Raw genomic sequence first — 898,874 nt, 5'->3', positions numbered from 1 at the left:
TGACGCTGGAATCTATTCAGCGGCAGATCGTTTCACCGGGCAAAGTTGATATCGTTCCGCCACACCCAACGCGAAGCAATCAGGGAACACTTTGGATTTAACAAGAAGCCTGCGAAAGCAGGTTTTTTTATGCCCGTAAAATGGCTGTCGCCACTTTGTCGCCACAGGGTAGTTATGTGTTTTTCTTGGCATTGTTTTATAAGGATATTTTTTCAAGGCAACAAAAAACCCGATAATCTTGAACCTAAAAGGCGGGATTATCGGGCTCCACAAAATGGGGACATCAAAGAAAAGCAGTGGCACTAATTCAGACTGCGGCCCCCAACGAAAGTTCTGGCCGGCGACAAAAAAATCAAAATATTTTTATCGCCGATCCATCTCTCCCGCTAATCGATCAGCCGAGTATGCCCGGCCATAGCACCACGATGAGTGAACCCGCCAGCGTTAACAGCACGTTAGCGATGGCGTAGGTGCCGGCGTAACCCAGCGCCGGGATGTTGCTGCGCGCGGTATCGCTGATGATCTCCATCGCCGGCGCGCAGGTGCGGGCGCCCATGATGGCGCCGAACAGCAGGGCGCGGTTCATGCGCAGCACATAGGCGCCGAACAGGAAGCAGATAACCACCGGCACCAGGCTGACGATAAGCCCGGCGATCAGCATCTGGCCGCCGACCGCACCCAGGCTGTGGCCAATGCCGGCGCCGGCGCTCAGGCCCACGCCTGCCATAAACACCATCAGGCCGAATTCTTTCACCATGTTCAGCGCGCCCTGCGGAATGTAGCCGAAGGTCGGGTGGTTGGCGCGCAGGAAGCCGAGCATGATGCCGGACATCAGCAGGCCGGCGGCGTTACCGATGCCGAACGAGAAGTTGCTGAACTGAATGGTGATCTGGCCGATCAGCAGGCCGATGATGAAGAAGGCGCAGAATGCCAGCAGGTCGGTCACCTGGCTGTGGATCGAGATAAAGCCAATCTTCTCCGCCACGCTCTTCACCCGGCGTGCGTCGCCGCTCACCTGCAGCACGTCGCCCTTGTTGAGCACGATGCTGTCGTCGATCGGCATTTCGATCTGGCTGCGGATCACGCGGTTGAGGAAGCAGCCGTGGTCGGTCAGCTTCAGCTGGCTCAGGCGTTTGTTCACCGCGTTGCTGTTCTTCACCACGATCTCTTCGGTGACGATGCGCATGTCGAGCAGATCGCGATCGAACACTTCCTTGCCGTTGCGGAAGCTCGGGTCCAGCCGCGCGTGGGCGTCCGGATAGCCGACCAGCGAGATCTCGTCGCCCACCTGCAGCACCGCGTCACCGTCCGGGTTGGCCAGAATGCCGTTGCGGCGGATGCGTTCGATGTAACAGCCGGTTTGACGGTAGATGCCCAGTTCACGCAGGTTTTTGCCGTCGGCCCAGGCCACCAGCTCGGGGCCGACGCGGTAGGCGCGGATCACCGGCAGGTAGACCTTGCGCTGGCTGTCGGTGTCCAGGCCGCGTTCGCGGGCGATCTGCTGGGCAGAGGTGGACAGGTCCTGGTGCTGCAGCTTCGGCAGGTAGCGCGCGCCGAAGATCAGGCTGACCAGACCGATCAGGTAGGTGAGGGCGTAGCCGAGGCTCAGATGATCCTGAGCCGCCAGCAGCGCCGGGCCGTTGACGATGGTGTTACGCAGCGTGTCGCCGGCGCCCACCAGCACCGGTGTCGAGGTCATCGAGCCGGCCAGCATGCCGGCGGTCAGGCCGATGTCCCAGTGGAACAGCTTGCCGAGACCGATGGCGAGCACCATCGCCGAGCCGACCATCACCAGCGCCAGCATCAGGTAATTTTTACCGTCGCGGAAGAAAATCGAGAAAAAGTTGGGTCCGGCTTCCACGCCGACGCAGAAAATAAACAGCATAAAGCCGAGATTCAGCGCCTCGGTGTTAATGGCGAAGTGTTGCTGGCCGAGCAGCAGCGAAACCACCAAAACGCCAATGGAATTACCGAGTTGGACGGAGCCCAGACGGAGTTTACCGAGGCACAGCCCCAGTGCGAGTACCACGAACAGTAACAGAATGTAGTTACCGTTTAACAAACTAGCGACGTTTATGTTCACGGAGGATAACTTATTGTTTACCAGTAAGTGCTTGATATAGATAACTATAAGAGATAAATTCAGCCTTAAAACGACGTCATAAATCACCACCAGCGTAAGGCGAAGCGAACCATCGTTCGGCGGCGTTCATTCTAGACGCTATGACCGATGACAGCCAGCACAGAAAGCTGATTTCCTGCGCCGCCGTGCGCATTTAACTCTCTTTTGACCAAGGAAAAAATTCGGTTCAGCGTCACCGCACGGGTGATCGGACTGATTTCTATTGATGCAGTAATTGGGCGGGGGAGAATTCGCATGACGAGTTATAGATATTGGCTGGGCATTCTCAGCTGTTTTCTGTTGTTCAGCCTGGTGTTTCTCGGCCAGCAAACCGGCCTGTTCGGTAGCACGGATCATGAGCACCACGGTGAAACCGGCCTGCTGCTGTTCGTCATCCCCGGTGCGATAGCCAGCTATCTGTCGAGCCGCAAGCGGCTGCTTTGCCCGTTGCTGGGTGCGCTGTATGCGCTACCGCTGTGCCTGCTGATCCGCCACTTCTGGCTGACGCCGTCCTCTTCGTTCTGGCAGGAGCTGGCTTATGCCACCAGCGCGGTGTTCTGGTGCGTGTTCGGCGCGATGCTGATGCTGTTCGCCCTCGGCCTGTTGCAGACGCTGCAGCAACTGCACCGGCAATAAAAAAAGGCGCGTTAAGCGCCTTTTTTGTCTTTGTCGTTCAAAAACTTACTGGAACAGGTTCAGGTGTTCTTTGGCGTAAGCTTCGAAATCGGTGCAACCGCCGATGTGCTTCTCATCCAGGAAGATCTGCGGCACGGTTTCAACCGGTTTGCCGACGGTTTTTTCCAGATCGGCCTTAGTGATGCCTTCCGCGTGGATGTCAACGTAACGGAAGTTGAAATCGTCGCGTTCTTCAGTCAGTTTTTCCGCCAGCTCTTTAGCGCGGACACAATAAGGACAGCCAGGACGCCCGAAGATTACTGCAAACATGCAACGCTCCTTAGATTGGATTTTTCAATAAATTATTCGCGATCGCAACGACATCCCGTCACCGAAAAAGTCATTACCCGCATCAGATGGCGCCTACTATGCCCGTTGAGGCCATGAAAAAAAAGCAGGAATTACCTGTTAATCTGATTCATGTAACCAATTAGTCCACCGGGGCTGTCGCCGTTGACGGGAATTCACTACACTGGTGGCAGACCTTCTGGAGAAGAAAAATATGCGTTCATTCGGAGACTTACCGCGTCCGGTGCTGGTGTTGGAAGGGCTGGGCATCGTGATGTTGGTGCTGGCCTACCTCAGCATTCATGGCCACCTGCAGCTGCCGGGCTGGCTGGCGTCGCAGCAGGCGGCGGTCGGCATGATTTTCCTCGGCGTGGCGCTGATGGTGCCGGCGGCGGCGTTTCTGGTATGGCGCGTGGTGCAGGGGTTTGGGCCGCTGATGCGCGGTGGGTTGCCGCCGGAAAACGATCGCCGTAAACCGCAATCGAAAGATAATCAGGACAGCGATCCGCGCGCCTGAGTGCCGCGGCCGCTAACCCGCCTGCCGGGCAGGCGTTGGCTTTTGGAGTGACGAGTGAAAATTGCCATTCTTTCTCGCGACGGAACGCTCTACTCATGCAAGCGTCTGCGTGACGCGGCGGAAGATCGCGGGCACAGCATCGATATCATCGATCCGCTCTCCTGCTACATGAACATCAATCCAGCGGCGCCGACCATTCACTATCGCGGCCGCCAGCTGGAACGCTATGACGCGGTGATCCCGCGCATCGGCTCCGCTATCACCTTTTACGGCACCGCGGTGCTGCGCCAGTTCGAGCTGCTCGGCAGCTACCCGTTAAACGAATCTGTGGCCATTACCCGCGCCCGCGACAAGCTGCGTTCGCTGCAACTGCTGGCGCGGCAGGGCATCGATCTGCCGATCACCGGCTTCGCCCATTCGCCGGACGACACCGGCGATCTGATCGAGCTGGTCGGCGGCGCACCGCTGGTGGTCAAGCTGGTGGAGGGCACGCAGGGCATCGGCGTGGTGCTGGCGGAAACCCGCCAGGCGGCGGAAAGCGTGATCGATGCCTTTCGCGGCCTGAACGCCCATATCCTGGTGCAGGAATACGTGCGCGAAGCGCAGGGCAGCGATGTGCGCTGCCTGGTGGTGGGCGGCCGGGTGGTGGCCGCCATCGAACGGCAGGCCAAGCCCGGCGAATTTCGCTCCAACCTGCACCGCGGCGGCACCGCCCGCAAGGTGACCATCACCGCCAGAGAACGGGCGATCGCGGTGAAAGCGGCGAGCACGCTGGGGCTGGACGTCGCCGGGGTGGATATCCTGCGCGCCGAGCGCGGCCCGCTGGTGATGGAGGTCAACGCGTCGCCGGGGCTGGAAGGGGTGGAAACCACCACCGGGCTGGATATCGCCGGCATGATGATCGAATACATCGAGCAGCGCGGCCGGCCTGGCTTTCGCCTGAAATCCGGCGGTTAACGGAGCGGTCGGCGCGCTTTTCCCGCCGAGCAATATCTTAATTAGTGAATTAAGCCGCATTGATCGTGGCGTATCGGGTGAATATTCCGTAAGCTATGCGCCTTTTCGCGTATTGAATATTGTGAGGCTGGTTATTATGGATTCACTCATTGTCCCCGATTTGGCGCTGTTGCGGCGCTGGCTGGATCAGTCGGGCATTTCTTTCTTTGAGTGCGATTCCTGCCAGGCGCTGCACCTGCCGCACATGCAGAACTTCGACGGCGTGTTCGACGCCAAGATAGATCTGGTGGACAACGTCATCCTGTTCTCCGCGCTGGCCGAGGTGAAGCCGACCGCCCTGATCCCGCTGGTGGCGGACCTGAGCCAAATCAACGCCAGTTCGCTGACCATCAAAGCCTTTGTCGACATTCAGGACGACAACCTGCCGAAGCTGATCGTCTGCCAGTCGTTGAGCGTGGCGGTCGGCATCACCTACGAGCAGTTCACCCACTTCATGCAGCAGGGTGAAGAGCAGGTCTCGATGGTGATCCTCGAGGCGCGGGCGAACGATCTGCTGTTTATGGGGGACGAAGAAGAGATCCCCGCTGGCGCCGCGCGTCAGCCGATGCTGCACTGATCCTCGCTGTACCTTAAGCATGCCGTCGCTCCGGCGGCATGCTGCCGTTATTCCCCTCCGCAATAAAATATTCTGCATTTTGGCCTTGGCCGCCCGATCTTTCTCGCCTTTTGTGCCGTTAATGGCGTATCACATAGAGAAAAACTGCATAAAAAATCGATAAAAGGCGTTTTTTACCCTGGGGGCTGGCGGGTTGCGGTGGCAGCGGCTATGCTGCTGATTCTGCAAAGGGCTTGCGATTTCCCTTGTGACCACGCGAGCAGGGCAGTGAGAAAAGGCGCATGCAATCATATGCATAGCCATTCAGTTCGCGGTTGCAACGATTGCGCTCAATCAGGAAAGGTTTTGTATCGCTGCAGATACAAGTTCAATTCTATGATTCACCCTGTTTTGGAGGAAGTTACGGATGGTCACCCAACGTAAAAAGTGGTTATCGGGTGTGGTTGCCGGCCTGCTGATGGCCGCGTCCGTCACGGCGTCAGCCGAAGATAAAACGCTGCACGTGTATAACTGGTCCGACTATATCGCGCCGGATACCCTGGCCAAATTCCAGAAAGAAACCGGTATCAAAGTGGTGTACGACGTCTTTGACTCCAACGAAGTGTTGGAAGGCAAACTGATGGCGGGCAGCACCGGTTACGATTTGGTGGTTCCTTCGTCCAACTTCCTCGAGCGCCAGTCGCAGGCCGGCATCTTCGAACCGCTCGACAAGAGCAAAATCCCCAATTACAAAAATCTCGATCCCGAGATGCTGAAGCTGGTGGCGCATAACGACAAGGACAACAAATACGGCATCCCTTACATGATGGTGACCACCGGCATTGGCTATAACGTCGACAAGGTGAAGGCGGCGCTGGGCAAAGACGCGCCGGTCAACAGCTGGGATCTGATCTTCAAGCCGGAAAACCTCGAGAAGCTGAAAAGTTGCGGTGTTTCCTTCCTTGATGCGCCAAGCGAAGTCTACGCCACCGTGCTGCATTACCTGGGTAAAGACCCCAACAGCACCAACGCGGCGGATTATACCGGCGCGGCCAACGATCTGCTGTTGAAGCTGCGGCCGAATATCCGCTATTTCCACTCTTCCCAATACATCAACGATCTGGCGAACGGTGACATCTGCGTAGCGATCGGCTGGTCCGGCGACGTGATGCAGGCGGCCAATCGCGCCAAAGAGGCGAAGAACGGCGTGAACGTGGCCTATGCGATCCCGAAAGAAGGGGCACTGACCTACTTCGACATGTTCGCCATGCCGGCAGATGCCAAGAACAAGGACGCCGCCTACCAGTTCCTGAACTTCCTGCTGAAGCCGGACGTGATGGCGGACATCAGCAATCACGTTTACTACGCCAATGCGGTGAAGGACGCTACGCCGTTGGTGAACGCCGAGGTGCGCGATAACCCGAACGTCTATCCGCCGGCCGATATTCGCGCCAAGCTGTTCACGCTCAACGTGCAGTCGCCGAAGCTGGACCGTGTCATTACCCGCGCATGGACTAAAGTTAAAAGCGGGAAGTGATGATGGGGGATAGTCCCCTATCGTCGGTAAACCGGCAGGCGGGTGCCCCGCCTGCATTGCCGTTTTGGGCCACGGCGCTAGCCGTGGTTTTGTGCCGCTTTACGCCGGAGAGCACCCCGATTGAACGACGCTATCCCTCGCCCTCAAGCCAAGTCGCAGAAGGTTTTCACCCCTCTGCTGGAAATCCGTAACCTCACCAAAACCTTCGACGGGCAGAACGCGGTCGAAGACGTCAGCCTTACCATCTATAAGGGCGAAATCTTTGCGCTGCTCGGCCCGTCCGGCTGCGGCAAGTCCACCTTGCTGCGCATGCTGGCCGGTTTCGAACAGCCGTCGGAAGGGCAGATCGTGCTCGATGGGCAGGATATGTCGCACGTGCCGCCGTACCAGCGGCCGATCAACATGATGTTTCAGTCTTACGCGCTGTTCCCGCACATGACGGTAGAGCAGAACATCGCCTTCGGCCTGAAGCAGGACAAAATGCCGCGGGCGGAAATCGCCGAACGGGTGGCGGAAATGCTGGCGCTGGTGCACATGCAGGAGTACGCCAGGCGCAAGCCGCACCAGCTTTCCGGCGGCCAGCGGCAGCGGGTGGCGCTGGCGCGCAGCCTGGCCAAGCGGCCGAAGCTACTGCTGCTGGATGAGCCGATGGGCGCGCTGGACAAGAAGCTGCGCGATCGCATGCAGCTGGAAGTGACCGATATTCTCGAGCGCGTCGGCGTGACCTGCGTGATGGTGACGCACGATCAGGAAGAGGCGATGACCATGGCGGGGCGTATCGCTATCATGAACCGCGGCAAATTCGTGCAGATCGGCGAGCCGGAAGAGATCTACGAGCATCCGAACAGCCGCTTCAGCGCCGAATTTATCGGTTCGGTCAACGTCTTCGACTGCGTATTGCAGGCGCGGCACGACGACGCGCTGATCCTGCAAAGCCCCGGATTGCGCCATGCGATCAAGGTCGATCCGGACGCCTCGGTGGTGGATGGCGTACCGATCCAGGTGGCGCTGCGGCCGGAAAAGATCCTGCTGTGCGAACAGGTACCGGAAGACGGTTGCAACTTCGCGGTAGGGGAAGTGGCGCACATTGCCTACCTGGGCGATCTGTCGATTTACCACGTGAAGCTGCACAGCGGGCAGATTATCAGCGCCCAGCTGCAAAACGGCCACCGCTTCCGCAAGGGGATGCCCACCTGGGGCGATGAAGTGCGTCTGTGCTGGGAAACTGACAGCTGCGTCGTGTTGACGGTGTAGTGGAGCCGGTGAGGAGTAACCCGTATGACCCTGCTTTCTGAACGCACGCCGGAACCGCCGGCCAAAACGCCCGGCACCTTAAAGGCGCTGTTCCACCGCCTGCTGATGGCTCACGGCCGCAAGCTGGTGATCGCGCTGCCGTATTTATGGCTGACGCTGCTGTTCATGCTGCCGTTCCTGATCGTGTTCAAGATCAGCCTGGCGGAGCTGGCGCTGGCGGTGCCACCCTACACCGAGCTGCTGAGCTGGGCGGACGGCAAGCTGAACATCGCGCTCAACTTCGCCAACTACCTGCAGCTGACCGACGATCCGCTGTATATCGACGCCTATCTGCAGTCGCTGCGCGTGGCGGCGGTTTCGACGCTGTGTTGCCTGATCATCGGCTATCCGCTGGCCTGGGCGGTGGCCCACAGCAAGGCGTCAACCCGCAACATTCTGCTGCTGCTGGTGATCCTGCCTTCCTGGACCTCGTTCCTGATCCGCGTCTACGCCTGGATGGGCATTCTGAAAAACAACGGCATTCTGAATAACTTTCTGATGTGGCTGGGGGTGATCGATCAGCCGCTGGTGATCCTGCACACCAACCTGGCGGTGTATATCGGCATCGTTTATTCCTATCTGCCGTTTATGGTGCTGCCGATCTACACGGCGCTGATCCGGCTGGATTACTCGCTGGTGGAGGCGTCGCTGGATCTGGGTGCCCGGCCGCTGAAAACCTTCTTCAGCGTGATTGTGCCGCTGACGCGCGGCGGCATCATCGCCGGTTCGATGCTGGTGTTCATTCCGGCAGTGGGGGAGTTCGTGATCCCGGAACTGCTCGGTGGGCCGGACAGCATCATGATCGGCCGCGTGCTGTGGCAGGAGTTCTTCAATAACCGCGACTGGCCGGTAGCCTCGGCGGTCGCTACCATCATGCTGTTGTTGCTGATCGTGCCAATTTTGTGGTTCCACAAACACCAGAACAAGGAAATGGGGGGGCAGGAATGAACAACTTGCCGGTAGTACGCTCACCGTGGCGCATCGCCATCCTGACTGTCGGCTTTACCTTCCTGTATGCGCCGATGCTGATGTTGGTGATCTACTCCTTCAACAGCTCCAAGCTGGTGACGGTGTGGGCTGGCTGGTCCACGCGCTGGTATACCGAACTGTTCCACGACTCGGCGATGATCAGCGCGGTGGGGCTCAGCCTGACCATCGCCGCCGCTTCTGCCACTGCCGCGGTGGTTCTGGGCGCCATCGCCGCTGTGGTGATGGTGCGCTTCGGCCGCTTTCGCGGTTCGACCGGCTTCGCGTTTATGCTGACCGCGCCGCTGGTGATGCCGGACGTGATCACCGGCCTGTCGTTGTTGCTGCTGTTCGTGGCGATGGGACACGCTTTCGGCTGGCCGTCGGAGCGCGGCATGTTCACTATCTGGCTGGCGCATGTCACCTTCTGTACCGCGTATGTGGCGGTGGTGATCAGCTCGCGCCTGCGCGAGGTGGATCGCTCGATTGAAGAGGCGGCAATGGATCTGGGGGCGCCGCCGCTGAAGGTGTTCTTCGTTATCACCTTGCCGATGATCGCGCCGGCGCTGATCTCCGGCTGGATGCTGGCGTTCACCCTGTCGCTGGACGATCTGGTGATCGCCAGCTTCGTCTCCGGGCCGGGCGCCACTACGCTGCCGATGCTGGTGTTCTCCAGCGTGCGTATGGGGGTGAATCCGGAAATTAACGCGCTGGCCAGCCTGATCCTGCTGGTGGTGGGCATTCTCGGCCTGATCGCCTGGTGGTTTATGGCGCGTTCGGAAAAACAACGATCGCGTGAATTACAGCGGGCGGCCCGTAGCTGAATCGTAACAAACCTGCTATTTTTGCAATCAATAAGTATTGCAACTAACTACCTGACTTTACATGCGCCATCTGTATTGGTGGCGCGTCGTAGCGGAACACGGATATGTCAGACATGCTGAAAAGCGGGCAGGGAATGAGATCGACTTCGGATGCGCCGGTGCCGGTGATGGTGGCGGGTACCGCCATGGTCGCGATCAAGTGTATCAGTGTGGTGCTGCTGTTGGGCGAGCTGGGCGTCGACGGTGCGCAGGAGTTTGTCAGCACCAGCGCGCAGGCGTGGGATTCTACCTTTATTTTTCTGGCCGGCCTGATGCTGCTGTGCCTGCAAATCAGCTGCGGCTTTGCGGTGATGCGCGGGCGCAACTGGGGGCGCTGGGGTTACGTGGCCTGCCAGTGCATCGTGGTACTTTATCTGCTGTTGGCCACCATCGGCAGCGTCTTCCCCGAGGTGTTTACCGTGGAAGGGGAAACCAGCGGCCAGATTCTGCACGTTCTGATCCTGCAAAAGATCCCCGACGTGGTGATCCTGGCGTTGCTGTTCGTTCCTGCCGCCAGCCGCCGCTTCTTCGCCGCGCGCAAGTGAGATTTTAGGCGCGCGGAGTGGTAAACTCTGCGCCCTTAATTCGTCATCCTGAACTTCACGGTAATCTTCATGCATTGCGCTTTGTATACGGCGGGCACCTGCCGTTCCTGTCAGTGGCTGGAAAAGCCCTATCCGCAGCAACTGGCCGACAAACAGCATCACCTGCAATCGCTGCTGGCCGGGCGCGACGTCGCGCAGTGGCTGCAGCCGGTGGCAGGAGAGCTGAGCGCATTTCGCAATAAAGCCAAGATGGTGGTCAGCGGCAGCGTGGAGCGCCCGCTGCTTGGCATGCTGCACCGCGACGGCACGCCGGTCGATCTGAGCGACTGCCCGCTGTATCCCGCCGCCTTTGCGCCGATGTTTACGGTGCTGAAAAGCTTTATCGCCCGTGCGGGCCTGACGCCGTATAACGTGGCGCGCAAACGCGGCGAGCTGAAGTACCTGCTGCTGACCGAAAGCACGCTCGACGGCGGCGTGATGCTGCGCTTCGTGCTGCGCTCGGAAACCAAGCTGGCGCAGCTGCGCGCCGCGCTGCCGTGGCTGCAGCAGCAGCTGCCGCAGCTCAAGGTGATCTCCGCCAATATTCAGCCGGTGCACATGGCGATCATGGAAGGGGAGCGCGAGATCGCGCTGACCGAACAGCAGGCGCTGGAGGAACGGTTCAATCAGGTGCCGCTGTTCATCCGCCCGCAAAGCTTCTTCCAGACCAACCCGCAGGTGGCCGCCGATCTGTATACCACCGCCCGCGACTGGGTGCGGGCGCTGGGTATCGACAGCATGTGGGATCTGTTCTGCGGCGTCGGCGGTTTCGGCCTGCACTGCGCGCAGCCGCAAACGCGGCTGACCGGCATCGAAATCAGTGCAGAAGCGATCGCCTGCGCCCGCCAGTCGGCGCAGCGGTTAGGGCTGTTGCACGTAGATTTTCAGGCGCTCGATTCCACCCGCTTCGCCACCGCCGAAGGCCAGGTGCCGCAGCTGGTGCTGGTCAATCCGCCGCGGCGCGGCATCGGTCAGGCGCTGTGCGACTATCTGAGCCGAATGGCGCCGGACTATATTCTCTATTCCAGTTGCAACGCCGAGAGCATGGCGAAAGATATCGAGATGTTGCCGGGGTATCGCATCGAACGGGTGCAGCTGTTTGACATGTTCCCGCATACCGCGCACTACGAAGTGCTGACGCTGTTGGTGCGGCATTAAAGGCGCTTTTTGGCAGCCGTGTAAGCCGCTGAACGTTCGCGTTTGCCCACAGAAAGGACCAGAACCACGATCTCCGTCTCCATGATGCGATACACCAAACGAAAGCCTGAGGCTCTGAGTTTGATTTTGTAGCAATCAGGCAAACCGGCGAGTTTGTTGGCGGGGACGTGGGGATTAACCAACACGGATGCCAGCTTTTTTTTGAACTGTTCCCGGATCGCCGGGGACAGTTTTTTAAATTCCTTCAGTGCGTGTTCTTCGAATTCAAGCTTATAAGTCATCCAAATTGACCTTAATGCGTTTGCCGTTCATCCGTGAACGAACGATTTCAGCGAGTTCGAGATCTTCCAGGTACTCCGCGATCGCCTCCCAGGTTTCCGGAGAGACGTAATATCCCGAAATCTTACCGTTGGTCAGGACGGCGACCGGTTGCCCTTGTGCCTCTTTAAGGGCGGCGTTGGGCGATTTTTTAAAATCGCTGATGCTGACTGCGGAGTCGGCGAGAATGGGTTGAACCGTCATGATGTTATCCTTGATGCTAAATTAAGTATCAAATTTAGCACTAACCGGATGCGGTAGCAATCCGATGGAGCCGCCGAAGGAGGGCGACTCCACATGCGGACTTACTGCGGGAACCACTTGTCGTTGATGGCCTTGTAGGTGCCGTCGGCCTTGATGGCGTCCAGCGCGGCGTTCAGCTTGGCCAGCAGCGCCTGGTTGTCCGGGCGCACCGCGATGCCGAGACCGGTGCCGAAGTATTGCGCATCGGTGATGTGCTCGCCGACCGGCGCCAGCTGCGGGTTGGTTTTCAGCCACTCGTTCACCACGGCGGTGTCGCCGAACACGCCGTCGATACGGCCGTTTTTCAGCTCCAGAATGGCGTTCTGGTAGCTGTCGTAAGAGACGGTGTTAATCTCCGGGTGCTTGTCCTGCATGTATTTCTGGTGGGTGGTGCCGTTTTCCATGCCGAGCTTTTTGCCTTTCAGATCCGCCAGCGAGCTGAACTTGCCTTTTTGCGCGATCACGATCGCCGAGTTGGCGTAGTAAGGCTGGGTGAAAGCGACCTGTTTGCTACGTTCCGGCGTGATGTCCATACCGGAAATCACCGCATCGTATTTCTTGAATTTCAGCGCGGCGATCAGGCTGTCGAACGCCTGGTTGGTGAAGGTGCACTGCGCCTGCATCTGCTTGCACAGCGCGTTGGCCAGATCGATATCGAAGCCGACGATCTGGTTGTTGGCGTCCAGCGATTCGAACGGCGGGTAGGTGGCGGAAGCGGCAAAGCGGATGGTCTCGGCCGCGGTGGCGTTAAAGGTGATCCCGGCCAACATCGTCGCGGCAAGCAGCAGTTTTTTCATGCGTAGAGCTCCTGTCTGAATCCTGAAAGTGATTATTCGCTATCGTTTGTTTTTACTGGTAATCGCCAGAGGTTTTTGCGCGTGCGTCTGCTGATAACCCTGCCACTGAGTGAATTAAAATGCAATATAAATGATTAAATATTGCGTGGGGATAAAAAAAGCCCCGCACGATGGCGGGGCTCATGGGGGGCGGCGGCCTCAGTTGCGGCGTTCAAATGCCAGCGCGCGGCGCTCTACCAGCCGCATCAGCAGCGTCAGCAGGCCGTTAACGCACAGGTACACCAGGCCCGCGGCGCCGAATACCATGACGTCGTAGGTGCGGCCATACATCAGCTGGCTGTAGCCCATCACCTCCATCAGCGTGATGGTGTAAGCCAGCGAGGTGCTTTTGAACACCAGCACCACTTCGTTGGAATAAGACGACAGCGCGCGCTTGAAGGCGAACGGCAGCAGGATGCGCAGCGTCTGCCGGCGCGACATGCCCAGCGCTTCGCACGACTGCCACTGCCCGGCGGGAATGGCGCGTACCGCGCCATAGAACAGCTGCGTGGTGTAGGCCGCGCTGTTCAGCGCCAGCGCTATCATCGCGCACAGCCAGGGCTGCGACAGCAGGTTCCACAGCCACGGGTAGTCGCGGATCGCCGGGAACTGGCCGGGACCATAGTAGATCAGGAAGATCTGCACCAGCAGCGGCGTGCCGGTGAACAGCGTCACGTAGATCTTGACCAGCGGCGTCAGGATCGGCGTTTTTAGCGTCAGGATCACCGTCAGCAGCAGCGACAGCAGCAGCGCGACGATCAGCGCGGCGACGGTCAGCGTCAGGCTGGTGTGCAACCCTTTGAGGATCTCCGGTAAATACTCAATCATCAGACCGGCCCCCGCTCAAAGCGCGTGGCGCGCAGCTCAATGCGTTTGATGACGTATTGGCTGAACAGCGTCACCAGCAGGTAGATGGCCGCCGCGATCACATACCAGGTAAAAGGCTCCTGGGTGCGGGTGGCGATGCTCTTGGTTTGCAGCATCAGATCGTTCACGCTGATCAGCGACACCAGCGCGGTGTCTTTCAGCAACACCAGCCACTGGTTGCCGAGGCCGGGCAGGGCGTGGCGCCACATCTGCGGCATGATCAGGCGAAAGAAGATCGCCGCCTTGCCGAGTCCCAGCGCCTGGCCGGATTCCCACTGCCCCTGCGGCACCGCTTTGAGCGCGCCGCGCAGCGTCTGCGAAGCGTAGGCGGAATAGAGCAGGGCCAGAGCGATCACCCCGCACAGGAACGGACTGACTTCGAAATTGTCTATCGCCAACTGAATCGGCAACTGGAACAGACCGAGGTTGAGGGTAAAGCCGTCGGAGAGCATCAGCAGCAGCTGCGACGAACCGAAATAGATAAACAGCACCACCAGGATTTCCGGCAGGCCTCGCAGCACGGTCACCCAGGCGGTGCCGAGCCAGCTGACCGCTTTCCAGCGGGACGATTCCCATACGGCGAACAGCATCGCCAGAATCAGCCCGAGGATCAGGGCGCAAACGGCAAGGCCGACGGTCATGCCGGCGGCGCTTGCTAAAGGTTGTAATTCATTCATCGGGGCGTATTACTGCTGGAACCATTTTTTGTAGATGGTTTCATAGGTCCCATCCTGCTTGATCTTGTCCAGAGCGGCGTTGAACTTGCCCTGCAGATCGGTGTTCTTCTGGCGCACCGCGATGCCGAGGCCGGTGCCGAAGTAGTCTTTATCCGTCACTTTGGCGCCCACTGCCGCCAGCGCGTCATTCTGCTTCAGCCATTCGTTGACCACCGCGGTATCGCCGAACACCGCATCAACGCGGCCGTTCTTCAGATCCAAAATGGCGTTCTGGTAGCTGTCGTAAGGCACGGTGGTGATTTCCGGGTGCTTGTCGGTCAGGTATTTCTGGTGGGTGGTGCCGTTTTGCACGCCCACTTTCTTGCCTTTCAGCGCCGCCACGTCGGCGATTTTGCCTTTCTGCGCGATGAACAGCGCCGAGTTATCGTAGTACGGCTTGGTGAACAGCACCTGCTTTTCACGCTCCGGCGTGATGTCCATACCGGCCATGACCGCATCGAAACGCTTGAATTTCAGGCTCGGGATCAGGCTGTCGAACGCCTGGTTGGTGAAGGTGCACTCGGCCTGCATCTCTTTGCACAGGGCGTTGGCCAGATCGACGTCAAAACCCTGAATCTTGTTGCCGGCGTCAATAAATTCAAATGGAGGATAGGAGGCTTCGGTAGCGAAACGGATGGTTTCGGCTGCGGAGGCGGAAACGCTGATGCCGGCCAGAACGGCGGCGATTATTAGTTTTTTCATCGCAAAATCCCCAAATTACAGCAAGTTAATTGTTAGTGTGATAAGTAGTTGGCAAACTCGGTAGTCCGCGGCTGCGTAAAGTGGCTGCTGTCGCCTTGCTCCACCACGTGGCCGTTTTCCATGTACACCACGCGGCTGGCGGTTTTGCGCGCCACTTCCACTTCGTGAGTGACGATCACCTGAGTGATGCCGGTGCCGGCCAGTTCGCGAATGATGCTGACGATCTGAGCGGTGATTTCCGGATCCAGCGCCGCGGTCGGTTCATCGAACAGCAGCACCTGCGGTTCCATCATCAGGGCGCGGGCGATCGCCACGCGCTGCTGCTGGCCGCCGGAAAGGTGCAGCGGGAAGCGATCGGCGAAGTCGGTCAGGCGCAGACGCTTGAGCAGCTTGTCGGCGCGCTCCATCGCCTGAGCCTTGGTCAGACCCAGCACGCGGCAAGGCGCTTCGATCAGGTTCTGAACCACGGTGAGGTGAGGCCACAGGTTGTATTGCTGGAAGACCATACCGACGTTTTGGCGCAGTTCGCGGATGGCTTTCTCGCCCGGCGCCTGCTTGAAGTCGAATTGGTTGCCGGCGATCTGCAGTTGGCCCGAACGCGGCATTTCCAGCAGGTTCAGCACCCGCAGCAATGAACTTTTCCCGGCGCCGCTTGGGCCAAGCAGCACCAGGGTTTCCCCGGCTGGACAATCCAGCGTGATGTCAAACAGCGCCTGGTGAGCGCCGTAATAGCAATTGATACCGTTAAGTTGAATACTCATGCGCCAGAATTGAATAGACATTGATGCCGCAAATGTTAACTTCCACAGAATACTTATGCAATCTTTGTGCGTTAAAATTTATGAGTGTGCGGCGGGACAGTAAAAGATTAGCACAAGATACCGCGACTCAAGCCGAGGGAGGGGATTTGTGGTGCAGGCTGTGAGATCGGTAGCGAAATTTTTTCTATTGGACGAAATTTGAGCGGCTGGCGGCAGCGGGGATGACCGACGCGGCAAGCCCGCGTCGGCTGGGGTATCGCGGGTTACTGGTTTTCCAGCACCTGGCGTACGCTGCCGTTGGTGGCGTGCGCTGGAACATTCAGGTAGCGAATATCATCAACCACCCAGCAGGTGCCTTCGCGCACCATCAGCACTTCGTCCTGCCAGTTCACGGTGCTGTTGGCGTCTTTCTGGTAGCTCAAGTCAACGCGCAACGGGATGTTTTTCGCATCGGTGTTAGGAATGGTCGAGGCGCTGGCGACGGACGCGCTGCTTGGCCCCTGCGCATTGCCGGAGAACAGATCGCCGGTTATCCGATACTTGCCCGGGTTCTGGCCGGCGCTGACCAGATCCTGATACAGCACTTTGCTCAGGTAAGGTTGCAGCTGCGCCAGGCGGTTGCTGTCCGGCAGGCCGGCGCCCTGCTGGATGCGCAGATCATAGAACTTTTGCGCGACCGTATCCGGGCCGCCTTCCACACAGCTGCCGCTGCGAGTGCCGATATCCTTGTATGCCGGTTCCACCGTGGTACAGGCACTCAGCAGCAGCGCTAAGGGTAAAACAGCCGCAATCGTTTTTGTTTTCATCTTATTACCTTATGTGAAAGTCTCTACCATGAAGACCGATAGCTTACAGTATAAATGCGTTTTTTGGCCTTGCATTCGTACTGCGTGCCATTGATTAAGCGAACATAACGCCAATCTTCTGGTCATAGATACGTTGAATTAATCAAACAAGGAATTCTGATGCAGCTTTCAACTACCCCGACCCTGGAAGGGTTTACCATCACCGAATACTGCGGCGTCGTGACCGGCGAAGCGATCCTCGGCGCCAACATTTTTCGTGATTTCTTCGCCGGCGTGCGCGATATCGTCGGTGGCCGTTCGGGCGCCTACGAGAAAGAGCTGCGCAAGGCGCGCTTGATCGCGTTCGAAGAGCTGGAAGATCAGGCGAAAGAGCTGGGCGCCAACGCGGTGGTCGGCATTGATATCGATTATGAAACCGTTGGCAAAGACGGCAGCATGCTGATGGTGACCGTCAGCGGCACCGCGGTGAAAGTGAGCCGCTAACGCTATTCTCCGCGCCCCGGCCGTTCTGCCGGGGCGACGTCCTCTTGCTTTATCCCACCTTGTGCTGCTCGACGATCGGGCGGTGCTCCTGCGGTTTTACCGGCGCCGGCTCCTGGCGATGCTGTATCGGCTGAACGAACGACGGGCGGATCTGCGGCGCCGGGGCCGGATGCGGCATGACGCGTTCTTGCGGCATCGGCGTCGGGCGCACTACCGCCGGGTGCGGCGCTACGGCCGGTTCGCGCACCGCCGGCTGAGCGACGTGCGGCACGACCTGAACCGGTGGCCGCACGGCGGATTGATGCACCGGCGCGACGGTCTGCATCGGATGCGTCTGTACCGGGGCTGAATGCACGGCCATCGGCTGCTGCGCGTGGGGCGCCTTAGGTGCGGTATGCGTGAACGTCGGCATGCTCATCGGCTGCTGTACATGGGGCGCGTTGACCGATTGTTGCACGTGCGGCGCGGCCGCTACCGGCTGGGTATGCGCAAAGTTCGGCATGGTCATCGGCGCATGGGCTGCAGGCGCGACGCGCGGCTGTTGCGGCGCCGCGTTCGGCGTCGATTGATTGAAGCGCGGCGTCGGCGCGGCGGGGGTCGTATTGTAGTTGTTCACCGTGCTGGTGGTGCTGCGATTCACATTGTTGACGTTGTTATATTGGTTGATGTTGGTGACGCGATTCACCACGGTGGTGGAATGCGACACGTAGGGCGCATTGCGGTAGACCACCGGCTGGCGCCGATCGTCCCAGCGCATATCCCAGTTGTGCCAGCCGCTGTTGTGTTGGTTGAGCAAAGAGGCGACCGCGATGCCGACGCCGAAGCTGATCACGCCGGCTGCCAGCATGTCGCCGCCGCTGTAGCCCGAAGGCTGATACTGATAGCTTGGATAAGCCTGGATCGGCGTGCCGTAGGCCACCCAGGGATCGTAATGCGGGACGTAGACCGTATCCGGCTGGCTGGGCTCGATGACGATGGTTTCGCCCGGCGCCGCCACCACGCTCTGGCGATAAGACTGTTGCTCCACGTAACGGGTGGTGGGAGCCACGACGATGTGCTGCTGCGGGGTGTTTTTCAGCGTACCCTGGCTGGCCGCCCGCTGACGCATCACCTGAATGGCGTTCATCACGTCGGTGGGATCGTTGAGGTAGGCGCTGCCCAGGGCGGTGGTCCAGGGGATGTTCTTCGCCATCTGATCGAGCACGTCGGGGAATTGTACCAGGCCGCGTACGCTGGGATCCCAGGGCTGAGCGTCGGCCGCCGAGCTGAGCGCCGCCGGTTGCAATCCGCGGTTTTGCGCCAGCCAGGCATCCGCGGCGCTGATTTGGTCAGGGTAACCCGCGCCGGCCAACACTTGCGCCAGCAGTTTGTCGGGGAACAGCGCCACCGGGCTGACCAATTGGTAAAGCTGATCGGCGGTCAGCGGCGTATAGGCCGGTGTACTGGCATTGGCGGCGGGAGCGGCCGGGGGCGGTGTGCTCCCGCCCATCGCACCGGCGACTTTTTGCTGATCGCAGCCGCTGAGCGGCAGCATGGCGGCACAGAGCAACCAGGACAGATAGCGTGGCGTGAACATGTTCGACTCCGCTCTTTCAGCGCAGATGATACTTTGAGACTATCATGGGCGGGAGAGGCCGCCAGTCGGGAGAAATACTCGCTTGCATATCGGCGCTATCTGTCATCATTTCTCGATGAGCGTGATGATTGGATACAGGTTAATCGCGTTACGTTACATCTTTCACGGACGATAATCAGGAGGATAAGTGAAAATTTGGCCAGGGATTATCGCCGCCGCGCTGTTGGCGGGGTGCCAAAATCCACAGCAGGATACGCACGTCGATCGCGGCGCTTACCAGCTCGAAACCCTGCATCAGGCACAGGGCGCCGATCAGCGCATCCGGTTTTTGGTGATGCACTACACGGCGGAAGACTTCCATTCATCGCTGAAAACGCTGACCGACGAGCACGTCAGCGCCCATTATCTGCTGCCGGCTCACCCACAGCGCGAGCACGGCAAACCGACGGTGTACCGGTTGGTGCCGGAGGCGATGCGCGCCTGGCATGCCGGCACCAGCGCCTGGCGCGGCCGCAGCAACCTCAACGACACCTCGATCGGCATCGAAATCGTCAACAAGGGCTTCACCCGCAGCATGCTGTTCACCCACTGGCAACCCTATACGGCGGAGCAGATCGCCGTGCTGATCCCGCTGAGCCGCGACATTATCCAACGCTATGGCATCCAGCCTCAGGACGTGGTGGGGCACAGCGATATCGCGCCGCAGCGCAAACAGGATCCCGGCCCGCTGTTCCCCTGGCGGCAGCTGGCGCAGGCCGGCATCGGCGCCTGGCCGGATGAACGGGACGTGCAGCGTTTGCTGGCGGGGCGCGATCGCCATGCGCCGGTACCGATGGCGCCGCTGCTCGAAAAGCTGGCGCGTTACGGTTACGCGATAGACCCGTCGTGGGATGCGCGGCAGCAGCGCAACGTGCTGGCGGCGTTTCAGATGCATTTCCGGCCCGACGATGTGCGCGGCGAGCCGGATGCAGAAAGTGAAGCGATTGTCGATGCGCTGCTGGTGAAGTACGGCGCGGCGCGTTGATTACAGGCCGTGCAGCTTACCGTGGTCTTTCAGCCAGCGGGCGGTGCGCGCGATGCCTTCTTCCAGCGAGACGATGGGCTGATAGCCCAGCTCTTGCTGTGCACGAGTGGTATCGAGCGTGAGGTCGAAGTTGAGTTTGGCGACGCCGTAGTGGGTCAGCACCGGCTCCTTTTCGCTTTTGCTGCCCAGACGCTCCATGCCGCGCGCCATCATATCGAGCATCGGATAGGGGACGGAGCGGATATGGCACTTCATGCCCAAATCGTCGATCAGCTGCTGCACCACGGTGCGTAGCGGGCGCGGCTGCTGGTTGGTGATGTTGTAGGCACGGCCGGACGGCGTATCTTCTTTTAGCGTCGCCAGCCACATGGCGTGCACCGCATTCTCCAGATAGGTCATGTCTACCATTGCCGCGCCGCCGCGCGGCAGCAGCAGGTTGCCGTAGCGTTTGATCATCTGCAACAGCCGCGGCAGCATCACTTTGTCGTGCGGCCCGAACAGCCCCTGTGGGCGCAGAATGGTGAAATGGGTCTGCGGATTGGACAGCGCCAATTGCTGGATCACCTGCTCGCCGGCGGCCTTGCTGCGCGCGAACTCGTTGGCGTAGCGCTGCGGGCGAAAGTCTTCGGTCACGTTGCGGTGATGATGGTAATCGAAATAGATCGCCGGGGAAGAGATGTGAATGAACTGCGCCACGCCGTAGGCCGCCGCCCATTCGCCGAGGCGGCGGGTGGCGCGGACGTTGGCCAGTTCGAAGGCTTCTTCGGTGCCCCAGGGGGAGGTAAAGCTGGAGCAGTGCCACAGTACGTCGACGTCGGCCAGCATCGCCTTGGCCTGCGAAGAGATCAGGTTGGTGAGATCGGCATGAATGAACTCCGCGCCCATTTTTTCCAGCAGGCTGCCCATCGCCTGGTTGCGACCGGTGGCGCGCACTTTGATGCCCTGGCGACGCAGATATTCAACGGCGTTACGGCCTAACCCACTGGTTGCACCGGTGACCAATACCTTCATAACGGACTCTATTCTCACCCAAAATCGGAATACCGGCGGGCGCTTACGGCGCTCCCAGCAAATAAGATGCCATTCTTCCGTGATTTCGTGCGCTATGCAATCGGAAAGCCCCGAAGCACAGCGGCAAACTGTGCGGTTGATCGACAAATGAACGGCGTTCAGCGCTGTTGGCGGTCCAGGCTCTCGGCCAGCGTCGCGATGCGCTTCGCCATGCCGCGAAAAATGAACAGGTGTGCGGGCATCATGGCGAACCAATACAGCAGCCCGCTGAAGCCGGCCGGATGCCACCAGGCGCGCACGTCCAGCGTGCGGCGATCGCCGTGATCGGTGATGGTGAAGCTCAGCCGCCCCAGCCCCGGCGCCTTCATGCCGAACAGCAGCGCCAGTTGCCGCAGCGGCTTCAGCGTGATGACTTTCCAGCCGTCGATCTCGTCGCCCAGCGCCAGGGTCGCGCGCGCCGGACGGCCATAGACCACCCCGTTGCCGATCATGTCGTCCATACGGGCGCGGATGCGCCACAGAATATTGGCGTAGAAATAGCCTTCTTCGCCCCCCAACTGCTGCACCGTTTGCCACAGGGCCTCGCGGGTGGCGGCGGTGTCCAGCGAACAACCGGCCTGTTTCGGATAGTAACCGTAGCCGGGGCGCCAGCGGGCCCGCGCCGCCGGATCGTAGCCCCAGTCGGCGGAATCGACCACCTCCTGTTCGCGCTGCAGCGTGGCGGTGACCGCTTGATCAAAGGTGTGCAGCCGCTGCGGGATCAGGGCCTGCAGCGGCCGGCCGTCGGCGGGCAGATCGTGCTTCAGCCCCTGGATCAGCGCGCGAGCGATCGGCGTCGGCACCGAGGTGATCAGGCTGATGAACCACACTGAAATCAGCCGCGTCGGCAGAGGGATCGGGATCAGCCAGCGCCGCTTGCCGCTGATGGCGATAAAGCGTTTGAACATATCCTGATAGCTGAGGTATTCCGGCCCGGCAACGTCGAAGATGCGGTGCTCCTGCGCCGGGTGTGCCAGCAGATCGGCCAGATAAACCAGCAGGTTCTCCAGCGCCACCGGCGACGACTTCGAACGCACCCAGCGCGGCGGCGTCAGCACCGGCAGGTTATAGACCATGTCGCGCATCACTTCGAACGCCGCCGAGCCGGGGCCGACGATGATGCCGGCGCGCAGCTCGGTGACCGGCACGCCGCTCTGACGCAAGATCTCGCCGGTCAGGCGGCGGGCCGCCAGGTGCGGTGAGCTGTCGTCGTTAGGCTGCAGCGCGCCGAGAAAAATCACCTGTTTAACGCTGGCATGGCGCAGCGCGTCGCGCAGGTTTTCCGCCGCCTGGCGCTCCTTCTCGATAAAATCGTCGCCGTCGCCCATCGCATGCACCAGATAGTAAAGCGTATCGATTTCCCACAGCGCCGCGCTCAGAGTTTCCGGGCGATACAGATCGGCATACAGGCAGTTGACCTGCGGCCAGTTCCGCTCCTGCAGCCACTCGATGCGCCGCGCGGCGGCGGTAATCTGGTGCCCCTGTTCGATCAGGTGCGGGATCAGGTTCTGGCCTATATAGCCGCTGGCTCCAAGAACCAGTACGCGTTGGGGTGTCATCGGGCCGCCTTGTGCGGTAGAGGATTGGCTGAACGACAGGATGCCAAATTTAGGGTTTAAATGCACTTTTTGTATGGGTATAAGCCGGTTGCATCCATCCTGGCACAGGTTCACACTACGCGCCCCTTATCGAACGAAAAACCGGTTGCCATGAAGCTCAATGTGATTTGTTACGCCCTGCTGTGCCTGGCGCTGGTCGCCAGCCTGTTCTCGCTGCATCCGGTGTGGATGTGGTTGCTGCTGGCCAACCTGCTGACGTTTTTGATCTACGGCGGCGATAAGCTGGCGGCGCGTAAAGGGTGGCGGCGGGTACCGGAGGCGACGCTGTTGCTGTTCGGCGCGCTGGGCGGGTGGTTGGGCGCACTGGCGGCACAGCAGCTGTTTCGCCACAAAACCCAGAAGCAGCCGTTTAAAACCTGGTTCATCCTCAGCGTGGCGCTCAACTTGGTGGCGGTGCTGGGGCTGTGGTACTGGGTTTATGGCCGCTGGATCTTCTGATGGTGGGGCGCGGCCTGCGCCCCTGGCGATCAGGCGTGCTGCCGGAGGAATTCCCGCCACAGCTCAACCACCCGCTGCAGATCCTGACGGCTGACGTCGAGGTGGGTCAGAATGCGCGTCAGCGGGCCGCTGCTGATCAGCACGCCGCGTTCGCGCATCCACGGGCCGAATTTGGCCGCCAGCGCCAGCGGTTGGCGCAGGTACAGCACGTTGGTCTGTGCGCCGGGTTCGGCGATCTCTACGCCGATCTGCCGCAGCTGTTGCTCCAGCCAGACCGCGTTGTCATGGTCTTCGCGCAGCCGCGCGACGTTATGCTCCAACGCGTAAAGACCGGCCGCCGCCAGGATGCCGGCCTGACGCAGCCCGCTGCCCGTCATCTTGCGCCAACGCAGCGCGCGCTGAATGAAGGCTTCGCTGCCGCACAGCAGCGATCCGACCGGCGCGCCCAATCCTTTTGACAGGCAAATGGTGAAGGTGTCGCAGTATTGCACGATCTCTTTCAGCGGCAGGTTCAGCGCCACGGCGGCGTTAAAGATGCGTGCGCCGTCGATATGCAGCGCCAGCTGCCGCTCGCGGGTAAATTGCCACGCCTGCTGCAGATAGGCCTGCGGCAAAACTCGGCCGCTGATGGTGTTTTCCAGACTCAGCAGCCGAGTGCGGGCGAAGTGGATATCGTCGGGTTTGATGGCGGCGGCGAGCTTGTCCAGCGGCAGCGTGCCGTCCGCGTCAGCCTCGATCGGCTGTGGCTGGATGCTGCCCAGCACCGCTGCGCCGCCGGCCTCGTATTTATAGTTGTGCGCCTGTTGGCCGACCAGATACTCGTCGCCGCGCTGACAGTGGCTCAGCAGCGCCACCAGGTTGGCCTGGGTGCCGCTGGGCAAAAACAACGCAGCTTCTTTGCCTGACAGGCGCACCGCCTCGGCCTCCAGCGCGTTGACCGTTGGGTCATCGCCGTAGACGTCGTCGCCGACCTCTGCCTGAGCCATCGCCTGGCGCATGGCGGCGCTGGGGCGGGTGACGGTGTCGCTGCGTAGATCGATAAGCATAGGGTTCCTGGAATATAAGGGAGAGGAAAAGGGTACATGGCATCATATACCCTTTATTTCACCGGGGCAGCTTGCTTAGCGCAGCCAGTTGGTTTTCGCCAGCTCGACCACTTCGTCGCCGCGGCCGTTGATGATGGCGCGCAGCATGTACAGACTGAAGCCCTTCGCCTGTTCGAACTTGATCTGCGGCGGCATCGCCAGCTCTTGCTTGGCGGTGACCACGTCCAGCAGCGCCGGGCCAGGGTGCGCCAACATCTCCTGCAGCGCGCCGTCCAGATCCGACGCTTTTTCCACGCGGATGCCCTTGATGCCTGCGGCGTTGGCGATCGCCGCGAAGTCCGGATTATGCAGATCGGTGCCGTCGGTCAGGTAGCCGCCTGCCTTCATCTCCATCGCCACGAACCCCAGCACGCTGTTGTTGAACACCACGATCTTCACCGGCAGCTTGAGCTGCGCCAGCGACAGGAAATCCCCCATCAGCATGGTGAAGCCGCCGTCGCCGCACATGGCGATCACCTGTTTATCCGGCGCGGTGGCCTGGGCGCCGATCGCCTGCGGCATGGCGTTGGCCATCGAACCGTGGTTGAACGAACCGAGCAGGCGGCGCTTGCCGTTCATTTTCACGTAACGGGCGGCCCACACCGTCGGCGTGCCGACGTCGCAGGTGAAGATGGCGTCGTCGCTGGCGTATTGGCTGAGCTGCTGCGCCAGATATTGCGGATGGATCGGCTGGTCATCGTTGGCGGTCGCCAGCCCGTCGAGCTCCTTGCGCGCGTTGCGATAGTGCTCCAGCGCCTTGTCGAGGAATGCTCGGTCGCGCTTGGGCTCCAGCTGCGGCAGCAGGGCGGTGAGGGTGGTGTGGATATCGCCCACCAGCGCCATGTTGACCGGGCAGTGCGCGCCGATGCTGCCGGGGTTAATGTCGATCTGAATGATGTTGGCGTTGGTGGGGTAGAACGCGCGGTAGGGGAACTGGGTGCCGAGCAGCACCAGCGTGTCGGCGTTCATCATCGCGTGGTAGCCGGAGGAGAAACCGATCAGCCCGGTCATGCCGACGCTGTAGGGGTTATCCCACTCGATATGTTCTTTGCCGCGCAGCGCGTGCACCACCGGCGCTTGCAGCAGCTCGGCCAGCTTGACCACTTCATCGTGCGCGCCGGCGCAGCCGCTGCCGCACATCAGGGTGATGTTCTTCGCCTTGTTCAGCGTTTCCGCCAGCTTGTTCAACTCGCTCATCGGCGGCTGCACCAGCGGCAGCGCCGGGGTATGCCAGGTCAGCGTCGCGTCTTCCGGCGCCATGCGCAGCGCCACGTCGCCCGGCAAGACGACCACTGAAACGCCGCGGTTGAGGATCGCCTTGCGCATGGCGATCTCCAGCACGCGCGGCAGCTGTTCCGGGTTGGAGACCAATTCGCAATAGTGGCTGCATTCGCGGAACAACTCCTGCGGATGGGTTTCCTGGAAGTAGCCGCTGCCGATTTCGCTGGAAGGAATGTGTGCGGCGATCGCCAGCACCGGCACATGGTTGCGGTGACAGTCGAACAGGCCGTTGATCAGATGCAGGTTGCCGGGGCCGCAGGAACCGGCGCACACCGCCAACTGGCCGGTGAGCTGGGCTTCGGCACCGGCGGCGAAGGCGGCCACCTCTTCATGGCGGGTGCCTAGCCATTCGATGGTGCCCATGCGGTGCAGGCTGTCGCTCAGGCCGTTGAGCGAATCGCCGGTTACGCCCCAAATGCGTTTTACGCCGGCTTGATCCAGCGTTTTGGCGATCAGTGTGGCTACGGTTTGCTTCATGGTTCCCCCAAACATGGTTTGAAAAACGATGTGTACTCGATCCGGTGAGTGTCAGCAGAACAACTGCAAGCATAGCTTACCGGCTGTGGACGAGATGCGGTCAGGAAGGGTAAAGAGCGTAGGACGGGAAGCAGTGTAACTGGGCTGGCCACGGGGAACTTGCCGATAAATGCCCCATCGCGGCGATGGGGCCAGGGGATCACGCCAGCGTGACGTCACCCTGCAGCTGGCAACTGCAGGCCAGCACGTAGCCTTGCGCTATCTCTTCTGCGCTTAGCGTCATGGTGCTGGTGGTGGTGTAGTCGCCCTCGAGGATGCGGGTTTTGCACGAGCCGCACACCCCGGCGCGGCAGGCGGCGTTGACCGGCAGGGCATTGGCCTCCATCGCCGCCAGCAGCGTGCTGCCGACCGGCACGCGGAATTCACGCAGCGGGCGCGCGGCGCGCAGCGTCAGCCCTTCGGTGGCGTCGGCCTGCGCCGTCGGCGTGTGGAACTGCTCTTTATGGAAATGCTCGGCCGGCACGCCGAGCCGGCGACAAAGCTGCTCCACCTGATCCATGTAGGGCGCAGGGCCGCAGGTCATCACCGTGCGTTCGGCGATATCCGGTGCCGCCTGCCGCAGCGTCTGTTCATCGATACGGCCGCTGAGGTAGCCGGGTTGCAGATCCTGCTCGGCCATCAGCGTCAGGCGCAGCTGTGGATGGGCGGCACACAGCGCGCGCCATTGATCGGCGAAAATCGTGTCGGCGGGGGTGCGTACGTTAAAGATCACGGCGATATCGCAGGCCGCACGGTTGGCGGTCAGCCAGCGGCACATCGAGACGATCGGCGTCACGCCGCAGCCGGCGGCCAGCATCAGATAACGATCGGCTGGGTGGCGCTCGCAGCTGAATTCGCCCTGCGCGTCGGACAGCCACAGCGTGTTGCCGGGCTTGACCTCTTGCGTCAGCCAGCGCGATCCGGCGCCGTCCGGCAGGCAGCGCACGCTGATGCTGAGAAAGCGGCTCTGGCCAGGCGAGGAGGAGAGCGTATAGGCGCGCAACGTCTCCTCGCTGTTGCGAATGCTGACCAGCGCGAACTGGCCAGCCTGGTAAGGGTAGAAAACGTCGCAGATCAGGTTCAGCGTCCAGACGTCGGCGGTTTCACGCTGGATGGAATGCACCTGCATGCGGTTCGGGCAAAGCGGTGTGGGTTGAGTCATCGGGGCACCTCAAAAAACAAAGGGGCCGGCGCAGGCGGCCCCATAACGTAACGGCATCAGGCGAGCAGCGCTGCAATATCCTGCTCGACGGTGGTGATCGGACGCAGGCCGAATTTCTCGTTGAGGATCGCCATCAGGTTGTCGGTCAGGAAGCCCGGCGCGGTCGGGCCGGTGACGATGTTTTTCACTCCCAGCGACAGCAGCGTCAGCAGAATGACGATCGCCTTCTGTTCAAACCACGACAGCACCAGGCTGAGCGGCAGCTCGTTGACGCTGCAGCCGAGCGTATCCGCCAGCTTGACCGCCAACATGATGGCGGAGTAGGCGTCGTTGCACTGGCCGACGTCCAGCAGGCGCGGCAACCCTTCCAGCGTGCCGAAGTCCAGCTTGTTGAAACGGTACTTGCCGCAGGCCAGCGTCATGATCAGGCAGTCTTGCGGCACGCTGCGGGCGAAGTCGGTGAAGTAGCTGCGCTCGTCGCGGCTGCCGTCGCAGCCGCCGACCAGGAAGACGTGGCGCAGTTTTTTCTGCGACACCAGGTTGATGACCGTGTCGGCGGCGTTCAGCAGCGTCTGGCGGCCGAAACCGACGGTGATCAGATGCTCGATCTCGGTATAAGGGAAACCGTTCATGCCCTGAGCCTGGTGGATCACGGCGCCGAAGTCGTCGCCTTCCAGATGATTGACGCCTGGCCAGCCGACGATGCTGCGGGTCCAGATGCGATCGCCGTAGTTGCCGACGTTAGGATCGATGATGCAGTTGGAGGTCATCACGATCGGGCCGGGGAATTTGGCGAATTCCGTTTGCTGGTTTTGCCAGCCGCTGCCGTAGTTGCCCACCAGATGCTTGAATTTTTTCAGTTCCGGATAGCCGTGCGCCGGCAGCATTTCGCCGTGGGTGTAGACGTTGACGTTTTGCCCTTCGGTTTGCTCGAGCAGCATGCGCAGATCTTTCAGATCGTGGCCGGAAATCAGAATAGCTTTCCCGGCCACCGGGCGCACGTTGACCGCGCTGGGCTGCGGATCGCCGTAGGCTTGGGTTTCACCGCGATCGAGGATCGCCATCACGTTGAAGTTCATCTTGCCGATGCCCATGGCGTTGTTCAGCAGGGTGTCGACGTCGCGCGGCTGGGTGCCGAGCCAGGCCATAAAGGCGTGGTAGTCGGCATAGAGTTGCTCGTCGAACTGGCCGAGCACGTGCGCGTGTTCCATATAGGCCGCCGCGCCTTTCAGGCCGTACAGGCACAGCATGCGCAAACCGTGTACGTCGTCGCCTACCTCGGCCTTGTCGCTGTTGAGGGCAAACTGCGCTGCCTGTTGCAGCAGCGCAGGCATATCGTCACCGGCCAGCTGCAGCGCCGCCATCGGGTGATCGACGCGTACGCCGGCGTCCAGCAGCCGGCAACGGGCGGCCAGCGAATCGCGCAGCAGCAAGGTTTCGCGCGCGTAGCCGATGATGCGTTGGGAGTCGAAGTTGACGTTGGTCAGGGTGGAGAAGAAGGCGCGCGGGGCGAAGCTGTCGATCTCGTGGTCGACGATGCCCAGCGAACGCGCCTGCAGCGCCCAGGCGGAGAGCCCCTGCAGCGCCGCCACCAGCAGATCCTGCAGATCGGAGGTTTCCGCCGTTTTGCCGCACATGCCCTGAGCATACGCGCAGCCGTTGCCTGCCGGGGTACGGATGGTTTGTTCACATTGCACACAGAACATAGTCGCTTCCTTTTATTTTTAAAGTTGCATTTGTAATGCTTGTTTAAAAGCATAGATCGGCGATCGGGGTTGCAAAAGGCTTTTGTGCGACTACTGCGGGCAAGTTTGATTTAGCGCAATTTTGCCGTGCGGATGGGAATTATTACGCTTTGGGGGCCGGCCGGCCCCCAGGGAAAAGGATCAGGAGAACAGGGCGATCAGCACCGGCGCCAGCAGGCTCAGCAGGAAGCCGTGTACGATGGCGGGCGGCACCATGTCCAGCCCGCCGCTGCGCTGCAGCACCGGCAGGGTGAAGTCCATCGAGGTGGCGCCGCACAGGCCGAGGGCGGTGGAACGGCTGCGGCGCACCAGCGTCGGGATCAGCATGATCGCCACCAGCTCGCGCGCCAGATCGTTGAAGAATGCGGCGCTGCCCATCACCGGGCCGTAGGCGTCGGTAATCAGAATGCCCGATAGCGAATACCAGCCGAAGCCGGAGGCCATCGCCAGCCCGGCCTTGACCGGCAGCCCCAGCAGCTGCGCCGCCAGCGCGCCGCCGGCCAGCGACGCGACGGTCACCACCAGCGCCACCAGCGTACCGCGGCGGTTGAGTACGATCTGGCGCAGCGTCATGCCGCTGTTGCGCAGCTGAATGCCGACCAGCAACAGCAGGAAGATCAGCGCATATTCGCTGCCTTTATGGGCGAACTGCAGCCATTGCCACTGCGTCAGGCCGAGCAGGAAGCCGCCGAGCACCACGCCGCACAGCTTGAGCGACTCCAGCGCCATGTGCACGCGTGAAGGCAGCTTTTCCTGTTTATGGCTGCTGCGCCACGGCATGCGCCGCTCCAGCAGCGCCAGCAACAGCAGGTTGGCGCAGAGAATACAGAAGAAGAACACCGCGCTGTACTGGAAGATCAGCACCAGGTTGCTGCTGAGATCCTCCATAAACGCCAGGCTGATACCCATGAAAAACAGGATCACGTACACCATCCAGCTGAGCAGCCGGTTGATCAGCACCAGCAGCGGGCGATGGCGTAAGGGAATGAGGTAACCGACAATCAGCGGTAACAGAATAATCAACAGTCCTGAATACATGGTGCAGCTTGTGTCCTTGAGTTTTGAAACGCGCCGAACGGCGGCGAGGAGCACACGCTAACCAAAAGCCCGGCCGGAGTAAAGCGGCAGATTTGACGTTGGCCGCTTGACCTGCAAGGGGTTTTTTGACCATGCTCTGTGAAGGTCACCTCATTGAAGAGGCGACGGCGCGCACGGGAGGCGGCGGATGTTCTTGGAGCGTATCGAAATTGTAGGTTTTCGCGGCATTAACCGGCTGTCCCTGATGCTGGACGACAACACGCTGTTGCTCGGTGAAAACGCCTGGGGTAAATCCAGCTTGCTGGATGCGCTGACGCTGTTGCTGGCGCCGGAGCAGAAGCTGTACCGGTTTGAAGCGCACGATTTCCATTTCCCCCCCGGTGAAGAGTCGGCCAAAGAGCGCCACCTGCAGGTGGTGTTCACCTTCTGCGAAAAAGACATCGGCCATGCGCACCTGCCGCGCTATCGCCACCTGACGCCGCTGTGGGTCAAGGGCGAAGATGGCCTGAGCCGCATTCATTACCGCTGCGAGGGCGAGCTGGAAGACGACGGCACGGTGTGCACCTGGCGCGGTTTTCTCGACGCAGACGGCAATGCCTTTCAACTGCACCATATCGAACAGCTGGCGCACGCCATCATCCGCATCCACCCGGTACTGCGCCTGCGCGACGCGCGCTTTATTCGCCGCCTGCGCCCCAGCAGCCTCGGGGATGAACGCAAACCCGATACCCAAGCGCTGGCGCAGCAGTTGGATCAGCTGACGCGCGAGCTGGTGCGCAATCCGCAGAAGCTGACCAACGGCGAGCTGCGTCAGGGGCTGGCGGCCATGCAGCAGTTGCTGGAGCACTACTTCGCCGAGCAGAGTTCGCAGGTGGCGCGGCCGCGCCGTCGCGGCGGCGAACCGGAGCAGGATGCGTGGCGTGCGCTGGATGGCATCAACCGCATGGTGGCCGAACCGAACAGCCGCAGCATGCGTCTGATCCTGCTGGGGATGTTTTCCACCCTGTTGCAGGCCAAGGGCGACGTCAAGCTGGATCCCCATGCCCGCCCGCTGCTGCTGGTGGAGGACCCGGAAACTCGCCTGCACCCGATCATGCTGTCGGTGGCCTGGGGGCTGCTCAATCAGCTGCCATTGCAGCGCATCACCACCACCAACTCCAGCGAACTGGTGTCGCTGGTGCCGGTGGAGCACGTGTGCCGGCTGGTGCGTGAGTCGGGGCGGGTCGCAACCTATCGTCTCGGGCCGCGCGGGCTGAGCGCCGAAGACGGACGGCGTATCGCGTTTCACATCCGTTTCAATCGGCCGTCGTCGCTGTTCGCCCGCTGCTGGCTGCTGGTGGAAGGCGAGACCGAAGTGTGGCTGCTGAACGAGCTGGCGCGCCAATGCGGCTACCATTTCGAGGCGGAAGGGGTGAGGGTCATCGAATTCGCCCAGTGCGGCCTGAAGCCGCTGTTGCGCTTCGCCCGCCGCATGGGCATTGAGTGGCATGCGCTGGTGGACGGCGATGAGGCGGGTAAAAAATACGCCAACACCGTACGCAGCCTGCTGGACAATCATGAAGACAACGAACGCGATCGGCTGACCGCGCTGCCGGCGCCGGACATGGAGCACTTCATGTTCCGCGAAGGGTTCGGCCCGGTCTATCACCGGATGGCGTCGGTGCCGCTCAACGCGCAGATGCCGGTGCGCAAGGTGATCCTGAAAGCGGTTCATCACTCGTCGAAGCCGGATCTGGCGATCGAGGTCGCGATGCAGGCCGGCGAATGGGGCACGGATTCGGTGCCGCCGCTGCTGAAGAAAATGTTCTCACGGGTGATCTGGCTGGCGCGCGGCCGGGCAGACTGACGACCCACCGGGCGTTATCGAGCGCAGAAATGCGCCGCCAATCCCTGTTCCAGCTCGTCCAGCAGCTGATAGCGGCGGCGATACTCGGCGCGCTTCTTGCTGGCAATCTCTTCGATCGGCTTGCGGGCGATGCGTTCGGGCAGCAGAAAATAGCCGCTGTCGAGCGGTTTGGCGCCCATCGACAGCCAGAACTGATCGTAATCGGCGTGCAGCTTGTCCTTCTTCTTACTCTGGTAACGCCAGTTTTGATAGATATGGGTGGCGTTGCCGACCGCCACGACCTGGCGAATGCCGAGGTGCCGCGCCAGCGTGCAGATGCCTTCCAGCACCAGCCGTTTAGGGAACAGGCCGTGGCACTCTTTGGTGGTGTGCTGGATCTCTGCGTGCGGCACCTCATGGTTTGCGCCCTGCAGGCCGCCGATGAACAGCGTCGGCTGCTGCTGATAATGCATCAGCGCAAAGGTGATCTCCGCCAGCATCACGCCGTTGGCGTTGCGCAGCAGCAGCGTGGCTTCCCCTTCCTTATTCAGCTTGTCGATCGCCGCCAGTTCCAGCGTGATCGGCGCTTCGTTCTTGCCCATTGCGCTGGCCAACACGAAAGATTGCGGGCCGAGGTGGCCGAGGCGCATCTTCAGCGGCATGCGCTGTACGATAAGATCGTAATGATCGCGCAGGGCGAACAGGCATTCGATCTTGCTCATGTTGGCCGCCAGGTAGGGGCGATGCAGTTTGCACGGCAGGTTCGGCTGCGCGCTCAGGATCTCTTCCAGCAGCGGGTTGCTGGCCAGGGTGTTGAGCAGGCCGCTGGTGGTGCGCCAGTTGAGCAGCGAACGGCCGAGAAACTTCAGGCGAAACGAGGTTTTTTTCCAGGCATTGCTCGGCGCCATTTCGCCATTGATCAGCGCCGTCATCAGTTGCCAGCCGTTAAGCGACTGGGCGGAGGCGAGTGGGTAGCTGAGCTGTGACATGATGAAATCCTTGGCTTGTGTTGAATGGAGCTATTTCATCAAGGCTTCACTAAACGGGAGTTCAATGCCGAACTGTAACCAAGCGTGTCTCCACATTGTGTTGAGCTAAGGTTTAGTTATTCCCTACGTTGCATGCTAATTTAGCTCCGCCGCCGCAAGGGGCGGCCGATATTCACAAGCACAGGCAGGTCAATTTTGACAGGGTTTAAAGGACATAAACGCCGCTGGATACTCGTTCTGGCGGTCATTGCGGCGATTGCCGCGGCGGCCGTTTGGCACTTTCGCCATCCGGCGCCAACCGATTTCAAAACGGTGAAAGCCAGCAAACGCGATCTGCAGCAGAACGTGTTGGCGACCGGCCAGCTGGACGCGGTGCGCAAGGTCGACGTCGGCGCGCAGGTTAGCGGGCAGTTGGAAAAGCTGTATGTCGAGATCGGCGACAAGGTGAAAAAAGGCCAGTTGCTGGGGGTTATCGATCCGCAACAGGCACAGAACAGCATTCGCGAAGGCGAGGCGACGCTGCGCGAACTGCATGCGCAACTGCTGCAGGCACAGGCCGAGCAGCAATTGGCGGCTGTCACGCTGCAGCGCAACCAGGCGCTGGCCAAACTGCAGGCGGTATCGCGTCAGGATCTGGATCAGGCGGCGACGCAGCTGGCGGTGAAGAAAGCGCAGGTGGGCACCATCAATGCGCAGATCGCCCGGAACCAGGCCAGCCTGGATACCGCCAAGATCAACCTGGCCTATACCCGCATCGAAGCGCCGATGGATGGCGACGTGGTGCAGATCACCACGCTGCAGGGCCAGACGGTGATCGCGGCGCAGCAGGCACCGAACATTCTGACGTTGGCGGATCTTGGCACCATGCTGGTGAAGGCCCAGGTATCGGAGGCCGACGTCATTAACCTCAAGCCGGGTCAAAAGGCCTGGTTCACGGTGCTGGGCGATCCGACCCGGCGCTTCGACGGCGTGCTGAAAGACATTCAGCCGACGCCGGAAAAGGTCAACAACGCCATCTTCTATTATGCGCGTTTCGAAGTGCCCAACCCGGAAAGGCTGTTGCGCTTGCAAATGACGGCGCAGGTGCATATTCAGCTGGCCGGCGTCGAGCAGGCGCTGGTGATCCCGCTGGCGGCGCTGGGCGATCAGATCGCCGACAATCGTTACCATGTCTCGGTGCTGAAACAGGGCAAGGAAGAGAAGCGCGAGGTAGCTATCGGCCTGCGCAACAATATCGACGTGCAGATCCTCAGCGGCCTCGAGGCGGGCGATGAGGTGATCGTCAGCCGTGGCGGCGTGGAGGCCGGCTGATGGCGGCGTTGTTGCAGCTGAGCGGCATTCGCCGCAGCTACCGCTCCGGCGAGCAGACGGTGGAGGTGCTGAAGGGGATCAGCCTGAGCATCGACGCCGGTGAAATGGTGGCGATCATGGGGGCCTCCGGCTCCGGCAAATCGACGCTGATGAACATTCTCGGCTGTCTGGACAAGCCGAGCGCCGGCGTGTATCGGGTGGCCGGGCAGGATGTGGCGACGCTGAGCGACGATGCGCTGGCGCAGCTGCGGCGTGAGCATTTCGGCTTTATCTTTCAGCGCTATCATCTGCTGCCGCACCTGAGCGCGGCGCACAATGTCGAAGTGCCGGCGGTGTACGCGGGGCTGGGAAAAGCGGCGCGGCGCGAACGGGCGGAGGCGCTGTTGCGGCGCCTGGGTCTGGGGGAGCGCGTCAACTACCGGCCGAGCCAGCTTTCCGGCGGGCAGCAGCAGCGGGTCAGCATCGCCCGCGCGCTGATGAACGGCGGGCAGGTGATCCTGGCGGATGAACCGACCGGCGCGCTCGACAGCCATTCCGGCGAAGAGGTGATGGCGATCCTCAAACAGCTGTGCGCCCAAGGCCACACGGTGATTCTGGTGACTCACGATCCGGCGGTAGCGCGCCAGGCTGAGCGCATTATCGAGATCCGCGACGGTGAGATTATCGCCGATTCGCGTCCGGCACCGCAGGAGAATGCGCAGGCCGAGCCGCTGGCGCTGGCCGCCGCGGCGGCTTCCTGGCGGCAGGTGGGGGGCCGCTTCCGCGAAGCGCTGGTCATGGCCTGGCGCGCGATGGCGGCCAACAAGATGCGCACCGCGCTGACCATGCTCGGTATCATTATCGGCATCGCCTCGGTGGTATCGATCCTGGTGATCGGCGACGCCGCCAAGCAGATGGTGCTGGCGGACATCAAATCCATCGGCACCAACACCATCGACATCTATCCCGGCAAGGATTTCGGCGACGACGATCCGACCTACCGGCAATCGTTGAAATACGGCGATCTTGATGCGTTGCGCGAACAGCCTTACATCAGCGCGCTGTCGCCGAGCATCAGCAGCAGCATGCGGCTGCGGCTGGGCAACGTCGATGCGGCGGCCAACGTCAACGGCGTCAGCGAGCAGTTCTTCCGCGTGTTCGGCATGAGCTTTACCCAGGGCGTCGGCATCGATCCGCTGCAGGTGCAGTCACAGGCGCAGACGGTGGTGATCGACGCCAATACCCAACGGCGGCTGTTCCCGCACCAGAAGAACGTGGTGGGCGAGGTGATCCTGGTGGGTAACATGCCCGCGACGGTGGTCGGCGTGGCCAAGGAGAAGCAGTCGATGTTCGGCAGCAGCAAGACGCTGAACGTATGGGTGCCTTACAGCACCATGGCCAACCGGCTGATGGGTAACAATTATTTCGACTCGATCACCGTGCGCATCCGCGACGGCTACGACAGTAAGGAAGCGGAACAGCAGCTGTCGCGCCTGTTGACGCTGCGCCATGGCAAGAAGGACTTCTTCACCTATAACATGGACAGCCTGGTGCAAACCGCCGAGAAAACCACCCGCACGCTGCAGCTGTTCCTGACGCTGGTGGCGGTGATTTCGCTGGTGGTCGGTGGCATCGGCGTGATGAACATCATGCTGGTGTCGGTGACCGAACGCACGCGAGAGATCGGCATTCGCATGGCGGTGGGCGCCCGTTCCGGCGACGTGTTGCAGCAGTTTCTGATCGAGGCGGTATTGGTTTGTCTGGTGGGGGGCGCGCTGGGGATTGCGCTGTCGTTTGCCATCGGGCTGGCGGTGCAGTTGGTGTTGCCGGGCTGGCAGATCAGCTTCCCGCCGGCGGCGTTGCTGAGCGCGTTCCTCTGTTCCACCGGCATCGGCGTGGTGTTCGGCTATCTGCCGGCGCGCAATGCCGCGCGGTTGAATCCTATCGATGCGCTGGCGCGCGAGTAAGTAAAAAGCATAAAAAATGCCAGTCACACGGCGGCTGGCATTTTTATCGCAGTCATGGTCAGTGCAGCGCGACGCTGCCGGAAGCGTTTAGGACAGCGCCTCGCTTTCCACCGGCACAATAAGACTGGCATGGTTCCCTTTGGGCCCTTGATGCACGTCGAAGCTGACCTGCTGGCCCGCCTTCAACGTTCTGTAACCATCCATCTTGATTGTGGAATAATGCGCGAAAATATCTTCGCCACCGCCGGCTGGGCAGATGAAGCCAAACCCTTTGGCGTTGTTAAACCATTTAACAGTACCCGTCTCCATGCTTTTACATCCCTCGCAACGCTATTTTAAGTGAGATGAATAACTGATTTCGCACTCGCCGTAGGCGAGTAGCAGGGTGGACAAGGGGTGGTTAAAAGACCACCAGCCACGAATTTACACTCTAGAGCAAATGATCGGGGCGTCAAGCGATCGGCTTTTGTCGGCGGGGAGCAGTTCACCAAAGTTTGAAGCAGGTAACGCTATTGCCACGATTCAGTCACAATTGGCCCGTTTTTTTGCGCACGTTACAGTGCGGCGGGACGATGCCGAAGATGATAAAATAGTAACTATCCCCCACTTTGAATAACCGAAACCTGCCCCCATATAAGAGGGCAGAGCAGAGAAGATGAGCAGCGATGGGCAATAACAACGACTGGCTAAACTTTGAACACTTGGCCGAAGAAAAACAAATCGATGCGGTAAAACCGCCGTCTATGTATAAAGTTATACTTAACAACGACGATTACACACCGATGGAATTTGTGATTGACGTTCTGCAAAAGTTCTTTTCTTATGATATTGAACGCGCAACGCAACTGATGCTCACGGTCCACTATCAAGGCAAGGCGATCTGTGGTGTTTTTACCGCCGAGGTGGCGGAAACCAAAGTCGTCCATGTGAACCGGTACGCAAGGGAGAACGAGCATCCGTTGCTTTGTACGCTGGAAAAAGCCTGAATAAGGCAATCTATTGGGGAGGTGCTTATGCTCAATCAAGAACTGGAACTCAGTCTCAACATGGCTTTCGCCAGGGCGCGTGAGCACAGACACGAGTTTATGACCGTGGAGCACCTGTTGCTGGCGTTGCTGAGCAACCCTGCCGCGCGAGAAGCGCTTGAGGCATGTACGGTGGATCTGGCCGCGTTGCGCCAGGAGCTGGAAGCCTTCATCGAACAAACCACACCGACGCTGCCCGCCGGCGAAGAAGAGCGCGACACTCAGCCGACGCTCAGCTTCCAGCGCGTGCTGCAGCGCGCGGTCTTCCATGTGCAATCTTCCGGCCGCAGCGAAGTGTCCGGCGCCAACGTGTTGGTGGCCATCTTCAGCGAGCAGGAGTCGCAGGCGGCCTATCTGCTGCGCAAACACGACGTCAGTCGTCTCGACGTGGTGAACTTTATTTCACATGGCACGCGTAAAGACGAGCCGGGCCAAGCGCCGAATGCGGAAAACCCGGTGAACGAAGAGCAGTCCGGAGGGGAAGACCGTATGGAAAACTTCACCACCAACCTCAATCAGTTGGCCCGTGTGGGCGGCATCGATCCGTTGATCGGCCGCGATCGTGAGCTGGAGCGCGCGATTCAGGTGCTGTGCCGCCGTCGTAAAAACAACCCGCTGCTGGTCGGCGAATCCGGCGTCGGCAAGACCGCCATCGCCGAAGGGCTGGCCTGGCGTATCGTGCAGGGCGACGTGCCGGAAGTGATGGCGGACTGCACGCTGTATTCGCTGGATATCGGCTCACTGCTGGCCGGCACCAAATACCGCGGCGACTTCGAGAAGCGCTTCAAGGCGCTGCTCAAGCAGCTGGAACAGGATCAGAACAGCATTCTGTTCATCGATGAAATTCACACCATCATCGGCGCCGGCGCGGCTTCCGGTGGGCAGGTGGATGCCGCCAACCTGATCAAACCGCTGCTGTCGAGCGGCAAGATCCGGGTGATCGGCTCGACCACCTACCAGGAGTTCAGCAACATCTTCGAAAAGGATCGCGCCCTGGCGCGCCGTTTCCAGAAGATCGACATCACCGAGCCGACGGCGGAAGAGACCGTTCAGATCATCAACGGCCTGAAGGCCAAGTATGAAGCGCACCACGACGTGCGTTATACCGCCAAGGCGATCCGCGCCGCGGTGGAGCTGTCGGTGAAATACATCAACGATCGTCATCTGCCGGACAAGGCGATCGACGTGATCGACGAGGCGGGCGCCCGCAGCCGGTTGATGCCGGCCAGCAAGCGCAAGAAAACCGTCAACGTGGCCGATATCGAATCCGTGGTGGCGCGCATCGCTCGCATCCCGGAGAAAACCGTGTCGGCCAGCGATCGCGACGTGCTGAGAAACCTGGGCGATCGCCTGAAGATGCTGGTGTTCGGCCAGGATCAGGCGATCGAAGCGTTGACCGAGGCGATCAAGATGAGCCGCGCCGGTCTGGGCCACGAGCGCAAGCCGGTCGGTTCCTTCCTGTTCGCCGGGCCGACCGGGGTCGGGAAAACCGAGGTCACCGTACAGTTGGCCAAGGCGATGGATATCGAGCTGCTGCGTTTCGACATGTCCGAGTACATGGAGCGGCATACCGTCAGCCGTCTGATCGGCGCGCCTCCGGGCTATGTCGGTTACGATCAGGGCGGGCTGCTGACCGATGCGGTGATCAAGCATCCGCATGCGGTGGTGCTGCTCGATGAGATCGAGAAGGCGCATCCGGACGTGTTCAACCTGCTGTTGCAGGTGATGGACAACGGCACGCTGACCGACAACAACGGCCGCAAGGCGGACTTCCGCAATGTGATCCTGGTGATGACCACCAACGCCGGGGTGCGGGAAACCGAGCGCAAGTCGATCGGCCTGGTGCAACAGGACAACAGCACCGACGCGATGGAAGAGATCAAGAAGGTGTTTACGCCGGAATTCCGCAACCGTCTGGACAACATCATCTGGTTCAACCATCTGTCTACCGAGGTGATCCAGCAGGTGGTCGACAAGTTTATCGTCGAACTGCAGGCGCAGCTGGATGCGAAGGGCGTCTCGCTGGAAGTGAGCGACGAAGCGCGCGACTGGCTGTCGGTGAAGGGCTACGACCGTGCGATGGGCGCTCGCCCGATGGCGCGCGTCATGCAGGAAAACCTGAAGAAACCGTTGGCCAACGAACTGCTGTTCGGTTCGCTGGTGGACGGCGGTTCCGTGAAGGTCGAGCTGGACAAGGACAAGAAACAGCTGACCTACCACTTCCTCAGCGCCGCCAAACGCAAGGCGGACGAGGGCGCGGTGCACTAAGGCTGCCTTCAGGCAAAGAAAAAGCGATGCTTCGGCATCGCTTTTTTTATGGGTGAGATTCACCGTACAACAGAAACGAGTGAGCCCTCTCAGTTTACCTGCGCACCTGCAACCCGTTGTGTAACGTCGCTGCGGGGGTAAACGGAAAGGGCTCCCGAGGGATTACATCCTCGATGCCGCCAGCGTGTGGCGCGCGGTGAGCCGATTAACGGCTACGGAAGACAATGCGGCCTTTGCTCAGGTCGTACGGGGTCAGCTCTACAGTGACTTTGTCGCCCGTCAGGATGCGGATATAGTTTTTACGCATTTTACCGGAGATGTGTGCGGTTACCACGTGCCCGTTTTCCAATTCAACGCGGAACATGGTGTTCGGCAGCGTATCAAGAACGGTGCCCTGCATTTCAATATTGTCTTCTTTGGCCATCGAATCCTCTAGGTCTAACTACCTTAGTTTTTAACCGGCAAGATAATGCCGAAAAACCCCCATTATGTAAAGATGTGTCGGTGAACATTGCACCGTTTCCATCAATTAGTTTACTGGAGAGGGCGGTTCAGCCGGCTGTGGGGATATGACTTGCGGCTCCCAGCACGCCGGCGCCAAAGGCCGCCGTTGAAGGGTACTGAGCTGCTGCAAAAATTGACGGCGCGGAATTTCACGCGCGCCAAGGCGGGCAGTGTGAGCGTTCAGCACCTGGCAGTCAATCAATTCCCCGCCATAAGCGGCAAAATGGCGGCAAAAGGCCATCAATGCGCATTTTGAGGCGTTGGTGACGCGGCTGAACATCGATTCGCCGCAGAACAACGCGCCCTGCGCCACGCCGTACATGCCGCCGACCAGTTGATCATCCTGCCACACCTCCACCGAGTGCGCGTAGCCGAGGCGATGCAGATGCTGATAGGCACGCTGTACTTCCGGGCCGATCCAGGTGCCTTCATCCGGCCGGTGGGCGCAGGCGGCGATCACCGCGGCGAAATCATGATTGAGCGTGATGCGAAACGGATCGTGGCGCAAAAAGCGTTTCAGACTGCGGTTGAGATGGAACTCGGCCGGGAACAGCACCGCACGCGGATCGGGTGACCACCACAGAATCGCTTCCCCCGGCGAGTACCAGGGGAAGATACCGCGCTCGTAGGCCGCCAGCAGCCGCGGCGCCGTCAGGTCGCCGCCGATAGCCAGCAGGCCGTTGGGATCGCGCAGGGCGCCCTCAGGCGAGGGAAACGCCAGCGACTGGGGGGAAAGCTTAACGATGCGCATACAGGGTCTCTGCGTCCTCTACGGGCCGATTACGGCGCCAGGTTGCTGATACGGTTGCGAAAGCGGGCATAGCGGCCCTGCTGGCGCATCAGGGTGGCGTGATCGCCCTGTTCGACAATCCGGCCGTCATCCATCACGCAAATGCGGTCGAGATGCTCCAGGCCATACAAACGGTGCGTCACCAGGATCAGCGTCTTGCCCTGACAATGCCGGCGCAGCAGCGCCAGGATCTGCTGCTCGGTCTCGGCGTCCAGGCCTTCGGTCGGTTCGTCAAGCAGCAGCAGCGGGGCTGGGTGCAGCAGCGCACGGGCGATGCCCAGACGGCGCTGTTCGCCGCCGGACAGCTGCCGGCCGCCTTCGCCGAGCCAGGCGTTCAGCCCGCCGTCGCTGCCCAGCAATTTGCCGAGCCCCACCTGCTGCAGCACGTCACTCAGGCGAGCGTCGTCGGCATCCGGCGCAGCCAGGCGCAGGTTTTCCCGCAGCGTATCGCTGAAGATATGCACCCGCTGGCTGACGACCGTGGTCATTTGACGCAGCGTGGTTTCATCATATTCCTCCAGCGGTTCGCCGTTGAGCAGAATGTTGCCGCCGTCGGTGCGCCAGGCGCGAGTCAGCAGCTGCAGCAGGGTGGACTTGCCGCAGCCGGTGCGGCCGAGCAAGGCAATGTGTTCGCCGGCCGCCACCTCGAGCGTGACGTCGCGCAGCACCGGCTGTGGCTGGTCGGGGTAGGTGAAACTCAACTGCCGCAGGCTAAGCTGAGCCCGATTGGCGGCGGCCGGGCCGGCCGCCGGGAAGGTGACCTCCGGCTGACGATCGATGATCTGTTTGACCCGTGTGGCGGAGGCGATCACCTGGCCGAGATGCTGGAAGGCACCGGCGACCGGCATCAGCGCTTCGAACGACGCCAGCGCGGCGAAGACAAACAGCGCGATCAGCGCACCGGGCTGGGTATCGCCGCCGATGCCGGCGGCGGTCAGCCACAGCAGCAGCGTCACCGTCAGCCCGCTGGCGAGGATCATCAGCGCCTGCGCCTTGCCGCTCAGCGAGGCCTGCTGCCACTGGCGGCGTTGCCACCGCTGTTCGGTGGCGTTCAGCGTCTGGCGGAAGTCGTTGACGGCACCGAACACCACCAGCTCGGCCTGCCCCTGCAGCCAGGCGGTCAGGTCGGTACGGTATTGGCCGCGCAGGGCGGTAAGCTGGCCGCCGATCGGCTTGCCGGCGCGATAAAACACCGGCGGCACCAGCAGCAGCAACAGTAACAGAATGCCGCCCAGCGTCAGGGCGAGCGCAGGATCGAGCCAGCTCAGGCCGTAGGTGACCACCAGGATCACCACCGCCGCGCTGATCAACGGCGAGATCACCCGCAGATAAAGATGATCCAGCGTGTCCACGTCCGCCACCAGGCGATTGAGCAGATCGGCCTGGCGGAAACGGGCGATGCCGCCCGGCGTCAGCGGCAGGATCTTGCTGAAGGTGAATACCCGCAGATGCGACAGCACGCGGAAGGTGGCGTCGTGGCTGACGACGCGCTCGGCGTAGCGCCCGGCGGTGCGGAAGATCGCCGCGCCGCGCACGCCGGCGGCCGGCAGCATGTAGTTGAAGGTCAACAGGCCCGCCAATCCGGCCAGCGACGAGGCGGCCAGGAACCAGCCGGAGAGCGCCAGCAGGCCGATGCTGGCCAACAGAGTGACGATCGCTAAAAGGATGCCCAGGCTAATCAGCAGGCTATGGCGGCGATACAACGCCAAAAACGGCAGCAAAACGCGCATGATTAAAGCTCCCCGCGGCGATGGGCGATCAGAGTGGCAAACAGGCCCGGCTGGGCGCTGAGGGTGGCGTAATCGCCCTGTTGCACGATGCGCCCGTTATCCATCACCCAGATCTGATCGTAGTCTTCGGTGTCTTCCAACTGGTGCGTTACCAGCAGGGTGGTTTGCTGATGCGAAGCGGCACTCAACGCCTGCATGACCCGCTGTTCGCTGTGGGCATCGAGGCTGGCGGCCGGTTCATCCAGCAGCAGCAGGCGGCGCGGGCCGATCAACGCCCGGGCGACCGCCACGCGCTGCGCCTGGCCGACCGACAGGCGAGCGGCGTTGTCACCCACTTCGGTGTCGAGCCCCTGCGGCAGATAAGGGAGCAGTTCGCTGACGTAGGCGTGTTCCACCGCCTGCTGCAGCTGCGCTTCGTCGGCCTGCGGGCAGCCCAGCAGGATATTGGTGCGCAAGGTTTGCGCCGGCAGGTGCGGGTTTTGGCCGACCCAGCTCAGCTGTTGCCTCCAGTTTTCTGCGGACAGCTCACGCAGCTCAATGCCGTTGACGGTCAATGACCCGCGATAGGGCAGGAAGCCGAGCAGCAGATTCAGCAGCGAACTTTTGCCGGCGCCGCTCAGCCCGACCAACGCCACGCGCTGCTGCGGTTGCAGGGTGAAGCTCAGCGGCCCGGCCAGCAGCACGCCGTTCGGCGACAGAATTTCCAACGCGTTTGCCTGCAGCGTCAGCGGTTGCTCGGCGGGCAGTTGCCGCGTGCCGTTGCCCATCTGCTCGCCTTCGGCGCTGAGGAAAGTTTCCAGCGCTTCTGCCGCGCCGATCGCCTGCGCTTTGGCATGGTAGAAGGTGCCGAGATCGCGCAGCGGTTGGAAAAACTCCGGCGCCAGAATCAGCACCAGAAAACCGGAAAACAGCGTCACGCCGAGGCCGTAGCTGCCGAAGTTGAGTTCGCCGAGGTAGGAAAAGCCGAAGTACACCGCCACCACGGCGATGGAAATCGAGGCGAAGAACTCCAGCACGCCGGAAGAGAGGAAAGCCAGGCGCAGCACTTCCATGGTGCGGCTGCGGAAGTCTTCGGAGGATTTGGCGATCTGCGCCGTTTCGGCCTGCGCGCGGTCGAACAGCCGCAGGGTGTCCAGGCCGCGCAGGCGGTCGAGGAAGTTGCCGCTCAATCGCGCCAGCGCCACGAAGTTACGGCGGTTGGCGTCGGCGGCTCCCATGCCGACCAGCGCCATGAACAGCGGGATCAGCGGCGCGGTCGCCAGCAAAATGATGCCAGCGGCCCAATTGATCGGGAAGACGGCGATCAGGATCAGCAGCGGGATGAAGACCGCCAGATACATCTGCGGCAGATAGCGCGAGTAATAGTCCTGCATATCCTCGATCTGCTCGACGATGATGCTGGCCCAGCTGCCCGCCGGTTTGCCCTGGATCCAGGCCGGACCAAGCTGCTGCAGCTTATCCAGCACCTGTTGGCGCATGCGCTGGCGGATCACCTGCCCACACAGGAAACCGACCCGTTCCCGCAACCAGCTCAACAGCGCCCGCAGCGCGAACGCGGCGGCCAGCCAGATAAACGAAGGGATCAGCTGTTCGCGAGGGGTATGCTCGATGATCAGGGCGTGCAGCAGGCTGGCCAGCAGCCATGCCTGCGCCACGATCAGCAGGCCGCTGAACAGCCCCAACAGCATGGAAAGGCGCAGCCAACGCTGCGCCAACGAACTCTGGGTTTTAAGCCAACGGGTTAACTGTTGCTGTCTGGTTTTTTTCATCAGATATGCGTCTGCGTCGCCGGTGCCCGTTTGTTACGGACTGGGTTAACGTACTGTTAAATAATAGTGTTTGGCGCAATCGGCGACAAACAAGCGAGGTCCCATGTTACCTCGTCACCCGGCAGACTGAAAATAATAAAGCGGCCAAATGTGGCTATAACAGACGCGTTACCGACTATTTGACTTCCTCACTCGCGGCCTCGGCTTCCAGAGCGGCGCGTACCGACGCTCGCTCTGCGATCCGCGCCACATAATGCTGGAGCGCCGGCCACTCGCTCAGCGAAATCTCGAAGCGCGCCATCCAGCGCAACACGGTAAACAGATAAGCGTCAGCGACGCTGAAATGCGCTCCCAACAGATAGGTTTGTTGTGCCAACGCTTGCGCGAGATAACCCAATCGCCGTCTCAACTTGTCGCGTAGCAACGCCTTGGCGCCGTCGGGCAGGGCGTCATTGAATAAAGGGGCGGCGCCGGCATGGATCTCGCTGGTGATGAAATTAAGCCACTCCTGCAGCCGTACCCGCTCAAAGGCCGTCGGTGGCGGTGCCAGCCGGTATTCTGGGCGCAGATCGGCGAGGAATTGAACGATGGCGGGGCCTTCGGTGATCACTTTGCCGTCGTCCAGCTGCAGGGCGGCGACGTAACCTTTAGGGGTGATGCGATAGAAATCCTCACCGTCGGCGCACCGCTTGCTGCGATTGTTCACCCTGATCAGGGTGAAAGGGATCGCTAATTCCCGCAGGACGATATGTGGGGCCAGCGAGCAGGCATCGGGAGCAAAATACAGCTTCATGCTATTTCCTTGTGGGTCAATGAGAACGCTTGCCACAGCATGCCGATGCGGGCACCGGCGGGGAAATGGAAATTTCAGAAAGCTGCTATTAACTCAGCGACTGGCCAGGGTTTGCTCCTGTTCGCGCAGGTAATTCAGCAGGGTTTGGACGGGGGGCTGGGTCACCGCCTCGGATGAGCAGGCCAGGCCGAAACGGCGATAAACCGGCGCAACGAGCGGCAGAGCGCAAACTCCGAGCGCATCGGGCGGGATCACGGACGCGGGCATCAGCGCGACGCCCGTGCCTTCCTTGACCAGCGTCAACGCCGTTTGCCAGTCGCTGACGGTGGCGCGGACATCGGCCAGCGCCAGGCCCGACTGCTGCGCCAAACTTTGCGCATTCACATCGCATCCGCCGGTCGCCAGGATGAAAGGCAGCCGGAACAGGGCATCCAGCGCCACCGGCCGCCGTTCTCGCGCCAGCGGGTGCGCGCTGGGTACGACAGCCAACCAGGCATCCTCCCCCAAGGGGAAACACAGCCGCTCCGGTGCCGGATTGAGCACCACGCCGATGTCTGCCGTTGCCGATGTTAACCAGCTCTCCACTTCGTGGTCGGTGCCCTCGAGCGTAATCAGCTCAATGTCGGGGTACAGACGGCGAAATTTGCGCAGCAGCGGCGGCAACAGCGTGCTGAATGCCGACGGGAAACTGGCCAAGCGTATTTTGCCCGCGTGCGCGTTACCGGCTTGCTGCGCGCATTGTTGAATGGCCCGTAGCCCTGCCAACATCGAGCGGGCATGGCCGACGATCTGCAGGCCGCTTTGGGTCAGGACGACATTGTGTGGCTGGCGCACCAAAAGCCGGGTGCTCAGCATCGTCTCCAGTTGAGCGATGGCCTGGCTGGCGGCAGACTGCGTCATACCGCAGATCGCCGCAGCCTGAGTGATGGTACCGCTGTCGGCGACGGCAACCAGCAGGCGCCAGTGAAGAAGATTATGCATCGGCGTGCATCCTCCTGGGGGCTGAAGACAAAAAAAGCGGCTCGAGAGCCGCTTTTTGCTGATGAAGAGAACGTCTTAGCAGACTTCTGCGCCGGCGATGCCGTCCAGGTAACGCTCTGCGTCCAGCGCCGCCATACAACCGGTGCCGGCGGAGGTGATCGCCTGGCGATAAATGTGATCCATCACGTCGCCTGCGGCGAAGACGCCGGGGATGGTGGTTTGGGTCGCATTGCCGTGAATGCCGGACTGCACCTTGATGTAGCCGTTTTCCAGCTCCAGCTGGCCGCCGAAGATGCCGGTGTTCGGGCTGTGGCCGATGGCGATGAACACGCCTGCCAGCTCCAGCTCACGGGTTTCGTTTTCCGCTTTGGTGCTGCGGATACGCACGCCGGTCACGCCCATTTCATCGCCCAGCACTTCGTCCAGCGTATGGTCGGTGTGCAGCACGATGTTGCCGCTTTTCACTTTTTCCATCAGCCGGTCGATCAGGATCTTCTCCGAACGGAAGCTGTCGCGCCGGTGGATCAGGTGAACCTCGGCGGCGATGTTGGACAGGTACAGCGCTTCTTCAACGGCGGTGTTGCCGCCGCCGACCACGGCGACTTTCTGGTTGCGGTAGAAGAAACCGTCGCAGGTCGCACAGGCGGAAACGCCTTTGCCCTTGAAGGCGTCTTCGGAAGGCAGGCCAAGGTAGCGGGCGGAGGCGCCGGTCGCGATGATCAGCGCGTCGCAGCTGTATTCACCGCTGTCGCCGAACAGGCGGAACGGACGCTGCTGCAGATCGACGCTGTTGATATGATCGAAGACGATCTCAGTCTGGAACTTCTCCGCGTGCTCGCGCATGCGCTCCATCAGCGCCGGACCGGTCAGGCCTTCGGCGTCGCCCGGCCAGTTTTCCACTTCAGTGGTGGTGGTCAGCTGGCCGCCTTGCTCCAGACCGGTGATCAGCACCGGGTTCAGGTTGGCGCGCGCCGCGTAGACGGCGGCGGTGTAACCGGCCGGGCCGGAGCCCAGAATCAGTAATTTGCTATGTTTAGCCGTGCCCATGAATAACCTCTTTATTCCACAATGGCGGACAATGAAGCCGATTGTAGGGAAAATGGCGCAGTAAAAAAAGCGCCGGGCGACGTTGTTAACGATTTGTATGATAGTTGTCGCCTATTAATGCACCCGCTGTCGGCAAATCGTACGCCGAACGCAGAAATTTACCTTATCAAAGCCGCATTCGGCTGCCGAATCGCCAACCGCGCAAAAACGGCGCATTCTGCGACTTCAGCCGCTCCCTGCCGGGGTTTATCTGCCAGCGATTCATAACCAAAAATGGGATGCAGACTTTTCATGACGGTACGTTGTTCTGATTTTGCTTCTTTTACTTTGACAATCCGCTGCGCATTTGCGAAAACATCATAGGAAGAAGAAATTATCCCCGTAACACCAGCAAATCGTACGTATTTACGCCGCAAGGCGACAATACGCGGTGGATGTGCGGAGCAGGGCGCGGAAGCGTTTGCTGATTTTTTCTCGACCGAAACGTCGTTACCGGCGTTGCGCGGGGTTGGACAGACAGGCTGCGCGACGTGGAATGATGGTAGTGAAGAAGCATATGACAGGCATCGGGTCTTCGCTTGGAACGAACCCTTACACATTGACGTTGGCTAGGGTGTGGCAAGTGCACGGAAGAAAATAAGAGAGACAATAATAATGGCAGACAACAAGAAACGCCCGGGTAAAGATCTTGACCGTATCGACCGCAACATCCTGAATGAGCTGCAGAAGGATGGGCGTATTTCGAACGTCGAGCTTTCGAAGCGCGTGGGGTTATCCCCGACACCATGTTTAGAGCGTGTGCGCCGTCTCGAGCGCCAGGGTTTCATTCATGGCTATACCGCATTGCTCAACCCGCATTATCTGGATGCGTCCCTGCTGGTTTTCGTGGAGATCACGTTGAACCGCGGCGCGCCGGACGTGTTTGAGCAATTCAACTCGGCAGTGCAGAAGCTTGAAGAGATTCAGGAGTGTCATCTGGTTTCCGGTGATTTCGACTACCTGTTGAAAACCCGCGTACCGGACATGTCGGCTTACCGCAAACTGCTGGGCGAAACGTTGCTGCGTTTGCCGGGAGTTAACGACACCCGTACCTACGTAGTGATGGAAGAAGTGAAACAGAGTAACCGTCTGGTTATCAAAACACGGTAAGGTGCAGGTGCAAAACCTGATTAAATTGGTTACACTCCTGTTTATTCATACAGTTTCGGCGCCGGGGAAGCTTCTCGGCGCTGTTGCTATGTCAGCTAACAGGAACCTGGAGAGCCTTTCTTGAGCCAGGAATATACAGAAGATAAAGAAGTTACCCTGAAAAGACTCAGCAGTGGCCGGCGTTTGCTGGAAGCTGCGCTTATCGTGGTAGCGATTTTTGCCGTTTACCTCATGGCTGCGCTGGTCAGTTTCAACCCGTCTGACCCAAGCTGGTCGCAGACCGCGTGGCATGAGCCGATTCACAATTTGGGTGGCGGTGTTGGGGCCTGGTTGGCCGACACGCTGTTCTTCACCTTCGGGGTGCTCGCCTACGCGATACCGCCGATCATGCTGGTCCTGTGCTGGGCGGCCTATCGCCAGCGCGGCAACAGAGACTACATCGACTATTTCGCGCTCTCCCTGCGCCTGATCGGCACCTTGGCGTTAGTGCTTACCTCCTGTGGGTTGGCGGCGCTGAACGTTGACGATCTCTATTACTTCGCTTCCGGCGGCGTGATCGGCAGCCTGCTGAGCAACGCCATGTTGCCGTGGTTCAACGGCATCGGCGCTACGCTGGCGCTGTTGTGCGTGTGGGCGGCGGGGCTGACGCTGTTTACCGGCTGGTCCTGGCTGGTGATCGCCGAGAAGATTGGCGGTGCGGTGTTGGGTGTCGCGACGGTGATGACCAATCGCTCACGCCGCGAAGATCGCTATTTCGAGGATGACGAGCGCTACGTTGACGACGAGCCTGAGCAGGCAGGGAAGGGCGCCGCTGCAGCGGTTGCGGCGACCGCCGCCGGAGCCGCGGCTGCCGATGACGACGTGCTGTTCTCCGCACCTTCGGTCACCGAAAGCGCCAAAGAGGCGGCGGAAGACGCCGCCGATCCGTTGCTCAGCGGCCTGCGAGCCGACGATAGTGAGGTTGAAGCCGACGCCGCGCCAATCGCGCCGGCGGCTTCGCCTGCACCGGCGGTGACGGCAGAGATCCACGAGCCCGTTGCTGCACCGATCGCCACACAGGCGCCGTCGATAACGGTGGCACCGACAGCGCCGGCCTCGGTCAATCAGCACCCGGTGAGCGCCCCGGCGCAAGACGCCACGCCGCCGCTGTATTCCTTCGAAATCCCGGAAGAAACGCCAGCGCCTAAGGCGACGCGCCCTGCCGATCCTTATCGGGACGATGATGAGCCGCGCCTCGGCAATTGGCAAGAGCCGACAGCACCGCAGCCGCCGGCACGTTCTCCCTTTGATTTTACCGCCGCGCAGCGCGACAGTGCCGACGTCAGCGGAGCAGGTGGTTTCAGCGCCACCGGCGCCAAGCCGCAGCTGGATACGGCAGCCGCTGCCGCGGCGGGCGCCGCAGCAGCGACCTTTATGCCGGCCTTCACGGCCACCAGCGACGGCAATTCGCAGGTTAAACAGGGTATCGGCCCTGAGTTGCCGCGGCCGAATCCGGTGCGTATTCCGACCCGCCGCGAGCTGGCTTCCTACGGCATCAAGCTGCCTTCGCAGCGCGCGGCCGAGCAGGAACAGCGCCAGGCGGAGCCTCAACAGCCGACGGCGATAAATCCGCAGGAAGAAGAGGCGCTGCAGGAAGCCGCGCTGCGCCAGGCGTTCGCTACGCAGCAAAGCGAGCGCTATGGCGAAAGCTACGAGCCGGAGCAGGATGATGAAAATGCTCAGCAGGAAGCCGAGCTGAGCAAGGCGTTCGCCGAACAACAGAATCAACGTTACGGTGAAGTCCAACAGGACGATGAAGAGGCGCGGCAAGAGGCTGCGCTGCGTCAGGCGTTCGCCGAGCAACAGCAGGCACGTTATGGCCAGCAAGAGACTGCCCCGCAGGCGCCGGCCGCCAGCCCGGTCGATACCCGCAATGCTTTCAGCTTCTCGCCGATGGCGGATTTAGTGGACGATGGCCCGAGCGAGCCGATGTTCACGCTGTCCCCACAGCTTGAAGAGCGCATTGAACAGCAAAGCGAGCAAGAGGACGACGTGCCGTTTGGCCAGTTTGAGCCTGCGGCGCCGGCTGCCCAACCTCAGCAACCGCACTCTCAACCGTATCAACAGCCGCAGCAACAGCAGTATCAACCGCCGTCGCAGCAGCAATATCAGCAGCCACAACAACCGGTGCAGCAGCCTCAGCAATCTCAGGCCGAGCAACATCCGGCGATGGACAGCCTGATTCACCCGTTCCTGATGCGCAACGATCAGCCGCTGCAGAAGCCGACCACGCCGTTGCCGACGCTGGATCTGCTGACCGAAGCGCCGAAAGAGGTGGAGCCGGTCGACTCCTTCGCGCTGGAACAGAAGGCGCGCCTGGTGGAGGCCAGCCTGGCCGATTACCGCGTGAAAGCCGACGTGGTGGACATCCTGCCGGGGCCAGTCATCACCCGCTTCGAGCTGGATCTGGCGCCGGGCGTTAAAGCGGCGCGCATTTCCAACCTGTCGCGCGATCTGGCGCGCTCGCTGTCGACTTCGGCGGTGCGCGTGGTGGAAGTGATCCCCGGTAAGCCTTACGTCGGTCTGGAGCTGCCGAACGCCAAGCGTCAAACGGTGTACCTGCGCGAAGTGCTGGACTGCCCGGCCTTCCGCGACAACCCGTCGCCGCTGTCCATCGTATTGGGTAAGGACATCTCCGGCGAACCGGTGGTGGCCGATCTGGGCAAAATGCCGCACTTGCTGGTCGCCGGTACCACCGGTTCCGGTAAGTCGGTCGGGGTCAACGCCATGATCCTGAGCATCCTGTATAAAGCCACGCCGAAAGAAGTGCGCTTTATCATGATCGACCCGAAAATGCTGGAATTGTCGGTTTACGAAGGTATTCCGCACCTGTTGACCGATGTGGTCACCGACATGAAAGACGCTGCCAATGCGCTGCGCTGGTGCGTGGGCGAAATGGAACGTCGCTACAAGCTGATGTCTGCCCTGGGCGTGCGTAACCTGGCCGGCTACAACGAGCGCGTCGATCAGGCCGAAGCGATGGGGCGCCCGATCCCGGATCCGTTCTGGAAACCGACTGACAGCATGGACATCACGCCGCCGGTGTTGGAGAAAGAGCCGTACATCGTGGTAATGGTCGACGAATTCGCCGATCTGATCATGACGGTCGGCAAAAAGGTCGAAGAGTTGATCGCTCGCCTGGCGCAGAAAGCGCGTGCGGCGGGTATCCACCTGGTGCTGGCGACCCAGCGTCCGTCGGTGGATGTGATCACGGGTCTTATCAAGGCCAACATCCCGACGCGTATCGCCTTTACCGTGTCGAGCAAGATCGACTCCCGCACCATCCTCGATCAGGGGGGCGCCGAGTCCTTGCTGGGTATGGGTGACATGCTCTATCTGGCGCCGAACTCCTCGATTCCAGTGCGTGTACATGGCGCATTCGTGCGCGATCAGGAAGTGCACGCGGTGGTCAAGGATTGGAAAGCGCGCGAGCGGCCCCAATATAAAGAGGGCATTCTCAGCGGTGGCGAAGACGGCGAGGGCGGTGCCGGCGGCGGTATGGACGGTGACGAAGAGCTGGATCCGTTGTTTGACCAGGCGGTGGATTTCGTGGTGGATAAACGCCGCGCCTCCATCTCCGGCGTGCAGCGCCAGTTCCGTATCGGTTATAACCGCGCGGCGCGCATCATCGAACAGATGGAAGCGCAGGGCATCGTCAGCGAGCAGGGGCACAACGGCAACCGCGAGGTGCTGGCGCCGCCTCGGCACGATTGATGGTCGTTTAGCCATTGCAATTCAATAAGAAAGGGCCGCTTAAGCGGCCCTTGTGCAAAGAAGCGTAAACCCGTTTCTTCTCGGAATATTGGCCTACCGGCCGATCGCCGGCTTCGGGTAAAGTAAGCGGGTATAGGGTTGATTTGACCCGCACGGCGTCGCCCTGCGGTTAACGCATTTCATAAGGTATCTGGAATAATGAAAAAACTGTTAGTTGCCTGCTGTCTGCTTTCGGGATTCGCTTCTACCTCCGCGCTGGCCGACGCCGCACAGGATCTGCAAAGTCGCCTGGCGAAGGTGAACAGTTTCCACGCCAGCTTCTCACAAACCGTGACCAGCGCCGACGGCGCTGCGGTGCAACAGGGGGAAGGCGAGCTGTGGGTGAAGCGGCCAAACCTCTTCAACTGGCACATGACGTCGCCCGATGAGAGCGTGCTGGTCTCCGATGGCCAGACCCTGTGGTTCTATAATCCGTTCGTCGAGCAGGTGACGGCGACCTGGCTGAAGAACGCCACCGGCAATACGCCGTTTATGCTGATCACCCGCAATAATGCCAGCGACTGGAAACAGTACAACGTGAAGCAAAAGGGCGATGATTTCGAGCTGACGCCGAAGTCTGCCAGCGGCAACCTGAAGCAGTTCGCCATCAGCGTGACCAACAGCGGTACCATTCGCAGCTTCGCTGCGGTGGAGCAGGACGGCCAGCGCAGTTCCTACACGCTGAAAAGCCAGCAGAACGTCGCCGCCGATCCGGCCAAATTCAAATTTACCCCACCGAAGGGGGTGACGCTGGACGACCAGCGCCAGTGAGGTGCAAGTGAGTAATAATCTGTCGCTCGATTTTTCCCAGAATGAGTTCCAGCCGTTGGCCGCGCGTATGCGGCCGACCACGCTGGCGCAGTATATCGGCCAGCAGCACCTGCTGGCCGCCGGCAAGCCGCTGCCGCGCGCCATCGAGGCCGGGCAGCTGCACTCGATGATTTTATGGGGGCCGCCGGGCACCGGGAAGACGACGCTGGCAGAGCTGATCGGCCGTTACGGTCAGGCGGATGTCGAACGGATCTCCGCCGTGACCTCCGGTATCAAGGAGATCCGCGAGGCGATCGAGCGGGCGCGGCAAAATCGCGACGCCGGCCGCCGCACCATCCTGTTCGTCGACGAAGTGCACCGTTTCAATAAGAGCCAGCAGGACGCTTTCCTGCCGCACATCGAAGACGGCACCATCACCTTTATCGGCGCCACCACCGAAAATCCGTCGTTCGAGCTGAACTCGGCGCTGTTGTCCCGCGCCCGCGTTTACCTGTTGAAGGCGCTGACCGCCGAAGATATCGGCCAGGTGCTGGATCAGGCGATGAGCGACAAGGCGCGCGGCTTTGGCAATCAGAACGTCGAGCTGCCCGCGGAAACGCGCCGCCTGCTGTCCGAGCTGGTGGGCGGCGATGCACGCCGGGCGCTGAACAGCCTGGAAATGATGGCGGACATGGCGGAGATCGATGCCAAAGGCGTGCGGGTGCTGACGCCGGAGCTGCTGAAAGAGGTGTCAGGCGAGCGCAGCGCGCGCTTCGATAACAAGGGCGACCGTTATTACGATCTGATTTCCGCGCTGCATAAATCGGTGCGCGGCTCGGCGCCGGACGCGGCGCTGTATTGGTATGCGCGCATCATTACCGCCGGCGGCGATCCGCTCTACGTGGCGCGCCGTCTGTTGGCGATTGCCTCTGAAGACGTGGGCAACGCCGATCCGCGCGGCATGCAGGTGGCGATCGCCGCCTGGGATTGCTTCACCCGCGTGGGGCCGGCGGAGGGCGAGCGCGCCATCGCGCAGGCGATCGTCTACCTGGCCTGCGCGCCGAAGAGCAACGCGGTCTATACCGCGTTCAAGGCCGCCATGCGCGACGCTAAAGAGCAGGCCGATTATGACGTGCCAGAGCACCTGCGCAATGCGCCGACCAAGCTGATGAAGGAGATGGGGCTGGGGGCGGAGTACCGTTACGCCCACGACGAACCCAACGCCTACGCCGCCGGCGAGAACTATTTCCCGCCCGAAATGGCCAAGACGCGCTACTATCAACCGACCTCGCGCGGGCTTGAAGGGAAAATCGGCGAAAAGTTGGCATGGCTGGCTGAGCAGGATCAAAATAGCCCGACAAAACGCTACCGCTAGCGAGGCCGTTGCGGTAAGGTTAGCGGGTATCACTCTTCTTTTATGCGGCTATAAATCAGCCGCATAGAACAACAACACTTCTTTCAATAACAACAAGCACAGGATTAGCATGCTCGATCCCAATCTGCTGCGTAATGAGCTAGACGCAGTCGCCGTCAAACTGGCTCGCCGAGGCTTTAAACTCGATCTGGATCTGCTGCGTTCGCAGGAAGAACGTCGCAAAGTTCTGCAGGTAGAAACTGAAACGCTGCAAGCGGAACGCAACTCCCGATCGAAATCCATCGGCGCGGCCAAAGCGCGTGGGGAAGACATTGAGCCGCTGCGTCGCGAAGTGAACGAGCTGGGTGACAAGCTGGATGCCGCCAAGGCAGAGCTGGACACGCTGCAGAGCGAGATCCGCGATTACGCCCTGACGCTGCCTAACCTGCCGGACGACGCCGTGCCGGATGGTAAAGACGACAGCGAAAACCTGGAAGTGACCCGCTGGGGCGAACCGCGCCAGTACGACTTCGCGGTGCGCGATCACGTCGATCTGGGCGAAATGGCCGGCGGGCTGGATTTTGCCGCCGCAGTTAAGTTGACCGGTTCGCGCTTCGTGGTCATGAAAGGGCAAATCGCCCGCATGCACCGCGCGCTGTCCCAGTTCATGCTGGATCTGCACACCGAGCAGCACGGCTACCTGGAGGCCTATGTGCCTTACCTGGTCAACCACGCCACGCTGTACGGCACCGGCCAGCTGCCGAAGTTCGGCGAAGACCTGTTCCATACCCGTCCGCTGGAAGAAGAAGCCGACAGCAGCAACTACGCGCTGATCCCAACGGCGGAAGTGCCGTTGACCAACCTGGTGCGCGACGAGATTGTGGAAGAGGAATCTCTGCCGCTGAAGATGACCGCGCACACGCCATGCTTCCGTGCCGAAGCCGGTTCTTACGGCCGCGACACCCGCGGTTTGATCCGCATGCACCAGTTCGACAAGGTTGAGATGGTGCAGGTAGTTCGTCCGGAAGATTCGATGGATGCCCTGGAAGAGCTGACCGGCCACGCGGAAAAAGTGCTGCAGCTGCTGAACCTGCCTTACCGCAAGGTGCTGCTGTGCACCGGCGACATGGGCTTCGGCGCATGCAAAACCTACGATCTGGAAGTGTGGCTGCCGGCGCAGGATACCTACCGCGAGATCTCGTCCTGCTCCAACATGTGGGATTTCCAGGCGCGTCGCATGCAGGCGCGCTGCCGTAGCAAAGCCGACAAGAAACCGCGTTTGGTTCACACGCTGAACGGCTCCGGCCTGGCGGTTGGTCGTACGCTGGTGGCGGTGCTGGAAAACTACCAGCAGGCCGACGGGCGTATTCAGGTGCCTGAAGTGCTGCGTCCTTATATGGGCGGCCTGGAATACATCGGTTAAACGGCAAACCACGAGAAAAAGCGCCTGCGGGCGCTTTTTTTATGTCGAGAATTCAGTCTGTCGCCAGCGCGTAAGCCTGTTGAATGTAGTCCGCCAGATGCTTGCTTTTCACCTCGCCGGGCGAGTGGAGTTTGATGTGCCGCCGATACTGGCCGCTGCCTTCGAGCTGATGATGGCCGTCTGCCAGCCGGTAGCCGTGGCCGAACTCCACCGTGACGTGGTGGCGGTAGGCGAAAACGCCGCAGAAAAATTGGCTATGCGAGAACATGATGCCGCCGTATTTGACCGATTCGGTGACGCCGTTGCCGCTCGCCGCCGCGATCCGGCGCACCTGCTGCACGATGGCCAATAGCTCACCGTGCGTGCTGCCGATGTCCGCCAGCAGGGCCTCTACCGCCGCATCATTTGCCTGATTCATCCTGTCTCTCCATCGTCAAATCCGCTCTGCGCTCAGCATAGCGCTTTTTCAGCCGGTTAGCCGGAAACAAATCGTGCGGTGAAATGATAAGAGGCGATTGACTTTTTTATCGCCAGTGGCATGATGCGCGCACTCTCATTGCGCGTTCGGTCACAATTTCACTATGTCCGCATACTCCCGCCCAGTGCTCTTATTGCTCTGCGGCCTCTTGCTGCTCACGGTATCCATTGCCGTTTTGAATACGCTCGTGCCTCTTTGGTTAACGCATGCTCAGCTGTCGACCTGGCAGGTGGGAATGGTCAGCTCCTCTTATTTCAGCGGCAACCTGTTGGGCACGCTGGTGGCGGGCAAACTGATCCAGCGCGTCGGCTTTACCCGCAGCTATCATCTTTCTTGCCTGGTGTTCGCCGCCGCGACCGCCGGCATGGTGCTGTCGATCGATTTTTGGAGCTGGCTGGGCTGGCGTTTCTTCGCCGGCGTCGGCTGCGCCTGGATCTGGGTGATCGTGGAGAGCGCGCTGTTGCGCAGCGGCAACCTGAGCAACCGCGGCCAGCTGCTGGCGGCTTATATGATCGTTTATTACCTCGGTACGGTGACCGGCCAATTGCTGTTGAGCATGACTTCGACGGAATTGCTGCATGTGGTGCCGTGGGTGACCGCCATTGTGATCAGCGCGATGTTGCCGATGCTGTTTGCGCGGGTCAACCGCCATGAAGACGAGCCGCAGCAGGCGGCGGTGTGGACAATGCTGAGACGCCGCAGCGCGCGCCTCGGCATCAATGGCTGCATCATCTCCGGCATCGTGCTCGGTTCACTGTATGGCCTGATGCCGCTGTACCTCTCCCATCAGGGCATGAGCGACGCCAACGTCGGTTACTGGATGGCGCTGCTGGTCAGCTCCGGCATCGTCGGGCAATGGCCGGTCGGGCGCCTGGCCGATCGCTACGGGCGCCTGCTGGTGCTGCGCATTCAGGTGTTCGTGGTGATCCTCGCCAGCGTGGCGATGCTCGGCAACTACGCCATGGCGCCTTCGCTGTTCATCCTCGGCTGCGCCGGCTTTACCCTGTATCCGGTGGCGATGTCCTGGGCCTGCGAGAAGGCGCTGCCGCATGAGTTGGTGGCGATGAACCAGGCGCTGTTGATGAGCTACACCATCGGTAGCCTGCTGGGGCCATCGATGACGGCGCTGCTGATGCAAAACTACTCCGACCGCGTGCTGTTCGTGATGATTGCCGCTGTGGCGCTGGTTTACCTGCTGATGCTGCTGAAAAAGCAGAAGCCGGATCACCATCACACGCCATTCGCCGCCGCCTGAGCATAAAAAAACCGGCCTTGAGCCGGTTTTTTCTTTTGGCGTGCGCCAATCAGTAAATCACTTTGTGGCCGTAACTTTCCAGGATGCCTTTGACGCGATCCATCGTCTCGGCCTTCGGCGGATGTACGCCGTCCAGTTTGTACTCTTCCCCCATCGCTATCCATTTATGCTTGCCCAGTTCGTGGTAGGGCAGCAGCTCGATTTTCTCGATGTTGGTCATGTCCTTGGTGAACTCGCCCAGCAGGTGTGCCGACTTATCGTCGTCTGACCAACCCGGCACCACCACGTAGCGGATCCAGGTGCGCTGATTGCGTTTCGCCAGGTAGCGGGCGAATTCCAGCGTGCGGTGGTTGGAGACGCCGACCAGGTTCTGGTGGATCTCGTCGTTCATCTGTTTCAGATCCAGCATCACCAGATCGGTGGTGTCCAGCAGCTCGTCGATCACCGGATCGTAGCGGCGCACGAAGCCATTGGTGTCCAGGCAGGTGTTGATGCCTTCGGCATGGCAGGCGCGGAACCAGTCGCGCACGAATTCAGCCTGCAGGATCGCCTCGCCGCCGGACGCGGTCACGCCGCCGCCGGAGGCATTCATGAAGTGGCGATAGGCCACCGCGTCTTTCATCAGCTCTTCGACGGTCACTTCTTTGCCGCCGTGGGTGTCCCAGGTATCGCGGTTATGGCAATAGAGGCAGCGCATCAGGCAGCCCTGGAAGAAGACGATAAAGCGGATCCCGGGCCCATCGACGGTGCCGCAGGATTCGAAGGAGTGGATGCGACCAGTTACTGACATTGCGGGGTTTTCTCCAATATTGACTGTCAAACGCAGTCTAAAAATAGGCGCGTGGCCGCCGGCCAGGTATCTGCGATGCAGCAGCGGGTGGAACCGCCGCCGGGGGTAATGATGCCTGTCGGCCGGTCAGTTGCCGGATAACTGTTTTGCCGGCTATCCATTCATTATAGATGTCCGGCAAAACAGACTCTACAGAGTCAGGGGAGAGCGGTGGGAGAAAAGGGCCGGCAGAACCGGCCCTGACGTTGGCACCGGGCGGTTTCCCACCCGGTTGGCGTATTACATCGTTTGAGTGAAGGTACGAGTAATGACGTCCTGCTGTTGCTCTTTGGTCAGCGAGTTGAAGCGCACGGCGTAACCGGAAACACGGATGGTCAGCTGAGGGTATTTCTCAGGGTTTTCCATCGCGTCCAGCAGCATTTCGCGGTTCATTACGTTGACGTTCAGGTGCTGGCCGCCTTCGATGGAGGCTTCATGGTGGAAGTAACCATCCATCAGGCCCGCCAGGTTGGCTTTACGCACGTCGTCGTCTTTACCCAGCGCGTTAGGCACGATGGAGAAGGTGTAGGAGATCCCGTCTTTCGCGTAGGCAAACGGCAGTTTGGCTACCGAGGTCAGGGAGGCTACTGCGCCTTTCTGGTCGCGGCCGTGCATCGGGTTGGCACCTGGGCCGAACGGTGCGCCGGCGCGGCGGCCATCCGGGGTGTTACCGGTTTTCTTACCGTACACCACGTTGGAGGTGATGGTCAGTACGGACTGAGTCGGTACCGCATTGCGGTAGGTGCGCAGTTTCTGAATTTTCTTCATGAAACGTTCCACCAGGTCGCAAGCGATGTCATCGACGCGGGCGTCGTTGTTACCGAACTGCGGATACTCGCCTTCCACTTTGAAGTCGATAGCCAGGCCGTCTTCGTCGCGAATGGTGGTGACTTTCGCGTACTTGATGGCAGACAGGGAGTCGGCCGCCACGGACAGGCCGGCGATGCCGCAAGCCATGGTGCGATAAACGTCACGGTCATGCAGCGCCATCAGCGCAGCTTCGTAGCTGTACTTGTCGTGCATGTAGTGAATGATGTTCAGTGCGGTCACGTACTGCTTGGCCAGCCAATCCATAAAGTGGTCCATGCGCGCCATGACTTTGTCATAGTCCAGCACTTCGTCCATCATCGGCGCTTCTTTCGGGCCGACCTGCATTTTCAGTTTTTCGTCAACGCCGCCGTTGATGGCATACAGCATGGTTTTCGCCAGGTTGGCGCGGGCGCCGAAGAACTGCATTTGTTTGCCGACGATCATCGGGCTGACGCAGCAAGCGATGGCGTAGTCATCGTTGTTGAAGTCAGGGCGCATCAGGTCGTCGTTTTCGTACTGAACGGAAGAGGTGTCGATGGACACTTTGGCCGCGAATTTCTTGAAGTTCAGCGGCAGCTTCTCAGACCACAGGATGGTCATGTTCGGCTCCGGAGACGGCCCCATGGTGTACAGGGTGTTCAGGAAGCGGAAGCTGTTTTTGGTGACCAGGGTGCGGCCGTCGACGCCCATGCCGGCCAGGGATTCTGTCGCCCAGATTGGGTCGCCGGAGAACAGTTCATCGTACTCAGGGGTACGCAGGAAGCGCACCATACGCAGTTTCATCACCAGGTGGTCGATCAGTTCCTGCGCTTGTTCTTCGGTCAGTTTGCCCGCCTTGATGTCGCGCTCGATGAACACGTCGAGGAAGGTGGACACGCGGCCGAAGGACATGGCGGCGCCGTTCTGGGATTTCACCGCGGCCAGGTAGCCGAAGTAGGTCCACTGTACCGCTTCTTGCGCGTTAGTGGCCGGGCCGGAGATGTCGTAACCGTATTTGGCGGCCATCTCTTTGATCTGAGCCAGAGCGCGGTGCTGTTCAGCGATCTCTTCGCGCAGCTGGATGGTCATTTCCAGATCTTCGCCGTTTTCCAGTTTTTCCTGCAGCGATTTGAACTGGTTCAGCTTGTCGGCCATCAGGAAGTCGATACCGTACAGCGCCACGCGGCGGTAGTCGCCGATGATGCGGCCACGGCCGTAGGCATCTGGCAGACCGGTCAGCACGCCGGATTTACGGCAGTTCAGGATGTCTTTGGTGTAAACGTCGAATACGCCCTGGTTGTGGGTTTTACGGTATTCGGTGAACACTTTTTTCAGCTGCGGATCCAGCTCGCGGCCGTACACTTTGCACGAACCTTCGACCATTTTGATGCCGCCGAACGGGATCAGCGCGCGTTTCAGAGGGGCGTCGGTCTGCAGACCGACGATGGTTTCCAGCTCTTTGGCGATGTAACCCGCGTCGTGAGAAGTGATGGTTGCAGCAACGTTGGTGTCGAAATCAACCGGCGCGTGAGTGCGGTTTTCCAGTTTGATCCCTTCCATAACCTTGTCCCACAAGGTGGTGGTGGCTTGAGTTGCGCCAGCCAGGAAGGATTCGTCACCCTCATAAGGCGTGTAGTTTTTCTGGATGAAGTCACGAACGTTGACTTCATTCTGCCAGTCACCCTTGCTGAAACCTTCCCAAGCGTTGGCTAATTTCTCGTTAAGTTCGGTCATTGTACACCTACCTTTGATTGTGGATTTCTAACTCTGCACGCGGTAACTCACAGCTTAGTGCTGTTCGCGGCCCCCGCGCAGATAAATTACCCAGTAAGTCAACCCAACCAGCAGGCCGCCGCCGATGATGTTGCCGATGGTGACCGGAATCAGGTTGTCGATGATGAAATTGCTTACTGTCAGATGAGCGAATTGCTCAGGTACCGCCCCTACGGCTTGCCAGAACTCCGGCGTGGCGAAGTGTTTGACCACGATGCCCATAGGGATCATAAACATGTTGGCGATGCTGTGTTCGAAACCGCTGGCGACAAACATCCCGACCGGCAGCACCATGGCGAACATCTTATCGGTCAGGGTGCGGCCGGAGTAGCTCATCCAGACCGCCAGGCAGACCATCAGGTTAGCCAGAATGCCGAGGCACACGGCTTCGATAAAGGTGTGATGCAGCTTGTGGTCTGCGGTTTGCAGGACATTCAGGCCCCACTGGCCATTAGCGACCATATACTCGCCGGAGAACCAGATCAGCGCCACGAAGAACAGTGCGCCAACCAAATTGCCGAGATAAACGTTCAGCCAGTTGGCGCCCAGCTGGCCCCAGCTGATGCGGCCGCTGGCCTTGGCGATGACGATAAGTACGGTAGAGGTGAACAGGTCGGCGCCCGACACCACCACCAGCATTAACCCGAGAGAGAAGCAGATGCCGCCGACCAGTTTCGCCAGCCCGAAAGGCACGCCGGCGGTGCCGGTGGTCGCCGTGATGTAGAAGACGAAGGCGATGGAAATGAAGACACCGGCGGTGATCGCCAAATAAAACGTTTTCAGCGGATGTTTGGTGGCTTTATACACGCCGGCATCTTCAGCGATTTTCGCCGTGGCCGCAGGTAAAATCAGATCGAAGGGGCTGTCAGTTTTCAAACTAACTCTCGCTCTTAAGGGTTAAAACAACGCAATGAGATACTAGCAAAGCAGTATAGGGGAAAATTTGATTTGGATCATAAGGCGGGGAAGTAGAGCGGCAAAATGACGTGTTTTTTGTGTGGTTTTTGTGGTTAATTTATTGATTTTTATATAAAAACATTTTTTTAATGTTTGCAATTTTTTTTGAATTCACTGAGTGGAGGGGATGAAGTAAAGTTAAATTTTTAGGCGTTTTGTCGCCGCGCAGCGCTGAAAGTTTAATTATCGGTTAATTATTATTTCACCGTCCGGCAACAATTGACGGTTTATTTATTTTTATGGTCGTTTAACCGCCTATTTTCCGGCGAGAAAATAAAACCGAAAGCGTTGAAATAAACCGCAGAAATGAAAACGCCGCAACGGAGTGCGGCGTTTGGCAACAAGGGGTACTCCCAACGTGGCAGTATCCCCTGACGATGCTTAGGCTTTGGCCCAGTGGCGGCGTTTGGCCGCCTGCAGCTTCTCGTAGGCCGCCAGCAGCGCCTGATGGGCCGGCAGCGCCTTCAAATCGGCATCGACGGCGAACAGCCCGTTGAAGCGCGCTTCACCGCTGATGGCGGCGGAGGCGGCGTCGACCGCTTCCTGGCCGTACATCTTCACGAACGCGGTGTAGTACTGCGCCGCTTCGCGTTCAGGCTCCTGCGCCAGCAGCAGCAGCGTTTGCAGGCAGCGGTAGTAGTTGCTGCGCGCCGGGCTCAGCACCGAGGCATTGAAGTCCTGCGTCCATTCGGTCCAGATCAGCGCCTGATCCAGATCGCCGCCCGCCAGCGCCAGCATCGACTTCAGCTCGCCCACGCGCAGGGTATGCCAGGCGTTGTCTTTGCCGCTGGCAATGCCCAGCAGTTCGCGTACGCGGGTGAAATCGTCCAGCCCTTCGTCGTCCAGTTGCTCGATCAGCGCCAGGTACTCTTCCGGTTGCCACTCGCTGCCCGGCAGCGCCAGCAGAGTATCGCGCAGGTGCGCGCCCATGCTGTTGTTGGCCAGCAGCAGATCTTCTGCCGGGTAAATGTCGGACATACCCGGCACGATGATGCGGCAAGCATAGACGCCCAGGTGCTCGTAGTCGGCGATGTACACTTCCGCGTCTTCTTTGTCGAAGATGCTCATCAGGGTGGCGAACTCTTCCTGCGTGCTGCCGCTGAAGCTCCAGTCAACGAACGGATAGTCCGCGTCCTGTTTGAACAGATCCCAGGAGATCAGGCCGCTGGAGTCGATGAAGTGCGTTTCCAGGTTGGTGTGTTCCGCCACTTCTTCGTCATCGAAGGTCGGCGCGGTGAACACGTCGAGATCTTTCAGGCTGCGGCCCTGCAGCAGTTCGGTTACCGTGCGCTCCAGAGCCACGCCGAAGTCCGGGTGCGCGCCGAACGAGGCGAAGCAGGTGCCGTTGGTCGGGTTGAACAGCACCACGCAAATGACCGGGTAGTTGCCGCCCAGCGAGGCGTCATAGGAGAGGATCGGGAAACCTTCCTCTTCCAGCTTGGCGATGGCTTCCACCACGCCCGGGTAACGGTTCAGCACCTCGTCCGGGATCGCCGGCAGGCTGATGGATTCGGCGATGATGCGGTTTTTCACATAGCGCTCGAACACTTCCGACAGGCCCTGCACGCGCGCTTCGTTGGCGGTATTGCCGGCGGACATGCCGTTGGAAACATACAGGTTACCGATGATATTCATCGGGATGTACACGGTTTGCTGGTCGGACTGACGGGTAAACGGCAGCGCGCACACGCCGCGATCGGCATTGCCGGATTGCAGATCGACAAGATCGCTGGCGCTCAGCTCTTGCTGCGGATCGTAGAAGGCGTGCAGGCGTTCGTCGAGGATGCCGGTCGGCAGCGCGTCGTCTTCAGGGATTGGGAACCATTTCTCATTCGGGTAGTGCACGAAGTCGCCTTCGGCGATCTGCCGGCCCAAATAGAAATCGGCGAAGAAGTAGTTGGTGGACAGGCGCTCGAAATATTCACCCAGCGCGGAGGCCAGCGCGGCTTTTTTGCTGGCGCCTTTGCCGTTGGTGAAGCACAGCGGGCAATCGCGATCGCGAATGTGCACCGACCACACGTGCGGCACCGGGTTCAGCCAGGAGGCCTCTTCGATGTTGAAACCGAGATCGCTCAGTTTCTGCTGGAAACGGGCGATGGAGTCTTCCAGGGCGGCGTCTTTACCGGGGATAAAAGTTTGCGTCATTGTCTTCACTTTTTGCGCGTACTAAAAACGCGCAATGATACGGGGTTTTACGCTGGAGCTCCACGTATTCCTAAAGCGGCGGCAAAGTCACAGTTTTTTTAAGGATAAAGGCCATAATTCAGCGAGTTATCTGTCACGGAGAAATCTAATGAAATCAGTGAAACTCAGCGCGTTAACCCTCCTGTTGACCGGCTTCAGCGCCTCGGCGCTGGCGCTGCCCAACATCACTCTGCTGGCGACCGGCGGCACCATCGCCGGCGGCGGCGATTCGGCGACGAAGTCCAACTATACGGCGGGCAAGCTGGGCGTCGAGGCGTTGGTCGATGCGGTGCCGGCGCTGAAAAACATCGCCAACGTGCAGGGGGAGCAGGTGGTGAACATCGGTTCGCAGGACATGAACGATCGGGTCTGGCTGACGCTGGCGAAGAAAATTGACGCCGACTGCGGCAAGACCGACGGCTTCGTCATCACCCACGGCACCGATACGCTGGAAGAGACGGCCTATTTCCTCGATCTGACGGTGAAGTGCGACAAACCGGTGGTGCTGGTGGGGGCGATGCGGCCGGCGACGGCGATGAGCGCCGACGGCCCGTTCAACTTGTATAACGCAGTGGTGACGGCGGCGGATCCGCAATCGGCCAACCGCGGGGTGCTGGTGGCGATGAACGACAGCGTGCTGGACGCGCGCGACGTCACCAAGACCAACACCACCGCCGTGCAGACCTTCCAGTCGCCAAACTTCGGCCCGCTCGGGTATATCCATAACGGCAAGGTCGATTACCAGCGATCGCCGCAGCGCAAGCATACCCGGGATACGCCGTTCGATATCAGCAAGCTGAACGAACTGCCGAAGGTCGGCATCGTCTACAACTATGCCAACGCTTCCGATGCGCCGGCCAAGGCGCTGATCGCCGAAGGCTACCAGGGCATCGTCAGCGCCGGAGTCGGCAACGGCAACCTGTATAAAACGGTGTTCGACACCCTGGCGACGGCGGCGCACAACGGTGTGGCGGTGGTGCGTTCATCGCGCGTGCCGACCGGCGCCACCACCGAAGATGCGGAAGTGGACGACGCCAAGTACGGCTTCGTCGCCGCCGGCACGCTGAATCCGCAAAAAGCGCGCATTCTGCTGCAGCTGGCGCTGACGCAAACCAAAGATGCGAAGCAAATCCAGCAGATGTTCAATCAGTACTGATCGCTTTCTCTTCTGCGGGGGCCGACCGGGCTTCCGCAGCCATCTTGGCTGAATACAGCATAAAACACCGCGTTAACCCGCTGAATTTCCCCATGTCGCAGGGTTTTATCGTCCAAATAATCGCGACGGCCGCAGAGCCTGTCATCACCCGGCGCGGCCGTTTGCCGCCGACGGGCGAATAAGCGTTGCAGCCATGGGGCGTGAGTGATAAAACCGATGGGTTGGTTAACGCGAGCGTTAACTTCGGGCGTCTTTTCGACAGGTCGCTTTTCTGCGGCGAACAGTGAATGTGGTGAGGGGAAATGACTCAGGTTTATAATTTTAGCTCTGGCCCGGCGATGCTGCCGGTGGAAGTGTTGCGTCGTGCGGAACAGGAACTGTGCAACTGGCACGGGCTGGGCACGTCAGTGATGGAGATCAGTCACCGCAGCAAAGAATTCATCGCCGTTGCCGAGCAGGCGGAACAGGATCTGCGCGATCTGCTGAAAGTCCCCTCCAACTATAAAGTGCTGTTTTGCCACGGCGGCGCCCGCGGGCAGTTCGCCGCGCTGCCGCTGAACCTGTTGGGCGACAAGGCCACCGCCGACTATATCGACGGCGGCTATTGGGCGCACAGCGCCATCAAGGAAGCGGAAAAGTATTGCACCCCGAACGTCATCGACGTGAAAACCCGTATCGATGGCCTGAGCGGCATCAAGCCGATGAAAGCGTGGCAGCTCAGCGACGACGCGGCTTATGTGCACTATTGCCCGAATGAGACCATCGACGGCGTGGCCATCGATGAAACGCCGGACTTCGGCGACAAGGTGGTGATCGGCGATTACTCCTCGACCATCCTGTCCCGCCCGCTCGACGTCAGCCGTTTCGGCGTGATTTACGCCGGCGCGCAGAAAAATATCGGCCCGGCCGGCCTGACGCTGGTGATCGTACGTGACGATCTGCTGGGCAAGGCGCGTAAAGAAGTGCCGTCTATCCTCGATTACACCGTGCTGGCCGAGAACGACTCGATGTTCAACACCCCGCCAACCTTCGCCTGGTACCTGTCCGGGCTGGTGTTCAAATGGCTGAAAGAGCAGGGTGGCCTGGTGGAGATGCAAAAACGCAATCAGGCCAAGGCCGAGCTGCTGTACGCGACCATCGATAAATCCGACTTCTACCGCAGCCAGGTGGCGATTGCCAACCGTTCCTGGATGAACGTGCCGTTCCAGCTGGCCGATGCGGCGCTGGACAAGGTGTTCCTCAGCGAAGCCGAGGCTATCGGCCTGCAGGCGCTGAAAGGCCACCGGGTAGTTGGCGGCATGCGCGCTTCTATTTACAATGCCATGCCGCTGGCCGGCGTGCAGGCGCTGACCGACTTCATGACCGACTTCGAACGTCGTCACGGTTGATACCGTCAGCCCGCCCGGCGCGGGCTGCTCAGGCTGTTGTCCTTTTGCATTAAAGCGGCTCCGGCATTATTCCGGAGCCGTTTCGTTTATCAGAATTGGAGAGTTTTGTTCACATGGTGGATTCCCTGACGTTACACCCGGTCGCCCTGGTCAATGGCACCGTCAACTTACCCGGCTCCAAGAGCGTTTCTAACCGCGCTCTGTTGCTGGCTGCGCTGGCGAAAGGCACGACCCGGCTGACCAACCTGCTGGACAGCGACGACGTGCGTCATATGCTGAACGCCCTGCAGGCGTTGGGCGTGAACTATCAGCTTTCCGCCGATCGCACCGTATGCGAAGTGACCGGCGTGGCCGGGCCGCTGGTGGCCGAGCAGCCGTTGGAACTGTTCCTCGGCAACGCCGGGACGGCGATGCGCCCATTGGCGGCGGCGCTGTGCCTCGGCGAAGGCGACGTGGTGTTGACCGGCGAACCGCGCATGAAAGAGCGCCCGATCGGCCATCTGGTGGACGCGTTGCGCCAGGGCGGGGCGCAGATTGATTATCTCGAGCAGACCGATTACCCGCCGATTCGCCTGCGCGGCGGCTTCCAGGGCGGCGACGTCACCGTTGACGGCAGCGTCTCCAGCCAGTTCCTGACCGCGTTGCTGATGACTGCGCCGCTGGCGCCGCAGGATACGCAGATCCACATCAAGGGCGAGCTGGTTTCCAAGCCGTACATCGACATCACGTTGCATCTGATGCGCACCTTCGGCGTATCGGTGAGTCACAACAACTACCGGGTGTTCCATATCCAGGGGCGCCAGACGTATATCGCGCCGGGCGATTACCTGGTTGAGGGCGACGCATCTTCCGCCTCTTACTTCCTGGCGGCGGCGGCTATCAAGGGCGGCACCGTGCGGGTGACCGGCATCGGCCGCAAAAGCGTGCAGGGCGACACCAAATTTGCCGACGTGCTGGAGAAAATGGGCGCGCGCATTACCTGGGGCGACGATTTCATCGAGTGCAGCCGCGGTGAACTGCGCGGCATCGACATGGACATGAACCACATTCCGGACGCGGCGATGACCATCGCCACCGCAGCGCTGTTCGCCGAGGGGCCGACCACCATCCGCAATATCTACAACTGGCGGGTGAAGGAGACCGACCGCCTGGCGGCGATGGCCACCGAGCTGCGTAAAGTGGGGGCGGAAGTGGACGAAGGCGAAGACTACATTCACGTCGTGCCGCCGGCCAAACTGCAGTTTGCCGAGATCGGCACCTACAACGATCACCGCATGGCGATGTGTTTCTCGCTGGTGGCGCTGTCGGATACTCCGGTCACCATTCTCGATCCGAAATGCACCGCGAAAACCTTCCCGGACTATTTCGAACAGCTGGCGCGCATCAGCCAGCCGGCGTAACCCGTCAAATCGTTTATTTTAAGGCCCCTTTGTGGGCCTTTATCGTTTTTAACCTTTGGCGACCGGCGTTTCTTCTATACTTTTTCGCGGTTGTGCGCTTATTTTCAACAACCGGACAGTTCCAGGGTAACAGATCGCCGTAGGGCAGCGTATAATACGCCACCGTATTTGCCCCTGATTGGGCGGGTGGCAGAGAGTGCGGCGCGCGGGCTGTGAGCCAAAGCGCGCCGTGTCTCTGTGAGGTTTTCTACCTGAAGGAGAGAGAAATGACGGCTACAGCCCCGGTGATAACCGTTGATGGACCAAGTGGCGCAGGCAAAGGCACGCTGTGTAAAGCGTTGGCCGAGTCCCTTGGTTGGCGTTTGCTGGACTCCGGCGCGATCTATCGCGTGCTGGCGCTGGCGGCGTTGCATCATCAGGTGGATATCACTTCTGAGGAAGCGCTGGTTCCGCTGGCCGCACATCTCGATGTTCGCTTCGTTGCCCAGGACGGCAAGCTGCAGGTGATTTTGGAAGGTGAGGACGTCAGCAATGAGATCCGCACCGAAACCGTCGGCAACACCGCGTCGCAAGCGGCGGCGTTTCCGCGCGTGCGCGAGGCGTTGCTGCGCCGCCAGCGCGCATTCCGCGAGGCGCCCGGCCTGATCGCCGACGGTCGCGATATGGGCACGGTGGTGTTCCCGGACGCGCCGGTCAAGATTTTCCTCGACGCCAGCTCGGAGGAGCGCGCGCACCGCCGCATGCTGCAGTTGCAGGAGAAGGGCTTTAATGTTAACTTTGAACGTCTTTTAGCCGAGATAAAGGAACGGGACGACCGTGACCGTAATCGGCCTATCGCGCCTCTGGTGCCCGCTTCTGACGCCCTCGTGCTGGATTCTACCAGCATGTCGATCGAAGAAGTGATCCGGCAGGCGTTGACGTATGCACAGAAAGTGTTGGCGTTGCCGCAGCAATAAGCGCGGCGGCGCTATTGGCTTTTTGTCATATTTGTCATAGCGGTATCGCAATATATCGGGTAAAATTTTACCCCTGTAACCTTAAACCCTGTCGGCATGGAGCCAATGGCGGGGTATGTGAAACAACCCCATTCGGCGGGACGCTAAATGGACGTTAAACTAAAGAACCCTGAAGATTAACAACATGACTGAATCTTTCGCTCAACTCTTTGAAGAATCCTTAAAAGAAATCGAAACCCGCCCGGGTTCCATCGTTCGTGGCGTCGTTGTTGCTATCGACAAAGATATCGTACTGGTTGACGCCGGTCTGAAATCTGAGTCTGCCATCCCGGCTGAGCAATTCAAAAACGCCCAAGGCGAGCTGGAAATCCAGGTTGGTGACGAAGTTGACGTTGCTCTGGATGCTGTTGAAGACGGCTTCGGTGAAACCCTGCTGTCCCGTGAGAAAGCTAAGCGTCACGAAGCTTGGATCACGCTGGAAAAAGCCTACGAAGAAGCTGAGACTGTAACCGGTGTTATCAACGGCAAAGTGAAGGGTGGCTTCACCGTCGAGCTGAACGGCATCCGCGCGTTCCTGCCAGGTTCCCTGGTTGACGTGCGTCCGGTACGTGACACTCTGCACCTGGAAGGCAAAGAGCTTGAGTTCAAAGTCATCAAGCTGGATCAGAAGCGCAACAACGTTGTCGTTTCTCGCCGTGCGGTTATCGAATCCGAGAACAGCGCTGAGCGCGATCAACTGCTGGAAAACCTGCAGGAAGGCATGGAAGTTAAAGGTATCGTTAAGAACCTCACTGACTACGGTGCATTCGTTGATCTGGGCGGCGTAGACGGCCTGCTGCACATCACTGACATGGCTTGGAAACGCGTTAAGCACCCAAGCGAAATCGTCAATGTTGGCGATGAAATCACTGTTAAAGTGCTGAAGTTCGACCGCGAGCGTACTCGTGTCTCCCTGGGCCTGAAACAGCTGGGCGAAGATCCATGGGTTGCTATCGCGAAACGTTACCCAGAAGGCACCAAGCTGACTGGTCGTGTAACCAACCTGACTGATTACGGCTGCTTCGTAGAAATCGAAGAAGGCGTTGAAGGTCTGGTACACGTTTCTGAAATGGATTGGACCAACAAAAACATCCATCCGTCCAAAGTTGTTAACGTGGGCGATGTAGTGGAAGTGATGGTTCTGGACATCGATGAAGAACGTCGTCGTATCTCCCTGGGCCTGAAGCAGTGCAAATCCAACCCATGGCAGCAGTTCGCAGAAACCCACAACAAGGGCGACCGCGTTGAAGGTAAAATCAAGTCTATCACTGACTTCGGTATCTTCATCGGCCTGGACGGCGGCATCGACGGCCTGGTTCACCTGTCTGACATCTCCTGGAACGTTGCAGGCGAAGAAGCAGTACGTGAATACAAGAAAGGCGACGAAATCGCTGCGGTTGTTCTGCAAGTTGACGCAGAGCGCGAGCGTATCTCCCTGGGCGTGAAGCAACTGGCTGAAGACCCGTTCAATAACTACCTGTCTATGAACAAGAAAGGTGCTATTGTTACTGGTAAAGTCACTGCAGTTGACGCCAAAGGTGCTACAGTTGAATTGGCAGGCGGCGTAGAAGGTTACCTGCGTGCATCTGAAGCCTCTCGCGACCGCATTGAAGATGCAACTCTGGTTCTGAACGTAGGTGACGAAGTTGAAGCTAAATTCACCGGCGTTGACCGTAAGAACCGCGTTGTAAGCCTGTCCGTACGTGCTAAGGACGAAGCTGACGAGAAAGACGCCATCGCTACTGTTAACAACAAACAGGAAGAAGGCAACTTCTCTAACGCAATGGCTGAAGCTTTCAAAGCGGCTAAAGGCGAGTAATGACGGGGGGCGGTTTCTGACCGCCCCGATACGGTAGTTTAGCTGCAAAGCTTGGAGGTACTATGACCAAGTCTGAACTTATTGAAAGACTTGCTGGCCAGCAATCTCATATTCCGGCGAAGGCCGTTGAGGATGCAGTGAAAGAGATGCTTGAGCACATGGCCGCAACGCTGGCCGAGGGCGAACGCATTGAGATCCGCGGATTCGGCAGTTTTTCTCTTCACTACCGTGCCCCGCGTGTAGGCCGCAACCCGAAAACCGGTGACAAAGTTGAGCTGGACGGCAAGTACGTTCCTCACTTCAAACCAGGCAAAGAGTTGCGTGACCGCGCCAATATCTATGGCTAGTCGCTGACTGCTCATAGCGTTGTTGCTTGTAAAGAATATAAAACGGTGCCTTTAAGGCGCCGTTTTTTTTCGCCTGCGATTTCTCCACGATACGCTCGTGAATTGCGTACTGCGCCGCATTTGCGGTGTGGCTGCAACATAGCCCTCTCTTATCCTGCCATGTTCACCGCATCTTCGTTAAAGCCCGCTGGCGGCGACATGTCGCCTGAACGATCCTGCTTGCTTGCCGTGACGCGTTTTTGCTCATGGTGGAGCCGATGGGAGAAGAGCGATCAAAATTTCGCTGGATCTGGCGATACTCGCCGTTATCTGCGGCATCCTGCCGCTGCTGGTTTTACCACGGTTGCCAGAGCCATGGCTGCTGTGGCCGATGCTGTTTGTCGCCTGTTTACTGCTGCGCACCCGTTGGCCGTTCTGCCGTTATTTGGCCTGCCTGGGATTGGGATTCATATGGGCGGTTTTCAACGCCGGAAGCCTGCTCGGGCAAATGGAGCGCCTAAGCCGCATGCCGGACATGATGGCGGTGGTGCAGGTGAGCAGCGTCGCGCTGGAGCCTGCCGTCAGTAAGCAGACGCTGATGCGCATCGAGCGGGGCGACGGCCATTGGTTGGTGCCGGCGGTGGCGTTTACCACGACGTGGGCTCCAGAACAGCAGCGGCTGTGCGCCGGGCAGCGTTGGCAATTGAAACTGCGTTTGCGGCCGGTGCACGGCAAGCTCAATGAAGGCGGCTTTGACAGCCAGCGTTGGGCAATCGCGCAGCGCCAACCCTTGACCGCGCAGGTCAGGCAGGCTCGTTTGCTGGATGGCGATTGTAGCCTGCGCCAGCGCATAATCAGCCATGCGGAAACCAACATGGGTGAATTGCGTTACAAGGCGGTATTGCTGGCGCTGGCGTTTGGGGAACGAACCGCACTGGAACAGGCTTTGCGCACGCTGATGCTGAAAACCGGCATTGCGCACCTGATGGCTATTTCGGGGCTACATGTGGCGATGGTTGCCATCTTGTTCTGGGCGGTGCTGCGTGCGCTGCAGTTTTTTCTTCCCGCCCATCTGATTGGTTATCGCTTTCCGCTGGTCGCGGGCTGGGTGGCGACGCTGATCTATGTCTGGTTGGTGGGCGCCCAGCCGCCGGCGGTGCGTACCGCGTTGGCGATGACGCTGTGGATGCTGCTGCGCTTGCGCGGCGTTCATTGTTCTTCCTGGCAGGTGTGGCTATGGTGCGTCGGGCTGATTTTGCTGTGCGATCCGCTGGCGGTATTGTCAGACAGTTTCTGGCTGTCTGTGCTGGCGGTGGGATGTTTGATTTTTTGGTTCGAATGGGCGCCGCTCGGCGAGCGATTTCGTTCGGCCTGGTATTGGGCGCCGGTACGCTGGCTGCATATTCAGCTCGGCATGACGCTGCTGCTGGTGCCGATGCAGGTCGCGCTGTTTTTAGGCCTGACGCTGACCTCGTTGCCGGCCAATCTTTGGGCGGTGCCCATTGTTTCATTGGTGACGGTGCCGTTGATTTTGCTGGCGGTGATCGGCGGCGCCTCCCCTTCGCTAAGTTACGGGCTTTGGTGGTTGGCAGATTTCACGTTGAGCGGGGTGTTTGTGCCGTTAAATTACCTGCAGCGCGGTTGGGTGGATTTGGGGGCCGCATCGCTGCTGGCCAGCATAGCGGGATGGCTTATCGTTATCTGTTGGCGCTTTCATTGGTGGTGGCGCTATGCGCCGGGCCTGGCGACGGTTGCGATATGCTGTGTGCTATGGCGAGGAAAAGAGCCGGAACACCGCTGGCGTGTCGATATGCTCGATGTCGGGCACGGCCTGGCGATAGTGATTGAGCAGAACGGTAAAGGAATATTGTATGACACCGGCGATCGTTGGCCTGCGGGAAGCGCCGCCGAGCGCCATATTTTGCCGATGCTGAACTGGCGGAGCATTGAACTGGAACAGATCATTATCAGCCATGCTCATCTCGATCATATCGGCGGGCTGCCGACGGTACAGAGTGCGTTTCCACAGGCGACGGTGCGCAGCCCGATACGCGGGGAGGGGCATTTGCCCTGCGTCGCCGGTGAGCGTTGGCGCTGGCAGTCGTTGCAATTCGAGGTGCTGTGGCCACCGAAAACGCTCAAAAGGCCGGGCAATGACGACTCCTGCGTGATCCGTATCGACGACGGGAAATACAGTCTGCTGCTCACCGGCGACGCCGAAAAGAAAGCCGAGGCGCAGCTGATTCGATTGCGGCGCGACCGTTTAGCCGCCACGGTATTGCAGGTGGGGCATCATGGCAGCAGAACCTCTTCGACGCCGCCGTTTCTGCGCGCGGTCAATCCTGAGGCGGCATTGGCGTCAGCATCACGTTACAACAAGTGGCGATTACCGGCGCGTAAAGTGGTCGCCAGATACCGGGCAAATGGCATTACATGGCGCGATACGACACGCTCTGGTCAGTTATCGGTACTTTTTTTCGACAACGATTGGCAAATTAAAGGCTTTCGCGAACAATTAATGCCCCGTTGGTACCATCAGCGGTTTGGCGTAGAGGGTGATAATGAGTAAAATAGGCCGCTATTTCTTCCGATGCTGGTATTTGCATGATGAATGATAAAGATCTCTCGACCTGGCAGACATTCCGTCGACTCTGGCCGATGATCACTCCTTTTAAGACCGGGCTGATTGTGGCCGCCATTGCGTTGATTATGAACGCAGCGGGTGACACGCTGATGCTGTCTCTGCTTAAACCGCTATTGGACGATGGGTTTGGAAAAACCGACAGCAGCGTGCTGGTGTGGATGCCGTTGGCGGTCATTGCGCTGATGCTGATGCGCGGCGTGACCAGCTTTGTTTCAAGCTACTGCATTTCCTGGGTTTCCGGCATGGTGGTGATGCAGATGCGCCGCCGCCTGTTTGGCCATATGATGAGAATGCCGGTGGCCTTCTTCGATCAGCAGTCCACCGGGACTTTGCTGTCGCGCATTACCTATGATTCCGAGCAGGTGGCTTCCTCCTCGTCCAGCGCCCTGGTGACCGTGGTGCGTGAAGGGGCTTCGATTATTGGCCTGTTCATCATGATGTTCTACTACAGCTGGCAGCTGTCGGTGATCCTGATCGTGCTGGCGCCGATCGTCTCCATCGCTATTCGCCTGGTGTCCAAGCGTTTTCGCAACATCAGCAAGAACATGCAGAACACGATGGGGCAGGTGACCACCAGCGCTGAGCAGATGCTGAAAGGCCATAAAGAAGTGCTGATCTTCGGTGGCCAGCAGGTGGAAACCGAGCGCTTTAACTCGGTCAGCAACCGCATGCGTCAACAGGGCATGAAGCTGGTCTCCGCGTCTTCGATTTCCGATCCGATCATTCAGCTGATCGCTTCGCTGGCGCTGGCGTTCGTACTGTTTGCCGCCAGCTTCCCAAGCGTGATGGCAACCCTGACCGCCGGTACCATTACCGTGGTGTTCTCATCGATGATCGCGCTGATGCGCCCGCTGAAGTCGCTGACCAACGTCAATGCCCAGTTCCAACGCGGGATGGCGGCATGCCAGACGCTGTTCTCCATTTTGGATATGGAACAGGAAAAAGACACCGGCACCCGCGAAGTGAAGCGTGCGAAAGGCGATATCGAATTCCGTAACGTCACTTTCTACTACCCGTCCAAGGAAACGCCGGCGCTGCGTGATATCAACCTGAAAATCGCCGAAGGCAAGACCGTCGCCTTGGTGGGCCGTTCCGGTTCGGGTAAATCCACCATCGCCAACCTGCTGACGCGTTTCTACGATATCCAGGAAGGCGAAATTCTGATGGATGGCCACGATTTGCGCGAATATACCCTGGCCTCGCTGCGCAATCAGGTAGCGCTGGTCTCGCAAAACGTGCACCTGTTCAACGACACCATCGCCAACAACATTGCCTATGCACGCGAGAGTGAATACAGCCGCGAGCAGATTGAGAAAGCGGCCGAAATGGCGTACGCAATGGACTTCATCAACAAGATGGAGAACGGCCTGGATACGGTGATCGGTGAGAACGGCGTAATGCTGTCCGGCGGCCAACGTCAGCGTATCGCCATCGCGCGTGCGTTGCTGCGCGACTGCCCGATCCTGATCCTGGATGAGGCGACGTCTGCGCTGGATACCGAGTCCGAACGTGCCATCCAGGCTGCGCTGGACGAGTTGCAGAAAGACCGTACTTCGCTGGTGATCGCGCACCGTCTGTCGACGATTGAGAAGGCGGACGAGATCCTGGTGGTGGAGGATGGTCGCATTGTTGAACGCGGCGAACACACCGAGTTGCTTGAACGCCAGGGCGCCTATGCGCAACTGCACCGCATGCAGTTTGGTCAATAATGATTGAGCGCATCTGGTCCGGCGGTTCGCTGCTTTATCTGGCGCTGCTGCCGCTCTCCTGGCTGTATGGCCTGCTCAGTTGGCTGATTCGCCTAAGCTATCGCTGTGGCCTGCGCAAAAGCTGGCGCGCGCCGGTGCCGGTGGTGGTGGTGGGCAATCTCACTGCCGGCGGCAACGGCAAAACGCCGATGGTGATCTGGCTGGTGGAACACCTGCAGCAGCGGGGCTATCGCGTTGGCGTGGTCTCGCGCGGTTACGGCGGCAAGTCGGCGGTCTATCCCCTGGTGCTCAATCAGAGCACCTCGACCCGCGAGGCGGGGGATGAGCCGGTGCTGATTTATCAGCGCACCGGCGCGCCCGTGGCGATCGCGCCCAAGCGAGCTGAGGCGGTGCAGGCCTTGCTGCAACAACAGCCGCTGGATGCGATCATCACCGACGACGGCTTGCAGCACTATGCCTTACAGCGTGACTTCGAGCTGGTGGTCATCGACGGCGTACGCCGTTTCGGCAACGGCTGGTGGTTACCGGCCGGGCCGATGCGCGAGCGCGCCGCGCGACTTGGCAGCGTCGATGCGCGCGTCGCCAATGGCGGCGTGGCGCAGGCGGGGGAAATTGCCATGCGCCTGCAGGCGCGTGACGCGGTGAACCTGCTGAGCGGTCAACGTCGTCCGGCGGCCGAGCTGACGCGCGTGGTGGCGATGGCGGGCATTGGTCATCCGCCGCGTTTCTTCGCGACGTTGGAAAAGCTGAACGTCGAGGTGGTGCAGGAAGTGGCGTTTGCCGATCATCAGGAATATCAGCAGCCGCAGCTGGCGGCGTTGGTTACCGCAGAGCAAACGCTGCTGATGACGGAGAAGGACGCGGTAAAATGCCGCGCCTTTGCCCAGCCTAATTGGTGGTATTTGCCGGTTGATGCGGTGCTACCCTCCGCTCAGGCTGAGCAACTGCTGCAGGATATCGAATCTCTGCTGACCAAGTAATCTCAGGATGCCAGCGTGGCAAGCCCCAGGGCCTGCGCGCAGGCTTCCAGCGAACGCTGCTGGGTTTGCTGATACAGCGCCAGCTCGTCGATCACCTCACTGCCCAACGCGTGTTCAAACGCAGCCCGGCTGGAAGCGGCGTTGTACTGCGCGTGGCGGCTGTCTCCCAGATTTGACTGGAAAATTCCCGCCGCGCTGACCGGCAGAAAATCTTCATACACCAGCGGCTGGAAGCGAACGTGTTCTTTCTCGATCAGTTGCTCCAGGGTGCTGTGCTTATCCAGCGACTCTTTGGCCGCCAGGCCGCATTCGGTCGGGAAATAGCGGAACCAGGCCAGCTGCTGCTCGCGCAGCGTGGCGTAATCGTCCGGAAACGCCCGGAAATTTTCTTCCAGCAGCTGATAGTAGCGTTCGGCATTCTTCTCGCTCGGCGGTGCCTGCAGCGCATCGTTGGTGGCCTGCAGCAGACGGTCGTAAAGTTCGCGCCCTTTGGTCGTCAACGCTACACCACGCTGTTCGATCTCGCCGAAGCGTGCGGTATGGTGACCGGCGATGGCGTGGCCGTCGTGTTCAACGAAATCGACGCTTTCTTCCAACGCTTTGAAGCTGGTCTGGCGCAGCAGGATCGCGCGACGGCGTCGAGGCGGCCCCTCAATGACCGCTTTGGGCGTAATACCGCGGCCGGGCATCGCCTGCTGAACGCGATCGATATCCAGCGTGCGCGGTGTCAGGTGGTTGATATGCGGCCCTTTAAACGCCACCACGTCGGCGATCAGGCGATGCTGATCGTGCAGCTGTCGGTATTCTTCGGCGCTGACCGTCGCCTGATTGTGCCACCGGAAGGTTTCCAGCGCTTGTTCGACAAATTCTTGCGCCTGCGCCGCATTCAATCCGCCTTGCGCTTCTTGCAGCGCGATCAGTTTCAACGCGCGATCGGTAAAGATGCGGCGGCGCGCCAGCAAGCGCTCGGCCAGCTCACGCAGCGCGGGGTCTTCTATCAGTTCCAGGCGTAGCAGGGAGGTGAACACGCGGAAAGGACTGATCTGCAGCGCGTCTTCATGTACGGCGCGAAAAGCGGTGGAGTGCACCGGAACGCCCGCTACCGACAGGTCATAGTAACCGACCGGCGCCATGCCCATCACCCGGAACAGGCGGCGCAGGGTGGCCAGTTCGTCCGCGGTGCCGACCCGGATCGCGCCGTGGCGCTCCATGGCGAGGCATTCGATCTCGCCGGTGATTTGCAACTGATGAGCCAGTGCGGCGTCTTCGCGCAGAACCTGTCGATTGGTTTCCGCCACCAGCTCCAGCAGATCGCCATACAGCGGTACCTCCTTTTGGTACATGTCCGACATCGCGTGAGAGAATCTGGCGCGGATTTCATTAGGTGAAACGAACTGCTGGGCGGTCATGCGCATAGCTCCTTGATTCAGCATAATCTGAAAAATCGTGTTTTTAGCGGCAAAAGTGCTGGCGAAAAAGCCGTCTGCCTTGTTTTCCCCTCAAGTTTAGCCATCTGATTTGGGATTTGTTATAGACGCGCCAAGCATATTAGAGTTTTATGCGTTAGCTCTCATTTGCAGCGCACAGACGGGCAAACGGTACCTGAGTGAGGAGGACCGTCAGAGGATTGACCGCAGTGAACGGTAAATTAATGTATGCATATTCAGAGAGATAAAAATAATTTCGCTGTAATAGTGAATTTAATGCCATAAACCTCTTGTGCATTCACCAGTTTTATGAGTAAATGCAAGTCGGCCTGTAATCCAGACCTATTTATGTTCGAGTTTAGAGTTAAGCAGTTCCTCCAAAAACGTTATCATCCGATTCCGCTTCAAAGACGAACCTTCTAAGTACCTCCCATAAGTAATGTTTCTGAAATGGCCCCAATTGCCTCTTATGGCAGGTTTTGTAAATATATTTAAAGGTAAATGTAATGTCTAAGAAGACTGGTCAGGTTAAGTGGTTCAACGAAAGCAAAGGTTTTGGTTTCATTGAGCAGCACGACGGCGGCAAAGATGTATTCGTACACTTCTCCGCAATCATGACCGACGGTTTCAAGACCCTGGCTGAAGGCCAGCGCGTCGAGTACACCATCCAGGACAGCCCGCGCGGGCCGGCTGCCGCTAACGTAGTTGCTCTGTAAGAATACAGGGAACGCGTATAAGAGATCTTAATACAACCATGGTGAGGCTTTAGCGCCGAGTCATACGGAAGATATTAAGTTCAACAAGCCCGCCTTAGTGCGGGTTTTTTATTTTTTTGCTCACGAGAGGTTTGTTACGAAAAACTTTAGGATGGGCTGGTAGCGTCCAGACAATATAAAAAATGACGTTGTCAAGGATGCTCAAGTAAAAGGATATAAGTTATGTTTAAAAATACTGTGTTAAAAATGGGCCGCGTGAAATGGTTTAATCAGGCCGAAGGCTATGGTTTTATTTCACCGGTAGATGGCAGCGACGAAATCTATGTCAATCGCAACGCTATCGCCAACACCAAAAATAAGTCGTTGAACGAAGGTCAGAACGTTGAGTTCTCGATCTATCGCAGCTCGCATGGGCTGTCCGCGGCAGACGTTATCGCGTTCTGATTGCACCCTCCTTCCTCGCCAGTGCCGGTGTCGCCACCCGCAAGCACTGGCGAAGATAAATCCCTCGATATCCACTATTATCAGGCCATTGCCTACTTGCCACGGATATCAGGATGACCACCCCGATGATTTCCCTTACCGCCGCTCGCGCGCTGCACCTTGCCGCCCAGGGGCTGCTTTCTCCGCTTAAACGCCAGGCCAAGCCCGATGACGTCGTGAGTGCGATCCAGCGCATGGGGCTGTTACAAATCGATACCATTAGCGTCGTCGCCCGCAGCCCGTATCTGGTGCTGTTCAGCCGCTTGGGGGCCTATCCGTCGGAGTGGCTGGAGCAGGCGCTTGCCGGTCGCAAGCTGTTTGAGTATTGGGCGCACGAAGCCTGTTTCCTGCCGATTGAGGATTTTGGTCTGCTGCGGCACCGCATGTTGGCGCCTCATGATATGGGCTGGAAATATTCCGCCGACTGGGTGCAGCAACACCAGGCGGCGATGGACAGCCTGCTGCGGCACATCGAACAACAGGGCCCGGTGCGCTCCGCCGATTTCAGCGCCGAGAAAAAGGGCAACAGCGGATGGTGGGACTGGAAACCGGAGAAACGTCATCTGGAGATCCTGTTTACCGCCGGCAAGCTGATGGTGGCCGAACGTCGCAACTTCCACCGGGTTTACGATCTGACCGAAAGGTTGCTGCCTGCCTGGGACGATGCGCGTCATACGCTGCCTGCGGAGCGGGCGCGCCGGCAAATGCTGCAGCGCACCTGCCGCTATCTGGGCATCTTCCGCGCCGAATGGTTGGCAGATTACTATCGGCTGAAACGCGTGGCGCCAAAAGCCTTGCTGGCAGAGCTGCAGGAGCAGGGGGAGATTACGCCAGTGCAGGTAGAGGGGCTGGAAGGGCCGTTCTATGTACATGAATCTCTGGCGGAACTGCTGCCGCTGGCGGAACAGGGCAAACTCAAATCGACGGTCACCAGCCTGTTGTCCCCCTTTGATCCGGTGGTTTGGGATCGGCGGCGGGCGCTGGAGCTGTTCAACTTTGACTATCGGCTGGAGTGTTATACGCCGAAAGAAAAACGCCGCTATGGGTACTTCACCCTGCCGGTGCTGCACCGCGGTGAGCTGGTGGGGCGCATTGACGCCAAGGCGCACCGTCGCCAGGGGGTGTTCGAGATCATCAGCTTCCATGCGGAGCCGCAGGTGCGCTTCGGCAAACAGCGGGCGCAGGATATCCGGCAGGCCATCGCGCGCACGGCCCAATGGCACGGCGCGCAACGCGTAACGTTGGGCGACATTCCTGCGGCATTGGCCGCTGAATGGGGGGCCGGTTGGGAAGTGGGATAACGAGCGACGCCGTCGGTGGGGTAAAACGAAGTTCAGCGTCGCTCGTTACAAAGGGGCTCAGTGGCTGAAGTTAGCGAACAGAGCGATGATTTTATGCAGACGTTTGATCACGTATTACGGCCTTTTTTTGTGATTTGCATCACAAAATTCTACGCCGGGATGCGCCGCAGTTCAAGCTATTGCCCCCGCGCGGTGAGGAAATATCGGTGGGTTGGCGCCGCCGGTGATTAACCTGAGGGTGGGCGTTATGCTATCCTCACTGCCTTTCCCAGATGACCTATCCCCTTGCGGAGGATGCATGGACCACCGTTTACTCGAAATCGTTGCCTGCCCGGTATGCAACGGCAAACTCTATTTCAATAAAGAAAACCAGGAACTGGTGTGCAAAGCGGACGGGTTGGCTTACCCGCTGCGCGACGGCATTCCGGTGCTGTTGGAAAATGAAGCGCGTGCGCTGTCGCTGGATGAGAAACACGCATGAGTTTTATCGCTATTATTCCCGCCCGCTACGCCTCGACCCGTTTGCCGGGTAAACCGCTGGCCGATATTCATGGCAAGCCGATGGTGGTACACGTGATGGAGCGCGCACGCGAGTCCGGCGCCAGCCGCGTCATCGTGGCGACCGATCACCCTGAAGTCGCCAAAGCGGTGGAAGCCGCCGGTGGCGAAGTGTGCATGACCAGCCCGGATCACCATTCCGGCACCGAGCGGTTGGCGGAAGTGATCGCGCATTACGGTTTTGCCGACGACCAGATCATCGTTAACGTGCAGGGCGACGAACCGCTGATCCCACCGGTGATCGTGCGTCAGGTCGCAGAGAATCTGGCGGGCAGCCAGGCCGGCATGGCGACGTTGGCAGTGCCGATCGAGAGCGCCGAAGAGGCTTTCAACCCCAACGCGGTGAAGGTCGTGATGGACGCGCAGGGCTACGCGCTCTATTTCTCACGCGCGACCATTCCGTGGGATCGCGAGCGTTTCGCGGCGTCGAAAGAGAGTATCGGCGACAGCCTGCTGCGTCATATCGGCATCTACGCGTACCGTGCCGGCTTCGTGCGCCGCTACGTCAGCTGGGCGCCGAGCCAGCTGGAACAGATCGAGCTGTTGGAACAGCTGCGCGTGCTGTGGTACGGTGAAAAAATCCACGTGGCGGTCGCGAAAGCGATCCCGAGCGTGGGCGTCGATACGCCGGAAGATCTCCAGCGCGTGCGCGACAGCATCCAACCCTGAGCCTGAGTTCGTCGGCGCGCCGCGCAACGCGCCGACGATGCAATACCCCCATTATTGATCCCCGTTTTGTTGATCTGCGTTGAAGAAATTTTCCGCTCACCGTTCGATGATGTTACATCCCCCCTTATTAGCCTGAGGTGAATGCCTTATGGAGCAGTTACGCGCCGAACTGAGCATTGTGCTGGGTGAGTCCATCAGCCGGCTGGAGCGGGTGAGCGAGCAGCCTTATGCGCATATGTATTCGCTGTACGATCGGCAGGGCAACGCGATCCCGCTGATGGCGAAAAGCTTTATCTGTCAAGGTATCGCCCAGCAGGAGGCTTACAAGCTGTCGATGCTGGCGCGCGACGGGGATATTCGGCTGCCCACGGTGTACGGCGTGGTGTGTACCCACCAGGCGCCGTATAAGGAAATTCTGCTGATCGAGCGCCTGCGCGGCGTGTCGGCTGAAGCGCCGACGCGCTCGCCGGATCGCTGGAACATGCTGATGGAACAGATCGTTGACGGGGTATTGGCCTGGCACCGCATCGACAGCCACGGCAGCGTCGGCAGCGTTGACAGCACGCAGGAGAACGACTGGTTTTGCTGGTATCAACAGCGGGTCGAAGTGCTGTGGGCGACGGTGGTCAATCTCACCACCCCGCAGCTGACCATGGCGGATCGGCGTTTGCTGTATCGCACGCGCGAAGCGCTAACCCATTTCTTCGTCGGCTTCGACGATCCCTGTGTTCTGGTGCACGGTAACTTATCGCTGCGCAGCATGCTGAAAGATCCCAAAAGCGATCAGCTGCTGGCGATGCTCAATCCCGGCGTGGTGCTGTGGGCGCCGCGCGAATACGATCTTTTCCGCCTTTGCGAGGCGGGTATGCCCAGTCAACTGCTGTTCAACTATCTACAGCGCGCGCCGGTCGCCGACGCTTTCCTGGCTCGGCGCTGGCTGTATGTGGTGTGGGAAGCGGTAGGGCGCTTGGTTCATACCGGCAAGCTGGAGCGGCGGCCGTTCGACTATGCGTCGCAACAGCTGCTGCCTTGGCTGGCCGGTTGAACGGGCCTTACTCGGTGCCGGCGCGATCCGCGCCTTTCAGCCATTGCCACAGGCTACCCAGCGTTTCATACCAGGCGCGCTCGGTATGGCCGAGGAACATCGACGACGGTGTGGCGCGATCCCAGATATTCAGCGGAGAGTCGATCGCCAACTGGTTGGCCGGCGCCGGGATCGGGTGCAGGCCTTTAGCCTCGAAGAAGCGCATGGCGCGCGGCAAATGGTTGGCGGAGGTCACCAGAATGAACGGTTGCTCGCCGACCAACTTGGCGACCTGAGCGGCTTCTTCCTCGGTATCGCGCGGTTCCCCCAAGATCACCATATTGCTGCGCGGCACGCCCAGGCTTTCTGCCACCAGCGCCGCCGTGGCGGCGTTGCTTTGCATGCTTCCGGCGGACGCGCCGGTAAACACCATCCTGGCGCCGGGATGCGCAAGGTAGAGCCGCACGCCTTCCGTCACGCGCGGCAGGCTGTTGCCGAGCAAATTCGAACTGGGCGCCCAATCGGGATTGTAGGTATAGCCCCCGCCCAACACCACGATGTAGCTGACCGGATCGTTGCCGCGATAAGTCTGGTACTCCGCTTCGATCGGCCGCAGCAGCCGGTCGGCCACCGGTTGCAGGCTGAAAAGCAGTAAAAACAGCCAGCTCAGCGTAAAAATCGTCTTACCGCTTTTTTGCCAGCGGGTGAACCACAGCAGCAGCAGCGCCAGCCCCATCAGCAGCATCAACAACGGCAGCGGCATCAGCAGGGCACCAAAGAACTTTTTCAGGTTGAACAGCATCGAAAATCAGATCCTTTTGGGTGAAAAAGCGGCATCCAGGCATAAACAGGCCGCAAGAAGATACATTCTAAGCCAGTCTGTGCCAAAATAGCAGGTTTGAATAGGCGTGCGCTTTGCCGCCGACAATAATGAGTTCAGCGGAGCCGTTGTCCATGCAGGATCGCAATTTTGACGATATTGCTGAAAAATTTGCGCGTAATATTTACGGCACCACGAAAGGAAAAATCCGCCAGGCGGTGGTTTGGCAGGATCTGACCGGGCTGCTGGCGCAGTTGCCGCAGCGGCCGCTGCGCATCCTCGACGCCGGGGGCGGTGAAGGCCATATGGCCTGCCAACTGGCAGAATTAGGACATCAGGTGTTGTTGTGCGATCTTTCTGGTGAGATGATCCAGCGCGCCGCGCAGCTGGCGGAGCAGAAAGGTGTGAGCCAGAACATGCAATTCGTACAAAGTTCTGCGCAGGATATCGCTCAACATTTGGAACAGCCGGTTGATCTGATATTGTTTCATGCAGTGCTTGAATGGATCGCCGAGCCCGAAGCGGCGCTGCAGGCGTTGTATGATTGCCTGACGCCAGGCGGCGCGCTGTCGCTGATGTTCTTCAACGCCAACGGCCTCTTGATGCGCAACGTGGTGTTGGGTAATTTCCAACTGGTGGATCCCGAGATCAGGCGGCGCCGCAAGCGTTCGCTGTCGCCGCAATATCCGCACGATCCGCGATTGGTCTACGGTTGGCTGGAACAGCTGGGCATGCGCATCGGCGGCAAAACCGGCGTGCGGGTGTTCCATGACTATCTGCAGAGCAGACAGCTGCAAACACAAAAATTTGAAGAGTTACTGGCGCTTGAACAGCACTATTGCCGGCAGGAGCCGTACGTGAGTTTGGGGCGCTATATTCACGTCATGGCGCATAAACCAAACCTGAAGGACGAACTATGAGTGAATTTTCCCAGACAGTACCCGAACTGGTCGCCTGGGCACGGAAAAATGATTTCTCTATTTCGCTCCCTACGGAGCGTCTCGCATTTCTGCTCGCCATCGCCACCCTGAACGGCGAACGGTTGGACGGCGAGATGAGCGAAGGTGAGCTGGTTGATGCATTTCGCCATGTCAGCAAGGGTTTTGAACAGACGCATGAAACGGTGGCGATGCGCGCCAACAATGCGATCAACGACATGGTGCGCCAGCGCCTGTTGAACCGCTTTACCAGCGAACTGGCGGACGGCAACGCGATCTACCGCCTCACGCCGCTGGGTATCGGCATTACCGATTACTATATTCGCCAACGCGAATTCTCCACGCTGCGTCTGTCGATGCAGCTGTCGATCGTGGCGCAGGAACTCAAGCGCGCCGCCGACGCCGCCGACGAGGGCGGCGACGATTTCCATTGGCACCGCAACGTGTTCGCGCCGTTGAAATATTCGGTGGCGGAAATTTTCGACAGCATCGACATGACGCAACGCGTGATGGACGAGCAGCAGCAGAGCGTGAAGAACGACATCGCGGCGCTGCTGAGCAAAGACTGGCGGGCGGCGATCTCCAGCTGCGAGATGCTGCTGTCGGAAACCTCTGGCACCCTGCGCGAGCTGCAGGATACGCTGGATGCGGCAGGCGATAAGCTGCAGGCCAATCTGCTGCGCATCCAGGACGCGACCCTCGACAATGTGGAGCTCGGCTTCGTCGACAAGCTGGTGTTCGATCTGCAAAGCAAGCTGGATCGCATCATCAGCTGGGGGCAGCAGGCGATCGACCTGTGGATCGGCTACGATCGCCACGTACACAAATTTATCCGTACCGCTATCGATATGGATAAAAACCGCGTATTCGCCCAACGCTTGCGCCAGTCGGTGCAAACCTATTTCGACCACCCTTGGGCGCTGACCCATGCCAATGCCGATCGTCTGCTGGACATGCGCGACGAGGAACTGGCGCTGCGCAGCGAGGAAGTGACCGGGGAACTGCCGCCGGATCTGGAGTTCGAAGAGTTCAGCGAAATTCGCGAACAGCTGGCGGCGATGATCGAAGAGGCGCTGAAGGTGTATCAGGAACAGCAAATGCCGCTCAACCTTGCAGCGGTGATGCGCGATTACCTGGCGCAATATCCGCGTGCGCGTCATTTCGACGTGGCACGTTTAGTGGTCGACCAGGCGGTGCGCCTCGGTGTGGCTGAAGCAGATTTCTCAGGGTTGCCGGCGGAATGGCAGGCAATCAATGATTACGGAGCCAAGGTCCAGGCCCATGTCATCGACAAATATTGAACAAGTAATGCCAGTCAAGCTGGCTAAAGCGCTGTCCAACTCGCTGTTCCCGGCGCTGGATAGCCAACTGCGCGCGGGTCGTCACATCGGTATCGATGAGCTGGACAACCACGCCTTTTTAATGGATTTCCAGGATGAGCTGGAAGAGTTTTACAACCGTTACAGCGTCGAGCTGATTCGGGCGCCGGAAGGTTTCTTCTATTTGCGTCCGCGCTCCACCACGCTGATCCCGCGTTCGGTGCTGTCCGAGCTGGATATGATGGTCGGTAAAATCTTGTGCTACCTGTATCTCAGCCCCGAACGCCTGGCGCATGAGGGCATTTTCAGCTATCAGGAGCTGTACGACGAGCTGCTGAGCCTGGCTGATGAGAACAAGCTGCTGAAGTTCGTCAACCAGCGTTCCACCGGTTCGGATCTCGATCGGCAGAAGCTGCACGAAAAAGTGCGCACCTCGCTGAACCGCCTGCGCCGCCTCGGCATGGTCTACTTCATGGGCAATGACAGCAGCAAGTTCCGCATTACCGAGGCGGTGTTCCGCTTTGGCGCCGACGTGCGCAGCGGCGACGATCCGCGTGAAGCGCAGCTGCGTATGATTCGCGACGGCGAGGCGATGCCGGTTGAAACCAGCCTGTCGCTGAACGATGAGAATGACGCTGAGGATCAGCAGGTTGATAACGCTCCTGACGGTGCAGAGGATGAACAGGAATGATTGAACGCGGTAAATTTCGCTCGCTGACGCTGGTTAACTGGAACGGTTTCTTCGCCCGTACCTTTGATCTGGATGAGCTGGTGACCACGCTGTCCGGCGGTAATGGGGCGGGGAAGTCCACCACCATGGCGGCCTTCGTCACCGCACTGATCCCCGACCTGACGCTGCTGCACTTCCGTAACACCACCGAAGCGGGCGCCACCAGCGGTTCGCGCGACAAAGGCTTGCACGGCAAGCTGCGCGCCGGCGTGTGTTACTCCACCCTCGACGTCGTCAACTCGCGCCACCAGCGCGTGGTGGTCGGTGTGCGCCTGCAGCAGGTGGCAGGGCGCGATCGTAAGGTCGACATCAAACCTTTCACCATCCAGGGCCTGCCGACCGCGGTACAGCCGACCGAACTGCTGACCCAGACCGTCGGTGATCGCCAGGCGCGCGTGCTGTCGCTGCAAGAGCTGAAAGAGCGCGTGGAAGAGATGGAAGGCGTGCAGTTCAAGCAGTTCAACTCCATCACCGATTACCACTCGCTGATGTTCGATCTGGGCGTGATCCCGAAACGCCTGCGTTCGTCCGCCGATCGCAGCAAATTCTACCGTCTGATTGAAGCGTCGCTGTACGGTGGTATCTCCAGCGCCATCACCCGCTCGCTGCGCGATTACCTGCTGCCGGAAAACAGCGGCGTGCGCAAGGCGTTCCAGGACATGGAAGCGGCGCTGCGCGAAAACCGCATGACGCTGGAAGCGATCCGCGTCACCCAGTCGGATCGCGACCTGTTCAAGCATTTGATCTCCGAGGCCACTTCCTATGTGGCGGCGGACTATATGCGCCACGCCAACGAACGCCGCATCCATCTGGACGGCGCGTTGGCGCTGCGCAGCGATCTGTTGGGCAGCCGCAAGCAACTGGCCGCCGAACAGTATCGTCATGTGGAAATGGCGCGTGAGCTGGGCGAGCAGAGCGGTGCCGAGTCCGATCTGGAAACCGATTACCAGGCCGCCAGCGACCACCTGAATCTGGTGCAGACGGCGATGCGTCAGCAAGAGAAGATCGAACGCTATGAAGCCGATCTGGAAGAGCTGACCTACCGTCTGGAAGAGCAGAACGAAGTGGTGGCCGAGGCGAGCGAGCAGCAGGCCGAAAACGAAGCGCGGGCCGAAGCGGCCGAGCTGGAAGTGGATGAGCTGAAGAGCCAGCTGGCCGACTACCAGCAGGCGCTCGACGTGCAACAGACCCGCGCCATTCAGTACCAGCAGGCGCTACAGGCGTTGGAGCGCGCGCGCGCGCTGTGCCAACTGCCGGATCTGACCGCCGACAACGCCGAACAGTGGCTGGACACCTTCCAGGCCCGCGAGCAGGAAGCGACCGAAGCGTTGCTGATGCTGGAACAGAAGCTGAGCGTGGCCGACGCCGCGCACGGCCAGTTCGAGCAAGCCTATCAGCTGGTGGGTAAAATCGCCGGCCAGGTCAGCCGCAGCGAAGCCTGGCAGTGCGCGCGCGAATTGCTGCGCGACTGGCCTTCGCAGCAACACCTCGCCGAGCGCGTTCAGCCGCTGCGTCTGCGCCTGAGCGAGCTGGAACAGCGCCTGCGCTCGCAGCAGGATGCCGAGCGCCTGCTGCAAGAGTTTTGCAAACGCCATGGCCAAGAGTACCAGCCGGACGATCTCGATATGCTGCAACAGGAGCTGGAAGAGCGCCTGGAATCGCTGTCGCAGAACGTCAGCGAAGCCGGTGAACGCCGCATGGAGATGCGCCAGGAACTGGAGCAAATCCAGCAGCGCATCCGTGAGCTGACGGCGCGCGCGCCGGTGTGGCTGGCGGCGCAGGACGCCCTGGGCCAGCTCAGCGATCAGAGCGGAGAGCCGCTGGAAAACAGCCAGCAGGTGACCGAATACATGCAGCAGCTGCTGGAGCGCGAGCGTGAAACCACCGTCGAGCGCGACGAAGTGGCGGCCCGCAAGCGTGAAGTGGAAGCGCAGATCGAGCGTCTCAGCCAGCCGGGCGGCGCGGAAGATCAACGCCTGGTCACGCTGGCCGAACGTTTCGGCGGCGTGCTGCTGTCGGAAATTTACGATGACGTCACCATCGACGATGCGCCTTACTTCTCGGCGCTGTATGGCCCTTCGCGCCACGCCATCGTGGTGCCGGATCTGTCGCTGGTGCGCGAGATGCTGGAAGGGCTGGAAGATTGCCCGGAAGATCTCTACCTGATCGAAGGGGATCCGCAGTCGTTCGATGACAGCGTGTTCGCCGTCGAAGAGCAGGACAAAGCGGTGGTGGTGAAGATCGCCGATCGCCAGTGGCGTTATTCCCGTTACCCGGAAGTGCCGTTGTTCGGCCGCGCGGCGCGCGAAAACCGTCTGGAAGTGCTGCATGCCGAGCGTGAAACGCTGGCGGAGCGCTATGCTACGCTGTCGTTCGACGTGCAGAAAACCCAGCGTTCACACCAGGCCTTCAGCCGCTTTATCGGCACCCATCTGGCGGTGGCGTTCGATGCCGATCCGGAAGCGGAGATCCGCGGCCTGAGCGCCCGTCGTGGCGAGATCGAACGTGCGCTGAACAATCACGAAGCGCAGAACCAGCAGCAGCGTCAGCAGTACGAACAGGCCAAAGAGGGCATTTCTGCGCTCAACCGCCTGATGCCGCTGGTGTCGTTGCTGAACGATGAAACGTTGCAGGACCGCGTCGACGAGATCCGCGAAGAGCTGGAAGAAGCGCAGGACGCCGCGCGTCATATCCAACAGCACGGTGTGTCGCTGACCAAGCTGGAGCCGCTGCTGTCGGTGCTGCAGAGCGATCCGCAGCAGCATGAACAGCTGCAGCAGGACTACGCGCAGGCGCAAAGCGTGCAGCGTCAGGCTAAACAGCAGGCGTTCGCGCTGACTGAAGTGGTGCAGCGTCGTGCGCACTTCAGCTACACCGATTCTGCCGGCATGCAGAATGCCAACAACGATCTGAACGATAAGCTGCGCCAGCGTCTGGAGCAGGCGGAAGCCGAACGCGCCCGCGCCCGTGAGCAACTGCGTCAGTATCAAACCCAGTTCACCCAGTACAGCCAGGTGCTGGCTTCGCTGAAAAGCTCGTATGACGCCAAGCGCGACATGCTGAAAGAGCTGAGCCAGGAGCTGGTGGACATCGGCGTGCAGGCCGATGCCAACGCCGAAGCGCGTGCGCGCGCGCGTCGCGACGAACTGCATGCGGCGCTGAGCAACAACCGCGCTCGCCGCAATCAGCTGGAGAAACAGCTGACCTTCTGCGAAGCCGAAATGGACGGCCTGCAGAAGAAACTGCGCAAGCTGGAACGCGATTATCATCAGCTGCGCGAGCAGGTGGTGACCGCCAAGGCGGGTTGGTGCGCGGTGATGCGCCTGGTGAAAGACAACGGCGTGGAACGCCGCCTGCACCGCCGCGAGCTGGCGTATATGGATGGCGACGAGCTGCGCTCGATGTCGGATAAGGCGCTCGGTGCGCTGCGTTTGGCCGTGTCGGATAACGAACACCTGCGCGACGTGTTGCGCCTGTCGGAAGATCCGAAGCGGCCTGAGCGTAAAATTCAGTTCTATATCGCGGTCTACCAACACCTGCGCGAGCGTATCCGCCAGGACATCATCCGCACCGACGATCCGGTCGAGGCGATCGAACAGATGGAGATCGAGCTGGGCCGTCTGACCGAAGAGCTGACCGCGCGCGAGCAGAAGCTGGCGATCAGTTCGAAAAGCGTGGCCAACATCATTCGCAAAACCATTCAGCGCGAACAGAACCGCATTCGCATGCTGAACCAGGGTCTGCAGGCCGTTTCCTTCGGCCAGGTGAAGAGCGTGCGCCTGAACGTCAATGTGCGCGAAGCGCATGCCACCCTGCTGGACGTGCTCTCCGAGCAGCAGGAACAGCATCAGGATCTGTTCAACAGCAACCGTCTGACCTTCTCCGAAGCGTTGGCCAAGCTGTATCAGCGCCTGAATCCGCAGATCGACATGGGGCAGCGCACGCCGCAGACCATCGGTGAGGAGTTGCTGGACTACCGTAACTACCTGGAGATGGAAGTGGAAGTGTACCGTGGTTCCGACGGTTGGCTGCGTGCGGAAAGCGGCGCGTTGTCTACCGGTGAGGCCATCGGTACCGGGATGTCGATCCTGGTGATGGTGGTGCAGAGCTGGGAAGAAGAATCCCGTCGTCTGCGCGGTAAAGACATCTCGCCGTGTCGTCTGCTGTTCCTCGATGAAGCGGCGCGTCTGGATGCCAAGTCGATCGCTACGCTGTTCGAGCTGTGCGACCGTCTGGAGATGCAGCTGATCATTGCCGCGCCGGAAAACATCAGTCCGGAGAAAGGCACCACCTATAAACTGGTGCGTAAGGTGTTCCAGAACCACGAACATGTGCACGTGGTGGGGCTGCGCGGTTTCGCCGGCGAGCCACCGGCGCTGGGTACTGCCCAGGTTGAAACGCCGTAACGCAGAAAAACGCCCTAAAAATCTGAAAATAGCCGCCGCAGGGTGGCTATTTTTTTGTGCGCGTGGATGATAAGTCCTGCTTTTTTATCCGTTGAAAAGCGGTTAGTTTAATCACATAAACAGTTATTCGACGCCCGCAGGGCGAAACGGCCTTTCTGTTTGTATACTGAAACTATATGCAGTTTTTGACGTTTTTTTTGTGAGCATACAGGGGGCAAGGGATGTTGCTTAAAAAGGGAAACTCTCTACGACGTTTGGCGCTGAGTGGCGCTATCGCCTGTAGTCTTGTGTCGTCGTTTTCCGCATCGGCCACCGTCACGGCGTTGCCGGTGGCATCAGCAGGCATGTCCGTTGCGCAGAGCCGTTCTGAGCTGCTGGCCGTGTTGCCGCGCGGCATGGATTTGCACTACCTTTCCACGCTGGCGCCGCTGTATGCGGCGAATCACATGCAGCCGATGTGGCAGGATCGCGAAGCCGTTCAGCAGTTTCAGCAGCAGCTGGCCGAGCTGGCGATGTCCGGCGTGCAGCCGCAGTTCACCCAATGGGTGAAGATGTTGACCGATCCGGCGCTCAGTGAAGCGGGCCGCGATGCGGTGCTGTCCGATGCGATGCTGGGCTATTTGCAGTTCGTCTCCGCCATCGGTGCCAACGGCAACAACTGGCTGTACAGCAATATTCCCTACAAGCTTGGCTTACCGCCCACCGCGGTGATCAACCAATGGCAACTGGCGGTGCGCCAGGCGCGTACCCTGAACTATGTGAATTCGCTCGCGCCGCAGCATCCGCAATACGACAAGATGCATCAGGCGCTGCGCGACATGCTGGCGGACAATCGCCCCTGGCCACAGGTGGGCAGCGGCCCGAGCCTGCGCCCAGGCCAAATGAGCAACGATATCCCGGCGCTGCGTGAGATCCTGACGCGTACCGGCATGCTGGCCGCCTCGGCGCCGGAAGCGGAGCAGGAACCTGCGGTAGTCTCGGCGAAGAGCAATGAGCCCGACGACGGCGGGCTGACGGTAGACGAAGAGAAAAGCCGCGTGACGGTCAGCCCATCGGCGGCGCCGGTAACGGAGTTGACTGCGGAGCAGACGCCGCCGCAGGTTGGCAGCGTGGTGAGCGACAATCTTTATACCAATGAGCTGGTGGAGGGCGTCAAGCGCTTCCAGAAATGGCAGGGGTTGACGGCGGACGGCGTGATCGGCGTGCGCACCCGTGAGTGGCTCAATGTGTCACCGAAAACCCGTGCCGCGCTGTTGGCGTTGAATATCCAACGTCTGCGAATTTTACCGGGGCATGTCGGCACCGGCATTATGGTGAATATTCCCAACTACTCGCTGACCTACTACCAGAACGGCAATGAAGTGCTGTCTTCCCGCGTGATCGTCGGGCGGCCGAGCCGTAAGACGCCGCTGATGAGCAGTGCGTTGAACAACGTGGTGGTCAACCCGCCGTGGAACGTGCCGACGACGCTGGTGCGCGAGGACATTGTGCCGAAGGCGATGCGCGACGGTAACTACTTCCAGAAACACGGCTATACCGTGCTGTCGGGCTGGAGCAACGATGCGGAAGTGATCAACCCGGCGATGATCGACTGGAACATGGTTTCTGCGCGCAACTTCCCGTACCGCGTCCGTCAGGCGCCGGGGGCCACCAACTCGCTGGGGCGCTTCAAGTTCAATATGCCGAGCTCAGACGCCATCTACCTGCACGATACCCCGAACCACAGCCTGTTCCAGAAAGATATCCGCGCGCTCAGCTCCGGCTGCGTGCGGGTGAATAAGGCTTCCGATTTGGCGAATATGCTGCTGCAGGACGCCGGCTGGAACAACAGCCGCGTGTCTTCCACGCTGAAAGAGGGGAATACCACTTATGTGAATATTCGCCAGCGTATTCCCGTAAAACTGTATTATCTGACCGCCTGGGTTTCGGATGACGGCCAACCGCAATTCCGCACAGATATTTACAATTATGATAATACGGTGCGATCGGGCGCACAAATTTTGGCTCAGGCCAAAAAATTAATGCAGTAAATGCAGTAATTATAAATAAATAACGGTCAGAATGTTTGGCTATACCGCAGGCCCTCGTCGCCGGGGGCCTGTAAACCTAGGCGTATCGCGGGTTGACTCAGCATACGCAGGCGGTTATGGTTCGGACAGTGCGCTGCTTTGTGCATTTATTTTGACATTCTTGCCGGGTTTAACAGAGTCATGGACAAAATTGATCATCACCGCCGTAAATGGCTGGCACTAGGTGGCGCCGCTATGGGCATAGCGCTGCTTCCAGGGCAGGCGTTTGCCAGTCTTTCCACCGCTCGACCGCGTATTTTAGTGCTGAATAACCTGAATACCGGTGAATCTATTAAAGCCGAGTTCTTTGACGGCAAAGGTTACAATAAAGAAGAGTTGGTGCGGCTAAATCATCTGTTCCGCGATTATCGCGCCAACAAGGTTAAATCGATCGATCCCCGCTTGTTTGATCACCTCTATCGTCTGCAGGGGCTGCTGGGCACCAGCAAGCCGGTGCAGCTGATCTCCGGATACCGCTCCGTAGACACCAACAACGAACTGCGTGCGCATAGCCGCGGCGTGGCCAAGCACAGCTACCACACCAAAGGCCAGGCGATGGATTTCCACATCGAAGGTATCCAATTGAGTAATATCCGTAAAGCGGCGTTAAAAATGCGCGCCGGTGGTGTAGGATATTACCCACGTAGCAACTTCGTACACATCGATACCGGCCCGGTTCGGACCTGGTAATCGCTGTGCCATCAGTGAATAACGCCGCCCCTTGCGGACGCGGCGTTATTGTCGTTGGAGCCTTATGAAATACCATCTTATTCCCGTTACCGCCTTTAGCCAGAACTGCAGCCTGATCTGGTGCGAAAACACACAGCAGGCGGCGTTGGTCGATCCCGGTGGTGAAGCGGAAAAAATCAAAGCGGAAGTCGCGCGGCAGGGGGTGACGATCACTCAGATCTTGCTGACGCACGGCCATTTGGATCACGTCGGCGCGGCGGCAGAGTTGGCGGACCATTATCAGGTGCCGATCTATGGCCCGGATAAAGAAGACGCGTTTTGGCTCGATGGTTTGCCGGCGCAGAGCCGGATGTTTGGACTGGAAGAGTGCGCGCCGCTGACGCCGACCCGCTGGCTGTCGGAAGGCGATGAGATGCAGGTGGGCGAGATGACGCTCAAGGTGCTGCACTGTCCAGGGCATACGCCGGGCCACATCGTCTTTATCAATGAGCAGGCGCGTTTGGCGCTGGTGGGCGACGTGCTGTTTAACGGCGGCGTGGGGCGCAGCGATTTCCCGCGCGGTGACCATCAGGCGCTGATTGCCTCTATTCGTACCAAACTGCTGCCGTTGGGCGATGACATGCGCTTTATTCCCGGCCACGGTCCGATGTCGACCTTCGGCCACGAGCGCCAGACCAACCCGTTCCTGCGCGAAGAGCCGGCGGTGTGGTAACGATTATTTCCTGGCAGAAATAATCAAGGGGCGCATAGAGCGCCCCTTTTTTTATGACCTGCGTCGATGCTTTTAGAGCACGGCGACGATGGCTTCACACAGTGGCGCCATGTTGTCCGGCGTCATGCCGGCCACGTTCACCCGGCCTGAGTTCACGGCGTAGACGCCGAACTCTTCGCGCAGACGCAGCACCTGTTCTTTGGTCAGGCCGCTGAACGAGAACATGCCGTTCTGCTGGATGATGAAGCTGAAGTCCTGCTGCGCGCCTTTCTCCTGCAGAGTATTCACGAACAGCTGACGCATGCGGTGAATACGCTGGCGCATATCGGTCAGCTCTTGTTCCCACATCGCGCGCAGAGCGTCGTTGCCCAGAATGGTAGCGACCACGGCGGCGCCGTGTGACGGCGGGTTGGAGTAGTTGGCGCGAATCGCCGCTTTCACCTGGCTAAAGGCGCGGTCGGCGGTTTCGGCATCGGCGGCGACAATAGTGCAAGCGCCGACGCGCTCATTGTACAGACCGAAGTTTTTCGAGTAGGAACTGGCGACGATCAGCTCTTGATGTTTGGCGGCGAAAATACGCAGGCCTTGAGCATCCTCTTCCAGGCCGTTGGCGAAGCCCTGATAAGCGAAGTCGAACAGCGGCAGCCAGCCATTGGCGACGGAAAGTTCGGCCAGCTGCGCCCACTGTTCTGCCGTTGGATCGATACCGGTCGGGTTATGGCAGCAGCCGTGGAACAGCACGACATCACCGGCCTGGGCCTGTTTCAGGCTGTTCAGCAGGCCGTCGAAATCCAACGCGTGGTTGGCGGCGTCGTAGTAGGCGTATTCCAGCACTTCCAGGCCCACGGCGCTAAAGACGTTCTTGTGGTTCGGCCAGCTTGGGTTGCTGATCCAGATGCGTTTGGCGCTGGTTTGGTTAGCGATAAAGTCTGCCGCCACGCGCAGGCCGCCGGTGCCGCCTGGCGTCTGTGCGGTGCGCGCGCGACGATCGGCGACGATCGGGCTCTCTTTACCGAACAATAGCTCTTGAGTGCAGCTGGCGAACGCCGGAATGCCCTCAATACCGAGATAGTTTTTGGTGGTCTCATTTTCCAGCAGATACTGTTCAGCTTTTTTTACGCTGGTCAGCACCGGGGTTTTACCGGTTTCGTCTTTATAAACGCCAATCCCTAAATTGATTTTATTCGGGCGGGCGTCGGCGCGGAAAATGTCGGTCAGACCCAGGATCGGGTCGGCGGGTGCGGCGGTGATTTTTTCAAACATGTCAGGTGCTTCCAAATCTCGGAGTTAAGCAGACAGAAACATCAGGGTAACGCCAGTTATCGGCTTTGCCAACCGTTTGCGACAAAAACACCGCGATCTTGTGAAGGGGGAGAGTTAGGCAGAAAAAATGATGGGGAAGGAGAAGTTGGCAGGATAAAAAATTACCGGCCGACACAAATAAAAACAGGGCCGAAGCCCTGTTTTTTTAACTTAGCCGACGGTAAACCGCCGTTAAGCGAGACAACTTAGAACTGGTACACCAGACCAACAGCTACGATATCGTCAGTAGCGGTGCCGGTTGCTTTGGTGAACGCGTTGTCATCCAGCAGGTTGATTTTGTAATCAACGTAGGTGGACATGTTTTTGTTGAAGTAGTAAGTGGTACCAACAGAAACATATTTAACCAGATCCTGGTCAGAACCCGCGCCTGGGACGTTCAGGTTCTTGCCTTTAGACTGCAGGTAAGACACTTCTGGACGCAGACCGAAGTCGAACTGGTACTGAGCAGTCACTTCGAAGTTCTGAGTTTTGCTGGCGAAGCCGCCGCATTTTTCAGAAGCAGCACAGGTGTTAGTGAAGTCACCGCCGCCGAATGGAGTCATGTTACGGGTTTCTGCGTACATGGCCGCCAGGTAAACGTTGTTGGCGTCGTATTTCGCGCCCACGGTCCATGCGTCAGCCTTGTCGCCACGCTCGTTGGAACGCAGTTTCTGATCGTCGGTACGGTTGGAAGAAGCGTATGCAGCGCCGAAGCTTACGCCTTCGCCGATGTCATAAGTAGAGGAGATACCCCAGCCGTCGCCGTTCTGTTTCTTAACGTCACGACCGTCGTTCTGGTTCTTGCCCTGGTATTGCAGAGCGAAGTTCAGGCCGTCAACCAGACCGAAGAAGTTGTTGTTACGATAGGTCGCAACGCCGTTGGTACGGCCGGTCATGAAGTTGTCGGTGTAGGTGTAGGTATCGCCACCGAACTCTGGCAGCATATCGGTCCAGCCTTCCACGTCGTACAGTACGCCGTAGTTACGGCCGTAGTCGAAGGAGCCGTAGTCAGCGAATTTCAGACCAGCAAAGCCCAGACGGGTTTTGGTGCCTTCGGTGCCCTGAGACTCGGAGTGGTTGGACTGAACGTTGTATTCCCACTGGCCGTAACCGGTCAGTTGGTCAGTAATCTGAGTTTCACCTTTGAAGCCAAAACGAACATAGGTCTGATCGCCGTCATTACCTTTGTCTTTGGAGAAGTAGTGCAGACCGTCAACTTTGCCGTACAGATCCAGCTTGTTGCCGTCTTTGTTGTAGATTTCAGCTGCGTTTGCTGCACCAGCAGCCAACAGAGCCGGGATAACCACTGCAAGAATGTTGCGCTTCATCATTATTACCCTCATTGGTGTTATTCGGACACCTTTGCCACTGCCGCCAATAATTCTTTGGGAACTATTGTTGATAGATTGGTGTCGTCCTGTGTCTGAACGCAGTGTTCCATTCACAGGCGGGTTAATCTAGGACGAAAATGATACCAATGTCCCAATCAGATTGCAAAAGGAAAGCATGTGTAACCAAATGTAATTTTTAGGGAACTTTGTGACGTGCGTCAATATTAAAAAATGCGAAAGGCCAGCGATGCTGGCCTTTGTTTTGTAACGAAATCGTTTAAAAAACGTTTGATCGTATAAATTAGAAGCTTGCGTTACGTGGCGTGCGTGGGAACGGGATCACATCGCGCACGTTTTGCACGCCGGTGACATAGGCGATTAAACGTTCAAAGCCCAGGCCGAAACCGGAATGCGGCACGGTGCCGTAGCGGCGCAGATCGCGATACCACCAGTAGTCTTCTTTATTCAGCCCCATCTCTTCCAGACGCTGATCGAGCACGTCGAGGCGTTCTTCACGCTGCGAGCCGCCGATGATTTCGCCGATGCCCGGTGCCAGCACGTCCATGGCCGCGACGGTTTTGCCGTCTTCGTTCATGCGCATATAGAACGCTTTGATGTCTTTCGGGTAGTTTTTCACCACCACCGGCGCCTGGAAGTGTTTCTCCGCCAGGTAACGTTCATGCTCGGAAGAGAGATCGATGCCCCAGGAAACCGGGTTTTCGAAGGTTTGGCCCGAGGCCAGCAGGATCTCGATGGCGTCGGTGTAGTCCACTTGGGCGAAATCGGAAGAAACGAAACGCTCCAGACGAGAGATTGCGTCTTTATCCACGCGCTCGGCGAAGAATTTCAGGTCATCGGCACGCTCATCCAGCACCGCCTGGAACACATACTTCAACATGCTTTCGGCCAGGCCGGCAACGTCGTCCAGCGTCGCGAAGGCCACTTCCGGCTCGATCATCCAGAATTCCGCCAGGTGGCGGCTGGTGTTGGAGTTTTCGGCGCGGAAGGTTGGGCCGAAGGTGTAAACCTTGGACAGCGCGCAGGCGTAGGTTTCGCCGTTCAGCTGGCCGGAAACGGTAAGGAAGGCTTCTTTACCGAAGAAGTCTTCGCTGAAGTCGACGGTGCCTTTGTCGGTGCGTGGCAGGTTTTCCAGATCCAGCGTGGACACGCGGAACATCTCGCCGGCGCCTTCGGTATCGGAGGCGGTGATCAGTGGGGTGGAGACCCAGAAATAACCGTTTTCATGGAAGAAGCGGTGGATCGCCTGCGCCAGGGTATGACGCACGCGCGCTACGGCGCCAATCAGGTTGGTGCGCGGGCGCAGGTGGGCCACTTCGCGCAGGTATTCGATGCTGTGGCGTTTGGCCGCCATCGGGTAAGTGTCCGGATCGTCGACCCAACCGACCACTTTGATCGCGGTGGCCTGCAGTTCGAAGCTCTGGCCTTCGCCCGGTGAAGCGACGACCTTGCCGGTGACTTCAATCGAACAACCGGTGGTCAGATGCAGCACTTCATCCTGATAATTCGGCAGAGAATTATTAACGACGGCCTGTAACGGATCAAAGCAGGAACCGTCATAGACGGCCAGGAAGGAGATACCAGCTTTTGAATCTCTCCGGGTACGTACCCAGCCGCGTACGGTGACTTCACTGTCAACCGCAGCACGACCTTGCAGTACGTCGACTACAGGCACTACGCTCATAGATTTCTCTCTTTAATAATTTGGTTTAGAAATAGCTTACAACCCAAGAATATGGGGGTAATGGCTATGTTACTTGCCGCGGTGCAGAGCACAAGCAGAAATCATCGGATTGGCGCAACATTTATCGCGGCTGGCTGAAAAGAGGGCGGTCGGGATAAAAACAAAAAAGCCGGCGCGTGAACCGGGCCGGCTTTCTCTCTATATAAAGAAGGATCAGCTGGCTTTCTTCACCAGCGGCAGATCGAAGGCTTTGCGCAGGGCCCTGACGAACGCCTGATCCTGACAAATGGTTTTGCCGGGGCTATCGGAGAGCTTGGCCACCGGTTTGCCTTTGCATTCGACCAGCTTGATCACGATATTCAATGGCTTGACGCCGGGAATATCGCAGGTCAGTCGCGTACCGATGCCGAAGCCGAGATTGATGCGCTGATAGAAGTGGCGGTAGAGCGCCAGTGCTTTTTCCAGATCCAGATTGTCCGAGAACACCAGCGTTTTGCTCATCGGATCGATGCCCAGTTTTTCGTAGTGGGCAATGGCTTTTTCACCCCACTCGACGGGATCGCCCGAATCGTGGCGCAGCCCCTGATAACGCTCGGCGAACTGCGGGCCGAAGTCGCGCAGGAAGGCATCCATGGTAATGCAGTCGGTGAGCGCGATGCCGAGCTGATCCGGGTATTCGTCCAACCAGGCCTGCAATGCGGCGCGCTGGCTGTTGGCCAGCACCGGGCTTATCTGCTGGTGCGCCTGGAACCATTCATGCGCCTGCGTGCCGACCGGCGCCAGGCCGAGCTGGTGCGCAAGATCGTAATTGCTGGTGCCCGACAGGTACGGGAATTCGGTCTGCAAGGTGCTGACGATGGCCTGCTGAACGCCCTGAGAGAAACGGCGACGGGTGCCGAAGTCCATCAGCTTGAAGCGCGAAAGGTCCAGATCGCCCGCCAGCGTTTTGAACTGCGCCAGCTTGGTTTGTAGGTGTGCTACCGCCTGTTCCGGCGTCGCCAGCGGCGAACGCCGGCGGTGCACCACTTCGCTGATCACCGCCAGCAGCGGCACTTCCCACATGATCACTTCGCGCCACGGCCCGGCGATGCGGATATGCAGCTTGCCGTCGCGGTTCTCGACGATCACCTGCTGCGGATCGTAGCGGAACGTCCGCAGCCAGCTCAGGTAATCCTGGCGGAAGAAGGGCAGGCCCGAGAGATAAGCGAATTCGGCGTCGGTCAGTGCCAGCCGGCTCATCAGCGCCACCTGGGCGCGGATCTCGTCGGCATATTCGCCCAGCAGTTCGTCGCTGCGGCAGCGGAATTCCGCCGCCACGCTGATCGCGGGATAGCGATGGAACACTGCTTGCTGCATATGAAGCTTATAAGCATCGGTATCAAGCAGTGATGTCAAAATCGGGGAAGCGTATTGAGTCATAGCGCGTTACAGCATCCTCGTCAGGCGCGTGTCCAAATCCGGATAATCATAAAAGTGGGGGTGGAGTATACCCGGATTATCCTGTTATTGAAGCTGCATCACACCATAAATCACCAAAGCGGGTCGAGGATTAAACGTGCCTTTATGGCGGCCTGGCGGCAGCGGGGAGGAAAAAAAGCCAGATATGCCTGTAAGGTGAATGACTTAGCCTAATTAGTCATAAAAATTATAATGTTAATTATTTTAAACAGCGAATCAGATAAACCCGACCTGAGTGTGTACGCTGACCCGATCCTTGCCGTTCTTTTTGCAAAAATAGAGTGCTTCATCCGCCTGTTTGATTGCGGCCTGCAGCGCGGTGAACGCGTTGACCGGCGCAATGCCGCAGCTGGTAGTGAAACGCACTTGCCGTCCATCGGCCAGATTTAGCGTCAGGCGATGAGTACGGGTGCGCAATTGCTCCATGATGTCCCGCGCGTTGTCCAACGAACAGTTGCCCAGCAGCACCGCGAATTCTTCGCCGCCGTAGCGGCAGAAAATGTCGCTGGCGCGGAACGCACGTTGCAGCAGGTGGCCGAATGCTACCAGCGCCCGGTCCCCCACGTCGTGGCCGTAGCTGTCGTTGAGCTGTTTGAAGTTGTCGATATCGATCAGGCAAAAGGCCTGTGGATAGCTGCCGTCGCCCAGCAGCTGACATTCAAGGAAGAATTTACGGCGGTTATAAATATTGGTGAGCGGATCGAGAAAGGAAGAGGCCTCGAGCTCTTTAATCAGCAGTTGCTTCTCACTTTCCAGCGAGACCTTGTCCAACTGGTATTGTCTGAGTTGCTGAATAGCGTCGCTGATGGCGATCAGTTCCCGGCTATAGAAGGCGTCGTTGCGATCGATGTCCATCTCGCCGCGCGACAGCCGGACGATATTGTTGTGGGTCTTGGTCAGCCAACGGTTAATGCTGGTGCAGAACACCAGCGCCGGCAAAATGAACAATAACACCCCCAGGCCGGCGAGCGCGATCATGCCGTAAATGGTGGTCTGGCTATCGTAAATTTTGTGACGCGAAGCGACGGTTTCCAGCTCGAAGCTACGTTGATACAGCGCCTGCGAAAGCCCGCTCAGCTCATCGACATAGCGCGAAATAAGCGCTGCGGGATAGGGTTTTTGGGTATTGATGGCGGTGTATAACCCATCGGTGATCTGCTTGAGACGTTCGGCCGACACCAGGGTGAGCAACTGATTGACGATGTCGGTGGTTTGCACGTCGTCGTAGTTGATCTTCATGAAGATCAATCGGGTGCTCAGCGCGTTCAGCACGCCGGTCAACTGAATGGACTTCAGATAGGCGTCTTTGCGATCGAGCGGGTTGACGTTGACGTCGATAATCTGATCGCTTAACTCCGTCAGTGACATATTCAGCCGGTTGTTGAGGCGAATGGCCTCGAGAAACATAAAGGAATCGGTATCCACCATCCGGGTATCGTAGGTGTAGCGGTAATAGCTCTTGCTGGTTTGCGAGATGTAATAGGCGCTGTTGATGTTGAACAGATTGGCATTGGCGTTGTTGACCTGCGAAAGCTGCAGGTTGTCGTTATCCAACAGCTGTTCCATCAGACCGATCATCGACAGCGCAGCGATTTTTTGCCGTACCCCGAGCTGCCTGGCGACCGGATCGTTCAGATGCTCGCGGATCCGGGTAATTTTCTCGCGCGCCATCCGATCGGCGGCCAAACATTGCGCGCGGGTGATTTGCGAATCGATCAGGCTCAATCGTTTGAGGCGGTGAGCCTGCAGCGAGGCCTGGAAGGCCTCGGAGATTTCTTTGGCGCGATCGATCTTATACAGGTTGAGCTGGTTATCGCGGTAGTCGGTATGGGCTTCGAGCAGCTCCTCGACGATGAACAGCGAGAAGGAGGTCATCAGGCACAGGGTAAAAAAATAGATTACGTATTTGATTTTCATAGTGCGAGTCATCCCTGGGCCTGATTCGGCAATTATACCACTATGCCGCCTGTGCCGCCTCAACTATGCCGGCTCGCTCGGACGGCGGTTTTTTAGCATTAAATGCTGATTTTTATTTGGCCATTGGTCACCCGCGCTGTCGTCTGACGGGCGATTTATGATTTGCCTCTGATTTCTCTCTCGTGGTCACCCGGCGGCTCTGGGCTTTTCGGCCAGCTGTGATACAGTTTATTCACAATCAGGTCCGCCGCGCGCCGCAGGGGAACACACCGGCTGTGGCGCGGAGGAGAAGAGCGGCCTGCACCTATAACTCACTGAGACGTTTAAGGGTTTTTATGACACAACAGCCACAGGCAAAATATCGCCACGATTATCGCGCGCCTGATTACACCACGACCGATATCGATTTGGACTTCAGTCTGGACGCGGAAACCACGCGCGTGACCGCCGTCAGTAAAATCAAACGTCAGGGCGCGGCCGGCGCCCCGCTGGTGCTGGATGGCGAAGATCTGACGCTGGTGAGCATTCAGGTCGACGGGCAACCGTGGAGTGCCTATCGTCAGCAGGATAACCAGCTGATCATCGAAGAGCTGCCGGCACAATTCACTCTTACCATCGTCAACGATATTCACCCGGCGAAAAACACCGCGCTGGAAGGGCTGTACCTGTCCGGCGATGCGCTGTGCACGCAATGCGAAGCCGAAGGCTTCCACCATATTACCTATTACCAGGATCGCCCGGACGTGCTGGCGCGCTTTACTACCCGCATCGTGGCCGACAAGGCGCGCTATCCGTTCCTGCTGTCTAACGGCAACCGCATCGGCCAGGGCGAATTGGCCGATGGCCGCCACTGGGTGCAATGGCAGGATCCGTTCCCGAAACCCTGCTACCTGTTCGCGCTGGTGGCGGGGGACTTCGACGTGCTGCGCGACAGCTTCACCACCCGTTCCGGCCGTAAGGTCGCGCTGGAGCTGTTCGTCGATCGCGGCAACCTGGATCGCGCCGACTGGGCGATGACTTCGCTGAAGAACTCGATGAAGTGGGACGAGACCCGCTTCGGCCTGGAATACGATCTCGACATTTATATGATTGTGGCGGTCGATTTCTTCAATATGGGCGCGATGGAGAACAAAGGGTTAAATATCTTTAACTCCAAATATGTGCTGGCGAAGGCGGAAACCGCCACCGACAAGGATTACCTGAACATCGAAGCGGTGATCGGCCACGAATATTTCCACAACTGGACCGGTAACCGCGTGACCTGCCGCGACTGGTTCCAGCTCAGCCTGAAAGAGGGGCTGACGGTGTTCCGCGATCAGGAGTTCAGCTCCGATCTGGGATCGCGCTCGGTCAACCGCATCGACAACGTGCGCGTGATGCGCGGCGCGCAGTTCGCCGAAGACGCCAGCCCGATGGCGCATGCCATCCGCCCGGACAAAGTGATCGAGATGAACAACTTCTACACCCTGACGGTGTATGAAAAGGGTTCCGAAGTGATCCGCATGATGCACACCCTGCTGGGGGAAGCGAACTTCCAGAAAGGGATGCAGCTCTATTTCGAACGCCACGACGGCAGCGCCGCCACCTGCGACGATTTCGTGCAGGCGATGGAGGATGCGTCCAACGTCGATCTGTCGCGCTTCCGCCGTTGGTATAGCCAGTCCGGCACGCCGCTGTTGACGGTGCGCGACGAATACGACGCACAAACCCAGCAGTATCGCCTGCATGTCAGCCAGAAAACCGCGCCGACCGCCGATCAGCCGGAGAAGTTACCGCTGCATATCCCGCTGGATATCGAACTGTACGACAGCGAAGGCAACGTCATTCCATTGCAAAAGGGCGGCCTGCCGGTTAACAACGTGCTGAACGTCACCGAAGCGGAGCAGACCTTCGTGTTCGACGGCGTGGCGCACAAGCCGGTGCCGTCGCTGCTGCGCGAATTCTCCGCGCCGGTGAAGCTGGACTATCCGTACAGCGATCAGCAGCTGACCTTCCTGATGCAGCACGCACGCAATGAATTTGCGCGTTGGGATGCGGCACAGAGCCTGCTGGCGACCTATATCAAGCTGAACGTGGCGCGGCACCAGCAGAAGCAGCCGCTGTCGCTGCCGCTGCACGTGGCCGATGCGTTCCGCGCGGTGTTGCTGGACGAAAAGCTGGATCCGGCGCTGGCGGCGCAGATCCTGACGCTGCCGTCGGAGAACGAAATCGCCGAGCTGTTCGCCACCATCGATCCGGAAGCGATCGCTGCGGTGCACGAAGCGATAGTACGCTGCCTGGCGCGTGAGTTGGCCGATGAGTGGCTGGCGGTGTATCACGCCAACAAGACTGACGGCTACCGCGTGGAGCACGCCGAGATCGCCAAGCGCGCCTTGCGCAATGTATGCCTGGGCTACCTGGCGTTCGGCGAAGATGTCGCGCTGGCGGACGCGCTGGTGAGCGAACAGTATCGCCAGGCGGACAACATGACCGACTCGCTGGCGGCGCTGTCTGCTGCGGTCGCGGCCCAGCTGCCGTGCCGCGATACGCTGCTGGCGGCGTTCGACGAGCGCTGGCATCAGGATGGCCTGGTGATGGACAAATGGTTCGTGCTGCAGGGCAGCAGCCCGGCGGCAGACGTGCTGAGCAAGGTGCGTGCGCTGCTGCAACACCGTTCGTTCAGCCTGAGCAACCCGAACCGCACCCGCTCGTTGATTGGCGGCTTCGCTTCCGGCAACCCGGCGGCGTTCCATGCCGCGGACGGCAGCGGCTATCAGTTCCTGGCGGAGATCCTCAGCGATCTCAACCAGCGCAACCCGCAGATCGCCGCGCGCCTGATTGAACCGCTGATTCGCCTGAAGCGTTATGACGCGGGTCGCCAGGCGCTGATGCGCAAGGCGCTGGAACAGCTGAAAGGGTTGGAAAACCTGTCCGGCGATCTGTACGAGAAGATCAGCAAGGCGCTCGACGCCTGATCTTTTCGCGCTGATGCTGATAGAGATAAGGGACGGCCTGCGCCGTCCCTTTTTTATCCGTTCAATTTGCCGCCTGGCGCGAGCTGGCCCCGATAACCGGTGGCGATAATACCCGTTCCAGCACTTCGGCCTCCAGCTCAGCCAGCCGGGCTGACCCCTTGCGGCGCGGCCGCGGCAGGTCGAGGGTGAGATCCAGCCCGATGCGTCCCTCTTCGATCAGGATCACCCGATCTGCCAGCGCGATGGCTTCGCTAACGTCGTGCGTGACCAGCAGCACGGTAAAACCGTGCTGTTGCCACAGCGTTTCTATCAACCCCTGCATCTCGATACGCGTCAGGGCATCCAGCGCTCCGAGCGGTTCGTCCAGCAGCAGCAGGCGAGGGCGGTGGATCAGGGCGCGCGCCAGGGCGACCCGTTGTTTTTGCCCGCCGGACAACGCCGCCGGCCAGTCATGGGCGCGATCCGCCAAGCCGACCGCGTCCAGCGCCTGCAACGCCGCGTCGCGCCACTGGCCGCGCAACCCCAGCCCCACGTTGTCGATTACCGTTTTCCACGGCAGCAGGCGCGCATCCTGAAACATCAGCCGAGTATCTTCTTTAGCGGCGGCAAGCGGCGCGGTGCCGCTGAGCAGAGCGCCGCTGCTGGCCTGTTCCAGGCCGGCCAACAGGCGCAGCAGGGTGCTTTTGCCGCAGCCGCTGCGGCCGACCACCGCCACGAACTGCCCGGCGGGAATGCGCAGCTGAATATTGTCCAGCACCGTACGGTTGCCGTAACCTTTGCCGATGGACTCCAGCGTCACCGGTGTGCCTCGGGCAAGGCGAGCGGGAAGGGTCATAGCGCTTCTCCCTGTTTCAGTTGATAGGCCGGATGCCAGCGCAACCAGACGCGCTCCAGCAGCTGCGCGCCCACGTCCGCCAGCTTGCCGAGCAGGGCGTACAGCACGATCGCCACCACCACCACGTCGGTTTGCAGGAATTCACGCGCGTTCATCGCCAGGTAGCCGATGCCTGAGTTGGCCGAAATGGTTTCGGCGACGATCAGCGTCAGCCACATGAAGCCAAGAGCGAAACGCACGCCGACCATAATCGACGGCAGTGCGCCCGGCAGCACCACCTGTGTAAACAGGCGGAAACCGCTCAGGCCGTAGCTGCGGGCCATCTCCAACAGGCCGCGATCGATGTTCTTGATGCCGTGATAGGTATTGAGATAAATCGGGAACAGCGTACCGAGCGCCACCAAAAAGATCTTGGCGGATTCATCGATGCCGAACCACAGGATCACCAACGGGATCAGCGCCAGGTGCGGCACGTTGCGGATCATTTGCACCGAGCTGTCCAGCAGGCGTTCGCCCCAGCGCGAAAGCCCGGTAATAAAACCGAGGATCAGTCCGATGCTGCCGCCGATGCCAAAGCCGATCAACGCGCGCTGGCTGCTGATACTCAAGTGCTGCCACAGTTCGCCGCTTTTGCTCAGGCTCCAGAAGGCGGCCAGCACCGCGCTCGGCGCCGGCAAAATGCGGTTGGACAGCCAACCGGTTTCGACGGCGACCTGCCAGAGGAGCACCAGCGCCAGCGGCAGTGCCCAGGGGGCCAGCCGATACAGGATGCGTTGCGCGTTCTTAGCCATCGGGGCCTCCTCAGCTCTGCGACACTTTTTGCGGAACATAGATGTTGGCCACCACTTCGCCCTGCGGACGCACCGGCTGAAGGCGCGCAGGCGTTTCTTCCTGCGCCAGATCGAGGTGAGGGAACAGCAGTTCGCCGACGCGGTAGGCCTCTTCCAGATGCGGATAGCCGGAGAGAATAAAGGTATCGATGCCCAGATCGGCGTATTCCTGCATGCGCGCCGCGACCGTCGGGCCATCGCCCACCAGCGCGGTGCCGGCGCCGCCGCGCACCAGGCCGATGCCGGCCCACAGGTTCGGGCTGATCTCCAGGTTATCCTTTTTGCCGCCGTGCAACGCCGCCATGCGCCGTTGGCCGACGGAGTCGAAGCGCGCAAAGGCCTGCTGCGCGTTGGCGATGGTTTCCTCATCGAGGTGCGCGATCAGCCGGTCGGCGGCGCGCCAGGCCTCTTCGGTGGTTTCCCGCACGATGACATGCAGGCGGATACCGAAGCGTACCTGGCGGCCTTTCGCCGCTGCTTTGGCGCGAACCTCTTCGATCTTCTCTTTAACCTGCGCCGGCGGCTCTCCCCAGGTCAGATACAGTTCTACCTGTTCGGCGGCCAGATCCTGCGCGGCGGCGGAGGATCCGCCGAAATAGAGCGGCGGGCGCGGCTGCTGCACCGGCGGGAACAGCAGTTTGGCGCCTTTCACCTGAATATGCTTGCCGTCGAAATCGACGGTTTCGCCTTCCAGCACCCGGCGCCAGATATGGGTGAACTCGGTTGAGGCTTCGTAGCGCTCTTCATGGCTCAGGTGCAGCCCCTCGGCCGCCAGCTCTTCCGGATCGCCGCCGGTGACCAGATTGAACAGCGCACGCCCGTTGGACAGGCGATCCAGCGTTGCCGCCTGGCGCGCCGCCAGCGTAGGGGAGATGATGCCCGGCCGCAGCGCGACCAAAAACTTCAGCCGCTGGGTAACCGGGATCAGCGAGGCGGCCACCAGCCAGGAGTCTTCGCACGAGCGGCCGGTGGGGATCAGTACTCCGCCAAATCCCAGCCGATCCGCCGCCTGGGCGATCTGCTGCAAATAACCGTGATCGACGCTGCGCGCCCCCTGTGCGCTGCCAAGATAGTGGCCGTCGCCGTGGGTGGGTAAAAACCAGAAAACGTTCAGGCTCATCGTCAATGTTCTCCCATGAGTTATTGCGCGCTTGGGCGCCAGATGCGTTGCGAGATGTCAACCTTCACCGGCACCAGCCGGTTGGCGTAAAACAGGTCGGCGGTTTGCTGCTGCGCGGCGATCGTATGCGCATCGAGCGGTGTGATGGCGGTCGGGGGGCGGTGATCCAGATAGCTGGCGATCACCGGTTCCGGCAGCCCCATGGCGGTGGCCAGCAGGGTCACGCTTTGCGCCCGGTCGCTGCGGGTGAGCGCATCGGCCTGGGTCAGCACCGTCAAGACCTGGCTGATAAAGCTGCCGTTGGCTTCGGCATAGGGGCGCGCCGCCAGATAGAAGGAACCGGTCTGGTTCAGATCGGTGCCGTCTCCGAGCACCCGCACGCCGCCCTGCAGCAGCGCGGCGGAATAGTAAGGATCCCAGATGGCCCAGGCGTCGACGTTACCCTGCTGGAAGGCGGCGCGCGCATCGGCGGGCGTCAGATAGGCGGGCTGGATATCGGTGAACTGCAGGCCGGCCTTTTGCAGCGATCGCAGCAGCAGATTGTGCGAACTGGATCCTTTCTGGAAGGCGACCTTATGGCCTTTCAGATCGGCGACGGTTTTTATCGGGCTGTTTTCCGGCACCAGGATCACTTCGGCCTTGGGTTTGGGCGGCTCAACGCCGACATACAGCAGATCCGCGCCGGCAGCCTGCGCGAAGATCGGGGGAATATCGCCGGTGCTGCCCAGATCGATGCTGCCGACGTTCAAGGCTTCCAGCATCTGTGGGCCGGCGGGAAACTCGACCCAGCTGATACGGGTGGTGGGAAAACGTTCCTCCAGCAGCCGGTGGCTCTTCGCCAGTACCAGGCTGACCGACCCTTTTTGGTAGCCGATGCGGAACTGCGCCGGATCTTGCGCAGCGGCGGCATTGGCCCAGACCAGCGACAGCAGGCCGGTGAGGGCCGCAGCGTTCAGCCAGCGCCGTAAAGCGATACGTTCTTTCATTCAGGCTCTCCTTTTCCAGGCGTTTCAGGCGGTCTGACGCACCGCCAGCGGCGAGGCGACGCGCAGCGCGGGCGGTTTGCGGCGGCCCAGCGCCAGATAGAAACTGGCGAGCGCCTCGTCTAATCGGGCGGCCACGGCGTCGGTGAGCGTGGCGCCTTCGCCGGTCAGCTGGATCTGGCTGTCGTCGGCGAACACGCCGTGCAGCACTTCCTGTGCTTTCAGCGCCGCCAGCACCGGCTTGAGCGCATAGTCCACCGCCAGCATGTGGCCGACAGAACCGCCGGTTGCCAGCGGCAGCACCACCTTATGATCCAGTGCGCGCTCCGGCAGCAGATCCAGCAGGGTTTTCAGCGCCCCGGAGAACGACGCTTTATAAACCGGTGTGGAAATCAGCAGGCCGTCGGCCAGCGCCAGCTGGTCGGCAAACGCCTTGATCGCCGGACTGTTGAAGTTGGCGTACAGCAGATCTTCGGCATCGAAGTCGTGCAGGGTATAAGCCGTCACTTCCACCCCTTGCTGCCGCAGCCAGTTCTGACTCAGCGAGAGCAGCGCGGCGGAACGTGATGGGATGCGTGGGCTGCCGGCCAGTGATATAACGCGCATTGCCACTCCTTATAACTAAAAGTTAGGTTTAATTAGAAAATCAATGAGAAGTGTTTTAAACCTACCAGCAACCGGGCGCGTTTTTTAAATCTCATTTTTTGATTTGGATATGCGCAAAAGCGGATTGGCGCCGATTTGGCTGTGAAGCGGGAAAACGATTGCGTAAAAACGGCTTTTTTTGCCTTTAATCAATTCCAATTAGGCGGGGGATACCGGATAATACGCCCCCGGTTTGCAACCGGGAAATCAGGAGAGTCCATGTACTACCCCCTCATCAGGAAAGCGTTGTTCCAGCTCGATCCGGAGCGTGCGCACGAAGTGACCTTTCGTCAGCTCAGCCGTATTACCGGCACCCCATTAGCGTTTCTTGTCCGTCAGTCCGTGCCGACCAAACCGGTCAGCTGCATGGGGCTGTCGTTTAAAAACCCGCTGGGATTGGCCGCCGGTCTGGATAAAAACGGCGAGTGTATCGATGCGTTCGGCGCGATGGGCTTCGGCCATGTGGAAGTCGGCACCGTGACGCCGCGCCCGCAGCCGGGCAACGACAAGCCGCGCTTGTTCCGCGTGGTTGAGGCGGAAGGCCTGATCAACCGCATGGGGTTCAATAACCACGGCGTGGACAATCTGGTTGAAAACGTTAAGAAATCCCATTTTGGCGGCATTCTTGGGATCAATATCGGCAAGAATAAAGACACCCCGGTTGAACAGGGTAAAGACGATTATTTGATCTGCATGGATAAAGTTTATCCGTATGCCGGTTATATCGCGATTAACATCTCTTCACCGAATACGCCGGGGTTACGATCCTTACAGTATGGTGAAGCGCTGGACGATCTTTTGGCTGCGATTAAAAATAAGCAGCAGGAATTACATGCGCGCCATCACAAATATGTGCCGGTGGCGGTAAAGATCGCGCCGGATCTTTCAGAAGAAGAATTGATCCAAATTGCCGACAGCCTGGTGCGGCATAATATCGACGGCGTGATCGCCACCAATACCACGTTGGATCGAAAATTGATCCAGGGGTTAAATTACTGCGAACAAGCGGGCGGGTTAAGCGGGCGTCCGTTGCAATCACGCAGCACCGAAGTGATCCGTCGTCTCTCCACTGAACTGCAAGGGCGCCTGCCGATTATCGGCGTGGGCGGCATCGATTCGCTGACGGCGGCACGCGAAAAAATGGAGGCCGGCGCGAGCCTGCTGCAAATTTATTCCGGATTTATCTATCACGGCCCGCGTTTGATTAAAGATATCGTTACCCATATCTAATATTTTTCCTCTCATTTTATTCCGGGGGTTTATTTCTGCCCCCGGCTCGTCTATATTTTGTTCGTTAGCATAAATATCGTTCGCGGAATTATCCGATGTTTAAGCTATTTTATCGGTGATAAAATCGCCTTTTAGGGTGAGTGCGGTGTTGGCATAGGCAGCGAGAAGGATACGAAATGAAGATAAAACCTGACGATAATTGGCGTTGGTATTTTGATGCCGAACACGATCGGCTAATGCTGGATTTAGCTAATGGTATGATCTTCCGTTCACGTTTCCCGGCCAAAATGTTAACGCCGGACGCCTTTGATGAATGTGCTTTTTGCGTGGATGACGCCGCCCTTTATTTCACTTATGAAGAACAGTGCAAACAGGTCAAGCTTAGCCATGAACAGCGGGCCGAGCTGGTGTTGAATGCGCTGGTCGCCTACCGCTTCCTGAAACCGCTGATGCCAAAGAGCTGGCATTTCTCGCAGCAACACTACCCGTTGCAGCCGAAAAACGGCGAGCTGGCGGCGGTGAAAGTGATGGAAAGCGGCGCAGAAGCGCGCTTACTGGTGGTAGAGGCCGGGGATAACGCCAGCCTGTGCCTGCTGGCGCAAAATCAGCTGACGGTCGCCGGCCGCACCATGGTATTGGGCGATGCCATCAAGGTGATGCACGATCGGTTGAAACCCTGCGCGCAGGATGAAAGCGCCGCCCCGGCTTACGACAGGGCGGTATAAGGCGGATTACGCCAACGTCAAATCACTTTTCGGGATGCAGCTGCAGCACAGGATGGTGCCGTTGTCGCCCAGCGCGCTTTTCTTCAGGGGCGCGACGTCACCGCTCAGCAACGTAATGCGGCAGCTGCCGCAAATCCCGGCGCGGCAGGAGTAAGGGACGCGAATGCCTTGCTGTTCCAGCTGTTCGAGCAGGATCTGCTGGTTGTTGCCGGTAAACACCTTTCCTTCGTATTCGATAGTGACGCTGTGCTCGCTGTCTTGCGGCGCTTGCACGCTCTCCACCACTTTCCCGGCGCCATAAGGGCGCGGCGGCTTGGTCGACAGCACTTCCACCGTATCGCCCACGCGAATGATGCCGCTGTTACGCGCGATCATATTCTGGCCAAAATCGATGTCGCCGTTGTCGGCGGAACGGAATTTTTGCAGCGTGCTCAGCGGTTCGCCGCTCGGGTGCTTGCGGCCGCGCTCGGTGCTGACGGTGGTGAGCACGCAGCGGCTGCAGGGTTTCACCAGATCGAACATGACGTCGCCGACGCGGATCACCTGCCAGCCGTCCTCGGCCCAGGCGGTTGCGCCGCTCACCACCAGATTGGGGCGGAACTGCTCCAGCTTGATGCTGCCGGGGCAACGCTGCTGCAGATCGTTGAACGAAGCCTGGTTAATCAGCAAATAAGGATAGCCGTCGGCAAACGTCAGCGGGATTTCGGGGTGCTTCTTCACCCGGCGGGTCAACTCCGGCCCCAGCCAGCGCAGCTGTACGTCACGCTGGAAATAGCCGCTCAGCCAGCGGTTGATCTCATCCGGCGCGATCAGCGCGGTGAAATGGTTGCCCCATACCTCGGTCGGCTGCGGCGCGGCGGCGAAGTCGCTGAAGCGAATGGCAGCGCTTTCGCCGTCCGGTGCGGTCAGGAATAGCCCGTCCGGCAGCAGCGCCGGCGTGAACAGCACCATCTGCGGGTATTGGCGCGCGGTAATAAAGGTGCCATCCGGCTCGGTGATCATAAAGTTGCGGTCGAAGGCCAGACCGCTGCTGCCGACCTGGGCGTAAGAAAGCTGCAGACCGCGCAGTGATTTAACCGGATGGACGTAGAGTCTGGAAAGCGTGATCACCCTTATCTCCGTGCGATTATTAAATAGAAGGGAGCAACTTTATGACAAGCGGTGCGGATTAGCTATAATGCGCAACAATTTTCTTTTTGGTGATAAGTACGATATGAACTCTCTGTTTGCCAGCACGGCGCGTGGATTGGAAGAACTGTTAAAAAGCGAGCTGGAAGCGCTTGGCGCTCACGACTGCAAAGTGGTGCAGGGTGGGGTACATTTTCAGGGTGACGATCGTCTTCTGTACCAAAGCCTGCTGTGGAGCCGCCTGGCTTCGCGCATTCTGTTGCCGCTGAACGAATTCCGCGTGCACAGCGATCTGGATCTGTACCTTGGGGTGCAGGCGATCGACTGGCCGAGTATTTTTGGCGTGGATAAAACCTTTGCCGTGCATTTCAGCGGCGTGAACGAAGAGATCCGCAACAGCCAATATGGCGCACTGAAGGTGAAAGACGCCATCGTCGACAGCTTCACCCGTAAACTTGACCAACGCCCAACGGTTGCCAAGCAGCAGCCGGATATTCGCGTTAACGTCTTCCTGCAGCGCGATATGGCCAGCGTGGCGCTCGATCTGAGCGGCGAAGGCCTGCACCAGCGCGGCTACCGCGATCTCACCGGCCAGGCGCCGCTGAAGGAAAACCTGGCGGCCGCCATCGTGCTGCGTTCCGGCTGGCAGCCGGGCACGCCGATGCTCGATCCGATGTGCGGCTCCGGCACGCTCTTGATCGAAGCGGCGATGATCGCCGCCGATCGTGCGCCGGGCCTGCACCGCCAACACTGGGGCTTTAGCGCCTGGAACGGCCACAACGCCGAACTGTGGCGTGAAGTCACCACCGAAGCGCAGGTGCGCGCACGCCGCGGCCTGCAGGAAACCGCCTCTCGCTTCTTCGGCTCCGATATCGATCGCCGGGTGATTGAGATGGCGCGCGGCAACGCCCGCCGCGCCGGCGTCGCCGAGCTGATCACCTTCAACGTCGGTGACGTGGCGCGCTTGACCAATCCGCTGCCGGAAGGCCCGCACGGCACCGTGATCAGCAACCCGCCGTACGGTGAGCGTCTGGAAAGCGAACCGGCGCTGATCGCGCTGCACAACATGCTGGGCCGCGTGATGAAAAGCGCCTTCGGCGGCTGGCAGCTTTCGCTGTTCAGCGCCTCGCCGGAGCTGTTGAGCTGTCTGCAGCTGCGCGCCGAGCGCCAGTTCAAGGCGAAGAACGGCCCGCTGGAGTGCGTGCAGAAAAACTATCAGCTGGCGGCGAACCCGGCCGGTACCGCTACCGGCGGCGTGCAGGTGGCGGAAGATTTCGCCAACCGTCTGCGCAAGAACTTGAAGAAGCTCGACAAGTGGGCGAAACAGCAGGGCATTGAATGCTACCGCCTGTACGATGCCGATCTGCCAGAATACAACGTCGCGGTGGACCGCTACGGCAGCAAGGTGGTGGTGCAGGAGTATGCGCCGCCGAAAACCGTCGATGCGCAAAAAGCGCGTCAGCGCCTGTTCGATGTGATCAACGCGACGCTGGCGGTGCTGGAATTACCGTCGAATCAGCTGATCCTGAAAACGCGCGAGCGGCAGAAGGGCAAAAACCAGTACGAGAAACTGGCGCAGAAAGGCGAGTTCCTGCTGGTGGAAGAGTATAACGCCAAGCTGTGGGTCAATCTGACCGACTATCTCGATACCGGCCTGTTCCTCGATCACCGCATCGCGCGCCGTATGCTGGGCGAGATGAGCAACGGCAAGGACTTCCTCAACCTGTTCGCCTATACCGGCACCGCCAGCGTGCACGCCGGGCTGGGCGGCGCGCGCAGCACCACCACGGTGGACATGTCGCGTACCTATCTGGAATGGGCGGAGAAGAACCTGCGCGCCAACGGCCTGACCGGCCGCCAGCACCGGCTGATCCAGGCCGACTGCCTGTCGTGGTTGAGCAACGCCAACGAACAGTTCGACGTGATCTTCATCGATCCGCCGACCTTCTCCAACTCCAAGCGGATGGAGAACACTTTTGACGTGCAGCGCGATCATCTGGCGCTGATGAAAGATTTGAAACGGTTGCTGCGCCGCAACGGAACCATCATGTTCTCGAACAACAAGCGCGGTTTCCAAATGGATATGGCAGGGCTGAGCGCGCTGGGCCTGGAGGCGAAAGAGATCACCGCCAAGACGCTGTCGCAGGACTTTGCCCGTAACCGTCAGATCCACAACTGCTGGCTGGTGACTCACGCCGGCGAAGGAAAATAATTACTATGTCGTTAATCAGCATGTCCGGCGCCTGGCTTTCTTTCAGCGATGCGCCGCTTTTAGACAACACCGAAATTCATATCGAAGACAACGAGCGCGTGTGTCTGGTCGGGCGCAACGGCGCCGGTAAGTCCACGCTGCTGAAGATCCTCGGCAAAGAGATCCCGCTGGACGACGGCCGGGTGATCTACGAACAGGATCTGATCGTGGCGCGCCTGCAACAGGATCCGCCGCGCAATATCGGCGGTAGCGTGTTCGACTTCGTGGCCGAAGGCGTCGCGGAGCAGGCGGAACACCTGAAGGCGTATCATGCGATTTCCCACCTGGTGGAGAGCGATCCGAGCGAGAAAAACCTGGCGCGCATGGCGCAAATCATGGAGATCCTCGACCACCAGGGGCTCTGGCAGCTCGACAGCCGCATCAGCGAAGTGCTGCTGCAGCTGGGGCTGAACGGCGACGCAGAACTTTCCTCGCTGTCCGGCGGCTGGCTGCGTAAAGCGGCGCTGGGCCGCGCGCTGGTGAGCTCGCCGCGCGTGCTGCTGCTCGACGAACCGACCAACCACCTGGATATCGAAACCATCGACTGGCTGGAAGGTTTCCTGAAAGAGTTCGACGGCAGCATCGTCTTCATCTCGCACGACCGTTCGTTTATCCGCAACATGGCGACGCGCATCGTCGATCTGGATCGCGGTAAACTGGTTTCCTGGCCGGGCAACTACGATCTGTATCTGCAGAGCAAAGAAGAAGCGCTGCGGGTGGAAGAGCTGCAAAACGCCGAGTTCGATCGCAAACTGGCGCAGGAAGAGGTCTGGATCCGTCAGGGCATCAAAGCGCGCCGTACCCGTAACGAGGGCCGCGTGCGCGCGCTGAAGGCGCTGCGCGTCGAGCGTTCAGAGCGCCGTGAAGTGATGGGCACCGCCAAGATGCAGGTGGAAGAGGCGACCCGCTCCGGCAAAATCGTATTCGAGCTGGAAGACGTCAATTATCAGGTTGGCGAAAAAGTATTGGTGCGCGGTTTCTCCGCTCAGGTGCAGCGCGGCGACAAGATTGCGCTGGTGGGGCCGAACGGCTGTGGCAAAACCACGCTGCTGAAACTGATGCTCGGTCAGCTGAAAGCCGACAGCGGCCGCGTGCACTGCGGCACCAAACTGGAAGTGGCTTATTTCGACCAGCACCGCGCCGATCTCGATCCGGAGCGCACGGTGATGGACAACCTGGCGGAAGGCAAACAGGAAGTAATGGTCAACGGCCGCCCTCGCCATGTGTTGGGCTACCTGCAGGACTTCCTGTTCCACCCGAAACGTGCGATGACGCCGGTGAAGGCGCTGTCGGGCGGTGAGCGTAACCGCCTGCTGTTGGCTAAGCTGTTTCTGAAACCGAGCAATCTGCTGATCCTCGATGAACCAACCAACGATCTCGACGTCGAAACGCTGGAGTTGCTGGAAGAGCTGATCGACGGCTATCAGGGCACCGTGCTGCTGGTCAGCCACGATCGTCAGTTCGTCGACAACTCGGTGACCGAGTGCTGGATCTTCGAAGGCAATGGCGTGATCAACGCCTTCGTCGGCGGTTACTACGATGCGCATCACCAGCGCGCCACGGCGAAACCGATTCGTCAGGCGGCGCCGAGCGCGAGCAAACCGGCGGCGGAGAAAAAGGCCGAACAGCCGAAGAAAGCGGCGGCGAAGCTGAGTTACAACCTGCTGCGCGAACTGGAACAGTTGCCGCAGCGGCTCGAACAGCTGGAGGCGGAAATCGAAGCGTTGCAGGCGCAAATGAGCGATGCCGACTTCTTCACGCGGCCGCACAGCGAAACGCAACAAGTGCTGACGGCGCTGGCTAACGCCGAGCAGGCGCTCGAGCAGGCCTTCGCCCGTTGGGAAGAGCTGGAAGCGATGAAAAACGGCTGACCGTTGCGATACCGCCCGCGCGCTGCTGCGGGCGGTATCGACGTGCCGGTGAGCAACGTTATTGAGGAGGAATATGGTGTGTTCCCACAACAATCATCAGCAGCATAGTCATTCCGCACCTTCGGCGGAGCAGCAGGATAACCTGATGCTGTGCCCGCAATGCGACATGCTGGTGGCGCTACCGCCGCTGGCCTATGGCAGCAAAGCGGTATGCCCGCGCTGCAAAACCACGCTCAGCGCCCGCTGGGACGAACCGCGCAAGCGGCCGATCGGTTACGCGCTCAGTGCCTTGTTCATGCTGGTGCTGGCCAACATTTTCCCGTTTATCAATATGCGTGTCGCCGGTCTCGGCAATGAAATCCGGCTGATTCAAATCCCGGAAGTCATGGTGGCGGAAGACTACGCCAGCATGGCCACGCTGTTTATGGTGTTCGTGCAGCTGATCCCGGCGTTTTGCATGCTGGCGATCATTCTGCTGTGCGCCAAAGTGCGCTTGCCGCTGGGGCTCAAAGAGTGGATGGCCCGGGTGCTGTTCCAGTTCAAAACCTGGTGCATGGTGGAAATTTTCCTCGCCGGGGTGCTGGTCAGCTTCGTCAAGCTGATGGCTTATGGCGATATCGGTATCGGCAGCAGCTTCGTGCCTTATTGCCTGTTCTGCCTGCTGCAGGTGCGCGCTTTTCAATGCGTGGATCGGCGCTGGCTGTGGCAGGACATCGAACCGGCGCCGCGTCTCGATCGCCCGCTGACGGTGGGGCGCACCGGCATGCGACAGGGCGTGCGCTCCTGCGCCTGCTGCACGGCGATCTTGCCGGCTAACCAGGTGCGCTGCCCGCGCTGCCACACCAACGGCTACGTGCGTCGCCGCCACAGCTTGCAATGGACGCTGGCGCTGCTGGTGACCTCCATCATGCTGTATATCCCGGCCAACCTGATGCCCATCATGGTGACCGAGGCGCTGGGTAACAAAATGAACTCCACCATCATGGCGGGGGTGATCCTGCTGTGGGGGGACGGCTCTTATCCGGTGGCGATGGTGATTTTCATCGCCAGTATCATGGTGCCGTCGCTGAAAATGCTGGCGATCGGCTGGCTGTGCTGGGACGCCAACGGCAGGAAGAAACCGCGCGCCGACAGCGAGCGCATGCACCTGATTTATGAAGTGGTCGAGTTCGTTGGCCGCTGGTCAATGATCGACGTGTTTGTGATCGCCGTATTGTCGGCGCTGGTGCGAATGGGGCAGTTGATGAGCATTTACCCCGCGACGGGCGCCGTGCTGTTCGCGCTGGTGGTGATCCTCACCATGTTCGCCGCCATGACATTTGATCCCCGGCTGACCTGGGATCGCGCAAGTGAAACAATCAACAAGGAGCCGCAAGGTGACGGAAAATAATCATAGCGTCGCAGACGTTGAGAAGATCAAACGCTGGTCGCCGGTGTGGATCATTCCCATCGTGACCGCGCTGATCGGCGCCTGGATCCTGTTTTACCACTTCAGCCATCAGGGGCCGGTGGTGACGCTGGTCACCACGACGGCGGAGGGGCTGGAAGCGGGTAAAACCAAAATCAAAAGCCGCAGTGTAGACGTCGGCGTGGTGGAAACCGTCACGCTGAGCGATGATCTGAGCAAGGTGATGGTGCAGGCGCGCCTCAATTCCGGCATGGAGAAATTGCTGCGTCAGGACTCCGCCTTCTGGGTGGTGAAGCCGCAGATCGGCCGTGAAGGCGTTTCCGGGCTGGGGACGCTGCTCTCCGGCGCCTATATCGAACTGCAGCCCGGTAGCAAGGGCAAAGACGGCAAAGACAACTATCAGTTGCTCGACGCGCCGCCGCTGGCTTCCCCGGATGCCAAAGGGCTGCGCATCGTGCTGGACAGCGAGAAATCGGGCCAGCTCAACGCCGGCGATCCGGTGCTGTTCCGCGGCTATCGCGTCGGGTCGGTAGAGACCAGCTACTTCGATCCGAAAGAACGCGCCATGCGCTATCAGCTGTTCATTACCGCGCCTTACGACCAGTTGGTCACCACCAACGTACGCTTCTGGAAAGACAGCGGCGTGGCGTTCGACATGTCGGCGCAAGGGATGCGGGTTGAAATGGGGTCGCTGACTACCTTGTTCAGCGGCGGCGTCAGCTTCGACGTACCGGACGGCTGGGATCGCGGCGAACTGGCGAAAGAGAAGGCGGAGTACCAGCTGTTCGACAACCAGCGCAGCACGCAGGATTCGCTGTATACCGTGCATAAGGACTACCTGCTGTTCTTCTCTGATTCGGTACGCGGCCTGCAGCCGGGCGCGCCGGTCGAGTTCCGCGGCATCCGCCTGGGCACGGTAGCGCAGGTGCCGTTCTATAAAGACGGCATGGCACAGCGTCTGGATAACGATTACCGCATTCCGGTGCTGATCCGCATCGAGCCGGATCGCTTCCAGAAACAGCTGGGCGGCAATTTCGATATCGAAGGGCATTTGAAGGACGCGGAATCGCGCGGTATGCGCGCCTCGATGAAGTCCGCCAACCTGCTGACCGGTTCGCTGTATATCGATCTCGACTTCTACCCGCAGGAGAAACCGTGGAAAGGGCCGCGTGAGCTGTTCGGTTATCCGCTGATGCCGACCACCAGCGGCGGGCTGGCGCAGATCCAGCAGAAACTGATGCAGACGCTGGACAAGATCAACGCGATGCCGATCAATCCGATGATCAACGAGGCGACCAAGACGCTGGCGGAAAGCCAGAAAACCATGAAGTCGACGCAGCAGACCATGAAGTCGTTGAACGACATCATCGCCAGCAAAGAGATGCAGGCGCTGCCGCAGGACATGCAGAAAACGCTGCTGGAGCTGAACCGCAGCATGAAAGGGTTCCAGCCTGGTTCACCGGCTTACAACAAGATGGTGGGCGACATGCAGCGCCTCGACCAGGTGTTGCGTGAGCTGCAGCCGGTGCTGCGCACCCTGAATGAGAAGAGCAACGCGCTGGTGTTTGAAGCCGCCGGCAGCACTGACCCTCAGCCGAAGAAGGCCACGAAATGATGAAATGGATCCCGGTAGCCCTGGCGCTGTTGCTCAGCGCCTGCAGCAGTTCGCCACAGAAGACGTACTATCAGTTGCCGGCGCTGGGTGCGCCGGCCGCGGTCAGCAGCAGCGGCGCCTCCACGCGCCAGCTGTGGCTGGAACACGTGAGCGTGGCGGATTATCTGGCGCAGAGCGGCGTGGTGTATCAAACCAACGACGTACAGTATGTGATAGCCCAGAACAACCTGTGGGCCAGCCCGCTCGACCAACAGCTGCAGCAAACGCTGGTCACCAACCTGAGCAGCGCGCTGCCGGGCTGGGTGGTCTCTTCGCAGCCGATGAGCAGCGATCAGGATGTGCTGAACGTGACTATCAGCGGTTTCCACGGCCGCTTTGACGGCAAGGCGATCGTTCGCGGCGAGTGGGTGTTGAACCGCCAGGGGCGCTTGATCAAACGGCCTTTCAACCTGGAATTGAAACAGGGTGAGGACGGCTATGATGCCCTGGTGCGCACGCTGGCGCAGGGCTGGCAGCAGGAAGCTCAGGCTATCGCAGCACAGATGGGCGGCATTTAGTCATAATTTGGTCTAAAATCGTCTAATCCCTGTCAGCGTGAAAAGTCTTTTTTTCTCCCTGGCAGGGATTCCTTTTTCGTTTCAAACAGTTAAACCCTTTCCCGGCAGATCAGCCACTTAGCACTTTCCTCGGGCGTAGCTCACAAATATGACATTGGCGTGAATTTTGCGCATTGATCTTCTCTTCTTTTAGCGCTATTGATTACTCGTGGCTGCACAAAAAGCAGCCATTGTTTTCTTTCCACCAGACCAAAATGAGGGAAACGAGGCATGAAGAGACAGAAACGCGATCGTCTGGAAAGGGCGCATTCGAGAGGGTATCAGGCAGGTATTTTAGGGCGTTCCAGGGAACATTGTCCCTACCAATCATCAGTGGACGCCCGGTCTCAATGGCTGGGAGGTTGGCGAGAAGCCATGGAAGACAGGGCTGTGACCGCTTAAGCGGCTCCCTGTCAAATAAAAGGAATAACCTCCGCCCTTTGGCGGAGGTTTTTGTTTCAGGCGTTTATTTATCCTGCCAGCGTTTCAGCAAAATACTCGCATTCACGCCGCCAAAGCCGAAGCCGTTTGATAAGGCGTAGGTCATGTTCATCGATTCCGCCTGTTTCGCGACCAGATGCAAGCCTGCCGCCGCCGGATCGGGATTATCCAGATTTAGCGTTGCAGGGGCTATCTGATCGCGCAGAGCCAAGGCGGTAAAGATGGTTTCCAACCCGCCGGCGGCGCCCAGCAGGTGCCCGGTCGCTGATTTCGTCGAGGTCACGGCGACAGTCCCGGCGGTGCCAAACAGGTGTTTGATGGCGTTGATTTCGCCCAAATCGCCTACGGGTGTCGAGGTTGCGTGCGCGTTTAAATGTTGAACTTCCTCGGGGGCGACGTTCGCCTGCTTCAACGCAATTTTCATCGCCCGATAGGCGCCATTGCCGTCTTCAGCGCCGGATGTCATGTGGTAGGCGTCGGCGCTGGTACCATAGCCGACGATTTCCGCGAGCGGTGTGGCGCCGCGCGCCAGCGCGTGTTCCAGCGTTTCAATCACCAGCATGCCGGCGCCTTCTCCCATGACAAATCCGTCCCGGGCGCTGTCGAAAGGCCGAGAGGCCTGTCGCGCCAATTCGGCCGGTGCGGTGGACATGGCGCGTGCAGCGGCGAAGCCGCCCAGGCTGACGGTATCTATGGCGGACTCGGTACCGCCGCACAGCGCAATATCGGCCTCATCATTACGGATCAGACGCACCGCGTCGCCAATGGCCTGCACGCCGGCCGCACAGGCGGTGACCGGTGCACCAATCGGGCCTTTGAAGCGATGTTTGATTGAAACGTGGCCGGCCGCCAGATTGACCAGGAATGAAGGGATGGTAAACGGCGACAGACGCTTGGCGCCACGGCTGTCAGTGATGCGTACCGCCTGGGCAATCGCCGGGAAACCGCCAATACCTGAGGCAATGACGGTGGCGGTGCGTTCTTGTTTTTCCTCCGTATCGGCTATCCAACCGGCCTGGCGAATGGCTTCATCCGCCGCCGCCATGGCGAACAGGATAAAACGATCCATTTTCTTTTGGTCCTTGGGGGCGACAGAAGCGTCGGGATTGAAGCCCGCTTCAGCATCTTGTGCCAGTTCCGGAACCTGGCCTCCGACTTTGACCGGCAAATCCGCAACGATCTCGTCAGGCAACGCCCGAATGCCTGATTCTCCTTTCAACAAACGTTGCCAGATGGTTTCAACACCGCACCCTAAAGGCGAAACGGCGCCCATGCCGGTAATGACGATACGACGATGACTCATGATGTCTCCTTGGTAGATTCGGGAAAATCAGCGAGACGCCGGCGCCGCATCAGCTCGGCGCGCTGATAGATGCCGTCGCTTGCCGCCGGCCCTGGCGCCAGCGTAATGAACTGTTGCGGCACCGGCTGTTGGGTCTCGCGATTGATTAACTGGACCTGGATCGGTTGATCTGTGCGACTGTCGACCAGCAGCGAGCTAACGGCGCCGTCGGTCAGATGACGGTTACCCCATTGTGAGAGGGCCGCCAGCACGGGGAAAAAATCGTTGCCGCGCTCGGTGAGCAGGTAGTGGTAGCGCACCGGTCGGGTTTGATAGCGTTGCTTATACAGAATGCCATGAGCCACCAGATCCTTCAGCCGTCGGGCCAGCAGCGTGGGCGATATCCCCAAACTTTGTTGGAATTCGTCGAACCGGGAGAGCCCCTGAAAGGCATCGCGCAGGATCAGGATGTTCCATGACTCGCAGACGCGATCCAATGAGCGCGCAACGGGGCAAGGCGCATCGCTAAAGCGGGTCTTTTGCATGCCATTCCTCACTGGGTACACTAACTGTAGTTACCTTTCGAACCATGTTAGGGGATTTTGAGGGGCAAGAGAATAACCGGATGCAAAAAACCCGCTATCGCGCGGGTACCGATATCGAGAGAGTGCGACGTTCAGCCAGTCTGTTGCTTTAACCGCTTCAGGTAAGAATAGGCCAGAGACAGGAAGAAAAAGACGTTTCGATAACGGGCGATTAAAGGAGATGGGGGGCTTGAAGCGCTAAGAGAAAGAAATGCCATCACGTTGAACGTGACGGCATGCGGTGAGCGTTGGAAAAGAAGGCAGTGGCCGACTTCTCGCCAGCGTGATTAGAACGCTGCGGTATCCTTGAACAGGCCCACTTTCAGATCGGTGGCGGTATAGATCACTTCGCCGTCAACCAGCACTTCGCCATCGGCGACGCCCATGATCAGCTTGCGGGTGATGACGCGCTTGAAGTTAATACGATAGGTGACCTTCTTGGCAGTCGGCAGCACCTGGCCGGTGAACTTGACTTCACCGACGCCCAGCGCGCGGCCTTTGCCTTCGCCGCCCAGCCAGCCGAGATAGAAACCGACCAACTGCCACATGGCATCCAGGCCCAGGCAACCAGGCATAACCGGATCGCCGATAAAGTGGCAACCGAAGAACCATAGGTCCGGATTAATATCCAGCTCCGCTTCCACATAACCTTTGTTGTGAGTCCCGCCGTCTTCGGTCATCTTGACCACGCGGTCCATCATCAACATGTTACCTGCCGGCAACGGTGGGCCACCGGCGCCGAACAGCTCGCCACGGCCGGATGCTTCGAGGTCTTCTTTCGTATAGGAATCGCGTTTATCTACCATGTTCTCAGTAAGCCTTATTTTAATGAAGGACGCAGGTTAGCTAACACGTGTACGCTGAACAAGTCCGATCAGCCGTGGTTGAACCAGTTGAGCCAGCGCAGCGGCCACGGACGGCGGCGTTCTTGCAGGCTCACCTGCGCAATCCGTTCCTGTATGGCCGCCAACAAATTCGGCTGTTGTTCGTCAGAGTAGAGGCAACCTGTGAGCAAAGGCAAGGCTTCCGCCGCGCTCTCTACCGCCCACAGATGGAATTGCCCTTCGCGTACCGCGTCAACGACATCCTGACGCAGGCACAGGTGGCGCACGTTGGTCACGGGCAGTACGACGCCCTGTTTGCCCGTCAGGCCGCGGCGTACACAAACTTCGAAGAAACCTTCGACCTTTTCGTTAACGCCGCCTATCGGCTGTACGTTGCCGAATTGGTCGACGGAGCCGGTGACGGCGATCTGTTGTGTGATCGGCTGCTGTGACAGGGCACTGATCAAGGCGCACAGCTCAGCCAGCGAGGCGCTGTCACCATCTACTTCGCCGTAAGATTGTTCAAAGACGATGGAGGCGGAGAAAGGCAACTGCTGATCCAGATCCAGTTCGGCGATCAGGAACGCCTGCATGATCATCATGCCTTTAGCATGCAGGTTGCCGCCCAGTTCGGCTTTGCGCTCGACGTCGGTAAACTCGCCGTCGCCAAGATGCACCACGCAACTGATGCGCGAGGGCTCGCCGAAGCTGCGTGGATGGCCGGGATAGTCCAGGACTGACAGGCCGTTGATCTGCCCGACCACTTCACCCTCGGTCTCAATCAGGATCTGGCCGAGCTCAATCTCATCCTGCATACGCTCGGCCAGATAGCTTTCACGCCATTCGCGGGCATTCAACGCCGCTTCAAACGCCTTGGCGGTAATGCGCTCCTCTTCGGCGTACAGTGCGGCCTCGGACAGCTGCTGGCCAAGCCAAACCGGCGAGAGTGGCAGGACGCCCTGGTCACCGCTATAGCGCACTGCCTGGACGATCAGCGGTAGCCAGGCATCGGCCGCCAACATCGGTAACTGCCGATCGGCGATCACGCCGTTGACGTAGCCGCACCACTGCGCCATATCATCGACTTCGGTCAGTTGCAGATCGTCTTCGTATTCGCCGTAGACCGCTTGTTCGCTCAGCTCCGGCTCGATATCGTGGAAATCGGCCAGGCCGTGACGATCGCCGACCACAATCAGCCTTAGGTCCAACGGCATCGGTGGAATGGTTACCGGCAGCGGGCGGGTTTCGTCTGGCGAAACCCAATGGAACTGACGCTGGCCGATCATCTGCTTCAGCCGCAGCCATAGCAGCGGCTGAGCCAGTAGCGCCCGGGCCGACAGAATAAGAACGCCGCCGTTGGCCTGGTGCACCAGACCTGGCTGCAGGGTAATGTCGCCGTGGTGGATCCGCACGCAGCCAAACAGCTGCTCCGGCTCAATCCACTCCTGGAACAGGCAAGCACCGCCGGCGGCGAAAGGTTCATCGCCACGGCTGGCCGGTTCTACGCTGACCTTGCCATCCTGAATGACATAGTGGCTGCCGCAGCATGCCGTGTCTTTCGTCAGCAGCGGTTTGACGGCGTTAGCAACCAGTTCCAGATACTCTCGCGTTTCTTGCGCTTTCAACAGCATGAAACGCGGTGGCGATTGAGGGTGGCAAAATAGCGTCAGGGCATTTTCCAGCCGAGGCTGAATGGCGGAAAAGGGCACGGGTGCCAACTGAGCGGCGGTATCAAATATCGCCTGATAAGGCGTTACGTCCGGCAATAAAGATTGCCATTCAAGTCGGTTATTGGTCAAAGTGTTAGATGCAATCGTTAAAAAGGGAAAGGGCGATTATACAAGAATAACGGCGGCTTGATACATGTGGAGTGCCAGTTGGCGTCAGGGAGTTTGACATCACGCGATGACTGTGCAAAAAACAGTCTAAAAGACGGCTTAATTGCCGGGGAAATTCGGCGCAAAGCTGTTATGCTTATTTGAAGTTACGCGGTCACTGAAGAGCTCAAGATGAAATATCAGCAACTGGAAAATCTGGAGAGCGGTTGGAAATGGAAGTACCTGGTGAAAAAGCACCGGGAAGGGGAGCTTATTACCCGCTACATTGAAAACAGCGCTGCTCAGGAAGCGGTTAACGAGCTGCTGAAGCTGGAAAATGAGCCGGTAAAGGTACTTGCATGGATTGCCGCTCATATGAATCCGGAACTGGATAACCGGATGAAGCAAACGATCCGCGCCCGCCGCAAACGTCATTTTAACGCAGAACACCAGCATACGCGCAAAAAATCTATCGATCTGGAGTTTTTGGTTTGGCAACGTTTGGCTGCCCTGGCGCGCCGTCGCGGCGTCACGCTGTCGGAAACCGTTGTGCAGCTTATCGAAGATGCCGAACGCAAAGAGAAGTATGCGAATCAGATGTCATCGTTGAAAGAAGACTTGAAGGCGATTCTCGGTAAAGAACCTAAGTAAACAGGGCAGAGCGCCTTAGTTACACATAGTCTTGAATGTTCTGATACCAGCAGGACGAAAAAAACCCCGCAATGCGGGGTTTTTTATTAGGCGAGTAAACTTAGCCCTGAGGCTGAGTTACAACGTCTTTGATACCTTTAACTTCGATCTCTACGCGACGATCTGGTGCCAGGCAGTCGATCTGAGCTTTGGTAGCGCGGCCAGCTTTGTAGCCACAGGTGTTGCCTGTAACTGGATCAGCTTTGCCCATGCCACGTGCAGAGATTTTGTCTGACGGGATGCCTTTGGAGACCAGGTAGTCAACAACGCTTTGTGCACGTTTTTCAGACAGTTTTTGGTTGTACTGAGCAGAACCAACGGCGTCGGTGTAACCCAGAACAACTACGGAACCGTCTTTAGGATCCATGGAGCTCAGCTGGGAGTACAGCTGATCCAGAGCCTGTTGACCTTGTGGCTTCAGAGTTGCTTTGTTGAAGTTGAACAGCACGTCAGACTTCAGAGTGAAACGCTTGGTTTCAACAACTGGAGCCGGAGCTGGAGCTGGAGCAACTGGAGCAACTACATCATCCTGACCGAAGCGGTAAGAAACGCCCAGGCTCAGCATGGTGTTGTCTGGACGCGCGCCAACGGTACCTGCGTCACCGATGTTGCTTACGAACTGGTAGTCCAGGCGGGTAGCCCAGTTTTTGGTCAGTGCGTATTCAACACCAACAGCAGCCAGCGGAGAAACGCCGGTGTCGTGGTTGCTCAGGCGACCAGCGCTGCCGTTGTTGTAGTTAGCTTTGGAATCTGCGCGCCATACCATACCACCCAGACGAGTGTAGATGTCCAGATCGTCAGCAATTGGGTAGCTCAGTTTAGCGGCCAGTTGAACGCCCTGCGCTTTGAAAGCACCGTTGTTCACGCTGCCTTTGTAAGGCATACGGCCGAGCCAGTCATAGCCCAGTTCGAAGCCCAGGTATTGGTTTGCCTGATAGCCCAGGAACGCGCCGGCACCCAGCTGATCTTTGTGGGTTGGGCCGTTGCCGATACCGTTCTGGTAACCGTTACCGTAGAAACCAGTGTCATGGTACTGGGACCAGCCCAGTTTAGCACCGGTGTACCAGGTGTTATCTTTTGGAGCGGCTTGCGCTACGGTAGCGAAACCTGCCAGTGCCACTGCTAATGCGATAGCTGTCTTTTTCATTTTGCGCCTCGTTATCATCCAAATAGGCAATGAGCTTTAAAGCTGTTTAAGCCCTTGGTTAAATTCCTTCGCCAAGGTTTAAGCCCTCGTTTGTTACTCGCCAGTTTTTCTGACGTTATAGAGCAACCTTGGCGATGTAAAGTCTACAACGTGGCGCGAAAGTTACAAGTGTGATGTGATAAGGCTCTAAAAAAAAACGCAGAATCGTACATATTTGCTAACATTCTTAGCCTAAAAAAACGGCGATTCATCGGGCGTTTTTGCTTGGCAAACCGCGGCCGGACTAGCTTTGTGCCTTATCCCGCAAAGGTTCCCTCTACGGGGTGCGAAAATGATGGGAAAAATCCTAAATTTACTTAATGATACAAAGAAGAGTGAATTTTTAGGGTGGAACAGTGTCCGTGAGTCGGGTCAATGTCACGTTGAGGACGCATGATAAATCCGTAGGCATTACCCAATTCTGCCGCACGTCTTAATTTTAGACGATCCTCCTCCGTTAGCTCGGGCAACCAGCCGAGAACCACGCTGTAATTCCCCGTTTGCAGCGCTTTTTCCATTGCCTCAACCGTATTCACCGGGCTGATTTGGCTCAATTGCACCATTTTATCTACCGGCAGGCCAGACTGCTGCAGCCATTGTTTGCTTAGCTTTTGCTGCGGCGTCAGCCACAGAAGCCAGCGAGACTGCTTGCCCAACTGCTGCAGCAGGGGCAACAACAGTTGAGCCACTGCGGGCTGGCGCTCGTTGTAAACAAGTTCACTGATCAAGCCATTCTCTTTGCCGACATTCGTGTTCTTCGCAACGCTGTTCGCGGTAAAAGAGCCATGGCTAAAATGAGGTTGGTAGAGTGATTGAGTACGCATAAAGTTCCCGCCCGTCGTGTTACTGTATGTTTATACAGTATCCCTGATTTCGGATAAGATCAACCCAAATTTTCGTAGCGGCTCGCATAATTGCGATCATTTTTTGTACTGATGTCTTTTGTGATTGGCATGCAGACGGATAGTGCGTATTTTTCTAATTAGTTGTTCACGTTACTTTTTTCATTGATGAGAGAAATAATACGACCGGAACCTAAAAGGAGGAACGCTATGAAAAGGATGTCGACGAGAAGAATCGCGCAGGCTAAAAATTGCTTTGCGGCGCTGGGCGCCATCACCACGCGGTCACAGTTTGGCGGCTATGGGCTGCTGGCTGAGGGGGTGATGTTTGCGGTGATAGCGGAAGGCGAGCTGTATCTGCGGGCTACGGCGAGCATGGAACCGGCCTTTCGCGCTCGGGGCATGGTCAATATGGTCTATTCCAAGCGCGGTGTGCCCATTACTTTGCGCTATTACTGGGTTGACGAGTCTCTGTGGCGGGAACGTAACGAATTGGTGGGACTGGCCTGGCAAGCTGTCAGGGAGGCCCGCCGGGAACAGCGGCTCAAGGCCGGCGACCACGGCAGATTGAAGGCGCTGCCGAATATAGATGTCAATATGGAGCGATTGTTGTGGCGAGCGGGTATCCGCAACGCCTATGACCTGCGGTTGCAGGGCGCAAAACGCAGCTATCTTTGTCTCCTTCAACAGCAGACCAATCTGGGGTTGCGAGTCCTGTTGTCGCTGGGCGGGGCGATCGCCGGGTATCATCAGGCGGCATTACCGGCTGAATTGCATGACGAATTGGTGCGCTGGTTCGACCATATGATGGCGATGCGCCGCCATGGACATGAGCCGGTGATTCAGGGCCCGCCGAGCGGGCCCTGAATTATTAGGCTGTCTTATTGATTTGGGTGTGCAGCGCGGTGAGTTCCGGCAGAAGTTCGAGCACCAGCCCTACCTGCTGCAAAACCAGCTGTTCTTTGCTTTCAGGTTCCGGAACGGCTTGGCGAATGCGCTCCGCCAGCTGTTCCAGCGCCTGTGCAATGCGCAGGCTGTTCTGTTCTTCCTGATGCAGGGCGCCGTCCACGTAACACACGGCATCATTGAGCAGATCGAGCGTGGCTGGGGTGTTCAGCCGCTCGCGGTGCGCACCCAACGCCGAGATATAACTCAGGAGTGTGTGGTTCAGGCAGAGCAGGCGGAAGGCGGCTTCCTGCAGCGCCTTGTCGGCCTTGGGATCGGCGGACATGTTGGAGATGACCGAAGCCAGTTCGGCATCGCTGTTGTGGGCATCTCTCCGCGCAATGCGGTAGGCGAGGCCGTTATCCTTACCCTGGTGGTATTGCACCAGAATGGCGTCCAGATAACGGCAGTTGGCATTCAGCGTTTTATCCACCACCGCCGGCAATTGGCGGAACTGCCAGTCCGGCCAGATAAAGCTGACTGCCGCCCAGGCGATGGCGCAGCCCAGCAAGGTATCGTAAACGCGCGGGGCTGCCACTTCGAATCCTTCACCCAACAGGTTAAAGCACAACAGCACCAGCAGCGTGATGAACATCGTCGCGTGCGCATATTGTACGGTGCGGAAAGCGAAGAACAGAACGCCGGTGATGACGATCAACACCAGCTGTCCTTCCAGTGAAGGCACGAAATAGAGGATTGGCAGGCCGATCAAGATACCGGCCAGGGTGCCGATGATGCGCAATGCCAGGCGTCGGCGGGTAGCATTGTAGTTTGGTTGGCAGACGAACAGGCTGGTCAACAGGATCCAGTAACCGTGCTGCATGCCGGTGAGTTGAATGAAGGCGTAACCCACGCACAGCACCACCGACATGCGGATCGCGTGGCGGAACAGGGCCGACTGAGGCGTCAAATGGCGGCTGATGCGCAGCCGGATATCGCTCCAGCCGGTTAAGCGGTCGTCGGCCAGGCTGTTCTCTTCTGCTTGCCCGCTGGCCAGCGTCTGCTCTGATTCGATATTGGCCAGCTGCGCATCGATCGCATGCAGGTTTTTCAACAGATGCGCCAGCGCTTTGGTCTGCTCATTGTTGCCCTGGGTTTCGGCGATGCGCGCCAGCGCCTCCTGAATGCGGCTGAAAGCCGGTTCAAAGCGCGGGTTGTGCTGGTACTTTTGCCGCAGCAGGATCGATTGCGCCAATTGGCGGCAGGCGCGTGCCTGCATGCTCAGCAAACGCTGGAAGCGGAACAAAATGTCGCTGTGACGAAATTGCCGGCTGAGCGCGTGGTACTGAACGTGGGAAGAACTGGCGCGTTCGTGGATATCCTGCGCGACAAAATAGTAGTGCAAGGTGCGACGGGTGCCGCGCTGGCCGCGATCGCCTTTCAGGCGCGTCAGCAGCGAGGCTTTGGTTTGGTTAAGCAGCGCGACCAACGTGCTGTTGGCCATTGCGACATCCATCCATGGCAGGTCGGCATCGCGCTCGGCATCGGGATCGAACAGATTGGCTTTGGCATCCAGATAGTTGGCCAGCTGATCGTAGCAGCGCGCCAGGTTCTCTTGCAACGGCCGGATAGGGAACAGCAGGTGGCCCGCCAGTGTCAGCAGGTTGTACCACAGTGCGCCGATCACCAACAGCAGCGGTTGCTGATACCAGGCATCGTACATGGAGGTGCCGAGCATGGTATAAACCGCGATCAGCAATGCGCCGAAGGCGATGGTGGCATAACGTTGCCCCAGGGCGCCGAGCAGGATAAACCCGCAGGTCGATGTGGTTAAGCCAAGGGCGAACAACCAGGGATAGGGAAACAGCAGCTCGATTGAAGCCGAGGCGACAAAGAAGCACACCAGCGTGATCAGCAGGTTGCGTAGCCTGCCGGCCAGGCGGTCATCTAAATCAGTCAGGGCCGCCGCCACGACGCCCAGCGTGAGCGGAATGGTCAGCTTGGGAATGCCCAGCCACCAGGGAACGGCGGTGGTGCCGATGAGCGCAATAAGGATGCGCAAGTGATACAGCAGGTTGCTGTTGTAAGTATAACGACGAACTGCGGGTGCAAAAGAGAGCACGAAAAACTCCTCAAACGGAGAAAAAATTAACGCTGATGATAGTGGCGGCGAGCATTCTCAATACGCGCTTGCTGAGCCATTTCTACCGAGACGACGCGGCGCCCCACCGGCCACAGCGCGATGGCGGCAATCTTGAAATTGGCGATGCCCACCGGAATGCCGATGATCGAAACGCACTGCACGATACCGGCAGCGATATGTGATAGGCACAGCCACCAGCCGAACAGCACCAACCAGATAATGTTGAGCAGCGAACCGCCAGCGGAGAGCAGCGCATTGCTTTTTTCCGGGTAGAGTTCATCGACGTGGATTGCCTCGTTGCCGAACGGCACCAGCGACAGTTTGGTGATTTCCCAACAGGAGCGGGTGAGGGGCAGCGTGATGACCAACAATACGCTGAACACCGTGGCGATGAGCCAGCCCAGCGTGGTGAAAAAACCGCCCAACACAAAATTAAGAATATTCAGTACAGTACGCATAGACGTCATTCTGCTCTAATGATGGCCAAACCGCGATGCGGGCGTATTCACGATAAAAACGCAAAATCTATTCTACCCTTTTTTTAGCGCTAGAGTGCCACTGCTTATCGCAGGTAAACTGGCAGATATCCGTTATTTAATCTCAACATAGTCATGGCGCGACGATATGGAACTTAAAGCGACATCGCTGGGGAAACACCTGGCTCAGCACCCTTATAACCGCGTGCGGTTGCTGCACGCCGGCGTTGAGGTGAGCGGGGAAAAACATGAATACCTGATCCCCTTCAATCAATTGATTCAGGTCAGGTGCAAGCGCGGCATCGTCTGGGGCGAGCTGGAATTTGAATTGCCGGACGAAAAAGTGGTGCGGCTACACGGCACCGAATGGCAGGAAACGCAGCGTTTTCATCATTATCTGCAGCAGGCGTGGCAGCAGTGGAGCGCCGAAATGAGCGAGGTCAGCGCCGGCGTGTTGCAACAGCAGGTGGCTCAGATCCAGCGCATAGAGCAGCAAGACAAATGGTTCAAAAAGTCTGAGCTGGGCAAGCTGCAACAGCAAATCCACGAGGCTTTCTCCGCGTTGCCGATGCCGGTTGCGCGTCTGGATGAGTTTGATAACTGCCGGGCCGATTACCATCTGTGTCTGGAATGGCTGCAGCAGGGGCTGCGCAGCGTCGAACAACGCAACCGGCAGTGGACCGAGCGCATGCTGGAGCAACATCACGACTTCTTCCAGACCGTCGAGATCTCACCGCTTAATGACTCTCAGAGCCGTGCGGTGGTCAACGGCGAGGATTCTGTTCTGGTATTGGCGGGGGCCGGCAGCGGCAAAACGTCGGTGCTGGTGGCGCGCGCCGGCTGGCTGCTGCGCCGTCAGGAAGCGGAGCCGGGCCAAATCTTGCTATTGGCGTTCGGCCGTCAGGCTGCGAGTGAGATGAATGATCGCATCAAAGCGCGTTTGGGCGATGTCGGTATTCAGGCCAAGACATTCCATGCATTGGCGCTGCAGATCATTCAACAAGGCAGCCGCAAAGCCCCGGCCATCAGCCGGTTGGAAACCGATGCCAACGCGCGCAAAGCGATGCTGATTACCCATTGGCGCCAACAGTGCGCTGAGAAAAAAGCCCAGGCCAAGGGGTGGCGTCAATGGTTGACCGACGAGCTGGAATGGGAAGTGCCGGAAGGCGATTTTTGGCAGGATCAACGTCTGGCGGATCGGCTGGCGGGCCGCTTGGAACGCTGGCTGGGGCTGATGCGGATGCACGGCGGCAGCCAGGCGGAAATGATTGAGCAGGCGGATGAAGAAATCCGCGATCTGTTTTCAAAACGCATCCGGCTGATGGCACCGCTGTTGAAAGCCTGGAAAAGCGCCTTGAAAGAGGAAGGGGCGGTGGACTTCTCCGGCCTTATTCATCAGGCGGTCAATATTCTCGATAAGGGGCGCTTCGTCAGCCCGTGGAAACATATTCTGGTCGATGAGTTTCAGGATATCTCGCCGCAGCGTGCGCTGTTGCTGGCGGCGCTGCGCCGGCAAAACAAGCAGACCTGCCTGTTTGCGGTGGGGGATGACTGGCAGGCGATTTATCGATTCAGCGGTGCAGAGTTGACGTTAACCACGGCTTTCGCCACCCACTTCGGTGAAGGGGCGCAGTGCGCGCTGGACACCACTTATCGCTTCAATGACCGTATCGGTGAGGTAGCCAACCGGTTTGTGCAGCAGAACCCGCACCAGTTGAAAAAGCCGCTCAACAGCCTGAGCAAGGGCAATAAAAAGTCGGTGGCGATCCTGCCGCACGAGCAGCTGGAGCCCTTGCTGGATAAGCTGAGCGGCTATGCCAAACCGGATGAGCGTATCCTGGTGCTGGCGCGCTACCATCATCTGAAACCGGAGACGCTGGCGAAGGCGGCCACCCGCTGGCCCAAGCTGGATCTGGAATTTATGACCATCCACGCCAGTAAAGGGCAGCAAGCGGAATACGTCATCATTGCTGGTTTGCATGAGGGGCGTGACGGCTTCCCCGCCGTGGCGCGCGAGTCGGTGTTGGAAGAGGTGCTACTGCCGCAGCCGGAGGATTTCCCGGATGCCGAAGAGCGTCGTCTGTTGTATGTCGCGTTGACGCGCGCCAAACATCAGGTATGGCTGTTGCAGGATCGTGAACGCCCTTCGGTGTTCGTCGAACAGCTGCAAGATCTTGGCGTACCGGTGCAGAAAAAACCGTAGGCATCAGGCCTGGCGCCAGCCAGGCCGTGAGGACTATTTCAGGCGGTCTTGCAGGTAGCGCTGATAGTCGGGGATGGCGATCTCCACCTCGCTTTTGAACAGCGGAGAGTCGATCAGAAAGTCCGCGGTCGAGCGGTTGGTGGCCACCGGAATATTCCATACGGTCGCCAGCCGCAGCAGCGCCTTCACGTCCGGATCGTGCGGCACCGCGTTCAGCGGGTCCCAGAAGAAGATCAGCATGTCTATCTTGCCTTCCGCAATCAGTGCGCCAACCTGCTGATCGCCGCCCATCGGGCCACTCAGCATGCTGGTGACCGGAATGCCGCTGGCGCGCTGGATCAGATTACCGGTCGTGCCGGTGGCGTACAGCTGGTGCTGCGCCAGAATGGTCTTGTGGCTTTCTACCCACTCCAACAGGGCCTGTTTGCGGTGATCGTGCGCCACCAGCGCAATGTGTTTGCGCGCGGCGATAGTGCGGGTGGTCAATTCCATCTCGGTGTCCTTCGCTAATCGGGGATGTGCGACAGATTACTGAAACTGTTTTTCACTGCCTAGCGTTTGCGCTTGAAAATGCGAGGAGAAGGCGCCTTTGCGGGGAAAGGCGCCGGAAAGGATCAGCGAACCGGTTGTTTATTGGCCCACCGCAGAAAACGCTTCTGTGTTTCCTTGTCGGCTTGCTGGAACCAATATTGCAGCATCTGCTCCGACACGTTTTCACCCTTCAGCGTGACCGTTGGGGCGTTCAGCGGCGTGCCGGTCAACGAGGGCGTTGAGGGATTACCGGCGTTCGCCTGAACGAAGGCCGCGACGGAGGCGGAGCGATTCTGGCGGTTGTAATCCGTCATCACCTTTTCCAAATCGGCATTGAAGGTGACGCTGTCGGGATGCAGCACATCATGCCGGAACGGCAGGGCGTTGCCGTCTTTATCGACCACCAGATAATTTAACGTTTTGTCAAAGCGTTGCGCATCGCGGTCGTTCTCGATGCGCGGCAGTTCGATCGCCACCTGGCTGATTTTTTGCGTATTGAAGGAGGCAACCAGCGGCAAGGAAGCATAGGCCTGCGTATGCTGGCCGGCGCGGACGTTTTTGGTCACTTTAAACAGCAGCTGGTGCTGTCCGCCATCCAGTTCAAGACTGTCGGCGCCTTTTAACAACGAACCTGTCATTTTCTTGCCGTCGACCACCAGCAGGTCGATGTCCGGGGAGAGTTTCAGGGTCGTAGCCGCGGCAGGCATGCTAATGCTGAGCAACGCCGCAACCACCAGACCAAATTTCATCATTATCTCCTTATAAAGTGACGTAGCTCTAAGTGTTGAACACGGCATAGGTTGTGTCAAAATTTTTCAATCGGGCATTATGTTCACATTTTTACATATTTCATCGCGATTAGACACGACCATGAGCAGCTGAACCGCGACAGCCTATGACCATAAGATTGCGCTGAAGTTTCCCTCGCGTTGCGTTTAGCTGAGCGGATGCCGATCGGTTACACTCGAAGCGGAGAGTGACGGAGTGATAAACGGGAGTTGAAGATGCAAGATCAAGAGATTGTCGAGCTGTTGCAGCAGGTGAAAACTATCGCGCTGGTGGGTGCCAGCGATAACCCGTCGCGGCCCAGCTATGGGGTGATGGCGTATCTGTTGGCGCAAGGGTATCAAGTGATCCCGGTCAGCCCAAAATTGGCGGGGCAGACGCTGCTGGGGCAGCCGGTTTACGCTACGCTGGCCGCTATACCGCAGCCGGTGGATATGGTTGATGTGTTTCGCAATTCGGAGGCGGCTTACGGCGTGGCGCAAGAGGCGATAGCGATCGGCGCCAAGGCGCTGTGGCTGCAGATCGGCGTGATTAACGATCAGGCGGCGGAGCTGGCGCAACAGGCCGGGCTGCGCGTGGTGATGGATCGCTGTCCGAAAATCGACATTCCGCGTTTGGGGCTGGAGCGCTGAATAAAAAGGGCCTGGCGCGATGCCAGGCCCTCTCGGGTTTCTCAGGTCTTGGCGCGGTCAATTGCGCAAGCGTGGCGCCTGTAGCTGGTGACGGATGGATTCCGCCAGTTCATCCAGCGATGGTTGCTCGGGGTGTGCCTCCTGGGCTTCGCTATCCAGCTGTGCTTCCGCCAGATAGGTGTGCACCGGTTGGCCCTCCTCGTCTTCCATCACCACGTGGTACCAAGGGGCGGAACGCAGTTCATCGTTCGCCGCTATTTCGTCAGCTTTGGGTTGTTCCAAAGAGTATTCCGGGTCGATATCGATCACGACACCCAAATACCCCAGCAGTTTATGCCTAACCTGTTGTCCGATACCGAATTTGCTGGCAATCATGATGACCTCCTGAGAAACAATGCCTTACTCATATATGGGGGCAAGGCAGCGCATTTCAAGTTACATCACCCGACAAGCGAATCCTTTCAGATACAGCCCCTCAGGATACGTGGCGATCACCGGGTGATCGGCAGCCTGCCGGAACTGTTCTATAAATTGTACATCACGTCCGGCATCTACAGCGGCATCGGCCAAAATTTTCTGGAACAGGTCGGTCGGCATCAGCCCGGAGCAGGAGAAACTGAGCAGAATGCCACCCGGGTTCAGCAGCTGCAGCGCCAGCATGTTGATGTCTTTGTAGCCACGGCAGGCGCTGGCCAACTGGTTTTTGTTCTCGACGAACTTCGGCGGATCCATGATGATCAGATCGAATTTCTCGCCCTGGGTACGGTAGTTGCGCAGCAGTTGGAACACGTCATCGCGGACGAACTCTGCCTTGATCAGGTCCAGCTTGTTGAGCTCGACGTTTTGTTTGGCGATGTCCAGCGCTGCCTGTGAGGTATCCACGCTGATCACTTGCTCGCAGCCGCCCATCAGAGCGGAAACGGCGAAGGCGCCGGTGTAGGAGAAGCAGTTCAGCACCCTGCGGCCGGCGGAGTAGTTACGTGCCGCCAGGCGGCTGTCGCGCTGATCGAGGTAGAAGCCGGTTTTGTGCCCTTGCTGAATGTCCACCAGCAGTTTCATGCCGTGCTCGGTAATAGGCAGCAGCTCCGGCGGCAGATCGCCCAGCACCGGGCCCTGCGCCAGCGGCAGGCCTTCTTTTTTGCGCACCGCAACGTCGGAGCGATCGTAAATCGAGCATTCCGGGTAGCAATGCTGCAGGGCGGAAAGCAGGGCTGGGCGCTGGTATTCGGCACCGGCGGACAGCAGCTGCAGCACCAGGAAATTCTGGAAGCGATCGATAGTGATGCCCGGCAGGCCGTCGGATTCGCCGGCGATCAGGCGGTACCCATCCAGACCGTCGCGCTGTGCGACCCAATCACGCCAGCTTTGCGCTTGCTGCAGGCGGCGAATGAAGAAATCGATGTTAATCTCTTCATCCTGCTGGAAGGTCCAGACGCGTGCGCGGATCTGCGACTCGGGCGAATAGGCGCCGCGAGCCAGCCATTTGCCTTGGCTGTCGAGAATATCGATGGTTTCACCGGAGAGAGCTTTGCCCTCGACGCGTTGAACGGCGCCGGAGAACACCCAAGGGTGGCGACGGAGTAAGGACTTTTCACGTCCTTTGGCGAGAAACAGGCGTACGGTCATAATTAATAATGCTGCCAGCTAGGATAGAAAGAGTGACATGGCGGTGCAAAAGCACGGCAATGCCATAACGAAAACTGAATTAAGGGGGCGATTATGACACAAGTTTGCATTGCTGCGTATGTGTATGGCGTAGTGCAGGGCGTAGGGTTTCGCTATTCCACCCAGCGCCAGGCCGAGGTGCTGGGGGTGACCGGCTATGCGCGCAACCTTAATGACGGTAGCGTTCAGGTGGTGGCCTGCGGCACACAGGCGCAGGTGGATAGGCTGGTGGAGTGGCTGAAACAGGGCGGCCCGCGCAGCGCGCGCGTCGAACGGGTGCTGGTGGAGCCGCAGGGTGTAGCCGACTACGATGGGTTCGGCATTCGCTATTAAGCGTTCGCCTGCAGCAACGCTGCGGGCAGAGCGATCAGATACATTTTACCGGTTTCGGCAACCCGGCTATCTTGGTGGCTTGTTTGGCCGGCCCTTTCGGGAACAGGCGATACAGATAGCGGCTGTTGCCTTTTTCTTCGCCGTATTTCTGTGCCATTGCTTTGACCAGCATGCGAATAGCCGGTGAGGTATTAAATTCCTGATAGAAGTCGCGCACGAAGCGCACCACTTCCCAGTGTGCTTCGGTGAGCACGATCTCTTCCTGCGCGGCCAACAGCGGCGCCAGGCCCTCATGCCAGTCGGCGCTGTTTTTCAGATAGCCCTGCGCGTCAGTGTCGATAACCTGACCTTCAAACTCCAACATACTGCCTCGATAACGGATAATTCGGAACGGCCGCCAGTTTAGCAAATTTTTTCGGCCGCAAAAAACAAAGCCCCGCCGGAGCGGGGCCTGGAAGGCAAGCGTAACGTGCGATCAGTTGCTGCGGGCGAAGCCCAGAATGCTCAACAGGCTGATGAACATGTTGTAGAGCGACACGTACAGGCTAACGGTGGCGCGAATGTAGTTGGTTTCGCCGCCGTGAATGATGTTACTGGTTTCCCACAGGATCGCGCCGGCGGAGAACAGGATGAACAGCGCGCTGATAGCCAGGTGCAGGGCAGGGATCTGCAGGAACAGGTTGGCGATCACCGCCACCAGCAGCACCACAAAACCTGCCATCATCATGCCGGACAGGAACGACATGTCTTTACGGGTGGTCAGCACATACGCCGAGCAGCAGAAGAACACGGCTGCGGTGCCGCCCAGCGCCAGCATGATCAGGTCGCCCGCACCGGCGTTCAGGAACGAGCTGAGGATTGGGCCGAGGGCGTATCCCATGAAACCGGTCAGCGCGAACGCCGCCAGAATACCCGCCGGGCTGTTGGCCAGTTTATGGGTCAGGAACATCAGGCCATAGAAACCGACCAGCATCAGCAACAAACCCGGCGCCGGCAGCCCCAGCATCGTGCTGGCGGTGGCGGTCAGGGCTGAGAAGGCCAGGGTCAGGGATAACAGGAAATAGGTGTTGCGCAGGACTTTATGCGTGCTGAGCAGCGAGTCGCGCGAAGAAGATGAGACGACAATGCGGTCCATAATGCTCTCTCTTATCAAGCCATCACAAAATAATCCCGATAATAGGCAGCGCAAGCGGTTGATTAAAGTTTGTTTACCAATCTTTACCCTTAGTTATCATTACGGCAACAGAGGGGGGAAGAGGTGTGCGTTTGTTCGCCGCTTGCTGCGCCTTCGCTGATTTTTCGCGCGGTTGAACGCGCCCGGGCTTTACAAGCGCATGCGGTCTGTTTATAGTGCGCGTCGTTGCGGAGGGGTGGCCGAGTGGCTGAAGGCAACGGTCTTGAAAACCGTCGACGGGAAACCGTTCCAGAGTTCGAATCTCTGCTCCTCCGCCATATATTTTGACCCCGTGCTCTTTGAGCACGGGGTTTTTTGCTTTTGCGTGCGAAGAAACCGAGGCGTTTCTGCAGGAAACGCGATCGGCTATTGATAAGGGCTACGCATCGGTGAGATTATGCGGTCATCAAGGTTGGCTGCTCGGGTGCCTGCTGTGGTCAGGCGTGACCGGCGCGATAATTAACGCCGCCTTACCTATTTTCGCTTAATGCTCTATGGAGACAGAGATGAACTGGTATCAAGTCGCCTTATGGACCATGATCTTTCTGAAGTCCGGCGCTTTCCTGGTGTTCGTGTGGTGGTGGATGTTCAAGCGTGCGACCAAGCCTTATGTGCGCCCGCAAGACGTCGTAGTAGACGATAAGCCGTACGACGAAAATCTCACCATGGAAGAGGTGATGAAGAATCATGGCATCGTTCGGGCTGAAAAACAGCTCTGATCGTCGAATGTCTGTCTTGCTATAAACCCGAGCCGGTGTGTTCGGGTTTTTTATTCCTGCCATTTCTCTTTCTGCGTTTTTTCTCTCCCCATCGTGATCAGCCCCTGTAGCGCTTTATTGGAGTGATTTATCTCTTGGTATATTAAAAAATATACCTAAAAGGTGACTGCGGAAGATATATTCTAGTCTGACGCGTTTAGCCTCGTCGGCTGATGGATGAAATTAATGGGGGCTGTTTTTGATAGGTATAGATATCCAAACGTAGATGGCATCGCGTTTCTGTTCTACTCCTATATCGGTATTTTAAGGTGGAAATAAGCTAGCCCTATGTGGGAGTTAAGAGGGCTAATTAAGAAATTTAAGATTTTTCTTCCTGTATTTTTTCTTTTTATTTTCAATGGTTTTTTGTTTTTATCCCACGCCATACTTCATGCAGAAATGGGTATGCGCATTTAACCTGCGTAGTAAGCTGCATACCGTGCCCACTCTTTTATGAGGCACTGCCTCTCGTCTATTACCTGATTTGTTTTTTTTATTGTTATGAAAATTATTTGATTCGATGTTGCAATCTTTTTGTCTTTGGAATTAATATGTTCTGCATCTGGCGGTGAATGAGACTTTTCCCATTGCTGGATATATTTTAAAATACACTTGGATATATAAAAACATATACCGTCAAATATAAACTTTGAGATGGCAGGATGCTGTCAATGCTCTGCTATTGCCTAAGCTTCGTTAGCCTCTGAACGGTTTAATGGTATAGGTCATTTTATATATGCTCTTTCAGCGAAGAAAGTAATGGAGTTTATTATGATTAAGCAAGGTATCTCTTTGGCGGTATTGGCTGCCGCGTTAGCTTCTGTGAGCGCAACGGCGGCAGATAATTCTGCCGGTGGCGTTATTTCGTTTAGCGGTGCCGTTACGGATACCACTTGTACCATCAACGGCGGAAAAAGCGCTGACTTTACCGTTGCGCTCAGCCCAATTTCCGTAACTGATGCGGGCAAAGTCGTCGGGCCAATCACCAAAAACAAGAAATCTTTCTCGCTGACGTTTTCCGGTTGTACGCCGGCTGCGGGAACGGCTGGCACACCACTGAAGATCTACTTCTCTTCGGCGAATAATATCTCTACCGACGGAAAGTATCTGTTAAACAGTTCTGTTAATGAAAACGACGCCGCCGTAGCAAAAAACGTCGGTTTCTCTTTGGCTGAGCCGGGCTCGTCCACACCGATTCCGCTGAATGTGCCTTATCTCACCAAGATCAAAGGTGATAAAACGGCACCTGACGCAGAGACCCTGACGTTGGATGCCTACTACTACAAGACCAATGTGACCGAGGCGAAAGTGGGGGAATTGAGCTCCAACGTGACTTACACCATTTCCTACCTGTAATCGCAATTAAGCCAGGCCTGTGCCAGAGGCCTGGCTTCTGAGGTGACTATGAAACAATGCTTAATCTTTGTTGGGCTATTTTTCGGCAGCTTTTTCGCCGATGCCAACATTGTAATTAATGGAACGCGTGTTATTTATCCCGAAAAAAACAAAGATGTTATCGTTCAGTTGGTGAACAGCGGTAACGATCCGGCGCTCGTGCAGGCATGGATTGATGACGGTGATATAAACTCGACACCTGAGACGGCAAACGTACCATTCTTGTTATCTCCACCGGTGGTGAAAGTGGCTGGAAATAATGGCCAGCAATTGCGCATACAGAAAATGGGAGCCGCGTTTCCTGGCGATCGTGAGTCTGTATTTTATTTGAACGTGTTGGATATTCCACCCACGCCGGAGAATTTGCAGGGTGTCAATACGCTGCAGTTGGCCATAAAGTCGCGTATCAAGTTATTTTATCGTCCGGCAGGATTAAGCAGCAACGCTAATGCCATAACGGATTTTATTGAGTTACAGGCGGCAGGGACGGGATTTAAGATTATCAACAAAAGCCCTTATTTTTTTACGTTGGCTAATGTTGACCAGAAAGGTAAAAAAAACCTGTTGGTTGATTCAGTGATGGTCGCGCCATTTTCCAGCCTATTTGCCGCGACGAAATCTGGAGTGAGCCGAAATGTTGCTTATACCCTGCTGTATATCGACGACCTGGGGGCTTATAAATCTAAAGCCATTACTGCCCGCTAACGTGAAGAATAGCAATGAAGCTTAAAATAAAATTGCTTTCGATACTGACCGTATCTGCATTCATCTCGCCGAGTAAAGTATCGGCAATGAAATTTGACACCTCTTTATTGGCAGGAGCATCCAGCGAGTCAGACCTGTCGCGCTTTTACCTCAACAATGATATGCCGGCGGGCACGCAGACTGTCGACGTTTATGTCAATCAAAGCTGGAAAGGCCGATTCTCGCTGCTGTTCGGTGAGCACCAGGGCGATATTCGCATTGCCGGTCGCGATGCCGCTTTATTGGGCATCGATCTGGACTCATTGCTCGCCGTTGCGGACAACGACCTTATTCCCATTGATAAGTTGGTGCAAGGAGGGCGTTTCGATTTTGACGTGGCGACGCTTAGCCTGAAGTTGACGGTACCTCAGTCGCGAGTCATTCGCGCAGAAGCCGGCTATGTTGACGCCAAATTTTGGGATCGTGGCGTACCGGCGCTGTTGTTGGCTTATAACGCTACCTATTACCACGTGCAATCGTTGCAGGGCGATAAAGCGTCTGCCGACGATTTTTATACCGGCCTGGAGTCCGGGTTTAACCTGGCAGGCTGGCAATTCAGAGACAGCAGCAATTTCCGTAGCAGTTCGCGGCAAGGTAATGATTGGCAAAATAATACTCGCTATGTGCAGCGTGGCTTCGCTGCCATCAAATCAAACTTGACCATGGGCGATTTTTACTCGCCAGGCGATTTGTTCGACTCGATCAGGGTGCGGGGCGGCGCCTTAGCGTCAGACATCAATATGCGACCCAATTCGCAGCAGGGGTTTTCTCCGATAGTGCGGGGTGTCGCGCAGAGCAACGCCTTGGTGAAAGTGCTACAAAACGGCAACCTTATCTATCAGGAGAACGTACCGCCGGGCGCTTTTACGTTGGACAACATCCTGCCTACCGGTTCCGCGGGTGATCTGCTGGTGGTGGTTAAGGAAGCGAACGGGCGAGAGCAGTCCTTTACCGTACCGTTTTCCGCCGTACCCAATATGTTGAAGCAGGGCGTCAGCAAGTACGGTCTGGTTGCCGGTAAAGTCAATCAGGCAAATACCGACTACTCTCCCGCTTTCGTGCAGGGTACGCTGCAGTATGGATTCAATAATCTGGTCACCGGCTATGCCGGCACGATCCTCAGTGAGGATTACCGCGCCTGGCTGCTCGGCAGCGGTTGGAACTTGCCGATAGGCGCAGTATCCGTCGATGTAACTCAAGCCTCGACGTCTTTGCAGGATCGCAAAGAGAATGGGCAAAGTTTTCGCATCGCCTACAGCAAATTTCTGGATGCCACCGCGACCAACTTCACGCTGGCCGCTTATCGTTATTCGACGAAAGGCTATTACAGTTTCAACGATGCCATCTATACCCATCAAGGTTACCGAGAACGCGACAAACACTTTCACGACTACGGGAACAGCCAAGATGACGATGAGCTTGCACCGCTGGATTTGAATACCTGGGATGCCGTTCGCGCCGCTCGTCCGCGCAATACCTTCAATCTGAACCTTAATCAACGGCTCGGTGAGGGATGGGGAACGCTGTATTTTTCCGGCACCCAGCGTGATTACTGGTCGAATACGAATAAAAGCCGGGAATATCAACTGGGGTATTCAAACGCCTTTGAACGTATCAGTTATAACGTTTCCGCCAGCAGGGTAAGAAACTCCGATCGAAAAGAGGAGACGCGGTTTTATCTTTCGCTGAGCGTGCCGCTTTCGGTATTCGACAATAATGCCTATCTCAGTACCGGCTTATCGGCTACCGATTCACATTATCAACAAAGCACGCTAAGCCTGAGCGGCAATGCGCTGGAATCGAACCGATTGAGTTATGCGCTTGCCGGCAGTAATCAAAGCGGTGGCAACAGCATGGCGAGTGTGAATGCAGCCTATCGTGCCAACGCGACGACCGTCGGCGGCTCCTACAGTGAATCCTCTGACTATCGACAATTGGGGATGAGCGCCCGCGGTAGCCTGGTGGCGATCCCTTGGCATTTGTTGGCGTCAAACGAAATGGGCAACACCATGATGGTGGTGGACGCGCCCAAGGCCAAAGGGCTGATGGTGAACGGTGACGAGAGCATCGTCACTAACGACGAAGGGCTGGCTTTGGTGCCGTACGCCACGCCGTACCGGCAAAACTCCGTGACGTTGTCGGATTCAGGCAATAGCTCCGGGGCGGAGATCGTCGGCAATATCGCCAACAGCGTGCCTTATGCCGGCGCCGTCAACTATCTGAAGTTCGAAACCGATCAGCGTCGGCCTTATACGCTTCGCGCTTTTAAGCGCGGAGATGTGCCCTTGCCATTTGGTGCGGAGGTGACGGATCAAAGCGGGCACGCCATTGGCTTTGTCGGGCAGGCCAGCGTCCTGTATCTGCGCGTGGAACAGCAACCCATGTCACTGGAAGTCCGGTTGAATGACGGTGTTTGCAAGATTGAACGCCCGCAAATCTCGATGGACAGCGCAGCCAACATTTGTCGATAAAAGGATAATTACACCATGCTCAGGATACTCGTACTGGCGCTGTCCTTAGTGTTCAGTGGTTACAGTTACGCTTCATGCTACGGCAACGGCATCCAATACGCGCCGCCTATCTACGTCGACTTGTCGGATAAGCTCAGCGACAAGACACCGGTTTGGGATGGCAGTTTTTATACGCAATATAGCGGTTCATTCAGCTGTTCAACCTCGAGCAGTGAATTCGGTTATACCCGCATCCTGTCAACCGACAGCTCGAAAGCGACCATTCTGGGGTTCAGTAATGGAAAGTATTGGGTGCGGGCAGAGATAATCAACGATGTCGCCAACAAGAAACTCAGTGGTTGGGGAACGCACAACGCCTCGGAATTGAATGAGCCGATGAATATTCGCTTCAGTTTGGTCAGCAAGACAGGCACATCGATACCCGGCGATACTGTCAGCCTTAAAGACGTGATGTTCGTGACCGATCTGAGCGGAATGTCGTTGTTGGAGATTATTTTGTGGCCGGCCAAGCAGTTGCTGAAGATTTTGACCTGGCTGCTCAATGGTTTCAACTGGCCTTACGATCAGCGCGACATGTATGGGCAGCCGATGACTATCAAATATGCGCCTAAAATGACGACCTGTTCTTTTGACAACGCCGGCTTGGCGGTGAAACTGCCGACGCTGGGAGTGTCCCAGATAACTCAGGGCGCGAAAAATGGGCTGACGCCTTTTACGCTCAATTTCAGTTGTCAGAATCGACAAAACGACGGGACGACCGATCGTGATATCAATATGTTTTTATCCAGCAACAACCTGCTGTCATCGGATAATTCGGTTTTGATTGACAAGAGTGCCGGGGCGGCGAGAGGTGTAGGTATTCGCCTGGTGAATGCTAACACACCGGATACGCCCGTTATGTTAGCGCTTTCCAACACGGTACAAGGCTCGGCGACATCATTATTTCATGCTGGCGTCGGTAATGCGTTAGATGCACAATTTTCCATCGGCATGGCGGCCTATTATTATCCTTACGACAAGGTTACCGTGAGCAGCGGGACGATTAACACATCCGCCACGCTTAATATTATATATAAATAAATCTTCTGTTATTTTTAATAATAAAAAACAGGTTGATACGAATAAGAAAAATCTTAACATGGTAATTGATGGCAAATATTATCACTTGAATAATATTGGTTTTTAATCAGGATCTCTATGTTGAGGATGAACTGTATGACGGAACAAATCCAGATCGGTGTTAAGGTGGAAAAGTCGCTAAAAGATGAGGTTGACGTAATTCTTCGCGGTTTGGATATTAAACCGACGACGGCGATAAATGGACTTTATCAATATATTTCGCAGCACGGTGAACTGCCTTTTGTCATATCAACCAGTGTGAAAACCCCGAAGGACATCGCCGGAGGGTTGTTCAAAAGCCTATTTACCTTACAGAACACACTTCGCGTTTTTTTTGATAAAGTCCAATTAAAACAGGGTGTAAGCAGGGGTGAGGTGCTGATTATTCTCGATATACTGCGCGATTTCGTCGTTGGATTCCGCCAGAATGAGCAATATCTAGGGATCTCGCCATTTGGCCAGCGTGTCGTCTGGAAGGATGCGGTATGTGCGGTAGAGGGTATTCATGAGATTTTAGATAATAATGTAAAATACAGTGAAGAAGGTGTTATGTATCTGGATGATTTTTATCTTTCATCGTTGTCCGGGTTGTTGCGCTCATTATGTACTTCTCTGAAGTAAGTTAACCAACATCGATTAACTCACATCGTTTTCATGGGCTGTCTAAAAAATGGCCCATGACGAATGGCAATGGAATGACTTTATGCAAGTGGCTATCTTTTCTGACGATTACTATTTATTTTATGGGATGTCGCAGCTCTTGATGCCTTTTGAGGGTATTGAGGTCATTAATCTCTATTCACCTGCCGGCGGCAGAGTGCATGCCGTTTATTGTCATGCGGATATGGTTATTGTTTCTTTTTCTTCTATATGCCGGATCATGAATTTTTTGTCGCATATTATAGACATGCCTGCCCATGCTATCGTGCTGACCGGTGTGGAAACGCCGCGCCTGTCGAATTTTAATTGCCTAAAAAAAAGCATCGGGTTGGTAGCGTTCACGGAGGCAATCACGTCGTTTGTTGCAAGCGGCAAAGGGCAGCGCCTGTCGTCGAGAGAGATTGCGGTGTTGGCCATGCTGTTGACGGGAAAACCCAATACTCGTATCGCCAAAGCATTAGGCATTTCCGAGAAAACCGTCAGCCAACATAAAATGAATGCCATGCGTAAGCTGGAGATTGAACGTTTTCATCAGTTCATTTTGGCAGCGGATGAACGAGTGTAATCGCTATCTCACGGGCGGGGGGATTGGGTCGCAAGGAGTGCGTCTACTCACCCGTGCTCGTCCGGGCGTTCGAAAATATGCGCGCCGGCGCCCTGTTGGCCCAAAATATCGTTTGGGTTGCGCAGCGGGCAGTCGGTGAGCGACAGGCAGCCGCAGCCGATGCAGCTGTCGAGATGGTCGCGCAGCGCCGTCAGCCGTTGAATACGCTCATCCAGCGTTTTGCGCCAGGCAGAGGACAAAATCCCCCATTGTTCGGCGGTTAGCTTGCTGCCGGTGGGAAAACGCCCCAGCGTGGCGCGGATCTCCTCCAGCGGAATGCCCGCGCCTTGCGCGATCTTGATCACCGCGATGTAGCGCAACACTACCGGCGTATAGCGGCGCTGGTTACCGGCGTTGCGCGTCGCCTGAATCAGCCCCTTGCTTTCGTAAAAGTGCAACGCGGACACCGTCACGCCGCTGCGCTTCGCCACCTCTCCCACGGTCAATAGCCGATTGATGCCAATCGGTTCATTTCTTGCCATTCCGTACCTCTCTGCTTGACCTCAAGTTAACCTGAGGTTTTATAGTTCAGCCAGCTGGGCTTGGCAACCGGCATCTCTCGAGACCTGCCCCCGCCGCGCCGGGGAGAAGGATGGCTTTGGCTGTAAAATCAGGAAGAAACTGCTATGCAACGCTATATCAATACCGCTTTGGACAGTGGCTGGCTTTGGCTGCTCGCGCGTCTGTGTCTGATGGTGATTTTCATTTCGTCGGGGCTGGCCAAGCTGCTTGACGTAGAAGGGGGCATGACAGAGATGCGCGCCGCCGGTTTGCGCCCGGACTGGTTGTTCACCCTGGCGTCGGCGGCGGTGCTGTTGATCGGCGCGGCATTAATCCTGCTGAATCGCTGGGTTTGGCTGGGCGCCGGCATGCTGTCAGTGTTTTTGATCCTGACCATTGCGATCGTACATACGTTCTGGACGATGTCCGCTCCCAGGATGCAAATTTCCCTCTACTTCGCGCTGGAACACATCTCGGTGATCGGTGGCCTGTGGGTGACGGCTATCGCCAGCCGATTGCGCCAACGTCTGGCAGATGTCTGCGAGGAGTCATGATGAAACGATACCTCATTATTGCCGCGCTGTTGGCGGCGCTCGCCGTTGCCGCCGTTGCGATGCGTTCCACCGCGCGACAAAGCGAAGGCACGCCGGCCTATCCGCCGGTCAAAGTGGCGCTGGCGCCCGCCCTGCGTGAGCAGGCGGCACGCAGCTATGCCGGCGTGGGCGAGCTGGAGGCGGCCAGCCAGGTGGAAGTGGCGGCAGAGACCAGCGGCCGTATCACGCGCATTCTGTTCGAATCCGGCCAAACGGTGCGGCAGGGGCAACTGCTGGTGCAGCTCAACGATGCGGTCGAGCAGGCTGAGCTGGTGCGCCTGCAGGCGCAATTGCGCAATGCCGATATCCTGTTGGCGCGCATGCGCAAGCTGATGAACCTCAACGCCACCGCGCGGCAACAGCTGGACGACGCGCTGGCCGAGCGGGATATGGCGTTCGGTGCGGTGCAGGAAACGCAGGCCAAAATTGCGCAAAAGGCGGTCCGCGCACCGTTCTCCGGCACCATCGGCATTCGCCGCGTGCATGAAGGGCAATACCTCAACGCCGCCGAGGCGGTGGCGAACCTGGTGGATGCCGATACGCTGCGCGTCAATTTCTCGCTGGACGAACAAAGCAGCGCCGGGCTGGCATTGGGGCAGGCGGTGTCGGTGCAGGTTGGGGCGTATCCCGATCGCGCTTTCCCCGCCACCATTACCGCTATCGACCCGATGATCGGCAAATCCCGCACCGTGCAGGTGCAGGCGACGTTGACCAACCGTGAGGGGTTGCTGAAGGCGGGCATGTACGCCGGCATTCGCGTCACGCAACGGCAACGCGTGGCGGTGCTGACGGTGCCGGAAACGGCGCTGACCTATACGGCGTACGGCGATACCGTGTTTCTGGCGCAGCAGGGTGAAAAGGGCATGACGGTCAAACGCATTTCGGTCACCGTGGGTGAGCGCAACGACGGGCGCGTCGAGATCGTCAACGGCCTGCAGGCCGGCGATCGGGTGGTGACTTCGGGCCAGCTCAAGCTGAGTGACGGCATGGCGGCCGAGCCGGTAGCGCAGGATACCCTGAGCGCCGCCCCGGCCGGTTCCTGAGGAGAGACCGATGACATTTACCGATCTGTTCGTGCGCCGGCCGGTGCTGGCGTTGGTGGTCAGCACCCTGATCCTGCTGTTCGGCGCGCTGGCGCTCAGCAAACTGCCGATCCGCCAATACCCGTTGCTGGAAAACTCCACCATTACCATCAGCACCGACTATCCCGGCGCGTCGTCCGAGCTGATGCAGGGCTTTGTCACGCAGCCGATCGCCCAGGCGGTGTCGTCCGTCGAGGGCGTTGACTACCTTTCTTCCTCGTCGGTGCAGGGGCGCAGCGTGGTGACGGTGCGCATGGCGCTGAACCGCGATTCCACCCAGGCGCTGACCGAAGTGATGGCCAAGGTCAACCAGGTGCGCTACAAGCTGCCGGAGCAGGCTTACGATCCGGTGATTGAGCGCTCCGCCGGTGAAGCTACTGCCGTGGCCTATGTCGGTTTCTCCAGTAAAACGCTGTCCACGCCGGCGCTGAGCGAATACCTGACGCGGGTGGTGGAGCCGATGTTCACCACCATCGACGGCGTCGCCAAGGTGGAAGTGTTCGGCGGGCAAAAAATGGCGATGCGCCTGTGGCTGGACAGCGATCGGCTGGCCGGCCGCGGCCTGACCGCCGCCGACGTGGCCGACGCGGTGCGGCGCAACAACTACCAGGCGGCGCCGGGCAAGGTGAAAGGGCAGTATGTGGTTGCCAACGTGCGGGTGAATACCGATCTCACCAGCGTGGAGGAGTTCCGCAATCTGGTGGTGCGCAACGACGGCAACGGCCTGGTGCGCCTGAAAGACGTCGGCACCGTGGAGCTGGGCGCCGCAGCCACGGAAACCAGCGCGCTGATGGATGGCGAACCGGCGGTGTTTCTCGGCGTCTTCCCCACGCCGACCGGCAACCCGCTGGTGATCGTCGACGGCATTCGTCACCTGATGCCGGCAATTGACAAGATGCAGCCGCCGGGCGTGAAGATGGCGCTGGCGTTCGAAACCGCACGCTTTATCCAGGCCTCGATCGATGAAGTGGTGCATACCCTGCTCGAAGCGCTGGCGATCGTGGTGGCGGTGATCTACCTGTGTCTGGGATCGCTGCGCACCGTGCTGATCCCGGTGGTGACCATTCCGCTGTCGATCCTTGGCGCCGCCGGGCTGATGCTGGCCTTCGGCTTCAGCGTCAATTTGCTGACGCTGCTGGCGATGGTTTTGGCGATCGGTCTGGTGGTGGACGACGCCATCGTGGTGGTGGAGAACGTGCATCGCCATATCGAAGAGGGGAAAACGCCGCTGGCGGCGGCGATGATCGGCGCGCGCGAAGTGGCGGGGCCGGTGATCGCCATGACCCTGACGCTGGCGGCGGTCTACGCGCCGATCGGCCTGATGGGCGGGCTGACCGGCGCGCTGTTTCGCGAGTTCGCGCTGACGCTGGCCGGCGCGGTGGTGGTGTCCGGCGTGGTGGCGCTGACGTTGTCGCCGGTGATGAGCTCGCTCCTGCTGCCGGCCAAACAGAGCGAAGGGCGCGTGGCGCACGCCGCCGAGTGGTTCTTCGGCGGCCTGACGCGGCGCTATGCTCGCGCGCTGGATTTCTCGCTGCACCACCGTTGGTTGACTGGGACACTGGCGCTGCTGGTGATGATCAGCCTGCCGCTGTTGTACCTGATGCCGCAGCGCGAGCTGGCGCCGACCGAGGATCAGGCCATCGTACTGACCGCCATCAAGGCGCCGCAGCACGCCAACCTGAACTATGTCGAACGCTTCGCCTACAAGCTGGATGAGGTCTACAACCGCATGCCGGAAACCGAAAGCCGCTGGATCATCAACGGCAGCGACGGCACGGCGTCCGGCATTGGCGGCATCAACCTGACGCTGTGGCAGGCGCGCCAGCGCTCTGCGTCGGCGGTGCAGGCCGATCTGCAGCGGGCGGTGAACGACGTCGAAGGTACCAGCATTTTCGCCTTCCAACTGCCCGCGTTGCCAGGCTCCACCGGAGGGCTGCCGGTGCAGATGGTGCTGCGTACGCCGCAGGACTACCCGCAGCTGTACCGCACCCTGGAAGAGATGAAGCAGAACGCCAGAAACAGCGGCCTGTTTATGGTGGTGGACAGCGATCTGGACTACAACAACCCGCTGGCGGAGGTGCATATCGATCGTGCCAAGGCCAACAGTCTGGGGATCCGCATGAGCGACATCGGCGAATCGCTGGCGGTGCTGGTGGGGGAGAACTACCTCAATCGCTTCGGCATGGACGGGCGCGCCTATGACGTGATCCCACAGAGCCTGCGCGAACAGCGGCTGACGCCGCAGACGCTGGCGCGGCAGTACGTCCGCACGCAGGACAATACGCTGGTACCGCTCTCCACCGTGGTATCGGTGGCCGTTAAGGTCGAGCCGAACAAGCTGACCCAGTTTAACCAGCAGAACGCCGCCACCCTGCAGGCCATTCCCGCCCCCGGCGTTTCGATGGGCGAAGCGGTAGCCTTCCTCGAACGGCAGGCCAATGCGCTGCCGGCCGACTTTAGCCACGACTGGCAGGGGGATTCGCGCCAATATACCCAGGAAGGCAGCGCGCTGGCATTCGCGTTCCTGGCGGCGTTGGTGATCATCTACCTGGTACTGGCGGCGCAGTATGAGAGCCTGAAGGATCCGCTGATCATCCTCATCACCGTGCCGTTGTCGATCTGCGGCGCCTTATTGCCGCTGGCGCTGGGTTACGCCACGATGAATATCTATACCCAGGTTGGGCTGGTGACCCTGATCGGGCTGATTAGCAAGCACGGTATTTTGATGGTGGAGTTCGCCAACGAACTGCAGATGCATCAGGGGCTGACGCGGCGCGCCGCGATTTTGCAGGCGGCGCAAATTCGTCTGCGGCCGGTGCTGATGACCACCGGGGCGATGGTGTTCGGCTTGATCCCGCTGCTGTTCGCCAGCGGCGCCGGTGCCGCCAGCCGCTTCGGGCTGGGGCTGGTGATCGTGTCCGGCATGTTGGTGGGCACGCTGTTTACCCTGTTCGTGCTGCCGACGGTGTACACGCTGTTGGCGCGCGATCATGCGGTGGCGTCGCCCCGGCAGCGTGAGTTGGCCGCCGCGCAAAAGGCGCTGACGGAATAAACCGCCGGCGCCCGTATGAAAAATAAACCCGCCTCGGCGGGTTTTTTCGTCAGTTTTTGCAGCCCATCAACTCCGGCAGGACGCCGGGCTTGCTCTTCAGCGAAGCCTGCACGTCGTCCGGCAGACCGGCCCAGATGATCAGGCCGGTACGCTTCTCGATCTCGTCCACCGTCACGCGGAACTGGCAGAAATCGGCGCCCTTCGGCGTGTTCTGATCGAACAGGAAGGCGGCATAGTGGTTCACCGCCGGGCTGTTGTTGATGAAAATCACCTTCCAGTAGGCGCTGGGGATGGTGTGCGCTTTCTGGGTGCCCGGCAGTTTGCCCATATCGCGTTCATACAGCGGCCCGGTCACGGTATAGACCGAGGAGATATCGGCGCGATCGATCAGCTTGCGTTCCTGATCTTCCAGCCGCGCCCAGGCGCCCTGGTTAAGATCGGACTTTTGCGGCGTGATGTTGGACAGGTAGTTCAGCGATTCCCAGTCGGAAACGCCCGCCAGCGAAGCCAGCGGCGCCTGATGACCGCGATCGACCTTCAGCGCCGCATTGGCGCCGGTGTAATCGGCGGGCGCTAACGTGTCCGCCGGGTTGAGCGCCGGATCGGTTTTCCAGTTGCGCGTCTTGCCACTGGCCGGCGTGTCTTTGGTGATGTGATAGGCCACCCAGTTGGCGAACTTGGTGGTGCTGTTGTTGTTCAACGTATAAGCATGACGCACGATAGACACGTTGCTGCTGCCGCCGGTCGGGCAGCCGACCGCGCAGTTGTCGATGGATTCGAGCGTGTCGGCCGACGCCTGAGCGGCGAACAGCAGGGCGGCCAGGGCCAACATCTTGTTGTTAAAGCGCATATTCATATCCTCAATAAGTTAAAAAATACTGTATATATTTACAGTGAATTAAACTTATCGCAGTGAAACGAATACAACAATGCAACATATTCATATTGTGAATGTGTCAGTCATGGTACAGCCAAGCCGTACGTGAAATACGGCAGAAATGAAAACGGCGTCCAACAGACGCCGTTTCAAAGGGGGTTATTCCAGCAGGTCGTTGACCGTGCGGCGCACATAGTGCGTCATTTGCGCCAGATCGTCCGGCGACACCGGGCCGCCGCCGGCGCGCACCACCTGTTGTTCGATCTGGGCGATCTCTTGCTCGACCTTGTTGGCGATCTGCACTTTGACTATCTTGTCCACCGAAGACAGCAGCACCTTCAATACCACTTTCAGCGCGATGTTCTCGCAGAACGAGTCGTAGTGATGAACCGGCGGCGGCGGGGCCGGAGCCGGCTCGGGCGCGCGCGGAGCCAGAGCCTTGAAGCTGTCTACATTTTCAATAATAAGATCCATGTCTCTTATTAGTTCATCAAAATCTTTAGACACTGACTTATTCCCTTCGCTGTGCGCAAAAAACAGAACGCCCGTCCTCGGGCTGAAAGCGGATGAGCGACGGGCAGAACGAATTCGGGCCTGGCCTTCAGACGCTGAATGGCCGGGGGAGGGGCATTCTAACCTTGCGGCGGGTTGGCAACAAGATGGGGCCGTGCGAATGCGCGGCCCTTTGAATCACAGGTACAGGAGGGTGCTTAACTTTTCAGCTTGGCGGTGATTTTTGCCACGTGTTCGCCCTGGTAGCGGGCAATGGTCAGCTCTTCGTTACTCGGCTGCCGCGAGCCGTCGGCGCCGGCGATGGTGGTGGCGCCATACGGGGTGCCGCCGCGCACCTGCGAAACGTCAAACAGTTCCTGCGTGGCATAGCCGATCGGCACGATGATGAAACCGTGGTGCGCCAGCGTAGTCCAGGTCGAGCTGATGGTATGTTCCTGTCCGCCGCCGGTGCCGGTGGAGGAGAAGACGCTGCCAACCTTGCCGTACAACGCGCCGGAAGCCCACAGGCCGCCGGTCTGATCGAGGAAGGTGCGCATCTGCCCGGCCATATTGCCGAAGCGGGTCGGTGTGCCGAAGATAATGCCGTCATAGTCCGCCAGTTCCTGCGGGCTGGCGACCGGCGCCTGCTGATGTTGTTTGCCTCCGGCTTTGGCAAAGGCCTCCGGCGTCATGGTTTCCGGCACGCGTTTAATCGTCACATCCACGCCGTTAACCCGATTCGCGCCTTCGGCCACCGCCTGCGCCAGGTGTTCGATATGGCCGTACATTGAGTAATAAAGCACCAACACTTTCGTCATGTTCCGTACTCCCGCTCAGATGATTCACAAAAACCCTTGATAAGCATAGAAGCGAATGACGAACTTGGCGTCGCGGCGTTACTTGATGCCGGCGATCGCCAGCAAGGCGCCAAAGGCGATCAGCAACCCGCCAAAGGTGCGGTCTATGCCGCGGCGCAAGCGCAAAAAGCGCGCATTGACGCCAGGCGCGGAAAACAGCAGCGCAACGGCAGCGAACCAGAACACATGGACGGCGGCAATAAAGAGGCCATAGCCGATTTGTACACCGAGCGGGGTGTGTGGAGAGACGACCTGCATGAATAGGCTGACGATGAAAATGGTGGTTTTCGGGTTTAACGCGTTGGTGAAAAAGCCGGTTTTCAGTGCGCCGAAATCGCTGATGGCGGCCGGCGCGGTGCTGGGCGCGGCGTCCTGGTGCACCGCGTTGCGCAGCAACGTAAAGCCGAGATAGATCAGATAAGCGGCGCCGATGCCTTTGAGCAGGTTAAACAACCAGGGCGACTGTTGAATCAACACGCCGACGCCAATCAGCGTATAGCTGACATGGACCAGTACGCCGGCGCCGATGCCGCAGGCGGTCAAGATGCCGGCGCGGCGTGAGAGCAGCAGGCTATTGCGCGAGACCATGGCGAAGTCTGGCCCCGGGCTTATCACGGCGAGTAAAGTAATGGTGACGACAGCGATGAGTTCAGTCATAGTAATCCTTGCGATGTTTATCAATAGAGTGACTGATTTATAAGAGTAATTTTTCTCGGTGACAAACGATGAATAGTGACAATATCGGTGAGAAAAACTCACGCAAAACCGGCAGGCCGTTGCCACTGGGCGGGCTGCGCTGCTTCGAGGCCGCTGCGCGGCTGGAAAGTTTTACGCAGGCGGCACAGGGGCTGAATTTGACGCATGGCGCCGTCAGCCGGGCGGTGCGGACGTTGGAGGAGGAACTGGGCGTGGCGTTGTTTGAGCGCCGTCATCGGCGAGTTCTGCTCACGGCGGCGGGGCGCAAGCTGTTTCAGGCGACGCAGCAGGCCTTCGGCATTCTGGATCATACCGCGCTGGAACTGCGTCAGCAGGCGCTCGACGCGCCGCTGGTCTTGTCTTGTGAACCGACCTTATTGATGCGTTGGCTGATCCCGCGCCTGCCGGCTTTTCAACAGGCGCACCCGGATATCAACTTACAGCTGGTGGCCGGCGGCGGGCCGTTTTCGTTCCATGACGGCATAACGGCGGCGATCAGGCGCAATGACTTCGATTGGGGAAAGCAGGTGCATAGCCTGGCGCTGTTCAGTGAAAAGGTTGGGCCGGTGTGCCAACCTGCGGCAATGGCAAGGATGACGATCGCTGAGGGCAGCCTGCGGAGTTTGCGGCCCGGCGCGAAGCTGCTGCATGCCGCCACCCGGCCGGATGCCTGGTGGCATTGGGCGCAGCAACAGGGGATGGCCTTGGTGGGGCATACAGAGCAGCGCTTTGATCATTTCTATTTCAGCCTGCAGGCGGCGGTCGCCGGTCTTGGCATCGCGATGGGCCCGTGGCTGCAAGTGCGAGACGATCTGGCCGCCGGCTTGTTGAGCGCACCCTTTGGCTTTACGCCTGACGGCAGCGGTTATTACCTGCTGTCGCCGCAGGCGATCGTGCCGGGCAGCGCGCTGGCCCGGCTGGCCGAGTGGTTGAGGCTCACGGCAGACGCCTGAGTTTTTGCGCCAGCCGCTGTTCCTGCCAGCGGCTGAAGACATTGCGCAGCAGCAGGGTACGCACCGCCCGCATGACCAGCGCGAGACTCATGCCGCCGATCGCCCACAGCGACCAGAGATATTGCGGGTGGGTAAACCAGTTGATGACGAACAACATCACGCCAATCACGGCGAAACGCACCGCCATGCTCAGCAGTTTGCCTTCTGCCGCGACCTGGCGACGAAGGCGCTGTTCGTCAGGCGTCTCTTCCTCCATTGCCTGTTGCGGCTGCGCATTGAGATCGCTGACCTGCACGCCCAGCGCGGCAGCGATCGCGGTCAAGGTTTCCAGGCTGGCCTGTTCACCGTTTTCAATCCGCTGGACGGTGCGGGTGCTGAGGCCGGCGATCGTCGCCAGCTGCTCCTGCGACCAGCCTTTTTCCAGACGTAATGGCCTGATGCGGTACTTTTGCATGGTGCACTCCTGAGTTCGCTGTCACTGTCATTCAGTGTAGGGCGAGCGAGGTAGCGGCGCCACGACAGCGGCACGACAGCGACACGACATCCGCCGCCGGTGCGGGCCGGCGGGCGGTCAGAAGGCGACGTTGCGGATAAAACGCAGGGGCAGGTCGCCGTGGTTGGCGTAAGCGTAGCGTTGATCGCTGTTGAAGGTTTGCGCGGCGCCGGCGCTGAGCGTCAGCGTATCTTGTTCCAGCTCCAGCGTCAGGGTACCGGCAATCACGTAGATCATTTCGCTCCAGCCTTCGGCGTCCGGCGCAGAGTCATAGCGCTCGCCCGGCATCAGCGTCCATTCCCACAGCTCAGCCCGCTGCCGCGCCGGCACGCTGGCGGCGAACAGCGCCTGGCTGCCCGGCTGCGCGCCTTGCCAGGCCAATTCCCCGACCATATGGCTGCCGCGCGCCTCCGGCGCCTGGATCAGATCGGTGAAGGAAATCGCCAGGGCGGCGGCGATCTTGTCGAGCACCGCCAGGCTGACGTTGCGATCGCCGGCCTCGATGCCCGCCAGCATGCGGCGGCTGACGCCGGAAAGCTCGGCCAGCGCCATCTGGCTCAGGCCCGCCTGTTGGCGGTAGCCGCGCAGATTGCTGCTCAGGTACTGCAGCACCTTGGGGGGATCGGTTTTTGCGTTATGCGCCGTATTGCTCATCGCCGGACTTTATCTCATACTGGCAGGATCTGTGCATTATATTGCACTCAGCAGGAAGGGCAAGCCGGTGTCAGCAGCAAAAAAATCCTTTATTTCCGCCGTGGTTCCGCAAATCAGGCTGCCGGAAGCGGTGTTGATTTTCATCACCATGATCTGGGGCGGCACCTTTTTGGCGGTGCATCACGCGATGCAGGTCAGCGGGCCGTTCTTTTTCGTCGGCCTGCGTTTCGCCACCGCCACGCTGGCGCTGACCCTGTTTTCGCTGCGCGTCCTGCGCGGCCTGACCCTGTATGAACTGAAGGCGGGCGGGCTGATTGGGCTGGCGATTATGTTTGGTTACAGCATGCAAACCGTCGGCCTGCAGACGATTACCAGCAGCCAATCGGCGTTTATCACCGCCATGTACGTGCCGATCGTGCCACTGTTGCAGTGGCTGGTGCTGGGGCGGTTCCCCGGCATCATGTCGTGGATCGGCATTCTGTTGGCCTTTACCGGCCTGATGCTGCTGGCGGCGCCGAGCAGCACCGACATGACGCTGAGCCTCGGCGAAATTCTGACGCTGGCCGGTACCCTGGGGATGGCGGCAGAGATCATTCTGATCGGCGCCTTCGCCGGTAAGGTGAATATCCGCCGGGTGACCATCGTGCAGCTGGCGACCGCCTCGCTGACCTCATTTTTAATGATGGCGCCGACCGGCGAGTCACCGCCGCCGTACTCGGATTATCTGCTGTACAGCGCCATTGGGCTAGGGCTGGCCAGCGCCTTGATTCAGCTGACCATGAACTGGGCGCAGCGCAGCGTTTCGCCGACGCGGGCCACGGTGATTTACGCCGGCGAACCGGTCTGGGCCGGCATCGTCGGGCGGTTGGCCGGCGAGCGTTTGCCGGGCGTGGCGTTATTGGGGGGCGCGTTGATCGTGATTGGGGTGGTGGTCAGCGAGCTGCGCGTGCGGCGCAAGGATAAAGCGGCGGTGGCGACGGAAGCGGATTAGCGCAGGGGCTTAGAAAGAAGAAAGGGGCGGAGATATCCGCCCCTTTTTGCATCATGCTGTTTTCTTCTTGCGCAGGAACACGTAAGACAGGCCGAGCACGATGAACCACAGCGGGGTGACGATCAGCGCCTGGCGGGTATCTTCGCGCAGCGACAGCAGCACCAGCACGAACACGAAGAACGCCATGCACACCCAGCACATCAGTTTGCCGGCCGGCATCTTGTAGATTGATTTCTGGTGCAGCGCCGGACGCTGTTTACGGTAGACCAGGTACGAGCACAGGATGATGGTCCAGACGAACATGAACAGAATCGCCGACACGGTGGTCACCAGGGTGAAGACGGTCATCACATTCGGGATCAGGTAAATCAGCACCACGCCACCTAGCAGGCAGATGCAGGAGAAGGTGAGGCCGTTGGCCGGCACCGCGCGCTTGGACAGATTGGCGAACGATTTTGGCGCGTCGCCTTCCTGCGCCAGCCCGAACAGCATACGGCTGGTGGAGAACACGCCGCTGTTGGCGGAAGAGGCGGCGGAGGTCAGCACCACGAAGTTGATCACGCTGGCCGCGGCCGGCAGGCCGATCAGCACGAACAGTTCCACGAACGGGCTCTTGTCCGCCACCACGGAGTTCCACGGCGTCACCGACATAATGACGATCAGGGCGAACACGTAGAACATGATGATGCGGATCGGAATCGAGTTGATGGCGCGCGGCAGCGACTTCTCCGGATCCTTGGTTTCTGCGGCGGTGGTGCCCACCAGCTCAATGCCGACGAAGGCGAATACCGCGATCTGGAAGCCGGCGAAGAAACCGCTGATGCCTTTCGGGAACATGCCGCCGTCATTCCACAGATGGGTGAATGAGGCCACGGTGCCGGTCGGCGACTGGAACTGCATGGCGATCATCACCAGCCCGGCGACGATCAGCCCGACGATGGCGACGATTTTGATCATCGCAAACCAAAACTCCATTTCGCCGAACATCTTCACCGTCGCCAGATTAAGGCCGAGCAGCAACAGCACGCACAGCAGTGAAGCGATCCATTGCGACAGCCCGGGGAACCAGAACTGGGCATAGGCGGTGATCGCCACGACGTCGGCGATGCCGGTGACCACCCAGCAGAACCAGTAGGTCCAACCGGTGAAGAAACCGGCCCACGGGCCGAGCAGATCCGCGGCGAAATCGCTGAACGATTTGTATTCCAGGTTGGACAGCAGCAGCTCGCCCATGGCGCGCATCACGAAGAACAGCATAAAGCCGATGATCATGTACACGAAGATGATCGACGGGCCGGCCAGGCTGATGGTTTTACCGGAGCCCATAAACAGACCGGTGCCGATGGCGCCGCCGATGGCGATCAGTTGAATATGTCGGTTAGTGAGGTTTCGCCGTAGATGATCTTCTGAGGCGGGCGTCGCGTCAGTCGCTATTTTAGAGTGATCTACCATCTGATGATGTCCTGTTTTACCTGTCATTAGTGAAGTCGTGAGCTCTGAAGTGGCTCTTTTTTATACATTTATCCGGTTGGTCCGGCTTTAGTAAGGTAGTGCAATAACGCCACCTTTGTGCAACATGTTTACAACATTTATACGTGGGATAAAAGTCGATCAATCTTTACACGGAGGAGGCAAATCGGACGTTCAGGGAGCGGAAGATTACTCTTCAAAGGGAGGGATTAACAGACCTTATGCGACTTATCTCGTTGATTAAACAAAGGGTTGTAAAAATCGCATGAGAAAAAGTAATGAGTGGAAGCGTTTGACAGCGGCACTGGCGAGGAGGACAATTTATCGCGTTGGGTCGTTAGCTCAGTCGGTAGAGCAGTTGACTCTTAATCAATTGGTCACAGGTTCGAACCCTGTACGACCCACCAACCAAATCAGCGTGTTACGCACAGACTTTTCTCTGCTTGTTCCCTCATGGCGCCGTTTTAAGCGCGCATTCTGCAAAAAAATTCGCATTTTTCGACTGATGTTCAGAAAGGTGATCTGGCGCAAACTGCGATGTTGCACCGGAGTTTATACGGCAAGGGAGGCTGTGCGCTGGCGCAACGTCGGCGTAGGGACGGGTCATTTGCCCAAGAATCTTTCAGGTCAAGATACGGGGAATAAATGCGCGGCCGACATCAAGAGCAGTGCCCAAACGGCGGCTGAAAGCGCGGCGGTGGCATAAACGTGTCGCGTCGGCAGTTGCAGCATGCCGGCCATCAGCGGCACGGTGTAACGCATCACTGCCAGGAAACGCGAGGCGAACAGCAGCGGCAGCCCGCGCTTTTGCAAGGCGTGTTGCGCGTTGCGCAGCGGGGCGTGAAAGCGTGCCGGCAGCCGGCGACCCAGATCGCGGCGGCATAGCAATGCGCCACAGTGGAACGACACGATTGATCCCAACGCGGCGCCGAAGGTGATGGCCGCCCAAATCGCGCCGAGGGGCAGCGCATGTTTGCCCGCAAGAATGCCCATCAGCAGCGTCACCGAGGCGGGCGGTAGGACGGAAGACACCACGATCACGGATTTTCCCAGCGCGAACAGGAAAATCAGCAGCAGCAACATCTCCGGTTCCGGGCTGTATTTAGCGATAATGTGCGTCAATTCATCCATTTAACACCTGTGGGTGAGGGGGCTGAATGCCAGTGTCCCACCCGCAGGTTCAATAATGACTAAATAATGCGCCGCTATCCGGTAATCTTTGCGTCTTGCTTGCTCACGTCGGTGCGCCGGTTTCTGAGCGCCCACAACAGCGCCGCGCACAGCAGCGAAAAGGCGGCCAGTACCAGCGGCCCGGCATGCGGGCTGTGAAAACGCTGTTCCGCCTCGGTGCGGATAAGCGGAGCTAAAAAGCTGAATGCGGCACCGAGCGTGGTGCAAAAGCCGATGCCGGCCGCCAGCGCCGGGCCGGTAAGCAGCTGCGCGGGAAACGTCCAGAAAATGGGCTGTACCGCCAGGAAACTGACTGCGCAACAGCTCAGTGCGGCGATAGCGAGCAAAGGGCCGGCATAGGAAGAAACCACCAATCCCAGCGCTGCCGCGATCATGCAGCCGATAGCGATCGGTAATCTTCTGGTGGTTTTTTTGTCGGCATAGCGCGGCAGGAAATAGACGCCCAACGCGGAGAATGCCCAGGGAATGGCGGCCACCAGCGAGGCTTTGAAACCAAGATGGGTGCCCATCAACGAGGCGACCTGCGACGGCAGGAAAAACATCAGGCCGTACACGCCGATCTGCAAGGTGCCGTAGATCAACGCCAGATGCCAAACTTTGCCGCTTCTCATCGCCGCTTTGACGCTGCTGGTTTCGGTCTGCTGCTGTTCGGTGGCCAACTGTGCGACCAGTGCCGTGCGTTCTTCCTCAGTCAGAAAGCGGGCTTGCTGCGGGCTATCGTCGAGATAGAAAAAGGCGAAGACGCCGAGGGCGACGGCCGGCAACCCTTCCAGCACGAACATCCAGAACCAACCGGGTTTACCCAGCACGCCGTGCATCTCCAGCAATGCCCCCGACAGCGGGGAGCCGAGCGTCAGGGCCGCCGGCACGCCGAGCACGAAAATGCCAATGACCGAGGCGCGCACCTTATTGGGAAAATAGATCGACGCCAGCAGCAGGATGCCGGGGTAAAACCCGGCTTCGGCGATCCCCAGCAGAAACCGCAGGGCGATAAACTGCTGTTCGTTGGTCACCAGCCCGGTGCAGGCCGACAGCATCCCCCACAGTGCGGTGGTGGCGCTGAGCCAGCGTTTGGCACCCCAGCGGTTCATCAGCAGGTTGGCCGGGATGCCGAATAGTGCATAGGCGGCAAAAAATATCCCGGCGCCGAGCGCAAAAGCGGATTGGGACAGCGCGATATCGATGGCCATCGCGTCCTTGGCAAAGCCGACGTTAACCCTGTCGATAAACGCGACAAAGTACATGGCGAACATCAATGGCACCAGTCTGCGCCAGGTTTTGCGAATGGCGGCGTTGAGCGCAGGAGCGGCATAGGTGGCGTGATTCACTGGCGTTAACCTCTCTTCTGAGAATGACAAGCGTCGGTCACAGGACCGTCCTGATGCCGTTGTCCTCAACACGACGGTAACTACGGTTTTTCTTCGGGACCTTTAAAGGTCTAAAGGACTAATGGTCAGGCCTTTAAAGGTGAAAAAAAACGCCGCGTATCGGGTCGGCAGGTGAGTGCAGACATCACCATGGTGAATGGTGTGTTGCTTTTTTGTTAATCGAAAGTTCACACAGGGCTATGGCGCGTTCAAGCGCTTTGATCGAGATCTGTGTGCGCTATCACCGAATTGAGAGTCCGGTGATAGACCGCGAGAGTGACGCTTTCATCTCGGGAGGGAGGACGATAAGGTGAGGCACGGCAAAACAGAATGCAGGAGCGCAACATGCTGAAGGTCATCGCTGAAGATTTTATTCACCCGGAACACATTGAAACCGTTATGCCATGGTATCGCGAGCTGGTGGAGAAAACCCGTCAAGAGCCGCTGTGCATCAGTTATGAACTGTGCATCGACCAGCAGGACCCCGGGCATTTTATTTTTATCGAAAGCTGGCCGGATCGCGCCGCCCTGGATGTGCATTGTCAGACCGAGCATTTCACCCGGCTGGTGCCGCAGATCAACCACTATCAGCGCAAGCCTTGTACCTTCCTGTTTATGCAGGTATTTCCCGGTTTGAACGCTGACTAGATGAAAAAAGCCCCGCAGGGGGGCGGGGCTAATGGCTTCTCAATGCATCTTGTAATGGTTAATAAATAACCTTATTGCTTGAGGCATGCTCTGAGAATGCTCCTAAACGCATTCACTAAATGAATGTATTAGGTGGGGGCTTCGCTGGCGGTTTTGATGGCGTGCAACATACGGCGCCGTATCAACCCGCTCACCAGGCGAATAGTATACCAATAGGGAATAAACCGCCGCCGGCTGGCGTCGTCGGGGCAAAAGATGCGCGTTTCCGTCACCAGACGACAGCGCCCGCCCTCGAGAGGACTCACAACATAGCCCAGCGCGAGTTTGGCGACGCCGGGCTGAGCGAAGGCCAGAAAGCCCGCCCCGTCAGCGACCTGCTCCAGACCGTATTCAGCCTGCCAAAATCGGCCGATCAGGCCATAGACCAACGCGTTGTCATCTTGCTCAAGCAGGCAAAAGTTATGCAGGCCAAACGGCGGCTGGCCGGGCTTATCGCGTGGCATCAGTCGCGCGGGCAATTCGCGCAGCGCTATCATGCTGCGGAAGAAGCGATCGTGTTTGGGATCGTAAGCGGCCACGGCCGCCAGGATCCGAGCCTGCGGTGCGGCGATGGCGATCGCATGCCGTTCCGAGAACTGGTATTGCCCAAGGTATTTATTCAACAGCGCCATGTTTTTCATTCTCCCGCCATTCGCTTTGCAGCAAGGCGAAACCGAATTCGTCGCCCCATGCGCCTTTGAAAAACACGTTTTGCCGCCAGCAGGCCTCACGACGAAAGCCCAGCTTGCCAAACAGCGCGGCGGCGCGAAGATTACGCGCGTCCACCACCGCGGTAATGCGGTGTTTCGCCAGCGGCCCGAACAGCAAGGCGATGACGGCGATCAGCGCCTCGCGTGCCTGTCCCTGTCGCTGATGAGCGGGATCGAAAGTCACGCCCAGTTCAGCCTGACGCCCCTCATCGAAGAAATGCACCGCGACATCGCCCAGCAACGCACCGTCCTCACGGCGCTCGACCGCCAGTTGAAACCAGCTGTCATCACGGTTGAACGCGAGCTGCCGTTGCTGTTCGAAAAAGGCCTGCGCATCGGCGGCGCTGTAGTCGCTCCAGCTTTGATAGCGCGCCACGTCTGGGTGGTTTCGGTAGGCGGTAAAGTGGGACAGATCGCTGGCCGTGAATGGGCGCAGGATCAGTCTGGGGGTCTGCAGAGGCAAAGGGCGCATTATTTTTCCTTATCAGCGCATTAGGGCTACCGGCAGTGTAGCCCAGCGCCGAGAGGCGGGCTGCGTAAAATGAGCTGTGGCGGAAAAGCGGAAATGCCGGTTCAGGCGAACCGGCAGGGGGATTATCGGCGGGCGGCAGCCTGACGAAGGCGCTCGACCGGGCCTTGTTGAAAATCGAATGAGGGGGCTTCTTGCCGTGCCAGCCCCTGGCGCACGATGGCCTTAACCGCTTGGCTGGCAGCAAGGTCTTTTCCGGCGATCTGTTCGGCGATGCGCAGTGCTTCTTCCCGGGCCGATCCCGCGCTGATGCGGGAAATGGCGCCGTGTGACAGCGCCTCCTGCGCATCGACGGTTCTGCCGGTCAGCAGCCAGTCGAGCGCGACATAGGGAGAAATCCGCGCCGGCAAGCGCGCGCATCCGCCTTGCGCGGCGACCAATCCGAGCCCGGTTTCGGGGAAGCTGAAGCGTGCGCCCTGGCCGGCGACGATCAGATCGCACGCCAGCGCCAGCTCAAATCCGCCCCCGTACGCGATGCCATCAACGGCGGCGATGATCACCTTGGCGATCTGTGCATGGATCAGCCCGCCAAACCCCTCCGGCGTGACGATCGGCAGTTCGCCCTGACGAAAGGCGTTGATATCCATACCGGCGGAAAATACCGCCGGTTGGCCCGCCAGGACGATCGCGCGCACCGAGTCATCGTTATCCGCCTGTCGCAGGTAGGTGCGGATCAGCTCGGCCATCTGCAGGTTGATGGCGTTCTTTTTTTCCGGCCGATTGAGGGTGATGACCGCAACCTGCTCGCCGTGGCGCTCATAAAGCACCGGGAGGGCGTCACTCATTGTTGGCCTCTCCCCGGAAAAACAGCAGCGTCAGCAGCAGGGCGATGGCGCCGAGCGGCAGCGAAAACAGCGGCAGGTAATGGGCCGGCAACGCATAGAGCGACAGGCCGCCCAGCATGCCGCCGGCCGCGATGCCGGCGTACAGCACCGAGCTGTTGAGCGACACTGTCAGCGCGCCAAAGCGTTTCGACAGCGACAACAAGTGATGTTGGATCGGCACCAGGTACATCCAACCGGTGATGCCCCAGACCAGAAAGATGGCCAGCACCCACCAGGGTGAGGTGACGTAAAAGGCCAGCAGGAACAGGGACAGCGTCTGGATCGCCACGGAAAACAGCAGCACGAACTTGCTGCCGAAGGCATCGGTTAGCGCGCCGGAGGCAAAATTGCCGATCACCGCGCCAATGCCGAACACCAGCAGCGCGAGGGGCAGGATCGCCTGCGGGCCGAACTGGGTGTTTTTCAGCAATACGCTGACGTAGCTATACACGATGTGTTCCGAGCAAACGGCAAAAAAGGTGATCAGCAGCGTAGTCAGCACCGCCTTTTGCCGCAGCGGAGCGAGCCGCTCTTTCAGCGAATGCTTGCCCGGTGGCGCAATGGCGCGCAGCGCCAGCGAAAGGCCCAGCAGCGCAATCGCTCCCAGCAGGGCGATGAACAGAAAGATTTCACGCCAGCCGATCAGTTTGGCGAGAAAGGTACCAAACGGAATGCCGAGCGCAATAGCCAACGTCATACCGCCATAGACGATGGAAATGGCCAGGCCGCGACGCTTTTCCGCCACCAGCCCCACCGCAGCGGCGGCGGCCTGTGGCGTGTAACAGGCCGCCCCCAATGCCGCCAGCACTCTGCCAAACGAGATCTGCAGGTAGCTGGTGGCCCAGGCGCAGGCCAGGTTGCCGGCGATGAACAGCACCAGCGCCAACTGCAGGATATGCTTGCGGTTGACGTTACCCAGCAGCCAGGCGGTGAGGGGGGCGAACAGCATATAAGCCAGCGCGAATACCGATATCAACTGCCCCGCTTGCGCGGGGCTGACGGCAAAGGTGTCGGAAATGTCGCTGAGCACGCCGGCGACGATAAAGGCGTCGGTGCCGATGGCGAACGTACCGGTCGCCATCAGACAAAGCGTGACCAGATGGCCGTTATAATCCGCTAACTTCATCCCGCCCTCCGCAGATCGTTCGCTGCCCAGACCCGTCCCAGCGCCGCCAGGAACGTCTCCACGTCGGCATGGGAATGCGCCGAGGTCGGCGTCACCCGCAGCCGCTCGCTGCCTGCGGGCACCGTTGGTGCATTGACCGGCTGTACGTAGATGTCATGCTCATCGAGCAGCACTTGGCTGATGTGTTTGTTGCGATGGGGATCGCCGACCCGCAGCGGCAGGATATGGCTGTCGGCCGACACCAGCGGGATGCCGGCGGCGCGCAGGCCAGTTTTCAGGTGATCGACGATCGCCAGCAGATGCTTGCGCTGGGTGTCATGCTCGAGGTTGTATTTAAAACTGGCCAGCGCGGCGGCCACCACCGGCGCCGGTGACGAGGTGCTGAAGACGAATGCCGGCGCCCAACTGCGCACCGCCTCCACCACCGAGCGGGGCGCGGCGATATAACCGCCCGCCGCACCGTAAGATTTGCCGAACCCGCCCTGAATAATGGTGATTTTATCCAGCAGGCCCAGCTGTTCGGCGTAGCCCAGCCCCCGTTTGCCATAGACGCCGGCGGAGTGGATCTCGTCGAGATAGGTCAGCGCCTGATACTGCTCCGCCAGCGCCACGATCTGCGCCAGCGGAGCGAAGTCACCGTCCATGGAATACAGCGACTCGAAAGCGATCAGCTTTGGCCGCGCCGGATCGGCGGCCTGCAGCAGTTCGGCGAGGTGTGCCACATCGTTGTGGCGGAAGATCTTTTTCTCTGCCTTGCTGTAGCGGATACCGTAAATCATCGAGGCGTGATTCAGCTCGTCGGAGAACACGATCAGATCGGGAATGGCGTCGCACAGGGTGGATAAGGTGGCGTCGTTGGCGCCGAAACCGGTGGTGAACAGCAGCGCCGACTCTTTGCCGTAGGCGCTGGCCAGCAGCGTTTCCAGCTCGCTGTGGTAGACCGAGGTGCCGGAAATGCTGCGGGCGCCGCAGGTGCCCAGCCCGACCCGGTTAACCGCGTCGGTGGTGGCCAGCAGTACTTTGGGGTGGTGGCTCATCGCCAGATAGTCGTTCGAGCACCAGACGTTGAGACGGCGCTCGCCTTGCTGCCCGTGGTGGGTGGCCCAGGGTTTGTCCTGCACGCCGCGTTCAAGGTTGAGGAACTCGCGAAAACGTCCCTGTTTTTTGGTTTCCGCCAGCTTTTCTTCAAGAATGTTCAGTACGCTCATCGTATGTTCCTTGTGTTAAACGGCTTTAATGTTTAATGACAGGCCCTGACCGACGCCGACGCACATTGTCACCAATGCGTTGCCGGCCTGCCGATCGCGTAGTTCCAGCGCCGCCGACAGCACCAGGCGCGCACCGGACATCCCCAGTGGATGACCGAGCGCGATGGCGCCGCCGTTCGGGTTGACTCGCGCGTCGTTGGCGTCGATGCGCCAGTGTTTCAGCGCCGCCAGAACCTGTGAGGCGAACGCTTCGTTAATCTCGATGATGTCGAAGTCGTTCAAGGTGAACCCGCCACGCTGCAACAGGCGCTCGGTGGAGGCGATCGGCCCCAGCCCCATCAGCGCCGGTTCAACCCCGGCGGCCGCGCTGTCGCCGATCTCCGCCAGCGGTTGCCACCCTTGGCGTTTTACGTAGCGACCGGAAGCCAATAGCAGCGCGGCGGCGCCGTCGTTGATGCCGGAAGCGTTGCCCGCCGTGACCGAGCCGCCGGCGGAGAACGCCGGTTTCAGCGCCTGTAGCTGTTGCAGCGTGCTGAGCCGGGGAAATTCATCCTGGGCGAATGTGCGGGTGGTTTTACGATCCGCCGGCACGTCCACGGGCGTGATTTCCCGCGCCAACCGGCCGCTGTCGATCGCCCGTCGGGCCTTTTGCTGCGAGGCCAGCGCGAACAGATCCTGTTCCTCGCGTGAGATATGTTGCCGTTGGGCCACGTTTTCCGCCGTGATACCGAGCGGATCGCTGCCGTAGCGCTCCGCCAGCCGCGGGTTGACAAAGCGCCATCCCAGCGTGGTGTCGTACAGCTTCACGCCTTTGTCGAACGGCGTTTCGCCCTTGCTCAGCACATAGGGCGCGCGGCTCATGCTTTCCACGCCGCCGGCCAGAATCAGTTCGCTGAGGCCGCTGCGGATTTTCGCCGCAGCGTAGATCACCGCATCCAGCCCGGAGGCGCAAAGGCGGTTGAGGGTGATGGCCGGCACCGACGGATCTAACCCGGAAAGCAGCGTTGCCATGCGGGCGACGTTGCGGTTGTCCTCGCCGGCCTGGTTGGCGCAGCCTAAAACCACTTCGTCCAGATTCGCTTCCGCCGCCGGATGGCGCTGCAGCAGACTGCGAATGATCGTCGCCGCCATGTCGTCGGGGCGGGTATGCGCCAGGCTGCCGCCATAGGCGCCGATCGCCGTGCGCGCGCCGTCGATCAGATAAACGCCGTCATCGTTAATGTTCATCGTGGATCCTTAAGGCGTGGTCGTCAGCGCCGGTTGCGCGGTGTGCAGAAGGGTATAATGCGGCGCATAGCGCGCCGCGTGCAGCAGCTGCGCCAGATTGCTCAGCGTCGTCCTGACGTTTTTCTCCCCCAGGCTATCGAGCCAGTCGAAAATGCCGCCGGCGTAGTTAACGCCCGCGACGGCGGCGACATCGATGTCTTCCCGGCTGCAGACGCCGCTTTCCACCATGATCACCGACTCGTTGATCAGGCTGCTGAGGACACGAGCGACGATCAGCGCCGGGGAGTCTTTGATAAATTCAACCTGTGGGATTGTCGTGTGCAGCAGGCGTAAAAACAGCGCCTTATTGGTCGCCGAGGCGTGGCGGCTGTGCGCCGCCACCAGATACGCCGTGTCGGCGTAGTTCAGGGCGATATCGACCACAAAAGCGTCAGCCGTCGTCTGCTCGGCTAACTGGCTCGCCGTGCGGCCATCGGTGATGCTGACGGTGAATGCGTCATTGATCTGGACGGCCGGCCCCAGGCCCGGTAAGGCCGGCCGTTGTTCCACGCGTAGCCGTGGCCACTGAAGCGTGGCCCGCTGTTGCAACAGGGTAAAAAAAGGGTGTTCACCGCAGACGCGCAGCGTCTCGACGTCTGCATCGATGGCAGTCGCCACCGGCGGGGCGGTTTCTTCGGCAGCAAAGTAGGAGCGGCCGTTCTTTTTCCCCAACAGACCGGCATCGACCAGCGAACGCTGCAGATGCCCGGGGGTATAACGCGGGTCGTATTGCATGTCCTGCCAGATTTGCCGGCTGACCTGATAGTTGATGTCCTGGCCGATAAAATCGGTCAGCTCGAGCGGCCCCATGCGAAAGTGCCCGCCGGCCTTGAGGGCGCGGTCGATTTGCGGCGCGCGCGCCACGTGTTCTTCCAACAGGCGGAATCCTTCCAGGTAGTAGGGGCGGGCCATGCGGTTGACGATAAACCCCGGTGTGGCCTGGCAGACGACATCGCGTTTCCCCAACGTGGCCACCAGTTGACGGCAACGTTCGGTGGTGGCGTGTGCGGTAAAGTAGGCCGGGATGATCTCAATCAGTTTCATCAGCGGTGCGGGGTTGAAAAAGTGCAAACCGATAAACCGCTCGCTGTGCGTCACCGCCGTTGCCAGCTTGTTAAGCGACAGTGAGGAGGTATTGGTGGCGATCAACGTGTCGGGCTTGACCACCGCGGCGATGGCCGCCAGCACTTCAAGTTTGGTTTGCTCTTGCTCGGCGATGGTTTCTATCACCAGCTCGCTGTCGGCAATGGCCTCAAACACCGAGGTGAACGCCAGATTGGCCAGCACCGCGCCTTTATTCTGCGGCGCGATCTTGCCCTGTTCGACTTTTTTGTTCAGGTCTTGCGCGATATAGTCGCGAGCCTGATTGAGGGTATTGCCGTTGCGATTATAAAGCACCGTGCGAATGCCTTTTTGCGCGAAAAGATAAGCGATGCCTCTGCCCATCGTTCCCGCGCCGATAATCGCAGCCGACTGAATTGCCGCATTACTTTCTGCCATAGAAAATCCCCGTCACTGTATGCCATGCGAAATTCGCAAATGCTTATTATCTCTTTGGATTTACGGCGGCACTGAGTGCCTGTGAGGAAAGTAATTGGCGGTGTCCTGGCTGTCTAACGGTAGAAATGACAGGTTTACGTGCCGAGGAGATTATGCTATTCGCGTAGTTTTACTGTTCGGCGCAATAAAAAGGCTTATTTTAAGGGGAATAGCTATTTTCGTTATAGCGTTGGTATTTTTTATTATATGAAACGGTTACTGGCCCCGGGCGACGATATTCTATAGTGAGTCTGACCTATCGATAAATTGGCATCGCTATCTGGAGAACCTGCGTTATGGATACCCGCACTCAACGGCTCATGGCGGAGGTGATTGGCAGCCTGGCCGATCGCGAATGCTTTCTGACGCAGCTGGGGCCCTGCGCTGAGGCGCTGGGGTTTGATTATTTCTCCTACATCGTGTTTTCCTGTTATCCGGCCAGCCGCCCTAAAATGCTGATCGAAGGGAATTGTTCCGTGAACTATCTCGAGGATTATCGGCGGCAGCGGGTGTATTTGCAGGATCCGGTTATTGAGCGCGCTCACCATTCCACGCTGCAGTTTCAGTGGGACGAAAGCTTTTATCACGAGCGGCCGACGCTTTGGCGGCGTATGGCGCAATTCGGCCTGTGCGCCGGTTGGTCGCAGTCGGTCAAGGATTGCTATGGCCGCCTCGGGATCCTGACGTTTGCCGGGAAAGCGCTGCCCGAGCAAACGCTGCAAGCGCGCGCGGCAAATGAAACCTTTTTCCTTTGGCTGGCGCAAACCGCCCATAAAACGCTGCGTGAAGCCTTGATATCGGTGAATGACGACGCGATAAAAGATGTGCTGACGCTGCGCGAAAAAGACATCTTACGCTGGTGCAGCGAAGGGAAAACGGCGGAAGAGATCGCGCTGTTGATGGGAGTGAGCGAGCGCACGGTCAATTTCCATATCGGCAACTCGATTAAAAAACTTTCTGTCGCTAATAAGACCGCCGCTACCGCCAAAGCGGTTTATTTGCAGCTGATTTAATCTCGAGTATTAAATAATTAATCGCCTATCCGTTAGCGGCGCGATGTTTATATTTTGTTAAATTAAGAATTGTCCTTACCAGTATTTACCCCCGATCACAAAAGCGTGATAAAGCGATTCACCGCGCCCGTGCGCGGCAGTACTCTGTGGGCACCTGGTTTACATAGAAAGGACGTGATATGTACAAGACTATTTTGGTGCCGATCGATATTGAAGAGGATCTGTTGACCGAGCATGCGCTGAAGCATGTGGAATACTTAGCGAAGATGTCCGGCGCTAAAGTGCATTTCTTCCATGCGCTGCCGGATGCTTCGGCTTTTGTTACTGCCTATTCGTTCGGTCTCAAGGAATTTGAGAATCAGGCGGAAGTGAAGGCGGTGGATAAACTGAAGAAAATCATGTCGGAAATCGATCTGCCGTTGGATCGCCTCAATTACACCGTCAGCTTCGGTTCTGCACGCGATCAGGTGCTGGAACTGGCGGAAGAGATCGACGCCGATCTGATCATTATCGGTTCGCGCCGCCCGAGCGTGAAGACCTATCTACTGGGGTCTAACGCTGCCGCTATCGTTCGCCATGCCAATATTTCGGTGATGGTAGTCAGATAATCCGTCTTAAACCCTCGTTTTCGGGTGCGTTCTGCGGTTGTCGGTCGGCTGCAGAGCGTGCCTGGCGTTTTATTGCCATCTCAGCCTGAGCTGCTACGATTTTAGCTGACGTTTTTATGCCGATCGGGCCACCGGCCTTGCGCATATTCATCATCTCAGCCAGAAGAGGGGCAGCTATGCCATTAGAAGTCGATGGGATCATCAGAGGCGATCGGGGCAGTGAACCGAGCCGTTGGCAACATGCGTCAACCAAACCGCTTATCACGCTGACCTGGCATCACACCATTCCCTGGAACTGTTTGCGTAATGTCTGGAATGGTCTGGTAGCGGGGCAGCATTGGAACGCGCTGGACGAGTTTATGAACCTGATCGGTGTGCCAAACCGCGCCGAGGTGCTCAAACAGATCAAAAATAAAAACCTGCAGGATCGCGATGGATTACACACTCTGGTGACCTGGCAAGGATGGAATATCGTCGAGGGACCAGGTAATGAGTATCGCGCTCAGGGCGACGATCCCGGTGAAAACTTCGACGGTTGGTCGGGTAAGGGGATGAGTACCAATCAGCAAGCGACGCAGCAGCAGGTCAATGTGTTGTATCTGGTGATGGCGCCGTTGGGAAACCGGGCGCTGGACGCCGCCAGACAGGCGCCGCACATTACTGCGGAAGAAGCGGGCGTCTTGCAACGGACGATTAAACAGACCCGCCCAACGTTGCGAGGAAAGGAACCGATCCGGTGGCAAGAAGACATGTGGCATCAGGTGCAGCCGGGTAAAGAGGCGAAACACTTTGCCCGCTGGGATACCAAACCGGTATGGCGCAAGCGCCTGCACAGCGACCTGGTTCAGGCAAGATAAGACTCCCCCGCGCCGGGTTGCCGGCGCGGGGGGGCAATCCGGCGCTAATCGCACAGCGCCACTATTTCGTCGTACAACGTCCTGGGGATTTTCACACCGTCTTGTTCGCTCTGGCGCCGCTGCCGATAACGCCGCTCGCCGGGGATGCGTGCGCCTTGCGCCTGCATACTGGCAAACATCGCCTCTGCGTTGGCGAAATATTTCGCCTTATCTGCACCGAGAAAACGTTCGGGATCCAACGCGATGATCAATTCACCGCCGTAGGGCGACGAACCGGTACCGTCGTCATAGGCCAGCGACTCTTTGCTGGTCATATCGCCGATCAGCGGGCCAGCCAATAATTCCACCATCGCCGCCAGCGCCGAGCCCTTATGGCCGCCGAAGGTCAGCATCGCGCCTTCCAACACGCTGGCGGCATCGGTGGACGGATTGCCTGCCTTATCAATACCCCAGCCTTCGGGCAGCGGAGTACCAGCGCGGCGATGCAGTTCAATTTCGCCTCGCGCCGCCGCGCTGGTGGCCATGTCGAACAAAAACGGCGGCCGATCGGGGCGTGGCCAGCCGAAGGCGATGGGGTTGGTGCCGAACAGCGGTCGCGAACCGCCGGCCGGCGTCACCCAGGCGTGGCTGGGCGTGCAGGCTAAGGCCACCAATCCCTGCTCGGTCAGCGGTTCGATGTCGGCCCACAGCGCGGAGAAGTGCACGCAGCGGTTGATCGTCAGCGCGGCGATGCCATTGGCGCGCACCTTATCGATAAAGGCCGGCAGAGCGGTGCGGTAGGCCAGCAGGGAAAACGCACCGCCGGCATCGGCGCGTAAGATGGCCGGCGCTTGGTCGAACAGCTTGGGCTTTGCATCGGCAGAGACTTTGCCTGCCCGCAGCGATCGCACGCAGCCCAACAACCGGTACAGCCCGTGCGAAGCGCAGCCGTCGCGTTCGCCCTGGGTGACATTTTGCGCCACCGCCTCAGCATGCGCCTGATTGAAACCGTTGCTGCGCAATGCGCGCAATGCCAGTTGATAAGCCTGTTCCAGCGACAGAACGTGTATGGATGTCATTTCGATGTCCTCCCTGGATTCATTCTTCTTCATCACCGATAAAATTGGCCTGAGGTAAACAGGTATAGGCGCCCCAGTAGTAAACCGCCAGCGCAATCACCGCCATGGTAAGGGTGTCCCACGGGTGGGCAATGGCACCGATGCCGCCGAAGCTGCTGAGGTAGGAGAGTGCGATCACCAGCGCATAGAAGACGATCAGCCACAGCGAGGACCAAATTTGTTGCCGGAGGCTAACGGCGTGGGTCGGCACCTGATTTTTGAACAGGATGTAGATGAAGAACATCAGGATCTGCAAACCGAGCAGCCAGGAGACGGTATCCCAGCCGGACCAGAAGACGATCAGCGCCGAAATGATAAACGACAGCGGGCCGAGCACGCAGAAAGCGCGCACCCGGAACGGACGCGGCATATCGGGCGCATTGCGCCGCAGCCCGGCGGCGGTGACCGGGGCAATGGCGTAGCTCAGCACCAGCGCGGCGGACACCACGCCGATCAGCTTTTCCCACGACGGGAACGGCAGCGTCCAGAATACCGAAAGGGCGAAGGTCAGCCACAGCGCCGGGCGGGGAATGCCGGACTCGCCATCTACCCGGGTGAACAGTTTGAAGAAGGTGCCGGCGCGAGCCCAACCGTAGATCACGCGAGGCGTGGCGTTCATATAGATGTTGCCGGTGCCGCTCGGTGAAACGATCGCGTCGCTGACCACCAGAAATGCCAGCCATCCCATGCCCAGCGTGATGGCGATATCGCGGAACGGCAAGGAGAACTGTTGGCTGATGCCGGCCCAGCCGCCGCTCAGCATCTCACTGGGGATGCTGCCGAGAAACGCTATCTGCAGCAGGACATAAATGATGGTGGACAGCACCACCGACAGGATCAGCGCGATGGGAATGGTGCGCTGCGGCCTTTGCACCTCACTGGCGACCGAAATGATCGGCGTCAGGCCGAGGTAGGCGAAGATGATGCCGCCGGCGGAAATGGCGGCCTCAACCCCGGCGGAGCCGAAGGGGGCAAAGCCTTGGCTGTGCAGGTTTTCCGGTTTGAAAAAGCTGAACAACACCACGATCACCAGCAGCGGCACCAGAAACTTCAGCACGCTGATCAGGTTATTGGATTTGGCGAAGGTTTTGACGCTGTAGTAGTTGAGCGCGAAGAAAAAGCACAGCAGCGCCAGCTGCACCAGCCAGCCGATCGACGTAGGGTCGCCGGAACCCGGCTGGCTGAGGAACGGGAACCAGGCGGCGGCGTATTGCCGGGCGGCGACGACCTCGATGGCGATCAGGCTCGAGAAGGCGATCAGCGTGATAAACCCCAGCAGATAACCCATCAGTTCACCGTGCGAGAACACCGGATAGCGAATGATGCCCCCGGCGCGCGGCAGGGCGGCGCCCAGCTCGCAGTAGACGATGCCGAGCAGCAGCACCGCCAGGCCGCCGATCAGCCAGGAATAGATGCCGGCCGGGCCGGCGATGGAGGAGACATGGCTGGCGGCGAACAGCCAACCGGAGCCGAAGATGGCGCCCAGACCGATGAACGTCAGATCGGTGAGCGTAAGCTGCTTCTTGAATTTGCCTTGGGTTGTCATGGTATTACCCTTTTGTTATTGAGTGGCAGGCAGATGCGGCCGGGCTAATTTTGGGCAGGTGAAACCAGGGGATCTCGGGTGAAAACGCCGTTCACCAGCCGTAGCAGGTTGAGCGGGTTGGCATCCTGCAGCGGTGGCGGCAGCAGCGCCGCTGGCGTGTTTTGCAAACAGACCGGCCGCAGGAAACGTTCGATGGCCAACGTGCCTACCGAGGTGCCGCGTGCGTCGCTGGTCGCCGGGTAGGGACCGCCGTGCACCATGGCGTCGCACACTTCCACCCCGGTCGGATACCCGTTGAACAGCACCCGACCGGCTTTGCGTGCCAACAGTGTCGTCAGCCCGGCGGCCATATCGAGATCGCCGTCATCCGCCAGCAGCGTGGCGGTCAACTGACCTTGCAATGCCGCCAGCGCCGCATGCAGCTGTGCTTCGCTATCTACAGCGACCAGGATGCTGGCCGGGCCGAAGACCTCCTGTTGCAGCAGGGGATCGGCCTGCAGCAGCAGAGCCTCCTCCGCGTGATACAGCTGTGCCGTCGCCCGATGAGGGGGCGTTTCGCTGCGGCCCGCCAGACGGCGCATACCTGGGTGCGCATCGAGGGCCGCCAGCCCGTGACGGTAGTGCTCCAGCGTGCCGGCATTCAGCATCGGCTGCGGCTCGGCGGCGTTGACCAAGGCGCTCATCGTTTCGGCCAGCCGATCGAAGGCGGCGCCACGCAGCGCGACGATCACGCCGGGTTTGGTGCAGAACTGACCGCAACCGAGCGTGAAGGAAGAGACCAGTTCCTGCGCGATGTGCTGCCCGCGCCGCGCCAGCGCCTGTGGCAGGATCACGACCGGGTTGATGCTCGACATTTCGGCGAAGACCGGGATAGGTTGAGGGCGTTGCATGGCTATATTGAACAGTGCCCGGCCGCCTTGCAGCGAGCCGGTGAATCCTACGGCCTGAATCGCCGGATGTTGCACCAGGTCGGCTCCCACGCGGTTGCCGAAGATCATGTTGAAGACGCCGACGGGCATCTCCGTGCGTTTCCGGGCGCGCTCGATCGCCTGAGCGGTCAGTTCGGCCGTGATCATATGGCCGCTGTGCGCCTTGAACACGACCGGGCAGCCGGCGGCGAGCGCGGCCGCGGTATCGCCGCCCGCGGTGGAAAACGCCAGCGGGAAGTTGCTGGCGCCGAATACCGCCACCGGGCCAAGCGCCGTGCGGTATTGACGTAGGTCGGGGCGCGGCAGGGGGGAACGCTGCGGCAGCGCGCAGTCGATGCGCACGCCCTCGACGTCGCCGCGCCGCAGCAGCGTAGCGAACAGCCGCATCTGGCCGCTGGTTCTGGTGCGTTCGCCGCTCAACCGCGCCGGCGGCAAGGCTGTTTCCTGCATGGCGAAAGCGAAGAAAGCCTCATCCAACGCGTCTAGCTCCTCGGCAATAGCGTCGAGAAAGTTCGCGCGTTGTTCCGCGCTGAGCTGCGAATAAGGCGCAAAGGCCGCGGCGGCAGCTTCTGCGGCGGCGGCGGTTTCAGCGGCCGTGGCCTGGTGGAAGCGGTAGCCGGTCGGCTGACCGTCGTCGGCGCGCAGGCTGAGCAGCACCGCTTCCCCTTCGGCGCGGCGTTGGCCGCCGATAAATTGTTGGCCGCTGATGGCGGCAGAGCGATCGTTGGGCATCGGTTCCCCCGGTAGAGAAAGCATGACGCCCGGCATGGCCGGGCGGCGAAGACGTTACAGGCCGACGTTCGGCAGCGCAGGGCGAGTGGCCAGCGCTTTATCAATCACGGCGTTGATCTCGGTAAGCGTCTCGCCCTGCAGCGCCAGGCGCGGCGGACGAGTGACGGCGCTGCCGCGGCCGACCCGCTGTTCGCAAAGCTTGATGCATTGCACCAGATCGGGGCGGGCATCGAGGTGCAGCAGCGGCATAAACCAGCTGTACAGCGCCAACGCTTCCTCATAGCGTTTTTCCTGCGCCAGCCGGAACAGGGTTTCCCCTTCGCGCGGGAAGGCATTGGACATGCCGGAGATCCAGCCTTGCGCACCAACGGCAATGCTTTCCAGCACCACATCGTCCAACCCGGCGAACAGCACGAAGCGATCGCCGACTTCGTTGCGCAGATCGATAAAGCGACGGGTGTCGCCCGACGAGTCTTTGAAGCACACGATGTTCTCGCAGTCGACCAGCGAGGTCAGGATGTCGGGCGTGACGTCATTTTTGTAAATGGGAGGATTGTTGTAGACCATGATCGGCAGATCGGTCGCGCCGGCGACGCTGCGGAAGTGCGTGGCGGTTTCGTGCGGCTTGGCGGAGTAGACCAGCGCCGGCATCACCATAATCCCGTCGACGCCGGCCTTTTGCGCTTCACGCGCCATGTTCTGTGCGAAGGCGGTGGTGAACTCGGCGATGCCGGCGATCACCGGTACTTTACCGTCGGCGGCGTCTCTCGCCACTTCGATCACCGCCAGCTTTTCTTGCACCGTCATCGAAGTGTTTTCACCGACGGTGCCGCACACCACCAGGCCGGAGACGCCGTCGCGCACCAGGTTTTTAATCACCGTATGAGTGGCGTCGAGGTCCAGAGAGAAATCGTTGCGGAACTGGGTCGTCACCGCCGGGAATACGCCGCTCCAGCTTATGGCTTTATGGCTCATCGTGTTTGTCCTGTCGTCCGAAAGTGTTAATGAAAAGTGAATCTTTGGTAAGGCTCACCGACAGATTGACCGGTATTGCGCGGGGAGGCTTGACGCTTTTCGCCGATTGCCGCGACGAAATTGGCACAATGGCGCCGAAAAGCGGGCGTGAAAAAACCGGGCGCCGGCGCACCGCGAACAGAGGAGTATTAACCAGATAAATCAGATCATTAAGCGGAAATCGTCAGGCGGAAATCGCGCGGTGTAGACCCGGTCATCGCTTTGAATTGACGGCTGAAGGCGCTGTGATCGGTGTAGCCGCACAGCAGCGCGATGTCGGTGATCGGCAGATCGCCGGCCAGCAGTTCCGTGGCCTTTTCCAACCGTACTTTGTGGATCATCTGGCGCGGGGTGAGGTGGAAGATACGTTTGCAGTAGCGTTCGATCTGCGCCACCGACAAGCCGGTCAGCCCCGTCAGCTCCTCAAGCGCGATCGGCCGTGCGTAGTGGCGGCGGATGTGCACGTCGATCGCCGCCAGCCGTTGGTAGGCCGGGTGATTGGCCTTAGCTTCCTGCAGATCGTGAGAAATACCCGCCATGCCGATGATTTTTCCCTGCGCGTCGTACAGCGCCAGCTTTTGCGTCAGGCACCAGCCGGTTTCGCGGCCGTTGTACAGGTGCATTTCCAGCTGATCCTGGATCAGCACGCCGTGGCGCAATACCCGCAGATCCTGCTCGGTGTAGCCGGACCCGAGCTGAGCGGGAAAAACGTCGGCGGAGGTCTTGCCCAGCAGCGGCGTGACGGTTTTGAAACCGCAGCGCCTGGCCAGCGTCAGGTTGGCCAGCAGGTAGCGAGCCTGGGCGTCTTTGATAAAGAACACCACGTTGGGGATCGCGTTCAGCAGCGGCGCGATCAGCGCCAGCGTATTCAGCAGATCGCGCAGGTTGTTCGGGCGCTGCTGCGCCAGGCCGTCGCACAGGCGCGACAGATGTTCAACGGCAAAAACGTCCTCCTGCTCCGGCAGCCCCACAAGCGAAGGCGGCGAGAGAGAAACCGGAGGCTGATAGTCTGAAGTGGATCGCATAGCAGTCCCTTTTCGGTCGTTAGCCGGAAAAATAGGCGGATCGGGTTGATGTCTTCGCATCAATATTAACTTTTCTTTAACAAATCAAGCGCTATTTCCGGCCGCCTGCCAAATATGCGGATTGCCGCATACTTTTGCCGTGCGGTGCGTGGCGGTTACTTGAAAACTGCGGCACTTCTCGCCACGTGGAGGTTTAGCATGAAAGTAACGTCATGATAAATAGGTTATTGTTATGGTTTTCGTTAAAGGCGTGCCCGTGACGCGTCAGGCCTGACTTTTATCACTGTGCTGATTTCTTCATTCGCCGCGCCGAAACGCATCAAGCCGTAATGGCCACATTCGTTCAGGCTAATGCCATTGGTAACATCTCATTAACTCAGGAGACGCCGATGGTACTTTCTGCGCATATCACCGCTTTGCGGGCGATCGATTCTCATACCGGCGGAGAGCCGACCCGCCTGATCGTGGAAGGCTTTCCCGATCTTGGCGAGGGCAGCATGGCGGAACGACGGGCGCGTTTCGCGCAATATTATGACGATTGGCGCTGTGCGGTGATGCTCGAGCCGCGCGGTAACGACGTGTTGGTGGGGGCGTTGCTGTGCCGCCCCTGTTCGCCACAGGCCACCGCCGGGGTGATCTTCTTTAACAACAGCGGCTACCTGGGCATGTGTGGGCACGGCACTATCGGGCTGATCGCTTCGCTGGCGCACCTGGGGCGCATCCACGCCGGGCGTCACCTGATAGAGACCCCGGTTGGCCCGGTAAACGCCACGCTGCACGAGGACGGCAGCGTCACGGTGGAGAACGTGGCGGCTTATCGTTACCGCCGCCAGGTGCGGCTTGAGGTGGCGGGTTACGGGCCGGTGACGGGTGACATCGCCTGGGGCGGCAACTGGTTCTTCCTGATCGGCGAGTCGCCGTTGCCCATCGATAAACAAAATCTGGAGGCGTTGACCGCGTTCACCTGGGCGGTGCGGCAGACGTTGGAGCAAGCGGGTATCTGCGGTGAAGACGGCGGGGTGATAGACCATATAGAACTGTTCGGTGACGATCCGCAAGCCGACAGCCGCAGCTTCGTGCTGTGCCCCGGCAAAGCCTACGATCGTTCCCCGTGCGGCACCGGCACCAGCGCCAAACTGGCGTGTCTGGCGGCGGACGGTAAGCTGTCACCGGACACGCTGTGGCGCCAGGCCAGCGTGATCGGCAGCGAATTTCAGGCCTACTATCGCCGGAATGGCCATCGCATTACCCCTTTTATTCGCGGGCAGGCCTATGTGTGCGCCGATAGCCAGCTGTTGCTCGACGAACGCGATCCCTTTGTCTGGGGAATACGCTGATGGGCGTCGGGCGGAAAGCCGATGTCATTGTGGTGGGGGCCGGTATCATCGGCGCCGCCTGTGCCTGGCGGCTGGCGTGGGAAGGGTATCGCGTCTCGGTGGTGGACGATCGCCGCGCCGGCGCTACCGCCGCCGGCATGGGGCATTTGGTGTGCATGGACGACAATCCGGCCGAACTGGCGTTGAGCGCTTATTCGCTGCGGTTATGGCGTGAAGTGACGGGGCGCATGCCGCAAGACTGTGCCTGGCGCGGCTGCGGAACGCTATGGCTGGCGGATAAAGCGGATGAAATGGCCAGCGCCGAGCAAAAGCGGGCGCGGCTGGCGGAGCAGGGCGTGGCCGCAGAACTGCTGACGGCAGAGCAGATCGCCGCCATGGAGCCGATGCTGCGGCACGGCCTGGCCGGTGGGCTGCGGGTGCCGGGCGACGGCATTCTGTATGCACCGCAAGTGGCGCGTTGGCTGCTGGCCGATGCGGGTGCGGCGATCGACGTGGTGCATGGCGAAGCGGCCGCGCTGGAAGAGGGGGCCGTGCGGCTGGCGGACGGCAGGCGCCTGGCTGCGCCGATAGTGGTTCTGGCCTGCGGCCTGCGGGCCAATGGTTTGTTGCCGCAGCCGCTGCTGCGTGCCAAGAAGGGCCACCTGGCGATCACCGATCGTTATCCGCCGCGGGTGCGGCATCAGCTGGTGGAACTGGGGTACGGCGCCAGCGCGCATGCCAGCGACGGCACCTCGGTGGCGTTTAATGTACAGGCGCGGCCCACCGGGCAATGGCTGATCGGTTCTTCCCGCCAGTTCGATTCCGCCGATTCGTCATTGGATATGCCGCTGCTGGCGGCGATGCTCACACGTGCGCAGCATTTCTTGCCCGCGCTGGCGCAGATGAACATCATTCGCTGCTGGACCGGGCTGCGCGCCGCCTCTGCCGACGGGCTGCCGCTGTTAGGCGCGCATCCGCAGCATTCCTGGCTGTGGCTGGCGTTGGGGCACGAGGGATTGGGCGTCACGACTGCCCTCGGCAGCGCCGCGCTGATTGCTGCTCAGATCGGCCGGCAAACGCCGGAGATTGACGATACCCCGTATTTGGCGGCGCGGGCGTTTGCCGCCGAGGAGCTGCCTGTATGAATGAAAGACAAAACATGCTCACGTTGAACATCGATGGCGATCCCTGCCGGGTGCCGGTTGGCATTAGCGTTGCTGCGGCACTCAGCCTGTGTGGCGACGATCGTTGTCGGTTGTCGATTTCTCACCAAGCGCGCGCCCCCTTTTGCGGCATGGGTATTTGTCAGGAGTGCCGGGTGACCATTAACGGTCTGCGTCGTCTGGCGTGCCAGACGCTGTGCCAGGCCGGTATGCGTATTGAGAGGAGCGATGATGAGTAACTTCGACTGTGAGGTGCTGATCGTCGGTGCTGGGCCGGCCGGCATGGCGGCGGCGCTGGCCGCAGCGGAAAGTGGTGGTCAGGTGCGAATGATTGATGATAATCCGCATCCCGGCGGGCAAATTTGGCGCGGTGGGCCGCAGGTGGCTTTGCCTGAAACGGCGAACCGCTATCGGCAGGCGATAGCGACGAGGGAAAATATTGCGCTACAGTCCGGCTGCAAGCTGGTGGCACAGTGTGGCGTTGACCGATTGGCCTATGAAGATGCCGAAGGTTGCGGCGTGATTCGCTATCAAAAGCTGATTTTATGCAATGGCGCGCGTGAACTGTTGTTGCCGTTTCCCGGCTGGACGCTGCCGGGGGTGACCGGCGCCGGTGGTCTACAGGCGCAAATCAAGCAGGGGCTGGCGATCCGTGGCGAGCGCGTGGCGATCGCCGGCAGTGGTCCGTTGTTGCTGGCGGTGGCGAACAGCGTGAAACAGGCCGGCGGCGAGGTGGTGCTGGTGGCGGAACAGGCGCCGCTTTGGCGGTTGGCGGCGTTCGCCGGCGGCCTGTGGCGTTGGCCGGCCAAGCTGCGCCAGGCGTTTTCCCTGATGCCGCGTCCTTACCATGCCGGCAGCCGAGTACTGGCGGCGTTGGGGCAAGAACGTTTAACTTCGGTGCACGTCAATAACGGCGGGCGGGAGAGAACGATCGCCTGCGACAGGTTGGCCTGCGGTTTTGGTCTGGTGGCGAATATTGAGTTGGCGATGCTGCTGGGGTGTCAGATAGAACACGACGCCGTAGCGGTGGATCATTGGCAGCAAACCAGCCAGGCGCAAATTTTTGCTGCCGGGGAGTGTACCGGCATCGGCGGCAGTGAATTGGCGCTCACTGAAGGCGCTATCGCCGGTTATGCCGCCACTGGGCAGCGGGAAAAGGCAGAGCGCCTGGCGGTGCAGCGGCGGCAGTGGCGACGTTTCGCCACGGCGGTGGCAAGCACCTTTGCACTTGATGAACGCTTGAATTTGCTGGCCAAACCGCAAACGATACTGTGTCGCTGCGAAGACGTCACGCTGGAACAGGTGAGCCATCAGCCAGATTGGAACACGGCCAAGCTGAGCAGCCGTTGTGGCATGGGGGCTTGCCAGGGCAAAGTCTGTGCGACGGCGGCAAGGCAGCTTTTGGGCTGGCCTTTACCGCTACCGCGTGTGCCTTTAACGCCGGTCAGAGCGGAAACGCTGGTTGCTCTGGGAGGGCATTGCAGCGACGACGACAATTGATGGCGCGTCGCTGCGGTGACGTTTCAGCTCAAACCCACGTCGCTGCATCACCATTGCGGCCAATAGTAGGTTTTCTCTCGCCAACCTTTGCCGTACATACAGGCTTCGATGGTGGCGTTTCGGGCGGACTGATTGCGATCGGTCTGCACCGTCTTAATCGACGGCTCTTTGTCATAGCGGTATCCCGATGGGCAATCTTTCTTATTTTTCTCGCAAGGGATGTATTTGTTTTCGTAGCTGAACTCCACGTCCCGCACCACGTCCGGCGGAAAACGTTCGTAGCCGCGGCTACGGCATTCGGCATATTCGGCATCCCGGGTACTCTCGACCGCGCCGGGTCTTTCCCATTGGGTGCAGGCGGTCATCATCAAAAGCGGCAAAACAATCAAATAACGGCAATTCTTCATGGTGTCCCTAACTCTTTCTCTATCCTGAGGCTCGCCGCCTAGGAATGTTCCTAACTGGCGAGGTAGGAAAGTGTAATAAACTGACGGAACAATTGGAAATGATAATGGTTATTGTTTAGGTGTGATTGAGGTAGCGCCGCGTCGAGAGAGGATGCTGCCGAAATGATAGGGCTTGTCGTGATCTGCCATCTCGCAACGAGGGGGGAGATGACGCACCTCTTGTTTCATCCATTCTCTTTTTAGTGCAATGATCCGTTTATTCTCGCACCGTTGTGTGAGGAAAAATAATATGCAAGCTAAGTTTTTTCTTATCCTATTTTAATGCCATTTCTATTTAGGATATTTACCCATGCCTAAGATTTAATGTCCGGTATTAATACCTTATTTTTTTATTTCTGTTTTTTTATTGTGGTTTTATTTTCAGATTTCATCCATGAAAGACTTTTCAGTTACAGGGAATTCATTTGCATTTTAAATTTGGATTTTTTAAATTCAGTTCAGATGAAGGATAACCGTTCGCGACAAAGTCAAAAAAGGAGTTTATTTTGTCTGGGATAAAGAAAACGCCTGAAAGTCATGACGGTTTACCTTCACCATCAGAGGATTATGATACTTTTAAGCACCTCTCTGATGTTGGCGCCGTGTTGGGATATGGGCGAACTCGCTTTTATCAGTGGTGCCGTGGGCGCGGATTTCTAACCCCGATGAACGTGCCTTCACATGAAATGATCAGCCTGGGTTATATGGTGGCGGTGCTATCAGAGACCGGTCATACACGGGTTTACGTCACGCCGGATGGTTTTAGTTACGTCAGCGGTGCGTTTGCGGCAGATATCCAACGTGGCATGATCAAGTTTTAAATTTGCGAGATTCTCCTTTATTTTAAGCGCTTTAATGCAGAATCTTCTTATTCCTGCGGGTTGGTGGGGGCGTGGGAAGTTGTCCGATTTTTCCGTCTCTGCGACATGAATGCTACTGGAGGCAGCCATTCTCTTGTTACGATAAACATTATTTTCTTCAGGAGCCAAGGATGAAGCATTACGCCGCGTTGTTATTTGCCTCTGCACTGTTGACGGGATGTGCGACTCAAGCCATACCGCCGCAACAGGCTCAGTTACCGCCCCCAAGCCGTCTGATGCTCTACCAGAATATCCCGGATACGCCTTACGCCACGGTGGTGGTGGTACGCGACAGCGGAATGCTGGCAGGCAGCTGCCGCACCGGCGTCTATGTGAATGGGGCGTTTGCCGCTTCGCTGGAGGCGAAAGAAAAAGCAGAGTTTCGCGTGCCGACAGGCAATATCACGGTCAGTATCGGGCAAGATATGATCGAGAATCACCTGTGTATTTGGCGTGACACCGGAGGCAGTATACCGATGACGCTGCGCGCCGGTGAAAGCCGCTATCTGCGTATCGCCGGTGACCGGCAGCGTGGTTTCGTTTTGCAGGCGGGGCGACCGTAATCCGCCCAGGCAGGGGCGTTAACGTCCTTGCCACCATCCCCATAGCGTAATTAATAGCCACGCCGCCGCAATCCAGAATAGTACCGCCGCCCCCAGAGCCAACGACAGCCGCAGGCTGTTAATCAGGAAATACAGAGAAATCAAATACACCAGATAGGGCAGCACTGCCCACATGCCGAAAACCAGCGTCGTTTTCAGCGCTGCAATGGAACGCTCGTTGCCGACAATGTAATGCGCAATCAGGGCGAAAGTGGGGAAAAGGGGAACTAAACCGGCGATATAATAGTTGCGCGTTTTGGCCAGCAGGCCGATCAGAACCACGACCAGTGCGCCGATCAGCGCTTTGACAAGGATACCCATAATGGTCTCGGGTGTGGGGGAAAGCCAACACACTGCCCGAAAGCACGAGCAAGATCAATGGGGTGTGACATAGCGCGGGGAAAAGCAGACCCGCATGAAGCGCGGGTCTGAGACGCAATGCTTACTGACGGTAAGCGTGCTTGATTTGTTGAATGCTGTTCTTGAAGATTTCCGCCTGGGTGGGATCTTCAATCTGGGCGATAAAACGTTCCATGTTGATGATAACTTTCCCGGCGTCGGCCTGGCCGATCGACTTCAGGATCAGCGTCAGCGTGGCTTTGAGGCAGGCAACCTCGGTCGCCAAGATCTCCGGGTTTGCAGACGTAGTGAAATCAACGTTGCTCATTTTCTCTCCTGATTTTTTGAGGCCGTAGCCTGATTCAAGCTGCTTTGGCGCACCGCGCGCGGGTTAAAACATCACCCCACGCGCGGCGGCGAATTTAACTGGGCGCGGAGTATAGCATAGCATGCGTCCATCATCTGCACTGGGCTTGCTCCGCTCACGCCGGTGGGCAGCGCCTGTTCACCGTCAGTCTGAATCATCCATTATCGGTAAGTTATTTCGAGGCGGTTAACAAGTATTTGTCCGGTACGTTATTGTTGAACCCTAGGGGTTATTATAATTATTTGAGGCGGCTGACACTGATTTTGCCGATGTCTACCGAGAATAATAGTTTTACACGCCGGGTGTTCGGCCGGCGATGGCGCCGGCTTTTGCTACGTCTTTAAATATCAAATGATTACAAACGGCCAGCAACCGTGTTAATATTATTCATGTCGTGATTGCTTACACAGATTTCCCCCTCGCTGCATGATTATCGCGCTATCCTGTGTCTGACGCGACGCAACGAAATTATTTTCGTCGCACGATCTTTTCCGACGTGACGATTTATTGGCGGCATAGACGGCTAAAATTGAAAAGTTAGCTCTGCTCCGCAAAGTTATTCGAAAGTATGTATTAATCTGTGTTCATTCTTGTCTGAAAAACAAGTAATATCTCTGGCGAAAACAGAGGCTGATTGCGTTACTCCCTTTTTTTGGAGATTTTTCCTTGATTAGCGTTCTTCTTGTTGATGACCACGAACTGGTGCGCGCAGGGATACGACGCATTCTTGAAGATATCAAAGGTATAAAAGTTGTCGGTGAGGCCCAATGCGGTGAAGACGCCGTAAAATGGTGCCGTGGCAACGCTGTCGATATCGTGCTGATGGACATGAATATGCCGGGAATTGGCGGGCTGGAAGCCACGCGCAAGATTGTGCGTTATGCACCCGACGTCAAAGTCATCATGTTGACTATCCATACCGAAAACCCGTTGCCCGCGAAGGTGATGCAGGCGGGGGCCGCCGGTTATCTGAGCAAGGGCGCCGCGCCGCAGGAAGTGATTAACGCCTTGCGTTCCGTGCATGCGGGCCAGCGCTATATCGCGTCTGATATCGCTCAGCAGATGGCCCTGAGTCAGCTGGAGCCCCAGGCCGAAACGCCGTTCAGCTGCCTGTCTGAACGCGAGTTGCAGATCATGCTGATGATCACCAAAGGCAAAAAGGTGAATGAGATCTCGGAGCAGTTGAGTCTCAGCCCGAAAACGGTGAACAGTTATCGTTACCGCATGTTCAGCAAACTGAATATCAGCGGCGACGTCGAACTGACCCACCTGGCCATCCGACATGGATTGTTCAATGCGGAGACGTTGTTAAGCAGTGAATGACCGTTTTGATGCCAAAGCCTTCCTGAGTACCGTCACCAGCCAGCCCGGCGTCTACCGTATGTACGACGCCACGGGCACGGTGATCTACGTCGGTAAAGCCAAAGACCTGAAAAAGCGTCTCGCAAGCTATTTTCGGCAGCAGGTCAGCAGCCGTAAAACCGAGACGCTGGTTAAAAATATCGCACAAATAGACGTAACTGTTACTCATACTGAAACAGAAGCGCTGTTGTTAGAACATAACTACATTAAATTGTATCAGCCGCGATACAATGTTCTTTTGCGAGACGATAAATCTTATCCGCTGATTTTCCTTAGTGCCGATACTCACCCCCGTTTGGCGGTGCACCGCGGCGCCAAACACGCCAAGGGTGAATATTTCGGCCCTTTTCCCAACTCTTACGCCGTGCGTGAAACGCTGGCGCTGCTGCAAAAGCTGTTCCCGATCCGCCAGTGTGAAAACAGCGTGTATCGCAACCGCTCACGTCCGTGTCTGCAATATCAGATCGGCCGTTGTCTGGGGCCTTGCGTCGCCGGCCTGGTGAGCGAAGAGGAATACCAGCAGCAGGTGGACTATGTGCGGCTGTTCCTGTCCGGTAAAGATCAGCAGGTGTTGCACCAGCTGATTGCTCGTATGGAAGAAGCCAGCAAACTGCTGAATTTCGAGGAAGCGGCGCGCATTCGCGATCAAATTCAGGCCGTGCGCCGCGTCACCGAACGCCAGTTTGTCTCGGGCGACAGTGACGATCTGGACGTGATCGGCGTGGCCTTCGACGCCGGTATGGCGTGTCTGCACGTGCTGTTCATCCGTCAGGGCAAGGTGCTGGGCAGCCGCAGCTATTTCCCGAAAGTGCCGGGCGGCACGGATATGAGCGAAGTGGTGCAGACCTTCGTCGGCCAGTTTTATCTGCAGGGCAGCCAGGCACGCACCCTGCCCGGTGAGATCCTGCTGGATTTCAACCTGCCGGAAAAAGAGCTGCTTGCCGAGTCACTCTCCGAGCTGGCGGGGCGCAAGATTCAGATCCAAAGCAAACCGCGCGGCGATCGCGCCCGTTATCTGAAGCTGGCGCGCACCAACGCTGCAACGGCGCTGACCACCAAGCTGTCGCAACAGTCGACTATCCATCAACGGCTGGCGGAATTGACCAAGGTGTTGAACCTGACGGAAATCAACCGCATGGAGTGCTTCGATATCAGCCACACCATGGGCGAGCAGACCGTGGCTTCGTGCGTGGTGTTCGACGGTAATGGCCCGGTGCGCTCGGAGTATCGGCGCTATAATATCAGCGGCATCACCCCCGGCGATGATTACGCGGCGATGACGCAGGTGCTGAAGCGCCGCTACGGCAAGGCGCTGGAAGAGAAAAAAATCCCGGACGTCATCTTTATCGATGGCGGCAAAGGGCAGCTCGGCATGGCGATCGAGGTGTTCAAATCGCTGAATGTCACTTGGGATAAGAGTAAACCGCTGCTTATCGGCATCGCCAAAGGCGCCGACCGCAAGGCCGGGTTAGAAACGTTGTTCTTCGTGCCGGAAGGTGAGGGCATTTCGCTGCCGCCGGATTCGCCGGCGCTGCATGTGATCCAGCATATTCGCGATGACTCGCACAATCACGCGATTACCGGCCACCGGCAGAGAAGGGCGAAAGTCAGAAATACCAGCGCGCTGGAGCTGATTGAGGGCGTAGGGCCAAAGCGGCGTCAGGTGCTGTTGAAGTATATGGGCGGACTGCAACCTTTGTTGAACGCCAGCGTGGAGGAAATTGCAAAAGTGCCGGGTATTTCACAAGCATTGGCAGAAAAGATCTACAATGCATTGAAACACTGAGGGCAATGTAGCAACATACTCTTAATTTCCACTCTAGCCAGATAGTTACCGTAGCATTATGCAATTGAATATACCGACTTGGCTTACCCTGTTTCGCGTAGTTCTGATCCCATTCTTTGTGCTGGCGTTTTATCTGCCGTTCAACTGGGCTCCGATGGTTTGCGCCGTTATCTTTGTGTTTGCCGCCGTCACCGACTGGTTTGACGGCTTCCTGGCACGCCGCTGGAAACAAACGACGCGCTTCGGGGCGTTTTTGGATCCGGTCGCGGACAAAGTGATGGTGGCGGTGGCGCTGGTGTTGGTGGCGGAGCACTACCACAGCTGGTGGATCACGCTGCCGGCGGCCACCATGATCGCCCGTGAAATCATCATTTCGTCGCTGCGTGAGTGGATGGCGGAAATTGGCAAACGCAGCAGCGTGGCGGTGTCCTGGATCGGCAAAGTGAAAACCATGGCACAGATGATGTCGCTGGTGGGCTTGCTGTGGCGGCCGGATCGCTCCGTAGAGTATGTGGCGATTGGCTTGTTGTATATCGCGGCGGTGCTGACTTTCTGGTCGATGTTCCAATATTTGAACGCGGCACGCAACGATCTGCTGGAACCGTGATCGATACGCTGCAAAAATCGGCAAACGATCGTGGTGAGCCAACAATTTTATTGACTCATCACGTCAGGTAAGTAGAATGCATCGCATCAGACGACAACGATGAATTGCCGAAAGATAGCAAAGAAATCAGTCAGTTCTGGTAATGCGGGAATAGCTCAGTTGGTAGAGCGCAACCTTGCCAAGGTTGAGGTCGCGAGTTCGAGCCTCGTTTCCCGCTCCAAACATTAGCCTGTCGAATCCCTGTGATTCGGTAGGTAAGCGAAAAGGGGCTGCTGCCCCTTTTTCGTTTTCTGCTCCTGAGCCATCCGGCGAAACCTTTCTTCATCTTCCCCTATCAATTATTGGCCCTCCTCACGTTATCTTTCCTGTCGTTCTTATACTGCTGGATGCACCCGTTGAACGGTGAAAGAATGTCCGGCAGAGTATTTGGATACGTCGCGCGGTTCGCCATGCCGGAAGAAAATAACGCGGCTTATGACACCATTCGAGTACTCAGGCACAGCCATGCCGCGATGTCGCCGCGCCAAATCGCTGGGTTATCGGCAAAGCGAAGCGGTAGGTTGGTATCTTGGCGCCGGGCATAGGAGAATGTATGGAGTCTGGTGCTATAAAGCATCTGATAAGGACGGCGGCTGGATGTATGCTGTTCTTCGGCCTGGTCGCACCGCCGGTGGGGGGCGTAATCATGTTTCTGCTGATGACGTTCGGCAGCGGTGAGCTGGTGGAAATTGGCCGTCTCGAAGCCGGCGATATGCTGGGCATGGTGGGGTTTATCGGGACTTTTTCTTACGCGATTGGTTTTTTGCCGGCCTGTTTGGTGGGGGCCATCGCGGGTATCGCCCATCCCGGCATTCGTCGATTGCGGTGGTTTCTGCTGTTATGCGCGATACTATCCGCCATTGCTCCTGGTTTGCTGAATGCCGATCAGCGTATTTTTGGTACGATTGCGGTTTTGCCGGGTATGCTCGCTGGGTTTTTATGGTGGCGCCGGAGATTGCGCGATGCCCCCCATGAGGATGTTTTACGCGGTACCCCATCGCCATAAGCAAATGAAAAGCCGGAGAGGGCGCGGGTAAGCGATTCCTGCCGAGAAAAAAGAACCGATTTGCCCGTGAATTACTGAACCGATGCATATAAAATCAACATTCCGCTTGCCTTTGCGTTGGCATTGTGAACAGTGCGCCCACAAAATAAGCAGTTGAAAGCGTTAGAGAACTTTTTGCTATTTCGGGGGGTTGCCAAGGTGGGGGGTTTAGTCCATAATGCAGTCCATCGATTCGGCAGTAACGAAATAAATTACTTAAGAATCAGATGATTAGGATAAGCGATTTCAACATCGCCAACCAAAAGAACAAAACGAAGTGGGTGAATCACCGGCTTTGGCCTGAAAAGGCAAACAGAATAAAGGCGCGTTAACAAAGCGGTTATGTAGCGGATTGCAAATCCGTCCAGTCCGGTTCGACTCCGGAACGCGCCTCCAACTTTCCCGAGCCCGGGTGGTGAAATCGGTAGACACAAGGGATTTAAAATCCCTCGGCTTATGGCTGTGCGGGTTCAAGTCCCGCCCCGGGTACCAGGGAATAAAAATACCGAATAATCAAAGCAATAAGTAGTAATGTCGTAGACCGCCGAGAGGCGGTTTTTTTGTGCTTGAAATTCGTATTACACCTGCATTTTTCCTTTCTTGTCATACCCATCCTCTTGGATTGCCAGCCTGTCTGCAGGGAGCCCCGCAGGGCTCCGAAGTACAACTCATAAGAAACCGAACGCTGCGGCAAGGATCCAGCCGAAGACGCAGGAGACGCTGACGCCGATCAGGCCGGGCAGAATAAAGCTGTGGTTGATCACGAAGCGGCCAATGCGGGTGGTGCCGGAGCGGTCGAACTGGATTGCCGCCAGATCGCTGGGGTAGGTCGGCAGAATGTAATAGCCGTAACAGGCCGGTGCCGATGCGACGATATAGGCCGGGTTGACGCCGATTGCCAGCGCCACCGGCACCAGTGCCGCCAGCGCGGCGGCCTGCGAGTTGACGAATTTCGACACCAGCAACAGGATCAGCGCATAGGCCCAGGGGTATTCTTTCACCAGCACGCCCAGCGTGGCTTCTATCTGCGTCAGATGCGCGCCGAACATGGTTTCCGCCATCCAGGCGACGCCATACACCGCCACGATGGCGATCATGCCGGAGCGGAACACTTCGTTTTTAGAGATAGACGCCGGGTTGGTGCGGGTAATGATGACGATCAGCGCCCCGGCCATCAGCATGCACATCTGGATCACCAGGACCATCGAAAGCGGCTTGCCGCCGAAGCTGGGCCGCAGGTCGGAAAAGGCCCCCAGCACCGCCACCAGTGCGATGGTGGCGAGGAAAATCCACATGGCGATCCAGTTGCTGCGCGGCAATACCCGGTCCAGCAGGGTGGCGGCGTCGCCATAGACGTAGCGATGGTTTTCCGGCACCGAGATGAATTTTTGGAATTCCGGGTCTTTGTCCAGGTCTTTGCCGCGGAACCAGCTGAAGATGCCGATCGCCAGAATGCCGCACAGGGTAGAAGGGATGGTGATAGACAGCAGGTCGAGGAATTCCAGATGGCGGCCATTGAAGGTGTAGCTGCTGAGCATCGCCACCAGTGAAACGACCGCCACTGAGACTGGGCTGGCGATAATGCCCATCTGCGCGCCGATCGAGCTGGCCGCCATCGGCCGTTCTGGGCGGATGTTATTTTTTATCGCTACGTCATAGATGATTGGCAAGATGGTGTAGACCACATGGCCGGTGCCGCACAGGATCGTGAGAATGCAGGTCACGAAGGGGGCGATGATCGAGACATAGCGCGGGTTGCGCCGCAGCATCCGCTCGGCGATCTGCAGCATGACGTCCAACCCGCCTGAGGCCTGCAGGGTGGCGGAGGCCGCCACCACCGCGATGATTACCAACATCACGTCCACCGGTGGCTTGCCGGGCTGCAGGTGAAAACCGAATACCAGGATCATCAACCCGATCCCACCCAGCAACCCCAGCGCAATGCCGCCCTTACGTGCCCCATACAGCAGGCATGCCAATATCACCGCTAATTGCAGAAAGAAATCCATGATAAATACGCCTTAATAATGTTGAACTTAACTGCGCTCAGTTTCCGGCCGTGTTGGCCGCAGAAAGTTGTTTTAAATCTAAAGGCATTAATAAATTGTGGTTATTAACTCTGAAGAGTGATGACGGTCACATTCAGAGAATCTGAAGAGTAGGCGGCTGACGACATCAGCACGAAAAAGCAAGTCAAGAGGTCAGACCTCTCCTATATAACCGGTTCACCACCAGAGGAGAGAGCAATGGATCCGACAAAAATGACGGGGTTGGCGTTATTACAGGCTGCGATGGCCGGCAAAATTCCACCGGCTTCAATCGCTGAAACGGTGCCCATGAAACCGGACGCGGTTGAAGAGGGGTATATCCGCATTGTGGCGCGGGCTGACGAACGCCACCTGAATCCGTTGGGAGGCGTTCATGGCGGCTTTGCCGCCACGGTTTTGGACTCGGTGACCGGTTGTGCGGTGCACAGTGCGCTGGGCGCGGGGGTTGGTTATGGTACGGTCGATCTGCAGGTTAAAATGTTGCGTCCTGTGCCAAAGGAAACTGACCTGATCGCCGAGGGGCGTCTGGTCTATGCGTCGAAAAATGTCGCTTTTGCCGAAGGCACGCTCAAAACGGCGGAAGGGAAGCTACTGGCCTCGGCAACCGCCACGTGTTTTATCATTCGTCCTACCGATCAAGCCCCGCAATAACCTGCCTTTATCGGGCTTCGGGCTATCAACCCGGGGCCTGCCGCATTTCTCTTCGGTTGCATACAGGGCCGTGATACGACGGCAGGCGCGATGCGTCATTGTGGTCTAGTATTCTTGGGTAAAAATTTATCGGGGTGATTATGCAGCCGTATAAAGAGGTTGGGTTTGATCATGAGCTTTGTTTGGCGATCGGCAGAGCCGTATTGGACGTGGTAGCGCAAGGGGAAGAAACCAGTGCGCCGGCGGTGATGAGCGCCATTGAGCGATCGGTGGAGCAGGGGCTGAATGACGACGAAGTCGCCGCTGCCGACGATGCCCTGGATTTGATCGCGCGTCTCATCCATGACTGCCGGTTTGTTCATCTACCGAATGAAGAGGAGGCTTCCCATGCATTGGTTGAATTTCAAGCGCTACAAGAGTGACGTCGCCAGACAGGCCGTGCCGCCGCATTTGAATGCGGCTGAATTTGCACGGCATTACGCCGATAAGCCGCAAACCGATACGGAAGAGTATCTTTCGTTGAGCGGGGAGATGTGCTGGGATGCGGTGGTGCTGTGTGCCCACCGTTCAGGCGCACTCAGCAAGGCGAAATACAAGCAGCTGTGGCAGACGGTGTTCGATAAGCAATACAAACATTTCGTTAGCCCGGACGATACCGAGATCCGCACGATGGCCGATATGCTGCGCGCGCCGCAGGGATGTTTTATCGGCATATTCTCCCTGCGTGACGCGGCGGCGCCCCGTTTGCTGCATGCCATGATCGGTACCGGTGCGGGATTTGCCGCAGGCAATAAAAATCTTTGCATCGGCGTGGGGGGCGCGGTCGGCTGGGAAAATCTCAATCTGGCGCGCGATCTGCGCTGGCAGCCTGAAGGCGGCTTTTTACGCCAGGGCGACAACGAAGTGCTGCGCATCTTTTATCGGCCTTTCCCCGCCTAAACCGGCCCGGATGCTTTTAGAGTAAAAAAAACCGCCGTCTGGCGGTTTTTTGTTGGCGCGTGTCGCCCTTATTTGAACCCGCCGTTGCGAATGAATTCGAGACCGGCGGCGGTGATCCGCGTTTGATGCGGGTCGATATCATAGTTGTTCTCGTCGATGTCGCTCATCACATAGGCCTGTATCAGGCCCTTGGTTTTAAGATAGGCGAAGGGATCGGCGAACGCATGCGGGCTGGTGGCGTCTTGTTTCCACAGTTCGTAGGTTTTTTCATCCAGCGTCCCGGGGTGATTGGCGGCCAGTCGGGTCAGAATCTGGTTGTAAAATACATAGTCGGTCATGATGCGGTCCTCTTTATCGCGAGCGACAGTCTCGGAAAATGACGTAACGTCTTTCAATCATAGCCGATGTTTTCTATCGCCTGTGTGGGTTATCCGCGCTGGCTTTCGATCCAGTGGAACAGACGAGAAATCGTGAAGGTGATATCGCCGATGTTGAAAAGCGCGCAGAGCCACAGGGTCAGCATAGCCAGAATGCCGATGATGATGGGAAGATCCCTTTTGCCCATGAGAATGTTCTGCTGAGGTGACGGTGGTCTACAGGGTAACACCATTTCCAGGCAGGATAAAATGTGAGCCGTTATTTCGAGTGTGCTGTTGCGGAATGCGGGAGGCCGGCCATCAGGATGACCGGTCTGGTTTCAACAGTCTATTTTGCCGCCAAGCGGGGAGCTAAAACGGCTTCAGGCGTAGTGTCGGGCGATATGCTCGGCGGTGGCGATCGTCGTCACATTAGTGGCGACGGAGGGAACGTCGGGGAAGATGGAAGCGTCGACGACCCTAAGCCCGTGTACGCCGTGCACGCGGCCCTGAAGGTCGACGACCGCCTTCGGATCGTCGGCCTTCCCCATCGGTGCGGACGAGGTCGGATGATGATAGGTATCCAACGTCGCCGCCATCGAGGCAAGAATGGCCTCGTCGCTGTCTGCAGCGGGCGCAAGCTCGCTGTGGATCAGCGTAGACAGCGGCGCGGTTTGCCCTATTTTACGCGCCAGTTTGACCCCTTCCAACAAGCGGACGCGGTCACTCTCTTGCGCCAGGAAGTTAAGATCAATGTGAGGGGCTGCCGCTGGATCGCGGCTTTCCAGCCAGACTCGTCCGGTGGATTGTGGCCGAGTCAGCGCCACCGCCAGAACAAAACCGACGCCGGTGGGGCTTTGGTCATGTGGAAACAGATGCGTCGCGGTAATGTGCAGATCGAGCTCTCCCGGTTCCGCCTGGCTGCTGTGGGTCCACAGCTTGGCGCCGATAACCGGCGATTGGCTGCCGATGACATCGGGGCGGGCGGCGTAGGCATTGTAATAAAAGGGGTGATCGACCAGGTTTTCACCGACGGGGAGATCGGCGACGACGGGGATCCCCAGACGCTTCGACTGTTGCGCAGGCGCGATGCCGGATCGCATCAAAATGGCGGCGCTGCCGTAGGTGCCCGCGCTCAGAATCACTTCAGCGGCAAGGATCACTTCGCCGCTGGCCAGGCGCACGCCGATCGCGTGCTGCCCGTCAAATATTACGCGGTCTACCAGCGTATCGGCACGCAGGGTGAGATTGTCTCTGGCACGGGTTTTCTCATCCAGATAGGCCATGCCGGTGTTAACGCGCACGCCGTTGATGATATTCATCGGGTAGGGGCCGACGCCATTGGCTGAAGGGCCGTCAAAATCGTCAATCGCGTCGTAGCCGTTGGCGCGCGTGGCGGCGACGAAAGCGCGTTGCATTGGCGTGATGTCATCCAATGTGAGTTGCACGACAGGAAAGGGGCCGCTATCGCCATGGATTGCGCGGTCGTGCAGGCCATGACGAGTCTCCAGTTTTTTGAAGGCGGGCAACAGGTCCTGATAGCCCCATCCCGGCAGATCCCAGCGGTTGAAATCTTCCGGACGGGCGCGGATCGCCACGGCACCGTTGACCCCTGAACTGCCACCCAGGACTTTACCGCGGATAGCGCCGATCGCGTGGCTGACATAGCCGGGTTCTGTCCGGTATCCCCATTCGAACTCCGGGTTGCCATTGGCGCCGAGGACGTCGCTGTCCGCGATAAGGCGCGGATAATCGTAGGGCGCATAACTGTGCCCGGCTTCTAACAGCAGAACCCGGCGCGCAGGGTTTTCGCTGAGGCGAGCCGCCATCACCGCGCCGGCGGAGCCGCCGCCGACGATGACTACGTCGAAAACAGGGGATGTCTCTCTGGTCCGTTGGGCCGGTTGTGCTTGCGCCGATAATGCGGAAATCGATGTGGAAGCGCCGAGCGTGGCGGCGGCTGAAGCGACCAGCGTTTTTGATATCAGCTGGCGGCGTGATAAGTCTTTCATGGCAGAGTCTCCAGAGCGGGCAGAAAGTGTGTGTTCTGCAGACTAAAACCCTGAGGCACAAGCAACAAGTGATCGAAATTCGAACCTCGGGTTCGCGTTTTGCGAACCTTTCAGGCTGACGTCAGGAAAGGGGAGAGTTCGGTTTCCCAACGGGGCGTGCGGCCAATGTTCTCACTCAGGAAGTTCACCAGCGCCTGGATCTTGGGGGATGCCCGTTTTGAACGGCGGTAGACGGCGGAAATGTCGCCGCCGTCGGGTGAATAGGCGGCCAGAACAATGCGCAGTTCGCCCGCGCGTATCGCGTCGGCGGCGATAAATGCGGGCAGGATAGCGAGGCCCAAACCGGCTTTAGCCGCCGCCAACAGGTGAAAAGCGTTATCGGTGCGCAGCCGTTTACCGATACGAAACGATCGGATTTCGCCCTCGATGGGGAGCTGCAGCATGCCGGTCGGTTCGCGCTGAATATACAACAACCCCTGGTGCTGTTGCAGGTGTTGCGGGTGTGTCGGCGTGCCTTGCTGGGCAAGATAGGCCGGGCTGGCGCAAATCAAATGACGGTTGGCGCAGATGCGCTGCGCGATCAGGTCGGAATCCGCCAAGGGGCCGATACGGATGGCGACATCGAAATTTTCCTGATTCAGATTGGCCAGACGATCGCTATACTCCACGTCCAGGTTCAGGTTTGGATATTGTGCCATAAAGGTGGATAACAGCGGCGCCAGATAGCGGATGCTGAAGGCCATCGGCGCCGTTAACCGCAGTTGACCCTGCAGTTGGCTATGCAGTGTTCGCACCGTCTCTTCGGCATCGCTCACTTCGCTTAATATGCGCACGGCGCGCTGATAGAACAGGTGTCCGGCGTCGGTCAGCCCAAGCCTTTTTCCGCGTTCGAACAGCACAATCCCGAGGCGCGTCTCCAACTGCTGGATGCGTCTGCTCACCACCGACTTGGTGGTACCCAAGCGACGGGCCGCGGCGCTGATGTTGGCGGCCTCAACCACGGCGATATAGGTCGCCATCTCCTGAAACTGATTCATTCATCTCTCCTTCGTCACCCGCATGGTCAAATTATCACTCACTGCGCGTCAGGCAAAAAAAACCACCCGAGCGGGTGGTTTTTGTTTGTCAGAGCGAATCAATCCAGTTTGGGATGCTGGTCGATCAGGATCTGCTTTTTCTTTTCCAATTCGGCGATCTGCGCGTTGATGTCCTCGACTTTCTGTTCGATGTTGTCGTAGGTCTCCTGCAGCAGCTCTTTCGCCTCTGAGCGGTCAGACGCCGCCGGCGTCGCGCCGCGCAGCGGCTTGTTGGCGGTTTCTTTCATGTACAGACCGGTGATAAGACCGATCACCGCCACGACCATCAGGTAGTAGGCCGGCATGTACAGGTTGCCGGTCGCCTCTACCAACCAGGCGGCGGCGGTCGGTGTCGCACCGGCGATCAGCACCGAAATGTTGAACGAAATCGCCAGTGCGCTGTAGCGAATGTGCGTGGGGAACATCGCCGGCAGGATGGAGGCCATCACCCCGGTGAAGGAGTTGAGCAGAACCGCCAGCACCAGCAGACCGACGAAAATCAGGCCAATGACGTTGCTGTTGATCAAAATGAAGCACGGGATCGCCAGCGCCAACAGGCCGATGCTGCCGCCGATGATGAACGGCTTACGGCCGATGCGGTCGCTGGTCAGGCCGATCACCGGCTGCACGAACAGCATGCCGATCATGATGGCGATGATAATCAGAACGCCGTGATCCTCCGAGTAGTGCAGGTTATGCGACAGGTAGCTCGGCATGTAGGTCAACAACATGTAATAGGTCACGTTGGTGGAGATCACGATACCGACACACACTAGCAAACTTTTCCAGTGTTTGGCCGCGATCTCTTTGAACGAGGTTTTCGGCGGATTTTCGATGGCGTTGCGATCCTCTTTCTCCATCTTGTCCACGTGTTGCTGGAACGCCGGGGTTTCTTCCAGCGCATGGCGCAGATAGAGACCGATCAGGCCCAGCGGCGCGGCGATGAAGAACGGAATACGCCAGCCCCAGTCGAGGAAGTTGGCTTCGCCGACGATGCTGGAGATCAGCACTACTACGCCTGCGCCCATCACAAAGCCGGCGATGGAGCCGAAGTCCAGCCAGCTGCCCATAAAGCCGCGCTTGCGGTCCGGTGAGTATTCGGCGACGAAAATTGCCGCACCGGAATATTCACCGCCGACGGAGAAGCCTTGCGCCAGCTTGGCCAGCAGCAGCAGGATCGGAGCCCAGATGCCGATCGATGCATAGGACGGGATCAGGCCGATACAGAAGGTGCTGACCGCCATGATGATAATGGTGACCGAGAGCACCTTCTGGCGACCGAACTTATCGCCCATGGCGCCGAAGAACAGGCCGCCGAGCGGACGCACCAGGAAGGGCACGGAGAAGGTCGCCAGCGCGGCGATCATTTGTACGCCGGGCGAGGCGCCGGGGAAGAAGACCTGGCCAAGTGCGTAGGCGACAAAGCCGTATACGCCGAAGTCGAACCACTCCATCGCGTTGCCCAGGGCCGCTGCGGTGATCGCCTTCTTGAGTTTGCTGTCATCGATGATGGTGATGTCGCTGATGTGCATCGGTTTATGTCGTTTTTTTCTTAACTTCATATAATCATCCCTTAATGAATTATTCGTTGTTCGTGAAAGCGTAATCTCCGTTCACTATTGTTTTCGAGTTATCAAATAGGCTAATAGAATCGCGGTTCAAGACGATTCATTATCCACATTTAAGTTGGGATGTGGATCACAAAATATCGTCATTTATGCCAAGGTTATGTCATTTAGGTGACTAATTATTTTGCATCTATAGCTTAACGTTATATCTTGCTACGATCAAATTCAGCAGTTTAACTTAAGTGTTTGCACCGATTTGGTGCGAGAATGGTCTAATAAATGTGCGATTTGACGATTTTTCGTCTAATTGGTGATGTTTTAAGTATACAGAGTACGGGAGATAAAACAGGAAAAATTGATGTGTTTGCCGTCAAAAAAAACGCCTGACCCACTGGCCAGGCAGTTTGGATTAAGGGACCGACGAACCGCCGAATTCGAGATAGATTTTCGCCAGATTCTGGTACTGCGCGAAGCGGTTTTCATCCACCGCCAGCTCCGCCTGACGGCGTTGTTCCTGCGCGTTCAGCCAGTCGGTAATGGTGACGGCGCCCTGCCGGTAACGCACCTCGTTCAGCCGCTCCGATTTGCGCGCCAGCGCCAATGAGGCGCGCAGCTGCGCCTCCTGCGCCAGCAGCTGCGTGCGCAGTGACAGCGCGTTGTTCACATCGCCCATCGCCTTGTACAGCGCCTGCTTGAAGGCCAGCACTTGCTGTTCATAGTCGTTGCGGGCGATCTTAATCTCCACGCCCATTTGCCGCCACTGCAGGAACGGCAGCGTCAGGCTGGCGCCGAGGCTGCCGGTCGGGTTGCGCAGAAATTCCAGCAGCGCGCTGCTGCTGGCGCCCAGTGAACCAGTCAGGCTGAACGCAGGGTAGTATTGCAGACGTTTTTCGTCGACGTTGGCCAAGGCGGCGCGCAACCGCAGCTCTTGAGCGCTTAGATCTGGACGACGGCTCAGGACGCCGGCGGGAATGCCGGTGTTGATCTGCGGCATCGTCGTCGTCGGCAGGCGCGCGGGCGCGATGGTGGCCTGGCCTGATGGCGCGCCCAGCAGCACCGCCTGCTCGTTCAGCGCCTGTTGACGATCGTGTTGTAACGACAGCAGGCTGCGTTCCTGCGTCAGCACGTTTTGTTCCGCGTTCACCACGTCCAGCGCCGAGATGCTGCCGGCCTGATAACGGGCGTTGGCCAGCCGCAGCGTCGTTTTGGCATAGGCGATGCTCGCCTGGCTGACGCTGATTTGTTGATTGAGAAAACCGATGCGCCAGTAATTCGTGGCGGCGTTGGCCAGCAGCGTCAGGCGCGCCGTCTGCAGATCCTGCTCGGAAGCCTGGCTGGCCCACTCGGCGGCATCGCGCTGGCGCGCCAGCTTGCCCCACAGATCGACTTCATAGCGGGTGGTGAGAGACGCGTTGCTGGTTTTATTCCAGGCGGAGGACTCTGACAGCGGGCGATTGATGCCGCTGCCTAATGAGGCGCTGACGTCGGGCGCGGTGCTGATGCCGACGCGTTCCGCTTCGAGGCGCGCGCGGTAGACGCGCAGCACGGCGACGGCCAGATCGTTGTTGCTGGCCATCACCTGTTGCAGCCAGCGATCGAGCTCGGGATCGTGGAAATCGCGCCAGTCGAACGGCGTCGGCGTGGCGTTCTCGGCGGCGTGCTGCCAACTCGCCGGGTAGTTGATCTGTGGCGCCCGGTAGTCGCTTTTCAGGGCGTTGCCGCAGCCGGCGGTGAGCAGGGCGGCGAGGCTTAACGCCAGGGGAGATAAAATTTTCATGGGTTACTCGCTGGCCAATGAAACGACCGGATCCATCCTTGCCGCTTTACGGGCGGGGAGATAACCGAAGATCATGCCGATTAAGGTTGAACAGAAAAACGCCGTCGCGGCGGCTTGCCAGGAATAGATGGCGGTGAACATGCCGCCCGCCAGCGAGGTGAACAGCGACCCGGCGGCGAACGACAGCGCGATGCCCAATGCGCCGCCGATCAGGCAGACCAGCACCGCCTCGATCATGAACTGTTGCATGATGTCGCCGCGCCTTGCGCCGACCGCCATGCGCACGCCGATTTCGTGGGTGCGTTCAGTGACCGACACCAGCATGATGTTCATCACGCCCAGGCTGCCGATCACCAGCGCGATTGATGCCACCATCAGGATCAGCAGGCTAAAAGTCATTGACGTGCGTTCGATGGACTTTCGAATTTTATCGAAGTTGTACAAACGGAAATCTTTTACGCCGTGGCGTTGGGTCAACAGCTGTGTGATAGCGGTGACGGCCGATTCGCTGGCGACATTGTCCTTTAGCCGAACGGTGATGCCGCTGAGCGTCGGTTTGCCTACCATGCGATACATCACCGTGCTGTAGGGCATCCAGACAGTGATGCGATTGGGCGCGTAGTTGCGATTGCTTTTAGCCACACCGATCACCCGGGCCGGCACCGAGCCGAGAAATACGATCTGGCCGAGCGGCTCGACGCCGAAATCGCCGAACAGCGCCTGGCGTGCATTGTCGTCGATGATCACTTCCTGCAGCGCATTACGATCGTCGCGGAAAGTCACGCCTTGTAACAGCTCGACGCCGTTAACGCGGAAATAGTCGCGCCCGACGCCGGTGATCGAGGCGGTGGCGGATTTGCTGCGAAAACGGATGCTGTCGGAAGCGTCTACCTCCGGGCTGACGCTGTCGACGAAGCTTTGCTGCGCCAGCGCGTCGGCATCGGCCGGTACCAGGGTGCGGATGCTGTCGATGGCGTCGTCGAAGAAGTCACGCCCCGGATAGATGCTTACCACGTTAGTGCCGAGATCTTTGAGGTTTTCCAGCGTGCGCTGCTTGGCGCCTTCGCCCAGCGCGACTACCGTGACCACGGCGGCGATGCCGAAGATGATGCCGGTCATGGTCAGCGCGGTGCGCAGGCGATGGGCGTTCATCGCCTTCAGCGCCATGTGCAGCGATTCGCGGGTGCGGTCAATCAGGCTTTGCCAGCCGCTTTGCCGGCTGCGGTTCGGCGGTGGCAGCGCGACGGCGGGCACCGACTTGCGGCCGCTGTCCGCGATGATCTCGCCGTCTCGCAGTTCGATGACGCGGTGGGCATGTTGCGCCACGTTCATATCGTGGGTGACGATCACCACGGTGTGGCCGCGCTGATTCAGTTCGCTCAGGATCGCCAGCACTTCCTGGCCGGATTGGGTGTCCAGTGCGCCGGTCGGCTCGTCCGCCAGGATAATTTCGCCGCCGTTGATCAGCGAACGGGCGATGCTGACGCGCTGCTGCTGGCCGCCGGAAAGCTGGCCGGGCTTGTGATCCTCGCGTCCCTCCAGGCCCAACCGCGCGAGCAGCTGTGCCGCTCGCTGCCGCCGCTGATCGCGCCGGGCGTTAGCGTAGATGGCCGGAATTTCGACGTTGCCCAGCGCGCTGAGATCGGGCATCAGGTGATAACGCTGGAAGATAAAGCCGATATGCTCGCGGCGCAGGCGGGCCAGTTCGTCCGGCGACAGGTGGGCGGCGTTCTGGCCGCTGATGTAGTAGTCGCCGCGATCCGGTACGTCGAGACAGCCCATGATGTTCATCAGCGTCGATTTGCCGGAGCCGGAGGCGCCGATGATCGCCACCAGCTCGCCGGCGGCGATGGTCAAATCGATGTCTTTCAACACCGTCAGCGCCTGACCGCCGTTGGTGTAGGTTCGGCTGATGCCTTTTAGCTCGATGATCGCGTTCACAGGAAAATGCCATCCTCAGCCGACTTGGCGGCGGGCTGTGACAGCACCACGGTTTCACCGGCTTTCAGGCCGCTGAGGATCTGAATGTCGACGTTGTTGGTGATGCCGGTGGTCACTTCGCGCGTTTCCAACTGTTGATCCTGAGTCAGCACCTGTACCTGTTGCCCTTTTCCTTCGGTTTTATGCACCGCCTGGATCGGCACCAGCAGGGCATTCTTCGCGTCGCCGAGCAGTAAGGAAACCTGCGCGGTCATGGCGATGCGCAGGCGGTTTTCCGGGTTGGGCACGTCCAGCAGCGCGTTGTAATAGACCGAGGCGTTCGAGGTGCCGGAGCCGGAAGCGGAACTGGTGCCGGCGAGCGAGTCGTCTTTCATCACCGATTCCGGTGCCAGCTCGATGGTGCGCAGCGTGGCGTCGTAACGTTTATCCGGATCGGAAAAAATAGTGAAGTACGCCTTTTGCCCCGGTGAAATGCGGGTGATGTCGGCTTCGGAGATCTGCGCCTTTATGGTCATCGTATCCAGCCGCGCCAGCTTGACGATGGTCGGCGCGCTTTGGCTGGAGTTGACCGTTTGTCCCTGCTGCGTGACCACGGCGATAACAATGCCGTCCATCGGCGCGACCACGCGGGTATAGCCCAGATCGATTTTTTTCTTCTCGACTTCGATCTGCGATTGCACCAACTGCGCATTGAGTGCCTGCAGATCGGCGCGAGTGGTGGCGAGCGAGGCTTCGGCGGTCTCGAAGTCTTCCCGCGAACTGGCCTCGTCGTTCAGCATGCGGCGCTGGCGTTTAAAACGCGACTCTGCCTGTTTCAGCAAGGCCTGTTTGGCTAACATATTGGCTTTGACTACGTTCAGCGCCGCTTCGGCGTTGCGCAGATCGTTGCGTTGTTGCAGATCGTCGATGTCGGCGATCGGTTGCCCCTTGGTGACGCGATCGCCCAGTTTGACCTTCAGCGATTTGACTTCGCCGGAGACCCGCGCGCCGACGTTAACGCGTTCGACGGCATCCAGCCGCCCGGTGGCCAGCACGGCGTTTTCGATATCGCCCAGGCGGGCCGGCGCGGTAACGTAATCCTGCTGCGGCGGGCGTTGCCAATAGATTGCCAGCGCGACAGCGACGGCGATGAAAACGATGGCGGCGATCAACGCCAGACGGCGGGAGGGGAGTTTTAGTGATGACATACCCAGGTTTTCCATAACGATAAAAGCGGCGGTTCCAGTCTGCCATCATGGCAGCGCCAGCTTGAACTGGCGCTAAACGTGAGGCGCTTTCCCGCTGGAAAGGGGATAGTAAAGGCTTTCGCGCTAAAGATCACGGCGAGTTATTATCCGCCGGGTGTGCAACCGGCTGCACGGCACGCTATACTGGCTAAAAAACCAGTATTCATTCATCAGCAGGATAACGCCGCCGTCATGATGCCAAACCGCCTCGAGCCGGAACTCGACATTTACCAATACCCGGAGCACCTGCGCGCCTGCCTGGCGCCGTTGCCCAAAGGGCCGGGCGTCTATGTGTTTCACGGCGAAAGCGAAAGCCTGCCGCTTTACATCGGTAAAAGCGTCAACGTACGCAGCCGGGTCATGGCGCATTTCCGTGCGCAGGATGAGGCAAAAATGCTGCGGCAAACCCGGCGCATCAGCTTTATCGAGACCGCAGGCGAATTGGGGGCATTGTTGCTGGAGGCGCAGTTGATCAAGCAACAACAGCCGCTGTTCAACAAACGCCTGCGGCGCTCGAAACAGCTGTGCGCGCTGCGTCTGCAGGCGGACACGGTGACGATTGCCCACGCCAAAGAGATCGATTTCGCCGTCACGCCCCACCTTTATGGGTTGTTTGCCAATCGCCATGCCGCGCTGGAAAAGCTGCGCGCCATCGCCGACGAGCATCGTTTATGTTACGGCAAGCTGGGGATCGACAAGCTGCCCGCCGGGCGCGCCTGCTTCCGCTACAGCCTGCGCAAGTGCGCCGGCGCCTGCTGCGGCGTGGAGCCGGCGCAGGAACATGCGCGGCGGCTCGGCGCGGCGCTGGAACAGCTACGCATCGCCTGTTGGCCGTTCGCCGGGCGAGTGGCGTTGGAAGAACAGGGCGAGACCCTGCGTCAGTACCATGTGATTCACAATTGGTTTTATCTGGGCTCGGTCAGCAGCCTGGCGCAGGCGCAGCGGCTGCAGAACGCGGCCAGCCACTTTGACAGCGATGGCTACAAGATTTTGTGTAAGCCGCTCATCGCCGGCGATTACCGGATTATTGAGCTGCCGTAAGGCCAGAGCGCTATCGATAACCTAAGACTTATCTGTAAATTCAGGGCATTATGCTAAAAAAGCTTGAGTCCATAATGTTGTTATGGATAATGGCGCCCCGAAGCGAAGGAACGCGCTATTAACTCAGTTGGCAGAGTGATTGGTTTTATAATGGCTTGTTTTGGCTTGAAAATTGATAGACGCGGGTTCGAGTCCTGCATAGCGCGCCAGCTTTCTTCCCTTCATCTCACCGCGCTTACCGTAAAGCGCACCCGGGTTGATTTGCACTATCGGCTCCTCGTTGGGATTTTCGGGTGTGCTTTACCGTAACCGCTGGCTTTCCTTCCTCTTTCTCTTTCGATCCTTTGCTAAACTGTAATCAGGCAGGCTTGCTGCCCGGCAACAGGAGGTCGATATGTCTCACTCCGAGCAACTGCAGGAACTCTTGCAACGCGTCACCGCCCTCGAGGCGAGAGAGAAAGCGCTGACCGCCGCGTCCAACGCTTATCAGGCGATTATCACCACCATGTTGGGCAATATGGAGAAGACCGAGCGTGACCGGATCATCGCGATGATCGATCAGGCCCATGAAATCGCCTATGCCCGCGCCATTCATCGCAGCAACGAACCGCAAAAACAGAAGATCAAACAGGCCGACGACGTGGCCCAGCGCATGTTCATGTTTGCGCAAGGCAAGGCCGCTCAGCCACGCTGAATCCGAACTATAACAGTTGCCGCCATTAAGTTGGCTAACTGATCTACCCGGGGAAACTGTACTTGTGTTACTTTTAGCGGTGAGATTTGATGGCAATGCTGTTTCCAGCATAAGGTTGTAACGATGGACGCGATTAAAAGCATCTTGGTTAAAGAGATTGAACAGATCAATCGGCGCGAAGGGCGTGACGGCAAGCCGCGCTTCAACAGCGAATTCGCCCGCACTCACCGCTATCTGTGCCTTGCTATGTTCGCCGGCTATTTCGCGGTGATCGCCGTAATGTATCAGGTGCCGTACATGGGGATATATGCCTTCCTGGGGTTCACCGCCTTCGTACTGTTCATGTTCGCCATGCTGCTGATAGAGATCCGGCCGGTGTACCGTTTCGAGGACATCGGGGTGCTGGATCTGCGGGTTTGCTACAACGGCGAATGGTACTTCACCCGCGCGCTGTCGCCTTATGCGGTGCAGCAACTGCTGGATGAGCCATCCATCGGCGCCGCGCTGAAACAGAAGATGCGGGTAATCATCGGCAACAAGGGCGAAATCGACTTCTACGACGTGTACGACATGGCCTACGGGAAAAAGCCGCAGGATGAGCCACCGCAGTTGGCGGCGGCAAACTGAAAGGTTTCCGGCCGGCGGCTTGTCGATTATACTCAGCGTTTGAATGCCAAGCAGAATGAGGACCAAGCGATGAGTGATGATATTTTCGATTTTGATATCGATGCCGAACTGGCGAAAGCCGAAGAAAAAGCGGCGCAGAAGGTAAAAGAGGTCCCTGAGTTCCTCGAAGACGAAGCGGACTGCGAAGGTTGCAAGATCTGATCGCCTGACCCATAAAAAAAACCGCCGCGGCGGTTTTTTTTATGTCTGAGCATCGCGCGGCATCAGTCCAGCACGAATCCCCAGATGAGGAACGCCGCCACCAGAATCAGGCAAAGCGCGGACACCGTCACCAGTATTTTCCCCAGAATGTCTTTTTCTTGTTCCTGCTGCGTCACGTTGAAATTATCCAATTAAAAGTCTATGGACCAAACCGGCGATGCTGAGATCGAGCGCCGCTACGCCCAGCGCCATGATCATCATCACCGAAAGAAATCGAGTCTTGCCGTTCACATCCCTAATCCCTGTAGGCGCCGCTGCTAAACTGTTTTTATATCAAACGGATATAATTCAGCGACGCCGTACTTCATGCAACATGATAGTGATTAAGAACGTTCTTAAGGCCAGAAGTTCCCTCGTCTGATAACGCAGCCGGTGCGGCAGCGTCAGTCGGTTACGATTCGCACGCCTATCTTGCTGACTTGATTGCCGTCCATTTCGGCGATGGTCCAGGTCAGGCCGTCCCATTCCACCTGGTCGCCGATCACCGGTTCGCCGCCAATCAGCTGAATGACGAACTGGCCAAGCGTCTGCTGCTCGTCCACGTCGTCTTGCAGATTGAGGCCATAAAGCTGCGAGATGTCGCTTAAACGGGCATCGGACTGCAGGATAAAGTCGCCGAAGAAGCGCTCGTCGAGTGTCACGGCCGGCGCCTGGCTGAACAGTTTGCCGAGGATGGGCAGGTCGTGCTCATGGCCGATAACGCACAGAATATCGTTTTCCCGCAGGCGGGTACTGCCGCTGGGGTGCAGCAGCTCTTTGCCGCGGAACAGGGCGGCGATGCGAGTGTTGGGCGGCATTCTCAGCTCACGCAGCGCCGCGCCGACGCACCAGTTTTCCGCCGAAAGCTGATAAACGAACTGTTCCCACTGGTTCTCCGGGTGCACGTCCAACCCAACGCGGGAGATCGGCGTCAGCGCCGGCGGCACGATCACCTTGGCTTTTTTGGCGGCAAACGACAGCGTGGTGCCTTGCAGCAGCAGGGAGACCAGCACCACGAAGAACGCCACGTTGAAGAACAGCTGGGCGTTGGGCAGCCCGGCCATCATCGGGAACACCGCCAGGATCACCGGCACCGCGCCGCGCAGGCCGACCCAGGAAATAAAGCCGCGTTCGCGCAGGGTAAAGCTGCGGAACGGCAGCAGGCCGATAAACACCGACAGCGGGCGGGCGAACAGGATCATCCACAGCGACAGCAGCAGGGCAGGGATGGCGATCGGCAGCAGCTCGTGCGGGTTGAGCAGCAGGCCGAGCACCAGGAACATGCCGATCTGGCTGAGCCAGGCCAGTCCGTCGAAGGTTTGTACGATGCCGTGGCGGTTGCGGATTGGCCGATTGCCCAGCAGCAGGCCGCACAGGTACACCGCCAGAATGCCGCTGCCGTCCAACGCGGTGGTCAGCGCGAAAATAAGAATGCCGCCGCTCACCGCCAGCAGCGGATAGAGGCCGTCCGCCAGTTTGATATGGTTGATCAGCGTCAGCAGCAGCCAGCCGCCGCCCAGGCCGAAGACGATGCCCATGCCGAACTGCTGCATCAGATGCAGCGGGAAGGTCCAGCTCAGCGCGGTTTCCCCGGCGGCGATCATCGCAATCAGCGTGATGGTGAGGAATACCGCCATCGGATCGTTGCTGCCGGACTCGATTTCCAGCGTGGCGCTGACGCGTTCGTTCAAGCCCTTGCCCCCCAGTAACGAGAAGACCGCGGCGGCGTCGGTGGAACCGATAATGGCGCCGATCAGCAGCCCCTGCAACAGATCGAGATTGAACAGCCAGGCGGCGGCCATACCGGTCAGGCCGGCGGTGATCACCACACCGACGGTGGCGAGAGACAGTGCCGGCCACAGGGCGACGCGGAAAGAGCTGACCCGGGTACGCATGCCACCGTCGAGCAGGATCACCGCCAACGCGAGGTTGCTGACCAGATAAGCGACCGGATAATTGCTGAAGACGATGCCGCCGGGGCCGTCGACGCCGGCCAGCATGCCGATCGCCAGGAAGATCACCAGGATCGGAATACCGAGCCGGGAAGAAAATGAGCTGAGCAGAATGCTTGCCCCCACCAGCACGGCACCGATGACGAACAAACTGTTAATGGTGCTGGCATCCAAAATATCGTTCTCCTGAGGCTGGGGGGGTTAGGGGGGCACTGCGTGTGTGTCGATGATAGCGTGTTTAGTGGGTAAAACGCCAAGGCTGATTGCGAAAACAACCGATCAATTATTGCCCTTTGGTGCGATTAACCGAAGAAAGTGAGGAGAAGAGGGAGAATCCTGTCTTTTATCCAACATTATCAGACTGCTGTATTTCGGTTTTGGCAACAATGGCCGATCGTGGCTGAGGGAAAAACCATTAAGCCCGCGCAGGCAGGCTTAATGGTTTGCAGGCGCGGTAGGGTTAGTGGTCGAGCGATTCCAGCGCCCGTTTGATCAGCTCGCTGGCCAACTTGCTTTCCGTTTCGGAAATGCCGTCGAGATTGAAGTTGGCGAGTTCAGTGACCAAAACGCTGCGTTCTTTGCCGCTGATTGAGGCGTCCAGCGCGGACAGCAGTCTGCCGAGGATCTTCAGCAGGGTGGCGTTTTCCACTTCGGCTTCTTGAGCCGGGGTGTTCTTATCGGTCATTCAAAATCCTCTCTGTCGTGACGGAAGGGAGATGCAGCTAACGCCATCGAATGAATTAAACGATCGCGCAGCCCTTCGGGGGTGTTGAGCCCAATCACTACCGTAAGGCAGGGATCCGGATTTCTACTTATGCATCGCAGTTATAACGATTAGGGTATGTATTCAGCCGTATCACTTTGCCCTAACGGACGGCGCCAGGCTGAGCAATGTGTGCTTTGCATGCAAACCACCAGTATAGGCTTTTTGCACGACGGCAAGATGACAGGAAATCCCTGCAAACGATCGGGTTTACAGGGGCGGAAGGTTATTGCGGCTTGCCGGAGAACAAGAAACGCAGCACCGGAATACGCTTGTGCAGTTCATATAAAGCGAAGGCCAGCGAGAACACAAACAGCAGGCCCAGCAAGAATCCCAACAGGTTGTTGCCGATATAAGGCGTCACGAAAGCGCCATATATCAGGGTCAACGGGTGGTGCACCAGATATATAAACAGCGAGGCGTTGACCAGATAGGTGATGCGCGGCGAGTGATAATTCAGCAGGTTATGCCCAAAAGAGAACACCACGTTGGTCATGAGGATCCCCATTAGGGTTTTGATCACCACTTCCAGCTCGAACATATAGCTGCTGTGCGCCAACAGCTTTTGATTCAGCATATATGCGATAAACAGCAGCAGCGAGCCGAGCAGCGCCAGCGGCGAGCGACGCAGAAAAATCTCCTTAAGCCACACGTACTTAAACGCATAAGCGCCGAGGATGAAGAACGGCAGGTAGAACATCGTCTCCATCACCACGAAATTGAACAGGCCGTTGGATAATAGCTGTGGCGCGAACATTAAAATAATACGGTGCGCGGCCGAATAGAATACCGCATAAATAAAGAAACACAGTGAGATGTTTCCTAATCCACGCATTCGGTTTATTAACTCTGGAATATGATCGCGGGTTTGACGCTTGATTTTACGGAACAGATAAAAACAGGCGCAGGTTAACAATGACAGTGTCAATAAGAACCACAGATGAGAAACCAATTCCCAAACTGTTACATTTATTTTCTGATAGAGAGAAAATTCATCCCAGCCGTTTAATTTATCGGTGAAATATTTCAGCATGAAAAACTGCGGCACCGTAATTAGCGGGATGGAGCTTAACAGCGGGATCGCCACCCGCTCCAGCCTGACCTTCAGCCACTGGTGGCGCTCGTAGCGCTCGTAAAGCATGTAGGAGAAGTAGCCGGATATCACGAAGAACACCTGCATGCGGAAAGCGTGGATGAAGTCGTTCAGCACCGTGAGCGAGAAGGAGGGGGACGCGCTGTTCACCGCCCAGGCATGGCTGGAATAAATCAGGGAGAGGTGAAACGGAATCCCGAGCAACATCAAATAGGCCCGGATCGAATCGAGGAAAAACTCACGCTGTTTGCTGCCTTTAGTCATAGATTACCGCTGGTGATTTAATCGGGTGCTCATTAACACGCTTAATAAGTCGTCAAACGTTAAATTGTTATCCGAAACCCTACTATAGCCCCCCGCATTTTTCCATAGCGTCTTGTTGCGCGGCTTGCTACGCTGGTGTTCCATCAGCTGCTTAAACAATGAGCCGTAAACATGAACCATCCATTTATCATGTTGTCGGAAAGCTGAGTAATCCATTAATATGGATTTAAATGATTTGAGCACACGAATAGGGGGGGATGTGCTAGTTAATATATTATCCGGACAACCACGCGCCGCGAGCGTTCGTTGGTTAGGTGCTACCGTATTGTTCACGCTGTTCAGTTCGCCGGCATGGGCCTTTTCTATTGATGACGTGGCCAAGCAGGCGCAGGATCTGGCCGCGAAAGGTTTCGAAGCCCCGAAGAGCAACCTTCCTTCTCAGTTCCGCGAGATGAAGTTCGCAGACTATCAGCAGATTCAGTTCAATCACGATAAAGCCTATTGGAGCAAGCTGAAAACCCCTTTCAAGCTTGAGTTTTATCATCAGGGGATGTACTTCGACACGCCGGTGAAAATCAACGAAGTCACCTCCACCAGCGTAAAACAGATCAAGTACAGCCCGGATTACTTCAACTTCGGTTCGGTCAAACACGACCCTGAATCGGTGAAAAATCTCGGTTTTGCCGGCTTTAAGGTGCTTTACCCGATCAACAGCGCCGACAAAAACGATGAGATCATGAGCCTGCTGGGCGCGAGCTATTTCCGCGTGGTGGGTAAAGGGCAGGTTTACGGGCTGTCCGCTCGCGGCCTGGCTATCGATACCGCTTTGCCGTCCGGCGAAGAGTTCCCGCGTTTCCGCGAATTCTGGGTTGAGCGTCCGAAGCAGGGCGACAAACACCTGGTGATTTATGCGCTGCTGGATTCCCCGCGCGCCACCGGTGCTTACCGCTTCACGGTGATCCCGGGCCGCGACACCACCGTGGACGTCGAGTCCAAGGTATTCCTGCGCGACAAGGTGGGCAAACTGGGCCTGGCGCCGCTGACCAGCATGTACCTGTTCGGGCCGAACCAGCCGTCGCCGACGCTGAACTACCGCCCGGCGTTGCACGATTCCAACGGTCTGTCTATCCATGCCGGCAACGGCGAGTGGATCTGGCGCCCGCTGAACAATCCTAAACACCTGTCCGTCAGCACCTATACCGTTGAGAATCCTAAAGGCTTCGGTCTGCTGCAGCGCGGTCGCAACTTCAAAGAATATGAAGATCTGGACGATCGTTACGATCTGCGTCCGAGCGCCTGGATCGAACCGAAGGGCGACTGGGGCAAAGGCAAGGTCGAGCTGGTGGAGATCCCGACGGCGGATGAAACCAACGACAACATCGTCGCGTTCTGGACGCCGGATACGCTGCCGGAAGCCAAAAAGCCGCTGACGCTGAGCTACCGTCTGAACTTCACCCGCGATGAAGACAAACTGCATTCGCAAGACATCGCCTATGTGGCGCGGACCATGCGTTCGACCGGTGACGTGAAGCAGTCCAACCTGATTCGCGAGCCTGACGGCAGCGTGGCCTTCCTGGTCGACTTCGTCGGCCCGGTGCTGAAAGGGCTGGACGCCAACACCCCGGTCGCTTCTCAGATCAGCATCGGCGACAACGGTGAAATGGTAGAAAACAACGTCCGCTATAACCCAGTGACCAAAGGCTGGCGCCTGACGGTGCGTCTGAAAGTGAAAGACGACAAGAAGCCGGTAGAAATGCGCGCGGCGCTGGTCAATGGCGATAAGACTCTGTCGGAAACCTGGAGCTATCAGCTACCTGCCAATGAATAAGCCTACTCAACCCGCCCAGGATTATCTTGCGGCGCTGCCTCTGACCGCCGAGCGGTCGGAGGCGCTCAACCCTCACACGGCGGATGACGCTCAGGCACTGGAGGCGCTTCATCGGCAGATGGGCGCCGCCGACGCCAACGTCAACAGCCTGTCGGCGGATGACGTGGCGTTGGCCTCGGTCAAACCGCGCATCGAAAGCGCCTGGCCGGATGCGGTCAGCGATGACGACTTCGATACCGACGCCGAAGGGCGCGCCATTCTGAAGGCGACGCCGCCGATCAAACGAACCACCATGTTCCCGGAAGCCTGGCGTACCAACCCGGTGGCGCGCTTCTGGGATTCTCTGCTGGGGCGTTCGCCGCACAATCGGCACGCCACCAAAGAGGAGGCCGAGGCCGAGAACCGCTGGCGCGTTGTCGGCTCCATGCGCCGCTATGTGCTGCTGGTGCTGATGCTGGTGCAGACCGGCATCGCCACCTGGTATATGAAAACCATCTTGCCTTATCAGGGCTGGGCGCTGATCGATCCTATCGCCATGCTGGATCAGGATCTGATGCAGTCGGTGCTGCAACTGCTGCCGTATGTGCTGCAAACCGGCATTCTGATCCTGTTCGCCGTACTGTTCTGCTGGGTCTCGGCCGGTTTCTGGACCGCGCTGATGGGCTTCCTGCAGCTGCTGATCGGCAAAGACAAATACAGTATTTCCTCCACCATCAAGGGCGATGAGCCGATCAACCCGGCGCACCGTACCGCGCTGATCATGCCGATCTGTAACGAAGACGTCGAACGTGTGTTCGCCGGCCTGCGTGCGACCTATGAGTCCGTCGCCGCCACCGGTCAGCTGGAGCACTTCGATATCTACGTGCTGAGCGACAGCTACGATCCGGACATCTGCGTGGCGGAGCAAAAGGCGTGGATGGAGCTGTGCCGCGATGTCGACGGCCACGGCCGCATCTTCTATCGCCGCCGCCGCCGTCGCGTAAAACGCAAAAGCGGCAACATCGACGACTTCTGCCGTCGTTGGGGCGGCGAGTACAGCTACATGGTGATCCTGGACGCCGACAGCGTGATGAGCGGCGAATGCCTCACCGGGCTGGTGCGTCTGATGGAAGTCAACCCGAACGCCGGCATCATCCAGTCCGCGCCGAAGGCGTCCGGCATGGATACCCTGTATGCGCGCGTGCAGCAGTTCGCTACCCGGGTTTACGGGCCGCTGTTTACCGCCGGCCTGCATTTCTGGCAACTGGGCGAGTCGCACTACTGGGGCCATAACGCCATCATCCGCGTGAAGCCGTTTATCGAGCACTGTGCGCTGGCGCCGTTGCCGGGCGAGGGCTCCTTCGCTGGTTCAATCTTGTCGCACGACTTCGTTGAAGCGGCGCTGATGCGCCGCGCCGGCTGGGGCGTGTGGATCGCTTACGATCTGCCGGGCAGTTATGAAGAGCTGCCGCCAAACCTGCTGGACGAGCTGAAACGCGACCGCCGCTGGTGCCACGGCAACCTGATGAACTTCCGCCTGTTCCTGGTGAAAGGCATGCACCCGGTGCACCGTGCGGTGTTCCTGACCGGCGTGATGTCCTACCTGTCGGCGCCGCTGTGGTTCATGTTCCTGGCGCTCTCCACCGCATTGCAGGTGGTGCATACCCTGATGGAACCGCAATACTTCCTGCAGCCGCGGCAGCTGTTCCCGGTTTGGCCGCAGTGGCGGCCCGAGCTGGCGATAGCGCTGTTCTCCACCACGCTGGTGCTGCTGTTCCTGCCGAAGCTGCTCAGCATCGTGCTGATCTGGGCCAAGGGTGCGAAAGAGTACGGCGGGGCGTTCCGTCTGTTCATTTCGATGCTGATGGAAATGCTGTTCTCGGTGCTGCTGGCGCCGGTGCGCATGCTGTTCCATACCGTGTTCGTGGTGAGCGCCTTCCTCGGTTGGGAAGTGGTGTGGAATTCGCCGCAGCGTGACGATGACGATACGCCTTGGGGCGAAGCGTTCCGCCGCCATGGTTCGCAGATGTTGTTGGGCCTGGTGTGGGCCGGCGGCATGGCGTGGCTGGATCTGCGCTTCCTGTGGTGGTTGGCGCCGATCGTGTTCTCGCTGATCCTGTCGCCGTTCGTGTCGGTGCTGTCGAGCCGCGCGACGCTGGGCATGAAGAGCAAACGCGCCAAGCTGTTCCTGATCCCGGAAGAGTACAACCCGCCGCGCGAGTTGCTGGCGACGGAAGAGTACCTGCATCTCAACCGCAACCGCGCGCTGACCAACGGCTTTATTCATGCGGTGGTCAACCCATCCTTCAACGCGCTGGCGACGGCGTTGGCGACGGCGCGTCACCATTTGCGCGCTACCCTCGATCGCAACCGCGAGGAGCGGGTGAACGAAGCGCTGCAGCTGGGGCCGGAGAAACTGGTGAAGGGCAAACGTCTGGAGCTGCTGAGCGATCCGGTCACGCTGGCTCGTCTGCACCAGCGCGTCTGGCTGTTGCCGGAAGGCGCTGCCTGGCGTGAGCACTATCAGCAGTTGCCGCACAACCCGCTGGCGCACCCAACGGGCCGACGTTAATCGCTGAACGGTAACGCTCAGACGGGGAATGCGCATGGCGCATTCCCCGTTTTTTTTACCTTTTGCTTACGCGCGCCGGTACCGGTGGAGAAAGGGAACTGTGGTAGACTGCGGCCGATGCGTTGTTCACTCGCGAAACAACCCTTTGCTCAGAGTCAATGTCGTGAAGCTCTCTTCCTACCTTCGGCTAGCCTGCGTGGCGGCCGGCGTGATGGTCTTAACCGGTTGCGGCAGCATCATCAGCCGCACCGTGCCCGGCGCGGGACATGGCCACCAGTACTATCCCGGCGTGCAGTGGGATTTGCGCGATACGCCCTGGCGTTATGTCACGGTGATAGACGTGCCGCTGTCGATGGTGGTGGACACCTTTATGCTGCCGTTCGATGCGCAGCACGGCCCCTATGAATAAACCTGCTCAGCGGGTGGCGAACACCACCAGCTGATAGCCTTTCTGCCCGCACTGGAAAGACGCCAGCGCCGTCATCCCCAGCCCTTGCACGTGTGCGGCTAGCGAATGCGGATTGTCGTCGTCGATAAACAGCGCGCCCACGTCGTAATCATGACAGGTATGCGCTTTGACCGCGGCGTAGAGGCGTTTCAGCACCCCCTTGCCGCGCCAGGCGGCGGCGAGGCAGACCGGGCCGTAGAGAAACCCCCTCTGCTCACTCAGCGCCCGCCCGGCGAACGACTGCGTGGCGAGCGTCGCCAGCATCGCATCCACCACCGGCGGCCGCGGTTGCACGTCGGCGGGCATCAGGCAAACGAACCCTGCCAGTTGGTTCTCCTGCTCGGCCACTAGTATGCCGATGCTGCGGTTGATCGCCGCCAGCTGCGCCTCATTCATGCGTGATACGATAAATCCCTGCCGTTTTTGGCGCTCGTCGAGCGCTTCAGGCACGTTTTCGCCCTGCAGCTGCAAAATGGCAGGGTAGTCGGTGGGGCGGGCCTGGCGAATGTTCATGGTGCCTCCTTGGCGGTGAAAGTAGGGGGCGGGTTAACGTTCATCCCACTCATCGGCGGCGGCCTGGCCTTCTTCGGTATCCAGCGGCGGCTCGAGCTGGAAGTCGCCTTCTTCCCATTCGTACAGGGTATTTTCGTCTATCCACTCGGCGGTAATTTCCACTTCGTCGTAGTCACCGTCGAATATCGCCTGCGCCGCCGCACCGCTGCGCAGCGTCAGGCATTCCACCGCTTCGCCCTCTTCTTCGAAGAACTCCGCTTGCCACATCGTGTCGCCATCCTGCATCACATACTTTTGCAGATTGAACTGCTGCGGCACCGGCGGTTCATCGCCGCTGCTGCCTTCGGCGGTGTCGATAAACTCTTCGCGTGCGGCCTCGATGGCTTCTTCCAGAGTTGCATACAGGCTCATGTTCGCCTCCGTTGACAATGAGAGTAGAGCGCCCGGCGTACTGCCGGTGCGGTGGGAGAAACGTCAAAACTAATTGTTGTCTCACTGGCGCAGGATGCAAATTTTTTTGTTGTCCGCTTTGCGACGACGGTTGTCCGCAAAGCGGGAGAAGAGGAAGCGATGGCGGGAAATAATGGCGTTATCGTTCACTCAGGCATCAGGAGAAGCCCATGTTAATCGACCCGTCAAGCAAATACCGACCGTTCCCGCCCGTGGCGTTACCAGACCGCCAGTGGCCTGCGCGCACGCTGCGGCAGGCGCCGCGCTGGTGCTCCAGCGATCTGCGCGACGGCAACCAGGCGCTGGCGGAACCGATGGATAACGCGCGCAAGCGCGAATTCTATCAATTGTTGTTGCAGTGCGGTTTCAAAGAGATTGAGGTGGCTTTCCCTTCGGCGTCGCAAACGGATTTCGATTTTGTGCGCACGCTGATCGACGAGCAACTGATCCCGCACGACGTCACGATTCAGGTGCTGACGCAGTCGCGAGACGATCTGATCGATCGCACCTTCGAGGCGCTGCAGGGTGCGCCGCGGGCTATCGTGCATCTGTACAACGCCACGGCGCCGATGTTTCGCGACATCGTGTTCCGTCAGGATAAGGCCGCAACCGTGGCGCTGGCGGTGAACGGCGCGCGGCGCATTCGCCGGCATTGCGAGGCTCAGCCCGATACTGCCTGGTGCTTCGAGTATTCGCCGGAAACCTTCTGTTTTACTGAATTAGAGTTCGCGCTGGAGATCTGCGAGGCGGTGGCGGAGGTGTGGCAACCGGGGCCGCAGCGGCCGATGATCATCAACCTGCCGGCGACGGTGGAAGTGAGTACGCCCAACGTGTATGCCGATCAGATTGAATGGTTCTGTCGTCATTTCAGCCGTCGCGCCGATGTGGCGATCAGCGTGCATCCGCATAACGATCGCGGCACCGGCGTGGCCTGCGCGGAGCTGGCGCTGTTGGCCGGCGCCGATCGGGTCGAAGGCTGCCTGTTCGGCAACGGAGAGCGTACCGGCAACGTCGATCTGGTCACGCTGGTGTTGAATCTCTATACCCAGGGCGTGGCGCCGGGCCTGGACTTCAGCCGCCTGAAACAGGTGGTGGAGGTGGTGGAGCAGTGCAATCAGTTGCCGGTACATCCTCGCCATCCTTATGCCGGTGAGTTGGTGTTTACCGCCTTCTCCGGTTCGCATCAGGATGCGATCAAGAAAGGTTTCGCCGCGCAACGCCAGCGACAAGATGGCTGGTGGCAGGTGCCTTACCTGCCGCTCGATCCCGCCGATGTCGGCTGCAGCTATGAGGCGGTGATCCGGGTCAACAGCCAGTCCGGTAAAAGCGGGGCTGCCTGGTTATTGGAACAAAATCATGGGTTGGCGTTGCCGCGCGGTTTGCAGATTGACTTCAGCCAGGTAGTGCAGCGTGCGACCGACGGCAGCGGGAAGGAAATGAGCGGCGCACAGCTGTGGCGCTTATTCCGCGACACCTATGGCCTGGTGGAGCAGCCGCGCTTGCAACTGTTGAGCTACCAGACGGAAAGTCACGGGGTAGAGGCCTACAGCTTCAACGCGCGAGTTGCCTGCGAGGGAGAGCCACTGCGCCTGCAGGGCACCGGCAACGGTTTGCTTTCCAGCGCGGTGGATGCGCTGCGTCAGCGCTTCGGCTTGCCGCTGGCGATCGAGGATTACCACGAGCACACGTTGGGGCATCAGAGTGATAGCCGAGCGGTGGCCTATATCCGCTGTGCGCTGCCGCAAGGTGAGGCGACCTACGGCGTTGGCATCGACGTTGACTCCGCCAGCGCCTCGCTGCAGGCGCTGTTCAACGTTGCCGGGCGCTATCTGTCGTCGGCACGGCTCGGCTGAAATAGTCGCTGGGCGCGACCCCCAATAACCGGCGGAACATGGCGCTGAACGCGCTGGGGCTGTCATAGCCGAGATCCAGCGCCACTTCCAACACCGAGCGGCCTGTCGCCAGCGCGTTCAACGCCGCCAACAAACGGGCGCGTCGCACCCAATCACTAAAATGCAGCCCGGTTTCTCGCTGGAAGCGTCGCGACAGGGTGCGTCCACTGACGCTGAGCTGAGCGGCCGCCTGTTCCAGCGTCCAGGGCTGCGCCAGCGTGGCCTGAATATGGCGGCACAGGGCAAGCAGTGAGGCCTCACGCGGTTCGGGCAAGTGCAGCGGCAGACTCGGCAGCATTCGCAACTCATCCAGGATCAGTTCCATCACGCGCTCATCGCGCCCGCCGCTGGGATAGCCGGGCGCAATCTCCATCGCACAGATAATCAACTCGCGCAGCAGCGGCGAAATCTGCACCACCTGGCATTGGGCCGGCAGATCGGCACGCGCCAACGGATCGACAAACAGCGTCCTGGCCGCCACCTGGCCGGTGATGCGCAGGCTGTGCACCATTTTCGCCGGTACCCAGACGCCACGGCCGGGTGGCACCACCCAACTGCCGAGCCGGGTCGTGACCTGCACTACGCCGCTCAGGCTGTGAATCAGCTGCGCGCAGTTATGGTAGTGATCCGGCTCGCTGTCGCCGTGGCGATAATCCTTGGCCAACGGCCGGATGGGCTGATCGACCGGCAGAACGTCATGAAACAACAGCATCGTTAGCGGCCTCCGTGCGGCAAAAGGGGGGAAGACAGCATGCCATGCGGCGCGGTTTCACACCAGCCTGTGGCACGCGGCAGATAAATAGTTTATAAAATGATATTATATAATTTTATAAACTATATGGAAGGGTGATGGATATTGACGTGATGCGCAAGGCGGCGGCGCAGGCTGGCGCGATGCTGCGCACCCTGGGCAACGAAGATCGGCTGCTGCTGCTGTGCCGGCTCAGTCAGGGCGAGATGGCGGTGAGCGAGCTGGCGCAGGCGCTGGATATCCGCCAGCCGACGTTGTCCCAACAGCTTGGCGTGCTGCGCGAGGAAGGGTTGGTCTCCACCCGACGCGCCGGCAAGCAGATTTACTATGCGGTGGCCGATGCCAAAGCGCTGGCGCTGCTAACGACCCTGTATCAACTGTATTGCCCACAGCCGGAGAACCGCGATGACCATTGACTGGCAACACTTCACGCCTTATTCCGCGCTGGCGGGCGGGGCCATTATCGGCGGTGCGGTAGCGCTGCTGCTGCTGTTCAACGGCCGCATCGCCGGCATCAGCGGCATTACCGGCGGCTTATTGAGCGCGGGCGGCCGAGAGCGGGGCTGGCGCGCCGCATTTCTTGGCGGGTTGCTGATTTCTCCTTGGCTGTATGCTGCTGCGGCGGCTTTGCCTCCTGGTGAGATCGCGGTCGGCAGCGGCTGGCTGGCGATCGCGGGGCTATTGGTGGGGGTGGGTACCCGATTGGGCAGCGGCTGCACCAGCGGGCACGGCGTGTGCGGCGTCGCGCGGCTGGCGCCGCGATCGTTGGCCGCCACGGCGGTGTTTATGCTGCTGGGCTTTACGACCGTGTGGCTGATGCGCCATCTGCTGGGAGGGTGAAGATGCTTAAGTTTCTGTTGGCGCTGCTGAGCGGCGTGATTTTCGGTCTGGGGTTAATTATCGCCGGCATGGCCAATCCGGCTAAGGTACTGGCGTTTCTCGATATTACCGGCCAGTGGGATCCTTCGCTGGCGTTGGTGATGGTTGGAGCGATTGCGGTGGCGGCACCGGCCTTTATGTGGGCGCGCCGACGCGAGCGGAGCCTGTTGGGGGAAGCGCTGCAGATCCCGGCCGCCGGGCGTGTGGATCGCCGTTTGCTGGTGGGCAGCGCGCTGTTCGGCATCGGTTGGGGCATTGCGGGCATTTGCCCTGGCCCCGCCTGGGTGTTGGCGGGGGCGGAGATACAACGGGTATGGCCGTTCCTGCTGGCGATGCTGGCGGGCATGGCGCTGTACGAGATTATCATGAGGTGGAGGCGTTCATGTCGATAGCCAAGGCGGTGCTGCGCATTGCGCGCCCGACCGATCGGTTGCAAGAGATTGCCACGCTGTATTGCCGCGGGTTGGGGTTTGAAAGGCTGGGCGAGTTTGTCGATCATCAGGGATTTGACGGCATTATGATCGGGCATCCGCAGCATGCCTACCATTTGGAGTTCACGCAGCATCGCGGAGTGCAGGTTGGACAGGCGCCGACGCAGGATCATCTGCTGGTGTTTTATCTGCCGGATGAGAACGAATGGCGAGCCGCGTGTGAGCGGATGCGGGCGGCGGGATTCTTGGCGGTTACCGCCTATAATCCCTATTGGGATCGGGCGGGGCAAACCTTTGAAGACCCTGATGGCTACCGGGTGGTCTTGCAACATCAGGCCTGGCAAGCATAAAAAAACCGGCGCATCGAGCGCCGGTTTGCGAGATAAAACGGGTTATCTGTCAGGCGTTGGTCGCCGGTTTTTGCGCGCTCTTGGACTGGGTATTTTCCAGCATGCGGCGAATCGGCACGATCAGCACGATCAGCACGGCGGCGCAGATCAGCAGCGCGACTGAGCAGCGAGCGAACAGATCCGGCAGCATATCCAGTTGGTCTGCCTTGACGTGACCGCCGATAAGACCGGCCGCCAGGTTGCCCAGCGCACTGGCGCAGAACCACAGCCCCATCATTTGCCCGCGCATTCTCTCCGGCGCCAGCAGCGTCATGGTGGCCAGCCCGATCGGGCTCAGACACAGCTCACCCAGCGTCAGCATCAGGATACTGCCCACCAGCCACATCGGCGATACGCCGGCGCCGCCGTTGCTCAGCACATTCTGCGCGGCCAACATCATCAGGCCGAAACCGCCGGCGGCGCACAGGATACCGATCACGAACTTGGTGATGCTGCTCGGACGCACGTTATTGCGCGCCAGCGCAGGCCAGGCCCAGCTGAAGACCGGTGCCAGCAAGATGATGAACAGGGCGTTGATCGACTGGAACCACACCGCCGGGATCTCGAAGCCGCCGACCATGCGATTGGTGTAATCGTTGGCGAACAGGTTGAACGAGGTTGGCTTCTGTTCAAATGCCGACCAGAAGAACGCGGCGGAGATCAGCAGGATGAAGCACACCAGCAGGCGTGCGCGCTCTTTGCGGCTCAGGCCGGCAAAGGCGAACAGGTAGATGAAATACAAGGTGACCGACGCGGCGATGACGTACACCAGCACGCTGGCTACCTCAACCGGGTTGATGACGATGGTGCCCTGAGCGATCAGCACGATGACCGCAGCCAGGACTACCGCCAATGCCAGCAGCCAGGCGCCGACGCCTTTCTTCTTCGCGACCGGGCTGTTCCAGGTGGAATCCAGGCCCACTTCGCGGTCATAGCGTTTCATCGCCGGTACGGCGAATACCCGGAAGATCACCAGCGCCACCAGCATCCCGATACCGCCGATGCCGAAGCCCCAGTGCCAGCCGTGTGACTTGATCAGCCAGCCGGAGATCAGCGGGGCAATGAACGAGCCGATGTTGATGCCCATGTAGAACAGCGAGAAACCGCCGTCACGGCGCGCATCGCCTTTCTTGTACAACGTACCGACCATTACCGAGATACAGGTCTTGAACAAGCCGGAACCGAGTACGATGAACATCAGGCCGATGAAGAACAGGTTGGTGCCGATCACCGCGGACAGGGCGATCGACAGGTGGCCGAGCGCGATCAGGATAGAACCGTACCAGACGGCCTTGCGTTGGCCGAGCCAGTTATCCGCCAGCCAGCCGCCCGGCAGCGCCGCCAGGTACATGCTGCCGGCGAAGATGCCGACGATTGCCGACGCGTTCTCACGCGCCAAACCCAGGCCGCCGTCGTACACGGTGGCAGCCATAAACAGGATCAGCAGCGGACGGATGCCGTAGAACGAGAAGCGCTCCCACATTTCGGTGAAGAACAGAGAACCCAGCGGATAGGGATGGCCGAAGAAGGTCCGGCTTTCTGACTTATTGACAGAGGATTGCATAACGATTTCCCAATAAAAGGCGCTGCAAGGCTGCAGCCCGTACTGTGGTATGTATGTGTATTTAATGAAGGCGATCCGCCCAATGCGGATTACCCGACAAAACCGCGGCTGCAACGCTGATAAACCGTGGAAAGCGTGCTGACCTTTTTTCACTTGGCCGATGGTTCACATCTGGCGTGATATTATTTAACCATTTGATAACTGGTCGTTGGTTTTGTCTAGTACCTGTATCCCATTTTTTAGACGAAAAGTCGACAAGCATCTCCTTTTCTGGTTTTTCTGTTGGTTATGGCTGGAATATGATTGACAGCGGGTTTTATGCGCTGAAAGTTAATTAATTGTTGATAAACAAGATGTTGAGATAAGAATGTTCTGAGTTAGGCGAAAGTTCACAGGCCTGAAGGAAGCATTATTAAAAGTAGGGGAAACGCGCCGTTGATCTGACCAACGGCGGAAAGTGGCGATAAATGCAGCTATTACTCTTCCTGCAGCGTGTCTTCCCGCATATAGCCCGGCCGTCGCCGCAGACACCACCAGGAATACCCGGCGTTGAACAGCACCACCAGCGCGGTGACCGCGAAGACCGCGCGAAAACCGTAGCCGGCGGAGACTGCGGCGCCGAGCAGCGGGCCGCTGACGTTGCCAACATCGCGGAACGACTGGTTGTAGCTGAAAATACGGCCGGCCACCTGATTGGTGCAGTTGTAAATCAGCAGTGTCTGTACCGCCGGCAGCAGCGCGCCGTCGGCCGCCCCCAGCAGAAAACGCAGTACCCCGAGCTGCCACGGCGTCTGCACGAACGCCATCGGGATCAGCAACAGCACCGAGACGATCAGCATAAAGACCAGAATGCGTTCCGGGCCAATGCGATCGCCCAGCTTGCCCAGCCGCGGGGCGCTCATCAATGCCGCGACGCCGGGCACCGAGGCGATCAGACCGCTGATAAACGCCAGATTGTGGGTGGCGCCGGCCAGATCGCGCACATACAGCGTCAGGATCGGCGCAATCGAGCCCGTGGCGATCTGGATGATCATGGTGGTGACAAACAGGCTGAGCACCAGTTTCGGGTTCTTCAGCGAGGCGAACACCTGTTTTGCGTGCAACATGTCGCGTTTTTGCACCGGGGTAAATTGTTCTTTGACATACAGCAGCGTCAGCACGAAGCAGACGAATAACACTGCGGCGGTGATATAAAACACCGGGCGCAGGCCGTACAGATCGGCCAACAAACCGCCGATCAATGGGCCTATCAGCGCACCGCCGACGCCGCCGGTGGACAGGGTGCCGAGCGCCCAGCCGCTGCGGTTGCGCGGCACCTGGGTGGCGATCAGCGCGTTGGCGTTGGGGATGAATCCGCCGAGCAGCCCCAGCACTGCGCGCAGCGCAAGAAACTGCCAGACCGTTTGCGCCATGCCCATCAGCGCCATGACGATCGCCATGCCTAGCGCCGAACGCAGCAGCATCAGTTTACGGCCGCGCCGATCGGCCAGGGCGCCCCAAAACGGCGCGGCGATGGCGGAAAACAGGAAGGTGATGCTGAACAGCAGACCGGACCACATGTTGAGTGCCTGATGGCCGGTAACGCCCAGCGTCTCTACGTACAGCGGCAGAAATGGCATCACCAGGCTGAAGGCGGCGCCGGTGAGAAAACATCCCAGCCAGGCGACGAAAAGGTTGCGTTTCCAGTTAACGGGTTCTGCTGCCGAAGCCATAAATGTCCACTGCCGAAAGGTGACGCGTTTTGCCGGCGGCAAGATAAAGGGGCAAAACGTGAAAGTTAGCCTGGTAAGTATGCGCCGCAAGCGCGGCGACGGCAAACGAGGGGACAAAGATTGGGTGAAAAATGAAATAAAGTTTTAAAAATGACGTTTAAACCTTATTCCGCGCTTAGCGCGCGGAATTTACAGCGTTTTATAGTCCGGCCAGCGCCTCGAAACCGGCGGCGGTGGTGGTGGCGCTAAAGTCGGTGACCTCGTAGTGGGCTACGGCGTTGAAGGGATCTTCGGCCAGGATGGCGTCTAACTGCGCACGGTCAATGCCCTTGGCCAGGATCACGCCGCCGGTGCGGGGATTCTTACGGCCGGAGGCGATGAAGGTACCGTCCTGAAAATATTTCTTAAGCCAGGCGATGTGGCCTTCAAGGTGGCTGTCTACGTCGGCGATTGGGCGATGGTAGGTCAGGCTGACAATGTACATAACGGCTCCAGGGTGGGCGACAAAGGCTTTACCATCCCACCCTCGCCGTCGATTCTCAAGAGGCGCGCAATAAAAAACCCGCCGGTGGCGGGTTGGCTTGATCAGTAGAGCGAAGGCTCGCCTTCCGGGCGGGTCTTGAAGCGGCGATGCAGCCACATATATTGGTCCGGCGCCATCAGGATCTCTTTTTCCACCACTTTATTCATAAAGGCGGCGGCCTCGAGTTCGTTATCCAGCGGGAAGTTTTCCACCGCCGGTTGCATGATCAGCTCATACCCTTTGCCGTCCGGCAGGCGGCGCGGGGTGAACGGGATGATCGCCGGTTTGCCCATCCGCACCAGCACGTAGCTGCCGGTGGTGGTGGCGGCTTTGTCCACCGCGAACAGCGGCACGAAAACGCTGCTGCGCGGGCCGTAGTCGTGATCCGGGGCATACCAGATGATGTCACCCTGTTTCAGGGCGCGGATCATGCCTTTGACGTCTTTACGATCCAGCATCGACTTGTTGGAACGCATGCGGCCCCAGGTTTGCAGCCAGTCCATCAGCTTGTTGTCGTGTGGGCGGTAAACGCCGATGCCCGGGTTGTGAATGCCGAAGATGCGCGCGCCCAGTTCCAGCGTCAAGAAGTGCAGGCCAATCAGCAACACGCCCTGATGGTTGTCGCGCGCTTTTTGGATGTGCTCCAGGCCGCTGACCTTGAACCAGCGTTCGATGCGCCAGTTCGGCCAGAACCACGCCATACCGGTTTCAAACAACCCCATGCCGACCGATTCGAAATTCTTTACCACCAGCGCATCGCGTTCGGCCTGCGGCATGTCGGGAAAACAGAGCTCGAGGTTACGTTGGGCGATAACGACGCGCCGTTTGAGAAAGCGCATGGAAAATCGCCCGATCGAGGTGCCGAGCCAGTAGATGACGGGGTAAGGCAACAGTACCAGCAGATACAGTAAGCCGATACCCACCCAAGTCAGCCAGTAGCGCGGGTGCAATAATGAGCGATTGAAAGTAGGAACTTGAGTCATGGGTTCTCTGTTTGAATACGGTTGTCTAAGTGTAATGACAGAGTCATAGCATGGTCTGGCGGCCGGGTCGGCTCGGCCGCAAGGTTCGTTTCTGCCGTTTGTTTGCGACTATTGTGGCATTTTTCTCGCGATCCGGGAAAACACAACGCATTAAAATCCCCTTTTGGCCATTGAATATGCATCAATTGCCGAATTTTTCCACAATGCTCCCGCCAAAGATCATGACGATATCACGATCGGGTAATTAGCAGGGGGTTAATGCGCCGGCATCATGGATGAGTGCGGGGGGACGGGTTTAGGGACGTTTGCGCCAGGGCTGCGCGGCGCCGGTTTTTCGGGTATGATGTGCGCCGCGCGCGGGCCGGCTGGCAGCGCGCGGTAATCAGTCACCTCCCGAAAAACAGGAAAGTACACCATGCCAGTGTTACATAACCGAATTTCTAACGAGGAACTGAAGGCGCGCATGCTGGCGGAAACCGAGCCGCGCACCACAGTTTCTTTTTACAAATACTTCTCTATCGACGATCCTAAAGCGTTTCGCGACAGCCTGTACGTTCAGTTTGAGAAACTGAAGGTGTTTGGCCGCATCTATGTGGCCAAAGAGGGCATCAACGCGCAGATCAGCGTACCGCAGCATCACTTCGACGCGTTCAAAGCCGCGCTGTTCGCCTCGCACCCGGCGCTGGATCAGGTTCGCCTGAACATCGCGCTGGAAGACGACGGCAAATCCTTCTGGGTGCTGCGCCTCAAGGTGCGCGAGCGCATCGTGGCCGACGGCATCGATGACGAGAGCTTCGATCCAAGCCAGGTGGGCGAATATCTGCAGGCCGATCGCGTCAATCAGATGATCGACGATCCGAACACGGTATTTGTCGATATGCGCAACCACTATGAGTACGAAGTCGGCCACTTCGAAAACGCCATCGAGGTACCGTCGGACACCTTCCGCGATCAGCTGCCGATGGCCGTGGAGATGCTGCAGGACAGCAAAGACAAGAATATCGTCATGTACTGCACCGGCGGCATTCGCTGTGAAAAAGCCAGCGCCTACATGCTGCACAACGGTTTTAAAAACATCTACCACGTGGAAGGCGGGATTATCGAATATGCCCGCAAAGCGAAAGCGCAGGGGTTGCCGCTGAAGTTTATCGGCAAAAACTTCGTGTTCGATGAGCGCATGGGCGAACGCATCTCCGACGATGTGATCGCTAACTGCCACCAGTGCGGCGCGCCGTGCGACACCCACACCAACTGCAAGAACGACGGCTGCCATCTGTTGTTCATTCAGTGCCCGAGCTGCGCCGCCAAGTTTGAAGGGTGCTGCAGCGAGATTTGCCGTGAAGAGCTGAAGCTGCCGCGCGAAGAGCAGCGTGCGCGCCGTGCCGGCCGCGAAAACGGCGTCAAGGTTTTCAATAAATCGAAAGGCTTGTTGCAGACCACGATGCACATTCCGGCACCGGAAGAAGAAGGCCCAGCCCGCTGAGCCTGAGGAAATAAGAAGCCCAGCCGCCAAAGCCGGGCTTTTTTTTTATTTCTCGCGCACGCCTTCTACGGAGATGATCAGCTCAACGTCTTGCGAGGCCGGGCCCAGATCGGTAGTGATACCGAAATCTTTCAGCTTGATCTTGCCGTTGGCCTCAAAGCCGGCGCGGTAGCCGCCCCACGGATCGTTGCCCTGGCCAATCAGTTTGGCATCCAGCGTGACCGGCTTGGTGACGCCGTTCAGCGTCAGGTTGCCGACCACCGCATAGCCGTCGCCGCTTTTCTTCACTTCGGTGGATTCAAACTTAGCCTGTTTGTTCTTTTCCACATTCAGGAACTCGGCGCTGCGCAGGTGCTTGTCGCGCTCGGCGTGGTTGGTGTCGACGCTGGCGGTATTGATGGTCACGTTGACCTTGTCCTTGGACGGATCTTTTTCGTCGAAGGTGAAGCCGCCGTCGAAGTCTTTAAAGCTGCCGTATAGCCAGCTGTAGCCCAGGTGCTGGATGCGGAATTCGATAAAGGCGTGCTGGCCCTGTTTGTCGATCTTGTAGTCCGCCGCCAGTGCGGAACCGGCGCTCAGCAGCAGGGCGCCTGCGGTCAGGCCCAATACGGTCTTTTTCAACATAGCAATCTCCATAAATCCAAAGGTTAATCGGCGCTGCTACCCAGCATCCGTTTCAAAGTGACATCACGATCGATAAAGTGATGTTTAAGCGCGGCCAAACCATGCAGTACTGAGAGCACTACCACGGCCCAGGCCAGGTAAAGGTGAATGGCACCGGCGGTATCGGCTTGCTCCGCCATACCGGTCACGGTGGCGGGCACGTCGAACCAGCCGAACACGCTGATCGGTTGACCGTCGGCGGTCGAGATCAGATAGCCGCTGATCAGAATGCCGAACAGCACGGCGTATAACGCCAGATGCGCGAGGATGGCGCTGACGCGAGTGAGGCGGCCATAGCTGGCCAGAGGCTTGGGTGGCGGCGAGACAAAGCGCCAGATCACGCGGATCACCATGACGATGAACAGCAGTGCGCCGATACTTTTGTGGATTTCCGGCGCCTGGTGGTACCAGACGTCGTAATAGCCCAGCGTCACCATCCACAGACCGAGCGCGAACATGCCGTACACCGTTAGCGCCACCAGCCAGTGGATCAACACTGACACATGGCCGAAACGATCGGCGGTATTTTTCCAGAGCATCCTGTTTCCTTCGATTACCGATTGGCTGGTTGCAATAATTAAACTTTAGGAAACATAAAATCAATAATAAATTTAACTATGTTACTTCTTAGAAATATTAGTCAGTGAATTTGTTTGAGATGTTCGGGGTTCATCAGATAAATCGTTGAAGATGATATTATTTCCTTCACATAACAATTATGCTAGTTGTTGAAAATTAGGCTTATTATCTATTAATGTCAGCTTTTGTCATTTTACGTAAACTGTCCATGAATTGCTCGGTGGGATTATTTGATGGCAAAGGTTATGCCTATTTCTTGCGGCAAAGAGCAGGGCGAAAAGATTAATTTTTTCGAACGGTTGCGCTAAATCCTCTGCGGCGTGACGGTGGATTTTGCTACCATTAGCGCCAAACGTCGGCTCTTGGTGGCCGGTTAACCCAGTGAAATAACAAGGAAACGTCATGGGCCGAACCCGTGTAACCGACAACAGCCTGCGTTTGGCCGTCCTGCTGGCGATGCTGGTGATCATTCTGGCTGGGGTAAAAGCCGCCGCCGACATTGTGGTGCCGTTTTTACTGGCGGTGTTCCTCGCCATGGTGCTGAACCCGCTGGTGGCGATGCTGGAACGCCGCCGGGTGCCACGCATCGTCGGGGTGACGTTGCTGGTGACGGCGGTGATCGTGGTCGTGATGCTGTTTATCGGCATGCTGGGCGCTTCGCTAAACGAGTTCGCCCGCTCGCTGCCGCAGTACCGCGGCATGATGATCGAGAAACTGCGCGAGCTTCAGCATTACGCCGATCGCTTCAATATCAGCCTCTCCAGCGAAGCGATGCTGCAGTATGTCGATCCCAGCGCGGCGATGAATCTGGTCACCCGCATGCTGGGGCACCTGTCTGGCGCCATGACCAACGTCTTCCTGCTGCTGATGACCGTGGTGTTTATGCTGTTCGAAGTGCAGTTGCTGCCTTACAAGCTACAGCAGGCGCTGGATAAGCCGAACGAGGGGCTCGCCGCGATGCGGCGGGCGCTGGACGGTGTGACGCGCTATCTGGTGATTAAAACCATCATCAGCCTGGCCACCGGGGTGATCGTCTGGATCTTCCTGGCGGCGGTCGGCGTGCGCTTCGCCTTTATCTGGGGGCTGCTGGCGTTTCTGCTCAACTATATTCCCAACATCGGCTCGGTGTTGGCCGCCATTCCGCCGCTGATTCAGGCGCTGCTGTTCAATGGATTGGGCGATGCGCTGGTGGTGGCGGGCGGCTTTATCGCTGTCAACATGGTGATCGGCAATATCCTCGAACCGCGGGTGATGGGGCGCGGGCTGGGATTGTCGACGCTGGTGGTGTTTCTGTCGCTGATCTTCTGGGGCTGGCTGCTTGGCCCGGTGGGTATGCTGCTGTCGGTGCCGTTGACGATCGTGGCGCGCATCGCGCTGGAGACCACCGAAGGCGGCTATCGGCTGGCGGTTATCCTGGGCGACGGCCGCCCGCCGCGCCAGCCTCCGGCGTCGCCGGAGTGAGGAAGATTTTGCCGCCACGTTGAGCCCAGAGTTGTTAATACGCTTTGAATAAGCCACCCAACGGTGGCTTAACGTTTAAACTGTTAGTGCAGACTGGGAACATTGGCTAATCAGTAAAAAACTACAACCACTTAGACCACTTTACATAGGCGACACAAACAACGATAGCCCAGATGAGAGTGAGATAAAAACCAGAGTTTGGGAACACTGAAACGAAAATAACCCCGCCGATAATAATGAGTACGATAGGGATTAGGTAAGCGAACGAGTTACCCAGCCATTCAATCAACCACTTCATTTTGTGAGTACCTAAAGCTCAGAAAGGTTTTCTATTTTACTCCTGAAGACTATACGGGTAACAACAGTAATATCACCTCGGTAAATTAGCGATATCCAAGGGATTCGTAAATTTTATCTTTATCCATATTATTTTCAATATATATAGTGCGGTAGTGATTAATGACAGGAATTATGGGTGAGACAGCGAGTGAAATACTTTTGCGAGCACAGTGAGAACTGCTATACATACTAAGAAAAGAGGTAGAGTACATAAATGTACCAAGCATAAGGATATGCGCATGTTGATAATGAGGATGAGTTACAACGATCTTTCAAAAAACGGAGGAGAAGCGAAGCTCCACGTCTATGGGCTAGGTACTTTCCCCGTGTTTTCTGGTAGGCAGCTGTACACAAATGATCCCAACTGTACCTACATTGAGAACAGTGCAATACCTGTTGGTCGTTATTGGGTGGTTGACAGGCCGAGAGGTAGTCTAGCCAATCAAATTCGTTCGTGGGTGCTTGACCAGTACACAGGAAACGATCATAGCGACTGGTTAGCTCTGTTCAGTGCTCAAACAATGAGTGACAGCATGTTTGTAAATAAGATCGCACGTGGTAGTTTTAGATTGCATCCGCTCAGACCAGATGGCCGCGGTTATAGTGAAGGGTGCATTACGTTTGTAAGTCGTCTGGATTTTTACAAGGTCCGTCGCTTCATCCTGGGAATGAAGCTGATTAGAGTTCCTGGGTCACGCAGTACTATGATGACCTATGGTTTTGTTGATGTGCAAGGGGAGAGCAAGTTTGAAAAATGCATCGTTCGTTAAGAATATAATACTGTATATTGCATGTTTCATTACTGCTTTCTGTTTCTCACGCTATGGGATGCCACTGTATAGCTTAACGTCACTCATCATAGATACCTCTCAACAACTCTTTGGCAGGTACCAAACAGGTTTCTATGAAATGGACGCAGATCCACTGACATTCAGTACGCTGATATTCACTGTGGCTTTCTATGCTTTGGTTCTATTCGGTTTGGTAAAGATGGCATTAAGACAATTCAGATAAATACAGAATGTGCGATGTGCTAACAAAAGTGCATCTCACCACTAATAAGTTTGCATTAACGGAAAAGGCGCGTTTTCCTCCATGGCATTTTATTTATTGGGGACCCCGTTGAATAAGGACTCTTCCACCGCAATCGTCTCCGATGCCGTCGGCGTAAGGAATATTTTGCCGCTGACGCCGGGCTGGGCGGCGTGCTGCAGCGCCGCTGCGTACTGATGCAAAGGGTAAATCGCGGCGGGTGGGCGCAGCGCCAGCTGGCCGCGCCGCAGCAGCTGGAATAGCTGATAAAACGCCGTTTGCCACTGCGCCGGTGCCGCCTGCGCATTCCATTTACGTAGGTGAAACAGCGAAGCGCGCAGCTTCAATTCGTCCACCACGCGCCGCCAGTCTACCTGGCAGCCGCTCAGCAGGCCCAGCGCCACAAAATCGCCGCCGGTGCGGACCGCTCGTGCCAGCTGCAATCCGTCTTCTCCGCCGATGCAGTCGATAGCGGCGCGGGCGCCAAAGTGGGTCATTTGCGCCAGCTGAGGCGCTTCGATAACGCGCCAGGCGCCGGCGGCCAGCAGCGCCGGGCGATGAGCGACGTTGCGCACCACCACTGCCAGACGAATACCACGCAGCGCCGTCATCTGTGCCAGCAGCAGGCTAACGGCGGAGCCACCGCCGTTGAGCAGCAGCACGTCGCCGGCGTTGAGCGGTAGCCATTGCGTCAGCAGCACCCAGCAGGTGAGCGGGTTGATATAGATTTGCGCCGCGCTGGCATCGTCGATGTCGTCCGGTACCCAGACCACCCGTTCTTCAGGCAGCGTGACGAAGGTTTGCCAGCTGCCGTCATCCGCTACCGCCAGCGCGCGTCGGCCGGTCGAGCGTCCGCTTTGCAGATCGACGATGACGCCTACGCCTTCATAGCCCGGCACCTGCGGCAGGGCGATGCGGTGCGCGTATTGGCCGTGAATCGGGATCAGGTCGGAAGGGTTGATCGGGGCATAGCGCATCTGCAGTAGCCGCCGGCCGGGGCGCAGCGGCGGCCGGCTCGTCTGCTGCAGCGTCAGCACCTGGGCGGGATCGCCGAAGCGGCTGAAGCTCAATCGGGGAAATGACGACGGCATGGGTTACATCACGAAGAAAAAATAGACATCCAGCGCCAGCAGCACCAGCCACAGACAAAGATACAGCACCAGGTGCTCACGCACGTTGTTGACGATAGCCGCCAGTATTCGGTTTAACATTTCAGCCGCCTGAAGAAAGAGACCTTTGATTATAGTCCTTTTCTCGGCACCTTTTATAGCGGGGCGCGCGTGAGCGCTGGAAGAGCGGCGATAAAAAAGCCTGCGTTATCGCAGGCTTGATGTTACACCGCCAGCAGCGCCAGCGGCGTCGAATTCGTTGGCGCGCTTGGCGGGTAGAAATAACGCAGCACGTTATACAGCGAGTAGAACTCCAGCCGGTTACGCGCGTTGATCTTCTCCGTGATGTGACGCTTGTGCACATACACCGTATGCGAGCTGATCTGCAGCTTTTTCGCGATGCGGTAGTTGGGCATTTCCGCCATCCAATATTTCATCACCGTCAGTTCCTGCGGGCTGAACAGGGAACGCTCTTCACCGTCATCGGCCAGCGCCAGCGGATTTTCGCGCAGCGTGCGCAAGGTGAGCGGCAGAATGCTTTTATTGAACAAAAAGGCGTTATCGGCGATGCGCATCGGCGTTTCGCTGTAAGGGTAAGGTGTATCGAGATAGATAAACAGCGAGGCAGACTGGCTGGCTTCCATAAATGCCAGCAGCTGCGCGTCTGCTTCGTTATAGCGGCACTGGTTGCTGAGGTTCACCAGAATATGGCTCGGCTGAAAGCTGGCCAACAGCGGCGTAGCGTGCTCAATGCTGTGGCAGCACTTGATCGTCGTAATCCCACTATCAGCAAAGTAGCTGGCTATACCGACCCGGGTGAAGCAGCATTCGTCCACGACAAGTAGTTTCATGGTGACGTCCTTGTTGAAAGCCGATGGAGCATATCTTCTGTAAAATAGGACTTACACTGCAAGTGTTCAATTCGGAAATTCAAATGCTGAATACAAGAAATTTCCGTTATCAGAAATTTTACTTGGTATTTAAAAGAGTTAGCAGGTTAATAAATTGTAACCGCCAAATTTCGCTGTCCAGGGCTCGACGGCAACCTGGACAGCGAAATCCTTCGCTTAGCTAAATCGTTTCAGACCAAAGCTGGCGACGTCGACCGGCGGCGCTTTGTCCTGCGCGAACAGCGCGGCAATCTCACCCAACGCGCTGGCGAACTTGAAGCCGTGGCCGCTCAATCCGCTGATGACCATCAGGCGATCGCACCCCGGCAGGGTATCGATAATAAAGTCTTCGTCGGGGCTCATGTCATAACTGCAAGCTTCGCCGTGTAAACATACGCCTACACCCGGCAAAAACTGCCGCAGGAAGGTGAAAACTTCGGTGCCGTCGCTGGCGTAGCTGCCGAAGGGTTTACGCTGCTCGGGGGCGTCCATCGGCTGGCCGCCGTCGTGTTTGCCCACTTTCAGGCCGTCGTTATCCGCCGGGAAGCCGTAATAGTGCGTGCCGTCTTGCGCCTCGACGGTAAAGGCCGGGAAGCGATTGTTCACGCTATAGCGGCCGTCTGCCTGATGCCAGGAGAAGACTTTGCGCAATGGTGCAACCGGCAACTGCGGCAACAGCGCTTTCACCCAGGTGCCGGCGGTGACCACCGCTTTTCGCGCCGTGAAACGCCCTTCGCCGGTGACGACTTCAACGCCGCCCTCGATGGGGTTCACCGCGCTGACCGGGCAGTTGAACAACTGGCTGCAGCCGGCCTCTTTCGCCAGCTTGATCAGAGTGGCTATCGCCAGCTCGGCACGCAGGAAGCCGGCGTCGGGCTCGAACACGCCGACATAACCTTCCGGGGCCCGGAATTCCGGCCAGCGTTGAGCGATCTGTTCGGCACTGAGGGTTTGCGCGTTCAGGCGGAATTTTTGCGCGCTCTGCTGAGCATTGCGAATGAAGTCGGAGTGCTGTGGCCCCAAATTGAGGACGCCGCACGACTGGAACAGTTCTTCGCCGGATTGTTGAATCAGCGCATTCCACAACGCCTGGGCGCGCAGCACCAGCGGCACGTACTTTTCACCTTCGCCGTAAGCGTGACGGATGATGCGGGTATCGCCGTGATGGCTGCCGTTGCGGTGCGGGGGAATGGCGCTGTCGATCATCAGCACTTTCAAGCCGGCCCGGGTAGCGTAATACCCTGCCGCTGCGCCGACGGAACCGCTGCCCACCACAATCAAATCATATTCCACGTGCCCACCCTCTCTGATAACGATTTCTTATCGCTCCATGATAAAAGGTTGGCGAGTGCAATGCACTGATTGAACGGCGAAAGGCAAAGAAAAAGGCGCCGGGAACGGTCGCGGCGCCTTAGGGGGTAGGGAACGATGAATCAATGTTTTCTGCGATCAAGATCCTGGTAATCCGTAGCTTCAATTTTGGCGATGCCGGCCTCTAAGATATTGATTAATTGACGGGCGACATCGGTGGTCAGCCAAAGCGTTCGGTCTACTTGGGCTTCTTCTGGCGTTTGGTCTAGTGAAGACAGGTAATGAAGGCGTATCATCATGGCGTCGTAAACGTCGACAGTACTGATATCCCAACCGACAAGCGGGTGCGTCTGAATTACTTCATCATTTCTGTCCATAAAGACCCCTTATTGAGTAGTAACTACCGTGAGTGACTAACGAGGATCAATGCGGCTCATCATCATGATGAGCAATTACAGTATACGCATCCGCCTCCATCGGTGGAGGGGGTTGTCACCTAAATTTGCAAAATAAATATTTATTTGAACAATTATTCTACAAATTTGTGTGTGGGCATGAGGATGATGAGTGAGGCGCAGTGGCGTTATTCCGCGCCGCTGCTGGGAGGGGGCGAGCCGTGCAGGCATTTTTCCAACTCTTCGGCCAAATGGGCGAAATGTTTCTGCGTTTCGGCGTCGCGGTTCTGGCTGTGTGATTCCAGCTTCAGGCTGTGGATCAGCCGTTGGTTGGCTTTGTCATCCAGGCTGAAGGCCAGATAAGAGAAAGCCACCTCCAATACGTTCAAGCGCCTTTTCTGATCGGCAATCAGTGCCAGCAGTTCGCCAAACGTCATCGCGTCTTCGGATTTCACCTTGTCCGGGGCCATGCTTACTCCTTTGCGTTAAATACAGCGCTGAGGCGGATTTTGTTCCAGAGTAAGGGTAAGCGATGAATGGACAGGGCGCCAGAAACAAAAAAGCCGGAGAGCGACCCCCGGCAAAAACAGCATTGCAGTGTTATTCTGCGCTGAACCATTCGTCCGCGCTTTCCCAGGTTTCCTGAAGGATTTCCTCGATCAGGTCCCGGTCGGTTTTGGCGCCCCCCAGCACGGAGAGCCCGTTGGCGCCGGCATAACGTACGTGCACGACGGCGTCTGGAAACTGGCGATTGACCCGTTTGCCCAGTTCACCGGTCAGCGCCTCAATGGCGCCCGACGGCAGTGGCCGGGTTTTATCTATAGTGACTTCAACACGCATAATTGCCCCCGAAGCGATTTACTGTTTATTTATACAGTTAACCGAGCGCGGGGGCAAGAGGGCGAAGCAAAAATATCAGTCTTTCAGCGACCAGTTCAGGGTTTCACCGGCCAGGAAGGGGATCACGGATTCATTGCCCAGGGCGATCTCTTCCGGTTGGGTGGTCGGCACGCGCTGCAGCTCGATGAAGTCTTCGTTGAGCGGCAGGCCATAGAAGCGTGGGCCGTTGAGCGAGCAGAAGGCTTCAAAGTGCTCCAACGCGCCGAGTTGTTCGAACACGGCAGCGTAAGCCGGGATGGCATTCGGCGCGTTGAAGCAGCCGGCGCAGCCACAGCTGGATTCTTTGCGGTGCTTGAGATGCGGCGCGGAGTCGGTGCCGAGGAAGAAACGATCCGAACCGCTGGCGACCGCCTGACGCAGCGCTTCCTGGTGGACATTGCGCTTGAGGATCGGCAGGCAGAACAAGTGTGGGCGAATGCCGCCGACCAGCATGTGGTTGCGGTTGAACATCAGGTGCTGTGGCGTGATGGTGGCGCCGAGGAAACGATTGCCTGCCTGCACATATTGCGCCGCTTCTTTGGTGGTGATGTGCTCGAAGACGATCTTCAGCTCTGGGAACTGGCGGCGGATAGGTTCCATGACCTGCTCGATAAAGCGCGCCTCGCGGTCGAAAATATCGACGGCAGGATCGGTCACTTCGCCGTGGATCAGCAGCGGCATGCCGATTTTTTGCATCTGCTCGAACAGCGGATAAATGCCGGTCACGTCGCTGACGCCGTGGCTGGAGTTGGTCGTGGCGTTGGCAGGATACAGCTTGGCGGCGGTAAACACCCCTTGCTCGAAACCGCTGACCAGTTCGCTGGCCGCCAGAGAGTTGGTCAGGTAACAGGTCATCAGCGGAGTGAAGTTGTGGCCCTGCGGGACCGCCGCCAGAATGCGATCGCGGTAGGCGCGCGCGGCGGCCACGGTCGTTACGGGGGGAACCAGGTTCGGCATCACGATCGCCCGGCCAAATACCTGGCTGGTATAGGGCACCACCGTTTTCAGCATCTCGTCGTCACGCAGGTGGATATGCCAGTCGTCTGGGCGGCGGATTTTCAGAACTTGAGGTTGTGCGGTCATCTAGCTAGGCTCCGGCGGTCAAATACGTCTAATGAAAAGCGAATAATGGGTTTATTCACGCCGGGGTGTAAGGATAAGCGGAAAGTGCCTGAGATGCATCTGTTTGTTGGCGACAAGTTGAAATCAATAGGGCGGCGGGCGCATAGTGGCAGAGATTTCAACGATGCCGACGCCAATACCGTCGACCTTCATCAAGTGGAAAGGGAGAAAGCAATGGAAGTACGCGTTATCGCCACCCTGCAAGCGAAAGCGGGATTTGAGGCCGCAGTCAGTGAAGCGGTGCACGACATTATCGAGCCGAGCCGCCAGGAGCTGGGCAACCTGCAATATGATTTGCATCGCGATCTGGAAAAAACGGGCGTTTTTGTGTTCTTTGAGCGTTGGGCCAGCAGCGAGGCGCTGGACAAGCACAATGAGACGGCGCATTTTCAGCAGTTCGTCAGCCGGCTTGACGGCAAGTTGGATGTTCTGGACATCAAAAAGCTGAAGAAGATCGCCTGAGCATTTTACAGGCAAGAAAAAACCCGCCGATGGCGGGTTTTTTTAGGGTTACAGATTAACTTATTCGTTAACCGGCTGCGGCTTGGTGGCCGGCGCGGTGGCCTGGCTTACCGCCGAATGGCCGCCGGCTGAGCCTTTGCCTTCAAAATTGAAGGAAGGGCGTTGCCAGTCGCTGTGTTTGCGCTCTTCCGGCTGGTAGGCCGGCGCAGGCGCTTTGGTCATCGGCGCAGTGGCGATGTGTTTGTACAGCACGTCCTGCACGGCTTTCACCGGTGCCGGCTGCTGAGCTACCACAGGCGCAGGTTCGGCGATTGGCGCTGGGGCTTTTTCGACCGGAGCGGCTTCTACGGCGGCTGCCGCAGGTGCGGCTTCTACCACTGGCGTTTCTTCCGCTGGCGTGGCTTCTACCGGTGCAGTTTCGACCACCGGTTCGTCTTCCGCTGGTGCAGGTTCAACCACTGGCTCTGCAGCTACGGTTTCAGCCACCGGCTCGGCTTCCACTGCCGGGGCAGTCTCTTCCGCTTTCGGCTCTTCAACTGCGGCAGGTGCCGGGGTTTCCTCTGCCGGGATAGCAACGACAGGCGCTACGGCTACAGCTTCTTCCGTTACGGTGACGGCTGCAGTTTCAACGGTGGCTTCTGGTGCCGGCTCGTTGACGTTGGCCGTGGTCTGAGTATCTTCCACGGCAACGCTGTGCTGTTCAACCGCTGCGGCGACAACCGGTGCCTGTTCTACGGCTTCGGTTTGCACTTCGGCTTCTTCAACCTGAGCAACCGGGTAGCTCACCCAGACTTTACCTGACGCCATTTCCGGCGAAGCGAACGCGCCCGCCAGCGGCATTGGGGATTGCAGCGGGTAACGCTCATCACGGTAACGACGGCGGCGCTGGCCGCTGACGCGCAGGTGACGCGGTGAACGACGGGAGCGACGCGGCATGCCTTCGCCATTGCCGCGGTTTTCGCCCTGGGCATCGTCTTCCGGCTGAGCGGCAACGGTTTCCGGCAGCAGCTTGACGCTGTCGTCGGTAGTCGGCTGCGCGTCTTCGGCTTTCGCTACCGGCGCTTTCGGCGCCAACAGCTCTTCCGCTGCACGCTGCAGTTCTTCTTCCGCAGACAGGATACGCACTTTCTGCGACAGAGGGCGGCGCTGGCGGCGCTGCATGTTCTGCTGCTGGCGTTCTTCCTGCTCTTCGTCGGTGCTCTCGACCGCTTCAACGCTTTCCAGCGCTTTCACTTCCTGCTGAGCCTGACGTTTCTCTTCCTGACGACGACGCTGGCGTTCAGCACGCTGCTCACGACGCTGCTGCTGATCTTCGCGTGGCGCTTTAGCGCTTTCTTCCGAGGCGGTTTCTTCCGCGACCGGCGCGTTCTGCTGCTGGTTACGGCGGTTACGGCGCTGCTCATCGCGGGATTCACGCGATTCACGGCCTTCGCGGTTCTCACGTGGTTCCCGGTTGTCGCGCTCGCGATTGTCACGGCCTTCACCGCGCTCTTTACGCTCGCCGCGTTCCGGACGATCGCCTCGCTCACCGCGCTCTTTACGGCCGGTGCCTTGACGGCGCTGACCGCGACGATCCTGACGACGGTTTTCACCGTTACCTTCCGCTTTCGGCGTTTCGGCCGGTTTGGCTTCTTCGACGGCAGGTTGTTCTTCACCGGCGAACAGGCTCTTCAGACCCCCGAACAGGCGGCCCAGGAAGCCCGGCTTGGCGGCGACCGGCGCTGCTGCTTGAACCTTGGCGGCGGCAGCAGCAGGCTTGGCCACGGCGACAGCTTCTTCAGCCGGCGGCGGCGCATCGGCGGACAGGGAGAAGGAAGCCAGGGCCGGTTGCTCCGGACGCTTGCGTTCCATCGGCGCATCTTCCAGCGGGCGCTCCATGTCTTCTTCGTGCAGTTTCGGCAGCAAGTAGCTCAGGGTAGAGGTTTCCTCGCCCTTGCGTACGCGCAGCACCGAGTAGTGAGGGGTTTGCATTTCATCGTTCGGCACGATGACGGCTTTCACGCCGCCCTGACGTTTTTCGATCGCGCTGACGGATTCGCGCTTTTCGTTCAGCAGGTACGAAGCGACCTGAACCGGCACGATTGCGTGAACTTCTTTGGTGTTTTCCTTCAGCGCTTCTTCTTCGATCAGGCGCAGGATGGAAAGCGCCAGCGATTCGTTGTCGCGGATGGTGCCGGTGCCGTTACAGCGCGGGCAAACGTGGTGGCTGGACTCGCCCAGCGACGGGCTGAGGCGCTGACGCGACATTTCCAGCAGGCCGAAGCGGGAGATGCGGCCGATCTGGATACGCGCGCGGTCTTGGCGCACGGCGTCGCGCAGACGGTTTTCCACTTCGCGCTGGTGGCGTACCGGCGTCATGTCGATGAAGTCGATGACGATCAGGCCGCCGAGGTCGCGCAGGCGCAGCTGGCGAGCGATCTCGTCCGCCGCTTCCAGGTTGGTGTTGAACGCCGTCTCTTCGATGTCGCCACCACGGGTTGCGCGTGCGGAGTTGATGTCGATGGCGGTCAGCGCTTCGGTGCTGTCGATGACGATCGAGCCGCCGGACGGCAGGCGCACTTCGCGCTGGAAGGCGGATTCGATCTGCGATTCGATCTGGTAGTGGCTGAACAGAGGAATTTCACCGCTGTACAGTTTGATTTTGCTGCTGAAATCCGGGCGGCCCAGCGCAGCGATGTGCTCTTTGGCCAGATCGAGAATTTTCGGGTTGTCGATCAGGATTTCGCCGATGTCCGGGCGCAGGTAATCGCGGAAGGCGCGCACGATAACGTTGCTTTCCTGGTGGATCAGGAATGGTGCAGGGCGGCCTTCGGCGGCTTTTTTAATCGCTTCCCAGTGCTTCAGACGGAAGGAGAGATCCCACTGCAGCGCATCGGCGGATTTGCCTACGCCCGCGGTGCGAACGATCAGGCCCATGCCGTCCGGCAGTTGCAGCGAAGAGAGCGCTTCTTTCAGCTCGGTGCGATCGTCACCCTCGATGCGGCGAGAAATACCGCCGGCGCGTGGGTTGTTCGGCATCAGCACCAGATAGCTGCCCGCCAGGCTGATGAAGGTGGTCAAGGCAGCGCCTTTGTTGCCACGTTCTTCTTTGTCTACCTGAACGATGACTTCCTGGCCTTCGCGCAGCACATCTTTGATGTTCGGGCGGCCATGGGAAGAGTAATTGCTAGGGAAGTATTCGCGGGCGATTTCTTTAAGAGGGAGAAAACCATGTCGTTCTGCGCCGTAGTCCACGAACGCTGCTTCAAGACTTGGCTCAATGCGGGTGATTTTGCCTTTGTAAATATTCGCTTTTTTCTGCTCATGACCCGGACTTTCGATATCCAAATCATACAGCCGCTGTCCATCTACGAGGGCAACACGCAACTCTTCCTGCTGAGTTGCGTTAATCAACATTCTTTTCATCTTAACTTACTCGTTATTTTTACATTATCGACAAAGCTGCGGGCAAAATAACCTCATGGCCGGAGTTAAACCGAAAGCCCCGTGTCTTCTCGCAAAGCCGTCAACCTCACGGTTGTCGCCTGCATAGGGGCGCATTATCTCGGTAAGCCTGCTTTTCTTTGTGAAAGACAGCACTTTTACTAGGGGAATAGCCTCTGATTTACGTCGACAGATCTGATTCCATTTGCCGGCCAAGCTGCAACCCGCAGCCCGCTAATTGTTTGATTTCGCATTACGTCTTACGCCATTGCTGCGTTTTTGCGCGATCAGACAAATTTTATAATTCCACCGTTTTCCCTGTTTAACGAGAATCAACGCGGAAAGTAACTGCATTATTCCACTGCTGATGCCGTTATAGCAAGGTGACTTTTCCTTAACTGCGGAAGAAATCGCAAACGTTCAAATCGGCTTGCTGCCTTATTGTCCGCTGGGGTTTCGTCCGCCGTCAGAGAGACAGTTAAGCACAGAAAAAGATGTGGCGCTATTCACGCGCTCTATTTAGAATCCCGCACCATGAAAACGAACAATCCAGCAGTACAATTCATCACGATTTCCGACGACGAAGCCGGTCAGAGAATCGACAACTTTCTGCTCGCTCGCCTGAAAGGCGTGCCGAAGAGCATGATTTATCGCATCGTGCGTAAAGGCGAGGTGCGGGTAAATAAAGGGCGCATCAAGGTCGAGTACAAATTGGCGGCCGGCGACGTGGTGCGCGTACCGCCGGTGCGCGTAGCCGAGCGCGAAGAGGCGCCGGTGTCGGCGAAGCTGGATAAAGTGGCCGCGCTGGCCGACTGCATTCTGTATGAAGACGACCACCTGCTGATCCTCAACAAACCCTCCGGCACCGCGGTGCACGGCGGCAGCGGTCTGAGCTTCGGCGTGATTGAAGGGCTGCGCGCGCTGCGCCCGGAAGCCCGCTTCCTGGAACTGGTGCATCGTCTGGATCGCGACACCTCCGGCGTGCTGCTGGTCGCCAAAAAGCGTTCCGCGCTGCGTTCGCTGCATGAGCAACTGCGGCTGAAAGGCATGCAGAAGGATTATCTGGCGCTGGTGCGCGGCCAGTGGCAGTCTCACTGCAAGGCCGTCCAGGCACCGCTGTTGAAAAACATTCTGCAAAGCGGCGAACGTATCGTACGTGTCAATAGCGAAGGCAAGCCCTCGGAAACCCGCTTCAAGGTGGAAGAGCGTTACGAATTCGCTACCTTGGTGAAGGCCAGCCCGATCACCGGGCGTACTCACCAGATCCGCGTGCACACTCTGCATGCCGGGCACCCGATCGCTTTTGACGATCGCTATGGCGACCGCGAGTTCGATCGTCAGCTGGCGGGTACCGGCCTGAAGCGGCTGTTCCTGCACGCCGCGGCGCTGCGCTTCGAGCATCCGGCCACCGGCGAAACGATGCGTATCGAAGCGCCGATGGATGAAGAACTGCGTCACTGCCTGCAGGTGCTGCGCCGGCAGGCGACCAAATAATCCGTGTCAGACCAGCGGGTTGATGCCTTCAGCCCGCAACATCGCCAACAGCGCGATCAACGGCAGGCCGATCAGGGCGTTCGGGTCCCGGCCTTCCAGCCTGTCGAACAGCGCGATCCCCAATCCCTCGCTCTTGAAACTGCCTGCGCAGTTCAGCGGTTGCTCCAGACGGACATAGGCGGCGATCTCTGCTTCGCTCAGCGCGCGAAAATGCACGTGGAACGGCTCGCACAGGGCCTGCAGCTGCTTGCTGCGGCTGTTGTACAGCGCCAGGCCGGTATAGAAGGTCACGGCCTGGCCGCTGGCCTGGCGCAGCTGCGCCCGGGCGTTCACCTCGGTATGGGGCTTGCCGGTGATGCTGCCATCGATCACGCAGACCTGATCGGAACCGATGATCAGATGCTCGGGATAGGCGAGGGCCAGCGCCTGAGCCTTCGCTGCCGCCAGGCGCAGCACCAGCGCTTCGGCGCTTTCATCCGGCAGTGGGGTTTCATCCACCTGCGGCGCGGCGCAGTCGAAGGGCAGCTGCAGCTTCTCCAGCAGCATTTTTCGATAGGGGGAGGTGGAGGCTAAAAGCAATCTCTGCATAATTTTTTTCGCAAACCGTAGCGTAAATGGGTACGGCATTTTAAACTGTCGGCCGCTGTGGAAGCGAATATTGGTGAAAGGAGCCGTTTTACGGCCTTTTTCTTTGACTCTATGTCGTTACAAAGTTAATATGCGCGCCCTATGCAAAAGGTAAAATTACCCTTGACCATTGATGCGGTACGTACCGCTCAGAAACGCCTGGACTATGCTGGTGTCTATGCGCCTGAGCAGGTTACTCGTGTTGCCGACTCCGTGGTCAGTGTGGACAGTGATGTCGAGGTGTCGTTGTCGTTTAATATCGACAATCAGCGCCTCGCGGTGATAACAGGGCATGCGGACGTCACGGTAACGTTGATGTGCCAACGCTGTGGAGTCCCGTTCGAACATCAGGTTCACACAACATATTGTTTTAGCCCGGTCGTCAATGATGAGCAGGCTGAGGCATTACCGGAAGCGTACGAACCGATCGAAGTTGACGAGTTTGGCGAAGTCGATCTGTTGGCAATGATTGAAGATGAAATTATTCTTTCACTGCCTGTCGTTCCGGTACATGAATCTGAACACTGTGAAGTGTCCGAAGCGGACATGGTATTTGGCCAACTGCCTCCTGAGGCGGAGAAACCGAATCCGTTTGCCGTATTAGCCAGTTTAAAGCGTAAGTAATTGAGGAGTAAGGTCCATGGCCGTACAACAGAATAAACCAACCCGTTCCAAGCGTGGCATGCGTCGTTCTCACGATGCTCTGACCACGACTACTCTGTCTGTAGACAAAGTATCCGGTGAAACTCACCGTCGTCACCACATCACTGCCGACGGTTTCTACCGCGGTCGCAAGGTTATCGGCTAAGTAGCGATACCTTGACTCGTCTAACCCTGGCGTTAGATGCAATGGGCGGGGACTTCGGTCCCTGCGTCACAGTGCCTGCTTCGTTGCAGGCACTGGCCTCTAATTTACAGCTTCATCTCCTGCTGGTCGGCAATCCCGACGTCATCTCCCCTTTGCTTGCCCACGCCGATCCGGTTCTTCTGGAGCGTCTGCAAGTCGTGCCCGCCGAGTCTGTGATTGCCGGCGACGCCAAACCTTCACAAGCGATACGCGCCAGCCGCGGCACGTCGATGCGCATTGCGCTCGAACAGCTCAGCAGCGGCAATGCGCAGGGCTGCGTCAGCGCCGGTAATACCGGTGCACTGATGGGATTGGCGAAGCTGTTGGTCAAGCCGCTTGACGGCATCGAGCGCCCGGCGCTGATGACGGCGATCCCGAATCAGCAACGCAGTAAAACCGTGGTGCTGGATCTGGGCGCCAACGTCGAGTGCGACAGCACCATGCTGGTGCAGTTTGCCGTGATGGGCGCAGTGATGGCGGAAGAGGTGATCGGCATTACCCAACCGCGGGTGGCGCTGCTGAATATTGGCGAAGAAGAGACCAAAGGCCTGGATAATATCCGCGAAGCGGCCGCTGTGCTAAAAAATACTCCGGCAATCAACTATATTGGTTACCTGGAAGGAAACGAACTGCTCACCGGCAAGACCGACGTTTTGGTCTGCGATGGCTTCGTGGGCAACGTCACCCTGAAAACCATGGAAGGGGTGGTCAGGGTATTCTTATCGCTGCTGAAATCGTCCGGCGACGGAAACAAGCAAGCGTGGTGGCTGAAATTGTTGGGCCGTTGGTTGCAAAAACGGGTGGTTAAGCGGTTCGGCCACCTGAACCCCGACCAGTATAATGGCGCATGTCTGTTAGGATTGCGCAGCACCGTAGTCAAGAGCCACGGCGCTGCGAACCCTCACGCGTTTGCAGTCGCAATCGAACAGGCTGTGCAGGCGGTGCAGCGGCAAGTCCCGGAAAGGATTGCTGCGCGCCTTGAGGCTGTATTACCTAAGAGTGACTGATCGTACATGTATACAAAGATTCTCGGTACGGGGAGTTATTTGCCCGTACAAGTGCGCACCAATGCTGATTTGGAAAAAATGGTGGATACCTCTGACGAGTGGATCGTCACGCGTACCGGTATCCGCGAACGTCGCATCGCCGCTGCGGATGAAACCGTTGCGACGATGAGCTTCCAGGCCGCCGAGAAAGCGCTGGAAATGGCAGGTGTGGCTAAAGAAGACATTGGGCTGATCGTCGTGGCGACCACCACGACCACTCACGCGTTCCCGAGCGCAGCGTGCCTGGTGCAGCAAATGCTGGGCATCAAAGACTGCGCGGCGTTCGATCTGGCTGCGGCCTGTGCCGGCTTCACTTACGCGCTCAGCGTGGCCGATCAGTACGTGAAAAACGGCGCGGTCAAACATGCGCTGGTTATCGGCGCGGACGTCTTGTCGCGCACGCTGGATCCTGAAGATCGCGGCACCATCATTCTGTTTGGCGATGGCGCAGGGGCGGTGGTGCTGGGGGCTTCTGAAGCGCCGGGCATTCTGTCTACCCATCTGCACGCCGACGGCAGCTACGGCAACCTGCTGACGTTGCCGTACAAGGATCGTCAGAATCAGGACAAGCCGGCCTATGTCACCATGGCGGGCAACGAAGTCTTCAAGGTTGCGGTCACCGAACTGGCGCGCATCGTCGACGAGACGCTGCAGGCCAACAACCTGGACCGCAGCGAGCTGGATTGGCTGGTGCCGCACCAGGCCAACCTGCGCATCATCAGCGCAACGGCGAAAAAACTGGGCATGGGGATGGACAAAGTGGTGGTGACGCTCGATCGTCACGGCAACACGTCTGCCGCCTCGGTGCCTTCCGCACTGGACGAAGCAGTGCGTGACGGGCGAATTCAGCGTGGCCAACTGGTGCTGCTGGAAGCCTTTGGCGGCGGCTTTACCTGGGGCTCGGCGCTGGTTCGTTTCTGATTTGGACAGGAAGAAAAAATGACGCAATTTGCTTTTGTTTTCCCGGGCCAGGGGTCGCAGACCGTTGGCATGCTGGCCGAGTTGGCCGCACAGTTCCCGATCGTCGAAGAAACCTTCGGCGAGGCTTCTTCCGCCCTGGGTTACGACCTGTGGCAGCTGGTGCAGCAAGGCCCGGCGGAAGAACTGAACAAAACCTGGCAGACCCAACCGGCTCTGCTGGCTGCCTCGGTGGCGATTTTCCGCGTTTGGCAGCAGCAGGGCGGTAAAGCGCCTGCGCTGATGGCGGGTCACAGCCTGGGCGAATACTCGGCGCTGGTCTGCGCCGGCGTGCTGGACTTCAAGGCGGCAATCCGTCTGGTCGAGCTGCGCGGCAAGCTGATGCAGGAAGCGGTGCCGGAAGGTACCGGCGCGATGTACGCCATCATCGGTCTGGACAACGACGCGATCGCCAAGGCGTGTGAAGAGTCTGCGCAAGGGCAGGTGGTTTCTCCGGTCAACTTCAACTCGCCGGGCCAGGTGGTCATCGCCGGCAACAAAGAAGCGGTTGAGCGCGCAGGCGCCGCCTGTAAAGCCGCCGGCGCCAAACGTGCCTTGCCGCTGCCGGTGAGCGTGCCTTCGCACTGCGCGCTGATGAAGCCGGCCGCCGACAAGCTGGCCGTGGCGCTGCAGGACATCACCTTCAACGCGCCTCAGGTACCGGTGGTGAACAACGTCGACGTGCGCACCGAAAACGATCCGGAAGCGATCCGCAGCGCGCTGGTACGTCAGCTGTACAGCCCGGTGCGTTGGACCGAAAGCGTAGAGTTTATCGCAGCACAGGGCGTGACGTCGCTGCTGGAAGTGGGGCCGGGCAAAGTGCTGACCGGTCTGACTAAACGTATTGTTGACACCCTGACGGCTGCGGCGGTGAACGACACCGCCAGCCTGTCGGCGGCGCTTGAACAATAAAGAGGAAAATGATGAGCTTCGAAGGTAAAATCGTTCTGGTCACCGGCGCAAGCCGCGGTATTGGCCGAGCTATTGCAGAAACGTTTGTGGCACGCGGCGCCAAAGTGATCGGTACCGCGACCAGCGAGAGCGGCGCTGAAGCGATCAGCAGCTACCTGGGCGCAAACGGCAAAGGGTTTATGTTGAACGTTGTTGATGCGCAATCTATCGACAGCGTGCTGGCATCGATTCGCGCCGAATTTGGCGAAATCGACATTTTAGTGAATAATGCCGGCATCACGCGTGATAACCTGCTGATGCGTATGAAGGATGACGAGTGGGAGGATATCCTCGACACCAACCTGACTTCCGTATTCCGCCTGTCAAAAGCGGTAATGCGCGCTATGATGAAAAAGCGGTTTGGCCGTATCATCACCATCGGTTCCGTTGTCGGCACCATGGGGAACGCAGGGCAGGCGAACTACGCGGCGGCTAAAGCCGGCCTGATTGGTTTTAGCAAATCTTTGGCACGTGAAGTTGCTTCACGTGGCATTACGGTCAACGTCGTGGCACCTGGCTTTATTGAGACGGACATGACACGGGCGTTGACAGATGATCAACGCGCAGGCATTTTGTCATCAGTTCCAGCCAACCGGCTGGGCGATGCTAAAGAAATCGCCAGCGCTGTTGCATTTTTGGCCTCTGATGAGGCCGGCTACATCACCGGTGAAACGTTACATGTCAATGGCGGCATGTACATGATTTAAAAAATGTGAAAACCATTTGCGTTATTTGAGGCAAAAACCGCAAAATAGCGTAAAATCGTGGTTTGACCAGCCGGGATTTAGTTGCATCTTTTTCAGCATTTTATACACTACGAAAACCATCGCGAAAGCGAGTTTTGATAGGAAATTTAAGAGTATGAGCACTATCGAAGAACGCGTTAAGAAAATCATTGTTGAGCAACTGGGTGTTAAACAGGAAGAAGTTTTGAACAACGCTTCTTTCGTTGAAGATCTGGGCGCTGATTCTCTTGACACCGTTGAGCTGGTAATGGCACTGGAAGAAGAATTCGACACCGAGATTCCAGACGAAGAAGCTGAGAAGATCACTACTGTTCAGGCAGCTATTGATTTCATCAACGCTAGCCAGCAGTAAGAGAACATATCTAGGCGGTCGTTCGACCGCCTAAGTTTTTTCTATCCCTAGTGTCATATTTTTCCCTCCCTGGAGGACAAACGTGTCTAAGCGTCGAGTAGTTGTGACCGGACTGGGCATGTTGTCTCCTGTCGGCAATACGGTAGAGTCCACGTGGAACGCTCTTCTTGCCGGTCAGAGTGGCATCAGCCTGATCGACCATTTCGATACCACTGCCTATGCGACCAAGTTTGCTGGCCTGGTAAAGAATTTTAATTCTGAGGATTTCATCTCTCGCAAAGATGCGCGCAAGATGGATGCCTTTATCCAGTACGGTATCGCTGCCGGCATGCAAGCCATGCAGGATGCAGGTCTGGACATCACCGAGGCTAACGCCAGCCGTATTGGAGCCGCGATCGGTTCCGGCATCGGCGGCCTGGGTTTGATCGAAGAAAACCACAGTTCACTGGTTAACGGTGGCCCACGGAAAATCAGTCCGTTCTTCGTGCCCTCCACCATCGTGAATATGATTGCAGGCCACCTGACAATCATGTACGGCATGCGTGGCCCAAGCATTTCCATCGCCACCGCCTGTACTTCAGGTGTGCACAACATCGGCCATGCGGCGCGTATCATTGCTTACAATGATGCTGACGTGATGCTGGCCGGTGGGGCAGAGAAAGCCAGCACCCCATTGGGCGTCGGTGGCTTTGGCGCAGCGCGTGCCCTGTCCACCCGTAATGAGAACCCGCAGGCGGCGAGCCGTCCGTGGGATAAAGACCGCGACGGCTTCGTGCTGGGCGATGGCGCCGGCATGATGGTGCTGGAAGAGTACGAACACGCGAAAAAACGCGGCGCGAAAATCTATGCCGAAGTGGTTGGCTTTGGGATGAGCAGCGACGCTTATCACATGACGTCACCACCGGAAAACGGCGCAGGCGCTGCGCTGGCGATGGAAAATGCCTTGCTTGATGCCGGTGTGACCTCGTCACAAATCGGTTACATCAACGCACACGGCACGTCTACGCCGGCGGGCGACCAGGCGGAAGCGCAGGCGGTGAAATCCGTCTTCGGCGCTGATGCCCAGCGCGTGCTGGTGAGCTCGACCAAATCGATGACCGGCCACCTGTTGGGTGCGGCGGGCGCGATCGAGTCTATCTTCACCGTGCTGGCGCTGCGCGATCAGGCGGTACCGCCAACCATCAACCTGGATAATCCGGATGAAGGTTGCGATCTGGACTTCGTGCCTCACGAAGCACGCCAGGTCAGCGATATGGAGTACACCTTGTGTAACTCCTTCGGCTTCGGCGGCACCAACGGCTCGCTGATCTTCCGCCGAGTGTAACTCGCGCGGTTGTTCGCTGATGAAAGCCCGGTTTTTAACCGGGCTTTTTTACGCCTATCGTTTGGGGCCCAACAGGGCTGCGTATTGCCTCGTCGCCTGTTATTCTGCGAGCGTAATGAAATCACCCGGCAACAGGAGGAAGCATGTACTGGATTAACGGACAACGCCACGATGCGCTGGCGCCGAGCGATCGTGGCCTGCAGTTCGGCGATGGCTGCTTTACTACCGCCCGGGTTGTCGATGGCAAAATCGAGCTGCTGCCCTGGCATCTGGAGCGGCTGCAGCAAGCAGCACAGCGGCTGATGCTGCCTGCCACCGATTGGCGGGCTTTCGAGCAGGAGATGGCGCTGGCGGCCGAATCAATTCCGCTCGGCGTGGTCAAAGCGATACTGACGCGCGGCAGCGGCGGGCGGGGCTACAGCCCGACGGGATGCGAAAACCCGACGCGCATCGTTGCCCGCAGCAGCTACCCTGCGCACTATTTGCAGTGGCGCGAGCAGGGCATCACGCTTGCGCTCAGCCCGGTGTCGCTGGCGCGTAATCCGCTGCTGGCGGGGTTGAAGCATTTGAATCGTCTGGAGCAGGTGCTGATCCGCGCGCATCTTGACCAGACGGCCGCCGACGAGGCGCTGGTGCTTGACACTGCCGGTATGCTGGTGGAATGCTGTGCGGCTAATTTGTTCTGGCGTAAGGGAAAAGCGGTGTTTACCCCGGATCTGAGCCAGGCAGGCGTCGCGGGCCTGATGCGGCGGCGGGTGATCGCGCTGCTGGCGGGCTCGGAATACCGTCTGCACTGCGTCAGTGAACCGCTGGAGACGCTGGCCGATGCCGACGAAGTGCTGGTGAGCAATGCGCTGATGCCGCTGCTGCCGGTAAACGCTGCGCAATCATGGCGTTATGCTTCGCGCCAGCTGTATGATTTTTTGCGTCCACACTGTTAACCATGGCTGATTGATGAAGAAAAGAAAGCTGAAGGTCCTGTCTGTTATTGTTGTTCTGGTATTGGCGCTGCTGTTTTGGGGCTACCAGAAGATCGAACGCTTTGCCGATACGCCACTGGCTATCCAACAAGAAACCATCTTCAAACTGCCGGCCGGCACCGGCCGGGTGGCACTGGAAGGGCTATTGGTGCGCGATAAACTGGTGCGCAACGGCCGTTGGTTCCAATGGTTGCTGAAAATGGAGCCGGAGCTGGCGGAGTTTAAAGCCGGTACCTACCGGTTCACGCCGGGCATGACGGTGCGCCAGATGCTGAAACTGTTGGCCAGTGGCAAAGAGGCGCAGTTCACTGCACGCTTTATTGAAGGCTCACGCCTGCGTGACTGGCAGCAAGTGCTGCAGCAGTCCAAATACCTGAAACACACTCTGGCGGGCAAGAGCGAAGCGGAGATCGCCGCAGCGCTCGGTATTCCTGCGGGAGAAACACCGGAAGGGCATCTGTATCCGGATACCTATCAGTATACCGCCGGCATGAGCGATATCGCGCTGCTCAAACGCGCACATGTGCGCATGAACAAAGCGCTGCAGGCCGCCTGGACCGGCCGCGACACCAGCCTGCCGTACAAAACGCCGCAAGACCTGCTGACCATGGCCTCGATCGTCGAGAAAGAGACCGCGGTGCCGGAAGAGCGTAGCAAGGTGGCGTCGGTGTTCGTCAACCGTTTGCGCATCGGCATGCGTCTGCAGACCGATCCGACGGTGATCTACGGCATGGGCGAAAGCTATAATGGCAACATCACGCGCAAGGATCTGGATACGCCGACGCCGTACAACACCTATGTGATCGCCGGCCTGCCGCCAACGCCGATCGCCATGCCGGGTGAGGCCTCGTTGCAGGCGGCCGCCAATCCGGCCAAAACGCCTTATCTCTATTTTGTCGCCGACGGCAAGGGTGGGCATACCTTCACCACCAATCTGGCGAGCCATAACCAGGCGGTGCGCGTGTACCGTCAGGCGTTAAAGGAAAAGAATGAAAAGTAAATTCGTTGTTATCGAAGGGCTGGAAGGCGCGGGTAAAACCACCGCGCGTGATACGGTGGTCAATGTGCTGCGCGAACACGGCATCAACGACATCGTCTTCACCCGCGAACCAGGCGGCACGCCGCTGGCGGAGAAGCTGCGCGATCTGTTCAAACGCGGCATCGACGGCGAATTGCCGACCATCAAGGCCGAAGTGCTGATGCTGTACGCCGCGCGCGTGCAGCTGGTGGAGACCGTGATTAAACCGGCCTTGGCGCGCGGCGCCTGGGTGGTGGGCGATCGTCACGATCTCTCTTCGCAGGCTTACCAGGGCGGCGGCCGTGGCGTGGATCCGCAGCTGATGAGCTCGCTGCGCGACACCGTGCTGGGGGACTTTCACCCGGATCTGACGGTCTATCTCGATCTGCCTCCGCTGGTCGGCCTGCAACGCGCACAGGCGCGCGGCCAGCTGGATCGCATCGAACAGGAGGCGCTGCCGTTCTTCGAACGCACCCGCGCTCGCTATCTCGAGCTGGCGGCGCAGGATGAAACCATCGTTACCGTTGACGCCGCCCAGCCACTGGAGCAGGTGACCGCGGCGATCCGCGACTGCGTCGGCCACTGGCTGCGGCAGCAGGAAGGCGCATAATGAACTGGTACCCGTGGCTGAATGGCCCTTATCGCCAATTGGTTGGTCAGTACGCCGACGGTCGCGGCCACCATGCGCTGCTGCTGCACGCTGCGGCGGGCAACGGTGACGATGCGCTGGCCTACGGCCTGAGCCGCTGGTTGATTTGCCAGCAGCGCAACGGCGAAAAAAGCTGCGGCGAGTGCCACAGCTGCCGGCTGATGCTGGCGGGTAACCACCCGGATTATCACGTGCTGGCGCCGGAAAAGGGCAAGAGCAGCCTGGGGATCGAACCGATCCGCCAGGTGATTGAAACGCTTTATGCCCACGCGCAACAGGGCGGCGCCAAAGTGATTTGGCTGGCGCAGGCGGAACAGTTGACCGAGGCGGCGGCCAACGCACTGCTTAAAACGCTGGAAGAGCCGCCGGAGAAAACCTATTTTCTGCTGGGCTGTCGTGAGCCGTCGCGGCTGATGGCGACGCTGCGCAGCCGCTGCCTGTACTGGCATTTGGCCAGCCCGGATGAGCAGCTCAGCCTGCAGTGGCTGGGCCGACAGGCGGCCGGCTCTCAGACGGATCGCCTCACGGCGCTGCGCCTGCACGACGGCGCGCCGCTGGCCGCCGAACAGCTGTTGCAGCCGCAGCAGTGGCAACAGCGCAGCGCCCTGTGCGCCGCGTTGAGCGCCGCGCTGCCGCAGCGCGATATGCTGTCGCTGCTGCCGGTGCTGAACCATGAAGACGTCGCCGAGCGCCTGCACTGGCTGTGCGCGCTGCTGGTGGACGCGATGAAGTGGCAGCAGGGCGCGCATCACTATGTATTGAATCAGGATCAGCAGCCGCTGGTGCATCAGCTGGCCAGCCTGCTGAGCAGCGCCTCGCTGCAGCAGATCGTGCAGCAGTGGCTGACCTGCCGCCATCAGCTGCTCAGCGTGGTGGGCGTCAATCGCGAGCTGCTGCTGACCGAACAGTTACTTCGCTGGGAACAGATGCTTGGCGTCGCCGGCTATTCCCAACCTCATTCGCTGTAAAGTAAAAGAGTTAAAAATTATGTTGTTAGTCGATTCTCATTGCCACCTTGACAGTCTGGATTATCAAACGCTGCACCAAAATGTGGACGATGCGCTGGCCAAGGCCAAAGCGTGCGACGTCGGCTATGTGCTGGCGGTCGCTACCACGCTGCCGGGCTACCGTTCCATGACCGAGCTGATCGGCGAGCGCAACGACGTGGCCTTCTCCTGTGGGGTGCATCCGCTCAATCTGGAAGGGGGCTATGATTACGCCGAGCTGCGCCGCCTGGCGGCGGCGGAGCAGGTAGTGGCGCTGGGGGAGACCGGGCTCGATTACTTCTACCAGAAAGACAACCTTGAGCTGCAGCAGGACTCTTTCCGCGAACATATCCGCATTGGCCGGGATCTGAACAAGCCGGTGATCGTCCATACCCGCGATGCGCGTGCGGACACGCTGGCGATCCTGCGTGAAGAGAACGCACAGGAGTGCGGCGGTGTACTCCACTGCTTTACTGAAGATCTGGCCACCGCCGAAGCCCTGCTGGATCTGGGTTTCTACATCTCCTTCTCGGGCATTGTGACCTTCCGCAACGCCGAACAGCTGCGTGAGGTGGCCCGCTATGTGCCGCTGGATCGCATCCTGGTGGAAACCGATTCGCCTTATCTGGCGCCGGTGCCGCATCGCGGCAAAGAAAACCAACCCGCCTATGTGCGCGATGTGGCTGAATACATGGCGGTATTGAAGGGCGTCAGCCTGGAACAACTGGCCGAAGCCACCACCGCCAACTTTTCACGCTTATTTCACCTCGATCTGTGATCTTTGACCTAGGCTATAGCTGTAGGTCATTGTCTGCGTAATTTTTTTTAAGCTCGTAATTAATCACTGAAACGGGTAAGGTTCCCTCCCGTTTCAGGGTGATTGGTGCGTGTTTTTTGGCCGGTTTTGCCAAAAAACAGCCGGTTTATGCAAAGTTACCGCGGCTCGATCATCGAAACGTGATTGTCATCAAACATTGCGCAGGCTATTTATTTTACTCTGCGTAATAAATTCAAGGGGTGCTCAGACACCCTGAATTGCAGGGGTTTTTCTCCCCCCCTTGCAGCGCGAATCAACGCGACAAGAAGTAGCAAAGCATTATTACTCAGGAGCACACTCAACTATGTTCAAGAACGCATTTGCAAACCTGCAAAAAGTAGGTAAATCGCTCATGCTGCCGGTGTCCGTGTTGCCTATCGCAGGTATCCTGCTGGGCGTCGGCTCCGCCAACTTTAGCTGGCTACCTGCGGTAGTCTCCCACGTGATGGCGGAAGCGGGCGGTTCGGTCTTCGCCAACATGCCGCTGATTTTCGCCATCGGCGTCGCCCTGGGCTTCACCAACAACGACGGCGTTTCCGCGCTGGCGGCGGTGGTGGCCTACGGCATCATGGTGAAAACCATGGCGGTGGTTGCGCCGCTGGTGCTGCACCTGCCGGCTGAAGAGATTGCGGCCAAACACCTGGCGGATACCGGTGTGCTCGGGGGGATTATCTCCGGTGCCATCGCGGCCTATATGTTCAACCGCTTCTTCCGCATTCAACTGCCGGAATACCTGGGCTTCTTTGCCGGTAAGCGTTTCGTGCCGATCATTTCTGGTCTGGCGGCGATCGTTCTGGGCGTAGTGCTGTCCTTCATTTGGCCGCCGATCGGTACGGCTATCCAGACCTTCTCGCAGTGGGCGGCTTATCAGAACCCGGTCGTGGCCTTCGGCATTTACGGCGTGGTTGAGCGTGCTCTGGTGCCGTTCGGTCTGCACCACATCTGGAACGTACCGTTCCAGATGCAAATTGGTGAATTCACCAACGCGGCGGGCCAGGTATTCCACGGCGACATCCCTCGCTACATGGCGGGTGACCCAACCGCGGGCAAACTGTCCGGCGGCTTCCTGTTCAAAATGTACGGTCTGCCTGCTGCGGCCATCGCCATCTGGCACTCGGCCAAGCCGGAGAACCGTGCGAAAGTTGGCGGCATCATGATCTCCGCCGCGCTGACCTCGTTCCTGACCGGTATCACCGAGCCAATCGAGTTCTCCTTCATGTTCGTTGCGCCGATCCTGTACGTGATCCACGCTATCCTGGCCGGCCTGGCGTTCCCAATCTGCATCCTGTTGGGCATGCGTGACGGCACCAGCTTCTCGCACGGCCTGATCGACTTTATCGTACTGAGCGGTAACAGCAGCAAAATCTGGCTGTTCCCAATCGTCGGCATCATCTACGGTCTGGTGTACTACACCATCTTCCGCGTGCTGATCGCTAAGCTGGATCTGAAAACGCCGGGCCGTGAAGACACCGCTGCCGAGCAGACTGCGCAGGGCGGTTCCGAAATGTCCGCGGCGCTGGTTCAGGCCTTCGGCGGTAAAGAAAACATCACTAACCTGGATGCTTGCATCACCCGTCTGCGCGTCAGCGTGGCCGACGTGTCCAAAGTTGACCAGGCGGGCCTGAAGAAACTGGGCGCAGCCGGCGTAGTCGTCGCTGGTTCCGGCGTGCAGGCCATCTTCGGCACCAAGTCCGACAACCTGAAAACCGATATGGACGAATACATCCGTAATCACTGATTCAGGCAGGGGAGTTACCAAGGGAGGCGAAAGCCTCCCTTTTTTGTTGCCTGTCGTCAGGCGCCAAGCCGCTGTTCGAGTTCGGTGAGAGAAGTGAGGAACCAGACCTGTTCGCCGCGATTGGCTTCGCGCACAAAGTCTTGCAGCGCGTTGCTTTGCGCTAACCAGGGGGTGATATCGCCCAGCAGCGCTACGCGCAGGCGGTAGTTGATGAATTTCTGCAATACGGCGCCGGCCACACCGCTTCTTAGCTGGAAGAAGGCGGCATCGAGGCGGTTGACGGGGAGGGCAATCATCCCGGCATCGTGTTCAAAGGCGGGCGCGATAAACAGGCTGACGTCGTTTTCGTCTTTCAACATTGGCCCGGCTTCGGCGAAAACCACCAGGCGCAGATCATGGATTTGCCGCACGGCGTAGCTCATCGGCGCTCCGGGAGTCAGGGTTTGGCGTGCTTTTGCAGGTAATGTTCGAACACCGCCAGCGTTTCGTCCGAGATATGGTGTTCGATCCCTTCGCTGTCCAGCTCGGCGGTCTCGCTTGGCACCCCGAGGCACATCAGCAGATCGACCACGATGCGGTGACGGCGGCGCACCTTCTGCGCCAGCTGCTCGCCTTCTTCCGTTAAAAACACCCCGCGATAAGGGCGCGACTCCACCAGCCCGGCGCTTTTCAGCCGCGCGATATTTTTAATCGCCGTCGGGTGAGACACGCCGAAGCGGCGCGCGATATCGGTGGTTCTGGCTTCGCGGGTGCTTTGCAGCAAATCGGCGATCAGCTCAACGTAATCTTCGATCAGCGCATTGGACTGCGCTTCGCGGGCGCGGCTGAAACGCAGGGCGTGCTCGGCCTCGTCCGGCATGTCGGTCTGGGCGTGGCGGTCGGCGTTATCTGGCGCGCGGGTAACCATAGCGTGGGGCGTCCTGTAAGCATAAAAATGGCATCTCCCGGCAATATGGGGAGGGTTGCCCTAAGTTAGTCCAAATAGCACACATTATCAATTCGATGCCACGCATTGTGGTAGTTAGAAATATCTCTACACAAAGCCAATGAATTTCGCCTGTTGCATAAAGTGTAGCCGATGCTACATTGTCAGCATGATAGGTGGAAAAATAACCAGTAAAAGATTGAGGGTACTTCATGCGTGATGCGGCAACCACTCCATCGTTAACCGAACGGACCAACATCGCGATTGGCGCCGCCCTTGCCGGACGCAAGCGCGGCGCCTTTACGCCGTTGCTGTTCGCCGGCCCGGCGGTGATTGCCTCTATTGCCTATATGGATCCCGGCAACTTCGCCACCAACATCCAGGCCGGGGCGAAATACGGTTACAGCCTGCTGTGGGTGGTGGTGATGGCCAACCTGATCGCCATGCTGTTCCAGGCGCTGTCGGCCAAGCTGGGCATCGTCACCAACCGCAATCTGGCGGAGATGTGCCGCGATCAGTTTTCACGGCCGGTAGTAATCGGCATGTGGCTGCTCAGCGAAGTGGCGGCGATGGCCACCGATCTGGCGGAGTTTCTCGGCGGCGCGATCGCGCTGGCGCTGTTGTTCCACATGCCGCTGCTGGCGGGGATGGGCGTGACGGCGGTGATCACCTATGCGCTGTTGATGGTGGAAAGAAAAGGGTTCCGCCCGGTTGAACTGATGATCGGCGGCCTGGTGGGGATCATCGCGCTGTGCTACCTGGTGGAGATGTTCATCGTACCGGTGGATTGGCAGGCGGCCGGCATCGGCATGGTGACGCCGCAACTGCCGGACGCGCAGGCGCTGACCATCGCCGTCGGCATTATCGGCGCCACCGTGATGCCGCACGCCATTTTCCTGCACTCGGGGCTGACCCAGCACCGCAGCCCGGCCAGCGACAACGGCGAGCGCCGCAAGCTGCTGCGTTTCTCCAATATCGAAGTGGTGATCGCGCTGGCACTGGCGGGGCTGGTGAATATCGCGATGGTCATCATGGCGTCGAGCGCCTTCCACGCCGGTAACAGCGACGTGGCCGAAATTGGCACCGCCTACCATACGCTGACGCCGCTGTTCGGTGCGGCGGCCGCCGGTATCTTCCTCGCTTCGCTGATCGCCTCCGGCATTTCCAGCTCGGTGGTGGGCACCATGGCCGGGCAAATGATCATGCAGGGCTTCGTTGGCTTCCGCATTCCGGTGTGGGTGCGCCGCCTGGTCACCATGGTGCCGGCGTTTATCGTGGTGGCGATGGGCGTCAACGCCACCGACGCGCTGGTCTACAGCCAGGTGGTGCTGAGCCTGGCGCTGCCGGCGCCGATGATCGCGCTGGTGATGTTCACCCGTCGCCGCGACATCATGGGCGAGTTCGCCAACGGCCGCTGGACCAGCCTGGCGGCGGTCGTCGGCACGGTAGTGATCGTGTTGCTCAACGTGGTGCTGCTATTGCAGACCTTCGGCGTCGAGATCCCTGGGCTGGGGTGAGCCGCGCGATCAGGGCCTGGCGAATTTGTTGGCGAACAGCTCGCTGATGAAGTCGACGAAGACCCGAATTTTGTGGCTGCGATCCCGCAGGCGCGGATAGAGAATATTGATCGGCGCTCCCGTGGGCGCCCATTCCTGCAGTATCGGCTCCAATTCCCCTGTCTTCAGATAATTTTCCAGCGTGCAATCCAGCAAGTAAACCAGGCCGAAGTGGTTCCTGGCAACCTCGCACAGCGATGGGGAATGGTTGAAGCTCAGTAGCGGGCTGGGCGCCAGAGAGTAGCGTTCGTCACCGCGAATGAACTGCCAGTCGTCCGCCGCCGCTGCGCCTGAACGGATAAATCCCAGCCGCTGATGCTGTTGCAGCTGTTTCGGGTGTTCCGGCCGGCCATGGCGCGCAAAATAATCGGGAGACGCACAGCACAAATAGCGTGGTTGCAGCAATTGGCGGTTGACCATCTCGGGGATGTCGCCGGCGCCGATGCGAATAAATACGTCGGCGCGATCTTCCGCCGGATTGACCAGGCGATCGCTAACCGACACGCTGAGCTGCAATTCCGGGTATTGCGCCAAAAAAGCCGGCAGCGCCGGGGCGATATGCATGCTGCTCAGCATTGAGGCTATCTCAACCCGCAGCGGTCCGCGCGGTTGTTCAAAGTCACCCGACATGTCGTTTTTCAGCTGGTCAAACTGCCGCAGTATCTCTTGCGCGGTGCGATAGCAACGCTCCCCGGCGCTGGTCAGCGAGAAGCGCCGGGTTGAACGCTTGAAGAGGGATTGCCCGAACTGTTTTTCAAGCTGATTGATGCTGTACGTGACGCTGGCTGGGGAGAGCCCCATTTTGGTTGCCGCCTGGCTGAACCCCTCCATTTCCACCACCTGGCAGAACACGCGCAGCGCATGCAGTTCATTCATGTTAACGGCTTCCATTATTTAAATTATTAAAAGAGTATTTTTAAATATGCCGGCTGTCAATTTAACGCGGCATTGGATAATTTATTTTCAGCGTTTTTATTTATCTGAAATCGCATCCTGTATTGCCATAATGAAATAACGCCGAAGAGGATATTTACATGAAAAAGTTAACTGCCGTATTGTTATTGGCGGGAGCAGGCTTGTGCGGCCAAACGTATGCCGCAGGCAGCGAGGCCGTGCCGCAAAGTTACAGGGTTTCCGCAGAGGCGGACGTCGCGGCTGAGCAGAAAGCGGTGTATGAGCTGATAAACCGCTACCAGACAGCGCTTAATGCCGGCGATACGCCAACGATCTTGTCACTTTTTGCGCCAGAAAGTTACTCGCAATGGAACGAGAAACCGACGGCGGACAGCAATGAAAAGCGTCGCCAACAATATGACAACTTATTTAAAAACGAGAAATTTGAAACAGAGTTTGCTTATGACAGCGTCAACGTGAACGGGAATATGGCCTATGTGCGTACGCACCATCATCGCGGCGCAACGGTTACCCGAATAAGCGACGGTGCTACCCTGATCGATTTAAACCGTGAAGTATTTGTATTGGAGAAACAGCAGGGCCAATGGAAGATCGTGGTCTATACCTTTAATACCAACCCGATTCAAGGGGTGAGTTGAGAGGGACAGATAAAGGCCGCGCAAGCGGCCTTCTTATGGTGTCGCGCGCGGTTACAGGTTCCCCACGCCGCCATCCATCTGCAGCTCCGCGCCGACCATAAACGCCGACTCATCCGCCGCCAGAAACACCGCCGCTTTGGCCAGTTCCAGCGCGCTGCCCATGCGGCCGATCGGCACCAGCGCGCGGATATCATCGCGCAATGCCCGTTCATCCGCTTCCGCCAGTCCCAGTTTTCCCAGCGCCGGGGTTTCGGTCGGGCCGGGGCTGAGGCCGTTGACGCGAATGCCGCGCGCGTGCAGCTCACCGGACAGCGTTCTGGCCAGCGACAGCAAACCGGCTTTGCTGGCGGCGTAGGCGCTGCTCTGCGGCAGGCCGATATGGGCGCTGACCGAACCGCACAGGATCACCGAGGAAGGGTTGGCCAGCAGCGGCAGTAGCGCCTGGATCAGAAAGAACGGCCCCTTCAGGTTGATGTCCATCAGCCGCTGGTAGCTCTGCTCATCCCACTCCGGCAGCGGGCGGTGCGTGACGTCACCGGCGTTAACGTACAGCACGTCCAGCCGCGGCCACCGTTGCTCCAACTGCTGCGCCAGTTCTCGCTGCTGTGGGATGTCGCCGGCGTCGCTCAGCAGCAACAGCGCGTTGCCCGCCAATGCCTGGCCCGCCGCGTCCAGGGCGCGTTGGCTGCGGCCGGTGATCGCCACCGTCGCGCCCTCGGCGATGAACTGGCGGGCGGTTTCCAGCCCGATGCCGCTGGTGCCGCCGGTAATCAAAGCGTATTTGCCTTGCAGTCGTGACATAACCGATTCCTCTTTCGCGTCTGTTGCGGCATTATTTGCGCTATAGTTCCTTTTGCATAGTAGGAACCTTTTGGATACTAAAGGGCGAGGTGGGATGAAATGACGACACAAGCGCCATTAGCGGCGGAAAATAATTTGTCGGCGTTGCCGAGGCCGGGCGAATCCTGCCCGATGGTGGACTTCGTCAATCTGGTGTCGGGCAAGTGGGCGATACCGATCCTGTACCGGCTGATAATAATCGATGGCCCGGTGCGATTCAGCGAGCTGCAGCGGGCGGTGGCGCCCATTGCGCAAAAAGAGCTGACGCGCCAGCTGCGGCTGTTCGAGCAGCGCGGCCTAGTGACGCGGCAGGTGTTTCCCGAAGTGCCGCCGCGGGTGGAGTACCAGGTCACCGCGCTGGGCAAATCGCTGCGGCCGACGCTGGACTCGCTGGCCGAGTGGATGCGCCGACATGCCCCGCAGCTGATCGGTAGCTAGTCGCCGATGCCCGGCGGGTTGATGGTTGAGCGCTCGACCTTTTCGTCGGCTTCACCCCAGCGTTCCAGCACCTGCGCATATTCGCCGCTGACGATCGCGCCATTGATCGCGGCGTTGACGGCGTTCACCAATCCGTTGCCTTTTTTGGTGGTAACCGCGACGTAGGCCACGCTGGGGCCGATGCCGACCATTTTGGTTTTGCCGGTCAGCGCCGCCTTGTAGGCGCCGGTGGAGTGGGGGCCGAAGAACGCATCGGCGCGCCCGGACTGAATGCTGAGGTTGGTGGCGGCGTCGTCGGTCACGTAGATCGGCTGTACCGGCGGCAGCCCGGCGGCGCGATTCTGCTTATCCCATCCCAGCAGAATGTTTTCCTGATTGGTGCCTGATCCGACGATGATCCGCAGCCCGGCCACGTCCTGCGGGCGATTGATCGAGGTGATGTGGCTGGTGGATTTGACGTAAAAGCCCAGCGTGTCCACCCGGTAGGTGGCGAAGTCGAATTTGGTTTTACGCTGTTTGGTGACGGCGATGTTGAAGATCGCCGCATCGTATTTGCCCGCGCTGATGCCCAGTGGCCAATCTTCCCAGGAGGTAGGCACCAGATTCAGCTCCAGCCCGAGGCTGTCGGCCACCAGGCGGGCGATGTCCGGATCGCTGCCGATCAGCGTTTTATTGTCCTCGGCGAACAGCGCCAGCGGCGGGGAATTCTCGAACGCCACCGCCACCGTCAGCTTGCCGGGGACCGCGAAGTGAAAGTTCGCCGGGATCAGCGCGATAGCGGCGGGGTTTTTCGCTGCGCGTATCGGCTCTCGGTTAGCCTGCAGGTCGATACCGCCCGTCGTGGCCGCCTGCACGGCGGCGCTCAGCAACAGCGCGCACAGCGCCGGTATTCTCGGTGACATAACGCCCTCTATCCTTTGTTAATCATGGGGTTACTATTAGCTGCGGCGCGGGGCAAGTAAAGCAACAATAGTGAATAACCAAAGCGAAAAGGTGCACAAGCGGGGCGCCGGCCTGCGCGAATCTGCAGCACTCGACGTGGAAAGTGCGCAATCAGGTTGAAAGCAGTAGAATTTGTCACTCATACTGCGTACAGCTAATTGTGTAAAACAAGGAACGCCAGATGGCCGAAGAAACGATTTTCAGTAAAATTATCCGCCGTGAAATCCCTGCTGATGTGGTTTATCAGGATGAACTGGTCACCGCTTTCCGTGACATCTCCCCCCAGGCGCCTACCCATGTGCTGATCGTTCCCAACGTGCTGATCCCAACCGTCAACGACGTGACCGTAGAGCACGAAGCCGCGCTGGGCCGCATGATCACCGCCGCAGCGAAGATCGCCGAACAGGAAGGCATCGCCGAAGACGGCTATCGCCTGATCGTCAACTGCAACCGCCACGCCGGTCAGGAGGTCTATCATATTCATATGCACCTGGTCGGTGGCCGCTCGCTGGGGCCGCTGTTGTCACGTTAAGCGAGGAAATCATGCGCGGTAAAAAAACTCTGCGTGGTCTGGTGGCGTTGGCGCTGCCCGTCGCGTTGCTGATGGGGTGCAGTTCGCCGTCCGGCATCGCGGTCAACCAACGCCAAACGGTGGTGATGGATCCTTCGGTGCTGACCGCCGGCATTTTGGCCGATACGCCCTCGATTTCGAACGCCTCCGGGCGGGTGATGGCGACCTCGGTGCTCAATAACAGCCAAGTGACGCCGGTCACCGTGCATTATCGTTTCTATTGGTACGACGCACAGGGGCTGGACATTCGTCCCTTTGAAGAACCGCGTGAGATCGTCGTGGCGCCCGACTCGGACGCCAAAATCTACTCGATTAACGGCAACCTGGACGCCAAAAGCGCGCGTCTGTATCTGTACCTGTAAGCGCTTGCCAGGTTTGGAGAAAAAAGCATGAAAAAGTACGTCTTAGTGGCGCTGGCCGCATTAACCCTGAGCGGCTGTCTGTCGCGCCAGCCTGAGCCGGATCAGCCACTGCCGCCGGTCACCGTCGAGCCGGATCAGCCGACGCCGCCGGTCGAGCAGCCGCAGCCGCCAACCACCGAGCCGGTGCCACAGCCGCCGAAAATCCAGCAGCTCGACTGGCTGGGCAGCGTTCAGCCGCTGGTAGGGCAGATGCTGAAGGCCGATGGCGTCACGGCCGGCAGCGTGCTGCTGCTGGACAGCGTCAAGAACAACACCAACGGTTCGCTGCAGATGGGCAAAGCCACCGCGGCGCTGTACAAGGCGCTGGCGTCGAATTCCACCTTCAGCGTGGTGCCGGAGGCGAAGCTGACCAGCGCCAGACAAACGCTGGGCCTGTCGGCGGATGACAGCTTCGGTTCGCGCAGCAAGGCGATTGGCCTGGCACGCATCGTCGGCGCGCAGTACGTGCTGTACAGCGACGTCAGCGGCGACGTGAAGTCACCGGCGTTGGATATGCAGCTGATGCTGGTGCAAACCGGCGAGATCGTCTGGTCGGGCAATGGCGCCGTTAAACGCTGAGGCTGCGCTGCGACGATTGATGGAAACCAGACTGCCGGCGGTGAATACCGCCGGTTGTCATTTCAGCCCGGTGCAGGGGCTGACCGGCGAGAGCTGGCGCATCGACGGTTCGGGCATCACGTTGTTGGCGCGGCAGCACAGTGTGGAAAAACGCGCGCTGGGCGTGAGCCGACGGCGGGAAGCGCAGGTCTTGCGCCGCTGCGCGCCGGGGCTGGGGCCGCGGGTTTTCGCACAGAATAATCAGTGGCTTATCCTCGAATGGCTCGAAGGTGACGTCGTCACAAATGCCGAGTTTGCGGCGCTGAATCAGCGCGGCGAGCTGGCGGCGATGGCGGCGGAACTGCATCGGCGGCCGCTCAGCGGTTACCGGCTGGATCTGCGGCGGCAGTTCCGCCGCTACTGGCAGCAGCTGGATACGCGGCGTTTAACTCCTGGCTGGCTGTGCCTGCAGCATCACTTTTTGCAAAACGCGCCACCCTCACCGCTGAAGCTGGCGCCGCTGCACATGGACATCCATCCGGGCAATCTGCTCGCCACCGGCGAAGGGCTGCGGCTAATCGACTGGGAATATGCCGCCGACGGCGACGTGGCGCTGGATATCGCTGCGCTGTTTCGCGGCAACGGCTGGTCGGCCGAGGAGCAGCAGCGCTTTTTGCAGCACTACGCGTGCCAGGGCTATCACGACGTCGTCCGGCTGCAGGCACAGGTGCGGTGCTGGCTGCCGTGGGTGGATTATCTGATGTTGCTGTGGTTTGAAGTGCGCTGGCAGCAGAGCGGTGACGCCGAATTTTTGCGCTGGGGCGCGGTGGTGCGCCGGCGATTCTGTTTATCATCATCCGAATTCTGAACGAACACTAATGAAGTGAGGTGCCCGTGGGCCCAGTAATGCTAGATGTCGCCGGCTACGAGCTGGATGCAGAAGAACGCGAAATATTGAAACACCCGCTGGTTGGCGGATTGATCCTGTTTACCCGCAACTTCCACGATGCGGAGCAGCTGCGTGAGCTGGTGCGCCAGATCCGCGCCGAATCGCACGATCGGCTGGTGGTGGCGGTAGATCAGGAAGGCGGGCGCGTGCAGCGCTTCCGCGAGGGCTTCACCCGTCTGCCGGCGGCGCAGTCGTTTGCCGCGTTGCACGATGCGCAGGAAGGTGGCCGTCTGGCGCAGGAGGCCGGCTGGCTGATGGCGGCGGAAATGATTGCGCAGGATATCGACATCAGCTTTGCGCCGGTGCTGGATATCGGCCACGTCAGCGCGGCGATCGGCGAGCGTTCGTTCCACAGCGATCCGCAGCAGGCGCTGGCGATGGCGGAACGCTTTATCCTCGGCATGCACAGCGCCGGCATGAAAACCACCGGTAAACACTTCCCGGGGCACGGCGCCGTCAGCGCCGATTCGCACAAGGAAACCCCGCGCGATCCGCGGCCGCTGGCGCAGATCCGCGAGCACGACATGGCGATCTTCCGCGAGCTGATCAACCGCCAACTGTTGGACGCCGTCATGCCGGCCCACGTCATCTATACTGAAGCGGACCCGCGTCCGGCCAGCGGCTCGCCGTACTGGCTGCAACAGATCCTGCGTCAGGAACTGGGCTTCGACGGCGTGATTTTCTCCGACGACCTGTCGATGGAAGGCGCCGCGATCATGGGCAGCTACGCCGAGCGCGGCCAGGCGGCGCTGGATGCCGGTTGCGACATGATCCTGGTGTGCAACCACCGCGAAGGTGCGGTCAGCGTGCTGGATAACCTGTCCCCGGTCAAAGCAGAGAAGGTGAAGCGGTTATATCATCGCGGTCAGTTCACCCGTCAGGAACTGCGCGACTCCGAGCGCTGGCAGCAGGCGCACAAGGCGCTCAGCGCGCTGAGCGAACGCTGGGAGGAGCACAAGCAGCGTTCGCAAGGGTGAATCCAGGCGCCGCATCGCGGCGCGGAGCGGAAATGATGAGGGCCGCGCCCGCGGCCCTTGGCTTGTTGCGAGGATCCACATGATTATCTATTTGCACGGCTTCGATTCCACCAGTCCCGGCAATCATGAAAAGGTGTTACAGCTGCAGTTTATCGATCCGGACGTGCGCTTCATCAGCTACAGCACGCTGCATCCGCGTCACGACATGCAGCATCTGTTGAAAGAGGTGGACAAGGCGGTGCAGCAGGGCGGCGACGCGCACCCGTTGATCTGCGGGGTCGGCCTCGGCGGCTTCTGGGCGGAACGCATCGGCTTCCTGTGCGGCATTCGCCAGGCGATGTTCAATCCCAATTTGTACCCGGAAGAACACATGCATGGCAAGATAGACCGGCCGGAAGAGTATCGCGATATCGCCACCAAGTGTGTGGAGGACTTCCGCGAGAAGAATCGCGATCGCTGCCTGGTGGTGCTGTCGCGGCAAGACGAGGTGCTGGATAACCGGCGCAGCGCCGAATTGCTGCATCACTACTACGAAATCGTCTGGGATGAGCAGCAGACGCACAAGTTCAAAAACATCTCACCCCATCTGCAGCGGATCAAGGCGTTCAAGGCGCTGGGTTAACAGTTTCATAACGCTGCCGCGAGCCGCGCTCCCCGTTTTTCACCGACGGAAAGTGCGGCTTTTTTGTACGCCAAGGTAAAGTTTTTCGTGGCAATCGGCAAAATTTAAAACTGTGACTCAGCGCTAACTATTTGAATCACAATCCCCAAAAAATCCCCGCGTCCAGCCTTTAACCAAAAAAATTTGATGTACGTCAATTTTGGTATGACCAAATAACCTCACATGTTATTCTGGCCTCAGAGAGCCGATTTATTTTAAGCGAACCCTATGTATTCTAAGGATATTATTTATTTACCCTGGAATAACAAATGGTTCACATTTAGGGGGTTATTTTGACAACGCCAAAGAAGAAAATCGTTATTGTTGGCGGCGGCGCCGGTGGCTTGGAGCTGGCGACCAGCCTGGGCCATAAACTTGGCCGCAAGAACAAAGCGGAGATCACGCTGGTGGATCGCAACCACAGCCATTTGTGGAAACCGCTGTTGCACGAAGTGGCGACCGGTTCCCTCGATGACGGCGTGGATGCGCTCAGCTACCTGGCGCACGCGCGCAATCACCATTTCAGCTTCCAGCTGGGGTCGTTGACCAACATCAACCGCGAGACGCAAACGCTGCAGCTGGCGCAGATCTGCGACGAGCAGGGCGGCGAGCTGGTGCCGGCGCGTGAACTGCCGTACGACATCCTGGTGATGGCGCTGGGCAGCACTTCGAACGATTTCGGTACGCCGGGCGTGAAAGAGCACTGCATCTTCCTGGATAACCCGCATCAGGCACGTCGTTTCCACAACGAAATGCTCAACCTGTTCCTGAAGTTCTCGGCCCAGCCGGGGCAAAAAGAGCGAGTTAACATCGCCATCGTCGGCGGCGGCGCCACCGGCGTTGAGCTGTCCGCCGAACTGCACAACGCGGTGAAGCAGCTGCACAGCTACGGTTTCGAAGGCCTGGACAACAGCGCGCTCAACGTGACGCTGGTGGAAGCCGGCGAGCGCATTCTGCCGGCGCTGCCGCCGCGCATTTCCGCTGCTGCGCACCAGGAACTGATCAAACTGGGCGTGCGCGTGCTGACCAACACCATGGTGACCAGCGCAGATGCCAAAGGCCTGAACACCAAGGGCGGCGAGTTCATCGACGCCGATCTGATGGTGTGGGCGGCCGGCATCAAGGCGCCGGATTTCATGAAAGACATCGGCGGCCTGGAAACCAACCGCATCAACCAGCTGGTGGTGGAGCCGACGCTGCAGACCACGCGCGATCCGAACATCTTCGCCATCGGCGACTGCGCCTCCTGCCCGAAAGAGGGCGGCGGTTTCGTGCCGCCGCGCGCCCAGTCGGCGCACCAGATGGCCTCGCGCTGCGCCACCAATATTTTGGCGCTGATGAACGGCCAGACGCTGAAGCCATACGTATATAAAGACCACGGCTCGCTGGTGTCGCTGTCGCGCTTCAGCACCGTCGGCAGCCTGATGGGCAACCTGATGCGCGGCTCGATGATGGTGGAAGGGCGCATCGCGCGCTTCGTTTACATCTCGCTGTACCGCATGCACCAGGTAGCGCTGCACGGCTATATCAAAACCGGCCTGATGATGCTGGTAGGCGGTATCAACCGGGTGATCCGCCCGCGTCTGAAAATGCACTGATCCTGCCTTTGTCGACCAACCCGCGCCGGTTCGCCCGCGCGGGTTTTTTTATGGCGGCGCGAGGCGATCGGCGGCGGTTGTTTGATTCTTCAGCATAAGCTGTCGTCGGCATGGGTAAAATTCTTAAGATTCCTCCTAAACAGCGGCGAAACGACCGTTTTCCCGCATTTTTGGTCCCCTTGTCTTATTGCGGGTCCTCAGATCATTGTGCAGACTTTACCTCGTTTACAGACGGCGCGTCGCGCACGCCGTAAACCGGGATACCGCAAGCCGCCCATGCGCAAAATAATAAGCGCGGTGCAGCCGGTCACAGACCCCGGACAAAATGCGTGGTAACACTTTCAGGAGGTTTCCTGTGAACAAGTCAATGTTAGCCGGTGTTGGGATTGGTATCGCTGCCGCTCTGGGGATTGCCGCGGTAGCCAGCCTGGACGTTTTTTCTGCCGGTCCGCAGTACGCGCAGGTACTCGCCGCAACGCCGATTAAAGAAACCGTCAAAACGCCGCGTCAGGAATGCCGCAACGTCACCGTTACGCACCGTGCACCGGTGCAGGATGAAAACCGTATCGCCGGTTCTGTGCTGGGCGCAGTGGCGGGCGGTGTGATCGGCCACCAGTTCGGCGGCGGTCGTGGGCGCGACGTGGCGACCGTGGTCGGCGCGCTGGGCGGCGGCTATGCCGGTAACCAGGTGCAAGGGGCGATGCAGAACAACGACGTCAGCACCAGCGTTCAGCAGCGTTGCAAAACGGTCTATGACAAGTCTCAGAAAATGCTGGGTTATGACGTGACCTACAAGATCGGCAATCAGCAGGGCAAGATCCGCATGGATCACGATCCGGGCACGCAAATCCCGTTGGATAAAAACGGCCAACTGGTGCTGAACAGAGCCTGATCGCCACATTCGAATTAAGCCCGCGGGCAGTGTTAGTTCTGATCGTTTAACCCGGTTAAGCGAGCGGCGTTAACATTGACGCGGGTTTCTGTTTTTTGTCCGCCGGAGAATTCTGCGATCGTTCTAATGTCTGCGTGCGATATCACTGGGCAAAACTTCAAAAAAGCCCCCGCGTTTGTTATATTATTGTGCAATTAAGCGGTGTGTTCGGCGCCAATCGCCACACCGGCCAAACCCGAGTATTTCGTCTCGCAGAGATAACGACATGTTAGATTTTCGCTTTCCGACAGCGTTGCAAATGGTCCTTAGCGTCGCCGTAGCTGAGAAGCAGGGCATGCGTTCGACAAGCGCCACCCTCGCCGCCGCTCTGGAAGCCAACCCCAGCTTTATCCGCAAACTGATGGTCCCGCTGACCAAAGACGGCATCATCGTTTCCACCCTGGGCCGAAACGGCTCTATCCACCTTGGCCGCCCGGCGGAAGAGATTACTCTGCGCGATATCTATCTGGCGGTGATCGACGACAAGCGCATCTGGGCCTCGCGCCCTGAAGTGCCGGCCCGTTGCCTGGTGAGCGCCAACGCCTGCTGGTATTTCAAATCAGTGGTGAACGAGGCCGAGCAGGCTTCGCTTGCGGTGCTGGCACGCCACACCGTAGCCGATTCGCTGGCCGAACTGGAGCGGGGCGACAAGCGCGCCTGTGCGGAGTACGCCGCCGAGCAAGAGGCCGAAACCGCCGGTAAATAATACCGGATGGAATGCATAAAAAAGGTCGGGCAATGCCCGACCTTTTTGCATGTTAAGACGATGATTACGCCGTCTGCGGCTGTGCCTTGCGTGCCACCAGGCGGCGCAGGGTGACGTAGAACACCGGCGTCAGGAACAGCCCGAACAGGGTGACCCCCAGCATGCCGGAGAACACCGTGATGCCGGTGACGCCGCGCACTTCGGCGCCGGCGCCGTGACCGAGGATCAGCGGGATGGTGCCGGCGATGAAGGCGATGGAGGTCATCACGATCGGGCGCAATCGCAGGCGACAGGCTTCCAGTGCCGCCTCGACGATGCCTTTGCCCTGCATTTCCAGCTCGCGGGCGAACTCGACGATCAGGATGGCGTTCTTACAGGCCAGCCCCATCAGAACGACCAGCCCGACCTGCACGAACACGTTATTGTCGCCGCCGGTCAACCACACGCCGAACAGCGCCGACAGCATGGTCATCGGCACGATCAGGATCACCGCCAGCGGCAGCGTCCAGCTTTCATACAGCGCCGCCAGCGCGAGGAACGCCAGCAGCACCGCTACCGGGAACACCACCAGCGCGGCGTTGCCCTGGGTTGATTGCTGATAGCTCAGATCGGTCCACTGGATGTTCATGCCGTTCGGCAACAGCTTATCGGCCATCTGCGTCAGCGCCCCCATCGCCTGGGTAGAGGAGAGTACGCGTGGATCGGCGTCGCCGATCAGGTCCGCCGCCGGGAAGCCGTTATAGCGGATCACCGGATCCGGGCCGTAGGTGGTGCCGATGCTGACCATGCTGCCGATCGGCACCATTTCACCTTTGTCGTTGCGGGTGCGCAGATTGGCGATGTCCTCCACGCTGTCGCGGAACTGGCCGTCGGCCTGCGCCATCACCTTCCAGGTGCGGCCATAGCGGTTGAAGTCGTTGATGTACGACGAACCGAGGTAGGTTTGCAGCGTGCTGAACAGCGCATTGAGCGGCACGCCCTGCGCCTTGGCCTTGTCGCGATCGATTTTGGCGTCCAGCTGCGGCACGTTGGCCTGATACGAGGAGATCGGGAAGCCCATGCCTGGCGTTTGCATAATGGCGCCGGACATCGTGTTAATAGCCGTCTGCAGTGCGCCGTAACCCAGCCCGCCGCGATCCTGCACGTACAGCGAATAGCCGGAGCCCTGGCCGATGCCGAGGATTGGCGGCGGCATGATCGAGAAGGCGAAGCCTTCCTGAATCTGTGAAATGCGCGCGTTGATCTCGGCGTTGATCTGCGCCGCAGTGCGGGTACGGGTGCTCAAGGGCTCCAGCGCGAAGAACACCGTACCGGTATTCGGCGTATTGGTGAACTGCAGCGCATTCAGGCCGGGGAAGGCCACCGCATCGGTGACGCCGTCCACGCTCAGGCCGATGGCGCTCATCTTGCGGATCACCGCATCGGTGCGCTCCAGCGAGGCGCCTTCCGGCATTTTCACGCCGCCGATCAGGTACAGCTTGTCTTGCGTCGGGATAAAGCCGCCGGGCACGGTCTTGAACATTACCCCGGCGGCGGCCAGCAGCAGCAGGTAAACCACGAATACCGCGCCGCGTCGGCCCAGCACGCGGGACACCCCGTGCTGATAACGCTGCGAACCGCTGGCGAAGAAGCGGTTGAACGGCCGGAACAGCCAGCCGAACAGCCGGTCGATCAGGCGCGACGGCATATCTTTCGGCGCACCGTGCGGTTTCAGCAAGCGTGCCGCCAGCGCCGGCGACAGGGTCAGCGAGTTGATCGCGGAGATCACCGTCGAGATGGCGATGGTGACGGCGAACTGTTTGTAGAACTGACCCGTGACGCCGGAAAGGAACGCCATCGGCACGAACACCGCGCACAGCACCACGGCGATGGCGATGATCGGACCGGAGACCTCGCGCATCGCCTGGTGCGCCGCCGCCAGCGGCGACAGCCCCTCTTCGATATTGCGCTCGACGTTTTCCACCACCACGATGGCGTCATCCACCACGATACCGATCGCCAATACCAGCCCGAACAGGCTGAGGGTGTTGAGCGAGAAGCCGAGCAGATACAGCGCGGCGAAGGTGCCGACTATGGAGATCGGGACCGCCAACAGCGGAATGATCGAGGCGCGCCAGGTCTGCAGGAACAGAATGACCACCAGCACCACCAGGATCACCGCTTCCAGCAGGGTATCCACCACCGCGCGGATCGAATCGCGCACGAACACCGTCGGATCGTACGGCGCTTTCCAGCTCATGCCGTCCGGGAAGCGGGTTGCCAGCTCGGCCATCTTGCCGCGCACCGCGTCCGACAGCTCGATGGCGTTGGCCCCCGGCGACTGGAAGATGCCGATACCGACCGCATCCTTGTTATTGAGCTGGGCGCGCAGCGCGTAGCTGCCGGAGCCCATTTCGATGCGTGCCACGTCGCGCAGCCGCACAATCTCGCCGTTGTCGCCGCTCTTGAGGATGATGTTGCCGAACTCTTCTTCGGTCTGCAGGCGCCCCTGGGCGTTGATCGACAGCAGATAGTCGCTGCGCGTCGGCATCGGCTCCGCGCCGAGCTGGCCGGCGGAGACCTGCACGTTTTGCTCCTGCATGGCGCTCACCACGTCGGAGGCGGTCAGGCCACGCGCGGCGACCTTGTTCGGATCGAGCCAGATGCGCATCGCATACTCACCGGCGCCGAAGATCTGCACCTGGCCGACGCCCGGCAGGCGGGCCAACTCGTCCTTGACCTTCAGGGTGGCGTAGTTGCGCAGGTAAAGCGAATCGTACTTGCCGGAAGGCGAGACCAGATGCACCACCAGCGTCAGCGCCGGGGACTGCTTCTGGGTAGTGATGCCCTGGCGGCGCACGTCTTCCGGCAGGCGCGCTTCGGCCTGTGCCACGCGGTTTTGCACCTGCACCTGCGCCTGATCGGGATCGGTGCCGGGGCGGAAGGTGACGGTGGTCACCAGCACGCCGTCGGAACCGGCGACCGATTTCATGTACATCATGTTTTCGACGCCGTTGATCGCTTCTTCCAGCGGCGTGGCCACCGTTTCAGCGATCTCTTTCGGGTTGGCGCCCGGGTATTCGGCGCGCACCTGCACGCTGGGCGGCACCACGTCCGGGTACTCGCTGATCGGCAGCAGCGGAATGGCGATCGCCCCGGCGACAAAAATCAGTATCGACAGCACCGCGGCAAAGATCGGCCGGTCGATGAAAAAACGGGAAAAGTCCATGGGTCAGAAGTCTCGGCTGGGAGCTTAGTTAAGTGCGGAAGCGGTGGTGGTCATCGCGACGCTTTTCGCGTCGACCGGCATGCCCGGCATAAACACTTTCTGCATGCCGTCGACGATCACCCGATCGCCGTTTGCCAACCCTTTCTGCACGATGCGCAATCCTTCGGCCATGCGGCCCACGTCGATGTCGCGGCGCTGCGCCTTGCCGTCTTTATCGACGATGTAAACGAACTTGCGGTTCTGGTCGGTCATCACCGCTTTATCGTCGATCAGCATGGCGTTGAACTCGGCGCTGCCGGGCATTTGTACCCGGGCGAACAGCCCCGGCGTGAAACGGCGCTCGCGGTTGTCGAGCAGGGCGCGCATGCGGATGGTGCCGGTCCCGGCGTTGAGCTGGTTATCGGTGAAATCCACCAGACCCTGATGCGGGGTGCCCTCTTCGCCCACCAGGCCGACCTTCACCGGCAAGCGCGCGTCGTGTCGGCCCTGCTGCTGATAGCGCAGGAAGGTGGCTTCATCCACGTCGAAATAAACGTAAACCTTATCGAGCGACACCAGCGTCGTCAGCACGCTGGCGCTGTCGCCGGCGGTGACCAGGTTGCCGGCGGTGATCATCGCACGGCTGGCGCGCCCGTCGATCGGCGCGGTGACGCGGGTAAAGTCGAGATTCAGCTGCGCCATGTCGAGCTGGGCCTGCGCCGCCAGCACGTTGCTTTGCGCCTGTGCGGCGGACGAACGACGCTGTTCCCACACCTCTTGCGAGATGGCCTGAGTGCCGATCAGCTTCTCGGTGCGCGAAGATTCGCTGCGCGCCAGGGCGGCCTGATTGCGCGCTCGCACCAGCTCGGCCTGCGCCTGTTCGCGCGCGGCGCGGTAGGTGCGATCGTCGATGGTGAACAGCACCTGGCCTTTCTTCACCTCGTCGCCTTCGGTGTAGTTGACCCGCTCGATGTAGCCCGAGACCCGTGGGCGCAGTTGCACGCTTTGCACCGCTTCGACCCGGCCGTTGAAGGCATCCCACTGGCTGATCGGCTTGACCACTACGCTGGCGGCGCTGACCACCGGCGGCGGTGGCGGGGCGTTGTGCGCGACGCTGTTGTCGCACCCGGCGAGCAGGGCGGCCAGCAACGCCACCCCGGAGAGCCGCTGACCCAGAGCGACGGCGCGCGTGCGGCCGCCGGCGTTGAACGATGAGTTTGGTTGATTTGCCATTGTTTTTATTCCGATAAGTAAGCGCTGTCTGGCCCCATACCCAGCCCTGTTTTCCGGGCTTTCCCTTCATGTATGCCTGCGTTCGGCGGAAGGGGCGCTGTGCCTTGTTATGGCGCAACGTTAGGTTTTGAAACATATTGGTGTCACATTAATGTATCAATATCGGTTACATTAATTGGGTGGAGTATAGAGGCGGCTTTCTGGTAAATGCAATAATAAAAATTGCATTTAAAGCGAAACTGTTGCAACGTATGTGCATTGGGCAGTGGGTGACCCTGCCGACATGATGGGAGCATCAGCATGAACACGACGGGTTTCATTACCGACTTGAAGACGTGGATCGATAACAATCTGGAAGAAAAACTGGATATCAACACTGTGGCGGACCGCGCGGGCTACTCCAAATGGCACCTGCAGCGCATGTTCAAGCGCCAGACCGGCTATGCGCTGGGGGAGTATATCCGCATGCAAAAATTGAAGGTATCGGCGGAGCGTTTGGCCAACAGCGGCGAACCGATTGTCAGCGTGGCGATCTCGCTCGGCTTCGACTCACAGCAGTCGTTCAACCGCAGCTTCAAGCGCCAGTTCGGCCAAACGCCGGGTGACTGGCGCCGTGCCTTGGCGCAGCCGACGGCGGTGAGATGCACGCATCACTGAACGGTTGGGCAGTGGGAATAAAAAGCCTGAATTTGCGTTCGGGCTTTTTTGTCTTTACCTGTAGGGATTCAAAAGTTGTCGCAACTGCCTGACTTCGCCACCGTGTCGCTGTCGCGGCAGAATATACGAATCGCCTCGTTGAGCGAGTTTGAACGTGAAGGCGTCCAGTAGTTCTCAATGACCAGGTAGCGAACGGTGTGCTGACGGGAGTGGAGACCCAGGACGTTAAATACGCTTTCAATAGCGGCAAGTACAGGGTTTGACGAGTCGATTTCATAGCGAATATCGACGATGGCTGCCTCCGGTGCCATCCAGGTGCGGTTGGAAAGCGGCGGCACGCGAAACTTGAATGAGGAGTTCGCGGATAAGCGCTGGCCATCAAGCTCTTTAAATTCTGCGGCGGGAACATAACTCTGGTTACCGCCCGGCAAGGTGATCTGCCCTTTTTCGTCGCGGGTGGCATACACATCCTCGGTGACTTTGTAGATCACTTGCTGGACGTCGGGGGGAATGATGCGGAAGGATTTTACGGTACGATCCGAAGGCGTGTCGTTTGTCAGTTGGAACTCATAGGCCCTTCCGACGGATTGAACGAAAGCTAATGAAACGCTGCCCGCAAAGTACTGATAGGCGGCGCCCAATATGGCCACGAGAATCCCCGAGCCTACCAAAAATGCCGATACTTTCGCCAAACGGTTATTCGATTTTTCTTTAACGGGGCCTGTCTTTGGCCGCGGGGCATTGCCTTTCTTCTTACGCGCCACGTTTCTCCCTTGCATTACGCATTGGCCTACCTATATGAGGGTATTATGATCGACAGCCTATGCCGCTGTCGAGGGGCCCCTCCCGGCCGGTACGCTATGCATACAAAAAAGCCTGAACTTTCGCTCAGGCTTTCTCGTTAGAATATGGCGGTGAGGGAGGGATAGATTCGCTGCGCTCACCCTGCGGGCCGCCGTTGGCGGTCCAAAACGCAGGCGTTTTGTCGAACCCTGTCGATGATTCTCACTCTCCCGGTCGGTGCGCTATGCAAACAAAAAAGCCTGAACGCGAGTTCAGGCTTCTTCGTAGAATATGGCGGTGAGGGAGGGATAGATTCGCTGCGCTCACCCTGCGGGCCGCCGTTGGCGGTCCAAAACGCAGGCGTTTTGTCGAACCCTGTCGAGGGTTCTCACCCTCCCGTTCAGTGCGCCATGCATACAAAAAAGCCTGAACGTGAGTTCAGGCTTCTTCGTAGAATATGGCGGTGAGGGAGGGATAGATTCGCTGCGCTCACCCTGCGGGCCGCCGTTGGCGGTCCAAAACGCAAGCGTTTTGTCGAACCCTGTCGAGGGTTCTCACCCTCCCGGCCGGTGCGCTATGCAAACAAAAAAAGCCTGAACGCGAGTTCAGGCTTCTTCGTAGAATATGGCGGTGAGGGAGGGATTCGAACCCTCGATACACTTTCGCGTATACACACTTTCCAGGCGTGCTCCTTCAGCCACTCGGACACCTCACCATATTTTTTTGTTGCGAAATCATCGCTGCAACGGGGCGCTACTATAGGGAGTGGGGCCGATCCGGTCAAGAATAATTTCTGTGTTTTTGTTCGTCCGCTCAAGCCGTGTGCACTTTGCTGAAAACTGCGGCGAACGGTAGGGCAGAAGTCATGAAAGGGTGAGAAAATCAGAAGTAGGGCTCGTGGATAACCGGCGGAAATGGGAATCACGGTTGCTGAGGGTGGGGAGATGCGCAGAGCACCATGCAAAAAAAAGCCTGGACGCGAATCCAGGCTTTCTCTTTGAATTTGGCGGTGAGAGAGGGCTTGATTCGCTGCGCTCACCTTGCGGGCCGCCGTTGGCGGTCCAAAACGCAGGCGTTTTGTCGAACCCTGTCGAGGCTTCTCGCCCCTCTTGGCGGTGCACCATGCAAAAAAAAGCCTGGACGCGAATCCAGGCTTTCTCTTTAAATTTGGCAGTGAGAGAGGGCTTGATTCGCTGCGCTCACCCTGCGGGCCGCCGTTGGCGGTCCAAAACGCAGGCGTTTTGTCGAACCCTGTCGAGGCTTCTCGCCCCTCTCGGCGGTGCACCATGCAAAAAAAGCCTGGACGCGAATCCAGGCTTTCTCTTTAAATTTGGCGGTGAGAGAGGGGTTCGAACCCTCGATACACTTTCGCGTATACACACTTTCCAGGCGTGCTCCTTCAGCCACTCAGACACCTCACCGTTTTGTTGTCGATAACGCTTTGCGCTGTCGACGGGCGCTAATGTAGGAGAATCTGATCTCAGCGTCAACCCTCTTATTTCATTCTCATGACTGTTTAGCCAAACTTGCAGCAATTTGCTGATTTACCGAACGATATTCCCACTCGTGGCCACGCGTTGGCAGGGAAGACCGCAGTCGGAATCGGTGAAAGACGATTGTTTGACCTTTTTCTGTACAGATAGCTCAATATGTCGACAATGAGATTGGGTTGTTTGCTGTTATATGCATTAATACTGGATTATTAGTCAGATGTGTCGCTAAATGGAATCATGTCGGCGCGGCGTTTTTGGCAAGGAACATCACAACGCCGCGCAGATTGCCGGGTGACAGGCCGGCGATATCGCAGACAGGGACAGACTCATTACATAATAATGCAGTAGAGGTTCGTTTTGACTCCTTCAGATGCCATGCCGGCGCCGCAAGCGCGCCATGCCATTCCCCCCGGTGCGGGGGCGCTGTTCTTCATCCAGATCTTCGCCACGCTGGGCTTCGCCGTGCTTTACTCCACGCTGGTGCTGTACGCCACCAAGCGATTGGGCTTCAACGAAAGCAGCGCCAACGCCATGATGGGCGTGTTCGGCGCCTTCAACTATGGCCTGCACATGTTCGGCGGCTATCTCGGCGGCCGTTTCCTCAGCAACCGCAACCTGTTCGTGCTCGGCATGGTGCTGCAGGTGATCGGCTGCGCGTTGATTGCCGTCGCGGGCGTGTGGGGATTGTACTGGGGGCTGGCGATGTTCCTGACCGGCAGCGGCCTCAACGTCACCTGCATCAATATGATGCTCACCCAGCGTTTCAAGCCGGACGATGATCGGCGCGAATCGGCGTTCCTGTGGAACTACGCCGGTATGAACCTCGGGTTCTTCGTCGGCTTTACCGTCGCCGGTTATTTCCAACTGACGGAAAACTACCGTGCGCTGTTCCTGTTCGCCACGCTGGGCAACGCGGCGGCGATCATCGTCGCCGTCTGCCGCTGGCGCATTCTGGCGGATCTCAATACCCCGCTGCACGACGCCAGCCGCAGCCAATACCGCTGGCGCATGCTGGTCGGGTTGGCGGTGCTGGTGGCGCTGGTGCCGATTATCCGCGTGATGCTGACCCATGCCGAGTTCAGCGGCCACTTCGTGATCGTGCTCGGCGCGCTGATCTTCCTGATGCTGTGCGTGGTGACGCTGCGCCACCACCCGCGCGATGAGCGCCGCAGAATGGCGGCCTATCTGATCCTGGCGCTGGGCTCGCTGGTGTTTTGGGCGCTGTACCAGCTGGCACCGATGGGGCTGATGCTGTTCTCCGAGCACAACATCAACCTGAACGTTTACGGCATTCAGGTGGCGCCGCAGTGGATCCAGAACATCAACACGCTGGTGATCGTGGTGGGCGGCCCGCTGCTGGCCTGGTGGTTCAACCGCCTGCGCGCTCGCGGTTGCAACATCGACATTCCGCTGCAGTTCTCCGGATCGCTGTTCTGCATCGGCTTGGGCATGCTGGTGCTGCCGCTGGGTATCAGCATGGCGGGCGGCGACGGGCTGGTGGCATTCAAATGGATCGTTATCAGCTATGTGCTGCAAAGCGTCGGTGAATTGATGATCTCGCCGATCGGCTACGCCATGATCGGCAAGCTGGCGCCGCCGCGCTATCAGGGCGTGATGATGGGCTGCTGGATGATGGTGACCGGCGTCGCCTCGGTGCTGGCGGGCTACGTCTCCGGCCTGATGCCGGAAAACAGCGGCAGCACGCCGCTGCAAACCAACCCCGGCTACAGCGAAATCTTCAGCGCGCTGGGCTGGGGGGCGACGGGCGTTGGCGTGGCGATGCTGATTTTAATTCCGCTGCTGCGGCGCCTTATCCGGCGCGACGGCCCGTCCGCCGCCTGATTCGCTAACATGCACAACAGCCCCACTGGTCGGGGCTGTTTTTATTTTGGGCTTTAACGCTTGCATCCGGCGGCGAATCGCGGAAGGCTGGAGGAAAACCAATAAAAACAAACGGGAGCCCGCAGTATGAACATCATTTATTACCACCCCTTGTTTAACGCCCAGGAATGGCTGGCCGGCATCAAGCAACGCCTGCCGCAGGCCGAGATCCGCGAGTGGCAGCGTGGCGACGAGCGGCCAGCCGATTACGCGCTGGTGTGGCGCCCGCCGCACGAAATGCTGGCCAACCGCCGCGATCTGAAAGCGGTGTTCGCCCTCGGCGCCGGCGTTGACGCGATCCTCGATCAGGAGCGAAAGCACCCCGGCACGCTGCCCGCCGGTGTACCGCTGCTGCGGCTGGAGGATACCGGCATGGCGCAGCAGATGCAGGAATATGCGCTGAGCTATGTGCTGCGCTATTTCCGTCGTTTCGACGAGTATCAGGCGCTGCAGCAGCGGCAGGAGTGGCAGCCGCTCGATCCGCACTCGCTGGATGATTTTACCATCGGCATCCTCGGCGCCGGCGTGCTGGGGCAGAGCGTGGCGCGCAAGCTGACCGAGTTTGGCTTTAGCGTGCGCTGCTGGAGCCGCAGCGCCAAACAGATCGATGGCGTGCAAAGCTTCGCCGGGGAGGCGCAGCGCGCGGCCTTCCTCGACGGCGTCAAATTGGTGATCAACCTGCTGCCCAATACGCCGGAGACCGTCGGCATCCTCAACCGCGAGCTGTTCGCGCAGTTGAGCACGGGCGCCTATCTCATCAACATCGCGCGCGGCGCGCATCTGGTGGAGGCCGATCTGCTGGCAGCGCTGGAGCAGGGGCAACTGGCCGCCGCCACGCTGGACGTGTTCGCCCGCGAGCCGCTGCCGCAGGATCACCCGTTCTGGCGTCATCCGCGTGTCACCATTACCCCGCATATTGCTGCCATCACGTTGCCGCAGCAGGCGATGGATCAGATCGCCGCCAACATTCGCGCGCTGGAGGCGGGGCATGCCCCGGCCGGCGTGGTCGACAGGCAGCGGGGGTACTGATCCTTCAGCCGCCGTTCGGTAACTGATAAGCTGTTATCGTCATCGCGCCTGCCCGTACCTTTGCGGGCGGGCCCTCTGGAAGGAGAAACAATGTACCCCGTTGATTTGCATATGCACACCGTCGCCAGCACCCACGCCTACAGCACGCTGCACGATTACATCGCCGAAGCCCAGCAGAAGGGCATCAAGCTGTTCGCCATCACCGATCACGGCCCGGACATGGCCGATGCGCCGCATTACTGGCACTTTATGAACATGCACGTGTGGCCGCGCCGGGTGAACGGCGTGGGCATCTTGCGCGGCATCGAAGCCAACATCAAAAACCTGCAGGGCGACATCGACTGCACCGGCCCGATGTTGACCGCCACCGACGTGATCATCGCCGGTTTCCATGAGCCGGTGTTTGCGCCGCAGGATAAAGCGTCCAATACTGAAGCGATGATCGCCGCAATGGCGCAGGGGGACGTGCATATCATCAGCCACCCCGGCAACCCGCGCTACCCGATCGACATTCCCGCCGTCGCGGCGGCGGCGGCCAAATACGAGGTGGCGCTGGAGCTGAATAACTCGTCGTTCACCCATTCCCGCAAGGGCAGCGAGGCCAACTGCCGGGCGATCGCCGCCGCGGTGCGCGATGCCGGCGGCTGGCTGGCGCTGGGCTCGGATTCGCACGTCGCCTTTTCGCTGGGTAACTTTGAGCACTGCGAGCGCATTATCGAAGAGGTGGGCTTCCCGCAGGAGCGCATTCTCAACGTTAGCCCGCGTCGGTTGCTGGACTTTCTCGAGCGGCGCGGCAAGCCGGCGATTGCGGAATTGGCCGATTTGTGACATCGTCCCGGCAAATTTTTCCGTATTGTATAAGGCATTATCATGAATGAGTTTTCCATTGTCTGCCGCGTGCTGGGTACGCTGTTCTACCGTCAGCCGCAGGATCCGCTGCTGGTGCCGCTGTTCGCGCTGATCAAAGAGGGCAAGCTGCAGCAGCACTGGCCGCTGGAGCAGGATGACCTGCTGAAGCGCCTGCAGCAGGGCTGCGACGTCAACCAGCTGGCGACCGACTTCAACGCGATGTTCGTCGGCAGCGAATGCAGCGTGTCGCCGTTCCGCTCCGACTACGTCGAAGGCGCCAGCGAGGCGGAAGTGCGCACTTTCCTGCAGCAGCGCGGCATGCCGCTGGCGGAGGCGCCGGCTGACCATTTCGGCCAGCTGCTGCTGGCGGCGTCCTGGCTGGAAGATCAGTCGCAGGAAGATGAAGCGCAGGCGCAGATCGCCCTGTTCGACGAGTTCCTGCTGCCGTGGTGCGGCCGCTTCCTCGGCAAAGTGGAAGCGCACGCCACCACCGGTTTCTACCGCACGCTGGCGCTGATGACCCGCGACGCCATCCAGGCGATGCGCGACGAGCTGGCGGAGTACGAGCAGGACGACGAAGCGGGCGACGAAGACGCGTAACGCCGCAGCCATCCCGGCGGGCCGCCCGGCCCGCCGATCCGCTAAACACAGGTTTGCATCCCCCAGACGTAAATTGACAAAAGATCCCCTAATCTGGCGGTTTACCGTCGGTTCGGCCGCGCCTACGCGCCGCGTTTTTTCACGCAAGGGGTAGATGATGAAAAGTAACTGGATGCAGCAGATTCAAACGTTGATCGGGCAGAAGGCCGGCGCGATGGGCGGGGCGGAAGGCATTGGCAAGCTGCTGGCGCCCACGGCGCTGGGCGGCCTGGTCGGCGTGCTGTTGGCCAACAAGTCCTCGCGCAAGCTGGTGGGCAAGTTTGGCAAGAATGCGCTGATTATCGGCGGCAGTGCGGCGGTGGGCGCAGTGCTGTGGAACAAGTACAAACAGCGGGTGAAAGAGACCCATCAGGACGAACCGCAGTTCGGTTTGCAAACCACGCCGGTGGATCTGCGCGCCAAACGCCTGGTGCAGGCGCTGGTGTTTGCCGCCAAGAGCGACGGCCATATCGATGCCGACGAGCAGCGCGCCATCGATCACAGCCTGGCGCAGTTGCAGGTGGGGGAAGAGGCGCAGGGTTGGGTACAGGAAGCGCTCGATCAGCCGCTCAACCCGGAATTGATCGCCCGCAGCGTGCAAAACGAAGACGAGGCGCTGGAGGTTTACTATCTGAGTTGTCTGGTGATCGACGTCGATCACTTTATGGAGCGCGGCTACCTCGATGCGTTGGCGCAGGCGCTGAAGATCCCGGCGGACGTCAAGCAGGGCATCGAGAGCGACGTCAACGAGAAAAAGCGCGAGCTGGCGTAGCGCCGCTTGGCAAGCCGGGGGGAATCGTGTCACTCTTGCCGCAATCTATGTAAGCGGATGATTTAGCAATGATGACCCCACCGAAAGCGGAAAAACGTCCTTATCCCATCACTATCCACGGCGATACGCGCGTGGATGACTATTACTGGCTGCGCGACGACGAGCGCGCAGACCGCCAGGTGCTGGACTACCTGCAGGCGGAGAACGCCTACACCGATGCGATGCTGAAGCCGCAGCAGGCGCTGCGCGAAACCCTGTACGAAGAGATGGTGGCGCGCATTCCGCAGCAGGAACATTCGGTGCCTTACGTGCGCCATGGCTATCGCTATCAGACGCGCTACGAGCCGGGCAACGAATACGCGATTTCCGTGCGCCAGCCGCAGGCCGAAAGCGAGCACTGGGAGGTGCTTATCGACGGCAACCAGCGCGCCGAGAACCACGAGTTTTATACCCTGGGCGGGCTGGACGTCAGCCCCGACAACCAGCGGCTGGGGGTAGCGGAGGATTTCCTATCGCGCCGCCAGTATGACATTCGCTTCAAGAACCTGGCCGACGGCAGCTGGGCGGACGAAGTGCTGGAGAACACCTCCGGCAGCTTCGAGTGGGCCAACGACTCCTCGACGGTCTACTACGTGCGCAAGCACGCCAAGACGCTGTTGCCGTATCAGGTCTATCGCCACGTGGTGGGCAGCGATCCGCAGCAGGACGAGCTGATTTACGAAGAGCGGGACGATACCTTCTACGTCGGGCTGGAGAAGACCACCTCCGAGCGCTTTATCCTGATCCACCTGAGCAGCACCACCACCTCGGAGATCCTGCTGCTGGATGCCGATCGCGCGGACGCCAAGCCGCAGCTGTTCGTGCCGCGCCGCAAGGATCACGAGTACGCCATCGATCACTATCACCAGCATTTCTACATCCGTTCCAACAAGGACGGCAAGAACTTCGGCCTGTACCAAAGCGAACAGGCGGACGAAGCGCAGTGGCAGACGCTGATCGCCCCGCGCGCCGACGTGATGCTGGAGGGCTTCAGCCTGTTCCGCGACTGGCTGGTGGTGGAGGAGCGCAGCGCCGGCCTGACGCTGCTGCGCCAGATCCACTGGCAGACTGGCGAAGAGAAGCGCATCGTCTTCGACGATCCGACGTACACCACCTGGCTGGCGTATAACCCGGATCCGGAGACCGCGCTGCTGCGCTACGGCTATTCGTCGATGACCACCCCGACCACGCTGTACGAGCTGAACATGGACAGCGGCGAGCGGACGATGCTCAAACAGCAGGAAGTGAAGAACTTCACGCCGGAAAACTACCGCAGCGAGCGGGTGTGGGTGAAGGCGCGCGACGGCGTCGAAGTGCCGGTCTCGCTGGTGTATCGCCAGGACAGCTTCCAGCGCGGCGCCAACCCGCTAATGGTCTACGGCTACGGCTCTTACGGCAGCAGCATGGATCCGGCGTTCAGCGCCAGCCGCCTGAGTCTGCTCGATCGCGGTGTCGTGTTCGCGCTGGCGCACATTCGCGGCGGCGGTGAGCTGGGGCAGCTGTGGTATGAAGACGGCAAGCTGTTCAACAAGCAGAACACCTTCAACGACTTTATCGACGTGACCGAAACGCTGGTCGCCCAGGGCTACGGCGACGGCAAGCGGGTGTTCGCCATGGGCGGCAGCGCCGGCGGCCTGCTGATGGGCGCGGTGATCAACCAGGCGCCGCAGCTGTTCCACGGCGTGGTGGCGCAGGTGCCGTTCGTCGACGTGGTGACCACCATGCTGGACGAGTCTATCCCGCTGACCACCGGCGAATACGACGAATGGGGCAACCCGAACGAGCAGGCCTATTACGACTACATCAAGCAGTACAGCCCGTACGATCAGGTGAAAGCGCAGGCATACCCGCATCTGCTGGTGACCACTGGCCTGCACGATTCGCAGGTGCAGTATTGGGAGCCGGCCAAGTGGGTGGCCAAGCTGCGCGAGCTGAAAACCGACGATCGGCAGCTGCTGCTGTATACCGACATGGATGCCGGCCACGGCGGCAAGTCCGGGCGCTTCAAGGCCTATGAGGATATTGCGCTGGAGTACGCCTTCATTCTGGCGCTGGCGGAATAACGGCATTCGGCGGGCGGCCTCTGTGCCGCCCGCCGTGTTAGCCAATCAGATAGTATTTCAGCGTGTGCTTCATGTCCGGGCTCAGATCGTCGATGGATTTCAGCATCCAGCGCAGATAGCCGGGGTCTTCCTGGGCGATGCGATCGATCTCCTGCCCGCGATACTTGCCGAATTTGAACTTCTTCAGCAGCACCGGTTGTTCGGTGATCTGCACCATTTGCTCCGGCGTCCAGCCCGAATCCTTGATGATGCGTTGCAGCAGCGCGGCGGTGACGTAGCAGTCATACAGCGCGCGGTGCGGGTACAGCGTGGCGTCTGCCGGCAGCTGCACGTCCAGGTTCAGCGCGTAGCGCAGATACTGGTTGCCGTACTTGATGTCCGGATACAGCGTGCGCGCCAGCTTGAGGGTGCAGATCCAGGCGCCGTTCATCTCCGGCAGCACGCCGCGATCGAAAGCGGCGTTGTGCGCTACATAGTAGGGGCTGCCCTGATAGCGTCCGATCGCCACCGCAATGCGCGGTTTGCCTTCCACCATTTGTTCGGTGATGTGATGAATCGCCATTGCGTCGAGGCTGATGGGGCGATCCGGGCTGACCAGATCGCTCATCGGATTAGTTAACTGGCCGTCGAGCAGATCGAGGGAGGCCACTTCCACCACGCCGCCGTCCAGCCCGCAGGTCTCGGTATCTATTACGCGTAACGTCATGTTTTCCTCCGCGTTGTCGTCAGGCTTCAGCTTAACCGGCACAGGCGGCCGTGCCAACCGTCGGAAGTCTTGTCGGCGATGATCAGCCCCGGAGCGTCATCCGGCGCGGCAACCAGAAGCTCTCCCGTTTCATCCCAGATGGCGCTACGGCCTGCCGGGATCCAACCACCGGTTGGCGCCGCATGGTTGGCCATCAGCGTGACCATGCCATAACGCCGGGCATAGCCTGCCAGCGCGGCGCTGTCTTTCGCGTAACCGGCTTCGGATATCAGTACGCCGGCGGCATAAATGTGCGCACCCGCCTGTGCGGCGGCACTCGCGTGGCCAGGTTCCGAAGTGTCGGCGCAGATAGCCAGCGCGATGTGTTGCCGATGCAGCTCCAGCAACGGACCGCCCTCACCGGGCGAGAAGTATTGCTGTTCCGCACCGTGCAGATGCTGTTTGGAATAGACGGCCACCGTGCCGTTGGGGTGAAAGATCAAAGCGGCGATGTGCAACGCCTGGCCACTGCACAAGGGTGCGCCGACGATGATCGTCATCTGCCGCGATTGCGCCGCCGCACTGAGCGGTTGCAGACGGGGATCGTCCAGCGTCAGCGCCAGTTCGGCAGCATTGGCTAACTCATAGCCGCTCAGCGATAGTTCGGGAAACACCAACAGTTGCACCTGCTTATCTGCTGCCTGCGCGATAAATTCAAGGTGACGTTCAAGGTTGCAGGTGATATCGGCCGCAGCGGCGGGGTATTGGGCGGCGGCAAGGGTGAGGCAGGACATCGGCCATCTCTCCTGTGAGGCAATAAAAAACCCGCCTTGGCGGGTTTAATGACGGATGGAAGGACGCTTACTCACCAGACGGATGCGCTTTTTTGGCGCGTTTCTCCGCACGTTTCTCGGCTGGGGTTTTCAACGGCTTCTTCTTCGCATTCTTTTTGCTATCCATTCCCTTACTCATGATGGCCTCTCGTTACCTATGATTGGGTGGCTTGCTCAGCCATTAACCGCCTAAAGCCAAGAGGATGCAAGCGACAAAGTGCGAGCTGTTTTTAACCTGCTGTTTAAATTTGTAATTTTGTTTTTAGGTGACCGGGTGCTAAAAATAAATATTATGTTATAATATTACACCTTTGGTGTTGGGAGAGCGCAATGACAGTCATGACGTTACCGGATGCGCAGCAACTGCTGGCCATGCCGGATTCTGATTATATGAACTCGGTTCAACGGGCGTTTTTCCGCCAGCTGCTGCAGGACGAGCGGCAAAAACTGCTGCTGCACATCGATGAGCTGAAAAAAGAGATCGACAGCGGCGAAGCGACGGGCGATGAAGCCGACAAGGCGGCGCGCGAAGAGGATCTGCGCCTGCTGTTCCGCCAGTTGGATCGCGAAAGCCGCCTGCTGCCGAAAATCGATGCGGCGCTTGCGCGATTGCAGAACGGCGAGTACGGCTACTGCCGGGAAACCGGCGAACCTATCGGGCTGGCGCGTCTGCTGCTGCGCCCGACGGCGGAGCTGAGCATCGAGGCGAAAACCGCACAGGAGATGCGCGAGCCGCATATGCGTAAAGGCGGGTAAGGTTTCAGCCGTCGAGCGTATCCACCAAGAGATCGAGAAAGCGCCTGACGCGGGGTTCCAGCAGGCGCTTATTCGGATAGAGCGCCACAATCCTGACTTCTTCACCCTCCACGGCGCGCAGCACCTGCTGCAGACGACCGGCGGCCAAATCCTCCGCAATCATAAACTCCGGCAGATACGCGATGCCCAACCCGGCCAAGGCCGCATCGTGCAGCGCTTCTCCGCTGTCCAGCCGCAGGCGGCCGCGAACTGGGGCCTTGACCCATTCGCCGCGCTCGTCACGCAGCCGCCAGGGCTGTTTTTGGTTGCGGCTGCTGAACAGCAGAGCCTCGTGCCCGGCGAGCGACTCGACGGTATGCGGTTCGCCACGGGCGGCGAGGTAGGCGGGGGAGGCGCACAGCAGGGCGCGATACCTGGCGAGGGTTCTGGATACCAACCGGGTATCCGGCGCCGTGACGCCGATCCGTACTGCCAAATCAAATCCTTCTTCCACGACATCCGCCAGGCGATCGGAAAAACTGATCTCCACCTGCACCTCAGGCCAGGCGACGAGAAATTTCGGCACCAGCGGTAACAGGATCCGTCTGCCGAAGGCGGAAGGGGCGGTCAACCGCAGCACTCCGCGTGCGGTGCCCTTGTCGCCGGCCACGCTGGCCTCGGCATCGTCGACCGAAGCGAGGATCTGCAGGCCACGTCGATAAAACTCTCGTCCCTCGTCGGTCAGGCCAAGCGAACGCGTGGTGCGATGCAACAGCCGCACGCTCAGCCGCTGCTCCAGACGCGCGATGGCCTTGCCCGCCGCCGAACGCGATAGCCCCATCGTCTGTCCGCCGGCGACAAAACTGCCGGCGTCGACGACGGCCATGAAAACCTGAATGTCATTGAGATTCGCCCGTAGCATGCTGCCCTCTGAGAACCGGTGAAAAGACAATAAATTCAACATATTCAATATATTAAATGCATCATCAACGTCGTTTCAGTGACGACATCCATTCGCCAATCAAACGATTATAGTCGTCATGGAAACGATAAACGGTTGGAGAAACAGCATGAAAAATGGCATCACGCACTACCACCACGGGGTCATTTGGGAAGAGGAGAATGGCGTGTCCCAAGGCTATCGCGTCAAGGATACCCTCTACATCTCGGGGCAGTTTTCCCATGATATGCAGGGGGAGTTTATCGGCGCGGGCGATATCGAACGGCAAACCCAACAGACGTTGGACAATCTGGATCGGGTATTGGCGGGATTCGGTGCCGAACGTTCGAACCTAGCGTATGTGGAGATCTACCTGACCGATGTACTGGCGCACTTTGAACCGTGCGTTGCGTTGTTCAAGCGCTATGTCGGCGATCACCGGCCCGCCGGTTCGCTGATCGGCGTCACCGGGCTGGCTTCGCCCGAGCAATTGGTGGAGATCAGTGCGATCGCGCACCTTAACTGATCGGGCCTGTGGGCATTTTGCAGGCAGGTCGATGTGATTTTGAGCAAACGCGCGCTGAGTTCTCGGCGCGCGTTCGAGTTTTCGGGTTTTACCGTTGACCTGCCGGGCGGCTTCCGCTTTGATGAAAGCATGACTCACAGAGAGACGGAAAGCGCCATGGAACAATTACGAGGTTTGTACCCGCCGTTAGCGGCATACGACAGCGGTTGGCTGGACACTGGGGATGGCCACCGGATCTACTGGGAGCTGAGCGGTAACCCGAACGGTAAACCGGCGGTCTTCATTCACGGTGGGCCGGGCGGCGGCATCTCCCCACATCATCGCCAGCTGTTCGATCCCGAACGCTACAAGGTGCTGCTGTTCGATCAGCGCGGCTGTGGCCGTTCCCGCCCGCACGCCAGCCTGGACAATAACACCACCTGGCATTTGGTGGCCGATATCGAGCGGCTGCGCGACATGGCCGGCGTCGACCAGTGGCTGGTGTTCGGCGGTTCCTGGGGATCGACGCTGGCGCTCGCCTATGCGCAGACTCACCCGGAACGCGTCAGTGAAATGGTGCTGCGCGGCATCTTCACCCTGCGCAAACAGGAACTGCATTGGTATTACCAGGACGGCGCTTCGCGCTTCTTCCCGGACAAATGGGAGCGGGTGCTGTCCATTCTGTCGGATGACGAGCGTAAAGACGTGATCGCCGCCTACCGTCAGCGGCTGACCTCGGCCGATCCGCAGGTGCAGCTTGAAGCGGCCAAGCTGTGGAGCGTGTGGGAAGGGGAGACGGTCACGCTGTTGCCGAGCCGCGAATCCGCTTCGTTCGGCGAGGATGATTTCGCGCTGGCGTTCGCCCGCATTGAAAACCACTATTTCACCCATCTGGGTTTCCTGGAGAGCGACGACCAGCTGCTGCGCAACGTGCCGCTGATCCGCCATATTCCGGCGGTGATCGTCCACGGCCGCTATGACATGGCCTGCCAGGTGCAGAACGCCTGGGATCTGGCCAAGGCCTGGCCGGAAGCGGAGCTGCATATCGTGGAAGGGGCGGGGCATTCGTATGATGAGCCGGGCATTTTGCACCAGCTGATGCTCGCCACCGACCGGTTCGCCGGCAAGTGACGTAAAAAACCCGCCGTAATGGCGGGTTTTGTTATTTGACCTTCGGCTCGTACGGCAGGCGCGAAAACCTGTGGGATTCCGCGCGGTAGTGCGCCACGCGCTCGCGAAAATAGTCGCGCAGCGGCTCCGGCTGCTCGCGCTCCACCACTTCCGGGATCACCGGCATGTTGTAGCGCTCTTTGTACGCCACGCCTGAGGCGGCGAGATCCACATTCACCCTGTCCATCTCTTCTTTGGACAACTCGGCCAGATTGTAAACCACCTTATGCTCCTTACTTTGCCGCATTGAATCTGCGCAGAAGGTAATCCACCCGGCGGCGCTTGGCAAGCCCGTTGCGCCGCCGTCGCGAGCGATATTTATCCAGGAGTAATGCAATCTATTTATTCTTTTAAATAAGAATGATTCTCTTTTTGATTAAAATAAAAGATGAAAATAATTATCATGTTAATTCTCAATGCGAAGTTAATATTTTAACTTAATGATATTAAAGTGTTTTATAATAAATGTGATTTGAGTGTAAATAAGGTGTTTTTATTTTTACGGCGGCAGGGCATAATGCGCGGAAATTAAATTCATGACCTGCAAAATAAAAGGAATCATTATGCTGACGCAAGAAATGACTCAAAAGCTGAATGAGCAACTGAATCTGGAGTTCTACTCCGCCAACCTGTACCTGCAGATGAGCGCATGGTGCAGCGATAAAGGCTTTGAAGGCGCCGCCGCATTTCTTAAAGAGCACTCTCAGGAAGAGATGCAGCATATGCAACGTCTGTTCGACTACCTGAGCGACACCGGCTCTCTGCCGCTGCTGGGCAGCATCGCCGCGCCGCCGGTGGCGTTCGAATCGCTGGCGGACGTGTTCCAGCAGACCTACGAACACGAACAGCTGATCACCCGTCAGATCAACGAACTGGCGCACGCCGCCATGACCGCACACGATTACTCCACCTTCAATTTCCTGCAGTGGTACGTGGCGGAGCAGCACGAAGAAGAGAAACTGTTCAAATCCGTGCTGGATAAGCTGGCGCTGGTGGGCACCAGCGGCAAAGGCCTGTTCTTCATCGACAAAGATCTGAAGAAAATGGGCGCGATGGGCCAGGGCGGCAACGGCCAGGCTTAATCTGCACCAGAACATCGAAAAACCGCGCGCGGGCGAGCCTGACGCGCGGTTTTTTTTACCCTGCGTTTATCGCGGTTATGCGGCGATACGTGCTGCCGGATCGCAAAATGCCAGTGATGCGCTCGACTTGCCGCAGCGTGGTCGTTATGATTTACCGCGATACGCTACAGGGATGGTAGAGTCAAAACAGCGGGTTAGCCGATATAACCCGTTTTTCTGTTTACCCGTGGCGCAATCATTTGCGGTGGGTTGGGGCCGCTGATACATCGCCTTGGCTGTGGCCTTAACCCTTATGACCCTCTTTATACTGTTAAGGGATACCACTGTGATCGGTAAAATTCGTTCCTCCTGTCGCCTGCTTTCCACCGTTTTCGTCCTGTTCGTCGGCCTGTCTTCGCAGCAAGCGCTGGCGCACGCCCACCTGAAAGTGGAAACGCCGAAGGCCGACGCCAGCGTCAGCCCGGCGCCGAAGGCGCTGACCCTCAGCTTCTCCGAAGGCATCGAGCCGAACTTCAGCGGCGTGAAAATCACCGGCCCGGACAACGCCGTGGTGAAAACCGGCAAGCTGCAGCTCGATCCGAACAATAACACCCAGGTCAACGTGCCGATCGACGGCGAGCTGAGCGCGGGCAAATACAACGTCAGCTGGCATGTGGTTTCGGTCGACGGGCACAAAACCAAAGGCCAGTACAGCTTCACCGTAAACTGATCGTGAGTCTGGCGACCCTGTTCGTTCTGTGTCGCTTGGTGCACTTTGCGGCGGTGATGCTGATGTTCGGCATCAGTCTGTTCACCGCCTTATTGTCACCGCAGCGCCTCTCCCCGATCCTCTCCCGCGATGTGCGACCGCTGCTGCTTGCCGGCACCTGGATTGCCGGGCTTTCCGCCGTGGCGCTGCTGGCCATTCAGGCCGGGCAAATGGGCGACGGTTGGCAAGACGCTTGGCGGCTGGAGGTCTGGTGGGCGGTACTCGGCACCACCTTCGGCGAAGTGTGGCGTTGGCATTTGGGCCTGTCGCTGCTGGCGATCCTGAGCCTGCTGCTGCCGGAAAGGCCGCGCGCGCAGGCGTTGGCGCTGTGTTCGGCACTGCTGCTGGTGAGCCTGGCGTTTATCGGCCACGCGGCGATGCACGAAGGTACGCTGGGCGCGCTGCACCGCGCCAACCATGCGGTGCACCTGCTGGCCGCCGGCTACTGGTTCGGCAGCCTGGCGCCGCTGCTGGTTTGCCTGCGCTACCTGCAGCCGCCGCAGTGGCGCAGCGACGCCATCACCACGCTGATCCGTTTCTCGCGCTGGGGGCACCTGGCGGTGGCGGCGGTGATCGTCACCGGCATCGTCAACAGTCTGATCATTCTCGGCGGTTGGCCGCTCAACCTCGGCTCGCCTTATCAGCGCCTGCTGCTGATCAAAACCGCGCTGGTGGCGCTGATGGTGATGGTGGCGCTGGCCAATCGCTACGCTATCGTGCCGGCAATGAGCCGCGTGCCGGCGCTGGCGCAGCGCGGGGTGGTGCTAGCCTGCTGGCTCGAAGTCGGGCTGGGGATGGCGGTGCTGCTGCTGGTCAGTTTATTTGCAACCTATGCGCCGGTTTGACATTTCAGCTTGCCGCAGGCCGGCAAGCTGCGGGAAAATCGACGCGAATAGCAACCTTAAGGCCAACACATGAAATCGGTATTACTCGGCATTACGCTGCTGGCAACCGCGACCGGCGCGCTGGCGGCAGACAAACTGGTGAACATCACCAAACTGGAGTACGGCAAACAGTGGGCGTTCACCAAGGAAGAAGTGACGCTGCAGTGCCGCAGCGGCGGCGCGCTGTTCGTGCTCAACAACAGCACCTTGATGCAATACCCGCTCAACGATGCAGCGGAGCAGCAGGTGAAGAAGGGCCATCAGCGTGCGCAGCCGCTGGAGGTGCTCCTGCTGGACGACCCTGCCGAACCAGGGAAAAAAATGAGCCTGGCGCCGTTCATTGAACGCGCCGAGAAGCTGTGCGCTGACTAACCGCTTGTTTGCCAACGCCTTGCCCAACGTGCGCGGATTGATGCGCATTTGCCGCATAGTTATTTCGTCACGAAACTATCACGCGGCCGCCGGGCGGCTGGCAAAACTGGCGCGGTAGGCTACTCTTAAAGTGCACGGCTGAACAAGCCCTGCATTAAATGCCAACTTTTAGCGCACGGCTCTCTCCCAAGAGCCATTTCCCTAGACCGAATATAGGAATCGTATTCGGTCTTTTTTTAAGTTATTGTTTTTATTGGTTTATTTCAGCGAAACTCGAATTTACTCGAAATTTACTCGAATTTTGATATTCGGTCTTTTACAGCATTACGTACTCTTTCCCCCTCGTATTGAGATATTTCAACGTCATCGTTTCTGATGAATGCCCCAGCAGTTTTTGCGCAAAATCTTTCCCTCTTTCCTTCTCATACAGCCTGCCAGCTAAACTTCTGATCTCGTGAAATGTCGGCGGATTTTCCTCGAACGACAAACCTGAAGCCTTCCGCGCCGCAACAAATTTTTTCGTTAGTCCATCAGGATGCAGCGAGCCATCTGGGCTATTTTTGCGGATGCCGGCGCTGATCATAAAGTCTGTAGTGCTGACCAACCTGCAACGATCGATCACTGTCCCGAGCCGGAGGCCTACGATTTTCAGCTCCAGATCGAGGGGGAGGGAAATCATGGCGCCAGTTTTCCCTTGCTCGACAAGCAATCGGCCGTCTACGACATGGCTAAAACGCATCTGTGTCAGATCTTCGCGGCGTTGGCCAGAAACCAAAGCCAGATCCATCGCCAAGCCGAACCAGGGCGGCATTGGGTCTGCTGCGCCACGAATAGGCCCGTATTGCGTCAGTTCCAGGCGTTCGCGCTTCACCACGACTTTTGCGGCGCGGGTGGGTGTTACCGGATTGTTTACGATATGGCCTTCAACGATTGCTTCGCGGAATATATCGGACAGTACCGATCGCATAGTGGCGGCCATTGTTTTTTTGTCCTGGGCGATCCAGAACTCCAGGAACTCTGCGACGTGTCGAGTCGTGATCTTTGACAGCACCATGCCGCCCAAGCGCTCGCGGATAATGGCAAGTTGCCCGTTTCGTACCTTGTAAGTATTTTCGGCAAGCTGGCGGCGTTTGAATATTACCTCGTACCGTTCGATCCAAGAATTCAGTGTGTACTCATGGCTGCCTTTGATTTTCTCCAGTAATAGGACAGGTGAGTAGTTCTGTTCGATGTAGTGGTTAGCTTCGATCGCCTGTGCGATGGCGTCACGGCGTGCGATCTGGCCCAGAGATATCTCCCGCTTGGTGACCGGGTTGCGCCAATAGAAGGATTTACCCTTGCTGCGAAACGTTAGGTTTTTTGGCAAACGCATGTCATAACCCTCCCTTCGCCGTGTCATTGAGCACCTTCTCCATAAACGCAGCTCGAGCTGGCTCGATGCTTCGCGCTTCCTTTATTTTTCTACCCAAATTGAGATCCTTGGGATTGATGTAAATAGTCCCTGGTGTCAGCCGATATTCGCGGCCTTCTTTTTCCGCTGCCGGGTAGAAATTTCCGTTCCTGGCCCAACGCTGCAAGGTTTGCAGAGACGGTTTTTTACCTGGGTAAATCTCGTTGCACCATTCTTCTAAAGTCAGTTTTTGAGTCATTTGGTTATGCTCCTGCGCACAACCGGCCACGATCTTACTCGTGGCCCGCGTTGTGTTTTGATTTTCGAAAATCATTTCTCCGGCCGGTAAACGTCGCCGCAGTAAAGAACGGCGCGCGGGCGGCGCAATTGGATTGCCTCTTTCACCTGTTCGCATTCGGCCAGGCTTGAGTAAACCCGTTCAGATACCGGCAGCGCGTCGCACGCATCGTGGCCACACGGGCTTACCAACAGGAGGAAGCCGATAAGTGTCAGCATGCCGCCTCCTGCGCCGGCGACAGATCATCGATCGCCTGTTGATAGCGCTGAACCTCATCAGCGGTCAGGAACCGCGCGGAGCGATGCAGGAGGGCGCCCAGTTCTGCCCGTTCCTGGCTTGTGGTGCCGCCGTTCTTGCCGGCCGTATCGATCGAGGCACCCAGGCCGGCAATCGCGTTCAGGCGGTGGTGCTGCTTCACGATTTTGTTTTTCAGCTCGGTGTACAGGGTGATCCCCAGCTGCGCTTTCAGTTCTTCAACTGAGGCGCGCAGATCCGTCGCCTGTGCGGTGGTGGTGATCTTGTCGATGCTGCCGCGAATATCCTCAGCAATCTTTTCAGGATCTGAATTTTCAGTAACTGGCTCCGGCGCCTTATCAGCCGCCTCGATCAGCTGGCCGGCGCTTACGCGGGTGTCCGGCGTGACGTCTTTTTCTTTATGCCAAACCATCTCTTGCCCGCGCTCGAGCATTTCCATGATCTCGGAGTTATTCGGCAGCCGCCGGCACAGGCGGTGCATGACGGATTTTCTGGACATAGACTCGAACCAGTTAACCCACGGGCCGCCGTCGCTGTTCTTGCTCGCCGCGCGAACCTTTTCAATGTCCTGCAGGTTCATCACTTCAAATTGCAGTTCGCCGCTGCGCATCTTGGCGTAAGCGAACGCGCCGATCATCTCCCCGCGGTCGAGCAGATTGGGTTCGTAGAACACGTGTTCGCCGTCCTCATCCATCCATACCCGGAATTTATCGTTAGCGTACAGCGCGCGGGCTGCGATGATAGAAACCTCGCCTGACTGGCGGGCGCGCTTCATAACGCCATCGATCATCGGCAAATACTGCGCTCGAGGGATCCACTGACCATCGGCGTTTTTCGTCTTGTAAACGACAAGGGCCGCCTCGCGCCCATCGGGGATCAGCCCGTCTTTAGCACAAGATGACAGGGCGTTAATCACGCTCTGGCGGTCGGCGCCAAACAGATCTTTGTTGTTGGCCAGCGCCACGGCGGCGGCGCTGGTAAATTTTTCAAAGCTGACGTGGCTCGGCAAAATCTCCTTTGCCGGTGCCAGCTGTTCTGCCAAGTCTTTCTGGATCAGTGCAAGTTGGTTGCTCATTGGTATGCTCCTTAGGCTACGCGCAGCGCTTCCATGCGGCGCTGGTCAAAGTCGTTAATGTCGTCCACGATTTCTTCGGTGATCGGTTCTGGCCACACGCCGGTATCCTGTGCCTGTTTGATATCCCGCAGAGTTTTGCGGTACTCAAGGCGTCCGAGTTCGAGCAAGTCAGCGGAGGCCTCAACGATGGCGACCCAGTGGTAGTGCTCATCCTTGTTGACGAAGATCCAGAAAAACTGATCCAGCGCCGCCACATCGCAATACATGCCTGCGCTCAGATGGTAATCGCGCTCGATGATTTCACGGTGCAGGCGGGCGCGCAGGGCACTTTGCTTGACGTTACCCATGCTGACGGTTTTCAGGTCGAAACCGGTACGCAGGCCGCCGGCCTCAATCTCTAGATCGGGACGTACGCGCAGCTCGAGGCCGGTTTCTTCATCGATGCCGAAATAGCTCACCTCGACCGCGCGTTGTGGGTGCTTCAGCAACTGCCCGGCCGATGGGTGGGTGAATAGGGCGCGCTGAATTGCCTTGGCGTGTTTCATCTGCGCCTGCGTGATCGTCTGGCGCTGGTCGTTGTTATTTTTCCATGCGCTGATCACTTCGTCGGCGAATACCGCCGTTGGCAAAATCGTTTTGATACGCGCGGCCATATCCTCTTTGCTGCCGCTGACCGGCAACGGCGCCGGAATCGCGCGCTCTTTCTCGACAAACTCCGGATCGATGGTCGCCAACTGTTCCAGCATTGCGTCGCGGCCGCCGGTGGTTTTCAACGGCGCCGGCAGGGTGGCGTTGTACTCTTTGATGCAGGCTTTCATCGCCGTGGCGGTGATTTTTGCGTCCTCTGGGATGCTCTGAAATTCCGGTGGCAGCAGCATATAGAACTGGCCGATTTCGTCAGCGTTGCCGCCCAGCGCATACGGCGCTTGCAGGGTGGCGTTATGCTTCTCGATCACGGCGCGCAGCGTATCGGCGTCGGTCTGTTTCGGCAGGGTGGCGTTGTGCTGTTCGATAAATGCGCGCATCGATGCTGTATCTGTGAATGCCCCCTCGGGGATCACAGGCTCAACGCTGAATTCCTCGTCCAGCTTTTCAGGTTCTAGCGCCAGCGCGTGAACCAACGAGCCGAACGTCAGCGCATCGGTGCGCTCGCGCTGTATGGTTTTGATAACGTGGCGGCCGTGGTAATACATCAGGCTGATCCGCGCGTCCTTTGCCATCGTGCTGCTGATGCCGTTGGCGCTGTGATAGACCTCGTTCGGAATATCCAGATAACGGCCGGGCTCGAAGTATGCAGGGGCTGCCGGTTCTTCCCGGCGCGGTGCGTTGACGACTGCCGCGGCAGGCTCGTTCTGTACTTCGACTGGCGCCGCGGTATCGACGTTTTCACCTGACAATTCCGCTGTTTCGCCTGACACCTCGGCCGTTTCCGTTGACGAATCCAGGAACTCGCGAACATCGTCGCCGGTCGTGGCGCCCGCGGCGTCTACCTTGGCCAGCGGTGACGCGTCAAACAACTCGGAAACGTCAAGTCGACCACCACCCATACTGCGGAGTTCGCTGGGTTGCTGCTGCGCGACTTCCGTTTTTACGCCCTCATTTGAGGCGTCAACCCGCTCGGGCGCAGGGTTTTCCTGCTGCAGCGCGCCGCTGGCGCTTGCGTCGGTGGCTGTAGCCAGTTCCTGATATTTTCTCTCTGATTCCCGGCGGGCTTCCTGCAGATAGAACTCCACGCGAGAATCGATATAAGCAACGCGCGGATCCTTTTCATCCTGCCAATTTTCCAGAACGTCGCAGGTGAGGTGATGAACATCATCGGCAACTAGCTGGTTGAATGGATCGCACGGTTCGATCTCCTTGGCCAGCAGTCGAGCGATGGAGCCGTGCGAAACGTCTCCGATGGCAGTAATCAATTCTGCAACGTCGCGTTCATCCATAACACCAGTCGTTCCGGCCAGCGCCGCACGTATTTCAGCCCGAAGCCATGCGCGGCGCTCGGTCTCGAACTCGGCGACCACGTCATCTTTTTCACCCGGATTTGAGGCCGTTTGTTGCGCTTCGGCGCCAGTTTGTTGCACGCTTTCCGCGTTTTTTTGCGCAGGTTTACCGTCGATTTCGATCAGATTGGCGTTGATGTAGCTGCGCAGCGCACCGGGGGTAACGTGCAGGTTTTCTTCGGCCCCGCGGATTAGTGCAACAATCGCCTGTCGGGAGAACTGCAAAACGCCAGGCGTGGCGCTGAGTTGCTCATTCCACGCTTTCAGCGCCGCATCGTTGCGTTTTTTCATCTCGGTGACCGCACGGATGATGGCGCCCGGCGGGTTTGAAATGTCGAAATCAGACGGATACAGCGCGCAGCCGATTACGGTTTCCAGCATCTGCAGAGAGTCGATCGGCGTGCCGGTTGCCGGTTCGGCGCCGTTTGTGAGGATTGCGCCGGATTCGGTGCGCAATGGCCCCTCAGGCGCGGTTTCGGCTGGTTTGGCGCCGCCGGCCGCTGAGGTTTGCCACTTCGTGATAACGCCCGCGCGCTGTTCTACCGTAGCGTCGAGGTATTCGGTGGCGAATTGGCACAGTTTGCCCAGCTCCGGCACCTTGCCGAACGGTGGCCAGATGGCTTTCATGCCCGAGATCGCAGTGATCGGCATTTCCGGGTAGGTGTGTGCGAACTGTTTAAGGCTGGTCAGCGCCAGAATGACGTTTTGCGGGTAGCGCTGCGCATCGTCCATCACCAGAGCTTTGGCCGCGGCCAATTGCTCGTCGTTCAGCTTCAGGCAGTTATTGCCGTAAAGCCACGCCGCGGCGATCACGGTGTGCTTGTCGAGGCTCGATGCGAAGTATTCACCTGCTGTTTTCTGCTGCTCCTGCACCACCTGCGTTTTTTCAGTGGTCCTGCTGTTTTCTGCTGCGCCTGCACCACCTGCAGGTTTTGTCATGTAGGGATACAGTTTCGGGAATGCCACGGACGGATCAAGCGTGTCGCGCGGCACACAGGTTTTGCTGGCGTCGCTTTCCAGCGCCCAGGTAAGCCAGAACGTTTCGCTGAATTCGCCCTCGGCGGGCAGTTCGTCCACGACTGGAAAATCGATGCGTACCGGCGCGAAGTAGTCGGATTTTGAATGGCCAGCTTCCATGAAGAGAAAATCACGTTTTGTCTCCGCGTGATCGTCAGACTTCGCCTCAAAGTACGTAAAAAGATGGTTTTTCCCAGATTTCTGTTTTGCCCTGTAAAGATAGGCTGCAACATTTTGCATTGTGTAGTTCTCCTAGGTTTAGGTACAATGCCAGCCGATCAGTGATCTGCTTCGGTTGGTCATTGGTTATGCTCCGGTTATTGGGGGTGGTTCCCCGGTAACCCGTCGCCGGGACGTAAAGCCGGTAGACTGGCCCGCCTTGTGCGGGCCTTTTTACTTTCTAATCGCAATAACTGCGGTTGCAGTGTGGGCAGTAAATAACATGGGTGTTTTTTGCTTCGTCCAGCGAAATACCGGTTTCATACCCACGCAATCCGTGTTGCTGGTAAATATCCTTTTTGCAACGAAAACAAATCCCATCGTTTGGCGCGAAATGTGGAACGTGTTTATTGTTGCAATATTCCACCTGTGCCTTTCGTGCCGCGACAGGGGAAAATAACTTTTCCATAAATAACCTCTCGTGGTGATTGATATTGAAATGCGCCCTGCGAGTTGACGCCCCGGAAGGGAAACGCTTGACGCATTTCAATATTCTAAAAAGCCCCGCCAGCGACGGCGGGGAAACTACACACAGCAATTAATGAATCGATACCACGTTGATTTTTATAGAGCTGACTGGTTCTTTAGGCGTGATGAGGTGCACCTCAACCCCAAGCGCGATGCGCTCGAAGCGGCGGACAACAGCTTCAATCGCGCAAACTTCGCAATGCTCGTAGCCAATATCTTTGCCATTATGGGTGATAGCGAAAGGGCGTTGATTCTGGTGCTCATTTTCCGGGAGTGCGATATATCCAGCGACTTCACCATTTGAAAATACTTTTGCCACGTTATTGCTGACTTGCGCCAATTTGAAAATAATAGTCTTGCTCATTGGTATGCTCCGTTTTTAGGTAATGGGATCCCGTGGCTGATTAATTCAGCAGATAGGGTGTTGCTAATTTAAATGTCAGTGCGTGCCAGCAGGCTCGAAATATTCAGGAATGCCACGTGACTCAAACGGCATTTTTATTGCCCGCAGGTTACCCGTTGGCTCGAACCGGTATACTTGGCAATGAATATCGTAATGTGCCACCCATGCCGCGCCGGTGCGCTTATTACGGAATCGTGTCGCTTTTCCGCTATGTGGAATAGTGGTGCTGATCATTGGTTAATCCTCAGCTTGATTATTGGTTATGCCCGCTGTCTCTCCAGCCGTCCCCGGTCTTTCCCGGCGTCAGAACGTCGTACCTGCTGCGCGCCTGTCTCTGTCATCTCATCCACCTTTTCATGCGCCGGTGGCGGCTACTTCGTGGGCGTCCTGCCTTGATGACTCGTTGCTGCGATGGATGTATTAAACACAATGTTTATTCTTGTGTCAACTTTTCGAGTTGATGAAATTAAACATAATGTTTATTTGATGGGGCTAGTAGATTGCAGGCACAAAAAAAACCGGCTCGGGGCCGGTTTAGTGTCGTAAAATCCGGCGCGGTGGCCGGGTGATCGATGTTTATGGGGTTATTTTATGAAATATTTTGATAGAACAGCTAAGGTAACTGCAACTACTAAGGCGACAACTATCTTCCAAGTCTGAGCGTTGAGCTCTTTGTGGAGTTCAACCTTGTTGGATTGTATGTCTTCCTTGGTCGCAACTTTATCTTTCAAAATAGCAACATCGACGGCTATTGAAGACATTTTTTCTTCAAGTTTTTTTACCCGTTCAAGCATATCGCTACCCCCACCATTGCCATCGCTATGTTTTGTAGTATGCGGGGGTTCAGAGTGATTTTCAATTGGTGGAGATTGATTTGGAAAGTTATAAAGCTGCCCCATCTCGCCTCCCGCTGACTGAAGAAACGTAAAAGTAGGTATCAAGCTGGTCTATTGGAGGGGAAATTTTATCACCCTCAGCGTTAGTCATGTAAAGGCTTACCCTTATGGTGTAACAACCATGCCTGGGGAAAGTTACGTTTTTGACAAACATAGACGAGAGATAAACCACTTTAAAATCATCAGTTACCTCTGAAAAAGGATTTTCCAAATAACCATTTGCATTACTGTGCTCATCGATTATGACTGATGAATTTTCGAACAAGATATCAATCTCAGTAGTTATTTGTTTTCCAACGGTTAGCGCTAAACCAGCCGTAACTATCAAGGTGTATTTATCCCCTGTGATTACGTCAGCAATCAATGGCTCTGGCTGATAAATTCCACCTGCCCTCATTCCCGGGCGTAACAACGAAGGGTATGCAAAGCATACTAAGTCTGTTGCCATGTATTATTCTCCAACCGGCTTATACCGCCCGCGAAGGTACTTCTCAACGTAATCATCGATCTCTTTCAGCCGCAGTTGGAAGAGGTCGATCATGCGCTCTTGTTCTGCCGGTGGAAGTTGGCGGAATAGCTCAAGCATCTGAACCTCATTGGGAGCAAGGCCGGTATTTTCATCGACATCCTCGCCAAGCAGCCAAGCAACAGAAACGCCAAGGGCTTCGGATAGTTTTAACGCTGAGTTTTTCCCAACCGTCCCTCGTAAAAACCAATTGTTAACCGATTGTGGACTCACGCCAGCTATCCTGGCCATCTCCGCCTTGGAGATACCTTTCAGCGTCATAAGTTCATTTAAGCGCCTTATCTGAGGGTGCTCAATCTGGTGGTTTTTTCCTTTCATTCCCTAATCTTAAACCAAAAGTTTATTTCCATGAATGCTCATTATGTTGACATTTAAATAAACAATATGTTTAATTTGGCATGTCAAACCTATGGAGATACCTATGAGTGCTTTAGAAAAAGCCATTTGTGCAGCAGGCAGCGCTACCAAATTGGCGAGTCAGCTTGGGATTTCGTCCATGACGATTAGCCATTGGAAGAATCGTTATAAAGGGCTTGTCCCAGCTGATCGAGTGTTCCCAATTTTTAATGTTACAGGCGTGACCCCCCACGAACTGCGCCCTGACCTTTACCCAAACCCGACTGATGGGTTACCCCAAAACGAGGCTTAACCATGTCATTAACATTTCAAGATGTTATCAGGGCAGGTGGCCAGCGGCTGAGTTCAGGGAATCAGTCTTCAGCCCGACGCCGAACAGTAAAACCTGATGCCGTCCGCCAAGCTGTTGAGGAATGGCAGAGCACGCTGCCGGGCCGGGCGCAGGAGACCATCGCCAAGCTGGTCACCGATGAATGGTTCCGGCGTGGCGGAAAAGGCCTCCAACTGGGCGACATTGAGCGCAACAACCGACAGAACATCTTCCGCTGGTTAGACAACCCGAACCGTACAGAGAAATACGCTGGCTATGTCCTGCAGCTGGCGCCGGTGATCGCTGACGTGATGCCGATCGAGATCGCCAGAAAATACGGATTGAAGCAGGGGAAAACCAAGCTCGAGCTGGTGGCCGACGCCATCAAAGAATGCGCGGACGCCAAACAGGCGGCATTGCTCGGCGCACCGCTGCGCGAGCTGGAGAAAGAGATCCGCGAGGGTATCGAGTCGCTGGTGCGCCTGGCGCCACCGGACAGATGGGCGGCCGTTATGGCCAGCGCCGCGGCGATGTTCAGCGGCTGCATGTAATAACCGGAGCATAAACCAATGGCCAATTTTTCAAGAACACAGATCGAAACGCAGATCCGCGCCCAACTGGTGCGCGAAGGAATTCCCGACGACGTGGCGCGCTCGGCTGCCGGCCGTGGCGCCGATCATTACCTATCCAGGCCGAACGCGACGATCGCCAGCAGCATCGCAATCGCAAAGACGTACGCAAAGCCGCTAAAGCGGGTGAAGGGCAAGCCGGATCGTCCGCATGTACCTGGGCGCCGTATGGGGCGCTGGTGATAGTAGTAACGCAGATTCGGCAAAACAAAGGTAGTTCAGATGGCTAATTCATGGTTACGGCTTTGGCACGATATGCCGAACGACCCCAAATGGCGAACGATAGCCAGGTTATCCGGTCAGCCGGTTGCGCTTGTACAGGCGACATATTTGCACCTGTTAGTCAGTGCGTCACAAGGTGTCACGCGAGGTCACGCAGATGTCACGCACGAAGATTTAGCAAGTGCGCTTGATGTGACCGAGCGTGACATTGAGCAGATTTTAGAGGCCATGCAGGGCCGAGTTTTGGACGGAAAAAATCTCACTGGCTGGGCAAAAAGGCAGGTTAAACGCGAGGACTCTGGAAACCCTGAAACCGGCGCCAAGTCTGCCAGAGAGCGGAAAAAACGAGCAGCGTGAACGTCAGCGTTTAGCCAAAGAAAAAGAAGCCTGTCACGACGCGTCACGCAATGTCACGACAGATAAAGATAAAGATAAAGATAAAGATCTAAAAGATAAAACCACTCTCTTAGATCGCGCAGGCGCGAATGATTCGCCGACAGAGGAATCGGCGCCGCCGGCGTTCGAGGATGAAAATTGGTTGGATGAACCCAACGATAAATTCCCGATGACCGCCGACTGGCAGCCGTCGCCTGATTTCCAGCAGCGGGCGGCACTGTGGAATCGTGCTTTGGACGGGCCAGCGCCGGGATATACCCCTGGCGAACTGGCGGGCTTCGTTGCGTACTGGCAGCCAGAGGGGCGGCGGTATCACCAGGTGCAGTGGGAGAAAAAATTTGCCGACAGCGTATTGCACGAGCGTAGGAATGCGCCGACCGGCAAGGAGCGCCACCCCCGCCGGGGACGTTTCGAGCCTTCGGGCGAATACGGCGAAAAACCGCCGGGATTTAACTGACCAAGAGGTGAAACATGAAAACACCAGAGTCACTGATCAGCAGGCTGCAGCGCATCATGCCGCCGGGCATAAAGCCGAAGTTCAACACCGCTGAAGAGCTGCTTGCCTGGCATCGTACGGAAGGGGAGAAGCGCAGCGCCGAGCTTGAGAAGGCGAACCAACGCGCCCGCGCAGAGCGGATTTTCGGACGCTCGGGGATCTGCGACTTGCACCGCAACTGCACGTTCGCAAATTACCAGGTGAGCAATGACGGGCAGCGCCACGCCCTGAGCAAGGCCAAAAGCTATGCGCAAAATTTCGGCATGGGGTTTGGCTGTTTCGTCTTCAGTGGCGGATGCGGTACCGGAAAAAACCATCTGGCCGCCGCGATCGGTAACCATCTGCTGGCGAAGAATCACACGGTGCTGGTGGTTACCATCCCCGACCTGATGCTGCGTGTTCGGCGCTGTTACGACGGCGGAGAGTCCGAAGGGGCATTACTCGACGACCTGTGTAAGGTCGATCTGCTCGTTCTCGACGAAGTCGGCGTGCAGCGCGAAACACGCGGCGAGTGGGTGATTTTGAATCAGATTATCGATCGCCGGCTGTCGTCGTTAAAGCCGGTGGGAATTTTAACCAACCTGAGTTCGAGGGAGTTAACAGATGTTTTAGGCGCAAGAGTCATGGACAGATTAACGATGGATGGCGGGGTCTGGGTGGAATTCACCTGGGGAAGCTATCGAAAAAATGTAAGCCACCTGCGGGTGATCAAGTAATCGGAGCATAAACCAATGAGTAACAGAGTAACCGCAAAGCAGCTCGTGGATATCATCCTCGGCAAAGAAATGAGCACCACTGAAATTTGGGAGGCGGTCAAGGCCGCGCACCCGGCAAACACGATGACGCGGCAGGAGCTGGCGCTCAGGCTGCGGTCGATGATCAGATCGCCGGACGTAAAAATCACAAAGAAGGGCTGCGGGCCGAGGGCGCTCTACAAGCTGACAAGCGTGTCCGACAAATTTGTTGAGCGCGCCGAGGTGAATTATCGCGCGAATCCCCGTACCGGCACGCCGGATAAAACGCTGTGGCATTTCCACCCGAAGGAGCTGCAGTTCTGCAACGTCCACAAGATGTTTGATCAGGCGCTGGCCAACCTGCGCGGGAGGGCATCGACATGATTGACAAGAATCAGGTTGTTGCAGTGCGCAGCAAATCTGCCGGTGGCCAAATGAAAGAGCGCCCAGTGATTTTCAACGGCGAGATGGTTCGCGCCATTCTCGACGGCCGCAAGACACAAACGCGGCGGGTTATTGCCAATGTCGGATCAGATAACTGTATTCCACTGCAGAAGCCGACCAAAACCAAAGACGGGATTTTCACGCATGTCATGGATGCACCAGGGCATGGTTTATGCCCATTCGGCCAGGTAGGCGATCGGTTGTGGGTGCGCGAGACGTTCATGGACTTAACCGGCACAGGCATTGAAGCCACTACCGGTAAATTTGAAGGGTTCGCATATCGCGCCGACACCCCGGCTGGAAGTTATGGCGATGAAGTCCGCAAAGAGTATGGGCTGAAGTGGACGCCTTCACTTCACATGCCACGTAAAGCCTGTCGCATCCTGCTGAAAATCACCGCCGTGCGCGTTGAGCGGCTGAACGATATCAGCGAAGAGGATGCCAAGGCTGAAGGCGTAAAACCGGCTGGCGACATGCTGCCGGATTACCCAGACACATTCCTGACGCCAAAGGGCGACTTTGCTACAGCCAAAGTTGCATTCCAGCGCCTCTGGCAATCCATTTATGGCGAAGAGAGCTGGGCCGCCAATCCCTGGGTGTGGGTTATCGAGTTCAAGCAGGTCAGCGCTAGGGAGGTGGAGCGTGGGTAATCAAAACTTCAAGCCAGGGAGCCTGCGCTATTTCGATGAAGAAATTGGAACGTACATTGTTTCAGAGCCTGGCTCAAAGCAATACAGCTCAACGGCAATGGCGGCTACTGAATATTTTAATGGCATCGAATGGTTGCCGGTAGACGGCGATGAGGAGTTCCAGCATGGCTAACCGCAGACCGCGCCTGGTGCGCGGGGTAGAAATTACCACAGAATGCGACATGTGGCAGCAGAGCAAACATTATCGCTTTCGCTCAGGCATGTACTACGGGCGGATCAGATATGCGGAGTTGCGTGATGAAAAGTGAACTGAAGCCATGCCCGTTCTGCGGTGTGCATGGAAATGGGAACGTGCAGCTGCAGCACCGCTGCAATCTTCTCGGATGGCAAGTCCTCTGCTTGTCGTGCGGCGCCCGTGGTCCGAATGGGTATCATGACGATGCTGTAGACCTTTGGAACCAACGCACGACTGACGGCGCTAACGGTCTAAATTCAAAAGAAAATGATTGAATTTCGTCCTGTAGCACATCAAGGCCCGCAAAGGGCCTTTTCTTTGCTTGCAAACTCAAATTATTCTAACCATAATTATACTGTACAAATAAACAGTATTTTGGCGTTAGGCTGTGAGAGCAGAATTAGTAATCAATAAAAAACAAAGCGTTACTAAGCCAAATTACACACAGCAAAGGAGGTTGAGGTGACCGGATTACAAAACACGCCCCCAGGAGGGTACAAAGTCGTGCGCTGCATGGATGATGCAGTGGTTGCCAGATTCAAAAATTTCCCCGTTTGCGAGCGGGCGTTGATGTACCGACGGGGCGATCAGCTCTCCTTCATGCCGCTACAGCCAGAAGACATCGTCGGCACGCCAAAGCTGATAACGCAAATTTTAGAGCGGGCCGGTCTTCGCAAGATAAATTCTGATAGACTCACTTAACGGGCCTGAACACCCCGTGCCTGCTGCGCCACAGGAGACAACATGGCGCAGTTACAACTCATCAAGCAGTCATCAGGAATACTGATCCCGGCCACGCCCGAGACCAGCGAATTTCTGCAAAACAATTGCAAGCTCGGCGCCGTGCTGGTGGCCGATTTTAAAAAGGTGCGCAACCCGGCGTTTCACCGTCGATTTTTCGCGCTTCTCAATCTGGGATTCGAATACTGGGAGCCTACCGGCGGTGCTATCTCCACGAACGAGCGCAAACTGGTTACCGGCTACGCCAGATTCCTGGCTACGTTCGGCGGCAATGAATCGGCGCTGCTAGATGCCGCCGAGCAGTATCTTGAGCGCGTCGCCGATCGGCGCGCCGGCAGCATTAGCGCCTGCAAATCATTTGACGCCTATCGCGCGTGGGTGACGGTTGAAGCCGGTCACTATGACGCGATCCAACTCCCCGACGGCACTCTCCGCAAACACCCCCGCAGCATCGCGTTCGCCAACATGGACGAAACCGAGTTCCATCAGCTGTACAAAGCTGCACTCGATGTTTTATGGCGCTGGATCCTGCACAAGCCGTTTCGCTCCCATGAGGAGGCCGAGAACGCCGCGGCGCAGCTGATGAATTTTGCGGGGTGAGACGATGAAAATTTACCGCAGCAAAAAATGGTTGGCGGCCGTCGGGCAAATCGAACAATGCGTGTTGTGTGGAAACTGGGGAACCCAGGTCGCGCACCGGAACGAGGGGAAGGGTATGGGGCTGAAAACTGACGACTGCGCCACCGCGGCGCTCTGCGTTTGTTGCCACACCGCGATCGATAACGGCAAAGATCTATCACGCGAAGAGCGGCGCCAGATGATGGACCGCGCGATCGTTCTGACGATTATTCAAATCGCCCGCCGCGGGCTGGTGGTGCCGCAATGATGAACGCACAGCAACTGGAATATATACGGCTGGAGTTAACCAATGCGCTGCATGATGACTCCGGCGGCACTAAGGGGCAACTCCAGGCATTTATCGAGCACCCGCCGGCGGATAAAAATCACTATCCGCGCCAGCGTATCCACAAGGTCGAACTGGAGGGAGAGCGCTGGGCCTATGCGGAAAATTCCGCCGTTTATGCGCTCGAAACACGCAGCCGCAGGCGACCAATGCCACCGATCAACGATCATGTCTTTTCGTCGTGCGCGTGGCGCCGCGCAGTCATGACGCTTGCCGAACATCAAATCGCATGGCTGCGCTACTGCTACGGCTTCGATCTGCAGTTCAAATACCAGACCGAAATTTGCCAGTACGTGTGGGAGAGCTACCAGACGTATAAAGTCGGCAAGCGCCTTCAGTCAAAAATTATTAAGCGCCTGGTGTCGTTAGTCTGGCTGGCCGTGCAGGAAACAGCGGCAAAAAACAAAAATGAGACGTACAAGGAATACGCCGGCAGCGCACTGGCCAATTTGATGAGCGTCGACCGTTCAACCTGGTCACGGGTATATGCGCCGCACTGGGCGCGCCTGAAAGAGGTCGCTGAGAAAATGGATGTGGAAGCCCTGCAACTGGTATCGTCACGTCGCGAAGAGATTATTTGTCGGTTGGAATTGCAAAATGCAACAAAATAGGGCATATTCGACGCTAATTTGATAAATTGCCAAAATTGTGTTAACCCGCCCGCGCGCGGGTTTTTTTATTTACCGCTCCAGATGGGCGCCCCGGAAAGTTGCCGCTTTCCGGGGCTGTATGCCCGCGTCAACAGTCACGAGCACACCCGCCTATTGGAGTGCCGAGACCTTGAAAAATCACGTTAATGCAGTTGTATCACGCGCCAGCGGAAAGCCGGCGCCGATCGTCTATGCCGGCGAAACCGTCGGTTTTGGATGCGACGATCTCCACGTTGCAACGATCCCGGTTTGGCTTGCCCGCCTGGTGATCAGCCATTTTCACTACAGCAAGCGCGTAGTGAACAACTCCTATTTGCACCTGGGTATTTTTGACGGCCGCGATCTGGTGGGCGTCATGCAGTGGGGCTACGCGATGAACCCGAGCAGCGGGGCGCGCGTTGTGACCGGCACCGGAAACCGAGAATACATGGAGTTAAACCGGCTCTGGGTGCATGACCGGATGCCGCGCAATACCGAATCTCGCGCAATCAGCTATGCGCTGAAAACCATCAAGTTGCTCTATCCCGCTGTGGATTGGGTGCAGACGTTCGCCGACGAACGCTGTGGCCGGTTCGGCGTCGTGTATCAGGCGAGCAATTTCGATTACGTTGGTAGCCATCAAACGACGTTTTACGAGCTCGATGGAGAGTGGTATCACAAGATCGCCATGACCACGAAGGGACGCAAAGCTGGCGCCCGAGGTAATTTTTTGCAGGCGAACGCACACCGCGCCACCGCACACACATTTAATCAGTTCAGGTATATCCGCTTTCTGAACAAGCGGGCGCGCCGGCGGCTAAACACGAAGCTGTTCAGCCCGAAGCCATACCCGAAACCTGAGAATTCACCCTAGCCCGGCACCCGCCGGGTTTTCTTTTTCATCACCCGACGATCGGGCCAGCCCCGACAGGGGGAGGACATGAAAATGCCTGACAAAAACCCCGATGTGTGGGGGCAGTTGCTCACATGGCTTGCTGCCCACAAGGAGGGCGGCGGCTATGCGGCCACGGCTGCGGTAATGGCGTTACTGCGCAGCGCGTACGTTGGCCAGCAGGGATGGACGCGCCGACTAATTGACGCCGCTATGTGCGCGATGGTCGCGTATTTCATCAAAGATTGCCTGGCTGCGATCGGCTGGGATTCCACCTATGCCTATCTCGGCAGCATGTTTATCGGCTATGCCGGTGTCGACTATTTCGGAAATATGCTGCGCCGCATCGCCAGCAACCGCACTGGCTCCCCACGACAGGAATAATTCATGACTCAGGATCAATTCAAAGAGGCGGCCGGCATTGGCGCCGGACTGGCCGCGCGCTGGTTTCCACATCTGGAGGCGACGTTCGCCGAGTTTGGCATCACCTCGCCAGTGGCGCAGGCAATGTTCATTGCTCAGGTAGGGCATGAGTCGGCCGGTTTCACCGCGGTCGCGGAATCGTTCAACTACAGCGTGGCCGGTCTGCAATCGACCTTTGGCAAGCGGCTAACTGCGGAGCAATGCAAAATGCTTGGGCGCCAGCGCGGCGAATCGGTGGTGCCGGTGAACCGCCAGGCGGCGATCGCGAATCTCGTCTACGGCGGCCGCCTGGGTAACAAATCCACGGGGGACGGTTGGAAATACCGCGGGCGCGGCCTGATCCAGATCACCGGCGCCGACAATTATCGCGCCTGCAGCGCCGGCATCAAAACCGATTTGCTGTTGGTGCCTGACCTGCTGGAAAAAGACGAGTACGCGATGCGCTCCGCCGGCTGGTTCTGGAAATCGCGGAATTGTGGCCAGTACGCCGGCGACGTCGAACGGGTGACGCTGCTAATCAACGGCGGCAATAACGGGCTGGCAGACCGCAAAGAACGATTCGAGCGTGCGCGCCAGGCACTGGCATGAGTGGCTGGATCTCAAAACTGGCCGGCGGGGGAATGTTGCTCCTGCTGGTGGCGTCAATCTGCCTGGGTGGCTACAGCTCGCTGTTGTCGCACCGGTTGGACCTGGCACGCCAGCAGGCTGCAGAACAGCAGAAGACGCTGGCGCAGCAGGCAGGACTGATCACCACACTGCGCGCGGATGACGCCCGCAATCGCGCAATGATGGCCGAACAGCAACGGAGAGAGCAGCAGCTGCGCCAGCAGGGCGAAAACTACCAGAGGAAATATCAGGATGCCATTAAAAATGACGAGTGCGCCCGCCGCACTGCTCCTGGTGCTGTTCTTGGCCTCCTGCGCGGAACGGACACCACAGCCGCCGGCGCCGCTCGTGCTGGTTCCCCCTGAATCGGTGTTCACCCCCTGCGAACAACCAAAATTGCAGGGTGATACCTGGGGGGATATCGGCAGCCACGCGCTGGCGCTGCAAACAGCGTTATCAATCTGCGCCGGCCAGGTGGCCACGCTGAACCAATGGCGGGCAGCCGCCGGAAGAAAACAATGAGCGAAGCTAAGCCGCAAGATGGCAATACTGTGACGGGGTACCGTGAGCTGTCATTTGCCGAAATCGGGAAGATGAACCAATTCAACGATATCAGCCGCCACTTCATCAAACTTCTGCGAGAGCATGTTGGCGATGTGCGGGCCGATTGGGAAGCAACAGATCGGGCTCGTCAGGCTGAGATGGACATGAAGCGAGCTTGTATGGCCGCTTGCCGGTCTGTTGCGAAGCTGGATGCTGATTGCTAACACCATCTGCATTATCGGTGGCATTCAATGAGTGCCACCGATAATGCTTGTTCACCAACTAGTCGTTTTCTATAGCAAATACAGCCTCTTTGATAAAATGAAACGTATCCAAAGCGAAAGGTGATTTAAATTCCTTTGATTTATCATCAAATCGCCCAAGCTGGCGTTTAATGAATTTTCCTTCAATAAAGTGCTCATCCCGCCCAGTTACTTCAACGATAATTGTCTCGTTAAATTTATCGCCAATTCCATCAGTGAGTTGAATTTTTACCAGGCTACCGATCTTTATCGTAGCTAATTCTGCATCTGAAAGGATGGGTTCGGGGTGCGCAAATTCATTTAGCTTCACAGTTCCTCCGGTGGAATTCATGACGATTACGTATGTGCTTTTGTATCACAGAGCAGGCTTATCAGACTGCTGTGTAATGCGCAAGCAAAATCACCAAAGCCGTCTACCTGCACCCACCGCGCACCCAGCGCACCCGCAGGCTGATGGCTTTTTTTATGGAGAATGCTATGTCACAACCGGAAGAAAGCGGCCTCGAGCGCGATTACTGTGCCGGTCAACTTTCTCTCCGCGACTTGGCAGAGATATACGGCATCAGTGAGGGGGCAATCAGGAAGCGCGCCAAAAAGCATGGCTGGGTACGCAAGGGAAAGAGCGGTACGCAAAAAGGTACGCAGGTACGCAAAAGCGGTACGCAAAAATCAAAGGTGCGTACCGGTGGACGTAGCGCCAAATCTGGGAGCATCCAAGAAGGCGGCGAAGCCCCAGAGCCAAAAACGAAACCGATTCGTGGCAAACGCACAGACCCGCCTGTTAACCCTTTCGGTGCAAACAACCGAGCTGCTTTGAAACATGGTGGCTATGCCCGGCGGATGCTCCTTCCTGATGATGTGATTGAAGATGCCGAAGCTATGGGGCTGGAGGATGAACTGCGCCGGGTGCAGGCGTCCAACCTGATTGCGGCGGCGAACATTGGCCGCTGGGGCGAAGCGCTCCGCGATGAAGAAAACGAAGAGCGAAAAAAAATCCTCCGCGAAAACATCCGCGGCGCTGAACAGGCAATGGATCGCAACACGGCACGCATCGAGTCGATTTTGCGTACCTTCAGCCAGCTAGCCGTTAGCGAGGCGATGTTGCCAAAAATTGAAGCAGATACCGATTTTCGCCGCGCGGCAACAGATAAGACTCGCCTGGAGTGCGAAAAGCTCGGTAAAGAGCTGGCCGACGATGACGACAACGACACACCGAAGCCGGTGGCGATCAATATCAACGTGGTAGACGCCAGGAGGGATGATGATAGCGCCGACGCTTAATATTCCTCAGGCCCGGTTTTTGGCGATGCCGCACAAGTTCAAAGCCTACGTGGCCGGGTTCGGTTCAGGCAAAACGTGGGTAGGGTGCGGCGGTATCTGCAAGGGCATGTGGGAGTTCCCCCGCATTAACCAGGGCTACTTTGCGCCGACCTATCCGCAGATCCGCGATATTTTTTACCCGACGGTCGAGGAAGTGGCGCACGACTGGGGGATGCGCGTCCAGATCAACGAGAGTAACAAAGAGGTGCATTTCTACGCCGGCCGGCAGTACCGCGGAACGACGATCTGCCGCTCGATGGAAAAGCCGGAAACTATCGTCGGTTTTAAAATCGGTAACGCGCTGATCGACGAGCTCGACGTGATGAAAAAGGAGAAGGCACAAAAGGCCTGGCGAAAAATCATCGCGCGTATGCGTTACAAGGTGGACGGGCTACGCAATGGGATTGACGTCACCACGACGCCGGAAGGGTTCAAATTCGTTTGGCTCCAGTTCGTCAAAGAGGTACGCGACAAGCCGGAGCTGGCGACGCTGTACGGCCTTGTGCAGGCGTCGACGTTCGACAACGAAAAGAACCTGCCACCGGACTACATTCCCTCGCTGATGGGGAGCTATCCGCCGGAGCTTATTAAAGCCTACCTGCGCGGGCAGTTTACCAACCTGACGAGCGGCACCATTTACCACCAGTTCGATCGCCGCTTGAACAACTGCGACGAGGTGGAGCAGCCCGGCGAGCCGCTTTATATCGGGATGGATTTCAACGTTGGCAAGATGGCCGGCATCGTTCACGTTCTGCGCCTGGGGCTGCCGTGTGCGGTTAACGAAATCATCAACGCGTACGACACCCCCGACATGATCCGCATCATCAAGGAGCGTTTCTGGCTCTACGATGGCGCCGATTATCGCAAGGTGCGGGAAATTTACATCTACCCGGATGCGTCCGGTGATTCCCGCAAGTCGAACAACGCCAGCAAAACGGATATTGCCCAGCTGCAGGATGCCGGCTTCAACGTGATAGTCGATAACGCCAACCCGCCGGTTAAAGACCGCATCAACGCGATGAATGCAATGTTCTGTAATGCCAACGGCGAACGGCGCTACAAGGTCAACGTGGCACGCTGCCCGGTTTACACCGAATGCCTCGAGCAGCAGGTATGGGATGAAAAAACCGGCGAGCCGGATAAAAAATCCGACAACGACCACCCCAACGACGGCGCCGGCTACTACATCCACAAAACCTTCCCGATCATCAAGCCGGTGACCAACCTCAACATAGGATTCGCATACTGATGTCCACGCAAAACATCGATTATCGCCACCCGGCATACCGCGAGTTTCTGCCCGAGTGGGAGCTCGTCGGTGACTGCGTTGATGGTGAGCGAAAAATTAAAAAGCGCGGCAAAAAATACCTGCCGCACCCCAGCAGCGACAGCATCAACGACGACCCGCAGGATATTCGCTACAAGGCGTATAAGCAGCGGGCGCCATTTATCAATGCTACCGGGCGGACGCTCTCCGGACTGCTGGGTATCGCCTTCAACAAGCCGGTAAAAATCACGCTTACCGGCCGCGTTGCGGAACTGGAGGCGGACGCCGACGGCGAGGGGCAACCTCTCACACAGCTGATCCGCGATGGAGTCAGCCAGAATTTACAGCGGGGGCGCGCCGGTATCCTGACGGACTACACCGCCTCCGGTAGCCAGACGCTGGCCCGGCTTGGCCGGCCAATCCTGCGCCTGTTCACCGCCAAAGAAATCATTAACTGGCGCGTGACCGCCGGTAAGACGTCGCTGGTGGTGGTTCACTACGTCGAACCCGTGGACGACCCGCAGAATTTCGAGCTGTTGCTGCAAAAGGTGTGGATCGAGCTGCGCCTGGTTAATGGGCTGGCGTATGCCCGCCGTTGGCAGCAAAGCGCCGCCGGCATGATGGAGGGAAAGCTGGTCGAACTGAGAGACAGCGCCGGCAAGCAGCTTACGGAGTTGCCGTGGTCATGGATTGGCTCGAGCAACAACGATCACACACCCGATGCGCCGCCACTGGCTGATATCGCCAACGTGAACGTTAAGCACTACCAGGCGGAAGCGGATATCGCCGAGATTTCTCACCTCACCGGGCAGCCAACAATTGCAGTAGGCGGCCTGGATCAGCAATGGGCCGACAAATATCTATCGAGTGGCGTCAAAGTCGGTTCAACGAAGGGAATTTTACTGCCAAAAGACGGCGTGATCAGCATCGTGCAGGCCGAAGACCGCAATCTGCCGTTGACGGTGGCCGAACGCCGCGAAAAGCAGATGGCCATGCTGGGTGCGAAGCTGGTGGAGCGTAATACCTCCGCCCGTACCGCAACGCAGGCCACGGACGAGGCGCAGACCGATAACAGCATCCTGTCTCTGTGCGTCGGCAACGTGGAGCAGGCTATCAACCGGGCGCTGGCGTTCGCGGTGATGTTTGCCGGCAGCGGTGAGGCTACGATCGAGCTGAACAAACGCTATGAAATTTCCGCGCTGGATTCCGCGGCGCTGGCGGTACTGATGCAGATGGTGCAGTCCGGCCAGATGCTGCTGGTCGACTTTATCCGCTACCAGCAGAGCATCGGCCTGATTGACCAGAGCATGACGCCGGAAGAGGTGGAGGATTTGCTGCGCAATCAGGCGCCTGACCTGACTGGAGGTGGACGTGAGGACGATAAACAGCCACCTGTTTGATGAGACGCTCGCGCACGCGCTGTTTGTCTCTCGCTATTCGACCGGCGTCGCCCGGCGAATGGTGAAAATTCTCGACCAGGCAGACGCAGAGCTTTCTTCAAAATTGCTGATGGCGCTGGATGACCTGGACCCGCAGAGCTTCACTGTTCGCCGCATTGATTCACTGCTGGCCGGAGTGCGGGATATCAACCGGCAAGTTTACCAGCGGCTTTACGGGGCGCTGAGCGACGAGCTGGGCGATTTTACCGGGTACGAGGGTGGTTTTCAGTTCAGCCTGTTTGATTCTCTGCTACCCGACCTGGTGAAACAGCGTTACCCGCTTATCAGCCTGACACCGCAGCAGGTTTACGCTGCAGCGCTGGCGCGACCGTTTCAGGGGCGTTTGCTAAGCGAATGGGCCGACAAGCTGGAAAGCGACCGATTACAGCGCATCAGCAACGCTGTGAGTCAGGGTTATCTGCAGGGGGAAACGACAGACCAGATTTATCGGCGGATCCGTGGCACCCGCGCACGAAATTATCAGGACGGTGTTTTGCAAACCGGCCGGGCCAATGCAACCAGCGTGATAAAAACCGCCGTCAGCCATATGGCGGCTGTAGCGCGCACGGAATTCGCCCAGGCCAACGCCGACGTTATCGACTGCAAGCAATGGCTGGCAACCCTCGATAACAAGACGACGCCGACCTGCATAGTGCGCGATCGCCTGCGCTACACGCTGGACAACAAACCCATCGGCCACAAGGTGCCTTATGGCGCCGGCCCGGGGCGGATCCATTTCTGCTGCCGCTCGGTGGAAACGCTGGTGGTGAAATCGTGGCGAGCGCTGGGTATCGATGCCGACGAAATGCCGGCGGGCACGCGCGCCAGTATGGATGGCCAGGTGCCGGCGGAAACCAATTATCGGGATTGGCTGCAGCGGCAGCCCTACCGGCGCCAGGTGGAGGTGTTGGGCGAAACCCGCGCCCGCCTGATGCGTGACGGCGGCATGCGGCCGGCGGAATTCTTCTCCGACAAGGGGGAGTGGCTCAGCCTGCAGCAGCTGCGAGAAATTGACGAACGGGCGTTTTCGGACGCCGGACTATAGCGACCGCCACTCGGCGGTTTTTTTATGCCCGCGGCCTGGGGCCGCAACATCACAACGGGGTTGATGATGAAATTCAAAATCACGAAAGACGAGTACAACGCGCTGAATGACGTGCAAAAGGCGCTTTATAAAGAGTCCGGCGACGGCTACCAGGTGCAGATCGAAGGCATGCCCGACACGTCAGAACTCGACGGCCTGAAAAAGAAGGTCGACGAGCTGATGACCGAAAAGAAAACGGAGCAGGCAGCGCGGCGTAAGGCCGAGGAAGACGCCAAGAAAGCGGCAGAAGAGCAGGCCAAGAAAAACGGCGACGTTGAGGCGCTGGAAAAATCATGGGCGCAAAAACTGGCCGACGCCGAAGCGAAGTCGAAAGCGGAAATCGCGTCGCTGAATACCAGCCTCCATGGCCTGCTGGTGGACAACGTGGCGCAGAAACTGGCGACTGAATTGGCGGGCGACGCCGCGCCGGTGATGCTGCCACACATCAAATCACGCCTGGCCATTGAAGAAAAAGACGGTCAGCACGTGACGCGCATCCTTGACGGCGCCGGCAAGCCGAGCGCGGCCAGCATCGATGAACTGAAAAAAGAATTCGTCGGTAACGCGGCCTTCAAGGGCGTGATTATCGGCAGCAAAGCCAGCGGAACCGGGGGTAACGGTGGCGGCAACCCTGGCGCCGGGGGCGGCGGGAATGGAAATGGCGACAACCCAGATTCACTGGTGAGCCGTGCACGACAAATTATCGAAAACAATCAGGAGTAACGCATGTCCCTCATTATTTTTCAGCAGCAAGTTTCTACCGCCGCGACTGAGCTGGTGGATCAGGAAGTGCAGAAGTTTAACGCCGCCTCGGGTGGCACTCTCATTTTGGGTAACGGCGATCACATCGGTGATTTCATCGAACAAACCAGCTGGCAGTTGATTGGCGGTCTCGCGCAGCGCCGTAATGCGTACGCGGATAAAAAATTAACGCCGGATGAGCTGGGCCAGCTGTTGGATCGCATGGTGAAAGTTGATGGGCGTATTGGTCCTGTCAGCGTCACCCCTACCATGATGAAGCGCCTGGGGAAAGACGTCTCAGAGGCTGCAGCAGTTGTTGCAGCACAGGCGGCTGAGGCGATGATTCAGGACTACCTGAACACCACCTGCGGCGCACTGAAGGCGGCAATTTCCACCAACAGCGGAATGATCACCGATCTCTCCGGTGCTGCCGGCAGCGCGGTAAAACCGTCACTGCGTGGCTTGAACAAAGGCGCCCGACCAATGGGGGATGCGTTCTCCCGACTGTTGGCCTGGGTGATGGATGGTGCAACGTACAACGACTTCATCGATGAGGCGCTCACCAACGCCAACAGCCTTTTTAAGATTGGTAACGTGAACGTGATGCAAGATGGCCTCGGTCGCCGTTTCATCATTTCCGATATTCCGGCCCTGGCTGATGACAACTTGCAGCATGTGCTGGGCTTGACCTCTGCCGCCGCGGCAGTACAGACCACGCCGCTGATCATGAAAGCGCAGGACGTTCTGGGTAATGAAAACCTGAAAGCCCTGATGCAGGGCGAGTACGATTTCACTATCGGGCTGAAAGGCTATCAGTGGAAAAACGATAACCTCAAGTCACCAACGGACGCACAACTGACCACCGGCGCAAACTGGAACAAGGTGCGCACCAGTAACAAGGATACCGCCGGTGTTATGGTTACGTTCGGCGAAAAGGCGGCCAAAGTCGGCGGCTAATCTATTCGGGGCTTCGGCCCCTTTTTTATTGGGGGTGATCATGCTGATAACGGATCCCGCTTCGCCGGATTTCAACAGCTACGCCAGCGTGCGGGATGCGCGTGACTTTGCTACGACGCGCGGCTATTCGTTGCCGGACGATGACAGCGAATGCGAAACGCTGCTGATGCAGGCGATGGACTACCTGGCAGGGCAAAGCTGGCGTGGTTCCCGTTCATCGCCGGACCAGGCGCTGCCGTGGCCGCGCTCAGGCGTGATTGTGGACGGTGTACCGCTGGCCAGTGACAAAATCCCGCGCCAGCTGATCCAGGCACAGTGTCACCTGGCGGTAGAAGCGCAGGAAACCGACCTGACGCCGAGCTTTGCCGGTGGCGGCGAAGTGGTAGCGGAAAGCGTTTCCGGCGCTGTGGCGGTGCAGTATGCCGAGGGTTCAAGCGGAAACACGCCGTATTTCTCGTGGTTGGCCGGCCTGCTTAATGGGCTGCTCGGCGGGGGCGGCGGCATTAATTTTGACGTAATGCGGGGCTGACATGGCAATCAACTATACCCGGATGCGCGCCACCGCCACACGGTTGCTTACCGAGAACGGGCAAAAGCGCGTGCTCACCCGGGGCGGGAAAGTGACGCGGGTAAACGGGAAAGAGGTGCGATTACCCGACGAAAAGGCGGACGTGATCGGCGTTGTGACGGAATACAAGCCGGGAGAAATTGACGGCACGCTGATCCAGAACGGCGACGTGCTGTTGGTGGCAACCTACCAGACGGAAATCCGTATCGACGACCGCATTGAGATCGACGGGAAAAAATATCGCGTGGTTCATCCGCATCCGGTTAAGCCGGCAGCGGTGCTGATCTGCTACCGCGCACAGCTGAGGGCATGACATGGCAGAAAACGACGCGTTCATGCAGGCGATCACTGCCTTCGTGGACAAGGCAAAGGCCAATCAGGCGCAGGTAGTCCGCGCAACGGGGATCCGCATCCTCACGCAACTGGTTCAGATGTCGCCCGTAGGCAATCCCGACTTGTGGGAGGTGAACGCCACCGCCAAAGCCTATAACGACGCGGTCGCAGAACACAATGATGCGCAGCGCAACGATCCGGCCAACCTGACACCGACCGGGCGCCTGAAAAAGCGCGCCAGGGTATCCGACAGCATGGATATCAAGGCGCCGGCCGGTTATACCGGCGGCCGGTTCCGCGGCAACTGGCAGGTGGGGTTGGATGCTGCGCCGCAGGGTGAAACCGGCCAGGTGGATAAATCGGGCGGTAAAACGCTGGCCGCCGGCACGCTGGTGATCGAGCGTTTTCGTGTCGGCATGCAGGCGGTGTACTTCACCAATAACGTTCCCTATGCCTACCCGCTGGAGTTCGGACACTCATCACAGGCGCCGGGCGGCATGGTGCGGATCACCGCTGCCGATTTCCAGCGCCATTTCCAGGCAGCCGTATCGGAGGTGAAATTGTGAGTCATACCCGCGTAGCCGAACTGCTCGAAGCGCGCCTGGGGGAATGGGCCGATGCTAAAGGCGTGCCTGTGGTATGGGACAACATCGCGGAAAACACGCCGGATACGCTCTATCTTCAGGCCTACGCGATGCCGGCGACCACGACGACGATCGACCTGGCTGAAAAGCTGCAGGTGCTGCCGGGCGTCTGGCAGATCAACGTTGTGGCGAAGGCCGGCGACGGCGTCAATGGCGCCCGTGCGCTGGCTGATGAGGTGGCCGCTTTGTTCCCTGTTGGCCTGGCGCTCAGCGATGGGGGGCTCACCTGCTACATCAGCACGCCGCCGACGGTTTACCGTGGCATCACGTCGGACACCCGCTATTCCATCCCCGTTAGCATGAGCTATCGCGCTCACCTCATCACACACTGACCGCCGCGGCGGTTTTTTTTATGCCCAAAATTGGAGAATCCACTATGGCATTTGCATTACCAAACGGCGCCACGGTTTTCGCTGGTTCCAAGATGGCGGCAGCGCTGCCAACATCGGCGGTTAGTAACGCCAAGGGCGCGGTGTTTACCGTGGCAAATGGCACACTGGCCGCCGATGACATTGTGCTCATCAAATCAGGCTGGGGAAACATCGACAACCTGGTCGCCAAAGTGACAGCGGCGACGGCAACGGCGGTGACGATCGGTGCACTGGATACGTCGAATACCAAATTTTTCCCGGCGGGCGGCGGCGCCGGCGCGCTTATCAAAATCACCGAATGGACGCAGATCCCTCAAATCACCGAGGTCGGAGCGTCTGGCGGCGATCAGCAGTACGTGCAGATCCAGTTCCTTGAGGACGACCGCCAGCGCAACCTGGCGACGTACAAGGCAGCCAAGACCCAGACGTTTACCTTTGCGCATGATTCAACGCTGCCGATTTATAGCGTCCTGACCGCTGCCGATCGCGTTGGCGACATTCTGCCGTTCTACATGTACGTGCCGACGGCGAAAGAAACCCGCTATTGGTCCGGAACGCCATCTTTTGACCCACAGCCGGCAACGGCAGTGAACCAGGTGGAAACGGTGCAGGTATCGATCGCGGTACAGTCCCGCACGATGACGTTCTACAAGGACAAGTAATTTTAACCCTCGGGGCGCAAGCCCCACTTTTTCGCAGGTTCCGACATGACAGCAAAATTTACCCTGGTCCCAAACTCGACGTTTAAAAAAGACGTCACAATCCCGCGCGCCGGCGCAGAAGATGGTGTGCTGACGATCACGTTCAAGCATAAGACCCGCAGCCAGCTGGAAGCGCTGGAGAACACCCTGCGCGAGGCGACGGAAAAGCAGATTGAGGCCGGCAGTCACGGCAGTGCGCCGATGGTGGCTTTTATCGAAGAAATCGCCGCCGGCTGGGCGCTGCCTGACGAGTTCAACGGCGAGAACGTGCTGGTGCTGCTGGAAAACTACCCGCGTGCGTTCGACTCCATCGCCATGACCTACACCCGCGAGCTGATGGCGATCCGTGAAAAAAACTAACAGCGGTTGCCTCGGCGTTCTATACGCCTGACCCGTCGCCGGAAGAACTGGCCGCATTTGGGTTTACGCCCGAGGACGTCAAAGGGGAGCCGATCGACGTGCTCCCCGACGTGTGGCCAGTGTTCGAGGTGTTCCGGGCAATGGCGACGCAATGGCGCACCGGTATGGGTGGCGTCACCGGGTTGGATTACAACTGCTTGCCCTGGGTGATGAAATTGCACGGCGTCGACGATGAGGCAACCGCGTTAACGGATATCAGGGTGATGGAAGCCGCCGCGCTTGCCACCATCCATAAAAAATAATGGCCCGCCGCGCGGGCTTTTTACTGCACGGAGCCCCGCATGACAGACATTGCATCGATCTCCCTGCGCGTCGATACCGGCGACCTGCAGCGCGGCAACAGCGAGCTGGATAAATTCCAGAAAACCGCTGCAGGCGCCGCCGGCGCGGCTGACGGTTTCAATGCCTCAGGCAAAGAGACGGCCAAAGTATCAAAAGAGGTGGCGCACGAGGTCGAGGAAACGCACAAACGGGTAGCGGAATACAGCCGCCGCCTGCGCGAGACCCAGACCACGGCGACGGCATCGGGCCGGGCGCAGGACCAACTTACCGAATCCTACTTCCGCCAGATTGACCGGATCAAGCAGCTCGGCACCGGCACGCAGGAATTGCGCGCCATTCAGTCGCAGGTGCGCGCCGCCCGCGCCGCCGGCAATATCACGCAAAACGACTATCTGACGCTCACCAGCCACGCCGCGGAAAAGATGCGCGAGCTGACCAAAGCCGAAGAGGCATCGGCGGCCGCCCAATCGATTTTCATCCAAAAGCTGAAAGATAAGGTAGCGACACAGAGCCTTTCGCGGGAAGAGCTGCTGCGCTACCGTGCCGCGCAGTTGGGCGTTGGTTCGGCCGCTGATATTTACATCAAAAAGCTGTCCACCGCTGGCGACGCCACTCATAAATTCAGTTTGCAGACGTCGGCCGCCCGCCGGGAGCTGGGCGTTATGCTCGGAGAGCTGGCGCGCGGGAACCTGGGCGCCTTGCGTGGCTCCAGCATCACCCTGGCGAATCGTTCGGGATTGCTCGAACAGCTTATGTCACCGCAGATGCTGGCGGTGGGCGGAGTGCTTGGCGGCATTACTGCGGCGTTGTATGGCTTATACCATGTGTACGACGTAGCAGAACAACAAAGCCAGGCATTCAACAAAGCGGTGATCACTACCGGCGGCGCTTCCGGCCAGAGTTCCGCCAGCCTGAAAAACCTCGCGTATAACATTGGACAGGCTACGGGGAACTATAGCGACGCAGCTGAAGCGGTGACAAAGCTGGCGGCTAAGTCGGTATCTTCAGCTGTTGATTTCCGTCGTAGTGGGGAAGCAATCGTCAATTATTCCCGCTATAGCGGTGAAAGCATCGATTCACTGGTAGATCAGTTTGCACAGCTTTCCGACGATCCCCGCGGTGGTATCGAGGCGCTCAATAAAAAATACCATTTCCTGACGACGGCTACATATCAACAAATTTCGGCGCTTGTCGATCAGGGGAAACAAACTGATGCCGTTAGGATAGCGACAGATGCGCTCAGCGGTTCGATGGATAGCCGCGCACTGGAAATTAAGGAGAGCATGGGTACGCTGCCGCGCCTTTTTGACAGCATAGCCATGGCTGCGAAAAAGATGTGGGATGAGATCATGAGCATTGGCCGTGATCCGTCCCAAGCGGAGCAGATGGCGGCGGCGGAGTTGCGGTTAAAGTCTGCCCAAGAAATGGCCCGACGCCTTGAGTTGCAGGGTAAAGCCGTACCACAAAAATATACTGACATTATCCGCGAGTCTGAGGCTGAAATCGCTGGCATCAAAAAGGTGACGGCGGAGAAAGATAATCAGCGCAAAGTCGATGAGGATGGTATCAAGTCCCAGCAGACAATGAACCGGCTGGTGGAATGGGGGCAAACTCAGGCAGAAAAGCGCACCCGCGAGGAACGGGAGCTTAACAAGGCGATCGAGGCGAATCGTAAGGCACACGAAAAGGATGCCAGCGTCCAGTTATTTACCGGGGCGCAGATAGCCAAAGCGCGAGCTGGTATTGCTGAAAAATATAAAGACCCAAAAACACCGAAGGGACGCCAGTACACGGCGCCGGCCGGTGATCGTGCCGACGAGAAAGCGCAGGCCGATTTGTTGGCGCTCCAGGCACAGCTCAAAGTTCTGCAGGACCACCGCAGCATCAATGACACCATCAGCCAACAGCGCAAGGATTTGTGGGCGGAGCAGGCGAAATTTGCCGTACTGGAGCAGGCAGCCGATAAGAGGAAGCTGACTGCGCAAGAGCAATCTCTGCTATCCAGCAAAGATAGTGTGCTGGCGCAAAAGGAAAGATTGGCGGTTCTCGGCGACGAGATCGCCAAGCAGGAGCGGCTTAACAAACTTCAGGACGCTTCGTCCAAGTATGTCACCCAGATGAGCGAGAAGCGTCAGGCGCTGCGTGAAAGCGCCGGCTTGAGCGATCGGGATGCGCGGCGCCGCATGGAAGAGGCGCAGCTCGCGCAGGGGTGGCAGAATCAGGGCGGTAGCCTGCAAGATGACGGTTACAAGCGGCAGCTGCAGGCGGCACGTAATTTTTACGCCGAAGAGGACAAGCTGCGGGCCGACTGGAAGCAAGGCGCATTGAAAGGCTGGAGTGAATATTTGGACTCAGCGACCAACGTTTATTCCTCAGTCGCCAATGTCGCCAATGCTGCATTCACTGGGCTGAGCGATACGCTTACCAGTCTTGCGACAACTGGATCGGCCAACGTTAAAAGCTTCGGCGTCTCTATGCTGAAAATGGTGGTGGACGTCATCAACAAGTTGTTGGTGGCATACGCCGTTCAGGCTGCTATGGGGTGGATTGGTAGTTCGCTCAGTGCGCCATCTGGCGGCAATAATCCCGGCACAGTCCCAATGGGGCTACATTACGACGGTGGGTATACCGGCGACGGCGGCAAGTACGAGCCGAAAGGCATCGTGCACGGCGGTGAATTCGTGTTCACCAAAGAGGCTACGCGCAATATTGGTGTTGGCAATTTGTACGCCATGATGCACAGCGCCCAGGGTTACGCCGACGGCGGCTATGTTGGTAACGCGCCAATGCACGGGCTCACGGCGGCGGGAGGAAATTCGATCGTTGTTCATGCGCCGGTCACCATCACGCAGGAGAGCAGCAACGGCGGCGACGTCAGGGCAGCGAATACCGCGAACACAGCCCGGCAGCTGCAGGGGATTGTCCAGACCGAAATCACCGATCGCCTGAAGCGCGAGATGTCGCCGGGTGGGCTGCTTTACGCACCGCGGAGGTAACTTGATTTTGGGCGTCTAGTGCTAGATGCTAAAATAAATCAGCTAATTACCGATGGGCATTTGGACATGAAAAAATATATAAATGTTGGCTTGTTAGTTCTGACAACTTCGCTCTTAATTACCGGCTGTGATAGCGATAAAGATAAAGCGATAAAAGCGGCTGAGTCTAAAATAACCAGCCTGACAGATCTGGTCACCGGTTTAAAATTTTCGGATATGCAGTATTTGCCAAGTGATAATGGTACGTCCTGTGTTTTCGGGAGGTATCGGACGGATCAGTTGCGTGAAACCCGATTTGTTCTGGTAGTGGATAAGGATTTTAAAGTCGTTGGCCCCATTACTATTGAAGACCATCGCCATCCTGGTGTGCAGGACTTTATATGGGAAAATCCCTGCGGATAATCTATTAAACTTTTATCAAGTCGAAACCTCGCTTAGGCGAGGTTTTTTTATGCATGGAGAAAAGATGGCGACAGATACCTTTACCTGGCGAACGCAGGCACAGCCGACAGGCTCGGAGAATATGAGCGTGATCGCCGTTCAGTTTGGCGATGGCTATAAGCAGGTGGCCAGCAGCGGGCTGAATGCCACGGCCCAATCGTGGGCGTTGAGCCTGACCGACACAAAATCCAACGTTGTTACGATTCGCTCGTTCCTGCAAAAACACGTCATAACGTCGTTTTTCTGGGTAAACCCCTGGGGTGAGAAAAAGCTCTATCGGGTGAAAGCGGATTCGATTTCCTCGACGTTTCTCGCCGCCGAGGTGATCACCTTGTCATTCACCTTTGAAGAGGCCTTTGCACCATGAGTTTAACGCAGGATCTACAGTCGCTGGAGCCAGGGCAACTAATCCAGCTGGTTGAAGTCGACGGCACGGCCTTTGGTATGGACCGCGTGCTGCGCTTCCATGCGCACAATATACCGGCTGATGGCTGGGCATCGTTCGCCGCCGAAAACATGCCATCGATCATCTGGCAGGGCAACGAATACGACCCTCACCCGTATGAATTTAAAGGCGCAGAGTTGACGAGCACCGGAGCGCAGCCAACGCCGACGCTGTCGATTGGCAACATCGGAAACTATGTGACGTCCCTATGCCTGGCTTACGACGATATGGTTCAGGCGAAGGTGCGCATTCGAACGACGATGGCGAAGTATCTCGATGCTGCCAACTGGAAAGCCGGCAACTCCAGCGCGATGCCAACCGAAGAGCGCGTGCAGCTTTTCTACATCAACGCCAAAAAGGCCGAGACGCGCGCCCAGATCGACTTTGAGTTATGTACCCCATTCGATATCCAGAACCTGCAGTTGCCGACCCGGCAGATCACACCGGTTTGCACCTGGTGCATGCGTGGCTGGTATCGCACCGGTACCGGGTGCGACTACAACGGCAATCGTTATTTCAAGAAAGACGGCACTCCAACGGACGATCCTGCGCAGGATGTTTGTGGCGGCCGCCGGCGCGATTGCGAGGATCGTCACGGAAAAGGGAATCCACTGCCTTATGGGGGCTTTCCAGCGGCTAACCTGCAGGGGAAATAACGATGCGAGAAAAAATACTGGCGGCCATCCGTCAACATGTGGCCGCTGAATACCCGAACGAGGCTTGCGGGGTGATCATCGAGACGGGAAAGCAGCAGCGGTATATCCCCTGTAAAAACATTGCCGACAAGCCGACGGACTATTTCACGCTTTGCCCGCTTGACTATGCTGCTGCCGAAGAATTGGGCGAGGTGATCATGGTGGTTCACTCTCACCCTGATGTTGTGCAGCTCATTCCCTCGGAGTTCGACCGCATCCAGTGCGACCATTCCGGCGTGGAGTGGGGGATCATGTCCTGGCCGGACGGTGACTTTTGCACAATCTCGCCGCGGGGGGACCGCGCACTGGTTGGCCGGCGTTGGGTGCTGGGTTATGCCGACTGCTGGACGCTCATCATGGATTATTACCGCCAGCATCACGGCATCCTCTTGAAAAATTATTCGGTGCCGCGCGAATGGTGGATCGATGGGAAAGAAAACATCTATGACGACAACTGGCAGGCAGAGGGCTTTGTCGAAGTGTCTTCCGATGCTATCCAATCCGGCGACATGGTGATGATGCAGATCAGCGCGCCGGTAACCAACCATGCGGCGATTTACCTCGGCGACAACACCATCCTGCACCACAACTTCGGGAACCTGTCGGCGCGGGTACCGTACGGGAAATATTACCGCGATCGCACCGTGCGGGTGGTTCGACACAAGGAGCTATTGGATGCTTAAAAAAATCACGCTCAAGGGAGCTATGGGTAAAAAGTTCGGCCGGCATCATGAGTATGCGGTCGCGGATTTGCGCGAAGCGCTGCGCGCAATGTGCGCCACCATCCCAGGCTTTAAAAAATACATGTCCACGGCTCACATCGACGGGATCCGCTTTGCTTTTTTTAGCGGGCGGGAAAATATCGGCATCGAAGAATTCGACATGGCCAAAGGCGCCAATGAATTCGTGATCATGCCGATAATCGAGGGCGCCAAGCGTGGCGGTGTGCTGCAGGTGGTAATCGGTGCTGTGGCATTGGTGGCCGCGTTCTTCACTGCAGGTATGTCTATGGCTGCCTGGGGTGCGGCAATGACGGCCACGACGATATCAGCCACGTCAATTTTGACGGGCGTCGGCCTGAGTATGATGCTGGGCGGTGTGGTGCAGTTGCTTACGCCTCAGCCCAGCATGAACGTTGGTGCTTCCTCGAGCACCGACAACAAACCAAATTACGCTTTCGGCGCGCCGGTGAATACCGTGGCGATGGGGTACCCGGTACCGGTGCTTTACGGCGAACGGGAGATCGGCGGGGCTATCATCAGCGCCGGCATTTTCTCAAGCGACCAGCAGTAACTGCTTGTTAAACGGTTTATGGCTGCCTCCGGGCAGCTTTTTTTATGGGTGAAAAATGAGACTACTTGAAGGGCAAACGGTCATCAGTGGCCGCAAAGGTGGCGGTGGAAGCCCACACACTCCGGTAGAGCAGGCTGACGATCTGCTGTCGGTCGCCAAACTGAAAATGGTGATTGCGTTATCGGAAGGAGAAATCCAGGGCGATCTCACGGCGCAGCAAATTTTCCTGAACAATACCCCGCTGGCGGATGATGCCGGCAATTACAACTTTTCAAACGTGAAGTGGGAGTATCGCAAAGGGACGCAGGACCAGACCTATATCCAGGGCATGCCGGAGATCGACAACGAGATTTCGGCGAATATTGAAGTTAAAGCCGCGTCACCGTGGGTGCGGCAGTTCTCCAATCTGACGATCGATGCGGTGCGCATCAAGCTCAGCCTGCCTATCCAGTACCAGTACAAAGACAACGGCGACATGGTCGGGACGGTCACGCAATATGCTATCGATCTCTCAACAGACGGCAGCGCCTACCAAACCGTCGTTGATGGGAAATTTGATGGCAAGACCACCTCAGACTATCAGCGTGATCACCGCATCGACCTACCGCGGGCAACGTCTGGTTGGTCTATCCGGGTGCGCCGCATTTCGCCTGATTCGACGTCCAGCAAACTGATCAATGCCTTCAAAGTGTTCTCTTTTGCTGAGGTTATCGACAGTAAGATGCGTTACCCCAATACGGCGCTGCTTTATATCGAGCTCGATTCCAGCCAGTTTAACGGCAGCGTGCCGAAAACGACCTGCAAGCCGAAAGGCAAGTTGATCCGCGTGCCGGACAACTACAACCCGGTCACGAGAACCTATAGCGGGACGTGGACCGGTAATTTTAAGCTGGCCTACTCCAACAACCCGGCCTGGATTTTTTACGATCTGGTGCTGGATGAAATTTACGGCATGGGCGGCCGTGTTGACGCCAGTATGATAGATAAATGGCAGCTCTACAGCATCGCCGCATACTGCGATGAAATGGTGTCTAACGGCGCCGGCGGGAAAGAGCCGCGCTTTACCTGCAACGTGTTCATTCAGAACCAGCAGGATGCTTATACGGTACTCCGCGACCTGGCCGCCGTGTTCCGCGGCATCACCTTCTGGGGTAACGATCAGATCTACGTGAACGCCGATGTGCCGCAAAGCGACGTCGATTACGTGTATCACGTTTCAAACGTGGTTGACGGCGTATTCACCTATGCCGGTGGTTCGTATAAAAACCGGTTCAGCTCGTGCCAGGTGTCTTGGTCAGATCCGCTTAACCACTACTCGGACACCATCGAAGGCGTCTATGATTCCGAGCTGGTCGAGCGCTACCGCGTGAATCAGATGCAGCTGACGGCGATCGGTTGTACCTCGCAGAGCGAAGCGCACCGCCGGGGCCGGTGGGCTATTTTGTCCAATGCCAAAGACGGATCGATTTCCTTCAACGTGGGGCTGGATGGTTACATCCCGCTGCCGGCGGAAATCATCGGTGTGGCCGATCCTTTCCGTGCGGGCAGGGAGAATGGCGGCCGTATCAGCCAGGTCGGCGGCCGGAATATTTCCGTTGACCGTCCGGCAAATTATGCTGTTGGCGATCGCCTGGTGGTGAACCTGCCAGATGGTACCGCGCAGAGCCGCACAATCAGCGCTATTAGCGCCGACAAAAAGACGCTGACCGTTTCAACGGCTTATCGGCAAACACCTGTGCCAGGGGCGGTGTGGTGCATCGACAGTGACAAGCTGTCGATCCAGTATTTTCGCGTCACGTCTATTTCAGCAAACGATGATGGCACATTCACGATCGCCGGGGTGCAGCATGACCCCAACAAGTACCGCTATATCGATGACGGCGTGCGTATAGACCCACCGCCGATCTCAGTCACGCCGCCAAACGTCATGCCGGCGCCGAAGGGAATCGCTATCACCGAAGTTGACCATCAGGCGCAGGGGCTGACGGTAGCATCCATGCAGGTGACCTGGGAGCGGGTGGAGGGCGCCATCGACTATCTGGCGCAGTGGCGGAAGGATAAGGGTGACTGGGTAAACATCGGTCGCACCAGCGCGCAGGGGTTTACCGTTCAGGGGATCTACGCCGGGGTGTACGATGTCCGCGTGCGCGCCGTGAATGCGGTCGACGTGTCATCGCCCTGGGGTTATGCCGACTCGACCACGCTCAGCGGTAAAGTGGGTAAACCCGGCACGCCGGTGAACCTCATGGCCAGTGATAATGTCGTATGGGCCATCGATATCACCTGGGACTTTCCCTCCGGCGCAGGCGATACAGCCTACACCGAGATCGAGCAGGCAACTACCGCCGACGGTCAGAACCCTCTGTTGCTGGCGAACGTTCCCTATCCTGGGGTGAGCTATCAGCACGGCCCTATGCCGGCGGGCGTGCGCCGTTGGTACCGTGCGCGGCTGGTTGACCGGATCGGAAATAAGGGGGATTGGACGCCGTTTGTTGCGGGTATGTCGAATGTAGATGCTGACGACCTGATCGGCTCGGTGGTTGATGATTACCTCAATTCCGAGGACGGCAAGGCGCTGCTGGAGCCGCTGAAAACCAGCCCAGAGGCTATTTTGCAAAGCGTGCTGGCGGAATACGGCACCGCTAACCAACAATGGGCCAACTATGGCGAAAACCGGGCCGGGATAATTCAGGCACAGAAGGTGGCCGCTGATGCTCAAAGCTCAGTTGCGCAGCTGGAAACCGACGTCACCGCCAAATTCAACGATCAGGAAGCCGCCATACAGGAGAAAATGACGGCCTACGCAGACGCTTCCGGCCCTTCGGCGATCTGGACGTTGAAAACCGGCGTTAAGTACAACGGAACGAATTACGACGCCGGCCTGGCGGTGGCCGTGACCGTCAACGGCACGCAGGTTGACACGCGCGTTGCCGTCAATGCTAACCAGTTCGTGGTTATCAGCGGTAGCAGCGGCAGCTATTACTCGCCGTTCATTATCAAGGATGGACAGGTGCTTATCAGTCAGGGCTTTATCGGCAAGGGCTGGATAGAAAACGCGATGATTGGCGATTATATCCAGTCGAATGATTATGTGGCTGGAAGGCAAGGATGGAGGCTTGATAAGAGTGGCGTCTTTGAAAATAACGGGACGGGTAGCGGCGGAAGAATGATCCAAAGAAATAATTCAATCAGGCTATATGATGGCAATGGAGTGCTGCGTGTAGCTATAGGCGAATATTAAGGAGAACATGTGGCGTGGGGTTTTCAAACGTGGGATATGAACGGCACTCCGAATAATACAGGCATTGTTAAGGTTTTCACAATTGGGACAATTAGAGTTGAGCAAAATCAAAAATCTGGTAGCTGGAATTTCAATGTCCCAAGTGGGTATAGAATAGACTTTATGAGCCTTCAAGATGGGATAGGTTTTACTCAAGAAAGGAGAGGGCTAAGAGTTGTTAGCAATAACACCATAGAAATGTTTGATGCAAATGGTGTCTGGGGCGGTGGTACTGCCCCTGCATACTCTGGTTGGGTTATTATTTATCTTGTGAAGGTGTGATTATGTCATGGGGAGCGTTATTTGTAGATAACGATGGGGTGCCGTGGGCTACGCCAGATAGCACGCCGATGAGCCTGGTTAAAAAATATCGCATAGATCGCGCTGGAGCAGGAAATGATCAGCTCGATGTTGATTTTACTAAGCCAGTTGTTTTGGCAATGGTGGCAAATACAAACGGAGTTATCGCCTCTGTATCCAGATCTGCGAGTGGTGGGGCATCTGTCACATCTAAGTTAATAATTGGCAATGGTCCATATGCCATAGATGTTTACGCTTTCTCGACACAATTTCAACCAGCGGTAAAATTTGGAATTAACATATTTGATGCGCAGGGCCGATGCATTCAAACTAATGAAACTAAAGTTATGCCTGCACCGCGGCGGCTTGGCGAGCCTGGGAGCGATGGAGCCGGTTACAATGTGAGAGAAGCCTTGGCGGGCAGATGGGCGATAATACCAGCGACTACAGGTTACATTACGGCTGTTATTGGTCATCAACAACCAAGGCCGTTCCAGCAACCAATATCGAGCTTTTCAGCTTTTGATGGGAGCAATACATCAGTTTATTCCGGCGCATGGGACACTCCCGGCGGTGAAGCGCACAATATAACTTATTACAACACAAAGGATTCAGTGTACGTAATAGATGTATCTGGCTATTGATTGCCGATATGATCGACTAGGCCAATTGATGTTGATGATATTGATCGTTGCAAACGATCGTTGGTTAAGGCTATCGATGATAGGATATGGATATCACAGCAAGGGAGATAATAAAGGGATGAAAAGATTAGCTGTTTTATTATTGGTATCAGCATCTATCACTGGCTGCGCAGGCATTTTGGAAAAGCAAGACCCTATTTGCCATGGGACGGCCATTATCGCTGGGCAGGAGACATCAGTTCCTATCTATGGCGTTCGCAAGCAGGTTGAACAGACACAATATAGAGCTGGTGGACCGTTCGGTTGGCGTTGGGTTAACAAAACCAACTTCACTCGCACGACCTGCGATAAATAAAAGTCACTCAACACCAAGCAACCCGGCCACTGCGCCGGGTTTTTTGTTGCCAAAATTCAGGAGAACACCATGCCAGCAGGCACCATTACCCTTAAAAACAACTCGGCAGCGGTTACCGGCAGCGGTACAGCGTTCAGCACAGAACTCAAGGCCAACGACTTCATTGTGGTGACAGTTGGCCAGACCGTTTATACCCTCGGTGTTAAGTCGGTGGAATCGAACACGGCGCTAACCCTGGTGCGTAATTTCGATGGCCCATCTGCTAGCGGTCTGGCATGGACTCCAATCCCCTATGGGGCGATGGTCACGATTACAGCGCAGACGCACGCCTACACCACAGAGGCGATACGTGGGCTGCTGCTGGATAGGAAAAACTGGCAGCAAGTATTCAGCGGCACCGGAAACATTACGGTGATATTGCCTGATGGCAGCACTTACACCGGCCCGGCCTGGAATAGCTTTACTACGGCATTGGAAAATAAAGCCGCTAAAGGGGTAAACAACGATATAACTCAGCTGAAGGCTTTGAACACGGCTATCACCGTTGCCCAAGGTGGTACGGGTGCAAAAGACGCAGCTGGCGCGCGAACAGGTCTTGGCCTGGGGAATTCGTCAACGAGAAATATAGGCTCTGCGGCCGGAACTGTTGCAGCTGGTGATGATGCTCGTTTGAATACTGTAGGCGGTAAATCTGGCGGGCAGCTTACCGGCGGTCTGGGGGTGTTGAACGGGGTTAATAATGTAAACCTTTCCTTACAGGGAACATATTTATTATGGAATGAGCAACCGGGGACTGGGGTAAGTTCATTGGTTAATAATCCCGGCGATGGCCTTGGCGGGTTTTGGATTAGACTTTTAAATAAATCGAATGCAGCAGAGAAGGCGCGTTTCACTTTCAACCCTGACGGCACAATGATTGTGCCCAGTGGTGTTTATTCTTTAAATGGGCGGGTACGTTCATTTACGGGGTTAGGCGCGGGCTATGTTGAGATTTTTGTCGATGGTGTTCCTAAGGGTATAAACTTCTTTGATTCAGACGAAACAATCAAAGAGAAAATTAATCCAGTGGAACCGGGTGCCGCTTCGGCTGTTATACGTAAAATTCGCCCGGTGTCATACAAATTTAAAGATACTACTTATGACGGCGGGGTAACTATAGGTGCTACGCATGATTTCGGTGTGATTGCACAGGAAATAGAGAAGATATTACCTAATGGTGTTACGACATTATCCGATGGAAAAAAATCTCTTAATCCACTTGAGCTTTTTGGCCTTTTATTGACAGCGAATAAGGAAATGCTGGAAAGAATAGATCGCCAGGATGAATTAATTAAATCACTCATGGAGAAATAAAATATGGCATTAATTAGCGATATCCTCCGCGGACCTTATGGCGACCCGCAACCTAACGTAATTATTACCATGCGCGCCAAGGAGACGAGCGCGCGTGTCTTGGTGAGCAATTCATCTGCAGCCACTACTGCCGCAGACGGAAAATACTCCATGCAGGTTTTCCCTGGTGAATATGAAGTCTTGGTATCCACCCTGGGAAAAGTTGGCGAAATTCGCGTATATCCCGACTCCAAAGATGGAACTCTTAACGATTTCCTAATTACACCAGGCGAGGATGAATTAACCCCTGAAATTGTACAAACTGTCGAGACAATGAGGGTAGAGGCGGCAAAGTCTGCTGCAGCCGCGAAAATCAGTGAAAATAATGCGGCGGCCACTTTAGCAAATGCAGCAAAGAGTGGTGCTAACTCTGATATTACGTCTTTATCTGGCCTGAAAACTGCGCTTAGTATCTCGCAGGGTGGAACAGGGGCAAAAACCAGTCAAGAGGCGGCACAAGGAATTTTACTTGGCAGTTGCTATGATAGATTTACTTCCGGGTATGTTAGTAATGGAGCCTGGATGAAAATCACAGTTAAATTTGCAGATACTTCGAATGGTAAAACAATTGGATTTATCATTATAGGTGGGTCGTTATTTAACGGAAATCCGCTACAGCAAGGCGTTCAGTTCGTCACTATTAAAACAGGTAACACGAATAAAGATGGCTTTAGTAATGCTGTTATTCATACGCTTTTTGGTGCAAATAATCGAACAATTAAAGAAGCGAAGTTGAACACGTTAGCTGATGGGCTTACTGTTGAGCTTTATTGCCGAGTAGACCAGTACTCGAGTGATACCGGCGCAATCCTGTTGCCAAGCCGACACGCCAATATTAGCGATGTCTCATTTTCGAATGTGCAGGTGTTGCCAGCGAATATTCCCGCGACTGCATCCGATGCCCGCGTGCTGTTTGTCGATGCCTGGACTAATCAGAATACGACAACTGACTCCAACGGTTTTGTTAAGAAAGCCTCTCCGATCGTGAAGCTTTTCCGTGATGGCGCCTCTGAACTTAACAACGAAAGCCTGGGTGTGACTACTGAGCGCGTGAGCGAGGGGGTTTACCGGGTTTCCGGCACGCTCGGGTTTAATGCAGATGCGCAGTGGGGCGGCACGGATGGCGGTATCGAGGTTCCTCTCGACCGCAACAAGCAGCCGCTGATCTGGGTTGATTACGAGGTAGAGCCGACCGGTGACCTGCTGATCAAAACCTATCACAGAACGCACCCGGCGGCGCCGGCGTTCGCCCGCAATGACGTTCTTGGTTATGACGAGGGGATGCCGATCGACATCCCTGAGGGGCGCTGGGTGGATCTGCGTGTTGAGATGCCGGTGGTCGATGAACCAGGAACGGAAGAAGAAGCCACAGCATAAAGCAGGAAAACACGCCGGAGACAATCCGGCGTATACTTTCTTCCTTTATCGATCAGCGATCTATCATTTCTGCGGTGAAACGAACTTCACATCGGTTTTTTTTTACGCTTATACTGTGTATGTATACAGTATTTGTTGTGAGGTAAAAACCATGGGAATGATGCCAAAATTTGCCAGCCCGGCAGCAGACTACGTTGAGTGCCGCTTGAGCCTTGACGAGATCTGCATTTCAAAGCCGAGCGCTACTTATCTGCTCCGCGCCGCCGGCCAGGCGATGGCGGTCGGTATCCACGCTGACGCGTTGCTTGTTGTCGATTCGTCGGCGACGCCGGTACACGGCAGCATTATCGTAGCTGCGGAGGAAGGCGCGCATGTGTTGCGCCGACTTCGTCTTTACCCGTATCGCGCGCTTGAGTTTCTCGATGGCTCCGGCCGGGAAACTGAACTCGGTAACGAAGACTCGGAAGAAGGGATCGAGGTGTTCGGCGTGGTGATGTACTGCGTGAATGATATGCGGTCGTGCGAGTGGGATGATCTGCCGGTTATTTGATGACCGGTCATGTTTTCTGCTCTTATGATGATTTGGGAGAGGTGTGTAGGATTTTGCTGTATAAAATCGCTCGAACTTTTCCCGAATCGAATCGAGATTCTTGATAACTATTTGAATGCAAAAGACGGTTAACGAAGGTGTTTTTGATGGATTTATAATCCATGCCTGAGTTATCTATATGAAAATATTGGGTTTATTAATTTGCGTTCGATTAAAGGAATCGTATTCGGTCTTTTTTTGAGTTGTTGATTCTAAAGGATTTATTTTCGTTTGTCCGAAATATGTCCGAATTTTGATATTCGGTCTTTTACAGCATCACGTACTCTTTCCCCCTCGTTTTGAGATATTTCAGCGTCATCATTTCCGTTGTATGTCCCAGCAGCTTTTGAGCAAATGCCTTGTCGTTCTGCTTTTCGTACAGGCGGCCGGACAGGCTTCGGATCTCGTGGAACGTCGGCGGGCTTTCCTGAAATTCCAAACCTGATGCTTTCCGCGCGGCGATAAACTTTTTCGTTAGCCCGTTGGGATGGATTGAGTTACTCCTATGTTCCGATAGGTTGGTAATCTGCTGGTAGGTGGCTTATCATTGCGTCAATAACTAAAGGAAATGACATGTCTCAGCGCAATGATATTATTGACTTTTTTAGAGGTGTAGCGGTTATGCTCGTTACCGCCTTTCACCTTTTCCTATGGTCCGGTTCTTTAGGCCGACCGCTACCATTCGGCTTCGATGTGATGGGGCTTTTTGGTAACGGGTGGATCGGCGTTGGAATGTTTTTTGTAATTTCAGGCTATTGTATGGCTGGGTCAAGTGGAAAAGCATTTTCAAGTGGCTTTTCAGCAAAGAAGTATGGCATCTATTTTTTAAAAAGATACTTGCGGATAGCTATTCCATTTTACATATCAATCGCGGTTTGGTTTGTTCTAATTCGAGGTTTTGGCATTGCAACAAAACCTACAGGGGTCTTTGATGTAATATCCCATGCTTTATTTATTCACAATTTTTCAGAAAAGACATTTTTCTCAATTAGTGGGGTTTATTGGTCGCTCGCTGTTGAGATGCAGTTTTATTTAATTCTCCCTGCTCTGGTTGTTTTATTCACCACTGTTTTGGGAAGGGTTGTTTTGTTGGTCAGTGTGTTTGCTGTTAGTATTTTGATTAATGTTTACAGTGAGAATCAATTGTTAACATGGGGCATTCCATCTTACCTTTCACTTTTCGTTTTGGGGTGGCTTTGCGCCATATATCAAAACAGAATAGGTTCATTTATAAGAAAATTGAAAGCTCAATGGATATTGATCGCGTTATTTGTATTGCTTCTTTTCTACAAAGGGCATGGCTTTAATAACAAGATTAAACTATATGAAGTGTTGATTTCATCGGTTTTTGCATTGTTAATGGTATCACTTATTAATCGGTTCTCAGGAAAGCGTGTGCCGCACGTTGTGCGCAGTGTGGCATTTGTAGGGAAGTGCTCGTTTTCTATTTATTTGTATAACTATATTTTCTGGGCGCTAGACAGAACCGACTTAACCCCGGTTAAGTTGTTTATGGCTTTTGCTTTCGTGATAGGGTTTGGCATTTTAATGTATCTAGCCGTTGAAAGGCAGTCAGAGAAACTAAGGAAAAAAACCATAAGAAAAGCAGAGGTTAAACTTGCAGTGCAATAAATAAAAAATCAATGTAAGCCCTGGGTAATTCGGGGCTTTTTTATCCGCGCCCCAATTAAAACAACCATTTCATAATCTGAATTATCTCGGGGAATCATCTATGTCATCTGAAGGATTGCCCGTTGATGGCGTCGTTGGCAAAAACATTATGCTGGGAGCCTGCAGTACGCAACAAGCAACAGACGAAGCAAAGAGTAGCTAGTCTGCAGATAGCGCTGCTCAGTCGACTGATGCCGCGTTTAAGTTTAGTCGTGAGGCGAAAGTAGCAGCAGTGAAGTATCTGACGATGCAGATCGCGCTGAGGGGGCCGCAGAAATGCTAAGAACATCGCGGACGCCAATACCTACTTTTGAGCTCCTCTCTGATTTAGCACTGCACTGATTTTGGGATAGGGTCAATGGTTATCAGGAATCCGCATTAGGACTAGTACGGCAATGGGGACGGTCAACTGTAACCACGGATGCACAGGAACCTTAGCATCACATCACCAGGAAATAATTCTCGTAATGGTGTATTTGGGGACGAGCGAACTTTGGATAGACAGGCCATGCTAGTAATGGTGATGTGTTGCTAACACCTCGATAAATGTGACGCTTGAAGTATTTTGAAGTTGACATTTGGTTATCTATCATTAAATTATTGGCTCTCAAATTTAAGTTAAAAGGATGTCTAACAATGACAAAGGGGTATGTGTCTTTTTTATCAATTATTCCGTTTATGGTGGCTAATTATGCATATGCATTTTCTATGGCAGATGTTGGCGACATTATTAATAAAGAGATAATTGCCGCCAATGGCAAGAAAATTACTATCAAAGCCAATGAACCGGGTGAGATTAAATCTACAATAAAGCTTGGTGTTGGGCAAGCAATTGAGTTTTCGCCAGGCGTGTGGACTTGCAGTGCGTCACCTTGCATTGTAATTGATAATGCATCCCAGGTTATCGGTTCTGGAATCTATCGAACTCAGTTGAAATTATCCTCGGCTTCTTCTGGGCCTATTATTCAAAGTGCTGACTATGAAAAACTATCAAGCCTGAGCGAAAAAAATGCATTGAAAATTGCATCGCCATTAGATGGTGATAGAAAAAGCCTCCCTGGTGTTAAATACATAAAAATAAAAGACATTACTATTGATGGTGGTGATGGAAAAAAAGCCAGCGTTAATGGTGTTGAAATATATGGTTTATGGTTCTGGCTTGAAGATGTATCAATCGAGCGGTTCTCTGGAGATGCATTAGTTACTCAATTTATTCCAAGCGGTTCTGTTCATCCAGATGAAAATGATGCAATGGAGTCTTACTTTACTCGAGTAAAATTAATTAGCAATAAAGGTAATGGATGGACGATGCGAGGACCGCATGATTCGATCGTTTCTGGGATGATTGCTGCTAACAATGGAGGGTGGGGGATTGATGTTCTGCATAAGGAGGGCTTTTATAGCGGCGGAGGTCTAATGCTTACTAATACCCATCTATATGCTAACGGTAATGGCATGAGGACTGAGTCAGGGGCAAATATTCTTGCTTATGGGATTGAAAGTGAGGCCAATAAAGGTGTAGGTTTGCTGCTGCGTTCTAATGATTCTATCGTACAAGGAACATTTTATGCCAACAGAACTTATGGTGTTCAAATAGGTGATGATGAGTCTTATTCTGGTGTTAATAACCTCAATCTTCAACTCCATAACAATAAAATAGCACAACTCAAATGGGGGAATAACGCAGGCCATAATATGATTAATGCTGTTGTATTTCCTAATGACTCTAGCCAGAGGTACTTTGAGGGGAGCCCCTCAAATACTGACTATGTGGCAACGTCTGGGCCCAACGCTGTTCAGCAGTTCCCCGGTGGGATTTCGATGGATAGCGATCGGAACACGTATGGGATAAAAGAATCCATAAAATAACCTTCCCTCCTATTAATTTACTATTGATTTAATCATTCACCCCGGAGAATTCGGGGTTTTTTGTATTTTTATAGAGATGTGTTCATTCTTTTGTACATATAGGTATCGTATTCGGTTTTTGTTTGTGATTGATTTATAAGTAAATTCCTCTTAACCCTCCAGCAACAATTCCCCGCTCCTCTTTCGAATCACAGCCTCCAACCCGATCTCCATCCCCACCCGCACATATCGCTAATTTAGCCGCACCAAAAGTCATTACGTCATCTATGGCGCTGATAAGCTCCGGTCATTGCACCCATCACCGGTTAAACGAGAGTTACATTATGTGGAATATCAAGACATTAGGCGTTGTAAAAGGAAACCTACGTTGAACGATCGGTTGAGTCGGTTGAAGAGGGCGTTGCCCGGCTATCTCGAGGCGTGGCGTGAGGGGGCTTTACCCTCTGACTGGGGGCAGATGGTCAACCCCGAAGTGGTTGCCGCCCTGTTGGCGGAGTGGGAGGCGCTAAGCGAATTGGCGTCGCTGTTCGAAACCGCGACTGAAACCCCAACCGAGCCCGCCGCGTTTTGGCGGGCGCGTGCCGAGCAGATGGCGCAGCGCAATCGCGAACTCAGTGCCCAACTGGCGACGCCAATCCGTTTGCCCGGCGCGCGGGTCGCCTTTTTTGGCTATGTGAAAACGGCGGTGATGGACGCCAGGCAGGTGAAGGCGGCGATTCGCGATGCCGGTTTTCTCATCGATACTGATGATATAAACGACAACGTACCGTCATGACCGCTGTCCTGTAACGTATGAGAATAAGCGCGAGCGAATAATGTCGCTCCTGCGATACGCAGCAAGGTTCAATTCATCCAGTCAATTTGTTAGGATCGCCCGACCTACATGACTATTGGTGCAGTACATTGAAAATTAAAGCGTTGTTATTTGTTGCGTTGGCCGCACTGGCCGGCTGCAGCCAGGAGGGAACCTCGATGAATCAGCCCGCAAACGAGAAAGGCGGCCAAACGGAAGTGTTGCTGGTGAACAGCGCGCTGGTGGACTGCGTGGGCGTCGGCCCGATGAAGTGCATGCAGGTACGCCGCTCCGCGCAGCAGCCGTGGGAGTTGTTCTATACCGGCATCGAGGGTTTCACTTTCGAACCGGGCTATCAATATCGGCTGAAAGTGCTTGTTACCCCTGTGGAGAACGTGCCGGCCGATGCCTCATCGCTGCGTTATACGCTGATTGAGCAGCTGGAAAAGAACAAGGCGTAATGGATCTACCTTGTCACCACCAAATGGCGTTTCATTTGGTGGTGACGACTTCAGGAAAGTTTGTCTTTTTTCTTTCTTCTGGAGGATTCGAAAGTGGCGAAGGCATGTGCAAGAGCAAACCCCAACGCACAGTAGCGTAGAGGCCAATTTTCTTTGGTCCATGTTTCAGAGTCAGCAATAAACATCGCGTTGCCGTTGGCAAAAAGGGTAAATTGCCAGCAAAGGATTAAAAAACATATCGTAACCAGAACGACATAACCCTTGGAACCCAGAGGCGGTCTGAAGCCGTATTTCACGGTCAGACAGGCCGCGGCAGCGAGAGTAGAAAGAATATAATATAAAGTTGGTTCCATCACTGTTCCTGGTGATTTTATCTTCCCTGATATTCGACCGAAAAACAGCCACACCATAACGCAACGCCAGAAGCATGATCAACTTTTGCTGATTTAAGAGGGAAGGCTTGAACGCGCTGAGGGTGCGAAGCGTGGCGCGTGGAGGCATCACGATGCGGAGTTGGGCAACCCTGATCCCTCGACTAAACTGGTCTGTTCACTGCGCTTGTTTTCGCACTTTCTTAAGTATATCGAGAAAATCAGGTATATTGTCCTTCGGTTTTTAGCTACCAAGAAAAAATTACTATGATTATCAAACCTAAAATTCGTGGTTTTATCTGCACCACCGCTCACCCGGCAGGCTGTGAAGCCAACGTCCGTGAGCAAATCGCCTACGTTAAGTCGCGCGGCGAACTGAAAAACGGGCCTAAAAAGGTGCTGGTCATTGGTGCATCCACCGGTTACGGTCTGGCCTCGCGCATCAATGCCGCTTTCGGCAGCGGTGCGGCCACCATCGGCGTATTTTTCGAGAAGCCTGGCAGCGAAGGCAAAACCGGTTCCGCCGGTTGGTACAACTCCGCCGGTTTCGACAAGGCAGCTAAAGAAGAAGGCCTGTACGCGAAAAGCATCAACGGCGACGCATTCTCCAACGAGTGCCGTCAAACCGTGATCGACCTGATCAAAAAAGACCTGGGTCAGGTTGACCTGGTGGTTTACTCGCTGGCTTCGCCGGTGCGCAAAATGCCGGAAACCGGCGAAGTGGTGCGTTCCGCACTGAAGCCGATCGGCGAGCCGTACAAATCTGTCGCGCTGGACACCAACAAAGACGTGCTGGTTGAAGCCGTGGTCGAGCCGGCCAACGAGCAAGAAATCGCCGACACCGTGAAGGTGATGGGCGGCCAGGACTGGCAGCTGTGGATGGACGCGCTGGACGAAGCGGGCGTGCTGGCGGATAACGCGCAGTCTGTCGCTTACTCCTACATCGGTACCGATTTGACCTGGCCAATCTACTGGCACGGCACGCTGGGCAAGGCGAAAGAAGATCTGGATCGCGCGGCGCAGGCCATCAACCAGAAGCTGCAGGCCAAAGGCGGCGCGGCTTACGTTGCGGTGCTCAAGTCGGTAGTGACTCAGGCTTCCTCTGCCATTCCGGTGATGCCGCTGTATATCTCCATCGTGTTCAAAATCATGAAGGAGCAGGGCATTCACGAAGGCTGCATCGAGCAGATCCAGCGTCTGTTCGCGACCAAGCTGTACAGCGGTGCGGCGCCGGACACCGACGAGAAACACCGTCTGCGCCTGGATGACTGGGAACTGCGCGACGCCGTGCAGGAAACCTGCCGTGACATCTGGCAGCAGCTGAACGACAGCAACATCAACGAACTGACCGATTACCAGGGCTACAAGGCGGAATTCCTGCGCCTGTTCGGCTTTGGTCTGCAGGGCGTTGACTACGACGCCGATCTGAGCGGCGAAGCCAACTTCGATGTGATCGAGCTGGTCTAAGCGCGTCGAGCTGTCAAACAAGGTCGGGTTAGCCCGGCCTTTTTTATTGTCCGCGCGTTGGCGACCACCGCCTGACTCATCAGTCCACTTGATCATTGACAGCAATAAATTATCGTTTTACGATAATTTATTGCTGTTGATTAAGGGATAGAAAATTATGGGCGCTGCGCCAAGGATCCATCTGCCGCTGTATGTGCGTTGTCTGTGTTTGCTCATTATGGCGATGCTGATCGTCAGCACCGGCGTTGAGATGTTCATCATCGTGCGGGACTGGCTGCAAGGCGTAGCCTATCGCGATATCGTCGCCTCTTACCGGGAATATTACCCGGAGCTGCTTGCCTACGCGATCCCGCAGCAACGCTGGGCGCTGTTCGCCACGCTGGTTATCGACATGCTCGGTTATTTGCCCTATTACAGCGCGCTGCTGTGCGGCGCCGGGCTGTTTTATCAATTTTTCCGCGGCAACGTGTGGCATCGCAACAATATGGTGCTGTTGCAGATCATCGGCATCTTGCTGATCGTCGATGTGTTGTTCCCGTCGTTAGCCGGTCTGCTGCAGGTGATGGTATTGACCGCCGATGAAAAAATGCTGTTTATCCTTTATTATGGCGTCAATAGCGAGTCGGTGCGCTCGCTGATCGTAGGCTGCGCAATCCTGGTATTTAGCCGGGTATTTCTGGAAGCGTTGCGGCTGAATGAAGAACAGCTTTCTTTCGTGTGAGAATAGAGTGGCAATAATCGTAAGTCTTGATGTCATGTTGGCCAAAAGGAAGATGCGTTCAAAGGAGCTGGCGGAGCAGGTGGGGATCACTGAGCAAAACCTGTCTCTGTTGAAAAACGGCAAGGTCAAGGGAGTCAGGCTGGAAACGCTGGACAAGATCTGCCGCATTCTCGACTGCCAGCCTGGCGATCTGTTGGCCTGGCAGCCGGACGGCGAAGAGTAAGATCCCAGCGCACTCGGAAGTGCGCTGAACCTGTTGGCCCATTTCTGCGATTAGCGTTATCTTATTGAGCGATATTTGTTTTATTCAGGTTAATTAAAATAACGGGTGATTAACACCGGCGTATTCTTTTTGTCGCAGGCGATGGCATGCGGCGAGCGTTATTAAACTAAATAAACTCATTTTTCATTTACCGTCACTGCCAATGGCGTTATTTTAAGGGGAATAGTATGACACGGCGTAATTATCTTCTGGCATTGTGTCTGGTATTAAACGGATGCAGTGCCATTTACCCCACTGTTTCATCCTCATCCTCCTCCACTCACTGGGGGAATTGGGGAGCACCGCAGCCCGCAACGCGAGAACAAAAACAGCGTATTATCGCCGGCGAATCCGCCGCTTCCGTGCTGAATGAAGGCCGGGTCGGTATCGGCGGTACGCTGGACTGGTCGAAAATAGGGGAGCGCTAATCACCACTCTTTATTCGGCGTGGCGCCAGACGTTATCTCAGAGATATTGTGGAACGGTTTATTATTAATTCGCTACTCTGTTTTTCCGATGCGTTATTTATCTTTAAACGATGAATCTCTGCTTGTTGAGTTTATATCGACATACCCAGACATCATTACAGGAGTTTTCAATGGCAAAGCGTATTGTCGCCATGTTGATAATGTCGTTGTTGAGTCTGCAAGCAAATGCGGCCCGCTACGATCGGCAATGCGAGGGAATTTCTCCCGTGCTGTTTCAGAAGAAATTGAAAGAGCTGGCGCATGGCCTGCGACAAGAGATGGCGGTGCCGAGTCCACCCACGGAGAACGAGGCTGAAACCTTGGCGCGTCTGGTCGAATGCGATGCCGAAAACGCGAAAACGCCGGCGACGGGAGGGCAACATGCGCCAGATCCCGCAGAGCCTCATGTGTCTTCACTCAATGGCTGTTGAACGGTTCTCTGCGTCATTTTTCGTGGTGCCCCCAGTCGGCTTATTCATGGAGCTTGTGTATTGAAACTACCCTCGTTAATCGCTGCGGCGCTGGCACTGTTGGCCTCATTTTGCAGTCAGGCGTTCATCGATCGTCATTCCTCGCCCGGCGCCTCGACGGAAAGTTCTTCGGCGGTGGGATGCCCGGCGCGGCTGGATGGCTTGTTGCAGCATATTTGGTTGACTGAACAGATTCAGGCGGAGCGCATGCAGCTGGCGCGGCTGCGTGCGGAGCGGGAAGCGTTGGAAATGCGGTTGCAAACGCAGAAAACGGCGAGACGTTCTGCGCAGGGGCACCAGAGCGCCCGATCGGCCTGTGAACAGGGAGCCGATATTGTCCGCTGCCTGTCGCTGCGTCTGCGGCGGACGTCCCTGATGGGGCCGCATCGGCCGTTTGTCGGCGCATATTGCCGGGCCTGGCTGAATGGTCGACCGCTGAATTGCTAAAGATGAGAACAGGGATTTGTCAGGAGTTTATCGATGAAAATGATAGTGTTGGCCGGCATGGCCTTGTGTTGCGCCAGCTTCGCGCAGGCGCGGGTGGATCTGGAATACCATGCGGCGGCGCCGAAGGACAGTAAGATCACCGAGGAGTACCAGAAAAAGCGCGACGCATTGCGTCACAAGGTGTGGAATGTCGATAACCTGACGCAGGTCAACGAGCAGGCGATTGCACGGGAACAGCAGCGCGAGGCAGCAGAGGCCGCCGAGCGGCAGCAGCGGAACCTGGAACAGCAGGAGAAAAAGCAGCGTTGCCTGCGCAGACACTCGAAAGATCCTCACCCCGAGGCGAAGTGTTACATGCACAACTTCTAGCCTTCAACGTCCGGGCGCTTTCTGCGCCCGGCGTCGTTTAGGCCGGGCGGCAATGCTCTTTCAGCATGGCGATCGCGTCCGGTTTCAACTGATACAGATAGACCGGTCGGCCGGTGGCGCCGTACAGAATACGGGTGCCGAGAATGCCGCTCTCCGCCAGATAGATGAGGTACTTGCGGCAGGACACCCGCGAAATGCCGATGGCGTTGGCCAGGTTGTCGGTGGAGAATTCGCTGTCGTGCTGCTGTTCGATCCACTCGCACACCGTGCTCAGGGTGATGCTGGTCAGCCCCTTCGGCAGTTTCTTGCTCTCCTGGCCGCCGGGCTGGCGGCGCAGCAGGCTGTCGACGTCGGCCTGCGAAAACTCGCGCTGCGCCAAGAGCTGCGACTGTTGCCGGTAGTGGCTCAGCGCCTCCTTGAAGCGGCTGAACTGGAACGGCTTGATCAGGTAATCCACCACGCCGTAGTGCAGCGCTTTTTGCACCGTGTTCACGTCGCTGGCGGAGGAGATGATGATCACATCGGTCTTCTCGCCGAGCTCGCGCAGGCCGGGCAGCAGATCCAGCCCGTTCTCCTGCTGCATGTAGATATCCAGCAACACCAGATCGATGCTGACGCTGGCATCGGCCAGCAGGGCGCGCGCCTGGCTCAGAGTGGCGACCGTCGCCTGGCAGTGAAAACCGCCGACCTGGCTCAGGTAGTATTTGTTTAGCTCTGCCACCATCGGGTCGTCGTCGACAATCAGTACGTTAATCATGGGCTCTGCTCTTGGCCTGATAGGGAAGGTGCACGAAAAATTGGGTCAGCTCGCCCGGTTCGGATTCGAAATCGATGCTGCCGCCCAGTTTCTCCAGATGGCTGCGGATCAGCGCCAGGCCGATGCCGCGTCCCGTTCCCTTGGTGGAAAATCCGTGTTCGAAGATGCGCGCGCCGATCGCCGGATCGATGCCGGGGCCGTCGTCGCTGACGATACAGTGTAATTGATCGTCGTGGTGATGGAAGCTCAGGCCGATCTCGTGGCCCTCAACGCCGTCGATGGCGTCGATGGCGTTTTCGATCAGATTGCCGAGCACGCTGATCAGCACGTGCGTGGTTTCCGCGTCGTCGGTTTCCGGCAGCAGGCTGGTCTCCTCGATGGTCAGCTCAACGCCGGCTTCGTGGGCGCGGCTGATCTTGCCGATGAAGAAGCCCGCCACTTCCGGCGAGTGAATTTTGCGCAGCAGCGCGCCGATCTCTTCCTGGTAGTTGCTGGCGGTATTGATGATGTAGTTTTCCAACTGCTGATAAGCCTTCATGTGCAGCATGCCGAGTATCACGTGCAGCTTGTTCATAAATTCGTGCGACTGCACCCGCAGCGCATCGGCGTAGTGTGCCATGCCGCTCAGGCGCTGCAGCAGGCGGCTGACCTCGGTCTTGTCGCGGAAGGTGGCGATGGCGCCGGTCACCTGACCATTGACGATCACCGGCACGGTATTGGTCAGCAGTTCGCTGCCGTTGAAGCTGATCTGCCGATCGCGCAGCGGCTTGCCGCTGGCCAGCACTTCCGCCAGATGCAGCTGCGCCGGCCAATGTTTGCTGGCGGCTTCCAGCAGCAGGTTTTCCACCGGGCCGCTTTGGCGCAGCAGGCGCTTGGCCTCGTCGTTGACGATGGTGATGCGGGATTCATTATCGACCGCGATCACGCCTTCTTTAATCGATTGCAGCATGGCGTTGCGCTGTTCGAACAGGTTGGAGATTTCGTAAGGCTCGAAACCCAGCATGATGCGCTTGAGCGCGGAGACCAGGAAGAAGGTGCCCAGGCTGCCGACCAGCGCGGCGAAGGCGATGGTCCAATAGATGATCCAGCGGCTTTCCGCCACTACCCGCTGCACGGTGTCCAGCGCGATGCCGAGCGCCACCACGCCGATTTGCTGTTTCTGTGCGTCATACACCGGCACGAACACCCGCAGCGCCGGGGCCAGCGTGCCGCGGTTGATGGCGCTGTTGACGTTGCCCTGCAGCGCCGGCGCCAGATCTTCGCCGATAAAATGCTTGCCGATCAGCCAGGGTTTGGGGTGCGAATAGCGGATGCCCTGCATATCCACTACCACCACGAACAGCAGCTCGTTTTGATGGCGCACCTGCTCGGCGAAGCGCTGAATGGCGCCGCTTTGATCGCGCCGCTGCAGGCCGTCAACCACCGTGCTGGAGAGCGCCAGCGTATTGGCGACGGCGATGGCTTTCTGCTGCAGCTGATCTTGCCCCTCGCGGCTCATCTGCACGAAAAACAGCGCGAACACCACCAGCAGCACCGAAGCGATGATGGCGGACACCATCAGCGTGATGGCGGTGCTCAGCTTGAGCGGCACCCGTTGTTTTGGCATGGCGGTTCTCCGAATGGCGATATCACGGCGTATTCTAGCGAGGAATGAGGCAAGCTGCAGTTACCGGCAGCAGGTTATAGCATGCTGCCGGGTCGCGAAGGGGTTATTTTAGTTACAAAAGCGGGTCACTGCTGGTGGTAGATCTCCAGCGCCTGTTGGCCGCTGGCCCCCTGATGGATGATCGCCATCAGGGCGCGCACCACCTGCGACGGATTGCTGTGTTGATAGACATTGCGGCCATAGACCATGCCGGAGGCGCCCTGGGCCATCAGCGCGGCGGATTTCTCCAGCACCGGCCCCAGCTCCCCTTTACCGCCGCCGCGCACCAGCGTCGGGCAGCGCGCCGCTTCCACCACGCGGTGGAAGTCTTCCACCCGTTCGGTCGGGTCAGCCTTGATGATGTCGGCGCCCAGCTCGCGCGCCAGCCGCACCAGCGGCACGATCTTCTCCACGTCACCCAGTGAACCGTAGGCGGCGCCCTGGCCGACCGGTGCCATCACCAGCGGTTCGATCATCAGCGGCATGGCGTAGCGATCGCAGGCGTGGCGCAGGCGGCCGATGTTCTCCACGCACTGGCGGAAAATACCGGGCTCATCCGGGATCATATACAGATTGACCACCACCGCGGCGGCGTCCATTTGCAGCGCCGCCAGGATCGGCGCCTCCGGGTTGTGCAGCACCGCCCACATTTCGCGGTGGCGCGCGGCGTTATAGGCGTTGCCGACGTCGGTGCGCATCACCAGCGCCGGTTTTTCGCGCTGCGGCGCGCGCTGCAGCAGATCCGCCTGACCGTAGTTGACCTGAATGGCGTCGGGGCGCGCGGCGATCAGGTTGCCCATCACTCGTTCGATATCTTCCAGGCCGATCAAGAAATCCGGTTCGTTAGCGATGCCGTGATCGATCGCCACATCCAGGCATTTGCCGTTATTGAACAGGCGGTTCATCCGCACCTTACTGCTGAGCTGCATGTCAGGTCCTCCTGAGATAGGGATATGTCCATTATTGCCGAGTAAGGATGGTCGGGAAACGCGGAAACCGCAAACTGCGTGGCCGCTCGCAGTTTTTGCCGGCGCACGAAAGGGGAACGCTTGCCGGCGGCTTGCATTTCATTTGTTAGATCCGTGTCATGTTTTTGTTAATAAGCCATTCCAAAATGCATGTTTCGCTTGTTTGGGTTAAAAAGTTTCAATAACCTCAATTATGAAATAAATATTTAAAAGCGCGCTAAAGACGCCGTTTGTTATGCCAGGGGTTTATTTCAATTGATTGTTTTTAATCTATTTTGAGATATCGATCACCATTTTGTCTACGGCCTTAATACGGCGATAACACGGTAAATTCGCCGTATCAAAGGGATAACACCGACCGTAATGTTGTTTGAATGTAAAAAATATTTTTCATTAGCTGTCAACCAACAGACCTCTTCATTCTAACGATTAAAGGGTAACGAACATGAAGCTGAAGAAACTGATCGCCGCCTCGGTATTGATGTGCATGCTGCCGGCCAGCGTGTTGGCGAAAGACATCAAGATCGGCGTTTCCATGGCTTACTTCGATGACAACTTCCTCACCATTCTGCGCCAGTCGATGCAAAGCAAAATGAAGGCCGACGGCAACGTCAGCGGCCAGTTCGAAGACGCCAAGGGCGACATCGCGCAGCAAATTCAACAAATCGAAAACTTCGTCAGCCAGGGCGTCGACGCCATCATCCTCAACCCGGTGGATACCCAGGGCGTTAAGCCGATGATCAAGCTGGCCGAGAAGGCCAAGATCCCGCTGGTGTTCGTCAACCGCAAGCCGGAAGTGGCGCTGCCGGCAGGCATGGCCTACGTCGGCTCCGACTCCAAGCTGGCCGGCAAGCTGCAGATGGAGGCGCTGGCCAAGCTGATGAACGGCAAGGGCAACGTGATGATCCTGATGGGCGAGCTGTCGAGCGAAGCCACGCGCGACCGCACCCGCGGCGTGGAAGAGGTAGCGGCCAACTACCCCGGCATCAAAATAGTCGACAAGCAAACCGCCAAGTTCTTCCGCAAAGAGGCGGTGGACGTCACCACCGACTGGATTTTGTCCGGCCAGCAGATTGACGCTATCGCTTCCAACAACGACGAAATGGCCATCGGCGCTATTTTGGCGCTGAAGCAAGCCAAGAAATCCGGCGTGCTGGTGGCCGGCGTTGACGGCACGCCGGACGCGCTGGAGTTCATCAAGAAGGGCGATCTGGCGCTGAGCGTATTCCAGGACGCCAAAGGCCAGGGCGAGGGCGCGGTGCAGACCGCCGTTCAACTGGTGAAAGGCGAAAAAGTGGAGAGCAACGTGCTGATCCCTTACCAGCTGATCACCCAGGCCAATTACCAGCAATTCGCCGATAAAAACAAGAAATAAGCCTTGAAGCCCGCCGCGGGCGCCGGTGTGGGGCGAGCGCGGCGGAAAACGTGGGTCAGTGCGGAGGTAAGCGGTATGTACCCTTATGTTCTTGAGGCCGAAGGCATCAGCAAGCAGTTCCCCGGCGTCAAAGCGCTGGATAAGGTCTCGATTAAAATCAAACCCGGCAGCGTGCACGCGCTGATGGGGGAAAACGGCGCGGGCAAATCGACGCTGATGAAATGCCTGATCGGCATCTACCACCCGGACGAAGGCTCGATCAAAATCAAAGGTCGGCCGGTCACCTTCAGCGACACGCTGCAGGCGCTGCATTCGGGCATTTCCATGATCCACCAGGAGCTGAACCTGGTGCCTGACATGACGGTGGCGGAAAACATCTGGTTGGGGCGCGAGCCGGCGCGGCTGGGGTTCGTCAACCACGAGCAGCTGAATGAACAGACCCGCGAACTGCTGGCGCGGCTGAACATCAAACTGCAGCCGGATACACTGGTGGGCGAGCTGAGCATCGCCAACCAGCAGATGGTGGAGATCGCCAAGGCGGTGTCCTACAACGCCGACGTATTGATCATGGATGAACCGACCTCGGCGCTGACCGAAGGCGAAGTGGTGCACCTGTTCGCCATCATCCGCGAACTGCGCGAGCAGGGCAAAGGCATCATCTATATCAGCCACAAGATGGATGAGATCTTTGCCATCACCGACGAAGTGAGCATCTTCCGCGACGGCACCTTCATCGCCTGCGACAAAACCGAAAACCTGACCAAACAGTCGCTGATCACCATGATGGTGGGGCGCGAACTGACGCAGATGTTCCCCAAATTCAACAACAATATCGGCGAGGAAGTGCTGCGGGTGGCGGGGCTGCGCCGCAGCGGCTGGTTCCACGACGTGTCGTTCAGCGTCAAGCGCGGCGAGATCCTCGGCGTCGCTGGGTTGGTGGGCGCCGGGCGCAGCGAAGTGATGGAAAGCCTGTTCGGCATGCACCCGGCGGACGGCGGCGAGATCTTTATCGAAGGCCAGGCGGTGAAGGTGGATTCTCCGGCGAAGGCGATCGAGAGCGGCCTGGCGTTTCTCACCGAAGACCGCAAGAAATCCGGCCTGTTTCTGGTGCTGTCGGTGGTCGAGAACATGAGCATCGTCAACCTGTCGGAATACATTGGCAAGAACGGTTTCGTCAGCCACGTGCAGATGGCCAAAGACTGCATGGATCAGATTAAAAAGCTCAACATCAAAACGCCGACCATGGATCAGATCATCAATAACCTCAGCGGCGGCAACCAGCAGAAGGTGCTGATCGCGCGCTGGCTGCTGGCGCAGCCGAAAATCCTGATCCTCGACGAACCGACGCGCGGCATCGACGTGGGGGCGAAAGCGGAAATCTACCGCCTGATCAGCGAGCTGGCCAACCGCGGCGTCGCCATCATTCTGGTGTCTTCCGAGCTGCCGGAGATCCTCGGCATGAGCGACCGGGTGATGGTGATGCACGGCGGCCGCATCACCGGCATTTTGGACAAAGACGACGCGGACCAGGAGAAGATCCTGGCGCTGGCCTCAGAATAACGAAGGGTGAACATCATGAGTAACGTAAAGATTGAGAAGCCGCTCTCCGCCGATTCAACGGGCAAGGGAGGGCTGTTCTCCGGGCTGAGCGGCAAAATGCCGAAGGATACCGGCATCTTCATCGTGATGATCGGCATTGCGCTGATCTTCGAAATCCTCGGCTGGTACATGCGCGATCAGTCGTTCCTGCTGAACCCGAACCGCCTGCTGCTGATCGTGCTGCAGGTGGCGATCATCGGCATCATCGCGGTGGGCGTCACCCAGGTGATCATCACCACCGGTATCGATCTCTCCTCCGGCTCGCTGATTGCGCTGACCGCGGTGGTGGCGGCCAGCCTGGCGCAGACCTCGGACAGCATCTCGCCGATGTATCCGGGGCTGCTCGATCTGCCGGCGGCGATCCCGATCGGCGCCGGGATCGGGGTGGGCATCGTCTGCGGCTTTATCAACGGCTTCCTGATCACCCGCACCGGCATTCCGCCGTTCATCGCCACGCTGGGGATGATGGTATCGGCGCGCGGTCTGGCGCAGTACTACACCAAGGGCAACCCGGTCAGTTTCCTGTCGGACGGCTTCACGTCAATCGGCCAGGGCGCAATGCCGGTGATCATCTTCCTGGTGATTGCGGTGATCTTCCATATCGCACTCAAACACACCCGCTACGGCAAATACATCTACGCCATCGGCGGCAACATGACCTCGGCGCGGGTCTCCGGCATCAACGTCAATAAGTACCTGGTGACGGTTTACACCATCGCCGGCGGCCTGGCGGGGTTGGCGGGCGTGGTGCTGGCGGCGCGCGTCAGCAGCGGCCAGTCGAGCATGGGGATGTCGTACGAGCTGGACGCCATCGCCGCGGCGGTGATCGGCGGCAGCAGCTTGATGGGCGGCGTCGGGCGCATTACCGGCACGCTGATCGGCGCGGTGATCCTCGGCCTGATCAAAAGCGGCTTCACCTTTATCGGCGTCGACTCTTACATTCAGGACATCATCAAGGGCGTGATTATCGTCGCCGCCGTGTCGATCGACATGCGGCGCAACCGCAAAAAACACTGATTGCCGTGAATTGCCGCCGGTGCCAAGGTGGGCCGGCGGCATTTTTTTATCCGGGGGACACATCATGAACTACCTGAAAGGGCTGTGGCTGGCGGTGGCGCTGTGTGCGTCCACTCCGGCATGGGCGCAAACCATCGGCGTATCGATGGCCTATTTCGACCAGAACTTCCTCACCATTATCCGTCAGGCGATCGACAAGGAGGCCAAAGCGCGCGGCATTACCGTACAGTTCGAAGACGCGCGCGGCGACGTCGGCCGCCAGACCGATCAGGTGCAGAGCTTTATCAGCGCCGGGGTAGACGCGATTATCGTCGATCCGGTCAACTCGGCCAGCACCCCGGTGATGACCAAAATGGTGCAGGCCGCCGGCGTGCCGCTGGTGTACGTGAACCGCACGCCGGGCGACGCCAAACTGCCGCAGGGCGTGGTGTTCGTCGGCTCCGACGAGCGGGAGTCCGGCACGCTGCAGATGGAGGAACTGGCGCGGCTGGCCAACTATCAGGGCAACGTGGCGGTGATGATCGGCAATCTGACCGACGCCGGCGCGCTGCAGCGCACCAAAGACGTGGAGCAGGTGGTGGCCAGGTACCCGAAAATGAAGGTGGTGCAGAAGCAGAGCGCCAACTATTCACGCAGTGAAGGCATGGATCTGATGATGAACTGGCTGACCAACGGCGAAGCGATCGACATCGTCGCCGCCAACAACGACGAGATGGCGATCGGCGCGATCATGGCGCTGCAGCAGGCGGGCAAGGTGGACCAGAAAGTGCTGATCGGCGGCATCGACGCCACGCCGGACGGCCTCAAGGCGCTGGCTTGCGGCAAGATGCAGGTCACGGTGTTCCAGGACGCGGTTGGCCAGGGCAAGGCTTCGGTCGATGTGGCGCAGCGCATGATTAACGGTGAAAAACTCGAGCCGTATTACTGGATCCCGTTCGAGCTGGTGACGCCGGCCAATCAGGGGAAATACGCGGCCAGGCCGTGAGTTAACCGCCAGGTTCGCGTTGCCGGGGCGCTGCTTGCAGCGCCTTTTTCATGCGCCAATTGCATGTCCGCTTGCGGCCAGCGCGGCGCCGAATCTTGCCTCACACTGAGGATCTTTAAACCGCGTGAGGATGAGCGATGAACGCATTGAACGGCAAGGTGGCGGTGATCGGTGGCGCCAGTTCGGGGATTGGTAGAGCAGCGGCGCTGCTGTTCGCCCGGCAGGGAGCTGCGCTGGTGTTGGGCGCGCGGCGTGAGCCGCTGTTGGCGGCGCTGGTGGAGGACATTCGGCGCGAGGGCGGCCGGGCGCTCGCGGTGGCGGGCGACGTGCGTGACGAAGCCTTCGCCGAACGGCTGACGGCGGCGGCGGTCGATGAGTTCGGCGGGCTGGATATCGCTTTCAACAACGCCGGCACCTTGGGGCCGCTGGGGCCATCGCTGGCGCTCACCGCCTCAGCGTGGCGCGAGGTGTTGGAAACCAACCTGTCCAGCGCCTACTACGGCGCCAAATATCAAATCCCCGCCATGTTGGCGCGCGGCGCAGGCTCGGTGATATTCACCTCCACCTTCGTTGGCCACACCGCGGCGTTTCCCGGCACGGCGGCCTATGCGGCCGGCAAGTCGGGGCTGATCGGCCTGACGCAGGCGCTGGCGGTGGAGTTCGGCGGGCGCGGCATTCGGGTGAACGCGCTGCTGCCGGGCGGCACCGATACGGCGATGGGCCGACAGATGAGCAATACCCCGGAGGCGCTGGCGCAGGTGGCCGAACTGCACGCGCTGAAGCGGCTGGCGATGCCGGAGGAGATCGCGCAGGCGGCGCTGTATCTGGCGTCTGACGCTTCTTCATTTGTCACCGGCACCGCGATGTTGGTGGACGGCGGCGTATCCATCCAGCGCGGCTGAGGTTGGCATGGCCCGTGGCCGGGTGCCACGGGCCCTACGCGAGGCGTTACCAGCCTTTGACGGCGTCACCCTTGTAGATGTCGGCGGCGCTGGCCGCCACTTCGTCGGTCTGATAGGCCTTGACCAGATCCTTCACTTTCTCGCTGTCTTTATTGTCGATGCGGCTGGCGAAGATGTTGACGTACGGCGAGTTTTTGTCTTCGACAAACAGCCCGTCCTTGGCCGGCGACAGGCCAATCTGGCTGGAGTAGTTGGTGTTGATGACAGCCAGCGTCACTTTCTGATCGTCCAGCGCGCGCGGCAGCTGCGGCGCTTCAATTTCGACGATCTTCAGCTTTTTCGGGTTGCCGACGATGTCGAGCGCGGTCGGCAGCAGGCCGACGCCGTCTTTCAGGGTAATCAGCCCCTGTTTTTGCAACAGCAGCAGTGAGCGCCCCAGGTTGGTCGGATCGTTCGGCACCGCCACCTGCGCGCCGTCCGGCAGTTGGCTGAGCGCGGTGATCTTCTTCGAATAGCCGGCGATCGGGTAGACGAAGGTGTTGCCCACCGCCGCCAGCTTGTAGCCGCGCTCCTGCATCTGCTTGTCCAGATACGGCTTGTGTTGGAAGGCGTTGACGTCCAGATCGCCGTTATTCAGCGCTTCGTTCGGCAACACGTAGTCGTTGAAGGTCACCACCTCCACGTCCAGATCGTATTTCTGCTTGGCCACTTTCTGCACCACCGCCCACAGCGACTGATCGATGCCGGCGCTGATGCCGACCTTGATGTGGTGATCGTCCTGTGCCGTCGGGCCGCAGGCGGTCAGCAGCAGCGTGCCGGCGGCGGCCAGCGCCAGGGTGAGGTTTTTCAGCGTAAATGTCATTTTACCAGGGTCCTTGTCAACATTGCCTGCTAATTTTGGCGGGCAGAATAGTGGCAGTGACTGTAGGTAATCGCTGGGCTAAAACAAAATACTGATTCACTATGACTCATAGCGATTAGCTATGAGCGGCCGCCGCCTGGCGCGGTGCGGATTGTTTTGACGGCGAATCGGCGGGCTTATTATGATAGCCGTTGGCCTGCGAGGGCAGACTGGGTACTGAAACGAAGGAAAAGACAATGCGATTGAACACTTGGAGCAAGGCGCTGTTGCCGCTGGTGGTGTTGGCCTGCGTCTCGGCGACTCAGGTTCGGGCGGCGGAGAGCGATACCGGGCCGATCCCCAAACAGCTGCTGGGCAACTGGCGCGTCAGTAAAATTGTGCCGACCCAGACCACCGGCTGCTGGGATCAACAGCAGGCGCAGAGCCTGATCGGCGGCAAAATCAGCTACAAAGCGGATGCATTCAGCTGGAACGGCACGGCGCTGAAAAGCGAAGGGGCCACCGTTAGCACCGTAGAAGCGCAGGAGTTTGTCGAAGACAATTCCGGCAGCAGCTCCTACATCGATTTCCCGATGCTGGGCATCAGCACGCCGTCGGTCGAACGCGTGGCCATTCAGCATGCGGATACCACCATCAAAGGCATTACCGATCAGGGCACCGATGGGGTGCCCGGCGATAACGTGCTGGTGAAAGACGCCAACACGCTGATCCTGTCGCTGTGCAACGTCTGGTTTGAGGCGCAGCGCGAGAAGTAATTTTTGCCTTCAGCCCCGGCAACGGGGCTTTCCCACCGCGTCGCCACCCGTCATACGCGCCATTTCTGAACTAAAATTAACCATAACGATATGACCCTGACGTGATATCGGAGCCTCGGCTCTACCGAGTCCATGACAGGAGGCGCTATGTGTTACCACCATATTGTCATCGCCACCGATCTGAGCGATGACGGCAAACGGCTGGTCGAAAAGGGGGCGCGGCTGGCGGAGGCGCTGCAGGCCAAACTCTCGCTGATCTATGTGGACGTCCACTACGACACCTACCATGCGGCGATCGGCTTTTCGGAGCGCAGCGATAACGGCGTGCCGTTCGAAGAGAAGATCCGCAAAGAGCTGGAACCCACTACGCAAAACGTCAATTACCCGATCGCGGAAGTGATCATCGGGCGCGGCGGCTTCGTTGACGAACTGCGCACGGCAGTCGTGGATAAGAACATCGATCTGCTGGTGTTCGGCCATCACCACGATCTGTGGAGCAACCTGTTTTCTTCCACCCGCAATGCCATCAACCAGCTGAATATCGACGTGCTGGTGATCCCGATCCGCTCATAAACGCGGGCCACCGCCGGGCAAACGATGGCGGTGGCCGCTGCGGCTTATTGCGTGAAGAAGTCGTTATACAGCATGTACAGGTGCGCCGCGCTCCAGGAGAAGTTCGGCGCGCCTTGCTGCTTGCCGGTGAGCGGGTTGTAGTTCTCGCGGATCGGCCCGTCGGCGACCAGACCGTCGGCGTGGCGGAAGAAGGCCTGCGCCATCGCCACCGCGTCGTCGCGATAGCCGTAGCGCTCCATGCCCTTGAGACCGAAATACACCTGATCGACCCACACGCGGCCGCGCCAATAGATATCCGCGCCGAACGCCGGATTGGTCAGCGCCGCGGTGCCGAGCGGCACGTAGGTATTGAACTCGCGCGGATCCTTCATCACCTTGACCACCGCATCGGCGTGCGGCTGGCTGGCGGCGCCGTTGAACAGCGGCGACCAGCCCTCCGGCCCTTTGCCGCGTTCGACGATCGGTTTGCCGGCGCAGCCGTTGGCCAACGGCCGGCTTTCGATGCGGATGTCATAGAAGAAACCGCTCTGCTTGTCGAACATGCAGGTGTTGATGTAGGTCGCCAGCCGGTCGGCTTTGGTGCGGAAGGCAGCGGCCTCGGCACCGCGGCCCAGAATATCGGCCATCTCCGCCAGGTAGCGGTTGTCGCTGTACATGTAGCTGGCCTGATCCACCGATTCCTGCAGCAGTGAGTAACCGAGCAGCGTGCCGTCCGGCGCGCGGTTTTCGGCGAATTTTACCTGCCAGTCTTCGCGTTTACCGCCTTGTGCCACGTAGCGCGCCAATTGATCCGGATCGATAAAGCCGAATACCGCCGCGTCGTCGCGGCCCGACTCCCAGGAGGCGGCGGTCTGCGCCGGGATCTCGATGCTGTCGTACCGCCCCTCGCGCACGATGCGATCGTAATTGTCGAGGCCGGCCAGCGTTTGCTCGCGCTGCCCACGCTTGACGGTGAACAACATGCGCCCGTCGGGGGTATTGTGCGCTTTGTCGCGAGTGGCGCCGTACTCCGGCACGCCGTTGCCGTTGTGGTCACGGTTGCGCAGCCACCAGTCATGGTAGGCCACCAGCTTCGGGTACATCTCCGCCAGCCAGCCCTTATCGCCGGTGACGCGATACACCTCCATCACTGCCCAGGCCGCCAGGCTCGGTTTGGTGTTGCGTTCGTTCCAGTTGCCGCCGTCGCCGCGGCGCTCCGGGCTGGGGTTGTAGGCGATAAGGTCGGGCAGAAAACCGGTATCCCACGGGCGCAGGGCGTCGCCCGGCCGGATCTGGTAGGCGAACACCGCGCGAATGTTGTCCTTGGCCACGTCCGGGTTGAAGTGCACCATGGCGTAGGCCTGCTTCCAGGTGTCCCACGGCCAGGTCTGGTTGCCGGAGAACCAGCGTCCGGTGACCGACGGGGTGACCGAGTCGAACTTCATCGCCCCGGCTGCGCCGCGCCAGTTGCCGTTCAGCGTTTCTATCGCTTTGACCGCCACGCGGGTTTGTTCCGCCGTGGCGTGCGGGTTGCTGAGCCCAGTGGCGAGATAGCGTTCCCAGCGCTGCGCCGACGCGGCCATATAGCGCTGCGGGTGAGCGAGGATGTCGGCGATAGTGCGCTGTTCGCGCTGCGTTTCTTCGGCGGTGAGCAGGTGCGAGTAGGTGGTATACAGCGTGGTGGCGCCAGCAATGCGCGCCGTGGCGCGGAAGCGGTGGCCGTCGACCGTGGTGCGCTGCGGCAGCGATTTGTGGATCTGATACTCGGACTGCCCGGAGGTCATCAGCTGCGACTGCGCGCGCACCTTGCCGAAGGTGACGCGCAGGCCGTCCGCCGTCGGCACAATGCGGCGCGTGTAGTTCGGGAATGCCTGCTCGAGGGTCGCCGGCGGCAGCGGTTTTTGCTCTTTGGCGGCGTAGCGCTCCAGCAATTCGCCGTCCCACACCAGCTCCAGCGGCGCGTCGGTCAGGATCTGGGTTTCCAGCAGCGAGGTGCGCGCGGCAGCGAAGCGCAGCGTCAGGTTGACGGTCACGCCCGGCGCGCTGAGCCGCTGCACCAGGGCGCCGGGCAGGCTGTAGGCCGTCATGGTGAAATGCACCGGTTTACCGTTTCGATAGACGGTGAGCCGATCGAAATTGTTGGCCATAAAGTTGATGTACTCTTCGGTCAGCAGCGCCGGGCCGGGGAAGCCGCCCATGCCTTCCGGCCCGCTCGGCAACAGGTGGCCGTGCCAGGCGCCGAGATCGAAGAACGGATTGAAGCGCTGGTGATCGTCGAAGTCGTAGTCGAGCATAAAGTGCGGCGCGCCGCGGCGGTCGATCACGTTTGGGTAGCGCTCGGCGAGCGGGGCGTCGGGCGTTTTCGGCGCGCAGCCCGCCAGCATCAGCACGAGGGCAGTGGCCAGCGGGGTCAGGGGGGTCATGTTCATCGTAGGAGCCTCAACGGTTACCAATAGAAATATTGCATCAGAAACACCGAGTTGCTGGCGCCGGTGCTGTCATTGCGCATAAAGAATTTGCTGTCCAGCGCGGTGGCCAGTTTGCCGCCGGCGTATTCGTACCAGACCCCGAATTGGGCGTAGGAGGTGGCGGTATCCGCCGCGCGATCAAACCGGTGGCGGGCGTAGCTGTAGGCGGTGGAGAGATACAGCCCTTTGGCGGTTTCCGTCATCGCGCTGAGCATCAGGCCCGACTCGTTGCCGGGGTGGCCGCCGCTGTCGCCTTTGCCGGTGTGGTGCCAGACGCGGCCGGCCAGGTGTTTGCCGCGCAGCCCCAGCAAAAACAGCTGCCCCAGGCCGTCGGTCACTTCCAGGCCGTTCAGCAGCGTCAGACTGTCCTGCAGATCGTATTGGGTGTAGCCGTTGACCATCGCCCGGTAGGTATATTTGTCGGAATAGCGGTCGTATTTGCCGAAGTGCAGCAGCGCCTTGCTCTCGTCGATGCGGCTTTCCGGCGCCGCCGTCACACTGTAGCGAAAGCGTCCGGTCAGGTTTTGCAGCTTGGCGGCGTAGCTGAGATCGCGGGTGTTGGGGATCACGTAGCCGTACTCCGGCGTGAAGTCGCCCCACCATTGCAGATCGTCGAGCGACGAGTCGTTGCGTACGCTAAGCATCATCTCGGTGCCGTCGTCAGTGCGGTAACCGCCGTAAAAGCGGTTTAACCCACCCTCGAAGCCACCCCAGCCGTGGCCTGGCGTCCAGGCATGGCCCTGGCTGTCCGCCTGCACGGTCCAGCCTTCACCGTAAATCAGGCCGAACCAGTGGCCCCGTTTGATCTCCAGGCCGCCTTCGATATAGGTGCCGTCGCTGTATTGATACTGATGTTCGCCGTTCAAATAGACGCTGCCGCCGATGCCGAGCTCGCCGTAAAAGCGCAGGGCGGTCGCGGCGGTTTCGGACAACGGCGGCGGCGGCAGCTGATTGCGCTCCGCCGGGGTGACAGGTTCTTGCTCCGCCCAGACGGGCGCGCTAACGAGCAGCAACCAGGGCAACAGGGCGTGATGATTTAGTGATTTCATGGGGCATAGGCCTGGTGTTGGATGGAACGGAACGTCAGCCGAGCGGCGGCTCACGCGAGGTCGCTCCCGGATCCCTGGGAGAAGAGAAAACGTCCGCCCGTAGAGAGCGGTAAACGGCAGGTATATTAGTAAAATATTTAGTAAAAAATACGCTTTAATCAGTAAAGCGTTAACTTGATCACAGCGGACGAAATGGGTATCTTTCGCTGCAGGCGCCCGGCAACGGCTGGCATGAGCGTGCTCTGGCCCGATTTGGGAAGGAGAGGGCGCGGGCGGCGCTGTACGCCGCGGCGCTATCCGATTAAGCTACCGTTTTTCGTCTGTGCATTGGGACTCTATGGCCACACTGAAGGAAATTGCTGAAGCCGCTAATGTGTCCGTCGCCACCGTTTCGCGCGTGTTGAATGACGACCCCACCCTGAGCGTGAAGGCGCAAACCCGCCAGAAGATCCTGGAAGCGGCGGAGCGCCTCGAATACAAGATTGCGCCTTCCAAACGGCAAAGCGGGCAACGCCTGCAATTCGCCGCGCTGTTCACCTATACGCAGGGCGTGGAGATCAATGATCCCTATTACCTGGCGATGCGTTACGGCATCGAAACGCAGTGCGAAAAGCTGGGCGTGGCGCTGAGCGCCGGTTACGACTTCAACGGCGACAAGGCGCTACCGTCGGCCGATGGCCTGCTGGTGATCGGCCGGCCGCAGCCCGCGCTGTATGAGCAGCTCAGGCAGCAGGAAACGCCGGTGGTATTCATCGACGGCGTGGTGGACGACGAGCGTTTCGACTGCGTCAATGTCGACCTGTACAAGATCAGCCGCAAGGTGATCGACTACTTCATCGGCCGCGGCTATCAGCGCATCGGCTTTATCGGCGGGCGCGACGATCCGGCCGGTATCGACCAGCGCGAGCAGGCGTTCGTCGAGTATGGGCGGCAGCAAAATGTGGTACGGGCGCAGGATATTTACCACGGCGATTTCAGCAGCCAGTCGGGCTACCAGTGTGCGAAAGCGATGTTGCAGAGCAAGGCTGGCTATCCGCCGGCGCTGCTGGTGGCGACCGATTCGATCGCGATCGGCGTGCTGCGCGCGCTGCATGAACACGGCATTCAGGTGCCGGGGCAGATCGCGCTGATCAGCGTCAATGATATTCCCACCGCCCGCTTTATTTTCCCCGCCTTGTCCACGGTGCGCATCCCCTCGGAAACCATGGGCGCACAGGCCGTCAACCTGCTGGCGGAGCGGCTGCGCGATGAGCGCACCGTCCCGCTGTCGATCTTTGTTCCCAGCTCGCTGCAGCTGCGCGACACCACCGTCGCCTGATTGGCCCCCGCCTTGGCGGGGGCGTTGGCGCTCAAAATTAACGTCATGATAAAAAAAGGCATTTGAGATTTATTGTGATCCTGTCGTCATTTGGTAAATATCAACTGTAATTTTTACTAAATATTTACTATCGTTTCCGCATTGCACAGGTGTCGGGAGACGTGACGTGAATAATTGGGAAAACATTGAAAAACAGTCTGAGCACCGGTTGCCGCCGCGCGCGAGCTTCTTCAGCTATGCGGACGCCGGGCAGGCGCTTAGCTTCGATCGCAACGCCAGCCGACGCTTCCAGCTGCTGAGTGGCCGCTGGCGCTTTCGCTTCTTCGAGCACCCGGCGCAGGTGCCGGCGGCGTTTTACCGTGAGCCGATGAGCGACTGGGGCGATATGGCGGTGCCGGGCATGTGGCAGTTGGAAGGGCATGGCCACCTGCAGTACACCGACGAGGGCTTCCCGTTCCCGATCGACGTGCCTTACGTGCCGACCAATAACCCCACCGGTGCCTATCAGCGCCACTTTACGCTCGACGCCGGCTGGCAAGATCAGCAAGTGCTGATCAAATTCGACGGCGTGGAAACCTACTTCGAGGTGTACGTCAACGGCAACTATATCGGCTTCAGCAAGGGCAGCCGGCTGTGCGCCGAGTTCGATATCAGCCCCTATGTGCGGCAGGGCGAGAACCTGCTGTCGGTGCGGGTGATGCAATGGGCCGACTCCACCTATATCGAAGATCAGGACATGTGGTGGATGGCCGGCATCTTCCGCGACGTCTATCTGATTGGCCAGAGCGCCACCCACATTCACGACCTGACGCTGGTCACCACCTTCGATGAACGCTACTGCGATGCGCTGTTGGCGATCGACGCCGAACTGCATCATCTCGGATCGCAGGTCGCCGAGGGCTGCCGCCTGCAGGCGCAGCTGTTCGACGGCGATCGCTGCGTGGCGGAGCAGTGGCGCGACGATCTGCGCATCGAGCAGGCGTTGAACTGCCGTTTCGAGCTGCCGGTCAGCCGCCCGCAGCAGTGGAATGCGGAGAATCCCTATTTGTATCAACTGCTACTCAGCCTGTATGACGGCGTCGGCAACCTGCTGGGCGTGGTGCCGCAGCGGGTGGGCTTCCGTGAGATCGCGGTGCGCGACGGGCTGATGTACGTCAACGGCCGCTACTTCAAACTGCACGGCGTCAACCGCCACGATCACGATCACCTTAAAGGGCGCGCCGTCGATATGGCGCGAGTGGAGCGCGATATCGTGCTGATGAAGCAGCACAACATCAACTCGGTGCGCACCGCCCATTACCCCAACGATCCGCGCTTTTACGAGCTGTGCGATCTCTATGGCCTGTTCGTGATGGCGGAGACCGATCTGGAGAGCCACGGCTTCGCCAACGTCGGCGATCTCAGCCGCATCACCGACGATCCGCGTTGGGAACATGCCTACGTCGAGCGCATCGAGCGCCACGTGGCGGCGCAGAAAAACCACCCGTCGATCATCATCTGGTCATTGGGCAACGAGTCCGGCTACGGCTGCAATATTCGCGCCATGGCCCGGCGCTGCAAGGCGCTCGATCCGACCCGTCTGGTCCACTATGAAGAAGATCGCGACGCCGAAGTGACCGATGTGATCAGCACCATGTATTCCCGCGTGGCGATGATGAACGCCTTCGGCGAATACCCGCACCCCAAACCACGCATCCTGTGCGAATACGCCCATGCCATGGGCAATGGCCCCGGCGGGTTGTTCGAATACCAGTCGGTGTTCAACCGCCACGCCAGTTTGCAGGGGCACTACATCTGGGAGTGGTGCGATCATGGCCTGCTGAGCCACGACGAGCAGGGGCGCGAGCGCTACCAGTACGGCGGCGATTACGGCGACTACCCGAACAACTACAACTTCTGCATGGACGGCCTGCTCTACCCGGATCAGCGCCCCGGCCCCGGCCTGCGTGAATACCAGCAGGTGCTGTGCCCGGTGGAGGTGACGGCGGAAGAGGGCGCAGGCGACGTGCTGCGGGTGAAAAACCGCTATTGGTTCAGCTCGCTGGCGGACATCACGCTGAAGGTCAGCGTCAAGACCGACGGCCGCCAGGTGGCAAGTTACGAATTCAAGTTGCCGCATCTGCAGCCGGGCGAGAGTGAAGACATGCACCTGCCGGTATTGGCGCTGGGGCAAGGGGAAACGCTGATCGACGTGGCGGTGCATAAGGACAGCGCCACCCGTTACAGCGAGAGCGGCCAGCGGCTGGGGCATTATCAGCATCTGCGCCAGACGGCGACGCGGCTGCCGGCTCCACCGCTGGCCGATGCGCCGGCGCTGCAATGCCGCGAGGAGAATCATCAGCTGATCGTCAGCGGCGCCCGGTTCCAGCTGGCGTTCTCGCTGCTGAGCGGCGAACTGCTGTCGTGGCGGGTAGACGATGAAGAAATGGTGGGGCGCGCGCCGCGCATCACCTTCTTCAAACCGGTGATCGATAACCATAAACAGGAATATGAGGGGATTTGGCTGCCGCAACATTTCCCCATCATGCAGCAGCACTTCCGCCGTCTCAGCCGGCAATGGCAGGGCGAAGATCTGCTGCTCGAGGTGCACAGCCTGATTGCGCCGCCGGTGTTCGACTTCGGCATGCGCTGCACCTACCGCTGGCGCATCTCCCCGCAGGGCCACGTCAGCCTGGATCTGTCCGGTGAGCCTTACGGCGATTTCCGGCAGATTATCCCGAAAATCGGTCTCGATTTCGGCATCAGCCGCCGCTTCGAGCAGGTGGAATACTACGGCCGCGGACCGGGCGAGAACTACCGCGACAGCTGCCGGGCCAACCTTATCGGCCACTACCGGCAGCGCGCCGACGCGCTGTTCGAACACTATCCGTTCCCGCAGGACAACGGCAACCGGCAGGATGTGCGCTGGCTGAGCCTGCTGGACGCGGCGGGCAAGGGGATCTTCATCCAGCCGCGGCGGCCGATCAATTTCAGCCTGTGGCCTTACAGCGCCGAGAGGCTGCACCAGGCCCAACACATCAACGAGCTGGAACCGAGCGACTGCCTGACGCTGAACCTGGACGACCAGATCCTCGGCCTTGGCTCCAACTCCTGGGGCTCCGAAGTGCTGGATACCCACCGGGTTTATCTGGCGCCGTTCAGCTACGGCTTCACGCTGGTGCCGTTCGACGGTCGGCAAACGCAGGGCGCCATGCTCGCCGGTTATGACTTCACGCCCGCTCATCACCACCCGCAGTCTGCGGAGGAAAACGCATGATCATTCTCGAATCCCTGGCGGAATTTCAGCGCATTTATCACAGCGGCAAGAAGTGGCTGCGCTGCATGGAGGCGATCGCCAATGTCGATCGCATCAGTCCGAACGTATGCCATTCGATCGGCGACTCGCTGACGTATCGGCTCAACGTCGGCGCCGGCCGGCAGCACGGCTGGCTGGAGGGCAACCGCCGTTACTTCGACGTGCACTATTACCTCGACGGGGAAGAGACCGTCGAGATTGCCGACAAACGGGCTCTGGTGACGGTGGCGCCCTATCAGGACGAAACCGACCGCGAGTTTTTCAGCGGCGAAGGCGAGCGGCGCCGGGTCGGTAAAGGCAACGTGGTGATTTTCGAAAACCACCAGGCTCACCGCTTCACAGAAAGCGGCAAGATAAAAAAAGTCATTTTAAAAGTGACGGTGGAAGACAGCTATTTCGTCAATAAATAGCGCGCCCGCCGAACAATAACAACAAACCGAAGTCCCCTACACCATTCGGAGAATCTCTATGGCTGCGTCGAACAGAAACACCATCGGCAAGTTTGGCCTGCTGTCGATGACGTTTGCGGCAGTGTTCAGTTTCAACAACGTGATTAACAACAATATTCAGCTCGGGGTCGCTTCGTCGCCGGTATTCCTGGTGGCGACGATCATTTACTTCATTCCCTTTTGCCTGATCATCGCCGAATTCGTCTCGCTCAACCGCAATTCCGAGGCCGGCGTCTATGCCTGGGTGAAAAGCGCGCTCGGCGGGCGCTGGGCGTTTATCACCGCCTACACCTATTGGTTCGTGAACCTGTTCTTTTTCACCGCGCTGCTGCCGCGCGTCATCGCCTACGCCTCTTACGCGTTTTTAGGCTATGACTACGTGTTTACGCCGCTGACCACGGCGATCATCAGCATCTTCCTGTTCGCCTTCTCGACCTACATCTCCAACAGCGGCGCAAAACTGCTGGGGCCGATGACCTCGGTGACCTCGTCGCTGATGCTGCTGCTGACGTTTTCCTACATCATCTTGGCGGGCGCGGCGGTGCTGGGCGGCATTGAGCCGGCCGATCCGATCAACGTGCAGGCGATGACCCCGAACTTCAACTGGGCGTTCCTCGGCATTACCGCCTGGATCTTCCAGGCGGCGGGTGGGGCGGAGTCCGTGGCGGTGTACGTGAACGATGTGAAAGGCGGCAGCCGCGCCTTCGTGAAGGTGATCATCGTTTCCGGGCTGTTCATCGGCGTGCTGTATTCGGTGTCTTCGCTGCTGATCAACGTATTCGTCCATCGCACCGACCTGCACTTTACCGGCGGTACGGTACAGGTGTTCGAAGGCCTGTCGGCGCACTTCGGCCTGCCGACGGTGCTGATGAACCGCTTTGTCGGCATTGTTTCCTTCACCGCCATGTTCGGCTCGCTGTTGATGTGGACGGCGGCGCCGGTGAAGATTTTCTTCACCGAAATCCCGAAGGGCATTTTCGGCGAGAAAACCATTCGCCTGAACCGGCACGGCGTGCCGACGCGCGCGGCCTGGATCCAGTTCTTCATCGTTATCCCGCTGATGCTGATCCCGACGTTGGGTTCCAGCAGCGTGCAGGATTTGATGAACACGCTGATCAACATGACCGCCGCCGCCTCGATGTTGCCGCCGCTGTTCATCATGCTGGCCTACCTGAATCTGCGGCTGAAGTACGACCGGGTAGCGCGCGATTTCAAAATGGGCTCGCGCCTGCAGGGCATCGCCATCGTCAGCGTGCTGATCGCCATCTTCACCGTCGGTTTCTTCGCCTCGACGTTCCCGACCGGCGCCAGCATCATGACCATCGTGTTCTATAACGTCGGCGGGTTGGTGGTGTTTCTGGGCTACGCCTGGTGGAAGTACAATCGCTACTCGAAGACCCTGAACGCCGAGGCGCGCTACCACGAAGACATGCCGCTGGCGCGCCTCGCGCTGGAAGCGCAGGAAGGGGCGCCGGCCGGGCAACCCGCGCTGACCACGCCCGCTTGCAATAAGCCGCTGTAATCTCTCCTCTATCGGCTCCGCGCTCCGGCGCGGAGTCTCGTTTCGCGTAAAAAGTCCACGTCTGCGTTTGCATAATACATAAGTGAATACTAATGTATTTATATGAACGAAAATGACATCTTCAAGGCGTTGGCCGATCCGACCCGCCGCACCATCTTCGACAAACTCGCCGCCGGCAGCATGAATGCCAGCGCGCTGCGCGAAGGGTTGCCCATCAGCCAGTCGGCGATGTCGCAACACCTGGCGGTGCTGCGCAATGCCGGGCTGGTACGCGAGGCGAAGCAGGGGCGCTGCGTCAATTATCAGGTCGACCCGGACGGGCTGGCGCAGATCGCCCAGTGGCTGGCGAAGTACCGCGCCTGGTGGCCGGCGCGCATCGACGCGCTGCAAACCTTGCTGAAGGACATGGACCAATGAACAAACGGGCTGAGCCGCCGCCGCACGATCGGCTGGTGTTGGAGTATGCGCTCGAGGCGCCACCGGAAAAGGTGTGGCGGGCGCTCAGTATTCCTGCGCTGCGCGAGCAGTGGCTGCCAACGGGCGACCTGGCACAGGCCGAGCCGTTGGCCACCACGCCGGGCGAGGCGGTGAGCTATCGTCTGCGCGACGACCAACCGCCGTTTCTCGAAAGCGTCGTCACCCTGCAGATTGTGCCGGGCGTCGGCGGCGGCAGCCTGCTGCGGGTGATCCACCAGCTTGACGCCGCCAACGACGGCCCGACGATGGTGATGCGCGCCGCCTGACGCATTCCGATCACTTCCTTTTTGCCAACCCAGGAGTTCACCGATGCGTGAGAAGATGATGCTCGTCCCGATGGTGGTGGAGCAGACCAGCCGGGGAGAACGCTCCTTTGATATTTATTCGCGCCTGCTGCGCGACCGGATCATGTTCCTCAATGGCGAAGTCAACGACGACGTGGCCGAAATGCTGTGTGCCCAGCTGCTGTTTCTGGAGGCGGAAAACCCGGAAAAACCGATCCACCTGTACATCAACTCACCGGGCGGGGCGATCACCAGCGGGCTGGCGATTTACGACACCATGCAGTACATCCGTGCGCCGGTGCATACGCTGTGCATGGGCACTGCGCGTTCTATGGGCTCGTTCCTGCTGATGGCCGGCGAGCCGGGACACCGCATGGCGCTGCCCAACGCCAGCCTGCACGTGCACCAGCCGCTGGGCGGCTTTCAGGGGCAGGCGTCCGACATCTTGATCCACGCCGAAGAAATGAAGCGCACCAAAGACCGGGTGATCCGGTTGTACGCCCAACATTGCGGCCTGAGTGATGAAGCGGTGGAGCAGGCGCTGGATCGCGATCGCTTCATGACCGCCGACGAAGCGGCGGCCTGGGGGCTGATCGATAAGGTGCTGCGGGAGCGGTAAAACGGCTCAGCGGGGCTCGGCGGCCTGCGGCGTGTGCCAAACCCGTTCAAGCCCGCATTCGACCATCGCGAAATAGAGGCTGAAATAGCGCTCCGCCATGATAAAGAACGAGCTGTTGAGTTCGATCACCACGTTATTGGTGGTGGTCAGCAGGCCGGATTTTTCCGCCGCCTGTAGGATGCGGTTTACGTGCGCGCGTGAGACGGAGCACGACTTGGCAATTTTCGCCGAGGAGAGCAGCAGAAAGGGGGAGTCCTGCCGGATGCTTTCGATATGCAGCATCAGCAGCACCATGTGGCCGGCGTCCTTGCTGATAAACAGTCCGGATTGCGGCACCAGATCGATCAGGTAGATCTCCTTGAGCATCAGCTGCCCGTAGGCGGCGAAAAAGGCGGGGAGAAAGTCGGGCGCCGCCAGCAGCGCCGCGATGGGCATCTGTGGCGCCAGCGCCTGATAGGGCAACGCCATTGAGGCGATCAGCGCCTGGGTTTCCGCCAGCGCGTGCGGCGTAGGCTTATAGCGCAGCTGGCGTTTGTCATGTTCGCAGGGTTTGACCTCCAGTCGCCGGCCGACCCGCAAAAAGAACAGAAAGGAGTCCAGGGAGTTCTCGCTGATCACATTCTTTCCTTTAAAAAAGGCTTTGACGTCTTTCAGCCCGGCGTCGGGCTGGTGGTAATAAATGGACAGGATGGTGGAACAAATGATGAACCGGCTGTTCCTGAAGATGATTTTGTAAAACAGCGGATGTTTCTTGTAGGTCTCTTTCAATAACTCCCCGTGTTTGACGATGGCGGCGTGAAACGCCGGTGACTGCCTGATGATGTTGGCCTGTTTCTCCAGGTGAAACTGTAGCTGGAATCTGCTTAGACTCATTTTCCCTATTTCCTGTACTTAAAAAAAATGTGCTGCTTTTTATCGTTATGGGTTTGCTGTGTATGATTTGACGATCTGTTGGCCCTGGTCGTTGATGAGGGTGGCCTGAACGGCGACCTGTGAAGGGAGTGTCAGCGCCGCAACGCCATCGAGGGGGTAATCTCGCACGCTGAACGGCGCGGTCATCATGTCGCTTTCTTGCCGCACCGGGTAATCGCGCCTGTCGGTTTGCACGGCGATGCGGGCGAAGGAGAGATAAAACGCCGACCGGTTGTGGCAGCGCAGCAGATAGCCGCCCGGCGATTTTTGCAGCGAGAACGAGACGGCCTCGGCCGCGTTGTCGGCGTTACCCTTCAGCGCTTTGGGGCGGTAGAAGATTTTCATCTGCGTGTTCATCGCCAGCGTCACGTGCGACGCCAGCGGCGGCGTGGTCGGTCGGCTGGGCGGGATCTCATACAGGTTAAGCCAGAACACCGATTCTCTGTCGGTGGGCAGGGCCGCGCCGGCAAACAGGATCCGCAGCCCTTTCAGCGCCGAAGGCTGCAGGGCGAATACGCTGGGCAGGGTGACAAACGGCGCGCGGGACAGTTCGGGTGCGGCGTTGACATCGCCGTTATCGACCCAGGTTTGCGCTACGATCGGATAGCCGTTGGTGTTGAGCAACATCAGGGTTTTTTCCGTGTCTCCCTCGCGGAAAATCACCCGGGTGGCCGAGGCGATGATGCCCGCCTGCGCGCCCATGGCCGTCAGCGCCAGCAGCAGAGCGCATCCCATCGTCAGATATTTCTTTCTCATCATTATTGCACCTTAACCCAGACGTAGGCCCTGGCGTCCACTTTGCCGGCGGTGACAGTTTGCCCGGGCAGCCGGGCGAGCGTGGCGGTCAGTTGAGTGGTGTAGTGGGTGAATCCCGCCGCGGTGCTGCCGCCGCCGCTGGCGCCGTTGAGCACCGGGTACCAGCCGGCGTCGTTGCCCTGCGGGCATTGCCCGGCGCTGCAGCGCGCCCAGCCGACGAAGTTCATCGGCGCGCCGTTGCCGGCGTTGGCGAGCGCGATACCCACGCCGGTGGCGACGCTGCTGTCGGTGCCGTAGCCGCTGGAGAGCAGGTAGCTCACGCCGCCGTTGGCACTGACCAGCCCGAGTTGCTGCGCCGCGACATAGCTTTCATACGGCACTTGCAGGCCGAGGGCGGTATTGTTGCTGCTGACGCCGGAGACGGCGGCGTTGTCACATTCGATATTGATGGTGAACTGCGCCTGTGAGGTTTGCCCGGCGGTCAACTGGCTGACGGAAATGGTCGGCAGGATCACCAGCGGCGTGACGTTGCGCGCCACGCAGGTGGCTGTATAGGTCAAGGAGGAGATCGGTGCGGTGCCCATGCCCATCGCGTTCCAGCGCCCGGTGCCCCAGGTGGCGTAGTTGGTGGCGGAGTCGCTGCCGATAGGATCCGAGGCGATGCCGGGCCCCTGAAAGGTAACATAGCCGTTCGGCTGCGTGCAGGTATAGTTCGAATTGCCGGTGGTCGAGGCCATGCCCACCAGCGGGTTGCCGGCGCTGTAGCCACAGTAGTTGCTGGCACCCGCGCCCGGCAGCGAACTGATGCGGATCAGGTCGGCACGGATGGCGCTGAAGTCTTTCACCCGGATCTGAATTTTGCTGCCGACGGTGGCGTAGCGGGTAATCGGCGCCGACTGCCAGTAGCGGGTAAAAACCTTGCCGGAATCCAGGTGGGTCAGGCGGATGCCGACATAGGGGAAATAGGTGGCGTAGTAGTTGGGGTTGCCGTCTTGGGCGCCCAGATCGTAATAGCCGCCGACGCGATCGTCGCCGTTGGTGGCGAAGACTTCATAGATCTGCCCCGCATCGCTGGCGTCGCACTCATACAGCACCTTGTTGGGATCCGGATAGCGCGTGCCGGACGTAAGATCGAACACGCTGGTGCCGAGCGGCGTACCGACGGGCTGCAGGTAAGTGCTGGTCAGATTGACCCGGCCCAGCGCCGTGCCCACCCCGCAGGGATCGCAACCGGAATCGATCCAGGGGGCGACTCGGGTGCATTGGGCCAGCGCGGCGGGCGCGCCGAACAGCGACAGAGCAAGCAGCGCCAGGGCGGCGATCGGGTAAGCAATACGTTTCATCGTCTCTCCTGAGAATACGTTTAATGGGCTAGCGACATGGGGCGCTGAGCCGCTGAATCGGGCCGTCTTCCCCGGCGGGCAAGCGGTAATGCAGCGTGCACTGCTGGCTGGGCGCGTCGCCCCAGTTCAGCGTCAGTTCCCCGGCGCGCTTATCGCTGCGCAGATATACCTGATTGGCCTGGCCGACCATGCCCACGCTGTTGCCTGCCGTGTCAAGGACGTTGGCGCCCATCGGGATCGGTGCGTTATCGGGCCGCTGCGCGGTGATCAGCAGCGCCTGGCCGCGCACGGTGTTGAAGTGCAGGCGCACCGTGGCGCCGGCGTACGGGGCGACGCGGCGCTGGCCGTCTTCCAGTTCCGCTTTGTCGTTCATGCCCTCGGGGTTCAGCGCGACGGTGTTGTAGTGATAGGGCACCAGCGACGGCGCCAGGGCGTAGCCGAAGCGATCGACGCGCGCGCCCTGGCCGTCCATCACCCGTGCGCCGCTGGCGCCGGGCGCATCGATCAGGGCGAAGGTATCGCCGACATACGGCCCTAATGTCACGCCGCCGCGGTGCGCCACCACGGCGCCCTGCAGCGACAGGGAGCCTTGTCGGTACTGGCGCGCGGTGGAGAACGAGCCGGTGACGTTGGCGTAAGGCAGGCGGGTTTGCAGGTTGCCGCCCCAGATGCTTTGTTGGCGATCGTCGTCGGTGGTGAAGTTCAGGCCGTAGCTGACCGGCTGCTCGTCGCCGACGCTGCCCGACAGCGCAGCCTGATAGTTGCCGCCCTGACCCTGGCTGTGGTTGGCCAACAGCGAGACGCTGGGGGCGGATGATGAACGTCCGAGCGGGAAGCTCAGCGACAGGGCGGTGACGGTTTGCGTGTTCTGCGCCAGCGGCGCACTGTAGACGTTGTCCAGCGGCCCGTAGCCGCGGTAGTCGCCGTTGCTGTAGCCCAGGCTGCGGGTGCGGGTGACGGAGAGGTTAAGCGCCACGCCGTTGCCGAAGGTTTTCCCCCAACCCAACTGGAGCTGATTATCGCGGCCGCGCTGATCGCGGTAGTCCTGAGTCGAGCCGGACATCGTCAGGCTGCCGAATGCCCCCATCCCCTGATTGACGGCGACCTCGAAGCGCGAACGCTGGCGGTAGGAGTCGGACTGCCAGTTTTGGCCGGTAGTGGCGGCGCGCCGTACGCCGAGCACGTCGCTGAGATCGCGAAAGCCTTCGGTAGAGTAGCGGTAGCCGGCGATGGATAAGGTGGTGTCCGTCGGGCTGAAGGTTCGGCTGTAAGAGAGGTGCAGCATCCAGCCGGAGGCGCCGCCGTCCGGCAGGCTGGCGTGGGAATAGGTGGTATCCATGCCGAAGGCGCCCAGCCAGCTGCTGTACACGCCGCCCAGCATCATCGCCTGGTAGCCGTCCGCCAGCTGGTTGCCGAGGTTGAAGGTCAGGGCGTTGGTCAGGCCGTGCTGCCAGGTCACTTCGCTGAACAGATCGTTGTCGCCGACGTAGCGGGAACGGCCGACGATCGCGGAGTAGCGCGACTGGCCGGGGCGGATGGATTCCGGCACCGCGGCGAACGGCACGGTGAAGGTGCTGACGCTGCCGTCGGCTTCGGTCACCACCACGGTGAGATCGCCGGCGTAGTTGGTGGCGTACAGATCGTTGATGGCGAACGGCCCCGGCGCGACGGTGGTTTCATACAGCGTGCTTTTGCCCTGCAGCACCGTCACGCGCGCGTTGCTTTTCGCCACGCCGCGCACCACCGGCGCATAGCCGCGCTGTGAATCCGGCAGCATGCGGTCGTCCGAACTGAGCTGAATGCCGCGAAAGCCCAGGCCGGAGAAGAAGTGCCCGTCGGTAAACCCTTCGCCCAACAGCATTTCGCTGCGCCAGGGCAAAATTGCGCGCTGCACGTAGCGGCGGCTGGTGTCCAGGTGGCCGCCGAACTCCCGATCGTAGCGGTAGCTGGACTGCTGGCGGTAGCGCCATAGCCCGAGGTTGAACCCACCGTTCAGGTTGGCGTAGGTCGAGTCGAGATCGCGGGTTTGCCCCTGTCGGTAGCTGACGTGGTACTGGTTGAGGTTGTAATTGACGAAGGCCATCGATTCGCCGCTGTCCAGGCTGGCGGGATTGACGCTGCCACGCGGCTGGCCGTTCAACAGCGCCTGCGGAATGCTCAGATCCAGCCGCAGCCGCGAAATGTCCGCGCTCACCGTGATGTCCTTCAGATCCCGACCGGGCAGCAGGCATTCTGCTTCGGCGGCCGCCGGCGGATTTTTCAGCCCGAAGCGCGTCAGCTGCGGCCGATCGAAACAGGGCAGCACCTGCTTGCCTTCGCGCACGAAGCGAATTTGATCGCGCTCGAGAAACTGGCCGTTGAGGTACAGATCGATCTGATAGCTGCCGGGGGCGACCGCGTCCTGTTGGTTGAACTGGCTCAGGGCGCTGTTGCTCAGCACGCTGCCGCGCAGCAGCGTGGGATCGAAGGTATAGCCGTCGGCGGCGGCGCAGCCCAGCGGCAGCGCCAGCAGCGCGCAACACCAGCGTGCGGGCAGCGGCGTCGCTTTGCGAGCATCGAACATGAAAACCTCCCTGTCTGGTGTCAGCGCGCGACGCTCAGGGTGCGTGTGATTTCCACCCCATAGTCATTGATGACGCGCAGTGCGACCTGCCGCACCTCCCCGTTCACCGGCCAGCTGGCCTGCGAAAACGGCGGGATCAGATCCGCCTGCGGGATCACGGTGCGTTTCGCGCCGCTGAGGATCGCGGCCTGGCTGACGTTGGCGTAGTAGCCGGTCGGGTTGTCGACGTGCAGCGCGTTGCCGGCCTGGCGCAGGCTGAGCCGATCGATAACGTGGTTGGCGTCACCGGCCAGCCCGGCGGGGCGATAGAACACCTTCAGCCGATTGGTGACCACCAGCAGCAGTTTGTTCTTGTCGCTGTCCGTCTGGCGCACCGCGGGCACCTGCAGGAAGTTGAGGTAGAACAGCGATTCGCGATCGCGCGGCAGCGGTTGGCCGACGAACGACAGCCGCACCATCTGCCCGCTGTGCGGATTCATGCGGAAGATTTGCGGCGAGGCGACAAAGGGCGCATCGGCGTTTTCCGGCGTGGATTTGGGGTTATTGATGTCGAGCCAGATTTGCATCAGCGCCGGGGTGCCGTCGTCGTTGGTGAACTGCAGCGTTTTTTCCCGTGCCTCGGCGGGGTAGATCACGCGGTTGCCGAGCAGCGTCACGCTGGCCGACGCGTGGGTAGCGGCAAAACTTATCAGGCAAAGCGACAGGGCGGCCCATTGGCGGGCGGAGCGGGTTATCTGCGGCATAAACGTGAACCGATAAAGGGAGCGAGTCATACAGCGCCGTTCGCTAAGGAACGGCGCTGGCATCAACAGGTATGGCGCCTGACGCCGGCTTATTTGTAGCTAATGGCGAACTGTGCGGTGGCGATCACCGAACCGGCCGCCACGCCGGTGTCTTCCGCGTAGTAGCGGGCCACCAGGTTCTGCGAGGTGGAGGTGGCGTCTTTCGCCAGCGTCATCGCAGAGGTAGTGACGGTCGAACCGCTGGCGAACGACAGCGGCGTGGTGGCGTCGCTGTCCAGCAGTTGAATGGACACTTTGGCCGCATCGCCCGCGTTGCCCAGGTTGCCGTTTGTGGTCGGATTATTGCCCGCCAGCACGGTTTTGATCGCCGTATCGCTGGTTGCGGCCGCACAGCCGGTCACGTTGACGGTAAACGTGGTGTCGCCGGCGGTGGCGCCTTTGGCGGCGAGCTTGCTGGCGGCGACGGTCGGCAGCAGAACGACCGGGTTGGATTGGTTGCCGTTAATATTTACCGAGCAGGTTTGCGTGCTGACTTCGCCTTTAAATTGCACCGTATTGGACGAAGCGGCCGCACAGGTGCCGGAGAGAGCCAGCATGGATAATGCGACTAATTTAACATTCATGTGAAATGCCCTTTAATTTACTTTAGAGAAAAGCTTTCCTGACAGTAATAAATTACTGACGTGCGGTTGTGGGTTAATCATGTTGCGCAATTGTTTTTTAAACGCCTCGGCAAGCATGGATTTTCATCCTAACAAACTAAGAATTTTCCCTATAGGCCTTTTGAATAAGGCAATAAGACGAGAAAGCCTGCTGTTACATTTTTTTTCATTTGCGCTTATATCATACAAAATAGAAAATAGATCTATATCATTGCGTTGCGATTTTATTGGATTGCCAGTTTTTGTGATTGAAATAATTTGAAACATTCATGCCTTTTTTGCGTATTAATCAACGTGCTGACGGTTGCCTGATTATTTGAAAAACATGTTATCAAGATGTTTTATATCGGTGTGCTTTGCAGGCGAATTACCCCAAAAAAGAGCAGCGACAAGCCGCCTGAGGTGTGGAAGCATGCGTCCATGCTGATAAGGAGAATTAAAGTGAGAGTGATTTATATCGACGGTTCACCGCTGTGCCGGTTGGGCATGAAAACATTATTAGGCGGTGGGGTGATAACCTTATCTTCGCCCAATATTAACATCGTTAAAAATATAAGCCCGGCGCCTGATTTAATTATCATGGATTTTCCCCATGAAATTTATCGATTCGAAGCCTATTTGACGTTTATTCACCTTTGCCGCGCTGAATATAAAAATGTCCGGATATTGTTCTTCGTCGATAAGACTTCGCCGCTGATCCTGGCATTTATCGCGGCGGCGCAGCCGGATGCGATTTTGCACAAACGGGAAGCGTTACAGGTGGTGCGAGAGACCTGCGCAACGCTGGCCCGCCAGGAGACGAGCGAACGGCACGTGGTGAACCGGCAGCGGGCGGCGGCGATCACGCCTGGCGAAGCGGCGGTGCTGTGTGAAACCGCCCGCACCGAAGATATCCGCCTGACCGCTCGACGGCTTAACCTGCACCCGAAAACCGTTTATTCGCACCTCAATAACGCCGGCAAAAAGTTCGGCATCCGCAATCGGGTCGAACTACTGAAGATGATAGCGCTGTTGTAGCGCACCGTTAGCGGGTTTTGCCGACGGCCAGCCGCCATTGCGTGATCTCATCGGCGCCGGGCCCGGCGGCCAGCGCCAGGTTTTGCAGCGGCAACGATTCGCCGGTCACGCCATCCACTACGCGCAGGGTGGCCGGGTGGCCGGTCACGCGGTCAACCACGCGCAGCGGCGGCCCGGCCAGCTCGGACAGATTCCATTTATCGCCAATCTGAATCATCGCCATCACCAGCAGCCCGAGATCTTTTCCCTTCTCCGTCGGCAGGTACTCGTAACGATCGGGGCGCGTCTGGTATTGCCGCTTTTCGATAAGGCCATGGTTTTCCAGGGCCTTGAGCCGATCGGTCAGCGTATTGTTGGTGATACCGGTCGACTGGCGCAAATCGTCATAGCGCGAGAGCCCCAGCAGCAGATCGCGCATGAGGATCGCACCCCAGCGATCGCCCAATGCCGACAGCACGTGCGCCACCGAGCACGTCATGCCTTCAAACCCTTTTGCTTTCACGTTGCCTTACCTCTGTTTGACGCCCGAATGCGGATAATTTTATCGCCTCGGCTTGATAACTTCAATAATTGGAGTTATTACTCTTATTATTGGAGTATTTATTTAACAGCGGCTGATGGCCTGAACGCCGGCCGGAAACCCACGCCTTCACCGAGGAGAAAACGTTATGCCACTGTGGCAGATTTACCATCCTGAGCCGGCCTTCAGCGCCGCCGATAAACGCGCGATTGCGCAGAAGGTCACCGCCCTGTACCAGGATTTTTTGCCGCGCTTTTACGTCAACGTGTTCTTCCACGCGCTGCCGCCAGGTTCGGCCTATCTCGGCGGCGAACCGGCCGATGATTTCGTACGGGTGACCATCGATCACATCGCGCGCGCCATGGACAACGACGCGGAGCAGCAGCAATTCCTGGCGGCCTGCACCCGCATCCTGCAACCCTACATCGCCGCCCGCGGGTTGCGCTGGGAACTGCACGTCGACGAAACGCCGTTCTCGCTGTGGACGATTGACGGATTAAAACCGCCGGCGCCGGGAACGGCGCCGGGCGAGAAGTGGCGCAGCGAGAACCGGCCTTCGGTGTGGGAGGGAAGTTGATGGGGTGAGTCTGGGGATATCAGGACAAAAAAATCCACGCGGAAGCGTGGATTTTTGGATAGTGGAGAACAGGGGGATTATGATGCAAGCTTGGATGTCTTTGCGAGTCATGCCAATGCATTACTGAGGGCATTTAGCTTATAATTCAGGCCCTGTTCTCTTCAAACTAGTATACACCTGTTTGTTTGGAAATAGATGATGCTCATGGGTTTACTATAATCTGTTCAGCTAACTGGTCACGATTGGATTTTATTTTAGCAATAGTCCAATTTGATTCGTGAGTTATCTTTAAGCTTCGCGGGTAATCTGACATACGATCCTTGAGATATCTTTCCTTTTTAACCTCGAAGTCATGATTGCTGGCTGATGAGTTCTTCGATTTGCTAAGAAGTACCAAGTTACCAATACAATCAACTACATCAATATGTTCTGAATAATCTTCGTCTTTAATCCAATCGGAGGTGTCCGACGGATTTCTAGGGAAAACATGTTCGATAGATTTGGCGTTTATTTCTTTGTATACATCATGTTCACTTGCTGTAATCTCAAGGCGTAGTAAAAAGTATTTTGCAAACCTTGATCTGTACATGTCTTTTAATTTTGCAGCTTCAACTATCGTGGCTGGATTGTATTTTATTTCGTCCAAGATTTCTGAAGGTTTACTTTTTGAGTCTATAAGCTTTAGTATTCTTGAGTATATGCTAAAGCGTTCATCTTTTCTTATTCCTGAGACCCATTGCTCTAAGTAAACTTTTTCTATTTCTAGCATGAACTCGTAGAATAAATCCCCAGCGAATTTTTTTGCGAAGAACATAAGGCAAGCGCGCCACTCTGACGCTTCGAACTCACTGTCCATAATATGGATCATAGCCCTGAATTTTAAAGCGTTAGGGTCTGTTTTCGTTAAATAGTCTTTATCTGCAAATATACGCCTATAAAGATCGCAATATACCTTTAGTTCGTCTACGAATTTTTCACCTTTGGATAAAAGACCTCTTTTGAATATTTTATTTTCAAATTCTGCAAATAAGTCTTCTTGTGGTTTCTCTTTAATTAATATCATTCGCATAGCGAATAATACAGATTCAAATTCCTTTTCACCAATATCATTCTCCAAATCTTCCCATTGTCTTGCTACACGTTCTCTTATCCCTGAGTTGGCTATTGCATCAGGAGATATATTTTGCGCTTTGAGGATATCAATTCTTCTTAACTGTCTTCCTCTATCATTCACAATAGTGAAAAGTCGGAAAGCATCATCAAATGTTGATGTTGCTAAATATATAATATTGCAATGCTGATTTATGAAACGAGTGAAGTTTTGTAACTCATCTTGGGTGTATTTATTCAATGCTGATTTAAATATAGTTATTGCTTTTACGTATCTAGTCTGAGGCTCAGCGAGTTCATCGGCTTTATAAATTTTTTCTGTCCCTCCCTCAGCTAACACTATTTCTCGGAAAGTTTGTCGGTCTTTAACAGAGATTCGAGGTAACTCAGGAATACCATCAACCTGGTTCTCCTCTTGGACTATTTTTCCCTGCAGGTGTTTTTTGAAGTTTGGATCGTCTATTAAATCTCGTAGACAGGCAAATAGGATAAGTAATGACGTGATTCTTTGCTGTCCATCGACTACATCATATAGATTCTTTTCCTCTTTTTTATGAAGGACTAGCGTCCCTAGGAAATATTGATGTCCACTCCTGGCTAATTCCAAATCGTCAATTAGATCTTGAAAGTTAGATTCATCCCAAGCAAATGGTCTTTGATAGTCTGGTATAGCGAAAAAAAAGTCTGATGAAAAAATCTTACCAACCGATTCTATTTTTCCCTCTAAATTGTTCATTGTTTCTCCATGGTCTTTTGAATAAAGTTTACTATCTATCATAGATCCTTTCTCACGAAACAGGAATAGACTCGGAGGATATTTATGTGGAATTTGTTGATTTGTTGCTATTCTTCGATTGTTTCAACTTTTATGATTGAGAATAATATAGGATATAAATTTTTTCAGAAAGTGCAATAAATCCCTATCGAAATAATTTAAATGATAATAATTTCAGGTTAATTATTTTTAGTCGAAATATTCACGCTGGCATGAGGAAAAACATATAGTCGAACTGAATAGATAATATCTGAGAGAATGAAATAGATCTCCTTTTCTAATTCCATTAAAGAATCTATTTTAAGTGGTAAATTCGTATCATAATATACAGATTTCTGAAAACTTCAGTGTTATAACTAATGAAAACATAAAATTAAAAATGCAAAAGCCCCCGGTTAAGGAGGCTTTTAGATGACCAACATGCTAGCAATGTGAAGAATTAGACGTTGAACAGGAAGTTCATCACGTCGCCGTCTTTGACGATGTAGTCTTTACCTTCTGAGCGCATTTTGCCGGCTTCTTTGGCGCCTTGCTCACCCTTGTAGGTGATGAAGTCGTCAAAGGCGATGGTTTGCGCGCGGATAAAGCCTTTCTCGAAGTCGGTGTGGATCTTGCCGGCCGCCTGCGGGGCGGTGGCGCCGACCGGGATGGTCCAGGCGCGCACTTCTTTCACGCCGGCGGTGAAGTAGGTCTGCAGGTTCAGCAGCTCGTAACCGGCGCGGATCACGCGGTTCAGGCCCGGCTCTTCCAGGCCCAGTTCTGCCATGAACTCGTCGCGATCTTCGTCTTCCAGCTCGGCGATGTCGGATTCCACGGCGGCGCACACGGCAACCACCACGGAGCCTTCGGCGTCGGCGATTTTACGCACGGTGTCCAGGTACGGGTTGTTCTCGAAGCCGTCTTCGTTGACGTTGGCGATGTACATGGTTGGCTTCAGGGTCAGGAAGCTCAGGTATTTGATCGCCGCTTTGTCTTCGTCGCTCAGATCCAGCGCGCGCAGCATGCCGGCGTTTTCCAGGTGCGGCAGGCATTTCTCCAGCGCCGCCAGCTCGGCTTTGGCGTCTTTGTCGCCGCCTTTGGCTTTCTTCTGCACGCGGTGGATGGCGCGCTCGCAGGTGTCCAGGTCAGACAGCGCCAGTTCGGTGTTGATCACGTCGATGTCTTCGGCGGGATCGACCTTGTTGTTGACGTGAATGATGTTGTCGTTCTCGAAGCAGCGCACCACGTGGCCGATGGCTTCGGTTTCGCGGATGTTGGTCAGGAACTGGTTGCCCAAGCCTTCACCCTTGGACGCGCCTTTCACCAGGCCGGCGATGTCGACGAATTCCATGGTGGTTGGCAGAATGCGCTGCGGCTTGACGATCTCGGCCAGCTTATCCAGACGCGGATCGGGCATCGGCACCACACCGGTGTTCGGTTCAATGGTGCAGAACGGGAAGTTGGCTGCTTCAATGCCCGCTTTGGTCAACGCGTTGAACAGGGTGGATTTGCCTACGTTAGGCAGGCCGACGATACCGCATTTGAATCCCATGTTGTAATCACCTTAAATATCTTAACTATCAGTAGGTTATATTTAACCAACTGCATAAAGGGCAAAATAATACCGCCATTATACACGTAATGGGCGTTTATCTCGATCAGACTTGCTTGGCCGGGGCGAGCGCAACGCGGGCGACCGGTTTTTGATTGAGATTTGGATCACATTTACCCATACTGGCCGTTCCGATTAACCGACAGGAAACGCGCCGGATGTATTTCTTGCCTACGCCACCCTGAGCTGTGCCCGCCTGCAGTCTGCCGCCCCTTGCGGTACCCCATACCCGCTACGCGGGGAGATGATGTCATCTGTCATAAGTGAATAATGCATGTTTAACCTGAGTAACGTCAGGATCGCGGACGTTAAAAATGAAGTCCTGGCGGGCTTTGTGGTGGCGGTTTCGATGATCCCCGAGGCGGTCGGCTTTTCGCTGGTCGCCGGTCTTTCGCCGATCGTCGGTTTACATACCGCGTTTATTATCGGCCTGGTCACGGCGCTGTTCGGCGGCAAGCCGGGCATGGTTTCCGGCGCCGCAGGTTCCATTGTGGTGGTGCTGATGAGTCTGGCGGCGCAGTACGGCATGGGTTACGTGCTGTGGGCCACGCTGTTTGCCGGGGGGATTCAAATCCTGATCGGCGCCTTCCGGCTGGGCAAGTTCATTCGCCTGGTGCCGCTGCCGGCGATCCACGGCTTCGTCAACGGCCTGGCGATCGTCATCATGCTGGCGCAGCTGAAGATGATCGCCGGGCAGGGGCCGCTGATGTACGGCCTGGTGGCGCTGGCGATTGCGGTGGTGGTGCTGTTCCCGCGCCTGACCAAAGCCATTCCGTCTTCGCTGGCGGCGCTGCTGGTGGTTTCGGCGTTGGCGATCGGCCTCAATCTGCATACGTTGCGGGTGGGCGATCTGGCGGACATTTCCGGTGCGCTGCCGCACTTCAGTCTGCCGACGGCGCCGTTTACCCTGGAGATGGTGCGGGTGGTGCTGCCCTATGCGGTGGTGATCGCCCTGGTCGGTTTGATTGAATCGCTGCTGACCATGACGGTGCTGGATGAAATGGGCGGCAAGAAGGGCAACGGCAACCGCGAAAGCATCGCGCAGGGCGCCGGTAACGCGGTGTGCGGCCTGTTCGGCTGCTTCGCCGGCTGTGCGATGATCGGTCAGTCGATCATCAACTTTACCTCGGGCGGGCGCGGGCGCATCTCCGGCACGGTGGGCGCCATCCTGCTGATTTTGTTCGTGGTCAGCCTGTCGCGCTATATCGGCCTACTGCCGGTGGCGGCGTTGGCCGGGGTCATGCTGGTGGTGTGTTACAACACCTTCGAATGGAGTTCGCTGCGCCGTTTGCGCCGTATGCCGAAGGCAGACGCGCTGGTGATGGTCGCCGTCACGTTGATCACCATCTTTACCGATCTGGCGGTGGCGGTGATCAGCGGGGTGATTATCTCGGCGCTGGTGTTCGCCTGGCAGCAGGCGCGCATTCGCGTGCGCCAGCGGCAGGTGACGGGCGACGTGGCGGTGTATCAACTGGATGGCCCGCTGTTCTTCGGCTCTGCCGCGGCTTTCGCCGAGCTGTTCGAGCCGCAAAGCGATCCGCAGAACGTGGTGCTGGATTTTGCCGGCACCCGGGTGATGGATTCCAGCGGCGTAGAAGCGATAGATAAGCTGACGGCGCGTTATCTGGCGGCGGGGAAAAGCATTCGTCTGCGCCACCTGAGCGGTGACTGCGTGCGCCTGCTCAAGCGCGCCGGGCCGTTTTGCAGCCATGAGCTGGACGATCCGCAGTATTACGTGGCGGAAGAGGGATTCGCCGCCGATGACCGCCGCGTGAGCGAGGAGACCTTCAACCCACGCGGCTAGAAGCCGGCAGCGGGCAGGGCGCCCGCTGCGGCAAAGTTCAGGCCTGCGCCTTGAAACTGTGCAGGCGCTGAACGGTTTTTTCCAGCCCGTCCTTCATCAGCATCTCGGTGCAGCGCAGCGATTCGTCGATCGCTTCGTCAATCATCTTCTGCTCGCCGGCCGGCGGTTTGCCGAGCACGAAGCCCACCACCTTGTTCTTGTCGCCCGGATGGCCGATGCCGATGCGCAGGCGGTAGAAGTTCGGGTTATTGCCGAACTTGTTCTGGATGTCCTTCAGGCCGTTGTGGCCGCCGTTGCCGCCGCCGAGCTTAATTTTGGCCACGCCGGGCGGCAGATCCAGCTCGTCGTGCGCCACCAGGATCTCGTTCGGTTCGATGCGGTAGAAGTTGGCCATCGCCAGCACCGCTTTGCCGCTCAGGTTCATGAAGGTGGTCGGCACCAGCAGGCGCACGTCGTTGCCCGCCAGGTTCAAGCGGGCGGTGTAACCGAAGAACTTGCTCTCTTCTTTCAACTGCTGGTTGTGGCGCTGGGCCAGCAGATCGACGTACCAGGCGCCGGCGTTGTGGCGCGTCTGGGCGTATTCCGCGCCCGGGTTGGCCAGGCCGACTATCAATTTAATACTGCTCACTGGAAGATTCGCTATGATCAGGATAATGGAAAGGGCCTTAGTCTACCTGCCGGGACGGCGAATGACAAAATCCGATCTCCGCCATCGCCTTAGGTAAGAAAGACGAGTGATTCATTAGCTGAATAATTCAATTTGTCCGCTAATTTTCAGCGGCGTGTTAAGAAGTGTCAATAATTCTTTACCATTTGTGATCGCCTCCGCAATCCCCTTGCCGCCACAAGGACTATACTTAACTTATCAAAGTGGGTTAACAAGTTGCAGCGTTATCCCGGTTGGCACATGGCAATCATGGAGGTGGCATATGAAACGTAGAAACGCGGACAGAATGGGCAACTTTTTTATGGGGCTGGGCCTGGTCGTGATGATCGGTGGCGTCGGATACTCCATTATTGCTGAAGTATCCCAGTTCGATTTACCGCAATTTTTCGCCCACGGCGCCATCATGAGTATCTTCGTCGGCGCGCTGTTGTGGCTGGTAGGCGCGCGTATCGGCGGTCGCGAGCAGGTAGCGGATCGCTACTGGTGGGTAAAACACTTTGATAAACGGTGCCGTAACGACCAACATCGTTCGTCGCATTGATTAAAAAATCAGAAGGGATGCAAGAGCAGGGCAAGGGAATATCTGCCATGCATTAAGGTCTGAGGTCATGTTGGACTACGAGTAGAAAACCCGTTGTTGCTCACGCACCAACGGGTTTTTCTTTTTCTGCTGTCGGGCTCGCTATCTTTCCGGCACGGTGGGCGCCGCACCGGAAAGACGACGAATCAATGCTCGAACATCGCAGAGATCGACTCTTCGTTGCTGATGCGGCGGATGGCTTCAGCCAGCATGCCGGACAGGGTCAGAGTGCGAACGTTTTTCAGTGCCTTGATTTCCGGCGACAGTGGAATGGTGTCGCAGACGATCACTTCATCAATCACCGAGTTCTTGATGTTGTCCACGGCGTTGCCAGAGAAGATCGGGTGCGTCGCGTAGGCGAATACGCGCTTGGCACCGCGTTCCTTCAATGCTTCAGCCGCTTTACACAAGGTACCGCCGGTGTCGATCATGTCGTCGACCAGCACGCAGTCGCGGCCTGCCACGTCACCGATGATATGCATCACCTGAGACACGTTCGCGCGCGGGCGGCGTTTGTCGATGATGGCCATGTCGGTGTCGTTCAGCAGTTTAGCGATGGCGCGAGCACGCACGACGCCGCCGATGTCCGGGGAAACCACGATTGGGTTTTCCAGGTTCTGCTGCAGCATGTCTTCCAGCAGGATCGGGCTGCCGAACACGTTGTCTACCGGTACGTCGAAGAAGCCTTGAATCTGTTCAGCATGCAGATCCACCGTCAGAACGCGGTCAACCCCTACGCTGGAGAGGAAATCGGCAACCACCTTGGCGGTGATTGGCACGCGCGCGGAACGCACGCGGCGATCCTGGCGTGCATAGCCGAAGTAAGGGATAACGGCGGTAATACGACCTGCGGAGGCGCGACGCAGGGCGTCGACCATCACAACCAGTTCCATCAGGTTGTCGTTGGTCGGGGCACAGGTGGACTGGATGATGAAAATATCACCGCCGCGTACATTTTCGTTGATTTGCACGCTCACTTCGCCGTCGCTAAAACGACCTACAGCGGCGTCACCAAGGCTGGTGTACAAACGGTTGGCAATACGTTGTGCTAGTTCCGGGGTGGCGTTACCAGCAAAAAGCTTCATATCAGGCACGAGAAGAACCTCAGGCTTGCGTCCAGAGAAGATATTGTCATACGACATCGCCAAGGGGCAGTTGGCGACACCGGCGCAATATACATACGGGTATCTAAAACTAAAATTGAGACCGCAGGCAGCGCAGGGATAACAGGGCCAGGTGTGCATGACCCTGCGCAGCGAAACGTTGAGCTACGACTCAAACCGCCCGGAACGAATGCGATGTAGTGGGGAGACGTTAACGCCGCGCGCTACAAAACCACACAACCACTCCGGGGCTTGATTTAACACCTGACGGGCGGCGATTTCTGTGTCGAATTCAGCAAACACACAAGCACCTGTGCCAGTCAGGCGTGACGGGGCGTATTCTAACAGCCATGAAAGAAGCTGTTCAACCTCGCGAAAACGTTTTCTTGCGATCGGTTCGCAATCATTTGCGTACGGAGCCTGCAACAGCTCACTTAAGGAGCGAACCGGGGTGTTTCTTTTTAATTCGGGGTCGCCGAAGATAACCGGCGTCGGGATGCCGACGCCAGGATGCGCCACCAGATACCATTTTTCCTGCGGCTCGGCCGGCTGCAGGCGCTCGCCGATGCCTTCGGCGAAGGCGGCGTGGCCGCGCACGAACACCGGCACGTCGGCGCCGAGGCTGAGCCCCAGCGCTGCCAGTTGGTCGTCGCCAAGACCGCAGCGCCACAGTTCGTTCAGCGCCACCAGCACGGTGGCGGCGTTGGAGGAGCCGCCGCCCAAACCGCCGCCCATCGGCAGGCGCTTGTCGATGCTGATATCGGCGCCGCGCGGCGCGGTCTGCAGGCCGCGCTCATCGCAATAGCGCTGCAGCAGGCGGGCGGCGCGCACGATCAGGTTCTGCTCGTCCGGCACGCCGTCGACCGGCGTCAGCAGATGAATGCGGTCGTCCTGGCGCGGGTCGATGGTCAGGGTGTCGCCGTAGTCCAAAAACTGGAACAGCGTCTGCAACAGGTGATAGCCGTCTTCACGACGGCCGGTGATGTACAAAAACAGGTTGAGTTTCGCGGGGGAGGGCCACTGGCGGATCATTTGAGCGTCCAGTTATCCATCTTCAGCTTGATGCGCTGGTCACCCTGCTGTAGCTCCAGACGGTTCGGCAGCGTCGGCTGCACGTCGTTGCTGTAGCCCTGGTAATCCACCTTCCAGGTCTGGCCGCCTTGCTGGTAGGTCAGCTTGTTCAGGCGATATTGATCGTCCAGTGCAAAATCGTTGGCTTCGCCCGGCAGGCCGAGCATCCACTGGCGCAGGTTGTTCAGCGGGATCGCCATGCCGGTCAGCTTGCGGATCATCTCTTCCGGGTTGTCGCTGACGTAGCGTTTGCCCTGGTTGTCGGTCAGCTGCACCACGTTTTTCTGCACGTTGAGATCCATTTCCGTGCTGCCCAGTGGGTTGGTCAACAGCAGGCGGTAGCGCTCCGGCGAGAACTGCTGCCAGAAGAAGCGGGCGTAGACTTTTTTCTGATCAGACAAGTAGGCGAAGGAGCCGCGGGTCTGATAGGTGCTGAGCTGCTGCACCGCCTGCTCATGGGCGCGCCACTGCGGTGAGGTCGGGCTGGTGGCCGGGCCGGTCGGCTTGGTGGTGGTACAGGCGGCCAGCACCAGGCTGGCCAGCGGGATCAGACGGAGCAAACTAACTTTGCGTATTGGCATAACTTTCTCTTGTCCTTTTGTCCTTGCGGGCATGCGCGACGAAACCCGGATTCAGCGCTCACGCTAACGGGGCGGCGGCGACGCGTCAATTTTTTGCTGCATCGCGTTGAATCTTGCCGCTTTTACCGGCGCAATGCCAACCGGCGCGCGCGTCGGGGTCGCCATTAAGATTAACACAATCGTTTCGTAGCGCTGCCCGGGCGCAACAATTTTCGTTACGGCAGGGGGCCGCCGTTAGCGTTTGGTTGATGTTTGTCTCGGTATGCTGCCGGGGGTTTTTGTTGCGGGAAATAATCGAATGAAGATAGCGGTGCGGATAATCATTTCGCTTCTGTGCTTTGCCGGCGCGGTATTTTTTTATTTTCAGGCCAAGCAGGTTTTTTGCCAGCAGGTCTCTTTTATCCTGGATCCCTCCTACCGTTGCGGCACGCTGGGTGGGTAAACGCGCGGATTATAAGCGGATAACCTGCAGGTTTTACCGAATCCTGCGCGGGATATCACATCTTGCGCTAAAATTCAGTATGTTATGTCGTCAAATTATAAATCATCTCACTGTATTTATTGGTTATTCATCGATTGATGCCGTCTATGGCAACGATTGAACGGAAGATGCGGTTGTTACTTTTATTGATCCTGCGCATCAAGTAGAATGCCGTTCAACGAGAACCCGTACCAACAGAAGTATTACTCGAAGCAATGACCCTGCTGGCGTTAGGTATAAATCACAAAACCGCTCCGGTTTCTCTGCGTGAAAGGGTGACCTTCTCGCCAGAGTCCATCGATGAGGCGCTGACCAGCTTGCTCCAACAACCGTTGGTGCAGGGCGGCGTCGTGTTGTCCACCTGCAACCGCACCGAGCTGTATCTCAGCGTGGAGCAGCAGGAACACATGCACGAGCAGCTGGTCGCCTGGCTGTGCGCGTACCACAACCTGCGCCCGGAAGAGGTGAAGAAAAGCCTGTACTGGCATCAGGGCAACGACGCAGTCAGCCATCTGATGCGGGTGGCCAGCGGGTTGGACTCACTGGTACTGGGCGAACCGCAGATCCTCGGCCAGGTGAAAAAGGCCTTCGCCGAGTCGCAACGCGGCCAGTCGCTGTCCGGCGAGCTGGAGCGCCTGTTCCAGAAATCCTTCTCCGTCGCCAAGCGCGTGCGCACCGAAACCGACATCGGCGCCAGCGCGGTCTCCGTGGCGTTTGCCGCCTGCACCCTGGCGCGGCAGATCTTCGAATCGCTGGCCGATCTCAACGTCTTGCTGGTGGGCGCCGGTGAAACCATCGAGCTGGTGGCGCGCCACCTGCGCGAACACAAAGTGCGGCACATGATCATCGCCAACCGCACCCGCGAGCGCGCGCAGCTGCTGGCGGACGAGGTGGGCGCGGAAGTGATCACCCTGCCGGAGATCGACGAACGCCTGGCGGACGCCGACATCATCATCAGTTCCACCGCCAGCCCGCTGCCGATCATCGGCAAGGGGATGGTGGAACGCGCGCTGAAGGCGCGCCGCAACCAGCCGATGCTGCTGGTGGATATCGCCGTACCGCGCGATATCGAGCCGGAAGTCGGCAAACTGGCCAACGCCTATCTGTACAGCGTGGACGATCTGCACGCCATCATTCAAAGCAACCTGGCGCAGCGCAAAGCGGCGGCGGTGCAGGCGGAGTCGATCGTGCAGCAGGAAAGCACCAACTTCATGGCCTGGCTGCGCTCGCAGGGCGCGGTGGAAACCATCCGCGACTACCGTTCGCAGGCCGACCAAATTCGCGCAGAGATGGAGGCCAAAGCGCTGGCCGCCATCGCGCAGGGTGCCAACGTGGAGCAGGTTATTCACGAGCTGGCCCATAAACTGACCAACCGTCTTATTCATGCCCCCACCAAATCCCTCCAGCAGGCCGCCGGCGACGGCGACGTGGAGCGGTTGCAGTTATTACGCGACAGCCTCGGGCTGGATCAGCATTAGTTTTCTCTATTAACAGGGTTTATTACCACGCATGAAGCCTTCTATTGTTGCCAAACTGGAAGCGTTACAAGAGCGCCATGAAGAAGTGCAGGCGCTGCTCGGCGATGCCGGCGTCATCGCCGACCAAGACCGGTTCCGCGCGCTGTCGCGAGAATACGCGCAGCTGACCGACGTCAGCCGCTGCTTCCTGGAATGGCGTCAGGTGCAGGAGGATCTGGAGACGGCGGAAATGATGCTGGACGATCCGGAAATGCGCGAGATGGCGCAGGAAGAGCTAAAACAGGCGCGGGCGGCCAGCGAAGAGCTGGAACAACAGCTGCAGGTGTTGCTGCTGCCGAAAGATCCGGACGATGAGCGCAGTTGCTTCCTCGAAGTGCGCGCCGGCACCGGCGGCGATGAGGCGGCGATCTTCGCCGGCGATCTGTTCCGCATGTACAGCCGCTATGCGGAAAGCCGCCGCTGGCGCGTCGAGATGATGAGCGCCAACGAAGGTGAACACGGCGGCTTCAAAGAAGTGATTGCCAAAGTTTCCGGCGACGGCGTGTACGGTCAGCTGAAGTTTGAATCCGGCGGCCACCGCGTGCAGCGCGTGCCGGAAACCGAATCCCAGGGGCGCATCCACACCTCCGCCTGCACCGTGGCGGTGATGCCGGAAGTGCCGGAAGCCGAGCTGCCGGACATCAACCCGGGCGATCTGAAAATCGACACCTTCCGCTCCTCCGGCGCCGGCGGCCAGCACGTTAACACCACCGACTCGGCGATCCGTATCACCCACCTGCCGACCGGCATCGTGGTGGAGTGCCAGGACGAACGTTCGCAGCACAAAAACAAAGCCAAGGCGATGTCGGTGCTGGGCGCTCGCATTCGCGCCGCCGAGATGGCCAAGCGCCAGCAGGCCGAGGCGTCCACTCGCCGCAACCTGCTGGGCAGCGGCGACCGTTCCGACCGCAACCGCACTTACAACTTCCCGCAGGGGCGGGTAACCGACCACCGCATCAACCTGACGCTCTACCGTCTGGACGAAGTGATGGAAGGCAAACTGGACATGCTGATCCAGCCGATCGTGCAGGAGTATCAGGCCGATCAGCTGGCTGCGCTGTCCGCCGAGCAAGAGTGATGGACTATCAACACTGGCTGAAAACCGCCGCCGCGCGTTTGACCCATAGCGACAGCGCCCGGCGCGACGCGGAAATCCTGTTGGGTTTCGTGACCGGCAAGGCCAGAACCTTCCTGATGGCGTTCGGCGAAACCCTGCTGACGCCGCCGCAGCAACAGCAGCTGGAGACGCTGCTGGCGCGCCGCGAACGCGGTGAGCCGGTGGCCTATCTGGTGGGCGAGCGCGAGTTTTGGTCGCTGCCGCTGTCGGTTTCACCCGCGACGCTGATCCCACGCCCGGATACCGAATGCCTGGTGGAACTGGCGTTGGCGCGCCTGCCGCCGCAACCCTGCCATTTCCTCGATCTCGGCACCGGCACCGGCGCCATCGCGCTGGCGCTGGCCAGTGAGCGCCCGGATTGTTCGGCTATCGGCATCGATGTGCAGCCAGAGGCGGTTGCGCTGGCGCAGCACAATGCGCGCAAGCTGAAGATCGACAACGTCCGATTTCTACAGGGCAGCTGGTTTGCGCCGGTGGCGGGGCAACGCTTCGCACTGATCGCCAGCAATCCACCCTATATCGACGCCGCCGATCCGCATTTGTCGCAGGGCGACGTGCGCTTCGAGCCCGGCAGTGCGCTGGTCGCCGCGGATCATGGGCTGGCGGATCTGGCCGCCATCGTGCGCCAGGCGCCGCACTATTTGCAGCCGCAGGGCTGGCTGCTGTTGGAACATGGTTGGCAGCAGGGTGAGAGCGTGCGCGCGCTGCTGCAGGCCGCCGGATTTTCCGCTGTCGCCACCCACCGTGATTACGGCGACAACGACCGCGTGACGCTCGGCCAATGGCCGGGGTAAGCGCCTCTCATAATAACGACGCCCGAGCCATTTAAGGGAGCATCATGACTGCATACACCGCGTTGAAACATTTCCATTTGCTGACGGTCGCCATCAGTATTACCTTGTTTGTGCTGCGTTTCTTTTGGCAGTGGCGCCGCTCGCCGATCATGGGCCGCCGCTGGGTCAAGATAGCGCCGCACTTGAACGATACGCTGCTGTTCGTCAGCGGCATCGCGCTGGTGGTGACGTTCGGGTTTTATCCGCTGCTGGGTATGGACTCATGGCTGACCGAGAAGCTGTTTGGCGTTATTATCTATATCCTGCTTGGCTACGTCGCATTGGGCAAGAAGACCAAAAGTCAGCGGCTGCGAACCGTGGCGTTCGTGCTGGCGTTGGGCTGTCTGTATCTGATAATTAAACTTGCCACGACGAAAATACCGTTTCTGATGGGATACCTATGAGTAGCATTGCTGATTTTGAATTTAACACCTCGCCGCTGAGCGAAGGGGTGATCCTGGTGTCGCAGTCGGTGCGGCGCGATTTTCCCGCTGCCGACGTGGAGCGCAAGCTGCAACAGCTGGTGGATGAAGCGCGCGCGGCGGTGCCGGTCGATATCACTCAGGAGCAGCAACTGCATGCGCTCATCGAACTGTTCTACAAGACCTGGGGATTCGGCGGCGCCAGCGGCGTTTACCGCCTGTCGGACGCCATCTGGCTGGACAAGGTGCTGGAAGGGCGGCAGGGCACGCCGGTTTCGCTGGGCACCATTTTCCTGCACATCGCCAACGCGCTGGATCTGCCGCTGTTGCCGGTGATTTTCCCCACTCAGCTGATCCTGCGCGCCGATTGGCTGGACGAAGAGCTGTGGCTGATCAACCCGCTGAACGGCGAAACCCTGAGTGAGCACCAGCTGGAAGTGTGGATCAAGGGCAACCTGGGGCTGGGCGCCGAGCTGGAAGACGACGACCTCGACGAGTCGGAGAACATCATGGTGGTGCGCAAGATGCTGGATACGCTGAAGGCTGCCCTGATGGAAGAAAAACAGCTGGAAATGGCGCTGCGCACCAGCGAAACGGTGCTGTGCTTCGATCCGGAAGATCCGTACGAGATCCGCGACCGTGGGCTGATTTACGCCCAGTTGGAGTGCAACCATATCGCGATTTCCGATCTCAACTATTTTGTCGAGCAGTGTCCTGAAGACCCGGTCAGCGAAGTGATCAAAGTACAGATCCACTCGATTGAGCCGAAACAGGTGACGCTGCATTAATTCAATGACTCCGTGCAGTTTGCAAGGCGACGGTTACAACCTTAACAAAGGCGAAAGCATGAAACAGAAAGTGGTTAGCATTGGCGATATCGACGTAGCAAACGATCTGCCGTTTGTGCTGTTTGGCGGTATGAACGTGCTGGAATCGCGCGATCTGGCGATGAGCATCTGCGAGCACTACGTTACCGTGACGCAAAAACTGGGCATTCCTTACGTATTCAAAGCCTCTTTCGACAAAGCCAACCGTTCTTCCATCCACTCGTACCGCGGTCCGGGCCTGGAAGAAGGGATGAAGATCTTCGAAGAGCTGAAAAAAACCTTCGGCGTGAAAATCATCACCGACGTGCATGAAGCGGCACAGGCGCAGCCGGTTTCCGAAGTGGTGGACGTGATCCAGCTGCCGGCCTTCCTGGCGCGTCAGACCGATCTGGTGGAAGCGATGGCGAAAACCGGCGCGGTGATCAACGTCAAGAAGCCACAGTTCGTCAGCCCGGGGCAGATGGGCAATATCGTCGACAAGTTCAAAGAAGGCGGCAACGACCAGGTGATCCTGTGCGATCGCGGCAGCAACTTTGGCTATGACAACCTGGTGGTCGACATGCTGGGCATCAACGTGATGAAAAACGTGACCGGTGGTCATCCGGTGATCTTCGACGTAACCCACGCACTGCAGACCCGCGATCCGTTCGGCGCCGCGTCCGGCGGCCGTCGTGCTCAGGTGGCCGAGCTGGCGCGCGCCGGTATGGCGGTTGGCCTGGCCGGCCTGTTCCTCGAAGCGCACCCGGATCCGAAAAACGCCAAGTGCGACGGCCCGTCCGCGCTGCCGTTGGACAAGCTGGAGCCGTTCCTGGCGCAGATGAAAGCCATCGACGACCTGGTGAAGAGCTTCCCGGAGCTGGATACCAGCAACTAAGCGCTCGTCGCCATAAAAAAAGCCCGACTCGTCGGGCTTTTTTACGTTTAGGCGCCGGTGGCCGCCAGCGCTTCCGGCAGCGTCGGGTAGAACTGCAAGCGGCCCTCGATCGGCTGCACCCGCGCACGCGCCAGGGTTTTCAGCGGCTGGAACGGCACGTCGGTGATCACCAGTTTCTTGTCCGCCGGCAGCACGTCGATAAAGCGACGCAGGGCGCTCAGACCGCCGGCGTCGAGCACCGGCACCGCATCCCATTGCAGCACGATCGTGCGGTAACCTTCGCTGCGCGCCAGCAGTTCGGTAAAGATGCGCTCGGCGGCGGCGAAGAACAGCGGGCCGTTCACCCGCAGCACCAGGCGGCCGTCGCCGGCACTCAGCTCGCTCAGCCGCGTCATGCGGGCGATGCGGCGCATAAACAGCAGCGAAGCCAGCACGATGCCCACGGTAATGGCGATCACCATGTCGAACAGCACCGTCAGCGACATGCACAGCAGCAGCACCAGAATGTCGTCCTTCGGCGCCCGGCGCAGCAGGTAAACCACCTTGTGGGCCTCACTCATGTTCCAGGCGACCATCAACAGCAGCGCCGCCATCGCCGCCAGCGGCAGATAAGAGAGCCACGGCGCCAGCACCAGCAGCGCCAACAGCACCAGCAGCGCGTGGATGATGGCGGATACCGGTGAGGTGGCACCGGCGCGCACGTTGGCCGCCGAACGGGCAATCGCGGCGGTAGCGGTGATGCCGCCGAAGAACGGCGCGATGATGTTGCCCGCGCCCTGGCCGATCAGTTCGCTGTTCGAGTTATGCTTCTTGCCGGTCATGCCGTCGAGCACCACGGCGCACAGCAGTGACTCGATCGCGCCGAGCATTGCCATCGAAAACGCCGCCGGCAGCAGGGCGGAGACGGTTTGCCAACTCAGAGTGAACGGCTGCCCGCCGCCGCCCGGCAGATCCCAGGGCAGCAACAGCTGCGGCAGGATCGGCGGAATGCCTTGGCCGCTGCTGCCGTCGGCCAGCAGGTAGCTGAAGCGCGAGCCGATGGTTGCCACCGGGTGGTCAAACAGCGCCAGCAGCCCCATCAGCGCGGTGCCCGCCAGCAGCGCCGGCAGGTGGCCCGGCACCCGCAGGCCGAGCTTGGGCCAGAAGATCAGGATCAGCAGCGTCACCGCGCCGATCAGGGTATCGCCGAAATCCAGCGTCGGCAGCGCCTGCAGCAGGGCGTACAGCTTGCCGACGTAATTTTCCGGTGTGTGCGCCAGCTGCAGCCCGAAGAAGTCCTTGATCTGCATGGTGGCGATGGTGATGGCGATGCCGGAGGTAAAGCCCAGCGTCACCGGCAGCGGAATGTACTCGATCAGCCGGCCAAGGCGCGCCAGCCCCATCAGCAGCAGAAATACCCCGGAGATCAGCGTGGCGACCAGCAGGCCGGCCAGGCCGAACTGCTGCGAGACCGGATAGAGGATCACCACGAAGGCGGCGGTGGGGCCGGAGACGCTGTAGCGCGAACCGCCGCTGACGGCGATGACAATGCCGGCGATGGCGGCGGTATACAGGCCGTACTGCGGCGGCACGCCGCTGGCGATCGCCAGCGCCATCGCCAGCGGAATGGCGATAATACCGACCGTCACCCCGGCGATAGCGTCTTTCAGCAACCGCGCCAGGCTATAAGGTTCCCGCCAGCAGGCATCTATCAGCGCGCTGAAGGGGCGAATTTTGTTTATTTCATGCGTTTTCATCTACGGTGCGTACCAAATCTTCAAAAGTGAAAGGAATGGCGGGCCCGATGAGGTCCGTCTTGTCACGTGACAGATACCATACGCCTTTTGTTCAGCGGATTACCAGACCTGTGTCAATTTGGCACAGGAAATCAGAGAGTCGTCGTTTTATCCGGCGCTAAATGCCGTTAACAGGTAAGTCAGCCGCAGATTCTGCGGCTGAAAAAGAAAGGAATAATCAAGGTTTTGACGGTTAGTGCAGAGCGGGTAGGGATAAGCCGAGAAAGTGGGCTAAAGTGCTTACCAACAGCTGGTGATCTTCCTTCTGCGGCGCGCCGGAAATGCTGATGCTGCCGACGCAGCCGAGGCCGGTCAGGGTGAGCGGGAAGGCGCCGCCGTGCACCGAATAGTCGCGCACGCTCAGCCCGTAGCGCTCCTCCAGCGACGTTTGCCGCTGCTGCAGACGCAGGCCGATGGCGTACGAACTTTTGTGAAAATGGTTCACCAGATTGCGCTTGCGCCGCACCCAGTCGGCAATGTCCGGCGTGGCGCCCGGCAGGGCGTAATAAAACAGCGTTTGCCCGGCCAGTTGGATTTCGATGGCGATGCTCAGGCCGCGTCGCTCGGCGGCGGTTTTCAGCGCCGCGCCCAGCTCCCAGGCGGTGGTGGCGTCAAAATGGGTAAAGGCCAGCGTCGCTTCCTGTTCGCTGAGCGCCTGCAGTTCATCGTCGATATTCATGCGTTTCTCCCCCGATATACAAAGGACAGAGTAGCCTGAAGCGAGCGTCGTGAGATAGACGGCTTGGCGATAAGATAGAACTGCTACTCTATTAATAGACCGTGTAAAATGGCCGCCGCTGAAGCGGAGACGACAGGGATGCGTTATTCAACGTCTGTACATTACCCCTGGCGATCCCGAGGAGCGCGCTGACTATCTATGACTTACATTGCGTCCATTTCCACCCTTTACAGCGACGCTTGCATTACCTATGCCACGCTGTCGGTAAGCTATTTCGTTCTCAGCAAGAGTGCCCCGTTTTCTTACCGTTCTGCGTTGTGGAAACGCGTCGTTTTCGGCCTGCTGGCCGGGGTGGCGGTGCTGTATTTGAGTCAGGATAGGCTGGCGTTGACCGATAAGGTGCATTACAGCTTTGCGATGATCCCGATGATACTGGTGACCTTCTTCGGCGGCGGCGTCAGCGGGCTGGTGAGTTTTCTGTTCGCCATGGCGCTCACCGGCGGCGTCACCGTCGATAACCTGTTCATCGCTTCAATCATTGCGCCACTGCTGCTGTCGCGGGTGTGGCTGAAGAAATCCCATCGGACGTTTTACCTGACGATCGGCGTCATCGCGCTGTATCGCATCGCGGTGGTGTGGCTGCTGGTGGACCTGAGCGGGCTATGGACGGATGTGTTGCTGTACCAGGCCGTGTCCGCGCTCTGCCTGGCGATTTGCTATCATGCGCTGAATTTCAAAGAGCGTCATATCTACGCCTATTTCGCGATGCGCGCGCGCGCCACGACCGACAGCCTGACCCACATCAACAACCGCGCCAGCGTCGATTACCAGCTGATGCTGCAGCGTGCCGAACGTCGTCCGTGCGGGCTGATGATCCTCGATTTGGATAACTTCAAAAGCATCAACGATACCTACGGTCACCCGGCCGGTGACGTGCTGCTGGCGAGCGTCGGCCGGCTGCTGCAAAACAGCGTGCGTAACGAGGACTTTGTCGGGCGCTACGGCGGCGAGGAGTTTATGGTGATCACCGCCAGCTACGATCCGCAGCTCATCGGCGGAGTGGCGGAGCGCATTCGCAGCGCGGTGGAAAGTTCGACGTTCTTGCTGAATGCGCACGACGAAGCACATATCACGCTGTCCATCGGCGTGTCGCTGTATCTGCCCGGCATGACGCTGGACAAGGCGATCGCCATGACCGACGAAGCATTATATGAGGCGAAGCGCAGCGGCAAAAACCGGGTGGTAACCAGCCGCGTGATGCAGCTGGCGCCGCTGGGGGCCGGTTTTCCGCGCGAATAAGCCGCCTCCCGCCGTGCAGGCGGGAGGCGTTGGTTCAGGCCGCCAGCGTGTGTTCGCGGAAGGCGTCCAGCAGCTCTTCGGTGAACGTCAGGCGTTTCTGGCGATCGGCCAGATCGAGCGTGAACTTCAGCTTGCTCGGGCCGTCCAGGCGGTAAACCTGCGGATTGCCCTGCAGCAGGCCGATCAGATAACCCGGGTCGACGCGGTTGTTGTCGCCGAACTCGATAAAGCCGCCGCGCTCGTTGCTCTCGATGCGTTTGATCCCCAGCTTCTGCGCATGCAGGCGCAGCGCCGCGCACTGCAACAGGTTGCGCGCCGCATCCGGCAGCTGGCCGAAGCGGTCGATCAGCTCGACCTTCAGCTCATCCAGCTCGCCGTCGTTCTTCGCGCTGGCGATGCGCTTATACAGTGACAGGCGGGTATTGACGTCGGGAATGAAGTCTTCCGGCAACAGCGCCGGCATGCGCAGCTCCACTTCGGTCTGGCTGCTGGTGAGATCTTCCAGTGACGGTTCGCGGCCGTTTTTCAACGCGTCGACGGCGCTTTCCAGCAGCTCCATGTAGAGCGAGAAACCGACGGTGGTCATCTGGCCGCTCTGGTCTTCGCCCAGCAGCTCACCGGCGCCGCGGATCTCCAGATCGTGGGTCGCCAGGGCGAAACCGGCGCCGAGATCTTCCAGCGACGCGATGGCTTCGAGCCGTTTATGGGCGTCGGTGCCCATGGCTTTCGGGTTTGGCGTCAACAGATAGGCGTAAGCCTGATGGTGCGAACGCCCGACGCGGCCGCGCAGCTGGTGCAGCTGCGCCAGGCCGAAGCGATCGGCGCGCTCAATGATGATGGTGTTGGCGCTGGGGATATCGATGCCGGTTTCGATGATGGTAGTGCACACCAGCACGTTGAAGCGCTGGTGATGGAAATCGTTCATCACCCGTTCCAGATCGCGTTCGCGCATCTGGCCGTGGCCGATGGCGATGCGCGCTTCCGGCACCAGTTCCGCCAGGCGCTGCGCCGCTTTCTCGATGTTTTCCACGTCGTTGTAGAGGTAGTAAACCTGGCCGCCGCGCAGCACTTCGCGCAGGATCGCCTCGCGCACCACCAGGCTGTCGTATTCGCGCACGAAGGTCTTGACCGCCAGCCGGCGCGCCGGTGGGGTGGCGATGATCGACAGATCGCGCATGCCGCTCATCGCCATGTTCAGCGTACGCGGGATCGGCGTGGCGGTCAGCGTCAGGATATCGACGTCGGCGCGCATCGCTTTGATGCGCTCCTTGTGGCGCACGCCAAAGCGGTGCTCTTCATCGACGATCAGCAGCCCCAGGTCTTTCCAGCGCAGATCGCTCTGCAACAGCTTGTGGGTGCCGATGATGATGTCCACCTTGCCTTCGGCCGCGTCGTCCAGCACCTGCTGCTGCTCTTTGGCACTGCGGAAGCGCGACATCATCTCGATGCGGATCGGCCAGGTGGCGAAGCGATCGCGGAAGTTGTCGAAGTGCTGTTGCGCCAGCAGGGTGGTCGGCACCAGCACCGCCACCTGCTTGCCGTTTTCCACCGCCAGGAAGGCGGCGCGCATCGCCACTTCGGTTTTGCCGAAGCCGACGTCGCCGCATACCAGGCGGTCCATCGCCAGCGGTTGGCACATATCGCTCAGCACCGCATTGATCGCCTGTTCCTGATCCGGCGTGGTTTCGAACGGGAAGCTCTGGCAGAACAGCTGGTACTGTTCGCGGTTGTGTTTGAAGGCGAAACCGGCCTTGGCGGCACGCTGGGCGTAGATATCCAGCAGCTCCGCCGCCACGTCGCGCACCCGTTCGGCCGCTTTCTGCCGCGCGCGCGTCCAGGCGTCGCCGCCCAGTTTGTGCAGCGGGGCGTTTTCGTCCGCGCCGCCGGCATAACGGCTGATCAGATGCAGCGAAGAAACCGGCACGTACAGCTTGTCCTCACCGGCGTAGGAGAGGATCAGGTACTCGGCCTTGATGCCGCCGGCCTCCAGCGTGGTCAGGCCGACGTAGCGGCCGACGCCGTGCTCCAGATGCACCACCGGCTGGCCGGGATGCAGCTCCGCCAGGTTGCGGATCAGGGTATCGGTATTGATGGTGCGTCGGTTATCCTGCCGGCGGCGGCTGACGCGCTCGCCGAGCAGATCGCTTTCGCAGATCAGCGCCCGCTGGCGCAGGCCGTCGAGGAAGCCGTGTTCGGCGGCGCCGACCATCATGTAACGGCCCGCCGTTTCCGCCTGATCGAGGCGCTGAATCAGCGCCGGCGCCAGCTTGATGCGGCCGAGCAGATCCTGCAGCGTTTCACGCCGCCCCTCGCTCTCGACGGAGAAAATCACGCTGCCGTCGAAGCCTTCGATAAAGCGCCGCAGATTATCCAGCGGGGATTTATGCTGCGCCTGCACCGCCAGATCGGGCAGGGCATGGTAGTCCAGATTGGTATTGCCGGCCTTGGCCGGCAGCTCATCAGTTTTCAGCGCGATGCGCGGCCAGGCCTTCAGCTCGCCGAACAGCGCGTCAACGCGCAGCCACAGCGTATCCGGCGCCAACAGCGGCCGCATCGGATCGACGCGGCGGCTTTCGTAACGCTGATTGACGTCCTGCCAGAAGCGCTCGGCGGCGCCCTCCAGATCGCCGGTGTTGACGATCAGCGTGTTGGCCGGCAGGTAGCTGAACAGCGACGGCAGCGGTTGGCTGAAGAACAGCGGCTGCCAGTATTCGATGCCGGCCGGCCAGGCGCTTTTGCTGACCTGCTGATAGATATGCTCGGCGTCGCGGCGCACCTCAAACTGCTCGCGCCACTGGCTGCGGAACAGCTCGATGGCATTCTTGTCGGTGGGGAACTCGTGGGCCGGCAACAGATTGATGGCCTCAACTTCGCTCAGCGTGCGCTGGGTATCGACGTCGAAGATGCGCAGACTGTCGATTTCGTCATCGAAAAAGTCGATGCGGTAAGGCTCATCGCTGCCCATCGGGTAAAGATCGAGCAGCGCGCCACGGGTGGCGAATTCGCCGTGCTCCATCACCTGATCGACGCTGCGGTAGCCCGCCTGTTCCAACTGCGCGCGCAGCTTGTCGCGCGACAGGCGCTGGCCTTTTTTCATTACCAGGGCGTGGCCGTGCAGGAACTCGTGCGGGCAGACGCGCTGCATCAGGGTGTTGACCGGCAGAATGATCACGCCGCGCGCCATGGTCGGCAGGTGATACAGGCTCGACAAACGATCTGAGATGATTTCCTGATGCGGCGAGAAGCTGTCGTACGGCAGGGTTTCCCAGTCGGACAGCGTGGTCACCATCTGGTCGGTGAACTGCTGGAGCTCGTCGCGCAGCCGCAGGGCGTTTTGCATGTCCGGCGCGATCAGCATCACCGGGCCAGGGTGGCGTTCGACGATCTCGGCGCACTCCACGGCGCAGGCCGCGCCGGTCAGTTGCCCCAGCTGGCGCAGATCGCCCGCGCGATCGGGCAGAGAATAACGAGGGGATGAAGAACGGTTACGGCTATCGGAAGTGCTCATTCAGGTATCTTTAATCAATGTGTTGGATGGCGTCCCGGCACGGATAACCCAGCGCCTTTATGCTGTTTATAGTAGCCCAGCGGCCGCCAAACTGACACAGCAAAAAGCGCTATACCCTGATGTTCCGTCTGCTATTTAACCGATGCGCCGCGTTAATTTTCGCCGGCCAGGGCGAGATAGTGCGCAATCTTGTCGATGTCGAGGTTGCCGCCGCTGACGATAACGCCGACCTTTTTACCGCGCAGATCGAGCAGGCTGTTCATCGCCGCCGCGGCCGCCAGGCAGCCGGTCGGTTCGACCACCATTTTCATCCGTTCCATAAAGAAGCGCATTTGCCGACACAGCTGAGCGTCGCTGACCGTCAGAATGCCTTCGACATAGGCCTGAATGATCGGGAAGGCCAGCCGCCCGACCTGTTGGGTCTGCGCGCCGTCGGCAATAGTTTTCGGCACCGGGATGTGCACCGGTTCGCCACGCAGAAAGGCTTGCTGAACGTCGTTGCCGGCTTCGGGCTCGACGCCGAACACGCGGCAGCCCGGTGACCAGTGATGCGCCGCTACCGCGCTGCCGGCCAGCAGGCCGCCGCCGCCGGTGCACACCAACAGCAGATCCAATGGCCCGGTCTCTTCAAACAGCTCCTTGGCGGCGGTGCCCTGGCCGGCGATCACCTGCGGGTAATCGTACGGTGGCACCAGCGACAGGCCCCGCTCTGCGGCCAGGCGTCGGGTGATTTCTTCACGATCTTCGCTGTGGCGCTGATAGATGACCACGTTGGCGCCATAGCCGCGCGTGGCCGCCAGCTTGGCCGCAGGGGCGTCATGGGGCATCACGATGGTGGCGTTGACGCCCAGCTCGTGTGCCGCCAGCGCTATCGCCTGCGCGTGGTTGCCGGATGAAAAGGCGATCACTCCGGCCCGGCGTTGCTCTGCACTGAGTTGCGCGATGGCGTTATAGGCGCCGCGAAATTTGAAGGCGCCGATGCGCTGAAAATTTTCGCACTTGAAGAACAGCTGCGCGCCGGCGATCTGATCGGCCTGACGCGAAGTCATGACCGGCGTGCGCAGGGCATGCCCGGCGATAACGTCGGCGGCGGTGGCAATATCGGCGGCGGTGATGCAGTGTGGGACTGAACTCATGACGACCTCGCGCGGCTAAGGGATGGACGATAAATTGCTTGATAGGGATTTTTAATTTACTCTTTGTAAAGTTATTGTCAAATGGTTAACTCAATGAGCGATATCAGGCAGGAAAATGCGCTGTTGCTGCGCGAAGCTGAAAAAATTGTTCAGGCATTGGGCGTGATGTTCGCGCCCGGTTGCGAAGTGGTGCTGCACGATCTGACCCAGCCCGATCGCGCTATCGTTGCTATCGCCAACAACCTGTCCAACCGCCGTATCGGCGACGCCGCGACGGAAATGGGGCTGGAGCGCATCGCGTCGCCGGAGTTTCCAGACGTGGTGCAGAACTATGCCAGCGTGTTTCCGGACGGGCGGCCGGCCAAGAGCACCTCGATCGGCCTGCGCAATAGCCAGGGCCGCTTTGTGGCGGCGATTTGTCTCAATCTGGATGTGTCTATCTTTAACAGCGTCACCGCTATCCTGCAGCAGTTGACGGCGGTGGTGCAAAGCGCCGCGCCGCAGGCGGCGGAGAGCGCGCGTTCGCTGTCGGACATCGCTGCGGCGATCAATGCATTCGCCGCGTCGCACGCCACCCAGCCACGCGCGCTGTCATCGGAACAGCGCTTTCAGGTGGTGCAACAGCTGAAACAGCAAGGGTATCTGCAGCTGCGCGGCGCGGCCACCATGGTGGCCGAAGCGCTCGGCATCTCGCGGGTGTCGGTCTATAACCTGCTCAAGCGAGACGCGGGATGAGGGGCCGCCCGGCGCAATAAAAGGCCGCCGGGTGTTCCCTAAACGAGGGAGAGCCTTTATTATCCATGATCACTTTGCTTAAGCCACGGCTATCAAACGGATTTCATGTATCAACCTGTCGCGTTATTCATTGGCCTGCGCTACATGCGCGGGCGAGCCTCAGACCGCTTCGGGCGGTTTGTTTCCTGGCTTTCCACCATCGGCATTACGCTGGGGGTGATGGCGTTGGTCACCGTGCTGTCGGTGATGAACGGTTTCGAAAAGGATCTGGAGAACAACATCCTCGGCCTGATGCCGCAGGCGTTGGTCACCAGTCCGCAAGGATCGGTCAACCCGCAGCAGCTGCCGGCCTCCGAGGTGCAGAAGCTGCAGGGCGTCACGCGCGTTGCGCCGCTGACCACCGGTGACGTGGTGCTGCAAAGCGCCCGCAGCGTGGCGGTCGGGGTGATGCTCGGCGTCAATCCCGACGAAGCCGATCCTCTGACCCCGTATCTGGTCAACGTCAAGCAGCAACAGCTGCAGCCGGGCCAATACAACATCATCATCGGTGAACAGCTGGCGGGGCAACTGGGCGTCAAGCGCGGCGATTCGCTGCGCGTGATGGTGCCGAGCGCCAGCCAGTTCACGCCGATGGGCCGCATTCCCAGCCAGCGATTGTTCACTATCATCGGCACCTTCCACGCCAACAGTGAGGTGGACGGCTATCAGCTGCTGGTCAACCAACAGGACGCCTCGCGCCTGATGCGCTACCCGGCCGGTAACATCACCGGCTGGCGCCTGTTCCTGCAACAGCCGCTGACGGTCGATACCCTCAGCCAACAGGCGCTGCCGGCGGGCACGGTCTGGAAAGATTGGCGCGATCGCAAGGGCGAGCTGTTCCAGGCGGTGCGCATGGAGAAAAACATGATGGGGCTGCTGCTCAGCCTGATCGTGGCGGTGGCGGCGTTTAACATCATTACGTCGCTCGGTCTGCTGGTGATGGAAAAGCAGGGCGAGGTCGCCATTCTGCAGACCCAGGGGCTGACTCGCCGCCAGATCATGTCGGTGTTTATGGTGCAGGGTGCCAGCGCCGGCATCATCGGTTCGCTGCTCGGCACGTTGCTCGGCGTGCTGCTGGCCACCAACCTGAATAACCTGATGCCGATCCTCGGCGCCCTGATCGACGGCGCTTCGCTGCCGGTGGCGGTCGATCCGCTGCAGGTAACGATCATCGCCGTGGTGGCGATGGCGGTTTCCCTGTTGTCCACGCTTTATCCTTCATGGCGCGCTGCCGCCGTACAACCCGCTGAGGCTTTACGTTATGAGTAACCATCTTTTGCTGCAGTGTGACAACCTGTGCAAGACCTATCAGGAAGGCAACCTGCACACCGACGTGCTGCGCAACGTCAGCTTTGCCATGCAGCAGGGCGAGATGATGGCGATCGTCGGCAGCTCGGGTTCCGGCAAGAGCACCCTGTTGCACCTGCTGGGCGGGTTGGACTCACCGACCTCCGGCGAGGTGATTTTCAAGGGTGAATCGCTGAACGCCATGTCTTCAGCGGCCAAGGCCGAGCTGCGCAACCGTCAGCTGGGCTTCATCTATCAGTTCCACCATCTGCTGCCGGATTTCACCGCGCTGGAAAACGCCGCCATGCCGCTGTTGATCGGCGGCACCAAACCGGCGCAGGCGCAGGAGAAAGCGCGGGAGATGCTGGCGGCGGTCGGGCTGGAAAAACGCAGCAAACACCGCCCGTCAGAGCTTTCCGGCGGCGAGCGTCAGCGCGTGGCGATCGCGCGCGCGCTGGTCAACAACCCGGCGCTGGTGCTGGCGGACGAACCGACGGGTAACCTGGATAAACGCACCGCGGACAGCATCTTCGATCTGCTGGGCGAGCTGAACGTGCGTCAGGGCACCGCTTTCCTGGTGGTGACGCACGATCTGCAGCTGGCCAAGCGTCTGAGCCGCCAGCTGGAAATGGCCGACGGCCACCTGCAGGCGCAGCTGACCCTGATGGGGGCCGAGTAATGGCGGGAGCCTCACTGTCCTTCCTGACGGCCCTGCGTTTCAGCCGCGGCCGTAAACGCGGCGGCATGGTGTCGCTGATCTCGGTCATCTCCACCATCGGCATTGCGCTGGGGGTGGCGGTGCTGATCGTCGGCCTGAGCGCGATGAACGGCTTTGAGCGCGAGCTGAAGAACCGCATTCTGGCGGTGGTGCCGCACGGCGAACTCGAGCCGGTCAACCAGCCGTTCAGCGGCTGGCCGTCGATTCTGCAGCGGGTGGAAAAGGTGCCGGGCATTGTGGCCGCCGCGCCGTACATCAACTTTACCGGCCTGATGGAGAACGGCGCGCAGCTACGCGCCGTGGAAGTCAAAGGCGTTGATCCGCAGCAGGAGAGCCGGCTGAGCGCGCTGCCGCAGTATGTGCAGGGCGACGCCTGGGCCAACTTCAAGCCCGGCGAGCAGCAGGTGATCCTCGGCAAGGGCGTGGCCGATGCACTGGGCGTCAAGCAGGGCGCCTATGTGACGGTGATGATCCCCAACAGCGACCCGGAAATGAAGCTGCTGCAGCCGAAGCGCATTCGTCTGCACGTAACCGGCATTTTGCAGCTCAGTGGCCAACTCGATCACAGCCTGGCGCTGGTGCCGTTGGCCGATGCGCAGCAGTATCTCGACATGGGTGACAGCGTCACGGGCATCGCCCTCAAGATGAACGACGTGTTCGCCGCCAACAAGCTGGTGCGCGACGCCGGCGAAGTGACCAATTCTTATATCTACATCAAAAGCTGGATCGGCAAGTACGGCTATATGTATCGCGACATCCAGATGATCCGCGCCATCATGTACCTGGCGATGGTGCTGGTGATCGGCGTAGCCTGCTTCAACATTGTCTCCACGCTGGTGATGGCGGTGAAAGACAAAAGCGCCGATATCGCGGTGCTGCGCACCCTGGGCGCCAAAGACGGTTTCATCCGCGCCATATTCATCTGGTACGGGTTGCTGGCCGGGTTGCTGGGCAGCCTGAGCGGCGTGGTGATCGGGGTGATCGCCTCGCTGCAGCTGACCAACATCATCCGGGGCATCGAGAAACTGGTCGGCCACTCCTTCCTGTCGGGCGATATCTACTTCATCGACTTCCTGCCTTCCGAGCTGCACTGGCTGGACGTGCTGATCGTGCTGGCAACCGCCATCGTGCTGAGCCTGTTGGCCAGTTGGTATCCGGCCAGGCGCGCCAGCCGCATCGACCCGGCGCGGGTGCTGAGCGGACAATAAAACCCACGGGGAGGCAGCGATGCCGCCCCGTTTTTTTAGCCTGGGGATGGGTTATGTACTACGGTTTCGATATGGGCGGCACCAAGATTGAGCTGGGGGTATTCGACGACAACCTGCAGCGCATTTGGCAAAAGCGGGTGCCGACGCCGCGTGAAGACTACCGGCAGCTGCTGGCCACGCTGTGCGATCTGACCCTTGAGGCGGATGCGTTCTGCGGCCGGCGCGGCAGCGTCGGCATCGGTATCCCGGGCCTGCCCAACGACGATGACGGCACGCTGTTTACCGCCAACGTGCCGGCGGCGATGGGGCGACCGCTGCCGCGCGATTTGGCGGCGCTGATCGGGCGCGAGGTACGGGTCGATAACGACGCCAACTGCTTTGCGCTGTCGGAGGCCTGGGACGACGAGTTTCGCCGCTACCCAACGGTGCTGGGCATCATTCTCGGCACCGGCGTAGGCGGCGGGTTGATCGTCGACGGCAAGACGGTGTCAGGGCGTAACTATATCGCCGGCGAGTTCGGCCATTTGCGCCTGCCGGTGGACGCGCTCGAGGTCTTGGGGCGTGATGTGCCTCGCGTTGCCTGCGGGTGCGGCCATCAGGGTTGCATTGAAAACTACATATCGGGCCGCGGTTTCGAATGGATGTACGCCCATTTTTATGGCCGGCACTTGCCCGCCACCGAGATCATTGCGCATTATCAGGCGGGTGAGCCGCAGGCGGTGGCTCACGTCGACCGTTTTATGGACGTGCTGGCGATCTGCCTGGGCAACCTGCTGACGGTGCTGGATCCGCATCTGGTGGTGATCGGCGGTGGGCTGTCGAACTTCGACGCCATTTACCAGGTGTTGCCGCAGCGGCTGCCGGCGCACCTGCTGCGGGTGGCCCGGCTGCCGCGCATCGAGAAGGCGCGCTATGGCGACGCCGGCGGCGTGCGCGGCGCAGCGTTCCTCAATTTGGTAAACAGGGAAAAGTAAGGAGAGAGTTAATGCACACTCGCCATCGGCTGTGTCAGTTTCGCAAGAGTAAGCATGTGCTGCATCAGCGCTTTCGTTCACGCATTTTTCACCGTGACACCATGGCGGCGGCCGAGCTGAAAAAGCCGTTTGTAGTGGTGTTGACCGGGGCCGGCATTTCGGCCGAGTCGGGCATTCGCACCTTCCGCGCCGCGGATGGGCTGTGGGAAGAGCACCGGGTGGAGGACGTCGCCACGCCGGAAGGTTTTCAGCGCGATCCGGCGCTGGTGCAGGCGTTTTACAACGAACGCCGCCGCCAGCTGCAGGCGGAGGAGATCGTCCCGAACGCCGCGCACCGCGCGTTAGCGGATTTGGAAGAGTGGCTGGGGGACAACTTCCTGCTGGTCACGCAAAACATCGATAACCTGCATGAACGCGCCGGCAGCAAGCGGGTGCTGCACATGCACGGCGAATTGCTGAAGGTGCGCTGCACCCAGTCGGGGCAGGTGTTCGAATGGCCCGGCGATCTCAGCGTCGACGATCGTTGCCACTGCTGCCAGTTCCCGGCGCCGCTGCGGCCGCACGTGGTGTGGTTCGGTGAGATGCCGCTGGGCATGGACGACATCTATCAGGCGTTGAGCAAGGCCGATTTCTTCGTCGCCATCGGCACCTCAGGCCACGTCTATCCGGCGGCCGGCTTCGTGCATGAGGCGCGGCTGGGCGGCGCCTACGCGATGGAGCTGAACCTGGAGCCGAGCCAGGTGGAGAGCCAGTTCGACGAGAAACACTACGGTCTGGCCAGCGAAGTGGTGCCGCGTTTTGTGCACAAATTCCTGGTGGGCAAGGTGGCGCGGGCCGACCGGCCCTGAGAAAGGCATCAGGGCGCAATGCGCGCCCTGATGGGATGGCGGGGCGTATTAGCGCCCGGCTTTCAGCTTTTGGAAGTAGCTCTCGTACAGCGTGCTGGCGTCGCCGACGTCGTTTTGCCACTCGCCGTGCTCAATCACCGCCTTATCCGGGTAGAGTGACTTGTCGTTGGCGATCTCCGGCGACAGCAGCTTCTTCGCCGCCAGGTTCGGCGTCGGGTAACCGATGGTTTCCGCTACCTGCACCGCGATTTCCGGCCGCAGCAGGAAGTCGATCAGCTTCAGCGCGCCCTCGACGTTGCGCGCGTTGGCCGGAATGGCCAGGCTGTCCATCCAGAAGATCCCGCCTTCCTTCGGCCAGACGATCTCCAGCGGCGTGCCGGCCTGGCGCGCCACGAAGGCCGAACCGTTCCACACCATACCGACGTTGACTTCCCCTTCCATAAACGGGTTGCCCGGGTTGTCGGAGTTGAAGGCCAGCACGTTCGGCATCAATTTCTGCAGTTCGTGGTAGGCGGCTTCGATCTCTTTCGGGTCGGTGGTGTTGCCGGAATAGCCCAGCTTGAGCAGCGCCATCTGGAACACTTCACGCGCATCGTCGGTCAGCAGCAGACGGCCTTTATACTGTGGCTGCCACAGATCGGCCCAGGACGTGACGGTGGACGGCTCCTGCGCGTCGCTGTTAACGCCGATGGCGGTGGCGCCCCAGATATAGGGGATGGAGTAGTCGTTGTTGGGATCGAACGGTTTGTTCAACAGGGCAGGATCGAGATCCTTGAAGTGGCTGAGTTTGCTCTTGTCGATTTTTTGCAGCATGCCTTCCTTGCTCATCTTGGCGATGAAGTAGGTGGAAGGCACCACCAGATCGTACGCGCCGTCTTTATAGGTCTTCAGCTTGGCGTACATGCTTTCGTTGGATTCATAGGTGGAATAGATCACCTTGATGCCGGTTTCCTTGGTGAACTGCTCCAGCAGCCCCGGCGGAACGTATTCAGTCCAGTTATAGAAATACAGCGTTTTGCCGTCAGAGGCGTTTGCAGAGCAGAAACTCAGCGCCATCATCCCGGCTGCGAGCAGATGTGACCACTTTTTCATGCAGCGTATCCTTCAGCAGTAGTGAGCCGAACCCGTATGGGCAAACCGTTTGGCGGCTGCGCCATACCCCAGAAAGGGGCCATTATAGGGGCCGGGGCGGGGTGGGTAAAGGCGGTTATCCCAGCGGCAAATCAGCGGGTTAACCGAGTCTGGGCGTTCAAGAACGGCCGCAGTCATATCACTGCGGCCAATGAAAGAGGCGGGCGCCGTAGCGCCCGGCGGGAAGGGTTATTCGGCCTTGGGCGAGCGATCGCGCATCACCCACTGGCTGGCGATCACCAGCACCAGCGACAGCAGCAGCAAAATGGTGGCCAGCGCGTTGACCTCCGGCGAGACGCCGACTTTCACCATCGAATAGATCTTCAGCGGCAAAATCTCGTAGCTCGGCCCGGTGACGAAGGAGGAGACGACCACGTCGTCCATCGACAGGGTAAAGCTCAGCAGCCAGCCTGCCGCCACCGCAGGCATCGCCAGCGGCAGGATGATTTTGCGCAGGATGGTGAACTCGCTTGCGCCGAGATCGCGCGCGGCCTCCAGCATCTTCACGTCGAAGCCTTTCAGGCGCGCGTAGACGGTCACTACCACGAACGGCAGGCAGAAGGTGATGTGCGAGAACAGCAGCGACCAGAAGCCGAGCGAAATGCCGAGCAGCATGAACAGCACCAGCAGCGAGATGGCCATCACGATGTCCGGCGACATCATCACCACGAACAGCATGCCGCCGACGAACGGCTTGCCGCGGAAGCGGTAGCGGTACAGCGCCACCGCGGTCAGCGAGCCGATCAGGGTGGCGAAGGTAGCGGAGAGCACTGCCATGGTCAGCGAGTGCCCCGCGGCCTGCAGCAGGCTGTCGTTATTCAGCAGCGTGCCGTACCACTTGGTGGTGAAACCTTGCCAGTTGATGCCAAAGCGCGAAGCGTTGAAGGAGTTGACGATCAGGATGACGATCGGGATATACAGATAGGCGTATACCAGCGTCATAAAGCCGCCGCGCAGCAGACGTCCGATCATGCCAGATCCTCCTTCTTGTTCAGCAGACGGGCGGCCCGGTAATAGACCAGCAGCAACAGCCCCATCACCAGCGTCAGACAGATGCTGGTGGCCGCGCCGAATGGCCAGTCGCGGATATTGAGGAACTGGCTTTTAATCACGTTGCCGATCAATAGATTCTTGGCGCCGCCCATCAGATCGGCGACGAAGAACAGCCCCATCGCCGGCAGCACCACCAGCAGGCAGCCGGCGATAATGCCCGGCATGGTCAGCGGCACGATGATGCGGATAAAGGTCTGCAGCTTGCTGGCGCCGAGATCGCGCGCCGCCTCTAGGCAAGACTTATCGAGCTTTTCGATGCTGGAGTAGAGCGGCATCACCATAAACGGCAGCAGGATATACACCAGGCCGAGGATCACCGCTTCCGAGGTGTACATGATGCGCAGCGGCTTGTCGATGACGCCGATCCACAGCAGCGCGTCGTTGAGATAGCCGCGGGTGCTGAGAAACAGCTTCAGGCCGTAGATGCGGATCAGCGAGTTGGTCCAGAAGGGGACGATCAGCAGAAACAGCAGCAGCGGCCGCACCTTCTGCGGCAACCGCGCCAGGATAAAGGCGAACGGATAGCCAATCACCAGGCAGCACAGGGTGGCGATCAGCGCCATGTTCAGCGAGTGCAGCAGCACCTGAGCGTACAACGGATCGAACAAGCGCCGGTAGTTATCCAGCGTGAACACCATCTGCACCAGATTGGCGTCGTCGCGGGTCAGGAAGCTGGTGGCGATGATCATCAGATTCGGCATGAACACGAATAGCAGCAGCCAGGCGACAACGCCGACGATCACCACATTCTGGAAGACTTTACGCGATTTCTTCATCGGCCAGCACCACCTCCCAGCTTTCAACCCAGGTCACCGCCATCTTCTGATTGAGCGAGTGATCGACGTCCGGATCGTCTTCGTTGAAGAACTCGCTGACCATCACCGTTTTGCCATTCTCCAGCTCGACCACCGACTCCAGCGTCATGCCTTTGTAGTTGCGCTCGCGCACGTAGCCGATCAGCCCGTCGTGCTGCGCGCTGTCGTTCACTTCTTCTACCCGCAGATCTTCCGGGCGCAGCAGCACCTTCAGCCTTTGGCCTGTCTCCACCGGCAGATCGGCGTAGATGTCGCACTCGCGGCCTTCGACGTTGGCGCGTACCCGCTGCGGATCGAGACGTTGCAAAACCACCGCGTCGAAGATGTTAATCTCGCCGATGAAGCTGGCGACGAACAGATTCTTCGGCTCTTCGTAGATCTCACGCGGCGTGCCGTCCTGTTCGATGCGGCCTTCGCGCATCACCACGATGCGGTCCGACATGGTCAGCGCTTCTTCCTGATCGTGGGTAACGAACACGAAGGTGATACCCAGCTTGCGCTGCAGCGCCTTCAGCTCGTTCTGCATCTGTTTGCGCAGCTTGTAGTCCAGCGCCGACAGCGATTCGTCCAGCAGCAGCACCTTCGGCTTGTTGACCACCGCGCGGGCGATGGCCACGCGCTGCTGTTGGCCGCCGGAGAGCTGGCCCGGCCGCCGTTTGGCGAACGCATCCAGCTGCACCATGCGCAGCGCCTCTTCGACGCGCGGCGTCAGTTCCGCCGCCGGCACCTTTTGCATGCGCAGGCCGAAGGCGACGTTGTCGAACACCGACATGTGCGGAAACAGGGCATAGCTCTGAAACACGGTGTTGACGTGGCGATGTTCGGCCGGAATGGCAGTGACGTCCTGGCCGTCGAGCACGATACGGCCCCGATCGGCGTCTTCCAGACCGGCGATCAGGCGCAGCACCGTGGTTTTGCCACAGCCGGAGGGGCCGAGAATGGTGAGGAATTCGCCGTGGTTAATCGTCAGTTCAAGATCGGCAATGATGGTTTTGCCATCGAACGCTTTGCTCAGGGCATGCAGTTCAACAAGGGGTGCTCGAGAGGATGTCTCAGTCATTTATCGTATTACTCTATCCCGTGGGCTAATGCAGATAGAACCGCAACTGGAAAAGACTGCCGGAGCTTGCGGGATGCCCGCTGATCAAATGAAGCTCAAACCAGTTGCGCCAATGGAAATTTTTCGAGCGCGCATGATAGACGCTGAATGCCGGAATTGAAAGCCGATCCGGCCCAGATGCCGCGTTTTTCATCATGATAGCGACAAATGACCCTGTGATGACAGTGTTATTTCCCTCAGAAATCATCACAAAGATTAATGATATTGGCGAATTCTGGTTAAAAATGACCTGACGCAATATTTGATCCTGATCGGTTCCGCATAATGAAACGCGATATTCTGAGGGGCCGCTACCATGGACAAATTACTTGACCGCTTTTTCAACTACGTCTCTTTCGACACCCAGTCCAAAGCGAACGTAAAGCATGTGCCGAGCACCGACGGGCAGTTGAAGCTGGCGCGCGCGTTGCAGCAGGAAATGATCGCGCTCGGTTTCGAGCGGGTGTCGCTCAGCGAACACGGCTGCGTGATGGGCACCTGGCCGGGCAACGTCGCCTGGCCGGTGCCGGCGGTCGGTTTTATCGCCCATCTGGATACCTCGCCGGATTTCAGCGGCAAACACGTCAATCCGCAAATCGTCGAGAACTATCGCGGCGGCGACATTGCGCTCGGCATCGGCGATGAAGTGCTGTCGCCGGTGATGTTCCCGATCCTGCACCAGATGCTGGGGCAGACCCTGATCACCACCGACGGCAAAACGCTGCTGGGCGCCGACGACAAGGCCGGCATCGCCGAGATCCTCACCGCCATGGTGCGCCTGCGCGCGCGCAAAATCCCGCACGGTGACATCCGCGTGGCCTTTACCCCGGACGAGGAGGTGGGCAAGGGGGCGCAGCTGTTCGACGTGGCGGCCTTCAATGCCGAATGGGCTTACACCGTGGACGGCGGCGGCGTCGGCGAGCTGGAGTGCGAGAACTTCAACGCCGCCTCGGTGACGATCAAAATCCTCGGCAACAGCGTGCACCCCGGCAGCGCCAAGGGCGTGATGGTCAACGCGCTGTCGCTGGCCACCCGCATTCATCAGGCGCTGCCGGCGGACGAAGCGCCGGAGACCACCGAAGGCTACCAGGGCTTTTATCACCTCAGCAGCATCAAGGGCAGCGTAGAGCGCGCCGAAATGCACTATATCTTGCGCGACTTCGAGCGCGAGGGGTTCGAGGCGCGCAAACGCAAAATGGTGGACATCGCCCGCGAGGTCGGCAAAGGCTTGCCGCGCGATTGCTATATCGAAGTGAGCATCGAAGACAGCTATTACAACATGCGCGAACAGGTGGCGGAGCACCCGCACGTGATCGCGCTGGCGCAGCAGGCGATGCGCGACTGCGACATCGAACCGGTGATGAAACCGATCCGCGGCGGCACCGACGGCGCGCAGCTGTCGTTCCGCGGCTTGCCGTGCCCGAACCTGTTCACCGGCGGCTACAACTACCACGGCAAGCACGAGTTCGTGACGCTGGAAGGCATGGAGCAAGCGGTGGCGGTGATCATGCGCATCGCGGCGCTGGCCGCCGAGCGGGCGCGGTAAACAGGACGCTTGCGATCGGCATAATCGCTTGCCGCAACAAGGCGTTGCTCATAGTGTGGAGATACATTCCCCATGCATAAGGACCGCATGATGAGCACCGAATACCGTATCGCCAGCCCGCATTTGGCGCAGTTCGTTCAGGCGATTTGGCGCCAGGCCGGCAGCACGGCGCGTGAAGCCGAGCTGGTGGCCGATCATCTGGTGCAGGCCAATCTGGCCGGGCACGACTCGCACGGCGTCGGCATGATCCCCAGCTACATGGCGTCGTTGGCGCAGGGGCAATTACAGCTCAATCAGCACGCCGAAGTGGTGCGCGACGCCGGCGCGGTGCTGACGCTCGACGGTGCGCGCGGTTTCGGTCAGGTGGTGGCCAGCGAAGCGATGGCGCTGGGCATTGAACGCGCCGGCAAGCTGGGCCTGGCGGCGGTGGCGCTGCACAACGCGCACCATATCGGCCGTATCGGCCATTGGGCGGAGCAGTGTGCCCGCGCCGGTTTCATTTCGATTCACTTCGTCAACGTGGTGGGCGATCCGATGGTGGCGCCGTTCGGCGGCAGCGATCGTCGCTTCGGCACCAACCCGTTCTGCGCCATTTTCCCGCGGCCGGGCCGCACGCCGTTGCTGTTGGATTTTGCCACCAGCGGTATCGCCTTCGGCAAGACCCGGGTGGCCTATAACAAAGGGCTGTCGGTGGCGCCGGGCTATCTGATCGACGAACACGGGCAGCCGACTACCGAGCCGAAGGTGATGCACGAAGCGCCGTTCGGTTCGCTGCTGCCGTTCGGTTTGCATAAGGGCTATGCGCTGGCGGCGATGTGCGAGATCCTCGGCGGCGCGCTCTCCGGCGGCCGCACCACCCACGCCGCCACGCTGAAAGCCGACAGCGACGCTATCTTCAACTGCATGACGACCCTGATCCTCGATCCTCAGGCCTTCGACGCCCCGCACATGCAGGCCGAAGCCGAAGCGTTTATCGGCTGGGTGAAAGCGTCGCCGCCGAGCGGCGAACAGCCGATCGCGGTGCCGGGAGAATGGGAAGAGGCCAACCGCGCGGCGCGGCTGGAGCAGGGCATCCCGATCGATGCCACGACCTGGCAGCAGATCTGCGCGGCGGCGGAGCAGGCGGGCATGGCGGTGGGGGAACTGGCGGATTACCGCGCACAGGCGCGCCAGGCATAAAAAAAGCCACCCGACAGGGTGGCTTGTTCGCATGACGGCAATCAGTCGTTAAAGTACCAATAGCCGCTGTTGACCAGCGCGGTCAGCAGCGCCAGGAACGACGGATCGTCCACCGCGTCGCCGAGCAGGGCGGCGTCGACGCTGAAGTGCTGGCACAGAGCGTCTGCGGCCTGCAGCTGGTCGGTGTCGATCAGTTCGCCGTTCACGAAGCAGCGATCGCCGACGCGCAGCACGCGCAACCCGCCCAGGCGCTGCAGCGCTTCACCCTGCTGCAGCAGTTCGTAGATTTCCCCGGCCTGATACGGTGGCTCCGGCGGCGCCAGATCCAGCTCGTGGCGCGACTGGGAGATAAACTCGCCGAACCAGTGCTGGAAGTGTTCCGGCTGTTGCACCAGATCCAGCATCATTTGCCGTAAGGCGTCCACTTCCTGCGGCAGGATCTCCGCCGGATGTTCGCGCAGTTTAACGTCCGGATCGCCGTAGCGCTTGCTGCCCAGCTCGCGCGCCAACACGTAATCGGCGAAGCCGCTCACCAGCTCGCGGCCGTTCGGCGCGCGGAAGCCCACCGAGTAGTTGAGCGCGTTTTCCAGCGCGTAGCCTTCATGCGGGAAGCCCGGCGGAATGTAGAGAATGTCGCCCGGTTCCATCTCTTCGTCGATGATGGCGTCGAACGGCTCCACCTGCAGCAGATCCGGATGCGGGCAGTGCTGTTTCAGCGGCGTTTTTTCCCCGACGCGCCAGCGGCGGCGCCCGGTGCCCTGAATGATGAACACGTCGTACTGATCGAGATGCGGGCCGACGCCGCCGCCCGGTACCGAGAAGGAGATCATCAGGTCATCCATCCGCCAGTCCGGCAGTTGGCGGAACGGGCACATCAGCGCCGCGGAAGGCTCATGCCAGTGGTCCACCGCCTGCACCAGCAGCGACCAGTTGTTTTCGCTCAGGTGGTCGAAGCTCTCGAAGGGGCCGTGTGCGACCTGCCAACGGCCGTCCTGGTGGCTGACCAGGCGGCTGTCCACTTCGTTTTCCATCGCCAGCCCGGCCAGCTCATCCGGGGAGATCGGATCGATAAAGTTTTTGAAGCCGCGCTTCAGAATCACCGGACGCTTTTGCCAATAACGTTGCAAAAAATCGTTCCAGTCCAGGTCTAATTGATAATCCATGTTCTATTCCAGGAGAGAGGAGTGAGCCTGAGTGCGATTATAACGGAAGTTTGGCCCCGTGGATCGGGGCCGCAGAGGCATAATTTACTCGTTGTGGTGGGTGTCGTGCTGGCGGGCGAAGGTGACCTGCATGCGCGCGCCGCCGAGCGGACTGTCGCTGATGACGATTTCGCCGTCGTACTGCTCGATGATCTCCGCCGCCACCGACAGGCCCAGGCCCTGGCCGGGACGTAGGGTATCCACCCGCTGGCCGCGCTGGAAGATCAGCTGGCGCTTGCTTTCCGGGATCCCCGGGCCGTCGTCGTCGATGACGATGGTGAGGTTTTTCTCGGAGTGCAGCGAGGTGATCTCAACGAACTCCAGGCAGTATTTGCAGGCGTTTTCCAACACGTTGCCCATCACTTCCATAAAGTCGTTCTTCTCGCCCATAAAGGTCACCTCCGGCGAGATGTCCAGCGTGATCACCACCCCTTTGCGCTGATAAACCTTGTTCAGCGCCACCACCAGGCTGTCGAGCAGCGCCGGCACCGAGTGGATCTCGCGCGTCAACACCGTCTGGCCGGAGTTGATGCTGGCCCGGTGCAGGTAGTAACCGATCTGCTGCGAGATGCGGCCGATCTGATCCAGCATGATCGGCTCGGCTTCTTCGATGGTGGTCTGCTTGCCGCTGCGCAGCGAACGCAGGGTACTTTGCAGCACCGCCAGCGGCGTTTTCAGGCTGTGGGTCAGATCCGACAGGGTGGTGCGATACTTGGTGTAACGCTGGCGTTCGTTGCGCACCAGAATGTTCAGGTTGCGCACCAGCCCGCGCAGCTCGCTGGGCGGGTTCTCATCCAGTTGATCGCGTTCGCCGTTCTCCAGTTCGCCCACCTGATTGACCAGCGCCTTGATAGGCCGCAGGCTCCAGTAGGCCGCCAGCCACAGCAGCGGTACCACCAGCAACAGGTTGGCCAACAGCACGTAGCTGAACCACTCCCACACCACGTCGGATCGCTGCAGCTCCTGCGGAATGCTGTCGACCACCACGATGGTCAACGCCGGCAGCCGAGGCGTGGCGGCATAGGTGTTGACCGCCACCGAGTGGGTCAGCGCGTTCTGATCGGTATCGTCGTAATTTTTCAGCTGGTTTTGCGCTTTGGGGTTGTCCCCCAGCACTTCGCTACTGACGCGGGTATCGGTGTCGATTTCGTAGAAGCCGGACTCCTCCAGCCACTCCTTGTTGATCAGCTTCTCCAGCTCCGGCACTTTGCGCTGGCTCCACAGCAGGTTGCCTTTATCGTCGTAGATAAACACCAGCGTGGGGAAGTTGAGATCGATATCGGGGGGAATGGCGATGGTGAGCTTGTTGTCTTTCCACTGCGCCAGGCTGAAGAACAGGTTGCTCTCGCCGCGCAGCAGGCGGAAGGCGGTCTTGTCGAAGCTGACGATGTAGCCGACGACCGCCACCAAACCGTAAGAGAGCGACAGCGCCAGGATCACCCCGGCGGTCGCCATCAGGAAGCGGGCGCGCAGCGAAAACGGTTTTTTATTCTTGTTGAACATCATGTTCACTTCGCGTCAAAACGATAGCCCTGGCCACGTACCGTGGTGATCACTTCATGCGGGTATTCCGCCTGCACCTTTTTACGCAAACGGCCCATCAGCACGTCGATAGTATGGCTTTCGCGCAGTTCGGCGTCCGGGTAGAGTTGCAGCATCAACGAATCCTTGCTCACCACCTTGCCGGCGTTGCGGATCAGGGTTTCGATGATGGTGTATTCAAAAGCGGTCAGCTTGATTTGCTGATCGTTAACGCTCAGTTCGCGGCGCGACAGATCGATCTGGAACGGCGGCAGCACGATCACCTGCGAAGCCAGACCGCTGTTGCGGCGCATCAGCGCCTGCATGCGGGCGATCACTTCTTCCAGGTGGAACGGCTTGGTGACATAGTCGTCGGCGCCGGCTTCCAGCACCGCCACTTTGTCCTGCCAGCTTTCGCGGGCGGTCAGCACCAGGATCGGCAGTTTGGTCTGGTGCGCGCGCCAGCGGCGGATCAGGCTCAGGCCGTCTTCACCCGGCAGGCCGAGATCGACGATGGCGATATCCGGCGCGTGTTCCTGCAGGAAGTAATCGGCTTCCTTGGCGTCTTCGGCCGCGTCGACCTGATGGCCCATCTCGCGCATCTGAACGGAAAGGTGGTGGCGCAGCAAACCATTATCTTCAACAACCAGTACTCGCATGGCGAACTCCTGTGACTGTGCGGGTGAACGTCCTGTCACCCACGCGATAAAAGGGAACACGCTCTGCGGCGTGTCAGGGGATAACGCGGCCACCTGAACCATTTTGGCAAAAAATGCTGAGGTTATGGTAGGTATAACCCGCTCGGCCCGCAAGAGAGCCGAAGCAATGTATTAAAATAAGCGTTATCAATTTGTTCGCCGACATTATCGGCAAGCTCTGATAAACGTCGGATAAACAGCGGCGGGGCAACGTTAAACGCACCTTAAACGCGGTGGGCATTGCCGGCAGGCGGAAGGGTGAACCGGATCGCTTGAAAAGCTTTAATGGTACTAATAAGGTATTATTGATGTATCGGCACACTTTTCAGGAGCGACGGATGAAGCAGTTAACCCAGGCAGAACGCATAGCGGGCGCACTTTACGGACAGATGCTGGGCGACGCGCTCGGCATGCCTTCCGAGCTGTGGCCGCGCGAGCGGGTTAAGCGCCACTTCGGCTGGATAGACGGCTTTCTCGATGGGCCGAAGGAGAACACCGCCGCCTGCTACTTCAAGGCCGGGCAATATACCGACGATACCGCGATGGCGTTGGCGCTGGCCGATGCGCTGCTGGAAGCGGAAGGTGAGGTGGTGCCGGAACTGATTGCCCGCAACGTGATCCGCTGGGTGGACAGTTTTGACGCCTTCAACAAGAACATTCTCGGCCCCAGTTCCAAACTGGCGCTGAGCGAGCAGAAAGCGGGCACGCCGATCGCCGAGTTGGAAAACAATGGCATCACCAACGGTGCGGCGATGCGCATTTCGCCTTTGGGCTGCGTGCTGCCTTCCGCACCGCTGGAGGATTTCTGCCAGCAGGTCTGGCTGGCCTCCAGCCCGACGCACAAATCCGACATCGCCGTCGCCGGTGCAGTGGCGATCGCCTGGGCCGTCGCACGGGCGGTGGAAGGGGCGGACTGGGCTTCGATTCGCCTGGCGTTGCCGAAGGTGGCGGAGTATGCCCAGCGCCGGCAGGAAACGACGTTCAGCCCTTCGCTGGCGGCGCGCATCGAACTGGCGTTTCAGGTGGTGGATGAAGCCACAGACACCGAGCAGGCTGCTGAGCGGGTGTATCAGCTGATCGGCGCCGGGGTGAGCACCATCGAGTCGGTGCCTGCGGCGCTGGCGATGGTGCAGCTGGCGCAAACCGATCCTACCCGTTGCGCGGTGCTGTGCGCCAACCTGGGCGGCGACACCGACACCATCGGCGCGATGGCCACGGCGATTTGCGGCGCGCTGCACGGCGCAGAAGCGATCGAAGCCGGGTTGCTGGCGGAGTTAAAACGGGTGAATCCGCTGGATATCGAGGCTTACGTTCAGGCGTTCGCGCGTTTTCGCCGCCGCCGGCAGGGCGAGGCGTGAGCCGCCGAGTGACGTAACGGATCAGCTTTCGCTGGTAAATTCGTACATGTCGCTGCGGCAGAAGCTTTCGCTGTATTCGATCGGTTTTTTGTGGTGGTCGAACAGCGTCTGGCGCACGATAAGCAGCGGCATCGGCTCCGAGAGCCGCAGCGCCTGACGGATATCGTCGTCGGCCATCGCCGCGCTGACCTGGCTGCGCAGCGATCCCATTTCGACGTTATTGCGACGGAAGTAGTCGTACAGCGAGATGCCGATCTCGTCGACGTTGGCAATCGCCGCCACCACCACGTAGGACACCGCCACCGACATCGGCCGCCGATCGATCAAGTGAATGCGTTTGAGTTTGTAGATCGGCGTTCCGGCCGCCAGCTGCAGCTTTTCAGCCAGTTCAGCGCCGGCGAGCATCCGTTCGCGGCTGATCCATTGCGTATCCGGCCGGCGCCCCTGCTGTATCACCTCGCGCGAGAATCCTTTGACGTCTGCCAACGAATAGAACAGCTTCGGTTCGGGCCGTTGCGGTTGGATAAAGGTGCCGTAACCGCGCGAACGGCCGATGAGGCCGTCCTGCTCGAGGCAGGCCAACGCTTTGCGCACCGTGATGCGCGAGATGCCGAGCCGTTCGGTGAACAGCCGCTCGCTGGGCAAAAAATCCCCCGCATTCAGCAACCCTTGTTCGATGGCCTGGCGCACCGAGGCGTTGAAGCGCAAATACAGCGGCATTGCGCCCGCGCTGGCCAGATCCTGCTGCAGTTTGTCCAGCAGACGCTGGTTGGTCTCCTTGCTCATAGCCGACGGAAGTCCTTTAGCCGCAATGCGATGGCTTATTTAAGGGGATTTCGCCGGGCAGCGCAACTGCCGCCGCCCGGCGATAACGATGGGTGGGCATAGGATGCCCACAGGTTCATGGCTGAGACGGGTTATCGCCGGAGCGAATGTTTTTCACCTGATCGGCGCTGACCGCCGGGGCGCTATTACCCCAACTGGTGCGCACGAAGGTCGCAAGCTGAGCGACCTGTTCATCGCTCAACCGCCAACCGAAGTCCGGCATGGTCAGGCCGGTGGGCGCACCGATGGTTATCGGCGTCCGTGAGCCGTGGAGGATGATGCTGATCAGCGATGACGGATCTTCGCTCAGCAACGCCGGATTGCGTGCCAGCTGCGGAAACGTGTTGCGATACCCCTGGCCGTCGCTGCGGTGGCAGGCAGCGCAGTTGTCCAGGTAGGTTTGTGCGCCGGGCGTGTTGACCTTACCGTTGAACAGCGCCTGGGCGATGCCGTCGTTGCGCGGCGGCGATGACTTCTCATCACCGGCAGGCAGCGATTTCAGGTAGACCGCGATCGCTTTCAGATCGTCATCGTTCAGATGTTGCGTGCTGTCCTGTACCACCTCCACCATTGAGCCGAAGGCGGCGAAACGTTGGGTATGGCCGGTTTTCAGGAAGCGTGTGATCTCCTGCGCACTCCAGTCCCCTAAGCCGCTGGCGGTATCGGCGCGCAGGTTAGCGGCATGCCAGCCCTCCAACGTCCCGCCGCTCAGATAGGCTGTATCGCTCTGGCTGAGCGCCTTTTCCTGGAAGCCGATACCGCGCGGCGTGTGACATGTGCCGCAGTGACCGAGCCCCTGAACCAGATAGGCACCGCGATTCCACTCGGCGCCGCGCTGCGCATCCGGCTGATAAACACCGTCTTCGCGAAAGATCAGATCCCACAATGCCAGCGGCCAACGCATGCTGAGCGGCCAGGGAATGTGGCTGTGCCGATTCGGCTGCGCCACTGCGCTGACCTTTTGCGTGAAATACAGATAAAGATCGCGGATATCGTCATCGTTGATTTTGGCAAACGACGGGTAGGGCATGGCCGGATACAGTCGCCTGCCGTCGCGCGCGATGCCTTTGCGCAGGGCATCGGCGAACTCGGGCAGACTGTACCCGCCGATACCGGTTTGGCGATCGGGCGTGATGTTGGTGGAGTAAATAGCGCCGATCGGCGTGGTCATCTTCAGGCCACCTGCGAAGAGGGCGCCGCCGGGCGCGGTGTGGCAGGCCGCGCAATCCCCTGCGCGCGCCAGATATTCACCGTGTTCAATTCGCGCCGTGGAAGGGAGGGCGTCGGCCGCCTTAACCGCACCTGCGGCGAGCAACAGCAGCACCGACAATGTGGGCGTAAATCCTTTCATCTTGAGCTCCTTAGGCGTTATGCCTGCACCAGCGGGCCAGGGTTTTTCAGGTATTGCTCGCGGATCGCTTCGGCAGAGTGATAAGCCAGTGCGCCGACGATGCCGGTTGGGTTGTAGGCCAGGTTCTGCGGGAATGCACAGGCGCCGGTGACGAATACATTGGGCACGTCCCAGCATTGCAGGTATTTGTTCACCACGCTGGTGACCGGATTGTCGCCGATGATGGCACCGCCGGTAGTGTGAGTGGATTGGTAGGGGCGCACGTCATAATGATCGCCGGTTTTTCTTACCGAGATAGCCATCTGCTTTGGTTTCATAGCGTTGGCGATGTCCGCCATTTTAGCGGTGATATGCTGGGTCATTTTGATCTCATTCGATTTCCAGTCGAAGGTCATACGCAGCAGAGGCTGACCGTAGGCGTCTTTATAGGTGGGATCCAAATCCAGATAGCAATCGCGGTATGGCATCACCGATCCTTCCGAACCGATGCTCATTGAGTGCGGATAATTGTCGCGGATGCCTTGTTTCCAGCCGCTGCCCCAGTTCGGCGTGCCCGGCGGCAGCATCATTTGCTGGATAGGCCGACCGCCGGTGCGGGTGGCTGAGATGTAGGCGCCGCCGATAAAACCGAGATCGGCGTGGTCGAAGTTTTCCCCGTTAAGATCGTCGATCACCGTTCCGGCGGCACCGGCGCCGATAAAGGGATTGAAATGGGTATCGCGATCGTAAAACAGAGAAATGCCGCTGTTCATTTGATAGGCGTAGTTCTTGCCGACCACGCCCTCACCAGTGACCGGATTATAGGGTTTTCCGATGCCGGAAAGCAGCAGCAGGCGAACATTATGGAGTTGGAAAGCGCTGAGGATCACCAGATCGGCGGGTTGCTCTACTTCACGCCCTTGCTCGTCGATGTAGGTGACGCCGGTGGCCTTTTTGCCGCTGCTGTCAAGATTGACCTTGATCACCTGCGCCTGGGTGCGCAGCTCAAAGTTTTTACGCTGTGTCAGTACCGGCAGGATGGTCGACTGCGGCGAGGCCTTGGAGTACATGAAGCAGCCGAAACGTTCGCAGTAACCGCAGAAGTTACAGGGGCCAAGCTGCACGCCATACGGGTTGGTATAGGGTTCGGAGCAGTTGGCGGCGGGGACAGCAAACGGATGGTAGCCTAGCGATTCGGCGGCTTTGCCAAACAGTGAGCCCGAGTAGAGCTGTTTAAGCGGCGGCGTCGGGTAGTCATTGCTACGCGGCCCTTCGAACGGATTGCCGCCCTTGATGAGCTCACCCTGCAGATTACCGGCCTTACCGGCGGTGCCGCATACCTTCTCGAACTTGTCGAAGTAAGGCTCCAACTCCTGGTAGCTGAGGGGGTAGTCCTGTAACGTCATGCCTTCCGGGATCCAGTTGGCGCCGTATTTTTCAGTAAGGGTGGTGTGCAGTTTGAGATCGGAAGGCAGGGCGCGCCAGTGCATGCCGTTCCAGTGCACGCCGGCTCCGCCGACGCCGTTGCCCGGCAAAAAAGAGCCGAGCTGGCGATAAGGCACCGCGAAATCCGCCGGCGTATGGCGCACGGTGACGGTTTCATGCGCCATTTCCTGCGCAAGCTTGAGGCGAATGCCGTAAGTCAGTTCATCGGCGATACGCGGATAAGCGAAATCTGGGTAGGTATCGCGCCGTTCACCGCGTTCCAGCGCCAGCACCTGCAGGCCGCTGTCGGTCAATTCCATTCCCATAATGGCGCCGGTCCAGCCAAAGCCGACGATCACCACATCTACCGGTGGTTTTTTTATTGTGCTCATGATTATGCATTCCTTTTGCTGGAGATACTGACCGGGTGAAGAGGATAGGGTTGGTTGGGTTTGTTGACCCAATCGGCGAAGTCCGCGCGCGCACCGGGGAAGCCTATCAATTTCCATGATGCCAGCGTTTGGTTGCCGCCGTGGATCGGATCGGCCAGATAACCTTCTTTGGTGTTTTGCAGCAGCTGTTCGAAGAAAGCTTTACCCGGCAAGGTATCCGCATCGAGTTGGCCGCTTTCCAACGCGGTCAACAGCTGTTCTTGCTCGCCATGAGACAGCTCGGCGAAAACTTTGCCGAACTGACGTTGACAGAGCTCATTGAACGCGAGGATACCGTTGCGATAGGTCTCGCGCGGCGTCAGTTTGGACTGATAGCCCAACTCCGGCGCCGATGGCACGAACGGCGGGTGCATGTACCACAGGCCGCCATGGCCGTAGGGTGTTTCCATTTGGCGATCGATGAATACCGGGACCCCCTGATCGACGGCTCCGGGGCCGTTCTCGTCGCTGGGGATCAGCCGATCGCAGGCCGCCAGCAAGAATCGCCACTCTTCGTTGTTGAAATAAACCGGAACGTAATTCGGCGAGATGCCCGCAGCCGGCGCTGCCTGGGCGTTTACCATCATGAGACCGTTACCGGCAGCGGCTAACGGGATCAGCGCCAGCGTTTTTTTCAAAAATTCACGCCGGGGCGGCGTAGGGATATGCTGTTGCGACATAATTCCACCTTGAACATGCTTCACAGTAATGCCCGCGCAGGTTTTGCATCACCTGCGCCGTCGCTCTCCAGCGACGGTAAACAGGCGGGGAAAGGAGAGGTCGTCTATCACCATATATAGTTAGCAAGCTACTTGTATGGTAATTAAGTCTAAGATCGAGAAGTGTGAAGAAACAATAAATGATCTGTTTCAAAACGTTTTTTTACATTTCAGTTGATCGGGATCAATTTGTTAACATTCACGGTGAGCCGGCGAAGTGCAATAAGGTCGTGTTCCGCTTAACTCACATTGGAGTGCCATGGAAAACTGCATCAACGAGCCGTATGCCATAGAAGAGGCGATCGCGGCAGCTTTTTCGCCAGGTCTGCAACAAGGCCTGACCCGGCGTTCGGCGCTGCATCAGGCCCTGTTGCAGCTGATTGCCGCGGGAGAACTGCCCTGGCGGACGAAGCTGCCGCCAAGTCGTGCGTTGGCGGCCCGGCTGGCGGTGGCGCGTGACACGGTGGAACAGACCTACGCGCGGCTGGAGGCTGAGGGATTCATCAGTCGAACGGTGGGGCGCGGCAGCTTTGTGCGTTACCGCTGCGACACGCTGCTCGGCCGCGAACTGCTGGAGACGGCGACGGGGCAAGAGGCGCAGCTGGCGGAGCGCGAGCTGAGCGATCGCGGCCGGGCGCTGCTGGCGGTCAGCCATACGCCGCACACCTGTCGCCAGGCTTCGCTGACGCCTTCGCTGGCGGATCTGCGGGCGTTTCCCATCGACCAGTGGCTGCAGCGGGAGAAACAGGCGCTGCGGCGGCACGGCGAGCGGCTGTTGGGGTATGCCGATCCGCAAGGGTTGCCGGAGCTGCGTGCGGAGATCGCGCACTACTTGCAGCGGGAGCGGGGCGTCAAGGCGACGGCGGAGCAGGTGATCGTGGTGACCAGCTCTCAGCAGGCGCTGGCGCTGTGTACCCAGGTGCTGTTCGATCCCGGCGATGCGGTGTTCGTCGAAGAACCGGGTTACCAAGGGGCGAAAAAGCTGGTGCAGTCGGCGGGGCTGCAGGCGCGGCCGATCGGCATCGACGATCAGGGGCTGGACGTCGAGCAGTTGATGCAGGCCTCGGGCGGCGGACGGGGCGTTTACATCACGCCGTCTCATCACTATCCGCTGGGGTATTCGCTGAGCCTCGAGCGGCGGCTCGCGCTGTTGCAGTGGGCGCAGCGCCGGCGGGCCTGGATCATCGAAGACGATTACGACGCCGAGTTTAACTATGACCGGCAAACCAAGGCGGCGCTGCAGGGGCTGGACAGCGACGGGCGCACGCTGTACATCGGCACCTTCAGCAAGACGCTGTTTCCGGGGCTGCGCATCGGTTTCATGATTGCGCCGCCGCAGCTGGTGCGGCCCTTGGTCGCCGCCCGGCAGTTTCAGGACGGCTACACGTCGGCGCTGACGCAGATGACGCTGTTCCACTTCCTGCGCGAAGGCGGCTACGCCGAGCATCTGCGCAATATGCACATGCTGTACAAGGCGCGGCTGGACGTGCTGTACGACGCGGTGCATCGTCACCTGGCGGCCTGGACGCGTCCGGCGCTGCCGCAGGGCGGGCTGCAGCTGGTTTGCCCGCTGGCGGATGCGGCGACGGAGCGGCGGCTGGTGGCGGCCGCGGCCGAAAGGGGGATACGGCTGTACGGTCTGGCGGACTTCTACACCGGCACGCCGCAGCGCGGGGCGTTGGTGCTCGGCTTCTCGGCCTATACGCCGGATGAGATTGTGCGCTTTATTACGACGCTGGCGCAGGTGTTCAACGCGCTGCCGGTGGCAAGCGACGGCTAAAATTGGTCTGCTCTGTGTTTCGGATTGGTCCGTATTGCGCTGCCACCATGCGGTGTATTCTGCCGCTATCCGATTATTTCCCTAATGGAAATAATATCTTACACCGTGAGGCGCTATGAACCCATCAAACCCTGAAGTGACTATCCGCAGAATCAATGGCGACGACAAAGCGCAATGGCTGGCGCTGTGGCAGGGCTATCTCGATTTTTACCGCGCCGACGTGGCGCCGCAGGTGACCGATCGCACCTTCGAACGCCTGGGGCAGGATGAACAGGTGTACGGGCTGGTGGCGGAGGATGCCGACGGCCGGCTGTTGGGGCTGATGAATCTGGTGTTCCACCCGTCCACCTGGAGCGCAGTCGGCTATTGTTATATCGAAGATCTCTATGTATCGCCGCAGGCGCGCGGCCATAAGGTGTCGGAAAAGCTGTTCGAGCAGGCGTACCGATTGGCAGAGACGCGCGGCAGCGATCGGGTCTATTGGATGACCCAGGAGTACAACGCGCCAGCGCGTTCGCTGTACGACAAAATCGGCAGAAGAAGCTCGTTTATCGTTTATACCCGTTAACCGCAGGAGGCGTGTATGGCAATGAATCGTTATGGTCAGCCGGTTGGGGAATCGATGCCGGATTGGCAGCCGGCTCGCCGTCCGGGCGGCGCGACGCTCGGCGGGCGTTTCTGCTCGCTGGCGCCGCTCGAGCCGCAGCGGGATTACGCCGCGCTGTTCGAGGCGTTTCAACTGGCGCCGGACGGCCGCGACTGGACCTATCTGTCTATCGAGCGGCCCGATACGCCGGCGGCGATGCTGCAGCATCTGGAGACGCTGCAGGCCAACCCGACGCTGGTCAATCTGACGGTGTTCGACGCTGCCAGCGACGCGCCGGTGGGTACGGTGGCGCTGATGCGCATCGACGAGGCCAACGGCGTGCTGGAGATCGGCCACGTCAGCTGGTCGCCGTTGATGAAACAGCGCTCCAGCGCCACCGAGGCTATCGCGCTGCTGCTGCGTTATGCCTTCGACACGCTGGGCTACCGCCGCTGCGAGTGGAAGTGCGACAGCCATAACGCGCCGTCCCGCCAGGCCGCGCTGCGCTTTGGCTTTCGCTACGAGGGTAACTTCCGCTTTGCGGTCATCGTCAAGGGGCGCAGCCGGGATACCGACTGGTTCGCCATCACCGCCGACCGCTGGCCGGCGGTGCGGCAGGCGCTGGCGCGCTGGCTGAGCGCGGACAACTTCGATGCGCAGGGGCAGCAGATAGCTCGGCTGCAGGTGTTGCGCGGCGAATAATAAGCAAAAAGGCGGCCCCAGGGCCGCCTTTTTATCTTATCGGGCTAAAGCGCTTACTTCAGCTCGTCGACCATGGTGGTGGCACGGCCGATGTAGTTGGCCGGGGTCATCGCCTTCAGACGGATTTTCTCTTCTTCCGGCAACGCCAGGCCATCGATAAACGCCTGCATGCCGGCGGCGTCCACGCGTTTGCCGCGGGTCAGCTCTTTCAGCTTCTCGTAAGGCTTCTCGATGCCGTAGCGGCGCATCACGGTCTGGATCGGCTCAGCCAGCACTTCCCAGTTGTGATCCAGTTCGTCCAGCAGGTGCGCCTGGTTCACTTCCAGTTTGCTGATGCCTTTCAGGGTGGCCTGGTAGGCGATCAGCGCGTAGCCCAGGCCCACGCCCAGGTTACGCAGCACGGTGGAGTCGGTCAGGTCGCGCTGCCAGCGGGACACCGGCAGTTTGCCCGCCAGGTGGCCCAGCACGGCGTTGGCCAGGCCCAGGTTGCCTTCGGAGTTTTCGAAGTCGATCGGGTTAACCTTGTGCGGCATGGTGGAAGAGCCGATTTCGCCTGCGATGGTCTTCTGCTTGAAGTGGTTCAGGGCGATGTAGCCCCAGATGTCGCGGTCGAAGTCGATCAGGATGGTGTTGAAACGCGCTACGCAGTCGAACAGCTCGGCGATGTAGTCATGCGGCTCGATCTGGGTGGTGTACGGGTTCCAGGTGATGCCGAGCGAGGTCACGAACGCCTCGCTGAACTGGTGCCAGTCCACTTCCGGGTAAGCGACGATGTGGGCGTTATAGTTGCCGACCGCGCCGTTGATTTTACCCATGATCTCCACGCGCTCCAGCTGGCGGTACTGGCGCTCCATGCGGTAAGCCACGTTGGCGAACTCTTTGCCGACGGTCGACGGGGTCGCCGGCTGGCCGTGGGTGCGCGACAGCAGCGGGATATCGCGGTATTCCAGCGCCAGCCCTTTCAGCGCGTCGATGAGCTTGCGCCAGTATGGCAACACCACGTCCTGACGGGCGCTTTGCAGCATCAGCGCGTGCGACAGGTTGTTGATGTCTTCGGAGGTGCAGGCGAAGTGGATGAACTCCGACACCGCGTGCAGCGCAGGCACCGCCGCCACTTTTTCCTTCAGGAAATACTCGACCGCTTTCACGTCGTGGTTGGTGGTGCGCTCGATGGTTTTGATGCGCTGAGCGTCTTCTTCATTGAATTCCGCGACGATTTTGTCGAGGAAAGCGTTTGCGTCGGCGTCAAAAGCGGGAACTTCCTTGATTTCTGCGCAGGCCGCCAGTTTTTGCAGCCAACGTACTTCAACCTGTACGCGGAATTTCAGCAGACCGTATTCGCTGAAAATGGGGCGCAGTGCGCTGACTTTATCACCGTAGCGTCCATCAACGGGGGAAACGGCGGTCAGTGAGGATAATTCCATCGGTAGCAACTCCTGGGATCGATTAACAATGAGCAACGATATTTTGCGCCTGCTTGAACAGACGATTACGGGAAAACATTAACTGCAGGCGGCTGCCGCCGACCTGTTGCCACAGCACGGCGGCGCGAATGCCGGCCAGCAGCGTGGCGCGAACTTTGGCCTGCACCTGCGGGTTCTGCAGGATTGCCGGCGAGCCGGTCACCTGGATGCGCGGCCCGAGCGGGCTGACCACGTCGACGTAAATGCCGGCCAGCGCGCTGATGATGGTGTCCGACTCAAGATCGAAGTGCGCCAGCTGGCGCTCGAGCTGGCCGAGGCGTTCGCCGAGCGTGTTCATCGCCTGTTTGTTGGCGTTGAGCTTGCGCTCCAGCACCATCAGGCTGATGGTGTAGCGGGTCAGTTCCGCACCCGGCCCTTTGTTGTTGGCGTTAAGCACGCCCATCAGGGTTTCGAGGCCGATCATCAAATTGCGTTCTTCGCCGCCGAACACCGCCAGCGTAGAGGGCGGGTCCATCTGCAGCAGGCTTTTCAACGAGGTTTGAAAGGCTTCGCGGTTGCATTGCCCTTCATGGGCCAACTGCTGAACCAAACGCGCCGCCTGGCTGATACCCGCCATGGCCAGCGTGATGTCATAATAATTCTTCGCCACGATGACTCCTGTAAACGCGGTGAACGGTACATGGCTTACTGCATAAGGTTGTGTGTATCGCCAGGGTAACGGCGGCGGCCGCGAACGGGAACGATCGGGCGTGGCTGTAACAACGATGACAACGAATGCCGCGGATCATGCCACAAAATCGAGGGTAAACCCAGCGTCTAATACGCCCGTAACGAGGCGGAGGCGCCGTGCGGCGCAGAACTGCGCAAATAGGCGGCGAAAATCGCCGGTGTGGCGACGCGAACTTATTGTTGCGGCGGCAAATAAAGTGCGGCGGCTGCATCTATACTGCCAACGTGAGCCCTCAAATAAAGACCTTTATATGCACGTAAAAAACAAGCAGCCGCTGCCGGCGGTGACGCTGGCGGCCATCGGCGTGGTGTACGGCGATATCGGCACCAGCCCGCTGTACACCCTGCGCGAATGTCTGACGGCAGAGGAGGGCATCACTATGACGCCGGCCTCGATCTACGGCTTTTTGTCGCTGATCTTCTGGCTGCTGACGCTGGTGGTGTCCATTAAGTACATTTGTTTCGTGATGCGCGCCGACAACGACGGCGAGGGGGGGATCCTGACGCTGATGTCGCTGGCGATCCGCAAGCTGGATGCGCGCTGGGTGCCGGCGGCGGTGCTGATCGGGCTGGTGGGGGGCAGCTTCTTTTATGGGGATGGGGTGATCACTCCGGCCATTTCGGTACTGTCGGCCATCGAAGGCCTGCAGATCATCGCCCCCGAGCTGGACAGCTTTATTGTACCCCTATCGCTGCTGGTGTTGACCGCATTGTTTGCGATCCAAAAGCACGGCACCGGCAGCGTCGGCAAGCTGTTCGCCCCGGCGATGGTGATCTGGTTCCTGACGCTGGCGCTGTTGGGCATCGGCGGCATTTTGCATCACCCTGGCGTGCTGCGGGCGTTGAACCCTTACTGGGCGGTGAATTTTTTCCTCGAGTACAAGGCGGTATCGTTCTTTGCGCTGGGCATGGTGGTGCTGTCGGTGACCGGCGCTGAAGCGCTGTACGCCGATATGGGCCACTTCGGTAAAAAGCCGATCCGCCTGGCGTGGTTTACGCTGGTGGCGCCGGCGCTGGTGCTGAACTACTTCGGCCAGGGGGCGCTGCTGCTGGCCAATCCGGCGGCGATCAACAACCCGTTCTTTCTGCTGGCGCCGACCTGGGCGCTGATCCCGCTGCTGGTGATCGCCACGCTGGCGACGGTCATCGCCTCGCAGGCGGTGATCTCCGGCGTGTTCTCGCTGACGCGCCAGGCAGTGCGGCTGGGCTACCTGCCGCCGATGCGCATCATCTATACCTCCGATCAGGAGTCCGGGCAGATCTACATTCCGGTGGTGAACTGGCTGCTGTTCGCGGCGGTGCTGATCGTGATTATCAGTTTCAAACACTCCAGTAACCTGGCCTCGGCTTACGGCATCGTGGTGACCGGCACCATGCTGCTGTCGTCGATTTTGCTGAGCATCGTGGCGGTGAAAAACTGGGGCTGGCCGCGCGCGCTGGGCGGACTGATGCTGGTTGTCATGCTGTGCATCGACGTACCGCTGTTCGGCGCCAACCTGATCAAACTGGCGACCGGCGGCTGGCTGCCGGTGGCGCTGGGGCTGACCATTCTGTTGATCATGCTGACCTGGAAGACCGAGCGTTCGCGCCTGATCCGCCGGCTGCGCGACAATCAGGAAGGGCTGAGCGCGCTGATCGAGTCGCTGGAGAAGGCGCCGCCGAAGCGGGTGCCGGGCACCGCGGTGTTTATGGAGCGCACGCCGCACGCGGTGCCGCTGGTGCTGTTGCACAACCTGAAGCACAACAAGGTACTGCATGAGCGCGTGGTGCTGCTGACCATCGTCACCACCGACATGCCGTACGTGCACAACGTGCAGCGGGTGACGATCGAACAGCTGTCGGCGAGCTTTTGGCGGGTGGTGGCAAGCTACGGCTGGCGTGAGACGCCCAACGTGACGGACATTCTTTACCGCTGCGGCCTGGAAGGGATGAGTTTCACCATGAACGAGACCTCGTTCTTCATGTCGCGCGATACGCTGGTGCTGGGCAAGCGGCCCTGGTATCTGCGCGTGCGCGGCAAGGTGTTCCAGCTGTTGCAGCGCAACGCGCTGCGGGCACCCGATCTGTTCGAAATCCCGCCGAACCGGGTGATCGAGCTGGGGGCGCAGGTGGAATTTTGAATAAAAAAAACGCTGCGGTAAACGCAGCGTTTTTCTTGGGCGGCAGGCGAATTACGCCAGGCGCTGTTCGATAATGCCGCCGCCGAGGCAGATTTCGCCCTGGTAGAACACCGCCGACTGGCCGGGGGTGACGGCGGAGACCGGCTCGTCGAAATGCACTTCGATGCGTTCATCGTCGAGCGGGGTCACGGTGCAAGGGATATCCTGCTGGCGATAGCGGGTCTTCACCGTGCAACGGAACGGGCCGCTCAGCGGCAGGCGATCAACCCAGTGCAGCTGCTGCGCGATAAGGCCGACGGACATCAGGCGTGGGTGATCGTGCCCCTGCGCAACCACCAGCACGTTGTTGGCCACGTCTTTATCGACCACGTACCACGGATCTTCGCTGCTGTCTTTCATGCCGCCGATGCCCAGCCCTTTGCGCTGGCCCAGGGTGTGATACATCAGGCCCTGGTGTTCGCCGACGGTCTGGCCGTCGACGCTGACGATCGGGCCCGGCTGGGCCGGCAGGTAGCGGCCGAGGAAGTCACGGAACTTACGCTCGCCGATAAAGCAGATGCCGGTGGAGTCTTTCTTCTTGGCGGTAACCAGCTCCAGCTGCTCGGCGATGCGGCGCACCTCCGGCTTCTCCAGCTCCCCGACCGGGAACAGGCTCTGCGCCACCTGTTCGTGGCTCAGGGTGTAGAGGAAGTAGCTCTGATCTTTGTTGCCGTCGACGCCGCGCAGCAGGCGGCTCTTGCCGTCCACGTCCTGGCGGCGCACGTAGTGGCCGGTGGCGATAAAATCGGCCCCCAGATCTTCGGCGGCAAACTCCAGGAAGGCTTTGAATTTGATCTCTTTATTGCACAGGATGTCCGGGTTCGGCGTGCGGCCGGCCTTGTACTCTTCCAGGAACAGCTCAAACACGTTGTCCCAGTATTCTGCCGCGAAGTTCACCGTGTGCAGTTCGATGCCCAGCTTGTCGCAGACCGCTTGCGCGTCGGCCAGATCGGTCGCGGCGGAGCAGTACTCTTCGTCGTCGTCTTCTTCCCAGTTCTTCATGAACAGCCCAGCGACCTGATAGCCCTGTTGCTGTAACAGATAGGCGGTAACGGAGGAGTCGACGCCGCCGGACATACCGACGATTACTTTTTTCTGGCTGTTGTCTGACATGGGGATCTCACGAACTTGAACACGAACCGTGCTGATAAAAACAAGCGCAGGATTTTACCACGTTGGCCGCGCCGGCGCACTGGTCATCTTGTGCTGCCCGGCGCCCTTAAAACGGCCAGGCGAAGCTGCCGACCAGCGACAGCGGGTAGCGCTCCGGCTGCTGGTAGCTGCGAATGCTCTCCGCCACCAGCGCGGAACGCAGGTTGGGCGCCTGCAAAATCTCGTCGGCGCTCAGCCACAGGCAGCGATCGATGTCGCTGTCGTGCGGCTCGGTCGGCAGCGGCTGTTCCAGCTCGATAACGAAGCAAAAACGCAGGAACGGCGTGCGATCCGGCGCGATCCACTGGTGCAGGCGCAGGAACGCCTGCGGCGTGGCGCGGATGCCGGTCTCTTCCCACAGCTCGCGTTCGGCGGCCTGCACCAGCGTCTCGTCGGCCTCCAGGTGGCCGGCCGGCTGGTTCCACAGCGCTTTGCCGTTGATGGTCTCTTCGACTACCAAAAATTTGCCGGCGGCGTGCACTACGCAGGCCACGGTGACGTGCGGTTTGAACATGCGCTCTCCTTTCCTTACAGCGGTTTGTCGATACGCCGGTAGATGTCGTCCAGCTCGGCGATGCGGGTGCGGTAGCTTTGCAGCAGGCAGGCGGTATCGCCGCCGCACCGCTGGCGTTTTGCCAGCCAGGCCTGTTGGCTGTCCTGCATCGCGCCGCGCGCGCCCATGGCGAACAGGCCGCGCAGGAATTGGTACTTGGTAGCCATTTGCACGTCCAGATCGTTCAGCGTGCGGTTGGCGCAGATGGCTTGCTCATCGCGGTTTGCCGCCTTGGCGCAGTCGAAGCTGGCGGCCTGGGCGGCGAACGGGGCCGCCAGAGCGGCGAGCAGTAGCGCGATCGGCGTGAATTTCATGGCGACTCCATCAGTTATCGGTCTACAGAGAATCGATGCTTTTCCATTCACCAGGCTGCAGTGAACCCAGCGAAAGATTACCCATACTGTAGCGAATCAGGCGCAGGGTAGGGAACCCGATATGCGCCGTCATGCGACGCACCTGGCGGTTTCGCCCTTCGAACAGGGTGATTTTCAGCCAACGGGTGGGGATGGATTTACGTTCGCGGATCGGCGGGTTGCGCGGCCACAGCCACTGCGGCTCGGCTACCAGCTCCACCCCGGCGGGCAGCGTGGGGCCGTCTTTCAGCGTAACGCCGCAGCGCAATGGCGCCAGATCGCTTTCCTGCGGCGCGCCTTCGACCTGCACATAATAGATTTTGCCGGTGCGTTTGCCCGGCTGGGTGAGCTGCGCCTGCAGCTGGCCGTCGTTGGTCAGCACCAGCAGCCCCTCGCTGTCGCGATCCAGGCGCCCGGCGGCGTAAACGTCGGGGAAGGGGATGTACGCTTTCAGCGTGGCGCGGCCGGCTTCGTCGGTGAACTGCGGCAGCACGTCGAAGGGCTTGTTGAATAACACAATTCGGCGCGGCCCTTTCGGCGCGGCAGGTTTGGCGGCATTCGGCTTGCTGAATCGTTTAACGTTGTGATTTCTAACAGAGAATTTTTTCATAACAGTTGAGATTACGGATGATAAGCGCATTATAACCGAATCCGTTTCGGATTGGCGCGGACCGAATATTCAAGTAGTATCTACACGCATCTTACAAAGCATTAACAAAATTGCGCTTGAAGGAGAGGTTGATGGAAAGCAAAGTAGTTGTTCCGGCAGAAGGTAAAAAAATCACGGTTGACGCCCAGGGTAAACTGGTTGTTCCTCATAACCCGATCATCCCGTTCATCGAAGGCGACGGCATCGGCGTTGACGTGACTCCTGCCATGATCCACGTGGTTGATGCGGCCGTTAAAAAGGCTTACCACGGCGAACGTAAAATCTCCTGGATGGAAATCTACACCGGCGAAAAATCTACCCACGTTTACGGTAAAGACGTGTGGCTGCCGGACGAAACTCTGGACCTGATCCGCGACTACCGCGTCGCCATCAAAGGCCCCCTGACCACCCCGGTCGGCGGCGGCATCCGTTCTCTGAACGTGGCCCTGCGCCAGCAGCTGGACCTGTACGTGTGCCTGCGCCCGGTGCGTTACTACCAGGGTACCCCAAGCCCGGTGAAACAGCCTGAGCTGACCGACATGGTGATCTTCCGCGAAAACGCCGAAGACATCTACGCCGGCATCGAGTGGAAAGCCGGCTCCGCCGAAGCGGACAAAGTGATCAAATTCCTGCGCGACGAAATGGGCGTGAAGAAAATCCGCTTCCCAGAGCAGTGCGGTATCGGCGTGAAGCCATGCTCCGAAGAAGGGACCAAGCGTCTGGTGCGTGCGGCGATCGAATACGCCATCACTAACGACCGTGACTCCGTGACCCTGGTTCATAAAGGCAACATCATGAAGTTCACCGAAGGTGCCTTCAAGGATTGGGGCTATGAGCTGGCGCGCGAAGAGTTCGGCGGCGAGCTGATCGACGGCGGCCCATGGCTGAAGATCAAGAACCCGAACACCGGCAAAGAGATCGTGGTTAAAGACGTGATCGCCGACGCCTTCCTGCAGCAAATCCTGCTGCGCCCGGCGGAATACGACGTGATTGCCTGTATGAACCTGAACGGCGACTACATCTCCGACGCCCTGGCGGCCCAGGTAGGCGGCATCGGTATCGCACCGGGCGCCAACATCGGCTCCGACTGCGCGCTGTTCGAAGCCACTCACGGCACCGCGCCGAAGTACGCCGGCCAGGACAAAGTGAACCCAGGCTCCATCATCCTGTCCGCAGAGATGATGTTGCGCCACATGGGGTGGTTCGAAGCGGCTGACCTGATCGTTAAGGGCATGGAAGGCGCCATCGCTGCCAAGACCGTGACCTATGACTTCGAGCGCCTGATGGACGGCGCTAAGCTGCTGAAATGTTCAGAGTTTGGCGACGCTATCGTTAAACACATGTAAGCGTGTTTGGCGCTTGAATGAGAGCGGGAGCCTTAGGGCTCCCGTTTTTTATTGTTCAAAGATGAGTGAGGTATCGGACAGGCTCACTGAGCGGCGTTAGCCGATTCACGTACGACCAGCACCGGGCAATTGGCGTGGCGGACGACGGCGGTGGCATTGGAGCCAAGGAGATAAGTGATCGCAGAAGGGCGGTTGGAACCCATCACGATAATCTCCGCGTTAAGCGCATCGGCGAGTTCCAGGATCTGATCTTTAGGATCGCCGACGGCGACATGCGTGGTCACTCTATCTTCAGGCACGCTGAATTGTTTTGCCGCTTTTGCCAGCCCCTCGCTCGCTAGCGCAATGGTTTCATCTTTGGTTTCTATCGCCGCTGTGGCGGCAAAGCCGAAAGCGGCGTAGGTGGCGCGTGACGGGATCACAGCCAGGAAATGGACGTGGGAGTCTTCGAGCCTGGCGAGCGCGTTGACATGCGGGATGACCTGCTGTGTTAATTCCGGCTCGGTAATATCCACGGGAACCAAGATAGTTTTATACATACTCCCTCCTTATCATTATCAAATAACTCCACTTTCTGGATTATAGCTGCTTGATGCAGGGAAAGGAGAGATCCCTATGGCAAACCTGAGAATGTTGGTGCTGAAATGTCAGGTGGTTATCGACGTTCTCGTTAAACGCGGCTAGGAGCGTTTGGTGTTTGAGTAGAAAGGGAGCCATCGGCTCCCTTGGTTTTAGCTGGCTGAGATGATCGGAACCTTAATGCGGGATCTCTGAAACCTCTTTAACTTCCGTCTTGTTGATTTGCTGTTTGACGCCATTGGCATCGGTATACCCGATCAACCCGGCAGAGGTTTCTTTCGGTTTGCCGTCACTGATGATCGTTCTGCCATCGTGGGTATGAATGGCGTAGCTGGTGCGTGTGCAGCCTGACAGTGCGGCGATAGCAATCAGGGCGATCGCGGGAAGAACAAGCGCTTTTTTCATTTGAAGCTCCTTTTAGTTATCCAACTCACTCATGTTTGCAATCTGGTCTCGATTGATCTGTTCCGTTTTGCCCGTTTCTGCATTTCGATAGGAGACTAACCCGGTATCTTTATCGACCTGAGGCTTGCCGTCGGTGACAATGGTCTTGCCATCCGTTGTTTTGATCGCCTGATTGGAAGCGCAGCCCGCCATGAACATCACCGTAGTCGCAGTAAGAAGCGCGGCAAAGAGTCGTTTGTTTTTCATACTTACCATCCTGGTTACTTAAATGAATTTAATAGCAGGAAAGTAAGTATAGGCAGAATCTCCAGATTGTTAGCGTTGAAACGCTTTTAATGCGATAAAAAATTAAGAATTTCTTAATTTATTGATGGGGTGATTGATCGTTCGGATAACAACGTTATCGATAGGTCAGGATACGCAGACGTACTGCCCGGTGAGGGCGCTATGGCTTCATGTCATCATCGGCTCACGATACTCCGCATGCCGATGCTTGATGCTAACAATGTCTCTGGTGGTTGGGCGTTAATTATGTATAAGTATGCACCGGGAATACCACGTTGATTTCGGCTGACTATCATCCATAAGGACAGGGATATGAAAATCACGCATTCAGGCTACAAAACCGGCGCCGCCACATTATTGGCGGCGATGCTCGCACTGGCATTAACCGGGTGCGCGAAGCACACAGCCCCCAGCCAAAACGATCCGGTGAATAAAGAGGTCGATGATCTTTTCGCCAACCTTGGCGACCCAAAGACGCCTGCGACGGGGAAAGAGAAATTACATTACATGACTCAGGTGCAAGCTGAGATTCAACGCCATTTAAAAGACGCCGCCACCTACTCAGGCCAACGCTGCACATTGCGTATCACGCTGGCGCCGGACGGCCTGCCAATCGGTGTTCGAACTGAAGGTGGCGATCCGGCTCTTTGCCGTGCGGCGATGAAAGCGGTTACCGATGCGCGTCTGCCTAAGCCGCCAACGCCAGAGATCCACAATGCGTTCCAAATAATCACATTGGAATTTCGCCCGCAGTGAAATAAAGGGCGGCAACTGCGATGCTAGATAATTAAATCAAAGTCACAGGCCGTACTTTCATGCGGCCTGTGACTTTGCGGCTTTGCCACGTTCCGTATCGCGCTTTTCTACGCTGAACCTGGATTTTTGGCACTATTTCACGGCATATGTTGCCAGGGCTTACCGATACATCATCGCGCTCACGCGCTCTGCTCGATCTTTAAAACCGTTGCTGCGCATCGTTACCACGTAATAGCGGTAGTGGTGTTTCTGTGCGTATTCGCGCACCAGATCTTCGGCGAACAGGCCGCTGAAGGTGACGGTGGTGACGAATGTCAGCCCTTTCACTTCGTAGGTGCTGATCTCTTGCGGGGTGCCGATATACGGCGGCGGGTATACGGTTTTGTGGAACTGGCAGCCCGCCAGCAGCAGGGTAAACAGCAGGGCGGCGGAGATTTGCGGTATTCTCATCGGGAAATGCTTTCCTTCCTTGGCGTGTGTTTTAGTAACTCTATAATAGGATTACAAAATTCGGCGGGGATGTAAAAATTATCCCGCTTCGGTTGCCGTTTCGTTGAAGCGGTGTCGCCGCTACCCATAAACATAAGGGGGTAAACATGCCTGTTCGTCTTGCCACTGAAACCGATGCCGCAGCCCTGATCGCCCTCGACAGCGTCGCCGAATACGAGCCGCAGCGCGCGGCGCAGATCCGCACCTGGTGCGCACAGAGTGTCTGCTATCTTGCCGAAGAACGGGGCGTGGTGATGGGCTACGGCGTGCTGCACTATCACTTCTTCGGCTGCGGCTTTATCGAGATGCTGATGGTCGGCGAGCGCTTTCGCCGCCGGGGCGTCGGGCTGGTGCTGATTACGGCGTTGAAGTCCTACTGTCGGCACCCGAAGCTGTTCACCTCCACCAATCGCTCCAACCTGCCGATGCAGCGGCTGCTGTTGAACGCCGGCTTTGTCGCCAGCGGCCAGATTGACAATCTCGATGACGGCGATCCGGAGCAGGTCTTTTTTATCCCGGCGCGCTAATCGCTAATACAGCCGGACATCGACCGCCTGCTGTTGCAGCCAGGTGCTGACGTAGCCATAAGCGGCATAGAAGGCCAGCAGCGCGAAGAGCAGCACGGAAAGCGAGGCCAAAAACTTGACGTCGCCGTGCTTCGACAGCTGATAAGCGCAATAGATAAAGGCTAACAGGCACAGCAGAGTGAAGGCGATAGCCAGCGTGGCGTAAAAAATAAGCATAACGAAACCCGTTCTTCCTTGTAAGCACGGCAAGGATACCACAGACAAAAAAGGGGCCCAATTGGGCCCCTGTGTGATTCGCTGCGAGAGGGTTACTCCGCCGCGTCGGGATGATTCTTGCCTTCCTCGATGAATTCTTCGTCGATCTCTTCGATATTCTCCTCGCTGTCGCGGCCGGACAGGATGTTCCAGCAGGCGATGAACAGCGCGGCGATCAAGGGGCCGATGACGAAGCCGTTGATGCCGTAGATCTCCATGCCGCCCAGGGTGGAGATCAGGATCAGGTAGTCAGGCATTTTGGTGTCTTTGCCCACCAGCAGCGGGCGCAGGATGTTGTCCACCAGGCCGATCACCACCACGAAGAACACCACCAGGAAAATGGCTTTCCACAGCATGCCGGTGGCGAAGAAGTAGATCACCGCCGGCACCCAGATAATGGCAGAGCCCACGGCCGGGATGATCGACAGGAAGGCCATCAGCGCGCCCCACAGCAGGCTGCCGTCGATGCCGGTAAAGTAAAAGGCCAGCCCGCCGAGCGCACCTTGCACTACGGCGACCACTACCGTGCCCTTGACGGTGGCGCGGGAGACGGCGGCGAATTTCACGAACAGGTGGTGCTTCACGTGCTGGGAGAGCGGCAGCGCTTCGAGCGCCAGGTTCACCAGATAGGGGCCGTCTTTCAGCAGGAAGAACAGCAGGTAGAGCATCACGCCGAAGCCGACGACGAAGTTGAAGGTGCCTTTGCCGATCAGGAAGACGCTGCCCGCCAGGTATTGTCCACCTTTGAGCGCTACGTCAGAAAGCTGCTTTTGGATTTCGGCGGCGTTATTGAGGTTATGCTCCGCCAGGAAGCGCTGCGCCCAGCCGGGCAGGTGGCGCATAAAGTCCGCCAGCATGGTCGGCAATTGGCTGTTGTTGGTTTGCAGCTTGGTGTAGATCACGTTGAATTCCATCGCCAGCGACGAGGCGATGATCGCCAACGGCGTGAACACGATCAGGCAGATTAGCGCCACCGTCAGCAGCGACACCACGCCGTTACGTTCGCCGACGTACTGCTTCAGCTTCTTTTTTACCGGATGGAAAATCACCGCCAGAATAATTGCCCACAGCACCGAGGAGTAGTAAGGCCCCAGCACGTCGAGAAAGGCGGCGGTGACGATAAACAGGATCAGAATAAAGAATCCTTTGGAAATGCCTTTAGACATCATAGTCGTCCCTCAAAAGATGAATTTTCAGCATAGATGAACTGAATGAAAACAACACTATCATCACCTTTGCTTAACCGGTAGGGGATTTTTAGTGGCGTATTCCATAGGGTTATTAAGGGCAAGGCGGGCGCCGCAGGGTGAGCAGGCGGCGGTGCGAGAAAAGAAAGAGGGCTAAATAATTAACAAAACTTATATATTGTGTTTCATTTTGTGAGCCGCGCTTGTCGCCTGGACCAGGCTTTCCTAGTGTTGATGAGGGCGGCCGTTCGCCCGATATCACGCAGGAGTATGCAAATGACTGAACATAAACGACTTGCCGTAATCGAAAAGGCATTGCTGATCGCTTTCGCCGGCGTGCTGGTTTATCTTGCCGCGACCGGCGCCTTGTCATTATCGGGCCTTGATCATCACTGGCCTTATCCTTCGCGGTAGCGTGTTTGCTCTAGCGATGCAGGCCCGATAACGATAATTAGCGGCTGTACCCTACGACAATACATTCACATAATGAATCATCCGTTATCCGCGCCGTTCTTTGGCGCGCAGGGTGGTTACGCTCTCTCCGCCGACGCCCCAGTTGTCGGTGGCCACCTCGTCAATCACCACGAAGGTGGTGTGGCGCGGTTTATTCAGCACCCGTTCCAACAGCGCGGTAGCTCCCTCGATCAGCCATCGTTTTTGTTCGGCACTGATCCCTTCATCGGTCACTTTAATGTTGACGTATGGCATGTCATTGCTCCATGGGGTCACCAGACCCCGGCGGTTGCGCCGCCGTCCACCGCGATCGCGGTGCCGGTGACAAAATGGGTATCGGTCAGGTACAACACTGCGTCGACGATATCCTGGGGTTGGCCGATGCGGCCGGTTGGCGCCAGCTGCCGCATCTGCGCCAGGCTCTGTTCATCGTTCTGGTGCATCGGTGTGGCGATGATGCCTGGCGCCATGGCGTTGACCATCACGTTATGCGGCGCCAACTCCAACGCCAGTTCGCGTACGGCCTGATTCAGGCCGCCTTTGATCAGCACCGGCAGCAAGGCGGGCACTTTGCTGTTGGGCTGCATGGCGATCGACGCGGTGATGGCGACGATATGGCCGCCGCCGACTCGTTGCATATGCCGCGCGGCGGCCTGCGCCGGGTAGAAGAAGCCTTTCAGGTTGGTTGCCACCATGGCGTCGACATCCTCCGGCGCATAGTCGGCGATCGGCTTGGCGATAAATATGCCGGCGTTATTGATGAGAATATCCACCTGGCCAAACCTTTGTACCGCTATGCTGAACAACCGTTCGGCGGTTTCCGGCAGCGCAACGTCTCCCGGCACCAGCAGCAGATTGGCCGGATGGCCGAGTTGGTCCGCCGCCGCCTGCAGCCGTTCAAGCGAACGGGCGTTTGCGACAACCTGATAACCGCGTGCCAGATAGGCTTGTGCAATGGCGAAGCCCAATCCGCTGGACGCACCCGTTACGATGACCGTTTTTACCTTGTTCATGTCCCCTCCTCGACAGGGCAGTGATTTAGCGTAGGTGAACGGTAATCCATACCTGTTGATTGAAAAATGAGGAGGAAAGAACTTTAATTTATACCTTATGTAATGAATAGGCAGAGGCAGAGAGATATGCAACGTCATTTTGACGATGTCCAAGTGGGTAGCATCGAGCTGTTTTGCCTGACCGTCGAGACCGGCAGTTTCACCGCCGCGGCCAATGCCGCCGGGATAACGCCTGCGGCGGTCAGCCGTTCCGTTGCGCGCCTGGAGGCACGTTTACAGGCTAAGCTGTTTATCCGCACGACACGCCAGATGCGCGTCACGGATGCCGGCCAAAGTTATTACCTGGAGTGCCGCAGGGCGCTGAGCCAACTGATCGAGGCCGAAGCGAAAATTTCCGGCGAGCGGCAGAAACCGGTCGGTACGCTCAGCATCAGCGTACCGACGCTATACGCACATTTTAGGCTGCTGCCGCGCCTGCCCGCGTTTGCGCACCGTTATCCCGATCTCACGCTGAATCTGCACGTCAGCAATCAGAACATCGACTTTTCCGAAGATAAATTCGACGTTGCCATTCGTGGCAACGAGCTGAACGATTCAGGCCTGGTATCGCGGCGATTGGAGGAGGCCGAACTCATCGTTGTGGCGTCACCGGGCTATTTGCAGCGCCATCCTGCGCCGCTTACGCCGGCGGATTTAGCCCAGCACGACTGCATTCAGTATGCATTGCCCAGCACCGGCAGGAAAACCGCCTGGACCTTTAACATTCAGGGCGAAAAGAGCAAAGTGGACACCCGCGGGCGTTGGCTCTGCCAGGAAGATTATCTCGCCACGCTGACGCTGGTGAAAAATGGTGCCGGGCTGATGCAGGTTTATCGCTTTAGCGTCGAACAAGAGCTGCAAAGCGGGGCGCTGGTTGAGGTGCTGAAAGATTACGCCGGCGCCTCACGCCCCTTCATTCTGCTTTATCCCTATGCGCGTTTTGTCCCGCTTAAAGTGCGGAAATTCATCGATTTTCTGACGGAAAAATAGTTGCCAGCGCCAACAGCGCCCCCGACACCGCCGCCGCCAGCACCAGCCACGCCGGGGCCGCCCAACCGGCCGCAGCCACGATGGCGCTCAGCGCGACCGGGCCGATCACCTGACCGAGATAGTTCCCCTGCATCACCAGCCCCAGGCTCAGCGGCAGCAGCGTCGGTTCCGGCGTCGCTGCCGGCGTGGCGGCCAGAATGGTGGCGGGCAGTATGCCGGCGGTGGCGCAGAACAGGAAGCACAAAGGGATCAGCAGGCCGTTGGGCGTCACCGGCAGGAAAATGCCGATGCCGAAGATGCCGATGACCAGGCTGGTGGCCGCGAGCAGCGTTCTGGCGCGCAGGCCGCGCGACAGCAGTACGCCGGCGGCGAGATTGCCGATGATGTTCGCCGCCACCGCCGCCGCGCTGATGCCGCCGGCGGCCGCCAGCGACAGGCCGATGCGCTGCATCAGGAAGATCGGCAGAAAGGTCATCACCGAGAAAAACTGCAGGTTGTAAGTGGTGAACATCAGCGCCAGCAACAGCGGCCGGCGCGCTCGCAGCAGGGTGCCCAGCGCTTGCCGTATCTGCAAAGACGGGGTATGTGCGTCGGCGGCGCGCCGGGAGGTGGTCAACGGCAGCAGCAGGGCGGCCAGCAGCGTCAGCGCCGCACCGGCCTGCCAACTCTGTTGCCAGTCGGCCAGGTGCGGGCCGAAAAACAGCGAGATGGCGATGCCCGCCGGCATGAAGGTGCTCCAGATGCCAAACACCAGGCTACGCTGCGCCGGGGCGACGATGCGGTTCAGCACTGCCGGCGAGGCGACCACCACGATCACGAAGCCGAGGCCTTCGACAAAGCGGCTGACGATCAACCCGCTGAAGTCGTGGAGCGTGGCGCCGGTAAAGCTGGCGGCGCTGATGATCAGCAATCCGAGCGCCAGCAGGCGCCGGTCCCCCCAGCGGCGCACCAGCAGCCCGGCGGCGATGCCGCCGAACACCCCGACGAAGGGAAAGGCCGAAATAACCCAGCTTAGCGCCTCGAGCGAACGGCCGAACTCGGTCTGTAGCGCCGGCAGCGCGATGGTGGCCTTGCCCACGTGCAGCGCCGCGGCGATGCCGGCGAACAGCACGTTGATGACGGCTAGCCAGGGCGTGGCGGCAGGGGAAACGCGGTCGATGGCGTCCGGTTTAATGGCGGTCATAACACTCTCCAGTGGCGGTAACGCCATCACTATGTGCTCTTGCAACGGCTGAGGTCGTTCAAATGCTGCGCTATCACGCGGGGAAATTATTCATTTCGAGCTTTATTGATTGCGCGCCTTCGTTGTTTGGTTTGCCAGCGTGCCGCCCGGCGTGGACGCTCGCCTCCCTTCAGCGGTTTACTGTTCCGACACGCAGCAGGCGTGTTGTATTCATTTTATAAGGAGCAGTGTATGTCAGAGATGATGAACGAGAGTGGGGCGCCGGCCATTGAATGGAGCTATGGCGGCCGGGGTGATGATATCAGCAGCAGCCTGAGCCTCGACACGGTCGAGGAGCAGCCGCGGGGTTTCTTGATGACGGTCGATCGGCCGGTGCAGATCTTTAAAGACGCGCTGTCGCCGATGATGGCCTTTGTCACGCTGCTGCGCCCGCTGTACGCCAAGACGGGCGAGGGCTTCCAGTACGTGCCGGTTTCCAATCCCTGGACCGACGTGCAGCGCCTGCCGGCCAGCGCAGGTTATCTGGGCGTGCAGGTCAACGCCGGGCTGTTCTTCCACGGCGCCAAGCCGACGCACTATAAAGATCGCGACGGCCAGATGAAGCCGATCGACGGCGGTACCCTTTTGCAGAACATCACCGTGCTGCATCAGGTGGCGCAGCCGCTCGGCCCGGGTGAAGGCGCCGTCTGAGTCGGCTGCGTTAGCACGGGGGCCGGACGCGGCCCCTTATCGCGCCTTGAAACCGTGTGCAGGTTGGGTAAAACTGGCTGCCTATTCAAGGAGAAGAGCATGTACAGCGACAACGAGAAAAAGTTTTATATCATCCTCAACCGCAATCACGAACCGGCCACGCTGTTTAACGCCTCCTGCCATCTGACGGCAGGCATCACCGATCTTATCGAGCAGCGCGAGTTTCACCATTATCCGAGCAGCCTCGACGGCGTCAGCGCCAATATGAGCCACTATCCGATCGTGATCCTGCAGGCCAAGAACAGTAGCCAGCTCAGCAACCTGATTCTGAAGTGCAAGGAAGAGGGCGTGTTGGCCAACTTCTTCACCACTACCATGCTGTCGCACTCCGCCGAACAACAGATCGCCGACACCGCCAACACCCCTTACGAGCAGCTGGATTTCGTGGCGGTGGCGCTCTATGGCGACACCGAACAGCTTAAGCCGCTCACCAAAAAGTTCTCCGTCTACCGCTGAAAACGCGGGATCTCAGACGCTGGCGCCGTCGTAGGTGTGGATCTGCAACGCATCCAGCGCGACGTCAGGCACGCAGCGCAGGTTAACGGCGCACATCGCGGCGCCGTCCGGCGCGGTGCCGTAGGCGAAGGGCTGGGCGCCGCAGACTCGGCAGAACTGATGGCGGATCTTGTGGTGATTGAAAGTGTAAGTGCTGAGCTGGTCCTGGCCGCTGTTGAGCGTGAAAGCGCTGATGGGGAAGAACGACAGCAGCAGCCCTTTGCGGCGGCAAATGGAACAGTTGCAGCTGAGGGCTTCGGTGGGCAGTTCGGCGTCTACGGAAAAGGTGACGGCGCCGCAGTGGCAGCTTCCCTGGAATGACATAGCGATGATCCTGTAACAGGGGAGGGTGTTTGCCGAGTATAGTGCAATTTATCGTCACTTGGCCGCGCAGGGCCTGGTTTCCTTAGTAAATGCGCGGTTTTCTGGTAGGTTAAAGGTTAACGTCATCAAAAGGAGAGCGCGATGTTAGAACATTATTATCCGGCCAATATGGGCGCCGAACCGGTCACGGACGAACAGCACAAACGGCTGGTGGCGGTGCAGGCGGCGCTGGAACTGATCAAGGCCACGCTGTCGGATACCAACGACGGCAACGGCGTGGACTTCCAGCTGAAGGCGGCGGAGAAGCACATCGGCCCGATGGCCGACGCCATTCAGGAAGCCCTGAAGTAACGGTTCGCCGTCACCTCAACCGCCCGCACCGGGCGGTTTTTTTTTGCGCTGATTACTGCGATTTTTTTAGTGGCGCATTGCCTTTTTCCCGGCTGGTGCCGTGAGCGGCGCGATCCTACTCTAGCGATCCGAGTCCTCATCAGGGTCATGCTCATGTTCCGCTTTAACCTCTTTTCTTTCTTATTTCAGCGCCGCCGGCGCGTCACCCAGTTAGCCGGCGTCGCGCTGTTTCTCAGCGGCGTGATGCAGGCGCAGGCCGTGCAGCGCATCGAATTCTCGCCGGATGCCGCCGGCGCTTACCCTGAGGGCATTGCCTGGGATCCGCGCGCCGGTGCGTTCCTGGTCTCCTCCCTGCGCGGTGGGCAACTGGGCCTGGTCTACCCGGATGGCCGCTATCGGCGGTTTTCCACCGGTAAGGGGCTCATCACCACCTCCGGCATGCTGGTGGACACCGAGCGCAACCGGGTACTGGTGTGCAACGAAGACGTGGGCGTTTCCCTCAGCTCTGCGCCCGGTACGCGTAATCGCGTGGCGCAGGTGCTGGAGTTCAATCTCGATACCGGCGCGCTGCAGCAGACGTACGATCTTTCATCGTTAAGCCGTGGGCCGACGCTGGCCAACGATCTGGCGCTCGACCCGCAGGGCAATATCTATGTAACCGACAGCTTCCAGCCGCAGATTTACAAGATCGACCGGGCAACGCGCCAGGTGTCGATTCTGGTGCGCGCAGCGCGTTTGATGCCGGCCGACGCACCCGCCGCTGCGCAGGGCACGCAGCCTTATCTCAACGGCATCGTGTATCACCCTGATGGCTACCTGATTGCGGCGGACTACACCCGCGGCCTGCTGTGGAAAGTGACGCTGGATAACACGCCTGCGATAAGCGAAATCAGGCTGCCGCAGCGGCTGAAAGGGCCGGACGGGCTGCGGCTCAAAACCGCCAACGAATTGGTGATCGTACAGTCTTATCCGGGGATAAAGGGGGGCATGTCCGGCGACGTGACGCTGCTCTCCTCTCACGACGGCTGGGCCAGCGCGCGTATTGCGGCGGTCGCCACGCCGCCGGGATTGGATGGGCCGACCGGCGCCGCGCTGCGCGATGGCGAGGTGTGGGTCGTCAACTCCCGTTATCCCAAACTTTTTGCTGACGTCGCTCAGGCGGAAAGCACCAGGACGTTCAGCATCGTCAGGGTGGCGCTCGAACCGCCCGCGGCTGATGCGCGCTAATCGACGACGATTGCCAACCCTGCCGGAATAGGGTTAAATGCTGCCCTGGCTGTATAAATAAACAGGGGTGTTGCAATGGGCCTGGCGCTGCAGGGTGAAAAGATCGCGCGTAACCGCTTTACCGGCGAGAAAATTGAAAACGGCAGCTTTATGCTGTGTGATTTTTCGGGGGCCGATCTGACCGGGACCGAATTTATCGGCTGCCAGTTCTACGACCGCGACAGCCGACAGGGCGGTAACTTCAGCCGCGCGATACTGAAAGACGCGAGTTTTAAAAACTGCGATTTATCGATGGCCGATTTTCGTCATGCCGACGCGTTGGGCATCGAGATCCGCGAATGCCGCGCACAGGGCGCCGATTTTCGCGGCGCCAGTTTTATGAACATGATCACCAGCCGCACCTGGTTTTGCAGCGCCTATATCACCAAAAGCAACCTGAGCTATGCCAACTTCGCCAAGGTGGTGCTGGAGAAATGCGAGCTGTGGGAAAACCGCTGGCATGGCGCACAGGTGCTCGGCGCCAGCTTCAGCGGCTCCGATCTGTCCGGCGGCGAATTCTCCGGTTTCGACTGGCGTGCCGCCGACGTCACCCAGTGCGATCTGAGCAACGCGGAACTGGGCGAGTTGGATTTACGTACCACCGATCTGCAGGGCGTTAAAATGGACAGCCACCAGGCCGCGCAGCTGTTGGAGCGGCTCGGGATCGCGATCATCGGCTGAGCAACTGCCGCAGCCCCAGCGCGATGATCAGCGTGCCGCAGGCGCGATCGATCCAAGCCTTGCTGCGGCGGTAGGCGCCGGCGACAGGGGCGTGCGACAACACCAGCGCCACCAGCCCGTACCACAAGCTGGCTATCACCGCGACTTCCAACAGCATGGCGAGGAAGGTCGGCGTAGAAACATGGGCGGGCGCCGCTGATGAGAAGACGGCGGCGTAAAACGCAATGGATTTGGGATTGGCGATGTTGGTGGCGATGCCCTGCAGAAAGGCGACGCGAAAACCGCTTTTCCCGGTCACCGCGGAGGGGGCGGAAGAAGGCGCCGCCTGGGCGATAAGCCGATAGCCGAACCACAGTAAATAACCGGCGCCGGCCACTTTTACCGCTAGCGCCAACCAGGGGAACAAGGCGAAAATTATACCGATACCGAGGAGGGCGCTGCTCGCCCAGAACAGGTTGACCAAGACAATGCCCGCCACCAGAGCGAAAGCCTCGCTGCGGCGCGCGGAAACGGCTTTGTGGGCGACGGCGACAAAATTGGGGCCGGGGATCACCACGCCGACGATATAGACGGTGAAAACGGCGAGCACGGCTGGCATATCGATCATCGGTTAACGGCCTGTAAGCAGCGGGGGAGCCCTAGTTTTATAATGAATCGCCGATGTGATCCAGCAGGGCGAAACCTTTTTTTACCTGCCCGTAGCGGCAGGCGCCAGCGGCCTTTTGCGATAATAAATTTATGAGCCATATGAATATAATTTAAAATATATCTTGCTTAAATAATTTGGCTGTGTGTAAATAGCGTCATCGGTTTGTCATACAGACCTTATGAAAGCAGTTTTAGTAAAGCAGTTCTCAGTATTAGCGATATCCCTCAGATACCTCTTCTTCCGCGAATTTTCTTCTCTAGTGCCCCATAAGTTTCCAATAAAAACAGACCTCTATCGCCCTATGGCGTCGCAAAAATAGAAAGGAAATATCTCTATGTCTACTAAAATGACGGGTTTGGTAAAATGGTTTGATGCAGGTAAAGGCTTCGGCTTTATCACCCCGGCAGACGGCGGCAAAGACGTGTTCGTACACTTCTCCGCTATCCAGAGCAACGATTTCAAAACGCTGGACGAAGGCCAACAGGTTGAGTTCACTATCGAAAAAGGTATGAAGGGTCCTTCTGCCGGCAACGTGGTCGCGTTATAATTTTCGGCTAAGGTGCGGTTTCTTACGACAGCGATGAAGGTTTAAGCCGGAGCAGTTAAGAAATAACACCCTCAGCCTGAATAAACTCCGGGTTCGCCCGGAGTCTTTATCGATACGTCATTAGCTCAGCAGGAAGAGCGGCAGCGAAATATTCGTTGGCGGACTGGGGTTCGATTCCTCGATGACGTTCCAATAATTAATTATTATTGGCAACAGAAAAACAGATTGTCGCATAAATAATAATGCCGCTTTCCAGTCTGTTTTTCTGTTGTGAAAAAGTCGCGCTTAGGCTGCGTAATGTTGGAGTGTTGGATGGACGCTTACGCCATAACATGACAGCCGGGAAAGTCACCGGCACATGATTAATAGCCCCGACCCTGGCCGGGGTTTTTTGTGCCCGCGATCTTAACGCTGCGAGTCCAGCAGTTCGTTGTTTTTCACCACGTCCTGCGCCTTGAGGTAGCTCTCGATCAGCAGCTGATAGGCCGGGAAGATTTTGGTGTAGACCTCGGCCCACTGCTGAGCGTCGGCGCGGTTCCAGCTACCCTGCAGCTCGGAGGCCACGCCGGCGGTGTCGATCGGCACTACGCCGGCCTGTACCACACGCGCCAGGGTGATTTCCTGCGCCATTTTCGAGTAGGTGCCGGAGGCGTCGATCACCGCGAACACTTTATAGCCTTCGGCCACCGCGCTGATGGACGGGAAGGCCATGCAGACGCTGGTGATGGTGCCGGCGATGATCAATGTTTTGCGGCCGGTGGCTTTGACCGCCGCCACGAAGTCCGGGTTGTCCCAGGCGTTGATTTCCCCTTTGCGTGCGACGTACTGCGCGTGCGGCGCATTTTGGTGAATTTCCGGGATCAGCGGGCCGTTCGGGCCCTGTGGCACCGAGGCGGTGGTGATCACCGGCAGTTTGCTGAGGGTGGCGATGCTGGCCAGAGCGGCGGCGCGGGCGCGTAGTTCGGTCATCGGCATGTCGGCGACGGTCTGGAACAGGCCGCTCTGGTGGTCGATCAGGAGCATGACCGCGTCATTGGCATCAATAACAGGACGCTGGCCGTTGAAGTTGGCTGGAGTGCTCATGGTGTTTTCCTTTTCTCGTCGTGAGGTCAGTGGGTATCTTCTTTGATTGATAAGGCTGAAACTCAGCACTTGCCTACAGTGTAGGGAGGGGCGAAAAATCCGGTAGACCGTACAGGCGGGATGCATCGTTCCACAGATGGAACGACGGCGCGGCAGGCGAGCGAACCCGCGCTGGGCTAAACTTAAGATGCATGAGAAACATGCGGCAAGGAGCGCCATCCTGTTTACGGAGTTGACGAGGAGGGCCGCCATCATGGCTTACCGGCATATCGTTGTCGCCACGGATCTCAGCGAAGACGCCGAGTTCCTGCTGGGCAAAGGCGCCAGACTGGCCGCTGCGCTCAAGGCTAAACTTTCCCTGATCTATATCGACATCCACCGCGCCGGTTATTACGTCGATCTGGGCGTGGGCGATTACAACTACACCGATCGCACCTTTTCGGAGCGGGTGAAGAATATGCTCAATGCGATCAAAGGGCAGTCGTCCTACCCGGTCGAAGAGGTGATCGTCAGCCGCGGCGCGTTTACGGAAGAGCTGAACCGGGTGGCGAAGGAAAAAGGGTTCGACCTGGTGATCTTCGGCCACCATCACGATGTCTGGAGCCGGCTGGTTTCTTCGGCGCGTCAGGCGATCAACGAACTGAACGTCGATCTGCTGGTTGTCCCCATCGAGAAAAAATAGTCGCGGCCGCCTGCGGGCGGCTGCCGTTTTTCATTCACATCACTTATCTCTGAGTGGCCATAACTGCCTTTCCGCAATAATCCCGCTTGCTGACAATCCGCCTGACGAATAGTGACTCACCGTAATTTTATTTTATCCATCAATATGTTGGCCAAAATCCGATAAAGGTTAATCCAGCGCATTGAAATCACTGACATACCTCATTTTGGTTAATAAACCGCACGTTTTGACTGGCTCTCAGGGGAGGGGCGTCTTATCCTCGGGGTAATGAGATTTGTATGACTTATATAAATACGTTCACATGGAGGAGGTCTCATGCGTTTTGACAATAAAGTCGTGGTTATCACCGGTGCGGGCAACGGTATGGGGGAAGCGGCGGCGCGGCGTTTCTCCGCCGAAGGCGCCATCGTGGTGCTGGCCGACTGGGCCAAAGAGGCGGTAGATAAGGTCGCCGCTTCGCTGCCGAAGGGCCGGGCGATGGCGGTACATATCGACGTCTCCGATCACGTCGCGGTTGAAAAAATGATGAACGAGGTGGCGGAAAAACTGGGCCGCATCGACGTCTTGCTGAACAACGCCGGCGTACACGTGGCGGGCAGCGTGCTGGAAACCAGCGTCGACGACTGGCGCCGCATCGCCGGGGTCGATATCGACGGCGTGGTGTTCTGTTCCAAATTCGCCTTGCCGCACCTGCTGAAAACCAAAGGTTGTATCGTCAATACCGCGTCGGTGTCCGGCCTGGGCGGCGACTGGGGCGCGGCTTATTACTGCGCGGCGAAAGGCGCGGTGGTCAACCTGACGCGCGCCATGGCGCTGGATCACGGCGGTGACGGCGTGCGCATCAACTCGGTCTGCCCGAGCCTGGTCAAAACCAACATGACCAACGGTTGGCCGCAGGAGATCCGCGACAAGTTCAATGAGCGCATCGCGCTGGGGCGTGCGGCGGAGCCGGAAGAAGTGGCGGCGGTGATGGCATTTCTGGCCAGCGACGACGCCAGCTTTATCAATGGCGCCAACATTCCGGTCGATGGAGGGGCGACCGCCTCGGACGGCCAACCGAAGATCGTTTAAGCGTTAGCGCCCAGGCCCGGTCAGGATGACCGGGCCGGTTGTTTTAGACGCCGATGCGGTCGCGCAGCGTGTAGTAGGCCGCGCCAATGGCGGTGAACGGGATCTGCAGATTGCGCCCGCCAAAGAACGGCAGATGCGGCAGCTTGGCGAAGGCGTCGAAGCGTTCGGCGTCGCCGCGCATCAGTTCGGCAATCAGCTTGCCCGCCAGATGGGTGCAGGTTACGCCGTGGCCGCTGTAGCCCTGCATGTAGTACACGTTATTCTCCAGCCGGCCGAACTGCGGCATGCGCGACAGCGTCAGCAGGAAGTTGCCGGTCCAGCGATAGTCGATACGCACCCCTTTCAGCTGCGGGAAGGTCTTCAGCAATTTTGGCCGGATCAGATTGTCGATGTCGTCCGGATCGCGCGCGCCATACACCACACCGCCGCCGTACAGCAGACGATGATCGGCGGTGATGCGGTAGTAATCCAGCAGGTAGTTGCAGTCCTCCACGCAGTAGTTCTGCGGGATCAGCGCCTGCGCGATCTCCGGCGCCAGCGGCTCGGTGGTCACCACCTGGGTGCCGCACGGCATGCTGCGCTTGGCCAGCCGCGGCTCCAGCTTGTCGCCCAGATAGGCATTGCCGGCGACGATGACGAAACGCGCCTTCACCTGACCGTTGGCGGTGCTGATGAGCGCCGGTTCGCCGTGGCGAATGTTCGTCACCGCCGATTGTTCGAAGATGCGCCCGCCCTGCAGGCGGATCGCCTCGGCCTCGCCCAGCGCCAGGTTAAGCGGATGGATGTGGCCGCCGCTGTGATCGAGCAGCGCGCCGACGTAGCGATCGCTGGCAACCTCCTGGCGCAGCCGATCCGCATCGAGCAGCTCGAGCTGGGTATTGCCGTAGCGTTCCCAGTTGCGCTTTTGCTCGATCAGCGCATGGAACTGCTTGTTGTTCAGCGCGGCGAAGATGCCGCCGGGGCGGTAGTCGCAGTCGATGGCGTAGCGGCTGATGCGGCTGCGAATGATCTCCGCGCCTTCAAACATCATGCTGCCGAGCAGGCGGGCGCTTTCCGCGCCGTAGCGCTCTTCAATCACATCGATGTCGCGGCTGTAAGAGTTGACCAACTGGCCGCCGTTGCGGCCGCTGGCGCCGAAACCGATGCGCGCCGCTTCCAGCACCACCACGTTATAGCCGGCTTCCACCAGAAACAGCGCGGAGGAGAGTCCGGTATAGCCGCCGCCGATCACGCAGACGTCGCACTCGATAGATTCATTCAGTTGCGGATAGGGCTGATGTGCGTTGGCCGTGGCCGCATAGTAGCTTTTTACGTGTTCAGTCATGAGATAAGCCCTTATTCCAGCGAGATCCAGGTGGTTTTCAATTCGGTGAATTTGTCCAGCGCGTGCAGCGATTTGTCGCGGCCGTTGCCGCTCTGCTTGTAGCCGCCGAACGGCACGGTCATGTCGCCGTCGTTGTAGTTGTTGACGAATACCGTGCCGGCTTTCAGCTGGCGCGCCATGCGGTGCGCACGCGCCAGATCGCGGGTCCAGACCGCGGCGCCGAGGCCGTAGTCGCTGTCGTTGGCCAGCTGCAGCGCCTGTTGCTCGCCGTCGAAGGTGGTCACCGCCAACACCGGGCCGAAGATTTCATCGCGTGCGACGCTCATGGCGTTGTTCACCTGGGTGAGGATAGTCGGCCCCAGGTAGCCTGAGTGGTCGCCCTGCGGATGGTCGCGTCCGTCGAGGAACAGCGCGGCGCCCTGGCTCAGCCCCCGATCGATATAGCCGGCCACTTTTTCGCAGTGGCCGCTGTCGATCAGCGTGCCCATCACCGTGTCGGGATCGAGCGGATCGCCGGGGACGAAGGCCGCCGCGTGTTTGCGCAGCGCTTGCAGGAACGCTTGCTCAATGCTCGCTTCGACCAGCAGGCGAGTGCCGGCGATGCACACCTGCCCCTGATTGTAGAAGATGCCGGCGGCGGCGCTGCGCGCGGCCTGATCGAGATCCGGACAGTCGGCGAAGACGATGTTGGCGCTCTTGCCGCCGGCCTCCAGCCAGACGCGTTTCATGTTCGATTCGCCGGCGTAAATCATCAGCTGTTTCGCCACCAGGGTGGAGCCGGTGAAGGTGAGGGCGTCGACGTCGCGGTGCAGCGCCAGCGCCTTGCCGGCGTCGTGGCCATAGCCGGGCACCACGTTCAGCACGCCGTCCGGCAGCCCGGCCTGCTGCGCCAGTTTAGCGAGCAAGATGGCGCTCAGCGGCGATTTTTCGGAGGGTTTGAGTACCACGCTGTTGCCGGCGGCCAGCGCCGGGCCGAGTTTCCAGCAGGCCAGCAACAGCGGGAAGTTCCAGGGCACGATGGCGCCGACCACGCCGATCGGCTCGCGCTCGATCAGCGCCAGCGCCTCGCGGCCGGTAGGGGCGATTTCGCCGTAGACCTTATCGATCGCTTCGGCGTACCAGCGGATGCAGCGGGTGGCGCCCGGCACGTCGTCGCGCAGGCTGTGGCGGATGGGTTTGCCGGTGTCCAGCGTTTCCAACAGCGCCAGCTCTTCGTGATGCTGCTCCATCAGATCGGCGAAGCGCAGCAGCGTGGCTTTGCGCTGCGCCGGGGCGGCCTGCGCCCAGTCGCCACGCTCAAAGGCGGCGCGCGCCGCGCTGACCGCCCGATCGATGTCGGCGGCTTCACCACGTGCGACCTGCGCCAGCTCACGGCGGCCGGCGGGATCTTCCACGGCGAAACATTTCCCCGCGGCGGCCGGCTGGTAGCGGCCGTCGATAAACAGCTGGTGCTCAATCTTCAGGGCCTGCGCCCGTTGTTGCCAATACTGCAAGTGGTGAAAGTTCATGCGTGGCTCCGTTGATCAGAATGTCGTCGGCGTATGGGCGCTGATAATTCGGCAAATGCGCGCCGACGTGTTGCTGAAACTGTGGGGGATGCCGGTATTGATGGCGTAGCTCTGCCCGGCCAGCAGGTGATAGCTCTGGCCGTTGACCTGCAGCACCACTTCGCCCTCCAGCAGCGTGCCGATCTCTTCCCCTTGGTGTTTGATGCGCTCGCCGGTGGTGGTGCCCGGTTCGTAGGTCTCGATCATCATTGCCAGCGTGCGGTTCGGGTCGCCGTTGTGGATCAGCTTCATCGAAACGCCCTGGCTGCCGATTTCGATCAGGTCGTCGCTGTCTATCACGATCTGTGGCTCAGCCGGTTTTTCCGGCTCGGCGAAAAACGCCGACAGCGACAGACCGTACACCGTCAGCAGCTTTTGCAGCGTGCTGATGGCCGGGCTGACCTTATCTTGCTCGATAGTACTGATGGCGCTGTGGGTTAACCCAGACAGTTCGGCGACCCGGCGCTGCGACAACCCTAATTGTTGACGGATCTGCGACAGACGTTTTCCCGGTGCCAAGCTGACGTCGCTCATGGGCGTTTTTCCTTTTGATAGTTCCGACAGGCGGTAATGAAACCATCAAACAACAGGCGCGACAGGGCGTACTCGTCGCTGTTCCACTCCGGGTGCCACTGCACGCCGAGCGCGAAGGGCTGATCGCGCACGCTGATCGCCTCCACCAGCCCGTCGGCGGCGTGCGCCTCGATGCGAACGCTCGCGCCCAGGGTTTTGGCGCCCTGGCCGTGCAGCGAGTTCACCCAGAATCTGTTGCAATCCGGTATCAGTTGCGAAAGCAGCCCCCCTTCCTGAACGATGACTTCGTGGGCGGGGGCGTATTGCTGTTCCAGCGGCAGGTCGTGATCTTCACGATGCTCCAGCAGCTCGGGCAGTTCGTACAGGCGGCGATGCAGGGTGCCTTGGGTGGCGACCACCATCTCCTGCATGCCGCGGCAAATGGCGAAAAGGGGAATGCGCCTGTCGAATGCCTGGCGGATCAGCGCCAGGCTCAACGCGTCTCGGCCAGGATCGGCGTCAGGCTCATCGCCGTTTTCACCATAAAGGTGCGGCTGCACATTACTGGGGCTGCCCGGCAGCAAAATGCCGTCGAGGCGCGGCAGCAGTTCTGCCAGCATTTCCGGCTCCGCCAGCGCGTGTGGCAGGGCGATCGGCAAGCCGCCGGCGGTGATAACGGCATTCAGGTACTTTTCTTGCAAGGTCTGTGTGAGGTGCCCGTTTAACCTATACCTGCACATGACGACGCCAATGACTGGTCTGTTAAATATATTGTCCATGCTATCCCCTTGGTACGTTCGAAATTATGAACGATAAGCTTCTCCACCGCCGATTTCGTTCAATATTCTATAAATCTAGCAGTCGATTGGGCAATATTCAAACCAAAAGTAACACTTGCAAAACAAATTTGTTTCATCTACGTTTCATTTGTGGGCATTATATTGAACAAGACGGTCAATAAACATCGACGACAGCAAAACACAAACGGCGGGTGAACCATGCAGACCAACATCGTAGAAGTGGAAAACTTTGTTCAGCACAGTGAAGAGAGACGAAGTAGCGCGTTCCAGCGCGAAGTGAAGAAGTATCTGGAACGTTATCCGTTAACCCAACATGTCGACGTACTGTTGACCGATCTGAACGGCAGCTTCCGCGGCAAACGCATCCCGGTCGGCGGCCTGAACAAACTGGAGAAGGGCTGTTACTTCCCGGCATCGGTATTTGCGATGGATATTCTCGGCAACGTGGTGGAAGAGGCCGGGCTGGGGCAGGAGTTGGGCGAGCCGGATCACGTGTGCGTGCCGGTACCGGGCACGCTGATGCCGTCGGCGGCGGACCCGCAATATATCGCGCAGGTGCTGCTCACCATGTTGGATGAAGATGGCACTCCCTTTGACGTTGAACCGCGCAATGTGCTGAACCGAGTGTGGCAGCGTTTGCGTCAGCGCGGGCTTTCCCCCGTGGTAGCGGTAGAGTTGGAGTTCTATCTCATCGATCGTCAACGCGACGCGGAGGGCTATCTGCAGCCGCCGTGCGCGCCGGGCACGCAAGAGCGCAACACCCAAAGCCAGGTGTACTCCGTCGATAACCTCAACCATTTCGCCGACGTGCTGAGCGAGATCGACGAACTGGCGCGTTTGCAGGGCATTCCGGCGGACGGCGCGGTGGCGGAGGCGTCGCCGGGGCAGTTCGAGGTCAACCTGCACCATACCGACGACGTGCTGCAGGCCTGCGATCACGCGCTGGCGCTGAAGCGGCTGGTGCGCATGGTGGCCGAGAACCACAACATGCAGGCGACCTTTATGGCCAAGCCGTATGAGGAGCACGCCGGCAGCGGCATGCACGTACACATCAGCATGCTGAACGCGCAGGGCAACAACGTGTTCGCCGACGACGACGGTGAAGATTCGGCGCTGCTGAAACAGGCGCTGGCGGGCATGATCGCCCTGATGCCGTCTTCGATGGCGCTGCTGGCGCCGAACGTCAACGCCTACCGTCGCTTCCAGCCCGGCATGTATGTGCCGACCCAGGCTTCCTGGGGGCATAACAACCGCACCGTGGCGCTGCGCATTCCCTGCGGCGATCGCGATAACCACCGCGTGGAGTACCGCGTGGCGGGTGCCGACGCCAACCCTTATCTGGTGATGGCGACCATTCTGGCCGGCATCGTTTACGGTCTGGAAAGCGCGCTGCCGCTGCCTGAGCCGGTGACCGGCAACGGGCTGGAGCAGGACGGGCTGCCGTTCCCGATTCGCCAGAGCGACGCGCTGTACGAATTCGAACATCAGCCGGTGCTCAATGCACTGCTGGGCGAACGCTTCAGCCACGTCTACCTGGCCTGCAAAACCGATGAGCTGGTGCAGTTCGAGCGCCTGATCACCGAAACCGAAATCGAGTGGATGTTGAAAAACGCCTGATCCCGCTCACTCTGCGACGACCGCGCGCGTCCGGCGCATTTCATCGGCTCTCCTGTGGCCGACGAGGCTGCGCGCTGCGGTACAGAATTTCTTCTATCACGGCGTACAGGACGCCGACGAGGAAATAACCATGACTCAGTCATCCCCCTGCGCAGACGTTTGCCTGTGCCGCAGTGCCTACGGGCCGGTCGCCGGCCGCCCGACAGCGATCTCAACCCGTTTTTCCCGCCGCCTGAGCAGCAGTTTCCCTGCGGCCTCTCTGAATGACGTTGCACGGTTGACAGCAGAGGACCAAGAGGGGAAATGCCATGACGATTAAAGCCATCGACGGCGGCCCGGCGGGCAAACCGCAGCTGCGCAAATCCCTCAAGCTGTGGCAGGTGGTGATGATGGGCCTGGCCTATCTGACGCCGATGACGGTGTTCGATACCTTCGGCATCGTTTCCGGCCTCACCGACGGCCATGTGCCGACCTCCTATCTGCTGGCGCTGGCCGGCGTGCTGTTCACCGCCATCAGCTACGGCAAACTGGTGCGCCAGTTTCCCACCGCCGGCTCCGCCTATACCTATGCGCAAAAGGCGATCAACCCGCACGTCGGTTTTCTGGTGGGGTGGTCGTCGCTGCTCGATTATCTGTTCCTGCCGATGATCAACACGCTGCTGGCGAAAATTTACCTGACCGCGCTGTTCCCGGAGGTGCCGCCCTGGGTGTGGGTGGTGGGTTTCGTTATCCTGATTACCGCCATCAACCTGAAAAGCGTCAATCTGGTGGCCAACTTCAATACCCTGTTCGTCTTGGCGCAGGTGGCGATCATTCTGGTGTTCATCTATCTGGTGGTGCGCGGCCTGCACAACGGCGAGGGGATAGGCACGGTGTGGAGCCTACGACCGTTCCTCAGTGAAAATGCGCACCTGCTGCCGATCATTACTGGCGCCACTATCCTGTGCTTCTCGTTCCTCGGCTTCGATGCGGTGACTACGCTGTGCGAAGAGACGCCCGACGCCGCCAGGGTGATCCCGCGCGCCATCTTCCTGACCGCGCTGTACGGCGGGGTGATCTTTATCAGCGTGTCGTTCTTCATTCAGCTGTTTTTCCCGTCCATTCAACGCTTCCACCAGCCCGACGCGGCATTGCCGGAGATCGCGCTGTACGTCGGCGGCAAGCTGTTCCAATCGATCTTCCTGTGCGTGACCTTTATCAATACGCTGGCCTCCGGCCTGGCGTCGCACGCCAGCGTGTCGCGCCTGCTGTACGTGATGGGGCGCGATAACGTGTTCCCGGAGAAATTCTTCGGCTACATCCACCCTAAATGGCGCACCCCGGCGCTGAACGTGCTGATGGTCGGGCTGGTGGCGCTGTCGGCGCTGTCGTTCGATCTGGTGACGGCCACGGCGCTGATCAACTTTGGCGCGCTGGTGGCCTTTACCTTCGTCAACCTGTCGGTGATCAGCCACTTCTTCATTCGCGAAGGGCGCAACAAAAGCTGGAAGGATCGGTTCAACTTCCTGTTCCTGCCGCTGGTGGGGGCACTGACGGTAGGGGTGCTGTGGCTGAACCTGGAGAAGAGCTCGCTGACCATGGGGCTTATCTGGGCGACGCTGGGCTTCGGCTATTTGGCCTGGCTGACCCGACGCTTTCGCCAGCCGCCGCCGCAGCTCGAGCGGCAACCGCAGCAATAAATTCACAGGCGGGAGTTTCCCGCCTTTCTTTTTGACGCGTGCGGCAGTAGAGTGAAAAACCTGATAAAAAATAACCCATTGGACCTGTCTTATGCCTGCTTTGCCCTCGCGTACCCGCGCCACGCTGTTCGGTTTATTGGCCATTGTGCTGTGGAGCAGCGTCGTCGGCCTGATCCGCAGCGTCAGCGAAGGGCTGGGGCCGATCGGCGGTGCGGCGATGATCTACAGCGTCAGCGCGGTGTTTTTGCTGGTGGCGCTCGGCGTGCCGAAATGGCGCAGCTTTCCGCGGCCTTATCTCATCCTCGGCAGCCTGCTGTTCGTCAGCTACGAGATCTGCCTGTCGCTGTCGCTCGGCTACGCCAATACCCGCCTGCAGGCGATAGAAGTGGGCATGATCAACTACCTGTGGCCCTGTTTCACCGTGCTGATGGCGCTGGCGCTCAACGGCCAAAAGGCGAAATGGTGGCTGCTGCCGGGGCTGCTGCTGTCGCTGTTCGGCATCGGCTGGATCATGAGCGGCGAGGGCGGCTGGTCACCGGCGCAGATGCTGGCCAACGTGCGCAGCAATCCGCTCAGCTATACGCTGGCGTTCAGCGGCGCGGTGATCTGGGCGCTGTATTGCAACCTGACCAAGAAGATTGCCCAAGGCAGCAACGGCGTAGTGCTGTTCATCGTGCTGACCGCGCTGGCGCTGTGGCTGAAGTATGTCTTCAGCGCGGAAAGCGGCATGCAGTTCAGCCTCGGCGTGACCGTAACGCTGCTGTGCGCCGGGGTGGCGATGGGAGCGGGGTATGCCGCCTGGAACGTTGGCATTCTGCACGGCAACATGACGCTGCTGGCCACCGTCTCTTATTTTACCCCGGTACTGTCGGCGGTGTTCGCCGCGCTGGTGTTGCACACCTCGCTGACCGCCAATTTCTGGCAGGGCGTGGCGATGGTGACTCTCGGCTCGCTGATCTGTTGGCGGGCAACCCGTGGAAATTAACGGAAATTATCCGCCGTCGGCGCAATGTTGAACTAGAATTTAACTAGCCATATTGCCTGAAGGAACGACGACGATGAGAAGCGACATTCAATTTATTCAGCAACCCGAAATCGACGCGCATCATTATGAGCGTGGCGATACCGTGCGCCTGACCACGGCGAATCTTCGGCATGAATATCAGCTCGACGTTTATATTTTGCGTCGCGACGACAAGCTGATTTACGGTTCCGTCGTCGCGGCGGCGCCCAAGACCGATATTCCGGTCGCCAGCTGGGAGGTGAAAAACGGCGAGGAGGTGGCGTTCCGCCAGGAAAACATCGCTAAGGCGGTGCCGGCGGTGAACTGATCTCAGCCTTTGCGCCGCAGTTGTTTACTGAGAAACATTTTACGATAGTCCGCCGGCGTTACCCCCAGCCGGCGGATAAATGCCCGCCGCATCAGCTCCGTACTGGAAAACCCACAATGTGCCGCCACCTGTTTTGGCGCCAATACGCCTTGTTCCAATAGCCTGCGCGCTTCGGCGATGCGGGCTTCCTCGAGCCATTTAGCGGGAGAGGTGCCGACCTCGTTGCTGAACAGCCTGCTGAAATGCCGCGGGGTGACGCCGGCGCGTTCCGCCAGGCTGGCGACGTTGTGTGGCAACCCGATATTGTCGATCGCCCAGCGTTGCACTTCCTGCAGCATTGAGCGCCCGGCCAGGGTCGCCTGTTCCCGATAGCTGAATTGCATCTGCCCGCCGGGACGGCGGAAAAACATCACCAGCTGGGCCGCGACTCGCTGTGCGATCTCACGCCCTAAATCGTCTTCCACCATCATCAGCGCCAGATCCAGCCCTGAGGTCACGCCAGCGGCAGTCTGCAGGCGCCCGTCGCGCACATAAATGGCGTCTTTATCCACCGAGACCTGGGGATAGCGGCGAGACAATTGGTCGGCCACCGCCCAGTGGGTGGTAATTTGCCGCCCATCCAGCAGGCCGGCCTCCGCTAGCAGAAAAGCGCCGCTGCACACCGAGCCGTAGCGGCGGGCGCGGGGTACCACTCTGCGTAGCCAGTCCAGCGTGCGCGTTTCGCTTTGGCCGTCGGCGATACCCGGTGCGCCGGCGATGAGCAACGTGTCGATCGCCTGTTCACGCCATTGAGTGATGGCGAGATCCGGTACGAGTTTGACGCCGGATGAGGACACGATCGGTGCCAGCGTCTTTCCGACTACCTGCAGATGATAGGCCGTATAGCCGGCTTGCAGATTGGCCTCGGCGAAAACATCCAGCGGGCCGGAAACGTCCAGCAGCTGCACCTGTGGCACGGCGAGAATAACGATGGTTTTACTCATGGCATGCGATATCCCGATGAATGGGGGATGTCCTTAATCGTTTATTAATGATGATTGAGGACATTCAGTGTAACGCCTAATCTGACCGGGTTCCAGACAACGGGAGAATAGAATTATGAGTTTAACCCTCAACGGCATCTGCGTGCCCGATAGCGCGATGGCGCGTCAGGCAACTGAGTTAGTGCGCGACACCGAATCGGAGCTGCTGTTTCACCACTCCAGCCGGGTGTATTACTGGGCGGCGCTGGCCGGGCAGCAGCGCAAGCTGGCTTACGATCCTGAACTGCTGTACGTCGGCTGTCTGTTCCACGATATGGGACTGACGCACGATCATTGCAGCTGCGACAAACGCTTCGAAGTGGACGGCGCCGATGCAGCGGCCGAGTTTTTACGCGAGCATGGGGTTAGCCGTCAGGATATCGATCGGGTATGGACGGCGATCGCGTTACACACCACGCCGGGGATCCCGGAATACATGCACCCGCTGATTGCGCTGGTGACGGCGGGGGTAGAGATGGATGTGTTGGGGATCAATTACCAGGGCTATGACTCGGCGCTGCGAGAGCAGGTAGTGGCGATGCATCCCCGTGGGGAAAACTTCAAGGAAGCGATTATCCAGGCATTTTACGACGGGATTCGACATAAGCCGGACAGTACCTTCGGCAACGTCAAAGCGGACGTGCTGGTGGATAAGGAACCGAGCTTTGTTCGCGATAATTTTTGCAGCCTCATTCGTCGTTCGATGTGGCCAGCGTGATCGGCTGCTGCTTCTCTCTCGCCGGCGAGTTTTCGCCGGCATTTCCCCGCTTGAATGCTGTACTCCTCTCCATTGCCGGTTGATGACAGTTGGCTCAAAAATTGCGCTAAAAATCGATGTGCATGACTAAAATCACAGCGAATGTGAATTTGCATGAAACATAATTTGACAAATGTGAACGCAATCGATTACCTATTCGCGAAATGCGTAACTGGATCACAGATTCTTACAGTCAGTGGTTTCTATAATGCGCGCGTCATCCGAGTTTCTGTGTGAAGACAACGCCAGGTGTCGGCAGACTCATTGTCATCTTTTCTAAACGGGCAGGAAATGGCCCTTTAAGCATGTGGTAATAAAATGAAAAAAATAGCTCTCGCAGCAGGTGTACTGCTCGCAGCGTCTTACAGTGCATCATCAATGGCTGATAGCAAAGACAGTCAATATGTCTCCGACTGGTGGCACCAGAGCGTCAACGTGGTGGGCAGCTACCACACCCGCTTCGGGCCGCAACTGAATAACGACGTGTATCTCGAATACGAAGCCTTCGCCAAGAAAGACTGGTTCGATTTCTACGGCTACGTTGACGTGCCGAAGTTCTTCGGCGTGGGCAACACCCCGGATCGCGGCATCTGGGACAAAGGTTCCCCAATGTTTATGGAGATCGAACCGCGTTTCTCCATCGACAAGCTGACCGGCACCGATCTGAGCTTCGGTCCGTTCAAAGAGTGGTACTTCGCCAACAACTACATTTATGATCTGGGCCACAACGCCGACGGCCGTCAGAACACCTGGTACATGGGTCTGGGCACCGATATCGACACCGGCCTGCCGATGAGCCTGTCGATGAACATCTATGCCAAATACCAGTGGGAAAACTACCAGGCTGCCAACGAGAACAGCTGGGACGGTTACCGCTTCAAGGTGAAATACTTCGTGCCGCTGACCCAGGTGTGGGGCGGCAACCTGAGCTACATTGGCTTCACCAACTTCGACTTTGGTTCCGATCTGGGCAAGGACAGCCATTGGGTTGACGGCACCGGCAAACAGGTGCGCACCGGCAACTCGATCGCCTCCAGCCACATTTTGGCGCTGAACTACGATCACTGGCACTATTCTTTCGTGGCGCGTTATTTCCATAACGGCGGCCAGTGGCAGGATGGCGCGGATATCGGCACCCCGCAGGGCCCGATCAAGTCTACCGGCTGGGGTTATTACCTCGTGGTTGGCTATAACTTCTGATTTTCCGTGCTATCAGAAACAGAAAACCCCGCTTGGCGGGGTTTTTTTTTCGTCATCACTGGGCTTGTTCGACCGGGAGATGCTTCACCGGCATAAACAGCCTGCCTTTGATCACGTGACATTCATTATTTATCCAACTAATGATTTGTTCACGGCTGACGCCTTCCGACTGCGCGTAACGATGAAGATCGCCGTTAAAGTGTCGAGTGATGTATTCCATGAGGGTCATTTGCACGTCTTTTGCTCCTGAACGCCCACCCGTTGCCAGCCTGGCCACCGCGGGAGGTTGAGGTTTCTCAGACAGCGAATGTAAATTATCGGCAACTAAATCTCAACATAAAGCACCCGGTTAGGGCGACTTCGGCGGGAAAAAGAATCCCGCACGGAGAGGCGGGAAGTGTTCGCTATTATCATTATGGATGATAAGAATAAGATTTGAGGTGCGACGAAAAAGAGCATGCTAACTCTTTTTTGTTACCTTCCCACGCTAGCGCAAGGCTTATTTTTCTTCAAGAAAAATCTGAGGTAAGTATCGGCATTTTCGAGGTGTTTTGCGTTAAAACAAGATTTTGGCGCGTCTGCCGTCACGCGCGCCATCATCTCGGAGTTTTCCTTATACTTCGTCCGGGAAAGGCCCGCTATAGTCAATAGCGTCACCCACGCAGGAATACACAATATGAGCAAACGTCGTACGACCCTCACGGTGTTGGCGCTGATCGCGTCGCTGGGGTTGTCATCCGCTCCGGCTCTGGCTGATAAGGGCGGCAACGGTAATGGCCATGGTAACAGCGGTAACCATGGTAATAACGGCAATCACGGTAACAAAGGCAATAAAGACCCTTATGATAGCGGCGTTTATCGCAACGACGACAATCTGATCACCGTCAACCTCTCGCGCCATCGCGCCCGTTCGCTGGCGCATAACTATGGCCTGACCGGCTACCGTTCGCTGCCGCCGGGCATCGCCAAGAATCTGGCGCGCGGTAAACCGCTGCCGCCGGGCATCGCCAAAAAAATGGTGCCGCGCTCTATGCTGCGTGAGCTGCCGCAGTACCCGGGGTATGAGTGGCGTATTGCCGGTGACGATCTGGTGCTGGTCGCACTCAGCACCGCGATTGTGGCCTCCGTCATCAACGGCGTGTTCGACTAACGCCTGTCGAGCGTTATCGGGCCCCGCTGTGGCGGGGCCTTTTTATTTGCCAGCGCGGGGCGGACGTGGTGAACTTCAGGCCTTACGTTTTCACTGCATCATAAGGGTGGTGCCATGTTCAGGGCGTTATTGATAGCCTGTTGTTTGACCAGTTTTCCGGCGTTGGCGGACGGCGCCACCGCCCTCGGCGAGCGGGTGAACCAACGGCTGTCGTTGATGAAAGACGTTGCCGGCTACAAGGCCCAGCAGCATTTGCCGATCGAAGACCTGGCGCAGGAGGCGAAGGTGTTGGCCAGCGCGCAGGCGGAGGCGGGGCGTTTGGGGCTTGATCCGGCGTCGGTGCGGCCTTTTATCGCCGCGCAGATGGACGCCGCCAAGGCGATTCAGTATCGCTATCGTGCAGACTGGTTGGCGAGCCCGGAATCCGGTTGGCAGCCGCGCCCGTTGGCGCAGGTGCGCCTGCAGATTGCGCGGTTGAGCAGCCAGATATTGCAACAGCTGGCGGAGCGGCTGCGTGCCGGCCCGCTCAGCGAGGCGGATCGGGCGGCGTTTATGGCATCTGTTGATCAAGTGAATCTTAGCGCCGCCGACAAACGGCGGCTGGCGGATGCGCTGCTGGCGGTCAAAACCGGCAGCGCACGCTGAGCGTCAGTCGCGGCCGACGGTGCTGCGGCGGAAGGTCAGCATCCGGCTGCGGTTGGCGATGAGATCCACGTTGTAACCGCGGAAATAGAGGCAAAAGCGTTTTAACCACGGGCCGTCCTGGCACTCCACCAGCATGCGGCCCTGGCCGAGCGGGCTGAGTGTGCCGGTCTGCGCCGCCGGGCCGACGCCGATATGCACCCGATCGCCGCGAATTTCAAAGGCGGTGCGGTAGTGCGGGTGATACCACAATCCCTGCACATGCTTCAGGCAGTCGCCGTTGGCCGTGACCGGCAGAAAACGGCGCGCCACATGCCCGACTTCGCCCTCGACCGCTTCGCCGGTCCACTTCAATTTGATTGGCATATGGGCGGACAGCGACACCGCGTAGCCGTCCTCGCCCTGATACAGCGGCTCACCGCTGCCCAGATAGGCCAGGTTGCCGTCTTTGACCTCCAGCCAGTGTGGCTCGGCCAGCGTGGCGTAAAGGCCGTCGGGGATCGCCGTGCTGCGCTGCGGCAAAGGTTCGCCGAGCAGCGCCGCCATGACCTGCAAAGCCATCCCGAAACTGTCACAGTCTTCGCGGTTGGCCACCAGCGCAACGCCGACCTGGCGATCGGGCGCCAGCAGGAAATAGGTTTTGTAACCGGCGTGGGAACCGCCGTGGCCGAGCAAGCGGCGGCGGCCCAGCGGCGTCTGCGCCAGCCCCAGGCCATAGGCGCTGAGCTGGCCCTGATTGAGGCGGCGCGGGGCGCCGAGTTGCGTCAGCACGCCCTGGCCCGGGCCCTCGTCGGCCAGCAGCGTTTGCAGCCAGCGGGTGAGGGCGTTGAGGCTGCCGGTCAGGCTGCCGGAGGCGGAAAGGTGCAGACCTGCGCTGGCGTGTTGCCAGCCCTGCGGCGCACGCCAGTAACCCGGCACCAACCCCGGCACCACGTCGAACCAGCTTTCCGGTGCTTGCATCTGCACCTGCAGCGGCCGGGCGATGTGCTGTTGCACCAGTTGGTCGAAATCATACCCTTTGCTGCGCAGCGCGGCCTCCAGCAGCCGATAGCCGGTATTGCTGTAGGCGATCTCGCTGCCGGCTTCGTAGTTCAATCTTTCCAGCCCTTCGACAAACTGCATGACCGGCTGCGCCTCGCTGACGGCATGCAGCGAGATGCCGAGCAGGCCGAGCGTCTCGCGCACGTCAGGCAGGCCGCCGGTCATGTCCAGCGCCTGGCCGACGGTGACGTCCGCCAGCGCAGGCTGCAGGGCGGGCAGCAGTTCGCCCAGGCGCTGATCGAGCCGAATGGCGCGGCCGGTGGCCTTCAGCGCCAGCGCGGCGAAGATGTGCTTGGTCACGGAGGCGTAGCGCACCACGCTGTCGGCGGTGAAGGGGGTATTCTGCGCCAGGTCGGCCAGGCCGGCGCTGGCGGTGGCGCGGAGTTGTTCGGCGTCAAACAGGGTAATGGCGCCGCCGGGTTCGCCACGCCGCTGCCAGCCTGCCAGCAATTGTTCGGCGAGGGCGCCGGCAGCGCGCCAGTTTAACGGTGTTACAGACATAGGGCCTCCAGAGTGATGGTTCGAAACGGGCCAGCTCGGCCACACGCCGCCCGGCGCTGACGATGAGCGCGGGCTTTTCGGCTGATTGTGGCGCAGTGCGTTTTTCGTCGGCCGCTGTTTTGTGCGCTGTTTAGACCAGTCAGTGGGGAATCACGCGAAACTTTGATATAGCGCGCAGATTGCGGCTGACGTTACGGCTAAAGGCAAGGGGAGAAACAGGCGCCCGGCGGCGCCTGTAGGGGGGATCAGTTGAGTCTGGCGGCGCCGTCCAACAGGCCTTCAATCATCTGCTTGAGCAGGCGCTGCAGCGAGGCGGCGCGCTGCGGTTCAAACGCGTAAGGATATTGTTCGGACATGTAGTTCACCTGCGCCAGTTCGAGCTGGATCGCATGCTGTTGCTGCTGCGGCAGCCCGTAGGCGCGGGTGATGTAACCGCCCTTGAAGCGGCCGTTCAGCACGTGGGTGTACTGCTGTTGCTGCTCGCAGCAGGCGACCAGCCGATCGCTCAGCGCCTGGGCGCAGCTTTCACCGCCGTTGGTGCCGAGGTTGAGATCCGGCAGCTTGCCGTCGAACAGCCGCGGGATCACCGAGGCGATGGAGTGCGCGTCGAACAGCAGCGCATAGCCGTGCCGCGCCTTGAGGCGCGCCAGCTCGTCCTGCAGCTGCTGATGATAAGGCTGCCAAATCTGCTGCAGATAACCGGCGCGTTCTGCGTCCGTCGGCGCTTTGCCCGGCAGGAAGCTTGGGCGGCCGTCGAACAGCACGTCGGGATACAGGCCGGTGGTGGCGGTGGTGTACAGCGGCTTGTCGTCCGCCGGGCGATTCAGATCGATGACGAAGCGCGAATAGTTGCCGACCAGTACGCTGGCGCCCATCGCCCGGGCGAAGTCGTACAGCTGTGGAATGTGCCAGTCAGTATCGGGCAGCGGGCGGGCATCGTCGGTCAGCCCGGCCTCGACCGCCGGCGTCAGTTGCGTGCCGGCGTGTGGGATGCTGATCAGCAGCGGCAGGCTGCCGGTCTGGAAGCTAAAAGGATCGCGAATGGTCATTGACGTACTTCTCCTCGGAAAATCACCGTACAGGGCAGCTGGCCGCCCAACCAATAAGCCAGTTCCGCCGGCCGCGACAGCGGCCAGTGAACAAAGTCCGCCACCTTGCCGGTTTCCAGCGTGCCGTGGCTGTGTTGCAGCCCCAGCGCTTTGGCGGCGTGGGTGGTGACACCCGCCAGCGCTTCTTCCGGCGTCAGGCGGAACAGCGTGCAGGCCATGTTGATCATCAGACGCAGCGACAGCGCCGGCGAGGTGCCGGGGTTGGCGTCGCTGGCGATCGCCATCGCCACGTGGTGCTTGCGGAACAGCTCCACCGGCGGGCACTGGGTTTCGCGCAGCAGGTAGTAGGCGCCGGGCAGCAGCACCGCCACGGTGCCGGCGTCGCCCATGGCGCGGGCATCTTGTTCGGTGGCGTATTCGAGATGGTCGGCGGAGAGCGCGTGATGGCGCGCCGCCAGCGTGCTGCCGCCGAGGGCGGAGAGCTGCTCGGCGTGCAGTTTGACCGGCAGACCGGCGGCCTCGGCGGCGGCGAAGACCCGCTCCACCTGCGCCGGTGAGAACGCCAGATGCTCGCAGAAGGCGTCAACCGCATCCGCCAGGCCGGCGGCCGCCGCCTGCGGGATGATGGTGTCGCAGACCAGAGTGATGTAGTCGTCGGCGCGGTTGGCGTATTCCGGCGGCAGCGCATGGGCCGCCAGACAGGTGGTTTTCACCTCGACCGGCAGCAGCTCGCCCAACTTGCGCGCCACGCGCAGCATTTTCAGTTCGCTCTCCGGGCTGAGGCCGTAACCGGATTTGATCTCCACGCAGGTGACGCCTTCCGCCAGCAGTGGCCGCAGGCGGAACAGCGCCTGCTCCAGCAGCAGCGCTTCGTCGGCCTCGCGGGTGGCTTTCACGGTGGAAATGATGCCGCCGCCCTGCGCGGCGATGTCGGCGTAGCTTACGCCGTTCAGGCGCTGTTCGAACTCGCCGCTGCGGTTGCCGCCGAACACCAGGTGCGTGTGGCAATCAACAAAGCCGGGGGTGATGATGCCGCCGTTGAATTTCACCGTTTCGTCCGCGATCAGGCCGGGAGGCAGCGCCGCATGTTCGCCAATCCAGACGATCTTGCCATCGCGCACGGCGATCGCGCCGTCGGTCAGGGTGTGATAGTTGCCGTCGCGCATGGTGACGATATCGGCGCCGTGCCACAGGCTGTCACAGTGAATCTCAGACGTCATTGCTTTCCTCCGCCGGAGCCGCAGCTCCCACATGGTTGTATATACAATTAAAAACAACCTAACGCATTCACCGGGATGTCACAAGAGGCGGGAGAGATTTTGTTATCAGGATGTGATCGACAGCGGAGATGCGGGCGCAGGGCGCGCCCGCCGGGGATCAGACTTCGCTGGTGAAGCGGCCGAACAGTTGATAACGGCTGCCGGGGTACAGCAGCCGGGCCGAGGTCACCACGGTTTTGCCGGACCAGGTGCGGCGGTGGATCAGCAGGCCGGGTTCGTGGTCTTCCAGCTGCAGCAGCTCGCTTTCGCGCCGGGTGGGGATCACCGCTTCGACGATGTGTTCGCCGGCGGTCAGCGGCGCGGCCTGCGTCAGATAGGTGTAAGGCGTGACGCGGTCGAAATCCTGCTTCAGGTAATCCGGCGCCACCAGCGGGTTGACGCAGCGGTCTTCCACCTGCACCGGCACGTCATTTTCGTAATGCACGATCTGCGAGTAGAACAGCCGTTGGCCGGGTTGAATGCCCAGCGCCGTCGCCTCTTCCTCGCTGGCCGGGCGGGCCTTCAGCTCGAGGATCTTGCTGCTGTGGCGATGACCGCGCGCGGCGATCTCATCGGCGATGTTGTGCACTTCCAGCAGCGCGGTATGCGCCTTGGCTTCGGCGACGAAGGTGCCGACGCCCTGCATGCGGATCAAAAAACCTTCGCTGGTCAGCTCGCGCAGCGCGCGGTTGATGGTCATGCGGCTGACGCCCAGTTCCGCCACCAGTTCACTTTCGGAGGGCACGCGCTGGTGCGGTTGCCAATGCCCCGCACGAATTTGATTCACGATCGCCTGTTTGACCCGTTGGTAGATCGGGGCGGGGGCATCGCTCATTGCAGCCGCCAGTTGTAACACGGTCTGTTGTTCAGCCACGACGTTAACCTCGTCAAATAAAAAAATAATAACACCAGTTTACTGTTGATGTCGGCGTATGTATATGTATATACAACTAGTGGCCGTCGCGCCAGAAACTTGCCGGCGACCGCCAAAAATTCCTGAATGCGCGCCATCGCCGCGCCTCATTCGCCGTTACATCAACCGTGGAATACTGCCATGCCTGCTTATTTTGCCCCACGCGCTTTGCTCCCAGAGGGCTGGGCGCATAACGTCCGGCTGGACGTCGATGCGCAAGGTTATCTGACTCAAGTTACCGCCGACGCTGAACCGCAAGGCTGCATCCGGCTGCACGGCGACGCGGTGCCGGGCATGCCGAACCTGCACTCCCACGCTTTCCAGCGCGCGATGGCCGGGCTGGCGGAAGTGGCGGGCAATCCGCAGGACAGCTTCTGGACCTGGCGCGATCTGATGTACCGCCTGGTGCAGCGCCTGACGCCGGAGCAGGTGGAAGTGGTCGCCCGTCAACTGTATATCGAAATGCTCAAGGGCGGATACACCCAGGTGGCCGAATTCCACTACCTGCATCACGACGCCGACGGTAAGCCTTACGCCGATCGCGGTGAAATGACTGGCCGCCTCAGTGAGGCCGCACATCAGGCCGGCATCGGCATGACGATGCTGCCGGTGCTGTACAGCTATGCCGGTTTCGGCGCGCAACCGGCGCAGCCGGGGCAGAAACGTTTTATCCAGGATACCGAAAGCTATCTGCACCAGCAGCAGGTGATTGCCCGCCAGCTGGCGGATCGTCCGTTGCAGAATCAGGGGCTGTGCTTCCATTCGCTGCGTGCGGTGGAGCTGGGCCAGATGCAGCAGATTTTGGCCGCGTCGGATCGCACTTTGCCGGTGCATATTCATATCGCCGAGCAGCAAAAAGAGGTGAACGACTGCCTGGCGTGGAGCGGGCAGCGCCCGGTGGCCTGGCTGTATGACCATCTGCCGGTCGATCAGCGCTGGTGCCTGGTGCATGCCACCCACCTGGATCGCGATGAGCTGGAAGCGCTGGCGCGCAGCCGCGCGGTGGCCGGCCTGTGCCTGACCACCGAAGCCAACCTCGGCGACGGCATTTTCCCCGGCGACGCTTACCTGCAGCAGCAGGGGCGCTGGGGCATCGGTTCCGACAGCCACGTTTCGCTCAACGTGGTGGAAGAGCTGCGCTGGTTCGAATACGGCCAGCGGCTGCGCGATCAGCGTCGCAATCGCCTGACGACGCCGGAACAGTCGGCGGTGGGCGACGTGCTGTACCTGCAGGCGCTGCAGGGCGGCGCGCAGGCGTGCGGCGCGCCGATCGGCCGATTGCAGAGCGGCTATCGCGCCGACTGGCTGGTGCTGGACGGCGGCGACCCGTATCTGGCGGCGGCGCCGGACGCCTCGATCCTCAACCGCTGGCTGTTCGCCGGCGGCAAAGAGCAAATTCGCGACGTGTTCGTCGGCGGCCGGCAGGTGATCGAGCAGGGGCGGCACGCGCTGCAGCAGCAGAGCAGCGCCGAGTTCCTGCAGGTGCTGAAAACCTTTCAGCAGGAGGCGTAATGAGCCTGACCCGTTTTAACTTCGCCGCGCTGCCGGTCAGCCCGTGGCGCAACGGCGGTGGGGAAACCCGTGAAATCGTCAGCTGGCCGCCGGGCGCGCAGGATTTTGACTGGCGCGCCAGCATTGCCACCATCGCGCAGGACGGGCCGTTTTCCGCCTTTGCGGGTATCGACCGCTCGATCACTTTGCTGGAAGGCGATGGCGTGCGGCTGTTCAGCGCCGGGCATATCGACCATCAATTGGATCGCGTCGGGGAACCGTTCGCGTTCTCCGGCGACGTGGCGCTGGAAGCGACGCTGCTGGGCGGCGCCAGTCAGGATTTCAACATCATGACGCGCCGCGGCCGGCAGGCGGCCGAGGTGCGGCGCAGTACCGCGCCCGTCACCCTGTCACCCAACCAGGCGGGCGTGCTGTATGTGCTGAGCGGGGTCTGGTCGCTGCCGGGGGGCGGCGAACTGCGGGCGCGCGAGGGCGTCTGGTGGGTGGCGCAGGCGGCGGGTGGTGAAGTGGCGCCGCTGACGGCCGACGGTGCTCTCCTGTGGGCGAACATCACAGCCTGCTAACGCAGAGTAGAGTCCTGCGCCCGGTTATGGGATTATTCACTTTTTCCCATTAATCATCATAAAGAAGGGCGCATGGCTTCGCTGAAAGACGTCGCAAAACTTGCCGGAGTCTCGCTGATGACGGTGTCCCGCGCCATCAATGAACCCGGCAAGCTGAGGCTGGAAACCTACCGCCGCGTCAAACAGGCTATCGACCAGTTGGGTTACGTGCCGGATCTGTCGGCGCGGCGTATTCGCGGTGACGGAAATCGCGTGCAGACGCTCGGCGTGCTGGCGCTGGACACCGCCACGACGCCATTCTCGGTGGAAATGATCCTGTCGATTGAGAAAACCGCGCGCGAGCGAGGCTGGAACAGCTTCGTCGTCAACCTGTTTGCCGACGACAACGCCGAACAGACCGTCGATCTGCTGCTGGCGCATCGTCCGGATGGGGTGATCTTCACCACGATGGGGCTGCGTGAGGTGACATTGCCGGCCAAACTGTTGGACAAAAAGCTGGTGCTGGCCAACTGCGTCAGCCCGGCGCATTCGATCGCCAGCTACATTCCTGATGACGAGCAAGGGCAGTATGACGCCACGCGCGCGCTGATCGCCAAAGGCTATCGCGCGCCGCTGTGCATTCATTTACCGGCGGATACGCTGGCGGCGGGCCTGCGCCGTCGCGGTCTGGAACGCGCCTGGCGCGAAGCGGGGCGCGATGTTGAACAGCTGCGGCAGTATCATCTCGATCTGAGCGGCGGCGACCAAAGCTATCGCGACTGCGTCGTGCTGCTGGAGCGGCATTTCTCTGCAGGAAGGCGCGATTGCGATGTCGTGGTGTGCGGGAACGATCGGATAGCGTTTCTGGTGTATCAGGTATTGCTGGCGCAAGGATGGCGGATACCGCAACAGGTGGCGGTGCTGGGTTACGACAATATGGTCGGCACCGGCGAACTGTTCCTGCCGGCATTGACGACGGTGCAGCTGCCGCATTACGAGCTGGGCCGCCTTGCGGCGCTGCATGTGATTGAGCAGCGGGAGCAGCGTGAGACGGTGAAAGTGCCGTGCCCGCTGTTGGAGCGTGGTTCGCTGTAAGCGCACCGGGTGCGTCGTTGCGCGCCCGGTGCTCATTCCCATTATCCCCAGAGGCTTGCCAACTGCCATCCCGTGATGGGCTCGAACTGAGCCCGGCCGCCTTCGGCGAACAGGCTGAGGCGGCGATCGCCCGCCGTCGGATAAATTCGGCTGGTCAGGCAGGCCTGCCCCTGATTGACGAAGATCTCCAGCGATGAGCGGTCAATGAAGATCCGCAGCGACAGGCTGTCACCTTCTGGCAGCGGCACGCTGCGGCAGGTGCACAGGGCGCGGTTTTCATGAAAACGTTCCAGCACCAGCCGGTGCGCCTGATTGTCGACGAACAGCCGCGCCGCACTCCCGATGGCCAGCCCGTAGCGCTCGGCGTCGTTGTCGGTCGGTCTCAACGTCAGGGTGAGTTCCTGCACGTCGTCCACCAGCGGCAGATGCTGATTGGTCAGCGTCTGTGCCAAAAAGGTGTGCGATTCTCGGCGCAGCGCCGTCAGTTCACGCGCCGGGTCCATGCGGACGCTGCCGTCGGCGGCCAGCGTCAGCTCACGCGGCAGGGTGAGGGCACCGGCCCAACGGTGCGCTTTGCTGGGCATTGGGGATTCCCACATATCCATCCAGGCAAACAGCAGCCGACGGCCGTCGGCGGCGGTGAAGGTCTGCGGCGCATAGAAATCGTGGCCGGCATCCAGTTCGCAGAAGGGTTGGGTCACCCTAAAGTCGCTGTCAGGCCGCCAGTGGCCGAGCAGATAGCCGCTCTGGAAGCGATTGCGGTAGCGGTAGCCCTGTGCCGCCAGCCCCTGCGGTGAGAACAACAACAGGTGTTGTTCCCCCAGCGGGAAGAAATCCGGGCATTCCCACATATACCCTTGATGCGCCGCCTGCGCACCGGCCAGCACCCGGTCGAAACGCCAGGCGCGCAGGTCTGCAGAACGGTACAGGCGCACCTGGCCCAGGCCGTTTTCTTTGGCACCGACCACCAGCCACCATTCGCCGTTCTCGCGCCAGACTTTCGGATCGCGGAAATGCTGAATGCCGTCCGGCGCGGCCAGTACCGGTCCGTGCTTGACGAAGCGTATGCCGTCTTCGCTGGTGGCCAGACATTGCACTTCCCGCACCTGGCTGTCGTCGCCGGGCTCGCCCAGCCACACGTGGCCGGTATAAATCAGCGTCAGCACGCCGTTGTCATCCACGGCGCAGCCGGAAAAGCAACCGTCTTTGTCATAGGGCGCATCGGGCGCCAGGGCGATAGGCTGGTGCTGCCAGCGGATCAGATCGCGGCTGGTCGCGTGCCCCCAGTGCATGGGGCCCCAGTGCTCGCTATAGGGGTGATGCTGGAAGAAGGCATGATAGACGCCGTCAATACAGATCAGGCCGTTGGGATCGTTGATCCAGCCGGCGGGCGGCGCGAGATGGAACTGCGGGTAGTATTCGTCTTGGCGCTCTGCGCGCAGGGCTTCGACCGCATGGTCGGCTTGAGCTAAGGCAGTGTTCATTGGACAGACTCGCTTGATTTAATGGCGGATTGAAAGGGGGCTGCGCTGGCGGAACGTTCGCCGCGCAGCAGGAAACAGGAGACAAGCGTCGTAGCGGCGACCGCGCACCCCATCAGCAGATAGGTGTCGGCAAAGCCGATGCGGTCATAACCGTAGCCCGCCAGCGGCGACAGGAAGCTGGCCATCACCTGGGTGATGAACTGAAAGCCCACCAGGTAAAGCGTTGAGGAGAGGCGACTGTCGAAGCGGCTGGCGATGTATTTGAAGATAGCGATCAGCAGGATCGGCAACTCTACGGCGTGCAGCAGTTTCATGGCGGAGATCATCAATGCGCCGCTGACCAAGCCTGAGCCGAACATGCGCAGCGCCATCACGCCACCGGCCAGCAACAGCCCCTGTTTGGCGCCGATGCGGTTCACCAGCAGCGGCGCCAGGAACATGCCGCCGGCTTCGAGGAAGACCTGCAGCGAGTTGAGGAAGCCGTACATCTCGTTGCCCTGTTCGCGAGAAGCGAACTGCGAGGCGAAGTAGACCGAAAATTGCTGATCGAAAACGTTGTATACGCTGATACCGAGCACAAACACCACCAGCGCCCAGAAGCCCGGCATACGCAGCAGCGCCAGCGCATCCTGCAGCCGCAGATTTTCCGGTTTGCCGAACGCCAGGCCGGCCATGGCGTTCGGCTTCAGCTCGCGCACCTGGCTGAGTAGCAACAGGAATACCACGGCGGCGGCGGAGGCCAGCCAGAAATTGATGTTCGGATCGATATTGAAGATAAAACCGGCCAAAAAGGTGGCGCTGGCCCAGCCGAGCGATCCCCACATGCGGGCGCGGCCGAATTCGAAACCGCTGATGCGGCTGACTCGCTCGGTATAAGATTCCAGCGCGCCGATGCCGGCGAAGAAGGTGGCGCCGATAAATACCCCGCCGACCAGCGCGCCGAGCGGCAGGCTGCTGGCCAGCAGCGGGGCGTAAATGTAGATAAAGAATGGGCCGGTCAGCAGCAGCATCACGCCGAGAAACTGCAGCAGGTGCTTGCGCAGCCCAAGCTTGTCCTGAATAAACCCGTACAGCGGCTGTGCGCACAGCGCCACCAACGAGATAGCGGAGAAGATCAGGCCAGTCTCGGCGCCTTTCAGGCCGATCTTCTGATTCAGCCACAGCGAGATCAGCGAAAAGCTGGAAGACCAGGTGAAGAAAAAGAAGAACAGCAGGCCGCTGAGCAGCACGTAATATTTTTTAGTTTCGCGGTTCATGGGTAGGGCCCCGGTGAGTGAAGTTAGCTCCATTGTTAACGTTAACTCGTAAGGGGGTGAAGCTGGCAGATATCACGCGTGCGATGTTAATCACAAAAGTTAACGTTAACATTCGTGCCTTGTGATCGAGGTCACGAGTTGGCAAGGGGGCGATGTGCCCCCGGAGGATCAACGTTCGTTCAGCGAGCGCAGATGGTCGTCGCGGCGCAGCGTCATCAGTGCAAACAGGCTGACCACCGAGGTGGCGACCACGTAGTAGGCGGGAATGTCGATGTTACCGGTCTGTTTGATGAGGCCGGTGATAATCAGCCCGGCCGAGCCGGAAAACACCGCATTGGACAGTGAGTAAGCCAGCCCCAAGCCGGTATAGCGCACCCGGGTCGGGAACATCTCCGCCAGCATCGCCGGGCCGGGACCGGCCAGCAGGCCGACCACGGCACCGGCGATCATGACCGCCAGCCCTTTGGCCCACAGTGAACTCTGCGCATCCTGCAACAGGTGCAGCAGCGGGAAGGTGAACAGGATCACCGCCGTCACCGCCGTCAGCATCACCGTTTTACGCCCCAGTTTGTCGCTGATCATGCCCGCCGGCAGAATGGTCAGGGCGAAGCCGACGTTAGCCAGCACCGTCGCCACCAGCGCCTGCTGGAAGGTGGCGTGCAATGAAGTTTGCAAATAGGAAGGCATCACCACCAGGAAGGTATAGCCGGCGGCCGACCAGCCCATCATGCGGCCGATGCCGATCAGAATGGTTTTCACCACGCCGCTCAGCTTCGCTTCCGGCGGCGCGGCGGCGTGTTCCGCATGTTGCTGCGCCTGGGTGAACGTGGGCGTTTCCTCGAGCTTGAGCCGCAGCCACAGCGCCACGGCGCCCATCGGCAGCGCCAGCAGGAAGGGAATACGCCAGCCCCAGTCATGCAGCTGCTGCGCGCTGAGCAGCGCGGCCAGCAGCGCCACCAGCCCAGCGCCGGCCAGCAGGCCGAGCGCGACGGTCAGCGACTGCCAGGCACCGAACAGCCCACGCTTGCCCTTCGGGGCGAACTCGGTCATCAGCGACACGGCGCCGCCGAATTCACCGCCGGCGAACAGCCCCTGAAACATGCGCAGCAGCGTCAGCAGCAGCGGGGCGGCGACGCCGATCGAGGCATAGGTCGGCATGACGCCGATCAGCGAGGTGGCCAGCGTCATCAACAGCAGAACCGCAATCAGCGTCGGGCGACGGCCGATGCGATCGCCGATGCGACCGAAGATCACCGCGCCGATCGGCCGACAGAAAAACGCCAGCGCGAAGGCGGCGTAGGTGAGGATCAGGCTGGTGACTTCATTTTCACCCTGCAGCGTGAAAAAATTGGCGGCGATAACGGTGGCCAGGAACCCGTACACCCCGAACTCATACCATTCGATAAAGTTGCCGACCGAGCCGGCCAGCAACGCCTGACGCGAGCGACGCGCGTCGAGAGTCTGTTGATTCATCCCCGTTCCCATACTTTTGAATTATTGTTCGTCAGTTCTAAATTTATACGACAAAACAATCAATTGATTTCAGCGGGAACTGTGAGGCGCTCAGCGCATGCCGTCGATATGCCACCATTCGGGGCAAACATCGGCGAACGCATGTGAGGTCGGGCGTAGCTCCGGCAGATCGGCCCGATCGAAGCTGCCGGTGGTCAACGCCACCGTCGGCTCGTCGTCGACCGCCCCCAGCGTGCTGCCGCAGCGCGGGCAAAAGGCGCGGCTGGAATAGGGTGAAGAACGGTAGAGTGTGGGCATGCCGCCCGGGCCGTTCCACTCGACGGCCTGACGCGGAAATTCGACCCAGCAGAGCGTCGGCGCACCGGAGTGGCGGCGGCAAAAGTCGCAGGAACAGCTGTGCGGATTGCCAGGCAGGCCGCGTGCCTGAAAGCGAATATGTCCGCACAGGCAGCCACCGCTATAGCAGGAATTTTCCATGATGTCTCCGTCATGAGCGCAGGGGAAAACGGTGAAAATCACTATAGCGATATCGCGAAAAAATAACAGGTCTTCGCTGACGCACTACCAGAGCAACGGCGCCGGTTCGCGGCCGTTTTCGGCGTAGTACAGCGACGGCAGGAACTGCGCCAGATAGCTGAACTCGTTGTAGCAGTGGCGCATCAGGTTAAACCCGATGTCGTCCGACAGTTCGTCGTGGGCGTTGGCGCAGGCTTTACCCAGCAGGAAGCGGCTGCGCAGCACGCAGCCATAGGGCGTATCGCGCACCAGATGCAGCATCTCGCCGTCGCAGGGATCGCCGTTGTCATCCAGCGCCACCTGGTCGCCGAAGCCGATGCGCGCGCAAACCGCGGCGGAGAGCGCCTGCGCGTCACGCGCCTGGCGCAGCGGCTGCGGCGAGAAGAAGTCCTCGGCGGCGTGAAACTTGAGGCGTGCCGCGACCGGCGGCAGCTCCGCCAACCACTCGACCGCTTCGATGCTGGCGCCGACGTAGCTTTCCCCTTTTTTCCAGTGGCGATCCCAGCCGCGGTGTTCGACGTGATCGTGCGGGTGCCACCAGTTGATATGCTGAGTCGTTTCGAAGAAGGTGAACCACCAGTCCAGCATGCGCCCTTTGCAGCCGTGCAGGTCGGTACGAACCGCGACGGTCAGCAGGCCGTCGGCGCTGCGGCTCAGCCCCATCTCCAGCCGCAGCGGTTCGGGCCTGAGCAACTCGTTGATATCGTTAACGCCCCACGGCGCCAGCAGGGAAGGATGTGTCATAATGGGTTCCTTTTTTATTTTGGAAACGAATAATGTTTCCAAAATAAAGCTATGCCGGTATGCTGAGTCTGTCAACGCTTATGAGGAATAAATATGTCGAACCCGAATGAAGAACCGCTGCGCGCTCGCGGCCGGCCGGCCACGCCGGAAACGGCGCTGCGCGCTGCGCTGGTTCAGGCGACGCTGGCGCTGCTGCTCGACGGTGGCTATGCCGCGGCGACGGTGGATGCGGTGGCGAAACGCGCCGGGGTGGCTAAAAAAACCCTGTATCGGTTTGCCGCCAATCGCGACGAGCTGGTGGCGCAGGCGGTGAGCGGCTGGACCGAGGCGTTTCAGCCGGCCTTCGCCCAGGATGCCGGGCAGCGGGCGGCGGTTGCGCCACTGTTGGAAAAAGGGCTGCAGGCCATCGCGCAGCAGGTGTTGAGTGCGGAAGCGGTAGGCATGTTCCGGCTGCTGCAAAGTGAGTTTCCGGGGCGCGAGGGGATGCTGGAGAGCTACCAGCGTAACGGCATTCAGCGCGGCCGCGCGACGGTGGCGGACTGGCTGCAGCGCCAGCAGCAGTCCGGGTGGCTGCGTGAGCGCGACTGGGCGCAAACCAGCGACCTGCTGTTGGCGATGACCATCGCCGAACCGCTGCGGCAGATGACGCTGGGGCTGTTGCCGCCGGGTAGCGCGATCGACGAGCGCATCGCGGCGGCGGTGGCGCTGGTGATGCCGGGATTGTTGGGGGAGGTGTGAAAACGAAAAAGGGCCGACGAATCGGCCCTTGAACTGTGGGATGCCGTTACCGTTTAGGCCCGGCGTTCACCAGTTTTTCGCCCGCCGGGGTGACGGTATATTTGGCGAAGTTATCGATAAAGCGCTGCGCCAGATCCTGCGCCTTCTCCTGCCACAGCGATTCGTCGGCGTAGGTTTTGCGCGGATCGAGAATCGACGGATCGACGCCCGGCAGCGCGGTCGGCACTGCCAGCCCGAAGATCGGCAGCGTGAAGGTCTCGGCCTGCTCAATGTCGCCATTCAGAATGGCGTCGATAATGCCGCGCGTATCCTTGATAGAAATACGTTTGCCGCTGCCGTTCCAGCCGGTGTTGACCAGGTAAGCCTGGGCGCCGGCGGCCTCCATGCGTTTCACCAGCACTTCGGCGTACTGCGTCGGGTGCAGCGTCAGGAACGCGGCGCCGAAGCAGGCGGAGAAGGTCGGCGTCGGCGCGGTGATGCCGCGCTCGGTGCCGGCCAGCTTGGCGGTGAAGCCGGACAGGAAGTGGTACTGGGTTTGCTCAGGCGTCAGGCGCGATACCGGCGGCAGTACGCCGAAGGCGTCGGCGGTCAGGAAGATGATCTTGCGCGCATGGCCGGCTTTGGACACCGGTTTGACGATGTTCTCGATGTGATAAATCGGATAGGAGACGCGGGTGTTCTCGGTTTTGCTGGCGTCGTCGAAGTCGATGCTGCCGTCGGCCAGCACGGTGACGTTTTCCAGCAGCGCATCGCGGCGGATCGCCTGATAGATTTCCGGCTCCGCCTGTGGCGACAGCTTGATGGTCTTGGCGTAGCAGCCGCCTTCGAAGTTGAACACGCCGTCGTCGTCCCAGCCGTGCTCGTCATCGCCGATCAGCTGGCGTTTCGGATCGGTGGAAAGGGTGGTTTTGCCGGTGCCGGACAGCCCGAAGAACACCGCCACGTCGCCTTGCTCGCCGACGTTGGCTGAGCAGTGCATCGAGGCGATACCCTTCAGCGGCAGCAGGTAGTTCATGATCGAGAACAGGCCTTTCTTCATCTCGCCGCCGTACCAGGTGCCGCCGATCAGCTGCATGCGTTCCGTCAGGTTGAAGGCGACGAAGTTCTCCGAATGCAGCCCTTGCTGCTGCCAGTCCGGGTTGGTGCATTTGGCGCCGTTCATTACCACGAAGTCCGGCTCGAAGTCCGCCAGTTCGGCGTCGCTCGGGCGAATAAACATGTTTTTCACGAAGTGCGCCTGCCAGGCCACCTCGGTGATGAAGCGCACTTTCAGGCGCGTGTCGGCGTTGGCGCCGCAGAACGCGTCCACCACGAACAAACGCTTGCCGGAGAGCTGGTTGCCCACCAACGTTTTCAGATGCTGCCAGACTTCCGGGGAGAGCGGCTGGTTGTCGTTCTTGCCGGTGCCGTTGTCCGACCACCAGACGGTATCGCGCGTGGTGTCGTCGCGCACGATGTATTTGTCCTTCGGCGAACGGCCGGTGAATTCACCGGTCGCGACGTTGACCGCACCCAGCTGGGTGAGGGTGCCGCGTTCCAGCGGCGGCAGGTCGGCGCGGGTCTCTTCGGCGAACAGCAACTCATAGCTGGGGTTATAGACGACGTCGGCGGCCTGATGGATGCCGTAGCGAGCGAGGGTTTGTGGGGTAACAGCGCGTGAAGACATATTCTACTTCCTTATGAGTCATATTATGCCTCTTTCCCGAGCGGTGCCGCGCGCAGGATTAAGGTTCGGATCAAGCTGACCGGATTCAGCTACTGCGTTTCCGGTTCTTTATTAATAAAACAGGGGGCTTTTTCGCCCTCCTATAGCATAGCAGCGAATTTAAACCTGCTTACTTTAATTACAAAATGCTGACGATAATTAATTAAAACCAACCTTGGTGGAGGGTCACAATATTGAATTCCGTCGGTGTAATTTAGTTTTGCATTTTTATTTTTTATCATATCTTCAAGGCTGTCTACTGTTTTATTTCTTATTAGAAAAAGCGAAGTCCACAATAGGATTTTTCGTAATCATTTGTTTTTACTTGGCAATGGCGGGATGTTGCGCCAGGTGAATCTAACCGTACTGTACGCTTGTCAGCAGGGTGAATAATGAAACAGATAAATGCAGAACTGGCCTGTGATAAAAATACGGCATCGTCCGAATCCTCAGGATTAATTAATCAACTTCGTCAAATAGATATCGGCGCGGTACCGATCGCGTTGTTTATCACGATTTGCGCCATCGTGGCGATTTCCGCCTATGCCAACTTCCTGCCGAAAAATATGATCGGCGGCCTGGCGGTGATAATGACGCTGGGCTTTGCGCTGGCGCAGTTGGGGAAAAGTATTCCCGTGCTGCGCGATATCGGCGGGCCGGCCATTCTGTGTTTGATGGTGCCGTCGGTGTTGGTCTATTTCAATGTGTTCCAGCCCAACGTCATGGGCACCGTCCATTTGCTGATGAAAGACGCCAATCTGCTGTATTTCGTCATCGCCAGTCTGGTGGTCGGCAGCATTCTCGGCATGAACCGGGTGATCCTGATCCAGGGGATGATTCGCATGTTCGTGCCGCTGGTGGTGGGAACGATCACGGCGGTGATCACCGGGCTGCTGGTGGGCAAGCTGTTCGGTTTTACCTTTTATCACACCTTTTTCTTCATCATCGTGCCGATCATCGGCGGCGGCATCGGCGAGGGGATTTTACCGCTGTCGCTGGCCTATTCGGCGATCCTGGGTTCGACGCCGGATGTCTACGTCGCGCAGCTGGCGCCGGCGGCGGTGCTGGGCAACATCTTCGCCATCGTGACCGCCGGGGTGCTGGCGCGCATCGGCATGCAGCGCAAGGCCCTGAGCGGCGACGGCATGCTGATACGCTCGGCGCAGGAGAACGCGATGTTCGCCATCAAGGAGCAAAGCGGCAACGTCGATTTCCAACTGATGGGCGGTGGGTTGCTGGTGATCTGCGCCTTCTTTATCGTCGGTGGCCTGTTCGAACATATCGTGCATATCCCCGGCCCGGTGCTGATGATCCTGTTCGCGGTGTTGTGCAAGTATTGTCGGGTGATCCCGGCCTCGATGGAAACCGGCGCGCACAGTTTCTACAAGTTCGTCTCCACGGCGCTGGTGTGGCCGCTGATGATCGGTTTGGGCATGCTGTACGTGCCTCTGGAAAGCGTGGTGGCGGTGTTCTCGGTCGGTTATGTGGTGGTCTGCGGCTCGGTGGTGCTGTCGATGGGGCTGGTCAGTTTCCTGATTGCGCCTTACCTGAAGATGTTCCCGGTGGAGGCGGCGATCGTCACCTGTTGTCACAGTGGCCTGGGCGGCACCGGCGATGTGGCGATCCTGTCGGCGTCGAACCGTATGGGGTTGATGCCGTTTGCCCAAATCGCCACGCGCATTGGCGGCGCTTCCACGGTCATTGGTGCGACGCTGCTGCTCGGTTGGTTAGTCTGAGTCCAGAGTTTCTTATGGATAACCGGGGTTGGATTGCCCCGGTTTTTTTATGCGTTTTTTCCGCTCATCGTGATAATGCGGATGATTATCTTGAAAATCATTCGTATGGCGCAAATGCATAGTCGGACTTTATCTAAGAAAAATCTGTACTCGGCGGAAATGTGTCTATTCTTTTCTCTTAAGGGATTATCGTTCTCATTCAGAGTGCCGAGGGAAGGCGCCACCGCATTACCGATATCCCCGTATTGATTCAACACCGGGCCGCTGCCGTTCAGGCAATCCGCCAGTTGGGGCATCCCCCCAATTGAATTGACGAATATGGAGATAAGGTTATGTCATCAAGCAATGCTTCCGTTAAGGCCGAAGGCGTATTAGCCCTGCTGGGCGCTTATAAACCCGATGAAGACGACACCATTACCGTGCTTCATCCGTCGAAAACGTTCGAAAACGCCGGCCTGGAGCTGGTGCGCGGCGATCGCAGTTGGCACGACAAGGGCGTGACCGACACGCCGGTCTCTCTGACCTACAGCTTCTGGGAAAAGGCGCCGGGCAACATGTCGAGCATGGGCATCAGCGGCTTCAGCAGCTTTAACGCCGAACAGCGCGAGCAGGCCAAACTGTCGTTACAGTCATGGTCCGACGTGGCCAACATCACCTTTACCGAAACCAGCAACACCGCCGCCGCCAACATCAAGTTCGGCCTGTTCGACTACAGCTCGCGCGGCTCCTATGCCTTTGCGTATAACCCGGACACCTCGCCTTCGGTTGCCGGGCAAACCTGGTATAACGCCAAGAACCATACCTTCGTCAACAATCAGATCCATGAGAACGAGTACGGTCGCCAGACCTTCACCCATGAAATCGGCCATGCGCTGGGGCTGCAGCATCCGGGCGACTATAACGCCGCGCCGGGCGTCAGCATCACCTACGGCAAGGATGCGACCTATTTCGAGGACAGCCGTGCCCACAGCGTGATGAGCTATTTCAGCGAAAGCAACACCGGGCAGGACTTTAAAGGCGCGTACTCTTCCGGGCCGCTGCTCAACGACATCACGGCGATCCAGCATTTCTACGGCGCCAACATGAACACCCGCACCGGCGATACGATCTACGGCTTTAATTCCAATACCGATCGCGACTTCCTCACCGCCACCGGCGCGCAGGACAAGATTGTTTTCACCGCCTGGGATGCCGGCGGTAACGACACCTTCGACTTCTCCGGCTTCGGCCAGAATCAGCGCATCAACCTGAATGAAAAAGCGTTCTCGGACGTTGGCGGGCTGAAAGGCAACGTGTCTATCGCCGCAGGCGTGACGATTGAAAATGCCATCGGCGGATCGGGCAACGATGTGCTGGTGGGCAACGCCGCCGACAACGTGCTCAAGGGCGGCGCGGGCGATGATGTGCTGTACGGCGGCAAAGGGGCGGATCAGCTGTGGGGCGGTGCCGGCAAGGACACCTTCGTCTATTTCGCGGCGGATGAGTCGACGGCGGCGGCACCGGATTGGATCCGCGACTTCGTGCGCGGTGAAGACAAGATCGATCTGACGCTGTTCAACACCGGCAGCGCGGACGGCATTCGCTTCGTCGATCAGTTCAGCGGCAAGGCGGGTGAAGCGATGCTGAGCTATGACGCGCAAAGTCACGTCAGCGACGTGGCGATCAACCTGGGCGGCGCTTTTGGCGCCAGCGATTTCCTGGTGAAAGTGGTGGGGCAGCCGCTGGATGCCGGCGATTTCGTGTTGGCGTAATGCGAGCAACAAAAATAGGGCGTTTTGGGCAAAAACCCGACAATTCCTATTAATTCCGTCATATTAGCGTGACATAGTAGCGCGCAGAAGGCCGGGCTTGCATACCTCGGGCTTCTGTCGGATCGCCAACCTTTTCGGTTGGCGATTCATTTTCCGCCTTTCAACATGTTGATGGCGGCGCCGAGCAGGATGCGCCGTTCGATATCGTTGCTGTCCGCCAGCTGCCGCGCCAGATGTTTTTCCAGCGTTTCCACCGACAGCGCTTCGCCGCGATGGCGCAGCTGCATCACGCCGTCGCCGATCAGGCGTGCGACCTCATCCCATACGGGTTTAATCTCCTGTTCCGAGAACGTCATGGCCTACCTCGGTTGGTTGATTTTTGCCCAATGTAGCAGCTGAACTGTGGCTTAGCTACCGGCCACCTAAAACAGGAAGCATAAAAAACAAGCCATCAGTATTTCTTCTGGTTTTTACGCCCAATACTTGCGGTGTCGAAAAGCAGGAGAACACATCATGAACTGGGTCGAAACCTTGGCGGAGTACTACCGCCTCAGCCGCACGGGTGAAACGCAACATTGGCTGTGTCGCCTCTGGTTGCCACAAGGGGAAGCGCGTCTGGCCTATTTGCGGGAGTTGCTGGAGCCGACCGCGCCGCGACGGCGGTGAGCAGGACGCCGGCGTGTAGCCGGCGTCGTTGCATGGGATTAACCGAAGGCGATCGCCGCCCAACGCAACAGCAGCAACGCCAGGCAGATCAGCAGCAGCACTACGACCATTTTACTGAGTTTGTTGCCCATGCGTTTTGTTGCCACGTTGCCTCCTTAACTGAAATACCACCCGCCGACGAGGGTGATGAGGAAAAGCGTCACCAGGGCGACGCCGTTGAGTAAATCGCTGAAGGTATCGTCAGCATCGATGTCGTCTTGCCGCATGTTGCCGCCTGGCGGTTGCCATTGGGTGAATAATGTCCACAGTATGCGCCCGGCAGCGCGGCAGGCACAGCGAAGAACGGTAAAAACTCGTAAAGGCGGCGGTGGCGGAACGCGCAGTCGCGCTTGCGACGGATGCAGACGGCCGGCAATACGTTGTACTATCCTGTCTGCATTGAGGCATTTTTCCAAAAGGTATAATCATGGCGACGGCAATTCCACAGAAATACGAGCACCTTGAGCGCTGGGCGTTCGGCGATACCGAACAGCAGGCCGATGAAGTAGTGCAATTGATTTTGAACGGCACCAAAACGGCCACCTGTTCCAACCTGGACGGCGAAGGGATCCCGCAGGCCGGCGATCTGTTCCTGGTGGTGGACGGCAAGGGGGAACCGGTCTGCGCGGTTGAGCTGACCGCGGTGGAAATGAAAACGTACGATCAGGTCGATGAAGCGCACGCCTTTGCCGAAGGTGAGGGCGATCGTTCGCTGGCGCATTGGCGCAAAGAGCTGCAGCGCTTCTTCGAAGAGTACGATCTGTTCTCGCCGGATATGACGCTGGTGCTGATGAATTTCAACGTCGTCGACAAGTTCTAAACGGATGCGCGCCGTTCCCTACGAGTGTCAGTGGGCGAGCCCGGAGCTGGCCGCCGATCTGATCGCCGGCCGCGCGACGCTGGCGCAAGACGAGAATTGGGCGCGCAGCGGTGCCCGCGATCGGGCCGAGTACGTCGAGTGGGCCAACCACGTGTGCGGCATGGCCTGCCTGAAAATGGTGCTGGGCCACCGCGACGGCGAAGCGCCGCCGCTGCTGGAGCTGGCGCGGCGCAGCCTACCTTACGGTGCCTATGTGCGCGAAGGGGAGCGGATCAAAGGGCTGATTTACGCGCCGTTCGTCGAGTACGTGCGCGAGCAGTTTGCGCTGCAAGCGGAGGTGAAGGTGGGGCTGGAGGCCGCCGACGTATCGGCGCTGCTTAGCCAATACCGCTACTTTATCGCCTCGGTGCATCCCTCCATTCGCCGGCCCGAGAGCCTGCCGCCGCAGCGGGGCGGGCATCTGGTGCTGATTACCGCCGCCGATGCGCAAAGCGTGACCTTCCACAACCCTTCGGGCGACAGCCCGGCGACGCGCGAGCGGGTACAGCTGCCGCTCAGCCGCTTCACCCCTTTCTTTGCCGGCCGCGGCATCGCCATCGCATAAAAAAACGCGCTGTTTCCGATGAAAGCAGCACGTCGTCAGCAGGCCCGGCGTATTTTCATGCCAGTCGCATCACCCAGGCGTCCGCCTGCCGATCGTAGTGCTGCTTGTACAGCAGCGACTGTTTGCCATCAAGGATCGCCGGAATGCTGGTGTGTTCATCCCAGCCGTCGAGCTGCATACACAGGTCCGGATCGGACTTGCAGGGAATGCTCAGGGTGCCGGCGCGGTCGGCGCCGGCGTGAAGATGCGCGTCATCGACCTCGAAGCTGCCAATTTTTACGACGGTTTTGCTCATGGGAACTCCTTGCTCAATGATGTGGTAGGAGGTTAGACCAGTAAGGCCATCGGTATGAGCATAGCCAAATGAGCAAAAAATGCCACATAAAAAATACATTCTGGCAACATTCTTCCTGAGCGGCTAGCGGCCACGCTAATAGGTCACCACATAGCTGACGTTATCCTGATAGGTGCCGACCGGCACTTCGGTCTGAGCCGAATTGATCGCGGCGGTAAAGGGAATGCTTTGCGCCAGGCCGGTGCCGGTGCCGCTTTGCGCGTTGGTGCTGCTCCATACGGTGCTGGTGTTGGGCAGGTAGATCTGATACTGGAGGAAGTTGCTGGTGCCGCTGAGCATTTGCCGCCAACCGGTGATGGGGTTGTTGCCGTTGGTAAAGTAAGAGCTGTAGGACTGGGATTTGGTGCAGGTCAGGGTGATGCTCTGGTTGATCGGGTTGAATTGCCCCACCAGCGCCATGCTGCCGAAGTTGACGTTGTTGGCGGTGTTAATCAGGCAGCTTTTGGTGATGACCGCGGTGATGGTCACGGTGCTGGGTTGGTTGGTGCCGTCCCACCAGATACACAGCCCTATCAGGCCCAGGCCGCAGATATGGTAGTTCCACACCAGATTGATGGTGTCGGTATAGGTGCCGGCGCTGACGTTCGCCCCCGCCACGGTTTTGATGTACACCGGAAAGTTGACGTTGGAAGAGATCAGGATCAGCGACAGCAGGTTCAGCGAGCTGTAGTCGATGGTCTGGCCGACGCTGTAGGGATATTGATAGTTGGCATCCGGGTAGATGAGATAGGAAATTTTATCGCCGGAGCCGTTGCCGTTCAGCAGGGCCATATTGTTGGTGGTGGAGGCGATCTTGACCGTGACGGTGTTTTGCGTCAACAGATTGAGCCCCAGCCCGGTACAGTTGAGCCCGGCGGTACCCTGAGCGCTGATCTGGCCGTTGTAGACGGCGAAGGAGTTGCTGCTGGGCAGGGTCACCGTGCCGTTGGTGGTGGCGCAGTCCGCCAGCGCGCGTTGCCCACACAGCAGCAGCAGCGCCGCCAAAAGAATTTTCAGTTTCCGAGACATCGTTTTTCTTCTCCGTGTGTTACTGGCAGACGAGGGGACCAACGCGTTGCAGCCCCTGCGGATTGGCCAGGCTGAAACTGACCTGACACGGCGGACCGCCGTCGGCTGGGATCACGCTCAGCCGGTTGTGCTGCTGCACCGGGTCGATATAGGTCATGCCATCCCACCCGACGTAGCTTTGTTGATTGCTGCCGATCACCGCCACCTGGCTGCCGTTGGCCAGCGGTTTGCCTTGCGCATCGACCAGCTCCACGTCGGCGGCAGAAAGGCGCTGGACGGGGAATTCGACCAGGTAGCCGCTGTGATCGCGAATGGCGACGGTTTTTTCTACCGACGGTAAATTGACGTCCGCCGGCAGATTGAGCGGATCAATCTGGAATTTGGCGTGGTAATACGAAGTGACGGTGGGCACCAACAGGTAGCCTTTGTCGTTGGTGACGCCGATGCGCTGGTTCTCGTAGCTGACCGGAATGCCGGCGTAGCCGTTGGTCGAAACCAGGGCAAAGGCGTCGTTGATGGTGTTGGTGGCATACACGCCGCCGTTCATCGCCACCAGCGAACCGCTGACTTCGCCCCAGCGGGTGTAATCGTTACGGTTGCCGTACAGCCCGGCGCGGGTTTCCAACAGCGAGGTGCGCCAGGTCAGGTCTGCCTGGCGGTAATCGCTGTCGCTGCCTTGACCGCCGGCGTAGGCCAGGTTCCAGCCGAAACCGCCGTCGGTCGGCGCGGCGCGGCTGTACGCGACGCGTTCGCTCCAGCGATTACCGGCGTCGCGGGCGGTGCTGACGTTGGCGGTGCCCCAGGCATCGAACGGAATGCTGATCTGCAGCTGCGAGCTGTAACCGTCGCCGCCGATCTCGCGGTTCGCCGAGGCGTACAGGCTGATATTGCGCCACAGCGTCAGGCTGTACGACAGGTTGATCAGGCGGGTACGCTGGCCGATGGCGTCGCGCACGTCGAAATAACCGGCGCCCAGGCTGCCGAAGCGGCTCAGGCCGATGCTGCCGGTCAGCTGGTCGGTGCGGCGGCTCAGGCGGTAGCTGCTCTTGTAGGTGGAGAGGTCGCCAAAGTCCGCGCTGCGCAGTACCCGTTGCGCGTTGAGGCTGAATAGCGAGTTGCTGTAGGTGTAACTCAGGCTGGTTTGATCGCCGTGGCGGCCGGTGTACTGATAGACCGGTCCGGCATCCGGTTGTTGCACCGGTTGGCCGGTGATCGGATCGTAATAAAGGGGCGTAACTGGCGGGGCGTTGAACGCATCGCTGCCCGCCTGGCTGTAGCTGTAGGAGGCGTTGAGGACCCCCAACTGCCCGATGCGCACACCGGCGCCGGCGCCGGTGACCGCCAGCTCAGCCGCGCCTTCCGCCCGCCCTTCGAGCGTCAACCAATCAGTGACGCCGTAACGCCCGCTGCCGCTGGCCACCCATTGGCCGTAGTCTGCGGAACGGTAGCCGTAATTTTGACGCAGCGCACCCGCCGAGAGGCTGAAATCGCTCAGCCCGGCCTGCAGCAGCGAGCTGGCGACATAGAACGGCACCGTGGTGCTGATCTGGCGGCCGAGCGCGTCGGTGGTGACCACCGTCGCCTGGCCGGCGCCGTTGATGTAAGGCACGGTATTCAGGGTGAACGGGCCGGGGTTCACGCTGACGGAGGTGTTCTTATAGCTGTTGATGTACAGATCGACGCTGCTCGGCACGGCGGCCTGGCCGGAGAACTGCGGCAGCGGATAGGTAATCAGATCCGGCCGGGTGGCGAAGTTGCGTGCCACCTGCAGGCCGCCGACGCGCACCGAGCTGGTCCAGGGCAGCGAGCCGGTCGTGAGATCGCCGGCGGTATAGCTGAGCATGGTGTCGTCGTCGCTGTAGCGCCAGCTGCTGTCGTAGCGGATATAGCGATTGTTCTGCTGTGCGGCGGTCTCGCCGTTGAAGCTGCTGCGGAAAATGCCGGTGTTGGCGATAACGCCGAAGCCGTCGAACAGCCGCTGTTCACTCCAGGCGGAAAAATAGCCCGGATTGCCGCGCCCGCCGCTCTGGCTGACGTAGGCGTCGTAATTCAGCAAAAAGCCCAGGCTGCTTTGCGCCGGCAGCCGCTGCTCCGGGTTGGCGTCGCCGAGGGTTTGTTTGGGCAGCCAGTCGTTGGGCACCGAGATCAGCAGCTGCTGCGTTTCGCCGCTGTAGGTGACGTCGACCTTATCCAATTGATCGACGGCGATCTCTTTCGCTTGCTTGTCCGCCACGGGCAGGCCGGCGTCGCTCAGTTGCTGCGGCGTCAAATAGTAGTGGCCGCCGCGGTAGGTGACCGGCACCACTTTGCCGGTCTGGCGGCCGTTCACCACCGGCTCCAGATACAGCGTGGTGTCCGGCATGCTGATGGCGCTGGGCGGCGGAGGAAGGTCGTCGGCGGCGGCGTACGGCGGCCACAGCTCCACCGCCATACAGAGTACGGCCAGGGCCAGCGGCTTGAGCTGCATGCCGCGCGTGGCCGGCGACGAGATCCGCTTCACCTGCACCTCAGGCTCAGTAAGACGGAATGGTTACGGGTTGCTTGTTGTCGTTGACCATCGCCTGCAGCTTGCCGGCGGCGAAGCTGCCCGAAGGCGGCAGGGCGAAGCGCATTTGCGAACCCGGCAGCACGTAGCCCAGCAGCCCGTTGTTGAGCGGCTTACCCTGGATGCTGACCTGCGACAGGCGAGCGTGCACGATGCCGTCATTGCGCACGTCGAGCCAGCGCTGGCTGTTTTGTTGCAGCAGCCGGTAGCTGAGCTTCGGCTGGTTGGCGCTGGCATAATCGCGCGGGTGTTCGAAGTCTTGCTTGGTCCAGACGCCTTTGCCGCTGACGAACAGCGGCACCGAATAACGCATCTGGAATTTCAGCCCCATCTGCGCACCCTTGTCGGGTGCCGCGCCGTCTTTATCCTTGATGGGCACTTCGTCAACCAGTATCCGGTAAGCCCGTTCTTGCCCGGCGGCGACCGGGGTCTGCTTGATCAGGCGAATCAGCTGGCGTTTGCCGGGGAGAATGGTGGCGACCGGCGGGCTGGCGACCACTTCGCTCTGGTTGCGATAGTCGTCCTTACCGCCGGTTTGTTGCCAGCCGAGCACGCGGATCTGCATATAGACCGGTTTGCTGTCGCGGTTTTCCAGCCACAGGGCCGTCGCTTGCTGATTGTCTTCAATCGCCGGGTCGATAGGCCAAATCAGAATGGAGGCGGCGGCGAAGGCCTGCGGTTGACCGGCTAACAGCAATCCTGCCAGCAGGGGCAGGCGAAGCAGAGTACTACGCATAATGTGATCCTTTTTAAAAGCTCAATAACTCACCGTCACTAAGACCGTATCGTTGTAGGTGCCGCTGGTGGGCAAGGTGCTGCTCGCCATTAAACTGGCGTAGATTTTTATTTCTTGCGTACTGCCGGTGGAGGAGACGGTTTGAACGGCGCCGCCGTTGCCGCCGTCGCCCCACAAAACGGCGTAGTTGGCATCCTGGTAGAGCTGGTACACCAGCGTTTCCGACGTCACCGAGTTCAACAGTTTTCGCCCGCCGGCGATGGAGCCGGTGACGTTATTGCCGACGTTCAACCCCAGGGAAACGCTGAGCCCGGGGTTGCAGCGGATCACAATGGAGCCGGCGCCGGCGCTTGAGACGATTTTTATCGGGCTGCTCAAAGACGCCACCTGGCCGAAGCTCATGCTGCCGAACGAGGTAACGTTGGTGACGCCACTGCCGAGCACGCAGCCTTTGATGATCGAAGCGTTGACCGTGAAGCCTTGGCTGACGGTATCGGCATGGGCCGTTGGGGCGCCGATCAGCGCCGCCAGCAGCAGGGTGCGCAGCATTCCGTTCATCACCAATTTATCGTCACCTGCACCGTATCCGTATAGGTGCCCGTCGCCGGCGTCGCCTGTACCGGGATCATGCCGTACACCGGCAGCCAGACGCTTTGGCCGGTGGCCGTCTGCGTCACGCCGGTGACGTTATCCCAGACGGTGGCATAGCTGGCGCTGGTATACAGGTTGTAGTTCACGCGGGCGCCCGCCGCGCTTTGCAAGTAACGCGCCGCGGTATTGCCGCTCTGTCCGCCGCTGAGCAGCACCGTGTAACTGGTGCCGTTGTTGCAGTTGATTTGCAGAGCGCCGGCGTTTGCCTGGCCCACCACCATGATTGCGGTATTGAGGAAATAGACGGTGCCGAAGTTAAAGGTGCCGAACGTGGTATTGCCGCCGCTGGTGGTACCGGCGACGCAGGACTTGACCAGGGTGGCGCTGACGCCCACCGTCGCGGTATTGACGTTGGCATGGCAGGCGCCCGCCAACGTCAGCAGCATGCAGGTGACGGCCTGGCGTGTCATGTTTACCAGGTGACGGTCATGGTGACGGTGTCGCTGTACGCGCCGGCCGCCGGGGTGGTGCCTGAGGCGGGTACCAGACCGTAGACGATCAGCGGCACCGCCGAACCGGTGCCGGTGCCGGTCAGCACGCCGGTGGTGCTGTTCCACGGCAGGGCGTGGGCGTTGTCCTGGTAGAGGTTATAGTTGATATAGGCCGGTACGCTGCTGGCCATGCGCCGCTGGCTGCCGGTGGCGTTGAGGCCGTTGTCCAGCGCCACGGTATAGTTGGTACCGGTGGTGCAGTTCAGCCCCAGCGTGCCGGTGCCGCCGCTGCCGGTGGCGCTGGCGGTGATGACGTTAGCCAGTGAGGAGTAAGTGCCGAAGCTGATGGAACCGAAGCTGTTGGTGGTGCCGGAGCTGGTGCCGCCGGTGACCACGCAGCCGGCGCCGATAGTCAGGGTGACGCCCAGCGTACCCTGAATGGTGCCCGCCGCGTAGGTGGTGCCAGAGGCGCACAGCAGAAGCGCTGCCGAGGTTAATGCCGCCAGAGTCTTTTTCATCGTGGTTCCTTGCCGTAGTAGAGAAGCCTGCCAAAAAGCCCGAAAAATGAGTCAAATGCATTAATCTATTTACAGATTAATTAATAGAATAAGAACGCGAGAATGTCGCGCTAAAAGATTAAAAACTTTATTTATTTTTAAGCGAGATCGCAGACAGGATACGGCGGAGGGTGATCCTGTTTGGGATAATGAAAGTGAAGGTGGGAATATTATTATCTTGGCGAATGACGGAGCGCCGTTGTGGCGCTCCGTTGGCGGTAAAAATCACCAGGTCACGGTCATGGTGACGGTGTCGCTGTACGCACCGGCCGCCGGGGTGGTGCCCGCGGCGGGTACCAGACCGTAAACGATCAACGGCACCGCCGAACCGGTGCCGGTGCCGGTCAGCACGCCGGTGGTGTTGTTCCACGGCAGGGCGTGGGCGCTGTCCTGATAAAGGTTGTAACTGATGTAGGCCGGTACGCTGCTGGCCATGCGCCGCTGGCTGCCGGTGGCGTTGAGGCCGTTGTCCAGCGCCACGGTATAGTTGGTGCCGGTGGTGCAGTTCAGCCCCAGCGTGCCGGTGCCGCCGCTGCCGGTGGCGCTGGCGGTGATGACGTTGGCCAGCGAAGAGTAGGTCCCGAAGCTGATCGAACCAAAGTCGTTGGTGGTGCCGGAACTGTTACCGCCGGTGACCACACAGCCGGCGCCGATGGTGATCGTCACCCCCACCGTGCCCTGAATGGTGCCCGCTGCGTTGGCTGTGCCACTGATGCACAGCAGAGGTGCTACCGAGGTCAAAACCATCAGAGTTTTTTTCATCATGATTCCTTGCCGTGTCAGAGAAAGCCCGCAAAAACGCCACCCAGAGCTGAGTTGAACGCATTAATTTACTTACATTTAAATTAATAGGATAAGAACGCGAAATTGTCTTGATCAAAGGCTAAAAACTTTTTTCTTTTCCGGCGGAGAAATACGGGCGGGGAGGCGGAATAGTGCAAATTGCAAATGATTAGAATAATAACGAATGGCGATAGGAATATTATTAGCATTATTTTGGCGCCGGGGAATGCGGCTCCCCGGCACCGGATCGATTACAGGTGAAAATCCAGCGCGCCGTCGCGCACCAGCTCGCGCGGCAGGTTGTTCTTGATGCGGCTGCCGATGCGCTTGGCGATGCCCAGTGGCTGGCCCTGGTAGGTGACGATGCATTCGTCGCCGGCCGGCGGCTGCTCCGGGTAGAGATCGCGGCCGTGATACCACTCCTGCGCCAGCGCGGGGTCCAACTCAAAATGCGTTTTGCCGCCGGCGCTCGCCAGCGCGATCGCCGCCTCATGCTGCCAGCGGAAACCTTTCGGGAAACGTTCCGCCAGCTTGAGGCCGATACGTGAGAAGCGCACTTTACCGAACAGCGGTTCCAGCTCGGCCGGGAACAACCAGAGCTCTTTGTCGCGCTCCCACAGCCGGCTGTCATCGCCCCAGGTTAAGCCGGATGCGGCGGCGGCTTGGGCGACCAGCGCCGCCTCTTTGCCGGACAGCGGGCTGAACGGGAATTTACCCACTTTGTAGGTCGGCTTCGCCAACGGCGCTACGGCGTGCTGTTTTCGCAGGCGGGCGACGAAAAAGCCTTCGCTGTCGTAAATCTGCGGGAAGACGTGCAGGAAGCCTTCAGCGGTCAATGCCTTGTCAGCGCCGGGAAACAGCTCGCCCAGCGGTTCGACGCTGACCGCGTCGCCGTAGGTGTCCAGCAGCCAGCGCACCACCTGCTGATTTTCCTGCGCATTGAGGGTGCAGGTGGAGTAAACCATCACGCCGCCCGGCGCCAACGCATGAAACGCGCTGTCGATCAGTTCGCGCTGGGTGGCGGCGATCTCGGCCACGCTCTGTGGCGACCAGTTGCTCATGGCATCCGGATCTTTGCGCACCACGCCTTCGCCGGAGCAGGGGGCATCGAGCAGAATGGCGTCGAAGCTCTCCGGCAGCGCGGCGCCGAACACCCGGCCATCGAAGTGGGTCAACGCGGTGTTCTTCACGCCGCAGCGGCTGATATTGGCGTGCAGCACTTTTACCCGGCTGGCGGAGTATTCGTTGGCGACGATGCCGCCCTGATTGCCCATCAACGCGGCGATCTGGGTGGTTTTGGAGCCTGGCGCCGCCGCCACGTCCAGCACCCGATTCGGTGCCGCGCCGCCCGCGAACAGCGCGCTGACCGGCAGCATCGAACTGGCCTCCTGAATGTAGAACAGGCCGCTCAGGTGTTCGGCGGCGCTGCCCAGGCGCAGTTCTTCATCGTCGCGCTCGATCCAGAACCCTTCCGCGCACCAGGGGATGGGTTCCAGTCGCCAGTCGTAATCCTGCACCAACGCCAGGAAGTCGGCGACGCTGATTTTCAGCGTGTTGACGCGCAGGCTGCGGCGCAGCGGGCGCTGGCAGGCGGCGATAAAATCTTCCATCGCCAGCTCGGCGGGCATGATGGCGCGGGTGGCGTCAAGGAAAGCGGGGGGCAGAAAAACGGCGGTGGATTTGGCCACGGGGCGAACTCTCAGGGTGCAATAAAGATAAGAGCGAGAGTTTATCACAACGCGGAAAAAAACAGGGCCCGGCAATGCCGGGCCCTGAAGAAAATGCGAAATTTAATCGCGCGGAATGGCGGTGCCCCAGGTTTTCCAGTCCTTCGGCTCTTCAGGATTCAGCAGGAAGTGTTTGTTCGGCGTCGCTTTCGGCGCCAGCGGAATGGTCGGCGGCGTGGCGAAGGCGATACCGCCGCGGATGAACTGCTGGAAGGTGCCGCTCTTGATCACGCCGCCGGTCAGGCCGAACTGCAGGTTGTACCCCGAAGCCAGCCAGAACACGCTGTTGTTGCGCACCAGATGCTGGTACTTCTTGCTGATGCGCAGCGCGACGTGCACCCGGTCTGACATGGCGCCAAGGTAGAAGCCGGTGATGGTGCCGACCTCTACGCCGCGGAACAGCACCGGCGTGCCGATCTGCAGCGAGCCGGTTTCGGCGGCGTCGAGCACCACGCTCAGGCCGTCCAGATAGCGCGAGTCTGTAATGCTGGCCTGCTGCAGCTCGAAGGTGCGCAGCTCGCGGCCGCGCCCCGGCTCCACGTTGATATAAGGCTGGAGCAGGGTGTCGAGATTGCTGACGCCGGCGGCGGAGATCTCGGGCGAAACGATCGAGAAACGGCTGCCCAGGCGTGCGAAGGTCTGTACGTATTCCGGATACAGCACCGCTTTGGCCAACACTTCGTTGCGCTCCGGCGCCAACTGCAGCGACTCCACCTGGCCGACGTCGATGCCGAGGTAGCGCAGCGGCATGCCCGCCGACAGCTTGCTGGCGTCGTAGGTTTTCAGCGTGATTTGGCTGCCCACCGCGCGTGCGGCGGTTTCGCTGGCGTACAGCACGCGGTTGGCGCCCTTGTTCAGCGTCACGCCCTGCAGGTTGTCGAAGCTGATGGCGCCTTTCAGCGCGCGGTTAAGCGGCGAAGCCTGCACCGTCAGCCCGCTGCCGTTGAGCTGCACCTTGGCGCCGCCTTCGGCCCAGAAGATGCTTTCGCGGGTCAGCAGCTTGCGGTATTCCGGGCTGATGTAGACGTCCACCTCAAACTCGTTGGCCTTCGGCCGAACGTTAACGATCTCGCCCACCTGGAATTTGCGATACAGCACCACCGAACCGGCCTGCACGTCCGGCAGGCTGGTGGCGCTGAGGGTCAAGGTGGTGGCCGGGGCGTTACCGACGATGCCTGCCTCGGCTTTCTCGCTGTTGGCATACAGCGGGTATTGGCCGCCCGGTTCCCCCTTGCTGCCCGGAATAATGCGCACGCCGCCGTCTACCCATTCCTGGGCGCTGGCGCCGAGCACTTCCATGCCGTCGATGCCCAGCTTGACGTCGAGGCGGCTGTTGACCACGAACTTGCTGTCTTTGTGCAGCAGGCCGCGGTATTGGGCGTCGATGGCGGCGGTGAACACCACGCCGCCGGCGGTCAGGGTGCGGCTCAGGATCTGGCCGACTTTCACGCCGTGCACCACCAGCGGCTGCCCGACGTCGATGCCGTAGCTTTGTGGCGCATTCAGCGTGACGGTCAGCACGCCCGGCTGTTGCAACAGCGTTTCGCTGCTGTCCAGCACGTTGAAGCGCTGCTGCGGCTCGCCTTCACCCGGCACCAGCTCCAGCGTGGTGCCGGTCAGCAGCTGACTGAGCTTGGCGTCGTTGAGGCTGATGCGCGGGCTGCGCATCACGATGCGGGTGCCGCTGCGCATCAAATCGACCACCGAAGGATCGATGGTCAGTTCACCGACCACTTTGCTGTCCTGCTGCAACGTCAGCTTGGTCAGGGTGCCGACCTGCAGCCCCTGGTACATCAGCGGCGTGCGGTTTTCACTCAGGCTGTTGCCGCTCGGCAAATCCAGCAGGATATTGACGCCGCGCTGGCTGTGGGCCAAATCAGGATACAGGGAATAGCTCTGATCGCCCTTGGCCTGCTGACCATCGGCCGGTGAATCGAAGGCGATGGCGCCGTTGACCAGCGCCGCCAGGCTCTCCATCTGTACCGTCGCGCCGGACAGGCTGAAATCGCCTTTGAAGCCGGAGACGTTCCAGAAGCGGCTGTTGTTTTTCACCAGATGGGCGAAGCGGCGGTCGATCAGCACGTCGATGGTCACGCCCTTATTGCCTTCGCTGATGGTGTAGTCGTACACCTTGCCGACCGGGATTTTGCGGTAGTAGACCAACGAGCCGCTGTTGAGCGAGCCCAGATCGTCGGCGTGCAGGTGAATCATCAGTTCGCCGGTGTTCAGACGGTATTTCGGCTGAGTATCGAGCGCGGCGAAGTGGGTTTGCGCCTTGCCGCTGCCGGGCATCATGCCGATATAGTTGCCGCCGACCAGCGCATCGAGCCCGGAGACCCCGGCCAGCGAGGCTTTGGGCGTCACCAGCCAGAACTGGGTGCCTTCGCGCAGCGAGTCTTCCAGATCGCTTTTGATGCTGGCTTCCACCACGATGCTGCGCAGATCTTTGCTCAGGCTGATTTTTTGCACCGTGCCGACCTCAACGCCCTGGTAGCGCACCGGCGTGCGGCCGGCGACGATGCCCGCCGCCGATTGGAAATCGATGGTGACGGTGGTGCCGCGTTCCTGGAAATTGTTATAGACCAGCCACCCGGCGATCAGCAGGGCGATGAACGGCAGTAACCAGAACGGTGAAATGCGGCGTTTGTTCTTAACCCGCGCTTCAGTCGGTGTAGTCGGCGTTTCCTGTTGCATGTGCATCCCAAATCAATCGGCTATCCAGCCACTCAACGGCAAGAATAGTCAAAATGACCGCCGAGCCAAAGTAAAACGCGGCCGGTCCCATAGTAAAAGATAACAGCTGGTCGCGGTTTACCAGCGACATCATCAAGGCGATAACGAACAGATCGAGCATCGACCAGCGGCCGATCCAGGTGACCAGGCGCAGCAGACGAATGCGCGTTTTCAGGCTGTGCGAGGTTTTGAAATGGATACTGAACAGCAGCGTGATCAGCACAATCACCTTGGTAAAGGGCACCAGCACGCTGGCGATGAACACGATAGCGGCGATCGGCACGTTGCCGGAGGTGGCCAGCGAGACCACGCCGGAGAAGATGGTGTCTTCGAGCCGTACGCCGTTGGCGTAAATGATGGAAATCGGCAGCAGGTTGGCCGGTATCAACAGGATCATCGCGGCGATCAGCGCCGCCCAGGTTTTCTGCAGGCTGTAGGGCTGGCGGTGGCACATCGGCACGTGGCAGCGCGGGCAGCGGCCGCGCGCGTCGGGATAGCCGGTATAGTGGCAAGACAGGCAAATGTGCAGCGCCGCCGGCGGGCCTTCCGGTTGTTCTTGCGGATAGTAACGCTCCCACAACTGCTCAAGGTTGGCGTGGATCAGCGTCAGGATGCTGAGCAGGGTGAGCGACAGGTAGGCGATCAGCGCGCTGCCCGCTTGAATTTCGGCGTAATCCTGCACCTTGATCGCCGCCACCGCCATACCGATCAGATAGATGTCCAGCATCACCCACTCTTTCAGCCGCTCCAACATCAGCAGCACCGGGCGCAGGTTCATGCCGAGCGCGTGGCCGACGCGCAGGTACAGCAGCGACAGCGCCAGCGTCAGCGGGGCGCCGAGGGTGCAGAACGCCACCATGCTGGCGGTAAGCGGATCGCCCTGGCGGCTCATCTGCCAGATGCCTTCCAGCAAACTGGCGTCGATCCGCGTGCCGAGCAGGCGGATGCTGATCAGCGGTTCGGTGAAGGCGAACGGCATCAGCAGCAGCATGGCGATCGCCATGGCGGTCAGGCGCGTCATCGACCAGTCGCGGCCGTTCACCACCTTGGCGTTGCAGCGCGGGCAATAGGCGGCCTGATTGCCGCTGAGCGGCGGCAGCACGAACAGCAGGTCGCACTCGCAGCAGCGCTGGTGGCGCGCTTTGGAAAGGGGGGCGGTGATCGCGTGTATTTTCATTTTTGACAAGTCGCTGCCCTTGAGCCCGCCGGAAGTGTCAGCGTAGCTGAAAAATAAACCGGCCGCGTCACCGGCGATCGGGCGCCGGACGGTAAAACGAGGTAAACCGGGATTCTGAGCGGCAAACATACCCCGATCGGGAGGGTTTTGTGAAGCAACAGATGATTAACCTTGTGGCTATACGCATTTAATGCTTATTTTATAGAGCCTAAGCTTTGGGCTTCTGGCCATCTTCACTGTTTCAATGGTTAACACATGACAAAAGAACAATTCTACGCGGAATTAAAACGTGACCTGAGCGCGTTGCTCGGCGGGGAGACCAACTTTATCGCGGCGCTGTCCAACGCCAGCGCGTTGATCAACGAGCGCCTGGATGACGTGAACTGGGTCGGTTTCTATCTGATGGAGGGCGACCAGTTGGTGCTGGGGCCGTTCCAGGGCAAGATCGCCTGCGTGCGCATCCCGGTGGGCAAGGGCGTGTGCGGCACGGCGGTAGCGGAAAATCGCGTGCAGCGCGTCGGCGACGTGCATGCGTTCCCGGGCCATATCGCCTGCGATGCGGCCAGCAATGCGGAAATCGTGCTGCCGTTGGCGGTTGGCGGCCGGACGATCGGCGTTTTGGATATCGACAGCACGGTTTATCAACGCTTCGACGAACAGGATGAAGCGGGCCTGAAAGCAGTGGTGACGGGGCTTTGTGAGCAACTGGAACAGTGCGACAGTGCGAAATATGTGACTGTAGCGGCAAGTTGATCGACGGTTAACGTGGCAATTACCGATGGCGTCATTATAATGACGCCTGTTCATGCCTGTGGCTTGTTGGCAATACCGTTGTAATCAGGAAATTTCATGGAAAATCAACCTAAGTTGAACTCTAGTAAAGAAGTCATTGCTTTTCTTGCCGAGCGTTTTCCGCTCTGCTTTAGCGCCGAAGGCGAAGCTCGTCCGCTGAAAATCGGTATTTTTCAGGATTTGGTAGAGCGCGTGCAGGGGGAAGAGAATCTCAGCAAAACGCAATTGCGTTCTGCCCTGCGCCTATATACCTCAAGCTGGCGTTATCTGTACGGTGTCAAGGTTGGCGCACAGCGCGTCGATCTGGACGGCAATCCGTGCGGTGAACTTGAGCAGCAGCATGTCGATCATGCTCGCCAGCAGCTTGAAGAAGCCAAAGCGCGCGTTCAGGCACAGCGTGCCGAACAAAACGCCAAAAAACGTGAAGCCGCCGGCGAATCCGCCGATGCCGCTCCGCGCCGTCCGCGTCCAGCTGGTAAAAAGCCTGCTGCACGTCGCGAAGGCGGAGCCGCGCCGGAAAACCGCAAGCCGCGCCCACAAACTCGCCCACAGCCCGCTCGCCAACCTCGTGAAGCAAAAGAGGAAAGCCAGCCGCGTTATGCGCCAGTCACGGATATCTCTAAACTGCAAATTGGCCAGGAAATCAAAGTCAGAGCAGGCAAGAGCGCGATGGATGCTACCGTACTCGAAATCGCTAAAGATGGCGTACGTGTGCAGCTCTCTTCCGGTCTGGCGATGATTGTGCGCGCAGAACACTTGCAGTTCTGATACGGAGGCCAACCAAGGCATGAACAAATTCGTCAGATTAACAGCGATTGCAGGGCTGCTGTGGGCGGGTGTCAGTTACGGCGCGGAAACAGCCAACATCCGCATCGGCCAACTGCCCCAACTGCAACAGGAACCCCAGCACGCTACGGTGAGTGAGCGCGTTACCTCGCGCTTCACTCGCTCTCATTACCGCCAGTTTGCCCTCGATGCGGAGTTTTCAGGCAAGATCTTCGATCGCTACCTGAACATGCTGGACTACAACCATAACGTGCTGCTGGCCTCCGACGTGGCGCAGTTCGCCGGCAAACGCAATCAGGTTGGCGAAGAGCTGAAAACCGGCAAGCTGGACACCTTCTACGCGCTGTTCAATCTGGCGCAGAAACGCCGCTTTGAGCGTTACACCTATGCGTTGTCATTGCTGGAAAAGCCGATGAACTTTACCGGCAATGGCACTATCGATCTCGACCGCAGCAAAGCGCCGTGGCCGAAAGACAAGGCCGAACTGGATAGCCTGTGGGATGCGAAAGTCACCTATGACGAGCTGAACCTCAAGCTGACCGGCAAGACCGACAAAGAAATCCGCGACACGCTGACCAAGCGTTATCAGTTCGCCATCAAGCGCCTGACGCAAAGCAACAGCGAAGACGTCTTCCAGCTGGCGATGAATGCCTTTGCGCATGAAATCGATCCGCACACCAACTATCTGTCTCCGCGCAATACCGAGCAGTTCAACACCGAGATGAGCCTGTCGCTGGAAGGCATCGGCGCGGTGCTGCAGATGGATGACGACTACACCCTGATCAACTCGATGGTGCCGGGCGGTCCGGCGGCGAAGAGCAAGGCGATCACCGTGGGCGATCGCATCGTCGGCGTCGGCCAGGCCGGCAAACCGATGGTGGACGTGATCGGCTGGCGTCTTGACGATGTGGTGTCGTTGATCAAAGGGCCGAAAGGCAGCAAGGTGCGCCTGGAAGTCCTGCCGGCCGGCAAGGGCACCAAAACCCGCGTGGTCACCTTGACCCGCGAGCGCATCCGTCTGGAAGACCGCGCGGTGAAAATGACCATCAAGACCGTCGGCAAAGAGAAGGTGGCGGTGTTCGACATCCCAGGCTTCTACGTCGGTCTGACCGATGACGTGAAAGTGCAGCTGCAGAAGATGGCCAAGCAGAACGTCAAGAGCGTGATCATCGACCTGCGTACCAACGGCGGCGGCGCGCTGACCGAAGCGGTGTCGCTGTCCGGCCTGTTCATTCCGAGCGGCCCGGTGGTACAGGTGCGCGACAACAACGGCAAAGTGCGTGAAGACGCCGACACCGATGGCGTAACTTACTACAAAGGTCCGCTGGTGGTGTTGGTCGATCGCTTCAGCGCCTCCGCCTCCGAGATCTTCGCGGCGGCGATGCAGGACTACGGCCGCGCGCTGATCGTCGGCGAACCGACCTTCGGGAAAGGCACCGTGCAGCAGTACCGTTCGCTGAACCGCATCTACGACCAGATGCTGCGCCCTGAGTGGCCGGCGCTCGGTTCGGTGCAGTACACCATTCAGAAGTTCTACCGCGTCAATGGCGGCAGCACCCAGCGCAAGGGCGTGACGCCGGATATTCTGATGCCGACCGGTGTCGATCCGGCGGAAACCGGCGAAGCGTTTGAAGACAACGCCATGCCGTGGGACAGCATCAATGCGGCGACCTACAGCAAGACCGGCGATCTGACGCCGTTCGAGCCGGAGCTGCTGAAAGATCACCAGCAGCGTATTGCGCAAAATCCGGAGTTCCAGTACATCGCGCAGGATATCGCGCATTACAAGGCGCTGAAGGATAAACGCAACATCGTGTCTCTCAATCTGGCGGTACGCGAGAAAGAGAACCATGATGACGATGCGACCCGTCTGAAACGCATCAACGAGCGCCTGGAACGCGTGGGCAAGAAGCCGCTGAAATCGCTCGACGATCTGCCGAAGGATTACCAGGAACCGGATCCGTACCTGGATGAAACCGTGCATATCGCGCTGGACCTGGCCCATCTGGAAAAAGATCAGCCCGCTCAGCAGCCAACGTCGGCCAAATAAGGCCGCGTCAGGCAGGATGAAAAACGCACCCTCGGGTGCGTTTTTTTATGGCCGCGTTACGTGCTGCTCAGACGGCTTTCTTGCGGTGGCGCAGCCCGAGCTGGATGCAGGAAACCACCACCAGCAGGCAACCGATCAGCGACAGCAACAGCGGAACTTCGTGCCAGAACAGCCAGCCCCAGGCGATATTGAAAACGATGCCGATATAGCGCACCACCGAAACCACGATCAGGTTATCGGAGGAAAAGGCCTGGGTTAAGACGACCTGTCCCAACAGCGACACCAGGGCGATGGCGAGCAGGATGGCAAATTGGTAGGCATTGGGCCAGACGAAGGCGTTCCACATCAGCGGCAGCGAAATCAGCGTTGCGATAAACAGGAAATAGAACACGATCTCGTAGTTGTGGTGGCGCTTGCTGAGCTTGTTGACCGACAGATAGGCGATCGAGGCGAATACCGCGCTCATCACGCCCACCAGCGATGCCAGGGTATAGGCCGAGAAGTGCCACGGCCGCACCAGCAGCACGGCGCCGATGATGACCAGCGCCAGCCAAAATGCGGTGTTGGCGCTGATCCGTTCACGCAGCACCAGCAAGGAGAGCAGAATGGAGAAAAACGGCGACAGGTAGGCCAGCATGCTGGCGTCGGCCAGCGTGAGGTGGGCGATGCTGTAAAAATAACAGATGAGATACAGTCCGCCCATAGTGCCTCGTAATACCAGCAGCGGCCGGTCTTCGCGGCTGAAGGCGACGCCGTGGCGATACATCAGCAGCAGAACCAGCAGGCAGCCGATGCTGCTGCGAAAGAACACGATTTCCCCGGTGGGGATGTCGTCGGCGATGGTTTTGACCAGCGCATTCATGACGCTGAAAATCAGCGAGGCGAAAATGGCCAGCAGCGCACCCTGATTCATGCTTGCCCCCGCCACTGACGGTAGGTGATGGCCGCCTGTTCGTCGCAGGTATCGTCCAGCAACGAATGATGGCAATGTTCGGCGCCGATCCGCGTGACGAAGCTCTGCAGCGCCTGCTGAAAGCGCGCCAACAGGCGCTGGGCGGCGGGCATCTCGACGCCAAGCCGTTCCGCCAGCAAGACCAGAACGCGCAGTTTGCGCACGTCCTCTTGCGGCACGCGCGGTAGCCGCCATAGCCCCTGCGCATCTTGAAAGACGCGGGCGACCCTGACGGCGGAAAAATCATAGTAGCGGCCCTGCGCGTCCGGTTCGGAATAGGGATCGACCAGCAGCGCGGTATAGCGCGTAAACAGCGCATAGCGTTGCTCCGCCGGCGCGAGCTGCGGGAAATGGTCAATCCAGCGGCGGCTCACCATGCGGGAGGGAACCGGGTAGCTGTCGTCGTTCAAAAAGCGCAGCAGGTTGATGCCCTCGACGCCGAGATGGTTGAGCAGCCTTTTGTAATCCTCCGACAGTTCGAGCATATCAGCGATCACCTCGGGGCAGATGGGGCCCTCGGGGTGGGTTTTATACAGGTATTGCACCGGTGCCTGCGGCTGGAATATCGCCTGCAGCGTGGTGTCGGCCAGCGCCAGCGGCGGATGAACATAGTTGGTGATGCTGAAGCGCTCGGCGGCCAGCAGGCTGTCGCAGCGCCGGGCGTCGATAGCGTGATGCGCCAGCACCGAACAGATCCAGTCGAGTTCGGCGCCGTCTGACGCCGGGCTTTGGGCCGCGAGATAGATCCGCTGTTTAAAGGCCTTGGTATAGGCACGGTAGGGCTGCGCCGCATCCTGATATTTGGTGTCGGCGTAATAACTGGACAGACTGATGATTCCGACGTGGGATTGGCCGGCCGCCTGCAGCAGGTTTTGCACCATCAGGCCGGAGCCGATGGACGGGGAAAGCAGGATCAACGAACGCAGGTGGGGCAAGGTAGCCCACGGCACCTGCCGCAACACGTCGTAATAGTGGTCGGTGGGCACGGCGAGGATCAGCCGTTGCCAGTCGCCGCCGATGAGCGACAGATCGTCACAGTAGCTGGCTATCGTCACCTGCACATCGCGCTGGGTCTGCTGCGCCTTGCCGACGCCTTCCAGAGATAGAGTGGGCGTGTGCGCCAGATGCGCCTTCAGGCGTTGCCCTTTCTCGCTGGCGCGATTGTACAGGCCGATGCGCGTGTCGGCCGTGGCCTGGATATCCGCAGCCAATTGGATCGCCGCCGGACCGGCGCCGAGGATCAGGGTAGGAAAGGCGTTATTCATGGCGATGAGACTCCAAAATCAAGAGGTCGTACAGCGGGGTGGCAACCGGTTTACCGCTGACGCGCCAGGGTGAACTGTCAGCCAGATGGTGATAAGGGCAGTTGAAGATCGACTTAAGGCCGTTCCCGTAGCGCAGCAGCAGTTTGCCGCGCTGAGGCAGTAAAGGCCGCAGCTGCGTCAGCAGGGTTTGTTTGTCCGCCACCAGAGAGGCGATGATGATGTGATCGATGTCGCAGTCGGTCAGGCCGTTCAATTTATCGATGCAGGGGATTTGCCGTGACAGCCCCAGATGGCGCGTGAGGCGGCGGGCAAAACGCTGGGCCGCCGGGTCGCAATCGTAGCAAATGACGGTAGCGGAGAGCCTGGCGACCAGCGCCAGCGCGGTGGTGGGCAAGGCGCCGCTGCCCACCAGCAACACCCGTTCGCCGGGTTTGATGCCGGCGGCGGCGATCTCCAGCTGCAGGGCGCTATCGAAACTGTTCAGGTAGGCGTTGGCCTGCGCCGGCTCCCGGCAGAGCGTCGAAACGCGATGCTTCTCGTAATCGCACAAAGCGGCATTGGCGACTGCTCGCAGCTGGGCGATCTGCGCCGTTATCAAACGGTCGTTTTCCAGCTTGCGGCGATAGGCCTGCAGCTGCGGCAGATCGTTAAAGGCCTGCAGGCGGCTGAAGCGCCGTTCCAGCAGGGAAAAATGGCGCCGATCTTGCCGGGCGGAACGGTGGAGCTGGTGGATTTCCTGTTGCAAGCCGGCGAGTTGCGCCAGCATGTCCGCCTTGGTCAGAGTGTACATGGGGTTTCTCCGTGTGCGTGTAACAGCTGTGTCGGCAGCAGAAAAGGGTAGCCTTGGGGGCTGATGCCGCTTTCGATACCGACGCCAAATACGCGGGACATCATCGGGTGCCCCATCATCTGATGGGTGTCGCCGTGGCAAATGACGCGTCCGTGCTCGAGCAAGGTGAGAGAATGGCAGTAGCGCAGCGCCAGCCCCAGATCGTGGATCACCAGCAGCGTGATGCAGCGATGACGCCGGCTGTAGTCGGCGATCTGATTGAGCACGCGCAGCTGATGGTGGATGTCCAGCGCGCTGGTGGGCTCGTCGAGTAAAATGAGCTGCGGCTGAGAGACGAAGGCCTGCGCCAGCATCACCAACTGCCGTTGGCCGCCGCTGAGGCGGTTGAAGGGGCGATCGGCAAGCGCCAAAATGCCGCATTCCGCCAGCGCCTGTTCGACCGCGTCGGCCTGGGCGGCGCTGACGCGCCAGCCCAACTGGCGTACCCTACCCAGCAGCACTATTTCAAACGCGGTCAACGCCGACTCGCTGCGATTCAGCTGCGGCACATAGGCGATGCGGCTGGTTTTCGGATCGAGCGGGCGCTCGCGGTAAGCGATAGCGCCGCTGTGCGGCAGCATGCGATTGATTGCTTTGAGCAGCGTGGATTTGCCGGCGCCGTTGGGGCCGATGATGCCGCCGAGCTTTGCCTCCGGCCAGGCCAATGAAACGTCGGCTAACAGCTGACGTCGATGCAGCGTGACGCCGACGCCGGTGAGGGTCAGTTGAGTCATGGGCGTTTAACCTGTCGGGTGACGAAGTAGAACAGCACCGGCACGCCGATTAAGGCGATAACGATGCCGATGGGCACTACGCCGTTCGGCAGCACCAGTTTGGCGACGATCGACGCGCACAGTAGCAGCAGGCTGCCGCAAAGGGCGGAAATGCAGATCAGATAGCGTTGATCCTCGCCCACCAGAAAACGGGCGAAATGCGGGGCGATCAGCCCGACGAACCCGATGGTGCCGACAAACGAGACCGAGGCGGCCGTCAGCAAGGTCGCCAGCAGAAAGGCCAGCTTGCGCAGCGCGCTGACGTTGATGCCCAGCCCCTGGGCCTGTTCTTCGCCGGCGGACAGTGCGGTCAGGCGCCAGGCCAGCCGCAGGCTGACGACCAGCGCGCAGAACAGGACGCCGCCGGTGATCGCCACGCCGTGCATATTGGCTTTGAGCAGGCTGCCGAACAGCCAGAAGACGATTTGCTGCATGGCTTCCGGCGAGGCTATAAACAGCAGCAGGGATTGCAGCGACTGAAAGAAGAACAGCACCACGATGCCGCTCAGCACCAAAATTTGCGGCGTCATGCCGCGGCGCTGTCCCAGCAGATAGATAGGCACGCAGGCGAGCAACGCCATCAGCGAAGCCAGCAGCGGCGTGCCCAGCGCCAGCGCGCCGCCCAGGCTGAATCCGGTGATGATCGACAGCGCCGCGCCAAACCCCGCCGCGGCAGAGATCCCCAGCGTATAGGGGCTGGCGAGGGGGTTGGCCAGCACGGTCTGCATCAACAAACCGGCCAGCGCCAGGCTGGCGCCGACGACCAACGCGGTGAGCGTCATCGGCAAGCGAATCGACCAGAAAACCACCTGATGCAGCTCGTTGCCTGGCGCGGAGCCGGGCCAGAGCATCCGCACGATATCCGTGAGGCTTAGGTGGGCGGCACCGACGGTCAGATCGATGACGGCGGCCGCCAACAGCGCGCCGAGCAGCGCCAGCGTCAATAACCCGCGGCGCAGTCTGCGCCGTTGCAAAAACGCACGTCCTGTGTGAACCACGGTTACTCTCCTTGCCAGCGTTGCAGGAAGACGCCGTCTGCCTCTATCGGTAAATATTGGCGGTAGAACTGCGCCAGATTGCGCGCGGGATCGACATCGGCAAACGCGGCGGGATAGAGCGCTTTCGCCAGATACTGAACAAAAATGAAGTCGTAAATCGTGCGCGCGCCGCCATGGTAGAGCGCATAGAGGCGTTGGTCTTTTACCGCCGGCAGCTGCGGCCATCCGGCACGCCGGGCGTACTGAGCGAGGCGTGCCTGAAGGGGGGCAGCCTGTGCGCCGTAGCCCATCGGTACGGCGTTTGGCATGTTTTCCCAGTCGCCGCCGGCGAGAAAAATGACGCCCGGCTTTTGGGTCAGCACATAGTCGGCGCGTAAAGGCGCGGGGCTACCGACGACGCCGGCGGCGATATTGCGGGCGCCGGCCAGCTGTAACAGCGGCCCCCAAACGGAGGCACCATAACTGCTGCTGTATTCGCCGGGCCCCTTGTCGCCGAGTTCGATATAAGCGGTCGGTGGCGGCAGCTGCGCCTCGCGAATACGCCGTTGAGTATCTTCAAGGCTCTGCCGATACTCGCTGGCCAGCCGTTCCGCCCGCTCGGGGTGACCCATCGCCTGACCCATGGCCCGAATGCTGGCGAGTTTGACTTCCGCACCCTGGTTGAAGTCGACGACGATGTAAGGGATGTTGAGCTGTTGCAGCACCGGCAGGTAGTTGGCGAAGCCGTCGAGCTGCCATTTCGCCAGGATCAGCAGGTCTGGCCGCGTGGTCAGCAGGCGTTCGAAGTCAAAGCTCTGATTGTAGAGCGAACCGACATCGACCAGCTGAGCGAGCCGCGGCAGAGCCGCCTGATAACGCGGCCATTGGCTGGTGCGCAAGGCCCAGTCGCTTTTAGAGAAGGCGGCCACCTGTTGAAAACTGTCCGGGCCGTTCACCGCCAGAAAATCTTCGTAGTAAAAGCCGATATAGGCGCGTTGTGCGGGGGCGGCCAGGGTGACCTGACGTCCTTCTGCGTCGGTGAGGTGGATTTCAGCTTGCGCGACGTGGCAAAAGAGCAGCCACGCAGTCAGCAGACAGACCAAGCGAGGTAACATGATTGACATCCCTTTACGATTAATTGTGATGTTATAATGTAACAATTAATCGCGGGGTTCAAACTTTCCTGTCAGGCGAGGCGAGCGCTGCGTGAGCGAAGGCGGTGAGGGCCTGGCGGCCATAAAAAGTGTGCGGGCAATTTTTCTCGACGTCATTTTGCGTGGGCCAGGAATTTTTTCTGAGAAATCCCTCCGCCTTGCGCAACAATCGTTTACAATTTGCCAAATCCCGGTCGCGCGTCGTTTTTGTAAAGTTTCGTATTTTTAGTAGGTTAATGACGCGCGACTCTTGAAACTGTGACGAATGCCCATACGATCTAGGGTATCTTAGACAGCGTTTTGTTAACATTTATGAGGAAGTAAACATTTTATGATGCGTATAGCTCTGTTCCTGCTCACCAACCTGGCGGTGATGTTGGTTTTCGGGCTGGTGCTCAGCCTGACAGGAATCCAATCCAGTAGCGTTCAGGGCCTGATGATCATGGCCGGTCTGTTCGGCTTCGGCGGCGCTTTCGTGTCGTTGCTGATGTCCAAGTGGATGGCGCTGCGCTCCGTCGGCGGGGAAGTGATTGAACAACCGCGTAACGAAACCGAAAACTGGCTGTTGGAAACGGTACGCCGTCAGTCGCAGCAGGCGGGCATCGCCATGCCGCAGGTCGCTATCTATCACGCGCCGGACATCAACGCCTTCGCCACCGGCGCACGCCGCGACGCCTCGCTGGTCGCCGTCAGCACCGGCCTGCTGCAGAGCATGAGCCGCGACGAAGCGGAAGCGGTCATCGCGCACGAAATCAGCCACGTCGCCAACGGCGATATGGTGACCATGACCCTGATTCAGGGCATCGTGAACACCTTCGTCATCTTCATTTCGCGCCTGATCGCGCAGGTCGCCGCCGGTTTTCTCGGCAACCGCGACGGTGATGGCGAAGGGGAAGGCAACGGCAACCCGATGATTTACTTCGCGGTGTCGATGGTGCTGGAACTGGTGTTCGGCATCCTGGCAAGCATCATCACCATGTGGTTCTCGCGTCACCGTGAGTTCTACGCCGACGCCGGCTCCGCCAAGCTGGTGGGCCGCGAGAAGATGATCGCCGCCTTGCAGCGTCTGAAAACCAGCTACGAACCGCAGGAAGCGGGCAGCATGATGGCGTTCTGCATCAACGGTAAATCCAAGTCGTTCAGCGAGCTGTTCATGTCGCACCCGCCGCTCGACAAGCGCATCGAAGCGCTGCGTTCCGGCCAGTACCTGAAGTAATCGGCTGAATGAAAGGAAAAACCCCGGCTTGCCGGGGTTTTTTTATGTCCGCTATTTCACCTCGCGGCTTGGCTGCGCCGTTTGCGCCGTCGATTGGGTGATGCGCAGGCTGCTGACCGCCGCCGCCAGGGTGGCGAACACGCCGGCCAGGATCAGCGAAGCGTGCGTGCCGGAGGTGGGGAACAGGTTGAACATCAGCGCCACCAGCGCGGCCCCCGAGGTTTGCCCCAGCAGGCGCGCGGTGCCCAGCATGCCGCTGGCGCCGCCGCTGCGGTTGCGCGGCGCGGCGGAGATGATGGTGTGGTTGTTGGGCGACTGGAACAGGCCGAAGCCGGCGCCGCACAGCACCATGCGCCAGATGATGTCCCCATCCGACGGCGCCGCGGGCAGCAGCGCCAGCGAGAACAGCCCGAGCGCGAACACCGCCAGCCCAATACAGCCCAGCAGGCCGGCGTGCACGCGCTCCACCAGCCGGCCGGCGATCGGCGCCATCACCACGATCGCCAGTGGCCACGGCGTCAGCAGCAACCCGGTCGCTACTTCGTCCCGGCCCAATGCGCTTTGCAGGAAGAACGGCAGCGACACCATCGCCAGCATTTGCGCAGCAAATGAGCAGATTGAGGTGCCCATCGACAGGGCGAAGATCGGGATGCGCAGCAGGTCGACCGGCAGCAGCGGGAATTCCTGACGCAGCTGACGGCGCACGAACACCGCGCCAATCGCCAGCAGCGCGGCGATCTCGCTGAAGATCAGCGTCAGGCTTTGGCCCTGGGCGAAGCCGCTGATGGCGGTGATCAGCAGGCCGAAGGTCAGCGCGTTCAGCACGGCGCTGGTGGGATCGAAACGGCGGTTATCGCTTTTTTGGCTGTTGGCCGGCAGGAATTTCATCCCCAGCAGCAGCGCGACGATGCCGATCGGCAGGTTGATGGCGAACAGCCATTGCCAGGATGCGACCGACAGGATCGCCGCCGCCACCGTTGGCCCGGCCGCCGAGGAGCAGGCGACGATCAGCGAGTTGATACCCATGCCGCGGCCGAGAAAACGCTGCGGATAGATGATGCGGATCAGCGCGGTGTTGACGCTCATGATAGCGGCGGCCCCAAAGCCTTGCAGCACGCGGGCGATGGTCAGCGTAAGCAGCGAGTCGGACAGGGCGCAGAACAGTGAGGTAATGCTGAACACCAGCAACCCGGCCTGATAGATGCGGCGGTAGCCAACCAGATCGCCGAGTGACGCCAGCGACAGCAGAGACACGGTGATCGCCAACTGATAGGCGTTGACCACCCAGATGGAACTGGCCGGGCTGGCGTTGAGATCGCGCGCGATGGTGGGCAGCGCTACGTTGGCTATCGCGCCGTCGAGTACGGATACGGTAATGCCGAGGGCGATCGCGAGGATCGCCCCATAGCGTTGCGGGACGGGGAGGCCGTCGGAACAAGGACGCATGTTGGTCTCAGCGGTGTTTATTCAGGGGAGTATTATCATGCTAATCATAATCGCCTGCGATTGCATGCCCCTTGTCTGCTTAATTGTAAACGGCGATGAGCAGGTCGGCGGTTATCCAATTGGCTTCAATCACTTAGCATTCATGTGCGTTGCGCGTCGCGATCTGTTCCGATTATACTGAAACCCTTGTTTAAATTTCCTGAAACAAAACCGTTAAGTAGGGTATGCACCATGGCTAACGCAGATTCAGACAAGCAGCCGGATGCCGTCTCATCCGTGATGAAAGTGTTCGGCATTTTGCAGGCGCTCGGCGATGAGCGCGAGATTGGCATTACCGAACTGTCCCAGCGGGTGATGATGTCTAAAAGCACCGTCTACCGTTTTCTGCAGACCATGAAAGCGCTGGGCTACGTCTCGCAGGAAGGGGAGACGGAAAAGTATGCGCTGACGCTCAAGCTGTTCGAGCTGGGTGCCAAATCGTTGCAGAACGTCGATCTGATCCGCAGCGCCGACGTGCAGATGCGCGAACTGTCGAATCATACCCGCGAAACCATCCACCTTGGTGCCCTGGATGAAGATGGCATCGTCTACATCCACAAGATAGACGCGATGTATAACCTGCGCATGTATTCGCGCATCGGCCGCCGCAACCCGCTGCACAGCACCGCCATCGGTAAAGTGCTGTTGGCCTGGCGCGATCGGGATGAGGTGGCGCAGATCCTGTCGCAGATTGAATTTACCCGCAGCACTGAGCATACCCTGGCCAGCGCCGCCGAGCTGTTGCCGGTGCTGGAACGGGTGCGTGAGCAGGGATACGGCGAAGATGCCGAGGAACAGGAGGTAGGGATCCGCTGCATTGCGGTGCCGGTCTTCGATCGGTTCGGGGTGGCGATCGCCGGGCTGAGCATTTCTTTCCCGACGCTGCGCTTTTCCGACGCGGCGCGGAAGGAGTATGTGGCGCTGCTGCACGTCGCCGCCCGGCGCATCAGTGAACAGCAGGGCTATCACGACTACCCGTTCTGACCCTTCACGTCGAAGAATCAGGCGCTGCCATGGCAGCGCCTTTTTGTTATTTTGCGCCCGGCGTCAGCCGCTGCGCAATCCGCTCCAGCACTAACATCAGCAGCAACGTGGCCGCCACCAAGATCATGGTCAGCGTCGCGCCGTTGGCGATGCTGCCGCGATCGGTCAGGCTAAAAATAGTGACCGGCAGCGTCGCCCAGCTCGGCGGGTAGATCATCATGGTCGCGCCCAGCTCCCCCATTGACAGCGACAGGCTGAGGGCGAAGGCGGAGATCATATAGGGAGCGATCATCGGCAGGGTGACGTGACGCAGGCGAAACAGCGGCGAAGCGCCCAGGCTGACGGCGACGTTTTCGTAGTCGCTCGAAAGCCGGGTCAGCCCGGCCATCACGTTGCCGAAGGTGAAGGCGGAAATCAGCACGAAGTGGGCGACGGGCACGATCAGGAAGGTACCGTTCATCTGCAGCGGCCCCTGGCTGAATGCCACCAGCATCCCTAAACCGATCGACACCGAAGGCACCGCGCTGGGTATGAAGAACAGCGTACTCAGCAGGCGCTGGCCGCGCCCCTGATGGTGGCGCAGCGCCAACGCCGCCCAGGTACCGCACAGCAGCGCGAACAGGCTGGCGCTGAAACCGATAGCCAGGCTGGCGACCAGCGCGTCCCAGGAGGCGCCACCGAAAGCCTGGCGGAAATGGCTGAGGGTGAAGCCGCTCGGCAGCACGCCGTTCCACTGTTCACTGAGGCTGGACATCAGGATCACCGCCAGCGGCAGGAAGAAGAACAGGGCGAACAGCGTGACCGCCAGCGTGCAGGTCAGGGTGCGGCCGGTGCGAGACCAAATCAACATCGTCAGTTCCTCAGCCCGGCGCGCGCCGCGGCGTAGCGGTAAAGGGAGAACAGCCCGAGCGACAGCGCGATATTCACGACGGCGATCGTGCAGGCGACGGCGTAATCCGACTCCAGAATTGCTTTGGAATAGACCATCATCGGCAGCGTGGTGACGCCCTTGGCACCGATAAACAGCACGATGCCGAACTCATTGGTGGTCAACAGCAAACACAGGCTGCCGCCGGCCAGCAAGGCCGGCAGCGCGGCGGGCAAAATCACCTGGCGCACCACGCGCCCCGGCCGGGCGCCGAGGATGCTGGCGGCCTCGAGCTGGCTGCGATCGATCTGCGACAGCGCCGCCATCAGCGGGCGCATCACCAGCGGCGTAAACACGGTGATTTCCGCCAGGATCACGCCCCAAATGGAGTAAAGAAAGTCCACCGGCGGCAGGGTAAAACCGAAGGTAGCCATCAGCGTGCCGTTCAGCAGGCCGGCGGAACCGTAAATAAAGGTGAAGGCCAGCGTGATCAGGAAGGTTGGCATGGCGATAAAGGTATCGAGCACCCGGGCGATCAATCGGCTGCCGGGGAACGGCGTGAACACCAGCAGCAGCGACAGCAGGGTGCCGAGCACCAGGCAGCCCAGCGTCGCCAGCAGCGCAATCTGCAGCGTGTTGAGCAGGGCGCCGACAAAGCGTCGGGATTCGAACACCTGTTGCAGCGCGGCAGCGCTGAACAGCCCCTGCTCGTCGGTAAACGCCTGTTTGACGATCAGCGCCAGCGGATAGAAAAACAGCGTCGCCAGCACCAGCAGCGGCAGCAGGATCCACAGGCGGCGCGGCAAGCGCAGCCGCAGGGCCGGGCGAATAAGCGTAGAGTCGGTCATGTCAGTCCTCGATCAGTACCGCGTCGTCGGGGGCGAAATAGAGCGGCACGCGCTCGCCGATCTGCGGCATCCGGCTGCGGTGGGTGGTGACCACGCGTAGCGGATGGCCTAGCGCGTCGAACTGCAGGTGCGTCAATTCCCCCTGCCAGTGAATATCGCGCAGCGTACCGATGAGGCAGTTGCTGCGCTGGGCGTCGGCATCGAGCGCAATATGCTGCGGCCGAATACACAGCAGTTTGTCGAAGCCGCGTTGTGCGCCGTAGGTGAAGCAGCCGATCACTTTGCCGGCGCAGCTGACGGTGGTCATGCCTTGCCCGGTAGTGGTCTCCAGCGCGGTGGCCGGCAGCAGGTTGGCGCGGCCGAGGAACTCGGCGGCGAAGCGGTTCGTGGGATGATGGTAAAGCGCGCGGGTCTCGCCGTGGGCGATCAGGTGGCCGTCGCGCATGATGCCAATCTTGTCCGCCAGCGTCAGCGCTTCGCCCTGATCGTGGGTGACGTACAGGATGGTCAGGTCAGGCAGCTCGCGGTGCAGGCGGGCGATCTCTTCCACCATGCTGTGGCGAATTTGCGCGTCCAGCGCGGACAGCGGTTCATCCAGTAACAGCACTTTGGGGCGCACCGCGATGGCGCGAGCGATAGCCACCCGCTGCTGCTGGCCGCCGGAAAGCTGGCTGGGATAGCGCTTGGCGTAGGCGGACATGCCGACGATGGCCAACGCCTCTTCGACGCGCTCGGCGGTGAGGCCGCGCGGCTTGCCCTGGGCGCGCAGGCCGAACGCCACATTGTCTTCGACGCGCATATGCGGAAACAGCGCGTAGTTCTGTACCACCATGCCCAGGCCGCGCTCATAAGGCGGCACGTCGGTGACATCGACGTCACCGATGGCAATACGCCCGGCGGACGGTTGCACGAATCCGGCGATCGCCCGCAGCACGGTGGTTTTGCCCGAACCGGAGGGGCCGATCAGCGCCAGCACTTCGCCGGGGGCGATGGTGAGCGTGAGGGGTTTCAGCACCTCGGTGCCGCGATACGACACGCTGACGCGATCGAGCTGAATGCCCGACGGCCCGGCGATGTCTTGGCTACTATCCCGCGCCTCGGCGCGGGAAGAGAGGGTAGAAGGCATCGTCAGCGTCATTCGGTCACCTGGTGCCAGCGGGAGATATCGGCGGACAGGCTGCTCACCACCTGATTCCAGTCCGGCGCCCAGATGTCCACGCCTTTCAGCGCCGCCTGCGACTGCTTGAAGTTATCGTCGGTCGGGGTGACGTCCTTACGCACCGGCATGCCGTAGGAAATGGCGCTGACGCTGCTTTGTGCTTCTTTGCTCAGCAGGAAGTCGATCAGCTTTTTGCCATTGGCGCTTTGCGGCGCGCCTTGCACCAGGCCGACATAGTAAGGCAGCACCAGCGTGCTGCGCTTGCCGTCCGGCCCGGCCGGCCAGAACACCTTCACGTTCGGGTTGCTGCGCATCTGCGCCAGGTTCATCTGTAGATCGCCATTGGCCACCAGCAGCTCGCCTTTATTGACCAGCGCGGTCAGTTTGCCGGTGGAAGCGGAAGGACCGACGTTGTTGCTTTGCAGCTTGCCGAGGTAGTCGAAACCGGCGTCTTTGCTGCCGAAGCTGTGAAACGCCTGCAGCATCACTGCGGTGCCGTCACCCGCCTGGCCCGGCGTGGAGTACTGCAGCTTGTTGCGGAACTGCGCGTCCAGCAGCTGTTGATAGCTGGCGGGCGCCTGCGGCAACAGTTTGGCGTTATAGATGAAGCTCAGGTAGTTGTTCACCAGCGGCACGAACTGCGGCTGGGCGCCGGCGATCTGCACCGCATCCTGCGGGGTGAAATCCTGCAGCAGTTTTTCCGCGGCGGCGCGCTGGATGAACGGCGGCAGCGTCACCAGCACGTCGGCCTGCGGGTTGCTGCGCTCTTTCGACAGGCGCTCGACGATGGCGCCGGAACCGCCTTCGACGTACTGCACCTTGACCCCGGTTGCCTGAGTGAAGGCGTCAAACTGGGTTTGATACCAGCTGTGATCGCCGTCGTGCAGGCCATCGGCGGAGTAGACGGTCACCACCGCGTCGGCGGCCCAGGCCGGCGCGGCACCGAGTGCGATGGCGGTCATCACGACCAGACGAGAAAGTTTCATAGCTTCAGCCTCACTGTTGCGGGTTAATGCGAAACTGGTATACACCAGACATGCGGCCAAGCTAATCGGCGAATATGACAAACAAATGAAAGCGGCAAAATAGAGTTGCCGACAACGGGAATTGGGCGTGGGAGAGAAAGGCGGAGCGGCGGGCGCAGCCCCGTCATGCTGGGGATTAAAGCGTATCGACCTCGATGCGTAGGCTGTCGTGGCGCCAGTATTCGATGTCGAAATCGAGAATGCGGCCGTGCTGATCGTAGTTCAAGCGGCGCAGCAATAAGGCGGGCAGACCGACCATGGCGCCGAGCGCGTTGGCGGCGCGGTAAGGCAGGGCGGTCGGGTAGAACGACAGGTGCATGTTGCTGTAAATCAAATCGTAATGTTGCTGATAAACCTCGGTCAAGCTGCCGTTGAGATCGTGGCTCAGCAGTTCCGGTACCCGCTGCGGCAGACAGTGGTTCTCGCAATAGCAGATGGCGCGGCCGTCGGCATAGCGCACGCGGCGCAGCAGATACACCTGATCGAACGGCTCGAGCGCCAGCGGCTGCATCACGTCGAGCGGCACCGTGGTTTTTTCGCCGGACAGCAGCGCGGTGCGCGGCGCGCGACCCTGCTCCTGGCAGAGGCGGTGGAAGTTGGTGTTCTGCGTCGGATCCAACCACAGCCGTTCCGGCGTGACGAACCAGCCGCGGCGATCGGCGCGGTAGATGGCGCCGGTGGCCTCCAGCTGCGCCAGGCTCTCGCGAATGGTAACGCGGGTGGTGGAGAAGATGGCGCACAGCTCGCGCTCCGAAGGCAGCTTGTCGCCCGCCTGCAGCGCGCCGCGGGTGATGCGCGCCTGAAGCTGATCCTTGATCTGCAGGTAATGGGGCATATCGCCCTGATGTTCTTTCATTTCATCTCGCTATGGCATCGGCCCGACATTCCGGCACGCGCTTATTATACATAGCCAGATGAATTTTTTGTTTCACCGCGCTTTGTCGTTTGACCGGGGAAGGAATTTGCCGCCACAATGCCTGCAATCTGGTATAGACCAAATAGGTGAATGACATGTCCGATCGTAACTACCTGCTGTTGACCCCCGGCCCGTTGACCACGTCGAAAACGGTAAAAGAGGCGATGCTGTTCGACAGCTGCACCTGGGATGAAGATTACAACCTGGGCGTGGTGCAGCGCATCCGCCAACGGTTGGTGGCGCTGGCGACACCGTCCGCCGGGTACACCTCGGTGCTGCTGCAGGGCAGCGGCAGTTTTGCGGTGGAAGGCGTGCTGGGCACGGTCATCGGCCCGCAGGACAAGCTGCTGATCGTCAACAACGGCGCCTACGGGGCGCGGATGATCGAAATGGCGCGGCTGATGGATATTGACCACCACGCTTTCGACTGCGGCGAGGTCAATGAGCCGGACGTGGCGGCAATGGAGGCGGTGCTGAAAAGCGATGCGCGCATCAGCCATATCGCCATGGTGCACTGCGAAACCACCACCGGCATGCTCAACCCGCTGCAGAAAGTCGCCGGCCTGGCGGCGCGCAACGGCAAGACCTTTATCGTCGATGCCATGAGCAGCTTCGGCGGCATCCCGCTGGATGTGGATGCGCTGGGCATCGATTTTCTGATCAGCTCCGCCAACAAATGCATTCAGGGCGTGCCGGGCTTCGCTTTCGTCATCGCCCGCCGCAGCGAGCTGGAGAAATGTGCCGGCCGTTCACGCTCGCTGTCGCTGGATCTGTATGCCCAGTGGCGCTGTATGGAAGACCAGGCCGGTAAATGGCGCTTTACGTCGCCGACCCACACCGTGCTGGCCTTCGCGCAGGCGCTGAAAGAGCTGGAACAAGAGGGCGGTATCGCCGCGCGCCACCACCGCTATCAGACCAATCAGCGTCGGCTGGTGGCGGGTATGCGCGCGCTGGGCTTTGAGACCCTGCTGGACGATGCGCTGCATTCGCCGATCATCACCGCGTTCTATTCGCCTGAGGCCGACACTTATCGCTTCGCCGAGTTTTATCAGCGCCTGAAGCAGCAAGGGTTTGTGATCTATCCCGGCAAAGTGTCGCAGAGCGACTGCTTCCGCATCGGCAACATCGGGGAAATTTATCCGCAGGATATCGAACGCTTGCTGGCGGCCGTCGGGCAGGCGATGTACTGGAATCAATAAGGATTGACCATGAAACAGATCAACGCAGTGATCCTCGACTGGGCCGGCACCACGGTGGACTTCGGCTCCTTTGCGCCAACGCAGATTTTCATCGAGGCGTTCAAGCAAACCTTCGATATCGACATCAGCCTGGCGGAGGCGCGCATTCCGATGGGGCTCGGCAAATGGCAGCACATCGAGGCGCTGGGCAAACTGCCGGCGGTCGACGCACGCTGGCGGCAGAAGCTGGGCCGCTCGATGAGCCATCAAGACATCGACGCGCTGTATCAGGCGTTTATGCCGCTGCAAATCGCCAAAGTGATCGATTTCGCCGATCCCATTGAGGGCGTGCCGCAGGCGATCGCCGCTCTGCGTGAACAGGGCATCAAAATCGGTTCCTGCTCCGGCTATCCGCGTGCGGTGATGGAGGTGCTGGTGCCTGCCGCCGCGCAGCGCGGCTATGCGCCGGATTATTGGGTCGCCACTGACGATCTTGCGGCCGGCGGCCGACCGGGGCCGTGGATGGCATTGCAGAACGTCATCGCGCTGGGCATCGATGCGGTGGCGCACTGCGTGAAGGTGGATGACGCGGTGCCGGGCATTGCCGAAGGGCTGAACGCCGGGATGTGGAGCATCGGGCTGGCGCTGTCCGGCAACGAGTTCGGCGCTACCTGGTCGGAGTACCGTCAAATGGCGGCAGGAGAAATAGAGCAGCGCCGCACGGCGGCCGCCGATAAGCTGTACGCGGCGGGCGCGCATTATGTGATAGACACACTGGCGCAATTGCCGGGCGTGATCGCCGATATCAACCGGCGGCTGGCGAACGGCGAGCGGCCGTAACGACCGAACGCGGGGCATAAAAAAACCGGGGATAATCCCCGGTTTTTTCGTTCTGAGACGGCGTTAGCGGTGAGCCAATTCGACTTCGTCTTCGCTGTCCATCACGGCTTTGTCGGTTTGCTTCATCAGCTGGCTGGTGATGGTGCCTGCTGCCATGGAGCCGTTGACGTTCAGCGCGGTACGGCCCATGTCGATCAGGGGTTCGACCGAGATCAGCAGCGCGACCAGCGTCACCGGCAGGCCCATCGCCGGCAGTACGATCAGCGCGGCGAAGGTGGCGCCGCCGCCCACGCCCGCCACACCGGCGGAGCTGATGGTGACGATGCCAACCAGGGTGGCGATCCACACCGGGTCCAGCGGGTTGATGCCGACGGTCGGCGCAACCATCACCGCCAGCATCGCCGGGTAGAGGCCCGCACAGCCGTTCTGGCCGATGGTGGCACCGAACGACGCCGAGAAGCTGGCGATGGATTCCGGCACGCCCAGACGACGGGTCTGCGCTTCCACGTTCAATGGAATGCTGGCGGCGCTGGAGCGGCTGGTGAAGGCGAAGGTGATCACCGGCCACACTTTGCGGAAGAACTTCATCGGGTTAACGCCGGTGAAGGCCAGCAGGACCGCGTGTACCACGAACATGATGGCCAGGCCGATGTACGAGGCCACCACGAAGCTGCCAAGCTTGACGATGTCGTGAATGTTGGAACCAGCGACCACTTTGGTCATCAGCGCCAGCACGCCGTAAGGCGTCAGCTTCATGACCAGACGCACCAGCTTCATTACCCAGGCCTGCAGGGTGTCGATAGCCACCAGCACGCGTTCGCCTTTCGGCTTGTCGTCTTTCAGCAGCTGCAGCGACGCCACGCCGAGGAAGGTGGCGAAAATCACCACGCTAATGATAGACGTCGGGCTGGCGCCGGTCAGATCGGCGAACGGGTTTTTCGGGATGAACGACAGCACCATCTGCGGCACGGTCAGATCGGCCAGTTTACCCACGTAGTTGGTCTGGATCGCCGTCAGACGCGCGCTTTCCTGCGCGCCCTGCACCAGGCCTTCGGCGGTCAGGCCGAACAGGTTGGTGACCAGCACGCCCACCAGCGCCGAGATCAGCGTGGTGAACAGCAGCGTGCCGATAGTCAGGACGCTGATTTTGCCCAGAGAAGAGGCGTTATGCAGCTTGGCCACCGCGCTCAGGATCGAGGCGAACACCAGCGGCATGACGATCATTTGCAGCAGTTGCACATAGCCGTTGCCGACGATGTTGAACCAGCTGATGGATTCTTTCAGCACCGGGTTGTCGGAGCCGTACACCAGCTGCAGGCCCAGGCCGAACACCACGCCGACCACCAGGCCGACCAGCACTTTTTTCGCCAGGCTCCATTGCTTGTGGCGGGTTTGCGCCAACAGCAACAGGAGCGCGACAAACACCAGCACGTTAATCACGAGCGGAAGATTCATCCCCAATGTCTCCAATAATCTTTCTTATAAAAACGACTACGCATCACGTATGTCGCGATGTAAATATCGTAACAGTTTGCCGAGTGGCCTACTTATATCCAAATGGAATTTGATATAGCTTTTTGTGTGTTTTTGTTCGTTTTATATACATGAAGGTGATGGGTTGAGCGAATTTTTGTGATCAGAGTCTGATATTTCTGATTTGCTCGACATAGGATTGCACCGGCAGGGTGAAACCACCTTGCCAGCAGATGGCAAACGCCACCAGACACAGACACAGTACGCGCTCCAGCTGGTTGCCTTTTTGCGAGTTGAGCAGCGGCAGGCGAAAACGCCAGCGGCATGGCCACAGCAGCGGAACGCCGGCGGGAGTGAGCATATCGGCCAGCAGATGGCTGAAGTAACCGATGATCATGGCGTGCAGCGCGTCGGCCGGGATCGGCCAGCTGCGCGGCACGTCCAGCTGGAACAGCGCCATGCCGCCGGCGATCGCCAGCAGGCTGTGGGTGAAGCCGCGGTGGCCGAAGGCGCGGGCGATGGGCAGGGCAATCCAGCGCAGACGCTGGCCCAGTACCGACTTGGGGTGATCGATGTCCGGCAGCAGCGAGGTCAGCAGCGCGGCGGGTATGATGTGCCACCAGTCGCCGGTAGCCAGCTCTGGCGTGACTTCCGCCTTCTTGGCGAAGATCGCGCAAGCGACAGAGAATATAAGGTGTCCTTCCGCGGTCATGCTGTTGCGATTCCGGCTGGTAAACTGTTAATTTATCCAGTATATGGGAAAATTCCCAGTAGTGGAAGCAGTTACCCTGTAACCAATTGTTTATTTTTCCCGGTTTTACAACGGCTTGTTACGGCAATACGTAACAAATCATCGCTTTTGACGGGCGTGAACAAAAAGCGGGCAATGGGCTGTGCGGAACGGAGAGAAATAAGGGCGGTTTTCAGTACGCAGCGGCGGGAGGAAGCGGCGGCCGCGAAGAGCGCTGCGTGGCAGTGACAACGTTTCGCGGACCGTCGCTTTCCCTGCCACCCAGCATAATAACAACATCATGCCGATTCAATAATAATGAAACGCTGTTTCGTTTGTTTTGCGGCACGGATCCCTTTTATGGCGCAGAGCGGAAAAGCCAGGGCGCCGGTGGCCGGCGCCGCAGGTCAGGCAAAGTGGGCGGGGGTGAGCTGTTCCAGGGTGTCCAGCTTGTGGTCCGCCAGCGCCCAGCGCGGATCGTGGCGGTATTCGGCTGCCGGGATCACGATGGAACGCATGCGCGCGGCCTTGGTGGCGATCATGCCGTTAAAGGAGTCTTCCAGCGTGATGCAGCGCAGCGGATCGCTGCCCAGACGTTCGGCGGCAATCAGGTAGACCTCGGGGTGCGGTTTGCTGTACGGCAGGTATTCGGCGGAAACCAATTGATCGAAGTAACCTTCAAGATCGAACATCTTCAGCACCTGCTGCTGCATGTGCAGCGGTGAGGCGGAGGCGAGACCGATGTTCAGCCCCTGACTGCGGCACAGCTCCAGCGCCTGCCGAACGCCCGGCAGCAGCGGGCGCGTCTCGTGCACCAGTTCGATGGCGCGTTCGATAATCCGTGCCGACACCTCATCGAGCGAAACCCCTTGCCAGGGCATCGCCTGGTACCACATCTTCACCACCAGATCGATGCGCAGCCCCAGCGTGTCCGGTAGCTTGTGACGGTCGGACAGATCCAAACCCAGCGCACCGAAGATATCCAGCTCGGCCTGCAGCCACAGCGGTTCCGAGTCGATCAACAAGCCGTCCATATCAAAAATTGCGGTTTCAATGCGTTGCGAATAAGCCATTAGCGGTTAACTCCTGCCGGCGCGGATGAATGTGCCGACACTCTATCATCGCCGGCGGCGAGACTAAAATCTTTGCCTGCGCGTTTGGCTTTTGCCAAAGCGAAGGATGTTCCACATCTCGCGTAACTTTAGCCACCAGCGTTGGTGTTGGCGCTCGGTGACCTGTTGCAACATGCGCGCATAGTCCAGCACCAACCCCGGTGTCCAGGTCATGCTTTCGCCACGGCTGCGCAGTACCGCCAGCATCCATAGATTGGGATCCAGCACCAGTAACAGAAAACGGCGCCACAGATGTTTATCGCCCAGCACGCCCTCCAGCGCACTGTCGAGCGCGCCGATGACCGTGGTGGAGCAGTTACGCCGGGTCAGGTTGTAAGTCGCATCCTGTCGGTAGCGTAACCAGAATGCGCGCAGCGCCGCCGGGTTATAGCGATAGAACTGAATTTTCTTGTCTGGGGGGCACCAGGCGGCGATCTCGCCCGACAGGTCGGGCAGAAAACGCCCGTCGACGTTGTTCTGTTCGCCGGCATGCAACAACTGGCGGAAATCCTGAACGGAATGGCTGATGTCGTTGAGCGGGTAGTGACTGATATACACATCCGGCGCGAGCGCCAGGGCGGCATGACCGGTGGAGATATTGCCACCGTCATCGACCGCCGCGATATATCGGTCGACGATGTAACGCCGGCGTGGATCTTTAGCCGCACCAATCGGTGTCCAGACGTACACCGTGAGCGGCACAGCCTCATCCGCCGGGTGCGGCGGCTGCCGCGCGGGGTGCTGATTCAGAGAGAAGTTTGTCAGTCTCCGGGCGATACGCAATAACGCCCAGCCGGAAAGCACCATCATCACGCCGAGGCAAAAGGGCACCGTCATCCGATGCGGCGCCGGCCAGCCGACAAAAATCATCAACGAAAGCAGGATCTCGCCGCCGCCCGCCAGCGCCACGGCTTTCCATCGACTGTGTTGAATCACCGTGGAGGAGGCGATGCGCACGGCACCGTCAAGCAGCAGCGCGCTGCCAAATACCACGGTAGCGACGATGTTATCGTCTGCAGGCACGTCCAACATTAAAAAGGCCATAAACACGAAGCCCAGCCCTTTCAGCAACACCGGCCTGCTGGCCGAAGAGCCGATCACCAGCGCGGCGGATATCGCCACCAGCCCCTCCAGCGCCAGGATGACCGCCAGCGCATCCAGCGCCAGCACCGAGCGGCCATCCTGCAGTATGTCGAACAACATCAGCGCCCCTGCGGCTATCCACAGCCAACCGAAAAGCAGCAGCAGGCGGCGCTGGCCGTGCAGCGCCTGTGCGCCCAGCAATAAGATAATCAGTCGAATCATAGCGGCCTCTGACTAAACGGATAACGTGATTTCTTCAATGATAGTGCCCGGACGTCGTTAAGCAGTTGATTTCGGCGAATTCGGCTAAGCTTGTAGCACAGCGGGAATGAAGAAAACGGTGGGCGAGTTTCGCCAACTGCAGGTAGACTTAGCCGATTCGGTTACGTCGCTAACAAGGGGAACACATGACGTATCAACAGGCCGGGCGTATCGCCATTTTGAAACGCATTCTCGGATGGGTGGTTTTTATCCCGGCGTTGCTGTCAACGCTGATTTCCGTGCTGGGCTTTGTCTACCAGCACAGTGAAAAAACCAAGGGCATCAACGCGGTGATGCTGGATTTTGTTCACGTGATGGTGGACATGGTGCGTTTCAACACGCCGTTCCTGAACCTTTTCTGGTACAACTCGCCGGTGCCTGACGTCGATAAAAGCCTGTTCAGCGGCGCCAATCTGATGTTCATCATCATCTATATTCTGATCTTCGTCGGGCTGGCGCTGCAGGCTTCAGGCGCACGCATGTCGCGCCAGGTCAAGTTCATCCGCGAAGGGTTGGAAGACCAGATGATCCTGGAGCAGGCCAAGGGCAGCGAAGGGCACACGCGCCAACAGCTGGAGCAGCGTATCACGCTGCCGCACCACACCATCTTCCTGCAGTACTTCCCGCTGTACATCCTGCCGATCGTGATTGCGGTGATCGCCTGGTTCGTGATCCGCCTGTTGGGGCAGTTGGCCGGCGCGGCCTGAGCCATGAACGGGGCGCCAAGCGGCGCCCTGGAACGTTACGACGCTTCGGGCTGCAACAGCGCCTCCACCGCGCGTTGCGCAGCCACCAGATGCTGGCCGCCGAACAGGTTGCTGCGGTTAAGCAGGTAGTACAGCTGATACAACGGCTGGCGCTCAATAAACCCGGCCCCCAGCGGCCATACGCTCTGATAGCCGTCGTAGATCTGCGGCGGCAGCTCCGGATACAGCGGCAGCATCGCCAAATCGCACTCTCGGTCGCCCCAGTAGCTGGCCGGGTCGAACAGGATCGGCCCGTTGGCGGTCATCGCGCAGTTGCCCGGCCACAGGTTGCCATGCAGCAGCGAAGGCTGCGGCTGGTGGTGCTGCAAACGCAGATACACCCGATCGACAATGTCGTCGATATCGCCGAAGGTCATGCCTTTCTCCGCCGCCAGCTGCAGCTGCCAGCCGATGCGCTGCTCGGCGAAAAATTCCGACCAGCGGCGCTGCCAGGCGTTGGGTTGCGGGGTCGTGGTCAGATCGCTGTCGAAGTCGAGACCAAACTGCGGTTGCTCGCTCCACTGATGCAGGTGCGCCAACTGCTGGCCCAGACAGTAGGCACCGTGGGCGTCGAGGGGTTTCAGCTGTTGATACTCCAGCAGCAGGAAGCTGTAGTCGCGATCGCTGCCGACGCCATACACTTCCGGCACCCGCACGCTTTTGCTGCGTGCCAGCAACGCCAGCTGATCGGCCTCGGCGGTGAATATCGGCAGTTGCTCACGGGCGTCGCATTTCACGAACACCTCGTTGTCACCGTAACTCACGCGCCACGCCGGGTGAATGTCGCCCCCGGGCAGTTCAATCCTTTCGCGTATCTCTGCGCTGCCAAGATGTTCACTTAACAGACGGCTAACGGCTTGCCACATGGTATTTCCCCCTCTGTGCTGCCTGATAATTCATTAGGTTAGCGTCTTTCCCGTGGTGAAAACACGACGCGGCGCACAGCCGGCGTCAAAGGTGGCGATTTTTTCAGCGCCTCGCCAGCTCAAAGTATATACCCTATTGATTAATTTAAGCGCAATACCGATTGCAACTTGATGATAATGGATAAGCCAGCGGAGGAATAGGATGCGGCGGGGAACACCGCCGCATCAGAGGGGCGTTTAACTGCCCATCGGCACGTTTTGGTTACCCTGTAACGGACGCAGCTTGCTGTACAACAAGGCGATAACGAACAACACGGCCTGCACGATGACGATGCAAGGCCCGGTGGCGCCGTCGATGTGGAAGCTGATCAGGGTGCCGAGCACGCAAGAGAATACCGACACCACCGTCGCCACCATCAGCATGCGATCAAACCGGCGGCACAGCATAAAGGCGATGATGCCGGGGGCGATCAGCATGGCAATCACCAAAATCACCCCCACGGCTTGCAGCGAGGCGACGATGGTCATCGCCAGCAGGCACAGCAGCCCGTAGTGCAGCAGCTTGACCGGCAGGCCAATCACCCGGGCATGGTGCGGATCGAAACAGTACAGCATGAAGTCTTTGCGCTTGAGTAACACCACTGCCAGGGTGATGCCGGCGATCAGCAGGGTTTGCTTCAGCTCACCGTCGGTGATGCCCAGCATGTTGCCGAACAGAATGTGGCTCAGGTGCTGGTCGGTATCGATGCGCGAGAACAGCACCAGGCCGAAGGCGAACATGCCGGAGAAAACGATGCCCATCACCGTGTCTTCTTTCACCCGACTGTTCTCTTTCAGGTAGCCGGTGGCTACCGCGCAAAAGATGCCGGAGAGGAACGCGCCGATCGCCAGCGGGATGCCGACCACGAACGCCACCACGATGCCGGGCAGCACCGCGTGCGAGATGGCGTCACCCATCAGCGACCAGCCTTTGAGCACCAGATAGCAGGAGAGCACGGCGCACACTACGCCGGTGACGATGGCAGCGACGATCGCCCGCTGCATGAACGGGTAGGCGAAGGGTTCGCTCAGCAGTTGATACAGGGTGTCCATCAGCGACCTCCGGTTTGCGACTGTGCCACACGACGCCGGGACGCCAGCAGGCCGTGTTTCGGCGCGAAGAAGAACGCCGCCAGGAACACCAGCGTTTGCAGGGTGACGATAACGCCCCCGGTGGCGCCGTCGAGGAAGAAACTCAGATAGGCGCCGATGCCGCTGGTCAATGCGCCGATGATGATGGCGATGATCACCAGCCGGCTGAAGCGGTCGGTCAGCAGGTAGGCGGTGGCGCCCGGGGTGATCACCATGGCGATCACCAAAATGGCGCCGACGGTTTGCAGCGCGGCGACGGTGCAGGCGCTGAGCAGGGTGAAGAACAGGATCTTCAGCTTCAGCGGTGACAGGCCGATCGAGACCGCGTGGCTTTCGTCGAAGAACACCGCCAGCAGGTCTTTCCACACCAGGCACAGGATCAGCAGCGAAACGCCGATGATGATTTCTACCTGCAGCACGTCTTCGTCGGCGATGCCGAGGATATTGCCGAAGATGATCGACTGTACGTTGACCGAGGTAGGGTTGAGCGACACGATCAGCAGGCCGACGGCGAAGAAGGTGGAGAAGATGAAGCCGATGATGGCGTCTTCGCGCAGCCGGGTGATGTGACGCACCAGCGTCATCGCCAGCGCCGCCAGCATGCCGGTAAAGAAGGCGCCGGCGGCGTAGGGCAGGCCGAGGGCGTAGGCGCCGGCCACGCCGGGCACCACCGAGTGCGACAGCGCATCGCCCATCAACGACCATCCCTTCAGCATCAGATAGGCGGACAGGAACGCGCAGGCGGCGCCGACGATGGCGCTGACCCAGATGGCTTTCACCATGTAGTTATAACTGAAAGGTTGCAGCAGAAGGTCCAGCATCAGGATTGTTTCTCCCTGGCCTGGCTGTTGGCCGGCGGATCGCTCTTGGTGTGACCGTAGAACACCGCCGGGCGCTCATCGTCGGTCAACACCGTAACGGTGCGCGGATCGTTGTCGTCGTGCAGATCCGGGCCTGAGAGGTTGATATGGCGCAGCACGCCGCCGAACGCCTGCTCCAGGTTGCTCTGGGTGAAGGTGGTCTCGGTCGGGCCGGCGGCCAGCACCGTGCGGTTGATGAGGATCACCCGATCGCAAAACTCCGGCACGCTGCCGAGGTTGTGGGTGGAGACCAGGATCAGATGCCCCTCGTCGCGCAATGCGCGCAGCAGCTCGATAATGGCATTCTCGGTTTTCACATCCACGCCGGTGAACGGTTCATCCAGCAGCAGCACCGTGCCCTGTTGCGCCAGCGCGCGCGCCAGAAACACGCGTTTTTTCTGGCCGCCGGACAGCTCGCCGATCTGCCGGCTGCGCAGCTTGCTCAGGCCGACGCGCTCCAGCGCCTTGTCGACCCGCAGCCGGTCTTCGCGCGACGGGATGCGCAGGAAGTTCATCTTGCCGTAACGGCCCATCATCACCACGTCTTCCACCAGCACCGGGAAGTTCCAGTCGACGTCTTCGGTCTGCGGCACGTAGGCGATCAGGTTCTTTTTCAGCGCGTCCGCCACCGGTTTGTCGCTGAGCGACACCCGGCCGCTGGTTGGCCTGACCAGGCCCATGATGCTTTTGAACAACGTCGATTTGCCGCTGCCGTTGACGCCGACCAGCGCGCAGATCGAGCCGCCGCTCAGGGTAAAGCTGGCGTTATGAATGGCGGTGTGTCCGTTATTGTAGGTTACGGTGACGTCGTCCACGTTCAATTCAGGGCGGACAAACGGTTCATGGGTCATTGATCGAATCCTTTGGCGATGGTTTGCACGGTGGTGTTAAGCAGGTCGATATAGGTCGGCACCGGGCCATCGCGGGTGGACAGCGAATCCACGTACAGCACGCCGCCGTATTTGGCGCCGGTTTCTTTCGCCACCTGCTTGGCCGGCTTGTCGGAAATGGTGCTCTCGCTGAACACCACCGGAATATGGTGGGCGCGCACCGCGTCGATTACCCGGCGCACCTGCTGCGGCGAACCTTGCTCATCGGCGTTGATCGGCCACAGATAAACTTCTTTCAGCTGATAGTCCTGCGCCAGGTAGCTGAAAGCGCCTTCGCTGGTCACCAGCCAACGCTGTGCGGCCGGAATGCGCGCCAGGCGTTCACGCAGCGGGGCGTCCAGTGCGCCGATCTTCTCTGCGTAGGCCTTGGCATTGCGGTTGTAGGTTTCCGCATGGGCCGGATCGTGTTCCACCAGCGCTTTGCGGATGTTCTCGATATACACCAGCGCGTTGCTCGGCGACATCCAGGCATGCGGGTTCGGGTTGCCGTTATACGGCCCTTCGCGGATCGGCAGCGGGGTGATGCCTTCGGTCACGACTGCCGCCGGCACCTGCTTGATGTTCTCGAAGAAGCGCTGGAACCAGCGTTCCAGGTTCATGCCGTTCCACAGGATCAGATCGGCGTGCTGCGCCTTGACGATGTCGCGCGGCGTGGGCTGGTAGTCGTGGATCTCGGCGCCCGGCTTGGTGATGGATTCCACCACGGCGGCGTCACCGGCCACGTTCTGGGCAATGTCCTGAATGATGGTAAAGGTGGTCACCACGCGCAGCTTTTTTTCCGCCAGCGCGTGTTGACTGACCAAGGCGGCGCCGAGCAGCAGGCAGGCGAGCGTGAAAGGGCGTAACAGTGCGGCAGCGCGGGAAGGGCGACTGCGACGAAAAGCGCAACTTATCAATGGCATGATGACGTCTCCTGGTTCAAATGAAAATGATTATCAATATCAATTGAAGCGAAGTCAAGCGTCACTTGCCCACCGCCGGCGGGGTATTTCTCCAACTGAAAAAATAATACCGTCCGGGGAGTTATAGCATTTTATGTATCAGTATGTAACCGCTGAAGGTAGTCCTTACAGCTGCATATCGCCACCTCCGGCTGTTTTCCCAATGCCAACTGCCCGAACCCCTGCGCCAGACGCTGTACATCCTCTTGATCCAGCACGGTTATAAACGCAAAACTGTTGCTGCCGAGTTCGTGGTGAACGCCATTCTCGTCTGTCACCGACGTGACAAAACCCTCACGCGTCAATTGCCCGGTCAGCTTCGCCAGGTCGGTCAATCCTTCTTCCTGATAGCGAAAAGTCACCACAAAGCAGCTTGTTGCAGATTGACTCATAAATCACCTCTTGGTATATGGATAGCTTGAGATTAGTCCAAAAAATTACTGCAGGTGTCCTTACAAGTTGTATATGCTACGCAACTCATTGAAAGGAGTGAGGGATTCTGTGAAAACAAAAATAGGTTGCCTTACGGCAATTTTACTTTTGTCGGGGTGCGCCAAAGACCCGCAAACGGCAAGCAATATTTCAGGCAGTGGCACAACGCGCGGCGGTTGGTTAAAACCCCCTCCGCAGGCACCGGTAAACCGCACAGGCACGCCGGTTGTTTATAACGATTACATTCGTCAGGCCGCCAGCAACTACGGCGTTGACGAAACGCTGATTAAAGCGATTATTCAGGTGGAGTCCGGGTTTAACCCGAACGTGGTCAGCACCTCGAACGCAGTGGGATTGATGCAGCTTAAGGCTTCTACCGCCGGCCGCGACGCCTATCGCATGAAAGGACGAAGCGGGCAACCCAGCTCGCGTGAGCTGAAGGATCCGGCGGTCAATATTGATCTGGGAACGGCCTATATCAATATTCTTCAAAGCCAGCAGCTAGCCGGGATCAACAACCCACAGACTTTGCGTTACGCCACCATCGTTTCGTACGTGAACGGGGCGGGCGCCATGTTGCGCACCTTCTCCTCGGACAAGCGCGTGGCGGTCAATCGCATCAATCAGATGAGCCCGGATGAGTTTTATCAGCACATCCAGAAAAAGCACCCGGCGCCGCAGGCGCCGCGCTATTTGTGGAAGGTGACCACCGCTTATCAGGCGATGTCGCCGTAGCCCCACCCTTCTTTGAATCGGCCGCTAAACGCGGCCGATTCTGTTTCCTGCGTTAGTTTATAGCGCGACCTGCCTCTCATTTTTCGTTATTTCCTCATCGGTTATCAGAAAAACCGCACAAAAAGTTAAATTTACGTTAGCGGATAAATCTTTACGTTCATTCAATAAGTTACCGGTAACATTTTTGCTTTTGCGCGCATTCTGACCTTCAATAAATATACAAATAAGTAACAAATTATTTTAAAAACCCGTATCGATCGCAAGGTTGCGGTTAAATAGTTGTGACTATCTTTGGATGGAATGTGACATGTCGAATCATAAAACCAACAATTCGCGGCGCGATTTCTTGTTGAAATCGATGACCTTAATTCCTGCGGCGGTAATTGGTGGCAGTGGCGTTGGCGCGCTGACGGCACCGGCACCAGCGGTCGCGGCCCCGAACACTTCAACGCAGAACGATTACCAACCGACCTTTTTCACCCCGGAAGAGTGGGCCTTCATCAAGGCCGCCGTCGCGCGCCTGATCCCTGCCGACGAACGCGGCCCTGGCGCACTGGAAGCCGGCGTGCCGGAGTTTATCGATCGCCAGATGAATACCCCGTACGCCACCGGCTCCATCTGGTACATGCAAGGGCCGTTTAACCCCGATGTGCCGAAGGAAATGGGCTATCAGCTGCCGTTGGTGCCCAAGCAAATCTACAACCTCGGCATCAGTGACGCCGACGCCTACAGCAAGAAAACCGCCGGCAAGCCCTTCGCCGAACTGGATGGCGCGCAGCAAGACGCCATGCTGCAAAAGTTCGAGTCCGGCGAGGCGGAGTTCCAGCAGCTGCCGTCGAAACTGTTCTTCTCCTATCTGCTGCAAAACACCCGTGAAGGTTTCTTCAGCGATCCGATCCATGGCGGTAACAAAGACATGGTGGGCTGGAAGCTGATTAATTTTCCGGGCGCGCGCGCCGATTTTATGGACTGGGTTGAGCGAGGGGAGCGTTATCCCTTCCCGCCGGTCTCGATTCGAGGGGAGAGGGGCTAAGCATGGCAACGGTAATGAAAAAAGTAGACGCGGTGATCGTCGGCTTCGGCTGGGTGGGCGCGATCATGGCCAAAGAGCTGACCGAGGCCGGCCTCAACGTGGTGGCGTTGGAGCGTGGCCCGATGCGCGATACCTATCCGGACGGTTCTTATCCGCAGGTGATCGACGAGCTGACCTATAACATCCGCCGCAAACTGTTCCAGGATCTGTCGAAAAGCACCGTCACCATTCGCCACAACAGCAGCCAGACCGCGGTGCCTTACCGCCAGCTGGCGGCGTTCCTGCCGGGCACCGGCGTTGGCGGTGCCGGCCTGCACTGGTCGGGCGTGCATTTCCGCGTCGATCCGATCGAACTGCGCATGCGCAGCCACTATGAAGAGCGCTACGGCAAAAACTTCATTCCGAAGGACATGACCATCCAGGACTTCGGTGTGACCTACGACGAGCTGGAACCGTTCTTCGATAAAGCGGAGAAAGTGTTCGGCACCTCCGGCACCGCCTGGACCATCAAAGGGCAGAAAGTGGCGCAGAAGGGCGGCAACCGCTTTGCGGCGGATCGCTCCAGCGACTTCCCGCTGCCGGCGCAGAAAAATACCTACTCCGCCCAGCTGTTCGAGAAAGCGGCGCTGGAAGTGGGTTATCACCCTTACAACCTGCCGTCCGCCAACACCTCGGACTCTTACACCAACCCGTACGGCGCGCAGATGGGCCCGTGCAACTTCTGCGGTTTCTGCAGCGGCTACGCCTGCTACATGTATTCCAAAGCTTCGCCGAACGTCAACATTCTGCCGGCGCTGCGCATGGAAAAACGCTTCGAGCTGCGTACCAACGCCAACGTGCTGAAGGTCAACCTGACCGACGACAAGTCTCGCGCCACCGGCGTGAACTACGTCGATGCGCAGGGCCGCGAGATTGAACAGCCGGCCGATCTGGTGATCCTGGGCGCGTTCCAGTTCCACAACGTGCACCTGATGCTGCTGTCCGGCATCGGCAAGCCTTACGATCCGGTGACCGGCGAAGGCGTGGTCGGGCGCAACTTCGCCTACCAGAACATGACCACCATCAAGGCGTTCTTCGATAAAGACGTGTTCACCAACCCGTTCATCGGCGCCGGCGGCAACGGCGTGGGCGTGGACGACTTCAACGCCGATAACTTCGACCACGCTAAAGAAGGCTTCGTCGGCGGTTCGCCGTTCTGGGTCAACCAGGCGGGCACCAAGCCGATCTCCGGCCTGCCGACGCCGCCGGGCACCCCAGCCTGGGGCAGCAAATGGAAAGCGGCGGTGGCGGATGCCTACACCCACCATGTTTCGATGGACGCCCACGGCGCGCACCAGTCGTACCGCAACAACTATCTGGATCTCGATCCCAACTACAAGAACGTCTTTGGCCAGCCGCTGCTGCGCATGACGTTCGACTGGCAGGAAAACGACATCAAGATGGCGCAGTTCATGTACGACAAGATGGCGCCGATCGCCAAGGCGATGAACCCGAAACTGATCGCCGGCAGCCCGAAAAACGCCAACAGCCACTTCGACACCACCAGCTACCAGACCACCCACATGAACGGCGGCGCGGTAATGGGCGAGGATCCGAAGACCAGCGCGGTCAACCGCTATCTGCAGAGCTGGGACGTGCACAACGTGTTCTCGATCGGCGCATCGGCCTTCCCGCAGGGGCTGGGCTACAACCCGACCGGCACCGTGGCGGCATTGGCTTACTGGTCTGCCCGCGCCATTCGCGAGCAGTATCTGAAAAACCCAGGCCCATTGGTGCAGGCATAAGGACGGCGAACGATGAAAGCATTTGTACCGGCACTGGTTCTCAGTGCAGTGAGTTTTTCCGTTTGGGCGCAGGACGCCACCGTCAGCAGCGAGCTGATCAAGCGCGGTGAATACCTGGCGCGCGCCGGCGACTGCGTGGCTTGCCACACCGACGGCAAGAGCGGCAAAACCTTCGCCGGCGGTCTGGCGATGGAGACGCCGATCGGCACCATCTACTCCACCAACATCACGCCGGACAAGAAAACCGGCATCGGCGATTACAGCTTCGAGGATTTCGACAACGCGGTGCGTAAGGGCGTAGCCAAAAACGGCAGCACCCTGTACCCGGCGATGCCGTACCCGTCGTTCGCGCTGGTGAAAGAGGACGACATGCGGGCTATGTATGCCTATTTCATGCACGGCGTGCAGCCGGTGGAGCAGGCCAATAAGGACTCCGACATCCCGTGGCCGCTGTCGATGCGCTGGCCGCTGAGCATCTGGCGCGGCATGTTCGCGCCGTCGCCGGCGGACTTCGTGGCTGACGCCAAGGCCGATCCGGTGATTGAGCGCGGCCGCTACCTGGTGGAAGGCCTGGGCCACTGCGGTGCCTGCCATACCCCGCGCAGCATCACCATGCAGGAAAAAGCGCTGAGCAACAGCGAAAGCGACGACTACCTGTCCGGCAGCAACGCGCCGATCGACGGCTGGGTGGCTTCCAGCCTGCGCAGCGACCGCAAGGATGGCCTGGGCAGTTGGAGCGAAGCCGAGCTGACCGAGTTCCTGAAAACCGGCCGTAACGACAAGGCGATCGTGTTTGGCGGTATGAGCGACGTGGTGGAGCACAGCCTGCAATACCTGAGCGACGACGATCTGACCGCCATCGCACGCTACCTGAAATCGCTGCCGCCGAAAGACGGCAAGCAGCAGGCGGCACCGGTTGAAGACAGCGTGGCCAAGGATCTGTGGCGCGGCGACGACAGCAAGCCCGGCGCGGCGCTGTATGTCGATAACTGCGCGGCCTGCCACCGCACCGACGGGGTGGGCTACAAGCGCGCCTTCCCATCGCTGAAGGGCAATCCGGTGGTACAGACCGAGGACGCGACCTCGCTGATCCACATCGTGTTGACCGGTAACACCACGCCGGCGGTGCAGGGCGCGGTGTCCAACATCACCATGCCGCCGTTTGGCTGGCGTCTCAACGATCAGCAGGTGGCGGACGTGGTGAACTTCATCCGCACCAGCTGGGGCAACAGCGCCAAACCGGTGAGCGCCTCCGACGTGGCCGACGTGCGTAAAGACCGCTCGATGATCCGCGACGAGAAGGAGATGGGCAGCGCCGAGGTGCCGGACCATCCGGACGCGAAGAAGTAAACCGCTTAAGGGCTCCGCAAGGGGCCCTTAGTTTTTTCTGTCTGCGCCGTTTTTTTCAGCATTTTCTGTTCGCAAATCGTTCGTTCGGCCGATAAAACATAGACCCGCAGCGGATTTTTCATTATCCTTTGCCGTCCTTTCATCAGGCGTAAGTATGAAATATCGCTTTAATTCACTGATTACTATTAAAAAATTCGCGGAGAAGGATATCCCGTTAGGCGCAATCGTTGGCGCCGCAGATTAAGGTAGACTGTCTCATGAGTACGATTTCTCCCGATTCAGGCACGCTGACGGCCGCTCAGCCTGCCAAATGGAACAAAACCGACACCATCTGGATGTTCGGTCTTTATGCCACCGCGGTGGGCGCCGGCACGTTGTTCTTGCCGATCAACGCCGGTTTGAACGGCCCGTTGGTGCTGCTGCTGATGGCGCTGTTCGCTTTCCCGCTGACCTATTTGCCGCACCGCGCGCTCAGCCGCTTCGTGCTTTCCGGCTCCAGCCGCGACGGCAATATTCACGATGTGGTGGTGGAACATTTCGGCGTATTGGCCGGAAAAATCATCATGGTGCTGTATCTGATGGCGTTCTTCCCGATCGTGCTGGTGTACAGCATTTCGATCACTAACGCGCTGGACAGCTTCCTGATCCATCAGTTCCATGTGGCGCCGCTGCCGCGCATCTGGCTGAGCCTGGCGGTGGTGGTGGTGCTCAATCTGGTGCTGCTGCGCGGCAAAGACAGCATCGTGGCGGCAATGGGCATGCTGGTGTTCCCGCTGCTGGTGTTCCTGATGGGCATTTCGCTGTACCTGATGCCGAGCTGGAATACCGCCAACTTCGTTAATGGCCTGGCCGCCACCCGCTTCGACACGCCGGGGCTGTGGCATTCGCTGTGGCTGGCGGTGCCGGTGATGGTGTTTTCCTTCAGCCATGCGCCGATCATCTCCTCCTTCGCCTCGACGCAGAAGAGCCTGTATGGCGACAAGGCGGAACGCCGCTGCGCGCGCATCATGCGCTACAGCTATGTGCTGATCTGCGTTACCGTGCTGTTCTTCGTGTTCAGCTGCGTGCTGAGCTTGTCCCATGAAGACATGCAGCAGGCCAAAGATCAGAACATCACGGTGCTGACCACCTTGGCCAACAAGTTCTCCAACCCGCTGATCGCCTATCTCGGCCCGGTGATGGCGATGCTGGCAATGGCTAAATCCTATCTCGGCACCTCGCTGGGGGTAACGGAAGGGGCGACCAGCCTGATCGACGGCGTTACGCGCGCGGTCGGCAAACCGCTCAGCTCGCGTATGACGCACCGCATCTCGGCGGTGTCGCTGTTCCTGCTCACCTGGGCGGCGACGGTGTGGAACCCCAGCGCGCTGCACATTATCGAAACCATCAGCGGCCCGCTGATTGCGGCGATCCTGTTCATCCTGCCGATGTACGCGGTGCGTGCGGTGCCGGCCATGCGGCAATACCGCGCGGCGAGCAACGTCTTCGTGCTGGTGATGGGCCTGATTGCGCTGTCGGCGCTGATCTACGGCCTGGTATGATCCCCTGGGCGCGCCGCCTCTGGCACGCCTCTTATCCTTCCTTTACACATCCCTTTGCAATTAATCGCCGGGTTGCCGGGCGTTATCTTTGATAATGCAAGCCATTCTCATTAGTATTTCCTGATTGCTTTCATGACTAAGGAGCTTTTCGTGCACCGTCGAATCACTTTGCCGGCGCTGGTTTGCGCCGCCTTGCTCGCCTCTCCGGCGATGGCCACCACCTATCCGCTGACCCTGACCGACACCTCCGGGCAGACACTCACCCTCCAGCAAGAGCCGAAACGCATCGTGGTGCAGGACGGGCGCGATATTCTCACGCTGGCGCTGCTCGATCGCGCCAACCCGTTCGGCCGGCTGGTGGCCTGGAATAACTTATTGAAGAAAAGCGACGCGGCGACCTGGGATATTTTGCAGAGCAAATGGCCGGCGGCGAAAAACATCATCGATATGGGGTTCAGCGACAAAGGTGAAGTGAATCTGGAGAGCGTGATCGCCAAACGCCCCGACCTGATGATCGCCCAGCTGCGCTCCAAACCGTCGCTGAGCCAAACTGGCGTGCTGGATAAGCTGAAGGCGCTGAACGTACCGGTGCTGTTTATCGACACCATGCTCAAGCCGGTGGAAAACACGCCCAAAAGCGTGACGCTGCTGGGGGAAACCCTCAACCGCGAAAGTGAGGCCAAGCAATATACCGATTATTATCAGCAGCACTATCAGGCCATTCTGGCCAAGACGCAGGCGGTGGAACCCAAGCCGCTGGTGTTCTTTGAAGCCAAGGCCGGCCTGAACGGGCTGGAATCCTGCTGCTTTACCCATGCCCATGTCGGTTGGGGGGCGCTGGTCGAGGCGGTCGGCGCGCGCAACATCGGATCTGCGCTGCTGCCGGGGGCGACCGGCGATGTGGCGCTGGAGAAAGTGATCAGCATGAAGCCGGATGCCTACATCGTTTCCGGCTCACAGTGGGCCAGCAAGACCAACGCCGCAGTGCCGTTCGGCTATGGCGTGACGCAGCAGCAGGTGGATGAGGCTTTCAACCGCATGAAACAGCGCCCGGGGTTCGCGCAGCTGTCGGCGGTGAAGGAAGGGCGGTTCTACGGCATCTACCATAACTTCTACAACCACCCGTACAACATCGTCGGGCTGGAGTATCTGGCGAAGTTTATCTATCCGGCGCAGTTCCCGGATCTGGATCCGGCCAAGACCTACAGCGAGATCCTCAGCCGCTTTACCGAAGTGCCGGAAGGCAAGGGCATTTTGGGCGCGCAGGCGCCGGCAGGGAAATAACGGCAACGGGCGCGACGATCGCGCCCGTTTTTTATCGTCAGGCGGCCGGTGTGTAGGTGGAGATGATCTCCAGCACGCCGTTGATGATGAACTGCACGCCCATACACACCAGCAGGAAGCCCATCAGGCGCGAGATAGCCTCGATGCCGCTTTTCCCCACCAAGCGCATAATGGCGCCGGAACTGAGCAGGCAACCCCACAGGATCACCGCGACCGTCAGGAAGATGGCGACCGGCGCCACCGCCAGCACCCAGGGTTCAAAACCCAGCGAGTTCGCTTTGACGCTCGACGCCGAGCTGATGATCATGGCGATGGTGCCCGGCCCCGCGGTGCTCGGCATGGCCAACGGCACGAAGGCGATGTTGGCCGACGTCTTATGCCGCAGCTCGTGCGACTTGCTCTCCACCTCCGGCGCCTCTTCAGGGCTCTGCTGGGGGAACAACATGCGGAAACCGATGAAGGCGACGATCAGGCCGCCGGCGATGCGCAGGCCGGGGATAGAAATACCGAAGGTGTTCATCACCACCTGCCCGGCGTAAAACGCCACTGTCATGATGCAGAACACATAAACCGAGGCCATCAGCGACTGCTGATTACGCTCTTCGCGCGTCATATTGCCGGACAAACCGAGCAGCAACGCTACCGTGGTCAGCGGGTTGGCCAGCGGCAACAGCAGCACCAAACCCAGTCCGATGGCCTGGAATAACTGCAAAATACCCGTCATAAAATAGACTCCCTGTGCAACGTTCAAGCCGCCAGGCGGCGGCCCATGAGCTGAACAGCCTAGCCTGCCGCGTCCCTGGCGGCAATGGGGATAGCTCGTAAGGTTAATTAGCCGTCAGCCGGTGTTTCATCTTCGCCGTTGCACTCGCCGGCGAGCTCTGGTTCATCCTCACACCCCAGCGGCGCTTCGTTGACCGCAATCGCTCGTGGTACTGAACGTGCGCCAAAATGCACCCGCCCATACAGCGTCGCTAATACCGCGCATAGCACGACGAGGACTGCGAGTAACCGGTTCATATTATGAGCTCAAGACCTGTTCACCAGTGAATAACGTAAGGATAGTGATGCCAAGACGCTCTGTCAGCGTGTTGTCGCCGAGAGTAGGCACGTCCGTGTTGTAATTATTATTAATTATTTTTAACTGTTTTTACCATTTAACCGCTTAAGAGTTTAAAAACTTCTATACTGGTAAGGCTTTGTGGCATTTCTTTATAATCGAAAAGCTTAAAAGGAGTTTTACTATGGAAGTGGCAAAAGAATGGGTAGCGGCGAAAAAAATCTCCTGGGGCAGCGTCATTGGTGGTGTTATCACCGTATTGGCTGTTTCACTGTTGCTGTCGACGTTGGGCACCAGCCTTGGATTTTCCATCGTGGATCCCACGTCAGACGATCCAATCAATGGAGCCGGTACCACCGTAGTGATTTGGTCCGCTGTTTCAATCATTATTAGCTTGGCTGCCGGCGCTTTTATTGCCGGACGTTTGGCTGCTAATGACGGCCTTATTCATGGCTTCCTGGTATGGGCTACGTCACTTATTGTGGCGGCGGTGCTGGGCGGAATGTTGGTCGGGTCTGCAGTGAAGGCCACCGGCAATGCGCTGGGTGCTATCGCTTCGACCTCTGGCAGCTTGCTCTCCGGTGCTGGTTCAGCGATTGGCAAAGGGGCAACCGGGTTAGCGGACGTGGGTGGCAAGGTGTTTGACAAGTTGGGTATAGACACCACGTTGGAACCTGAACAGCTGCATGGTGATGTGGTTACGGCGCTTAAAAAAAGTGGTATTCCGTCATTGCAGCCGGAATTCATGCAGCAACAGTTGAATGCGGCCAAGACTGATTTGGCAGACGCAGTAAAAGCCCTGGCACTTCAGCCCGACAATAGCGATGCGATTATTAAGCAACTGGTCGACAAGCTTAAAAAACATGGTGAGGCCATCTCGCAAGATGTGGATCAAGACGCACTGAAAAAAGCGCTGGTTGAAAATACCAATATGACGCCGCAGGAAGTAGACCAGACTGTGAAGAATTTGGTCGACGCCAAAAATAAAACTGCGCAGATGGTTAATCAGCGTTTGGATGAAGCCGAAGCAAAAATCAATCAGGCAAAACAGGAGTATGCTGAGCTGAAACAGAAAGCGCGCGAACAGGCTGCCGCGGCTGCGGACGAATTGTCTCGGGCTGCTCTGTGGTCATTCTTTGCATTGTTGATTGGCGCAGTGGTCAGTGCATTGGCAGGCTTGTGGGGCGTTAACACCAACGCCCGGCGTGTCACCGTATCATCTCCGCAGGCGTAATTTCCAGGCTCGTTTGCGCGTCTCGATGATAGAGGGATGAGAGCCTGAAATACTGACGGTGATGAAATGACAGCCAGGAAAGACTGGCGCTTCCCCCGGCCATGTGCCGGGGTTTTTATTGTTTGCGGCGTGATTAATGACCACCTTTATCGCTGTGTACGGTATTAGGCATCAATTGCCACGATCCCTGAGAACAGGTGGATAACATAGATGCGCTGTAAATAATAATGAGTGTGATTATGAAACAAGAACTGCATATTTTGCTGGGGAAGGCCGTTGCTTTTCTATTCTACGGCGCTTTTTTAGCGGCCTTGGTCGGCCTGGTGTTTATCGACGTACACTGGCTGCATAACTTCGTGCATGAAACCTCGTTGACCGAAGCGGCGCAGGAACTGTTGCTGCTCGCCATCTCCGGCGGTTTCTTCGCTGCGGCCTGGCGGCAGGCTGAACGCCGCTCCGCCTGGATGCTGGTCGGCGGCTTCTTTCTCTGCATGCTGATCCGCGAGATGGACTTCGCCTTCGATGCGCTGTGGCACGGCGCTTGGGTGTGGTTCGCGCTGGCGGTTGCCCTGGCCTGCCTGTGGCATGCCGGAAGGCATGTTGCGGCGACGGTGCGCGGCCTGGCCTATTTCGTGACGCATCCCGGCTACGGCATGATGTGCGCGGGCCTGCTGTGCATTCTGGTGTTTTCACGCCTGTTCGGCATGGGCGCACTGTGGCAAGCGCTGATGCTGGACGGCTATAACCGGGTGGTGAAAAACATGGTGGAAGAGGGGTGCGAACTGTTGGGCTACGGCCTGTGCCTGTTGGCCACCCTCAGCTACCTGAAAGACGTTTTTGCGCCGAATAAGGCGAAAGTGTGAGGGCGGCGGCACTTTATTTATCCGGAACAATTTTAGTGATACTATTCGCTTAGCCGAATGCGGCTGAGAAGGTATGCGTTCCATTCTGTATACCCAGTGAGGTTTCAATCTGGCAATTGTGGGCGAGATCTGAAACCTGGCTGACCAAACCCAAAATCCAATTTTCGTACTGCATGTGATCTGTCGTGTGGGTCACCACTGTAGATAAGGAATTATTAATGCCTGTTATTACTCTTCCTGACGGTAGTCAGCGTCATTTCGACCACCCCGTTTCCCCGATGGATGTCGCGCGCGATATCGGCCCTGGCCTGGCGAAAGCCTGTATCGCCGGCCGTGTCAACGGCGAGCTGGTTGATGCCGGCGATCTGATCGAATCAGATGCGCAGCTGGCCATCATCACCATCAAAGATGAAGACGGTCTGGAAATCATGCGCCACTCCTGCGCGCACCTGCTGGGTCATGCGATCAAGCAGCTGTGGCCGGATACCAAAATGGCGATCGGTCCGGTGATCGACAACGGTTTCTATTATGACGTGGACATCGACCGCACCCTGACGCAGGAAGACCTGGATCTGCTGGAAAAGCGGATGCACGAGTTGGCCGATAAGGATTACGACGTCATCAAGAAGAAGGTCAGCTGGCAAGAAGCCCGCGACACCTTCGCTGAGCGCGGCGAAGTCTACAAAGTGGCGATCCTGGATGAGAACATCAGCCATGACGATCGTCCTGGCCTGTATCACCACGAAGAATACGTCGACATGTGCCGTGGCCCGCACGTGCCGAACATGCGTTTCTGCCACCATTTCAAGCTGCAGAAAACCTCCGGCGCTTACTGGCGCGGCGACAGCAAAAACAAAATGCTGCAGCGTATCTACGGTACCGCCTGGGCAGACAAGAAGCAGCTGAACGCCTACCTGCAGCGTCTGGAAGAAGCGGCCAAGCGCGACCACCGCAAGATTGGCAAACAGCTCGACCTGTATCACATGCAGGAAGAGGCGCCGGGTATGGTGTTCTGGCACAACGACGGTTGGACTATCTTCCGCGAGCTGGAAGCCTTCGTGCGCATGAAGCTCAAAGAGTACCAGTACCAGGAAGTGAAAGGTCCGTTCATGATGGACCGCGTGCTGTGGGAAAAAACCGGCCACTGGGAAAACTACAAAGACGCCATGTTCACCACCGCGTCGGAAAACCGCGAATACTGCATCAAGCCGATGAACTGCCCGGGTCACGTGCAGATTTTCAACCAGGGTCTGAAGTCGTACCGCGATTTGCCGCTGCGCATGGGCGAATTCGGTAGCTGCCACCGCAACGAGCCATCAGGTTCCCTGCATGGCCTGATGCGCGTGCGCGGTTTCACGCAGGATGACGCCCACATCTTCTGTACTGAAGAGCAGGTGCGCGCCGAAGTGAACGAATGCATTCGCATGGTCTATGACGTGTACGGCACCTTCGGCTTCGATAAGATCGCCGTCAAGCTGTCTACACGTCCGGAAAAACGCATCGGCACCGACGACATGTGGACCCGTGCGGAAGAAGACCTGGCCGCCGCGCTGACCGAGAACGGCATTCCGTTTGAATATCAGCCGGGTGAGGGCGCCTTCTACGGACCGAAAATTGAATTTACCCTGCATGATTGTTTGGATCGCGCATGGCAATGTGGTACCGTGCAGCTCGATTTCTTCTTACCGGGCCGTTTGGGCGCCTCGTACGTTGGCGAAAACAACGATCGCGTCGTGCCGGTAATGATTCACCGCGCCATTTTGGGCTCCATGGAACGCTTCATCGGTATCCTTACCGAAGAATACGCCGGGTTCTACCCGACCTGGATCGCTCCGGTGCAGGTGGTGGTGATGAATATCACCGACAGCCAGTCTGATTACGTCCAGCAATTGACCAAAAAACTGCAGGATGCAGGTATTCGCGTGAAAGCGGACTTGAGAAATGAGAAGATTGGCTTTAAAATTCGCGAACATACTTTACGTCGAGTCCCTTACATGTTGGTGTGCGGTGACAAAGAGGTCGAAGCAGGCAAAGTTGCCGTTCGTACCCGCCGTGGCAAAGACTTGGGAAGCCTGGACGTAAACGAAGTCGTAGACAAGCTGCTGAAAGAGATTCGCAGCCGTAGTCTTCATCAACTGGAGGAATAAAGTATTAAAGGCGGAAAACGAGTTCAACCGGCGCGTCCTAATCGCATTAACAGAGAAATTCGCGCGCAAGAAGTTCGCCTAACCGGCGTCGATGGCGAGCAGATTGGTATTGTCAGTCTGAATGAAGCTCTTGAAAAAGCTGAGGAAGCGGGCGTTGATTTAGTAGAAATCAGCCCAAATGCCGAACCGCCAGTTTGCCGAATCATGGATTACGGCAAATTCCTCTACGAGAAGAGCAAGTCGACGAAAGAACAGAAGAAGAAGCAAAAAGTTATCCAGGTTAAGGAAATCAAATTCCGTCCTGGCACCGATGATGGCGACTATCAGGTCAAACTACGCAACCTGATTCGCTTTCTGGAAGATGGCGATAAAGCCAAAATCACCCTGCGTTTCCGTGGGCGTGAGATGGCGCACCAGCAGATCGGTATGGAAGTGCTTAACCGCGTCCGTAAAGACCTGTGTGAAGATATGGATCTGGCAGTGGTCGAATCCTTCCCTACGAAGATCGAAGGCCGCCAGATGATTATGGTGCTCGCTCCTAAGAAGAAACAGTAAGGCTTACAAGTAATGGAACCCGCGCGGCGCTTGCGCCGTGTGGGTTCCATTCGCCCAACTGATTCGTTGTTTAACAATGCGAAGTGGATTTAATTAAAATGCCAAAGATTAAAACTGTACGTGGTGCAGCCAAGCGCTTCAAAAAAACCGGCAGCGGTGGTTTTAAGCGTAAACATGCCAACCTGCGTCATATTCTGACCAAAAAAGCAACCAAGCGTAAACGTCACCTGCGTCCGAAAGGCATGGTGTCTAAAAACGATCTGGTCCTGGTTACCGCGTGCCTGCCGTACGCATAAGCCATTTTTTTTGAATTTAGAATAAGACTTTAGGAGAGAGCATATGGCTCGCGTAAAACGTGGTGTAATTGCACGCGCACGTCACAAGAAAATTATGAAGCAGGCGAAAGGTTACTACGGTGCCCGTTCGCGCGTATATCGTGTTGCCTTCCAGGCAGTAATCAAAGCAGGCCAGTATGCTTACCGTGACCGTCGTCAACGTAAGCGTCAGTTCCGTCAGCTGTGGATTGCACGTATCAACGCAGCTGCTCGTCAGAACGGTCTGTCTTACAGCAAATTCATCAACGGCTTGAAAAAAGCGTCGATCGAAATTGACCGTAAGATCCTGGCTGACATCGCAGTCTTCGACAAAGTGGCCTTCGGCGCACTGGTTGAGAAAGCGAAAGCAGCTCTGGCGTAAGTCAGTAGAAGAGGGAGCTTGCTCCCTCTTTTAATCTTTGTTTTCAGCGACAAATATTGACTTTTATTGGCCGCCGCTATATCACTGGTGGACAATCATCGACAAGGTACCGCAATCATGCACGCAGCTATTTTTCGTTTCTTTTTTTACTTTAGCGCCTGACTTCAGGAGGCTTTGCGCGTAAGAAAAGAAACGAAAAGTAGCGCCTAAGCCTCCCTCGTGGAGGCTTTTTTGTTTTTGGCCATCGTCTCGCCTTGCAAAGCGTTGCGGTGAGAACGGCGGGTACTCAGCCGGCCCTGCGCCGCGCAGGAGAGCCGTCCGACCGGCAACGCATTGAAAAGTCTTTGAAGATTGCTCAAAGGCGTGTTCGAATAATAGATAACAATTACTTAGGGCCATCCCGGCCAGAGGAAGAGGAAAGCAATGCCACATCTCGCAGAGCTGGTTGCCAGTGCCAAGGCAGCCGTAGAAGATGCCCAGGATGTTGCCGCGTTAGATTTGGTACGCGTCGAATATTTTGGCAAGAAAGGTCATTTCACCTTGCAGATGCAGTCTCTGCGCGACGTACCGGCGGAAGACCGCCCGGCGGCCGGTGCGGTGATCAACCAGGCCAAGCAAGAGGTGCAAGACGCCCTGAACGCGCGTAAGAACGCGCTGGAAAGCGCCGCGCTGAACGCGCGCCTGGCGGCTGAAACCATCGACGTGTCTCTGCCGGGCCGTCGCATGGAGAACGGCGGTCTGCATCCGGTGACCCGCACCATCGACCGTATCGAAACCTTCTTCGGCGAGCTGGGCTTCTCCGTTGCCACCGGCCCGGAGATTGAAGACGATTACCATAACTTCGACGCGCTGAACATTCCAGGGCATCACCCGGCGCGTGCCGACCACGATACCTTCTGGTTCGACGCCACGCGTCTGCTGCGCACCCAGACTTCCGGCGTGCAGATCCGCACCATGAAGAACCAGCAGCCGCCGATCCGCATCATTGCGCCGGGCCGCGTTTATCGTAACGACTACGATCAGACTCACACTCCGATGTTCCACCAGATGGAAGGGCTGATCGTCGATAAAGACATCAGCTTCACCAACCTGAAGGGCACGCTGCACGATTTCCTGAACAACTTCTTTGAAGAAGATCTGCAGGTTCGTTTCCGTCCGTCCTACTTCCCGTTCACCGAGCCGTCCGCTGAAGTGGACGTGATGGGCAAGAACGGTAAGTGGCTGGAAGTACTGGGCTGCGGCATGGTGCATCCGAACGTGCTGCGCAACGTGGGTATCGATCCGGAAGTTTACTCCGGCTTCGCCTTCGGCATGGGCATGGAGCGCCTGACGATGCTGCGTTACGGCGTCACCGACCTGCGCGCATTCTTCGAAAACGATCTGCGTTTCCTCAAACAGTTTAAGTAAGGCGGGAATATCACATGAAATTCAGTGAACTCTGGTTGCGCGAGTGGGTAAACCCGGCCATCAGCAGCGAAGCATTATCCGATCAAATCACCATGGCCGGTCTGGAAGTGGACGGCGTGGACCCGGTTGCCGGCGCGTTTAACGGCGTTGTGGTGGGCGAAGTGGTCGAGTGCGGCCAACACCCGAACGCCGACAAACTGCGCGTCACCAAGGTTAACGTAGGCGGCGATCGCCTGCTCGACATCGTCTGCGGCGCGCCGAACTGCCGTACCGGCCTGAAAGTGGCGGTCGCCACCGTGGGGGCAGTGCTGCCGGGCGATTTCAAAATCAAGGCCGCCAAGCTACGCGGCGAACCTTCGGAAGGCATGCTGTGCTCGTTCTCCGAGCTGGGCATTTCCGACGATCATGACGGCATCATTGAGCTGCCGCTGGATGCGCCAATCGGCACCGACATCCGTGACTATCTGAAACTGAACGACAACACCATCGAGATCAGCGTTACCCCGAACCGCGCCGACTGCCAGGGCATCATCGGCGTTGCGCGTGACGTGGGCGTACTGAACCAGGTTGCGCTGACCGAGCCGGACATGAGCCCGGTGGCCGCCACCATCGACGCCACGCTGCCGATCCGCGTTGACGCGCCGCAGGCGTGCCCGCGTTATCTGGGCCGGGTGGTGAAAGGCATCGACGTCAAAGCGCCAAGCCCGCTGTGGATGCGTGAAAAACTGCGTCGTTGCGGTATCCGCTCTATCGATGCCGTAGTAGACGTCACCAACTATGTGCTGTTGGAGCTTGGCCAGCCGATGCACGCCTTCGATCTGAGCCGCATCGACGGCGGTATCGTGGTGCGCATGGCGGAAGAAGGGGAAACCTTGACGCTGCTGGACGGTAACGAAGCCAAACTGAATGCCGACACCTTAGTGATCGCCGATCACCAAAAAGCGTTGGCGATGGGGGGCATCTTCGGCGGCGAACATTCCGGCGTTAACGGGGAAACTCAGGACGTGCTGCTGGAATGCGCCTTCTTCAGCCCGCTGTCGATCACCGGCCGCGCACGCCGTCACGGCCTGCATACCGATGCTTCTCACCGCTATGAGCGCGGCGTCGATCCGGCGCTGCAGTACAAAGCGATGGAACGCGCTACGCGCCTGCTGCTGGACATCTGCGGCGGCCAGGCCGGCCCGGTTATTGACGTGACCAATGAAAACGAACTGCCGAAACGCGCTACCATCACGCTGCGCCGCGAGAAGCTGGATCGCCTGATCGGCCACGTGGTGCCGAGCGAGCAGGTTAGCGACATTCTGCGCCGCCTGGGTTGCCAGGTGACCGAACAGGGCGACAACTGGCAGGCAGTGGCGCCGAGCTGGCGTTTCGATATGGAGATCGAAGAGGACCTGGTGGAAGAAGTGGCGCGCGTTTACGGCTACGACAACATCCCGGATGTGCCGGTGCGCGCCGATCTGGTGATGACTCAGCATCGCGAAGCCGACCTGACGCTCAAGCGCGTGAAGACCATGCTGGTCGATCACGGTTATCAGGAAGCGATCACCTATAGCTTCGTCGATCCGAAAGTGCAGGCGTTGCTGCATCCGAATGAAGAAGCGTTGATCCTGCCGAGCCCGATTTCGGTCGAAATGTCGGCGATGCGCCTGTCGCTGTGGACCGGCCTGTTGTCTGCGGTAGTGTACAACCAGAATCGCCAGCAGACGCGCCTGCGCCTGTTCGAAAGCGGCCTGCGCTTTGTGCCTGATAGTGCGGCAAATCTGGGTATCCGTCAGGACGTCATGCTGGCGGGCGTGATCGCCGGCCATACGCACGATGAGCATTGGGATCTGGCGCGTAAGCCCGTCGACTTCTATGATTTAAAAGGGGATCTGGAGTCTGTCCTCGAGCTGACCGGTAAATTATCCGAAATTCAGTTCCGGGCGGAAGCCAATCCGGCCCTGCATCCAGGGCAAAGTGCGGCGATTTATTTGCACGGCGAACGCGTAGGTTTCATCGGTGTGGTTCACCCGGAACTTGAACGTAAACTGGATCTTAACGGCCGCACCGTGGTGTTTGAACTGGAGTGGAACAAGCTTGCGAGCCGCGCCGTGCCTCAGGCGCGGGAGATTTCGCGCTTCCCGGCAAACCGCCGTGATATCGCCGTTGTGGTGGCTGAAAATGTCCCCGCAGAAGATATTTTGGCCGAGTGTAAGAAAGTTGGCGCAAATCAGGTAGTTGGCGTAAACTTGTTTGACGTGTACCGTGGCAAGGGCGTGGCAGAAGGTGACAAGAGCCTGGCTATCAGTCTGGTATTGCAGGATACCGCTCGTACACTGGAAGAAGAGGAGATAGCCGCTACCGTTGCAAAATGCGTAGAGGCTCTAAAACAGCGATTCCAAGCATCCTTGAGGGATTGAACCTATGGCGCTTACTAAAGCTGAAATGTCAGAACACCTGTTTGAGAAGCTTGGGCTTAGCAAACGGGACGCCAAAGACCTGGTGGAACTGTTCTTTGAAGAGGTCCGTCGGGCCCTTGAGAATGGCGAACAGGTAAAACTGTCGGGTTTTGGCAACTTTGATCTGCGTGACAAGAACCAACGTCCGGGGCGTAACCCGAAGACCGGCGAAGACATTCCGATTACGGCGCGCCGCGTGGTGACCTTCCGTCCGGGGCAGAAGCTGAAAAGCCGGGTAGAAAACGCCAGCCCGAAAGGGTGAATGACGTGACATCAAAAAAGGCCGCTTGCGCGGCCTTTTTCTTTTTTGGGAAAAATTCAGTTTATTCCTAATGGGCTAAGTAGAATTAACATTATTCATTAAAACGCCACGGCGAAAATTTATTTTATGTTAATTGCGGAATATTCTTATATCTTATTTTATTTGGTTGATGACCTTATTTATCGAATCAATAACGGCCGTAATAATGGCCAGGGCCGTCGCCGCGGTGGCCGCCGCCCCAATGCGGGCCCCAGCAGCAGGCGCTGAGGCTTGAGGCCAGGGCCACAACGGCCAGCAACATACCTATACGTTTAATCATTTTATTATCCTCCGGTGGGAATCCATTTAATTATAATTGCTGCTCAGCTTGAGAGATGTCAGTTATTCGTTAAACCTTGTCAGTGGTTATGATAATTAAAGGCGGCGGCAAACAGTGTAGGGATTGTGTAAGGCCGTCGAAAACGATCTGAAAATAGGCATCGATGAGATAGTCGTTAAATAAGCACGCTGATATAACCACTGCAGCAAGAAAAATAGAGTGAGAAGGTAAAATGAAAAAGATCCTGTTGCTGGTGTGTTTCCCGCTGTTGCTGTTGCTGTTGCTGCCGCTGGCGGCGCAGGCCGATGTGTCCGTCGATATCAACGTGCCGGGCGTTTCCCTGCATCTGGGAGATCAGGACCGCCGCGGCTACTACTGGGATGGCTACGACTGGCGTCCACCGCAATGGTGGCATGCGCACCAGGGCCGTGGTCTGGGTGAGCGCAATGCGCGCGGTATGTACTGGGACGGCGGACGCTGGCAACCTTCGCCGCCGCGTGGCTATGAGCATCGCCAGCCGGAACGCAGCGGCAATCCGTTCCACGGCGATCGCGATAATCGCGACCACGACCGCCGTCATGACGATCGGGGTGACCATGACCGCCGTGATGACGGCCGCGGTCAGCCTTATCCACCGGGCAACGCCGGCCCGCATCGTTAATCCCTGAGTTTATCGGCGGCTGGTTTTGCCATCATCATGGTGATGACGGGCAGGACCAGCCGCTGCTTTCCTGCGCCATCGCCTACGCAAGGCTTCCCCTTGCGGCGTTAACCCCCTAATATTCGACTCAGACGTCAATTATCCGGCCACGACAGCGGCCGGCAGGGAACCGCCGCGCCATGCCAACCAGCCGTACTTTCACCTTACTGTTGCAACATCAGCGCTACCGCGATAAGCGCCAGCTCACTCTGCTGGCGCTGGGCGTGGCGGTGGCGTTGCTGTTCAGCCTCTGCGCCGGTGACCAATGGATATGGCCGTCAGAGTGGTTCAGCGATCGGGCGCAGCTGTTCGTCTGGCAACTGCGCTTGCCGCGCGCGCTGGCGGTGATGCTGGTCGGCGCCGCCCTGGCGGTGGCGGGCGCGGTGATGCAGGCGCTGTTTGAAAACCCGCTGGCGGAGCCCGGTCTGCTGGGGGTGGCTAACGGCGCCGGCGTCGCGCTGGTGCTGACGGTGCTGTTGGGGCACGGTTTGTTGCCCGTGGCGCTGATGAGCGCCGCCGCGATAGCCGGTGCGCTGACGATGACCTTCTTGCTGCTGGGCTTCGCTCGCCGCCGGCGCCTGACCAATGCACGGCTGTTGCTGGTTGGCGTAGCGCTGGGCATCGTGTGCAGCGCGCTGATGACCTGGGCGGTCTATTTCAGCACCAGCCTCGATCTGCGGCAGCTGATGTACTGGATGATGGGCGGCTTCGGCGGCGTTGACTGGCGCCAAAAGTGGCTGGTGCTGGCGCTGCTGCCGGTGCTGCTGTGGTTGTGTGGCCAGGGCAAAGCGCTCAACCTGATGGCGCTGGGCGAGGTGCAGGCGCGGCAACTTGGGCTGTCGCTGCATCTGTGGCGTAACCTGCTGGTCCTGGCGATCGGCTGGCTGGTCGGCGTCAGCGTGGCGCTCGCCGGAGTGATTGGCTTTGTCGGGTTGGTGATCCCGCATATTTTGCGGCTCACCGGCCTGACCGACCAGCGCTATCTGCTGCCGGCCTGCGCGCTGGCGGGTGCCGGCGTGTTGCTGGTGGCCGATGTGATTGCCCGCGTTGCGCTGCTGGCGGCCGAGCTGCCGATCGGCGTGGTGACTGCCACGCTGGGGGCGCCGCTATTTATCTGGTTACTGACCCGGACAAAGGGCGTAAGGTAGTTTTCTTCATTCACCTGCCATTAAAAAACCAAAGGATGACAACCGATGAGCAAGCCAATCTACAACCTGCCGTTACAGACCATCGAAAACCAGGCGACCACGCTGGGCGCGTACCAGGGCAAGGTGCTGCTGGTGGTCAACGTGGCCTCGGAGTGCGGCCTGACCAAGCAATATGAAGGGCTGGAAGCGCTGTACGAAGCCTATCGCGATCGGGGGCTGGACGTTCTGGGATTCCCGTCCAATGAATTCCTGGGCCAGGAGCCGGGCAGCAACGAAGAGATCCTGGCGTTTTGCCGTGGTACCTTCGGCGTGCAATTCCCGATGTTCGCCAAGATTGAGGTGAACGGCGAACATCGTCATCCGCTATACCAGGCGCTGATCGCCGCGCAGCCGGATGCCGTCGCACCGGAGGGCAGCGAGTTCCTGGCGCGGATGACCAGCAAAGGGCGTGCGCCTAAGCACGCCGGCGATATTCTGTGGAACTTCGAGAAATTCCTCATCGCGCGCGATGGCACGGTGATCCAGCGCTTCTCGCCTGATACTACGCCGGAAGATCCGGCGCTGGTGGCGGCGGTGAAACAAGCGCTGGCAGGATAAGACGGATGCTGCAACTCGTTGAGGTTGGGGTGGCGGGGCGCCTGGCGCCTTTTTCGGCACAGATTGACGGCGGGTTGCAGGTCCATCTGATCGGCCCAAACGGCGCCGGGAAGAGCACCCTGCTGGCGCGGGTGGCGGGCATGCTGCCGGGGCTGGGCGAGGTCCGTCTGGACGGGCGTGCGCTGGCCGATTATCCGGGGAACGCGCTGGCATGCCGGCGCGGCTATCTCAGCCAGCAACAGCCGCCGGTGTCGCTGATGCCGGTGTTCCAGTATTTGGCGTTGCATCGGCCTGCGGCAGCGGCGCAAACCGATGTGGAACACGCCATTCTCTATTTGTGCCAGCGGCTGAAGCTGGTGGATAAGCTGTCACGCATGCTGACGCAGCTCTCCGGTGGCGAATGGCAGCGGGTGCGGCTGGCGGCGGTATTGTTGCAGGTGTGGCCCAGCGTCAATCCGCACAGCCGGCTGTTGTTGCTGGATGAGCCGACCAACAGTCTGGACGTGGCGCAGAAAGTCGCGTTGGATCGCCTGCTGCGTGAGTTCTGCCAAAGCGGGCGCAGCGCGCTGGTGTGCGCGCACGATTTGAATCATACCCTACAGCAGGCCGATTGGGTTTGGTTGTTGCACGCCGGGCGGCTGGTGGCACAGGGAGCCACGCGTGAGGTGATGGCACCCGGGCTGTTGTCGCAGATCTATGAAGTGGATTTCCACCTGCAATGGGTGGGGGACCAGCGTTGGATCATGACCCGTACGGCTTAAATCGCGGCGGCGGCGGCGCGCAACGTAAACGAAAACTAAACGTAGTGAATATAAATAGCCGGGTAATCATCGGTTAATATTGGGCTGCCTCTCACTTTCTTATCGATTTTCTTGAAAAACGTCGATGACGTGCTACGCTTGATTCGGCAAAAATAAAATACGTAAATAATTATTAATAAATATAATAAATTGATTTTTATAATAATTTTAAATAGATGATGGCGACACCCACCAATCAGTTGACCCACTGATGACAAGTCTCGTCTTAAGGTTTAGTTAAGCTTGCGGCCTTACATTGGCAGTTAATCCACGGAAACGATTCTTCTCTGGCGTTTAATATCCGTTAAACGAAAGGGATTTACAGTGTCATCAAAAGCAGTTCGATACGTTTGGGGTTAACTATGGATCAATTTTTGCCTTTCTCTCGTCCGGCCATCGGCGATGAAGAAATCGCCGCGGTAGAGAAAGTGTTGCGTTCCGGTTGGATCACCACCGGGCCGCAAAACCAGCAGCTGGAAAGCGACTTCTGTTCCACCTTCGGCTGTAAACATGCGATCGCCGTCAGTTCCGCCACGGCGGGCATGCACATCACGCTGATGGCGCTGGGCATCGGCCCCGGCGACGAAGTCATCACCCCTTCGCAAACCTGGGTTTCCACCCTCAACATGATCGAGCTGCTGGGCGCCACGCCGGTGATGATCGACGTTGACCGTGATACGTTGATGGTCAGCGCCGCCGATGTCGAGGCTGCCATCACCCCGAAAACCAAAGCGATTGTTCCGGTGCACTACGCCGGCGCTCCTCTGCAGATGGACGCGCTGCGCGCCGTGGCCGAACGCCACGGCCTGCCTTTGATCGAAGACGCCGCCCATGCGGTCGGCACGCGCTACAACGGCGAGTGGGTCGGCGCGCGCGGCACGGCGATTTTCTCGTTCCACGCGATTAAAAACGTGACCTGCGCCGAAGGCGGCCTGATCGCCACCGACGACGATGCGCTGGCGGATCGCCTGCGTTGCCTGAAGTTCCACGGTCTGGCCGTCGATGCCTTCGATCGTCAGCAGCTTGGCCGCAAACCGCAGGCCGAAGTGGTGGAGCCGGGTTACAAATACAACCTGTCCGACATTCACGCGGCGATCGCCGTGGTGCAGCTGTCGCGCTTCGCTGAGCTGAACGCGCGCCGTAAGGCGCTGGCACAGCGTTACCTGAGCGCGCTGGAAGGCTCGCCGTTCCAGCCGTTGGGCGTGCCGGATTACCCGCATGACCATGCCTGGCACCTGTTTATGGTGCGCGTCGATCCAGCGCGCTGCGGCATCGATCGCGACCAGCTGATGGAGCGCCTGAAAGAGGTCGGCGTCGGCACCGGGCTGCATTTCCGCGCCGCGCATACCCAGAAGTTCTACCGTGAGCGTTATCCGCAGCTTTCCTTGCCGAATACCGAATGGAACTCGGCGCGGCTGTGCACCTTACCGCTATTCCCTGATATGACCGACGCAGACGTGGATCGCGTGGTCAATGCCTTGTCTTCTGTTGTGGAGTCTTTACGTGTCTCGCGTTGAACCGATTAAAAAAGTGTCGATAGTCATCCCGGTATACAACGAGCAGGAAAGTCTGCCGGCGTTGCTGGAGCGTACGACCGCCGCTTGCAAGCAGTTATCTCAACCTTATGAAATCATCCTCGTCGACGATGGCAGCAGCGACAATTCCGCTGACATGCTGACCGCAGCGGCGGAAAAGCCGGACAGCCACGTCATCGCCGTTTTGCTGAACCGCAACTATGGCCAGCACTCGGCGATCATGGCCGGTTTCAATCAGGTGACCGGCGATCTGGTGATTACGCTGGACGCCGATCTGCAGAATCCGCCGGAGGAGATCCCTCGTCTGGTCAGCGTGGCGGAAGAGGGCTATGACGTGGTGGGCACCGTGCGCGCCAACCGTCAAGACTCCTGGTTCCGCAAAAGCGCTTCGCGCGTGATCAACATGATGATTCAACGCGCCACCGGCAAGTCGATGGGGGACTACGGCTGCATGCTGCGCGCCTACCGTCGTCATATCGTTGAGGCGATGTTGCACTGCCACGAGCGCAGCACCTTTATCCCGATTCTGGCGAACACCTTCGCCCGTCGGACGACCGAGATCGACGTGCGTCACGCCGAGCGCGAGTTTGGCGATTCCAAGTACAGCCTGATGAAGCTGATCAACCTGATGTACGACCTGATCACCTGTCTGACCACTACGCCGCTGCGTTTGCTCAGCGTGGTCGGCAGCATCGTGGCGCTGTCCGGGTTTGTATTGGCACTGGTGCTGATTGCGCTGCGTCTGCTGCTCGGCCCTGAATGGGCCGCCGGCGGCGTGTTCACCCTCTTCGCCGTGCTGTTCACCTTTATCGGCGCCCAGTTTGTTGGCATGGGGCTACTGGGTGAATACATCGGCCGCATCTATACCGACGTGCGCGCACGTCCTCGCTATTTTGTTCAGAAAGTGGTCGGCGTACAGCAGGACCACAATACTCAGGAAGAAGAATGATGAAAGCTATTGTATTTGCTTACCATGATATTGGCTGCGCAGGTCTGAAAGCGCTGACTGAGGCGGGTTATGACGTGCAGGCCGTATTTACGCACACCGACGACCCTGGTGAGAACAACTTCTTCTCCTCCGTGGCCCGTTTGGGCGCCGAATTGGATCTGCCGGTCTACGCGCCGGAAGACGTGAACCACCCGCTGTGGGTTGACCGCATTCGCGACCTGCAGCCGGACGTGATCTTTTCGTTCTACTACCGCCACATGCTGAGCGATGAGATCCTCTCGCTGGCACCGCAGGGCGGTTTCAACCTGCACGGTTCGCTGCTGCCGCATTACCGTGGCCGCGCCCCGGTGAACTGGGCGCTGGTGAACGGCGAAACCGAAACCGGCGCCACGCTGCACAAGATGGTGAAACGCCCGGACGCCGGCGACATCGTCGGTCAGCAGAAAGTGACCATCGCCGACAGCGACACCGCGCTGACGCTGCACAAAAAAGTGCTGGAAGCCGCGCAGGCCGTATTGAAAGAGCAGCTGCCGAAGCTGAAGAACGGCACCGCCACCTTCACCAAGCAGGATGAGTCTCAGGCCAGCTACTTCGGCCGTCGCACCGCGGCGGACGGCGAGATCCTGTGGCACAAGTCCGCCAAAGAGATCAACAACCTGGTACGCGCCGTCACTGAACCGTACCCGGGTGCTTTCAGCTACCTCGGCCAGCGCAAGCTGATCGTCTGGCGCTCTCGCGTGCTGGATACCCAACACGACAAGCAGCCGGGTACCGTGCTGAGCACTTCTCCGCTGGTTATCGCCTGTGGCGAAGGCGCGCTGGAGATCGTTGCCGGTCAGAACGACAGCGGCCTGTATGTGCAGGGCAGCCGCCTGGCGCAGGAAATGGGCATCGTCACCGACGTGCGTCTGGCCGCCAAGCCGAATGCCGTAATGAAACGCCGCACTCGCGTGCTGATCCTCGGGGTCAACGGCTTCATCGGTAACCACCTGACCGAACGCCTGCTGCGTGACGATCGCTACGACATCTACGGCCTGGATATCGGTTCTGACGCCATCAGCCGCTTCCTTGACAACCCGCGTTTCCACTTCGTGGAAGGCGACATCAGCATCCACTCCGAGTGGATCGAGTATCACATCAAGAAATGCGACGTGGTGCTGCCGCTGGTGGCGATCGCGACGCCGATCGAATACACCCGTAACCCGCTGCGCGTGTTCGAGCTGGACTTCGAAGAGAACCTGAAGATCGTTCGCGACTGCGTGAAATACAACAAGCGCATCATCTTCCCGTCCACCTCAGAAGTGTACGGCATGTGCGACGACAAAGAGTTCGACGAAGACCATTCGCGCCTGATCGTCGGGCCAATCAACAAACAGCGCTGGATCTACTCGGTCTCCAAACAGCTGCTGGATCGGGTGATCTGGGCTTACGGCGCTAAAGAAGGCCTGAAGTTCACGCTGTTCCGTCCGTTCAACTGGATGGGGCCGCGTCTGGATAACCTGGACGCCGCGCGTATTGGTTCTTCCCGTGCCATCACCCAGCTGATCCTCAACCTGGTGGAAGGTTCGCCAATCAAACTGATGGACGGCGGCGCGCAGAAACGTTGCTTCACCGACATCAACGACGGCATCGAAGCGCTGTTCCGCATCATCGAGAACCGCGACGGCCTGTGCGACGGCCAGATCGTCAACATCGGCAACCCGACCAACGAAGCGAGCATCCGCGAGCTGGCAGAAATGCTGCTGGAAAGCTTCAACAACCACCCGCTGCGCGACCGCTTCCCGCCGTTTGCCGGCTTCAAGGACGTTGAGAGCAGCAGCTACTACGGTAAAGGTTACCAGGACGTCGAGCACCGCACGCCGAGCATCAAGAACGCTCACCGCCTGCTGGGCTGGCAGCCGACCATCGAGATGAAGCAAACCGTCGCCGATACGCTGGACTACTTCTTGCGCACTACCGTTCAGGAAGGGAACGGTGCATGAAGAAAGTCGGTCTGCGGGTTGATGTAGATACCTTCAGCGGCACCCGTGAAGGGGTGCCGCAGTTGCTGGACCTGTTCGACAAGTATGACATTCAGGCCAGCTTCTTCTTCAGCGTGGGACCGGACAACATGGGGCGCCATCTTTGGCGCCTTTTGCGTCCGAAATTTCTGTGGAAAATGCTGCGTTCGAACGCCGCCTCTCTGTACGGCCTGGACATTCTGCTGGCCGGCACCGCCTGGCCGGGGCGCAACATTTCACGCGCGTTGGGGCCGCTGATGAAGCGCACCGCCGAAGCCGGCCATGAAGTCGGGCTGCACGCCTGGGATCACCAGGGGTGGCAGGCCAAGGTCGGCAAGTGGAGCGAGGCGCAGCTGACCGAGCAGGTGCAGCGGGGCGTCGACGCCCTGAGCGCCAGCACCGGCCAGCCGGTGAAATGCTCCGCCGTGGCGGGCTGGCGTGCCGATACGCGCGTACTGGAGGTCAAGCAACGCTTCGGCTTTCATTACAACAGCGATTGCCGCGGCACCCATCCGTTCCGTCCGGTGCTGAGCGACGGGCGCCACGGCACGGTGCAGATCCCGGTGACGTTGCCGACCTTCGACGAAGTGATCGGCAGCGAAGTCAGCATGGCCGACTTCAACGACTACATTCTGCGCGCCATCGAGAACGATCGCGGCGTGCCGGTGTACACCATTCACACCGAAGTGGAAGGCATGTCGCAAGCGGCGATGTTCGAACAGTTATTGCAACGCGCGCGGCAGCAGGGCATCGAATTCTGTCCGCTTAGCGCGCTGTTACCACAAGATTTGGCGTCACTGCCGTTGGGCCGCATCAAGCGCGCTCCTTTCCCCGGCCGCGAAGGTTGGCTGGGTTGTCAAACCGATGTGAAGGACGTTACATGAAGGCGCTAAAAGGATCCTGGGCCATTCTGCTGGCCGTTTTTTTTGCTCTGGTTTACCTGATCCCGCTTAACGGCCGCCTGCTGTGGCAGCCGGATGAGACGCGTTATGCCGAGATCAGCCGCGAAATGCTGCAGCGCGGCGATTGGGTTGTGCCGCACCTGCTGGGGCTGCGCTACTTCGAAAAGCCGGTGGCGGGTTACTGGTTCAATAACATCAGCCAGTGGCTGTTCGGCGAAAACAACTTTGCGGTGCGTTTCGGCTCGGTGTTCAGCACCGGCATGACCGCACTGCTGGTGTTTGCGCTGGCAATGCTGATGTGGCGCAATGCGCGCCGCGCCAGCCTGGCGGCGCTGATATTCCTGTCGATGGTGCTGGTGTTCAGCATCGGCACCTACAGCGTGCTGGATCCGATGATCTCGCTGTGGCTGGCGGCGGCGATGGTCAGCTACTACCTGGCGCTGAAAGCCACCTCGGTCAAAGGCAAGCTGGGCGCCTACGCGCTGCTGGGCCTGGCCTGCGGCATGGGCTTTATGACCAAGGGCTTCCTGGCGCTGGCGGTGCCGGTGATCGCGGTGATCCCGATCGTCATCCAGCAACGTCGCATCAAGGATCTGCTGTGCTACGGCCCGGTGGCGATCGTGACCGCCACGTTGCTCAGCCTGCCGTGGGCGCTGGCGATCGCGCAACGTGAACCCGATTTCTGGAATTACTTCTTCTGGGTCGAACATATTCAGCGTTTCGCCGAAGATAACGCCCAGCACAAGGCGCCGTTCTGGTATTACCTGCCGATCCTGCTGGCGGCGGTGCTGCCGTGGCTGGCGCTGCTGCCCGGTGCGCTGCTCAAGGGCTGGCGCGAACGCGTACAGCGCCCGGAGCTGTTCTTCCTGCTGAGCTGGGCGATGATGCCACTGATCTTCTTCAGCATCGCCAAAGGCAAGCTGCCGACCTACATTCTGCCGTGCATGGCACCGCTGGCGCTGCTGATGACCGCCTATGCGGAAGACTACGCCGCCACCCTGCGCGCCCGGTTGTTCAAGGCCAATGCCTGGCTGAACGGCCTGTTCGGGCTGGTCGGCATCGTGGCGCTGGTGGTGTTGAGCTCCGGCCTGCTGCCGAAAGCCCATCTGTTTACCGCGCAAGAGTGGCCGAAGGTGGTGCTCGGCCTGATCGCCTTCGGCGGTTGGCTGCTGTTCGCGCTGGTCTCCGCACGCGATAACGGCCGTCAATGGCGCTGGGCGGCGGCCTGCCCGGTATTGCTGTGCCTGGTGATCGGCTACGCCATCCCGCAACAGGTGACCGATTCCAAGCTGCCGCAGAACTTCGCGCGCGCCACGATGGCCGAGCTGGGCGACAGCCGTTACGTGCTGACCGACAGCGTCGGGGTAGCGGCCGGTTTGGCCTGGGAACTGAAGCGTAGCGACGTGCTGATGTACAGCCAGAAAGGCGAGGTAGCTTATGGTCTGGAGTATCCGGACGCCAAGGGCCACCTGATCAGCGACGCCGACTTCCCGCAGTGGCTGGCGCAGGCGCGTAAGCAGGGGAACGTGTCGCTGGTGTTGCAGCTGTCCCGTGGCGAAGCGCTGCCGCAGGAGCTGCCTGCCGCAGACAAGGTGGATCGCATGAATCGCCTGGTGCTGATGTGGTATAAACAGCAACCATGATGGGTTTTCTGTTGGTGATAGTGGTCAGCCTGCTCACCTGCGGTGGGCAGCTGTGCCAGAAACAGGCGGCGCACTGTTGGGAACGGGCGGGCGAGGCGCGGCTGAAGCAGACGCTGCGCTGGCTGGCGCTGGCGGTGCTGCTGCTGGGGTTGGGCATGGCGGTGTGGCTCAATGTGCTGCAACGCCTGCCGCTCAGCCTGGCTTACCCGATGCTCAGCCTGAACTTCGTGATGGTGACGCTGGCGGCGCGCTGGCTGTTTCATGAGCCGACAACCGCGCGCCACTGGTGCGGCGTGGCGTCGATTATGTTGGGGATCCTGCTGATGAGCGTGCATTCGTGAGGGGCTATGCCTGGGGCGCCGCCAGCGTGTTGCTGGTGACGCTGGCGCAGTTGCTGATGAAGTGGGGCATGGTGCAAATCCCGCTGATGTCGTTCGCCGACGTCTCGTTGGCGTTGATCGGCGACTACTGGCTGCCGCTGTTGGCGGTGGGCGGCGGCATCTTCGGTTATGCGCTGTCGATGCTGTGTTGGTTCTTTGCGCTGCGCTACCTGCCGTTAAACCGCGCTTATCCTCTGCTGAGCGTCAGCTACGCGCTGGTCTATCTGGCGGCGGTGATCCTGCCGTGGTTTAACGAATCCGCTACGCTGCTGAAAACGTTGGGCACGCTGTTTATTCTGTTCGGTGTCGGGCTGATTAACAGCAAATCCGAGACAAAATCGCCGGAATAGGGTCAAAACCGGCGATCCTGCTATTATCTCCCTCATGGCGCTTGCCTTTTTCCCCGTGCGGGAGATAAATTAACGCCAAATAGCGCTCTCCTTACGTGGTGCCGGCTTTGCCTCGCAGGCGGTGGTGGTGTGCCGATTGGCATAATGCGGCAGCGTGTTCAATGAAGGAATATTATGCGGATGCGTGTGTGGTTTTTATTAGCCAGTTTGATCCTCGCCGGCTGCAGCAGCCATGCGCCGCCGCCGAGCGGCCGCCTGGCGGACTCTATCGTGGTGGTGGCCCAGCTCAACGAGCAACTGCGTCAGTGGTACGGCACGCCGTACCGTTACGGCGGCTTGGATCGCGGCGGCGTGGATTGTTCCGGCTTTGTTTACCGCACGTTCCGCGATCGTTTCGACATGCAGCTGCCGCGTTCGACCGAAGAACAAACCTCGCTGGGTACCAAGGTTTCGCGTGATGAGCTGATGCCGGGCGACCTGGTGTTTTTCAAAACCGGCGGCGGTGAGAACGGCCTGCACGTCGGCATATACGATACCAACGACCAATTTATCCACGCCTCGACCAGTCGCGGCGTGATTCGCTCCTCGCTCGATAACGTCTACTGGAAGCGGGTGTACTGGCAGGCGCGACGCATTTAGCCTTAACCCGTTGATTTGGTGTATCATGGCGGCATCACGTATTTTGAACGGTGCCTGCCATGAACAGCCTGCGTTTACTGATCTCCGACTCCTACGACCCTTGGTTCAACCTGGCGGTGGAAGAATGCATCTTCCGCGAGATGACCACGCAAAAAATCCTCTTCCTGTGGCGCAATGCCGAAACGGTCGTGATCGGCCAGTCGCAGAACCCCTGGAAAGAGTGCAACACCCGACGCATGGAGCAGGACGGCATTCGGCTGGCGCGGCGCAGCAGCGGCGGTGGGGCGGTATTTCACGACCTGGGCAACACCTGTTTCACCTTTATGGCCGGCAAACCGGGTTACGACAAAAGCGTCTCGACCGACATCATTCTGCAAGCGCTGCGGCAGCTGGGCGTCACGGCCGGCGCGTCGGGGCGCAACGATCTGGTGATGGAAACCGCCGACGGTCTGCGCAAAATATCCGGCTCGGCCTATAGAGAAACGCAGGATCGCGGTTTTCACCACGGCACGCTGCTGCTGAACGCCGATCTGGAGCGGCTGGCGGACTACCTCAATCCGGATCCTAAAAAGCTACAGGCCAAGGGCATCACCTCGGTGCGTTCGCGCGTCGCCAATTTGGTGGAGTTTTTACCGGGTATCAGCCATGAACAGGTGTGTGAAGCCATCGTGCAGGCCTTTTTTGCCCACTATGGCGAGACGGCCGAGCCCGAGATCATTTCGCCGGACGTATTCCCCGATTTGCCCGATTTTGCCGCGCAGTTCGCCAAACAGAGCAGTTGGGAATGGAACTTCGGCAAGGCGCCGGCGTTCAGCCATCTGCTTAACGAGCGCTTCGTCTGGGGCGGCGTGGATCTGTTCTTCGACGTGGAGAAGGGAACGATTGTTCGTACGCAGGTGTTCACCGACAGCCTGAATCCCGCTCCGCTGCAGCGGTTGGCGGAAGCGCTGGTGGGCTGTGCGTATCGCAGCGAGCCCGTTGCCGCCTGCTGCGATAGACTGATGGCGGATTATCCGCAACAGACGGCCGAATTGACCGAACTGCGGCAATGGCTGAGCGAAACGATCCGCTAGCCGGCGTGGGAGGGTGAAGGGGATGAGCGTGCTCATCCCTTTTTTTATCGCTGAAATCGACGTTTCGCAGGGGCGTAGCGCAGATTTTCTGAAAATCAAGGTGGGCATTTTTTTACGTTTTCAATGCTGAGAATAACGGGCGGAATTGATGTGTTATTAAATTTAATCAGTCATCGTTAACGGCAGGAAAAATCGGCGTTACGGCAGAAAGATTATTTTACTTTATTTAAGATTTTTCTTAAATAAAACAACGGAGATAAGTCAAATTTAGCCCTTCATCCATTCCACTTAAGCCAAATACCTTTTCAGATCACGCGTTGGGCAAGAAAGGTGGCATAAGTTCGGCTGCTTTTCTTTTGCGCCTTTCGCGATTGTCGTATAGCTTTAATCTATCAATTAAATGATATTTCATGGGTATTTGCATTGATATTTCCGATTAATCCCAGAAGGATTGATCGATAAAATATATTGATATACGATGATACGCTAGCCATTCATCCTGTGGCATTAAAATGAACATCCAACTCGAAGCTGACTTTATTAGTAGCTATGTTTTTCAACCCGTTTACTCAATGGAGGGCAGGCTGTTGGCGGTGGAAATGTTGAGCCGTTTCAACAGTCTCGACGGTGATTTAGCCATGCCGGCCGAAATTGGGATTAATTTATTGGCGCCTGAACAAAGGATTGAGTTATTTAATGAGCAATTGAAACTTGCGGAGCGGCATGCGGACTGGTTTACCGGTAACAGCGTGCAGTTGACCATCAATATCGAAGAAACCATCGTCGAGCTTATTCTTTCCGATCCGGCATTGTGCCAATGGATCAGGCAATATCCTTTTATTGCATTCGAAATGAGTGAGAGTTTTCCGAATCTTTCGGCCGGGAAGAACAACCCGAGCGTGCAGCGTTTAAGCGAAATGTTTACGCTGTGGCTCGATGATTTCGGTTCCGGTAAAGCCACCTTGACCGCGCTGTATGATGGTTTGTTTGACTATGTAAAGATAGACAAGCGTTTTTACTGGCAGCTGTTTACCCATCAGGGGTATGACGTGGTGATCGACTCGTTGTTAAAGAATATCAACCTGTTGTGTAAAGGCGTGATCGTCGGAGGAATAGAGAAAAAAGAGTACTTTAATAAACTCAGATACGCCGGTGTTTTAGGCCTGCAAGGTTTTTTATGGCCCAGCGTTGGTGTGGATAATCTGCAAACTTTGCTGGCGAAGCCCAGCGAGTTCAATAATTAAGAAGTGATATAAAAAACTACACACAATGAGGTAAATAATGTGCGGGGTGATGTTTGCCGTGATTCCATCGCCGTTATTCGCCATCGTTTTTTGGCTGATGACACCGTTTTGTCAGCCTGCGTTAAACCGCGTTTCCTCCGCCAGGTGGAAACGCCAAACTCCCCGCATCCGTCCTGGCGACAGGCGGATGCGTTCTCCCTGCATTCCTTCGGTGTTAATCCGCCCGCTCAGGCTCTACACTACGCTGAAACGGAGGGCCTATGCCGCAGTTCGATAACGCTTACTACCAACAGTTACCCGGTTTCTACACCGCCCTGAACCCGACACCGCTCAAGGATGCACGCCTGCTGTACCACAGCGAGCCGCTGGCGCGCGAGCTGGGGCTGGATGAAAACTGGTTTACCCAGGATAAAACTCCCATTTGGGCGGGAGAATCGCTGTTGCCCGGCATGCAGCCGCTGGCGCAGGTGTACAGTGGCCATCAGTTTGGCGTGTGGGCCGGGCAACTGGGGGATGGCCGCGGCATTTTACTGGGCGAACAGCTCCTGGCGGACGGCAGCCACCGCGACTGGCATCTGAAGGGCGCCGGGCTGACGCCATATTCACGTATGGGAGACGGCCGCGCGGTGCTGCGTTCGGTTGTCCGCGAGTTTCTGGCCTCCGAGGCGCTGCATCATTTGGGGATCCCGACCACCCGGGCGTTGACCATCGTTACCAGCGGGGAGCCGGTGTTCCGCGAGCGGCCGGAACGCGGCGCCATGCTGATGCGGGTAGCGGAAAGCCACGTGCGCTTCGGCCACTTCGAACACTTTTACTACCGTAAACAGCCGGAGCAGGTGCGGCAGCTGGCGGATTTCGTCATTGCCCGTCACTGGCCGGAGCTGCAGGATCAGGCTGAGCGTTACCTGCTGTGGTTTACCGACGTGGTCGAACGCACGGCGCGCCTGATCGCCCATTGGCAAACCGTCGGTTTCGCTCACGGCGTGATGAACACCGACAACATGTCGATTCTCGGCATCACCATCGACTACGGCCCTTATGGCTTCCTGGACGACTACCAGCCCGGTTATATCTGCAACCACTCCGATCACCAGGGGCGTTACGCCTTCGACAATCAGCCGGCGGTGGCGCTGTGGAACCTGCATCGCCTGGCACAAACCCTGTCTGGGTTGATGACCACCGAACACCTACAGCAGGCGCTGGCGGCGTATGAACCGGCGCTGATGCGCGCCTACGGCGAACAGATGCGCGCCAAACTCGGCTTCTTCACGCCGACGGCGCAGGACAACGACGTGCTCACCGGACTGTTGAGCCTGATGGCGCAGGAAGGGCGGGACTATACCCGCACGTTCCGCCTGTTGAGCGACACTGAACAGCAACAGGCGCAGTCGCCACTGCGCGACGAGTTTATCGACCGCGCGGCGTTCGACACCTGGTATCAGCAGTATCGTCAGCGTTTGCAACAGGAGCAGATCAGCGATGCGGAGCGGCAGCGGGCGATGAAGGCGGTGAACCCGCGGCTGATCCTGCGCAACTATCTGGCGCAGCAGGCGATTGAGGACGCGGAGAAAGACGACGTGGGCCGTTTGCAACGGTTGCATCAGGCCCTGCTGCGGCCGTTCGACGATGCGCCGGAGTATGACGATCTCGCCGCGTTGCCGCCGGACTGGGGTAAACATCTGGAGATTTCCTGCTCCAGCTGAGATGAAAAAGGGCGCTTTATGGCGCCCTTGACGTTATTGACGCAGGTAGACCTGCGGCAGCGACACTTCGGGATGATGCACCACGCCGAGATCGGCCTGATACCAGCGGGTGAGGATCTCCGTCTGCAACACTTCCTGCGGCGTACCGCTCGCCACCAGGCGCCCCTGATGCAACAGCAGGATCCTATCGGCGTACAGCGCCGCCAGATTGAGATCGTGCAGCACGCAGCAGACGCCCAGCGGCTGTTGGCGCGTCAGCGAGCGCAGCAGGCGCAGGGTGTGCTGCTGGTGGTACAGATCCAGCGCCGAGGTCGGCTCGTCGAGAAACAGCCAGGCGGGAGACGGTTGCGGTTGCCACAGCTGCGCCAACACCCGCGCCAGCTGCACCCGCTGTTGTTCGCCGCCGGACAGTTGGCGATAGTCGCGCTGCGCCAGCGCCAGGCAGTCGGTCTGCGCCATCACCTGTTGGATCGCCTGATGCTCGTCGCGTTTGCCGTGCGGCGATCGCCCCATGCTGACCACTTCCTCCACGCTGAAGGGAAACGCCAGATCGCTGTACTGGCGCATCACGGCTCGGACTTTGGCCAACTGCTGCGGCGCCCAGTGTTCCAGCGGGCGGTCAAGCAGGCGACATTCGCCGCAGTCCGGCGTCAAATAGCCGGTTAGCAAGCGTAGCAGCGTCGATTTGCCGGCGCCGTTAGGGCCAATAATCGCCACCATTTCACCGCCGGCGAGGCTGAGCGAAACGTCGTTGATCAGGCGGCGCGCACCGAGGCTGTAACGCAGCTCTCGGGCCGTCAGGCAGGCGGCGTTATCCACCGGTTCGCTCCCGCTGGCGCATCACCAGCCACAAGAAGTAAGGACCGCCGATCAGGCTGGTCATCAACCCCACCGGCATTTCGGCCGGCGCCACCAGCGTGCGCGCCAGCGTGTCGCTGACCAGCAGCAGGCAGGCGCCGCCCAGCGCGGAGCAGGGCAGCAGCCAGCGGTGATCGCCGCCGAGGCGCATGCGCACCAGATGCGGCACCACCAAACCGACGAAGCCGATCACGCCGCTCATCGCTACCGCCGCGCCAATCAGCAGGGCGCTCAGCAGCAGCAGCTGCAGCTTGGCGCGCTGGACGTTCACCCCGAGGTAGTGGGCCTCTTCGTCCCCCAGCTGCAACAGGTTCAGCCGGCGCGCCTGCAGCAACGTCAGCAGCGCGGCGGGCAGGATCAGCGAGGCGGAAACGGCCAGCGTCGGCCACTGTGACTGGCTGAGGCTGCCCATCATCCACAGCGAGAACTGGCGCAGCTGTTGATCGCTGCTGACGTAGGAGAGCACGCCGATGGCCGCCATGCACAGGGCGTTGATGGCGATGCCCGCCAGCAACAGCCGCGACAGATTGCCGTGCCCGCTGCGGCTGATGCCGTAGATCAATAGCGACACCAGCAGGCTGCCGAGGAACGCCGCCAGCATATGGCCGTACAGCGCGATCGTCACCGGCAACGCCAGCGGCATCACGATGAACAGGGCGACAAACAGCGCGCCGCCGCTGCTGATGCCCAGCAGGCTCGGATCCGCCAGCGGGTTGCGGAACAGCCCCTGCATCACCGCGCCGGACACCGCCAATGCGCAGCCGATCACTACCGCCAGCAGCACGCGCGGCAGACGAATGTTCAGCCAGATGTGCCAGGCGGCGTCGCTGAAGGGTTCGCGCCACAGGGTGCGAAACGACAGCGTCAGCGCGCCCAGGTTGGCGGCGACCAGGGCCAGCAACGTCAGCAGCACCAGCAGGCCGATGATGGCCAACTGAGGCGAGGTGCGACAGCGCATTACTTTTGCTCCGCCGCGTGGCGCAGTTTGGCCAGCGCCGCCGGCGTTTCCAGACCGAAGCCCAGCAGCGCCATGTCATCGACGATCAGTACGCGGCGCTGCTTGCCTGCCGGCGTCAACGCCAGGCCCGGCAGCGTCCACAGCTGCTGTTCGCCGCCGAGGGTGCGCACGCCGTCGGTGGTGACCAGCAACAGGTCCGGCGCGCTGGCGATGACGCCTTCCTGCGACAGAGGACGATAGCGGTCAAAACCCTGCATGGCGTTTTTCAATCCGGCGGCGGCGATCACCGCGTCGGCGGCCGTGTGTTGCCCGGCGGCCATCGGCGTAATGCCGCCGTGGCTCATCACAAACAGCACTTTGACCGGCAGCGGAGAGGTGTCGACCGCCGCCAGCTGTTGTTGATAGCGTTCGCTCAGCTGTTTGCCTTGCTCATCACGCTGCAGCGCGGCGGCGATCACGGCGATTTTCTGCGGCACCGCCTGCAGGGTGGTGTCACCCGGCACGCTGACCACTTTGACGCCGCTGTCCGCCAGCTGTTTGAGCACCAGCGCCGGCTGCGCCAGCTCGGTCGTCAGCACCAGCGTCGGTTTGAGCGCCAAAATGCCTTCGGCGTTCAGTTGGCGCATGTAGCCGACGTCCGGCAGCTTTTTCACCGCCTCCGGATGCAGACTGGTGCTGTCACGGGCGATCACGTCGTCGCCGGCGCCGAGCGCGAAGGCGATTTCCGTCACGTCGCCGCCGATCGAGACGATGCGCTGCGCCGCCGCCGCGGTGAGCGGCAGCGCCAGCGCCAGCGTCATCATCAGCGTCAGGCGGCGGATCAAGGAAGATTTCATGCGGCGATGTCCTTGGCGGCGAGCGCGGCAACCTGCTCGCGCCACTGGGTTTGTTCCGGCTGCCCTTCGGTACGCTGGCCATACAGCTGCGCAATCTGCGTGCCATCGGCGGCGAACAGCTCCAGGCTGGTGACGATGCCGTCCTTGGTCGGTTTGCGGGTGATCCAGCTTTCGGCGATGGCGTCTTCGATCAGGTGCAGCGTGAAGCGGCGGTTAAACACGTTGATCCAGCCTTCCTGCGGCATCAAACGTTCGATCTGGCCAGTGAAGATCTGCACGCAGCCGCGGTTGCCGACGAAGATCATGATCTCGTTTTGCTGCTGCTGCGCCGCTTCCAGCAGCTGCGACAGCGCGCTGTTGTCCACCTGATAGGCCAGATCGTCGCCGACGGCGCGGAACGCCTGCTGGCGCGTCAGTTTGTTGCGGCTCAGCAGCTGGAAGAACTGGTGAACGTCGGTCATCGCGCGCCATTCACCGTCGATTTTGGCATGATCCTGCGTCGTTTCATCCGCGGTGCTCACCTCGGCGGGTTGCAGCGCCAGCGCTGGGTTTTCTTCGCTCAGGTGGCGCTCCACCAGCGCCATCCAGGCCGGCAGATCGGTCTCTTCGGTGGTGTAGACCTTGTGCAGCGCATCGCCCTGTTGGTCGAAGAACTGGATGCTGTGGCGCACGCCGCGCTTGTTGGTTTCGCTCATGGCGAAAACGCTGGTCCAGTGGTTGAGGAACAGGCGCAGATCCAGCTCGCGCGGGTTGAGGATCAGCCCGGCGTGGCCGTTGAGGTGCTGGTTGCGGTAGCGGCCCATCTGCTCATGCACCGCATAGCTGTTGCGGGTGATGGACTTGGTGACGCCGACCTGCTCAAGCTCGGTCAGCAGGGTGCGCGCATCGGCCTGCAGGCGGCGAGTGTCGTGGCCGACGCGGGCGTGCGTCAGCTCCGCTTCGCTGACGCCAAGGATCGCCGCCAGATCGCGGGCGTATTTGCCGGGGTGATCGATTTTAGCCTGTTGGTAGCGTTCGTATAGGGTGTTGCTCATGCGGGATTCTCCTGCGCTGTAATGCGAACGGCGGACAACCGGGTTGTCCGCCAGATAGTCAAATGATTACCACTGGTAGCTGACCAGCAGTTTGGCGTTGCGGCCATCCTGCGGGACGCCCTGCGGCGAGTAATATTCTTTGTCGAAGGCGTTGCCCAGCACTACGGTGGTGGTCATGCCTTGCAGCCGATCGCGGCCCTTGTAGCTCAGATAGAAGTCGTTGACGCCGTAGCCGCCTTGCTCCGGCGTCCCCGTTTGGACACGGGTGGCGCGCTCGGCGAAGGTGGCGACCCAGCCGGCGGACAAACCGGTTTCTCCCAGCGGCACGTCCAGCGAACTGGTAACGGTATCCGGGCTGATGTCGGCCAGCCAATCGCCGCTTTTCGCGTTCAATTCGCCATTGCGAGACTTGTCCTTGCCGCGTGTGCGGTTGTAAGCCAGATCCCAGTTAAACCACTTGGTCTGGTAGTTCAGCGAGGTGTCCCAACCCCAAATCTTGGCGCGAGAGATATTCGCTGAGGCGGTCTGCGTGCGGGTGACATACATGAAGATGTAGTCTTTGGCGTCGGTATCGAAATAACTGGCCTTGAATTGCAGGCTGTCATCCGCCAGCAGCAGATCGTCGAAGCGCAGGCCGAAACCGGCTTCGGTGGTGCTGGTGGTTTCCGGCCGCAGATTCGGGTTAGGCACCCAATAGTTGCCGGGGAAGTGGCGCGAATCGTTGTACATCTCGCCCATGGTCGGGGCACGGAAGGCTTGGGAATAGGAGCCGAACAGCATCAGCCAGTCGGTCGGCGAGTAGCTCAGGGCCCCGCGGGACGACCATTTGTCGGCCTTGACGTCTTCGTGGCCCTGGCTGCTGCCTTTGTAATCGTCGTAGCGCGTGCCGGCCAGCACGGTGATCGGAATGTCGCGCAGCGTAATTTCATCCTGCAGCCAGCCGGAGGCGAAGTTGATCTTGGCCTGCGGGAAGCTGGTGGTGGCGCCGCTCGGCTGCTGTTTCTGTTCATAGACTTCGGAGCCGTAGGTCAGCAGGTGTGACGCAAAACTGTCGGCGAACAGACGCGTACGGTTTTCCAGCTTGCCGCCGTTGGTGGTCTGCTTGCGGAATTCGTCGGTCGCACCGGCGTTGTGCGCATTGATTTTGACTTCCGAGGTGTACAGCTTGGCGGTGGCGTCCAGCCAATCCTGGCCGACCGGCTTGAGCTTATAGCTCAGAGCGGCATCGCGCTGGATGGTGGAGCGGTTGGTCATCGGGTTGCCGCTCGAGCTGTCCGGCGTCTGCGGGTTTTTCGGTTCCTGGGCGCTGTTGTTGTAGTAGCGCAGATCGCCGCTCAATGACTGATTGTCGTCGATTTTCCAGGTGCCTTTGGCCAGCACGTTGCTGATGGTTTCGTCGTTTGGCGCATCGAAGCCGTTGCCCTGACGCAGATTGCCGACGTCGCGAGTACCGAACGACAGCAGGCCGTCGAGGTTATCGGTCTTGCCGTAGGCGCTGGCGCCCATGCCCAGGCTGTGATCGCCGGTGCCAGCAGTGCCGTAGACGCGGAACCCGGTATCGTGGCCCGGCAGCAGCAGATCGGCGGCATCGACGGTCTCGTAGGCGATGACGCCGCCCAGTGCGCCACTGCCGTACAGCAACGCAGAGGGGCCGCGCACAATTTCAATGCGCTTGACCAGCGCCGGATCGAGGAAGGTGCCGCCGATGTGGCCGGTATCGGTCCCCTGGCGGATGCCGTCGACCAGCGTCAGCACGCCGTTTTTGCCGTAGCCGCGCATCGTCACGTCCTGACCGTTGCTGCGCCCGGTGCCGTTGACGGTGATGCCCGGCACGCGGCGCAGCATATCGGCGGCCGAGGTGGCGGTCTGGCTTTCCGGCGAGTTGCCTTCGATCACCGTGACCATCATCGGCGCTTCAAAGCTGCTGCGTTGGTTGCCGGTGGCGACCACGGTCATGGTCTCGTCGGCGGCTTTGGCTTTTTTGGCCGCTGCCGCGTTGGAAGAGGATGTTGTGCTGGTGTTTTGTGCCAAGGCCACCGTAGGCAGAGCACAGGCAATCGCCAGACTCAAAGCGGAAAAACGCAGCCGGGTGGAAAATGTCAGAGGCATGGTGCAACTCTCCGTATGTAATAAACATATCAATAGATTTGCTGGCTGCCTGGATCAAAAGATCGGGGTGGCTGGCGTTTGAGGATTCTGTGGTTATTTGGTCAGGATCAATTTCCCGGCTTTGGTCTGCCGCAGCTGATAGCGCTGGCCCTGATGGGTAATGAACGCGATGCCGTCGGCGCCGAGCAGCTGTGCGCTGTCGTAGCTGGGCGGCGCGTTTGCGCTGTGCTCGGTCGGGGCCGCGGCGGCGGGGGTAGGCGTGTTGGCAGTATCCATCATCATTGTGCTTATAAAACAGACCATTAAATGGTAATTAATATCAAACTGAGAATCATTATCATGTGAAGGAAAGGTTACATCAAGGAAAATTTTCTTACCGATGGAACCTTTTTGTCGAATGGACATCCGGCGGCGGGCCGAGCGCACTCGGCCCGTAAAAAAGGGGCGTTATTTCAGCAGGGTTTCGATGCGGTCAAACAGACGTTCGGGCTTGGTGATCGGTGCAAAACGCGTGACGCGCTGGCCGTCGGCGGTGAGCAGGAACTTGGTGAAATTCCACTTGATGCGGCGGCTGCCCAGAATGCCGGGCGCCAGGCGTTTCAGCTCATTGAACAGCGGGTGTGCGCCGGGACCGTTAACGTCTATCTTGTTGAACAGCGGGAAACTGACGCCGTAGTTGAGGCTGCAAAAATTGGCGATCTCCAGCGGGCTGCCCGGCTCCTGAGAACCAAACTGGTTGCAGGGGAAGCCGAGCACCACCAGGCCGCGTTCACGATAGTATTGCCACAAATTTTCCAGCCCGCGGTATTGCGGGGTGAAGCCGCACTTGCTGGCGGTGTTGACCACCAGATAAGCGCGCGCCGGGAAATCTCCCAGCGTTTTTTGCTCGCCCTGCAGCGTGACGCAGGGGATGGATAACAGAGAGTGAATCATGCCGGGGCTCCAGGTGCATTTCGGCGGGTGCTAAAGCGTTGCGATCAGTATAGATGAGCGGGGCAGAAGGAATAAAGCCGGGGCGTGGCCCCGGCCTCTACTGGGTTAGAAACGGCTATCGACCGCATCCGCCAGCATCGCCAGCAGCTGTTCGCTGTCGGACCAGCTCAGGCAAGGATCGGTGATCGACTGGCCATAGGTCAGCGGCTGGCCGGCGACGATTTTCTGCGTGCCTTCCACCAGGAAGCTTTCCGCCATCACGCCGGTGATGGCGGCGGAGCCGGCGCGGATCTGCTGGCAGACATTGTCGGCCACTTCCAGCTGGCGGCGGTGCATCTTCTGGCAGTTGCCGTGGCTGAAGTCGATCACCAGGTGTTCAGGCAGATCGAACTCGCGCAGGCTGTCGCAGGCGGTGGCGATGTCGCTGGCGTGGTAGTTCGGCGTTTTGCCGCCGCGCATGATGATGTGGCCATACGGGTTGCCGCTGGTCTGGTAGATGGTCATCTGGCCATGTTTGTCCGGCGACAGGAACATGTGCCCGGCGCGCGCCGCGCGAATGGCGTCGATGGCGATGCGAGTGTTGCCATCGGTGCCGTTTTTGAAGCCGACCGGGCAAGAGAGCGCCGAAGCCATTTCACGGTGGATCTGGCTTTCGGTGGTGCGTGCGCCGATGGCACCCCAGCTGATCAGATCGGCGATGTATTGGCCGACCACCATGTCCAGAAATTCGGTGGCAGTCGGCAGGCCGAGCTGGTTCACTTCCAGCAGCAGGCGGCGCGCCATTTCGATGCCGCGGTTGACCTGGAAAGTGCCGTCCAGCGCTGGATCGGAGATCAGACCTTTCCAGCCGACGACGGTGCGCGGTTTTTCGAAGTAGGTGCGCATCACGATCTCCAGGCGATCCTGGTAGCGTTCGCGCAGGGCGTTCAGCCGGCCGGCGTAATCGACGGCGGCGTCGAGATCGTGGATGGAGCAGGGGCCTATCACCACCAACAGGCGGCGGTCTTCACCGGTGAGGATTTTTTCAATGCGTTTTCGTGACGCTGTCACGTTATCGGCAACGGCCGCCGAGATCGGCAGCTTGTCCGCCAACGCTTGCGGCGTGACGAGGCTGTCGATGCGCGCGGTCCGCAGTTCATCTGTTTTGTACATGCTGTTCCCTGGAAACTGTTCTTCTCTGCGGCAGGAGTGCCGGGAAGTGATGGCGATCACAATAACGCAAAAAGCGCTGAATTCAACCGTAGAGATTGCGTTCTGTTGATCAAAGCCGCGAAAAAAAGCACAAAAAAATCAGCTATTGCTGAAATAAACGCCAGGCGGCGGGGCGCGACGGCCCCGCGGGAAAAAGATCAGAACATGCGGCGGCTCATACCGAGGATATCGAGGATTTTGGTGGAGATCTCTTCGACCGAATAGTTGGTGGTATTGAGGTAGCGGATCTGATTTTTGCGGAACAGCGCCTCGACTTCGGCGATCTCCATGCGGCACTGGCGCAATGAGGCGTAACGGCTGTTTTCGCGCCGTTCTTCGCGGATCGCCGCCAGGCGCTCCGGATCGATGGTCAGACCGAATAATTTATGCTGAAACGGTTTCAGCGAAGCCGGCAGGTGCAAATTGTCCATATCATCGGCGATAAACGGGTAGTTGGCGGCGCGGATGCCGAACTGCATCGCCAGATAGAGACTGGTGGGGGTTTTGCCGCAGCGCGACACGCCGAGCAGGATCACCTGCGCCTGATCGAGGTTGCGCAGCGAAATGCCGTCATCGTGCGCCAGGGTATAGTCGATGGCGGCGATGCGCGCATCGTACTTGCCGAGGTTGCTGGCGGTCAGGCCGTGGGTGCGGTTCGGCACCGGCGTCGGTTCCACGTCCAGCTCGCCCTGCAGCGGGCCGACCAGCGCCTGCACGATATCCTGACAGAAGCCCTGGCTCTGGACGATCACGTCGCGCACTTCCGGCGAGATGATGGAGTAAAACACCAGCGGCCGCACGCCGGTTTCATTATAGATATCATCAATTTGTTGGCGAACTGCGCGTGCACGGGCCTCGGTTTCGACAAATGGCAAGGTGTACGTGGTTGCCGTGACCGGGAACTGCGACAGCACCGCGTGCCCCAGCACTTCGGCGGTGATCGCCGTACCATCCGAAATATAAAAAACGCTTCTTTCCACCCGAGGCTCCTTACCTGAAAACGGTGTTCCTGCAGTTGATCACTGCCAATATCATGAGCTGCAGACGATTCGTCGGTAAAGGGGCGAGGGAAAAAATTGTGACGGCGCGGCGGTAAACCGCCTTGCGGCGGCGCGTGAAGAAAAGCGCGCTTTGGCGGCGGTAAAAATCGTGGCGCAGCGACGCTTTTCGATCCGAAACGCCAATTTGCCGCTATTTTCACCAAAAACGGTAGCGTTTGCGTGGTCATTAAAACAGAAGTTTAAAAACAACGTAATTTGTTGAGAACTAAGCTTTTCGTGCGATTGGGAACGGTTCCCAGGCAAATCAGCCGGTTAGGACATTCTCTTAAAAACCACTTTCTTCAGTGGGTTGATCGATTCACCTTTCCATTTTCCCCAGATCAGTGTGCTAGTCTGATTCGGCTCCGTGTTAGCGGCGCCGTAAAGCAAGCGAATTAAATCCGTCTTTACCCTACTGATAGCAATAAGGATTGTCTCGATGTCCAACAATGGCCCAGACTTGCGTAATGTGCTTTGGTACAACCAGCTTGGCATGCACGACGTTGACCGTGTCGGCGGCAAAAACGCCTCCCTCGGTGAAATGATCACCAATCTTTCCGATTTGGGCGTGGCCGTGCCGAACGGTTTTGCCACCACCGCACAGGCGTTTAATGATTTCCTCGAACAAAGCGGTGTTAACCAGCGCATCTATCAGCTACTGGATCAGACCGACGTTGACGACGTTGCACAACTGGCCAAGGCCGGCGCCCAGATCCGCCAATGGGTGATCGACACGCCGTTCCACGCCGAGTTCGAACGTGAAATTCATCAGGCTTACCAACAGCTCGCCGACGGCGAACCGGAAGCCTCCTTTGCGGTGCGCTCCTCCGCCACGGCGGAAGACATGCCGGACGCGTCCTTTGCCGGCCAGCAGGAAACCTTCCTCAACGTGCAGGGCATCGACGCCGTGATGGTGGCGATCAAGCACGTCTTCGCGTCGCTGTTCAACGACCGCGCCATCTCTTATCGCGTGCATCAGGGCTATGACCACCGCGGCGTGGCGCTGTCGGCCGGCGTACAGCGTATGGTGCGCTCCGATCTGGCCTCCTCGGGCGTGATGTTCACCATCGACACCGAGTCCGGCTTTGATCAGGTGGTGTTCATCACCTCCGCCTTCGGCCTGGGCGAAATGGTGGTGCAGGGCGCGGTGAACCCGGATGAGTTCTACGTGCACAAACCGACGCTGCAAAACGGCAAGCCGGCGATCGTGCGCCGCAACTTGGGCTCGAAAAAGATCCGTATGGTGTACGCGCCGTCGCAGGATCACGGCAAACAGGTGCGCATCGAAGACGTGCCGGAAGCGCAGCGCAGCCGTTTCTCGCTGACGGATGACGAAGTGCAGGCGCTGGCGCAGCAGGCGATCCTGATCGAAAAACACTACGGCCGCCCGATGGATATCGAGTGGGCGAAAGACGGCCATACCGGCAAACTGCTGATCGTGCAGGCGCGTCCGGAGACCGTGCGCTCCAACGAGCAGACCATGGAGCGCTATCAGTTGAACGGTTCCAGCCCGGTGCTGGTGGAAGGCCGCGCCATCGGCCACCGCATCGGCGCTGGCCCGGTGAAAGTGATCCACGACATCAGCGAAATGGATCGCATCCTGCCAGGCGACGTGCTGGTGACCGACATGACCGACCCGGACTGGGAGCCGATCATGAAGAAGGCCGCCGCGATCGTTACCAACCGCGGCGGGCGCACCTGTCACGCGGCGATCATCGCCCGTGAGCTGGGCATTCCGGCGGTGGTGGGCTGCGGCCACGCCACCGACGTGCTGAAAGACGGCCAAAAAGTCACCGTCTCCTGCGCGGAAGGCGATACCGGCTTCGTTTACAGCGACATGCTGGACTTCAGCGTGCAGAGCTCCGAAGTGACCGAGCTGCCGGATCTGCCGCTGAAGATCATGATGAACGTCGGCAACCCGGATCGCGCCTTCGACTTTGCGCGTTTGCCGAACGAAGGCGTGGGCCTGGCGCGGCTGGAATTTATCATCAACCGCATGATCGGCGTGCACCCGCGCGCGCTGCTGGAATTCGATCAGCAGACGCCGGCGCTGCAAAACGAAATTCGCGCGCTGATGCAGGGTTACGATCACCCGGTCGAGTTCTACGTCGGCCGCCTGACCGAAGGCATCGCGACGCTGGGCGCCGCCTTCTGGCCGAAGCGCGTGATCGTGCGCCTGTCCGACTTCAAATCCAACGAGTACGCCAACCTGGTGGGCGGCGACAAGTATGAACCGCACGAAGAGAACCCGATGCTGGGCTTCCGTGGCGCCGGCCGTTACGTGGCCGACAGCTTCCGCGATTGCTTCGCGCTGGAGTGCGAGGCGGTGAAACGCGTGCGTAATGAAATGGGGCTGACCAACGTCGAAATCATGGTGCCGTTCGTGCGCACTGTGGCCCAGGCGGAAGCGGTGGTGGCGGAGCTGGCGCGTCAGGGGCTGAAGCGCGGTGAAAACGGGCTGAAAGTGATCATGATGTGCGAGATCCCGTCCAATGCGCTGTTGGCGGATCAGTTCCTCGAGCACTTCGACGGCTTCTCTATCGGCTCCAACGACATGACCCAGCTGGCGCTGGGGCTGGATCGTGACTCCGGCGTGGTGTCGGAGCTGTTCGATGAACGCAACGAGGCGGTGAAAGCGCTGCTGTCGATGGCGATTCAGGCGGCCAAGCGCCACGGCAAATACGTCGGCATCTGCGGCCAGGGCCCGTCCGACCACGAAGACTTCGCCGAATGGCTGATGGAGCAGGGCATCGACAGCCTGTCGCTCAATCCGGACACCGTGGTGCAGACCTGGATTAATTTGTCGAAAAAGAAATAATGCCTCGGCATCGCTAAGGCATTAACGCCGGGCCGCAGTTAACGCTGCGGCCTTTTTATTTCTGAATGTAAATAACGGCGCGTAAAATAATCAATTTGGCGAAAAAAGAATAAAAAAAAGCCCACCGTAGGAGATGGGCAAAGACTACACACAGCAATTCACATGTATGGCATTACATTGTTCAGAAAGGTTGCTTTAAAATCAGTGATTTGAAGCAATAGATGGCCATAATACTAGATTTTTGAACGCGACTAGTCATTAAGAATCATCCTAATCGATAGCGTCATCACATTTTATTTGCGGGCGTTATCTCTTTTTGCCGCTTGCAACAAACAGAGATTTACATTGCACCTTTCATTCGCCGGGCCTCAATCAATATATCGCGGCATTATATTTGGCGTAGATATTACTCGAATGAGGTAGGAATAATGACGGGGGGAAATATTCCGCCCGACGATGCGGGCGGAAGGGGGAATTAGCGTTTTTCCAGATCTTCGATGACTTGCTCCGGCGCGGTGGTCGGCTCCGGCGCTTCATTCATCCAGGCGGTCAGCAGGCGATAAGATACTGCCAACACCACCGGGCCGATGAACAGGCCGATCATGCCGAAGGCCAGCAAGCCGCCGATAACGCCGGACAGGATCAGCAGCAGCGGCAGGTCGGCGCCCATACGGATCAGCACCGGGCGCAGCACGTTATCCAGCGTTGCTACCACGCAGCTCCAGACCAGTAACACGGTGCCCCAGGTGGTGTCGCCATGCCAGTACAGCCAGATGATGGCCGGCACCAGCACCAACAGTGGCCCCAATTGCGCTACGCAGCAGATAAAGATCAGCATCGTCAACAAGGTGGCGGCCGGAATGCCGCTCACCGCCAGACCGATACCGCCCAGTACTGACTGCACCAGCGCCGTCACCACTACGCCCAGCGCGACGGCGCGGATCGCCTGGCCACCCAGCAGCACCGCCGCATCGCCGCGTGCAGAACCGAGGCGCACCGCAAAGTGGCGGATACCCAGCGCTACCTGCTCGCCGCGCGCATACAGCAATGCGCTGAACAGCAGCATCAGCGCGCAGTGCAGCAGCAGACGGCCGATATGCGCCGCCTGCGCCACGAACCAGGTGGCGGTCTGGCCGAAGTACGGCTGCACTTTCGCCAGCAGCGCGGCGCCGCCGGCGTTGATCAGCGTGTGGTAGCTGGTGTAGAGCCTGTCGCCGATCATCGGCACGGACTGCAGCCAGGCGAGATCGGGAATATGCAGCTTGCCCGGCGAACTGGCCCAGGCGATCAGCGGTGCGCTGTTATCCACCACGCTGCTGATCAGCAGGGAGATAGGCAGAATGAACAGCAGGATCAGCAGCAGGGTCATGACCAGCACCGCCAGCGAGCGGCGGCCCCACAGCAGCTTTTGCAGTTTGAGCAGCAGCGGCCAGGTGGCGATCACCACCATGCCCGCCCAGGCGAAGCCGAGAATAAACGGTTGGATCACCCAAAAACAGGCGACGATCATGATGGCGATAAACAGCACGCCGAAAATAATTCGCGGTAAGTCGTAACGCGATTGCGGGAGTGGCATCAGTGGCTTCTCATCCTGGTCAATTAAATCCCTGGCACCGGGGTATCGGGGTGCCTGTCGGTCGGTTTATCACCGCCGGGCGGCCGCCTGTGGCGGCGCTCGCAGGGCGGTAATAATGTGAATGCCTTCACTAAACGAGTATGTTAGTTTTTAGTGTCACTAAAAAATAGGGTGGGTCTGAATTAAAGGCCCGATTCAGCGTACATCAGCGCATAAAAAATAGACGGACAGGGTCAAAAAAGCGAATGATCCCACAGATTTCTCAGGCGCCCGGCCTCGTTCAACGGGTGCTCGACTTTTTGGAAGCACTGAAGCAAAACGGATTCAACGGCGATACCGCCACCAGCTACGCTGACCGGCTGACGATGGCTACCGACAACAGCATCTATCAGCTGTTGCCCGATGCGGTGGTGTTCCCCCGTTCCACCGCCGACGTGGCGCTGATCGCCCGCCTGGCCGGGGAGGAGCGATTCAAGACGCTGACCTTCAGCCCGCGCGGCGGCGGCACCGGCACCAACGGCCAGTCGCTCAATACCGGCATCGTGGTCGATATGTCGCGCCATATGAACCGCATTCTGGAAATCAACGTCGAACAAGGCTGGGTAAAAGTCGAAGCCGGCGTCATCAAGGATCAGCTGAATCAGTATCTGCGGCCGTTCGGCTATTTCTTCTCGCCGGAACTGTCCACCAGCAACCGCGCCACGCTGGGCGGCATGATCAACACCGACGCCTCCGGCCAGGGCTCGTTGGTGTACGGCAAAACCTCCGATCACGTGTTAGGCCTGCGGGCGGTGCTGCTGGGCGGTGAGATGATCGATACCCGCGCCATGCCGACGGCGCTGGCGGAAACGATTGCTCTGGAAGAGACCGCCGAAGGGCGCATCTACCGCACGGTGCTCAACCGCTGCCGCGAGCAGCGTGCGCTGATCCTCGAGAAATTCCCCAAACTCAACCGCTTCCTCACCGGTTACGATCTGCGCCATGTGCTGAGCGACGATCTGCAAACTTTCGATCTGACGCGCATCCTGACCGGCGCCGAAGGCACGCTGGCGTTTATCACCGAGGCGCGGCTGGATATCACGCCGCTGCCGAAAGTGCGCCGCCTGGTCAACGTGAAGTATGACTCCTTCGACTCGGCGCTGCGCAATGCGCCCTTTATGGTCGAAGCCAAGGCGCTGTCGGTGGAAACCATCGATTCCAAGGTGCTGAACCTGGCGCGTGAAGACATCGTTTGGCACTCGGTGAACGAACTGATCGCCGACGTGCCGGATAAAGAGATGCTGGGGCTGAACATCGTTGAGTTCGCCGGCGACGATCGGGCGCTGATCGACGGTCAGATGGAGACGCTGTGCCAACGGCTGGATGAACTGATCGGGCAGCGGCAGGGCGGTGTGATCGGGTACCAGATCTGCGGCGATCTGGTCGGCATCGAGCGCATTTACAACATGCGCAAGAAGGCGGTCGGGCTGCTGGGCAACGCCAAGGGGCGCGCCAAGCCGATTCCGTTCGCCGAGGACACCTGCGTGCCGCCGCAACACCTGGCGGACTATATCGTCGAATTCCGTCAACTGCTCGACGACCACCACCTGAGCTACGGCATGTTCGGCCACGTCGACGCCGGGGTGCTGCACGTGCGCCCGGCGCTCGACATGTGCGACCCGCAGCAGGAAGTGCTGATGAAGCAGATCTCCGATCAGGTGGTGGCGCTGACCGCCAAATACGGCGGCCTGCTGTGGGGTGAGCACGGTAAGGGCTTCCGTGCCGAGTACAGCCCTGAGTTCTTCGGGGAAACGCTGTATGAAGAGCTGCGCCGCATCAAGGCGGCGTTTGATCCGGATAACCGGCTGAACCCGGGCAAGATCTGTTCGCCACTGGCGGTAGATGCGCCGATGATGCAGGTGGACGCGGTTAAACGCGGCACCTTCGATCGTCAGATCCCGGTCGAGGTGCGCACTTCGTTCCGCGGCGCGCTGGAGTGTAACGGCAACGGCCTGTGCTTCAACTTCGACGTGCGCAGCCCGATGTGCCCGTCGATGAAGATCAGCGGCAACCGCATTCATTCACCGAAAGGGCGGGCGACGCTGGTGCGCGAGTGGCTGCGTCTGTTGGCCGAGCAGGGCGTCGATCCTTTGGCGCTGGAGGAACAGCTGCCGCAGCAACGAGTCAGCCTGCGCGGTTTGATCGAAAAGACCCGCAACAGCTGGCACGCGGGCAAGGGCGAGTATGACTTCTCGCACGAAGTGAAAGAGGCGATGTCCGGCTGCCTGGCCTGCAAGGCCTGCTCCACCCAGTGCCCGATCAAGATTGACGTGCCGGGATTCCGTTCGCGCTTCCTGCAGCTCTACCACACCCGTTATCTGCGCCCGGTAAGCGACTACATGGTCGCCGGCGTGGAGAGCTATACCCCATTGATGGCCCGCGCGCCGAAGGTGTTCAACTTCTTCTTCCGCCAGCCGTGGCTGCGGGAGATGAGCCGCAACGCCATCGGCATGGTCGATCTGCCGCTGCTGTCCAGCCCGACGCTGCGTCAGCAGCTGTCCGGCCACCGCGCGACCACGCTGACGCTGGAGCAGCTGGAAGGGCTGAGCGCCGATCAGCGCGCAGATCACGTGCTGATCGTCCAGGATCCGTTCACCAGCTATTACGACGCCAAAGTGGTGGCGGACTTTGTCCGCCTGGTGGAGAAGCTCGGCTATAAACCGGTGCTGCTGCCGTTCTCGCCGAACGGCAAGGCGCAGCATGTGAAAGGTTTCCTGACGCGCTTTGCCCGCACCGCGCGCAAAACCGCCGATTTTCTCAACCGCGTAGCGCAGCTCGACATGCCGCTGGTGGGCGTCGATCCGGCACTGGTGCTGTGTTACCGCGACGAATACCGCGAGATCCTCGGCGCTGAGCGCGGCGATTTCCAGGTGCAGCTGGTGCATGAATGGCTGCAGCAGCGGATCGCGGATCGCGCCGAACAGCCGGCGACCGGCGAGCCGTGGTATCTGTTCGGCCACTGCACCGAAACCACCGCGCTGCCGGCCAGCGGCCAACAGTGGGCGGCGATCTTCGCCCGCTTCGGCGCCAAACTGGAAAACGTCAGCGTCGGCTGCTGCGGCATGGCGGGGACTTACGGCCACGAAGCCAAGAACCTGCAAAACTCGCTCGGCATTTATGAGTTATCATGGCACCCGACACTGCAGCGTTTGCCAAGGCAGCGCTGCCTGGCGACCGGCTATTCCTGCCGCAGCCAGGTGAAACGCATCGAGGGCAATGGCGTGCGCCACCCATTACAGGCACTTCTGGAGATGATTGAGTGAAATTGTGGAAACGTGAAACATCGCTGGAGCAGCTGAACCGCGCCGGCGACGGCTGCATGGTCAGCCATGTGGGCATCGAGTTTACCCAATTGGGCGAGGATTTCCTCGAGGCCACCATGCCGGTCGATGGCCGTACCCGCCAGCCGTTCGGGCTGTTGCACGGCGGGGCGTCGGTGGTGCTGGCGGAATCGATGGGATCGATGGCCGGTTACCTGTGCAGTGAGGGCGAGCAGAAAGTGGTGGGGCTGGAGATCAACGCCAACCACCTGCGCGCGATGTTCGATGGCCAGGTGCGCGGGGTATGTCGCGCACTGCACGTCGGCCGTCGCCATCAGGTGTGGCAAATCGAGATCTTCGACGCGCGCGATCGGCTGTGCTGCACCTCGCGTCTGACCACGGCGGTTATCGACTGATTCTCGCCGGTTTCCGCAGGCTGCCGGCCTGCGGAGCCTTTCGCTTTACAGCTGAAACGGTACGCGTTTGACGAAGTCCTTCTGAAACGCGTTCGCCTTCTCCCAGGTGCCTTCCATCGCATACTTTTGGCAGATCAGCGTCAGCGTGTGGCGGGCGAAGTGATAGCTTTGCACCCGAAACAGCTGGCAGCGCTGCGGATTGTTGATCTCGACGATCAGCCGGTTGTGCAGCTTGCTGAGCGCGTGCAGGTAGCTGTCATCGTCGCCGTTCTCCAGGCACAGATTGGCCATGGTGAGGCTGACGCTGTTGTACCGCTTCAGGTGGTCGATATTGCATTCCGGGCGCCGCAGCGCCGCTTCGGCCATATAAAAGTCCACCGTGGCGTCGCGCACGCTGAATTTGTAGTCATCAATCTTGCCCAGTAACCATGCGTTGATCGAAAGAGTCATTGGCTTCGCGCTCAAATTCAAACTGAATGATAATCATTATCATATAAACTGCCGCGTTGCCGATCAATCCCCGGCGTGGCGTTTTTTTATTGCGCGGAAGGGTAAAAGACCGCCGCCGCCCCAACTTAATCCTGAGCGACTAAACTTTAACCTGAGGGTTGCGCGCTTGCGCAGCGCCACGAAATGCCGATAAACGCACATTTACGACAGACAGAATGCAGAAATAGGTATTTTCTATGAATGTTTAGATCGGCAACGCACCGCAGCGCTGTAACGCTGACGGGCCACCGGGGAGTGCGGTACGGTGATGCAGGATAGATAATAAATTCATAGGGATAGCATGCACACCTTGCCGCCGGACGCCGCAAGCCGCCACGAATGTCCCGCTGGCTTGCCGCACGCCGCAGCGAAAAACCGCGCTGGCGGCGGATACCCCCGCAAAACAAACGGTTGAAGTGATAATCGTTATCACTAACATATAAGCAACCCAGATTGGCTGTGGCCAAACACGAGTGTGAGGTAGACCCTATGCAAACGGAAAATGTCGGCACCTTTTCTCTGGATGAAAATGTCTGGCAAGGCATTTCGCTCAGCGACAGCGCCGTACGACAAATAACGAAACTGATGCAGCAGGATCCGCAGGTGAAAGGGCTGCAGCTAGGGGTGAAACAATCCGGCTGCGCCGGCTTTGCCTATGTGCTGGATCTGACCCGCGAACCCGCCGATGACGATCTGCTGTTTGAGCGCGACGGCGCCAAACTCTATGTGCCGCTGAAGGCGATGCCGTTCATCGATGGCACCACGGTAGATTACGTCCGCGAAGGGCTGAATCAGATATTCAAATTCAACAACCCTAAAGCTCAGCATGCCTGCGGGTGCGGCGAGAGCTTTGGCGTTTGAGCGATGCAATCAACATGACACGAAGCAATGTAGAAATGCCTAATGAAGTGCAGGCTTGGGTCAGCGAAGGTCGCTACAAAGAAGGTTTCTTCACCCAGCTGGCAACCGATGAGTTGGCCAAAGGCATCAACGAAGAGGTGGTGCGCGCCATCTCGGCCAAGCGCAACGAACCCGAGTGGATGCTGGAATTCCGCCTCGAGGCCTACCGCGCCTGGCTGCAGATGGAAGAGCCGCACTGGCTGAAGGCCAATTACGATCGCCTGAACTACCAGGACTACAGTTACTATTCGGCGCCCTCCTGCGGCAGCTGCGACGACGCCTGCGGTTCGCAACCCGGCGCCGAGCAGCAGCCGGGCGCGGCGACGGAAAAAGATTACCTGACCAGCGAAGTGGAGCTGGCGTTCAATCAGCTCGGGGTGCCGGTGCGCGAGGGCAGCGAAGTGGCGGTGGACGCCATCTTCGACTCGGTCTCGGTCGCTACCACCTACCGTGAAAAACTGGCGGAGAGCGGGGTGATCTTCTGCTCGTTCGGCGAAGCGATTCAGGAATACCCGGATCTGGTGCGTCAGTACCTGGGGCGCGTGGTGCCCTCCAACGATAACTTCTTCGCCGCGCTGAACGCCGCAGTAGCCTCCGACGGCACCTTCGTCTATGTGCCGAAAGGCGTGCGATGCCCGATGGAGCTGTCGACCTATTTCCGTATCAACGCCGCCAAAACCGGCCAGTTCGAGCGCACCATCCTGATCGCCGACGAAGGCAGCTATGTCAGCTACATCGAAGGCTGTTCCGCCCCGGTGCGCGACAGCTACCAGTTGCACGCAGCGGTGGTGGAAGTGATCCTGCATAAAGACGCCGAAGTGAAATACTCGACGGTGCAGAACTGGTTCTCCGGCGGCGAGAGCAAGGGCGGTATCCTCAACTTCGTCACCAAGCGCGCGCTGTGCGAAGGCGCCGGCTCGAAAATGTCCTGGACCCAGTCGGAAACCGGCTCGGCCATCACCTGGAAATACCCGAGCGTGATTCTGCAGGGCGACAATTCGATCGGCGAATTCTTCTCGGTGGCGCTGACCAGCGGCCATCAGCAGGCGGACACCGGCACCAAGATGATCCACATCGGCAAAAACACCAAGTCGACCATCATCGCCAAAGGCATTTCCGCCGGCCACAGCGAGAACACCTATCGCGGCCTGGTGAAAATCCTGCCGGGGGCGGAAAACGCCCGTAACTTTACCCAGTGCGACTCGATGCTGATCGGGCCGGACAGCGGTGCCCACACGTTCCCTTACGTTGAAGCGCGCAACAACAGCGCTCAGCTGGAGCACGAAGCCACCACCTCGAAGATCGGCGACGACCAGCTGTTCTACTGCCTGCAGCGCGGCATCAGCGAGGATGACGCCATTTCGATGATCGTCAACGGTTTCTGCAAGGACGTTTTCTCCGAGCTGCCGCTGGAGTTCGCCGTCGAGGCGCAGAAACTTCTGGCCATCAGCCTGGAACACAGCGTGGGTTAATCGCCGCATTTTTAGCGCCGTCGGCGCTATCTGAGGACACAGCATGTTAAGCATCAAGAATTTGAAAGTCAGCGTGGAAGGCAACGAGATCCTCAAGGGATTGGATCTGGAGATCAAACCGGGCGAAGTGCATGCCATCATGGGGCCGAACGGCTCGGGCAAGAGCACGCTGTCCGCCACGCTGGCGGGGCGTGAAGAGTACGAAGTGACCGAAGGGGAAGTCACTTTCAAGGGCAAGGACCTGCTGGAACTGGATCCGGAAGATCGCGCCGGCGAGGGCGTGTTTCTGGCCTTCCAGTACCCGGTGGAGATCCCCGGCGTCAGCAACCACTTCTTCCTGCAGACCTCGGTCAACGCGGTGCGCAAATACCGCGAGCAGGAGCCGCTGGATCGTTTTGACTTCGCCGATTTCATCGAAGAGAAAATTGCGCTGCTGGACATGCCGGCCGATCTGTTGACCCGTTCGGTCAACGTCGGTTTCTCCGGCGGCGAGAAAAAGCGCAACGACATTCTGCAGATGGCGGCGCTGGAGCCGGATCTGTGCATTCTCGATGAAACCGACTCCGGTCTAGACATCGATGCGCTCAAGATCGTCGCCAACGGCGTCAACTCGCTGCGGGACGGCAAGCGCGCTTTTATCATCGTGACTCACTATCAGCGCATTCTGGACTACATCCAGCCGGATTACGTACACGTGCTGTCCCAGGGGCGCATCGTCAAATCCGGCGATTTCTCGCTGGTGAAACAGTTGGAGGAGCAGGGCTATGGCTGGCTTACCGACCAACAGTAATTCAAACGCGCTGCAGCAGCTGTATCGCCTGTTCGAAGGCCGCGGCGGCGAGCGTTCGCCGCATGCGTTGGCGCACTGGCAGCAGGCGCTGCGCCTCGGCTGGCCGACGCGCAAGCATGAAAACTGGAAATACACGCCGCTGGAGAGCCTGCTGGAACAGCAGTTCCTCGATCCGCAGCCCGCGCCGGTGAGCGCAGAGCAGCTTGAGGCGCTGGCGCTTGGCATCGATGCCTGTCGGCTGGTGTTTATCGACGGCCGCTACAGCGCCGCACTCAGCGATAGCGAACTGGGCGACTACCAGTTTGAATTGACTGCCTACGGCACGCCGCAGGCGCTGCCGGAGCCGGTCCAGCCGGAGATTTTCCTGCACCTGACCGAAAGTCTGGCACAGGAAACCAGCCTGATTCGCCTGCCGGCCGGCAAGGCCCCGGCTCGCCCGCTGTACCTGCTGCATATCAGCAGCGGACGCGGCGCCAGCGGCGAAGTGAACACCGTGCATCACCGCCATCATCTGGAGATTGGGCGCGGGGCTGAGGCGGAAGTGATTGAACACTATGTCAGCCTGGGCGAGGCCGCGCACTTCACCGGCGCGCGCCTGACCGCCAACGTGGCGGACAACGCCGGGCTGTTGCACTGCAAGCTGGCGTTTGAGAGCCAGCCGAGCTACCACTTTGCCCATAACGATCTGGTTATCGGCCGCGACGCGCGGGTGAAAAGCGACAGCTTCCTGCTGGGCGCCGGTCTGACGCGGCACAACACCAGCGCGCAGCTGAACGGCGAAGGCGCGAACCTGGTAATCAACAGCCTGGTGCTGCCGGTGGGCAAAGAGATCTGCGATACCCGCACCTATCTGGAGCACAACAAAGGTTATTGCGAGAGCCGTCAGCTGCATAAAACCGTGGTCAGCGATCGCGGCAAGGCGGTGTTCAACGGCATGATCAAAGTGGCCAAGCACGCGATCAAAACCGACGGCCAGATGACCAACCATAACCTGCTGTTGGGGAAGGTGGCGGAGGTGGATACCAAGCCGCAGCTGGAGATCTACGCCGACGACGTCAAATGCAGCCACGGCGCCACCGTGGGGCGCATCGATGAAGAGCAGCTGTTCTATCTGCAGTCGCGCGGCATCGACAAACACGCGGCGCAGCAGATGATCATCTTCGCCTTCGCCGCAGAGCTGACCGAAGGCATCGCCAATGACACCATCCGGGAACGGGTGCTGGCGCGCATCGCCCAGCGCCTGCCGGGGGAGGCTGCATGAGTTATCCGATTGAACGCGTGCGCAGCGATTTTCCACTGCTGACGCGTGAGGTGAACGGCCAACCGCTGGCCTATCTCGACAGCGCCGCCAGCGCGCAGAAACCACAGTCGGTGATCGACCGCGAGTTGGCGTTCTACCGCCACGGTTATGCGGCGGTGCATCGCGGCATCCACACCCTGAGCGCCGAGGCGACTCAGCAGATGGAAGCGGTGCGGGAACAGGCGGCGCGCTTTATCAACGCCGCCTCGGCGGAAGAGATGGTGTTTGTCAAAGGCACCACCGAAGGCATCAACCTAGTGGCCAACAGCTTTGGCCGCCACCTGCTGCAGCCGGGCGATGCGATTCTCATCACCGAGATGGAGCACCACGCCAACATCGTGCCCTGGCAGATGCTGGCGCAGGAGCGCGGGCTGCAGCTGCGGGTGTGGCCGCTGCAGCCGGACGGTACGCTGGATCTGGCGCGGTTGCCGGAACTGGTCGACGCGTCCTGTAAGCTGCTGGCGCTGACCGAGGTCTCCAACGTGCTGGGCACCGTCAACCCGGTGCGCGATATCATCGCCCGTGCCAGAGCCCTGGCGCCGGATTTGACGGTGCTGGTGGACGGCGCGCAGGCGGTGATGCACCAGCGCGTCGATGTCCAGGCGCTGGACTGCGATTTTTACGTGTTTTCCGGCCACAAGCTGTACGGCCCTTCCGGTATCGGCATGCTGTATGGCCGCCAGGCGCTGCTGCAGCAGATGCCGCCGTGGGAAGGGGGCGGCTCGATGATCCGTCAGGTCAGCCTGACGGCGGGCACCACCTTTGCCGATCCACCGTGGCGTTTCGAGGCCGGGTCGCCGAACACCGCCGGCATCATGGGGCTGGGGGCGGCGTTCGAGTACGTCGACACCCTGGGCCTGAATGCGATCCATGATTATGAACAGTCGCTGATGCACTATGCGCTCGAGGCACTCAGCCAGGTGCCGACGCTGAAAGTCTATGGCCCGGCCCATCGCGCCGGGGTGATCGCCTTTAATCTGGGGGAACACCACGCCTATGACGTCGGCAGCTTCCTCGATCAGTACGGCATCGCCATTCGCACCGGCCATCACTGCGCGATGCCGCTGATGGCGTTTTATCAGGTGCCGAGCATGTGCCGCGCTTCGCTGGCGTTATATAATACCCGCGAAGAGGTGGACCGGTTGGTGGCCGGGCTGCAACGCATTCATCAGCTATTAGGCTAGGCCGGGGCGCGTCCCCGGCGGTACAAAAGGATCCCCATGGCGAATTTGCCGGACAAAGATAAATTGGTGCGTAATTTCTCCCGCTGTTTGAACTGGGAGGAAAAATACCTGTACGTGATTGAACTCGGCGCCAAATTGCCGCCGTTGGACGAGGCCGAGCGACAGGCCGGCAACCTGATCTCCGGCTGTCAGAGCCAGGTGTGGATTGTGATGCGCCGCGATGAACAAGGACAGGTCGAGTTTCACGGCGATAGCGACGCGGCGATCGTCAAAGGGCTGCTGGCGGTGGTGTTTATTCTGTATCGCCAATTGACGCCGCAGCAGATTGTCGAGCTCGATGTGCGGCCGTTTTTCGCCGAGCTGGCGCTCAGCCAACACCTGACGCCTTCGCGTTCACAGGGGCTGGAGGCGATGATCCGCGCCATTCGCAGTAAAGCCGCTCAGCTGGCCTGAGCCTGAACGCCCCCGTCCTTAAGGGCTCATTGATATATTCGCTTTGTCAATGAGCCTTTACAATCCACGCTTTCCCCCCAGATAACATCCCCAATTCAGTGATATTTCAGCAGCTTATCCGTTGACGTTTCGTTGACAATCAGCGGCGGCGATTACGTTATAACGTGTTGATTTTTAGAGAACTTATTGCCTTTGATGCCAGCGTTGCTAGTATTAATCAGGTATTGTCTGATTTACCCGCCGCCGGGCGCTCGCTAGCCTTGGGGACGAACCGTCATAAAAAATATAGGGATGATAATGAAACGTGCGTTGAGTTTAATGGGCATGGTCTTCGCCACCGTATTGGCCGGCACGCAGGCCGCCAGTGCGACCGAGTACCCGCTGCCGCCGCCGGACAGCCGTCTGATCGGCGAAAACACCACTTATACCGTGCCAAACGACGGCCGTCCGCTGGAGGCGATTGCCGCCGACTACAAGATTGGCCTGCTGGGCATGCTGGAAGCCAACCCCGGCACCGATCCGTTCCTGCCTAAGCCGGGTACGGTGCTGACCATTCCGACCCAAATGCTGCTGCCTGACACCAAGCGTGAAGGGATCATCGTCAACCTGGCCGAGCTGCGCCTTTACTACTATCCGAAAGGCGAGAATAAAGTGATCGTCTATCCGATCGGTATCGGCCAGACCGGGATGCACACGCCGCTGGAAGTGACCTCCATTAGCCAGAAGATCCCTAACCCGACCTGGACGCCAACCGCCAACATCCGCAAACGCTATCAGTCCCAGGGCGTGACGCTACCTGCGGTGGTGCCGGCCGGCCCTGAGAACCCGATGGGGCTGTTCGCCCTGCGTCTGGCGATGGGGCGCGGTGAATACCTGATCCACGGCACCAATGCCAACTTCGGTATTGGTATGCGCGTCAGCTCCGGCTGTATTCGTCTGCGTCCGACGGACATCGAAGCGCTGTTCAATCAGGTGCCGCGTGGTACACGGGTGCAGGTGATCAACGATCCGGTGAAGATTTCGGTTGAGCCGGACGGCAAACGCTATGTGGAAGTGCATCAGCCGCTGTCGCGGGTAGAAAGCGACGATCCGCAGACCATGCCGATTGCGCTGTCTAAAGCAGAGAAAGCTTTTGTTGCGGATGGTCAGACCGATCGCGCCGTGTTCGATAACGCGGTTGTACGCCGTTCTGGCATGCCGGTGCTGGTCAACGTAGGGGAGAGCCCGTCTGAGGTGAGTTTAACGCCTGTAGCAGCGCCTGCGGCGAATAAGAGCCCATTCAAGGCAGCGCCAATCAGTTCGGTGAACTAAGTTTGCAGGATTGAGCGGTCGAAGAGAGGTTCAGCGTGCTGAGCCTCTTTTTTTTATCTGCCGAAGGAGAACCCCAGGGCCGATGAGCAGGCAAAAAAAACGGCGCACAATGTGCGCCGTTTTCAATAACCAAAGCTATCTTACTTTTTGTAAGCGTGAGCTTGGTTGTCCAGACGCTGGTTAGCGCGTGCTGCGTCGTCTTTAGCCGCTTGAACGTCAGAACGCATTGCGTTCACGTCGTTGCTCAGCTGATCAACTTTAGCGTTCAGAGTCTGAACGTCAGAAGACAGTTGATCGATTTTAGCGTTGCTAGAGCAGCCAGCCAGCAGAGTGGAACCCAGGATTACCGCGCCCAGTACCAGTTTAGTACGATTCATTATAACACCCTCTAGATTGAGTTAATCTCCATGTAGCGTTACAAGTATTACACAAACTTTTTTCGAAAGAGAATAATTTTTTAGTGTTGGGGTGCTTTATTTTGATCGTTCGCTCAAACTTGCATCTGGTTTTACAAATTAGTTAAAAAATCGAGGGAAAACAGCCGGCTTCCATGGGACTTCTCCGATTTATTATTAGCTAAATAATGAGCGGATCGCGGTTGCGTTTTGAGAAAAATAGTTTACTGCCGATAAAAAAACGCCGCAAAGCGGCGTTTTGATCAAGGCAATTATGTCACGTTTTATATTACAGCACGTGTACCGAGGCGGTGTTGGTGGTGCCGCTCGGCACCAGCGCGCCGGAAACCATCACCACGACGTCGCCTTTCTGCGCCAGGCCGCTGGCCAGCGCGGCCTCTTTACCGATGCGGTAGAAGTCATCGGTAGAGGCGATTTCTTTGACCATCTGCGGGATAACGCCCTTGCTCAGCACCAGCTGATGCGCGGTGGTCTGGTTGGTGGTCAGCGCCAGGATCACGGCGTTCGGGAAGTACTTGCGCACGGATTTCGCCGATTTGCCGCCGCTGGTAGCGACGACGATCAGCGGCGCGTCCAGTTTCTCTGCGGTTTCAACCGCACCGCGGCACACCGCTTCGGTGATGCGCAGCTTGCGACGATCGTTCAGGGTGTCGATGCGGCTTGGCATCACGCGGTCGGTACGCTCGCAGATGGTCGCCATGATGTTGACCGCTTCCAGCGGGTATTTGCCTTTGGCGCTCTCGCCGGACAACATGACGGCATCGGTACCGTCCAGGATGGCGTTGGCGACGTCGCCGGCTTCTGCGCGGGTAGGGCGCGGGTTCTTGATCATGGAATCGAGCATCTGGGTGGCGGTGATCACCACTTTACGCGCGCGGTTGCATTTCTCGATCATCATCTTCTGGGCGAAGATCACTTCTTCGACCGGGATCTCGACGCCCAGGTCGCCACGGGCAACCATGATGCCGTCGGAGGCTTCGAGGATCTCGTCGAAGTTGTTCAGGCCTTCCTGGTTTTCGATCTTGGAGATGATTTGGATCTGCTCGCCGCCATGGGCTTTCAGGTGTTCGCGGATCTCCAGCACGTCGGAGCGTTTACGGATGAAGGACGCCGCCACAAAGTCGACGCCTTGTTCGCAGCCGAAGATCAGGTCGCGTTTGTCTTTCTCGGCCAGCGCAGGCAGCTGGATGGAAACGCCCGGCAGGTTGACGCCCTTGTTCTCGCCCAGGTCGCCGTTGTTCAGCACCTTACAAATGACTTCGTTTTCGGTCACGTTGGTGACTTCCATGCCGATCAGGCCGTCGTCAACCAGTACGGTGTTGCCGATCTTCAGGTCGGCGGCGAAGCCGGCGTAGGTGACCGCCACGCGATCGCTGTTGCCGATCACGCTCTGGTCGGTGGTGAAAGTGAAGGTTTGGCCGGCGACCAGCGAGGCGTCTTTACCGCCTTCCAGTTTCATGGTGCGAATTTCCGGGCCTTTGGTATCCAGCAGGATGCCGGCGTTGATACCGGTTTTCGCCATCACGGCGCGCATGTTCTTGATGCGGTTGCCGTGCTCTTCATAATCGCCGTGAGAGAAGTTGAGACGCATCACGTTCATGCCCGCATTGAGCAGGTTGGTCAGCATTTCTTCCGATTCGGTTTTTGGACCGATGGTACAAACAATTTTGGTCTTTTTCATGGCGGAGTTTTCTACAAGTTGTGATGGATAAAAAAACGAATTTGACCGGCGCGGTTTACGCCGGTAGGGAATTTGGGCCGTGCCTGGTGGTGAAAAACATAGTTAAGGATAGGTGACGACAGTTGAAGCGGGGCGGAAAAATTCAGCCCGTGCGGGGGCGCGGGGATGCTGCGCAACGGGGTAAGATCACATCGTGTTGTTATAGCGTTTTCGCAGATCAAGGGCTGAAACCATTCAACTGATAGACGTTGCGCATTATAAAGGCTAAGCGGTGGGAAACAAAATAAAAAACCGCTGCGGCGCGGTGGATATATCAAAACGGGAGCAAATGTGGCGCAAATGCAACGCGTTGCGGGCCACTTGTTGCGCAAATAACCATGCTGTAAATGCAGGTTTAATGCGTTTGGGGAATTTCCAGCAGCACGCCGGCACTCAGGCAGAAACAGCCGCTGGCGACGTTCGCCGGCAGGATCAGGCTTTCGCCGGCCCGCATGACCTGCGTGTCGCCGCCGAGGGTAAACTCGAATTCACCGGATACTACCCGAGTTTGCCGCGCGTGCGGGGGCTTTTGCAGCTGGCCGAAGGCGCCGGCCTCGAAACGCACCTCCGCCGCCGGCGAACCGTCGCTCATCACGCCTTCACGGCGGGCGAGGCCATTGTCGAGCGGTAAAAAGGCGGTTTTGGCGGTAAAGGTGGTCATGTGGCGTTCCTGGTGGCTGATGGCGGTAGCACGGCGCGATCGACATAAAAATCGGGCGGTCGGGCAGAGATGAAATAACGGGAAGTATAACGCGATAGGGGAAGAGATGAATCAGCAATATGGTGCGTCCGAGTGGACTCGAACCACCGACCCCCACCATGTCAAGGTGGTGCTCTAACCAACTGAGCTACGGACGCACTGCACTGCTTCTGAAATTTGGTGCGTCCGAGTGGACTCGAACCACCGACCCCCACCATGTCAAGGTGGTGCTCTAACCAACTGAGCTACGGACGCACTGTGCTGCTTCAGGAATTTGGTGCGTCCGAGTGGACTCGAACCACCGACCCCCACCATGTCAAGGTGGTGCTCTAACCAACTGAGCTACGGACGCATCTTTTCCTGTCTGTCATGGCTGACAGCGGGGACGAATATTAACGAGCTACCTGCGCGCTGGCAAGGGGAAAAGCGCAATTTTATTCGGTATTTCACGCGATTGCTGAGGTTGTGCGCAGTCCGGCGTTTTTTTCCGCAAACCGCAGCCCGGCCGGGGATGAAACCGGCCGGGAGCGGATTCAGCGTGTCGATCGCTGCAGGATGACGGCGGTCGGTTGTTTCTGCAGCCAGCGCATGCGCAGCGCCATCATGATGGCGGCGAAGGTCAGGCCGATGATAAAGCCGATCCAGAAACCGCTTGGCCCCATCGCCGGCACCACCACGTCGGTTAACGCCAGCAGATAGCCGCTCGGCAGGCCCAACACCCAATAAGCGATGAAGGTGATGAAGAAGATCGCGCGGGTGTCTTTATAGCCACGCAGCACGCCGCTGCCGATCACCTGGATCGAGTCCGAGATTTGATACAGCGCCGCCAACAGCATCAGCTGTGAAGCCATTGCCACCACCGCCGGGCTGTCGTTGTACAACAGGGCGATCGGTTCGCGCAAGGTGGCGGTAAACAGCGCGGTGCAGACGGCCATGGTGATGCCGACGCCGATGGCAGAGTAGGCGGCGACGCGCGCGCCTTCGACCGAGCCTTCCCCCAGGCGATAACCGACGCGGATGGTGGCGCCGACGCCCAGCGACAGCGGCAGCACGAACATCAACGCGCTGAAGTTAAGCGCGATCTGGTGGCCGGCAACCGCAACGATCCCGAGCGGCGAAACCAGCAGTGCCACCACGGCGAACAGCGTGACTTCGAAGAACAGCGCCAGCGCCACCGGCATGCCGATGCCGATCAGGCGCTTCAGCGCCGCCCAGTCCGGGCCGCCGAGATCGCCTGCCTGGCGTTTGATGTCGCGCTGCGACGGCGCGCGCTTCACGTACCAGCGCATCATCAGGAACATGATCCAGTAGACGCTGCCGGTGGCGACGCCGCAGCCGACGCCGCCGAGTTCCGGCATGCCGAACTTGCCGTAGATGAAGATGTAGTTGATCGGGATATTCACCAGCAGGCCGAGGAAGCCGATCACCATGCCGGGCTTGGTTTTGGACAACCCCTCGCACTGGTTGCGCATCACCTGGAAGAACAGGTAGCCCGGCGCCCCCCACATGATGGCGTGCAGATAGCCAACGGCTTTATCCGCCAGCTGCGGATCGATGTTGTGCATCATGTCGATGACGAACTTGCAGTTATACAGTACGACAATCAACAGCACGGAGACGCCGGAGGCCAGCCAGAAGCCCTGGCGCACCTGATGGCCGATACGATCGCGGCGGCCGGCGCCGTTGAGCTGGGCGATAACCGGGGTCAGCGCCAGCAGCAGACCGTGGCCGAACAGGATGGCCGGCAGCCAGATTGAAGTGCCGACCGCAACCGCCGCCATGTCGGTGGCGCTGTAGGCGCCGGCCATGATGGTATCCACCACGCCCATGGCAGTTTGCGATATTTGCGCGATGATGACCGGGATAGCGAGAGCCAATAAACTACGCGCTTCAATTAAGTACTTCTGCACGCATACACCTTTTCTATTTATATATGTGGGAGGGAGGGCTGCCGCGAGAGGACAACAATTAAAATAGCGGAATTTTGTCAAAAAGATTGTACCTGCTCGGCGTCGTTAAGCAAACGCCGCAGATAAATAGTTATTAAATGCGCAGGCACCCGATTTTTGCCGTCGCGGATTTGGTTTTCCGTGCCAACTGGGGCAAACTGCCGGAAGCGTTTTAACCTATTTAGTAGAAGAGGCACATATGTTCACCGGTATCGTACAAGGCACCGCGCCGCTGGTCGCCATTGATGAAAAACCCAATTTCCGCACCCACGTGATCGAGATGCCTGCAGAACTGCTGCCGGGGCTGGAGCTGGGCGCGTCGGTAGCCCATAACGGCTGCTGCCTGACCGTCACTGCGGTGGAGGGTAACCGCGTCAGCTTCGATTTGATCAAGGAAACGCTGCGCCTGACCAACCTCGGCGATCTGGCGCTGGGCGACATCGTCAATATCGAGCGCGCGGCGAAGTTCAATGACGAAATTGGCGGTCATTTGATGTCCGGCCATATTATCTGCACGGCGGAAGTGGCCAAGATTTATACGTCGGAAAATAATCGGCAGGTATGGCTGCGCATGCCGAATGCGGAACTGATGAAATATGTGCTGCACAAAGGTTTCATCGGCATTGACGGCATTAGCCTGACCATCGGCGAAGTGGTGAATAACCGTTTCTGCGTGCACCTGATCCCGGAAACGCTGGATCGCACCACGCTGGGTAAGAAACGCCTGGGCGATAAGGTGAACATCGAAATCGATCCGCAAACGCAGGCGGTGGTGGATACCGTCGAGCGGGTGCTGGCCAACCGGGAAGCGACGCTGGCGGCGGCGATGGCGCCGGCGCACAAAGACTGACAGCGATTCTGGCGTTGCCGCCGGAATCGAATCATAAGCAGAGAGGAGAAACGCGTGAAGTTTTATGGGAAAACGTTGTTGTTAACCGCGTTGCTGGCGCTGAGCGCCTGCAGCAGCTCACCTGAGCAGGGCGCCGGCGCGCAAATGGCCGATGCGGACGATACCTGCGGCGCTTCGCAGTATCAAAACTTCGTCGGTAAGCCGATGACGTCGCTGGAAGGCGTGCGGATCGACGCCAAGGTGCGCGCCATTCCGTACAACTCTGCCGTTACCATGGATTTCAACCTGCGCCGTCTGAACTTCCTTGGCGATAGCAACGATAAAATCATTCGCGTTTATTGCGGTTAACCCGCAGGGTCCGAAAGAGCAAAAAAAAAGCCCCGGCGATGATGTTGCCGGGGCTTTTTTATCGGGAAAGCATTCAGCGGGCGACGCGAATGCCGCCTTCAACGCCTTTCGGGCTGAATACCACCTGCCACAGCTGCAGATCGCGCGCCCGGAACGCGCCTGCGCAGGCGTTCAGGTAATAGCTGAACATCCGCTCTAAGCGATCGGAATAGCGCGGGGCAAGCTGCGGCCACGCCTGTTTGAAGCGTTCAAACCAGGCCATCAGCGTGCGATCGTAGTCGGCACCGATGTTGTGCCAGTCTTCCATCACGAAATGGCCTTCGCTGGCTTCGGCGATATGGCTCACTGAAGGCAGGCAGCCGTTCGGGAAAATGTACTTGTTGATCCACGGATCGACGTTCATGTCGGTTTTATTCGAGCCGATGGTGTGCAGCAGGAACAGGCCGTGCGGCACCAGATTGCGCTCCACCACGTTGAAGTAGGTGCGGTAGTTTTTCGGCCCGACGTGCTCGAACATGCCGACCGAGACGATGCGATCGAACTGCTGATGCAGATCGCGGTAATCCTGCAGCAGGATCTGCACATCCAGCCCGGCGCAGCGCGCCTGAGCCAGCTTCTGCTGCTCGGCGGAAATGGTCACGCCGACCACCGACACGCCGTAATGTTTCGCCGCATAGGCGGAGAGGCCGCCCCAGCCGCAGCCGATATCCAGCAAACGCATGCCCGGTTGCAGCTGCAGTTTTTCGCAGATCATCCGCAGCTTGGCTTCCTGCGCTTCCTCCAGCGTGGTGGCGTCTTTCCAGTAGCCGCAGGAATATTGCATGTAAGGATCGAGCATCAGGGTAAACAGATCGTTGCCGAGATCGTAATGTTCTTTGCCGACGATCCAGGCGCGCTTTTTCGATTGCAGATTGGTCAGGCGCGCGGCGGCGATACGCAGGGTATCTTTCAGGTGGTGGGGGAGTTTCTTCTCCAGCCCGGCGCTGACCACGCGCTGGAAGAACATATCCAGCCGTTCGCATTCCCACCAACCGTCCATATAGCTTTCGCCGAGGCCCAGCGACCCTTGCTGCAGGACGCGTTTAAAGAATTCGGGATTTTTAACCTGAATATCGAAGGGGCGCGATCCGTTGATTTCAATGCCGGCCAGGCCGAGCATTTCATGCGCGATACGGTACCACTGATTATCCTGGATGCTCAGATCTTCTATACACGATGAACTCATAGCTTCTCCATCACCTTCTTCTGACTGATGACCCGTTAGGAAACAGCTTAGACAATTTCTGCGGGTGCATACGTTTACCGACGGGAAATAAGCCCGCGGCGTCTGATATCCGACTATGAACAGAGGAAATTTAAAGAAGCGGCCCGACGCAAACGGCGCAGGAAAAACGCATCCTTAAAAAAAGAGTGTGACGCAAGGCGCGTACACAATAGCTAATTGAGATATAGGGATTATAAGGTGTTACTTTACAAGGTTGTTTTTGAGTATAGGCGTGCCGAGACGTTGACTCAACTGTAAATCGCACTCGGCACGCATATTCTTTAAGTGATTATTGAGCTTAGTAATTATGACGCTGAGTTAGCATGCTCCCGCTGCGCTTTTTGCTGCGCATCGGCCACTTTTCCCCGCTGCAGGAAATACCCCAGCGCGGCCAGGATCACCGTCGATACCATCACCGTCACCGTCGCCAACAGCGGCTGGGCAATAAACGCCGACACCAGCATGCTCGCCACAAAACACAGCCCCAGCTGCAGCGTATTTTGCAGCGCGGCGGCTTTACCGCTGCTTTCCGGGAACGGCATCAGCGCATTCGCCACCATGATCGGGTAGCCGGCGCCGTTGACCAGCGCCATCACGCAGAACGGGATCAGCAGCGTGGTGAGCGTCGGAGCGGTCAGGGTTGCCACCAGATACAGCGCCACCATGCTGACACCATAAGCTACCAGCAGCCACGGCAGCAGGGTTTTGCCATTGATGCGCTTTAGCGCGGCGCGACAGCCATAGCCCCCCAGCAGAAAAGCCAGCGTTTGCGGCACATAGCTCAGACCGATGTCGCTCGGGCCGTAGCCCATATCACCGAGGATGAACGGCGAGCCGGTCAGCCAGGCAAAGAAGCCGGCCGAGCAGGCGGCGTACATGGCGACGTTGCCGCTGAACACCGGGGATTTCAACAGTTGCCAGAAGCTGACGCCGTTTTTTGGCGCATCGGCGGTGGGTTGCGTTTTGGCGCGATCTTTGAGCAACAGCGTCGGCAGCAGCAGCAGGGCGGTGATGGCCAGCAGCACGGCGAAGATCGCACGCCAGCTGGCGTGGTTCAGCAGCCAGGCGCCCAGCAGCGGCGCCAGCGCCGGCGACAGCGCGACCAGCGGCATGATGGTGGCGAATACGCGATTGGCCTGGCCTTCGCGATAGCGGTCGACCACCAGCGCTTGCCAGATGGCGGCGGCGGAACAGACGCCAACGGCCTGGATAAAACGCAGGATCCAGAGCTGCACGGCGTTCTCTACCCACAGCATGCCCAGGCAGCCGAGGGCGAACAGCGTCAGGCCGATCAATAATACCGGTTTGCGGCCCAGGCGGTCGGAAAGCGGCCCCCACAGCAGCTGCGCGAAGGCGAAGCCGGCCAGGAAGATGCTCAGGCTGGCGCTGACCGCGCCGGCGGAAATTTGCAGTTCCTCCCGCATGGCGCCAAAGGCGGGCAGGTACATATCGGTCGCCAGATAACCCAGCATGCTCAGGCCGGCGAGATAGAACATAAAACCAAAGGAATTTCGCATGGTATTTCTCGTTAATATTTTAGTGTCGCAGGTTTTTAGCGCCGGCCAGTGTATCCGGCTGGATCTCTGCTTGTGAAACGGTAATATTTGCAAAGTGCTGTTAAAAAAATTGAAGGCAAAGCGATGTGGTCTGAATATTCTCTTGAAGTGGTCGACGCGGTGGCGCGCACCGGCAGTTTCAGCGCGGCGGCGCAAGAGCTGCATCGGGTGCCGTCAGCGGTGAGCTACACGGTACGGCAGCTGGAACAATGGCTGGCGGTGCCGCTGTTTGAGCGGCGTCACCGTGATGTGGAGTTGACGCCGGCCGGCGCGCTGTTTATCAAGGATGCCCGAGTTGTTATCAAAAAAATGCTCGACACCCGCCGCCACTGTCAGCAGGTGGCCAACGGGTGGCGCGGCCAGCTGAATATCGCCGTGGACATCATCGTCAAACCGCAGCGCAGCCGCCAGCTGGTGCTGGATTTTTACCGGCACTTCCCCGATGTCGAACTGATGTTGCAACCCGAGGTGTTTAACGGCGTGTGGGATGCGTTAGTGGACGGCAGAGCGGACATGGCGATCGGTGCCACCCGCGCGGTGCCGGTCGGCGGCGGCTTCGCCTTTCGCGACATGGGGTATATGAACTGGCTGTGCGTGGTCAGCCCACAGCACCCGCTCGCGCAACTGGCGGGGCCGCTGAATGACGATCGGCTTAGGCCGTACCCTGCGCTTTGTCTGGAAGACACTTCGCGCAATCTGCCCAAGCGCGTCACCTGGACGCTGGATAACCAGCGGCGGCTGGTGGTGCCGGACTGGACCTCGGCGCTCGACTGTCTGTGCGCCGGGTTGTGCGTCGGTATGATGCCGGCGCATCTGGCGCTGCCGCGGGTGCAGCGCGGTGAGTTGAAGGCGTTGCAGCTGCAGCAGCCGTTTCCCGCCAGCCCGTGCTGCCTGACCTGGCAGCAGGATAAACCGTCACCGGCGATGAGCTGGCTGCTGGCGTATCTGGGCGATGGGGAGACGCTGAATCAGGAGTGGCTGAGTGAGGTGAAGCCGGAAGCCGCGCAGGCTTCCGGCGCGGGGGATTAGCGGCGGTAGTCGATGAACGGCCCGTCGGCGACCGAGCGGCGTTCGATCAGCTTCGGATGCACTTCGATCACCTGCGACTCTTCGCGCTTGCTGATGATGCGATCCAGCAGCATGGTGAAGGCCATTTCGCCCAGACGCTCTTTCGGCTGGTGAATGGTGGTCAGCGCCGGGGTGAAGTAGCGGGCGTTGCGCACGTTGTCGTAGCCGATCACGGAAATATCCTGCGGCACCCGCAGGCCCAGCTCGTCGGCGGCGCAAATGGCACCCATCGCCATGATATCACCGCCGCAGAATACCGCGGTCGGCCGCTGTTTTTGCGACAGAATTTGGTGCATCGCCTTGTAGCCGGACTCCGGCTCGAAGTCGCCCTGGACGATCCACTCTTCGCGAATGTCGATATGCGCTTCCTGCAGCGCCTTCATAAAGCCCTGGTGACGGCCGCCGCCGGTGTTGCGCGACAGCTGGCCCGGAATGGCGCCGATCTCGCGGTGACCGCGTTCGATCAGGTAACGGCCGGCCAGATAGCCGCCTTCGAATGCGTTATCGATGATGGTGTCGGTGAAGTCGCCGCGCGCGGCGCCCCAGTCCATCACCACCATCGGGATGTTACGGTAGTCTTCCAGCATGCCCAGCAACTGATCCGGGTACTCGGAGCACATGACCAGCAGGCCGTCGACGCGCTTTTGCGCCAGCATCGCCAGGTAGGCGCGCTGCTTGTCCAGATTGTTGTGCGAGTTGCACAGGATCAGGGTGTAGCCTTTGCTGTAGCAGCTGTTTTCCACCGCTTCGATCACTTCGGCAAAGTAGGGGGCTTCGCTCGAGGTGGCCAGCAGGCCGATCGATTTGGTGTGATTGACTTTCAGGCTGCGCGCCACGGCGCTCGGCGAATAGTGCAGCTCTTTAATGGCGGCCCACACGGCCGCTTTGGTCTCTTCGGCGACGAAACGAGTCTTATTGATGACGTGCGAAACGGTGGTGGTGGAAACGCCCGCGCGTTTGGCCACATCTTTAATCGTTGCCATGTAAGGAATGACTCCTGAACTCACATGTTTACAGCATGTAAGTGTGATGTTAATCGTTTGCCTACGTAGATCCTTCTCCAGAGAAGCGAAAACTGAGTTTTTAGTGTGTTGAAGTCTTCAGCGCTTAATCAGGAGGGGCATGGATGCCGGTACGCAGTTGTGAACTGCGAATTTTGTCGCATATTGAACAAAAGTGGAAGAGGTAATCGAGATTATAAACCGGGAAATGATAACAAGATTTTATCGGCGAACTGTGGGAAAATGATTTGACGTACTAATTGTGCGCCTTTTATCCTTAGGAAAGCCTATTTTAAAGGAGTTGTCATGGATACCGAATTGAAGATGTCGCTGTTCACTACCGTCTGCGCGTTGGCGGTCATTATCGCTTTCAGCTTCGTTGCCGCGTTGAATTGATTTCCCGCCGGCGATAAAAAAGGCGCAGCCTGGCTGCGCCTCATCACCTCAGAACCTGCGCTTACGCCAGGTTTTCCGCTGCGAAGGTCCAGTTGACCAACGCCCAGAAGTTTTCCAGGTATTTTGGACGCGCGTTGCGGTAATCGATGTAATACGCGTGTTCCCACACGTCAACGGTCAGCAGCGGTTTGTCTTCACCGGTCAGCGGGGTGGCCGCATTGGAGGTGTTGACGATCGCCAGCGCGCCGTCCGGTTTTTTCACCAGCCAGGTCCAGCCTGCACCGAAGTTTTTCACTGCGGCATCGGTGAACTGCTCTTTGAACGCAGCGAAAGAGCCGAAGGATTTGACGATCGCCGCCGCCAGTTCGCCCTGCGGTTCACCGCCGCCCTGTGGTGACAGGCAGTGCCAGTAGAAGGTGTGGTTCCACACCTGCGCGGCGTTGTTGAAGACGCCGCCGTTAGAGGTCTTGATGATCTCTTCGAGCGATTTGCCCTCGAACTCGCTGCCTTTCACCAGGTTGTTCAGGTTAACCACGTAGGTGTTGTGGTGCTTGCCGTAGTGGTATTCCAGGGTCTCGGCGGAGATGTGCGGCTCGAGCGCGTTTTTCTCATACGGTAATGCAGGTAATTCAAACGACATTGCTTCCTCCTTTACAGCGCCATCCGCTTCCCGCCGGGCGAGAATCATATGGGCCGTTTTTTATTGTGGTCATTCAATCTTAACAATTTTCGTCATAAAAAACAGGAAGAAAAGCGAGAAATGCGCGTGGGGCGGTGCGATGGGCGATAGCTTGAGCAGGCGGTTGCGACCAGGGCCGCAACCGCGCAAAACAGGGAATTAACGGATAGTTTTCGGCGTCACTACGCGGCGTGCGCCGATGTAGTGGTTTTGCCAATAGTCGTTGTCGAGCTGGCTGATGCGGATCTCTTCGCCGGTGCGCGGCGACTGGATGAATTTGCCGTTGCCGAGGTAGACGCCAACATGGTCCGCCACGCCGCGGTTGTTGATGCGGAAGAACACCAGATCGCCGCTTTCCAGTTCGCTTTTCTTGATCGGCGCCGCATCGCGCAGGTGATACATCTCGTTGGCGGTGCGCGGCATCTTGATTTTCACTACGTCTTTGTAGGCGTAATAGATAAGGCCGCTGCAGTCGAAGCCGGTGCGCGGCGAGCTGCCGCCCCAGCGGTAAGGTTTGCCCATCTGGCCCATCAGCTTGGCCATCGCGGTCTGTTTGGCGTGTTGGTAGCGTTTTTTGTGGGCGGGACTGAGTTTCAACGGCTTTTCTTCACGCGCCAGTTTGGCGGTGGCCATACCGGCTTCGCGGTGGCGGCCATAGCCTTTTTTATAGCCCTTTTTCGGCGGGGTAACTTTAATCTTGGCGGTTTTCTGCGCTTTGGCCTTGGGTTTGGCGCTGGCGATCTTTTTCGCGCTTTTCTCGCTTTTCGCCTTGGCGGTCTTGGCTTTTTTCTCGGGAGCCGTCACTTTGGCTTTTTTAGCGGCTTTGTCCGCTTTCTTTTTTCTGCGGTCATCGGGCCGCGCTTCATTAGCATGGCTTTTACGCTGCTCGGCGGCAACACGCGCCTGTGGCGCAGCGTGCGCCAAATTGAAGAAGAGCTGCGTAAACAGCAGCGCAAAGAGCGTAAGAATTAAACGCATGTCGACGTCACCAACCTTGGCCCCGAAACGGATATCGAAAGAGTTACAGTATTCCCGAATTTCGCCATATAAAACAGCGAAGAACTCGTAAATAATAATCCATATTGTGAGAAAACGTTAATGACATTTTTTTTGGTTTAAAATCAGCCCGTTAATGTATGAAAAAACGCCAGGGGGCGGCGGCGGATATAATTAAGCCGCGTCGTCATCGCGGCGCAATATATTAGTGAAATGGTCGGATTAAAAATGTTATTCTCAACGTATGTTTTGACCGGAATGACGTGGCCGGTGAAACGCGATCGGCGGCGGGCGAATATCCTTGCAAAAGATGGCGTTTTCTTGCGACTGTTCCAGCCGCTACAATAGCCCGCGTGATGCATGTTGTAGCCATGAAATGTGGCTTGAGGAAGCAATAAATGACGACGACACTTGAAAAAATTCAGCACCAGATCGCTGAAAACCCGATTCTGCTGTACATGAAAGGTTCGCCAAAGCTGCCGAGCTGCGGTTTCTCTGCACAGGCTGTGCAAGCGCTGTCCGCCTGCGGCGAGCGTTTCGCCTACGTGGATATTCTGCAAAACCCGGACATCCGCGCCGAGCTGCCAAAATACGCCAATTGGCCTACGTTCCCACAGCTGTGGGTAGACGGTGAGCTGGTCGGCGGTTGCGATATCATCATCGAGATGTATCAGCGCGGCGAACTGCAGCAGCTGATCAAAGAAACGGCAGAAAAGTATAAAGCGCAGGAAGACCAGCAGTCTTAATCGACAGGCTTGCGGTTATCGCGTAACGGGCGGCGCCAGTGCAAACTGGGCCGCCTTTTTTGTTGGGCTTATTCGGCGAGATCGCCGGCGGGCAGCGGCCAGCCGCCGAGGCGTTTCCAGCGGTTAACCAGCTCACAAAACAGCAGGGCGGTTTGTTCGGTGTCGTACAGCGCGGAGTGTGCCTGGCTGCTGTCGAACGGCATGCCGGCGGCGATGCAGGCTTTCGCCAGTACCGTTTGGCCCAGCACCAGACCGCTCAGCGCGGCGGTATCGAAGGTGGCGAACGGATGGAACGGGTTGCGCTTCAGGCCGGCGCGTTCGGCCGCGGCCATCAGGAAGCTGTGATCGAAGTTGGCGTTGTGCGCCACGATAATGGCCCGATTGCAACCGCGATCCTTGAGCCCTTTGCGCACCGCTTTGAAAATGGCGTGCAGCGCGTCGTATTCGCTGACCGCGCCGCGCAGTGGGTTGTGCGGATCGATGCCGTTAAACGCCAACGCTTCCGGCTGCAGGTTGGCGCCCTCGAAAGGCTCCACGTGGAAGTGCAGGGTCTCGTCCTGCTGCAGCCAGCCATCTTCATCCATTTTCAGCGTGACGGCGGCGATCTCCAGCAACGCATCGGTATTGGCGTTGAAGCCGGCGGTTTCAACATCTATTACTACGGGATAAAACCCACGAAAACGACCACTCAGGGCGTTAAGATCACTTTTTTCGGCCATCAGTTTCTTATCTTCATCGAATGCAGCGCGCATTATGGCAAATTTTGCGCCCGGTTGCAGGCGCTATCGCGCGGAGAATCAGCAGGGCGCCAGCGCGCCCTGAAGGGGAGGCTTAGTGGCCGAGGCCCTGACCGGCGTGTTTGTTTTCGATCAGCTCGATTTTGTAGCCGTCCGGATCTTCGACAAAGGCGATTACCGTGGTGCCGCCCTTCACCGGACCGGCTTCGCGGGTGACCTTGCCGCCTGCGCGGCGGATGCTGTCGCAGGTGGCGGCAACGTCGTCCACGCCCAGCGCCAGGTGGCCGAAGGCGGTGCCCATGTCGTAGCTGTCGGTGCCCCAGTTATAGGTCAGTTCGATAACCGCACCTTCGCTCTCTTCCGTATAGCCGACGAAAGCCAGCGAGTATTTGTACTCCGGATTTTCGCTGGTGCGCAGCAGGCGCATGCCTAATACCTTGGTATAGAAGTCGATGGCGCGTTGCAGGTCACCGACGCGGATCATGGTATGGAGTAAGCGCATAATTCCTCTGGATTGACTGTGCCGTGGCAGACGGCGGGTGGATTGAAGCACAAGCGAGTATAGCCTTGTCCCGCAAGGGAATTCAACGTGACGATTGAGTGACAATGTCACCTATTGGCTTCGCGCCGAGGGTGTCTAAATATTGATCGAGTGTACCGATCGATACGAAGTAATTGATCTGCACAATCAATTATCAATTCCTCACGTAACCGTGTAGAAATTGAACTGCAGCATAACCAACACCAGGGAACCCCGGCCCGCCTTGTGCGGGCCTTTTTGCGCGTGGCACATAAAAAAACGGCCAGGCGGTTGCGTGGCCGTTGGAGTCAGGACGAGTTACTTCGCCAGAAACGGATAGTCGGTATAGCCTTCGGCGCCGCCGCCATAGAAGGTTTCCGGGTTAGGCTCGTTCAGCGGAGCGTGCTGACGGAAACGCTCCACCAGATCCGGGTTGGCGATGTAGCTGCGGCCGAAGGCCACCGCGTCGATGAAGCCTTTTTCGATCAACGCTTCGGCTTTTTCAGCGGTGTAGGCGCCGGCACCGACAATCACCCCTTTAAAGTGGGCGCGCACCGAGTCGCGGAAGGCGTCGGAATACGGTTTGCCGCCGGCCCAGTCCGGTTCGGAGATGTGCAGGTAGGCGATATTGCGCTTGTTCAGCTCTTCCACCAGATACAGCGCCGCGTCTTCCTGATCTTCACCGTTGTCCAGACCGTTGAACGGCCCCAGCGGTGAGATGCGGATGCCGATATGCTCGGAGCCCCATTCGGCGACCGCCGCGTCGACCACTTCCAGCGTCAGGCGGGTGCGATTCTCGATGCTGCCGCCGTATTGATCGGTACGTTGGTTGGAGGCAGGGGACATGAACTGGTGCAGCAGATAGCCGTGAGCCGCATGCAGTTCGATGAAGTCGAAGCCGGCTTCACGCGCGTTAGCGGTCGCCTGACGAAAATCGTTGACGATACCCGGGATCTCGCTGGTTTCCAGCGCACGCGGCGTGGAGGTCGGTACGCGCACCCAGGCGCCGGTTTCATCTCGCACGGTGGTGCGGGTTTCGGCGTTGATCGCCGAAGGCGCGACCGGCGCTTGTCCGCCCGGCTGCAGGCTTGAGTGGGAGATGCGGCCGACGTGCCACAGCTGCACGGCGATGTGGCCGTTTTTATCATGCACTGCCTGCGTGATGTGTTTCCATGCGGCGATCTGTTCCGGGGTGTGCAGGCCTGGCGCACCGGCGTAGCCTTTCGCCTGGAAGGAGATCTGCGTTGCTTCGGTCACAATCAGGCCGGCGCCGGCGCGCTGCGCATAATACTCAGCCATCAGCGGCGTAGGAATATCGCCCGGTTCGATGCTGCGCAGACGCGTCAGCGGAGCCATAAACACGCGGTTGGGCAGGGTGACGGCGCCAACCTTCAGCGGAGAGAGCAATTTTTCAGTCTTCATAGTGCATCCTGTATTTAATAGACCGGTCGTCTAGTTATGGCGATAAAAAAACACGAACTGCATTTTTCACGAAAAAAGACGGTTGTGGTTACGGCTGCGGCGGGCGCAGCAGCAACTCGATACTTTCCAGCGCGCTGGTCAACGGGGCCAACGAGCGTCGAATCTTGGCGCGCAGCGAGGCGCCGAGCCAGAGGGCATACAACGTCTCTGCGGTGGCCGCCGGGCTCATGGCTACCGACAACGATCCCTCGGCGATGCCGCGTTCAATGGCCGCCTGCAGGTGGCCGATCACACGGGCGGTCCCTATTTCCAACGCATGGCGCATCGGCTCCGACAGGTCGCTCACCTCGGCGGAGAGTTTCACCGCCAGACAGGCGTTGTGACATTCGCTGCGGCAATGATAGCTGATGGCCTGGGCGTAATAGCCCAAGAGCTGGTGGCGGGCATCGCTGTGCTCGTCGGCAAACAGTTTCTGCATTTCTGCATCATAATGCGCGAAATAGCGTTGCAGCATCGCTTCGCCGAAGGCTTCCTTCGAGCGGAAATAGTGGTAGAACGAACCTTTCGGCACGCCCGCAGTGGCCAGCAGTTCGCTCAGCCCCATGCCGGTAAAGCCCAGGCGCAGGCTGAGGGTTTCGCCGGTGGCGAGCAGATGTTCACGTGTGTCCACGTTGCAATGCGTTGATTTGGTCATCATGGTGTCGAGCATAATAGACCGATTGGTCTAGGTCAATGGGAATAAAAAAACCGGCGCACAAAACGCCGGTTGTCTGCAAACTATTGTGCCCCAGCGGCACGAGGAAGTTAAGCGCTTACGCCGCGTTGCGGCAACGCTGCAGGATATCCAGTCGGGATTGATATTCGCGGGTTTGTACGTCCAACATACCCAACAGGGTGTGGAACAGGTTGTCCTGCGACACGTCGTCCTTTTCCGCCAACGCGTTCAGACACTGGCGATCGATGCCGAAGTTACGCTGATAGTCGGCCGACATCCACATCAGGAAAGGCACGTGCGTTTGCTGGCTCGGCGCGAAGACATAAGGCGTTCCGTGCAGGTACATGCCGTTTTCTCCCAGCGATTCGCCGTGATCGGACAAATAGACCAGCGCGGTATTGAAGCGGTCGCCATACTGCTGCAGCAGCTTGATGGTGGCATCGAGCATCGCATCGGTATACAAGATCGCGTTGTCGTAGGTGTTCACCAGCTGTTCGTGGCTGCAATCCTGGATCTGATTGCTGTTGCAGGTCGGCGAAAACGTCTGGAATTCTGGCGTGCTGCGGCGGTAGTAAGCCGGGCCGTGGCTGCCCATCTGGTGCAGCACGATCACGCCGTCGTCTTTCAGGCTATTGATGTAGTCGTTCAGCTTGTACAGCAGCACGTTATCCATGCAAACCTCGCCGTCACAGTCCTGCGGCAGCTTTAACGTGGTCATGTCGATGTGCGGCACCCGGTCGCAGGTGCCTTTGCAGCCGCCGTCGTTATCGCGCCACAGCACGTTGACGCCAGCATGCGCCAGCACGTCGAGCATGCCTTCCTGGTGCGCCGCCTGAGTCGCGTCGTACTCTCTGCGCGGCATGTTGGAGAACATGCAGGGTACGGAGATCGCCGTTTCGGTGCCGCAAGAGCTGGCGTTCTTGAAGTAGACCACGTCGTCCTGCTTCAGACGCGGGTTGGTTTCGCGCCCGTAACCTCCGAGGGAGAAGTTTTCGGCGCGGGCGGTTTCGCCCACCACCAGGATCACCAGCGTTTTCTTGGCCTGCCCGGCGATCTGCGGCCCTTTGCGCGCGTCTTCACCGATTTTTACCAGCGGCAGATTGCGGGTGAAATAGCGCTGTTCGGTAAACTTGATGGTGCCGGCGACAAAGTTGGAAGGCGTCAACATTTTCACCACGCTTTTATTGTTGCGGATCAGCGAAGCGTAGTCTTTGTAGAACAGCGCGGCGACGATCAGGATCACCACCAATGACAGCATGACGTTGGCGGCGCGCAGTCCGACCATGTACCACCAGGGGCGGGTCTGGCGAATATGGGTGAAGCAGACCGCCACCGCCGGCAAAATACCGAGCAGCGCCAACCACAACCCCATGCGTGGCGTTAGCAGTGCCGTCGCTTCCTGGGTATTGGTTTCGAAAGCGTTCTGCATCATGTTGCCGTCGATCACCACGCCATAGCTGTACATGAAATAGTTGGCTGCGGCGCTGCCGAGCAGGAAAAAGACGATCAGCGGCTTGCGCAGGTAGGGCACGGTCAACACGCTGAAGATAATATTCAGCGCACAGAAGATCACCACCGGCATGCTGGCGGCGAAAATGACGCTGTGGACGTTATCGAAGGTGATATACGACCAGGCGCGGTGCAGGAATAACGCGTTTTGAAACAGAGTGAAGAACAGGGCGGTGGCGAGGATAAAACCGAGGCTGTTGCACTGTAAGCGTTGACGTAACCACATTGCCAAATCTGGATCCTGAGAGGAGATAATGCCTTGAAATCTACCGGATGAAACTTAAGAAAACCTTAGAAATTCAGAATACTGGCGGCGGCGACTGTGGAGAAAACGCCAGGCCGGGCGGCCTGGCGACGAGGCGATTTAGTAGGCAGCGGTGAACTGTGCGCGAATAAACTGTGGTTTTTCAATCTCATCGACGATGGCGACCGCCAGGTCTTCCACCGAAATGCTGGCCGGCGCTTCGCCGTTCATCAGCAGTTGGGTGGTGCCGAGGCGGAACTGACCGGTGCGTTTGCCCGGCTCCAGCAGGGCGGCCGGCGAGAGATAGGTCCAATCGAGCGCCGATTCATTGCGCAGCTTGTTGCGCAGATCGCGCACCGCCTGCGCACCGGGGCGGATATTTTCCGGGAACTGCGGCGTATCCACCAGTTCAACGCCCGGCGCCACTTCCAGACTGCCGGCGCCGCCGACCACCAACAGGCGTTTGACGCCGGCTTGCTCGACCGCAGTGAGGATCTGCTGGGCGCCTCGAGCGGTTTTCTCATACAGGTTGTCTTCGCCCCAGCCGGGGTTGTAGGCGCTGATCACCGCATCCTGGCCGTGCAATTGCCCTGCCAGCCAGGCGGTATCGGCGACGTCGCCCAGCGCGACGGTCAGATTGGCGTGCTCCGGCAACTCTTTTTTCTGGCGGGCGATTGCCGTCACCTGAAGACCGCGAGCCAGCGCTTCATCCACCACGCGGCGGCCAACAAAACCGGTTGCTCCAATAATGGCTACTTTCATCTGTATGCTCCTTCGGGGATGTGTTCAGTATCATGAAGCAGGCCGATGTGCCTGCTGCGTGGTTTCTACTCTAGCCCTTAACAATAGCCGTGATTAGTGCCATATTCATGCTTTCTTGATTAAGTAAAACTTCATAATCGTGGATAAACTCAATCGAATGGCGATATTTGCCACCGTGGTGGCGGAGGGATCGCTGGCCGGCGCGGCGCGGCGGCTGGGCATGACGCCATCGGCAGTCAGCCAGCACATGCGCTCGCTGGAGAAAGCGCTCGGGGTGCCGCTGCTGCATCGCTCCACCCGCCGTCTGGCGCTGACCGAGGCGGGGGCGGCGTTCTACCCCGGCTGCGAGGCGATGCTGCAACAGGCGCAGCAGGCGGAGCAGCGGCTGGCGGAGCTGCGGGATACGCTGGTGGGCGAGCTGCGCATCGCCACCCCGGTCGGCATCGGCGGTTGCTCGCTGGCGGAGGCGTTATCGCCGCTGTTGCAGGCGCATCCCAAGCTCACGCTGCGGGTGCTGGCGGACGATCGCATCGTCGATATGATAGAGCAGCGGGTCGATATTGCGCTGCGGGCCAACCGGCAGCTGGCGGACGCCAATATGATTGCGCATCCGCTGACGGCGTGGCCGATGGTGCTGTGCGCCGCACCGCGTTATCTCAGCCAGAATGGCGTGCCGGAAAAACCGCAGGATTTGGTCCAGCACCGCTGGATCTCCAGCGGCTACAGCGGGGCCTACCTGGACCTGCTGCACCAGTCCGGCCAGCAGGTCAAGCTGCGGCTGGCGGAAGGGCAGATCGTCAGCGAGAGCATGAACGTGATGCGTGCCTTTACCCGCGCCGGGCTGGGCATTTCCGTTCAGCCGCTGTATGAAATTGGCGATGAGCTGCAGCGCGGCGAGCTGTTGCTGCTGTTGCCGGAGTGGCGGCCGGCACCGCTGCGGCTGCACGCGTTGACGCTCGAGCGCAACATGCCGGAGAAAAGCCGCCAGGCGCTGCGCTATTTGCGCGACTATTTTCGCCGCAATGGCGAAAAGGGACTTGCCAGCGGCGGCGATGGCGTCTTCAATTAGCAAGAGAACGCAGGAGGCCCCGTGGCGCAGCAGCTTGAATTTTTCGACATCCCCAGCCCGTGTCGCGGCATTTGCCAGGCCGACGATCGCGGATTCTGCCGTGGCTGCCTGCGCAGCCGCGAGGAGCGCTTCGGCTGGATGAGCATGAGCGACGCGCAAAAGCGCGAGGTGCTGCGCCTGTGCCGTCAACGCTTCCTGCGCCTGCAGCGCGCCAATAAAGCGCCCGACGAGCCGCTGCCGGAACAGCCGTCGCTGTTTTAACCTTTCCTGATCTGCCGCACGTTCGTGTGGCTTACCGCTTCCCTGTGCCTCACCGGCTTGTGTATGCTGGCTGACAACTAATGTCATGAGGTTTTCGCAATGGTAGAACGTATTCGTCTCGCGCCGCAGGGGCCTGAATTTTCCCGCATGATTTGCGGTTACTGGCGGTTGATGGAGTGGGGCATGTCGCCGCAGCAGCTGCTGACGTTCATCGAACAGCATGTCGAACTGGGCGTCACCACCGCCGATCACGCGGATATCTATGGGGGTTATGCCTGCGAACAGGCATTCGGCGACGCGCTGCGCCTGAAACCGGCGCTGCGTCAGTCGCTGGAACTGGTGAGCAAATGCGGCATCGCCACTACCGCCAAGCCCGGCAACCCGATCGGCCATTACATCACCGATCGCGATCATATCGTACAGAGTGCGGAACAGTCGCTGCGCCATCTGCATACCGACTACCTCGATCTGTTGCTGATCCACCGGCCGGATCCGTTGATGGACGCTGACGACGTGGCCGAAGCCTTTGTTGCGTTGCACAAAAGCGGCAAGGTGCGTCATTTCGGCGTCTCCAACTTTACGCCCGCGCAGTTCCAACTGCTGCAGTCGCGCCTGCCGTTCTCGCTGGCCACCAACCAGGTGGAGATTTCGCCGATTCACCAACCGGCCATTCTCGACGGCACGCTCGACCAGTGCCAGCAACTGCGTATCAAGCCGATGGCCTGGTCCTGTCTGGGGGGCGGGCGCCTGTTTAACGACGCCGAGTTCCAGCCGCTGCGCGACGAGCTGCAGCGGGTGGCGCAAGAGATCGGCGCCGAGACCATCGAGCAGGTGGTGTACGCCTGGGTGATGCGCCTGCCGTCATCGCCGCTGCCGATTATCGGCTCCGGCAAAATTGAGCGGGTGCGCTCGGCGCTGAAGGCGCAGAAACTGGTGCTGAACCGCCAGCAGTGGTTCCGCATTCGCAAGGCGGCGCTGGGGTATGACGTGCCGTAAGGCGGAGCAAAAAAAAGAGGAAAGCCGGGCGGCGAAAGCGCCCGGCTTTTTTTACGCCGACCCTTAGGCCAACACCACCTGATCGGTGTTGAAGTGATCGAGCGAGACGCCGATCAGCGTGACCTGGCTGTGGCCGAAGGCCAGCACCAGATCGTCGTTTTGCTGTGTGGCATAGTCGCGGATATTCCCGCTGGCGCCTTCGGTACCGATAAACACCAGTTTATCGGTGGCGTTGAAACCATACAGCTGGTCGCGGCCGAAATCGCCGCTGAACAGGAAGGTATTACCGTTGCCGGCGCCCTTCAGGATGTCATCGCCGCTGCCGCCGACGAAGGTCAGGTTGCCGCCGGCATGGCCGATCAGCGTGTCGTTGCCGGCGTTGCCGAACAGCCAGGCGTCGTGGCTGCGAGCCTGCAGGACGTCATCGCCGTCGCCGCCGGTGGTGGCGGCGGCATAGGCTTTGAGGCCCGAGTCCGATTTCAATCCCGCAGCGGTCACCTGATGATCCACCTCTTTGCTGAAAATCAGCCAGGAGGTTTCTTTGCTGCGCAGGGTGCTGATGTCGTCTGCCAGCGTAATACCGCCTTTGGCGTCGCGCAGGTAAAGCGTATTGCCGTCGTAGGCGACCTCGGTGTTTTTCAACGCCTGTTGGGTATCGAAGATATTGTGGCCTTTGCCGCCGGCGATCAGGTTATAGCCGCCGGCGTCGCGGAAGATATCGTCGCCGTCGCGGCCCTCGAGATAGTCGTTGCCTTTGCCGCCCTTGATCAAATCATTGCCGTCGCTGCCGATGATAAACGTCGGTCCGCTGTGCGTTTCCGCGTTGCGGTTCAGGTCTTCCACCCAGGTATTGCCGCGCGTCACGTTCGACAGGTTGGAGACGATGATGGTCGAGTCCTTGTCGGTCAGCGAATAAAACTCGGAGTTCAGCACCCGCATCAGCCCGTCCTGATAGAAGAACGGCAGGTGCGACAGCCAGGTCGGAATGTTGAGAATGGAAAACGGCAGCAGGTTCCAGGCGTCCGACGCGTAGTGGTCGTTGAAGTTGACGATATTGTTGGTGGCGGAGGCGTGCGGCGCATCGTGTACGCCCAGTGACGGCAGGGTTAGCGAGGTGCCGTCGAGCGCGCGGAACACCGGGTCGTTCTCGTAGCCGATGTTGATCACCTTGCCGCCGGCTTCGTACTGGGTCGGCGAGGCGAAGGCGACATAGTTGGACTGCGCGTAGAAGCCGCCCCAGTTGGCGTCGCTCTGCGCCGCCATGCTGTTGACCGCCAGCCCGCCGAGGCTGTGGCCGCTGACCACTACGTCCTCGCCGCTCAGCCCGTGCGCCTGCGCGAATTTCGCCACGTCGCCCAGCAGATTGCCGAAGGCGTTCAGCGTGTAGCCGTCAGCGTAGCCTTTCGGCCCGAAACCGGCCAGCAGATCGTTAATCACATCGCCGATGGTATCGCCGATCAGCGACTCGCGCGGGCCGCTGGTACCGCGAAATGAGATGCCAATGGCGGTGAGATTGCCTTCGCTGTCATATTTGCCCAGCACCTCGGCCTGCGCGGTGGTGTAACCGGCGGTCTCGCCGTAATAGGTGCCGCGTGCATCGGTTTTGCCGGCGTAACCCAGCTGCGCGGCGCTGATGACCGACCAGCCGGCATTGTTCACCGTCTCCTGCGCGGCCTGTTCGGAGTCGGGGTTCCAGGGAATGCCGGGCAGGCCGCCCTGCGATTGGGTGCTGCCGATCAGCGCGGTGATCAGCGTCAGCGGCAGGCCAAGACCGAAACCGGTCTGGTGGTAGCCTTCGTCGAAGCCGTTATCGATATTGTGGTAAGCGTAGGTGGAGATGGCCAAGGCGTCGGAAAACAGCGCTTTCGACGCGTTTTCGTCCAAATCCTTATAGCTAAAGATGCCCATATCAGTTCCTTATGAATTATGCCGCCTGGCCGGGGAGTGAACTCTCATGCGTCGGCGGTGGAAACAGGGAAACAACGTTAGCCGAACGACAGCTGGTCAGAGGACCAACATCGGTAGAAATAGTATTAGCCCTAAATATTAGGCGTGCGAATCAAATTGGCGAGATTGTGCGTTGGTTAACAGTGCCGGCGCTGGCTCTCCTATACTGATAGCTCTGCATAGACATTAAGGAGACTGATTGATGAAACGTTATTGGTATGCGGCGCTGGGCCTGATGGCCTGTGGAGCCGCGCAGGCAGCGACGGTCGACGTGGAGATGAACTTGGTGACCGGGCAGGGCATCGGTCAGGATATCGGTAAAGTGGTCATCAGCGAAACGCCGTACGGCTTGCTGTTCACGCCAAGCCTGAAAGCGTTGCCTGCCGGGGTGCACGGTTTCCACGTGCATGAGAAAGGCAGCTGCGAGCCGGGTATGAAGGACGGCAAGGCGGTGGCGGCGCTGGCGGCCGGTGGGCATTTTGACCCGCAAAAGACCGGGAAACACCTCGGGCCGTACGCCGACGGGCACCTGGGCGATTTGCCGGCCATCTATGTGACCGCCGACGGCATGGCTAACTACCCGGTGCTGGCGCCGCGGCTGAAAAAAATCAGCGAAATAGAGGGCAAGGCGCTGATGGTGCACGCTGGCGGCGATAACAACTCGGATCATCCACTGCCGCTCGGCGGTGGCGGCGAGCGCTTTGCCTGCGGCGTGATCAAGTGATCAGCCGCCGCTGACGACCGGCGTTGCGGCAGGCTGGCCCATCGCCTGTTGCAACTGTTGCAGCGAGCAGTAAAGCCGCCAAATCAGCCCGGCCAAATCGCGCGCCGCCTGTTCCGGGTGGTGCGCCAGCGCGTTGCTCATGCGCTGCAGCTCTTGCAGCGTGGCGTCCAGCGAACTGTGCTGCACGCCTTTCTCCGTCATGATGCCGCGCAGGCAGTGGATACAGACGTTGCGCACCGCCGACAGCGGATCGGAACGGGTCTGCCAGTCGCGCAGCTGCCAGACGATATGGCTGCAGTTGAGCAGTACCACGCCCCAGCGCAGCAGCCAGGTGCGGGCCTCCTGATCCTGACTCTGATTAAGCTGGCTGATGCGATGGTAGATCAGCGATTCGAACTGGCTTTCGCTCTGCTGCGGTTTTTTGCTCAACTGATCGATAAAATCGCGCCGCAGCGCGCGGATAATGCGGCGGCTTTTGCGTTTGTCCGAGCTGGGGCGCAGGATCTGAAACGCCAGCCCGGCCAGCAGCACGCCGACGATTTTACCGATGTTGTCATTGATGAAGGACTGGTAGTCATAGCTCGGCGGGTTACTGACGGTCAGGAACGAGCCCATAAAGACGATCAGCTGCCCCCAGAGCGCGGCATAAGGCGGGTTCTGCAGCTTGAGCATCTGCATGGTCACCAGGATCGGGAACAGGAAGGCGCAGAACACCCAGAAGTCGTCAATCTGGATCATCAAGCCGAATTTCACCACAAAGCAGGCAACCGAGAGCAGCAGCACCGCCTTGAGCAAGGTGCTGACGCTGTTGATCGGCGAAGGCGTGGAAGAGTAGAGCACACAGCTGATGGCGGTGAGCGTCAGCGCCGCGCTGCCGGCGTCCCACTGCGTGTTGATCCAGTAGGCGCAGCCGATCACGATGCATAAAGAGGTGCGCAGGCCGTTATAGGCGGCTTCGTAGCTGTCGGTATGGCGCGCCAGCGAGGTGACGCGCGGCGGCTGGAGATCGCTGACCGCCGTGGCGCTTTCCAGGCGCAGCAGCCAGCGGTTACAGCGCAGGTAAAGCCAGCAGAAATCACGCAGACGCAGCCAGAAAGCGCGATGGCGGTAGTCCGCCGCATCTTGCGGGGCGATCTGCTGAAGCAGGCGCGCCAAACGGTACTTGTCGGTGGCGGGATCGCGCAGCTCGTCCAGCAGTTGCGTCAGCACCGGCATCAGATTGGCGGGACGATCCGGCCAGTTCAACAGCATGCGGCGCAGGCTGGAAATGACGCTGGTAATACGCAGCTGCTGGTGCAGCAAATAGTTGAGCAGATTATTTTGCCGACGCAGGCGGTAGTGGCTCCAAAACGCCTGAATGCGCAGCAGGTTCATGGTCAGGATTTGGCCGATGACGCCTTCGTGTGAGGTGCGCATCTGCGCGGTGACCTCCGGCTGCCACAGCATAGCGGCGTGTTCCAGCAGACGTAGCTGCATGCGCCGCAGTGAGGTCAGCAAGGCTTCGCCGTCGGAGGTGCTGGGCAGGATCATCATCATCAGTCCGCCGCACAGAATGCCGGTGATCACTTCGCAAACCCGCGCCTGCGCGATATCGAAAATCTGCTGGGTATCGGTGACGTTAACCGTACCGAAGGCGATAATGGCGGCGGTATAGCCCGCCAGCGCGAACGCGTAAGAGACGTTGTTTTGGTAATGGTTGGAGATATAGGTACATAGCCCGATCCAGGCGGCGATGAACAGCGTAAACAGCCAGGGGTCGTTCAGGCAGTGGCCGGCGATCGCCACCGAGGCGGCGGCGCCCACCAGGCTGCCGAAGATGCGGCCGATGCTTTTGCTGATCACGCCACCGATGGTCGGGAAGCTCACCACCGCGGCGGAGGTGAGCGCCCAATAGGGTTCATCGAGTTCGAGCACGAACGCGACCCACAGCGCCAGACACATCGCCAGCGAATTGCGCAGCGCATAGCGCCATTGGCCGCCGGTCGCCTTACCCCAGGGGGTGCGGCTCCACTCCAGAAAAGGCAGGTTCACACTTTAGTTCCGCTGATGAATCGAAATGGTGCAGGTGGTACCGGCGACCAGCGTCAAATCGGCGGGCACGTTGAGCAATTTTATCCGTACCGGCACGCGCTGAGCCAAACGCACCCAGGGAACATTAGGTTTAACGTCCATTAATAGATCGTTGCTGCTGTCGACGCTCTGATCGTAAATGGCGCGGCCGATACTCTCTACTTCCCCCTGCAGCGGCGTGTTGCCGTTATATAAAACGATGTCGGCTTTATTGCCTTCTTTTATATGTTTCAGCTTGGTTTCTTCGAAATAACCGAGCACATAAAACGAATGCACATCCACCAACGCCACCAGTGGCGTGCCGGCGTTGGCGTAGTTGCCGACCCGCGCCTGCAGGTTGGTGATATAGCCGTCGGTTGGCGCGTAAATTTTGGTTTTGCTCAAATTCCATTTGGCCTGTTCCAGGTTGGCCAGGGCGGCTTTATAGGCGGCCTTCATTGCCTGCGCGGCTAAATTGGACTCGTCCAAATCTTCAGCGGAAATAACGTTGCGCGGTAAACCGCGGCGGCGGGCGGCCTCGTGATCCGCCTTGGCCAAATCGGATTGCGCTTTTGCCACCGCGGCCTCGGCATTGTCCAGCGCGATCTGATAGGGCACCGGGTCGAGGGTAAAAATCAGACTTCCCGCAGGTACGAATTGATTGTCATTCGCGCTTATTTTCTCTAATCTTCCAGAGACTTCAGGGGTGATATTGACGAGTTCTGCGCGCACTTTTCCGTCACGGGTCCATGGGGATTGCATATAATAATTCCATAGCCACCAACCGGCGCAGACGGCAATGGCGCAGACGATCACCGTAGAGAAGTATTTTAATGTTTTATGCTGCATGGGTTACCAACTCGCTAAAATCCATAAGGAACCGCTGACGGTCAGAACGAAAATGGACAGGTCCATCAACATGGGATGCCAGATTTCACCGGAATACATCCAGTCTCTCAGCAGCTGATGAATCAGTAGCCATAAGACCAGTCCTAGCAAAAAAGCTTTAAATATAGGTGGAAAATAAAGCGATGCCCCCAGGACCAAATCGGGTAAGGGCGATGAGGCGTGTAACCATGATGTATTCACATTAACAATCCCTAAGGGTGAATATGTTGAATATTTGCATAACGATTAAACAATAGCAGTCAAAAACAGTGGCTATTTCCACAATATACATTATATACATTTGTGTTTTTAATGTGAGTTACCCAAAATAGTCTAAACTCTGGGAGGTAATGTTAGCATGCTAATTATAAGGAGGGGTAAGTGGAGTCAACATTAGGTTCAGATTTAGCACGATTAGTTCGTGTTTGGCGCGCGCTCATCGATCATCGGCTCAAGCCGTTGGAGCTGACCCAAACGCATTGGGTCACCCTGCACAATATCAATCGTTTGCCGCCGGAGCAGTCGCAAATCCAGCTGGCCAAGGCGATCGGTATCGAGCAACCGTCACTGGTTCGTACTCTGGACCAATTGGAGGAGAAAGGGCTGATCACACGTCACACCTGTGCCAACGATCGCCGCGCGAAGCGCATCAAGCTGACCGAAGCGGCCGATCCGATCATCAGGGAAGTCGACAGCGTGATCACGTCTACACGCAGTGAGATTTTAAGCGGCATTACCGTCGACGAAGTGCATCTGTTGGTAGGGCTGATTGGCAAGTTAGAACAAAATATCACCGAACTGCAGAACAAATAATAATATTCTTATTTTTCTACGATTACAGTTTCACAGCATCAGAAATAAAACCGGAGGCGTTTGCCTCCGGTTTACCGTGTGTCGCTGACTGACTTACAGCGGAGAGACGGTGATGGTGTCGCCCATGCGCGCCATGCGCACGCGTTGGCCTGGGCTGAACTTGGTGTCGCCCGCTTTCTGTACCACCACGATATTCTCTTTCTGGTCGGTTTTGATTTCCAACTCATAGCCTGAGGTACGGCCGGCCACTTCACCGATGCTGTTGCCCGCCGCGCCGCCGGCGATAGCGCCTGCCGCGGTAGCCAGGGTACGGCCGGTGCCGCCGCCGACGGTGTTACCCAACAGGCCGCCAATCACTGCGCCGCCGATCATCCCCAAGGCGTTGGAGCCTTCGCCGCCCTGAATTTTAACCGGACGCACGGAAACCAGCGTCCCGTAGGTGACGTTCTGCACCTGCTTGGCCTGCGAGGACGAGTAGACATCGCCGGACATGGATTCATTGGCACAGCCGGCCAGCGTAACGGCGGCGACGGCAACGACGAGAAGACGCTTGATCATACAAAACTCCTGATGGTAGTAGTCCATAACCTGGTAATGCTCTCCAGGCAAGATTCAGTGAAAATGATAGACAAAGTATGGCTGAAAGTTGACACACCGCCATGCTCCATCGCTGCACGCAGCTTAACTTTTCTCTGTTCAACCAATAATAAACCGCGGTTTACCTTTATGACAGCCTTGGCGACATTCCGTTGCCTGTTATGGCACGGTTTAACACATAACATGTGCCACAGCGGCACCGGGCGGCGATGTCTGGCTCACGGCCTGTAAAAAAAGCATCATAATTCATGGCGTTAATCCGGCAATTCTGGTTTATTTGTCAGGATAAAATTTGCTTACCGCGCGGGTTAGAGGATGTTGCTATGAAGTCAGGCCGCTATATAGGCGTCATGTCCGGCACCAGTCTGGACGGAATCGATGTGGTATTGGCCGCGATCGACGATCGCATGGTGGCGCAGCAGGCCAGCTATAGCCATCCGATGCCGATGGCGCTGAAAAAAGAAATCCTGGGCATGTGCCAGGGGCAGCAGACTACGTTGGCGGCTGTCGGCCGGCTGGACGCCCAACTGGGCAGGCTGTTCGGCGAGGCGGTGCTTGGCTTGCTGAAGCAAACCGGCATCGACGCCGAGCAGATCACCGCCATCGGTTGCCACGGCCAGACGGTGTGGCATGAACCGGAAGGCGACGCGCGTTTCTCTATGCAGCTCGGCGATAACAACCGCATCGCCGCGCTGACCAATATCACCACCGTCGGCGATTTCCGCCGGCGCGACATGGCTTACGGCGGGCAGGGCGCGCCGCTGGTGCCGGCGTTTCATCAGGCGCTGCTGGGGCATCCTGTCGAGCGGCGCATGGTGCTGAACGTCGGCGGCATTGCCAACCTTTCTCTGCTGTTGCCCGGTGCACCGGTGCGCGGTTTCGATACCGGGCCTGGCAACATGTTGATGGACGCCTGGGTGTGGCGCCACCGCGCGCAACCTTACGATCAGGACGGCGGCTGGGCCATGCAGGGGCGGGTATGTTTACCGCTGCTGCAGCAGATGCTGGCGGATCCTTACTTCGCGCTGCCGGCGCCGAAAAGCACCGGCCGCGAGTATTTCAATATCGCCTGGCTGGAGCGGCAGCTGGTCGGATTGCCGGCGATTGCGCCGGTCGACGTGCAGGCCACGCTCACGGAGTTGACCGCCGTCAGCATCAGCGAACAGGTGTTGCTGGCCGGCGGGTGCGAGCGTCTGCTGGTGTGCGGCGGCGGGGCGCGCAACACGCTGCTGATGGCGCGTCTGTCTGCGCTGCTGCCGGGGACGGAAGTTGGACTGACCGACGATTTCGGCGTCAGCGGCGACGATATGGAGGCCTTGGCCTTTGCCTGGCTGGCGTTTCGCACGCTGTCCGGCCAGGCCGGCAATTTGCCTTCGGTCACCGGCGCCAGCCGTGAAACGGTGTTGGGTGGGATTTATCCGGTTTTGCCATTGGGGGGCCGTTAGCTCTGTTAGGATAGCCTGTGAAGGATTTTTCTAAGGAGCAACAGCATGAAAAAAGTCATTTTCGTCGCCGGCGCGCTGGCGCTGTCCGGCTGCAGCTACATCCTGCCGCAAAGCAGCCAGACGATGCACTACCAGTGCGGCACTACGCCGCTGACGGTGGCGCTCGACGGCAAGGCGAGCGAAGTCAGCCTGCTGATGGATGGCGAGCAGCTGCATCTTAAGCAGGTGCTGGCGCTGACCGGTGCCAAATACAGCGACGGCAAATACACTTTTTGGTCGAAAGACCGCAACGCCTATCTTGAGCGCAACGGCAAGGTAGTCATGAGCGACTGCGTGTTGACGGAGTGAAGGTCGGCGGCGGCGTCGGAGCGATTGAGTTCCTGACGCCGCAGGCGCAGAATGTAACGACGGATTTTTCAGTTGGTCGATAACCCAGATGATTGAAAAGAATGAGTTTGATGTTGCGGACCTGCGCCGTGAATACACCCGAGGCGGCCTGCGCCGCAACGATCTGACCGCCAGCCCGCTCGAACTGTTCGAGCGTTGGTTGAAACAGGCCTGCGACGCGCGCCTGGCCGATCCCACCGCTATGTGCGTCGCGACCGTCGATGAACACGGCCAGCCTTATCAACGCATCGTGCTGCTGAAGCATTTCGATGAGCAGGGGTTGGTGTTCTACACCAACCTCGGCAGCCGTAAGGCGCAGCAATTGGCGCGCAATCCGCATATCAGCCTGCTGTTCCCCTGGCACATGCTCGACCGCCAGGTGATTTTCCTCGGGCAGGTGGAGCGCCTGTCGACCCTCGACGTGCTGAAGTATTTCAACAGTCGGCCGAAGGACAGCCAGATCGGTGCCTGGGTGTCGCAGCAGTCGTCGCGCATTTCCGCGCGCGGCGTGCTGGAAAGCAAATTCCTCGAGCTGAAACAGAAGTTCCAGCAGGGCGAGGTGCCGTTGCCGAGTTTCTGGGGCGGATTCCGCGTGAAATTCGACTCCGTCGAGTTCTGGCAGGGCGGCGCCCATCGCCTGCATGACCGTTTCCTGTATCAGCGGGACGGGAATGACTGGAAAATTGACCGACTGGCACCCTGAAGACGGAAAATCCCCTCTAAGCGCTGGTGCTGACGTCGCCGGCGCTTTATTCTATGCGCTACCCTGAATTTTTATTTCGCCACTGGGCGAAAGGCCGTGTACCGGCAAAGGTGCATTCGTTTATACATGGAGTCATTGATGGCAAGCAGCAACTTGATTAAACAACTGCAAGAGCGGGGCCTCGTTGCCCAGGTTACGGATGAGGAAGCGTTAGCGGAGCGACTGGCGCAAGGGCCAATTGCACTGTATTGCGGTTTCGATCCGACCGCTGACAGCTTGCATTTGGGCCATCTGGTTCCTCTGTTGTGCTTGAAGCGCTTCCAGCTGGCCGGCCACAAGCCGGTAGCGCTGGTGGGCGGCGCCACTGGCCTCATCGGCGATCCGAGCTTCAAAGCGGCGGAGCGCAAGCTGAACACTACCGATACGGTGAACGAGTGGGTCGAGAAGATCCGCAAGCAGGTTTCTCCGTTCCTCGATTTCGACTGCGGCAGCAACAGCGCTATCGCGGCCAACAACTACGACTGGTTCGGCGGCATGAACGTGCTGACCTTCCTGCGTGACATCGGCAAGCACTTCTCCGTCAACCAGATGATCAACAAGGAAGCGGTCAAGCAGCGCCTGAATCGCGATGACTCCGGCATCTCCTTCACCGAGTTCTCCTATAACCTGCTGCAGGGCTTCGATTTCTCCGAGCTGTACAACCGCCACCAGGTGGAGCTGCAGATCGGCGGTTCCGATCAGTGGGGCAACATCACCTCGGGTATCGATCTGACCCGTCGCCAGCACCAGAAGCAGGTGTTCGGTCTGACCGTGCCGTTGATCACCAAAGCAGACGGCACCAAGTTCGGTAAAACCGAAGGCGGCGCGGTCTGGCTGGCGCCGGAAAAAACCAGCCCGTACAAGTTCTACCAGTTCTGGATCAACACTGCCGATGCCGACGTCTATCGCTTCCTGAAGTTCTTCACCTTCATGAGCCTGGAAGACATCAACGCGCTGGAAGAAGAAGACAAGAACAGCGGCAAGGCGCCGCGCGCCCAATACGTGCTGGCGGAAGAAGTGACCGGCATGGTGCACGGTGCGGAAGGCCTGGCGGCCGCCAAGCGCATCACCCAGAGCCTGTTCTCCGGCGCGCTGCATGACATGACCGAAGCGGACTTCGCCCAACTGGCGCAGGACGGTATGCCGACCATCAAACTGGATGGCGACGCCGATCTGCAGCAGGCGTTGGTGAATGCCGAACTGGTGCCGTCACGCGGCCAGGCGCGCACCATGATCGGTTCCAACGCGGTGACCATCAACGGTGAGAAACAGTCCGATGCCGAATACCGCTTCAGCGATTCAGATCGTCTGTTCGGCCGCTACACGCTGCTGCGTCGCGGCAAGAAACACTACTGCCTGGTGGATTGGCAGTAAGCGAATAATGACGGTAAGGGGCCCTGGCGGCCCCTTTATTTTTGGGCAGCCGCCCGGCTGCCGTATTCAGAACGAGTCTGTCGATGAAAAACATTCTTTCTATCCAGTCGCACGTGGTGTTTGGTCACGCCGGCAACAGTGCGGCGGAGTTTCCAATGCGTCGCATGGGCGTCAACGTCTGGCCGCTGAACACGGTGCAGTTCTCCAACCATACGCAATACGGTCAGTGGACCGGCTGCGTCATGCCGGCCAGCCATCTGACCGAAATCGCGCAGGGCATCGCCAATATCGATCAGCTGAAGCGCTGTGATGCGGTGTTGAGTGGCTATATCGGTTCGCCGGAGCAGGGCGACCATATTCTGGAGATCGTGCGTCAGGTTAAGCAGGCGAACCCGAATGCCTGGTATTTCTGCGATCCGGTGATGGGGCATCCGGAAAAGGGCTGCATCGTGGCGCCGGGCGTGGCCGAGTTTCACTGCCGCCAGGCGCTGCCGTGCAGCGACATGATGGCGCCGAACCTGCTGGAGTTGGAGATGCTGAGCCAGATGGCCGTCGCCGACGTGGCTGATGCGGTGCAGGCCGCCCGCGTGCTGATTGCCAAAGGGCCGCGGCTGGTGCTGGTCAAGCACCTGGCCCGCGCCGGCTATCACGCCGACTGTTTCGAAATGCTGCTGGTGACGGCGGACGAGGCCTGGCACATCAGCCGGCCGCTGGTGGACTTCGGCGCGCGCCAGCCGGTCGGCGTCGGCGATTTGACCAGCGGTCTGCTGCTGGTGGATCTGCTGAAGGGCGAGGCGCTGGATAAAGCGCTGGAGCACGTGACCGCCGCCGTGTATGAGGTGATGTTGACCACGCAGGAGATGGGCGAGTACGAACTGCAGGTGGTGGCGGCGCAGGATCGGATCGTGCAGCCGCGCAGCGAGTTCAAAGCGGTCAAACTGTAAGTGGCATTCGGCCCCGGCGACAGCCGCCGGGGCCCGATGTTTACTTCAATCCTTCGGCGTTCAGCGCCGCATCTACCGCCGGGCGCGCCGCAACGCGATCGAACCAGGCCGCCAGATGGGCGTGCTTGCGCACGTCGAACTGCAGGGCAAACGCCCAACGCAGCACGGTGAACAGGTAGGCGTCGGCCACGCTGAAACGGCTTCCCAACAGGAAGTGTTGCTTCGCCAGCACCGAATCCAGATAGCTGAACTGCTGCTCCAGCTTGGCGCGCGCGATGGTTTTATATTCCTCGGGCGTCTTTGGGTTGAACAGCGGGCTGAATCCTTTGTGCAGCTCGGTGGCGATGTAGTTCAGCCATTCGATCGCGTGGTAGCGCGACAGGGTGCCCGCCGCCGGGATCAGGTTGCGGTCCGGCACCCGGTCCGCCAGGTATTGCACGATCGCCACGCCTTCGGTCAGCAGGCTGCCGTCATCCAGCAGCAGCGCCGGAACCTGTCCCTTGGGGTTGATGGCGAGGTAATCGGCGCCGCTCTCGGTTTTCTTCTGCGCCAGGTCGACCTTCTCCGCCGTAAAATCCAGCCCTGCCTCGCGCAGCACGATATGCGGGGACAGCGAACAGGCGCCGGCTTTATAGAACAGTTTCATCGGAAGCTCCTTGTTGATGACGAATGACGGGCATGCTTAACCTCTCATCGTAGTCCCATAGCGCCAAAATTACAGCGGCTTAGCTAACAAATTTAACCGATGATCGCCTCGGCGGGCTGCAGCTGCGCCAGCGTTGCGGCGATCTGCTGTTGCAGCGCCTGTGGCGCCACCTGCATCGGCGAGCGCAGCTCGTTGGCGATCAGCCCCTGCTGGGCCAGCACCGTCTTGACCGGCGCCGGATTGGGGAAGCTGAACATCTGGTGGATCATCGGCAGCAGCTCATAGAAGTTGCTGCGCGCTGCGGCCAGATCGCCGGCGGCGACTTGCTGCACCAGCTGCACGAAACGTTCCGGGTGAACATGCGCGGCGGCGGAGATAGCGCCGGTGCCGCCGAGGCACAGCGTGGTGAGGATCAGATTGTCTTCTCCGGTCATCACATCGATCTCGCCATCGGCGATCAGCGCCATGGTGGCGTCAGGGTTGCCGCCGCAGTCCTTGATGGCGGTGATGCGCGGATGGCGTGCGAGCCGGCGCAATGTGGCCAGCTCCATGGCGATGCCGGTGCGCTGCGGAATGTTGTACAGGATCACCGGCACGCTTGAGGCGTCGGCCAGCTGGGTAAAATAGTCGATCAGGCCGCATTGCGAAGGGCGGATGTAGTAAGGCGCCGGGATCAGCACGCCGGCGATGTCGCGCAGTTGAATGGCCTGCTGCATCTGCAGCGTGGCGGCCATGTTATTGCCGGACAGGCCCATTACCACCTGATGGGCGGGCGCCACGTCCAGTACGGCGTCGAGCACCGCCAGCTGTTCTTCTTTGCTCAGCGCGGCGGCTTCACCGGTGGAGCCGCAGACCACCAGGCCATCGATGCCGGCGCCGAGCAGGTGCCGCGCCAGGCGTTTGACCGCCGGCAGATCGACGGCATCGTGATTGAAAGGGGTAACCATCGCCACCCAAATACCCGAAAATGAGGCCATAAAATATTCCTTCTGTGTGACCGACAGAGAAGCCAGATGAGAAAATTGAAGGCGGAGCGTTGCGTGCCATCCAGTCAGCTCATCTGACGGGACAGCTCGCCCCGGTCAAATGAGCGTCTGTTTCTTCGATTTAACCGCCGCCAAACCGCCAATAGGCAACGCAGGCGTCATCAGAATGTCAGCGTTGCGTGGATAGGCCATGGCGGTCTCGCGAAAAGGGGAAGTGGGGTGATAATGAATATTCTTCATCAGGCTGTCAATTTACAACAGATTGATAACATTGTTATTCATGATTCGTCAGCGGGGATGAGTTTGGCTAATAAATAAAAATCCCCGCGGCGGCGGGGAGGGTTTGGCCGGCTCAGCGCGGCGGGCGGGAGCCGATGGTGGCGGACCAACTGAAAGTGTCGCCGCTCGGCCGGTAGCGGTTGGCCTTGCGTTCTGCACGCTCCGCCTTGGCGAGCTTCGCTCTGGCGGCCATGATGCGCGCCACCACTTCATCCTTGACCTTGTGCTGTTCGGCGTTGGTCAGTGGCCGCCCGTGGCTTTTGCGCGCTTTGTCCAGTTCGGTTTTCACTTCCCGCTGTTCGCTTTCCGTCATCTCTTTCAACGTCAACTTTTTCATCTGTGCCGCCCGTTCGGTGAAGTTGACTTACAGTTTAACGGCGTTATGTGACCGAAAATGTTATGGGCATAACGAAAATGCCCGGCAAACCGGCATTACACCTCTTCCAGCAGATCGTCGACAAAGCGCCGCATGCGTTCGGTGCGCCGCTCGGCCATGTGCCGCCCGGCGGCGGTCTGGAAGCCGTCTTGCAGTTTGAACAGCTTGGTTTCGAAATGGTCCAGGCTGAAACGCTTGTCGTCATATTGACGATGTTCGGCCCGCGGATCGGCGGCGTCATACAGCGCGCTGCGCATGCGGCCGCCGATATAGAAGCAGCGTGCCACGCCGATAAGACCTATGGCGTCGAGGCGATCGGCGTCCTGCAGGATTTTGGCCTCCAGCGTTTGTGGGGGGATGCCGGCGGAAAAACTGTGCGCTTCGATGGCGTGAGCCACCGCCGCGATATCCGCCGACGCCCATTCCAGCTGGGTCAGCGTCAGCGTGGCTTGCTCCGCCGCCATGCGCGAGGCCAGATGGCGCTGCGGCGAGTTTTTTTCCACCGCGACGGCGTCGTGCAGCAGCACCGCCGCGCAGAGAATGCGCCGGTCGCCGCCTTCCAGCTTGCTGATTCGGCGGCAGTTCTTCCAGACCCGGTGCAGATGTGCAACGTCATGCGAACCGTCGTCCGACTCGAGGGTGAGCGGCAGCAACGTTTGCGCCAGCGCCTGGTAGGGTGAGAAAGGTTGTAACAGCTCTTGCGTCAGCGAAGGTAAAGACACGTTCAGCTCCTGTTGGGGGAAATCGGTCAATCAGCATAGCCGCGCCGGATGCCGGGAGAATGACAGAAAAACGGCTATTGTTTACTAAAGTGCAACCCACTATTGTCATAACTGCGGTTTTTGCAGCGAAACAAGCAACCTAGAATAGCCGCATTCCGCCGTCTCCGCGTGGTGAGAGCCTGTGTCCGCGGGGATGGCCGGAATATCCTCATCAGCCATTGGAGAAGAGACATGCCAACCCCTCTTGAGATAGTGCGCGCAACCTATGAAGGCAGTTCCGAAGAAAACGGCCGTAATCTGCTGGCGGCGCTGGCCCCCGATGCCGAGTGGACCGAAGCCGCCGGTTTCCCCTACGCCGGTACCTATATCGGTCCGGAGAACATTATCAAGAACGTGCATCAGCGCCTGGGCAGCGAATGGCAAGGTTACCGCGCCGATGTCGACCACTTTTACGACGCCGGCGACAATGTGATCGCACAAGGTTTTTATCACGGCACCTACCGGGCCACCGGCAAATCCTTTAGCGCCTCTTTTGCGCATATTTATACGCTGCGCGCCGGCAAAATCGTGAAGTTCGTGCAGATTGTCGACAGCGCTAAAGTGCTGGAAGCGATGCAGCCTTAATCGCCGCCGCGCTTGCCGAATTTGCGGTCGAACTCGCGCCGGTAGCCCCGGGCCTTGTTGCGATCGCGGATCCACAGATAGCCGCACACCAGCGCAACCGCTCCCGAGAAGGTGACGTTGCGCATATCCCGGTCATACCAAAACACCAATAGCGCATCCAGCGCCGCAATCAGCGCGATCCATTTATACATATGGGATTGACGCCGCGTGGCGGCGTTGAGTCGCTTTAACTGTCTGGCTTCGTCCAACACCGGTTTTTGCTGCATAGCGTTTCGTTATCATCAGGCTGTTCACGCTAAATTAGCAGAATTTCCCCAACCGCCGCAAAGATTAACGCGCGGCGTCATGCGGTTTTCGCCGCCCCTGGCGCGGTGCAGAAAATTTGTGCGCGGGCGCTTGAATTGTCCATTGGGCGTGGTAGGTTATTTATTCGCTATTTTTGGGTTTTTATTCAAATCTCGCCGTGTCATCAAGCTGCAGCACTGGGCGGTTAACGTGATGGGTTCGATACATGCGGCGGTTAACTTCGGCAGGAGGATGTGATGAACGATAAAACGGCACGCCCGCAGGATGTGGTTCAACAACAGCTTGACGCCTATAATGCCCGCGACATCGACGCCTTCATGGCCTGCTGGGCGGACGACGCGCAGTATTACGAGCACCCCGACACGCTGCTGGCCAGCGGCAAGGCGGCGATCCGCGAACGGCATCTGGTGCGTTTCCAGGAGCCGAGCCTGTACGGCGAACGGATAAAACGCATGGCGGTGGGGAACATGGTGGTCGATCAGGAAGTGGTGACGCGCAACTTCCCGCAGGGGCGCGGCAAAATGGATGTCATCGCTATCTACGAAGTGGAACAGGGGCAGATCGCCAAAGCCTGGTTCAAGATCGGCCCCTGCGTGCTGGATGAGGGCGCGCTCTAGCCGCGCATTATTGCAACGCCATCACCGCCTCTATCTCTACGCACACCTGCGGTGAGAACAACGCGCTGACCGCCACCAACGAACAGGCCGGCAGCGCGCCATCGAAATAGTCAAACAGCACCGGGCGCACGCCCGCCAGATCGGCGATGTCGGTCAGGAACACGCTGATTTTAATCAATGCTTTGAGATTTACGCCTTCGCTGGCGGCGATGGTCGCCAGCTGTTCGAGGATCTCCTGCGTCTGTTCCGGCGCGCTCAAGCCTTGCGCGTCGGTGGCGAAGGCCGTCAGTCCCGACACATACAGGCGATCGCCGTGGCGTACCGCATGCACATAGGGGCCGCCCGGCGTAGGCAACTGCGGATAATTCGTGCGTTTTAATGATGTCATGATCAAACCCCGCGCAAGACCGGTTAATAAAATCGACAAACTTGGTTAGGATACTGAGAAAACGGCGGCCAGACGCCGCACACCGATGATATTTGAGAGTATCATCCCTCTTTATTTTATACGTCGTCTCTCACGCGAATGTGACAGTGCGGCGCAGATCGGCCACAAGGACGCATGAGACGATGAACCCGCTTTTTACTCCCTACCTGCAACGCTGGCAACTGGAACAGGACGGCAAAGCCTTCGAAACCCACAGCAGTCTGCTGATGCCGGTGCGTTACCGGGGTGAAGCGGCCATGCTGAAGATCGCCCGCGAGCAGGAGGAGCGCTTCGGCGGCCAGCTGATGTGCTGGTGGCGTGGGGAAGGCGCCGCGCAGGTGCTGGCGTGGCACGACGACGGCATTCTGCTGGAGCGCGCGCAGGGTGAAGGTTCGTTGGCGCAGCTGGTGCGTGACGGCAACGATGAGCTGGCCACGCAGATCCTGTGCCGGGCTATCGCCGCCTTGCATGCGCCGCGCGCGGCGCCGTTGCCCGAGCTGATCCCGCTGCACGAGTGGTTCAGCTCGCTGTGGCCGGCGGCGCAGGCGCACGGCGGCATGCTGCGTCTCAGCGCCACGACGGCGGCTGAGCTGCTGAGCAGCCCGCGAGAAGAGAGTGTGCTGCACGGCGATATCCATCATGACAACGTGCTGGACTTCGGCGAACGCGGCTGGCTGGCGATCGATCCCAAGCGTTTGTACGGCGAACGGGGCTTCGATTACGCCAATATTTTCTGTAATCCCAACTACGGCATCGCCACCGATCCGGCCATTTTCCAGCGGCGCGTGGAACAGGTCTGTCGCTTGGCCGGGCTGGAGCGCCGGCGCTTGCTGCAATGGATCCTGGCCTGGTCGGGGCTCTCCGCCGCCTGGTTTATGGAAGACGGGCAGGCGGCGGATATCGACTTCCGCGTGGCCGAACTGGCGGCGCGCGCATTGGATCTCCCGCTGCCCGACGGCGATTCAGGGTTCATCCTGCCAGTAATCGAGCGAGGTTGAAGGGCGCTGCAGGTAGCGTACCTGCTCGCCGTCTGCGCTGCGCGCCATCGCCTGGTATTTGCCGGAATCCGGGTACATCACCAGCTCCGGCTGCTCGCGGGTGCTGACGGACAGGTACTTCAGCGGCGCATCGGAGGTGTTGATGATCTGGTGCGGGTATTCCGGGCCCGGCGGAATGAAGATGACATCCCCGCTGACGATCGGCAGCATTTCTCCGGCCACCCGCAGCGTACCGCTGCCTTCCAGAATGATGAACATTTCCTCCTGAGCGTAGTGAAAATGGTAGGGGCAGGAGCGCATGCCCGGCGCTACGCAATCGAAGGAGGCGCCCAGCTTGTCGGCGGCGGTGCCGGTGCCGAGGCGAGCGCCGACGCTGTCATACAGCGGCGGCCGCCGATCGTGTTGCTTATCTACCCGTTCGACATTGCGTATCAAGCGCTGTGCCAACAGCGCAGCTTTCTCAGTCATAGGCTTCCTTGGTGACATTGTCACTTAAAAGTTGACGATAGCCAGAGAGAATCCGTCCCAGCCCTTGCTGCCCACGGTTTGTAAGGCGGTGGCGGTCAGACGGGGCTCCTGCGCCATCATCGTGAAGAATGCGCGTACGCCTTGTACACGGGCGTCCGTGCTGGCGGCGTCGGTGACTGCGCCATTGCGCACCACATTGTCACCGATAATCACCGTACCCGGGCGAGCGAGTTTAAGCGCCCAACGCAGGTAATCCGGGTTGCTCGGTTTGTCGGCGTCGATGAAGATGAGGTCAAAGGGGGCCAGGGTTTGCAGCGTGGGCAGGTGAGAGATGGCGGGGCCGACGCGCAGCTCAACCTGGCCATCGAGACCAGCGCGCGCGATATTTTGGCGGGCGACGGCGGCGTGGCTTTCATCCGCTTCCAGCGTGATCAATGTGCCATCCGCCGGTAGCGCACGCGCCAGCCAGATGGTGCTGTAGCCGCCCAACGTGCCGATTTCCAAAATGCGTTTGGCGTTAACCATGCGGGCGAACAGCTGCAGCAGTTTGCCCTGATTCGGCGCTACATCATGCGCCGGCAGCCCGGCGACGGCGTTGGTCGCCAGCGCCTGCAACAGGGCATCGTCTTGTTCTACCAGGCTGTCTACGATATAGCGATCGACCTGGGACCATTGTTCCTTTTCTTTCATGTGGGCCTCGTGCGGAAATCGCAGTATGCCCATCCAGTGAAGGCGTCACCGCCGTGCTTGTCAATGCACGGCGTGCGGTTGGCATTTTATGCTGCAGCTCCTCGCCGCGGCAGCGACAGCAGCAGGTGGGCGATGGCGCCGCCGACAATGCCCCAGAAGGCCGAACCGATGCCGAGCAGCGTGATGCCGGAGGCGGTGATGAGGAAGGCGATCAGCGCCGCGTCGCGCTGCTTTTCATCATGCAGGGCGCGTTGCAGGCTGCCGCCGATGGTGCCGAGCAGCGCTAGCCCGGCGATGGTGTGGATCAGGGCGACCGGCAACGCGCTGAACAGCAGGCCGATGGCGCCGCCGAACAGCCCGGCCAGCAGGTAGAAACCGCCGGCGGCCACCGCGCCCATATAGCGTCGCTGCGGATCGGGATGCACGTCCGGCCCCATGCAGATGGCGGCGGTGATCGCGGCGATGCACACCGAGAAGCCGCCGAACGGCGCCAGCAGCAGCGCGGTCAGCGACGTCCAGGCGATCAGCGGTGAGGTGGGGACACGGTAGCCCGCCGCCTGCAGCGTGGCGATGCCGGGTGCGTTCTGCGAAGCCATGGTCACCACGAAGAAGGGCACGCCGATGCCCAGCAGCGTCGGCCAGCTGAAGTGCGGTGCGATAAATTCCGGCATGACGAACGCCGGCGCCTGCTGTGCCAGTTTGATATCGCCCTGCAGCGCGGCGATCGTCAGCCCAACCGCCAGCGTCAGCACGATGGCGTAGCGCGGTTGATAACGGCGACTGAGCAGGTAGGCCAGCCCCATGCCGGCGCTCAGAGGGAAATTGAGCTGCAGTGAAGCGAAGGCGTCCAGCCCGAAGCGCAGCAGGATCCCCGCCAACATCGCTGCAGAAATCGCCTGCGGGATGTAGTCCATCAGGCGGGCGAACAGCCCGGTGACGCCGCACAGCAGGATCAGACCGGAAGCGAAGATAAACACGCCGATCGCCTCGTTGATCGGCGTGCCGGGCAGGCTGGTGACCAGCAGCGCTGCGCCGGGCGTCGACCAGGCGGTGAGGATCGGGGTGCGATAGTAAAGCGACAGTCCCAGCGAGGTGACGCCCATCGCGATCCCCAGCGCGCTCAGCCAGCCGCCGATCTGCGCCGGCGTGGCGCCCGCAGCGGCGGCGGCCTGGAAAATGATCGCGGCAGAGCTGGTGTAGCCCACCAGAACGGCGACAAAACCGGCCATGACGGCGGGCAGGGTCAGATGACGTAGGGAGAGGGCTGGGCGCATGAGAAGCTCCAATCGGTGATTGTGCGTTATAACGCACGTTAAGAAATCAGCATAGCACCGTGCGCTATAGCGCACAAGCGGGTATAATCGGGCACGACACGCAGAGGAGAACTGGATGCAGGAACTTGCCGGCCATTTGGCACACACCCTTCGCACGCTGCGCGCACAGCGCGGCTGGAGCCTGACGCAGGCGGCGGAATACACCGGCGTCAGCAAAGCGATGCTCGGGCAGATTGAACGCGGCGAATCCAGCCCGACGGTGGCGACGCTGTGGAAGATCGCCACCGGCTTCAACGTGGCGTTCTCCGCCTTTCTTGAGGCGTCGCCCGCTCAGCAACAAGCGACGCTGCACCGCTACGGCGATCTGCCGGTGTACGATCAGGACAATGCTGATATGCGCGTGGTGCCGCTGTTTCCCTACGACCGCCAGCTGGGTTTCGATATGTTCGTCATCGATCTCGCACCGGGCGCGCTCAGCGAATCGTCGCCCCATGAGCCGGGCGTGATCGAGCATGTGATCGTGATCAGCGGCCGGTTGGAGTTGGCGATAGACGGCGAATGGCACAGCCTGGCGGCCGGTGAAGCGATGCGCTTTCAGGCCGATCGGCCGCACGCCTACCGCAACGCCAGTTCACAAACGGTGCGCATCCACGATCTGATCCACTATCCTCAATCCTGACTCAACGCGGCGGCCGTGGGCTTTGACTCCGCGCCGCCAAACGCCTACCTTGTTGAAAATGACTCTTATTTCACAGGCTGTCGCCCATGACGGGGCGGCGTTGCAGCCGACTCAAAAGGAGCTTGATTTTGCCGGTCACCAATCGACGTCAGTTTATTAAACTCAGCGCACAAACCGCAGGAGCCGTATTCGCGATGACTTCATTACCCAACAGTATCCGCCTGGCGATGGCGGCGGAGGGCGGCGCGGCCGCCGGCGACGACTTCCTGTGGCTGGAGGAGCTGCAGGGTAAAAAAGCGCTGCAATGGGTGCAGCAGGAAAATCAGCGTACCGTGGCGCGTTTCGGTCAGGGCGAAGACTTCCAGCGCATTGAGCGCGAAGTCCTGGGTATCCTCAATAAAGACACCCAAATCCCGTGGGTGAGCAAGCGCGGCGAGTACTATTACAACTTCTGGCAGGACCAGGCCAACCCGCGCGGCCTGCTGCGGCGCACCACGCTGGACGAGTACCGCAAGGCCAAACCGGCCTGGGAGACGGTGCTGGATATCGATGCGTTGGGCAAGGCGGAAGGCAAGGATTGGGTCTATCAGGGCTCGCAGCCGCTGGCGCCGGAATACCGCTATTGCCTGATGCAGCTGTCGCCGGACGGCGGTGACGCCACCGAAATCCGCGAATTCGATCTGGTGGCCAAACGCTTCGTCAAGGACGGCTTCAACGTGCCGGTGGCGAAAAGCCGGGTCTCCTGGGTCGATCGGGATACGCTGTTCATCGCCACCGATTTCGGCCCCGGCTCCATGACCCAGTCCGGCTACGCGCGCATCGCCAAGCGCTGGCGGCGCGGCACGCCGCTGAGCGCCGCCGAAACGCTGTACGAAGCGCAGCCCGAGGATATGGCGGTCTTCGCCTATCACGATCGCACGCCGGGCTTTGAGCGCGATTTCGTCGGCCGCAGCCTGGACTTCTATCGCCGCGACTATTTCCTGCTGGCGCAGGACGGCCAGCAGAAAAAAATCGACATCCCGGCCGACGCCGAGCTGGATACGCATCGGGAATGGCTGCTGATCAAACCGAGCAGCGACTGGGAGGTGGGCGGCAAGCGTTATCCATCCGGCGCGCTGCTGGCGGCCAACTTCGATGACTACCTGGCGGGCAAGCGCGAGCTGCAGCTGCTGTTTACCCCAACGGCGGAGCAGGCGCTGAGCGGCTACAGCGGCACCCGCGATCATCTGATCCTCAGCATCATGGATAACGTGGTCAACCGGCTGGAAGTGCTGACGCCGCAGGGCGGCAGCTGGCAACGTCGCCCGCTGGGCAACCCCGGCGCCATCAGCACCCTTTCCGCCGGCGGCATCGACGAAGAGAGCAACGCCTATTTCCTGACCGTCAGCGGGTTCCTGCAGCCGACCTCGCTGTACATGGGCAACCTCGACGGCGGTGAGGCGACGCTGCTGAAACAGGCGCCGCAGGATTTTGACGCGTCAGGCTACCAGGTGAGCCAGCATTTTGCGCGTTCCAAGGACGGCACCCGCGTGCCGTATTTCCAGATTGCCGCCAAAGATCTCAAACCGGACGGCAGTACGCCGACGCTGCTGTACGGCTACGGCGGGTTTGAAGTGCCGCTGCTGCCGGGCTATCTCGGCGGCAAGGCGCCGGCCTGGCTGGAACGCGGCGGGGTGTACGTGGTGGCCAACATCCGCGGCGGCGGCGAATACGGCCCGGCCTGGCACCAGGCGGCGCTCAAGCAGAACCGCCATCGCGCCTACGAGGATTTTGCCGCCGTGGCCGAAGATCTCATCGCACGCAAGGTGACCTCGGCGCCGCATCTGGGGGCGCGTGGCGGCAGCAACGGCGGCCTGTTGGTGGGCAATATGCTGACGCTGTATCCGCAGCTGTTCGGCTGCATCGTTTGCGAAGTGCCACTGCTGGACATGCAGCGCTATACCCAGCTTTCCGCCGGCGCGTCCTGGATCGCCGAATACGGTGACCCGAGCAAGCCGGAGGAGTGGGCCTACATCAAGACCTTCTCGCCGTACCACAACATTCAGGCGCAGACGGCTTATCCGCCGGTGCTGTTCTATACCGCGACCAGCGACGATCGGGTCAACCCGGCCCACGCCCGCAAAATGGCGGCGCGCATGCAGGCGATGGGGTATCAGCAGGCCTATTTCTATGAAAATACCGAAGGCGGGCACAGCGCCGCCGCCGATAAGCAACAGGCGGCATTCCACAGCGCGCTGGTCAGCGAATTCATGTGGGCCAACCTGAGCGGCAAGCCCAAGTCAGCGTAAGCACTTTTCTCGCGGCCATAAAAAAAACACCGGGGCATTAACCCCGGTGTTTTTATTTACGCTCAATCTGCTGGCGATCAGCGAGCCGCGGTGGCTTCCTGTGCTTTTTGATTGGCGTCTTCGGTGGTATCCAGCGTCATGCGGTACAGTTTCGGCGCGGTCAGCATCATCAGGATAGCGATGACGGCGGTGACGATGCCGATCTGCATAAACACATGGCTGTAGATGGCCAGCGAAGCGTGCGCGTCGTTGATGTCGCTCGGGACGGCGGTCAGGCCGGCAACCTTACCGGCGATCAGCGCGGCGGCGGCGGTGGTCAGGAACCAGGAACCCATGATGAACCCCATCAGACGCTGCGGCACCAGCTGTGCCACCATCGCCAGACCCAGGCCGGAAATCATCAGCTCACCGATGCTCTGCAGCGCGTAGCTCAGGATCAGCCAGTTGACCGACACGATGCCCTGTTCGTTGGCGAAGCTGGCGCCCCATGGCAGCACCAGGAAGGCGCAGGAGCACAGGATCATGCCGAAAGCGAACTTGTGCGGCATCGGTAGGCGATCGCCCATTTTGTTATACAGCGCGGCCAGAATCGGGCTGGCGAGCATGATCCAGAACGGGTTCAGCGCCTGGTACTGCTCCGGCTCGAAGGCAACGCCAAAGATGTTGTGCTCCACGTTGTGGATGGCGAAGAAGTTCAGCGAGGTTGGCATCTGGCTGTACAGCACGAAGAACACTACCGCTTCCAGCATCAGCAGGAAGGCGACGATCATCTTGCGGCGTGCGGCGCCGTGCAGGGCGAAGGTTTCCTTGGCGAACACCAGAACGATGCCGGCGGAAACGAGAGCCAGCGCCCAGCGTGCGATCACCTGGTTGTGCAGCAGCCAGCTGGACACGGCGACCAGCGCCACGATGCCGACCAGCACCATCAGCAGTTTCGGCAGGTGCAGCGGCTTGAAGTCAGGCTTGGAGCCGTTTTTCTTCACCCACTTGTGGCACATCATAAAGTTGACCAGGGTGATCAGCATGCCGACCACGCTCAGGGAGAACGCCACGCTCCAGCCATATTTCGCCGCCAGCCATGGAGTGGCCAGCATGGAGAAGAAGGAACCGATGTTCACCGACATGTAGTACATGGTGAAGGCGCCGTCGAGACGCGGATCGTCTTTCTCATAGCAGGTGGACAGCAGGGAGGACGGGTTAGCCTTGAACAGGCCGCTGCCCACGGCGATGGTCGCCATACCCATGTAGACCCAGAAGATGTCGTGGCCGGAGTAGGCCACCATGGCGTAACCGGCGGCCAGCACCAGTGCGCCGAGCACGATCACGCGTTTGGCGCCCAGCACCTTGTCGCCCAGCCAGCCGCCGATGGCGACGAAGCCGTATACCAGGGCGCTGAAGGAAGAGAACAGGGTGATGGAGTCGGCTTCGCTCATGCCGAGCATCTTGACCAGATAAACCGCCATGATGCCCTGCAGGCCGTAATAGCCGAAACGCTCCCACAGTTCGATCGAGAAGATCAGATAGAACGCTTTCGGTTGTTTGAACGCGTTAAGGCTAACGCTCTCCGGGTGTTGGTTGTTTGCTGTTGACACTGGTACCTCTGTTTTTTCGCAGCCCGTCTTTGGAGGACGGGAAAGTACAAAAGTTGATGCGGAACGGCATCCTTTTGCGTTGTTATAGGATGGGGACGGCGGTTAATGTTCACTATCTTTGTCAACGTGGCAAGCAGTTTGTCATATTCGGTTACATTTCACGCCCGCAGGATTATGCTGCGATGTTGCAAATGTTATGCAGTATTAACTTTCGGGTTTTAATGGTTTGCCGATTTTTTGTTTTGATTAAAAGCTATACGGATTTTAAACAGGGATATATTCTGCTGAATTGCTATTTTTTAGCGCATCAGTGTATGTACGGTTATTAATCCGTTGGAATGTTGTGTATATGGCGCGTTTTGTAAAATTATAGAAATTTAGGAAAACGGGACTGGCATTTGTGAACGCCTTGTGATCCCGAAAGCGTGACGCTCACCGCAATTTTCGACTAATTTTTCGCTTGAAAATAACGCGGTACTGAGTTTTCCACTGAAAACCGCGATAACGCCGGGGTTACTGCTGCGCAATATCACATTTCCGATAAAAAAGAGGCGCTGGCGGGGGAGAGGAAGCGACGGGTGCGGTTTGCCGCACCCAACAGACTCAGGATTCCGGATAAACCTTTTCTTTATACTCGCACAGGTCTTCGATAATGCACGAGCCACAGCGCGGTTTGCGCGCGATGCAGGTGTAGCGCCCGTGCAGGATCAGCCAGTGGTGGCAATCGACCTTGAATTCGGCGGGCACTACCTTCAACAGCTTCTCTTCCACCTGATCGACATTCTTGCCCGGCGCGAAGTGGGTGCGGTTACACACCCGGAAGATATGGGTATCGACGGCGATGGTCGCCCAGCCGAAGGCCGTGTTGAGCACCACGTTGGCGGTCTTGCGGCCGACGCCCGGCAGCGCCTCCAGCGCGGCGCGATCCTCCGGCACTTCGCCACCGTGCAGCTCCAGCAGCATGCGGCAGGTTTTGATCACGTTTTCGGCCTTGCTGTTGAACAGGCCGATGGTCTTGATGTACTCCTTGACGCCATCAACCCCCAGCGCCAGCAAGGCGGCGGGGGTGTTGGCGACCGGATAAAGCTTGGCGGTCGCCTTGTTGACGCTCACGTCGGTGGCCTGCGCAGACAGCAGCACCGCAATCAGCAGTTCAAACGGCGTGGTGTACACCAGCTCGGTGGTCGGGTGCGGGTTGTTGTCGCGCAGCCGGGTCAGAATTTCCAGTCGCTTCTGCTTGTTCATCAGGCCTTCTCAGCACGTCCTTGTTCCAGCAGCGGTTCCACCGCCACGGCGCGGGCTTTGCGCGCCTTCATTTTTTCGTCGATCAGATATTTGACCGCCAGCAGCAGCCCCAGGCCGATAAAGGCACCCGGCGGCAGCATCGCCAGCAGAAACGGGCTGTCGAAATGCACGACTTCGATGCGCAGCGACTTGGCCCAGCCGCCCAGCAGCTGATCGGCGCCGTCGAACAACGTGCCGTTACCCAACAGTTCGCGCATCGAGCCCAGCGTCACCATCACGCCGGTAGCGCCGAGGCCGATGGCCATGCCGTCCAGCGCCGAGAGGCCGACCGGCTTCTTGGCGGCCACCGCTTCGGCGCGGCCCACCACGATGCAGTTGGTCACGATCAATGGAATAAAGATGCCGAGCGACTGATACAGGCCGAAGGCATAGGCGTTGATCAGCATCTGCACGATGCTCACCACCGCGGCGATGATCATCACGTAGATAGGAATACGCACCTCGCTCGGCACCCAGCGGCGTACCGCGGAGATGGAGGCGTTGGTCAGCGTCAGCACCAGCGTGGTGGCCAGCCCCAGGCCCAGCGCGTTGGTGACGGTGGAGGTCACCGCCAGCAACGGACACATGCCCAGCAGCTGCACCAGGGCGGAGTTGTTTTTCCACAACCCCTGGACGATCAATTCTTTGGCTTCACTCATTCGCTGGCTCCACACGCAGGTAAGCTTTCAAGTTTAGGCGGCAGTGTTTCCATATACAACGCCGTGCGGCGCACCGCATTGACCACCGCACGCGGGGTGATGGTCGCGCCGGTGAACTGGTCGAACATACCGCCGTCTTTCTTCACCGCCCAGCGCTTATCGTCAGGGCCTTCGATTTTCTTGCCGCTGAAGAAAGAAATCCAGTCGGAAATGCGCAGTTCAATTTTGTCACCCAGCCCCGGGGTTTCGTGGTGCTCAATCACGCGGGTGCCGAGCACCGTGCCGTTGAAATCGGCGCCGACCAGCAGCTTGATGGCGCCGGAGTAGCCGTCCGGCGCGGTGGTTTCCAGCGCGGCGGCGGTCGGTTGCCCGTTTTTGCGCGCCAGGTACAAACGGTGCGGCGCGCCGTCGCCCAGCGCCGGGTCGCTGACCAGGAAGCACTCGTTCTGCATGATGTTGTCGTAGTTTTCCGGCGGTACCACCTGATCGAGCAGCGCTTTTTGCTGCAGCGCTGCCTGATGGGCGATGGTGGTTTTCGTCAGGGCGTAGACCACGGCGGTCAGGCCGGTGGTGACTGCCGCAAACACCGCCAGCGTGGTGCCGTGCTTTCTCATGGAATTCAGCATGGCGGCTCCTTAGCGATGGCCGTACACGCGCGGCTGCGTGTAGTGGTCGATTAACGGGACGGTGATATTGGCGAGCAGCACGGCGAAGGCCACCCCGTCAGGGTAGCCGCCATAGACGCGGATCAGCCACACCAGCACGCCGATCAGCGCGCCGTAGATCAAACGGCCCTTCGGCGTAGTGGAGGCGCTGACCGGGTCGGTGGCGATGAAGAACGCGCCCAACATGCTGGCGCCGGAGAACAGGTGGATCAGCGGCGAAGCCTGATGCGCCGGATCGATCCACCAGGCCAGGCCGGAACAGAAGGCGATGGCGGCCAACATGCTGAACGGGATCTGCCAGTGGATCAGGCGGCGCGCCAGCATAAACAGGCCGCCGGCCAGGAAGCCGAGGTTGACCCACTGCCAGCCGATGCCGGCCAGGGCGCCGCCGAAGAGCGGCTGCTGCAACACCTGTTCCACGCTGTGGCCGCTGCGCAGGCCGGTTTTGAAGCCGTCGAGCGGCGTGGCCTGGCTGATGCCGTCCACGCCCATCTGCAGTTCATGCAGCGTCGCGCCTTGCGAAGTATGGCCGCTGAAAATGGCCAGCAGCGTGTCGTGGAGCGACAGCGCGGTGGCGCGCAGCTCATCCGGCGGCAGCCAGCTGGTCATCTGTACAGGGAAGGAGATCAGCAGCACCACGTAACCGACCATTGCCGGGTTGAACGGGTTCTGCCCGAGGCCGCCGTACAGCTGCTTGGCGATGACGATGGCGAAGAAAGTACCGATGACAATCATCCACCACGGCGCCAGCGGCGGCAGGCTGATGCCGAGCAGCAGCGCGGTCAGCAGGGCGGAGTTATCCGCCAGCCGGCTGCGCACCGGCAGCTTGCGCAGCGTGAGGATTGCGCCTTCCGCCGCCAGCGCGACGATCGCCGCCAGCGCCACCTGAATCAATACGCCGTAGCCGAAGAACCAAATCTGTGCCGCGATGCCGGGAATACACGCCAACATGACCCACAGCATGATGCGGCTGGTGCTTTGCTGGTTGTGGGTGAATGGCGAGCTGGCGATGTGTAAGCCTTTGGCGGCTGTGGGTGATACCGGCCTGAACTTCATAGAGTAACGATACCTTCTGCGCCGCGCCTGCGGCAGTTTCGATGCGCCGTTCTGAAGGCGCGGCAAAAATGATAGCCGAGCATTCTACCTGATTCGATGCGAGGGTAATACGCCTTAATTATAGGGGTATTCGCCTTTTCGCACTCGTGAATATCAGGGTGGCGCGATTTGATTTTTTTTGGCCAGAAAATGGGCTAACGTGAGGAATTGTCAGTGGAACTTGTGCCGCCATTGACTGCGGGAATCGGGGTAACCGTATGAATGAAATATCATTTTTATCCAGATTTTCGCACAAAATAACAACTTTCACATAATACGTGTAGGTTACTATCGCGAACATTATTGAGTCAGTGAATCCATAATAATGACAAATGAAGACATTTTTTTATTGAAGAGCTAATTGAGTGGGTGGAGATACATCTGGAGAAACGGCCAAACCTGGATGAAGTCGCGCGAATTTCGGGCTATTCCAAGTGGCATCTGCAGCGTAAATTCAAGCGTATTACCGGCATTCAACTCGCCACTTATATCCGTTCGCGCATCCTGACGCGTGCTGCAGTGGCGCTGCGTATCACTCGCCGCTCCATCATCGACATCTCCGATGAGCTGGGCTTCGACTCGCAGCAGACCTTTACCCGCATGTTCAAGCAGCGCTTCGGCACCACCCCCAATCGCTACCGCTCGATGGAGCACTGGGACGTGAAAAACCTGATGCCGCGCTTTAACTTCGAAGCCAGCTACGGCGCCGGTTATTATCCGGAGGTGAAGCGGCTGACCTTGCCCGAGATGCAACTGGTCGGCTTCTCGCGCCGGCTGGATTTCGCCTCCGAACAAGAGCTGGAGTACGCTTCCTGCATGGCGATGAAGGACGAGATTTTCAACGACTTCTTCAAGGGGTTGCACGTCGATTGCCGGCGGATTTACAGCATCTATTCCCCTCATGCCGGGGGGGAAGGCGAAGAGCTGTCCTCCACGCTGGTGATGGCGGTCGATCCGGAACACAAAAAGGATATTCTTTCCAATCACCAGATAGATACCATTCATCTGCCGAGCCGCGAGTTTATCTCCATCAACCATAAGGGCACGGCGAAAGAGTGTCTGCAGTTTTTCGGCTACCTGGTGTCACATGTGATGCCGGGATTGAAGGATAAGGTGCGCGGCAGTATGGAAATGGAGATCATTCAAACCAAAGAGTGGAACCCCGAGTCCAAACTGCGCCAGATTGAAGTGGATTATACTTATCTGATCTCTATCGATTAAACGGCGCCGGGCTGTGGCCTGGCGCCGCTGTCATCATTTGTCTTCCGTTTCTGCCGCCAGCGATTCTCTGGCGGCTTTTTTGGCTTTGGCACGGGCGATAGCCGCCGCCACCGCCGCCTTGCGCGGATCTTCCTCGGCGGTTGCCGGAGCCGGTTCCGCCGCAGCAGGGGCATCCGCCTGTTGCGCCGCTTTCTTGGCTTTGGCACGGGCGATAGCCGCCGCGACCGCCGCCTTGCGCGGATCTTCCTCGGCGGTTGCCGGAGCCGGTTCTGCCTCGGCAGGGGTATCCGCCTGTTGCGCCGCTTTCTTGGCTTTTACGCGCGCCAGTGCCGCCGCCACCGCCGCCTTGCGCGGATCTTCCTCGGTGGTTGCCGGAGCCGGTTCTGCCGCAGCAGGGGCATCCCCCTGTTGCGCGGCTTTCTTGGCTTTGGCACGGGCGATAGCCGCCGCGACCGCCGCCTTGCGCGGATCTTCCTCGGCGGCAGCCGGAGCCGGTTCTGCCGCAGCAGGGGCATCCGCCTGTTGCGCGGCTTTCTTGGCTTTTACGCGCGCCAGTGCCGCCGCCACCGCGGCTTTGCGCGGATCTTCCTCGACGGTTGCCGGAGCCGGTTCCGCCGCAGCAGGGGTATCAGCCTGTTGCGCGGCTTTCTTGGCTTTTACGCGCGCCAGTGCCGCCGCTACCGCGGCTTTGCGCGGATCTTCCTCGACGGCAGCCGGAGTCGGTTCTGCCGCAGCAGGGGCGTCAGATTGCTGCTCCGCTTTTTTGGCCTTCACGCGCGCCAAGGCGGCAGCAACGGCCGCTTTGCGCGGATCGTCCTCTGTTGCCGCCGGCGGTGCTTCCGTTTCCACCTCGGCAGCCAGCTGGGCGCGCCGTTCGCGCGCCTGCGCTTTACGTGCTTCGCGGGCGGCGATCATCTCGCTGTTATCCGGCTGCTGGCCGTTGACCGGCGTAACCGCCGCTTCGGCATTCTTGCTGCGCACGCGCGCCAGCGCGGCCTGTACGGCACCCTGATCGTCGTCGGTCAGTTTGACGGCGGCCTTTTTGTGCCGCTCTTCGCGCGCCAGTTTCTCGCGCTCCAGACGGGCCTGCTTGGCTTCGAAACGCGCCTTGGCCTCGGCGGTGCGCGCCGCTTCCAGATCGATAGCCTTGATTTCGGCCTTTTCCTGACGGTAGTACTGCACCAACGGAATATTGCTGGGGCAGACGAACGCACAGGCGCCGCATTCGATGCAGTCGAACAGGTTATGGTTGCGTGCCTTGTCATGCTCCTGCCCACGGCTGAACCAGTACAGCTGTTGCGGCAGCAGCCCGGCAGGGCAAGCGTCTACGCACAGGCCGCAGCGGATGCAGGACTGCTCCGGCTCCTGCGGCGTCATTTCATCGACCGTCGGCGCCAGAATGCAGTTGCTGATCTTGACGATTGGCACGTTCAGCGCGGGCAGGGTGAAGCCCATCAGCGGGCCGCCCATGACCACCATCTGCTGCGCCTGCGGGCGGAAACCGGTGAAGTCGAGCAGGTGCTGCACCGGCGTGCCGATGCGCGCCCACAGGTTGCCGGGGCGCTCGATAGCGTCGCCGGTCAGGGTCACTACGCGCTCAATCAGCGGTTCGCCGTCGACGATCGCTCGCTTGATGGCGAAGGCGGTGCCGACGTTTTGCATCAAAACGCCAATAGCCGAGGAGTGCTTGCCGTGCGGCACTTCCTTGCCGGTCAAAATTTTGGTCAGCTGCTTGGCGCCGCCGGACGGGTATTTGGTGGGGATGACGCGCAGCCCAATGCCGGATTGCCCGCGCAACGCCAGTTTCAGCGCCGCGATTGCCTCCGGTTTGTTGTCTTCGATGCCGATCAGCGTGAGCTTGGGTTGCAGAATGTGTTGCAGGATCTGCGTGCCTTCAATGATCTGATCGGCATGTTCCTGCATCAGGCGGTCGTCGGCGGTGATGTAAGGCTCGCACTCGGCGGCGTTGAGGATCAGCGTTTCCACGCCGCTCATGCCGCCTTGCAGCTTGCTGGCGGTCGGGAAACCGGCGCCGCCCAGACCGGCAATACCGGCCTGATGAATACGTTGAATCAGTTCCGCGACAGGGGATTGACGATAGTCCGCCACCGGATCGCGCTCGGACCAGCGGTCTTCCCCGTCTGCCTCGATAATCACGCACAGCTCCGTCAGCCCGGACGGATGAGCGGTGATGTGCGGCGTAATGGCGCTGACGGTGCCCGAGGTCGGGGCGTGTACCGGTACGGTGCGGCCGCGGCCGACGGTCAGCGGTTGGCCTTTCAACACCCGATCGCCGGCGTTGACGCACAGTTCGCCTTCCGGCCCCAGGTGCTGCTGCAGCGGAATGATAAAGGTCTTGGGCAGGGGAGCGACACGCAGCGGCGTACCGCTGGACTGCGTTTTCATTTCCGGTGGATGGATCCCGCCGTCGAAATCCCAGATCCGGTCTTTTTTAAAGGCGGCGAACAGATTAAGCATGTTGCTCCACATGGATCACTTGCACCGGAATCGTCTTCATATCCCACTTCCAGTTGGCGGTGGTGGTCGCGACCGGTCTCATTTCAATACAGTCGGTAGGGCAAGGGGCGACGCACAGATCGCAGCCGGTACAGAGGTCGGTAATGACGGTGTGCATGGCGCGGGTGGCGCCGACGATGGCGTCCACCGGGCAGGCCTGAATGCACTTGGTGCAACCGATGCAGTTGGCCTCGTCGATATAGGCCACCTTACGCTCCGGCTCGGCGGCGATTTCGCTGCCCAGCGGCTGCGGTTCGACGTTGAGCAGCTCCGCCAGTTTCAGCATCACCTGTTCGCCGCCCGGCGCGCATTTGTTGATCATCTCGCCGTTGGCCACCGCCTCGGCATAGGGGCGACAGCCGGGGTAACCGCACTGCCCGCACTGGCTCTGCGGCAGGATCGCGTCGACCTGCTCGGCGACCGGATCCTCTTCCACCTCAAAACGGCGCGCGGCGTAACCCAGCACCAGTCCGAACAGCAGCCCGAGCGCGCTTAAAGCCGCGATAGCTATCCACAACGCAGTCATTAGAATTTCACCAGCCCGGTAAAGCCCATAAAGGCCAGCGACATCAGCCCGGCGGTGATCAGCGCGATTGAGGAGCCGCGGAACGGCGCCGGGACGTCGGCGACCGCCAGACGTTCGCGAATGGCGGCGAACAGCACCATGACCAGCGAGAAACCGGCGGCGGCGCTGAAGCCGTAAACGGCGGACTGCAGGAAGTTATAGCCGAGGTTGACGTTAAGCAACGCCACGCCCAGCACCGCACAGTTGGTGGTGATCAGCGGCAGGAAGATACCCAGCAGGCGGTAGAGTGCCGGGCTGGTTTTGCGCACCACCATTTCGGTGAACTGCACGACGACGGCGATCACCAGAATGAAGGAGAGCGTGCGCAGATACACCAGATCCAGCGGAACCAGAATAAAGGTGTTGATCACCCAGGCGCTGACGGAGGCCAGCGTCATAACGAAGGTGGTGGCCATTCCCATGCCGATGGCGCTTTCCAGCTTCTTGGAAACGCCGAGGAACGGGCACAGGCCAAGAAACTTCACCAGAACGAAGTTGTTCACCAGTACGGTGCCGACAAACAGGAGCAGGTATTCGGTCATTGTGATGCCTAAAAAAATAAAAGCCGCCTATTATCGGGAATCGGCGGCCGGACGACAACATATGAATCGCAGGGGTATTGCCTTTTTTGGCGAAAATTTACACAAATCACCCAATAAAACGTGCTGCAACTCCCTTTAACGTTCGGTAAAGGTCCCTTTGACCCGCTGCGAACGCTTGATGTAAGGCACCAGCAGCGCCGCCATCAGCAGCGGCCAGCCGAGGCTGCGCACCGCCACTTCATCCGGCACCGGCGCGAAGGCGAAGGCTTTCACCGCCAGAATTACCGTGATCAGCAGCCATAACAAGAACAGCTTGGGGAAGCGCTGCGAACGCTGGCAAAACAAAAACACCAGCCACAGGGTGAAGCACCACATCAAGAGCGTGGTCAGCACCGAAAAGTACCATTGCAGGGTAAATGCCTGGGCGTTGGTCAACAGATAGTCGCGCGACTCGGGCATGAAGATCGCCATGGCGTACAGGAGCAGCATCAGACTGGCGCTGAGCAGGGTGACGATCAGATAGGCCAACGGGGCCAGCAACCAACCGCCGATACGAGTGTATTCAGCTTGAGACATAAAGGCTTCCTGATTGAAACGGGGATCACAGGCGGCATAGCTTAGCGGGTAATATAGGCTTCGTCATCCCTATCAAGCGGATAGCCCGGCATCGCGACGCCGGGCCGCACGTTTGGCTACGCCGGCCCTGCGTCGAATTAACATCTTATTTACTTCTTGTTCCATCCGGCCGCATGGTGTCAAATCGAAAGGGTCTGTCGTGAGCCAGCAAGAGGAAATCCCATGGCTGAGAAAATTCGTGTCGGGCTGGTCGGTTACGGCTACGCCGGCAAAACCTTTCATGCGCCGCTGATCGCCGGTACGCCGGGGCTGGAGCTGGCCGCCGTCTCCAGCAGCGATGCCGGCAAAGTGCACGCCGATTGGCCGTCGATGACGGTGGTGGGTGATGCGCAGGCGCTGTTCGCCGATCCGGCCCTCGATCTGATCGTAATTCCTACCCCCAACGATACCCATTTCCCGCTGGCGCAGCAGGCGTTGGCCGCCGGCAAGCACGTGGTGGTGGATAAACCGTTTACCGTGACATTGTCACAAGCACAGGCGCTGCAACAGCAGGCGCAGCAGAGTGGTTTACTGCTGTCGGTGTTCCACAAGCGCCGCTGGGACAGTGATTTCCTCACCCTTAAAGCATTGCTGAACGACGGTTCGCTGGGCGAGGTGGTCTATTTCGAGTCGCATTTCGATCGCTACCGGCCGCAGGTGCGCCAGCGTTGGCGCGAACAGGGCGGCGTCGGCAGCGGCATCTGGTTCGATTTGGGGCCGCATCTGCTCGATCAGGCGCTGCAACTCTTCGGCAAACCCGAGCGACTGTTCGTCGATCTGGGGGAGCTGCGGCCGGGGGCGCAGGCGGTGGATTATTTCCACGCGCTGCTGAGCTATGGCGATCGCCGTGTGGTGCTGCACGCCAGCATGCTGGTGGCGGCAGAGAGCCCGCGCTACGTGGTGCACGGCACCCGCGGCAGCTATGTCAAATACGGTCTGGATCCGCAGGAAGACCGGCTGAAGGCCGGCGAGCGCCTGCCGCAGGCCGACTGGGGCTATGACATGCGCGATGGAGTGGTGACGCTGTCACGTGGAGATCTGCTGGCGGAGCAACCGCTGCTCAACATTCCCGGCAACTACCCGGCTTATTACGCCGCGGTGCGCGACGCGATCGCCGGCACAGGCGAAAACCCGGTGCCGGCCGCCGACGCCATTGCGGTGATGGCATTGATCGAACTGGGGCTGGAATCGGCCCGGCTGCAGCAGGCGCTGCCGGTGGTCTGATCCCGTTCATTTCTCTGTGCCCGGCGCAACGTCGGGCCTTTTTACGACTTTACGTGCAAGGAAATCCGTTTCATGTCTTGGTTGCAGCGTTTGCGCATTGATAAATTTTTGCTGGTTCTGATTTTGGTGGTGATCGTCGCCTCGCTGTTCCCCTGCGAAGGCATCTGGAAAACCTTCTTTGAACACCTGACCACCGCCGCCATCGCGCTGCTGTTCTTTATGCACGGCGCCAAGCTGTCGCGCGAGGCGATCGTCGCCGGCATGAGTCACTGGAAGCTGCACCTGCTGGTGTTCCTCAGCACCTTTGCGCTGTTCCCGCTGCTCGGGCTGGCGATGAACCTGCTGGTGCCGGGCATCATGACGCCGACGGTCTATCTCGGCTTCCTCTACCTGTGCGCGCTGCCGGCCACGGTGCAATCGGCCATCGCCTTTACTTCGGCGGCGGGCGGCAACGTGGCGGCGGCGATCTGCAGCGCCTCGGCGTCGAGCATTCTCGGCGTGTTCCTGTCGCCGCTGCTGGTGGGCGCATTGATGCATACCCAGGGCGGCAATACCGACGTATTGCACGCCATCGGTTCGATCATTCTGCAATTGATGGTGCCATTTGTGGTCGGTCACCTGGCGCGGCCGCTGATCGGCAAGTGGATCGACCGTCATCGCAAACTGATCAACCTGACTGACCGTTCGTCGATCCTGCTGGTGGTGTATACCGCGTTCAGCGCGGCGGTGGTGGAAGGGATTTGGCATCGCATCGACGGCTGGTCGCTGCTGACCATCCTGGTGATGTCGCTGGTGCTGCTGACGGTGGTGCTGGTGATCAACACCTATGCGGCGCGCTGGCTGGGCTTCAACACCGCCGATGAGATCACCATCGTCTTCTGCGGCTCGAAAAAGAGCCTGGCGAACGGCATTCCGATGGCCAACGTGCTGTTCCCGGCTGCTGCGGTGGGCGCCATGGTGCTGCCGCTGATGATTTTCCACCAGGTGCAGCTGATGGTGTGCGCGGTGCTGGCGCAGCGCTATGCGCGTAAAACCGCTAAACAGCGGGCCGAAGCGGAGGCGCTGGTGGCCAAATAGGCCGCAGGCCGCTAACGGTGGCTCAGCGCGTCGAGCAGAAAGTCGGCGCGCTCGTCGGGTGAAGCGCGCGGCAGTTCTTGCAGCCGATAGCCATAACGGCGATAGGTGGTCACCATCGCCCGATAGGTCTGCTCGGCTTCGGCGAAAGATTGTTTTCTCTCGCTGTCCTGCGCATAAATCGCTCGCCACGGCGGGGCGATGAACACCGTATCGGTATAGCGAAAGGCGTCGATCGCCGCCGTTAAGGGGGCGGGGATCGATAATCCGCACAGCGTCAGGTAACCGGCGATATCCGGCAGCCCGCGATCGAAGAACCAGCATGTTGCCCCCGTCGCTTCGTGCCATGAATGCAGTTCCCAATCGAGCATCCGCTCGGCGAAAGCCTGACGATCGCCCCACGGTAGCGCATTGCCCCCAATACTCACCTGATCCTGAATAATCGCCCGGCCCGCCTCCAGGGAGTGTGGGTAACCACGGCGATGAAGAACGTCGATGAGCGTGCTTTTGCCCGAACCCGGGCCGCCGGTCAGCACGATGCGGCGCAGTTTGTCAGACATGCGGAATTCCTCTCTTGCAGCAGAGCGATGGGGTGAAAACAGTGTTAAAGACGAGCAGGCGGAAGAATATGGGGGATGAGAAGAAGGCGCCGTTTGGCGCCTTGGGGAGATTTAGCCCTGCACTTTGGCGCGCAGCGCCTGTTTTTCCTGTTCGCTGAGGAAGGCCAGCTTCAGGCCATTTTCCTGCGCGGTGCGGATTTCTTCCGGCGTTAGCCCGGCCTGCGGCGCGGCGACGCGGTATTCATGCTCGATCTCGATGCCCTGAACCGCCGGATCGTCGGTGTTGATCGACGCCAGCACGCCGTGGCGCAGGAAGGTGGCCAGCGGATGCTGCGCCAGCGACGGCACGGTGCTGGTCTGGATGTTGGAGGTCAGGCAGGATTCGATACCGATGCCGTGTTCCGCCAGGAAGTCCATCAGCGCCGGGTCTTCGACCGCTTTCACCCCGTGGCCGATACGTTCGGCGCCCAGCTCGCGGATCGCCTGCCAGATGCTTTCCGGGCCGGCGGCTTCGCCCGCGTGCACGGTGATGCGCAGGCCGGCGTCGCGGGCGCGGTTGAAGTGGCTGAGGAACAGGCTGCCGGGGAAGCCCAGCTCATCGCCCGCCAAATCCAGCGCGGTAATGCCGTCGCGGTGCGCCAGTAATCCTTCCAGTTCCTGCAGACAGGCGGCCTCGCCGAAGGTGCGGCTCATGATGCCGATCAGGCGAATGTCGATGTCACGATCGCGGCAGCCCGAGCGGATCCCGTCGATCACCGCTTCCACCACGCCGGCGACCGGCAGTTGATGCTTCATCGCCATGTAGTAAGGGGAGAAACGCAGCTCGGCATAGTGCAGGCCGGCGTTGGCGGCGTCCTCGACGTTTTCGTAAGCCACCCGGCGGCAGGCGTCCAGATCGCCCAGCACCGCTACGCCCCAGTCCAGTTTCTGCAGGAAGCTGACCAGATCCGGTTCGGCATGGGTGATCTGCACGTGCGGGCGCAGGCTCTCCAAATCGTTGGCCGGCAGGGCGAGATTGAACTGGCGACCGAGGTCGAGAATGGTCTGCGCGCGGATGTTGCCGTCAAGATGGCGGTGAATGTCGGTAAGCGGTAGGCGGGGATCGATCATGCTGGGCACTCGCTAATTTATCGTAGGTAAAGTGCAGAACAGTATAAAAACAAATGAATGAAACTTGCCATCTCGTTGCATAAAAAAGTGATGTGAATCACAAATAATGCGAGGTATGTCGCATTATCGCCGTGAATCAGGCTTTCAACACGCTGACGCCCGCCTGCTGCAACGGCGCGATCAATGCGTCGTCGGTGGCGCGTTCAACGATGATGGTATGCGCCAGCGTAATGTCACCGATCGCATACTGCGAGGCGGCGTTAAGCTTGGCGGCGGAGGCCAGCACCACGGTTTCCGCCGCGCGGGCCGCCAGCGCGCGTTTGATGTAGGCCTCTTCCAGATCGCCGGTACTCAGCCCTGCAGTGGGGTGCACGCCGGTCACGCCCATAAAATAGAGATCGGCGCGAATATGCGACATCGCTTCCACCGCGGCGGCGCCGACGCTAACGATCGAATGCTTGTACAGCCGGCCGCCGATCAGGATCACCTCGACCGTGGGGTGATCGACCAGGCCCACGGCGACGCTGGGGCTGTGGGTGACGATGGTGGCGTTCAGGTTGAGCGGCAACTGCCTGACCAGCTCTGCAGAGGTGGTGCCACCGTCGATAATCACTACCTGGCCGGGGGCGATCAGCGCAGCTGCCGCTTTGGCGATCGCGCGTTTGGCGCCGGATTCCAACTGATTGCGTTCGGCAAAGCTGGCAATGGCGGAAGAAACCGGCAGGGCGCCGCCATGCACCCGCTGCAGCAACCCCTCGGCGTCCAGTTCGCGCAAATCGCGCCGGACAGTATCTTCCGACAGCCCGAACATTTCGCTGAGCTGCTTGGCCAATACCTGGCCGTCCTGAGCCAGTTTTTCCAGAATGATTTTCTTGCGCTGGCTGGTCAACATGGCCATGTTCCTCTCAAATTTGGTTTGCACGAAATATCTTGATCATACACGAAACTGCACGATAGTATCAATTTCCTTCCTCTGGCGGAGTAAACCGATGATAGCCACCAAAGACAGGGTTCGCATTGTCGAAACCCGGGTGTTGTCCGATGACTGGTACCTGCTGAAAAAAACCACCTTTGATTTTCTGCGGCGCGACGGCGTCTGGCAGCGGCAAAGTCGCGAGACCTACGATCGCGGTGATGGCGCGGTCATTTTGCTGTTCAACCGGCAGGCGCAAACGGTGATTCTGACGCGCCAGTTCCGTTTTCCGGTCTTCGTCAACGGCCATGACGGCATGTTGATTGAGGCTGCCGCCGGGTTGCTGGACAACGCGTCGCCGGAGGCGCGCATTCGCGCCGAAGCGGAAGAAGAAACCGGCTATTTCGTGCAGAGCGTGGAAAAGGTGTTCGAAGCCTATATGAGCCCAGGCTCGGTCACCGAGAAGCTGCACTTTTTCGTCGGCGAATATCAGGCGGGCGATCGCATCAACGAGGGCGGCGGGGTGGCGGCTGAGGGGGAGGATCTGGAGGTGCTCGAGCTGCCGCTGGCGCAAGCCCTGCAGGCGATTCGCCAGGGCACGATCGTTGATGCCAAGACCATCATGCTGCTGCAGTTTGTCGCCTTGAACCGGACGTTGGAGGAAGAACGATGAAAGCACAACAAATCTTGATCGCCGGTCCCTATCGCAGCGGCACCGATGGCGATCCGCAGCGTATCGCCGCCAATCTGGCGCGCCTGGAACAGGCGGCGTTGGCGGTTTACCAGCGGGGGCACGTGCCGGTGATCGGCGAGTGGCTGGCGCTGCCTTTGGCGGCGGCGGCGGGCTCCACTCAGGTTGGCGATGCGGTGAGCGAGGCGTTTCTTTACCCGGTGGCGCATCGGCTGATTGCGCAGTGTCAGGCAGTGTATCGCATCGAAGGGGCGTCTGCGGGGGCCGATAACGACGTGCGGCTGGCCAACGAGTGGGGATTGACGGTTTATCGTCGTCTGGAGGAGATCCCGTCTGTTCAGGCGTAACGCAGGGGCGGGCAGAGGCTCGCCCCGTCGCGCTATTGCTCGTCCAGCACCAACCTCAATCCGGCGATCAGCTTGTCCATGCCGGCCTCCAGCTTGCTGCGCGGGCAGCCGACGTTGAGGCGCAGGAACCCGCGGCCCTCCTCGCCGTAGGTAAAGCCCGGCATAATCGCCACCTTTTCACGCTCGATCAGCACCTGCTGCAGCGCCCGATCGTCAACGGCCAGCGGCCGCAGATCGATCCAGGCCAGGTAGGTGGCCTGCGGCGGGCGCCAGCCCAGCGCGGGAAACGCCTGCTCCAGCCGCTCGGCGACGTAGGTCAGATTATCCTGCAGGTAGTCGCGCAGGGCGTCCAGCCAGGGTTCGCCGTGACGATAGGCGGCCACGTGCGCGGCGACCGCCAGCACCGCCGGCGAGGAGAGGCCGTCGCGGGCTTTGAGCTGTTGGAAGTAGGCTTCGCGGCTGGCATCGTCGCTGATAAAGCCGTAGGCACCGGTTAGCGCCGGAATGTTGAAACTCTTGGAGCCGGAGGTCAGCAAGGCCCAGGTGCCGCTCGCCACCTGGCTCCACGGCGTATGGTGGTGTTCACCCCAGACCATATCCATGTGGATTTCATCGCTGATCACGCGCACGTCATGGCGCTCGCACAGTTCGGCCATCTGCTGCAGCTCGTCGCGGCGCCACACTTTGCCGGTGGGGTTATGCGGGCTGCACAGCAGCAGGATCTTGGTCTGCGGTCGCGCCAGCAGCGCTTCGAGATGCGCCATGTCGCAGCGCCAGTCGTCGCCGGCCTTGTGCAGCGGACAGGCCAGCAGCTGGCGCTGGTTGGCGAGGATCACCTTGTAGAAAGCATCATAGGCCGGGGTATGGGTCACCACATAGTCGCCCGGTACCGACCATTGGCGGATCAGCTGCGCCGCCATGTAGATAACGGAAGGGCCGTACACCGCCGTTGCGGTGTCGATGGCGGCATTGAAACGTTGCTGATACCAGTGGCGCAGCGCGCTGAGAAAATCCTCATGCTGCCAGCGGCTGTAGCCCAGCACGCCGTGCTGCAGGCGCTGCTGCAACGCCTCGAGGATGCACGGCGCGGTGGCGAAATCCATATCGGAGATGGTAAACGGCAGCAGGTCGGCGCTGCCGAAACGATCGGCGATATAGTCCCACTGGGTGCACCAGGTGCCGTGGCGGTCGATCGGGGTCGAGAAATCAAACATGGGTGGCTCCCTGCAGCGCCGCGGCAGGTTGCGCCGTGGCTATCAGTGAGTCTAATTCATCCTTCACCGATTGCACCTGTGGGCCGATCACTACTTGCAGATTATGATCGTTGAGATGCACTACGCCGATGGCGCGGTTGGCCTTCAGCGCCGCATCGTCCACCTGGCTCATGTCGTTGACCGACAGGCGCAGGCGGGTGATACAGTTGTCCAGCGTGATGATGTTGTCCGGGCCGCCGAGCGCCGCCAAAATCGCCGGCGCGTTGTAGCCGGATTTGCCCACCGCGCCGCTTGGCGCACTTTGGCTGACGGCGCTATCGCTCTCGCGGCCCGGCGTTTTGATGTTAAAGCGCTGGATGGCGAAGCGGAAAATGGCGTAATAGCCGACGAACCAGATGGCGGCCACCACCGGCACCAGATACCACTTGGTGGCGGTGCCGTGCAGAATGCCGAACACCACGAAGTCGATGATATTGCCGTCGGTATTGCCGATGGTCACGCCCAGCAGCGCCATCACGGTAAAGCCCAACCCGGTGAGCAGCGCGTGGATCAGGTAGAGGAACGGCGCGACGAACAGGAACAGGAACTCGATCGGCTCGGTGGTGCCACCAACCACGCAGGCCACCACGCCGGAAATCAACAGCCCTTTGATCTTATGACGGTTCTCCGGCTTGGCGCAGTGGTACATCGCCAGCGCCGCGCCCGGCAGGCCGCCGAGAAACGCCGGCATTTTACCTTGCGACAGGAAGCGGGTGGCGCTCTCGGCGAAGCCGGTGGTGGTTGGGCAGGAGAGCTGCGCCTGGAAGATGGTCAGGGCGCCGCTGACGCTGTGGCCGCACACTTCCATGGTGCCGCCCGCCTCGGTAAAGCGGATCAGCGCCACCAGAATGTGCTGCAGGCCGAACGGCAGCAGCAAGCGTTCGCCGGTGCCGAACAGCATCGGGCCAAAGGCGCCGGCGCTGTTGATCACCCAACCCAGCCCGGTGATGCCGGCGGCGAACCACGGCCAGATCAGCGGGATCACCAGGCCGCACAGGCCCAGCACCACGGTGGTGACGATCGGCACGAAGCGCGTGCCGCCGAAGAACGCCAGCGCGTCCGGCAGGCGGATGGTGTGGAAGCGTTCATGCAGGCGATAGACGATGATGCCGACGATCACCGCGCCGAGGATGCCGGTATCGATCGACTGAATGCCGAGGATGTTCTGGATGTTGTTGGCTTTCAGCACCAGCGGATCGCTGGTGGGCAGCACGCCGGCGGCGGTCAGGTAGAAGTTGGTGCCCAGATTCAGCACGGCGAAGCCGACGAAGCCGGAGAAGGCGGCGACGCCCTTGTTCTCACGCGCCATGCCCAGCGGAATGGCGATGGCGAACATCACCGGCAGGAAGCTGAAGGCGAAGGAGCCTACCTTGCTCATCCAGGTAAAGATCAGCTGGAAGATCGGGTGGCCGATAAACGGCATCAGGGTGATCACGTCGCGGCTGCTCAGCGAGCTGCCGATCCCCAGCATGATGCCGCAGAAAGAGAGCAAGGCGACGGGCAACATGAAGGTTTTGCCCAGGCTCTGGAAAAACTCCCAGAGGGTGATTTTTTGTTTGTTGGCTGCTGACATAACCGACTTCTCCTGGCGAAAAGACGAGCAAAAAGGGGACTTCTGATTAGGTAAAAAGAAGATAAAACGTTTTACCTAGCAAAAATGCGCCGCCAATCACAAATCTGCCGCCCGGTTTTTGGCGACAATGCGGCAGGCAGTAAAACGTTTTACTGAGCTAACGGATTCGGTATACCCTTGATCATTACGGCGCGGGTTGCCCAGGAACGGGTTCGCAGAGACTATGAGCATCAAAAAAATCACCATCACCGATGTGGCGCAGCAGGCGGGCGTGTCGGTCACCACGGTTTCCCTGGTGTTGAGCGGCAAGGGGCGCATTTCGCCGACCACCGTCGAGAAGGTCAATCAGGCGATAGAGCAGCTGGGTTATGTGCGCAATCGCCAGGCGGCGACGCTGCGCGGCGGGGAGTCCGGGGTGATTGGCCTTATTCTGCGTGACATCTGCGAACCCTTCTATGCCGAAATGACCGCCGGTCTGAGCGAAGCGCTGGAGACGCACGACAAGCTGTTGTTTTTGACGCAGAGCGGGCACGACGGCCAGGGCTTGCAGCGCGCGTTTGACGCGCTGCTGGCACAGGGCGTTGACGGCATCGTGCTGGCGGGCGGCATTCGCGCGGCGGCTGGCCTGAAGGAGAAGGCGGCCGAGCAGGGCGTACCGCTGGTCTGCGTGGCGCGCTCCAGCGGCCTCGATGGCGTGGACGTGGTACGGCCGGACAACATGCAGGCCGCCAAGCTGGCCACCGAATTTTTGATCAAGCGCGGCCACAGCCAAATCGCCTACCTCGGCGGTCAGAGTGACTCGTTGACGCGCGCCGAGCGGCTGGGCGGCTTTTGCGCCACCCTGGTGCAGTACGGCCTGCCGTTTCGCAGCGAATGGATCGTCGAGTGCGATTGCCGGCAGCGCCAGGCGGCGGAAGCGGCGGAGCAACTGCTGCGCCATTACCCGAACATTACCGCCATCGTCTGCCACAAGGCGTCGGTGGCGCTCGGCGCCTATTTTGGTCTGGCGCGCAGCGGCCGCAGCATCGGCTCGGACGGGGTCGACGCCTACTACGGGCGGCAGGTGGCGCTGATCGGCTTCGGCGACGTGCCGGAAGCCGAACTGACCGAGCCGCCGCTGACCTTCGTCTCCAGCTCGGCGCGGGAAGTGGGGCGCAGTGCCGCCGCGCGCCTGCTGCAGCGCATCGGTGACGCTGACCTGCCGGCGCAGAACGTCATTCTGCCCCCGACGCTGATCCGGCGCGGTTCCGCCTAGCCCTGCCGCTGTTCCTCTTCCGCCTCCCGGCGGATCCAGCCGATAAAGGTTTTCATCGCCGGCGTCAGATCCCGCGATTTCAAATGGGTCAGCCAATAGGCGCCGAGCGCGGCCTCGGCGGCGAACGGCCGCTGCAGCGCGCCGGCGGCCAGTTCGCGGCGGAACATGCTGACCGGCGCCAGCGCCACGCCGTCGCACTGGATAGCGCCTTCCACCATCAGCCTTGACGAGTCGAACACCGGGCCGTTGATCCGCCACGGCGTCACCTGTGCCGCAGCGAACCAGCGCTCCCATTCATCCTTGCGGTAGGTGCGCATCAGCTGCTCATGCTGCAGATCCTGCGGCGTACGCAGGCGCGCGGCGACCGCCGGCGGGCAGAGCACCGTCAGCGGCGCGTCGAACAGCTTGATATTGCAGGTGGCGGGCCAGAGGCCTTCGCCGAAGCGGATGGCGAAATCCATGCCGTCGGCCGACAGATTGACCAGGTTGTTGTGGGTCAGCACCCGCAGATCGATAAACGGGTGCGCCGTGCGGAACGCCGCCAGCCGCGGCATCAGCCAGCCGACGGCGAAGGTGCCGACCACCGCCACCGTCAGCACCTCGTGGAAATGCCCGCCTTCGAACTGCTGCAGCACCGCCTCGATGCGGTCGAAGGCGTCGCTCAATACCGGCAGCAGCGCCTGGCCCTCTTCGGTCAGATCCAACCCGCGCGGCAGGCGGCGGAACAGCTGGATGCCCAGTTGTTCTTCCAGCATGCGTACCTGCTGGCTGACGGCGGCCTGGGTCACCCGCAGCTCCAGGCCGGCGCGGGTGAAGTTCAGGTGGCGGGCGGAGGATTCGAACGCCCGCAGGGCGTTGAGGGGAAGTCGATTGCGCATTGTCGATAGCCATAAGTTTTTCTTTATGCTGGCTGAAATTATTATCGCTTGTCAACCCGGCGGCAAAATCCGATATTTGGCGCGGCTGCTGAGAGTGTCGCGGCAGCCGTAAAGGAATGACATCATCAATCAGGGAAAGCGCCGTGTATAACGCCAACAAAAACTTTTGGCCGCGGCCGATACCCTGCAACCTAAGAGTTTCTATCATGACGAAAATGAACCGCCTGGCGGCCGCGCTGATCGCCGCACTGATCCTGCCGACCGCGCACGCCGCGCAGCAGCAGGATATCGACGCCGTTATTCAGCCGCTGATGAAAAAATATGGCGTGCCGGGCATGGCGATCGCCGTGTCGGTTGACGGCAAACAGCAGATTTACCCGTATGGCGTCGCCTCGAAGCAGACCGGCAAACCGATCACCGAGCAAACGTTGTTCGAAGTGGGCTCGCTGAGCAAAACCTTCACCGCGACGCTGGCGGTTTATGCGCAGCAGCAGGGCAAGCTGTCGTTTAAAGACCCGGCCAGCCACTACCTGCCCGAGCTGCGCGGCAGCGCCTTCGACGGCGTCAGCCTGCTGAATCTGGCGACCCACACCTCCGGCCTGCCGCTGTTCGTGCCGGACGACGTGACCAACAACGCCCAACTGATGGCGTACTACCGGGCCTGGCAGCCGAAACACCCGGTGGGCAGCTACCGCGTTTATTCCAACCTCGGCATCGGCATGCTGGGCATGATCGCCGCCAAGAGCCTCGACCAGCCGTTTATCCAGGCGATGGAACAGGGGATGCTGCCGGCGCTGGGCATGAGCCACACCTACGTTCAGGTGCCGGCGGCGCAGATGGCCAACTATGCGCAGGGCTACAGCAAGGACGATAAGCCGGTGCGGGTCAATCCCGGCCCGCTGGACGCCGAGTCTTACGGCATCAAGTCCAACGCCCGCGATCTGATTCGCTATCTGGACGCCAACCTGCAGCAGGTGAAGGTGGCGCAGCCGTGGCGCGACGCGCTGGCCGCGACGCACGTCGGTTATTACAAGGCGGGCGCGTTCACGCAGGATCTGATGTGGGAGAACTACCCGTATCCGGTGAAACTGTCGCGTTTGGTTGAAGGCAACAACGCCGGGATGATCATGAACGGCACGCCGGCCACAGCCATCACGCCGCCGCAGCCGGAATTGCGCGCCGGCTGGTATAACAAAACCGGCTCCACCGGCGGTTTCTCCACCTACGCGGTATTTATCCCGGCGAAAAACATTGCCGTGGTGATGCTGGCCAACAAGTGGTTCCCGAACGACGATCGCGTCGAGGCGGCTTACCACATCATCCAGGCACTGGATAAGCGCTGACGGTCAGGGGCGCCGGCGAGGCGCCCCTACCACCGATGCTGTCGTTCACGCCGCTCGCGCATGAAATCGATAAAGGCGCGCAGCTTGAGCGGCAGATGCCTGCCGGCGGGAAAGTAGATGAAAAACCCCGACGCTTCGCTGGCGTAACCCGGCAGCACTTCCACCAGTTGCCCCTGCGCCAGCTCCTGCAACACCGTGCCTTGAAAACGTTGTGCGATACCCAAGCCTGCCAACGCCGCATCCTTGATCAGCCGATCTTCGTTAAAAATCAAACTGCCGCTGACGTCCAGCGCGCGCTCATCGTTGCCCAGGCTAAAATACCAGGGTTCCAGTTTGCCGCTGCCGGGGAAACGGTAGCGCAGGCAGTGGTGAGCCGGCAGGTCGTCCGGCATGGCCGGTACGCCGCAGCGCGCCAGATAGTCGGGCGAGGCGACCAGCACCCGGCGCTGGCCGTTGTCGATCGGCACGGCGATCATGTCCTTCTGCAACATGGCGTGCATGCGAATGCCGGCATCGAAACTGCCCAGCACCAAATCGGAAAAGCGGTCTTCGGTAAACAGCTCCAACTGCACGTCGGGATAGCGCCGTTGAAATTCCGCCAGGTGCGGCATCACCAGCAGCGAGGCCGCCAGCTGCGGCAGCGTGATGCGCAGCAGGCCCGCCGGCTGTGCGCCCAGGGCGCGCACGTCATCCGCCGCCACGTCGATCTGGCTCATCGCCGGCGACACCTTCTGATAGAACAACCGGCCCTCGTCGCTGAGGCGCACCGAGCGGCTGGTGCGGTGAAATAACCGCACTCCCAGCTGGTTCTCCAGCGCCTGAATGTTTTGCGACACCGCCGGCGGCGTGACGCCCAGTTGGCTGGCCGCGCGGGTAAAGTTGCCCAGGCGAGCGACGGCTTCGAAATAGGGCAGCAGCTGCAGGAGTGAACTCATCTATTAATAACCTGTGCTTAATGATTCATTAAATTATGCCTTATTTTAATTTATGACGAACGTTTTAGACTGATTTTACTTTCCATTAGAGAGATTAAAATCATGTCGGCAGAACAACGGGCGTTAACAGAGCGGATCGCGGCGATCGATCAACAGGCGATGGCCGAAGGGCGCATCGTAGGTAGCGTGGTGCTGGTGGCGCGGCAGGGCGAGATTTGCTACGCCGGGACGGCCGGCTATGCCGATCGCGAAGCGCGGCGGCCGATGCGGCGAGAAACGCAGTTTCGGCTGTCGTCGGTCTCCAAACCCTATACCACGCTGGCGGCGCTGCGCCTGATTGAGCGGGGTAAGCTGAGCCTGGACGATGCGGTCAGCGACTGGCTGCCGTGGTTTACTCCAGCGCTCGCCGACGGCCGGCAGCCGGCGATCAACATCCGGCATTTGCTGAGCCATACCGCGGGTCTGGACTATCGGCTGAACCAGCCGCCGACGGGCGTTTACCACCAGTTGGGGATCCAGGACGGCGTGGAGCTGTCGACGCTGACGCTGGAGCAAAACCTGCGGCTGTTGGCGCAGGCACCGTTGCTGTCGGCGCCGGGGGAGCGCTTCAATTATTCGCTGGCGATCGACGTGCTTGGCGCCGTGCTGGAGCGGGTGACGGGTATGCCGCTGCCGCAGCTGTTTGTCGAATGGGTGGCGCAGCCGCTGGGGCTTGGCAATACGGCGTTCCATGCGACGGATGCCGCGAACCTGGCGACGCCGTATTACAACACGCCGCAAGGGCCGCAGCGCATGCATGAAGGCCTGCGGGTGGCGCTGCCGGAGGAGATGGCGGGGGGCGAGGTGCTGTTTTCACCGCTGCGGGCGCTCAACGCCGGGGCCTATCCTTCTGGCGGCGCGGGCATGGTCGGCGATGCTGACGACGTACTGAAGCTGGTGGAGGCATTACGCAGCGGCGGGCAGGGTATTTTGCAACCGGAGACGGTGGCGTTGCTGCGCAGCCCGCACGTGGGCGCGCAGGCGCAAACGCAAGGGCCGGGCTGGGGATTCGGTTTTGGCGGGGCGCTGCTGGTGGACGCAGAGGCGGCGCAGACGCCGCAGCATGCCGGCACGCTGACCTGGGGCGGGGTTTACGGCCACAGCTGGTTCTTTGATCCACAGGCGCAGCTGAGCGTGGTGATACTGACCAACACCGCGTTTGAAGGCATGTGCGGCCGCTACCCGCAGCAGATCCGCGATGCGGTTTACGCAGCGTAAATAAAAAGGGCCCCATAGGGGCCCTTGAACGAGAGTCAGGCGATTACTGCGCCGGTGCCGGAGCGGGTTCCGCTTCCTGCGCCGGTTCGCCGTCTTCCGCTGGGGCGCCCAGCAGGCCGAATTGGCCGATGAACTCCTGCAGCGACATTTTGTTGCCGTTCAGGTCAACCTGATTGTCAGCGTAATGGAACTTGCTCGCGATCACGCCGTCTTTCTGGGTTGTCAGCTTGAACATCTGGCCCATGGCTGCCAGGCCCTGCACTTGCTGCTGCGCCAATTTCTGCGCGTCTGCTTCATTGTATCCCTGCAACAGTGCGGTCTTCGCGGTCACCTCGGTGGCCATTGCTTCCGGAATGGTCAGGCTGAGATCCAGTTTTTTGACCGCCTGAGCGATCAACTGATCCGACGATTGCGCCGGGGAAGAAGCCTTGCTCGGATCGGTCAGCGCCAGATCCAGCGTGAAGGTGCTCTCACCCTTGCTGTTTTTCCAACTCAGCGGGGCGATACTGATGCTCGGGTTACCTTTCAGCAGCAGCGGCAGGTTCTTTTGCAGCATCTCGGTGGTCTGTTGTTCGTAGACGTCAGGATCCAGGTTTTCGCCCTGCTGCAGCAGCGCCATGGTCTGGCGGTTGTAGCTATCGGAGAAGTCTTTCAGCGCTTTGCCGTCGACGTTGTCGATTTTCAGCGTCAGTTTACCGGCGCCGAAGTCGTTGCCTTGTACCTTGAGTGCGTCCATGGTGTAGTCGATCTGGCCGCCGATATTGCTGCTGCCTTGCTCGCCGAACTTGCTCACCAGATTGAAACCGTCCAATGCCACGGTGTCTTTACCGTCGATCGTCAGTTTGAACTGCTTCAGCGTCATCGTCTGATCGCCGAGTTTCACGCCGAACTTGCTCTCGTTGCTGTCGCCTTTCAGGTTGAAGCCCTGGAAGGTGATCTGTTCGTTTTGGCCGAAGGCGTTCGGGCTGGCGATCACGATATTGTCGCTATTGGCGTCCAGCGCGAATTTTTTCAGATCGCTGGACACATCGGCGTTGATGGTGGCGCCGCTGAATTTCAGCGAGGACTTATCCTTTTGGTAATCCAATGGGATAACATCGATGGCAGACGAGGTATCGCCGCTGTACGAGATGCGTGAATCGGCGGTAAACAGCGATTTGCCTTTGGTGGCGTCAAACAGGCCTTTCACCGCCGGGGTATTTTCCAGTTCGGTATGCACCGACGCCATGCTCGGCAGCAGGTTGAATTTCTTCAGCTGCGCGAACGGGAACGGACCGTGATCGATGGTTTCCAGGAACGCCACTTCTTCACCGGCTTTCAGCGCCGCGTTTTCACTGGTATCCGTGCCGTCGGAACGCAACACATAACGCACTTTACTGCTGAACAGGCCGCGCTGGTAATTTTCATAGCTCAGCTTAACGCCGGCTTTCGGCAGGTAGGCTTTCAGCTGACCGTTGGCGTTGTCGACGACTTCGCCCATGTGCTGCTCGATCTGTTTCCCGGTGTACCAGGATGCCCCGGTCCATGCTGCGCCAAGAACCACAATGACGCTGACAGCGACTAACGATTTTTTCATAGCTCTGTTTCATCCTTTTTTTTTATCACCCTCCGTTACGCGGGAGGGGCAAATAGGGGCCGACAAATAACGCCCGCAGGCGTTTAATTGTGGGGGTAGCTCTCGCTTTCAGCAAGCAATTTGCTGAAATTTATCAACGGTTAGGCCAACTGGTTATAAACCCGGGCGATGCGGCCGCTGCCGCTGACGTTGACCGGGGATTCGAAAGCCCCGATAAAGCAGGATTCGCCCGGTTTGAGCGTCAGGCGTTGCCCGGATTTTTCCAGCGTCGCTTCGCCGGCGACGCAGAACACGATGGCGGCGCTTCGCTGTGCCAGCGCCTGCGGCGCGGCGGTCAAATCGTGCAGCGAGAAGGCGAAATCCTCCACCGGGATCGGGAAGAACAGCTCGTTGCCGCGTTGCTCCGGCTGGGTCAGCAGGCCTGACACCGGCTGCGGGCGGAACTGCAGGTTGGCCAGCAGCTCGGGCACGTCGATGAACTTCGGCGTCAGGCCTGCGCGCAGCACGTTATCCGAGTTGGCCATCACCTCCAGCGCCACGCCTTTCAGGTAGGCGTGCGGCGTTTCCGCATACAGGAACATCGCCTCGCCCGGCGCGAGCTGCACCACGTTCAGCAGCAGCGGTGAGAACAGACCGCTGTCGTCCGGATAGAAGCCGGCGATAAAGCGCACGGTATCCCAGGGTTCACCCTGCTGGTTGTTGAGCGCGGCTTTCAATACGCCGAGCGCCAGCGACTTTTGCTCGCCGCTCATCGTCAACAGGCTGGCGAACAGGGTGGACAGATGCGCGGTGTCCGGCTGCTGCAGGAAGGCGGCGATATCGTGGTGCGCGCCGGCGATCGGCTGCAGCAGGGAAACGATATCGGTCAGTTCGCGAAAGCCGTTCATCGCCAGGAAAGGCGTCAGGGCGAAGACCAGCTCGGGCTTGTGATTAGGGTCTTTGTAATTGCGTTCGGCGGCGCTCAGCGGGATGCCGGCGGCGTTCTCTTTCGCGAAGCCGATCTCGGCCGCCGCTTTGCTCGGGTGGACCTGGATCGACAGCGGTTGATCGGCGCACAGCACTTTAAACAGGAACGGCAACTCGCCAAAGCGGCTGGCGACGTCGGCGCCCAGCTGCTTTGGCTGGTCTTCATCGATCAGCTCGCGCAGCGAACGCAGCGCGCCATCGGCGCCCGGCACGCGGGAAGGGCTCTTGGGATGGGCGCCCATCCACAGTTCGGCCATCGGCTGATTATCGGGATTGGCGATGCCGTAAAGACGGGTCAGCGCATCGTGGCTGCCCCAGGCGTAATTCTGTACCGCATTGGTCATTTTTTGCATGTCGATAAACGTCCTTCTGCGTCATTGCCGCACTGCATGGCAATAACTAACTGATTTTATAAGATTAACTTAATCTATGCCGACGACCATCATACGCCCGCGTCGGCGGGAAAAATCATGGGCGCGATCAAAATAACGCCGGATAACGTCGCGCCCGGCAACGGGCCAAAGTATAGCGTGATAACGATCGGCGTCTCAAATGGCGCACTGCCTTCAAAGCGGCCGTCAAAAACCGCCGATCGATTATTCTTTGGGACAGTGGGGTTATTGCCGATAGCCCGGCATCTTGCCTCCTTATTTATTTTTCAGCATGTCAGAATATGTCAGCTGAATTTATTTTTTACCGTCTGAGCCACTCCCTTATTATTATTTTCGCGCGGCGCCGGGCGATCACACGCCGAGCTTAAACCTGCGCGCCAGACCCCTTTACCGTAACGGCTAACGAGTCGATTTAACGAAACAAGAGGTCTGTTGCATGAAAAAACTGTTGTTGCTGTTGGGGCTTTGCACCGGCACAGCCCAGGCGGCGGTGATTGTCACCTATCCTTACGCCGCGCCGCGCACCGTGGTGATAGCGCCGGCGCCGATCGTCGTTACACCCGCACCGGTAGCGGTTCCCGCCGCGATCGCGCCCGTGACGCATCCGCTGGCGCTCACCGCCGGCGCGGTGGTGACCGGGGCCTATCGCCATAATGAAAGGCAGAACACCTACGACGAGATCAATCATCTGCAGCAGCAACGTATCGATGAGCTCAATCATTTACAGGCCCAGCGCATCAATAATTTTAATTCGCGCCATCCGCGTTAATGGCTACCCACGCTTTTATTCTCCCGGTCATGCCGGCCGTTTATTTCGGTGCGGGTTAACCGACGGAAAATAACCGCGTCATGAAGGGGTAAAAGAGATGAAACGTGCTGTGAGATAACTCTCTTAATGCGAATAGTTATTATGTCACTATACTGGGAGTGCATGCCGACGGGGGGTAGCGCGTCGGCCTAACCCTACAATTTTAGGAATTATGCTAAGGAGATAATGATGGCAGGCGTTCGTATCGAAAAAGACTCTATGGGCCCCATCGAAGTACCGGCCGACAAGCTGTGGGGCGCGCAAACCCAGCGTTCGTTGGCGCATTTCCGTATTTCCTCCGAAAAGATGCCGACCGCGCTGATTCACGCGCTGGCGTTGACCAAGCGCGCCGCCGCGCAGGTGAACGTGGATCTGAGGCTGCTGCCGGCCGAGCGGGGCGCCGCCATCATCAATGCCGCCGACGAAGTGCTGGCAGATCGTCATGCCGACCAGTTCCCGCTGTCAATCTGGCAAACCGGCTCCGGCACCCAGACCAACATGAACATGAACGAAGTGTTGGCCAACCGCGCCAGCGAGCTGCTGGGCGGCGTGCGCGGCGAAGAGCGCAAGGTGCACCCGAACGACGACGTCAATAAAAGCCAAAGTTCCAACGACGTGTTTCCCACCGCGATGCACGTGGCGGCGGTGATTGCGCTGCGCGAGCACCTGATCCCCGAGCTGAAAGTGCTGCACAAGACGCTGAGCGACAAGGCTGAAGCCTATCGCGACATCGTCAAAATCGGCCGTACCCATCTGCAGGACGCCACGCCGCTGACCCTGGGGCAGGAGATCTCCGGCTGGGCGGCGATGCTGGCGCACAATCTGAAACACATCGAGGACAGTATCCCACACATCGCCGAGCTGGCGCTGGGCGGCACGGCGGTCGGCACCGGCCTGAACACCCACCCTGAGTACGCGGTGCGCGTCGCTAAAGCGCTGGCGGAGTTGACCCATCAGCCGTTCGTCACCGCCCCGAACAAGTTCGAAGCGCTGGCGACCTGCGACGCACTGGTGCAGGGGCATGGCGCGCTGAAAGGGCTGGCGGCTTCGCTGATGAAGATCGCCAACGACGTGCGCTGGTTGGCGTCCGGCCCGCGCTGCGGCATCGGCGAGATTTCGATCCCGGAGAACGAGCCGGGCAGTTCGATCATGCCGGGCAAGGTCAACCCGACCCAGTGCGAGGCGATGACCATGCTGTGCGCCCAGGTGCTGGGCAATGACGTGGCGGTGAACATCGGCGGCGCTTCCGGCAACTTTGAGCTGAACGTGTTCCGCCCAATGGTGATCCACAACTACCTGCAGTCGATTCGCCTGCTGGCCGACGGCATGCAGGGTTTCAACGAGCACTGCGCGGTGGGCATCGAACCGAACCGCGATCGCATCACCCAGTTGCTGAACGAATCGCTGATGCTGGTGACGGCGCTCAATACCCACATCGGCTACGACAAGGCGGCGGAAATCGCCAAGAAAGCGCACAAGGAAGGGCTGACGCTGAAAGCCGCGGCGCTGAAACTTGGCTATCTGACCGAAGCGCAGTTCGATGAGTGGGTGCGGCCGGAAGCGATGGTCGGCAGCATGCAGAAATAATGACGTCATGCCTAAATGGGGCGCGGTTGCGCCCCGTTTTTTCACGCTAATCCTTCCAGTACCGACAACAGCGCCTGCGGCTCCGGCCGCCGGGTGTAATCGGCGTGCGCTTCCGCATAGGCAATATGACCATCGCGGGCAATAACGAACCGCGCCGGCAGCGGCAGCGTCCAGCTGTCATCCTGGTTGAACTGCGCCAGATCGAGGCCGAGCCGCTGTTGATACAGGGCGATCAGCGCGTCCGGCAGGCGGTAACGCAGGCCGAATTGAGCCGCCAGGCGGTTGCCTGCATCGCTGAGCAGCGGAAAGGTGAGATCGTGATCGCGCGCGGCCTGGCGGTTATGCACCGCGCTCTGCGGTGAAATGACCACGAGCTGCGCGCCGTGCTGCGTGATGGCGGGCAATGCGGCCTGCAGCGCCTGCAGATCGATCGTACAGTAGGGGCACCAGATCCCGCGATAGAAACTGACGACCAGCGGGCCCTTCGCCAACAGCGCCGTGGAAGAGCATGGCCGGTTTTCGCTGTCCGGCAGGGTAAAGCCGGGCACGGCGTCGCCGATCTTCAGGGCGCGTTCGGCGATGCCGGAAGCGATCTGCGTTTGGATCGCCTTACGCATCAGCGCGTGCTCTTGTTCTGCGAGTGTGAACGGCAATTGGTCGGCTTCGAATGCCGCTTTGAAGGTATCGAGTTTGTCTTGCAGCGTCATGCGTTCTCCTGACGGGAATGAGGGGGAAGTGCTCATCTTGCCCATTCCGCAATGGCGCGTGTAGACTGCAATAAATGCTAATCGTTATTCCAGCAAGGAATGCCATGGGTAAATTTGCCGATTACGAAACCTATGCCTGCGTTTACGAGAGCGGTTCCTTTACCGCAGCGGCGCGGCGCCTGCACGTGGGGCAGCCGGCAGTCTCAAAAGCGGTGGCGCGGCTGGAACAGCAGCTCGGCACGCGCCTGATGCTGCGCTCGACCCACGGCCTGCAGCCGACGGATGCGGGGCAGCAGCTCTATCAACGCACCCGGCGTATTCTGAACGAGCTGGCGGAAACGGAAGCGCTGGTGCAGAGCGCAGGCGAGACCCTGAGCGGCCGGCTGCGGGTCGCTTCGGCGGCGGTGTTCGCTCGCATCGTTCCCCTGCCTGATTTGACGGCGTTTATGCGCGCCAATCCACGGTTGAACGTCGATCTGCTGCTGGATGACGGCAATCTGTCGCTGATTGAAGAGGGCATCGATATTGCCCTGTGTATTGGCGAGCTGGAGGATTCCGGTTTTACCGCCCGTAAATTGGGTGAGGTAAAACAATGCGTGATCGGTACGCCCGGCTATTTTGCCGCTGCCGGTATGCCGCAGCGGCCGGAAGATCTGTTGCAGCACGAGATGGTGATTTATCATCGACGTGGCGGCGGCGAGCAGTGGCGCTTCAGCCGCGGAGAGGAACAGCGCACGCTGCGGCTGCCGGGGCGCATGCGGGTCAATGCGGCGGAGTGCGTGCGTGAGCTGGTGATGGCGGGCTTCGGTGCTACCGTCGCCAGCGAAGGCATGTTTCGCAACGAGCTGCAAAGCGGGGCGGCGATTGCGGCTTTAGCGGACTGGCAACTGCCGCCGCTGGCGCTGTGGGCAGTGTTCCCCGGCGGCCATTTCGTCTCGGCCAAGGCGCGAGCCTTTGCCGATTTTGTCCAAACCGCGCTATGCAGGGAATCGTGATATGTCGCGCGCACAACGTTTACTCGATCTGATGCAGCTGCTGCGCAGCCACCGCTATCCGGTGGCGGGCCATACGCTGGCGCAGACGCTGGGCATCAGTATGCGCACGCTGTACCGCGACATTGCCACGCTGCAGCAGCAGGGGGCGGAGATCGTCGGCGAGGCGGGCGTCGGCTATGTGCTGCGGCCCGGTTTTATGCTGCCGCCGATGATGTTCTCGCAGGCGGAGACAGAAGCGCTGGTGCTGGGGATGCGCTGGGTCAGCCGCCACGGCGACAGTCAGCTGGCGAGCGCGGCGGGCCAGGCGCTGGTCAAGATTGCCGACGTGCTGCCGCCGGCGCTGCGGGAGGAGCTTGAGGCCAACACGCTGTTGATCGCGCCGGTTCAGGCGCCGCCGGTGGCGGATGAGCTGCGGGTGCTGATCCGCGACACCATCCGCCGCGAGCGCAAGCTGCATATCGACTATCTCGATCTGGCGGGGCAGCGCAGCGAACGCCTGCTGTGGCCCTTTGCGCTGGGTTTTTTCGACCAGTTCCAGATGCTGGTCGCCTGGTGCGAGCTGCGCCAGGCGTTTCGCCATTTTCGCCTCGACCGCATTCAGGCCGCTACGCCGTTGGAACAGCGCTATCCGCGCGGCCGGCGGCGGCTGCTGAAAGAGTGGCGCCTTCGCGAGGGCATTGCGGAGCAATAGCGGCACGCTGCTGCCATAAACTGTCAGTCGTGCCCCTTAGTCTGTGCCTATCGGGAGCCGGCCGGTTCCCATGACCCAGAGGACAGACCGATGACCCTTCCCAGCATGACCCTGCTTTACGTCGACAACCCGCTGAACAGCGCCGCCTTTTATCAACGTTTACTGGGACAGGCGCCGGTAGAGCTTTCTCCCGGCTTCGCCCTGTTTGTGCTCAACAACGGCTTCAAGCTGGGGATGTGGGCCAAACAGGGGGTAAAACCGGCGGCTACTCTGACCGGCGGCGGCGGTGAGCTGGGCTTCTTATGCCAGGATCCGCAAGAGGTCGAGGCGCGCTATAACCAGTGGCGCGAGCTCGGGTTGCCTATCGAGCAAACGCCGACCGAGATGGAGTTCGGTTACACCTTCGTAGCACGGGACCCGGACGGCCATCGCCTGCGAGTGTATACCCTCAGCGAGTAGCGTCGTCGGTATACAGGTGCAGGCGCGGCACCAGTAGCCGCAGCGGCCGGGCGTCGGGTTTGTAACGGTGTTTCACCGCGTCGACGTCGTAGTTGAGCAGCTCGCCAATCTTCGGCACGGCGGCGCCGCTCTCTACCTGACACAGGGCGATCAGCGGCAGCGGGCAGGGGTGTTGCACCTGCTTTTGCTGCTGCTGATACCACACCCGGGCGATAGGCTGTACTTTGACCGGCCGCTTGATTTTCAGCGTCGCGTGCTGCGGCAGGCGGCCGACGTCGTCTATCTCGCGGCTGACCAGGGCAGCCCACTGTTCACGGCTGTGCGGCGGTACCGCGCGGCCGGCTTTCAGGCTTTTTTCCAGCTGCGCCAGGATATCGTCTCGCTTGACGTTTTTGATGATGTGCTTGTTGGCCCAGCCGAAGCGCACGGAGTCGGGGTTGGTCAGGGCGGTGAGGGTGCGATAGGCGCTGAGGGTAATCAGCCCGTGCAGATGGGTGTGTACGAACTCGAAACGCTGCTCCGGCGCCAGGCCGGAATCGACGGTGATAATCTGTTCCAGTTCGCCCTTCAGGCGGTTGATGAGCGCCAGCTGCGTTTGCAGCGCCTGATACTCCGGCTGCTCCACCGCCAGACAGATAACGCCGGGCAGGCGCACGGCGGCCTTGCTGCTGACATTCTCCCGGTTATGGTGGATGAACAGCCGCTGATAATGCTCCAGCGCCAGATCGCGCGCCGCTTGTCCCACATGCTGTTCGACCGCGATATGCGAGATAGCCTGATGTTCCAGGCCTTTTTCAACCTCCGGCAGGCTGAACACCCGCGCCGCCAGCAGCCGCAGCGGGACGATCTGCTGCTGCAACGCGCCGAGCGCCTGCTCCAGCTCGGTAAAGCAGGCGTTCATTCGGCCAATCACATCGTATCTGCTCATCGCACGCTCCTATATTAGTTACAACATACTATAGAAGAGTGGCGGACTGGGGGCAACATCGGCTACTGGGGTAACGGTAGCTTCACTGGCCACCCGGCTTACCAGTAGAAAATGCGCCATAGCGGTCTCTGGCAGCAGGCACGCAATACACCCGGTATGCGTAGCGTTTTGATTCACTGATGGATTTTTTCCTGTTCGTTTGTATTTTGTTTAATCCATTTTCCGATCGCCGTTGTCCAATCACTGAAACAAACAGAATGGCAGGACGCTATGAGCCCCTCGGGTTATCTTTTCTTCTGTCATTAACGGGTGCTTTAAACGGAGGTTTACTGTGGATATTAAACAGAAAGTCAAAAACATGACGCTGGAAGAGAAGATCGGGCAAAAAATCATGCTGGATTTTCGCTACTGGGATCAGAACGGTAGCAGCAATCAGGATATGACCGTTCCCGATGAAGCCATTGGCAAGCTGATCGCCGATAACCACGTGGGTGGAGTGATCCTGTTCGCCAATAATCTGAAAGACAAGCAGCAGATCAAAACGTTGACGGCCTGGTATGCCGCGATGAAAACGCACGCCGGCATTCGCCTGTTTATCGGCACGGATAACGAGGGCGGTAACGTTTTCCGGCTGCCGCGCGGCGACTATGCCTCATTCCCCGGCAATATGGCGCTGGCGGCGGCGATTGAGGGCGGTGCGGATAAACAGCTCGCCGTTGAACAGGGCAAGCTGATGGCTCAGGATATGCGCGCGTTGCATATCAATACCAACTTTGCCCCGGTCGTGGACGTCAACACCAACCCGTTCAACCCGGTGATTAACGTTCGCGCCTTCAGCGATGATAAGAATACCGTTTCTCGTCTGGCAGAGAAAATGGTGGCGGGCATGAAGCACCAGGGGTTGATCACCGCATATAAACACTTCCCCGGCCATGGCAGCACCTCCACCGACTCGCATACCGGTTTGCCGCGCGTCGATCGCACGCGGGAAGAGGCTTTTGCCATCGATATCGCCCCTTATAAGCAAGCTATCGATCGCTGCGCGGCGCCGGACATGGTCATGACCGCGCATATTCAGTATCCGGCACTGGATAACCGCCAGATCGATACCCGCAGCGGTGAAAAAATCACGGTGCCGGCCACCATGTCGCATGAAATTCAGACCCAGATCCTGCGCAATGAGTTGGGGTATGCGGGCGTAACGATTTCAGACGCGCTGGATATGGGCGCGATTGCCGAGCATTTCAGCCAGCAAGCGGCGGCTGAAAACGTCTTTGCCGCCGGGGTGGATATTGCCCTGATGCCTGTCAGCATCGCCTCACCGGCCCAGGCGAGTCTGCTGCCGGCGTTGATCCGGTACCTTGCGGACAGAGTGAAAACGGGGCATCTCAGCGAGGCTGATATCGATGCCTCGGTCGAGCGAATTTTGCGCCTTAAATTGCGCCATGGCCTGATGGGGCATAGCGATAAACCTTGTTCCAACGACGTTGCGTCCTCAGCGCACCAGCTGGAAAAGCGCATCGCCGATCGCTCCATTACCGTAGTCATCAATCGCCACAGCCTGTTGCCGTTAAAAGACAAGGCGCTGCGCTACTTTATTCTGACCCCGTGGGGCGAGCAGGCGAACGGCATTGCGCGCGTGATGGCACAAGAGGGGTATCAGAACATCGTTGCCGCGAAGGAAACGGAACTGAGCGACGCCCAGGTCAGGGAACATATTGCCGGCTGCGACGTGTTCCTGCTCGGAACCCTCTCAACCCGCTTTACCCCTGCTGAACAGGATGGGGTCGTTACCTCCGCGACCGGGGCGGGTAATGACAGCAGCCCTTATCCGGGCTGGTTGAAATACGCCGCCGAGCAGGGGAAAAAACGCGTTCACCTCTCACTGCGCGCACCTTACGATATCGTGAACTATGCCGCAGAGGTGGAGGCGGCCGTCGCCACCTATTCCTATTACGGGTATGACGGCGGTGTGTGGCGTGGCCACTCGATGATTTCTCTGGCACAGGTGCTGACGGGGAAAATCACACCGCACGGAAAACTGCCGGTTAACACCTGGCATGACTACGATGTGGAAACCAATACGGGCAAGGTGGCGTTCCCTCGCGGGACGGGGCTGAGCTGGTAATGGGATAAAGACACCGGCGTCGTCTGAACAGGGCGACGCCGGCAGCGGGATAGCGTTGAGAAAGCGGGCGGTTTCTTGCTCTGCACGAAACGACATGGGATAACCGTCACTCACGGAAGGAGAATATTTATGCCGACAGGCGCAACAAAATTAGGCGGATGGCTGTTGATGGCCGCAATGCTCGGCGTGAGCGGATGCGCCAAGCCCCCCGAACCGGAGAAACCTGCACAGCCGACACCGCCGGTTACACCGATGCGGGGCATCTGGCTGGCCACGGTTATTGGGTTGGACTGGCCGCCGGCGGCCACCCTGAAAGCGGAAACCGCGCAAGAGCGGGTGCGCCTGCAGAAGCAGGGGCTGACGGACGCACTGGACGACATGGTGAAAACCGGGATTAACACCGTGTATTTTCAGGTTAAACCGGACGGTACGGCCCTGTGGCGTTCTGACATTTTGCCCTGGTCTGAGGTCTTGACCGGCACCGTGGGCCGGGATCCGGGTTATGATCCGCTGGCCTTTATGCTGCAAGAAGCGCATCGACGCGGCATCAAAGTGCATGCCTGGCTGAACCCTTATCGGGTTTCCATGAATGCCCGACAGCAAACGATTGATGCACTTAATCAGACGTTGCAGTCCCCACCGGCCAGCGTCTATGCGCTGCATCCCGATTGGATCCGCACGGCCAACGATCGCTTCGTGCTCGATCCAGGCTTACCCGACGTGCGCAACTGGATCACCGGCGTGGTGGCTGAAATAGTCAAAAACTATGATGTCGACGGCATTCAGTTTGACGATTATTTCTATTACGAAACACCGCAATCGCCGCTGGATGATGAAAAGACGTATCGCGCCTACGGCAAAGGGTTTGCAGACAAAGCCGCCTGGCGCAGGGACAACACGCTGCAATTGATAAAACAGGTTTCAGCCACCGTCAAAGCGTTGAAACCCGCGGTTGCGTTTGGCGTCAGCCCGGCGGGCGTATGGCGAAACAAAGCGGACGATCCTGCCGGCTCGGCGACGCGGGCAGGGGCGCCATCGTACGATACGGCCTATGCCGATACGCGCCAGTGGGTAAAACTGGGGCTGCTCGACTATATCGCTCCGCAGCTGTATTGGCCTTTTGATCGTGAAATTGTCCGCTACGACGTGCTGGCCAACTGGTGGGCCGAGGTGGTGAAAGGCACGCCGGTTCGGCTCTATGCCGGGGTGGCGCTGTATAAAGTGGGTACGCCTGTGACCAGCGAACCGGCCTGGACCGTCGACGGCGGCGTTCCCGAGCTGAAAAGGCAGCTGGATCTCAACGAGAGCCTGCCGGGAATGGGGGGAACCATCCTGTTCCGGCAACGCAATCTGACTGAGCCGCAAACGGATAAGGCCGTGGAGTACCTGCGCACCCGCTGGAAAACCGGCCAATAATCACAGGCACTGACATGACGAGCCGCGGCAAACCACCGCGGCTTTTTCTTTTCAGAGACGGGCCGCTTCCGGCAGGCGTTTCAGGTAATGCACCACCAGCAGCGCCAGCAACAGCATCAGGCTGATAAACGCCGCCACGCCATTCCAGCCGAAGCTGTGCCAGAACACGCCGCCGAGGGTGCCGGCCACGCTGGAGCCGACGTAATAGCAGAACAGATACAGCGACGACGCCTGGCCTTTGGCGCGGCGCGCACGGCGGCCAATCCAGCTGCTGGCCACCGAGTGGGCGGCGAAGAAACCGGCGGTGAACAGCATCATGCCGATAAAGATCGCCGGCACCTGCGGCAGCGCGGTAATCAGGATCCCGATCAGCATAATCACTATCGACGCCAGCAGCACCGGGCCGCGCCCGAAGCGCGAGGTGAGCGCACCGGCCTTGGGCGAGCTGTAGGAGCCGGTGAGGTACACCACCGACAGCAGGCCGACAATCGCCTGGCTCAGGTGGTAGGGATCCGCCAGCAGGCGATAGCCGATGTAGTTGAACAGGGTGACGAAGCTGCCCATCAACAGGAAACCTTCCGCAAACAGCAGCGGCAGGCCCTTATCGTGCCAATGCAGCTTGAAGTTGATCAGCAGGGTGCGCGGGCGCAGCGAGCTGGCGCGAAAATGCCGCGAGGCGGGCAGGATACGCCAGAACATGCAGGCGGCGCCGAGGGCGAACAGGCCGATGACTCCGAGCGATACGCGCCAAGAGAAGAAGTCGGTCAACACCCCGGTCACCAGGCGGCCGCTCATGCCGCCGATCGAGTTGCCGCTGATGTACAGCCCCATCGAGAAGGCGACGAAGCTGGGATGGATCTCTTCGCTGAGGTAGGTCATGCCGACCGCCGCCACGCCGCTCAGCGACAGGCCGATCAGCGCGCGCATCAGCAAAATGCCGTGCCAGCTGGTCATAAAGGCGCAAATCAGCGTGCAGACTGCCGCCAGCAGCAGCGCCACCACCATCACCGACTTGCGGCCGATGGCGTCGGACAGCGGCCCGGTGAACATCAGGCCGATCGCCAGCAGGCCGGTGGAGACCGAAAGCGACAGGCTGCTTTCCGCCGGCGAGACGCCGAAATCTTGCGACAGCACCGGCAGGATCGGCTGCACGCAGTAGAGCAACGCGAAGGTCGCCAGCCCGGCGGAAAACAGCGCCAGCGTTACGCGCATAAACTGCGGCGTGCCGCGTTCGATATAGGGGAGTTTGTTGTTGAGGGTGGAGCGTTTTACGTTTGGCGCAGCGGCCGCATCATCGTTGGCGGCCAGCGTCGACGGCATCACGGCCGCAGAACGCACAGGGGTTGTCACAGCGTTTCCTTACCGAACTTCGGGGAGATAAACAGACACTTTACAGATAACAAAATGATAGGGAGCGGCGAGTTTTTTGTCTAATATATTAATAATTCAAATTAAGACGTTTTAAATATGAATATCGAACTGAGACACCTGCGTTACTTTATCGCCGTGGCGGAAGAGCTGCATTTTGGCCGCGCCGCCGAGCGGCTGCGGATCTCCCAGCCGCCGCTCAGCCAGCAAATCCAGGCGCTGGAAGAGATGGTCGGCGCACGGCTGCTGGCGCGCAACAATCGTAACGTCAGCCTGACCCAGGCCGGGGAGATGTTCCTCAAAGAAGCCTACCAGGTGCTCGATCAGGTTGGGCGGGCGGCGGAAAAGGCGGCGCGTCTGGATCGCGGCGAGCTGGGGGAAATGACCATCGGCTTTACCTCTTCCGCGCCCTTTATCGGCGTGGTGGCGCGCAGCCTGCGCGCCTTTCGTCAGCAGTCCCCGCAGGTCCATATCAAAATGCGCGAAATCAACACCAAACAGCAGATCGAACCGCTGCTGAACGGTGAGCTGGATCTGGGGGTGATGCGCAACACGCGGCTGCCGGAGGCGCTCCACTATCAGCTGCTGCTGCGCGAACCGCTGGTGGCGGTGGTGCCGGAAGGGCATCCGCTGGCGGAAACGCCCGGCGGCGCGCTGCGGTTCCAACATCTGGCGCAGGAGCCGTTCGTGTTCTTCTCGCGCGAAGTGGGCACCGCGCTGTACGACGAAATTCTGCTGCTGCTCGGCAAGGCCGGCATTACCCCATACATCACCCAGGAAGTGGGGGAAGCGATGACCATCATCGGGCTGGTCTCCGCCGGGTTAGGGGTGTCGATTCTGCCGGCCTCTTTCGCCCGGGTGCGGGTGGACGGCGTGCGCTATTTGCCGCTGGCGGAGCCGGACGCCACCACCGAAGTGTGGCTGGTGCATCACCGCCGGCGGCCGCTGACCGCTGCCGCGCAGGCGCTGATGGCGTTGATGCTGAAATGACGTTGAACTTGGGCAAATAAAAATCAATTCACGCTGAAATTGCGAGGAATTTGTGCAGCAAATCACATAACGAATCAAATAGTTGACGCTGTATGACAAAAGCCCCACCATAACCCCTAGTCTTTATTTAGAAGCGCGAAAAATAGTAGGAGCAGGTTTGTGATTGCGGTTGGGCAGCCTGGGCATATCGATCAAATCAAGCAGACCAATGCGGGGGCGGTTTATCGGCTAATCGATCAACTGGGCCCGATTTCGCGCATCGAACTGTCAAAACGCGCACAGCTGGCGCCCGCCAGCATCACCAAGATCGTGCGCGAACTGCTGGAAGCCCATCTGGTCAAGGAAACCGAGTACCAGGAAATCGGCAGCCGGGGCCGCCCGGCGGTGGGGCTGGTGCTGGATACCGAGGCCTGGCATTACCTTTCTGCCCGTATCAGCCGTGGCAGCATCACGCTGGCGCTGCGCGATCTCAGCAGCAAACTGGTGGTGGAGGAGCTGCTGCCGCTGGCGGCCGAACACCCTGAACCGCTGCTGAAACGCATCCTGACCGAAGTCGACCAATTCTTTATCCGCCACCAAAGCAAGCTGGAGCGGCTGACGGCGATCGCCATTACGCTGCCGGGCATGATCGACGTGCAGTCCGGCGTGGTACATCGCATGCCGTTTTACGACGTGCTGGAGATGCCGCTCGGTCCGGCATTGGGAACCCGCACCGGCCTGCCGGTTTACCTGCAGCACGATATCAGCGCCTGGACCATGGCCGAGGCGCTGTATGGTGCCTCGCGCGGCAGCCAGAACGTGATTCAGGTGGTGATCGACCACAACGTCGGCGCCGGGGTGATCACCGGCGGCCACGTACTGCACGCCGGCAGCCACAGCGTGGTGGAGATCGGCCACACCCAGGTCGATCCGTACGGCAAACGCTGTTACTGCGGCAACCACGGCTGCCTCGAAACCGTGGCCAGCATTGAGAACATCCTGGAGATCGCCCAGCAGCGGCTGAGCGGTTCGATGAGCTCCAGCCTGCACGGCGCTCCGCTGACCGTTGAATCGCTGTGCGACGCCGCGCTGGCGGGCGATCAGCTGGCGCGGGACATCATTCTTGGCGTTGGGCACAGCGTGGGGCGCATTCTGGCGATCATGGTCAACCTGTTCAATCCGGAGAAGATCCTGGTGGGCTCGCCGCTCAACCGCGCGGCGGAGATCCTGCACCCGGCCATCGCCTCCTGCATTCGCCAGCAGGCGCTGCCGGCCTACAGCGAGCAGGTCAAGGTCGAATCCACGCAGTTCTTCAATCAGGGCACCATGCCCGGTGCGGCGCTGGTGAAAGAGGCGCTGTACAACGGTTCATTGCTGGTGCAATTGCTGCAAGGCTAACATCAGAACTTCTTATTAATTCCGCAAAAGATTGAGCTACCTCAAGCCCCTATGGGGGCGCATCCCCTAGAATTTTTCCGAAAGACTTCTTCGCCGCCGATGCGGCGACACATTGTTAACGGGGCATTCTGGGGCATTTTATTCATGTTGAAGCGTTTATTTGTGACAGGCACGGATACCGACGTCGGTAAAACCGTGGTTTCCCGCGGGTTGATGCAGGCGCTGGCCGCCGAAGGCCGTTCAGTGGCCGGCTACAAGCCGATCGCCGCACGCTGCCAGGAAACCAGCGAGGGCATCCGCAATAAAGACGCTTTGGTGTTGCAGGCATCCTCAACCCTGCCGCTGTCCTACGAGGAGATCAATCCCATCACCTGCCTGGATGAGGTGTTTCACGCGCATGCGACCGAGGACATCAACTACGGCCTGATGAGCAGCGGCCTGCGGGATCTGTCCGCCAAGGCCGACACGGTGGTGGTGGAAGGCAGCGGCGGTTGGCGGGTGCTGATGAACGATCTGCGGCCTTACGCCGAATGGGTGGTGCAGGAACAGCTGCCGGTGGTGCTGGTGGTGGGCATCAAGCTGGGCTGCGTCAGCCACGCGCTGCTGACCGCGCAGTCGATCATCAACGACGGCCTGCCGCTGCTGGGCTGGGTGGCCAACCGCATCAATCCGGGGTTGGCACACTACGCCGAAACCATCGAGGCACTGCAGCAGCGCATTCCCGCGCCGCTGCTGGGTGAGGTTCCGTACCTGCCGCGTGCGGAGCAGCGCGAACTGGCGCACTATCTCGATATTTCCACGCTGCTGTAAGCTCGATCAGACGCAAAGCGCCGCCAACAACCGGGCGGCGATCAGCAGGCCCAGCCCATACACCGTGTGGGTGAGCAAGCTGAGCAACCGTGCTCTTCGCGGATAGGCGGTTTTCGCTGCCGCTACGCCAAAACCCAGCGCGGGCTGCATCACCAGAAACGGCGCCGCCAGGCTCAGCCAGCCGCTCAACAGCGCGATGAGCGGCTCCGGCGCCGCATACCACCCGATGCCCGCCAAACCGATCGGGATAAAGGCAAACGCGATGCCGATGGCGTAATGCAATATCCAGCCGATTGCTCTCTCCCCCCGGCGCGGCGGCGCCGTAACGATGGTGGCGTGAAACCAGCGGCCGTCGGACATGCCGAGAAACCAGCGGCCCACCAGCGCATAATCGAGGGAAGGGATGCCGAAGCGCCGCTTCAGCAGCAGCGCCCACAGATCCATGCAGAGGGTGGCGCCGGCGCCGGTTAACAGGATGCGCACTAACAGATCGGGGGTCATACAGGTGTCCTTAACGCAGTGACGTGATAATGTGCGCACAGTGTGCAACTTAAAGTCGGCTTCAAGTCAATGGCAAAAGAACTGGATATCGGCGCGGTGGCGCGCCTGAGCGGGATCGCGCCGTCTGCGCTGCGGCATTACGAAAAAAAGGGGCTGATCGCGTCGATAGGCCGCCACGGTTTGCGCCGCCAATACGACGCCGGGGTACTTGACCAACTGCGGCTGATCGCGCTGGCGCGCCTGGCCGGTTTTACGTTGGACGAGATGAACGCCTTGTTTGACGAACGGGGCAAGATAGCGATCGATCGTGGGCTGCTGGCGGTGCGGGCGGATGAGCTGGATCGCCATATCCAACGCCTGATGCAGGTGCGCGACGGGCTGCGGCACATGGCCGATTGCCCTGAACCCGAGCACCTGCAGTGCCCGCAGTTCAGGAAAATCCTGCAGCAGGGCGAGTTCTAAGCTTCGCGTTTGGGCGGCGGCGCCGAATGATACACCGACACCGGTCGCAGGCCGCGCGACACGGTGGTGGCGATCACGCAGGCCAGCAGAATGCCGGGCAGCAGCGCGTATTCGCCGGTCATTTCAAACACCATTAGCGCCGCCATGATCGGCGCATGGGTGGTGGCGGCCAGCAGGGTAGCCATGCCGGTCAGCGCCAGCAGCAGCGGCACCGCCGTATCCATGCCCGGCCACAGGCCAAACAGCTGTCCGATGATCGAGCCGAGCGCGGCGCCGACGAACAGCGTCGGGGTGAAGACCCCGCCGGGTGCGCCCGACCCGCTGCTGGCGAGGATTGCCAACAGTTTACATACCAGGATCGCCCCCAGCAGCAGCACCCCCGGCGGCGCGATCAGCAGCGCCTGCACCACGCTGTAACCATTGCCCCACACCTGCGGGAACAGCAGCGAAAGCAGCCCGACGATCAGGCCGCCCAGCGCCAGCTGCAACGGCGGCTTCAACCGCAGCGAGCGGAAGGCATGGCCGGTGGCGGTCATCAGCCATAAAAACAGCGGCCCGCCGGCGCCGGCCACCACGCCGACCAGCGCCATCAGCAGGTATTGCGTCGGCAGGGGGGCCGCGAGCGGCGTCACCAGATAGAGCGGCGCCTGACCGCCGTTGAGCAGGTTGGTCATCAGCAGCGCGCTGACCGCGGCGATCACCACCGGGCCGAGCGAGGCCAGCATCAGGGTGCCGAACAGGATCTCGGCGATAAACAGGCTGCCCGCCAGCGGCGCATGATAGGCGCTGGCCATCCCGGCGGCGGCGGCGCAGGCCACCCACAGTTTCCATTCTTTCTCGTGCGTAAAGCGCTGGGCAAACAGCGAGCCCACCAGCGCCGCCAGCAGGATCATCGCGCCTTCGCGGCCGATGGCGCTGCCGCTCGATACCACCAGCAGCGACGCCAGGCACTTCACCAGGCTGGCGCCGGTGTCCAGCTTGCCGTTGCCGGTCTCGATCGCTTCCATATAGTCGGTGGGCGCCGCCGGGCGCTGGTGGCGGTAGCGCTGGTGAATATACAGCAGCAGGCCCGCCGCCAGGCCGCCCAGCGCCGGCGTCAGGGCGCGCCGCCAGCCGGGCAGCGCGGCGGCGGCGGCCACCAGGCTGCCGTCGGCATTGCCGAGCAGCAGCCACTCGAGGCCAATCATCGAACGGTGGAACAGCCACACCGCCAGGGCGGCGGCGATGCCGATGAACACGGCGATAAACAGGCTGCGCAACAGGGCGCGATAGTGGTGCAGGTGGACCAGTCTTTTCATGCGTGGGCGGCGTCGTGAGAAAAATCAAAGGGTCATCAGCGCATTGTGCTTGGCGCTCCGGCCGATGACCAGTGAATCTTTATCAAACTGCGGCATGGGCGGGGCGGTCGGCGCCCCGGGGTGAGTTATTGCGGCGTCAGCACCCGGCGCGTGCGGCCGGAGCTGAGGCAGTCGGCGATGTAATCCTGCGAGATTTCGCCGCTATAGCGGCCGTCTTCATCGACGATCGGCATCCAGGAGGTGTTGTGCTCGTACAGCTTCGACAGCACCACGCGCAGGTTCTCCTCCGCACGGGCGGTGACGCGGAAACGGTGCAGGCTGTCGGCGCAGACGCCCGGCGCGCCGCGCGCCTCACGGCGTTTGACGTACCCCAGCGGTTTGCCGTCGGCGTCCACCACCGTCACCGAGCGGGCATCGATATCGTCCATCAGCCCGAACGCCTCCACTAGCGGCGTCTCCCGTCGCACCGTCACCGTTTCCTGTTGATCGGCCACGTCGCCGGCCTGCACCAGCAGCAGGCGCTTCAGTGTGCGATCCTGGCCGACAAAAGAGGCGACGAAGTCGTTCGCCGGCCGCGCCAGCAGCTCATCGGCGCTGGCGTTCTGCACGATCTTGCCCTGGCGGAACACCGCGATGCGATCGCCGAGCTTCAGCGCTTCATCGATGTCGTGGCTCACCAGCATCACGGTCTTTTTCAGCTGGCGCTGCATGTCGAGAAATTCGTTCTGGATGGTTTCGCGGTTGATCGGGTCCACCGCGCCGAAGGGCTCATCCATCAGCAGCACCGGCGGATCGGCCGCCAGCGCGCGGATTACGCCGATGCGCTGTTGCTGCCCGCCGGACATCTCTTTCGGGTAGCGGTGCAAAAAGCGCTTGGGATCCAGTGCCACCATGCTCATCAGCTCCTCGGCGCGATCGTGGCAGCGTTTTTTGTCCCAGCCCAGCATGCGCGGCACCACGGTGATGTTCTCCTCGATGGTCATGTTGGGGAACAGACCGATCTGCTGGATGACGTAGCCGATTTTGCGGCGCAGGCTGACGGTATCCAGCGCGCTGGTGTCTTCGCCATTGATCAGAATGGTGCCGCCGGTGGGTTCGATCAGGCGATTGATCATCTTGAGCGTGGTGGTTTTGCCGCAGCCGGAAGGGCCGAGCAGCACGCAGATTTCGCCTTCCGGCACGTCCAGATTGATGTTGTCGACGGCGTTGAACGGCGTGCCGTTCTTCTGCATAAACTGTTTGGTCAGATTTTCCAATTTAATCATGAGCGGATCCCCTTGGGCGTAAGCGCAATTTGCAAGCGGTGCAATAACCAATCGAGGACGATCGCCAGCAGGCTGATCATCACGGCGCCGGTAATCAACTGGCGGATGTCGCTGCTGCTGATGCCGTTGAGCAGCAGCAGGCCGAGACCGCCGGCGCCGATCACCGCGGCAATTGCCATCACGCCGATATTCATCACCACAGCGGTGCGAATGCCGCCGAAAATGACCGGCAGCGCCACCGGGATCTCTACCCAGCGCAGGCGTTGCCAGAACGTCATACCGATGCCGCGGCCGGCTTCGCGCAGCCCGCCGGGCAGGTTGTCGAGCGCGGTGTGGGTGTTGCGCACGATCGGCAGCAGCGAGTAGAGGAACACCGCGGTGATCGCCGGCACGTAGCCAATGCCGTGGCCGATTAAGGAAAACAGCGGGATCATCAGCCCGAACAGGGCGATGGAGGGCACGGTCAGCACCAGCGTAGCCAGGCTCAGCACCGGCGTCGCCAGCCATTTGTGGCGGACGATCAGCACGCCGAGCGGCACGCCGATCAGGATTGCCAGGCCGACGGCGACGCCGACCAGCAGCAGGTGCTCCAGCGTCAAGCCGGCGATATAGGCCCAGTTTTGCCAGGCGTAAAGTACAGTATTCATCACATGCCTCCCTAAATCAGGCCGCGCTGCTTGAGGAACGCGTCGGCGACCTGTTGCGGCGTCTGGTAGTCGATATCCACCTTAGCGTTCAGCTCGGTGATCACCTGATTGTTGAACTGTTTCGACAGCGTGTTCAGCGCCGCTTCCAGCCCCGGCGTGTTTTGCAACACCTCGGCGCGCACCACCGGCGTGACCGCATAGCTCGGGAAATAGCCCTTGTCGTCTTCGAGCACCTGCAGATCGAAGCCTTTCACCCGGCCGTCGGTGGTGTACACCAGCCCGGCATCGACGAAGCCGTCGCGGATGGCGTTGTAGACCAGGCCGGGGTCCATTTGGCGGATTTGCGGGCGGTCCAGCGGCATGTCGTACAGCGCCTGCATCGGCTTCAGGCCGTCCGAGCGGCCGGCAAACTCCAGGTCCAGCCCCAGCAGCCAGTTGTGTTTCGGGTCGGTTTTACGCACCTGTTCCACTTTGGCCACCAGCTGCGACATGGTGCGAATCTGCTCTTTTTCCGCGCGCTGGCGCTGCATGGCGAAGGCGTAAGTGTTGTTCATGTCTGCCGGCTGCAGCCACACCAGGCCGAGTTTGGCGTCGAGTTTTTTCACCGTGTCGTAAGTTTCCTGCGGCGTCATGCGCTTATTGATGTGGTTAAAGATGATCAGCGAGGTGCCGGTGTATTCCCAGGTCATGTCGATCTGTTTGTTGATCATCGCGTTGCGGGTGATCACCGTGGCCAGATTGGTCTTGGGTTCGACCTGAAAACCTTTGGCCCGCAGGTATTGCACGGTGATCGCCGACAGAATGCGCTGTTCGGTAAAGTTCTTGCTCGCCAGCGTGAGCGGGGCGGCCCAGGCGGCCGCGCCGGTCATCAGCAAGGAGAACAGCAGCGCGTGGCGGAGGCGTTGTAACCATCGAGTCATCGCGTTTCTCCCATCAGGATGCTGTGTGCGGGCTGAGCCGGCGGCCGAGACCGGCCAGCGCCAGATCCAGCAGTAGGGCGATCAGCGCGGTGGCGGCGGCGCCGAGGATCAGCGTCGGGAAGTCGTTCAGGTAGATGCCGGGGAAAATCAGCTCGCCGTAGCTGCTGGCGCCGATTAAAAACGCCAGCGGCGCGGTGCCGACGTTAATCGCCATCGCAATGCGCACCCCGGCGAAGATCACCGGCAGGGCGTTGGGCAGTTCGACCTGGCGCAGCCGCTGTCCGGCGGTCATGCCAATACCGTTGGCGGCCTCGACCAGCGCCGGCGGCACCGAACGCAGGCCGGCATAGGTATTGCGCACGATGGGCAGCAGCGAGGCGAGGAACAGCGCCACCACCGCCGGCCGATCGCCGATGCCGATGATCACCATCGCCAGCGCCAGCACCGCCAGCGGCGGCAGGGTGTTGCCAACGTTGAAGATCTGCATCACGTGTTCCGCCCAGCGGCGGGCAAAGGGGCGGCTCAGCAGGATGCCGCTGGGAATGCCGACCAGCAGCGACAGCAGCATGGAGCTCGCCACCAGGAACATGTGTTGCTGGCCGAGGTAGATCAAATCTTCCCGGCGCGCCTTGAGGGTTTCCCAACCGATGCCGTAAACCAGCAGCGCGATGACGGCGATAAACAGCAGGCTCCCGAGGAGCAGGCGCCGGTATGGCGCTGACTTGTGCATGATGTTGCGTCCTCCGTTGCGCGGAGCGGCCGATGAGACGGCGCATTCCGCTCTGATTGTTACCCACTGCCCGACGGGCGTGGCGGTACAAAACGGGCGTTTCGCATGAGGTTAGCGACATTGAGCGAAGGGTGTGTTCGGCATAGCGTGCTGAACGGCGGCTCAATACGTGAATTAATCAGCATAAGATACTGATATTTAAACTAGAGAAAGCACGAAGCCCAATGACCCCGGCTAGGGAAGGTATAGCACCCTGTCGTTAGCCATGCCAAGTTTTATGAACAAAATCAGTTGATTGAGATTACGCGGATCGGCGCCTCAGCCCGCGTCAGCGCTGGGATGCGCGGAAAGTGAAAAAAATGTGCAGCGAAACGTTACGCCGTAACAATCGGTCCAAATGGTGCGATTCGCCGCCGGCAAAGACAGGATGTGAGGGCGGATAGACTCGGCGCAGGCGCTTGCTGATATACTCAGGGAAAATAAAAACGCCAGGAAACCTGCATAACGCCATGACAAATAACGTTTCACCCGCACCCATCGCCCACCGCCCGTTGATTCTGATCGCCTGCATGCTGGCGATGTTCATGTCGGCGATCGAAGCCACCATCGTCGCCACCGCCATGCCGACCATCATCGGTGACCTCGGCGGCTTCTCGCTGCTGGGGTGGGTATTCGCGGTCTATTTGCTGGCGCAGGCGATCACCATCCCCATCTACGGGCGGCTGGCGGATCTCTACGGCCGCAAGCGGGTGTTCTTCTTCGGCGCCACGCTGTTCCTGCTGGGCTCGGTGCTGTGCGGCTTCGCCCCCGATATGTATTGGCTGATCGGCTTTCGTCTGCTGCAGGGGTTGGGCGCCGGCGCCATCATGCCGATCGCTTCCACCATCATTGGCGATATCTACAGCGCCACCGAGCGGCCGAAGGTGATGGGCTACCTGTCGAGCGTATGGGGCGTGTCGGCGATCATCGGTCCGCTGCTGGGCGCGTTTATCGTCCAGCATCTGCCGTGGGCGCTGGTGTTCTGGGTCAACCTGCCGATCGGCCTGCTGGCGATGTCCTTCCTCTGGCGCTATCTGCCGGCGCATCAGCAGCTGCGGCGGCACGCGCTGGATCTGGCGGGCACCGCCTGGCTGACGCTGTTCGTTTCGGCGCTGCTATTGGCGCTGTTGCAGATGGAAAGTCTGGGATGGTGGGTGGCGCCGTTGCTGGCGCTGGCGGCGGCGTCGCTGGCGCTGCTTGTCCGCCAGGAGCGGCGCGCGGTCGAACCGCTGTTCCCGCTGGCGCTGTGGCAAAGCCGGGTGATCGTCGCCGGTAACATCGGCGGGCTGGTGATCGGCGCGGCGATGATGGGCATCAGCGCCTTCCTGCCCACCTTCATTCAGGGCGTGATGGGCGGCTCGCCGCTGGAGGCGGGCACCACGCTTGCGCTGATGTCGATCGGTTGGCCGCTGGCCAGCACGCTGAGCGGCCGTTTGATGCTGATGACCTCGTATCGCGCCACGGCGCTGCTGGGGGCGCTGCTGTTGGTGGCGGGCGGCCTGATCCTGCTGATGCTGCAGCCGAACGGCGGCCTGCTGTGGGGCCGGGTGGCGGCGTTTATGGTCGGTGCCGGCATGGGGCTGTGCAACACCACATTTTTAGTGTCGGTGCAGAACGCGGCCCATTACAGCATTCGCGGCATCGCCACCGCCTGTACGGTGTTTACCCGCATGGTGGGGTCGGCCATCGGCACCGCGATTCTGGGCGCCACGCTGAACCTCAACCTGCAATGGCGTCTGCCGGAAATCGACGATCCGGTGCAGCGGCTGATGGAGCCGGCGGTGCGGCAGAGCATGGGGGGCGAGGCGCTGGCGCAGTTGACCCAGCAGGTGGCGGCTTCGCTGCATTGGGTATTTCTGGTGTCGGCGTTGGTGTCCTTGCTGGCGCTGGCGGCAGCCATGCTGATCCCGGCGCGTTGTCGGCCGCAGGGCGAAGAAGAAGAGGCTGAGCAGGCGTAAGGGATAAGGAAAGGGCGCTGCTGCAGAGCGCCCGGGATAGCCGGTGTGGCTTACTGCGTGTTGGAGGTATCCTGGCTGGTGCCGGTCTGCGCCGCGTCACCGCGATCGTCGCCGTTGCTCAGGCGGGTATAGACGATCTTCTGGGTGTCGTTTTCGCAGTGGCCGACCACTTGGCCGCCCGCTTGATCGGCCTGATCGTTGGGCACGATCTCCAGTTTAAAGCCGGACTCCGGTACGCCGTTATTGACGATTTTTTGCGAAATGTCCGCTTTCACGCTTTCGCAGGAGGCCAGGGCCGCTAACGGCGCGCCGGCCAGCAATACAGCGGTTAATATCAGCGTTTTTTTCATCACGTCATCCTTTTAGACAATGGACTTCCTGTAACAGGATAGCAGCAACGGCGGCCGGGTTTCACGCTTGCCCGCCCGCCGCAGGCGGATTAAGGAATAATCCGACGCCCGGTCTGGCGATCCAGGCATTTACGGGTGTCCGGCTCCCAGTACGCGTTAACGTTGTTGCTGTCGTTGCAGCGGTCTTCGTCATCTGCCGCGCGATCGGCCTTGTCGAACTCTTTCTCGACGCGAGTGTTAACCTTGTGGCGCAGGGTTTTGGTATCATTCCACTGCTCTTTGCTCTGGCGCGCTTCTTCGGTGCTCATCGCGCCGCTGCCTTTGCCATCGACGGTGACGCAGGTGCTGCCCTGAGTGCAGGTGGCGGCCAGCGCCGGCGCCTGCCAGGCGCCCATGACGGCCAGCATGGCGACCGGCAGCATCCCGCGCAGCAGTCGTTGGGTCGAAAATGTTTTCATCGTTTCATCCTTATGAGTGAGTGCGCCTGATGATGGCGACACTGGCGTTACCTCGCCCGCAGGCGTGGTGACAAATATACCACCGCGCTCCTGGAATTCACCAGCCAAGCGCCGATTCGTTTAATTTACCGAGAGAAAACTGCGACCGATGTTAAAAACTACGCTGTTGTTTTTCGCCACTGCCCTGGCTGAAATTATCGGCTGCTTCCTGCCTTATCTCTGGCTCAAGAAACAGGGCAGCGCCTGGCTGCTGCTGCCGGCGGCATTGAGCCTGATGCTGTTTGTCTGGCTGTTGACGCTGCATCCGGCGGCCAGCGGGCGGGTCTACGCGGCCTACGGCGGCGTGTATGTGGCGACGGCGCTGCTGTGGCTGCGGGTGGTGGACGGGGTGAAGCTGTCTGCGCTGGACTGGGTGGGCGCCGGGGTGGCGCTGGTGGGCATGCTGATCATCGTTTCCGGCTGGCGCGCGGCCTGAGGAAATAGGGCGGGAGTCGCCTCCCGCCGCCAGGGATCAGGCGCCGCGGTGGATGTTAAGCCCGGCGAAGGACTGGCTGACCGGCATCATTTCCAGCGTGTTGATGTTGACGCGCGCCGGCAGGGTCGCGACCCAGAACACCGACTCGGCGATGTCTTCCGGCGTCAGCGCATCGGCGCCTTCGTAGGTTTTATTGACCTTGCCGTCATCGCCCTTGAAGCGCACGTTGGAAAACTCGGTGCCGCCCACCAGGCCCGGCTCGATATCGGTCACTCGGATACGCGTGCCGTGCAGATCGGCACGCAGGCCCAGGCTGAACTGTTTGACGAATGCCTTGGTGGCGCCGTACACGTTGCCGCCGGCGTAAGGCCAGTTGGCGGCGGTGGAGCCGATGTTGATCACATGGCCGACGTTACGCTCGACCATGGCCGGCAGCAGTGCGCGCGTCATGTTCACCAGCCCTTTGGCGTTGGTGTCAATCATGGTTTCCCAGTCATCGGCGTTGGCCTTGTGCGCCGGCTCCAGCCCCAGCGCCAGCCCGGCGTTGTTCACCAGTACGTCGATCTGACGCAGCTCGGCCGGCAGTGCCTCGATCGCCTGTTGAATGGCGGCGCGGTTGCGCACGTCGAGCCGCACGATGTGCAGCGCTTGCCCTAATTCGTCCTGCAGCTCTTCGAGACGCTCAAGGCGGCGCCCGGCGGCGATCACCTGGTGGCCTTCACGGATAAAACGGCGCGCAATGGCCTCGCCGAAACCGGAGGTGGCGCCGGTAACAAAAATAATCATGTTGCTGTTCCTCAACTGTTTTTACCCTACATACCTCTATCATTAGCACAAAGCCGCAGGCAGTGGCAGCGGTTATCACGGCGGAAAGAAAAAAAGGTCACACCGGGCCGGCGGCCCGATGCTGATTAGCGCTGAGGCGGCAGGTGGTACACCACGGCGTCATACTTGATGCGTTCGCAGCGGCCGGCCAGCACGCCGCCCAGCGACTCGACGAGGCGGCGGCTGGCGGTATTCTGTTCGGCCACCGGGTAGAGAAAGTGCGGCGGCTGGAAGCGTTCGCTGGCCCAACGCGCGATACCTTGCACGATTTCGCGCCCGTAACCCTGGCCATGCAGGCTCTCTTTAACCCAGATGCCCAGCTCCGGGGTGTGGCTGCGCAGGTTGCGCGCGCCGCCGACGCCAACGAACTGTCGGTCTTCGCGCCGGCGGGCGACGAAGATCACTTCTTCGCCTTCGCGCATCAGCGGCAGCCAGCTTTGCCAGACATTGGCGAAATCTTCCGGTGACGCCTCCGGCTCAAAGGTCATAAAGCGCGTCAGAGTGGGGGTGATCGCCTGGTAAACATCGTCGGCGTCTGCTGCGGTAAAGGGGGCAATCAACAAACGGTCGGTGTCCACGCGGCACTGAGAAAGGTCATTATGATTCATCTTATTCCCTCGCTTTTCAGGCCAGAACGGCAAAAAATCCGCGCCCATAAATCGGGGCGGATTGTCGATATTACGCGCATTGGCGGCAGAAGCGACTTATTTTTCGCCGCTTGGGCGAGGTGAGAAGAAGGCGTTTAGTGACGATGTCACGTTATGGGTGAGGCGGCGAGCGCGATGAGGTGCGCCCGCCGCTGAGTGTCAGAACTTCACCGAGCCTTGCAGATAGATCGTGCGCGGCTGGCCGATGTACAGACCTTTGTTGTTGTCGTCATAAGCGCGGGTGAAATACTCGTGGTTGAACAGGTTTTTCACGCCGACGCCCAGATTCAGACCGGCCATTTCCGGGCCGAAATCATAGGCGGCGCGCACGCCCCACAGCATATAGCCGGGAATGCGGCCGGTGCTGCCGTCGGCGCTTTCCGCCACGGTGTTGGCGTTGTCGGCGAACTGGCTGGACTGGAACTCGCCGTTAAGGTTAAACGCCCAGTTGCCCGGCGTGTAGTCCAGCCCCAGCGTGCCTTTATGCTTCGGTGAGAACGGCACCTGATTGCCCTTGTAGCCGCCGTCTTCGCGGATGGTGGCGTTGACGTAGGCGTAGCTGGCGTAGGCGGTCAGGTCGTCCAGTTTCGGCGTCAGCTGCGACAGATCGTAACGCAGGCTGCCTTCCAGCCCGGCGTGGCGGGTTTTGCCGCGCGCGGTCACGCTGTCGGTCACCTGGTTGGAGTCGTACTGGTTGTTGAAGTTGATCAGGAACAGCCCGATCTCGCCGGTCAGCGCATCGCCGGCGTAGCGGGTGCCCAGCTCCCAGGTGCGCGCCTTCTCCGGTTCAATCTTGCCGCTGTCGACCGCTTTGCCCATCTGGCTGTACTGTACGGTGCCGAAGGAGCCTTCGGTGTTGGCGTACAGGTTCCAGTATTCGTTCAGGTGATACATCACGTTCAACGCCGGCAGCGGCGCGTTATAGCTAACGTCGAGGCGGTTGTTCTTGATGTAGTTGTTCTGATACGACTTGATGTACTCGTAGCGCATGCCCGGCGTGATAGTCCAGTCGCCGATGTCGATGCGATCGTCGATATAGAAGGCGTGCGCCTCGGTGCCGGACTGGGTATCGCGATCGTACGGGCTGGCGGTGGACGGCAGCCGGCCGGTGCTGGCCTTGCTGGTGTAGCGCAGCTCGTGGGTGGATTCGCTGACGTAGCGGTAGCCGACGCCGACCTCATGCGCCGAATCTCCCCAGCGGAAGCTCTGGCTGTAGCGCGGTTCCACGCCGCGCACCCAGTATTCGCGCGGCGACAGCGTCAGGTTTTTGCCCTGATCCAGATAGCCGCTGCGCAGGGTGTAGGTGTAGAAGCTCTGCACGTCGAACTTGTGCTGCTGATCCGGCTGATACTGATAGCCGAAGTTCGCCAGCTGGCGGCGGCCCCAGAACTTGTCGTACGGGCGCGTCGACTGGAACGGATTGGCGTTGTAGTCCGCGCGGCTCAGGCCGCCCGGCATGTCCGCTTCGCCTTCGTAGTATTGCAGCAGGCTGTTGAAGGTGTGCACCTCGTTCGGGGCGTAACGGCTTTTCAGCATCACATCGTCAATTTTGGTCGCGCTGTGCTCGCGCCAGTCGCTGCCGCGGGTGCCGGAGTAGAGCAGCGCCGCGCCGAGGCCGTTGTCGGCGGTGCCGCCGATCATCAGGTTACCGGTGCCTTTCGGGTGATCCTGGCGCGAGGTCGGGCTGAGCTGCCCCTGCATGCCGGCCTCCATGCCGAAGGTTTTCGGGATGGCACGGGTGACGAAGTTAACCACGCCGCCGACGCTCTGTGGCCCGTAACGCACCGCGCCGCCGCCGCGCACCACGTCGATCGCATCCATATTGCCGAGCGAGATTGGCGCCAGCGACAGCTGCGGCTGGCCGTAAGGGGCGAAGGGCACCGGGATGCCGTCCATCAACACGGTGGAGCGGCTGGCGAGGCGCGGGTTGAGGCCGCGAATGCCGAAGTTCAGCGCCATGTCATGGCTGCCGGTGCCGTTGTTCTCCGGCGCCACTACGCCCGGCACGCGGTTCAACGCTTCGCGCACGGTGGTGGTGCCGGTTTTGGCGAATTCTTCGCGGCGCACCACGTCGCGCGCGCCGGGATGTTCGAACACGTCTACCTGACGGCCTTCCGCCAGCCAGTCACCGACCACGGTGATGTCCTCTTCCTTCTGCGGCTGCGGCAGTTTGGCCAGCGTGTAACCGTTGTTGCCGAGCGCTTTAGCCTGCAGGCCGCTGCCGGCCAGCAGGGCGTTGAGGCCGTCATCGACGCCGTAGCTGCCGCTCAGGCCCGGCGAACGTTTACCGGCGGTCAGCGTGCCGTCCACCGAGAGCGCGATGCCGGCGCGCGCAGCGAACGCATTCAGCGCGCCGTCCAGCTCACCGGCCGGAATGTGATAGGTGGCTGCGGCGCTGGCGGCGCTCGCCGTCAGCGGTGCGGCGAAGGCCAGGCCAATGGCCACGGCCAGCGGCGTGGCCCGTTTTCCCCAAAGCAAAGCCGGCGCTACCTTTCCCCAAGCGTTGTTCATACCTTCTCCTGAATCATTTTTTATTTATTGCTGCAGTGTTTTCCTGGGAGTCGGATGAGCGAAGCAAAAGGGACAATCAAGAATGCGATTTTTTATCATTTTTATTTAAAACGATTCAGGCGGGGACGATTTGCAGCCAATAGCGGGTAAAGCCCTGCAGGCGCACCGGCAGGGTCTGGCTGAGCAAGGCGAGGGCGCGATCGGTATCGTTGAGCGGGAAACTGCCGCTGACGCGCAGGCCGGCGACGGCCGGATCGCAGCTCAGGTGGCCGCGCCGGTAGCGCGCCAGTTCGGCGATCACCCGGTCCAGCCGCCACTGGCTGACGCTCAGCACGCCGCGCAGCCAGCCGTCCTCCGCCGCAGCGGGTTGTTTTTCGCTGAAGGCCGTGGCGCTGAAGCTGATCTGTTCTCCGGCCTCCACCCGGCGCGTTTGCCGCGCGTCCTGCGCCAGCTGCGCTTCGACCGCATGCTCCAGCACCGTCAGGCGCGTCTCGCCGCCGCTCTCACGCACCAAAAAGCGGGTGCCGAGCGCGCGCATCGCCCCCTGCGGGCTTTGCACCCACAGCGGCCGGGGATCGCGTCCGGTCACCAGGCTGATTTCTCCGGCGTGCAAGCGGATCAACCGTTGGCGATCGTCGTAATGCACGTCTACCGCGCTGGCGGTGTTCAACACCAGCTGGGTGCCGTCGCTTAACACTATGGGTTTGATTTCGCCGGTGGCGGTGCGGTAGTCGGCGCGCAGCTCCCGGCCGAGCGGCGACTGGTAAAGGAATCCGCTGCCGCCCACGCCGAGCAACAGCAGCAGGCTCTTCAGCAGGGTGCGGCGATCGGTCGCCGACTGGCGGCCGGCGCGATCGAGCGCGCGGTAGCTGAACTTGCCCGGCACGCCCTGCAGCTGGCTCTGCAACGCTTCGACGCGCTGCCAGGCCCAGCGGTGATCGTCATGCTGCTGATGCCAGGCTTGCCACTGTTGGCGCTGGCGGTCGGTGACGTGCTCATCGCACAGTAGTGCATACCAGTGTGCGGCCATTTTCAGCGCCTGGCGCTGCTCGGGGGTGATGGCGTTGCTCATGAGAAAACGTCGTTTTCCAGGCTGAACAGCAGGCAATGCTCGGTGGCCTTGGCCATGTATTTTTTAACCGAGCTGACCGACACACCGAGGCGCACGGCGATGTCTGCATAGCCCAGGCCTTCGAGCTGCGACAGCAGGAAGGCCTGTTTCACCTTCGGCCCCAGGCCGTCGAGCATGGCGTCTATCTGCTGCAGGCTTTCCAGCAGGATCTGGCGCTGCTCCGACGACGGGGCATAGCCATCCGGGATCAGCGCCAGCATCTCAAGATAGGCGCGCTCCAGCGTTCTGCGGCGAAACAGATCGACCATCACCCGCTTGGCGACGGTGACCAGAAAATCTTTCGGCTCGCGCAGGGTCGCCGCGGCGTCGCTTTTCAGCAGGCGCATGAAGGTGTCCTGCGCCACATCGTCCGCGTCGAACGCGCAGCCCAGCCGCCTGCGCAACCATCCCTGCAACCAGGCATGATGGGTGGCGTAAAGGCGCGACAGCGCGGTGTGCGGGGCGGAAGCGGTGGCGGACATGGTTTTCGCATTGCTGGTCAAAAAGATGCGCGGATGATAATTGAGAATGGTTATCGTTTCAAGTTTGTCGGGTGGCCTGCGGAATGGGCCAGATCGCTTTGCATCGTGTTGGAATAAACGTCACGGCCGCGAAATTATCCGCTTGCCCAATAAAGGTGCAGCGGCGCGGTGTTATTTCGGCAAGCAAACGGTTGCTATTCGTCTGCCGTTGAAGACCGCCACGCGTTTTATTCTTTTTCATCGGTTGGTTTTCTTTGATTAAATTAGTATCACTCTGTTTTTAAATAAAAATATATTTTATGACCGCCTATTGGCACACGGCTTGCTATGCTTAATCCGGTCTTTGCGTTTGGGTAAAAAGGGCCTTGTTTCATCATCGCAATTTATTATGTGGGTGGGCTTGGCCGGTCGTCACAAGGAAGAAAATAATGGCACTGCAATTCACCACGGCTATTCGTGGCAATTTTTTTGATATCGCCGCCTGTGTGGAGGCGCCGCAACAGCTTGAGGAACGCCTGCGGCATATTCCCGACGGTTTGCTGCTGCTCAACGAGGGCACCATCGTCTGGTTCGGCAGCTGGCAGCAGGGCGAGGCGCTGCTGCCACCGGGCTTCGCGGTCACGGAGTATCGCGACAAACCGATCGTACCGGGGTTTATCGACACCCATATCCACTACCCGCAAACCGAAATGATTGGTGCCTATGGCGACCAGTTGCTGGGCTGGTTAAACAATTACACCTTCCCGACCGAAAGCCGTTATGGCTGCGAGCAGCACGCCGACGAGATGTCGGCCTTCTTTCTGCGGGAGTTGCTGAGCAACGGTACCACCACCGCGCTGGTGTTCGGCAGCGTGCATCCGCAGTCGGTCGATGCGCTGTTCACCCAGGCGCAAACGCTGAATATGCGCCTGATCGCCGGTAAGGTGATGATGGATCGCCATGCGCCGGAGGCGCTGCTGGAAACGCCGGAGCAAAGTTATCGCCAGACGCGTGAGCTGATCGAACGCTGGCACGGCAAAGGCCGCCTCGGTTACGCCATTACGCCGCGCTTTGCGCCTACCAGTACGCCGGCGCTGCTGGCGCAGGTGCAGCGGCTGCGCGAAGAATTCCCCGACGTTTGGCTGCAGACGCACCTGAGCGAGAATCCGCAGGAAGTGGCCTGGGTAAAATCGCTGTTCCCGCAGAACCAAAGCTATCTGGACGTTTACCATCGCTACGGCATGACCGGCGGTAAAAGCGTGTTCGCCCACTGCCTGCACCTGGAGGAGCAGGAATGGGACTGCCTGTGCGAGACCCGCTCGGCAATCGCGTTTTGCCCCACCTCCAACCTGTTCCTCGGCAGCGGGCTGTTCGATCTGCAGCAGGCCTGGCGCAAGCGGGTGAAGCTCGGCATCGGCACCGACGTGGGGGCCGGCACCACTTTCAATATGCTGCGCACGCTGGGCGAGGCATACAAGGTCGGCCAGCTGCAGCATTACCGGCTCTCTGCCGTAGAAGCGTTCTATCACGCCACCCTGGGCGGCGCCCGCGCGCTGTCGCTGGACGACAAAATCGGCAACTTCAACGTCGGCAAAGAGGCGGATTTCGTGGTGCTCGATCCGGCGGTCACGCCGCTGCAGCAGTTGCGCTACGCCAACAGCGCCACGTCGGCGGAACAAGGGTTCGTGCTGATGACCCTGGGAGACGATCGCAATATTTATCGTACCTATGTGGACGGCAAGGTGGTTTATGAGGCGTCGCGCTGACGCAGCCGTATTCATTACCAGTATCGAAGCGTCCAACGTCGTTGTCTTTATCTGATTATTGAGCGGGAAAGGGCGGAGAGACGTAAAGTCATTGGCACAGGGTTAACACCGTTGAGCGGATACTCTTTATCAGGAATAACTCTGCGCGTATTTTTAATTAAAAATTATATAAAGGATTTATTGCTCATGCTTGTGTCTGACCCCCGTTATCACTTGTTAGCCGTCTGCAGCGCTCAGCATCTGCGCGCTGTAGCTGAAAGGATCTGTGCTCGCGATAAACTAGAACCGCTAGCGTTTGATGCTGTTCTTTGGCGGAGCTGTTGGACATCACCACTGCCAAGCATATCGCCAGAGTCGTCAAGTGAGTTTTTGCAATCGGTGGGGCATGTTTATCCTCGCGCCACTTATGAGCTAAGGTCTTGGCTCATAAGTGGCAGACGTAAGTTGGATCTGCAAGCTGCCGACAAGCTGATTTATCTTGCTCGCGTGATCGAGAAGGCGTGGAAAGTTGAAGAGCAACCTTCCGTTTGGCGCAAGCACCCCAGTAACAGGCTCAATGGTTATGCGTACAATATCGTACAGATCCTTATACATACCAGCGTATCTGAGGATTATCCAAAGGAGAATAATATCTCTCACCGGCATGATTTGCTTACGCATTCACCGAGTAACTCAAGGCTCACGGCTTGGATGGAAAAATATCAACACAGCTCAAAAGACCCCTTTGTTTTCGCACGGCTTGATGTGACACGTATCAGTAATATGAGGGAGTTGTTTCTGTGGCAAATTTCGCTTGAAACCCGTAGCGGATTATATACTTCGGCAACCTTCGAGGCGGCAGTGGGGAAAAGAATCAGGTCATACGATCGTCCGGTGCCCGGTCGGCGCATTCAAGCGTTTATAGGTTATATCTAATCGAGTTAACGCACTGCTATACGCCACAGGGAGCAAATCATCGAGGGAGGAGTATTCTAATCACTTGTTTTTGCTCAAACTGCCAACTGCGCCTAAGCTAGGTGATGACTCTGAGGGAGCCATTCCCCGAGACCTTATTCCGTGAACATGGAGGAGTTTCGATTTGACGCGTTTATCCACATTGGTGCTGGCGATCGGCATGGCGCTGGGCTCGCAGGCACTGGCAGCAGAAACCCAACCTCACGCCGACCATAGCGCGCTGCCCAGCGGCCAGGCGAAGGAGGCTACCGTGACCGGTGAAGCCAATCAGCACGACAAGCAAAAGACCCAGAATCCGTTCTTCTATCAAAGCCGTCTGCCGTTCCAGGCGCCGCCGTTCAACCTGATCAAGGAAAGCGACTACGCGCCGGCGATCGAGGCGGGCATCAAGCAAAAGCGGGAAGAGGTGGAGAAGATCGCCAACAACCCGGCCAAGCCCAACTTCAAGAATACCTTCGTGGCGATGGAGCAGGCCGGCTCGCTGCTGACGCGGGTGATGAACGTGTTCGGCGCCATGACCTCGGCCAACACCAGCGATGCGCTGCAGAAGCTGGATGAAGAGACCTCGCCGAAGCTGGCGGCGCTGAACGACGACATTATGCTCAACGGCAAGCTGTTCGCACGTATCAAGGCCATCTATCAGGATCGCGACGCGCTGAAGCTGGATCCGGAATCGCGGCGGCTGGTGGAAGTGACCTACAAGAACTTTGAGCTGGCGGGCGCCAACCTGTCAGACGCCGACAAGGCCAAGCTGAAGGTGCTGAACCAGGAAGCGGCGACGTTGAGCACCCAGTTCACCAACAAACTGCTGGCGGCGAGCAAGAACGGCGCGCTGGCGATAACCGATCCGGCGAAGCTGGACGGCCTGTCGGAAGGCGAGCTGGCGGCAGCCGCGCAGGCGGCCGCCGAGCGCAAGCTGGAGAAACAGTGGCTGCTGGTGCTGCAGAACACCACCCAGCAGCCGCTGCTGCAGAGTCTGAAAGATCGCGACACCCGCCAAGCGCTGTTCGACGCCTCCTGGACGCGTGCCGAGAAGGGCGACGGCAACGATACCCGCCAGACCCTTTCCCGTCTGGCCAAGGTGCGCGCCGAGCAGGCCAAACTGCTGGGCTACCCGAACTACGCCGCCTGGAAGCTGCAAAACCAGATGGCCAAGACGCCGGATGCCGCCTTGAGTTTTATGCGCAACATCGTGCCGGCGGCCACCGCGCGCGCCGAGCGTGAAGCCAAAGACATTCAGGCGGTGATCGATCAGCAGAAAGGCGACTTCAAGGTGCAGGCCTGGGACTGGCAGTTCTACGCCGAACAGGTGCGCAAGGCCAAGTACGATCTGGACGAATCGCAGATCAAACCTTACTTCGAGCTGAACAACGTGCTGAACAACGGCGTGTTTTACGCCGCCAACCTGCTGTACGGCATCAGCTTCAAAGAGCGCAAGGATATTCCGGTCTACCAGCCGGACGTCAAGGTGTATGAAGTGTTCGACAAGGACGGCAAATCGCTGGCGCTGTTCTACACCGACTACTTCAAGCGCGACAACAAGGGTGGCGGCGCCTGGATGAGCAACTTCGTCGATCAGTCGAAGCTCAACGGCACCAAGCCGGTGATCTACAACGTCGCCAACTTCACCAAACCGGCGCCGGGCCAGCCGGCGCTGCTGTCGTATGACGACGTAATCACGATGTTCCACGAGTTCGGCCATGCGCTGCACGGCATGTTCGCCGATCAGGAATACCCGAGCCTGTCGGGCACCAACACCGCGCGCGATTTCGTCGAGTTCCCGTCGCAGTTCAACGAGCACTGGGTCAGCGATCCGAAAGTGTTCAGCCACTTCGCCAAGCACTACCAGACCGGCGAGGCGATGCCGCAGGAACTGGTTGACAAGATCAAGAAGGCCGACAAGTTCAACAAGGGCTACAGCATGACCGAGCTGCTGTCCGCCGCGCTGCTGGATATGCACTGGCACATGCTGACCGCCGACCAGCCGCAGCAGGACGTGGACAAGTTCGAGGCCGAGTCGCTGCAAAAAGACAAGGTGGATCTCAGCTACGTGCCGCCGCGCTACCGTTCCAGCTATTTCCAGCACATCTGGGGTAACGGCTACGCCGCGGGCTACTACGCCTATCTGTGGACGGAAATGCTGGCGGACGACGCTTTCCAGTGGTTCACCGAACACGGTGGCCTGACCGCCGAAAACGGCCAGCGCTTCCGCGACATGATCCTATCGCGCGGCAACAGCCAGGATCTGGAGAAGCTGTACATCGACTGGCGCGGCAAAGAGCCGAGCATCGAACCGATGTTGATCAATCGCGGGTTGAAGGACGAGTAACCGCGAGTGTGCTCATGCAGAGTAAAAGGCGCAGGAGATTGCGCCTTTTTACTTGGCGATCTTGATTGAAACATGAAAGGAACATGGATATGCAGGAGCTACTGAAAATTGGAAATTGGATTTTATCAACGTTCCAAAGTGGGACTTTAAATGTCATGGCATTAGGCGCCATCTTTCTTATTTTTAGATGGCTTTTTCGTGATATTTCCTCAATAAAACTCTTTGGTTTAATGTCAGATCGTTATCGTAAAAGGCTGGTTGCTGAGAAGAAAAACGGCATTGCGGAAAAAGAGTATGCGAAGATTGTTGATTTTGAAATAAAGCGCACGTCAATTAAAAAAATCATTGGAATCAGTAATTCACACATACAGAATGAAATGATTAAAATTATCATGAACTCCCATGAGTTACTGGGCCCCAAATACTTCAGTAAATTTAATTTTTTCATGTCGTTGAAGAGTGGGAAGGTCTTTGTCGATGAAGGGAAAATAAAAAGAAGATATAAAGATGCATTCTGGATGATGCTGTTTTCGTTTTCTTTCTTGATAGCTTCCTTTGTTAACCTCAGAAGCGATCCTCTTTTTGGATTCGTGCTTTTTGTTCTCTGGGGGGTATTTCTTTTGATATCAATCGCTGCATTTCCTCCATCTTGCGGGCTTAGAAAGAAAGCTCAAGAACACATAGACGCCTATTATTCAGATTCTGGGCGGTAATGTCGGAGCGCAAAATATTGCGCTCCCATCATTAATTCAGCGGTTCACCACCTTGGCCGGCAGGGCCACCACCAGCAGCGAGCTGAGCAGCAGGCAGCCGGCGAAGGCCCAGAGCGCGCCGCCGCTCTTGCCGGTCAGATCCAGCGCCAACCCCATCAGCGAATTGCTCACCAGCCCGGCGATGTTGGCCAGCGAACAGGCCAGCGCGAAGCCGGTCGCCGCCGCCGTGCCGCGCAGGAAGGTGGCCGGCAGGCTGAAGAACACCGGCACTGCGCCGATGATCGCCGCCTGGGCGATGGAGAACAGCAGCACCGTGGCCAGCGCATTATGGGTGAAGAAGGTGCTGCCGGCCATCGCCAGTGCGCCGACGATAAACGGCACGATGATATGCCAGCGCCGTTCGCGCAGCCGGTCGGAACTGCTGCCGATCAGCAGCATACCGAGCAGGGCGGCGACGCTGGGGATCGCCGTCAGGTAGCCGATGGTGGTGATGTCGGTGACGCCGGCGGTTTTGATGAAGGTCGGCATCCAAAAGCCCATGGCGTAGGCGCTGAGCAGAATGGCGAAGTCGATGCCGCCGAGCATCCACACCTTCAGGTTGAAGAAGCCGTCGCGGAAGCTGTGCTTGCCGTGATCGGCCTCGGCGTCGTCGCGCGCCAGATCGTCGGCAATGCGCTGTTTTTCCTCGGGCGTCAGCCACTTGGCCTGCTGGTAGGTATTAGGCAACAGCCAGAATGTCAGCACGCCCAACAGCACGCTGGGAATGCCCTCCAGCAAAAACAGCCACTGCCAGCCGTGCAGCCCGTGGCGCATGTCGAAATGGCCCATGATCCAGCCGGAGAGCGGCCCGCCGATCACGCTGGACAGCGGCAGGCCGATCATGAACAGCGCGATGATGCGGCCGCGGCGATAGGTCGGGAACCACAGCGTCAGGTAAAAGAGCACGCCGGGCAGGAAACCGGCCTCCGCCACGCCGAGCAGAAAGCGAATGACGTAGAATTGGGTCGGCGTGGTGACGAACATGGTGGCGGTGGACAGCAGCCCCCAGGTGATCATGATGCGGGCGATCCACATCTTGGCGCCAACGCGCTGCAGGATCAGGTTGCTCGGCACCTCGAACAGAATATAGCCGACGAAGAACAGCCCGGCGCCCAGACCAAAGGCCGCTTCGCTCAGCTGCAGCGCGTCGGCCATCTGCAGCTTGGCCAGCCCGACGTTGATGCGATCGAGGTAGGCCGCCAGGTAACACAGGCAAAGAAACGGGATCAGTTTCCAGGTGATTTTGCGGTACAGCAGCAGCGATTCTGCGTCCGCTTTCCCCGCCAGCGGGGTGTCGACAATGGCCATGATGTTGTCTCCAGGTGGTGCGTGTTGGCCTCCGCAGGAGGCGCCTGTTGTGTTTGCGTTGCATGGGCGCCGCCCTGTTTCGGGCGGTCGCGTGAGGCGCTGTTTGCGCCTTCGTTATTGTTGTTGCAGGTGAATCGTTGACTCATAACCGGTTCAGGTAGTCGAGCGCCTCCCGTTTGTGCACCACGTCGCCGTATTTGCTGTCGATGTCGAACAGGTTGGCTTCGTGCGGGCCGGGGTGACGATCGCCGACGCACTCGCGCACCACCATGGCGCGGAAGCCGTGCTGTACCGCGTCCACCGCGCTGGCGCGGATGCAGCCGCTGGTGGAGCAGCCGATCATCAGCAGCGTGTCGATCCCTTGCGCCACCAGCAGCGGCGCCAGCGCGGTGCCAAAGAAGGCGCTGGCGTATTGCTTGCTCAGCACCACCTCATCGGCCAGCGGCGCCACCGGCGGGCAGAACGCCGCCAGCGGGTTGCCCGCCACCATGTCTTTCATCACCGGCGCTTTCTTCACCCACAGGCCGCCATCGGCAAAATGGCCTGCATGATAGCGGATATGGGTGTGGATCACCGGAATTCCCGTGCGGCGCGCGCAGGCCAGCAGCTCGCGGCTTTCCTCGACCGCGCTCACCACGCCCGGCGCGAACAGCGGCGCGCCTTCGGTGGTGTAGGCCTGCATAAAGTCGATCGCCAGCAACGCCGGGCGCCGGCCGAAGCCGATGCGCTGGCCCCAGACGCCGCGGTAGTTGTCGCTGAGGGTGTCGTTCATTCTGCCTCCTCAATAAGCGCCGGACAGCAGGGCGCCGGCGCCGGGAACGATCGGTTCCAGCTCCAGCGCGGTCAGCATCGCGTAAGTGGTGGCGATGGCGGCGGTGATCACCGGTTTGCCGGTTTGAGCCTCCACCGTCGGGACGGCCGACAGCGAAGGCATCTGCACGCAGGCGGACAGCACGATAGCATCGACCTCGCGTAAATCCATCTCGGCGACGATCCCCGGCAGCCTGGCCGGATCGTGCCGGCCGACGTCGAGGTTGTCCGGGATCTCCAGCGCGCGCCACACCTTGACCTCAATGCCTTCGTGCTGGATGTAGTCCACCACCAGCTGGGTCAGCGGTTTCATGTAGGGCGCCACCAGCGCGATGCGTTTGGCGCCGATCACCTTCAGGCCGTTGACCAGCGCGCCGGCGCTGCTGATAACCGGCGCGGCGGCCTGATTGTCTTTCGTCACCTGCGCCAGCCGGGCCTGCGATTCGCGGTGGTAGCCCAGCCCCATCGCCATGATGGCCACCAGGCAGGCGTAGCCGAGCACGTCGACCCGCGCGTCGGACAGCTCCAGCGCGCAGCGATCGGACTCGGCGTCCATCGCCGCCAATTCTTCTTTATTGACGTGTTTCATGCGCATGCGGCTGGAGTGAAAGGTGAAACGCTCCGGGCGTATCAGCTGGCGCGCGCCCAGCATTGCCGGGATCTCGGTTTCCATCGTGGTGTTGGAGCTGGGCACGATCTGGCCGATGCGGTAGTGGTTGCTCATGTCGGTGTTCCTCATTTAATCCAGAAAATCGCCCAGGGCGCGGAAGAAGCCATCGAAATCGTCCCACGGGATCATGTGTCCGGCGTTCTCAACCTCGACGATGGCGATCTCCGGCTGCAGCGTGCGGATCTCGGCCCGGTCTTCGGGCTGAATGACGCCGCCTTTGCCCGCGGCCATCAGCAGCGTCGGCATGGTCAGCAGCGGGTAGTCACGGTGGCTGTCCACCTGATGAAAATCGTCGTAGGCGCGTTGGATCGCCGGCTCGTAGCAGGTGTGCAGCCACTCGGCGCGTAGCCGGCGCTGCTCTTCGCTCCAGGTCGGGCAGAAGACGCGCATCTGCTCGGCGCTCATGCCCGGCAGCGACTGCCGGATCGAGTCGGCGTACCACGGCCATTGGCCGGGATAGGCGCGGCGGCCGGGGCCGGAAACCGGCGGATCGACCAGCACCAGCCGCCGCACGCCGGCGGGCTGCAAAGCGGCGGCGCGCAGGGCGAAGCGGGCGCCCATCGAATGGCCGAGCAGGGCGTAACTGTCCAGGTTCAACGCAGCGGCGAAGGCGTTGACGTCCTGCGCGCAGGTCTCTGCGTCATAAGCCAGTTCCGGGCCGCTGGACGACAGACCGCGGCCGCGCACGTCGAGTACGTAGACGTCGTATTTTTCCCCCAGCCGCTCGGCGACGAAGCCCCAGGTGATCGCCGGGCTGGTGATGCCGGGGATCAGGAGCAGCGCCGGGCCGTGGCCGCCGTAGCGCAGGTAGTGTTGGCGAATGCCGTTGGCGTGAGCGTGGGCGCCGTAGAGGAAGGTGCTCATGCGGCGTTCTCCGATTTCAGCGCTTGCGCGTACAGGTCATAGCCGTAGACCCAGGCCGGATCTTCCTGGGTGCGCAGGAAGGTGTTGGCGTTGGACACCGCCTGCACCCTGGAGGCGCGCTCCTTGCGGTTGGCTTCATACAGCTGGAAGGCGGTGCGGTAGTCGCCGAGGCCGGTTTCCTGCAGGCAGCGGGCCAGCATGGCGGCGTCTTCGATCGCCATCGCCGCGCCTTGCGCCATGTGCGGTTTCATCGGATGGCAGGCATCGCCGAGCAGCACCAGACGGCCTTCGCTCCACAGCGGCAGCGGTTTGCGGTTCAGCAATGGCCATTTGGTGACCTGCTCGCTGGATTCGATCAGCGCCTGCACGATCGGGTGGTAGCCGGCGAAGGTCTCGAACATTTCTTCGCGGCTGCTGTCGATGAAGCTGCCCTGGAAATCCCAGGCCGGGTGCGGCACGCCGCTGACGTAGTAATACTCGTCGCGCCGTTGGGTGGTGTAGTAGACCATCAGATGGCGATCCGCCGACCACCACTTCACGCAGTCTTCGAACGTCAGGTTGTATTTCGCCAGCTTCTCGCCGCGGATCAGTGCGCGATGGGCCACCCAGCCGCTGTAGGTCGGCGCTTCAGCCCCCAGCAGGTGCTCGCGGATGCGTGAATTGATGCCGTCGGCGCCGATCACGATATCGGCGTGGGCCGAGGTGCCGTCGACGAAGTTCAGCACCACCTCGTCACCGCGATCTTCAATCTTGCTCAGGCATTTGCCGAAGTGCAGGGTGCCGGGCTGCAGCGCGGAGAGCTGCAACGCCTGCAAATCGCCGCGGTGCACCGTCACATAGGCGGCGCCGTACTCCCGGCGGGCGAAGGCGCCCAGTTCGATGCGCGACAGGTAGTCGCCGCTTTCGGCATCGCGGCTGAACCAGAAATCGGGGTGAGACGCCATCTGCTCCAGCCGCTGCTCAATACCGAGCCGGCGGAAAATCTTCAGTACGTTCGGCCCCATGTGAATGCCGGCGCCGAGGCGTGAGAACGCCGGGCTCTGTTCATACAGATCGACGGTAAAGCCGGCTTTTTGCAGCAGCCCGGCGGCGGCGGCGCCCCCCAGCCCGGCGCCGACGACGGCGATGCGTGGTTGTTTGCTCATCATGTTTCCCCCTGTCTGTTGGCTTTTTTCAGCGTAGGCCCAACGCGTGGCTGGACGATCGATTTATAGTGTATGCGCTAGATAACGCAAAGTTGCAAAAGTGTTAAATCAGATCTTGCTCACGCTAATTGACGGCGCATTACTGTTAAACTCATGTTAATCACAGGATTGATGAGGGATGAAATAGGACTTTCTTATGGTGGGAATTCGCAGCTTGCTTTCCTTTGCTTTTTTGACTTAGATAAAAATGAGTGTGTTCACTTTAAATTGTTTGAAGAATCACCGCCGCCTTGCGGGCGTCGGTCACCCTTGACGAGACAGGAGACAGGCCATGGCGGTCAATGAAACCCAGTTGGTACAGCTGTTCGAGCAGGTGCTTACGCTGTCGAAGGTTGATGCTTCGCAGAGCGTGGCGATTTTGAAAAGCCATTATTCCGATGCGCGCACGGTGCGCGCCGCGACCGACGCGGCGCTGCGGCTGGGCGCCAGGGTGTATGCCGTCGAGCTGCCGGCGTTCAACCATCCGCGGGCGATGGGCAACGACATGACCGCCTATTGCGGCGATACCGCGCTGACCGGCAACCTGGCGGCGCAGCGTGCGCTGGAGGCCGCCGACCTGATCGTCGATACCATGATGCTGCTGCATTCGCCGGAGCAGGAGCAGATCCTGAAAACCGGCACCCGCATCCTGCTGGCGGTGGAGCCGCCGGAGGTGCTGGCGCGCATGCTGCCCAACGCGGAGGACAAGGCGCGGGTGCTGGCCGCCGCCGCCGTGCTGGAGCAGGCGAAGCTGATGCAGGTGACCTCCGCCGCCGGCAGCGATTTCCGCGCGCCGCTCGGGCAATACCCGACGGTGACCGAGTACGGCTATGCCGATGAACCGGGGCGCTGGGATCACTGGCCGAGCGGCTTCCTGTTCACCTGGCCGAATGAGGAGCAGGCGGAAGGGGTGCTGGTGCTGGAGGTCGGCGATATCTTGCTGCCGTTTAAAAGCTATGCGCGCGAACGCATCACGCTGGAGATCGAACAAGGGTTCGTCACCCGCATTCACGGCGGCTTCGAGGCGGAATACCTGCGCGAATACATGAAATACTTCGACGATCCGGAGGTGTACGGCATTTCGCACATCGGCTGGGGCCTGCAGCCGCGCGCCCAGTGGACGGCGATGGGCCTGCACGACAAGAACGACGGCATGTGCATGGACGCGCGCGCGTTCTACGGCAACTTCCTGTTCTCCACCGGGCCGAACACCGAAGTGGGCGGCACGCGCAAAACGCCTTGCCATATGGACATCGCGCTGCGCCGCTGTGACATCCGCCTCGACGGGCAAACGGTGGTGGCGGACGGGGAAGTGGTGGCGCCGGAGGCGTCGCGCGTGCGCCGGGCGTAATCGTTGCTGCCAACGGCGGGGGTTTGTACTATTCTCGTGGATTCCATAGATGGTGAGAGTAACGCAATGACGCCCCCCGAATACCCGTCAGCCGTGAGCGGCCAACCCGAAAATTATCATTTTACCGAGCAAGTCGGGCACCTGCTGCGCAAGGTTTATCAGCGCCACGTGGCGATTTTCCAGCAAAACGTCGGCGATTCGCAGCTGACGGCGGTGCAGTTCATCACCCTGTGCGCGGTGCGCGATATGGGGCCGAGCTCGCTGACCGAGCTGGTGCAGGTGACGGCGGTGGATCAGGCCACCATACGCGGTATCGTCGAACGGCTGAAGGCGCGCGATCTGATCACGGTGACGCCGGATCCGATCGATCGGCGCAAGGTGGTAGTCGGCCTCACCGACGCCGGCGCCGTGCTGCTGACGGAAACGGTGCCGCAGGCGGCGAAAATCACAGAGCTGACGTTCGGAACGCTCAACCCGGCCGAACGGATAGCGCTGATATTCCTGCTGAATAAAATGCTGGAAGATCCGCCCACCGGCTGATTCGCCCGCGCAACGTCGGTTGCCTGGTGGTCGGTGGCGAGAGGCCAGCCCATAAGACCATCACATGCAGGCGGAGACGCGAACAATGGCGATATCTGAAGTGCAATCGCCCAGGGAAGGCGCGAAAACCACGCTGACGGAGCATCCGCTGATGCTGTCGGTGAACGGCGAACAGCTTCATGCGCAGGTGATGGCGGATACGCCGCTCTTGCTGGTGCTGCGCAACGATCTAGCGCTCAACGGCCCGAAATACGGCTGCGGCCTGGGCGAATGCGGCGCCTGTACCGTGTTGATCGACGGCGTGGCGGCGCGCTCCTGCGTGATCCCGGCGCTCGGCGTGTCCGGCCGGGCGATCGTGACCCTGGAAGGCCTTGGCGATCGCCAGCGCCTGCACCCGGTGCAGCGTGCCTTTATCGAAGAGCAGGCGGCGCAATGCGGCTACTGCCTCAACGGCATGATCATGACCACCAAAGCCCTGTTGGATCGCAATCCCGCCCCGAGCGAGGCGGAGATCCGTCAGGCGCTGTCCGGCAACCTGTGCCGCTGTGGCACCCATCTCGAAATCCTGCGTGCGGTTCAGCGCGCCATCATTCTCTGCCGCGATGAGGACGCCCACGCCCATGACTGATTCCCGTCCCTCATCGCCGAGCCAGGCCGAATTGCAGCAGCGCGACGGCGTGCTGCTGATCGTCGACAGCGTGCAACCGCCTTCGGGGCCGGTGCCCAAAGGGCAAACGCCGGTGCTGAAGCCCAAAGAACAGGGGCTGTTTATCGCCCTGTGCGGCAGCGGCGAAATCTATGCCTTTAACGGTCATGTCGATCTTGGCACCGGCGTGCGCACCGCGCTCGGGCAGATCGTCGCCGAAGAGCTGTACCTGCGCATGGATCAGGTGCAAATGGTGTTGGGCGATACCGAGCGCGCGCCGAATCAGGGCGCCACCATCGCCAGCGCCACGCTGCAGATCTCCGCCGTGCCGCTGCGCAACGCCGCCGCTGAAGCGCGCCGTTGGCTGTTGCGCCAGGCGGCGCAGCGCTTCGATGCGTCGGTGGAACAGCTGACGCTGGAGGAGGGTGTGATCCGCAGCCCGCAGGGGCAGGCGCTCAGCTACGCCGAGCTGGTGGCCGGCGGTCATGTCGAGCTGTCGATTTCCGGCGACGCGCCGCTGAAACCGCAGGCGGAGTATCGCCTGGTGGGCACCAGCGCCGCGCGCGTCGATATTCCGGCCAAGGCGACCGGCGAAACCACCTACGTACACGATATGCGCCTGCCGAACATGCTGCACGGCCGGGTGGTGCGTCCGCCCTATGCCGGGTACGACAGCGGCGAATTTGTCGGCACCAGCCTGCTGGCGGTGGATGAAACCTCGATCGCGCATATTCCCGGTATCGTCAAACTGGTGGTGATCGGCGATTTCATCGGCATCGTCGCCGAACGCGAAGAGCAGGCGATCAAGGCGGCGCAGGCGCTGCAGGTCAGCTGGAAAGACTGGCGCCGCAATTTGCCGCAGATGACCGACGTGGCGCAGGCGCTGCGCGACAATCCGCACTCGACCCGGGTGGTGCACGATACCGGCGATGTGGACGCGGCACTGGCGGCGGCCGACAGGCGTTTCACCCGCAGCTACCTGTGGCCGTATCAGCTGCATGCCTCGATTGGCCCTTCCTGCGCGCTGGCGGACTACCGGCCGGAGCGCCTGCAGGTCTGGTCAGGCAGCCAGAACCCGCACCTGCTGCGCGCCGATCTGGCCTGGCTGCTGGAATACCCGGAAGCGCAGATCGAGATCGTTCGCATGGAGGCGGCCGGTTGCTATGGCCGCAATTGCGCCGATGACGTCTGCGCCGACGCGGCGCTGCTGTCGCGCGCGGTGGGCAGGCCGGTGCGGGTGCAGCTGACCCGCGAACAAGAACATGTGTGGGAACCGAAGGGCACGGCGCAGCTGATGGAGGTGGACGGCGGGCTGGACGCCGCCGGGCACCCGGTCGCCTACGACTTTCGCACCTATTATCCTTCCAACGGCGCGCCGACGCTGGCGCTGTTGCTGACCGGCCGGGTTGAGCCGCTGCCGGTGGCCTATGAAATGGGCGACCGCACTTCGGTGCCGCCTTATGCGTATCTGGCGCTGCGCGTCAGCATCGAGGACATGGCGCCGATCGTGCGCGCCTCCTGGATGCGCGGCGTTTCCGCCTTGCCGAACACCTTCGCCCACGAATCTTATATCGATGAGCTGGCCCACGCCGCCGGCGTCGATCCGCTGGAATATCGGCTGCGCTATATCCATGACGAACGCGCCAGTGAACTGATGCGCAGCACTGCAGAACGCGCCGGCTGGACGCCGCACACCGAACCGATGCAGACCCCGGCGGAAGACGGCGTGCTGCGCGGGCGCGGCTTTGCCTATGCCCGTTACATCCACAGCAAGTTTCCCGGCTTTGGCGCGGCCTGGGCCGCCTGGGTGGCCGACGTGGCGATCGACAAAGCCAGCGGCGAAGTGGCGGTGACGCGCATTGTGGTCGGCCACGACGCGGGCATGATGGTCAACCCGGACGGCGTGCGTCACCAAATCCACGGCAACGTTTTGCAATCAACCAGCCGGGTATTGAAAGAGCGCGTGACCTTTGAGGAATCGACGGTCTCCGCCAAAGAATGGGGGGCTTACCCGATCCTGACCTTCCCGGAGGTGCCGGAGGTGGACGTGGTGATGATGCCGCGCCCTTACGATCCGCCGCTGGGCGCCGGGGAGTCGGCGTCGGTGCCCAGCGCGGCGGCCATCGCCAACGCGGTGTTCGACGCCACCGGCATTCGTTTTCGCGAGCTGCCGATCACCTCGGACAAGCTGCGAGAGGCGCTGAACGGGCCGGACGCCGAGCGGCAGGCCGCCCCGCCCACGAAAAAGAAGCGCGGCAAATGGTGGTTCGGTGGCGCGGCGGGGCTGTTCGGCGCGGTGCTGGGCATAGCGGGGAGTGCTCTGCCGTGGCGGGCGGAGATCGCGCCGGTGGCGACGCCCGGCGCCGGCACCTGGTCGGCCACCACGCTGGAGCGCGGCCGCCAGTTGGCCGCCGCCGGAGACTGCGCGGTTTGCCATACCGCGTCGGAAGGGGCGACCAACGCCGGCGGGCTGGCGATGGCGACGCCGTTCGGCACGCTCTACAGCACCAACATTACCCCGGACGTGGCAACCGGCATCGGCAACTGGTCATTTACCGCGTTCGATCGGGCGATGCGCCAGGGCATCGCCCGCGACGGCCGCCATCTGTATCCGGCATTTCCTTACACCGCCTTCAGTAAAATGACCGACGGCGACATGCAGGCGCTGTACGCTTATCTGATGTCGCAACCGGCGGTGCGCCAGAGCAATCCGGCCAATCAGATGCGCTTCCCGTTTAACCTGCGGCCGCTGATGGCGGGCTGGAACGCGCTGTTCCTGCGCCAGGGGGAATATCAACCCGATCCGCAACAAAGCGCGCAGTGGAACCGCGGCGCCTATCTGGTCAACGGGCTCGGCCACTGCGCCGCCTGCCATTCACCGCGCAATGTGCTGGGGGCGGAAAAGGGCGGCGCGGCTTTCCTGGCGGGGGGGATGGTGGACGGGTGGGAAGCGCCGGCGCTGAATCAATTGGCCAATGCGGATAAGCCCTGGACCGAGGAACAGCTGTTTCAGTACTTCCGCAGCGGGCATTCCGCCGAGCACGGCGTGGCGGCCGGGCCGATGGGGCCGGTGGTCAGCGAACTGGCGACGTTGCCGCAGAGCGATCTGCGGGCGATGGCCAACTATGTGATGTCGCTGAGCACCAAGGCGACGCTGAATGTGGAACCGCAGGCGCAGTTGGCGGCCCGCGCGTTGCCTGCGGGTCAGCTGGCGGGCGAGCGGTTGTTCCAGGGCGCTTGCCAGGCCTGCCACAGCGCTGCCGCCGGCGGGCCGCAGCTGTTCGGCGTCAGCCCGGATCTGGCCAATAACACCAATATCTTCAGCGATCGCCCCGATAACCTGATCAAAGTGATCCTGCAAGGGATCCCCAAACCGGCCACCGCCGAATTGGGCTTTATGCCGGGCTTCAAGGACAGCTTTTCCGATCGGCAGGTGACGGCGCTGGTGAATTATCTGCGCCAACGCTATGCCGGCGACAAACCGGCCTGGCGCGACGTGGAGGCCCAGGTGGCGCGGCTGCGTGCAGATCCGGGCACGCACTGAGCCGCCTCAGGCATGGCGCAGGAACGCCACCAGCCGCTGCGCCGGCAGCGGCAGCTGCGCCTGTGCACGCACCACGATTGACAGACGCCGGGTCGCCCACTCGTCCGTCAGCGGCAGGGCGGCGTGTCGAATTTCCGGATGGCGTTGGGCGCTCTCTTCCGGCACCACCGCCAGCCCGGCGCCGCGCAGCACCATGCGGCAGATGGCGTCGAAATTAGCCGCGCGCGCCCGCAGCCGCATCGGGCCGCCGCTGCGTATCGCCAGCTGTTCCAGATGCTGTTGCAGCGCACTCTCTTCCGGCAGGCCGATGAAATCAAAAGGCAGGGCGTCCGCAAAGCTGAGCGTGCGGCGGCCGCTGAGCGCATGCCCCGGCGGCAGCGCCAGCACCAGACGATCCTGGCGAAAAGGGTAGCTTGCCAGCCCACGCAGATCGGCGTGGTCCGCCACGATGCCGATATCCGCCGCCCGTTCGGCGATGGCCTGCGCGATGGCCGGGCTGGGCAGCTCCTCCAGCGCGATGTCGGTGTGCGGGTGCAGCACCAGAAAATCCGCCAACAGCTCCGGCAGAAAAGCGTCGGCGGCGACGGTATTGGCGACGATGCGCAGCTGGCTGCGCTGGCCCGGCGCGAACTCGGCCATATCACCCCGCAGCCGGTCGCGCTGTTGCAGCAGCACGCGCGCGTGTTGCAACAGGCGCTCACCGGCCGGCGTCGCCTGGACGCCGCGCGGATTGCGCGTCAACAGCGCCACGCCGGCCTGTTGTTCCAGCCCGCGCATGCGGGCGCTGGCGGCGGCCAGCGACAGCCCGACGCGCTCGCCGCCGGCGGTGATGCTGCCGGTCTCGAGCACCGCCACCAACAGTCGCAGATCGATAAAGTCAAAATGCATGCGTTCTTCCTCTGTCTTTGCCGCAGGCAGGCTCTGCCATTGCCGCATTGTGCCGCGGCGCGGCGCCGGCCACAATCGGGCCGTTGATTCGCCATAAGGATAGACGCATGTCGCTGACGTTACTCGAGATTATCGCCCTGACGGGCATTTTTACGCTGGCCGGCACGGTCAAAGGGGCGATCGGTCTGGGGTTGCCGACGGTCTCGATGGGGCTGCTCAGCCTGATGATGCCGCCGGGGCAGGCCGCCGCGCTGCTGCTGTTACCCTCGTTGATCACCAATCTGTGGCAGTTGCTGTGCGGGCCGAGGTTGGGGGCGCTGTGCCGTCGACTCTGGCCGATGATGCTGTGCGTCACGCTGGGCACGTTGCTGAGCGCCGGCGCGCTCACCGCCACCGACGGCCGCCTGGCGCCGCTGGCGCTGGGCGTTTGCCTGATCGGCTATGCGCTGTTGGGATTCACCCGTTTCGATTGGCGCGTTTCCGCCACGGCAGAGCCTTGGCTGGGGCCGCTGTGCGGCCTGGTGACCGGCGTGCTGACCGGCGCCACCGGCGTATTCGTCATACCGGCGGTGCCCTATCTGAACGCATTGGGCCTGGCGCGTGACGATCTGGTACAGGCGCTGGGGCTGTCGTTCACCGTCTCGACGCTGGCGCTGGCCGCCGGATTAGCCTGGCATCAGGCACTGCCCGGCTCGCTGCTCGGCGGCTCGCTGCTGGCGCTGTTGCCGGCGCTGGGCGGCATGTGGTTGGGTGGGATCGTGCGTCGTCACAGCAGCCCGCTGATTTTTCGTCGCCTTTTCTTTATCGGGTTATTCATCTTGGGAATTGAGATTGTTTGGCGTTCAATTAATTAAATCGATAGCGTTTATGTGTAATTAAGTCAGGTATATTATTCTGGGTTTTATTCCAATATGATTATTTTCAGCAGTGAGAATATACCTTCAGTCATTCTTGTCAAAAAACAGCCCTTATGGCAGTGGTTCCTGCGCCAGTGGTTTCTGGGGAATGGCAGTTCTACAGGAAATGGGTATGGCGGCAATGGCACTGGACCGAGAGAGGCCAGAGAATCCAGAACCAAACGCTAATTAACAGCTGCAATCCCAGCATAGAAGTAAAATTCTGTGCTTTTATGGGGTATATGATGAATAAATATGTTGTTTTTATAAAGAGCGATGAATCAAGGGTGCTGAGAAAGGAAGTGGTTACACGAGAAATAATTAAAGACATGAAGCGGAAGGGGTTCAGAAAGCATCATGTTGACGTAGAAGCTGAGAACGAAAACGATGCCATTAACAAACTAAATAAGAACAGCAATGACTACTTGGACTCATTGAGAAATTTTTCCGGTGATTTATTGTTTTGCTCTGTTTGCGTCATTATTATGGTCATGGTTTATTTATTCAATTGAGCCATAATCGAGTTTTGAATCATTCATTTTTTTATATTATCCGATTGCCCGCTAAAACCCCAATAAGGCTCAGGTCTGCGGGCTGCCCAAAATGGTCTCCCACCTGCCGGCGAGAATGCGTTCGCCGAGTTCGCTCTTCAGTTCTTCATACTCGCCGTGGGTGATGGCCATGTCTTTGCCGTGCGCCACGTCGCAGCGCTTGCGCGCCTTCAGCACCAGATCTGTCCCCCGCAGCAGCAGGGCGTCTTCGATGCCCTGCGAGTGGGTCTGAACGGTGATGGGGCCAGGCTATTTTTGCTGCCCGCTTCGGCTTTCAATTTACGGCGCGGCGTATTGCGCGATATTCTGGTTTTCTGATGGGCTAACGGCGGATGAGGGAACCATGATAGACAGCCAGGTGTTTGAACAACAAAGCCTCGACAATCTGCTGAGCTATTGGCGGCGCCATCGCCGCCTGCCGGGCGCGCGCTATCCGGCCGGGCCGACCGACAGCCTGTGTGACGTGCCGGGCGTCAGCGTCGGGCATCACACCTTGGCCGACGGCGAATGCCAGACCGGCGTCACCGCCATCGTGCCGCCGGGCGATCTGTTCAACCAACCGTTGCCGTGCGGCAGCGCGGTGCTCAACGGCTTCGCCAAGCCGCTGGGGTTGGTGCAATTGAATGAGCTGGGGGAGTTGCAGACGCCTATTCTGCTGAGCAACACCTTCGCCGTCGGCACGCTGTTCAACGCCATGGTGCGGCGCAGCTGCTTGCGCTACCCGCAGATCGGCCGCGGCAGCGCCATCATTAATCCGCTGGTACTGGAGTGCAACGACGGTTACCTCAACGATATTCAGGCGATGGCGGTGCGTGAGGAGCACGTCTTCAGCGCGCTGGATAACCATTCCACCCGCTTTGCACGCGGCAGCGTCGGCGCCGGGCGCGGCATGAGCAGCTTCGGCCTGAAGGGCGGCATCGGCACCGCCTCGCGCTATTGCCCGGGGCTGGGCACCACGCTTGGCGTGCTGGTGCTGGCCAACTTCGGCACGCTCGACTCGCTGACGCTGAGCGGCGTGCGCGTTGGCCCGGCGCTGGGCAAGCTGTTGGCGGACCCACCGCCGCAGGTGGACGCCGGTTCGGTCATTATCATCATCGCCTGCGATCGGGCGCTGGACAGCCGCCAGCTGAGCCGCATTGCCCGCAGAGCAGGCGCGGGCCTGGGGCGGGTGGGCAGCCATTGGGGGCACGGCTCCGGCGACATTGCGCTGGCGTTCTCCACCCGATTGCTGGGGGCTACGCTGCCGGACGAAAGGCTGGAGCCGCTGTTTGCGGCGGCGGCGGACGCCACCGAATACGCGGTGTTGGATGCGTTGCTGAGCGCCGAAGGCGTTAGCGGTTTCCAGCAGCATGCGCGCGCAGCGCTGGGCCCGCTGCTGGATCGGCTGGCGGCGGCAAATCAAATAACGGGAGCCTGATGTGAAGGTCTTTATCTCTGCGGATATCGAGGGTATTGCCGGCGTGATGCGGCCGGAGCAGTGCAACCCGGCCCACGCTGACTATGCGGTGGCGCGCGAGCTGATGGAGCAGGAGGTCAACGCCGCCATCGACGGCGCTTTTGCCGGCGGCGCCACCGAGGTGACGGTGGCCGACAGCCACGCCATGATGCAGAATCTGCGCGCCGATCGCATCGATGCGCGGGCGCGCCTGGTGCAGGGCAAGCCGCGCGGGTTGTCGATGGTGGAAGGGCTGCAGCATCAACGTTACGACGGCCTGATGTTTATCGGTTATCACAGCGCCGCCGGCGAACGCGGCGTGCTGGCGCATACCATCAACGGCCGGGCCTTTTATCGCGTCAGCCTGAACGGCGAAGTGGTGGGCGAAAGCGATCTGTATGCGGCGATGGCGGCGGAGTTGAACGTGCCGCTGTGGCTGGTGAGCGGTGACGACGAGCTGCAACGTTGGATTGCTGAACGTTATCCGCAGTCTGGCTATGTGTGCGTGAAGCGTGCCCTCTCGCAAACCGCCGCCGAATCGCTTAGCCCGCAGCGGGCGCGAGCGGAGATCCGCGAACGGGCGATGCAGCAGGTGCGCCAGGGCGCCAAACTGCCGGTGGAGCGCCGCTTCATGGCGCCTTATCGATTGACGCTGATGGCGGCCAAACCGGTGCTGGCGGATCTGTTCAGCCTGGTGCCTGGCGTGCAGCGTCAGGACGCGCTGACCGTGGCCTTCGACAGTGACAACATGGCGGCGCAAGTCAACCTGCTCTGCGTATTTTCCTATCTGGCGGCGACGCAGAGCTGAGATAGCCGCCGTTACAGCCGGCCGCGTTGGGTTAACTGGAGGGTGAGGTTCTCAATGCGTTCGGCCATCTGCTTCGTCAGGGCGGTTAATTCCGTATTTTGCTTCAGCAGTTCAAGCAGCTGTTCGGACTGCCGTTCGGCCAGGGTTTGCCGCTGCGCCATCGCCTCATCCAGATCCTCCCGGTGCTGGGCATCGGCCAAGGCATGCGCCTGGTCGCGCTCGGCCTGGCGCGTTTGCGCCAGCAAGATCAACGGTGCGGCGTAGGCCGCCTGCAGGCTGAACGCCAGGTTCAGCAAAATAAACGGATAAGGATCGAACTTGGTAAAACCGGCCAGGTTAAGATAGATCCACACGCCGACCACCACCGTTTGCCCCACCAAGAAAGTCGGCGTGCCGAAGAATCGGGCGAACGCCTCGGCTTTCAGGGCAAACCATTGATCGCCAAAGGTGTGGGTCAGGCCTTTCAGTGGCCGATACAAGCGAAATTTTTTGTGTTCCGACATAGCGGTAAGACTCGTTGAGATTGGAGGTGCTTCATTTATAGCTGAAAGGTTCGCTCATGCAACCGCCTGTCCTCGGCGGCTCGAACCGCACGATTCTCCAATAGAAAATCCCTTTTCAACATTAAGCCTATTGAATAATAGGCTACGCTAATTATTGCTCTGTTGCGCTATATCACCTGATAGACGCGGCAAGCCATTCCCATAACAAGATTTGTATCGCCGAAGGCAGTGACGCCTTCGGCTTTTTTGGAGTCATGAGCAATGAGCATATCCCAAGTTCTGCTTTCGCGGCGGCGGTTTATCGTCGGCGCCGGGGCGTTGGTGATCGGCGCCTATCTGCCGTCCACCGGCGCGCTGGCGCGCTCGAATGCCCCGGCCGCCTCCGGCGCGACGGCGTTTGACGCTAACGCCTTCGTCCAGATCGGCGCCGACGGCATCGTTACCGTCATCAGTAAACACACCGAAGTGGGCCAAGGGGTCTATACCGGCATGGCGACGCTGGTCGCCGAAGAGCTCGACGCCGACTGGGCGCAGGTGCGGGTCGTGGCCGCGCCGGTGGACACCGCCGTCTACAAGAACCTGGCGTTCGGATTCCAGGGCACCGGTGGATCCAGTTCGGTGGCCAATGCCTATGAACAGATGCGGCGCATGGGCGCCATGGCGCGTGCGCTGTTGGTGCAGGCCGCCGCGCAGCGTTGGAAAACCTCCGCGCAGGAAATTACCGTGCAGGCGGGCAAGATCCGCCATGCCGCCAGCGGGCGCGAAGCGGGCTTCGGCGAGTTCGCCGCGCTGGCCGCCACGCTGCCGCCGCCCGATCCCGCCAGCCTGATGCTGAAGGATCCGGCCACTTTTACCCTGATCGGCAAAACGCGCGGCCTGCACCGCGTCGATTCGCTGGCGAAAACCAACGGCAGCGCGCAGTTCTCGCAGGATATCCACGAGCCGGATATGTTGACCGTCACCATCAAGAAACCGCCGCGCTTTGGCGGCAAGGTAGCGACGTTTGACGCCGAACGCGCGCTGGCGGTGCCGGGCGTGGTGGCGGTGAAGCAAATCGCCACCGGCGTGGCGGTTTACGCCAACAATACCTGGGCGGCGATCCAGGGGCGGGATCGGCTGCGGGTCACCTGGGACGATGCGCAGGCCGAACGGCGCAACACCGAGGAGATCTACGCCGAATTCCGCCAGGTGGCGCAGAAAACCGGCGTGGTGGCGAAGAGTCTCGGTAAGCCGGACGAGGTGTTCGACAAGGCCGACAAGGTGATCGAGGCCGAATACACCTTCCCCTACGTCGCGCACGCGCCGATGGAGCCGCTGGACGGCTATTTGTTCTGGGACGGCGAGAGCGTCAAGGCGCGCTACGGCTGCCAAATCCAAACGCTCGATCACAAGCAGCTGTGCGATCTGTTCGAGTTGCCGCCGGACAAGGTACAGATTGAAACCATTCTGGCGGGCGGCAGCTTCGGCCGGCGCATCGATTTAGGCAACCCGACGCTGGGGCCGGATCTGGCGGCCGACATGGCGGCGGCCGCCAAGGGTATCGGCCCCGGCCACGGCGTGAAGGTGGTATGGACGCGCGAGGACGACATCCGCAACGGCTGGTATCGCCCGATGATCCTGCACCGCCTGCGCGGCGCCATCCGCGGCGGCAAGGTGGTGGGCTGGACCGATACCGTAGTCGGCCACTCCTGGACGCGCCACAGCGCAATGGATGCGTTGGTGGTCAACGGCCTCGATCAGATGATGGTCGAAGGCGCCAGCGAGGTCTCATACACCTTCGAAGCCTTCCGCTGCGATGCGCATATCGTGCCCGGCAAGGTACCGACCACCTCGCTGCGGTCGGTCGCCAGCACCCATACCGGCCACGCGGTGGAGAGCTTTATCGATCAGCTGTTGCAGGAAACCGGCCAGGATCCGGTGGAAGGGCGACTGGCGTTGATGGGCGATGCGCCGCGCGCGGCGGGCGTACTGCGGGCGGTAGCGAAAGCCGCCGACTGGCAGGGCGCCAAGGTGGTGGACGGACGCGCGCGCGGCGTGGGCGTTGCCAAGGCGTTCGACACCTATGTGGCGCAGGTGGCCGAGGTGTCGATAGGCGAAGGCGGCATCCCGAAAGTGCACAAGGTGTGGTGCGCGGTGGACTGTGGCGTGGCGGTGAACCCCGACGTGATCCGCGCGCAGATCGAGGGCGGCATCGGCTACGGCCTGAGCCTGGCGCTGTACGGCAATATCACGCTGAAAGATGGCGTGGTCGAACAGTCCAACTTCAATAACTTCCGCCCGCTGCGCATCGATGAGATGCCGGAGATCGAGGTGATCATCGTGCCCTCGAGCGAGAAACCGACCGGCGTGGGCGAGCTGGGGGTGCCGACCATCGCCCCGGCGGTCGGCAACGCGCTGGCGCTGCTCGGGCGGCCGCGCACTTCGCTGAGCCTGCCGCTGCATAATCCCACTGCGAATCCGGCGTCTGACAAGGAGAGAACCTGATGATTCATTTAACCGTAAACGATCAGCCGCTGACCTTCGAGGGCGATCCGCACATGCCGCTGCTGTGGTTTCTGCGTGACGAAGCCGGTCTGACCGGCACCAAGTTCGGCTGCGGCATCGCCATGTGCGGCGCTTGCACCGTGCATCTGGACGGCGTACCGGTGCGTTCGTGCATGACGCCGGTCTCCGCCGCCGTCGGCAAAAAAATCACCACCATCGAAGCCGTGGGCGCTACGCCGGAAGGCAAGGCGGTGCAGGAAGCCTGGCTTGATCTGGACGTGGTGCAGTGCGGCTACTGCCAGTCCGGCCAGATCATGAGCGCCAGCGCGCTGCTGGCGCAAAGCAAGAACCCGAGCGATGCGGACATCGACGCGGCGATGGGCGGCAACGTCTGCCGCTGCGCCACCTATGTGCGCATTCGCGCCGCCATCCACCAGGCCGCCAAGGCGCTGGGTTAGGGAGAGATGCGATGAGCAACGCCTTGAAAGGGCTGTTATGGCTGATTATTGCCGTGGTGGTGTTGGCGGGAGGATACGCGCTGTACACGCTGCTGCGGCCCACCGGCGCGGAGCCAGCGGCGCCGATCGCCGGGGCGCCGGCCGGCATCACCGATAAACTGGCGCGCGGCGAGTACCTGGCGCGCGCCGCCGACTGCGTGGCGTGCCACACCGCGCCGGGCGGCGCGCCGTATGCGGGCGGCTTCGCCTTCAAGCTGCCGTTCGGCACGATTTACGGCACCAACATCACCGCCGACAAGGAAACCGGCATCGGCAACTGGAGCGACGATCAGTTCGTGCGCGCGGTGCGTGAGGGCATCGGCCCGCAGGGCAACCTGTATCCGGCGATGCCTTATACCTCGTACACCGAACTGAGCCGCGACGACGTGCTGGCGATCAAGGATTATCTGTTCAGCCTGCCGCCGGTGAAACAGGCCAACCCGCAAAACGATCTGTCGTTCCCGTTCAACCAGCGTTGGGGCATGAAATTCTGGAACCTGGCGTTCTTCCATGAGCAGCGCTTCGCACCGGATCTCAACAAGGATGAACAGTGGAACCGCGGTGCCTATCTGGCGACGGCGCTGGGCCACTGCGGCGAGTGTCATACGCCGCGCAATCTGGGGTTCGGTCTTAACCAGAGCAAGTACTTGAGCGGTGAAGTGGTGCAGGGCTGGTTCGCCGCCAACATCACGCCGGACAAACAGACCGGCATCGGCGGCTGGAGCGACCAGCAGCTGTCGCAATATCTGGCCACCGGTCATGCGCCGGGGCGCAGCAGCGCCGCCGGCCCGATGGCGGAAGCGGTGGAAAACAGCCTGCAGTTCCTGACGCCGGAAGATAATCTGGCACTGGTGAAATACCTGCGCGATATCGAACCGATTGCCGGCGATGGCGCGGCGGCGGTGAACCTGCAGCCGAAGGGCGCGGGGGCCTCCACGCCGATCCTGCCGGGCGGGCAAGACAGCTCGCTCGGGCGGCGGATATTTGCCAACGACTGCAGCGGCTGCCACCAGTGGAACGGGCCGGGCCGCCAGAGCGAGTATGCATCGCTGGTGGGCAGTACGGCGGTGAACGATCCGCAGGGGCGCAGCGTGGTGCAGGCCATCCTGAAGGGGACGAGCATCAGCGTCGGCGAGCGGCATGAGATGATGCCGGCGTTCGGCAGCGCCTATTCCGACGAGGAAGTGGCGGCGGTCGCCAACTTCGCGGTCGGCCACTTTGGCGACAAGCAGGGCAAGGTCACCGCCAAACAGGTGGCGGAGCAGCGCAAGCAGTAAAGAAAAGCGGCGAGGGAGTCTCTCCCTCGCCGCAGCGTCAGCGGCTGCGCCGGGACATGACCCGTTTGTCTTTCGGTCTATCCTGCCAGTCCTCAACCTGATTATTGAAGTTGTCCGCCAGCAGGTAGGCCGGGGTTTTCGCCAGCCAGTCGGACAACGAAATATCCTGATAAATGCCGTTATCCATCACGATCAATACCTTCAAATCCTCATCGCCGATGTTCTCGATGTAATGGCCGAAGCCCTGCGGCACGTAACCGACGTCTGAAGGCGCGTACTCTTCCGTCTGCGCGTGGCCGTGCGAGCTGAACACCGTCATGCGGCCTTTGCCGGCAATATAGTATTGCCATTCGTTGGCGTTGGGGTGCCAGTGCAATTCCCGGATCGCGCCGGGTTTCACGATCTCGATGATGCCGGTCATGGTGGTGGAAATGGGAAATTCTTTCGACGACACCAAATGGACGCTGCCGGCGTCATTTTCAAAGAACGGCTTTTGCTTCATTAATTCATAGCGGTGGGTCAGCGGGGCATTATTTAATCCGCCGTCGCTTTTCGGCAATGGCAAGGCGGGCGGAACGGCGCCGCCGACAATATACGCTTCGCCCTGTTTGGCCTTGGAAAATACCGCCGCCGGCATGTCGACGCTTTTTTCCAATACCTCTTTCGGCATATGCGCCACCCAATCGGTGATGCTGAAGGTGCCGAATTCGGAGAAATGGCCGTTATCGAATGCCAGAATAAAATGCGCGCCGTCCGCCAACGCCTGAATGGAATGACCATAGCCTTTCGGGAAATACCAGACGTCACCGGGGCCGAAATCCGCCACCTCACATTTTCCCTCGGGATCGAGGATGGTGATGCGCGCATGGCCTTCCAGCATAAACGCCCATTCGGCGGCGATGGCGTGCCAGTGCAGTTCGCGCACGCCGCCTGGCTCCAGCGTCATGTCGACGCCGGCCACGCCTTCGGAGATCGGGAATTGCTCGACGGTGGCTTCGCGTGCCCAGCCGCTGGGCAGGCTGCGTTTTTTGCTGTCGGTGAATTTGTATTTATAGAGATGCTGCGCATCGGCTGGCGGCTGATAGCTGCTGGGGGGCACGATATTGCGATGGTCGTCGGCAGCGGCATTTTTGGCGATGCCGCCGATCATGCCGGCGGCGGCCGCGCTGACGGCGGAGACTTTCAATATATCACGACGCGATAGCATAGCATTTTCTCCAATATAAAACCGTGCGCCTGCAGTGGCAGGCGACAGGGAAGGCACGATCGCCATTGAAATGATTTTTTGTCATCGGCGGGAATAGGCTGTGACCCTTAAATCCTAGCGGCTGGAATGTATTGCGTAGGCGCTTATTTGTTTGTGTTTGTTACTAAGTGAGTGCAGGTTTAATTAATTATCCGGAAGTTGAATAGTCATTAATTGGAATTAATTTTAGTCGCTGGCCGGTTTAAATAAATAATAAACGAACGTCATTTTTTATTGGCCGTTCGGGCTGTTGTTGTGACGTCAGCGTCCGGCGCCCCCACGGTTTCCAGCACCAGCTGACGAAAGCGATCGACGATCGGCGAAGCCGGGCTATGGCGCAGCGCCAGGTAAAGCGGGGCGCTGAGCCGCGCTTCTTCGGCGATCGTGCGGTAGACGATGCCGTCGCCGCTCAGCCGCCGCATCGAACCGGGCACGATTGACAACCCCAGCCCGGCGCCGACCAGGCTGAGGGTGGCCGGCAGGCGCGGCGCTTCCTGCACGATGCGCGGGCTGAAGCCGGCGCGGTGGCAGGCGGCCAGGATGGCGTCGTACAACCCCTGACCGGCCGGGCGGCGATAGAGAATAAAGGCCTCGTGCGCCAGTTCGGCCAACGGCAGCGGTTGCTGCGCTTCTTGCGCCAGCCGGTGGCCCAGCGGCAGGGCGACGATCATCGGCTCGCTGAGCACCGGTTCCACGCTCAGACCGGGAATGCCGCTGGCCGGTGAACGCACGAAGGCGGCGTCGAGGCGCTGTTCCAGCAACGCCTCCATCAGCTCGCCGCTGCCGGCCTCTTCCAGCTGGGTGGTGATGCCCGGCAGGATGTCGCGGTAGCGGCGCAGCAGGTTGGGCACGAACGGGTGCAGCGCCGCGGAGCTGGTGAAACCGATGGCGATGTGGCCCTGCTCGCCGCGGGCGGCGCGCTGCACCGCTTCGCGCAGGCGCTCGGCGCGCGCCAGCAGGGCGCGGGCTTCTTCGAACAACACGCCGCCCGCTTCGGTGACGCGCACGCCGCGCGGCAGGCGCTGCAACAATTTCACGCCCAGTTCATCTTCCAGCCCCTGCAACAGGCGGGTCAGCGGCGGCTGCTGGATAAACAGCCGCTCGGCGGCGCGGGTGATGTTGCCTTCTTCCACTACGGTGACGAACGCCCGCAGGCGACGCAGTTCGATCATTGCCATACCTCAGAGGTATCTTTAGTTGTTCCGGAATGCATTAGACATCATGGCATGGCGACGCGCATGATACCAGACATCAAAACAAGCGATGTGGAACGGCAATGTCATGTCAGATATCAATACGTTAAAACCGCACCCGGCGGCAGCGCCGGGCAACGCGGAGCTGTTTTTGGGCTTTCTGTGGCTGGGGCTGATTGGCTTCGGCGGCGTGTTGCCGCTGGCGCGCAGCATGTTGGTGGAGCGGCGGCGCTGGCTGAGCGGCGAACAGTTCACCGAGCTGCTCGGGCTGTGCCAGTTCCTGCCCGGCGGCAATGTGATCAATCTGTCGGTGGCGGTGGGGATGGAGTTTCGCGGGCTGCGCGGCGCGCTGTGCGCCTTGCTGGGCCTCATCAGCGCGCCGACGGCGATCGTGGTGGGGCTGGGTATGGTGTACGCCCGTTTCCAAAACGATCCGCATGTTCAGCATGTGTTCGCCGGGCTGGCCGCCGCCGCCGCCGGGCTGCTGCTGTCGACCGGGATCAAGATGCTGCTGCCGCTGCGCGGTAAATGGCCGGCGCTGGCGATCGTCGCGCTGGCGCTGATCGCTATCGCCTGGCTGCGCCTGCCGCTGCTGCCGACCATGCTGGTGCTGGCGCCGCTGAGCATTCTGCTGATGTGGCGGTGGCCGTCATGAGCGGAGTGTTGATTGCGTTAGCGCTGATCTTCACCGAACTCTCTCTGCTGGCGTTCGGCGGCGGCATGACCATTCTGCCGGAAATGCAGCGGCAGGTGGTGGAGGTGCATCAGTGGATGAGCGCCCAGGAGTTCAGCGCGCTGTTCGCCATGGCGCAGGCCGCGCCGGGGCCGAACATGATGATCGTGCCGCTGGTCGGCTGGCATGTGGCCGGCTGGGCGGGACTGTTGGTTTCTTCGGTCGCCAAATTCGGGCCGTCCTCCATCGTCACGCTGCTGGTGATGGGCGCCTGGCGGCGCTTTAAGGATCGCCCGTGGCGCCGCATCGTGCAGGCCGGGCTGGTGCCGCTGACCGTGGGGTTAGTGGCAGCCAGCGGCCTCTTGATCGCCGAGGCTTCCGCGCCCAGCTGGCGGCTGGCGGCGATCGTGGCGCTGGCGACGGGGTTGAGCATGAGCAAGCGCCTCCATCCGCTGTGGGTGCTGGCGGGCGGCGCGCTGCTCGGCTTGCTGTTTGCCTGAAGGGTTAGCGCGGGATCAGCACAAAGCGCGAAGGGCCGTTGCGGTCGATCAGCTCATAACGCTTCGGCGCGGTCAGGGCCAGAAACGCCACCATGCTCCCTTCGGCGTCGGTCAGCGTCATGCCGTCCGGCGTCGGCCGCCAGGCGACCGGTAGCGCGTGCAGCGCCAGCGGCTGCAGGCACTGGGCGGAGGCGGTGAAGCGGAAGGCGTTGGTGTTAGCTACCGTTTCGTCGCTCAGCTGCACCTCGCAGACGGCTTTGCCGTCGCCGATGGCGGCGAGCTGCCAGTCGCCCTTCAACGCGGCGGGTTCCAGCAACGGCAGGGAACTGCCCAGGGCACTGCTGCACAATACGCTCATAACGACTCCTGTCAGGCTGGCGCGGCGCAAGGCGCGCATAAGGAAATGGGTTGGCATCGGGTCACTCCTTTCGGCTGTCCGTTCACACCTTAGCACGTTCCCCGCGGGATGATGAGGCAAGGATTAGGTTTTTTAATCCTCGATTATTCTGATCTAACCGTCGCTAAAACGTGCAAATAAACGAATAATTAATCCGTTAATGCGCTCATTTTTCTCATTAATATAGTGAGAATACAAATTGTTACGTATATCTCCATCTCTATGCCCGGCACGGTGAAGCCAGGCCGGACGGGCTCGCGCCAGCGGGGTGAGTCACTATACTGGTCAATCCTAAGCCTTGGCTTAGATAAGAACGACTGATGAATAGTCTTACAAAGCGAGTGGGTTCCTATTGTGTAAAAGGAGAATGCAATGCGCAGTCGCCACAATGACATTTTGCAAGATGACGATGAGTTCACCAGCCTGGCCGCCACATCCCCCAACGATCATAACTATCAGTTTTACTATCACCAGCCCGGCAGCCCCTATGACGGATTGGGGTACGGTGCGCTGTTCACGCTGGACAACGCCAACCTGTACAGCAACCAGCGTGGCGGAGCAGCCATTAATAATTTGGGTAAAATCCGCGATAACTTCAGCTTCGATCGCGCCGCCGATCAGCTGACGCGGCCGGGCCTGACACACAACGGCGATCAGGCGTATCACCAGCCGGTGGCGCTGACCTATTCCTTCCTGACGCAGAGCGCGCTGAACCGCATCGGCCAAACCGACGACGGCGACAAGGGGCTGCAGCCGCTGACCCAAGCGGCACAGGCTCAGGCGCTGAAATCGATGCAGGCGTGGGCCGACGTGGCGAACGTAACCTTTACCGAGGCGGCGTCCACCGATATCAACCACCGCGCAGACATCACCTTCGCGTATTTCACCCAGCGTGCCGACGGCAGCACCGCCGCCGGCAGCGGCCCGAATGCCATCAACGCTTACGCCTATTACCCGCCGAGCGCCAAACCGGGCAGCGATAACGCCTTTGCGGGCACGGTGTGGTTCAACAAAAACTTCGCCACCCATCAGGCGCCGGTTAGCGGCGACTTCAGCAGCCAGACCTTCACCCACGAACTGGGGCATGCTCTGGGGCTGGCGCACCCGGGAGCTTATGACGCGTCGTTGGGCAACCCGAGCTACCAGAACGATGCGGCTTATTATCAGGATTCGCTGCAATACTCGATCATGAGCTATTTCAACGCCGGCTACACCGGCGCCGACACCAAAGGGGTTTATGGCTATGGCCCGATGGTGGATGACATCGCCGCGATCCAAAAATTGTACGGCGCCAACATGAGCACCCGCACCGGCGACACGGTGTACGGCTTCAACTCCAACACCGGGCGCGATTTCCTGACCGCCACGGCGGACAACGGCAAACCGGTCAACTTCGCGGTGTGGGACGCCGGCGGCAACGACACGCTGGACTTCTCCGGCTACAGCCAGCAGCAGATGATCAACCTGAACGACGGCGCGTTCTCCAGCGTTGGCGGCGGCACGCAGAACGTCGCCATCGCGCGCGGGGCGATCATCGAGAACGCCATCGGCGGCAGCGGGCGCGATGTGATCATCGGCAACGATCAGGACAACCTGCTGGCGGGCAACGCCGGCTCCGATATTCTGTACGGCGGCCTGGGGGCGGATCATCTGTGGGGCGGCAAAGACGCCAACAACTTCACCGACTATTTCGTCTATCTCAATGCCAAAGAGTCCACGGTGGCGGCGTTCGACGTGATTGAAGACTTCGAGCACGGCATCGACAAGATCGATCTCTCCGGCCTGCGCTTCAACAACAGCCTGAGCGAGCTGCGCTTTATCGACAGCGGCAGCGCCTTCAGCGGCCAGAAAGGCGAGATCCAGCTCAACTTCGACGTCTTCAACGGCACCACCGATCTGTTGATGAACACCCAGAGCAACAGCTACGCCGCCGACTTCAAGATCCATGTGGTCGGGCAGGTGGAGCAGAGCGATATTCTGTTTGCCTGAGGGTGATGAAGGGGAAAGAGAAAAGGGCCGAACGGCCCTTTTTTTACGACTGGGCCGCCGCCGCGCTTTCCGCTACGAAAGAACCGGTCGTCACCTCGCCGGCGCGGCGGTAGTGGGCCACGATCACGCCGCCGGGCGAGATCACCGAGTGAGCCAGCGTGAAGGCCGCCGGCGCCGCGTTATCATCGAACAGCCGTTTGCCGCCGCCGAGCAGCACCGGGTAGGTGAGCAGGCGCAGTTCGTCCACCAGGTCGTTGGCCAGCAGCTGTTGCATCAGCGTGCTGCTGCCCTGCACCAGCAGCACCGGCCCCTGGGTGCGCTTCAGCTCGCGCAGCCGGGCGAGGATGTCCCGCCCCAGCCACTGGCTGTTTTCCCACGCCAGCGTTTCGCCGTGGTGGGTGGCGACGTACTTGGTGGCCTGATTGAACGAGCGGGCGATACCGGCGGAAAACGGATCGGCCTCGTCGGTGATGTGCGGCCAGTAGCCGGCGAAGATATCGTAGGTGCGCCGCCCGAGCAGCAGATCGAAAGGTGCTGAGAAAAGATCGCTCATCGTTTCCGCGACGGCGTCATCCCAGTAGGGTGCGGTCCAGCCGCCGAAGCGAAAACCGCCGCTGCGGTCTTCGTCCGGCCCGCCGGGCGCCTGCATCACGCCGTCGAGGCTGACGAACGCGCTGGCAATAATCTGTCGCATGGCTGTCTCCTGCAATTGAGTGCCAGCTGAAAGTTTAGCCGCCGTGCGGCGGCCGCGCTAACCGGCCGCTCAGGGTTGCAGCGCCTTGAGCAACGCCTGATGGAAACGCTCCGGTTCCTCCATTTGCGGCGCATGGCCCAGCCCGGCGAATTCGATCAGCGTGGCGTGCGGGATCAGTTTCGCCGTCTGCTTACCCAGCTCCGCGTAGTGCCCGATCCTGGCTTTGACCGCCGGCGGGGCGATATCGCTGCCGATGGCGGTGGTGTCGGCGGTGCCGATCATCAACGTGGTGGGCGTTTGCAGATACTTGAACTCGTAATACACCGGCTGGGTGAAGATCATGTCGTAGATCAGCGCCGAGTTCCACGCCACCAGGCGGTGGCCCGGCCCGTTGTTCAGCCCGGCCAGCATATCCACCCAGCGATCGTACTCTGGCTTCCAGCGGCCGCCGTAGTAGGTGCGTTGCTCATAGTTGCGGATGCCCTCGGCGGAGGTGTTCAGCTCGCGCGCGAACCATTGATCGACGCTGCGCCACGGCACGCCTTTCGCCTTCCAGTCCTCGAGGCCGATCGGGTTGACCATCACCAGCCGTTCCACCGCCTGCGGATACATCAGGCTGTAGCGCGTGGCCAGCATGCCGCCGGTAGAGTGGCCGATGACGATGGCCCGGCTGATTTTCAGGTTCTGCAGCAGGCCGTGGGTGTTTTGCGCCAGCTGCTGGAAGCTGTACTGGTAATGCGCCGGCTTGGTGGAGGCGCAAAAGCCGATTTGATCCGGCGCGATGACGCGATAACCGGCCTTGCTCAGCGCCTTGATGGTGTCCTGCCAGGTGGCGGCGCAGAAGTTTTTACCGTGCAGCAACAGAGCGGTGCGGCCGTTGGCGGTGCCTTCCGGCGGCACGTCCATATAGCCCATCTTTAACGTCTGCCCCTGTGAGGTGAAGCTGAATTGCTGCAACGGGTAGGGGTAGTGAAAGCCCTGCAGCTCCGGGCCGAACTTCGGCGTTTCGGCGGCGGCGGGGAACGCGGCCAGCGTGGCGCACAGCAGTGCGCTGCGGGTGAATCTCAGCATCCTGATCTCCTGAAAAGGGCGATAGCCGAGTATAGCCACAATCAGGGCGTCGGCGCGCCAGTGGTTTCAGATAATTCTGTAATATGACGGTTTGATTCCCAGCCAGATTCCGGCCACGCTCTTTTTCACAGTGAACGCGGTCACGCCGCGCAACATTGGCGGCGCCTGATGGTTTTATTTCAAGGCTAAGTTATGCGATGCTTAAGCATTATTTATGCAAAAGGATCCTCGCATGTCCGCTTTATCCCGCTGCGCTTTCAGCGAAGGCAGCGTCGCTTTGCCGGAAGGCTATGCCGATCGCACGGTCAACGTCCTGTTGGCCGGCGATGATGTTTCCCCCTCAGTCAATATTTCCCGCGATGCGCTGCAGCCGGCGGAGAACCTGGAAGGCTACGTCACCCGCCAGCTCGATGCGCTGGCGCAGGGGCTGAAAGGCTGGGCGTTCAAAAGCCGCGAGCCGGCGACGCTGGGCGATGGATTAACCGCCGGTGAATGGGTGCGCGCCAGCTACCTGCGCGACGGCAAACGCATCTGGCAAAACCAGGCGGTGTTCGCGCTGGCGGAAGGCCGGGTGCTGGTGTTCACCCTGGCGATGGCGCGTAAGCTGACGCCGCAAGACGACGCGCTGCTGTTGCAGGTGCTGAGCAGCTACCGGGCGGCATAACGATGAACTCTTCACGTAAAAGGAACTTACGATGACCGAAGCGGCTCGCGTCGGCGATATTATCGGGCATTCCCATGCCCTGGCCGGCATGATTGCCGGCACCCTTGTCGGCGGCCTGATCGCCGCCGCAGGCGCGGTGGCGGCGGGGGCGCTGTTCGTCGCCGGCCTGGCGGCTTCCTGTATCGGCGTTGGCGTGTTGCTCATCGGCGCCAGCCTGGCGGTGGGGTATCTCACCGGGGAGGCGGCCACCGCGGCGCGCGACGGCATTGCCGACGCCGGTGCCGGTAGCCTGACCCCCAAAGGCAATATCGTCACCGGCTCCCCCAACGTCTTCATCAACGGCAAACCCGCCGCGCTCGCCACCAATAGCCAGGTGGCCTGCAGCGACGACGGCCCGAGCATGCAGATGGCGCAGGGCTCCGACAAGGTCAGCATCAACGGCCAGCCCGCCTCGCGCGTGGGGGACAAAACCAACTGCGACGCGCAGGTGATGGAAGGCTCACCCAACGTGTTTATCGGCGGCGGCACCGTCACCACCTTGCCGATCAAGCCCGAAGTGCCGGATTGGCTGTACAAGGTCTCTGACCTGACGCTGCTGTTCGCCGGCCTGGTGGGCGGCGTGGGGGGCGCCGCCGGCAAGCTGGGGGCGCTCGGCAAACTGCTGGGCAAGCTGCCCGGCATCAACAAGCTGGCGCGCATCGCCTGCCGCGCCGGCACCCTGATGACCGCCACCGCCGCCGTCGGCATTATCGCCCGGCCGGTGGATATCGTCAGCGGCCAGAAATTCCTCGACGGCGAAGACGATCTCGATTTCGTGCTGCCTTCGCGGCTGCCGGTCGCCTGGCAGCGCTATTGGCGCAGCGGCAACCCCGGCGACGGCGTACTGGGCCGCGGCTGGAACCTGTTCTGGGAGAGCAGCCTGCAGCCGTATCAGGACGGCCTGGTGTGGCGCGCGCCTTCCGGCGACTTCGTCGCTTTCCCTATGGTGCCGCGCGGCCATAAAACCTACTGCGAAGCCGAAAAATGCTGGCTGATGCACAACGACGACGGCAGCTGGCAGCTGTTTGACGTCGGCGAACAGATTTTCCACTACCCGCCGCTGGCGGGTGACCAGCCGAGCCGGCTCAGCATGATCACCGACGCCATCGGCAACGCCACCTCGCTGTTTTACGACGACGAGGGGCTGCTGAGCGAACTGGTGGACAGCGCCGGGCAGCGCCTGATGTGCCGCTATGCGCAGGGCCGCCTGCGCGAAGTGGCGCTGCAAACCGCCGAAGGCGAACGGACGCTGGCGCGCTACGGCTACGATGAGCAGGGCCAACTGACGACGGTGAGCAACCGCGCCGGTGAGGTAACGCGCCGCTTCGGCTGGCGCGACGGCCTGATGATCAGCCACCAGGACGCCGCCGGGCTGCTGAACGAATACCAATGGCAAGAGATCGACGGCGTGCCGCGCGTGACGGCCTACCGCAACAGCGCCGGAGAATCCCTTGAGTTCGGCTATGACTTCGCCGGCGGGCGCCGCAGCGCGGTGCGCGGCGACGGCAAGCGGGCGGAGTGGCGGCTGGATGACGACGACAACGTGGCGCAGTACACCGATTTCGACCAGCGCCGCTACGGTTTCATCTACCAACGCGGCGAACTGTGCAGTGTGCTGCTGCCCGGCGGCGCGCAGCGCCAGAGCGACTGGGATCCTTACGGCCGCCTGCTGTCGGAGACCGATCCGCTCGGCCGCGTGACGCGCTATCAATATTCGCGCAACAGCGGCCGGCTGTTCGCCGTCGCGTACCCGGACGGCAGCAGCGAGGCGCAGCACTGGGACACGCTGGGGCGCCCGACGCGCTATGTGGATGCCCTGGGCAATACCACGCTGTACCGCTATCCGGATGACGAAGAGAGCCTGCCGGCTAGTGTGATCGACGCGCTGGGCGGGGAAGTGAAGCTGGAGTGGGACGCCCGCGGCCAGCTGACGCGCTACACCGACTGTTCCGGCAGCGTCACGGCTTATACCTACGATGCGCTCGGGCAACTGACGGCGCAGACCGATGCCGAAGGCCACCAGACGCGCTACCTATGGGATAACGGCGGCCGCCTGCACACCCTGATCCACCCGGACGGTGGCGAAGAGCGCTTTAACTGGAATGCGCACGGCCAGTTGGCTGAACATCAGGACGCGTTGGGCAGCCTGACCCGCTGGCAGTACAACGCCCTGGGGCTGCCGGTCAACATCACCGATCGCATCAACCGCACCCGGCGCTATCACTACAGCCCGCAGGGCTGGCTGACGCGGCTGGAGAACGGCAACGGCGGCGAATACCGCTTCAGCTACGACGCGGTGGGCCGCGTGCTGGCCGAAGAGCGCCCGGACGACACCCGCCACTATTATCGCTACGGCGCGGCCGGGCTGCTGGAGGAGCACCGCGAGGTCGGCCTGCCGGGCAGCGCGGGTGAGCTGACGCAGCGCGAACAGCGCTTCCGCTTCGACGAGGCCGGGCAGCTGGTCTGGCGCGGCAACGCCAGCGCGGAATGGCATTACCGCTTCGACGCCATGGGACGGCTGCGCGAGCTGAACCGCCTGCCGACGGCGAGCGGCGCGGCGCTGGGCATCGAGCCGGACAGCGTGCAGATGCGCTATGACGCCGCCGGGCGGCTGCTTGGCGAGCAGGGCGTGAACGGCGAGCTGCAATACCAATGGGATGCGCTGGCCAACCTGCAGGCGCTGACGCTGCCGCAGGGCGATCGCCTGCAGTGGCTGTATTACGGCTCCGGCCACGCCAGCGCCATCAAATTCAACCAGCAGGTGGTGAGCGAATTCACCCGCGATCGCCTGCACCGGGAAACCGGCCGCAGCCAGGGCGCGCTGCAGCAGCAGCGGCGTTACGACGCCATGGGCCGCCGCAGCTGGCAGAGCAGCGCCTTCGGTCACGACAAACTGACCCGGCCGGAAGACGGCGTGCTGTGGCGCGCTTATCGCTACACCGGCCGCGGCGAGCTCGCCGGAGTGAGCGACGCGCTGCGCGGCGAAGTGCACTACGGTTACGACGCCGAGGGCCGCCTGCTGCAACACCGCGAACCCAATCAGGGCAAACCGGGCGCGCGGCTGGTGTACGACCTGGCGGATAACCTGCTGGGCGAGCGCAGCCCGCAGAGCGATATCGACGCGCACCTGCCGCTGGCGCCGATCGCCGACAATCGCCTGACGCACTGGCAAAAACTGTTTTACCGTTACGATGCCTGGGGCAACCTGATCAGCCGGCGCAACGGCCTGTATGAACAGCACTACCGCTACGATGCCGACAATCGGTTGGTGCAGGCGCACGGCCGCGGCCCGCAGGGCGAGTTCGAGGCGCAGTACCATTACGACGCGCTGGGCCGCCGCAGCCGCAAGGCGGTGCGCTACAAGGGCAAAACCGCACAGACGACCCGTTTCCTGTGGCAGGGCTACCGGTTGCTGCAGGAGCAGCGCGACGACGGCAGCCGTCGCAGCTGGAGCTACGATCCGGCCAGCCCGTGGAGCCCACTGGCGGCGCTGGAGCAGGCGGGCGACAGCCGCTCGGCGGATATCTACTGGTATCACACCGATCTGAACAGCGCGCCGCTGGAAGTGACCGACGCGGCGGGCAACCTGTGCTGGTCCGGGCAGTACGACACCTTCGGCAAGCTGCAGGGCCAGACGGTGGCCGGCGCGGCGAAGCGGCAGGGCGCGCAGTATCAGCAGCCGCTGCGCTACGCCGGGCAATATCAGGACGACGAAAGCGGCCTGCATTACAACCTGTTCCGCTACTACGAACCCGAGGTGGGGCGTTTCACCACGCAGGATCCGATAGGGCTGCGCGGCGGGTTGAACCTGTATCAGTATGCGCCGAACCCGCTGATGTGGGTGGATCCGCTGGGGTTATCTCCAGTAAGCCCAAAAACTGTTCTTTTCTCACAAGACAGTATTAATCCTGTCTTCGATGATGGCAGGAATGTTAATGAGTTAATTCATAGATTGAAAAACGATCCGTCATATATCAATCAAGTAGAACCTATTAGAAAAGTAAGAATGCGTGATTTACCAGAAAATGTACAAGAAAGGTTAATTTCCCAAGGTGCACATAAGGATTCTGTCTTTAGTCTTGATAACCGGCGTCTTTATGCAGCTAAAGAGGCTGGTGTAGCCAAAATCCCTTCTAGGTGGGCAACACAGGAAGAATTGTCGAAAATTAATCTTAATAGGCGTTTTTCAACTAAGAATTCAGGTAGGTCAATTAGAACTAGAGGATGTGCTTAAAATGAATGTACAAGCAATAAAAACTAAGTATGGAATCATACTAGGACGAGATGCCTTGATCATTTCTGAACATGAAATCAGTCTTTCTCCTTTTACATTTAAAGTTAAAGCGTTGCTTTCGTTATCGGCATGCGAGCCAGAGGTTTTGAATGAGGCAGATGTGAAAATAGAGTTCTTTTTTAGTGAAATAGAAAGGATGTCTATTTATAAAGTTGATGACTACCCTTATGAGAGGTATTCAGAGTCAAGCTTTGATTTGCTGGAAGAATACAGTTCAGGAAAAAAAAGAGTTGCGTTAAGTACTTATGATCATGTTTTCGATGTTACAGGTAATTTTAAAATATTGTATGAATAACGAGGCGTTTTGAATCGCAGAAAAAGATCGAAGTGGTAGGAGGCATAGTAACAACAGTCGCTGCGCGACGCCTTTGGATTGATAGAACACCACGAAACAGGACTACTTGATGCCTCCATACCATCGAGTAGGTACCTGTACCTATTAGCTGTTAAACCAATAACGGCGTGGGCGGTAGCGTGTTAAAACTACGAAGTCGTTAAGTTTGGTCAAGCCCGTGGTTATGAGCAGAATTATATAGAAAAATATAAAACGCGCACTGGTGTTATAGGTGGGGAAATATCTCAGACCAATAGAAGAAATAAATACAATTCAATCGATAATTGCCGTGCAGATCCTCGCGCAGCAGCATTTAAAGATGCTTATGGAAATAAGAAAAGGTTAGGGGGTAAATGTTGATGAATAAACTCGAATTTTGGGGTTGGGAAAAGAAACCAAGGACAATGCTCAGGTTTATTAAACCGGGTGATGTATTCTGCTTTAAGCTAACGGATGAAAAGTATGGTTTTGGGCGGATTATATCTAAGGTTAGCATTGGTCACTCGGCAGAAATATTTGATGCGTTCTCGAAAGAGCCGAAGGTGCCAGATGATCTGTTCTCTAATCCACAAATTGGGTCACACCCAATAATTTTGGATGCATATAGTCTGTTTGATAAGAAAATCTCTGGTGAGTGGAGAATTATAGGGCATCAGGAAGGGCAGGCTAAAAAATTCGAAAACACCTATTTTGTATATGGTGCTTTAGGGAATAGAAAGAAAGTAGATATGTATGGGAATAGTGAAAATGTTTCTGATAAAGATTCAGAACGTTATCCACCATATATGCCTAGTAATGACATGCATGTGCGAAAATTGCTAGCCATTTAATTTTCAAATGATTGTGCACTAATAGGTTGTTCAATTGAGAGCCATCTAAGTATAATGGTGGCTCGAATAGGTCGATAAAATCTCTGGGGTGATATTTATAAGGAGAAATATCCAAACGAGCAGGCTTGGTAATTTTGAAATATCCATCCGTACACATTGACAAATCATTTAATATTACGGTGTCTAACATGATTGATTTTAACGCTAGGATTGTGTCGGGTGTTTCCATGGGGAATGTCGCTCTAAATGAAAATATTTCATTATATATTAATGAGATGCACTCCAGATTTAGCGTTAAGATTAAAAGCCGCTTCCTACCTGACGGGAGTGAGCGAAATTCATATACAGTCGATAATGCCTTGACCGTCGTAACAGATAAGGACGGTGTCATTTTGTCACTTGGATGTAATGCTCATTATCAAGGGGGCTACAATGGAATCATATTCCCCGGAATGAAAGTGATAGATATAATCAAGCTGACGATGTCACAGAAAATATACAATGGTTCAATCATTATTAATGATGACTTTGGTGTTTCGTTTATACTCCCACCTCCATATGATGAGGTCGCCGATGCGATAAGCCATATTCCTGGTGGGCTGATAATAAACGAGATTTTCGTATCTGATTTTTCATTCTGGCGTTAGCTTATGGAGTATATGAGTGAGTTTAGTGAGAGTTTAATTAAATTTGGTGTGAGTGATATAGTTGTCACTGACTACATAGATTCGGATACACCGCCGATTTTTCACCCGATGTATGACAGGATTTACTTTATATCAGGTGAGGCTGTTTTTGATGTTTACATCGGTAATGATGGGATTGTTAATTCACATTTGGTTGAAAACATCGTTCCGTGGTTTGAGGTGGATGTGGATGATCAATTTTCTATGATGTCAATTTATTCCCAGTCATTTAAAACTGAGCAGGAGGTTAGGATAGTTGGAGTAAATTATAGTAACGCTCCGTTCTCAGGGGTTTTCTTAAAGTATAAGACAGGTGACGATGAGCGGCTATTGTCTTTAGAACCAAATAATTTTTTCGGTTTTCTTATTTCATAGTTCAAAGGATTTCGAGATTATTGAATGCTAGTGGTTAATTGAAGCTTTGAGTTTTTTGATAGTAGCATTGAAAATTAGAGGGTTATTGTAAGTAACATGGTGATTGACTGTTAGAAATAACTTATTTCATCTGTCGTGGGAGGAGGAAAGAACTGTGAAATCCGATAAGAATTATTATGAAGGTACATGTGAACTCATTTCTGGCGAGGGGAGGATCTATACTGAGTTTAATGGCGATGTTGCAACAAGACAAATAACTATAATAAATGATTTGTATTATTCATCCTCATCTTTGGAAGATTGGCACGAAGATATAGGTTTTTTACTTTATGATGGTAAGAAAAGTGAGCTTGATCTTTCTGAGTCAAAGTTGATAATTAGTCTTGAATTTGAAAGTGAATGGGATAAGGCAATCACCACTGATGTTTTGAATGACTATGTCAGTTTTAGTTATGGTGATGCATCTATTCCTTTGTCAAAATCTAAAATGATCATTCATATTGTGAATAATAAGGGTAAGTGGGGAAAAGGCTTTGTTGTTCCTCTTTCAAAACGCTATCCAGCAGTAAAGGAAGAATATTTAAAGTGGTTCTCTGAAAAAAAAGGATTTTTTTCTCGGGAATGTACAATTCATCTGTGTGAACGAAAATGAGCGGATATATGTTGCAAATATGTTGGCTCAGGATGGGCTAAAGAAAAGTAAAGATGATAATGCTCAGTATGTTTCATATGAAGCACTTAAAGAATGCCTAAGTTTGGTTTCTGATTATGCATTAAAAGAAAGGCTTAGTATACAATTGCCTATGATTGGTGCAGGATTGGGAGGTGGTGATTGGGATGCTATTTTTTCCCTAATCAAAGAGCGCTTAGCAAGAAAGAAAATAAAATGCAACATCGTTAAATTAGGTTGAGTGAGAGTGACATGAACTTCTATACTTTCAGTAGCTTTACATTTGGCGATAACTTGATTTATTTTCTCGATCCGAAATCAAGATTGTCCTGCTTTTTTATTTGGAATGAAGGTGATGGTAAGTTCCTATCCTACTCACGGCCAAAAGGGAAAATGCCAAGCGTTTTGAGTAGCGACATTTTTAATTTGCATGACTATTTTCCTGCCAGTCTCGGAATTCCAATTTTTTCAAAAAGGGCTAAGGCTGTATTTGAACGTAAGGTTTCTTCTGAAATGTCATTCTATGAGTGCGCGGTAGAAAACGTAACTGAAACGATGTTTCTGTGTAAAGTGAATAATTATTTTTCAATTATTGATGAGGAAGCCTCGACGTTCAGAGAACTTGAGGATGGAAGCAAGCTCATTGATGTGCCTGCTTACAAGTGTGACAGGGAGTTCTTTATTGCCAGGGATAGCATCTATTGTGAAAGGATAATTGTCTCTCAGCAGTTTGTTGACCTATGTAATGAAGAACAGCTAAACATAGGCTTTGAGCGTTGCTAATTGACGTTCCCAAAAGATGCTCACCATCCTCCTATTCCTCCCCCCAAACTAAATACCCAATGTACCATTAATCAGGGTGCGGCAGTGCCCGCCGATCCAGGGTTCGCCGTCAATAAAACGCACGCTCACGCGGCCATCTCGATTCAATTGGGTGCCCTGGCGCACCTGGTAACCCTGTGCGGTCTGGCCGCCGTCGGGAAAGCGGTTGGCCTTCAATAAGCGCGCCAGGCAGGCGTTGGCGCTGCCGGTCACCGGATCTTCAATCAAGGCGCCGCATTCCACCATAAACGCGCGCATTTCGTAATCGGCCGGTTCGGCCGTGGTGCAGGCGCCATAGATCACCACGCCATCCACATCGCAAGCCGTTTGCAACCGTTTCATCGTGGCCTGATCCGGCGTTACCGCCAGGCAGGATGGTGCGTCCGGCAGGCGCACCATCAGCCAGCGAATGCCCATCTCGGCAATCACCGGCAGGGGGCCTCCTTCAATCACCGCGGGCCGTAAAGCGGCCATCAGCCGTTCTGTTTCCTCAGCGGCCATTGGGCGAAACTCAACTTCGGGTGCGGCGAACGCCAATATGCCTTCCGGCTGGATATTGACCGCCACCAGGCCGACGCCGCATTCCTGCATCACCGTTCCAGGCCGTTTGGGCGTCAATCCGGCTTCCAGCAGGGCGTGGGCGGTGCCCAGCGTTGGGTGGCCGGCGAAGGGCAGCTCTTTTTCGGTGGTGAAAATGCGCACCTTATAATCCGCCGCCGGGTGCGTCGGTTTAAGTACAAAGGTGGTTTCCGAAAGGTTGGTCCAGCGGGCCAGTGCCAGCATCTGCGCGCTGCTCAGCCCCTCGGCCTCCAGCACCACCGCCACGGGGTTGCCCTGCAGCGGCGTACGGGTAAACACGTCCACCTGTTTGTAGGCGCGGGGTGTCACATCATCACTTCTGAGCATTTGCCATCATCCATTATCAACAAAACCTGATGATAACGATATTCGCCAATGGCTTCAAAGGGTTGAGTTTTGTTTTGAGATACCCGCCCGCCGCCATTTCAGCGTCGGCTTGGCGAACATCACCAGGTTGCCCAGCAGGATCAGGCACAGGCCCAGCACGGCGTTGAAGTGCCACTGATAGCCTTCGTAGATCGTTGAGATGGTCAGCGCCACCAGCGGGAACAACAGGGTGCTGTAGGCCGCCGCGCCGGCGCCGATGCGGCCGAGCAGGCTGAAGTAAGCGGCGAAGGCGATCACCGATCCGAAGATCGCCAGGTACAGCAGGGAGCCGATATAGCGGCTGCTGTATTCCATCTGGAACGATGCGCCCTGCGCCAGGGCGATCAGCGCCATCAACAGCGCGCCGTAGGTCATGGCGTAGGTATTGGTGGAAAAGATATCCAGCCCGCGGCGCTGATGGCGCGTGCTGATCATGTTGCCCAGCGAGAAACCGTAGGTACCGAGCGCGCTCAGGCCGATGCCTTTAAGCAGCTCCGGCGCCATGCGGGTGGCGGCCAGATCTTGCCAGAACAGCGCCACGATGCCGGTCAAACCCAGCAGCGCCGCCGGCAGCAAGTTGGGGCTGGGGCGCTGGCGGAAAAACAGCAGGCTGTTGAGGGCATTGAACAGCACCGCCATCGAGAAGATCACCGATTCCAGCCCGCTGCTGATGTAGGCGGCCGCGTGGTAGAAGCAGAAGAAGTTGAAGCCGAATACGCAGCAGCCCTGCAGCACGCAGAACAGATGATCGCGCGGGGCGAGGCGGCGCAGGCGGCGCGTTAGCAACAGCACGGCGAACATCACCGCGGCGGCAATGGCGAAGCGGTAAGCGATCGAGACGGGAATGGCCACCGGCCCTTCCTGTTGCAGGGTGATCGCAATCCAGGTGGTGCCCCAAATCAGCACCACGGCGAGGTACAACAGCGCATTCATTCTATTTGTTACTCCGAAAAAACCGATGGCGCAGTATCCGCTTTGGCGCGCGGCGGCGCTTGCAGCGCTTTGCGCTCAGTTGCATATTCTTGCGCTTTTTTTGCCAAAAGCGCGGGGCGGCGGCTGGTATGCGGTGGCGCCACTCTTTACACTGTCGGCATGTCGAACAACGGGGCCGGCGATGTCCAACTATCAGGCGTTTGAAACACTGCGTGAGCACAAGGCGCGGCTGCACGGCAGCGTGCTGCTGGGCACCGGCGTGGAGCTGGCCGCCTGGTCCAACTGCAACGATCGCGTCACGCAGGAAAGCGCCGACCACCATACCCTGAGCCTGTACGTCGCCGACGGCTATGAGTGCTACCAGCAGGTGCCGGGCGGCTGGCGCAACGGCGGCGGGCCGGATCGGTTCTGCATCATGCCGCGCCAATACGCCTCCACCTGGGATGTGCGCAGCGATCTGTCGTTCGTGCACCTGTATTGCACCGATGGGCATCTGCGGCAGCTGGCGGAGCAGACCTGGGATCGCAGCCCGGCGGCGATCAACGTGGAGCAGCGCAGCTTCGGCGAAGATCCGCAGATCACGCTGCTGTACCGCCAGTTTTTGCTCAACTGCGATTGGCAGGACAGCGCCAATCTGCTGGCGCTCAGCAGCGCGTCGAACCTGCTGATGTCACACCTGATCCAGCGTTACAGCCAGCTGCAGTGGAAGCTGCCGCCGGTGCGCGGCGGCCTGGCTCCTGCGGTAGCCCGGCGGGTGCGGGAATATATCGCAAGCCACCTCGATCGGCCTTTGCTGTTGGCGGATCTGGCGGCGCAGGCCGGGTTGAGCGAATACCATTTCGCCCGCATGTTCAAGCACGCCACCGGCCTGGCGCCGCACCAGTTCGTGATGCGCGCCCGGCTGCAGCGGGCGGAACAGCTGTTGCGGCATAGCCAACAGCCGATCACCGAGATCGCGCTGGCGTGCGGCTTCAGTTCCGCCAGCCATTTCAGCAACCGCTTCAAGGCGGCCTATGGATTTGCTCCGCTGCAGGTGCGGCTGGGGCGCTAACCGAAAGGGAGTGCAGCATGGATCAACAGTTTGCCGGGCTGGGCGTGTTGTTTGTCGCCGGATTCGGGCCCATCACGCGTGAGAGCGACGAGAGCAAGGCGTTTTATGTCGAGGCGCTGGGGCTGCCGCTCAAGCCGATGCCGGGCAACGAAACCTATCTGCTGTCGGAGCAAGGCGCGCTGGACGGGGTGAAGCATTTTGCCCTGTGGCCGCTGGCGCAGGCGGCGCAGTCCTGCTTTGGCGACGATCGCTGGCCGGCGGATCTCGCGGTGCCGCAGGCATGGATCGAGTTTGACGTGGCCGACATGGCGGTAGCCACCCAGGGGCTGGTCGATCGCGGTTATCGGCTGTTGGTCGCCAATCGCGAAGAGCCGTGGGGGCAGAGCGTTACCCGTTTGCTTAGCCCGGAAGGCTTGCTGGTTGGCGTCACCCATACCCCCTGGCTGCGTTAAACGCCGTGCCGTTCGCCGCCGTTTTGCAGCGGCGGGCGGCCTTAAGAACAAATACGCATTAGCTTAAAGCGATCTGCGCTATAGACCTATCGAATCCCCGAGTTGTTTCCTTCCCTGAAAGCAGTAATCCCGTTCATTGCGTTAAAACCAAGGGCCAGAATGCGCTATTGCCATGCCATTTTACCGCGATTTCCCCCCGTCTTTTTTTGCCGCCAGGTGCCTGATGGGAATAGAGATTATTCTTATATTTCCGCCAACCCTTAAGAAATAATAATGATTCTCGTTTTCAACCACGGAAAGGAGAAGGAACGATGAAAACAGTGAAGCGAACGGGCATTGCGTTGGCGATAGCCCTGACTTTCCCCCTGGCATTGCCTGCCGCTACGGCGGCGCAACCCTCCCTGACAAACAGTAAGGCGGCGACGATGACGGAAAAACACGGGCAGTTCATTGCGGTCGGTAAAGTGGTGCAGGTGACCTTCGGCGATTTCGCCTTCAAGCTGGATTTTACCGATGACAAGACCATGACCTTCACCGGTATCGGCGAGGCGTCGCAGGGCATCACCGATACGGTGCAGTACACCGCAGTGGAGATTCGGCCGAAGGTTTACATGGTTTATTGGCACGAACCGCAGTCCGGCGACAACGTGACGCATATCGAGGACTTTGAGCGCGGCGAGGTGTACACCAACATCGCCGCCAAGGACGGCAGCTTCACCCATCTGAAAGGGCAGCTGAAAATCGTAGGTCACTCAGGAAAATAAGGAGCAGTTATGAAAAAGGCATTGATCACCTGTGCGATCGTCGGCGGCTTGCTGGCGAGTTACCCGGCGCTGTCAACGGATCAGGCGGCGTCTTACAAATCGGCCGGCAAAGGCGGCTATCATCATGCCCAGCAGAAGCTGAAGGTGGTGGAGGATCTGTACGCGGGCTTCTTCAACCGTCACGACATCGGCGTGGCGCAGAGGCTGATTGTGGAAAACTACAAGCAGCATAACCCGTTCGTCGGCGACGGCATCAAGCCGTTCCTGGATTTCTTCAGCCAGACCTTTAAAGACAATCCGCAGTACAGCGCCAAAATATACCGCAGCGCGGTCAACGGCGATCTGGTCTACGTTCACGTCAAATACCAAAATAACCCGCAGGATCGCGGCACCGCCAGCGTGGATATTTATCGGGTGAACGATCAGGGGAAAATCACCGAGCATTGGGACGTCAATCAGGATGTGCCGGAAAAATCGGCCAACGACAATACCATGTTCTGATCCGCAAGGGCCGCTGCGGCGGCCCTCAACACGCCCGCAACACTTTATTTACTTACATAAATATTAAATGACCGCCGCGTCGAGTAGGCTACGGCCGCCTTTGGCAGTGGTGGCACGGTTGATGGGCGTCATTGTCCCACCACTGCTTGAGGCGTTTCCCCGCATTTCCCGTTATCCCGCGCGTTGACTCTCCACTTTTTTGAACTGACGGCGCAGCTGCAGCGCATTGCAAAGCACCAATACCGCCGTGACGGCGAACACCCAGCGGAACCCCATCATCGCCGAAATGCCCGATCCCAGCAGCGGGCCGACCACGTTGCCCAGGTACATGAAGGATTGGTTATAACCGAAGATGCGCCCGGTCACCTGATCGGAGGAATACCTCAGCAGCAACGCCTGCACCGCCGGCATCAGCGCGCCGTCGGCAAAACCCAGCAGGAAGCGCAGAATGCCCAGCTGTAATGGCGTATTGACCCAGGCCATCACGGCGAACAGGCCGGTGGTGAACAACAGCGCGGCGATCAGGATGCGCGCGGTGCCGATGCGATCGCCGAGCCGCCCGAGGCGCGGCGCCGAGATCAGCGCCGCAATGCCAGGCACGGCGGCGATCATGCCGCTGACAAAGGCGATATTGCTGACGTCGCCCGACAGCTCGCGGATGAACAGCGTCAGGATCGGGCTGATGGACGAGTTAGCCAGCTGGATCATCAGGGTACAAACGAACAGCGTGACGATCAGCGTCGGATAGGGCAGCGAACGGAATACCGCCTTGCCGCTCAGCTGATCCGCTTTTTTCACCGTGATGCGCCGCTCTTTAATCAGGAACAGCGTCACCAGGAAGCTGACGAACATCAGCCCGGCGGTGACGAAAAACACCACCCGCAGCCCCAGATGATCGGCCATCAGCCCGCCTAACAGCGGCCCGGCGATCACGCCGGAGATCTGCCCGGTAGAGAGCGTGCCCAGCGCCCAGCCGCTTTTATCGCGCGGCGCCTGCGAGGCGACCAGCGCCATGGCGTTGGGAATATAGCCGGACGTCAGCCCCATCAGGGCGCGCAGCGCGAACAGCTGCCAGACGTTGGTGGCCAGCCCCTGCAGCGCGATGACGATCGCCATGCCCAGCGAGGCGCGCAGCAGCATCAGCTTGCGGCCTTTGCGGTCGGCCAGGCTGCCCCACAGCGGCGACACCACCGCCGAGACCAAAAAGGTGCCACTGAACACCAGCCCGGACCACAGGCTGAGGGATTGGTGATCGCTGACGCCGAGCTGTTCGACGTACAGCGGCAGAAAAGGGAGGATTTGGCTCATCGCCAGCCCGGTGAAGAAACACCCGAGCCAGACCGAGATCAGATTGACTTTCCACGCTTCCATCGGCTTACCGTACCACGTTGAATAAGGAGGGATTTATTAAGCAAAATAATAATAACACTGCAAATTAATCGGCGAGGAGCAAATGCGTGAGCAAACGTAACCCTGCCGATGCAGTGTCTTTTTTGCTATATATTAATAGATATATTATCATAGGTAACTAGGTTAAGCCAGAGCGGCGCGGTAGCCAGGAAGGGCACCGCGCGATCCGGCGGTGTGAAAGCAGGGATAAACTGAACGCTAGATGATGCCAATGAAAAAAGATCACCCTGAAGACGTGTCGCTGCTGCGCACGCAGTTAATGTCGCTGGTGCGCCGTTTGCGGCGCGAGTCGCGCAGCGACGAAAAATCCTGGGCCCAGCTAATGCTGTTGGGGGCTATCGATCGCCACGGGGGCGAGGCGACGCCGTCGCTGCTGGCGGAATCGGAGCGCATGCGTTCCTCTAACCTGGCGGCCGCGTTGCGTGAGCTGGAGGCCGACGGGCTGCTGGTGCGCACGCCGGATGCCGAAGACAAACGCCGGGTGCGGGTGCGCCTGACGTCCGCCGGACTGGGCCTGCTGGAGCAAAGCCGCAGCCGGCGTGAGGCGTGGCTGTTGGCGGCGATGGAGAGCTGTTTAACGGAGCGGGAGCAGGCGCTGTTGATTGAGGCGGGGGCGTTGATGGCGCGGCTGGCGGCGGCGCCGTCAACGGACGCGGAATAATCGCTGGGCGGCCGGTGCGCCGCCCCCGCGGCGAGATTATGGCATCGGCCAATCGACCGGCATGGTGCTGACCACGTCCACGTAGCGATCCCAGGCCGATGACCAGAACTGGGTGAAGGCTTCCAGGGTAAGGTGGATGCCCATCAGGCCCATCACGAACCAGCAGGCGGTAAACAGGCCCAGGCTGCTGAACATGAACGCCATGCCGTTGCGGCTGGTTTTACGGCAAACGACGTTTAACTGGCTGGCGAAGAACATCATCACGGCGCTCAGCAACTCCCAGCGCATCATGACTAAACCGGTGGCAATGGTACTCATCGAACTCGATCCTATGTAACGAAAAGCCGCATCCGGCAGGGCGCCGACAGGGAAATGCGGGGGGATAACGGGAATAATGTGATTTAGATCACATTGTAGCATTGGGGCGAACGGCGGCTCAATGGGGATCGCGGTGAAAAAATAGCCGCCGGTAACATTCCAATATGCTGAAACAGTTATGCCATTTCATTAGCAACCTTTTCATGGGGCGTCGCGCCCGATAACGCTATGCTTGCCGGCTTTTCAGCTCCCTGATTTTGCGGGGAAATGTGACGCAAAAGGTACCGGCACTGCATGGCCCTGTTAAAAGAAACAATTCGCGACCACTCTGCGGAAGAAAGGCTGTTTATCGGCCGGGCAGGCGTGGCGCTGGCGCTGGTGGTGGTCTGCTTCGGCGTATTGATCGTCAACCTCTACCGGCTGCAAATCCGCCAGCACGGCTTTTACCAGACGCGCTCCAACCAGAATGACATCAAGATGCTGCCGATCGCCCCCAGCCGCGGGCTGATCTTCGATCGTAACGGCACTCCGCTGGTGCGAAACGTGACACTGTATCGTATCGAGATCACGCCCAGCAAAATCACCGACATGGCGGCGTTGCTGCAGGCGCTGACGCCGATCGTCGACCTGACGCCGGAAGACATCAGCGCGTTTCGCGACGACATGCACCACAACAGCCGTTACAAGCCGGTGACGCTCAAAGCCGGGCTGAGCGACACCGAGGTGGCGCGCTTTGCCGTCAATCAATACCGTTTCGACGGGGTGACGATCGATACCTATCAACAGCGTGAATATCCTTACGGCGCCCAGCTGGCACACGTACTGGGCTATGTGTCGAAGATCAACGACAGCGATCTCAAACGCCTGGACAAGGCCGGGCTGAGCGAGAACTATGCCGCCGACCGCAACATCGGCAAACAGGGCATCGAGGCCTATTACGAGTCCGAACTGCACGGCACCACCGGCTATCAGGAGGTGGAGGTGGATAACCACGGGCGGGTGATCCGCCTGCTGAAGGAGCAGCCGCCGAAGGCCGGCAAGAACATCTACCTGACGCTGGATTTGCCGCTGCAGCAGTACATCGAATCGGTGCTGAAGGGGCAGCGCGCCGCGGTGGTGGTGGAAGATCCGCGCGACGGCGGCATCCTGGCGATGGTCTCCAGCCCCAGCTACGATCCCAATCCTTTCGTCAAAGGCATCGGCTATCAGGCCTATAAGACGCTGCTGACCAACCCGGATCTGCCGCTGATCAACCGCGTCACTCAGGGCTTGTACCCGCCGGCGTCGACGGTGAAGCCCTACATGGCCGTTTCTGCGCTGTTTGCCGGGGTGATCACGCCCACCACCACCTTTTTCGGCGCGCCGACCTGGACGCTGCCCGGCACCGAGCGCCGCTACCGTGACTGGCTGAAAACCGGCCACGGCATGCTCAACGTCACCAAAGCGATCGAGGAGTCCGCCGACACCTTCTTTTATCAGGTGGCGTATGAGATGGGCATCGATCGTATTCACCACTGGCTGAGCCAGTTCGGCTACGGCCAGTCCACCGGCATCGATCTGAACGAAGAGTACCGCGGCGTGCTGCCGAGCCGCGACTGGAAGCTGAAGGTGCACAAAAAAGGCTGGTATCAGGGGGATACGGTTTCGGTGGGCATCGGCCAGGGGTATTGGGTGGCGACGCCGATCCAAATGGTTAAGGCGCTGACCACGCTGATCAACAACGGCCAGGTGAAAACGCCGCACCTGCTGTATTCGCTGCAGCAGGGCAACCGGGTCACACGCTATCAGCCGCCGGCGCAAGCGGCGCAGATCGGCGATCCCCACTCGCCTTACTGGGGCATCGTGCGCAACGGCATGTACGGCATGGCCAACCTGCCGAACGGCACCGGTTACAAACTGTTCCACACCGCGCCGTATCAGATCGCCGCCAAATCCGGCACCTCGCAGGTGTTCAGCCTGAAGCAAAACCAGACTTACAACGCCAAAATGATCCCGGTGCGGCTGCGCGATCACATCTTCTATACGCTGTTCGCGCCTTACAAAACCCCCCGGGTGGCGATGGCGCTGATCCTGGAAAACGGCGGTGGCGACGGCGTGGTGGCGGGGCCGACCGCCCGCGCGATCCTCGACCATATTTTCGACCCGGCCAACGCGTCGCAGCCCGGCGATCCGGCGCAAAGTAAACCGCAGTTAAACGACAGTGCGGATGTGCAACGGTGATGCGGTTTGTTTTTACTTTCTTACAAACTGCAATCTCCTGACCATTTCCGGCAAGGTAGACTGAAATAACACCATAAACCGAATAAAAACGCAGGGTTAACACAACAGTGGCGCCATCGACCAAAAAAAGCGGTAAAACCTATTCCACAGTTCGTTTCGGCTGGATTTGCGCCGGCATACTGGTCTGTTTTTTTCTGTTGGCGTTCAGGGTCGGCTACCTGCAGCTGCTGGAACACCAGCAGCTGGCGGATCAGGCAGACCAGCGCTCGATCCGCACCCAGGTGGTGCCGACCAACCGCGCCATGATCACCGATCGCAACAATGAGGCGCTGGCGGTCAGCGTGTCGTCCAAGGACATCGTGCTGGATCCGAAACACATTCTCGATACCCAGACCGACACCGGCAACGAGCGCTGGCAGAGCATGGCCAACGTGCTGAAGATCCCGCTGGCGGACGTGCAGCATCTGATCCAGAGCAACGCACACAAGCGTTTCGTCTATCTGGCGCGCAAGGTGGAGGACGACAACGCTGCCTACATCAGCAAACTGCACCTGACCGGCGTCAGCACCGAGCAGGATTTCAGCCGCTTTTATCCGATGGGCCAGGACGCCGCCGGGCTGATCGGCATCGTCGGCCAGGACAATCAGGGGCTGGAGGGCATCGAGCTGGGCTTCAACCCGCTGTTGCAGGGCAAAAACGGCCTGCGGGTCTACCAGAAGGACGGCAGCGGCGCGGTGATCGGCGTGCTAAAAAGCGTGGATCCGGTGCCGCCGCCGAACGTGACGCTCAGCATCGATAAATTTATCCAGTACGTGCTCTATGCGCAGATCCGCGACGGCGTGGTGGCCAACCAGGCCGACTCCGGCTGTGCGGTGCTGGTCAAGATCGACACCGGCGAGATCCTCGGCATGGCCAGCTACCCGTCGTTCAACCCGAACAACTATGGCAGCACCCCGGCGAAAGACATTCGCAACGTGTGCAGCAGCGACAGCTTCGAACCGGGCTCGACGGTGAAACCGGTGGTGGTGATGGTGGGGCTGGAGCATAAGCTGATCCGGCCCGATACGGTGCTGGACACCACGCCGTATCGGGTGAACGGTCACCTGATCAAAGACGTCGGCCACTGGTCGAAGTTGACCATCACCGGCGTACTGCAAAAATCGAGCGACATCGCGGTATCGCACATTGCGCTGGCGCTGCCGGCCACGGTGCTGCCGGCGGTCTACCGCAGCTTTGGCCTGGGGCGGCCGACCGAGCTTGGCATCGGTAATGAGAGCAGCGGCTATCTGCCGCAGCATCGCGAACGCTGGGCCGATATCGAACGTGCTACCTTCTCCTTCGGCTATGGGCTGCGCGTGACGCCGCTGCAGATGGCGCGCGAGTACGCCGCTATCGGTTCCTTCGGCATTTATCGGCCGCTGTCGATCACCAAGGTGACGCCGCCGGTGATGGGGCAACGTATTCTGCCGGCGGATACGGTACGATCCGTGGTGCATATGATGGAGAGCGACGCCTTGCCGGGCGGCAGCGGGGTGAGCGCCGCGGTGCCGGGCTATCGGCTGGCGATCAAAACCGGTACCGCCGAGAAAATGGGCCCGAGCGGCAAATACGACGGCGGCTACATCAACTACACCGCCGGCGTGGCGCCGGCCAGCGATCCGCAGGTGGCGCTGGTGGTGATGGTCAACAACCCGAAAGCCGGCAAGCACTTCGGCGGTTCGGTGGCTGGGCCGGTGTTCGGTAAGATCATGGCCCAGGTGCTGGAACACATGAATATTCTGCCGGATGCCCAGCCGCTTAACGTGGTGTCGTCGGTCAAGGGATGAGGGGGATTAGCGCGATTCCAGCAGGCGCTTCAGCGCCTGCAGATCGGCGTTGACCAGCCCGGCGTCGCGGGCGAACATCGCGTCGTCCATGTCCGGTTGGCGGAACAGGGTGAAGATCACCTCGGTGCCGTGCCGGTTGGCGAGCGTGCGCAGCGGCACGTAGACCACGCTGCGGTTCGGCAGCGTCACCCAATGATCCAGCACGCCGAAGGCATTCGGCGCGCTGAAGCGAATACGGAGTTTCCCCTGCGGGGTGTCTGCCACCCAGCCTTCATCTTCCTGCCGTAAACTGTTGGCCAGCCCTTTGGCCCACAAGGGGAAATTTTCCGGGCGGCTGAGAAAGGCGTACACCTCGTCACAGGGGCGGTTGATGGCGATATGCAGCGTTTGCGCGCTCAGCATTGTGGCTTCTCCGGTTGGCGGCGATACTTCAGTGTAGATCTCGCCGCACTCAGAAGTAGTAACCGAAGTTCACGTTGGTACGAAAATACCATTTATTGCTGCCGGGGGATTGCGTGCCGGTCCAACCGGTGGCGTTTTCCACGCCGCCCCACGGGTTGGCATTCTGCGCCCAGGTCAGATCCACCCACAGCATCACCGGCATGGCGAAGACTTGCACCCCCAGCGTATTCATTTTGGAGTCGGAACCGCCGTGCCTGTCCTTCCAGAGCACGCTGTAATCGTTGTAGAACCGCAGCTTTTTCACCGGCCCCCAGGGCACGTCGACGTCGCGCGCCAGGTTGATGGCGGCGGTGGTGGCCTGCGACGGGATCAGATAGGCCGGCGTCAGGCCGTTGCCCCCCATCAGGATCACCGAATTGTTGGCCCCGGCCGGGCCTTTGGCGTCGTAACCGTAGCGGATCACCTGGCCGGACAGATGCCAGGGATCGTTATTCACCAGCGTATGTAAGCCTGCCGCCCAGAAGCTGCCGTTATCGCCGGTCGCCTGGTTGTAGAGCCGCGAGGCCGCCAGCGAACCGCCGAGCTCATTGTCCCAGCCGCCCTGGTGGAAAGCGCGCGTCAGCCGCAGGTTTACCTGATCGCGTTTTTCGTTGCGCTGTAGGTGCTGTGACGCATAGTTGGTGTTTTTCAGATCGTCGTAGCTGGCGACGTCGGGGGCGTAACGCATGCCGGTCGGCATCATGCGCGGGTAGTAGGCGGCGTCGAAGGCCCAATCGTCAAGCTGGTATTGGTATTTGGCGCCAAGCCCAGTGTTGACGCCAAAGCCAAGGTAAAACGGAATGCCGTACGACCAGCCGAACTGCGGGTAGGGCATCAGGCCGAACGGTTTGAACGGCGCGCCGAGCTGCACGGCGGAGCGCTCAGACAGGCGGTAGCCGACATAGGCGCGGTCGATGGCGTATTTGCGCCGATCCTGAAACCAGAATCCGCTATCGAAAAACGCGTCGTTGACCTGGCCGGCGGCATCGATGCGAAAGGCGTCAAAGCGTAAATGCGGAGGATTCCGATAATTGCTGCTGTGCCAGTCTTCATAGCGATAATTGGCGCGCAGCGCGCCGCCGATATCAATATTCTTTTTATTATCCTCGCTTTGCCAATGAATATGCGGAAATGCCGCGCGGCTTTTTTTTACCGGCACTGCGGTGGCGGCAGCATCGTTGGGCAATGCGGCGACGGTTGCATAACTCACTGGTGAAACAAGGAAAAAACAAAGCGTGATCTTGCGCATGCCTGGCCCCTGAAGAAAGTAGACTGTTTATTAAGGCGAGCGAGTTTCACCTGTGAACAGGGTGCTTACGCTCATCGGTTTTATATTTGAGACGATTTTATCGAGCGTTTCATATATTAAATTTAGTGCCGGTTAATATATGAAACTTTGTTTCTTTTTTAATGGGAAAGCTATAAATCCGGTATTAAACAAGTCAAGAAATAAAAATGAGAGTTGACGGTCAATACCGATTATTGGGTTGTTTTGGTCGGCGGGAGCGGCACAGCAGGCTGAAATAGTAGTGTCATCAATGCCCGTTAGACTCGCGGCATCCTGGTATTACTGACAAAAAATCATGAACATAAAACTGACACTGGGCCGCAGGGTAAAACCTGCGGCGGCGCTGCCGCGCGCGTTTGGCTTCGGCAAGAGCATGGGCTTATTGAGTGGGGTAATTTGCGTTATTGCGCTATTTTCTCTGCTGCAATTGTTTTCCACCCTATTTATTTCCAATATTCTGCGCGACGCCAAGGTTAATCTGGTGACGGGCGATGCGCTGCATCGCCAGCAGGCGACGATGGATCGCGCCAGACTGTCGCTGCTGACGGCCAGCGATACCCTGAACCGCGCGGGCATCTATTATCTGCAGGATAAAGCCACCGGCTCCGACGGCAGTTGGCACAGCCTGCTGGATGAGTCGTTGGCGGCGTTGCAGGCTTCAGAGCGGGCCTTCACCCAGTTTGAGCGCTTGAGCGCGGAGGCGCCCGAGGCGCCGGGCGCCCTGAAAGACAGCTACCGTCTGTTCTATGACGGCCTGAAAGAGCAGGCGCAAGGGCTGCAGGGCAGCAGCATCGATGCGTTTTTCGCCGTGCCGATCCAGGCATTTCAGGCGGATTTTAACGAGAAGTATCTCGCTTATCAGGCGCTGAACGAACGGCGTGGCGATGACGTCAACGTGCGGCAATTGGCGGCGCTGGAGCAGGCCAAGACCTTTGCGCTCGGCGCGTTGGCGGCGCTGGCGCTGATCGCCGTGGGGGTATGGGTCGGCGTCTCTCGCTGGGTTATCGCACCGTTGCAGCGGGCAATCGCGCACCTCAACGTGCTGGCCGCCGGCGATCTTTCGCGGCCGCTGCCGCCTGAGCGGGCATTCAACCGCGAGATGCGTCAGCTGCAGACCAGCATTGGCCATATGCAAAGCGGCTTGCAGCGTCTGGTGAGCGAGGTGCGCGATGCGGCGAGCGGGATCCTGAGCGGCGTCGGGCGGCTGGCGGACGGCAATCGCCAGTTGACGGCGCAGTCGGCGAAGCAGGACGGCGAATTGCAGTTGGCGACCGAGCACGTGCAGCAGCTGGCGGCGCGGGTGGAGGAAAACGGCCAATACGCGCAGCAGGCCAGCCAACGAACCGAACAGGCCCGGCAGTGCGCCGGCGCCGGTGAGCAGATGATGGCAACCGTCAATGTTTCGATGCAAGGGATCGTCAACCAATCGGCCGAGATGCGCGGTATCGTCGCGCTGATCGACAGCGTGGCGTTCCAGACCAATATTCTGGCGCTGAATGCGGCAATCGAGGCGGCGCACGCCGGCGTTCACGGCCGCGGCTTTGCCATCGTGGCCAAAGAGGTGGGGCTGTTGGCGCAAAAGAGCAGCCATTCGACGCGCGATATTCAGCAGTTGATCAACCGTTCGTTGCAGCAAATCGATCAAGGTTCGCAGGCGGTGGATCTACTGACGGGCAACCTGCGCCAGATTATCGATCTGGTGAACAAATGCAGTGCGCTGATGGGGGACATTTCCCTGGCATCGCTTAATCAGGGGGAAAGCATTCAGGACGTGACGGCGCGCATCTCGGCGCTGAATCAGGTGGCGCGCCAAACCGGCACGGTGGTGAACGCGGTGACCGAGGCTTCGCAGCTGTTGCAGGGCGAGTCGGAACGGTTGGAAAAAGCGATGGCGCGTTTCAGGCTGCCGGCGCAATAATTACTTCCGATGCAGATTAATGAATAATAAAGCTGCGCTTAACGTTATTTATTATTTTCGTGCCCTGAGAAAGTTCAGCGGTTAAATAAAAGTGCAGGCCGACGTTTATGGATTAAAAAAGCATCGGCCTGCAGCGATTATTTTTGACGGGATGATTAACGGCTGGTCTGGTGGCCGATAATGCCGCCGAGCGCTGCGCCGCCGAGGGTGCCCAGCGTGCTGCCGTCGGTCAGCACCGCGCCGCCGACGGCGCCCACGCCCGCGCCGATCGCCGTGTTGCGATCGCGATTGGACATATGCCCACATGCGGTAACGGAAAGCGTTGCCATCACCACCACCAACACACCTGCGGCACGTTTAATATTCATAATGAGTTCCTGGTAAATTGACTGATTAATGGATTAAAAATAATCCGATTAATCTGCCGGTAGAAGTTGGGATGAATGTATTCCTCCGTAAGAAAATCGAACAGGTAAAAATTCTTAATTTTGCGGCGGTGAAAAGCGATTGCTCGCCGAATGTGCGGCCGCCGGTAAAATCGTGAGTCTATACTGGAAAGACGCCTCGCGGGGTGCGGGGCGCACACTCTGGAGGCCGCCATGTCCGATCTCGTTTCCGCATCCGGCAAACCGGTGAAAATTCCCGGCCCGGATCACCCGATCACCTTGACCCGCCATCCGGCGCGGGTCGTCGTGCGTGCAGCCGGCCAAACCCTGGCCGACAGCCGCAACGTGCTCATCCTGCAGGAAGCCACCTATCCGCCGGTGTTTTACTTTCCGCGTGAAGACGTGAATAGGGCGCTGTTGCAGAAAAACGAGCACGTCAGCTACTGCCCTTATAAGGGCGACTGCAGTTATTTCTCCCTTGCGTTTAACGGCGAGCAGGGGGGTAATGTGGCCTGGAGCTATGAAATGCCCTATAACGCCGTGGTGGCGATCAAGGATCATCTGGCATTTTATCCCGATAAAGTGACGGAAATCCGCACCGAGGCCTGAGCCGCTGCCGCCTCCGGGCGGGGCGGGTTGACATTCTGCTTATCCCTACTCATTATGTGTATTACCGGAAATTGATACGCTTTCCTTATGTTTTAATCCGACATAAACGAAACTCTGAGCAGGTGCCAAGGTGTCTACCTCTACGCGATTTGCCGTTGCCATCCATATTCTGACCAACATCACGCTGTGTCGCGGCCAGACGGTGCGTTCCGAAGATATCGCGCGCAGCGTCAACACCAACCCGACGGTGGTGCGGCGCATCCTCGGCGCGCTGGCGGAGGCCGGGCTGACCTATTCACAGATGGGGCAAGGCGGCGGGGCGCTGCTGGCGCGGCCGGCGGAAGCGATCTCGCTGCTGGACGTGTATCGCGCGGTAGAGGATCAACCGTATTTCATGCTACACCGCACTCGACCTAACGATGCGTGCTATATCGGCCATGCCATTACCCCGGTGCTGGAGCAAGAGTTTGCGCGCGTCGGTCATGCGCTGGAAGCCAGCCTGGCGCAAACCAGCATCGCCGAAATGGCCGGGCAGGTCGAGCGGCGTGCCGGCTATCCTTTCGTCCCTTGTTCGCCGCAATATCAAGCGGATACGCAATAAAAACCTACCCCAAATCCCGTTCCGCCCAGAGCATTTTTTGCATTGCGTTAATGTAATTGTGTAAGTTACATTAGCTCGCATCAAGTGTGATGTAGCTCACGTTTTAGACTGCCTCCCCACGATAATCGACCGATTGGCCGGAAACCTTTTCTTCCGGCGCAGATTCGCTGTGCTTATAAACCAGGAGAGAACGATGTTAGAAATGATTGAAAGCTTGGCCACCGTGGTGGTCCTGGTACCGGTAATGGTGGCCGTTTTGCTCGGCACGATTTACGGCCTGGGTGAAGTGTTTAATCTCTTTTCCGCTATCGGCCGCAAAAACGGCTGATCGGCACGCCAGGGGGCGGTTCTCGTCCTCCGGCTCCCCCGTATTTTCCTTCTCCAACATTGCTCCATCGCATAAATATTTCGCTAATCCCGAAAAAGTTGGGCGCTCAGCGTATCGATAAACACCCTGAGTTTCGGCGTCAGTTGTTTGCTGGAAGGCCACAGGACTTTAAAGCTGCCGCGGTGGTGACTGTGCTCGCGCAATATCTGCAGCAATCGCCCCTGTTCCCGTGCGCGCTTCACGGCAAAATCCGGCAAACAGGCGATGCCCTGGCCGCTTTCTGCCAGGTAAATCAGGGTATCGACGGTGTTGCAGACCAGCCGGGTGTTGATCCCCTCGGCGAGCAGCTTTTCCCACCCGGCGATCGGCCAGGGTTCCACTTTGCCGGTCGATGGAAATTTGTACAGCAGGCAGGCGTGGCCTTGCAGTTCCGCCGGCTGACGCGGGATCCCCATCTGGCGCAAATAATCCGGCGAGGCCACCAGCTGCAGATGAAACGTGCCCAGTTGGCGGCTCATCAGCCGTGAGTCCTCGGTCTCGCCGACGCGAACCACGGCATCAAAACCTTCTTCGATAACATCGACCCGACGGTCGGAAAAATCGGTCTCCAGCTCAATCTCCGGGTAACGCCGGACGAATTCCGCCAGCACCGGATTCAACAGGTCGCCCACCAGCGGCAAACTGACGCGCAGCTTGCCGCGCGGCGCGCTGTGCGTATCGCTGATTTCCCGTTCCGCCGCCGCCAATTATCCCAGAATGCGCTGGCAGCGGTGCAGAAACAGGCGGCCTTCGGCGGTCAGCGTCATGCTGCGCGTGCTGCGGTGAAACAGGCGCGTGCCTAGCCGGTTTTCCAGGCGGGCGATGCTTTTCCCCACCGCGGAAGCGGAAATGCCGAGCACGCGCCCGGCCTCAACGAAACTCAGCGTCTCCGCGGCCTGCACAAAGACGCTTACCCCAGACAGATTATCCATTGCTCGTCCTATTGCGGACGTTAATGTCCGCTATGAAAGGAAATCTAGCCTGTTTTTTCGTTAATCGCCACGGCCTATGCTCGGTGGTGACAGCATGGGCTGACTACCTGGGGTAATAAAGATGAGTGAATACGGATCCTCCGCCAACGCGATCGACGGCGCGATAGAGAGAGCCTTGCGCGAAAAACGATTGGTTGGCGCGGTCGTTTTGGTGGCGCAGGGCGGTGAGATCGTTTATCGACGTGCGGCGGGCATGGCAGATCGCGAAGCGGGCAAGCCGATGGCGCTCAATACGCTGTTTCGGCTGGCTTCGGTGTCCAAACCGATCGTGTCCACGGCGGCGCTGGCGCTGATGGCGCGAGGAGACATGCGGTTGGACGATCCCGTTACCCGCTGGCTGCCGGATTTTCGTCCGCGGATGGCGGACGGCACCGTACCGTTGTTGACGCTGCGCCATTTGATGACCCACACCGCCGGGTTAAGCTACCGCTTTTTTCAGCCGGAAGGCGGATGCTACGCCCGATTGGGCGTCTCCGACGGGATGGATGAGGCGGCGGTCAGCCTGCCGGAAAATGTGCGGCGCATTGCCTCCGCGCCGTTGCTGGCACCGCCCGGCGCGGAGTGGCGTTATTCCATCGCCACCGATGTGTTGGGCGCGATTATTGAACGGGCGAGCGGCCTGCCGCTGGCGCAGGCGGTCAAAAAATGGGTGACCGGGCCGCTGGCGATGACGGATACCGATTTCCTGGCGATGGACGCCGCGCGCCTGGCGGTCGCTTACGCTGACCATCCCGGCGAGCCACGCCGCCTGCGCCAGCCGGATCGTTTACCGTTCATCGACGGCAGCGCCGGTTTTCATCTGTCGCCGGCGCGTGCGCTGGATCCGCAGGCGTACGCCTCCGGCGGCGCCGGCATGGTCGGTTCGGCCGAGGATTTTCTGCGCCTGCTGGAAGCGTTGCGTCAGGGAGGAAAGCCGGTACTGCCAACCGAGTGGGTGGCGGCGCTGACCACCAACCAAATCGGCGATCTGCCGATGCCGTTTTGGCCAGGGCGCGGCTTCGGCCTGGGCATCACCGTGCTGAAAGATCCCGTCGCCGCGCAAACGCCGGAGTCCGTTGGCAGCTGGCGGATGGGCGGCACCTATGGCCACTCGTGGTTCGTCGATCCAGTCCGGCAGCTCAGCGTAGTGGCGTTTACCAACACGGCGCTGGAAGGAATGTCCGGCGCCTTTGTCGGCGAGATTTGTCAGGCGGTTTATGCCGCGATGGGAGCGAGGTGATGGGTCTGATGCCACCGATTTTCTTTATCGCGCTGGGGCTGTTCGGCGTTTACTGCATCGAGTTCGGCGTGGTGGGCATTTTGCCGCTGATCATTGCACGGTATGGCATTTCCACGGCGCAGGCCGGCTGGCTGGTCGGGATCTTCGCCCTGACCATTGCGCTGCTCGGGCCGCTGTTGGTGCTGTTGGCGTCGCGGTTCAATCGCAAACGCATGCTGTTGATCGCGTTGACCGTGTTTGCGGCGGCCAGCGCGCTGTCCGCACAGGTGGACAGCTTCGCCATGCTCATGCTGCTGCGCATTGTGCCGGCGTTGTTTCATCCGATCTATTTTTCACTGGCCATGGTGGCGGCCGCGGCGCTTTATCCGCCGCATCAGGCCACCAAAGCAACCGCATATGCGTTCATCGGCACCAGCATGGGCATGGTGCTGGGGATACCGTTGACGCAATGGATCGCCGGACAGTTCAGCTATGAAGCATCGTTCAGGTTCTGTGCTTGGGTGAACCTTCTGGCGGCGCTGGGATTACTGTGGCGTTTGCCTGATGCTGCCGTACAGCGCCTCAGCTATGGCAAGCAGTTGGCGATCCTGCGCAGCGGTACGCTGTGGTTGAATATCACTACCTGCGTGCTGATCTTTGCCGCCATGTTTGCCGTCTATGCTTACGCGGCCGAGTACCTCAGCCGCAAAATCGGTCTCAGCGGCGGCGTTATCGGCTTTCTTCTGGTGGCGTTCGGTGTGGGCGGCGTCGCGGGCAACCTGTTGGCCGGCAGATGGCTGAGCCGCCATCGTGCGGTGACGGTGTTGCTGCACCCGCTAGCCTTGATTGCGGCTTATGCGCTGCTGTATCGCTACGGCAGCGCGAATATCGGTTCGATGACGGCGCTTTGCCTGTATTGGGGAGCGGCGCACACCAGCGGTTTGATTGTCACGCAGATTTGGCTGACCGCCGAAGCGCCGCAGGCGCCGGCGTTCGCCACCGGGCTGTATATCGCCTTTATCAATCTGGGCGTGGCGGTGGGCTCGCTGGCGGGCGGCGGGTTTATCACCGCGTGGGGGCTACAGGGCAGCCTGCTGTGCGGGGCCATGTTTGCCGCATTGGCGACGATCGCTATCGCTTGCCGGCTGTGGCTGCAACGGCAGGCTACGGTTTCGTTGCGTCGATCATCGCCATCACCTGCCGAAACATCGCGCTTTCCGCATCGGCCAGCTCGTTGACCAGCGTAAAGTGATTGCAGTGGCGGTCGGCCAGCAGTTGGACGTCGAGACCGCGCGCCAGGCAGGCGTCATAATAGGCCTGCGTCTGGTTTTTGAAGCCTTGCGTTTCGCGGTGGCCGACGTCGAGCAGGATCTGCGGCGCGTGCGCTTTCGCCGGCAGCAAAAACAGCGGGCTGAGGGTTTGCGCCTGTTCGGGCGTCAGGTGCAGCCAGTCGTTGATGTAGATATCGCACAGCGGGCGCAGATCGTAGAGGCCGCTCAACGCCAGCGCGCCTTTGATCGCATCGGGCGGCAGGCGATAGCGTTGCTGCCAGCCGTCGGCGATCAGCATGCCGCACAGGTGGCCGCCGGCCGAACTGCCGCTGACGAAAATGCGCGCCGGATCGATGCCGAAGGGCGCCCCGTGATGGTAGAGCCAAGCGACGGCGCTGCGCACCTCATGCACGATCTCCGCCAGCGTTGCTTCCGGCGCCAGCGTGTATTCCAGCGTGGCGACCGCCACGCCGCGACGGGCAAACGCGGCGGCCATCGAACAGGCTTCCTCTTTGCGCTGTGAATGCCAATAGCCGCCATGGATAAAGATCAGCAGCGGGGCGGGTTGTGCGCTGGCCGGGAACAGGTCGAGGCGCTCGGCGGCGCTCATGCCGTAGCGCAGATCGTAAATGCCCGGCGTCTGCGCCTTGGCGCGCTGGGCCAGCGCGGCGTATTCCACCATGCAGGCGTCAAAATCCTCCACCGAAGCGCGGGCGTTGTATTGCACGGCGCGTGCGCTCAGGTCTTCAAACGTCAGATCGATGTTCATGCGTTTCTCCGGATTGTTATGCGTTATGCCTTCATCATCGTCCCGCAGGCGAAAAGATGTTTGATCTCCGGTGCGCACAATTGCGGCTTCTCCATTGCTGTTATCTGCTGTATATTGCTGTTTTATGCTTTTTACTGCGGGATAAGCCCATGCACAAAGCGGCACGACAGCGCCATTTACTGGATTTGCTCAGCGAACGCGGGCAGGCGGCCGTGGCGGAATTGGCCGGCGCCATCGGCGTTTCGGTCGATACCGTGCGCCGCGATCTGGCCGACCTCGAGCAGCAAGGGTTGGCGCAGAAACATCACGGCGGGGCGATCGCGCTCGAACCGTCCGGCATGCCACGCCAGGCGCGCGCGGCGCTGTTGCCGAAGATCAAGCAGCGGCTCGGTCGCGCGGTGGCCGCGCAGATCCCGCCCGGCAGCACCCTGATGCTGGACGCGGGCAGTACGCTGTTGGCGGTGGCGCAGGCGTTGCGCGGCCCGGCGACGGTGATCACCGCTTCGCTGGATATCGCGCAGTGCTTGAGCGACAGGCCGGAGATCAACCTGATCCTGCTTGGCGGCCAATGGGATGCTCGCCAGCGGCTGTTCGCCGGCAGCGCCACCCTGGCGTTGCTGACGCGCTACCGCGCAGACATCGCCTTGCTGGGCGCCTGCGCGGTGCATCCTCAGCTGGGACTGAGCGCCGGCGAAGAGGCCGATGCAGAGGTCAAACGCGCCATGCTGGCCAACAGCGGCGAGCGCTGGCTGGTGGCCGACCATATGAAACTGGACCGCTGCGAACCGCATCACGTTGCGGACCTGGCGCAGATCCAACGTCTGTTTACCGATCGCCCGTGGGACAACCTGGACGAACAATCATTGATTGAACTTTGTGTCGTCGCCGACGACCGCTAGAGGAGAACACTGATGAACGATACCGCACAACCGTTGCAGGTGGCGCTGATTGGCTACGGCTTTGTCGGCAAGGCGTTTCACGCGCCGCTGATTAACGCGGTGCCGGGGCTGGAACTGAGCGTGGTGGCTTCGCGCGATGCCGCCAAGGTGCATGCCGATCTGCCGCACGTGCAGGTGATCGCCGATCCGCTGGAGGCCATCCGCCGACCGGAGGTGGATTTGGTGGTGATCGCCTCGCCGAACGACACCCATGCGCCGCTGGCGCTGGCCGCGTTGGAGGCGGGCAAGCACGTGGTAGTGGATAAGCCGTTTACGCTGGATTTGGCGCAGGCGCGCACGCTGATTGCGGCGGCGGAAAAACACGGCCGTCTGCTGTCGGTATTCCAGAACCGCCGCTGGGACAGCGATTTCCTGGGCGTGAAGCAGGTGATCGAACAGGGGCTGATCGGCAAGGTGACGCACTTTGAGTCGCACATCGATCGTTACCGCCCAGAAGTGCGGGTGCGCTGGCGCGAGCAGAACCTGCCGGGCAGCGGGCTGTGGTTCGATCTGGGGCCGCACATGGTCGATCAGGCGCTGCAGCTGTTCGGCTTGCCACACAGCGTGCAGGCCAACATCGCCACGCTGCGCCCCAACGCGCAGATTAACGACTGGGCCCATGTGGTGCTGAACTACCCGACGCACCGCGTGATCCTGCACGGCAGCATGCTGGTGGCGGGCGGCGTCTCACGCTTTACCGTGCACGGCGAGAAAGGCAGCGTGGTCAAAGCGCGCGCCGATGGGCAGGAGAGCCAGCTGCTGGCGGGCGTGACGCCGGGCTCGGCGGAGTGGGGCAAAGACGACGACGCGATGAGCCTGTTTATCGGCACGGAACCGGTGCGCACGCTGCCGACGCCGGATGGCGATCAGCGTCAATATTACGTCCAGGTGCGCGATGCGCTGCACGGCACCGGCAGTAATCCGGTTACCGCTTCGCAGGCGCTGGCGGTGATGGCGGTGCTGGAGGCGGCCACGCTGGCGGCGGAAACCGGTGTGACTCAGCCGTTGCCGCTTACCGAGGCGGAAATCGCCGCCTGGTAACGGCTCGCGTCAGATAAGGCGTCAGGCGCATGGATACAGTGCACACCGTGCGTCTTCCGCCATCCTACCCCCTGACATAGGCTAATCCTCAGTCTATGTCAGGAGTGTTTATCATGTTATCCCATCCTTCGCCGCAGGGCGTCCGCGGCATACTGGCCGCACTGTCTTTGAGCATGCTGCTGTCATCGCTCGGCATCAGCATCGCCAACGTCGGTTTACCGGTGCTCGCCACCGCATTCCATGCCTCGTTCCAGGCGGTGCAGTGGGTGCTGCTTTGCTATTTGCTGGCCGTCACCACCTGCATCATCGGCATCGGCCGTTTGGGCGACAGCCTTAATCGCCGCCGGCTGCTGTTGGCGGGCATCGCGCTGTTTACCGTCGCTTCGCTGGCTTGCGCGCTGGCCCCGCAGCTTTGGCTGTTGCTGGCGGCGCGTCTGGCGCAGGGGCTGGGGGGCGCGGTCATGATGTCGATCGCCATGGCGCTGGCGGGCGAGGTGCTGGGGACGGAAAAAATCGGCCGCGCGATGGGGCTGCTCGGCACCATGTCGGCGGTGGGCACCGCGCTGGGCCCGTCCTTGGGCGGCGCGCTGATCGCCGGCTTCGGCTGGCGGACGATATTTCTAATCAACCTGCCGCTGGGTCTGTTGGCGCTGTGGCTCGCCTGGCGATGCTTGCCGAATGGGCCGCGTGCGGCAACGCGCCGGGAACCGTTCGACCGTGCCGGCACGCTGTTGCTGGGCGGCGCATTGCTCTGCTATTCGCTGGCGATGACCCTCGGGCGCGGCGATTTCGGCGTGCTCAATCTGGTATTGATGCTGGGTGCTTTGTTGGCGGGGGCAATGTTTATCCGCACCGAGCGGCGCGCCGCCGCGCCGCTGTTGGCGCCGGCGATGTTCCGTCATCCGGCCCTGACGGCGGGGCTGGTGGCCAGTGCGCTGGTGATGACGGTGATGACCGCCACGCTGGTGGTCGGGCCGTTCTATCTGTCGCGTGCGCTGGGGTTAAGCGCCGCGCAGGTTGGGCTGGTGATGTCGGCGGGGCCGGCGGTGGCTATCCTGACCGGCATTCCGGCCGGCTATCTGGTGGATCGTTTTGGATCGCAGCGCATCGCCCAGCTTGGGCTGACGGCGGTGGCGGCCGGGGCGGCATTGCTGTCGCTGCTCAGCCGCGCCGGCGTGCTCGGCTATGTGGCGCCCATCGCACTGTTGACCGCCGGCTATGCATTGTTCCAGGTTGCCAACAACACGGCGTTGATGAAGGATCTGTTTCCCGAACGGCGCGGTTTGATCGCCGGAATGGTCAATCTGGCGCGCAATCTTGGGGCGATCACCGGCGCCTCGGCGATGGGGGCGCTGTTCTATCTGGCCTCGCAGCGGGTGGTGGGAACCGCCGCCGCCGCGGCTTACGGTATGCGCGTGACCTACGGGACGGCGGCGCTGTTGGCGTTGGCGGCGTTGCTCATCACCTTCGGCGGCCGCCGACTGATGCTGCGTTACGACGCGCGTTGAACCGCGTAACGTTCTTGCACGAAACCGTTGTCTGATTGAGTGACGGCGAGCAGGCGCAGGCGCTGCTCCGGGGCATCGGCGCCGAACAAGGGAATGCCGGCGCCCAACAGCAGCGGCACGCGCGTGATAGTCAGCTCGTCGATCAACCCGGCCTGTAGGAAGCGCTGGACGGTCTGGCCGCCGTCGATATACAGGTGACGGCAGCCTTGCTCGGCCAGCTGCGCCACGATGGCCGCCGGTTCGCCAGTCATCCAGCGAACGTGCCCGGTATCCTGTTGTGCGGGCGGCTGCGTCGACAGCACCACCACCGGCAGTTCGCCATAGGGCCACTCGGGAAAGGCGCGAACTTTCTCGTAGGTATGGCGCCCCATCACCAATGCGTCGATATCGGCGATAAACGCCTCATAGCTAAGCCCGTTGAGCAACGACACCGCATACTCGGGGCGCAGCAGCCAGTCGATGTCGCCGTCCGGGCCGGCGATGAATCCGTCTACGCTGGTGGCGATGTAAACCGAACATTTCATCAGGCGAGATCTCCCCGGTAAACCACATGCACCTTGTTGCCGTCAGGATCGCGCAGGTAAGCGCCGAAATAGCCTTTGCCGTAGTGCGCGCGTTCGCCGGGTTCGCCTTCACTGCTGCCGCCCGCCAGCAGGCCGGCGGCGTAGGCGCGCTTGACCTCCAGCTCATCGGCGGCGAGAAAGGCCAGCATGCTGCCGTTGCCGGCGCTGGCGGGCTGCCTGTCGAAGGGTTGGTAGGCATAGAAACGCGGCAGCGTTTGGCCCGGCCGCACCCAGCAGCGGGCAGCGGGGCCGCCGTCCGGCGTCACTTCCCGCCGCTGTAATCCCAACGGCAACAAAATGGCGTCGTAGAAGGCGGCGGCGGCGTCCAGATCGCTGACGCCGACGGTAATATGGCTGAACATGACGCTTCCTTTCCGAAGAGAGATGAAAGCATAAAACAGTAGCAGCGATGGGGCTGAATGGACAGAGCGCAACGGAGGATTCGGATTAAGGACGCGCGCAGGGGGATCGCGCGCTTCACGGTGTGCGGGGCAGGCCGCCGCTCAATTGCTCTCTACGCGCGGGTTGGCGTGAGTCGGCTGGCTGGGATAGTCCACTTGATGCTTATGCAGGTAATCGCGAATCAGCTGGCGTACCACCTGGGAAGGGGTAACGTCCTGCTGCAGGCACAGGTCTTCCAGGGCTTTTTTCTTGTCCGGGTCAATCAGCACCGTTAGCCGCGCCGTTTTCTTTTCCATCAGGATCCTCCAGAGAATGATAACTGAATGATAATACCACGTGGGCGAAGCGGCCAGCCAGACCGCGTCGCCGCTCGTCTTTAGCGGAAATACAGCCGCTCTATTTTGCGTGACAGGTAGCCGAGTTCGCAGTGGAACAGTTCACCGCTGCCGGCGGCCAGATTGCGCAGCGCGCTCAGCGGCAACGTCACCTGGGCTAGCGTGGCGTAAATAATCACGTTGCCGCTGGGCGCGACGCAAAACAGCACGGTGTTGAATACCCGGTGCAGGCTATGGTACAGCAGGCTGTTTTCGTCGGGCAGATCGTGGTAATTCAGCACCAGCCAGCCCCCGTCGTTCAGCCGCGCGGCGCAGTTTTCCAGGAAGGTCTGGCTGCCTTGTTGCGGATCCATGGCAAATGCCGAATAGAGATCGGAGAAGATCAGATCGTAGCGCGTCTCGGCAGGCGGGCGCACGAAGTCCATGGCATCGGCGGTGCGCAGGCTGATGGTGTCGGTGGCCGGCAGCGTAAAATAACGGCGTGCGACGGCGATCACCGCAGCGCGCAGCTCGACCACGTCCAGGCGCATCGCCGGATCGAGGGCGTGCAGCGCACGCAGCAGGCTGCCGCCACCCAGTCCCAGGATCAGCGCAGACGTCGGCGGCTGCCAGGCCACCGCCATCAGCATCGCTTTGATGTAGTTGTGGATCGGCTGCGCGGGGTTGCTGAGGCTCATCTTGCTCTGCTCGCAGATGCCGTCAAACCGCAGCGTGCGGTAGTCCTTGTGATCGGAAACGATGATTTCGCCCCAGGCGTCGGCTTCGCGGGCGATCACCTGGCCGCGCGGAGAGAAATCGAGGGTTCTGAGTAAGCTGTCAACCAGAGACATGGTATTCGCAGGGCTCCTTTGGCAAGCGGCCTATTTACGGGCGCACATGAAATCGGCGGTGCAAATGCGTTGGCCGTCGATGCTGGCACGGCCGGTAAAGCGGGCGATCGCCCCGCGCCGGCGCACAAAGGCGACCTCCATCAGCACCTGGTCGCCGGGGCGGGCGGCGCGATAAAACCGCGCCCGCTGGATGGCGGCGAAATAGTAATGTTCCCCTTCGTTCAGCGCCCCGAGATAGTAATGGGCCAGCAGGCCGGTACTTTGCGCCAGGGCTTCTACCAGCAGGACGCCGGGAAAACCCGCGAAGTGAGCGTGGCCGCTCCAGAACGTCGGCTCATTGGCGGTGATGTTCTTGATGGCGCTCAGCCGCCCTTCGGCAATGCAGGTGCCGGCGGGCAGCACGCGATCGACCAACAGGCAGGGATAACGATGAGGCAAAATCGCCTGAATATCGTTGAATTGCAGGGGGTGACCATTCAGTGGCATGGGGGCGCGTGATCCTGTCTGCGGCGAAACCGGTGCGATGGCCGGCGTTCAGTCCATGGTGAGTGTAATAACATTATAATAAAATTATCATCAGATGTGCCAGATGAAAGACATTACGGCGGAGAAACAGGCGAAGAATGGGGGAAAGGGAGGCAAGGCACCCGATCCTGGCGATCGGGTGTGGTAGCGCGCTGTTAGTGCTTGGAACGGGTGACCTTGTCCAGATAGCCCATCACGAAAGCGGACAGCACGAAGGTGAGATGGATGATCACATACCACATCAGCTTGTTGTCCGGGACGTTCTTGGCGTCCATAAACACCCGCAGCAGGTGAATGGAGGAAATGGCGACGATAGACGCGGCGACTTTGTTTTTCAGCGAGGTGGCGTCCATTTTGCCCAGCCAGCTCAGTTTTTCTTTCCCTTCGGTGATATCCAGCTGCGAGACGAAGTTTTCATACCCGGAGAACATCACCATCACCAACAGACCGCCTACCAGCGCCATATCGACCAGCGACAGCAGGGTCAGGATCAGATCGGCTTCCGCGACAGAAAAAATGTTGGGCAGGACGTGCAGGATCTCCTGAAAAAATTTAATAGACAGGGCGACCAGGGCCAGTGAAAGGCCGAAATAAACCGGTGCGAGCAACCAGCGGGAGGCGTACATCGCGTTTTCTAGCAAGCGTTCCATCATAAAATTGTTGTAAATGCGTGACCAAAAGGGCGATCAGTATAACGCAGGTAGCCCAGGCGAAATCAACCGCTTGCCAATGGCTTGGAGAAATTTGCGAATGGACGTTCGCTTCGAACGGGTTCATGACAATGATATCGCATGGGGATAAACTGCCGCGGTCTCTTGCCTTGCTACCGTTTGGTCAATCGCTGCTCAAAACTAAGGATGGTTATATGGTCGACAATGCGTTTATCACGAGAACGCGAGCCGTTAATGGCTGCTTTTCCATGTTTTTGCTGATGTTCCTGATTACATTTATTCCGTTGTTCATAGAGAACAGAGCCGCCTTGATGCGACAAGGGCTATTGCTGCCGTTGCTGTACGGAATGGAATTTGTCGCTATCTTTTCGTTATACCTGCTTTTTTTCCGCCGTAGAGAAGGATTGGGCAAAGGCGAGGTTAAACGCAACGATTTTGCGCTGCTGCTGTTCGCGCTGTTGGTGATTCAGTTTATTTTCCCGCGTTTGATGGGCGTGGAAAAAACGGAAACCTGGGTGATGGAGCAGGTGGCATTGCCCGGCGAGATTTTGGCGCTCAATGCCGCTTTGTTGGTTTTCGTCGTCCCCGTCTATGAAGAGATCGTATTTCGCGGCTGTTTGTTTAACGCACTGATGTATTGGTTTAACGATAAGGTGCTTTGGGCCGCGTTAACGGTGTCTGTCATCTTTGCCGTTTTGCATACCCAGTACACCGATTGGCGCACATTAGCAGCCCTGGTGCTCATCTCGTTGGTGTTAACGGCCGCCAGGGTGAGATCCAAAGGGATCTATTTGCCCATTGGGCTGCATATGACCATGAATGGCGTCGTGATGGCGGCCAGCTATGCGTTAAATTGAAGCTGTGCTTGCCGCCGGATGTTCAGTGCCTGGCTTTTTTACCGTCGCTGTGGCCGAGAGAGCGATCGGGGAAGCTGTGATCGCGCAGCCGCTGCTTCAGTTGCGCCGCATCGGGGAAGCCGCCGTCAATTTTGCGATCCCAAATCATCACGCCATCGACGCTGATTTGATAGACCCCGCCGGTGCCCGGCATCAGGGTGACGGAGGCGAGATCGTCGCCGAAGGTATTGAGCAGCTCTTGCGCCATCCAGCCGGCGCGCAGCAGCCAGTTGCATTGTGAACAGTAGTGGATCGTCACTGCGGGGGCATTTTTCATCGATGATCGACCGGTAGTGGTAACGGCTCGCAATCAGCCTGATGGACCTGCAAGCGATGGTGGCGTTGTCTCGCCAAATAGTCAAGCGTCTGCTGAGGCCAGAACGACGAGGGGGCCGAGTGTGCGTCACGGCCGCTTGCTTCCGGCAAACCATTCAACCCCACGCAGCATGCCCGCCCAATAAAACCGGGGTAAAAACCAGGCTTTCAGCCACCAGGCCAGACGGCTGGGCTGGGTTGCGTCGAGCAGGGGAAACGTGGGCAGCAATTTACCGTCATAGCCAAACTCCGCCAGCACAACTTTGCCTTTCTCAACCGTCAATGGACAGGAGCCATAACCATCATAATGGGCAGTGAGAGGCGCGCCATGAATCAGTGCCGCGACGTTTTCCGCCACCACCACCACCTGCTTTCTGGCTGCCGCCAGGGTTTTGGCGTTTGGCGTTGAGCAACAGTCGCCTACCGCAAAAATATCCGGCCAATGCTTATGCTGCAGCGTCAATTTATCCACATCGCACCAGCCGGATCCTTCCGCGAGCCCGCTTTGAGAAATAAACGCCGGGGCCGATTGCGGCGGTACGACGTGGAGCATATCGAAGGGCAGGGTTAACTCGCGTTTTCCTTCTTCATTTGTCTCTACGGCAAATGTCGCTTGCCGATTCTTGCCATCAACGCGGATTAAATTATGATTGAAATTGACCTGTGCACGGTATTTTCCCAAATACTCGGTCAACGGGGGGACAAATTGTGGAATGCCGAAAACCGCCGTGCCCGCAAGGCAGAAATTGACGTTAATATTATTCAGGATGCCTTGGCGGCGCCAGTGATCGCATGACAAATACAAGGCTTTTTGCGGTGCGCCGGCGCATTTTATGGGTAGCGTCGGTTGAGAAAATATCGCCTGGCCGCCTTTCATTTCCCGTACCAGTTGCCAGGTATATTCGGCAAGGTCAAAGCGATAATTAGAGGTGACGCCGTTTAATCCCAGGGTTTCTTCAAGCCCCTCTATTTTATCCCAGCGTAAAATGAGGCCACACGCAACAATAAGAAAGTCATAGTTTATTTTCTGTCCTTGGCGGGTCTCGACGTATTTTTGACTGGGTTCAACCCTGACAACGCTATCCTGTACCCATGCGGTTCCTGAGGGCAGGACAGCGCGCAGGGAACGCCGCGTTTTATTGATATCAAAGAGCCCGCCGCCCACCAGGGTCCACGCCGGTTGATAATAATGACAGTCGTTGGGCTCCACGACCGTTATATCGATGCCTTTAACTCGCTTCCTTATGCTTGCCGCGATACCTATTCCGGATGAGCCGCCGCCAATAACAACGACGCTTTTCTGGGTATTTATTTTTTCTGGTTTCATGCAGGCCTCCTTTCATAAGAAAGTAGGGGGTTGTCGCCCAGATTAAAAGCGAATTCATAGAACTTGTGGTTATATAAAAAATCACATATTCCATTTTGCTATATGTAATAACTAATCGAAATAAGTTATTTGACATTGCTGGGTAACTGATCGTTAATAAATGGCATGAGCATCATTGAGGGATTGGCGCAGTGGATTTTTTCCATTTCAGTTTTTATATCGTGATGCTGTTAGTGGTCACCGGGGGAATTGTGGGATTCCTCCTGGCCCTGACCGGCGGCGGCGGATCAATCGTCTGCGTGCCGTTATTGCTGTATATGGTGAAAGTGCCGGATACGCATTTGATTATAGGAACCAGCGCCATGTCGGTAGCCATTAACGCGCTGATCAACCTGGCAGCGCACGCTGCCAAAGGCAACGTCAGGTGGCAGACCGGGCTTGTCGTTTCGCTGGTTGCTGTCATGGGCGCGCTGGCGGGATCTCAGATGGGAAAAATCACGGACGGGCACTACTTAACCCTGCCGTTCTCCCTGTTGATGCTGGTTGTCGCCGGATTGACGCTGAAAAGAAATCACCTTGCAGGGTCCCCCTTGCCGTCCCCCCATGTTGCCATTCATCCCGCCATCGTATGGCCCAGCATCCTGGCCCTGGGGGGGCTGGCGGGCTTTCTGGGCATCGGCGGCGGATTTTTGGTTGTGCCGGCGCTGGTCTGGTTTTTCCGCTTCTCGATGGTTGAAGCGGTAGCAACCTCACTGGTGGTCGTGGCGGCCATGGGGCTGTCGACCAGCGCCAGCTATGCCATGTCCGGAAAGGTCTCGATCGCGATTACGTGCTGGCTCATCGTCGGCGGTGTTCTGGGCGGTGTGGTGGGGGTAGCGCTCGCCGAGCGCCTGAAAAAACGCGAGGACATCATCAATGTGCTCTATGCCCTTATGCTCCTGGCGCTGGCCCTGTATATGTTATTTAAAAGCCTATGAAACGGAAGGAAAAAAACATGCACATCCGCACTTACCACCCTCAGCTCTCCTTTTCGGGCGCGCCTGAAGCGCGTGATTTCAAGGCGCTGTCTCAACAGGGCTACCGCCTTATCGTCAACAATCGGCCGGACGAAGAGCCGGGGGAGTATCTTGACCATCAGCAAGAGAAAGCGTTGGCTGAACAAGAGGGGATGCGTTACGTCTATCTTCCTTATACGTTCGATACGCTGACCTGGGAGACCGTTTACACCTTCCAGTTTTTGTTGCGACAAGGCGAGAAGACTTTGGCGCACTGCAGAAGCGGGGCTCGTTCTGCCGGCCTTTCCCTGCTGTATGCGCTGCGCGAAGGTCAGATAGATGAAGCGCAATTTCGCCGCCAATGCGACGAATATGGCGCGGACGCCGATAAGGCGCTTGGCTGGTATGGCAAGCATCGGTCCGTGCGGGCCACTGCGGAAGTTCACGCGTTTTATGAGCCGGAAAGCGGCAGCCTGCAGTATGTGGTTGCCGATCCCGAGGCGCGCCGCTGTGCGATTATCGACCCGGTGCTGGATTTTGACCGCCGATCGGGCACGGTCTCGCATCAACAGGCCAACGATATTCTGAATTTTATCCGTCAGCGGGGGTGGGGTGTGGCCTGGGTGTTGGATACGCACCCGCACGCCGATCATTTTTCGGCCGCCACCTGGCTGGCGCAGAAAACCGGCGCCTTCATCGGCATCGGTGAAAAAATTACCGCCGTGCGGGAGATATGGGAAGAGATCTATAATTTAAAAGACCTGCCTCCCGCCAATACCGTCTGGGATGCGCTGTTTGCAGATGGGGACGTCTTTTTTATCGGCAACCTGCGCGCTGAAGTCTTACTGTCTCCCGGGCACACGCTGGCGTCCGTCACTTACTACATTGCGGATGCGGCGTTTATCCACGATACGTTTTTCATGCCGGACAGCGGCACGGCAAGGGCCGATTTCCCTGGCGGCAATGCGGAGGCCTTGTGGGATTCATTGCAGCGGATCTTGAGCCTGCCGGCGGATACCCGCCTGTTTACCGGCCATGATTACCGCCCGGCGGGGCGTGAGGCCCGCTGGGAAAGCACCGTGAGAGAGCAGCGCGAGAACAATCCCTGGGTGGTCAACATGGATAAATCCCGGTTTATTGCGCAAAGAAAGCAGCGGGACGCGACGCTGCCGCACCCGGAACTCATGCTGATGGCGCTGCAGGTCAATATTCGCGGCGGCGTTCTGCCTGATTGCGAAGATGACGGGCAGCACTACCTCAAAATTCCTGTTAATCGATTCAAGGCATGAGTCAAACAGCAAAATTTCAGGCGGAATAGACAGAAATCATCGGCGCCGGCAGCAGGGGCGTGGTGTCAGCGGTTGGATGTTTGTTTTGCGGCGATCCGGTTGATGCCATACAGCAAAATAACGCAGACGCCGCTCACGAGCAGCGAACGCAACAAGCCACTCCCCCCCAGGGGTAGGCCCCAGCTATCCAGCGCCATAAAGAGCGCAACGGTAAGCAGCACCGCCAGTGGCGCGCTCCACCAGCGGAACTGTATTTTGGAGAACATGTGCAGTTGCCCCTTCATTTTGCGTTGGTGGTCCGATCGTGTCTCGTTGATGACACGTAGGCGACCTGACCCTTTTTTTTATCATCCGCCGCCGCCGGGGCGGCTGTCAATCCGAATGAGATCGCGCCGTCTGTTAATTGTTTTTTATGAAATAATCATGCTGATTCATATTTAATTATTTGTTTTTACACAAAACACGCGGCGCTTGCCCTCACTGAATACAGTCACTACATTAACAACTGTACTTCCCATTCTGCTAAGGAAAACACCATGAAAGCTGCCGTAGTGACGAAAAACCATACCGTAGACATTCAGGATAAAGTGCTGCGCCCGCTGAAGCACGGCGAGGCGGCGTTGAAGATGGAGTGTTGCGGGGTGTGCCACACCGACTTGCACGTGAAAAACGGCGATTTCGGCGAGGTGCCGGGCATTACGTTGGGGCATGAGGGTATCGGCGTGGTCTCCGCCGTCGGTGAGGGCGTCACCTCGTTAAAAGTGGGTGACCGCGCCAGCGTCGCCTGGTTTTACCAGGGTTGCGGCCATTGCGAATACTGCGTCAGTGGCAACGAAACCCTGTGCCGTTCGGTGAAGAACGCCGGCTACAGCGTTGACGGCGGCATGGCGGAAGAGTGCATCGTGGTGGCGGACTACGCGGTGAAAGTGCCGGACGGGCTCGATTCTTTCGCCGCCAGCAGCATCACCTGCGCCGGGGTTACCACCTACAAGGCGGTGAAAATTTCCGATATCAAGCCGGGGCAGTGGATCGCCATCTATGGTCTGGGCGGTCTAGGCAACCTGGCGTTGCAGTACGCCAAGAACGTGTTTAACGCCAAAGTGATCGCCATCGACGTCAACGATGGCCAATTGGAATTCGCCAAACAGATCGGCGCCGATCTGACCATCAACTCCAAAACGCAAAATGCGGAGGAGATCATTCAGCAGCAAACCGGCGGCGCTCACGCGGCGGTGGTGACGGCGGTGGCGAAAGCCGCCTTCAACTCGGCGGTCAATGCGGTGCGCGCCGGCGGTAAAGTGGTGGCGGTGGGGCTGCCGCCGGAGAGCATGGATCTGAGCATTCCGCGCCTGGTGCTGGACGGCATTCAGGTGGTGGGTTCGCTGGTGGGCACGCGCGAAGATCTGAAAGAGGCGTTCCAGTTCGCCGCCGAAGGCAAAGTGACGCCGAAAGTGACTAAACGACCATTGGGCGATATCAATGCCATCTTCGACGAGATGAAGGCGGGCACCATCCGCGGTCGCATGGTGATCGATCTCGGCATGGCGAAATAAGCATCGCTAAAAAAGGCCACCCGCGGGTGGCCTTCTTGTTGTTATGCCCGGTTCAGAACAGGCCCAGCGGTTTGGCGTCGTAGCTGACCAGCAGGTTTTTCACCTGTTGATAGTGCGACAGCGCCGCCTTGTGGGTTTCACGCCCGATACCGGAGTTCTTGTAGCCGCCGAACGCGGCGTGCGCCGGGTACAGGTGGTAGCAGTTGGTCCACACGCGCCCGGCTTTGATCGCGCGGCCCATGCGATAGGCGCGATTGATGTCGCGGGTCCACAGCCCGGCGCCCAGCCCGAACTCGGTGTCGTTGGCCAGCGCCAGAGCCTCAGCCTCATCCTTGAAGGTGGTGACGCCAATCACCGGCCCGAAGATCTCCTCGCGGAAGAAACGCATGCTGTTATTGCCGGTAATCAACGTCGGCTGCAGGTAGAACCCGTTTTGCACTTCGTCGCCACGCTGGGCGGGTTCGCCACCCACCACGATTTTTCCTCCCTCGTTTTTAGCGATGTCGATGTAGGACAGGATCTTGTCATACTGCTGTTTTGACGCTTGGGCACCGATCATGGTCTCGGTATCGAAGGGATCGCCCTGGCGGATGGTGGCGATGCGTGCCAGTACTTTCTCCATAAACTGCGGGTAGATGGATTCCTGGATCAACGCGCGTGAAGGGCAGGTGCAGACCTCACCCTGGTTGAAGAAGCCGAGCACCAGCCCCTCAACCGCCTTGTCGATAAACTCCGGCTCCGCCTGCATGATGTCTTCAAAATAGATGTTCGGCGATTTGCCGCCCAGCTCGACGGTGCTGGGGATGATGTTCTCTGCCGCACAGGCGAGGATGTGGCGGCCGACCGGTGTGGAACCGGTGAACGCGATCTTCTCGATGCGTTTGCTGCGCGCCAGCGCTTCGCCGGCCTCGGCGCCGAAGCCTTGCACCACGTTGAGCACGCCCGGCGGCAGCAGATCGCCGATCTCTTCCATCAGCACGCTGATGCCGAGCGGGGTCTGTTCCGCCGGTTTCAGCACCACGCAGTTACCGCCCGCCAGCGCCGGCGCCAGTTTCCAGGCGGCCATCAGCAGCGGGAAGTTCCACGGAATGATCTGGCCGACCACGCCCAGCGGCTCATAGATATGGTAGGCCACGGTGTTCTGGTCTATCTCTGCCGCGGTGCCTTCCTGCGCGCGCAGGCAACCGGCGAAGTAGCGGAAATGGTCGACCGCCAGCGGCAGATCGGCATTCAGGGTTTCGCGGATCGGTTTGCCGTTGTCCCAGGTTTCGGTCAGCGCCAGCATCTCCAGCCGCGACTCGATGCGATCGGCGATCGCCAGCAGCACGTTGGAGCGCTCCTGCACGCTGGTTTTGCCCCAGGCGTCCGCCGCCGCATGCGCCGCGTCGAGCGCCAGTTCGATGTCTTTGGCGTCGGAACGCGGGAATTCGGCGATCGGCTGGCCGGTCACCGGCGAGGTGTTGGTGAAGTAGTTGCCGGATACCGGTTCGACGAATTTGCCGCCAATGTAGTTGCCATAGCGTTTGCGGAACGAGACCAGCGAGCCAGGCAAACCGGGGTGGACATATTTCATGTGAAGCACCTCTCTGCAGATGATAACCGGCGCTATTGCGCTGCGCCTGTGAGTGCGGCATGCCGCCGCAGCAGGGAGAAGCACGCCCCGTGCCAGATTGATGCATGGCGAAGACGCTCGTTAAAAGAGCTTATTTATTAGCGTTTTAAAAACAGATGTGGCTTGGCGAATCGAGCGGTTCCGCCGCCGGCGATGATTTTTTGTGTCCCGTGTCGCAACGCCTGATACACATCTGTGATACATATTTGCAACACTCGCGAACGGGGGAGAAACGCATGTTGCCTGACGACCGCTTGCCCACTGAGGGCGCCAGTTTGTTGACCCACCCGCTGGCGGAATCCTGGCAGCGCAGCCGGGGCTACGGCCTGGCGCGCGCCGACCAGCATATCTCGTTCATCAAAGCCGGGTTGCTCGAAGAGCGGCGCAGCCGCAACGACTGGGTGCCGCAACGGGTGCAGCCGCTGATCGAGCAGCTGGGCGCGCAAATTACGCGCCAGCCCGCCATTGTGGTCATTGCCGACGCCGATGGACTGGTGCTGGAAACCCGCGGCAACACCGATTTTCTGCATGAGGCATCGCGCTTTGCACTGGCGCCGGGCAACCCGTGGGGAGAAGCGGAGCGGGGCACCAACGCCATCGGCACCGCGCTGGCGCTGGGCGCGTTCTGCGAAGTGCGCGGCGACCAGCATTACCTCAACCAAAATGCCGGATTGAACTGCACCGCCGCGCCGATCTACCGACCGGATGGCCACATTGCCGGGATATTGAATCTTTCCGCACCCGCGCAGCGGCCGTATCGCGATGCACAGCACCTGATCATGCAGGCGGTGCGACATATCGAACACCGCTGGGTCAGAAGTGCGATCGCCGATCGTCACTGGACGCTGCGCCTGCACGCCGACGCCCGGAGCCTGGGCAGCGCGCAGGAGCTGCTGCTGGTGTTTCACGACGAAGTGCTGGTCGCCGCCAATCGGCTGGCGATGCTGGAGTTCCAGCTTTCACCGGCCGCATTCGGCGCGGTTGAGTTCGCCCAGCTGTTCCCCGACCTGCTGCGACATCCCTCCGGCGCACCGCACCAGACGCTGGCCGGCAATCAACGGCATTATTATTCGCTGCTTGAGGCGCCGCAGCGCCGCGTCAGCGCCCTGCGTTCTGCACCGCCGGCGCAAAGGCATGACGAGCAGCATCAGAAAGCGCTGCGCATTCTCAACGCCGGCCTTTCCCTGTGCGTGACCGGTGAAACCGGCTGCGGCAAGGAGCACTTCAGCCGACACCTGTTTCAAGAGAGCCGCTGGCGTAACGGCAACTTCGTGGCGATCAACTGCGCGGCGCTGCCTGAGCCGCTGATCGAGTCCGAGCTGTTCGGCTATGCCCCGGGGGCGTTTACCGGCGCCAACCCGAAAGGGTATATCGGCAAGATCCGCGAGGCGGACGGCGGCGTGCTGTTCCTCGATGAAATCGGCGACATGCCGGCGGGCCTGCAGACGCGGCTGCTGCGGGTGTTACAGGAAAAAACGGTCACGCCGCTCGGCAGCCGCAGCGCTTATCCGGTCGATTTCGCGCTGGTCTGCGCCACACACCACGATCTGCATCGGCAGGTACAGGCGGGGGCATTTCGCGAGGATTTGCTGTACCGCATACAGGAATACAGCCTGCGCATTCCGCCGCTCAGAGAGCGGGCGCAGCTGGAAGCCTTCATTTTGCAGCTGTGGCGAGAGCTGGGCGGCGAGCGGCGCGACATTCGCCTGCTGCCGGAGGCGCTGGCGATGCTGACGCGCTACCCGTGGCCCGGCAACGTGCGGCAGCTGTTGAGTACGCTCAAGGTGCTGCTGGCGCTGGCGGACGATCATGCGGTGCTCACTCTGGACGATCTGCCGCAGTCCATCGCGGTGCTGGCGCCGCGCCAGGAGAGCGCCGATACCGGCCTGGAGGAGCTGCAGGCGGCGATCGACACGGCGGGCGGCAACCTCAGCCGGGCGGCGAAGGCGCTCGGCGTTTCGCGCAGCACGCTGTACCGCAAGCTGGGAAGGCAGAAAGCGGTAGCGGAATGAAACGTCACGACCGATCATCAATAGCCGGCCCCTCGATGCGGGGCCGGTTCACGCCTTAGTCCCCCAGCCCCGGCGGGTTAATCTCGGAATGGGCGATCTTCTCGTCGCTCTCCGCCCAGCGATCCAGCACCTGCAGATAGCTGCCGTTGGCGATGGCGCCGTTGAGAGAAGCCTGCACCGCGTCCACCAGGCCGTTGCCTTTCTTCAGCGTGACGGCGATGTTGGCGGTCTTCGGCCAGCCACCGGGCACGATGCCCACCAATCGGGTCTTGCCGGTCAGCCGCGCCTGATAGGCGCCGGAGACGTTGGGGCCGAAGGTGGCGTCGGCGCGGCCGGACTGAATGGCCAGCGTGGAGGCGGCCTTGTCGGTGACGTACACCGGCTGCAGCGGTGCCAGTCCCTTGGCGCGGTTCTCCTTGTCCCAGGCCAGCAGCACCGCTTCCTGATTGGTGCCGGAATCGACGATGATCTTTTTGCCGGCGATATCCGGCGCGGTGTTGATCTGGGTGATTTTACTGTCGGATTTGACGTAGAACCCCAGCGTATCCTGGCGATAGGTGGCGAAATCGAATTTGGTCTTGCGTTCGTTGGTCACGGTGATGTTGTACACCGCGGCGTCATATTTGCCGGAGGCCACCCCCAGCGGCCAGTCTTCCCACGAGGTGGGCACCAGCTTGAGTTTCAACCCCAAACCGTCGGCCACCAGGCGCGCGATGTCCGCCTCGCTGCCGATCACCGTTTTATTGTCGCGCGCGTACAGGCCGAACGGCGGGCCGCTGCCCAGCAGGGAAATGGCCACCGTCAGCGTACCGGGTTCCACGAACCGGAAGCCGGCGGGGATTTTGGCCACGGCTTCGGCGCTTTTCGCCGTGTGGATAGGCGTTTCGTTGGCGACGATATCCACCCCTGGCGCGGCAGCGGCGGAAAAACTCAGCAGCGCCGCCATCACTATCATCTTTTTGCTATCTATCATTATGTTAATTACCTTCATTATTAGGATTGTCACAGGGTCGTTGCACTATCTCTGAAGGCCGCAGGTCTGTGAACGAACAAAATTCACTAACCAATCTTGGAAAAATCATGATGCGCCGCCGGCGCTGAGACACCGAGGATGAACCATGCTGTGGGCGCCGTTCGGCGAACAACGGCCGTGAAGGCGGCGGCGCTCAACGCCGCCACTCGGTTTACGCCGGATGCGCGTGATTCTCGTTGCCGCCAATCGCCAGATAATCCGTGTAGATTTGCGGCGCGCCGGAGAACGACGCCAGTGTTTTCCACTCGTCGTACATCCGTTCGGTATCCTGATGCTCCGCCACGAACCTGAGCGCTTGCTCGGTTGAGACGTCGAGATCTGGATGGAATGCGTTGAGCGACGCCAGGCTTTCAATGATCAGCATCACCGCGTACTGGTCCAGGCGGTTGCCGCTCTGGCCCTTCAGCAGGTGAAACTTCCAGCCTGGGTAGTCTTGCACGCGGTGGATGTTGTCGGTGATGAATCGTTCAAACCGCTGGGGCGAGACACGCGCTTTGAGCGCCAGGTTATGAATGCCGACGACACGTTGAATGCGCTCCTGTCCCGGTTGGTAGCGGTAATTGGGGCCGGGAGGCAACGAACTGCGACTATTCTCCGCCACCAGGCTGTAACAGGTGTAAAGGGTCGGCAGTTCGGCGAAGGTCGCGAAGGTTTTCCACTCCTCAATCAGTGCAGCTGCCTCCGGGCGCTGCCGCCAAAAGGCGTGCGCCTCATCGGTCAGCTCGCCGTTGCCGCCGATATAGCGTGCGTAGGTGGCGGCGTCCTTAGCCTGATAAACCATCAGGTACTGATTTTCACGTTCGCCGCGCAGGCCGCGCAGCAGCGTCCATTGCCAGCCGGGGTAGGCTGGGATGGCGACGCCTTTGCGGCGAACGAAATCCTCAAAGCGATCCGAGGCGATGCCTCTTTTCAGGTTGATCCCCACGTAGTGCAGGGAGAAAACCGGCGTTGTTGATACATTCATTTAACGATCCTCGCAAATTGAATCAGTGAGATGAGCGCGTCACGGCTCTGGCGCTGATGCTGACCAGCACCAGGCAGATCAGCGTGCAACCGAAAGCCAAAGTCAGAGAGGTGTACTTGGCGATAAAACCGATCAGCGCCGGGCCGGTTAATAAACCGATATAACCGACCAGCGTTACGGCGGGAAACGCCTGGCCAGGCGGTACCTGCTTTTGATTGCCGACGGCGTTGAACAGAATGGGAACGATGTTGGCGATGCCCAGGCCGACCAGCATCAGCCCGACGAAGGCGGACCAGGCCAGAGGGACGCTGACGGTCAACAGCAATCCCGTTGCGGCGCACAGGCTGCCGAACAGCAGAGTGCGGTAGCGCCCGATGGTGCCGATCAGCCGGTCGCCACACAGTCGCCCGCAGGCCACGGCGACGGCATACAGCGTGAACCCCATCCCAGCCTGCGATTTGGCCACGCCGCGTTCGGCATGAAGGAATAACGCCGACCAGTCGAGCATCGCCCCCTCGGTCAGGAACACGAAGAAACAGAGCAGTGCGATAAACAGGATCTTGCCGTGGGCCAGTGCCCACCGCGCGCTGCCCCGTCGCCGTTCGCCGATGCCGCCGTACGTGAGCAAGTCGCCGGCGACGATCGGCAACAGGATCGCGATGAGAATGGCGATCAGGCCGATGGCCAGGGCCGGGGCGAGGCCCGCCAGCAGCAACAGACTGACGCCGCCGGCGCCGGCAATGCCGCCAAGGCTGTAGAAGCCGTGAAAACCGGACATTTTCGCCTGGCCGCTCTCCCGCTCGACGATTATCGCCTGTGAGTTCATCGCCACATCCATGATGCCGTTGACGGCGCCAAATACCCCCAATGCCGCCCCCATCAGCAGCGGAGCATCGATTAACGCCAACAACGGCAAGTCGATGCACAGCAAGGCGCCTGCACCCAGCAACACGGTGCGGCACCCCAGCTTGGCGATCAGATAACCGGCGAAGGGCATGATCGCCATGGAGCCGGCGGCGAGGCAAAACAGCAGCAAACCGAGCGTGCCGTCATCGATGCCCAACCGTGCTTTTACGAAAGGGATCAGCGGCGCCCAGGCGGCCATGCCCAACCCGGCGAGGAAGAATATCGCTCGGGTGGCGATTTGCCGGCGATGATTCTCCGTGGCCTCACCGGTTAGCCAATGCAGCATCATGACGATCGGCTCTGTGCGACGGACAGATAGTCGGTATAAATTTGCGGCGAACCGGAAAATGACGCCAGTTGCTTCCACTCTTCATACATTTGTTTGGTGTCGCGATGCGCTTTGGCGAAGGTTGTCGCTTCGGCGGTGGCGATGTCGGGTTCCGGGTAGAACACGTCCAGCGCCGCCAGGCTGGCGATTTCCATCATGACCGCGTACTGGTCGAGCCGATTGCCGCGCTCTCCCTTGAGCAAATGAAACTTCCAGCCCGGATAATCTTCAATGCGATGGTGATTCTCGGCGATAAAACGTTCGAACTGCGCCGGCGTCACGCCCTCGCGCAGCGCCAGATTGTGGATGCCGATAATGCGTGCTTCGGGTGCCTCTCCGGGCCGTTCTTGAAAACGCGGGCCACTCGGCACGTCACTTCTTTCATTCTCCGCCAGCAGACGATAATCGCTGAACAGCGTCGGCAGCAGACTGTAGGTGCCCAGTTTTCGCCATTCGGCGAGGATTTCCTGCGCATCGGCATGCTGACGCCAGAATTCGTGCGCTTGCGCCGTTCTCTGTCCGGTAGCGGTAACGTAACGATCGCGCTGCTCGGGGCTGTCAATCTCGTACAGCATCAGGTATTGCCCGACGCGCTCGCCGCGCAGGCCGCGCAACAACGTCCAGCGCCAGCCGGGATAACAGGGGATATGTACGCCTTTTTCGCGGACAAAGGTTTCAAACTGTTGTTGCGTTACGCCGGCTTCGGTATCGATGCCGATGTAATAGAAGCTGAATACCGGTTTAGGTTTGGAGGCGGTTGTGGTCATCATTCACTCCTGATGGGGGAATTCTGCGGAAAATTGGGTATTGATAATGGCTTCAACCAGCGTGACGCCGATGGGCGTTAGCCTGACGCACGGGCCATCGACGGTGACCAACGCTTTATCCACCAAAGTTTTCAACGTGTGGCGGATGACCGGGTTAGCAAACAGACTGTTGCCGTCAAAGCGCCGTTTAAACACCCGATCGTCCACCGGCAGCAAGGTGGAGAGCGCCATTTTGAAAGCGTTCACTTCGCGCTGGATCGGAGAGAAACCGCGGCTTTCCTCGATGGGCAGCCGATCTTCGTTGAGCGCGTCCTTGTATTTCTTGTAACCGGTGAGGTTGATGGCTTCGGATCGCGTCGATTTGGAACTGCCGCCCAAACCGATCGCCACTTCCGGATACTGTTTGTCGAGATCGGTGATCAGCGCCTTCCACTTTTCCGGTTGTTGATCATTGCGGTGAAAGTACATGGTGGGGTGTTCGGTATAGCCGTCGTTCAGGTATCTTTCGACCAGTTCGCGCATTTGGTACTGCTTGCCCAATCCTGGGAAGCGCATGTTATTGACACTGATCAGCCCCTTTTTCTGCCACAGGCTTTCGCGTTCGCCCGAGACGCCGGTGCGATTTTTAATAAACTCATCCATGTGCAGCTTGGTGCAGACGACATGTGACAGATCCAGCGCAAGGGTCTTTTCCATGTCGTATTTTACGTCGTCCACGCTTTGCCCCAGCATGCCATAGATGAGATCCACGCTGACCCAATCGATGCCGAGTGCACGCGCATGATAAATGGTTTCCACGCATTCCTCGGCCGAATGCATGCGCCCGCAGGCGGTGATGATGTCATCATTGAAGGACTGGGTACCGAAGCTGATTTTGCTGAAGCCGAGCTCTTTCAACAGCGTCAGATAGGCTTTATTCAGGGTGCCTGGCTCTCCTTCGAAACGCAGGGTGGCGTTAGCGAAGTTAAAGTGGCTGTAGTAGAAGGCCATCATACGGCGTAGTTCCGGCTCCGGCAGCAGGGACGGCGTGCCGCCGAAGACGTTGAACTCGCCGATTTCCACCTCGGCCAGGCTGGGCACGCGCGCCAGCCACATTCGAGCCTCTTTGATATTGAAGTCGACCAAATCGCGGAATACCTCCTGAGAGGCGGGCGCCTTGGGATTGAGTATCACCGTGGGGTACTGGCAAAAATGGCAGCGATAGCGGCAGGTTGGGATATAGGCCCAGAGATGGATTTTGCCCGCCTGACGAATGTCGGCTTCCATGTCGGTAAAAAACGCGGACAGCGGATAGTCGACGATATCGCCGGGGAACACGTGACAGCCGAACGGATCCTTATGCACATACTCCAGAAAGGCCCGGTTTTGCGGTTGCGCCAGGAAAGCGTTCACCTGCGGCGTAGGGTAGTTTTCATCGATATCCAATAACGATTGCAAGGCTTCGTCATTCATCAGAAGACCCCTCCATTACCGAAATAGTTATGTGCTTCGCCGGACTCGCGGTCTTCACAGAAGTAATAAACAAAGCGGGGGAAATCATCGTCGTTGACCGCGTCGAAACAGGCCGGCAATGTGGGCGGGAAACCGATATCGTCACCGACGGCGCGGCGCATGACGGCAAACAGCGCATCGCGAAACTCAAGGTAGAGCCGATAGGCGGGGGTTTTGTAGGCATGAATTGGTTTGAAATCGATGATGCGCATCTCGTGTTTCAGTTCGTGAATGCGGCGGTAGAGGCGGTCGGCCAGCGGGCCGGAGAAGAAATCGCGCACTTCGCTGTTTTCCAACAGCAGATACGGGTTGAGCAGCACGGGCAGTAAGATATTCTTGGGCGTGTAGTCCTTGACCGAGTAATCCCAGGCCAGTTTCGCCTCCGCCGGTGTGGCGTCCGCCAGTACGGTTTTCTGCCGCTCAACGTCCGGCCGGACGTCTTTCATGATAATGATGCCGTCTTTGCCGTAGGCGATGCCGTTGATTACCTCGTCGAGGAGGGTGTCGACCCGACGGCTGTTGATCTCAACGTAAGCATGCCGGGCGTAAACCGGTTTGCCGCCGTAGGCGATAACCTTAATGCCGAAATCCCAGTCGTCGGACAGGTGCTCGACAAAACGACCGTTGTTGAGCTGATAGAAGATTTCAATGCCGCCTACCGCGTCATACAGGCTGCGCTCCACCCCGAACCCTTTGCCGTCGGGGAAGCCGCCGAACAGGGAGAATGAGAATTCACGCAGACGCAGCGTTTTTTGGATCTCGCGGAACAGGTTGGGGCGTTGCTCAAAATCTACGGGGTTGTAGTAATAGTTGCAGGTGCCCAGGTCACCTTGTTGATCGAGCATGGTATTCACCAGTTCGTAAAGCCAAAATGTATCCACGGTGCAATCGGCATCGGCGGAAACGATATAGTGCTTGCGTTTTTTTCCCAGCCGGCTATCGCGGGCTTTGGATCGCAGCGACGCATAATCCATACCGCGTTTTCTGGCCGAAGAGACCCCCTGTACCTTCTCGTCGATAACAAGAATATCCATAACCGGATGTCTTTCACTAAAAGCATTTATTTTAGCGACGGAGTCATCGGTGGAGTTATTATCGACAATAATCAGCTCGTAAGTGTCGTGGGTGATTAATTCATTCTTGGTATTCTGATTGAATAGAGAAAGCAAAACCGCCTCGATACGGTCGCTTTCATTATAAACGGGCAGTACGACAGACACAAAAACAGTATCACGCATAAATCCTCCAGGGCTAATGAAAGTCCACAGTTAGAAATGGCTTGTCTGAAAGTGAAGTGTCACATCAAGTGATATCGACGTTTAACTAATATTTAAATATTCCATGACGTTGTTTGACAGTACTCGTTTTCCCAGCGTGAAATTGTTTTCCGCTACGCGTCTCATTTTTTCTTTGTTATTAATAAATTGATAGAGTTCGTCGACGAATTCGTCACTTGGCAAACCGTCGTGCAACTCAGAGATCGTCATGATAGGGGCTTCAAAGCCGTGCTGGCCATAGACCTCATGGTAATACTCGTAGCTGGTGGCGATATAGCAGCGCCGGCAGCTGACCGCTTCGCCAATGGGATTGCCGTAGCTGTCATAGTCATATGAGGTGAGAAAAGAGACCAAATCGCAGGAGTAATAGAGATCTTCTATGCAAAGCGTATCACTTTGCGAACGCATACTGGCATGGGGAAGCATGCCGACAAATTTGACGTAGGGGAGAACTTGCAGTTCCTGCGCCAATTTGGCGAGCTGCAAATAACATGATGGATCCTCATATTCATTGCCGGCGATCGCCAAATAGACGCGGCGAACGTTGTTGTTACGTATAAATAAAGCGTTAAGCCTGCTGACCAGTACAATATCTCGGTCTAATCTTTTCTGGGGGATTATACGGGTGGTTCTGGCAATGAGAATGTCATTTTCACTTATATTAATCTGCTTTCTGCAGTTTATCCTTTCGAGACTTTCCGAGAAATCATAGGTGTTTTTCTTTACCTCGACATGGACATCATGGTTGCACCAGGCCTCAAGCTTCTGCTTCAGATCGTGATTGAGCGTGACATAGGTAATGTATTTTGAAGCGATAGGTTTGATGGCGTGAGAATAAGGTGGGGGGCCGTATTTGAGCACCTTTTTTTCACTGTTCCACATCAGGTCATGATCGCGCCATATCACGAAACGTGTCAATTGATAGCGTCGGCCATAGTCTTCTATCGCAAGATACAGTGCCTTGGTATAGATAATGTTTTCCGGCAGCGTGCCGTTTTCCACCACCACATGGCTGATCGCAAGCGCTTCCCATTGGGCGATGAGGCGATCCGCAAGTTGCCGTGCCGCCAGCGCAATAGTGCGCAACAAGCCGGCTTTTTCTTCATCGTCAATGGGCGTTTTCTGGCCGATCAGCGCCGCGTGTGCGTAGTCCAGAAAGGCGGGGTGATAGTCCGGAATCGACGTGATGCCGTCCAGGCGGACAAGCGTAAAGACATCCCGGTAAATATCATGCTCATGTCTATAGGATTTATTAAAGTTTCCCTTATCAATCTTGATGTCGTATCCCAGATCAAGATATGACCGAAATCCACATGCTTGCAGTCGTTTGGCAATCTTCATTGCTTCTACCGTGATCCCTGAGACCGAGACGGCATCGAACGAAATGAACATTGCATTCTTCTCTTGCCTAGCGTGCATCGCAGAACCTCCTGCCATTGAGTAGTGCATTGATTTGGATTAACTATTTTTTAACAAGTCTCCGGTAACGTTCCCAATTGAGTGGAAAAAAAATCGCTTTGACGCTCTGGAATACACTCAAATCCGACAGAACGGAAGCTTAACCGTTCAAAAATGTAAAGATACGTTTATGCTTTGTGAGGGTTCTCACAAATATCTCGGTGCGGGAGTGGTGAAAAAACAGTGGGAAATATGGGGGCAAAGCCCCCGAATACAGAATAGGCGGTGCCTGGTTTAACGATTCGTTATACCGCCTTTGGCGGGTTGTCGTATCGCCTGCAGCATTTCGGGCACCCGCTGGGATTCCACCGCCCGGCTGAACAGAAAACCCTGGCCAATATGGAAACCGGCTTCGCACAGCGTTTGCCGCTGTTGCTCGGTTTCCACGCCCTCGGCGATGATATCGATCGACAGCTTTTGACCGAGGATGCCGATGCTTTCCACGATCGCCAGGATCGCCGGTTCGGTATTCATACGTTGAACGAAGTCGCAGTCCAGCTTAATGCAGTCCAGCGGATAATCCATGATATGGCTGAATGAGGAGTGGCCGGTGCCGAAGTCGTCCAGCGCGATGCGGATGCCCATCTCCTTGAGCATTTGCAACGCGCGCAGCACGTACTTCGAGCCGTGTTTGTTGAACGCGTGCTCGGTCACTTCCAGTTCGATCAGGTGGTGGGGAATGCTGAATTTCAGCAGGCGCTGCAGGAAAGTTTCGGCGTAGTTGTCGCGTAAAAACTCGATCGGCGACACGTTCAGCGAGATGGGCCGCACCGCCACGCCCGCCGCGCGCCAGCGGGCGATATCGGCGAAGACCTTCAGCTGCATGGCTTCGCTGATTTTGGTCGCCAGCTCGTAGTCGTTGAACGCCTCGCTCACCGTCGCCGGCAGCTGCACGCCGTTGATCGGGCAGTGCCAGCGCAGTAAGGCTTCAAAGCCGACGATGCTGCCGTCGATGAGGCTGACCTTCGGTTGGTAGCTGGGGCGGATGCAGTTGTCGCGCACGATCTGGCGCGCGTAGTTGAGCTGGCTGGCGCGGGCGCGCGCCTTGTCCATCATCTTACGGTCGAACATATAGATGCCGCCGCGGCCGCCGTCTTTCAGCTCATACAGCGCGGTATCGGCGCATTTCATCAGTTCCGAAGCGTCGCGGGCGTCTTTGGGATAGATGGCGCCACCGATGCTCATGCCGCAATGCAGCGTCTTGCCGCCGTGAGTGATCGGCGTCTCCAGCTGCAGCAGAAACTTGTTGGCGATGCGGAAAATATCCTGCTCGTTTTCGACGTCGCTGATCACGACGGCGAACTCATCGCCGCCGAGGCGAGAGACGAACGAGTGCGTATTCATGCAGATGCTGAGCCTTTTGCCCAAAACCCGCAGCAGATGATCGCCCGCCGCGTGGCCCAGCGTGTCGTTCACCAGCTTGAAGTGGTCAAGATCCAGCAGCATCAGCCCGAGCGACTTGTTGCCGTGCAGGGCGCGCTTCATCTCTTGCTTCAGTTTCTTCTTGAATAAGCGCCGATTGGGCAGGCCGGTCAATTCGTCATATTCGCTGGCGAGCAACAGACGTTGTTCCATCACGCGTTGCGAAGTCACGTCACGCGAGACGCACAAGATCTCGGCCACGGTACCGCGTTCGTCGCTGACCGGCGTGAGAATGTTGTCCCAATGCTGTTTTTTACCCTGCGGCGTCACGCTCAATCCCGTGAAGCGCGCATTTTTTCCTGATCTGACGCTGCGCAGCGCCTTGCGGCCGCGGCGCCGGATCTCGGGTGACAGCAGGCCCAGCCAGGGCATGCCAAACTCTTTTTGCGCCGGATCAAGACCGAGCGCCAGGCTGCCGGAACGGTTCATGTGGCGCAGCGTGCCGTCGTGATTGATCACTTTGATGCAGTCGACACTGGCGTCCAGCATGTCTTGCTGGATAGAGAGCGTCTGAACATTTTTCTGGCGCTGCAGCATTTGCGGATGGATGTCGGTCGCCGTGAGGTACCAGCTGGGCTCCAGCGCCATGCCGTCCTGCCGGGCGTTAAACGCCAGCATAAACCAACGGTAGGTGCCGCTGCGATCGCGCAGGCGTGCCTCGCCGGCGAACGAGGAGAGGGCCACGATCGCCTGGCGCCATTGTGCCGCCAGCCGCTCGCGATCGTCGGGGTGAAGGGCATCGAGCCAGTCAGCGGCGCCGTGCTCACCGGTCATTGCGCCGGTATAGTCGCGCCACTGTTTATTAAAGTAGCCGCCAAGGCGGTTGCCGAAGCAAATCAGACCGGGCAAGTCGTCTACGATTTCGCTATAGAGAGTAATCGGATTTTTGTTATTGGTTTGCTTGGGCAACAGGGTCATGCGGCCTTTCCTCGGAAAATTACCCATATTCTCGCTCTATAGCAGAGCTTCTTTCAATATAGTCTTGCCAATGAAATTGGGAATAGCCAGCGGGTGCGGCTAAAAATAAGCCCGCTAGCATGGAATACATCCAGCGTGAACGCATTAGGAATACTCCTGTTATTTATAAGCCCCCCTTATATTGCAGCGAAAAATAAGTGATCGGACCACGGTGTGTTGTTGTCGTGAAAATTAACCATTCTTGATGTTTCTATAGGGCTAAATGTTCAGTCGCCATGATGCTCTCCCGAACGCTCTTCAGCGTGCTCTATGCGGTAACGCTGACAAAAAACGCAGCCCAGACGGTGATAAACGCCATTTTATGCACGTTTAAGCAGCCGCCTATGCCCCTTCCCAGTTGGCTTATCTGAAGATACATGATGTAAATCAAGAAATGTTTTGTTTCATCTGTTGACACTTTGCTTACGTATAAGATAGCCTCGCGAATGAAAATCATTAACAAAATTGGATGATTAAGCGAGATGCACCCACTGTCTGATTCTCGCGCTCCGGCCAGATGGCCGAGCTGCCCCGGCGTAACGGCGCCGATAAACGTACATTCGCCCCCTGTTTGCCTCTCAGCGCCATAGGTGCCAGGCGCGGCGGCATACTCTTGTCTGCCCGCACAAGTTTTCGTCACTCAGCATGTCTTCTCATGCGGCCCGTATCGGGTCTGCATGCGCTATCTGTTGTTTCACTATCAAGGGAGGTCGCAGGGCGGTTCAAACGTAAGTTTTCTTCTGGGTATAAATAAACATGGAGCGTAAAATGAAACTTAATAGAAAATTGAAGTTAGCGTATTGCGTTTTTCTGGGTTGTTATGGCTTATCCATTCATTCTTCTCTTGCCGCTTATCAGGATCCCGGTCGGTTGGGCGCGCCTGACAGTTGGAAAACCGCTGAGTTTAACCGCCAATGGGGGCTTGAGGCTATTTCCGCCGAATTTGCCTATGCCAGAGGGTATACTGGAAAAGGCATAACCATCGGCATTATCGACAACGCCATTCTTTCCCATTCTGAATTCGCCGGCAAACTGACGCGATTGGATAACGGCAGTTATAATTTCTCGTACGATAAACAAGACAATATGTCTTTCGGCGATCACGGTACCCATGTAGCCGGTATTGCCGCAGCGAAAAGAGACGGCGGCGGTATGCACGGCGTGGCTTTCGACGCGGATATTATCGGCACCAAATTGAATGACTACGGTAACCGCAACGGCCGTGAGGCGTTGATTCAGAGCGCGGCTCGCGTCATCAACAACAGCTGGGGGATTGCACCGGACATTCGCCTTGATGCCAAAGGCGATATCATTTGGTTGCCGAACGGCAGGCCGGACTACGTGGCATTCGTAAAAAGCGAAGTGATCGGCGAGATGATGCGCAACAAGGCCAGTGTGGAATGGGGCAGCGAACAGCCGGTGCCTACCGGCGCGCACAGCGCGATGCCAACGCTGCTGCGGGCGGCCCGGCACGGTAAGCTGATCGTCTTCTCGGCAGGCAATTACAACAACTACAATATTCCCGAAGCGCAAAAATCGCTGCCTTACGCCTTCCCGGACGTCTTGAACAATTACCTGATCGTGACCAACCTGAGCGACGAAAACACGTTAAGCGTCTCTTCGACGAGCTGCGGGCAAACGGCCAGTTACTGCGTTTCCGCACCGGGCTCCGATATTTACAGCACCGTCGGCCGGCTGGAGTCCAATACCGGCGGCGCCGTTAATCGCGAAGCCTATAATAAGGGCGAGCTTTCGCTTAATCCCGGCTACGGCAATAAATCCGGCACCTCAATGGCGGCGCCGCACGTTACCGGCGTTGCCGCCGTATTGATGCAACGCTTCCCTTATATGAGCGCCGATCAAATATCCGCGGTAATTAAAACCACCGCCACCGATTTGGGTGTTGCCGGTATTGATAATCTGTTTGGCTGGGGACGTGTCAATTTACGTGATGCGATCAACGGCCCGAAAATGTTTATTACCCAAGAGGATATCCCGCAGGAATATTATGTACCGGGCTCCTACAGTGAAAAACAGTTCGTGGTGAATATCCCCGGTCTGGGAAATATCGTCGAACCCGGTACCTCTGTTGAGCGGCGCTGCACGTCGAGCGAATGCGACTTCGATTCGTGGAGTAACGACATCAGCGGGCACGGCGGCTTGACCAAAACGGGCGCCGGCACGCTGGCGTTGTTGGGTAATAACACCTATCGCGGTGATACCTGGGTAAAACAGGGCGTGTTGGCGATCAACGGTTCGGTGGCCTCCAACGTCTATATCGAAAATAGCGGCACCTTGTCCGGTGAGGGTACCGTAGGCGCCTTCAGGGCGGTTCGGGGCGGCAGCGTCGCGCCGGGTAACGGCATCGGCACGCTGCATGTGTTGCACGACGCCATTTTTGATCGCGGTTCGCAGTATAACGTGGAAGTGGCTGACAATGGCCGCAGCGACAAGATCGACGCACGACGCGCGTTTCTCAACGGCGGCAGCGTGAACGTCAGCCTGGAGCACAGCAAAAATCTGCTGTCGCAGAATGAGGCGCAAAGTTTGTTGGGCAACAAATACACCATCCTGACGACGACAGACGGCGTCAACGGCCGGTTCGAAAACGCCAACCCAGCGTATCCGTTTGTTAATGTGACGCTGGATTATCAGGGTAATGACGTCGGCCTTGGCATCACCCGCACCGCCGCCCGTTTTGACACCCTGGCCAGCACTGAGAACGAAAAAGCGGTGGCCCGCGCGGTGGAAACGCTCAACGCGACGGAACCGGTCACGGAAACGGTGAAGCGCAGCGTGGCTGCCCCTACCGCTGAGGCGCTAAACGCACTGCAAAGTGATGAAGGCAAAGCGCAAGCCGATACCGAAGATGCGGGCGTCGTAACCGGCCATCCGGTGTATGAAAGCTTCCTCGGCTTCACGTCGGCCAGAGAGCTGCAACAGGCGACCCGCCAACTGTCCGGCCAGGTCCATGCGGATATGGCTTCCGCCCAGATTAACGAAAGCCGTTACCTACGCGATGCCGCCACCGAGCGCTTGCGCCAGGCGGAAGGCCGCCGTATCGCTTCCGATATCAAGGCGGATGATAATGGGGCCTGGGCGAAACTGCTGGGCAACTGGGGGCATGCTTCCGGCAACGATAATGCCACCGGTTACCAAACGTCCACCTACGGCGTGCTGTTGGGTTTGGATGGCGAGCTGTTTGACGACGGCCGGCTTGGGGTAATGACCGGGTATACCCGCACCTCGCTGGACGGTGGTTATCAGTCAGATGCGCACAGCGACAACTACCATTTGGGGCTGTATGGCGACAAACGCTTCGGTGCGTTGGCGCTGCGGGCGGGGGGCACCTATACCTGGCATCGTATCGATACCTCACGCTCGGTGAACTACGGCGCACAGTCGGATCGCGAGAAGGCCAGCTATAACGCGCGCACCGGCCAGCTGTTTATCGAAAGCGGTTACGATTGGAGCAACGATGTGGCCAATCTGGAGCCATTCGCCAACCTGGCGTACACCCACTATCGGAATGAGGGGATCAGCGAGCAAGGCGGGGCGGCGGCGCTGCGCGGCGATAAGCAAAGCCAGTCTGCCACCGCGTCAACGCTGGGCCTGCGGGCCGATACCCAATGGCAGGCCGATAGCGTGGCGATCGCGCTGCGCGGCGAACTGGGCTGGCAGCATCAATACGGCAAGCTGGAGCGCAAAACGCAGCTGATGTTCAAACGTACCGATGCGGCGTTCGACGTGAACAGCGTGCCGGTTTCCCGCGATGGGGCGATTCTGAAAGCGGGCGTCGATGTTGCGGTAAACAAAAACGCCGTCTTGTCCCTTGGCTACGGCGGGCAGTTATCGTCAAACCACCAGGATAACAGCGTCAACGCCGGTCTGACCTGGCGCTTCTGATCGCGGTTAGCGTGCTTCACCCTACTCAGCCTCCATCGCAACGATGGAGGTTTTTTATTGGGCGGGCGGCAAGCCGTCGACGATGGTAATCATGGCTTCCGCCACGTGGTGCCGCTGTTGTTTTGCCAACTGATAGGCCGGTGAATGGTAGCAAGCCAACGCGGTAGCGTAGTCGTCGAATTCGATCAGCACATGCTTTATGAACGCTGGGCCTTCGAGCGTTTGCGCCTGTTCGCCGCGGGCGAGAAAACGGGCGTTGAACTGGCGAAACGCCTGGGGCGCCAAATCCATATAATGCTGATATTGCTGCGGATCTCTTACGGTGACATGGGCAATCCAATACGCGGGCATTTCAGGACTCCTGCTGCAGAATGCGCTTGGCCAGTGCGGCAGCCTCGGTCAGATGTTCGATGACCTCTTGCCTGGCCTGCGCCGGGTTGTTTTGCTCGATGGCGTGATAGATCCGCGTCATGCGCTCGAAACCGGCCAGCTGACGCTCCGGGGTTTTCAAGGTCAGGGCGCGCAGGCGGCTGATGCGGCTATTCAGGCGTTGAACGATTTCCCAGGCGATGGCGTGATGGGCCACCTGGAAAATGGTTTCATAAAAAGCCTGCGACGCTTCAACGCGCTGAATATCGTCCTGCCCGGCCGAAGCCTGATTAATTGCAATTAATTTTTCATGCAGTTTCTTTTTATCTTCCGGCCCAGCGTTCAAGGCGCAGTCGTGAGCGGCATCCTGTTCAAGCAGCAGACGAATAGTATAAATCTGCTCGGCAATGTCCCAGGTCAAAATAGCGACAATCGGCCCTTTCTTGCCGAGCGTCTCAATGAGTCCCTCCGCTTCGAGATAACGGATCACCTCACGCACCACGCTGCGGCTGACGCCCAGCTCCTCGCACAGGCTGCGTTCCACCAAACGATCGCCGGCCTGAAAATACCCTGAGATAATCGCCTGCCTAATTTTCGCCAATGCCAATTCGCGCAAGGTGACCGGTGCATTCTCAATCTTCAATGATGCCTGAACCATAATTGTCTCTATTTTTTGTGGATCATCATTAATCCGGATAACGACGCGAATTCCCGTTTGCCCGGTACTATTAACATCTTTCCAACCCGCAAAGCAACGGCGGCCGATTTCGCGCCGCATCGCCAAAACGGTGAATGTTGCAGCAGCTCACAAAATCGAAAGATAGCCTAAAAAAACCGCTTTTCGTTGCCGATACCCGCTGGCTCAACGGGTTCGGCACCGGCACAGGTTGCCGAGTGGGGGCGGTCATGGCCGGCGTTTTGCCCCCCGTCAAAGCCCAAGTGAGTTTATTAATGCATTGATTAATAAATGTTATTTTTAATTTATTTTTGCCGTCTCATCGTAAAATAAGAATACCGTATTATGGTATACCAAATTTTGACATGCCAATCTGCCCGATGCTATACCCTCGAATCGTGACACATGGTTAACATTTGATTTACTTTTCGAGGTCCCTTATGCATCAAGACATTCGCAAGACCCTGGTCTCTACCGAAACGATCTACACCGACGGCGGCAAATCGGCGGGCAAACCGCTGGTGATGATCGCCGCTGCGGCGGTCATCAAAAACCCCTGGGCCAGACAAGGCTTTGTCGAGGATCTGGCGCCAAAGATTCGAGAAATGGCGCCGGTGCTGGGTGAGCTGCTGACCGGTTTGATCCTCAAGGAAGCCGGCTCCGGCGAGCGGGTGGAAGCCTTCGGCAAAAGCGCGGTGGTGGGGCTGGGCGGCGAGTTGGAACACGCCTCGGCGTTGATCCACACGCTGCATTTCGGCAACCACTACCGTTCGGCGGTCAACGGCAAAAGCTATCTGGCGTTCAACAATACCCGTGGGCCGGCCAACGCGCCGATTCTGATCCCGATGATGGGGAAAAACGACGAAGGCAGCCGTGAGCACTACCTGACATTCCAGTTCAACATCAACGACGCGCCTTTCGACGACGAGATCGTCATTGCACTGGGCGCGGCGCTGGGGGGGCGGCCGCATCACCGTATCGGCAACCGTTATTTGGATCTGAAAGAGTTGGGCCATGATCAGAACAATCCGGCAGCTGTCTGAGCCCGCTCTGCGGGTGGGGTATCTGGAGGCCGGGCATGGCGAGCCGCTGGTGTTGATCCACGGCGTAGGCATGAACGCGGAGGTCTGGTATCCCCAGCTCGATGCGCTTAGCGCGCGCTTTCGGGTCATCGCCGTCGATATGCCGGGCCACGGCGAAAGCGAAGGCTTCGCCCACGCCGCGACGCTGGAGGATTATGTGCGCTGGATGGCGGCCTTCTTAAACACCCTGGATGCGCCGAGCTTTGCGGTGGCGGGGCACTCGATGGGGGCGTTGATCACCGCCGGTTTGGCGATCGATTATCCGGAGCGGGTTAATCGCGCCGTGGTGATGAGCGGCGTGTTCCAACGTACGCCCCAAGCCAGCGCCGCGGTCGCGCAACGCGCCAGCGCGTTGGCCAGCGGCCAGACGCAGCTCGACTCGCCGCTGAGCCGGTGGTTCGGCGCCGATCCTGTCGAACAGCATCTGCGCCGGCAGGTGGGCGGCTGGTTACAACAGGTAGACGTCACGGGCTATGCCCGCGCGTATCAGGCGTTTGCGACCGGCGATCGGGTGTATGCCCAGCGTTGGCACCTTATCCGCTGCCCGGTGTTGGTATTGACCGGCGAGCACGACGCCAATTCCAGCCCGGAGATGGCGCGGCAAATGGCGCAGGCCGCCCCGAACGGGCGCGCGGTGATCATTGAAAACGCCAAACACATGGTCAGTTTGACCGATGCGCAACGCGTCAACGCGCTGATGCTCGATTTTCTGACCGCAGAGCAACCTTTGACTGTAGGAGCGGCAAATGGACGCGGATAAACGCAGGCAGTTGCGCGACGCTTTCGGCGCCTTTATGACCGGCGTCACCATTGTAACCTCGGTGGACAAGCAGGGGCAGCCGATTGGCTTCACCGCCAATTCGTTTTCGTCAGTGTCGCTGGATCCGGCGCTGCTGTTGGTGAGCATCGATAAGCGTTCGGCGAATCTGGAGCACTTTACCCAGTGCAGCCATTTCGCCATCAATATTCTGGCGGAACGGCAAAAAGAGGCTTCAACCATTTTTGCGCAAAAGAACGAAGACCGCTTTGCGCTGATCGATTGGCGCTGGAGCGCGTCACGGGTGCCGCTGATCGATAACAGTTCGGCGTGGTTCGACTGTTCGCTGCATCAGGTGGTGGACGCCGGCGACCATGCCATTCTGATCGGCAAGGTCGAAGGGTTCGAGTCCAACGCGACCGCCGGTCTGGGGTATTACCGCGGCGCATACTTCACGCCTTATCAAAACGCGCAGTCGCTGATTGGCGGGCCGCAGGTGGTGGTGAGCGCGCTGATCGAGTTTGAAGGGCACGCCGTGATGGTGCGGCAAAACGACGGCGGCTATCAACTGCCGTCCAGCGCGGTGGAGAAACGCAGCGTCAGCGAAACGTTGGGGGATTTACTGCAGCAGTTGGGCATCAACGCCCATCCGGGTTTCGTCTATTCCGTCTACGACGACCGGCAGAAGCACCAGCAACACATCGTTTTTCTGTGCGCGCTGCCGACCGACACCGGCAGCTTGACCCCGCAGCTGAGTGCGGCGGAATGGTTCGACATGCCGACGCTGGCGCGGCTGCCGATCAAGGATCCGGCGCTGCGGTCGATGCTGGCCCGGTTCGTCAAAGAAAACGCCGTAGGCAATTACGGTATCTATTATGGCGATGAGCACAACGGTGCCATCAAGCAATTCGCCGGTTGAGGCTGAACGGGAGAGTGTGATGAAACTGTCTTTATTCGTGCATATGGAACGAACGTTACCCGAAGAGTCGCAGGAAAAGCTCTACCAGGAGATGATCGAACTGTGTGAAATCGCCGATCGCGGCGGCATGCACGCCATCTGGACCGGTGAGCACCACGGCATGAATTTCACCATCGCGCCGAATCCGTTCATCAATCTGGCGGACATTGCCCGACGCACTTCCAGGGTGCGGCTCGGCACCGGCACCATCATTGCACCGTTCAATCACCCGATCCGTCTGGCGGGCGAGGCGGCGATGACCGACATCATCACCGGCGGCAGGCTGGAGCTGGGTATCGCGCGCGGCGCCTATTCCTATGAATACGAACGGCTGATGCCTGGTTTGACCGCTTGGGATGCCGGGCAACGCATGCGTGAGCTGATCCCGGCGGTAAAAAAACTCTGGCAGGGCGACTATGCCCATCAGGGGGAATACTGGTCGTTCCCGGCGACCACCTCCTCGCCGCTGCCGAAACAGCAGCCGCATCCGCCGATTTGGGTGGCGGCGCGCGATCCCAACAGCCACGAATTTGCGGTGCAAAACGGCTGCAACGTTCAGGTTACGCCGCTGCATCAGGGGGAAGAGGAGATCGTGCGGCTGGTGACCTGTTTCAACGAGGCGCGTGCGCGTTTCGCCGCCGAGCAGCCGCTGAAGATCATGCTGTTGCAGCATGGCTACGTGGCGGAAGACGAGGCGGACGCCCGTCTGGCGGCGGAAGAGCTCAACCGTTTCTACCATTACTTCGGCGCCTGGTTCAAGAACCAACGTCCGGTTCAGCAAGGATTGATTCAGCCGCTCAGCGACGAGGAGATTGCCGCCAATCCCTATTACTCCGCCGACATGATGCGCACCAACCTGGCTATCGGCACCGCCAATGAGGTCATTACGCGGCTGAAAAAATATGAGGCGCTGGGTTATGACGAGTTTGCGTTGTGGATCGACAGCGGCATGAGCTTTGCGCGTAAGAAGGCCTCTCTGGAGCGGTTCATTCGCTGCGTGATGCCGGAATTTCACTAACGGAGGCGCTAATGGAGTCGTTCGAACTTTATATTGATGGTCGGTTTGATGGCGGATCGGCGACCTTTGCCTCGCTCAATCCGGCGACCGGCGAACCCTGGGCGCAGGTGGCGGAAGCGCGCGCCCAGGATGTGGATCGCGCCGTTGCGGCGGCACACCGGGCGTTTCAGGGAGCCGAATGGCGCGACATGACCGCCGGCGCGCGCGGCAAGCTGTTGTTACGGCTGGCCGATTTGCTGGAGCAACACGCCCCCGAACTGGCGCGGCTGGAGACGCTGGATACCGGCAAGATCATCCGTGAAACCCAGGCGCAGATCGCTTATGTAGCGGAATACTACCGGTACTACGCCGGCCTGGCCGATAAGATGGAAGGCAGCGTGCTGGCGATCGACAAACCCGATATGGAAACCTGGGTTCGACGTGAGCCGATCGGCGTGGTGGCGGCGATCGTGCCCTGGAACAGTCAGCTGTTTCTCGCGGCGGTGAAAATTGGCCCGGCGATCGCCGCCGGCTGCACCCTGGTGGTGAAAGCGGCGGAAACCGCGCCTGTGCCGCTGCTGGCGTTCGCCAAACTGATAGACCAGGCCGGCTTTCCACGCGGCGTGTGCAATGTGATCACCGGCTTTGCCGCCGAATGCGGTGCGGTGCTGACGGCGCATCCGCAGGTAGACCACATCGCCTTTACCGGCGGCGCGGAAACCGCGAGGCATATCGTTCGCGGCAGTGCGGAAAATCTCGCCAGCACCTCGCTGGAGCTGGGCGGAAAATCGCCGTTTATCGTCTTCGACGACGCGGATCTGACCAGCGCGGCGAATGCGCAGGTGGCGGCCATTTTCGCCGCGTCGGGTCAGAGCTGCGTAGCCGGTTCGCGCCTGCTGGTGGCGGAAAGCATCAAAGACGCGTTTTTGGCCCGGCTGACGGAGAGGGTGCGCAGTATCCGCATCGGGCCGCCGGATCGCCCGGACACTCAGTTTGGGCCGCTTTGCACCCGGCAGCAGCAAGCACGGATCGCCGCCATCGTCAGCCGCTCGCTGGAGCAGGGGGCGAAACTGGTGATTGGCCATGCGGCGATCGATTCACCGGGATTTTACTACCCGCCGACGATCGTCGATTGCAGCGCGCAGCCCGACGCCGAGTGCGTGAAGCAAGAGCTGTTCGGCCCGGTGCTGTCGGTGTTGACCTTCAGGGACGAAGCGGAGGCCATCCAGCTTGCCAATGATTCAGCCTATGGCCTGGCGGCCGGCATTTTCACGCAGAACCTGACGCGCGCGCACCGGGTGACCCGTCGCCTGCGGGTGGGCGTGGTGTGGCTCAATACCTATCGAGCAGTATCGCCGCTGGCGCCGTTCGGCGGTTACGGCAAGTCGGGGTTTGGCCGCGAGGGCGGGATTGACGCCGCGCTGGAATACACCACCAGCAAGACGGTATGGCTGCGCACCAGTGACGATCCGATAGACGATCCCTTCGTCATGCGCTGAGCCAGCGCAATCAGGCGCGATCTCGGATCGCGCCCGGCAACCCAGTTTTCATCGCGTTGAAACCGGCGATCGCAATGTCGCCGGGGCAAACGCACGCTTTTTTCGACGTATTGGCACCCTACACGCTGTAAAAAATAATAATCCAGGTTAACCGGGGGATATATGAATTCTCAGCCAGAGCAGACCGCGTTTATTGAAGACAAGTCGATCGATTTTGTTCCCGCCGGGGAGCGTCATGGCCATGCCCGCAGCCTGTTCACCCTGTGGTTTTGCACCAACATTGCGCCGCTGGCGGTCGTGACCGGGGCCATCTCCACGCAGACGTTTCATCTCGATATTCTCTCGGCGCTGAGCGCGATTATCGCCGGCCACCTGTTCGGCGGCATTTTTCTGGCGCTGACCTCGGCCCAGGGGCCACAGGTCGGGATACCGCAAATGGTGCAGAGTCGGGCGCAGTTCGGCCGCTATGGGTCGCTGTTGGTGATCGTGTTCGCCACGGTGATCTATCTGGGATTCTTCATTTCTAACATCACGCTTTCGGGCAAGGTCATCCATAACGTCATCCCGTCATTGAACATGGGCGCGGCGACGGTGATTGGCGCGGTGCTGGCGACGCTGATCGGGGTGGTGGGCTACCGTTTCATCCATAAGATCAACAAAATCGGCGCCTGGGTGATGGGCAGCGCGTTGATTCTCGGGCTGGTATTGATGTTTTCTCAACCGCTGCCGGCGGATTTTTGGCAGCGGGGATCGTTCAGCATTGCCGGTTGGTTCGCCACGTTCTGCATCGGCGCCGTCTGGCAAATCAGCTTCTCGCCCTACACGTCAGACTATTCGCGCTACCTGCCGGCGGAAGTCGGCATCGCCAAACCCTTCCTGTATACCTACTTCGGCGCCTGCAGCGGCACCATTTTGGCCTTTGTGTTCGGCATGGTGGCGGTCAATCTGGTCGCCGGCAGCGACGATGCCATGGAGGCGGTGCGTCAGGCGACGGGAGGGTTGGGGCCGGTGCTGATGGTGTTGTTTCTGATCAACATCATCTGCCATAACTCGATGAATTTGTACGGTGCGGTGCTCTCGTTGATTACCGCCGTACAAACCTTCTTGCCGCAGTGGATGCCGAATGCGCGTATACGCACGCTGTTCTCGACATTGATTCTGCTGGGATCGGTATGGGTGGCGTTGGTCGCCTCGGCCAACTTCGTTCATCTGTTCCTGAACCTGATCTTTGCCTTGATCTCGGTGTTGATCCCGTGGTGCATGATCAATCTGATCGATTTTTACCTGCTTAACCGCCAACGCTATGACATTTCGGCCATTTTCAGCGCTGACGGCGGGCGCTATGGCCTGCTTAACACCCGCGCGCTCGGCGTTTATTTCGGCGGTATTGCGGTGCAGGTGCCTTTCGTTGAGAACGCGTTCTTCTCCGGCCCCTATGCCAATCTGATCCCGGGCGCAGACATTTCCTGGGTGATCAGCATGGTGCTGACCGGTATCGCTTACCCATTGTGTTGCTCACGGCGGGCTAACTGGGCGGTGCAGTTATAATTCGCGTGTATCACTGGTCAGCATAAAGTCCGGTTTGAGTGATATGATAAAGTAATATTTAGAACAGGATGTTTCTAATTTTTTAATTTATTAAATTAGATAATAATCATATGAAATGGCTAAATGGATTTGGGCTAACTTATGATTGTTATATTAATGTTGCTACTCATGGTGTTTTATATATCTCTAGCTTATGAGTTTAGAAGAATGAAAAAGCGGAGAATATATGCCTGGCATAAAAGGAAAAGAAAGAAGTCGGTTAAGCGATTAATCAACATGCTCTTATTTAAATAATTTTCCGGAGCAATCTTTACAGGGGTAGCACGATGCGCTGAGAGATCTCTTTCCCTGATGATTGTTTGTCTTGCTGCGTTGATATCGCATCGGGTTGGCACCGTCGCAATATCAGCCTGCGGGGAACAGCCGCTGCTGCCAATCCGTCAGTTGCGCCAGTGTCATGGGCTTGGCGGCAATGATTGCGCGATTTTCCAAGGCAATTTCCCGGGCACGCTGCAACGATTCGGTGCTGAGGTGCTGCAAGTTTTGTTGCGTCACCTGTTGTATTTGCGCCAGTTCACCCGCGCTAACGTGCGGCAGCTCATGACTCATCTGTAATAAGAATTCGTCGGTTAACTGCCGTAGCTGTTCAACGGTGAACGTCGGGGATTGCAGCGCGAACAGCAGGCCTTCGGCATCGGCGCAGCGGTGGAAGGCGCATTGCACCACGTAGCCCACGTTGCGATCCACGCGCAGCCGCTGAAAATAGCGCGGCGCGTAAAGCTGGGCCAGCACGCGCAGCGCCCAACGGCCTTCGGCTTCGCCGTTTGGCAGCGGGTAAAATTGCAGTAAGGCGCTTTCGGCACCGCTTTCCGTCAGCGTGACGGGGCGCTGATGCTGATGTGTCGGCAGCGGCGGCTCCGCGGCCACGGAAAAGGGGAAGTCGTACAGCAGGTGCGACAGCTGCCGTTTTAACTCGCCATCGCCGCCGATCAAGGTGGCATGCCATTGCGCCGCTGCGGTTGGTGCACTGAGCGCCGCCGGCAATTGCGCTAACAGGCGGCGAATGGCGATATCGCTTTGTTCTTTCAACTGCGTATGGCGCAGGTTCCTCGCCGCTTCGCTGAGGATAGCCTGCGGCAACGCCGCCAGCGCTCGGTTCACCTCGCTCATCCCGTGGCAGAGCAGCGCGTGGCTGCCCGCCAGTTGCAGCAGCCACACGCCCTGGTGGCGTTCGAAGCTTAAATGACCCTCCCGATGCGCCAGCTCGGCCGCCCCGGCGCGCAGCGCCGCCTGTAAGCCGTAAGCTTGTTCATCACTGAAGGGGCTGGACGGCACCGGCCGCAGCAGCAGCACCGGCTGCGCTTCGCCGGGGAGCAGATGCCGCAGCGGCGCCAGGCCGGAAGGCAATCTCGGGCTTGGCAGCGCCGCCGAGGAGGAGAAAAAGTGGAAAGGTTCCGCTGCAGGCGTCAGCGCGGCGCCGGCGAAGGGGCCAAGCGCCAGCGGCAGCCCTTGAATTTCACGGGTTTCGCCGTCACCATCGGATCGCACGGCCAGGCGACGACGCGGCGCGCAAATCAGCGCCGCAATATGCCGCGGCCAATCGTCGTTCGGTTCCGCCGGCGGCAGCCCTAGCGCTCTGGCACGCAGCTGGTCGAGCGGCGTCAAGCGGTGGAAATCGCGATTTGCCAGGTGTTCGTAATGCGCAAGCTGAGCCGGTGCCAGCACCTGCAGCGCCCGTAGCCACGCCAGCAGCGCGCTTTCGATGTGGGCAGCTTCAGCGGCTGAACCGTGATTGACGGTAAAGATAAAACTCAGCAGGGCGTTGTTCTCACTGCAGCGCGAATAATCCAGCCGAACGGCGTCACACCACGCCTGCGCACGCAGCCGGGCCAGCAGCCCGCCGGGGGCTTCGTCCTGCAGCAGGCCCTCCAGCCGCCGCAACCAACCGCGTGAATGGGAACGCGGCAGGGCAAATACCAATCTCAGCTGCGGCGTGCCGGGAAGAGACAGGGTGTAATCTTCCGCAGCGGTCAGCGGCGGCAATGCCTCGTGTGGTGTGGCGCTGCCCGATGGCAAGCGGCTGCCGTAGCACTGGGCCAGCGCATGCAGCTGTACCAGCGATTGCGGGCCTTGCAGCCACAGCGTCATGTTTGGCGCGCGAAAATAGCGCTGGTGAAACTGCCGCAGCGCCTGCTGCAAGGCGGAAATGTCGTTGCCGAACGCGGCGCGGCTGCCGATATGAAAGCGGTGCATTGCGTCCAGGCCACCGAACATCTGCCGCTGTGCGGCTTCGCAGCGGGTTTCCACCTCGGCGCGCAGCAGGCGATATTCAGCGTCGATGACCTCAACCTCTTGTGCGATCGCCTCGGCCGCCAGCTGTGGAGCGGCGAGCATATCGCTCAGCCGCGCCAACCCCTGCGCCAAATGTTCGGTGCCCACCTCGAAGAAGAACGCAGTTTGGGTGGCCTGGGTGGTGGCGTTCAGTCGGCCAGCCACCGACGGTACCCAGCCCATCAGGCCATCTTGCGCGCTGAAGTTCGCGCTGCCGCGAAACAACATATGCTCCAGCAGGTGCGCCAGGCCCGGCCAGGCGACGGGCGCCTGAAAACGGCCCGCTTCAATGCGCACCAGCGCGGCGGCGCCGGCGGCGGCAGGATCGCTTATCGCCTTGACGGCCAAACCGTTGTCGAGCTGCCAAGAGGTGCCGGCGAGTGCCATCGTCAACCCTTGAAGATCAGACGGGAGTTGGTCTGATTGCGAAAACGCAGCTGATCGATACCGATCTGCGAACGGTTCGCCGCTTCCCGCGCCGCCAGAATGGTGCCGTGGTGCGGCGATTTGCCGCATACCGGATCGGCGTTGTCGGCGTTGCCTGTCAGCATGAACGCCTGACAGCGGCAGCCGCCGTAGTCTTGCTCTTTCTCCGAGCAGGAACGGCAGGGCTCCGGCATCCAGTCATAGCCGCGATAGCGGTTAAAACCGAACGAGTGGTACCAGATATGCTGCAAATCGTGCTCCAGCACCGACGGGAAGGCGATCGGTAACTGACGAGCGCTGTGACAGGGTAACGCCATGCCTTCTGGCGTCACGCTCATGAAGATGGCGCCCCAGCCGCCCATGCAGCCTTTGGGGCGCTCCTCGTAGTAGTCCGGCGTGACGAACAGCAGATTGGCCAGCTTGCCCTCGGCGGCCATGCGTTCGCGGTAGCGTTTCACCACCGCTTCCGCGTCGGCGATCTGCTCGCGGGTCGGCAGCAGGCCCTCGCGGTTGAGGTGCGCCCAGCCGTAGAACTGGCAGGTCGCCAGCTCGACGTCGTCGGCGTCCAACTGGATCGCCAGTTCGATAATGCGGTCGATCTGGCCGATATTATGGCGATGCAGCACGAAGTTGAGCACCATCGGATAGCCGAGGGCCTTGACCGCCTTGGCCATGGCCAGCTTCTGCTGAAACGCCTTGGCAGAGCCCGCCAGCGCGGCGTTCAGCGTTTCGTCGCTGGCCTGAAAGCTGATCTGGATATGATCCAGCCCTGCGTCGGCGAAGGTCTGCAGCTTCTTCTCGGTCAGGCCGATGCCGGAAGTGATCAGGTTGGTGTAAAAGCCGAGATCGCGCGCGGCGGCGATCAGCTCGGGCAGGTCTTTACGCACCAGCGGCTCGCCGCCGGAAAAACCGAGCTGCACGCTGCCCATCGCCCGCGCCTGGCGAAACACCTCGATCCACTGCGCGGTAGTCAGTTCTTTTTCCTGCGCGGCAAAATCGAGCGGGTTGGAGCAATAGGGGCACTGCAGCGGGCAGCGGTAGGTCAGCTCCGCCAGCAGCCAGAGCGGCGGGTTCACCGCCGGCGCGCGTGCTTCAGTCACGGAAGGTCACCCATTTTTGTTCATAGGCGCGCTGGAAAAATTCCAGCACGTCATCTGCCAACCCCTCGGCGCCGGGGAAGCGGGCGTTCAGCTGCGCGATGATGCCGTTCAGCGTGGTGTGGCCGTCGACCAACTGCAAGATGGCGGCGGCGCTGTCGTTCAGCTTGGCCATGCCTTCCGGGTAGAGGATCACATGGCTGTTTTGCACCTGCTCCCATTGCAGGCGGTAGCCGCGGCGGAAGACGGGGGTGTGCTCAGGGTTCAGCGTCATTACACCAGCCTCTGGTTGTGCCATACCCGCGCGGCGGTCACGCTGTGGTAAGGCGGGCGGTTCAGGGTATAGGCCATGCTCATGGCGTCCAGCATGCTCCACAGAATATCCAGCTTGAACTGCAGGATCTCCAGCATGCGCCGCTGCTTTTCAACGGTGTCGCAATAGTCCAGCGCCAACGCCAGGCCGTGTTCCACATCGCGGTTGGCCTGGCCGAGGCGGCTGCGGAAATAATCGTAACCGGCGGCGTCGATCCACGGGTAGTGCTGCGGCCAGCTGTCGAGGCGCGATTGGTGGATTTGCGGCGCGAACAGTTCGGTCAGCGAGCTGCAGGCCGCTTCCTGCCAGCAAGCGCGGCGAGCGAAATTGACATAGGCGTCCACCGCAAAACGCACGCCCGGCAGCACCAACTCTTCAGAGAGCAGGGTGTCGCGCTGCAGCCCGACGGCTTCGCCCAGGCGCAGCCAGGCTTCGATGCCGCCTTCGCTGCCGCCGTAGCCGTCGTGATCCAGGATACGCTGCACCCATTTGCGGCGGGTTTCCGGCTGTGGGCAGTTAGCCATGATCGCCGCGTCTTTGATCGGAATGCTGGTCTGGTAGTAGAACCGGTTGGCCACCCAGCCCTGGATCTGCTCGCGGGTCGCTTCGCCGTTGTGCATCGCGATGTGGTACGGGTGGTGGATATGGTAATAAGCGCCTTTGGCGCGCAGCGCCGCTTCAAACGCCTGTGGGTCAAGGGGGAGTGGTTGCGTCATGGCGGTTCCCTACAGTTCGATATTCATGCCGTCCCAGCTCACTTCAATGCCGGCGGCGGTCAGGCTTTGCCGCTCTACCGAGTCTTCATTGAGGATAGGGTTGGTATTGTTAATGTGGATCAGGATTTTGCGCCTGGCGGGCAAGGTGGCGAGCAGAGCTGCCAGCCCGTGTTCTTCCGCCAGCGCCAGATGCCCCATGTCCTTGCCGGTATTGCGGCCCACGCCGGCGTTGGCCAGTTCGTTGTCGCGCCACAGCGTGCCGTCGATCAGCAGGCAGTCCGCGCGGCGCAGCCACGGCATCAGCGCCTCGTCCGGCTCACCCAGGCCCGGTGCATACAGCAGCCCGACCCCGCGTGCGGTATCTTCGATAAACAGCGCCACGTTGTGGCCCGGCAACGGACGATCGCGATACGGCGAATAGGGCGGCGCGTTGCTGAGCAGCGGAATGGCGGTAAAGCGCACGGTCGGGCAGACCGCCGTGTGGAACGGCTCACCGGGCGTCACCGGGTGGTGAATCAGCCCGCCGTTCCAGTGGGAGAGCATGGGAAACACCGGGAAGCCGGTGCTGAGATCGTCATGTACTTCAGGCGTGCACCAGACGTGATGCGGACAGCCCTCACGCAAATTGAGTAAGCCCGCGCTGTGATCGATCTGGCTGTCGGTCAGCACGATCGCGCCGATACCGGTGCCGCGCAGCACGTCGGGATTATTCAATTCGGGCGAGGCCAACAGCTGATGGCAAATGTCCGGGGAAACGTTGCACAGCACCCAGTTTTTACCGTCATCATCACTGATGGCGATGGAAGACTGCGTGCGGCGCGTGGCGTTGATGCTGTGGTCGCGAACGCCCCGGCAGTTTTCGCAGTTGCAATTCCACTGGGGAAAGCCGCCGCCCGCCGCCGAGCCGAGAACTTTTATCTGCATGTCTAAACCAGAAAGAGAGGGAAAGAAATGCCCGCGCGAAAGGCGGGCAGACGGGCGATTAACGGTTGGAAATGTACAGCGTCACTTCCAGCCCCAGGCGCAGGTCAACAAACTCAGGTTTAGTCCAGGTAGTCATAGCAGTGCTCCTTAGCATGCATCGTAAAGTATCGAGACCAATGAGAAGCGTTCTCATTCGGCCGGCCCAATGTTGACGAAATGTGACGGAGATCGCAACCTTTAAAGCGTAACCGGGTTATTCACCCCAGGTGGCGGCGAGCACGTTCAGCCAGTTGCGCCAGGTCAGCTTCTCCAGCAGCCGGTTATCGAACCCGGCCTGTGCCAGCGCCTGCGTCAGCAGCGGCAGGCCGCCAACATCCGCCAACGGTTGCGGTACGTTGACCCCGTCAAAATCAGAGCCAAATCCCACGCGGTCTTCACCAAGTTTAGCGATCAAATACTCAACGTGTTTAACAATTTCTGTTAAGCCGGTTGTTGCACTGTCACGTTTGCCGTCCGCGCGCAGGAAGGCGGTACCGAAATTGACGCCGACCATCCCGCCGCTCTGGGCGATGGCGTCCAGCTGCGCGTCGGTCAGGTTGCGCGGCTGTGGGCAGAGGGCGTGGGCGTTGGAGTGGGTGGCGACCAGCGGCGCGTGGCTCAGCGCGGCGGTTTGCCAGAAGGTTTTCTCGTTCATGTGCGAGACGTCGATCATGATGCGGCGGCGGTTACAGGCGCGGATCAGCGCCTCGCCGGCCGGCGTCAGGCCGGGGCCGGTATCGGGTGAGCCGGGGAACGGCCCGCTGACGCCGGTGCCGAAGGCGTTCGGCAGATTCCAGAATGGCCCGATGCTGCGCACGCCCAGCCGGTAGAAGGCCTCCAGCTGTGTCAGCTCCGCATCGATCATGCCGGCGCCTTCAATATGCAGCACCGCAGCGATTTGCCGGTTGAGGCGGCACTGTTCTATTTCGGTGGCGGTGCGACAGATGCGCAGCTGCCCCTGAGAAGCCTGCTCCAGCTGCTGCAGGATGGCGATTTGCCGTTCGGCGATCGCCAGCGGATCGAAGGTGGCCTGCGCCTGGTCCTGCGTTTGGTTACGCATCTGGGCGATGTAGCTGACCGGGGGAATAAATACCGCGAACAGTCCGCCGAAAAATCCGCCGCGTCGCATACGGGCGAAATCGAGGTGGCCCGGCGTGACGCGGGAATAGAAGGCGGTGGCCGGATCGTCATCGTGCTGCAGCCACAGATTGAGCAGCAGATCATTATGGCCGTCGAACACCGGCCAGAGAGGGGGAAGCGTCATGGGCGTTTCACTGAGTCAGGCATCGTGAACGCTATGTTCTCCCATAGAGCGAGGGGGAACAACCCTCGCTCTATGGGGATTTTAAAGTCGAATCGACAGCTCGACGTCATCTGCGAACGGCGTGGAGAGATAGCCTGCCGCCGGGGCGCGCACCCGCGCCAGGTAATCCGGACTGTCATCGGCGTTGTCGGCGACGATCAGCGCGCCGGGCCGCAGACGGCTCTCAAGCAAGTCGAGAATATCAGGGTAAAGTCCCTTGGCGCCGTCGAGCAGCAGCAGATCAACCGTGGCCGGCAGATCGTCGCGCAGCGTTTCCAGGGCGTCGCCCACCCGGATCTCCACCAGGTCGATGACGCCGCCTTCGGTCAGGTTGTTGCGCGCCTGCGCCGCTTTGCCCGGTTCAAACTCGCAGGTGATCAACCGGCCTCCGCCGTTATCGCGCAGCGCGGCGGCTAAGTGCAGGGTAGAAATGCCGAACGACGTACCGAATTCGACAATGTTTTGCGCCCGGCAACCGCGCGCCAGCATATACAGCAATGCGCCGGTTTCCGGCGACACGGCCAGCGGGAAATCCTTCAGGCGGTGGTAGAGTTCGCGGTACTCGGTTTTGCTCTGCATCAGCCGGCTTTGCTCTGCGTCCGGCACGTCGCGGAACAGGGCGGCAAGCGCCGGCGCGTGGCGGGATGCCTGCTGGAACAGGCTGCTTAGCAGCGGCGCTAAGGGGGCCGTGGTCAGGGTACTCATGGCAAATCTCCTGTCGTCAATGGAGCGCGTTAGCGCATGCCGCTATAATATGACGAACTATTCGCATTCCTCTATTCGCATTGGCCGCCCGCTATGACTGAACGCCGCAGTAAACAAATTTCCTCGAGAAAACAACCACAACAAGCGCGCTCCGCCGAACTGGTGTCCGCCATTCTGACCGCCGCTATTCAGGTTTTGGCGCAGGAGGGGGCGGCGCGTTTCACCACCGCCAGGGTGGCTGAACGCGCCGGCGTCAGCGTCGGGTCGCTTTATCAGTATTTCCCCAACAAGGCGGCGATCCTGTTTCGTTTGCAGAGCGAAGAATGGCGGCAGACCACCGATATGCTGAGTCGTATTTTGGTCAACCGCGAGAAAACGCCGGTCGAGCGTCTGCGGTTGCTGGTGCAGGCGTTTATCCGTTCGGAATGTGAAGAGGCGCAGATGCGCGTCGCGTTGAATGATGCGGCACCGCTCTACAGAGATGCGCCGGAGGCACTGGCGGTAAAGGCAACCGGCAAGGATATCGTGCAGGTTTTCATGCGCGAAGCGTTGCCTGATGTGCCGCCGGTCGCTCGCCGGCTGGCGGGCGACCTGATCGTCGGCACGTTGGGAGCGGCGGGCAAGCAATTCTCCGAAACGCCGCGAACCGATACCGAGATCGCGTCTTATGCCGATGCGATGGCGGACATGTTCTGCGCGTATTTAGCCGATTTAAACGGGCGTGTGGCGCGGTAAGGTTCTTTGTGACATTGTCACCCAGCCTATACCCGTTGGCGACAAACGGCCAGCACCAGCTGCCGCAGCCAGCGGTGATCCGCCTCGGCGTCCAGGCGCGGGTGCCACATTTGCGAGACGGTAATGGGCGGCGTTTTCACCGGCAGCTCGAAGACGCGCAGCGGGCCGTCGGCCGGTTGAGCCTGCAGGAAGGAGGCGGGCAACAACGCCAGCAGGTTTGAGGCCTGCGCCACCGCCAGCGCGGCCGGAAAGCTCGGCACCACGGCGGCAATCTGGCGCGTCAGCCCCAGCTCCGCCAGCGCGGCATCTACCGGCCCGAGGATGCGCCCGCTGCGCGAGGCCACCACGTGGCCGCAGGCGGCGTAGTCGGCGGCGCCGATCTCCGGCTGTTGCGCCAGCGGATGCGTGGTTCTCATCACCCCGACGAAGCGATCGCGAAACAGCGCCTGCAGGCGGATTTCCGGGCCCATGTCACCCAGTACGCCTATCTCCAGATCGACCAGCCCTTCACGCAGGGGGCGGTCGCTTTTCTCCGGCTTGGGCGCAAAGCGCAGCCGTACCCGCGGCGCCTGTTCGGCAGCGGCGGCGATCAGCGCCGGGCCGAAGGCCTCGACGAAGCCGTCGTTGGCGCGCAGCGTGAAGGTACGATCCAGCACGGCGGGATCCAATGTCCCCTGCGCCGGACGTAACACTGCGCGCGCTTCGAACGCCGCGTGCCGCGCCCGCTCGCGCAGCGTTTCGGCATAGGGCGTCAGCACCATGCGGCGCCCGGCGCGCACCAGCAGGGGATCGCCGGTCGCCGTACGCAGCCGGCTGAGGGTACGGCTCATCGCCGAGGCGCTTAAACCGAGACGTCGCGCCGCGCCGGCAACGCTGCCCGCCGTCAGCAGCGCGTCGAGCGCGATCAGCAGGTTGAAATCAGGGTCTGTCATGCGTGCGCATCCTGTGGTGCCGAATAGGGGGGAAGGCGTTTGATGCAGTTTATGCGTGCAAATGCTGCATCACTCGCCATGCATTATGCCTGAGCCTGTTTTCGGTGTGCCATGACTTACCGCTAAAAAACCGGAGGGGGACTGGCCCGTTTGCCGTCTGAACATGGCGATAAAGGCGGAAGGATCGTTATACCCCAGGGTAGAGGCGACATATTTGACGGCTTTCCCTTCCTGCAACAGCCTCATCGCCATGAGGGTTTTGCTTCTCAGCTTCCATTCATTGAAAGAGATGCCGGTAGCGGCGAGAAATCGCCGCGACAGCGTACGCTCACTCAAGCCCAGCATGCCCGACCATTGTGCCAGCGTGTTGAGATCGTGCGGCGCGGCGCTCATCTTTTCGGTCATGATCTTGATAACGTCGTCGCTGCCGAGCGGCAGATAGCTGTCAAAACGCTCCGACAGCGCCAGCTGCTCAAGCAACGCGGTAACCAACGTCTGGTCCTGAGGCGTGCGCGGATAGCCAATACGCCTTTCTGAAAAATCGGCCAGCACCGCTTTGACGACCTTATTCAGCCGCAGGGTTTGCGGTTTGTTCGGTAAGAATTGGCATAGTGGGGGACTGACATGAAGAATGACATAATCAATTGCACTCTTTGCGACGGATTCATGCTCGGTATTAACGGGGAGCCAAATGGCATATTCCGGCGTGGATAAATAAATATTGCTCTCAATATTTATTTCCACCAGCCCTTTCATGGAATACATCAGTTTTCCCCAGGGCAACGCCTGTAAAGGGAATTGCGCTCCTGCCGGCCAGGATTTATTTCTGAACCAAATCGATATTGGGGCTTCCCCGGTCAATTCTGACGGTTTCATGACGCCTTCCTGTCCGCTCATGGCTGAGCCTTCCTATTATAACAATAAGTTGTCTGATAATCGGCATTTCTATTCTATGGGGAAAGCTTACTCTGGGCAGGTCATTCCCCTGGATAAAGGTAACCCTATGTACGGCAAAATCATTGATCTTTCGGTGCCGCTGATGAGCGGGATTGCCTCCGATCCGGAAAGTTTTCTGCCGGAAATCGAATATGTTGATAACCAGCGCGGAGCGTTGCAGCTGGCGGAATCATTCCCCGGTCTGGATCCCCGGGAGTTGCCGCGTCAGGAGGGCTGGGCGGTGGAGTTTGTCCGCATGAGTACCCATGCGGGGACGCATATGGACGCCCCTTATCACTACCATTCGCATATGGATGACGGATCGGCGTCAAAGACCATTGATGAAATACCGCTGGAATGGTGTATCGGCCCTGGCGTCAAATTGGATTTTCGGCATTTTCCCGACGGTTATGTGGCCACTGCACATGATATTGAGCGTGAATTAGCGAGGATCGGCCATCATATCGCCGCCGGCGATATTGTCCTGGTCAACACGGCGGCCGGCGGGCGTTACGGCAGCGAAGATTTCATTCATCGCGGTTGTGGCATGGGCCGTGAAGCGACGCTGTATCTTACCGAGCGCGGCGTCAGGGTGGTCGGCACCGATGCCTGGAGCTGGGACGCGCCATTCAGCCATACGCGCACCAAATTTGAACAAAGCGGCGATGTTTCGCTTATTTGGGAAGGGCACTATGCCGGCAGTCAATATCCTTACTGCCAGATTGAAAAACTGTGCAATCTTGAATTGCTGCCGCCCTGTGGATTTAACGTGATCAGTCTGCCGGTGAAGGTTTATAAGGCATCCGCCGGCTGGGCACGGCCGGTTGCAATTATCGATGAACGCACGGGGGAATAAACGATGGCCAGAATAAAACTGCCGACAGTGAGTGAATTAACGGCTGAACAGCAGCAGCAATATGCCCGTTTCCCCGCCAATCTTACGCTGGGGCTGTTGAAAACCAGCCGTTCGGCGCAGGGATATCTGTCCCTGGGGGCTTCCTTTCCTGCCGGGCGACTGTGCGATAAAGATCGGGAAATGATCATATTAAGGGTTGGCGCGTTAAGCGACAGCGCTTATGAACGCATGCAACACTACCCGCTGGCGATCCTTGCGGGGTGGCACGATGACGACATCGAGAAAATAGAGCAGGGTGTGGGCATCGACGCCAGAGGGACGGCCATCTTGCATTTTGTCGATGAATGCGTGAAGCAGGTGAAGGTCTCTGCCGACACATTTAACGCGGTCCGGCGCTATTATGATGAGGTTCAACTGGCTGAACTGGCATTAATGATTGGGCACTACATGATGACGGCGCGCTTTTTGGAAACGCTGGAAATCGATCTGGACCTACAAGCCACATCCTGGGAGAACATGTCAACGGATTGAGTACGCGCACGGCGTGAGCGCGATAAAAAAGCCGATAACCTGAGGTTATCGGCTTTTAATGCGCAGTGGCAGAGGGTTACGCGGGCAGCTGCTGCGCGGTTTTCTCGACCAGCGCCAGCAACAGCTTGATGTCTTCCAGCGTCACGATCGGGTTCAGCAGCGTCATCTTCAGGCAGGTCACGCCATCGAACTCGGTCACGCCGACGTTGGCGCGGCCCGACTCCAGCAGGGCGTCACCGATACGCTGGTTGAACAGCGCGACGGCCGCGTCGCCGTTCGCCGCCAGCTGCGCCGGACGGTAGCGGAACAGCACGCTGGCCAGCTGCGGCTGCATCACCAGCTCCAGCGATTCCTGATCGGCGATGTAACGCGCCACCTGTTGCGCCAGCGTCACGCCATGATCGATGATCTCGGCGTATTGCTTCTGCCCCAGCGCTTCCAGCCCCATCCACAGCTTCAACGCATCGAAGCGGCGGGTGGTCTGCAGCGACTTGGACACCAGGTTCGGCACGCCTTGCGCTTCGTCGAACTCGGAGTTCAGGTAGGCCGCCTGATAGCGCATCAGCTCATAGTGGCGCTCGTCTTTCAGCAAGAAGGCGCCGCAGCTGATGGTCTGGAAGAACTGCTTGTGGAAGTCCAGGGTAATGGAGTCCACCAGTTCCAGGCCGTCCAGGTAGTCGCGGTACTGCTCGGAAAGCAGCAGCGCGCCGCCCCAGGCCGCATCCACGTGCACCCAAATCTGCTGCTCCGCCGCCAGCCGCGCGATGTCGCGCAGCGGGTCAATGGCACCGGCGTCGGTGGTGCCGGCGGTGGCGACAATCGCCATCACCTGCTCGCCGTTGGCCTTGGCCTGCGCCAGTTTTTCCGCCAAATCGTTCACGTCCATACGGGCGAAGCGATCGGTTTTCACCAGGGTGACGGACTGATAGCCGAGGCCCATCAGCGCCATGTTCTTCTGCACCGAGAAGTGGGCGTTTTCAGAACAGAACACCTTCAGCTTGCGCAGATCGCCCACCAGGCCGTTCTGCTGCACGGAGTGGCCCTGACGCGCGAAGAACGCATCGCGCGCCAGCATCAGCCCCATCAGGTTGCTCTGGGTGCCGCCGCTGGTGAACACCCCGGCGTCGCCGGGCTGGTAACCGACCTGGGCACGCAGCCACTCGATCAGTTTCATTTCGATCAGCGTGGCCGACGGGCTTTGGTCCCAGGAATCCATGCTCTGGTTGGTGGCGTTGATCAGCACTTCGGCGGCCTGGCTAATCACCAGGCTCGGGCAGTGCAGGTGCGCCACGCACTGCGGGTGGTGTACCGACAGGCTGTCTTTCAAAAAGTACTCGATAGCGCGCTCGATCGCCGCCTGGTTGCCCAGGCCTTGCGGAGTGAAGTCGAGCTTGATGCGCTCGCGCAGTTCGGCAACGCTTTTGCCCTGATACATCTCGGGCTGTTGCAGCCACTGCACAACGGCTTCACTGCTTTGCGCGATCGCCTGGCGATAAGCCTCGGCGCTGTGCGCCGAGGAAGCCAGAATCGGGTTTAACTTGGACATCGCGGTCATTCGCTCCAATCAGACTGGCTTGATGCCGGCGGCCAATAGCGCCTGCTCAAATTTATCCAGGAAAATACCCAGCTCATCGTTGGTGATCAGCAGGGAAGGCAGCAGACGCAGCACGCAGCCGTTGCGCCCGCCACGCTCCAGAATCAAACCGGATTCGAAGCATTTTTTCTGCAGCAGTGCGGACAGCTCGCCATCGGCCGGGTAACAGCCCATGTGATCCTGCGCTTCGTTCGGCTTGACGATCTCGATGCCGATCATCAGGCCCAGACCGCGGACGTGACCGATCACCGGATAACGTTTCTGCAGCTCGGCCAGTTTGCCTTTCAGCCATTCGCCCTGAGCGGCCACTTTGTCGGCGACCTTATGCTCTTTCAGGTATTGCAGGGTGGTCAGGCCGGTGGCCATCGCCAGCTGGTTGCCGCGGAAGGTGCCGGTGTGATGACCCGGCTCCCAGGCGTCAAACTCTTTCTTGATGCCCAGTACCGCGAGCGGCAAGCCGCCGCCGACCGCTTTCGACATCACGATGATGTCCGGCTCGATGCCCGCGTGTTCGAAGGCGAACAGCTTGCCCGTACGGGCGAAACCGGCCTGAACTTCGTCGATGATCAGCAGAATGCCATGCTCCTGCGTCACTTTGCGGATGCGCTGCAGCCACTCGGCCGGTGCCGGGTTAACGCCACCTTCGCCCTGAACGGCTTCCAGGATCACCGCCGCCGGTTTGCGCACGCCGCTTTCCACGTCGTTGATCAGGTTGTCGAAGTAGTAGGTCAGCGCCTTGACGCCGGCTTCGCCGCCGATGCCCAGCGGGCAGCGGTATTCATGCGGATAAGGCATGAACTGCACTTCCGGCATCATGCCGTTGATCGCCGCCTTCGGCGACAGGTTGCCGGTGACCGACAGCGCGCCGTGGGTCATGCCGTGATAACCGCCGGAGAAGCTGATCACGCCGGAACGGCCGGTGTGCTTTTTCGCCAGCTTCAGCGCGGCTTCCACCGCATCGGCACCGGATGGGCCGCAGAACTGCAGGCAATACGCTTTGCCTTCGCCCGGCAACAGAGAGAGCAGGTAATCGGAGAAACGATCTTTTAACGGGGTCGTGAGATCGAGAGTATGTAACGGCAAGCCGCTGGTAATGACATTTTGGATGCTTTGCAGGACGTCGGGGTGATTATGTCCAAGAGCCAACGTTCCTGCCCCGGCCAGGCAATCAAGATATTGATTATTCTCAACATCAGTGATCCAAACGCCCTGGGCTTTCGCAATTGCCAACGGCAATTTGCGCGGATAACTCCTAACATTCGACTCAAATTCGGCTTGGCGCGCCAAATAGGTTTCATTGTTTCCGTTTAATGAGTTTGCAACTAAAGTATCAATACGGACTTTATCCGTCATCATATCTCTCCTACAACCGAAGGTCTCAACACGCTCCGATTGAATTAATGAATTAGAAAAGTAACTGCCTTGTGAAAAGCGCGACCAATATATGGCTTTTTCGCCTGGGACTCAATAGCCGATTTTGTTTTGAATTGTTTAGTTTTTTCTTAGGCTCATCAATATGTTGTTGATTTATTGACCGTTGGTTTTGCCGGTAAAAAACAACATATCGTTAACATGGCACAAAAATCCTTTCCGTCGCCAACCTGCAGGCGGCTTTAATACGCTTATTAATAAGGTGAATTTCCGTTTAATAACATAAATAGGAATTAACGGCTTATTTTTATCTATTCACCACCTTAAGTCCTATAGCGTTTATATACACAAAATTTGTGATGAATATAAATGGCCAACCGTTAAAAGCGCAGCATCCAGATCGGTGATTTCTCTCAGATTTCACGTAGCGCGATCAAAAAAGCGCGATTTTTACGCAGCGCCGGCGCTGTTGCCGTTAACGTTGCCGTAACCAGGCGTGGTAGCGCTGCAGGATGCGGCGGGTACGCCACCGATCGACGAGCAGCGTGAACAGCGGGGAATAGCGCACGCTGCGCGGCCGACTGTCGCTCAGCGCGCGCATTCGGCGCTTGACCAACGCCATGCGGGCGAGCGACGCCATCGCTTTGCTGCGCCAGGTGACCGGGGCAGGCAGCGCATGAGGGGCTTCGCCGGTTTGCCAGCGGTGCGGCAGATCGGGCACCTCCGCCATGGCGGTGGCGATGCCGGCCACCGCGACGCCGCTGTCCAGCACTCGCTGCGCCACCGACGGGCGGGCGATGCCGCCGGTGGTCATCACCGGCATGCGGGCCACCGCGGCAAGATCGCGGGCAAAGGTCAAAAAATACGCTTCGCGCGCCAGGGTGCGGCCGTCCGCCGTTTCGCCTTGCATCGCCGGGCTTTCGTAACTGCCGCCGGACAGTTCAATCAGGTCGACCGGCAGATCGTTCAGCATCAGCACTACCTGGTGGGCATCGTCTGATGAAAAACCGCCGCGCTGAAAGTCGGCAGAGTTCAGTTTGACCGCCACGCAAAAGCCCGGCGAGACGCGCTCGCGCACCGCACGCACCACCTCCAGCAGCAGGCGGGCGCGGTTCGCCAACTCGCCACCCCAACGATCGCTGCGCTGGTTGGTCAGCGGCGAGAGAAACTGGGAAATCAGGTAGCCGTGCGCCGCGTGGATCTCCACGCCGGTAAAACCGGCCTGTTCAGCAGCGTGCGCGCTGATGGCGAAGCGGGCGATCACCTCGGCGATCTGCGCTTCATCCATCGCCTGCGGCTGGGCGAACAGTTTGCTGTGCTTGCCCATGGCCAGCGGGATGGCGGAGGGCGCCCACGCGTTGCCGCCCATGTTCGCCATCACCTGCCGGCCCGGGTGGTTAAGCTGCATCCACACCTGCGCGCCGCCCTGGCGCGCGGCCTTGGCCCAGGTTTCGAACGGGGCGAGCGGCGTGTCTTGTTCCAGCACCACGCCGCCGGGGCCGGTCATGGCGCGGCCGTCAATCATCACGTTGCCGGTGATGATCAAGCCGGCGCCGCCTTCGGCCCAATAGCGGTATAAGCGCCACAGCGCCGGGCCGGGCAGTTGGCCCGGGGCGGCCAGATTTTCTTCCATCGCCGCCTTGGCCAGACGGTTGGTCAGGCGGCTGCCGTTGGGCAACGTCAGTGGGGTAAACATCGGTTTTGCGCTCCTGTCATAAGGGGAATGGCGCTATACTAGGTTTAAAGTTAACTTTAAGGTCAATAGGGCATGAAGATCGGAGAATTGGCACAGCGGGCCGGCGTGGCCGCCTCGGCGATACGTTATTACGAGCAGCTGGGGTTGCTGCCGAAACCGGTGCGCGGTGTCAACGGCTATCGGGTATACAGCGATAGCGCGCTGGAGCGATTGCACCTGATCCAAATCGGTCAAAATCTGGGTTTTTCGCTGCAGGCGATCCAACGCGTGCTGGCGCTGCAGGGCAGCGCTTATCAGGATGGGTTGATACGTGGCGTCGATGAACGGCTGGCGGAGATCGAGCTGATGATGACCACGCTGAATGAACAACGAGAAACCTTGCTGACGACCCGGCTGACCTTATTGGAGTCCGGTGTCGCCGGGCTGTGCCAAGCCAAGGGCGAAAAACAGGCCGACGCATCGCCGGCCCGGCCGGCAAAGCTTAGCGGTGTTTAAAGGCGGAACGCCCGGCATACACCGCCGCGGCGCCCAATTGGTCTTCGATGCGCATCAGCTGATTGTATTTTTCGATCCGTTCGCCGCGGCTCGGTGCGCCGGTTTTCAGATGGCCGGCTCGCATCGCGACCGTCATATCGGCGATAAAGCTGTCGACGGTTTCGCCGCTGCGGTGTGAGATAAAGGTGCCCCAGCCGTTTGCCTGGCAAAGCTGCACGGCGGCGAAGGTTTCGCTCAGGGTACCGATCTGGTTCAGTTTGATCAGCGCCGCATTGGCCAACTTTTCATCAATCCCGCGCTGGATGTATTTCACGTTGGTGACGAACAGATCGTCGCCGACCAGCTCCACCTGGTCGCCCAGGGCGTCGCTCAGAATACGCCAGCCGGCCCAATCGTCCTCGGCCAAGCCGTCCTCAATCAGCACGATGGGGAAATCCTGCACCAGCCGTTGGTAATAGGCCGTCATCTGGGCTGCGTCCAACTCGAGGTTCTCGCTGCGCAGGCGATACTTACCGTCGGCATAGAATTCGCTCGAGGCCGGATCCATGCAGATCGCGATATCTTCTCCCGGCCGGTAGCCGGCTTTCTCTATCGCCTGCACGATTAGCTCCAGCGGTTGCCGGTTTGAGGCGACCGCCGGCGCGAAACCGCCTTCGTCGCCGACGCCGACCGACAGGCCTTTTTCCAACAGGATTTGGCGCAGCGCCTGATAAACTTCACTGCCCCAGCGCACGGCCTCGCGCAGCGACGGCGCGCCCAGGGGAGCTATCATAAACTCCTGAAAGTCCGCCCCTTGCCACCGGGCGTGCACGCCGCCGTTGATGATATTCATGCAGGGCACCGGCAGCAGGTTGGCGCCGATGCCGCCCAGATAACGATACAGCGGCAGCTGCGACAATTGCGCCGCGAGGCGGGCGGCCGCCAGCGAAACGCCAAGCAGGGCGTTGGCCCCCAATCGGCTCTTGTTCTCGCTGCCGTCCAGCGCGATCAGCCGGCGGTCTATCTCTTCTTGTTGGCGCACATCCACCCCGCGCAGCGCCTCGTTGATCGCCGTTTTGACGCTGTGCACCGCCTCCAATACGCCTTTGCCGCCGAAACGGTGCGGATCGCCGTCGCGGTGTTCCACTGCCTCGCGTGAACCGGTGCTGGCGCCCGAAGGCACCGACGCCCGGGCTACGACGCCCGCCGCGCTCATTTCGACTTCGACGGTGGGGTTGCCGCGCGAATCCAGGATCTCTCTGGCGGTTACGCTTTCAATTTCATAGTTCATGGGGAGTCACCTCGTTCTAGGGAGTGGGGACGTGTTTTATCAGCACGTCGATGGACAAATGGTTGATGAATTCGAAGCCGAAGGAGGCAAAGACGCCAAACGGGCGGTTATGATGGCCGAGCAGCAACAGATCGACGCCTTCACGGGCAATCAGGGCTTCAACGTCTTTGAAGCGATGGATGCTGACGATTGCGCGCACCTCCAGGGGGATTGAGCAGTCTTCCACCAGGCGGCTGAGCATGGCTTTGGCAGCGATCACCTCGCTGGACTGGCGATCTTTGGTTTGTGCATCGCTGAGGTAGTCCAGCTCGGCATAGTCGGCGCTGATGTGCGCCACGGTAATGCGCGTATTCATCTGCTGATTGAGGCGTTCGGCATGGCGCAACAGCAGCCGGCCGTCGCGTTCATCCTGCACCAGCAGTAAAGCATGTTGATAGAGCGGCATGACTTATCTCCCTGCGTTAGCAATCTGTAGGGTTAACCACGGTAAAACCTCTTTTTTCCGGCTCGTCATACCGGGCAACGACACCTGCCGAATGGCAAGCACCTGGTTCGACGAGAAATACAGGGTGGAGCGGCGGCGGGTGATATCGGTCACCAGCAGCGCGGCTATCTCCAGACCGGCCTCCTGCTTAGCCTGCTCGAGCGCCTGTTGCAGCGCGGGCAACAGCGGATCGATATCGCTCATGGCCCGCACTTCTATCTGCGACAGCAGTAGCGAGACGCTATGGATGCGGTAATTCTTGGCGTCGCGCTGCAGCAACTGCGGGGCGGATTGCCCCGAAAGATCGGTTTTGGCAGCCAGCAGCCCGGCGGTGAAGGCGTCATAGTCAACGTGAGAGATTGCGCATAACCGCGCGACCGCCAACCGATCCTGTTCGGTGGTGGTCGGTGCGCTCAGCGCAACGGTATCGCTCAAAATCGCGCCCAGCAGCAGCGTGGCCTGGGCGGAAGAAAGCGGCATCGGCGTATCTGACGTCAGTATGGACAGGATCACGGTGGCGCAACAGCCAACGGCGCGGATCCAGACATCGGGAGGGTTGCGGGTGATCAAGGTGCCCAGCCGGTGATGATCGATAACGCCGACCACGTCGCTGTCGGGCAATGAGGCCGGGCCTTGTTCGATATCGGTAAAGTCGACCAGCCAGACTTTGCGGTCACGGAGCTCGTCTGTCAGCAGTGCAGGCGCTTGCACGCCGGCGGCAGCCAGTATGTAACGGGTTTCCGGCGTCAGTTCGCCAAGGCGAAAAGCCACGGCCGGCTTGCCGAGGTGATTGAGCCAGTCCGCGACCACCAGCGCGCTGCAGATGCTGTCGCTGTCGGGATTTTTATGGCCGAAAACGGACAGGGGCATTTCCCGCTCGACGGCGTCGGGCTGAGACGGAAAAGGGGTAAGACGTGAGATTTCATTCATAGCGACTCCTGACATACCTGCCTAAAAAATAAAGCGAAGTTGTATATCAGGCGTCATCATCCGGTTCGAGTGAACGCGGCGGTTGGGAAAGGTGGAACACCATCACCTTGTGAACGACTGTAGCGCAGCGCGGGGGTAAACGCAACGCCCGGCAAAGCTGGCGAGAATACGCAATCGGATTGATACTGAGTGAGTCTATGATGGACAAGGATATTTGCCGCTAACCGACGGAAACGCTGAACGGACTCACGCCGGCTTTGCCGGGGGCCGTGGGTGACACAATGGGAGACAACATGCTCGAACCCTGCTTCCCCGAAAACGAAGCCGAACGCCTGTCGGTATTGAATTCCCTGAACGTGCTGGATTCGAACTCGGTGGAAAAACTGGATCGCATCACGCGGTTGGCGGCGAAATACTTCGGCGTGACCATTGCGCTGGTGTCGCTGATCGACCGGGATCGCCAGTGGTTCTTATCGCGCTACGGTCTGGATGCTCGAGAAACGCCGCGCAATATCTCGTTTTGCGGCCATGCCATCTTGCAACGCGAAGCGCTGGTGGTGCCCGATACCGCCAAAGACCCGCGCTTTTTCGATAATCCGCTGGTGATCGGCGGGCCGAGGATCGGTTTTTACGTCGGGCAACCGCTGCTGTCGCTCGACGGCTTGCCGCTCGGCACCCTGTGCATTATCGACAGCCAGCCGCAGCCGTTTTCCCCGGAGCAGGTGGCCGATCTGCACGACTTCGCCGCCGTGGTGGAAGAGTACCTCCAGAGCATTGAACGCCACGTCTATACCGAAAACCTGAAGTCCAACCTGCAACGCTCGGAAGCCTTGTTCGAACAGACCTTCGCCCAGGCGGCGGTAGGGATGGCGTTGGTGTCGCTGCAGGGGTATTGGCTGCGGGTCAATCCGCGCATCTGCGAAATGCTGCACTATTCTGAGCACGAGCTGATGGATCGCACCTTTCAGGACATTACTTATCCGCTCGATCTCAACACCGATCTGGAAAAGCTGCAGCAACTGCTGAGAAACGAGATCAGCACTTACTCGCTGGAGAAACGCTATTTCCGCGCCGATGGTTCGATCGTCTGGGTGCAGCTGACGGTGGCGTTAAACCGGCTGCCTAACGGCAAACCGGATCATTTCATCTCGGTTATCGTCGATATCAGCGAGCGCAAGGCGGCGGAGGCCGATCTGTTCGCTCTGCAACACGAGCTGGAACAACGCGTCGAAATCCGCACGCGGGAGCTGAACGTGGTCGTCAAGAAACTCAACGAAGAGATTGAAACCCGGGTACTCGCCGAATATCAGCTCAGCACGGAGAAGGAACGCCTGCGGGCCATTACTGACAACATGCCGGCGTTGATCAGCCAAATCGACGGTAATGAACGCTACCTGTTCGCTAACAGCGCCTATAAAACCTGGTTTGGCCTGGAAGAAAGCCGCCTCAGAGGAATGACGGTGCGCGACTTTATGGGGGAGAACGTTTATCAGATAGCGAAACCGATGATAGACAGGGCGCTGGCGGGGGAAATGGTGAGCTTCGAAAATGAGCTCCAGACCCAGAAGGGGCTGCTGATGATCCACACCACGCTGGTACCGTGCGAAGCTCAGGGGTTTTATATTCTGTCCATGGACATTACCGAGTTGAAGCGCCTGCAGCAACGGCTGGAGTACGATGCCACGCACGACATGCTGACCGGATTGACCAACCGCCGCGCCTTCCTGCGTCGGTTGTCCGGCACGCTGCAGGCCTGTTGCGAACAGCGGCAAATGGCGCTGGTGTTCATCGATCTCGATGGTTTCAAAGCCCTCAATGACAGCTATGGTCATGACTTCGGCGATCTGATCCTCAAGACGTTCGCCAGGTTGCTCAGCGCCTGCGCCGGCGAGCGCCATAGCGTCTCGCGTCTGGCCGGTGACGAATTCACGGTGATCCTGTGGCCGTTGGCGGATCCGCAGCGCGAGGTCAGCGAATTTTGCGAAAACGTCTTGGCGCGGCTGGCCGAAATTTCGCAGATCGGGCAGCAGACGGTGAGCCTATCCGCCAGCCTGGGAGCGGCGATTTCCTCACACACTGACGTGACGGAGGAGATGCTGTTGACCCGCGCCGACGGCGCGATGTATCAGGCGAAATCGGCCGGAAAGGGCACTTATGCCATCTGCGAGTTGTGAGCGTGAAACGGTGAAACGTCAGTGCACAAACGTTCTATACCGCTGATTCACTCATCGCCGATGATGCGCTTTTAACAGCACAACGGAGTAGAGCGGAACATGTTTGATACCAAGATAGCGTTTATCGTACGCGACGATCTGCAAACCTGGCAGCGGCTGAATGTGGTGGCCTTTCTGGCGACGGGCATCGCCGCCGCCGCCCCGGAAATCATCGGCGAGCGTTACGTGGATGCGCAAGGCAGACGCTACGGCGGCATTTCAGGGCAACCGATGCTGATTTTTGCCGCGGACCTGCCGGGCCTGCAACATGTGCATCGCAAAGGGCTGGAGCGGGAATTGACGTTGATCCCCTATGTGCACGCCATGTTCGCGACCGGGCACGATGAAGCCAACCGGCAGGTTTATCTCGCGGAAGACGCGGACAATCTGGATTTGGTCGGTCTGGCGCTGCGCGGACCGAAGAAAGCGGTGGATAAGGCGATAAAAGGCCTGGCGCTCCATGCCTGAGAATGTCCTTGCCTGGTTTACCGAGTGAACGCACGAAACGCTCGAGCATGTCCCGGAGGGTGACGCGTTTCCGATACGGCGCTTACGCCTGGAACGTCTGCAGCCAGGCGACGAACTTTCTCACGACCTCATCGTCCCGATCGCGCAGCAGCAGGGAATAAACGCCGGTTCGGATAGTCAACGCCGGGAAAGGCGACACCAGCCGGCCGGACGACAGATGTTTGGCGCAGAACAGGTAAGGCACGACGGCCAGCCCCAGGCCGTCTTCGGCCGCCTGAATGGCGGCGAAGGTATGGTCGAGCGTCAGCGGCGGCGGCGAGGCATCCAGCGCCGTCGGGTAGGTATTCAGCCAGCTGTGCCATAAATCCTCACGGGCGCGGATGCGGATGGCGGTATGCCCGGCCAGCTTGCCGGGCGCACTGACCGGCATGGCGTGCAAATAGCTCTGGTTGCAGACCAGCAGGCTTTCCTCCTGCAGAAAAGGGATCGCTTTCAGCCCGGAGAAGTGCGCGGGATCGCGCCGGATCGCCAGATCAAACGGCGTATTGCGATCGACGGCCCCTGTGCTGGTGGTGATATCAATCGCGACCTCCGGATGAATCTCATTGAACGCCGCCAGCTTCGGCATCAGCCAGTGCATGGTGAACGTCGGCAGGCTGTGTACCACCAGCCGCTGCCGGCCGGCGCTCGCTTTCAGTGCGCTTTCCGCCGAAAACAATTCGCTTATCACTCGGGACGCGGTGCGGGAAAAATTCTCGCCGGCCAGCGTCAGCCGCACGGACTTGTGTCCGCGATAAAACAGTTTGAGCCCCAGCTGTTCTTCCAGGCTGCGGATGTGGCGGCTGACCGCGCCGGTGGTGAGAAACAGCTCATCCGCAGCGGCGCTGAAGCTGCCAAGACGGGCGGCGGCTTCAAAAGCGGACAGGTGCGGCAGGGAGTGAATTTTTTTCATAGGTTGAGTCTAGCTCAACCAAATGAGCGCGAAAAGATCGTTTGTCAGTCGTTGATTTTTCTCACTATTATCACGCATCGTTCCCGGTTTGCCGAGTGTGCCATGCAGCCATTTCCCCCTTATAGCGCCCGTGTTAGTCGAGTCATCCTCACCCCTCGATGGGCAGGGAGACGGCCCTGAGATGCGAGCTTTCTTTCTGCTTTGCGTGAGCCGAGCCGGCCTCTGCCTGGGCACCATGATGTTCGCCGGTGCACTGCCGACCATCAGAAGCGAGTGGCAGCTCGACGCCGCCTCCGCCGGTACGGTGCAGACGGTGTTCAGCCTCACCAACGCCCTGGCGTTGCTGGTGGCTTCCTGGTGGTGTGATTCACTGGGCGCGCGCCGGGTTTATCTGCTGTTTTCCTGGCTGGGCGCCGGTGCGCTGATGCTGTTCGCCGTGTTTGCCCATTCGTATATCGTCGCGTTGATGTTGATGGCCTTCGTCGGCCTGACGCAGGGCGGCGCCTATACGCCGGCGCTGCTGTTAGCGATGGGGATGAATGGTCCGTCCCGACGCGGTTATGCCATTGGCATGATGCTGGCGGCCAGTTCGTTAGGGTATTTCCTGTCGGTTTTTATCGCCGGTTGGAGCGCTATGCGCTGGGGCGCCGGCGTGGCGTTTTCCCTGTGCGCCGCCGGTGCGCTACTGGGGGCGCTGGCGGGGTCGTTGGCCCTGGTCGGTTATCGGGAACCGCAAACGCGCACGCTGGGGAGGAAGACGAAACGTGAAAGCTATGCTATCACCTATGCGACCCTGCTGTTACTGATCGGGTATATTGCCCACAGCTGGGAACTGCTCGGTAACTGGGCCTGGGCGCCCAGCCTGGTCAGCGAGGCATTGAGCGGTTTCGCTCTGGATCCGCTCAGCGCCGGATTGATCGTCGCGGCGGCGATCCACCTGGCCGGCATGATCGCCACGCTGATTGTCGGCACCGTTTCCGACTATTTCAATCGCGCCTCGGTGCTGACGTTTATGGGCGCCGCCGGCGCGTTGGGATCGCTGCTGATGGGGTGGTCGGCGAACTGGGGGCCGGGCTGGACGCTGCTGGCCGTCAGCATCGGCAGTTTCTTTATTCTCGGCGACTCCGGCGTGCTGTCGGCCGCGATGGCGGACAACGTGCCGCCGCAACAGCTCGGCAGCGTGATGGGCTGGCGATCGCTGCTGGGGTTCGGCATCGGTTCGTTCGCCCCTTTATCCTTTGGCGTCGTGATGGATACCACCCAGAGCTGGGGCGCGTCTTATGCCGTATTGGCCTGCGGCGGCGGGGTAGCCTGTCTGGCGGCAGGGTTGCTTTGGCGACAACACGTTAAATGAGGTACGGACATCATTAAATGAATGGAACATCATCATGCATGGTTATCGTGGGCGCCGGGATTGTTGGGGCATCGGTCGCCTATCATCTCGCGCGCCAGGGGCAGCACGTTATCGTGGTTGAGCAGGCACATCCCGCGGCGGGGGCCACAGGCAGCTCGTTTGGCTGGATCAGCGAAGGCGTGCCTGAGGGCGCTCCCGATGCGTTTCTGCGGCGCGAGATCGTCGCTGACTGGATGCGCCTGGCGCAGGAGATCCCGGATCTCTGGGTGAATTGGTCCGGCGCGCTCAGCTATGGCCAGGCACCGGCGACGCAAAACCCCGACAATCGGCTTTTGCCCTCCGCCGAGATGGCCGCGCTGGAACCGGGGCTCAGGCAGCCCGATAGCCAAGCCTATTTTGCGGCGCGTGACGGCGCCGTCGATCCGCAAGAAGTGACACAGCGGTTGCTCGAATGCGTTAGCGCCTGGGGTGGGGAGTTGCTCCTGGGGCGAACCGTCACCGGATTTTTGCGTGAAGAGGGGCAGATCGTTGGCATCGTTACCGAGGAAGGCGCGATTGCCGCCGATCGGGTGGTGCTCGCCTGCGGCACGGGGATCTCTGCGCTGCTGGACGGCAGCGGATTCTCGCTGCCGATCGAGGCATCGCCGGCCATTTTGTTACGCTATCACGCGGCGGCTCAGGCGGTGAACACGCTGATTGCGGGCGACGACGTTGAAGTGCGCCATGCGCGAAATGGCGATCTGCTGGCGGCGGAGGATTATCCTGCGCACGGCGATGAAAACCGCGTGGAGGGCGAGGCGCAATCGGCGATTAAAAACCGCCTGCCGGATACGGCGCCCTTGCAACTGCAGGCGTGTTCGGTGGGGATGCGCCCCCGGCCGCGCGACGGTTATCCCATCATCGGGCCGCTGGGCGCCACCTGCCTCTATGTGGCAGTGATGCACCCGGCCGTGATGTGCGCGCCGACGCTTGGCCGGTTGGTCGGCGACGAGCTGCTGCATGGCGTCAATCCCGCTATTCCGCACGCTTATCGCCCGGCGCGATTTATAGACGACGAGAAGTGAATATACGCTCAACCTTGCAGCGGTTTTTTGCGCCGTCGGCGAGGCTCTTATATATTTAGTAGCATGCCTGAGGCAGGTTAGGCATGAAACGGCGGTCGGTCGGGCCGCTGCAAGTACGACAGTTAATCCGTTCGCCAAGAGGCTGCGAGCCTGTGCTTTCGGTAGGGACAGCCGCCAATCGTTTACGGCGACCGAGGGCGGTGCAGCTACTCACAGGTCACGAGGACACTTACCATGCATAAGAGAACACTGGCGTCACTGCATTACGAAAACATGCCTTACGATGGGGTGCGCTTTCATATTTTGAAACGGGAGACGCCTGGCCATACGGCGTTGTTGAAGCTGGATGCGGGCAGCCGACAACCGGCGCGTTTTCATCCGGGATGGGTAAAACTGATGGTGCTGAGCGGTGAACTGAAGGTTGACGATCAGACGCTGCAACCTCATGAGATGTTGATCATTCCTGCCAATACCGCCTATACGGTACAGGCCATAACGGAAGTGATTTGCCTGGCGATTTCCGAGCTGGACGGCGCCGAACTGGCCCGTTGATGTGATAACAAGAATGGATAGCGGAGAGCCTAGGCGCTCTCCCTATCCCTTCAGCATTGAGCCGCCCCCCAGGCTGAGCTGGATGCTGGTTATGCGTACACCTCCTGATTCATTCCACCGCGCTTTCCCTTTCCATCACTTTCGGCATCGTCGCCCCCGCAACGTTGCCGCCATTGTGCAGCGCATGCACAACGTCATCGCCCCGTTACCACGCAGAACGATGAAATTTGGGTGTAATAGTGAGTTTCTTCGCATAAGGCCCCTGGTGTGGCTTGCGAGAACGTCACTATATGGAGGATCATGCGGTCCCTCTATCAAATAAAAGACATTCGCGTTATCAAAAGGGACAAACGATCATGGGATTCGACGTCGACAACGCCGAAACGAAACGCATCGACCTCAGCAGCCACGAAAACTCCGCCTTCGAGGTGACGGGGCTGGTGAAACACTATCCGGCGGGCTTTGTCATTCCTTATCACTCGCATAAACGCTGCCATTTGCTCTATTCGCAACAGGGCGTTATGGCGGTCGAGGCGAGCTGCGGGCGCTGGATCGTGCCGCCTACCACCGCAGTCTGGCTGCGGCCGGGGGTCGAACATCAGCTGGTCATGCAGAGCAACATTTGCGTTTACGGAATTTTTGTCGATGAATTCACCGCCGCGCGGTTGCCGTTGCGGGACGGCGTCTTGCAGGTATCACCGCTGCTGCGCGAGCTGATCGCCCAGTTGGCGACGCTGGCGCCCGAGGGCGAGGAGTCCACGCGCCACGCGCTGCTCAGGGCGTTGTTCCTCGAGGAGCTGAGCCTGCAGCCGCAGCTGGCGCTGCATCTCCCTTGGCCGATGGAAGCGAGAATGGCTGACATTTGCCGGCAGTTGGTCATCACGCCGGCCGACGATCGCGGCATTGAGGTCTGGGCGGATTCATTGTCGATCAGCGCGAAAACCTTCCAGCGTCACTTCACTCAACAAACCGGCATCACCTTTGGTCAGTGGAAACAGCGTCTACGGCTGTTGTCGTCCATCCCGCTGCTGCTGGCGGGCAACTCGATCATTCACGCCGCCTTCGAAAGCGGTTATGAGAGCCACAGCGCCTATTCGGTGGCGTTCAAAAAACTGTTTGGTGTTTCGCCTTCGCGCTTTACGCTATAGCCTTATTGCATAGCGCGCTTCTCCTATAGATTGAAGCAACCTAATGACGTATAAAGCAAAGCAGTCAACCTCCGAGGCCGCTTCCCGTGATAAAAATTGTCGTGTATCTGATTATCGCCGTGACGATCGCCATTATTGCGGCAAGAGTCATCTTTCGTTTGCCGGATATTTCGCAGCGTCTGCCGCAGGCGGCATTGCCGGCGGATCCTACCGCGCTATTGCCTGCGCGGGCCGCCGAACAGATGGCGGCACATCCCGGCCTGAGCGGCGTGGTGCCGCTGGTCAGCGGCCACGATGCGTTCGCCAGCCGTCTGGCGTTGGCGCGGATGGCGGAAAGGTCGATCGATGCCCAGTACTATATCTGGCATAACGACACCTCCGGGCAGATCCTGCTGAAAACCCTGTATGATGCGGCGCAACGTGGGGTGCGCGTGCGGCTGCTGCTGGACGATAACGGCGTCGCCATGGATGAGACGCTGGCGGCGCTGAACGCCCAGGAAAACGTCGAGATCCGTCTGTTCAACCCGTCAACCGTGCGTACGCCGAAGCTGGCCGGCTACGCCTTTGACTTTATGCGCATGAACCGGCGCATGCATAACAAGTCTTACATCGTCGACGGCGCCGTGGCGATCATCGGCGGCCGCAACATTGGCGACGAATATTTCCAGGTCGGCGATGAAAACTATTTCCTCGATCTCGACGTGCTGAGCGTCGGCAACGTGGTGGCGGAGACCGCCGAGGTCTTCGATCGCTACTGGAACAGCGCCTCGGTGTTCGGCGTTGAGCAGATTATCCGGGGCAAAGGCCATCTTTCCGCCTTCCTGACGCAGGCCACCGCCACCGAAAGCAGCGATCGGGCTCGCAAACTGGCGGTACAGCTGGAAACCAGCGCGGTGCGCTTTCGCGATGGCGCCGTGCAACCGGAATTCACCCAGGTAGAGCTGGTGGCCGACGATCCGGCGAAAGGACTGGGCAAGGCTTCGCGCGATCGTTTGATGGTGACGCAGCTGGGCAAGATCATCGGCGGCGTTAGCCGGCAATTGGATCTGGTCTCCGCTTATTTCGTGCCGGGGCGAGAAGGGGCGACTTTCTTTGAATCGCTTGCCAAACAGGGGAAGTCCATTCGCGTGCTGACCAATGCGATGAACACCACCGACGTGCTGGTGGTGCATGCGGGCTACGCCAAATACCGGCGTGAGCTGCTGCAGGCGGGCGTCGAGCTGTTCGAGCTGAAGCTGCGCGCCGGTCAACCGACCGGGCGCAAGGAACTCAAGCCGCTGGGACTGTCCGGCGCGGCGCTGCACGCGAAAACCTTCGCTATCGACGATAAGCGGGTATTTATCGGGTCGTTCAATTTCGATCCGCGCTCGGCGCACCTGAACTGCGAAATGGGCTTCTTGATCGACAGCCCGACGCTGGCGGCCGACACCCGTCAACTGTTTGATGGCCCGCTCGAATACGCCGCCTATCGGCCGGTACTGACACCCGAAGGCAACATGGTATGGAACGAAGCCTTCGAAGACGGTCACACCGAGGTGCACCAGCAGGAACCCGGCGCCGGCTGGGTAAAACGCATCGTTCTCACCGTGGCCGGCTGGCTGCCTATCGAGTGGATGCTGTAACGCCGGCGAATGCCGCCGCCACTCGATAACCCAAACGTGGCGAAAGTGATCGCCACGCTCGGAGAGATTTACACGCCGAAGTGACAGGACGGACCCCGCCACGTTAACTCCGGCGATATGCGGTGGCTAAGCCGGACTAGCGCCCCTCCCGAGTTGCGGCTAACAAGGCTTGTAACGAGGGCGCTTCGATCAGATTCTCGATACAGGCCATCAGCCGTCGCGCGTTATTCCTCAATCCATGATTCGGCGACTGCTCACAACAGCGAAGAAATTTATCCCGAATATCCTGCATATCCGCCGGGTTCTCCGGCCAGCCGCGGCCGAATTCGGCTTCGAGCCGCAGCGTATCACCTTGTTCCGGCGTGATATGAAGTTCGAAGCGGTCAAACCGTTCAAAGGCGTGTTGTTCATGAACCTCGATACGCTGCGCTAGCGCAACGACCGTAGGTTCTGTCGCGAAGGCCGCACTGAATTCGAGAGCGCTGGCTTGGCCGCGCAGCAGCGCGTTAGCGATGATGTAACGCGCGCTGAATTGCGCATCGATTTCGGCCGTTTTCTGCGGCTCGTATGGCGCACCGCACACCATGCGCATGGTCGGTGATGCATGCAGCGTGATCTTCGCTCGTTCGGGATCGGGCAATTGCCGGTGTGGCCCGTCGTTCAAGAGCGTTTCTGTCAACGCCAGCAGAATGCTGCAATGTGGGTATAGCTTGAAGCAGGTCGCTTCTTCACCCAGAAAGGCAATGCCCAATTGGTGGGTCAGCATCCCCAGATCGGGTTCGCCCGGCGCATAGAGATTGAAAAAACCGTTCTCGCCGCTCAGGACGCGTTTGGGGCCGCTTATCCCCGCCTGAGCCATCAAAACGGCTTCCAGCGCATGGCGCGCCACCAATCCCTGGCTGATGCGCACCGCCAGCGTCTTGTCCTGATAGTGTTGGAAGGTGCCGATGCCGAAATCGAACGCCAGACCTATGGCGTCGGCGAAAGCTTGTTGATCCAGGCGCAGCAAGCGGGCGGCGATCGCTGCGCCTGAAAACAGGCCAAGGATATTTGAGTCGAATCCGCGGTAGAAAAAGCCGTTCGCCTGCGCAGCAAGGTTGATGCGTTGTGCGAAGTCCTGGCCGACGGCCAATGCCGCCAACATATCCAATCCGGAAGCGCCCGACAGTTCCGCCGCAGCCAGCGCGACTGGAATATCCGAAGAGCTGGGATGCCAGCCGGGGGAGAGAACGTCGCAATAGTCGAGCGCGCGGGCTCGCACGGCGTTGACGAACGCCGCCTGCGGCGCGGCGAGGCGTTCTTCACTGCCGATAATGCTGGCCTCGGCGTTGCCGCTCCAGCGTCTGGCCAGCGAGAGCGCCGCGTCGACGCCGCTTTGGTCATAACCTGCGGCGAGACAGCCAAGATTATCCATCAGTCGTTTGCATTGGAATGCCAGGACAGCGGGGGGAACCATGCACGCATCTATCTGTGAGGCGAAAGCGATCAATTCCTCGATCGGGTCGACCGATAATTTTGTCATGTTTATTCCTCGTTCAGTCGTTCAGCGGACTTGCTCAGCAGGGCGTTTTCAGCCTGTGAATGCAGACGGAAACGCGGATGCAGCATGATCAGCAGCCATACGGTCATCGCGATGCTGAGCAATCCGGCCCAAAACATAGCGATCCCGAAACCGTCGGCGAAGGCGCTGTGCGTCAGATCTTGCAGGCGATTCGCGCCCACCGCGTCCACGGCCGTCTGCTGTTGCTCTATCACCGCTACCCGGGCGATTTCGGCAGCCTGTTCCACCCCCTGAGTGTGCAACGCCGCTGTTAAAGTCGTGACCGCTTGCATGCTCATCAATGTGCCCAGCAGCGCGATGCCCAGCGTCATGCCGGTTTGTCGCAGCGCGTTCATCGTTGCCGATGCCATCCCAGATCGTTGCGGCGCGACGGTGCGCATCACCAGCGCGCTGGTCGCCGGCATCGACAACCCCATGCCGAAGCCGAGTAGCGCCAAATACAGCGCCACCAGGGGGTAAGACGAGTCGGCGTGCAGCTGCGTCAGCAACAGCAGGGCAATGCCCATCAGACCATAGCCGGCGATCATCAGCGAGTTCACACTCAGTTTGGCGGACAGGCGGCCAAAACCCGAAGCGGCCAGCGCCATGGCGAGAAACTCCGGTGCCATGCGCCAACCGGTGTCCGCGGGGCTCCAACCCTGAGCCTGTTGCAGAAATAACGAGACGAAGAAGACGCTGCTGTAAGCGGAGAATCCAAGCACGAAAGAGGCGAAGTTGTAGCCGGTAAAGTCGGCGTGACGAAATAGACTCAGTTGCAGCAAGGGGCGTTTGACCCGGGTTTCCACCCAGAGAAACAGCGCAAACAGCACCAGGGCGGCGTACAGCGGAAGGCGCGACTGCACGCTGTGCCAGCCGAACTCACCGGCGGCAATCAGCCCATAGGTCAGCGCGCCGAGCCACAAGATGCTCAGCCCTTGCCCTAGCGGATCGAGCGCAGCGTGTTCCGGATGCGAGCTCTCTCTCAATCCCCAACCGCCCAATACCAGCGCGACGATCCCGACCGGAATGTTGATCCAGAAAATGCCCGGCCAACCAGTGGTGTGTACCAGCAGGCCGCCCAAAACCGGGCCGATCACCAACGAAAGCGCATTAACCGAGGACCAAATGCCGATCGCGCGGGTCCGCAGCTGTTCTTCCGGAAACGCGTGGGTCAGCAGGGACAGCGCACCCGGGATGACGGCTGCACCGGCGATACCCTGGATCACTCGACCGGTCAGCAGCATGCCGAGGCTGGTCGCGAATGCGCAAACGATCGAACCAACGGTAAACAGGGCGACGCCGAAGAGCCAAATGCGTTTACGGCCAAACCTGTCGCCCAGCGGGCCGGACGAAAGGATTAACGCGGAGAGACATAGGGCATAAGCGTCAACGACCCACTGCAAGCCCGACATGTCGGTTTGCAGTGATTCCAGCATCGTGGGCAGTGCCACATTGACGATGCTGATATCGAGCGACGCCATAAATGTACCCAGACAGATGGCGGCAACGAGCGAAATCCTGCGCATACCGGACATAGAGGGGCTCCTTATTGAGAGAGGGTGATAGTGAAAACTATTCTCACATTATATTATGACTGACCGTCGGTCAATGGAGTGTGAATATTGATTTCACTGCGCTAGGTCGGCTGGTCAATGGCAACAACATTGGTTACGATGGCCGCTGGATCCACACTGGACGTTGATATGAAGACAAAAGAAAAGATGAAAGAAACACAGCCTCGAACCAAACCGGCAGAAGTGCGCCTGGATGAATTGATGGATGCGGCACAGAAGCTGTTTATCGAAAAAGGATTTGAAGCGACCACCATCAGCGATATTGTCCGTGACGCCAACGTCGCCAAAGGGACGTTCTACCACTATTTTCCGTCCAAAAACGAAATGTTGTCCGCTTTACGTATACGGTTCACTAATCACTTTATCGAGAAAATTCAGCTGGCTATCGATGAATGTGCACAAGATGACTGGTTGGCGCGCCTAAGAGCCTGGTGTGATGCTGGCGTGGCGACCTATTTTGAAGGTATGGAATTGCACGATGCGCTGTATCACGATCATCATTATCATACCCGGGGCAATCAGGATCGTGATGCCGTGCTGGAACAGATCCTGACGATTTTAAACGATGGCGCCGCGGCGGGCGCCTGGAGTCTGGATAATCCGCATTTGACCGCCATCCTGATGTATCACGGCATGCACGGCGCCGTGGATGACGTCATGGTCAATCCCAACGCCGATCGTCAAGGACTGGGGGCGGCGCTGGCGCAGGAGTTCATGCGTTTGCTGGGGTGTCGCTGATCATTCACGGCTCCGCATCGAGCGATACCCAGTAACCGGGCTGATACGGAATGGGAAGAAAACGCGCGAAAAGCTCCGCAAATGTCGCTTCGGGATCGACGCCGGCGAACAGCGACGGATGAAACCAGGTGGCCAGCCGCTCGATAGCGACGAAATTAAAGGGATGATCGTAAAACGGGTGCCAGATGGCATACGCTTTTCCGCTCTTTGCCGCGGCCAGGGTGCGATAAGCCGGGCGTCGCATCAATTTTTCCAGGCGCGTTTTTGCCAGCGCCAAATCTGCGCCGGGGCCAAGGTTGACCCAGTCACCGCTAGGTGAATAATGACTCCAGTTGCTGCCGGTCACAACGATTTTATCGGGCCGGGAAGCGATCACCGTTTCCTGGCTCAGTGAACCGTAAACGCCGTGGATATGCCTCTGGGCCAAGTTGAATCCGCCTGCGATATTCACCATTTCACCGTAGTTGCCATTTCCCCAAGACAGACAACAATCGTCGTACAACCCGGCGGCGCGCTCCATCATTACGCGTGGGCGCGGCGGAGACCGTTTTGCCAGCGTATCGAGGATCGTATCGAGATGTCGCTGACGGAAGCGAATCAAGCTGTCTGCGCTTTGCGGATTATCAAACAGCTGTCCCATGATGGCGATGCTTCTGGCGCTGTTGTTCATCAGGCCGATGCTCATATCGACAAATACCACGGGGATATTGGCCGCCGTGAGCTTAGCCATCAAACCGCTCGCTTCCAGCGCCGAGCGAGTATTCGCATTGAGCAACATGACTTCGGGCCGCAAGGCGATCAACCTTTCCAGATCGAATTGCATCTGCTGCACCCCGGCGAAGGTCGGCAACTGCGCCAACTCTGGAAAATGACGCAGATACAGCCGATAGCTATCCAGGTCGGCGGTGCGAAAATTGTCTCGCCAGCCCACCAGTCTTTCCATCGGCGCGCGGGGATTAAGCGCCGCAACGGTATAAAACAGATTGCCTTCCGCCAGGAAAATACGCCGCAGGGGATAACGTAAGGTCACCGTTCGCCCGACGATATCGGTCACGGTCTGCGTATCGGCCTGCGCGCGCAGAGATCGCAACGGCGAGGAAAGCGTCAGCAAAGTGGCGACCTGCAGAAAACGCCGTCTGCGCATCAGAAATACCAACTTATCGAACCGGTGACGCTGCGTTCGATGCCGATGCTGCAGTAAGGCGCACTGGTGCAACTGGCGACATAAGATTTGTTGGTCAGGTTGTTGATGGTCAACCCCAATTCGAGGTTATACAGACGCGGATCCCAGGCACCCGGCGTATAGCGAACGGTCATATCGCCGAGCCAAACGGCAGGCACTTTAAAGGTGTTGGCGCCATCTCCCCAACTGGCCCCCAGGTAGCGAGCGCCGCCGCCGATCAGCAGCCCCTGCAGCGGCCCTTTAGTAAAGCGATAGTCCAGCCACATTGAGCCGGTTTGCGCCGGAACACCGACCGGATGTCGCCCCAGGGTGTTATCGTTGGCTTGAGTCACGACGTTGTTGACCCAGGCATAGGACAGCATCAGGTTAAGGCTATCGGTCAGCGCCGCACGCGATTCCAGCTCCACGCCGCGAGAACGTACTTCACCAGTCTGGGTGTAATAGCTGGGATTGAGGGGATCGATGGTGTTCACATCGCGCTGCGTTAGTTGGTAGACCGCCAGGCTGGTCATCATTGCGCTGCCGGGCGGCTGCAGTTTCAATCCCATCTCATACTGAGTGGAATGGGTGGGTTTGAACGGTGAGCCCTGAGCGTCGGTGCCGGTCAGCGGATCGAAGGCGGTAGAGACGCTGGCCCACGGCGCCAGGCCGCTGTCGAACGGGTGGCTCAATCCGGCACGATAGCTCCAGGCGGCGTCATTGGTTTGCGTTTGGGTATGGACCAGATTGTCACTGGTACGCATACGCGACCAGTCATGACGGCCGCCCAACAGCAAATGCCATCCGCGCCAGCTGGCTTCGTCCTGCCCGTATAAACCGGTGCGGTGAAAACGTTGCGTTGTCGACGTGCGTGAAACCGGAACAGGATCGAATGAAGGGCGGTACTGACCGGACCAGGGATCGAACGTCACGGTTTGCGATCCCCACCAGTCTTTATCCAGTTTACCGGTCTGGTAGTCGATGCCGACCAACCCTTGGTGGGCGATGGCGCCGGTAGCGAATTTCACCTCGGCCTGGTTATCCATCACGATGCTGTCCGCCTGACTCGGGGAATCTTGGTAGACCGCCGTCAAAAGGCGGTTGTCCGGCGTGATGGCGCGGGTAAAATCGCGTCGCACTGCAGAGTCTACATGGGAATAGCGCAGGTTTTGCTTTAATCGCCAGCGATCGTTCAACTGCACTTCAAACAGTGAGGTCACATCATATTGCGTGCGGCTTGAGTTCTCGTGCGCCGGATCGCTGTAATTTTTATCGGTATCTATCTTGCCGCGCGCGTTGGGCAACAGCCCCAGAACCTGGGCGGGCAAGGTGTTGTAATAGCCCGACTCGGGTTCACGCAGATAGTGAGTCAGCACGGTCCAGCGCGTGCGTTCGTTGGGCTGCCAGGTGATGGCGGGCGCCAGATAGAGACGCTTCTGCCGGGTATCTTCTATCTGCGAGCCGCGCGTGGCTGCCAGGCCATCGAAACGATACAACCACTGTTCGTCATCGGTCAGTGCGCCGGTGGCATCGAGACTGAGGGAACGCGTACGGTCGTTGCCGACATCCAATTTAAGCTGATTCGACTCGGTAGCGGAAGGCCGCCGGGAAATCATATTGATTACGCCTCCGGCACCGCCCTGGCCGTATAACGAGGAGGAGGGGCCATGCAAGACTTCGACGCTTTGCAACCCCCAGGTTTCAATCTGTGGCCCCCAAATGCCGGTATTGCCGATGACGCGTAAACCATCCAGATAGTAGTCAGCCTCAAAGCCGCGCATTCTGGCGAAGTCCACGCCGCTGGAAAATGCACCGAAGCGTTCTACGGCAACGCCGGCGCTGTAGCGCAGCGCCTGACTGACCGTATCGGCTGATTGCACGTCCATTTGCTGTCGATTGACCACCGAGACGAATTGCGGCACGTCGACCAGCGCCGAACGGGTTTTGGTTGCCACCTCCGCTTGTTGGGCCGCGTAGCCCTGTGGAACGTTGCCCGAGGACGAACCGTCAGCTACCACCCATATCGACTCTTCGCCTGCCGCCAGAGTCAGGCAAGGCACCATGCCCAAAAAAAACGGGCAAAGATAAGCGTGCCGCAAATGAAATTCGTTGAATTTATTCAAAAATAATCCCTCTTCAAGTAAGAGTCTCGCTGTGGGGCGGGAGCCTGGCCATCTCAGGCAAGCGTTAAAATACCCATTGACCGACTGACGGTCAATATGAATAATTATCAATACCATTTAACGATTGGATAACATTATGAAGACTCTGGATGATTTATTGGCGCTGTTAGCGGAGGTGGGCGTACCTGAAGACGTACTGCAAGCGGCGGATGGCAGCTGGCAACTGCGCCAGGATTTAGCGCTCAGTTCGGCGGAAACCGTGGCGTTGCAGGCTCTGTTGAAGGCCCGCCGCGTCGATGCGCCCTCGCTGTGGGGAGGACAAGACTATTCATTAGATCAGCTTATTTCTGAAATGTTATAAGCAACTATGAAAAAAACATTGTTTATAACCTTATGTTTAAACACAAATTTATGACAAAATGGCCCGCATGAAACATAAGATATACAAATAATTAACCCCAAAGTAATTGACTGACGGTCGGTCGTAGTGTTTGATGGCGACCAGAAAATGAAGTGTTTTTGAGTCCATTTTGCTTTTCATTGTGAGCCAATACAGAAGTAACGGCGCCGCCTGACCGAGGTGCCGAAAGCTGTTTGTTTAACGAATTGTGATTGAGAAAGATAACAGTCAAACAGTGAGTTAACTCATTATGGAGTCGCTATGGTTAGTGTTGGGGATTCAATCAATCAACGTTTATTAAAGGCCCTTCAACAACATGGACAGCGCCCGGCGCTTTTTGAACGCGGGGAGATTTACAGTTACGACTGGCTGAACGGTGCGGTCGCTTCAGCCGCCTTGAAGTTGCGCCAATTAGGCGTGCAAAAAGGCGATCGGATCGCGTATCAATTGCGCAATACCCGTGAAGCGGTTGTCGTCATGCTCTCTTCGTTGATGCTCGGTGCGATCCCGGTGCCGATATTACCTTCTTATCGTGAAAAAGAGCTAAGGCACATTCTGCATCTGACCGCGCCGAAAGTATTTGCCTTGCAGCGCGGTTCCCGTCGCTATAACCCACTTGCCGCTCTGCAGACGCTGTTGACGGAAGGTCTCAATATCGATGTGATACTGGTCGAAGATTACGACGACGCCGGGCACGATACTCGCTACCTGAACTTACAACAGTTCTGTTCACCCCTGGTGCCTTCGCCGCCACTTCACGCCGTCACCATGACGCCGTCGGATACCGCCGTCATGTTGCTTTCGAGCGGCACCACCGGTTTGCCCAAGGCGATCGCCCGCAAGAATGGCGGTTACAGTTATATGATCGAATGCGGCTGTGACGTGTTTGCTCTGGACAGCCAGTCGGTCTATTTCGCTGCGATGCCGGTTTCACATGGATTCGTCATCAATTGCCCCGGCATACTGGGTACGCTTTCTCGCGGCGGCGCTGTGGCGCTCGCCGATGCGCCCTCGGCGGAAACGGCGTTGGACGCGATCGAGCGATGCGGCGTGACGCATACCACGCTGGTGCCTGCGCTGCTGTCGCAATGGAGCGAACTGCAGCAAAAAACGCCGCGCAACCTGGCAACGTTGTGGCATGTCCAGGTGGGAGGGGCCAGAGTGACGCCAGAGCTGGCGGCCTCCTCGTCCCGCAGTCTCGGCATTACCCTGCAGCAATGTTATGGCATGAGCGAAGGGCTACTGTGTTTTAACGCGGTTGACGATGACGATGCGGTGCGGTTCAGCTCTCAGGGTCGGCCTTTGAGTCCCTATGATGAAGTGCTGATCGTCGATGAAAATGGCTGTTCTTTGCCCGTGGGTAAATCAGGTGAACTGATCACCCGCGGCCCTTATACGCTCACCGAATACTACCAAAATCCCCAGGCGAATCTTGCCGCATTTACCGCTGACGGTTTTTACCGCACCGGCGATCTGGCGCATGTCGATGCCGCAGGCAATATTTTCATCGATGGGCGCGTCAACGATTCGATTAACCGCGGGGGAGAAAAATTCAGTCCGAACGAGATAGAAGAACTGGCAGAACAACATCCTGCCGTGGTGCGAGCCGCTTGCGTGGGCATGGCGGACGATCTGTACGGTGAGGTGCCGTGTCTGTTTGTCACCAGTACGGATGACACGCTGACCCTCAGCGCATTGCGCCGTTTCTTTGAGAAAGAAGGGCTGGCGGCGTTCAAGGCACCGGAAAAATTGATCGTCATCGACGCCATCCCCATGAAAGGCATCGGCAAGATAGATCGCCTGTCGCTGCGCGATATGCTGCGCCAGGAGCAGTCCGTCAGAAACACGGCGGGGTTGAACTCATGACGCAATTGCGCACTTCTCTCGGCTGCGCGGTGAGACTCAGCCGCCCGCGCAGTTCGCCGGTCACCAAACAATTGGTGGTCTTTCCGCATGCCGGCGGCGGCGTTGCGTTCTACCAGCACTGGCGAGAGCTGCTGCCGGACGAGGTGGATCTGTTCATCATGCAATATCCCGGCCGGGAAGAAGCGCAAGACGCGCCGGCCTGGGAAACGGCCCAGTACGCCATTGCGCGCTGCGTCGATGCGCTGCATGCCTCGCTGGGCATCGCGCCGGCGGTGATTTTCGGTCACAGCATGGGCACGCTGCTTGCCCTGCAGGTTGCCGCGGCGCTGCAAACGTCGCGGTTTCGCATCGACACCGTTTTGTCGGCCCAGCGCGCGCCGTCAGAACTGAAATTACTCCAGCAGGAAAGCCAGCGACAAGAAGTGTTGGACCACATCCTGGCATTCAGTGAAAGCAGCGGCGCGTTGACGCTGGATGCGCTCACTCGCCCGCTTGTCACCCGATTGATACAGCAAGACCTACGGCTGCTGGGCGAACTCAGCGCAGAACCGTTGCCCGGCCTGCAGCCGCGCATTTGGGGCGGCGACGACGACCCGTTGGTTAGCCGCTCCGCGCTGTCGCAGTGGAAAAAAGAACTCCCTGGCAGCCAGGTTCAACTCCTTACGGGCGATCACTTTTATTTCATGCAGGATACCGCTGCATTTCTCCGCCGGCTGCTTCAGTAACGCTGGCTTATTTGTCAACCTATGGCTTTAAAGGAACCTCTGATGAATTTTGAGCTGTTTAACCCACAGGATTGCGCACCGGATACGGAGAAAGCCTTTACTCTGTTCCCCCAGTTGAAAAAATTCTATGCGGCGTTAGGTAACACCCCGCTGGTTGAAGTGCCCTCGCCAAAGGGGAAGGCGTCGATTTACGCCAAGTTCGAGTTTGAAAATCCGTTTGGCTCGGTGAAGGATCGCACCGCATTCGGCCTGTTTTGCGATGCCATCAATCAACACGATTTCGCCGCCGGCGAATTGAAATTGCTCGATTCCTCGGGGGGCAATATGGCGAAAGCGCTGGCTAAGCTCGGCAACATGTGCGGGATAGCGGTGCAGGTGGTGATCCCGGATTCATCCCCGCAACCGTTGATCGACACGCTGAAGGGGGACAACGCCGTCGTTACCCTGGTCGATCGCAATCAGTTCCTGCTCGGCGTCATTGCACGCAGCCAGCAGATTTCGCATGAAGATGGGAGTTGGACGCTGTTATCCCAGCATCTCAACCTGGTTAATACCGCCGTACATCAGCATGCGACAGGCGCGGAGATCCGTCGGCAGTTGAACGGCGAGCGTGTCGATGGTTGGGTGTCCGCGGTAGGGACTGGAGGCACACTGTCTGGCGTTGCGGCGGCGCTACGTCAGGATAACCCACAGCTGATCGTGTGGGGCAGCACGCCGCGCGAACTGCCTTACGGTACGTTGTCTGCCCCGAACGGAGAACCGAAGTTCGCCGGTGCCGGCGGGTTGGGATTTGGTTTTCGCCAGCCTTTCATCAGTAAGCTGATGCAGCAAGAACCGCCTTTCAATCCGGTTTCTTATCGGGAAGCACTCAGTGCGATGCATGAGTTCCATCAACTGACCGGCGTCAAAATCGGTGCCTCCTCCGCCGCCAACTGGAAAACGGCCTGTAAGCTGGCCGAAACGTTGAGTGCAGATCAACGCATTGTCACGCTTTTTGCCGACGCGGGTTCCGATATCGACCGAGAAAAAGGGCGTGAGTGGTTCAAACAATCTGAAGCCTTATCGGTTTAACAACACCTCAAAGGAATATTTTATGGAAATTATACAGGGCAATAATAATGTATTGTCTGAGTTAATTACGCTTGGCGATTATGTTCGGGAATTAATCGGTTCCGGCAAAAGCACTGCGGAAATTGAACGTGTTCTGGCATCGAAAGACGGCTATAAAAATGTCACGATCCTTTCCGTTATAGAAATGGCCAATATTACCTTCAAAGCGAAAACGAACAATGCGCCAAACGTGGGTGATGCCAATTCACACACTGACCTGCTGGTGGATCAGCAAGGGCGTGATATCGGCACGATGAAGGGCCAAGGGTGGAAAATCGCGTCACTGTCTGACGACAGCGTGATTTCCTGGTATCACGAAACCGCTGAAACGCCGCTGGGACGGATCGAAACCGCCGGCATTTGGAACTCCAGCGCCATTTGGGCAGGACAATGGCAATCGCTGTTCGCTGCCGGCGTTAGCGGGGATGTCATGGGGAAAATCGGCGTTCGTCAGCTTTATCAGGATATTCCGAGAGAAAAATATCTGACGCTGATCGTTCTGTTGCCGTTGGATCAGATTAAAAGCTTAATTAAAAAATAATTCTACCAAACACACACAATATCCATTGCGAGGGATAGGTATGCACACGTCAGTACACTGGGATGTCATTATTATCGGTGCCGGCCCCATAGGGCTGGCCACCGCGTGGAATTATGCGCGTGAACATCAGGATCATAAAATTTTGGTGCTGGAGCAATATGCGCTATTTACGCAATTAGCGGGTACCAGCGGGGAGGAACGCCATTGGCGTTTGCAATATTCGGAATTGGAAATATTCCGCCTTACCCTGGAAGCCGACAAATTATGGCGGCAGTTGGAACAACAGGCGGACAGAAAACTGATCCACCGCATTGGCAGCCTGTGGTTCGGCGATGCGGATGTCTGGACCAATGAGGGGCAGATCCGTCAAACCATGCTGTCGATGGATGAGATGAGATTGCCCTATGAACGTCTGACGATGCGCGAAATCGAACGGCGCTACGGTTTTACCGGTCTGGACAGCAACTATGAAGGGTTCTTGCAGCAAGACGGCGGGGTAATCGATGTTAAAGGTACCCTGACGTCGCTTTACTCTCTGGCTAGCGAGGCCGGCGTGGAATTCCAGTTCCAACAATGCGTGAAGGCCGTGGAGCCGGATGCGCGGGGGGCAACGGTGCTGACGGCGCAGCATCGCTATCGCGCCCGTAAGGTGTTGGTCGCTGGCGGGCCGGGCAGCAAGAAGCTGCTGCGCCAGCTGGATATCGATCTTGCGCTTTCCACCTATGAGATGGCTTGCATCAGCATGCTGCGCAGTCAGCGTCTGGGGGCCAACGATCCCTTCTGGTTTGCTTTCCAACCGCCGGTGGAGAGCGACAGTAACCTGTTTTACGGTTTCCCGCCCAATCCGTGGTCAGTCAATGGATTTGACCGACTGGGGACCGATTTTGAAGTGGATCCGATCACCGAAGCCAATGCACCGAGCTATCGGGCCAACCCGCAACACGTTGAGCGAGCGCTGGAGTTTGCCCGGCGGCATATGCCGTTCCTCGAGCCGGACAAACAACATTCCGCCGCGAGCTGTCTGGCGGTGTTGCCTACCGATCCGGCGCGTCAATTCTATCTCGACAGCGCCAAGGGCCGCTGCCACGGCGGCGAGCATCTGGTGGTGTCGGCAGGCGGATGGGCATTCAAGTTTACCCCTCTGATGGGGCAAATTTGCGCCGATCTGCTGGCGGAACGAGAACCGCGTTGGGACATCAGCGCATTGCGCTTCTAATCGGAGAACCTCTATGCAGCAGGTGAACAGCAATGACCGGGATATCGCCTTGGTGGGCATGGCCTGCCGCTTCCCGGGCGCCGAGGACGTGGAAAGCTGGTGGCATAACTTGATCAACGGCGTCGAATCGCTGGTTCGCGTCGACAACGAACAAGTTGACTCGGCCGACGGGGGCTATATTCCCGTCGCCGCACCGGTAGCCGGCGACATATCCCGCTTCGACGCGGGATTCTTCGGCCTGAGTGCGCGCGAAGCGCTGCTGATGGATCCCCAGCATCGGCTCTTTTTAGAGTGCGCCTGGCACGCTCTGGAAAACGCCGGGGTAACGCCGGGTGAGCTTGACGATACGGGCTTGTTTGCCGGCTGTAGCAGTTCCGATTATTTGCATCAGGCACAGGGCTCTGCGTTGCTCGACAAACTCAACCCTTCGCCGTTCGAGCGGCAAATCGCGAGCGACAAAGATTACCTCACCAGCCGAGTGGCCTGGCACCTGGGCATCGGGGGGCCGGTGTGTAATGTACAGGCCGCTTGTGCCACTTCGCTGGTGGCGGTTTACGAAGCGGTTCACGCGTTGCGCAGTGGCCGTTGCAATATGGCTATGGCCGGCGCTTGTACCCTCAGGCTCCCGCAACATGAAGGATATTTCGCGCAGCAAGGCATGGTGTTTTCCACCGATGGGCACTGTCGACCGTTTTCTGCAGATGCCAGCGGCACGGTGTTCGGCAGCGGCGTCGGCATTGTCGTGCTGAAACGGCTGTCTGACGCACAGGCGGCCGGTGACGACATCATTGCGGTGATCAAAGGCGTAGCGATGAACAATGACGGCGCGCGCAAAGTCAGTTTTACCACCACCAGTTTGCACGGCCAGCAACGCCTGCTGCGCCAAGCTATGGACGATGCCCGCCTGGCACCGGAAGATTTTCGCGCCGTCGAAGCGCACGGCACGGGAACGTTGGCCGGGGATCCCATCGAATTTGAGGCGCTGAACGGCGTTTTCCGCGAGCGGACGACGCACCGGGCTTTCTGCGCCATCGGTGCCGTCAAGGCTAACGTCGGGCACCTGGAAACCTGCGCCGGCATGGCGGGACTGATCAAGGCCGCGCTGCAAATCAAACACGGTTGGCTCACGCCACAGATCAACTTTGACTCGCCGAACCCGGAAATGGCGTTGGCGGATAGCCCGTTTGAGTTTCTCTGTTCCGCTCAACGTTGGGATCGCGACGATCCACGCAACGCCATCGGCGTTAGCGCCTTCGGCATCGGCGGTACCAATGCGCATGTCGTGCTGACAAGGCCGCCGAAAACGCCTCAAATGCGGGCGGCGATAGCGCCGTTGGCGACTGTCGTGCCGATCAGCGCGCAATCGGAGCAGGCCTGGCATCGCTTGGTCAAACGTTACCAAAAGCGGCCATGCGGCGAGAATGACGAACGCCTGGCCTGGAGCGCACAAAGTGGAAGAAAGTCGCTGCGTTATCGCGGCACTCTGCATATCGGCGAGCAGGGCGTGTTGAGCATGAAAGAAAGCATGGTGGATACGGGAAAAGGGCGTTTGTCGGTGGTTTTCCAATTTCCCGGGCAGGGAAGCCAGTTTATCGGTATGGCCAGCGAACTGATGGCGCAGGATGCGACATTCAAAACGCTGATGAATGACAAGCTGCAGATATTGCAAACACAGGCTGCACTGGATCTCTCCCCGTTGTTTACCGGCCAGGCGGCCCCCGAAACAATTAACAACACGGCCTTGACGCAGCCGGCCCTGATCGCCGTCGAGATCGCCGTGGCCGAACTGTTGAAACATTACGGCGTCGAGCCGGATTGGGTCGTGGGGCACAGTTTGGGTGAGATTGCCGCCGCCTGGGCCGCCGGTGTGTTCTCGGCGCAAGACGCGTTGGTGTTCGCCGCCCGGCGCGGGCATCTGATGGCCGGGCTGCAGCCTGGTGCGATGCTGGCGGTAGAACTGAGCGCTCAGCAAGCCCAACCCTGGCTTGGCGATCGGCTGTCTCTGGCGGCGGAAAACAGTGAGAACGGCTGCGTGCTTTCTGGCCCGGTGGCGGCGATTCGCGCCTGCGAAGGACAGATGCGGGACAGAGGAGTACGTTGCAAGGTGCTGAGCGTTTCGCACGCGTTCCACTCGGCGTTGATGGATCCCATTCTTGATGAACTGGCCAGCATTGCGCCGCCGCCGCGTGAGTCGACGTCAAAGGTCCGCTACGTCTCCGCATTGCTGGCGACCGAAGTCGCTCCCGCGGCGCTCGATGCCCGCTATTGGTCACGCCATGCCCGTGAACCGGTGGATTATCACCGCGCCTTGCAACACCTACCGCGGCGCGGAAAAACGCTTTTCATCGAAGTAGGGCCGGGATCGACACTCACGGCGCTGGTCGCGCAGCTAAAATCCGCCGGCACCGTAACGGCGGTGCGCACCTTGCCGCGCCGCGACGAAGCCCAGAGCGAAACCGCCGTGTGGATCCAGGCGCTGCAAAAAATCTGGCGTGCCAGCGTCAACGTTAACTGGCGCCGCCTGTGGCAACAGCCTCCTTCCCGCATTGCATTGCCAATGTATCCCTTCGATCCGGCGCAATGGTGGTTGGGCGAGCGAGATATGCAGGGGCCGGAAGCAGGGCGAACATCGACGACGGCGGATAAACCCGATCCGCAGATGGCGCGCATCTGGCGCATTTGGGGCGACGTGACCGGCGTGAACCCTGACTCCAACCACTGCGACTTTTTTGACGCCGGCGGGCAATCGCTGATGGCATTGCGGCTGATGGCCTTGTTGGAACAAGAGTTTGGCCGGTCGGTAGGCATGGCCGATTTCCTTAAGCGGCCAACGCCGTGGGGCATAAAACAACAGTTAGACCAGGCTGGAGCATTCGAGCAAGAATCCCATTAAAACAGGATGGCAAATTATGTCAGTTAACAATGAATTGCTGAATACGCACAACCAATATCAGGTAGAAACGATCGTAATCGATGACGACACGTCATTCACTCTGGCTTACTCGTCGCAGATCAAGCTGCTGCCGGCCAATGGCGGGATCCGCTGGCGCAACTATGCGTCCCGCCAGCAGCAGGAAGAAGAGGCGATCATGCTGGCGCAGCGCATGTCGCTGAAGCATGGATTGTACAATACCGGTTTCAGCGGTGGCAAAATCGTGGTGAACAGCAAGCGTTCTCCCCAAGAACAACCGGCGGTGCTTGAAGCGATCGGCGACCTGCTCAATCGCTATGGCGGCACCATGTTTACGGGATGCGATATCAATACTGGCAATCGAGAGATGGACTATTTGCGGCAGTTTACGCCATGGATCCTGAATGCCATGGACAGCCCGCAAGTCGACACGTCGGTGGCGACGGGCTACGGCGTCTGGAGCTCGATGAAAAAGGTGTTGACGCTGCGGCTCAATCATTTGCCGCGGGCCCGCATTGCTATTCACGGCATGGGTAAAGTCGGGGCGGAAGTGGCGAAACAAAGCCTGCTGTTCGGTTGCGAAGTGACGGCGTATGACATCAATCCTGCGGCGCAGTTCCCGCCTGGGGTCCGCCGCGTCAGTGAAGACGAACTCTGGGCGCAACCCAGCGAGGTGCTTTGCATCGCGTCCTTGTCCAACATATTAAATGCGCAGAACGTTGAACAACTGAATACGCGTTGGGTGATTAGCAGCGCCAATTCGCCGTTCAGTACGCCGCAGGCAGAACAGCGGCTGCTGGCGCGCGGCATCCACTATCTGCCGGACTATGTCAGTAATGCCGGCGCGGTGATCTGCGACAGCATCGAAATGGCGTTCACCGACCGGTATAACCAAATGAATCAGGAACAGGTCAATGCCTATGTGCATTCCGTGATTGGCGCCAAGACCGAGGAGTTGCTGCAGCGTGCTCAACTGCTCAATTGCGATGTCGGGCAATTGTTGCAACCGATCAAATCCGCCGCCATGGTGGCGTAACAATGGGCCGGGAAGCCTGCGCTTTCCCGGCCTTAGCTGTTTAACGGGCATAAATTCATGATCATCGTAAAAGACGCTTTGCGGAGCAAAGTGGAAACCGAGTCACAGGGGCACCGCACCGTGCTGTATACAGCAAGTGGTCAACCCAGTTATATGCATGTGATCTCTCGCTTTACGCTGCAAGAGGTCACATCAGGGTTAGGAGAGGCGGTTCATCCTGCCTTTATCGTCAACGGCCAGCTTAAAGACGCTTTTTTTTATGGCTGTTATCCAGGAACTCTGGTCGATGGAGAACTGGTCAGCCAACCCGATACGGCTCCGGCGAGCTGGCACGATCTGGCCACATTTCGTCGGGCGGTGGCGCGCAACGGCGCCGGATGGCATATTGGCACCAATGCGGAATGGGCCGCGCTGATGTTCTGGTGCCGCCATCAAGGATGGGCGGAGTTGGGCAATACCGAGAGTGGCCGGTCGCATCACGATCGCCGTCAGTATGGTAAACGATGCGACGGCGGTGCCGTGGGCGATGAACAGGGCGATCCGACAACCTTTACCGCATCCGGCCCGGGAGCCTGGTATCACGACGGTACGCCGTACGGCATCGGCGATCTGTGCGGTAATTTGTGGGAATGGCAGCACGGGCTGAAATTGGTCGCGGGGGAAATTCTGCTCTTGCCGGATAATGACGCCGCAATGCCAATGACCGACGATGAAGACGAACGCTGGCGCGCGGTCGACCTGGCGACAGGGGCATGGGTGCTGCCCGGCAGTGGAGGGACGGCTAAATTCGATGCAGTCTCACCCATTCGTACAGGCAATGCTGGCGCGCCGCTTATTACCGACTCTATTCAGCATTTTAACGGCGATCCGCAGGATAACGGATATCCGCCTGGATTGATGGACGATGCGTTCGATCGTATTCGCATGGCAAGCGGGGCACCGTTACCGGATGTGTTGAAAATTCTTGGCATTGTCCCTCATCACCGGTGTGCGGACGGCGATCAGGTTTATCTGCGTAATTATGGTGAACGCATTCTGATGCGCGGCGGCGCCTGGTATTCCGGCGCCGCCGCCGGACTGAGGACGCTGTGCCTGAGCCATGGTGCGGGGCACGCTAGTGCTACGGTCGGCGCCCGGCCGGTATGGTGTTTGTAAGCTGTTGGCGATGCACGGGCCTGCGCAGCGGCCGTGGCCGCCGCGCAGGGGGTTATTGGCTGATCGTCTGCTGCAGCGCCTGAACGGAAGAGGCGATGCCGGCATCGACCGACATGGTCAGGTCTTCCATTTCCAGCGACACCCAGTCGTTGTAGCCCATCATGCGCACCACCGAGAAGAACTCCTTCCACCACTGCAGATCCCGGCCGCAGCCGACGGCGACATAGTTCCAGGCGCGGCGGGCCACGTCGTCGATCGGTTTGGTCTCCAGCAGTCCGTTAACCTCAACGACGCCGCGCTCAAGGCGCACGTCTTTGCCGTGCACATGGTGAATGGCGGGGCCGAGGGCGCGGGCCACCGCGATGGGATCCGCACCCATCCAGATCAGGTGGCTGGGATCGAGGTTCAGACCCACCATCGGGCCAACGGCCTCGCGCAGCCGGAATAGCGTTTCCGGGTTCCACACCAGCATGGCGCTGAAGTTTTCCAGCGCAAAGCGCTCGACGCCGCACGCTTTGGCCCGGGTGACCAGCGCCTGCCAATAGGGGATCGCCACTTCATTCCATTGATAGTCCAAACAGTTTTTCACCGTCGGCGGCCAACTGACGGTATAGGTGATCCAGTTGGGGATGGTGTCATGCGGGCTGGCCGGGGGCAGGCCGCTCATCATGACGATCTTTTTCACCCCCAACAGGCCGGCCAGCTCCAGCGTATTGTCGGTTTGCCGCAGATGACGCTGCCCCAGCTCGCCCGGATCGAGCGGATTGCCGGAGACATTGAGCGCGGCGATCTCCATGCCGCGGCTGGCCAGGGCCTGCTGCAGCTGCCGGCGTTTGGCCGGGTTGGCCAGCAGATCGTCGGTATCCAGATGGGGCGCCGGAGACCAGCCGCCGGTGGTCATTTCCACGCCGCGCACCCCCAGCTCCAGCAACCGATCCAGCATCGGCTCGAAGGACAAATGGCCCAGGCTGTCGGTACAGAATGAAAGTTTCATGGTGTTTTCCTTATAGGTAATTGACCCAGGTGGCGCCGTTGTCGGCGGAGCGAACGCAGTTTTCAATCCAGCGCACGCCTTCCAATCCGGCGTCGATATCCGGGTAGATCAGCGTGGCCAGCGCTTGCCGATCGCCGCGCTGGCTGGTGCTGATGGCGATGGCGAACTTGAGGTAGATATTGGCCCAGGATTCGGCCAGGCCTTCGGTATGCAGCGCGCCGAGCCGCTCTTCGGCCAGCGCGCTGTCGTCCAGATAGGGCATACCGTGGTGCAGCGTTTGGTTGGGCCGCCCCTGGATCTCATAGCGCAATTCGCCGGGCGTGGAATCGCTCCACTGCAGGCTGGCGCGTGAGCCCACCACGCGGATGCTTTGGCTGTCCATTGCGCCCGCATTGACGGCGGAGGCCCACATGCGGCCGACGGCGCCGTTTTCGTAGTGCATGAGCACCATGGCGTTGTCTTCCAGCGGGGCGCGGGAAGGAATAAAGCTCTGGCGATCGCACAGCAGGGAAGCAATCTTCATGTCGGGCATCACCAGCTGCGAGATGTAGAAGGTGTGGGTGGAGATGTCGCCCAGCACAAAAGAGGGGCCGGCGATTTTCGGATCGACACGCCACTTTTGCGCTTCGAACGTGTCCGCGCTTTCGTTGGCATTGAAGCCGTGGGTGTACTGCAATTCGACCATGCGTATTTCGCCGATGTCGCCGTTCGCGATCATGGCGCGCATCTGCATCAGCAGCGGATGGCCGGAGAAGCCGTAGGTTACGCCGACGATAAGGCCTTTCTCCGCCGCCAGCGCCTTGATTTCTCTCGCCTCCGCCGTGGTGAAGAACAGCGGCTTTTCGCAGATGACATGCAGGCCGGCACTCAGCGCGGCGCGCGTGATTTCATAGTGGGTGCCGTTGGGGGTGGCGATGGTCACCACCTCAACACCATCTTCGCGGTTAGCTTCTTGCTCCAGCAGCTGTTGATAGCCGTCATAGCAGCGTTCGGCGGGCACGCCGAGATTGACGCCAAACTCACGTCCGCGCGCCGCGTCGATATCAAAGGCGCCGGCAACCAGCCGATAGGCGGTGTTGTCGCGCAGTGCGCCGGAACGGTGCTTGTAGCCCACCTGGCTGAGGCGGCCGCCGCCGATCATCGCCCAACGCAGCGGGCGAGGGATGCTTCTTTCACCATTTAACATGCTGACTCCTGATACTGTGGCTTTGCACTCGGGTGCAAAATGGGTTGAAAAAGAGAGTGGCAACGGCTTATTTCTGGTTCATCTGCGCGAATTGCGGGTAGTTTTCTCGCGTCACGGTGGCGTAGGGTATCCAGTTATAGGGCTCGGTTTTGGCGTGATCCAACATCGCTCGGGTCACCTGCACCGCGCCGATCGCCTGGGCTTTGGCATCCTGGAAAATGGTCACCGCCAGGTCGCCGTTTTTGATAAATTGCAGGCCGTCGGGCGTGCCATCGATACCGGCAACCAGCACGCCATTCTTTTTGGCCTGCTTCAGCGCCATGATCGCGCCGATGGCCATCTCATCGTTGTTGGCCGCGATCGCATCGATCGGCGTGCCGTTCAGCAACCAGCCGGAAACCACGTCGACCGCTTCGTTGCGCTGCCATTTGGCGGTCTGTTTCTCTACCACTTTCAGGTCTTTGTGTTTGGCGATCACCGCTTCTACCGCACGGGTACGTTCGCGGGTTTCTTCGTTGGATAGGGCACCCATCAGGATCGCCACGTTGCCGCGGTAATTCATTTTTTTCGCCAGGGCCTCCATCTGCAGGCGGCCGCTGAGCGCCGAATCGGAGCCGACGTAGGCCGTCGCGCCGCTAAGCGGCACTTCGGGCTTGCGGTTGACGAAGATAAGGGGGATCGCGGCGCGTTGGGCAGCCGTTATCATCGGCTGGACGCCTTGCGTATCGACCGGGTTGAGGATAATGGCATCCACGCCCTGATTAATCAGATCGTCTACCTGCTGCACCTGCAGGGCAACATCGCCCTTGGCATCGACGAACTGGCCTTGCAGCTGCTGCGCAGCCAGTTCTCGTGCCATTTGGCTGCGCAGAATGGAGACGAAGTTGAGATCGAAGTTGGCCAGCGCCACGCCGACCTGGTAGGTCTTGGCCTGGGCGGTCACGACAAACAGCGAGCAGGCTAACATCAACAGCAGTCTGGTTTTTTTCATTACGATATCCTGTTGAGAAAAGAGGCGTTGTAGGCAAACAGCGAATTTGCAACCGGGTGCAAAGCAGGAGGCAAAACGGCCGTGAGTCTCTGAATGCCACCGTGAATGTCGGCCATGGATAAAATTTGGTCAACAGGGGAAAGGTGAAAACAGCGCGGACGATCACAAACTCTTTACGTTTTGCACCCGGTTGCATAACAAATTGCAATCGGGTGCAAAAACGGGACATAATTGCAGCAGGCATACCGGCAGGCGCTTAGGGGATCTGAGCGAGCAGGGTATAGTGTGACTTCACCGAAGCAGAGATCGACGCAACCATGACGAAACACCACAAAGCCACCGCCAGCGACGTCGCCGAAAAGGCCGGCGTCTCTAAATGGACGGTATCGCGCGCCTTTACGCCCGGCGCGTCGATCTCAGACAACGCGCGTGAAAGCGTACTGGCGGCGGCGGCCGAGCTGGGTTATCGACCCAATCTGCTGGCGCGCAGCCTGTCGCAAAAACGCACGCACATCATCGGCGTAGCCATCGACGAGATGAAGAACCCGCATTCGATGATGATGCTCGATATGGTCACCAAACAGCTGCAAACCCGCGGCTATATGGCGCTGCTGCTGAACATCACCGCCGGGGAAAACTACCGGGCGGTGATGGCGATGGCCGATCAGCTGCAGGTCGATGGCATTTTGTTCCTGGCGACGGTGTTAACCCAAGAGTGGGCGGCGATCGCGCAAGATCTGCATCAGATCCCGCTGGTGCAGGTATGCCGCAATACGGAAAGTGAACATATCGATGTGGTCAATATCGACGGCTACCGCGCCGGCGAAGAGATCGCTGGGTTGCTGATAGAACAAGGGCATCGGCGCTTTGGCTACATGAAGGGGCCAGACACGCAAAGCAGCCATTTGCTGCGCATGGAAGGCTACCGTGACAAATTGATGGCCGCCGGCTTTCAGTTGGATCGGGTGCTCACCGCTGGCCACTACGATCGCCAGCGCGGTTTCCAACTGATGAGTGAATACCTGCAGGCAACGCCGGAAAGTGAGCGGGTTGAGGCATTGTTCTGCGAGAACGACGTGTTGGCGCTGGGGGCGCTCGAGGCGCTCAGACAAACGGCGCCGTCGTCTGCAATGGCCGTGGTAGGTTTCGACGATATCGACGAAGCCGGCTCAGCCAATTGGGCGCTGACCAGCTACAGCCAACGCATTGACCGGCTGGTCGAGGAGGCCTTGAATCGCCTGATCGACAATCGCACCACGGCAGACGGCGCCTGGCGGCATGGAGAGTTGCGGGTTCGGCGGTCGCATTTGGCTGGGAAACCGGCGTAAGGATTTCTTTTTGTGTGACAATGTCACTATTGAGGCTTGATGAGAGCACATCGAGATGGAAAGAAGAAACTCTATAGAAGAGAAAGCGTTGCATCTAGAGAGCCCATCGCCAGCGGTGGTGAGTACCGCTGGGGACGCCATGGCAAACAGGCAGACGATGAGCAGTTGCCGCTGCGTGAAAGTATGCATGGGCGGATACAACATGGCATGGATTACACGCCGCTATTTCAATTTTTGCTCAGTAAAGTGGGCCAACCCTGGAATGAAGTACATAGCGAAGCGGTAAGTCGGTTGGATAAAGAAGCGCCTATTTTTTACCTGGTGGCGCTGCACCGTAAAAACTGGCAGAGCTATGTCTGCTGTGGTGAGTCGAGCTATTACAGCGGACTATGCATAGATGATCACGGGATACTGCAGAAAGTGAACCCGGCATTCACCGCAGAAGATGTGCCGGTGAGATGCCGCTGTTGTACCTATACGTTCAACGGGGAACTCGTACCCGTCACGGAAAAGAACTGGCAAAAACCCTATGAGAAGGAATCCTGGGAATAGTCAGGTTTCACGAGTGTCATTCTGATGTAGATTGACTGCCGAAGTTTGCCAGATTTCACGTAGCGCGATCAAAAAAGGAGGGCATTTTGACCCATTTTGCACAGTGGCTTAGCCAAATTCAGGCGCTTGAGGTTGAACTGCACCAGCCAACAACGCGCTGCGATCCGAAACATGTCGCGGCATTGTTGCATGAAGACTTTGAAGAGATTGGTCGTTCAGGCCTACGTTATGACAAATGCCAAACCGTTGCGGCGCTGGAGATGGAAACGGATTATCCGCCGATTTTCGCCGAAGGTTTTAAGCTGGCGAAAATCAGTGAAGGCGCCGTGTTGCTGACGTACAAAAGTTTTCAGCGTGACGCGCAGGGCCGCGCCGTTCGTTGCACTGAACGCTCATCGATTTGGCTCCTGACGGAAAAGGCGGGTTGGCAGATGCGCTTTCATCAAGGTACGCCGACTAAGGGTTAAACTGAGATGATGAAACTGAGATGTGTTGATAGATGGGCTTAAACATAAAAAAGGATGTCAGCCTGATAAGCCTTGAAGGTGAGGTGAGAAAGGACGGGCAGAATAACCCCGGTGCATACTCAGTGAGTGCATTTAACATAATATACATTATGCGCACCTAGGCGATAATATGTGGATTCTGCCGTCCAGGCCTAATCATGGGCTTTCTCCTGCGGTTAACCATGCCGCGCCAACTGCTCATGCCGTGAATAAATTCGTTTTTCAACCGGGCCATAAGCCGCCGGGTTTTGCCGGCTGTCTTCTGCTGCCTGTCGCTTGATTGCCGCGAATACCATGATGCTTGCGCAGATAGTCTCTGAACGTCAAATGTCGGATCGCCTGTTCACTTCCTGCGTACGTGATGCGTGCGATCGCCGTTTCCCTTGATGTAGTAACGCCTGCCGGTAATGCCGTTCTCGCCGCGCAGCGTAGATCTCATGTCATGCATCTTGTCATTCAAACCATCCAACGCCGCCAGGCTTTCACCTCCAGCAAGATATCAATCGTTGGTTTGGCTGCCAGCGCCGGCACTGCTGATGAATTGCCGTTAACATGCCGGCCAGTATGCGCTCTGCCATTTCCCGCTCCAGTAATGATGACCGGACATGATTTTCGATGGCGCATACCTGCCGGTATTGGCCAAAAATCCCCTGCCTTTTTGATCGCGCTACGTGAAATCTGATAAAGCGTGGCGGCTACAATACTGCAGATTTCACCCAAACGCGTCATTTAAACGGGCAATATTTGCACGCTAGATGCGCATTGGCATCCGCTTTCTTCGCTTGCGGCACGTATCACGGCGTTGGCTATACTGAATGGGAACATTCTTTCACGCTCAAGGAGTCTCCCCATGTTTGATCATGTGAAATTTGGCGTCAGCGACTTTGCCCTCAGCAAAGCGTTTTTCCTCAATGCGCTGGCGCCACTGGGCGTAAAGATCGTTGCCGAAGGCGAACCCGACTATGGCGTTGAGCTGTGCCGCGATCGAGATAACGTGTCATTATGCCTGTTTCAGACCGATGAAAAACCGGCGCATCTGCACCTGGCATTTGCCGCAAGCAGCCGTGAACAGGTCGATGCGTTCTATCACGCCGCGTTAAACGCCGGCGGCAAAGACAATGGCACGCCCGGCTTGCGGCCCAATTACCATGCCCATTACTATGCGGCATTTGTGATCGCCCCGGATGGGCACAATATCGAGGCGGTTTGCCATAAATCGATGAGCTTGTGATTTTACCAGTTAAAACAGCGTATTAATCACGAATTGATGTACTCTATTTAACATAACGCAATTGTTACGCGGTCGCTTGTCGTTACCCTGTCACGTCAATCCACTCTGCTCCGGTGATGCTGGCCAGCCGCAGTGGCGCAATTCTCACGCCTGAGTTATCGCTGCCGCCTGCCGGGAGCACTTCACCGTAGCTGCACAGGCTGCGGTCGCAGTAAATTCTCACCGTTTCCGGTGCGGCAAAGGGGCAAACGCCGCCGGGTGGATAGCCGGTCAGCGCCTCCACCTCCTCTGCCGGCAGCATACGCGCCTTTACGCCGAAGAATTGTTTGTACTTCTTGTTGTCGATTCTGGCGGTTCCCGCCATCACCAACAGCACCACGCCGTCGTTCACGCGAAACGACAGCGTCTTGGCGATCTGCCCGCTCTCCACCCCAAAGGCTTCCGCCGCCAGCGCCACCGTAGCGGTATTCTTTGCCAGCACCGTCACCGCCGTTTCCGGTGCGTGCTCGGCCAGAAATCGCTGAACGCGCTCTATACTCATGCCCTTCCTCCTGATGTTGCTAAGCCATTGATAATGCCGCAGTGATGGCTTCGGTTTTAACACCGCATGCTAAAAATGAGAATCAAAATTGTTCAAATCGGTAAATCTGAACAAAGCTTTAAGGGGCCAATGCCCTTTTTACCTATCATTTTTCATGGAGATACCTGCATGACCACGCAAACGACAGCAAGGCCCTCGGCGGCCGCAGTGGCCGTCTATGAATGGCTCAACCCGATACCCTATGGATTTTTCACCGCGGCGCTGATCTTCGACATCATCTATGCCTGCACGGCGAACATTCAGTGGGTCAATGGTGCCGGCTGGCTGATCGCCATTGGCCTGGTTTTTGCCATTATTCCCCGGCTGATTAACCTGGTGCAGGTGTGGTTCGGCAGCGGCCGGCGGCAGGGTTCATCGGTCAAACTCCATTTCTGGTTGAATCTGATCGCCATCGTTTTCGCCATCATCAACGCTTTCGTGCATAGCCGGGATGCGTACGCCGTGGTGCCGGAAGGCCTGGTGCTATCTGCCATCGTGGTCGCGCTGCTGAGCGTGGCTAATGTTCTGCTGGCCCTTGCCACCCGTGCAAAATAAGGAGGTTTTCATGAAGCTATCATCCCTGGCGCTCACTCTTGCTGCCGTTTTGGCGGTGGCCGGCTGCGATAACAGCGCCGTCATTTCGCCGGAACAACAAATGGGCCCGGATCCGACATTACCGCCGGCGCAAAACTTTCTGATCCCGCCGATGCAGGTGCCTAAGGGCGTGGGTTGGCAACAGAACCAGATGCCGAAAGTGGCCGAAGGATTGAAAATCGACAAGGTGGCGGACGGTTTGCTGCATCCGCGCCAGCTGCTTACCCTGCCCAACGGCGATGTGTTGGTGGTGGAAGCCAACGGCCCGGGCACCGAAGCGGTCAGCACGACCAAGCAGCTGATCGCCGGGCTGGTGAAAGGCCAATCCGGTAAAGGCGGCAAAGGCGGCAACCGCATCACCCTGCTGCGCCCAACTGCCGACGGCGGCTGGGAAAAGCATATCTTCCTCGAGGGGCTCGATTCCCCGTTCGGCGTCCAGTTGATTGGCAACACCCTGTACGTGGCCAACACCGGCAATATCATGCAGTACGCCTATCAGCCGGGCGAAACGCGCATCAGCGATGCGGGTAAAGAGCTGGCCGATCTGCCGGACACCATCAACCACCACTGGACCAAGGCCCTGCTGGCTAGCCCGGACGGCAAAAAGCTGTATGTCGGCGTCGGCTCCAACAGCAACATCACCGAAAATGGCCTGGCCGTAGAGTACCGGCGCGCCGCGGTACTGGAAGTGGACACCGCCTCTGGCGCCAGCCGCATCTTCGCCAGCGGCCTGCGCAACCCAACCGGGCTGCAGTGGGAACCGCACAGCGGCAAGCTGTGGGCCATCGTCAACGAGCGTGACGAGATCGGCGCCGATCTGGTGCCGGACTATCTGACCTCCGTGCAGGACGGCGGCTTCTACGGCTGGCCTTACAGCTATTTCGGCCAGCACGTCGATCGTCGGGTGCAGCCGGCGCGGCCGGATCTGGTGGCGAAAGCCATCAAGCCGGACTACGCCCTCAGCTCGCACGTCGCGCCGCTGGGGCTGCTGTTCTATACCGCAAGCGCACTGCCGGCCGAGTATCGCGGCGGCGCCTTTGTCAGCGAGCACGGCAGCTGGGATCGCTCGCCGCTGAACGGCTACCGGGTCAGCTACGTGGCGTTCGAGCAAGGCAAGCCGGTCGGCAAACTGAAAGCGGTGGTGACCGGATTTGTCTCCGACGACGAGAAAGAACTCTATGGCGCACCGGTAGGGTTAGCGATTGACAAGTCCGGCGCCCTGCTGATTGCGGATGACGTGGGTAACACCGTTTGGCGCGTCAGCGCTAAATAACGTTAACGGGCAGGTTCCGATGAACCTGCTCGTGACATTGTCACTCAACGGCTTGCGCCAGCCAGACCGTTCTTCCCCCGCAGGCGGGATCTTCCACCACATGATCCACCACGCGGAAGCCATTCTCCTGCAGCAAGCGCGTGTACTCCTCCGGCGCCAGGCTGGCGTGAAACAGCGGCTGGCCTTCGAAGCTGCCAATCGCCACGCCGTCTGCAGGGCCGCTGGTGAACATCAGTGCGGCATGCTGCCCGGCATGACGTCTGAACAGTGGAAACATGCGGCGCTGATCGTCGCGCGCAAGATGGAAGAAGCTGTCCCAGGCCAGCAGGCCGTCGAACTTCGCCGCTAAATCCAGCTGGCGCATATCCATTTGCCGCCATTCCTGCTGCGGAAAACGCTGCCGGCAGCGCGCGATCATCGCCTGCGCACCGTCGATGCCGGTCACCCGATGCCCCTGTTCGATAAAATAGGCGGCAATCGGCACGCCATTGCCGCAGCCAAGATCCAGCAGCCGCGCATTGGCCGGGGTGAGCTGCAAAAAGCGGTCGAGCCACGGCCGTTCAAACAGCGTGCTGGGTCTGAGACGCTCCCAGGTGGCGGCATGTTCGTCATAAAGCGGGATAATGGTGCTCGCCAGTTTTTCCGTCATTAATATTGTCCCCGTCACGTTATTGGCGCAAAAAAAATAGCCCTTGGTCAGAATTAAAGCGCTTATCCGATAATATATTCATCAACAGACCGTTGACCAGAAATAAAAGGTTTTAACATTTCGACATAAACCAGTACAATTCCCTACCCTGTGTTAACCCTTTTTTTAGGTTGATTGTGTCGTTAATTCAGCGCTCTGCATCGCGACATCGGGCTGCCGCCTGGTTAGGGATGTTTGCCATTCTGATGTTGTTCATTGCGCCGGTGGTCTCGCGATCCCTGGAGCATGTACGCGCCGGAAGTGCTGGAACGACCGCCATGGCGGATTGCGGCATGGCGATGCCGATGCATCACGGGATGCATTCGCCGCCGCCTGAGCCTGAAAAAGCCTCACAGCCGCTGATGCAGCACGGCGGCGGCCACCACAACATGGCGATGATGATGGACGACAGCGCCTGCGGCTACTGCGTGCTGTTGCTGCACGCGCCGCTGCTGGACGTGAGCCACGCCCCGCTGTTCTGGTCTCAGTCGCTGGCTTCACGCCCGCCTCCGATTCACTATCTCGTTCCCCTGTTTGCCCACGTCGTTCACACAGAATTACAGCCGCGCGCGCCCCCCGTCTCTTTCCTCTGATTTAACAATAAGCCCATTGCCGTTCTCTGTATTGCCGTTGATTGCTTCAACCCGGCGGAATTAATTCGCCCAACGATTAATCACCGAGACGACATTATTAATCCGGTTATTTCCACGCTGATGGAATTAACCCCCGTATTTTCCGATGGTGATTTTCGCCAGGTCGCCCCACGCCTGAATAATCCCTCGGCCAAGAACGGAAAAGAGTTAGCTTAAGGAAAGATGATGTTTAAACCGACTTATAAAAAGAACGCCGTTACCCGCGCCATCACCGCCGCCATGCCGCTGTTCCTGCTGGCCGGCCACGCGGCACAGGCGCATCAGCACCCTACCGACGCACAGGTTAATGATGGCGACGTGATCACCGTCACCGCGCCGCTCTACTCTCCGTTGACCATCGTCACCTCGCCGAAAACCCCACGCCAGCCGGTGCCGGCCAGCGATGGCTCGGACTACCTGAAAACCATCCCCGGCTTTTCGCAGATCCGCAACGGCGGCACCAACGGCGATCCGGTGTTTCGCGGCATGTTCGGCTCGCGGTTGAAAATCCTCACCGACGGTTCGGAAATGCTGGGTGCCTGCCCATCGCGGATGGATGCGCCGACCTCTTATATCTCGCCGGAAAGCTTCGATCTGTTGACCATCACCAAAGGGCCGCAGACGGTGCTGTGGGGGCCGGGATCGTCGGCGGGCACGGTGCGTTTCGAGCGTGAACGGCCGCGCTTCGACAAGCCGGGCATCAAGGGCAATGCCAGCGTGTTGACCGGCTCCAACGGCCGCTGGGACGAGAATATCGACGCCAGCCTCGGCGCCGAACAAGGCTATCTGCGGGTGATGGCTAACAAATCCCGTTCCAACGATTATCAGGACGGAACGAATACGCGCGTGCCATCGCGCTGGGACAAGTGGAACGGCGATCTGGCGCTCGGCTGGACGCCGGACAATGACACGCTGCTGGAAGTGACTATGGGCCGCGGCAACGGCGAAGCGCGCTATGCCGGCCGCAGCATGGATGGTTCGCAGTTCAAACGCGAAAGCCTGGGCATGCGGGTGGAAAAATCCAATATTGGCGAGGTGCTGGATAAGCTGGAAGCGCAGGTCTACTACAACTACGCCAACCACGTGATGGACAACGTCACCCTGCGCTCGCCGGGCAGCGGTGGCATGGGGGGGCACGGTGGCCATGGCGGTATGAGCATGGGCGGTCACGGCGGGCACATGATGTCCTCCGGCATGACGATGCAGCTCGATCGCCGCACCGTCGGCGGCCGCGTGATGGGCACCTGGCTGTGGCAGGACGTGAAGCTTGAAAGCGGCCTGGACACTCAAACCAACACCCACCGCAGCATGAGCCGCGGCAGTTGGGAAAAAGACGCCCAGTTCAACAGCTACGGCGCCTTCAGTGAACTGACCTGGTCCACCAGCGAACAGGATAAACTGATCGGCGGCGCGCGTCTTGACCGCACCCTGGTGGAGAATTTCCGCAGCGGCAGCGATGGGGAACGTTCAGACACCCTGCCGAGCGGTTTTATGCGTCTTGAGCATACGTTGGCCGACCTGCCGCTGATGCTGTATGCCGGCGTCGGTTATACCGAGCGCTTCCCGGATTATTGGGAACTGTTCTCGCCGAAGCTCGGCCCGAACGGCAGCAAGGATCCGTTCTCCAGCGTCAAGAGCGAAAAAACCACGCAGCTCGACATCGGCGCGCAGTACAACGGCAAACGCTTCAACGGCTGGGTCTCCGCTTACGTGGGCCGCGTCGATGATTTCATCCTGTTCAAATATGATCCGCACAACGCGCGTCTCAGCCAGGCCGATAACGTCAACGCCAACATCATGGGCGGCGAAATGGGCATGGGTTATCAGCTGAGCGAGCACTGGAAAACCGACGCCAGCCTGGCCTACTCCTGGGGGAAAAACACCAGCGACGGCCGGCCGCTGCCGCAGATCCCGCCGCTGGAGGCGCGTCTGGGGCTCACCTATGAGTACGGCGACTGGAGCGGCACCGGCCTGTGGCGTTTGGTCAGCAGCCAACACCGCGTGGCGATCAACGAAGGCAACGTGGTAGGCAAAGACTTTGCCGAAAGCGCCGGCTTCGGCGTGCTCTCCGCCAACGCCGCCTACAAGGTGAATAAAAACGTCAAGCTGAGCGCCGGTCTGGATAACATCCTGAACAAGACCTACAGCGAACACCTCAACCTGGCGGGCAACAGCGTCTTCGGCTATTCGGCCAACAGCGCGGTGAATGAACCGGGCCGCACCCTGTGGGCCAAGGTTAACGTCACCTTCTAAACCGTTCACCGGGCGATGGGCAACCGTCGCCCGGTCAGGCGATATGCGATCCGGTTCTTAGGATATGAGTTTTAAGTTTTTCCCATTCGGTTGAGCGGCGATTAGTATCACTCTCAATGTAATCAAGGATCCGGAGGGAATATGCAAAAGCTCACTCGTTTTCTGGCCCTGCTCGGCGAGCTGATGATTGAAAAAGCCGAAGACGCCGCGCCGCAGGCAGCTCAGCCTGACGATCGTGACGACGCGTTGCCACCACGCCTCGAACGTGGGGTTCCGCTGGCCGACCGCTTCCTGTTCATGTAATTCCCCTCACTGTCTTTTGGTCCGGCACGTTCCGGTATTTCATTATCGGACGCCTGCGTCTATCTTCTTTCGATGGTTCCAGCCGATTCATCATAGGAGATAGCAACGCAATGAAGATCAGAACGGTAACCCCGCAAGACGCTGAAGCCCTGACGCAGTTATTGAATGACGTGATCGGCGCCGGCGGCACGACGGCACTAGAAACGCCCCTCACCCCCGCCGAGTTCAGCGATTGGTTCATCAGCGGCAGCAATGCGCTGGGCTGCCAGGTCGCGGAGGTGGATGGGCTGTTAGTGGGCTTTCAGTCGCTGAGCGCAGATGATGCCCTGCCGCCCGATACCGCAGATATTGCCACCTTTTCCCGCCTGTCGCCGAAGGTGCGTGGCGTCGGCAGTGCGCTGTTCCCTGCCACTTTAGCGGCGGCGAAGTCTCACGGTTTCAAGCACATCAACGCCACCATTCGGGCGGATAACGTCGGTGGCCTCGCCTACTACCACAAAATGGGCTTTCGCGATTACGATCGTTTGCCGCAGGTGCCGCTCAGCGATGGCACGCCGATCGACAGAATCAAAAAACGCTTCTCCCTTTAACCCGTTAATCCGCTCACACTGAACGCACGATATGTTCGCGCAGCCACCGGTGAGCGGGATCGCGATGCGATCGCTCGTGCCACAGCATGGTCATTTCAAAGCCCGGCACCGCCAGCGGCGGCTCGAGCTGTTGCAATAAAGGCTGGTTACGCACCAGTCGCTCCGGCAGCATCGCTACCAAATCGGATTGCGTCAGCACCGAGATCACGAACAGAAAATGCGGCACGGAAAGCACCACGCGCCGCGTCAGCCCCACCTCCGCCAGCGCCCGGTCGGTCATGCCATAGAACCCGCCGCCGTCCGGCGAGACCATCACCTGCTCCAATTGGCAAAATTGCGCCAGCGTCAGGTTTCCATGCAGTTTGGGATGGCCGACCCTGCCCACCAGCACATAGCGTTCACTGAACAGCGTGCGCTGACGCAGACCGGGCGGCGCCCCTTCGCGGGTGTGAAACGCCAGATCGATCTCCCCCTGTTCCGCCCGTTTGGCGAGGCGCGCCGGGGCGATCTCCAGCACCGCCAGCCGGGTGCCGGGCGCCGCCGTGCGTAAACCGTTCAGCGCCGGCAACACGATGGTGGATTCGCCGTAGTCAAAGGCGGCCACGCGCCAGGTATCGCTCGCCACGGCGGGATCGAACGGCGTCGCCGGCGTCACCGCCAACTCGAGCGCCGCCAGCGCCTGACGCAGGGGTTCCCGCAGCTGCTCCGCTCTGGCGGTCGGGCGCATACCGCGCGGGCCGGGCAACAGCAGCGGATCGTCAAAGATCGCCCGCAGTTTGGCAAGATGCACGCTGACCGCAGGCTGAGAGAAATTGAGCCGCTGCGCCGCACGCGTGACGTTGTGCTCCGCCAGCAGCGCGTCGAGCGTCACCAGCAGGTTGAGATCCAGCCGCCTTAAATTATTCATGGTTATACCTGGGATAAAGGTAATTCATTTCTAATATACCGACTAACGCCCTACTCTGCAGCTCTCAGACCAAGGAGAGTTGTTATGAATGTGCTGATTGTTTACGCCCACCCAGAGCCGCAGTCGCTGACCGGCTCACTGAAAAACTTCGCCGTTGATCGCCTGACGCAGGCCGGCCATCAGGTACAGGTGTCCGATCTGTACGCCATGAAGTGGAAAGCGGCGCTTGACGCCGCCGACAGCCTGGAAGGCGCATTAGGGCCCCGTTTCGATCCTTCGCTGGATTCGCAGCGCGCGTTTGCTAACGGCGTGCAGAGCGCCGATATCGAACGGGAGCAGCAAAAATTGCGCTGGGCGGACGTGGTGCTGCTGCAGTTTCCGCTGTGGTGGTTCTCGATGCCGGCGATTCTGAAAGGCTGGTTCGAGCGTGTCTATGCCTATGGTTTTGCCTACGGCGTCGGTGAGCATTCCGACACCCATTGGGGCGACCGTTACGGCGAGGGGACGCTGGCGGGCAAACGGGCGATGCTGATCGTCAGCGCCGGCGGCTGGGAGTCCCATTACGCCCCGCGCGGCATCAACGGACCGATCGACGATATCCTGTTTCCGATCCAGCACGGCATGCTGCATTACCCAGGCTTCGAGGTGCTGCCGCCGTTTGTCACCTACCGCGCCGGAAAGACCGACGAGACGCGCTTCGCCGCCCTGTGCGAGCAGCTCGGGCAACGGCTCGATACCCTGTGGCACACCGAGCCCATTCCGTTTCGGCGACAGAACGCCGGTGACTACCTGATCCCGCAGTTGACGCTGAAAGCGCATCTCGCGCCGGGGCAGGACGGTTTCGGCGTTCACATCGAGTAGCCGGAGGCGCACGCCCTGGCGTATCCGGGGCGCGGCGTTAATTCAGGGCGGCGAGAAATGTCTGGTAGCCCTGTGCGCTGCTGTCCAGCTCATGCTGCTGAACCTGCTCTGCCACCCCGTCCGAAGCGGCCTCCTTGCCATAAAAGGCGAAGAACGAGGCATAGTCGGCCCGCACGTAACCGGCGGTGACTTCAAACGGCCGGAAGATTTCCTCCAGCGAGTAGCGATAGCGCCCGTCGCGCGCATAGTCTTCTGCACGCACCCCCGCCGTCACCGCCAGCGCCAGCTTCTTGTTTTGCATCTTGTAGCCGCTGCGGGAACCGTAGGCCCAGCCGTAGGTGAGCACGTCATCCAGCCATTTTTTCAGCAGCGGCGGGCTGCTGAACCAGAAAATCGGGAATTGCAGCACGATGTTGTCATGCGCTTCAATCAGCTGTTGTTCCCTCGCGACGTCGATCCGCCAGTCCGGATAGTCCTGATGCAATTCATGCACCGTATACCGCTCCGGATAGCGCCGCAGTTCCTCCAGCCAACGTTTGTTAACCACCGAGTTCGCCATATCGGGATGGGCCACGACCACCAAGGTTTTCATACTGATTTCTCCAGTCAGGTGTTTCGACGCATCTTAGGGTATGCTGACAGAATGTAAAATACGCACACTCACGACACATACTTACCCTGGAGAAAGTATAAAATGACCGCCGAATCCCGCTGCAGCCCAACGGGCATCAGCCTCGAAGACACCGGCTATGGCTACACCCTGTCGGTGATCAACGGCAAATATAAAATGATTATTCTCTACTGGCTGGCGCTGTATAAGCCGGTATTGCGGTTCAACGAACTGCAGCGTTGCATCGGCACCATTTCGTACAAAACGCTGAGTTCGACGCTGAAAGAGCTGGAAAAAGACCGCCTGGTGATGAGAAAGGAGTATCCGCAGATCCCACCCAAGGTGGAGTACAGCCTGTCCGAGCGCGGGCGTTCGCTGATCCCGGTGATCGACATGATGTGCCAGTGGGGAGAACGACACCGACCGGAACAGCCGGTGCCGTGAGGGGTTAGTTGTCCGCCGCCGCTGAGGTTGCCGGCGCGGGTTCATCGTGCTCGACCAACGTGTCCGCCGGCCGGCACTGGCGCAGCGTGCGTACGCTGAAGGCCACCAGCACGCCCAACAAGGCGGCGAACGCGCCAAACGACAGCACGCTCATCAACGGGGTAAATACCCTGCCCAGCACGCCGAGCCCCAGCGCGCCGATCGAATCACCGGTCACGTCCTGCGCGGTGCCCAGGCTGTTCACCCGCCCCAGCAGATGATCCGGCGTGTTGCTCTGGATCAGCATGAACTGCAGAAGTGAGGCGATAGCGTTGGCGTAGCCGTAGCACACCAGCGCCAGCAGCGCCGGCGCCAGGTGGCTGAACAGCCCCAGTGACGCGATGGCGGTGAACGCGACGATAGCGGCGACCAGGATCAGCACGCCGGGTCGAGAGAAACGCCCCACCCAGCCGCTGGTCAACGCGCCCAGCATCGCACCGAGCGGCACCGCGGAGTACATCAGGCCAATTGAGGACGCGCCGACGTGGTAAGCGTCCTGCGCCAGCGCCGGAAACAGCACCCTGACGGCGCCGACGATGCTCATCAGCATCCCCAGCAGCACCACCGAACCCACCACTTTATTGCGCCAGACAAACTGGAAGCCGCTGGCGAGCGCGCGCAGCGGATGTTCCGGCTCCTGCTGCTGCGGCAACAGCGTCGGCAAGCGCACCAGCGGGACCAGGGTGCCCAGCGTCCCTGCCGCCGCGACGGCAAACGCCAGCCCCACGCCGCCGAACACGATGATAATCCCGCCCAGCGCCGGCGCGAGGATCGCGCCGATGCGCACCGTCACCATGCTCAAGGCCCCCGCCGCCGCCAGGTTTTCGCGCCCGACCAGCAGCGGGATCACCGCCATCAGCGCCGTCATGCCCAGCGCGCCGAAAAAGCCGTCCCAGGCCGCCAGCAGGTAGAGCGCCCACAACGACGGTGCCGGGGCGAAGGCGTTCAGACTCAGGGCGACAAAGCCCAGCCCGCAGGTGCCGCGCGCAAACAGGATCAGCTTGCGGCGATCGTAGCGATCGGCAAGCACCCCGCCCAGCATCAGGCCGATAAACATGCCCACCCCGTCCAGCGCCACCGCCACGCCCACCTGCAAGGTGGAGCCAGTCATCGCCTGGATCTGAATTGGCACCCCTACCGCCAACATGCCGAGGGAAAACACCGACAGCATGCGGGCGCAGAAAATCGCGCGGAAATGTGCATTGCTTCTCAGCAAACTGAAATCAAGAAAAAAAGAAGGTCTGGCCATAGTGTCCTGCATGTCATGTTTTAGTGCGGGCCGGGACGCACGCCCCCCGGCCCGGTTGCGTTATACCAAGCCGTATTGCCGCGTCAGCAGCGAATGCAACAGCGGCCCAAGCGTCTCCAGCGAGGCCGGCGACAGAATGTCCGCGTGTTCGCAGCGCTGATGATGGCAGATCAACCCATCCAGATACGGCGCCCACACGGCGTTGATGTCCATCTCCGGCGGCAGCGTCTGGTCGGCGACAAACAGCGTCGCCGTGCCGTGGAAACGCCGGCTGCGCGCCTGGGACAGAATGCGCACCGCATCGCGGTAGTTGGCGACGATGCTGTCGAACATCGCCGCCTTCTCCGCCATCAGCGCCGGATCGCCATGATCTTCCGCCATAAACTCGGCCTGTTCCTGCGCCACCTCTTTCTGCGCGTCTTCCTCGCTGGGGCCGGTCCAATCCTGACCTTCCGGTGGATAGGTATCCAGCATGCCGAGGAATGCCACCTCTTCGCCCTGCTGCTGCAGGCGCGCGGCCATCGAGTGCGCCAGCGTGCCGCCGAGCGAATAGCCGAGCAGGTAGTAAGGCCCCTGCGGCTGCAGGCGGCGCAGATGGGCGAGATGACGATCGACCATCTGCTCGATATCCTCGCAGGTGGCGATAGCGCCATCCGGTCTTGGCGACTGCAGGCCGATGATCGGGTAGTTCCCCGGCAGATAACGGCTCAGCCCCGAGTACTGCCAGGCGAAACCGGAAGCCGGATGCAGGCAGAACAGCGCCGGGCCTTGACCGGCCCGCAGCTGCAGGCATTCGCCGACGCCACGGCTCTCGGCCGAGTTGGCGGCCTGCGCGTCATCGAGCAGGTGCGCCATCTTCTCCAGGCTGCGGGCGAACATGATCTGCCCGACGCTCAACGGCCGCGGGACGCGCCGGCGCAGCTCTGCCGCCAGACGCATCGCCAGCAGCGAATGGCCGCCCAGCGCGAAGAAGTCGTCGTCGGCATACACCGTCTCGCGCCCCAGCAGTTCCCCGAACAGCGCCGCCAGCAGGCGCTCGCTGTCGCTCTGCGGCGCACGCCCGGCTTGCAGGGCCAGCTGCGGCCGTGGCAACGCTTTGCGATCCAGTTTGCCGCTGGCGCTGAGCGGGAAGCTGTCGGTCATGACATAGCTGACCGGCATCATGTGCGCCGGCAAACGTGCCTCCAGCGCCTGATGCAGCACGGCAGTATCCAGCGTCACGCCCGGTTGGGCGATCAGCCAGGCGACCAGCTGCCGCATATCGGCGCCGCCCAGCCCCGTCGCGCCCTCGCCCAGTTCGATGGCGTGCACCGCCGCTTGCGCTACTCCCGGCTGTGCCAGCAGCGCCTGTTCGATTTCGCCCAGCTCGATACGCTGGCCACGGATCTTCAGCTGATCGTCGCTGCGTCCCAAATACTCGACGCTGCCGTCTTCCAGCCAGCGGGCGATATCACCGGTGCGATACATGCGCGCCCCGTTGCCGGCGGGATCGGCGACAAACCGCTGTGCCGTCAACCCCGGCCGATGCAGATAGCCATCGGCCAGCTGAATGCCGCGCAGGTAGAGATCGCCGGCGCAGCCGACGGGTACCGGCCGCAGCATGGCGTCGAGAATGCTCAGTTGGGTATTCCAGACCGGTTTGCCGATCGGCACGCCGGCGCCGTTCACCGCCGCCAATGCCGCGCCGGACGCCGGTTGATAGGTGACATCGACCGCCGCCTCCGTCGGGCCATACAGGTTGTGCAGCGGCGCCGTGACCAACGCCTGATAGCGGGAAGCCAGTTCGCACGACAGCGCTTCGCCACTGCAGAACACGCGTTTCAGGCTGGCGGCGGCGCGCTGTGGCGCCCGTTCGTTCAAGGCCTCTACCCAGATAGCCAACATGGACGGAACGAAATGCAGCGTGGTCACGCCATAGTCGTCGATCAACGTCGTCAGCGCCTGCGGATCGCGGTGCGCCTCCGGCGGCGCCATCACCAGGCGCGCGCCGACCATCAGCGGCCAGAAGAATTCCCAGACGGAAACGTCGAAGCTGCACGGCGTTTTCTGCAATACCACGTCCTGCGCATCGAGCGCATACTCGTGCTGCATCCAGAACAGGCGGTTGACGATCGCCCGGTGGTTCACCACCACGCCTTTCGGCCGCCCAGTAGAGCCTGAGGTATACAGCACATAGGCGGGATAATCGCCGTTCCCCGCCGGTGGGCGCGCTGCTGGTTCGCGCCCGCTGTCATCCAGCGCATCGAACAGCAACGTCGGCGCCAGCGCGGCGAAGCGGGCGTCCAACGCGCTTTCGGTGATAATCAGCCGCGGTTTGGCGTCCTCCACCATGTAGCCCAGCCGCTCGTCCGGGTAGCCGGTGTCCAGCGGCAACCAGGCGGCGCCGGTCTGCACAATCGCCGTCAGCGCCAGGCTGAGGCGCACGGAGCGTGGCAACGCCACCGCGACGATATCGCCCGGCTGAATGCCGGCCGCCGTCAGCCTCTCGGCCAACAGCGCGGCCTGGCGCTGCATGTCACGGTAGCTGAGGCTGTGCCCGGCATCCTGCAGCGCGATGCGTTCCGGCGTGCGCCGCGCTTGATCGGCGATCGCCTGATGCAAGGTGGTGTCCGCCACCGCCTGCCCGGTGCGGTTGACCGCCGCGATCAGCGCCTGCTCCTGCGGGGTTTGCAACTGCCAGCGCGGCAGCGGCAGATCCGGTTGGGCGATCCACTGTTGCAGCAGCGCCATCAGCCGCGCGGCGAAGCGCTCAGGCTGCGGCACCGAGGCGCGGTACTCCATCAGCAGACGCAGACGTTCGCCCGGCAGCACCAGCAGCGTCAGCGGATAGTGGGTATAGCCTTTGTTGCGGATGGCGTCGCAGCGCAGCGCCCCTGCGCCGCCCAGCAGGGCGTCGTTGTCCGGGTAGTTTTCTACCACCAACAACGTATCGAACAGCGTGCCCGCCCCGGCCAGGTGCTGGATCTCCCCCAACCCCAAATCGTCGTGCTCCAGCAGTTCAATCTGCCGGTGCTGCAGTTCGGTCAACTGATCCGTCAACGAACGGTCATGCTGCAGACGAACCCGCACCGGCAGCGTGTTGCTGAACAGGCCAACATGCTCCTCAACCCCTTCTATCTGGCCAAAGCGGCCGGAAACCGGCGAGCCGAACACCACGTCCTGATGGCCGCAACAGCTGGCCAGCTGCAGCGCCCAAATGCCCTGCATCACGGTATTGAGCGTCAACCCGCGTTCGCGGCACAGGGTCAGCAAACGCGTCTCCTCGGCCGGCGGCAGCGTCATTTCCAGCTCATGCACGCGATCGTCCTGCGTTTCACCGAACAGCAACGTCGGGCGCACATCCTGCAGCGTCTCGCGCCAGAGGCGGCGTGAGGCTTCGGCATCGCGCGCGGCCAGGCGGCACACGATATCGGCGTAGTTCGAACGCAGCGGCGGCAGCGCCTGCTCGCCTTCACGCAAGGCCAGCATCAGATCGTTGAGCACCACCGGCGTCGACCAGCCGTCGACGATCAGGTGGTGCGCGTTAAGGAACAGCGTGTAGCGTTCGCTATCGCCGTGTTTGACCCGCAGCGCATGCAACATTGCGCCCGGCTGGTTGAACAGATCGCGCTGCAGTTCCTGCTGCTCCAATTGATTCAGCGCCTGCGCTTCTTGTTCGGCGGACAGCGGCGGCAGCCTGTGGCTGTCCAGCGGCCAATGGCTTTCCTGCGGTATCAGCTGCAGCGGTTCGCCTTCGCGGTTGAATCGGGCGGCCAGCTGCGGATGGCGGCGGATCACCGCATCCAGCGCCTGCTGAAGGTGATGCGCGTCCAATTCGCCGTAGAGACTCAGGCGCGTCAGCGAGTTATAGCTGCCGCCCTGCTGCGCCGTCTGTGCATGGAACAGCAGGCCGTGTTGCAACGGCAACAGCGGCAGCGCTGCGGTTAACGGCCCATACGCCCGTTCCCAGGCGCGCACCGTCTCATCGTCAACGTTCGGCTGGGCGATCTCGGCCGCTACCAACGTCGCCGCCGCGCGATCGGGATGCCGTTCGGCAAATTCGCACAGTGCACGCACCGCTTGCTCGATGCCGCTGTGCAGCTGCGCAATGTCGCTCTCGCTGAAAATCCCCTCCAACCAGCTCCAGTTGATCGCCAGGCACGCGCCGTCGCGCCGCTCTTCGACAAAGATATTCACCTCCAGGCCATACGACAGCGCCTGCTGCGCATCCTGCGCCACGGCGAAGGCGTCGCGGAAACGGGTTTGGCTGCGTTGCGGCGCCCAGTTCCCCTCGTCCTGGCTGAAGCGCCCGAGGTAGTTGAACAAGATCTCCGGCGCATTGCGCTGCGCCAGCGCCGCCAGTTCGTCACGCTGCGGGTGCAGATAACGCAGCTGGCCGTAACCGACGCCGCGATCGGCCACCGCACGCGTCGCACGTTTCACCGCACGCACGGCCTCATTGTGTTCTGCGTCATGCAGTTCGATGCACAGCGGATACTCCGCCGTCAGCCAGCCGACGGTGCGGGCCAGATCGAGGCCGTCGTCCAGTTCGGCGCGGCCGTGCGACTCCAGAGAGAAACGCAGCGAAGCGGCCTGGAAACGGCGGCGGCAGGCCTGAGCCAGCGCGCACAGCATGATCTCTTCAACCTGCGCGCGGTATCCCTGCGGCAAGGTGCCGAGCAGCGCGGCGGTCAGCCGGCTGTCGATCAGCGTGCGCCGTTCGCTCACCGAGGCGATGCGATCGGTCTGCGGATCCAGCGCGCGCCGCCCCAAACGCGGCACCTCGTCCGCCAGCATCTGCCGCCAGAACGGCAGCTCGGCTTCGCGGCGTTCGACGTCGGCCCGTAAACGCGCGGACCACTCATAGAGCGAGGTTTCTTCCGGCGGCAGCGTGATCGGCTGCCCCTGCATGGCGCCGTCGGCCACTTGACGCAGTTCGTCGAGCAGGATGCGCCAGGAAACGCCGTCGACCACCAGGTGGTGGATCGCCAGCACCAGCCCCAGGCTCTGCCCGTCACGCTGCAACAGGATGGCCTGCATCATGGTGCCGGCCGCCGGATCGAGAAGGTCAAGTGCGGCATCAAATGCCTGTTCCGCCGCTAATTCCAGCTCACCGGACACGGTATTAACCTGCATCAGTTCACCGGCGGCGGCAGTTTCAACCACCAACTGACCGTCGCGGATCCGCGCGCCCAACGCCGGGTGTGCCGTGCGCAGTTGTTCCAACGCATCACGCAGCTGTTGCGGCTGCAGCTCGGCAGGTACGCGCAGGAAAACGCCGTGCGCGAAGCGGCGATGCATATCGCCCGTCTCGGCAAACCAGTGCAGGATCGGCAGCCCGTCGATCGGGCCTTGCTGCACGCGGCGTGCAGCCTGAGAGTCTACGACCAGCGGCTGCATCGCCTGCGCCATGCGTGCGGGGGTGTGCAGCGCGAAGATCTCGCGCGGCCGCAGCAGATAGCCTTTGCGCCGCAGGGCGGTGCCCAACCCCATCGCCGAGATGCTGTCGCCGCCAAGCGCGAAGAAATCGTCGTCGGCGCCGACGCGCTCCATCCCCAGCAGCTGCGCCATGGCGCCGCAAATCAGCCTTTCCTGTTCGGTGGCCGGCTCGCGAATGCTTTGCGCCAGCGTTTCCTGCGGTTTGGGCAGCGCCTGACGGTCAATCTTGCCGTTGACGTTAAGCGGGAGCTCCGGCATCACCACCAGGATCGCCGGCACTATATAATCCGGCAGACGCTGCGCCAATTGCCCCAGCAGCTCGCTTTGCAACGTTGGCGAAGCGCGACGCGCGTCATCCTGCACCGAGCAGTAACCGATCAAACGATAGGTGGCGCCGATCGGCTCGGCGATCACCACCGCCCGCCCCACGTCCGGCAAGGCGGCCAAGGCGCTTTCCACCTCACCCAGCTCGACGCGGAAGCCGCGCACCTTGATTTGGTGATCGGTACGGCCAATGAATACCAGCTGACCCTCCGCGCTCCAGCGCATCAGATCGCCGCTGCGGTACATCACCTCGCCTTCGGCGAACGGGTTGGCGACAAAGCGCGCCGCCGTCAGATCCGGGCGCCGCAGGTAACCGCGCGCGATGCCTTTGCCGGAAATGTACAGCTCGCCCGCCGCGCCGATCGGCACCGGCTGCAGGCGGCTGTCGAGCAGCCAGACGGCGGTATTGGCGAGGGGGCGACCGATCACCGGCTGATCGGCGGCCGTGACCGGCGCGCCCAGGGTATCGACGGTATATTCGGACGGGCCGTAATAGTTGTGGATCTCCACCTCCGGATGCTGCTGCATCAGGTTCCACAGCGTCGGCGTCGCCGCCTCACCGCCGATCATCACAAACGCCGGCAGCGGGAACTGCCCCTTCAGCAGGCCGCAGTCCACCAGTTGCGAGAAGAATGACGGCGTGATGTCCAGCAGATCGATCGGCGTCTGTTGGGTTTGTTCCAGCAGCGCCCAGGGGTCGCGGCGCAGCTCCTCGTCGAAGATAACCAGTTCGCTGCCCATCATCATGCAGAACAGCGGTTCCCAGGAGGAGTCGAAAGAAAACGAGGCGGTATGGCCGGCGCGCAAGCGGCGCGCGTGGCGAGCCTGGAATTTTTCGATCGCCGGGCCGAACAGAGAGGCTTGGTGCGACAGGAACAGGTTCAGCAGCCCGCGATGTGTGGACATGACGCCCTTGGGTTTGCCGGTCGAGCCGGAGGTGTAAATCATGTAGGCGAGATGCGCCTCGCTCAGCGGCATGCGCCGCTCGTCGTCCGTTATCGGCGTGGCCTCGGCAGCCGCGCAGCGCGCCAGGCACGCGGCGTCGTCCAGGCACAATACCTGTGGCAGGTCCGGCATGTTGGTCAGCGTGGCGCGGTGGGTCAGCAACATTACCGGCCGCGCGTCGTCGCACATCAGCGCCAAACGTTCACGCGGATAGTCCAGATCGAGCGGCATATAGGCCGCGCCGCTGGCCAGAACGCCGAACAGCGCGACCAGCGTGTCCACCGAGCGCGGAATGCCGATGGCCACCACGTCTTCGGCGCCGATGCCGCTGTCGATCAGCACGCGCCCCAGCTGCATCACCCGTTCGGAGAGCTGCCGGTAGCTGAGACGCACATCGCCGCAGGCCACCGCTAACGCCTCGGGCTGGCGCTCAACCTGGCGCTGGAATGCATCCATGATTGACACCATGCCCGTTGGCGGCGTCAGATCGGCGCCGCGCCCCCAGGCCGCGAGTTGCCTTAGCTCCCCTTCGCCGATCAACGCCAGTTGACCGTTCGGCTGGTGCGGCTGCCGCGCCAGCTGCTGCAGCCAATGGCCGATGCGCTCCGCATGATGATGCAAGCTGCGCGGCGAGTATTTGGCCGGGTTGGCCACCAAAGACAGCGTCAGCACGCCGTTGCGAAAGCCGATCTCAAACTCCAGGTCATCAACCGGCCCCATCGCCAGCGTATGGGTAACGGCCGCCTGGCCGTCGAACGACAAGGCGCTGTGGTAGACCTTGACGTTGACCACTGGGCCATAGAGTTCCTGATGACCGCCGACCAGGCCGAGATCGCGTTTGATCTGCTCCGCCTCATAGCGTTGATGGCGGCGCGCCTGCTTGATCTCCGCCACGACGGCCTGGCAGACGTCCGCCAGCGACAGTTCCGGCGTCACGCTCAGCAGCAGCGGCAGCACGTTGACCACCGGGCCGACCGCCGCCAGCGCCTGCGACCCCATCCGGCGCATGAAAGGAAAACCGACTGAAAAACGGGTTTCACCGCTCATGCGCGCCATATACATCGCCAGCGCCGCCGTGACGATGTCGGCCGGTTGCAGCGCCTGCAGCGCGTCGTCGCGCAGCGCTTCGTCAAACAGTGACTCCGGCAGCACCAGCACCTGTTTGAGCGGCCGGGCGCCCGGTTCAACCTCCCGGCTTTCCGTCGATAATGACAGCGGCGACGGCAGTTCGTGCAGATGCTGGCGCCAGAATTCGGCCGCCCGCTGGCGTGCGGCGGACGTTTGCCATTGCTGAAACTCTTCCACCACCTTGCCGAACGGGGTAAACGGCGAAGCCGCGGGCGACAGCCCGTGGCGCAGCGCGCGATAGATATCGGCGATCCGGCGGGTGATGGCCTCGAAACTGAAGCCGTCCAGGGTCAGATGATGAAAGCGCTGGTACCAGAACCAGCGATCGGCGCCGACACGGATCACCACATGCCGATAGAGCGGCCGCTCGCCGTCCGCGGGCAGATCCTGCGCCAGATCGTTATTCATCAGCGCCAGCGCCGCCTGTTCGGCATCTGGGCGCGCGCTGAAATCAAACCACTCCGGCGCCTGTACGCGTGCGGGGTCCGCATTAAGCGGTAAACGTTGCATTGGCTGGCCGTCCTGCGCCTCAAAAAACCGCGCCTGAACCGTATCCGCTTCCGCCAGCCCCTGGCGAATCGCGCGCTCTAGCGCCGAACGATCGATAGCGCCGTGCAATTCGGTGTAGTGCGCCACGGCGAAGCTGTTGCGGCGCAGCGCGATTTGGTCGGCAATCCAGATCCCCGGTTGCGCCGCAACCAGCGGATATTCCCGATACTCGACCTGAGTATCCGGCAAAGAAAGCGTTTCTGACATGGTGTCTGTCCTTTTCCTCAAACGGAATGTATCGATGTGGCTGCCTGGCGATTAACGCGCCGCATCCGCCGCTTTCAGCGCCGCCGGCCGCATGTCCTGCCAGTGCGTTTCGATGTAGTCGATGCATTCACCGCGCGACGCCGGCCCCATCAACACGCGCCATCCCGGCGGCGTATCGGCAAACTGCGGCCACAGCGAATACTGTTGCTGCTCGTTGACCAATACGGAGAAACGGAGATTTTCGTCATCGAACGGGTTTTGTTGTTCCTGAGTCATTTGCCTTACCTGTCTGTCAAAATGTGTGGGTTATTCCATCCCGGAAAGCAGTTGGCGCACGCCGTCCACCAGACCGCCGCGCCAGCAGAGCGCATCGTGCCCGCCGGAAAACACGCGGTAATCGACGCGGTGCCCGGCCGCCGTCAGCGCCTGATGCATCTGGCGATTGACGAATTCGATGTCCGCCTCCCGATCGCCGGCTTGCTGAATTACGGTGAGCGTGGCTGCCGCTGCGCTGCGCTGCCGAACCTGGCGTATCAGCCAGCCTTCCTCCAGTTCGTGGCGTTTTTCGAATTGGGTAACGAATTGCACCGTAGGCCACCAGAAGGAGCCGGACTGGCTCAGCACGTGGCCGAAGCGCTCTGGCCAGTGCAAACCGGCATATAACGCCGCCAGCCCGCCGTAGCTCTGGCCGGCGACGACGGTGCGCGCCCCTTCCTCGCTGAACGGTTCGCGCCGCTGCGCCTGCGGCAATAGTTCGTCGATTACCGCCTGCCAGAATGCGGCGTTGCAAGGCAGCTCGTTTTCCCGGTGTTCGCCGTCGATCGCATCGATCAGCAGCCAACATGCAGGCGGCAGGTGCCCTTTTGCGGTTTCGTGCTCGATCACCGGCAACAGCGCGTGCCTTTCGACCCAGTTTTGGCCATCGAGCAGCAGCACCAGCGGGCGATTCGCTTTCACCCCCGCGTCGCCGCTGGCATACAGCCAGACGCGCCGCTGCGTGCCGAGCCGTTCGCTCTGCCACTGGAAAAGCTGCAGCCGCGCCTCCTCCAGCGGCCGATCGGCGGCCTGCCAGGCGCTTTGATCGTCGGCATCCGGCCCTTGCGCCAGAGAGATGGGCCGCGGGCGATGAGACGGCCCCAGCGATATACGATTCAGCGGATCGGCGATGGCCAACGGGAACAGCGATACCCACCAGGTACGCTGTTGGCGATCGCGCAACGTTTCGTCGTCGCTGAAGATGGGGGGAAGATCCCGGTCGGTAATGGGGATCAGGCTGTAGCTGCCGCGCCAGCGGCGATCGATAACGGCCGCGCCGTACCAAACGTCGGTGCCGGGGAGCCGGGTCAGGCTGCTGGGGGACGTGCTGTGGTGATCGGTAATGCCGTTGATATCGGCGTAAACGCGGCATATCGGCGAGTGCCGTTCATCGCCGGCGGGATCGCGCCACAGCCAGGTCATTTTGACGTGGCTGTCATCGTGCGGTTCGACCACGGGTGTGCCGTGAGCGGCAACCTTCTGCCACCACGCGGATTGCCCCGCCGTCTCTTCACGCAGCCATTGAGCCGCCAATCCCTCACGGTCGTTGTCTGGCCTCTTTTCCGGCAAAAACTCCATAGCGCCCCTTACATAACAAGAATGTCTTTTACAAAACCTGACAATCGTATTGATACTCATTATCATTTTCAATACTATTTGTCGGATTTTTACCGTCGTGCAAACACGACGTCTCCGCGCCGACGGGTGAAGACCGCTTGCCGGCATTTCGGGGTTTATCAGGGTGGCATGACACACAAAAGCAGGTATTCAGGAGAGATAATGAAGATTAAAAACAAAGGGATAGCAAACGGAAGTGCGGAGGCGATGTCCGCCAAGCGTCTGTTGCTGGGATCGGCGCTGGCCTTATTGCCCTTGGCGCAACACGCGTCTGCGGCAGCGGACGAAACGATTTTGGTGACCGCCGACGCGCAAAACAGCGTGACCGCACCGGTCAAAGGGATCGTCGCCAAAGAGAGCGCTGCCGGCACCAAAACCGCCACCCCTCTGCGCAAGACGCCGCAGTCCATCTCGGTGGTCACGCGCGAGCAGATGAACGATCAGGAGCCGGCGTCGGTTGCCGACGCGCTGAACTACACCAGCGGGGTGATCACCACCTACCGCGGCAACTCCAACCGCAATGACGAAGTGATCAGCCGCGGCTTCCGCTATGCACCCAAGCTGCTCGACGGTCTGCACTTTGGCCTCTCGAGCCAAAACGGCGGCGCCGGGCAGATCGATCCCTGGTTGCTGGAGCGCGTGGAGATGGTGCACGGCCCGGCCGGCGTGCTGTACGGCCAGGTCAGCCCCGGCGGCGTGGTGGTGATGACCAGTAAACGCCCTACCGCCCAGAGCATTCACGAAGTCAAATTCAGCACCGGCAACCGCCATCTGGCGGAAACGGCGTTTGATTTTGGCGGTAAGCTTAACGACGACAACACCCTGTTCTACCGCCTGAACGGTATCGCCAGAACCGAACATGAGTTTGTCAAAGACAGCAAGCAGCAACGGGTGGCCATCGCCCCGGCCTTCACCTGGCTGCCGAACGAAGACACCAGCTTTACGCTGTTGACCAGCTACCAGAACGATCCAAAAGCCGGATCGCGCAACTTCCTGCCGCGCGCCGGCACGCTGTTCCCGACCAGCGCGGGCTATGTACCCTATGACTTCAACATCAGCGAGCCCAGCTTCAACAAGTCGCGGCGCGAACAGGCGTCGATCGGCTACAGCCTCGAGCATAACTTCAGCGATGCGCTGTCGTTTACCCAGAACCTGCGCTTCACTCACCGTGATGAAGACTATAAATATCTGGTTTATAACGTAAATTCGAAGGTCAACGACCACACCGTCACCCGCATGGCGCAGCATGAATCGCAGATGACCAACGAGTTTGGCGTGGATAACCAGCTGAAGGGGCTGTTCGACACCGGCGAGGTGAAGCACACGGTGCTGGGCGGGTTGGATTACCGCTACAGCCATATCGATTCGAAGATGTATCGCGATCGCGGTAACGATTACCCGATCGACTGGGCCAACCCGGTTCGCCCCAGCATCGATGGCAGCACGTTGGCGCTGGTTTCCAGCGATTTGAAGACGCTGAATCAGGTCGGGGTGTATCTGCAGGACCAGCTGGAGTGGAATAACTGGAACCTGCTGCTGTCCGGCCGTCAGGACTGGTCGCAGGTCAACACTCGCGATCGCACCAGCGGCGGCAAAGAGCAGACCTACAACGATGCCCAATTTACCGGCCGCGCGGGCCTGCTCTACGCCTTCGACAACGGCATTTCACCGTATGTCAGCTACAGCACCTCGTTCGATCCTAACCTGTACCCAAGTGCCGCGGGCGCCGATCCGCTCAAGCCGACCACCGGCAAGCAAACCGAGGTGGGCGTGAAGTACCAGATCCCGGGTGGCAATACCCTGCTGACCCTCTCCTGGTTCGACATTACCCAGCGCAATGTGGCGTCTTATAACCGCCTCACCTCCGCCTACGAACAGATCGGTGAGGTGAAATCCAAAGGGATTGAGGCGGAAGTGCACGCTCAGCCGACGCCGGAGATCACGCTGACCGCCGCTTATACCTACACCGACGTAGTGACCAAAGACTCCAACTCGGCGGACGAAATTGGCCACAGCCCGGCGGGCATCCCGCGCCACGCGGCCTCCGCCTGGGGCAGCTATAGCGTCCTGAGCGGTGCGCTGAACGGCCTGACCGTCGGCAGCGGCGTGCGTTACATCGGCGATGCGCCGGCCGACGCCACCGGCCAGTACGACGTGCCGCACTACACGCTGTATGATGCCATGGTGAAATATGACCTCGGCCAGGCCTCGTCGGCGCTGCGCGGTGCGGCGCTCCAGCTCAACGTGCAGAACCTGACGGATAAGAAATACGTTTCATCGTGCAGCGGCGAGTACGCCTGCTTCTACGGCAGCGGCCGCAGCATCATCGCTTCGGTCAACTACCGCTGGTAACAAGAATGGGCGGCCAGCGCCGCCCATTTCTCCCACCTTTCCCGCTGCCTACTCCTGCTTCAATTCCCGCAAGTGCTTGTACACCGTGGCACGCCCCATCGACAGCACGTTGGCGATGTAGTCCGCCGCGCTTTTGGCTTTGAACGCCCCCTGATGATAGAGATCGCTGACCAGCCGGCGTTTCTGTTCGCGGCTCAACGCACCGAGCGCGGCGTTCTCGCGCCGCAGCCAGTCGTGCAGGAAAGTGTTGATCTTCTCCTGCCAGTCATCTTTGAACAGCTCTTGCGGCTGTGGCTGCAGCCGCGTGACCGACAGGAACATGTCCAGCGCGTTGCGGGCGTCCTCGAACATCGCGGTGCTCAGGTTGATGCACAACAGATAGCTGGGCTTGCCCTGCTCGTCGCGCGCGGCGATGCTCACCGAACGCATCTTTTTGCCGTCCCAGTTCAGCTTCTCATAGGGGCCGGTCACGTTGGCGCCGCCATCAAGTTCGACGCCTTCCAGCCCGGCATCGTCGCCCGGCTTGCGCTTCGACAGGTTGTTCGCCAGATAGGCTATTTTGTTGGTGCTCAGATCGTGGATCACCACTTCCGCATTCGGGAAAAACAGCGCCGCGATCCCGTCGGCGACCGACCGCAAAAGTTCGAGTTGAGAAGAAGAGTTCGGCACGCTGGGGTGTCTCCGTATGGCCCGGTTTGGTTGGCTGTTCAGCCGCTTAGCATACCGCAGTTGCCGCCGCTTGCCGAGTGGACGGGCGGCAAGCGGCGCATACGCTGGTAATGCCCCCCTTTGTTGACTTCACAGGGTATCGTTGCCCGTGGCCGCTCGCGGCGAAAAAAAAGCCGGGCTCAATATGACCAGGTTATTGTCACTGCCCTATTCCCACACCGTTTATGCCATTTAAAATCCGCATCAGGTTAATGGCATTAATAACCTGCCGATCTTAATGGTTTATTTCTCGGCAGAACAAATTAATTAACACGCGCGTTTTTGCAAGGTTATTCTTATGCAAATAATAGGGTTTTCATGGCGGCCAATACCGATTCAGACTATTCCTAATTATTTCCTCTGAACAGCGGGAATAAATTGAAATTGCAGTACTGCAATAAGGATGCAGCTTAATTCGAGTTGTATAAGCAATTTAATTTAAAGGACTTTTTATTATGGCTTATGAATCCAAGGCGGCCTGTTCCGCCAACAGCTACATTATTGAAATCTCGAGCTTTAAACTGCCAACCTCGCTCAGCCCGGAAGCCTTTGCCGCGCTGGACAAACGCGTGGAAGAGGAGTTTGTCTCAAACCAAAGCGGGTTCATTTCGCGTGACTCAGGCATCAGCGTAGACAATGAGCCTCGCTGGGTGAACATTGTGAAATGGGAAACGCTGTTGGACGCGGATGAAAACATTTACCAATTTACACAGGCTTCCGCACCGGCATCCGTCAAAGAATATCTGGCGAGCATCGGCGCGGAACCAGTGGAATTAAAACGCTATCAGCACACCGGCCCGTAATGCGTGCTGGGTGACCACGCCCAATCGGCAAAGCCTTCTTTAAAGCCGATTCGCAAAACCTGAACGGGTGGCCGCTTGCGGTCACCCGTCCGTTTCAGGTGAGCACATTTGTCAGCCCTTGCCTCGAGGGCCGTAACACATTAAAACAGCCTCGGATTATGCTTCTCTTTGCGCGATAAAAACACGGCCGCAGGCGGCGTTTTAACAGGTTTTTAACGCTGCCGAGAGGAAACGCCATTGTCAACATAGCAGTTAAATAAAATGAAACTTTTTGATCACATTCAAGCTTCTGAAAAATAGATATAAAGGTGTTTTATGCGTTTTTTATGCATAAAGTATGCATGTTCACGCTCACTGCCGAATAAAAGTAATTAACTATTCATTTGCCCCCGACAGGCGGCGAAAAACCGTCCGCTGGCCCGATGAGCGGGGGGCTAACAACCGGCATAATTAGTGGTAAATTAAGCGTCGCAAAGTGTTATGCGCTTGCTAATCCACGGTTAAACGAAATAAATACCTCTAATATATAAAGGTTGGTTATGGAAAAGCTATCCTACGCTTCAGACAGCAGCACCACCGCTTGGGCTACATATCTGCAACAAATCGATCGCGTCGCCCCTTACCTCGGCGAGCTGTCACGCTGGGTTGATACGCTGCGTCACCCTAAGCGCGCTTTGATTGTTGATATCCCGCTGCAGATGGACGATGGCACCATCCGTCACTTCGAAGGTTTCCGCGTACAGCACAACCTGTCGCGTGGGCCGGGCAAAGGCGGTATCCGCTTCCACCCTGACGTCGATCTGAACGAAGTGATGGCCCTGTCCGCCTGGATGACCATCAAGTGTGCCGCGGTCAACCTGCCGTACGGCGGCGCCAAGGGCGGCATCCGCGTCGACCCGTTCAAACTGTCTGAAGGTGAACTGGAGCGACTGACCCGCCGCTACACCAGCGAAATCGGCTTCATTATCGGGCCACAGAAAGACATTCCTGCGCCGGACGTCGGCACCAACGCCAAAGTGATGGCCTGGATGATGGACACCTACTCCATGAACCACGGCACCACCATCACCGGCGTGGTCACCGGCAAGCCGATCCACCTCGGCGGCTCCCTGGGCCGTGAGAAAGCGACCGGCCGCGGCGTGTTCGTGACCGGCAGCGAAGTGGCCAAGCGCCTGGGCGTGCAGATCGAAGGCGCCAAAGTGGCGGTACAAGGCTTCGGTAACGTGGGCAGCGAAGCGGCTCGCCTGTTCGTTGGCGTCGGCGCGCGCGTCGTCACCATCCAGGACCACTCCGCCACCCTGTTCAACGCCAACGGCATCGATCTGGCTGCGCTGACCGAATACCAGGCCAAGCACAAACAGATCGCCGGCTTCCCGGGCGCCAGCGAGATCGAAAGCGAAGCGTTCTGGTCGGTTGACATGGACATCCTGATCCCAGCGGCGCTGGAAGGCCAGATCACCCGTCAGCGCGCCGAAATCCTCAGCGCCAAGCTGGTGCTGGAAGGGGCTAACGGCCCAACCTTCCCAGAGGCGGACGACATTCTGCGCTCCCGTAACATCACCGTGGTTCCGGACGTTATCTGTAACGCCGGCGGCGTAACGGTCAGTTACTTCGAGTGGGTGCAGGATATGGCGAGCTACTTCTGGAGCGAGTCCGAGATCAACGAGCGTATGGACAAGATCATGACCGACGCCATGGTCCACGTCTGGAACAAGGCGGCCGAGAAAGAGTGCAGCCTGCGCACCGCCGCTTATATCGTGGCCTGTGAGCGCATCCTGACCGCACGTAAAGAGCGCGGCATCTACCCAGGTTGATGCCCGTATCCCGGCCTGCCCCGGCAGGCCGGATTTTCCTCAGCGCAAACAGCGTTTCAACACCTTACCGGTGCTGGTCATCGGCAAGCGTTCGACAAACTCGACGATACGCGGATATTTGAACGCCGCCAGCCGCTCCCGGCTCCAGGCGATCAGCGTTTCCTCCTCGATGGGCTCCTCCGTTTCTTTCAATACCACCACCGCTTTGATCTCTTCGCCCAGCGACGGATGCTCGACGCCGATCACCGCCACCAACGAGACCGCCGGATGACGAATCAGCGCCTCTTCAATCTCGCGCGGATAGACGTTGAACCCGCCGCGGATGATCATATCCTTGGCCCGATCGACGATGAAATAGAAGCCGTCGGCGTCGCGGCGCGCCAGGTCCCCGGTGCGAAACCAGCCGTTTTCCAGCACGTCCGCCGTCGCCTCGGGGCGGTTCAGATAGCCTTTCATGATGTTGTAACCGCGTACCGCGATCTCCCCCACCTGATCGACTCCGTCGATCGGCTGCCCGGTAACGTCGAGCAAGCGCACCTCCACGCCCCAGATCGGTTGGCCGATGGAACCAGGTTTGGTCACGCGGTGCGGATGGTTAAAGGTGGCGACCGGGCTGGTCTCCGACAGCCCATATCCTTCGAGAATGTTGACGCCGAAGCGGCGCGAAAAATCCTCCAGGATCTGCACCGGCAAACTGGCACCGCCGGAGACCGCCATACGCAGCGTGCTGCGCAAGCGCTCGATATCCGTGTGCTCATCCAGCGCATTCAACAGCGCCCAATACATGGTCGGCACCCCGGCGAAGAAGGTGATGCCGTGCCGCTGCATCAGCGCGATGGCCTGTGCGGCGTCGAAGCGCTCGACCAGCACCAGGGTAGCGGCGGCGGAAAACCCGGCATTCATCTGCACCGTCGAGCCGAACGTATGGAACAGCGGCAGGGTCACCAAATGGCGATCGGGCTCCGTCTCTGAGCCGTCGAACAGCCGTACCGATCCCAGCGCGTTGAGCACCAGGTTGGCGTGGGTCAACTCCGCGCCTTTGGCCCGGCCGGTGGTGCCGCTGGTGTAGAGCACCACCGCCGTGTCGTTTTCGAGCGTCGCGGCCGAAGCGAATTCGGTAGCCTGCTCGGCTATCGCCGCGCTGAAACGTTCCCCCTCAAGCGGTAGCCGATCGCCGATGATAAACACCTCACGGCATTGCTCCGCCTTCGCCGCCGCCCGCAGCGCCTCTTCCCCCAAGGGCAGGCCGCTGCTGCCCTCGAAACAGAACAGCGCCACCGCCGCTGAATCCGCCAGGTAGTAGTCGAACTCTGCGCTTTTAAGCAGAATATTGAGCGGCACCACCACCGCGCCGCTTTTGAGAATGCCGTAATAGATAGCCGGAAACTCCGGCCGATTTGGGCAGGCCAGCGCCACCCGTTCGCCGGGCTGCACGCCGCGCGCGACCAGCAAATTCGCCACCCGGTTGGCCATTTCGTTCAGCGCCCGATAGCTGAGTGGGATATCGTCCTGTATCACCGCCGGCCGTTCCGGCCAGGTGCGCGCACTCTCTTCAAGCAAGGTAGCCAGATTCAGCATCGGGGATCCTCCCTGGGAATGAGCGGCGAGAAAAGCGCCGCAGTATCACGAGTATAGATAGGCGCTTTGCGGTTCGCATTCCCTGGAGCGCTGGGCTATACCTTAGGCAGTCCCTATCCCGCAGGAGTTGTGATCATGAGCAAGAAAAAGATCCTGATGCTGGTCGGCGACTACGCCGAAGATTACGAAACCATGGTGCCGTTTCAGGCATTGCAGATGATTGGCCATTGGGTGGATGCCGTGTGCCCCGGTAAAACCGTCGGTGACTACATTCAGACCGCGATCCACGACTTTGACGGCGCGCAAACCTACAGCGAGAAGCCCGGGCACCGTTTCACCCTGAACGCCGACTTCGCCGCCGCCAAAGAAGAGCACTACGACGCGCTCTTGATCCCCGGCGGCCGAGCGCCGGAATACCTGCGCCTGAACCCCGAGGTGATCGCGCTGGTACAGGCGTTTGACGCCGCGAAAAAACCGATCGCCGCCGTTTGCCACGGCCCGCAGCTGCTGGCGGCGGCCGGAGTATTGAAAGGTCGCACCTGCAGCGCCTACCCGGCCTGCGCGCCGGAGGTGCGGCTCGGCGGCGGCCATTATGCGGAGATCGGCATCGATCAGGCGCACGTCGACGGCAATCTGGTCACCGCCCCGGCCTGGCCGGCGCACCCGCAGTGGCTGGCGAAGTTCGCCGAGGTCTTGGAGCAGTAATGCGGCGCTAGCGGAGTTGCTCGATCAGGAAGTGAATGTCGTACAGCCAGCGTTTGGCGCGCGCGGAGCGCACCAGCATCGACACGCACAGCGGCCGGGGGTGTTCTTTGCAGGCGGAGGGAGAAAACCAGCGCCCGGTGTTGGCCGGCGGCTGGAAATACAGTTCGTGGTTATAGTTGCCGCTGTCGACGCCGAAGGTATCGAAGTAGCGGCGCATCAGCGTATTGGAATCGCTGAACGACAGGTGAAGCGCGGTGTTGATCTCGGTTTCCGGGGTGATGGCCACGCCCTTCTTCAACCGCCCTGGCGTGTTGAATGCGGCGATAAGCGCGATGACCTGTTGCTGAATGTCTTCTGCCATGACGACCTCGAGCCGATATGAATAAAAGATGAATGCGGTTCTCTGTCTGACTCTGCTCACCGCAGCGAGTTCTGGCCGCCGGCCGGGTTTTCTGTTTCTTTACACTTTCCATAAAAAAACCGCGCGCAGCCAAATGCCTGGCGCGCGCGGTCGACGGTTAGCGGCTGAGCGTCGCCTTGTCGGCGATGACGCCGTCCCCCTGCCGCTCGGCGGTAACGCCGCCGCCCAACACTTTATACAGGGTGGCCTGATTGTCGTACGCGGTCTGCTGCGCGGCGATCAGCGACTGCTGTGCCGTGTACAGCGTGCGCTGCGCGTCCAGCAGCGTCAGGTAGCTGTCCACGCCCTGGCGGTAACGCAGCTCGGCCAGGCGATAATATTGCTGTGCCGCCGCCACATAGCCGGTTTGCGCCGCCAGCTGTTCCTGCAGCGTGGCTTTGCGCGCCAGCGCGTCGGCGGTTTCCTGAAATGCCGTCTGCACCGCTTTCTCATAGGTGGCGACATACAGGTCTTTCTGCGCCTGGGTGTAGTTGAGCTGAGCCGTGTTATAGCCGCCGCTGAAGATCGGCAGGCTGATGCTCGGTGCGAACGACCAGACGCCGGCGCCGTGGCTGAACAACGAGGAGAGTTCACCGCTGCCCACGCCGCCGCTGGCGGTCAGGCTGATCGACGGGAAGAACGCCGCCCGCGCCGAGCCGATATTGGCGTTGGCGGATTTCAGGTTATGCTCGGCCTGCAGCACGTCCGGCCGCGTCAGCAACACGTGCGAAGAGACGCCGGCCGGCAGATCGCGCATGATCCCGCCCAGCGCCTCGATACCGCTCGGCAGCAGGTTTTCCGGCACGCGTTGCCCTACCGCCAAATCCAGCGCGTTTTTCGCCTGCGCGGCGCTGGTCGCGTAGCTGGCGGCGTCCGATCGCGCTTGCTGGTAGACGGTTTCCGCCGACGCCACGTCAACCAGCGACGCAATCCCGTGCTGCTGATTGTTGCGCGTGACATCCAGCGACCGTTTGGCGCTGGCCATCGTCTGCTGCGCCACCGCCAGATTGCTGCGCTCCGCCGCCACCGCCACCCAGTCGGTGACGATATCGGCGATCAGCGTCAGGCGGGTGCTTTTCGCCGCCTCCGAGTTCGCCAAATAGGTTTCGAACGCCGCGCGCGACAGGCTGGCGTTCTTGCCGAACAGATCCAACTCGAATGCGCTGACGCCGGCCGCGGCTTCGTAGCTTTGGCTCAGCGCGGTGGCGTTGCCGCTGCCGGTCAGCGCCCGCCCGCGGCTGCCGTCGGCGGTGGCATTGATTGTCGGGAACAGCGCCGAACGCTGCTCGCCGTACAGGGCGCGCGCCGACGCGATATTGGCGATCGCCTCGCGCAGATCGCGGCTGCTGTTCAGCCCCAGCGCCACCACCTGGCGCAGCCGGGCGTCCTGGACATAGTCGCGCCAGACGACGTCCGGGTAGCTCAGCGCCTGGTTACCGCCGGCCTCGCCCTGCGGCAGGTTGGCGGGCACCGGCGCCGCCGGGCGCTGGTAGTGCGGATCCAGCGACAGACAGCCGGTCAGCAGCAGCGGTAAAGTTAACATCATGACTCGTTGCAACACGTTATTCTCCTGCCTGTGACGGCGGGTTGGCGGGCCGGCGGGTAAACATGCGGCGCACCAACACATAAAACAGCGGGACGAAAAAGATGGCCAATGCGGTGGCGGTGATCGTACCGCCGATAATGCCGGTGCCGATGGCGATTCGGCTGTTGGCGCCGGCGCCGCTGGATACCGCCAGCGGCAGCACCCCGGCAGTGAACGCCAGCGAGGTCATCAGGATCGGCCGCAGGCGCATACGGGCCGCGTGGACCGCCGCGCCAATCAGCGTTTCGCCCCGCTGGTGCATTTCCTCGGCGAACTCGACGATCAAAATGGCGTTCTTCGCCGACAGGCCGATGATGGTGAGCAACGCCACCTGGAAGTAGATGTCGTTTTCCAGCCCGCGCAGCGTGATCGCCAGCAGCGAGCCCACCACACCCATCGGCACCACCAACATCACCGCGAATGGAATCGACCAGCTCTCATACAGCGCCGCCAGGCACAGGAACACTACGATGAGCGAAATGGCGTACAGCGACGACGCCTGGCCGCTGGTCAGCCGTTCCTGATAGGACAGCCCGCTCCAGGAATAGCTGCTGCCGGCGGAGTATTTCGCCGCCAGTTTCTCCATCTCGCTCATTGCCGTACCGGAGCTGACGCCGGCGGCGCCCTGCCCGGTGATCTCGAACGACGACAGCCCGTTATAGCGCGACAGGTTTTCCGGGCCGTAGATCCAGTGCGAAGACGCAAAGGCGGAGAACGGTGTCATGCTGCTGTCGCCCGCCGCGTTGGTGCCGCGCACAAACCATTTGTCGAGATCTTCCGGCTTGGCGCGATATTCTACGTCGCCCTGCATATAGACCTTTTTCACTCGGTTGCGGTCGATAAAGTCGTTGACATAGGTGCTGCCGAACGCGCTGCTGAGGGTGCTGTTGACGTCGCCGGCGCTCAAGCCGAGCGCCTGCAGCTTGCCGTTGTCGATCTCCACCTGCAGCTGTGGGGTGTCCGGCAAGGTGTTGGCGCGCACCGCCAGCAATGCCGGATTGTTGCCGGCGGCGGCGACGATCTGGTCGCGCATCGCCTGTAGCTCGGCGCGGGTGGTCGCTCCTTTGGCCTGCAGCTCGAAGGTGAAGCCGTCGGACTGGCCGAAGCCGTCGATCGCCGGTGGGCTCATGGAGAAGACCTGGGCGTCGCGCAGCGAGGCAAAGTGCGCCATGGCGCGTTTGGCGATGGCGTCGGCGGTGTTCTCGCTGCCGCTGCGCTGGCTCCAGTCTTTGAGGCTGACGAACGCCATGCCGGCGTTTTGCCCGCTGCCGCTGAAGCCGAAACCGTTGATGGTGAAAATGGTGCTGACGTTAGCCTTTTCCTGGTCGAGGAAATAGGCGGTCACCGCCTCGCTCACCGCCGAGGTGCGCGCGTTGGTGGCGCCCGCCGGCAAGGTGTACTGCACCATCACCGTGCCCTGATCCTCGTTGGGCAGAAAGCCGGTCGGCAAACGCAGGTACATCACGGCGGCGGCGATCAACAGCAGGCTGTACAGCAGCAGATAGCGCGTCGGCCGGTGGATCACTGCGCCGACCTTGTCGGCGTACTTCTCCTGCAGCCGGTCATAGCCGCGGTTGAATTTGCCCAGTAAGCCTTTATCGGTCTGCGCATCGTGCGCCGGTTTCAGCAGCGTGGCGCACAAGGCCGGCGCCAGCGTCAACGCCAGCACCACCGACAGCACCATCGAGGAGACGACGGTGATTGAAAACTGGCGATAGATCACGCCGGTGGAGCCGCCGAAGAACGCCATCGGCAGAAACACCGCCGACAGCACCAGCGCGATGCCGACCAGCGCGCCGGTGATTTCACGCATCGATTTCTCCGTCGCCTCGCGCGGCGGCAGCTTATCTTCCCGCATCACGCGTTCGACGTTTTCCACCACCACGATGGCGTCGTCCACCAACAGCCCGATCGCCAACACCATACCGAACAGCGTCAGGGTATTGATCGAATAGCCGAACGCCGCCAGCACGCCGAAGGTGCCCAGCAATACCACCGGCACGGTGATGGTCGGGATCAGCGTGGTGCGCAGGTTTTGCAGGAACACGAACATCACCACCACCACTAATACCACCGCTTCAAACAGCGTTTTCACCACCTCCTCGATTGAGATATTGATAAAATCGGTACTGTCTTTCGGGTAGGCCACCTTGTAGCCCTGCGGCATCGCGCTTTGGTATTCCGCCACCTTGGCCTTCACCAGCTTGGCGGTATTGAGGGCGTTGGCGCCCGCCGCCAGCTTGACCGCGATCCCCGCCGCCGGGTGGCCGTTGAGGTGCGCGCTGGCGGAATAGTCCTCGTTGCCCAGCTCAATTCGCGCCACGTCGCCCAGCCGCACCAGCGCGCCGCTGCTGTCGCTTTTCAGGATGATATTGCGAAACTGTTCCGGCGTTTGCAGCCGCGACTGCGCCTTTACCGTGGCGGTCAGCTGCTGATCGGCGGCGGCCGGCAGATCGCCTACCTTGCCGGCGGACACCTGGGTGTTTTGCGCTTCGATCGCCGTCTGCACGTCGGAAGGCATTAGCGCATAGCTCGCCAGCTTGGTCGGATCCAGCCAGATACGCATCGCATATTCCGAGCCGAACACCTGCACGTCCCCCACGCCCTCGATGCGCGACAGCGGATCCTGCAGGTTGCTGACCAGATAGTCGGAGATATCGGCCATCGTCGCCTTGTCGCTTTCGTCATACAGCCCGACGATCAACAGGAAGCTGCTCTGGGATTTCTTGACCGTCACGCCCTGCGCGGTGACCGCGCTCGGCAAACGGCTTTCCGCCTGCTGCACCTTGTTTTGCACCTGCACCTGAGCGATATCCGGATCGGTGCCCTGATCAAAGGTGACGTTGATGCTGACCGAGCCGCTGGAGCTGCTGGTCGAAGAAAAATACAGCAGGCCGTCCAGGCCGGTGAGCTGCTGCTCAATCACCTGCGTGACGCTGTTTTCCAGCGTTTCCGCGTCCGCGCCCGGGTAGGTGGCGGAGATGGAAATCTGTGGCGGTGAGACGTCCGGATACTGCGAGACGGGCAACGAATTGATCGACATCAGGCCGCACAGCATGATGATGATGGCGATCACCCAGGCGAATACCGGCCGCCGGATAAAGAACTGCGCCATATCACTGCTCCCCGCGTTGGGTTTTGTCGACCGAAACCTCAACCGGCTTCACCGCGGCGCCGATCGTGACCTTGCCGGTGCCTTCGACGATCAGCCGATCGCCTTCGTTCAGCCCGCTGCCGATCAGCCAATTACTGCCCACCACCCGTTCGGCGCTGACGGTGCGCTGCGCCACGTTGTTTTGCTCGTCCACCACCAACGCGGTGGCTTCCCCTTTGGCGTTGCGGGTGATGCCCTGCTGCGGCGCCAGAATGGCCTTGGGATCGACGCCGTTATCCACCGTGGCGTGGACATACATGCCGGGCAGCAGCTCATGTTCGGGGTTGGGGAACACCGCGCGCAGCGTGACCGAACCGGTGGCCTCATCCACCGCGACCTCGGTCAGCTCCAGCTTGCCGGCGTGGGCATAAGGCGTACCGTCCTCCAGCTTGATGGCGACCGGCGTGACCGCGCCGCGCTGTAACGCCGCCTGCTGGCGTCGCAGTTTAAGCAGCTGCGCGCTGGACTGGGTCAGATCGACATAGATCGGGTCGAGCGCGCGGATGGTGGCCAGCGCATCGGTTTGGCTGGCGGTGACCAACGCGCCCGGCGTCACCGATGAGATACCGATGCGCCCGGCGATCGGCGCCCGCACCTGGGTATAGGCGAGGTTGATACGCGCCGTCTCCAGCGCCGCCTGATACTGGGCCACCGACGCCACGGCCGCCAGATAGGCGGCTTTGGCATCGTCCGCATCCTGCTGAGAAACGCCGTTCTCTTTCACCAGCGCCGCATAGCGCTGCGATTTGAGCCGGGTGGATTGCACCGTGGCCTGGGCGTTTTTCAGCTGGGCGGCGGCCTGATCGTAGCTGGCCTGATAGCTGGCAGGGTCGATTTGATACAATACCTGCCCGGCTTTCACCTCGGCCCCTTCGGTAAACAGCCGCTGCTTGATAATCCCGTCGACCTGCGGCCGCACGTCGGAGGTCATGGTGGCGTTGACCCGGCCGGTCAACTCGCTGCTCAGGGTCACTGACTGGCCGCGCAGCGTGACGACGCCGACCTCCTGCTCACCGCCTGCACCCGTCGGCGCACCGGCGTTTTGCCCATCGCAGGCGGCCAGCAACAGCGACAGCCCAAGCACCAAAAGCGTTTTCCTCTGCATTGCAATACGATCCTGTTGAGAATGACTATTCTCAATATATCGAATGCCGACATTCGCTTCTGAAAGGGTTGCGTAAGGATTCGGTAAAAGTTCGTCGGGAAGAACCGGCCGGAGCGGCCGGCGTCGGGATTATTTGTGCCGCAGCGGCACGTCTTTCAAGAGCCAGGTCAGCGCAAAAGCCAGCGCCATCACCCCGGCAGCAATTTGATACACCGAATGGATCGCCCCGCCGAAGGCCTGCAGGTAATCCTGCTGCAGCGCCGCCGGCAAATGGTGCACCGCTTCTGCGCCGAGCGCGCGCGGCAGCTGCGCGCCTTCCGGCAACAGCGCCGCCAAACGGGTGTGCAACACCTGCGTGAAAATTGCCCCGAACACCGCCACGCCTATCGAACCGCCGATAGAGCGGAACAGCGTAGCGCTGGACGTCGCGACCCCGATATGCCGGGGCTCCACGCTGTTTTGCGCCGCCAAAATCATCACTTGCATCACCATGCCCAGCCCCAATCCCAGCAGGCAAAGGTACAGATACAGTTGCTGTACCGGCGTGTTATTGGTCAGAGTGCCGAGCAGCGTCATCGCCCCCAGCGCGCACAGGGTACCGACGATCGGGAACAGGCGATATTTACCGCGCTTGCTGATGATCCGCCCGCTGATGATCGAGCTGACCATAATGCCGCCCATCAGCGGCAGCAGCTGCATCCCGGCCTGCGATGGCGTCGAGCCTTTCACCACCTGCAGATACAGCGGCAGGAAAGTCACGGAGCCGAACAGCGACATGCCGACGATAAAGCCGATCAGGCCGCACAGCACGAAGGTGCGGTTGCGAAACAGCCCGAGGGGAATGATCGGTTCACCGGCCAGCCGTTCCTCATAGATAAAGCCGCCCAGCGACACCAGGCCAAAGGCCAGAATGCACCACAGCTGGCCGTCCGACCAGGCCATTACCGTGCCGCCCTGGCTGGTGAACAGGATGATACAGGTGAGCGCCAACGCCAGGTAACCGGCGCCGAGGAAATCGATTTCATGTCGCACTCGATTAACCTGCGACTGAAATACCGCGCCAATCACCAGCAGGGCGAACAGGCCCAGCGGCAGATTGATGTAGAAAATCCAGCGCCAGGAAAAATGCTGCACCAGTAAGCCGCCGATCAACGGCCCCACCACCGTGGCCAGGCCGAATACCCCGCCGAACAGCCCCTGATAACGGCCGCGTTCCGCCGGCGGGATCACGTCGCCGACTACTGCCAGAGTGACCACCAACAGCCCGCCGCCGCCCAACCCTTGCAGCGCGCGCATCATAATCAGCTGCGTCATGTTTTGCGCCAACCCGCACAGTACCGACCCAAGCAAAAACAGCAAAATAGCGATTTGCAGCACAATCTTGCGGCCGAAAAGATCGCCGAATTTGCCGTACAGCGGCACCACGATAGTGGAAGACAGCAGATAGGCAGTCACCACCCAGGACAGTTTCTCAAGCCCACCAAACTCGCCGACGATGGTCGGCAGCGCGGTGGAGACAATAGTTTGATCCAGCGCCGCCAGCAGCATCACCAGCAGCAACGCGGAAAACAGCAACGGGAGCGAAGGCGCCTTGGCAGGCGCCCCGCCGTGATCGGGCCGGATTGTCGGGTTTTCAATCGCCATCGAAGTCAGTTCACTTGTAATTAATTAATCGCATAATTAATATATGAGTCATCCTTTTCTCCGGTCAATGGATCTCATCGCGATGACAGCACGAAACGTTCAAACTCCCGCCAAGCCTCGCCGTCCCGGCCGGCCGAGCGGCGGCGCCAAAGGAGCGGACAAACGCGAGCATTTGCTTGATACCGCGCTGAACCTGTTTGCCCGCCAGGGGATCGTAGACACCTCATTGAATGCCATTGCGCGCGAGGCAAACGTGACCCCGGCCATGCTGCACTACTACTTTCATAACCGGGAACAGCTGCTGGACGTGCTGATCGAAGAGCGCTTTCTGCCGGTGCGCAAGATGGCCGGCGAAGTGTTCGACGCCAACGCGGACGATCCCGTCACCGCCTTCACCCAGCTGGCGCAACGCTTTATCGACATCGCGTTGGAACACCCTTGGTTCGCCCCGCTGTGGCTGCGGGAGGTCATGAGTGAAAGTGGCGTATTGAAACAGAGAATGGATGAACGATTCGGTAATGAACGCCATCAGATCGCGCTGCAAGCCATCGCACGCTGGCAGGTGCAGGGTAAACTCAATCCCGATCTCGAGCCTGCCCTGCTGTTCTTTACGCTGTTCGGCATCACGCTGCTGCCGCTGGCCACCGCGCCCAAATGGCGGCGCGAACGGGATAAAGGCCAGCTAAACGCCGAGGATATCGCCCGCCACGCCGTCGCCCTGCTGCGCTCCGGCATCGGCCCGGCGCGTTAACTCACCGGCACTGGGGGTTTAACCAGTCTAAACACCGTTTTGGTGTGCCAATAATAGTCGATCGCCGCCGCGATATTCGGCATCCAACCGTCTGGTTCATAGGGCACGAAGCCGGAAAAACCCAGCCGGCGGGCAGAGACCTGGAACCCCGCGGCGGAGAAAATGCGCGCATAGTCGTCCAGCGAGCGATCCTGCACCACGGTATGCGTCTGCTCAGCCACCCTTTCGCGCCATTGCGGCCACAGCGGGTTGTCGGTGTGGCAACCGGTCACCGCATAGTAAACGCCGCCCGGCTTCAGCGCCCGCAGCATATCGGCGGCATGTTGCGCGATATCTTCGATCAGGTAGATGACTTCATGGCTGAAGGCGATATCGAAGTGGTTCTCATAACCCGTCAACCGCGTGTCGGTCTGATAAACGATCGGCAGGTTTCCTTTCAGGCGGTTGGCGTGTTCGACGGACTGGCGGGCGATATCGACGCCGATCCCTTCACGAAATGGCCGGATTTGGTGCAACAGGCGCAGAAAACCGCCCTGATTGCAGCCGAAGTCCAGCACCCTGACGCCGGACAGTTCATGTTCCGGCACCAGGCCCAGCAGATGCCGCCAGATGGGCGCATGGCCTTCGGCCATGGCCTGTTCTGCGAGCGGATCGCGATACCAGGTGGGAATACTCAAGGGTGAGTCGGTCATTATGGCCTCCTTATGTTTCCACTCAGCCAACCACACCCTATGGCGGCAAACAACCGCATGCGCATTTTTTGAACATTCAATGGCCTGGCTTGCCATGCACCGGCAGTTGGCTGGTCACGCAGTGAATGCCGCCGCCGCCGGCGGCGATGGCGTCGATCTCCAGTTGCACCACCTTGCGCTGCGGATAGAGCGTCGTCAGCAGCTCAAGCGCCGCCTTATCCGCCTGCGGGTCGCCAAATTCAGGGGCGATCACCGCGCCGTTGATGACGAAATAGTTGATGTAGCCCGCCGCGAAATCGGGATTGCGGCGGCTGAATCGGCTTTCGCGCGGTGCCAGCGGCGGCGAAAGTGTATGCACCTGCAGCCGGCGGCCGTCGGCGTCGGTCGCTGCCTTGAGGATCGCCAGATGCGCCTGGGTAACCGCATGATCATAAGAGGCCGGATCGGTATCCAGGTTGGCCACCACGACGCCCGGCCGCACGAAACGGGCGTAAAAGTCGACGTGGGCATCGGTGATATCCCGGCCTTTAATGCCCGGCAGCCAGATAATTTTGCGCAGGCCGAGCATCGCCTTCAGCTCCTGCTCAACCCGCTCCCGGCTCCAGCCGGGGTTGCGGTTCGCGTTCACCCAGCTGCTCTCGGTCATGATGCCGGTGCCGTGCCCATCCACTTCGATGCCGCCGCCTTCGCCTACCAGCGCGCTGCGGCGCGGTTGAGCAACGCCGTATCGTCTGGCGGCAAACCCTGCCAGACGCGCATCGCTGGCATGCTGCTGCTTATCGCCCCAGCCGTTGAAGTTGAAATCCACCGCGCCCAGTTCACCGGCGGCATTGACGACGAAATTGGCGCCGATGTCGCGCATCCAGATGTCATCCAGCTCGGTGACGACATAGCTGACGTTGTGACTGCCGCAGGTGGCCTCGGCCAATTGCCGTTCGCGCTCGCGGCAAAATACCGTCAACGGCTGAAATTCAGCGATGGCGCGGGCGATGCGCCCCTGGGCTGCCTGCACGTCCGCGGTGAACCCGCCCCAAATCGCGCGCTGCGCGCCGAAAGCGAGAAATGCCCGCTGCTGCGGTTCCCCTTCGTCGGGCATCCGCCAGGCCGGATTAAGCTCAGCTTTTGCGTGACCGCGTAACGGAATGCCCAATGATGCCGTCAAGCTCACACCGGCCACCGCCGAAAGCTGCTTGATAAAGGTGCGACGCGTTGACATAAATAACCTCTTTTAATTAATTTAAATTCAAACGGTTAGCCGAATTATTTGCGTTCCGGCACTTGAATCTCATGCTAGTCTTCCCCTGCCACCGCGACAAACGATATATTTAGCGGATATCTGATTAGACAGGCTTATCGATAATGTTAAAACACTGGCCCCCCTTGAGTGCCCTGCGCGGTTTCGAAGCGGCGGCGCGCCTGGGCAGTTTTCATCAGGCTGCCGAAGAGCTGCACCTCACCCAGTCGGCCATCAGCCAGCAGATCCGCAGCCTCGAAGCGTTTCTGGAACAGCCGCTGTTCTTCCGCACCGGCCGCAGCGTAGTGCTGACCGACGCCGGCCACGATCTGTTCAGCACCGCACAGGTGATGCTGCAACAACTGGCCGTCGGCATTCGCCGTTTGGATCAGTACCGCAAACCCAACCAACTGATCGTTAACACTACCCCGGCCTTTGCCCGCCACTGGCTAACGCCGCGGCTGGGCGACTTCAATCGGCAGCACCCGCAGGTCGACCTGTGGCTGTTCACCAGCTTTGAACCGCCGGATATGGCGACGGACAGTATCGATCTGGCGATCCGCGACGATCTCAGCGCGCAGGCAGACTGCTCCTTCAAGGTTCTCTGCACCGACCGACTCTATCCCGCCTGCCACCCGAGTCTGTTGGCGTTGGCGGCGGAGCAGCGCGTGACCCTGCACGGCGAACGGGAGATGGACTGGAGCCACTGGACGGTGGCGGGCGGCACGCACGTCGGCCAGCGCGACAGCGGGCTGAACTTCTCCGATCCCGGTCTGCTGCTGGACGCTGCCTGCAATGGCCTTGGCATCGCGTTGGTCAGCCAACTGCTGGCGCAGCACGCGCACGACGCCGGGCTGCTGCAACCGTTAACCGAGCAACGCGTGCGCGGCGCCAACTGGGCGTGGCTGCTGCACCGCGACAGCGAACACAACCCGCTCGCCCGGCACTTTTGCCAATGGCTGCAGTCGGCGCTGCCCGCCGGCGCATAACGCGCCACGTCACGCTTCACGACTCTGGTCAGGCGGCCCCGCCTGACCGCTGCTACCTTCAATAAAGCGCCGCAATAGCCCGAAGAAAACGCGCTAACCTGCTGTTTCGAAATAATTAGTTGAATTCACCTGATAACTGAACATCGCTAAAAGGATCTTCTATGTCTGCCGGTTTATTGAAAACGATAGCTCTGAGCGTAGCCCTGGCCTGCACCGTTCCCGCCGCCTTTGCCGCCGATCTGACCGCCGGCGCGGTCGCCGCTCCGGATCAGTATGGCGCAAAAGTCGCCGCGCACATTCTGCAGGCCGGCGGCAACGCGGTTGATGCGGCGGTCGCCACCGCCTTTACCCTGGCGGTCACCTACCCTGAAGCTGGCAATATCGGCGGCGGCGGCTTTATGACGCTGTACGTCGACGGCAAGCCCTATTTTCTCGACTACCGCGAAGTGGCCCCCAAGGCCGCCGGCAAAACCCTATACCTGAACGAGAAAGGTGAAGTGATCGAAAATCTCAGCCTGGTGGGCAGCCGCGCCGCCGGCGTGCCGGGCACCGTGCTGGGGTTGTGGGAAGCCCATAAACGCTTCGGCAAACTGCCCTGGGCCGAGCTGCTGACGCCGGCGATCGGCTACGCCCGGCAAGGTTTCACCGTGGCGGAGCAGCAGTATCAGTACCGTGAAGACGCCAACAAGCTGTTCGCCGGCAAAACCAACTTTGGCGACTATTTCGGCGCCATGAAGCCCGGCACGGTGTTCAAACAGCCGGAGCTGGCTGCCACCCTTGAGCGCATCGCCCAATCGGGCGCCGACGATTTTTATCACGGCGAAACCGCCCGCCTGCTGGTGGCGCAAATGCAGCGTGATAACGGGCTGATCGGCGCGGCGGATTTGGCCGACTATCGGGTGAAATGGCGTGAACCGATGCGCATCAGCTGGCGCGGCAACACCGTGTATACCGCCCCGCTGCCCAGCTCCGGCGGCATTGCGCTGGCGCAACTGCTGGGGATCAAAGAAGATCGCGCCGCCGACTTCAAGGGCGTGCCGCTGAACTCGGCGCGCTATATCCACCTGCTGGCGGAAATCGAAAAACGCGTGTTCGCCGATCGCGCCGACTACCTCGGCGATCCGGATTTCACTAACGTGCCAGAAGCGCAGCTGATCGCCCCCGACTACCTGCAAAAACGCGCCGCCGAGATCAACCCGACGGCGATCTCGCCGACCGAACGGGTGCGACCGGGGCTGGAAACCCACCAAACCACCCACTTCTCGATCGTCGATGCCGCCGGCAACGCGGTCAGCAACACCTATACGCTCAACTGGGACTTCGGCAGCGGCGTGGTGGTCAAAGGCGCCGGCTTCCTGCTCAACGACGAGATGGACGATTTCAGCGCCAAACCCGGCGTCGCCAACGCCTTCGGCGTGGTGGGCAGCGACGCCAACGCCATCGAGCCGGGCAAACGCATGCTCTCCTCGATGAGCCCGACCATCATCACCCGCGACGGCGAGGTCAGCCTGGTGATCGGCACGCCGGGCGGATCGCGCATCTTCACGTCGATCTTCCAGGTGATCAACAATCTCTACGATTACCATCTGCCGCTGGCGCAGGCGGTGGCCGCCCAGCGCGTACACCATCAGCTGTTACCGAAGGACACCCTCTATTATGACAGCTTTGCGCCGCTGACCGGCAAACCGGCGGACGAGCTGAAAGCCATGGGCTACACCCTCGAAGACCAGGGCTGGAACATGGGGGATATACAGGCTATCCGCATCGATGACCGCACGCCGGAAACCGCGTCCGATCCGCGCGGCCGCGGCGTTGGCCTGGTGGTGAAAAAGTAACGCACCGCGGCCCGCATCCGGTTAAGCGGGCCGCCACACCTCCGCACAGACTGCCGCTGTCCCCTTTTTCACTCATCTATACTGAATCGACAGGCTCGCGTTTAACGGCGACGATGCCTGCGTTCCGTCTTGAACGATAAAGATAATATTCATCGTAAATCAATCACCTGCATTTATCGTAAGCGGTGTCGGAGGCAAGCAACAATGGCGAAAAGACGAGCAGTGCCCGGGGTACATCCCTACGATGGGCCCGCCGGCGGTTGGGGCGCGCTGAAAGCGACGGCCATCGCCGTGCGCACGCAAATGGATACCTTAGAAGCGCCGGTGACGCTGATGCGCACCAACCAACCCGACGGTTTTGATTGTCCGGGGTGCGCATGGCCGGATAAAGAACATCGATCCACCTTCCAGTTCTGCGAAAACGGCGCCAAAGCCGTGACCTGGGAAGCGACCAGCAAGCGCGTGACGCCCGAATTTCTGGCGCAAAATACCGTAACGTCGCTGCTCCAGAAAACCGATTACCAGTTGGAAGACTATGGCCGCCTGACAACCCCTCTGTGCTATGACGCCGGGACGGATACCCTGCGTCCGCTCGCCTGGGACGAGGCGTTTCAACGCATCGCCGCCGTCTTGCAGACGCTGCCGCCGGAGCAGGTGGAGTTTTACACCTCCGGCCGGGCATCCAATGAGGCGGCCTATCTGTTCCAGCTGTTTGCGCGGGAGTTCGGCAGCAACAACTTCCCCGACTGTTCCAACATGTGCCATGAGCCGACCAGCGTTGGCCTGCCGCAATCGATCGGCATCGGCAAAGGCACCGTCTCGCTGGACGACTTCGACAGCGCGGAGCTGGTTATCTCTATCGGGCACAATCCGGGCACCAATCACCCGCGCATGATGGGCACGCTGCATGAGCTGGCGCGCAAAAAGGTGCCGATCATCGTGTTCAACCCGCTGCGCGAGCGGGCGCTCGAGCGTTTCACCGATCCGCAAAACGTCGTCGAAATGGCGACCTACAGTTCGACCCCTATCGCGTCAACCTACTATCAGGTTAAAGCCGGCGGCGACGCCGCGGCGCTGAAAGGCATCGCCAAGGCGCTGCTGCAGCTGGATGAAACACAAGGCAATGCCGTGGATCACGCCTTTATTGCCGAGCACACGGAAGGATTTGCGGCTTTCGCCGCCGATCTGGTGGCTACCCGCTGGGAGGCTATCGAAGCGGAGAGTGGCCTGGCGCGCCGGGATCTGGAGCAGGTCGCTGCCGCCTACGCAAAATCCAACGCCACCATCGTGACCTACGGTATGGGCATTACCCAGCACAATAAAGGCACCGCCAACGTGCGTCTGATCGCCGATCTGCTGTTGCTGCGCGGCAATATCGGCAAACCGGGGGCCGGCATTTGCCCGCTGCGCGGCCATTCCAACGTGCAGGGCAACCGCACCGTCGGTATCACCGAAAAACCCTCGGCCGATTTTTTGGCGAAGTTGGAAACGGTGTTTGGCTTCACGCCGCCCAAAGCCCACGGGCATGATGCCGTGAAGTGCATGCAGGCGATGATCGACGGCGCCTCGAAAGCATTGATCTGCCTGGGCGGCAACTTTGCCGTGGCGCTGCCGGACTCCGAGCAGAGTTTCCCGGCGATGAAGGCGCTGGAGTTAAGCGTGCATATCGGCACCAAACTCAACCGCAGCCATCTGTTGGTGGCGAAACAAACCCTCATTCTGCCCTGCCTGGGGCGCACTGAGCTTGATCTGCAGGCCGGCGGTCGGCAATCGGTGACGGTGGAGGATTCGATGTCGATGGTGCATGCCTCGTCCGGCAAACTCAAACCGGCGTCGGAACTGCTGCGTTCGGAACCCGCCATCGTCGCCGGCATGGCCAAAGCGGTGATGCCCGCCAGCAAGGTGCCCTGGGATGAGCTTATCGAAGATTACGATGTGATCCGCGATCTGATCGAAAAAACCATTCCGGGCTTCGACGATTACAACGCGCGCATTCGCCAACCGGGCGGTTTTCGCATGCCGTTGCCGCCGACCGAGCGCCGATGGCCGACACCGACGGGCAAAGCGATGTTTTCCGTGTTCAACGGGCTGCATGAAGACGAGACTATCGCAGACCAAGACACGCTGCGGCTGATTACGCTGCGCAGCCACGATCAGTACAACACCACCATCTATGCTTTGGATGACCGCTACCGCGGGGTTTTTGGCCGGCGCGACGTCTTGTTCATGAATGACAGCGATCTGCAACGTTTAGGGCTGGAGCATGGCGACGTGGTCGACCTGGAAACGGCGCTGCCCGGCAGCACCCAGCGCCTGGAGGGCATCACGGTGATCGCCTACAACATTTCAGCCGGTTCGGTCGGCGCCTACTATCCGGAGGCCAACGTGCTGGTGCCGCTGCATTACATCGATGAGGAAAGCGGCACGCCGTCGTACAAATCGGTGCCGATCCGCGTAACGCTGAGATCCAAAGAGGTGCGCGAGGTCAACATCGCCTAGAGAAAAGCGGCTTGGAGGCCTTCTCCGGGTTGATCGGCCCGGAGAAAGGCTTCTCATACCCCTTTATACCTGTGCGACCAACACATTGACGTTGGCCGGGAAAACCAGCCCCTCCAACGCGTTACCGCTGTCGGAGGTCACCAGATAATCGACCTCGGGCCATTTGGCCACCAGGGTCATCGCATGCCCGCGCAGCTTGTTTTCGTCCGCCAGCACGATGCACTTGCGGCTCTGCGCCATCATTTTGCGCGCGATGGCCGCTTCATTGACGTTCTGATCCATTACGCCGGTCTGCACGTTGACCGCGCCGGCACCGATAATGGCGTAATCGGCGAAAAACGCCTCGATGTTATTCAACGCGATTGCACCCAGGCACGCCATTTTGGAGTCGATGAACTGCCCGCCGATCAGCACCACGTCAATGGAATCATTCTCCAAACAGACGTTGGCAATCAACGGCGAGTTGGTGATGACCGTTAACTGATCGACCGTTGCCAACTGCCTGGCAAACTCCAGCGTGGTAGAGCCGAAATCCACGAACACCGTATCGCCCGGCTGGATCAGCGTCACCGCTTTCTCTGCGATGGCGCGCTTCTCGGCCTCGGCGATTTTGGCCCGCTCGTTGAATTCATGCTCGAATTTAAACTGGCTGCTGACTGCCCCGCCGTGGATCTTCTTGATCAGCCGATAATCTTCCAGCTTGTTCAAATCGCGCCGAATGGTTTCCTGCGAAACCTGGAATTTATCCGCCAGCTCATTCACGTAAACCCGGCCGTTGGCCTGGATCAGCGCCAGAATTTCATTGCGCCTCTCCACGGAATTAGAGATATCCATTCACATTACACTCGCTGCCTTAAGTAAGGGTGACTGCTTGCGCCGAGACTCGCGGCGTCAACTGACGGAATACTACGGGTTTCAGGGCGTTAGACGCAAGCCGTTGCCATCGTTCACCCGGCGGTTTCGATGCTGATGTGCAGTGCGTCACGCTCACCGTCGGGCGGCAAGGCGATGTTGCGCAGCAGGATCCGCCGTTCCGGCAGGCAGCGGTGCGTTTTGCGATACAGCACTTCCTCGCCCAGACGCACCACCACCGAGCCGGACACCGCCCGCGCCACCCGCATATTGATCGTGACGGTGGTGGCTTTGCCTGACAGCGCCACGTTGGCAGGCGCGGTCAGGCGGATCCGTTCGTCATGCCGCACCGGGAGGATTTGCCGCGCCGGCGGCAGCGTGCGCTGCAGCGAACGGGCAACGGCCTCGCCAACGCGCAGCCCTTCCTGATAGCACTGGTCGCCCATGTCCGCCGGATGCAGCATGTTGCCGACGGCGAAATAGGCGGCGTCGGAACAGCGGCCGAACTGGTCTGTCAACGGGCAGCCACTCTCCGGCCGTTGCGCCAGGTGGCTCTGGCGGATCAGCGTATATTCCCCGGTGAAGCGGCCGGTGAAGATCAGGCTGTCGCAGGCGATGCGCTGTTTCTCTCCCTGACGGTTTTCCACCTCGATGGACTCAACCCGATCGCGGCCGGCAATATCGGTCACCCGCGAATAATAATGAATCGGCACCCCCATCAGACGCGCATAGAGCGCGCTCAGCCGCCAGGCGACGGGCCTGCCGCCGCTTTCAATCATGGCGACGGCGCGCACGCCGGCGTTACGCAGCGTCCATAGCGCGGAGAAACTGACCAGCTCGGTGCCAACCACCACCGGCGCCTTACCAGGTTGCAGCCCGCGCAGATAGACGAACTGCTGCAGCGCACCGGCGGTGAGTACGCCCTGCGGCCGCAGGCCGCTCACCAGGCGGGGATGGCGCGGCGTCTCACGCACGCCGGTCGCCAGGATCACCCGCTGCGCTTTCAAGGTGCTGACGCCGCGGCGATCCGTGATGCTCAGCTCGCCGCCCGGCTTGATGGCGAGCACCGTCACGCCGGTGCGGATTTCTACCTGCCCGGCGCGCGCCAGTATCTTGTCGACATAGGTGGAGCCGAGCATCGGCCGGTAAAACGTTTGCAGCCCGAAGGTGGGGTGCCGACAGTGTCTCGGCACGCCGCCCGCTTGCTGCTCCCGTTCCAGGATCACCACATCCTCGATGCCCGCCTGCCGCAGCGCGGTCGCCACCGCGATCCCGGCCGGCCCGGCGCCGACAATCGCCACCTGATACTCAGTTTTCATCAATGCTCCCTACGGCCAGCGTCTGGCCAAAACGATCGCCTACCATTTCCGCCACCCGGCTACTGCAATAAAAACCGTTGCAGCGCCCCATCATCACGCGCGTGCGCCGCCGCAACCCGCCGATGCACTCCGGCGGCACGGCGGAATCGAACGCCGCCTCGATTTCCCGCTGGGTCACCAGCTCGCAATGGCAAACGATGCCGCCGTTATCCGGGCGCGCGTAATCGCGCAGCGCGTAGTCGGCGAGCATCGGCATCTGCGGCCAATGCACGGTTTGCGGCGCCGTCGCCGTGAAGCACGGCGTAAAATGGTCGCGGTAAAGCTGCCCCACGTATTGCGCGATGCCGAGCGCCGCCGTCAGGCCGGTGGAGCGAATGCCCGCCACGCAGATCCACTGCCGCTCGGGATAGGGCTGAATGCGGTAGTGTTTCTGCTCTGTCGCCGGGCGCAATCCGGCATAGCTGGCGGTCACGCTGTAATTCGCCAGCGTGGGCAGCAGCCGGGTGCCCTGTTCGATAAGCTCGCGCATTTTGGTTTCGTCCACCGTCGCCGTCTCGCGATCCTGCTGTTCTTCGGCGGTCGGCCCCAGCAACAGATTGCCGAAGATAGTTTTCGACAGCAGTACCCCTTTGGTGATGGCCGTCGGTACCGGCAAGATGATGGCGTTGACCTGCCCGGCGGCGGCCTTGTCGAACACCAGGAACTGCCCTTTGCGCGGGCGGATTTCAAACTCGGGCTGATGGCAGAAACTTTCTACCCGGTCGCCCTGATTGCCGGCGCAGTTGATGACGATTTTGCCGTGAAACTCGCCCCGGTTGCTGGTTAGCCGCCAGCCGCTCGGCAAGCGTTCGGCGCCGGTCACCTCGGTATTGAAGCGATAGTCGCCGCCGTGTTTGACGCCCTGCGTCAGGTACGCCAGCGGCGTGCTCCAGGGATCGATCACGCTCTCTCCCGGCACCTCTACCGCCGCCAACGCGCCGGGCGCCAGCTGTGGCTCACGGCGATACAGCTCGGCGGCGTCGATCTGTGCCACGTCCAGCACGCCGTTGTCGTGCGCCTGCTGCACGATCACGGGCAGCGCCGCCAACTGGTGCTCGTCCCAGGCCACGACCAGCGCGCCGGTGGGCAATAGCGGCAGATTCATTCGTTCGCGGATGGCGATAAATTCCCGGTATCCGGCTTGCATGCAATGCAGTTCCAGGCTGCCGCTGGGCGCATCGAAGCCGGTATGCAGCAGTGCGCTGTTGGCTTTGCTGGCGCCGGACAGGATATCGCCTCCCTTTTCCAACAGCAGCGTTCGGGCGCCCATCAGGCAGAATTGGCGGAATACCGCACACCCGACCACACCGCCGCCAATCACGACAATGTCCCAATCCGTTTGTTCTTCCATCATGCTGATGTCCCGTTTTGATGTGATAACCACAATAAAACCACACAATAACCGCATTTGAAATGATAAAAACAACACAACTCCCAAAAAAAAGCCGCAGAGCGCGGTGATAAGCAAAAAGTATGAGGTCGATCACGCGGGGTTATTTTATCTTGTGATTTATGTTGCTTTAATGTGTGAAATTGAAGATAGATTATTAAAACAGTCACACAACCAACACCAGGCACAATAAAAAACAAAACCTATAAGAGAGCGAAGCAATGATGAATCAACGTTACGCCGCGATTGATCAGGGAACCACCGGCACCCGGGTCGTGGTGTTCGGCGAAGACGGCAGGCACCATTCGCCGGCCAGCATGCCGCACAAGCAGATCACCCCCAATCCGGGCTGGGTGGAACACGATGCCCTGGAGATTCTGGCGAATATCCGCCGCTGTCTCAGCCAGTGCGACATGGTGGACGCCATCGGTTTAGGGCATCAGGGCGAAAGCCTGCTGGCCTGGGACGCCGACAGCGGCCTGCCGCTGTACAACGCCATCGTTTGGCAAGATCAGCGCACCGAACCGGAGATCCAGCGCCTGAAACGCGAAGGCGTCGAACCGCTGGTGATGGCGAAAACCGGCCTGCCGCTCGATACCTACTTCTCCGCGAGCAAGATGGGCTGGCTGATGAACAACGCGCCGGGGGCCAGGCAGCTGGCGCAACGCGGCCGCCTGCGGCTCGGCACCATGGATGCCTTCTTCCTGTTCCACCTGTGCGGCCGGCATCTCACCGACTATAACTCGGCCTCGCGCACCTCGTTATTCAACATTCATACCCTGCAGTGGGACGAGGAGCTGTGCCGATTGTTCGGCGTGCCGATCGACAGCCTGCCCGAGGTCAGAGACAACATCGGCCACTTCGGCGACGTCGCACTCAACGGCAAACCGGTGCCGCTGACGGGCTGCATCGTCGATCAGTTTGCCGGCACCTACGGCCACGGCTGCCATCAACCGGGGCAGATGAAGATCACCTTCGGTACCGGCGCTTTTTTACAGGCGATCACCGGGCCGCGTCCGATCGATGCCGGCGAGTCCGGCCTGTTGCCCACGCTGTGCTGGAAGCTGCCCGGCAGCGAGCCGGTGTATGGTCTGGACGGCGGCGTTTATAACGCGGCCTCCGCCATTAACTGGGCGAGAAAGATAGGCCTATTCAACGATTTCGATGAATTCGGCGATTTCCCGGCCCAGCCGGCTATCGCGCGCGGCCTGGCCTTTGTACCGGCGCTCTCCGGGCTGGCCTGCCCGTACTGGGATCGCTCCGCCGCCGGGATGTGGGCCGGCCTGTCGCTGGAAACCGAACGCAAGGATCTGCTGCAGTCGATACTCGAAGGCATCGCCATGCGTTCCGCCGAGGTGATCAACGCCATGGATAAGTTGAAACCGATCGGCGACAGCATTTCGGTGGACGGTGGTCTGTCCGCCAACCGCTATTTCACGCAGTTCCTCGCCAACCTGATCCAAAAGCGCATCGTTACGCCCGCCAATAAAGAGATCACCGCTCAGGGCGTGGCGCTGTTGGCGCGTAAAGGGCTGGGCGTGGAACAGCCGCTCAAGGTGCTCAACCGCTATGAAGTGACGGAGCCCGCCGAGGTCGATATGGCGGTCTGGTTTGCCCGCTATCAGGAAATCATCGCGCGCTCGCGCGGCTTACGTTCATCGCAGGAGGAACACCATGGCTGAGTTCGGTAATTTCATCATCTATATCATCATGGCCGGCACTCTGATCGGGGCGTTGGCGTCGATCGTCAAACCGGAGGGCGAGCTGGGACGTGAGTTCGTCAACGGCATTCACGCCATCGGCCCGGTGTTTCTCGCCCAGGCGGGCATCATGGCGGCGATCCCAATCATCTCTTACCTGATCATGTACAGCATCGGCCCCTTCTTCTCGGCGCTCGGCTCCGACGCCTCGATCGCGGCGCTAGCGGTGATCGCCGTGGACATGGGTGGCTATCAGTTGGCTGACGCCATCGCCGCCAACCGCGACATGTGGATCGTCGCCATGTTGGTGGGCTACACCTCCGGCGCCAGCATCGTGTACCTGATCCCGGTCGGGCTTATCATGCTGAACCGCGACGACCATAAATATCTGGCGCTGGGCGCCATGGCGGGCCTGATCAGCATTCCGTTTGCCGTGCTGATCGCCCTGGTGACCATCACCTTCAACAACCTGCCGGTCAGGGAGATTATCTCCACCACGTCACCTGCCGCGCACTATCTGCAGTTGGACTTGCTGCAGGCGCTGCGGCTGCTGTCCCCGCTGTTTGCCCTGTGCTTCCTGTTGGCGTTGGGGCTGAAGCTGCGGCCGGCGGCGATGGTGAAAGGATTCCTGATCTTCGGCAAGGCGGCGGATGCCTTTATCAAGCTGGTGTTGGCGCTGTGCATCATCGAGCATTTCACCGGCGTGTTTAAAAAGGTGTTCGGCGGCTGGGTATTCGATCCGTTATTCGCCGACAAAGACGAATTATTCCGCGCTATCGAGATCGCCGGTTACATCGGCATTATGTTGGCGGGCACATTCCCCATTTGTTATTTGTTCCAGCGCTATTGCCGCAAGCCGATGCATTTCATCGGCAGAAAACTCGGCCTGTCGGATACCGGCGCGCTGGGTTTTATTATGGTATTGGCCAATATCATCGCCGTCTATCACCTGTTCAAAGGCATGCGGGCGCGCGATAAGGTGCTGTGCGTCGCCTTCGGCATTTGTGCGCAGGCCACGTTGGGCGATCACCTGGCGTTTACCGCCAACTTCCAACCTTCGCTGGTGCTGCCGATCATGATGGGTAAATTCCTCGGTGGCATGATTGCTGTCCTGATCGCCATCAAGATCTCGGTGCCGGAAGCCGAATTGCTGGAAAAAGAACAGACGCAAAGGCAGTCGACGGCCATCGCCGCCGCCGCTCGCTGAATTTATCCCTAAGCCATAAAAAATAAACGGGGCGCCGCCTCACGGGGAAGCTGCGCCCTTTTTTCGCCCCGGCCATCAATTATTGAGAGAACAAACGGTAATGAGAAAAATATTTTTAGCCTGCCCCTACAGCCACGCCGACGCCAACGTCGTGCAGCAACGCTTTATCGCGTGCAACGACGTCGCCGCCGCTATCGTACGCGCCGGCAGCGCCGTTTTTAGCCAGGTCAGCATGTCGCATCCGATCAACCTGTGTTTGCAAGAGCTCGACAAAACCGCCATCGGCAAGCTGTGGGCACCGATCGACGCCCTGTTCATGGCGGCGATGGATGAGTTGATCGTGCTCGATTTGCCGGGTTGGCAAGAGAGCGGCGGCATCAAGCGCGAGATGGACTTTTTCGCCGCACGCGGCTGCCGCGTCAGCCTGTGGTCCGAGGTCGCGGGCGAATTCAACTGAGGCGTGCGCCCCGCCGCTAAGCGCGACGGGGCAGCGGCTTATTTGCCGTTGGCCAATTCGCCGTACACCACCTGGCCGCGGAAACCGCGCCGCACCTGCTGGAACAGCTCGCGGAACGCCGGGTAATCCTGTGCCTGGCACAGCGCCTCCTTGCCGCGAATGGCGTTCACCTGCAGGCGGTGATTGACGATCACCTGCTGCCCGTCGCGCCGCCATGCTACGCGATAGTCGCCCGCCGCATTGCGGAACTGCCTGTCTTGCGGAATGGCGATGATCGGCACGTTGGCCGGCAGCTGCAGACGGTAGGTTTCGTCGTAGCGCTGCGCGCTGCAGTAGAACGGCGTTTCGTTGTCCGGTGCCGCCGTGGTGGTATACAGCGTGCGGAACGATTTGCCACCGGGCGGATTAGGCAGCGTCATGCCGCCCACCACGCCGAAATCGACGTAGTCGTCCGCCTTGAAGCGGAAGCGGTAACCGAACTGTTTTTTGAGATCCAGCGGATCGCTGTTCATCGCCACTTCGCCGCTGCCGTCGATACCGGAGGCGGACATGATCGACGCTTCGGCCTGCGCCCGGTTCTGCCGGTTGATCTGCGAGAAATAGCCCCGCAGGTCAATTTCTTCCACTTCGCTCAGCCGACGCTCGGTTTGCCCGTGCAGATTGCCCGCTTTGTCAAACACGAAATCGACGCTCAGCGCGCTCTTGACCGGCTGCTCATCGCTGCCCGGCGTGCGCGCCAGCTTGGCGTCGCGCGTCAGCAGCACCGGCGCCCCCAGATCGCCTTGCGGCAGTTGCCCGAACCGCGCCCAGGGATTGGTGGAGTCCAGGTACAGTTTGAACTCCGGCACATAGGTGATGGCGTGATTAAAGCGGCTGAGCAGCGGCACTTTAGGCAGTAACGGACCTTCATCCATACCGATCAGCACCGGTGAGCTTTCAATACCCTTGGCAGCGAGCAGCGCCTCCAGGATCACCACGTGGTCCTTACAGTCGCCGTAGTGGTTGTCGAGAATGCTCTGCGCCGAATTCGGCTCCAGCCCACCGTTGCCCAGGTACACCGCCACGTAGCGAATGTTTTGCGCCACCCAGCGGTAGAGGGCCTCTGCCTGCTCGCGCCGATCGCTGATACCGGCGGTGATGTTGTCTGCCAGTGCCTGGATGCCCGGCGTCACCTTCGCCGCCGCACCGGCCTTCAGCTGATAGGCCTTGGCCAACTGCGGCCACTCGCGATAGGTGCTCGCCATGATGGTCGGGCTGAAGGTCCAGCTGTCCGCTGCCCAGTTTTGTGATTTCATCGGCGCGCTGCGCGAATAATGCCAGCGCCAGTGCGCTTGGCCGTTGCGGATCTGCGGCTTGTCCCCGCCTTCCATGCCACGCGTGAAGATATGCATCGGCAGCTTGGCCGGTGCCTGCAGGGTCACTTCGGCGTCGTCGAACTGATCGAAAACGCTGAACGTCTCCCACAGGCCGAAATAGTCGGGGAAATACGGCGTGTTTTGCGTGCGGCGCAGCTCATACACCACCCGCGAGCCCGGCGCCAGGTTGGAGAACACGATGACGCGCACTTTGCGGTCGGCATACAGCGGGGCCGTGGCGCTGGAGTAACTCTCCTGGGTATAGATGCGATCGGGCGCCACGTCGTGGCGCTGGCCGTCGGCGGTCAGCGTGTAGGCGGCGACCACCTCCAGCGTTTCCATTTTTTCGCTGTAGCTCAGGCGGATCTGGCTGAATTTTTCGACCGCCGCCTTGGTTTTCAGCAGCACTTCGTAGCTTTCCGTCTTCACGTTGGTGGCGTTGGCGTTGACGCGGTAATCCGCGCGATAGCGCACGAAGCTGAAATCGTTGTTGGCCGTGTCGTTCTGGCCCTGATCCGCCGCGACGGGCGGTGTAGCGGCCAACACGGTGGCCGGGTGCGTTGCCGTCAAACCGGCGAATAACAGCAGGGAAGGAATAGCGATTTTCATCTTCGGTCCTTGAAGGGCAATAAACGGCGACGCCGGGCTACGCGCCCGTCCCGGCGTCAAAACAGGCGGGCACACTAATATAATTGAGAATCATTTTCAATAAACGGACCTTCAACGCCCGGGTTAACCCTGTTCTATCAGCATCACGGCGGTGGTCTCCGGCTCCAGCGCTTCGAAAACATGCTCGCGATCGGCGGAGTAGCTGATGTAATCGCCGGCGCTCAGCTCCAGCGGCTGATCCGCCGGCCCGAGGCGCGCTCGCCCGCTGCTGATGATCACATGCTCGACGGTGCCGGGGGGATGCGGCCGGGAAAGTTTGACTTCGCCGGGCTGCACCCGCAGCCGGTAAATGTCGCGCTGCGCGCCCGGCGGGCAGGTGGCCAACAGCGTGGCGGCGTAGTTGCCCTGCTCCGACAGCGCCGGCGTTCCTTCATGGGCGCGGATCACTTGCACCTGCCTGCTCGGCTGTGAAATCAGCCGGCTGACCGGCACGTCCAACGCCATCGCCAACGCCCACAGCGTTTCCAGGCTGGGATTGCCGCTGCCGGCTTCGAGCTGCGACAGCGTGGACTTGGCGATGCCCGCGCGCTTCGCCAGCTCGGTCACCGACAGGTTCAACCGCTCCCGCTCGCGGCGGATCGCCGCCGACAGCAGGCCGATCGGCGTGATGTTCTGCATTCGGTTATCGCTCATCGTTCGCTATACCATTCATTTGTTCGGCTTGACGAACGGCTGTGTGCGCGTTCATCATAATGTTCGATTGTTCATTTTAATGATTAAGCCGCTTCACCACAAGTACGGTCAGGCAGCGAGGGAAACGACATGAAAACGACAACGCGCGGCGCAGTGCAAATGATCCTCGCCATGACCATCTCCGGCACCGTGGGGTGGCCGGTACTCGTTTTAGGGCAGCCGCCTGCGACGGTGGTGTTTTGGCGCTGCGCGTTCGGCGCGCTGGCCATGCTGGCGACCTGCGCCGCACTCGGTCAGTTGAAACAAGGCGCGATCAACCGCCGCCAGCTGGCTTTCGCCATTCTGGGGGGCATCGCGCTGGTGCTCAACTGGACGCTGCTGTTTGCCGCCTATAAGCATGCCTCGATCGCTGTCGCCACCGTGACCTACCACGTTCAGCCGTTCATATTGGTGG

The 898,874-nt window shown here is 59.4% G+C and carries 873 protein-coding genes, 11 tRNA genes, 4 other RNA genes, 6 pseudogenes, 1 riboswitch and 1 other annotated feature (2 of these 896 cut by a window edge); of the genes and pseudogenes, 472 read left to right on the top strand and 422 right to left on the bottom strand.

Going from position 1 to position 898,874, the window contains the following annotated elements; genetic code table 11:
• Nucleotides 1–101, top strand: partial view of an ogr/Delta-like zinc finger family protein gene (locus FHU12_RS13165; protein ID WP_141969824.1) — the final stretch only. Its footprint begins 115 nt before the window's first position; only the last 101 of its 216 coding nucleotides appear in the window; the start codon falls outside the window, past its left edge; the stop codon is at nt 99–101.
• Between the two features lie 293 nt (nt 102–394).
• On the opposite strand, the gene FHU12_RS13155 is transcribed toward FHU12_RS13165, so the two are convergent.
• Nucleotides 395–2,083 carry an aspartate:alanine antiporter gene (locus FHU12_RS13155; protein ID WP_047728000.1) on the bottom strand — a complete coding sequence of 563 codons (1,689 nt, stop codon included), beginning with the start codon at nt 2,081–2,083 and terminating at the stop codon, nt 395–397.
• A 294-nt stretch (nt 2,084–2,377) separates the two neighbouring features.
• Between FHU12_RS13155 and FHU12_RS13150 the strand changes: the two genes are divergently transcribed.
• The gene (locus FHU12_RS13150) at nt 2,378–2,758 is read left to right on the top strand and encodes an inner membrane protein YbjM (RefSeq protein ID WP_141969822.1); all 381 of its coding nucleotides are present in this window, start codon (nt 2,378–2,380) and stop codon (nt 2,756–2,758) included.
• 45 nt (nt 2,759–2,803) lie between these two features.
• Here FHU12_RS13150 and FHU12_RS13145 read toward each other — a convergent pair whose 3' ends face one another.
• Nucleotides 2,804–3,067, bottom strand: coding sequence for a GrxA family glutaredoxin (locus tag FHU12_RS13145; RefSeq protein WP_004938676.1), 264 nt, complete (start codon nt 3,065–3,067; stop codon nt 2,804–2,806).
• 232 nt (nt 3,068–3,299) lie between these two features.
• Between FHU12_RS13145 and FHU12_RS13140 the strand changes: the two genes are divergently transcribed.
• The 9 genes from FHU12_RS13140 (at nt 3,300) to rlmC (ending at nt 11,555) form a co-directional block, all read left to right on the top strand.
• A complete protein-coding gene (locus tag FHU12_RS13140; protein WP_033646672.1) occupies nt 3,300–3,602 on the top strand; it encodes a YbjC family protein in 303 nt (100 codons plus the stop codon).
• A gap of 54 nt (nt 3,603–3,656) precedes the next feature.
• Nucleotides 3,657–4,559 (top strand): 30S ribosomal protein S6--L-glutamate ligase, encoded by a 903-nt coding sequence (rimK, locus tag FHU12_RS13135; protein ID WP_141969820.1) that lies wholly within the window; start codon nt 3,657–3,659, stop codon nt 4,557–4,559.
• A gap of 136 nt (nt 4,560–4,695) precedes the next feature.
• A complete protein-coding gene (locus FHU12_RS13130; protein ID WP_060421651.1) occupies nt 4,696–5,175 on the top strand; it encodes a type III secretion system chaperone family protein in 480 nt (159 codons plus the stop codon).
• Nucleotides 5,176–5,581: 406 nt separating this feature from the next.
• Entirely contained in the window at nt 5,582–6,691 is a 1,110-nt protein-coding gene (gene potF, locus FHU12_RS13125; protein ID WP_141969818.1) for a spermidine/putrescine ABC transporter substrate-binding protein PotF, read from the top strand.
• Between the two features lie 120 nt (nt 6,692–6,811).
• Nucleotides 6,812–7,945 (top strand): putrescine ABC transporter ATP-binding subunit PotG, encoded by a 1,134-nt coding sequence (gene potG / locus FHU12_RS13120; protein WP_141969816.1) that lies wholly within the window; start codon nt 6,812–6,814, stop codon nt 7,943–7,945.
• 24 nt (nt 7,946–7,969) lie between these two features.
• The gene (gene potH, locus FHU12_RS13115; protein WP_141969814.1) at nt 7,970–8,932 is read left to right on the top strand and encodes a putrescine ABC transporter permease PotH; all 963 of its coding nucleotides are present in this window, start codon (nt 7,970–7,972) and stop codon (nt 8,930–8,932) included.
• The gene (potI, locus tag FHU12_RS13110) at nt 8,929–9,774 is read left to right on the top strand and encodes a putrescine ABC transporter permease PotI (RefSeq protein ID WP_025302238.1); all 846 of its coding nucleotides are present in this window, start codon (nt 8,929–8,931) and stop codon (nt 9,772–9,774) included. The genes potH and potI overlap by 4 nt, the downstream gene beginning before the upstream one ends.
• Nucleotides 9,775–9,878: 104 nt before the next feature.
• Nucleotides 9,879–10,358, top strand: coding sequence for a YbjO family protein (locus FHU12_RS13105; RefSeq protein WP_141969812.1), 480 nt, complete (start codon nt 9,879–9,881; stop codon nt 10,356–10,358).
• Nucleotides 10,359–10,427: 69 nt separating this feature from the next.
• Nucleotides 10,428–11,555 (top strand): 23S rRNA (uracil(747)-C(5))-methyltransferase RlmC, encoded by a 1,128-nt coding sequence (rlmC, locus tag FHU12_RS13100; protein WP_141969811.1) that lies wholly within the window; start codon nt 10,428–10,430, stop codon nt 11,553–11,555.
• Here the strand turns inward: rlmC and FHU12_RS13095 are convergent.
• The 8 genes from FHU12_RS13095 to FHU12_RS13060 form a co-directional block, all read right to left on the bottom strand.
• Nucleotides 11,552–11,836: a type II toxin-antitoxin system RelE family toxin gene (locus FHU12_RS13095; RefSeq protein WP_016928357.1), complete on the bottom strand. Its 285-nt coding sequence runs from the start codon at nt 11,834–11,836 to the stop codon at nt 11,552–11,554. The two genes, rlmC and FHU12_RS13095, sit on opposite strands and share 4 nt — an antisense overlap.
• Nucleotides 11,826–12,077, bottom strand: a complete 252-nt coding sequence (locus tag FHU12_RS13090; protein WP_016928356.1) for a type II toxin-antitoxin system Phd/YefM family antitoxin — start codon at nt 12,075–12,077, stop codon at nt 11,826–11,828. The genes FHU12_RS13095 and FHU12_RS13090 overlap by 11 nt, the downstream gene beginning before the upstream one ends.
• A 101-nt stretch (nt 12,078–12,178) precedes the next feature.
• Nucleotides 12,179–12,913 carry an arginine ABC transporter substrate-binding protein gene (gene artJ, locus FHU12_RS13085; RefSeq protein ID WP_033637816.1) on the bottom strand — a complete coding sequence of 245 codons (735 nt, stop codon included), beginning with the start codon at nt 12,911–12,913 and terminating at the stop codon, nt 12,179–12,181.
• 198 nt (nt 12,914–13,111) lie between these two features.
• Complete coding sequence (gene artM / locus FHU12_RS13080; RefSeq protein ID WP_025302241.1) at nt 13,112–13,780, bottom strand: arginine ABC transporter permease ArtM; 669 nt, start codon at nt 13,778–13,780, stop codon at nt 13,112–13,114.
• Nucleotides 13,780–14,496 carry an arginine ABC transporter permease ArtQ gene (gene artQ / locus FHU12_RS13075; RefSeq protein WP_025159684.1) on the bottom strand — a complete coding sequence of 239 codons (717 nt, stop codon included), beginning with the start codon at nt 14,494–14,496 and terminating at the stop codon, nt 13,780–13,782. Before artQ ends, artM begins: the two co-directional genes overlap by 1 nt.
• A 9-nt stretch (nt 14,497–14,505) precedes the next feature.
• Complete coding sequence (gene artJ / locus FHU12_RS13070; protein ID WP_004928409.1) at nt 14,506–15,237, bottom strand: arginine ABC transporter substrate-binding protein; 732 nt, start codon at nt 15,235–15,237, stop codon at nt 14,506–14,508.
• 32 nt (nt 15,238–15,269) lie between these two features.
• A complete protein-coding gene (artP, locus tag FHU12_RS13065) occupies nt 15,270–15,998 on the bottom strand; it encodes an arginine ABC transporter ATP-binding protein ArtP (protein WP_038884338.1) in 729 nt (242 codons plus the stop codon).
• Between the two features lie 263 nt (nt 15,999–16,261).
• Entirely contained in the window at nt 16,262–16,804 is a 543-nt protein-coding gene (locus FHU12_RS13060; RefSeq protein WP_141969809.1) for a lipoprotein, read from the bottom strand.
• Between the two features lie 159 nt (nt 16,805–16,963).
• On the opposite strand from FHU12_RS13060, the gene FHU12_RS13055 reads away from it, so the two are divergent.
• Nucleotides 16,964–17,287, top strand: coding sequence for a heavy metal-binding domain-containing protein (locus FHU12_RS13055; protein ID WP_004928400.1), 324 nt, complete (start codon nt 16,964–16,966; stop codon nt 17,285–17,287).
• A 49-nt stretch (nt 17,288–17,336) separates the two neighbouring features.
• On the opposite strand, the gene FHU12_RS13050 is transcribed toward FHU12_RS13055, so the two are convergent.
• Complete coding sequence (locus tag FHU12_RS13050; protein ID WP_141969807.1) at nt 17,337–18,863, bottom strand: DUF3300 domain-containing protein; 1,527 nt, start codon at nt 18,861–18,863, stop codon at nt 17,337–17,339.
• Between the two features lie 187 nt (nt 18,864–19,050).
• Here FHU12_RS13050 and FHU12_RS13045 point away from each other — a divergent pair, with 187 nt between their 5' ends.
• Nucleotides 19,051–19,887, top strand: coding sequence for an N-acetylmuramoyl-L-alanine amidase (locus FHU12_RS13045; RefSeq protein ID WP_141969805.1), 837 nt, complete (start codon nt 19,051–19,053; stop codon nt 19,885–19,887).
• Here the strand turns inward: FHU12_RS13045 and FHU12_RS13040 are convergent, their stop codons facing one another.
• Nucleotides 19,888–20,898, bottom strand: coding sequence for a 3-beta-hydroxysteroid dehydrogenase (locus FHU12_RS13040; RefSeq protein ID WP_141969803.1), 1,011 nt, complete (start codon nt 20,896–20,898; stop codon nt 19,888–19,890).
• 158 nt (nt 20,899–21,056) lie between these two features.
• Nucleotides 21,057–22,496 carry a DUF2867 domain-containing protein gene (locus tag FHU12_RS13035; protein WP_141969801.1) on the bottom strand — a complete coding sequence of 480 codons (1,440 nt, stop codon included), beginning with the start codon at nt 22,494–22,496 and terminating at the stop codon, nt 21,057–21,059.
• Between the two features lie 150 nt (nt 22,497–22,646).
• On the opposite strand from FHU12_RS13035, the gene FHU12_RS13030 reads away from it, so the two are divergent.
• Entirely contained in the window at nt 22,647–22,994 is a 348-nt protein-coding gene (locus FHU12_RS13030) for a DUF1294 domain-containing protein (protein ID WP_141969799.1), read from the top strand.
• 29 nt (nt 22,995–23,023) lie between these two features.
• Here the strand turns inward: FHU12_RS13030 and ltaE are convergent, their stop codons facing one another.
• The 5 genes from ltaE to FHU12_RS13005 all read right to left on the bottom strand — a co-directional run bounded on the left by ltaE (nt 23,024) and on the right by FHU12_RS13005 (nt 29,821).
• The gene (gene ltaE, locus FHU12_RS13025; protein WP_141969797.1) at nt 23,024–24,040 is read right to left on the bottom strand and encodes a low-specificity L-threonine aldolase; all 1,017 of its coding nucleotides are present in this window, start codon (nt 24,038–24,040) and stop codon (nt 23,024–23,026) included.
• Nucleotides 24,041–24,115: 75 nt separating this feature from the next.
• Nucleotides 24,116–25,837 carry a ubiquinone-dependent pyruvate dehydrogenase gene (poxB, locus tag FHU12_RS13020; RefSeq protein WP_049295331.1) on the bottom strand — a complete coding sequence of 574 codons (1,722 nt, stop codon included), beginning with the start codon at nt 25,835–25,837 and terminating at the stop codon, nt 24,116–24,118.
• Nucleotides 25,838–26,036: 199 nt separating this feature from the next.
• On the bottom strand, nt 26,037–27,038 hold the full coding sequence (gene hcr, locus FHU12_RS13015) for an NADH oxidoreductase (RefSeq protein ID WP_141969795.1): 1,002 nt from the start codon (nt 27,036–27,038) through the stop codon (nt 26,037–26,039).
• 56 nt (nt 27,039–27,094) lie between these two features.
• Nucleotides 27,095–28,744: a hydroxylamine reductase gene (gene hcp / locus FHU12_RS13010; protein WP_141969794.1), complete on the bottom strand. Its 1,650-nt coding sequence runs from the start codon at nt 28,742–28,744 to the stop codon at nt 27,095–27,097.
• Nucleotides 28,745–28,924: 180 nt separating this feature from the next.
• A complete protein-coding gene (locus FHU12_RS13005; RefSeq protein WP_004928363.1) occupies nt 28,925–29,821 on the bottom strand; it encodes a LysO family transporter in 897 nt (298 codons plus the stop codon).
• Between the two features lie 187 nt (nt 29,822–30,008).
• On the opposite strand from FHU12_RS13005, the gene FHU12_RS13000 reads away from it, so the two are divergent.
• Complete coding sequence (locus tag FHU12_RS13000) at nt 30,009–31,667, top strand: ATP-dependent endonuclease (protein ID WP_141969791.1); 1,659 nt, start codon at nt 30,009–30,011, stop codon at nt 31,665–31,667.
• 14 nt (nt 31,668–31,681) lie between these two features.
• Here the strand turns inward: FHU12_RS13000 and FHU12_RS12995 are convergent, their stop codons facing one another.
• Entirely contained in the window at nt 31,682–32,635 is a 954-nt protein-coding gene (locus FHU12_RS12995) for a VirK/YbjX family protein (RefSeq protein WP_141969789.1), read from the bottom strand.
• Between the two features lie 195 nt (nt 32,636–32,830).
• On the opposite strand from FHU12_RS12995, the gene macA reads away from it, so the two are divergent.
• Together macA and macB are read left to right on the top strand one after the other, a co-directional pair.
• Nucleotides 32,831–33,946 (top strand): macrolide transporter subunit MacA, encoded by a 1,116-nt coding sequence (gene macA, locus FHU12_RS12990; RefSeq protein WP_141969787.1) that lies wholly within the window; start codon nt 32,831–32,833, stop codon nt 33,944–33,946.
• Complete coding sequence (gene macB / locus FHU12_RS12985) at nt 33,946–35,892, top strand: macrolide ABC transporter ATP-binding protein/permease MacB (protein ID WP_141969785.1); 1,947 nt, start codon at nt 33,946–33,948, stop codon at nt 35,890–35,892. The genes macA and macB overlap by 1 nt, the downstream gene beginning before the upstream one ends.
• An 87-nt stretch (nt 35,893–35,979) precedes the next feature.
• Here the strand turns inward: macB and cspD are convergent, their stop codons facing one another.
• A complete protein-coding gene (gene cspD, locus FHU12_RS12980) occupies nt 35,980–36,201 on the bottom strand; it encodes a cold shock-like protein CspD (RefSeq protein WP_004928349.1) in 222 nt (73 codons plus the stop codon).
• A gap of 356 nt (nt 36,202–36,557) precedes the next feature.
• Here cspD and clpS point away from each other — a divergent pair, with 356 nt between their 5' ends.
• Both clpS and clpA read left to right on the top strand, forming a co-directional pair.
• Nucleotides 36,558–36,878, top strand: coding sequence for an ATP-dependent Clp protease adapter ClpS (gene clpS / locus FHU12_RS12975; protein WP_004928347.1), 321 nt, complete (start codon nt 36,558–36,560; stop codon nt 36,876–36,878).
• A 27-nt stretch (nt 36,879–36,905) separates the two neighbouring features.
• Nucleotides 36,906–39,185, top strand: coding sequence for an ATP-dependent Clp protease ATP-binding subunit ClpA (clpA, locus tag FHU12_RS12970; protein ID WP_004928343.1), 2,280 nt, complete (start codon nt 36,906–36,908; stop codon nt 39,183–39,185).
• A gap of 205 nt (nt 39,186–39,390) precedes the next feature.
• Here the strand turns inward: clpA and infA are convergent, their stop codons facing one another.
• From infA to FHU12_RS27150, 8 genes are all read right to left on the bottom strand, one after another.
• The gene (infA, locus tag FHU12_RS12965; RefSeq protein WP_002211347.1) at nt 39,391–39,609 is read right to left on the bottom strand and encodes a translation initiation factor IF-1; all 219 of its coding nucleotides are present in this window, start codon (nt 39,607–39,609) and stop codon (nt 39,391–39,393) included.
• A gap of 105 nt (nt 39,610–39,714) precedes the next feature.
• The gene (gene aat, locus FHU12_RS12960; RefSeq protein WP_047727955.1) at nt 39,715–40,440 is read right to left on the bottom strand and encodes a leucyl/phenylalanyl-tRNA--protein transferase; all 726 of its coding nucleotides are present in this window, start codon (nt 40,438–40,440) and stop codon (nt 39,715–39,717) included.
• A gap of 29 nt (nt 40,441–40,469) precedes the next feature.
• Complete coding sequence (gene cydC / locus FHU12_RS12955) at nt 40,470–42,209, bottom strand: heme ABC transporter ATP-binding protein/permease CydC (protein WP_141969783.1); 1,740 nt, start codon at nt 42,207–42,209, stop codon at nt 40,470–40,472.
• Between the two features lie 2 nt (nt 42,210–42,211).
• Nucleotides 42,212–43,978, bottom strand: coding sequence for a heme ABC transporter permease/ATP-binding protein CydD (cydD, locus tag FHU12_RS12950; protein ID WP_141969781.1), 1,767 nt, complete (start codon nt 43,976–43,978; stop codon nt 42,212–42,214).
• Nucleotides 43,979–44,153: 175 nt separating this feature from the next.
• Nucleotides 44,154–44,771, bottom strand: a complete 618-nt coding sequence (gene gstA / locus FHU12_RS12945) for a glutathione transferase GstA (protein WP_141969779.1) — start codon at nt 44,769–44,771, stop codon at nt 44,154–44,156.
• Nucleotides 44,772–44,864: 93 nt separating this feature from the next.
• A complete protein-coding gene (locus FHU12_RS12940) occupies nt 44,865–45,752 on the bottom strand; it encodes a LysR family transcriptional regulator (protein WP_141969777.1) in 888 nt (295 codons plus the stop codon).
• 75 nt (nt 45,753–45,827) lie between these two features.
• Complete coding sequence (gene trxB / locus FHU12_RS12935) at nt 45,828–46,799, bottom strand: thioredoxin-disulfide reductase (protein WP_019454557.1); 972 nt, start codon at nt 46,797–46,799, stop codon at nt 45,828–45,830.
• A 158-nt stretch (nt 46,800–46,957) separates the two neighbouring features.
• A complete protein-coding gene (locus FHU12_RS27150) occupies nt 46,958–47,398 on the bottom strand; it encodes a hypothetical protein (protein ID WP_185742306.1) in 441 nt (146 codons plus the stop codon).
• A 55-nt stretch (nt 47,399–47,453) separates the two neighbouring features.
• Between FHU12_RS27150 and lrp the strand changes: the two genes are divergently transcribed.
• The 5 genes from lrp (at nt 47,454) to serS (ending at nt 55,267) form a co-directional block, all read left to right on the top strand.
• Nucleotides 47,454–47,948: a leucine-responsive transcriptional regulator Lrp gene (lrp, locus tag FHU12_RS12930; RefSeq protein ID WP_004928318.1), complete on the top strand. Its 495-nt coding sequence runs from the start codon at nt 47,454–47,456 to the stop codon at nt 47,946–47,948.
• 120 nt (nt 47,949–48,068) lie between these two features.
• Nucleotides 48,069–51,701, top strand: a complete 3,633-nt coding sequence (locus FHU12_RS12925; protein WP_141969775.1) for a DNA translocase FtsK 4TM domain-containing protein — start codon at nt 48,069–48,071, stop codon at nt 51,699–51,701.
• Nucleotides 51,702–51,899: 198 nt separating this feature from the next.
• On the top strand, nt 51,900–52,511 hold the full coding sequence (gene lolA, locus FHU12_RS12920; protein WP_141969773.1) for an outer membrane lipoprotein periplasmic chaperone LolA: 612 nt from the start codon (nt 51,900–51,902) through the stop codon (nt 52,509–52,511).
• 67 nt (nt 52,512–52,578) lie between these two features.
• Complete coding sequence (locus tag FHU12_RS12915) at nt 52,579–53,865, top strand: replication-associated recombination protein A (protein WP_049208098.1); 1,287 nt, start codon at nt 52,579–52,581, stop codon at nt 53,863–53,865.
• 109 nt (nt 53,866–53,974) lie between these two features.
• Entirely contained in the window at nt 53,975–55,267 is a 1,293-nt protein-coding gene (gene serS, locus FHU12_RS12910) for a serine--tRNA ligase (protein WP_141969772.1), read from the top strand.
• A gap of 52 nt (nt 55,268–55,319) precedes the next feature.
• Here serS and FHU12_RS12905 read toward each other — a convergent pair whose 3' ends face one another.
• Nucleotides 55,320–55,685: a DUF1801 domain-containing protein gene (locus tag FHU12_RS12905; protein WP_141969770.1), complete on the bottom strand. Its 366-nt coding sequence runs from the start codon at nt 55,683–55,685 to the stop codon at nt 55,320–55,322.
• A gap of 163 nt (nt 55,686–55,848) precedes the next feature.
• On the opposite strand from FHU12_RS12905, the gene FHU12_RS12900 reads away from it, so the two are divergent.
• Nucleotides 55,849–57,000, top strand: a complete 1,152-nt coding sequence (locus tag FHU12_RS12900; protein ID WP_033637849.1) for an MFS transporter — start codon at nt 55,849–55,851, stop codon at nt 56,998–57,000.
• A gap of 49 nt (nt 57,001–57,049) precedes the next feature.
• Here the strand turns inward: FHU12_RS12900 and pflA are convergent, their stop codons facing one another.
• The 4 genes from pflA to ycaO form a co-directional block, all read right to left on the bottom strand.
• Nucleotides 57,050–57,790, bottom strand: coding sequence for a pyruvate formate lyase 1-activating protein (gene pflA / locus FHU12_RS12895; RefSeq protein ID WP_031299859.1), 741 nt, complete (start codon nt 57,788–57,790; stop codon nt 57,050–57,052).
• 279 nt (nt 57,791–58,069) lie between these two features.
• The gene (gene pflB, locus FHU12_RS12890) at nt 58,070–60,352 is read right to left on the bottom strand and encodes a formate C-acetyltransferase (protein WP_049208015.1); all 2,283 of its coding nucleotides are present in this window, start codon (nt 60,350–60,352) and stop codon (nt 58,070–58,072) included.
• 54 nt (nt 60,353–60,406) lie between these two features.
• The gene (focA, locus tag FHU12_RS12885) at nt 60,407–61,267 is read right to left on the bottom strand and encodes a formate transporter FocA (protein ID WP_107227716.1); all 861 of its coding nucleotides are present in this window, start codon (nt 61,265–61,267) and stop codon (nt 60,407–60,409) included.
• 462 nt (nt 61,268–61,729) lie between these two features.
• The gene (gene ycaO / locus FHU12_RS12880; RefSeq protein WP_141969768.1) at nt 61,730–63,493 is read right to left on the bottom strand and encodes a 30S ribosomal protein S12 methylthiotransferase accessory factor YcaO; all 1,764 of its coding nucleotides are present in this window, start codon (nt 63,491–63,493) and stop codon (nt 61,730–61,732) included.
• A gap of 148 nt (nt 63,494–63,641) precedes the next feature.
• On the opposite strand from ycaO, the gene ansB reads away from it, so the two are divergent.
• The 9 genes from ansB (at nt 63,642) to lpxK (ending at nt 75,949) form a co-directional block, all read left to right on the top strand.
• Complete coding sequence (gene ansB / locus FHU12_RS12875) at nt 63,642–64,688, top strand: L-asparaginase 2 (protein ID WP_141969766.1); 1,047 nt, start codon at nt 63,642–63,644, stop codon at nt 64,686–64,688.
• Between the two features lie 302 nt (nt 64,689–64,990).
• A complete protein-coding gene (serC, locus tag FHU12_RS12870; protein WP_141969764.1) occupies nt 64,991–66,076 on the top strand; it encodes a 3-phosphoserine/phosphohydroxythreonine transaminase in 1,086 nt (361 codons plus the stop codon).
• Nucleotides 66,077–66,189: 113 nt separating this feature from the next.
• Entirely contained in the window at nt 66,190–67,476 is a 1,287-nt protein-coding gene (aroA, locus tag FHU12_RS12865; protein ID WP_141969762.1) for a 3-phosphoshikimate 1-carboxyvinyltransferase, read from the top strand.
• 266 nt (nt 67,477–67,742) lie between these two features.
• Nucleotides 67,743–68,432 carry a (d)CMP kinase gene (cmk, locus tag FHU12_RS12860; RefSeq protein ID WP_004928270.1) on the top strand — a complete coding sequence of 230 codons (690 nt, stop codon included), beginning with the start codon at nt 67,743–67,745 and terminating at the stop codon, nt 68,430–68,432.
• A 184-nt stretch (nt 68,433–68,616) separates the two neighbouring features.
• Nucleotides 68,617–70,290, top strand: coding sequence for a 30S ribosomal protein S1 (gene rpsA / locus FHU12_RS12855; RefSeq protein ID WP_004928267.1), 1,674 nt, complete (start codon nt 68,617–68,619; stop codon nt 70,288–70,290).
• A gap of 62 nt (nt 70,291–70,352) precedes the next feature.
• Nucleotides 70,353–70,637 carry an integration host factor subunit beta gene (ihfB, locus tag FHU12_RS12850; protein WP_004928264.1) on the top strand — a complete coding sequence of 95 codons (285 nt, stop codon included), beginning with the start codon at nt 70,353–70,355 and terminating at the stop codon, nt 70,635–70,637.
• A 316-nt stretch (nt 70,638–70,953) separates the two neighbouring features.
• Nucleotides 70,954–73,185, top strand: coding sequence for a ComEC family protein (locus FHU12_RS12845; protein ID WP_376698866.1), 2,232 nt, complete (start codon nt 70,954–70,956; stop codon nt 73,183–73,185).
• Between the two features lie 35 nt (nt 73,186–73,220).
• A complete protein-coding gene (gene msbA / locus FHU12_RS12840; RefSeq protein WP_025302279.1) occupies nt 73,221–74,969 on the top strand; it encodes a lipid A ABC transporter ATP-binding protein/permease MsbA in 1,749 nt (582 codons plus the stop codon).
• Nucleotides 74,969–75,949, top strand: a complete 981-nt coding sequence (lpxK, locus tag FHU12_RS12835; RefSeq protein ID WP_141969758.1) for a tetraacyldisaccharide 4'-kinase — start codon at nt 74,969–74,971, stop codon at nt 75,947–75,949. The genes msbA and lpxK overlap by 1 nt, the downstream gene beginning before the upstream one ends.
• 2 nt (nt 75,950–75,951) lie before the next feature.
• Here lpxK and hglS read toward each other — a convergent pair whose 3' ends face one another.
• Entirely contained in the window at nt 75,952–77,358 is a 1,407-nt protein-coding gene (gene hglS, locus FHU12_RS12830; protein WP_141969756.1) for a 2-oxoadipate dioxygenase/decarboxylase HglS, read from the bottom strand.
• Between the two features lie 524 nt (nt 77,359–77,882).
• On the opposite strand from hglS, the gene cspE (FHU12_RS12825) reads away from it, so the two are divergent.
• From cspE (FHU12_RS12825) to FHU12_RS12800, 6 genes are all read left to right on the top strand, one after another.
• On the top strand, nt 77,883–78,092 hold the full coding sequence (cspE, locus tag FHU12_RS12825; RefSeq protein WP_004928244.1) for a transcription antiterminator/RNA stability regulator CspE: 210 nt from the start codon (nt 77,883–77,885) through the stop codon (nt 78,090–78,092).
• A 222-nt stretch (nt 78,093–78,314) separates the two neighbouring features.
• Nucleotides 78,315–78,536 carry a cold-shock protein gene (locus tag FHU12_RS12820; protein ID WP_004928241.1) on the top strand — a complete coding sequence of 74 codons (222 nt, stop codon included), beginning with the start codon at nt 78,315–78,317 and terminating at the stop codon, nt 78,534–78,536.
• Between the two features lie 113 nt (nt 78,537–78,649).
• Nucleotides 78,650–79,876, top strand: coding sequence for a winged helix-turn-helix domain-containing protein (locus FHU12_RS12815; protein ID WP_141969754.1), 1,227 nt, complete (start codon nt 78,650–78,652; stop codon nt 79,874–79,876).
• 298 nt (nt 79,877–80,174) lie between these two features.
• Nucleotides 80,175–80,357 carry a Trm112 family protein gene (locus FHU12_RS12810; protein ID WP_004928237.1) on the top strand — a complete coding sequence of 61 codons (183 nt, stop codon included), beginning with the start codon at nt 80,175–80,177 and terminating at the stop codon, nt 80,355–80,357.
• On the top strand, nt 80,354–81,103 hold the full coding sequence (gene kdsB, locus FHU12_RS12805) for a 3-deoxy-manno-octulosonate cytidylyltransferase (protein ID WP_004928235.1): 750 nt from the start codon (nt 80,354–80,356) through the stop codon (nt 81,101–81,103). The genes FHU12_RS12810 and kdsB overlap by 4 nt, the downstream gene beginning before the upstream one ends.
• 148 nt (nt 81,104–81,251) lie before the next feature.
• Nucleotides 81,252–82,148, top strand: coding sequence for a YcbJ family phosphotransferase (locus FHU12_RS12800; RefSeq protein ID WP_141969752.1), 897 nt, complete (start codon nt 81,252–81,254; stop codon nt 82,146–82,148).
• Nucleotides 82,149–82,155: 7 nt separating this feature from the next.
• Here the strand turns inward: FHU12_RS12800 and elyC are convergent, their stop codons facing one another.
• Complete coding sequence (elyC, locus tag FHU12_RS12795) at nt 82,156–82,929, bottom strand: envelope biogenesis factor ElyC (protein WP_141969750.1); 774 nt, start codon at nt 82,927–82,929, stop codon at nt 82,156–82,158.
• Nucleotides 82,930–83,081: 152 nt separating this feature from the next.
• Here elyC and cmoM point away from each other — a divergent pair, with 152 nt between their 5' ends.
• The 7 genes from cmoM (at nt 83,082) to FHU12_RS12760 (ending at nt 93,811) form a co-directional block, all read left to right on the top strand.
• Nucleotides 83,082–83,867 carry a tRNA uridine 5-oxyacetic acid(34) methyltransferase CmoM gene (gene cmoM / locus FHU12_RS12790; protein ID WP_141969748.1) on the top strand — a complete coding sequence of 262 codons (786 nt, stop codon included), beginning with the start codon at nt 83,082–83,084 and terminating at the stop codon, nt 83,865–83,867.
• A complete protein-coding gene (gene mukF / locus FHU12_RS12785) occupies nt 83,864–85,186 on the top strand; it encodes a chromosome partition protein MukF (RefSeq protein ID WP_141969746.1) in 1,323 nt (440 codons plus the stop codon). The genes cmoM and mukF overlap by 4 nt, the downstream gene beginning before the upstream one ends.
• Nucleotides 85,167–85,895: a chromosome partition protein MukE gene (gene mukE, locus FHU12_RS12780; RefSeq protein WP_141969744.1), complete on the top strand. Its 729-nt coding sequence runs from the start codon at nt 85,167–85,169 to the stop codon at nt 85,893–85,895. Before mukF ends, mukE begins: the two co-directional genes overlap by 20 nt.
• Nucleotides 85,892–90,340, top strand: coding sequence for a chromosome partition protein MukB (gene mukB, locus FHU12_RS12775; RefSeq protein ID WP_141969742.1), 4,449 nt, complete (start codon nt 85,892–85,894; stop codon nt 90,338–90,340). Before mukE ends, mukB begins: the two co-directional genes overlap by 4 nt.
• Nucleotides 90,341–90,561: 221 nt before the next feature.
• Nucleotides 90,562–92,370, top strand: coding sequence for a L,D-transpeptidase LdtD (gene ldtD, locus FHU12_RS12770; protein WP_141969740.1), 1,809 nt, complete (start codon nt 90,562–90,564; stop codon nt 92,368–92,370).
• Between the two features lie 180 nt (nt 92,371–92,550).
• Entirely contained in the window at nt 92,551–93,099 is a 549-nt protein-coding gene (mepK, locus tag FHU12_RS12765) for a peptidoglycan L,D-endopeptidase MepK (RefSeq protein ID WP_025302289.1), read from the top strand.
• A 64-nt stretch (nt 93,100–93,163) separates the two neighbouring features.
• Nucleotides 93,164–93,811, top strand: coding sequence for an MBL fold metallo-hydrolase (locus FHU12_RS12760; protein WP_038880818.1), 648 nt, complete (start codon nt 93,164–93,166; stop codon nt 93,809–93,811).
• A gap of 72 nt (nt 93,812–93,883) precedes the next feature.
• Here the strand turns inward: FHU12_RS12760 and FHU12_RS12755 are convergent, their stop codons facing one another.
• The 5 genes from FHU12_RS12755 to FHU12_RS12735 form a co-directional block, all read right to left on the bottom strand.
• Nucleotides 93,884–95,074 (bottom strand): amino acid aminotransferase, encoded by a 1,191-nt coding sequence (locus FHU12_RS12755; protein ID WP_141969738.1) that lies wholly within the window; start codon nt 95,072–95,074, stop codon nt 93,884–93,886.
• Nucleotides 95,075–95,319: 245 nt separating this feature from the next.
• Entirely contained in the window at nt 95,320–96,444 is a 1,125-nt protein-coding gene (gene ompC / locus FHU12_RS12750; RefSeq protein ID WP_060421783.1) for a porin OmpC, read from the bottom strand.
• A gap of 301 nt (nt 96,445–96,745) precedes the next feature.
• A complete protein-coding gene (asnS, locus tag FHU12_RS12745; RefSeq protein WP_141969736.1) occupies nt 96,746–98,146 on the bottom strand; it encodes an asparagine--tRNA ligase in 1,401 nt (466 codons plus the stop codon).
• 213 nt (nt 98,147–98,359) lie between these two features.
• Nucleotides 98,360–99,565, bottom strand: a complete 1,206-nt coding sequence (gene pncB / locus FHU12_RS12740; protein ID WP_141969734.1) for a nicotinate phosphoribosyltransferase — start codon at nt 99,563–99,565, stop codon at nt 98,360–98,362.
• 255 nt (nt 99,566–99,820) lie between these two features.
• Nucleotides 99,821–101,521, bottom strand: a complete 1,701-nt coding sequence (locus FHU12_RS12735) for a GGDEF domain-containing protein (protein ID WP_141969732.1) — start codon at nt 101,519–101,521, stop codon at nt 99,821–99,823.
• Nucleotides 101,522–101,856: 335 nt separating this feature from the next.
• Between FHU12_RS12735 and pepN the strand changes: the two genes are divergently transcribed.
• Entirely contained in the window at nt 101,857–104,475 is a 2,619-nt protein-coding gene (gene pepN, locus FHU12_RS12730; protein WP_141969730.1) for an aminopeptidase N, read from the top strand.
• Nucleotides 104,476–104,536: 61 nt separating this feature from the next.
• Here pepN and ssuB read toward each other — a convergent pair whose 3' ends face one another.
• Genes ssuB through ssuE form a run of 5 tightly spaced genes read right to left on the bottom strand, consistent with a single transcriptional unit; the run spans nt 104,537 to nt 108,849 of the window.
• Nucleotides 104,537–105,310 (bottom strand): aliphatic sulfonates ABC transporter ATP-binding protein, encoded by a 774-nt coding sequence (gene ssuB / locus FHU12_RS12725; RefSeq protein WP_141969728.1) that lies wholly within the window; start codon nt 105,308–105,310, stop codon nt 104,537–104,539.
• Nucleotides 105,307–106,101, bottom strand: a complete 795-nt coding sequence (gene ssuC, locus FHU12_RS12720; protein WP_141969726.1) for an aliphatic sulfonate ABC transporter permease SsuC — start codon at nt 106,099–106,101, stop codon at nt 105,307–105,309. The genes ssuB and ssuC overlap by 4 nt, the downstream gene beginning before the upstream one ends.
• 10 nt (nt 106,102–106,111) lie before the next feature.
• Nucleotides 106,112–107,260 (bottom strand): FMNH2-dependent alkanesulfonate monooxygenase, encoded by a 1,149-nt coding sequence (ssuD, locus tag FHU12_RS12715; protein ID WP_060440269.1) that lies wholly within the window; start codon nt 107,258–107,260, stop codon nt 106,112–106,114.
• Nucleotides 107,261–107,280: 20 nt separating this feature from the next.
• Nucleotides 107,281–108,246: a sulfonate ABC transporter substrate-binding protein gene (locus tag FHU12_RS12710; protein WP_141969724.1), complete on the bottom strand. Its 966-nt coding sequence runs from the start codon at nt 108,244–108,246 to the stop codon at nt 107,281–107,283.
• A gap of 24 nt (nt 108,247–108,270) precedes the next feature.
• Nucleotides 108,271–108,849, bottom strand: coding sequence for an NADPH-dependent FMN reductase (gene ssuE / locus FHU12_RS12705; protein ID WP_141969722.1), 579 nt, complete (start codon nt 108,847–108,849; stop codon nt 108,271–108,273).
• 258 nt (nt 108,850–109,107) lie between these two features.
• Between ssuE and pyrD the strand changes: the two genes are divergently transcribed.
• Together pyrD and FHU12_RS12695 are read left to right on the top strand one after the other, a co-directional pair.
• Nucleotides 109,108–110,118, top strand: coding sequence for a quinone-dependent dihydroorotate dehydrogenase (gene pyrD / locus FHU12_RS12700; RefSeq protein ID WP_019454516.1), 1,011 nt, complete (start codon nt 109,108–109,110; stop codon nt 110,116–110,118).
• 176 nt (nt 110,119–110,294) lie between these two features.
• Nucleotides 110,295–110,843, top strand: a complete 549-nt coding sequence (locus tag FHU12_RS12695; RefSeq protein WP_004928171.1) for a cell division protein ZapC — start codon at nt 110,295–110,297, stop codon at nt 110,841–110,843.
• A gap of 6 nt (nt 110,844–110,849) precedes the next feature.
• Here FHU12_RS12695 and FHU12_RS12690 read toward each other — a convergent pair whose 3' ends face one another.
• A complete protein-coding gene (locus FHU12_RS12690; RefSeq protein WP_141969720.1) occupies nt 110,850–111,953 on the bottom strand; it encodes a YcbX family protein in 1,104 nt (367 codons plus the stop codon).
• A 103-nt stretch (nt 111,954–112,056) separates the two neighbouring features.
• Between FHU12_RS12690 and rlmKL the strand changes: the two genes are divergently transcribed.
• The 6 genes from rlmKL (at nt 112,057) to rmf (ending at nt 120,114) form a co-directional block, all read left to right on the top strand.
• A complete protein-coding gene (rlmKL, locus tag FHU12_RS12685) occupies nt 112,057–114,183 on the top strand; it encodes a bifunctional 23S rRNA (guanine(2069)-N(7))-methyltransferase RlmK/23S rRNA (guanine(2445)-N(2))-methyltransferase RlmL (protein WP_141969718.1) in 2,127 nt (708 codons plus the stop codon).
• A gap of 5 nt (nt 114,184–114,188) precedes the next feature.
• Nucleotides 114,189–116,093 (top strand): ABC transporter ATP-binding protein, encoded by a 1,905-nt coding sequence (locus FHU12_RS12680; protein ID WP_060421706.1) that lies wholly within the window; start codon nt 114,189–114,191, stop codon nt 116,091–116,093.
• 73 nt (nt 116,094–116,166) lie between these two features.
• Nucleotides 116,167–117,483 carry a membrane integrity-associated transporter subunit PqiA gene (gene pqiA, locus FHU12_RS12675; RefSeq protein WP_141969716.1) on the top strand — a complete coding sequence of 439 codons (1,317 nt, stop codon included), beginning with the start codon at nt 116,167–116,169 and terminating at the stop codon, nt 117,481–117,483.
• Nucleotides 117,470–119,116, top strand: a complete 1,647-nt coding sequence (gene pqiB / locus FHU12_RS12670) for an intermembrane transport protein PqiB (protein WP_141969714.1) — start codon at nt 117,470–117,472, stop codon at nt 119,114–119,116. The genes pqiA and pqiB overlap by 14 nt, the downstream gene beginning before the upstream one ends.
• The gene (pqiC, locus tag FHU12_RS12665; RefSeq protein ID WP_107227729.1) at nt 119,113–119,673 is read left to right on the top strand and encodes a membrane integrity-associated transporter subunit PqiC; all 561 of its coding nucleotides are present in this window, start codon (nt 119,113–119,115) and stop codon (nt 119,671–119,673) included. Before pqiB ends, pqiC begins: the two co-directional genes overlap by 4 nt.
• 270 nt (nt 119,674–119,943) lie before the next feature.
• Entirely contained in the window at nt 119,944–120,114 is a 171-nt protein-coding gene (rmf, locus tag FHU12_RS12660; RefSeq protein WP_004928150.1) for a ribosome modulation factor, read from the top strand.
• Nucleotides 120,115–120,178: 64 nt separating this feature from the next.
• Here rmf and fabF (FHU12_RS12655) read toward each other — a convergent pair whose 3' ends face one another.
• From fabF (FHU12_RS12655) to FHU12_RS12640, 4 genes are all read right to left on the bottom strand, one after another.
• Complete coding sequence (gene fabF, locus FHU12_RS12655; protein ID WP_141969712.1) at nt 120,179–121,456, bottom strand: beta-ketoacyl-ACP synthase II; 1,278 nt, start codon at nt 121,454–121,456, stop codon at nt 120,179–120,181.
• Nucleotides 121,453–121,980 (bottom strand): winged helix-turn-helix transcriptional regulator, encoded by a 528-nt coding sequence (locus FHU12_RS12650; RefSeq protein WP_141969710.1) that lies wholly within the window; start codon nt 121,978–121,980, stop codon nt 121,453–121,455. The genes fabF (FHU12_RS12655) and FHU12_RS12650 overlap by 4 nt, the downstream gene beginning before the upstream one ends.
• A gap of 326 nt (nt 121,981–122,306) precedes the next feature.
• Nucleotides 122,307–122,825 carry a bifunctional 3-hydroxydecanoyl-ACP dehydratase/trans-2-decenoyl-ACP isomerase gene (gene fabA / locus FHU12_RS12645; protein WP_019454507.1) on the bottom strand — a complete coding sequence of 173 codons (519 nt, stop codon included), beginning with the start codon at nt 122,823–122,825 and terminating at the stop codon, nt 122,307–122,309.
• A gap of 68 nt (nt 122,826–122,893) precedes the next feature.
• On the bottom strand, nt 122,894–124,642 hold the full coding sequence (locus FHU12_RS12640; protein WP_141969708.1) for an AAA family ATPase: 1,749 nt from the start codon (nt 124,640–124,642) through the stop codon (nt 122,894–122,896).
• Between the two features lie 210 nt (nt 124,643–124,852).
• Here FHU12_RS12640 and matP point away from each other — a divergent pair, with 210 nt between their 5' ends.
• Nucleotides 124,853–125,311: a macrodomain Ter protein MatP gene (gene matP / locus FHU12_RS12635; RefSeq protein WP_019454505.1), complete on the top strand. Its 459-nt coding sequence runs from the start codon at nt 124,853–124,855 to the stop codon at nt 125,309–125,311.
• Between the two features lie 100 nt (nt 125,312–125,411).
• On the opposite strand, the gene ompA is transcribed toward matP, so the two are convergent.
• A complete protein-coding gene (ompA, locus tag FHU12_RS12630; protein ID WP_141969706.1) occupies nt 125,412–126,497 on the bottom strand; it encodes a porin OmpA in 1,086 nt (361 codons plus the stop codon).
• A gap of 356 nt (nt 126,498–126,853) precedes the next feature.
• Nucleotides 126,854–127,360, bottom strand: coding sequence for an SOS-induced cell division inhibitor SulA (sulA, locus tag FHU12_RS12625; RefSeq protein ID WP_047727899.1), 507 nt, complete (start codon nt 127,358–127,360; stop codon nt 126,854–126,856).
• A gap of 228 nt (nt 127,361–127,588) precedes the next feature.
• Between sulA and FHU12_RS12620 the strand changes: the two genes are divergently transcribed.
• Nucleotides 127,589–128,245 carry a TfoX/Sxy family DNA transformation protein gene (locus FHU12_RS12620; protein WP_141969704.1) on the top strand — a complete coding sequence of 219 codons (657 nt, stop codon included), beginning with the start codon at nt 127,589–127,591 and terminating at the stop codon, nt 128,243–128,245.
• Between the two features lie 4 nt (nt 128,246–128,249).
• Here FHU12_RS12620 and yccS read toward each other — a convergent pair whose 3' ends face one another.
• Nucleotides 128,250–130,385 (bottom strand): YccS family putative transporter, encoded by a 2,136-nt coding sequence (gene yccS, locus FHU12_RS12615; RefSeq protein ID WP_141969702.1) that lies wholly within the window; start codon nt 130,383–130,385, stop codon nt 128,250–128,252.
• A gap of 26 nt (nt 130,386–130,411) precedes the next feature.
• A complete protein-coding gene (locus FHU12_RS12610) occupies nt 130,412–130,864 on the bottom strand; it encodes a YccF domain-containing protein (RefSeq protein WP_004928120.1) in 453 nt (150 codons plus the stop codon).
• A gap of 166 nt (nt 130,865–131,030) precedes the next feature.
• On the opposite strand from FHU12_RS12610, the gene helD reads away from it, so the two are divergent.
• Entirely contained in the window at nt 131,031–133,085 is a 2,055-nt protein-coding gene (helD, locus tag FHU12_RS12605; RefSeq protein ID WP_141969700.1) for a DNA helicase IV, read from the top strand.
• 33 nt (nt 133,086–133,118) lie between these two features.
• On the opposite strand, the gene FHU12_RS12600 is transcribed toward helD, so the two are convergent.
• Nucleotides 133,119–133,577 carry a methylglyoxal synthase gene (locus FHU12_RS12600; protein ID WP_015377363.1) on the bottom strand — a complete coding sequence of 153 codons (459 nt, stop codon included), beginning with the start codon at nt 133,575–133,577 and terminating at the stop codon, nt 133,119–133,121.
• Nucleotides 133,578–133,699: 122 nt separating this feature from the next.
• Nucleotides 133,700–134,365 carry a DUF2057 family protein gene (locus FHU12_RS12595; protein ID WP_141972977.1) on the bottom strand — a complete coding sequence of 222 codons (666 nt, stop codon included), beginning with the start codon at nt 134,363–134,365 and terminating at the stop codon, nt 133,700–133,702.
• A gap of 255 nt (nt 134,366–134,620) precedes the next feature.
• On the opposite strand from FHU12_RS12595, the gene FHU12_RS12590 reads away from it, so the two are divergent.
• The gene (locus FHU12_RS12590) at nt 134,621–135,034 is read left to right on the top strand and encodes a CoA-binding protein (protein ID WP_141969699.1); all 414 of its coding nucleotides are present in this window, start codon (nt 134,621–134,623) and stop codon (nt 135,032–135,034) included.
• 57 nt (nt 135,035–135,091) lie between these two features.
• On the opposite strand, the gene hspQ is transcribed toward FHU12_RS12590, so the two are convergent.
• Entirely contained in the window at nt 135,092–135,409 is a 318-nt protein-coding gene (hspQ, locus tag FHU12_RS12585) for a heat shock protein HspQ (RefSeq protein ID WP_033637900.1), read from the bottom strand.
• Between the two features lie 60 nt (nt 135,410–135,469).
• The gene (gene rlmI, locus FHU12_RS12580) at nt 135,470–136,660 is read right to left on the bottom strand and encodes a 23S rRNA (cytosine(1962)-C(5))-methyltransferase RlmI (protein WP_141969696.1); all 1,191 of its coding nucleotides are present in this window, start codon (nt 136,658–136,660) and stop codon (nt 135,470–135,472) included.
• Between the two features lie 93 nt (nt 136,661–136,753).
• On the opposite strand from rlmI, the gene yccX reads away from it, so the two are divergent.
• Nucleotides 136,754–137,032 carry an acylphosphatase gene (gene yccX, locus FHU12_RS12575; protein ID WP_141969694.1) on the top strand — a complete coding sequence of 93 codons (279 nt, stop codon included), beginning with the start codon at nt 136,754–136,756 and terminating at the stop codon, nt 137,030–137,032.
• Nucleotides 137,033–137,066: 34 nt separating this feature from the next.
• On the opposite strand, the gene tusE is transcribed toward yccX, so the two are convergent.
• Together tusE and yccA are read right to left on the bottom strand one after the other, a co-directional pair.
• Nucleotides 137,067–137,396, bottom strand: a complete 330-nt coding sequence (tusE, locus tag FHU12_RS12570; RefSeq protein ID WP_004928095.1) for a sulfurtransferase TusE — start codon at nt 137,394–137,396, stop codon at nt 137,067–137,069.
• Between the two features lie 111 nt (nt 137,397–137,507).
• The gene (gene yccA / locus FHU12_RS12565; RefSeq protein ID WP_004928091.1) at nt 137,508–138,167 is read right to left on the bottom strand and encodes an FtsH protease modulator YccA; all 660 of its coding nucleotides are present in this window, start codon (nt 138,165–138,167) and stop codon (nt 137,508–137,510) included.
• A 229-nt stretch (nt 138,168–138,396) separates the two neighbouring features.
• Here yccA and FHU12_RS12560 point away from each other — a divergent pair.
• The 8 genes from FHU12_RS12560 (at nt 138,397) to FHU12_RS12525 (ending at nt 145,918) form a co-directional block, all read left to right on the top strand.
• Nucleotides 138,397–138,484, top strand: a tRNA-Ser gene (locus FHU12_RS12560).
• A 228-nt stretch (nt 138,485–138,712) separates the two neighbouring features.
• Nucleotides 138,713–138,925 (top strand): hypothetical protein, encoded by a 213-nt coding sequence (locus tag FHU12_RS12555; protein ID WP_060419649.1) that lies wholly within the window; start codon nt 138,713–138,715, stop codon nt 138,923–138,925.
• A 798-nt stretch (nt 138,926–139,723) separates the two neighbouring features.
• Complete coding sequence (locus FHU12_RS12550; RefSeq protein ID WP_373275474.1) at nt 139,724–140,320, top strand: fimbrial protein; 597 nt, start codon at nt 139,724–139,726, stop codon at nt 140,318–140,320.
• 48 nt (nt 140,321–140,368) lie between these two features.
• Nucleotides 140,369–141,064 (top strand): fimbrial biogenesis chaperone, encoded by a 696-nt coding sequence (locus FHU12_RS12545; RefSeq protein WP_141969690.1) that lies wholly within the window; start codon nt 140,369–140,371, stop codon nt 141,062–141,064.
• Nucleotides 141,065–141,078: 14 nt separating this feature from the next.
• A complete protein-coding gene (locus FHU12_RS12540) occupies nt 141,079–143,574 on the top strand; it encodes a fimbria/pilus outer membrane usher protein (protein WP_141969688.1) in 2,496 nt (831 codons plus the stop codon).
• Between the two features lie 15 nt (nt 143,575–143,589).
• Nucleotides 143,590–144,654, top strand: coding sequence for a fimbrial protein (locus FHU12_RS12535; protein WP_141969686.1), 1,065 nt, complete (start codon nt 143,590–143,592; stop codon nt 144,652–144,654).
• Nucleotides 144,655–144,789: 135 nt separating this feature from the next.
• Entirely contained in the window at nt 144,790–145,314 is a 525-nt protein-coding gene (locus tag FHU12_RS12530; RefSeq protein WP_141969684.1) for a hypothetical protein, read from the top strand.
• Between the two features lie 82 nt (nt 145,315–145,396).
• Nucleotides 145,397–145,918, top strand: a complete 522-nt coding sequence (locus tag FHU12_RS12525) for a LuxR C-terminal-related transcriptional regulator (RefSeq protein WP_185742305.1) — start codon at nt 145,397–145,399, stop codon at nt 145,916–145,918.
• Between the two features lie 47 nt (nt 145,919–145,965).
• Here the strand turns inward: FHU12_RS12525 and soxR are convergent, their stop codons facing one another.
• Nucleotides 145,966–146,439, bottom strand: a complete 474-nt coding sequence (soxR, locus tag FHU12_RS12520; RefSeq protein ID WP_141969680.1) for a redox-sensitive transcriptional activator SoxR — start codon at nt 146,437–146,439, stop codon at nt 145,966–145,968.
• Between the two features lie 144 nt (nt 146,440–146,583).
• Here soxR and FHU12_RS12515 point away from each other — a divergent pair, with 144 nt between their 5' ends.
• Genes FHU12_RS12515 through FHU12_RS12505 form a run of 3 tightly spaced genes read left to right on the top strand, consistent with a single transcriptional unit; the run spans nt 146,584 to nt 151,185 of the window.
• On the top strand, nt 146,584–147,012 hold the full coding sequence (locus FHU12_RS12515; protein WP_141969678.1) for a DoxX family protein: 429 nt from the start codon (nt 146,584–146,586) through the stop codon (nt 147,010–147,012).
• Nucleotides 147,009–148,094: an efflux RND transporter periplasmic adaptor subunit gene (locus FHU12_RS12510; protein ID WP_141969676.1), complete on the top strand. Its 1,086-nt coding sequence runs from the start codon at nt 147,009–147,011 to the stop codon at nt 148,092–148,094. The genes FHU12_RS12515 and FHU12_RS12510 overlap by 4 nt, the downstream gene beginning before the upstream one ends.
• Before the next feature lie 10 nt (nt 148,095–148,104).
• Complete coding sequence (locus FHU12_RS12505) at nt 148,105–151,185, top strand: MexW/MexI family multidrug efflux RND transporter permease subunit (protein WP_141969674.1); 3,081 nt, start codon at nt 148,105–148,107, stop codon at nt 151,183–151,185.
• A 49-nt stretch (nt 151,186–151,234) separates the two neighbouring features.
• Here FHU12_RS12505 and FHU12_RS12500 read toward each other — a convergent pair whose 3' ends face one another.
• From FHU12_RS12500 to FHU12_RS12485, 4 genes are all read right to left on the bottom strand, one after another.
• The gene (locus FHU12_RS12500) at nt 151,235–152,035 is read right to left on the bottom strand and encodes a DNA/RNA non-specific endonuclease (protein WP_015377376.1); all 801 of its coding nucleotides are present in this window, start codon (nt 152,033–152,035) and stop codon (nt 151,235–151,237) included.
• Nucleotides 152,036–152,221: 186 nt separating this feature from the next.
• A complete protein-coding gene (locus tag FHU12_RS12495) occupies nt 152,222–152,536 on the bottom strand; it encodes a hypothetical protein (protein ID WP_016928271.1) in 315 nt (104 codons plus the stop codon).
• Nucleotides 152,537–152,772: 236 nt separating this feature from the next.
• Nucleotides 152,773–153,372 (bottom strand): NAD(P)H:quinone oxidoreductase, encoded by a 600-nt coding sequence (gene wrbA / locus FHU12_RS12490; protein WP_141969672.1) that lies wholly within the window; start codon nt 153,370–153,372, stop codon nt 152,773–152,775.
• Nucleotides 153,373–153,450: 78 nt separating this feature from the next.
• On the bottom strand, nt 153,451–154,068 hold the full coding sequence (locus tag FHU12_RS12485) for a LysE family translocator (RefSeq protein ID WP_141969670.1): 618 nt from the start codon (nt 154,066–154,068) through the stop codon (nt 153,451–153,453).
• A 68-nt stretch (nt 154,069–154,136) separates the two neighbouring features.
• Here FHU12_RS12485 and FHU12_RS12480 point away from each other — a divergent pair, with 68 nt between their 5' ends.
• Nucleotides 154,137–155,060, top strand: a complete 924-nt coding sequence (locus tag FHU12_RS12480) for a LysR family transcriptional regulator (RefSeq protein WP_141969668.1) — start codon at nt 154,137–154,139, stop codon at nt 155,058–155,060.
• On the opposite strand, the gene relB is transcribed toward FHU12_RS12480, so the two are convergent.
• Together relB and FHU12_RS12470 are read right to left on the bottom strand one after the other, a co-directional pair.
• Nucleotides 155,044–155,514, bottom strand: coding sequence for a type II toxin-antitoxin system RelB family anti-toxin (gene relB, locus FHU12_RS12475; RefSeq protein ID WP_141969666.1), 471 nt, complete (start codon nt 155,512–155,514; stop codon nt 155,044–155,046). The two genes, FHU12_RS12480 and relB, sit on opposite strands and share 17 nt — an antisense overlap.
• A 117-nt stretch (nt 155,515–155,631) precedes the next feature.
• Nucleotides 155,632–156,207, bottom strand: coding sequence for a helix-turn-helix domain-containing protein (locus FHU12_RS12470; RefSeq protein WP_141969664.1), 576 nt, complete (start codon nt 156,205–156,207; stop codon nt 155,632–155,634).
• A gap of 67 nt (nt 156,208–156,274) precedes the next feature.
• On the opposite strand from FHU12_RS12470, the gene FHU12_RS12465 reads away from it, so the two are divergent.
• Nucleotides 156,275–157,198 (top strand): DMT family transporter, encoded by a 924-nt coding sequence (locus FHU12_RS12465; RefSeq protein ID WP_049201628.1) that lies wholly within the window; start codon nt 156,275–156,277, stop codon nt 157,196–157,198.
• 51 nt (nt 157,199–157,249) lie between these two features.
• On the opposite strand, the gene cycA is transcribed toward FHU12_RS12465, so the two are convergent.
• Nucleotides 157,250–158,650: a D-serine/D-alanine/glycine transporter gene (cycA, locus tag FHU12_RS12460; protein WP_107227744.1), complete on the bottom strand. Its 1,401-nt coding sequence runs from the start codon at nt 158,648–158,650 to the stop codon at nt 157,250–157,252.
• 349 nt (nt 158,651–158,999) lie between these two features.
• Here cycA and FHU12_RS12455 point away from each other — a divergent pair.
• Nucleotides 159,000–159,075, top strand: a tRNA-Lys gene (locus tag FHU12_RS12455).
• 220 nt (nt 159,076–159,295) lie between these two features.
• On the opposite strand, the gene FHU12_RS12450 is transcribed toward FHU12_RS12455, so the two are convergent.
• A complete protein-coding gene (locus FHU12_RS12450; RefSeq protein ID WP_141969662.1) occupies nt 159,296–159,799 on the bottom strand; it encodes a DedA family protein in 504 nt (167 codons plus the stop codon).
• A 74-nt stretch (nt 159,800–159,873) separates the two neighbouring features.
• Nucleotides 159,874–161,187 (bottom strand): MFS transporter, encoded by a 1,314-nt coding sequence (locus FHU12_RS12445; protein WP_141969659.1) that lies wholly within the window; start codon nt 161,185–161,187, stop codon nt 159,874–159,876.
• Between the two features lie 384 nt (nt 161,188–161,571).
• On the opposite strand from FHU12_RS12445, the gene FHU12_RS12440 reads away from it, so the two are divergent.
• Nucleotides 161,572–161,874 carry a putative quinol monooxygenase gene (locus FHU12_RS12440; RefSeq protein WP_141969657.1) on the top strand — a complete coding sequence of 101 codons (303 nt, stop codon included), beginning with the start codon at nt 161,572–161,574 and terminating at the stop codon, nt 161,872–161,874.
• Between the two features lie 128 nt (nt 161,875–162,002).
• Here FHU12_RS12440 and FHU12_RS12435 read toward each other — a convergent pair whose 3' ends face one another.
• The 7 genes from FHU12_RS12435 to FHU12_RS12405 form a co-directional block, all read right to left on the bottom strand.
• Nucleotides 162,003–162,545 carry a hypothetical protein gene (locus FHU12_RS12435; RefSeq protein WP_141969655.1) on the bottom strand — a complete coding sequence of 181 codons (543 nt, stop codon included), beginning with the start codon at nt 162,543–162,545 and terminating at the stop codon, nt 162,003–162,005.
• Entirely contained in the window at nt 162,529–163,095 is a 567-nt protein-coding gene (locus FHU12_RS12430) for a GNAT family N-acetyltransferase (RefSeq protein WP_141969653.1), read from the bottom strand. The genes FHU12_RS12435 and FHU12_RS12430 overlap by 17 nt, the downstream gene beginning before the upstream one ends.
• A gap of 122 nt (nt 163,096–163,217) precedes the next feature.
• Complete coding sequence (locus tag FHU12_RS12425) at nt 163,218–163,937, bottom strand: enoyl-CoA hydratase/isomerase family protein (RefSeq protein ID WP_141969651.1); 720 nt, start codon at nt 163,935–163,937, stop codon at nt 163,218–163,220.
• Nucleotides 163,930–165,102 (bottom strand): MFS transporter, encoded by a 1,173-nt coding sequence (locus tag FHU12_RS12420; RefSeq protein ID WP_141969650.1) that lies wholly within the window; start codon nt 165,100–165,102, stop codon nt 163,930–163,932. The genes FHU12_RS12425 and FHU12_RS12420 overlap by 8 nt, the downstream gene beginning before the upstream one ends.
• Entirely contained in the window at nt 165,099–166,310 is a 1,212-nt protein-coding gene (hemA, locus tag FHU12_RS12415; RefSeq protein WP_141969648.1) for a 5-aminolevulinate synthase, read from the bottom strand. Before hemA (FHU12_RS12415) ends, FHU12_RS12420 begins: the two co-directional genes overlap by 4 nt.
• 15 nt (nt 166,311–166,325) lie before the next feature.
• Nucleotides 166,326–167,537 (bottom strand): acetyl-CoA C-acyltransferase, encoded by a 1,212-nt coding sequence (locus FHU12_RS12410; RefSeq protein WP_141969646.1) that lies wholly within the window; start codon nt 167,535–167,537, stop codon nt 166,326–166,328.
• A gap of 9 nt (nt 167,538–167,546) precedes the next feature.
• Nucleotides 167,547–169,076, bottom strand: coding sequence for a 3-hydroxyacyl-CoA dehydrogenase NAD-binding domain-containing protein (locus tag FHU12_RS12405; protein ID WP_141969644.1), 1,530 nt, complete (start codon nt 169,074–169,076; stop codon nt 167,547–167,549).
• Between the two features lie 335 nt (nt 169,077–169,411).
• On the opposite strand from FHU12_RS12405, the gene FHU12_RS12400 reads away from it, so the two are divergent.
• From FHU12_RS12400 to FHU12_RS12390, 3 genes are all read left to right on the top strand, one after another.
• Nucleotides 169,412–170,128 (top strand): LuxR family transcriptional regulator, encoded by a 717-nt coding sequence (locus tag FHU12_RS12400; protein WP_141969642.1) that lies wholly within the window; start codon nt 169,412–169,414, stop codon nt 170,126–170,128.
• A gap of 179 nt (nt 170,129–170,307) precedes the next feature.
• Nucleotides 170,308–170,736 carry a universal stress protein gene (locus tag FHU12_RS12395; protein ID WP_025302347.1) on the top strand — a complete coding sequence of 143 codons (429 nt, stop codon included), beginning with the start codon at nt 170,308–170,310 and terminating at the stop codon, nt 170,734–170,736.
• Between the two features lie 176 nt (nt 170,737–170,912).
• The gene (locus tag FHU12_RS12390) at nt 170,913–171,593 is read left to right on the top strand and encodes a hypothetical protein (protein ID WP_141969640.1); all 681 of its coding nucleotides are present in this window, start codon (nt 170,913–170,915) and stop codon (nt 171,591–171,593) included.
• Between the two features lie 44 nt (nt 171,594–171,637).
• Here the strand turns inward: FHU12_RS12390 and FHU12_RS12385 are convergent, their stop codons facing one another.
• The 5 genes from FHU12_RS12385 to FHU12_RS12365 form a co-directional block, all read right to left on the bottom strand.
• Nucleotides 171,638–172,651, bottom strand: a complete 1,014-nt coding sequence (locus tag FHU12_RS12385) for an Ldh family oxidoreductase (protein ID WP_141969638.1) — start codon at nt 172,649–172,651, stop codon at nt 171,638–171,640.
• A gap of 19 nt (nt 172,652–172,670) precedes the next feature.
• Entirely contained in the window at nt 172,671–174,236 is a 1,566-nt protein-coding gene (locus tag FHU12_RS12380; RefSeq protein WP_141969636.1) for an APC family permease, read from the bottom strand.
• 44 nt (nt 174,237–174,280) lie between these two features.
• The gene (locus tag FHU12_RS12375; RefSeq protein ID WP_141969634.1) at nt 174,281–175,897 is read right to left on the bottom strand and encodes an aldehyde dehydrogenase (NADP(+)); all 1,617 of its coding nucleotides are present in this window, start codon (nt 175,895–175,897) and stop codon (nt 174,281–174,283) included.
• 54 nt (nt 175,898–175,951) lie between these two features.
• A complete protein-coding gene (locus FHU12_RS12370) occupies nt 175,952–176,872 on the bottom strand; it encodes a dihydrodipicolinate synthase family protein (RefSeq protein ID WP_141969632.1) in 921 nt (306 codons plus the stop codon).
• A gap of 209 nt (nt 176,873–177,081) precedes the next feature.
• A complete protein-coding gene (locus FHU12_RS12365) occupies nt 177,082–177,936 on the bottom strand; it encodes an AraC family transcriptional regulator (RefSeq protein ID WP_141969630.1) in 855 nt (284 codons plus the stop codon).
• Between the two features lie 389 nt (nt 177,937–178,325).
• Here FHU12_RS12365 and FHU12_RS12360 point away from each other — a divergent pair, with 389 nt between their 5' ends.
• From FHU12_RS12360 to FHU12_RS12345, 4 genes are read left to right on the top strand one after another with little or no spacing between them, the layout of a single operon-like run.
• The gene (locus FHU12_RS12360) at nt 178,326–179,273 is read left to right on the top strand and encodes a 4-hydroxyproline epimerase (protein WP_141969627.1); all 948 of its coding nucleotides are present in this window, start codon (nt 178,326–178,328) and stop codon (nt 179,271–179,273) included.
• Nucleotides 179,273–180,397 carry an NAD(P)/FAD-dependent oxidoreductase gene (locus tag FHU12_RS12355; RefSeq protein ID WP_141969625.1) on the top strand — a complete coding sequence of 375 codons (1,125 nt, stop codon included), beginning with the start codon at nt 179,273–179,275 and terminating at the stop codon, nt 180,395–180,397. The genes FHU12_RS12360 and FHU12_RS12355 overlap by 1 nt, the downstream gene beginning before the upstream one ends.
• Nucleotides 180,394–180,654, top strand: a complete 261-nt coding sequence (locus tag FHU12_RS12350) for a (2Fe-2S)-binding protein (protein ID WP_141969624.1) — start codon at nt 180,394–180,396, stop codon at nt 180,652–180,654. The genes FHU12_RS12355 and FHU12_RS12350 overlap by 4 nt, the downstream gene beginning before the upstream one ends.
• Nucleotides 180,647–181,915 carry an NAD(P)/FAD-dependent oxidoreductase gene (locus FHU12_RS12345; protein ID WP_141969622.1) on the top strand — a complete coding sequence of 423 codons (1,269 nt, stop codon included), beginning with the start codon at nt 180,647–180,649 and terminating at the stop codon, nt 181,913–181,915. The genes FHU12_RS12350 and FHU12_RS12345 overlap by 8 nt, the downstream gene beginning before the upstream one ends.
• A gap of 47 nt (nt 181,916–181,962) precedes the next feature.
• Here the strand turns inward: FHU12_RS12345 and FHU12_RS12340 are convergent, their stop codons facing one another.
• Complete coding sequence (locus FHU12_RS12340) at nt 181,963–182,322, bottom strand: hypothetical protein (protein ID WP_141969620.1); 360 nt, start codon at nt 182,320–182,322, stop codon at nt 181,963–181,965.
• Nucleotides 182,323–182,867: 545 nt separating this feature from the next.
• Here FHU12_RS12340 and FHU12_RS12335 point away from each other — a divergent pair.
• The gene (locus FHU12_RS12335) at nt 182,868–183,182 is read left to right on the top strand and encodes a hypothetical protein (protein ID WP_141969619.1); all 315 of its coding nucleotides are present in this window, start codon (nt 182,868–182,870) and stop codon (nt 183,180–183,182) included.
• Between the two features lie 170 nt (nt 183,183–183,352).
• Nucleotides 183,353–183,784, top strand: coding sequence for a hypothetical protein (locus tag FHU12_RS12330; protein ID WP_141969617.1), 432 nt, complete (start codon nt 183,353–183,355; stop codon nt 183,782–183,784).
• 18 nt (nt 183,785–183,802) lie between these two features.
• On the opposite strand, the gene FHU12_RS12325 is transcribed toward FHU12_RS12330, so the two are convergent.
• Complete coding sequence (locus FHU12_RS12325) at nt 183,803–184,144, bottom strand: GlpM family protein (RefSeq protein WP_141969615.1); 342 nt, start codon at nt 184,142–184,144, stop codon at nt 183,803–183,805.
• A 121-nt stretch (nt 184,145–184,265) separates the two neighbouring features.
• A complete protein-coding gene (locus FHU12_RS12320) occupies nt 184,266–184,490 on the bottom strand; it encodes a DUF2594 family protein (RefSeq protein ID WP_004927950.1) in 225 nt (74 codons plus the stop codon).
• 705 nt (nt 184,491–185,195) lie between these two features.
• Between FHU12_RS12320 and uvrY the strand changes: the two genes are divergently transcribed.
• The 7 genes from uvrY to FHU12_RS12285 all read left to right on the top strand — a co-directional run bounded on the left by uvrY (nt 185,196) and on the right by FHU12_RS12285 (nt 189,860).
• Nucleotides 185,196–185,852, top strand: coding sequence for a UvrY/SirA/GacA family response regulator transcription factor (gene uvrY, locus FHU12_RS12315; RefSeq protein WP_004927947.1), 657 nt, complete (start codon nt 185,196–185,198; stop codon nt 185,850–185,852).
• Entirely contained in the window at nt 185,845–187,677 is a 1,833-nt protein-coding gene (gene uvrC, locus FHU12_RS12310) for an excinuclease ABC subunit UvrC (RefSeq protein ID WP_141969613.1), read from the top strand. Before uvrY ends, uvrC begins: the two co-directional genes overlap by 8 nt.
• Nucleotides 187,678–187,735: 58 nt before the next feature.
• Nucleotides 187,736–188,284: a CDP-diacylglycerol--glycerol-3-phosphate 3-phosphatidyltransferase gene (gene pgsA, locus FHU12_RS12305; RefSeq protein ID WP_004927937.1), complete on the top strand. Its 549-nt coding sequence runs from the start codon at nt 187,736–187,738 to the stop codon at nt 188,282–188,284.
• 144 nt (nt 188,285–188,428) lie between these two features.
• Nucleotides 188,429–188,504 (top strand) — tRNA-Gly (locus tag FHU12_RS12300).
• 372 nt (nt 188,505–188,876) lie between these two features.
• Nucleotides 188,877–189,329: a hypothetical protein gene (locus FHU12_RS12295; protein WP_141969611.1), complete on the top strand. Its 453-nt coding sequence runs from the start codon at nt 188,877–188,879 to the stop codon at nt 189,327–189,329.
• 361 nt (nt 189,330–189,690) lie between these two features.
• Nucleotides 189,691–189,764 (top strand) — tRNA-Cys (locus FHU12_RS12290).
• A gap of 10 nt (nt 189,765–189,774) precedes the next feature.
• A tRNA-Leu gene (locus FHU12_RS12285) sits at nt 189,775–189,860 on the top strand.
• Between the two features lie 176 nt (nt 189,861–190,036).
• Here FHU12_RS12285 and FHU12_RS12280 read toward each other — a convergent pair.
• Complete coding sequence (locus FHU12_RS12280; protein ID WP_033642641.1) at nt 190,037–191,377, bottom strand: anaerobic C4-dicarboxylate transporter; 1,341 nt, start codon at nt 191,375–191,377, stop codon at nt 190,037–190,039.
• Between the two features lie 237 nt (nt 191,378–191,614).
• Here FHU12_RS12280 and FHU12_RS12275 point away from each other — a divergent pair, with 237 nt between their 5' ends.
• The 3 genes from FHU12_RS12275 to FHU12_RS12265 all read left to right on the top strand — a co-directional run bounded on the left by FHU12_RS12275 (nt 191,615) and on the right by FHU12_RS12265 (nt 193,006).
• Nucleotides 191,615–192,067 carry a PaaI family thioesterase gene (locus FHU12_RS12275; RefSeq protein WP_141969609.1) on the top strand — a complete coding sequence of 151 codons (453 nt, stop codon included), beginning with the start codon at nt 191,615–191,617 and terminating at the stop codon, nt 192,065–192,067.
• A gap of 140 nt (nt 192,068–192,207) precedes the next feature.
• Nucleotides 192,208–192,489, top strand: a complete 282-nt coding sequence (locus FHU12_RS12270) for a hypothetical protein (protein WP_141969607.1) — start codon at nt 192,208–192,210, stop codon at nt 192,487–192,489.
• On the top strand, nt 192,455–193,006 hold the full coding sequence (locus tag FHU12_RS12265; protein ID WP_060440227.1) for a hypothetical protein: 552 nt from the start codon (nt 192,455–192,457) through the stop codon (nt 193,004–193,006). The genes FHU12_RS12270 and FHU12_RS12265 overlap by 35 nt, the downstream gene beginning before the upstream one ends.
• A gap of 68 nt (nt 193,007–193,074) precedes the next feature.
• Here FHU12_RS12265 and FHU12_RS12260 read toward each other — a convergent pair whose 3' ends face one another.
• From FHU12_RS12260 to etsA, 8 genes are all read right to left on the bottom strand, one after another.
• Nucleotides 193,075–193,344 carry a hypothetical protein gene (locus FHU12_RS12260; protein ID WP_019455885.1) on the bottom strand — a complete coding sequence of 90 codons (270 nt, stop codon included), beginning with the start codon at nt 193,342–193,344 and terminating at the stop codon, nt 193,075–193,077.
• An 89-nt stretch (nt 193,345–193,433) separates the two neighbouring features.
• On the bottom strand, nt 193,434–193,571 hold the full coding sequence (locus FHU12_RS12255; RefSeq protein WP_230490317.1) for a hypothetical protein: 138 nt from the start codon (nt 193,569–193,571) through the stop codon (nt 193,434–193,436).
• Between the two features lie 174 nt (nt 193,572–193,745).
• Entirely contained in the window at nt 193,746–195,374 is a 1,629-nt protein-coding gene (locus tag FHU12_RS12250; RefSeq protein WP_141969602.1) for a GMC family oxidoreductase, read from the bottom strand.
• Nucleotides 195,375–195,484: 110 nt separating this feature from the next.
• Entirely contained in the window at nt 195,485–196,411 is a 927-nt protein-coding gene (locus FHU12_RS12245) for a LysR family transcriptional regulator (protein WP_141969600.1), read from the bottom strand.
• A 98-nt stretch (nt 196,412–196,509) separates the two neighbouring features.
• Entirely contained in the window at nt 196,510–198,012 is a 1,503-nt protein-coding gene (proP, locus tag FHU12_RS12240) for a glycine betaine/L-proline transporter ProP (protein ID WP_060419579.1), read from the bottom strand.
• A gap of 415 nt (nt 198,013–198,427) precedes the next feature.
• Nucleotides 198,428–199,795, bottom strand: coding sequence for a macrolide efflux RND transporter outer membrane subunit EtsC (gene etsC, locus FHU12_RS12235; RefSeq protein ID WP_141969598.1), 1,368 nt, complete (start codon nt 199,793–199,795; stop codon nt 198,428–198,430).
• 3 nt (nt 199,796–199,798) lie between these two features.
• On the bottom strand, nt 199,799–201,736 hold the full coding sequence (locus tag FHU12_RS12230) for a MacB family efflux pump subunit (protein ID WP_100396531.1): 1,938 nt from the start codon (nt 201,734–201,736) through the stop codon (nt 199,799–199,801).
• Entirely contained in the window at nt 201,733–202,923 is a 1,191-nt protein-coding gene (etsA, locus tag FHU12_RS12225; RefSeq protein ID WP_457644854.1) for a macrolide efflux RND transporter periplasmic adaptor subunit EtsA, read from the bottom strand. The genes FHU12_RS12230 and etsA overlap by 4 nt, the downstream gene beginning before the upstream one ends.
• 231 nt (nt 202,924–203,154) lie before the next feature.
• Between etsA and cho the strand changes: the two genes are divergently transcribed.
• The 5 genes from cho to FHU12_RS27410 all read left to right on the top strand — a co-directional run bounded on the left by cho (nt 203,155) and on the right by FHU12_RS27410 (nt 205,525).
• Nucleotides 203,155–204,003, top strand: coding sequence for an excinuclease Cho (gene cho / locus FHU12_RS12220; RefSeq protein ID WP_141969596.1), 849 nt, complete (start codon nt 203,155–203,157; stop codon nt 204,001–204,003).
• Nucleotides 204,004–204,115: 112 nt separating this feature from the next.
• A tRNA-OTHER gene (locus FHU12_RS12215) sits at nt 204,116–204,212 on the top strand.
• Between the two features lie 185 nt (nt 204,213–204,397).
• Complete coding sequence (locus tag FHU12_RS12210) at nt 204,398–204,697, top strand: sigma-S stabilization anti-adapter protein IraP (protein WP_141969594.1); 300 nt, start codon at nt 204,398–204,400, stop codon at nt 204,695–204,697.
• A 123-nt stretch (nt 204,698–204,820) separates the two neighbouring features.
• Entirely contained in the window at nt 204,821–205,324 is a 504-nt protein-coding gene (locus FHU12_RS12205) for a YlaC family protein (RefSeq protein ID WP_038875410.1), read from the top strand.
• A 69-nt stretch (nt 205,325–205,393) separates the two neighbouring features.
• Nucleotides 205,394–205,525, top strand: a complete 132-nt coding sequence (locus FHU12_RS27410; protein ID WP_015377413.1) for a hypothetical protein — start codon at nt 205,394–205,396, stop codon at nt 205,523–205,525.
• Between the two features lie 62 nt (nt 205,526–205,587).
• Here the strand turns inward: FHU12_RS27410 and FHU12_RS27405 are convergent, their stop codons facing one another.
• The 4 genes from FHU12_RS27405 to mdoC all read right to left on the bottom strand — a co-directional run bounded on the left by FHU12_RS27405 (nt 205,588) and on the right by mdoC (nt 209,636).
• Nucleotides 205,588–205,716 (bottom strand): hypothetical protein, encoded by a 129-nt coding sequence (locus FHU12_RS27405; RefSeq protein ID WP_016928228.1) that lies wholly within the window; start codon nt 205,714–205,716, stop codon nt 205,588–205,590.
• A 252-nt stretch (nt 205,717–205,968) separates the two neighbouring features.
• Nucleotides 205,969–207,690, bottom strand: a complete 1,722-nt coding sequence (locus FHU12_RS12200; RefSeq protein ID WP_038875414.1) for a potassium/proton antiporter — start codon at nt 207,688–207,690, stop codon at nt 205,969–205,971.
• Between the two features lie 286 nt (nt 207,691–207,976).
• Entirely contained in the window at nt 207,977–208,201 is a 225-nt protein-coding gene (locus FHU12_RS12195) for a hypothetical protein (protein WP_141969592.1), read from the bottom strand.
• Between the two features lie 304 nt (nt 208,202–208,505).
• The gene (mdoC, locus tag FHU12_RS12190; RefSeq protein ID WP_141969590.1) at nt 208,506–209,636 is read right to left on the bottom strand and encodes a glucans biosynthesis protein MdoC; all 1,131 of its coding nucleotides are present in this window, start codon (nt 209,634–209,636) and stop codon (nt 208,506–208,508) included.
• A 259-nt stretch (nt 209,637–209,895) separates the two neighbouring features.
• Here mdoC and mdoG point away from each other — a divergent pair, with 259 nt between their 5' ends.
• From mdoG to FHU12_RS12175, 3 genes are all read left to right on the top strand, one after another.
• Nucleotides 209,896–211,464, top strand: a complete 1,569-nt coding sequence (gene mdoG, locus FHU12_RS12185) for a glucans biosynthesis protein MdoG (protein WP_025302384.1) — start codon at nt 209,896–209,898, stop codon at nt 211,462–211,464.
• On the top strand, nt 211,457–214,015 hold the full coding sequence (mdoH, locus tag FHU12_RS12180) for a glucans biosynthesis glucosyltransferase MdoH (RefSeq protein ID WP_141969588.1): 2,559 nt from the start codon (nt 211,457–211,459) through the stop codon (nt 214,013–214,015). Before mdoG ends, mdoH begins: the two co-directional genes overlap by 8 nt.
• A gap of 211 nt (nt 214,016–214,226) precedes the next feature.
• Entirely contained in the window at nt 214,227–214,424 is a 198-nt protein-coding gene (locus tag FHU12_RS12175) for a YceK/YidQ family lipoprotein (RefSeq protein ID WP_046688460.1), read from the top strand.
• 6 nt (nt 214,425–214,430) lie between these two features.
• Here the strand turns inward: FHU12_RS12175 and FHU12_RS12170 are convergent, their stop codons facing one another.
• Nucleotides 214,431–214,976 carry a GNAT family N-acetyltransferase gene (locus FHU12_RS12170; protein ID WP_141969586.1) on the bottom strand — a complete coding sequence of 182 codons (546 nt, stop codon included), beginning with the start codon at nt 214,974–214,976 and terminating at the stop codon, nt 214,431–214,433.
• Between the two features lie 33 nt (nt 214,977–215,009).
• Nucleotides 215,010–215,387, bottom strand: coding sequence for a MysB family protein (locus FHU12_RS12165; RefSeq protein WP_033642660.1), 378 nt, complete (start codon nt 215,385–215,387; stop codon nt 215,010–215,012).
• Nucleotides 215,388–215,596: 209 nt separating this feature from the next.
• Between FHU12_RS12165 and leuA the strand changes: the two genes are divergently transcribed.
• A complete protein-coding gene (leuA, locus tag FHU12_RS12160; protein WP_141969584.1) occupies nt 215,597–217,279 on the top strand; it encodes a 2-isopropylmalate synthase in 1,683 nt (560 codons plus the stop codon).
• Here the strand turns inward: leuA and FHU12_RS12155 are convergent.
• On the bottom strand, nt 217,236–218,030 hold the full coding sequence (locus FHU12_RS12155; RefSeq protein WP_141969582.1) for an AraC family transcriptional regulator: 795 nt from the start codon (nt 218,028–218,030) through the stop codon (nt 217,236–217,238). The two genes, leuA and FHU12_RS12155, sit on opposite strands and share 44 nt — an antisense overlap.
• A 137-nt stretch (nt 218,031–218,167) precedes the next feature.
• On the opposite strand from FHU12_RS12155, the gene FHU12_RS12150 reads away from it, so the two are divergent.
• Genes FHU12_RS12150 through FHU12_RS12135 form a run of 4 tightly spaced genes read left to right on the top strand, consistent with a single transcriptional unit; the run spans nt 218,168 to nt 219,729 of the window.
• Entirely contained in the window at nt 218,168–218,485 is a 318-nt protein-coding gene (locus tag FHU12_RS12150) for an ArsR/SmtB family transcription factor (protein ID WP_099817330.1), read from the top strand.
• Nucleotides 218,475–218,909 carry a YeeE/YedE family protein gene (locus FHU12_RS12145; protein ID WP_141969580.1) on the top strand — a complete coding sequence of 145 codons (435 nt, stop codon included), beginning with the start codon at nt 218,475–218,477 and terminating at the stop codon, nt 218,907–218,909. The genes FHU12_RS12150 and FHU12_RS12145 overlap by 11 nt, the downstream gene beginning before the upstream one ends.
• Before the next feature lie 2 nt (nt 218,910–218,911).
• Entirely contained in the window at nt 218,912–219,340 is a 429-nt protein-coding gene (locus tag FHU12_RS12140; RefSeq protein WP_141969578.1) for a YeeE/YedE family protein, read from the top strand.
• Nucleotides 219,331–219,729, top strand: a complete 399-nt coding sequence (locus FHU12_RS12135) for a VOC family protein (protein WP_141969576.1) — start codon at nt 219,331–219,333, stop codon at nt 219,727–219,729. Before FHU12_RS12140 ends, FHU12_RS12135 begins: the two co-directional genes overlap by 10 nt.
• A 49-nt stretch (nt 219,730–219,778) precedes the next feature.
• Here the strand turns inward: FHU12_RS12135 and FHU12_RS12130 are convergent, their stop codons facing one another.
• The 4 genes from FHU12_RS12130 to FHU12_RS12115 form a co-directional block, all read right to left on the bottom strand.
• Nucleotides 219,779–221,332: a peptide MFS transporter gene (locus FHU12_RS12130; protein WP_141969574.1), complete on the bottom strand. Its 1,554-nt coding sequence runs from the start codon at nt 221,330–221,332 to the stop codon at nt 219,779–219,781.
• Nucleotides 221,333–221,808: 476 nt separating this feature from the next.
• Entirely contained in the window at nt 221,809–223,044 is a 1,236-nt protein-coding gene (gene mdtG / locus FHU12_RS12125) for a multidrug efflux MFS transporter MdtG (RefSeq protein ID WP_141969572.1), read from the bottom strand.
• Between the two features lie 199 nt (nt 223,045–223,243).
• Nucleotides 223,244–223,528: a YciI family protein gene (locus tag FHU12_RS12120; RefSeq protein WP_141969570.1), complete on the bottom strand. Its 285-nt coding sequence runs from the start codon at nt 223,526–223,528 to the stop codon at nt 223,244–223,246.
• Between the two features lie 101 nt (nt 223,529–223,629).
• Nucleotides 223,630–224,550 carry a Kdo(2)-lipid IV(A) acyltransferase gene (locus tag FHU12_RS12115; protein ID WP_141969568.1) on the bottom strand — a complete coding sequence of 307 codons (921 nt, stop codon included), beginning with the start codon at nt 224,548–224,550 and terminating at the stop codon, nt 223,630–223,632.
• 415 nt (nt 224,551–224,965) lie between these two features.
• Here FHU12_RS12115 and trhO point away from each other — a divergent pair, with 415 nt between their 5' ends.
• Nucleotides 224,966–226,033 (top strand): oxygen-dependent tRNA uridine(34) hydroxylase TrhO, encoded by a 1,068-nt coding sequence (gene trhO, locus FHU12_RS12110; RefSeq protein WP_141969566.1) that lies wholly within the window; start codon nt 224,966–224,968, stop codon nt 226,031–226,033.
• A 45-nt stretch (nt 226,034–226,078) separates the two neighbouring features.
• On the opposite strand, the gene FHU12_RS12105 is transcribed toward trhO, so the two are convergent.
• Both FHU12_RS12105 and FHU12_RS12100 read right to left on the bottom strand, forming a co-directional pair.
• Nucleotides 226,079–226,657, bottom strand: coding sequence for a YceI family protein (locus FHU12_RS12105; RefSeq protein ID WP_016928208.1), 579 nt, complete (start codon nt 226,655–226,657; stop codon nt 226,079–226,081).
• 23 nt (nt 226,658–226,680) lie between these two features.
• A complete protein-coding gene (locus FHU12_RS12100) occupies nt 226,681–227,235 on the bottom strand; it encodes a cytochrome b (protein WP_033646456.1) in 555 nt (184 codons plus the stop codon).
• Nucleotides 227,236–227,677: 442 nt separating this feature from the next.
• Between FHU12_RS12100 and FHU12_RS12095 the strand changes: the two genes are divergently transcribed.
• Entirely contained in the window at nt 227,678–228,736 is a 1,059-nt protein-coding gene (locus FHU12_RS12095) for an AI-2E family transporter (RefSeq protein WP_141969564.1), read from the top strand.
• A 593-nt stretch (nt 228,737–229,329) separates the two neighbouring features.
• Nucleotides 229,330–229,845 carry a DUF2778 domain-containing protein gene (locus FHU12_RS12090; protein WP_260440725.1) on the top strand — a complete coding sequence of 172 codons (516 nt, stop codon included), beginning with the start codon at nt 229,330–229,332 and terminating at the stop codon, nt 229,843–229,845.
• Nucleotides 229,846–230,178: 333 nt separating this feature from the next.
• Here FHU12_RS12090 and FHU12_RS12080 read toward each other — a convergent pair whose 3' ends face one another.
• The 8 genes from FHU12_RS12080 to pyrC all read right to left on the bottom strand — a co-directional run bounded on the left by FHU12_RS12080 (nt 230,179) and on the right by pyrC (nt 235,774).
• A complete protein-coding gene (locus FHU12_RS12080; protein ID WP_141969558.1) occupies nt 230,179–231,198 on the bottom strand; it encodes a zinc-dependent alcohol dehydrogenase family protein in 1,020 nt (339 codons plus the stop codon).
• A gap of 3 nt (nt 231,199–231,201) precedes the next feature.
• A complete protein-coding gene (locus tag FHU12_RS12075; RefSeq protein WP_004927822.1) occupies nt 231,202–231,318 on the bottom strand; it encodes a DUF2770 family protein in 117 nt (38 codons plus the stop codon).
• A 122-nt stretch (nt 231,319–231,440) separates the two neighbouring features.
• A complete protein-coding gene (locus FHU12_RS12070; protein WP_141969556.1) occupies nt 231,441–232,067 on the bottom strand; it encodes a response regulator transcription factor in 627 nt (208 codons plus the stop codon).
• A gap of 216 nt (nt 232,068–232,283) precedes the next feature.
• Nucleotides 232,284–233,399: an N-methyl-L-tryptophan oxidase gene (solA, locus tag FHU12_RS12065; protein ID WP_141969554.1), complete on the bottom strand. Its 1,116-nt coding sequence runs from the start codon at nt 233,397–233,399 to the stop codon at nt 232,284–232,286.
• A gap of 140 nt (nt 233,400–233,539) precedes the next feature.
• Nucleotides 233,540–233,794: a biofilm formation regulator BssS gene (bssS, locus tag FHU12_RS12060; RefSeq protein WP_004927812.1), complete on the bottom strand. Its 255-nt coding sequence runs from the start codon at nt 233,792–233,794 to the stop codon at nt 233,540–233,542.
• Between the two features lie 206 nt (nt 233,795–234,000).
• Nucleotides 234,001–234,282, bottom strand: coding sequence for a hypothetical protein (locus FHU12_RS12055; RefSeq protein WP_141969552.1), 282 nt, complete (start codon nt 234,280–234,282; stop codon nt 234,001–234,003).
• Between the two features lie 130 nt (nt 234,283–234,412).
• Nucleotides 234,413–234,652, bottom strand: a complete 240-nt coding sequence (gene dinI, locus FHU12_RS12050) for a DNA damage-inducible protein I (RefSeq protein ID WP_033638037.1) — start codon at nt 234,650–234,652, stop codon at nt 234,413–234,415.
• 75 nt (nt 234,653–234,727) lie between these two features.
• Nucleotides 234,728–235,774 (bottom strand): dihydroorotase, encoded by a 1,047-nt coding sequence (gene pyrC / locus FHU12_RS12045; RefSeq protein WP_141969550.1) that lies wholly within the window; start codon nt 235,772–235,774, stop codon nt 234,728–234,730.
• Between the two features lie 213 nt (nt 235,775–235,987).
• Between pyrC and FHU12_RS12040 the strand changes: the two genes are divergently transcribed.
• On the top strand, nt 235,988–236,275 hold the full coding sequence (locus tag FHU12_RS12040) for a putative quinol monooxygenase (RefSeq protein WP_141972975.1): 288 nt from the start codon (nt 235,988–235,990) through the stop codon (nt 236,273–236,275).
• 60 nt (nt 236,276–236,335) lie between these two features.
• On the opposite strand, the gene rne is transcribed toward FHU12_RS12040, so the two are convergent.
• Nucleotides 236,336–239,680 carry a ribonuclease E gene (gene rne / locus FHU12_RS12035; RefSeq protein WP_141969548.1) on the bottom strand — a complete coding sequence of 1,115 codons (3,345 nt, stop codon included), beginning with the start codon at nt 239,678–239,680 and terminating at the stop codon, nt 236,336–236,338.
• A gap of 552 nt (nt 239,681–240,232) precedes the next feature.
• Between rne and rluC the strand changes: the two genes are divergently transcribed.
• On the top strand, nt 240,233–241,192 hold the full coding sequence (rluC, locus tag FHU12_RS12030) for a 23S rRNA pseudouridine(955/2504/2580) synthase RluC (protein WP_141969546.1): 960 nt from the start codon (nt 240,233–240,235) through the stop codon (nt 241,190–241,192).
• Between the two features lie 6 nt (nt 241,193–241,198).
• Here rluC and FHU12_RS12025 read toward each other — a convergent pair whose 3' ends face one another.
• The gene (locus tag FHU12_RS12025) at nt 241,199–241,780 is read right to left on the bottom strand and encodes a Maf family protein (RefSeq protein ID WP_141969544.1); all 582 of its coding nucleotides are present in this window, start codon (nt 241,778–241,780) and stop codon (nt 241,199–241,201) included.
• Between the two features lie 141 nt (nt 241,781–241,921).
• Here FHU12_RS12025 and yceD point away from each other — a divergent pair, with 141 nt between their 5' ends.
• The 14 genes from yceD to ptsG all read left to right on the top strand — a co-directional run bounded on the left by yceD (nt 241,922) and on the right by ptsG (nt 254,230).
• Nucleotides 241,922–242,443 carry a 23S rRNA accumulation protein YceD gene (gene yceD, locus FHU12_RS12020; protein WP_004927780.1) on the top strand — a complete coding sequence of 174 codons (522 nt, stop codon included), beginning with the start codon at nt 241,922–241,924 and terminating at the stop codon, nt 242,441–242,443.
• 16 nt (nt 242,444–242,459) lie between these two features.
• Entirely contained in the window at nt 242,460–242,627 is a 168-nt protein-coding gene (gene rpmF, locus FHU12_RS12015) for a 50S ribosomal protein L32 (RefSeq protein WP_004927778.1), read from the top strand.
• A gap of 11 nt (nt 242,628–242,638) precedes the next feature.
• A complete protein-coding gene (gene plsX / locus FHU12_RS12010; protein WP_141969542.1) occupies nt 242,639–243,673 on the top strand; it encodes a phosphate acyltransferase PlsX in 1,035 nt (344 codons plus the stop codon).
• A gap of 6 nt (nt 243,674–243,679) precedes the next feature.
• Nucleotides 243,680–244,633 (top strand): beta-ketoacyl-ACP synthase III, encoded by a 954-nt coding sequence (locus FHU12_RS12005; protein WP_060418432.1) that lies wholly within the window; start codon nt 243,680–243,682, stop codon nt 244,631–244,633.
• Between the two features lie 18 nt (nt 244,634–244,651).
• Nucleotides 244,652–245,581, top strand: a complete 930-nt coding sequence (fabD, locus tag FHU12_RS12000; protein WP_015377451.1) for an ACP S-malonyltransferase — start codon at nt 244,652–244,654, stop codon at nt 245,579–245,581.
• An 11-nt stretch (nt 245,582–245,592) separates the two neighbouring features.
• On the top strand, nt 245,593–246,327 hold the full coding sequence (gene fabG / locus FHU12_RS11995) for a 3-oxoacyl-ACP reductase FabG (RefSeq protein WP_016928193.1): 735 nt from the start codon (nt 245,593–245,595) through the stop codon (nt 246,325–246,327).
• Nucleotides 246,328–246,481: 154 nt separating this feature from the next.
• A complete protein-coding gene (gene acpP, locus FHU12_RS11990) occupies nt 246,482–246,718 on the top strand; it encodes an acyl carrier protein (RefSeq protein WP_004719003.1) in 237 nt (78 codons plus the stop codon).
• 82 nt (nt 246,719–246,800) lie between these two features.
• The gene (gene fabF, locus FHU12_RS11985; RefSeq protein WP_141969540.1) at nt 246,801–248,042 is read left to right on the top strand and encodes a beta-ketoacyl-ACP synthase II; all 1,242 of its coding nucleotides are present in this window, start codon (nt 246,801–246,803) and stop codon (nt 248,040–248,042) included.
• A 143-nt stretch (nt 248,043–248,185) separates the two neighbouring features.
• Entirely contained in the window at nt 248,186–248,983 is a 798-nt protein-coding gene (gene pabC, locus FHU12_RS11980) for an aminodeoxychorismate lyase (protein WP_141969539.1), read from the top strand.
• Nucleotides 248,984–248,996: 13 nt separating this feature from the next.
• On the top strand, nt 248,997–250,022 hold the full coding sequence (mltG, locus tag FHU12_RS11975; RefSeq protein ID WP_141969537.1) for an endolytic transglycosylase MltG: 1,026 nt from the start codon (nt 248,997–248,999) through the stop codon (nt 250,020–250,022).
• Nucleotides 250,012–250,650, top strand: coding sequence for a dTMP kinase (gene tmk / locus FHU12_RS11970; RefSeq protein ID WP_141969536.1), 639 nt, complete (start codon nt 250,012–250,014; stop codon nt 250,648–250,650). Before mltG ends, tmk begins: the two co-directional genes overlap by 11 nt.
• Nucleotides 250,650–251,657 carry a DNA polymerase III subunit delta' gene (gene holB / locus FHU12_RS11965; protein WP_141969534.1) on the top strand — a complete coding sequence of 336 codons (1,008 nt, stop codon included), beginning with the start codon at nt 250,650–250,652 and terminating at the stop codon, nt 251,655–251,657. The genes tmk and holB overlap by 1 nt, the downstream gene beginning before the upstream one ends.
• 19 nt (nt 251,658–251,676) lie before the next feature.
• Complete coding sequence (locus FHU12_RS11960) at nt 251,677–252,453, top strand: metal-dependent hydrolase (protein ID WP_141969532.1); 777 nt, start codon at nt 251,677–251,679, stop codon at nt 252,451–252,453.
• A gap of 343 nt (nt 252,454–252,796) precedes the next feature.
• Nucleotides 252,797–254,230, top strand: coding sequence for a PTS glucose transporter subunit IIBC (gene ptsG, locus FHU12_RS11955; protein ID WP_019455831.1), 1,434 nt, complete (start codon nt 252,797–252,799; stop codon nt 254,228–254,230).
• Between the two features lie 56 nt (nt 254,231–254,286).
• Here ptsG and FHU12_RS11950 read toward each other — a convergent pair whose 3' ends face one another.
• Nucleotides 254,287–254,652 (bottom strand): DUF4180 domain-containing protein, encoded by a 366-nt coding sequence (locus FHU12_RS11950; protein ID WP_141969530.1) that lies wholly within the window; start codon nt 254,650–254,652, stop codon nt 254,287–254,289.
• A gap of 14 nt (nt 254,653–254,666) precedes the next feature.
• Nucleotides 254,667–255,137 (bottom strand): manganese-binding transcriptional regulator MntR, encoded by a 471-nt coding sequence (gene mntR / locus FHU12_RS11945; RefSeq protein ID WP_016928182.1) that lies wholly within the window; start codon nt 255,135–255,137, stop codon nt 254,667–254,669.
• 230 nt (nt 255,138–255,367) lie between these two features.
• Here mntR and FHU12_RS11940 point away from each other — a divergent pair, with 230 nt between their 5' ends.
• The gene (locus FHU12_RS11940) at nt 255,368–256,672 is read left to right on the top strand and encodes an Nramp family divalent metal transporter (RefSeq protein WP_141969528.1); all 1,305 of its coding nucleotides are present in this window, start codon (nt 255,368–255,370) and stop codon (nt 256,670–256,672) included.
• Between the two features lie 9 nt (nt 256,673–256,681).
• On the opposite strand, the gene FHU12_RS11935 is transcribed toward FHU12_RS11940, so the two are convergent.
• On the bottom strand, nt 256,682–257,587 hold the full coding sequence (locus tag FHU12_RS11935) for a LysR family transcriptional regulator (protein ID WP_141969527.1): 906 nt from the start codon (nt 257,585–257,587) through the stop codon (nt 256,682–256,684).
• A 158-nt stretch (nt 257,588–257,745) separates the two neighbouring features.
• Here FHU12_RS11935 and FHU12_RS11930 point away from each other — a divergent pair, with 158 nt between their 5' ends.
• Entirely contained in the window at nt 257,746–258,264 is a 519-nt protein-coding gene (locus FHU12_RS11930; RefSeq protein WP_141969525.1) for a YybH family protein, read from the top strand.
• 51 nt (nt 258,265–258,315) lie between these two features.
• Here FHU12_RS11930 and FHU12_RS11925 read toward each other — a convergent pair whose 3' ends face one another.
• On the bottom strand, nt 258,316–259,065 hold the full coding sequence (locus FHU12_RS11925) for an SDR family oxidoreductase (RefSeq protein ID WP_141969523.1): 750 nt from the start codon (nt 259,063–259,065) through the stop codon (nt 258,316–258,318).
• Nucleotides 259,066–259,164: 99 nt separating this feature from the next.
• On the opposite strand from FHU12_RS11925, the gene FHU12_RS11920 reads away from it, so the two are divergent.
• The gene (locus FHU12_RS11920; protein ID WP_141969522.1) at nt 259,165–259,542 is read left to right on the top strand and encodes a winged helix-turn-helix transcriptional regulator; all 378 of its coding nucleotides are present in this window, start codon (nt 259,165–259,167) and stop codon (nt 259,540–259,542) included.
• Here FHU12_RS11920 and FHU12_RS11915 read toward each other — a convergent pair.
• The gene (locus FHU12_RS11915; RefSeq protein ID WP_141969520.1) at nt 259,539–260,444 is read right to left on the bottom strand and encodes a transporter substrate-binding domain-containing protein; all 906 of its coding nucleotides are present in this window, start codon (nt 260,442–260,444) and stop codon (nt 259,539–259,541) included. The two genes, FHU12_RS11920 and FHU12_RS11915, sit on opposite strands and share 4 nt — an antisense overlap.
• Nucleotides 260,445–260,665: 221 nt before the next feature.
• On the opposite strand from FHU12_RS11915, the gene hinT reads away from it, so the two are divergent.
• The 9 genes from hinT to FHU12_RS11870 all read left to right on the top strand — a co-directional run bounded on the left by hinT (nt 260,666) and on the right by FHU12_RS11870 (nt 267,836).
• Nucleotides 260,666–261,016, top strand: coding sequence for a purine nucleoside phosphoramidase (gene hinT / locus FHU12_RS11910; RefSeq protein WP_004928776.1), 351 nt, complete (start codon nt 260,666–260,668; stop codon nt 261,014–261,016).
• 11 nt (nt 261,017–261,027) lie between these two features.
• A complete protein-coding gene (locus FHU12_RS11905; protein WP_141969517.1) occupies nt 261,028–261,417 on the top strand; it encodes a YcfL family putative periplasmic lipoprotein in 390 nt (129 codons plus the stop codon).
• Between the two features lie 27 nt (nt 261,418–261,444).
• Nucleotides 261,445–262,035, top strand: a complete 591-nt coding sequence (lpoB, locus tag FHU12_RS11900; protein WP_141969515.1) for a penicillin-binding protein activator LpoB — start codon at nt 261,445–261,447, stop codon at nt 262,033–262,035.
• The gene (gene thiK, locus FHU12_RS11895) at nt 262,016–262,882 is read left to right on the top strand and encodes a thiamine kinase (RefSeq protein ID WP_141969513.1); all 867 of its coding nucleotides are present in this window, start codon (nt 262,016–262,018) and stop codon (nt 262,880–262,882) included. Before lpoB ends, thiK begins: the two co-directional genes overlap by 20 nt.
• 38 nt (nt 262,883–262,920) lie before the next feature.
• On the top strand, nt 262,921–263,940 hold the full coding sequence (gene nagZ / locus FHU12_RS11890; RefSeq protein WP_141969511.1) for a beta-N-acetylhexosaminidase: 1,020 nt from the start codon (nt 262,921–262,923) through the stop codon (nt 263,938–263,940).
• Nucleotides 263,941–264,019: 79 nt separating this feature from the next.
• Complete coding sequence (gene ycfP, locus FHU12_RS11885; protein ID WP_141969510.1) at nt 264,020–264,562, top strand: alpha/beta hydrolase YcfP; 543 nt, start codon at nt 264,020–264,022, stop codon at nt 264,560–264,562.
• Between the two features lie 332 nt (nt 264,563–264,894).
• Entirely contained in the window at nt 264,895–266,199 is a 1,305-nt protein-coding gene (locus tag FHU12_RS11880) for an NAD(P)/FAD-dependent oxidoreductase (RefSeq protein WP_004928794.1), read from the top strand.
• A 355-nt stretch (nt 266,200–266,554) separates the two neighbouring features.
• Complete coding sequence (locus FHU12_RS11875) at nt 266,555–267,091, top strand: glycine zipper 2TM domain-containing protein (protein WP_185742304.1); 537 nt, start codon at nt 266,555–266,557, stop codon at nt 267,089–267,091.
• Between the two features lie 265 nt (nt 267,092–267,356).
• Complete coding sequence (locus FHU12_RS11870; RefSeq protein WP_141969508.1) at nt 267,357–267,836, top strand: RrF2 family transcriptional regulator; 480 nt, start codon at nt 267,357–267,359, stop codon at nt 267,834–267,836.
• Between the two features lie 64 nt (nt 267,837–267,900).
• On the opposite strand, the gene sdeB is transcribed toward FHU12_RS11870, so the two are convergent.
• Together sdeB and sdeA are read right to left on the bottom strand one after the other, a co-directional pair.
• Nucleotides 267,901–271,044, bottom strand: a complete 3,144-nt coding sequence (sdeB, locus tag FHU12_RS11865; RefSeq protein WP_141969506.1) for a multidrug efflux RND transporter permease subunit SdeB — start codon at nt 271,042–271,044, stop codon at nt 267,901–267,903.
• A gap of 24 nt (nt 271,045–271,068) precedes the next feature.
• The gene (sdeA, locus tag FHU12_RS11860; RefSeq protein WP_141969504.1) at nt 271,069–272,256 is read right to left on the bottom strand and encodes a multidrug efflux RND transporter periplasmic adaptor subunit SdeA; all 1,188 of its coding nucleotides are present in this window, start codon (nt 272,254–272,256) and stop codon (nt 271,069–271,071) included.
• A gap of 300 nt (nt 272,257–272,556) precedes the next feature.
• Here sdeA and FHU12_RS11855 point away from each other — a divergent pair, with 300 nt between their 5' ends.
• Entirely contained in the window at nt 272,557–272,913 is a 357-nt protein-coding gene (locus tag FHU12_RS11855; protein WP_033642706.1) for a helix-turn-helix domain-containing protein, read from the top strand.
• Between the two features lie 68 nt (nt 272,914–272,981).
• On the opposite strand, the gene FHU12_RS11850 is transcribed toward FHU12_RS11855, so the two are convergent.
• The 6 genes from FHU12_RS11850 to FHU12_RS11825 all read right to left on the bottom strand — a co-directional run bounded on the left by FHU12_RS11850 (nt 272,982) and on the right by FHU12_RS11825 (nt 275,117).
• On the bottom strand, nt 272,982–273,677 hold the full coding sequence (locus tag FHU12_RS11850) for a hypothetical protein (RefSeq protein WP_141969502.1): 696 nt from the start codon (nt 273,675–273,677) through the stop codon (nt 272,982–272,984).
• Between the two features lie 145 nt (nt 273,678–273,822).
• Nucleotides 273,823–273,942, bottom strand: a non-coding RNA gene (locus FHU12_RS11845) — RtT sRNA.
• Nucleotides 273,943–273,988: 46 nt separating this feature from the next.
• A non-coding RNA gene (locus FHU12_RS11840) (RtT sRNA) lies at nt 273,989–274,108 on the bottom strand.
• Between the two features lie 46 nt (nt 274,109–274,154).
• A non-coding RNA gene (locus FHU12_RS11835) (RtT sRNA) lies at nt 274,155–274,274 on the bottom strand.
• 47 nt (nt 274,275–274,321) lie between these two features.
• Nucleotides 274,322–274,411: transfer RNA gene (locus tag FHU12_RS11830), tRNA-Ser, on the bottom strand.
• A 616-nt stretch (nt 274,412–275,027) separates the two neighbouring features.
• Nucleotides 275,028–275,117, bottom strand: a tRNA-Ser gene (locus tag FHU12_RS11825).
• A gap of 447 nt (nt 275,118–275,564) precedes the next feature.
• Between FHU12_RS11825 and FHU12_RS11820 the strand changes: the two genes are divergently transcribed.
• The 6 genes from FHU12_RS11820 (at nt 275,565) to FHU12_RS11795 (ending at nt 282,461) form a co-directional block, all read left to right on the top strand.
• Nucleotides 275,565–277,031 carry a peptide MFS transporter gene (locus FHU12_RS11820; RefSeq protein WP_049202801.1) on the top strand — a complete coding sequence of 489 codons (1,467 nt, stop codon included), beginning with the start codon at nt 275,565–275,567 and terminating at the stop codon, nt 277,029–277,031.
• Nucleotides 277,032–277,157: 126 nt separating this feature from the next.
• The gene (gene ghrA, locus FHU12_RS11815; protein ID WP_060419491.1) at nt 277,158–278,099 is read left to right on the top strand and encodes a glyoxylate/hydroxypyruvate reductase GhrA; all 942 of its coding nucleotides are present in this window, start codon (nt 277,158–277,160) and stop codon (nt 278,097–278,099) included.
• Nucleotides 278,100–278,189: 90 nt separating this feature from the next.
• On the top strand, nt 278,190–278,927 hold the full coding sequence (locus FHU12_RS11810) for a phosphatase (protein WP_004928821.1): 738 nt from the start codon (nt 278,190–278,192) through the stop codon (nt 278,925–278,927).
• Nucleotides 278,928–278,969: 42 nt separating this feature from the next.
• Complete coding sequence (locus FHU12_RS11805) at nt 278,970–279,548, top strand: TorD/DmsD family molecular chaperone (protein WP_015377474.1); 579 nt, start codon at nt 278,970–278,972, stop codon at nt 279,546–279,548.
• A gap of 157 nt (nt 279,549–279,705) precedes the next feature.
• A complete protein-coding gene (locus FHU12_RS11800; protein ID WP_025302440.1) occupies nt 279,706–280,359 on the top strand; it encodes a tellurite resistance TerB family protein in 654 nt (217 codons plus the stop codon).
• A gap of 68 nt (nt 280,360–280,427) precedes the next feature.
• Nucleotides 280,428–282,461 carry a S9 family peptidase gene (locus FHU12_RS11795; protein WP_141969500.1) on the top strand — a complete coding sequence of 678 codons (2,034 nt, stop codon included), beginning with the start codon at nt 280,428–280,430 and terminating at the stop codon, nt 282,459–282,461.
• A gap of 37 nt (nt 282,462–282,498) precedes the next feature.
• On the opposite strand, the gene exoX is transcribed toward FHU12_RS11795, so the two are convergent.
• Together exoX and FHU12_RS11785 are read right to left on the bottom strand one after the other, a co-directional pair.
• Nucleotides 282,499–283,167, bottom strand: coding sequence for an exodeoxyribonuclease X (gene exoX / locus FHU12_RS11790; RefSeq protein ID WP_004928833.1), 669 nt, complete (start codon nt 283,165–283,167; stop codon nt 282,499–282,501).
• Between the two features lie 26 nt (nt 283,168–283,193).
• A complete protein-coding gene (locus FHU12_RS11785; protein WP_141969498.1) occupies nt 283,194–283,940 on the bottom strand; it encodes a carbon-nitrogen hydrolase family protein in 747 nt (248 codons plus the stop codon).
• Between the two features lie 369 nt (nt 283,941–284,309).
• Between FHU12_RS11785 and dksA the strand changes: the two genes are divergently transcribed.
• On the top strand, nt 284,310–284,735 hold the full coding sequence (dksA, locus tag FHU12_RS11780; protein ID WP_025302444.1) for an RNA polymerase-binding protein DksA: 426 nt from the start codon (nt 284,310–284,312) through the stop codon (nt 284,733–284,735).
• Between the two features lie 4 nt (nt 284,736–284,739).
• Here the strand turns inward: dksA and FHU12_RS11775 are convergent, their stop codons facing one another.
• On the bottom strand, nt 284,740–285,636 hold the full coding sequence (locus FHU12_RS11775) for a LysR family transcriptional regulator (protein WP_141969496.1): 897 nt from the start codon (nt 285,634–285,636) through the stop codon (nt 284,740–284,742).
• A 148-nt stretch (nt 285,637–285,784) separates the two neighbouring features.
• Here FHU12_RS11775 and FHU12_RS11770 point away from each other — a divergent pair, with 148 nt between their 5' ends.
• Together FHU12_RS11770 and pip are read left to right on the top strand one after the other, a co-directional pair.
• Nucleotides 285,785–286,180, top strand: coding sequence for a RidA family protein (locus tag FHU12_RS11770; protein ID WP_025302446.1), 396 nt, complete (start codon nt 285,785–285,787; stop codon nt 286,178–286,180).
• Nucleotides 286,181–286,336: 156 nt separating this feature from the next.
• Nucleotides 286,337–287,290 (top strand): prolyl aminopeptidase, encoded by a 954-nt coding sequence (pip, locus tag FHU12_RS11765; RefSeq protein ID WP_141969494.1) that lies wholly within the window; start codon nt 286,337–286,339, stop codon nt 287,288–287,290.
• 31 nt (nt 287,291–287,321) lie between these two features.
• Here pip and FHU12_RS11760 read toward each other — a convergent pair whose 3' ends face one another.
• Nucleotides 287,322–287,552 carry a DNA polymerase III subunit theta gene (locus tag FHU12_RS11760; RefSeq protein WP_063989545.1) on the bottom strand — a complete coding sequence of 77 codons (231 nt, stop codon included), beginning with the start codon at nt 287,550–287,552 and terminating at the stop codon, nt 287,322–287,324.
• 340 nt (nt 287,553–287,892) lie between these two features.
• On the opposite strand from FHU12_RS11760, the gene ftnA reads away from it, so the two are divergent.
• The 4 genes from ftnA to FHU12_RS11740 all read left to right on the top strand — a co-directional run bounded on the left by ftnA (nt 287,893) and on the right by FHU12_RS11740 (nt 290,415).
• The gene (ftnA, locus tag FHU12_RS11755) at nt 287,893–288,411 is read left to right on the top strand and encodes a non-heme ferritin (RefSeq protein WP_025302449.1); all 519 of its coding nucleotides are present in this window, start codon (nt 287,893–287,895) and stop codon (nt 288,409–288,411) included.
• Nucleotides 288,412–288,736: 325 nt separating this feature from the next.
• Nucleotides 288,737–289,120 (top strand): CopC domain-containing protein YobA, encoded by a 384-nt coding sequence (yobA, locus tag FHU12_RS11750; RefSeq protein WP_025302450.1) that lies wholly within the window; start codon nt 288,737–288,739, stop codon nt 289,118–289,120.
• 2 nt (nt 289,121–289,122) lie between these two features.
• Entirely contained in the window at nt 289,123–290,004 is an 882-nt protein-coding gene (gene copD / locus FHU12_RS11745; RefSeq protein WP_141969492.1) for a copper homeostasis membrane protein CopD, read from the top strand.
• A gap of 69 nt (nt 290,005–290,073) precedes the next feature.
• A complete protein-coding gene (locus FHU12_RS11740) occupies nt 290,074–290,415 on the top strand; it encodes a YebY family protein (RefSeq protein ID WP_025302452.1) in 342 nt (113 codons plus the stop codon).
• A gap of 316 nt (nt 290,416–290,731) precedes the next feature.
• On the opposite strand, the gene FHU12_RS11735 is transcribed toward FHU12_RS11740, so the two are convergent.
• The 10 genes from FHU12_RS11735 to FHU12_RS11690 form a co-directional block, all read right to left on the bottom strand.
• Nucleotides 290,732–291,814: a tyrosine-type recombinase/integrase gene (locus FHU12_RS11735; RefSeq protein ID WP_141969490.1), complete on the bottom strand. Its 1,083-nt coding sequence runs from the start codon at nt 291,812–291,814 to the stop codon at nt 290,732–290,734.
• On the bottom strand, nt 291,789–292,064 hold the full coding sequence (locus FHU12_RS11730) for an excisionase (protein WP_038875837.1): 276 nt from the start codon (nt 292,062–292,064) through the stop codon (nt 291,789–291,791). The genes FHU12_RS11735 and FHU12_RS11730 overlap by 26 nt, the downstream gene beginning before the upstream one ends.
• 71 nt (nt 292,065–292,135) lie before the next feature.
• Nucleotides 292,136–292,321, bottom strand: a complete 186-nt coding sequence (locus FHU12_RS11725; protein ID WP_085337747.1) for a hypothetical protein — start codon at nt 292,319–292,321, stop codon at nt 292,136–292,138.
• A complete protein-coding gene (recT, locus tag FHU12_RS11720; RefSeq protein ID WP_141969488.1) occupies nt 292,315–293,433 on the bottom strand; it encodes a phage-derived integrase/recombinase RecT in 1,119 nt (372 codons plus the stop codon). The genes FHU12_RS11725 and recT overlap by 7 nt, the downstream gene beginning before the upstream one ends.
• 11 nt (nt 293,434–293,444) lie before the next feature.
• Complete coding sequence (locus tag FHU12_RS11715; RefSeq protein WP_141969486.1) at nt 293,445–296,687, bottom strand: RecE family exodeoxyribonuclease; 3,243 nt, start codon at nt 296,685–296,687, stop codon at nt 293,445–293,447.
• Nucleotides 296,688–297,204: 517 nt separating this feature from the next.
• The gene (locus FHU12_RS11710; protein WP_141969484.1) at nt 297,205–297,498 is read right to left on the bottom strand and encodes a hypothetical protein; all 294 of its coding nucleotides are present in this window, start codon (nt 297,496–297,498) and stop codon (nt 297,205–297,207) included.
• 75 nt (nt 297,499–297,573) lie between these two features.
• On the bottom strand, nt 297,574–297,771 hold the full coding sequence (locus tag FHU12_RS11705) for a hypothetical protein (RefSeq protein ID WP_080346927.1): 198 nt from the start codon (nt 297,769–297,771) through the stop codon (nt 297,574–297,576).
• Between the two features lie 350 nt (nt 297,772–298,121).
• Nucleotides 298,122–298,436, bottom strand: coding sequence for a hypothetical protein (locus FHU12_RS11700; protein WP_260440724.1), 315 nt, complete (start codon nt 298,434–298,436; stop codon nt 298,122–298,124).
• Nucleotides 298,420–298,881, bottom strand: coding sequence for a hypothetical protein (locus FHU12_RS11695; protein ID WP_141969481.1), 462 nt, complete (start codon nt 298,879–298,881; stop codon nt 298,420–298,422). The genes FHU12_RS11700 and FHU12_RS11695 overlap by 17 nt, the downstream gene beginning before the upstream one ends.
• 3 nt (nt 298,882–298,884) lie before the next feature.
• Nucleotides 298,885–299,277 (bottom strand): helix-turn-helix domain-containing protein, encoded by a 393-nt coding sequence (locus tag FHU12_RS11690; protein WP_141969479.1) that lies wholly within the window; start codon nt 299,275–299,277, stop codon nt 298,885–298,887.
• A 103-nt stretch (nt 299,278–299,380) separates the two neighbouring features.
• On the opposite strand from FHU12_RS11690, the gene FHU12_RS11685 reads away from it, so the two are divergent.
• The 20 genes and pseudogenes from FHU12_RS11685 to FHU12_RS11600 all read left to right on the top strand — a co-directional run bounded on the left by FHU12_RS11685 (nt 299,381) and on the right by FHU12_RS11600 (nt 308,454).
• A complete protein-coding gene (locus FHU12_RS11685; protein WP_141969477.1) occupies nt 299,381–299,608 on the top strand; it encodes a transcriptional regulator in 228 nt (75 codons plus the stop codon).
• 2 nt (nt 299,609–299,610) lie between these two features.
• Nucleotides 299,611–300,177 carry a toxin YdaT family protein gene (locus tag FHU12_RS11680; protein WP_141969475.1) on the top strand — a complete coding sequence of 189 codons (567 nt, stop codon included), beginning with the start codon at nt 299,611–299,613 and terminating at the stop codon, nt 300,175–300,177.
• Nucleotides 300,178–300,195: 18 nt separating this feature from the next.
• Nucleotides 300,196–300,438 (top strand): cell envelope biogenesis protein OmpA, encoded by a 243-nt coding sequence (locus FHU12_RS11675; RefSeq protein WP_141969473.1) that lies wholly within the window; start codon nt 300,196–300,198, stop codon nt 300,436–300,438.
• Between the two features lie 39 nt (nt 300,439–300,477).
• Nucleotides 300,478–301,237, top strand: a pseudogene (locus FHU12_RS27145) (DnaT-like ssDNA-binding domain-containing protein); the annotation flags it as partial.
• A gap of 107 nt (nt 301,238–301,344) precedes the next feature.
• Nucleotides 301,345–302,085: an ATP-binding protein gene (locus tag FHU12_RS11665; RefSeq protein WP_141969469.1), complete on the top strand. Its 741-nt coding sequence runs from the start codon at nt 301,345–301,347 to the stop codon at nt 302,083–302,085.
• Nucleotides 302,086–302,100: 15 nt separating this feature from the next.
• Entirely contained in the window at nt 302,101–302,487 is a 387-nt protein-coding gene (locus tag FHU12_RS11660) for a hypothetical protein (RefSeq protein WP_141969467.1), read from the top strand.
• Nucleotides 302,484–303,197, top strand: a complete 714-nt coding sequence (locus FHU12_RS11655; protein WP_376698846.1) for an ASCH domain-containing protein — start codon at nt 302,484–302,486, stop codon at nt 303,195–303,197. The genes FHU12_RS11660 and FHU12_RS11655 overlap by 4 nt, the downstream gene beginning before the upstream one ends.
• Complete coding sequence (locus tag FHU12_RS11650; RefSeq protein ID WP_099782618.1) at nt 303,190–303,369, top strand: hypothetical protein; 180 nt, start codon at nt 303,190–303,192, stop codon at nt 303,367–303,369. The genes FHU12_RS11655 and FHU12_RS11650 overlap by 8 nt, the downstream gene beginning before the upstream one ends.
• Nucleotides 303,362–303,505, top strand: a complete 144-nt coding sequence (locus FHU12_RS27140; RefSeq protein ID WP_158234572.1) for a hypothetical protein — start codon at nt 303,362–303,364, stop codon at nt 303,503–303,505. Before FHU12_RS11650 ends, FHU12_RS27140 begins: the two co-directional genes overlap by 8 nt.
• A complete protein-coding gene (locus tag FHU12_RS27565) occupies nt 303,480–303,707 on the top strand; it encodes a Lar family restriction alleviation protein (RefSeq protein ID WP_141969465.1) in 228 nt (75 codons plus the stop codon). Before FHU12_RS27140 ends, FHU12_RS27565 begins: the two co-directional genes overlap by 26 nt.
• A 187-nt stretch (nt 303,708–303,894) precedes the next feature.
• Nucleotides 303,895–304,134 (top strand): hypothetical protein, encoded by a 240-nt coding sequence (locus tag FHU12_RS11640; protein ID WP_141969463.1) that lies wholly within the window; start codon nt 303,895–303,897, stop codon nt 304,132–304,134.
• Between the two features lie 42 nt (nt 304,135–304,176).
• Nucleotides 304,177–304,773, top strand: coding sequence for a DUF1367 family protein (locus FHU12_RS11635; RefSeq protein WP_141969461.1), 597 nt, complete (start codon nt 304,177–304,179; stop codon nt 304,771–304,773).
• A gap of 4 nt (nt 304,774–304,777) precedes the next feature.
• A complete protein-coding gene (locus FHU12_RS11630) occupies nt 304,778–305,059 on the top strand; it encodes a DUF1364 family protein (protein ID WP_049194162.1) in 282 nt (93 codons plus the stop codon).
• A complete protein-coding gene (locus tag FHU12_RS11625; protein WP_141972967.1) occupies nt 305,059–305,748 on the top strand; it encodes a bacteriophage antitermination protein Q in 690 nt (229 codons plus the stop codon). Before FHU12_RS11630 ends, FHU12_RS11625 begins: the two co-directional genes overlap by 1 nt.
• Before the next feature lie 169 nt (nt 305,749–305,917).
• The gene (locus tag FHU12_RS11620; protein WP_141969459.1) at nt 305,918–306,640 is read left to right on the top strand and encodes a Mom family adenine methylcarbamoylation protein; all 723 of its coding nucleotides are present in this window, start codon (nt 305,918–305,920) and stop codon (nt 306,638–306,640) included.
• Nucleotides 306,641–306,706: 66 nt separating this feature from the next.
• Nucleotides 306,707–307,042 (top strand): phage holin, lambda family, encoded by a 336-nt coding sequence (locus FHU12_RS11615; RefSeq protein ID WP_141969457.1) that lies wholly within the window; start codon nt 306,707–306,709, stop codon nt 307,040–307,042.
• A gap of 3 nt (nt 307,043–307,045) precedes the next feature.
• A complete protein-coding gene (locus tag FHU12_RS11610) occupies nt 307,046–307,669 on the top strand; it encodes a glycoside hydrolase family 19 protein (RefSeq protein ID WP_049234535.1) in 624 nt (207 codons plus the stop codon).
• Complete coding sequence (locus FHU12_RS11605) at nt 307,666–308,052, top strand: DUF2570 family protein (protein WP_141969455.1); 387 nt, start codon at nt 307,666–307,668, stop codon at nt 308,050–308,052. The genes FHU12_RS11610 and FHU12_RS11605 overlap by 4 nt, the downstream gene beginning before the upstream one ends.
• Complete coding sequence (gene lysC, locus FHU12_RS27135) at nt 308,036–308,209, top strand: Rz1-like lysis system protein LysC (protein WP_185742302.1); 174 nt, start codon at nt 308,036–308,038, stop codon at nt 308,207–308,209. Before FHU12_RS11605 ends, lysC begins: the two co-directional genes overlap by 17 nt.
• Nucleotides 308,206–308,454, top strand: a complete 249-nt coding sequence (locus FHU12_RS11600; RefSeq protein ID WP_141969453.1) for an Acb2/Tad1 domain-containing protein — start codon at nt 308,206–308,208, stop codon at nt 308,452–308,454. Before lysC ends, FHU12_RS11600 begins: the two co-directional genes overlap by 4 nt.
• Before the next feature lie 58 nt (nt 308,455–308,512).
• Here FHU12_RS11600 and FHU12_RS11595 read toward each other — a convergent pair whose 3' ends face one another.
• Nucleotides 308,513–308,803: a hypothetical protein gene (locus FHU12_RS11595; RefSeq protein WP_260440723.1), complete on the bottom strand. Its 291-nt coding sequence runs from the start codon at nt 308,801–308,803 to the stop codon at nt 308,513–308,515.
• A gap of 167 nt (nt 308,804–308,970) precedes the next feature.
• Between FHU12_RS11595 and FHU12_RS27400 the strand changes: the two genes are divergently transcribed.
• From FHU12_RS27400 to FHU12_RS11465, 26 genes are all read left to right on the top strand, one after another.
• Nucleotides 308,971–309,774 (top strand): hypothetical protein, encoded by an 804-nt coding sequence (locus FHU12_RS27400; protein ID WP_260440722.1) that lies wholly within the window; start codon nt 308,971–308,973, stop codon nt 309,772–309,774.
• The gene (locus tag FHU12_RS11585) at nt 309,752–311,062 is read left to right on the top strand and encodes a terminase large subunit domain-containing protein (protein ID WP_049273117.1); all 1,311 of its coding nucleotides are present in this window, start codon (nt 309,752–309,754) and stop codon (nt 311,060–311,062) included. Before FHU12_RS27400 ends, FHU12_RS11585 begins: the two co-directional genes overlap by 23 nt.
• Nucleotides 311,062–312,480 (top strand): DUF4055 domain-containing protein, encoded by a 1,419-nt coding sequence (locus tag FHU12_RS11580; RefSeq protein ID WP_141969450.1) that lies wholly within the window; start codon nt 311,062–311,064, stop codon nt 312,478–312,480. The genes FHU12_RS11585 and FHU12_RS11580 overlap by 1 nt, the downstream gene beginning before the upstream one ends.
• Nucleotides 312,452–313,564: a phage minor head protein gene (locus FHU12_RS11575; RefSeq protein ID WP_141969448.1), complete on the top strand. Its 1,113-nt coding sequence runs from the start codon at nt 312,452–312,454 to the stop codon at nt 313,562–313,564. Before FHU12_RS11580 ends, FHU12_RS11575 begins: the two co-directional genes overlap by 29 nt.
• Nucleotides 313,565–313,630: 66 nt before the next feature.
• Nucleotides 313,631–314,326, top strand: a complete 696-nt coding sequence (locus FHU12_RS11570) for a hypothetical protein (RefSeq protein ID WP_049273159.1) — start codon at nt 313,631–313,633, stop codon at nt 314,324–314,326.
• Nucleotides 314,327–314,329: 3 nt separating this feature from the next.
• On the top strand, nt 314,330–315,301 hold the full coding sequence (locus FHU12_RS11565; RefSeq protein ID WP_141969446.1) for a major capsid protein: 972 nt from the start codon (nt 314,330–314,332) through the stop codon (nt 315,299–315,301).
• A gap of 40 nt (nt 315,302–315,341) precedes the next feature.
• The gene (locus FHU12_RS11560) at nt 315,342–315,830 is read left to right on the top strand and encodes a DnaT-like ssDNA-binding protein (RefSeq protein ID WP_141969444.1); all 489 of its coding nucleotides are present in this window, start codon (nt 315,342–315,344) and stop codon (nt 315,828–315,830) included.
• Between the two features lies 1 nt (nt 315,831).
• Nucleotides 315,832–316,182, top strand: a complete 351-nt coding sequence (locus tag FHU12_RS11555; protein WP_049273128.1) for a hypothetical protein — start codon at nt 315,832–315,834, stop codon at nt 316,180–316,182.
• A 1-nt stretch (nt 316,183) separates the two neighbouring features.
• On the top strand, nt 316,184–316,768 hold the full coding sequence (locus FHU12_RS11550; RefSeq protein ID WP_141969441.1) for a hypothetical protein: 585 nt from the start codon (nt 316,184–316,186) through the stop codon (nt 316,766–316,768).
• The gene (locus FHU12_RS11545; protein ID WP_185742301.1) at nt 316,765–317,178 is read left to right on the top strand and encodes a phage tail terminator-like protein; all 414 of its coding nucleotides are present in this window, start codon (nt 316,765–316,767) and stop codon (nt 317,176–317,178) included. The genes FHU12_RS11550 and FHU12_RS11545 overlap by 4 nt, the downstream gene beginning before the upstream one ends.
• Nucleotides 317,179–317,222: 44 nt before the next feature.
• Nucleotides 317,223–317,879: a phage tail protein gene (locus FHU12_RS11540; protein ID WP_141969437.1), complete on the top strand. Its 657-nt coding sequence runs from the start codon at nt 317,223–317,225 to the stop codon at nt 317,877–317,879.
• A gap of 45 nt (nt 317,880–317,924) precedes the next feature.
• Nucleotides 317,925–318,278 (top strand): phage tail assembly chaperone, encoded by a 354-nt coding sequence (locus FHU12_RS11535; RefSeq protein ID WP_141969436.1) that lies wholly within the window; start codon nt 317,925–317,927, stop codon nt 318,276–318,278.
• Nucleotides 318,279–318,325: 47 nt separating this feature from the next.
• Nucleotides 318,326–318,580 (top strand): DUF1799 domain-containing protein, encoded by a 255-nt coding sequence (locus FHU12_RS11530; RefSeq protein WP_049273137.1) that lies wholly within the window; start codon nt 318,326–318,328, stop codon nt 318,578–318,580.
• Between the two features lie 39 nt (nt 318,581–318,619).
• Nucleotides 318,620–321,616 carry a phage tail tape measure protein gene (locus FHU12_RS11525; protein ID WP_141969434.1) on the top strand — a complete coding sequence of 999 codons (2,997 nt, stop codon included), beginning with the start codon at nt 318,620–318,622 and terminating at the stop codon, nt 321,614–321,616.
• A gap of 66 nt (nt 321,617–321,682) precedes the next feature.
• A complete protein-coding gene (locus FHU12_RS11520) occupies nt 321,683–322,018 on the top strand; it encodes a hypothetical protein (protein WP_141969432.1) in 336 nt (111 codons plus the stop codon).
• 64 nt (nt 322,019–322,082) lie between these two features.
• Nucleotides 322,083–322,424, top strand: a complete 342-nt coding sequence (locus FHU12_RS11515) for a phage tail protein (protein ID WP_141969430.1) — start codon at nt 322,083–322,085, stop codon at nt 322,422–322,424.
• Nucleotides 322,421–323,158: a phage minor tail protein L gene (locus tag FHU12_RS11510; protein ID WP_141969428.1), complete on the top strand. Its 738-nt coding sequence runs from the start codon at nt 322,421–322,423 to the stop codon at nt 323,156–323,158. Before FHU12_RS11515 ends, FHU12_RS11510 begins: the two co-directional genes overlap by 4 nt.
• Before the next feature lie 2 nt (nt 323,159–323,160).
• Entirely contained in the window at nt 323,161–323,880 is a 720-nt protein-coding gene (locus FHU12_RS11505) for a C40 family peptidase (protein WP_141969425.1), read from the top strand.
• Complete coding sequence (locus FHU12_RS11500; RefSeq protein WP_141969423.1) at nt 323,873–324,490, top strand: tail assembly protein; 618 nt, start codon at nt 323,873–323,875, stop codon at nt 324,488–324,490. The genes FHU12_RS11505 and FHU12_RS11500 overlap by 8 nt, the downstream gene beginning before the upstream one ends.
• A 55-nt stretch (nt 324,491–324,545) precedes the next feature.
• On the top strand, nt 324,546–327,731 hold the full coding sequence (locus tag FHU12_RS11495) for a TipJ family phage tail tip protein (RefSeq protein ID WP_141969421.1): 3,186 nt from the start codon (nt 324,546–324,548) through the stop codon (nt 327,729–327,731).
• A 9-nt stretch (nt 327,732–327,740) separates the two neighbouring features.
• Nucleotides 327,741–328,052 (top strand): hypothetical protein, encoded by a 312-nt coding sequence (locus tag FHU12_RS11490; RefSeq protein ID WP_121553939.1) that lies wholly within the window; start codon nt 327,741–327,743, stop codon nt 328,050–328,052.
• A 2-nt stretch (nt 328,053–328,054) separates the two neighbouring features.
• Nucleotides 328,055–328,714, top strand: a complete 660-nt coding sequence (locus FHU12_RS11485) for a hypothetical protein (RefSeq protein WP_141969419.1) — start codon at nt 328,055–328,057, stop codon at nt 328,712–328,714.
• 118 nt (nt 328,715–328,832) lie between these two features.
• On the top strand, nt 328,833–329,069 hold the full coding sequence (gene cor, locus FHU12_RS11480; protein WP_141969418.1) for a phage exclusion lipoprotein Cor: 237 nt from the start codon (nt 328,833–328,835) through the stop codon (nt 329,067–329,069).
• A gap of 69 nt (nt 329,070–329,138) precedes the next feature.
• Nucleotides 329,139–330,422, top strand: coding sequence for a tail fiber domain-containing protein (locus tag FHU12_RS11475; protein WP_141969416.1), 1,284 nt, complete (start codon nt 329,139–329,141; stop codon nt 330,420–330,422).
• Nucleotides 330,423–330,425: 3 nt separating this feature from the next.
• Nucleotides 330,426–331,838 carry a phage tail fiber protein gene (locus FHU12_RS11470; RefSeq protein WP_141969415.1) on the top strand — a complete coding sequence of 471 codons (1,413 nt, stop codon included), beginning with the start codon at nt 330,426–330,428 and terminating at the stop codon, nt 331,836–331,838.
• Nucleotides 331,804–332,388 carry a HumD family translesion DNA polymerase gene (locus FHU12_RS11465; protein WP_242528693.1) on the top strand — a complete coding sequence of 195 codons (585 nt, stop codon included), beginning with the start codon at nt 331,804–331,806 and terminating at the stop codon, nt 332,386–332,388. Before FHU12_RS11470 ends, FHU12_RS11465 begins: the two co-directional genes overlap by 35 nt.
• Before the next feature lie 307 nt (nt 332,389–332,695).
• On the opposite strand, the pseudogene FHU12_RS11460 reads toward FHU12_RS11465, so the two are convergent.
• Nucleotides 332,696–332,923 (bottom strand): annotated as a pseudogene (locus tag FHU12_RS11460) (tyrosine-type recombinase/integrase); the annotation flags it as partial.
• Between the two features lie 77 nt (nt 332,924–333,000).
• On the opposite strand from FHU12_RS11460, the gene FHU12_RS11455 reads away from it, so the two are divergent.
• The 4 genes from FHU12_RS11455 to FHU12_RS11440 all read left to right on the top strand — a co-directional run bounded on the left by FHU12_RS11455 (nt 333,001) and on the right by FHU12_RS11440 (nt 337,221).
• Entirely contained in the window at nt 333,001–334,059 is a 1,059-nt protein-coding gene (locus FHU12_RS11455) for an acyltransferase family protein (RefSeq protein WP_141969413.1), read from the top strand.
• Between the two features lie 675 nt (nt 334,060–334,734).
• Complete coding sequence (locus tag FHU12_RS11450) at nt 334,735–335,967, top strand: hypothetical protein (protein ID WP_141969411.1); 1,233 nt, start codon at nt 334,735–334,737, stop codon at nt 335,965–335,967.
• Nucleotides 335,968–336,334: 367 nt separating this feature from the next.
• Entirely contained in the window at nt 336,335–336,742 is a 408-nt protein-coding gene (locus FHU12_RS11445) for a hypothetical protein (protein WP_141969409.1), read from the top strand.
• Between the two features lie 128 nt (nt 336,743–336,870).
• Entirely contained in the window at nt 336,871–337,221 is a 351-nt protein-coding gene (locus tag FHU12_RS11440) for a DUF4377 domain-containing protein (protein ID WP_025302454.1), read from the top strand.
• A 50-nt stretch (nt 337,222–337,271) separates the two neighbouring features.
• On the opposite strand, the gene FHU12_RS11435 is transcribed toward FHU12_RS11440, so the two are convergent.
• Entirely contained in the window at nt 337,272–337,574 is a 303-nt protein-coding gene (locus FHU12_RS11435) for a hypothetical protein (protein ID WP_141969408.1), read from the bottom strand.
• Between the two features lie 285 nt (nt 337,575–337,859).
• On the opposite strand from FHU12_RS11435, the gene fabV reads away from it, so the two are divergent.
• The 7 genes from fabV (at nt 337,860) to FHU12_RS11400 (ending at nt 341,795) form a co-directional block, all read left to right on the top strand.
• Nucleotides 337,860–339,059, top strand: coding sequence for an enoyl-ACP reductase FabV (fabV, locus tag FHU12_RS11430; RefSeq protein WP_141969406.1), 1,200 nt, complete (start codon nt 337,860–337,862; stop codon nt 339,057–339,059).
• Between the two features lie 157 nt (nt 339,060–339,216).
• Entirely contained in the window at nt 339,217–339,780 is a 564-nt protein-coding gene (locus FHU12_RS11425; protein ID WP_033642723.1) for a DUF2975 domain-containing protein, read from the top strand.
• 7 nt (nt 339,781–339,787) lie between these two features.
• The gene (locus tag FHU12_RS11420; protein WP_025302459.1) at nt 339,788–340,003 is read left to right on the top strand and encodes a helix-turn-helix domain-containing protein; all 216 of its coding nucleotides are present in this window, start codon (nt 339,788–339,790) and stop codon (nt 340,001–340,003) included.
• A gap of 227 nt (nt 340,004–340,230) precedes the next feature.
• The gene (locus tag FHU12_RS11415; RefSeq protein WP_141969404.1) at nt 340,231–340,470 is read left to right on the top strand and encodes a hypothetical protein; all 240 of its coding nucleotides are present in this window, start codon (nt 340,231–340,233) and stop codon (nt 340,468–340,470) included.
• A 170-nt stretch (nt 340,471–340,640) separates the two neighbouring features.
• Nucleotides 340,641–340,940 carry a hypothetical protein gene (locus FHU12_RS11410; protein ID WP_141969402.1) on the top strand — a complete coding sequence of 100 codons (300 nt, stop codon included), beginning with the start codon at nt 340,641–340,643 and terminating at the stop codon, nt 340,938–340,940.
• 60 nt (nt 340,941–341,000) lie between these two features.
• Nucleotides 341,001–341,426 carry a hypothetical protein gene (locus tag FHU12_RS11405; protein WP_141969400.1) on the top strand — a complete coding sequence of 142 codons (426 nt, stop codon included), beginning with the start codon at nt 341,001–341,003 and terminating at the stop codon, nt 341,424–341,426.
• A gap of 33 nt (nt 341,427–341,459) precedes the next feature.
• Nucleotides 341,460–341,795 (top strand): hypothetical protein, encoded by a 336-nt coding sequence (locus tag FHU12_RS11400; protein WP_060432885.1) that lies wholly within the window; start codon nt 341,460–341,462, stop codon nt 341,793–341,795.
• A 37-nt stretch (nt 341,796–341,832) separates the two neighbouring features.
• Here FHU12_RS11400 and dcuR read toward each other — a convergent pair whose 3' ends face one another.
• The 3 genes from dcuR to FHU12_RS11385 all read right to left on the bottom strand — a co-directional run bounded on the left by dcuR (nt 341,833) and on the right by FHU12_RS11385 (nt 345,126).
• Nucleotides 341,833–342,552: a two-component system response regulator DcuR gene (dcuR, locus tag FHU12_RS11395; RefSeq protein ID WP_004940959.1), complete on the bottom strand. Its 720-nt coding sequence runs from the start codon at nt 342,550–342,552 to the stop codon at nt 341,833–341,835.
• Entirely contained in the window at nt 342,545–344,158 is a 1,614-nt protein-coding gene (locus FHU12_RS11390) for a sensor histidine kinase (RefSeq protein ID WP_141969399.1), read from the bottom strand. The genes dcuR and FHU12_RS11390 overlap by 8 nt, the downstream gene beginning before the upstream one ends.
• A gap of 125 nt (nt 344,159–344,283) precedes the next feature.
• A complete protein-coding gene (locus FHU12_RS11385; protein ID WP_141969397.1) occupies nt 344,284–345,126 on the bottom strand; it encodes a class I fructose-bisphosphate aldolase in 843 nt (280 codons plus the stop codon).
• A 484-nt stretch (nt 345,127–345,610) separates the two neighbouring features.
• On the opposite strand from FHU12_RS11385, the gene FHU12_RS11380 reads away from it, so the two are divergent.
• The 5 genes from FHU12_RS11380 to FHU12_RS11360 all read left to right on the top strand — a co-directional run bounded on the left by FHU12_RS11380 (nt 345,611) and on the right by FHU12_RS11360 (nt 351,043).
• Entirely contained in the window at nt 345,611–346,540 is a 930-nt protein-coding gene (locus FHU12_RS11380; RefSeq protein WP_141969395.1) for a sugar ABC transporter substrate-binding protein, read from the top strand.
• Nucleotides 346,541–346,615: 75 nt separating this feature from the next.
• The gene (locus FHU12_RS11375) at nt 346,616–348,100 is read left to right on the top strand and encodes a sugar ABC transporter ATP-binding protein (RefSeq protein ID WP_025302466.1); all 1,485 of its coding nucleotides are present in this window, start codon (nt 346,616–346,618) and stop codon (nt 348,098–348,100) included.
• A 15-nt stretch (nt 348,101–348,115) separates the two neighbouring features.
• On the top strand, nt 348,116–349,156 hold the full coding sequence (locus FHU12_RS11370; RefSeq protein WP_049204184.1) for an ABC transporter permease: 1,041 nt from the start codon (nt 348,116–348,118) through the stop codon (nt 349,154–349,156).
• 64 nt (nt 349,157–349,220) lie between these two features.
• On the top strand, nt 349,221–350,141 hold the full coding sequence (locus FHU12_RS11365) for a sugar ABC transporter substrate-binding protein (protein ID WP_141969393.1): 921 nt from the start codon (nt 349,221–349,223) through the stop codon (nt 350,139–350,141).
• Between the two features lie 137 nt (nt 350,142–350,278).
• A complete protein-coding gene (locus FHU12_RS11360) occupies nt 350,279–351,043 on the top strand; it encodes an SDR family oxidoreductase (protein ID WP_141969390.1) in 765 nt (254 codons plus the stop codon).
• Nucleotides 351,044–351,089: 46 nt separating this feature from the next.
• On the opposite strand, the gene metQ is transcribed toward FHU12_RS11360, so the two are convergent.
• Complete coding sequence (metQ, locus tag FHU12_RS11355) at nt 351,090–351,905, bottom strand: methionine ABC transporter substrate-binding lipoprotein MetQ (protein ID WP_141969388.1); 816 nt, start codon at nt 351,903–351,905, stop codon at nt 351,090–351,092.
• 236 nt (nt 351,906–352,141) lie between these two features.
• Between metQ and FHU12_RS11350 the strand changes: the two genes are divergently transcribed.
• Nucleotides 352,142–352,660, top strand: coding sequence for a hypothetical protein (locus FHU12_RS11350; RefSeq protein WP_089180784.1), 519 nt, complete (start codon nt 352,142–352,144; stop codon nt 352,658–352,660).
• A gap of 147 nt (nt 352,661–352,807) precedes the next feature.
• A complete protein-coding gene (locus FHU12_RS11345) occupies nt 352,808–353,233 on the top strand; it encodes a universal stress protein (protein ID WP_025302472.1) in 426 nt (141 codons plus the stop codon).
• A 44-nt stretch (nt 353,234–353,277) separates the two neighbouring features.
• Here FHU12_RS11345 and ygjK read toward each other — a convergent pair whose 3' ends face one another.
• Nucleotides 353,278–355,641, bottom strand: a complete 2,364-nt coding sequence (gene ygjK / locus FHU12_RS11340) for an alpha-glucosidase (protein ID WP_141969386.1) — start codon at nt 355,639–355,641, stop codon at nt 353,278–353,280.
• A 17-nt stretch (nt 355,642–355,658) separates the two neighbouring features.
• Nucleotides 355,659–356,729 carry a protein YgjJ gene (gene ygjJ / locus FHU12_RS11335; protein ID WP_141969384.1) on the bottom strand — a complete coding sequence of 357 codons (1,071 nt, stop codon included), beginning with the start codon at nt 356,727–356,729 and terminating at the stop codon, nt 355,659–355,661.
• A 337-nt stretch (nt 356,730–357,066) separates the two neighbouring features.
• Between ygjJ and ebgR the strand changes: the two genes are divergently transcribed.
• The 7 genes from ebgR (at nt 357,067) to FHU12_RS11300 (ending at nt 364,693) form a co-directional block, all read left to right on the top strand.
• The gene (gene ebgR / locus FHU12_RS11330; RefSeq protein ID WP_141969382.1) at nt 357,067–358,047 is read left to right on the top strand and encodes a transcriptional regulator EbgR; all 981 of its coding nucleotides are present in this window, start codon (nt 357,067–357,069) and stop codon (nt 358,045–358,047) included.
• Nucleotides 358,048–358,213: 166 nt separating this feature from the next.
• Entirely contained in the window at nt 358,214–361,303 is a 3,090-nt protein-coding gene (ebgA, locus tag FHU12_RS11325) for a beta-galactosidase subunit alpha (protein WP_141969380.1), read from the top strand.
• A complete protein-coding gene (locus FHU12_RS11320; protein WP_141969379.1) occupies nt 361,300–361,752 on the top strand; it encodes a beta-galactosidase subunit beta in 453 nt (150 codons plus the stop codon). Before ebgA ends, FHU12_RS11320 begins: the two co-directional genes overlap by 4 nt.
• A gap of 58 nt (nt 361,753–361,810) precedes the next feature.
• Nucleotides 361,811–363,313: an amino acid permease gene (locus FHU12_RS11315; protein ID WP_141969377.1), complete on the top strand. Its 1,503-nt coding sequence runs from the start codon at nt 361,811–361,813 to the stop codon at nt 363,311–363,313.
• A 102-nt stretch (nt 363,314–363,415) separates the two neighbouring features.
• Nucleotides 363,416–363,730 (top strand): ArsR/SmtB family transcription factor, encoded by a 315-nt coding sequence (locus FHU12_RS11310; RefSeq protein ID WP_047727753.1) that lies wholly within the window; start codon nt 363,416–363,418, stop codon nt 363,728–363,730.
• The gene (locus tag FHU12_RS11305; protein WP_141969375.1) at nt 363,727–364,056 is read left to right on the top strand and encodes an SRPBCC family protein; all 330 of its coding nucleotides are present in this window, start codon (nt 363,727–363,729) and stop codon (nt 364,054–364,056) included. The genes FHU12_RS11310 and FHU12_RS11305 overlap by 4 nt, the downstream gene beginning before the upstream one ends.
• Nucleotides 364,057–364,099: 43 nt before the next feature.
• The gene (locus tag FHU12_RS11300; protein ID WP_141969373.1) at nt 364,100–364,693 is read left to right on the top strand and encodes an ATP-dependent Clp protease proteolytic subunit; all 594 of its coding nucleotides are present in this window, start codon (nt 364,100–364,102) and stop codon (nt 364,691–364,693) included.
• Nucleotides 364,694–364,699: 6 nt separating this feature from the next.
• Here the strand turns inward: FHU12_RS11300 and FHU12_RS11295 are convergent, their stop codons facing one another.
• The 6 genes from FHU12_RS11295 to FHU12_RS11270 form a co-directional block, all read right to left on the bottom strand.
• Nucleotides 364,700–365,566, bottom strand: coding sequence for a hypothetical protein (locus FHU12_RS11295; RefSeq protein ID WP_141969371.1), 867 nt, complete (start codon nt 365,564–365,566; stop codon nt 364,700–364,702).
• A gap of 45 nt (nt 365,567–365,611) precedes the next feature.
• On the bottom strand, nt 365,612–366,364 hold the full coding sequence (locus tag FHU12_RS11290) for a fimbrial biogenesis chaperone (RefSeq protein ID WP_230490449.1): 753 nt from the start codon (nt 366,362–366,364) through the stop codon (nt 365,612–365,614).
• Nucleotides 366,364–367,704, bottom strand: coding sequence for a fimbrial protein (locus tag FHU12_RS11285; RefSeq protein ID WP_141969369.1), 1,341 nt, complete (start codon nt 367,702–367,704; stop codon nt 366,364–366,366). The genes FHU12_RS11290 and FHU12_RS11285 overlap by 1 nt, the downstream gene beginning before the upstream one ends.
• Before the next feature lie 28 nt (nt 367,705–367,732).
• On the bottom strand, nt 367,733–370,267 hold the full coding sequence (locus FHU12_RS11280) for a fimbria/pilus outer membrane usher protein (protein WP_141969367.1): 2,535 nt from the start codon (nt 370,265–370,267) through the stop codon (nt 367,733–367,735).
• Nucleotides 370,268–370,287: 20 nt separating this feature from the next.
• The gene (locus FHU12_RS11275) at nt 370,288–371,010 is read right to left on the bottom strand and encodes a fimbrial biogenesis chaperone (protein ID WP_141969365.1); all 723 of its coding nucleotides are present in this window, start codon (nt 371,008–371,010) and stop codon (nt 370,288–370,290) included.
• 89 nt (nt 371,011–371,099) lie between these two features.
• Entirely contained in the window at nt 371,100–371,633 is a 534-nt protein-coding gene (locus FHU12_RS11270) for a fimbrial protein (RefSeq protein ID WP_049209198.1), read from the bottom strand.
• A gap of 618 nt (nt 371,634–372,251) precedes the next feature.
• Here FHU12_RS11270 and FHU12_RS11265 point away from each other — a divergent pair.
• Entirely contained in the window at nt 372,252–372,689 is a 438-nt protein-coding gene (locus FHU12_RS11265; RefSeq protein ID WP_038630260.1) for a LuxR C-terminal-related transcriptional regulator, read from the top strand.
• 7 nt (nt 372,690–372,696) lie between these two features.
• Here FHU12_RS11265 and FHU12_RS11260 read toward each other — a convergent pair whose 3' ends face one another.
• Complete coding sequence (locus FHU12_RS11260; RefSeq protein WP_141969363.1) at nt 372,697–373,191, bottom strand: winged helix-turn-helix transcriptional regulator; 495 nt, start codon at nt 373,189–373,191, stop codon at nt 372,697–372,699.
• 166 nt (nt 373,192–373,357) lie between these two features.
• Between FHU12_RS11260 and FHU12_RS11255 the strand changes: the two genes are divergently transcribed.
• A complete protein-coding gene (locus FHU12_RS11255; RefSeq protein WP_141969361.1) occupies nt 373,358–373,786 on the top strand; it encodes a tautomerase family protein in 429 nt (142 codons plus the stop codon).
• Nucleotides 373,787–373,988: 202 nt separating this feature from the next.
• Here the strand turns inward: FHU12_RS11255 and FHU12_RS11250 are convergent, their stop codons facing one another.
• Together FHU12_RS11250 and ychF are read right to left on the bottom strand one after the other, a co-directional pair.
• Nucleotides 373,989–375,632, bottom strand: a complete 1,644-nt coding sequence (locus tag FHU12_RS11250) for a DUF262 domain-containing protein (RefSeq protein WP_185742300.1) — start codon at nt 375,630–375,632, stop codon at nt 373,989–373,991.
• 478 nt (nt 375,633–376,110) lie between these two features.
• Nucleotides 376,111–377,202 (bottom strand): redox-regulated ATPase YchF, encoded by a 1,092-nt coding sequence (ychF, locus tag FHU12_RS11245; protein ID WP_049211448.1) that lies wholly within the window; start codon nt 377,200–377,202, stop codon nt 376,111–376,113.
• A gap of 334 nt (nt 377,203–377,536) precedes the next feature.
• Between ychF and FHU12_RS11240 the strand changes: the two genes are divergently transcribed.
• Nucleotides 377,537–379,066, top strand: coding sequence for a SulP family inorganic anion transporter (locus FHU12_RS11240; RefSeq protein WP_141969357.1), 1,530 nt, complete (start codon nt 377,537–377,539; stop codon nt 379,064–379,066).
• A 37-nt stretch (nt 379,067–379,103) separates the two neighbouring features.
• Here FHU12_RS11240 and pth read toward each other — a convergent pair whose 3' ends face one another.
• The gene (pth, locus tag FHU12_RS11235; RefSeq protein ID WP_028128042.1) at nt 379,104–379,694 is read right to left on the bottom strand and encodes an aminoacyl-tRNA hydrolase; all 591 of its coding nucleotides are present in this window, start codon (nt 379,692–379,694) and stop codon (nt 379,104–379,106) included.
• 301 nt (nt 379,695–379,995) lie between these two features.
• On the opposite strand from pth, the gene ychH reads away from it, so the two are divergent.
• The gene (gene ychH, locus FHU12_RS11230) at nt 379,996–380,274 is read left to right on the top strand and encodes a stress-induced protein YchH (protein WP_025160276.1); all 279 of its coding nucleotides are present in this window, start codon (nt 379,996–379,998) and stop codon (nt 380,272–380,274) included.
• Nucleotides 380,275–380,459: 185 nt separating this feature from the next.
• On the opposite strand, the gene prs is transcribed toward ychH, so the two are convergent.
• The 3 genes from prs to lolB all read right to left on the bottom strand — a co-directional run bounded on the left by prs (nt 380,460) and on the right by lolB (nt 383,068).
• A complete protein-coding gene (prs, locus tag FHU12_RS11225) occupies nt 380,460–381,407 on the bottom strand; it encodes a ribose-phosphate diphosphokinase (protein ID WP_004941061.1) in 948 nt (315 codons plus the stop codon).
• Between the two features lie 174 nt (nt 381,408–381,581).
• Complete coding sequence (gene ispE, locus FHU12_RS11220; RefSeq protein WP_049207164.1) at nt 381,582–382,448, bottom strand: 4-(cytidine 5'-diphospho)-2-C-methyl-D-erythritol kinase; 867 nt, start codon at nt 382,446–382,448, stop codon at nt 381,582–381,584.
• Complete coding sequence (lolB, locus tag FHU12_RS11215; protein ID WP_043141534.1) at nt 382,445–383,068, bottom strand: lipoprotein insertase outer membrane protein LolB; 624 nt, start codon at nt 383,066–383,068, stop codon at nt 382,445–382,447. Before lolB ends, ispE begins: the two co-directional genes overlap by 4 nt.
• A gap of 298 nt (nt 383,069–383,366) precedes the next feature.
• Here lolB and FHU12_RS27130 point away from each other — a divergent pair, with 298 nt between their 5' ends.
• From FHU12_RS27130 to kdsA, 7 genes are all read left to right on the top strand, one after another.
• Entirely contained in the window at nt 383,367–383,510 is a 144-nt protein-coding gene (locus tag FHU12_RS27130; protein WP_185742299.1) for a hypothetical protein, read from the top strand.
• Between the two features lie 254 nt (nt 383,511–383,764).
• Nucleotides 383,765–385,027 (top strand): glutamyl-tRNA reductase, encoded by a 1,263-nt coding sequence (hemA, locus tag FHU12_RS11210; RefSeq protein WP_033638164.1) that lies wholly within the window; start codon nt 383,765–383,767, stop codon nt 385,025–385,027.
• 31 nt (nt 385,028–385,058) lie between these two features.
• Nucleotides 385,059–386,144 carry a peptide chain release factor 1 gene (prfA, locus tag FHU12_RS11205; protein WP_089180799.1) on the top strand — a complete coding sequence of 362 codons (1,086 nt, stop codon included), beginning with the start codon at nt 385,059–385,061 and terminating at the stop codon, nt 386,142–386,144.
• Nucleotides 386,144–386,977, top strand: coding sequence for a peptide chain release factor N(5)-glutamine methyltransferase (prmC, locus tag FHU12_RS11200; RefSeq protein ID WP_141969354.1), 834 nt, complete (start codon nt 386,144–386,146; stop codon nt 386,975–386,977). The genes prfA and prmC overlap by 1 nt, the downstream gene beginning before the upstream one ends.
• A gap of 41 nt (nt 386,978–387,018) precedes the next feature.
• Nucleotides 387,019–387,420: a SirB2 family protein gene (locus tag FHU12_RS11195; RefSeq protein WP_171455054.1), complete on the top strand. Its 402-nt coding sequence runs from the start codon at nt 387,019–387,021 to the stop codon at nt 387,418–387,420.
• Nucleotides 387,417–388,226: an invasion regulator SirB1 gene (gene sirB1, locus FHU12_RS11190; protein WP_141969352.1), complete on the top strand. Its 810-nt coding sequence runs from the start codon at nt 387,417–387,419 to the stop codon at nt 388,224–388,226. Before FHU12_RS11195 ends, sirB1 begins: the two co-directional genes overlap by 4 nt.
• 58 nt (nt 388,227–388,284) lie before the next feature.
• The gene (gene kdsA, locus FHU12_RS11185) at nt 388,285–389,139 is read left to right on the top strand and encodes a 3-deoxy-8-phosphooctulonate synthase (RefSeq protein WP_038872048.1); all 855 of its coding nucleotides are present in this window, start codon (nt 388,285–388,287) and stop codon (nt 389,137–389,139) included.
• A gap of 47 nt (nt 389,140–389,186) precedes the next feature.
• Here kdsA and dauA read toward each other — a convergent pair whose 3' ends face one another.
• On the bottom strand, nt 389,187–390,875 hold the full coding sequence (gene dauA, locus FHU12_RS11180) for a C4-dicarboxylic acid transporter DauA (RefSeq protein ID WP_141969350.1): 1,689 nt from the start codon (nt 390,873–390,875) through the stop codon (nt 389,187–389,189).
• Nucleotides 390,876–391,107: 232 nt separating this feature from the next.
• Nucleotides 391,108–391,593, bottom strand: coding sequence for a heme-degrading domain-containing protein (locus FHU12_RS11175; protein WP_141969348.1), 486 nt, complete (start codon nt 391,591–391,593; stop codon nt 391,108–391,110).
• A gap of 198 nt (nt 391,594–391,791) precedes the next feature.
• Between FHU12_RS11175 and FHU12_RS11170 the strand changes: the two genes are divergently transcribed.
• Nucleotides 391,792–392,892: a GGDEF domain-containing protein gene (locus FHU12_RS11170; protein ID WP_141969346.1), complete on the top strand. Its 1,101-nt coding sequence runs from the start codon at nt 391,792–391,794 to the stop codon at nt 392,890–392,892.
• A 34-nt stretch (nt 392,893–392,926) separates the two neighbouring features.
• Here FHU12_RS11170 and mfd read toward each other — a convergent pair whose 3' ends face one another.
• Together mfd and FHU12_RS11160 are read right to left on the bottom strand one after the other, a co-directional pair.
• On the bottom strand, nt 392,927–396,400 hold the full coding sequence (gene mfd, locus FHU12_RS11165; protein ID WP_141969344.1) for a transcription-repair coupling factor: 3,474 nt from the start codon (nt 396,398–396,400) through the stop codon (nt 392,927–392,929).
• 152 nt (nt 396,401–396,552) lie between these two features.
• Nucleotides 396,553–397,536, bottom strand: coding sequence for a threo-3-hydroxy-L-aspartate ammonia-lyase (locus FHU12_RS11160; protein ID WP_141969342.1), 984 nt, complete (start codon nt 397,534–397,536; stop codon nt 396,553–396,555).
• A gap of 93 nt (nt 397,537–397,629) precedes the next feature.
• Here FHU12_RS11160 and FHU12_RS11155 point away from each other — a divergent pair, with 93 nt between their 5' ends.
• From FHU12_RS11155 to cobB, 6 genes are all read left to right on the top strand, one after another.
• Nucleotides 397,630–398,271 carry a helix-turn-helix transcriptional regulator gene (locus tag FHU12_RS11155; protein WP_141969340.1) on the top strand — a complete coding sequence of 214 codons (642 nt, stop codon included), beginning with the start codon at nt 397,630–397,632 and terminating at the stop codon, nt 398,269–398,271.
• 105 nt (nt 398,272–398,376) lie between these two features.
• Nucleotides 398,377–399,579 (top strand): lipoprotein-releasing ABC transporter permease subunit LolC, encoded by a 1,203-nt coding sequence (gene lolC, locus FHU12_RS11150; RefSeq protein ID WP_141969339.1) that lies wholly within the window; start codon nt 398,377–398,379, stop codon nt 399,577–399,579.
• On the top strand, nt 399,572–400,276 hold the full coding sequence (gene lolD / locus FHU12_RS11145; RefSeq protein ID WP_141969337.1) for a lipoprotein-releasing ABC transporter ATP-binding protein LolD: 705 nt from the start codon (nt 399,572–399,574) through the stop codon (nt 400,274–400,276). The genes lolC and lolD overlap by 8 nt, the downstream gene beginning before the upstream one ends.
• Nucleotides 400,276–401,523, top strand: a complete 1,248-nt coding sequence (lolE, locus tag FHU12_RS11140) for a lipoprotein-releasing ABC transporter permease subunit LolE (RefSeq protein ID WP_025302503.1) — start codon at nt 400,276–400,278, stop codon at nt 401,521–401,523. The genes lolD and lolE overlap by 1 nt, the downstream gene beginning before the upstream one ends.
• Before the next feature lie 53 nt (nt 401,524–401,576).
• Nucleotides 401,577–402,497, top strand: a complete 921-nt coding sequence (nagK, locus tag FHU12_RS11135; RefSeq protein ID WP_141969335.1) for an N-acetylglucosamine kinase — start codon at nt 401,577–401,579, stop codon at nt 402,495–402,497.
• An 11-nt stretch (nt 402,498–402,508) separates the two neighbouring features.
• On the top strand, nt 402,509–403,345 hold the full coding sequence (gene cobB, locus FHU12_RS11130) for a Sir2 family NAD+-dependent deacetylase (protein WP_141969333.1): 837 nt from the start codon (nt 402,509–402,511) through the stop codon (nt 403,343–403,345).
• 48 nt (nt 403,346–403,393) lie between these two features.
• On the opposite strand, the gene potD is transcribed toward cobB, so the two are convergent.
• From potD to FHU12_RS11105, 5 genes are all read right to left on the bottom strand, one after another.
• A complete protein-coding gene (potD, locus tag FHU12_RS11125; protein ID WP_060419358.1) occupies nt 403,394–404,437 on the bottom strand; it encodes a spermidine/putrescine ABC transporter substrate-binding protein PotD in 1,044 nt (347 codons plus the stop codon).
• A 228-nt stretch (nt 404,438–404,665) separates the two neighbouring features.
• The gene (gene potC, locus FHU12_RS11120) at nt 404,666–405,448 is read right to left on the bottom strand and encodes a spermidine/putrescine ABC transporter permease PotC (RefSeq protein WP_141969331.1); all 783 of its coding nucleotides are present in this window, start codon (nt 405,446–405,448) and stop codon (nt 404,666–404,668) included.
• Nucleotides 405,445–406,305, bottom strand: coding sequence for a spermidine/putrescine ABC transporter permease PotB (potB, locus tag FHU12_RS11115; RefSeq protein ID WP_049272004.1), 861 nt, complete (start codon nt 406,303–406,305; stop codon nt 405,445–405,447). Before potB ends, potC begins: the two co-directional genes overlap by 4 nt.
• On the bottom strand, nt 406,289–407,404 hold the full coding sequence (potA, locus tag FHU12_RS11110; protein WP_141969329.1) for a spermidine/putrescine ABC transporter ATP-binding protein PotA: 1,116 nt from the start codon (nt 407,402–407,404) through the stop codon (nt 406,289–406,291). The genes potB and potA overlap by 17 nt, the downstream gene beginning before the upstream one ends.
• Nucleotides 407,405–407,429: 25 nt before the next feature.
• Nucleotides 407,430–407,702, bottom strand: a complete 273-nt coding sequence (locus FHU12_RS11105) for a hypothetical protein (RefSeq protein ID WP_101456414.1) — start codon at nt 407,700–407,702, stop codon at nt 407,430–407,432.
• Between the two features lie 57 nt (nt 407,703–407,759).
• Between FHU12_RS11105 and pepT the strand changes: the two genes are divergently transcribed.
• Together pepT and FHU12_RS11095 are read left to right on the top strand one after the other, a co-directional pair.
• Nucleotides 407,760–408,989, top strand: a complete 1,230-nt coding sequence (gene pepT, locus FHU12_RS11100) for a peptidase T (protein ID WP_004941154.1) — start codon at nt 407,760–407,762, stop codon at nt 408,987–408,989.
• Nucleotides 408,990–409,079: 90 nt separating this feature from the next.
• Nucleotides 409,080–410,168: a malate/lactate/ureidoglycolate dehydrogenase gene (locus FHU12_RS11095; protein WP_141972957.1), complete on the top strand. Its 1,089-nt coding sequence runs from the start codon at nt 409,080–409,082 to the stop codon at nt 410,166–410,168.
• Nucleotides 410,169–410,209: 41 nt separating this feature from the next.
• Here FHU12_RS11095 and FHU12_RS11090 read toward each other — a convergent pair whose 3' ends face one another.
• The 3 genes from FHU12_RS11090 to phoP all read right to left on the bottom strand — a co-directional run bounded on the left by FHU12_RS11090 (nt 410,210) and on the right by phoP (nt 413,550).
• A complete protein-coding gene (locus FHU12_RS11090) occupies nt 410,210–411,331 on the bottom strand; it encodes a ribosomal protein uL16 3-hydroxylase (RefSeq protein ID WP_141969327.1) in 1,122 nt (373 codons plus the stop codon).
• Between the two features lie 84 nt (nt 411,332–411,415).
• A complete protein-coding gene (gene phoQ, locus FHU12_RS11085; protein WP_049202754.1) occupies nt 411,416–412,873 on the bottom strand; it encodes a two-component system sensor histidine kinase PhoQ in 1,458 nt (485 codons plus the stop codon).
• 5 nt (nt 412,874–412,878) lie between these two features.
• The gene (gene phoP / locus FHU12_RS11080; protein ID WP_004941169.1) at nt 412,879–413,550 is read right to left on the bottom strand and encodes a two-component system response regulator PhoP; all 672 of its coding nucleotides are present in this window, start codon (nt 413,548–413,550) and stop codon (nt 412,879–412,881) included.
• Between the two features lie 377 nt (nt 413,551–413,927).
• Between phoP and FHU12_RS11075 the strand changes: the two genes are divergently transcribed.
• Nucleotides 413,928–414,947: an ADP-ribosylglycohydrolase family protein gene (locus FHU12_RS11075; protein WP_141969325.1), complete on the top strand. Its 1,020-nt coding sequence runs from the start codon at nt 413,928–413,930 to the stop codon at nt 414,945–414,947.
• A 21-nt stretch (nt 414,948–414,968) separates the two neighbouring features.
• Here FHU12_RS11075 and FHU12_RS11070 read toward each other — a convergent pair whose 3' ends face one another.
• The 4 genes from FHU12_RS11070 to FHU12_RS11055 form a co-directional block, all read right to left on the bottom strand.
• On the bottom strand, nt 414,969–415,733 hold the full coding sequence (locus tag FHU12_RS11070; protein ID WP_141969323.1) for a GntR family transcriptional regulator: 765 nt from the start codon (nt 415,731–415,733) through the stop codon (nt 414,969–414,971).
• 115 nt (nt 415,734–415,848) lie between these two features.
• Complete coding sequence (locus FHU12_RS11065; protein ID WP_141969321.1) at nt 415,849–417,123, bottom strand: c-type cytochrome; 1,275 nt, start codon at nt 417,121–417,123, stop codon at nt 415,849–415,851.
• Between the two features lie 17 nt (nt 417,124–417,140).
• Complete coding sequence (locus tag FHU12_RS11060; protein ID WP_141969319.1) at nt 417,141–418,919, bottom strand: GMC family oxidoreductase; 1,779 nt, start codon at nt 418,917–418,919, stop codon at nt 417,141–417,143.
• Nucleotides 418,920–418,921: 2 nt separating this feature from the next.
• Nucleotides 418,922–419,638 carry a gluconate 2-dehydrogenase subunit 3 family protein gene (locus FHU12_RS11055; protein WP_025302518.1) on the bottom strand — a complete coding sequence of 239 codons (717 nt, stop codon included), beginning with the start codon at nt 419,636–419,638 and terminating at the stop codon, nt 418,922–418,924.
• Nucleotides 419,639–419,936: 298 nt separating this feature from the next.
• On the opposite strand from FHU12_RS11055, the gene pdxR reads away from it, so the two are divergent.
• From pdxR to FHU12_RS11040, 3 genes are all read left to right on the top strand, one after another.
• Nucleotides 419,937–421,457, top strand: a complete 1,521-nt coding sequence (pdxR, locus tag FHU12_RS11050; protein WP_141969317.1) for a MocR-like pyridoxine biosynthesis transcription factor PdxR — start codon at nt 419,937–419,939, stop codon at nt 421,455–421,457.
• Between the two features lie 115 nt (nt 421,458–421,572).
• A complete protein-coding gene (locus tag FHU12_RS11045) occupies nt 421,573–422,025 on the top strand; it encodes a GNAT family N-acetyltransferase (RefSeq protein ID WP_141969315.1) in 453 nt (150 codons plus the stop codon).
• Nucleotides 422,026–422,040: 15 nt separating this feature from the next.
• On the top strand, nt 422,041–422,745 hold the full coding sequence (locus FHU12_RS11040) for a GNAT family N-acetyltransferase (RefSeq protein ID WP_141969313.1): 705 nt from the start codon (nt 422,041–422,043) through the stop codon (nt 422,743–422,745).
• 53 nt (nt 422,746–422,798) lie between these two features.
• Here FHU12_RS11040 and purB read toward each other — a convergent pair whose 3' ends face one another.
• Together purB and hflD are read right to left on the bottom strand one after the other, a co-directional pair.
• Nucleotides 422,799–424,169 (bottom strand): adenylosuccinate lyase, encoded by a 1,371-nt coding sequence (gene purB, locus FHU12_RS11035; protein WP_141969311.1) that lies wholly within the window; start codon nt 424,167–424,169, stop codon nt 422,799–422,801.
• A gap of 22 nt (nt 424,170–424,191) precedes the next feature.
• A complete protein-coding gene (gene hflD / locus FHU12_RS11030; RefSeq protein WP_141969309.1) occupies nt 424,192–424,818 on the bottom strand; it encodes a high frequency lysogenization protein HflD in 627 nt (208 codons plus the stop codon).
• Nucleotides 424,819–425,149: 331 nt separating this feature from the next.
• Between hflD and kup the strand changes: the two genes are divergently transcribed.
• Nucleotides 425,150–427,018 (top strand): low affinity potassium transporter Kup, encoded by a 1,869-nt coding sequence (kup, locus tag FHU12_RS11025; RefSeq protein WP_141969307.1) that lies wholly within the window; start codon nt 425,150–425,152, stop codon nt 427,016–427,018.
• Nucleotides 427,019–427,069: 51 nt separating this feature from the next.
• Here kup and mnmA read toward each other — a convergent pair whose 3' ends face one another.
• From mnmA to rluE, 4 genes are all read right to left on the bottom strand, one after another.
• Nucleotides 427,070–428,170 (bottom strand): tRNA 2-thiouridine(34) synthase MnmA, encoded by a 1,101-nt coding sequence (mnmA, locus tag FHU12_RS11020; protein ID WP_049208754.1) that lies wholly within the window; start codon nt 428,168–428,170, stop codon nt 427,070–427,072.
• Between the two features lie 106 nt (nt 428,171–428,276).
• The gene (locus FHU12_RS11015) at nt 428,277–428,723 is read right to left on the bottom strand and encodes an NUDIX hydrolase (protein ID WP_025302526.1); all 447 of its coding nucleotides are present in this window, start codon (nt 428,721–428,723) and stop codon (nt 428,277–428,279) included.
• Nucleotides 428,724–428,737: 14 nt separating this feature from the next.
• Entirely contained in the window at nt 428,738–429,076 is a 339-nt protein-coding gene (locus FHU12_RS11010; RefSeq protein WP_141969304.1) for a lysozyme inhibitor LprI family protein, read from the bottom strand.
• 22 nt (nt 429,077–429,098) lie between these two features.
• Nucleotides 429,099–429,725, bottom strand: a complete 627-nt coding sequence (rluE, locus tag FHU12_RS11005; protein ID WP_141969302.1) for a 23S rRNA pseudouridine(2457) synthase RluE — start codon at nt 429,723–429,725, stop codon at nt 429,099–429,101.
• A 131-nt stretch (nt 429,726–429,856) separates the two neighbouring features.
• Here rluE and icd point away from each other — a divergent pair, with 131 nt between their 5' ends.
• Nucleotides 429,857–431,110, top strand: coding sequence for an NADP-dependent isocitrate dehydrogenase (gene icd / locus FHU12_RS11000; protein WP_046686909.1), 1,254 nt, complete (start codon nt 429,857–429,859; stop codon nt 431,108–431,110).
• A gap of 83 nt (nt 431,111–431,193) precedes the next feature.
• Here icd and uspF read toward each other — a convergent pair whose 3' ends face one another.
• The 3 genes from uspF to FHU12_RS10985 form a co-directional block, all read right to left on the bottom strand.
• Nucleotides 431,194–431,649, bottom strand: a complete 456-nt coding sequence (gene uspF / locus FHU12_RS10995) for a universal stress protein UspF (RefSeq protein ID WP_123061628.1) — start codon at nt 431,647–431,649, stop codon at nt 431,194–431,196.
• Between the two features lie 217 nt (nt 431,650–431,866).
• Nucleotides 431,867–432,094: a YgdI/YgdR family lipoprotein gene (locus FHU12_RS10990; RefSeq protein WP_089194648.1), complete on the bottom strand. Its 228-nt coding sequence runs from the start codon at nt 432,092–432,094 to the stop codon at nt 431,867–431,869.
• 12 nt (nt 432,095–432,106) lie between these two features.
• Nucleotides 432,107–432,340 (bottom strand): YgdI/YgdR family lipoprotein, encoded by a 234-nt coding sequence (locus FHU12_RS10985; RefSeq protein ID WP_089196955.1) that lies wholly within the window; start codon nt 432,338–432,340, stop codon nt 432,107–432,109.
• A gap of 351 nt (nt 432,341–432,691) precedes the next feature.
• Here FHU12_RS10985 and tolA point away from each other — a divergent pair, with 351 nt between their 5' ends.
• Entirely contained in the window at nt 432,692–433,135 is a 444-nt protein-coding gene (gene tolA, locus FHU12_RS10980) for a cell envelope integrity protein TolA (RefSeq protein WP_141969300.1), read from the top strand.
• 159 nt (nt 433,136–433,294) lie between these two features.
• On the opposite strand, the gene FHU12_RS10975 is transcribed toward tolA, so the two are convergent.
• Nucleotides 433,295–433,585, bottom strand: coding sequence for a hypothetical protein (locus tag FHU12_RS10975; RefSeq protein WP_141969298.1), 291 nt, complete (start codon nt 433,583–433,585; stop codon nt 433,295–433,297).
• A gap of 146 nt (nt 433,586–433,731) precedes the next feature.
• Between FHU12_RS10975 and FHU12_RS10970 the strand changes: the two genes are divergently transcribed.
• Nucleotides 433,732–434,151 (top strand): GNAT family N-acetyltransferase, encoded by a 420-nt coding sequence (locus tag FHU12_RS10970; protein ID WP_141969296.1) that lies wholly within the window; start codon nt 433,732–433,734, stop codon nt 434,149–434,151.
• Nucleotides 434,152–434,154: 3 nt separating this feature from the next.
• Here the strand turns inward: FHU12_RS10970 and FHU12_RS10965 are convergent, their stop codons facing one another.
• Together FHU12_RS10965 and FHU12_RS10960 are read right to left on the bottom strand one after the other, a co-directional pair.
• A complete protein-coding gene (locus FHU12_RS10965) occupies nt 434,155–434,367 on the bottom strand; it encodes a hypothetical protein (protein WP_025302536.1) in 213 nt (70 codons plus the stop codon).
• Between the two features lie 92 nt (nt 434,368–434,459).
• Nucleotides 434,460–435,575 (bottom strand): AI-2E family transporter, encoded by a 1,116-nt coding sequence (locus FHU12_RS10960; RefSeq protein WP_141969294.1) that lies wholly within the window; start codon nt 435,573–435,575, stop codon nt 434,460–434,462.
• Nucleotides 435,576–435,869: 294 nt separating this feature from the next.
• Between FHU12_RS10960 and FHU12_RS27125 the strand changes: the two genes are divergently transcribed.
• Nucleotides 435,870–436,007 (top strand): hypothetical protein, encoded by a 138-nt coding sequence (locus tag FHU12_RS27125; protein ID WP_172906238.1) that lies wholly within the window; start codon nt 435,870–435,872, stop codon nt 436,005–436,007.
• A gap of 84 nt (nt 436,008–436,091) precedes the next feature.
• Here FHU12_RS27125 and FHU12_RS10955 read toward each other — a convergent pair whose 3' ends face one another.
• Nucleotides 436,092–436,301, bottom strand: a complete 210-nt coding sequence (locus tag FHU12_RS10955; protein WP_141969292.1) for a tautomerase family protein — start codon at nt 436,299–436,301, stop codon at nt 436,092–436,094.
• A gap of 17 nt (nt 436,302–436,318) precedes the next feature.
• Nucleotides 436,319–437,059, bottom strand: coding sequence for an SDR family NAD(P)-dependent oxidoreductase (locus tag FHU12_RS10950; protein ID WP_141969290.1), 741 nt, complete (start codon nt 437,057–437,059; stop codon nt 436,319–436,321).
• Between the two features lie 126 nt (nt 437,060–437,185).
• Between FHU12_RS10950 and FHU12_RS10945 the strand changes: the two genes are divergently transcribed.
• The gene (locus FHU12_RS10945) at nt 437,186–438,088 is read left to right on the top strand and encodes a LysR family transcriptional regulator (RefSeq protein ID WP_141969288.1); all 903 of its coding nucleotides are present in this window, start codon (nt 437,186–437,188) and stop codon (nt 438,086–438,088) included.
• Here the strand turns inward: FHU12_RS10945 and FHU12_RS10940 are convergent.
• Complete coding sequence (locus FHU12_RS10940) at nt 438,063–439,271, bottom strand: MFS transporter (RefSeq protein ID WP_141969286.1); 1,209 nt, start codon at nt 439,269–439,271, stop codon at nt 438,063–438,065. The genes FHU12_RS10945 and FHU12_RS10940 overlap by 26 nt on opposite strands.
• Before the next feature lie 231 nt (nt 439,272–439,502).
• Between FHU12_RS10940 and FHU12_RS10935 the strand changes: the two genes are divergently transcribed.
• Entirely contained in the window at nt 439,503–439,961 is a 459-nt protein-coding gene (locus FHU12_RS10935; RefSeq protein ID WP_141969284.1) for a hypothetical protein, read from the top strand.
• A 99-nt stretch (nt 439,962–440,060) separates the two neighbouring features.
• Nucleotides 440,061–440,477 carry a DUF2000 family protein gene (locus tag FHU12_RS10930; RefSeq protein WP_033642793.1) on the top strand — a complete coding sequence of 139 codons (417 nt, stop codon included), beginning with the start codon at nt 440,061–440,063 and terminating at the stop codon, nt 440,475–440,477.
• 12 nt (nt 440,478–440,489) lie between these two features.
• On the opposite strand, the gene FHU12_RS10925 is transcribed toward FHU12_RS10930, so the two are convergent.
• Nucleotides 440,490–440,840 (bottom strand): GFA family protein, encoded by a 351-nt coding sequence (locus FHU12_RS10925; RefSeq protein ID WP_096242171.1) that lies wholly within the window; start codon nt 440,838–440,840, stop codon nt 440,490–440,492.
• 141 nt (nt 440,841–440,981) lie between these two features.
• Between FHU12_RS10925 and FHU12_RS10920 the strand changes: the two genes are divergently transcribed.
• The 3 genes from FHU12_RS10920 (at nt 440,982) to FHU12_RS10910 (ending at nt 443,138) form a co-directional block, all read left to right on the top strand.
• Complete coding sequence (locus FHU12_RS10920; RefSeq protein WP_004941260.1) at nt 440,982–441,191, top strand: hypothetical protein; 210 nt, start codon at nt 440,982–440,984, stop codon at nt 441,189–441,191.
• Between the two features lie 153 nt (nt 441,192–441,344).
• Nucleotides 441,345–442,418 carry an SMP-30/gluconolactonase/LRE family protein gene (locus FHU12_RS10915; RefSeq protein WP_141969282.1) on the top strand — a complete coding sequence of 358 codons (1,074 nt, stop codon included), beginning with the start codon at nt 441,345–441,347 and terminating at the stop codon, nt 442,416–442,418.
• 75 nt (nt 442,419–442,493) lie between these two features.
• Nucleotides 442,494–443,138, top strand: a complete 645-nt coding sequence (locus FHU12_RS10910; protein WP_141969279.1) for a Qnr family pentapeptide repeat protein — start codon at nt 442,494–442,496, stop codon at nt 443,136–443,138.
• Here FHU12_RS10910 and FHU12_RS10905 read toward each other — a convergent pair.
• Nucleotides 443,128–443,745: a LysE family translocator gene (locus FHU12_RS10905; RefSeq protein ID WP_141969277.1), complete on the bottom strand. Its 618-nt coding sequence runs from the start codon at nt 443,743–443,745 to the stop codon at nt 443,128–443,130. The genes FHU12_RS10910 and FHU12_RS10905 overlap by 11 nt on opposite strands.
• Nucleotides 443,746–444,121: 376 nt before the next feature.
• On the opposite strand from FHU12_RS10905, the gene cspE (FHU12_RS10900) reads away from it, so the two are divergent.
• On the top strand, nt 444,122–444,334 hold the full coding sequence (gene cspE / locus FHU12_RS10900) for a transcription antiterminator/RNA stability regulator CspE (protein WP_025302547.1): 213 nt from the start codon (nt 444,122–444,124) through the stop codon (nt 444,332–444,334).
• Between the two features lie 114 nt (nt 444,335–444,448).
• Nucleotides 444,449–444,526, top strand: a pseudogene (locus FHU12_RS10895).
• Nucleotides 444,527–444,739: 213 nt separating this feature from the next.
• On the opposite strand, the gene FHU12_RS10890 reads toward FHU12_RS10895, so the two are convergent.
• The gene (locus FHU12_RS10890) at nt 444,740–445,417 is read right to left on the bottom strand and encodes an isochorismatase family protein (RefSeq protein WP_016928046.1); all 678 of its coding nucleotides are present in this window, start codon (nt 445,415–445,417) and stop codon (nt 444,740–444,742) included.
• 253 nt (nt 445,418–445,670) lie between these two features.
• On the opposite strand from FHU12_RS10890, the gene FHU12_RS10885 reads away from it, so the two are divergent.
• Entirely contained in the window at nt 445,671–446,099 is a 429-nt protein-coding gene (locus FHU12_RS10885; RefSeq protein WP_141969275.1) for a universal stress protein, read from the top strand.
• Between the two features lie 315 nt (nt 446,100–446,414).
• On the top strand, nt 446,415–447,170 hold the full coding sequence (gene budC / locus FHU12_RS10880) for a meso-2,3-butanediol dehydrogenase (protein WP_025302549.1): 756 nt from the start codon (nt 446,415–446,417) through the stop codon (nt 447,168–447,170).
• Between the two features lie 43 nt (nt 447,171–447,213).
• Here the strand turns inward: budC and FHU12_RS10875 are convergent, their stop codons facing one another.
• From FHU12_RS10875 to puuD, 4 genes are read right to left on the bottom strand one after another with little or no spacing between them, the layout of a single operon-like run.
• On the bottom strand, nt 447,214–448,494 hold the full coding sequence (locus FHU12_RS10875; protein WP_060660811.1) for an NAD(P)/FAD-dependent oxidoreductase: 1,281 nt from the start codon (nt 448,492–448,494) through the stop codon (nt 447,214–447,216).
• A gap of 11 nt (nt 448,495–448,505) precedes the next feature.
• On the bottom strand, nt 448,506–450,002 hold the full coding sequence (puuC, locus tag FHU12_RS10870) for an aldehyde dehydrogenase PuuC (protein WP_141969273.1): 1,497 nt from the start codon (nt 450,000–450,002) through the stop codon (nt 448,506–448,508).
• Nucleotides 450,003–450,017: 15 nt separating this feature from the next.
• Nucleotides 450,018–450,575 (bottom strand): HTH-type transcriptional regulator PuuR, encoded by a 558-nt coding sequence (puuR, locus tag FHU12_RS10865; protein ID WP_016928041.1) that lies wholly within the window; start codon nt 450,573–450,575, stop codon nt 450,018–450,020.
• The gene (gene puuD, locus FHU12_RS10860; protein WP_025302552.1) at nt 450,572–451,333 is read right to left on the bottom strand and encodes a gamma-glutamyl-gamma-aminobutyrate hydrolase; all 762 of its coding nucleotides are present in this window, start codon (nt 451,331–451,333) and stop codon (nt 450,572–450,574) included. Before puuD ends, puuR begins: the two co-directional genes overlap by 4 nt.
• Before the next feature lie 219 nt (nt 451,334–451,552).
• Here puuD and FHU12_RS10855 point away from each other — a divergent pair, with 219 nt between their 5' ends.
• The 4 genes from FHU12_RS10855 (at nt 451,553) to FHU12_RS10835 (ending at nt 455,981) form a co-directional block, all read left to right on the top strand.
• A complete protein-coding gene (locus tag FHU12_RS10855) occupies nt 451,553–452,971 on the top strand; it encodes a glutamine synthetase family protein (RefSeq protein ID WP_141969271.1) in 1,419 nt (472 codons plus the stop codon).
• Nucleotides 452,972–453,279: 308 nt separating this feature from the next.
• Nucleotides 453,280–454,650, top strand: a complete 1,371-nt coding sequence (locus tag FHU12_RS10845; protein WP_141969267.1) for an APC family permease — start codon at nt 453,280–453,282, stop codon at nt 454,648–454,650.
• A 91-nt stretch (nt 454,651–454,741) separates the two neighbouring features.
• The gene (yddG, locus tag FHU12_RS10840; RefSeq protein ID WP_141969265.1) at nt 454,742–455,635 is read left to right on the top strand and encodes an aromatic amino acid DMT transporter YddG; all 894 of its coding nucleotides are present in this window, start codon (nt 454,742–454,744) and stop codon (nt 455,633–455,635) included.
• Between the two features lie 73 nt (nt 455,636–455,708).
• Nucleotides 455,709–455,981 (top strand): hypothetical protein, encoded by a 273-nt coding sequence (locus FHU12_RS10835; protein ID WP_049272745.1) that lies wholly within the window; start codon nt 455,709–455,711, stop codon nt 455,979–455,981.
• A 2-nt stretch (nt 455,982–455,983) separates the two neighbouring features.
• On the opposite strand, the gene FHU12_RS10830 is transcribed toward FHU12_RS10835, so the two are convergent.
• Complete coding sequence (locus FHU12_RS10830) at nt 455,984–456,964, bottom strand: GlxA family transcriptional regulator (RefSeq protein ID WP_141969263.1); 981 nt, start codon at nt 456,962–456,964, stop codon at nt 455,984–455,986.
• A 115-nt stretch (nt 456,965–457,079) separates the two neighbouring features.
• Here FHU12_RS10830 and FHU12_RS10825 point away from each other — a divergent pair, with 115 nt between their 5' ends.
• Both FHU12_RS10825 and FHU12_RS10820 read left to right on the top strand, forming a co-directional pair.
• Nucleotides 457,080–457,721 carry an HD domain-containing protein gene (locus tag FHU12_RS10825; protein ID WP_141969261.1) on the top strand — a complete coding sequence of 214 codons (642 nt, stop codon included), beginning with the start codon at nt 457,080–457,082 and terminating at the stop codon, nt 457,719–457,721.
• 357 nt (nt 457,722–458,078) lie between these two features.
• A complete protein-coding gene (locus tag FHU12_RS10820; protein ID WP_070914894.1) occupies nt 458,079–458,960 on the top strand; it encodes a nucleoside-specific channel-forming protein Tsx in 882 nt (293 codons plus the stop codon).
• 55 nt (nt 458,961–459,015) lie between these two features.
• On the opposite strand, the gene FHU12_RS10815 is transcribed toward FHU12_RS10820, so the two are convergent.
• The gene (locus FHU12_RS10815) at nt 459,016–459,195 is read right to left on the bottom strand and encodes a hypothetical protein (RefSeq protein ID WP_025160261.1); all 180 of its coding nucleotides are present in this window, start codon (nt 459,193–459,195) and stop codon (nt 459,016–459,018) included.
• 441 nt (nt 459,196–459,636) lie between these two features.
• Between FHU12_RS10815 and FHU12_RS10810 the strand changes: the two genes are divergently transcribed.
• Nucleotides 459,637–460,110 (top strand): anti-virulence regulator CigR family protein, encoded by a 474-nt coding sequence (locus tag FHU12_RS10810; RefSeq protein ID WP_141969259.1) that lies wholly within the window; start codon nt 459,637–459,639, stop codon nt 460,108–460,110.
• 114 nt (nt 460,111–460,224) lie between these two features.
• Nucleotides 460,225–460,755 carry a chorismate mutase gene (locus FHU12_RS10805; RefSeq protein ID WP_141969257.1) on the top strand — a complete coding sequence of 177 codons (531 nt, stop codon included), beginning with the start codon at nt 460,225–460,227 and terminating at the stop codon, nt 460,753–460,755.
• Between the two features lie 3 nt (nt 460,756–460,758).
• Here the strand turns inward: FHU12_RS10805 and FHU12_RS10800 are convergent, their stop codons facing one another.
• The 4 genes from FHU12_RS10800 to hutC all read right to left on the bottom strand — a co-directional run bounded on the left by FHU12_RS10800 (nt 460,759) and on the right by hutC (nt 465,476).
• Entirely contained in the window at nt 460,759–462,294 is a 1,536-nt protein-coding gene (locus tag FHU12_RS10800) for a serine hydrolase domain-containing protein (RefSeq protein WP_141969255.1), read from the bottom strand.
• A 245-nt stretch (nt 462,295–462,539) separates the two neighbouring features.
• Nucleotides 462,540–463,343: an N-formylglutamate deformylase gene (gene hutG / locus FHU12_RS10795; protein ID WP_141969253.1), complete on the bottom strand. Its 804-nt coding sequence runs from the start codon at nt 463,341–463,343 to the stop codon at nt 462,540–462,542.
• Entirely contained in the window at nt 463,340–464,563 is a 1,224-nt protein-coding gene (hutI, locus tag FHU12_RS10790; RefSeq protein ID WP_141969251.1) for an imidazolonepropionase, read from the bottom strand. The genes hutG and hutI overlap by 4 nt, the downstream gene beginning before the upstream one ends.
• A gap of 157 nt (nt 464,564–464,720) precedes the next feature.
• Complete coding sequence (gene hutC, locus FHU12_RS10785) at nt 464,721–465,476, bottom strand: histidine utilization transcriptional repressor HutC (protein ID WP_025302564.1); 756 nt, start codon at nt 465,474–465,476, stop codon at nt 464,721–464,723.
• A gap of 180 nt (nt 465,477–465,656) precedes the next feature.
• Between hutC and FHU12_RS10780 the strand changes: the two genes are divergently transcribed.
• The 3 genes from FHU12_RS10780 to FHU12_RS10770 all read left to right on the top strand — a co-directional run bounded on the left by FHU12_RS10780 (nt 465,657) and on the right by FHU12_RS10770 (nt 468,664).
• Nucleotides 465,657–467,027, top strand: coding sequence for a formimidoylglutamate deiminase (locus FHU12_RS10780; RefSeq protein ID WP_141969249.1), 1,371 nt, complete (start codon nt 465,657–465,659; stop codon nt 467,025–467,027).
• On the top strand, nt 467,027–467,590 hold the full coding sequence (locus FHU12_RS10775) for a HutD/Ves family protein (RefSeq protein ID WP_141969247.1): 564 nt from the start codon (nt 467,027–467,029) through the stop codon (nt 467,588–467,590). The genes FHU12_RS10780 and FHU12_RS10775 overlap by 1 nt, the downstream gene beginning before the upstream one ends.
• Before the next feature lie 72 nt (nt 467,591–467,662).
• Nucleotides 467,663–468,664, top strand: coding sequence for a LacI family DNA-binding transcriptional regulator (locus FHU12_RS10770; protein ID WP_141969245.1), 1,002 nt, complete (start codon nt 467,663–467,665; stop codon nt 468,662–468,664).
• A gap of 41 nt (nt 468,665–468,705) precedes the next feature.
• Here FHU12_RS10770 and FHU12_RS10765 read toward each other — a convergent pair whose 3' ends face one another.
• The 5 genes from FHU12_RS10765 to FHU12_RS10745 all read right to left on the bottom strand — a co-directional run bounded on the left by FHU12_RS10765 (nt 468,706) and on the right by FHU12_RS10745 (nt 474,137).
• The gene (locus FHU12_RS10765; protein WP_141969243.1) at nt 468,706–470,148 is read right to left on the bottom strand and encodes a glycoside hydrolase family 32 protein; all 1,443 of its coding nucleotides are present in this window, start codon (nt 470,146–470,148) and stop codon (nt 468,706–468,708) included.
• The gene (locus FHU12_RS10760; protein ID WP_141969241.1) at nt 470,145–471,404 is read right to left on the bottom strand and encodes an MFS transporter; all 1,260 of its coding nucleotides are present in this window, start codon (nt 471,402–471,404) and stop codon (nt 470,145–470,147) included. The genes FHU12_RS10765 and FHU12_RS10760 overlap by 4 nt, the downstream gene beginning before the upstream one ends.
• A gap of 168 nt (nt 471,405–471,572) precedes the next feature.
• A complete protein-coding gene (locus FHU12_RS10755) occupies nt 471,573–472,877 on the bottom strand; it encodes an MFS transporter (RefSeq protein ID WP_141969239.1) in 1,305 nt (434 codons plus the stop codon).
• A 90-nt stretch (nt 472,878–472,967) separates the two neighbouring features.
• A complete protein-coding gene (locus tag FHU12_RS10750) occupies nt 472,968–473,354 on the bottom strand; it encodes a GFA family protein (protein WP_141969237.1) in 387 nt (128 codons plus the stop codon).
• Nucleotides 473,355–473,438: 84 nt separating this feature from the next.
• Nucleotides 473,439–474,137 (bottom strand): DAPG hydrolase family protein, encoded by a 699-nt coding sequence (locus tag FHU12_RS10745; RefSeq protein WP_141969235.1) that lies wholly within the window; start codon nt 474,135–474,137, stop codon nt 473,439–473,441.
• Nucleotides 474,138–474,230: 93 nt separating this feature from the next.
• Between FHU12_RS10745 and FHU12_RS10740 the strand changes: the two genes are divergently transcribed.
• Complete coding sequence (locus FHU12_RS10740) at nt 474,231–474,875, top strand: TetR/AcrR family transcriptional regulator (RefSeq protein WP_141969233.1); 645 nt, start codon at nt 474,231–474,233, stop codon at nt 474,873–474,875.
• Between the two features lie 46 nt (nt 474,876–474,921).
• On the opposite strand, the gene pckA is transcribed toward FHU12_RS10740, so the two are convergent.
• Nucleotides 474,922–476,541, bottom strand: coding sequence for a phosphoenolpyruvate carboxykinase (ATP) (pckA, locus tag FHU12_RS10735; protein WP_087763523.1), 1,620 nt, complete (start codon nt 476,539–476,541; stop codon nt 474,922–474,924).
• A gap of 431 nt (nt 476,542–476,972) precedes the next feature.
• Here pckA and FHU12_RS10730 point away from each other — a divergent pair, with 431 nt between their 5' ends.
• Both FHU12_RS10730 and FHU12_RS10720 read left to right on the top strand, forming a co-directional pair.
• On the top strand, nt 476,973–478,316 hold the full coding sequence (locus FHU12_RS10730; RefSeq protein ID WP_016928018.1) for a 2-hydroxycarboxylate transporter family protein: 1,344 nt from the start codon (nt 476,973–476,975) through the stop codon (nt 478,314–478,316).
• 332 nt (nt 478,317–478,648) lie between these two features.
• On the top strand, nt 478,649–480,067 hold the full coding sequence (locus tag FHU12_RS10720) for a serralysin family metalloprotease (RefSeq protein ID WP_049186267.1): 1,419 nt from the start codon (nt 478,649–478,651) through the stop codon (nt 480,065–480,067).
• 146 nt (nt 480,068–480,213) lie between these two features.
• Here FHU12_RS10720 and FHU12_RS10715 read toward each other — a convergent pair whose 3' ends face one another.
• Nucleotides 480,214–480,423 (bottom strand): hypothetical protein, encoded by a 210-nt coding sequence (locus FHU12_RS10715; RefSeq protein ID WP_004931526.1) that lies wholly within the window; start codon nt 480,421–480,423, stop codon nt 480,214–480,216.
• Nucleotides 480,424–480,580: 157 nt separating this feature from the next.
• On the opposite strand from FHU12_RS10715, the gene FHU12_RS27120 reads away from it, so the two are divergent.
• Entirely contained in the window at nt 480,581–480,733 is a 153-nt protein-coding gene (locus FHU12_RS27120) for a hypothetical protein (RefSeq protein ID WP_185742298.1), read from the top strand.
• A 38-nt stretch (nt 480,734–480,771) separates the two neighbouring features.
• Here FHU12_RS27120 and yniD read toward each other — a convergent pair whose 3' ends face one another.
• On the bottom strand, nt 480,772–480,864 hold the full coding sequence (gene yniD, locus FHU12_RS27395; RefSeq protein WP_016928013.1) for a small membrane protein YniD: 93 nt from the start codon (nt 480,862–480,864) through the stop codon (nt 480,772–480,774).
• A 335-nt stretch (nt 480,865–481,199) separates the two neighbouring features.
• On the opposite strand from yniD, the gene FHU12_RS10710 reads away from it, so the two are divergent.
• Both FHU12_RS10710 and FHU12_RS10705 read left to right on the top strand, forming a co-directional pair.
• Nucleotides 481,200–481,592: an ASCH domain-containing protein gene (locus FHU12_RS10710; protein WP_049295454.1), complete on the top strand. Its 393-nt coding sequence runs from the start codon at nt 481,200–481,202 to the stop codon at nt 481,590–481,592.
• A 4-nt stretch (nt 481,593–481,596) separates the two neighbouring features.
• Nucleotides 481,597–482,196, top strand: coding sequence for a C39 family peptidase (locus tag FHU12_RS10705; protein ID WP_141969229.1), 600 nt, complete (start codon nt 481,597–481,599; stop codon nt 482,194–482,196).
• Between the two features lie 55 nt (nt 482,197–482,251).
• Here the strand turns inward: FHU12_RS10705 and FHU12_RS10700 are convergent, their stop codons facing one another.
• The 11 genes from FHU12_RS10700 to yebS all read right to left on the bottom strand — a co-directional run bounded on the left by FHU12_RS10700 (nt 482,252) and on the right by yebS (nt 494,899).
• A complete protein-coding gene (locus FHU12_RS10700) occupies nt 482,252–482,491 on the bottom strand; it encodes a DUF1480 family protein (RefSeq protein WP_004931517.1) in 240 nt (79 codons plus the stop codon).
• Between the two features lie 135 nt (nt 482,492–482,626).
• On the bottom strand, nt 482,627–483,559 hold the full coding sequence (locus FHU12_RS10695) for a Csu type fimbrial protein (RefSeq protein ID WP_141969227.1): 933 nt from the start codon (nt 483,557–483,559) through the stop codon (nt 482,627–482,629).
• A gap of 19 nt (nt 483,560–483,578) precedes the next feature.
• Nucleotides 483,579–486,026 carry a fimbria/pilus outer membrane usher protein gene (locus FHU12_RS10690; RefSeq protein WP_373275567.1) on the bottom strand — a complete coding sequence of 816 codons (2,448 nt, stop codon included), beginning with the start codon at nt 486,024–486,026 and terminating at the stop codon, nt 483,579–483,581.
• A gap of 46 nt (nt 486,027–486,072) precedes the next feature.
• Complete coding sequence (locus tag FHU12_RS10685) at nt 486,073–486,840, bottom strand: fimbrial biogenesis chaperone (RefSeq protein ID WP_141969225.1); 768 nt, start codon at nt 486,838–486,840, stop codon at nt 486,073–486,075.
• A gap of 21 nt (nt 486,841–486,861) precedes the next feature.
• Nucleotides 486,862–487,404 (bottom strand): Csu type fimbrial protein, encoded by a 543-nt coding sequence (locus FHU12_RS10680; protein WP_141969223.1) that lies wholly within the window; start codon nt 487,402–487,404, stop codon nt 486,862–486,864.
• Complete coding sequence (locus FHU12_RS10675) at nt 487,398–487,901, bottom strand: Csu type fimbrial protein (RefSeq protein ID WP_141969221.1); 504 nt, start codon at nt 487,899–487,901, stop codon at nt 487,398–487,400. The genes FHU12_RS10680 and FHU12_RS10675 overlap by 7 nt, the downstream gene beginning before the upstream one ends.
• A 2-nt stretch (nt 487,902–487,903) precedes the next feature.
• On the bottom strand, nt 487,904–488,440 hold the full coding sequence (locus FHU12_RS10670; protein ID WP_141969220.1) for a Csu type fimbrial protein: 537 nt from the start codon (nt 488,438–488,440) through the stop codon (nt 487,904–487,906).
• Nucleotides 488,441–488,704: 264 nt separating this feature from the next.
• A complete protein-coding gene (locus FHU12_RS10665) occupies nt 488,705–489,241 on the bottom strand; it encodes a Csu type fimbrial protein (protein WP_141972954.1) in 537 nt (178 codons plus the stop codon).
• A gap of 272 nt (nt 489,242–489,513) precedes the next feature.
• Complete coding sequence (rsmF, locus tag FHU12_RS10660; RefSeq protein WP_141969218.1) at nt 489,514–490,950, bottom strand: 16S rRNA (cytosine(1407)-C(5))-methyltransferase RsmF; 1,437 nt, start codon at nt 490,948–490,950, stop codon at nt 489,514–489,516.
• Between the two features lie 102 nt (nt 490,951–491,052).
• Nucleotides 491,053–493,683, bottom strand: a complete 2,631-nt coding sequence (locus FHU12_RS10655; protein WP_141969216.1) for a PqiB family protein — start codon at nt 493,681–493,683, stop codon at nt 491,053–491,055.
• Nucleotides 493,652–494,899, bottom strand: coding sequence for a membrane integrity lipid transport subunit YebS (gene yebS / locus FHU12_RS10650; RefSeq protein ID WP_141969214.1), 1,248 nt, complete (start codon nt 494,897–494,899; stop codon nt 493,652–493,654). Before yebS ends, FHU12_RS10655 begins: the two co-directional genes overlap by 32 nt.
• 255 nt (nt 494,900–495,154) lie before the next feature.
• On the opposite strand from yebS, the gene msrC reads away from it, so the two are divergent.
• The 3 genes from msrC to prc all read left to right on the top strand — a co-directional run bounded on the left by msrC (nt 495,155) and on the right by prc (nt 498,527).
• Nucleotides 495,155–495,652, top strand: a complete 498-nt coding sequence (gene msrC / locus FHU12_RS10645; RefSeq protein ID WP_141969212.1) for a free L-methionine (R)-S-oxide reductase MsrC — start codon at nt 495,155–495,157, stop codon at nt 495,650–495,652.
• Between the two features lie 96 nt (nt 495,653–495,748).
• Nucleotides 495,749–496,459: an RNA chaperone ProQ gene (gene proQ / locus FHU12_RS10640; protein ID WP_063989661.1), complete on the top strand. Its 711-nt coding sequence runs from the start codon at nt 495,749–495,751 to the stop codon at nt 496,457–496,459.
• Between the two features lie 19 nt (nt 496,460–496,478).
• Nucleotides 496,479–498,527 carry a carboxy terminal-processing peptidase gene (gene prc, locus FHU12_RS10635; protein ID WP_141969210.1) on the top strand — a complete coding sequence of 683 codons (2,049 nt, stop codon included), beginning with the start codon at nt 496,479–496,481 and terminating at the stop codon, nt 498,525–498,527.
• 67 nt (nt 498,528–498,594) lie between these two features.
• On the opposite strand, the gene FHU12_RS10630 is transcribed toward prc, so the two are convergent.
• The 6 genes from FHU12_RS10630 to FHU12_RS10605 are packed head-to-tail and all read right to left on the bottom strand — an operon-like array spanning nt 498,595 to nt 504,438.
• Nucleotides 498,595–499,440: a DMT family transporter gene (locus FHU12_RS10630; protein WP_141969208.1), complete on the bottom strand. Its 846-nt coding sequence runs from the start codon at nt 499,438–499,440 to the stop codon at nt 498,595–498,597.
• Entirely contained in the window at nt 499,437–500,744 is a 1,308-nt protein-coding gene (locus FHU12_RS10625; RefSeq protein WP_141969206.1) for an opine metallophore biosynthesis dehydrogenase, read from the bottom strand. Before FHU12_RS10625 ends, FHU12_RS10630 begins: the two co-directional genes overlap by 4 nt.
• Nucleotides 500,737–501,534 (bottom strand): nicotianamine synthase family protein, encoded by a 798-nt coding sequence (locus FHU12_RS10620; RefSeq protein WP_141969204.1) that lies wholly within the window; start codon nt 501,532–501,534, stop codon nt 500,737–500,739. The genes FHU12_RS10625 and FHU12_RS10620 overlap by 8 nt, the downstream gene beginning before the upstream one ends.
• The gene (locus FHU12_RS10615) at nt 501,522–502,307 is read right to left on the bottom strand and encodes an ABC transporter ATP-binding protein (protein ID WP_141969202.1); all 786 of its coding nucleotides are present in this window, start codon (nt 502,305–502,307) and stop codon (nt 501,522–501,524) included. The genes FHU12_RS10620 and FHU12_RS10615 overlap by 13 nt, the downstream gene beginning before the upstream one ends.
• The gene (locus FHU12_RS10610; RefSeq protein ID WP_141969200.1) at nt 502,304–503,344 is read right to left on the bottom strand and encodes a FecCD family ABC transporter permease; all 1,041 of its coding nucleotides are present in this window, start codon (nt 503,342–503,344) and stop codon (nt 502,304–502,306) included. Before FHU12_RS10610 ends, FHU12_RS10615 begins: the two co-directional genes overlap by 4 nt.
• 2 nt (nt 503,345–503,346) lie before the next feature.
• On the bottom strand, nt 503,347–504,438 hold the full coding sequence (locus FHU12_RS10605; RefSeq protein ID WP_141969198.1) for an ABC transporter substrate-binding protein: 1,092 nt from the start codon (nt 504,436–504,438) through the stop codon (nt 503,347–503,349).
• A 370-nt stretch (nt 504,439–504,808) separates the two neighbouring features.
• On the opposite strand from FHU12_RS10605, the gene htpX reads away from it, so the two are divergent.
• Nucleotides 504,809–505,693 carry a protease HtpX gene (gene htpX / locus FHU12_RS10600; protein WP_016927998.1) on the top strand — a complete coding sequence of 295 codons (885 nt, stop codon included), beginning with the start codon at nt 504,809–504,811 and terminating at the stop codon, nt 505,691–505,693.
• A 51-nt stretch (nt 505,694–505,744) separates the two neighbouring features.
• Here the strand turns inward: htpX and FHU12_RS10595 are convergent, their stop codons facing one another.
• Entirely contained in the window at nt 505,745–507,139 is a 1,395-nt protein-coding gene (locus FHU12_RS10595; RefSeq protein WP_141969196.1) for an MFS transporter, read from the bottom strand.
• 231 nt (nt 507,140–507,370) lie between these two features.
• Between FHU12_RS10595 and kdgR the strand changes: the two genes are divergently transcribed.
• Nucleotides 507,371–508,162: a DNA-binding transcriptional regulator KdgR gene (gene kdgR / locus FHU12_RS10590; protein WP_089194667.1), complete on the top strand. Its 792-nt coding sequence runs from the start codon at nt 507,371–507,373 to the stop codon at nt 508,160–508,162.
• 46 nt (nt 508,163–508,208) lie between these two features.
• On the opposite strand, the gene FHU12_RS10585 is transcribed toward kdgR, so the two are convergent.
• The 5 genes from FHU12_RS10585 to phnR form a co-directional block, all read right to left on the bottom strand.
• Nucleotides 508,209–509,012 carry an ABC transporter permease gene (locus FHU12_RS10585; RefSeq protein WP_141969194.1) on the bottom strand — a complete coding sequence of 268 codons (804 nt, stop codon included), beginning with the start codon at nt 509,010–509,012 and terminating at the stop codon, nt 508,209–508,211.
• A gap of 2 nt (nt 509,013–509,014) precedes the next feature.
• Entirely contained in the window at nt 509,015–509,878 is an 864-nt protein-coding gene (gene phnU, locus FHU12_RS10580) for a 2-aminoethylphosphonate ABC transporter permease subunit (protein WP_141969192.1), read from the bottom strand.
• Between the two features lies 1 nt (nt 509,879).
• Complete coding sequence (gene phnT, locus FHU12_RS10575) at nt 509,880–511,004, bottom strand: 2-aminoethylphosphonate ABC transport system ATP-binding subunit PhnT (protein WP_260440777.1); 1,125 nt, start codon at nt 511,002–511,004, stop codon at nt 509,880–509,882.
• Nucleotides 511,005–511,012: 8 nt separating this feature from the next.
• Nucleotides 511,013–512,023 (bottom strand): 2-aminoethylphosphonate ABC transporter substrate-binding protein, encoded by a 1,011-nt coding sequence (locus FHU12_RS10570; protein ID WP_141969188.1) that lies wholly within the window; start codon nt 512,021–512,023, stop codon nt 511,013–511,015.
• Between the two features lie 175 nt (nt 512,024–512,198).
• The gene (gene phnR / locus FHU12_RS10565; protein WP_047576048.1) at nt 512,199–512,918 is read right to left on the bottom strand and encodes a phosphonate utilization transcriptional regulator PhnR; all 720 of its coding nucleotides are present in this window, start codon (nt 512,916–512,918) and stop codon (nt 512,199–512,201) included.
• Between the two features lie 155 nt (nt 512,919–513,073).
• Here phnR and phnW point away from each other — a divergent pair, with 155 nt between their 5' ends.
• A complete protein-coding gene (phnW, locus tag FHU12_RS10560; RefSeq protein ID WP_141969186.1) occupies nt 513,074–514,177 on the top strand; it encodes a 2-aminoethylphosphonate--pyruvate transaminase in 1,104 nt (367 codons plus the stop codon).
• Nucleotides 514,178–514,186: 9 nt separating this feature from the next.
• The gene (gene phnX, locus FHU12_RS10555) at nt 514,187–514,996 is read left to right on the top strand and encodes a phosphonoacetaldehyde hydrolase (RefSeq protein WP_141969184.1); all 810 of its coding nucleotides are present in this window, start codon (nt 514,187–514,189) and stop codon (nt 514,994–514,996) included.
• Between the two features lie 63 nt (nt 514,997–515,059).
• Here phnX and FHU12_RS10550 read toward each other — a convergent pair whose 3' ends face one another.
• The 4 genes from FHU12_RS10550 to FHU12_RS10535 form a co-directional block, all read right to left on the bottom strand.
• A complete protein-coding gene (locus FHU12_RS10550; RefSeq protein ID WP_038877619.1) occupies nt 515,060–516,451 on the bottom strand; it encodes an L-cystine transporter in 1,392 nt (463 codons plus the stop codon).
• A 181-nt stretch (nt 516,452–516,632) separates the two neighbouring features.
• Entirely contained in the window at nt 516,633–517,181 is a 549-nt protein-coding gene (locus tag FHU12_RS10545) for a metal-dependent hydrolase (RefSeq protein WP_103101250.1), read from the bottom strand.
• A 425-nt stretch (nt 517,182–517,606) separates the two neighbouring features.
• Nucleotides 517,607–518,272, bottom strand: coding sequence for a hexitol phosphatase HxpB (hxpB, locus tag FHU12_RS10540; protein WP_141969181.1), 666 nt, complete (start codon nt 518,270–518,272; stop codon nt 517,607–517,609).
• A 63-nt stretch (nt 518,273–518,335) separates the two neighbouring features.
• Nucleotides 518,336–519,616, bottom strand: coding sequence for an HdeD family acid-resistance protein (locus tag FHU12_RS10535; RefSeq protein WP_141969179.1), 1,281 nt, complete (start codon nt 519,614–519,616; stop codon nt 518,336–518,338).
• A 185-nt stretch (nt 519,617–519,801) separates the two neighbouring features.
• Between FHU12_RS10535 and FHU12_RS10530 the strand changes: the two genes are divergently transcribed.
• On the top strand, nt 519,802–520,362 hold the full coding sequence (locus FHU12_RS10530; protein ID WP_141969177.1) for a YniB family protein: 561 nt from the start codon (nt 519,802–519,804) through the stop codon (nt 520,360–520,362).
• A 35-nt stretch (nt 520,363–520,397) separates the two neighbouring features.
• Here FHU12_RS10530 and FHU12_RS10525 read toward each other — a convergent pair whose 3' ends face one another.
• The 6 genes from FHU12_RS10525 to ghoS form a co-directional block, all read right to left on the bottom strand.
• Nucleotides 520,398–521,267 (bottom strand): fructosamine kinase family protein, encoded by an 870-nt coding sequence (locus FHU12_RS10525; protein ID WP_033642864.1) that lies wholly within the window; start codon nt 521,265–521,267, stop codon nt 520,398–520,400.
• 237 nt (nt 521,268–521,504) lie between these two features.
• Nucleotides 521,505–522,359, bottom strand: a complete 855-nt coding sequence (locus FHU12_RS10520; protein WP_141969175.1) for a metal ABC transporter permease — start codon at nt 522,357–522,359, stop codon at nt 521,505–521,507.
• Nucleotides 522,359–523,219, bottom strand: a complete 861-nt coding sequence (yfeC, locus tag FHU12_RS10515; protein ID WP_141969173.1) for an iron/manganese ABC transporter permease subunit YfeC — start codon at nt 523,217–523,219, stop codon at nt 522,359–522,361. Before yfeC ends, FHU12_RS10520 begins: the two co-directional genes overlap by 1 nt.
• On the bottom strand, nt 523,219–524,109 hold the full coding sequence (locus tag FHU12_RS10510) for a manganese/iron ABC transporter ATP-binding protein (protein WP_141969171.1): 891 nt from the start codon (nt 524,107–524,109) through the stop codon (nt 523,219–523,221). Before FHU12_RS10510 ends, yfeC begins: the two co-directional genes overlap by 1 nt.
• Complete coding sequence (locus tag FHU12_RS10505) at nt 524,106–525,050, bottom strand: metal ABC transporter substrate-binding protein (RefSeq protein ID WP_100396324.1); 945 nt, start codon at nt 525,048–525,050, stop codon at nt 524,106–524,108. The genes FHU12_RS10510 and FHU12_RS10505 overlap by 4 nt, the downstream gene beginning before the upstream one ends.
• A gap of 131 nt (nt 525,051–525,181) precedes the next feature.
• Nucleotides 525,182–525,481 carry a type V toxin-antitoxin system endoribonuclease antitoxin GhoS gene (gene ghoS, locus FHU12_RS10500; protein WP_038877599.1) on the bottom strand — a complete coding sequence of 100 codons (300 nt, stop codon included), beginning with the start codon at nt 525,479–525,481 and terminating at the stop codon, nt 525,182–525,184.
• Nucleotides 525,482–525,590: 109 nt separating this feature from the next.
• Between ghoS and FHU12_RS10495 the strand changes: the two genes are divergently transcribed.
• The 6 genes from FHU12_RS10495 to FHU12_RS10470 all read left to right on the top strand — a co-directional run bounded on the left by FHU12_RS10495 (nt 525,591) and on the right by FHU12_RS10470 (nt 533,248).
• Complete coding sequence (locus tag FHU12_RS10495) at nt 525,591–526,256, top strand: transglycosylase SLT domain-containing protein (RefSeq protein WP_049295470.1); 666 nt, start codon at nt 525,591–525,593, stop codon at nt 526,254–526,256.
• Nucleotides 526,257–526,563: 307 nt separating this feature from the next.
• Nucleotides 526,564–527,289, top strand: a complete 726-nt coding sequence (locus FHU12_RS10490; RefSeq protein WP_049295472.1) for a gluconate 2-dehydrogenase subunit 3 family protein — start codon at nt 526,564–526,566, stop codon at nt 527,287–527,289.
• Nucleotides 527,290–527,291: 2 nt separating this feature from the next.
• Nucleotides 527,292–529,073 carry a GMC family oxidoreductase gene (locus FHU12_RS10485; protein WP_025302609.1) on the top strand — a complete coding sequence of 594 codons (1,782 nt, stop codon included), beginning with the start codon at nt 527,292–527,294 and terminating at the stop codon, nt 529,071–529,073.
• 12 nt (nt 529,074–529,085) lie between these two features.
• Nucleotides 529,086–530,423: a c-type cytochrome gene (locus tag FHU12_RS10480; protein ID WP_043143369.1), complete on the top strand. Its 1,338-nt coding sequence runs from the start codon at nt 529,086–529,088 to the stop codon at nt 530,421–530,423.
• A 257-nt stretch (nt 530,424–530,680) separates the two neighbouring features.
• A complete protein-coding gene (locus FHU12_RS10475; protein ID WP_141969169.1) occupies nt 530,681–531,964 on the top strand; it encodes an SLC5/6 family protein in 1,284 nt (427 codons plus the stop codon).
• A 150-nt stretch (nt 531,965–532,114) separates the two neighbouring features.
• Nucleotides 532,115–533,248, top strand: coding sequence for an ABC transporter substrate-binding protein (locus FHU12_RS10470; protein ID WP_141969167.1), 1,134 nt, complete (start codon nt 532,115–532,117; stop codon nt 533,246–533,248).
• A 37-nt stretch (nt 533,249–533,285) separates the two neighbouring features.
• Here FHU12_RS10470 and FHU12_RS10465 read toward each other — a convergent pair whose 3' ends face one another.
• Complete coding sequence (locus tag FHU12_RS10465; RefSeq protein ID WP_141969165.1) at nt 533,286–533,972, bottom strand: MarC family NAAT transporter; 687 nt, start codon at nt 533,970–533,972, stop codon at nt 533,286–533,288.
• Between the two features lie 520 nt (nt 533,973–534,492).
• Here FHU12_RS10465 and FHU12_RS10455 point away from each other — a divergent pair.
• From FHU12_RS10455 to ihfA, 10 genes are all read left to right on the top strand, one after another.
• A complete protein-coding gene (locus FHU12_RS10455) occupies nt 534,493–535,542 on the top strand; it encodes an AAA family ATPase (RefSeq protein WP_141969163.1) in 1,050 nt (349 codons plus the stop codon).
• A gap of 239 nt (nt 535,543–535,781) precedes the next feature.
• A complete protein-coding gene (locus tag FHU12_RS10450; RefSeq protein WP_141969161.1) occupies nt 535,782–536,405 on the top strand; it encodes a hypothetical protein in 624 nt (207 codons plus the stop codon).
• A 218-nt stretch (nt 536,406–536,623) separates the two neighbouring features.
• Nucleotides 536,624–538,552, top strand: coding sequence for a threonine--tRNA ligase (thrS, locus tag FHU12_RS10445; protein ID WP_141969159.1), 1,929 nt, complete (start codon nt 536,624–536,626; stop codon nt 538,550–538,552).
• Nucleotides 538,553–538,555: 3 nt separating this feature from the next.
• Entirely contained in the window at nt 538,556–539,107 is a 552-nt protein-coding gene (infC, locus tag FHU12_RS10440; protein ID WP_048233542.1) for a translation initiation factor IF-3, read from the top strand.
• Nucleotides 539,108–539,205: 98 nt separating this feature from the next.
• The gene (rpmI, locus tag FHU12_RS10435; protein ID WP_004931418.1) at nt 539,206–539,403 is read left to right on the top strand and encodes a 50S ribosomal protein L35; all 198 of its coding nucleotides are present in this window, start codon (nt 539,206–539,208) and stop codon (nt 539,401–539,403) included.
• A gap of 43 nt (nt 539,404–539,446) precedes the next feature.
• Nucleotides 539,447–539,803 carry a 50S ribosomal protein L20 gene (gene rplT / locus FHU12_RS10430; protein ID WP_004931417.1) on the top strand — a complete coding sequence of 119 codons (357 nt, stop codon included), beginning with the start codon at nt 539,447–539,449 and terminating at the stop codon, nt 539,801–539,803.
• Nucleotides 539,804–539,916: 113 nt separating this feature from the next.
• Nucleotides 539,917–540,039: a sequence feature (Phe leader region), on the top strand.
• Entirely contained in the window at nt 539,921–539,965 is a 45-nt protein-coding gene (gene pheM, locus FHU12_RS27290; protein ID WP_121626058.1) for a pheST operon leader peptide PheM, read from the top strand. It overlaps the preceding feature by 45 nt.
• Nucleotides 540,040–540,226: 187 nt before the next feature.
• Nucleotides 540,227–541,210 carry a phenylalanine--tRNA ligase subunit alpha gene (gene pheS / locus FHU12_RS10420; protein ID WP_043143373.1) on the top strand — a complete coding sequence of 328 codons (984 nt, stop codon included), beginning with the start codon at nt 540,227–540,229 and terminating at the stop codon, nt 541,208–541,210.
• A gap of 14 nt (nt 541,211–541,224) precedes the next feature.
• Nucleotides 541,225–543,612 (top strand): phenylalanine--tRNA ligase subunit beta, encoded by a 2,388-nt coding sequence (gene pheT / locus FHU12_RS10415; protein ID WP_141969157.1) that lies wholly within the window; start codon nt 541,225–541,227, stop codon nt 543,610–543,612.
• Between the two features lie 4 nt (nt 543,613–543,616).
• Nucleotides 543,617–543,913: an integration host factor subunit alpha gene (gene ihfA / locus FHU12_RS10410; RefSeq protein ID WP_004931414.1), complete on the top strand. Its 297-nt coding sequence runs from the start codon at nt 543,617–543,619 to the stop codon at nt 543,911–543,913.
• Nucleotides 543,914–544,100: 187 nt separating this feature from the next.
• Here ihfA and FHU12_RS27390 read toward each other — a convergent pair whose 3' ends face one another.
• Nucleotides 544,101–544,232, bottom strand: coding sequence for a hypothetical protein (locus FHU12_RS27390; protein WP_047727673.1), 132 nt, complete (start codon nt 544,230–544,232; stop codon nt 544,101–544,103).
• Between the two features lie 232 nt (nt 544,233–544,464).
• Here FHU12_RS27390 and FHU12_RS10405 point away from each other — a divergent pair, with 232 nt between their 5' ends.
• From FHU12_RS10405 to FHU12_RS10335, 15 genes are all read left to right on the top strand, one after another.
• Complete coding sequence (locus tag FHU12_RS10405) at nt 544,465–544,893, top strand: DUF2502 domain-containing protein (RefSeq protein WP_141969155.1); 429 nt, start codon at nt 544,465–544,467, stop codon at nt 544,891–544,893.
• A gap of 179 nt (nt 544,894–545,072) precedes the next feature.
• Complete coding sequence (gene btuC, locus FHU12_RS10400) at nt 545,073–546,080, top strand: vitamin B12 ABC transporter permease BtuC (protein ID WP_141969153.1); 1,008 nt, start codon at nt 545,073–545,075, stop codon at nt 546,078–546,080.
• A 45-nt stretch (nt 546,081–546,125) separates the two neighbouring features.
• The gene (locus FHU12_RS10395; RefSeq protein ID WP_141969151.1) at nt 546,126–546,677 is read left to right on the top strand and encodes a glutathione peroxidase; all 552 of its coding nucleotides are present in this window, start codon (nt 546,126–546,128) and stop codon (nt 546,675–546,677) included.
• 5 nt (nt 546,678–546,682) lie between these two features.
• Nucleotides 546,683–547,438: a vitamin B12 ABC transporter ATP-binding protein BtuD gene (btuD, locus tag FHU12_RS10390; protein ID WP_141969149.1), complete on the top strand. Its 756-nt coding sequence runs from the start codon at nt 546,683–546,685 to the stop codon at nt 547,436–547,438.
• Between the two features lie 401 nt (nt 547,439–547,839).
• Complete coding sequence (gene arnB / locus FHU12_RS10385) at nt 547,840–548,994, top strand: UDP-4-amino-4-deoxy-L-arabinose aminotransferase (RefSeq protein ID WP_141969147.1); 1,155 nt, start codon at nt 547,840–547,842, stop codon at nt 548,992–548,994.
• Complete coding sequence (gene arnC / locus FHU12_RS10380) at nt 548,981–549,961, top strand: undecaprenyl-phosphate 4-deoxy-4-formamido-L-arabinose transferase (protein WP_033642884.1); 981 nt, start codon at nt 548,981–548,983, stop codon at nt 549,959–549,961. The genes arnB and arnC overlap by 14 nt, the downstream gene beginning before the upstream one ends.
• On the top strand, nt 549,961–551,943 hold the full coding sequence (gene arnA / locus FHU12_RS10375) for a bifunctional UDP-4-amino-4-deoxy-L-arabinose formyltransferase/UDP-glucuronic acid oxidase ArnA (RefSeq protein WP_047730733.1): 1,983 nt from the start codon (nt 549,961–549,963) through the stop codon (nt 551,941–551,943). Before arnC ends, arnA begins: the two co-directional genes overlap by 1 nt.
• Entirely contained in the window at nt 551,940–552,845 is a 906-nt protein-coding gene (gene arnD, locus FHU12_RS10370) for a 4-deoxy-4-formamido-L-arabinose-phosphoundecaprenol deformylase (RefSeq protein ID WP_043143382.1), read from the top strand. Before arnA ends, arnD begins: the two co-directional genes overlap by 4 nt.
• The gene (gene arnT / locus FHU12_RS10365; RefSeq protein WP_141969145.1) at nt 552,842–554,506 is read left to right on the top strand and encodes a lipid IV(A) 4-amino-4-deoxy-L-arabinosyltransferase; all 1,665 of its coding nucleotides are present in this window, start codon (nt 552,842–552,844) and stop codon (nt 554,504–554,506) included. The genes arnD and arnT overlap by 4 nt, the downstream gene beginning before the upstream one ends.
• Nucleotides 554,503–554,847: a 4-amino-4-deoxy-L-arabinose-phosphoundecaprenol flippase subunit ArnE gene (gene arnE, locus FHU12_RS10360; RefSeq protein ID WP_141969143.1), complete on the top strand. Its 345-nt coding sequence runs from the start codon at nt 554,503–554,505 to the stop codon at nt 554,845–554,847. Before arnT ends, arnE begins: the two co-directional genes overlap by 4 nt.
• Nucleotides 554,844–555,236 (top strand): 4-amino-4-deoxy-L-arabinose-phosphoundecaprenol flippase subunit ArnF, encoded by a 393-nt coding sequence (gene arnF, locus FHU12_RS10355; protein WP_025302629.1) that lies wholly within the window; start codon nt 554,844–554,846, stop codon nt 555,234–555,236. Before arnE ends, arnF begins: the two co-directional genes overlap by 4 nt.
• 174 nt (nt 555,237–555,410) lie before the next feature.
• A complete protein-coding gene (locus FHU12_RS10350; protein ID WP_016927954.1) occupies nt 555,411–555,875 on the top strand; it encodes an NlpC/P60 family protein in 465 nt (154 codons plus the stop codon).
• A gap of 59 nt (nt 555,876–555,934) precedes the next feature.
• Nucleotides 555,935–556,948 (top strand): lipoate--protein ligase, encoded by a 1,014-nt coding sequence (gene lplA / locus FHU12_RS10345; RefSeq protein WP_141969141.1) that lies wholly within the window; start codon nt 555,935–555,937, stop codon nt 556,946–556,948.
• A 512-nt stretch (nt 556,949–557,460) separates the two neighbouring features.
• A complete protein-coding gene (locus FHU12_RS10340; protein ID WP_141969139.1) occupies nt 557,461–558,192 on the top strand; it encodes an EAL domain-containing protein in 732 nt (243 codons plus the stop codon).
• Nucleotides 558,193–558,452: 260 nt separating this feature from the next.
• Nucleotides 558,453–559,895, top strand: a complete 1,443-nt coding sequence (locus FHU12_RS10335; protein WP_141969137.1) for a protein adenylyltransferase SelO — start codon at nt 558,453–558,455, stop codon at nt 559,893–559,895.
• A gap of 33 nt (nt 559,896–559,928) precedes the next feature.
• On the opposite strand, the gene FHU12_RS10330 is transcribed toward FHU12_RS10335, so the two are convergent.
• The 9 genes from FHU12_RS10330 to ppsR form a co-directional block, all read right to left on the bottom strand.
• Entirely contained in the window at nt 559,929–560,714 is a 786-nt protein-coding gene (locus FHU12_RS10330) for a heme ABC transporter ATP-binding protein (protein ID WP_141969135.1), read from the bottom strand.
• Nucleotides 560,707–561,711 carry a FecCD family ABC transporter permease gene (locus FHU12_RS10325; RefSeq protein WP_048233553.1) on the bottom strand — a complete coding sequence of 335 codons (1,005 nt, stop codon included), beginning with the start codon at nt 561,709–561,711 and terminating at the stop codon, nt 560,707–560,709. Before FHU12_RS10325 ends, FHU12_RS10330 begins: the two co-directional genes overlap by 8 nt.
• Nucleotides 561,711–562,547 carry a heme/hemin ABC transporter substrate-binding protein gene (locus FHU12_RS10320; RefSeq protein WP_141969133.1) on the bottom strand — a complete coding sequence of 279 codons (837 nt, stop codon included), beginning with the start codon at nt 562,545–562,547 and terminating at the stop codon, nt 561,711–561,713. The genes FHU12_RS10325 and FHU12_RS10320 overlap by 1 nt, the downstream gene beginning before the upstream one ends.
• Nucleotides 562,544–563,581 carry a hemin-degrading factor gene (locus FHU12_RS10315; protein WP_141969131.1) on the bottom strand — a complete coding sequence of 346 codons (1,038 nt, stop codon included), beginning with the start codon at nt 563,579–563,581 and terminating at the stop codon, nt 562,544–562,546. Before FHU12_RS10315 ends, FHU12_RS10320 begins: the two co-directional genes overlap by 4 nt.
• Before the next feature lie 66 nt (nt 563,582–563,647).
• Complete coding sequence (locus FHU12_RS10310; protein WP_141969129.1) at nt 563,648–565,690, bottom strand: TonB-dependent receptor, heme/hemoglobin family; 2,043 nt, start codon at nt 565,688–565,690, stop codon at nt 563,648–563,650.
• A gap of 93 nt (nt 565,691–565,783) precedes the next feature.
• Nucleotides 565,784–565,966, bottom strand: coding sequence for a hemin uptake protein HemP (gene hemP / locus FHU12_RS10305; protein ID WP_016927944.1), 183 nt, complete (start codon nt 565,964–565,966; stop codon nt 565,784–565,786).
• Between the two features lie 171 nt (nt 565,967–566,137).
• Nucleotides 566,138–566,623, bottom strand: a complete 486-nt coding sequence (locus tag FHU12_RS10300; RefSeq protein WP_141969127.1) for a glutathione peroxidase — start codon at nt 566,621–566,623, stop codon at nt 566,138–566,140.
• Between the two features lie 105 nt (nt 566,624–566,728).
• A complete protein-coding gene (locus FHU12_RS10295; protein ID WP_038871025.1) occupies nt 566,729–567,775 on the bottom strand; it encodes a 3-deoxy-7-phosphoheptulonate synthase in 1,047 nt (348 codons plus the stop codon).
• A 197-nt stretch (nt 567,776–567,972) separates the two neighbouring features.
• Nucleotides 567,973–568,794 carry a posphoenolpyruvate synthetase regulatory kinase/phosphorylase PpsR gene (gene ppsR, locus FHU12_RS10290; RefSeq protein ID WP_025302640.1) on the bottom strand — a complete coding sequence of 274 codons (822 nt, stop codon included), beginning with the start codon at nt 568,792–568,794 and terminating at the stop codon, nt 567,973–567,975.
• Nucleotides 568,795–569,293: 499 nt separating this feature from the next.
• Between ppsR and ppsA the strand changes: the two genes are divergently transcribed.
• On the top strand, nt 569,294–571,672 hold the full coding sequence (ppsA, locus tag FHU12_RS10280; protein WP_141969125.1) for a phosphoenolpyruvate synthase: 2,379 nt from the start codon (nt 569,294–569,296) through the stop codon (nt 571,670–571,672).
• A 109-nt stretch (nt 571,673–571,781) separates the two neighbouring features.
• Here ppsA and rprA read toward each other — a convergent pair.
• Both rprA and ydiK read right to left on the bottom strand, forming a co-directional pair.
• Nucleotides 571,782–571,891, bottom strand: an RNA gene (gene rprA / locus FHU12_RS10275) — antisense sRNA RprA.
• A gap of 256 nt (nt 571,892–572,147) precedes the next feature.
• Nucleotides 572,148–573,248: an AI-2E family transporter YdiK gene (ydiK, locus tag FHU12_RS10270; protein WP_060432118.1), complete on the bottom strand. Its 1,101-nt coding sequence runs from the start codon at nt 573,246–573,248 to the stop codon at nt 572,148–572,150.
• 245 nt (nt 573,249–573,493) lie between these two features.
• On the opposite strand from ydiK, the gene ydiJ reads away from it, so the two are divergent.
• Together ydiJ and menI are read left to right on the top strand one after the other, a co-directional pair.
• Nucleotides 573,494–576,550 (top strand): D-2-hydroxyglutarate dehydrogenase YdiJ, encoded by a 3,057-nt coding sequence (gene ydiJ / locus FHU12_RS10265; RefSeq protein WP_141969123.1) that lies wholly within the window; start codon nt 573,494–573,496, stop codon nt 576,548–576,550.
• On the top strand, nt 576,547–576,963 hold the full coding sequence (gene menI / locus FHU12_RS10260; RefSeq protein ID WP_141969121.1) for a 1,4-dihydroxy-2-naphthoyl-CoA hydrolase: 417 nt from the start codon (nt 576,547–576,549) through the stop codon (nt 576,961–576,963). Before ydiJ ends, menI begins: the two co-directional genes overlap by 4 nt.
• A 45-nt stretch (nt 576,964–577,008) precedes the next feature.
• Here menI and FHU12_RS10255 read toward each other — a convergent pair whose 3' ends face one another.
• Complete coding sequence (locus tag FHU12_RS10255) at nt 577,009–577,413, bottom strand: hypothetical protein (RefSeq protein WP_004931369.1); 405 nt, start codon at nt 577,411–577,413, stop codon at nt 577,009–577,011.
• Nucleotides 577,414–577,941: 528 nt separating this feature from the next.
• Between FHU12_RS10255 and sufA the strand changes: the two genes are divergently transcribed.
• The 7 genes from sufA to FHU12_RS10220 all read left to right on the top strand — a co-directional run bounded on the left by sufA (nt 577,942) and on the right by FHU12_RS10220 (nt 584,862).
• A complete protein-coding gene (sufA, locus tag FHU12_RS10250; protein ID WP_004931368.1) occupies nt 577,942–578,313 on the top strand; it encodes a Fe-S cluster assembly scaffold SufA in 372 nt (123 codons plus the stop codon).
• A gap of 14 nt (nt 578,314–578,327) precedes the next feature.
• Nucleotides 578,328–579,824: a Fe-S cluster assembly protein SufB gene (gene sufB, locus FHU12_RS10245; protein ID WP_033638360.1), complete on the top strand. Its 1,497-nt coding sequence runs from the start codon at nt 578,328–578,330 to the stop codon at nt 579,822–579,824.
• A gap of 43 nt (nt 579,825–579,867) precedes the next feature.
• The gene (gene sufC, locus FHU12_RS10240; protein ID WP_016927936.1) at nt 579,868–580,614 is read left to right on the top strand and encodes a Fe-S cluster assembly ATPase SufC; all 747 of its coding nucleotides are present in this window, start codon (nt 579,868–579,870) and stop codon (nt 580,612–580,614) included.
• Nucleotides 580,589–581,875 (top strand): Fe-S cluster assembly protein SufD, encoded by a 1,287-nt coding sequence (gene sufD / locus FHU12_RS10235; protein ID WP_089196992.1) that lies wholly within the window; start codon nt 580,589–580,591, stop codon nt 581,873–581,875. The genes sufC and sufD overlap by 26 nt, the downstream gene beginning before the upstream one ends.
• The gene (sufS, locus tag FHU12_RS10230) at nt 581,872–583,098 is read left to right on the top strand and encodes a cysteine desulfurase SufS (RefSeq protein WP_141969119.1); all 1,227 of its coding nucleotides are present in this window, start codon (nt 581,872–581,874) and stop codon (nt 583,096–583,098) included. The genes sufD and sufS overlap by 4 nt, the downstream gene beginning before the upstream one ends.
• 36 nt (nt 583,099–583,134) lie before the next feature.
• Complete coding sequence (sufE, locus tag FHU12_RS10225; RefSeq protein ID WP_060432959.1) at nt 583,135–583,551, top strand: cysteine desulfuration protein SufE; 417 nt, start codon at nt 583,135–583,137, stop codon at nt 583,549–583,551.
• 297 nt (nt 583,552–583,848) lie between these two features.
• Nucleotides 583,849–584,862, top strand: a complete 1,014-nt coding sequence (locus tag FHU12_RS10220) for a L,D-transpeptidase family protein (protein ID WP_141969117.1) — start codon at nt 583,849–583,851, stop codon at nt 584,860–584,862.
• Nucleotides 584,863–585,002: 140 nt separating this feature from the next.
• On the opposite strand, the gene FHU12_RS10215 is transcribed toward FHU12_RS10220, so the two are convergent.
• From FHU12_RS10215 to FHU12_RS10185, 7 genes are all read right to left on the bottom strand, one after another.
• Entirely contained in the window at nt 585,003–585,239 is a 237-nt protein-coding gene (locus tag FHU12_RS10215) for a major outer membrane lipoprotein (protein ID WP_004931354.1), read from the bottom strand.
• 307 nt (nt 585,240–585,546) lie between these two features.
• Nucleotides 585,547–586,959 (bottom strand): pyruvate kinase PykF, encoded by a 1,413-nt coding sequence (pykF, locus tag FHU12_RS10210; RefSeq protein ID WP_038870996.1) that lies wholly within the window; start codon nt 586,957–586,959, stop codon nt 585,547–585,549.
• 394 nt (nt 586,960–587,353) lie between these two features.
• A complete protein-coding gene (locus tag FHU12_RS10205) occupies nt 587,354–587,659 on the bottom strand; it encodes a cupin domain-containing protein (RefSeq protein ID WP_141969115.1) in 306 nt (101 codons plus the stop codon).
• Between the two features lie 120 nt (nt 587,660–587,779).
• Nucleotides 587,780–587,856: transfer RNA gene (locus tag FHU12_RS10200), tRNA-Val, on the bottom strand.
• Nucleotides 587,857–587,876: 20 nt separating this feature from the next.
• A tRNA-Val gene (locus FHU12_RS10195) sits at nt 587,877–587,953 on the bottom strand.
• A 20-nt stretch (nt 587,954–587,973) separates the two neighbouring features.
• A tRNA-Val gene (locus FHU12_RS10190) sits at nt 587,974–588,050 on the bottom strand.
• 181 nt (nt 588,051–588,231) lie between these two features.
• Nucleotides 588,232–589,608, bottom strand: coding sequence for an MATE family efflux transporter (locus tag FHU12_RS10185; RefSeq protein ID WP_043141143.1), 1,377 nt, complete (start codon nt 589,606–589,608; stop codon nt 588,232–588,234).
• Nucleotides 589,609–589,846: 238 nt separating this feature from the next.
• Between FHU12_RS10185 and FHU12_RS10180 the strand changes: the two genes are divergently transcribed.
• Both FHU12_RS10180 and FHU12_RS10175 read left to right on the top strand, forming a co-directional pair.
• A complete protein-coding gene (locus tag FHU12_RS10180) occupies nt 589,847–590,497 on the top strand; it encodes a riboflavin synthase (RefSeq protein WP_016927930.1) in 651 nt (216 codons plus the stop codon).
• Between the two features lie 54 nt (nt 590,498–590,551).
• Nucleotides 590,552–590,845 (top strand): I78 family peptidase inhibitor, encoded by a 294-nt coding sequence (locus tag FHU12_RS10175; protein ID WP_038874785.1) that lies wholly within the window; start codon nt 590,552–590,554, stop codon nt 590,843–590,845.
• 73 nt (nt 590,846–590,918) lie between these two features.
• On the opposite strand, the gene cfa is transcribed toward FHU12_RS10175, so the two are convergent.
• Entirely contained in the window at nt 590,919–592,070 is a 1,152-nt protein-coding gene (cfa, locus tag FHU12_RS10170) for a cyclopropane fatty acyl phospholipid synthase (protein WP_141969113.1), read from the bottom strand.
• Nucleotides 592,071–592,414: 344 nt separating this feature from the next.
• Entirely contained in the window at nt 592,415–593,626 is a 1,212-nt protein-coding gene (punC, locus tag FHU12_RS10165; protein ID WP_141969111.1) for a purine nucleoside transporter PunC, read from the bottom strand.
• A 123-nt stretch (nt 593,627–593,749) separates the two neighbouring features.
• Here punC and punR point away from each other — a divergent pair, with 123 nt between their 5' ends.
• Entirely contained in the window at nt 593,750–594,694 is a 945-nt protein-coding gene (gene punR / locus FHU12_RS10160; protein WP_141969109.1) for a DNA-binding transcriptional activator PunR, read from the top strand.
• Here punR and purR read toward each other — a convergent pair.
• Nucleotides 594,691–595,716: an HTH-type transcriptional repressor PurR gene (gene purR / locus FHU12_RS10155; protein WP_141969106.1), complete on the bottom strand. Its 1,026-nt coding sequence runs from the start codon at nt 595,714–595,716 to the stop codon at nt 594,691–594,693. The two genes, punR and purR, sit on opposite strands and share 4 nt — an antisense overlap.
• A gap of 324 nt (nt 595,717–596,040) precedes the next feature.
• Between purR and cydH the strand changes: the two genes are divergently transcribed.
• Nucleotides 596,041–596,130 carry a cytochrome bd-I oxidase subunit CydH gene (gene cydH / locus FHU12_RS10150; RefSeq protein WP_019455989.1) on the top strand — a complete coding sequence of 30 codons (90 nt, stop codon included), beginning with the start codon at nt 596,041–596,043 and terminating at the stop codon, nt 596,128–596,130.
• A 61-nt stretch (nt 596,131–596,191) separates the two neighbouring features.
• On the opposite strand, the gene sodB is transcribed toward cydH, so the two are convergent.
• Both sodB and FHU12_RS10140 read right to left on the bottom strand, forming a co-directional pair.
• Nucleotides 596,192–596,770 carry a superoxide dismutase [Fe] gene (gene sodB, locus FHU12_RS10145; protein ID WP_004931333.1) on the bottom strand — a complete coding sequence of 193 codons (579 nt, stop codon included), beginning with the start codon at nt 596,768–596,770 and terminating at the stop codon, nt 596,192–596,194.
• Nucleotides 596,771–596,968: 198 nt separating this feature from the next.
• Entirely contained in the window at nt 596,969–597,787 is an 819-nt protein-coding gene (locus tag FHU12_RS10140) for a C40 family peptidase (protein WP_141969104.1), read from the bottom strand.
• Between the two features lie 416 nt (nt 597,788–598,203).
• On the opposite strand from FHU12_RS10140, the gene FHU12_RS10135 reads away from it, so the two are divergent.
• Entirely contained in the window at nt 598,204–598,551 is a 348-nt protein-coding gene (locus tag FHU12_RS10135) for a Grx4 family monothiol glutaredoxin (protein WP_004931329.1), read from the top strand.
• A gap of 68 nt (nt 598,552–598,619) precedes the next feature.
• On the opposite strand, the gene rnt is transcribed toward FHU12_RS10135, so the two are convergent.
• The 6 genes from rnt to FHU12_RS10105 form a co-directional block, all read right to left on the bottom strand.
• Nucleotides 598,620–599,303, bottom strand: a complete 684-nt coding sequence (gene rnt / locus FHU12_RS10130; RefSeq protein ID WP_038874795.1) for a ribonuclease T — start codon at nt 599,301–599,303, stop codon at nt 598,620–598,622.
• A gap of 79 nt (nt 599,304–599,382) precedes the next feature.
• On the bottom strand, nt 599,383–599,790 hold the full coding sequence (gene gloA, locus FHU12_RS10125; RefSeq protein ID WP_004931325.1) for a lactoylglutathione lyase: 408 nt from the start codon (nt 599,788–599,790) through the stop codon (nt 599,383–599,385).
• A 336-nt stretch (nt 599,791–600,126) separates the two neighbouring features.
• The gene (locus FHU12_RS10120) at nt 600,127–601,230 is read right to left on the bottom strand and encodes an alkene reductase (protein WP_141969102.1); all 1,104 of its coding nucleotides are present in this window, start codon (nt 601,228–601,230) and stop codon (nt 600,127–600,129) included.
• 88 nt (nt 601,231–601,318) lie between these two features.
• A complete protein-coding gene (locus FHU12_RS10115; RefSeq protein WP_373275559.1) occupies nt 601,319–601,939 on the bottom strand; it encodes a TetR/AcrR family transcriptional regulator in 621 nt (206 codons plus the stop codon).
• Between the two features lie 103 nt (nt 601,940–602,042).
• Nucleotides 602,043–603,680 carry a phosphoethanolamine transferase EptA gene (gene eptA, locus FHU12_RS10110; RefSeq protein ID WP_141972951.1) on the bottom strand — a complete coding sequence of 546 codons (1,638 nt, stop codon included), beginning with the start codon at nt 603,678–603,680 and terminating at the stop codon, nt 602,043–602,045.
• Nucleotides 603,681–603,818: 138 nt separating this feature from the next.
• Nucleotides 603,819–604,460, bottom strand: coding sequence for an NAD(P)-dependent oxidoreductase (locus tag FHU12_RS10105; RefSeq protein WP_141969100.1), 642 nt, complete (start codon nt 604,458–604,460; stop codon nt 603,819–603,821).
• A 139-nt stretch (nt 604,461–604,599) separates the two neighbouring features.
• Between FHU12_RS10105 and FHU12_RS10100 the strand changes: the two genes are divergently transcribed.
• From FHU12_RS10100 to FHU12_RS10090, 3 genes are all read left to right on the top strand, one after another.
• Nucleotides 604,600–605,529: a LysR substrate-binding domain-containing protein gene (locus FHU12_RS10100; protein WP_221627850.1), complete on the top strand. Its 930-nt coding sequence runs from the start codon at nt 604,600–604,602 to the stop codon at nt 605,527–605,529.
• Between the two features lie 21 nt (nt 605,530–605,550).
• Nucleotides 605,551–605,790: a DUF1289 domain-containing protein gene (locus FHU12_RS10095; RefSeq protein ID WP_019455980.1), complete on the top strand. Its 240-nt coding sequence runs from the start codon at nt 605,551–605,553 to the stop codon at nt 605,788–605,790.
• Nucleotides 605,791–605,889: 99 nt separating this feature from the next.
• Nucleotides 605,890–606,786, top strand: a complete 897-nt coding sequence (locus tag FHU12_RS10090) for an aldo/keto reductase (RefSeq protein ID WP_033638383.1) — start codon at nt 605,890–605,892, stop codon at nt 606,784–606,786.
• Between the two features lie 63 nt (nt 606,787–606,849).
• On the opposite strand, the gene FHU12_RS10085 is transcribed toward FHU12_RS10090, so the two are convergent.
• Entirely contained in the window at nt 606,850–608,694 is a 1,845-nt protein-coding gene (locus FHU12_RS10085) for a polyurethane esterase (RefSeq protein ID WP_141969096.1), read from the bottom strand.
• 241 nt (nt 608,695–608,935) lie between these two features.
• On the opposite strand from FHU12_RS10085, the gene sodC reads away from it, so the two are divergent.
• Nucleotides 608,936–609,457 (top strand): superoxide dismutase family protein, encoded by a 522-nt coding sequence (gene sodC, locus FHU12_RS10080; protein WP_141969094.1) that lies wholly within the window; start codon nt 608,936–608,938, stop codon nt 609,455–609,457.
• Here the strand turns inward: sodC and FHU12_RS10075 are convergent, their stop codons facing one another.
• Genes FHU12_RS10075 through FHU12_RS10065 form a run of 3 tightly spaced genes read right to left on the bottom strand, consistent with a single transcriptional unit; the run spans nt 609,458 to nt 612,595 of the window.
• Complete coding sequence (locus FHU12_RS10075; protein WP_141969093.1) at nt 609,458–611,488, bottom strand: FUSC family protein; 2,031 nt, start codon at nt 611,486–611,488, stop codon at nt 609,458–609,460. It lies immediately after the preceding gene.
• Nucleotides 611,489–611,491: 3 nt separating this feature from the next.
• Complete coding sequence (locus FHU12_RS10070) at nt 611,492–612,355, bottom strand: efflux RND transporter periplasmic adaptor subunit (protein WP_004931305.1); 864 nt, start codon at nt 612,353–612,355, stop codon at nt 611,492–611,494.
• A 3-nt stretch (nt 612,356–612,358) separates the two neighbouring features.
• Entirely contained in the window at nt 612,359–612,595 is a 237-nt protein-coding gene (locus FHU12_RS10065) for a DUF1656 domain-containing protein (RefSeq protein ID WP_025159708.1), read from the bottom strand.
• Nucleotides 612,596–612,775: 180 nt separating this feature from the next.
• Here FHU12_RS10065 and slyA point away from each other — a divergent pair, with 180 nt between their 5' ends.
• A complete protein-coding gene (gene slyA / locus FHU12_RS10060) occupies nt 612,776–613,207 on the top strand; it encodes a transcriptional regulator SlyA (protein ID WP_141969091.1) in 432 nt (143 codons plus the stop codon).
• Nucleotides 613,208–613,300: 93 nt separating this feature from the next.
• Here the strand turns inward: slyA and FHU12_RS10055 are convergent, their stop codons facing one another.
• Nucleotides 613,301–613,765: an outer membrane lipoprotein gene (locus FHU12_RS10055; protein WP_025159710.1), complete on the bottom strand. Its 465-nt coding sequence runs from the start codon at nt 613,763–613,765 to the stop codon at nt 613,301–613,303.
• A 362-nt stretch (nt 613,766–614,127) separates the two neighbouring features.
• Here FHU12_RS10055 and anmK point away from each other — a divergent pair, with 362 nt between their 5' ends.
• From anmK to pdxY, 5 genes are all read left to right on the top strand, one after another.
• A complete protein-coding gene (gene anmK, locus FHU12_RS10050; RefSeq protein ID WP_141969089.1) occupies nt 614,128–615,249 on the top strand; it encodes an anhydro-N-acetylmuramic acid kinase in 1,122 nt (373 codons plus the stop codon).
• 45 nt (nt 615,250–615,294) lie between these two features.
• Entirely contained in the window at nt 615,295–615,597 is a 303-nt protein-coding gene (locus FHU12_RS10045) for an MliC family protein (protein ID WP_004931294.1), read from the top strand.
• An 88-nt stretch (nt 615,598–615,685) separates the two neighbouring features.
• A complete protein-coding gene (pdxH, locus tag FHU12_RS10040; RefSeq protein WP_141969088.1) occupies nt 615,686–616,339 on the top strand; it encodes a pyridoxamine 5'-phosphate oxidase in 654 nt (217 codons plus the stop codon).
• 138 nt (nt 616,340–616,477) lie between these two features.
• Nucleotides 616,478–617,752: a tyrosine--tRNA ligase gene (gene tyrS, locus FHU12_RS10035; protein ID WP_025302669.1), complete on the top strand. Its 1,275-nt coding sequence runs from the start codon at nt 616,478–616,480 to the stop codon at nt 617,750–617,752.
• An 83-nt stretch (nt 617,753–617,835) separates the two neighbouring features.
• A complete protein-coding gene (gene pdxY, locus FHU12_RS10030) occupies nt 617,836–618,696 on the top strand; it encodes a pyridoxal kinase PdxY (protein ID WP_049273332.1) in 861 nt (286 codons plus the stop codon).
• 40 nt (nt 618,697–618,736) lie between these two features.
• On the opposite strand, the gene gstA (FHU12_RS10025) is transcribed toward pdxY, so the two are convergent.
• The 5 genes from gstA (FHU12_RS10025) to FHU12_RS10010 all read right to left on the bottom strand — a co-directional run bounded on the left by gstA (FHU12_RS10025) (nt 618,737) and on the right by FHU12_RS10010 (nt 621,735).
• A complete protein-coding gene (gene gstA, locus FHU12_RS10025) occupies nt 618,737–619,342 on the bottom strand; it encodes a glutathione transferase GstA (protein ID WP_016927904.1) in 606 nt (201 codons plus the stop codon).
• Between the two features lie 92 nt (nt 619,343–619,434).
• Nucleotides 619,435–620,319 carry a 4-hydroxy-tetrahydrodipicolinate synthase gene (dapA, locus tag FHU12_RS10020; protein ID WP_141969086.1) on the bottom strand — a complete coding sequence of 295 codons (885 nt, stop codon included), beginning with the start codon at nt 620,317–620,319 and terminating at the stop codon, nt 619,435–619,437.
• Nucleotides 620,320–620,424: 105 nt separating this feature from the next.
• Nucleotides 620,425–620,568: a hypothetical protein gene (locus FHU12_RS27115; RefSeq protein WP_185742296.1), complete on the bottom strand. Its 144-nt coding sequence runs from the start codon at nt 620,566–620,568 to the stop codon at nt 620,425–620,427.
• A 112-nt stretch (nt 620,569–620,680) separates the two neighbouring features.
• Nucleotides 620,681–620,944 (bottom strand): YjbD family protein, encoded by a 264-nt coding sequence (locus FHU12_RS10015; RefSeq protein ID WP_004938373.1) that lies wholly within the window; start codon nt 620,942–620,944, stop codon nt 620,681–620,683.
• 95 nt (nt 620,945–621,039) lie between these two features.
• Nucleotides 621,040–621,735, bottom strand: a complete 696-nt coding sequence (locus FHU12_RS10010) for an HD domain-containing protein (RefSeq protein WP_197833859.1) — start codon at nt 621,733–621,735, stop codon at nt 621,040–621,042.
• A 201-nt stretch (nt 621,736–621,936) separates the two neighbouring features.
• Here FHU12_RS10010 and FHU12_RS10005 point away from each other — a divergent pair, with 201 nt between their 5' ends.
• Nucleotides 621,937–622,329, top strand: coding sequence for a nuclear transport factor 2 family protein (locus tag FHU12_RS10005; protein WP_004938379.1), 393 nt, complete (start codon nt 621,937–621,939; stop codon nt 622,327–622,329).
• On the opposite strand, the gene FHU12_RS10000 is transcribed toward FHU12_RS10005, so the two are convergent.
• On the bottom strand, nt 622,326–622,595 hold the full coding sequence (locus FHU12_RS10000; RefSeq protein ID WP_107226861.1) for a hypothetical protein: 270 nt from the start codon (nt 622,593–622,595) through the stop codon (nt 622,326–622,328). The two genes, FHU12_RS10005 and FHU12_RS10000, sit on opposite strands and share 4 nt — an antisense overlap.
• A gap of 276 nt (nt 622,596–622,871) precedes the next feature.
• On the opposite strand from FHU12_RS10000, the gene FHU12_RS09995 reads away from it, so the two are divergent.
• Nucleotides 622,872–623,252 (top strand): nuclear transport factor 2 family protein, encoded by a 381-nt coding sequence (locus tag FHU12_RS09995; protein ID WP_127146137.1) that lies wholly within the window; start codon nt 622,872–622,874, stop codon nt 623,250–623,252.
• A gap of 7 nt (nt 623,253–623,259) precedes the next feature.
• Here FHU12_RS09995 and FHU12_RS09990 read toward each other — a convergent pair whose 3' ends face one another.
• The gene (locus FHU12_RS09990; protein ID WP_038874872.1) at nt 623,260–623,640 is read right to left on the bottom strand and encodes a RidA family protein; all 381 of its coding nucleotides are present in this window, start codon (nt 623,638–623,640) and stop codon (nt 623,260–623,262) included.
• A 182-nt stretch (nt 623,641–623,822) separates the two neighbouring features.
• Here FHU12_RS09990 and FHU12_RS09985 point away from each other — a divergent pair, with 182 nt between their 5' ends.
• On the top strand, nt 623,823–624,677 hold the full coding sequence (locus FHU12_RS09985) for an aminoglycoside phosphotransferase family protein (RefSeq protein ID WP_141969083.1): 855 nt from the start codon (nt 623,823–623,825) through the stop codon (nt 624,675–624,677).
• On the opposite strand, the gene FHU12_RS09980 is transcribed toward FHU12_RS09985, so the two are convergent.
• The 3 genes from FHU12_RS09980 to FHU12_RS09970 form a co-directional block, all read right to left on the bottom strand.
• The gene (locus FHU12_RS09980) at nt 624,642–625,145 is read right to left on the bottom strand and encodes a cupin domain-containing protein (RefSeq protein ID WP_048233594.1); all 504 of its coding nucleotides are present in this window, start codon (nt 625,143–625,145) and stop codon (nt 624,642–624,644) included. The two genes, FHU12_RS09985 and FHU12_RS09980, sit on opposite strands and share 36 nt — an antisense overlap.
• 24 nt (nt 625,146–625,169) lie before the next feature.
• Nucleotides 625,170–625,835, bottom strand: a complete 666-nt coding sequence (locus FHU12_RS09975) for an O-methyltransferase (RefSeq protein WP_141969081.1) — start codon at nt 625,833–625,835, stop codon at nt 625,170–625,172.
• Nucleotides 625,836–625,921: 86 nt separating this feature from the next.
• On the bottom strand, nt 625,922–627,109 hold the full coding sequence (locus FHU12_RS09970; protein WP_141969080.1) for a benzoate/H(+) symporter BenE family transporter: 1,188 nt from the start codon (nt 627,107–627,109) through the stop codon (nt 625,922–625,924).
• A gap of 115 nt (nt 627,110–627,224) precedes the next feature.
• Here FHU12_RS09970 and FHU12_RS09965 point away from each other — a divergent pair, with 115 nt between their 5' ends.
• Nucleotides 627,225–627,788, top strand: a complete 564-nt coding sequence (locus FHU12_RS09965; protein ID WP_033638405.1) for a helix-turn-helix domain-containing protein — start codon at nt 627,225–627,227, stop codon at nt 627,786–627,788.
• A 194-nt stretch (nt 627,789–627,982) separates the two neighbouring features.
• Nucleotides 627,983–630,076: a prolyl oligopeptidase family serine peptidase gene (locus tag FHU12_RS09960; RefSeq protein WP_141969078.1), complete on the top strand. Its 2,094-nt coding sequence runs from the start codon at nt 627,983–627,985 to the stop codon at nt 630,074–630,076.
• A gap of 77 nt (nt 630,077–630,153) precedes the next feature.
• On the opposite strand, the gene dtpA is transcribed toward FHU12_RS09960, so the two are convergent.
• The 5 genes from dtpA to rsxD form a co-directional block, all read right to left on the bottom strand.
• Nucleotides 630,154–631,668, bottom strand: coding sequence for a dipeptide/tripeptide permease DtpA (dtpA, locus tag FHU12_RS09955; RefSeq protein ID WP_141969076.1), 1,515 nt, complete (start codon nt 631,666–631,668; stop codon nt 630,154–630,156).
• A gap of 603 nt (nt 631,669–632,271) precedes the next feature.
• Nucleotides 632,272–632,913 carry an endonuclease III gene (nth, locus tag FHU12_RS09950; RefSeq protein WP_141969074.1) on the bottom strand — a complete coding sequence of 214 codons (642 nt, stop codon included), beginning with the start codon at nt 632,911–632,913 and terminating at the stop codon, nt 632,272–632,274.
• Nucleotides 632,913–633,611, bottom strand: coding sequence for an electron transport complex subunit E (locus FHU12_RS09945; RefSeq protein WP_038873082.1), 699 nt, complete (start codon nt 633,609–633,611; stop codon nt 632,913–632,915). Before FHU12_RS09945 ends, nth begins: the two co-directional genes overlap by 1 nt.
• Nucleotides 633,608–634,237, bottom strand: a complete 630-nt coding sequence (rsxG, locus tag FHU12_RS09940; protein ID WP_025302683.1) for an electron transport complex subunit RsxG — start codon at nt 634,235–634,237, stop codon at nt 633,608–633,610. The genes FHU12_RS09945 and rsxG overlap by 4 nt, the downstream gene beginning before the upstream one ends.
• A 9-nt stretch (nt 634,238–634,246) precedes the next feature.
• Complete coding sequence (gene rsxD, locus FHU12_RS09935) at nt 634,247–635,332, bottom strand: electron transport complex subunit RsxD (RefSeq protein WP_141969072.1); 1,086 nt, start codon at nt 635,330–635,332, stop codon at nt 634,247–634,249.
• 364 nt (nt 635,333–635,696) lie between these two features.
• On the opposite strand from rsxD, the pseudogene FHU12_RS09930 reads away from it, so the two are divergent.
• Nucleotides 635,697–636,592 (top strand): annotated as a pseudogene (locus FHU12_RS09930) (helix-turn-helix domain-containing protein).
• A gap of 33 nt (nt 636,593–636,625) precedes the next feature.
• Here FHU12_RS09930 and rsxC read toward each other — a convergent pair.
• The 4 genes from rsxC to FHU12_RS09910 all read right to left on the bottom strand — a co-directional run bounded on the left by rsxC (nt 636,626) and on the right by FHU12_RS09910 (nt 640,792).
• Nucleotides 636,626–639,070 carry an electron transport complex subunit RsxC gene (gene rsxC, locus FHU12_RS09925; RefSeq protein ID WP_141969070.1) on the bottom strand — a complete coding sequence of 815 codons (2,445 nt, stop codon included), beginning with the start codon at nt 639,068–639,070 and terminating at the stop codon, nt 636,626–636,628.
• Complete coding sequence (rsxB, locus tag FHU12_RS09920) at nt 639,063–639,635, bottom strand: electron transport complex subunit RsxB (protein WP_141969068.1); 573 nt, start codon at nt 639,633–639,635, stop codon at nt 639,063–639,065. The genes rsxC and rsxB overlap by 8 nt, the downstream gene beginning before the upstream one ends.
• A complete protein-coding gene (gene rsxA / locus FHU12_RS09915; protein ID WP_004938443.1) occupies nt 639,635–640,216 on the bottom strand; it encodes an electron transport complex subunit RsxA in 582 nt (193 codons plus the stop codon). Before rsxA ends, rsxB begins: the two co-directional genes overlap by 1 nt.
• 135 nt (nt 640,217–640,351) lie before the next feature.
• A complete protein-coding gene (locus FHU12_RS09910) occupies nt 640,352–640,792 on the bottom strand; it encodes a DUF2569 domain-containing protein (RefSeq protein WP_089180846.1) in 441 nt (146 codons plus the stop codon).
• 222 nt (nt 640,793–641,014) lie between these two features.
• On the opposite strand from FHU12_RS09910, the gene FHU12_RS09905 reads away from it, so the two are divergent.
• A complete protein-coding gene (locus FHU12_RS09905) occupies nt 641,015–642,055 on the top strand; it encodes an oxidoreductase (RefSeq protein WP_141969066.1) in 1,041 nt (346 codons plus the stop codon).
• A 72-nt stretch (nt 642,056–642,127) separates the two neighbouring features.
• Nucleotides 642,128–643,132 (top strand): bile acid:sodium symporter family protein, encoded by a 1,005-nt coding sequence (locus FHU12_RS09900; RefSeq protein WP_130018004.1) that lies wholly within the window; start codon nt 642,128–642,130, stop codon nt 643,130–643,132.
• An 11-nt stretch (nt 643,133–643,143) separates the two neighbouring features.
• On the opposite strand, the gene FHU12_RS09895 is transcribed toward FHU12_RS09900, so the two are convergent.
• The 3 genes from FHU12_RS09895 to FHU12_RS09885 form a co-directional block, all read right to left on the bottom strand.
• On the bottom strand, nt 643,144–643,689 hold the full coding sequence (locus FHU12_RS09895) for an AAA family ATPase (RefSeq protein ID WP_141969065.1): 546 nt from the start codon (nt 643,687–643,689) through the stop codon (nt 643,144–643,146).
• Nucleotides 643,690–643,800: 111 nt separating this feature from the next.
• Nucleotides 643,801–644,799 carry an adenosine deaminase gene (gene add / locus FHU12_RS09890; protein WP_016927887.1) on the bottom strand — a complete coding sequence of 333 codons (999 nt, stop codon included), beginning with the start codon at nt 644,797–644,799 and terminating at the stop codon, nt 643,801–643,803.
• A 136-nt stretch (nt 644,800–644,935) separates the two neighbouring features.
• Nucleotides 644,936–645,691, bottom strand: coding sequence for a DeoR/GlpR family DNA-binding transcription regulator (locus tag FHU12_RS09885; protein WP_049201919.1), 756 nt, complete (start codon nt 645,689–645,691; stop codon nt 644,936–644,938).
• 97 nt (nt 645,692–645,788) lie between these two features.
• Here FHU12_RS09885 and FHU12_RS09880 point away from each other — a divergent pair, with 97 nt between their 5' ends.
• A complete protein-coding gene (locus FHU12_RS09880) occupies nt 645,789–646,385 on the top strand; it encodes an NUDIX hydrolase (protein WP_141969063.1) in 597 nt (198 codons plus the stop codon).
• Nucleotides 646,382–646,750 (top strand): NUDIX hydrolase, encoded by a 369-nt coding sequence (locus FHU12_RS09875; RefSeq protein WP_141969061.1) that lies wholly within the window; start codon nt 646,382–646,384, stop codon nt 646,748–646,750. Before FHU12_RS09880 ends, FHU12_RS09875 begins: the two co-directional genes overlap by 4 nt.
• A gap of 32 nt (nt 646,751–646,782) precedes the next feature.
• On the opposite strand, the gene FHU12_RS09870 is transcribed toward FHU12_RS09875, so the two are convergent.
• A complete protein-coding gene (locus FHU12_RS09870) occupies nt 646,783–647,964 on the bottom strand; it encodes a MalY/PatB family protein (RefSeq protein WP_141969059.1) in 1,182 nt (393 codons plus the stop codon).
• Nucleotides 647,957–649,576 carry a maltose/glucose-specific PTS transporter subunit IIBC gene (malX, locus tag FHU12_RS09865; protein ID WP_141969057.1) on the bottom strand — a complete coding sequence of 540 codons (1,620 nt, stop codon included), beginning with the start codon at nt 649,574–649,576 and terminating at the stop codon, nt 647,957–647,959. Before malX ends, FHU12_RS09870 begins: the two co-directional genes overlap by 8 nt.
• Before the next feature lie 223 nt (nt 649,577–649,799).
• On the opposite strand from malX, the gene FHU12_RS09860 reads away from it, so the two are divergent.
• Nucleotides 649,800–650,831: a Mal regulon transcriptional regulator MalI gene (locus FHU12_RS09860; RefSeq protein WP_141969055.1), complete on the top strand. Its 1,032-nt coding sequence runs from the start codon at nt 649,800–649,802 to the stop codon at nt 650,829–650,831.
• On the opposite strand, the gene FHU12_RS09855 is transcribed toward FHU12_RS09860, so the two are convergent.
• On the bottom strand, nt 650,828–651,709 hold the full coding sequence (locus FHU12_RS09855; protein WP_049196838.1) for a LysR family transcriptional regulator: 882 nt from the start codon (nt 651,707–651,709) through the stop codon (nt 650,828–650,830). The two genes, FHU12_RS09860 and FHU12_RS09855, sit on opposite strands and share 4 nt — an antisense overlap.
• Before the next feature lie 206 nt (nt 651,710–651,915).
• On the opposite strand from FHU12_RS09855, the gene blaSRT reads away from it, so the two are divergent.
• Entirely contained in the window at nt 651,916–653,052 is a 1,137-nt protein-coding gene (gene blaSRT / locus FHU12_RS09850) for an SRT/SST family class C beta-lactamase (protein ID WP_141969053.1), read from the top strand.
• A gap of 26 nt (nt 653,053–653,078) precedes the next feature.
• On the opposite strand, the gene FHU12_RS09845 is transcribed toward blaSRT, so the two are convergent.
• On the bottom strand, nt 653,079–653,987 hold the full coding sequence (locus FHU12_RS09845; RefSeq protein WP_141969051.1) for a LysR family transcriptional regulator: 909 nt from the start codon (nt 653,985–653,987) through the stop codon (nt 653,079–653,081).
• Nucleotides 653,988–654,089: 102 nt separating this feature from the next.
• On the opposite strand from FHU12_RS09845, the gene FHU12_RS09840 reads away from it, so the two are divergent.
• The gene (locus tag FHU12_RS09840; protein ID WP_141969050.1) at nt 654,090–655,244 is read left to right on the top strand and encodes a serine hydrolase domain-containing protein; all 1,155 of its coding nucleotides are present in this window, start codon (nt 654,090–654,092) and stop codon (nt 655,242–655,244) included.
• A 43-nt stretch (nt 655,245–655,287) separates the two neighbouring features.
• Here FHU12_RS09840 and FHU12_RS09835 read toward each other — a convergent pair whose 3' ends face one another.
• A complete protein-coding gene (locus FHU12_RS09835; protein ID WP_141969048.1) occupies nt 655,288–656,820 on the bottom strand; it encodes a YdgA family protein in 1,533 nt (510 codons plus the stop codon).
• Nucleotides 656,821–656,960: 140 nt separating this feature from the next.
• Nucleotides 656,961–658,139, bottom strand: coding sequence for a mannose-6-phosphate isomerase (manA, locus tag FHU12_RS09830; RefSeq protein WP_141969047.1), 1,179 nt, complete (start codon nt 658,137–658,139; stop codon nt 656,961–656,963).
• Nucleotides 658,140–658,256: 117 nt separating this feature from the next.
• Between manA and FHU12_RS09825 the strand changes: the two genes are divergently transcribed.
• The 3 genes from FHU12_RS09825 to fumC all read left to right on the top strand — a co-directional run bounded on the left by FHU12_RS09825 (nt 658,257) and on the right by fumC (nt 660,573).
• Nucleotides 658,257–658,490 (top strand): hypothetical protein, encoded by a 234-nt coding sequence (locus FHU12_RS09825; protein ID WP_141969046.1) that lies wholly within the window; start codon nt 658,257–658,259, stop codon nt 658,488–658,490.
• Nucleotides 658,491–658,614: 124 nt separating this feature from the next.
• Nucleotides 658,615–658,947 carry a hypothetical protein gene (locus FHU12_RS09820; protein WP_141969045.1) on the top strand — a complete coding sequence of 111 codons (333 nt, stop codon included), beginning with the start codon at nt 658,615–658,617 and terminating at the stop codon, nt 658,945–658,947.
• A 228-nt stretch (nt 658,948–659,175) separates the two neighbouring features.
• Nucleotides 659,176–660,573 carry a class II fumarate hydratase gene (gene fumC, locus FHU12_RS09815; RefSeq protein WP_141969044.1) on the top strand — a complete coding sequence of 466 codons (1,398 nt, stop codon included), beginning with the start codon at nt 659,176–659,178 and terminating at the stop codon, nt 660,571–660,573.
• 41 nt (nt 660,574–660,614) lie between these two features.
• On the opposite strand, the gene FHU12_RS09810 is transcribed toward fumC, so the two are convergent.
• On the bottom strand, nt 660,615–661,280 hold the full coding sequence (locus FHU12_RS09810; RefSeq protein ID WP_141969043.1) for a peroxiredoxin-like family protein: 666 nt from the start codon (nt 661,278–661,280) through the stop codon (nt 660,615–660,617).
• Between the two features lie 104 nt (nt 661,281–661,384).
• Between FHU12_RS09810 and FHU12_RS09805 the strand changes: the two genes are divergently transcribed.
• The 3 genes from FHU12_RS09805 to FHU12_RS09795 all read left to right on the top strand — a co-directional run bounded on the left by FHU12_RS09805 (nt 661,385) and on the right by FHU12_RS09795 (nt 663,425).
• On the top strand, nt 661,385–662,275 hold the full coding sequence (locus FHU12_RS09805) for a LysR family transcriptional regulator (RefSeq protein ID WP_141969042.1): 891 nt from the start codon (nt 661,385–661,387) through the stop codon (nt 662,273–662,275).
• A 1-nt stretch (nt 662,276) separates the two neighbouring features.
• Nucleotides 662,277–662,966, top strand: a complete 690-nt coding sequence (locus FHU12_RS09800; protein WP_141969041.1) for a helix-turn-helix transcriptional regulator — start codon at nt 662,277–662,279, stop codon at nt 662,964–662,966.
• Nucleotides 662,967–663,056: 90 nt separating this feature from the next.
• On the top strand, nt 663,057–663,425 hold the full coding sequence (locus FHU12_RS09795) for a VOC family protein (protein WP_141969040.1): 369 nt from the start codon (nt 663,057–663,059) through the stop codon (nt 663,423–663,425).
• On the opposite strand, the gene tus is transcribed toward FHU12_RS09795, so the two are convergent.
• A complete protein-coding gene (gene tus / locus FHU12_RS09790) occupies nt 663,415–664,353 on the bottom strand; it encodes a DNA replication terminus site-binding protein (protein ID WP_141969039.1) in 939 nt (312 codons plus the stop codon). The genes FHU12_RS09795 and tus overlap by 11 nt on opposite strands.
• 331 nt (nt 664,354–664,684) lie before the next feature.
• On the opposite strand from tus, the gene FHU12_RS09785 reads away from it, so the two are divergent.
• On the top strand, nt 664,685–666,481 hold the full coding sequence (locus tag FHU12_RS09785; protein ID WP_141969038.1) for a glycoside hydrolase family 3 protein: 1,797 nt from the start codon (nt 664,685–664,687) through the stop codon (nt 666,479–666,481).
• Nucleotides 666,482–666,610: 129 nt separating this feature from the next.
• Complete coding sequence (locus FHU12_RS09780; protein ID WP_185742294.1) at nt 666,611–667,897, top strand: glycoside hydrolase family 10-like protein; 1,287 nt, start codon at nt 666,611–666,613, stop codon at nt 667,895–667,897.
• Between the two features lie 51 nt (nt 667,898–667,948).
• On the opposite strand, the gene FHU12_RS09775 is transcribed toward FHU12_RS09780, so the two are convergent.
• Nucleotides 667,949–669,217, bottom strand: coding sequence for an MFS transporter (locus FHU12_RS09775; RefSeq protein WP_185742363.1), 1,269 nt, complete (start codon nt 669,215–669,217; stop codon nt 667,949–667,951).
• Nucleotides 669,218–669,364: 147 nt separating this feature from the next.
• Between FHU12_RS09775 and FHU12_RS09770 the strand changes: the two genes are divergently transcribed.
• From FHU12_RS09770 to bioD, 3 genes are all read left to right on the top strand, one after another.
• Entirely contained in the window at nt 669,365–670,255 is an 891-nt protein-coding gene (locus FHU12_RS09770; protein WP_141969036.1) for a LysR family transcriptional regulator, read from the top strand.
• A gap of 159 nt (nt 670,256–670,414) precedes the next feature.
• On the top strand, nt 670,415–671,632 hold the full coding sequence (mlc, locus tag FHU12_RS09765) for a sugar metabolism global transcriptional regulator Mlc (RefSeq protein ID WP_141969035.1): 1,218 nt from the start codon (nt 670,415–670,417) through the stop codon (nt 671,630–671,632).
• A gap of 144 nt (nt 671,633–671,776) precedes the next feature.
• Nucleotides 671,777–672,442, top strand: coding sequence for a dethiobiotin synthase (bioD, locus tag FHU12_RS09760; RefSeq protein ID WP_141969034.1), 666 nt, complete (start codon nt 671,777–671,779; stop codon nt 672,440–672,442).
• A gap of 6 nt (nt 672,443–672,448) precedes the next feature.
• Here bioD and FHU12_RS09755 read toward each other — a convergent pair whose 3' ends face one another.
• Complete coding sequence (locus tag FHU12_RS09755) at nt 672,449–672,943, bottom strand: DUF2938 family protein (protein WP_141969033.1); 495 nt, start codon at nt 672,941–672,943, stop codon at nt 672,449–672,451.
• 69 nt (nt 672,944–673,012) lie between these two features.
• Here FHU12_RS09755 and FHU12_RS09750 point away from each other — a divergent pair, with 69 nt between their 5' ends.
• A complete protein-coding gene (locus FHU12_RS09750; protein WP_141969032.1) occupies nt 673,013–673,405 on the top strand; it encodes a helix-turn-helix domain-containing protein in 393 nt (130 codons plus the stop codon).
• Here the strand turns inward: FHU12_RS09750 and clcB are convergent.
• The 5 genes from clcB to FHU12_RS09725 all read right to left on the bottom strand — a co-directional run bounded on the left by clcB (nt 673,402) and on the right by FHU12_RS09725 (nt 678,265).
• Nucleotides 673,402–674,703, bottom strand: coding sequence for a voltage-gated ClC-type chloride channel ClcB (gene clcB / locus FHU12_RS09745; protein ID WP_141969031.1), 1,302 nt, complete (start codon nt 674,701–674,703; stop codon nt 673,402–673,404). The genes FHU12_RS09750 and clcB overlap by 4 nt on opposite strands.
• A 125-nt stretch (nt 674,704–674,828) precedes the next feature.
• Nucleotides 674,829–675,968 carry an osmoprotectant ABC transporter ATP-binding protein OsmV gene (gene osmV / locus FHU12_RS09740; protein WP_141969030.1) on the bottom strand — a complete coding sequence of 380 codons (1,140 nt, stop codon included), beginning with the start codon at nt 675,966–675,968 and terminating at the stop codon, nt 674,829–674,831.
• A complete protein-coding gene (gene osmW / locus FHU12_RS09735; RefSeq protein ID WP_049199194.1) occupies nt 675,965–676,615 on the bottom strand; it encodes an osmoprotectant ABC transporter permease OsmW in 651 nt (216 codons plus the stop codon). Before osmW ends, osmV begins: the two co-directional genes overlap by 4 nt.
• Before the next feature lie 11 nt (nt 676,616–676,626).
• Nucleotides 676,627–677,484, bottom strand: coding sequence for a glycine betaine ABC transporter substrate-binding protein (locus FHU12_RS09730; protein WP_187181970.1), 858 nt, complete (start codon nt 677,482–677,484; stop codon nt 676,627–676,629).
• Nucleotides 677,485–677,548: 64 nt separating this feature from the next.
• A complete protein-coding gene (locus FHU12_RS09725; RefSeq protein WP_141969028.1) occupies nt 677,549–678,265 on the bottom strand; it encodes an ABC transporter permease in 717 nt (238 codons plus the stop codon).
• Nucleotides 678,266–678,774: 509 nt separating this feature from the next.
• Here FHU12_RS09725 and FHU12_RS09720 point away from each other — a divergent pair.
• Nucleotides 678,775–680,262: an MDR family MFS transporter gene (locus FHU12_RS09720; protein ID WP_141969027.1), complete on the top strand. Its 1,488-nt coding sequence runs from the start codon at nt 678,775–678,777 to the stop codon at nt 680,260–680,262.
• A gap of 50 nt (nt 680,263–680,312) precedes the next feature.
• On the opposite strand, the gene FHU12_RS09715 is transcribed toward FHU12_RS09720, so the two are convergent.
• Both FHU12_RS09715 and FHU12_RS09710 read right to left on the bottom strand, forming a co-directional pair.
• Nucleotides 680,313–680,612 carry a DUF1161 domain-containing protein gene (locus FHU12_RS09715; RefSeq protein WP_060432992.1) on the bottom strand — a complete coding sequence of 100 codons (300 nt, stop codon included), beginning with the start codon at nt 680,610–680,612 and terminating at the stop codon, nt 680,313–680,315.
• 89 nt (nt 680,613–680,701) lie between these two features.
• Nucleotides 680,702–681,070: a DUF1283 family protein gene (locus FHU12_RS09710; RefSeq protein ID WP_038873959.1), complete on the bottom strand. Its 369-nt coding sequence runs from the start codon at nt 681,068–681,070 to the stop codon at nt 680,702–680,704.
• Nucleotides 681,071–681,218: 148 nt separating this feature from the next.
• On the opposite strand from FHU12_RS09710, the gene FHU12_RS09705 reads away from it, so the two are divergent.
• Complete coding sequence (locus tag FHU12_RS09705; RefSeq protein WP_025302721.1) at nt 681,219–681,545, top strand: YnfA family protein; 327 nt, start codon at nt 681,219–681,221, stop codon at nt 681,543–681,545.
• A 36-nt stretch (nt 681,546–681,581) separates the two neighbouring features.
• Here FHU12_RS09705 and ydfG read toward each other — a convergent pair whose 3' ends face one another.
• The 6 genes from ydfG to FHU12_RS09675 all read right to left on the bottom strand — a co-directional run bounded on the left by ydfG (nt 681,582) and on the right by FHU12_RS09675 (nt 687,362).
• Nucleotides 681,582–682,331 carry a bifunctional NADP-dependent 3-hydroxy acid dehydrogenase/3-hydroxypropionate dehydrogenase YdfG gene (gene ydfG / locus FHU12_RS09700; RefSeq protein ID WP_025302722.1) on the bottom strand — a complete coding sequence of 250 codons (750 nt, stop codon included), beginning with the start codon at nt 682,329–682,331 and terminating at the stop codon, nt 681,582–681,584.
• Between the two features lie 125 nt (nt 682,332–682,456).
• On the bottom strand, nt 682,457–682,978 hold the full coding sequence (locus tag FHU12_RS09695) for a GNAT family N-acetyltransferase (RefSeq protein ID WP_141969026.1): 522 nt from the start codon (nt 682,976–682,978) through the stop codon (nt 682,457–682,459).
• Nucleotides 682,979–683,176: 198 nt separating this feature from the next.
• Nucleotides 683,177–685,528, bottom strand: coding sequence for a TonB-dependent Fe(3+) dicitrate receptor FecA (gene fecA, locus FHU12_RS09690; RefSeq protein WP_141969025.1), 2,352 nt, complete (start codon nt 685,526–685,528; stop codon nt 683,177–683,179).
• Between the two features lie 115 nt (nt 685,529–685,643).
• Nucleotides 685,644–686,600 (bottom strand): ferric citrate uptake sigma factor regulator FecR, encoded by a 957-nt coding sequence (gene fecR / locus FHU12_RS09685; RefSeq protein WP_141969024.1) that lies wholly within the window; start codon nt 686,598–686,600, stop codon nt 685,644–685,646.
• On the bottom strand, nt 686,597–687,121 hold the full coding sequence (fecI, locus tag FHU12_RS09680; RefSeq protein WP_141969023.1) for a ferric citrate uptake sigma factor FecI: 525 nt from the start codon (nt 687,119–687,121) through the stop codon (nt 686,597–686,599). The genes fecR and fecI overlap by 4 nt, the downstream gene beginning before the upstream one ends.
• 58 nt (nt 687,122–687,179) lie before the next feature.
• On the bottom strand, nt 687,180–687,362 hold the full coding sequence (locus tag FHU12_RS09675; RefSeq protein WP_141969022.1) for a hypothetical protein: 183 nt from the start codon (nt 687,360–687,362) through the stop codon (nt 687,180–687,182).
• A gap of 187 nt (nt 687,363–687,549) precedes the next feature.
• Between FHU12_RS09675 and guaD the strand changes: the two genes are divergently transcribed.
• The 4 genes from guaD (at nt 687,550) to FHU12_RS09655 (ending at nt 692,862) form a co-directional block, all read left to right on the top strand.
• Nucleotides 687,550–688,866 (top strand): guanine deaminase, encoded by a 1,317-nt coding sequence (gene guaD, locus FHU12_RS09670; RefSeq protein WP_141969021.1) that lies wholly within the window; start codon nt 687,550–687,552, stop codon nt 688,864–688,866.
• Between the two features lie 444 nt (nt 688,867–689,310).
• Nucleotides 689,311–689,781, top strand: a complete 471-nt coding sequence (locus FHU12_RS09665) for a hypothetical protein (RefSeq protein ID WP_141969020.1) — start codon at nt 689,311–689,313, stop codon at nt 689,779–689,781.
• 199 nt (nt 689,782–689,980) lie between these two features.
• Nucleotides 689,981–692,149: a peptidyl-dipeptidase Dcp gene (gene dcp / locus FHU12_RS09660; protein ID WP_141972947.1), complete on the top strand. Its 2,169-nt coding sequence runs from the start codon at nt 689,981–689,983 to the stop codon at nt 692,147–692,149.
• Between the two features lie 89 nt (nt 692,150–692,238).
• A complete protein-coding gene (locus tag FHU12_RS09655; RefSeq protein ID WP_141969019.1) occupies nt 692,239–692,862 on the top strand; it encodes a hypothetical protein in 624 nt (207 codons plus the stop codon).
• Between the two features lie 36 nt (nt 692,863–692,898).
• On the opposite strand, the gene FHU12_RS09650 is transcribed toward FHU12_RS09655, so the two are convergent.
• The 5 genes from FHU12_RS09650 to FHU12_RS09630 all read right to left on the bottom strand — a co-directional run bounded on the left by FHU12_RS09650 (nt 692,899) and on the right by FHU12_RS09630 (nt 697,701).
• Nucleotides 692,899–694,209 carry an MFS transporter gene (locus FHU12_RS09650; protein WP_004938595.1) on the bottom strand — a complete coding sequence of 437 codons (1,311 nt, stop codon included), beginning with the start codon at nt 694,207–694,209 and terminating at the stop codon, nt 692,899–692,901.
• A 142-nt stretch (nt 694,210–694,351) separates the two neighbouring features.
• Nucleotides 694,352–694,981: an N-carbamoylsarcosine amidohydrolase gene (locus tag FHU12_RS09645; RefSeq protein WP_033634448.1), complete on the bottom strand. Its 630-nt coding sequence runs from the start codon at nt 694,979–694,981 to the stop codon at nt 694,352–694,354.
• Nucleotides 694,982–694,990: 9 nt separating this feature from the next.
• On the bottom strand, nt 694,991–695,743 hold the full coding sequence (locus tag FHU12_RS09640; RefSeq protein ID WP_141969017.1) for a maleate cis-trans isomerase family protein: 753 nt from the start codon (nt 695,741–695,743) through the stop codon (nt 694,991–694,993).
• Nucleotides 695,744–695,758: 15 nt separating this feature from the next.
• A complete protein-coding gene (locus FHU12_RS09635; protein ID WP_141969015.1) occupies nt 695,759–696,553 on the bottom strand; it encodes an alpha/beta fold hydrolase in 795 nt (264 codons plus the stop codon).
• A complete protein-coding gene (locus FHU12_RS09630) occupies nt 696,550–697,701 on the bottom strand; it encodes an FAD-dependent monooxygenase (protein WP_141969013.1) in 1,152 nt (383 codons plus the stop codon). The genes FHU12_RS09635 and FHU12_RS09630 overlap by 4 nt, the downstream gene beginning before the upstream one ends.
• 328 nt (nt 697,702–698,029) lie before the next feature.
• Here FHU12_RS09630 and FHU12_RS09625 point away from each other — a divergent pair, with 328 nt between their 5' ends.
• The 4 genes from FHU12_RS09625 to FHU12_RS09610 all read left to right on the top strand — a co-directional run bounded on the left by FHU12_RS09625 (nt 698,030) and on the right by FHU12_RS09610 (nt 703,818).
• The gene (locus FHU12_RS09625; RefSeq protein ID WP_015377796.1) at nt 698,030–699,088 is read left to right on the top strand and encodes a 2,5-dihydroxypyridine 5,6-dioxygenase; all 1,059 of its coding nucleotides are present in this window, start codon (nt 698,030–698,032) and stop codon (nt 699,086–699,088) included.
• Between the two features lie 66 nt (nt 699,089–699,154).
• A complete protein-coding gene (locus FHU12_RS09620) occupies nt 699,155–699,628 on the top strand; it encodes a MarR family winged helix-turn-helix transcriptional regulator (RefSeq protein ID WP_089180871.1) in 474 nt (157 codons plus the stop codon).
• Between the two features lie 85 nt (nt 699,629–699,713).
• On the top strand, nt 699,714–700,256 hold the full coding sequence (locus tag FHU12_RS09615) for a (2Fe-2S)-binding protein (protein ID WP_047575905.1): 543 nt from the start codon (nt 699,714–699,716) through the stop codon (nt 700,254–700,256).
• On the top strand, nt 700,249–703,818 hold the full coding sequence (locus tag FHU12_RS09610; protein ID WP_141969011.1) for a molybdopterin cofactor-binding domain-containing protein: 3,570 nt from the start codon (nt 700,249–700,251) through the stop codon (nt 703,816–703,818). Before FHU12_RS09615 ends, FHU12_RS09610 begins: the two co-directional genes overlap by 8 nt.
• Nucleotides 703,819–703,824: 6 nt before the next feature.
• Here the strand turns inward: FHU12_RS09610 and FHU12_RS09605 are convergent, their stop codons facing one another.
• Nucleotides 703,825–704,706 (bottom strand): LysR family transcriptional regulator, encoded by an 882-nt coding sequence (locus FHU12_RS09605; RefSeq protein ID WP_141969009.1) that lies wholly within the window; start codon nt 704,704–704,706, stop codon nt 703,825–703,827.
• Between the two features lie 107 nt (nt 704,707–704,813).
• On the opposite strand from FHU12_RS09605, the gene FHU12_RS09600 reads away from it, so the two are divergent.
• Nucleotides 704,814–705,560 (top strand): sulfite exporter TauE/SafE family protein, encoded by a 747-nt coding sequence (locus FHU12_RS09600; protein ID WP_060433004.1) that lies wholly within the window; start codon nt 704,814–704,816, stop codon nt 705,558–705,560.
• Between the two features lie 116 nt (nt 705,561–705,676).
• Nucleotides 705,677–706,114 carry a hypothetical protein gene (locus FHU12_RS27560; protein ID WP_373275561.1) on the top strand — a complete coding sequence of 146 codons (438 nt, stop codon included), beginning with the start codon at nt 705,677–705,679 and terminating at the stop codon, nt 706,112–706,114.
• Between the two features lie 69 nt (nt 706,115–706,183).
• Here FHU12_RS27560 and FHU12_RS09590 read toward each other — a convergent pair.
• Nucleotides 706,184–706,390, bottom strand: a pseudogene (locus FHU12_RS09590) (FAD-dependent urate hydroxylase HpxO); the annotation flags it as partial.
• Nucleotides 706,391–706,496: 106 nt separating this feature from the next.
• Between FHU12_RS09590 and FHU12_RS09585 the strand changes: the two are divergent.
• Entirely contained in the window at nt 706,497–707,570 is a 1,074-nt protein-coding gene (locus FHU12_RS09585) for a P1 family peptidase (protein ID WP_141969006.1), read from the top strand.
• Nucleotide 707,571: 1 nt separating this feature from the next.
• On the top strand, nt 707,572–708,396 hold the full coding sequence (locus FHU12_RS09580) for a M55 family metallopeptidase (protein ID WP_141969004.1): 825 nt from the start codon (nt 707,572–707,574) through the stop codon (nt 708,394–708,396).
• 11 nt (nt 708,397–708,407) lie between these two features.
• Here the strand turns inward: FHU12_RS09580 and FHU12_RS09575 are convergent, their stop codons facing one another.
• Nucleotides 708,408–708,899, bottom strand: coding sequence for a DUF1003 domain-containing protein (locus tag FHU12_RS09575; RefSeq protein ID WP_141969002.1), 492 nt, complete (start codon nt 708,897–708,899; stop codon nt 708,408–708,410).
• A 261-nt stretch (nt 708,900–709,160) separates the two neighbouring features.
• On the opposite strand from FHU12_RS09575, the gene FHU12_RS09570 reads away from it, so the two are divergent.
• Genes FHU12_RS09570 through FHU12_RS09560 form a run of 3 tightly spaced genes read left to right on the top strand, consistent with a single transcriptional unit; the run spans nt 709,161 to nt 713,157 of the window.
• A complete protein-coding gene (locus FHU12_RS09570) occupies nt 709,161–711,383 on the top strand; it encodes a xanthine dehydrogenase family protein molybdopterin-binding subunit (RefSeq protein ID WP_141969000.1) in 2,223 nt (740 codons plus the stop codon).
• The gene (locus tag FHU12_RS09565; RefSeq protein ID WP_016927823.1) at nt 711,383–711,841 is read left to right on the top strand and encodes a (2Fe-2S)-binding protein; all 459 of its coding nucleotides are present in this window, start codon (nt 711,383–711,385) and stop codon (nt 711,839–711,841) included. The genes FHU12_RS09570 and FHU12_RS09565 overlap by 1 nt, the downstream gene beginning before the upstream one ends.
• A gap of 11 nt (nt 711,842–711,852) precedes the next feature.
• Nucleotides 711,853–713,157, top strand: coding sequence for a c-type cytochrome (locus tag FHU12_RS09560; RefSeq protein ID WP_141968998.1), 1,305 nt, complete (start codon nt 711,853–711,855; stop codon nt 713,155–713,157).
• 37 nt (nt 713,158–713,194) lie between these two features.
• Here FHU12_RS09560 and FHU12_RS09555 read toward each other — a convergent pair whose 3' ends face one another.
• Both FHU12_RS09555 and FHU12_RS09550 read right to left on the bottom strand, forming a co-directional pair.
• A complete protein-coding gene (locus tag FHU12_RS09555; protein WP_141968996.1) occupies nt 713,195–714,364 on the bottom strand; it encodes a cupin domain-containing protein in 1,170 nt (389 codons plus the stop codon).
• 263 nt (nt 714,365–714,627) lie between these two features.
• Nucleotides 714,628–715,581 carry a LysR family transcriptional regulator gene (locus FHU12_RS09550; protein ID WP_141968994.1) on the bottom strand — a complete coding sequence of 318 codons (954 nt, stop codon included), beginning with the start codon at nt 715,579–715,581 and terminating at the stop codon, nt 714,628–714,630.
• Nucleotides 715,582–715,684: 103 nt separating this feature from the next.
• Between FHU12_RS09550 and FHU12_RS09545 the strand changes: the two genes are divergently transcribed.
• Together FHU12_RS09545 and FHU12_RS09540 are read left to right on the top strand one after the other, a co-directional pair.
• Nucleotides 715,685–716,251 carry a chromate transporter gene (locus FHU12_RS09545; protein WP_116286995.1) on the top strand — a complete coding sequence of 189 codons (567 nt, stop codon included), beginning with the start codon at nt 715,685–715,687 and terminating at the stop codon, nt 716,249–716,251.
• Nucleotides 716,248–716,769 (top strand): chromate transporter, encoded by a 522-nt coding sequence (locus tag FHU12_RS09540; protein ID WP_103682005.1) that lies wholly within the window; start codon nt 716,248–716,250, stop codon nt 716,767–716,769. The genes FHU12_RS09545 and FHU12_RS09540 overlap by 4 nt, the downstream gene beginning before the upstream one ends.
• A gap of 4 nt (nt 716,770–716,773) precedes the next feature.
• Here FHU12_RS09540 and FHU12_RS09535 read toward each other — a convergent pair whose 3' ends face one another.
• Nucleotides 716,774–717,127: a protease inhibitor Inh/omp19 family protein gene (locus tag FHU12_RS09535; RefSeq protein WP_103682004.1), complete on the bottom strand. Its 354-nt coding sequence runs from the start codon at nt 717,125–717,127 to the stop codon at nt 716,774–716,776.
• A 411-nt stretch (nt 717,128–717,538) separates the two neighbouring features.
• Here FHU12_RS09535 and FHU12_RS09530 point away from each other — a divergent pair, with 411 nt between their 5' ends.
• Nucleotides 717,539–719,155: a serralysin family metalloprotease gene (locus tag FHU12_RS09530; protein WP_141968992.1), complete on the top strand. Its 1,617-nt coding sequence runs from the start codon at nt 717,539–717,541 to the stop codon at nt 719,153–719,155.
• Nucleotides 719,156–719,198: 43 nt separating this feature from the next.
• Here the strand turns inward: FHU12_RS09530 and FHU12_RS09525 are convergent, their stop codons facing one another.
• Nucleotides 719,199–719,849: a dihydrofolate reductase family protein gene (locus FHU12_RS09525; protein ID WP_141968990.1), complete on the bottom strand. Its 651-nt coding sequence runs from the start codon at nt 719,847–719,849 to the stop codon at nt 719,199–719,201.
• 69 nt (nt 719,850–719,918) lie between these two features.
• The gene (locus tag FHU12_RS09520) at nt 719,919–720,920 is read right to left on the bottom strand and encodes an alpha/beta fold hydrolase (protein WP_141968988.1); all 1,002 of its coding nucleotides are present in this window, start codon (nt 720,918–720,920) and stop codon (nt 719,919–719,921) included.
• Nucleotides 720,921–721,152: 232 nt separating this feature from the next.
• On the opposite strand from FHU12_RS09520, the gene FHU12_RS09515 reads away from it, so the two are divergent.
• The 9 genes from FHU12_RS09515 to FHU12_RS09480 all read left to right on the top strand — a co-directional run bounded on the left by FHU12_RS09515 (nt 721,153) and on the right by FHU12_RS09480 (nt 729,595).
• On the top strand, nt 721,153–721,584 hold the full coding sequence (locus tag FHU12_RS09515; RefSeq protein ID WP_141968986.1) for a DcrB-related protein: 432 nt from the start codon (nt 721,153–721,155) through the stop codon (nt 721,582–721,584).
• A 31-nt stretch (nt 721,585–721,615) separates the two neighbouring features.
• On the top strand, nt 721,616–725,857 hold the full coding sequence (locus tag FHU12_RS09510; RefSeq protein ID WP_260440721.1) for an RHS repeat-associated core domain-containing protein: 4,242 nt from the start codon (nt 721,616–721,618) through the stop codon (nt 725,855–725,857).
• Nucleotide 725,858: 1 nt separating this feature from the next.
• Entirely contained in the window at nt 725,859–726,212 is a 354-nt protein-coding gene (locus FHU12_RS09505) for a hypothetical protein (RefSeq protein ID WP_049295562.1), read from the top strand.
• A 398-nt stretch (nt 726,213–726,610) separates the two neighbouring features.
• Nucleotides 726,611–727,081, top strand: a complete 471-nt coding sequence (locus FHU12_RS09500) for an Imm26 family immunity protein (RefSeq protein WP_232097079.1) — start codon at nt 726,611–726,613, stop codon at nt 727,079–727,081.
• Between the two features lie 188 nt (nt 727,082–727,269).
• Complete coding sequence (locus FHU12_RS09495) at nt 727,270–727,728, top strand: hypothetical protein (RefSeq protein WP_019456326.1); 459 nt, start codon at nt 727,270–727,272, stop codon at nt 727,726–727,728.
• Nucleotides 727,729–727,740: 12 nt separating this feature from the next.
• The gene (locus tag FHU12_RS09490; RefSeq protein ID WP_260440720.1) at nt 727,741–728,142 is read left to right on the top strand and encodes a hypothetical protein; all 402 of its coding nucleotides are present in this window, start codon (nt 727,741–727,743) and stop codon (nt 728,140–728,142) included.
• A 154-nt stretch (nt 728,143–728,296) separates the two neighbouring features.
• Nucleotides 728,297–728,794 (top strand): macro domain-containing protein, encoded by a 498-nt coding sequence (locus FHU12_RS09485; RefSeq protein ID WP_260440719.1) that lies wholly within the window; start codon nt 728,297–728,299, stop codon nt 728,792–728,794.
• A complete protein-coding gene (locus tag FHU12_RS27385; protein ID WP_260440718.1) occupies nt 728,781–729,053 on the top strand; it encodes a macro domain-containing protein in 273 nt (90 codons plus the stop codon). The genes FHU12_RS09485 and FHU12_RS27385 overlap by 14 nt, the downstream gene beginning before the upstream one ends.
• A gap of 11 nt (nt 729,054–729,064) precedes the next feature.
• The gene (locus tag FHU12_RS09480) at nt 729,065–729,595 is read left to right on the top strand and encodes an imm11 family protein (protein WP_046687010.1); all 531 of its coding nucleotides are present in this window, start codon (nt 729,065–729,067) and stop codon (nt 729,593–729,595) included.
• 48 nt (nt 729,596–729,643) lie between these two features.
• On the opposite strand, the gene FHU12_RS09475 is transcribed toward FHU12_RS09480, so the two are convergent.
• Nucleotides 729,644–730,540 carry a PhzF family protein gene (locus FHU12_RS09475; RefSeq protein ID WP_141968980.1) on the bottom strand — a complete coding sequence of 299 codons (897 nt, stop codon included), beginning with the start codon at nt 730,538–730,540 and terminating at the stop codon, nt 729,644–729,646.
• A 54-nt stretch (nt 730,541–730,594) separates the two neighbouring features.
• On the bottom strand, nt 730,595–731,512 hold the full coding sequence (locus FHU12_RS09470; RefSeq protein WP_141968978.1) for a DMT family transporter: 918 nt from the start codon (nt 731,510–731,512) through the stop codon (nt 730,595–730,597).
• 181 nt (nt 731,513–731,693) lie between these two features.
• On the opposite strand from FHU12_RS09470, the gene FHU12_RS09465 reads away from it, so the two are divergent.
• The 4 genes from FHU12_RS09465 to FHU12_RS09450 all read left to right on the top strand — a co-directional run bounded on the left by FHU12_RS09465 (nt 731,694) and on the right by FHU12_RS09450 (nt 734,280).
• Nucleotides 731,694–732,563 (top strand): helix-turn-helix domain-containing protein, encoded by an 870-nt coding sequence (locus FHU12_RS09465; RefSeq protein WP_096242226.1) that lies wholly within the window; start codon nt 731,694–731,696, stop codon nt 732,561–732,563.
• Between the two features lie 17 nt (nt 732,564–732,580).
• On the top strand, nt 732,581–733,015 hold the full coding sequence (locus tag FHU12_RS09460) for a VOC family protein (RefSeq protein ID WP_049203999.1): 435 nt from the start codon (nt 732,581–732,583) through the stop codon (nt 733,013–733,015).
• 311 nt (nt 733,016–733,326) lie between these two features.
• Complete coding sequence (locus FHU12_RS09455) at nt 733,327–733,779, top strand: MoaF-related domain-containing protein (RefSeq protein WP_204275775.1); 453 nt, start codon at nt 733,327–733,329, stop codon at nt 733,777–733,779.
• Nucleotides 733,780–733,788: 9 nt separating this feature from the next.
• On the top strand, nt 733,789–734,280 hold the full coding sequence (locus FHU12_RS09450) for a nuclear transport factor 2 family protein (RefSeq protein WP_047727596.1): 492 nt from the start codon (nt 733,789–733,791) through the stop codon (nt 734,278–734,280).
• A 171-nt stretch (nt 734,281–734,451) separates the two neighbouring features.
• Here FHU12_RS09450 and FHU12_RS09445 read toward each other — a convergent pair whose 3' ends face one another.
• A complete protein-coding gene (locus FHU12_RS09445; protein WP_141968976.1) occupies nt 734,452–735,651 on the bottom strand; it encodes a multidrug efflux MFS transporter in 1,200 nt (399 codons plus the stop codon).
• 250 nt (nt 735,652–735,901) lie between these two features.
• Between FHU12_RS09445 and FHU12_RS27520 the strand changes: the two genes are divergently transcribed.
• Nucleotides 735,902–736,351 (top strand): MarR family winged helix-turn-helix transcriptional regulator, encoded by a 450-nt coding sequence (locus FHU12_RS27520; RefSeq protein ID WP_141968974.1) that lies wholly within the window; start codon nt 735,902–735,904, stop codon nt 736,349–736,351.
• A 36-nt stretch (nt 736,352–736,387) separates the two neighbouring features.
• Here the strand turns inward: FHU12_RS27520 and FHU12_RS09435 are convergent, their stop codons facing one another.
• Nucleotides 736,388–736,669: a YjcB family protein gene (locus FHU12_RS09435; RefSeq protein WP_033634498.1), complete on the bottom strand. Its 282-nt coding sequence runs from the start codon at nt 736,667–736,669 to the stop codon at nt 736,388–736,390.
• A gap of 294 nt (nt 736,670–736,963) precedes the next feature.
• On the opposite strand from FHU12_RS09435, the gene mrdA2 reads away from it, so the two are divergent.
• Complete coding sequence (mrdA2, locus tag FHU12_RS09430; protein WP_141968971.1) at nt 736,964–738,889, top strand: peptidoglycan DD-transpeptidase MrdA2; 1,926 nt, start codon at nt 736,964–736,966, stop codon at nt 738,887–738,889.
• A 107-nt stretch (nt 738,890–738,996) separates the two neighbouring features.
• A complete protein-coding gene (locus FHU12_RS09425; RefSeq protein WP_141968969.1) occupies nt 738,997–740,715 on the top strand; it encodes a penicillin-binding transpeptidase domain-containing protein in 1,719 nt (572 codons plus the stop codon).
• Between the two features lie 6 nt (nt 740,716–740,721).
• Here the strand turns inward: FHU12_RS09425 and FHU12_RS09420 are convergent, their stop codons facing one another.
• Both FHU12_RS09420 and FHU12_RS09415 read right to left on the bottom strand, forming a co-directional pair.
• On the bottom strand, nt 740,722–741,117 hold the full coding sequence (locus FHU12_RS09420; RefSeq protein ID WP_141968967.1) for an SRPBCC family protein: 396 nt from the start codon (nt 741,115–741,117) through the stop codon (nt 740,722–740,724).
• Between the two features lie 49 nt (nt 741,118–741,166).
• Nucleotides 741,167–742,405, bottom strand: a complete 1,239-nt coding sequence (locus FHU12_RS09415) for a hypothetical protein (protein ID WP_141968965.1) — start codon at nt 742,403–742,405, stop codon at nt 741,167–741,169.
• A 334-nt stretch (nt 742,406–742,739) separates the two neighbouring features.
• On the opposite strand from FHU12_RS09415, the gene FHU12_RS09410 reads away from it, so the two are divergent.
• Nucleotides 742,740–744,362 (top strand): methyl-accepting chemotaxis protein, encoded by a 1,623-nt coding sequence (locus tag FHU12_RS09410; protein ID WP_141968963.1) that lies wholly within the window; start codon nt 742,740–742,742, stop codon nt 744,360–744,362.
• Between the two features lie 155 nt (nt 744,363–744,517).
• Here FHU12_RS09410 and osmB read toward each other — a convergent pair whose 3' ends face one another.
• Nucleotides 744,518–744,730, bottom strand: coding sequence for an osmotically-inducible lipoprotein OsmB (gene osmB, locus FHU12_RS09405; RefSeq protein ID WP_004940700.1), 213 nt, complete (start codon nt 744,728–744,730; stop codon nt 744,518–744,520).
• 231 nt (nt 744,731–744,961) lie between these two features.
• On the opposite strand from osmB, the gene FHU12_RS09400 reads away from it, so the two are divergent.
• The 3 genes from FHU12_RS09400 (at nt 744,962) to FHU12_RS09390 (ending at nt 746,286) form a co-directional block, all read left to right on the top strand.
• Nucleotides 744,962–745,357: a DUF427 domain-containing protein gene (locus FHU12_RS09400; RefSeq protein ID WP_141968961.1), complete on the top strand. Its 396-nt coding sequence runs from the start codon at nt 744,962–744,964 to the stop codon at nt 745,355–745,357.
• A gap of 130 nt (nt 745,358–745,487) precedes the next feature.
• Nucleotides 745,488–745,958, top strand: a complete 471-nt coding sequence (locus tag FHU12_RS09395; protein ID WP_048321542.1) for an Rrf2 family transcriptional regulator — start codon at nt 745,488–745,490, stop codon at nt 745,956–745,958.
• A gap of 193 nt (nt 745,959–746,151) precedes the next feature.
• Nucleotides 746,152–746,286 (top strand): AcrZ family multidrug efflux pump-associated protein, encoded by a 135-nt coding sequence (locus FHU12_RS09390; RefSeq protein ID WP_141968959.1) that lies wholly within the window; start codon nt 746,152–746,154, stop codon nt 746,284–746,286.
• An 83-nt stretch (nt 746,287–746,369) separates the two neighbouring features.
• Here FHU12_RS09390 and FHU12_RS09385 read toward each other — a convergent pair.
• Nucleotides 746,370–747,257, bottom strand: a pseudogene (locus FHU12_RS09385) (LysR family transcriptional regulator).
• Between the two features lie 121 nt (nt 747,258–747,378).
• Between FHU12_RS09385 and FHU12_RS09380 the strand changes: the two are divergent.
• A complete protein-coding gene (locus FHU12_RS09380) occupies nt 747,379–748,536 on the top strand; it encodes a serine hydrolase domain-containing protein (RefSeq protein ID WP_141968957.1) in 1,158 nt (385 codons plus the stop codon).
• The gene (locus tag FHU12_RS09375; protein WP_141968955.1) at nt 748,536–749,753 is read left to right on the top strand and encodes an MFS transporter; all 1,218 of its coding nucleotides are present in this window, start codon (nt 748,536–748,538) and stop codon (nt 749,751–749,753) included. Before FHU12_RS09380 ends, FHU12_RS09375 begins: the two co-directional genes overlap by 1 nt.
• Here the strand turns inward: FHU12_RS09375 and FHU12_RS09370 are convergent.
• Nucleotides 749,680–750,555, bottom strand: a complete 876-nt coding sequence (locus FHU12_RS09370) for an alpha/beta hydrolase (protein WP_141968952.1) — start codon at nt 750,553–750,555, stop codon at nt 749,680–749,682. The genes FHU12_RS09375 and FHU12_RS09370 overlap by 74 nt on opposite strands.
• A 149-nt stretch (nt 750,556–750,704) precedes the next feature.
• Between FHU12_RS09370 and FHU12_RS09365 the strand changes: the two genes are divergently transcribed.
• From FHU12_RS09365 to FHU12_RS09355, 3 genes are all read left to right on the top strand, one after another.
• On the top strand, nt 750,705–751,454 hold the full coding sequence (locus tag FHU12_RS09365) for a DeoR/GlpR family DNA-binding transcription regulator (protein ID WP_141968950.1): 750 nt from the start codon (nt 750,705–750,707) through the stop codon (nt 751,452–751,454).
• A 12-nt stretch (nt 751,455–751,466) separates the two neighbouring features.
• Nucleotides 751,467–752,534 (top strand): oxidoreductase, encoded by a 1,068-nt coding sequence (locus FHU12_RS09360; RefSeq protein WP_141968948.1) that lies wholly within the window; start codon nt 751,467–751,469, stop codon nt 752,532–752,534.
• A 113-nt stretch (nt 752,535–752,647) separates the two neighbouring features.
• Nucleotides 752,648–754,042 (top strand): MFS transporter, encoded by a 1,395-nt coding sequence (locus FHU12_RS09355; RefSeq protein WP_141968946.1) that lies wholly within the window; start codon nt 752,648–752,650, stop codon nt 754,040–754,042.
• On the opposite strand, the gene FHU12_RS09350 is transcribed toward FHU12_RS09355, so the two are convergent.
• The 6 genes from FHU12_RS09350 to FHU12_RS09325 all read right to left on the bottom strand — a co-directional run bounded on the left by FHU12_RS09350 (nt 754,027) and on the right by FHU12_RS09325 (nt 757,347).
• On the bottom strand, nt 754,027–754,566 hold the full coding sequence (locus FHU12_RS09350; RefSeq protein ID WP_185742292.1) for a dihydrofolate reductase family protein: 540 nt from the start codon (nt 754,564–754,566) through the stop codon (nt 754,027–754,029). The genes FHU12_RS09355 and FHU12_RS09350 overlap by 16 nt on opposite strands.
• The gene (locus FHU12_RS09345) at nt 754,566–754,967 is read right to left on the bottom strand and encodes a VOC family protein (RefSeq protein ID WP_063989835.1); all 402 of its coding nucleotides are present in this window, start codon (nt 754,965–754,967) and stop codon (nt 754,566–754,568) included. Before FHU12_RS09345 ends, FHU12_RS09350 begins: the two co-directional genes overlap by 1 nt.
• A gap of 141 nt (nt 754,968–755,108) precedes the next feature.
• Entirely contained in the window at nt 755,109–755,303 is a 195-nt protein-coding gene (locus tag FHU12_RS09340) for a ribbon-helix-helix protein (RefSeq protein WP_038872997.1), read from the bottom strand.
• Nucleotides 755,304–755,383: 80 nt separating this feature from the next.
• Nucleotides 755,384–756,172, bottom strand: coding sequence for a spermidine synthase (locus tag FHU12_RS09335; RefSeq protein WP_141968942.1), 789 nt, complete (start codon nt 756,170–756,172; stop codon nt 755,384–755,386).
• A gap of 30 nt (nt 756,173–756,202) precedes the next feature.
• Nucleotides 756,203–756,658, bottom strand: a complete 456-nt coding sequence (gene fabZ / locus FHU12_RS09330; RefSeq protein ID WP_038873003.1) for a 3-hydroxyacyl-ACP dehydratase FabZ — start codon at nt 756,656–756,658, stop codon at nt 756,203–756,205.
• A 194-nt stretch (nt 756,659–756,852) separates the two neighbouring features.
• Entirely contained in the window at nt 756,853–757,347 is a 495-nt protein-coding gene (locus FHU12_RS09325) for a TIGR00645 family protein (RefSeq protein WP_025302805.1), read from the bottom strand.
• 215 nt (nt 757,348–757,562) lie between these two features.
• Between FHU12_RS09325 and FHU12_RS09320 the strand changes: the two genes are divergently transcribed.
• On the top strand, nt 757,563–758,225 hold the full coding sequence (locus FHU12_RS09320; RefSeq protein ID WP_141968940.1) for a CPBP family intramembrane glutamic endopeptidase: 663 nt from the start codon (nt 757,563–757,565) through the stop codon (nt 758,223–758,225).
• A 22-nt stretch (nt 758,226–758,247) separates the two neighbouring features.
• Here the strand turns inward: FHU12_RS09320 and FHU12_RS09315 are convergent, their stop codons facing one another.
• Nucleotides 758,248–758,541, bottom strand: a complete 294-nt coding sequence (locus tag FHU12_RS09315) for an Rdx family protein (RefSeq protein ID WP_004928553.1) — start codon at nt 758,539–758,541, stop codon at nt 758,248–758,250.
• 126 nt (nt 758,542–758,667) lie between these two features.
• Nucleotides 758,668–759,906 carry an NAD(P)/FAD-dependent oxidoreductase gene (locus tag FHU12_RS09310; protein ID WP_141968938.1) on the bottom strand — a complete coding sequence of 413 codons (1,239 nt, stop codon included), beginning with the start codon at nt 759,904–759,906 and terminating at the stop codon, nt 758,668–758,670.
• A gap of 191 nt (nt 759,907–760,097) precedes the next feature.
• On the opposite strand from FHU12_RS09310, the gene FHU12_RS09305 reads away from it, so the two are divergent.
• Together FHU12_RS09305 and blh are read left to right on the top strand one after the other, a co-directional pair.
• On the top strand, nt 760,098–760,883 hold the full coding sequence (locus tag FHU12_RS09305) for a sulfite exporter TauE/SafE family protein (protein ID WP_141968936.1): 786 nt from the start codon (nt 760,098–760,100) through the stop codon (nt 760,881–760,883).
• A gap of 17 nt (nt 760,884–760,900) precedes the next feature.
• Nucleotides 760,901–762,190 carry a bifunctional sulfur transferase/dioxygenase Blh gene (blh, locus tag FHU12_RS09300; RefSeq protein ID WP_141968933.1) on the top strand — a complete coding sequence of 430 codons (1,290 nt, stop codon included), beginning with the start codon at nt 760,901–760,903 and terminating at the stop codon, nt 762,188–762,190.
• A gap of 65 nt (nt 762,191–762,255) precedes the next feature.
• On the opposite strand, the gene FHU12_RS09295 is transcribed toward blh, so the two are convergent.
• Nucleotides 762,256–762,456, bottom strand: coding sequence for a hypothetical protein (locus FHU12_RS09295; RefSeq protein WP_141968931.1), 201 nt, complete (start codon nt 762,454–762,456; stop codon nt 762,256–762,258).
• Nucleotides 762,457–762,726: 270 nt separating this feature from the next.
• On the opposite strand from FHU12_RS09295, the gene adhP reads away from it, so the two are divergent.
• Entirely contained in the window at nt 762,727–763,743 is a 1,017-nt protein-coding gene (gene adhP / locus FHU12_RS09290; protein ID WP_004928541.1) for an alcohol dehydrogenase AdhP, read from the top strand.
• A 52-nt stretch (nt 763,744–763,795) separates the two neighbouring features.
• Here adhP and exaC read toward each other — a convergent pair whose 3' ends face one another.
• Complete coding sequence (gene exaC / locus FHU12_RS09285) at nt 763,796–765,316, bottom strand: acetaldehyde dehydrogenase ExaC (protein ID WP_110157812.1); 1,521 nt, start codon at nt 765,314–765,316, stop codon at nt 763,796–763,798.
• A 275-nt stretch (nt 765,317–765,591) separates the two neighbouring features.
• On the opposite strand from exaC, the gene FHU12_RS09280 reads away from it, so the two are divergent.
• Nucleotides 765,592–767,367 carry a sigma-54-dependent Fis family transcriptional regulator gene (locus FHU12_RS09280; protein WP_141968929.1) on the top strand — a complete coding sequence of 592 codons (1,776 nt, stop codon included), beginning with the start codon at nt 765,592–765,594 and terminating at the stop codon, nt 767,365–767,367.
• Between the two features lie 55 nt (nt 767,368–767,422).
• On the opposite strand, the gene FHU12_RS09275 is transcribed toward FHU12_RS09280, so the two are convergent.
• The 9 genes from FHU12_RS09275 to FHU12_RS09240 all read right to left on the bottom strand — a co-directional run bounded on the left by FHU12_RS09275 (nt 767,423) and on the right by FHU12_RS09240 (nt 778,610).
• Complete coding sequence (locus tag FHU12_RS09275; RefSeq protein WP_141968928.1) at nt 767,423–768,340, bottom strand: ABC transporter substrate-binding protein; 918 nt, start codon at nt 768,338–768,340, stop codon at nt 767,423–767,425.
• 211 nt (nt 768,341–768,551) lie between these two features.
• A complete protein-coding gene (locus FHU12_RS09270) occupies nt 768,552–769,364 on the bottom strand; it encodes a hypothetical protein (protein WP_141968925.1) in 813 nt (270 codons plus the stop codon).
• 22 nt (nt 769,365–769,386) lie between these two features.
• The gene (locus tag FHU12_RS09265; protein ID WP_141968923.1) at nt 769,387–770,559 is read right to left on the bottom strand and encodes an MFS transporter; all 1,173 of its coding nucleotides are present in this window, start codon (nt 770,557–770,559) and stop codon (nt 769,387–769,389) included.
• Nucleotides 770,556–771,365, bottom strand: a complete 810-nt coding sequence (locus tag FHU12_RS09260; RefSeq protein WP_141972943.1) for a hypothetical protein — start codon at nt 771,363–771,365, stop codon at nt 770,556–770,558. Before FHU12_RS09260 ends, FHU12_RS09265 begins: the two co-directional genes overlap by 4 nt.
• A 3-nt stretch (nt 771,366–771,368) precedes the next feature.
• Entirely contained in the window at nt 771,369–772,817 is a 1,449-nt protein-coding gene (locus tag FHU12_RS09255) for a radical SAM protein (protein WP_141968921.1), read from the bottom strand.
• The gene (locus FHU12_RS27285; protein ID WP_202669480.1) at nt 772,817–774,094 is read right to left on the bottom strand and encodes a glycosyltransferase family 2 protein; all 1,278 of its coding nucleotides are present in this window, start codon (nt 774,092–774,094) and stop codon (nt 772,817–772,819) included. Before FHU12_RS27285 ends, FHU12_RS09255 begins: the two co-directional genes overlap by 1 nt.
• 81 nt (nt 774,095–774,175) lie before the next feature.
• Nucleotides 774,176–775,525, bottom strand: a complete 1,350-nt coding sequence (locus FHU12_RS27280; RefSeq protein ID WP_260440717.1) for a glycosyltransferase family protein — start codon at nt 775,523–775,525, stop codon at nt 774,176–774,178.
• A 300-nt stretch (nt 775,526–775,825) separates the two neighbouring features.
• Nucleotides 775,826–777,931: a putative bifunctional diguanylate cyclase/phosphodiesterase gene (locus tag FHU12_RS09245; RefSeq protein ID WP_141968920.1), complete on the bottom strand. Its 2,106-nt coding sequence runs from the start codon at nt 777,929–777,931 to the stop codon at nt 775,826–775,828.
• A 307-nt stretch (nt 777,932–778,238) separates the two neighbouring features.
• Entirely contained in the window at nt 778,239–778,610 is a 372-nt protein-coding gene (locus FHU12_RS09240; RefSeq protein WP_141968917.1) for a hypothetical protein, read from the bottom strand.
• Nucleotides 778,611–778,840: 230 nt separating this feature from the next.
• Between FHU12_RS09240 and FHU12_RS09235 the strand changes: the two genes are divergently transcribed.
• Nucleotides 778,841–781,876, top strand: a complete 3,036-nt coding sequence (locus tag FHU12_RS09235; protein ID WP_141968915.1) for an autotransporter domain-containing protein — start codon at nt 778,841–778,843, stop codon at nt 781,874–781,876.
• 54 nt (nt 781,877–781,930) lie between these two features.
• On the opposite strand, the gene FHU12_RS09230 is transcribed toward FHU12_RS09235, so the two are convergent.
• Together FHU12_RS09230 and FHU12_RS09225 are read right to left on the bottom strand one after the other, a co-directional pair.
• Entirely contained in the window at nt 781,931–782,227 is a 297-nt protein-coding gene (locus FHU12_RS09230; RefSeq protein WP_141968913.1) for a DUF1330 domain-containing protein, read from the bottom strand.
• Nucleotide 782,228: 1 nt separating this feature from the next.
• Entirely contained in the window at nt 782,229–783,023 is a 795-nt protein-coding gene (locus tag FHU12_RS09225) for a GntR family transcriptional regulator (RefSeq protein WP_230489775.1), read from the bottom strand.
• A 338-nt stretch (nt 783,024–783,361) separates the two neighbouring features.
• On the opposite strand from FHU12_RS09225, the gene FHU12_RS09220 reads away from it, so the two are divergent.
• The 6 genes from FHU12_RS09220 (at nt 783,362) to FHU12_RS09195 (ending at nt 789,762) form a co-directional block, all read left to right on the top strand.
• Nucleotides 783,362–783,964, top strand: a complete 603-nt coding sequence (locus FHU12_RS09220; RefSeq protein ID WP_043137410.1) for an amino acid synthesis family protein — start codon at nt 783,362–783,364, stop codon at nt 783,962–783,964.
• Nucleotides 783,936–784,763, top strand: a complete 828-nt coding sequence (locus FHU12_RS09215) for an alpha/beta fold hydrolase (protein ID WP_141968911.1) — start codon at nt 783,936–783,938, stop codon at nt 784,761–784,763. Before FHU12_RS09220 ends, FHU12_RS09215 begins: the two co-directional genes overlap by 29 nt.
• On the top strand, nt 784,750–785,679 hold the full coding sequence (locus tag FHU12_RS09210; RefSeq protein ID WP_141968909.1) for a flavin reductase family protein: 930 nt from the start codon (nt 784,750–784,752) through the stop codon (nt 785,677–785,679). Before FHU12_RS09215 ends, FHU12_RS09210 begins: the two co-directional genes overlap by 14 nt.
• A 19-nt stretch (nt 785,680–785,698) precedes the next feature.
• Entirely contained in the window at nt 785,699–786,736 is a 1,038-nt protein-coding gene (locus FHU12_RS09205) for an LLM class flavin-dependent oxidoreductase (protein ID WP_141968907.1), read from the top strand.
• Between the two features lie 11 nt (nt 786,737–786,747).
• Nucleotides 786,748–788,214: an aldehyde dehydrogenase gene (locus FHU12_RS09200; RefSeq protein WP_141968905.1), complete on the top strand. Its 1,467-nt coding sequence runs from the start codon at nt 786,748–786,750 to the stop codon at nt 788,212–788,214.
• A gap of 162 nt (nt 788,215–788,376) precedes the next feature.
• Nucleotides 788,377–789,762, top strand: a complete 1,386-nt coding sequence (locus tag FHU12_RS09195) for a purine-cytosine permease family protein (RefSeq protein WP_141968903.1) — start codon at nt 788,377–788,379, stop codon at nt 789,760–789,762.
• 405 nt (nt 789,763–790,167) lie between these two features.
• On the opposite strand, the gene pqqF is transcribed toward FHU12_RS09195, so the two are convergent.
• From pqqF to FHU12_RS09155, 8 genes are all read right to left on the bottom strand, one after another.
• Nucleotides 790,168–792,480, bottom strand: coding sequence for a pyrroloquinoline quinone biosynthesis protein PqqF (gene pqqF, locus FHU12_RS09190; RefSeq protein WP_141968901.1), 2,313 nt, complete (start codon nt 792,478–792,480; stop codon nt 790,168–790,170).
• A 2-nt stretch (nt 792,481–792,482) separates the two neighbouring features.
• Nucleotides 792,483–793,619 carry a pyrroloquinoline quinone biosynthesis protein PqqE gene (pqqE, locus tag FHU12_RS09185; protein ID WP_141968899.1) on the bottom strand — a complete coding sequence of 379 codons (1,137 nt, stop codon included), beginning with the start codon at nt 793,617–793,619 and terminating at the stop codon, nt 792,483–792,485.
• Complete coding sequence (gene pqqD / locus FHU12_RS09180) at nt 793,612–793,890, bottom strand: pyrroloquinoline quinone biosynthesis peptide chaperone PqqD (protein ID WP_016927749.1); 279 nt, start codon at nt 793,888–793,890, stop codon at nt 793,612–793,614. The genes pqqE and pqqD overlap by 8 nt, the downstream gene beginning before the upstream one ends.
• The gene (pqqC, locus tag FHU12_RS09175; protein WP_141968897.1) at nt 793,890–794,645 is read right to left on the bottom strand and encodes a pyrroloquinoline-quinone synthase PqqC; all 756 of its coding nucleotides are present in this window, start codon (nt 794,643–794,645) and stop codon (nt 793,890–793,892) included. Before pqqC ends, pqqD begins: the two co-directional genes overlap by 1 nt.
• Before the next feature lie 9 nt (nt 794,646–794,654).
• Nucleotides 794,655–795,569 (bottom strand): pyrroloquinoline quinone biosynthesis protein PqqB, encoded by a 915-nt coding sequence (gene pqqB / locus FHU12_RS09170; RefSeq protein ID WP_141968895.1) that lies wholly within the window; start codon nt 795,567–795,569, stop codon nt 794,655–794,657.
• A gap of 58 nt (nt 795,570–795,627) precedes the next feature.
• Nucleotides 795,628–795,705: a pyrroloquinoline quinone precursor peptide PqqA gene (gene pqqA / locus FHU12_RS09165; protein WP_004937827.1), complete on the bottom strand. Its 78-nt coding sequence runs from the start codon at nt 795,703–795,705 to the stop codon at nt 795,628–795,630.
• A gap of 117 nt (nt 795,706–795,822) precedes the next feature.
• Complete coding sequence (locus FHU12_RS09160; protein WP_141968893.1) at nt 795,823–796,872, bottom strand: dipeptidase; 1,050 nt, start codon at nt 796,870–796,872, stop codon at nt 795,823–795,825.
• Nucleotides 796,873–796,953: 81 nt separating this feature from the next.
• On the bottom strand, nt 796,954–797,616 hold the full coding sequence (locus FHU12_RS09155) for an O-methyltransferase (RefSeq protein WP_141968891.1): 663 nt from the start codon (nt 797,614–797,616) through the stop codon (nt 796,954–796,956).
• Nucleotides 797,617–797,709: 93 nt separating this feature from the next.
• Between FHU12_RS09155 and FHU12_RS09150 the strand changes: the two genes are divergently transcribed.
• Nucleotides 797,710–798,351, top strand: a complete 642-nt coding sequence (locus tag FHU12_RS09150) for a TetR/AcrR family transcriptional regulator (RefSeq protein WP_141968889.1) — start codon at nt 797,710–797,712, stop codon at nt 798,349–798,351.
• Nucleotides 798,352–798,377: 26 nt separating this feature from the next.
• Here the strand turns inward: FHU12_RS09150 and FHU12_RS09145 are convergent, their stop codons facing one another.
• Both FHU12_RS09145 and FHU12_RS09140 read right to left on the bottom strand, forming a co-directional pair.
• A complete protein-coding gene (locus FHU12_RS09145; RefSeq protein WP_141968886.1) occupies nt 798,378–799,283 on the bottom strand; it encodes a LysR family transcriptional regulator in 906 nt (301 codons plus the stop codon).
• A gap of 69 nt (nt 799,284–799,352) precedes the next feature.
• Nucleotides 799,353–800,048, bottom strand: a complete 696-nt coding sequence (locus FHU12_RS09140) for a helix-turn-helix domain-containing protein (protein ID WP_260440716.1) — start codon at nt 800,046–800,048, stop codon at nt 799,353–799,355.
• On the opposite strand from FHU12_RS09140, the gene FHU12_RS09135 reads away from it, so the two are divergent.
• Together FHU12_RS09135 and FHU12_RS09130 are read left to right on the top strand one after the other, a co-directional pair.
• Complete coding sequence (locus FHU12_RS09135; RefSeq protein ID WP_260440715.1) at nt 800,038–801,075, top strand: cyclase family protein; 1,038 nt, start codon at nt 800,038–800,040, stop codon at nt 801,073–801,075. The genes FHU12_RS09140 and FHU12_RS09135 overlap by 11 nt on opposite strands.
• 3 nt (nt 801,076–801,078) lie before the next feature.
• Entirely contained in the window at nt 801,079–801,606 is a 528-nt protein-coding gene (locus FHU12_RS09130; protein WP_141968881.1) for a carboxymuconolactone decarboxylase family protein, read from the top strand.
• A 76-nt stretch (nt 801,607–801,682) separates the two neighbouring features.
• Here FHU12_RS09130 and FHU12_RS09125 read toward each other — a convergent pair whose 3' ends face one another.
• The 3 genes from FHU12_RS09125 to FHU12_RS09115 all read right to left on the bottom strand — a co-directional run bounded on the left by FHU12_RS09125 (nt 801,683) and on the right by FHU12_RS09115 (nt 806,267).
• Nucleotides 801,683–803,152 carry a pyridoxal phosphate-dependent decarboxylase family protein gene (locus FHU12_RS09125; RefSeq protein WP_141968878.1) on the bottom strand — a complete coding sequence of 490 codons (1,470 nt, stop codon included), beginning with the start codon at nt 803,150–803,152 and terminating at the stop codon, nt 801,683–801,685.
• A gap of 18 nt (nt 803,153–803,170) precedes the next feature.
• Complete coding sequence (locus FHU12_RS09120) at nt 803,171–804,553, bottom strand: diaminobutyrate--2-oxoglutarate transaminase (RefSeq protein WP_141968876.1); 1,383 nt, start codon at nt 804,551–804,553, stop codon at nt 803,171–803,173.
• A 493-nt stretch (nt 804,554–805,046) separates the two neighbouring features.
• Nucleotides 805,047–806,267: an NADH:flavin oxidoreductase/NADH oxidase family protein gene (locus tag FHU12_RS09115; protein WP_141968874.1), complete on the bottom strand. Its 1,221-nt coding sequence runs from the start codon at nt 806,265–806,267 to the stop codon at nt 805,047–805,049.
• Between the two features lie 72 nt (nt 806,268–806,339).
• On the opposite strand from FHU12_RS09115, the gene FHU12_RS09110 reads away from it, so the two are divergent.
• On the top strand, nt 806,340–806,762 hold the full coding sequence (locus FHU12_RS09110) for a MerR family transcriptional regulator (RefSeq protein WP_141968872.1): 423 nt from the start codon (nt 806,340–806,342) through the stop codon (nt 806,760–806,762).
• Here FHU12_RS09110 and eno read toward each other — a convergent pair.
• Genes eno through FHU12_RS09095 form a run of 3 tightly spaced genes read right to left on the bottom strand, consistent with a single transcriptional unit; the run spans nt 806,749 to nt 809,446 of the window.
• Entirely contained in the window at nt 806,749–808,032 is a 1,284-nt protein-coding gene (gene eno, locus FHU12_RS09105; protein ID WP_141968870.1) for a phosphopyruvate hydratase, read from the bottom strand. The two genes, FHU12_RS09110 and eno, sit on opposite strands and share 14 nt — an antisense overlap.
• Nucleotides 808,033–808,048: 16 nt before the next feature.
• Nucleotides 808,049–808,477 (bottom strand): adenine nucleotide alpha hydrolase family protein, encoded by a 429-nt coding sequence (locus tag FHU12_RS09100; protein WP_141968868.1) that lies wholly within the window; start codon nt 808,475–808,477, stop codon nt 808,049–808,051.
• Nucleotides 808,478–808,480: 3 nt separating this feature from the next.
• Entirely contained in the window at nt 808,481–809,446 is a 966-nt protein-coding gene (locus FHU12_RS09095) for a DHHA2 domain-containing protein (RefSeq protein WP_141968866.1), read from the bottom strand.
• A gap of 40 nt (nt 809,447–809,486) precedes the next feature.
• Nucleotides 809,487–809,562, bottom strand: a riboswitch (Fluoride riboswitch).
• Between the two features lie 177 nt (nt 809,563–809,739).
• Between FHU12_RS09095 and FHU12_RS09090 the strand changes: the two genes are divergently transcribed.
• Nucleotides 809,740–811,620 carry a diguanylate cyclase domain-containing protein gene (locus tag FHU12_RS09090; protein ID WP_141968864.1) on the top strand — a complete coding sequence of 627 codons (1,881 nt, stop codon included), beginning with the start codon at nt 809,740–809,742 and terminating at the stop codon, nt 811,618–811,620.
• Nucleotides 811,621–811,719: 99 nt separating this feature from the next.
• Nucleotides 811,720–812,127, top strand: coding sequence for a PTH2-like family protein (locus FHU12_RS09085; RefSeq protein WP_141968862.1), 408 nt, complete (start codon nt 811,720–811,722; stop codon nt 812,125–812,127).
• An 82-nt stretch (nt 812,128–812,209) separates the two neighbouring features.
• Here the strand turns inward: FHU12_RS09085 and FHU12_RS09080 are convergent, their stop codons facing one another.
• Nucleotides 812,210–813,079 carry a LysR substrate-binding domain-containing protein gene (locus FHU12_RS09080; protein WP_141968860.1) on the bottom strand — a complete coding sequence of 290 codons (870 nt, stop codon included), beginning with the start codon at nt 813,077–813,079 and terminating at the stop codon, nt 812,210–812,212.
• Between the two features lie 181 nt (nt 813,080–813,260).
• Between FHU12_RS09080 and FHU12_RS09075 the strand changes: the two genes are divergently transcribed.
• The 5 genes from FHU12_RS09075 to FHU12_RS09055 all read left to right on the top strand — a co-directional run bounded on the left by FHU12_RS09075 (nt 813,261) and on the right by FHU12_RS09055 (nt 818,819).
• The gene (locus FHU12_RS09075) at nt 813,261–814,433 is read left to right on the top strand and encodes an MFS transporter (RefSeq protein WP_260440714.1); all 1,173 of its coding nucleotides are present in this window, start codon (nt 813,261–813,263) and stop codon (nt 814,431–814,433) included.
• A gap of 38 nt (nt 814,434–814,471) precedes the next feature.
• On the top strand, nt 814,472–815,497 hold the full coding sequence (locus tag FHU12_RS09070) for an NAD(P)/FAD-dependent oxidoreductase (RefSeq protein WP_260440713.1): 1,026 nt from the start codon (nt 814,472–814,474) through the stop codon (nt 815,495–815,497).
• A 234-nt stretch (nt 815,498–815,731) separates the two neighbouring features.
• Nucleotides 815,732–816,049: a cupin domain-containing protein gene (locus tag FHU12_RS09065; protein ID WP_038871643.1), complete on the top strand. Its 318-nt coding sequence runs from the start codon at nt 815,732–815,734 to the stop codon at nt 816,047–816,049.
• A 356-nt stretch (nt 816,050–816,405) separates the two neighbouring features.
• Entirely contained in the window at nt 816,406–817,197 is a 792-nt protein-coding gene (locus FHU12_RS09060; protein WP_141968855.1) for an AraC family transcriptional regulator, read from the top strand.
• 86 nt (nt 817,198–817,283) lie between these two features.
• Nucleotides 817,284–818,819, top strand: a complete 1,536-nt coding sequence (locus FHU12_RS09055; protein WP_141968853.1) for a phospholipase D family protein — start codon at nt 817,284–817,286, stop codon at nt 818,817–818,819.
• Between the two features lie 136 nt (nt 818,820–818,955).
• Here FHU12_RS09055 and FHU12_RS09050 read toward each other — a convergent pair whose 3' ends face one another.
• Together FHU12_RS09050 and FHU12_RS09045 are read right to left on the bottom strand one after the other, a co-directional pair.
• Nucleotides 818,956–820,341, bottom strand: coding sequence for an MmgE/PrpD family protein (locus FHU12_RS09050; protein ID WP_060433064.1), 1,386 nt, complete (start codon nt 820,339–820,341; stop codon nt 818,956–818,958).
• Between the two features lie 2 nt (nt 820,342–820,343).
• Complete coding sequence (locus tag FHU12_RS09045; protein WP_141968851.1) at nt 820,344–821,894, bottom strand: MFS transporter; 1,551 nt, start codon at nt 821,892–821,894, stop codon at nt 820,344–820,346.
• 117 nt (nt 821,895–822,011) lie between these two features.
• On the opposite strand from FHU12_RS09045, the gene FHU12_RS09040 reads away from it, so the two are divergent.
• Nucleotides 822,012–822,671: a TetR/AcrR family transcriptional regulator gene (locus FHU12_RS09040; protein ID WP_230201386.1), complete on the top strand. Its 660-nt coding sequence runs from the start codon at nt 822,012–822,014 to the stop codon at nt 822,669–822,671.
• Between the two features lie 4 nt (nt 822,672–822,675).
• On the opposite strand, the gene FHU12_RS09035 is transcribed toward FHU12_RS09040, so the two are convergent.
• Nucleotides 822,676–823,815 (bottom strand): ABC transporter substrate-binding protein, encoded by a 1,140-nt coding sequence (locus tag FHU12_RS09035; RefSeq protein ID WP_141968849.1) that lies wholly within the window; start codon nt 823,813–823,815, stop codon nt 822,676–822,678.
• Entirely contained in the window at nt 823,815–825,956 is a 2,142-nt protein-coding gene (locus FHU12_RS09030) for a TonB-dependent siderophore receptor (protein WP_185742291.1), read from the bottom strand. The genes FHU12_RS09035 and FHU12_RS09030 overlap by 1 nt, the downstream gene beginning before the upstream one ends.
• Before the next feature lie 136 nt (nt 825,957–826,092).
• Between FHU12_RS09030 and FHU12_RS09025 the strand changes: the two genes are divergently transcribed.
• The 9 genes from FHU12_RS09025 to FHU12_RS08985 all read left to right on the top strand — a co-directional run bounded on the left by FHU12_RS09025 (nt 826,093) and on the right by FHU12_RS08985 (nt 836,916).
• Nucleotides 826,093–826,317 carry a hypothetical protein gene (locus FHU12_RS09025; RefSeq protein ID WP_060433068.1) on the top strand — a complete coding sequence of 75 codons (225 nt, stop codon included), beginning with the start codon at nt 826,093–826,095 and terminating at the stop codon, nt 826,315–826,317.
• Nucleotides 826,318–826,617: 300 nt separating this feature from the next.
• A complete protein-coding gene (locus FHU12_RS09020) occupies nt 826,618–828,222 on the top strand; it encodes an AMP-binding protein (protein ID WP_141968844.1) in 1,605 nt (534 codons plus the stop codon).
• On the top strand, nt 828,219–828,947 hold the full coding sequence (locus FHU12_RS09015) for a thioesterase II family protein (protein WP_141968842.1): 729 nt from the start codon (nt 828,219–828,221) through the stop codon (nt 828,945–828,947). Before FHU12_RS09020 ends, FHU12_RS09015 begins: the two co-directional genes overlap by 4 nt.
• Nucleotides 828,948–828,989: 42 nt before the next feature.
• Nucleotides 828,990–830,018, top strand: a complete 1,029-nt coding sequence (locus FHU12_RS09010) for a pyridoxal-phosphate dependent enzyme (RefSeq protein WP_141968840.1) — start codon at nt 828,990–828,992, stop codon at nt 830,016–830,018.
• A gap of 22 nt (nt 830,019–830,040) precedes the next feature.
• Nucleotides 830,041–830,598, top strand: a complete 558-nt coding sequence (locus FHU12_RS09005) for an allene oxide cyclase barrel-like domain-containing protein (RefSeq protein ID WP_141968838.1) — start codon at nt 830,041–830,043, stop codon at nt 830,596–830,598.
• Nucleotides 830,599–830,638: 40 nt separating this feature from the next.
• Nucleotides 830,639–831,814 carry an NAD(P)/FAD-dependent oxidoreductase gene (locus FHU12_RS09000; RefSeq protein ID WP_141968835.1) on the top strand — a complete coding sequence of 392 codons (1,176 nt, stop codon included), beginning with the start codon at nt 830,639–830,641 and terminating at the stop codon, nt 831,812–831,814.
• Nucleotides 831,815–831,827: 13 nt separating this feature from the next.
• Entirely contained in the window at nt 831,828–834,707 is a 2,880-nt protein-coding gene (locus FHU12_RS08995; RefSeq protein ID WP_141968833.1) for a type I polyketide synthase, read from the top strand.
• Between the two features lie 16 nt (nt 834,708–834,723).
• Entirely contained in the window at nt 834,724–835,761 is a 1,038-nt protein-coding gene (locus FHU12_RS08990; RefSeq protein WP_141968831.1) for a Glu/Leu/Phe/Val dehydrogenase dimerization domain-containing protein, read from the top strand.
• Between the two features lie 57 nt (nt 835,762–835,818).
• Nucleotides 835,819–836,916, top strand: coding sequence for a hypothetical protein (locus FHU12_RS08985; protein WP_141968829.1), 1,098 nt, complete (start codon nt 835,819–835,821; stop codon nt 836,914–836,916).
• A 52-nt stretch (nt 836,917–836,968) separates the two neighbouring features.
• Here FHU12_RS08985 and FHU12_RS08980 read toward each other — a convergent pair whose 3' ends face one another.
• From FHU12_RS08980 to FHU12_RS08970, 3 genes are all read right to left on the bottom strand, one after another.
• Nucleotides 836,969–837,910: a sugar phosphate isomerase/epimerase family protein gene (locus FHU12_RS08980; protein WP_141968826.1), complete on the bottom strand. Its 942-nt coding sequence runs from the start codon at nt 837,908–837,910 to the stop codon at nt 836,969–836,971.
• A 10-nt stretch (nt 837,911–837,920) separates the two neighbouring features.
• Entirely contained in the window at nt 837,921–839,096 is a 1,176-nt protein-coding gene (locus FHU12_RS08975) for a Gfo/Idh/MocA family protein (RefSeq protein WP_141968824.1), read from the bottom strand.
• 67 nt (nt 839,097–839,163) lie between these two features.
• On the bottom strand, nt 839,164–840,087 hold the full coding sequence (locus tag FHU12_RS08970; protein ID WP_063919468.1) for a substrate-binding domain-containing protein: 924 nt from the start codon (nt 840,085–840,087) through the stop codon (nt 839,164–839,166).
• A gap of 317 nt (nt 840,088–840,404) precedes the next feature.
• Here FHU12_RS08970 and FHU12_RS08965 point away from each other — a divergent pair, with 317 nt between their 5' ends.
• The 5 genes from FHU12_RS08965 to FHU12_RS08945 all read left to right on the top strand — a co-directional run bounded on the left by FHU12_RS08965 (nt 840,405) and on the right by FHU12_RS08945 (nt 843,704).
• Nucleotides 840,405–841,415, top strand: coding sequence for a LacI family DNA-binding transcriptional regulator (locus FHU12_RS08965; RefSeq protein ID WP_141968822.1), 1,011 nt, complete (start codon nt 840,405–840,407; stop codon nt 841,413–841,415).
• Between the two features lie 39 nt (nt 841,416–841,454).
• Entirely contained in the window at nt 841,455–841,967 is a 513-nt protein-coding gene (locus FHU12_RS08960) for a hypothetical protein (RefSeq protein WP_141968820.1), read from the top strand.
• A gap of 86 nt (nt 841,968–842,053) precedes the next feature.
• Nucleotides 842,054–842,434: a nuclear transport factor 2 family protein gene (locus FHU12_RS08955; RefSeq protein ID WP_141968818.1), complete on the top strand. Its 381-nt coding sequence runs from the start codon at nt 842,054–842,056 to the stop codon at nt 842,432–842,434.
• A gap of 400 nt (nt 842,435–842,834) precedes the next feature.
• Nucleotides 842,835–843,155 carry a hypothetical protein gene (locus tag FHU12_RS08950; RefSeq protein ID WP_141968816.1) on the top strand — a complete coding sequence of 107 codons (321 nt, stop codon included), beginning with the start codon at nt 842,835–842,837 and terminating at the stop codon, nt 843,153–843,155.
• A 168-nt stretch (nt 843,156–843,323) separates the two neighbouring features.
• Nucleotides 843,324–843,704 carry a VOC family protein gene (locus tag FHU12_RS08945; RefSeq protein WP_141968814.1) on the top strand — a complete coding sequence of 127 codons (381 nt, stop codon included), beginning with the start codon at nt 843,324–843,326 and terminating at the stop codon, nt 843,702–843,704.
• 82 nt (nt 843,705–843,786) lie between these two features.
• On the opposite strand, the gene FHU12_RS08940 is transcribed toward FHU12_RS08945, so the two are convergent.
• Nucleotides 843,787–844,245, bottom strand: coding sequence for a YbaK/EbsC family protein (locus FHU12_RS08940; protein WP_060433082.1), 459 nt, complete (start codon nt 844,243–844,245; stop codon nt 843,787–843,789).
• Between the two features lie 168 nt (nt 844,246–844,413).
• Here FHU12_RS08940 and FHU12_RS08935 point away from each other — a divergent pair, with 168 nt between their 5' ends.
• A complete protein-coding gene (locus tag FHU12_RS08935; RefSeq protein ID WP_060433083.1) occupies nt 844,414–844,839 on the top strand; it encodes a DUF2231 domain-containing protein in 426 nt (141 codons plus the stop codon).
• A gap of 10 nt (nt 844,840–844,849) precedes the next feature.
• A complete protein-coding gene (locus FHU12_RS08930) occupies nt 844,850–846,151 on the top strand; it encodes a PQQ-dependent sugar dehydrogenase (protein WP_141968812.1) in 1,302 nt (433 codons plus the stop codon).
• Nucleotides 846,152–846,191: 40 nt separating this feature from the next.
• Here FHU12_RS08930 and FHU12_RS08925 read toward each other — a convergent pair whose 3' ends face one another.
• The gene (locus FHU12_RS08925; protein ID WP_141968810.1) at nt 846,192–846,800 is read right to left on the bottom strand and encodes a class I SAM-dependent DNA methyltransferase; all 609 of its coding nucleotides are present in this window, start codon (nt 846,798–846,800) and stop codon (nt 846,192–846,194) included.
• Between the two features lie 230 nt (nt 846,801–847,030).
• Between FHU12_RS08925 and FHU12_RS08920 the strand changes: the two genes are divergently transcribed.
• From FHU12_RS08920 to FHU12_RS08910, 4 genes are all read left to right on the top strand, one after another.
• Nucleotides 847,031–847,432, top strand: a complete 402-nt coding sequence (locus tag FHU12_RS08920) for a DUF2946 domain-containing protein (protein ID WP_089195890.1) — start codon at nt 847,031–847,033, stop codon at nt 847,430–847,432.
• A gap of 225 nt (nt 847,433–847,657) precedes the next feature.
• Nucleotides 847,658–849,724, top strand: a complete 2,067-nt coding sequence (locus FHU12_RS08915) for a TonB-dependent copper receptor (protein WP_141968808.1) — start codon at nt 847,658–847,660, stop codon at nt 849,722–849,724.
• 141 nt (nt 849,725–849,865) lie between these two features.
• Nucleotides 849,866–850,027 carry a hypothetical protein gene (locus FHU12_RS27110; RefSeq protein WP_162838235.1) on the top strand — a complete coding sequence of 54 codons (162 nt, stop codon included), beginning with the start codon at nt 849,866–849,868 and terminating at the stop codon, nt 850,025–850,027.
• A 110-nt stretch (nt 850,028–850,137) separates the two neighbouring features.
• The gene (locus tag FHU12_RS08910) at nt 850,138–850,617 is read left to right on the top strand and encodes a GNAT family N-acetyltransferase (protein WP_141968806.1); all 480 of its coding nucleotides are present in this window, start codon (nt 850,138–850,140) and stop codon (nt 850,615–850,617) included.
• Nucleotides 850,618–850,630: 13 nt separating this feature from the next.
• On the opposite strand, the gene FHU12_RS08905 is transcribed toward FHU12_RS08910, so the two are convergent.
• Complete coding sequence (locus FHU12_RS08905; protein WP_141968803.1) at nt 850,631–851,524, bottom strand: LysR family transcriptional regulator; 894 nt, start codon at nt 851,522–851,524, stop codon at nt 850,631–850,633.
• Nucleotides 851,525–851,608: 84 nt separating this feature from the next.
• On the opposite strand from FHU12_RS08905, the gene FHU12_RS08900 reads away from it, so the two are divergent.
• Nucleotides 851,609–852,385 (top strand): NAD(P)H-dependent oxidoreductase, encoded by a 777-nt coding sequence (locus tag FHU12_RS08900; RefSeq protein ID WP_141968801.1) that lies wholly within the window; start codon nt 851,609–851,611, stop codon nt 852,383–852,385.
• Nucleotides 852,386–852,422: 37 nt separating this feature from the next.
• On the opposite strand, the gene FHU12_RS08895 is transcribed toward FHU12_RS08900, so the two are convergent.
• A complete protein-coding gene (locus FHU12_RS08895) occupies nt 852,423–852,977 on the bottom strand; it encodes an NAD(P)H-dependent oxidoreductase (protein ID WP_141968799.1) in 555 nt (184 codons plus the stop codon).
• A 102-nt stretch (nt 852,978–853,079) separates the two neighbouring features.
• On the opposite strand from FHU12_RS08895, the gene FHU12_RS08890 reads away from it, so the two are divergent.
• Nucleotides 853,080–853,439: a winged helix-turn-helix transcriptional regulator gene (locus FHU12_RS08890; protein WP_141968797.1), complete on the top strand. Its 360-nt coding sequence runs from the start codon at nt 853,080–853,082 to the stop codon at nt 853,437–853,439.
• A 4-nt stretch (nt 853,440–853,443) separates the two neighbouring features.
• On the opposite strand, the gene entS is transcribed toward FHU12_RS08890, so the two are convergent.
• Genes entS through fes form a run of 4 tightly spaced genes read right to left on the bottom strand, consistent with a single transcriptional unit; the run spans nt 853,444 to nt 864,912 of the window.
• Nucleotides 853,444–854,727, bottom strand: coding sequence for an enterobactin transporter EntS (gene entS / locus FHU12_RS08885; RefSeq protein WP_141968795.1), 1,284 nt, complete (start codon nt 854,725–854,727; stop codon nt 853,444–853,446).
• A 60-nt stretch (nt 854,728–854,787) separates the two neighbouring features.
• Nucleotides 854,788–863,298 (bottom strand): non-ribosomal peptide synthetase, encoded by an 8,511-nt coding sequence (locus FHU12_RS08880; RefSeq protein WP_141968792.1) that lies wholly within the window; start codon nt 863,296–863,298, stop codon nt 854,788–854,790.
• Between the two features lie 51 nt (nt 863,299–863,349).
• Complete coding sequence (locus FHU12_RS08875) at nt 863,350–863,574, bottom strand: MbtH family protein (RefSeq protein WP_060447157.1); 225 nt, start codon at nt 863,572–863,574, stop codon at nt 863,350–863,352.
• A 30-nt stretch (nt 863,575–863,604) separates the two neighbouring features.
• Complete coding sequence (gene fes / locus FHU12_RS08870) at nt 863,605–864,912, bottom strand: enterochelin esterase (RefSeq protein WP_237730898.1); 1,308 nt, start codon at nt 864,910–864,912, stop codon at nt 863,605–863,607.
• A gap of 201 nt (nt 864,913–865,113) precedes the next feature.
• Between fes and FHU12_RS08865 the strand changes: the two genes are divergently transcribed.
• Nucleotides 865,114–867,303, top strand: a complete 2,190-nt coding sequence (locus tag FHU12_RS08865) for a TonB-dependent siderophore receptor (RefSeq protein WP_141968790.1) — start codon at nt 865,114–865,116, stop codon at nt 867,301–867,303.
• Nucleotides 867,304–867,351: 48 nt separating this feature from the next.
• On the opposite strand, the gene FHU12_RS08860 is transcribed toward FHU12_RS08865, so the two are convergent.
• A complete protein-coding gene (locus FHU12_RS08860) occupies nt 867,352–867,972 on the bottom strand; it encodes a helix-turn-helix transcriptional regulator (RefSeq protein ID WP_141968788.1) in 621 nt (206 codons plus the stop codon).
• A 494-nt stretch (nt 867,973–868,466) separates the two neighbouring features.
• On the opposite strand from FHU12_RS08860, the gene FHU12_RS08855 reads away from it, so the two are divergent.
• Both FHU12_RS08855 and FHU12_RS08850 read left to right on the top strand, forming a co-directional pair.
• Nucleotides 868,467–868,814 carry an antibiotic biosynthesis monooxygenase family protein gene (locus FHU12_RS08855; protein WP_141968786.1) on the top strand — a complete coding sequence of 116 codons (348 nt, stop codon included), beginning with the start codon at nt 868,467–868,469 and terminating at the stop codon, nt 868,812–868,814.
• A 539-nt stretch (nt 868,815–869,353) separates the two neighbouring features.
• On the top strand, nt 869,354–870,628 hold the full coding sequence (locus FHU12_RS08850) for a Glu/Leu/Phe/Val family dehydrogenase (protein WP_047730686.1): 1,275 nt from the start codon (nt 869,354–869,356) through the stop codon (nt 870,626–870,628).
• Nucleotides 870,629–870,667: 39 nt separating this feature from the next.
• Here the strand turns inward: FHU12_RS08850 and FHU12_RS08845 are convergent, their stop codons facing one another.
• Nucleotides 870,668–872,206, bottom strand: coding sequence for a long-chain-fatty-acid--CoA ligase (locus tag FHU12_RS08845; protein WP_060433099.1), 1,539 nt, complete (start codon nt 872,204–872,206; stop codon nt 870,668–870,670).
• A gap of 135 nt (nt 872,207–872,341) precedes the next feature.
• Between FHU12_RS08845 and FHU12_RS08840 the strand changes: the two genes are divergently transcribed.
• Nucleotides 872,342–872,911, top strand: a complete 570-nt coding sequence (locus FHU12_RS08840) for a DJ-1/PfpI family protein (protein WP_141968784.1) — start codon at nt 872,342–872,344, stop codon at nt 872,909–872,911.
• A 7-nt stretch (nt 872,912–872,918) separates the two neighbouring features.
• Here the strand turns inward: FHU12_RS08840 and FHU12_RS08835 are convergent, their stop codons facing one another.
• The 5 genes from FHU12_RS08835 to FHU12_RS08815 form a co-directional block, all read right to left on the bottom strand.
• A complete protein-coding gene (locus tag FHU12_RS08835) occupies nt 872,919–873,272 on the bottom strand; it encodes a DUF1493 family protein (RefSeq protein ID WP_060433101.1) in 354 nt (117 codons plus the stop codon).
• A 157-nt stretch (nt 873,273–873,429) separates the two neighbouring features.
• A complete protein-coding gene (locus FHU12_RS08830; protein WP_141968782.1) occupies nt 873,430–874,872 on the bottom strand; it encodes an efflux transporter outer membrane subunit in 1,443 nt (480 codons plus the stop codon).
• 1 nt (nt 874,873) lies between these two features.
• Complete coding sequence (locus FHU12_RS08825) at nt 874,874–878,011, bottom strand: efflux RND transporter permease subunit (RefSeq protein ID WP_141968779.1); 3,138 nt, start codon at nt 878,009–878,011, stop codon at nt 874,874–874,876.
• A 1-nt stretch (nt 878,012) separates the two neighbouring features.
• The gene (locus FHU12_RS08820) at nt 878,013–879,155 is read right to left on the bottom strand and encodes an efflux RND transporter periplasmic adaptor subunit (protein ID WP_043143535.1); all 1,143 of its coding nucleotides are present in this window, start codon (nt 879,153–879,155) and stop codon (nt 878,013–878,015) included.
• 129 nt (nt 879,156–879,284) lie between these two features.
• The gene (locus FHU12_RS08815; RefSeq protein ID WP_141968777.1) at nt 879,285–880,799 is read right to left on the bottom strand and encodes an MDR family MFS transporter; all 1,515 of its coding nucleotides are present in this window, start codon (nt 880,797–880,799) and stop codon (nt 879,285–879,287) included.
• Nucleotides 880,800–880,881: 82 nt separating this feature from the next.
• Between FHU12_RS08815 and FHU12_RS08810 the strand changes: the two genes are divergently transcribed.
• The gene (locus FHU12_RS08810) at nt 880,882–881,550 is read left to right on the top strand and encodes a TetR/AcrR family transcriptional regulator (RefSeq protein ID WP_260440712.1); all 669 of its coding nucleotides are present in this window, start codon (nt 880,882–880,884) and stop codon (nt 881,548–881,550) included.
• Here FHU12_RS08810 and FHU12_RS08805 read toward each other — a convergent pair.
• Entirely contained in the window at nt 881,547–882,242 is a 696-nt protein-coding gene (locus tag FHU12_RS08805; protein WP_141968773.1) for a class I SAM-dependent methyltransferase, read from the bottom strand. The two genes, FHU12_RS08810 and FHU12_RS08805, sit on opposite strands and share 4 nt — an antisense overlap.
• A gap of 76 nt (nt 882,243–882,318) precedes the next feature.
• Nucleotides 882,319–883,458, bottom strand: coding sequence for an agmatine deiminase family protein (locus FHU12_RS08800; protein ID WP_141968771.1), 1,140 nt, complete (start codon nt 883,456–883,458; stop codon nt 882,319–882,321).
• 143 nt (nt 883,459–883,601) lie between these two features.
• Here FHU12_RS08800 and FHU12_RS08795 point away from each other — a divergent pair, with 143 nt between their 5' ends.
• The 3 genes from FHU12_RS08795 to FHU12_RS08785 all read left to right on the top strand — a co-directional run bounded on the left by FHU12_RS08795 (nt 883,602) and on the right by FHU12_RS08785 (nt 888,799).
• Nucleotides 883,602–884,465 (top strand): LysR substrate-binding domain-containing protein, encoded by an 864-nt coding sequence (locus FHU12_RS08795; protein ID WP_141968769.1) that lies wholly within the window; start codon nt 883,602–883,604, stop codon nt 884,463–884,465.
• Between the two features lie 161 nt (nt 884,466–884,626).
• Complete coding sequence (gene ggt / locus FHU12_RS08790) at nt 884,627–886,300, top strand: gamma-glutamyltransferase (RefSeq protein ID WP_141968767.1); 1,674 nt, start codon at nt 884,627–884,629, stop codon at nt 886,298–886,300.
• 204 nt (nt 886,301–886,504) lie between these two features.
• Nucleotides 886,505–888,799 (top strand): FdhF/YdeP family oxidoreductase, encoded by a 2,295-nt coding sequence (locus FHU12_RS08785; RefSeq protein WP_141968764.1) that lies wholly within the window; start codon nt 886,505–886,507, stop codon nt 888,797–888,799.
• Between the two features lie 63 nt (nt 888,800–888,862).
• Here FHU12_RS08785 and FHU12_RS08780 read toward each other — a convergent pair whose 3' ends face one another.
• The 3 genes from FHU12_RS08780 to FHU12_RS08770 all read right to left on the bottom strand — a co-directional run bounded on the left by FHU12_RS08780 (nt 888,863) and on the right by FHU12_RS08770 (nt 892,363).
• A complete protein-coding gene (locus FHU12_RS08780; protein WP_060447144.1) occupies nt 888,863–889,633 on the bottom strand; it encodes a DeoR/GlpR family DNA-binding transcription regulator in 771 nt (256 codons plus the stop codon).
• 113 nt (nt 889,634–889,746) lie between these two features.
• A complete protein-coding gene (locus FHU12_RS08775; RefSeq protein WP_141968762.1) occupies nt 889,747–890,970 on the bottom strand; it encodes an NAD(P)/FAD-dependent oxidoreductase in 1,224 nt (407 codons plus the stop codon).
• Nucleotides 890,960–892,363 carry an NAD(P)/FAD-dependent oxidoreductase gene (locus FHU12_RS08770; protein ID WP_141968760.1) on the bottom strand — a complete coding sequence of 468 codons (1,404 nt, stop codon included), beginning with the start codon at nt 892,361–892,363 and terminating at the stop codon, nt 890,960–890,962. The genes FHU12_RS08775 and FHU12_RS08770 overlap by 11 nt, the downstream gene beginning before the upstream one ends.
• Nucleotides 892,364–892,620: 257 nt before the next feature.
• On the opposite strand from FHU12_RS08770, the gene FHU12_RS08765 reads away from it, so the two are divergent.
• From FHU12_RS08765 to FHU12_RS08755, 3 genes are all read left to right on the top strand, one after another.
• Nucleotides 892,621–894,081: an FGGY-family carbohydrate kinase gene (locus tag FHU12_RS08765; protein WP_141968758.1), complete on the top strand. Its 1,461-nt coding sequence runs from the start codon at nt 892,621–892,623 to the stop codon at nt 894,079–894,081.
• The gene (gene eutH / locus FHU12_RS08760) at nt 894,074–895,306 is read left to right on the top strand and encodes an ethanolamine utilization protein EutH (protein WP_141968756.1); all 1,233 of its coding nucleotides are present in this window, start codon (nt 894,074–894,076) and stop codon (nt 895,304–895,306) included. The genes FHU12_RS08765 and eutH overlap by 8 nt, the downstream gene beginning before the upstream one ends.
• Before the next feature lie 100 nt (nt 895,307–895,406).
• Nucleotides 895,407–895,763: a DUF1937 family protein gene (locus FHU12_RS08755; protein ID WP_141968754.1), complete on the top strand. Its 357-nt coding sequence runs from the start codon at nt 895,407–895,409 to the stop codon at nt 895,761–895,763.
• 38 nt (nt 895,764–895,801) lie between these two features.
• Here the strand turns inward: FHU12_RS08755 and FHU12_RS08750 are convergent, their stop codons facing one another.
• Nucleotides 895,802–897,727 carry a DUF3857 domain-containing protein gene (locus tag FHU12_RS08750; protein ID WP_141968752.1) on the bottom strand — a complete coding sequence of 642 codons (1,926 nt, stop codon included), beginning with the start codon at nt 897,725–897,727 and terminating at the stop codon, nt 895,802–895,804.
• Between the two features lie 123 nt (nt 897,728–897,850).
• Nucleotides 897,851–898,420, bottom strand: coding sequence for a helix-turn-helix domain-containing protein (locus FHU12_RS08745; protein WP_230489850.1), 570 nt, complete (start codon nt 898,418–898,420; stop codon nt 897,851–897,853).
• A 129-nt stretch (nt 898,421–898,549) separates the two neighbouring features.
• On the opposite strand from FHU12_RS08745, the gene FHU12_RS08740 reads away from it, so the two are divergent.
• Nucleotides 898,550–898,874, top strand: the 5' end (the start) of a protein-coding gene (locus FHU12_RS08740) for a DMT family transporter (RefSeq protein ID WP_141968750.1). 584 nt of this gene lie beyond the right edge of the window; the window shows 325 of its 909 coding nt (coding positions 1–325); it begins with the start codon at nt 898,550–898,552; the stop codon falls past the right edge of the window.

Source organism: Serratia marcescens, assembly GCF_006715005.1.
Taxonomy (GTDB): domain Bacteria; phylum Pseudomonadota; class Gammaproteobacteria; order Enterobacterales; family Enterobacteriaceae; genus Serratia; species Serratia montpellierensis.
The sequence above is the reverse complement of the archived record's forward strand: the minus strand, read 5'-3'. Positions and strand labels throughout refer to the sequence as shown.

What these genes read in the sequence shown, in the direction of transcription:
- FHU12_RS10475 (WP_141969169.1), top strand. Translation starts at nt 530,681, where the DNA reads ATGAGTACGATTTCTCCCGATTCAGGCACGCTGACGGCCGCTCAGCCT.
- FHU12_RS10925 (WP_096242171.1), bottom strand. Translation starts at nt 440,840, where the DNA reads ATGTCATTCCAGGGAAGCTGCCACTGCGGCGCCGTCACCTTTTCCGTA.
- FHU12_RS11525 (WP_141969434.1), top strand. Translation starts at nt 318,620, where the DNA reads ATGACAGACATTGCATCGATCTCCCTGCGCGTCGATACCGGCGACCTG.
- sufS (WP_141969119.1), top strand. Translation starts at nt 581,872, where the DNA reads ATGAGTTATCCGATTGAACGCGTGCGCAGCGATTTTCCACTGCTGACG.
- ydfG (WP_025302722.1), bottom strand. Translation starts at nt 682,331, where the DNA reads ATGATTATTTTTGTTACCGGCGCCACCTCCGGTTTCGGCGAGGCCATT.
- hcp (WP_141969794.1), bottom strand. Translation starts at nt 28,744, where the DNA reads ATGTTCTGTGTGCAATGTGAACAAACCATCCGTACCCCGGCAGGCAAC.
- htpX (WP_016927998.1), top strand. Translation starts at nt 504,809, where the DNA reads ATGATGCGTATAGCTCTGTTCCTGCTCACCAACCTGGCGGTGATGTTG.
- sufA (WP_004931368.1), top strand. Translation starts at nt 577,942, where the DNA reads ATGCAAACGGAAAATGTCGGCACCTTTTCTCTGGATGAAAATGTCTGG.
- FHU12_RS11265 (WP_038630260.1), top strand. Translation starts at nt 372,252, where the DNA reads ATGGATTTTCCCCATGAAATTTATCGATTCGAAGCCTATTTGACGTTT.
- FHU12_RS12430 (WP_141969653.1), bottom strand. Translation starts at nt 163,095, where the DNA reads ATGCGCCCTTTGCCTCTGCAGACCCCCAGACTGATCCTGCGCCCATTC.
- mukF (WP_141969746.1), top strand. Translation starts at nt 83,864, where the DNA reads ATGAGTGAATTTTCCCAGACAGTACCCGAACTGGTCGCCTGGGCACGG.
- FHU12_RS09805 (WP_141969042.1), top strand. Translation starts at nt 661,385, where the DNA reads ATGGGTAAATTTGCCGATTACGAAACCTATGCCTGCGTTTACGAGAGC.
- FHU12_RS11630 (WP_049194162.1), top strand. Translation starts at nt 304,778, where the DNA reads ATGAAAATTTACCGCAGCAAAAAATGGTTGGCGGCCGTCGGGCAAATC.
- FHU12_RS12330 (WP_141969617.1), top strand. Translation starts at nt 183,353, where the DNA reads ATGAAGCATTACGCCGCGTTGTTATTTGCCTCTGCACTGTTGACGGGA.
- mltG (WP_141969537.1), top strand. Translation starts at nt 248,997, where the DNA reads ATGAAGAAAAGAAAGCTGAAGGTCCTGTCTGTTATTGTTGTTCTGGTA.
- sdeA (WP_141969504.1), bottom strand. Translation starts at nt 272,256, where the DNA reads ATGGCAAATCAACCAAACTCATCGTTCAACGCCGGCGGCCGCACGCGC.
- dcp (WP_141972947.1), top strand. Translation starts at nt 689,981, where the DNA reads ATGGCGCTGGGCTCGCAGGCACTGGCAGCAGAAACCCAACCTCACGCC.
- FHU12_RS09625 (WP_015377796.1), top strand. Translation starts at nt 698,030, where the DNA reads ATGGCGGTCAATGAAACCCAGTTGGTACAGCTGTTCGAGCAGGTGCTT.
- FHU12_RS12135 (WP_141969576.1), top strand. Translation starts at nt 219,331, where the DNA reads ATGTCGATAGCCAAGGCGGTGCTGCGCATTGCGCGCCCGACCGATCGG.
- tyrS (WP_025302669.1), top strand. Translation starts at nt 616,478, where the DNA reads ATGGCAAGCAGCAACTTGATTAAACAACTGCAAGAGCGGGGCCTCGTT.
- mdoH (WP_141969588.1), top strand. Translation starts at nt 211,457, where the DNA reads ATGAATAAGCCTACTCAACCCGCCCAGGATTATCTTGCGGCGCTGCCT.
- FHU12_RS08900 (WP_141968801.1), top strand. Translation starts at nt 851,609, where the DNA reads ATGAATGTGCTGATTGTTTACGCCCACCCAGAGCCGCAGTCGCTGACC.
- adhP (WP_004928541.1), top strand. Translation starts at nt 762,727, where the DNA reads ATGAAAGCTGCCGTAGTGACGAAAAACCATACCGTAGACATTCAGGAT.
- FHU12_RS08970 (WP_063919468.1), bottom strand. Translation starts at nt 840,087, where the DNA reads ATGAAAAAAACCAGACTGCTGTTGATGTTAGCCTGCTCGCTGTTTGTC.
- FHU12_RS08800 (WP_141968771.1), bottom strand. Translation starts at nt 883,458, where the DNA reads ATGTCAACGCGTCGCACCTTTATCAAGCAGCTTTCGGCGGTGGCCGGT.
- FHU12_RS11625 (WP_141972967.1), top strand. Translation starts at nt 305,059, where the DNA reads ATGAACGCACAGCAACTGGAATATATACGGCTGGAGTTAACCAATGCG.
- FHU12_RS09560 (WP_141968998.1), top strand. Translation starts at nt 711,853, where the DNA reads ATGAGCAACGCCTTGAAAGGGCTGTTATGGCTGATTATTGCCGTGGTG.
- FHU12_RS12385 (WP_141969638.1), bottom strand. Translation starts at nt 172,651, where the DNA reads ATGACATCCATACACGTTCTGTCGCTGGAACAGGCTTATCAACTGGCA.
- FHU12_RS09985 (WP_141969083.1), top strand. Translation starts at nt 623,823, where the DNA reads ATGAACCCGCTTTTTACTCCCTACCTGCAACGCTGGCAACTGGAACAG.
- FHU12_RS11555 (WP_049273128.1), top strand. Translation starts at nt 315,832, where the DNA reads ATGGCAATCAACTATACCCGGATGCGCGCCACCGCCACACGGTTGCTT.
- FHU12_RS11390 (WP_141969399.1), bottom strand. Translation starts at nt 344,158, where the DNA reads ATGCCAAAACAACGGGTGCCGCTCAAGCTGAGCACCGCCATCACGCTG.
- clpA (WP_004928343.1), top strand. Translation starts at nt 36,906, where the DNA reads ATGCTCAATCAAGAACTGGAACTCAGTCTCAACATGGCTTTCGCCAGG.
- FHU12_RS09390 (WP_141968959.1), top strand. Translation starts at nt 746,152, where the DNA reads ATGTTAGAAATGATTGAAAGCTTGGCCACCGTGGTGGTCCTGGTACCG.
- FHU12_RS09245 (WP_141968920.1), bottom strand. Translation starts at nt 777,931, where the DNA reads ATGACCCTGTTGCCCAAGCAAACCAATAACAAAAATCCGATTACTCTC.
- FHU12_RS09260 (WP_141972943.1), bottom strand. Translation starts at nt 771,365, where the DNA reads ATGACCACAACCGCCTCCAAACCTAAACCGGTATTCAGCTTCTATTAC.
- FHU12_RS09715 (WP_060432992.1), bottom strand. Translation starts at nt 680,612, where the DNA reads ATGAAAAAAACGCTGATATTAACCGCTGTATTGCTGGCCGGCGCGCCG.
- FHU12_RS11685 (WP_141969477.1), top strand. Translation starts at nt 299,381, where the DNA reads ATGAGTGCTTTAGAAAAAGCCATTTGTGCAGCAGGCAGCGCTACCAAA.
- FHU12_RS27140 (WP_158234572.1), top strand. Translation starts at nt 303,362, where the DNA reads ATGGCTAACCGCAGACCGCGCCTGGTGCGCGGGGTAGAAATTACCACA.
- FHU12_RS10530 (WP_141969177.1), top strand. Translation starts at nt 519,802, where the DNA reads ATGACGTATCAACAGGCCGGGCGTATCGCCATTTTGAAACGCATTCTC.
- FHU12_RS09355 (WP_141968946.1), top strand. Translation starts at nt 752,648, where the DNA reads ATGTTATCCCATCCTTCGCCGCAGGGCGTCCGCGGCATACTGGCCGCA.
- ltaE (WP_141969797.1), bottom strand. Translation starts at nt 24,040, where the DNA reads ATGCTTATCGATCTACGCAGCGACACCGTCACCCGCCCCAGCGCCGCC.
- prc (WP_141969210.1), top strand. Translation starts at nt 496,479, where the DNA reads ATGAACAAATTCGTCAGATTAACAGCGATTGCAGGGCTGCTGTGGGCG.
- pyrC (WP_141969550.1), bottom strand. Translation starts at nt 235,774, where the DNA reads ATGACCGCACAACCTCAAGTTCTGAAAATCCGCCGCCCAGACGACTGG.
- FHU12_RS27520 (WP_141968974.1), top strand. Translation starts at nt 735,902, where the DNA reads ATGAAAAAAGATCACCCTGAAGACGTGTCGCTGCTGCGCACGCAGTTA.
- FHU12_RS09145 (WP_141968886.1), bottom strand. Translation starts at nt 799,283, where the DNA reads ATGACAGACCCTGATTTCAACCTGCTGATCGCGCTCGACGCGCTGCTG.
- FHU12_RS09120 (WP_141968876.1), bottom strand. Translation starts at nt 804,553, where the DNA reads ATGACGGATAAAGTCCGTATTGATACTTTAGTTGCAAACTCATTAAAC.
- pdxR (WP_141969317.1), top strand. Translation starts at nt 419,937, where the DNA reads ATGGAAAACTGCATCAACGAGCCGTATGCCATAGAAGAGGCGATCGCG.
- FHU12_RS11070 (WP_141969323.1), bottom strand. Translation starts at nt 415,733, where the DNA reads ATGAGCAAGGAGACCAACCAGCGTCTGCTGGACAAACTGCAGCAGGAT.
- FHU12_RS11055 (WP_025302518.1), bottom strand. Translation starts at nt 419,638, where the DNA reads ATGTCGCAACAGCATATCCCTACGCCGCCCCGGCGTGAATTTTTGAAA.
- FHU12_RS12940 (WP_141969777.1), bottom strand. Translation starts at nt 45,752, where the DNA reads ATGCATAATCTTCTTCACTGGCGCCTGCTGGTTGCCGTCGCCGACAGC.
- FHU12_RS09140 (WP_260440716.1), bottom strand. Translation starts at nt 800,048, where the DNA reads ATGTATTCCATGAAAGGGCTGGTGGAAATAAATATTGAGAGCAATATT.
- btuD (WP_141969149.1), top strand. Translation starts at nt 546,683, where the DNA reads ATGCTGCAACTCGTTGAGGTTGGGGTGGCGGGGCGCCTGGCGCCTTTT.
- FHU12_RS10950 (WP_141969290.1), bottom strand. Translation starts at nt 437,059, where the DNA reads ATGAACAAGGTAAAAACGGTCATCGTAACGGGTGCGTCCAGCGGATTG.
- rluE (WP_141969302.1), bottom strand. Translation starts at nt 429,725, where the DNA reads ATGAAAAAATTCTCTGTTAGAAATCACAACGTTAAACGATTCAGCAAG.
- FHU12_RS09195 (WP_141968903.1), top strand. Translation starts at nt 788,377, where the DNA reads ATGAATTCTCAGCCAGAGCAGACCGCGTTTATTGAAGACAAGTCGATC.
- FHU12_RS09135 (WP_260440715.1), top strand. Translation starts at nt 800,038, where the DNA reads ATGGAATACATCAGTTTTCCCCAGGGCAACGCCTGTAAAGGGAATTGC.
- eutH (WP_141968756.1), top strand. Translation starts at nt 894,074, where the DNA reads ATGGCTGAGTTCGGTAATTTCATCATCTATATCATCATGGCCGGCACT.
- FHU12_RS10595 (WP_141969196.1), bottom strand. Translation starts at nt 507,139, where the DNA reads ATGCGTCCTTGTTCCGACGGCCTCCCCGTCCCGCAACGCTATGGGGCG.
- rsxC (WP_141969070.1), bottom strand. Translation starts at nt 639,070, where the DNA reads ATGCTTAATCTGTTCGCCGCCTTTAAAAAAGACCGGATCTGGGATTTC.
- FHU12_RS09060 (WP_141968855.1), top strand. Translation starts at nt 816,406, where the DNA reads ATGGGATTCGACGTCGACAACGCCGAAACGAAACGCATCGACCTCAGC.
- FHU12_RS09420 (WP_141968967.1), bottom strand. Translation starts at nt 741,117, where the DNA reads ATGCTGAGCGCGCAAACGCTGCATATCGCCATCAACCGCCCCTGTGAC.
- FHU12_RS12360 (WP_141969627.1), top strand. Translation starts at nt 178,326, where the DNA reads ATGGTACTTTCTGCGCATATCACCGCTTTGCGGGCGATCGATTCTCAT.
- asnS (WP_141969736.1), bottom strand. Translation starts at nt 98,146, where the DNA reads ATGAGCGTAGTGCCTGTAGTCGACGTACTGCAAGGTCGTGCTGCGGTT.
- FHU12_RS27280 (WP_260440717.1), bottom strand. Translation starts at nt 775,525, where the DNA reads ATGTTCATTTCGTTCGATGCCGTCTCGGTCTCAGGGATCACGGTAGAA.
- FHU12_RS09525 (WP_141968990.1), bottom strand. Translation starts at nt 719,849, where the DNA reads ATGCGACAGATTATTGCCAGCGCGTTCGTCAGCCTCGACGGCGTGATG.
- FHU12_RS11300 (WP_141969373.1), top strand. Translation starts at nt 364,100, where the DNA reads ATGCGTGAGAAGATGATGCTCGTCCCGATGGTGGTGGAGCAGACCAGC.
- hutG (WP_141969253.1), bottom strand. Translation starts at nt 463,343, where the DNA reads ATGACCATTCGCGATCCTTTTAGCTTCCAGACCGGCAGCCTGCCGCTG.
- rnt (WP_038874795.1), bottom strand. Translation starts at nt 599,303, where the DNA reads ATGCGCGCTGCATTCGATGAAGATAAGAAACTGATGGCCGAAAAAAGT.
- btuC (WP_141969153.1), top strand. Translation starts at nt 545,073, where the DNA reads ATGCCAACCAGCCGTACTTTCACCTTACTGTTGCAACATCAGCGCTAC.
- FHU12_RS13140 (WP_033646672.1), top strand. Translation starts at nt 3,300, where the DNA reads ATGCGTTCATTCGGAGACTTACCGCGTCCGGTGCTGGTGTTGGAAGGG.
- hinT (WP_004928776.1), top strand. Translation starts at nt 260,666, where the DNA reads ATGGCCGAAGAAACGATTTTCAGTAAAATTATCCGCCGTGAAATCCCT.
- infA (WP_002211347.1), bottom strand. Translation starts at nt 39,609, where the DNA reads ATGGCCAAAGAAGACAATATTGAAATGCAGGGCACCGTTCTTGATACG.
- FHU12_RS12345 (WP_141969622.1), top strand. Translation starts at nt 180,647, where the DNA reads ATGAGTAACTTCGACTGTGAGGTGCTGATCGTCGGTGCTGGGCCGGCC.
- FHU12_RS09775 (WP_185742363.1), bottom strand. Translation starts at nt 669,217, where the DNA reads ATGCCGTCGACGCTGGCCGCCAACGATGATGCGGCCGCTGCGCCAAAC.
- ompA (WP_141969706.1), bottom strand. Translation starts at nt 126,497, where the DNA reads ATGAAAAAGACAGCTATCGCATTAGCAGTGGCACTGGCAGGTTTCGCT.
- pflA (WP_031299859.1), bottom strand. Translation starts at nt 57,790, where the DNA reads ATGTCAGTAACTGGTCGCATCCACTCCTTCGAATCCTGCGGCACCGTC.
- FHU12_RS09125 (WP_141968878.1), bottom strand. Translation starts at nt 803,152, where the DNA reads ATGTCCAAGTTAAACCCGATTCTGGCTTCCTCGGCGCACAGCGCCGAG.
- fes (WP_237730898.1), bottom strand. Translation starts at nt 864,912, where the DNA reads ATGGAGTTTTTGCCGGAAAAGAGGCCAGACAACGACCGTGAGGGATTG.
- FHU12_RS13145 (WP_004938676.1), bottom strand. Translation starts at nt 3,067, where the DNA reads ATGTTTGCAGTAATCTTCGGGCGTCCTGGCTGTCCTTATTGTGTCCGC.
- FHU12_RS12080 (WP_141969558.1), bottom strand. Translation starts at nt 231,198, where the DNA reads ATGCCGTCGTCATTTCCCCGATTGAGCTTCAGCCGCTTCGGCGATCCC.
- matP (WP_019454505.1), top strand. Translation starts at nt 124,853, where the DNA reads ATGAAATATCAGCAACTGGAAAATCTGGAGAGCGGTTGGAAATGGAAG.
- FHU12_RS11370 (WP_049204184.1), top strand. Translation starts at nt 348,116, where the DNA reads ATGAGTAACGTAAAGATTGAGAAGCCGCTCTCCGCCGATTCAACGGGC.
- FHU12_RS08770 (WP_141968760.1), bottom strand. Translation starts at nt 892,363, where the DNA reads ATGATGGAAGAACAAACGGATTGGGACATTGTCGTGATTGGCGGCGGT.
- FHU12_RS09675 (WP_141969022.1), bottom strand. Translation starts at nt 687,362, where the DNA reads ATGAAAAAGAATAAAACGCGTGGCGGTCTTCAACGGCAGACGAATAGC.
- mepK (WP_025302289.1), top strand. Translation starts at nt 92,551, where the DNA reads ATGGACAAAATTGATCATCACCGCCGTAAATGGCTGGCACTAGGTGGC.
- pgsA (WP_004927937.1), top strand. Translation starts at nt 187,736, where the DNA reads ATGCAATTGAATATACCGACTTGGCTTACCCTGTTTCGCGTAGTTCTG.
- FHU12_RS11505 (WP_141969425.1), top strand. Translation starts at nt 323,161, where the DNA reads ATGCGAGAAAAAATACTGGCGGCCATCCGTCAACATGTGGCCGCTGAA.
- FHU12_RS12695 (WP_004928171.1), top strand. Translation starts at nt 110,295, where the DNA reads ATGAAGATAAAACCTGACGATAATTGGCGTTGGTATTTTGATGCCGAA.
- FHU12_RS13035 (WP_141969801.1), bottom strand. Translation starts at nt 22,496, where the DNA reads ATGACACCCCAACGCGTACTGGTTCTTGGAGCCAGCGGCTATATAGGC.
- FHU12_RS11290 (WP_230490449.1), bottom strand. Translation starts at nt 366,364, where the DNA reads ATGATGAGAAAGAAATATCTGACGATGGGATGCGCTCTGCTGCTGGCG.
- FHU12_RS09855 (WP_049196838.1), bottom strand. Translation starts at nt 651,709, where the DNA reads ATGCGCAATCGACTTCCCCTCAACGCCCTGCGGGCGTTCGAATCCTCC.
- FHU12_RS08895 (WP_141968799.1), bottom strand. Translation starts at nt 852,977, where the DNA reads ATGAAAACCTTGGTGGTCGTGGCCCATCCCGATATGGCGAACTCGGTG.
- fecA (WP_141969025.1), bottom strand. Translation starts at nt 685,528, where the DNA reads ATGAACAACGCTTGGGGAAAGGTAGCGCCGGCTTTGCTTTGGGGAAAA.
- FHU12_RS09505 (WP_049295562.1), top strand. Translation starts at nt 725,859, where the DNA reads ATGAATGTACAAGCAATAAAAACTAAGTATGGAATCATACTAGGACGA.
- FHU12_RS12915 (WP_049208098.1), top strand. Translation starts at nt 52,579, where the DNA reads ATGCGGCCGACCACGCTGGCGCAGTATATCGGCCAGCAGCACCTGCTG.
- FHU12_RS09040 (WP_230201386.1), top strand. Translation starts at nt 822,012, where the DNA reads ATGGCAACAACATTGGTTACGATGGCCGCTGGATCCACACTGGACGTT.
- FHU12_RS10315 (WP_141969131.1), bottom strand. Translation starts at nt 563,581, where the DNA reads ATGAGCAACACCCTATACGAACGCTACCAACAGGCTAAAATCGATCAC.
- eno (WP_141968870.1), bottom strand. Translation starts at nt 808,032, where the DNA reads ATGAACTATGAAATTGAAAGCGTAACCGCCAGAGAGATCCTGGATTCG.
- FHU12_RS11855 (WP_033642706.1), top strand. Translation starts at nt 272,557, where the DNA reads ATGAACACGACGGGTTTCATTACCGACTTGAAGACGTGGATCGATAAC.
- FHU12_RS12340 (WP_141969620.1), bottom strand. Translation starts at nt 182,322, where the DNA reads ATGAAGAATTGCCGTTATTTGATTGTTTTGCCGCTTTTGATGATGACC.
- rmf (WP_004928150.1), top strand. Translation starts at nt 119,944, where the DNA reads ATGAAGAGACAGAAACGCGATCGTCTGGAAAGGGCGCATTCGAGAGGG.
- kdsB (WP_004928235.1), top strand. Translation starts at nt 80,354, where the DNA reads ATGAGTTTTATCGCTATTATTCCCGCCCGCTACGCCTCGACCCGTTTG.
- pyrD (WP_019454516.1), top strand. Translation starts at nt 109,108, where the DNA reads ATGTACTACCCCCTCATCAGGAAAGCGTTGTTCCAGCTCGATCCGGAG.
- FHU12_RS10810 (WP_141969259.1), top strand. Translation starts at nt 459,637, where the DNA reads ATGAGCAAACGTCGTACGACCCTCACGGTGTTGGCGCTGATCGCGTCG.
- FHU12_RS09255 (WP_141968921.1), bottom strand. Translation starts at nt 772,817, where the DNA reads ATGAATGACGAAGCCTTGCAATCGTTATTGGATATCGATGAAAACTAC.
- pncB (WP_141969734.1), bottom strand. Translation starts at nt 99,565, where the DNA reads ATGACTCAATACGCTTCCCCGATTTTGACATCACTGCTTGATACCGAT.
- FHU12_RS09065 (WP_038871643.1), top strand. Translation starts at nt 815,732, where the DNA reads ATGCATAAGAGAACACTGGCGTCACTGCATTACGAAAACATGCCTTAC.
- FHU12_RS10085 (WP_141969096.1), bottom strand. Translation starts at nt 608,694, where the DNA reads ATGGGCATCTTTAGCTATAAGGATTTGGACGAAAACGCGTCGAAAGCG.
- FHU12_RS08950 (WP_141968816.1), top strand. Translation starts at nt 842,835, where the DNA reads ATGCGTGCGATCGCCGTTTCCCTTGATGTAGTAACGCCTGCCGGTAAT.
- FHU12_RS11275 (WP_141969365.1), bottom strand. Translation starts at nt 371,010, where the DNA reads ATGCCGCAGATAACCCGCTCCGCCCGCCAATGGGCCGCCCTGTCGCTT.
- ebgR (WP_141969382.1), top strand. Translation starts at nt 357,067, where the DNA reads ATGGCCACACTGAAGGAAATTGCTGAAGCCGCTAATGTGTCCGTCGCC.
- FHU12_RS11725 (WP_085337747.1), bottom strand. Translation starts at nt 292,321, where the DNA reads ATGCTGACACTTATCGGCTTCCTCCTGTTGGTAAGCCCGTGTGGCCAC.
- nagZ (WP_141969511.1), top strand. Translation starts at nt 262,921, where the DNA reads ATGCTAGATGTCGCCGGCTACGAGCTGGATGCAGAAGAACGCGAAATA.
- FHU12_RS09980 (WP_048233594.1), bottom strand. Translation starts at nt 625,145, where the DNA reads ATGACTGAGAAAGCTGCGCTGTTGGCACAGCGCTTGATACGCAATGTC.
- FHU12_RS10675 (WP_141969221.1), bottom strand. Translation starts at nt 487,901, where the DNA reads ATGACACGCCAGGCCGTCACCTGCATGCTGCTGACGTTGGCGGGCGCC.
- holB (WP_141969534.1), top strand. Translation starts at nt 250,650, where the DNA reads ATGAACTGGTACCCGTGGCTGAATGGCCCTTATCGCCAATTGGTTGGT.
- FHU12_RS09095 (WP_141968866.1), bottom strand. Translation starts at nt 809,446, where the DNA reads ATGAATGAAATCTCACGTCTTACCCCTTTTCCGTCTCAGCCCGACGCC.
- prfA (WP_089180799.1), top strand. Translation starts at nt 385,059, where the DNA reads ATGAAGCCTTCTATTGTTGCCAAACTGGAAGCGTTACAAGAGCGCCAT.
- FHU12_RS09605 (WP_141969009.1), bottom strand. Translation starts at nt 704,706, where the DNA reads ATGCATTTTGACTTTATCGATCTGCGACTGTTGGTGGCGGTGCTCGAG.
- pheT (WP_141969157.1), top strand. Translation starts at nt 541,225, where the DNA reads ATGAAATTCAGTGAACTCTGGTTGCGCGAGTGGGTAAACCCGGCCATC.
- fabG (WP_016928193.1), top strand. Translation starts at nt 245,593, where the DNA reads ATGAGCTTCGAAGGTAAAATCGTTCTGGTCACCGGCGCAAGCCGCGGT.
- ihfB (WP_004928264.1), top strand. Translation starts at nt 70,353, where the DNA reads ATGACCAAGTCTGAACTTATTGAAAGACTTGCTGGCCAGCAATCTCAT.
- FHU12_RS08915 (WP_141968808.1), top strand. Translation starts at nt 847,658, where the DNA reads ATGTTTAAACCGACTTATAAAAAGAACGCCGTTACCCGCGCCATCACC.
- FHU12_RS09035 (WP_141968849.1), bottom strand. Translation starts at nt 823,815, where the DNA reads ATGCGCAGACGGCGTTTTCTGCAGGTCGCCACTTTGCTGACGCTTTCC.
- phoP (WP_004941169.1), bottom strand. Translation starts at nt 413,550, where the DNA reads ATGCGAGTACTGGTTGTTGAAGATAATGGTTTGCTGCGCCACCACCTT.
- osmB (WP_004940700.1), bottom strand. Translation starts at nt 744,730, where the DNA reads ATGAATATTAAACGTGCCGCAGGTGTGTTGGTGGTGGTGATGGCAACG.
- etsA (WP_457644854.1), bottom strand. Translation starts at nt 202,923, where the DNA reads ATGTCATCACTAAAACTCCCCTCCCGCCGTCTGGCGTTGATCGCCGCC.
- arnE (WP_141969143.1), top strand. Translation starts at nt 554,503, where the DNA reads ATGATGGGTTTTCTGTTGGTGATAGTGGTCAGCCTGCTCACCTGCGGT.
- cycA (WP_107227744.1), bottom strand. Translation starts at nt 158,650, where the DNA reads ATGGTAGATCACTCTAAAATAGCGACTGACGCGACGCCCGCCTCAGAA.
- FHU12_RS10395 (WP_141969151.1), top strand. Translation starts at nt 546,126, where the DNA reads ATGAGCAAGCCAATCTACAACCTGCCGTTACAGACCATCGAAAACCAG.
- yddG (WP_141969265.1), top strand. Translation starts at nt 454,742, where the DNA reads ATGCCTGCTTTGCCCTCGCGTACCCGCGCCACGCTGTTCGGTTTATTG.
- FHU12_RS12170 (WP_141969586.1), bottom strand. Translation starts at nt 214,976, where the DNA reads ATGAACATTCGCCAGGCCCGCCCCACCGACTACCCTGCCATTTTGCAG.
- FHU12_RS12550 (WP_373275474.1), top strand. Translation starts at nt 139,724, where the DNA reads ATGGAGTTTATTATGATTAAGCAAGGTATCTCTTTGGCGGTATTGGCT.
- FHU12_RS12165 (WP_033642660.1), bottom strand. Translation starts at nt 215,387, where the DNA reads ATGAGCCTGTATGCAACTCTGGAAGAAGCCATCGAGGCCGCACGCGAA.
- tus (WP_141969039.1), bottom strand. Translation starts at nt 664,353, where the DNA reads ATGAGCAGATACGATGTGATTGGCCGAATGAACGCCTGCTTTACCGAG.
- FHU12_RS11305 (WP_141969375.1), top strand. Translation starts at nt 363,727, where the DNA reads ATGAACAAACGGGCTGAGCCGCCGCCGCACGATCGGCTGGTGTTGGAG.
- FHU12_RS08925 (WP_141968810.1), bottom strand. Translation starts at nt 846,800, where the DNA reads ATGACGGAAAAACTGGCGAGCACCATTATCCCGCTTTATGACGAACAT.
- FHU12_RS12470 (WP_141969664.1), bottom strand. Translation starts at nt 156,207, where the DNA reads ATGAGCAATACGGCGCATAACGCAAAAACCGATCCCCCCAAGGTGCTG.
- FHU12_RS09840 (WP_141969050.1), top strand. Translation starts at nt 654,090, where the DNA reads ATGTCGGCAGAACAACGGGCGTTAACAGAGCGGATCGCGGCGATCGAT.
- FHU12_RS11500 (WP_141969423.1), top strand. Translation starts at nt 323,873, where the DNA reads ATGCTTAAAAAAATCACGCTCAAGGGAGCTATGGGTAAAAAGTTCGGC.
- proP (WP_060419579.1), bottom strand. Translation starts at nt 198,012, where the DNA reads ATGAAGTTAAGAAAAAAACGACATAAACCGATGCACATCAGCGACATC.
- ppsA (WP_141969125.1), top strand. Translation starts at nt 569,294, where the DNA reads ATGTCCAACAATGGCCCAGACTTGCGTAATGTGCTTTGGTACAACCAG.
- FHU12_RS09995 (WP_127146137.1), top strand. Translation starts at nt 622,872, where the DNA reads ATGAACGATAAAACGGCACGCCCGCAGGATGTGGTTCAACAACAGCTT.
- rlmC (WP_141969811.1), top strand. Translation starts at nt 10,428, where the DNA reads ATGCATTGCGCTTTGTATACGGCGGGCACCTGCCGTTCCTGTCAGTGG.
- FHU12_RS10780 (WP_141969249.1), top strand. Translation starts at nt 465,657, where the DNA reads ATGCCTGCTTATTTTGCCCCACGCGCTTTGCTCCCAGAGGGCTGGGCG.
- FHU12_RS10140 (WP_141969104.1), bottom strand. Translation starts at nt 597,787, where the DNA reads ATGCGTTTAATTCTTACGCTCTTTGCGCTGCTGTTTACGCAGCTCTTC.
- ssuE (WP_141969722.1), bottom strand. Translation starts at nt 108,849, where the DNA reads ATGCGCGTTATATCACTGGCCGGCAGCCCACGCATCCCATCACGTTCC.
- sirB1 (WP_141969352.1), top strand. Translation starts at nt 387,417, where the DNA reads ATGAGTAGCATTGCTGATTTTGAATTTAACACCTCGCCGCTGAGCGAA.
- FHU12_RS11160 (WP_141969342.1), bottom strand. Translation starts at nt 397,536, where the DNA reads ATGAGTTCAGTCCCACACTGCATCACCGCCGCCGATATTGCCACCGCC.
- FHU12_RS09630 (WP_141969013.1), bottom strand. Translation starts at nt 697,701, where the DNA reads ATGATGAGCAAACAACCACGCATCGCCGTCGTCGGCGCCGGGCTGGGG.
- FHU12_RS11365 (WP_141969393.1), top strand. Translation starts at nt 349,221, where the DNA reads ATGAACTACCTGAAAGGGCTGTGGCTGGCGGTGGCGCTGTGTGCGTCC.
- FHU12_RS08835 (WP_060433101.1), bottom strand. Translation starts at nt 873,272, where the DNA reads ATGGCAGAAGACATTCAGCAACAGGTCATCGCGCTTATCGCCGCATTC.
- nagK (WP_141969335.1), top strand. Translation starts at nt 401,577, where the DNA reads ATGTACTACGGTTTCGATATGGGCGGCACCAAGATTGAGCTGGGGGTA.
- FHU12_RS12100 (WP_033646456.1), bottom strand. Translation starts at nt 227,235, where the DNA reads ATGCTCTGGAAAAATACCGCCGATCGTTTCGGCCATGTGTCAGTGTTG.
- FHU12_RS10070 (WP_004931305.1), bottom strand. Translation starts at nt 612,355, where the DNA reads ATGCAGCATAAAACATTAAAATACTTCTCTACGGTGATCGTCTGCGCC.
- fecI (WP_141969023.1), bottom strand. Translation starts at nt 687,121, where the DNA reads ATGTCCGCCACCGCTTCCGCCCCGCACACCGCGCTGTCGCGCCTTTAC.
- FHU12_RS11520 (WP_141969432.1), top strand. Translation starts at nt 321,683, where the DNA reads ATGAAAAAATATATAAATGTTGGCTTGTTAGTTCTGACAACTTCGCTC.
- FHU12_RS09375 (WP_141968955.1), top strand. Translation starts at nt 748,536, where the DNA reads ATGGGTCTGATGCCACCGATTTTCTTTATCGCGCTGGGGCTGTTCGGC.
- sufC (WP_016927936.1), top strand. Translation starts at nt 579,868, where the DNA reads ATGTTAAGCATCAAGAATTTGAAAGTCAGCGTGGAAGGCAACGAGATC.
- FHU12_RS11655 (WP_376698846.1), top strand. Translation starts at nt 302,484, where the DNA reads ATGATTGACAAGAATCAGGTTGTTGCAGTGCGCAGCAAATCTGCCGGT.
- FHU12_RS12365 (WP_141969630.1), bottom strand. Translation starts at nt 177,936, where the DNA reads ATGCGATCCACTTCAGACTATCAGCCTCCGGTTTCTCTCTCGCCGCCT.
- hemA (WP_141969648.1), bottom strand. Translation starts at nt 166,310, where the DNA reads ATGAGCGTACTGAACATTCTTGAAGAAAAGCTGGCGGAAACCAAAAAA.
- FHU12_RS08765 (WP_141968758.1), top strand. Translation starts at nt 892,621, where the DNA reads ATGATGAATCAACGTTACGCCGCGATTGATCAGGGAACCACCGGCACC.
- FHU12_RS09325 (WP_025302805.1), bottom strand. Translation starts at nt 757,347, where the DNA reads ATGGAACGCTTGCTAGAAAACGCGATGTACGCCTCCCGCTGGTTGCTC.
- fabZ (WP_038873003.1), bottom strand. Translation starts at nt 756,658, where the DNA reads ATGCCACTGAATGGTCACCCCCTGCAATTCAACGATATTCAGGCGATT.
- FHU12_RS09710 (WP_038873959.1), bottom strand. Translation starts at nt 681,070, where the DNA reads ATGAAAACATTTTCGACCCAACGACTGCTGCGCGGGATGCTGCCGGTC.
- FHU12_RS12275 (WP_141969609.1), top strand. Translation starts at nt 191,615, where the DNA reads ATGGATCCGACAAAAATGACGGGGTTGGCGTTATTACAGGCTGCGATG.
- FHU12_RS09080 (WP_141968860.1), bottom strand. Translation starts at nt 813,079, where the DNA reads ATGAAAAAAATTCACTCCCTGCCGCACCTGTCCGCTTTTGAAGCCGCC.
- FHU12_RS11470 (WP_141969415.1), top strand. Translation starts at nt 330,426, where the DNA reads ATGGCATTAATTAGCGATATCCTCCGCGGACCTTATGGCGACCCGCAA.
- FHU12_RS10770 (WP_141969245.1), top strand. Translation starts at nt 467,663, where the DNA reads ATGGCTTCGCTGAAAGACGTCGCAAAACTTGCCGGAGTCTCGCTGATG.
- hspQ (WP_033637900.1), bottom strand. Translation starts at nt 135,409, where the DNA reads ATGATTGCCAGCAAATTCGGTATCGGACAACAGGTTAGGCATAAACTG.
- FHU12_RS08785 (WP_141968764.1), top strand. Translation starts at nt 886,505, where the DNA reads ATGGCGAAAAGACGAGCAGTGCCCGGGGTACATCCCTACGATGGGCCC.
- FHU12_RS09535 (WP_103682004.1), bottom strand. Translation starts at nt 717,127, where the DNA reads ATGAGCGTATTGTGCAGCAGTGCCCTGGGCAGTTCCCTGCCGTTGCTG.
- ptsG (WP_019455831.1), top strand. Translation starts at nt 252,797, where the DNA reads ATGTTCAAGAACGCATTTGCAAACCTGCAAAAAGTAGGTAAATCGCTC.
- exaC (WP_110157812.1), bottom strand. Translation starts at nt 765,316, where the DNA reads ATGAAATATGTCCACCCCGGTTTGCCTGGCTCGCTGGTCTCGTTCCGC.
- hemA (WP_033638164.1), top strand. Translation starts at nt 383,765, where the DNA reads ATGACCCTGCTGGCGTTAGGTATAAATCACAAAACCGCTCCGGTTTCT.
- FHU12_RS09280 (WP_141968929.1), top strand. Translation starts at nt 765,592, where the DNA reads ATGTTGCCTGACGACCGCTTGCCCACTGAGGGCGCCAGTTTGTTGACC.
- anmK (WP_141969089.1), top strand. Translation starts at nt 614,128, where the DNA reads ATGAAGTCAGGCCGCTATATAGGCGTCATGTCCGGCACCAGTCTGGAC.
- FHU12_RS11415 (WP_141969404.1), top strand. Translation starts at nt 340,231, where the DNA reads ATGACACGGCGTAATTATCTTCTGGCATTGTGTCTGGTATTAAACGGA.
- FHU12_RS11795 (WP_141969500.1), top strand. Translation starts at nt 280,428, where the DNA reads ATGATGACCCCACCGAAAGCGGAAAAACGTCCTTATCCCATCACTATC.
- FHU12_RS11585 (WP_049273117.1), top strand. Translation starts at nt 309,752, where the DNA reads ATGATGATAGCGCCGACGCTTAATATTCCTCAGGCCCGGTTTTTGGCG.
- FHU12_RS11770 (WP_025302446.1), top strand. Translation starts at nt 285,785, where the DNA reads ATGAAAAATGGCATCACGCACTACCACCACGGGGTCATTTGGGAAGAG.
- FHU12_RS08775 (WP_141968762.1), bottom strand. Translation starts at nt 890,970, where the DNA reads ATGAAAACTGAGTATCAGGTGGCGATTGTCGGCGCCGGGCCGGCCGGG.
- FHU12_RS12510 (WP_141969676.1), top strand. Translation starts at nt 147,009, where the DNA reads ATGATGAAACGATACCTCATTATTGCCGCGCTGTTGGCGGCGCTCGCC.
- tmk (WP_141969536.1), top strand. Translation starts at nt 250,012, where the DNA reads ATGAAAAGTAAATTCGTTGTTATCGAAGGGCTGGAAGGCGCGGGTAAA.
- ssuD (WP_060440269.1), bottom strand. Translation starts at nt 107,260, where the DNA reads ATGAGCCTGAACGTTTTCTGGTTTTTACCCACCCACGGCGACGGCCAC.
- msrC (WP_141969212.1), top strand. Translation starts at nt 495,155, where the DNA reads ATGACAAAAGAACAATTCTACGCGGAATTAAAACGTGACCTGAGCGCG.
- gstA (WP_141969779.1), bottom strand. Translation starts at nt 44,771, where the DNA reads ATGAAGCTGTATTTTGCTCCCGATGCCTGCTCGCTGGCCCCACATATC.
- malX (WP_141969057.1), bottom strand. Translation starts at nt 649,576, where the DNA reads ATGTCAGCAGCCAACAAACAAAAAATCACCCTCTGGGAGTTTTTCCAG.
- FHU12_RS12280 (WP_033642641.1), bottom strand. Translation starts at nt 191,377, where the DNA reads ATGGATTTCTTTCTGCAATTAGCGGTGATATTGGCATGCCTGCTGTAT.
- FHU12_RS12500 (WP_015377376.1), bottom strand. Translation starts at nt 152,035, where the DNA reads ATGCGCTTTAACAACAAGATGTTGGCCCTGGCCGCCCTGCTGTTCGCC.
- nth (WP_141969074.1), bottom strand. Translation starts at nt 632,913, where the DNA reads ATGAACAAGCAGAAGCGACTGGAAATTCTGACCCGGCTGCGCGACAAC.
- FHU12_RS10605 (WP_141969198.1), bottom strand. Translation starts at nt 504,438, where the DNA reads ATGTTACCTCGCTTGGTCTGTCTGCTGACTGCGTGGCTGCTCTTTTGC.
- rpsA (WP_004928267.1), top strand. Translation starts at nt 68,617, where the DNA reads ATGACTGAATCTTTCGCTCAACTCTTTGAAGAATCCTTAAAAGAAATC.
- hcr (WP_141969795.1), bottom strand. Translation starts at nt 27,038, where the DNA reads ATGACTCAACCCACACCGCTTTGCCCGAACCGCATGCAGGTGCATTCC.
- yebS (WP_141969214.1), bottom strand. Translation starts at nt 494,899, where the DNA reads ATGAAAATACACGCGATCACCGCCCCCCTTTCCAAAGCGCGCCACCAG.
- cobB (WP_141969333.1), top strand. Translation starts at nt 402,509, where the DNA reads ATGCACACTCGCCATCGGCTGTGTCAGTTTCGCAAGAGTAAGCATGTG.
- ggt (WP_141968767.1), top strand. Translation starts at nt 884,627, where the DNA reads ATGTCTGCCGGTTTATTGAAAACGATAGCTCTGAGCGTAGCCCTGGCC.
- sufB (WP_033638360.1), top strand. Translation starts at nt 578,328, where the DNA reads ATGACACGAAGCAATGTAGAAATGCCTAATGAAGTGCAGGCTTGGGTC.
- FHU12_RS09010 (WP_141968840.1), top strand. Translation starts at nt 828,990, where the DNA reads ATGAATTTTGAGCTGTTTAACCCACAGGATTGCGCACCGGATACGGAG.
- FHU12_RS09465 (WP_096242226.1), top strand. Translation starts at nt 731,694, where the DNA reads ATGTCCAACTATCAGGCGTTTGAAACACTGCGTGAGCACAAGGCGCGG.
- FHU12_RS10885 (WP_141969275.1), top strand. Translation starts at nt 445,671, where the DNA reads ATGGCTTACCGGCATATCGTTGTCGCCACGGATCTCAGCGAAGACGCC.
- FHU12_RS11400 (WP_060432885.1), top strand. Translation starts at nt 341,460, where the DNA reads ATGAAAATGATAGTGTTGGCCGGCATGGCCTTGTGTTGCGCCAGCTTC.
- cho (WP_141969596.1), top strand. Translation starts at nt 203,155, where the DNA reads ATGATGCCAAACCGCCTCGAGCCGGAACTCGACATTTACCAATACCCG.
- FHU12_RS11710 (WP_141969484.1), bottom strand. Translation starts at nt 297,498, where the DNA reads ATGAGCAAGACTATTATTTTCAAATTGGCGCAAGTCAGCAATAACGTG.
- FHU12_RS27150 (WP_185742306.1), bottom strand. Translation starts at nt 47,398, where the DNA reads ATGTGTAAGGGTTCGTTCCAAGCGAAGACCCGATGCCTGTCATATGCT.
- FHU12_RS09475 (WP_141968980.1), bottom strand. Translation starts at nt 730,540, where the DNA reads ATGCTCAGAAGTGATGATGTGACACCCCGCGCCTACAAACAGGTGGAC.
- ygjK (WP_141969386.1), bottom strand. Translation starts at nt 355,641, where the DNA reads ATGAACATGACCCCCCTGACCCCGCTGGCCACTGCCCTCGTGCTGATG.
- serC (WP_141969764.1), top strand. Translation starts at nt 64,991, where the DNA reads ATGACTCAGGTTTATAATTTTAGCTCTGGCCCGGCGATGCTGCCGGTG.
- fumC (WP_141969044.1), top strand. Translation starts at nt 659,176, where the DNA reads ATGGCAGGCGTTCGTATCGAAAAAGACTCTATGGGCCCCATCGAAGTA.
- FHU12_RS11690 (WP_141969479.1), bottom strand. Translation starts at nt 299,277, where the DNA reads ATGAAAGGAAAAAACCACCAGATTGAGCACCCTCAGATAAGGCGCTTA.
- FHU12_RS12325 (WP_141969615.1), bottom strand. Translation starts at nt 184,144, where the DNA reads ATGGGTATCCTTGTCAAAGCGCTGATCGGCGCACTGGTCGTGGTTCTG.
- FHU12_RS12145 (WP_141969580.1), top strand. Translation starts at nt 218,475, where the DNA reads ATGACCATTGACTGGCAACACTTCACGCCTTATTCCGCGCTGGCGGGC.
- FHU12_RS09410 (WP_141968963.1), top strand. Translation starts at nt 742,740, where the DNA reads ATGAACATAAAACTGACACTGGGCCGCAGGGTAAAACCTGCGGCGGCG.
- relB (WP_141969666.1), bottom strand. Translation starts at nt 155,514, where the DNA reads ATGCAAAAGTACCGCATCAGGCCATTACGTCTGGAAAAAGGCTGGTCG.
- FHU12_RS09025 (WP_060433068.1), top strand. Translation starts at nt 826,093, where the DNA reads ATGAAGACTCTGGATGATTTATTGGCGCTGTTAGCGGAGGTGGGCGTA.
- FHU12_RS09130 (WP_141968881.1), top strand. Translation starts at nt 801,079, where the DNA reads ATGGCCAGAATAAAACTGCCGACAGTGAGTGAATTAACGGCTGAACAG.
- mnmA (WP_049208754.1), bottom strand. Translation starts at nt 428,170, where the DNA reads ATGTCAGACAACAGCCAGAAAAAAGTAATCGTCGGTATGTCCGGCGGC.
- FHU12_RS11605 (WP_141969455.1), top strand. Translation starts at nt 307,666, where the DNA reads ATGAGTGGCTGGATCTCAAAACTGGCCGGCGGGGGAATGTTGCTCCTG.
- cspE (WP_025302547.1), top strand. Translation starts at nt 444,122, where the DNA reads ATGTCTACTAAAATGACGGGTTTGGTAAAATGGTTTGATGCAGGTAAA.
- FHU12_RS09585 (WP_141969006.1), top strand. Translation starts at nt 706,497, where the DNA reads ATGATAGACAGCCAGGTGTTTGAACAACAAAGCCTCGACAATCTGCTG.
- macB (WP_141969785.1), top strand. Translation starts at nt 33,946, where the DNA reads ATGGCGGCGTTGTTGCAGCTGAGCGGCATTCGCCGCAGCTACCGCTCC.
- FHU12_RS10630 (WP_141969208.1), bottom strand. Translation starts at nt 499,440, where the DNA reads ATGAATCAGGGTGCGCTGCTGGCCATTTTCGCCTCGCTGATTTTCAGC.
- FHU12_RS09885 (WP_049201919.1), bottom strand. Translation starts at nt 645,691, where the DNA reads ATGTTGACCAGCCAGCGCAAGAAAATCATTCTGGAAAAACTGGCTCAG.
- cydD (WP_141969781.1), bottom strand. Translation starts at nt 43,978, where the DNA reads ATGAAAAAAACCAGACAGCAACAGTTAACCCGTTGGCTTAAAACCCAG.
- FHU12_RS12535 (WP_141969686.1), top strand. Translation starts at nt 143,590, where the DNA reads ATGCTCAGGATACTCGTACTGGCGCTGTCCTTAGTGTTCAGTGGTTAC.
- FHU12_RS09860 (WP_141969055.1), top strand. Translation starts at nt 649,800, where the DNA reads ATGAGCATCAAAAAAATCACCATCACCGATGTGGCGCAGCAGGCGGGC.
- FHU12_RS12055 (WP_141969552.1), bottom strand. Translation starts at nt 234,282, where the DNA reads ATGGCCCCGGACAAGGTGAAATCCGAAGACGCGATGACGTTTGGCGAA.
- FHU12_RS11450 (WP_141969411.1), top strand. Translation starts at nt 334,735, where the DNA reads ATGACAAAGGGGTATGTGTCTTTTTTATCAATTATTCCGTTTATGGTG.
- FHU12_RS11930 (WP_141969525.1), top strand. Translation starts at nt 257,746, where the DNA reads ATGAAAAAGTTAACTGCCGTATTGTTATTGGCGGGAGCAGGCTTGTGC.
- FHU12_RS12320 (WP_004927950.1), bottom strand. Translation starts at nt 184,490, where the DNA reads ATGAGCAACGTTGATTTCACTACGTCTGCAAACCCGGAGATCTTGGCG.
- FHU12_RS12515 (WP_141969678.1), top strand. Translation starts at nt 146,584, where the DNA reads ATGCAACGCTATATCAATACCGCTTTGGACAGTGGCTGGCTTTGGCTG.
- FHU12_RS27560 (WP_373275561.1), top strand. Translation starts at nt 705,677, where the DNA reads ATGGCAGTGGTTCCTGCGCCAGTGGTTTCTGGGGAATGGCAGTTCTAC.
- FHU12_RS09370 (WP_141968952.1), bottom strand. Translation starts at nt 750,555, where the DNA reads ATGAACATCGATCTGACGTTTGAAGACCTGAGCGCACGCGCCGTGCAA.
- FHU12_RS08935 (WP_060433083.1), top strand. Translation starts at nt 844,414, where the DNA reads ATGACCACGCAAACGACAGCAAGGCCCTCGGCGGCCGCAGTGGCCGTC.
- FHU12_RS11285 (WP_141969369.1), bottom strand. Translation starts at nt 367,704, where the DNA reads ATGAAACGTATTGCTTACCCGATCGCCGCCCTGGCGCTGCTTGCTCTG.
- mukB (WP_141969742.1), top strand. Translation starts at nt 85,892, where the DNA reads ATGATTGAACGCGGTAAATTTCGCTCGCTGACGCTGGTTAACTGGAAC.
- FHU12_RS11425 (WP_033642723.1), top strand. Translation starts at nt 339,217, where the DNA reads ATGGGCGCTGCGCCAAGGATCCATCTGCCGCTGTATGTGCGTTGTCTG.
- FHU12_RS11610 (WP_049234535.1), top strand. Translation starts at nt 307,046, where the DNA reads ATGACTCAGGATCAATTCAAAGAGGCGGCCGGCATTGGCGCCGGACTG.
- yccA (WP_004928091.1), bottom strand. Translation starts at nt 138,167, where the DNA reads ATGGACCGCATTGTCGTCTCATCTTCTTCGCGCGACTCGCTGCTCAGC.
- dksA (WP_025302444.1), top strand. Translation starts at nt 284,310, where the DNA reads ATGACAGTCATGACGTTACCGGATGCGCAGCAACTGCTGGCCATGCCG.
- pdxY (WP_049273332.1), top strand. Translation starts at nt 617,836, where the DNA reads ATGAAAAACATTCTTTCTATCCAGTCGCACGTGGTGTTTGGTCACGCC.
- FHU12_RS10340 (WP_141969139.1), top strand. Translation starts at nt 557,461, where the DNA reads ATGAACATCCAACTCGAAGCTGACTTTATTAGTAGCTATGTTTTTCAA.
- FHU12_RS11240 (WP_141969357.1), top strand. Translation starts at nt 377,537, where the DNA reads ATGTTTAACCTGAGTAACGTCAGGATCGCGGACGTTAAAAATGAAGTC.
- FHU12_RS11410 (WP_141969402.1), top strand. Translation starts at nt 340,641, where the DNA reads ATGGCAAAGCGTATTGTCGCCATGTTGATAATGTCGTTGTTGAGTCTG.
- FHU12_RS12025 (WP_141969544.1), bottom strand. Translation starts at nt 241,780, where the DNA reads ATGCAGAGATTGCTTTTAGCCTCCACCTCCCCCTATCGAAAAATGCTG.
- FHU12_RS09015 (WP_141968842.1), top strand. Translation starts at nt 828,219, where the DNA reads ATGACGCAATTGCGCACTTCTCTCGGCTGCGCGGTGAGACTCAGCCGC.
- FHU12_RS11940 (WP_141969528.1), top strand. Translation starts at nt 255,368, where the DNA reads ATGCGTGATGCGGCAACCACTCCATCGTTAACCGAACGGACCAACATC.
- FHU12_RS10685 (WP_141969225.1), bottom strand. Translation starts at nt 486,840, where the DNA reads ATGCGTAGTACTCTGCTTCGCCTGCCCCTGCTGGCAGGATTGCTGTTA.
- FHU12_RS08975 (WP_141968824.1), bottom strand. Translation starts at nt 839,096, where the DNA reads ATGTTAAATGGTGAAAGAAGCATCCCTCGCCCGCTGCGTTGGGCGATG.
- entS (WP_141968795.1), bottom strand. Translation starts at nt 854,727, where the DNA reads ATGGCCAGACCTTCTTTTTTTCTTGATTTCAGTTTGCTGAGAAGCAAT.
- FHU12_RS12390 (WP_141969640.1), top strand. Translation starts at nt 170,913, where the DNA reads ATGCCATTAGAAGTCGATGGGATCATCAGAGGCGATCGGGGCAGTGAA.
- FHU12_RS12905 (WP_141969770.1), bottom strand. Translation starts at nt 55,685, where the DNA reads ATGAATCAGGCAAATGATGCGGCGGTAGAGGCCCTGCTGGCGGACATC.
- potD (WP_060419358.1), bottom strand. Translation starts at nt 404,437, where the DNA reads ATGAAAAAGTGGTCACATCTGCTCGCAGCCGGGATGATGGCGCTGAGT.
- FHU12_RS09000 (WP_141968835.1), top strand. Translation starts at nt 830,639, where the DNA reads ATGCACACGTCAGTACACTGGGATGTCATTATTATCGGTGCCGGCCCC.
- FHU12_RS12265 (WP_060440227.1), top strand. Translation starts at nt 192,455, where the DNA reads ATGCATTGGTTGAATTTCAAGCGCTACAAGAGTGACGTCGCCAGACAG.
- FHU12_RS09720 (WP_141969027.1), top strand. Translation starts at nt 678,775, where the DNA reads ATGACAAATAACGTTTCACCCGCACCCATCGCCCACCGCCCGTTGATT.
- pykF (WP_038870996.1), bottom strand. Translation starts at nt 586,959, where the DNA reads ATGAAAAAGACCAAAATTGTTTGTACCATCGGTCCAAAAACCGAATCG.
- FHU12_RS10045 (WP_004931294.1), top strand. Translation starts at nt 615,295, where the DNA reads ATGAAAAAAGTCATTTTCGTCGCCGGCGCGCTGGCGCTGTCCGGCTGC.
- leuA (WP_141969584.1), top strand. Translation starts at nt 215,597, where the DNA reads ATGTTAATCGACCCGTCAAGCAAATACCGACCGTTCCCGCCCGTGGCG.
- clpS (WP_004928347.1), top strand. Translation starts at nt 36,558, where the DNA reads ATGGGCAATAACAACGACTGGCTAAACTTTGAACACTTGGCCGAAGAA.
- FHU12_RS10655 (WP_141969216.1), bottom strand. Translation starts at nt 493,683, where the DNA reads ATGCAACAGGAAACGCCGACTACACCGACTGAAGCGCGGGTTAAGAAC.
- FHU12_RS09970 (WP_141969080.1), bottom strand. Translation starts at nt 627,109, where the DNA reads ATGCGCCCAGCCCTCTCCCTACGTCATCTGACCCTGCCCGCCGTCATG.
- FHU12_RS12525 (WP_185742305.1), top strand. Translation starts at nt 145,397, where the DNA reads ATGCAAGTGGCTATCTTTTCTGACGATTACTATTTATTTTATGGGATG.
- FHU12_RS08920 (WP_089195890.1), top strand. Translation starts at nt 847,031, where the DNA reads ATGTTTGCCATTCTGATGTTGTTCATTGCGCCGGTGGTCTCGCGATCC.
- FHU12_RS11515 (WP_141969430.1), top strand. Translation starts at nt 322,083, where the DNA reads ATGGCGACAGATACCTTTACCTGGCGAACGCAGGCACAGCCGACAGGC.
- fabA (WP_019454507.1), bottom strand. Translation starts at nt 122,825, where the DNA reads ATGGTAGATAAACGCGATTCCTATACGAAAGAAGACCTCGAAGCATCC.
- purR (WP_141969106.1), bottom strand. Translation starts at nt 595,716, where the DNA reads ATGGCAACGATTAAAGATGTGGCCAAACGCGCGGGCGTTTCCACCACC.
- FHU12_RS08880 (WP_141968792.1), bottom strand. Translation starts at nt 863,298, where the DNA reads ATGTCAGAAACGCTTTCTTTGCCGGATACTCAGGTCGAGTATCGGGAA.
- rlmI (WP_141969696.1), bottom strand. Translation starts at nt 136,660, where the DNA reads ATGACCGTACGCCTGTTTCTCGCCAAAGGACGTGAAAAGTCCTTACTC.
- punC (WP_141969111.1), bottom strand. Translation starts at nt 593,626, where the DNA reads ATGCGAAATTCCTTTGGTTTTATGTTCTATCTCGCCGGCCTGAGCATG.
- FHU12_RS08890 (WP_141968797.1), top strand. Translation starts at nt 853,080, where the DNA reads ATGACCGCCGAATCCCGCTGCAGCCCAACGGGCATCAGCCTCGAAGAC.
- cydC (WP_141969783.1), bottom strand. Translation starts at nt 42,209, where the DNA reads ATGCGCGTTTTGCTGCCGTTTTTGGCGTTGTATCGCCGCCATAGCCTG.
- FHU12_RS09270 (WP_141968925.1), bottom strand. Translation starts at nt 769,364, where the DNA reads ATGAATGTATCAACAACGCCGGTTTTCTCCCTGCACTACGTGGGGATC.
- FHU12_RS12150 (WP_099817330.1), top strand. Translation starts at nt 218,168, where the DNA reads ATGGATATTGACGTGATGCGCAAGGCGGCGGCGCAGGCTGGCGCGATG.
- FHU12_RS09155 (WP_141968891.1), bottom strand. Translation starts at nt 797,616, where the DNA reads ATGAGTACCCTGACCACGGCCCCCTTAGCGCCGCTGCTAAGCAGCCTG.
- lolE (WP_025302503.1), top strand. Translation starts at nt 400,276, where the DNA reads ATGGCGGGAGCCTCACTGTCCTTCCTGACGGCCCTGCGTTTCAGCCGC.
- FHU12_RS09910 (WP_089180846.1), bottom strand. Translation starts at nt 640,792, where the DNA reads ATGTCTCAAGCTGAATACACTCGTATCGGCGGTTGGTTGCTGGCCCCG.
- FHU12_RS11600 (WP_141969453.1), top strand. Translation starts at nt 308,206, where the DNA reads ATGAGCGAAGCTAAGCCGCAAGATGGCAATACTGTGACGGGGTACCGT.
- FHU12_RS11485 (WP_141969419.1), top strand. Translation starts at nt 328,055, where the DNA reads ATGTCATGGGGAGCGTTATTTGTAGATAACGATGGGGTGCCGTGGGCT.
- FHU12_RS12095 (WP_141969564.1), top strand. Translation starts at nt 227,678, where the DNA reads ATGGGCCGAACCCGTGTAACCGACAACAGCCTGCGTTTGGCCGTCCTG.
- ihfA (WP_004931414.1), top strand. Translation starts at nt 543,617, where the DNA reads ATGGCGCTTACTAAAGCTGAAATGTCAGAACACCTGTTTGAGAAGCTT.
- FHU12_RS09450 (WP_047727596.1), top strand. Translation starts at nt 733,789, where the DNA reads ATGAAAAAGGCATTGATCACCTGTGCGATCGTCGGCGGCTTGCTGGCG.
- budC (WP_025302549.1), top strand. Translation starts at nt 446,415, where the DNA reads ATGCGTTTTGACAATAAAGTCGTGGTTATCACCGGTGCGGGCAACGGT.
- FHU12_RS11435 (WP_141969408.1), bottom strand. Translation starts at nt 337,574, where the DNA reads ATGGAACCAACTTTATATTATATTCTTTCTACTCTCGCTGCCGCGGCC.
- FHU12_RS11730 (WP_038875837.1), bottom strand. Translation starts at nt 292,064, where the DNA reads ATGACTCAAAAACTGACTTTAGAAGAATGGTGCAACGAGATTTACCCA.
- FHU12_RS10745 (WP_141969235.1), bottom strand. Translation starts at nt 474,137, where the DNA reads ATGACACATCCTTCCCTGCTGGCGCCGTGGGGCGTTAACGATATCAAC.
- artQ (WP_025159684.1), bottom strand. Translation starts at nt 14,496, where the DNA reads ATGAATGAATTACAACCTTTAGCAAGCGCCGCCGGCATGACCGTCGGC.
- ftnA (WP_025302449.1), top strand. Translation starts at nt 287,893, where the DNA reads ATGCTGACGCAAGAAATGACTCAAAAGCTGAATGAGCAACTGAATCTG.
- FHU12_RS10920 (WP_004941260.1), top strand. Translation starts at nt 440,982, where the DNA reads ATGTTAGAACATTATTATCCGGCCAATATGGGCGCCGAACCGGTCACG.
- FHU12_RS09320 (WP_141968940.1), top strand. Translation starts at nt 757,563, where the DNA reads ATGGTCGACAATGCGTTTATCACGAGAACGCGAGCCGTTAATGGCTGC.
- FHU12_RS08960 (WP_141968820.1), top strand. Translation starts at nt 841,455, where the DNA reads ATGAGAGCACATCGAGATGGAAAGAAGAAACTCTATAGAAGAGAAAGC.
- FHU12_RS09835 (WP_141969048.1), bottom strand. Translation starts at nt 656,820, where the DNA reads ATGAAAAAATCGTTAGTCGCTGTCAGCGTCATTGTGGTTCTTGGCGCA.
- potA (WP_141969329.1), bottom strand. Translation starts at nt 407,404, where the DNA reads ATGACTGAGACATCCTCTCGAGCACCCCTTGTTGAACTGCATGCCCTG.
- FHU12_RS09315 (WP_004928553.1), bottom strand. Translation starts at nt 758,541, where the DNA reads ATGAAAAATGCCCCCGCAGTGACGATCCACTACTGTTCACAATGCAAC.
- FHU12_RS12995 (WP_141969789.1), bottom strand. Translation starts at nt 32,635, where the DNA reads ATGTCACAGCTCAGCTACCCACTCGCCTCCGCCCAGTCGCTTAACGGC.
- FHU12_RS10965 (WP_025302536.1), bottom strand. Translation starts at nt 434,367, where the DNA reads ATGCTTATTTTTTACGCCACGCTGGCTATCGCCTTCACTCTGCTGTGC.
- rsxD (WP_141969072.1), bottom strand. Translation starts at nt 635,332, where the DNA reads ATGAAGTTCAGGCCGGTATCACCCACAGCCGCCAAAGGCTTACACATC.
- FHU12_RS09770 (WP_141969036.1), top strand. Translation starts at nt 669,365, where the DNA reads ATGAATATCGAACTGAGACACCTGCGTTACTTTATCGCCGTGGCGGAA.
- FHU12_RS12130 (WP_141969574.1), bottom strand. Translation starts at nt 221,332, where the DNA reads ATGCAATCCTCTGTCAATAAGTCAGAAAGCCGGACCTTCTTCGGCCAT.
- FHU12_RS12205 (WP_038875410.1), top strand. Translation starts at nt 204,821, where the DNA reads ATGGACGCGATTAAAAGCATCTTGGTTAAAGAGATTGAACAGATCAAT.
- FHU12_RS12755 (WP_141969738.1), bottom strand. Translation starts at nt 95,074, where the DNA reads ATGTTTGAAAAAATCACCGCCGCACCCGCCGACCCGATCCTGGGTCTG.
- recT (WP_141969488.1), bottom strand. Translation starts at nt 293,433, where the DNA reads ATGAGCAACCAACTTGCACTGATCCAGAAAGACTTGGCAGAACAGCTG.
- blh (WP_141968933.1), top strand. Translation starts at nt 760,901, where the DNA reads ATGCACATCCGCACTTACCACCCTCAGCTCTCCTTTTCGGGCGCGCCT.
- phnX (WP_141969184.1), top strand. Translation starts at nt 514,187, where the DNA reads ATGAAACAGATCAACGCAGTGATCCTCGACTGGGCCGGCACCACGGTG.
- FHU12_RS10015 (WP_004938373.1), bottom strand. Translation starts at nt 620,944, where the DNA reads ATGAAAAAGTTGACGTTGAAAGAGATGACGGAAAGCGAACAGCGGGAA.
- FHU12_RS11475 (WP_141969416.1), top strand. Translation starts at nt 329,139, where the DNA reads ATGCCAGCAGGCACCATTACCCTTAAAAACAACTCGGCAGCGGTTACC.
- FHU12_RS09755 (WP_141969033.1), bottom strand. Translation starts at nt 672,943, where the DNA reads ATGACCCCCGATCTGTTAGTGCGCATCCTGTTAACCGGCGCCGGCGCC.
- FHU12_RS12370 (WP_141969632.1), bottom strand. Translation starts at nt 176,872, where the DNA reads ATGAGCCATAAAGCCATAAGCTGGAGCGGCGTATTCCCGGCGGTGACG.
- thrS (WP_141969159.1), top strand. Translation starts at nt 536,624, where the DNA reads ATGCCTGTTATTACTCTTCCTGACGGTAGTCAGCGTCATTTCGACCAC.
- FHU12_RS12120 (WP_141969570.1), bottom strand. Translation starts at nt 223,528, where the DNA reads ATGTACATTGTCAGCCTGACCTACCATCGCCCAATCGCCGACGTAGAC.
- mukE (WP_141969744.1), top strand. Translation starts at nt 85,167, where the DNA reads ATGTCATCGACAAATATTGAACAAGTAATGCCAGTCAAGCTGGCTAAA.
- FHU12_RS10990 (WP_089194648.1), bottom strand. Translation starts at nt 432,094, where the DNA reads ATGAAAAAAGCGCTTGTTCTTCCCGCGATCGCCCTGATTGCTATCGCC.
- FHU12_RS08845 (WP_060433099.1), bottom strand. Translation starts at nt 872,206, where the DNA reads ATGCTGAATCTGGCTACCTTGCTTGAAGAGAGTGCGCGCACCTGGCCG.
- fabF (WP_141969712.1), bottom strand. Translation starts at nt 121,456, where the DNA reads ATGAGTCATCGTCGTATCGTCATTACCGGCATGGGCGCCGTTTCGCCT.
- FHU12_RS11385 (WP_141969397.1), bottom strand. Translation starts at nt 345,126, where the DNA reads ATGCAGCTCAGCAGTAAGGTGCGGATGAACCGCCTGTTCAATAACGGC.
- FHU12_RS09575 (WP_141969002.1), bottom strand. Translation starts at nt 708,899, where the DNA reads ATGTCGGAACACAAAAAATTTCGCTTGTATCGGCCACTGAAAGGCCTG.
- FHU12_RS12610 (WP_004928120.1), bottom strand. Translation starts at nt 130,864, where the DNA reads ATGCGTACTGTACTGAATATTCTTAATTTTGTGTTGGGCGGTTTTTTC.
- FHU12_RS10550 (WP_038877619.1), bottom strand. Translation starts at nt 516,451, where the DNA reads ATGAATCTTCCGCTCGTGATTAACGTGCTGGTGTTTGTCGCGCTCCTG.
- arnB (WP_141969147.1), top strand. Translation starts at nt 547,840, where the DNA reads ATGGATCAATTTTTGCCTTTCTCTCGTCCGGCCATCGGCGATGAAGAA.
- FHU12_RS11045 (WP_141969315.1), top strand. Translation starts at nt 421,573, where the DNA reads ATGAACCCATCAAACCCTGAAGTGACTATCCGCAGAATCAATGGCGAC.
- rlmKL (WP_141969718.1), top strand. Translation starts at nt 112,057, where the DNA reads ATGAACTCTCTGTTTGCCAGCACGGCGCGTGGATTGGAAGAACTGTTA.
- FHU12_RS11535 (WP_141969436.1), top strand. Translation starts at nt 317,925, where the DNA reads ATGACAGCAAAATTTACCCTGGTCCCAAACTCGACGTTTAAAAAAGAC.
- pepN (WP_141969730.1), top strand. Translation starts at nt 101,857, where the DNA reads ATGACACAACAGCCACAGGCAAAATATCGCCACGATTATCGCGCGCCT.
- manA (WP_141969047.1), bottom strand. Translation starts at nt 658,139, where the DNA reads ATGCAAAAAATGACCAATGCGGTACAGAATTACGCCTGGGGCAGCCAC.
- FHU12_RS10450 (WP_141969161.1), top strand. Translation starts at nt 535,782, where the DNA reads ATGAAACAAGAACTGCATATTTTGCTGGGGAAGGCCGTTGCTTTTCTA.
- FHU12_RS09645 (WP_033634448.1), bottom strand. Translation starts at nt 694,981, where the DNA reads ATGAACGACACCCTCAGCGACAACTACCGCGGCGTCTGGGGCCAGCGC.
- artM (WP_025302241.1), bottom strand. Translation starts at nt 13,780, where the DNA reads ATGATTGAGTATTTACCGGAGATCCTCAAAGGGTTGCACACCAGCCTG.
- FHU12_RS08780 (WP_060447144.1), bottom strand. Translation starts at nt 889,633, where the DNA reads ATGGATATCTCTAATTCCGTGGAGAGGCGCAATGAAATTCTGGCGCTG.
- FHU12_RS08930 (WP_141968812.1), top strand. Translation starts at nt 844,850, where the DNA reads ATGAAGCTATCATCCCTGGCGCTCACTCTTGCTGCCGTTTTGGCGGTG.
- cydH (WP_019455989.1), top strand. Translation starts at nt 596,041, where the DNA reads ATGGATACCGAATTGAAGATGTCGCTGTTCACTACCGTCTGCGCGTTG.
- rpmI (WP_004931418.1), top strand. Translation starts at nt 539,206, where the DNA reads ATGCCAAAGATTAAAACTGTACGTGGTGCAGCCAAGCGCTTCAAAAAA.
- FHU12_RS10910 (WP_141969279.1), top strand. Translation starts at nt 442,494, where the DNA reads ATGGGCCTGGCGCTGCAGGGTGAAAAGATCGCGCGTAACCGCTTTACC.
- sdeB (WP_141969506.1), bottom strand. Translation starts at nt 271,044, where the DNA reads ATGGACTTTTCCCGTTTTTTCATCGACCGGCCGATCTTTGCCGCGGTG.
- FHU12_RS10830 (WP_141969263.1), bottom strand. Translation starts at nt 456,964, where the DNA reads ATGAGTAAAACCATCGTTATTCTCGCCGTGCCACAGGTGCAGCTGCTG.
- pheS (WP_043143373.1), top strand. Translation starts at nt 540,227, where the DNA reads ATGCCACATCTCGCAGAGCTGGTTGCCAGTGCCAAGGCAGCCGTAGAA.
- FHU12_RS10255 (WP_004931369.1), bottom strand. Translation starts at nt 577,413, where the DNA reads ATGACTCTTTCGATCAACGCATGGTTACTGGGCAAGATTGATGACTAC.
- FHU12_RS12295 (WP_141969611.1), top strand. Translation starts at nt 188,877, where the DNA reads ATGGAGTCTGGTGCTATAAAGCATCTGATAAGGACGGCGGCTGGATGT.
- FHU12_RS11170 (WP_141969346.1), top strand. Translation starts at nt 391,792, where the DNA reads ATGACTTACATTGCGTCCATTTCCACCCTTTACAGCGACGCTTGCATT.
- FHU12_RS12255 (WP_230490317.1), bottom strand. Translation starts at nt 193,571, where the DNA reads ATGGGCAAAAGGGATCTTCCCATCATCATCGGCATTCTGGCTATGCTG.
- purB (WP_141969311.1), bottom strand. Translation starts at nt 424,169, where the DNA reads ATGGAATTATCCTCACTGACCGCCGTTTCCCCCGTTGATGGACGCTAC.
- FHU12_RS12250 (WP_141969602.1), bottom strand. Translation starts at nt 195,374, where the DNA reads ATGAAAGACTTATCACGCCGCCAGCTGATATCAAAAACGCTGGTCGCT.
- FHU12_RS10310 (WP_141969129.1), bottom strand. Translation starts at nt 565,690, where the DNA reads ATGCCTCTGACATTTTCCACCCGGCTGCGTTTTTCCGCTTTGAGTCTG.
- ghoS (WP_038877599.1), bottom strand. Translation starts at nt 525,481, where the DNA reads ATGAGTCAATCTGCAACAAGCTGCTTTGTGGTGACTTTTCGCTATCAG.
- arnA (WP_047730733.1), top strand. Translation starts at nt 549,961, where the DNA reads ATGAAAGCTATTGTATTTGCTTACCATGATATTGGCTGCGCAGGTCTG.
- FHU12_RS09225 (WP_230489775.1), bottom strand. Translation starts at nt 783,023, where the DNA reads ATGCGGCGCGAAATCGGCCGCCGTTGCTTTGCGGGTTGGAAAGATGTT.
- FHU12_RS12140 (WP_141969578.1), top strand. Translation starts at nt 218,912, where the DNA reads ATGCTTAAGTTTCTGTTGGCGCTGCTGAGCGGCGTGATTTTCGGTCTG.
- FHU12_RS09210 (WP_141968909.1), top strand. Translation starts at nt 784,750, where the DNA reads ATGGACGCGGATAAACGCAGGCAGTTGCGCGACGCTTTCGGCGCCTTT.
- FHU12_RS27400 (WP_260440722.1), top strand. Translation starts at nt 308,971, where the DNA reads ATGTCACAACCGGAAGAAAGCGGCCTCGAGCGCGATTACTGTGCCGGT.
- hxpB (WP_141969181.1), bottom strand. Translation starts at nt 518,272, where the DNA reads ATGGCTTATTCGCAACGCATTGAAACCGCAATTTTTGATATGGACGGC.
- phnU (WP_141969192.1), bottom strand. Translation starts at nt 509,878, where the DNA reads ATGACCGACTCTACGCTTATTCGCCCGGCCCTGCGGCTGCGCTTGCCG.
- FHU12_RS09220 (WP_043137410.1), top strand. Translation starts at nt 783,362, where the DNA reads ATGCATCAAGACATTCGCAAGACCCTGGTCTCTACCGAAACGATCTAC.
- kup (WP_141969307.1), top strand. Translation starts at nt 425,150, where the DNA reads ATGCACGTAAAAAACAAGCAGCCGCTGCCGGCGGTGACGCTGGCGGCC.
- FHU12_RS09205 (WP_141968907.1), top strand. Translation starts at nt 785,699, where the DNA reads ATGAAACTGTCTTTATTCGTGCATATGGAACGAACGTTACCCGAAGAG.
- pqqF (WP_141968901.1), bottom strand. Translation starts at nt 792,480, where the DNA reads ATGGCACTCGCCGGCACCTCTTGGCAGCTCGACAACGGTTTGGCCGTC.
- FHU12_RS09400 (WP_141968961.1), top strand. Translation starts at nt 744,962, where the DNA reads ATGTCCGATCTCGTTTCCGCATCCGGCAAACCGGTGAAAATTCCCGGC.
- FHU12_RS11075 (WP_141969325.1), top strand. Translation starts at nt 413,928, where the DNA reads ATGAAGCAGTTAACCCAGGCAGAACGCATAGCGGGCGCACTTTACGGA.
- FHU12_RS10705 (WP_141969229.1), top strand. Translation starts at nt 481,597, where the DNA reads ATGCGCGCCGTTCCCTACGAGTGTCAGTGGGCGAGCCCGGAGCTGGCC.
- FHU12_RS11380 (WP_141969395.1), top strand. Translation starts at nt 345,611, where the DNA reads ATGAAGCTGAAGAAACTGATCGCCGCCTCGGTATTGATGTGCATGCTG.
- FHU12_RS12800 (WP_141969752.1), top strand. Translation starts at nt 81,252, where the DNA reads ATGGAGCAGTTACGCGCCGAACTGAGCATTGTGCTGGGTGAGTCCATC.
- pqqC (WP_141968897.1), bottom strand. Translation starts at nt 794,645, where the DNA reads ATGACGCAACCACTCCCCCTTGACCCACAGGCGTTTGAAGCGGCGCTG.
- bioD (WP_141969034.1), top strand. Translation starts at nt 671,777, where the DNA reads ATGTTGAAGCGTTTATTTGTGACAGGCACGGATACCGACGTCGGTAAA.
- FHU12_RS10750 (WP_141969237.1), bottom strand. Translation starts at nt 473,354, where the DNA reads ATGGAAAATTCCTGCTATAGCGGTGGCTGCCTGTGCGGACATATTCGC.
- FHU12_RS11675 (WP_141969473.1), top strand. Translation starts at nt 300,196, where the DNA reads ATGGCCAATTTTTCAAGAACACAGATCGAAACGCAGATCCGCGCCCAA.
- FHU12_RS08840 (WP_141968784.1), top strand. Translation starts at nt 872,342, where the DNA reads ATGAGCAAGAAAAAGATCCTGATGCTGGTCGGCGACTACGCCGAAGAT.
- FHU12_RS09730 (WP_187181970.1), bottom strand. Translation starts at nt 677,484, where the DNA reads ATGACCGGCGCGGCCGCCTGGGCCGCCCCGCTCACGCTGGCGAGCAAG.
- FHU12_RS10615 (WP_141969202.1), bottom strand. Translation starts at nt 502,307, where the DNA reads ATGACTCAACTGACCCTCACCGGCGTCGGCGTCACGCTGCATCGACGT.
- FHU12_RS12505 (WP_141969674.1), top strand. Translation starts at nt 148,105, where the DNA reads ATGACATTTACCGATCTGTTCGTGCGCCGGCCGGTGCTGGCGTTGGTG.
- eptA (WP_141972951.1), bottom strand. Translation starts at nt 603,680, where the DNA reads ATGTGGTTACGTCAACGCTTACAGTGCAACAGCCTCGGTTTTATCCTC.
- ygjJ (WP_141969384.1), bottom strand. Translation starts at nt 356,729, where the DNA reads ATGAAATCACTAAATCATCACGCCCTGTTGCCCTGGTTGCTGCTCGTT.
- artJ (WP_004928409.1), bottom strand. Translation starts at nt 15,237, where the DNA reads ATGAAAAAACTAATAATCGCCGCCGTTCTGGCCGGCATCAGCGTTTCC.
- FHU12_RS12815 (WP_141969754.1), top strand. Translation starts at nt 78,650, where the DNA reads ATGACCACCCCGATGATTTCCCTTACCGCCGCTCGCGCGCTGCACCTT.
- FHU12_RS11295 (WP_141969371.1), bottom strand. Translation starts at nt 365,566, where the DNA reads ATGAGTCTAAGCAGATTCCAGCTACAGTTTCACCTGGAGAAACAGGCC.
- rne (WP_141969548.1), bottom strand. Translation starts at nt 239,680, where the DNA reads ATGAAAAGAATGTTGATTAACGCAACTCAGCAGGAAGAGTTGCGTGTT.
- acpP (WP_004719003.1), top strand. Translation starts at nt 246,482, where the DNA reads ATGAGCACTATCGAAGAACGCGTTAAGAAAATCATTGTTGAGCAACTG.
- FHU12_RS11905 (WP_141969517.1), top strand. Translation starts at nt 261,028, where the DNA reads ATGCGCGGTAAAAAAACTCTGCGTGGTCTGGTGGCGTTGGCGCTGCCC.
- FHU12_RS10960 (WP_141969294.1), bottom strand. Translation starts at nt 435,575, where the DNA reads ATGATGTCTAAAGGCATTTCCAAAGGATTCTTTATTCTGATCCTGTTT.
- sulA (WP_047727899.1), bottom strand. Translation starts at nt 127,360, where the DNA reads ATGCGTACTCAATCACTCTACCAACCTCATTTTAGCCATGGCTCTTTT.
- FHU12_RS11280 (WP_141969367.1), bottom strand. Translation starts at nt 370,267, where the DNA reads ATGTTCGATGCTCGCAAAGCGACGCCGCTGCCCGCACGCTGGTGTTGC.
- FHU12_RS12040 (WP_141972975.1), top strand. Translation starts at nt 235,988, where the DNA reads ATGGAAGTACGCGTTATCGCCACCCTGCAAGCGAAAGCGGGATTTGAG.
- FHU12_RS11040 (WP_141969313.1), top strand. Translation starts at nt 422,041, where the DNA reads ATGGCAATGAATCGTTATGGTCAGCCGGTTGGGGAATCGATGCCGGAT.
- FHU12_RS11920 (WP_141969522.1), top strand. Translation starts at nt 259,165, where the DNA reads ATGACGACACAAGCGCCATTAGCGGCGGAAAATAATTTGTCGGCGTTG.
- FHU12_RS10520 (WP_141969175.1), bottom strand. Translation starts at nt 522,359, where the DNA reads ATGGACACCCTGTATCAACTGCTGAGCGAACCCTTCGCCTACCCGTTC.
- trhO (WP_141969566.1), top strand. Translation starts at nt 224,966, where the DNA reads ATGCCAGTGTTACATAACCGAATTTCTAACGAGGAACTGAAGGCGCGC.
- FHU12_RS12005 (WP_060418432.1), top strand. Translation starts at nt 243,680, where the DNA reads ATGTATACAAAGATTCTCGGTACGGGGAGTTATTTGCCCGTACAAGTG.
- FHU12_RS12410 (WP_141969646.1), bottom strand. Translation starts at nt 167,537, where the DNA reads ATGAACATTAACGATGACGGCGTTTATCTGATCGACGGCGCGCGCACG.
- FHU12_RS10825 (WP_141969261.1), top strand. Translation starts at nt 457,080, where the DNA reads ATGAGTTTAACCCTCAACGGCATCTGCGTGCCCGATAGCGCGATGGCG.
- FHU12_RS10710 (WP_049295454.1), top strand. Translation starts at nt 481,200, where the DNA reads ATGGCGACGGCAATTCCACAGAAATACGAGCACCTTGAGCGCTGGGCG.
- FHU12_RS10570 (WP_141969188.1), bottom strand. Translation starts at nt 512,023, where the DNA reads ATGAAACTTTCTCGTCTGGTCGTGATGACCGCCATCGCACTCGGTGCC.
- FHU12_RS12075 (WP_004927822.1), bottom strand. Translation starts at nt 231,318, where the DNA reads ATGTTAAACCGAATACTGGCGGCTATCGTCAACAACGTGCGTGAGCAC.
- FHU12_RS11010 (WP_141969304.1), bottom strand. Translation starts at nt 429,076, where the DNA reads ATGAAATTCACGCCGATCGCGCTACTGCTCGCCGCTCTGGCGGCCCCG.
- FHU12_RS09265 (WP_141968923.1), bottom strand. Translation starts at nt 770,559, where the DNA reads ATGATGCTGCATTGGCTAACCGGTGAGGCCACGGAGAATCATCGCCGG.
- FHU12_RS12420 (WP_141969650.1), bottom strand. Translation starts at nt 165,102, where the DNA reads ATGAAGTTAGCGGATTATAACGGCCATCTGGTCACGCTTTGTCTGATG.
- pqqB (WP_141968895.1), bottom strand. Translation starts at nt 795,569, where the DNA reads ATGCAGATAAAAGTTCTCGGCTCGGCGGCGGGCGGCGGCTTTCCCCAG.
- FHU12_RS12760 (WP_038880818.1), top strand. Translation starts at nt 93,164, where the DNA reads ATGAAATACCATCTTATTCCCGTTACCGCCTTTAGCCAGAACTGCAGC.
- pckA (WP_087763523.1), bottom strand. Translation starts at nt 476,541, where the DNA reads ATGTCTTCACGCGCTGTTACCCCACAAACCCTCGCTCGCTACGGCATC.
- FHU12_RS11635 (WP_141969461.1), top strand. Translation starts at nt 304,177, where the DNA reads ATGGCGCAGTTACAACTCATCAAGCAGTCATCAGGAATACTGATCCCG.
- FHU12_RS11065 (WP_141969321.1), bottom strand. Translation starts at nt 417,123, where the DNA reads ATGAAAGGATTTACGCCCACATTGTCGGTGCTGCTGTTGCTCGCCGCA.
- FHU12_RS09635 (WP_141969015.1), bottom strand. Translation starts at nt 696,553, where the DNA reads ATGAGCACCTTCCTCTACGGCGCCCACGCTCACGCCAACGGCATTCGC.
- lolB (WP_043141534.1), bottom strand. Translation starts at nt 383,068, where the DNA reads ATGCCAATACGCAAAGTTAGTTTGCTCCGTCTGATCCCGCTGGCCAGC.
- clcB (WP_141969031.1), bottom strand. Translation starts at nt 674,703, where the DNA reads ATGAAAAGACTGGTCCACCTGCACCACTATCGCGCCCTGTTGCGCAGC.
- FHU12_RS09070 (WP_260440713.1), top strand. Translation starts at nt 814,472, where the DNA reads ATGGTTATCGTGGGCGCCGGGATTGTTGGGGCATCGGTCGCCTATCAT.
- artP (WP_038884338.1), bottom strand. Translation starts at nt 15,998, where the DNA reads ATGAGTATTCAACTTAACGGTATCAATTGCTATTACGGCGCTCACCAG.
- FHU12_RS11570 (WP_049273159.1), top strand. Translation starts at nt 313,631, where the DNA reads ATGAAATTCAAAATCACGAAAGACGAGTACAACGCGCTGAATGACGTG.
- FHU12_RS10180 (WP_016927930.1), top strand. Translation starts at nt 589,847, where the DNA reads ATGTTCACCGGTATCGTACAAGGCACCGCGCCGCTGGTCGCCATTGAT.
- FHU12_RS08940 (WP_060433082.1), bottom strand. Translation starts at nt 844,245, where the DNA reads ATGAGTATAGAGCGCGTTCAGCGATTTCTGGCCGAGCACGCACCGGAA.
- FHU12_RS10535 (WP_141969179.1), bottom strand. Translation starts at nt 519,616, where the DNA reads ATGATTCGACTGATTATCTTATTGCTGGGCGCACAGGCGCTGCACGGC.
- ompC (WP_060421783.1), bottom strand. Translation starts at nt 96,444, where the DNA reads ATGATGAAGCGCAACATTCTTGCAGTGGTTATCCCGGCTCTGTTGGCT.
- blaSRT (WP_141969053.1), top strand. Translation starts at nt 651,916, where the DNA reads ATGACGAAAATGAACCGCCTGGCGGCCGCGCTGATCGCCGCACTGATC.
- FHU12_RS08905 (WP_141968803.1), bottom strand. Translation starts at nt 851,524, where the DNA reads ATGAATAATTTAAGGCGGCTGGATCTCAACCTGCTGGTGACGCTCGAC.
- FHU12_RS08855 (WP_141968786.1), top strand. Translation starts at nt 868,467, where the DNA reads ATGGCTTATGAATCCAAGGCGGCCTGTTCCGCCAACAGCTACATTATT.
- FHU12_RS08795 (WP_141968769.1), top strand. Translation starts at nt 883,602, where the DNA reads ATGTTAAAACACTGGCCCCCCTTGAGTGCCCTGCGCGGTTTCGAAGCG.
- FHU12_RS09705 (WP_025302721.1), top strand. Translation starts at nt 681,219, where the DNA reads ATGTTAAAAACTACGCTGTTGTTTTTCGCCACTGCCCTGGCTGAAATT.
- tolA (WP_141969300.1), top strand. Translation starts at nt 432,692, where the DNA reads ATGAAAATCACGCATTCAGGCTACAAAACCGGCGCCGCCACATTATTG.
- FHU12_RS11540 (WP_141969437.1), top strand. Translation starts at nt 317,223, where the DNA reads ATGGCATTTGCATTACCAAACGGCGCCACGGTTTTCGCTGGTTCCAAG.
- lpxK (WP_141969758.1), top strand. Translation starts at nt 74,969, where the DNA reads ATGATTGAGCGCATCTGGTCCGGCGGTTCGCTGCTTTATCTGGCGCTG.
- FHU12_RS10975 (WP_141969298.1), bottom strand. Translation starts at nt 433,585, where the DNA reads ATGAGAATACCGCAAATCTCCGCCGCCCTGCTGTTTACCCTGCTGCTG.
- FHU12_RS13130 (WP_060421651.1), top strand. Translation starts at nt 4,696, where the DNA reads ATGGATTCACTCATTGTCCCCGATTTGGCGCTGTTGCGGCGCTGGCTG.
- FHU12_RS12115 (WP_141969568.1), bottom strand. Translation starts at nt 224,550, where the DNA reads ATGACTCAAGTTCCTACTTTCAATCGCTCATTATTGCACCCGCGCTAC.
- FHU12_RS09200 (WP_141968905.1), top strand. Translation starts at nt 786,748, where the DNA reads ATGGAGTCGTTCGAACTTTATATTGATGGTCGGTTTGATGGCGGATCG.
- FHU12_RS11550 (WP_141969441.1), top strand. Translation starts at nt 316,184, where the DNA reads ATGGCAGAAAACGACGCGTTCATGCAGGCGATCACTGCCTTCGTGGAC.
- FHU12_RS10835 (WP_049272745.1), top strand. Translation starts at nt 455,709, where the DNA reads ATGAGAAGCGACATTCAATTTATTCAGCAACCCGAAATCGACGCGCAT.
- puuD (WP_025302552.1), bottom strand. Translation starts at nt 451,333, where the DNA reads ATGGACAATATATTTAACAGACCAGTCATTGGCGTCGTCATGTGCAGG.
- FHU12_RS08990 (WP_141968831.1), top strand. Translation starts at nt 834,724, where the DNA reads ATGTCAGTTAACAATGAATTGCTGAATACGCACAACCAATATCAGGTA.
- FHU12_RS08755 (WP_141968754.1), top strand. Translation starts at nt 895,407, where the DNA reads ATGAGAAAAATATTTTTAGCCTGCCCCTACAGCCACGCCGACGCCAAC.
- FHU12_RS10320 (WP_141969133.1), bottom strand. Translation starts at nt 562,547, where the DNA reads ATGAAATCTTCCTTGATCCGCCGCCTGACGCTGATGATGACGCTGGCG.
- FHU12_RS10120 (WP_141969102.1), bottom strand. Translation starts at nt 601,230, where the DNA reads ATGAAGACTGAAAAATTGCTCTCTCCGCTGAAGGTTGGCGCCGTCACC.
- FHU12_RS09800 (WP_141969041.1), top strand. Translation starts at nt 662,277, where the DNA reads ATGTCGCGCGCACAACGTTTACTCGATCTGATGCAGCTGCTGCGCAGC.
- rsxG (WP_025302683.1), bottom strand. Translation starts at nt 634,237, where the DNA reads ATGCTGAATTCCATGAGAAAGCACGGCACCACGCTGGCGGTGTTTGCG.
- FHU12_RS09415 (WP_141968965.1), bottom strand. Translation starts at nt 742,405, where the DNA reads ATGCGCAAGATCACGCTTTGTTTTTTCCTTGTTTCACCAGTGAGTTAT.
- FHU12_RS09500 (WP_232097079.1), top strand. Translation starts at nt 726,611, where the DNA reads ATGAATAAACTCGAATTTTGGGGTTGGGAAAAGAAACCAAGGACAATG.
- etsC (WP_141969598.1), bottom strand. Translation starts at nt 199,795, where the DNA reads ATGAAAATTTTATCTCCCCTGGCGTTAAGCCTCGCCGCCCTGCTCACC.
- FHU12_RS10205 (WP_141969115.1), bottom strand. Translation starts at nt 587,659, where the DNA reads ATGACCACCTTTACCGCCAAAACCGCCTTTTTACCGCTCGACAATGGC.
- FHU12_RS09150 (WP_141968889.1), top strand. Translation starts at nt 797,710, where the DNA reads ATGACTGAACGCCGCAGTAAACAAATTTCCTCGAGAAAACAACCACAA.
- FHU12_RS11175 (WP_141969348.1), bottom strand. Translation starts at nt 391,593, where the DNA reads ATGAATATCGACGATGAACTGCAGGCGCTCAGCGAACAGGAAGCGACG.
- osmW (WP_049199194.1), bottom strand. Translation starts at nt 676,615, where the DNA reads ATGAATACTGTACTTTACGCCTGGCAAAACTGGGCCTATATCGCCGGC.
- FHU12_RS10845 (WP_141969267.1), top strand. Translation starts at nt 453,280, where the DNA reads ATGACGATTAAAGCCATCGACGGCGGCCCGGCGGGCAAACCGCAGCTG.
- puuC (WP_141969273.1), bottom strand. Translation starts at nt 450,002, where the DNA reads ATGAACTTTCACCACTTGCAGTATTGGCAACAACGGGCGCAGGCCCTG.
- FHU12_RS09455 (WP_204275775.1), top strand. Translation starts at nt 733,327, where the DNA reads ATGAAAACAGTGAAGCGAACGGGCATTGCGTTGGCGATAGCCCTGACT.
- FHU12_RS08980 (WP_141968826.1), bottom strand. Translation starts at nt 837,910, where the DNA reads ATGAAACTTTCATTCTGTACCGACAGCCTGGGCCATTTGTCCTTCGAG.
- FHU12_RS09875 (WP_141969061.1), top strand. Translation starts at nt 646,382, where the DNA reads ATGAAAGCACAACAAATCTTGATCGCCGGTCCCTATCGCAGCGGCACC.
- FHU12_RS10545 (WP_103101250.1), bottom strand. Translation starts at nt 517,181, where the DNA reads ATGACCGCGGAAGGACACCTTATATTCTCTGTCGCTTGCGCGATCTTC.
- FHU12_RS11695 (WP_141969481.1), bottom strand. Translation starts at nt 298,881, where the DNA reads ATGGCAACAGACTTAGTATGCTTTGCATACCCTTCGTTGTTACGCCCG.
- prmC (WP_141969354.1), top strand. Translation starts at nt 386,144, where the DNA reads ATGGACTATCAACACTGGCTGAAAACCGCCGCCGCGCGTTTGACCCAT.
- elyC (WP_141969750.1), bottom strand. Translation starts at nt 82,929, where the DNA reads ATGCTGTTCAACCTGAAAAAGTTCTTTGGTGCCCTGCTGATGCCGCTG.
- FHU12_RS11935 (WP_141969527.1), bottom strand. Translation starts at nt 257,587, where the DNA reads ATGAATGAACTGCATGCGCTGCGCGTGTTCTGCCAGGTGGTGGAAATG.
- trxB (WP_019454557.1), bottom strand. Translation starts at nt 46,799, where the DNA reads ATGGGCACGGCTAAACATAGCAAATTACTGATTCTGGGCTCCGGCCCG.
- FHU12_RS12450 (WP_141969662.1), bottom strand. Translation starts at nt 159,799, where the DNA reads ATGGATGAATTGACGCACATTATCGCTAAATACAGCCCGGAACCGGAG.
- ghrA (WP_060419491.1), top strand. Translation starts at nt 277,158, where the DNA reads ATGAACATCATTTATTACCACCCCTTGTTTAACGCCCAGGAATGGCTG.
- poxB (WP_049295331.1), bottom strand. Translation starts at nt 25,837, where the DNA reads ATGAAGCAAACCGTAGCCACACTGATCGCCAAAACGCTGGATCAAGCC.
- uspF (WP_123061628.1), bottom strand. Translation starts at nt 431,649, where the DNA reads ATGTATAAAACTATCTTGGTTCCCGTGGATATTACCGAGCCGGAATTA.
- msbA (WP_025302279.1), top strand. Translation starts at nt 73,221, where the DNA reads ATGATGAATGATAAAGATCTCTCGACCTGGCAGACATTCCGTCGACTC.
- FHU12_RS10105 (WP_141969100.1), bottom strand. Translation starts at nt 604,460, where the DNA reads ATGAAAGTAGCCATTATTGGAGCAACCGGTTTTGTTGGCCGCCGCGTG.
- guaD (WP_141969021.1), top strand. Translation starts at nt 687,550, where the DNA reads ATGGCACTGCAATTCACCACGGCTATTCGTGGCAATTTTTTTGATATC.
- soxR (WP_141969680.1), bottom strand. Translation starts at nt 146,439, where the DNA reads ATGGCAAGAAATGAACCGATTGGCATCAATCGGCTATTGACCGTGGGA.
- FHU12_RS10585 (WP_141969194.1), bottom strand. Translation starts at nt 509,012, where the DNA reads ATGTTGATTTGGTCTCGCACCGGCCGCACCCTGACCTGCACGCTGGCG.
- lolC (WP_141969339.1), top strand. Translation starts at nt 398,377, where the DNA reads ATGTATCAACCTGTCGCGTTATTCATTGGCCTGCGCTACATGCGCGGG.
- FHU12_RS12175 (WP_046688460.1), top strand. Translation starts at nt 214,227, where the DNA reads ATGGTCTTAACCGGTTGCGGCAGCATCATCAGCCGCACCGTGCCCGGC.
- FHU12_RS09335 (WP_141968942.1), bottom strand. Translation starts at nt 756,172, where the DNA reads ATGTCTCTGGTTGACAGCTTACTCAGAACCCTCGATTTCTCTCCGCGC.
- FHU12_RS13005 (WP_004928363.1), bottom strand. Translation starts at nt 29,821, where the DNA reads ATGTATTCAGGACTGTTGATTATTCTGTTACCGCTGATTGTCGGTTAC.
- FHU12_RS09515 (WP_141968986.1), top strand. Translation starts at nt 721,153, where the DNA reads ATGTCCGCTTTATCCCGCTGCGCTTTCAGCGAAGGCAGCGTCGCTTTG.
- FHU12_RS10490 (WP_049295472.1), top strand. Translation starts at nt 526,564, where the DNA reads ATGTCGAATCATAAAACCAACAATTCGCGGCGCGATTTCTTGTTGAAA.
- FHU12_RS09895 (WP_141969065.1), bottom strand. Translation starts at nt 643,689, where the DNA reads ATGTCTGACAAACTGCGCCGCATCGTGCTGACCGGCGGCCCGGGTTCG.
- FHU12_RS10940 (WP_141969286.1), bottom strand. Translation starts at nt 439,271, where the DNA reads ATGACCGCCATTAAACCGGACGCCATCGACCGCGTTTCCCCTGCCGCC.
- FHU12_RS10335 (WP_141969137.1), top strand. Translation starts at nt 558,453, where the DNA reads ATGCCGCAGTTCGATAACGCTTACTACCAACAGTTACCCGGTTTCTAC.
- FHU12_RS10525 (WP_033642864.1), bottom strand. Translation starts at nt 521,267, where the DNA reads ATGTGGCAAGCCGTTAGCCGTCTGTTAAGTGAACATCTTGGCAGCGCA.
- FHU12_RS11495 (WP_141969421.1), top strand. Translation starts at nt 324,546, where the DNA reads ATGAGACTACTTGAAGGGCAAACGGTCATCAGTGGCCGCAAAGGTGGC.
- FHU12_RS12105 (WP_016928208.1), bottom strand. Translation starts at nt 226,657, where the DNA reads ATGTTGAAAAAGACCGTATTGGGCCTGACCGCAGGCGCCCTGCTGCTG.
- FHU12_RS27565 (WP_141969465.1), top strand. Translation starts at nt 303,480, where the DNA reads ATGCGGAGTTGCGTGATGAAAAGTGAACTGAAGCCATGCCCGTTCTGC.
- FHU12_RS09570 (WP_141969000.1), top strand. Translation starts at nt 709,161, where the DNA reads ATGAGCATATCCCAAGTTCTGCTTTCGCGGCGGCGGTTTATCGTCGGC.
- FHU12_RS09945 (WP_038873082.1), bottom strand. Translation starts at nt 633,611, where the DNA reads ATGAGTGAAGCCAAAGAATTGATCGTCCAGGGGTTGTGGAAAAACAAC.
- FHU12_RS10820 (WP_070914894.1), top strand. Translation starts at nt 458,079, where the DNA reads ATGAAAAAAATAGCTCTCGCAGCAGGTGTACTGCTCGCAGCGTCTTAC.
- FHU12_RS11255 (WP_141969361.1), top strand. Translation starts at nt 373,358, where the DNA reads ATGCCACTGTGGCAGATTTACCATCCTGAGCCGGCCTTCAGCGCCGCC.
- FHU12_RS10455 (WP_141969163.1), top strand. Translation starts at nt 534,493, where the DNA reads ATGGAAGTGGCAAAAGAATGGGTAGCGGCGAAAAAAATCTCCTGGGGC.
- FHU12_RS10510 (WP_141969171.1), bottom strand. Translation starts at nt 524,109, where the DNA reads ATGACCCATGAACCGTTTGTCCGCCCTGAATTGAACGTGGACGACGTC.
- artJ (WP_033637816.1), bottom strand. Translation starts at nt 12,913, where the DNA reads ATGAAAAAACTGCTGCTTGCCGCGACGATGTTGGCCGGGATCACCTTT.
- ychF (WP_049211448.1), bottom strand. Translation starts at nt 377,202, where the DNA reads ATGGGATTCAAATGCGGTATCGTCGGCCTGCCTAACGTAGGCAAATCC.
- FHU12_RS10215 (WP_004931354.1), bottom strand. Translation starts at nt 585,239, where the DNA reads ATGAATCGTACTAAACTGGTACTGGGCGCGGTAATCCTGGGTTCCACT.
- arnD (WP_043143382.1), top strand. Translation starts at nt 551,940, where the DNA reads ATGAAGAAAGTCGGTCTGCGGGTTGATGTAGATACCTTCAGCGGCACC.
- FHU12_RS10350 (WP_016927954.1), top strand. Translation starts at nt 555,411, where the DNA reads ATGCGGATGCGTGTGTGGTTTTTATTAGCCAGTTTGATCCTCGCCGGC.
- FHU12_RS12395 (WP_025302347.1), top strand. Translation starts at nt 170,308, where the DNA reads ATGTACAAGACTATTTTGGTGCCGATCGATATTGAAGAGGATCTGTTG.
- FHU12_RS09110 (WP_141968872.1), top strand. Translation starts at nt 806,340, where the DNA reads ATGAAGATCGGAGAATTGGCACAGCGGGCCGGCGTGGCCGCCTCGGCG.
- FHU12_RS10625 (WP_141969206.1), bottom strand. Translation starts at nt 500,744, where the DNA reads ATGAATAACGCCTTTCCTACCCTGATCCTCGGCGCCGGTCCGGCGGCG.
- FHU12_RS08810 (WP_260440712.1), top strand. Translation starts at nt 880,882, where the DNA reads ATGACAGCACGAAACGTTCAAACTCCCGCCAAGCCTCGCCGTCCCGGC.
- FHU12_RS09550 (WP_141968994.1), bottom strand. Translation starts at nt 715,581, where the DNA reads ATGGCAATGATCGAACTGCGTCGCCTGCGGGCGTTCGTCACCGTAGTG.
- FHU12_RS09655 (WP_141969019.1), top strand. Translation starts at nt 692,239, where the DNA reads ATGCAGGAGCTACTGAAAATTGGAAATTGGATTTTATCAACGTTCCAA.
- FHU12_RS09100 (WP_141968868.1), bottom strand. Translation starts at nt 808,477, where the DNA reads ATGCCGCTCTATCAACATGCTTTACTGCTGGTGCAGGATGAACGCGAC.
- aat (WP_047727955.1), bottom strand. Translation starts at nt 40,440, where the DNA reads ATGCGCATCGTTAAGCTTTCCCCCCAGTCGCTGGCGTTTCCCTCGCCT.
- tusE (WP_004928095.1), bottom strand. Translation starts at nt 137,396, where the DNA reads ATGTTGGAGTTTGAAGGTCAGGTTATCGACACTGACGCGCAGGGCTAT.
- FHU12_RS10115 (WP_373275559.1), bottom strand. Translation starts at nt 601,939, where the DNA reads ATGCTCGACACCATGATGACCAAATCAACGCATTGCAACGTGGACACA.
- FHU12_RS08820 (WP_043143535.1), bottom strand. Translation starts at nt 879,155, where the DNA reads ATGCAGAGGAAAACGCTTTTGGTGCTTGGGCTGTCGCTGTTGCTGGCC.
- FHU12_RS12405 (WP_141969644.1), bottom strand. Translation starts at nt 169,076, where the DNA reads ATGGCAGAAAGTAATGCGGCAATTCAGTCGGCTGCGATTATCGGCGCG.
- FHU12_RS10405 (WP_141969155.1), top strand. Translation starts at nt 544,465, where the DNA reads ATGAAAAAGATCCTGTTGCTGGTGTGTTTCCCGCTGTTGCTGTTGCTG.
- FHU12_RS09540 (WP_103682005.1), top strand. Translation starts at nt 716,248, where the DNA reads ATGAGCGGAGTGTTGATTGCGTTAGCGCTGATCTTCACCGAACTCTCT.
- FHU12_RS09975 (WP_141969081.1), bottom strand. Translation starts at nt 625,835, where the DNA reads ATGAAAGAAAAGGAACAATGGTCCCAGGTCGATCGCTATATCGTAGAC.
- FHU12_RS27120 (WP_185742298.1), top strand. Translation starts at nt 480,581, where the DNA reads ATGAACTGGGTCGAAACCTTGGCGGAGTACTACCGCCTCAGCCGCACG.
- FHU12_RS12435 (WP_141969655.1), bottom strand. Translation starts at nt 162,545, where the DNA reads ATGGCGCTGTTGAATAAATACCTTGGGCAATACCAGTTCTCGGAACGG.
- FHU12_RS11580 (WP_141969450.1), top strand. Translation starts at nt 311,062, where the DNA reads ATGTCCACGCAAAACATCGATTATCGCCACCCGGCATACCGCGAGTTT.
- FHU12_RS09990 (WP_038874872.1), bottom strand. Translation starts at nt 623,640, where the DNA reads ATGACATCATTAAAACGCACGAATTATCCGCAGTTGCCTACGCCGGGC.
- pqiC (WP_107227729.1), top strand. Translation starts at nt 119,113, where the DNA reads ATGATGAAATGGATCCCGGTAGCCCTGGCGCTGTTGCTCAGCGCCTGC.
- FHU12_RS09460 (WP_049203999.1), top strand. Translation starts at nt 732,581, where the DNA reads ATGGATCAACAGTTTGCCGGGCTGGGCGTGTTGTTTGTCGCCGGATTC.
- FHU12_RS12425 (WP_141969651.1), bottom strand. Translation starts at nt 163,937, where the DNA reads ATGAGTGACGCCCTCCCGGTGCTTTATGAGCGCCACGGCGAGCAGGTT.
- dauA (WP_141969350.1), bottom strand. Translation starts at nt 390,875, where the DNA reads ATGAAAACGCATGAAATAAACAAAATTCGCCCCTTCAGCGCGCTGATA.
- FHU12_RS10505 (WP_100396324.1), bottom strand. Translation starts at nt 525,050, where the DNA reads ATGCCATTGATAAGTTGCGCTTTTCGTCGCAGTCGCCCTTCCCGCGCT.
- FHU12_RS09825 (WP_141969046.1), top strand. Translation starts at nt 658,257, where the DNA reads ATGGGCGCGATCAAAATAACGCCGGATAACGTCGCGCCCGGCAACGGG.
- FHU12_RS12590 (WP_141969699.1), top strand. Translation starts at nt 134,621, where the DNA reads ATGCAAGATCAAGAGATTGTCGAGCTGTTGCAGCAGGTGAAAACTATC.
- FHU12_RS27110 (WP_162838235.1), top strand. Translation starts at nt 849,866, where the DNA reads ATGCAAAAGCTCACTCGTTTTCTGGCCCTGCTCGGCGAGCTGATGATT.
- thiK (WP_141969513.1), top strand. Translation starts at nt 262,016, where the DNA reads ATGGCGCCGTTAAACGCTGAGGCTGCGCTGCGACGATTGATGGAAACC.
- FHU12_RS12380 (WP_141969636.1), bottom strand. Translation starts at nt 174,236, where the DNA reads ATGACAACCCAAGGCAAATTCAAGAAGCAGCTTACGCTCACCGATCTG.
- FHU12_RS11310 (WP_047727753.1), top strand. Translation starts at nt 363,416, where the DNA reads ATGAACGAAAATGACATCTTCAAGGCGTTGGCCGATCCGACCCGCCGC.
- FHU12_RS10690 (WP_373275567.1), bottom strand. Translation starts at nt 486,026, where the DNA reads ATGCAGCTCAAGCCGCTGGCCCTGGCCGTACTCTGTATGGCGGTGGAG.
- FHU12_RS09750 (WP_141969032.1), top strand. Translation starts at nt 673,013, where the DNA reads ATGGCAAAAGAACTGGATATCGGCGCGGTGGCGCGCCTGAGCGGGATC.
- FHU12_RS13150 (WP_141969822.1), top strand. Translation starts at nt 2,378, where the DNA reads ATGACGAGTTATAGATATTGGCTGGGCATTCTCAGCTGTTTTCTGTTG.
- FHU12_RS11915 (WP_141969520.1), bottom strand. Translation starts at nt 260,444, where the DNA reads ATGTCACCGAGAATACCGGCGCTGTGCGCGCTGTTGCTGAGCGCCGCC.
- FHU12_RS09510 (WP_260440721.1), top strand. Translation starts at nt 721,616, where the DNA reads ATGACCGAAGCGGCTCGCGTCGGCGATATTATCGGGCATTCCCATGCC.
- mrdA2 (WP_141968971.1), top strand. Translation starts at nt 736,964, where the DNA reads ATGGCCCTGTTAAAAGAAACAATTCGCGACCACTCTGCGGAAGAAAGG.
- cfa (WP_141969113.1), bottom strand. Translation starts at nt 592,070, where the DNA reads ATGAGTTCATCGTGTATAGAAGATCTGAGCATCCAGGATAATCAGTGG.
- potF (WP_141969818.1), top strand. Translation starts at nt 5,582, where the DNA reads ATGGTCACCCAACGTAAAAAGTGGTTATCGGGTGTGGTTGCCGGCCTG.
- FHU12_RS10970 (WP_141969296.1), top strand. Translation starts at nt 433,732, where the DNA reads ATGCCTGTTCGTCTTGCCACTGAAACCGATGCCGCAGCCCTGATCGCC.
- FHU12_RS12495 (WP_016928271.1), bottom strand. Translation starts at nt 152,536, where the DNA reads ATGGATCTTATTATTGAAAATGTAGACAGCTTCAAGGCTCTGGCTCCG.
- FHU12_RS11775 (WP_141969496.1), bottom strand. Translation starts at nt 285,636, where the DNA reads ATGCTACGGGCGAATCTCAATGACATTCAGGTTTTCATGGCCGTCGTC.
- sodC (WP_141969094.1), top strand. Translation starts at nt 608,936, where the DNA reads ATGAAACGTTATTGGTATGCGGCGCTGGGCCTGATGGCCTGTGGAGCC.
- FHU12_RS11560 (WP_141969444.1), top strand. Translation starts at nt 315,342, where the DNA reads ATGCTGATAACGGATCCCGCTTCGCCGGATTTCAACAGCTACGCCAGC.
- FHU12_RS27130 (WP_185742299.1), top strand. Translation starts at nt 383,367, where the DNA reads ATGAAGATAGCGGTGCGGATAATCATTTCGCTTCTGTGCTTTGCCGGC.
- FHU12_RS12375 (WP_141969634.1), bottom strand. Translation starts at nt 175,897, where the DNA reads ATGCCCAACGATCGCTCTGCCGCCATCAGCGGCCAACAATTTATCGGC.
- FHU12_RS10765 (WP_141969243.1), bottom strand. Translation starts at nt 470,148, where the DNA reads ATGAACACTGCCTTAGCTCAAGCCGACCATGCGGTCGAAGCCCTGCGC.
- phoQ (WP_049202754.1), bottom strand. Translation starts at nt 412,873, where the DNA reads ATGTTCAACAAGAATAAAAAACCGTTTTCGCTGCGCGCCCGCTTCCTG.
- helD (WP_141969700.1), top strand. Translation starts at nt 131,031, where the DNA reads ATGGAACTTAAAGCGACATCGCTGGGGAAACACCTGGCTCAGCACCCT.
- punR (WP_141969109.1), top strand. Translation starts at nt 593,750, where the DNA reads ATGTGGTCTGAATATTCTCTTGAAGTGGTCGACGCGGTGGCGCGCACC.
- FHU12_RS09650 (WP_004938595.1), bottom strand. Translation starts at nt 694,209, where the DNA reads ATGGCCATTGTCGACACCCCGCTGGCGGGGAAAGCGGACGCAGAATCG.
- fabV (WP_141969406.1), top strand. Translation starts at nt 337,860, where the DNA reads ATGATTATCAAACCTAAAATTCGTGGTTTTATCTGCACCACCGCTCAC.
- puuR (WP_016928041.1), bottom strand. Translation starts at nt 450,575, where the DNA reads ATGAGCGACGTCAGCTTGGCACCGGGAAAACGTCTGTCGCAGATCCGT.
- ispE (WP_049207164.1), bottom strand. Translation starts at nt 382,448, where the DNA reads ATGATCCGCCAGTGGCCCTCCCCCGCGAAACTCAACCTGTTTTTGTAC.
- FHU12_RS08945 (WP_141968814.1), top strand. Translation starts at nt 843,324, where the DNA reads ATGTTTGATCATGTGAAATTTGGCGTCAGCGACTTTGCCCTCAGCAAA.
- FHU12_RS12270 (WP_141969607.1), top strand. Translation starts at nt 192,208, where the DNA reads ATGCAGCCGTATAAAGAGGTTGGGTTTGATCATGAGCTTTGTTTGGCG.
- FHU12_RS09555 (WP_141968996.1), bottom strand. Translation starts at nt 714,364, where the DNA reads ATGCTATCGCGTCGTGATATATTGAAAGTCTCCGCCGTCAGCGCGGCC.
- FHU12_RS12480 (WP_141969668.1), top strand. Translation starts at nt 154,137, where the DNA reads ATGAATAGTGACAATATCGGTGAGAAAAACTCACGCAAAACCGGCAGG.
- FHU12_RS12260 (WP_019455885.1), bottom strand. Translation starts at nt 193,344, where the DNA reads ATGACCGACTATGTATTTTACAACCAGATTCTGACCCGACTGGCCGCC.
- hemP (WP_016927944.1), bottom strand. Translation starts at nt 565,966, where the DNA reads ATGGATACTGCCAACACGCCTACCCCCGCCGCCGCGGCCCCGACCGAG.
- ychH (WP_025160276.1), top strand. Translation starts at nt 379,996, where the DNA reads ATGAAACGTAGAAACGCGGACAGAATGGGCAACTTTTTTATGGGGCTG.
- FHU12_RS12355 (WP_141969625.1), top strand. Translation starts at nt 179,273, where the DNA reads ATGGGCGTCGGGCGGAAAGCCGATGTCATTGTGGTGGGGGCCGGTATC.
- FHU12_RS10935 (WP_141969284.1), top strand. Translation starts at nt 439,503, where the DNA reads ATGTCAGAGATGATGAACGAGAGTGGGGCGCCGGCCATTGAATGGAGC.
- FHU12_RS09445 (WP_141968976.1), bottom strand. Translation starts at nt 735,651, where the DNA reads ATGGAAGCGTGGAAAGTCAATCTGATCTCGGTCTGGCTCGGGTGTTTC.
- FHU12_RS09045 (WP_141968851.1), bottom strand. Translation starts at nt 821,894, where the DNA reads ATGTCCGGTATGCGCAGGATTTCGCTCGTTGCCGCCATCTGTCTGGGT.
- yceD (WP_004927780.1), top strand. Translation starts at nt 241,922, where the DNA reads ATGCAAAAGGTAAAATTACCCTTGACCATTGATGCGGTACGTACCGCT.
- FHU12_RS11805 (WP_015377474.1), top strand. Translation starts at nt 278,970, where the DNA reads ATGAATGAGTTTTCCATTGTCTGCCGCGTGCTGGGTACGCTGTTCTAC.
- FHU12_RS09090 (WP_141968864.1), top strand. Translation starts at nt 809,740, where the DNA reads ATGCTCGAACCCTGCTTCCCCGAAAACGAAGCCGAACGCCTGTCGGTA.
- FHU12_RS10300 (WP_141969127.1), bottom strand. Translation starts at nt 566,623, where the DNA reads ATGATTCACTCTCTGTTATCCATCCCCTGCGTCACGCTGCAGGGCGAG.
- FHU12_RS09295 (WP_141968931.1), bottom strand. Translation starts at nt 762,456, where the DNA reads ATGTTCTCCAAAATACAGTTCCGCTGGTGGAGCGCGCCACTGGCGGTG.
- FHU12_RS10740 (WP_141969233.1), top strand. Translation starts at nt 474,231, where the DNA reads ATGTCGAACCCGAATGAAGAACCGCTGCGCGCTCGCGGCCGGCCGGCC.
- FHU12_RS27285 (WP_202669480.1), bottom strand. Translation starts at nt 774,094, where the DNA reads ATGCGTGATACTGTTTTTGTGTCTGTCGTACTGCCCGTTTATAATGAA.
- FHU12_RS11270 (WP_049209198.1), bottom strand. Translation starts at nt 371,633, where the DNA reads ATGAATGTTAAATTAGTCGCATTATCCATGCTGGCTCTCTCCGGCACC.
- FHU12_RS27390 (WP_047727673.1), bottom strand. Translation starts at nt 544,232, where the DNA reads ATGATTAAACGTATAGGTATGTTGCTGGCCGTTGTGGCCCTGGCCTCA.
- FHU12_RS12540 (WP_141969688.1), top strand. Translation starts at nt 141,079, where the DNA reads ATGAAGCTTAAAATAAAATTGCTTTCGATACTGACCGTATCTGCATTC.
- FHU12_RS09340 (WP_038872997.1), bottom strand. Translation starts at nt 755,303, where the DNA reads ATGGAAAAGAAAACGGCGCGGCTAACGGTGCTGATTGACCCGGACAAG.
- FHU12_RS08805 (WP_141968773.1), bottom strand. Translation starts at nt 882,242, where the DNA reads ATGACCGACTCACCCTTGAGTATTCCCACCTGGTATCGCGATCCGCTC.
- FHU12_RS08985 (WP_141968829.1), top strand. Translation starts at nt 835,819, where the DNA reads ATGATCATCGTAAAAGACGCTTTGCGGAGCAAAGTGGAAACCGAGTCA.
- FHU12_RS10890 (WP_016928046.1), bottom strand. Translation starts at nt 445,417, where the DNA reads ATGAGCACTCCAGCCAACTTCAACGGCCAGCGTCCTGTTATTGATGCC.
- FHU12_RS11455 (WP_141969413.1), top strand. Translation starts at nt 333,001, where the DNA reads ATGTCTCAGCGCAATGATATTATTGACTTTTTTAGAGGTGTAGCGGTT.
- FHU12_RS11785 (WP_141969498.1), bottom strand. Translation starts at nt 283,940, where the DNA reads ATGTCCTGCCTCACCCTTGCCGCCGCCCAATACCCCGCCGCTGCGGCC.
- FHU12_RS08965 (WP_141968822.1), top strand. Translation starts at nt 840,405, where the DNA reads ATGACGAAACACCACAAAGCCACCGCCAGCGACGTCGCCGAAAAGGCC.
- arnT (WP_141969145.1), top strand. Translation starts at nt 552,842, where the DNA reads ATGAAGGCGCTAAAAGGATCCTGGGCCATTCTGCTGGCCGTTTTTTTT.
- FHU12_RS09215 (WP_141968911.1), top strand. Translation starts at nt 783,936, where the DNA reads ATGATCAGAACAATCCGGCAGCTGTCTGAGCCCGCTCTGCGGGTGGGG.
- FHU12_RS13105 (WP_141969812.1), top strand. Translation starts at nt 9,879, where the DNA reads ATGTCAGACATGCTGAAAAGCGGGCAGGGAATGAGATCGACTTCGGAT.
- FHU12_RS10325 (WP_048233553.1), bottom strand. Translation starts at nt 561,711, where the DNA reads ATGCGCTGTCGCACCTCGCCTCAGTTGGCCATCATCGGCCTGCTGGTG.
- FHU12_RS27115 (WP_185742296.1), bottom strand. Translation starts at nt 620,568, where the DNA reads ATGAAGAATATTCATTATCACCCCACTTCCCCTTTTCGCGAGACCGCC.
- FHU12_RS13060 (WP_141969809.1), bottom strand. Translation starts at nt 16,804, where the DNA reads ATGAAAACAAAAACGATTGCGGCTGTTTTACCCTTAGCGCTGCTGCTG.
- FHU12_RS09795 (WP_141969040.1), top strand. Translation starts at nt 663,057, where the DNA reads ATGACCCTTCCCAGCATGACCCTGCTTTACGTCGACAACCCGCTGAAC.
- FHU12_RS09075 (WP_260440714.1), top strand. Translation starts at nt 813,261, where the DNA reads ATGCGAGCTTTCTTTCTGCTTTGCGTGAGCCGAGCCGGCCTCTGCCTG.
- cspD (WP_004928349.1), bottom strand. Translation starts at nt 36,201, where the DNA reads ATGGAGACGGGTACTGTTAAATGGTTTAACAACGCCAAAGGGTTTGGC.
- potH (WP_141969814.1), top strand. Translation starts at nt 7,970, where the DNA reads ATGACCCTGCTTTCTGAACGCACGCCGGAACCGCCGGCCAAAACGCCC.
- FHU12_RS10665 (WP_141972954.1), bottom strand. Translation starts at nt 489,241, where the DNA reads ATGAAAAAAACTCTGATGGTTTTGACCTCGGTAGCACCTCTGCTGTGC.
- yniD (WP_016928013.1), bottom strand. Translation starts at nt 480,864, where the DNA reads ATGGGCAACAAACTCAGTAAAATGGTCGTAGTGCTGCTGCTGATCTGC.
- FHU12_RS10465 (WP_141969165.1), bottom strand. Translation starts at nt 533,972, where the DNA reads ATGACGGGTATTTTGCAGTTATTCCAGGCCATCGGACTGGGTTTGGTG.
- FHU12_RS11820 (WP_049202801.1), top strand. Translation starts at nt 275,565, where the DNA reads ATGCCGGCGCCGCAAGCGCGCCATGCCATTCCCCCCGGTGCGGGGGCG.
- FHU12_RS13030 (WP_141969799.1), top strand. Translation starts at nt 22,647, where the DNA reads ATGAAGCTCAATGTGATTTGTTACGCCCTGCTGTGCCTGGCGCTGGTC.
- FHU12_RS09085 (WP_141968862.1), top strand. Translation starts at nt 811,720, where the DNA reads ATGTTTGATACCAAGATAGCGTTTATCGTACGCGACGATCTGCAAACC.
- FHU12_RS12710 (WP_141969724.1), bottom strand. Translation starts at nt 108,246, where the DNA reads ATGAAAGAACGTATCGCTTTACGGCGCTGGCTGAACGCTGCGGCCCTC.
- cspE (WP_004928244.1), top strand. Translation starts at nt 77,883, where the DNA reads ATGTCTAAGAAGACTGGTCAGGTTAAGTGGTTCAACGAAAGCAAAGGT.
- hglS (WP_141969756.1), bottom strand. Translation starts at nt 77,358, where the DNA reads ATGACCGCCCAGCAGTTCGTTTCACCTAATGAAATCCGCGCCAGATTC.
- FHU12_RS10985 (WP_089196955.1), bottom strand. Translation starts at nt 432,340, where the DNA reads ATGAAAAACAAACGACTCTTTGCCGCGCTTCTTACTGCGACTACGGTG.
- FHU12_RS12820 (WP_004928241.1), top strand. Translation starts at nt 78,315, where the DNA reads ATGTTTAAAAATACTGTGTTAAAAATGGGCCGCGTGAAATGGTTTAAT.
- ldtD (WP_141969740.1), top strand. Translation starts at nt 90,562, where the DNA reads ATGTTGCTTAAAAAGGGAAACTCTCTACGACGTTTGGCGCTGAGTGGC.
- phnR (WP_047576048.1), bottom strand. Translation starts at nt 512,918, where the DNA reads ATGAAAGAACATCAGGGCGATATGCCCCATTACCTGCAGATCAAGGAT.
- FHU12_RS08910 (WP_141968806.1), top strand. Translation starts at nt 850,138, where the DNA reads ATGAAGATCAGAACGGTAACCCCGCAAGACGCTGAAGCCCTGACGCAG.
- FHU12_RS11350 (WP_089180784.1), top strand. Translation starts at nt 352,142, where the DNA reads ATGCGATTGAACACTTGGAGCAAGGCGCTGTTGCCGCTGGTGGTGTTG.
- FHU12_RS09620 (WP_089180871.1), top strand. Translation starts at nt 699,155, where the DNA reads ATGACGCCCCCCGAATACCCGTCAGCCGTGAGCGGCCAACCCGAAAAT.
- rplT (WP_004931417.1), top strand. Translation starts at nt 539,447, where the DNA reads ATGGCTCGCGTAAAACGTGGTGTAATTGCACGCGCACGTCACAAGAAA.
- pqiA (WP_141969716.1), top strand. Translation starts at nt 116,167, where the DNA reads ATGGTGTGTTCCCACAACAATCATCAGCAGCATAGTCATTCCGCACCT.
- FHU12_RS12210 (WP_141969594.1), top strand. Translation starts at nt 204,398, where the DNA reads ATGTCTCACTCCGAGCAACTGCAGGAACTCTTGCAACGCGTCACCGCC.
- FHU12_RS10005 (WP_004938379.1), top strand. Translation starts at nt 621,937, where the DNA reads ATGCCAACCCCTCTTGAGATAGTGCGCGCAACCTATGAAGGCAGTTCC.
- sufE (WP_060432959.1), top strand. Translation starts at nt 583,135, where the DNA reads ATGGCGAATTTGCCGGACAAAGATAAATTGGTGCGTAATTTCTCCCGC.
- FHU12_RS11660 (WP_141969467.1), top strand. Translation starts at nt 302,101, where the DNA reads ATGAGTAACAGAGTAACCGCAAAGCAGCTCGTGGATATCATCCTCGGC.
- potB (WP_049272004.1), bottom strand. Translation starts at nt 406,305, where the DNA reads ATGAAGAAATCGCGTAAAGTCTTCCAGAATGTGGTGATCGTCGGCGTT.
- metQ (WP_141969388.1), bottom strand. Translation starts at nt 351,905, where the DNA reads ATGACATTTACGCTGAAAAACCTCACCCTGGCGCTGGCCGCCGCCGGC.
- FHU12_RS12400 (WP_141969642.1), top strand. Translation starts at nt 169,412, where the DNA reads ATGGATACCCGCACTCAACGGCTCATGGCGGAGGTGATTGGCAGCCTG.
- cor (WP_141969418.1), top strand. Translation starts at nt 328,833, where the DNA reads ATGAAAAGATTAGCTGTTTTATTATTGGTATCAGCATCTATCACTGGC.
- FHU12_RS11735 (WP_141969490.1), bottom strand. Translation starts at nt 291,814, where the DNA reads ATGACACGGCGAAGGGAGGGTTATGACATGCGTTTGCCAAAAAACCTA.
- FHU12_RS10670 (WP_141969220.1), bottom strand. Translation starts at nt 488,440, where the DNA reads ATGAAAAAGACTCTGGCGGCATTAACCTCGGCAGCGCTTCTGCTGTGC.
- FHU12_RS11155 (WP_141969340.1), top strand. Translation starts at nt 397,630, where the DNA reads ATGAGCGATATCAGGCAGGAAAATGCGCTGTTGCTGCGCGAAGCTGAA.
- aroA (WP_141969762.1), top strand. Translation starts at nt 66,190, where the DNA reads ATGGTGGATTCCCTGACGTTACACCCGGTCGCCCTGGTCAATGGCACC.
- FHU12_RS12070 (WP_141969556.1), bottom strand. Translation starts at nt 232,067, where the DNA reads ATGAAACTACTTGTCGTGGACGAATGCTGCTTCACCCGGGTCGGTATA.
- yfeC (WP_141969173.1), bottom strand. Translation starts at nt 523,219, where the DNA reads ATGCTGGACCTTCTGCTGCAACCTTTCAGTTATAACTACATGGTGAAA.
- FHU12_RS12090 (WP_260440725.1), top strand. Translation starts at nt 229,330, where the DNA reads ATGAGTTACAACGATCTTTCAAAAAACGGAGGAGAAGCGAAGCTCCAC.
- rsxA (WP_004938443.1), bottom strand. Translation starts at nt 640,216, where the DNA reads ATGACCGAATACCTGCTCCTGTTTGTCGGCACCGTACTGGTGAACAAC.
- FHU12_RS09780 (WP_185742294.1), top strand. Translation starts at nt 666,611, where the DNA reads ATGCCGACAGGCGCAACAAAATTAGGCGGATGGCTGTTGATGGCCGCA.
- FHU12_RS10915 (WP_141969282.1), top strand. Translation starts at nt 441,345, where the DNA reads ATGTTCCGCTTTAACCTCTTTTCTTTCTTATTTCAGCGCCGCCGGCGC.
- dapA (WP_141969086.1), bottom strand. Translation starts at nt 620,319, where the DNA reads ATGGCCTCATTTTCGGGTATTTGGGTGGCGATGGTTACCCCTTTCAAT.
- FHU12_RS09845 (WP_141969051.1), bottom strand. Translation starts at nt 653,987, where the DNA reads ATGAGTTCACTCCTGCAGCTGCTGCCCTATTTCGAAGCCGTCGCTCGC.
- FHU12_RS11345 (WP_025302472.1), top strand. Translation starts at nt 352,808, where the DNA reads ATGTGTTACCACCATATTGTCATCGCCACCGATCTGAGCGATGACGGC.
- FHU12_RS09610 (WP_141969011.1), top strand. Translation starts at nt 700,249, where the DNA reads ATGACTGATTCCCGTCCCTCATCGCCGAGCCAGGCCGAATTGCAGCAG.
- FHU12_RS11510 (WP_141969428.1), top strand. Translation starts at nt 322,421, where the DNA reads ATGAGTTTAACGCAGGATCTACAGTCGCTGGAGCCAGGGCAACTAATC.
- FHU12_RS08850 (WP_047730686.1), top strand. Translation starts at nt 869,354, where the DNA reads ATGGAAAAGCTATCCTACGCTTCAGACAGCAGCACCACCGCTTGGGCT.
- FHU12_RS09345 (WP_063989835.1), bottom strand. Translation starts at nt 754,967, where the DNA reads ATGTTCAGCCATATTACCGTCGGCGTCAGCGATCTGGACGCCGCCGCC.
- FHU12_RS10930 (WP_033642793.1), top strand. Translation starts at nt 440,061, where the DNA reads ATGTACAGCGACAACGAGAAAAAGTTTTATATCATCCTCAACCGCAAT.
- FHU12_RS08995 (WP_141968833.1), top strand. Translation starts at nt 831,828, where the DNA reads ATGCAGCAGGTGAACAGCAATGACCGGGATATCGCCTTGGTGGGCATG.
- mdoC (WP_141969590.1), bottom strand. Translation starts at nt 209,636, where the DNA reads ATGACTAAAGGCAGCAAACAGCGTGAGTTTTTCCTCGATTCGATCCGG.
- FHU12_RS12595 (WP_141972977.1), bottom strand. Translation starts at nt 134,365, where the DNA reads ATGAAATTTGGTCTGGTGGTTGCGGCGTTGCTCAGCATTAGCATGCCT.
- serS (WP_141969772.1), top strand. Translation starts at nt 53,975, where the DNA reads ATGCTCGATCCCAATCTGCTGCGTAATGAGCTAGACGCAGTCGCCGTC.
- lolD (WP_141969337.1), top strand. Translation starts at nt 399,572, where the DNA reads ATGAGTAACCATCTTTTGCTGCAGTGTGACAACCTGTGCAAGACCTAT.
- wrbA (WP_141969672.1), bottom strand. Translation starts at nt 153,372, where the DNA reads ATGACGAAAGTGTTGGTGCTTTATTACTCAATGTACGGCCATATCGAA.
- FHU12_RS09360 (WP_141968948.1), top strand. Translation starts at nt 751,467, where the DNA reads ATGAACGATACCGCACAACCGTTGCAGGTGGCGCTGATTGGCTACGGC.
- FHU12_RS27125 (WP_172906238.1), top strand. Translation starts at nt 435,870, where the DNA reads ATGACTGAACATAAACGACTTGCCGTAATCGAAAAGGCATTGCTGATC.
- exoX (WP_004928833.1), bottom strand. Translation starts at nt 283,167, where the DNA reads ATGACGTTACGCGTAATAGATACCGAGACCTGCGGGCTGGACGGCGGC.
- FHU12_RS11665 (WP_141969469.1), top strand. Translation starts at nt 301,345, where the DNA reads ATGAAAACACCAGAGTCACTGATCAGCAGGCTGCAGCGCATCATGCCG.
- FHU12_RS11870 (WP_141969508.1), top strand. Translation starts at nt 267,357, where the DNA reads ATGTTAGATTTTCGCTTTCCGACAGCGTTGCAAATGGTCCTTAGCGTC.
- FHU12_RS08815 (WP_141968777.1), bottom strand. Translation starts at nt 880,799, where the DNA reads ATGGCGATTGAAAACCCGACAATCCGGCCCGATCACGGCGGGGCGCCT.
- FHU12_RS09050 (WP_060433064.1), bottom strand. Translation starts at nt 820,341, where the DNA reads ATGACAAAATTATCGGTCGACCCGATCGAGGAATTGATCGCTTTCGCC.
- FHU12_RS10700 (WP_004931517.1), bottom strand. Translation starts at nt 482,491, where the DNA reads ATGAGCAAAACCGTCGTAAAAATTGGCAGCTTCGAGGTCGATGACGCG.
- FHU12_RS10000 (WP_107226861.1), bottom strand. Translation starts at nt 622,595, where the DNA reads ATGCAGCAAAAACCGGTGTTGGACGAAGCCAGACAGTTAAAGCGACTC.
- pabC (WP_141969539.1), top strand. Translation starts at nt 248,186, where the DNA reads ATGTACTGGATTAACGGACAACGCCACGATGCGCTGGCGCCGAGCGAT.
- FHU12_RS11700 (WP_260440724.1), bottom strand. Translation starts at nt 298,436, where the DNA reads ATGGGGCAGCTTTATAACTTTCCAAATCAATCTCCACCAATTGAAAAT.
- add (WP_016927887.1), bottom strand. Translation starts at nt 644,799, where the DNA reads ATGATCGATCCCCGCCTACCGCTTACCGACATTCACCGCCATCTTGAC.
- FHU12_RS10855 (WP_141969271.1), top strand. Translation starts at nt 451,553, where the DNA reads ATGCAGACCAACATCGTAGAAGTGGAAAACTTTGTTCAGCACAGTGAA.
- FHU12_RS09565 (WP_016927823.1), top strand. Translation starts at nt 711,383, where the DNA reads ATGATTCATTTAACCGTAAACGATCAGCCGCTGACCTTCGAGGGCGAT.
- FHU12_RS09380 (WP_141968957.1), top strand. Translation starts at nt 747,379, where the DNA reads ATGAGTGAATACGGATCCTCCGCCAACGCGATCGACGGCGCGATAGAG.
- FHU12_RS12680 (WP_060421706.1), top strand. Translation starts at nt 114,189, where the DNA reads ATGTCGTTAATCAGCATGTCCGGCGCCTGGCTTTCTTTCAGCGATGCG.
- FHU12_RS12155 (WP_141969582.1), bottom strand. Translation starts at nt 218,030, where the DNA reads ATGCTGTTGTTTCATGACGTTCTGCCGGTCGATCAGCCCATCCGGCCG.
- FHU12_RS10695 (WP_141969227.1), bottom strand. Translation starts at nt 483,559, where the DNA reads ATGTCTCGGAAACTGAAAATTCTTTTGGCGGCGCTGCTGCTGCTGTGT.
- FHU12_RS12485 (WP_141969670.1), bottom strand. Translation starts at nt 154,068, where the DNA reads ATGACTGAACTCATCGCTGTCGTCACCATTACTTTACTCGCCGTGATA.
- FHU12_RS08865 (WP_141968790.1), top strand. Translation starts at nt 865,114, where the DNA reads ATGAAGATTAAAAACAAAGGGATAGCAAACGGAAGTGCGGAGGCGATG.
- FHU12_RS09545 (WP_116286995.1), top strand. Translation starts at nt 715,685, where the DNA reads ATGTCAGATATCAATACGTTAAAACCGCACCCGGCGGCAGCGCCGGGC.
- FHU12_RS10800 (WP_141969255.1), bottom strand. Translation starts at nt 462,294, where the DNA reads ATGTCTGTAACACCGTTAAACTGGCGCGCTGCCGGCGCCCTCGCCGAA.
- lpoB (WP_141969515.1), top strand. Translation starts at nt 261,445, where the DNA reads ATGAAAAAGTACGTCTTAGTGGCGCTGGCCGCATTAACCCTGAGCGGC.
- FHU12_RS13055 (WP_004928400.1), top strand. Translation starts at nt 16,964, where the DNA reads ATGCAGCTTTCAACTACCCCGACCCTGGAAGGGTTTACCATCACCGAA.
- ycaO (WP_141969768.1), bottom strand. Translation starts at nt 63,493, where the DNA reads ATGACGCAAACTTTTATCCCCGGTAAAGACGCCGCCCTGGAAGACTCC.
- potI (WP_025302238.1), top strand. Translation starts at nt 8,929, where the DNA reads ATGAACAACTTGCCGGTAGTACGCTCACCGTGGCGCATCGCCATCCTG.
- FHU12_RS12440 (WP_141969657.1), top strand. Translation starts at nt 161,572, where the DNA reads ATGCTGAAGGTCATCGCTGAAGATTTTATTCACCCGGAACACATTGAA.
- FHU12_RS11800 (WP_025302440.1), top strand. Translation starts at nt 279,706, where the DNA reads ATGAAAAGTAACTGGATGCAGCAGATTCAAACGTTGATCGGGCAGAAG.
- FHU12_RS13095 (WP_016928357.1), bottom strand. Translation starts at nt 11,836, where the DNA reads ATGACTTATAAGCTTGAATTCGAAGAACACGCACTGAAGGAATTTAAA.
- FHU12_RS10775 (WP_141969247.1), top strand. Translation starts at nt 467,027, where the DNA reads ATGAGCCTGACCCGTTTTAACTTCGCCGCGCTGCCGGTCAGCCCGTGG.
- dinI (WP_033638037.1), bottom strand. Translation starts at nt 234,652, where the DNA reads ATGCGTGTTGAAGTCACTATAGATAAAACCCGGCCACTGCCGTCGGGC.
- FHU12_RS12555 (WP_060419649.1), top strand. Translation starts at nt 138,713, where the DNA reads ATGAACTGGTATCAAGTCGCCTTATGGACCATGATCTTTCTGAAGTCC.
- lrp (WP_004928318.1), top strand. Translation starts at nt 47,454, where the DNA reads ATGGCAGACAACAAGAAACGCCCGGGTAAAGATCTTGACCGTATCGAC.
- FHU12_RS09960 (WP_141969078.1), top strand. Translation starts at nt 627,983, where the DNA reads ATGACTTCATTACCCAACAGTATCCGCCTGGCGATGGCGGCGGAGGGC.
- FHU12_RS10135 (WP_004931329.1), top strand. Translation starts at nt 598,204, where the DNA reads ATGACGACGACACTTGAAAAAATTCAGCACCAGATCGCTGAAAACCCG.
- FHU12_RS12350 (WP_141969624.1), top strand. Translation starts at nt 180,394, where the DNA reads ATGAATGAAAGACAAAACATGCTCACGTTGAACATCGATGGCGATCCC.
- ydiK (WP_060432118.1), bottom strand. Translation starts at nt 573,248, where the DNA reads ATGCCACTCCCGCAATCGCGTTACGACTTACCGCGAATTATTTTCGGC.
- FHU12_RS08745 (WP_230489850.1), bottom strand. Translation starts at nt 898,420, where the DNA reads ATGAGCGATAACCGAATGCAGAACATCACGCCGATCGGCCTGCTGTCG.
- fecR (WP_141969024.1), bottom strand. Translation starts at nt 686,600, where the DNA reads ATGAGCAACGCCATCACCCCCGAGCAGCGCCAGGCGCTGAAAATGGCC.
- FHU12_RS09480 (WP_046687010.1), top strand. Translation starts at nt 729,065, where the DNA reads ATGAACTTCTATACTTTCAGTAGCTTTACATTTGGCGATAACTTGATT.
- FHU12_RS09820 (WP_141969045.1), top strand. Translation starts at nt 658,615, where the DNA reads ATGAAAAAACTGTTGTTGCTGTTGGGGCTTTGCACCGGCACAGCCCAG.
- FHU12_RS11375 (WP_025302466.1), top strand. Translation starts at nt 346,616, where the DNA reads ATGTACCCTTATGTTCTTGAGGCCGAAGGCATCAGCAAGCAGTTCCCC.
- FHU12_RS09640 (WP_141969017.1), bottom strand. Translation starts at nt 695,743, where the DNA reads ATGAGCAACCACTACCGCATCGGCCAGATCGTGCCCAGCTCCAACACC.
- FHU12_RS10875 (WP_060660811.1), bottom strand. Translation starts at nt 448,494, where the DNA reads ATGACTGAACACGTAAAAAGCTACTATGCGGCCACGGCCAACGCACAT.
- FHU12_RS12530 (WP_141969684.1), top strand. Translation starts at nt 144,790, where the DNA reads ATGACGGAACAAATCCAGATCGGTGTTAAGGTGGAAAAGTCGCTAAAA.
- FHU12_RS11090 (WP_141969327.1), bottom strand. Translation starts at nt 411,331, where the DNA reads ATGGATTATCAATTAGACCTGGACTGGAACGATTTTTTGCAACGTTAT.
- FHU12_RS11715 (WP_141969486.1), bottom strand. Translation starts at nt 296,687, where the DNA reads ATGCAAAATGTTGCAGCCTATCTTTACAGGGCAAAACAGAAATCTGGG.
- FHU12_RS10760 (WP_141969241.1), bottom strand. Translation starts at nt 471,404, where the DNA reads ATGAACCGCGAAACTAAAAAATATTACGTGCTGCTCAGCGGCCTGCTG.
- FHU12_RS10905 (WP_141969277.1), bottom strand. Translation starts at nt 443,745, where the DNA reads ATGATCGATATGCCAGCCGTGCTCGCCGTTTTCACCGTCTATATCGTC.
- hutI (WP_141969251.1), bottom strand. Translation starts at nt 464,563, where the DNA reads ATGACGTCTGAGATTCACTGTGACAGCCTGTGGCACGGCGCCGATATC.
- FHU12_RS10955 (WP_141969292.1), bottom strand. Translation starts at nt 436,301, where the DNA reads ATGCCATACGTCAACATTAAAGTGACCGATGAAGGGATCAGTGCCGAA.
- pepT (WP_004941154.1), top strand. Translation starts at nt 407,760, where the DNA reads ATGGACAAATTACTTGACCGCTTTTTCAACTACGTCTCTTTCGACACC.
- lolA (WP_141969773.1), top strand. Translation starts at nt 51,900, where the DNA reads ATGAAAAAACTGTTAGTTGCCTGCTGTCTGCTTTCGGGATTCGCTTCT.
- sufD (WP_089196992.1), top strand. Translation starts at nt 580,589, where the DNA reads ATGGCTGGCTTACCGACCAACAGTAATTCAAACGCGCTGCAGCAGCTG.
- phnW (WP_141969186.1), top strand. Translation starts at nt 513,074, where the DNA reads ATGTCCGATCGTAACTACCTGCTGTTGACCCCCGGCCCGTTGACCACG.
- FHU12_RS08875 (WP_060447157.1), bottom strand. Translation starts at nt 863,574, where the DNA reads ATGACTCAGGAACAACAAAACCCGTTCGATGACGAAAATCTCCGTTTC.
- FHU12_RS12195 (WP_141969592.1), bottom strand. Translation starts at nt 208,201, where the DNA reads ATGACCGATAAGAACACCCCGGCTCAAGAAGCCGAAGTGGAAAACGCC.
- FHU12_RS11315 (WP_141969377.1), top strand. Translation starts at nt 361,811, where the DNA reads ATGGCTGCGTCGAACAGAAACACCATCGGCAAGTTTGGCCTGCTGTCG.
- FHU12_RS09020 (WP_141968844.1), top strand. Translation starts at nt 826,618, where the DNA reads ATGGTTAGTGTTGGGGATTCAATCAATCAACGTTTATTAAAGGCCCTT.
- FHU12_RS10480 (WP_043143369.1), top strand. Translation starts at nt 529,086, where the DNA reads ATGAAAGCATTTGTACCGGCACTGGTTCTCAGTGCAGTGAGTTTTTCC.
- ydiJ (WP_141969123.1), top strand. Translation starts at nt 573,494, where the DNA reads ATGATCCCACAGATTTCTCAGGCGCCCGGCCTCGTTCAACGGGTGCTC.
- FHU12_RS09350 (WP_185742292.1), bottom strand. Translation starts at nt 754,566, where the DNA reads ATGAAATGTTCGGTTTACATCGCCACCAGCGTAGACGGATTCATCGCC.
- FHU12_RS11015 (WP_025302526.1), bottom strand. Translation starts at nt 428,723, where the DNA reads ATGTTCAAACCGCACGTCACCGTGGCCTGCGTAGTGCACGCCGCCGGC.
- FHU12_RS09870 (WP_141969059.1), bottom strand. Translation starts at nt 647,964, where the DNA reads ATGTTTGATTTCTCGACCCCGATCGACCGCCACGGCACCTGGTGCACC.
- FHU12_RS08750 (WP_141968752.1), bottom strand. Translation starts at nt 897,727, where the DNA reads ATGAAAATCGCTATTCCTTCCCTGCTGTTATTCGCCGGTTTGACGGCA.
- dcuR (WP_004940959.1), bottom strand. Translation starts at nt 342,552, where the DNA reads ATGATTAACGTACTGATTGTCGACGACGACCCGATGGTGGCAGAGCTA.
- FHU12_RS13090 (WP_016928356.1), bottom strand. Translation starts at nt 12,077, where the DNA reads ATGACGGTTCAACCCATTCTCGCCGACTCCGCAGTCAGCATCAGCGAT.
- FHU12_RS12810 (WP_004928237.1), top strand. Translation starts at nt 80,175, where the DNA reads ATGGACCACCGTTTACTCGAAATCGTTGCCTGCCCGGTATGCAACGGC.
- rluC (WP_141969546.1), top strand. Translation starts at nt 240,233, where the DNA reads ATGAAAACGAACAATCCAGCAGTACAATTCATCACGATTTCCGACGAC.
- FHU12_RS10620 (WP_141969204.1), bottom strand. Translation starts at nt 501,534, where the DNA reads ATGTACACTCTGACCAAGGCGGACATGCTGGCGCAACTCGCCGGCTTG.
- FHU12_RS10220 (WP_141969117.1), top strand. Translation starts at nt 583,849, where the DNA reads ATGAAACGTGCGTTGAGTTTAATGGGCATGGTCTTCGCCACCGTATTG.
- sodB (WP_004931333.1), bottom strand. Translation starts at nt 596,770, where the DNA reads ATGTCGTTTGAATTACCTGCATTACCGTATGAGAAAAACGCGCTCGAG.
- FHU12_RS13000 (WP_141969791.1), top strand. Translation starts at nt 30,009, where the DNA reads ATGTTCTTGGAGCGTATCGAAATTGTAGGTTTTCGCGGCATTAACCGG.
- lplA (WP_141969141.1), top strand. Translation starts at nt 555,935, where the DNA reads ATGAACAGCCTGCGTTTACTGATCTCCGACTCCTACGACCCTTGGTTC.
- bssS (WP_004927812.1), bottom strand. Translation starts at nt 233,794, where the DNA reads ATGGACAGAAATGATGAAGTAATTCAGACGCACCCGCTTGTCGGTTGG.
- icd (WP_046686909.1), top strand. Translation starts at nt 429,857, where the DNA reads ATGGAAAGCAAAGTAGTTGTTCCGGCAGAAGGTAAAAAAATCACGGTT.
- FHU12_RS11465 (WP_242528693.1), top strand. Translation starts at nt 331,804, where the DNA reads ATGAACCAGGAACGGAAGAAGAAGCCACAGCATAAAGCAGGAAAACAC.
- FHU12_RS11615 (WP_141969457.1), top strand. Translation starts at nt 306,707, where the DNA reads ATGAAAATGCCTGACAAAAACCCCGATGTGTGGGGGCAGTTGCTCACA.
- FHU12_RS11810 (WP_004928821.1), top strand. Translation starts at nt 278,190, where the DNA reads ATGTACCCCGTTGATTTGCATATGCACACCGTCGCCAGCACCCACGCC.
- FHU12_RS10715 (WP_004931526.1), bottom strand. Translation starts at nt 480,423, where the DNA reads ATGACGTTCTCGGAACAGGAGATTAAACCCGTATGGGATGAGGTCGCA.
- mntR (WP_016928182.1), bottom strand. Translation starts at nt 255,137, where the DNA reads ATGGTTACCCGCGCGCCAGATAACGCCGACCGCCACGCCCAGACCGAC.
- FHU12_RS09275 (WP_141968928.1), bottom strand. Translation starts at nt 768,340, where the DNA reads ATGATAGATAGCAAAAAGATGATAGTGATGGCGGCGCTGCTGAGTTTT.
- FHU12_RS08825 (WP_141968779.1), bottom strand. Translation starts at nt 878,011, where the DNA reads ATGGCGCAGTTCTTTATCCGGCGGCCGGTATTCGCCTGGGTGATCGCC.
- FHU12_RS09230 (WP_141968913.1), bottom strand. Translation starts at nt 782,227, where the DNA reads ATGCCCGCGTATTGGATTGCCCATGTCACCGTAAGAGATCCGCAGCAA.
- mdtG (WP_141969572.1), bottom strand. Translation starts at nt 223,044, where the DNA reads ATGGCTTCGGCAGCAGAACCCGTTAACTGGAAACGCAACCTTTTCGTC.
- gloA (WP_004931325.1), bottom strand. Translation starts at nt 599,790, where the DNA reads ATGCGCTTACTCCATACCATGATCCGCGTCGGTGACCTGCAACGCGCC.
- kdsA (WP_038872048.1), top strand. Translation starts at nt 388,285, where the DNA reads ATGAAACAGAAAGTGGTTAGCATTGGCGATATCGACGTAGCAAACGAT.
- FHU12_RS12600 (WP_015377363.1), bottom strand. Translation starts at nt 133,577, where the DNA reads ATGGAATTGACCACCCGCACTATCGCCGCGCGCAAACACATTGCGCTG.
- FHU12_RS09905 (WP_141969066.1), top strand. Translation starts at nt 641,015, where the DNA reads ATGGCTGAGAAAATTCGTGTCGGGCTGGTCGGTTACGGCTACGCCGGC.
- cmk (WP_004928270.1), top strand. Translation starts at nt 67,743, where the DNA reads ATGACGGCTACAGCCCCGGTGATAACCGTTGATGGACCAAGTGGCGCA.
- ycfP (WP_141969510.1), top strand. Translation starts at nt 264,020, where the DNA reads ATGATTATCTATTTGCACGGCTTCGATTCCACCAGTCCCGGCAATCAT.
- FHU12_RS09520 (WP_141968988.1), bottom strand. Translation starts at nt 720,920, where the DNA reads ATGCTGAGATTCACCCGCAGCGCACTGCTGTGCGCCACGCTGGCCGCG.
- yccX (WP_141969694.1), top strand. Translation starts at nt 136,754, where the DNA reads ATGACACAAGTTTGCATTGCTGCGTATGTGTATGGCGTAGTGCAGGGC.
- ansB (WP_141969766.1), top strand. Translation starts at nt 63,642, where the DNA reads ATGAAATCAGTGAAACTCAGCGCGTTAACCCTCCTGTTGACCGGCTTC.
- FHU12_RS11950 (WP_141969530.1), bottom strand. Translation starts at nt 254,652, where the DNA reads ATGAGCTACGCCGTGCGGCAAATCCATGATCTGCGCCTGGTGGTTTTC.
- FHU12_RS11095 (WP_141972957.1), top strand. Translation starts at nt 409,080, where the DNA reads ATGAGCACCGAATACCGTATCGCCAGCCCGCATTTGGCGCAGTTCGTT.
- kdgR (WP_089194667.1), top strand. Translation starts at nt 507,371, where the DNA reads ATGGCTAACGCAGATTCAGACAAGCAGCCGGATGCCGTCTCATCCGTG.
- FHU12_RS11060 (WP_141969319.1), bottom strand. Translation starts at nt 418,919, where the DNA reads ATGAGCACAATAAAAAAACCACCGGTAGATGTGGTGATCGTCGGCTTT.
- FHU12_RS11740 (WP_025302452.1), top strand. Translation starts at nt 290,074, where the DNA reads ATGAAATCGGTATTACTCGGCATTACGCTGCTGGCAACCGCGACCGGC.
- FHU12_RS10485 (WP_025302609.1), top strand. Translation starts at nt 527,292, where the DNA reads ATGGCAACGGTAATGAAAAAAGTAGACGCGGTGATCGTCGGCTTCGGC.
- FHU12_RS09880 (WP_141969063.1), top strand. Translation starts at nt 645,789, where the DNA reads ATGATAGCCACCAAAGACAGGGTTCGCATTGTCGAAACCCGGGTGTTG.
- FHU12_RS11680 (WP_141969475.1), top strand. Translation starts at nt 299,611, where the DNA reads ATGTCATTAACATTTCAAGATGTTATCAGGGCAGGTGGCCAGCGGCTG.
- FHU12_RS12900 (WP_033637849.1), top strand. Translation starts at nt 55,849, where the DNA reads ATGTCCGCATACTCCCGCCCAGTGCTCTTATTGCTCTGCGGCCTCTTG.
- ssuC (WP_141969726.1), bottom strand. Translation starts at nt 106,101, where the DNA reads ATGGCTAAGAACGCGCAACGCATCCTGTATCGGCTGGCCCCCTGGGCA.
- FHU12_RS27410 (WP_015377413.1), top strand. Translation starts at nt 205,394, where the DNA reads ATGAGTGATGATATTTTCGATTTTGATATCGATGCCGAACTGGCGAAA.
- FHU12_RS09600 (WP_060433004.1), top strand. Translation starts at nt 704,814, where the DNA reads ATGTCGCTGACGTTACTCGAGATTATCGCCCTGACGGGCATTTTTACG.
- phnT (WP_260440777.1), bottom strand. Translation starts at nt 511,004, where the DNA reads ATGCCTTCTACCCTCTCTTCCCGCGCCGAGGCGCGGGATAGTAGCCAA.
- pqqA (WP_004937827.1), bottom strand. Translation starts at nt 795,705, where the DNA reads ATGACTACCTGGACTAAACCTGAGTTTGTTGACCTGCGCCTGGGGCTG.
- FHU12_RS13040 (WP_141969803.1), bottom strand. Translation starts at nt 20,898, where the DNA reads ATGAAGGTATTGGTCACCGGTGCAACCAGTGGGTTAGGCCGTAACGCC.
- FHU12_RS10730 (WP_016928018.1), top strand. Translation starts at nt 476,973, where the DNA reads ATGAAACAGATAAATGCAGAACTGGCCTGTGATAAAAATACGGCATCG.
- pflB (WP_049208015.1), bottom strand. Translation starts at nt 60,352, where the DNA reads ATGACCGAACTTAACGAGAAATTAGCCAACGCTTGGGAAGGTTTCAGC.
- FHU12_RS11925 (WP_141969523.1), bottom strand. Translation starts at nt 259,065, where the DNA reads ATGTCACGACTGCAAGGCAAATACGCTTTGATTACCGGCGGCACCAGC.
- FHU12_RS10295 (WP_038871025.1), bottom strand. Translation starts at nt 567,775, where the DNA reads ATGTACAAAACAGATGAACTGCGGACCGCGCGCATCGACAGCCTCGTC.
- rpmF (WP_004927778.1), top strand. Translation starts at nt 242,460, where the DNA reads ATGGCCGTACAACAGAATAAACCAACCCGTTCCAAGCGTGGCATGCGT.
- FHU12_RS10945 (WP_141969288.1), top strand. Translation starts at nt 437,186, where the DNA reads ATGCAACGTCATTTTGACGATGTCCAAGTGGGTAGCATCGAGCTGTTT.
- potC (WP_141969331.1), bottom strand. Translation starts at nt 405,448, where the DNA reads ATGATCGGACGTCTGCTGCGCGGCGGCTTTATGACGCTGGTATACGCC.
- pdxH (WP_141969088.1), top strand. Translation starts at nt 615,686, where the DNA reads ATGATTGAAAAGAATGAGTTTGATGTTGCGGACCTGCGCCGTGAATAC.
- FHU12_RS09005 (WP_141968838.1), top strand. Translation starts at nt 830,041, where the DNA reads ATGGAAATTATACAGGGCAATAATAATGTATTGTCTGAGTTAATTACG.
- gstA (WP_016927904.1), bottom strand. Translation starts at nt 619,342, where the DNA reads ATGAAACTGTTCTATAAAGCCGGCGCCTGTTCGCTGTCCCCGCATATC.
- FHU12_RS11360 (WP_141969390.1), top strand. Translation starts at nt 350,279, where the DNA reads ATGAACGCATTGAACGGCAAGGTGGCGGTGATCGGTGGCGCCAGTTCG.
- rsxB (WP_141969068.1), bottom strand. Translation starts at nt 639,635, where the DNA reads ATGACTGCGTTGTGGATAGCTATCGCGGCTTTAAGCGCGCTCGGGCTG.
- FHU12_RS09695 (WP_141969026.1), bottom strand. Translation starts at nt 682,978, where the DNA reads ATGAATCATAATGACCTTTCTCAGTGCCGCGTGGACACCGACCGTTTG.
- FHU12_RS12545 (WP_141969690.1), top strand. Translation starts at nt 140,369, where the DNA reads ATGAAACAATGCTTAATCTTTGTTGGGCTATTTTTCGGCAGCTTTTTC.
- FHU12_RS10805 (WP_141969257.1), top strand. Translation starts at nt 460,225, where the DNA reads ATGTTCAGGGCGTTATTGATAGCCTGTTGTTTGACCAGTTTTCCGGCG.
- proQ (WP_063989661.1), top strand. Translation starts at nt 495,749, where the DNA reads ATGGAAAATCAACCTAAGTTGAACTCTAGTAAAGAAGTCATTGCTTTT.
- fabD (WP_015377451.1), top strand. Translation starts at nt 244,652, where the DNA reads ATGACGCAATTTGCTTTTGTTTTCCCGGGCCAGGGGTCGCAGACCGTT.
- mfd (WP_141969344.1), bottom strand. Translation starts at nt 396,400, where the DNA reads ATGAGCACTTCCGATAGCCGTAACCGTTCTTCATCCCCTCGTTATTCT.
- FHU12_RS11565 (WP_141969446.1), top strand. Translation starts at nt 314,330, where the DNA reads ATGTCCCTCATTATTTTTCAGCAGCAAGTTTCTACCGCCGCGACTGAG.
- FHU12_RS11960 (WP_141969532.1), top strand. Translation starts at nt 251,677, where the DNA reads ATGTTGTTAGTCGATTCTCATTGCCACCTTGACAGTCTGGATTATCAA.
- FHU12_RS09490 (WP_260440720.1), top strand. Translation starts at nt 727,741, where the DNA reads ATGAGTGAGTTTAGTGAGAGTTTAATTAAATTTGGTGTGAGTGATATA.
- FHU12_RS09310 (WP_141968938.1), bottom strand. Translation starts at nt 759,906, where the DNA reads ATGAAACCAGAAAAAATAAATACCCAGAAAAGCGTCGTTGTTATTGGC.
- ssuB (WP_141969728.1), bottom strand. Translation starts at nt 105,310, where the DNA reads ATGACCCTTCCCGCTCGCCTTGCCCGAGGCACACCGGTGACGCTGGAG.
- FHU12_RS11250 (WP_185742300.1), bottom strand. Translation starts at nt 375,632, where the DNA reads ATGAACAATTTAGAGGGAAAAATAGAATCGGTTGGTAAGATTTTTTCA.
- FHU12_RS10055 (WP_025159710.1), bottom strand. Translation starts at nt 613,765, where the DNA reads ATGATCAAGCGTCTTCTCGTCGTTGCCGTCGCCGCCGTTACGCTGGCC.
- FHU12_RS09725 (WP_141969028.1), bottom strand. Translation starts at nt 678,265, where the DNA reads ATGCACAAGTCAGCGCCATACCGGCGCCTGCTCCTCGGGAGCCTGCTG.
- FHU12_RS12620 (WP_141969704.1), top strand. Translation starts at nt 127,589, where the DNA reads ATGAAAAGGATGTCGACGAGAAGAATCGCGCAGGCTAAAAATTGCTTT.
- FHU12_RS09900 (WP_130018004.1), top strand. Translation starts at nt 642,128, where the DNA reads ATGTCTTGGTTGCAGCGTTTGCGCATTGATAAATTTTTGCTGGTTCTG.
- FHU12_RS12245 (WP_141969600.1), bottom strand. Translation starts at nt 196,411, where the DNA reads ATGAATCAGTTTCAGGAGATGGCGACCTATATCGCCGTGGTTGAGGCC.
- FHU12_RS12735 (WP_141969732.1), bottom strand. Translation starts at nt 101,521, where the DNA reads ATGAAAATCAAATACGTAATCTATTTTTTTACCCTGTGCCTGATGACC.
- FHU12_RS09615 (WP_047575905.1), top strand. Translation starts at nt 699,714, where the DNA reads ATGGCGATATCTGAAGTGCAATCGCCCAGGGAAGGCGCGAAAACCACG.
- FHU12_RS10755 (WP_141969239.1), bottom strand. Translation starts at nt 472,877, where the DNA reads ATGAATCAACAGACTCTCGACGCGCGTCGCTCGCGTCAGGCGTTGCTG.
- osmV (WP_141969030.1), bottom strand. Translation starts at nt 675,968, where the DNA reads ATGATTAAATTGGAAAATCTGACCAAACAGTTTATGCAGAAGAACGGC.
- FHU12_RS09965 (WP_033638405.1), top strand. Translation starts at nt 627,225, where the DNA reads ATGCAGGAACTTGCCGGCCATTTGGCACACACCCTTCGCACGCTGCGC.
- FHU12_RS09530 (WP_141968992.1), top strand. Translation starts at nt 717,539, where the DNA reads ATGCGCAGTCGCCACAATGACATTTTGCAAGATGACGATGAGTTCACC.
- FHU12_RS12650 (WP_141969710.1), bottom strand. Translation starts at nt 121,980, where the DNA reads ATGCAAAAGACCCGCTTTAGCGATGCGCCTTGCCCCGTTGCGCGCTCA.
- FHU12_RS09115 (WP_141968874.1), bottom strand. Translation starts at nt 806,267, where the DNA reads ATGTTTACCCCACTGACGTTGCCCAACGGCAGCCGCCTGACCAACCGT.
- FHU12_RS13050 (WP_141969807.1), bottom strand. Translation starts at nt 18,863, where the DNA reads ATGTTCACGCCACGCTATCTGTCCTGGTTGCTCTGTGCCGCCATGCTG.
- FHU12_RS11705 (WP_080346927.1), bottom strand. Translation starts at nt 297,771, where the DNA reads ATGATCAGCACCACTATTCCACATAGCGGAAAAGCGACACGATTCCGT.
- cmoM (WP_141969748.1), top strand. Translation starts at nt 83,082, where the DNA reads ATGCAGGATCGCAATTTTGACGATATTGCTGAAAAATTTGCGCGTAAT.
- FHU12_RS10720 (WP_049186267.1), top strand. Translation starts at nt 478,649, where the DNA reads ATGTCATCAAGCAATGCTTCCGTTAAGGCCGAAGGCGTATTAGCCCTG.
- FHU12_RS09495 (WP_019456326.1), top strand. Translation starts at nt 727,270, where the DNA reads ATGATTGATTTTAACGCTAGGATTGTGTCGGGTGTTTCCATGGGGAAT.
- pqqD (WP_016927749.1), bottom strand. Translation starts at nt 793,890, where the DNA reads ATGACGCTGAACCCTGAGCACACCCCCGTCTTCCGCCGCGGCTACCGC.
- FHU12_RS10090 (WP_033638383.1), top strand. Translation starts at nt 605,890, where the DNA reads ATGGTAGAACGTATTCGTCTCGCGCCGCAGGGGCCTGAATTTTCCCGC.
- FHU12_RS11320 (WP_141969379.1), top strand. Translation starts at nt 361,300, where the DNA reads ATGATCATTCTCGAATCCCTGGCGGAATTTCAGCGCATTTATCACAGC.
- pip (WP_141969494.1), top strand. Translation starts at nt 286,337, where the DNA reads ATGGAACAATTACGAGGTTTGTACCCGCCGTTAGCGGCATACGACAGC.
- FHU12_RS09810 (WP_141969043.1), bottom strand. Translation starts at nt 661,280, where the DNA reads ATGACGCTGCAAGACAAACTCGATACCTTCAAAGCGGCATTCGAAGCC.
- FHU12_RS09435 (WP_033634498.1), bottom strand. Translation starts at nt 736,669, where the DNA reads ATGAGTACCATTGCCACCGGTTTAGTCATGATGCGCTGGGAGTTGCTG.
- FHU12_RS09470 (WP_141968978.1), bottom strand. Translation starts at nt 731,512, where the DNA reads ATGAATGCGCTGTTGTACCTCGCCGTGGTGCTGATTTGGGGCACCACC.
- FHU12_RS09160 (WP_141968893.1), bottom strand. Translation starts at nt 796,872, where the DNA reads ATGACGCTTCCCCCTCTCTGGCCGGTGTTCGACGGCCATAATGATCTG.
- FHU12_RS09365 (WP_141968950.1), top strand. Translation starts at nt 750,705, where the DNA reads ATGCACAAAGCGGCACGACAGCGCCATTTACTGGATTTGCTCAGCGAA.